This window comes from Rhizobium sp. WSM1274 (assembly GCF_025200775.1).
Taxonomy (GTDB): Bacteria; Pseudomonadota; Alphaproteobacteria; order Rhizobiales; family Rhizobiaceae; genus Rhizobium; species Rhizobium leguminosarum_I.
Genome location: NZ_CP104138.1, coordinates 113003 through 1025487, shown reverse-complemented (window position 1 = coordinate 1025487; position 912485 = coordinate 113003). Strand labels below are relative to the sequence as shown.

The following is a 912485-nucleotide window of genomic DNA, read 5'->3' as shown; positions in this document are numbered from 1 at the left end:
CAGCAGGCAGGTTCGTTTGGTTGGCACGTAAGCAGCTAACAAGGGAGCTCATCATTTTGGAGAAGCTTATCGAAGGTGACTTCGACATCACATGGGCAGTTCCCGTGTTCGTTCGTATCGGCAACGGCTTCCGCGAGCGTATCGACGGACCCAGGGCTGCACTGGAAGCCTTAATATATCGTTGGCCGTCGCAAACGCAGGCGGAATACGCCATTGCCAAGTGCAGATGCTCAGACGCCATCATACACCATGGAAGCGCTGAGCTTGCTCGCAGGACATTCATAGATGCTGCTGTCGCTGCGGAGGTGTTCTCATGAGTGTTCCTCCAATAGATACCGCGCAATTGGCGATAATCCTGGGAGCGCTGACGCTCGTATGTTGGATGGCGGCGGGGTTGATGGCCGTCCTTGGCGCTGCCGAGGAAATCAAAGACGTTAAGATAGGCCGGACCTCTCAGCTTTTGATCTCCGCCTTCACGGGTGCGGGCGTTACTTCGGCGGTCGCGATGATCGCGGTGCTGGTATTCGTATGACCATAGCAGCCTCTGGCAGTCTGGATCCGTTGCGGTCGCCTGAAACGGCCCTTTCAGCAAAAAGCTTTCACGCGCCGGAACTTTTCATGGTCCGCAGGGTTGCGGTGTAAAATTGAGGGGAGCGCTATGTTTCGATACAAGAGGTCATTCATTCTCGCCGCGTGCTCGATCGGTGCCGGCTTCTGCGTGTTCGCCGTCGGCGCTTTTTCCGACCCGCTGCCGCCTGACACCACGTACCGACCGCTTCCAACGATGCCGTTTTCCGACGCCCGGCGAATTGACGAGGCGCAGAAGCCGGACGTCATGAAGCGCCAACAGGATCTCCTTCAGAGGCGGTACGATCTCTCTGATAAGCCCATGCCCGGCGCGATGATGTCAGGCGGCATGAAACCCGTTCAAGCTGACATCCGCGTCAGGTTGCCTGCGGGCGTGACATGGGGTGAGCTGGCCGAGATGAAGCCGGCGGAGATCAAGCAGAAAAATCTCCTGCCCGAAGGCTTTCTCCCTCTCCCCCATGTCAAACAGGCGACTGGCGGACAGGTCTTTCCCAATCGGCAGATCGACGAAATCCACGCGCAGGAGATGCGCGACCTCCGCAGGTTCGACGTCGACTTTGACCTTCCCGACAACCTGACGCCCGAGTTTCCGCCTCCGATCTTCCTGACGACGCACCCAGAACTCGGCGACGTCTCACGCGGGCAGCTTCTGACGATCAAGAACTTTTATGAAATCATGAATGGCATCGTCACCCCCGTACAAATGGAGGGTCTGAGGCTCCTTCTGACGCCGTTCCCGCAGGAGGAATTCAATCAGACCGAGGATCGCAAAGTGGCGGACCAAAGCACCGGTGTCGCCTGCCTCGACTGTCATTCCAACTTCCATACCAATGCTGCCTTTCATCTCACGCCCGACGTTCGTCCGCAGGCAGACCGCTTTCGCCTCGACAGCACCAGCCTGCGAGGTCTTTTCAACCAACAGATCCACGGTTCCAAACGTTCGCTTCGCTCCGTCGAAGACTTTTCCGAATTCGAGCAGCGCACCGCATACTTCAACGGCGACCATGTCAGCGCGACGAGGAAGGGCGCAAACCTTCCCGACCGCACCAACCAGGTCGCGATGATGGCGCAGATGCAGAACATCATCGATTTTCCACCCGCTCCCAAGCTCGACGTCTTCGGAAGACTCGATCCTGAACTTGCGACGCCGCAGGAACTGTCGGGCGAGCGAATATTCATGGGCAAGGGTCGTTGCGCCGACTGTCACGTGCCGCAGACCCAGTTCATGGACAACGACATGCACGACCTGAAGCTGGAGCGCTTCTATAAAATCGGGCAGGTCTTCAACGACTTCGTCGCCCTTCCCGACGGTCCGATCAAAACCTTCACCTTGCGCGGCATCAAGGACTCGCCGCCCTATCTGCATGACGGCCGTCTGATGACCTTGGCCGACACCGTTGAATTCTTCAATCTCGTGCTCGGCGTCAAGCTTAATGAGCAGGAGAAGAAGGACCTGGTTGCTTATCTGGTGACGCTTTAGAGGGAGAGACGCCATGTTTCGCAGGGTGCTTTTTACCGTCGCTGTCGTTCTGGCCGGCTCGTCGGCGCTTGGCCAGATCGGCAATCCGGCCGGAATGGGCGTCGACACGCGAATGGCTCGGCCAGGCGTTCCAGCGCCACACCAGACCAACAATCAGGACCGGCTTTTTGCGCAGCTTGCAACCGCCGGGGGGCTTGCTGAAGTCGAGCTCGGAAATCTTGCAGGCGGCAAGGCGAAAGCGGATGCTGTCAAACAGTTTGCCGACATGATGGTCAGCGACCATTCCGACGCAAACAGGAAGCTCAAGGAGCTTGCAGACGCCGCTAAAATCCCACTGTCAGACCAGCTCGACCCCGAACATGCCCTGCTTCGCGAGCGGCTGCAGACGTTGGAGGCAGATGCCTTCGACGCCGCCTATATCAAGGCACAGATCGTTGACCATCAAAAGACCGCGCAACTTCTAGCCTGGGAGATATCGATGGGCGAGGACGGCGATCTGCAGCGGCTGGCCTCATCCCTGCTTCCGGTCGTCCTCGATCATCTGCGGCGAGCACAGGAGATCCATGGACTGCTGACCGGTGCCTCTGTTCGTCTCCCGCCGGAGACGCTGGCCGAGATGGAGCATAGGCAGTAGGCAATGCTTCGGGAGCGGCCTGGTGCAAGCATAGCGACAGTCGTAAATGGAACCCTGGAACGACACGCGTCCATTTCGCCCCCACGCCTTCAAGAACGCAACGTTCGTTCGTGGCGCCTGACTGCCGAACGCCGGGCATCAGCGCCAGGAATTCGGGCTTTTGTCGGACATGCTGTATCTGAGGAATAGCATCAACCGGCACTGGAGCGAATTGTGCACGCACAAGTTAGAGCCGTTGAGCACGAGGGTCGTCAGTATGAAAATCCTTGTCATCGGCGCGACCGGACTTGTTGGCAGTGCCGTCTGCGCCCGGCTGGCGACAGGCGGACATGATATCATCCGCGCCGTTCGTCCTGGAAAACAGCCCGCAGGTGGGCTCGGCACCTGGGTCGAAGTCGACGTGGCGAGGGCGGTGGAGCCCTCTGATTGGCTGCGTCATCTCGAAGGAACAGATGCTGTCGTCAACTGTGCCGGCGCGTTGCAGGACGGACTGAGGCACAACATGACGGGCGTCCATGCGCAGGGACCGCGAGCGTTGTTCCGCGCTTGCGAGCAGTCTGGTGTACGCCGAATTATTCACTTCTCAGCAATTGGAGTGGATCGGCAGCAGCCGTCGGCGTTCTCGCGCACAAAGCTTTCCGGCGACATGGCTCTGATGGAGACGGATCTCGACTGGGTGATACTGCGTCCCGCCGTGATCCTAGGCGACGCCGCCTTCGGTTCCAGTGCATTGTTTCGCGGCCTTGCCGCGCTGCCGTTTCTGCCATTGATGCCGTCGACCGGCAAACTTCAGGTGGTGCAGGTCGATGACGTCGCCGAAACCGCCGTTCGCCTTGTCGACAAAACTGCCCCATCGAAAATCTCGCTCGAAATCGTCGGCCCGCAAGAGCTCGAATTCGACCAGATTGTAGCTCGATATCGGAGATGGCTTGGCTGGCCTCCCGCCAAGCGCTATCTGCTGCCCCGCCCCCTCGCCAACCTTCTCTATCGGCTCGGCGATTTCGCAGGACTGCTGGGATGGCGCCCGCCGGTTCGAAGCACTGCCGCAAGGGAGATCGTCCACGGCGCCGTGGGTGATCCAACGAATTGGAGTGCCGCTACGGGAATCCGGCCCTTATCGTTGGACGATGCTTTGGCGCGTCGCCCGGTTTCGGTTCAGGAGCGTTGGTTTGCTAAACTCTACTTTCTAAAGCCCGTCATTTTCGTGCTGCTGCCACTGTTTTGGATATCGACCGGAATAGTTTCTTTGACATCGGGTTTCGACCAGGGTGTCCAACTGATGTTGGCCGGCGGCGCAGGTCGTTTGGCGGCACCGAGCGTGATTGCCGGAGCTCTTGCAGACATTCTCGTCGGATGCGCCATCGCCTTTCGTCGCACTGCACGATGGGGGCTATATGCGGCCATCCTGTTGTCGCTCTTCTATGGGGCAGCCGGCACGGCAATATTGCCTCAGTTGTGGAATGAGCCCCTCGGCCCGCTGACAAAGATATGGCCGATCCTTGTGCTGCACCTGGTTGCTCTCGCGATTCTGGAGGAGCGATGATCTATTTCGTACTGAAATTCCTGCATATTATCGGCGCCACCGTTCTTCTCGGCACCGGCGCGGGGATCGCCTTCTTCATGTTGGTCGCGCATCGCTCCGGCAATGCGACGACCGTGGGCGCAGTAGCGCGGATCGTGGTGATCGCCGACTTCGTCTTTACCACAACGGCCGTGATTATTCAGCCGATCACCGGCGTAGCGCTTGCCTGGAATATCGGCTATTCCCTTTGGGAGCGGTGGATCCTTTGGTCGATCGTTCTCTATCTGTTCACCGGCGCTTTTTGGTTGCCGGTTGTTTGGATGCAGATGGAGATGCGAAACATTGCGACGGAAGCAGCGGCGAAAGGCGAGCCGCTGCCGGCGCGATACCATCGGCTATTTTGGACTTGGTTTTATTTCGGCTTTCCGGCTTTCGCTGCGGTGTTGGGAATTATCTGGCTGATGATTACGCGCCCGGTTTGATGATAGCGTGGCATTGTCTGGCTCTCGGCATCGGTATCTTTCCTTATGCATAGGCATGTCTATTTCGCCTCGGCAGCGTGAGGCTGAAATGGACATCCTCATTCAAACCCCGCCTTATCCTCGATCTTGCGAGGGCCCTTATAATTGGCATGTCCCGAACCTCCGCCATATCCAGCCCTGAGCCTGCTCCTCACGCGCGCGGCAGCGCGTACGGCGAGTCCTTCGACCGCGCGGCATTCTGGGTGAGAAGGAAACGGCGAGCGCGACCAGGCGCAAATGCCGGAAGCGCCGTCCATTGCCAACATCGTCGGATACGCCGAAGCGGGCCTGAGCTGATCGGAGCGCGAGTCTCCAAGTTCGTGGCGGTCGGCGTCCGCCGGCCCGCCCGCACGGCTTATCTCCCGTCGTCTCATGAATGGCGAGTGAGCCGACGTGCGCCAATTGCGATGTGACCCCGTCGATCAGCGGGGAGCAACTGCCCAGTCGGGGAATTTGTGATAGTTGCAGGCGTTCATTGAAAACAACGCCACATCATTACCGATTTCGTGGCGCGAAAGCTCCCATTCGAAGGTGTCACGGTCATCGAGACCGTAAGATAACGCCATCGCGGTCAACTCCATGAAAGGCCCTGGGGGATACAGGATACCGTACACCGTCGCCTCCTTTCCCAGGAATTTGCCTTTGATAACTCTCTTGATCTCCAAATCTGCTCTCACCATCCGCGACGGAAAATTTTCTGTCAGAAGCAAACCGGATTCGCCGATCGACAGCGATTTCACGCGCGCCTCAACCACGATCTCCGCTTTCGCCAGCAGTTCGTCCTGAGGAGGGCATCGCGGCAATCCGGCTGCTGGCCTGAGACCCATAACCAATAAAGCAAAAACTGCTGTGAAGCCCAGTCGCATGTGCGGATTCAGGAACGCTCTCGGCATCGGTGTCTTTCCTTATGCATAGGCGTGTCTATTTCGCCTTGATTGCGTGAGGCTGAAACGGACATCCTGGGGATCCGGTCATGACCCTCCACCCTCCGTCGTCCCAGGCCTTGAGCCTGGGATCCATGCCGGCGACTGATCGAGGCCAGAGTGGATCCTCGGGTCAAGCCCGAGGAGGACGGAGAGTGGGGTGGCGTCTGGAGCAAGGATAGTGACGTATCCGGATGTGGTCGGCTGCCATCAACACCGAATTTTGCCCATGAAAGGCCTCGCCGAGGTCTCAAACGTGCCATTTGGCGACGCCGGCCCAATAGCGGGAAGTTGACTGCGAGCGCTGACCGGTTCTATCCAGAGCAAGATGAAAAACGTTCTCAGCTTCAAGTTCGAAAACAATGGCGAAGATACGGTAGCCATCCTTCCGTGCGTGGATGGAATGGGCCTGGATCGACTCGTGACGGACTTCGAACGCGCCGCCGGCTACGGCGATCCTGCCGGCGGATATGGCGGGCTCGTACCCTCATTCTACCGCTTCGGTCCGCTATCGAGCTACTTCCTTGGTCGGGAGAAACCCGTACAAGGCGGTGGAAAGGGCGAAATCTATGTCTTGTCGTGTGAATGTGGCGAGGTCGGATGCTGGCCCCTTGTCGCCCATGTTCGCCTGCACCAGGACAAGGTGATATGGGGCGGGTTCAGCCAGCCGCATCGGCCAAGGCGCAATTATGCGAGCTTTGGCCCGTTTGAGTTCGAACGCCAGCAGTACGAACAGACCATTGAGGACTTGGTTCGTTGCCACGGTGTCGACTGATAGTTTTGCCGCCCATTTGGTTGTCGAAACCCGCCTCACCCTCCGTCATCCCAGGCCTTGAGCCTGGGATCCATGCCCGCTGCCGATAGAGACGAGAGTGGATCCTCGGGTCAAGCCCGAGGAGGACGGAGCGTGGGGTGGCGTCTGGAGCAAGGACAGCGACGTATCCGGACATGATCGGCGACAGCACTCCATTGAAGATGCGCGCTCCACATCCGTTAGCCGATGCAACATCCGACGGAATGTCATCAGCCACGGCCAGGCGCGTTTCCTCCCGCATCCACGATCGCCTGAACAACAATCGCGATGCGTTTGTCGCGCATGCCGGGCCTGATGCGGCCTGAACGTTCGAGCTCGGCAAGCCCATGAACGGCTGCCCAGAAGGTCTCGGTCGAGATCTCCACATCGGCACAGAACGGCGACACGGCTGCTGCAATGGCGTCGAAACCGGCCCGAAGTTCCGATCTCGTGTCAGCCTCCGCGAACTGCAGTTGGGTCGGCAGGATAAACATGGCCTCGTAGAGTGCCGGGCGACTGTGCGCAAAGGCAAAATAGGCCATGGCAACGTCCATGAGGGACTCCCGTTGGCCGTTCGCCCCGCCTGCCGGCAAGGCGCTGGTAGGTTGCGGCGAACAGTTGGCGATCAACAGGACGCGCGCGATCGTCGTTTCTCGAGCCTCTTCTCCATAGGAACGCTTTGTGTCTATATTGCCGCTGCGCTGAGCACATCGCGCCGCAACGGGCCGCGGTTGCCGCAAGGCGTTCTGGGCATTGCCAAACCAGCGGGAACAGTCTGTCGTGAGCGCTACAAGGTACTTGCTGATCTTGCCGCTGATGGCGGTCGTCGCCTACGTGGCGCTTGCGGGTCTGATCTATCTGTCTCAGCGCGCCCTGCTTTACCCCGGAGCCGGCGCCACACCTGCTCCGGAGCACGCGAGTTGGGGCGAGACGGTCCACATCAAGACGCCCGACGGAGAGATGCTTCAGGGACTGTACAGCCAGGGCGACGGCAACAAGCCCTGCGTGCTCCTCTTTTTCGGAAATGGTGACCGCCTCGACAATTACGCGTTTCTCGCCCAGGCGCTGACCACGCGAAGGATTGGATTGCTGGCGATTTCCTATCGCGGCTATCCCGGATCGACCGGCTCACCCAGCGAGCAGGGCCTGCTGACAGACGGGCTCGCCGCGTTCGACTGGCTTTCGTCACACGGCGGAAGCGAGATCATTGTGCTTGGCCGGTCTCTTGGCACTGGCGTCGCCGTGAATACCGCCGCGAACAGGCCGGCCGCGGGCGGCGTCATTCTTGTGTCTCCGTACCTCTCGGTACTGTCGGTTGCGAAGACGCATTATCCGTTCCTCCCGGTCGAGTTTCTCCTCAAGGATCCCTTTCGCTCGGACCTCAACATAGGCAAAGTAGGACAACCGAAGTTGTTCCTCCACGGCCGGCTCGATGACAGCATCCCGCTTTCTTCAGGCCAGGCGTTGTATCGCATTGCACCCGAGCCCAAGCAGATGTTGATCTATGACGGTGCGGGTCACAACGATATCTTCAACGACAGCATGGTCGGTGACGTCATCCGTTTTGTGGAAGCGCTGAAAGGAAACCGGCTCTAAATCCGGTCGCGGGCGAGCGGAGAAAGGGCGCCGAGCGAGCGACGCGTTTGGCCCCATATGCTGCGCCGGCAGCGCGTTGGGTGAAGCCACCTCCAACCTCCGTCACCCCAGACCTCGAGCCTGGATTTATAACTGCTGCCGATCGAGGCGGCCAGAGCGGATCCTCGGGTCAAGCCCGAGGAGGACGGAGCGCGGGGTGGCATCTGCAGCAGGAACAGCGACGTATCCCAACATAATCGGGTGCCATCGACACCGGTTTTTGCCCCGCTATTTCGCCCGTGAAGGCCTCGCCGAGATTCGAACTCGCGCTCTCAATTTCCAGTCATCGCTTCTGCCACCGCAGCGTCGGAGACATCCTTTGCGACCTCTGATATCAATGACCTCAACCACCGATGCGCCGGATCGTTCCGATAGCGGATATGCCATGCCAGCTCCACCGGGAAGCTGCCGAGATCGACCGGTGCTGGCAGGACTTTGAGACGTGGGTCGCGGGCAAGGCGATGGCAGATCAGCCGTGGCAGCGTCGCGCAATAGTCGGTGACGGCCACCATTTCCGGGACCGCCAGGAAATGGGTGACGGAGACCGAGACGTCGCGCCTGAGGCCGGCCTGCTGCAGCATCTGGAACAGGCCGACGCGCATCCGGCCGGGCGGAAGCACGTTCACATGCCGCAGCCGCTGATACTGTTCCTCGGAGATGCTTTCGGCGATCTCGGGATGATCTTTGCGCACGACACAGGCCAATCCATCATCCATGAGATGCTGCACGACCATGTTATCCGGCGGCTCGACGATCCGTCCGAGCACCATTTCCGTCGCGCCCGATATCGCGCCGGTCTCGGCCAGATCATTGCCGAAGGGCGTCAGGCGCAGCCTGATCCCGGGAGCGCATTCGCGCAGCCGCGCCACGATCACCGGCATCAGGACGAACTCGACGTAGCTGTTCGGGGCGATGGTGAACTGCCGTGTCGCCCGCGCCGGATCGAACGCCTGCTGACCGAGAATGACGTCATCGAGGCTCGCCAAGGCCCCGCGGATCACCGGAGCAAGTGCCTCTGCCATCTCAGTCGGCTTCATGCCGTAGCGCTCGCGGATGAAGAGCGGATCGCGCAGGGTCTCGCGAAGGCGGTTCAAGGCGTTGGAGACGGCCGGCTGCGTCATGCCCAGTTGTTCAGCTGCGCGCGTGACATTGCGCTCTTCCATGAGCGCCAGGAAGACAGGCAGGAGGTTGAGGTCATACTTCATCAAGATATATTGCCAAACGCATATCTTAAATCAAAGAAATAAATTTCCGGAATGAGAATGGCCAAGGCATAATCCCCTCATCGAAAGCGACCGATCACATCTGCCTCGAAAGGATCTCCAGATGAAAATCCTCATGGTTCTCACCTCGCACGACCAACTGGGCAATACCGGCCGGAAGACCGGCTTCTGGCTCGAAGAGTTTGCCGCTCCCTATTATGCCTTCCTCGAAGCCGGCGCCGACATCACCGTCGCATCGCCGAAGGGCGGACAGCCGCCTCTCGATCCGAAGAGCGACGAACCGGACTTCCAGTCCGACCAGACCCGCCGCTTTCATGCCGACCCGGATGCCCAAGCCGTGCTCGCCTCGACCGTAAAGCTCACTTCGGTCTCCCATGCCGACTACGACGCGGTGTTTTATCCGGGCGGCCATGGCCCGCTGTGGGATCTGGCCGAAGACAAGCATTCGATCGCCCTCATCCAATCGCTCTATCAGGCCGGCAAGCCGGTCGCCTTTGTCTGCCACGCACCAGGTGTGCTGCGCCACGTCAAGGCTGCCGACGGCACGCCGCTGGTTCAGGGCAAAAAGGTCACCGGCTTCAAGAATTCCGAGGAAGACGGCGTCGGCCTCACCCAGGTGGTGCCGTTCCTGGTCGAGGACATGTTGAAGGAGAATGGCGGCATCTACTCCAGCGGCGATGACTGGTCGTCCTATGCCGTGCGGGACGGCCTGCTGATCACCGGGCAGAACCCCGGTTCATCGGTGCAGACTGCCGGCATCCTGCTTGCCGCCGTGGCGGCAAAGGCCGCCTGATCAACCGGTGAAGCCGAGGGCGCCGGTGTTTCCGCGGCAATTCGAAAAAAAGCCCCGCCGAAACGAGGCAGAGGCAATTGGGAAAGGTGGATCGCACAGGGCGAAAGAAGGGATGGCGGACGGCCCCGCATGGGGCCACCTGTGCGATCCTATATGCCTAACGGGAGATAGCCGGAAAAGGTGCTGCGCGGTTCCGTACCGTTGGGTGGATAGATCTCCAATATGCTCGGTTAGCGGAGGTTCACCGAGCCAGAAAAAGAAAACCCCGCAAGAGCGGGGATCAGGAAGAGGGGTGGTTTTTAGGAATAACGCGTCCTGGCGTTGGAATGACTACTCGCACAACCTCAGGGTCCTTGCAATAAATATTACTTTTATGAAATTCGTTATGCACAGATTTGATATTTCAACTAGAGGATACATTGTTCGATTTCGCACGAAAATAGAAATTTACTTCAACTTTGAGTCATATTTTGTATCATTGGGGCGGGCCGCTCAGCGATCACTTGCTATACCCCAAGCATTGCGTCTCCTGTACGTTGGGCGGCCACTCTGGATCTGACGAACAGCCGAACCAATCATTCCGCTGCTTTGATCTCCACTTGCTGGCGAACTCTTTCCAAAGCAACGTCTTTGATGCACTTCACAGGGTCGCGAGAAGCGGAGTGGCAGCCGGTTGAATGGGTTTCAAGGCGGTTTCAAAACGTCGCGAAATTCCGTATCCGGGAGGTCACTTGCACATATTCGCTCGCCGGCGGAGCGCATGGCGAAAGGTCGTAGAAGGATTATATCGCCCGCTGGATAGAAGCCTACGCTCGCGAAGGCGCGAAAATCGGCTCAGGCAAAACTATCGAGAGCTTTCCAGGCGGCGATCGCCGCGCAGAAGGTTCAGCCAGGCCCCCGACACTTTCTCCGCGCCTGAGCCCCCGATATGACAATCGTCGTAGCGGTCTTCTCCATCGAGCAACGCGTCATAATTTACCCCCTCTCGGATGCCGTGGCCGCTTTTTGACAGGGCCAGTTGCGCCCGTACGATCGGATTGTCTGGAATATGCTCCTTGAAGCCGCCGTTGCTCGGTTCGAGGCATTTCGATGCGATCGAAATGTAAACGGGTGCTTCGACGCCGTGCTGACGCAACGTGTCGACCATCGATGTGAAATGTTTCTGATAGACCTCCGCAGTGGTGCCCATGACGAGATCCTTCTCTCCTTGCACCCAGAGGACGCTCGTTATCCGATAACCGGAATCCTGAAGCTGTTTCATTGTGTCGACCAGCACAGGATTGAGGTCACCGCCTGTCGCCCATCGTGCGACCTCAGATCCGGAATATGCGAGAGGTGCGAGGATGACGCTGTCATTTTGTCCCGATGCGATCAAATTGTTCCCAAGAAGCGTCCAGTACTCTCCCTTTGTATCGGTCGATCCAAGAAGTGGCGACGCCGCGACGAAGCACCGTTTGTCAAAGGCGTTTACAACGCGGGCGGCATAATTTGACGTGTGCCGTTGCCCAGCGTCGTTGGCCGCGTTCGATTGGCCAAGAATGAGTAAGACAGCCGTTCGGTCAGTCTGAGCCGGACAGGTCACAGGCGTTTTTGATTCATCCCCGATGAGTCGCGCCTTGTCGTCGAAAGTATAACGGCTTGGAGCCGCCGGCTTCTCTCCGCCAACCATTTTCTTCAGCGCGGAAAGTTGTGGCCACGGAAAGATCTCATGTCTCGCGCTCATGCCGCCGAGAAAATAAATGGCGATCAAGGCGGCCAGGCCGGCTGCCATCGTTTTGCGCATGTCGTTGCCCTTTAATCATCATCCGATGACATGAAGCCTATCGGAGCGCTCAAGGCTGCTCCAGCCATGAAGGTTCCTTTACGCCAGCCACATCTGCTTGCTTCCGGCGAGCCCCAATCGACGACAATTTCGCGTGGGCTCGCCGGAAACCTGCTCCAAACTATAGACCGTACGAGTGATTGCAATTCATCCGGTTGGGTGAGAGATCGTGCCTGCCATGCGGCATGCAGCGCCATGGAGAAACTGCCGTTGCCCGTCCATGGAAAGGCGATCACCGATTGGGCAGCGAGACCCCCGTGGGAGCGGAAGACCGGTTACGAGGCATTTCCACCGATGTTGCACAAACCACCAACCGCTCTTGCGCGCTGGACCTGACGCATCTTTCGCAATCGACCGCACCATTTTGTGCGACGCAAGGCAGGGCGCCTCGTCAAGAGGCCACCCTGTTGTTTGCGGTTCCGGCGGCGTTCAGAGCTTTCCCTCTGCCAGCAGTTCGCGGGTCCGCTTCAGTGTCGATAGAAGGGCGGCCTTGTAGCCCGTTTCGCCATCGAATTGTGCCTGCTCGGCCTGCTCTTCCGGGCCGTTCGGCCGTTTGCCGCGCAGGCCGAGATAGCAGTAGAACCGCAGCTGCAGCTGACCGTCTTCATCCTCGAACAGCTCGTTGACGATCGCTCCCTCGCGTGGCCCCGTCGCCTGAAAGAAGGTGACCTTGCTTTGCGGCTCCAGGGTGATGATCTCGCGCAGATCCTGCCCGGCAATCGTCGCCTCGCGCACGAAATGGGTCGGGCTTTCCTCGACGACATCGCAGCGGGTGCAGAGACCGACGGGAAGAAAGAGCCGGGCGTCGCGTGCCTTGCGTTCGAGACCTTGCCAGGCCTCGGCGCGCGTCAAAGGGGTTTCGCCGTGCGGGTTCACCGGAACTGTGGCTGTGGAATAAATCATGGTGATACTCCTTTTGGGTTAGATCGCTGTTGCTGCCTCAGGAGGAGGCAGCGGTTTCCAACGCGAAGGCGCGATAGGAGCGCAGCGGCCGGCCGAGCAGCTTTGTCAGGCGCTCGACGTCGCCCGTCTCAGGCAGCATTCCGTCAGTCAGGAAGCGCTCGCCCATCAGGCGCATGTCGTAAGCCATCCAGGCGGGCATGAACTGCTTGAGGTTTTGCTCGAAGCCCTCGGTATTGTCGCCGCCATAGGCGATGGGACGGGCGAGCACATCAGACCAGATGGCGGCAATACCAGCCCCAGTCAGCGTCTCCGGACCGACGAGGTTGATCCGGTCGAGCGCCAGCGGCTCTGCAGCCTGTTCGCGGCGCAAGAGTTCAAGGGCGGCAATCTCGGCGATATCACGAACGTCGATCATGGCGAGACCCTTGGCGCCGACCGGCATCGGGTAGGCGCCGTAGCCGGTGATGACGTCCTTGACCGTCAGATCGTTCTGGATGAAGTAGGCCGGGCGCAGGATCGTCGCCTTGAGACCCATCTGCTCGATCATCCGCTCGACGCCGAACTTGCCGGCGAAATGCGGCACGTCGACGTAGAGGTCGGCGTGGATCACCGAGAGATAGACGATCCGCTCGATGCCGGCCGATCGGGCGACGTTCAGCGCAATCAAAGCCTGGGTAAATTCGTCCGGCACCACGGCGCTGAGCAGGAACAGCGTCGACACGCCCGACATGGCGTTGCGCAGCGAGTCGACGTCGAGGAACTCGCCCTGCACGACGCTGACGCCAGCCGGGAAATCGGCTTTCGACGGGTCGCCGACAAGGGCACGGACATCGGCGCCGCGCTTGACGAGGTGTTCGACGACTTGGCGGCCGACATTGCCTGTGGCGCCGGTAACGAGAATGGTCATGGTCTTTCTCCGTGTTGGGTTGCTTGACACCCGGAATATGTGTGGTTCACTGGCAGTCCGATAGACAGCAATTTTAGATAGACAGTCTCACTGGTGGAACGGATATGGATCTTCTCGCGCTTGCCGATTTCAATCTTGTTGCCCGCCATGGCGGCTTCGGCAAAGCCGCACGGGCGACGGGCCGGCCGAAGGCGACATTGTCGCGCCGCGTCGCCGAGCTGGAAAGCGATCTCGCTCTGCGGCTGTTTGAACGGGGCGCGCGTAACCTGAAGCTGACCGAAGAAGGGCGGGCGCTGTTCGAGCGGACGGCGGCGCTGCTCGCCGAATTGGACGAGACGGCTGCAGCGATTGCCTCAGGCGGTCAGAAACCCAAAGGGAGATTGCGGATCAGCGCACCTCTACATTTTTCCCAGACCGCGATGGGAAGGATCGCCGCCGGCTTTGCCCTCCAATATCCGGAGGTCAGGCTCGAGGTGACGAGTGAGGACCAGTCCGTCGATATGATCGAGGAAGGCTACGATCTGGTCATCCGGGTCAATCCCGATCCCGACGAAAGCCTGGTCGGACGGGCGTTTCTGCATGATCGGCTGGTGGTGGTGGCAAGCCCCGATCTACCCCGCCCGACCGGCGGACGTGCCGCTCCCGGGGTCGCGCGTGGCGCATCCGAAGCGCAGACATGGCAGGTGAAGACATCAGGCGGCCGGTCGACGATCAAAATCGAGCCGGTCCTCACCTTGTCAACGCTGATCACGATCCGCGATGCGGTGCGCGCCGGTGTCGGCGCAGGACGTCTTCCGATTTCGCTGGTGAGCCACGATCTGGCTGACGGCACTTTGGTCAATTGGGGGGATATCGACGCCCCCGAGGTCACCCTCTGGACGCTCTACCCCTCCCGGCGGCTGCTCAGCGCGCGGGTCTCGGCGTTCCTGGACTTTCTCAAACAGGCCTTTCCCAATGGAACGGCTGACGAACTGGCCGCCTATATCGGCAGGTGATGGCGGCGCTTTGCCGGCTTCGTCGGCGGGCTTACTCCGTCAGGCTCTTTTAGCCCGCATAAAGGTTGCAGAAAGCAACGCTCGAGCGGGTCGCTTCGCGTTAGTCGATGCGCGGTTTATAAGCCCGGCAATCATTTATTATTCCCTTCTTGTTGTTCCGAAATCACCGCGAAACATAGCCGATGACGATGTTGGCGCCGCGGTGTCCACATTTGCATTTCAGGCGCGGACCTATTGCCGAAATCTTCGTATCCTTGCCGAGCCGCTTCTGTAGCGCCCATCGATCAAGTGGTCGCTTCCGCTTGCAATCCGCGTTCCTACAAAAGGCCACTAACCCCTCCCACTCGGCCAGATCACCAAGGGGGCGATCAACCTTGCGCGCGTGCTCAGGCTTCACATAGCCATGCCGCCGCGCCCATTCTTCGGGGCCATGGTGGTAGGTGAGCTTGCACCGCTCGTAATATTTGTTTTCGGTGCGCTGGCATCCGAGGCCTTCTTTTGCGAGCGTCGCGAGGAGCGAAGGCATAGAAGCATTGCCATGCTTTACAATGAGCTCGTCCCCGTCGAAGAATTTCAAAATCTCGCATTCCTCGCAGATCACGCCCACCCGCTTGCCTGCATATGATTTTAGCCCCATGCCGGCGTCGGACGAATTCCAATCATCGACGGTCATAGTCCGGCCACCATCCGCGGGTCATGCCTCGGCTCATGGCGCCTTCTGCCAACGCCAACTGCCGAAGGTGGCGAATATCCTCCGGCAGGGTGTCTATAGCTCCATGCGTATCGCCCCTGTGGTAGGCAATCACTTGGCACGCTCATCGTCTTCCACGGCTTCGCCGATCGGCTGCTCTCGCATATCCGTGCTCCATGCTTCAGTTTTCGGATTGGCGGCCGCAGCGCCGCGTGGCAATGTTTTCGCAGCGAATATTAATCAATGGGAGACGCCGGTCGCTCGGTTTCATCAATGCGGGCACCAGGCCCCATACCGCCATTGCAAAGACCGGCGCCATGATATCCGTCTCCGGCTCTGCATCTTGGATGATGATCGCGTAGACCAGCCGCGGCGCGCCGTTATATCGAGGGATGCGGTCAACCAAGCCGTCAAGGTCGCCTTGTCCGGCGAAAGCGAACCTACGCGCAAGCTCGTGAAGCGATTCCTTGATATAAACGCGACTACACATTCGACCATGCCATTGGGAACTACTTATTTAGATGTAATCCTGCCTCGGCAGGTCAAGGCAACAGAACCGTTCCCGTGCGGAACCGAACAATCGATACCCAATCCGGGGCAATTGCCTTTTAAGATGGTGCTGATGAAGTTGCGGCATGACAAAGCCGCCCCGCAAGCGTTCAAAGCCGCTACTCGGTGAAGCCGACGCGCCGCTTCGCAGCCGGCCGCGCCGCCGCCGAGATCCCGCGCAGCCGAACCTTCCCCTCGACCCAATGCCGGATCGTATCGAGCCGTGCCTTGCGCTTCTGAAGGCCAGGCCGCCGAGGGGCGACAAATGGGTTTATGAGATCAAATGGGATGGCTACCGTCTGGCGGTCCACATCGAGCCTGCGGGCGTGCGCATTCTGACGCGCAGGGGCCTGGACTGGACGCACCGCTTCCCACTGATAGAGGCCGCCGCCAGAGCGCTTCCCGTCTCCACCGCCATCGTGGATGGAGAGGCCGTCGTGCTCGACGAGCGCGGTCGATCTGATTTCGGCCTGCTGCAACAATCGCTCGGCGGCCGAGGCGGCACGAAGAGGTCGAGCAACGCCGTCTTCATTGCTTTCGATCTGCTTTATTTCGACGGTCACGACCTCAGGAATTCGGAACTCGAGGTGCGCCGGCATCTGCTCGAGGATCTGGTGCCGGCCGGCGGTCAGGATGATATCCGGCTTTCCGAGGAGATCGAGGCCGACGGTGATCAGCTGCTGGCGAGCGCCTGCGAACATGATCTCGAGGGCATCATCGCCAAGCGTCGGGACGCGCCCTATCGGTCGGGACGTCTCGGCGACTGGGTGAAGATCAAATGCGTCCAAAGCGACAGTTTTGTGATCGTCGGCTATGAGCGATCCACAGTCGCGCGTGCCGGGATCGGTCGGCTTTTGCTCGCCGCGCGCAAGGGAAATGAGCTCGTCTATGTCGGGGGAGTGGGGACCGGCTTTAATGAACGATCCGCCGCCGAACTCCGGGAGCAGATGGACAAGATGATCATCGGCAAGCCCGCTGTCGATACCGGACGGAAGCGAAATGCTGTCTTCATCGATCCGAAGCTTGTCGCCGAGATCGAGTATCGGGCATGGACGCACGACGGGAAGCTGCGGCATGCATCATTCAAGGGGCTGCGTGAAGGGCAGGATAACGCCGATATTTACAGCGTTGATTGAACGCGCATGCGGCGCTCAGATGTGGTCAAGCATCGTCTCCAAAGAAGATAACGTTGGTGTGCCAAAAAGCCGCCCATCGCCTGGTTATTCGAGCTTTTACCGGCGATCACTAAGTTCGGCTTCCGATCAAGCGGGGGCTGGCCGGTTGGTCACCCTTTTCGACCAGGCCATCACTGGGCGCTCCAGCATTACCCACGATGCCAAAGCCATTAGCGTGGATAACGATCCAACGACGACCATTGTAAACGGGCCACGCACGAAGAGGTCACCCATGCCAAAATGGTCGCTCAATCTAAGAAGAACCGCCCAGAGTGGAAGATGGTATAGATAGGCGCCGTAGCTGATCCTGCCCAAGCCGCTTAGAGATTTGTTCGCCAGGATCTTGAGAAGCTGCCCTTTTGAAGCCACGGCCACAATCGCGGTCAGCGGCAGCACGAGCGCGCCCTCAAGGAGAACCCATTCAACGAGGTTTCCCAAGTCGAAAGCGATTTGCATGATAAATCCAACCACTCCGACCGGTACTGACACCCAGAGCAGCCACCGCGGAAAGCTCCGCCCGTCTACAGCCAAAAACGACAACGCGGCACCGGCCGCCAGCGCATCGATCGAGTCGAAAGGCAGCGCATTGGCTTCATCAACCTTGCCGAGGGCAAAGGCGGAAGCCCGATAGAAGATGGTGCATGACACAAGTGCGCCGCACAATTTCAGAAGATGGCGTGACGGCAAAGCCAAGATCACAAAGGGCCAGATCAGATAAAATTGCTCTTCAACCGCCAGTGTCCAAAGGTGCTGTAACGCCCAAGGCTCTGGCCCGTGCGCTGCATACCAGATATTGGAGAGAAACAATGCGTGCCACGGCAATGATTCATTCATCAGCGGAAGCTTTAACGCTCCTGCTGCCAACCAACAGCACCCAAGCAGGAGGAAGTAGGGTGGCCAAATTCGCGCGGCTCTTCGCGCGAAGAACGCAATTGTCGCCGCGGTGTGATTATCGTGTGCCCTGGCGTTTAATAGAATGCTTGTTATGAGGAATCCGCTCAACACGAAGAAGAATCGAACACCAAGATGGCCAAGGTCCGAGCTTTCCTCCCAAAAATGGGAATAGAAAACTGATAACAGCGCAATCGCTCGTAGCCCGTCTAGCTGCGGCTCCCTCAATGGACACTCCGGTGCTGTGATCGCCAAGAAAAACGCCAATTTACTTTGGATGGTAATAGGACGCGTGAATATTCTCGATGTCAAATCCGCGGGAAAGCTGCCGCTCCGATCGGGACACACGCACTCAAGCTCACTTCAAGCCGTCCCATCCACATCGCCATCTTCATCCAGGGCGTGCACCGGCAGATAGGTGTTCTTCTCCATCCACTCCCGGACGATGTGCCTGATCGTGGCGTTGCGTCATGCCCAATTCGAGGCTCATATGAAATGACGGAGGGTGGTCGCGTGCTTTCGCCGGGACCCCGCCGTCGAACAAAAGCTTTCCTGCATAAATCCTCGAATCAAAGTCGATTTTAGAGTATAATTTGCCAGTTTACCTAGAGGGCTGAAACGTCCTTGCGCGCCGCATGCGACGCGCGGTGCAGTAGAAGGAAAGATGAGCCAATGAAAAGGTTAGCAATCGTTACCCTGTCGCTGGTGACGGCGCTGACAAGCGTCCCGCCGGCCATGGCGTTTCCCACCGTTTCCATACCGAAGATCGAAGCCGCAAAGGCGCAGCCGGTCCAGTACAGACATCACGGCGGCGGCTACGGCCATGGAGGCTACTACGGGCATGGCGGCTACTACGGGCATGGACACCACGGTAGCAGCAACGGCTGGGCCTGGGGACTCGGCGGGCTCGCGGCCGGCGCAATCATCGGCGGAATGCTGGCGCAGCCGTATTACGGCCAGGGCTACTACGGTGGGGGCTACTACGGTGGGGGCTATTACAATCAGGGCTACTACGGATCGCCTTATTACGGTGCGCCGCGCTACTACGGCTCGACCATTTACCGTCCACGCTACTACGCGCCGCGCTATTACAGCCAGGTCTATAGTGGCGGCAACGGACATACGAGCTGGTGCTATGCGCGCTACCGTTCCTACAGGGCTTACGACAACACCTTCCAGCCCTATTACGGTCCGCGGCGGGCCTGCATCTCGCCCTACTGATGATTGCGGGCGTGCTTGGTGACCACCCGGCGCTTTTTCCGGAGCGCCGGTATCGGATTCTTCGCCTTTCCCAAGTGGGATTTGACCGCTGAAGTGTGTGCGAAACTCAGCAGCCTGGCGGTCTTCTGCGTCTGAAGCCGGTGACCACGGCGTGGGTTTGGATCGGGTTTAGATGAGCGAGTCCACGGCGCCGCCGTCGACTCTCGGCGCTGCACCGGTCGTGACAGACCACCAAGCATCGTCGCAAAAGCGCCGGACACTTTTTCGCGCCCTGCTATGTAGCTCCTCGCACTTCTGGAGGAAGCCCTCGCACAAGGCCGGTCAGTGGCCTAACCTGCATCTCGTCGTCGCCATCGTTCTACCGGCCATTGGTTCCGCCCAAGCTGTCCTTGCGATTTATGAAAGTTTCGGCTTCATCCACCACGCGTTCCTTGACGGCATCATGAGTATCGGACGCAACGTCCACAGCCTTTTGATAGACCTCCGACGCCACCTCTTTACCCTGCGCGGCGACGTCCTGCGCCTGATCGCTGAGGGTGTCTTTGGCGCTGTCTGCGGCTTCCCCGATCCATTCATCCTCAGTGTCAGTGTGCGGCAGCGCCGCGCCGATCGCCGCTCCGACCGCGAAAGCCAGGGCTCCGCCAACCAGCGGCTGGTCGCGGAAATGGGTGAGGATCGCCTCGTTGAGCTTGGTCGTTTGCTCCTGAAGACTGGTCGCCGCCGAAGAGGATCGGCTCGATAGCGAGCTTGCCGCGCCAGACGCACGAGCGGTGAGGTCGCTCGCGGCGTTTTTCGCCTGCTCCCATTTCTCCGCCGCCCAGCCGGTTGCCGCGTCGAGCATTGCACCAGTCTCGTCGGCGATCTGATTGATCTGTTTTCCGCCGGCGTCGGCGAAGCCGCGATAGGTCTTGCCTGCCTCGTCGATGAAATGGCCGGCACGCCCCCCTGTTTCGTCGGTCAAGGCTTTCAACCTCCTGCCGGATTCGTCGGCAAAGTGGCTGTAACGCGCTCCGTTTTCCATGGCCGGCGGACCGATCCTGCGGACCCGGCCGGTCGCCGGATAGAGCGGGTATTCGGGATCCTCCTCCCTCCAGGTCGCCGTATCGCCTGAGGACGGGCTGCCTTTTGCCATGAGCCAGGCGAGGCTCACGCCCATCAGGGCTACCGGCAGAGGGTTCGCCTTGAGGGCGTGGCCAAGATTGCTGACATACTCTCCGCCGCCGCTTGCCTTGGTGTAGGCAATCACCTCGTCGACCAACTGGCCCGGCGACATCCGTTCCTGGATAGCATCAATCCGGTCTCCGATGCGGCGGCGGTCCTGGTCGATCTCCCGTTGAAGCTCGGCCGATGTTTTCTCCATTGAGTTTTCCATCAGATTTTGTCCTTCACAACGTCAACGTCGCGGCGAAGCGAGGTCGCAGTTCGATCCAGTGTCAAATTGTTGCCGCGAAGCGCGGAGAGCCCCCGGGAGACCATTGCCCATGCGATGCCGGCAATGACGATGCCGACGATCAGCGAGGCGAGCGCGCTGGCAGTGGTTTCGGTAAAACCCTTTGTCACGAGGAAGGCGGCGAGACCGCCGACAAGGGCACTCAGCAGGACGCCGACCGCCCCGATTGCCAGGACCAAACCAAACAGGAGAATCTCCACGCCGCTGAGCGCCTGCGAAAGCTTTTTCCGAAGCTTCCGTCTTGGCAAGATCGATTTCCTTGCGGAGCAGGCCCGTGACATCACCAACGAGGCCACTGACGAGTTCGGAGAGAGGTATGTTCTCTGAAGATTTAGCCATTGTTCTCGCCTCCGGTCGTTGCGGTGCCGGGGCGAAGGCCAATCGATGGTTCGCGCGGCGCGGCAGCTGTTTGCCTTTTCGCGGACGCTGTCAGGAACCGGCTTGCGGCCAGGCCTGCAAGTGCGGCGATGCCGAGAAAGGCGAGCGGTTGTTTGCGCCCGAAATCCTCGGTCATGGTGGCGATCTCGCCGATGTCCTTGCCTTCGATCCGCCGAGCGACAGTCTGTACGCTCCGACCGATTTGCTTGGCGTATCGCCCGACTTCCGCCTGACCGGAGTTTTCCATTTCGGCTCCAGCCTTCTCGAGCGCCATTGCAACTCCGCCGATCTGGCGAGCAGCGAAGTTGGTGCGTTCGGACATGACCTCCTTGGCTTTCTCGACGGCGGTGTCGGCGCCTTCCCTGATCGTTTCCTTGGCGGCGGAAAGATCCTCGCTCACCTTCGCTTCCAGATCGGAAATGGACGTGCGCGTTCCCGGCGAGAAGCCGGAACCTGGGGATGAGGACGGGGTCTGCGCGGACGCGCTCCGCCCTGCCGAATCTGTGAAATCGTTTTGCATTTCGAACCTCCCAATTCGTGCCGGCAACTGCCGCAGCCCCGAACCATGGATGCGCCGCTTTGTTCCCGAACGCGCTGTGGGAGGTTGGCCTTCGCTATGGCTCAGAACTGCGACTGCACGAAGCAGCACCGTCCCAGGCTCCTTCGCGTTCCTGATCTTTGGCAGGCGTGACAATAGACGCCGCGATGTAACGCTCCTCCCGGTCGCCATCGTTGAAGTAGTAGACGGCGAGCAGGGATCCATCGCCGCGTTGTACGAGTTTGGGATAACCGAGATCAGCCGTGCCGCCGTCGCTCCGGATGACCGTCTCGGCGCCCCATGTCCGGCCATCATCGAAACTCATGCGCATCCTGATACCAAATGGCAGATCACGGTGGCCGTAAACGAGCACCAGAACGCCTTCGATCCGCCCGAGCGCCGGCGGGTTGCCATTGCTGCCGGTGTTTTCGACGATGCAGCCTTCCTGCGTCCAGGTCCTCCCTTGGTCACGGGAGGTGAAGGCCTCTATCCAACCCTTGCCACCGCCTCTGCCCATGCAGCGCGTCAGCGTCAGAATGGCGCCTCCGGACAGTGCCGTCGACGCCGGCATGATCGAATAGCCCTCAGGTTCCGGGCCAACAAAACCTTGAAGGATGAAGCTGCGCCCGCCGTCCACGGTGCGCGCGCAGAACACTCTGCCTTCCGTACCGTCGTCTTTGGACGTGCTGAGCATGAAGAGTGCATCGTTCCTGCCGAGAGGAACGATATCGGTGCGTGCCGAGATCGGAAGGTGCAAACCGGTGAAACGAAACGGACCCTGCCATGTCAGGCACCGATCCCGGCTGATATAGAACCAGCTGACAGCATTGCCCTCTACATCGGTTCTGGCGCACATGACGATCGTCTCGGAGTCGAGAAAGTTTATGGGATCGTCAATCGAGCAGAGGTCTTCACGGACCGACAGACGGGGACGGACCTTGAGCTCGGCGTTCAGATGCTCGTCGGCCGAAAGCGAGAGCCCACCCGGCACGTGGCCGCAGAACGGCTCGTCTATCCATGTCAGTCCGCCGTCGAGGCTGCGTGCCTGCCAGGGTACGAAGGGGTAATTGCTGTCCAATTCGTGCAGCTCTCCCTTCGCCCCGAGTTTGCCGCGCGCGAAGACGACGACCATTTCGTCGCCCCACGACCAGAGACCATAATTTGCCGGCCAGCCTGCGAACTCGCCGCGTCTGCGATAGATTTCAAGATTGCGGAACTGCGTCTCCATGGAGGGCTTCCAGACGGTCGGTCAGAGCGTTTCGACTGGAAGTGCCCGCACAAGCAATTCTTCCTGGGCGAGCAACTGTTCGAGTTTGCGCCGGTATTGGCGCCACCAGGCCCGATCGAGACTGTTCACCATCACTTCGATGACGATGACCGTATCTTCTTCAGTGCCCTCGCCATGGGACCAAAAGCCCTTTGCCGGGGAATTGAGGTATGAAGTCGCCCCGCCATGGCGCTCCGTCATCTCGCGCTGAATCATCGCGATAATGTCTTCGATGTCGATCGCCGCTTGCGGCGCTGCCGGAATAAACAACTGTATCAGATGCATGTGGAATTCTCCTCGTCCCGCAAACTTCGGAGGCCCGACGAGGTTCCGGCCCAGCTCGAAATCTGGCGCCTTGCCATAGGGTGGCAGCTCCCCTCGCCGCCGAATTGACGGATATCCGGTCGGAGGACGAGGAAGTGGCGACGGGCGGTCGTTCTCTCGTTAACGGTGTGCACCGGACCGCCGCGGCAATTCATGCAAGGTCCACGAGGCGATGTCACCTATCTGCGGCGTGCCTTCGACGAACGAATCTGGGCAGCCGTCCGCGTTCTGCGAGCACTTGGCGACAATCTTGCCGTCGAATGCCTCGATCACCTTCGTCTCCGATGCCCTTGCAGCGCGGACGAAGAGCTGACCCAAGCAATCGGTGAGTTCCGCCCCTTCGTGAAACCCGGCAGACTTGATCGCGCGCGCCCTGTGAAGGCGCATGCACGACCAGAGCATGATGCCGAAACGTGTGAGCGGTTCTCTGATAACATCATGCTCCAGCTGTCTAATTCAGAACAGGATTCAGATTTGAGGCCGGCCCGGCCTCAAATCATCCTGCTTCAGCGAAAACCGCCGCTGGCAACCAGTCGCTCGCCGGTCAGCCAGCGGGCATCGTCTGAAGCGAGGAAGACGGCAATGTCGGCGATATCGTCCGGCTGGCCGATGCGGCCGAGCGGCGTCTGGGCAACCATGGTCTGCTGCAAATCCGAGCCGATGACGCCAGCCGAGTGGGCGCCCTCAGTCTCGACCATGCCCGGCAGAATGGCGTTGACGCGGATCTTGCGCGGGCCAAGCTCCTTGGCAAGCACGCTGTTGATGCCCTCCACGGCTCCTTTGGTGCCGGTGTAGACGGCCGAGGCCGGCAGCCCCAGGCTGGTGACCACCGAGGAGATGTTGATGACGCTGCCGCCCTCGCCGAGATGTTTGGCCGCCGCCTGGGTGGTCAGGAGAACGCCGAGAACATTGACGTCGAACATGCGGCGATAGTGCTCCTCGGTCACATCGCCGATCGGGGCGAATTCATAGACGCCGGAGTTGTTGACCAGCACGTCGAGTTTGCCGAATTCCTTGATCGCGGCATCGACCACGCCTTGCGCCTGTTCTGCCTTTGAAACATCGCCTTGCACCGCGATGGCCTTGCCGCCGGCTGCATCGATCGCCTGAACGACGGCGTCGGCTCCCGCCTTGCTCGAAGCGTAGTTGACCACCACTTGCGCACCTTCCGCTGCGAGTGCCTTGGCAATCGCAGCGCCAATGCCTTTGGAGGCGCCCGTAACGACAGCGACCTTTCCTGTGAGCTTAGCCATTTCTCGTTCCTTCAGATCTGGATCGCCGCCGGGATTGGCAGGCTTGTTCCATAGTTCAGAAATTCGGAACTATTGATCTCGATGTCAAGGGACGCTATATAAAATTCATGAGACCGCTGTTTCACCCAGACCTGGAGGACATCAAGCCCGAAGCGATCCTCTATGCGCTGTCGGATCCGGAGCGCGTTGCCATTTATGCAAAGCTTGCCGGCGCCGCCGGTGGCGGAACATGTTCTGCTCTTGCCGATCTCGGCGACCGCGTCATTCCCAAATCGTCGCTGTCCAACCATTTCAAAGTGCTGCGCGAATCCGGGCTGATCCTGAGCGAGCGCCAGGGTGTGGAGATGCGCAACCAAACGCGCTGCACCGAGCTGGATGAGCGCTTCCCGGGCCTGATCAAGGCCATTCTGACGGCGTACGGCCAACTTCCCGGGGAGCCGAAGACGGACTGATGCCGCATCACCAAAATGCGGCGCATCCTGGCCCCTAGAGTTCGTCATCTTTGCAATCTTTAGCTGCAGTCTCGCGTTTCTGGAAACGCTAATCTCCGCCATGACGCTCGATCGATTGGGCGAGATCGAGCCAATGCGGGCGATTGTCCCACCAGTGAACATGATCGGGCGCAGGAAACGCTGGATCGGCGAATGTGCCGCCGGCGATGACAACGGTGCCGGGGAGGTATGTTCCGGACTTCGAGAAGCCGCCGCCACCGCAGACCCGGCAAAAGGCTTTCATCACATCAGGCGTCGTCTCGCCTTGCGGAAACCAAACGGAATAGTCTCCGGAAACGACCCGCACATGTTCCTCCCGGAACCACACATTATGTGCCAGTGCGCTGCCGGATGCACGCTGGCAGCGCGTGCAGGTGCATGTGTGATTGTGGACCGGTTCACCATCGACCTCCAGGGACAGGGCGCCGCAGCTGCATTTGGCATGAAAGACGGGCATTTGGCTCATTCCATGTTGATCAGGCTTTGTCGATCTTACGGTGCCGGAATCGACAGGGTCTATCAAAAATTCAGCATGGCAGCTCGCGGTCATAGAGGTCATTGTGGCCTCAGACCGAAAGCGGCCTGCTTTGACGCGGCGATCCGTGCGCCGGCACGAGCCGTGAAAGCGCCGGGCCTAAGATTCGCGTTGCGATGCGGCCCGCGTCACAGCCGCGTCCTCCATGACGTAGGTCGCATATCGATGGTCGCGGATCAGTGTTATCTTTTGGTCCCTCCATTCGAGCAGCATGAAGTAGGCAGGAGCAGCGGACGGCGCAGCCGAGACCAGCAATATTTCCCTGCCCTCCAGACAAGCCGGTTCGATCCAAACCCGCGGATAATCCGCATAATAGGAAAAGAATCGGCCAACATCCGCCGCACCGGAGACCTGCGGCCGTCCTGCCTGACGAAGCCGAACATCCTCGGCAAGCAGCCTGCGCAGGGCCGTCCAATCCCGCGCGTTGAAGAGCGCTGCGAAATTCAGAACCTCGGCGCTTGGGGGCAGCGGAACTTCGGACTCCCTCTCGGTGATGGATCGCAATCCTGCCCGACCACGTGAGAGATGGGCTTTGACAGCATCGATACTCAGGCCCAACAGCGCGGCGATGTCTGCGATGGGCTCTCCCAGCACATCCTTGAGGATCACCGCGCTACGCTGCGGCACCGGCAATTTGGCATAGTGAGCCAAGGCGATCCGCACCGTGTCCTGCCTTATCAGCGCATCCTCCGGATCAACAGCACTGGCATCCGCCAGATCAAAGGCCGTCTCCAGCGGCTCTGACGGATGGGTACTTCGCTGGCGCAGCGTATCGATGGCGCGATTGTGAACAATGCGAAACAGCCATGGTCGCAGCGGCGTGCCGGACGAGATCGAGCCGACCATCGCGAACGCATTGACCAACGCGTCCTGAATCACGTCCTCGCCGTCGATCACCGAGCCGACCAACCGGGCGGCATAGCGATGCAGTTCCGGGCGAACTGCATCCGCCTCCTTGGCCAGCGCCACGTAGGGTGTGCTCTTCGCTTCTGCTTCGAGGGCAGCTTCATCCATCATTGATGACCGTCACGCCCGTATCTCCACGCACGGCGTAGATCATAGCCTCTTCCAGCGCCGTCTCGCCGATCAGTTCGGCTACCGTATCGCCAAAGCCGCGCGGTGTCATGTCCGGCCAGGCAGCTGCCTGTTCGGCGAATGTCCGGCCCGCCGCCGCAGCATAACCGGAGATTCCGGCGTTGCCCACGCCGGTTCCTGCGAACATCTGCCGGGGAACGATGACCCGGAAACGCAGGCCCAGGCCGAGCTGGGTCGACAAGCCCTCGGCATATTTTGCAATGAACCACTGCGCCCGTTTTGCTCCTGCATAGCCTCCCGATAGCGGCGAGCCTTGCACCGCGGCTCCGCTGGAAACGAGAACGACCAGCCCGCCCGGCGCCATCGGCAACGTCAGAGCGGCCTGGACCCAATGCAGGGCGGCCTTCACATCGACGTTCCAGTTGGTCGTGAACGCCTCCCAGCCAATACGGTCGATACGGTCTATGGGCGGTTCCGCGCCGGCGTTCATGATGACGACATCGGGTCGTGTCTCCGACATGATCCTCTTTGCCGCGTCGGCGCTGGTCGCATCGGCAGCCACAGTCGTGACGGCCAGTTGCTCTCCGAGCGCCCGCAAAGTCGTCGCGTCGCGCGCCACGACGGTCACTTTAGCCGCGCGCGCTACAAACGCCTCGACCATTCCGAAGCCCAACCCGCGGCTACCACCGACGACAACGATCCGTTTTCCATCCAAATCCATGTTCTTTTCCTCGTTCGATCCAAACCGCGCAAAGGCAGTCGCAACAAGGACGTTCGAATGAGCTGAAAAGAGTCATTATTTTCGCTCTTGGGCGTGGATAATGAAAAGCTTGACCGGGCGCGACCCAACTCAGACAGATTTCGGTCTGTGCCGGCTGCAGTTGCAAATGTGAAATCCCAATTCCTCAACCATGCGGACGTTCGGGACGGCGGTTGAGCTTGTTCGGTCTACGGGCTCAGACTTTCCGCAAAGACGCCCAGGCTGGTGCCTCGGCCGGTGATGACAGTCGGTCTACCCGGCAACAGACTCGTGACATCGTCTCGGACATGGCAAACTGTGTCGAAGAGAAAAGGTAGGCCTTCGAGCTCAACCCGAGGTCGACATTTGGAGTCGCCCCACCGATCGGCATTTGCCACGGTAAAAGAGAGCTCGACCTGATGGCCCACGAAAATGGCGAGCGTCATCGGCACGGCAACGACGACAAGATTCTTTCCCAGAAAGTAAGCAAACAAGGGAAGTGATAACATGCCAATAGCCATCTTCCCATCGCCGACCGGAGTAACATCTATGGCCCTCCAGACGACCCATGAGAGATACGCCGCCGGGAGCAAACCGGCTACAATAGAAGGATCATTCGCTTTGGATGTCCATTCGATGGACGGCAGGAAGTTAAAGCCTAACATTCTCACGAAAATGACAAGCAGTCCCGGCAACAGCCACACGGCCAGCAAGATCGTGACTGGTTTACTGATGAGGCGCTTCACCCTAATTCTCGATCACATTGATGTTGACGGATGGAAATCACAGAAATCGAAATAGAGTTTTCTTGCAAAAATCGCGACGCCTGCATTTTGTTTTTCATCTCTTGGTTTTATTATAGCGCCGTTCACCTTATCCAAACAGTAGCCAATTGCAATCATACGTCCTCCGGCCGCCACCGCCTTCATGGCCTTCTCACCGCGGAAGCAGCCCTCCAGCAAAGCCCGATGGTATAGCGCCCATGCTCGATTTTAATCCGCTCTATTCGACCCCGCAGGTTGCTGCCATCGAACGGTTCATCGATCAGCACTATCCGCTTGCAGGGCCGGTTTCCTGCCGGATGCTGCAGCGCGGCTTGAATGACGTGTATCTTGCCCTCGGGAGCAACGGAGAAAGTTATGTGTTCCGGCTTTCTCATCGCCGCGCCCGTGGCCCGGCCGACGTCAAGACCGAAACAGCTTTCCTGGCGCATCTCTCGCAATCGGGCGTTCCGGTCGCAGAGCCCATCCCCACCCGCGAGGGCACATTGTTCGTTGAGGGACAGGCGCCGGAGGGCGTGCGCCAGGCCGTGCTCTTCCGGGCGATCGAGGGCCGCAAGCCGAATGCGGCGGATGCCGGCGATGCAAGGGCCAACGGCAAGACCCTTGCTCTGCTGCACAACGCCGCCGAGACATTCCAGCCGGAGGGAGCGCTCTATCGGCTCGATCTCGAACACTTGCTGAGTCGGCCGCTTGCCCGCATATGCGATAGCGGCGTCGTGGAAGACGCCGACGTCCGCAGCGAGATTAAAGACATCGCGGCGCGAACGGCAAAGGCGATCGAAGCCTTCGGCGATTTGACGTCGACTTATTGCCATGGTGACTGTCACGGCTTCAACGCACGGATCAACGACGCCGGCGAAGCCATATTTTTCGACTTCGATGACGGCGGTCCGGGATACCTCGCCTACGACTTGTCGGTGTTTTTGTGGGCGCAAGTCTCCTTCGGCCGGACGTCGACCGCCATGTGGGACGCCTTCGTCGATGCCTATCGGGCCGTCCGGCCGATCAAGCCTGATGACTTCGAAGCCGCCCACCGCTTTGTGATCATCCGCCACATCTGGCTGATGGGCGAATATGCCAGCCGGGCCCAGGAATGGGGAAGCGAAGCGGTCGGCTGGATTGCAAGGCAGGCGAATTTCCTCAAGACGTGGGAGATCGAGCGATGTGTCGACCGGCTGCTCTGAATTCAGGTCTGCTCGGCAGCCGGAGGATCGGCGATGCGTCGGCGCGGTCGGCCATCGCTTCGACCTTCGCCCACGTGCAGGTAAAGGAACGCCCGTGAAGGTCGATCTATGGGAACTTGTCAGGGACATCAGCACTTAGGGCCACCCGCCCCGTTGGCCCTAAGCGGACTTTTTTCGTTATCGAAGGATAAGGTTGTTTTGCGCCTTCTCCTCGCCGTTCTCGGGCAAAGTGGGTCGTCCCAAAATCGGCCATCTATTCCAGATACGGCGTCGGGCATGATCTCCACAAGCGCTCCGCTTTTAAAGTATTGGCCAATCCCCAAGAGTGGCGCCTGAATCAAGCCAAGGCCGGCGAGGGCAGCGGCGTCGTAAGTCTGCGCACTGTTAATAATGTGCAGCGCACCTGGCAACGGAAGCGTCGCGTAGCTGTCGCCATCCGGATATTCCCATCCGGAGTGTCCCCTCGATTTGAGGCCCGGAAGCCCGGGCCTCATCCTCTGATTTCAACTACGCCGGGTGCGCCATTACATCTTGCTCATGCCCTTCTCGGCGTTTTCCATATGCGTCACACAAGTTTTGATCTTGTGCGCCTTCATGGCATCCTTCGCCATGGCCACCTGTTTGGTGGCGGCTGTTTTCTTCGTCTGATCGGCCATTGCATCCACCTTGGTCTGCAAGGCCGTTATGGAAGCGTCGTCACATTTCGCCATAGATGCGGCATAGGCGGGTATAGTGCCCGCAGCCGCAAATACGGCCGCGATCAAAATCGATCTCAGCATGTGCATTTCCTCCGAAAGGGCATAATCGCCCCACCCGCAAACGCTTTGGTGGGGAGTGGGTTCCGACCTGCGACAATTAGACCGTGCTAGAGTACTGCGCTGCGTGCGAACGATGGTTCGGGCGGCGACAAGTCTAATCTGCCGAGCAATCGAGTCTAGAAGTCAAATGGTCCCAGAAGGGGTGCCGTAAGAGCAGCCATCAGGCCTGCACCTGCGAGCGCAGCCAGTCCTGAAGCTTGTCCACCGCTTCGGACTTCCGATATCGCGGCTTCACCAGATAGACGTGCGACTGCGCTCTGAGGGCGCCGGCGAAGACTTGCCTCAGCCTGCCCGCCTCGATGTCGGTCGAGACAAAGGCGCGGGTTGCCACGGCGATGCCCTGTCCGGCGATGGCAGCTTCGATCGCGTGCGATGTCTGTGAGAAGCTGATGCCCCGAAACAGCGTGGGATCACCGCCGCCGAGGAAACGATCGATATATTCGGGCCAGGAATTATGGGCATCGTGAAGGAGCGTGTAGTGCGAGAGTTCTTCGGCGTTCTGCGGCTCGGCTCCCTCGGCGACGAGGCTCGGATTGCAGATGGCAATGATCTCCTGCTCGAACAGCAGTTCGGCGGCAAGGCCTGGGCCGAAGGGAGGGCTGCCATATCGGACGGCGAGATCGACGCCGTCGACCTGGAAGCTGGAAATGCGGTCTGTCGCCAGGATGTGGAGATCGAGATCGGGATGCCTCGAGGTAAAGTCCGGAAGACGCGGGATCAGCCATCTCGAGGCGAAGGTCGGTGTCGTGCTGACCACCAGTTTGACCGGTTGAGGCTTCAGGTTTGCCGTCGCGTTTGCGAGCAATTCGAAGGCGCGCCTGACATCAGCGACGTAGCTTCGCCCCTCGCCCGTCAGCGCCAATGATTTCGGCAGGCGCTCGAACAATGTCACCCCGAGTTCCGCCTCAAGCCCGCGCACGTGCTGGGCGACGGCTCCCTGGGTGACGCCGAGCTCTTCGGCCGCAAGCCGGAAGTTCAGATGGCGCGCTGCCACGTCGAAGGCCTTGAGGCCGTTAAGAGAGGGAAGATTGCCGATCAGCATGGACGTTCGATAGTTTTTCTACTGGGACATTTCAGGAAAACTGGTTCGTTCCCGCTTGGGACCCATGATATCCCAGGGATCAATGCCCGGCAATGGGTGCAAACCGAGTAGGGAGAGCGGCGATGGCAGTAGAAAAGGTAGCAATCATTACGGCCGGCGGCAGCGGCATGGGTGCGGAAGCCGCGAGGCGGCTGGCGGCCGATGGCTTCAAGATCGCCATCCTATCCTCGTCGGGCAAGGGCGAGGCGCTTGCGAAAGAACTGGGCGGCATCGGCGTCACCGGCTCGAACCAATCCAACGACGACCTCAAGCGCCTGGTGGACGCATGCATGGAAAAGTGGGGCCGGATCGACGCTCTCGTCAACAGCGCCGGTCACGGTCCGCGTGCGCCGATCACCGAGATCACCGACGAACAGTGGCATACCGGCCTCGACGTCTACCTGATGAACGTCATCCGCTCGGTTCGGCTGGTCACGCCGGTCATGCAGGCGCAGAAGTCGGGCGCAATCGTCAATATCTCCACCGCCTGGGTGTCCGAACCGTCCGCGATGTTCCCGACCTCGGCCGTCTTCCGCGCCGGGCTCGCGGCCTACACCAAGATTTACGCCGATACCTATGCTGGCGACGGCATTCGCATCAACAACGTGCTGCCGGGCTGGATCGACAGCCTGCCGCCGACGGAGGAGCGCCGCGACAGCGTGCCGATGAAGCGCTACGGCACCAGCGCCGAAGTGGCCGCAACGATTTCCTTCCTCATTTCCGAGGGAGCGGGCTATATCACCGGCCAGAGCCTCAGGATCGACGGCGGCCTTACCCGGTCCGTCTGACAGGATCTCTACGCCCAAGGAAAACAGCGATGTGCTTCAACTGGAACGTCAAGGCCGGTGAGATAAAGCACGCGGAGGCGACAGAGTGACCCTCGCCGAGGTCGATGCATCTGCCTGGGCCGAGCTCGAAGGGGCCGCCGCCGACCCGCAGTCGGCCTTCCGCTACCTGAACCTCTGTTCGGTCGACGCCGGCGGCCGGCCGCAAGCCCGCATGGTGGTGCTGAGGCGCGTCGATGCGGCGCATCCTGGAAATCCATACGGATGTCAGAAGCCCTAAATGGCTGGAAATATCGGCCAATCCTCGGGTCACCATCCTCGGCTTCGGCCCGCAGCCGAAAGTGCAGCTTCGCCTTCAAGGATCGGCCGAACTCAACGGACCGTCGAGCGAACGCGCGGCCGAGGCCTGGAGCCTGCTGCCGCTGTCGACGCGCAGCACCTATATGGGCGGGCCGCCGGGCGACGACATCGGCGAGCGGCCAGCAAGCGAGGCGGCGGTCGCAGACGCCGATGGACAGGCCTTCTTCGGGGTGCTGATATTCCGGGCCGAGACGCTGGACTGGCTCCAGCTGCGCCACGCCGACAACCAACGCGCAGTCTTTGCCTACGATCATCTCGGCGCGCTGACCTCCTCCGGCTGGGTCAACCCCTGAACGCCGGACGACGTCGAAGCGCCATCGCTTTGTGATCGTCCGCCACATCCGGCTGATGGGCGAATACGCGGGGCACAGGAATGGGGAAGCCAGACTGTCGGTTGGATTGCCAGGCTGGCGATTTTCCTCAAGACGTGGGAGACCGAGCAATGTGTCGACCACCTGTTTTAAAGCAACGCGCGGCTTAGCCGCTCAGCCTTCAAGCCGAACATGATGCTCCAGCCATGCGACAGCGAAGCTGCAGATCGCGGCCGCATCGACCAGCACCGATCCTGCGTCTCCGACTAGGCCCTGCGCACCCTGCCCGCTGGTGAGAAACGCGCCCACGATCCCGCCGAAATAATCGTCGTCAAGGCCCGGCACGACCGGGTCGCTTGTGTCGAATTCTTCCAGCATCCGCCACACCACGCCGGCCGATGTGGCAAAGGGCGCCTCGTAGCGGCGGAGGCGCTTGTTCGGAATTCGCGCCAGGTGTTCTGCATGGTGGAGCAGGGTCATGGTGTCGAGCGGAGCTCCGGCCATCAGAACCTTGCCGCCTGCCGCCACCAGCCTGCCGAGCGGCGATGTCTCTCCATAGCCGTAATCGAGCGGGTGGTCGGCGGTGAGCCAATCCGCGCGCGCGCCGATCGCCGCGACCGAGGCGCCCGGATTGCCGCTGCGTCTTGCCACTGATGTCGTTCGAATGAATTCGGCGAGCACGCCGTTATCGCGGGCAGCGCGGGAAACAGCCGGATCGAACGGCGCGATATGGGCGCGCCATTCCGGCGGGACGCGGCCATTTTCATCCAGCAAAGCATCATAGTCACCGTTCCAGTCGGTATAGGCAACGATGGTGCCGGCGGGGCCCACGGCATCGCGAAGCGCTTCGATCAGTACATCAGGCCCGTTGAGCAGCCGCCCCACCCGCTTCATCGCGGCGTGGACCATGACCATGTCGCCGGCGCGAATGCCGAGACTGTCGAGATCCCTGGCCAGCGAGAGGCGAGTGTGAATGCGCGGAACGATCATCGGCAGATGATCATAGGGGTCGCATGCGAGAGTCAAGCGATCGCGACCCTGCCCTGATACTCACCTTCAGCCGACGACCGCGGTGCAACTGCGTTCGGCCTCGTTGCGGCAGGCGCTACGCACATCTTATTCTGGTGGTCCCGGGTCGCATATAGTCGCGGGGCGTGTGTCACGCTGATTTCACGCGATTTCGATGGTGGATTTTACTAGATTTCTTCACGGCTTCGCCGGCACGATTTGGTGGGACGCATGTCTTCTGGATCGCGTTTCGGACAGCGCCGGCCGCCGAAATGGCAAAGAGTTTTCGTGCCGATCAAGTATTGTCCTCGAGGGTGGGCGGCGGTCGGTCATTTTCATTGGTCATGCTGCAGTGCAGGAGGCAGCTGAAGATGCAATTTCTGGTCCATTCAAAGACGATCGCCGAACTTGAATATGATAGCGAGACCTGCGTCTTGCGGGTGCTCTACAAAGACGGACGAGTGAGCTCTGTTCCCGATGTCGCTCCCACGCTGGTGATGAAGATCGTCGCGCGGGTTCCCGTCGAGAAATCTCCTTATCTGATGCAGACCGCGATCTGAGACCTCTGCGAAAAGTCACGACCGTCGGAAAGGACGGGTAGCGCCGTTCTGATCCGCAATGAGCCGCCGGCCTGTTTGGAGCTCGCCATCGCCCGCTTCTGCGGGCATCATGCTTTAGTAAAGTGTCCTTCGGTAGGCTTGTTCCAGGTCTTCGTCCATCTTTCGCATTTCATCCGCGTCCCTCGGCGCCCCTGTCGTCTCATCCAGAATGATCTTCATGAGCGAGGGCATCTCGGTGCGGTCCTGGAAATGATCCGGGCTCCACAAGCGGGACCGTCTGAATGCCTTGGCGCAATGCATGAAAACTTCGCTTACCGTCACGATAATAGCGAGTTTCGGGAGACGATCGGCAACGCTCATGCCAGCCAGCAGTTGAGGATCATTGGTCAGACTTGCTCGCCCGTTGACGCGCAATGTGTCGTCGAAACCGGGGACGAGAAACAACAGCCCGACATTCGGGTTGGCGATGATGTTGCTTAAGGTATCAAGACGATTGTTGCCGGGTCGATCCGGGATCGCCAGGGTGTGCTTGTCAAAAACCTTGACGAACCCCGGAGGGTCGCCGCGAGGACTGACGTCGGCCCTTCCCTCCGAACTCTGCGTGCAGATGCAGAAGAACGGCGAGCGCCGAATGAATTCCTGCGCGTGCTCGCCAAGCGAATTCTGACACTTCACGATTGCCAGGGCGTGGGTCGGCTCGAACAGCGCCCGAAGCGACTGCTCATCGGCGATGGCACATTCTGGATTGAGTTGTAAGGCCGTCATGCTCCCCTCCCGAAGTCCCTCTCATCGCATGGCCGAACTGCAGATCTGGAATTCAGGCCTCGCAACGCTCGTCTCCGCCCGCAAGCCATGGATATGATGTACGTACCTCAGAAGGTATACATCAGTTGAGATGCAGGATCAATGCGGGATTGAATCGCCGTATTGCAAGGCAAGCCGCGCTGATAGGGGCGGAACAGGCGGAGAATATGAGGTTCGGCCAGCGGCGTGACGTCCGACGTCTGGAACACTTCTTCCATCTTTTCGGTCGACGACGACATCCCGATACCGGCGATCGCCCAGGGCCGACGCTTCGTGCTTCGTGAAGGTATCGTCCTTTCGGGTGAGAAGCGGAACCGCCGAACTCTCAGGCGATTTGAGAGCCGGTCGCTCGGCTGGTTTTCACCCCGAAAACCGCTGTCTCCTGTTAAGCCGGGCGGCCGCCACGGCTTGCAGGTCGACGGTGCTCTTGATCGATGTTGCGGATCCTCCAATTCAAAGAGGACGGCATCTCACCTGCTTCACCGATGCTTGCAGCGCCCGCGCCCGGCTTGCAAATCGATCATGGCTCGAGGCTATTTCTAAGAATTTCCGCCAATATTCTTTTTCCGTTCAACTCGCTGACAGACTTCGGGCCTGTCTTATTCCAGGTGTCACATACCGCCGTGCCCGCGTCCCTCCCACCCTTCCAGCTACTGCAGAACGTGTTGCCGGAAATGCGCCACATGCCATCAATTGAGATTACATCTCCGGAATCGAGTTTAACCTGACCATGTGCGGTGCCGTCCTTGAGTACAGAAAGCTCGCCACTATAACCCTCTTTTGGGCCGCCCAGCGCAATCACTTTGCCGTCTGAAAGCAGGGCCTGAAGCTCCTTTCCTATCATCGCGGTAGCAGCAATAGCTTGGGTTCCGAGAAACACCATAGATAGTCCAGTCAGTATAGTTCTGTGCATTTGCCGATTTCTCCCACCGCCGTCAAGCACAGTCTCCGTCCACCATATATGAACTACAAGTCATCTCTTATAATTAGCTATAGTTTGATAGTTTTCAGCAGATATCTTGGAAAGATTAGTCATAAATTATAGTTTTATTGAAAATTTATGATTTGTTGGGCGCCGGATTAGCTGCATCGCGCCTTAGGATGTCAGCGATGCATGGGAAAAGCTGCGACTTTTCCGAGGTCAAGTCCGCCTGATGGGGACCCCAATGAGCCGTTCATATTCGTGCTCTGGGACACCATAGGAGCCGCCGGCCAAGTCCTCCAGCTTGGGCCGGTCCAAAATCCGGATATTCCCCCGCGTCGCCTTAATCGCGTGCACGCCCTCGAGGATGTGGATTTCATTGGTGACGCCTGCACGTCGTACGCCGAGCATAAGCGAGAGGAACTCGTGGGTAAGAGGCAGATCTCTGTCGCGCAGCCGGTCGTGGCACATCAACAGCCATCGGGCCAGCCGCCCGGGCATGGTGTAACGGGCATTGGCAAGGGCGGAATGGGCCAGCTGCAACTCGCAGCAATGCACATATTTGAGCAGCAGGTCGTTGGCCGACGGAACTCGTTGCGCCATGGAAAGAAGTGCGGATACCGGCACCGAAATTCCGTGCCCCTCGACCTGCATGAAGGTCCTGTTTGGCGTTTGATCGACCTTCAGGAACACATGGGCTCCTGCCATGCCCTCATATCCGACATGCCCGACTTCGACGGACTCGTCATCGGAGTTGGTGGCAACAATTGATGCCAAGCCGCTCTCAAGGAAGCAGGCGGTCTCACTTGGCACATCAGGCGCGACCAGTTCGAACTGCACCGGAAGCTCGCGCGGCTGCATCGTCGCCTGCAGCAGATCGAATGCTTCAGGCGCAAGTGCTCTGAGAAGAAGGTTTTGGATGTTTGACTGCGAAAAGTCGGACATGGCCCAGCCTCCGGCGGGATTGAGCCCGATCTCCTGTCGACGTACGGCGAAGCGCCGGCAATGTTTCGCTTATGTGCCAGACCATCTTCACAGGCCAAGAGGCGCCGGTCTTCTGTGCGGTTTTGACATTGCTACAATGCGCCGGATTCTTGCGTAGCAAGGTAGACCTGGTCCACGATCTGGACGGCGGCCGTGAAGGAAAGAACCATGACCGTGACCCCCTGCTCATCGGTGACGTTCATCAGCCATGCCGAGACGTCGGCCTTCTTCAACCGAGCGCCCCTCAGCCGCTCGGCTATGGTCTCAACAGCTTCGCTGCGGGCGCTTTGGAGGTCCGGGTGCTCTGAGCCCACCGTATCCTGAATGGAGATGCCGTCATGAACGTTGAAAAAGTAGCGAGCCACATCTGTTGCTCCTGTACAGGCAAGAGCAACTAATATCTCCCAGCCATCCGCGCCTGGGTCGATGGCGGATGATGATCGATTATCGCATGTAATCATGTTTTAAAGAAGGGCCGTAATCCCGAAGTGCTTGCGCGGCGAGGCCGAGCGTTCATCGGCCCGCGCCGGAACCTTTTTTGCTTCCATGCGTTTGGCGGGCGGATCTGAAGGTCTTTCCCCTAGCCTTCATTGAACCCCTTTCCATGTACGCTCACTAGCCCCGCGTCCAGCGCCGGGCTTTTTTGACAGCCTGGCTGAACCGGGGGCGCGGGTATTGAATATCAGCGGTCGCGCAACCGGGTCCCTTTCTCCGCCGGCGCCGCGACGCAGCATTTTACCGATTCCACACGATGGCACAGCGCAGCAATTGCATTTTTTCATTTTGGGTGGCCGGCCCCTCTTGAACCGCTAATAGCCTGAATTAAATGATTTATGCTGGTAGCCCAATTGGAACCGGCAAAGTCCAGGAGACGCCGGTAGCTCTTGGCGTCTCCTTGTATCCATGTTGCTTCAAAGGAGGATATGGCTATGAGGACAAACCTCGATTTCTCTCCCCTGTTCCGGTCGAGCATCGGCTTTGACCGCATGTTAGGTGCGCTTCAAGCCGGCATCGACACCATCGACAACTGGCCGCCCTACGACATCCTCAAGACGAGCGAGGATGAATACCGCATCGAAATGGCGGTGGCGGGATTCTCCCAGAATGAACTGACGATGACGCAGGAGCAGAACCTGCTCGTGGTTGCGGGCAAGAAGGCGGATAGCGATGACGACGTGCAATATCTTCATCGCAGCGTCGCTCAGCGAAGCTTCCAGCGCCGGTTCGAACTTGCCGACTATGTCAAGGTCGAAAGGGCTGAACTTGTCGACGGACTGTTGATCATCGATCTGAAGCGCGAGATCCCTGAAGAAATGAAGCCGCGCCAGATCGAAATCGGAACCGGCCAGGCCCTTCCGAAGTTCGAGCCCAAGCAGATCGAAGCTGAGACGCAAGCAGCGTAAGCCTCGAAAGGCGCATCGGCGCCGGGCACACCCGGCGCCGATGTGAATGCTTCGCTGCCAATCCAAGAGAAAGGAGAAAAGACATGAGTGTTCGTGATCTCATTCCCTGGAGCGGGAACAACGGCCATCAGGCCCCCAGCCTGTTGCGTGATGATGATCGTGATCCGTTCCTGTCCCTGCATCGCGAGGTGAACCGATTGTTCGACGAGGCATTCCGCGGATTCGGTTCCAACTTTCCGTCGTTGACTGGCCCCAGAGCCTTTGGTGGCGGATGGCCGAGCGTCGAGATCTCCGACAACGAGAAGGAGATCAAGGTGACGGCCGAGGTGCCTGGCCTTGAGGAAAAGGACATAGAAGTCCTGCTCAATGACGGCGTGCTCACGCTGAAAGGCGAAAAGCAGTCCGAGACGGAGGACAAGGATCGCCAGTTCTCCGAGCGCTACTACGGTCGCTTCGAGCGTCGCATTCCGCTCGGTGCCGAGGTCAAGGAAGACGCTATCGACGCCCGCTTCAAAAACGGTGTGTTGACAGTGACCTTGCCGAAGAGTGAGCAGGCGCAGTCGCAAGTCAAGCGGATCGCCATCAAGAGCTAACCAATTGACCCAACCGACGGCCGGCCTTGTGGCGGCCGTCGGCATCCTTCGCCGATAGGGAGGGATATGATGATGGACGTTAACAGAGAGACGCACAACAGAGAGACGAAGAAACCACATACGGCTGTTTCGGATAGCTGGCCAGCAAACGACAACCAGCGGAAGCCTCTGTCATTCGGCCGCTCGGTATTTCCCGAGGATGCTGTCGCCCGAATCTTCAAGCCATCGCGCTCGGCGATGACGTCAGGCACCCGGCGAACGAAAGACTGGCGGCTCGTCTTCCAGCGCCGTAGCGCACCGTTCATCGAGCCTTTGATGGGCTATACGGGCAGTACCGATACGCTCACGCAGGTTGAGCTGGAATTTCCAACCCTTGAATCAGCAATCAGATATGCGGAGCGCCAGGGGCTGACCTACAGGGTGCAGCGTCAGGCGAGTAGCGCCGCGGCGTCCACAAAGCAGAGAACCCGCCAGCAAACGCGCCGGCCATCTCGTGCCTTCTCCGACGCTGCATTGCAACGGCTCGGTCCCGCCGCATGTCGGAAGATCTGCGGACAGGCACAAGGCCCCGCTTTGCAGACCCACGTCTATGAACCCGCAACATGGCCATCGCATGCTGACGTTGTCCGAAATCGGACGCCGCAGGCACTGCTTGACCTCGAGCGCAACGTCGAGAGGCGAGATCTTCAGCCGACGATCAACCGAGATGCCGCGTGAGGTGGAGCCATGAACCCATCTATCGTCTTCGATTGCGAGAAGATCCTGCCCAACAGGTTCGCCCTGACTATGGCTGCGGCCGCACGAAGCCGCGCCCTTTATCGAGGGGCGGAGCCGAGGCTGGATCCTTCAGATGCCTGCGTCAGCGAACTCGCGCTGCAGGAGATTGCAAGGGGCTCGTTCACCAGCAGCGAGCTCGCACCCTTTCTGGGCGGACCGGCAGGGACAAAGCGACTTCACTCCGCCGATCCGGCCACTCGCCTTCGCGGCAACGGCGCACGATCGCCGCTGCAGCACCCGTCTCCACGCCACCGGAGGCGGTTCAATGATGATGCAAACAAGAAGGAGAAACGACAATGATGAAGTCTCAGTCTTCGAAGGACCGTGCAGCATTCGATATCATCAATATCGTTGCTGGGCTGGCTCTTTTCCTGTCACCCTGGCTCCTTGGTTTCGCAACCGAGGCATATGCATCGTGGAATGCCTGGATTGTCGGCGCTGCCATCACCGTGATCGCCGCCGCCGCGCTCTTCGCATTTTACGAGGCGGAAGAATGGATCAACTTGGTGCTCGGCGTCTGGGCTGTCGTGGCGCCATGGGTCCTGGGTTTCTCGGCGGTGGCCGCTGCAATGTGGGCACATCTGATTGCCGGCATCGTGGTCGCGGTTTTGGCCGCGGGCAGCATCTGGTTCACTCACAACCACCCGCTGTCGACCACTTGAGGCAAATGCGAGCGGGCCCGGAACTCCGGGCCCGCTTCTTAGTTTGCGTTGCGGCTGGGCGGCATTGACCTCCCGTCAAATCCAAGGAGCAAACCATGTTCGATATCCGCCAGGGATTTCACAGGATTGCCGCGTCAGTCGTGATCGCCTTTGCAGCAATCCTGCTTACGATAGCGCCGGTCACCTCGCAAACCCCGCAATCTGGCACCGCTTCGGCGTCACTTCCATCTCTGGCGCCGATGCTTGAACAAGTCACGCCGGCCGTCGTCAACATCGCGGTCGTCTCCCGCGCACCGTCGCGAGACAATCCTCTCTTCAGCGATCCCACCTTCCGCCGCTACTTCAATCTGCCGCAACAGCAACAACGACCGAGGATGAGTGCAGGATCCGGCGTCATCGTCGACGCCGCCAAAGGATATGTGCTTACCAATCATCACGTCGTCGACGAGGGCAGTGAGATTTCTGTGACGCTGAAGGATGGACGACAGCTTTCGGCCAAATTGATCGGCAGCGACAAGGACACGGACATCGCTCTGTTGCAGGTCAATGCTCCAAACCTTACCGCTATTCAGATCGGGGATTCTCATGCACTCAAAGTCGGTGACTACGTCGTAGCGATTGGCAATCCGTTCGGGCTTGGCCAGACTGTGACCTCAGGCATCGTCAGCGCATTGGGGCGAAGCGGTCTGAATATCGAAGGCTATGAGGACTTCATCCAGACAGATGCCTCGATCAACCCTGGAAACTCAGGTGGTGCCCTGGTGACGCTCGACGGCAAATTGGTCGGCATCAATACTGCAATTCTCAGCCCCGCCGGAGCCAGCGTCGGTATAGGCTTTGCCGTGCCAAGCAGCATGGCGGCGTCGGTCATGAACCAGTTGATCGCGCACGGCAAGGTGGAGCGCGGCGAGCTAGGCATCGGCATCCAGGATCTGACGCCGGAGTTGGCGGAGGCTCTCGGACTCGGTGACCTCCGCGGCGCACTGATCGCCAACGTCGAGTCGGGCTCGCCGGCTGAACAGGCCGGACTGAAGACCGGAGACGTGGTCACCGCAACTGACGGACGCCCGATCGGTGGTGCGACCGACCTCAGGAACCGCATCGGCCTCATGCCTGCCGGCAGCAAGCTAAGCCTCACGGTGAAGCGCGGCGACGAGGAGAAGGTGATCACGGCTACCATTGCGATGGACGATCGGTCATCCGCAACTCTCTCCGGCACGCCGCTCGAGGGCGCTACGATGAGGAATGCTTCTGGCGAAGAGGCGCAGCAAGCCGGAGGTTACGGCGTGGTGATCGAAAAGGTGGCTTCCGGCAGCGCGGCTGCCGGTGCCGGCCTTCAAGCAGGTGACATGATCGTCGCGCTCAATAGAGTTCCGGTCGCTTCCGTCACCGAGTTGCAGCGCAGGATCGCCGAAAAACCTAGCGTATTGGCGCTTGAACTGATCCGTGAGGGTGCGCCACTCCTTCTGGTAATCCGGTAGGAGTAGTCGGCCATGGAGATGAATAGGAAGACGCGGTTCAACATCTGGTACTGGATTATCGCTTTCCTGCTTCTTGCGGCATTTCAGTCCTTTTTCGCGACTACTCACCAGATTGCGCGGATTCCCTACAGCCAGTTCGAGACGGATCTCAAGGAGGGGAAGATCGCCGAGGTTGCCGTTTCCGACAATTTTATCCAAGGCCGGTATAAGGAGCCTCAGAATGAGCGCCCCTTTTTCGTCACGACACGCGTCGAGCCCAATCTGGCCGAGCAGCTCCGGCAATACGGAGTCGTCGTGACAGGTCAGATCGAGAGCACATTCCTGCGCGATCTGCTGTCCTGGCTCATCCCGGTGGCGCTCTTTATCGGAGTCTGGATGTTCATGATCAGGCGCATGGGCGGTGGGCTCGGCGGAGGCCTGATGCAGATCGGCAAATCGAAGGCGAAGATCTATGTCCAGACCGACACCGGCGTGACGTTCAAGGACGTGGCCGGCGTCGACGAGGCCAAGGACGAACTGAAGGAGATCGTTGATTTCCTGAAGGACCCGGCGGGCTACGGCCGCCTTGGCGGGCGTATGCCAAAGGGTGTGCTTTTAGTGGGTCCACCTGGAACCGGTAAGACGCTTTTGGCGCGCGCCGTCGCGGGCGAAGCCGGTGTGCCCTTTTTCTCGATCTCCGGGTCGGAGTTCGTGGAAATGTTTGTCGGTATCGGCGCAGCACGGGTCCGGGACCTGTTTGAGCAGGCGCGCGCCAAAGCACCCGCCATCATCTTTATCGATGAACTTGATGCCCTCGGCCGCGCTCGTGGGATTGGTTCCATGGCTGGCGGGCACGACGAGAAGGAGCAGACGCTGAACCAGCTTCTAGTGGAGCTGGATGGCTTTGATCCCTCCACTGGCCTCGTCTTGCTGGCCGCGACCAACAGACCAGAGATTCTTGATCCCGCCCTGCTGCGGGCCGGTCGTTTCGATCGGCAAGTGCTGGTGGATCGGCCGGACAAGTCGGGCCGACTCCAGATTCTCGGCGTCCACCTTCAGAAAGTGAAGCTCGCGGCGGATGTCTCACCGGAAAAGATCGCCGCGCTCACACCAGGGTTCACCGGCGCCGATCTCGCCAATCTCGTCAACGAGGCAGCCCTGCTCGCCACGCGCCGTCGGGCGGAGGCGGTAACGATGGCCGATTTCAATGACGCCGTCGAACGCATCGTCGCCGGTCTCGAAAAGCGCAATCGGCTGCTCAATCCAAGGGAGCGTGAAATCGTCGCCTATCATGAGATGGGACATGCGCTGGTCGCCATGGCGCTGCCCGGCGTCGATCCGGTGCACAAAGTATCCATCATTCCCAGAGGGGTCGGCGCCCTCGGCTATACCGTCCAGCGTCCACTCGAGGATCGCTTCCTGATGACGCGGGAGGAACTGGAGAACAAGATGGCTGTGCTGCTCGGTGGCCGCGCGGCGGAATGGATCGTCTTTGGCCATCTTTCGACCGGCGCTGCTGACGATCTCGTTAAAGTTGCGGACATTGCCCGCGCGATCGTCACACGCTACGGTATGACCGACAAACTGGGACACGTGGCTCTGGAGAAAGACCGGCGCTCGTTACTGGAGGCTGATCGGCTGTATTACGGTCCGCAGGAACGCGACTATTCCGATGAGACTGCAGCGAGGGTCGACCAGGAGATCCGCCGGATCGTCGACCATGTCTTCGATGGAACGGTGGAGCTCCTCGGACAGCGACGAGAGATACTGGATCGGTCCGCAAGGCTTCTCCTTGAGAAGGAAACTCTCGATGAGCGTGAATTGCAGGCGTTTGTAGAGACCGTTGAACAGCCGGCACGCGGGCGCACAGCATGAATGGCGCCCCGCTTGCCGCGGCAGGATCCGGCTTGCACAGTCGCAACCGCCTCGTCTTTAGACTAAAGCAATTCCGGGAAAAGTGTGAAGCGGTTTTCCGTCCGGAATTGCGTAAAAACAGTCGGATAGAGCGGTTCAGCGCTTCGCTGAACCGCTCTAGGTTGCGCATTGGGGCGACGAATGCTTCAGACCACCGCAGTGGCGAGCGTTCTTATCGGCCAAGGCTCATCCTCGGACGATGACGTGAGTTCCGGGCTGGACCAATTCGTAAAGTTCCTCGACGTCTTGGCGATACATCCGAAAACAGCCGCTCGATGCGTTGGTGCCGATGGATGAAGGGTCGTTGGTGCCGTGAATGCGCAGCAGTCCATCGGCGAGATAGATGGCCCGCGTTCCGAGTGGATTGGAGGGGCCGGGCCTTACGACAGTCGGAAGCTTCGGGTTCTTCTGGCGCATGCTCGCCGTTGGCCTCCATTCAGGATGCTCCTTTTTGGATACGACCCGCGTGGAGCCGAACCATTGCTTGCCTTCACGACCCACGGCGATCGGATACGCGTACTGCTCGCCCCATGGGGTCGTGTAGTAGAGGGTATGCTGACTCGTCACTATTAAGATCGTGCCTCCCGGGCTTTGTCTTGGCAGCGGCCCGCGATCGGGCAGGTAGTCACGATGGCGAGGAACCGGTTCATAATCTGGGATCGGTGGGTAGAGGCTGTATGGATCGTCATAGACATCGCCACCATAATCGTCATACCCATCATAAGGTCCGTAAACCTGTGCTCTCGCCGCAAAGGCCGTCAGCAAGAGCGCTGCCACAAGAACCAGTACTCTCATTTCGTCGCTATCCGCTCGTTGTACAAGCGTGATTGGGCCCAATTCTGTGGCGGCACTAAGGCCGCGGTGTCCATGTCATGCGCGACCGTTTCTCAGCCCTGACTTCGTGTGAACACGTCGCGGAAGCTGCGGGGCGCTTCGGCCTGCGCAGCTCCACGGGGGCGGCGCAACCAATCACGGTCGCTTTCGACGGATACGGCAGGAGCGCAACGCGCCCCATCGGCCGCTCTGGCCGGCGCCCATCGCCTTCGGTCCTAAATACCCGAGACATTTCGATCGCTGAACCGCCGCAGGTGCAGGGGCACATCTTCTATGTCTGCAAGCTTGCCATGCTTTTTGAGAAAGCGGCTGAAATTCGCCGCCACGACCGACGCGGGAAGCTGGCGATTGGCTGCTTTCCGGCAGGCCTCCAACATTACCTCGTAGGTAATATCGCGTTTCTCCTGTGGCCATTCGTCGAGAAAGTCAAAGACATCGTCAAGCCCAGCGATCTCCTGCACGAAGTACTTTCGTTGCGCGTAGATCGGGTGTTCAAAAGTATCGAGTGCCATCGTTTACCTCCTTTCATGGCATTGAGTGCCCTTGATTTAGGCAACGAATATCGGCTGTTCAAGATCACGGTTTGGCCGAGATCGTCACCGTCGAATGGGTCCCGGTAGGGACGATGGTTGCCCATCGCCCCCCGGCCAGATCCGTACGTGCGGAACTACCGCATACGGCTCCTATCGGATGTTGTGACGGTGAGCCGAGCATCTGGATGCGGATGCACTAAGCGACATGGCGGCAGGTATTTGCGAAGCAGCCTTTGGAAACGATCCCAAGACAGCCGGTGTCGCTGGCTCCGACGCATTAAAGCGTGTCGCCAAGCGCGACCAACTTCCCAGCGGAACCCTCCCAGTCTTCGTAGATTGTCTGGCACCGCATGGTAGTTCAAATACCCCTGTAACACTTGCCGTAGCCACCGACCTACTACTGCCACCGGTTCATGGCGTCGTCGCATTAGCGTTTCCCGAATGGCCGCCAGCGTCGTGCGCATGCGCTTCTTGATTGTCAGACGGACAATCTTGAAGCCCCCATCATTGCGCCGCCTGCCGCAGCAATGCGTGAACCCCAGAAAGTCGAAAGTCTCTGGCTTGCGGATACCACGCTCCCGGCATTGTCGCGCAGCATACCGCCCAAAGCGAATTAGCCGCGTCTTTTCCGGGTGTAGTTGCAAGCCAAACTGAGCGAGACGCTCCCGCAATGCTTGCAGGAAGCGCTGCGCCTCTCCTTCGTGCTGGAACCCAATCACGCTGTCGTCGGCATAACGGACAATGATCACGTCGCCTTTAGCATTTCGAGTACGCCATTGCTGGACCCATATATCCAATGCGTAATGCAGGTAGATATTGGATAGCACGGGGCTAATTACAGAGCCTTGAGGAGTTCCTCGCGTTGATGCGACGCGGCAGCCGTCCTCAATCGTGCCCGCTTTCAGCCACTTGTGGATCAGACGTATCAGCCGGCGGTCACCTACTCGATGTGACAGGAAACGAAGCATCCACTCGTGATCGATTTCATCGTAAAACGAGCGAATATCCGCGTCCAGTATCCAGTTGATCTTCCGCTTGTCGATCCCAACCCACAGGGCGTCCAGCGCGTCATGCTGTCCCCTTCCTTGTCGGAACCCGTATGAGAAGCCGAGGAAGTCTTGCTCATAGACCGCGTTCAGAACCGTGGACACGGCCATCTGCACGACCTTTTCTTCCAGCGCTGCAATGCCGAGGGGACGGAGTCTTCCGTCATTCTTCGGAATGTAGACCCGTCGGGACGGTTGTGCGCGATACGCACCGGACTGAATCTCCCGGTGCAGTTCGTGCACGCGCCCTTCGAGTGTCTTCTCATAGTCGTACCACGTCACGCCATCCACACCGCTCGCCGCCTGCTTGCGAAGCGCATGGAAGCTCTTCACCAATAGCGTCGGAGTGATGTGGTGCATCAGCGCCGTGAAACGCATCTTCGGGTTCCGCTTGGCGGCTTCCCGTACACCTTCGATCCCCATCGAAGCGTGTTTTATCCGGCTCTGTGTCCGGCACGCTGGAGTTTCGAAGGCGTTCCCTCCGATTACACCCCTTCCCTCCATCGCCTCCGCAGGATCATCTCCCTTGTTCGGCAACTTCTGCGGTACTATGGGCGTATCCGACTTCTCATCAGCGTTGACGACTGGATTGCGGTCAACGACCTTGCCAGTCCCGTCCAGTCCATTTGCACTGGACACTGATGAGATCTCGCTGCTTCCGTATGAAAGACTTCCCGGCATGCACAGGGTCTCCGACCGCGCGGGATCGGGGCATGGCTTGCGATTGACGCCATGCACCGTGTTGCCTTCCGCTTCGCTTAACAGCGTCGGCATCCCGAATTGATCATTTCGCGGCTCAATGGCCGGCCTGCCGGTTTCCCCTGTCAACGCTTCGACGCAAACCTCGCGATGTGCGCCGCATGACTCGGGGTCAGAGTGATTCGCCACTTCTTCTCCATATTGAACTTTCATCAACTATCTTTCATCGGCTTTGCAGCCGCACTAAGCGCGATTTTCCATGCACATTGACGTAGGCGGTATCTCTGAACCAGCCGCTTTCGCGAAGCGATATCCGGGTCTGTCAGGCAGCGGAGGCTTTGGAGAAGTTGAACGGCAGCAGGTCGCCGATGTCGGCGGCTTCTTCGCGCTGAGGCAACTCAGCAAGCACGTGGCGTAGCCAGGTGAGTGGGTCGACGCCACAGGCGCGGCAGGTCAGCATCAGACTGTAGATCACGGCGCTGGCCCTGGCTCCGTCAGCGGTATCGCTGAACAGCCACGATTTTCTTCCGGTCGCAAAAACTCTGATGTCGCGTTCCAGAATGTTGTTATCGATCGGCATCCTGCCGTCGCTGATGTAGCGCGTCAGGTAATCCCATTGGTTCAGGGTGTAGGACACGGCATCGCCTAGCTTGGTATCCGGCACGACCTTCGGCGCGATATTGTCGAGCCACGTCTTTAGGGCGATGAGGACAGGCAAGCTGTGCTGTTGCCGGAAACGACGAATGCAATCGGCCTGCGTTTCACCGGCGTCGGGCGTTTGGTCTCTAGCCTGCTTTTCGATACGGTAGAGCTGCTCGAAGAACCGGAGCGCCTGTTCCGGCGGTCCGCCTCCATTCTTCCGGGTTTTGAGAGCCTCGACGAAGCGCCGCCGGGAATGGGCCATGCATCCGACATGGGTTGCGCCATGCAATGTGCGCCATGCGGTGTATCCATCGGTCACCAATATGCCGCTATAGTTACCGAGAAAGGTCTGCGGGTGGACCTGGCCGCGGCCCTGTTGATAGTCGAGAAGCACGATTGGCTCCTCACTATCGTCGCTGCTGCGATACGCCCACATGTAAGATGTGCTGGTGGCTTCCTTGTCTTTTTCCTTCAAGACCTGAACTGTCGTCTCGTCACCATGAATGAGAGGCTGCGACTGAAGCCGCAATCTCAGCGCATCGTAGATGCGATGCAAATGCCTCTCGCTCGAACCGATCACCCAGTGCGCGAGAGCACCTCGGCTGATCGGTACGCCGGCCCGTTCGAACGTTTGCGCCACGCGGTAGAGCGGCGTGCCGTCGACATATTTGTGGACGAGTGCGAAGGCCAGCGTGGAGGCGGTGGCGATGCTGCCCGGCAATGGTTGCGGCGGCATCGGTGCGATCACGACAGGTGTGTTGATGCCGGTGCGGTCGCAATGGCGGCAGGCGTATTTGAACCGCACATTCTGCAGAACCTTAGCCTTGACCTCGATATGAAGCTGCTCGGTAATGGCCTCGCCCATGCGATGCATTTGGCTGTCGCAGCAAGGGCAAACTTTCTGATCGTCGGGAAGGTCGTATTCGACACGCTCGCGGGGCAGGTCTTCTGGCAGAGGTCTGCGGCCCCGCTTTTTACCCGCGGCACTTTCGACTGCAGGCAGGCCTGTATCCGGGAGATCGGCGACGTCGTCGCCATGATCAGGATCATCCTCGTCTGCGGCCTCTTCGGCTTCGTTGAAGAGGCGATCGACGTGCTTTTCGCTGCGGGGTGCAAACCGATGCAGCCTTGCGAGTGCCAGTTCCTCTTCCAGCTTGACGACCCGCCGTGACAGCGCTTCCTTCTCGGCTTTGAGCGCAGCGATTTCGGCAGCACTTGCCGCCAACTGCGCCATCAGCTCTGCAACGCTCGGTTCGCCGGTTCGGGTCATCCCAGTTTTGAATCTGAACCGCGTCGCCGCGTCAACAGATCAACACGCCACCTCAGCCAGCGATCTGATATTGCCGAACCGGATGGCGGATCATCGCATCGATATCAATGCCGTCGAGTATCCAGTGGAGCTGCTCGCTCGAGAGCGTTACCACCGCAGTCTCTCGGCGGGGCCAACGGAACCTGTCCTCCGTCAATTTCTTCAGGACCATGACAAAGCCCGACCGGTCAAAGAACAGCAGCTTCACCCTATCCCGACGGCGGTTGCAGAAGGCAAACACCGCCGGAGCAAACGGGTCCAGCGCCATCGTCTCCTGGACCAGGACCGCAAGGCTATTGATGCCTGCCCGAAAGTCGATCGGTTCGCGATGCAGGTAGACCTTGAGATCAGCGCCCAGTCTGAACATGACCCAACGCTCCGATTATCGCCGTCAATCCGCTGAGATCATTGCACTCCAGCGTCAGTCTCACACCATTGGGCCGGGACGCGCTCACCTTTGCTGGAGAGGAAAGCGGGCCGTTCCTGTCCATTCCCGGCAATCGCCCTTCGCGATCCGCGGCAGGCATCTCAATGTCGAACTCCCTGCTCGGGGCGGCGACCTGAACGGGGATAAACGCAGATGTCGAAGACGGCGATAATGGATGGGCTTGGGTGTGCTTCCTGATCCATTTCCAAACGAGGTTCGCATTGACCCCGTGTTCTCGCGCTAGTTTCGATACCGATGCGCCGGGCTCAAGGCAGGCAGCAACAAGGCGATCCTTCGACCCTTGATCGAAGCGGCGTCTTCCATTCAGACCGACCAGCCGTACCGCGAGTTTTTGACCTTCATCCATAACTTGGTGTCCACCTCTTTTAAGTGGACACCACATGCCAAAGCTCACTCAAATACAGAAGGTGCGGAGAAATTCGCGCTTACGTCGAATGTGTCATCGATACGGTGCGGGACCGGCGCTCACAGCATCATCGAGATCACGAAAAGCCGCCCACCGAGTAGTTCCACCTCGTTGGGTATATCCGCCGGCTCAGGAACCAATTCGTTCGGTGAGAGTAAGGGGCCGGGTGGTGCGGAGGTGAGTTGGACACAGCGACCCTTCGCTGCTTCTGTGCGGCCCACTCCTTCTGTCGCAAATTAGCTGGCCCCGTCGCGCGGGGCTTCTTTTTGGAGGTTGTTTTGAACGCATCGGCGAACATGCGAAGCGAGGGAACTTCTTAAATCAGCCTCAGCTTCTTCCTGGAATCCGAAAGGAAAACTTCAGACATGGCAACACCATCTCGAGGCCGCGCTCAGGACCGCGCACGCGTCGCCAGCGGCCAGGATCACGAAGTGAAGTACGAGGCAATGAAGGAAGGCGCGTCAAAGGACGCGGTAAAGAAGACCGTCAAGGCGGTCGGCAACAGCCGCAAGAAGGTCGAAGACAGACTCGATCATAAGTGATCAGCATGATCTTCTTCACCGGCGACACCCACTTCGGCGACTCTCGCGTCCTTCGCATCGATCGGCGACCCTTCCCTGATATGGTGTCCCACGATCTTGCCCTCATCAGGAACTGGAACCTGATCGTCGGGATCGACGACGAAGTTTGGCATTTGGGCGACTTCATGTCATCGCGGGCGGGCGATTGCGACACGCTCCTCGACCTCCTGCACGGCAGGAAACATCTCATTGTCGGCAACAACGATACAGAGGCGACGACCGATGCATCGGGCTGGAGCAGCGTCCAGCATTACAAAGAGTTGGCCTTGGACGGCTACCATCTGGTGCTATGCCATTACGCGTTTAGAACCTGGAACAAGATGGGCAAGGGCTCGATCAATCTGCACGGACACTCCCACGGCAGGCTGAAGCCGGTCCCCCGTCAGTTCGATGTCGGCGTCGATGCACGTGAACTCCAGCCGGTTCGGCTTGACGCTCTGCTTTCCTCGAGCCGCCAAAAGGCTAACGCACGGCGAGCTATAGTGAACGCGACCCAGGGATCAGTCGTGAAAGAAGGCCGACGCTGAGGCTGGTCCATTTCGGCGCCGGCTACCAGAACGTACGATATCGCTCCGTTCGCATGCGCTCATTTAAATCGTCACAAAACTGCAATATGTTTTTGGTCACACAGATCTTTTGTCATCTCGAACCTGGAGAGACGTCGTCTCTCTGCGCTAGAGAATAGTGGAGCAAACGATGCTGCAATCCCTGATTTCTCTTTCCGACCAGGATGTCGAATGTGTCATCGATACGGTGCGGGACTGGTGCTCACAGCATCATTGCACCATTGATAGCCGTCGCGGCAGACTTGCGCTTACGACCGCCGTGGATCTGATTCAGACGACGGGATTTCGTGAAGCGCTGCCGCTCGAGCTCTCCAAGAGACTTGATGGACCGGTCGGCGAACCGCCCGATGCGCAGTGAAGCAGAGTTGCCGTGCGCGCCTGTCTCACGAGTTCCCGTCTCTGGTGCTGGGTGGCTGCTCCTCCAAGCTCTGCGCTGGCGCCGCTCGAGCAACTGTACGGTTTTGACCGAAACTTCTGAAGCAGATCAAGCGTAAGTGGGCACCTGTGAAGGAGGTGTGCCTTGCTGACGCTGTACTTTCATATCACACACATGGATGGTTCGGTATTGGACACCGAGGGCCGGGAATTCCCCGACCTTTTTGTTGCAATTGAAGCAGCCAGGGAGAGGCTTCAAGAAATAGTCGCAACGGCTCTTTTGTCCAGAAAGCAAAGAATTCCGCTTGGCATCGCGATCTGCGGCCAGGAAGGCACGATCCTTCGCGAGGTTGCCGTCGATGCCGCCATCACCGAGATCGCGAGAAGCCACCAACCGAGTAGTTCCACCTTGTTGGGTATGTCCGCCGGCTCCGGAACCAATTCATTCAGTGAGAGTAAGGGGCCGGGCCGTGCGGAGGCAAGTTTGACGCCGCGACCCTTCGCTGCTTCTGTGCGACCCACTCCTTCTGTCGAAAATTACTAGCCCCGCCTCTCGCGCGGGGCTTTCTTTTTGGCGTTGGATTAAACCCGTCGTCGCGTATGCGAAGGTGCGAGGGGACTTGTTAAATCAGCCTCGGTTTCTTCCTGGCAACCGAAAGAAAAACTTCAGACATGGCAACACCATCTCGAAGCCGCGCTCAGGACCGCGCACGTCGCCGGCGGCTAAGAGCACGAAGTGAAGTAAAAGGCGACGAAAGAAGGCGTGCCAAAAGACGCGGTAAAGAAGACCGTCAAGGCGGTCGGCAACAGCCGCAAGAAGGTCGAAGACAAACTCGACCGTAAGTGAACAGCGCCGTTGGACGGTCACTGTGGCACGTCCATGCGGGACGCCCGCGGCTCGTACGTTTCCGTACCCCGTCAGCTGCATCGGACCAAAGTCTATTTTCGGTTGCCCGCAACGAAGTTAGGATGCGGTTTGACTGTTCTGCCTTTTTTGCCCATGCATTTAGACGGCGGTGCTCCCAACGTGAAGGGTTGAGATCTAAACACTCAGCGTCCAACCTATCCGCAGGAACACCGCGACAATCCCAGCGCTCACCCATCATCAGAGCGACTATAATCAGTGTTCGGCCGAATGAGAGATCTGGAATGTTTTCCTCTTCAGACAAGAATCTGAGGGACGTTCGTCATGTGACCCAGCCGCTGGTTTCAGTGGTCATTCCCGCCTTCAATGCTGCCCGCTTCGTTGAACGTACACTTCGATCTGCCGGGCGCCAGACCTACCGGAACCTGGAGATCATAGTCGTCAACGACGGCTCTACCGATGATACCGCAAAGGTGGTCGAGCAAGTGGCACTGGAAGATTCCCGGATTCGCCTGCTGTCCACGGCAAATCGCGGCGTTGCCGCTGCAAGGAACACCGGCATCCAGGCATCAACAGGTCGATTTTTGGCATTCCTTGACGCGGACGATCTCTGGCACCAGACAAAAATCGAAAAGCAGGTAAATGCTCTCGAGCGCTTATCCCCACAGTGGGCCGCCGTGTATGTGCTGCATTATATCATCAATCACGACGATGAGATCATTCGCTCCTGCCGGCCGGTTGTCGCCAGAGGATATATCTACGCCCGGCATCTGACTTTCAAATATGTTGGCAACGGAAGCGCGCTTCTTGTCCGTCGAGATGTCGCGCTCGAGATTGGCGGATTTGACAGCTCCTATGCTGCAGCAGGAATTGGCGGCTGCGAAGACCTCGATTTCGAACTCAGGCTGGCAGCGCGCTATCATGTCGAGGTCATCCCCGAACGCCTGGTGGGATACAGGCAGTATCCCGGCAACATGTCGTCCAATCACCTGCAAATGGGCCAAAGCGCTCTGGAAGTTGTCAGGCGTTCGCTGGCCGCAAATGCTCCGCTTCCAAAATACGCAGCGCGAAGCGCAACCAACGCAACTCAGAAATATGCATTTTGGGAATTCCGCCAAGCCAGGAACACATATCTGTCACTTGCAACCATTTTTTCGATATCACGAAGCGAGCCATATTTCGTGGTTCGACTTGTACTCGATAAATGCCTGCGCCTGATACAACATTGTCTTCGTCTCGTGACCACAACAGCAAACGGTCAAGATCCGCCGCAAACGACTAGGCCGAAATTCGACCCGCAAATTATCCCTTCCCCTGTCGAACGGCCAGATGAGACCGCACAATTTCGACGACACCTGATGCGGCTGACGGAGGTGGATGCCAAGCTGAGCTCAATCTTTGAGCCTCTAGCGAACGGGTTCACTCCGATGGCTATAAACCACAAGCCCCGTCTCCGCAGCCGGGCGCGAAAAGCAGACATTTGAGCCGGCATCCCAGCGTCGTTTCGTGGGAGGCCAAGGGCGGCCGTTGCAAGCCGCCCGCAACATACTTTTCGGTTATTTCGCCATTGCGGCTCTAGCCGCCTCGATTTGCGCCTTGACGGCGTCGAGGTTGAAGCTCGCGCCTTTCTGCATCGGCGGGAATTCGATGGCGGTTTCCGCCAGCTTCCCGACCTCCTGCTGGACAAACACGAAGCGCCAGAATTCGAACATGAACCATTCGTTGAAATACCCCTGTGCGCCGTCCAGCGTTCCGTTTCCCGGCGTGCCCAGGCGTTCGAAGGGATCGAGGCGCAGGTTCGTGATCGACGGCGCGTCGACATGCTCCTTGGCTCCGAGCCAGCCATTCGGCTGCTCGATAAAGCGATACTTGTAGTCGTCGATGCGCACCGCGCCCAGTGTGCTTTCGCCAAAATAGAAGATCTCGTGGCGCTTCGACGGGCCTTTGCCAGTGAGCAGATCTAACTGGTTGTAGCCGTCGAGATGGTTCTTATAGGTCCGGTCTCCGATCTGCTTTCCCTTCAACAGTTCGTCCGTGATGTTCGGATTTCCGGCAGCGGCGACGAATGTCGGCAGCCAATCCAGTCCGGAAATCAGGCCATTCTCCACAGTTCCGGCAGGAATCTGGCCGGGCCAGCGAATAAACGCCGGCACGCGGAAGCCGCCCTCGTAGATCGTACCCTTCTGCCCCCGAAAGGGTGTGTTGCCGCCGTCCGGCCAGGTGAATGTCTCCGTGCCGTTGTCGGTCGTGAACAGGACGATGGTGTTGTCGTCGACGCCCAGATCCTTGAGCTTCTGCATCACCAGGCCGACGTCGTCGTCGAGTTGAGCCATGCCGGCTTCCTGGAGCGACCAGCCATTCGCCGCAGTCCGCAGCGCCTCATACTTGGGCGAGAGATGAGTGATGACGTGCATGCGCGTCGGATTGAGCCACAGGAAGAAAGGCTTGTTTTCCGCCTTGGCCTTCTCCACGAACTTCAGGGCTTGGTCGCGGATCTCGTCGTCCACCGTTTCCATCCGTTTCGGATAGAGCGTGCCGGCGTCTTCGATTCTCTGCTTGCCGACCTTCCCCCAGCGCGCGTCTACGGTCGCGTCGTCTGTTGTCATTGCCCAGCTATGGACCATGTTGCGCGGCCCGACCTTGTCCAGCAAGTCCTGCGGGTAGTTGGCATGCGCGGGATCTTCCATTGCGTCGAGATGATAGAGATATCCGAAGAACTCGTCGAAGCCGTGAACCGTCGGCAGGAACTCGTTGAGGTCGCCAAGATGGTTCTTGCCGAACTGGCCGGTGGCATACCCCATGTCCTTGAGGGCAGTCGCCAACGTCACGGCTTCCGCCGGCAGGCCGGTCTTGGCACCTGCCTGCCCGACGGTGGTCATGCCGGTACGGATCGGAAGCTCGCCTGTGATGAAGTTCGCCCGGCCCGCCGTGCAGCTCGCCTCGGCGTAATAGTCGGAGAACAGCATGCCCTCGGCGGCGATCTTGTCGAGGTTCGGCGTACGGCCGGCCATCAAGCCGCGGTGATATGCGCCGATGTTCCACATGCCAATGTCGTCGCCCATGACGACGACGATATTGGGCTTTTGCGCTTCTTGTGCCTGCGCCGGGACAAGCGCGCCCCAGAGAACGGCCGAAGCAGCCAATGCTCCGATGCCGCAGATGATCTTGCGATACATGTGACTCCTCCGTTGTGATTTCCGGCCGAACGATGAACCATCCGAACGCACGGCAGCAAAATTCAACGAGCGCCGCAGTCGCGTATTCACTCTGAATTCAATCGAAACAACTGGAGCAATTTCAGTTCCGGACGGTCGTCAAGTGGGACCGCACCGCCCGAGCGTGAGGTCCCTTGGTTTGCGAAAGGAGGCTCACGGCGCGCAACCTACCAAACGGCGTTCCGCCGCGATATTGTACCTTGGGGCAGCCGTGGCCGTTCTGGAATTTCTTGAAAGGAAACAGACATCTCTTTCAACGCTCGCTATTCGCGTGCCGATAGCAGGAGCGTTGGCGGTAGAGCAGGTCGGCTGAATTCGTGTGATTTGACACAAGAATAGACAAGTGATCGGGGCGAAGCCGTGACTGCGGACGCGTGCCCGGCGGGCCGCCACCAATTTTCCTAGTTTCGCCTCAATTGATGTTGGCCCATCGTTGCCATTCCAAATGGCCCCGATGCTCGACATCGAAAACGAAATTTACCGTGAAGGTACCATCGGCCGATCGCCTCCCTTTACCTCGCAAGACGGGTTCTCCCGCTGGCACTGATCGATAAATCATCAGGGAGGTTTTGACTGGAACTCAGCGACATCGCTAAAACCTCCCTGATGTCCTTTCAACAAGGATCAGGAGAATCTAAGCCGGATCGGGCCGAAGGAAAGTCGGACTTAAGTCCGGCTGGCGACGTCAGGAGACGCTGCTCATATGTCATGCGAAGTAAGGTGAAGGTCCGTGGAGGGGCGGATAGGAGGAGAATATGAAGTTCGGCCCCGATCACTCCAATCACGAAGAGCGCTGCTCGCAAGGCCACAGTTCGGCGTCGACCATCGCGACGATCGAAGCGGCGCTTTCCGCCGATCCGGATATCGACAGCAGTGCGATCGAGATCAGGATGCTCGGTCCTGTCGTCCTGCTCGAAGGCTATATAAGCAACGCCGCAGACCGCGAGAAAGCCATCTCGCTTGCTGCGATGATCGTCGGCGAAGAGAACGTCCAGGACCGGATGCTGAGCCGTTTTCCCCCGCAGTAGACAACCGAATCCTGCCGATAGGACGAAGGTCTGAGCAAACCCCGGCATGAAGTCCCACGTCAGGAACACTTCCTCCATCTTTCGGTTTGGCTGCGCAGGAACCAACCGCATCCAAGGAGGAAAACAGATGAATACCAAACTAGTAGGAATCGCCGCCGGCATGCTGTTGGCATCGACGTCAGCCTTTGCGCAGTCGTCGACGGTCACGGGCGCAGCAGGCGGCGCTGCAGCGGGTGCAGCCGTTGGTGGCCCGGTCGGTGCTGCTGTCGGCGGCATCGCCGGCGGCGTGGCAGGCAGCGCCATCGAACCGCCGCCGCAGAAGGTGGTGACCTATGTTCAGCAGGCTCCCGCCCCGACCAAGCGCGTCGTGGTCAAGGAGAAGGTCGTCGTCGGACAACCTCTGCCGGAGACCGTGGTCGTCACGCCAGTTCCCGATGACCCCAAATATGCATACGCGATCGTCAATGATGAGCGTGTGATCGTCGAACCTTCCTCCCGGAAGGTCATCCAGGTCATTCAGTGACCTTCGGGCGGCTTCGGCCGCCCTTACGATAATTAGGGCATGCATGCAAACGCATGAGAATGCGGGACGGAATCGCGTGCCCGAAACCTCGGAGATTGATCATGAAAAGCAAGCATCTCACCATGCTCCTGGCGGCGCTGTCACTCAGTGTCTCTCCACTTGCTACATTGCCCGCCGCAGCCCAACAGAACACAAAGAGCGGCGGCCAGGCCCAATCCGGTTCACAGACCGGTACGGATGCCGGTTCGCAGTCCGGCTCCAAGACCACCGGCACCGACTGCACCCCCGACGCGTCGGGAGCCTGCCCACAAGGCAAGGACCAGTCATCGCAGCAGAAATCCGGCCAGGGCTCGGACATGAAAAAGAGCGCCGGGCAGCCTTCGAACGATAATTCTTCGACGAGCGGAACCGCCTCCGGCAAGTCTTCGACAGAAGCCAAACCCGGATCGCAAGACGCCGGCGGCGCCACCACGACCGAACAGAAGCCCGCCGCCAAGTCCGGCAGCACCGATACAAGCGGCTCAGCCACCTCAGGCACGAACAGCAGCACGCAAAATGCCAAGCCTGCGGAGGGCTCCGGCAACGCCGCCACCACGAAGCAGCCGACCGACCAGAACTCTTCGACGACGAACAAGAGCTCTTCCGAAACCAACGTCAACAACAACACCACGACGAACAATCAGACGTCCAAGACCAACGTCAACATTTCCGTCGAACAGCAGACTGAAATTCGAACCGCGGTGAAGGAGGTCCATGTTGCGCCGGTGAAGGAAGTGAATTTCACGGTCTCCGTCGGAACGAAGATCCCGAAGAAGGTTCGTCTCGAACCACTGCCGCCCCGCATCGTGAAGATCGTTCCGCAGTATGAAGGCTACCGCTACTTCATCCTTGCGGATGGCCGGATCATCATCGTCGATCCCGATACTCTTGAGATTGTCTACATCATCGAGGCCTAGAGCCGTTCAGCTTTTCATCGAAAAGCAGAACCGCTCAACCTCTTGTCTCGCCGCAATTCCGGACGGAAAACCGCTTCGCACTTTTCCTGGAATTGCTTTAGCAGGCATGTCCCGGCGGCGGATGGCGTGCCGCCGGTCTCCGCCCTGCATGTCATGGATTGATCTACGCACATCAGAAGATGCGCCGGCGACAGAGCTACAGTCGCGACCGGCTTAGAGTATTTCCGTTGTTCTTCGAATCGCGAAAATACTCTATCTCTTTGTTTTCACGCACTTCCGGACGCAAAAAAACGCTATGCACTTTTGCTGGATTGCTCTAGCCGCGACGCCATCGCCCGTGCAATTTCCGCAGGGGCTTCGTCAGGAATGGCGAAGACGGAGCTGACGTTGATCTCGCAGAGAACGTAGGTGTCGTTGCCTGCAGTGTCTGGTGGCCCGTAAAGGAAATCGGCGTCCCAAATGATTGGCAACGACGCTGCTTCGATCCCAAGCGTCGACATCATTTCCGGCGTCCACTCGCTTTCCATCCTTGTCCTCAAGGTCTGGAACGGTTCTGCGGATGCTGGATGCATCATGCGTGGGCCGGGCTGAAGTGGTTCCCCACCAGGTCCTGACGGTGGCGTCACCAGCGCCTTGACCAACTGTTGTCCGAAGCCGACGACCCTGCTTCCAGACATGTAGCAGCGGATCATGCCCTCGGGCAGACGGGACTGAAACGGCTGATCGATGATGCAGCCGCCCTCGGTGAAGTAGGTGTCGCAGCGGGAAATGAAGTCTGAAAGATCGATGGTTTCAGGGACACTGCTTGATTTCGCTTCCAGCACACTGATCAAGGTCCCACCGCCGCGTGGGGCTCCGGTGAATTCGACCTTCCAGATACCTTGTCCGCCGTTGCCGCGGTTTTGCTTCAACACGCGCGGTCCGGCGGCCAGGAAGGTTGGAACGAACGCCTGGCGGAAGTCCGCGCCGGTGCGATAGAGACGTGTGTCGACGCCCCAGCCGATATGCCTGGTCTCGTAGAGCACTTCCTTGACCCCCATCTTGAGGATCACGTCCGGATGCGCACTTACAAATCGGCCGGCTTTCGCCACCTGCCGCAGAAGCGGATCGAGGATCTCTCTCGTCTTCCCATCATCGAGCGGGTTCACCCAGACAAGCACGGCGTCGACGGCAAGGAGCTGTTCGAGGACCTCGTCGGCGAGCTCTTCGTCGAAGACGGCCGGCTCCGGCGCAAAGCCGACTGCCGCGAGTTCTTCGAAGATCCGGTGGAAGCGGTTGTTCTGCGGCGTCGCCGCGCACCGGGCATCCCGGTCGCCGCGCCAGACGATGGCAATCCTTGAGGGCGAGTTCGTCATGGATGCACCTCCAACGACAGGCGATAGGCGAAGGCGCCTTGACCAAGTTTGCGTCCCTGCTGACAGCGGACGTCGATCAGCCTCTGGGCGCCTGATGTACCGACGATCAGATTCAGCTTGTCAGGTGTGATTTCAAGAAATGACGGCATGGCGCGTCCTCCGTTGATGCGGGTTCAAGGACGCGATTCTTCGGCCTTAGCCTCGTGGGGCGATCGCTGCCCCATGAGCCAAAACTCTCAAAGCAGGATCGCCCTGTCAAGCAGGCCGGCAAGCGAAGGCGCGGCCGAGGCCCGGAGCTTGCTGCCGCGATCGCCGCGCACCACCTAGATAGGCGGGCCGCCGGGCCATGAAATCGGCCAGCGAGGGTAGGATCGCAGACGCCGATGGACGGGCCTTCTTCGGCCGAGCCGAAACGCTGGACTGGTTCCAGCTGCGCCATGCCGACAACCGACGCGCAGTCTTTGCCTACGACCGTCTGGGCGCGCTGACCTCCTCCCGCTGGATCAATCCCTGAACGCCGGACGACCAAGCGTGAGCGCCAACCCGAAAACGCGATGAAGGCGGCCGGTTTGCGAGGCCGCCTCCTGTTTGATCAGGCCGTCCGCCTGACCATTCTCGCCACAGCGATGAGGATACAGGCTCCGATGAAGCCCGCGATGAGATAACCCAGCCATCCGCCAAGGACGACGCCGAAGAGCGACAAGATAAAGTTGGCGACGATGGCGCCGACAATACCCAGAATGATATTCATCAGCACGCCCATGTTGCTCTTCATGAGCAATTCGGCGAGCCAGCCGGCAATGCCGCCGATGACGATTGCGGCGATCCAGCCGATACCTGCACTTTCCATAGCAATTCCCCCTTGTGAATGATGAGCGGCCGGCGCGGGCAATCAGATCTCGCAGATCCAAGTTAAACCGATTGCCAAGCGACAAGACTGTAAATCTTTCCCGCGCCAGTTGGTTCCATAAGCACCCAAGCGCTCGCGTGCCCCTCCCCGATCTGCTTCAGGTCATTTGTCGGCTGCCGGCCAATCGTTCGCAGGCTCCTCTATGACGGCAACATCGTCGTCGGCAGGGTCGGGGTCGCGCTCAAGGGCTGCTCGCAGATTGGCGATCTCCTTGATGATCGCATCGAAGACGTCCTGCTGCCTGGCCCCGGCCACAACGCAGTCGTCGACGAGATGCTCCAGCTTGGCGCGAAGCCCGACCTTCCAATTATTTTTGCTCATGACCTTTTCCTCCTCTGATCGATCCACACGGAGCATGGTCGCTCAGCTGTTCCTCCGCCTTTGATGGCGGGCGGCGGTTTCCGCGCGCAGGAGACAGCGATCGATTTGCTTCCCTGGCTGACGGTCGATCCTCGCCAAATCCTGTTGGGATGAGATCGCGGCGGGTAAGGTGCTCGCCTGGCATTTCGTTGCCTGCACCGAGAAATCGGAAAAACCGGTGCGTATACCATCTCCGTCACGTCCGATTGGCGCGCCGCGACCTCGGCGGATTAACCGATAGCCGCAGCAACGGTTCCGCCCGGCCTGGACTCTTTTGCCGGCATCGCAAAACCGTCTATTCTGCGACGTTGCAAAAGTTGCGAAAACAAGTGTCGCTTCAATCGGGAACTTCGGCTTCCCGAACCTTGAGGATACGGTCGATAAGACCCCATTCCAATGCTTCTTCCGCCGTCATGAAGCGGTCGCGATCCATCCCGCGCTCGAAGTCTTCATAGGAGCGTCCGCAATGCTCCGCGTAGAGCCGCGTCATGCGCTGCTTGGTCTTCAGAATTTCTTCGGCATGAATCAGCATGTCGGAAGCCTGCCCTTGGAAGCCACCCGATGGCTGGTGAATGAGGATACTGGCATTGGGCAAAGCAGCTCTTCCGCCGGCCTCGCCTGCCATCAGCAGGAACGATCCCATGGAACGGGCTGTCCCCATGCAAAGCGTATGAACCGGCGCGCGGATAAAGCGCATGGTGTCGTACATGGCGAGGCCGCTGGTCACGGCGCCGCCCGGAGAATTGATGTAGAGATTAATCGGTTTCTTTGGATTCTCGGCCTCAAGAAACAGTAACTGGGCGCAGACCAGAGCGGAAACGGTATCGTTGACCTCGCCATTGAGGAAGATGATGCGTTCGCGCAGAAGGCGGGAGTAAATGTCAAAGGACCGCTCCCCTCTGCTGGATTGTTCTATGACCATAGGGACGAGTTGCATCGCTTCGCGCATCGGCGAACTCCAATCTTCCAGAAATTAAAGGGGAGAGCTTGCCGCGTCAGGCGGCGAGCATGAGGGCCGGAGCGTTGCTGTTCGCGGCCGTTTTCGCCATCCGGTCAAGCCTCGTGTCGGTAAGCTCGTGGATAATACGCAGGCGGGTGCCGCCGGTCGCGTTCGGGACGATCGTGAACGTCACCGTGCTTTCAAGGAAGGGTGGAGCGTCGTCGCGCAGGCTATAACGGACTTCCTCGCCAGGTGTGATCGTGGCCGGGGCGGGATCGGCTAAAGCGTCTTTCGGCAACCACTTTTCCCGAAATTCCGGAATGCTGATTGCCCGCCAGACCTTTTGCGGCGGTTCATCCAGATCGAACTCCAGTTCGATGCCGTCTTTCTGCTCCTTGGCCTTTTGATCGTTCATTGGTCCATATCCTTCAGCAAGACCTTGAGAGCTTCGATGCGGGCAGGCCAGTAGGCGCGATATTTCGCCAACCACTGTGCGATGAGAGCCAGCCCCTCCGGATCGACTTCGTAATTCACGAAACGCCCCTGCCGTTCTTCCCTCACGAGCTTTGCGCTCCGCAAAACCGAGAGGTGTTGCGACATTGCCGGCTGGCTGATCTCCATGCCCTCACGCAGGGCACTGGCATTCATGCCGCCCGCCGCCAGCTTCTCGAAGATCGCACGGCGGGTCGGGTCAGCCAAGGCTCGGAAAATGTCATTCTCGATCATGCAAACACATAAGCACACACTTATGCGATTCGCAAGTCTGTTTCTCGATGGCTTTTCCGTTGTCGCCCGTCCCTTCGCTCGACTTTCGCCCTTGGCAGATCACAAATGCTCCGCCAGCAGACCTGCCGCCAAGGCATGGAAAGCCTCGACCGCCTTTGGCATCACGCTCTCTGGGTCTTCGCTGGCGGCGATCCAGAGGGCGGCATTGAGAGCCGCGCCGCTCAGCAATCGGGCGGCCGCCTCCGGGTCGAGCGGCTTGAGCATGCCTTGAGCGATCAGGCGCGCAACGGTGCTCCTGGTCACCTGCAGGCAATTATTCTGGCTCGGCCACTGCGAGGGATCGCCCAGCACCGCAGGTCCGTCGAGCAGAACGATGCGCTGGACTTCCGGGTTCAGCGCCATCTCGATATAGGCCGCACCCTCGGCGAGCAGGCCCTGCCAATCGCTGCCTGCGCGCGCCCCGATCTCTTGCGCGCGCACCGCCATCTCCGTGTCGATCTGATCGACCACCGCCGCCAGCAGCCCGCGTTTGTCTCCGAAATTGTGGTAGAGCGCGCCGCGTGTCAGCCCGACGTCGGCCGTCAACTCGTCCATCGATGCTGCGGCGTAGCCCTTTTCCGCAAAAGCCTTTCGCGCCGCCGCGATCAATTTGACGCGGTTTTCCTGCATCGTTTCGCTGCGTTTCCTGGCCATGCGATCCCTCAATTTCAGATACGGATCGTATATGGACTTGACATATGATGCGTATCTCATACATTTCACATACGACACGTATATCAAACTGGGCGTGAGATGTGAAGCGATACGTCGCGCTCAACGGTCGTTGTCAACAATGAAGAGAGATCAGAATGACCCAACGCGAAGCAATCTTTCCGGCCGACAGGCACGCTCTTTACGAAAAGCACGGGTATTCCGCCGCGATCCGATCCGGTGATCTGCTGTTTGTGTCCGGACAGGTCGGCAGCCGTTCGGACGGGACTCCCGAACCCGATTTCGAAAGCCAGGTGCGGCTTGCCTTCGAAAACCTGAAGGCGACGCTGAGTGCCGCCGGCGCAACGCTGGATGATGTCGTCGACGTCACCAGCTTCCACACAGACCCCGAAAACCAGTTCGGAACGATCATGGCGGTCAAGCAGGAGATGTTCAGCAAGCCGCCCTACCCTAATTGGACCGCCATCGGCGTCAACTGGCTCGCCGGCTTCGACTTCGAGATCAAGGTCATTGCCCGTATTCCGGGCAGTCACTGACATCGGCGGGCCGCATCCGTCGCCGCACGAAGCGCCCGGCAGAAGAGCGGCCCCGCCCTGCCACCTCCTGACCATTAGACAGTATCACAACTTTAGATTTAAAGATCCGATCTCACTCTCAGAAGCCTCCTGTAGGCGTGGCATGGATCACCGGATGTCCCTTCCATTGTTGTCTGCTTGCATTGGCCCGGCACGATAGAGAATAGTCCGACAGGCCGCCTGCCTTGCCATATATATAGAAAAATCAATCACATATTCTCCGGGAACAAAGATCGCCTCTGCGTGTTTTGACCGCAAGGATCTTCATCTGATCCGCAAAGTGGAGGAACCACGTATGAAGAAGATCGCCTTTGCGGCGACCATTCTCTGCGCGTCTACAGTTGCAGCCCTTGCCCAGACAACACCGGCTCCACCTGCGGATGGAGATATATCTGCGGTTGTAATCCCAGACACCAAAAATCCGACTGCGCCCGTTGAGGGCGCCAACAGCCTTACCGAAGCTCAGGCGAAGGATCGTATTGCGGAAGCGGGTTACACCGAAGTCAAGAATCTCAAGCTCGACGACAATGGGATCTGGATGGCCTGCGGCATGAAGGACGGGAAAGCCGTCTCCGCCCTCGATTATCGAGGCAACATCGTCGCCAGGTAGCCCAAGGAGAAGCATCATGAGAACTGTAACCGGAGTTTTCGACGACTATTCGGACGCTCGCTCCGCCGTCACCAAATTGGAAGCGGCAGGTATTCCCTCGAACGACATCAGTATCGTCTCCAACAAGGCTGACCGGGTCCATCGCTCCGGCGTTGCTGAGGATGCAGCGATCGGCGCCGGCATCGGCGCTGCCGTCGGTGGCGCCGGCGGCCTGCTCACCGGACTGGCCCTGATGGCCATTCCTGGTGTCGGAGCGGCGGTTGCCGCAGGCTGGCTCGCCGTGACTGCGGCCGGGGCTGTCGCCGGCGCCGTCACTGGCGGTGCGGTTGGTGGCCTGATCGGCGCCCTCACCGACTCGGGTGTTTCGCAAGACGATGCCCACCTCTATGCCGAAGGTGTCCGCCGTGGCGGCAGCCTGGTCACGGCCAAGGTCGACGACGCCCGCGCCTCCGAGGCGCAGGCCATCCTCCAGGGTTCGAACCGGGTCGACCCGGTCGGCGCCGGCGTGCCTATAACGAGCAGGGATGGACCCGGTTCGACGACGCGCCCGATCGCTACTCCCCCGAGCAGATCGCGCAAGAGCGCGACCGGTATCGGCGGACAGCCGTTTAATCGGCCTTGAGTTCAACCCTCCTTGCACCTCGCGAGGAGAGTTGGCTGTCGGCCAGAGCACGCGAAACCGTCCCTATGCCGGCCCAAGGGAAGCTCTTGCGATGGAGTTTGCGGACGTTTGCCGCCGCCCTCGAGATTTGAGCAGGTTTGCGAAGATTTCAGATTTTCGAAGGGCCAAAAGAGCGTGCCGCCAAGGCCGAGGGTTTCGCCCGTGCTGAGCTGGCAGCTACCGCGGCCGGAGAGCCACTATATCGCGCCTGCTGGTACCAACCCGTCAAGAAATTCTTCGACGAGCGTGGCGGGGCTCCGGTTCCTATCCTGCTTATGAGCAAGACGTTCTGATCTTCAGATTTGGCGGCCGCAGCGCCGATGTTCTTATTGTGTTCAGGTGCGCGATACTCTATTCCTTTTCAAGATGGCTGACGTCATGGCAGCATGGACGGCGGTTGCGGCCCCTCAGCTAGGCCGACAATTCCAACGCTGCGGATCAAGAGCAACCGGGTTGGATGATTTCGGGGCCGGTGTTCTTCAGGCTGTCAACGCCCGTTCCGGTCGGCCACATGGTCATAAGCTCCGCCGGGTATGGCTTCATCAGGTCGGATGGATTTGGATCAGGAGATAGCCAGCGCTCATAATCCTTTTGACGGAGGATGACGGGCATTCGTTTACTGATGTTCGCCATCAACTCATTCGACGGGCAGGTGATGACAGCGAAGGTGCGGATATCGATGCCAGCCGGGTGACGCCAGACCTCCCAAATGCCGGCAAGAGCGAACAGAACGTCGGTCTTCATCGCGACAGCATAAGGTTGTTTGTCCCGGCCGCTGGCGTACTTCCACTCAAAGAAGCCATTGACTGGGATCAGGCAGCGGCGCGACCGATAGGCAGGTCCGGAAAGTCCATGCGTGGCAATGTTTTCGCAGCGAATATTAATCAATGGGAGACGCCGGTCGCTCGGTTTCATCAATGCGGGCACCAGGCCCCATACCGCCATTGCAAAGACCGGCGCCATGATATCCGTCTCCGGCCCTGCGTCTTGGATGATGATCGCGTAGACCAGCCGCGGCGCGCCGTTATATCGAGGGATGCGGTCAACCAAGCCGTCAAGGTCGCCTTGTCCGGCGAAAGCGAACCTACGCGCAAGCTCGTGAAGCGATTCCTTGATATAAACACGACTACACATTCGACCATGCCATTGGGGAACTACCTATTTAGATGTAACCCTGCCTCGGCAGGTCAAGGCAGCAGAACCGTTCCCGTGCGGAACCGAACAATCGATACCCAATCTGGGGCAATTGCCTTTTAAGATGGTGCTGATGAAGTGGGAGGATCCGCCCCGTAATATTCCCTGTAATTCCGGAACCTGGTGTCAAACAACATCCGGCTTACAGGGCAGTCGCAAGCAGCTGGCGGCGCTCGCCGGCACGGAATGCTCGCTATGCTTCCGCTCCATGGTCCTCTTTTTGTGAATGGACCGGACCGGGCGCGAAGCGGTCGTCTACCTCGAGATCGCTAAACGACAGCTACGGACTGAAGGCGATCTAAACCCGGCTCGAGTCCTTGCGCGCCGCAAGGAGGGTTGTCCGTCGGCCAGAGGACGCTAGACGTGCGGACGTTTGCCGCCTCCCTCACCGCGTCGAATTGCCGGTTTCTTCGCTGACGCCGACCCGGTGACGATACACCATTTCCCAGCCTTTCCAGCCGTTGAACAGCAGCAGCGCAACGGCGATCAAAGACAGCGCCAGCCCGGTCGGCACGATGAAATCAGGGCCCTGTACGACCCGACGCCAAAGGCTGACGGCCTCGATCAGAACGAGGACGATGTTGCCGATCATGTGAAACCACGCAGCCCGCAAGCTGCGGATGCGGCTATCGCCGAAGAAGTCGGTCAATCCGGCGAGTGCCGCCAGTGCTGCCATGACGAGGCCGGCCGCCAGCATCCAGTTCGACGCCGCCGGCCAGAACGGGTCGCCGGACTGGCTGTGAAGGATATCGGTGACAAGCGTTCCGACGAAGAAGGCGACCGGGAACGGGATCAACATGGGATGGATCGGATGGCCGGCGATGCTCAACGTGCTTTTCGGGTTCATGTGCTCGCTCCGACGTGCTCAGCTTATGCGCTGTGAAAACAAACGGCGGCATGTTCGGTTCCCGGCTCGTCGGGGATGAAGGCAATTTCGAGCAGGTTCGCAAAGGCTTCAGGTTTTCCAGGGCTTATCGCTCATGACAACGACTTTGAGATCACGACTGAACCGCGATCGGGATCACGACTGAACCGCGATCGGGATCACGACTGAACCGCGATCGGGATCACGGCTGGCCGCGATCGGGATCACCGACCCACGGGCCTGACGTCCTTCTGCTTGATCGTGTCAATGCCGGAGGCAGCTTCTGGGCTACCGCGCGACGATGGCATGCGGTCTGCCGGGGCGCGCGACCGGACGAACCACCTCAGATTCGGCCGGTCGATCAGCCGCTGGTACGCCTGCTCGGGGGACCCCATAGCAGCCGCCGGCGATCTCGATCGGCTTGTCGCGATCCAGGATGCGGACGTTGCCGCAGGGTCTTGGTGGGAGAGCGATCGCAATCTACAATCGATTATTGCCGACCGATTCAGCCAAGAGGCTGTAGAGCGGCTTTGCGGCATGTCACCTGCAAATGCTCTGGATCACTTATGTCGAGCTGGTCCCATGGTACCAATTTCTTGCTGCCAGGTCCTGCCGCCCCCAGGGCGGTCAGAACGGCGCGGCCAATGGCCAGGGCGGACAGCCGTTCAAAAAGGCCGTAAGCACCGAGGTGATACTCGAGGACATAAAAATTTTCGCCGCGCGCTTCGGCCCTGACCTCTTCCACACGCCCGACAGGCTTGCCGTCAAGGTCGTAGACCTGTTTGCCCAGAAGCAACTCGAGCTGGACCTCTTTCATGATTGCCCTCCCGGTATCCGGTTGATCACGTGCTGCTCCAGCCATTCCTGGCATCGCCCCAACGGCGTCACGCGTCGATCCACGTCCACTTCGATGTCGACTCCCACGTCTCTCACTTTTGCCCATGGCACACGAAAAATCTCGGCCGCACCCTCTGCGCCTGCGGCCCTGCGAATCCAAAGCATCCAGCGATAGGGCCGGCGGCCCAGCCGCCGCGACAGCGTCAAACTGCCCATCTCAATGAACGCGACCTCGGGCGCGTTCCCATCAGACAGGGACAGGACGATCCCGTCTGCCTTACCGATACGATTTTGCTCTTTGTCAACCATTTGCTTGTCAAGAACGTCGCGGATCAGAAGCATATCATCCTCCGAATATTTGCAACGGAATGGTTATGAGAGCGACGATAAACGAGAGGCCGATGATGACCAGCACGGCAGTGTTACTGATCCATCCATTGCCATGATCGCCGACATAATTCCGATCGTTCATCAAAAACAAAAACGGAACCACGCCAAAGGGCAAGGCCAAGGCCGTGATCGCCATCGAAAAAATAGTGAGTTGGAGAGGATCGACCCCAATCGCGATCGGCATGAAGGCAACTGCGATGAAACCCGTATAGACGAGCGAGAAGGCCGGGTTGGTCCTCGGCTTGGCGTCTTCCGACCAGTTCCAGCCGAAACCCTGGGCAACCAGATAGGCCTGACCGAGGCTAGCTTCCAGCGCGGCGCCCAAGCAGGTGATGCCAAGCGAGGCTGCAAACAGGTAAAAACCCCATTTGCCCAAAGCCGGAGTCAAGATCGGCGCAATTTGGTCATACCCTTCGATGTCGGTGATGCCGCGCGGCGGGTAGGCGAGTGCCGCCACGATCAAGATTGCGGCTGCGATGACGGCGCCAAAGCTCATGCCGAGCGTCGAGATTACGCGATTGGCGCCAAAGAAGCTCTTGTCCCATTTTTCTTCGATTGCGCCTGACGAGTAGAACAGGAACAGGAACGGAGCGATGACGGCACCGAGAATGCTGACGGCAATGAATCCATAGTGCAGCGGCTGTTTGTCTGGCAGCGTCGGCACCAGACCTTTGGCCACCTCCAGCCAGGGCGGATCCATGACGAATACCCCGACCACGAAGCACAGCGCTACCAGGCCCAGTATAGCGACGCCGTCCTCGATCATGCCGAACGTGCCCTTCCAGAGCAGAAGCCACACGATGATGGCGACAGGCAAGGCCCACCACTGATAGTCCACGCCACTGACGAACTGCAATGCCAGGGTAACGCCGCCGATCTCCGACGCCAGGACGAGAAGATTGACGATCGAAACGATCAGCAGCGTGAGCAGAAAATAGTTCGATCCAAATCGCTCTCTCATTCCATCCGCAACGGTGTGGTGGCTGGCGATGGCAAATCGCCCGGACATTTCGATCAGGAAAATGAGGCAGACTGTACCAATGGCAATGGCCCAAAGCAGGCTGAATCCATATGCTGCGCCGGCCTGGGCCGAGGTCGCAATCTGACCGGTTTCGATAAACCCTCCGACGCTGGTTACGATTCCAAGTGATATCTGAAGCAGCTTTTTCATCCGCCCGCTCCAAGGGTCGAACGCTGTTCGGCCTGATAGCGGTGGAGCTCGGCGATGTGCTGGTGCCCCTGTTCAAGGCGGCCATGGCCAATCTCGTCATGCGCCGCAGAGATCAATCCATTCAGCATGAGGACGGCCGCTCTGGCGTGGGCGGTTCGCGCCGTTTGCGGCAGCTGTGATGCGATATCGGAGATCTCCGTCTGGCATTTCTCGACTGCGAGATCGGTGAAACCTTCTGGAACATTTTTAGCGATGCGGGCATCGAGGATCATTTCGGCGCTGGCACTCCAGGAGAGGATCTGCTGCATTTGCTTTTCGAACCGCTCATCTTCGTTCGTGCAGGAGACGAGGGACAGCGATAGAAACGCCGATAAAGCTATTTTCCAAAATGGAGGAAACCTGCCTCGCCTCTTATGCCGCGAAAGTTGTGACATCGAAGCTTTTGCAACGTCGGTAGAGGTGCTCCGCAACAAACACTGGATCAAAATGCATCTCCTCACTGCAAACAAGGCAATGTCATAAAAATTCGATCATCAACTAACCCGCTATCGATCGTCTAAGTTCCAAATTTGTGCGCAAGCGCAGGGGACACCTTTGGGTGGGGCCGCCGAGCAGATGCTGCGGAGGTTGCCGAACTAAGCGGTCGTGAGAACGCGTACATCTCCCTTGCGACCCACGACGTCTACGACGACCTGTCGGCCGGATCGGCGAATGGCGACGTCAGCGGATCCGGAGCCAACCATAAGATGCCGCAGGGTGATCTCATCCAGGAATGCCGGCAGGCGCGGCTGGTTGAAGCTGATCTGTGAGGCGTTCGGGTCGAAATCCAGGCCGAGGCACGATTGCAGCAACGACAAAGGCGCTGACGCGGCCCAGGCCTGCGGCGAGCACGCCACGGGATAGAAGGTCGGTCCGTGCGACCGCCGCTGGGCAAAACCGCAGAACAGCTCGGGAAGCCCGCGTAAATCGATATAGGTCGAGGCTGCGAACAGACCTTCAAAGATCTGCGCTGCCGCGGGCTTGAAGCCGTAGCGCGCAAGCCCCATGGCGATCAGACTATTGTCGTGCGGCCAGATCGAGCCGTTGTGGTAGCTCATCGGGTTGTAGCGCGCCTCGGTGGCGGGAATAGTGCGAATGCCCCAGCCGCAGAAGGACGAGGCGTTCATCAAGGTGCGAACCACCTGTTCGGCTCTTTCGGGGTAGGCAATGCCGGTCATGAGAGCATGGCCGGCATTCGAAGAGCGAACCCGGCAGGCTCGCTTGTCTCCGTCCAGCGCCAGCACGAACGTACCGAGTTCCTCGTCGAAGAAACGGAGGTCGAAAGCACGCCGGAGCGCCTCTGCCTTCGCCAGCAATTTCGCCGCGCGCTCGGGCCGGTGGAGCCGGCGGAATATCTCCGCGCCCGCTTGCCACGCGCCATAGACATATGCCTGTACCTCGGCAATCGCGATCGGTCCCTTGGCGAGTGTCCCGTCCGCATGAAAGACCGAATCGTGGCTGTCCTTCCAGGCCTGGTTGATCAAGCCCTCCAAGGTCTGGCGCCCGTATTCGACGAAGCCGTCATCGTCGCGGTCGCCATATTCGTCGATCCAGGTCAGCGCCGCCTCGATATGCGGCAGAAGCTGATGAAGGGTCGCCGTGTCACCGGTGCGGTCCAGGTAGCTCCCCGCCAGCATGACAAACAGCGGGGTCGAATCGACGCTGCCGTAGTAACGGCGGAACGGAACTTCCCCCAGCTCGGCCATTTCACCGAAGCGAACCTCATGGAGGATCTTGCCGGGTTCGGCATCCGAAGCGGGATTGATCTCGGTCGCCTGGTTGGCGGCGAGATGGCGAAGTACCCCCTTTGCGATGGCTGGATCCAGCCAGAGCGTCTGCAGCGCGGTGATGATCGCATCGCGGCCGAACACCGTGCTGAACCACGGCGTCCCGGCATAAGGGTACGGCCCTTCAGGCGTGTCGGTGATCAACATGTAAAGGTCGGACACGCTTCGCCGCGCAAGCTGATTGAAGATCTGGTTGGAACTCGAGACCGATGCCGTCCTTGCCATCGACGATCGCAATGCCCGTCGAGCATCGCGCATGGCGAGGAAAAAGCCGTTGACGCGGCGATCCTTGTCCGAACGGTCGCAGTCGATCTCGATGAAGATCGAGCGACTGCCGCGCGCGCTCAAGTGGAGGTCGTAGACCGCCAGATCCGGTGCGAGTTCATCGGGAGCCGGATCGAACGAGACGCGGGTTGTCCGTGTTTTTCCATCGAGGCCGATATAGGACAGAAGGACGCTTCCATCTTCGATGACGGCCGGCAGGCTACGGCCTCTTTTTGCCCGCACGGTGCCTCGCACTTCGAAGAGGTCGGCAAAGTCCGAAAAGAATTGCAGCTTCATCCGCAGGTGATGATCGCTGTCGTCATAGTTCGTCACTGCCAGGCGCTCATAACAACGCCCCGCCCATAGAAAGCGTGTCCTTCGAATATGGATGAGATCATGCTCGAGACGCAGCTTTCCATCTTTGCCAAGGAAGTCCGGGTTTGTGAGATCGCAGGTGAGCGTGGCGTTGTCGTCGCGCAATGTCGACGACAGCAGCATCGGACGCCTATCCTCGAGCGTCAGGTAGAGATGCGAAAGATATCGCGTGTCGCGGTGAAAGAGCCCGTCGGGACTTCCTGGTCCGGAAAGAGCATCGCCATTGTGGTCGAAGACCGCGAATGTATCGCCATGCTTCAGTGTACGTGGTTGCCGTTCCTGCAGCGACGCGGCAGCGGGAATGAAGAACTGTGCTATCGGCGCCACTTGTTTCATTGCGGCGGGATTTGGATTGCCGCCTGCCGATGTCGTCATTGTCGCCTCCGGTTTTTATGCCACAACCTGGCCAATGGATATCTCAGGGTTCGGGCGCCGGCGGTGCGCGGCTTTTGCGCAAAATCCGTGCAGCTGGCCGTAGACCGCGAGATAGTCTCTTGCCATACGTCCCGCAGTAAAGCGTCGCTCGAAGTTCGCCCGCACCTTGCGTCGATCAAGCTGCAGTGCCCATTCGACGTTCTCGACAGCTTCGGCAACGGTATCGACCAAAATTCCCGAGATCCCGTCGCCGATCACCTCCGGGACCGAGCCGCAGCGGAAGGCCAGAACCGGTGTGCCGCAGGCCATCGCCTCGATCATCACAAGCCCGAAGGGCTCAGGCCAGTCGATCGGGAAAAGCAACGCGCCGGCATTGCCCAGGAAGTCCGCCTTCTGATGATCGTTGATCTCGCCGATGAACTCAACGTTCGGATGGCTCATCACCATCGGCTGAATTGCCGTTTCCCAATAATGTTTGTCGGCATTGTCGATCTTGGCGGCGATCTTCAGCGGCATGCCGACCTTGGCGGCGATTTCAATCGCCCGGTCAGGCCGCTTCTCCGGAGCGATCCGTCCGAGGAACGCGAGGTAACCGCCCGCCGGCTTTTCCGTGAAAGACAGGAGGCTAGCGGGCAGGCCGTGATAGACCGTCCCCAACCAGTTGACCGGCGGCATTGGGTGGCGTTGGTCATTGGAGACCGATACCAGGGGAATATCCGGAAACGCCTTGTAGAAAGGCCAGAGATCAGGCAGGTCGAGCCGCCCATGCAGCGTTGTTACGGTGCGGTCGGCAAAATGTCGGATCAGCGGGAAATGCAGCAGATCGACATGAAAATGCAGGACATCGAATTCGGGCGCGCGCCTGCGGATTTCCTCAAGCATAAGGATCTGGTGCGGCAGGTGGTCCTTGATGGCGGGATTTAGCCTCAGGGCAACGTTCGAGCACGGCACGAGGCGGGCATCGGTAACGGAATCACCGCTGGCAAACAGCGTCACATCGTGGCCTTGGGCCACCAGCTCTTCGGTAAGATACGAAACAATCCGCTCGGTTCCCCCGTATAATTTCGGCGGAACACTTTCTGCAAGCGGGGCAATCTGAGCGATCTTCATCGGCAAAATCTCCTCAGGTGAGCAGAGAGTCGACCGCAAAAATCGGGGCCGCATACTAAAAGGCATGCGGCAGTTGAATCCTAAATTTGCAACGGCTGCTTCCTGCGTCCTCCTCTCCAGTAGGTCTTCCCAGTCCCATCAGGACTTCATTTTGCCGAACTCAGCGAGCGTGTTTTGGTTCCGGCGCAATGGCTCGCTAGCTGGTCTTCTTCCGCAACAGCGCGTCGCTTTCGCAGGCAGCCGTCGACGTCGTCTTCGAAGTGTGGTCATGCGAACGCAGGGAGCCCGGTCGAACCGCTTGGCAATTGCGGATGGCTCCAGGGCGTTAAACGCCTACCAGGACATCTACTTTCAACCGGACGGATCGAGCCTGGGCGACGCGCGCCCCTCGGGCCTCCCTGGGCCGTGGCGATCACCTTCGGTACTAGATCTCTGAGACATTTCGATCGCTGACCCGCCGCAGGTGCGGGGGCACGTCTTCTATGTCTGCGAGCTTGCCATGCGTTCTGAGAAAGCGACTGAAATTCGCCGCGACGACCGACGCGGGAAGTTGACGGTTGGCGGCTTTCTGGCAGGCGTCCAACATCACCTCATAGGTGACATCGCGTTTCTCCTCCGGCCATTCGTTAAGAAAATCAAAAAGATCGTCAAGCCCGGCGATCTCTTGCACGAAGTACTTCCGTTGCGCGTAAATCGGGTGTTCAAAAGTATCAAGTGCCATCGTTTACCTCCTTTCATGGCGTGAGTGCCGCTGATTTAGGCAACGGAATTCCGCTCTTCAAGATCGCGGTTTGGCTGAGATCGTCACCGGGGATGGCTTTCGTGCTGGCATCGATGATGTGCTACGCGAACTGTGGCAAGTCGTCGTGTATATCGTACCACTCGGCCTTCGAGGCGACGAAGTAATGCGCGGTCGGCGGCGCTGGCAGCGGCGTATCGAGCGTCCCCAGCCGCAAGCGCACGACATCCGGCACCGCATCGCGGCGACTGATGATGGGCGAACCGCAGTTGGAACAGAAGAGGCGATGAACGCCTTGCGAAGAATCGAATGCCTTCAGCGCCGACTCGCCCTCAATGATGACGAAGTCGCTGGTCGCGACGGGCGCATTGCTCGCGAATGCGGCAGCGGTCGCCTTACGACAACGCGAACAATGGCAATAGATCGCCGCACCTAGCTCGCCGCGAACTTCGTATTTCACTGTGCCACAGAGACAGCTGCCTTTATGCATAAGAGCTCCCGTCATCCGCCATCACGGCGTGAAATTTAGTCTGAGGACTTCATGATGTCTTCTTATCGCTCACGCGGACCCGGTGCGGTTTCGGGCTACGATTTCATCGTGAGTAAGGCTGCCGCCTTTGTCCATGAAGACCTTGATCAGGGCGTCGCGGTTGCCCGCCGAGCGGTTCTGATCAGCTTTTTCGAGTGCCGTTTGCAGCTCGTCAGCAGACAGTTCCGTGCAATAGGCAGGCGTGCCTGGCTGTTGTCGCCACGAGGTCGCGAGACCCCCGGCATCGAGAGCGTCGAAGCCCGTCGCCTCTACCAGTTGCATGACAATCGACTTCTTTTCGAGGTCATCACCCGCTACCGGAAGGGCGATGCGGCCGGGTTGCGACTTGTCTACGCCTTTTTCCGCGAGCGTCGCAGAAAGCACCGCATTCCAGGCTTTAACGATCGGTCGGTTGATCTGCTCGCTGACCCAGACCGCTTCCGGTTTGCCACCATCGACGTCGGCGATCGCTCCGTCACGGAACGGGTAGTAATTGGACGTATCTACGACAACGACGTTCTCGGGAACATTTGCGAATAAATCGGCAAGATCGCGATGAGCCGAAAACGGGACGGAAAGGATCACAATATCCACCCCCGCCACGGCATTTTGCTTGGTCGTTGCCGTCGCACCAACTTTCGCTGCAAGCTCGCGAATAGATTCCGGGCTCTTGGAATTGGCAAGCTTGATCTCGTGCCCAGCGGCCGCGAGCTTTCGCGCCAGCGTCGCGCCGATGTTCCCTGCGCCGATAATTCCGATCTTCATAACATTTCCTTTGCTGCGAATATTGGATTCAACGCACTCCAACGGAGACGTGGGAAGCCGCGACCTCGAGCGACGGTGGCGCCGGGTCGCCTACCCCACCACCTAACGAACTCCGGGTTCGGACGACGAGATCAACGCATCTTCCAGCAACACTCTGGCTGCATCGCGGTTTGCCTCCACAATAGCAGGATCGCGCGTCGATTGTGCAATCACGATCGCGCCTTGGAAGAGCGACAGGATCTGGATCACGGCTCTTTCGGGATTGCTCAATGCCAAGGGCTCGATGAGTGACGCAACAAATTCATGCAAGCCCCTGAAATACCCGGCGATGGTCGCCTGTACGTCTGGGGAATTGGCCTCCGGTCCGAACTCGGCTAACCCCTTTACGAATGGGCAGCCGCGGAAAGAAGGCGCGCGGAACGGTTCCTCCATCGCGTCAAAAATAGCGAGGACACGCTCCAGCGGCGACAGCCCGGCTCTTTCAGTCGAGGTTGCGAGCATCTGAAACCAGGTGTCCGTTTTGTAACGCAAATAGGTAGCGATCAGGTCTGCCTTCGATGGAAAGTGTTTGTAGAACGTCATCTTCGCCACGCCGCTTTCGGCAATGATGCGGTCGATCCCGACAGAGTGGATGCTGAACCGGTAAAACAGGTCCGATGCCGTCTTTAATATTCGTTCTCGCGGGGAAAGCGCATTAAGCGGTTGTCCCTCCACATCCACAAATTCAAGCACGCTGCGCGTTGGCATCTTCCATCACCTCATTGTCCGCTTATAGACAGACTATTCTGTCAACTTTGCGATTGCAAGTACATACAGGTCTGTCTATATGGTGCGACGCCCCTTGGATTTCATGGAAAGGACTTAGGATGAGCGGAAAAGTCGTTGTTGTAACAGGCGCGAGCAGTGGTTTTGGAAAACTCACGGTATTGGAGCTTGCGAGGCGGGGCCATTCGGTGGTTGCGACCATGCGGGACGTCGAAGGGCGAAATGCCCAGGTGCGGAGGAATCTTATCGACGCGGCGAAAGCTGAAGGGCGTGTGCTGAAAGTCCTTGACATGGACGTTGCCGACGAGGCGTCGGTCAATTCCACGATCGACCAGGTCGTCAAGCAGCACGGAAAGATCGATGCCCTGATCAACAATGCCGGCATAATGCCCGTCGGGGTCACGGAAGCCTATACTGTCGCTGACGTCGAACGGCTATTTGCGGTCAATTTCTTCGGCGCCGTGCGGGCCGACCGCGCCGCTCTGCCGCATATGCGTGCCGCCGGCAGCGGGTTGCTCGTTCATGTGACATCGCTGATGGGTCGGGTGGTCTTTCCGTTCTTCGGCACCTACTCCGCGAGCAAGTTCGCGCTCGAAGCGCTTGCCGAAGCCTATCGGTATGAACTGAAGGGATTTGGAATCGACTCCGTCATCGTCGAGCCAGGCCCATTCCCGAGCAACCTCATCTCGTCGAGCCCGGAGCCGTCCGACCAGGCCGTGCTTGCATCCTACGGCGACGTCGCGGCGATACCGGGTCAGATAAAAGCCCACGCCAACGACGGACATGACGAGGCTAACCCGCCGCGGCCCCAGATGGTTGCCGATGCCATCGCACGGCTGGTCGAGGCCACGGAACGACGTCCGTTGCGCACGGTCGTCATGCCTGAAGGCATGGACCTCGGAGTGCAGCGGCTGAACGACGCGGTAAGCCCAATTCAGAACGACCTGCTCAGCGCGCTCGGCATGTCGAGCGTGATCTGAAACTCTGGGGTTGTCGGGTGGTGCCACCTGCCGCCCTTTGAGGGGTCTCCGGACGGACCCGTTTGCGACGCCGCATACCGGCAAGGTTTGTGGCACTTTCTGCGTAACCAGTCGCGGCCGTGATTGCCCTTTCGCCAGACACGTGTCGGCATCGGCTTTGCTTGTTCGTCTTTACACCGTGGCTCCACTCGATGGGCCAAGGCGGCGCAGAACGACAGGAGGCCGAAATGAACAGGGCAAGGGTTCGGTTGGAAGGCCGGGGGCTGGTCGAATGCCCAAGATGGCATGACGGCGAGCTGTGGTTCGCGGATTGGACAAGCGGCGAAATCCTGGCCTTCAGCGAGCACGGAACTGTCAGAGTGGCGACAGCGGCGAAAGCCCCGCCCCTGTCATTCGACTTCGGACCACAGGGCGACATGTACGTCGTCGCGTCCGGGGCATCGCATCTGCTGCGGTTCAACGGCTCCGGACTGGAAGAGTTCGCCGAGTTAGGAGCGAATGGCTGGAACGAGATCGTGATCGATCCGCAAGGCCGGATCTACGTCAACGGCCCGGCGATCCTGCTGATACGTCCAGACGGGGCGGTCGAAACACAAGCGGAAGGCTTTCAGTTTCCGAACGGAATGGCTCTCTCTGCGGACGGGCGCACACTGGTTTGCGCCGAAAGCTGGGCGAAACGGCTGACATCGTTTGATGTCGCCGCCGACGGGCAACTCTCCCATCGAAGAGTTTGGGCCGATCTTCCCGGGCCGCCCGATGGCATATGCTTCGACGCTGAAGGCGCGATCTGGTACGCCGACGTCCCCAATGCTTACTGCCGCAGGATTCGTGAAGGCGGCGCGCTCCTCGATGAAGTGAAGCTCGATCGCGGCGCCTTCGCCTGCATGCTGGGCGGACCCGATCGAACCACCCTCTACATAACTGCCGCCAGATGATTCGGGATGGACAAGATGGACCAGATGAGTGGAACTGGCCAACTGTTGTCCGTCGAGGTCGAGACGGCCGGCGCGGGTTGGCCTCACGGGTAGTCGGCATGTGGTAGCCGCATCGGGACACAAGATCGGATCGTAGCGCGCTCCAGAAGAGGCCCTTGCGACCGAGTTTGTGAAAGCTGTCACCGCGGCTCAACTGGCCCTCGTCCGGTAGGCATGGATGGATTCGCCAAGGCTTTCTCCTTGGCGCTCGCGGCCGTGAACCGACCCAACATCAGACCGACTGCAATGTCACACCAGCTAGAGAACCATGGCAAGGCGAACCCCAGCACCACAAGAGCCGGGATTGAAAAGAGAGCCAAGATCATTTCGCCGAGCTGGCCGCTGTTCTCGAGCAATAGAATAATCGGGAAAAGGATCAGCGACGGAGCGATCCCCCACCAGAAACAGAGCATAAATCCGATCGGATAGATAGCCAAGCGAGGCGCCCGCTTCGCCAAAGCGATTGCCCAGAGCTCGCTGCGATGACGGTAATAGGTGATCCGCTGCCAAAGTTTACCCATCTCACCAAACCCGTATCGCGTTGTGCGGACGTCACCAATCTACGCTGCTTTATCGTAACCGGTGTTGTGACCCCACGTTGTCCGCTGTCGCCTGATCTGGGATCGAGTTTCCATGGACGAGCGACAAGGAGTTTCTCCATGGACACTACATTGGAGGTTCTCACGACGCGGCGGGGCCGACGTGAGGCTCATCGCCAATTTCACTGAGGAGAGGAAAGGACGCGATCACGTTCAGCGACTTGACGGGTCTGGACCGGCCAAAGAGTGTAGTCGCCGCCGAGTTCGCGATTGGCATGTAGCGGCCAGTTGGGATCGTTGAGCGCGCCCCGCGCTAAAGCTATAAAATCTGTATCGCCGTTCTCAATGAACGCTTCGGCTTCATAGGCATCGCCCAATAGCCCGATTGCGATAGTCGGAATACCGGCGCCTTGTTTTACCGCCTTAGCGAAGGGGACTTGATAGGCTGGAGCGGACCTAATGCGGCCCTGAGCAAAGCCGCCGCTAGAGCAATCGATAGCATCAACACCACGTGCCTTCAGTTCCGCGGCCAGCGCAACGCTGTCGTCCACCTGCCAGCCGTCGGCATTGTTGTCACTGACCGAGAGGCGAACGATGAGCGGTTTTTCGGCTGGCCACACGCTGCGGACGGCTTCGGTGACTTCAAGAACCAGCCGCATTCGATTTAGTCGGCTACCGCCATATTCATCAGTTCGATGGTTGGCGAGCGGCGACAGAAATTGATTGAGCAGGTAACCATGCGCGGCATGGATTTCAACCGTGTCAAAGCCTGCCTGGTTGGCGCGCGTAGCAGCAGCCGCGAATCCGTCGACTACACGGCGGATGCCGTCTCTGTCGAGGGCTTTGGGGACCTGATAGTCAGCGTTGGTTGGGTCGTTCGATTGAGCGCTCGGACCTACGGGAATCCAGTGCTCGAAGCCAACGGCGCGGCGCTGCTCTTCTGTTGCGGGCTGATCTGCCTTATCCCGCCAAACCGGCGTCGAGGCTTTGCGGCCTGCATGGCTAAGTTGAATGCCCACGGCGGCACCCTGGCCGTGCAGGAAATTCACGATACGGGCAAGCGGGGCAATGTGCTCGCCCTTCCATAGACCGAGGTCGGCGTACGAAATGCGCCCTTCGGGCAGGACCCCTGTGGCCTCAACCAGAACCAAGCCGAAGCCTCCCATTCCGAAGCGCCCTAGATGTACATAGTGCCATTCATTGGCAAAGCCATCCTGAGCCGAATACTGGCACATCGGGGAAACGACTGTGCGGTTGCGCAGCGTGACACCACGCAGGGTGATCGGTGAAAAGAGCTTGGACATGAGGGCCGCCAGATACAATTGGAAGGAAAATACGCGGCTAGATGCGCATCACTAAGCTGCCTTGGCAACCCCCGATACGCAGATGCAGCTCGCCCGGCCAAGTCACGTTGGCACGCTATTAGTTGGCGACCGTCGCCATCGACTAACGTCCGCTGTTGGCGCATTCTTGCCACCAATGTTGTAGCGGCATTTTTCGGAATGGCCAGCCGAGCTTGGTCAATGTGCGCGGAAAACACCGCTTACGCTTTATCTTGCAAGCAAAATGGAAGGAGCAGCGTTAACAAACGCTCGAAAAGGTTGAGGATGTCACGGAGGCCCGCAGGCGCAGGCGGAATTGCGTCGTCAGGGATTGGAACGCGAAATCTTACCAATCCGTAAGTTGTCGCCAGGCCATCCTCTCGGCTAAATCTCGCCCCAGGCATGCCGGGAACGATCGGACTGATGCGAATCCTGCTTATCGAGGACGACCGGAAAACATCCGATTATATCGCCAAGGGCTTTTCCGAGGCCGGCCATGTCTGTGACGTGTTCGGCGACGGCCGCGATGGGCTGTTTCAGGCGCAGCGCGAGGCCTATGACGTCATCGTCGTCGATCGCATGCTGCCGGGCCTCGATGGGCTGGCGATCGTGCGTTCGCTTCGGGCGGCCAAGGTCGGCACACCGGCGCTGTTCCTGACATCGGTCGGCGGCGTCGACGATCGGGTCGAGGGGCTGGAGGCGGGCGGTGACGATTATCTGGTCAAACCCTTTGCCTTTTCCGAGCTGATGGCGCGCGTCAATGCGCTCGGCCGCCGGCCGCCGGTGCAGGAGCAGAGGACGGTGCTGAAGGTGGCCGATCTCGAGCTCGATCTGATCCGGCGGGAGGCCCGCCGCGCCGGCCAGGTGATCGAGCTGCAGCCGCGCGAATTCACCCTGCTCGAGGTGCTGATGCGCGGCGAAGGCCGGGTCATCACCAAGACGATGCTGCTGGAGCGGGTCTGGGACTTCCACTTCGATCCGAAGACCAGCGTCGTCGAGACCCATATCAGCCGCCTCAGGGCCAAGGTCGACAAGCCGTTCCAGGCCCAGCTTCTGCACACGGTCCGCAACACCGGATACAGCCTGCATGCGCCTCGCTAGAGTAATTCCAGGAAAAGTGCGAAGCGGTTTTCCGTCCGGAATTGCGTAAAAACAAAAAGTTAGAGCGCTTCTGCGTTTCCGTGAAAAGCTGAACCGCTCTAGAACAGGAAAATCTCAAATCCTGTTCGCAATTTGAAGAGCAAGAGCATGATGTCCTCCGAAAACCGCGCACGCTTTTCGGCATCTAGCCTGCGCAGGAGCACGCCGTTCCGGCTTGCCGTGACCTTCGGCGTGCTCTTCGTCGTCGCCTTCATCCTGAGCGGCGCGATCATCTATCACATGCTGCGGCTCGGCCTCGTGCGCGATCTCGAACAGTCGCTGGGCGAAATGAATTCGTTGATCGTCTCGACCTACGAGCCCAATGATCCCGAGGACCTGATCAATACGCTGAACAATTATGCGAACTTCCAGTCGACCTCCGACGGGCTTTATTCGCTGACGGATGCAGGCGGGCGCAAACTTGCCGGCAATTTCGCCGCCCCCCGCATCCCGAACGGCGTCTATACCGTCACCTCAGGCGATGTCGGGCTGAAGGGACATGAGCGCTACCGGATGCAGGTCTCGACCATCGGCCCCTACAGCTTGGTGGTGGCGGAAAATTTCAACGATGTCGACGAGATGCTGCGGATCGTGCTGGTCAGCTTCGAATGGGCCGCCGCGATCGTCGTCGCGACCGCGATCGGAGGCGGCGTCTTCCTCGCCTTCCGGGCCCAGGCACGGCTGGACGGGGTCGCACATACCATGAACCATGTCTCCCACGGCGCGCTCGACGCCCGCATTCCGATCACCGGCAACGGCGACGACCTCGATACGGTGGCGATCCAGATCAATGCGGCGCTGGAGCGGCTGCAGAGACTGGTAGAGAGCATGCGGCAGGTGAGCGCCGATATCGCCCACGATCTGAAGACGCCGCTCAACAGGCTGCGCCTGACGCTGGATGCCGCGGTGGCCGGAAACGACCAGCAGGCGGATGTTTCGGCGCTGCTTGACGAAGCCAGACACGAGAGCGACCGGATCAACGCCACCTTCGAGGCGCTGCTGCGCATTTCCCAGATCGAGGCCGGCGCCCGCAAAGAGCGTTTCCAGGCGACCGATCTCGACGCCGTACTTGCCGTGATTTCCGAGGTCTATGTCGACGTCGCCGAAGACGCGCAGATGGCGTTGACGATCGCCGAACGCTGTCCGGCGCTCATCCGGGGCGACCGCGATCTCTTGACGCAGATGATCGCCAACCTGGTGGAGAACGCCATCAACCATTGCCCGGCCGGAACCGGCATCACGGTTTCGCTCCGCCGCCAGGACGGCCGCGCCAACGTCTCGGTCGCCGATAGCGGCCCCGGCATTCCCGCCGACGAGAGGGACAAGGTTTTCCGGCGCCTCTACCGGGTCGACAAGAGCCGCGCGACGCCGGGAAGCGGCCTCGGGCTCAGCCTCGTCAAGGCGATCGCCGACCTGCATTCGGCTGAGATCGGCATGGCGGACAATCATCCCGGCCTCGTCGTTTCGATCGGCTTCCCGCTGATGCCGGGACTAAACACCTAACCTCTCATCCGCCATGCCGCGAGCCGGCTGAAGCGGGCGGCAAAGCGGCGCAGCTCGGCGGCGGCGCGATATGGCATCACGCTCCACGGCCGGCGGCGGCCAAGCCGGTAGGCCGAGAGCCCTGACTGGATCTGGGAACAGGGATCCGCCCTTTGGCTGACCGGCAGCGGATCGACGAAGCAGGCGCAAAGCCCATCGTCGAACTCCAGATCGAAGGCGAGGTCATAGGGCAGGCGCATGGGGACAAGCACACCGGCAATCCAGCCTGCTGCCTTGCGGTTGATCAGATAGGCGCCGGACCCCTTTTCGCGGGTGAGCGCGATGGCAAGCGAGCGCGACGCAGTCAGCGGCTCCACCTTGTGCTTTTTCCCGGAATTGACGGTGGACAGACGCAGGATGTCCCAGCGCGCCTGGTGCTTGAGGGCGGCTTCGAGCAGCTCGGCCAGGTCGTCATCAAAATCGAGATCGTCTTCCAGAATGAGGGCGAACTCGGCATGGCTGCCGAGGAACCGCTTGGCGCATTCGACGTGGCTCAGATAACAGCCGATCTCGAAAGGGTTCGGCCGGCGGCCGTGCCGGCTGAGATAGGCTGCTTCGTCGAAGCCTGGATGCTGCAGGCTCAGCCCTGCCCCATCGACCGCCGCGACGCGCTCGAAGGCAAGGCCGAAGCTTGCCAGCAGGCGTTCCATTCGGAACCTGCGCAAGGGCGCACGATCGAGATTGATCAGGTAGGTGTTCACCCGCAGGCTGACCGGATGAAGGGCCGGCATAAGGGCGGCAGGTGCGGCGCGCATGTTCATGAGAGAGCTGACCTCGATTTGGCAATGATGGCGCCAAGCTGCGCTCCAAACCTCACGGGGACCTCGCTGGGACTATACATTTTGGTAAAGTGCGGCGGTCGGGCGGACGGGCGGCATTCTTACGGATTGGTATGATCCCGGCAAAGAACGCGTAAGAATACCGCGCTACCAGCTCTCCTGCGGCATGCAGTGGACGCCTCCCTTCCCGCGATCGAAACGACAACCACCGCGCCTTCGATGACGACAGCGACCCACTGCCTGCCGTGCCAGATGACCCTTGGCTTGAGCAAGCCGCTCAGCGCCCCCACTCTCAAACCCGACGGAGACCAACAATGAAACTACGTGCCAGACTGTTGCCGCTTTTTACCGGAGCCGCCATCGCCTGCTCGGCCGGAGCAAGCTTTGCCGCCACGAGCGTGATCAATGTCACGGAAGATGGAGAAGGCGGTGGGGCGATGTCGCTGAAGCTCGACCCGCCAACGGTCAAAGCCGGCCCCGCGACCTTCGCAGTCCATAATGATGCGATGACGGAGCAGCATGAAATGGTCGTCGTTCGCCTGAAATCTCCGGACCTGCCTATTCCGGTCAACGCTGCCAAAAACCGCGTCGATGAATCGAAGCTGAAAAGCCTGGGCGAGGTTTCCGATCTGAAGCCGGGCGCCAGCGGCAAGCTGAATACCAAGCTGGCGCCGGGCACCTATCTACTCTTCTGCAACATGAAGGGCCACTACGAAGCCGGGATGGAAGCCAGGCTGACGGTGACGCCGTAGGGGCGGGCGACTGCCTTTTGCAGCACCCTTGCTGGACCTTCTTCCCCACTCGGCGGCGAGCGGCCCCTCGCCGCCGAGACAGGTATCCCGCCTCCAGCGCATCGGCCCGAAAAAATGCGAGACCTTGAGAATCTCCGGCCTGAGCGAACGGGAAAGCGCGCTTGCGGATCTTGGCTGCTAAATGACGGCGCTGCCGTTCGGGCCGATATACTCGGTCTTGAACCCATTCTTTCGGACTTCGCGCAGGAAGGAATTCGCATGTGACAGATCGATGAGGGTTTCCGGGTCGCAAAGTTCAAGATGGTTGGCGCGCAACCAGTACGATCCGCGGGTACTCACCACCCTCACCTGCCAGCCGCCTCCGTCCTGCTTCTGCAGCCGGAAGTCGGGAACCTTGCCATCCGGGATAACGGGATTGCCTGCCGACAGGTTTTTGGTGGCTGGCGGGGTGGCCGCTCTCATCGCATGTCGCATCGGATGCTCCTTGGATTTTCTGGTGCGGTGATCTCGATCTCTTGGCTATGCTCTTTTTGCTGGTGCCCTTGGGTGCCGCAGACGTGACCTGGCGGCGAACAAACGGGTAATGGCTCGCTTTGAGACAGTCTTTGCGCTGGATCAAACTGTTGGATTTTTTACGGACTGCCGGCTGCCTCGGCCGTTCTCTTCTGAATGGCGTCGGTGACGTCTTCCACCTGGTGAAGCAGGTAGAGAAGGCGACCCTGGGCATCGAAGATGGGACTGTTCACCGGCTTCCAGAATTTGGTCACGAAGAGGCCGCTGGCGTCCCGGACATCATACCGTTGGATGTGCATGGCATTGGGAACGCCTTCCTCCGCGGCATGTTTGAGCGATGCACGGAGATTGCTCACCCCGTCTGCCTCTTCGTCCGAAGGCTTGTCGGGAAAGACGTCGAACATGCAGCTTCCTGCGATCTTGGCGGCGGACGTCAGAGTGGCCTTTTCATAGGCGGCATTGATGTCGACAATGTGCAGCCCCTTGCGCGGGTCCAGCAGGAGGTGGGGGATTGAAGAGTGCTCGAACGAGTCGCGGAAGATTCGCCGCTGCACTTCCGCATGCAACGGATCGATCTCCGCCTCGAAGCCATCCGCGGCTTCGAGGATCGCCAGGTTTCTGACAGCCCGCGAGAGCATGACCTTGAGCACGTGGGTATCGTGCTCGTTCCGCTGCTCCAGCAGCAGCGTGCGAAACCGGCCGATATTTTGCCTGAGAATGAACCGTTGCACAGCAACCTCCCTCAGGCTCTGTTCGCGTCACCCATCTCGTCTTGATTGGCAAGGCGAGTGTCCTATGGCCTTCGGTCGTCGCGCCAGCGTAAGATACCGCGCGGCATCGGCCACTCAAACCGACGTTCCCCGCAAAGCCATGTCCTCGGATGGCGGCAGACCGAACTGCCGAGCGTAATCCCGACTGAACATGTTTAAGCTCGCACAAACCAACGCACCGAGCTTGGGGCCCGAGCTCAAACTTTGCCGGCGAAGCAATCTCTGCCATTTTGCAGGTCGATCGATCAAGCTCCTGGCTTCCCCGAACAGTCTTCGCAAAGGGAAAGATATCGTGGCCGAGAATGATTATGATGCCTTCGCCGCGGCTTATGATGCCGATAACGAGGTCAATGCCTGGAATGCCTATTACGAGCGGCCGGCCATTCTTGCGCTGGTTGGCGACGTCGCCGGGCTTTCCGTGCTCGATGCGGGATGCGGCGGCGGGGCGCATGCAGCGGCGCTGATCGAGCGCGGGGCTGTGGTGACCGGGATCGACGCCAGTGCGGGCATGCTTGAGATCGCGCAACGTCGGCTGGAAGGGCGGGCGCGGCTGCTATCGGCCGATCTCAACGAAGCATTGCCATTTGCGGACAAGGCTTTCGATCTGATCCTTACCTCGCTTGTCATGCATTACCTGCCCGACTGGTCGAGGCCGCTTTCGGAATTCCACCGGCTGCTGCCCGAAGGCGGACGCCTGGTTTTTTCCACCCACCATCCCTTCATGGATCACGCCTCGACCGGCCGCGACAATTATTTCGAGACCTACAGCTTCGATGAGACCTGGCAGCGCGCCGGAAAACATATCGCCATGCGCTTCTGGCATCGGCCGCTGCATGCCATGTTCGATGCGCTGAAGTCGGCCGGATTCCAGATCGATATCGTCAGCGAGCCCCAGCCCGATCCGCGCGCCCGCACGCTTTTCCCGCAGGCCCATCAGAGCCTGACGACCAAGCCGCGGTTCCTGTTCTTCTCGGTGGTGAAAGCATGACGACGGGTGCCGGCGTTGGGGTCTCTTGACTCCATCGGGCGTGGTGTTCCGATCCATATGGTTGTCTGAATGGGAGCTGCCTGCGTTGATCATCGCCCTCCGGTAGCTATTGATCCATACCAAATCGCAAGATCGGTCGAGCGCGACATATGCGGAAGGGCCTAGCTGGTGCGGTCAAAGTCGAAACCGAGAAAGGCAGCCCGAAAATTCTCGCGCTTGGACAGGATAGTGCGCCAGCTCAAATCTGACTGGAAGCCTTCGATGCAAAGCTTCTCAAATAAACGGTGATCATCATCTACCGGAAAGCCCTACTCGGTGTCGTAATAGGGCATGAACTCCGGAGCGGCTGCGCACCAGCGGCAATGCGGCTGCCCATCCGGGCCGAAGATCGTCGCGCTCATTTTCTCACGCCCTGAGAAAGGCCAAGCGGTCGTCGGTTCGGCCCGGTGCAATTTCAAGAATGTCTGCGCTTACGACACCCCCCACAACGAAAGGATCTTGCTGGAGGCGTATTTCGAGATCGGCGCGGGATGTGTTGTGGGCGAGAACCGCTCCGCCCGCACTTTGCTGAAGGCTTCCGGTAAGGAGGAAGATACCATCGTCAAAGCCCTGTTTGATCCAGGCATTATGCCCTTCCATAAGGGCGGAGGCTCGGGCCTTGTTGGCGGAGAATTTAAGTGTAACGACGAACATACAGGGGCCCTTCAGGAATTCTGGATGGAAACGGATTCGGGATGATCGGATAGATTGGGTCGCTGCACTGCCAACCATAGGCACATATCGTCGACTTCACGGCGGATGAAGGCTTCGTCGCGGAAGGCGGTCGCGAGTGCGGCCACACCCTGGCTTCGCATCAGGATGTGCATGGCAAGCGCGTCGGCATCGGTCTCACGGCCAATTGCGGCGAACTGGCGCGAAAGCCAATTGCGAAACAGAGTGAAAAGCTTGGTCGCCTCGTCCTTGGCAGTGTGGTCGAGTTTGGCGAGTTCGTTGCAAAGCGTGCCGACTGGGCAGCCAAAGGCCATGATCTTTGTCTGGTTCATGATGAGCATATAGATGAAGCTTCTGATTCGTTCGCCGGGAGCTTCAGCCCCAGCCTCCCACGCATCTAGCATCGCCTTGGTCTTTGAAAGACGATGGGCGATCACCGCATCGAGAATCTCGTCTTTCGTCTTGAAGTGATAGTAGAAATTGCCTCGCGAAAGTCCGACGACTGCCGCAATGTCGGCGAAGGACGTCGCCTCGAATCCTCGCTCATAAAAGAGCTTGTCTGCAGCCTCAACAATCTGCAGTCGTGTGGTCGCTGCCCCCAAGTGCCCGGTTCTCCATTGCAATTGCCCAGCGAGTAGGACAAATGCCCTACGAAACTCTTTAGGACAATCGACCTAAAGACGTCAAGGGTGGGCCTGAGAGGTGACGGGATTCCTGCCTTCCGGAAGATAGGGATTGTCGTTACAAATGGCTCAAGTGTCTAGCATGTCCCACTCGCCGCCGCTTTCATCCCATTCTCAATACTTTCGGGGCGTCAGGTGAGTTGAGCGAGGATAGCGTCGACGACACTTGGGACGGTACCCGTCGTGTCGATATTGATGCCGATGGGAAGATATTCCCGGGTATGATGGTAGCGGAGCACCAGCGCCCGCTCGGCCGGCTCGAAGCCCGGCTCATTCGGCCGCCCATCCAATCGTCGGTTCAAGGTCTCAACGTCTATATCGAGCACGAAAACCTTGTCGAAAAGGTCCAGGAATTTGTGGAAATTGCGCGAGCCGCCACAGAAGAAGGTGGCAGGATGGCTGGTGTCGGCAGCAATAGCGCGGACCTTGTCGACAGGCCAGATCCAGTGGGCGTATCCCCAAACGATGCGGTCCGCGCCTGCGGGTGGTCCTGCGAGCGCCTGGCCCGTCTCGGGGTCGCCGACATAGGCCAAGACCCGGTCACCATGGACGACATGGTAGCCCCGCCGCTCCAGTTCGGTAGCGACAGACGTTTTCCCAGTCCCGGAACCGCCTTCGATCAGATAGTTCTTGATTCCCATAGGCGCTGCTTATCATGGCCTTCGATCTGGTGAGAAGACACTCTACCTGGGAACGCTTTGTTCCAATCCATCGTCACCCATTGACGTGAACGGTTTTCACCCCAATACGGTCAGGCCAGATCGCGCTCGGCCAATGCGATCATTGGCCTCGATTTTACCGGCGATTTTGGACATGAGGTCGGCGCTCTCAAGATCGCCGCCAACGCAGGCGGCCTGATTCAGCGCATCGACGCCGACCTCGAATAGGCACTGCCTTCAAATGAGCAGGGGGATCAATCCTTTCGCAGTTTTACCGCTGGCGCACTCGTCATGCAGCCACCGGCTTCTGTGGCGTGGTGGTGGCGTGTAGCGCCGCATCCGCATTGATCACCGCTTCCGGTTGTGATCCGGCAGCGCTGAAAACCTGTACGGCTTTCGAGGCGAAACAGATGCCATTTTCATCAAACGCCGCCTTGATCATGACGAGGGCGCGACGGCGGACGGCGGCCTGCTGTCCGGGCTTTGTCTTGAGCTTCAGCCTCAGCTTGACACCATACTCTCCGAACTCCTCGACGCCTTGCATCTTGAGCGGTTCGATGGTGATTGCCTTGAGTTCGGGATCTTCGGCCAGTTCAAGTCCGATCTTCTTGATGAGCTTGCGCGCCTTTTCCAAGTCGGAATCATAGCTGATCGTCAGTGACAGCTTCTCGATCACCCAATCGCGGCTCATGTTCTGGACAGCCCCGAGGACGCCGAACGGCACGGTGAATATTGGTCCCCGACTGTGCCGCAGCTTCACCGAGCGCAGGCTGAAAGACTCAACTGTACCCTTGTAATTGCCGCTCTCGATATATTCACCGACACGGAAGGCATCATCCAACAGATAGAAGACGCCGCTGAGGATGTCTTTCACCAGCGTTTGCGCACCGAAGCCAATGGCAACACCGGCAATACCCGCGCCGGCAATCAACGGCCCGATCTGAACCCCCATCGCCGACAAGGCCATCAGTATCGCAACGATGGCGAGCGTGGCCCAAAGAAAATTCCGCAGAATGGGCAAAAGCGTGTTGAGCCGGCTGCGCCGCTGCGTCTCCTCCGTTGGAACAACCGCGGTATCGCGCACTTTTGCAATTTGATTATCAATGAGGGTGCGTAGGACCCGCCAGACCAAGTCGGCGACCAGAAGAATGATGACAGCAGAGATGATGCCATGAGCGACCCGGACGGGGGGCGTGTCAGCCGCGCTGAGCGCGACAAGGTCGATGCTCCACGCCCAAGCGAGGAGCAGCAACCCGGAAATGATCAGAATGAACCGGATGCCCCGACTGAGAAGAGTTGCGCCGGCACTCGGTGTTGCCGCGCCGATCCCGGACGAAGCAGGCTGTTGCAGCAGGTGGACAACGATCCGTTCTGCAATGGCGATAGCCCAAACGAGGCCGATCGCTATTGCAGCAAGCCAGAATAGCTGTACTGCGCCGAACGCCCACAAGCACCACAGCAGGACGAAATAGGCCGAGATGAGACCCACGGATGTCTTCGCGCGGACAAAAACCTCTCCATCCGTTGCAGCATCCGCGATCGCTGGCCCCGGCGCTCGCCTGACTGTATCGATGCCGACACCGAGAAGCCCCAATCCCAACGAATATGCGACAATCTCGCGGGCTTCGACTGAGAAGCCGAGAAGGCTCAGCGATAGCGTTGTTGCGTAGCTGACGGCGAGGATGATGACAACGAGACCGAGGCGCTGGGTCCAGAACCGAGCCGACTCGCCGTCCATCGGCACGATCCGAAGATCGTTCGCGTCCTTTCCCGGCGGCGACAAAAGAAATCGTAACACAGCGCGCGCGAGGAGCACGATGATGAAGGCGAGAAGGCAAGCGAGCACGATCTTCTCGATGACCTCAGGCCAATAGTGCAGGGCCACGAAGACACCGATGCCAGCCGCCGCGATGACTGCGACGCGCCCGACGTCATGGGCGAGACGGCTAGCGAGTACCATCAGTTGACCGCGCCTTGTCGCAACGTCCAGCTGCGCCACTCGGGTCATGAATCCTGATATGGCATGCCGATACAGCCGCTCGGCACCGAAAGCGGCAGCTGCGAACAGTCCGAAAAGGCCGCCAAGGCCAGCCAGACCAACCTTCTCGGCATCCGCAACAAGGATGGACCAGGCTGCTGCGAACTCATCAGGCAGCGTCGTCAATGCCCGGGCGAGGCCATGGATGTGCGCCCGAACGGCCCTGACATAGTCGGCCAGTGGATGAGAGAGATGCGACGTGGTTATCGGCGGGACGGGAGTCGTCGCCGATGCGGCTTTGTGGGTCTCAAGCCATTTTTGAACTCCAGGATCGGCCAAAAGCGACAGAAGTGCCTCGATATTGGGCGGCAGCTGCTCGCTCGATGGTGCGGGATCGGCTCGCGCCACCAGCGTGACCCCAAGCAGCATGAGGGCAGCAAGAATCAACACACGCATCCTGTTCGTCTCCAGTTAAGCGAATATAGTCTAGCTTCCGCCATCCATCCGTGCCGTAGATCTCGCGGTATAGTCGCGTGCGGATAGTCTTGCGACGAGTAGGTTACACTAACCAACGCCCGGATGCGACATTTCGAGGCGGTCATCGGCGCGCTATTGTCTTTAGTTACAGTGCCTGCTCGAGGATCAGCGTCTTTTCCTCATCGGGCCTGAGGTGGCGGAGCACGAGACGGTGGCGGAACTGTTCCTGCCGTTGAGTGGCTCATCTTCGAAAGCGGAGGAAATGTTCCAATCCATCGTCACCCATTGACGTGAACGGTTTTCACCCCAATAGGGTCAGGCCAGCCAGACGACAACAGGAGTGTAATCGTGAGCGAACCGACCGTAGCAGATGCAACAAACCGCATTTATGAGTCGCTGCAGGCGGACAATGCCGAAATCGACGTGCATATCGCGGTGCTCAAGGCAGCGCTGACGCGGGCGGGTTTGAAAGAGGCGGTATTCGACCCGGCTCGGCTCGTGCAGAATAACCGTTCCGGCAGGAAGCGAATGCAGGCCTACTTTCGCCAGCGCGGTGTCATGGTGAAATTCTCAGCCTAGCCTTCTAGCCGACTGTATTCACCCTCAGTGGGGGCAATGGCGTCGACGCGAATGAAGGTTGCGTCGAAGTTAACCTGCCTCGTGTTGCCGTGGCCGAGGGGGCTGCCCGCCCTTCCCGACACTCGGGCGAATGTGGTCGCTTAGGGTTCTGCTCCTGGGCGCGAAAACGCCTGTGATCAGCGACATCCGGACACTGTGGATTTAGCAAAACTCAACGCTAACGCGCTGTGTGTCGCCGGGTCTTTGCAGGCGATCGAACCATCTGTTTATAATGGCTAGTCGTTGCCAAGCGGCGGCCCAGTGAAACGAAGGTGATGCCTGCCGGCAGATTCTGCAATGCGATCCATATCCTGCGGAATCTGGAAGTTGCCCGCCGCCATATCGGCAAAAAAATCTTCGAATCCCCCCGGCGTCAGTATCACCAGATGGCGCGAAGGCATGCCGCCGATAACCCTGAAGGTATGCTCCATTCCGCGTTGCACGAAGACAGTATCGCCGGCCCTCTTCGTGAACCTTTCGCCTTCCACCCAGAACTCGCAAGAAGGACAAAGGTCTCGTCCTCTCTTTCGTGGATGTGTCGCGGCGGCCCGCTTCCGACGGGAGACAGGCTGTCGACGATGGACATCGCTCCGCCAGTTGCTGCATTCGTTAGAATAGGCCGGTAAGAAACATCGAGCCATTCAATGGTATCTGGACATTCCAGTAGATCAATCATCGTTTCCTCCTCGGTTGGGATGAAACGAAAGCGCTTTCGTGTTGTAGTTTTTACCATCCGATCCATTATTAAGAAAATCGTTTGATCACATAGAAACTATCGGTGAAATGAATTTCGCGACCTTTGATCTCAATCTTGTACGTGTGCTCGACGCCTTGTTGCGGGAAGGGTCGACTGTGAAGGCCGGTGAGAAACTGGGAATGTCTCAGTCAGCGGTTTCCGGCGCACTTTCAAGACTGCGTCATGCGCTCGATGATCAGCTGTTCGTCCGTCGTGGCCAAGGTTTGCGCCCGACGGATTATGCAAGAGGTTTAGCCATGCCTCTTCGTGAGACGCTCGACGGGATGGAGGCGCTGTTCAGTGGCACCTCTTTTGATCCCGGTAGCGCCAGCCTCACTTTCAAGCTTGCAGGAAGCGATTTCTTTGCGGAGATGCTGATGCCGCGGCTGGCGCGTGAGATTCACCAACGTGCTCCGGGTATTCGGGTGCAATTGGTCGACCTCGTCCCAAACAGCTACATCGACTCTCTTGAGCGGTATGAAGCCGACATGGCTCTCATTCCTGATGCAGAATTTCCAGACTGGATCGACCGACATGCGCAATTCCGGTCGTCCTTCATAACTATCGCCCGAAAAGGAAACGCAGCAATCGAAGCAGCCGGAATAAAATCTGGCGCAACCTTGCCGATCGATCTTTTTTGCGATCTCGGGCACATCCTCTTCTCGCCTGAAGGAAAAACAAAAGCCATGGGTGATGCGGCACTGGCCAAGATCGGACGAACTCGGAAGGTGGTCATGACGGTTCCTGTTTTCTTCGGCGTCTGCCGAGCTGTGAGCGAAAGTGATCACATCGCACTCGTCCCTCGACAATTGGCAGAGCGCTTGGCGGATCTTTTCGGGCTCTCCCTCTATAACGCTCCCATGCCGCTTCCGCCGGCCCTCATCGTCGGCGTGTGGCACAAGCGCGCGACAGGCAACCCGGCCCATCGTTGGATTCGGAACCTGATCGCCGAGATATTGCTGCCACTTAATATCGGCGAGCAGCCCCTGCCAAATGAAGTGCGCTGACGGTGCTTTCCCGCGTCGATCGGCAAGAACGTGCCCATGCGGTTTCGACGACGGAGTGATAGGTGCAGGACCTAGACTGAGCTGTCAAAAAGTGACGTCGTCCGTGATTGTAAGGACTGATCGGCGCCGCCGTCATGCCGTGCCTCGTCTGACGCCGAATGGTACTGCGTCCTCCGCAGGATCGGTAGCGGGAGGCATCACCCCTGGACGGCGTGTTGGAACAGGATGCCCGTCACGATGGCCGGCAGGGCCAGCCACCGGCGGTCCATCGTGGCCGCCAGAACAGTTCCCGTCAATGCCAATGTCGATGCGTTCGCCTCGAGCGTTCGTTCGATGTCCCACTCCCGGTCGAGTTCCGCCAGCCTGGATCCGATCTGGTGGGATGAGTCTCGTAGTAGGCGAGCCTCTCCTCCACCTGCCAGCGCAGGCGTCGGTTGATCTCGTTGGATGTGGGCGCTGACCAAGTTTGCTGTCGCGGCCATGGCAATCCGTAAGCGGTGTTTAGACCGCACCTTTCGGATCAGTGCGTGATTGCTTAAAGTTGCGCCGCGATGATTGGGCGAGCGTCGATGAATGAGAGCGGCGAAATTTCCGACATGGGGGAAATGATTTGAACGAGACTCAACAACTGTGGGAATGGCGCGAGAAGATCGCAAATCTCTACTACGCGGTACGTTCTAGCCCGGACGTGGTTGCTGCTTGGGGGCTTTGGTGCGCCACCCGTTCGACCCTGTTTCGCGACCATCCTCAGTCGCCAATTGACCCGGCGGACCGCAAGACGTTCGAAGGGCCGACGACATTTTCTTATGATCCCTCGTTGCGCTTGACGGTACAGCTTGTCCCGGTAACGCCGGAACGGATAACCGTCGCAACAGGAGTGGATGGTGACCTGTCGATGCATGCGTTCTCTCGTACAACGGGGCTGGAGGCCAGATTGGGCGGCGAATTAACTCTTTACTGGATTGAGGGGTACGGGGGTGGCGTGTTCCTGCCGTTTGTCGATGCGACCTCAGGAACCGAGACGTATGGTGGTGGCCGATATCTCCTCGACACCATCAAGGGAGCGGATCTCGGAGTCGTCCGTTCAGACGGCGCACTGGTGCTCGATTTCAATTTTTCCTATTTTCCTTCGTGCGCCTATTCTTCCCGTTATGTCTGTCCACTAGCGCCATCGGGCAATCGACTGAAAGGCGCAGTGAGAGCCGGAGAACGGCTACCTGTCTCGAAACGATAAGCGCAGGGGGCAGAAGCCTGAATCTTCGTAGCCGGGCATTAGAAGTCCCCCTCTCGTTAGCGCTGTTTGCCTGCCGAGCCCTGCCTTTCCTAGCGACCGCTTGAACTTGATTGAGCTGGGATTTGCCGTGACATAGCGGACTCCGCCCGCGTTAAACGTGAAGCTGTTTTCTTCGCACATTGACCAAGCAGTAGGCCGTTCAGAAAACTACTGCTGCGACATCGATGGCAACAATGCGCCAAGAGCAGTCGCACAGCGAGAGTCCCATCAGCGGCCACGATGACCCGTTGCGGAATTTCACCCGGAGCCAATGATGTCCATTACAACGATATCCGAGAAGCTTTGCGTCTCGCCGCAGCCAAGTGTCGAGGACATCCGGTCGCTACGCGACCAAGGATTCAAGAGCCTCATCAACAACCGACCGGACAACGAGGATACGTCTCAGCCGAACACGCGAGTCGAAAGACAGGAAGCGAAGCACTGCGACCTGTCCTATGCGTTTATTCCCGTCACGGCCGACACGATAACCGAGGCGGACGTCCGTGCCTTCCAGCGGGCCGTCGATGAATCGGACGGACCCGTTCTCGCACATTGCCAGACCGGCAAGCGCGCGCTTAACCTCTATCTGATTGGAGAGGTTCTGGACGGCAGCATGTCTGTCGACAAGGTCGTCGAATTCGGACGCAGCCGCGGCTTCGACACCAGCGCCGCCGCAGCCTGGCTCAAGCAACATGCTGCCCGCAGGCCGCAGGTGAAGGGCTTCTTCGACAAGCGCACCTGGAGCGTCCAGTATGTGGTTTCCGATCCGGTAACCTGCAAGTGCGCTATCGTCGATCCGGTACTCGACTTCGACGAGAAATCCGGAGCTACGGCGACCATCAACGCGGACGCGATCCTCGACTACATCCGCGACAATGAGCTGACGGTCGAGTGGATCCTCGACACCCACCCCCATGCCGACCACTTCTCCGCCGCCCATTATCTGCAAGAGAAGACCGGCGCACAAACGGCGATCGGCGAGCGCGTCGTTGATGTCCAGAAGCTGTGGAAGGGCATCTACAACTGGCCTGAGCTTGCCACCGACGGCTCGCAATGGGACCGGCTGTTTGCCCATGGCGAGACCTTCGCGGTCGGCTCGATCGATGCCAAAGTGCTCTTCTCTCCGGGACACACGCTCGCCTCGATTACCTATGTAATCGGCGACGCGGCCTTCGTGCACGACACACTCTTCATGCCCGACAGCGGCACGGCGCGCGCCGACTTCCCCGGCGGCGACGCGCGCGTCCTGTGGAAATCGATCCAGGATATCCTCGCGCTCCCGGATGAGACGCGGATCTTCACCGGTCACGACTACCAGCCAGAGGGTCGGGCACCTCGATGGGAAAGCACGGTGGCCGAGCAGAAGAAGTCCAACCCGCATCTCGCCGGCGTGAACGAGGAGGAGTTCGTGGCGGTCAGGACGAAGCGCGACAAGACGCTGCCTATGCCAAAGCTCATCCTGCATGCCCTGCAGGTGAACATCCGCGGCGGGCGCCTGCCGGAGCCGGAAGCCAACGGCAAGCGCTATCTCAAGTTTCCCCTGGATGCATTGCAGGGAGCGGCATGGGAATGACAAGCGATCTGAAGGCGATGATGAAGGCGGGGCTTTCCCCCGCCGAGATGGCCGGCCGGGCCGGAGAGGTGGCGAACCTCATGAAGACGCTGTCCCATCCGGCGCGCCTGATGATCGTCTGCACGCTGGTGGAAGGCGAGCATTCGGTCGGGGAGCTTGAAGAGAAGATCGACGTCCACCAGCCGCATCTGTCGCAGCATCTGACCGTGCTGCGTGGCTCCGGGATTGTCGAAACGCGGCGGGAGGGGAAGCAGATCTTCTATTGCCTGACGGAGGAGAAGACCGCCCAACTGGTTGCCGCCCTCTATGACATCTTCTGCGTCGGCCAAGGCGAATGAGCACCTATCTTCCATCTTTGGCCGGGGGCATCTTAATCGGCACCTCCGCGGTAATGCTCCTGCTCCTCAACGGCCGCATTGCCGGGATCAGCGGGATCGTCGGGCGTCTTGCTCAAGGCGTCGGCTTGAGCACCAATCTCGCCTTTGTGCTCGGGCTGCTGCTTGGGCCGTTCACCTACCTGCTGGTGTTCGGCGGCTGGCCGGTTGTTCAGATCACCGCCGCTGGCCGCTGATCATCGTCGCGGGGCTGCTCGTCGGCTTCGGCTCGCGCATGGGATCGGGCTGCACCAGCGGCCACGGCGTGCTTGGGCTTGCCCGCCTGTCGCCGCGGTCGATGGTGGCGGTCGCCACGTTCCTGACGGCCGGCGTTATCGCCGTCGCAACACTGCGAGGTCTCGGGCTATGAACCGGAACATTTTCCAATTCGTGGCCGCTCTCGCCTCGGGTATCGTCTTCGGCTTCGGCCTGTCCCTGTCCGGCATGCTGAACCCGGTCCGGGTCCAGGGCTTCCTCAACGTGTTCGGCGCCTGGGATCCGAGCCTTGCCTTCGTTCTCGGCGGCGCGATCGTTGTCGCATTCACCGGCGTCCAGATCATGACACGGATGAAGCGTCCCGCCTTCGACGACAGATTCCACGTGCCGACGAACCGTCGGATCGATGCTCCGCTGGTCGTTGGTTCGGCCTTGTTCGGCCTGGGCTGGGGGATCGGTGGCTTCTGTCCCGGCCCGGCCGTCGCATCCCTATCGGTCGGCCTTCCCCAGACGTTCCTGTTCGTCATCGCCATGCTGGTCGGGATGAGCTTGTATGACAGAGTGTGGAGCAGACGGACGTGAGCACCGTCATTTTGGCGGCCGTTGGCTCCGGCGGAATCGTCGGCTTCATGCTCGGCCTGCTCGGCGGCGGCGGGTCCATCCTGGCGACGCCGCTGCTCCTCTACGTGGTTGGCGTGACCCAGCCGCATATCGCGATCGGAACGGGTGCGCTTGCGGTCTCGGTGAACGCCTTCTCAAATTTTGCCAGCCACGCGATCAAGGGGCACGTCTGGTGGCGCTGCGCGGCCGTCTTCTCCGCGCTCGGCGTGATCGGCGCCCTCGGCGGCTCCAGCCTCGGCAAGGCGATGGATGGAGACAGCCTGATATTGCTATTCGGGGTCCTGATGGCGGTCGTCGGCGCTCTGATGCTGAAGCCCAGGAAGGCGGTGACGGTAGAGTGCCGTCCGGTCGACCTCAGGATGTGCCTTGCCACCGCCGCCGTGGCACTCGCCGCCGGCGCTGCCTCCGGCTTCTTCGGCATCGGCGGGGGCTTTTTGATCGTTCCCGGCCTCATGCTGGCAACGGGCATGCCGATGATCAACGCGATCGGCACATCGCTCCTCTCCGTCGGTGCGTTCGGACTGGCGACGGCCTTGAACTATGCCAGTTCGGGCTTGGTGGACTGGTGGCTTGCCGCCGAATTCATCGGCGGCGGCATCGGCGGCGGCGTACTCGGCATGCTGCTCGCCACCCGGCTCAGCGCCTACAAGAACATTCTCAACCGCCGGTTCGCAGCGCTGATCTTCGCGGTCGCGGGTTACATCCTGTATCGGAACTGGGGGAGGCTAATGGCTGGCTGAGCGCGCAGTGCCGACGGCTACAGGTCGATCCCGAGCCTTGCCGCGGAGCACTCAGTTGCCTGCTTGTTGCGTTGCATTGTGCTTGCAGCGGAGGGTCTCTTGACGTGAAGAGTTTCGGGCGCCGGCAGGCGTGCGAGAAGCAGTTGCAGGCCTCGCCGCGCCCGTGCCGGTTTCCGGCGACATGGCGAGCTCTCACGAACTCGTGATAGCGACTGGTGTAACGAATGTCGGGGAGATTGCGAACCTGAATATGCGCTCAACGAGAGCGTCCATCCATCATCGGGAGAACGCAATGTCCATCAAATCCACCATCAACTCCGTCGTCCTCGCCGGCGCTGTCACCACCGCCCTTGCTTCGATGGCCGGCGCCGCACCGCTCACCAAAGCTGAGGGCGCCGCTGCAACCGCCGCTCACAAGGAAAAATGCTTCGGCGTTGCCCTGAAGGGCCAGAATGATTGTGCAGCCGGCGCCGGCACGTCCTGCCAGGGGACCTCGACAGTCGACTTCCAGGGCGATTCCTGGAAGTTCGTACGGGGCGGCACCTGCACCTCCATCGTCCTGCCGAACGGCAAGCACGGCACGCTGAAGGCAATGTAATTTCTACACGCGACAGCGATGACAATGAGGGGGCGGAGAGACGCCATGACCACCGATCGAATTTCAACGACCGCGTCTGCGGCAACTGCTCTCCGCTTTCCCCGCCATCCGATCGAGGGGCTCGCGGGGACGAGCTTCAAGCACGAGCATTTTGCCGCCATAGCCGCGGAGCGGCCTCATCGCGGGTTCTTCGAAGTCCATGCCGAGAATTATATGGGGGCCGGCGGGCCGCCGCATCGTATTCTCGAACAGATCCGCCGTGACAATCCGGTGTCGCTCCACGGCGTGTGCATGTCGATCGGCGGACCTCAGCCGCTCGACCGGGCCCATCTTGAACGGTTCCGCTCTCTCGTCCAACGCTACGAACCAGCTCTGGTGTCCGAACACTTGGCCTGGTCGACGCATCGGACGACCTTCCTCAACGACCTCCTGCCCCTACCCTACACACGAGAAAGCCTGGCGCGGGTTTGCGAGCATATCGAGGAAGTGCAGGAGACCATCAGCCGCCCGATCCTGCTGGAGAATCCATCCACCTATGTGACATTCCGCCAATCGACGATGAGCGAGACCGATTTCATCGGCGCCATCGTCCGGCGCACCGGCTGCGGTCTTCTGCTCGACGTCAACAATGTATTCGTCTCCGCCACCAATCACGGGTTTTCAGCGCTCGACTACCTGTCCGATTTTCCCATTGCTGCGGTTGGTGAGATCCATCTCGCAGGCCATGCCGAGCAGACCGACGACGAGGACGAGCTGCTGCTGATCGATAGCCATGACGGTCCGGTCGCCGATGCCGTCTGGAAGCTTTACGAGATCGTCATTGGCCGTGGTGGCCCCATTCCAACGCTCATCGAGTGGGACAGCAACATACCCGATTGGCCGATACTGCGTGGCGAGGCCGTCGCAGCGCAGGCGATCATGGATCACCATGGTTCCATCGCGTTGCCGGATCAAAGTCATGCTGCGGCTTGATCCTCCATCTCGCCGCATAGAGCCCCTGACTTATGCGGCGGATTTTGCGCCGGCCCTGACCAACCCGGACGCTCGGACGCCCGACGGCGTTGTCGGGCCAAACGGCAAGGGAGCGATCAAACGCTACAACGTCTACCGCAACAACGTCACCGTCAGTCTGATCGATGCCCTCGCCGGGATTTTCCCGGCAGTGCAACGCCTGACGGGGGCGGAGTTTTTCCGCGCCATGGCGCGCTTTCACCTGCGCGCCACGCCACCGACATCGCCGCTTCTCTTCGAATATGGCCGGGATTTTCCCGCTTTCATCGAACAGTACGAATATGCCCGGTCCTTGCCCTGGCTTCCCGACGTCGCCCGGATCGAACGGGCTTGGCTGGACGCCTACCATGCAACGGATGTCGAGCCGCTTGCCGCTGATGCTCTTGCTTCCGTTCCGCCGGACCGTCTCGGTGATTTGGTCTTTGCGGCGCATCCGGCAACAAGCATCGTTCGGTCGGACTATCCGGCGCTGACGATCTTTGCCGCCAATCGCGGTGACGGCTCCATAGGCCGGATCGAAGTGGTCGACCCGGAAGATGCGCTTATAACGCGGCCGGATATGGAGGTGGCGGTGCGTCATCTTCCTTTGGGCGGCGCAGCGTTCCTGATTTCCCTCATTTCCGGCGAACCGCTTGGCGTCGCAGCCAAGGCCATCGACGCTTGTCCGTCGTTCGACATCGCGGCCAGCGTGGCCGGCATGATCGAAGCGGGGGTATTTTGCGGCATCACTCTCGGAGACGCATGATGATATCGACAACCCAACAGACTTCGATCAACGGCAGGTTTCAGCCGATCGTGACACTTGTAGAGATGGCACAGAGACTGGTTCGGGCCTTTGCGCAGCCGAGCATCGTTCAGGCGGTTGTGCGCGTCGCTCTGGCCGTGCCCTTTTGGAAGTCGGGCATTCTGAAGTGGGATGGTTTCCTGCAATTGAACGATACGGCGATCACATTGTTCACCGACGAATTCATGCTCCATCTGCCGGGCGGTCCCTATGCCTATCCGGCGCCAGTCACCATGGCCTTCCTATCCGGCGCTGCCGAGATCACCTTTCCGATCTTGCTGATTCTGGGTTTCGCTACCCGATTTGCGGCGACCGGCCTGCTGTTCATGACGTTGATCGTCGAGCTGACGGTGCCGGACGGATGGCCGATCCACATTACCTGGGCTGCGATGGCGCTGTCGCTCATGGCTTGGGGGCCGGGAAAACTGTCGATCGACCATTGGCTTGCACGTTGGTTTGACCGCCGGCCTGCCTGATCCAGCTCTTGTGGCAGAGGGCGGCTTCGCAGCTACCTGAAAGCAGATCTTACCGGCGATCACGCTGGAGGCCGTCGTTGCTGATCACCGTCATTGTACGATACCGGCCTTGCGTAGCCCCTCCACGACGAGGTCGAAATCGGCGGGGTTCTTGAAGGGCAAGACTTTGCGACGGTATTCCAGGGAGTAGTCCGGATTGACGCGCATCACCTCTTTCCACGTCGCGCGAGCCTCTTCGAAACGGCCGAGGTGCCCGTAACAGGCGGCCAGAAGCGCGCGCGAGACATCGGTGACGGGGTTGCGGCTGACGCGCTGCAGCAACAGTTCGACGGCCTCTTGGTACCTTCCCAGTTGAAACAAGGCCAAGGCCTGAAAGTGAAGAACGATATCCGGAAAGTACGGGTTCAGGACCCTCGCCCGATCGAAATAGGCGAGTGCCTCCTCAGGCCTGCCCGAATAGATGAGTGTCTCGCCGAGGCTGACCTGCCCTTCGGCGAAGTTCGGATTGAGGACGATCGCACGCTCGGCCTCGCTGATGGCTGCATCGTGCTGTCGCGAGTAAAGCTTGACCATACCGAGCGCCCAGTGCGCCACGGGATCGCTATCATCCCGCGCTACCGCCAGCGTCGCCGCCGCTGCGGCTTGCTCGAGCGAGCGCTGCGGCAACGCGCTCCACCGGTTCAGGTAGTCGAGCCCGTGGGTCAGGGCGAGGAAGGCGTGCGCCGAGGCGAAGTTCGGGTCCAGTTCGATGGCACGTTGCACAAGGTCGCGGGCGTCGCTGTTCGTTTGCCTCGTCAGCCGGTGCCACAGCTCCCGGCCGCGCAGGAAGCAGTCATACGCCTCGGGGTGCCGGGTCTGGCCCGGCGCAAGTCTTTGCCGGTCGCCCTCTGTCAGGTTGACCGCCAGCGCATCGACGATCTGCTGGGTGACATCGTCCTGAACCGCGAATATGTCGGTGAGGTCGCGATCGAACCGCTCCGCCCATAGATGCCCGCCGGTGGTCGCGTCGATGAGCTGCGCGGTGATGCGTACCCTGTTTCCCGACTTGCGTACGCTGCCCTCGAGGACATGCCGCACGCCGAGCTTCGTGCCCACCTCCTGCACTTGGACGTTCTTGCCCTTGAAAGTGAACGACGAATTGCGAGCGATGACGAAGAGCTGCGACAGCTTCGATAGCGCCGTGATGATGTCTTCCGAGATGCCGTCGGCGAAGTAGTCCTGTTCGGCGTCACCGCTCATGTTGGCGAAGGGCAGGACGGCGATCGACAGCTTCGGCGGCGCTGCCGTCGCCGGTTGGCTCGTCGCGGTTTCCGAGGCCGCGGCTGACTTGGTCGCTGCGCTGCCGACTTGCAGCGAATAGACCCGGATCGGCTCGGCGATGTTCTTGAGCTGCGTGCTGCCGAGATCGTTGACCGAGAGGTCGAGCCTCGCCTTAACCTGGCGATAGGCATCCTCGGACAGGCAGATCGCGCCCGCCGCGGCGACGCCCTCCAATCGCGAGGCGATGTTGACGCCGTCGCCCATCAGATCGCCGTCGCTTTCCTCGACGACGTCGCCCAAATGGATACCGATCCGGAACTCGATGCGACGGTCCTGCGGGACGCCGTGATTGCGCTCCACCATGCCGTTCTGCACCTCGATGGCGCAGCGCACGGCGTCCACCACGCTGCGGAACTCGACCAGCGCACCATCGCCGGTGCGCTTCACCACGCGGCCATGGTGCACGGCGATCGTCGGATCGATGAGATCGCTGCGCAGTGTCCGCAATCTCGCCAGGGTGAGGTCCTCGTCGGCGCCCGCAAGGCGGCTGTACCCGACCACGTCCGCGGCCAGGATTGCAGCCAGCTTTCGGTTCTCGCTCATGGCGCTGTCTCCCGACGTCCAAGATAACAGGGAGACAGAGGGCAAGAAAGAACTTTCAGCCGCTGCTCAGAGCGATCCTGGTGAGATCGCGCTGGCCACGGCTGATGTGGACGCAGCTGGTGGTGCAGCCTCATGCAACGACGGCTCCGTGATGCTGCCGGCCGCCCAACGCGGTCGTTCCGGGTCGGGTCATGACGATCTCCGCACCTCTGAACGTCCGCCACCCGTCTCTTTGGGAACCCTGACATCGGGCTTCGCCGACGCACCACCCCGTCACTTCTGTTCCTCCCAATACCTTTCCCAGAGATCGAGCCTCAGCTTCAGCGGATCTTCTCCGAACGTCACGCCGTGATTGCTGAAGTCGATGACCCTGTGGACGAAGGGGTCGTGGTGAGGCCATTTTGGCCGTGAGCCTCCATTGGGGTCACCGCTCGTTGCAAATTCGACCCAGTAAGCACTCGCCAATGTGGCCATGGCCCAGTCGGCAGGTGTCACCTTGTCTTTCACCAGTGCGTCTGGAATGTCGAACGTAAACGGAATTTCGAAGCCGTGCGGAGTGCCTTTCCGTGCCGGATCGTTGCGCAGAGCCTCGGCGACATAGGAGAAACGATACCACCAGGTCGGCTGACCGGCGCGGATCATCTCGTCAGCGAGATGGCGGGATGGTTCAACAAGCGTTTTGTCGGCCAGAACCTGCTGCGTCAGCTCAGCGAGCGTCTGTTGGCCGGTGGGATCGTAGAGGCTGCGGGCTTCGGCCGCATGCTTGCCGAACAGCGCGAAGAGATCGTCTTTCGTCGCGGCCTCACCGATACCGAGATCCCGATCATTTGCCCCGACGATGACCGGAACCTGCGCCTGACGGCCGGCCGCAAAAGCCGCTTCCGGCGTTTCGAGCAAAAACCGTCCGTCAATCATCGCGCCTGAGACGCCGATGACGGGCTTGCCCGTCGACATCCCCGCCAGCACCTCTTGTGCCGATGCGCCTTCGATCAGCTTTTCCGCAGGCAGCGCCCGAAGGGCCGTCAGAGCCTCGGCATCGCTTCCATTGATTCCCAGGGAAGCCGCATAGTCCAACGCGGTTTTTTCGGCTTCTTTCAATGTTGACAAGGGCGTGCTCTCAGCACGCGCGGTCGGCAGGTCAGGTGACTGTAGGATGGCGCCGCGGAAAAGCCCTCGTGACAACGGCGATATCATGTGCGCCATCACCGAGCCGCCACCGGCCGACTCTCCGAATATCGTCACTTTCTTCGGATCGCCGCCGAAGGCTTCGATATTTTTCTGGACCCATTTCAAGGCTGCAAGCTGGTCCATGTAGCCATAGTTGCCGACGGGCTCGTCAGGGGATTCCTTCATCAGTGCAGGATGGGCAAAGTAACCCAGCCGGCCCATGCGGTAGTTCATGCTGACGAACACAACTCTCTGGGCGGCCAGCTGCCCACCGGGATATTGAGGGGTATTTCCATGGGCAAGAGCGCCGCCGTAAATCCAAACCATCACCGGCAGCGGCGTCCGGGGACGCTTGACGGGTGTCCAGACATTGAGGGTCAGACAATCCTCTGACTTCGGCAGGTCGTCGGTCTGCATGCAGGACGGGCCGAAATCGCGGGCATCCTTGATACCGCTCCATGTCTCCACTGGTCTCGGATTGCGCCATCTCAGATCGCCAACCGGCGGCGCCGCATAGGGTATGCCTTTGAAGCTGACGACCGTGCCCGACTTCTCACCCTTCAGCATTCCGCTGTCGATCGTAACGGTGTCGTCTGCCGCACCCAATCGCGGCGCGACAGTCAGCTGACACGATGCGACGGCCAAAAAGAGCAGGAACGTGCGACTGCTGTCCACAAACACTGCACTCTCCAACGCCAAGTTGAGACAGTTTGGGTGCAAAATACTCTGATGGAGCGGCAACGAAAAGGGTCGGTCAGACGTCGACCAGGGGCCGCCATCGGTGGATAGCTGCCGTAGCGCTCCATAGAGCGGACGACGGAAGGCACTCCATTAACCGCATATAAAGCTTTTGAAGCCACGCCTATTATTTTTTCGGCGGGTGGATCATGAAGACGTGGATGACGAAAGCCTTGCTGTTGATGTTGGGGTTGGCATTGTCCATGTCGGGCGTGCTGCTCCGACCTTTCTGGTTATCCGAATGGGGGCCGATCACCTTAATCTTCCTGGTGTGGCTGGTCATGTCCGTTGTTTTCGGCTGGGCAGGAAAAGGCAGACCATACTCGATCCGCTTCGGGCTCATCGTCGGCAGCGGCATCGCCCTGACCTTTCTCGCAACATTCTACACCAACTCCTATGTCGGCATCGGCCTGTTGCTCGCGCTCATTTATCTGGGCGTCAAGACGAAGTTCTTTGAACGGCGGTGGGCCGAGTAGCTCCGGCGTCAACCGGACATGGACCCGCGGCGTTTTGGATACGAGCAGGGGATGTCATCTCATGCGGCAGTCCCGCACAGAGATCGCCGCCTGCCCCTCATCCGGCTGCCGCCACCTTCTCCCCGTAAACGGGGCGAAGGGGATATGCCGCAACCTCTCCGTCCCTCTCTGGCGTCTCGTATGGCACGTCCCCTCTCCCCGTCAGAACGGGGAGAGGGTTAGGGTGAGGGGCAACCCTCGGCGTGGCGCGCCGTGAGAAGGCATTCACACCCTTCACCTCGTCAACCACCCCTCGCCCCCCCGCAAAGCCGTCAATCCCCGCCGCAGCCACAGCAATTGCTGCGTCGGCATCTGGCGCAAATGGTCGTAGTCCATCACCGTGACGTTATAGACCATGCTGCGCACCTGCGGCCCATCCGGGCAGCGGAGCAGGATGCCCTGCAGCGCCATCATGCGGTTGCTGGCCTTGCGGGCGCGGTCGGCGAAGGTTTCGGTCTGCTCGCCTTCGTGGCCTTTGACGGAGAACAGCGATTGCGCCCTCGGGCTCGGGGCCGGGATGCCTGTCGTCTTGTGGTAGCGGGCGATCGCCTCGGCATAGTCGTCGCCGGCTTGGCGCTGTTCGGCGGTGATCAGCCCGTCGAGGAACATGCGGCCGAGGGTGTAGCCGGCAAAGGGGCTCCTGACCGTCTCGTCATCAACCGTCCGGCCGAAGCCGTGGATGCGGCGGCGGGCTGAGATCGCCACGCTGATATTGTCCTTCTCGGTTTCGAAGGGCTTGATCTTGCCGCCGGGAAAACGCTCGACATTTTCCTTGCGCGGCCGGCCGGCGCCCTTGTTGACCCGTCCTGTCTTCACCTTGGTGGCTTTGCCGCCCATGCTGATCGTCCTTCTATCGAATGATGCCGTTTCTGAGTGCCGCGGCGACCAGCGCCGTTTCCTTGAAGACGCCGAGCTTCATCTTGGCGTTGGCGATGTGGGTGTTCACGGTGATCGGCGAGATGCCGAGAATGGTGCCGATCTCGGCGGCCGTCTTGCCCGCCGCCATCCAGCGGATCACTTCGGTTTCGCGTGGGGTGACCTGGCTCATGGCTCTGCAGGCCCATCGATGGACGGCACGCGCGGCATCGTCACATGGGCGCCCGACAGGGTCACCCGCGTGACGCGGTCGGGGTGGCGGATCGGCTGGACGGGCGGGCCCGCCTTCGGCTGCGGATGCCAGGTGTCCTGCCTGGAGGGGAACCTGTCGCGGTTTCGATGCGCCATGTTGATGACGGTGTTCTTCTTCGAGCCGAACAGGTTGGCGATCTCTCTCGCCGACAGCCCTTCCTTCCAGAGCTTTTCCGCCTTGACGATCTTGTCTTCCGTCCAAAAGGTGATGGTCACTTGGTGGCCTCCTGTGTATCTCGTGCGGCGCGGGCGATGATCGGGTTGTCGGGAAACATGCGGGCGAGCTCCCGCTTGGCGTTGCGGCTGCCATTGGCCGCATCGCGCAGCAGCTGCATCTTGTAGGCCGGCACTTTCGGCCGCGGCACCTCGGGCTCGGCTTCCAGGCGCGGCCGGCGCTCGGCCTCGATCGCCGCCTGCTGATGGCGGCACTCTTCGGCAAAGCTGGCACTGCTCGGGGCAAAGGCGCGATTATGGTCCCTCACCTTTCCGGAGATGAAGCGTTTGGCGGCCCGCCAGACCGCCTCTGCCGGCAGGCCCTCGACGGCGACGAGATAGGCGCGGATCTGCATGTCGGGATCAGTGCCGGCGGATGCCGGGAAGCCAGAAAGCATCCCCGAAATGATCTTCACCAGAGGGGAAATCTCGTGCGGCATCCACTGTCGTCCTTCTCGTGCTGCTGTTGATCGACCCGGCTTCCCTCGCCTTCTCCTTGAGGTACCAGTCGCATTTGATTGCCTGCCAGCCGCGGAAGATCTGCATCTCGGCGGCGCCGACCGGATCGCCGGTCATCAGATATTCCCTGGCCTGCATCCGCGCGGCATAGACCGTCAGCGGCTTCTTCAGCGTGCGCTTGCGATGCTCGATGATCGCTGCCGCCAACTCCTCGCCCAGCACCGGGCGGAGGATTTCCATGATCTCCTCACTCACCGTGTCCTTAGCCATGCGATGTCCCTTTCGCGCTTGAGGTGGCCTCTTCAAATCCGCAGCCTCCGCCGCCCGCCGGCAAAATTGACCGGGGCGCCGGGCCCGGCGGTGCGGCGTGCAAACCGCCGGATCTCTGAGCCGGCGTGGTGCTGCTGGGTGGTGTCGCCCTTTTCGGCGCTTCGGAGCCGGTGGATCTCGGTTTCCACCGAGGGCACCGACACCCCAAGGATGGCAGCGATTTCGATATAGTCCCGGCCGGTGCGGAAGAGTTCGAGCGCGTTCATGTCAGTGCTTTGATGCGCCGGCGCGGCCTCGGCCTGGAAGCTCATCGCTTGATCCTTCTTTCCGATTTCGAACGCGGCTCGCCGTTCCCGCCGGAGCGGGGCTAGCCTCGTGCTTCATTTTCAAATTCATCGATGACGACCGGAGCTGGCTCTTGGGCGAGCAAAGGCTCCGGTCGTCTGCCAGGCCGCCGCCTGGGTGGGACACGACATCGTCGCGCCGGTGGGCACGACACAGTCGCGCCCGAGATGCTGGCGTCGCCGAGGGAGGGCAACGACGCCAGCGGCCGATAGCCGTCAGGGAGGGGCTGGGCTATCGGGGTTGGGGATCGGCAGAGCGCCGGGGCATATCTCCCGCATCTCTTTCAGGCTCGTCGGCCGATCGCAATTCTCGCAGTGGCGCTCGATCACCTCGGCAATTGACAGCGCCTTGCTGCACATCGGGCAGCCGCTGTAGCGGGCGGGTGTTGCGGTGGAGACGGTCATAGCGATTCCACCTCTCGGTTGGCGTTCAGCACCTGCTGCAGGGCCCTGGCGAGGAAGGGAATATCCTCGTTGCGAACGGGGATCACCGACATCCGCCCTCCCCTTGGGCCTTGCGGCCGATGAATGATGACGCCGGTCGGCATGACGTCCATGGCGAGCCGCTCTTCCGAGGAAATGGTGAACCTCATGGTGCCGTCTCCCCAGCCGCAGAACGTGGCCCGTCGTTGATGATGTCGCTGTTTGTCATGCCGATTAGGGTACATTTAATACCCGCCATGTCAAGCACATTAGGGCATGACATATACCTTATTTTAGGGTATTTTTTATATCATGTTGAAAGATCAGGAACAATTTGAGCGCGAAGAACGCGCAAAGCGCCTCGTCATGGCCCGAAAGAATGCGGGCTTTGCCGGGCCGAAGGCGATCGTCGATCGGTTCGGCTGGAATGCCAATGTCTACAAGGCGCACGAGTCGGGCCGCAACGGCTTCGGCATTGCCGATGCGAAGAAATATGCCCGCGCTTTCAAGGTCAATCTCAACTGGCTGCAGTTCGGCGCCGGCAACGCACTCGATCCGGATGAGCTGCCGGTCTCCGTCGCCGACGTGCCAAAAATCTCCTGGGTCAGCGCCGGCCAGCTGAGCGAGCAGGCGCCGATCACCGACTTCTCGGAATTCCCGACGGTCGCCGCCCTCGATCTGCCCGATGGCGAATGGATCGCGCTCGAGGTCGAAGGCAATTCGATGAACAAGATCTCGCCGCCCGGCTCGATCATTTTCGTCAATCTGCGCGACAAGCGCCTGGCGCCTAACGCGCTTTATGTCGTCGCCGACGAGACGGGGGCTGCAACCTACAAGCGCTATCGCCCGAACGACGACCCGCCCTTCCAGCCGGCTTCCTACGAAGACGTGCCGCCGCCGGAATTCCAGGGCGCCGTCACCATCGTCGGTCGCGTCCGCCGGTCGATTATCGAGATGTAGGGGCTCGGAATTAATGCCGCGAATCAATCATATTTCAACAGGGAAAACAGGATGATCCGCCCTTCCTCACGCGCCGGCAGAATCTGGTTCTATACCGTCACGATCGCGGTGTTTCTCCTGGCGTACAGCGCCGCGCGGGAGATGTACGGCCTGTAGGATTTCGCTCTGAAGTACGCCGATCCCCAGCCGAGATCACGAGGGGTATCGGACGATTCATCTTATGAAACCACAAATTGCGGAAGGTCCGGATGGCGTTCGCGCACCACTCTCGTCACCACCAGGATGGAACGAATGGCCGCGGGGAACATCGGGCAGCGCCTCCTCCCATGGACCCTTATAAATTCGGTGATCCCAAGCCTGCTTCGATCACGTCGTCGGTGATTTCGATTTTGTGCGACCGCCTCTTTTTTCTCGTAGCTTCATGCTTCAGCTTCAGTTCTCTATCCCATCTCTTCAGCTTAGGAGGAGAAGGTTCCTGAAGGCTGGTGAGGGAGGGTTCCGGCCAAAGCTTCCCCCTACCCCATGAGCAAAGCCCATGAAGCCGGGGGAGCATTGGCCAAGTCCTGAAGGCCGGAGCCGGGATGGGACACGTGCCAGAGGGGCCATTCGCTTCGCCCTCGTCCTGATTTTCTGACAGCGCACTTAAGGACTTTCGCTTCCCGCGCCGCTGGGCTTCGTCAGCTCGGGAGTTGCACCCGGTCGCCCAATCACTGCCCCAGACATAGACCTATGATTCGTACCTCGTCAATCGTTGAGGTATTTTTCGTACCTTTCACGGTTGACGCGATAGGGTATTATATATACCTTTCACAGATAAGCCGATCAGAGGCGCGAGAGGACAGGCGATGCAGCACATTCGCAGGATCGAGACCGAGGAAAGCAGGCGGGACGCCCGCTGGAATGGCGCGCAGACGATCGGCGACTGCCGCGCCTATATGGCGATCGAGGCCCAGCGCATGGGCGCGCTTGGCTTCGCCTTCCTCCGCCGCCCCGAGCATTCGATCCGCGGCCCGTCCTGGCTGCGCGGTGCTGCGGCGTCCGTCGAGGAGCATTACCGCTATGCCCGCGAGATCATGGGCATCGCCAACAACGATCAATTCTACGCCTGAGGGGAACGAAGATGCCTGCCGCCAAGCTTACACCTGGTTCCACCGAGCGCCCTTCCCTTCCTGCCGCCCAACGGGCCGTTGCAACCGAAAGGACCTGCGCCAAGGCCCGCGTCGCCGCCGGGGCACCCGATCTGCTGGCGGCGCTGGTGGAGGCCGAACGCTTTTTCGATGGCAGCGACGATAGCGGCTGCCCGCTTCACCGGAAGATCCTCGCCGCCATCGACACGGTGAAAGGCGGCGCAGTATGAGCGATTGTCTGATCAAGGCCTTTTCCGGCTGCGCCTGCCCGCCCGACGAATGCGCTGAAAAGCCCACCACCCCGACGCCGGTCACCTTCGTCTCGTGGCGGACCCAGGCCATCGCCTGCCTCACCTTCGGCTTCCTCGCCGCGATCATCTCGGCCGTCTGGATGGAGACGCAGTTCAAAACCCGGGATCTGCGAAACCAGGAGCAGGTATCATGGAAGTGAGCCAGGGCCTTTCCGAACACCGCCGGTCAGGAACTGAACTTGATGTCACTCGCCTTCGCCGCCGTGATGAATGCCCGCCGCACCTGCTCGGGCCCGGCCGCATCGTTGAACACATCAAGCACAAGCCGCTCGGCCACCTTGGCCGCTGGCGTCTGCTCGGGCCAGTCATTCAGCAAGGTGTTCCCCGCCTGAACGACATTGTAGACGGTTCTGGTCTTCCCATTGATGGTGATTTTCACCGGCTTGAAGCTTCGTCGCCTGCTCATGATGCAGCCCCCTCACGCTGGACACGCGACTCAACGAATCACTTCGGGACTCGTTCCAGTTGAGATGATTCTTCGTTCGCCGGCCGGGCGCCAAGCCCGATGTCCTCCGCCTGCATGACAGAGCCCGGCTCGGATGCGTGCGAGAATGCGGCAGATGAAACCGGAACCGGGAGGCAACACAATGGACCTTCAGAGTCTCGTCGCCGCACACATGCCAAACCGCCGCCGCCCGACGCCGATGGGTGCTTCGGCCGAGGACCGATACTACCGCAATCAGATCGCCCTGCCCCGCCTGAGGCTTCGGCTCCTCGGGCTGACAGCCGCGACCGTCGGCGTGACGCTGCTTCTGGCCGGCGTCATCCACACATGAGGTGCCGTCATGCTCCGACAGAGCGATCATGCTATGCTGCGATCCGTGTCACGGGGGACCGCGCGATGGACGACGGCGAGCCTGACCGGGCGGCGATCATGGCAGTGATCCGCGCCGAAACCGAGGCCTGGCTGCAGCGGGACTTCGAGGCGCTGGCGAGCCACTGGGTGCAGTCGCCGCAGACCCGGCGGATGGAATACTTCGCCTCGCTCGGCGTCCGGGTGGACGAAGGCTGGGACCCGATCGCCGCGCGAATCAAGAAGATCGTCGAGCGATTCCCGGAGAAACACACCTTTTCGGAGCGCGTCCGCTGGGAAAAAGTCAACATCGTCGTCGACGGCAACATGGCCTGGATGACCTTCGATCAGATCGGCAGCGACACCGGCGAGGATCGCAAGCGCCAGCTCCGGATCCTCCACCGGATCGACGGCGCCTGGAAGATCGGCTGCATGGTGATGATGGAGAGCAGCGTCGAGGAGGCGAACTGCCCGCTGATCGAGGTCGACGCGGATGCAGGGATTCTCTGGACGAACCGGCTGGCGCGGGAGCGGATGCCTGGCCATCCCGGGCTCGTCGCCGCCGCCGGCCGCCTACGTGCCCGGCAGTGCGAACGCGACCCTGCGCTGCGCGAGGCGGTGCGGCTGGCCTTCCGCGAGCTGCAGAGCCAGAGGCCGCTGAACATCGCGCCGAAGCAAGCCTGCGCGGTGGCGCTCGGCGAGGACGCGGCGGGGATTCCGCTCTACTGCTGGGTCCTGCTCGAGGACGGCAAGACGCTGGTGTCCTTCGACGACGCCGAGACCCTGGTGCGCCGGATCGCGAGTGCGCGGGAGGTCTTCGGCCTCTCGCCGGCGCAAACCCGGCTTGCGCGCCTGATCGTCGATGGCCATGACCTCACCGCCGCCGCCGATCTGCTCGGGGTCAGTGTCAACACGTTGCGCACCCAGCTACAGCGCATCTTCGACAAAACCGGCGTCCGCAACCAGGCGGCATTGGTGCGAGCGCTGTTGAGCGCCGGGGCTTCGAGCCAATAGGCTCGACCGCGACCAATGCTCATGACGCGGCACCTCGCGCGAAACACGGCAAGACTCGCTCCCGTTGAGGCGCCTATCTTGCGTGTTATTGTTGATCAGAGAATCAGTGAAATGCCGGTGGCTAAAACGTGCCAGAGCCAGAAAAACGTAGCGACAAGTTTACGTGGACATATGCCCTCTGGCTGTTGCCGTGGCTGGCGCCAATTTGGCTATACTGGCTTCTTCCGACGTGGGATTGGTGGACGATCAGCCTTATCATATGGGTCCTGACCCTGATCGCTGTCGCAGGCTCCCTCTGCATCAATCTGGCGCAGCGACGCTGGCGGCGTCTCGTCTCTCTGCTCATCGCACCCCTTCTGTTGCTGGTCCCGCTCCGTATCCTCGCTGCTGTCGGCATCACCTCCGACAGCGTTCGATTTGCGCTGACCAAGCAATCCTATCTGGCAGAGATCGAACGAACCGATCTGCCGGGCGGAGAGCAACGATTCAGGACATTCGTATGGGACGATACGTTCCTCGAGAAAACCTACTCGACGCTCGTCTACGACGAGAGCGATGAAGTCGCCTTGCTCAGGGGCGAGCAATCCGCGGCCTGGCAACAGCGTGCCCAGACATCATGCTCGGAAAAGAAGGAATGCGTGGATCTCGATCCCGATCCGGACGAGTACGTCAGCGTCAGAAAGATCGGCGAACACTTCTATATTCTGGACAATTATCTGCCGAACTCATTTCCTTGAGCCGCCGCCGCTGCACCCTTGGAAAACTCCCCCTCTTGATTCCGCCTGCGCCAATATCTATTTTGACCATATATGGTCATTTAAGACAGGAGGCCGCAATGTCGACGATCAGCGTGGCGGAGGCAAAGGCCGGTTTCGCCGGTCTGGTGGATGAAGCGGCAAACGGGGAGTTCGTGACGATCACGCGGCACGGGAAGCCCGCTGCCGTGCTTGTGTCCGTCGAAGCGGCCGAGGCGGCGAAAAGGGCTTTGAGGAAGCCACGGCCGAATTTCGGGGATTTCCTGTTGACGTTTCCCGGTGGGGTCGAGCTGGAGCGGAACCCATCGAAAATGCGGGATATCGATCTGTGACCGCCTATCTTCTCGACACCAACATCATTTCGAAGTTCGCGCCGGGCAAGGTGGCGCCGTCCGATCCGGTGCGGGTATGGTTTCATGAGCAGGGCGACGCCGATGCTCTCTTTCTGTCGGCTCTATCAGTCGCGGAGATCGAGAAGGGAATGCGGAGCCTTCACCGTCGCGGCGGAATCGAGCGGGCAAAGCGCCTTTCGGCATGGCTGGACTCCATCACCGACAGTTTCGGCGATCGGATATTGCCGATGGATACCGTTGTCGCGCGCATCGTCGGCGCCCTGGAAGATGACGCCGAGAGCCAGGGCCGTCATCCCGGCCTTGGCAATCTCATCATCGCGGCGACCGCGCGCGCCTATGACCTCACTGTCATTACGGAAAACCTGCGGCATTTCCAGCCGCTTGATGTCGTTGTCGATCTTCCCGCCGCGTTCCGGTCGGAATGATCCGCGCCGCACGTTCCATCGGCCGCGGCTTCTTCCCCATCGCGTCCCGGCTGGATGATCGTTACCGACGCAATTTCCGTCAGATTTGATGAGAATGTGGCCCCCGGCATTGGCGTCGGAATGGTGCAGCATTCGGCGGTCGCCGGGTTTGTCGGCGAAAGCCGTAGAGAAGGGATATGTAGTTCCAGAGCTTGGTCTTGCGGTTCGAGGCGATCCGGCGACCGCCCGTTCAAGCGGTCCCCGATTCAGCTATTTGGCCACGTGCCAAACTCCCCCAACGCCGTCGCCCTTGGCTTCACCGGCTTTCTTATCCTCGACATAGGTGTAGAGCGGCTTGCCCTCGTAGGCCCACATCTCTTTGCCATCCGCAGCTTTGACCAGAGTCCATTCGCCTTCTGCCTTGGCCTTGGCTCCGGCGTGGAAAGCCGGCCACTTCTTCAGGCAATCCTTATCGCAGTTGGATTTGCCGTTTGTATCTTTGTCGAAGGTGTAAAGGACCATGCCTTTTTCAGTCGCCAGGACCTTGCCCATTTTCGTGTCCACCATCTTGGCAGGCTCAGCCGCAAAAGCGGATCCGGCTAAAGCAGTTAACGCGCCTATCGCAATCAATATCGTTCTCATGATTTTTCTCCCATTCGGCAGTGCCGGCGGAATGCCAGCACCCGATCTAACTGGCAAAAACGCCCAACTATGAAAGCAGTTCCATCCACGGGGGACGAATACGACAGGTCCAGCAATGGTTATAACGTCCGCGAGGCGCCAACGACGGCTATTAGCGGCAACGTCTTCCCATAGCTGCGGCCGTCATCTTCCGGCTCTGATTGGTGAGTCCTGACCCCAGATGGAGGCACTCATTGCTGGTCAGCTAGCGCCGAAGGTTTCCGGGTCCATCTGACCGGACCGGGGGCCAAGGCGATCCGTCAAGTTCTGAAGGAGCCTATCCCGGGCGGAGTTCTGGACGAGATCGATGGCAAGGGTCAGGGCGCGGCGGCCTTCGTTGCTATCGATCTCACAGTGGTTCTTTGTACACCACTGCCGAACCGCAGTGATGACGAGTTCGATCTCTTGATCGGACAAAGTAATGAGGGACTGAAGCATTTCGATGCCTCCAAAACCCAGGGCGCCTACGGTCCGCCAGGGGATGAATCCGGACGCTAAAGCGCGTCGCGATCTTTCAGATTCGCTTGTCGCGCTTTAGGTCTTTGTTTTTACGCATGTCGTTGTCGCAAAACCGCTGCACACTTTTGCGCGACATGCTTTAGTGATGAGCAGTGGACGTCGCTGCGTTGACCTGCACCGAATAGGGGCTGTCAAACCTGGTGATCAGCAGCGTAGCCAGTTCCTCCGGCGTCCTGTGCCCTTGGCTATAAAGATCGGCAGCCGCGCTGCAGAGCAATTGCGTTGCTCGTTCCGTCGGCGTGACATGATTATGCCGGTACCAGGTCCGAATAGCCTCCGTAAGCACGTTCACGTCTTTCGTCCGGAGCGAGAGATTGAAATCGATCATATCGTCCTCCTACGTCTCGCCGCTCCGGGTTAATCTTGAGTTCAAGCTCGCGCTAAAAAATTTAAGCCATTGGCTCCTCGCTGCCAACTATCAGTGCGGTTGCGCACAGTGGCCGTAAGGGCATCGGCATCGATGACGAAAGCATGCCCGATACTGTTGATTTGAAACCTGCTGAACGGCAAAATAAGCGACTTATCCTGCCGGGCTTTGAAGGATTTCGAATGCCACGCTTCTACTTCAATATCCTGTCGGAAGCCGGGTCGCTCGAAGACTGGGAAGGAACCGAGCTTCCTGATTTGGACGCCGCTCGCATGGAAGCGGTGCGTGATGCTCGCGCATTGATGAGCAGTGCCGTGCTGCTTGGATATGACATTGCGTCAAGAAGCATCGAGATCAGAAATGAAGCAGGCGATATCCTGCTCGTGTTGCCCTTTTCGGAAGCGGTTAAGCGAATGGACTGATCTACCTGGCGCGGAGCGGAAGACCCAGCACCTTTTCGTATTCGCGCTCCGGCACTCCATAGCAGCCACCGGCAATTTCGATCAATTTTTCCCTGTCCAGTATTCGCACGTTTCCGCGGGTCGATCGGATCGCGTGGACGCCCTCAAGGACATGTAGTTCATTGGTGACGCCGGAACGCCGGACGCCGAGCATCAATGCCAGAAATTCATGGGTAATGGCCAGGTTGTTGCCTTCAAGGCGGTCGTGACACATCAGGATCCACCGAGCCAGCCGTTCATGCATATTGTAGCGGGCGTTCGCGAGCGCCGAATGGGCAAGCTGCAGCACGGTTGTGTGAACATAGCGAAGGAAGAAATCCTTCATCTCGGGATCATCGGCGAGCGCGCGCTGAAACGTCTCCATCGGCACCATAATTCCCGACCCTGCGACTTGCATGAAGGTGCGCGTGGGGGTGGTCTCTACCGCCAGGACGACGTGCATCCCGGATACGCCTTCGCGCCCGATATGGCCAATTTCCACCACCTCTTCGTCAATGCTGCTGACAACCATGGATGCCAGGCCTCTTTCCAAGAAGCAGACATGCGTGGTCGGCACGTCGTGATCGACAAGAGCATGCCGTAATGGCAGGTCGACGCGCGACATCCCTTCCGAGAGGCGTGCGAAGCGTTCCGCGCTCAACATTTTCAGCAGGGTATTTTCGACAGTCGATTGGTCAATGTGAGTCATAGCGGCTCCGCATGGGAGCTTGGATGTCAAAACCAAACGCCTGTGAGTTGGTGAAAAACTACGGGACGGCCGTTGGTTTGGCCATAGGTCCCGGGGAAGTGTGCGTTTATGACAAAACCGCACATAAGCCGCTGAAATTGTTGATGATCAGCGGCGATAAACCGGCAGCGGTCTTTCGATACCGGCCAAAGACCCTAGCACATTTTGCCTCGGCATGCGCGCTCATTGCGAAAGGACGAGCGATTCACAAAATAAAATATCTGCCTTTTGCGGATCGTTGCTAAAAGCCGCAATCAATCTCGCCAGCCAAGTCGGCGGCAATGCGCTTCGGCGGTCAGGACCGCCGCCTTTCGGTCAACGTAAGGACCTGGCAGATAGACCGTGACGCCGCGGAAACTGACGATCACCGCCTTTGTCACGCTATCGAAGACGATAGCCATATCAGGCTCGTAAGCCATTTTGTTTTCCTGACGACGCTTACTCCATCGAGATGTGCTCTTATTCGAATGAAACAAGGTGCCGACTGCAATCCTTCCCGGGGCTTTTCGCGGCTTGTGACCATCTGACGATTGGTGCGCAACCGCACAGGAACTTTTCCGACTATCGATGGGTTAGCTCAACAGGATCGCACAGGTGCCCCCTCTTGTGACGGGGCCGTACGCCAACCCTTCCTTCCTGTGCGATCCGTCCGTTCCCAATTTGCCCCGTTTCGGCGGGGCTCCTTTTTGATCCATAGCGCGCAAGGCGCGAGGACGGTCAGGGACGCGGCAGGATTTGGCGATGATGCCAGACGCAGGTTCTGCGCCTCACGGAGCCGATGCACCGTTCCTGTTCAGCCGCGCCTGGTTATAACTTTCCTGCAGAAAAATTATAACCAGAGGAAGGACGGGCTTCCGGTCGCCGCGATTGAACCGTGCCCATCCAGGAAGTGTGCTGTTCTGGGATGCCGACATGCATAAAACCAAGAGCTAAAGCGTGTCGCATGAATCGAATGGTGAAATCCGGGGAATTTTGGCTGAGATCAGCAGAATCGAAAAACCCCGCCGGAGCGGGGCTTCAGACTGGTCGGAGTGGAGTGATTCGAACACTCGACCCCCACGTCCCGAATTTTGTGGACGACCTCAGTAATTATGCGGCTTTCCTTGTTTTCTGGGAGTTTACAGACATTCTGATCCGACTTGGTTTTGGCTGATCCGGCTTGTTTCTCCCGGTATCTCCCGGTGCTTTTCCGTCGTAACTGAATTCCTCCCCACCGTCGTCACGTTTCTTGATCTTCCCGATTCCACCCGCAGTGATTGCGTCGTCAATACCGGTCTGATGGCTTGTTCTATGGTGACCGTATACCTTGTCGAGCATTTCCATCGACATCCCAAGGAAACCCGAGATGTCATGGATCGGTAGCTCCGAGCGCTTCATAAGCCACGTTGCTGCCGTGTGCCGGAAAGAGTGAGGCACGACATTCTTGTCCGGCACACACTCCTTCATGAGCTTTCCGAGGGCCTTGCTACGCGTAATAGGTTTGCCTTTATATTCGATTGGATATCGTCGACCGAGCCTATACCAGCGCCGCATATGTCGGAGCAGCCGCAACGGTATGCGGATCGTCGGAGCTTGTTTGTTTTTCGGAACATCCTCGTCGGGAGCAGAACGGTGGAAAACGCCCTCTTCAAGATCGATCCAGGGCCTCCCCTTCTGACGAATGAAGGACGCGGTGAACATACGGTTTGAACGCGTCCCGGTATACATCGCCATGATGATGTACGGCATGAGATGTCGGCGAGGACGATAAAGCCTGCGTACCTGAGTACCGGCCAAACCCGTGTCCTTGGACTTATCAGCATTGTGGGTGTAGATGCCGAGTGCGAGGCAAGCCCACAACATCCGGGCGATGTCTTTTCGCTCAAGGAAATCTGAGCGAGGCTTGGCCTTCTCAGGTAAAAACACTTTCGGCATTGCCGCAATGATACTGTCTTCAAGCGCTAGCGTAAGTGCTCGCCGAAGATATTCAAGTCGATTGCGGGCGGCATTGAGCGTCGTGCATGCCTTCCAATATTTCTGACACGTCACTCGGTTTACGTCCGTGACAGTTTTGTCGCCCCACCAGTCGACCAGGTCCGTCACATATTTCAGCACCTCATCCGGCCGCGAATATGCCTTCTTACCGTCGCCCGGTTCTGTCGTCAGCTTCACGTCAATGAAGTGCGAGAGGACGTCAGCCAGTGGCACCTCGTTGTTCTTACGGTCCCTCTGAATTGGCTCCTCCGAAACATGTTCGATCAACCACTCCGCATAGAATTTCTGAGCTTCTGCGCCTTCGCTAGCGCTAAAGCCTGTGCGCTTTGTTTTCTGTCGGCCAGCTCCCTCGTCATGATATTTGATTGCCCAGACCGGCTTCTCGATGGACCCGTTCTTGTTTTTGTATTCTGGCAAAAGGTCGAGATAGGGTTGTTTGCGTCCACGCGGCATGCGGTCATCCATTCCTTCAAAGATCGACGAGTTACGAAAAGGTTCTTGTTTGGTTTGAAAGCTGTGAGCTGACCGCTGCGGATCGCTTCGCGCACCATTCCCTCGGTCATCGTGTCAGACGGGACCGACGGCCCCAGCAGATATTTCTTGCCGCCCATCTCGGGCATGCAGAGCGCGTCCTCAATCCGAAGGAACTTGTCTTGGTGGGGGTCGTCTTCTTCGAGATTGCGGGACAGCTCTTCGAGTAACTCATTGATGCGCTGGATGGACTTAGAATCCTCCTGAAGCATCCTTTCGATCTCGATCTTCAACTGCTCAATATTCAGTTCTTCATCGTCGTTGTCATTCATTCCTTGCACTCTGTTGCGACGAACGAATGTGTATCTCCCGGTGCACGCGGGAGCAATGGCGATGAAAAAATAATTATTATTTTCCAATTACTTACGTTACAAATGTCCACCATTTTGGGATATGGATGACATTTGTAAATTCAAATTTTAACGACTGACTCTCAAGTCGTTGATTCAGAGAGTGATCAGTAAAAAAAGCTGAATTCCGATTTATTTACTGATCCGATGCCCGAGCAAAATCATGCTACGCGTGCGACATCAGAGACTTCGGAACCCAAGGTAGCTTAGGTTCCGTTAGGCGGCGAAAATGCGTGAATTTAGTCATCCGGCATCTCGTCCCAGCTTTCCGGCGGAGCATTTGGGACCTTTTCCAACGCTGTCAAAGCCGCATCCCGCAGGTGGATCGCATTGAGAATATCGGAGGGATCGGCAACCACCTCGGGTTTAACGATACTCCCGGCGTCGAATCCAAGCGATTGGACGAGATCACTCATCAGTCGGTCGACGGCGTCATCTTGTTCGTCAGTGCCGTCGTTATCCCAACTCACACTATAACCAGGCCTGTGATCGACACACATCTCAAGGCGAAAATTGATGTCGCCGATTTCTGCGATCCGCTCCAAGTATTCGAGCAGAATCGGAAACTGCCGTTCGTCGAGAACAACCTGACAGCCAGGCGCGATCATATCGCCGACCAAAATTCGAGCGTGGTTGTGTAATCAATCAACGTATCGACCGCCCGCATAGTTGTCATCCCGGCTCTCCTTCCCGCTGCTTTCTCGACCAAGCCTCGACGTCTAGAATGATGCCATCGCGCTCAGGATCAAGCTCGCCGACAAGGTGCTTGTGCCGGTCGCAGAGGGTGAGGCAGATCGAGCAGCCAAACTGCAGCCGGGCAAGCTCTCCACATTCCTGGCACGTCCGCAGGCTCTTGCCGTAAGCGATGCCACGCCGCTCGCCCACGTAAGCTGCAATCTCATTATCGCAATCCGTAAAAAGCCGGAGAGCACCAAATTTTTCCTTACCCCACCGAAGCCGTGCTCGGTATCCGGCATTCTGAAACTCACGCAAGCTGTCGCAGAATTCACGTAAGATGCCTGTCCATCCTGGACCGAATTCGAGGCCTCGTGCGCCAGGCCCTTCGTCTTGAACATAGACGTCGGCATAGTCGGACTTGAAATCCAGGAATCGGCGGCGATTAACCTCGGTCTTGAAGCGCTCAATATCGTCCGCAGTGAAGACGATATCTTTAAAGTCCTTCGAAACCGGCGGGGTTGGCAATACGTCACCGACATCAACGATGTGCGCAATCAACATGACATCGGTATCGAGAACAGATGCGGCCTCGCGGATTGAAATCACATCAGCCATTGCCGCGCTCCAGAAGTTTGATCGCACCCGGGAAGTCAAAGTCTTCGTCAACCAATTGCGCGACAGTCAGCGGACAGTCAGCTGGGAAATCCGGAACCTCGATCTTGAGTTCGACAAGCATGTCGACAGCTCCGCGACGCGCGAGCTTGTACGTCCGCGCCAGATCGAGGTGATGCTCCAGCGAGGGAGACGACGCTAATGCTACGTCCGTGTGTGCGGAATAGGCATCTCGAATCCAACGGTTTTGCTCAGGCGCTCCTGCGGCCAGCAGGAGCAGGTTGTTCAATAGCTGATACAAATGACGCGACATATTGCTGATTTCTATCCTGCCGAGCGCTTCGATTTCTTCCGCGAGATTGTCGGCATCGAGACCTGTAGGCGATGGATCGAGAGCACGTAGCAGCGCCGCTTGGTCTCGTGTCCATTGAACGAAGTCGGTTTCATAGGACATCCCGGCTCCTCCGATGAATATCGAGCGCTAGTTCCCTAATCCGACGCTTCAGCTCACGGCTCTGGTTCCCGCTCCACGGCGTGTCGTCGCAGTCGATGACGAGGCCACCCTCTTCGTAAGCAGTGTGCAGGGTAACGCTCGGCCTCGTTTCGCCGTAGATTTCCTTCACCGCTGTGAAGTATTCGGTGATCAAGGTCAGCCATTCGGACCGGACATCGATCTCTGCCTCCGGACGAATGAGATCGGGGTGGAGTGAGCGGAGTTCATCCTCATTCATCGTAGCGACCTCGCGCGTGATCATCGCAGAGTGTCTTCTTCCAACCGCCAGTCCGCGTACGTCCGAGCTTCCCACATTTTTCACAGGTCTGCTGCGACGCCTCGACTGCTTCCTTGTCAGCCGCGCGGCATGCTTCAAGCCCGGCAGGATCGCAGTCGTAACGAAGCTCAAGCGCACCCCATTTCTCGCCAGCCGATTTGAAAAGAAAACCGGGCTGGTCGCGAACGGCGTCAAGGAACTGATGGACGATTGAATTCCACCCTTCTTCGCTACTGATCTTGTCGTCATCGGGCAGTGCGGCCAGGAACTCGCGGTGGATACGACGCGAGACCTCAAACCCGCATTGCGCCGCGATCCAGATACGTGTCTTGACTTCCAGGTGAGCAAAGCGTGGGCGGAAAAATTCCTGGCGGCGTTCGAGGCTCAGACGGTCGGCCTTGTCCAGCCCCGCCGTCTCTGCGAGGTAGTCCGCGACCGCAGCAGCAATGCGATCTGCTTCGGCACGGCGTGTGGCATGAAGATTTTCGACAAATTCAATCATTGAAGGGGTCTCCCTTCCTGCCGCCTGCTACCCACGCTCGACGTTGATCTGCATGCTTCCTACAGAGCGTCTGATAGTAGGCATCAAAATTGTCGAGCTGCCCAACGTCGCCGCAGATTTCGCAAGTCACAATACTCCGGCTCGTGTAGCTATCACGGATGACGGACAGCTCTTCCGAAAGGGCCTGCGGAAAACTCGCAGACTCCCGCCGTGGCCGGACGTAGATGCGGAGGTCTCCGAGCTTTTCCTTGATCTGACGGACGGACGCTTTCGCGATCCAGCCGTGCCGGTCGAGAGCTTGCTCGATCTGATCGAGGCTTTCAGCGATGAGAGGCAGCCAACCGTTCTCGACACTGAAAGCAATGTCCTGCGGCAGGATGCGGGCGTGCTTCTGACGGAGCTGCTGGATAAACTCGTCGCGATTAAAATTCTCAGGGAGCATCGGAGCCTCCCAGATTATGCTTACGTGTCAGCTCATCCGACAGCACTTCGAGATCGGTCAACATCTCGTTGATCGCCATCTGCGTGCGCATGAATACTGCTTCCAAATTCTGATACCGGACCCGAACGGACAGAGCGTCACCGTCGAATTCGATGCGCGTGATCAAGACTTTGCCGTCGATATCCTCGCTCTCGACGAGTTTGAGGATCGAACGCAGCGTTGTCGCGACGAGATCGAACAGGTAGTCGGGGACCGACAGGTCGATTGCCTTGCCGTGGATCGATGGAAACAGGACACGGCACTCGTCGTAGAGAGCCGCTTCCCGGCGAGCCTTATCGGCAAGTTCGCCCGCGTGCCCGATGCACCAGACGTGACCATCTTCCGCAGCGCCAGGATTTCCACAAACTTCGCACGTCTGCTGCGACATTTTGTAAAGCTGGCGCTGGGCGGCTCGTAAAGCGTTGGATTGCTCCGGATGCCAGCGAGAAACTTCTGGGAAAGCAAAGGCCTTGAGGCCTGTCAGCGTCCGTTCGAAGCGCACGGATACGGCCTCGTTCAGATCGCCGATGCCTTCCAACGCGAGGAAGAAATCGTCGATGATCGCGACCCACCCATCCGGGAGCGAGTCCAAGGACGGATGAAAGTAACGCTTATATGTGGTCCGCAGGTGCTGGATATCTTCAAGCTTCATCGCTAGCTCCCGGATTGTGCTCGTCGCAGAAGACGCCCTCGGTATTGCTGCCGAGAATGCGCATCCGCAGAAACGCATCGGCACCGCAGACCACGCAAGTCTCCTGTGTCTGACCGTGGAATTCAGCCAGTGCCTCGACGCACGCCAAAGCGCGATCGGGGTGCCATTTGCCGGGCGGCATCATCGGCGAGGCGAACGCCATCGCACTCGACTGATAGACTGCGACACGAAGTTGGCACCAAGTGATGACGCCCGGGGCCATGAAGTTGCTCGGGCCGACGGTCGAGAGGCGGTACATGCGCTCCAGCAGATTAACGAGCGGTTCAGTCCAGCCATCCGGCAAAGCGGACATGCTGTCATGCCAGAGGAGATCGTATTCGGCATGAAGGCGTTCAGCGATCTCCTTTTTCATTGAACCGACCTCCCCTCGAATTTTGCGAGTCGCTCCTCAGCGCAGTGCTCACATAGCCGTTGTTGATGCAGACCGTTTGGCTCCTTAACGATAATGTGAGACGGTCCCGCGCAGACTTCACAAGTTTCGCAGACTTGCCAATTGAAGCGGCAAACCGCCTGGATCACGTCGAGAGCCTTCTCCTGATTCCAAGTTCCTAGATCGGGGTTCGGCGACACCAGCGCGATGGCAAAGCCGCTGCCGAACTGGATCATCAGGAACAACGGAGAACCGTATTCCCCAGGGATCGGCGGCTGAATCTCGTTGAGGGCTTCCATCAGCTCTTCGGTGATTTTAACCCAGCCGTCAGGCATCTTGGACAGCTCGTGCCGCCAGAGGCGCGGATAAAGGCTACGAAAACGTTTGATATCAGCGTCTTTCATGCGGCAATCTCCGCATCCTGCATGCCCGCCGTCAGCTGCCGGAAGGTGCGCGGGGTGAAGGCGACATCGGCGCAGTCAACACCAACATCGCGGCTGCGACCATAGTTCGGCAGGCGACCATGGGAGTGACCGAAGAAGTGCCAGGAACCGTGATGCGACGCAGGCCACACGCGCATCCCGTAATGGCAGAGCGTCACCCGTTCTCCGTCAACATGGGCCTCCGCCATGTGCGCGGGCTGCTGGTCCCATGCGTGATCTGCCAGGTGCTTGTGAATTCGACCCTTTGAGTCCGTGTCATGATTTCCGATGATCAGGCGAATGCGACCGTGCAACTGCTGAAAAATCTTGCGGGTGCGGTCGGCATCGCCGTAGCCAAAGTCGCCGAGATGCCAGACGATATCCGTCGGCTTGACGGTCCCGTTCCACCGGTCGATGAGAAAGCGATCCATCTCTTCCGTCGTCTCGAACGGCCGGAACTGGAGCATCAACTGATGCCCAAAATGGGTGTCGCCGACAAAATACTGCTGAGTGTAAGCCACGTTGCGAGTCCTCTTTATCCTTCGAATAGTCAGTACGGATACCCGCGTGCACGGGCAGCCAGCGTTAGCTGGTCATAGGTTCCGTAGGTCTATTCGTAGAACTCGCATTTCGACTTTGCCTTTCAGGGCATTTGTGGCTGCCGTATACAACCACAAGGGAGTCCCCGAGTAAAGTGGAAAAACAAGGAAGGTTAACGCTACTCTACTTCTATCATATCGGCGGCATGCACAGCATCGGAACTGATCGCCGAAATCGAAACCATACGGCCGTCATCGTACTCTTCTTCGCCTGGCTCTAAGACTGTCCGTTTAGTGCCGCCTTTCAGCTTGTGATCGATCATGTAACGCATCGCGTGGCGAACGCTCTCGGGACTAGACACGTCGAAGAAGGCTTTGCCGAAAAGCTGGACATGACCGGGCGGGAGATCACGAGGCCGATGGCACATCAACATAAGCGTTTTCGAAACCAGGCCATCGAGCTTTCGGTCGATGTGGTGGATCATTGGCCAATGCACCGACATCTCACCGACAATCCGCTTCTCGACCCATCGTTTGATCTGGTCATCAGACCAACCATATGGCGGCCAGTAGTCGACAAAGTCATAGAACTTCTTGGCCTCGACCTGCAGGGCCGGATCGAGAGCAAAGCGCCAGCTGGGCAGAATTTTATCCAGATCGATCATGAGTAAATCTCCGTACCTTTTTTTACGGCTGAAAGCTTATTCAGAAGAGCGCACCACTCTTCGTATGTCGGGTGAATATCGGTACTCCAGGTGCCATCATGACCGTTCTCGTCAGCGTAGTGGGAGACCAGGGTGAATGTTCTGGAACCCTTCCATCGCAGGGCTTTTAACTTTTCGAAAATCCGGCTCTCCAGTTCGTCCACTGACAAGCTGAAATAGACATGGGCTTTGGTGCAGGTCTCGAAAGTTACCGGCTCCTCGGCCACCAGCTCCGGTACGTGGATCGCGTCGTGTAGCTTCTTACTTACTTTGCGACGCCGGTCGGTTTTCCAACCTACGCGGTCGCGGCGACCGTTATCGGCGTTGATTTCTATGTAGGTCCGTTCATGGCGCGGGAGCATTTCTAGGTGCTCCAGGAGATCGGGCTCGACGACTTCTTCGGAGAGGAAGCCCCAACAAGCAAAGTCCGCTCCTTCTGCTTCGACGGCCATCAGCAGGCTTTCACCGCGATATTGACGCGTCTCGAAGCCTGGCGTCAGAGCCTTGTTGTCGAGCGCTTCCTGGAGCGCAACGAGCCAGAGGTCAAAGATTTTCCAATGGACCAGATGTTGCATCGGTGCACCCTCGACACCGAAAGCTTTCGTCGCTTTTAACCAGGTGTCGGACCGAACCTGATATTTAGGATCGTCCTTACCTCCGCGCCGGAATTCGGTCTTGCCGTAACGAACGCGGACATTGTGCATGGACGGCGGGTTGACGGTGATCGTGAACTTATACGCGCTGATCTTCCTACCTCGGACAGCTTCATAGTCGGGCTTAACAGCGACCGAAAACTTCCGGACATTTTTTGTGTCCTCAACGAAGGTCGATGTCACGAACTTGGTCAGCTTCCCGATGTTGTATTTGCCGGTCTCCTCGTCTTCCGGGAAATCGATCTCTGAAACCAATCGGCCGGGCTCGATCAGAAGTTCAAATGTGTTTGCCTGACCCGGTTTCCATTTCCGCTGGGCGGCTTCAAAGGCAAGCCACTTATATAACGGAGCCGAATATCTGCTGCTCATGCCGTCCGTTGTCAGGGGCACGAGTTCGATATGAGCGTAGCGGCCAACACCCAAATCCCGCATTAGCTCTCGGATAGGTTCCGGCCATTGCCAGCCGATTACGGCATCCTCACCCTTCACCTCCAACCAACTCGTCACGATTTTGACGCCGATGAAGCGTGGACCCGATGCCAGGGTGTAGGATAGCTTGATCTCACCCAGCTTTTCGAGGGATGCTACTATGTCTGCGGTCTTTGCATGAGGCCCCAAGAACCGGCGGAGCGTCGACAGCGACATGCGGTATGCTCGCTGCTCCATGTCCTTGTCATGTTCGTAGGACCAGCTTTGGAGGTATTCGTAGACGCCATGGTCGAAGGCACTCATTGTATGGTCGCTGTCGACCTTCACCCCTTGCAGCATTGCCATTGGTCTCGGACTCTCGGGGGCGAGATCATGGACAAGGTGCGGGGTCTCCGCAATCTTGATCAGGCTACCGCGTGCGGCTGGCTGGAAGTTTTGCCTTTTTGGCAGAGGTCTCCATAGAGCGAGAGAAGGCAGCGGCGGACGGTTTGAAACTGACATTTGTGTTTTACATATTGATTTAGCCCAGTGTCAGTTCATCGGCGGAAATAAATCAAGAAGTATTTATTCCCTCCATTTCTCGGTCACAGGAATAAACGAAACACGTGTCAACAGAGTGTGTGGGAATTTTGGAATAATAAAAAATGTCAACATTGTTGAGTGTGGGGATTGGGGAATATTAATGGTTCCGAATCCCCAGGAAATCGGCTCCCTGTCCACGCTTTTGCTCCCTAATACAAACAGAAGGGGACGCGAGCGCTGCTTGGGTCTGTCTGGCTTGCCGGAGATGCTGCGCATCATTCTGTTTAGAGTGAGACCGGGAGGCGGTGCCAGTTCGTGTTCCTTGCAGCCGTCAGCCGTATCTTTCACGTGGTGAAGTTTCGTAGTGAAAGGCGATAGCGATGCCGCGCAAGCCAGAACCAGGCAATGAATATTTCCGGGCAGCGACCGAGCGCTCCCGGCGCAAGGCTGCTTTCGACGGTCGGCCGGAGGCGTCCTTCGCCGACACTGCACTGGCGGCGGCCGTCTTTGCTTACGCGAAGCGGGTCGAGGAGGAGAAGTCCGACACCGCAGCGTTGCGATGGATCGTAAAAGCGGCAGCGGCGATCCTGGTAGCGCATCCAGGGCGCTCGTTTGACGCCGCCGAGGCTGAGCGAAAGATCATTCAGCGAGCCGGGATGCGCCGCAAACCTGATGCCTATCGCATCAGGCGGGTGACGAAGTTCATCGAACTTCCGAAGGTACTTCATGGAGTTTCAAAATGACGCTTCCAGTTTCCGTAGAGATCAATTCAGTGGCGTTGAATCGGACGCAGCCTCCCCCCATTACTTCATCTTTTTGCATCGTCTTTATCACGTATCACGTAGTGAAATTGATGGCGTCATCAGACAGTGCCACGGGGGTCTGCGGCACGTCGCCGACCACGACCCGGACCACGCCCAACTGCAAAACGGAATCGGATTTTCCGCGTCCGACCAGGTACTCGGTCATAGGCTTGCTAGGGCGTCGGTGAACACCTTTCTCAGAAGCGAAGTGCTTGCCAATACTCTCGTCAAACTGGCAATCAAATACCGACGCCCAGGCGCACTCAGGTTCGATCCGGTTTCAAGGAAATCTTTGGCCATCAGGAAAAAGATATGACCCGGCTTGCGGCCGAACGCGATCCGGGTGAACATTGGATGCAGCGGTTACGTCTGCCACATCTCCAAATCCTTGCCGCCTGAAACCGGCTCTGAGCCGATGACTAAGCCCCCTGGGTCTTGTTCTTCGGGCGTTACTTTTTGGCCGATCATTCGCTGCTTTCTTGCAAGCCGACGCCCGACGCTTTCCTCAGCACAACGCTTGAGGAGACAGGCGGATGGACAAAGTTCCAATAATCGGTGAACGAATAGCAGCCCGGATCAAAGACAGCTGCAAGGCCCAGGGACTTGATCCTCAAATTGGTCTTCGCCGGTATTCTGCCGAACAAATTCTGTCAGGCTTTCGCGCCGTCTACCCAAACCTATTCATCGTCAACGGCGGTCTCATTCACGACCAGCGGGTTCGGCAGACGAATGACGCCGATATCCGCTTCATCCGGAAGGCGACCGCCGAGGAAATTCAACAGGCTTTCATCCGCATGGCCCCGCTGATCGAACGCCTTGGCATCAAGTTCGAGAAGATTTCTCCCCCTGAATACCTGGACATGCCGAGTGGCGTCCCCGGCATGCGGTTCAAGTACCGGTGCTGGATCGGCTCAAACCGGGTCGACAACAAGATCGAGATGGGTTTTTCGGATGGCCGAAAGTGTGCGTTCCCGTCGGAGTGGAATACCGAGCTTCCGACTTGGATCAAGGGTCAGCCTGTCTTCAAGGGTCGCGTCGCCAAGTTCGAGACACAGGTTGCCGAGAAGCTGGTGACAATCCTTACTAGCGGCGCAGCCAACACTCGTATGAAGGATTATGCAGACATCGCGATGATGGCTCCCGATCTCGACAAGACGTTCCTGGCAAAAGAGGTCGCTCGTGCTATCGAAGATCGTCGCCTTGGAAGCTCCATTCTCTCCGATGTTCCTGAAGGCCTCGATATCTCACTCTTGCAATCGGAGCAGAAAGTTGCCGAGTGGAAGAGCATTGTGACCAAGCGTGCTCGGTCCTTGGACATGACGGCCACGTTGTGCGGAGTTAGGCAGGTCTACGCCCACATCCGTGATGCGGCTAGAGAGAAGGTGCTGGCCCGCGAGCTAACAGAACAGGCCAGGGAAGAAGCCGAACTGCAGGAGATGATCAACAAGCCGCACTCAATGCGAAGACTAAGACCCCGCAGAGCTTCGGGCAGTGCAGTGGAAAGCAATGTTATCGAGTTCCAAAGATACCAGCATACACTTCCACGGATGTGAAAATTGCGGTGTCAACACTACTGCTTTGTAGACTGAAATGTTGACATCAACTTCTCATAAATGGCTGGTTTTATTTAATTTTAATTACAGCAATATTTCCTTATTCTCTTGCGACCGACTGTTTTTCTAATCACAATTATTATATTGAATGTCCCGGGAATTGTCCGGCGACACCGTTGGAACGCCCGATGACACGCAAAGAACAATCAACTTGGATCATGCGAAAAGCTTCACGGCTTTCCAGGACGCCGTTCGTTCCTGTTGCTGAAAAGCTGGCTGAGATCGCAACCGCTGTAGTCGAGTTCATCACTCCTATGGTTGTCCTTCGCGCCCGTCGGTTTGCCCGCAGGGGAATGTCCCTCTTCACCCTCCCCGCTCCGGTCGCCTTGGCAGTTGTCACGGTATCCACCTGCAGCGAACATCACCCAAGAGAATAGCATGTCCCAAAACATAACCGCCGTCGGTCTACTGATCGGACCTGCGAGGAAATTTACGGCAAGGGCCGCTGGAAACGCCCCCTCGCTGACCGCTCGGTGTGCCTTCTCGAACCCTTGCAAGATGGTTGAACGGTACACTCGGGTTCGACTTTAGGCATGGCGTTGTCGCCGATCTGCGAGAGGTAGTCGCGGAAGAGGATGATGCCGCGCGGGATCGTATCGCGGCGCTTCGGTGGCTGGATCAACAACTGGGAAAACGGATTGGAGGAGCGGTGATGCCGGGCAGTAAGGGATTTGAATTGGTTGGGAATGTGCCTGCGGCCGGGTTTAAGCGGCACGGTTCTAACCGATGGGTTCGATGGAGCCATGTGCTTGCGTACAATGCTCAGATGCGTGCCCACGCCAGGCGGGTTCGGGCACATCTCGATGCCGAAGGACAAAAGCTTGACGGCGCGGCGACTGCGGTCGAACAGCTGGCCGAGCAGTTCGCCGATGAAGGCCGTGGAGAGGAGCAGGCACGTATTGCCAGCACGCTGCCAAATGCGCAAGATCAGACAGCGAAAAAGGCTAAGACAGATGGCTGGTGCACAGTCATCGTCGACTGCCTGAAAGGTTAGGTTGTCGGATTGAAAGACCCGGGACCCAAAGCACGTTCGCACCTCCACCTCATTCTACTTCAACAACTCGCAACACCTCCTACGAAAGGACAAAAGCGTTGCTTCATTCAATATTTTCAAATCCGGCCCGGCCGCTGACATCTGCCAGAAGGCGGGCTTTAAGATTAACGGCTTCGCGACTTAGAATGAATACACGAGGGGCTTCCAATCGCTGAACGATAAGATTGGTGATGAATTGCGCCAACGGTTTCAGACGCTGCCAGCCTCCTCGGGAGAAACGGCGGTGATCCAAGCGATCCTACACGCCGCCGATTGCGGTTGCTCGGTATGTTGGCTGAACAGATCAAATCTGAGATCGGGGCTGGAATCGAATGCACGGCATCGTCGGAGACCTGACCGGCGAGATGATGGCCGATTACTGAGCGGAAGGAAGTGCTGGATCAGGTCTTTTGCTGATTGATGATGAGGTGAAGGGATGATGACCGAGCGCACGCTCGAAATCACCCCTTAAGCAAGGTCTAATTTTATCTTAACGGTGCACGTGGTACCCTCTCTATCTATACGAGAGGAGGACAGGATGAGCTTGGAACAACGCGTCGCTCTCATGGAGAAGCAGCTGCGCATACAAGGAGACTTCCTTCAGAAGGTCGGCGCTGCCATTGAGGAACGGCAGGGTAAAGACCAAGCTACGCTCAATTTCAGCAAGATTTTGATGGAGTCTGTCCAAGGACACGAAACTCGCATTAAGACCCTAGCTGACGCACTCACCCAACACCAAGTTGATCTCAGCCTAGTAACTCTCGTCGTTTATTTCCTGCTGCAGACACTGGAGCAAATCGAGTATGTGGTGCGGGTCGGGACAGCCGATGCGATCATGACTTCGGTGGAAAAGAGCGGAGATGTAAAATCGGCCCTTTATTACGAGCTTTTTCAAGTCTTAAGAGAAGCTAGTGTCGAAACGGGGTGATTAGCCTCCACTCTGCAGGCAATTTCAACCCATCGCTTGCCGCGCAGCCGATGATTCTGCCTGCAGCCGATCACAAATCCTGGGTCGTCATGATCTTCGAAAAGAAGCCTGCCACGTTCTCCGGCTGAGATGTAAAAATTCCAGCGATTTCCTTTGTGTCAGTTTCCGCCGAAAACAACAATCAAAGGCATCGAAACGCGTTATGGAGATACCTTCAATCTTGAGTCCTGTACCACTTGGCTTTTACAACGAGAACGGTAATCTCCGGCTCTCTAGGCTGGGGAGCTTCCATGACTACTGAAAATACGCTGGTTATCGCGCTTCTGTTCGTCATCGTCATTCCGGTGGCGATGCTATTGTTTATGGCCTTCTGGCTCATTCAGAGGAAAAGAGCGATGCGGGCCACGGCAGCGCTTTCAGACGCCTCCGAGAAGTTGAACACGGCAATGGAGGTGGGACAAACGCTTCTCCAGGAGAAGAACACCCTCACCAGCAGGGTTACAGCCATCGAGACACGGTTCAAAGACGTTTTGGACCTTGACGTCGAGGCAGCATCGCTCAGAGCCCAAAACCAGCAGGAAGCGTCCCTCATCGAACAACTCCGTGCCTCTTATGCAGAAAAGAAAATCGTCTATGACCGACTGCTGAAGGAGGTCGCAATCTTTGATGAGAAACTGGCATTTGCCGAAATGGGCGTCTACGAGCCCCACTTCGATTATTCCGACAGCGAGGAATACAAGCAGAACATCGAGGCGGTTCGAGCAGCCCAGAAGCAAATGGTGTCCTTAAAAACCGCTGTCGTATGCCCGACTGCTTGGACTGTCGATGGCAGCACGGCCAAAGGGCAGACCATGACGAACCGGAACATCAAGTTGACGCTGCGAGCCTTCAATAACGAGTGTGACGCGGCGATTGCCAACACCCGCTGGAGCAACGCCAATGCGATGGAGAAGAGGATGGGCAACGCGCTCGTTCAGATCAACAAGCTGAATGAGTCCAATCGCATATTCATCACCGAGGAGTACGTGAACCTGAAGTTCCAGGAACTGTTTCTCACCCACGAACAACGAGAAAAACTCAAGGCAGAACGGGAGGAACGGGCTGAACTGGCAAGGGCTCAGAAAGAGGAACAGAAGTTGATACGGGACACGGAAAGGGCAGAAGAGGACGAAGCCCGTTATCAGCGTTTACTCGATAAGGCTAAAACCGAAGCTGAGAGGGCAGTGGGGCCAAAGCTCGAAGCCTTCAACGCCCAGATCGAAATGCTGGAGCGCGACCTGGCGGAAGCCCATGCCAAGGTGGAACGCGCCCAAGCGATGGCTGAAAAAACGAGATCAGGCTACGTCTATATCATCTCGAACGTTGGCTCCTTCGGCGGCGACGTGGTCAAGATCGGTTTGACCCGGCGGCTTGATCCGGCCGACCGCATCCGGGAACTCGGAGACGCCAGCGTCCCATTCGTGTTTGACACTCACGCGATCATTTACAGCGATAATGCGCCCACCCTTGAGAGGGCTTTGCACACCGAATTCGAGCCCGTTCGAGTCAATGCCCAGAATTACCGCAAGGAGTTTTTCAAGGCGACCCTGGATCAGGTAGAAGCAGCCGTGAAGCGCCTGGCACCTGACGCGCCATTCTTTAAGGACGTCGAGGCGCAGGACTACCGCGAAACGCTCGCAAAGCGGCGGTCGATTCTTCTCGCCGAGGAGACATCGCATGTTTTGCTGCCGGAGGCCATTTAGCGATTAGGCCGACCCATCTCGTCAGTTGATAACTGCAATTACAGGAATTCCGGCTTCCTCCGCAGCGCGAATGAATGCGGCACGCGCCAGCTTGGCCGGGACATTGCCTTGTATTGCATCAAGGCATGTCCTTATTGCTGCAATGTATTCCTTGCCATCGCCTGTCGGCCAAGCGGCGACAAGGGCCTCGGCAACGTCACCGAGTGATCGGACCACCCTATGTTTTTCTTTAGCGTTGATTACAAGCATCAGAGGAGCGAAGTCTTCGCTTCTTGGCCAAGCCACTATTCCGACTCTTTCCATGTTTTCGTTTCCGGATCGACGACTTGGCGAGTTCATCAGGGAGGTTTTGACTGGAACACAGCAACATTGCTAAAACCTCCCTGATGTCCTTTCAACAAGGAAGTGGAAAATTTAAGCCGGATCGTACCGACGGAAACCCCGACTTAGGTCCGACTGGTGACGTCAGGGCACGCTGCTCATATGTCATGCGAGCTATCGTGAAGACCCTTGGAGGCGCGAGACAGCAGGAGAATATGAGGTTCGGCCCGATAACCACAATCACGAAGTGCGCAGCTCGCAAGGCCACAGTTTGGCGTCGACCATCGCGACGATCGAAGCGGCGCTTTCCGCCGATCCGGATATCGACAGCAGTGCCATCGAGATCGGGATGCTCGGCCCTGTCGTCCTGCTCGAAGGCTACATAACAGATGCGGCAGACAGCGACGAATCATCGCAATTGCAGCGATGATCGTTGGCTTTGAAAACGTCCAAGACCGGATGCTGAGCCGCTTTCCCACGCAATAGTTAGCGATATTCAAACAAGCTGGGACCAAGGTCCGATTTAGCCCGGCATGAAGTCCTACTTCTGGAACACTTCCTCCATCTTTCGGTTTGGCTACGCGGCGGGACCAACCGCATCCAAGGAGGAAAACAGATGAATATCAAAGCAGTAGGAATCGCCGCTAGCATCTTGCTGGCATCGACGTCAGCTTTTGCGCAGTCGTCGACGGTCACGGGTGCAGCAGGTGGTGCCGCAACGGGCGCAGTCGTCGGCGGCCCGGTCGGTGCGGCTGTCGGCGGCATCGTCGGCGGCGTGGCAGGCAGCGTCATCGATCCGCCGCCACAGCAGGTGGTGACCTATGTTCAGCAGGCCCCCGCCCCGACCAAGCGCATCGTGGTTAAGGAGAAGGTCGTCGTCGGACAACCTCTGCCGGAGACCGTGGTCGTCACGCCAGTTCCCGATGACCCCAAATATGCATACGCGATCGTCAACGATCAGCGTGTGATCGTCGAACCTTCCTCCCGGAAGGTCATCCAGGTCATCCAATGACCTTCGGGCGGCTTCGGCCGCCCCCTATCAACAATCAGGGCACGTATGCGACGCATGAGAATGCGGGGCGGCATCGCGTGCTGGCAGATCAGCGTCTCGCCACTTGCAGGAGTGATCAATGATCTACAATGAAGATAAATCGTCCGGCGTCGCCTTTCCCGTCGTCGTCATCTTGATTGCCATGGTCGCCATTGTCGGCAGTCTGGCACTATCCCCGGGCCACCAGACATCGGCTCGGGTTTGGGTTCCTGTAGCTCGGGAGGACCTTCATATGAAGCGTCACGCTGACGGCCCGCCGAACGAGGGTTTTGGATATTCACGGGCGACCGAGTCGAGTGCACGGTCACACCGTTCGGAGGGCTAATCGACGCCATGCGCAGCGGACCATGGAGGACAAGATGATTGCCACTCGTATTTATGTTGCGGTTACGTTCCTCGGCTTCGCCACATCCAGTGCGTTTGGCGAGACCGCCCTCCCACGGGACGATACCAGATGGATATGTCGCCGTTCAGTCGAGCATCTCGCTATCGCTCCCCTTGATCAAAGCGTTGAGGTGGACGAGCAAATCCAACGAGCACAGAAGACGCTATATGGAATTGCGTCTACCAACTGCTCGGTTGTTGTGGAGACAATCGCGGAAGATTGCAAAATCACCGGAATGACGAACAACGTCGATATACAGCGCGGCAATAACCGTGACGCTTCGATTTCTGTGCGCGGCCAGATCGACATGGCGATCAAGCTCAAAACTTCGACGCAAGGTTCGAAGTAGCCTGTCGCTATCACCTGGTCACCAAGCCTTTCCAAATTGGCGTTCTGGTGATGGGGTAAGGTCCATTGGCTATTTCTGGTGGACCTCGTCGCGCAAATCTCTGTACCAAGGGTTGATTATTTCTGGTGCGCACACCAGGATACCGTCGAAATAATCGCGAAAACCAACTCTGAAATCACCCAAGAGACCAAGCCGAATGGACAGCCTCTACATATTCGATGGACATAACGACGCGATCGTATCCATGGTCGACTATAGCGCTGATGGCCGAGACTTCCTGGTTCGTTCGGCGGATGGTCATCTTGATCTGCCTCGGGCACGAGAAGGGCGCATGGCCGGTGGGCTGTTCGCAATCTTGGCCTATCCGGAGCGTGAACCGGAGAACGATCTCACCATCACCCACAATGGATATGAGGTCCGTTACGCCGAGGCCTTGGACCCGGACAATGCACGTCGACAGGTTGAGGGCCAGGTTTCTGCAATAAGAGCCTTGGTCAGCCGCTCAAATGGCCAGATGCGCCTGGCGACTTCCGTGAAGGACATCAGGGCAGCCCTGAACGCGTCGGCCTTTGCAGTCGTGCTCCACATGGAGGGAGCCGAAGCTATCGACCTCGATCTGAGCTACCTCGACACCCTGTACGATCACGGTCTTCGATCCTTAGGCTTAGTCTGGAGCCGCCCCAATATTTTCGGCTACGGCGTACCGTTTGCGTATCCCAGGTCACCTGACACCGGCCCCGGACTGACAGATGCAGGCAAGAGGCTCGTCAAGAAGTGCAACGATCTCGGGATCATGATCGACGTCTCGCATCTGAACGAGCGCGGGTTCTGGGACGTCGCGGCACTAAGCACTGCTCCGCTCGTTGCCACGCATGCTTGCGCTCACGCGATTTGTCCGTCGACCCGAAATCTGACCGACCGGCAATTGGATGCCATTAAGGACACTGATGGCGTCATCGGGCTGAACTTGGCAGTCAACGATGTTCGTCCGGACGCCAATCTCGATCCCGATACGCCGCTTGAGGTCGTTGTTCGTCATATTGAATATTTGGTCCGGCGCGTGGGGATCGACCGGGTTGCCCTGGGATCGGATTTTGACGGCGCGGCCGCGCGAGATCAAGGATGCGAGCGGTTTGCCACGCCTGATCAAAGCTATGCGCAAGGCGGGATTTGACGAGACGGACCTCCGAAAGTTCGCCCTCGACAACTGGCTTCGCGTATTTGGCCTGACGTGGAAGGACAGATAATCCTGAGATAAAGACGCCATGAGGTTTCTCGTCGTCATTGGATCAACGAGGTTAAGAAATGCCGTCTGCCTTCGAGACCGGACTGACTACCGGAAATCTCGGCGCTATTCGCGCCTGCCCGAAGTGCGACCTGCATAATCATGCCTTGCTCGGCGGTAATCGCCAATTCGTGGAAGCCCGAACCGGCCGCAACGTTGAGCCGCTTCAGGACAGGCTCAACTCGATGGCGGAAATGCACGATTGGGTAGGTCGGAATGTCGGTGCAATATTCGAAGGCTGGAAAGGACGTCTCCTTGCGTTCGAAGCGGCCTTTATCCAGGCAAGGGAAGATGGCGTGATCCGCCTGGAGGTCGGAGAAGACGTTTGGGCGATCACACTCTTCGATGGCTCCGCCGACCGATTGACCTATGCCCTCCGGCATATCCACGAAACCGTGGCACCAGAGATTGAATGGGTCCCCCAGCTAGGCATGTCACGACATTGCCCGGTCTCGGCTTTGGAGCGCTGGATCGCGCCCTTTCTTGATCTCGGCACCTATCGAACGCTTGACCATTCGGGCGATGAGTTTGCGCAGTCTATAAGCGTCTTTAAGCCGATCTACCGGAGGGCCGGTGAACGCGACCTAAGGCTGAAAGCCCATGTTGGCGAATGGGGAACTGCTGATGACGTATGGCGAGCAGTCGAAGAGCTTGAGCTGGACGAAGTGCAGCATGGAATCGCCGCCGTCGAATCTTCGGCGGTGATGGGCTTTCTAGCGGATCACCGTATCCGTCTGAATATTTGTCCGACCTCAAATGCAATGTTGGGACGGGTCAAAAGTCTTGCCTCCCATCCGATCCGACGACTCTACGATGCGGGCGTTGTCGTAACGATCAACACCGACGACGTGCTGGTATTCGGGCAAGGCGTCTCAGAGGAGTTCATGTCGCTATTTGATACCGGCCTGTTCGCTGCCGGTGAACTGGATCGGATTAGACTCAACGGCTTGCTGGATGACGATTGAAATTCGATCTGCGACAATCACCTGGAGGTCCATCTCCCCCAACATGAGAACCCCATTCCCCGCCTTAATTTTGCGGAGAGGCTCTCGTAGAAATCGTCCGCTGGCGGAGGATCGATGATGGAAAATCAATGGCTATCTCATGCGAAGCGCTTGCAGGCTATCGCCTCGACCGGGCTTCATTTTTGCAAGGATGAGTTTGACCGCGAGCGATACCAAGAAGTCGCTGATATCGCGCAAGGAATGCTGGCGGACCTCTCCAATGTGCCCATTATCCGCATCAAAGGCCTCGTGTCGGAGTTCGCCAAGGGCTACGCAACGCCGAAGGTCGATGTCCGTGGAGCTTTGATCGAAGATGGCAAGATATTGCTGGTGCGAGAAAGGTGCGACGGACGCTGGACGTTGCCCGGAGGTTTTGCCGACATAGGACGATCAGCCTCCGAAAACGTAATCAGGGAAATTCACGAAGAAGCAGGTCTCAGGGTATCCGCTACCCGCCTTTACAGTGTCCGACACAAGGCAAAGCAACCGTACGATCCAGATGCAAGGGATTTTTACAAACTGTTTTTTCTTTGTGAGCGCCAGGACGAGATGGCTCCGCAGGCGGGCCTGGAAACAAGTGAAGTTGGTTTCTTTCCGCCTGATAAGCTCCCAGACTTGTCGCGCGGACGCGTGATAGAGGGCGACATCCATGCTGGGTTCGCATTCAGCAACGGCGATCAGCAGTTCGCCACTTTTGACTAGCGGTAGTCGCGACGGACTGGCGTCCACGATCTTCATTCGGCTCTCATGATCGGCCCAGGTCGTCGGGGAGATCGAGGGCAGGCAAACCTTTAATCATGAGCGGATTGTTCTTCGATCCATTGATCATCGTCCAGCCAAGCTTTTCGTAGAAGGTGACGGCGTCCGGCGCAGCGTTCACCTCAAGACCAATCACACCGTGCTGCGCAGCGAAAGCTTCGAGCCGTTTCATCAGAACGCGTCCAAGCCCCTTGCGTTGGAACGCCGCCTTGATCGCAACCGTGCGCACCACGCCTTTGCTGTTGGCCTTCAGATCGAGACGGGCGGCTCCGACTGGTAAGTTTCCCTGCAGAAGCAAGAACGGGAAATGCCCATCCCGATGATCATCGGGATGATGCTCGTCGTACCCAGTCAACCCGCGATCTTCAAACAGCACCTGACGACGAATTGCATGATAGGCGTCCCAATGGGCATCGGCCGACACGCGCACAACTTCCAATGTGAGGCTAGCGATATCCTTCCAGAGGTAGGCTATCTGATCAAGAGTGGCCGAACCCAGCGTAGTTGGCCCTGCTGCAGATGGTAGCCCTCCTAACCGCTCAAAGAAGCTGCGATTTGGGTTTAGCCCGAGCGCCACAGCGATTAAGCCTTTGCGTCCCGACCGCTGAAGATCGCTGACCACATGCCGAAAGAGGATCGAGCCAATGTTTTGGTGTTGAAAGGCAGGAAGAATGTAGATCGCGTAAAGTTCATTCTCCTGGGGAAATTCGGGCCGCCTTGTCGGGCCGCCGCTCGCGAAGCCCACTGTGACACCATCGACCGTGGCGACATAATAGCTCGTCGTCGGCGCAGAGAACACCCGATGATGTCGCTGCTCCTGCTTTGCGTGCGACATGTTGTCCAGGAAATCGGCGGAAAGAAGACCTATGAAGGTGGATCGCCAAGCGTCGACAAACACCCGTGCCACGGCTGCGTTATCACCCTCTCCCGCCGGACGAATATCAAGAACCATCGTCAAACCTGATGACAGCCTCCATGATGCCCGAGACGGCCTCCCACAGCTTCTCCGTCTGTTCTCGCGACCTGTCAATCGAATGCGCGACATTGGTGATTACGATCTCCCTCTCAGGCATTACTGCAATCATTTGACCGTATGCACCGTGAGCGAAATACCGGAACGGCGGAAGAAACTCACGGTACTTCGAGGGGCTCTGGTTTTGGGCCTCGCCGTTGTGGCCGGTCGTCCACCACATATAGCCATAACCAGCCTCGCCGTTGAACGAGTGCGCCGCCACGCTGTCACGCACCCATTCGCGCGGAACCACCTCGACCCCTGCCCAATTGCCGTTGTTAAGATAGAGCCAGCCGAAACGCGCGAGGTCCCGCGCCGTCATGTGCATGTGATAGGCAGGATGCTTGGACTCTGATCCTCGCATATAGCTACCGTCCGACAGTTCGAAGTCCTGCATGCCAATCCGGGACGCGATATCGATCATGACCCCGTCATATACAGATCGGCCGGTCGCCTGTTCATAGATTGTGCCGAGCGCGTTGAAATCCCAGTTGTTGTAATGCCAACCACTTCCTGGTGCCTGACTTCCTCTGGGCGGTTTCGCTTCGGTCATGGCCTTCGATTCCGCCAGCGCCGGATGATAGATGCCCGACCGGGCCTGAAGTAGATGGCGGACTGTCGCCTGCCGCTCGGCTGTGGTCAGGCCTTGCACGTCGTCCATACCAAGCTGTTCCATCGTCGCGTCGAGCCGAATAGAACCGCGCTCGACCTCGATGCCGATCAGCGAACTCAATATACTCTTGCGCACGGAACGGATGAGCACTTTCTCGTCAATTGCTCCCACGCCGAAAACAAGGCGGCCCTTGTGAATGACGACGGTGCCAATTGAACCGAAAGCTACCAGCCCTTCCGCCGCGCGGGACAAAAGATCAGATTGCCTTGGTGCGGGGACGGCACGCTCCCACTCACCGTCCGGAAAAACCCCCTCACTCATCGACGATCTTCCATGGCCAGCAGGAGACTATCGGCAAACAAGGTGACGGCATCACGATCCGACAGCACCCACTTCCGGCCTGTAAATGCGGCGTACAATTGCGCGTGCGCGTCAAACGAATTCCAGTTGTTGGTTCGTGTCCTGTATTCTGCCGCCCATTTGAGAAGGCCGATAAACTGCGTCTGGGTCCCACCGCCCTCAATGCCTCTCTCCTTAACGTTAGCGATACATGCCTCTTCGGGTAGATCGAGCCAGATCAACGCCGTCACGCGATTGAGGGCTAGGTTCACTAACTGGCCATAGACCCCCTCCATGATCCAGCGATCCTCAGCAGCTGCAGCTACGACCATCTCGTCTCTAAGCGTCCTGTCACGAGCAGTCCCATAGCCGCCCGGCTCCCAGTGGATATCGTCGAGGTGAGTGATGGGGTGGCGAAGCTGTTCACCGAGGCGGCTGGCGAGCCACGTCTTGCCCGAGCCACCGTTCCCCATGATGAGAACCCGCTCGAAAGTAGTTGATGCGTTAGCGAAATCCATTACGACTCGGTCGCTCCGGGTGACAACTTTGGAGAATCCTAACGGGAATTTTTCGTCATGTTCAAATCAAAAGAAACAAGCATGGGGCTATGAGACGCCGTCCATATGCAGGAGTCTCATTGTCGTCGCTGCCCCTGCGCCTCAATATCCCTTTCTGTTTGTGCTCCGGTGATCGTTCACGATCTTCTCGCGGTAGATATCGCCCAACCTGGCATTCTTCCGCCACTGACGCGCCTTTTGGAGCGGGATATCGTACAGCGGATCACCCCGGTTTATATCTGCTACGGCAAAGCCCTGTTCTGGAGACGCAGGGCACCTAGCCACCCAATTACCGTCTGGACCGATAATGCAGGCGGGTCCCTTATGGGCTTTTTGCACTTGGGTCGCACCGCTAATCCAGATGCAGTTTAGTCCCGCATGAGCCCGGAGTGCGATCTGAAAGTTTTCGGGAATGCCCAGTGATGAAAAAAGGACGCCATCGACCTGAAGGCGCTCATACTCGCTGAAAACTTCCGGAAACTGCGACTCAATGCAGATCGCGCAGCCAAACCGATATCCGTCGACGTCAAAGGTAACTGGTTCCGTTCCGGGTGTGTACCAACCCTCAAGTTCCGAGTTTGACAGAAACCTCTTATCGTACCTCGTGAGCAGAGCCCCGGTATCGGAGAAGACATAAAGGCAGTTATGAGGCGGGTGGCCATCAGACAGTCGATGGGCTCCACCGACAACAACAAAGATGCGATGGCGGGCGCAAAGTTCAGCTATGGCCCGAAGCTCGGTTTCCTGCGATGCCCAGTCGAACGTTTTCCAATCTTCCTGCCTCACGATCTGAAACTTTCCATATCCGGACAGAGCGCCTTCGCAGAAGTTGATAAGCCGCACCCCCTCGCCCGCCGCGCTTGAAACCAGCGTACGAATTGCCTGTCCATTGTCCGCAATATTTGGCGCAACAACAGTTTGTGCTGCAGCAATTTTCATTTCGGCTCCCCTCGTTGCCGACTCATATTCTTCACGGAATTAGGCGGCTGCGACACCCTCAATTGTAGGTGCCCGTCGGTTCGCAGCAATACGACCGGCGTCTGTTGGCCATTACGGGCCACGAAACGACGGCCCGCGTTCAACCTGTGCGCATCCGGTTGCTTTGCACCTTTTAGCTGCTAACTTCACAGCTACAATCCGGTCATATCTGTTGAGTGATCGAGGATGCAGGTCAGGATATTGAATTGGCAAACCATTCGCAGGTCGACCTTGCAGGAGAGGTGCAAGGAACACTAGTCATCCCTGATCGGCCAAACGAATGGGGCATTCTTGTGCTTTCCGGATCAAGCGGTCGCGTAGAAGTCGGACGTGCTCTGCTTTTTGCCAATCTTGGCGTCACGTCGCTGGCATTGCGCTGGTTCGGTGGTGAAGGCCAGCCTCCAGGGATTTGCGAAGTCCCGCTGGAAACGTTCACCCTTGCGGTTGACGGCCTCCGACGACATCGCTGCAAAAGAATTGCAATAATCGGAACATCGAAAGGCGCGGAAGCGGCCCTGCTCACGGCCGTCCACGACAAACGCGTCGAAGCTGTCTTCGCAATTAGCCCGACCTCAGTCATCTGGGGTAATATCGGCCCCGGCCACGATGGTGTCGCCTGGCCGGAGCGCTCATCGTGGACCTGGAACGGCACGCCCCTACCATTCGTGCCTGCTGATCCTTCTTGGCAACCCAAATATCAGGATGGGCTGATTTCGTATCGAGGGTTGTTCGAGCGATGTCTCGAACAGTTTCCCGACGATGTCCCGGCAGCGACCATTCCCGTTGAATTGACCGCCGCTCGCCTCGTTGTAATCGCGGGTGGACGCGACGCTCTCTGGCCGTCAGACGTTTTCGCGCAGTCGATTATTCAACGACGGCAGATGTTCGGCATGCAAGCAGACCTGATCTATGACCCTGGGGCGGGACATCGGGTTCTGTTGCCGGGCGAGACGACGCCTAAGTCGGCGCTTCACGCCCATGGAGGAAATGACGAGGCCGATGCAAGGCTCGGCAAGGCAGCGTGGGCGGTGATTACAAAGGTGCTGCGGTCCTGAATACCAGTACGCCCGCAACTACATGTCGGAATTGCAAGGTGTCCAACCGATTGCTGCCGCCCAACGATCCGCACGACGAATGATATGCCAAAGGTGATCGTCCTTGCCTGATGTGTAAGCAGCTCTATCGTTTCGAAAGCGCTCGGCTAGGCTTCGCTTCAAGGCAGCGTAAGGTTCGTGCTCGTCCACATGCTGGCGCATGTAATCTCGGAACAGCAATGGCCATTGCTCGTGCCAACTTCCTAGACGCCGAACGTGAACGTGGGTGCGTTCCTGGCCTGGAGCTTCCCGAAAATATCGCTTTGTCAGCTCCGCGTTAGAAGATCGCCAGACATAGCCGATGGATTCCAGAGGTTCGATCAGACCATCCATAGGATCGAAGTCATCAACTGACACCTGAATGTCGACGATCGGCTTGGCAGCCAGGCCCCAAATGGCAGTCGATCCGATATGATCTATGCGCTTCGCGCGAGTGCCGAGTGCCTCCCGGATCGTTGCCGCCTTCACTCGGAATTTTTCGGCCCATTCGGCGGACCAGTCACATATCTCGATCAGCTCATTCGATGTCACTGGATGCTCCAACCATGGTGTCGTGGAGATGTTTAGTGGTCCATACGAGGCAATCCGTCGCCCAGCGTTCCATTGCCGCATCGCCGATGCGCGACCCTTGCGCAACGAGAATTCGTTGGCGTTGCAAGATGAAATCGACAATTCGCGCCAAATCCACGTCGGGGTCATAGGCATTGCAGAACGTGGTCAACCGGCGCAGCTGTAAATCAGCTTCGATATCGTCGTCACCGAGATTAAGCCACGTCCATGCTGCATAGCCAAGATCGTGCAGCCGAGGTCCAGGTGATGCGCTGTCGAAGTCGATGATTGCCAGCGGGCGTCCTGAACGAAACACGAAATTACAAGGCGACAGGTCGTTGTGACATACTACTTCGAGGCCAAGGCCCTGGGCAGCGGCTGACGCAACAAGTCCCTCCGTCATATCGTGATATCGGCGTATCAACCGGGCTGCGTCGATCAGGACATCTTCGCTATGCCAGGAAAGGTCCGCTGGTACCTCACCTCCAATGTACGAGAAAACGTCGCGCCCGAATTCGTCACAACCGTATGAGCGCGGGGCAGCGTCAAAGTTCAACGCAGCAAGGTGCTGAAGAAGTTTGTGGACGAACGGCGAGTTGAAGGTCGGCGGACGTCGAACAGTATCACCCGCACGCACGACACCTTTGCTCACTCGGCCACCACTCAGGGGAAATTCGGCTTCCATCGGTCCTGCTCACCCTCCGCAGCATCGCTCCGTTGGGAGCGAGCACATCAGTATTGACAACCTGGCATATTTCTACCAGGGGTAGATAATTCAGTCACCCGATAGGTATCCTATGTTGCCTTTGCACTCTCTTGGCGAGCGCATTGTTGTTCTCGGCCCTTCTAATGCGGGCAAGTCTACGTTGGCGGTCGCCATTTCCAAAAAACTCGGCCTTCCGGCCGTGCATCTCGATCAACTTCAACATCTTCCCCAGACAGACTGGCGGGCACGCACAGAGGCGGAGTTCGCCGCTCTTCATGATGCGGCAATCCTTGGCGACCGGTGGATTATGGAAGGGAACTACTCGCGCCTGATGCCGCAACGTTTAGCCCGAGCCACTGGTGCTATTCTTATAACTTCAAATCGCTGGCTACGCTTTTCCCGCTACCTCAAGCGCACTCTTATCAACCGTTCGGGACGTGCAGGACATCTGGAAGGTGCCAAGGACAGCATCAAATGGGAGATGATCCATTGGATTCTGGTTAAGAGCCGCAACAGTGACGTCAAGTATTCGAAGGCTCTTCATGAATCCGGTCTACCGACTGTGGAATGCCATACGGCGGCGGCCCTCAACAATCTCTATGAGGTTTGGGATTTACCCGCCCGACCGTAAGAGATTGCGAATATCGCAATTGGGACCTGACCGGACATCAGATGGGGCCCGCGTCATTGATGACGTCGCCGAGTTTGACTTCCCGCCCAGTACCCCGTTCAAGTTGACTAACATCGCAACCCCAGTCCGCAGCTTCGTCCCACGACTTATGGCGCGGTCGCTGCCTACTATGCCAACGCTGCTGCCAGGGTTTGCCGATGATTGAGCATCCAGGAGGCACTTCTGGTGCGCCAGGTGATTGCCCATAGCGGTTCCGCATCGTTCGACTCTGGCGTCACAGCCGCCTCTTTCGCCTGCTCGGCCGCATCGTGAACTGCGAACGTGATTAGCTTGTCGACGAAGCCGCCGCGTTGCTTCCGAGACAGACCATAGCCATCTAGCAGCAGGCGAACTTGACGCGCTCTCTTGCCCACAGAGCCTAGTCCGACCCTCTCCGCAATGTCGTCATCGTAGAGCTGGGCATTCAGCCAACAAGCCTGGGCCAATTCGATATCCGCCCTGACAGGCCCAGCCACCTCCCAATCTATCAACCCGACAGGCAATCCTGAGCGGCAAACAATATTCCAGGGGCCGGTATCGCAGTGTCCGATTACGTGTGGACCGTCACCGAGGTTACGCCCGAACCAATCGCGCCACAGCGAGTTTTCGGGAGGTTTGAACGAAGCGGTGGCATCGTGCAGTCGCCGCAACATCATTCCAAGTTGCGGAAAAGACTCGTCTGACCAAGGGGCCGGGTGAACAAACTCACCTTCGATAAACGATAATGTCTCCCGGCCGCGCTCATCGAAACCGGTGCCAGCAACAGAGGGAGCTTCAGTGAAGCCGGAGGATTCCAAATGCCGCAGGAGTGAAATAACCGTTGACGACCAGGGGCCGCCTTCGCGGAAAACCACACCTCCCCGCCGTGTCACCGTCGTTCGTCCGCCACCTGTCAAACAAATCTCCTCCTCCATGTCACCCATCAAGCTCCAGTGGCTCGCCATGCGTGCGAAATGAACGCTGCTCTGCTTTCCCCGCATTTCATGGTTCTTTGCGATCACGAGTAGCAGACGCCCCGAAATGCATAGGAGCTTTACGGCATTGAGCGGACGAGCTTCTCGGCGGCTTTCCGCAATCAGGAGACAAACGCAACCGCTAAGCATTAGCAGCCGGTGGCCGCCTTCGCTCCTGTATAGCCTTTTCAATCTCGCCATCATGCCAGGCCTGCGGAAACTCGATCTTCCAAATGAGTCGGCGCAACTCCTCCGGAGCGATATCCCGATATCCCAGTTCCTCTAAACGCAGCAAAAGAAGCAGGTGGTTCGTATTCACGACCAGCCGCGCATAGGTACTGACATCGTGAAGAACCGGCCGCATAGCGGCATAGGAGTTAAACCCGAGGACGCAGCAATCGCCTCATCGAGGTGCGAAGACCGCACATGCGGATACCCGCTACGCAGAGCCTTTTTCAGAGCAGAAACATTCGATGGAGAGAACCTAACGGAAGCGTTCAGCATAAGACGATCCAATGTTCTTGTCGAAGTCCGCCGATTACGCTTCGACCTTGATGAACTTGGTCGTCAAATAATGCTCATTTGCCCTTCAACCCGGCAGCAAGTTTGGATGGGCATCCAAATATCAATGGTAACCTTTCGGTGCTTTCTACTCAAGAGGTAAGGGGGTTCCAATAGCGCCTCCTTACGGTCCACTTCCATCCACTTCCCGTCCAGAATTCGGTGTCCACCCGCCGCACGCAGTCAGTTTTCGGCATGTCAACGCAGCCATCCCTTTTGGCAAGGCTAACTGCTGCCCGCACTACTGCAGCACAAATCCCCACGCTGACGGATCGAGGTATTCGCGAGGCGGCTGCATTTCGTCGATGTCGACGGGTCGACGCGTAAACGCCACCGTGTCGAAGCTCTCCACTGCGCTCCAGCCGGACCAGTGGTCGTCCTTCAACGGAATACCGTCGGACGTGATGCACTGCTTCTGACTTGCATCGGCCATATTCGGCGTTAGGTCATACCATGTGCAATTCTCGCCAAGAAACTGGCCCTGCTCGCCCAGATTTTCCATTCCAGTTTGGCTGCTGAATTGATCGAAGGGACGCTTCGGGTCCAGCGAAGAGCGACCACCGACAATTCTGCGTTCCCGCTTCGATGAGGAATAGGAAATTCCCTGGTTCTCAAGCTCATTCCAAACTTCGATCCCGATCGACCCGTCCTTGCCATCACGCTGGCGAAACCACCATGGATAATGTCGCAACAGCCTCACCTCAGAGGTCTTGTCTATCGACGGATTGTCAGACGGCCTCGCAACCAATTTCGCCTCGAAGTCGACAGCACTTGGAGGGTGATCCGGGTAGGTACGCAGCGGCTTGAGCCACGTGCTTGCGTCAAAAAGCTGTCTTGGCGGCAACACGTCGGCCTCCGGAACCGGACCTCGCTTGATCTCGGTCAGACGCGCCTCGGACATCAATTTACCCTTGGAAAAGAGAACCTTGGTTGCGACCTCTATTCCGTCGCTGGTCAAGCAGGTCATCCAAATCGGCCTTTCCGCCGGTGGCTTACGAACTATTTCCCACCAGCGGCACTCTTCGCCGCCCACTGTCTCCACATCGTTCGTTTCCTTGACCTGCTTGATGCCGAGGTAGTCAAACGACGGCTCGACTTGCCTGATATTGAAGCGATTGATCTCCTCTCCATCTTTCTTGCCTGTTGACAAAACAACGTTCTGAAAGAAGTGCCCATACCAGATATGTGCCTCGTCACCTTGTGTCTCCTCGACATGCGTCCAGCCGTTGTGATGCTGCACGACCCGCCAGTTGTCCTTCCCATCTAATGTGTCGTGCACAACCAGCTTCGCGGTGTAGTCGGGGACGTTCGTGTTGGGGAAAAACGGAAGCCCGCTCGCATGCGCGGTGGCGGTCGAAAGGCCAACCGCAAGGAAGACGATCAATCGATTCATGAATGCACCCCTGTCATAAACGCCTGCACATCTTCCGGTAGCATTCGGCGCAGCTTCTGACAACCGACGTGCCCTGCAATCCCGAGTACCGGGTCATTGGCAATCTCCAACCCGCCCCTGGTCGCTTGGTAGGTAAGGGCTACTCCTGGTTCGCCGAGTGGAGCGAGTTCGTGCTGACGCAGATACGATATACCGGAATTTTCTACCGGCGGACGATGTCGATGAAGATGGGCGGTCGACGGGAATGCCCGACAGGCGCTATGGTGGCGAACCCGTGATCACTAAATGGGAGCATCAAATGCCAAGCCTCGCCCAAATGACCGGATCATTGCATATTCATCAGTTCTATATCGGCAAGTTGAAAGCTAAACAGGAACAGCTTTTTGACAGCGATCCCGAATTGGCGATGCTTCTCGACAATGTGGCTGCCGTTCTGTCCGAGCACGCCGACGTCCTGGCTGGCGACATAGCTGACATGGAATGCGATGATTGGTAGCGCGTGGCAGCCATTGGGCCACTCAGTCTCTTGGATAGAATTCTATGGACAGAGACGTCTATGGAGCGCGAAAGGCCAGAGCCTCGTCTGCGCCGCAGCACGTCGAAAGACCATTTCCGATGATCAAGCCTGAACTCGCATTCGCCATCATACTTATGAGCAACTTCGCAGCTCCGCTCGTGGCTTTTATCGCTGGCCGCACATGGCCACGTTGCTGGAAGACATTGCATTTTTTCGCGGTGATCTGGATCGTTCTGTCAGTATACGTATGCGACAGAGTTACATTCACGCCAGACATCGCCGATGTGGGCGACGACTCTTATGACGGACTAGATCAGTTTATAGTCGTTGTCACGATCTTCTTGCAGCAGCTAGCCATTCTAGTGACCTATCTAGCTTGGTATGTGTGCAGCGCATTTGTTAAGTGGCAGCGGGCATCTCGAAGAGAAGCAGGACCCTTCGTGGAATAACAATCAACGTCGCTACCCGCTGGGGCGATAATGCTGATCAGTGGGTTCTAAATCGGGCATCATGTGCTTGCGCCCAGACACGACGGTTGGCCAAGCACATCAATTTCGACGCTCGGGTAAGTTTTCTCTTTCACCAATTGAAGGGCTTTCACGTTGCCTTCGATAGGCAACAACCCAGCATCGCCGGGGAGCGCTGGCAACTGTTCCTCGGCCGAGAACCTGAACAATGTGATGTGAGCTATTCGCGGCGGCTTTGGACGCCAATCTTCGAACCAGACGGCATCCGAAATAGCTGAGCGAAGCCGTTGCAGCTCTGGCGGCTCGGGTGCCTTTACGAAGATTGCCGCTTCCGAAGCCTGCACCTCCTGAAAACTGAGATCAATCGGTGGCGTTTCTTTGACCAGTCTCTCCACGATCCCTTTCCATCGCTCTTCGTTCAGCTTCCAAACCTCGTCGTTTGGTATACTGAATTGCGCCACTGCATTATCAAAGTGACGACCGTCATGTGCAGGCTCGTAGCTGGGACGCGCAGCAGCGGCCCATCGCACTCGCGCTCGATGCGGTCCTGCAAGCCACAGAGCTTTGATAGCGTCTCGCGGTCGGGAAAAAACTGCAAATGAAATGCGCAGCAACGCTTGAACCACAGCAGGTCGACCTTAGTTGTGATCACAGCAACATTCCCCCGGTGGAGAATGTCTCAGTGGACAGCGGCACAATTCGCAACCGAGATCGTTCTCGAAGGATCAGACTTGGCATTGTCTCCCCGCAATGTACTTGGATGCCTATGTTATGGCCCCATCGGCCTGAAGACTTAGCGCAAATGCAGCTGCAGGAACCTTCTGGCTTTGATGAAGCTCCACGTCAGAGCGGCGTTCTTGTGCGGACCATTGTCATCGAGAATATCGTCCACGGAGTAAAATAGCAGTTCAGACGCTTCATCTCGGTCAGCTGCCCCATCTGCGCCCGACACGATATCCGCAGCCGTGGATTTGCTCGGCATCAGCAGGAACAGTTCCGGGTGGCAGAAGACCGGATCATAGGCCAGACCGACGGCAACCGCTTCAGATCGAGCTACATCACCAACGGCGATTTCCTCCTCCACTTCGCGGGCAATCTCGTTGAAGAGGTCTACGGGACCGTCGCTCTCACCTGGCTCGGCGTACCCCCGATTAGATAGAGGCCGCCTGGGTTTTGGTCCGCCAGCAGACTTCGCTTCGTGGCAATGACCTTACCGTCGGACGTCAGCACGATAGCGGTCAATCCAAGGGGATCAGCGCGATCCGCGTGCGGATGCTCGGAAGCGAAAGCGGGATGGCGTGTCGCCACGTAGGCAGAAAAGCGGGTTCGGCTGGCAGCAATGCTCAGCCGTTCGCCTTCAACCCGATAAGAGGCCATCCGCAACAATGCCCCGTCGAAAGCAGCTGGACGCTTTGCGCAAACCGCTGCCCAGGTCGATTTCCTGACGTCTTCCACCCGGTCCTGCAGCTGAAAATTTCCAAAGAGGTGGCAGTCGATATGAGCGACGGGAATGCTGAAAGACTGATCTTGGAACACGTTATGCCCATTTCGAAAGTAGTTTAGATTATGCCCCAAGGATATACGAACGCGTCTCCTCATCCGTCCTCAAGCCAACCCATGACATTAAGGTTTGGCCAGAGCTTGACCCATCGACTGACCTTCTGCTCGTAAATCTCCCGGCTGATTTGCCTCTTGTTGGGACGGACAACGCCATCAAGGAGATCGGAAAGCCCAAAGGGAGCGCAAAGGTCCAGGTTGCCATCGCGAGGACAAAGGCCAACGGCCGTTGCCGTTGTCGGGAATGTAGCGATGGCATCAGTGGTCGATGTATACGGCTTGAGCGAATATCCGAATTTCGCCTCATACCAGAGGTGAACCCTGGCCTCGTTTTTTACGTCGATCCAAACAGGAAGATCAGAGAAAGCCCCCTGGACACGAGCGGCGTGTTCCGCTTCGGCGTCCTCGGAAAGATCGCTGGCGTCAAAATAGACGATATCAATGTCGTTGATGCCGTGAGCTGGCGGAAAACCGAACCTCTGGTTCCAGACGGTCTGAGCAATCGCACCAGCAACGAGCCAGGAGTCCGGAAGGGCTACCTTTTCCCAATTGTGCAGAAGGGCTGACAACATCTGGCTCTTGAGAACGATGCCTTGCAACTGCCGAAACTGTTCGTCCTCCATGTCGACTTCTTCCTTCAGACAATTTCGGTGGCAATGTGTGCCCACACGAGTGATTCTGCCACAGCTTCACATTGTCAAAGACACCAAAGGACGCATAGATATGGACGAAGCCGCGCGGACTATGATCGTGATGAACGCAGGCGACTCCCGCTTCCAGTTGCGGGCCTGCGCACTAATACGTTCAAACGGACACATCCTCATTCATCGTGTCGTGGGGGACCCTTGTTGGGTGTTGCCGGGCGGCCGCGTCGAGTTTCATGAGGCAGGTGCGGAAACACTCGCACGCGAAATGGAAGAGGAAATAGGCAGCCAGGCGTCGATTGGGCCACTGCGCTTCGTCATCGAGAATTTTTTCGAATTGGCGGGACGAAGGGTTCATGAAGTAGGCTTCTACTACCAGGTAGAGTTACTGCGACCATTGCCCTTTCATGAGACTAACATCGTCCATCGTGTCAGGGATGGAAGCGCCGATCTGGAATTTCGCTGGGCTTTGCCAACCCGGGCTGTCCTCGATCAATTCGGGCTGTTGCCGATGCCTCTGCGTGTCCTCGTTGAAACAATGCCCGACGGCATCCATCATCTGGTGCGTCGCGATACGGCAGCCGAATAAGCCCTCTTGGAACAGCCGTTTTCCTATTTGTAAATGGCTTATCCCGTTCACACAGGTAGACACAATTAGTTGTGCCGGTGCGCCTGTCGAAGAAATCGACAGCGAAAATGAATTGCCGTCTTTGATCCGAACTCTTGAAGCACTAACGAGCCGATTCGCGCCAAAGAGTCTCTGTTGGCGTTCCCCAGAATATTTGCATCCACAGATGGTTCAGCTTGATGCGTCGCTTAACGTGCCATTGGCGATGCGGCGCATGCGGTGGTTGAAATATTACTCCGCATGCACTACGAAGGCTCCCCTGCAGGAGGAGTGTTATATGCATCAGGTTGCGGACTATCGGGACCATCAAAATCTCGGTCCAATTATTGCTGATCGAATATGGAATGCGTGGTGGAAAGACGCGGGTCTTCATCTTTCCGACGTTACGCATCATCTGACCGAAATGGTCGATGATCGCTCTCTCCCGACGGCGGTCGTTGCTCATGACGAAAGCGGCTATCTCGGATCAGCCTTCCTCATCGATTGCGATTTGGAGGAGCGGCAGCAATACAGGCCATGGATAGCGGCTGTTTGGGTGGAGGAGACCAAACGCAAGCGCGGTGTGGGAAAGTCACTGGTCCAAGAAGCAGCAAAAATTGCCACCGAACTAGGCTATCGAGTCTCGTACATATGCTGCCATCAAGAGTTGGAAGCGTTTTACACCGCTTTTGGCTGTAGCGTTTTGGAGCGTGATGTTGGCCAGCATAGGTTAAGCGTGTTGGCCTTTGAGTTCTAAAGCTTCGCGTTAGCCGTTTGCAGTTAGAGAGATGAAGCGGATTTCGTCGGAGCAAACGGACGGCCATGAAATGCGGGCCTATGGTGGCTCAACCGAATACGTGTCGGCTTGGCTGCGACATGCTTCAGGCTTTAAAGTCCTTTTCCTTTTGGACGGGATGGCCGAGCACGGTCAGGTATTCAACGGGAACGAGCCCACATCTGCCCCGGAAGAGCGGACTTCGCTTCGGCAGGCGTTTAAAGATACAGTTCAGTTTGCAACGCGATAAGTCGAGAAAACCAGGTTGCTTTATCTGGAGTTTTACGAAGAGACGGCGGGATGGACCAAACAGAGTTCATAAAACTCGTAGCTGCGAAGCTTAGCGATGAGACGACAGTTCGGGGTCTTTTCCTTGGTGGTAGTTTTGGTCGAGGCACGCCCGATAGCCACAGCGACGTTGATCTGATCGCGCTTGTCGAGCCCGACCACCAAGATGAAGCGATTGCCACGTGGCGCAGTCTCTTGGAGGGTATCTCGCCTGTTGTTTTCTGGAATCAGCGTGGGCAAGGGCATGTTCTGCTAAATGCGATCACTGAGGACTGGCTGCGGTGCGATCTGTCTATTATGCCGCCTTCGGCCTTCATTGATCGCGCCCAGGACACGGTAAAGCCTCTGATTGACAGAGACGGCTTTTACAACGTTTTGCCAGAAGCCCTGCCCGCAAAAGGCCCCGATCCCGCCAAGGTAAAATACCTGATCAATGAATTTATTCGCGTCCTTGGCCTGCTTCGGGTCGTCGTCGGCAGGGGTGAGTATCTTACAGCTGTCACCGGAATCGGCATGCTACGGGACCATTTTATGAACTTGATGCTGGAAGAGGTGAATGTCCCTGATCGTGGCGGAGCGCTGCACTTAAGCAAGGTGCTCCCTGAAGCCGATATGGACCTGCTGTTGTCTCTGCCGTTCCCCAAGGCAAATAGAGAAGAAGTCATAGACGCCAATTTCGATATTGCTCGGCATTTCCTGCCACGGGCTTATGACTTGGCGGCGAAGCTCAATCTTCCTTGGCCGGACAATTTCGAGAAGGCTACGCTGCGGTTTCTGGCGACCAGCTTAGGCCCGTCACCCGACTGGTATTCGCTATCGCGAAACTCTGTGACGGACTGATGGTAGCGAAAACGCTTCAGATGCTTGTCGCAAAGCTCCGTCGACCGGAAACAAAGCGCATGGATCAATTCGTACCTGCCTCTTCGGAACAACAGTTTGTCGAACAGATAAAGAGAAACGAAACAAACCGTTGGCTATTGGAAGTTCTTCCAGATTTGGAACTGCCCCAGGGCACCCTGACCGCAGGCTGTTTATTTCAAACCGTGTGGAATCTTAAAAGCGGGAACGAGCCAGAGTGGGCTATCAAAGACTATGACGTTTTCTATTTCGATGCCAATGACCTGTCGTGGGAAGCAGAAGACGCTGTAATACAAAAAGCGAGAGAGATGCTTGGCGATCGGGCGGACAAAGTTGAAATCAGGAACCAGGCCCGTGTTCACCTCTGGTACCCGCAGAAATTCGGTGTTGATTGCCCGGCGCTGACACGAGTTGAAGATGGAATTGACCGATACCTAATCTCCTGCACTCGGGTCGGGATCGGTATCGCGAATGGCGCGGTCTACGCCCCCGACGGGTTCTGCGACATGTGGAATGGGACCCTGCGGATGAATCCGAAGAACCCCCAGTTCGACCTCTTCGGGAAAAAATGTCAGGCCTACATATCCAGGTGGCCGTGGCTGTCCGTGGTTGCTTGACTCCTACTGGTGCCGTCGCCTGCTTATCGGGCAATGATGTTGTTTATCATCAAGCCTCCTCAAAAGGATGGTCTCCGCTTTGCGAGATGCGAGAATGCCAAACCTCCGGACCCGGTCTACAAAGGAACGAGGCGGTTCATGAGGTGGTTATGAGATTGAAATGGTCGTTCGCAAAACGCTTGGAATTCGGTATCACCGACAAGACAATGCTTGCACTGTTCGGAATCGTGTTGACGATTTATGCGCCTGAATATCTGCCGCTATTGCTCACGCCATGGCGCTAACGCCGCATCATGGCCCGTTTTCTGATTTGGCTCAGATCGCATAAACGGGACCTCCGAAATAGAAGCACTCGGCCTTTGCCGATAATAAGCCGTTAATACGCTATCTCGGCTTTATATCGCCGTGGAAGACGATATCGCGTGGTGCAGCAGGGTCTGCTCTGCACATGGATCGAACGAAACGAGGTCTTCGAGGGCATGGGCGAATTTAGCTATTTCGCCGCCGTATTATCCGAACATCATAACTCGCGAAAAAGGTGTTCAGAACGAAGTTGTTGAACTCGCTCACAAAGTTCGTGAAGCCAATCAGCCTCGAAAGTGGGGGATCAAGGATAGCTTCGGAGCTTTGACTCTTTCCCAGCAGGGTTTCGAACGGATACTAGCTGGGCATTGGTACGGTGGCACGGTTTCCGGCGGAGAGACTGCCGACTGGAAGACCGTAACCTCTCCAGCCGAGTTGCATTTATGGGAAAGAGCTTGGGGTTCTCAGGGCGGCACCATTTTCCCCAGCACCTTACTTGAGGATCATAGAATTACTTTTGGTTCAAGGGTGAGATAAGCGCAATTGAATCTGGCTTCATCAGCTTTGACACCGGATTTTCGCTTGGGGTATCAAATTGGTTCTCCCTCAAAAGCCAGTCATTCGCGCAGATGGGAGTGCTGAACGCTGCGGGATCGGCTTCACACGGACTACCTATCGTATGCTGGTCTAGGGACGATCTAGGTTGTGAAGGGATGGGGTTGGCAAAACTTGGCCCTCTTCAAGTCTGGATATCTCGGTAATCCAGTGAGCGATCCTTTGGCCGTAGCCCGTCTGGGTCCGCCCTTCGCCAGTCCCGGACATTGAACTATCGCACATTCACAATAATATGGCGGAGCCGCAATGACGTCCGGAGCTTATATGTCGGTCGATGAACCTGATGCCGCGCTGTTTCTCGCCCTGGAGATCAGTCTCCACCGTCCTGAAGTCAGATCGTCGCCTCGATCGGTCAGTGACTTGCTGGCTGACGAGTTCATTGAGTTCGGAAGTTCCGGTCGCGTTTACAACAAAACAATCACGATCAGGGCTCTTGCAGAAGAGGCTGTCTCAGAATCAACTACGCCGCCGCAGGTGTCTGACTTCTCCGTCAGAAGACTGTGCGACGACGTGGTTTTGGTCACGTACAAAAGCATCCGCGCATCGACCGAGCCCGGAGCGAACCGCCAAACCTTGCGAAGCTCGATCTATAAGCTTTTCGATAGCCGTTGGCAGATGATATTTCATCAGGGAACAATCATCCCCGAGGTATGATGGCAACAACCGAACCGGTACTCAGCGCCATACGACAGCCGAGGAGCGCCAGTTGGGTGAGTATCAGGTGACCGCAACGCTCCTCAACAAGGGGGCGCGACATGATCTTTCTGCCCATGGCCGCCGGTCGCGAGGGAGCAAGAAGTGCGGCAACCCTATCCGAGGCAATCTCGGCTACCTTCAACGCGCAAGAACCATGGACGGAGTGCCGACGGAAGCGCATGCAAGAAAAGCAATCCGAGCTTTCCATCAGAAGCTACGGACCTCGGCATTATTGGGCAGTTGCCACAAGAAGATTTTGTTGAAAGCAACAATCCGATAATGTGTCACAGGTTCGATTTCCCAACACAGCGGTCTCACACAGAGGAGAGGTCGGAGCGTGGCCGAGAAACCAATACACCGCCGCCTTGCTGCAATCCTTGTCGCCGATGTGGTTGGTTATTCTCGAATGATGGAAGCCGATGAGGTCGGGACTTTTGAGGCACTGAAGGAACGACGAAGGCATGTGCTCGAACCAGTGGTGAGTGCCCATGGCGGGCGCATTGTCAAATTGATGGGTGACGGGGTGCTGCTTGAATTCCCCAGCGCAATAAACGCCGTCGAGGCCGCGCTCCAGCTTCAGCTGAAGATGACGGAGGCGAATGTCGGCATACCAGCCCCCCGCCAGATCATCCTGCGAATCGGCATCAATATAGGCGATGTGATCGGGGAAGGATCAGATATCTATGGAGAAGGGGTGAACATCGCGGCCCGATTGGAGACACTGGCCGAGCCGGGCGGCATCTGCATGTCCGAAAAGGTCCACAATGAGGTACAAGGCAAAATTTCCATCAGAATGAAGGACTTGGGACTCGTGCAGCTCAAGAACATCGCTGCGCCAGTAAGGACCTTTGGGATGATGACGGCTCGTGCATTACCCTCCACTGCGGTTTTCCCCAGCAAGGAATATACCACCGTCGCCGTTCTACCCCTTACAAATATGTCGGGAAACGCAGATCAGGAATACTTTGCTGATGGCGTTACCGAGGACATCATAACGGAGCTGAGCCGGTTCAAGAATCTATCCGTCGTAGCCAGAAACACCACGTTCAGCTACAAGGGCCAATCGGTGAACGTGGCAGAGGTCGGCAGGCAGCTCGGCGCGGATTTCGTGCTCGAAGGTAGTATTCGGTTAGCTGACCAGCACCTGCGTGCTTCAGTTCAACTGATCGACGCACAGACCGGCGCTCACGTCTTCGCCGAGAGATTTGATCGCGAGATGGCGGAAATTTTCGCTGTCCAGGATCAAATCGTCGAGGCGATTATTGGTCGCTTGTTTTTCAACCTTCAAGAGGTCGCTGGTGTCGTGCGTGGAAGGACTTCCACGACGAGTATCTCCGCCTATACCTCATGGCTCCGAGCTGGGGCGGCTTGGCGCAATGGTGACGAAAGGGGTGCCCGCGAACACATGCACGACGCGATCCGTATCGATCCGACATACGCGCCCGCTCTCGCTTCGCTGGGGTTACTATATGCATATTGGAGGTTCAGTGAGCCGAACGCAGCGACAGACGTCGAACTTGAGAATGAGTGCCAGCATTTCGCCGCACGTGCAATCGCGGCCGACAAGACCGATCCCTTTGTCCTTACTAGCGTCGCTGCATGCTTTTTGCTGGTCGGGAAAATTGACGATGCCATTCGCTATTCTGGTATTGCGATTGCCATCAGCCCACATGACATAAACGTCCTTGTCGCACGAGGCATGATCATTGCCTATGCGGGCAGACACGAGGAAGGGTTGGCTCTTGTCGAACGGGGTTGCAAGTTCGAGCCGCTCCTGCCTCCGGCGTTCGTTTCCAGTCTCGGGGACTGCTACTATCTGGCGCGTAGATTCGACTCGGCACTGGCAGCATACGGTACCCTCATCAACCCGCCATACTTTTTCAGATTGAACCAGGCGGCCTGTCTCGCCCAGCTTGGTAGGGTAGAAGAAGCTGCAGTAATCGCTCGGCAGAAGCCGGACACTTTCGACGCCATTGTCTATGCCCGCAATACTATAAGGATATGCGCTTTGCCGGAAGATGGCGACCTTTGGATGGATGGCTTTCAAAAAGCTGGCATGTTTGTTTCTCGCAATGTCCCTTAGGGATACTACGGAATGAATAGCTCAGTCGGTTCAATGGAACCTTGTGGTACTTGCTCCAGAATGCCGTGCAACCTCGTCAGATTAAAGCTAGGCGGCCCATCGCGGATGTCAGTTAGCCACCACATCATTAGCTACGTCGTGGAGATTGACCGCTGAATCTTCGCTTGCCCACTTAACCAAATTCCTCACGTTCTTCATCCTCAGATCAGCCTGCGCGTCATCGCAATCCTCGTCGCCCAATGTCGCAAGCGCGGCTTCAAAACGCTGAAACACCTGGGCTCCGGTCAATTTGATCATTGTGTCGGCTCCTTGTGAATCGAAGCAGAAGTATCGTCGCAAAATGGCAAATGGTCATCGCCTCCGCTGCGGGTTTGATCACTTTTCCGAGTTATCCCCGCTGTCCATGATGAAGCCCCTCGTCAGTCGTCAGAATGTCGCCTCATGGCTCATTCCGGCCGCTGTCGGCCCAAACCGGAGAACCGACTTGGTTCAGGCAGGAGATCGTTGCTCTCGCGAGGCCTACTCGTTGCGAAGATCGATTGCGTCAGAGGGCGCTTTGATCCGATCTCCTTTCGTCTCAATTAATACCGTCATTGCGGTGAAGCCAGAAGGCGATTTTCCGACGAAATGACTTGTGATTTTGACGAACTTCGCAGTTGTTGTGGCAATCACGACTTCCGATGTGGCATTATATCCGTTTCTTGCCCAGTCAACCTGAAAAGCCTTCACCGGCACTGCGCCATAGAGGCTGTCGGAAGCGTTCGAGCAATGTCGGAAAACAGCCCCGATTCCGTCGACGGTCTTGCGTAGCTCACGGTGCCGCAAATGCCACCTACCAAGCCCCTGTCGATCATAAGCTAAATCGCCAACAAAGATTTCGGTTTCGATTAGTTCGTAATCGCCCGTCGGTTGAACGCCATAGGTGCGGGCCGAGTAATTGCGTCCAAAGGTGCGCTCATAGGAACGGTTTACCAAATCACACGAAGGGTCTTCGCCTGGAAGACTGTCGAGCAAGCCGAAAGACCTACGATCTTCTTGTGCAGCGCAAGGTAATGCGACAGTCGAAATCAATGGGAGAATTAGAGCAAAAAAGCTGAGGCGCACTGGGTCCGTAACCTATTTCCGATATGGCGTTTCCGATCCGTCGGGAGAAACGTCGTTCCAAATGCTATCATCCAACAAACGGGTGAGGATAGCGTCGGCAACGGAAGCCGGGCCCCGGTCAGCATAGCTAAACCAGTTATCGCTGCCCCCGGGTGAACGCGAGTGATCCCCGAGCCGCTTTCTGTAGATTGGGTGTCTATGGTGAGCCGTGGCATTTTTTGCCGGTGTGTGTCCGAGCGGACCGTCGATACCTGAAAGCGAACATTTTGCTATCTCAATCGTCAATGCCCCTCCGTGTCGATCAAACTGAAATGTGACCAGATCGACCACCTCATCACCAATTCTGCGGAGATGAGGAAACGACCCGCTGAATCCCAGATTTCTTAATTTTGAAAGGACATCCGACTTGATAGCCGCGTTGATTTCCTGGCGAGAGGCCATTTCGACACCTTTTAAGCCGATGGGTAACGCAGCCCCTACCGAAAAAGCGGCAACAGTTGCGATTCACTGACAGGCAATCGCCGTTCTTAGCAGTGCTAACCGTAAGTGGGCAATGCTGGCCATCACTCGCGCTGCTACCCCTGGGGAGCGCACGTTGCAATGTCGCCGTCACCGGTAACTCGTCTTTTACGTGTAGCGGAGTATAGTCGCTGATCAAAATTTGCGGCGACCAACATGCCAAAGGAACTACCGGCATTTCTTTTCCGGACACTGATAATTGCGGCGTTTGCCGCCAGTTGCATATTGTCGTCTTCCGCATTCGCAACCAACACGCCATGCAGCGGCAAGAAGGGTGGCATCGATCATTGTCAGGGATCGACCTTCATCTGCCGTGACGGATCGGTGAGCGGAAGCAAGAAATCCTGCGAAATGGAGATGGGTGGCCTCGGCCTCCTGGGGTCCGGCGTAGTTGAGATGAAGCCGACTAACTCGACCAGCTGTTCATGTCGGACTGGCTCATATTGCACCGGCCCGCGAGGTGGCCATTATTGCATCACCGATGAGGGGTCAAAGAGCTATTTGCCGCGTTGAGGTGGCGGGAAGCCCGGGGCCGTCGGTGTTGAAGGTGATCGCGCCCTCGCCTTCCTTAGGCAACAGGTCCCGGCCACTCGCACTCTGGGATCAACTCGCGGAGCGTCTTGGTCCGTTCGCCATCAAGGACGATTTCTGCATCGAGATTTCCTTCATCGACCTGGCGCATGAATTCGCGGCAGACGCCACAAGGCGGCAGGACGTGAAGTTGCCCCGTTTGGTCATTGCGCCAAACCGCCACCAGCTTCCGAAGGCGGTACTCGCCATGTGTGATCATCGCGGCCATTGCACTTCTTTCGGCGCACAGCCCCCAACTGGGGGTGTCCACACAGACGCCCACATATCGGTTTCCTGTGCTGGATATCACCACGGCAGCGACGTCGCCAAACAAGCGACCGCTTGTTGTCTGATAAGGTCTGATTAGCCCTGCAGCTTGCTCGATCAGGTCTTTGTGCTTCATGTGGCCAGGTTAGCATCTGGACCCAATTCACCACAGTCCCTCTGGATGAATGGGCGCATGTTTCTGCCCAGGCTAGACGGAGCCGCGTTGATTCAGGCACTGCGTCTCTGATGCGAGCGGCACTTACGCAAAGGTGGTTGCCAGATCGACACCCGACGGGTAGCGATTATTTGGGTGTGAACTCCACCAGAAGGAGCATCTTTTGATCATCGTCTTGAACGGCTATCCTGGAGTGGGAAAGCTCACAATCGGCGAAGAACTGATCTCCCAAATCTCCGGTCGCCTGCTGGACATTCATAGCGTCTACAATGTCGCTTTTGCTTTGGCAGAGTTCAAATCGCCAGAGTTCATCGAAGCAGTTGAGAAGATCGAAAGCGTCGCACACGACCTAATTTTGAAGCTCCCGTCCGAAATTCCGGTCGTGTTAACGACGGTGCTTGCCGGAACCAGCGACTGGGGAGATGCCGAGTGGAAACGGATTGTACGCCTCGGTGATGAGCGAGGTCCGTTGTTGGTCGTGCACATCCACTGCGATCTTGAAGAGAACATCCGCCGCATCGAGGCGGCCGGACGAGCCGCAAAAAGGAAGCCACGCAATGCTGAAATGGCGAGGAGAAACCACGCCCACGGTAAAGTCCTTGCAGGCATCGACGAGCCCAATCTGCTGCGGCTTGATGTTACGGATTTGTCTCCGGCAGAAGCGGCGACTAAAATTGCAGAATGGGCCAAAAATCTCGGCGGTAGTCGCTCCCCAAGGTATGCGTTCTGATGGAAGAAGAGACTAGAACTGATCGGAGTCGCCGTGTTCACATTGATCGTTGACTACGCCGTCGCACCTGACGGTGGCTCGCTTGCCCTGTCTGTTGAACGACTTGACGGAAAAACGGAGTGTTTCGTCATCAACCGCTCCTTCGCTTCTCGCGGGACCCCCGACTACAACGTAGTCAAATCGACTCTCCGTTCCCTCTCTCAAAACGAATGCGAGGAAATTGCAAACCATTTGGGAGGGCTCGTTACCGACGCGACTTCAATCGATCTAGTCGCTGATTTCATCAAGACCTTAAAAGCTCAGTCATCGAAGGTTCGGGACACCTGAACTGGGCGGCGACCATCTCCTTATATCTCTTCAACGCGGCGGGTTGCTGGTTGCGGCCCCTACTATCTGCCGTATTTTGCCCTTGAGAGAACCAGGTTGCATTCCAAACACGGCTCGTCCCGTTAAATACCCAAAAACCTCATCAGCCAACAAAGCAAATGAAACATAAAATAAAATAACCGCAGGAGAAAACAGCATCAAAACACAGACCATTGCCAGTTCTCCGCCTATCTCAAATTCGAAAGACAATGTTGCTGCAATAGCCACAAAGGGAATCCACGCCAACACCGACAGAAAAAGCCCGACAATTAACGCAGAAACTCCATATATCTGCTCTTGTTTCATCAATAATTGGACTAAACTTAGGAAATACCGTCGCATTAATTGGCCTTGTTGTCCGAAGTCTCTGCTTTAGGCAGTAGCTTCAACTTTTGCGATGATCAAGTTCGCCCAGAAAATCATCCATGCTTTCTCGTCGTGATATTCGGCGGCATCATTTGGTTATGCGGGCCTAGCCCGATCCGCGCGGGTCCAGCCAATATCCGGCACTCATGGGATCGCGCCGCTTCGCACGGAGCGCGGACATTGAATCAAAGGCCACAAAGAGCCATTGTGCAAGTCTTCGCAAGCTATCGAGAGATCATTGCATGCTCCGAAAAGCGGTTCCGAGTGACCTCTTGGCGCTGAAATCTGTCCGTTCGTCAGTTGTCGAAAACGTGTTGGGCGACTCCACAAGGGTTACCGATGATGATTACAACTGGTTTGTAGCCAATCCAGGAGTTGCCGTTTGGGAGGTGAACGGTAATGTGGTCGGTTTTTCTGCGGCTGACCCGCGCACCGGAAACATTTGGGCGCTCTTTGTCGCTCCCGGATTTGAAAGACAAGGGATCGGCTCGACCCTCCTTGCCGAAGCCTGCGCCTGCCTCAAATCTGCCGACGTTGGACGCGCCTGGCTCACCACTGATCCAAACACCCGGGCCGAGAAATTCTATCGAGCGGCTGGTTGGGAACATGTCGGTGAAAAGGATGGTGAGCTACTTTTCGAGCGATCACTGTAAGTCTTCCGCCAATTCCGAGAGAAAAGAAAAGGAGCCCCCAGTTGCAACTGAGCTTGGAGCTATTTGTCGAGAGCCCTGAAAAATCGATTGATTTCTATCGGCGGGTTCTGGGTTTTGAAGTCCAGGGCTCGGCAAGCACCGAATACACGATGTTGGAAAACGGTGACGCGGTGGTCGCGATCAATTCGCGTAGCGTCCTTTCGACCGATCATCCGCTTCTGATCGCATCCGGCCAAAGAGCTGGCCTCGGCGTCGAGATCGTCTTGAAGGTCGCTGACGTCGAGGATGCCTATCGAGCGGCAAAAGAGAGCGGATGGCCAGTCTCCGATCTTGCTCTGCAGCCTTGGGGGCTTCGTGACTTTCGCCTTGTCGACCCTGACGGTTACTATGTGAGAGTGACCAGCCGTAAAACGAACTGATGCCTGTGACGCCGGGCTAGACGAGCCTTTGACGCGATTGTGCGGAAAGCGTCCCGACGTATGATAGCTTAACAGCGTTTTTCACAAGAGGCCGCAGAATGCCTGACAGTCCTATGAATGTCGAATGGGGACCATGCTGCTTCTGCTCGGAAGGCACCGAACCGACGGACGCTGATCCTATCCGGATTACCGCTGAGACCCCAGAGGGCAAATGGCAAGTCTGGTTCGCACACGGAAAGTGCTTTAAGGCCAGCTTGACTGACCAAACCGGATGCTCCCGGATATTTTGCGCCCGCTCACTTCTGAAGACGGAGCGTGTGGGTCTGACCCCCGACGCGTCTGTTAGGATCACAGGCTAAAGTAGAGAAGGTTGATTGCGACCCGGACAGCGACTCTCGGCGGACTTTGTATCGGATCGTGCATACTTGTGCTGCTCATGATTTGGACCGTTAGATCAAGCTTTTCAAACTCCTGGTCTCGCCTCCCTGATCCCCATGAGAACTCCAACGAGCAGTACGACAGCGAGTCGGCCAATCCGTTGTTATCGCCGAACGACTGTCAAAGCAGCAATACCCGCCTCATCGGCCGCACGCAAAAGCGCTTCCCGGAATTGTTCCGGAGCAATCTGTCCGCTAATGGCGTCGACACAGGCTTTTACGGCGGCCACATATTCCTCGCCGTCGTCGCATGGCCAGTCCCTGATCAGAATTTGCGCTGCATCGCCGAGCGTCCGCACGATTCTGCGCGTTCTCGTACCGCGCAAAGCTAGCCCAACCGGCGTAAACGCCGACGACGTGTTCCAACACATTGCGACCCCTCAAGGAACGAATATTGCCATGTTCGGTCAAACTATAATCAGGTTTGCTAATATTCGAAATTGAAGATTCTGTGACCGCTGATTGTTTCGTAAAGACCTAGCCTCAGTAGAATATCTCTTGAATTTTCTAGTTAACCGGGTATTGTCCCCTCATCATCGCGAGACTTACATAGCATTGCATTTCGCCGACTTGAGGGGGTTATCGAAATGAACCGCCTGCGTGCGCTGCTTCTTTCTTCAGTTTTGCTCGCGACCAACTCCTGGGCGGCGGACGTTAAGATAGTTTCCTGGAACATCGCCGCTTCGCCTTACGAGAAGGTTCTCGCGCGAGCGTCCGACTATAAGAAGATGGTCGACACCTTATCGCCTGACGTGATCGTGCTGATCGAACTGACCGGACGACCCGATATCAAGGCAATCGCCGACGCAATCGGCTGGCAGACCTATTTTGCGACGATGTCCGATGGTCAAGTCCAAGGCGACGAAATCCATGCAAGCTTGGAAGTCGGCGTCCTCTCGAAGATACCGATCACATCCGTGATCGAGTTCGATCCGAAGCCGGAAGGACATACCCACCAGGTTCTCACCAACGCCAAGCCAGATGGCGACAGCTCGATACCGGTCACAGAGATGCCGCTGAAAGGCATCGATATGATGGGTTTGGCGGCAACTGATCGTGGAACGCTTCGTGTCGATCTGGCCAATGGCCTGACCGTTTTCCCAGTTCATCTGAAATCGAACTCTAATGACGCCTGCTTTGCTGCGGACGATGCAATCAAGGGCTTGAAAAAGCTCGGCCTGCCTCCGGTCCCTGCCCTCCAAAGCATTCTGGACAACGGTTCAGACGTGAAGGCGAAGGCGGACAAGGACAACGCCTTCAAGCGCGAACGAGTAATAGCGGCAACCAAAATAGTCGCCGACCAAGCTGTCGCTGATGGCCGCACGGTTCTGATTGCTGGGGACTGGAACACGTCCTTCGAGCCAGGCAAATTCGGACAGTCCTTCGATGACTGCCAGCTTGCAGCCTTCACCTGCGCGAAGGCTCCCCTTCCTGCCAGCGCGTGCACAGGTGACGGGTTCGATGACACCTTCGCCATTATGACGGTGCCCCTGTCGGGTAGCCAGAAATGGACGATGCTGACAAAAGACCTGGGTCGGACTTTCAGGGACGTCGAATTTGCCGACAAGGCGATTGACCACATGACCGCCCCTGTCGCCCAGGCTGGCTCGTTCGCTGCGCCCAAAGTGGCACCCGACACATTTGGCTCCGATCATTTCCCGATCTTCACCGTCTGGACCACGGGTCCCTAATCGCTCGTTCTAACGGAGATATCGGCATGGGACGCATGCGCGATGCACGTCCAGACAACGTGCATAGGAAAGTTCGACAGCTCTCGCCTGGAGATCAGCTCCGGCTGACGACCGGTGCATACAAGCAGCCTATCATTCTGTCATCGCTCGTCGGGAGCGAAGCCGATCCGATCACCGTCTTCGGTTCCGGCGCGGTGATCGGGGCTGGATTGACGTTTGACGAGTACAAGAAGACTGGCAACGAGTTGGCCGCCGCTCAGGAGGCCGGAGGGCGCTTTCCGGGTCTCTACTACCTTGCTGACAACGCAGCCCTGGTCCTGAAGAATTGCCAGTGGATCACCATAGAGAAGTTGGACTTCGAAGGCTGTTGGCCAACGGCGGTCTACCTCGAAAATTGCCAGCACATCACGTTGCGGGACCTCAAGATTACCGGCGGCACCTTTGCAATCGGTGCGACCGGCACCACCACACGGCATATCTTGGTTATCGATTGCGATTGGGTGCAGGATCCCAGCGGAAATGGACGAGAAATATGCAAGGCGATCCGCGACGGACGGACTGTCGAGAAGGAGCTTGACGGCACCCCATCGAAGCTTTGGCAAGACGTAGATTGGATTCAGGTGCATGGCGAGCGGCCGGAGACCGGAAAATCAGTTAGCATCGAGGACGACGCGCGAGCATACGATGGCGACTTCTTCCGTGCCTGGAGTATTGCGGGCTATGTCGTCATCAAAAACAACATCATCGCTGACGCATTCAACGGCATTCACTTCTTCAACCAAGTCGCAGAGTCGATTGTCGAAAGCTGTTCTCGCAATGTCCTGATCGAAGGCAACTGGTTCATCCGCATTCGCGATAATGCTGTCGAGCCCGAGCACTTTGCCTGGAATTGGACGATCCGCCACAATATGATCGTCGACTGTTATATTCCGTTCTCGATGCAAATGGCGCGATCCGGCTATTTCTACGTTTACGGAAATGTCGGATGGAATCTCCGAAAATCCGGCCCCGACGAGGACACGCACACGAGGGGGCAGTTCTTCAAATTCCCGACTGAGCACATCGCCGACGGCCCCCACTACTTCTTCAATAACAGTTGGGTTCTGCGTGCACCGCTAGCGAAGAAGATGCGCTTCTCCAATTTCGTGCACCTTAACAACGCTATCGACTACTACGAAGCTGACCCATCGGTAACGGCACCATTTGGCAAGAATTTCAACGATCCAGCTCCAGCCGGATCGCAGAAGGAAGAAACCCTAAAATTTGAGGGTGAACACTTCACAAGGGCATGGCAGCACCTTGGGATCAGCTTCGATGGCGACGTGATCAATCATCCATCATTTCCCGGCATATTGCGGGACGCGGGTTTCCCAATCGGCCCTGACGCCAAAGGCCAATCCCCCAACTTCGCAAATAAGGTGCCGGGGCTTCCACGGGGGTTGATGACTGATAGCTGGATCGACGCCGTTGATCTCACCGTGCTTCGGCCCGATGGCACGACGGCGACGGCAGTCGATGGCACCACGCATCAGATAGGTGCTTGGCAGAGAAACAATCTCATCAGGATGGAAGACCCGCTGTTCTGGTCGTACTGGCCAGGCCGACACGCACGTAGCGAGGTCTCGTGAAACGGTTTAATTTCCTGCTCGTCGTCGCGCTGGCGGTAACCGCTTTTCTTTCGCAGGCAAGCGCGAAGGAGCCGCCCAAGTCACTTCCGATTGCTGCGGCTAAAGGCTCGATGTGATGGAGGCCGCGACACCGAGGAGAACATCGTTGCCGCCTGTCATTACTGCAACAGAACTCGTCATCGGAAGACGCGGCCGAAAGATGCAGCTTCCTATGCCTGCTTTGTTCGATCCAGGATCGAAAAAGGTAGGTGGCATCCTGTCCGTTTAAGGCATCAGGGGTCCGAGGCAGACCTATTGCGATAAGTCGAGGTGGTTCTCTTTCATGCCAAGGTCGCTGGGCGAATAAACAGCCCATTCAGGTTGATCTCCGATCTCCTCTTCGATTGCCTGCTTCCAGTCCGGGGTTATCTGAATTGGAAACGAACTTACGGTTTCCTCGGTATGTCGGGCCTCGATTTCAAAAAATTCCCCAACAATGCTGTCGCATCGGCAGCACCCGTTGCTCATGTACTGTCGGTCTTGGGTCTTGCTGAACCGCTTCTTCAGGCGGCCCATTTTTGAGTCCCAAGGCAGGCGGCTGAACACCTCATCAAAGAGCGCCGGGTACTCACCCAATTGCGGGACCGAGAAGCTGTTCGTATGGGGACCGAACACCACGTCAACTCCCGTGACTATTTTCGTCCTCGCACGGCATTGCCTCTTCCAGCACTCGATCTCCCCAACCCGGATATGAGCAACCGCCCTGCCCTGTGAAGGTATTCCAAACCGGAACCGGCGGCCAAATATTGCGTCCAGCAACGCCTCGACAGGCATCTCCTGGGAACAAGCCACCCGGGCGAAATAGGTCCCATCGTGTTCAACAATCTGTGCGGCGGGCAGAGCTTCAGTCCTTGGAAAGCCCGGCTGCTTAAGCAACCAAAGGCAGCGGATTCCGGATTGGCGGTATCGTTCCTGCCTTCTCATCGTTTCGTCGCTGGTTTGGGTTGACCATTGGATTTCGATTGCGACTCTGGCGTTGTTCTTTCGCGCCAACACGTCAGCTATCCATGCTTCACCGGCCGGATTAGCCCCTGCAACCTCGGTCTTCGCGTCCCATCCGTGCTGGCGAGCAACCTCGACGGCGATACGTTTCAGTCGAAGGTGAGCTTCCGTTTCCGGCGCTGTCGCGCAATCACCAACCACTTTGTGCACGAAATGCGGCGTTCCCCGATGTGACCTCCGCAAATTGACCTCTGCCGAACAGCAAGGCATGCGAAGCGAACGGCATTTGCGGTTTCGCTCCATCAGCGCCTGCCATGCCTCCGGAGACAAATCGAAGGCATAGAGATCGACATCAGTATCATCAACGCATCGCAGGGACATTGGAATCTCTCGCGGTTTACGGTGAGTGTGCCCTTTTATAGTGCACCCAAATAGCGGCGATGAGGGCGACCATTGCGAAGCAATACCAGCCGAACATCAGGCCAAGGACCCATAGATGCTCACGGTCGCGAAGGACTAAAGCCCCTGCGATCAGCGCAATTTGAGCAAGGAGAAATCCAATCGTAGTGAAGAGCACCCAGCGCAACCCTTGTTAGTAATTTGATTGTACGCAAAACAACCACTGCTTCCAAGATGGGGCTGGCCCCGGTTTAAAACCTGGTAAATGCCGAATTTACGAAACGAGTCCGGTCTGCTGGGCATGTGGCCGAGGGTTGTCGCCCAACAATGGCCGCGCCTTCAAAAAGACGACGCGATTGTGATGCCGGAGTTGCAATCTGATCCGAATCTCGTCATCTCGGATTGCTGCCGTCATCCCTCATCGCAACACGGGCCGACGGCAGCTCAGGGCGCTCCGACATGAGGTTGTAGAGCGCCCTTTCCTTGCTTGCGGCAGCCGTGCATCAAAGCAAGTATCCGTCATATTTTTCAATCCAGATTTAAGATGCACGCGTATATTGCGCTTGGGGACCGCAGTATCCGTGCCTTGAGGGGTCGAGGACAATGAACTGGAATACATCGTCGGCATTCGCGCCGGTCGGAGTGGCTCTGCGCGGTCGGGCAACGCACAGGATCGTATGTACGCTCGGCGACGGAGCGCATATCCTCATCAAGGACTGGCCATCCGATGACGGCGAGGAATATGTCGCCGCCGTAAAAGCCTGTGTCGATGCCATTAGCGGACAGATCGCTCCGGAACAATTCAGGGAAGCGCTTTTGCGTGCGGCCGATGAAGCGGGGATCGCGGCTCTGACTGTCGTCCACCAATGATAAGGCGGGAAAGCGGCTGGCTGAGATCATACGGTCGATATCGCCGCAATCAGCATGGTGAATACTATCCCAACCGTTATCCTAAATGTGAAGACTTCGCTTTTTCAATAGTTTAATTCACTCGCGTTATGTTTGCTTGGAACAGGAGAGCGCTCCCATGCCGCGCAGACAGTTTGCCACCTACGCCAGCATACTCACGGTGGCGATGATCACATTTATCCTTGGCTTCCCATTTCTGTTGTTTGCCGTCGCACGTGCGATCCACTGTGCTCCGGATACCTGTGGAGCAGTCGGGCTCGTTCTCGGGTTGTATGGTCGGACGCTCGGTGTGCTCATATACGGCATCGCAATGCTGACCGTCATATCTGCTCGCTGCAGACGCGCTGGATTGAGTTCTTGGTGGGTCGTCGCATCGCTTTTCTGGCTGCTTGCCGCTCGCGACGTTCTGATGGCAGGCCTGAATTTTTGGGCCGTAGGCTTTTCGTTGGGAATTCTGTCGTTCCAATGGCCGGTAACGCTGATCTTCCTCTTTGCCTTCGTTGCCTTCCTCTCGTTCTGGAAAGGCTCCGACGAGAACGGAAGTGAACCACCGCGAAGGAGTTGGACGATGGCCCAGGTTAGCGCGGCTTTGTCTGCGATCATCGGTGTCGTCGTGTGCATCCCGCTTTTTGTGACACTTGCGTGGATTGGCGGACTTAGGTTGATCAGCCCGCTGAGCGCTATTATGTTTCCCGAACATTATCTCTACGTCCGCATCGGGACGCACTTCATCACCCTCACGACCGCGCTCTGGTTGCTCCTGTTGGTCTTTGCGGGCGCATTTATCCACATCCTTGTTTCGCAACGTCGCGAAAATCTCCAACTGCCCCCTACCCGCTTTTCCCGCCCGGCTTCATAGCAAGCCGAGGAGGCTTCCATGACGCGCCGCACTGACGGCTTCTCGTTTCGGCTTGTTGGAAATGACAAATATTTGAGGTTCCTGAATGCAACGTCTCTCTTTGCTAATCCTTTTCCGCGATGGCCTTCACGATTTGAACGATCTGCAGACGGCGCTAACCCGGTACAGCGAACCTCTTCGGCAGGTTGCTCCCGACCACTTGAAATTCGGGACTCCAACACTCGATGTTGAATTGAGCAGCGAGAGCCATGTTCTCATTGAATCCCAAGAGATTGCGGAATTTTTCCCTCACAAAGACAGCAGCGAAATTGAACGCTGCAATCAGCGTATCGAACTGTCATGGGATATGAAGAATGACCCCGGCCTGATGACAAACCTCGTCCTTTTTGTGCAGCCCGAGGTAAGTCGTCTTGTCGGGAAATGTTGGATGTTTGACCCTCAAGCGGGCGTTTGGTTTTAATTGCTCCGCAGCCCAATGAGGAAGCAACTTTCTGCGCCCTGATGTGACCGGCCCGCCTCGGACCAATGTAGCTGCCGCAAATCGCAGGGCGGGCGGCTACAATGCGGTTGGTCCGGCCGTGTTTGTGTTGTCGTCGAACCAAATATCGTCGAGATCGATTGGCGAAACCTGCTTGTCGACAGCCTTGCCATGAAGGTCGCGCTTTTCGTGAAACAAGCGAATCACATAGACCGAAGGACCAACGTCCGGGCCGATATCACGGAATTTCTCGTTCGCACGGTCAACGCCTAGCCAAAATGCAGCGCGGCGGTCATCACTCAGGCCACGGAGATCAAACTCCATGGTAAAGCCCGATCGATTCGACTTATCAATTAGCCAGCGGGCAAGACGAGGGTCGACGTCTGAAATTGCCAACCCTATTTGCTCCAGGGCTCCTGCCACTCCCAAGTTGGACGCGTGAACTGAGTTGTTGTCGTCGAGCGTAATGATCGCTGTCATTGATCGAATAATTCCCATTCGTTCGGCGGAACGTAGCCTATCTTCCTGGAAACACCTTCATGAAACCTCTTTCGCACTCATCGATCTCGCGGGTCAGGTTTTGCGACATTGTAATATGCGGTCCTTCATTGGAATTCATGGTATCCTGCCATGGCCAAACGGGGCTATTCATGGAACAGCGCTTTACATTCGATCAGGTCGCGAGCGTGTACAAGACCTCCCGCCCCGACTATCCCGAAGCTCTCATCGACGATATTGTCACATGCGCTGAGTTGAAACCAAACGACACCGTTCTCGAAGTCGGCTGCGGAACAGGTCAGGCAACGAAGAGTTTCGCGACCCGTGATTTGCAGATTCTTGCACTTGATCCCGGACCAGAAATGGTCCGCGCTGCACGTGAGACCTTGGCGAATTTTACCAATGTTGAACTGGTCGAGGCGACATTCGAGGCGTGGCCTTCCGACAAGGCCGTCTTCCAGCTGATTATTGCCGCACAGTCGTGGCACTGGGTTTCCCCGGAAGTGCGGTTCGCAAAGGCCGCCGAAGTGCTTTCGCCAGATGGGTCATTAGCCGTCTTCGGACATGTCCCTGTAGGACTACCCACATCCTTAGTTGAACAGTTCAAAGGAATATTCCTGCGTCACACAGGTGCCTGGGGAACACCACCTGAAGCGGGGTACCTACCGAGTGGCCCATTCAAAGGCTGGTTTGACGAGCCGAAATTGTTCGGTCCAGTTGAGCATCGGTGCTATTCGTGGGTGTGGCGGCACACAACATCGAGCTATATAAATTTTCTACGCACGCGATCAGATGTTCGGATGCTCACTCCAGCAGTATGCGAAGAATTGCTCGTCGAAATTGCGAAAGCGATAGACGGTCAAGAGGGAGAGTTCGACGTGGATTACGAAACTCATCTTTACGTTGCCCGTCGTGTTGAGCACATCTCCTAGACGCTGTTCCGTTCAGTCGAGCCTAGCGATTCCTGCCATTGATCGAGTAATCCCATTTTGCTCGGCGGATCGTAAAATCGCGCCAACCCAACGTTTGCGGTCGCGCTAACATCTACGTCGCCTCTCCGCCCTCTTCTCGAATGCCGGGAAACACCTGCTTTTTGAACCACCGTCGTGACATAAGGCGAAAGCGCCTGAACGCAGCCGTCAGGCATAGATGTGCCCAAATCAGGCCATCGCAGAAAAAGAAAAGGACGATCAGATAAAATAGCGCCGGTTTCTCTCGCTGCGTCATAACTTCAATAAATAGAACGTCCAGCTTTACGCATCAAATGACCACAAAGGACAGCAGCTACCTCGTCCATGCACATCTCGAAGCGAGCATCGCTTAGAGCAGCGTTGGCTGGGACACCGGCTCCCCGGACGAGGTCACGATGGTCGAACCATAGCGTTCCCGTGACGTCACCACGATCTGGTCGTTCGGAAGCGGCCGGGCGAGCGCCTTCGCCTCCTCCCAGGGTGCACGCATCCATACATCCGCCTCTTCCTGCGTCAGCAAGAGGACCGGCATTGCCTTTGGGTGAATCGGTTTGACGATGTCGTTGGGATCGGTCGTCAAAAATCCGTAGAGATCATCTGTGGTCAAGCCGTCTTTGACCTTCCGAACGCTCTGCCACTGCGGAACGTGCACGCCCGCGAAGAACATAAGCGGCTTGCTTTCGTCGCGAGCGAACCACGCATTCGGCGTGCTTCCACCGTCCTGTTTGCTGGCGGGGTCAGGTTCGGCAAAGCTGGTTACCGGCACGATGCAACGGCTCTGCACACCGAACCATTTCTTCCAGTGGGCAACATTGAGGTTCCGGACGTTGGTGACGCCCTTGTCCGGCTCCATCCGGATGAGCATGTCCATGTCGACGGGCTTGCCCTTCTGCCGCAACTTCTCTGCCCGAGCCTCGGCCGCCTGCTTGATCACGAAAAATGGCGAAGGAAGGCCCCACCGCGCATGCACAAACTGCTTCCGGCCGTCCGCCGTATTGCGAACGATTGGTCCAGCTTGATCCGGATTCATCTGGTAGGCGGGCATCAAGTTAATCAGGCTCTCGGCGTCCAATGCCCATTTGCTGACCCAGTCCTTATCCTCCATGCGGTAAAGATTGCACATGATCGCGACTACCTCCATTTCGCTTGGTTGATAGCCTAATCGTTCCGATCAGGACGTCAAATATTACCCAGCACACGATATTGGTGGGCTGCGATGCTTAAGGCCCCGGCCAAGAAGTCCGATGGACACCGTCACCTTCGAGCGTTTTTGTCTAATAACGGCGACGTTGCCCCTCATGGTGGCAGTTGGTAGACGTGATGCCGTTATTGGAGCACAAAAGAAGAATGCGAACCGATCTCACCAATGCAGAAGAGACCGTCAAGGTTCTTGAGGCCAACGACGGCCTAAAGCGTGTTTGGATCGTCCAGCGATCTGATGCCGTGTACGTCCTTCGACCGGAAGAATGGTATCAAGACGTGTTCGAAGGGGAGATCGTCGCAGAAGGGTGGAAACCCATATATGGCAATTTCGGACTATTCGGAAGCGCTGACTTAGCCGAGAGTGAAGCGATCACCAGTTTTGAATGGCTAGCGCATTCTCCACGTAAGAATGCCTAGTATGCGCCCTGGATTGCACATTGATCGCACGCCCTTCTCACTGATAGCAGCCATCCCTTTCGGACAGGGCGTCAAACTGTCGGCCGAGAGTCCCTATCATCGCCACCCGTGAGGGCCACTCCGGTTTTTGCTCAACTTAGGCGTTTGGCGGAAACCGCTTGTAAGCCCACCATCTCTTGGCGACAGGAGCCTTCGGCCCATCTGAAGGAAGTGACGTAAAGACCGTCCTTATCGTTTCATCGCCGAAGTCCGCGACGACCTCAGATGCGACGACTTCCATACGCTCTCGATCTTCATCGTTGAAGTCCGGGTCAACCAAGAATTCGAGGACAATCTCGTTGCCATTCCAGCCGCACGTAACAGCGGCTACTGCTGATGAGACTGCCCCAAGCAACGCGCGTTGCACGCTAAGTCGAAGTCTTATTTCTCGATCAAGTGTGGGCATCGAACCTCTGTTATGGAGCGCTTTACCGCAACATTCCGACGGACTCTTCAACAGGATCAATCCCGGTAAAGCTATCGAATATCACTCCGTCCTTTCCCTGATCAGCTCGACGTCCGCCACCGGGATAGAAGGGTGCGAAGTCCCTCGACAATGACTTGGTGCTGAGGAATGGCATCCTTATCGAAGCTCAGCCGCGCGTACATTCGCAAATCCTTCAAGTCGACATTTCCCTCACATCTGTGGAATGGGGCATAACATTCGATCACGACATCCTCCCCGGGACCGAATTTATACCAATAGGTCATCTGCAAGCTGCCTATCGGAACCACGGTATGCCAAAGCCCGTGCTCCTCGACGCTCCCCGGGGAACGACCATCGAGCTGTCTTGCCCCCTTCAGCCATTCAATCGATCTTCGCCCATGTGAACGATCATCATCGTACCCAACGATCCAAAAAGCTTCCACGACCGACTCGTCGGGTCCCGGGTTAGGCCTGGCACGCTCCTTTGGTCGGTTTGTCGCTCCGTTATAGATGATCTCTGCTTCAGGCATATCGAGGCTGGGTATCCAATATTGGAGACTGGCCTGTTTCCGTGGAGGGCAGTTGAAGCTCGTCGGGTTCGGGCGACTGGCATAGTAACCCCAAGCAATGTCGTAAGATTGCGAGCCGAGCATGACCTTGACTGGGTGGGTCAGCTCTATGAGCGAACGCCGCCGCCATATCAACTCCCGCTCACCAAGCGTTCCGCCGGAGTATCCCTTGCTGCATGGCAGATTGTAGATTTGCTCTCGCGTCTCATTGCTCGGCAGCACTAGGGCCGGAGCCCTGGTCGCCATCAGCAACATGGGCAAGAGGATTATGGCGGCGCATACCATGAGGATCGCCCAGAGAACAACGCGCAGGACTAGACGGCTCAACGAGTGGAATTTTGAGGAGAGCACGATCTAACGAACTTTCATGGTTTGAGAGAATTGAAGATCGCTCGGGCATTGGCCGCGACAGCCGCCGACTGCGTTATGAAAAGCTCGGCGGTGCTTCTGAAATCGTACGAGATGGCGAGCTTGTCTGATAGTTCCTCTGTTGCCGTGCAGGAGAGCCAAGGTTGGCTCTTCGAACGATGGTCGTGGCATTGGGCGAAATATCCATCCGGCCGCTGCAGATAAGAGTCGTTTTGCGAGCGATAGGTTCTGAGGCCGTCGGACGCCACAATGGCCTGGGTCTTCAACATAGCCTCACGTTCGCGCACCGAAGGATCAAAGCCCGGAGCCTTGACGGAAACGGTCATTTTCACAGGCTTGTCGGGAATAACGTCGGTCGGGATCAGGTGACAGGCCATCTCCGCCCAGGGATATTCAGGGTGCGGGCGCGAACAGAACGGTCGTTTGGTTTCCATCTCTCTCCGCGCCGGGATGCCATCCAGCATAAAGACTACTGACTTCAAGGTTGCGCTGCCTCCATCTGCGTCGTTGCAGAAGGCGCGTGCATCTGGATTGCTCCAGAGAATGTAATGATCGTCACTCATTCCATCGCCGAAGAGCAAGATACCAGGCGCGACCGGAATCGCGATAGCGACATCGGCAATCCGGGCAGGATGCAGGTTGTCGAGGCATGCGGCAGAGGGCGGCGCATAGCGAGCCTCCCTGGTTTTCTGCTGGGTCCAGGTGACCGCGAAAAAACTTCCGAAGCCTAAAATGAAGGCGACAGGAAGCACGTATACGGCCCGCAGCGCCTGGAATCGTGTCGTGAGGCCGATTAATACGACTCCGCTTGCGACGAAACCGCTAGTGGCACCAATCATCATGAAGACGACGAGGATGATCCCAAGTGCTAGGCCAGGCCCATCGGCGGCAGTGACACTCGCGTATTCGAATTTGGCCAGAGCTGCCGCCACGATCCCAGCGGGAACGAGCAACCACCATCGCCACCAAAAGCACAAGGCGAGGAAGCCAATGGCGTAGGGTGGGAGTATGAAACTGAGGAAGTGCATCAAATCCTGGTGCTCCGCGCTGGCATGAGCACCCTTCGCATCAACCTCCAGAGGAATCGTGAAGAACATCGGTTAAATTGCACGAAAGCAGAGTCCGCAACCGCAATGAGGAAGGAAAGCGAGCAATAACACGTTTGGGAACTAGCTCATCGAGCAAGCACTTCGAGCACGGAATTCCGCAACCGATTACAGTCAGCTTCAAAATCACCGCCTTCACCAGCGCTCATCCAAAGTGTTTTCAGTTCCGTTTCCGAAGCGTCCAAACGTTCCAACGCCACCATGATCCGCTGCCTGAGATTTGGGATTTTTAATATTTTCCCGGCATCGCGCTTGATCGCTAGTTTGTGATCGTCGATGGATGGAGGAGCGGGAAACCCTCCCGCGATTGCCACAACCTCACACATTGCCCAAAAGGTCTGTTCTGTCTCCGCCGGAATAGGTTTCCCTAAACCAGAATACTCACCAATTGCTTCAAGCGGGGTGGTGACAGCAAGAAATCCCAGCCGGTCAAACAGTGCAATCCAATCGCTCGCAGCATCATTTTCGAAAACGTCTTTGCCCCAAGTGCCCATTGGATGTCCTGTAGCTTCTGCACTAATGGGCGCGGTTTACGAAAAAATAGGAGCGACCGCAATTGACACCAAGGTCCGATCCAAACGCCGCGTTTCCCTTCTAATGAAAATTCCTGCTCTTCAACTTGAGCTGATCAATGTGAAGGTCCGGCACAAAGAAATCCCGCGATTTCATTCCCTGACGTGACGGCTCGCGCGAATCCGGCCTTCCGGGCGTGCCGTGCCCAAATTCGTCGCCCCTACCCGTCGGCAGGCGGAATGCCAGATCGCGATCCGCCAGACCTGTCAGGCTTCCCGAGAGATCGAACAGTTGCTGGGCAACCAGATGCACAACATCTCCCTCTCGCTGGATACGGCCGTTGATCGCCATCATCGAGGCCCCGAGGGCAATCCGTCGCGACCGCTCGAACAGCTTCGGCCAGATGACGACGTTGGCAACGCCCGTCTCGTCTTCAATGGTCATGAAGATCACACCCTTTGCTGAGCCCGGCCGCTGGCGCACCAACACCAGCCCAGCCGCCATCAACCAGCGACCATCGCGGGCCGACATCGCTTCTGTGCAGGTGACGATCCGGCGCTCCGCAAGTTCTCGGCGCATAAAGCTGACGGGGTGTTCTCTCAAGGTGAGTCCGGTATGCCCATAGTCGAGGACGACGTTGTGCCCTTGCGTCATCTGTCGCAGTTCGACCACTGGTTCCTGCTGCTCTGCAATCGTTCTCGCCTCCCGCTCGGCGGCCGCCGCAAACAGCGGCAAAGGCTCGTCTCGCAATGCTTTGATCGCCCAGAGCGCATCGCGGCGCTCTAGCCCTAGCGATGGCAGAAAGGCGTCCGCTTCGGCAAGCTCCACCAGGGATGCAGCCGGAACGCCCGAACGCCGCCACATGTCGTCGACGCTGTCGAAAGGCTGATCGGCGCGGGCAGCAACGATCCGAGCAACGTTCGCAGTGGAAAGGCCGCGCACCATCCGCATTCCAACCCGCACTGCATGTCGGTCGGTGTCCTCGACTGGTTCCAGCGTGCAATCCCAACGGGAATGGTTGACGCACACCGGGCGAACTTCGACGCCATGTTCCCTGGCATCGCGCACGATTTGGGCGGGAGCATAGAAGCCCATCGGCTGCGAGTTTAGGAGCGCTGCGCAGAAGACATCAGGGAAATGGCATTTGATGTAGCTGCTTGCGTAGGCAATGAGCGCGAAGCTGGCAGCGTGGCTCTCTGGAAAACCATAAGAACCGAAGCCTTCGAGCTGGCTGAAGGTCTTCTCCGCGAACTCCGGCGTATAGCCATTGCGGACCATCCCGTTCACGAGCTTGTCCTTGAAGCGGCTCACGCCTCCGGTGAACTTGAAGGTCGCCATGCTCTTTCTGAGCTGATCCGCCTCACCGCCAGTGAAACCGGCACAAACCATAGCCACCTTCATGGCCGATTCCTGAAACAGCGGCACCCCAAGTGTTTTGTGAAGCACCGCTTCCAGTTCGGGTGTTGGGTATTCGACCTTCTCCTTCCCCTCCCGGCGACGGAGATAGGGATGCACCATGTCGCCCTGGATCGGACCGGGGCGAACAATGGCGACCTGGATCACCAAATCATAGAAGGTTCGAGGCTTCAGGCGCGGCAACATCGACATCTGCGCCCGGCTCTCGATCTGGAAGGTGCCGAGCGTGTCGGCCTTGCGGATCATCGCATAGGTCTTAGGCTCCTCTTGCGGGATCGTCGCCAGATCGAGATCGATGTCCTTCTCGTGGGTAAGGAACGCAAAGCTCTTGGCCATACAGGTCAGCATACCGAGTGCCAACACGTCCACCTTCATGAACTTCAGCGCTTCGACATCGTCCTTGTCCCATTCGATGACCTGGCGATCTACCATGGAGGCCGGTTCGATTGGCACCAGGTCGTCGAGCCGCTCATGGGTAAGCACGAAGCCGCCCGGGTGCTGGCCGAGATGGCGTGGGGCCCCCATCAGTTGTTGCGCCAGTTGAAGCGTCAATGCGAGACGGCGGTCGTCGGGATTGAGATTGAGGTCCCTGACCTGCTTTTCGCCGATGGCTTCTGACCATGCCCAGACACCCGAAGACAGAGCCTTGATCAGGTCCTCGGGCAGGCCCAGCGCCTTGCCGACATCCCGTATCGAACCCTTCGTCCGATATCGCGTGACCGTCGCGCAGAGCGCAGCCTTATGGTGTCCATAGGTGTTGTAAATCCATTGTATGACCTCCTCGCGGCGCTCGTGCTCGAAATCGACATCGATGTCCGGCGGTTCATCGCGTTCCTGGCTGACGAAACGCTCGAACAGAAGATCGTTGGTTTCAGGATCGATGGAGGTGACGCCGAGCACGAAACAGACAGCCGAGTTGGCCGCTGATCCCCGTCCCTGACACAGAATGCCTTGGGACCGCGCGAACCGGACGATGGAAAAAACTGTCAAAAAATAGGGGGCATATCGCATCGTTTCGATCAGCGCCAATTCATGCCGGATGGTCTTTTCGACATGGGTGGGCAAACCATCAGGGTAGCGCACCTTTACGCCTTCCCAGGTGTAGTGCTCCAATGACTGTTGCGCGGACATGCCGGGTATCAGGGCTTCTTCCGGATATTGGTAGGTCAGCTCTTCCATGGAGAACTTGCAGCGTTCGACGATCTCAATGGTCCTGGCCACCGCTTCCGGATATCGCTGGAAGAGACGCTCCATCTCTTCTGGTGGCTTCAAATACCTGTCGGCGTGCCGTTCGCGCTCGAAGCCGACATCATCGATGGTAGTTTTCGTCCTGATGCAGGTAACGACATCCTGGAGCTGGCGGCGCGAAGGATCGTGGAAGAGCACGTCGTTGGTGACGACCGTGCGGACCTTGTACCTTGCCGCAAGATTGGAAATCTCGTGCAGCCGCATCTGGTCGTTCGGTCGGCGGCGCAGGCATAGTGAAGCATAGGCCCGGTCTCCGAAAACCTCGGCCATTTTCCGAAGCTGGATCGCGCAGGTCTCGTCGGCCAGGTCCGGCACCAGAATGCCAAGCAGACCTTCGGCGTAAAGCGCTACGTCTTCGAGGTTCAGAATGCACTTCGCCTTCCCGCCCCGCGACTTGCCAATGGTCAGCAATCGGGTCAGACGCGAATAGGCCGCCCGGTCCGTCGGATAGACGAGGATCGACATGCCATCCTGCAGATCAAGACGACAGCCGACCACCAGCCGCAGGCCTGTCGCACGCGATGCTTCCAGCGCCCTCACAATGCCTGCCAGCGAATTTCGGTCGACAACGCCGAGCGCCTCGATCCCGAGTTCCTTAGCCGTGGCGAACAGCTCATCTGCAGATGAGGCTCCGCGCAGGAAGCTGAAATTTGTCGTGACCTGGAGTTCTGCATAGCGCATCACGCAAAGACCCCGTGCAGAAACCATTTGTGCGATCCGGTCTCGGCATCGACACCGTCGCCGGAACGAAAAATCCAGTAGCGCTCACCGGTCTCGTCTTCGACCGTGAAATAGTCACGAACCGCAACCCACTCGGACGTCCGCTGCCACCATTCCCCGTATATCCGCTCGGGTCCGTCGGCACGTTTGACGCGCCTGCGCTTGCCACACCAGGTAAACCAGACAGGTGGATGGTCGGGCAGCAGAGCCATGACCTCGATCAGTTCCGGACGATCCATCAGGCGCACCGGACGCGGCCAGGTCATCGGCCACGTTTGGCCATCCTCCTTGGCAACGGGTGAGACCCGCTGCACCGAGCGTTCGGGCACATCGCTCGCAACAGGTGCCAGCCGATAGATGCGCTGCGTCCCCCTGTTTCCAAGCACGTCGATCAGGGAGGTGACATCGACGTCGGTGTCCTCGACAAGGCTGATCTGTCTGTCGTTCAGCGGCTCCACCATAGTTGCCGCAAGGCTGAGCTTCTCGATGCCAAATCCTGGATCAATCTTCTCAATCCGGTCGTGCAGCAGCTTCGTCAGCCAGACGGCATCTCTCACGGGCTTCGCCGTCCCTGCTCGCAAAGCCTGAATCGTGTTGTCGACCCGGTGGACAATCAGGTCCGTACGGCGGACGCCGAGACCTTTTGCCTGCAGTTCGAGACAGAGCTGCGTCACGAGCCGGGAAACGTACTTTGCAATGGTCTCCGCAGCCCCAATCGGCTCGGCGAACGCTCGATGGACTTCGATGATCTCAGGACAGCGGATTGGATCAATGGGTTCGGCGACACGGCCGAACATCTGGTCGAGACGGCGGCCGATCTCTGGACCGAAGCGCAAGGCAAGCGGCGCACGCGGTGTCGCAGCCAGCTCGCCGACCGTTTTGAACCCGAGCGTGCGCAGGCTTACAATCGCCTCGGCACTCAACCGCAGCGACGACAAGGGAAGTCGGGCAACGGCATCGGCCGTTTTCCCTGCAGGAATGACCTTGGTTTCCGCCGTCATGGATCGCGCCAACCCGAATGCGGCTCCCCATGTATCGGCAATGACAGCACGGGCTGGCAGACCGCGTGCACGAAACCGGTTCACGAGACCGGACAGCGTAAGCGCTTCGCCGCCTTGCAGGTGATCGGCTCCTTCCGTGTCCATGACGATCCCATCAGGAGGATCGATTGCAACAATCGGGGAATATTGAGACAGTGCCCAGAGTGTCAGGCGTTCGAGTGCGGCAAGATCGGCGGCGGGATCGGCGTCAACCATGTGCAAGCCCTGCACAAGCGCCTGCGCTTTTGCAGCGGCCATGCCAACGTGCAAGCCGAGCTTGGCGGCATTCGCATCGACGGCCGACAGCCAGCGTTTCGAACCGCCCCTTGCGACAACTACGAGCGGCGTCTCAGCCGGTATGAACGGATCGGCCCGTCTGACCCGATCCGTCGGCAGCGTCGGAAGAAATACTGATACGACCCTGGTCATCACATGCACCTATGACAAAATCTGCGCTCTCTCCTGCTTTCACCCTGATCAGTTCAGCCAGCCATCGCGCTCGGCCGACACCTGGCACCGGAAGCGGCTCGGACGGCAGGACGGATATTCGCCATCGTGTTGCCGCAGCCGTCGGATGGCCAAAATCCCCAGCCTCGGTCTGCCGCCGCCATCGTCGGATCACCAGGCCGATCGTGCCGGAGCCCTCGGCAGCAAGCTGGAGCCGCCGCGACACCACCATGGGAAGCCGAACCACCTCTCCGACCACAGCCCCAAGGCCGCCAAAACGAAGCGCCTCCTCGAAGCTTTCCAAGACGAACTCCTCTTTAATCGCTTCGACATAGATCACACGATCAGGATGGAGTCCGACCTGGGCCAAGGCCGGAGCGAAGAGGTCGGGTCTAGCAAGGCACCAAACGACCTTGCCTTTGGTTCGGGCAGCAATCCCAGCGGCGAACAACGCTGCGGCCGCACCATCAATCGCGCCTGCTCCTCCCCCGGCGAATTCGTGCAACGCCCCATAGGCTAGCCCGCCACCCGGAAAATGCGCATCGATGTCGGCCACTCCGAATGGGAGGACCGTTTTAGGGCGAGCCACGGCCCCTTCAAGGTGCTGTATGCGATCTCGAAGGTCGGAAATGACGGGGTTTGCGCCAGACTTCGCCATTCGGAGCCTTCTTCAAAATCAAGTTTTCATCTCACTCGAAAGCGGGTATGTTCTTTGTTTGTTCCTTATCGGTATGTGAGTCAATGCGCATGAATGGGCGAGTGTTCCTCGAACTGCAACCTGACCACATGCTGCTGAAGCCGAAGGGCGAATGGATTCAAGCACGTAACGAGGAAGCGTCCACAGGCTCGAAAATGTCATCGATAAGAAAATATACCTACGATGAACAGGCCGCGCTCCATTTCTATGGGGCTCCGCAATTACCATCGAATGCAAAGCGGCAACCAAGGAGGATATCGCGTGACAGAGAATGTGGTCTCATTCGAGGAAAAACGCCTGGAACGTTTAGACGGTACAGTGTTTGGATCGACAGCTGAGGAATCCAAGATTGCTGCTATCGGCTCGCAGATCGAGTTTGCCAAACGCGAGCTTGAAACCGTGCAAGCCTATATCGACCTCGCTTACACCGGAACAATCACAGTCACGATGAGTGATTGCGGTGAACCGCCTCCACAGCAGCCGTTCGCACACCTTGGCAGCATCTTGTCAAACTATGAGCAGGTCCTGTTCGACCGAATTGCCGAGCTTGAATACGAGCAGGAGATGCTCAACTCACCGGCCGATGACGAAGGATATTGAGTGCCATGTCGCAACCTCAGCCGGTGATATGCGACCCAAACCCCAACGCTGCGCAAAAGCAGGGCAAATTCATCCATATCGACATGGATGCCTATTACGCCTCCGTCGAGCAACGCGATCCCGATCTCCGCGACAAGCCAGTCGCTGTCGGCGGTTCGGAGGCCCGTGACCGAAGAGCTGCATGTCCAAGTTGCTCGCCGCAGCATGGCCGTTTGGCGAAAGCGCAATAAATGTCGCTAAACCTAAGACGAAGGCTTTTCCCCGGACCACGTTCCCGCCCGCCCTTGACAAGTGCATCTTGACTTTTGACTTACCAGATTGGCAATCGGAGACCAACGCACGGCCTGGGAATAGCGGCAAGATTTCATCCAGGATAAGCGCATTCATGCTGGGCCAAAGCTGAAGTTAAGTTCCCAAGCCACTACACCCCAGCATCTGTTGTGCCAGTTTAGCGGTTTGTTTACTCGGCATGATACAATGCCAAGCTACTTTGGAGCTGGCGATGGCTGAAACCACAATCGAATGGACGGATGCAACATGGAACCCGGTAGCGGGCTGCTCCATCATGAGCGCTGGCTGCACCAACTGCTATGCTATGCGTATGGCCGCTCGTCTCGAAGCAATGGGCGTGGAGAAATATCGCGGCTTGACACGTAAATCGGGTGGCCGTCCGAAATGGACCGGCGCACTTTTTCTCGACGAGACCGCTCTCCAAGTTCCGCTGAGATGGTCACGGCCCAGAAATGTCTTCGTCAATTCGATGTCCGACCTTTTCCATCCAGATGTTCCGACTGACTTCGTCCGCAAGGTCTGGTCGGTGATGGCGCAGACCCGACGTCATACATATCAGATACTCACAAAGCGACCTGACCGGATGGCCACTGTTCTACAGGATGGCTTCGAAGTGCTCCCCAATGTCTGGCTCGGTGCAAGCGTAGAGGATGGAAAGGTAATCCATCGGCTCGATGAACTGCGCGAAGTTCCAGCAGCCATCCGGTTCGTGTCGTTCGAGCCGCTTATAGGTTCAGTTGCGGCAGGAAGGCTCGAAGGAATTAGCTGGGCAATTGTCGGAGGCGAATCAGGCCCGCAGGCTCGGCCAATGGACCCCGCGTGGATCGACGAAATCTTCGACATGTGCATCGATGCTGACACCGCCTTCTTCTTTAAGCAGTGGGGCGGCTACAACAAGAAGAAAACCGGCAGATCGTATCGAGGCCGCACCTGGGACGACATGCCCGCCGCTGCAGCCTAAGGCCGCTCAATCTGATCATTGTCGTCAGGCTTCTGTCGTCTCGAACGGTTCATGCGCCAAGTTTCCTTGATTTCACCAGATTTCCCTAGCTCGGCACAGATGTCTCTGGCGTCGGTCTTCCTGAGCATGAACTTATCAAGCATCATTGGCCAAATATCAGAAAATGGCTGAGGACAGGTCGGCAATTGCTGGCGAAGCCAATCCTTTGCCTGGTGTTTGACGCTTGCGATCTGCGCCTCCATCGACCCTTCCGCCACGGATGCCGCTCCCTCCGCACCGAAGAGATCAGTTTGCCCGGTCTTCTTCTCTCTGATCATTTCACGAGCTGCTGCGCGGCGCATGCCGTGATCTTTCAGCGCGTCATATTCGACTTGGCGGTAAGCCTCCAAACCCTTTGGGCTACGCGTCCCGTACACAATGTGAAAATGCGTCCGATCCGATATCTTCTCAATCGGAGTGCTGAGAACGTGTGCGAATTTTCCAGCTTTCCAAAACTGCTCGGTGAAAAGTTTCATCAGCGCCTCTTCGCGCGGCAACGACGGCTCAAGTCGCTCTTTCCAGTTTAAGCCAAGAATTCCATCGAATGAGGCAAGCGTTTGGGGGTCTGATGATGCCGTAAACCTGTTGACGAAGTCGAACATGAAGTTGAGCAAAACTTCACCAGGCGCGTGCTCGAAAACTGGTCTGACCTTGTCGAACTCGTATCCGGTCCAGCCGGTCGGATCGATGAACGTCAGAGCGAAGGCGTTAGACATGGTCCGTCGGATTTGGGGCAGCGCATTCTCGAACTTGCCATTGAAGGTCTCGACAAAGAAATCGTTCGCTGCGTCGTGATGGGCAGTCACCGCAGGATGAAGCTGAGCGAACGACGCAGCATTCTCTTCAATGAAAAGGCATTTGACGCGAGGTTTCTTTCCTGACGCCCGCACCTTAGCTTGGGCATCCTTCAGCACTTCTATTGCGATCATGAAAGAGGAGTCAGAATGGTCCGGCGTCTTTGACTGCCATGGTCCTGAAAAGCCGTCGATATAAGCAAGGGTGTTCCAACCGCCGTGTAAGGTTTTGAATGCCAGTGTCTGCAGATACTTCCGCAAGATGAAACGCTTGGCTTCTGTCTGCTCTCTGTGATGATAGACGCCCGTCATGCGAAGATGGTTCCCAGCTGAGTGTTGTCGCAACCTATGACTGGACAATGATTCAGCCAATACACCTCACGGTATCCACGCTTATTTTATCAATATTTCTTGGAAAAGCTGCTCGTCAGTGCTCAGACTTGAAAATATAGGTTGTTCCTACATGACGGATTGGAAAGCCTGAGTGAGAAGCAGGCATGTCTTGGCTGTTACCGGTTTACGCAAATCAACAATTGAAGAAAGGTTTACGCCATCAACGGTTCAGCGCCAAAATGTCAAGATATCGATCAAGCTGCTTGAAAACCTCGATGGGCTCGCCCTTAGAACCAAACTGCGTGGACACCTGCTTTGCGCTCCGACGCTAGTAAGTAGATTTCCCCTAATGATCTTGGCCACTATTCGGTTTTCACGGTTTGAATGAAATGTCCGGTCTCCCCATCAGTTTCGTTTAACCGGTTGCAATTACCTCTCGACTTTTGCATCTATCAATCATGACGTGAATTGCTTGATGGAGCCAACCGTTGAGAATCGATATACCTACGCCCACTTTCCCTGAAGACGACAGACCGCGAGCCCTTTACGCCCGTCTGTCCCGCATCGACTTTTTGAGCGCATCCCCATACCGACGAGCCTCCATAGAATTTGATGGTGTAGACGCCGATCAAATCGATGATTCCAAGGACCCGGAAGGTGAGCTTTTCAACGAGAAGGAGTTCAAGGCTTTCGCGTTGACCCGTATCGTCACGACGCCGCGTCGGTTTGAAGAGGTCATGGGGGCTCCACCGATTGTAGGATCGTGGTTTCGCCTGCAGATTGAGCCGAGCGGAGATGGCTTGATAACTTGGCAAGCGCAACTGGGACCTCTTAGATATTACGCCCAAACGCGCGTCGTCACCGTTGGCGGCAGCCCTCTTGTTGACCCGTTGTCGCCGCCTTCGGGCCCCTCACCCAAATCACTGGGCGCAGCGTCTGCGAAAGAACCGCTGCCGACGAGCATTGCGGAGCTTTCGAACCGCTTCACGGTAGGTAGGAAATGGAGCGATATCGAACGAGTCCTCAAGTCAATCGCTGCTCCTACGGAGATCGTAGTTCGCGACGTCGGACAAGCCAGTTTCGTGTCATTTGTCGACAAGGAGGGGCGATCCTACCTCCATTTCGATACTGGCCTTCCTGTCTCATGGAACGGATACACAGCGCCCAAGAAGCTTGACGTTGACCTTGCGAAAGACCAGATCGTGATACTGTCTCACTGGGACTGGGACCATTTGCATGCTCCCTGTACCATCAAGGACCTCTACGATGCCAAATGGATCGTTCCCAGTCAGCGGCTGGGCCCGGGCGCTGCGCGAATAGCGATTGCGATTGCAAAGCGCGGAAACCTTTTTGTGTGGCCATACGGTGCCGCCTTCACCACTGCCGATTTGTCTATCGCAGAATGCGCTGGGAAAGTTGGAAACGCCAACAATACCGGCCTCACGTTGAGAGCTAGATTGAGTGCAGGACGAGAGGCATTGCTGACTGGCGATGCTGACTATTCAACTCTTCCGGCCACTATGACAGCACCCGTGGATTATCTACTCGTCAGCCATCACGGAGCAGCGATGGCCGTGGGCAGCGTCCCAACAGCGCGAAGCGGGACAGTGGGCTTCGCAGCGGTGTCGTTTGGCGCGGGTAACACCTATCGCCATCCAAACGAAGCAACCGAATTGACCCATTTCAAATCTGGGTGGGGAAATTGGCGGCCAACGGCGCGAAGACCTGGGATTAGGCCTCGCTGGGATCGCAAATTTTTTTAGATTTAACCCACTGGACTGCCGCCAGATGTACAAAGCTGTCGCTATCGCCGTCCTCAAGTTGCACGAAGGGCGGCAGGTGGTATGCCTCAGTTGAAAGAGAGTGCTTAGCTGTGCCAAACGCCGGATTTGGGTTTTCTTCGTCATCTGCAGATGGCCTGCCAAAGCAAAGGCACCAAGGCAACATATATCGCCGTTGAGAATTTGTTTGCTTGAGGGGGCATCTCAATCAGTCTGACCTCAGGCCAAGCAGAATGTTGCCCAAAGGTGATTACGCTCGATCAGAGCCCAAATCGCCAGAACCGATTTCTAGCGTCACGAATTCTGAAGAGAGCCATTCGGCAACGACCTCGGCGGCGACGACTGCATCCTGAGGCTTTCGAAGAGCGCACTCCCAAACGGTAGCAACGCGCCAGCCAGCGCCATTTAGGGCGTCTCGTACTCTGCCATCTCTCTCCACGTTTCCGGTGAACTTCGCGTTCCAGAACTCTACGCGGGTCGCGGGGCTAGTCGCAAATCGGCATCCATGGTGGCGATGCCAGAAACAACCGTGTGTGAATATCGCCGCGCGATACTTCGGGAGGACAATATCAGGCTTTCCCGGCAAACCCTTCACATGGAGCCGGAAGCGAAAACCAAGCCGATGGAGCGCTTTCCGCAGCATCACTTCGGGGCGAGTGTCGCGGCCACGGATGTTGCTCATCATGCGCGACCGCGTCGCTTTATCCACAACGTCCATCAGTTCTCCCTTGCTCTCGGACGCAATACCTGGGAAAGGAAAGTGCGCGGAGTCCGGTATGTTTGAGCCAATACGAATAGTCGATCTTTTTTCAGGACCGGGCGGCCTCAGCGAAGGCTTTGCCACTTGCAAGAATAAGGAGGGCCAGAACGCTTATGCCATTGGCATCTCCGTCGAAAAGGAGAAGGCAGCACACCGGACGCTACGACTGCGGTCATTCCTGCGAGAGTTTTCTGAATTTCCTCCCGAATATTATAGCTGGCTTAAAGATGGTGGCGACGAACCAGATTGGAAAGACCTTTATCCTTGTGAATGGCGGAGGGCTTCTCAGGAGGCACTTTGTGCCGAGCTAGGGACTCCGGACGCGACAGAACTGCTGTCTAGCGCAATCAAGCGGATCGGCGGCGCTGCGAATGGTCGTACGGTCTTGATTGGAGGGCCGCCCTGTCAAGCTTACTCGTTGGTCGGCAGGGCAAGGAATTCCGGAAAAAAGGATTATGTTCCTGCGAAAGATCAACGGCATTTCCTTTACAGGGAATATTGCAGGGTCTTGAATGAATTTTCCCCCGCAGTGTTCGTGATGGAAAACGTGAAGGGAATGTTATCCTCCACCGTGGAGGGGCTGGCAATTTTTGGACAGGTCAGGGCTGACCTCGAAAGCTCGGGTCGCGGTTACAAGCTTTACGCCCTATCGGGTGACGAAAACACCGAACTAACCCCACAACATTTTCTTGTTCAGGCTGAGGATTTCGGAATTCCTCAAGCTCGGCATCGCGTGATCATTGTCGGCGTTCGACGTGATATCGCTTCCCGCCTGCCTCACTGGTTCTCGCCAAAATTGACAAAGTCCAAACGTATCGTGACCGTCGCTGACGTTCTGTCGAACATGCCATTACTGCGAAGCGGCTTGAGCAGGAACGACAGCCCAGCCGCGTGGAGGGAGGCTATGGAAACAGCCATCCAACACGTAGAGGGATCGATAGCGAACTACAGCGGGGAGGATAAAGGCACTTTCGTCGCAACTGTGAATGAGGTTAGGGCTCGTCTCGCATCGAGTTCTCTGCAGGGGCGGTGGTCGCCCGTGCGCACAGCTCTTCCTGCGACTATTCCGTCCAAATTAAGATCATTTCTCAACGACCCGCGACTTAGGACGTTGCATGGCCATGAAACGAGGGCCCATATGCCAAGCGACCTGAGTCGATATCTCTTTGCTGCCTGCTATGCCATTGCGGAGGGATCAAGCCCGAAATCACCCAAATTTCCCCCAGCGATTGCTCCACAACACGTTAACTGGACCAGTGGCAAATTTGATGATCGCTTCCGTGTTCAGCGGTGGAACCATCCTTCGTCAACGGTGACAAGCCACATTTCGAAGGACGGCCACTATTTTATCCACGCTGACCCCTGTCAGTGCCGTTCCCTAACAGTGCGCGAGGCCGCCCGACTCCAGACATTTCCCGATAATTATGTATTCCTGGGAACTCGGACCGAGCAGTATGTTCAAGTTGGAAACGCCGTTCCCCCATTCTTGGCCTTGCAGATTGCCGAAGCCATCTTGCCGATTTTCGATTACGTCTAAACTTCTTCCATGGGTCGCTCGACGATAGCCGGGTGGCGGAACCCTCCTGCAACCAGCTTTTCAAGAATACTGAGCGCGAACTTGCATTGCCTATCGGTGGGCATTTTTCTGGGGATAGCTGCGCAAGTTTCCAGAATTCCCGTATCGGTTGGTGAGAGCCTCTTGTTTTGACGCGCCCACGCAGCGACTTGGGCCCAAAACGCCGCTCCCAGTTGATGAACCTTCACCTCTGCAGAAACACTCACCGACAAAGCCTTATCCGCTCGGGCCTCTCTGACTTCAGCCGCCGCCTCGTCAGGAGCTACAAGCAAGTCTTCGAGATTCTCCGGATATTCGAGCTTACGATCTGCCAAAGCTTTCCAGCAACCTTGCTTTTTTGCCCACTCGCTGAGATTTCTGATACCGCTCGGTGGCGACAGGATAATTGATTGAGCGTCTTCTGCGGCGATCTGAAGCACCCGATCCAGCAATTCGGACGTACCTTGTTGCCGCCATACAGCGTCGAGGTTAATCTGGCGTCCTAGCTTTTCGGCATCGTGCACCAGCTTTGCAATAGCGTAGGTCACAATGTTCGCGCGATAACCTCCTTGGTACCATAACGCGGAGGAGACAAGGTTTTCCGTGCGTCGGAAGATAATTGCCTTGGCGACCAAGCGCCGGAACCAGACTTCGTCGAATGAGGTTCCGTCCTTGCCCCATCGAGTGCCGATGGCTTTTGCAAATTCGGTAAAATTCTTCTGCGCCCCCTTACTGACTTCGTGAGGTAGTTCGCTCCAAGTGTTTTCATACTTCGCAAGGTCAGTCTTGCTGAAGAACTGACTACGGGGGTATTCGGAGTCAAATATCTTGCGCTCCGAAATAGTCCTACGCCCCCGCTCGTCGGCAAACTGTCCGCGTGCACGTTCATAAAACCACTTCGTTTCGCGGTAGCCATCAGAGCCTGCCGGAACGAGCAGCCGCCGCGAGAAGCCTTCGATGCGAATGTGAAACGGGTGGTTGGCGAAGAAGTCGGCGGCAGCTACTTTGTTCTGAGAGTTTGCAAACTGAGAAATGAGCGGAACGACCTCCTCGGACATTTCCTGCGGTACAATGCTCAGTTTCATCTGAACAAACACCTGATTCAGTTGCTCAGGTGCCGCTTTTCGTGCCGCGTGTATTGATGCCGTTGTCTGGCCACCGTTCACAATCTGGAGGTTTTCAGCGCGAGTCAGGACCAATCCTCTCGGTGTTTCCTCGATCTCAACCGAATCTGCTGTTGCGCTCAGCCCATTGTTATACGCAAGGAACATCTCTGGTTTTTTAACGATGGTGTCCCTGATACCTCGGTTAACCGCTCCCCGTGCCTGCAAGAAGCTTCGCACATTGGACTCCAGAAGCCTTGGGCCCCATCTGTCATAGATCGAAGCAAGCTGATGCCCAGGCATCACTGCAATGTACGTTTCTAACGCTGCTTCCCCGGATGACGCTCTCAAGACAGGGACGGGTCCGCCGAAATCCTTGACAAAATCAACTTCCGAGCTTTGCCGCGTTATTCCTTGCTCGACGTATTTAGCAAGCCTCTTCAAGTCCCAGACACTGTAGGTGACAGGTTTCTGATCTATCAAACCTGCGGGCACTGCGTCGGACTTCGCCCGGAATTCGGCATTCGTCACCAGGACGAGCTTGATCTTGTCCACTTCAGACCACGTCGCGGAAATCAAATCAGCCAGCCCGAAACCGGGACTGGATTCTTCCAGGCCAGATCGGAAGGATGCCTTTCGTGCTTGAGTCAGAAACTCCACAAGACGCTTGAAAAGTCGCTTCACATGGTCGGAATTCACTGTTCGTGGTTCCGGCGTTATTTCGAAATCGCATATAATCAGAGACAAAATTCCGTCGGCGTCCCGAGGATCACCGCCATACCCGTGCACTTGTAGCGTCGAACTTGAGGCTTTCCCCTCGAAATACGACCAGCTGGCGCTATCGATTTCGCCAGCTTCGGTCAGATACTCTCCCGTTATTTCGAAGAAGGCCACCGCATTGACTCGACCCAGAGCGTCGGCGTCGCCCTGCACATCCGCGATGATTTGCCGATGGAAATCCTCCAGCTCACTCACGCGCTTTCCTCCCGAATAATGTCCAACAGTGGCTCGGCGAGCGCATAGGGAGCACATTCCGCCAAACCAATCGAATATCTGACGTCCGTGACCCCACTTGCGATTGGAGAGACGATACGTGGAAATCCTTCTAAAACTTCGAATTCTCTACTCTCGCCAATGAACCATCTTCGACCATCGTACTTGTGAACGGGATCGTAACCAAAGTCGAAAATCATCTGATCGAAGCGGGCAACAGCGAATGCCGAAGTCTGAAGCGCAAGCAAGGTCGCCGCAACATGGTCATGCAATGTCAGTCCTTCTGGCGTCATGGCAGCAGTGACATCGGTAACCCTTAGAAACACCCTGGCTCCATCGACATCCGCCAACTGTTCGACCGACGATATCGCTACGTATGGTTTCGCCGCACTTCGCCGCGCTTTCAACTCGACGCAAATATTTGGAAACTCAAAGTCCTTGGACGCTCCGTCCGGGCCTTTCCACGCCTCGATAGCAGCCTCCGGGCCAATCATTGCTGCCAATTCCTGCAGGAAGGCTATCTCTCCGATCAGCCCCCTTTGCTCTTCAAGAGTAAGCTCGCCAGTCGAACCGCCGCGCAACAGATGGTGCCAGCGTCTAGTTCGCTGAACAGTGTGAAACAGCGCATCCTGATGGTTTGCAGCCTGCTCACCACCATCCGCGATGTTTCGGCAAAGCGCCTCGAACAATTCGCTGAGACCATTGTCACCGAGCGAAAGTACGAACGACAGTCGATCACCGACGAGGCGATATCTCGTGTCGATGCTGCGGAGTATTGGTAGAGGTTCGACCAGCAGCTGACCCTCATCGAGCTTCAAGATCAGGCCCGGCCGCAAACCTTCAAGCATGATCCAGAAAAAGTCGTACTTTCCCTGGCTGTTGACCCGACGAGCTTCACCAACACCGAGTCGATCCCAAGGATTATTCTTCGTCACCTTCGGCATCCTCATCGTCATCAGGTTCGCCAAAAAGCTCTCGCATTTTTTGGGTGTTCACCACGTACTCGACACTCTCGTTTGGTCTGCTCGATTTTGGCAGACTTATACTCCATGCAACGACGGGAGAATCGGGTATTTGAGCCCCGCGTGAATCACCGGCAGCGCCCTCTGGTTCCGTGGCCTGAACGAAATGCAAAATGAACAGCGGACGGTCGCGGACCTCCCGGTATATCGTGTCCGGAAAGTTCGTGCTCTCGGCATTGGACAGGCGGTATTCCTCCTCTGCTCTGGCTGCTTTCTCAGGATCGACGCCCGCTTTCTCGATACCCCGCGAAGAGACGCGCATGCCTTTGCCGCTGAAAGACATGTAGCCGTTTTTCAGGTCCCCGAGATCAACATATCGTCTTGCGGGCCAGATATCCCAGCCGAGCGCAGTATCTGCGGCGATCTTCCCGCGTTGAAGAGAAACAACGAGTACGTCCCAGAACCTTAGTTCATCCTCTATCCTATAATGAATGTAACGCCTGATCGGCCCCGTCTCAGTGGTGTTGCTCTGGTCCGCATTGCGCCAACCAGCCAGAAATTCATCGACGATATTGACTGAAACTTTCTCCAGCAGGTAGCTCCCGCTGAAGCGTTTGCTCCCGTCAGGCGTATGGCCTTCAGTTTCCAAAGCAGCCAGAAACCGCTTTGCCAATTCCCTGTTTGCCGTTAGGTCAGTATTCTTCAAACTAACTTTGGCAGTCTCAACGAATTTGTTTGCTAGGCCGACAAGAACAGTCACTTTCTTTCCGGACCCAAGCTTATTCTTTGCTGTAATAAGCAGTGCCGACGGATGGCTCCTTACCGCCAAACCGAACATCCGTGGCGTCGCTTTTACCTTCTCCATGGTTTTCAGCTCTTGATGAAGTTCTTCTGTCGCACCGGCGATAAAAGCATACCAATCAATGGCCTGGAGCGGCATCCAGATACGGCATAGGTCTTCATATCCGGCCCTGTAACCGAACCAACGCCCCATTTGCATTAGTGTGTCGTACATCATGGTGTTGCGAAGAAACCAAGTAACCGTTAGCCCTTCGAGCGTAAGACCGCGTGAAAGCGAAAAGCCACCAACAGCGATGACTGTTTGTCCGCGATCTCCGCCACCGTTGTAGTTGAGATCATTCGCCTTGCTGTTAACTTCAACCACCTTAGCCGCCGCAATCGATTCAAGAAGGTTTTTTTGAATGGAAGGCCAGTCTGGCCATGCCTCGGAGTATTCCTCGGCCCAAACAGAACGGAGTGCTTCGATTTCGGGATCGTTCAGTCCTTGGTTTCCTAATGCGCCATTTATTCGAACTGCGTTTTGAATACGCTCAAGAATTTCATGAAGCCGGTTGCGAAGGAGGCTTTGGACGCGCGTAAACCGACTAGCGTTCACGAGCATCGAGCAATGACTTCTGGTCTGCCCTCTTAAATCTCTGATGGTGCGGGCAACAAGGAAAAGACGAAGCGCTCTCGCCAATGACCCCGGAACAGCTTCCACCTGAAGGTCTATAGTATGCTTGATCGGGAGAGTATCTTCATTATCGGTGATCTGGCGAAGCCAAACAGGCTCGCCATCCTCAGGCAGCCCTTCAATGAAGACCTTCGAGCCGCCGAAATAGTTTGTCGGCGCATCGAGCCCAATGATAAAATCGCGCGGAAAGAGGTCTTCTGCAAACATCTCATCTTCTTGGTCAGGATCGATAAAAATGTTCGCGAAAGGCGTTGCGGTGTAGCCGACGTAGCAGCTTCGGTGAAACATCCCCAGAAGATCGCGTATCTGGCCGTTTATGGTTGTGACAAGCTTCTTGCCATATTTCGTGTTTATGGATGCGTTGTCAGCTTCATCATCGATCAGCAGCATCGGTTGATCGATCATTTCGTTATCACCGCGAGCACTGTTGTCCTTCAACCAACCGAGCAGGTTTTTAAGAGTGCGATGATTCTTCTTGATCACCAGCACAACTGGGACCTTATAGGAGTCGATTTCACTGGTATTGGTCGAGGCGGTCCCGATGTTGAAGTCACTTAGCGTGTTGGTAAGGCTTACTGGCGTTCTATTCGGATCGAACTGACCAACCCCAATTATGTTTTTGCCCAGGCTCGATTTTCCCTGCTGACGGCCGGTGTCGCGACCGATAAAGCCCTCATCAATACGCCCCTGCGTCTGGTTCCGCAGGTTGTTGTGAATCCCCGCAATCACGACGATCAGCCGATATCCAGCGTCTGCCGCTTTGCAGATAAGGCCATTGTAGTTCGCCGTCTTCCCGCTTTGTACGTGACCGACCACCATGCCGCGTCGGTCCCATTGTTGGAGAAGATTTGGATTGCCCAAACGACTGAGGATGGTGTCAGTGACCGTGTCGAGCGAGATGACGACATCCTTGGGCAGTCCCTGCTGGATCAGAAGCTTGCGATATCGTGTCCAGTAATATGGATCGATTGCCGACTTTGCGTCATCCAGCCATGGAAAGAAGTCCGGGCCGTCAACTATTGCACCAAGGCCTGCGCGAATTCCATTTTTCTCCTCGACTGTCCGCGCGACTTGCTCAACCTCGTCGACTGACAAACCCGCTTGGAGTGCCGCGTTCAGCGAAGTTATCAGTGCACGCAGTTCAGGTTCGGTTTTTCGAGGTTGATCAAACAGGGCAGACTCGACGACGCTCAAAAGGCTCGACTGCGCGGGGGTCAAATCACAAATCCTCCAGATATTGATCGATCAACGGCTGTGCCAAGGGCCATGCCTTCCTGAAAAAGTCCTGTCCCTGCAGAACTTCCTTTACCTTCGTCTTCCCAATGCCTGAATCGAGCAGTGTGGCGGCCACGGCCTCGACCATCTCTCGAACCTGTGCTTCGTCTGGCATATCTTCGACAACCGCCTCAGCGTTCCCGAGCAGATCAGCATGAAGAGCGTCTATCGGAAGGCCGGAGCCGAGAAGTTTCAGACATGTCTGGAAGCCAGCTCGATATGCTTCAGGCAATTGGTGTTCAAATTGCCGGAATGTTGGATGGTCCAGATTGGGTCGGAAAATAACCCTACCATCCTGCTGCATGCGGACCCAAAGTGGCAGTCGGTCATGATCGACAAGCTTTTGACCCCGCCTTCGATAAACGCGTCGTGAGGTGCCGAGGAAGCTTTCGATGACACGCCGCAGTCGTGTGGCGACCGCAGGAGGTAGCTGTGCAGAGGCCTTTTTTACATCGATTTTCCATAGAGCGTCCATGCTGTTCGGAATATCAACACGTACGCGGCACAGTTTGGTCAACTCCGTCTGACGCGCCAATCCCATCCAGCCGCCCGCGATGATGAGACGGTCGCCACGGTAGAGGTAGATACCTTGGGACCGGAGATGCCCTTCCGGGCCACCGACCTCCAGCCACTCCGCCTCGGTCATTAGTTTATGATGAGGCAGCGTGTAACACTGGATGGTAACAGCTCCCTGAGAAAGCGGCACAGCTTCCTCTGGCTCGATTTGGGAGGCAGGATTACGAGTTGCCAGGGGATCGATAGGTTGCAGTGCCCGACCATTGAGGAAGATGCGTAACTTCGGCCGATTTCCTTCGAGAAATCGATGAAAAACGAGCCTTATGTGGTGTTCGGCACTGACCAGAGCGGCATTGATGTGCTCTGCACGCTTCTTGCGGTCATTCGCTATACCGCCCCCAAGTCGATCAAGCTTCTCCCAGATCACGGCAGTGCCACTGTCTGAAAGTCGATCAAGGACGTCTATGTCCAAGGGGTTGTCGGTAACTTCGAGCTTCCAGTCATTTCTTTCTGCGACGATATCCAAGTCCCAAGTGGCTGACGTGAGTTTCTGGCCTTTGCGAGAAATCACAGTGAGCCGACGGCACTGTGAGAAGCTGGCGCTCTTCAGCCCCAAGCCAAATCGTCCCAAGTCTTTTGCGTGGCGCACATCAAGCGGATTTTTGGAGCCTAGACGCATTGCGTCAATTAGCTCCACATCGTCCATTCCGTGCCCATCATCGATAATCGCGAGCATAGGATCATCGGAGGTAGTATCAGCGATAATATCTACGCGCCGCGCTTTCGCGGTGATGCAATTATCGATGATGTCAGCAATTGCCGTCTCAATGCTGTAACCAATATCGCGATGACCTTCGATCAGCGACGATGCGAATGGAGTTGCGTCCACACGACGCTTGCCTTGCTCCACCGTTATACCCTTAACGCGATCAAGTTCATCTATTTCACGCTCGTGAGAATCGCCCGCAAACGAGGCTACTAAACTCAATCGTTAATTGCATCAGAATTCGTTGCCGCTTAAAGCTACCCGGGCATTTGTCACTATAGTGTTGATGTCCAATAATGAATGTTATCGGACATCAGGATACAAGCTCTCGAATTCGAGAGTTTTGAAGCTAGCGATCGTTACCTTCGATAGCATACGCGGCAGCGCTGAAAATCCGTGCGTTGTCCACAGTCTGGCAGCTGCGTTCGAGACATCGCTCAAGTTTTCTTGTGAAGAGGCTGGTCAAGCCACAACGCCAACCACATCTTGCGTCGCAATCCTTTTCAGCGGCGCGTGAATGCCGAAAGCCCTCGATTTGTGGCTGGGCTGATCCTATCCCTTGAAAATAGTGGAGTCGGTGCTTTAAGTCAGGTGCGGTTCGTTTTTGGAGATACCGCGTTGCTCGCTTATCATTACACCAGCTCAATGCACCTGCCTTGGATTTTGGCGTCGGGCGAACTTCGCCCATCAGGAAACAACATCCGGAATTTTCCCTCGCCGGATTTCGTGTGGGCAACGACCACAGTCGATGGTGACCGTACGGCGTCGGCGAGCACAAGCCATCGTGCCTATCGCGCTGGCATGATGCTGCAAGTTCGCGTGACGTTTGACGCGTCACACTTTTTCGCCTGGCAAGAGGTTGGCGTAAAGTTCCCCCAATGGACGGGCGCTCATATTGGCACGTTAGAGGCTTCCGCTCGCGCCATGCGGTCAAATCCTGCGACTTGGCTTTGTAGAGACCAGCCACTGAGCCTTCAGCACGCCATGGCATTTGACATCCGTAGCTATGCGAGCAGTAAATGGCGTGCGCTGCGCTCAACGGATGTGAGAATCATTCGAGAAAATGGGCTTTGGCTTGCGATGGACTTCGGCGGGAAAGTATTTGCATCCCATCAGTCACCTGCCTCTCAAGGAGCCTTCGGCTACACTCCTGCTGAAATCAAGGTGCCGTTCGAAACCCTGCCACTCTTAGTGCGCGGCTAAGCAGGATGCGCTGGTAACTCGAAAATGCAAAATTCTGAGCGGCGTCGCCATGCATAACCTCACCACGCTTTTTGGCCACGGTGCGAAAGCTTCGATTGGGCTAGGATTTTCTAAACAGGGGTCCAGTAAGGGAACACCGCCGACGACAGCTGGCGACATAAGTTATCGGCCCTCGCGGCGGAACAGCCTCTCGATTGATTATCTGAAGTACGAACTCAAATTAATCCACACCCCGGCGGCAGATCACTACCAGCGCAAATAAGTTTTCTGACCGACTCAGGTTTCTTTAGAGCCTTTGTAAGCTCTAAACCATGGGTCAAACGCGTCGATGCGATCCGGAACACCTATGTTCATTGTCAGCCGCCCATAGTAACGACCAGTACCGTCAACTACTTTCAACCCTTTGCCAAAATCATTCCACGGGCTACTAGCACAAAAATCGCTGCCGACTCTTCCAAAATCGTTCCAAATACTGTCGTTGCTGAGTTCCGAGCCGAATTTCCCGAATTCGTTGCAAATGGATTGGCTGCTGAAGCTGTTGCAGTTAATGCAGCCATGAAGCCCATCCTCGTCGTCAAAGAGAAGATATGCGGTCTCTGCCACAGCGAAGTTCGTAACTCCAAGAGTTGCAGCAATTGCGAGCAGAAGCCTTCCAACAAACCTCATGTTGTTTCATCCCAATACCCTCGAATCCTACAACGCCATCGCCGTCCTGCAGCGTTTTGGAGGCGGGCAATGACGGGGAGAATCGCAACCGCTGTCAGCATCGTTTTCATCATGGTGCTGATCGGACGAACCAGTCTACTCCGGTCGAAAGAATGTCTCCGCCGCCGACCTATTGAAGTTCACGGACAGGGTTGCCGTTGCCCGTGCAGATTGCCGCGCTCGTTGGAAGGCGGTGAAGATCGTCGACGAGAAATGATTAAAGCTCCCGGTGACGGTGTCCACGGGAGCTTTGACACTAGACGTTATGGTGTTAGGCTGCGATAGCCTCGAACAGTTCATCGACTTCATCACGATGTCGATTCAGGTAGTCATTCAGCTTATCGTTGATGAACATCTTCAAGTGATGACTGAACTGGTGAGCGGAATCGATGTGGCTGTCAGAAACTTCAAGATCACCATCGCTGTCGACCCATTCAAGGGTGGAAATCTTTTCTTCGTCGAGACACAGCGTGAAGTATACAGCGACTTTTTCTTCTTCCCAGAAATCGATACGGATACGCTTGATCTCAATTTCGATAGCTTTGGTTTCGGCAAGAAATTCATCTAATGACTGACCGGTCGTTTCCAGCAGGTCGGCAATACCGCGATACCCGGCATCTGACACTTGTGCTTCGAGAGCTGACATTTTGTCCTCGCCCGGATAAATGCCGTAGCTGTGATCATTAGCGATAATTTCAAACATCTTTTCCATTTCATACCCTTTGTTTTCGTTCTTCTTTGCCGCCATCATTGGCTGACAAATTAATTATTCTGTGAGATTTTATCTCACGCAAGCGCCGCCGAAAATCCGCTGACAGAAATTTCAAAAGTAAAAACGGCCCCGGAATTTCCGACGCTGCCCAGACATAAAAGACATTTTCTTGGTTTCAAGCTTTTCGAACCGGCGCAGGCGCGGTCTTCACGCTGCCTGCCCCAGCCGCGCATGCGCGATATCGTTGAGACTGTAAGCCCGTCGATGTCAGGCGCAGCCAGGTCGACCATCGGCTCTTCGAGTTGCATCGCGACGAGCGCGTATGGGCAGCAATTGAGCACTTGACAGGCTTCTTCAACTGTCACGAGACCGTTTCGCAAATACCGTCGCAAATGGCTTTTGCACTGCGAGCGGAAAGGCAAATCGCGGGGCTCGATCCAGTACCCGTCCTCGACTTGCCAGTGGCCATCCTCCCGATCAGCGATGAATGTTGCGCTAAAGATGGAGTGGACCCTCGTGACCGGATATCCGGTTTCATCATATACCGTGATCGGAACCAGCGGCGTACGCGGAATGACCGCGAACCTGCGAATCGCGGCATCGAAAATTGACAAAAGGTCGCTCGCCGCAATCTGACGTGAATCACTTTTCGCGCGATAACTTTCCATTGCTCGTGCTGAGCGTCGGCGTTGACGTTCGCCGAACCGGTGATGCGCAGCCAGTTCAGGCCGTGATTCAGCATGTCCCGGACCTGATCCGATGACATGTGATGTGAGTATTTAAACATTGATCGTTCCCTTGTTGTTAGAGAGTAAAGCACTCTCAGGAACAATGATTGCCGTGACATTCGACGGCCACAATAGTTCTGTGAGAGGAAATCTCACGGTTATTTAATAAGACCAGGTAGTACCGGATCGCGTTAACAAAATATTTTTGGCCAGTCGTCGGATTTGCTTCATTCGCCGCCGATCAACATGATCAAGCTCTCAAAAGAAAGAAGTAAGGGAGCTTCACATGTTTAGATTTCTCGCCGCCGTTGTTCGAGCGCTCGTTGAGCTGGCGCTAACCACCATCAATACCGCTACCGCATTTCTTGATTGGCTGCTTGCCAAACTGACAGGTGGCGGAGGCGCGGCCCCGGCTGAACCGGTTAGAAACCTGGAGGCCGCATTGCCGGACGAAAGCCGAATTGACGAAGCTCGCGACTTGGAGCGGGGAAAAGCCTCTGTCGCTGATCACATCCGGACTATGTCGCCTGCAATGCAGGTCAAGCTGTTTGCTTGTGCAAGCGAAGAAGACCGATTGCAGGCCGACTTGTCGCTGCTAACACCTGAGCAAACCACCTGGCTTATCGACCTCTCCGATGATCAGCTCAAGTCTGTAGGTGAGACATCAGATCGAAGGATCGCTGCAGCTCTTACAGGTGAGCACAACGTCATCACCGCCATCCAAAGCGTTGGTCAGGCGGAGCCGGACGACAATGCTTGGCTTGGGAACCGGATTGACGCAAAAAGAGCGGCCACTTTGGCGACCTCTCCCTCGTTGGGATATGCCGTCGACTAACGGGCAGCAACTTTCTGTTTCAGACCAAGCCGCTGCGCACGCTCCGAGTAGAGCATACGAATGCAGTTATCCAAGTAGCCTGGCTCCTCTGCGAGCCAGTCTTTCCAGCGGTGCCAGGCCATTGCTTCCACCAGTGCCTTCTCCTGGGCGGCATCATCGTCGCAGCCCCATGTGGAGTTCTCGGCGTCGCGTTCGAGCCGGTCGTTAAGGACCTCGTCGTAGATGGACCGGACCGAACGTAGCCCCGTCGCAAGGAACAGTTCCTTGACCGTCAGTTCGCCTGTCATCCACTTATCGATAGCTTCGTTAATGTCCATCAGGCGGCTGCCTTACGACGGGCGGCTGCCAAATAGGTCGCCGACGCCGCCTTCAAGCGTGCGTTCTCAGCCTTGAGCTGCTCAATCTCGCTCGCCTGCTCAACAGCCACATCGCAGAGCTGCTGAGCGCGGTCGATTGCGATGTTGAGCTGGTAGCGCAGCACATTGCTGTTGTTGCTTTCGCGTGCCTGACGCATGGCGGCCAAACCAGACATGTGCGCGTTAACGGCACCAGCTGCGAGCACGCCAAAAATTGCTGCGGTCTGACCGACGGCGACGCCTGCGGGATTGCGTGAGGTAAACATGTTCGACATTGGTCAGCTCCTTCAATTCAACGCGCCCATGATCGGATCACAGCCGTAAACAACCTATTGGATTGATTGTTAAAAACAAGTTCCAAATGCGGAATTTTCAAAATAAAATGCAAGGATTTCAGTATTTTGTGACAAACACGGGGCAGATTTCGAATTTTGCCCCGGGTTGTCACGACGGCACAAGGCAGCTATACTCCACAACCTACAGCTTATAGTCCTTACATCGCCTAGAACGCATCCGTTATCGCTTCATCTTGCCCGCTGTGAACTTATTCGCGGTGCGGTTTTGGCATTTTATGCAGCGGAGTTTAGGGATCAACGAGGCAATAGAAGTTCGCTTGCCGAAGCGTCGACCTAGTTCCCATCGGTCGAGCCAGCCCTTATGTTGACACGCGCTGCATCGGGCACCCAGAACAAACCAATGCTCCAAGCTCTCAAACGTAACCTGCTCTCGATTTGAGGCCGACACCGCCGCCTGGTCGGCCTTATTAGAGAGGGAGCGGCGGGTCCGGTGCCCTCTCGCACGATATCCTATGCCGCCCGTTCAGATGCACGAGGACCTTGCCTGGCCGAGCCCGAACGGCAGCTTGATATCCCGCAACCGACACCGAGAAATCGGTTGCGCTGCTGATGGTTTCCAGAAGTTCACCCCCAGCTTCTGGCTCTTCAGACCAGACCTCTATCCGGAACGAATGTTCTGATGCACCTTCGCCACGAGCACTGCCCTCGCCCACGGTGTAGCCGCTGTCGCTGCGGACGAGATCGATCCCTTTTCTGTGCTTCATCGAACATACTCGGCGTGCGGAATATGTTCCTATTTTGTTCTCGCGGATATGAATGTCAACACTTCTTCGGGATCGTCCCCAGTCTTCAACGAAAGATATCGGACATCCGGAAGAGCGGACCAATCGCGAGGACGGTCGACATCGATCACCGCGTATGGCTGCGAAGGTTCCAAGGCATCTGCAACATACGGTCCGGCATCGATCACGACGGCAGGATACCGAACCTCATCGCCGACCCGGACTCGGAAGTTGATCAGTACGCGCATGCCGGTGCCTCGAACCGTTGGCCTCAGGATCGCGGCGATATCGGAGATTAAGAGGGATCGGCCTTGCGTCGATCCCTCCAAGGGGACCGGCTGACCGTCAAGGAATTCGTAGCGCCCGGGTTGTTGCACTTCCCATGCCAGGAATTCGTCAATCGTCATTCTGGTTGCTCGCGGATGTGCCGGAGGGTAAGGTCAGTCATCTCCAAAGATGTCAGGATGCCGTCACGACCAAGGGCCGCAATTAGCTCCATTGTCTCGTCACCTTCGATGCCTTCTATTCGACAGAGCTGATCTGCCAGCCACTCCGGATAGCCATTGCGGTCGACAACCCCGTGCTGTTCAGACAGCTCCAAGACCTCCCGCGCGACCGTCATTCCTTATCCCATCGATACCGATCAGGGTTTCGAGCAACACGATCTTCAGTAATCGACCCGGACTTTTCCTCGGCGATTTCGAACCCGATCCGCGACATCAGGAGCTGTTCGTAGAACTCAAGTTCGTCCGGGTGCACCGACTTCATGAATTCGGCTTGCTCAGCTGGAGTGCTGTCGAGAAACACGGCATACTTATCAAGATCGCGCAGTCGGAAACCCGGGCCGGTAGGCATGCGCTTGATGCGAAGATTTCTATTGACCACGGCATGGTGTTCTTCGAAATCCTCGTTAATCTCTATCAACAGACGTTGTTGCTCAGGTGTCACGATGCACCTCCTCGATCCGTCCGTCAGGAAATTCGCGGACGATCTTCTTGCTGATCATGTAGACGCCGGGCAGCATGCGCTTTCTCGATCTCGGTGCGGCCCATCCTCTTTATGGCAGGCATCGCTTCGTTAATGAGTTTGGTGATCATCATTGATCTAGCTACGGTCAGCCCATCGCCCTTTGCTGTTTGCCCATTCGACATATTCCTTTGTGTCTGGTTTGGGGATCGCGTTTAGATCGGGCTCATCCGACATAGTACCAAAGTGACAGTACAATAGGAGCGCGAGGAAGATTAGCCCGATACCCCATGCGAATATAAGCAAGCCACTAACCACGAACATCAGCATTCTTTGCTTAGAATTTGTGGTATTATACCATTTTTGCATATCGATCACACCTGTAGTTTATATTTCATTGAAAAGTCCTGTCGGCGGATTTGTAACATGCAATCTGTGTAACAATCATTCAAGTCCAGTTCGGCGATGACGAGATCGATCCGCATGTTGTGGCATCCAACAATTTCGAAAAACGGGTTCAGGTCCAAGGTCCTGGACAGCGATCACTCTTCGACCGGCAAATGGCTCGTTCCGATTCCGATCCCTGATGTCGGTCTGGTCTGGGAAGATATCGAAGATGCAGCCGTCGGCGGCAGGCTCTTGGCGGTAAAGAAATCGACGCATGAGCTGGTCCGGAGGATCGGTCATCATCTGGTTTGTGTCTACTGCTCGGCGTCGGACGAGCTTACTGTAGCTGAGACCTTGCGGACGTTGCGAGAGATCGATGTTGAAGGCGATCTGCGATACAAGTCAGACCTAGCGACGTTCGATGGTCGCGAGGAATACCTATATAGCTCGTCGGAATTCGAGGCTCTTCTTCCGAGACCGTGAGTATAAATCTCATTTTAAGCAAATGCTGATATACTTTTGTTCATGGTCAAGCGCCCTAGTAAGCCATCATCAAAGCCCCTCCTCCGTGAAGCAGAGACCCCGCTCAAGGGCAGCCGTCGCCGACGCCGCAATCCCGAGCAGCCAGCACTCCCATTCGACCCGATGCCGGATCGTATTGAGCCGTGCCTCGCGCTCTTGAAACCTACCGCACCAAGCGGGCCGGACTGGGTTTATGAAATCAAATGGGATGGATATCGCGTAGCTGTCCACCTCGATTATGGCAAAGTCCGTATCATAACGCGAGGCGGACATGATTGGACGCACCGCTTCCCAACAATCCAAGCTGCCGCAAAGGCCCTGCCCGTCGGGACCGCCATCATAGACGGTGAGGCCGTTGTCCTGGATGCGATGGGACGCTCGGATTTCGGCGCTCTTCAGCAAGCTTTAGGAGGACGGATCGGCAAACGATCCGCCGACGAAGCCCTCTTTATGGCGTTCGATCTTTTGTATTTCGACGGACACGATCTTCGAGGTCTCGAACAAGAGAGCCGTCGCCAACTCCTAGAAGACTTGATCCCGACTGAGGCTGATGGCGGCGTCCGCCTATCGCAAGAAATCGAGGGTGATGGCCCGGCGATCCTCGCTGCTGCATGCGAGCACCGGCTGGAAGGCATCATCGCCAAGCGTCGGGGCGAACCTTATCGGTCTGGTCGAGGCGGCGAGTGGATTAAGATTAAGTGCATCCAGAGCGAAGGTTTCGCGATCATCGGATATGAACGCTCTACTGCGGGCTTCGGTGGGATCGGTCGGCTGCTTCTAGCCGCAATGAAGAGTGGCAACCTGACTTACGTTGGCGGCGTGGGCACCGGTTTCAATGAGCGGTCTGCGACGGAGTTACGCAAACAGCTCGATGAGATCGTGGTCGACAAGCCTGTGGTCGACACCGGAAGGAAAAAGCGGGATGCCGCGTATGTTCGGCCGGTGCTGATTGCCGAGGTCGAGTTCAGGGCATGGACTGCCGACCGGAAGCTGCGGCATGCGAGCTTTAAGGGGCTGCGTGATTCGGATGACGCAGAGGCGATATTTGAGATTGGCGACTTCTCTTAAAGGTTGCTCCCGCCTCATGAGAATTGGCAAGAACGCCGCTCTGTTCGCGTAGTCACCGAGCCTTTTATCCCGGTGTTTATCCCGGTGGAGATTTTGAACCAGTATTAGCAGAATCGAAAAACCCCGCCGGAGCGGGGCTTCAGACTGGTCGGAGTGGAGTGATTCGAACACTCGACCCCCACGTCCCGAACGTGGTGCGCTACCAGACTGCGCTACACTCCGTGACCAGCGGCGCTTCTATAGAACAGCCTATCTGGTTGCACAAGCACCAAATTCCAAAAAGCCGGCGGAAATTTTGACGGGGTTGTGACAGGTCGGGAGGTCGGCGGCTGCAGCAAAAAGACACACCTGCTGCAAATCGAACTTAAGTCTCAATGGGGCAATTTTCTTTTGCCGGGTTCCGCGCTAAAGGGCAGACGGGACAGGCGAAACCGCTCACGGGGGCGGCTTGCCAGCCAATGCGCTAGAGATCAGGGACGACACGATGAATTTCCGCATGATGACCGCGGCCGGGCTTGCCATTGCGCTTGCCGGATGCACGACCATTCCCTCCGCCGGCAATCCGATCGAGGCCCGCTGGGTGGGCAAATCGGCCGGCGTCTTCTTTGCCGCCTACGGGCCGCCGATCAGCGACAGCGAGCAAGGATCGAGCACAATCTATACCTGGCGGGGCGGCTACAAGACCGTGCGCATTCCGGCGAAATATGCCGAAGGCGCCGATGGCAAGCGCGGCAAGCAGATCGCGTCAGCCCGCACCGCCTATCTGCGCTGCCAGGCCGAAATCACCACCAACTCCGATTACACGATCCGCGACATCCGCACCGTCGCCGACATCCCCGGCGTCAACGGCCCGTCCTATTGCGCAGAGTTTCTGGCGCCCGAACAGAAGTAACGGACGGTTTCCTCGGCACGGGGCCATTGTTGCCTGGTGCCGAGAGCCGCCCCTCATCCGGCTGCCGCCACCTTCTCCCCGCTCGCGGGGCGAAGGGACAACGCCGCGACCTCTCCGTTCCACACCAACCTCTGGCAGGGCACGTCCCCTCGCCCCGTTTACGGGGAGAGGGTTAGTGTGAGGGGCTGAGATTTCAACAATCTCATAAGCCGCGCCCTTACGCCGCCTGCTCCCCCTGTGCCGCCATCTCCACCAACTTCCGCGCCGCGACGAAATCCACCTTGCCGGAGCGGAGCACCGGCACCTTGCCGATGGTGACCTCGGCCGGCACCATCATGTCCATGGCGCCCTTGGATTCGGCGAAGGCGAGGAATTCGGCGCGGGTGGCTGTGGGGGCGTCGGTCAGGAGCACCAGGCGCTCGCCCTTTTTGGCGTCGGGTGGATGAAATCCAACGCGGCGACGGACGATCGTCGCGGTCGTTCGAGGATGTGCACCGGACGCCTGAGGCAGCCGGAGACGCAATGTTTGCGTCATCGCGCCGATCAAAAATTGGGCTGGTCCTAGGCTCTTGAACGGTCCGCTGTCGCCCACAATATCATTTCGATCAGGATCATTGGTGGCGTGAAAGGAGGAAAAAATGCCGCTGAACGATGTCCCATGGGTTCGGCCGGTGAGACTCCGGTTGCAGTGCGGTTTGGAGCGCGCCTTCACAAGCGTCTACGACGCCCTGGATTTTCTCGAAAACGAGTGGCCGCTGCGTCATGGAGAGCGCCATGATCGGGCGGTGAAGACGTGTCGCGGTGCCCTCAACGGCATCATACCGAGCATGGTCGCGCGGGAGGCTTTTGTCGCAGCCTGCCTCGAAGCCGGCATGCCGACGGTGCTGACCCCCTGGAAGGCCAAACCCGCCGCGCATCCGCCCAGGCCGGCGCGTCAGGTTGGCGACCGATATCAAAGACGCCAGGCGCATTGACGCGAGGAGAGCGCGAGCAAAGCTCAGGATGCCAGCGCGCGGCGTGACGCCGCTTCCGCCCAGCCGATGCTGGCGGTCTAAAACGTCAGCCGCAGTTGCGGTTCCGCGGCCGGTGCTCGTCCTTCCAGCGAAGAGAGGGTGACGCCGAGCAGCCGTATGCCCTTTCGCGGCGGAAAGATCGGCGCGAGCAGCAGGTTGACCAGATCCTCGAGGTCGGCGATTGCCGGCAGGGGTGTCAGAACCGTCTTGCTGCGCGTGATCTGGCTGAAGTCGGCATATTTCACCTTGAGCGTCACTGTCTTGGCGGCGATGCCGTTGGCCTCGCAGTAAGCCCACACCTTTTCGATCAGCGGCTGGAGCCCTTCGCGAGCAGGCTCGAAGGCGTGGAGATCCTCTGAGAAGGTATCTTCCGCGCCGACGGATTTGCGCACCCGGTCGGGCTTGACCTGGCGCTCGTCGATGCCGCGGGCGATGCCGTAAAAATAAGGCCCCGACTTGCCGAAATGCTCGACGAGGAACTCCAGTGTCTTCTCCTTGAGATCGGCGCCTGTGTCGATCCCGAGTTGATGCATCTTCTCAGTGGTCGCCGGTCCGACTCCATGGAATTTCCGGACGGGAAGCTGCTCGACGAAGGCCGGCCCGTTCTTCGGCGTGATCACAGCCTGGCCGTTCGGCTTGTTGAGGTCACTTGCCATCTTGGCAAGGAACTTGTTGTAGGAAATCCCGGCCGACGCGTTGAGGCCGGTGACTTGCTTAATCTTGGCTCGGATCTCCAGAGCGACCTCGGTGGCGATCGTCATGCCCTTCAGATTTTGCGTCACATCGAGATAGGCCTCGTCGAGCGACAGCGGCTCGATCAGCGGCGTGTATTCGGCAAAGATCTCGCGGATCTGCTGCGACACCGCCTTGTAGACGGCAAAGCGCGGCGGCACGAAGATCAGGTCAGGACATTTGCGCTTGGCGGTCACAGACGGCATTGCCGAGTGAACACCGAATTTGCGGGCCTCATAGCTCGCCGCCGCCACCACACCCCGGGCGGCCGACCCGCCGACGGCAATCGGTTTGCCGCGCAAGTCCGCATTATCGCGCTGCTCGACCGACGCATAAAAAGCATCCATGTCGACATGGACGATTTTCCGGATCGGGGGTGAGCTTGTCTCGTTCATGGCGGCTTCAGCGATCGCGATGGGATCGGCCTCTGAAATTGCGCGCCGAAACAAAAACAGAACATAGCAGGCTTGGAATGCGATATCAACGATTCCAGTCGGCCGCCGGGACCGCCGTCGAAACTACCAGCCGCCCAAGGCGTTCTCATCCTGTGGACATCGATATCAGGAGGCAGCCAATGGCGGACGACAGCACGACCACGATCCGAGCCAGGTTCGAAACACGCGAAGCCGCCGACCTGGCGGTCGAACATCTGGTTCAGCAGCATGGGATTTCGAGGCCCGACATCTTTATCCAATCGGCAAGCGACCGGAACAGCGCCGGCTCGGCGCCATCAGGCGGGGATGCCTCTCATGACGATGGCGCCCGTCGCGATGCGCCACTCGAAAGCGAGATCGAGGTCTCGGTGGATATCGCATCCAGACAGGTCGCCGCCGTCCAGCGCAGTCTCCGAGCTGCCGGCGCAGTGCGTGTATCGAGCCGCTGAGCGCGGCCGATAATCTCTCGAAATCCGCGCCGAGCGCAATTTCAAGACGACCAGCCGCGCGACGAAATCGTCCTAGCCTCACGATGACGGGCTGTTCTTCCAGGTCAGCGCAAAGACGCGCAGCCAGTTGTCGAAAGCGATTTCGACAGGGTCTGCCTGTCGATCCTGCGGGGGATCACCGCGCCGGCGCCCGTCTCAAGACCCCTCCCCAACCCCTCCCCACAACTAGGGCATATACATATCTCGCAAAGCCCATCCATCGGCGACGGCTCGAAAGTATTTGAGGCCGTTGAAGAAGGTGATTGGGCCCGGCGGCTTGGCCGAGGCGTAGCCGTTCCAGCCGCCGAGCTTGGCGATGATCCAGGCGGCCCAAGCCAGCGAGGCCTTAGAGTGGGGATTGGACTGCAGCTTGGTTGTGCCCTTGAAACGGCTTTCGAGGGCGGCGAGGGTATCGATCTCGGCTGCCGTGAAGGTCAGGCTTGCCGGCTGGTGATCGCCGCCGCTGCGGGCTTGGACGAGCTGGAGGACGATTGCTGCGGCCTTGGCGGCGATGGCGACGAGCTTTTCCAGCCGTGCCGCCAGATGCAACTGGCTGTCCTCGATCTTGAAGCCTTGGTTCTTCATCACCCGAAAGAACTGCTCGATCATCCAGCGCTGCTTGTACCAGGCGACGATCTGCCAGGCATCGGCCGGGCTGCTGAGCCAATGGGTGGTCAGGAGCAGCCAGTGCAAGGGCTCGACACCGTCGGGGGCGGCCGGTTCAACGATCTCGACCCAGCTCAGCCTGACGCCATCGGGCAGGCCGGCCTCGCGCAGGTTTTGCGGCCGCCGGATCGTCGCTTCGCCGAAGCGCAGGCACACCGTCGCCTGCCGCGCCGGACGGTCGGCGCGCTCGCGCAGATCAATCGTCTGAGTATCGCAAAACGCCACCGTTTCGACCGCGCGGCGCAGTTTGGAACCGTCGATGAGCGCATGGTCATGCATGACGCGCGACAAAAGATCGAAGCGCCGATCGGGCAGGCGCGCCCACATGATGAAGAAGTCACCCTCCCAGTCGGCGATCGCCGTGACCCGGGCCGCACGCGAAAGCACCAGTTTGGCCGCCTCTGCCGTCTCCACCCAGCGCCGCGATTCCTTTTCGTTCAACGGCCGCTCGGCATGCGGCGTAAGCTCTTCGCTACCCCGCGTCCAGACCCGGCCGCCCACCAGGCCAAGGCAGCTGCCGGTGTCGGCATCGAGCGCCAGCATCGGATGCAGCAAAAGGCCAAAGCAATTGCCTTTTTTGATCTTGCCCAATTCCCGCCGGCTGTCCGGCGTCGTCGCAAACTTGATCTCGCTGGTGTCCTGCAGCGCCAGCACGTGGCGACCCTCAACCGCAGACCGGGTCTCTTGGCTCCAGCCGGCAATGATCTCTTCCACGCTCACCGCACTGTTGTTGAGAAAACGCCCGAACCGGATCTCCTGCGAATGGTTGCCCTCGGCCAACTGGCGAAGGCAAACCGTCTCGCGCAGCACAATGCGACGGAGCAGCACCGCCCCCCTTTATCGAGACGACGATCTCCAAACCGGCCCAACGAAAAATCATGCCCTACATCCATCGGCGACGCTCCCAAATCAAAACGTCGCCAAAACAATCATACGGCCCGCAGTAAAGGAATCCGACCCCCGCAAACCGAGTCAATCCGTCGCACCGACTTATGTATATGCCCTAGCTCCCCACAAGGGGGAGGGGCTAACGTGCCGCACTGCTTCACGTGACCCCGCATCGTACCAAACTAACGGTAACAGCCGGCAGGACCTCTCCTTTGGTCGCCGCCGGGACCACGGCTTGGCCCCTCCCCCTTGTGGGGAGGGGTTGGGGAGGGGTCTTGCAACGCGCCTGCAACAATTCCGGTTTGCGCCTGAGGCCTGCCACACGACGCCTACGCCGCCTCCCCCGGCTGCACCGCACTTTCCGCCAACTTCCGCGCCGCGACGAAATCGACCTTGCCGGAACCCAGCACCGGCACCTTGCCGATATTGACCTCGGCCGGCACCATCATGTCCATGGCGCCCCTGGATTTGGCGAAGGCGAGGAATTCGGCGCGGGTGGCGGTGGGGGCGTCGGTGAGCAGCACCAGGCGCTCGCCCTTCTTGGCGTCGGGCAGCGAGGAAACGACGGAGAGAGCGCCCGGCCAGAGCTCGGCGGCCAGCGTCTCGACGGCGGCGAGCGAGATCATTTCGCCGCCGATCTTGGCGAAGCGTTTGGCGCGGCCGCGGATCTTGACGAAACCGTCCTCGTCGATGGTGACGATGTCGCCGGTGTCGTGCCAGCCGTCGACGAGCGGCTCGAGTATGCCGGGCTTTTCGGCGCGGAGATAGCCGGCCATGACATTGGCGCCGCGCACATGCAGCCGGCCGCCCTCATCGATGCCGGGCACCGGTTCGAGCTTCCATTCCATGCCCGGCAGGATTTTGCCGACGGTGCCCGACTTGTTGTACATCGGCGTGTTGATCGAAATCACCGGCGCCGTCTCGGTGACGCCGTAGCCTTCGAGGATGCGCAGGCCGAATTTTTCCATATAGGTCTGGCGGGTTGCGGCCTTCACCGGCTCGGCGCCCGAGAAGATATAGCGGATCGAGCGGAAGTCGTAGGGATGGGCCGTCCTCGCATAGCCGTTGAGGAAGGTATCGGTGCCGAAGATGATCGTGGCGTTGGAGACATAGATCAGCTCCGGCACGATGCGGTAATGCAGCGGCGACGGATAGAAATAGACCGGCACGCCCGAGATCAGCGGCAGCACGGTGCCGGCCGTCAGCCCGAAGGAATGGAACACCGGCAGGATGTTGAACACCTTGTCGCCGCTGTGGAAATCGATGCGGGCAGCGGCCTGGGCGGCATTCGACAGGATGTTGCGGTGGCTGAGCACCACGCCCTTCGGCGTGCCTTCGGAGCCCGAGGTGAAGAGGATGACGGCGGGATCGTCCGGCCGGCGCTTGACCAGCGGCCGGCTCTTGCGGAGAAGACCGATGATCTTGTCCTTGAATGAGATTTCAGCCCGGAGATCGTCGAGCCAGACGATCGTCACCTGCTTTTCCATCTCGGCAATCACGGGCCCGAGCTTCGCCTGGGTGACGAAGGCGCGCGAGGTCAGCACATGCTTGACCTCAGCCGCCTTGCAGGCGGAGAGGATATTGGCGGCACCGGCGGTGAAGTTCAGCATCGCCGGCACCTTGCCCGCGGTCATCACGCCCAAAAGAGTGGCGGCGGCGCCATTGGCATTCGGCAGCATGACGCCGAGGTTGTTTTCCGGGAACATCGTGCGGAATTTGGCGCCGAGCACGGCAGCCCCGGTGAGCAGCTTGCCATAGGTCAGGCGGCCGGTGACCGGATCTTCGACAGCAAGCTTCTTCATGCCGAATTCGTGGCCCGCCTGAATGACGCGGTCGAGCACGGTCGACGAGGTATCGGCGGTCCGGAACAGCAGGTTCGACATCACCTGGTAGAGGGCGGCACCCGCCGCCGTGCGGCGCTTGCGGCCTTTCAGCTCCGGCGGCACATCGAGCTTCACCGGCTCGAGAATGGTGACCTTGACCTTGGGGAACAGCCGGCGGCGGATCTTGCCATTGTCGAGATAGGAGAGATAGCTCTTCTCCAGCCCGTCGATCTTTACCGGCACCACCATCGAGCCGGTCTTGTCGGCGACCATGGCGGCACCATCATAGACCTTCATCAGCGTGCCGGTCACCGTCAGCCGGCCCTCGGGGAAGATGCCGATCGGGTTGCCGTCCTGCACCACCTTGATAAGCGAACGCGTCGCCATCGGCTTTGTCGGGTCGAGCGGCAGGAATTTGCACATCTTCAGGAAGGGCCGCACCCACCAGGCCTGGGCGATCTTGTAATCGACGGCAAAGGTCGGCTCCTCCTCGGTGATGGCGAGCGCCAGGGCGCCATCGAGCAGGCTGACATGGTTGAGCGCGATGATCGGCGCGCGGCCGGCCTTCTTGATATTCTCAAGCCCTTCGACCTCGAGGCGCATGAAGGCGCGGAACAGGATCGAGATGAAATCGCGGAAGGGATTGGTCGGCAGCATCTTCAGCATCAGCCAGGCAACGGCGAAATTGATGATGCCGAGGCCGATCAGGATCTGAGGGATGGAAGCGCCCATCGCCTGGACGGCGGCAACGAGGCCGAGGCCGACGGTGATGAACAGCGCCGAGAGCACATTGGCGGCGCCGATGACGCGGGCGCGACGGTCCTCATGCGCCCAGGTCTGCAGGGCGGCGAAAGTGGGAACGGCGATGAAGGCGCCCGAGATTGCCATGCCGGCGAGATCGATGGCGACGCGGATGGTATTCTCGCCAGCGAAGAAGGTGGCGATCGTCGTTGCATGGCTCACCGAAGCCAGGCCCCAGAGGTTCCAGGCGAGATCGAGGCTGAAGAGGCCGAGCAGCGCCGTGCCGACAGGGGCCGGCAGCAGCACGATGCGGCCGGAGGACATCCAGGCGGCAATGGCGGAGCCGACGGCGACGGCGATGGCAAAGACGGTGAGATAGGCCGGCACGACGATCTCGGAGCCGCCGAGCAGCTCGGTCACCATGGTCGGCAGGATGGAGAGGACGAAGGCGCCGACCAGCCAGAACCAGCAATTCATCAGCGCCGAGCGCCACAGGCGTTTGTCCTGGCGGATTTCCATGATGAGGGTGTAGCTGGAGCGGATGACATTGCGGTCGATCTGAAGATCCGGCGCCTTGGAGCCGGTGGGCGGGATCATCCGGCTCGCCAGCCAGCAGAGCACCGAAAGCCCCATCATCATCGTGCCGAAGATCAGCACATTGTCGCCGCCTGAGAAGGCGAATGCGGCGATGATCGTGCCGGCGAGGATGGCGATGAAGGTGCCGCCCTCGATCCAGGCATTGGCCTTCGGCAGGTCGCGGCGTTCGAGATGATCGGGCAGGATGCCGTATTTGATCGGCCCGAACAGCGCCGAGACGATGCCGAAGCCGAACAGCGCCGCCATCAATACGAAGATGGACGAGAAGGCCAGGCCGATAACGGCCAGGGCGGCGACCGCGATCTCGCAGCGTTTCAACAGTTCGGCCACCTTGGCCTTGTCATGCTTGTCGGCGAGTTCGCCGCCGAGTGCTGACAGCAGCAGGAAGGGCACGATCAGGATGACGCCGGCGAGCGTCACCAGGGCAGCCCCCTCGCTGGCCGACATCTTGAAGAGAATGAGGAACACCAGGGTGTTCTTGAGGAAATTGTCGTTGAAGGCCGTGAGGAACTGGGTCCAGAACAGCGGCGCGAATTTCCTTGAGGTCATCAGATTGTGTTGCACGGGCTCGTTCCTCTTTCGGCTGACACGAGAAGGCCACAGAGTTGTTACGCAAAAGTTGAATGCGTCAACAACTCTGCGCTGTGGTTAACCAAGATCAATCTTCATCGCTACGATTGAACTTGACGAGCAGCTTTTCGGTGCGGGCATCCTCGACCTTGCGGATCAGCTTCTCGGATTCGGCGTTGTCGCGCAGCGTCTTGGTGATATTCACCGTGGTCTGCACCATCATCAAAATGCCCATGGCGAGATAGCCTTTGCCCCAGAGATCGAGCGGCATCATGTAGAGGCCAAGCGCCAGCATGAAGGCGGCCGAGCCGAAGGAGATGTAGGAGAAGCTGACCCAGCTTGCGGAATGTTTCTGGAAACTGTCGTTCATTGTCTTAGTCCCTAAGGTTCGATGGATGAATGGTTGGATGGATGCGGTTTCAGGCAGCAGGCGTTATGCGGCTCTTCAGCCGCGCCAGTACATCATCGGCGGATGAGCGCAGCGGCGCGCCGAAGCCGGCATTGGCAAGCTTCTCGATAATGCCGGCCGGGCGGATGGCGCCTTCCATGTCCTTCAGGGCAGCCGCCGTCAGATCATTCTGGCTCTGGCGCAGGCGAAGGCGCGCCAGGGTCTCTTCGGCATCGTCGAGCGTCGCAAAGCCTGGGCCGGCGATGGCAATATCGAGCTTCTGCGCCTCCTGCGTGGCACGCGCCAGCCGCTCGCCGCGCTGCAGCTCCTGCAGCCGTGCTTCGGAGGCACGGACGATGCCCTTCAGCTTGTCGATCGCCCCGGTGAACTGACTCTGCGCCTTCTCGGACGCATCGCGCTCGGCTTCGAGATAGGCGATCGCCTCGGCCGCCTCGCGGGCCAGCCCCTCATTGCCCTTCGCCAATGCGGCGGAGGCGCGGCTCTCCAAATCGGAGATGCGGGCAACGATAGCCCCGTGCTGCCCCTTCTCCTGCTCGTTCTGGGCGATGGCGACCGCGACACTGCGCCGCGCCGACTGGATCGATTGGGCGGCATCGCGGATCTGCTGGGAAAGCAGCGGCACGGCGTGGCAGTCGGCGAAAGCCTGTTCGGCATCATGCACCCTGCCCCGCAACAAAATGGAAATCAGTTTGAACATTTCCTTCCTCCGGTTTATGAACGTTGTTCACGAGAGGTGTTATGCCAGAATCATGAACGTCGTTCAAGATAAATTTTGAACGACGTTCAAAAAATCGAAGTGGAATGGTAAATGGCTGGTAGACGAGAGGAAAAACGCGAAGACCTGAAGGCCCGGCTGATCGAGGCGGCGCGTGAGCGGATCGCCAGGGACGGGCTTGATAATCTCAGGGCCCGCGACATCACCCAGGATGCCGGCTGCGCGCTCGGCGGCCTCTACACGGTCTTTTCAGACCTCGCCGAGCTCGTCATCCACGTCAACTCCGCGACGCTGAAGGCGCTGGAGGCGAGGCTCACCCTGCCCGAGACCCGCGACAAACCGCCGACCGACCGGCTGCGCAACCTGGCGCAGGGTTACCTCAGCTTCGCCGTCGAGCACCGGAACCTCTGGAAGGCGCTGTTCGAGCACTTCCCGCCGGAAACCAGCCCGACGCCGCAATGGCATCTTGACGAGCACCTCTTCCTGATGGACGTGATCGCCGAACCGCTGGCCGAACTGCAGCCCGACATGCCCGCGCAAGACCGCGCCATCCGCGCCCGCACCCTCTTCGGCGCCGTGCATGGCGTCATCAGCATCAGCCTCGAAGGCCGCTTCGTCGGCCTGCCGCTGGAGCGGCTGGCGCGCGAGGTGGACGAACTGGTGCAGACGATCGCGGCGGGGGCGGAGCGGCGGCGGGGGTGATGGGGGTGATTTCGTTGGTTTAGTGGTGGGACGCCACCCCACCCTCCGTCATCCTCGGCCTTGAGCCGAGGATCCATGCCCGCTGCTGATGTATGCGGTCGCCAACCTCTCGCATGGCACGTCCCCTCGCCCCGTTTTCACGGGGGTCCGAAGGACGGGTCGAGACGAGTGGCTCGACCCCGGTAGGTTAGGCTGAGGGGCAGCAATCGGCACGAACGGGGCCGTAAATCCTCACGCTGAGAGGACAGACCTGCGAAGCGCCACCAGCCATATTACCGAGCGGGAAAATTCATTAGTCTCAACCCCACTCTACATGCCGAAATATCCCGATCGGTAATTCCCGGGATCCTCACCTGCGCCGGAGCGGAACCCACACCCCAACTCCCGCATTGAGCAACCAGCTAACGGCTGCTTGACTGCCCAACCCGCACGCCCGCGAAAGGAAACCCCATGAGCCGCATCTTCATCACCGGTTCCACCGATGGCCTCGGCCTTGCCGCCGCTCGCACCCTGATGAAGGAGGGCCACGAGGTCGTGCTGCATGCCCGCTCCAGCGAGCGCGCCTCCGATATCTCCGAGATTTCGGCTGCGGCGCTTGGGCTCGTGATCGGCGATCTCGCCAGCGCCGTCGAAACGCGATCGATCGCCCTTCAGGTCAACACTATCGGCCGCATGGACGCCGTCATCCACAATGCCGGCATCTACCTCGAAAGAAGCCGGGGCGAAACGCCGGAAGGTCACGCCAAGACGCTGGCGGTGAATGTGCTTGCCCCCTACCTGCTCACCGCCTGGACCACCCGCCCCGATCGCCTCATCTATCTCACCAGCGGCATGCACCGCGGCGGCAGCAGCGCCCTTGGCGATATCGACTGGAAGAAGCGGCCATGGAACGCCAGCCAAGCCTATTCGGAAAGCAAGCTCTACATCGCCACCCTCGCCGCCGCCGTCGCCCGCCATTGGCCGGATGTTTTCAGCAACGCCGTGGACCCCGGCTGGGTGCCGACAAAGATGGGCGGCGCCGGCGCGCCCGACAACCTCGAAATGGGGCATCTCACGCAGACGTGGCTTGCGACGAGTGAGGACGAAGCTGCGAAGGTGAGCGGTGGTTATTGGTACCATCGCCAGCAGCGGGAGGCGGCGCCGGAGGTTAGCGATCCTGGGTTTCAGGATGCGTTAGTGGAGAAGCTGGCGGAGTTGACTGGGGTTCGGTTGTTTGAAGAGCGCGGGTGAGGCACAGCCGGCGCCTATTCGCGAACAATTCGCAGCAGCGGCTCAAAGCTGTATAGAGCCGGACGCCTGCCTGCGGAGGGCTCCAATGTCTTAACCAGCTCCTTCTCGACCAGGATGCGCGTGAACCGGTGTGCAGTTGCTTCCGGAATCCCCGATTTGCTTGTAAATACGTTGTTCCGGAACACGGGACGCGAGAACAAAAAGTCGAGCGCCGAGGTGCTCCATTGAGATGTGAGGATCTGCGGAAATTCCCGCTTGAGCTCGTCGTAAAGATCACGAATCCGTTCTGCGGTCGCAAGATTCTTATTCGCCTGGGTTTCAAGCGCCTCTAGAAAGAACACAATCCACTCGGTCCACGCACCTGATTTCGAAACCTCGCGCATCCTGTCAATATATTCGTCGCGTCGATCTTCGAAATAGCTGCTGATATAGAAGTGAGGAGCGGATATTGCTCCATATTTCCATAGCATTAGCGTGATGAGCATTCGCCCGATTCGGCCATTGCCGTCCTTAAAAGGATGCAATGCCTCAAACTCAAGGTGGGCGACGGCCGTCTTGATCAGTATCTGCCAATTCCTATCCTCGACGAACGAGAAAAGTCGCTCCATCCCATCATTAAGCTGCTCTGGGCGCATCGGGACAAAATGCACTTTGCGGCGCATGCGGTCGGCCAGGTAATTTTGTTCGATCTTGAACTCACCGGGAGAAAGATGTGCACCTCGACCAAAGCCGAGCAGAACCTTGTGAGCGCTCTTGATAAGGAAGCTTGAAAGGGGCGCGCCTTGCTCGATGCTGCGCTGCGCCGCGGTCAGGGCTCGGCTATAGAGGAAGACTTCGATCGCTTCATTCCGATAATGGCCTTCCGGCTCGTTACCGCTTTCCTCCTGATCTGCCTCATACCGCAGGACTTCGTCGAGAGTGCTTACGGTTCCTTCCATTCGGGATGAGACGACAGCTTCCTGATTGCGCAATGGCGCAAGCAGGATTTCACTATTGTGCATGCCTTTCAGCATCTGATCATAACGGGCAAGCGCGGCTGATGCCGAGGCGATCGGCATTATAAGCTGGTTGGCATCAATCCTCTCTGGAGGAAACTGATCGTAGTGGTATTCTACAGCATCTGATAGGTCGAGAGGATGTTGGACCATATTTGACTTCCAGATTTCGCGAAATTTGCAAGGCAAATAGCCTTGTCTGCACCATGATCAACTCAAGGGCGTTTGTCTATCAAAAAATGCAGATATTGATAGACAAGCAGTTTTGAGTTTGATTCGTGACAGTCAACCTGGCTTGAGGTCTGAAATCGCTATTCTTTGAGAGTCAATGAGCTCGCACCAAAGCTGGCAACGAGAACGGGCAAACGCGCGACGACCGCGAAAGGAAACCCCATGAGCCGCATCTTCATCACCGGTTCCACCGATGGCCTCGGCCTTGCCGCCGCCCGCACGCTGATGAAGGAGGGCCATGAGGTCGTGCTGCATGCCCGCTCCAGCGAGCGCGCCTCCGATATCTCCGAAATTTCGGCTGCGGCGCTCGGCATCGTGATTGGCGATCTCGCCAGCGCCGTCGAGACGCGATCGATCGCCCTTCAGGTCAATACCATCGGCCGCATGGACGCCGTCATCCACAATGCCGGCATCTACCTCGAAAGAAGCCGGGGCGAAACGCCGGAAGGTCACGCCAAGACGCTGGCGGTGAATGTGCTTGCCCCCTACCTGCTCACCGCCTGGATCACCCGTCCCGATCGCCTCATCTATCTCACCAGCGGCATGCACCGCAGCGGCAGCAGCGCCCTTGGCGATATCGACTGGAAGAAGCGGCCGTGGAACGCCAGCCAGGCCTATTCGGAAAGCAAGCTCTACATCGCCACCCTCGCCGCCGCCGTCGCCCGCCATTGGCCGGATGTTTTCAGCAACGCGGTGGACCCCGGCTGGGTGCCGACGAAGATGGGCGGCGCCGGGGCGCCCGATGACCTGGAGATGGGGCATCTTACGCAGACGTGGCTTGCGGCAAGCGAGGAGGAAGCTGCGAAGGTGAGCGGAGGTTACTGGTATCATCGGCAGCGGCGGGAGGCGGCGGTGGAGGTGACGGATCCTGGGTTTCAGGATGCGTTGGTGGGGAGGCTCGCCGAACTGACTGGCGTCCAGCTTTTCGCAGAGCGGGGGTAAGGCACGACCGGCCGGTTATCGGAATTGCCGGCGCTTGTTCGGTGCTCGAACGGATCTTTAAGATTTCGAGTAAGCTGAAGCTCAACCGACACCTTCGGCAAAAAGTTCATCGACGTCTCTGTCTGATGTCGGTGGCGCAAGCATGGCGCAGTCGGCACGCAGCTCGCCAATCTGTCATCCGACTTCGACCCGCGAACCTACGGTTTCCGTAAGCTGAGCGACCTAGTGCGCAAGACGAGTGCATTCGACATCGAACAGATGCAGGGCGGCCATCTGCGAATTCGCCTCAAGCAGCCAACTTCAAAGAAGTAGTGCTTATGTGACTAACGGAGCTCGCTGGCTGACGGAGCACATGTGAGCGTTGCTTCACTCCGGTTGCGGGATGATTGAGCACCTTTTGACCTTGCCCCGCTCAAGCGGTCAACCCGCGACGCGATATCTATATCTTTGTAAAGATATCAATACGATCCTATGGTTATCTTTATAATGACATGGGAGACGGCCCGCGCCGCTTCATGCGGCGCAAAGATCAGGAATAAAAGCGAAATTGAGTGTGGCTGGGGCGCCTGGATTCGAACCAGGGATGACGGTACCAAAAACCGTTGCCTTACCGCTTGGCGACGCCCCACCAGAGCTTGAGCGGAAACCGCCTGCTCAAATCGACGCCTGATTAGCAAAGCTCTTCGCCTGTCACAATGACTAAGTTTAACCCGGCGCAGATTTATATGCGCGAGCCGCCCCCGCCGTGCTAGGAATTGGCGACGTCATCGGCCCGAGATCATTCCTTCATGGACAGTCCCGCATTCGACCTCGCTTTCGAGCCGGCCTATGGGCAGGCCGTGCCGGTTGTTTCAGGGGTCGAGCGGGTTACAGTGAACAATCCCGGGCCTTTCACCTTTTTCGGCACCAACAGCTATATCGTCGGCTCCTCCTCGGTCGCGGTCATCGATCCCGGGCCGGAGGATGAGGCGCATTTTCAGGCGCTGATGGCGGCGCTTGGCGGCCGCGCGGTGACGCATATCTTCGTCAGCCACACGCATCGCGATCACTCGCCGCTGGCCAGGCGGCTGCAGGCGGCAACGGGGGCGGTGACCGTCGGGCAAGGGCCGCACCGGCCGGCGCGGCCGCTGCGCGAGGGCGAGATCAATCCCTTCTCCGAAAGCTCGGATCTATCCTTCGTGCCTGACATTGCGATCGGCGATGGCGAGACGATTTCGGGCGATGGCTGGGCGCTGAGCGCGGTGCTGACGCCGGGGCACACGGCCAATCATGCCGCCTTCGCGCTTGATGGCCGTGACATCCTGTTCTCAGGCGATCACGTCATGGCCTGGTCGACTTCGATCGTCGCGCCGCCGGATGGCTCGATGGCGGATTACATGGCCTCGCTCGAGAAGCTGATCGAGCGCCAGGACCAGCTGCTGCTGCCCGGTCATGGCGGGCCGTTGACGGACCCCGCAAGTTTCCTGCGGGCGCTGAAGGCGCATCGGCTGGGGCGCGAGCAGGCGGTGCTGGCGCGCATCCGGGCGGGCGATCGTGGCATCGCCGAAATGGTGAAGACGATCTATCGCGATACCGATCCGAAGTTGCATGGGGCGGCCGCCCTTTCCGTGCTCGCCCATATCGAGGATCTCTTAGAGCGCGGTATGATTGCGGCGGATGGGCCGCCTTCGCTTGCCGCCAGCTACCGGCCGGCGTAAGGGAGATGAGGGGGAGAAATGAGCATGGGGCGCGCCGAATACAGCTATCGCGAAGATCCTGATGTGCCTGATTTTGCCGATGACCGGCCGCTGATCGTCTTCGATGGCGAATGCGTGTTCTGCTCCGGCTGGGTGAAATTCGCGCTGAAACATGACAAGCGGCAGCGATACCGTTTCCTCGCCGCGCAGACGCCGCTCGGCGAAGCGCTCTACCGGCATTACGGGCCGCACGCGCGCGACTATGAGACCAATATCCTCATCGAAAACGGCCGCGCCTTCTTCAAGTCCGATGGCTCGATCCGCATGGTGGCGGGCCTCGGCTTTCCCTATTCGCTGGTCGAGATCTTCCGGCTGCTGCCGCGGCGGGCGGCCGATGCGCTCTATGAATTCATCGCCCGCAACCGGCTGAAACTTGCCGGCCGGCAAAGCTGCATGGTGCCGACGCCGGAGCAACGGCGCCGCTTCATCACATGAGCGAGGACCGGTTTTCGCTGCTCATCATCGGCGGTTACGGCACCTTTGGCGGGCGGCTTGCCCGGCTGCTTGGCGATGAACCGCGGCTCAGGCTGCTCGTTGTCGGGCGCTCGCTTGAAAAGGCCGACGATTTCGTTGCAGATCTCCGGACGCCGAAAGATGGAGCCGAGGGCCTGGGAAGCAACAATCTCGGCGCGATGGTGCAGGCCGTCAGCTTCGACCGAGACGGCGATCTCACCGAACAGCTGACGCGGCTGAGGCCCCATCTCGTCGTCGATGCCTCGGGGCCGTTCCAGACCTTCGGGAAGGATGCCTATAAGGTGATCGAGGCCTGCATCGATCTCGGCATCGATTATGCCGATATCGCCGACAGCACCGGTTTCGTCGCCGGCATCGGTGGGCTCGATGCGACGGCCAAGGCCAAGGGTACCTTCGCTCTGTCGGGACTGAGCAGCCTGCCTGCGCTTTCCTTCGCGGCGCTCGAGACGATGGCGCCGCATTTCTCCCGGATCGACAGTGTCGCGGCGGGCATTGCCCCATCGGCGCATGTCAAGATCGGGCTCAATGTCGTGAGGGCGATATCAAGCTATGCCGGCAAGAAGATCACGGTGCTGCGCGATGGGCAGCCGGCTTCCGGGCGCGGGCTGATCGATGCGATGCGGGTGACGGTGGCGCCGCCGGGGGTTAAGCCGCTGCGCAGCCGGAAATTCCTGCTGGTGGATGCGCCCGATCTCAAGCTGCTGCCGGCGCGTTTTGCCGATCTCAAATCGACTTTCACCGGGGTCGGCACCGAGCCGCAGCCGCTGCAGCACCTGCTCAGCTTCTCGGCAAGGCTCGTCCGCCTCCGGCTGCTGCCGTCGCTGCTGCCGTTTGCGCGGCTGCTGCAGCGGGCCAGCCACGCTTTCGCGATCGGCGAACATCGCGGCGGCATGTTTGTCCGCGTCGGCGGCGTCGATCACGCGGGACAAAGACTGACAGCCGGCTGGCATCTGATTGCCGAAGGTGATGACGGGCCGTTCATTCCCGTGATCGGCGTCGAAGCGCTGGTGCGCCGGCTGCTGACCGGCATGCGGCCGGAGAATGGGGCGCGGCCGGCGGCCGGCGAATTGCAGCTTGCGGATTTCGAAGCGGCCTTCCAGCGGTTTTCGATCACGTCCGGCATCACGATGGAAAACGAGGAGGCACGCCAGCCGCTCTACCAGAGAATCCTCGGCAGCGCCTGGGATCAGCTGCCGCCCGCCCTCGCCGCCCTGCATGCCGGCGGCGCCCGCGTCGCCTCCGGCCGGGCGCGGATCGAGCGCGGCGGCGGGCTGCTGGCGAGGATCGTCGCGCGCCTGATCGGCTTTCCCCCCGTGGGCGAGGATGTGCCGGTCACGGTGCGCTTCGCCGCCGATGGCAACAAGGAGATCTGGACACGCGATTTCGGCGGCACGATCTTCCGCAGCTGGCAGGTCGAGGCAAAGGGCCGCGAGCGGCATCTGCTCGCCGAGGTCTTCGGGCCGTTCCGGGTGCTGATGGCACTGGCGCCGGATGGGGAAAAGCTGCGGCTCGTGGTGCGCGGCTGGCGGTTTTTCGGGATTCCGCTGCCGATGTTTCTGGCGCCTGGCGGGGAGACCTATGAGGAGGAGCGGGATGGGCGCTTCCACTTCCACGTGGAGATCGGCGGGCGGCTGACGGGGTTGGTGGTGCGGTATACGGGGTGGTTGGTGGTGGAGTGAGGCTGCCCTTCGCGCGGGTGGCAAATGCGCCGTTCGGTTTGCGCGGATAGCTGCCCCTCACCCTAACCCTCTCCCCGCTCGCGGGGCGAGGGGACGTGCCCTGCGAAAGGTTAGTGGGGAACGGAGAGGTCGCGGCGATTCCCCTTCTCCCCAGCGGGGAGAAGGTGGCCCGAAGGGTCGGATGAGCATCTGTGTTTGGTGTCAAGGTGGATTTGGTGTCCAGATGCGGTTTTTGGTGATGAGGGTGTTTGCCAGGACGATGAGCTTTCTCATGACGGCGACGAGGACGACCTTATTGGGTTTTCCGACTTTCTTCAGCCTTGCGGCGAAGCGTGCGAGGTCCGGGTTGTGACGAGAGGCGGACAGGGCGGCCATGTAGATGGCGTTCCTGGGTGCTGGGCGTCCGCCCCTGATGGAGCGATGTCCGGCCCGCTCGCCACTTTCGCAGGCAATCGGCGCAAGGCCGGTCAGCATGGCGGCCTGCTTGCCGGAGCAGGCGCCAAGTTCGCAAAGGCCAGCGATCAGGCTTGCGGCGGTGACGGCTCCGATGCCAGGAATGGAGATGAGGATGTCGAGGCGGCGGCGCATCTCGGGATCGGCGCAGATGCTGCGCTCGATCTCGGCGTCCAGTCTTGCGATATGGGTGTCGAGCGCGGCAAGCCGGCGCGTCAGTTCCTTGCGCAGGAAAGCGGTCACGGCCGTCTTCATCCGGTTGGACAGGGCGGTGCGTTCGCCATTGGCGGCAGATCGGGCATTGACCAGTTCCTGCAGGGTTTCCAGCGCTTGGTCCGGCGGTGGGGTCTGTGCGGGCTTGAGGGCTTCTCCCATGATGGCCAGAAACCGCGAATCGAGCCGATCGGTCTTGGCGAGAAAGCCGCAGGCTTTGGCAAACAGCCGGGCGCGCAGCGGATCGACGACCGACACGTAAAAGCCATCGGCATGCAGCGAGCGCTGGACGGCGCGATGCCACTTGCCGGTCGCTTCCATGACGATACGCAGCGCCGAGCGCGGCATCTGGTCAAGCGCATCGAGCTCCCGCTTGAGGCGGCGCAGGCCGGCCGTGTCGTTGGTCACCCGAAAACTGCGGCCGAGAGGATGCAGATGAATGTCCAGCCACTCTTTACAGACATCGATGCCGACATAAACTGTCGCCATCGCGGTGCGTTCGGACGATACCTTGCCTTGCATACGGGACCTGCTCCCCACTATCTGTTCAGGACAAACGCGAAGGACGGGCGGACCAGGCTCATCCCCGGTTCACGCCAAGGGGGTTACGGTCCCGCCCGTCCGACCCCTGGGGGATGGCCATCCCCCAGGGGTCGCACCCATCATCAACGGATGCAGTTTGAACATGCAAGGGGGCCGCACGGCACGCCCTCTCATCTTAACTATCCCGCCATGCCGACGCGAGCGCGGTCGAATCCTGCATGAATGTTGTTGGTAAGACCGGCTTCGCCGGCCCCCTCATCCGCCCTACGGGCACCTTCTCCCCGCTGGGGAGAAGAGGGAACCGAGAGGTCGCGGCATAATATCCCCTTCGCCCCGTTTACGGGGAGAAGGTGGCGGCAGCCGGATGAGGGGCTACACGGCACACACCTCTCGTAATAATCTATTCGGCGACTGAGACGACGCGAGCGTTGTGGAACTCACATGGTGTTGTTGAAAAGACCGGCTTCGCCGGCCCCCTCATCCGCCCTACGGGCACCTTCTCCCCGCTGGGGAGAAGAGGGAATCGAGACGCTGCGGTACAAGGCGTCGAGTCCGCCGCACCCTCTCCCGGCCCTTCGCTTGGGCTCAGGGCGTTCGCAACTGCAATCGATTCACTGGATCGATTGCTGCCGCCTGCGGCGGCACCGTTGCTCACCCACCCGCAATTCCCAGCAGCTCAGCATCCAGCGCCTTCAGATAATCGCCGGCGATCTCGGCGCTGAAGCCGAGGTCGTGTTGGCCGTAGCGGGAAGCGACGCGGATGTCGACGAAGGTGGTTTCGGCCTCTTCGCGCAGCCGAATGATGAAATCGAAGCGCAGGCCGAGGATCAGCGTGCGGGTGGTGCCCTGCAGCGTCACGCCGTTGACGCCGCGGATCAGCTTGGCGACATCGTTGTCATAGGGGCGCGGCGTCGGCACGGGGATGATATCGGGCGCATCGGCCACCGCATCGTCGCTCGCCTCCGGCGGCTTGACCGGTCTGTCCTCGGGATCGCGGCCGGGCTCGGTGTCGCCACTGCTCCTGGTGATGGTCATGCCGCTCATCTTGGCGACTTTGCGCACCGCTTCGAGCACGCGGTCGAGCGCGCCCTCATAGCGCCGGCCGGTGAGTTCGGGATAGGCGGCGAGCTGCTTTTCGCGATCCTCGGGCGTCACCTCAACCTTGCGCTTCAGCCAGATCTGGTTGAAATACGGCTGCGAAAGCCAGTCGGGTGCGGCGACCGGATCGGTGGAAACGTCATAGATATCAGGCAGCGTCAGGTAACGCTCGGTGGTATAGGCGCCAAAGGCCAGCGGAAAGGCGGCATAAATCAGCGCCGCCAGCGCCGCCAGCCCGCCTTCGGCCCCCGTCATCCAGAGGCTGCGCAGCCCGAGTGCGGCGAGCATGACAGCGAGAAGCGCGCCGCCGGCGGCGGCAATCAAGAGCAGCACCAGATAAGGTGTGGCGAGGCCACCGAAACGATGGGCGATCATAACAGCCAGCGCCAGCACCAGGGAAAACGCCCCGAGCAGCCGCGAAAAGCGGGCGGCGCTGGAAACGGGGCGGTCATAGCGGATGGCCATCAAACTTACCGGTTGCTCGTCAGCGCCCGCGCGTTCGACCACGCAAATCGCCTCAACCCTGTTTAGAGCATGATGCCGAAAAGTGTGAAGCGGTTTTCGGACGACATCATGCTCTATTCTTTGATTTAGATCGGGATTCAGATTTTAGGCCGGCCCGGCCTAAAGTCATCCGGATCTGGGGCAAGATTCGGCTAAATTGAAACGATTGTCTGAAGCATTGCGTTGGAATCCTGGGCGATGGCCATGGCGAAACGGGGCCTTCTCTATAAGCCCTTGCTGATATGTCAAAAAAAGGCCATTCTGCCGCGGTTTCATCTCCAGATACAGAGGAGAGACGGGATGATTTCACCCGAGATGGCAGCAAGGCCGCAGGCGTCCGCGCTTGGCGGGATCGACCACCAGTCCGAAACGATGCTGCCGCTGGAGCTGCTCGAGCTCGAACTTTCGCTCGAAAGTTATGCCGGCGGCGATACCGACTTCTGCGCGGCGGTGCGCCAGGCCGCCGCACGCTCCGGTGGCGAATTGCTGTTCGACCTGCCAGCCGGCGGCCTCGTCCAGGATTGCCGGCGCATCGCCGTGCTTCGCATTCCGGGCGATGGCCAGGAGATGCGCGTCGTGCTGGCGCTGCTCGATGATAACGGCACGGAAATCCGCATGCAGGCACCCGACGAAGAGACCGCGCCGCTGGTGCGTTTCGCCGATGCCTTCATCGAGGTGCTGCAGCGAATCTGAGTTTCATTTTTTTACGCAATTCCGGACGGAAAACCGCTTCACACTGTTCCTGGAATTGCTCTACCGGCGCTCGGCCGCAGCTTCGGCGACGCTGCGGAAGGGGAACTTGCGTCCGCATTCGCATTTGATGACGAAATTTTCCTGATGATTGGACGGCCGCTGCACGCCAAAGCCGCGCGGCAGCTGATCGACCTTGAAATCCGGATGCTTGCGCTTGGGATCATCGACTTCCGAGGCCTCGGCAAAGCCCTCATTGCCGCATTGCGGACAGTTCAGTTTTTTCGAAAATCGATCGCGAAGGGCCATGCTCGTTCCAAGGTTTGCAAGCTTTCCTCATACATAGGAATGGCCCTGATGCATAGAAAGGTTGGCCGGCAAAAGTGGAACCAAGTGCCAAGCCTGCCGTTCCTTTTTCGAAAAGGAGGCACTCATGCCCAACAAACACCCGATCCCGACACCCAATGCCGATACGCCGCGCGGCCCGACGCCGACATCAGGCACTCCCGATCGCATCCAGCAAAAACCGCCACTGACGCCGGCGCAGAATCCGGATGATACGAAGAACCCTCTGGATCCGCCGGTTGATCCGGCGCTGCTGCCGATCGGGGATCCGGCTGGGGCGGCGTGAAGGGTGAGCCGCAAAGTCGCGAATGCGCTGAGCGCAAGCGAAGGCAACAATGAATGGCGTGCCGTGCGGCCCCCTCATCCGACCCTTCGGGCCACCTTCTCCCCGCTGGGGAGAAGGGAATGTGCCGCAACGTCTCGATGCCCTCTTCTCCCCTCGGGGAGAAGGTGCCCGTAGGGCGGATGAGGGGGCCGCACGGTACACGGCTCGCCTAATCACCCAGTCTCGGCAATATCCGAACCGAGGCACTAGCTTGACGACCCCGCCCGAATGGCCTTTCCTCAGGGAAAAGCAGTCCAAGGACCACACCCATGCGCATCCCTATTCTCATCACCGCCCTCGCCGCCATCGTCGCCGGGCTGTCCGCCTGCCAGACGATGACGCCGGAGGAGCGGCGGGCGGCGGATGACCAGCGGTGCCTGGGCTATGGCTTCCGCCGCGGCACGGATGGGTTTGCCACCTGCCTGCAGCGCATCGATCTCGACCGGCGCGCCGAATCGCGGGCGCAAAGTGCCGAGCTGATGAACGACATGGCCTGGGATCTGAACGGACCTTATGTCTACGGCAATCACTGGCGGCATCACCACTGATTGCCACGGGCGCCCTGCACCAGGCCTCCAGCGAATATCCTACACGATTGCCCGCAGGTCTTTCGCACCGCGCCGGATCTCTTCCAGACTGCCTGCAATCACCGCCTGCGCCGCCGCCAACCTCGCGATCGGCACGCGGAAGGGCGAGCAGGAGACATAATCGAGGCCGATCGTTTCGCAGAAGCGGATCGAGGCCGGGTCGCCGCCATGTTCGCCGCAGATGCCGAGTTTCATGTCGTTGCGGGTGCGCCTGCCGCGTTCGGCGGCGATGCTGATCAATTCGCCGACCCCGTCGAAATCGAGCGAAATGAAGGGGTCGTGCTCGATGATGCCCTTGCGCTGATAGGTGGGGATGAAGGCCGAGGCGTCGTCGCGCGAGATGCCGAAGGTCGTCTGCGTCAGGTCGTTGGTGCCGAAGGAGAAGAATTCGGCGGCCTCGGCAATCACATGGGCGCGGAGCGCTGCGCGCGGCAGCTCGATCATCGTGCCGACGAGATAATCGATCTTCATGCCGGCCTCGCTCATCACCTCGCCGGCGACTTCGTCGATGCGCGCCTTGACGTAATCGAGCTCGGTGCGCAGGCCGACGAGCGGCACCATGATCTCCGGCACGACGGCAGCCCCAGTCTCCTTGGCTGCGGCGACCGCTGCCTCGAAGATGGCGCGGGCCTGCATCTCGACGATTTCGGGATAGGAGATCGCCAGCCGGCAGCCGCGATGGCCGAGCATCGGGTTGAATTCGTGCAGCGCATCGACGCGCTGGCGAAGGGTTGATGCCTCCATGCCCATGGCGAAGGCGACCTCGGCGACCTCGTCGTCGGTCTTCGGCAGGAATTCGTGCAGCGGCGGGTCGAGCAGGCGGATCGTCACCGGCAGGCCGTGCATGACGGTGAAGAGGCCGGTGAAATCCAGCCGCTGCATCGGTAAGAGCTTGTCGAGCGCCACTCGCCTGCCCTTCTCATCGACGGCAAGGATCATCTCGCGCATGACATGAATGCGCTCGCCCTCGAAGAACATGTGCTCGGTGCGGCAAAGGCCGATGCCCTCGGCGCCGAAGGAGCGCGCGGCCAGCGCATCGGCCGGCGTATCGGCATTGGTGCGCACCGTCATGCGCCGGGCGCGATCGGCCCAGCCCATGATGCGGCCGAAATCGCCGGACAGCGCCGGCTGGATCATCGGCACCTCGCCTTTCAGCACCTGGCCGGCAGAACCGTCGATGGTGATGATATCGCCCTTCTTCAGCGTCACGCCGATGCCGAGCAGCCGCTCGTTGCGCTGATCGATGCGCATCGTGCCGGCGCCGACGACGCAGGGGATGCCCATGCCGCGGGCAACGACTGCCGCATGGCTGGTCATGCCGCCGCGGGTCGTCAGAATGCCCTCGGCGGCATGCATGCCGTGAATATCCTCGGGGCTGGTCTCGACTCTGAGCAGGATGACCTTGCGGCCTTCGGCTTCCGCCTCGACCGCCTCTTCGGCGGTGAAGACGATGGCGCCGGTGGCAGCGCCGGGCGAGGCCGGCAATCCGGTGCCGATCACCTGGCGGGTGACGCGCGGATCGATCGTCGGATGCAGCAGCTGGTCGAGGCTGGAGGGCTCGATGCGCAGCACCGCCTCGTCCTCGGTAATCACTCCCTCGTCGACCATGTCGACGGCGATCTTCATGGCCGCCCGGGTCGAGCGCTTGGCCGAGCGGGTCTGCAGCATCCACAGCCTGCCGCGCTCGATGGTGAATTCGATATCCTGCATGTCGCGGTAATGGATTTCGAGCTCGGTGCAGATGCGGCAGAGCTCGCGAAACGCCTCCGGCATCAGCTTTTCCATCGAGGGTTTTTCGGAGCCGGAGGAAATCCGCCCCTCCTCGGTGATGCTTTGCGGCGTGCGGATGCCGGCCACGACATCCTCACCCTGGGCATTGACCAGGAATTCGCCGTAAAGCGCCCTCTCGCCGGTCGAGGGGTTGCGGGTGAAGGCAACGCCGGTTGCCGACGAATTGCCGAGATTGCCGAAGACCATCGCCTGGATGTTGATCGCCGTGCCCCAGCCTTCCGGAATATTGTGGAGCTGGCGGTAGGTGACCGCACGCGCGCTCATCCAGCTGGAAAACACGGCGCCGACCGCGCCCCAGAGCTGGACTTCGGGATCCTGCGGGAATTCCTGCTCCAGCTCCTCCTCGATCAGCTTCTTGTAGAGCGAGACGATATGCTGCCATTCCGAGGCGCTGAGTTCGGTATCGAATTCATGGCCAAGCTTGGCCTTCTCGTCTTCCAGGATCTCCTCGAAGGCGTCGTTGCCGAGACCCATGACGACATCGGCATACATCTGGATGAAACGGCGGTAGCTGTCCCAGGCAAATCGCGCGTCGCCGGCATCGTGGCCGAGCGCCTGCACCGTCTCGTCGTTGAGGCCGAGATTGAGCACAGTGTCCATCATGCCCGGCATCGAGACGCGGGCGCCGGAGCGCACCGAGAGTAGCAGCGGCTGGCTGACGGAACCGAAGTGGCGGCCGGTGACCGCCTCGATCGCCGATATGCCGGCGCGCACCTCGGCTTTCACCGCATCCTCGATGTGGCGGCCGTTCTTGTAATAGGTGTTGCAGGCGTCGCTGACGATCGTCAGCCCCGGCGGCACCGGAAGTCCGAGGGCGCACATTTCCGCCAGATTGGCGCCCTTGCCGCCCAGAATCTCGTGATCGCGCGCCCGGCCCTCAGCCTGCCCGTCGCCGAACCTATAGACCCACTTGGTCATCTTCCCCCCAACACCAAATCGGGGTTAGCTTAATCCGTTGGTGTTGAAATGAAAATCGACAAATGCGGCAGAATGTTGCGCTGCACAATAAATCTTGGCTGCGGCCGGCGTTGAAACGGTTGAAAGCTGCCCAAACAGAAAACGAGGCACAAAAAAAGCTTTGCGGGACAGCAACAATGTCCCGCAAAGCCTTGTTTCCGTCCGGCCAGGAAAACCGGACGGGGGGTCCCTCAACCCAGGAGCGGCTCAGCTTTTTTGTAAAGCAGAACCGCCTGACCTCGTCTTACGCAATTCCTGGAAAAACAGATCGCTACCTTCCCAAGATTTGCTCTCGGTTTCCGGTTCTTGCCCTCGCCCGGAATACCGCACGCAAATTCGACAATGCACAACCGTTGATCGCCCGTTTTCGAGCAGGGTAATTAGGTTGCGTTGAAACAACTTCTAATGCAAGTCAGCGAAAAGAGCATCACCCAAATGGACTACGAGGGGCGAGGAAGCCGACCTTTTTTGGTGTTTATTGCTTGTCAGCTGATTTTGCGCAATTTCTGGGCGCAAAACTGCGCCGTCGCTTTACGGAAATTGCGTCTGCGCGGGCGGCTCCATTGATACTCGGGTCAAGCCCACTGCTGTCCGGTTGGCGCTAATGGCTGCCCCTCACCCTAACCCTCTCCGCGTAGAAACGGGGAGAGGGGACGTGCCTTGCGAGAGCGAGATGGGAACGGAGAGGGCGCGGCATGTCCCTTCGCCCCGTTTACGGGGAGAAGGTGGCGGCAGCCGGATGAGGGGCTGCTCTCGCCAATCCCCGGGCCGGGATGTCCAGTGACAATCACCCTTCCCCCGACGCAGAAAACGCGTTCGTCGAAAACCTCAGGCAATCTCGCGCAGGCGCTCGGCCATTTGCAGGTCGACGGAGACGAGCTGGGAGACGCCCTGCTCGGCCATGGTGACACCGAAGAGGCGGTTCATGCGGGCCATGGTGATCGGATTGTGGGTGATGATGACGAAGCGGGTTTCGGTGGAGGCGGCCATTTCGTCCATCAGATTGCAGTAGCGCTCGACATTGTGGTCGTCGAGCGGCGCGTCCACTTCGTCGAGCACGCAGATCGGCGCCGGATTGGTGAGGAAGACGGCGAAGATCAGCGCCATCGCCGTCAGCGCCTGCTCACCGCCGGAGAGCAGCGTCATGGTCTGCGGCTTCTTGCCGGGCGGGCGGGCGAGGATTTCAAGGCCGGCTTCCAGCGGATCGTCGGATTCGATCAGCTGCAGCTCGGCGGTGCCGCCGCCGAAAAGATGGGTGAACAGCCGCTGGAACTGGGCATTGACGATGTCGAAGGCGGCAATCAGCCGCTCGCGGCCCTCGCGGTTGAGGCTCTGGATGGCGCCGCGCAGCTTGCGGATCGCATCGATGACGTCGTCGCGTTCCTTGATCAGCGCTTCGAGCTTTTCGCTCAACTCCTTCTGTTCCTCGTCGGCGCGCAGGTTGACGGCGCCCAGCCGCTCGCGCTCGATCCTCAGCCGTTCCAGCTCGCGTTCGACTTCGCGCGGATCGGGAAGCGCCTGCATGGTCGGGCGCCCGGTCAGCTGCAGCGCCTCGTGCGGCGCGACGTTCAGGACCTCGCGGATGCGGGCTTCGCTTTCCTGCCGCTTTTCGCGGGCGGAAACCAGGCGCTCCTCGGCGCGGCCGCGGCGTTCACGGCATTCGGCAAGTTCCGACAGAGCCGTCGTCGCCTTTTGGTCGGCTTCGCGCTGGATGCGTTCGGCCTCGGCCAGCAGGTCGCTCGCCTGGCGGCGCGCCTCCTCGGCCTTCTGCAATTCGCTGAGCAGAGCGCGGCGCTTGTCGTCGAATTCATCCGGCGCCAGTTCGAGCTCGGCCGCCTCGTCGCGCGCCTCTTCCTCGCGCTCGCGCAATGTCGCGACATGGTCTTCAGCACTTGCCGCCCGCTGGCGCCATGTCTCGCGCTCCTGGCCGATCGCCACGATGCGGCGCTGGCGGGCTTCGTTTTCGCGGGCGAGGCTCTCATGGCGGGCGCGGCTTTCGGCCAGCGCACCGCGATCGGTCGCAACTTCCGCCTGCTGGAACCGCAGCCGCTCGTCGATATCAGTCAGATCGGGCGCGTCCTCCAGCTCGATGCGGGCATTTTCTTCCTGGACGGCGATCTCCTCCAGCTGCGACCGCAGCTGGCTTGAAGCCTCGCTGACGACATCGCGGCGGCGGATCAGATCGCCGGAGGCACGCTCGGCGGCGGCAAGCGCCTCGCGCGCCTCAGTCAGATGGCGCGCCGACAGACGACTCATGTCGCGTGCCTCGGCAAGCCGGCGCTCCCCAGCGCGGATCGCTTCGGCAGCGGCTTCCTGCTGCTCTTCGGCTTCGGCAAGCACGTCGCGGGCAAGGGCGGCTTCGCCTTCGAGTTCGGCCAGGCGGTTCTTCTGGGCCAGGCGCAGGGCCGCAGCACTCGGGGCATCGGCACCGGTGACGTGGCCATCCCAGCGATAGACCGCACCCTCTTTCGTCACCAGCCGCTGGCCGGGCTTCAGCGCCGACATCAGCGACTGCGCATCGCCTTCCGCCACCAGGCCGATCTGGCGCAGCCGGCGGGTGAGTGCCGCCGGCGCACTTATATGGGCAAGCAGCGGCGCGACACCGGATGGCAGGGCGGGATCGCTGGCACCATCGCCATTGTCCGACCAATGGGCCGGCGCCTCGGGAGCGAGTGGCGATTCCAGATCGTCGCCGAGGGCAGCGCCAAGTGCGGTTTCGAAGCCGCGGTCGACCTTCAGCTCGTCGGCAACCGGCGGAAATTTGCCGGCCGTGGCACCGGCGGCGAGCATGCGGGAAATGGTCCGCGCCTCGGTTTCCAGCGCATTCAGGCTGGAGCGGGCCTGCTCGACCGGGGCGCGCGACAGCGCCTCGGTCTGGCGGGCTGCGGCCAGCGCCTGGTCGACCGCCTGCACCGCCGCCTCCGCCTCGGCGACGGCGATCTCGCCGGCCTCGACGATAGCGCGCTTTTCGTCAGGATCGGGCAGGCCTGATATCTTCTCGCCGATGGCGGAGAGTTCGTGGTTTGCCTCGTCCATCTGCCGTTCGAGGCGCATTCGCCGGTCGGCGAGATCGCGAATGGCGCGTTCCAGCTGGTTGCGGCCGGCAGCGGCCTCGGCGCGCTCGGCCGTCAGCTGGGTGAATATCCGTTCGCTATCGGCCAGTTTTGCCGCCGCGCCCTCGAAGGTCTCGCGGGTTTCCTCGGCGTAACGGCCGGAATCGGCGAGGACTTCCGAAATCTCCGCCTCTTCGGCATCGAGCCTTGCCAGGATGACGGCATTGTCGGCGACCAGCCGCTCTTCGCGGCTGATGTCCTCGGCAAGCTGGGCGAGACGGCGGGTCAGCTCGTCGCGGCGGCGCAGAATGCGGCCGGCATCCTCCTCCAGCTGGCTTCTGGCGATCTGCAGGCGCTGCAGGGCTGCGGCGGCACGCGCTTCGCCCTCGCGCAGTTCCGGCAGCTTCAGGCTGGCGACAGCCTGGTTCTTCGCCGCCTCCATCTGCATCTGCGCCTTTTCGGCGACGACGGATGTCGCCTGGTTCAAGGCACTGTCGGCCTCGGCCTCGGCTTCCTTGGCCTGCACCCAGCGGATATGCAGCAGCATCGCCTCGCGGGCGCGGATATCGGCAGACAGCGTCTTGAAGCGGTTTGCCTGGCGGGCCTGGCGCTTCAGGCTCTCGATCTGGCTTTCGAGCTGCGAGGTGACGTCGTCGAGACGCTCGAGATTGCCTTCGGCGGCGCGCAGCCGCAGCTCGGCCTCGTGGCGGCGGGAATGCAGGCCGGAGATTCCGGCCGCCTCTTCGAGCAGCTGGCGGCGGGCCTGCGGCTTTGCCTGGATCAGCTCGCCGATGCGCCCCTGCCCGACCATCGAGGGCGAACGCGCGCCGGTGGAGGCGTCGGCAAACAGCAGCTGCACGTCCTTGGCGCGGCTTTCCTTGCCGTTGATGCGATAGAGCGAGCCCTGTTCACGCTCGATGCGGCGGGTGACCTGGATCTCGTCGCTGTCGTTGAAGGCGGCAGGCGCGGTGCGCTCGCCATTGTCGAGATAGAGCGCCACTTCGGCGGTGTTGCGCGCCGGGCGGTTGCCCGAGCCCGAAAAGATCACGTCGTCCATGCCGGAGGCGCGCATGTTCTTGTAGGAATTCTCGCCCATCACCCAGCGAAGCGCCTCGACAAGGTTGGACTTGCCGCAGCCGTTCGGGCCGACAACGCCGGTCAGTCCCCGCTCGATGATGAATTCCGTCGGCTCGACGAAGGATTTGAAGCCGACCAGGCGCAGCTTGTTGAACTTCATGCGGAAATATCCACGGCAGGAAGCCCCCTCATCCGCCCTACGGGCACCTTCTCCCCGCTGGGGAGAAGAGGGAATCGAGACGCTGCGGCAAATCCCCTTCGCCCCAGCGGGGAGAAGGTGCCGGCAGGCGGATGAGGGGGCCACACCTGCAAACTGCGCTGAAAACGAAAAACGGGCGCACGGCTTTCGCCGTCGCCCGTTCTATCGAAACGATCCGGTTCAGAGCAGGCTGTCGATGAGCTTCGACATGGTGTCAACCGGCATGTCTCCAGAGTAGCGCTTGCCATTGATAATGAAAGTCGGTGTGGCGTTGACGCCGAAATCCTTGGAACCTCTTTCCCGCGTGGCGTTCACTTCATCCAGAAGCTTCTGGTTCGTCAAGCATTTCGTGAAGCTATCCTCAGTAAATCCGGCAAGCTTCGACATCTGCAGCAGTGCGCCGCGGCCATCATCGGCGGCGGCCCAGACCTGCTGCTGCTTGAAGAGCATCGAAACCATCGGGAAATACTGTTCCGGCGTGCTCAACTGCTCCGGATTGGAAGCGCTGCAGCGGGCAAGCATGAAGGCTGCGGCAGCGCGCGGGTCGAAGGGGAATTCGCGGATGATGAACTGCACCTTGCCGCTGTCGACGTATTTCTGCTTGATCGCATCGAAGGTGGTGTTGTGGAAATGGGCGCAATGCGGGCAGGTCATCGACATATATTCGACGATCTTGACCGGGGCGTCGGCCTTCCCCAGCGCCATTTCCGGCAGCGCGCCAGGCTTCAGCACTTCTGTCATGTCGACATCGCCGTCGGACTGCGGCATGTCGGTCGCCGCCGTCGCGGCCGTCTGCATGGTGTCGACATTGGTGCCGTCAGCCAAGGTCTTGCCGGAGGACGAAGCATCGGCAGCGTCCTTGCTGTCGTTGCAGGCGACAAGCGCGACGGCAGCTGCGGCGATGGCGATACCGCTGAGCAAGCGGCGTTTCGTCAGTTGCATTTCGGACATCTGCATGGATTCCCCATAAATATGAGATTGACGGCATGACTGTGCGATATAACGGCTGGCGGCCGCTCACAAGGCACGGATCACCAACTTCCTTCAAAGAATTGTGACCGCGGGAAGACCATAGATCAAAAATTGCGAGATTGGAGCTTTTGCCCGATTTCACCGGCAGAGATCGCAAGGGTTGCCTACCTCGTACCGGCTGCTCGATGAAACTCAGTTATCCAAGCCATGACGCGCCAACAGCTCGGCCAGCAGCACGGGTATCGCTCTCTTCGCGACGAAACTCTTCCAGGCGTTTTTCGGCAAGATAGATATCTTCGAGGTCGTCGAGATGCCCGATGATGGCTTGCCCCGCATAGAAACTCTTGCTGCGGCCGGCACGCCTCGAAAGCTCAATCAGCCGCGCTTCGATATCAGGGGGCAACTCCAAGACCAGCATGACTTTTCTCCAGTCTGCTCTACAGGTATAGCAGACGACTATTCAGGGGGGAATTTTGAATGCATTCTTTGACTAAGACTTTTCTCTACGGCTTGCTTATTGCCTCTGTCGTATCGGCCATGAACGTCACGAGCGTGCTTGCCTCTGAAGAGGGCGGCAATGTTGTTTTCAATCAGATGCTTAAATGTCTAAAGCTGCCTGCGGACGCGCCGAGCGCTTATGACTTCATGGTTGTTGCGGTAATCAAGGACGGATCTGCAGACTTTTTATCGATCAACTTCCGCACGCCGCCTTCCGAATGGGAAAAAACGGCAGCCCCGTTGATCGCCGATGCAATCACACAGTGCGAGCCTTATAGCTCGATCTCGGGCAGGACGGAATTCGCTGTAACCCGTGAGCTTGTCGAAGCAGGATCAAAAAACTAAGCGCGTTGCCGGTAAACTTGGGCGTCTTGCTCATCAGCGTTGATTCCCCCGCTTGCCCATCACCGCGGTCCCTAAGCGCTGGATCGCTTGGCGCAGCTTGTCGTTCTCTATCCCGTCCATCATGCCTTCGAGCTTGCGGGCGGCTTCGCCCTTTAGCGGCGGCGGGGTGCGGGAGCGGCGGATGGCTTGTGAGACCGGCTTCTGGACGATGCGGATCTGGTGAACGGCGGCAAAGCCGAAGAAGCTGTTGATGCGCTGGATGAGTTCGCCCTGGGCATGGGTGAGAAACAGCGCACGCGCGCCCTCGCAGGCAATCGTCAGCACGCCGGGGCGGAAGCCGCCGGTCTCATTGCCGCCGCGGGCCCAGGCGATCTTTTCCGGCCGGGTGCAATCGGCGAAATCCTCGCCGGCGATTTCGCTCCACGAGCCGAGCAGCGCCGTGTTGATGCCAGCGCGCCGCGCTAGCACGGGATCGATCAGCCCGTTAGCCAGCTCGGAAATCTGTTTTGCACCTTTGCGTGGATAACTCATCGAAACCCTTCAGCGACGCCGCCAATTCGCATGCCAATTCGCACAGGCGACTTGATCGCGCGGCATTGCTTCGCCAAGTATAGGCACTTCCCCCCATTGCGGCAAATCATGACGATCACCACACTCGACACGCCCTCAGCAAAGCCCCTGCTCGACTGGTACGATCGCCACCACCGCGAGCTGCCCTGGCGCGTTTCGCCCGGTATGGCGACCCGCGGCGTCAAGCCCGACCCCTATCGCGTCTGGCTGTCCGAGGTGATGCTGCAGCAGACGACGGTGCAGGCGGTCAAACCCTATTTCGAACGGTTTCTTAAGCGCTGGCCCGAGGTGACCGATCTTGCCGCAGCCGAAAACGATGCTGTCATGGCCGCCTGGGCGGGGCTCGGCTATTATGCGCGGGCCCGCAACCTGAAGAAATGCGCCGAAGCGGTGGCGAACGAGCATGGCGGTATCTTTCCCGGTACCGAAGAGGGCCTCAAATCCCTGCCCGGAATTGGCGACTATACGGCCGCCGCCGTCGCGGCAATCGCCTTTAACCGGCAGGCGGCTGTCATGGATGGCAATGTCGAGCGGGTGATTTCCAGGCTCTATGCGATCGCCACGCCGCTACCGGCCGCCAAACCCGCGATGAGAAAGAAGGTGGCGCTGCTGACGCCTGCCGATCGGCCCGGCGATTTCGCCCAGGCGATGATGGATCTCGGCGCGACGATCTGCACGCCGAAACGACCGGCCTGTTCGCTCTGTCCGTTCCGTGGTGCGTGCGAGGCGCTGAAGCTTTCCGATCCCGAGCTTTTTCCGGTGAAGGCGGCAAAGAAGGAGAAGCCGGTCAGATATGGCGCGGCCTTCATCGCGGTGACCGCTGATGGCGAGATCCTGCTCAGGCGGCGCATCGACAGCGGCCTGCTCGGCGGCATGACCGAGGTGCCGACGACGGCGTGGACGGCGCGCATCGACGGCGAGACCTCGGCTGTCGCCGCGCCCTTCGAAGCGGCGTGGCAGGCCTCCGGCACCGTCATCCATATCTTCACCCATTTCGAACTCAGGCTTTCGATCTGGCGCGCGGCGATTGCGACCAAAGTCGCCATGCATGACGGCCCGAATGACGGATGGTGGGAGCCGGTTACAAATCTTGAAGCCCAGGCGCTGCCGACAATCATGAAAAAAGCGATCGCAGCGGCTATTCCTCTCGCGTTTAAAACATCCAAGGGATGACCATGACAACCGACATAAGACATATCGTTTTCGATATCGGCAAAGTCCTAATTCATTACGATCCGCATCTTCCCTTCAGCCGCCTCATCCCTGATGAGACCGAGCGCAACTGGTTCTTCGCCAATATCTGCACCCATGATTGGAACATCGAGCAGGACCGCGGCCGCACCTGGGCGGAGGCCGAAGCGCTGCTGATTAAACAGCATCCGGCGCGTGAGGAGCATATCCGCGCCTTCCGCAAATATTGGCACGAGATGGTGCCGCACGCCTATGACGACAGCGTCGCGATCATGGAAGGGCTGATTGCCGAAGGGCGCGACGTGACGATGCTGACAAACTTCGCCTCCGACACGTTCCGCGAGGCGCAGCAACGCTTCCCCTTCCTGACCAAACCGCGCGGCGTCACGGTTTCCGGCGATGTCGGCCTGATTAAGCCCGATATCGCCATCTACGAGACCCATACGAAAAGTTTCGGCCTCGATCCGGCAGCGACGATCTTCATCGACGACGCGCCGCTCAATGTCGAAGGCGCCAGGGCTTTCGGCTGGAATGCGGTGTTGTTTTCGGGGCCTGAGAAGCTGCGCAGCGATCTTGCCGCTTATGGATTGAAGGTCTGAGGCTCATGATTTTCGACCCCGCAGAAGAGATCGAACGTTTTCACGCCGCCATCAATGCCCTCGATTTTCCGGCCATCGAGGCCTATTTCGCCGAGGATGCGACCTATGTCTCGAACGGCGTCGGCGATCTCACCGGCCGCGCCGAGATCATGGCCGCCTTCCGGCGTTATTTCGACGACTATCCCGATCAGACGGCGGAAAATTCGCTGGTGGAAACGTTGACGCCGCTCTCCGGCCGGTCGGTCTGGTCGGTGCGCGCCACCCACAGCAAGACGGGCAAACCGCTGATCCGCGACGGTGAGGAGACGATCACCTTCAACGCAGAAGGCCGCGTCACTCGGGTCGAGGTCACCGACTACCGGGATTTTTGAATAGAGGACGCCCGGGTTTGACCCCGGGCGCCTTGGTTTTCTTCCGCAACTGGAGGGAAATCGGAAGAAGTATTTCGATCTGCCAGCGGGGCGCTCACTCCACCTTTGCCAGATCACTGCGGATGACGGACCTGAGATCGTCGATCGGGCGCAGGGACTGCCCGTCTTCGAAATGCCAGAAGGTCCATCCGTTGCATGCATCGAGACCCTGCACCTTGGCGCCGAGACGATGAATGGAGCCGGCCTCGCCGCCTGATGCTACCGTGCCGTCGGCGCGGACAATCGCGCTAAAGCGGCGCTTGGCGTCGGTTAGCACCTGGCCGGGCTTGATCAGGCCGCTTTCAACAAGCACGTTGAAGGCGACGCGGACTTCGGCCTTCTTGCCTGTCATGACGGTCAGCTCCGCCTTGCCGAGCGGCTCGACGGCAGCGATGCGGGCCGAGGCCGCATCGATATAATCCTGCTCGCGCTCGATGCCGACGAAGTGGCGGCCGAGACGCTTGGCGACGGCGCCCGTCGTTCCCGAGCCGAAAAAGGGATCGAGCACGATATCGCCGGGCTTGGTCGAGGCCATGATGACGCGGGCAAGCAGCGCTTCCGGCTTCTGCGTCGGATGCGCCTTCTTGCCGTCCTCGCCCTTCAGCCGCTCGCCGCCGCTGCAGATCGGGAAGAGCCAGTCGGAACGCATCTGTACGTCGTCATTGGCGGCCTTCAGCGCATCGTAATTGAAGGTATAGCCCTTGGCCTTGGCGCTGGGGCTTGCCCAGATCATCGTCTCATGGGCGTTCTGGAAACGGCGGCCCTTGAAATTCGGCATCGGGTTGGTCTTGCGCCAGATGATGTCGTTGAGGATCCAGAAATTCAGATCCTGCAGCGTGGCGCCGACGCGGAAGATATTGTGGTAGGAGCCGATCACCCAGATCGACCCGGTGGGCTTCAGCACGCGGCGGCAAGCCAGCAGCCAGGCGCGGGTGAAGGCGTCATAGGCCTCGAAGGAGGCGAACTGATCCCATTCGTCGTCGACGGCATCGACCAGCGATTGATCGGGACGATGCAGCGTTCCGCCGAGTTGCAGATTATACGGCGGATCGGCAAATATGATATCGACGGAGTGGCTGGGCAGAGCTTCAAGGGCGCTGACGCAGTCGCCCTTGATGATCGTGTCAACCCAGGAATCCGTCCGGGATCCCGGCCGGGAATCCGACTTGACGGAAGCCTTGAGGTCGGCAAGCGGAAAAACTGATGCCATTTAAATACTCACTCATACGCTCTACGCTTAACTGTCCGTTATGGTTACGCAACTTAGTTACCAAAGCCTGAAGCAGTGGCCGATTTCGGGAATTTATTCGGGTGCCCGATGAGTAAGCGGCAAACGTTGCCCGATGCCGGCCGGCCGCCGGCGATCAGGCCGCATCATGAACTTTGCGGCTATCGGCCGGCGCTTCGTCGCGTTCGAACATGCCGTAATCGCGCACCACACTGGCGATGCGCAGGCGATAGTCGGCGAAGATGCCGCCGCGGCCGGCCTGCTGGGCTGCCCGGTGAGCTTCGAGATTGCGCCATTCCTTCACCGCCTCCTCGTCGCGGAAAAACGAGAGCGACAGCAGCTTGCCGCGTGTCGTCAGGCTCTCGAAACGCTCGATCGAGATGAAACCGTCGATCTTTTCGAGTTCGCCGCGCAACTCGCCGGCGAGATCGAGATATTTGTGGCGTTCGCCCATATAGGGCACGACTTCGAAGATGACGGCGATCATGACAGCACCAGCTTGGCGTGAGGAGCGGAGACATTTTTGAGAAAGATGCGATCCTCCTTCAAGATGAAGCCTTCGCGTCTGGCAAATTCGTAATTCTCGCGTCCGAGCGGGTCGGCAGCCAGCCGGGCACGATAGGCTTCGTAAGCGGCGAGGCTTTCGATATTGTAGACGCCGTAAGCCGTCGTCGCCGATCCCTCATGCGGGCCGTAATAGCCGATCAGGTCGGCGCCGTTCTTCGGAATCGCCTGGCCCCAGTTGCGGGCATATTCGGCAAACGCCTCCTTCTTGAAAGGGTCGATCTCGTATCGGATGAAGCAGGTGATCATGGTTTTCTCCTTTGGCTCTTCACGTTTTCGCACATTGCGTGACTGCGATGCTTCGGTTACGATCGAACTATGAAGGAAGGTCCTGACATTGCGCAGATCGGCGCGCTCATCGGCGATCCAGCGCGCGCCAACATGCTGGCGGCACTCACCGGCGGCCGGGCGCTGACGGCGACCGAGCTTGCCGGCGTCGGCGGCATCACCGTACAGACGGCGAGCACGCATCTTGCCAAGCTTGAGGCCGGCGGGCTGCTCGCCCAGCGCAAGCAGGGCCGCCACCGTTATTTCACGCTGGCCGACGAAGCCGCTGCCCGGCTGATCGAAAGCATGATGGGTTTTGCCGCCGGGCGCGGCCATCTGCGTCACCAGCCGGGCCCGAAGGAGCCGGGGCTGCGCAAGGCGCGCATCTGCTACGATCACCTTGCCGGCGATTACGGCGTGCGCATGCTCGACAGCCTGATCGCTTCCGGATCGATCGACGCGGTCGGCGATGGCCTGGCGCTGACGGAAAAAGGTGAAAGCGACCTCAAATGCATCGGCATCGATGTCAGCGACCTCAGATCCTCGCGCCGCCCGCTCTGCCGCTCCTGCCTCGACTGGAGCGAAAGACGCGCCCATCTGGCCGGCAGCCTCGGCAAGGCCCTACTCTCGAGCTTCCTCGACAAAGGCTGGGCGCGGCGCACGGCGGAAAGCCGCTCCATCCTGTTTTCACCGGAAGGCGACCGGCAATTTCTGATGCTCTTTCCGGTCGATTCATAGGTCGGGACGGATCTAAAAAATGTTGGCGCGCGATCCCGGCTCTAGCTCTTCACCACCCATCCGGCTCCCATTGCGCCAATGCCCCAGAACGCCAGCACCCAAGAGAGCCTCACCTGAGGTGCCCGCAGGGCCTCGAAGGGCGAGGCGGGTGCACCGGCGTTGATAGAGGCAAGGAGAAGCGTCTCGGCGTGTCCTTCGAGGCTTCGCCCTGCGGGCTGCGCACCTCAGGATGAGGTCTGGTGGAGCGTGCCGACCGCAGATGAGCAGCATTCTGCGGATGACAGCTCGCCAGTCATAGCTTTTCACAAATAGGCACAACCGGAGCATGGCGTCAGCTCAGGCAGCTTGCCGTGGAGGCGCTGCCAGGGATCCAGTCATAATCGGATGCGTCTTCTATTGGCAGGCGGTGGCGGAATCCGGCTTGTTTGTCGTCGTGCCGGAGGGTGCCGAATTGCCGGGCTGGCCTGCCTGCTGACGCTGGCAATCGTCCGGATCGCCGCCGGAGTTGTTGACGCCGTTCATTCCTCCTGCGCCTCCTCCATCTGTCGAATTCGCGCCCGAATTGCCAGAGCCCGAATTGCCGGAGCCCGAATTGCCGGATCCCGTGCCGCCGGAACCGGAATCCGACCCGCTGCCGCTACCGGAGCCGGACGCGCCGCTGCTGCTGCCGGAGCCGGATCCGGAACCGCCGCTGCCGCCGCCGGATTGTGCGATGGCGGCCGTTGTCAGGCCAAGTGAAAGCGCTGTTACTGCGAGCAGTCTCAGAAGCATTGGAATCTCCTTTTTGCTTCACCAGGGATGGTGTGCGAACCGGGATTCCTTCGATTTGTTCCGATGAAAATGCGCGGGATCTTGCCGTCTCACGACGGTTTCAAGCGCGCCGCTTAACCTTCCCGGCCCTCACGCAGCTGCCCTCTTTTCATCTTCCTGCCGCACATGCGCCCGCCGTGCCGCCGGCGTGAGGGCCAGCGCCGCGTGATTGCTCTCGGCTGCACCGAGGATGCTTTCATCCTCCTTGATTTCGCGCAGCTACGCACCCGTCGTCGGCTCTCGCAGGTTACCCAGCGCTTAGCAGCCCTTCTTCCTCATCTTCTTTTCGAGCTTGGCTCTCTTTTCGGGCCCATCCCCGACATGTTTGCCGCCGGTCAGACCATGATCCATCATCGCCTGCATCTGGGCGCAGGTTCGGTTGTGGTGGTGCTTGCCGCCCTTGGCGGTGACGTCGGTGGATGTGGAGGCAAACAGCAGCGCTACGGCTGCCGCCGACCGGACGAACGCTGCAAGCCTCATGTCCCCTCTCCTCTTGCCCCGCATGCTACGCCCGAGCCGGTGAGCCCGCAATGAGGATGGTGTCGCGCCAGCCAGGAAATGTCGGAGTTCCGAACAGCCGGACGGGCGGGAACGCGCTCCCATCGTGCTCGATCGTCAACCATGGCGGCGAGGATCGGACCAAGGTCTGAGGCCCATCCGACTGAGGGCCTAAGACAGGAACAGTGGGGTGAGAGCCAAGTTTGTCAGACAGCTATCCATCCATTCCGGATGCGACGGCACGTTAGAAACAAACGGAGGAATACACCATGATGAAGGCAACACATCTGGCCTTGGCGGCCGCCCTTCTGGCCGGCACGGCTGTTTCCGGCTTCGCCCAATCGTCTAGCACCGTCGGCACCGGCGGTTCGTCGGCCGGCGGCGGAACTGCGAGCAGCACGATCGGTACTGGTGGCAGCTCTGCCGGGGGCACCTGCCCTGCCGGCGCTACCAACTGTAATTCCGGCTCGTCCTCGACGCTCGGCACCGGCGGCTCATCGGCCGGCGGCGGTACATCGAGCAGCTCCGTCGGCACCGGCGGCTCCGCTGCGGGCTCGGGCTCCGGCTCTGGGTCTGCTTCGACGCTTGGCACCGGCGGTTCGTCGGCCGGCGGCGGCACCTCCAGCAGCTCGGTCGGCACCGGCGGCTCCGCCGCAGGCTCGGGCGACGCGAACTCGGCCTCGAGCGTCGGAACCGGTGCTTCGTCAGCGGACGGAGACAAGACCGGCAGCACAGTCGGCACCGGCGGCAGCGCTGCGGGAAGCTCTCACGATAATAAGGGCAAGAAGGGCTGTGCACCCGGACAGGTCAAGAAGGACGCCGCCGGCACCAAAGACTGCTGACGATGTCGGCCGGCGCCTTGATGGCGTCGGCCAATCCCTTGGAGATAGACCAATGACCAACTTTTCCACAATCGCAATGGGCGCTTCACTCGCCCTGATCGCCGGACAGGCAATGTCCGAGGAGATCAAGCTCGACGACGGCACGACGTGCACCATCGTCCAGTCTCAGTCGTCGCAGGGAGACATGTCGTCCACCGTAACCGCCGGCAACGGTCATGTTTCCTCATCGACCACGACCGGCGGCGGATCGACCGGTACCTCTTCGTCATCCTCCTCCGCCGGCTCCTCGGCTGGATCGGGAAGCGTCGACAGCTTTTCGACCGCGAGCATCACCCGGCCTGACGGCACCGTCATCACCAAACGGTCCGACGGAACCTGCTCGGTTACGAAACCCAAGAAGTAGGAGATGGCAATGAAACCTATCAACCTTATCGCGGCCGCCTCGATCGCGCTGCTGGCGTCGACCCCGGCCGTCCTTGCCGAGGATTGCATCGCGGCCGGAACGGTCGGATCGGCCGGAAGCGCCTCGGCAGGCGGCACATCCGCCAGTTCGCTCGGAACGGCCGGCACTTGCCGTACCGACGACGGCACCACCTCTTCGATCGGATCGGGGGGAAGTGCAGCCACGACCGATGGAAAGGCGCAAAGCAAGACCCACGTCAACGACAATGGCGACCAGCTGAAGGCCCAGACCAAAGCCCAGGCTGTGGACAAAGGGACGTTCAGCAAGTCTCGCACAAAGACCAGCACCGACGGCAGCACGCTGGATAGCACGACGCGCACGATGTCGCACGTCCCCGGCGAGAAGCCGGTCAAGAGCACCACCAATAAGAAGATCATCCTGCCGGAACAATAGCCGGATAGGGCTCGCCCTCGCAGACAAGTATCGCGCATCGCCTTCTGGCGCCCGAGGCGGTCCGCTGCAGACATCCGCTCCACGGCGCCAGACGGATCAGCATTGCCGGGAGTTACGGGGGATGCAACCTGTTGTTTTAATTCAGCCAAGCGAGGTAACGCTGAGAAATCATTAAGCATGTTCCGGTATTCTCACGTTCTGAATTAACGTGAGAATCCTGTCATGGCATCGATCCAGCATAAGATCATCATCGCGAGCATTGCGATTTTCGGGTTGGCAGGCGGCGCAACAGGCGTCGGTATCTGGTCGGCCTCCATTCTTACCGCAAACAGCGCCGATGTCAGCCAGTCAGCGCAAATTCTGCGCAACCACATGCAGGCCGACATGATGCACGACGCGCTGCGCGCCGACGTACTCGCATCGATGCTGGCATCCAACCCGGCAGCGGGCATCGGCGCTGACGCGGTGAAGGCAGATCTGGTGGAGCACGAGGCGTCGTTCCGCGAGATGATCGACGCCAACAAGGCGCTTGCCACCGACGACAAGACCAAAACGATCCTCGCCGGCGTCGAACGTCCCCTGCTTGCCTATATGGAAAGCGCCACTGCGATGGTCGATCTCGCCGGCAAGGATCCCACCGCGGCGTTGAAGGCATTGCCGGATTTCATGGCGCAGTTCTCGACGCTGGAAACGGCCATGGAACAGGCCGGAGACCAGATCACGGCGGCGTCGGACGATATTTCCAAGCACAGCTCCGAGATAAAAGCTTCGGTCGATATCGTTCTGAAAGCACTTCTGGGCTTGGCCGCGCTCTTCGCCTATGGCCTCTATTTCCTGACCCGCAAGACCGTCACCAAGCCGATCCTTTCGCTTTCCAACGATATGCAAAAGCTCGCCGGCGGTGACACAGCCATTGCCTGCAGCGGGATCGGCCGCACCGATGAAATCGGAACGATGGCATCGGCCGTCGAAGTCTTCCGCCAGGCGGCGATTGCCAACAAGCAACTCGAGCAGGACGCCGAGGCAGCCCGATTGCAGGGCGAAGCCGAGCGGATCACGGCCCGAAAGCAGGCTGACGAAGATGCAGCCGTTCGGCTGCGGGCAGCGACATCAGGCCTCGCCGCAGGCCTGAAGCGGCTTGCATCCGGCGATCTCGCCTTCCAGATCGACGAGCCCTTCGCCCCGGACTTTGAAAACCTCCGGCATGATTTCAACATGTCGATCCGGCAGCTCGATCAGACGCTCGGCGCGATCGCGACCGCTGTTGCCGCGATCGACGAAGGCACCAGGGAAATCGCGTCCGGGGCCGGCGATCTGTCCAAACGAACCGAACAGCAGGCAGCCGCTCTCGAAGAAACCGCCGCGGCACTCGACCAGATCACCGCCAATGTCTCGAACTCGAGCAAGCGCACCGACGAGGCACGCACTGAAGCGACCGATGCAAACCGCAATGCCGTCAAGTCTTCGGAGGTCGTGTCGCATGCCGAAGAGGCCATGCGCCGCATCGAGGCTTCGTCCCAGCAGATCTCCAGCATTATCGGCGTGATCGACGAGATCGCCTTCCAGACCAATCTGCTGGCGCTGAACGCCGGCGTCGAAGCGGCGCGCGCCGGAGACGCCGGCAAGGGCTTTGCGGTGGTGGCCCAGGAAGTTCGCGAGCTCGCCCAGCGATCGGCCCAGGCGGCAAAGGAAATCAAAGGCCACATCCAGAAATCCTCGGTGGAAGTGGAAAGCGGCGTCAAACTGGTTCTCGACACCAGCCAGGTTCTGAAGGCGATCAGCGAACAGATTGCCCGCATCAATCAGCACATGGATGCAATTGCCGTGTCGGCCAGAGAGCAGTCGACCGGCCTTGCCGAAGTCAACACCGCGGTCAACTCCATGGACCAGGTGACCCAGCAGAACGCGGCAATGGTGGAGCAATCCACCGCGGCATCCGGCCAGCTTGCCCAGGAAGCCGCCACGCTGCGCGAACTCGTTTCCCGGTTCAAGCTTCGGGCGACAGCGCCGACGCAATCTGTAACTGGACGTCGGGGTGGGCAGCTGGCGGCCTGACGGCTGCTATCTGCTCGCCATTGTTCGGTCCCAAGTCAACCCGACACGACCGATCCGGCAACCGCCAGGGAGCCGGGCGGCTGCCGCATCGCAGCCATGCTTGAGATCAGGTTGAGCTTTGGCCGGGCATCGTGTAAAGCCGCAGCATTCCCGGACAAGACCCAGACTTTCAGCAAGGCGTGAAACATTATGGACGGCTTCGACCTCATCATCTTCGATTGCGACGGCGTTCTCGTCGATTCGGAAATCATCGCGGCTGAGGTCGAATCCGGACTTCTGACAGAGGCCGGATATCCGATCAGCGCCGAGGAAATGGGCGAGCGCTTCGCCGGCATGACGTGGCGCAACATCCTGCTGCAGATCGAGCGCGAGGCAAGCATCCCGTTTTCGGCCTCCCTGCTCGACAAGTCGGAGCATCTGCTCGACCTCAGATTGGCGCAGGACGTCCAAGCCATTCCGGGCATCGAATTCGCCGTCTCCAGGCTGGCAATGAAGCGCTGCATCTGCTCGAATTCGAGCACCAAGCGGCTCGACATGATGCTCACCAAGGTGGGCCTCAAGCCGCTGTTTGCGCCGAATATTTTCTCCGCCAAGGATCTTGGCCCCGACCGCGTCAAGCCGAAGCCCGACATCTTCCTGCATGGCGCAAGCCAGATGGGCGTTTCGCCCGACAAGGTCGTCGTGGTCGAGGATTCCGTCCACGGCGTGCATGCGGCGCGTGCCGCCGGCATGCGCGTCATCGGCTTTACCGGCGCCTCGCACAGCTATCCCGCCCATGCCGACAAATTGACGGATGCCGGCGCCGAAACGGCAATCTCCCGCATGAACGACCTGCCAGGCGTCGTTGCCGCACTGGCGGCCTGGGAAGGCGTTCTCTGAGGCGCCTTAGGTTCTGAGCCGCGATCTGTGACTATGCCGACGATTCTGATCGGGACAGCGGCAGCTTCAAGCCCCGCTGACATCGGTGTTCTAGAACCTGAATAAATCGAAGCTGAGAAATGGGTTTCGCACCTCTGCGCCAATCGGCGCGGAATTGAGGACGGCAATGAAGCTGTCGTTCGATCTTTCCTTGCTACGCGCTTAAATCATCCCTATATTGGAGATCAATTAGCAAGGGAACGCTTATGCCTGCTACCCACGCTCTCACTTTGACTGAGGCCGGTTACGTCCTGAACCGGTCCGCGACCGCTCTCAACAAGGCTGTCGATACAGGTGTTATCCGCGCGCGCCAGCGCAAGGTCGGTAGCGCTGTTCAGCGGCTTTTGGGCCCCGCAGAAATGCGTTTTTTGCTCGTCGCCGACGGCCTCGATAAGGACCTAACTCCTGCCGGCCGTCGCAGACTATACGATGCGATCCGTCAACTCTCTTTCGACGCTCATCGTGTCAGTCTCGGGGAAATCGAGCTCGACCTGGGGAAGATAGATGCAGATCTCGAAACTCGGCTTCAGCGCCTGGAAGCTTTGCGAGAGTGGGTAGACGTAGAGCGTGGAGAACCGCTGATAAAGGCTACGCGCGTTCCGGTCCATATGGTGGCAGCACTTGCCCGCGGACAGACAGTCGCGGAGATCGTCGAGGATTTTCCTTCTCTCAGCCGCGAGCAGGTCGAGGCCGCCATCGAATACGCGAAAGCATATCCGAAGCGGGGGCGACCCTATCCATCCCGCAGTCTCAAGCGATCGCTCGCCGACCTCGCCGAACTTGGGGCCTTCGATGAAGTCGACGGAGCAGCCGATGTTGCAGGCCCGCGAATAATTCCGTGACCGGCTACTTGCTGGACGAGAATGTCTTGCGTGAGTTCAGCCCGCGAGGGAACGCCAACGTCCGCAAGTGGATCGCCGGCGTCGATGACGCGGAACTGCGCCTCAGCGTAGCGACGCTATTCGAGAAGCGCCGAGGTGCTGAAATGCTCAAACGGCGCGACCCGGAACGCGCCGCTGCTATCATTCGAGGAATTGCCAACCTGGAGAAAGCGTTTGCAGATCGGATTTTGCCGGTGGACGCCCCAGTTGTGGAAGAATGGACGCGCCTGCTCGGAGCCAAGAACAAGGACCGCTGGGACTTGGCGCTTGCAGCGACTGCGCGCGTTCACCGCCTCGTGCTTGTCACGCGTAACATCAAAGATTTCGAGGGCCGCGGTACGCGGCTGCTCAATCCGTTCACCGATCCCCCGGAGCGGATCGAGCCCTAGAATAGGACGTCGTCCGAAAACCGCTTCCCGCCTTTCCTGAGATTGGCTTTCCTTTTCACGCAATTCCGGACGGAAAACCGCTGCGCACTTTTCCTGGAATTGCTCTAGCTGCTCTTCTTGGTCTTTGCCGGCTGGGTGTCGAAGCCGATGTTGACGCGCACCAGGGCGCCGGAGCCGACCGGCATCTTGATGCCGTCCTTGCGAAAGACCACCTGGGTGCCCGGCGCACCCGGTGGGATCTCGGTCGGGAACTTGGTGACCTCGGAATAGAGCACGGTCTCGCCATCGACGACGGAGATGCGGATCGGCAGCGTCACGGGGCCCGGCGTGCCGGCTGGGCCGGTGATGAGGCGCAGTTGGGCAACGACCGTCATCGTCAGGTTCGTGTCGTTCAGCGTGCACTGGCGGGTGTAATCGCCGAAGGAGGCCTGGAAGACGATCTGCTGCGGATCGTCCTTCTTGCCCTTGGCATAGGTGCGGAAGATCGCATCCTGATCACGCATGAAGATCTGTGGGCAGGCGCCCTGGACGACGGGAGCGACCGTGCCCTGCGCCGTCGTCGCCGTGCCGATCGAGGGATTGTTCGAGGATGGGTTGGCGGGCGCCAGCGGCATGATCTGGGCGGTGCCGTTCGACTGCGTCGCCGGCGCCGACGACTTGCTGTCGCCACCTATACCGAGCGAGTTGCAACCAGTGAGCAAGGCAAGAAAAGATGCGGAGACGATGAGACGCGAGACCTTGCCGAGCACCATATTCCATCCCTTGTACAAGCGTTTCTTGGAGGCCCCATGTCTTTTTCGCGGGGCCTTTCATGACGGTTTGCGATGGTCTATATCAGCGGCGTAAACAAAAATCGATTGGGTAAGCGCCGTTTTGATGCACTTTTCGCCGCCGGATGCGGGCAACCTCAACAGCATATCCGCGATGCCATGCCTGCAGGGCGGCCTCTTTTCGATTTCCAGCGGACCGGGCCACGGCGGCGCCCGGCCGGATTTCCTTCAGCGATAGATTAAGGATGACGAACGTGGACTATATCTCGACCCGCGGCGAGGCCCCTTCCCTCGGCTTTTGCGACGCCCTGCTGACGGGGCTGGCGCGCGATGGCGGGCTCTACGTTCCGCGCAAATGGCCGAGCTTTTCGAAGAAGGAGATTCGCGCGCTGCGCGGCAAGTCTTATCAGGAAATCGCCTTCACCATCCTGTCGCCCTTCACCAACGGCGAAATCCCCGACGACACCTTCCGGGCGATGATCGACGAGGCCTACGGCACCTTCCGCCATCCGGCAATCGCGCCGCTCGTCCAGACCGGGCCGAACAGCTTCGTCATGGAGCTGTTCCACGGCACGACGCTCGCCTTCAAGGACGTGGCGATGCAATTGCTCGCCCGGCTGATGGACTATGCGCTCGAGAAGCGCGGCGAGCGCGCGACGATCGTCGGCGCCACCTCGGGCGACACCGGCGGGGCGGCAATCGACGCTTTCGCCGGCCGCGAGCGCACCGACATCTTCATCCTCTTCCCGCATGGCAAGGTCTCGCCGGTGCAGCAGCGGCAGATGACGACCTCTTCGTCGCCGAACGTGCATGCGCTTGCCGTCGAGGGCAATTTCGACGATTGCCAGAACCTCGTGAAGGCGATGTTCAACGACGTGGTCTTCCGCGACAGGGTTCGGCTTTCCGGCGTCAACTCGATCAACTGGGCGCGCATCATGGCCCAGATCGTCTATTATTTCACGGCGGCGGTGGCGCTCGGCGGCCCCGACCGGAAGATCTCGTTCACGGTGCCCACCGGCAATTTCGGCGATATATTCGCCGGCTACTGCGCCAAGCGCATGGGCCTGCCGATCGACCGGCTGGTGATCGCCACCAATGAAAACGACATCCTGGCGCGGATGCTGAAGACCGGTCGTTACGACATGAAAGCGGTCAAGGCGACGAGTTCGCCGTCGATGGACATCCAGATCTCCTCGAACTTCGAACGGCTGCTGTTCGAAGCCTATGACCGCGACGCCTCGAAGGTGCGCGCGGCAATGGAAAGCCTCAAGCAATCCAACGGCTTCGAGATCGGTGCGCAAGCGCTGAAGGCGATCCGCCGCGACTTCCGCGCCGGGCGCGCCAGCGAGAAGCAGGCTGCCGAGACGATCCGCAAGACCCATGCCGAGACCGGCTATCTGCTGGATCCGCATTCGGCGATCGGCGTCTTCGTCGCTGCCAAGAAAGAAAAGCCGAATACGCCGATGGTGACGCTTTCGACCGCGCATCCGGCGAAATTCCCCGCCGCCGTAAAATCCGCCTGCGGTATTGACCCGGCGCTTCCGACGTGGCTTGCTGATCTGATGCACAGGGAGGAGCGTTTCCAGATCATCAAACCGGAGCTGAAAGCCGTTGAGACTTTTATCGGCCAGCATGCCCGCGGCGAGACGACAGCAGGCGCAGAAAGATAGCCAATGACAGTTGAGTGCACCCGGCTGAAATCCGGGCTGACAGTAGTCACAGAGACCATGCCGCATCTTGAAAGCGTTGCGCTCGGAGTCTGGATCAAATCGGGATCGCGTAACGAGACGGACAACGAGCACGGCATCGCTCACCTGCTCGAACACATGGCCTTCAAGGGCACGGCGCGCCGCACGGCCCGCCAGATTGCCGAGGAGATCGAGGATGTCGGCGGCGAAGTCAATGCCGCGACCTCGACCGAGACGACCTCCTATTATGCCCGCGTGCTCAAGGACTACGTGCCGCTCGCCGTCGATATCCTCGCCGACATCCTGACGGAATCGGCCTTCGAGGAAGAGGAGCTGGAGCGCGAGAAGCAGGTGATCCTGCAGGAGATCAACGCCGCCAACGACACGCCCGACGACGTGGTGTTCGACCGGTTCTCCGAGGCCGCCTATCGCGACCAGACGCTCGGCCGGGCGATCCTCGGCACGCCGGAGACCGTCGTCTCCTTCACGCCGCAGCAGATCCGTGGCTATCTCGGCCGCAACTATACGACCGACCGCATGTTCGTGGTCGCCACCGGCGCCGTCGAACATGAAGAATTCCTGCGCATGGTCGAGGATCGCTTCGCCAGCCTGCCGACGACCCCTTCCGCCCCGCCGGTCATGGAACCGGCGCGTTATATCGGCGGCAGCGTGCGCGAACCGCGCGACCTGATGGACGCGCAAATCCTGCTCGGCTTCGAAGGCAAGCCCTATCACGCCCGCGATTTTTACTGTTCGCAGATCCTCGCCAATATCCTTGGCGGCGGCATGTCCTCCAGGCTCTTCCAGGAGGTGCGCGAGTTCCGCGGCCTCTGTTATTCGGTCTATGCCTTCCACTGGGGCTTTTCCGACACCGGCATCTTCGGCATTCATGCCGCGACCGGCGGCGAAAACCTGCCGGAGCTGGTGCCGGTCATCATCGACGAGCTGCACAAGTCGGCCGATGCGATCCACCAGAAGGAAATCGAGCGCGCCCGCGCCCAGATCCGCGCCCAGCTGTTGATGGGTGCGGAAAGCCCGGCTGCCCGCGCCGGCCAGATCGCCAGGCAGATGATGCTTTACGGCCGGCCGATCTCCAATCCGGAGATGATGGAGCGGCTGGAAGGCATCACCATCGAGCGGCTGACCGACCTCGCCGGCCGGCTGTTCTATGATACGGTGCCGACGCTTTCGGCGATCGGTCCACTGGAACAGCTCGCGCCGATGGAAGACATCACTGCCTCGCTTTCGGTCCCGGCGTCGAAGACGCTGCAGGCAAGCCGCTGAGCCGACGTCCGTCCTGCCGGGAGTGATCGATGCCAAAATCGGTTTTTCGGTTCCTGCAGCGGCAGCCGGAAGCGGTGCAGCTGGAGAACGACAGATATCTCCTGCGCCTGCCGCGCTACCAGGATTTCAACCAGTGGCACCGGTTGCGCGCCGACAGCCGCAAATTCCTGGAACCCTGGGAGCCGACCTGGCGGCGCGACGAGCTGACGGAGGGCGCATATCGTGCACGCGTCGTCCGCGGCAAGCAGGAATATGCCTCGGGCCAGGCGGTGCCGCTGTTCATTTTCCTCAAAGACGACATGACGCTCGTCGGCGGCGTCACCATCGGCTACATCAGAAGGGGGGCGGCACAAAGCTGCATGATCGGCTACTGGATGGGCGAACGTCATGCCGGCCAGGGGCATATGTTTGCCGCTCTTCAAATGGTTATTCCTTACATCTTCACCGGGCTTGAGTTGCACCGTATCGAAGCAGCCTGTATTCCAGATAACGCGCGCAGCATCCGTCTGCTTGAAAAAGCCGGGTTTCAACAGGAAGGCTATCTGCGCGGATATTTGAAGATCAACGGTCAGTGGCACGACCATGTGATGTTTTCACGTCTCGCCACCGATCCGGATAAAGGCAGGAAAACCGACAGCCGATGACAAGAGACCGCATGCTGCCCAAGTCACCGTCCGGACAAGTGATCGCGGTGATCGCAGCCCTTTTCCTGGCGGCATTCGCCTTCATGGCGGGCGTTGCCCAAGCGGCCGAACCGGTAAAAATTTCCCGTGACGATACCGCGCTCGATCTGACGGCGACGACCGAGATCTACGCCAACCAGGGCGAGGCCTTCCAGGTTTCGACGGCCGCCGGCGCCGACGGCATCCGCCGCCGCATCGAGGTCAGGGCGAGCTCGGAGAACCATCAGGGCGACTGGGCGGTGTTTGCGCTTGCCAACGTTTCGGAAGAACAGCTCGAGCGCGTCATCGTCGCGCCGCATTTCCGTCTGGTCAATTCCAAGCTGTTCTGGCCGGATCTCGGCTCGCAGCGCATCAGCGCGATTACGCCCAGCGAAGGTTTTGCGCTCGATCGGCAGCCGAGCGACGAGGCCGACGTCTTCCGCATCACGCTGAACCCCGGCGCCGTCATCACCTTCGTCGCCGAACTGTCGACACCGGAACTGCCGCAGATCTATCTCTGGGAACCGAACGCCTACAAGGATACGATCAACGCCTTCACGCTCTATCGCGGCATCGTGCTCGGCATTGCCGGCCTGCTCGCCGTGTTTCTGACCATCCTCTTCGTCGTCAAGGGCACCTCGATGCTGCCGGCGACGGCAGCCCTTGCCTGGGCGGTGCTCGGTTATATCTGCGTCGACTTCGGTTTTCTCGGCAAGCTGATCAGCGTCGCCTCGGCCGACCAGCGAATATGGCGCGCCTGCGCCGAAGTGGCGCTGGCGTCGAGTTTCGTCATCTTCCTCTTCACCTATCTCAACCTCAACCGGTGGCATGCGCATCTCGGCTACGCGACACTTGCCTGGGTGCTCGGCCTTGCCCTGCTCTTTGGCGTCGCGATCTACGATCCGTCGATCGCCGCCGGCATCGCCCGGCTTTCCTTCGCGTTGACGGCCGCGACGGGACTGCTCTTGATCATCTATCTCGGCTTCAACCGCTACGACCGCGCCATTCTGCTGGTGCCGGCCTGGGCGCTGACGCTCGTCTGGCTGTTCGGGGCGTGGCTGACGGTCACCGGCCGGCTCGACAACGACATCATCCAGCCGGCACTCGGCGGCGGCCTGGTGCTGATCGTGCTTTTGATCGGCTTCACCGTCATGCAGCATGCATTCGCCGGCGGCGCCTTCCAGCAGGGGCTGTTTTCCGATCTCGAGCGGCAATCGCTGGCGCTGACCGGCTCCGGCGACATGGTGTGGGATTGGGACGTGGCGCGCGACCGCGTCGTCACCATTCCCGACGTCTCGATCAAGCTCGGCCTTTCCCAGGGCGCCATGCATGGTGCGGCGCGCAACTGGCTGCCGCGGCTGCATCCCGACGACCGCGACCGTTTCCGCGCCACGCTCGATGTGCTGCTCGAACACCGCCGCGGGCGGCTGAACCATGAGTTCCGCATCCGCGCCGAAGACGGGCATTTCCACTGGTTATTGATCCGCGCCCGGCCGGTGCTCGGCTCGAACGGCGAGATCATCCGCTGCGTCGGCACGATCGTCGATGTGACCGAACAGAAGAATTCCGTCGAACGGCTGCTGCACGATGCGCTGCACGACAATCTGACCGGCCTGCCGAACCGGCAGGTCTTCCTCGACCGCCTGCAGTCGGTGCTGGCGCTGGCGCCTGGCGGCGACACGCTCAGGCCGACGGTGATGGTGATCGACATCGACCGTTACAAGCTGGTCAATGATTCGCTCGGCGTCGCCGCCGGTGACAACATCCTCATCGCGCTGACGCGGCGGCTGCGCCGGCTGTTGAAACCGCAGGACACGCTGGCGCGGCTTGCCGGCGACCAGTTCGGCCTCATCCTGGTTTCCGAGCACAATCCGGCCAAGGTCGCCGATTTTGCCGATGCGATCAGCAAGGCGATCATGGTGCCGATCAACTTTTCCAATCGCGAGATCATCCTGACGGCCTCGGTCGGACTCGCCTCCTGGGTCGACCGGCAGGAGAGCGCCACCGGCCTGCTCAGCGATGCGGAGCTTGCGATGTACCGGGCAAAACGGGCCGGCGGCAACCGCGTCGAGCCGTTCCAGCCGGCCTTCCGCGACTTCGGCACCGACCGGCTGCAGCTGGAAACGGATCTGCGCCGCGCCATCGAGCGCAAGGAATTGTCGATGGTCTACCAGCCGATCGCACGGCTGGAGGATGTCGAGGTCGCCGGTTTCGAGGCATTGATGCGCTGGGAACATCCCAAGCGCGGCAATATCCCGCCATCCGAATTCATTCCGATCGCCGAGGCCTCCGATCTTATCGGGCCCCTCGGCATGTTCGCACTGGAACAGGCGACCAACGATCTGATGAGCTGGCAGCACCAGACCGGCGAATTGCCGATCTTCGTCTCGATCAACCTGTCGAGCGTGCAGTTGCTCAATAACGAGCTCTATGACGATGTGCGTTCGGTTCTCGCCAAGACGCATTGCCAGCCCTCGCGCCTCAAGCTCGAACTGACGGAATCCATGGTGATGGAAAATCCGGAACAGGCCCGCCTCGTGCTGCAGAAGCTGAAGGAGGCTGGCATCGGCCTGGCGCTCGACGATTTCGGCACCGGATATTCGTCGCTCGCCTATCTCACGCGCTTCCCCTTCGACACGATCAAGCTCGACAAGACTTTGGTGCGCGACAGCAGCGACAAGAAGGCGATCGTGCTCAGATCGGTGATATCGATGGCACGCGAACTTGAGATGAAGGTGGTGGCGGAAGGGATCGAATCCAACGAGGATGCGATCGAGCTTGCCAAGATGGGCTGCAACTACGGCCAGAGCTACCTTTTCGGCCCACCGATCCCTTCGGAATCGGTGCTGCGGCTGCTGCGGGACCGCTTTCCGCTGACGAAACGGGCCTGAGCCGAGCGGCTGGTCGATTTCCTCGGTAGCGACAAAAGGCCGGCTTCGGCCCGAGGCGGACATCTGTTTGCTGTTGAAGGATGCGGCTGCCTTGCGCCCTCATCTCGGTCGTTGAAGTTTTCTGGGCTTTTACCGAAAGCAGACCATGGTCGATCCTCGAACGCGATGTTCCGTCGCAATTTCTAAGCACGGCGTTTCTTCCCTCCTGTCAGCCAGCCCCTGGCGATCGCCGACGTAACGCTTCTCGTGAAATGAACGGTGGGCAAGCGCGTGCAATACTGCTTGGCGTATCAATGGGGCGGAGTGGCTATTGACAGCGCCATAACATTCCTTTCATCTATGTTGTAAGACATCTTACATACTTCATGTGATGGAAAAGGAGGATTTCGATGAGGAGACTTTTGACATGGCTGGCACTTGGTGCGGCCGCAATGACGCTTTCGACGCAGGCTCAAGCTGGGGCGACGCTCGATCGGGTGATGGAAAAGAAGGCAATGGTCGTCGCCACCAACAGTGGTTGGCCGCCGCAGAGCTATCTTGACGACAGCAACCAAATGGTCGGTTTCGATATCGATGTTTCCCGCGAGATCGCCAAGCGTCTTGGCGTCGAAATTAGCTTCGAAACGCCGGATTGGGCGACGCTCACCGGCGGTCGGTGGCAGGGCCGCTACGATCTCGGCGTCGGCTCAGTGACACCGACCAAACCGCGTGCGCAAGTGATCGATTTCGTCGGCGTCTATTACTACAGCCCCTATGTCTATGTCGTGCACAAGGACAATACCGCCAAGACCGTCACCGACCTCAACGGCAAGGTGATCGGCGTCGAGACCGCGACGACCTCGGAGGATTTCATCAATCGCCGCCTGGAGATAGACGCGCCGGGCGTTCCACCGATCGAGTACAAGCTCGAGCCTGGTGAAGTGCGCACGTTCGCCGATTCCATGCTGCCCTTCGATGACCTTCGCCTCGGTGACGGCGTTCGCCTGTCCGCCGTTATCGCGCCGGAACAGACGGCCAGGAACGCGATCAAGAACGGCTATCCGGTCCGCGTTCTCGAAGGCGAGTATGCCTTCCGCGAGCCGCTCGTCGTGATCGCCGAAAAGGTCGACCCGGACTGGACCGCGAAGGTCGGCGACATCATCGCCGAGATGAAGAAGGATGGCACGCTCGCCAAGCTGACCACCAAGTGGTACGGCAAGGACTATAGCGCAGATTGATTTGCGGCGTCGCACGGGCGGTTTTGCCCGCCCGTGCCTTCCATTTCGAAGAGCATGCAATGTCCTACCCCGATACGTATTACAAGAGAACCATTGCCGAAGATCGGTCGCGGTCTTCCCTCTCTGGGCCGGAGGATTGCGACGCGGTCGTGATCGGCGCAGGGCTGGCTGGTCTGACAACTGCGCTGCAACTCGTCCGCGCCGGCCAGAAAGCGGTCGTGCTGGAAGCCGAGATCGTGGGCTTCGGCGCGTCCGGCCGCAACGGTGGTTTCGTAGCCCCCGGCTTCGCCACCGGCAGCGATGACATCGCCCGGACGGCGGGCAAGGATGCCGCCAAAAAGCTCTTCCATCTCTCGACGGAGGGTGTCGAATTCATCCGCGACACCATCCGCGATCTCAATATCGAGAGTGCAGCGCCGCAGCCCGGCATCACCAGTGTGTTGCGCCATGATGATGCCGCGTCGCTCAAGACCTACCGCGAGCAGTTGCTCAAAGACTACGACTACGAACTTGACTATCTCGACACCGAGCAGGTGCGGGCGATGCTGAAGTCGCAACGATATTTTCAGGCGCTCCGCAATCCCAAAGCCTTTCACATGCATCCACTGAATTATCTCCGCGCCATCGCCGCCGAAATCGAACGGCTCGGCGGCAAGATCTTCGAGGGTTCGGCAGCGATCTCGACCAGCCTTTCAGGCGCGGAGAAACGCGTGCGCACCGCCAATGGCGAAGTCCGAGCCCGGCACATGGTCTTCACGACAGGCGGCTACACCGGCAGCCTGGAGCCGCGGCTCCAGCGCGCTTTCCTGCCGATCGCGACCTATGTGATGGTCAGCGAGGAGGCGCCTGATCTGATCGCCAATGCGATCGCGACCGGCGATGCGGTCGGCGACAACCGCCGCGCCGGCGATTACTACCGGCTTGTGGACAATGGAAAACGCATCCTCTGGGGCGGCCGGATCACCACACGCGCGGCCTCCACGGCCGGCGTCGTTGCTGAACTCCGCCGCGAGATGACCGGCACCTATCCGCAGCTCTCCGGCCTCAAGACAGAACTCGCCTGGTCGGGCCTGATGTCCTATGCCCGCCACCTGATGCCACAGATTGGCGAGGTCGAGCCCGGCGTCTGGCACTGCACGGCCTTTGGCGGCCACGGGCTCAACACCACCGCGATCGGCGGCAAACTCGTGGCCGAGGCCATACTCGGCCAGGGCGATCGTTACAAGCTGTTTGCGCCATTCGGCCTGGTCTGGGCTGGAGGCGTCGCCGGCCTTGCCGTGGCGCAGCTCACCTACTGGAAACTTCAAGCACAGGACTGGTGGCGCGAACGCACTGCCTGAACCAAGGGACGCAGCGCATGCTGGCTCGACTCATTCTCACCTATCCTGATGCCATGAGGCGCCTCGGCGTGGCGCTGATTATCCTGGTGATTACGCTCGGCCTGTTCCAGCTTGGCGTCAGTTCGCATTGGCTCGGGTATATGCTGCCGTCGAGCGCGCCATGGGTGACCGATAATCCGCTCGTCAGCCGCCTTGTGTCCTCATTGCTGATCGCCTTGATTCTCGCAGCCAATTGGACGCTGCTGCGGCTCCTACCGCGCCGCTGGCAGATCATCGGCGTGTGGATCGAACTCTTCGTCCTGCTAATGCTCTTCTTCTATTCGTTCAATCTTTCCTTCGCCTTCATCGCGAAGAAAATCGGCTTCCTCATCACCCAGGGAGTCACAACGACGCTGTTCATTTCGGCGATCTCAATCGCGGTCGCCACTGTAATCGCGCTGGCTGGCGCTATTGCCAAGCTCTCGCGCAACGGCGTGATCTATGGGCTTGCGACCTTTTACACTTCGCTCTTTCGCGGCCTGCCGCTGCTCATGCAGATCTACATCATTTATCTCGGCCTGCCGCAGGTCGGCTATGTCATCGGCGCGATACCGGCGGGCATCCTTGCCCTGTCGCTCTGCTATGGCGCCTATATGACCGAGATTTTCCGCGCCGGCATTGAAAGCATCGACAGGGGCCAGTCGGAAGCGGCGACCGCGCTCGGTCTCAAGCCCGGCCAGACCATGGCCTTGGTGATTCTGCCACAAGCCATGCGCATCATCATCCCGCCGACCGGCAACCAGTTTATTGCCATGCTGAAGGATTCCTCGCTCGTGTCGGTCGTTGGGGTATGGGAGATCATGTATCTCGCCCGCACCCAGGGACAGACCGAGTTCCGCCATATTGAAATGCTGATCACCGCTTCCATGATCTATTGGCTGCTTTCAATCGGGCTGGAATATACCCAATCCCGCATCGAAGAGCGGTTCGGCCGTTTCAATGTCCGCTGAGACCTCCTTCATCAGGACACTCCAATAGGCGTGCCGCCGGTATCGCCGTTCTTGCCTTGCCGGTGGCGCTGCGACCCGGCACCGCCGAATTCAATATCGGCCACGTCGCCGCCTTCGTCTCGACGGTCGTCTTCGCACATTCGCTGCTATTGTTGCGACGCGCCAAGGCTGCGGAAAGCGATAAAGCACTGATTGCGACCCTGCTGGTGGTCATGACCCCCTTGAGCCTCCTGACAGCGCTCAGCAGCACCGGCCTCTCGGCCATGGATTTCAACCATACGGGCATTGTTGTTATGCCGGCATTTTGGGTCTTGCCGGCCACGTGCTACTGGTGCGGGCCTGGTAGTGTGCGGAAGGTTCTGCAAATTCACTAAGAGGGGCGGTCATGGCAGGCTGGTGATGTTCAACGTCACCTGATTCCCTGGAAGGAACGCCACCATGACCAAGACTGAAGATAAGACTGCTGTTGCCGCCGTCAAAGATATTCTGCTTTCGAATCCAGATGGGCTGCACGAGGTGCTGCGCGCGGTGATGCAGGAGGTCCTTGAAGCCGAGATGGACGAGGCTTTAGGAGCCGCGAAAGGCGAACGAACACCCGAACGGCTCGGCTACCGCTCCGGCCATTACGGCCGCACGCTGATGACGCGGGTGGGTAAATTGGAGCTCAGGGTGCCGCAGGACCGCTCGGGGCACTTCTCCACCGAGCTGTTCGAACGCTACCAGCGCTCGGAGCGGGCGCTGGTCGCCACGCTGGCCGAGATGTATGTGCAGGGGGTGTCGACGTGCAAGGTCAAGGCGATCACCGAAGAACTGTGTGGGCATGCGTTCTCGGCCTCATCGATCTCGGCGATCAACAAGCGGCTCGATGAAAGCCTGAAGGCCTTTGCCTGCCGCCCGCTTCAAGAGCCCTTTCCCTACCTCATCCTCGATGCCCGTTATGAGAAGGTCAGAGAGGCCGGCGTCGTCAGGAGCCAGGCGGTGCTGATCGCCGTCGGCATCGATTGGGATGGCCGGCGGCAAATCCTGTCCGTCGAGATGGCCAGCCGCGAGAGCCGCTCGGCCTGGAAGGACTTCCTGCTGGGATTGAAAGCCCGCGGCCTCAAGGGTGTCGAATTCGTCGTCTCCGACGATCATGCCGGCCTCGTCGCGGCCATCGGCGAGGTCATTCCGGAAGCCGCCTGGCAGCGCTGCTATGTGCACTTCCTGCGCAATGCGCTCGACCATCTGCCGCGCAAGCACGGCGACGATTGCCTGCAGGAACTGCGATGGATCTACGACCGGCGCGACCTCGCAGAGGCGAAGGCCGATCTGTCCGCCTGGCTTGGTAAATGGTCGGGAAAATATCCACGGCTGACCGGCTGGGTCGAGGAAGCCATCGAGCAGACGCTGACCTTCTTCCGCCTGCCGCGCACCCACCACAAGCATCTCAAGAGCACCAACATGCTCGAGCGCCTCAACGAGGAGATTCGCCGCAGAACCTACGTCGTGCGGATCTTTCCCAACACCGAAAGCTGCCTGCGCCTGGTCAGGGCGCTGGCCGTCGAAACCCACGAAAACTGGATGGAGGCCAATCGATACATCAACATGGACGATCTCAGAGAGCATAAGAAACTCGCTCTCCGCAACGCCGCATGACCAGTCTCATGACCGCCCATTTTGCTGAACTTGACGCACATAACCTCCTTTTGCGGCACCGGTCGATCCCTACACGATCGCTGGCGCGCTGATCATCATTCTGTTCGGCTGGCTGGTACTCCAATAGGTATCACAGCGCCGTCGGCTTCTGTGGAAAGCCGCCGACATGGCTGCAGGTGAGCGCTGCCCGGTCTCGTCCAGCCTTGACCGCGTCCTGCAACGATCCACCGCCAACATGCACGGACAGAAATCCCGCGATGAAGCTGTCGCCGGCGCCGGTGGTGTCTACGACCTCGACCTGCATGATGCCCGTCTCTGCCCGCTCTTCAAGCGTCGCCGCCACCGACCCCTTCGCGCCCCGCGTAACCACTGCGACCCGAACACCGGCGGAAAGAAAGCGGTCGATCATCGCGTCGACCGCCGTGTCGTCCTCGCCCGCCGAGCCAAAGGCAATCGTCAGGCCCTCAATGCCGAGATTGGCCGGGCCGGCGTTGACGGAGACATCCTGCGAGACACTGACACCGGCTGCAGCGAGCGTGTGTCTCAGAGCACCGCCATCATCCAGCCAACCTATATGGACGTGGTCCATGGTCTTCAGCGCGGCGATATCTTCTTCCGATGGCCGGTAGCCAGCGCAGACGCCGAAATCCTCAAACAGAAACACGCGCTCGCCCGACGGCAGGACCTCGATGTCCGTATGGGCAGTCTTGCCTAGCCGTTCCTGCATATGCGCAACAGCAACGCCATTCTCGATCAGGGCAGTTCGCGTCCGCCGGCCATCGAGATCAGGGCCGACGGCTCCGAGATAGAATGCCTCATGGCCAAGCGTCGCGAGATGTACTGCGACATTTACCGCATTGCCGCCAACAAGTGCCTCGCCGATCGACGGCGACAGGAACTTGTCGATGCAATTGTCGCCAACCGCTGCAACGCGAAGTCTCTTCATACAGCTCATCCCCGACAATGCCGCGCCTGCCTCTAGGAGCATTCGCGGCGCGCTGTCAAACTCGCGTCAATAGTTGACCCGCTTATAGTAGCGTCGCGTGGTCAGCGGATGATTTCGCATGACTTCGAGATGCGCGCTGATGCGTTCGAGCACCGTGGCGAGCAACGCTGGCGAGACCAGCCCGCGGACCTCGGGTGAAATGCCGGGCAGCGCAAATTCGGCCGTATCGAGCACGGTCAACCGGTCGGTATATTCAGGTGCGAAATTCTCCACCCGGTCGGCCAGTGGACGCAAGGCATCCTCGCCCTTGAACAGGATGACGGAAACGCCCTCCTCGACCAGTTCCAGCGTGCCGTGGAAGAAATCGGATGCATGCACCGGCCGAGTACGGATCCACTGCATCTCCTCGAGAATGCACATGCCGTAATAGAAGGCTTGCGGCCAGACATTCCCGGCACCGGTGATGATGTGATATTCGGCTCCGGCAAGCACCCTCGCAAAAGCCTCGGCCTTCGGCTCATAAGCGCGCTTCACTTCGAGCAGTAGCGCCGGCAACCTGTCGAGTTCACCCGCGATCTGATTGTAGTTCTCGATCTCCCCGCGATGGCGCATGATCGAAAGCGCGATGAACAGCGATTGCAGATAGAAGGATTCGCAGGACGTATCGTCCTCGGCGAAGTTCACGAAGACATGATCGCCACCTTTGCCGATCGGCGTTTCCTCATGGCCGACCAGAGTGATCACCATAGCGCCGGCTTCCTTCGCCTTGGCGAGGAGTGCCACGCTTTCCCTCGTCGTGCCCGACAGCGAGGGTATGACGACGATCGATTTGCCATTCAGGTTTGCCGATCCGGTCAGGACCAGCTCGGCCGGCATGTCGAAAAAGACCGGAAACCGCGACTGGCGTAGCAGCAATTGGGCTGCCGGCTGCATCAGGATCGCAGCGCCGCCCGTTCCGAGGAAATGGATGTTTTCGGCACCGGCGGCCAGGCAATCGGCGATCACCCGGTCCAACCGTTCGCGCAGGGCCACCGCGCCGGACTGGATGCGGAGAAACCTCTGTTCGTCAAAATTCAGCATGCAAGCCTCCGTTCGCGATAGTGTCAGCGACTAACACCGACAATGTTGTAAGACAACTGACATCTTGATTTAGATGTGTCAATAACTCGACTGTGAATTTGCACTGGCTTTAGCAATACCCTTGGTTAATGCGACGCTGTCGGGACACCAGAAATTTGTTGACCACGCTGCCAATGTCAGACAAGCACATTCAGGACGGTAGAGAGGATTGCGGTCTTGGACGAGCCCTTGCGTGACAAACAGACCCTTGTGATCAAGCTGCGCGACAGGATCCTGGATCTCATCCGCGACGCGAGCCTGAAGCCCGGTGACAAGCTGCCAACCGAGGCCGAACTTACCCAGCGCTTCAGGATTTCCCGCCCCGTCGTCCGCGAGGCTCTCAAACTCCTCGAACAAGACAACCTGATTTATGCCGAACATGGCCGCGGCCGCTTCGTTTCGCCGATGTCCGCGGTGCAAGTCGATCGGCCGATTACGGTGTTCGAGAGCGTGACCGACATGGTCCGGCACTATGGCTATGAGATAGTCAACAAGGTGCTGTCCATTGCCGAAGAAGCGCCGGATGAGCTCGTCGCAAGGCAATTGCAGATGCGGGTCTCGGATCGCGTGATCCGCATCGAACGCCTGCGGCTCCAGCGCGATGAGCCGATCATGTACTGCGTCGATTACGTGCCGCGCAGCCTCATTTCCGCTCGTCTCTACGACATCGACTGGAGCGGTTCGCTGCTCGCGCTGCTCGAGGAGCACAAGAACAAGCCACGAATGTCGGCAGCGAGCGTATCCGCCGTCGTGCTGCCGAACGACGTTGTCGAGCGCAACGATCTAAGGGACTTCGGCCCGGCTCTCCTGATCACCGAAACCTGCTTCAATGCTGCCGGCATACCGGTGATCTACGCGATTGATTATCACCGAGGCAGCCACTTCTCGTTCAGCCTGGCGAGAAAATAAGGTTCAACCGCAACGTTTGAAGTGCAGGTTAAGAGACATCCTACTCAAAACGGTATGGGATTTTGTGACGATAGCTGCTCAAGACCTTGGCGCCGAGGACCGAAGCGTCCGCTTTCCGCTGACGAAACGGGCCCGAGCGGAACGCCCAGTCTCGTCGATTTCCTCGGTAGCAACAAAAGGCCGACGTCAGCCCGAGACGGCCACTGCTTTGCGCCCCCTTGTCGGCCACAGAGGGGATCTTTGCCTTCGCCCGGAAGCCGACATTGCTGTGACCACCTGGCGTTCATAGTCGCGCCACAACCGGCCATTCCCGCAAGTTCTGTGTGCGTCACGCCCGGCTCGCCCGAACACTCAGCCACCGATCATGGGGCCTTCCGACGCACCGACGTACCTCGCTGACGATCCAGCCGGCGTCTGTGAGTGCGGACCGCAGGGCAGGCTCGCGCCAATACGTCTCGACGTAGCGCCGAGGCGCTGCAGCACTGCCGTGTGTGGACACATCCTCGCCTTCGCCCTCTCTAACCGAGGCGTGCAGTCGGCCACCGGTCCGGGTCGCCTCGGCAAGCCGTCCAAGCACCGTGCCGAAATCCTCGCGGGCGACATGAATCAGGCAGGCACAGGCCCAGATCCCGTCATACGGCGTGCCGGGACGCTGCGGGTCGACCAAATCATCGGTCAGCGGGTCCAACAGGTCGGCTTCGAAGCCGCTTTCGCGAAGCAGTTCGACGAAACCCTTTGCAATGTCGGTGCGCCGGACGCTCATTCCCCGCTTCTCAAGCTCAAGTGCATCTCGCCCGCCACCGCTTCCGATCTCCAGCACCCTGCCCGAGCCGCCTAGCTCGGTCACGAACGCATCGATCTCTGTCGCGACCCATTCTGGCATCGCCGCGGCCTCCGCAGCGTACTCCGCCGCAACCGTATCATAGGACCGCACGGTATCCAGGTCGGTGCTCATCCTAGCGCTCCTCCTTCAAGACAAGAGGCCTGATGAGCGAGAGGCCCATCAGTCCGTTGCGCCGTTCACACTTCGGCAGTTGGTGATATCGCGGGCGATTTGCTTCCGAGCTTTAGCAGAAATGCGGCCAGAGACACCACCGACCGCGCCAATGCTGCCGGGCGGCAAGGCGCCCTCATAATGGTCATCGAGCCACCCTTCGCTGCTGCTGCAAAGCGGACATGACGCAGTGACGACGCGGGTCGCGGTTGCGCCAAAAGCCGCCATTCCGCCCCATGCGGGTGATTAGATTACGAATTCCTCGTCATACGTCTGTGGCTCGGGAACGACCGTAACCTCCACCGGCACGATCCAATTGGCCGCGTAGCTCTCGCAGTCGGAACGCTGGAGCTCGGGCTGCACGCACCCCGCCCCATCGATCGCGCGACATCGCAGTATATAACGCCCCACCTCTTCAGGGGTCCACATGTACTCCCACAAGCGCCATGCAAAGGGACGTTCTGTTTCGAGGAGCCTCCCCTCGCGCCAGCCCCTGCCATCTCCGGTGCAGACCTGCACCTGCCGGATAGCAGCCTCTCCGCTCCAGGCGGCTCCGAAAATCCGGTACGGTTGGCCGGCGATGAGATGCGCCCCCTGTACGGGACGCGCGATCTGCGCTTTGACCTCCATCTCCGCAAGGGGGACCAGCGTGGGTTCCCCGAGGCTGCGCTCCCAACGGAAATAGTCGCGCGCCTGCCAGTAGCCAAGGAACGGTTCCTCCAAAACCGTGATATGCGTGATCCACTTGACCCATGCCATGCCGAACCAGCCACCCACGACCGCGCGTAGCGGGTAGCCGTGATCGCGCGTCAACGGCTGCTCGTTCATCGAATAGGCAAGGATCGTGCTGTCAGCTATGGCCTTCTCAAGCGGTAAACTGCGCGCAAAAGCGATGGGGCCGGGAGAAGCCGTTTTCTTGTTCGTGTCGACGACGCCGCTGTCTGCGCCTATGAGCAGAACCTCACGCGCGCTTCGCTTAACGCCCGCCATTTCTAAAATCTCGCGCAGAAGAATACCTGTCCACGCGGCATTGCCGACGGCTCCGTTCTGCCACTGCAACCCCTCCTTCGGCGGCTCATAGTAGACGCGCCCGTTCCCTGCACACTCGACCACGGCGGTGAAAGTCGTGCTCCGCATCGCCTTGATGCTGTCGAGGTCAAGTTCGATCGGCCGCTCCACCGCCCCGCCAACGCGCAATCTCCAGTCGCGCGCATTGAGGTCCGGCGACGGGAAATGGTTTCGCACGAAGAACAGCTCGGTTGGGATCAGCCAATCGGAGAGCGACGCAAACGGAAACTCGATGTTCTGTGGGGATTTCTGTCGAACTATCAGACTGGGTTGCTGTGGTGTCGGCATCGTCCTCGTCTCCCCTTTCAAGAGCACAACGTTGGCACTCGGTCGCGCGAATTCCGGTTCGATCACACCGCCCCTCGCAGCGTGTCTGTCGCGTTCCGCCTTCGGCCGCATTCTAGCACATACCGCACGTTCCTCGGATCGACCTCGAACGGCAGCAAAGGAGCCGAATGCTGCTTGGGCCCACGTCTCTTTGGCGCCCGCTTGTCGTTCAGGCACTGCCGCTGGAGAAGACCAGCAACGTATTGTTGGTAGGCATCTCGATCGTCTCGCGGAGATTAAGTCCAGCGGCCTCACCCACTTGTTCAAGATCAGCGATATCACGCACCCCCCAGGATGGGTTGCGCTCCTTTAGAGCCGCGTCGAAAGCAGCGTTCGAGGGGGCGTTGTGTGCCCCGTCGCGCATGAATGGGCCGTAGAGAAGAAGAAGCCCACCAGCGTGAAGCAAACGGCCAGCTCCTGCGAACAATCCTAAGCTTGCCGCCCACGGCGCGATATGGATCATATTGATCGACACGATGGCGTCAAAATGCCCCGTTTGTTCGACGCCCCATTGTCCTGAGCACACATCAATATCCCGCGGTGCCAGCACATTCTTCAGCCCTGCGAATTTGATCCAGCTAGACGTGCTGGTGCGGGCGTCGGCATCCGGATCGCTCGGCTGCCAGGTGAGGTTGGGCATTGCTCCCGCAAAACACACGGCGTGCTCGCCGGTCCCGCATCCAATCTCCAGCACGGCGCCACGTGTTGGAAGGACACGTTTTAGGACCGCGACGATCGGCGCCGAATTTCGCGCAACGGAAGGTGAGAACATGCGCTGGTCGGCGCTTATGTCGCGCTGTTCCAGCGCAACCGGTGAACGGTCCTTCTTCTCTGGGGTCATTGGCCTTGAATCCCCTTGGGCGATGTCTCCCACCTTATAGCTGAATTGATGGGACAGAAACCAAGGATTTCGGACGAAGGGGGTCGCCGGCGCGTGCGTTCGGCCGAGGGCGACCGAACGTCCACTTCGCGTCAGATCACGCGACCGCCAGGCTCAAAGTCTGCTTTCGAAAATCTGAGCCCGGAAGCCGACCGACGGCTTTCAGTCCTGTAGCAGACGTTCATGGCCGTAGTGCGACCTTTGCAATTGCGTTTACCACACTTCAAAGTTCGCGGTTGAATGCTCGGAAAAATTGATATTACAGGGCGAGACCACCTCAATATTCGGCAACCTCCGGGACACATCATGCTGTGGAAGCTATTTGCAGGGGCGCTTTCTCTCTACCTCTTAGATTGTATCTATATTCTCTATACCAACGAGCCCACTGTTGACATGCTCGTCGGCGGCGTAATGCAGTTTTTTGGCGTTGCCGCCGTCATAACGTATGGGTTTGACATCGAGACATTCGACCGTCGGTTTTGGACCTACTTGTCCAAGTTATTTGCAGTTTACATTGTCTACAGCATAGTCCGACCGCTTTGGGTTCTCTGGGGCATGCCTTCATTTGGGACTGATCCAACACCAATGTTATTGCTATGGATTGCACTAGGATTGGCACTCTCGCTCATCGTCGTCGCAGGTTACTTTCAGTGGCTCGCAATGCTGCGTTGTGCGCGAGGTGAAGCGGTGGACCGGCAGTGACCGTCCGCAATTGGACGCGATCCTGACGAGCATCCTCACCTGTCGGCCCAAAGCTGCCATAGTCGGTACTATTTTCCGCGCAAAGCGAAGTTGAACCACACCGTAAAGAGACGCGAAAACTCGGCGAACAGCAGAAGTATGAAGCAACCTCCCCACCGCGGTTCCAAAAATCATCGTGCTTATGAGCGCCACCAGAAAATAGGCCGCTGCAAAGAAAACGTACCTTAATAGCGCCACCTGTATCCTCCTTCGGCTATCCGTTTATTTAATCATTTCATCTCAAAATACAACCTAAGGCCGTATCTGGTTCCCGTGACCGCAATTGGCGCAATCCGGCCAGTTGAGTTGTGGGAAAGGGCCGGTGGCATTTGCGACGCAATTACGAATCCCGGTGGCGGGCCGAGGTCTGTTTCCTGCGCGCCACCCTCTTTTTTTGAGGGCCATTGACCAACGGCCTGCGATGTGCGCCACTCATGGCTTGCACAAGGAAAATCCCATGCTCAAATTTCTGCTCGCCCTCTCGATGGGTGTTTTTTGCGTCTCGCCGCTTCAGGCCGGCGATATCACTCCGGTGACCAAAAGCTGCCAGCCGGGGCCAAAACAGGCGCAATGCGAGCGATGGGTCACGGATATCAAGAAAGCCGTCGAGCTGGCCTATAAGGGCGACCATGGTGCGCAGGTGACCGTTGCCTTCTGCCTGTCCACAGGTTGCCATGGCGCCGTCGCCATCGACAAGGTCGCTTCCTGCAGCTGGCATCTCGTCATCGCCAATTCGGGCGTTGCGACAGTGCTCGACGCTTCCAATCTCAGGAACACCTGCCGGCCGATGACGCCGGCTGAGAAAGACCAGGCCCGCGCCTCGTCCCGCGATCTCGTCCAGAAGATCTACAAGCGCCCGATGGTCGCGACCGACCAGATGTAATCTGGTTGGGGTGCCGGCTCGCGGCGCAACGCCTGCGTGAAAATAAATCTCATTGCTCTCCCGGCTTTCGCCGCTATTCTCCACCCAAAGAAAATCGGGCCAAAGAAAATAGTGCCGAAGAAAATAGGGAGGACGACTGATGATCCTGCACTGCGTATTCCTGCGGTTGAAGACCGCGATGACGAGCGAAGACAAGCAGTCGCTGTTTGCGGCGATCGTCGCCCTGAAACAGGTCATTCCCGGCATATTGGATATTAAATACGGGCCGAATGTCTCGCCCGAAGGATTGCATGGCGGCTTCGTCGACGGGTTTGCCGTAACCTTCGAAAGCGCCGAGGCCCGCGACGCCTATCTCATTCATCCCGAGCACGTGACGGTCGGCGAGCGCATCGTCTCGTCGACGGATGGAGGCCTTGCCGGCATTCTGGTCTTCGACCTTAATTTGTGAGGGCCGCAGGATAACCTGCAGCCCTTAATCCTCAGCTCGATTTCGCCATGGCGGCGGCGAGCTGATCGACATTGTACTTGAACATCTTCTCGTAGGTCGGCGCCGGCCCCTTGGCGTCGGACAGGGATTCGACATAGAGCTCGCCGCCGGGCTCGGCCCCGGTTGCCTTGGCGACCTGCTTGACCAAGCGCGGATCGTTGGAATTCTCGAAGAAATAGGCCTTCACGCGCTCGCCGTTGATCTGTTCGATCAGCTTGGCGACGTCGGCGGCCGAGGCCTCGCTTTCGGTGGACAGACCGAGCGGCGCCAGGAAGCTGACATTATATTCGCGGCCGAAATAGCCGAAGGCATCATGGCTGGTCAGCACCTTGCGGCGATCGTCCGCCACCTTGTCGAATTTCGCATGGGCATAGGCGTTCAATTCATCCAGCGTCCTGGTGTACTTCTCGGCATTGACCTTGAAGGCGGCGGCGTCCGTGGGATCGGCCGATGACAACGCCTTTTCGATATTGGCGACCCAGACCTTGACGTTGACGGGGCTGTTCCAGACATGCGGATCGGTGATTTCCGCGCCGTCCTCTTCCATGGTGCGGGTGTCGATGCCTGCGGAGACGGTGACCGGTTTGCCCTTATAACCCGAGGCGGTGATCAGCCGGTCCATCCAGCCTTCCAGCCCCTCGCCGCTGACGAAGGTCACTGCAGCCGCCTTCAAATTCTTCGCATCGGCCGGCGACGGCTCGAATTCATGGGGGTCGCCGTTCGGCCCGACGAGGCTTGTCACCTTGACGTGCTCGCCGCCGACCTGTTTGACGACGTCGGCAAGCACGGTGAAGGAGGCCACAACCTTCAGTGTCTCGGCGGAGGCGGGCATGGCCGACAGCGCCATCAAAGCGGGGATTGCTGCGGAGAGAAGCAGTCTGTGCGGTGTCATCGAAATCTCCTTGAGATCAGCCCTTCAAATGCGGGCGGGGAAAGACGCGCCGGACCAAGCCGGAAGGCGCGAAAAGAATAGAAAAGCCGTAGAGGATCGCCGCCGTCATGATGATCGTCGGGCCGGAGGCGAGCTCGAGATGATAGGAGGCGATCAGGCCGAGATAGCCCGATGCGGCCGCACTGACGGCTGCTATCGCCATCATCACGGGCAGACTGCGCGACCAGAGCTGGGCGACGGCTGCCGGCAGCATCATCAGGCCGACGGCCATCAGCGTGCCGAGCGCCTGGAAGCTGGCGACGAGGTTGAGCACCACGAGCAGCAGGAAGAGCAGGTGATAGACCGGCCCGCGCCCGCCGACGGCGCGCAGAAAACCCGGATCGAAACATTCGGCCACCAGCGGCCGATAGATGAAGGCGAGGATGACGATGGTCAGCGAGGTGATCGCGCCGATCAGATAAAGGGCCGGAGCATCGATCGCCAGGATGGTGCCGAAGAGCACATGCAGGAGATCGATATTCGAGCCTCGCAGCGAGACGATCAGCACGCCGAGCGCCAGCGAGGCGAGATAGAAGCTGGCAAAGCTCGCATCCTCCTGCAGCACGGTCATCCGGCTGACGGCGCCGGACAGCAGCGCCACCGACAGGCCGGCGATGAGACCGCCGAGGCCCATCGCCGTCAGCGACAGGGAGCCGGCGACGAGGTAACCGATCGCAGCCCCCGGCAGCACGGCATGGCTCATGGCATCACCCATCAGGCTCATGCGCCGCAGCATCAGGAAGACGCCGATCGGTCCCGAACCGAGCCCAAGACAAAGGCAGGCAACGAGGGCGCGGCGCATGAAGCCGTAATCGGCAAAGGGGGCGAGGAAGAGATCGTAAACCGTCATGCCGCCGGCGCCTCTTCGGGTGCGCAGGCATTCGCATCCTCGTCCCAGCGCTCGGCCATGGCGCGGGCCTTCAGGAGATTGACCGAGGACATGACGTCTGCGGTCGCACCCCAGCCGACCAGTTCGCGGGCGAGCAGCAGGGTTTGCGGGAAATGGGCGCGGACCAGCTCGAAATCGTGCAGCACGGCAATCACCGTGCGGCCTTCACCATGCCAGCGGGTGACGATATCGATGAGGTCCCTGGTGGTGCGAGCATCGATTGCCGTAAACGGCTCGTCGAGCAGGATGATGCCGGCATCCTGCAGCAGCAGCCGGGCAAAAAGCACACGCTGGAACTGGCCGGCCGACAGCGAGCCGACATGGCGCCGGCCGAAGCCTTCGAGCCCGACGGCCGAGAGCGCCTCGCCTGCCCTTTTCACCTCGGCGGGCGCGATGCGGCCGAAGGCGCCGGTCTTCTTCCAGGCGCCGAGCATGACGGTGTCGATCACCGAGATCGGAAAGCGCCGGTCGATCTCGGCCGCCTGCGGGAGGTAACCGAATTCCGCCCGCCCCAGCCGATGCTCGATCCTGCCTTCGGCCGGGCGAAGCTCGCCCATGATCGCCTTCAGCAGCGTCGACTTGCCCGCCCCATTCGGCCCGGCAATCGCCGTCAGGCTGCCCAAGGCGAAGGCGCCGGAGACATGGTGGACGGCGGGGTGCCGGTTATAGGCGACGGTCAAATTATCAAGACGGATCAGCGGCGTCATGGCAAGACAACCGCCCAGTGGATCGCCAGCCAAAGGAGCGCAATGACCAGCGCCATGCCGATCACCCTAGAGAATGCCGACTGTCCCAGCAGGCTGACGGAGGGGCGGTCGGGGCTCGGGGGCATGGCGCATCCTACAATGTAATAACATTACTGTTATGTTATAACGATTGCGGCGAGATTGAGGCGGAGCCTGGCAGTTATTCACACTTGAAAGGAGGCGACAATCGGCCGCCCTTTATTTGTCAGGATGCTCGTATGCGGCCCCGCTATCCTTGCTCCAGAGGCCACCCTCCCTCCGTCTTCCTTGGGCTTGACCCGAGGATCCACCCTCGCCTCCATCAGCGTGGGCATGGATCCCAGGCTCAAGGCCTGGGATGATGGAGGTTGGGGGTGCCTTCCAGCCAAACTTCCCGCCGGCACAGCGGAAGCGATAGCCGCTATGTGCCGAAACGACTGTGGAAATCCTGATCCCGTGCATCGCGCTGCGAGGAAGAGCGAGGTGCCCCTAGGCCCATACCCTCAGAGCCCGTTCCATCCGGTCGGCGGCGTAGGTGACGATATAGGCGATCATCATGTAGATGACGACAGCGATCAGGAAGGCTTCGAGGTAGTAGAAGTTCAGCGCCGCGGTCAGTTGCGACTGCGCGAAGATGTCGACGACCTCGATCGCAAATCCCAGCGACAGCGCCTTCATGATCACCATGATGGAGTTGGCAAGATCCGGGATGGCGGCGACGATCACCTGAGGCAGCATCACCCGGCGGAACAGCTGGCTGCGCTTGTAGCCCAGGGAATAGGCCGCATCGGCCTGACCGTTGTCGAAGGAGTTGAGGGCGCCCTTCACGACCTCAGCCTGGAAGGCTGCGACGCAGGCGGTCAGGGCGACGATAAGCGTGATCCAGTTCGGCGTCGAGTGACCATTATAGTCGATGCCGACGAGCGAGGTCAGGAACTGCAGCGTCGGCGGCAGGCCGTAATAGGCGAGGAAGATCACGATGACCATCGGAACGCCCTTGAAGACGACCTTGTAGGCGACGACCAGTTCCCGAAGCAGCGGGACGCGCCGATATTCAACCATCGCGAAAAGGCTGCCGACGATGGTGGAGAAGACGAAGATTCCAAGCGCCATGGCGAGCGTCACCGGGACCGCGCCAAGGATGTCCCAGAGATCGGGAAGAAGGACTTCGGAATCGAACATGTGATGACCTCCTATTCGATCAGACGCTTGCCATCATGGTGGCCTTGGCCGGTGCGGTATTGGGCGCGAATTTTGCGTTTCGCGTTTCGAAAAAGCGCACGACGATCCATGCGACAAGGCATAGCAGCGAATAGATCACCGCCAGCACAAGGTAGGTCTCGAACTGGTATTGGTTGTAGTCGCGCTCCATGACGAGATGGGCGGTCGCCATGACATCTGCGGCGCCGATGTACATCACCAGTGCGACGTTGTGGATGAGGTAGATGATCGAGTTGCCGTAGCCTGGCAGGGCGATGTGCACCGCCTGAGGCCCGACGACCCGAAGGATCTTCTGAAGGAAGCTGTATCCGAGACTATCGGCGGCGTCGTGCTGGCCGCGTTCCACGACGAGGTAGGCCGGCCGCAGAACCTCGGAAAGATAGCCTCCATGGTAGAGGCTGAGGCCGACGATCGCCGCGACGTTCGGGGACACGAAGTCCTCGACCTCGAACAGAGCGACGACCAGCGGCAGCCCGTAGAAGGCGACGAACAACTGGAGCACGACGGGGACGCTCCGGGCATAGGAGACGTAGAGGTCAGCCAGCTGACTGACAACCGGTATCCTGCGCACCCGGAACGTCGTCGCAATCAGGGCCAGCAGGAAGCCAGCGATCATGGCCGTGAACGTGATCGCAAGCGTCAGCGGCAGCGCCTTGAGCAGCTCGGGGATCATGATGGATAGGTCCACTTCGGAACACTCCTTGTTTCGGTCTTGGGCCTGATCGCCGATCGTTTCTCAGCGTTACTTCATGTAGGTGGTGATGTCCTCGCCGAACCATTTCTGCGAGAGCTTGGCCAGCGTGCCGTCGGCCTTGAGCTCCTTCAGAGCCTTGTCGATGTCTTCGGCGAGTGCCTTGTTCTCCTCGGAGCGATGGATCAGGACGAAGGTATTGTTGATCGCGACCGGCTCGCTCGCCTTGACGTCGAGCTTCTGCTGGTCGATGACCGTCTGCTCGCCGAGGTTCGACGGCAGAACCAGCGCGTCGTATTTGCCGTTCTCGACCTCTTTCAGGCGATCCGGATAGGGAATGCCGGCGCTGGACGCGGTGATCTCGATCTTGAAGTCGGGGTTCTTTTTCTGCCAGGCAGTGGCGAACTTGTAGATACCGCCGCCGGCCGTCACGGGCACGATCTTCTTGCCAACGAGATCCTTCATCTCGTTGATGCCGCTGTCCTTGCGGCTGTAGATCTTGATCAGGCTGGCGCCGATCGGGCTCTCCGGAATGAGGAACTGCTTTTCGCGGGCGGGCGCCCGGTAGTAGCCGCCGGTCGCGATGTCGTACTTTCCGGTGGCAAGGCCGGTCTCCTGAGCGATGTCGGCAGCACCCTCCATCACGAATTTGTACTGCGGCAGCTTGGCGTTGATCGCCTTCAGGACGTCGGGCTCGTAACCCTGCGGCTCGACCCCGATGGCACCCCAGGAGAGCGGCTTGGATTCGGCAGCCGTCGCGATCTTGATGGTACGCACGTCCTCGGCATGCGATAGGCCCGCGGCTGCGAGGGCAAAGGCAACGCCAGCGACAGCGAGGCCGAAGCTACGGCGGGAAGTCGACTTGATGGAAGACATGTCAGGCATCCTTTCTTTACTGGATGGAGTGTTCGGAATTCAGGAACTGGGCAAGGCGCGGGTTGGAGGGCGTGTCGAAGATCTCGGCAGGGCTGCCTTGAGCGGCGACGACGCCCCGATCCATGAAGACGATGCGGTTCGAGATATTCTTTGCGAACTGCATCTCGTGGGTGACGAGGAGCGAGGTGATGCCGGATGACGTGACGTCCCTGATCACCTTCAAAACCTCGCCGACGAGTTCGGGGTCGAGCGACGACGTCGGTTCGTCGAAGAGCATGACATCCGGCTTGACGGCCAGCGCACGCGCAATGCCGGTCCGCTGCAGCTGGCCGCCGGAAAGCTGGGAGGGGTAGCTGTCGATCTTGTTCGACAGGCCGACCCGCTCAAGCTCCTGCAAAGCGATCGAGCGCGCTTCGTCCTTCGACTTGCGCTGCACGACCACGAGCGGATCCATCACGTTCTGAATGACCGTCATGTTCTTGAAGACGTTGAACTGCTGGAAGACCATCGCGGTCCGCAGCCGGATCGCCTGGACCGCGGTGCTGTTCGGTTTCCGGTAATCCATCCTGACCTGATCGAAGGCGATCGTGCCCGACGCCGGCTTTGCCAGATAGTTGATGCACTTCAGCAACGTCGTCTTGCCGGTACCGCTGGGGCCGATGATCGACACCACGTCGCCCCGGTTCACCGAGAGATCGACGCCGTTCAGGACCTGCGTGTTTCCGTAGGACAGCTTTAGGTTTTTGAGCTCAAGCATTTCAGGTCGGGGTCCTTTCGGCAGATAGGTCGGAAAACGTCGCGGTCTCGTCGTCGGCCCACTCGTCTCCGAGCAGCTCGGGCGTGTCGAAGGCCTGGAGATCGGCGAAATGACGCTCGCGGTCGGCGACGAAGAGCGCCCTGACGATGCCGCGCGCAAGCCGGTCGGCGCCTTCGCTGATTGCGGGAATGTCGCCCGTGAGCTTGCCGTGGCTGAGCGTCGCCGGGAAGTTGAAGCAGTGGATGCGGGCGAGCGCCGGGCAGGCGCCGGGCTCGGCCTCGAGGAACTCGAACGCCTCGCCGAGGTCGGGCGAGGTTTCCAGCTCGTCGTTTCGCAGGTCCGCGGGCACGGGAAAGCGGTCGCGCCAGAGGCGGATATGGGATGCGACGGCAGCGAGTTCCGGCCGGTTCGTCAGGTCGACCTTGAAGCCGGTGCCGAAGATCAGGAAATCGACGGGATAGCTGCCTTTCGGCGTCGTCACAACGATATGGTCGCCTTGCTGCTGCAATCGATCGATCGGGCTTCCGAGATGAAGATGAGCCTGCGGGAATGCGCTGACACGCAGGACGCTCGGGCGCGGAGGCGGCGTCTGCGAGCGCATGGCGTAGTCGAGAAAGCGCCACTTCCAGTCATCCGGCAGACCAGCAAAGCCGTGCACCACGCCCTGGCTGCCGATGCCGGTGAACTTGTTGATCCGCGGCAGGTCGGTCCTGCGCACGAACATGTCAAGCCGGGCAGCGCCGGCCTCGAGCGCGGTGGCGGCGTTGTCCATCGCCGAGGCGCCGGCTCCGACGACACCGACCCGCTTGCCGCGCAATGCGGCGAAATCGATAGGGTCGGCGGTATGAGCCCAGAACTTGCGCTCTATGTCGTCGGTGATCGAGGGTACGAAGGGCCCGCCCAGACCGTCGCGGCCCGTTGCCAGCACCACATGGCGCGCTATCATCGTTTCGGACCGGCCATCGTGATGGCAGACAACATCGAGCAGGCCGTCGCCGCGCGGACGAATGGCATTGACGGCGACCCCATTGCGCACCGGCAGGTCAAGCACGCGCCGGTACCACACGAGGTAGTCCATCCATGTCTGACGCGGCGCCCTATCGAGCGCGACCCAGGCATCGCGGCCATGCAGCGCCTCGTAATAGGCGCGAAACGTCAGCGCCGGCAGGCCCATTGCCGGTCCGGTCAGTTGTTTGGGAGAGCGAAGGGTTCGCATCCTGGCGAAGGTGACCCAGGGACCCTCGCTTCCGGCAGGCGCCTTGTCGAGAACGGTGTGGTTGGCGACGCCGAGCCGCTTCAGCATGGCGGAGGCCACGAGCCCGGCCATGCCCGCACCGATAATCACGACGTCAATGACCGCTTGGCCGTCGACGAGGCGGGGCGGAACCCAGGACTTGGCCGGCAGCTCCAGCCAGGCGAGGTCCTGGCGCAGGCGTGCCTCGAGCGCTTCGAGATTGTTCGGAAACGTCGAGAGATCGCTCATGACGGCACAACCTCGGTCATCGGGCTACCGCCGTAGACGGTATCGGCCAAGGCTTCGACGCCACCTGCGTCGTGCAGCCGGCAACCGGGCATCGCCAGGGCCACGGCGCGCGCCGCATCGATCACGGCGGCGACCGTCGGGGTCAGCGGCATCGCGGCAGGCGAGATGGCGCCGAACAGGAAGGGGATGGTGTGGTCGAGGACGCGCATTACGATCCCCTCGAGCGGAACGCCGCAGACGGTCGCCGGCTCGACGATGGCGACGCCCAGTCCGGCCCGGACCATCGTCAGGGCGGTCAGCGAGGCGTTGACGTCGATCATCCGTTGCGGCGCCACACCCGCGCGCTCCAGGGCCTCGTCGATGCGGTGCCGCAGGCGGTAGGGATTGGCGAGCGTGATGATGCATCGCTCGGCGAGATCGGAGAGACGCACCATGTCATCGTTGGCCAACGGATCGTTGGCGGCGAGAGCGACGACACACGACGCTTCGGCAACCCAGTGCACGTCGAGGCCGGGATGTTCCAGCGGCAGGCTTGATATCCCGAAGTCCGCCGAGCGGGCGAGCACCGCCTGCACGACATTCTCGGCCGCCAGCGCCTGCACATGGAGATGACGCGGTATCAGGTCCGGCGCGACGGCCGCGATCGCCTGGGGCAGAACGCCCGCCGCAAGTGAAGGCGTGGCCGCGATCGTCAGCGACGGCGGTTCATCGAGACCGATGGCATTCGCCCGCTCGCGGATGTGGGCGAGGCTGGCAAGATGGCGCTCCACCTCGGCGTGAAAGAGCAGACCGCGCGCGGTCGGGCTGATGCGCGGGCCGCTTCGATGCAGCAGCGCATAACCGATATCGGCTTCGAGATCCTGGATCAGCCGCGTGACCGCCGGCTGCGACCGGCCCAGCAGCCTTGCCGCCCCGGTCACGCTACCGGCGGACATCACCGCCGCGAAGGCTTCAAGTTGCCGGATATCGAAAGAGTCAGAATGCATAGTGGACATCAAACACTCTCCTTCATGTCAGTAAAGCATGACAATTCTCATTTGACGACCGGCTGTAGATAAAAAATTCACATCAAGATCTGTTTAGCATTCCAATTTGACATAATGAGAGGGCAGGCCTACCTAGAGCTTATGTCCGCGACGTATTGAGGAGCTTGTTTTGACACTCATCGAAACTCTTGCCTCTGTGAGGCCGGGTTCCGCGCTCGCGGAAGCCATGGGGAAACGCGCGGAGATCCTGCGCCTCAGTGAAGCGGCCCACGACGCTGTGCTTCTGCCACGCGATCCCGGCGGACTGTCGCACGGCCTGAGGGCGGCACTCGCCGCCCGGATGGCGCGCCACAATCGCAGCCCGGCGCTCACGGGCCACTACGACACGCTCGTTGCCCGCGCCGACGAACCGGCGACAGCCTTGCTCGCCGAGCCGAACACGAACGTGTCGGATCCGCGTACCGCCGAGATCGTTCGCCATGCCGACCGGCTCACGGTCGCGCCGCGCGATGCCACGCGCACCCATGTGGACGCATTGCGCCAAGTCGGCGTAACCGACGCCGACATCGTCCGGCTCGCAGAGCTTGCGGCTTTCGTCAATTACCAGGTGCGGGTTCTCGCCGGCCTGAAGCTGCTGGGAGAGATGCGATGAGCGAGGTCGTCCACACCTTCACCACCACGGTGCCGCGCTGGCAGCCCTACGTCGTTCCGGTCGATTTCGCGACCGCCACCGACGAGCAGCATGCAGCGATGCAGACGACGCCGTCGAACAAGGGCATCTCGCCGTATGTGCTGACCCTGGCGCACGACCCCGAGACGCTCGCGGTCCGCTCACCCCTGTTCAACCTGATCATGTACGGCAAGGACGGACTGGCAGCGAGCGAGCGTGAACTGGGTGCCGTCGCCGCCTCTGTCGTCAACCGCTGCGTCTACTGCGCCGCCGTCCATGCATCCCGGTTCAACAATTTGACAAAACGCACCGATGTCATCGACGCCGTGTTCGCCGATGGTCTCGAGGCGACGCTCGACGAGCACCTCCAGGCAATCTTCAACTTCTCGGCCCGACTGTCGACGACGCCTCCCGAGGCCGTCGCGACCGATGCGCAGGCGTTGGCGGACGTCGGGCTCGACGAGTTGCAGGCTCTCGATCTCGTCCTCTCCTCGGCGATCTTCGGCTGGGCGAACCGCCTGATGCATACGCTCGGCGAGCCGATGAAGGACTGAAGTGTTTCCTGGGGAGCGACAGCATGGATACCCGAATCCGGATTCAGCCGCTGCTTACGGGGCGTTTATTACAATGACGAGTATGTGTGTCAGGACGGTCGGTGGCTGATCTCGAAGCGCATTTCGCATTTCACATGGCGTGACACTATGGAGATGGTGGCCGGCTGACCGAGACCGCGGGTGCCGACGCGCGACCTGCGACCGCTCGAGCTCTAGCAAGCGTAGAGACGTCGGCGCGTGCCCCTCATCCGCCTGCCTGCACCGACCGGGGTCGAGCCACGGGTCTCGCCCCGTCCTTCGGACCCCCGCTCGCGGGGCGAAGGGAGATAGCCGCAACCTCTCCAGTCCCACCAACCTCTCGCAGGGCACGTCCCCTCGCCCCGTTTTTACGGGGAGAGGGTTAGGGTGAGGGGCAGACTTTCTCTAACGCTCAGAGCTGTTCCAGCATCGCGGCAGCGCCCGAGACGGTGGCCTGGCCGGGGCTCTCCTCGACGTTCAGGGCCTTGACGACGCCGTCTTCCACCAGCATCGAATAACGCTTGGAGCGGAGGCCGAGGCCGCCGGCGGAGAGGTCGGCGTCGAGGCCGACGGCCTTGGTGAAGCCGGCATCCCAATCGGCGAGGAAATGGATCTTGCCCATGCCGCCTGACGATTGCGCCCAGGCGCCCATCACATGCCAGTCGTTGACGGAGACGACGGCGATGTCGTCGACGCCCTTGCCAAGGATGGTATCTCGGTTTTCGAGATAACCCGGCAGGTGGTTCAGCGAGCAGGTGGGCGTAAACGCGCCCGGCACGGCAAAGAGCACGACGCGCTTGCCGGCGAAGAGCTGATCGGTGGTGATTTCGACCGGGCCGTCAGCCGTCTTTTCCTTGAAGGTGGCGGCAGGAAGCTTGTCGCCGATCGCGATGGTCATGGTCTTCTCCTTGAGCTCTGGATTTGGCGGTTCTGCTTGGCGGCGGGCGCCGCAGGGGATTGGAGGCGACTATAGGAGCCCGTCATTGAAAGGCAAGAGTGGTCTCCATCGCCCTTTCGCCATCGATGACCAGCACGCCCCAGCGCTTGCCGGATAGGTCGTAATTCTCAGGCAGTTTGCCGATAGCGACGTCGACCTTGAAGGTGGCGCCGTCGCGCTTGCCGGCGATCTGCTTGGTGAAGGCATGGCCGCTCGGGCCGGTGACGATGATATCCGGCGCGCCGTTCCCCTCGCCCGCCCCCCGCCCGGCAGAGCGAGTGTCAACGACAGCGTCTTCCTGTCGGGCGACATCGCATGCGCCGTGACGCCGAAATCCGGCGACGGCGGCTTCGGCAGGCTCGCATCGGCGGCCTGAAGGATCGCCTCCTCTTGCGGGTGCGACTGGATGGCGGGGCCAAGCTTCAGCTGAAAATTCGCCTGGAAGGGAACGCAGATATCCTTGCAGATGCCGATGAAGGCGGAAGCGTCGATTGCCACCGGGCCTTTGCTGCCCGCCGTCAGCGACAGCGGCAGCGTCACCGGTGCGTCATAGGCGATATCCTCGACTGTGCCGTTGAAAAAATGCTTTGGAACGGGATAGGCGATGGCATCGAGGCTGACCCCACTCGCCGCCGCGATGGTGATCTGCGGCGGAATGCCATTGCCGCCGGGCTCTTTCCAATAGGTGATCCAGCCGGGTTTCGGCTCGATCTGAAGGGCGGCGCGGATTTTGCCGCCGGCATCGGGCGCGAGCGCCACCAGGCGCATGCGGCCGCCCTCATTGTCCGCCCAGGCGCTCATTTCCGCACGGGCGGAATAAAACGGCACAAGGGCTGCGACCACTGACACAACCGCGATTAAAAGCCCGCGCGGGCCTGAGGAAATAATCATCATGGAACAAAGGTTTACCGAAAATGCTGTTTGGCTGCCACAAGTCGCGGCGATTTAAATCTTCATTTTCAGTTGATTGATGTGTGACATTGGCCCATGTTTCTCTTGTCGAGGCCTTGGTGCGGTCTAGCAGCAGGAGGAACGATGTCCTTATCGACGCTGAAGAACAGACGGGAACGTGGCTTCTTCGATGGCCAGTTCCTCATCGCCATGCCGGGCATGGAAGACCGCAATTTTGCGCGCACCGTCATCTACATCTGCGCGCATTCGGATGCCGGCGCCATGGGCTTCGTCATCAACCGGCCACAGAGCCTCACCTTCACCGATGTGCTGCTGCATCTCGACATGATCAAGCAGGAAGATTCGATCGTGCTGCCGAAGCGGGCGCGCGACTTCCCGATCCAGACCGGCGGCCCTGTGGAAAGCGGCCGCGGCTTCGTGCTGCATTCGGACGATTATGCCAGCGACTCCTCGATCCCCGTCAGCGACGACATTTGCCTGACGGCGACGCTCGACATCGTTCGCGCCATCTCCAAGGGCGCCGGACCGACACGGGCGACAATGCTGCTCGGCTATTCCTCCTGGGCGGCCGGCCAGCTCGAAAACGAGGTCGTCAACAATGGCTGGCTCACCTGCCCGGCCAATGAGGAATTGATCTTCGACCGCAGCCTCGACGACAAATACGAGCGGGCGCTCGCCGGCATGGGCGTGACCGCTGCTATGCTGTCGGCCGAAGCCGGCCATGCTTGAGAGGCTGGCCTGACGGTCGCTGACCTGGCGGCAGCGGGAACGAATAGCCGAGAGTGACGTTTCATTCGGCGAGCATGGACAAAAAGCCCATGCCAACCAAGGAGACATCACAGATGGGTAGCACCAGCGACAAGATTTCCGGCAAGGCAAATGAAATTGCCGGCAAGACCAAGCAGGCCGTCGGCAAGGCGACGGACGATCGCGACATGAAGGCCAAGGGCGCCGTCCAGGAAGCCAAGGGCAAGGGACAGGTCGCAACCGGCAAGGTCAAGGACAAGCTCAAGGGGGCCGTCGACCGGCTCTGAGCGACAGCAATAAGACGAGCAAAGGACGCTGTGCTTCCGATTTAAGGAATGCGCAGTAGACGCTCATCCTTTATCACCATGCCTGTCGCGCCCTCACGCGGCAGGCATTTTTAGTCCGTCACCCTCATGCTCTGCAGAGATAGACCCAATGAAGCTTTTTGCCTGCGACAATTGCGATCAGGTCGTCCACTTCGACAACCGTCGATGCGTGCGCTGCAACCATCGCCTCGGCTTCCTGCCCGGCGATCTCGCCATGCATGCGCTGGAGCCGCGCGACGAGACGCTCTGGCAGCTCGTTTCCAATCCCGATCGCGAGGTCCGCTTCTGCGCCAATGCCGGCCTCGATATCTGCAACTGGCTGGTGGACGGTGACGGCGAGAGCGAATTCTGCGTTGCCTGCCGCCATAACCGGCTGGTTCCGAACACCGACACCCAGGACGGCATCGATCGCTGGCGGCGCATCAGCCAGGCGCAGCGCCATCTGTTTTATTCGCTGCTGCGCTGGAAGCTGCCGCATCCGGATCGCGCGCAAGATCCGCAAGGCGGGCTGGTCTTCGATTTCCTCGAGGATTCGATCGAGAGCAACGGTTATGTCGTGCCTGCCATGACCGGCCACGAGGAAGGCCTGATCACCATCCGCGCCGCAGAGGCCGACGATGCGACGCGCGAACAGGCGCGCAGCTCGATGAACGAACCCTATCGCACGCTGCTCGGCCATTTCCGCCACGAGGCCGGCCATTTCATCTGGAACAAGCTGGTGCGCGATCGGGGCGGCCTTGCCGATTTCCGCGCCGTCTTCGGCGACGAACGGCAGGATTATGCAGCAGCCCTGCAGACCCATTATGCCGGCGGCGCGCCCTTGGGATGGCAGGATAATTTCATCAGCGCCTATGCCGCCTCGCACCCCTGGGAGGATTTCGCCGAATGTTTCGCGCATTACCTCCATATCGTCGATACGCTCGAAACCGCGCGCGCCTTCGGCATCGCCATCGATCCGAGCGGCCATGAGGAAATATCAGGCGAGGTGGATTTCATCCCTTACCGGGCAAGAAGCGCCGAACAGCTGGTCAGCGCCTGGGTGCCGCTCAGCATCGCGATCAACGCCATCCAGCGCAGCATGGGCCAGCCCGACTCCTACCCCTTCGTGCTGTCTTCGCCGGTTGTGGCCAAGCTCGAATATTTGCACCGGTTGATCCAGGGCGTGGCGACGGCGCAGTAGCTGCAGGCGGCTTGAGGAGATGGAAAGCCGTCGCTATCGTGAGGCGCCACAATATCTCCACCCTCATTCCTGTGCTCGTCACAGGAATGAGGGTGCAAGAGGAGTGACAATCCTGCCTATCGTCGGCTCTCCGAAGCCCGATTGGTTCGCGGCAAGCGTTACCGCGGCGGAGAGTTTGGCGAGAACGCCACCCCAATCTCCGTCATCCTCGGCCTTGAGCCGAGGATCTATGCCCGATGCTGATGGACACCAGTGTGGATCCTCGGGTCAAGCCCGAGGATGACGGAGGGTGGGGTGGGCGGAAGGCTTTTTTTCTAGCGAATGCCTGAGGTCGCTATTTAAAACGAAACCGCCTTGCCCTTCTTGAACGGCTCCATGCCCTTCCGAGCGAGTTCGTCGGCGCGTTCGTTTTCCGGGTGGCCGGCGTGGCCCTTGACCCAGTGCAGTGTCACCTTGTGGCGGTCGCGGGCCGCCTCCAGCGCCTGCCAGAGCTCGGCATTCTTCACCGGCTTCTTGTCTGATGTCTTCCAGCCGTTTTTCTTCCAGCCGAAAATCCACTTGGAGATACCGTCCTTGACGTAGGCGCTGTCGGTATAGAGATCGACCTCGCAAGGGCTCTTCAGGGCCGACAGCGCCGAGATTGCCGCCAGCAGCTCCATGCGATTGTTGGTCGTGTCGGCCTCGCCGCCGAAAAGCTCCTTTTCGACGTCGCCATAACGCAGCACCGCGCCCCAGCCGCCGGGGCCGGGATTGCCGGAACATGCGCCGTCGGTAAAGATATCGACGTGCTTCATAGGCTCAATCCATATTCGGCGGGCGATTTGATCTGGCGGTGGAACCGCAGCTTGCGGAGATATTCGAGCGGGTCCTTCTTGGTGACCATGGCGCCTTCCGGCGTCGTCAGCCAATCATAAAGCCGGGTCAGCAAGAACCGCAGCGCCGACCCACGCGACAGCACCGGCAAAGCTGCGATTTCGGCATCGCTCAGCGGCCGAACGCTCTGGTACCCCTCGAGCATCGCCGTGCCCTTGGTGATGTTGTAGGCGCCGTCCTTCTCGAAGCACCAGGCATTCAGGCAGATCGAGACGTCATAGGCGAGCAGATCGTTGCAGGCGAAATAGAAATCGATCAGGCCGGAGAGCTGGTCGCCGAGGAAGAAGACGTTGTCGGGGAAGAGGTCGGCATGGATGACGCCGGCAGGCAGGCCACTCGGCCAGGCGGCGGAGAGGAAATCGAGTTCGCTGCGGATCTCGGTCTGCAGCCCGGGCTCGATCTCGCCGGCGCGCGCCTCGGATTTTTCCCACAGCCCCCGCCAGCCGTCGATCGACAGCGCATTCGCCCGCTTCAACTGGAAATCATCACCGGCCACATGCATCTCGGCCAGCGCTCGGCCGACCTCGCGGCAGTGCCTGGCCTCCGGCTTTCTCAGCCACATGCCTTCGAGGAAGGAGATCAGCGCCGCCGGACGGCCGGACAGCGAGCCGAGCAGCGCGCCGTCGCGACGCGGCAGCGGCAGCGGGCAGGACAGGCCGCGAGCTGCGAGATGCTGCATCAGGCCGAGGAAGAAAGGCAGATCGCTCTTTTCGACGCGCTTTTCATAGAGCGTCAGGATCAGCGGATCCTTGGAGGTGTGAAGCAGGAAGTTGGAGTTTTCGACGCCTTCGGCGATCCCCTTGTAGGAAAGCAGCGTGCCTGCGTCATATTCCGTCAGGAACCACTTCAGATCGTCTTCGGCGATATCGGTATAGACTGCCAAGTGAGGTCTCGCCTTCATGCCTTGTTGATATTGGATTTGCCGGAGTGGACGCCAGGCCGAAGGCCGGTCTAGCCGTTGACGAAGGCCATGTCTGCTGCCGTCAGCTCGATACTGCGCAGTTCGCGGTTGACGAGGAAGTTTTCGGTTTCCTGCACCGTTTCGGCCAGTTCGACGCGGGCATCGAAGCGGGCGCGGAAAGCCTCTATGATCTCGTTGACGATGACCTCGGGTGCCGAGGCGCCGGCGGAGAGACCGAGCGTCGAAATCGTGCCGATCTCGTCCCAGTCGAGCTCGGCGGCGCGCTGCACGAGGATCGATTTCTTCGCCCCTGCCCTCAGCGCCACTTCGACGAGGCGCTTGGAGTTGGATGAATTCGGCGCGCCGACGATGATGAAGAGATCGCAGCCGGGAGCTGCCTGCTTCACCACTTCCTGGCGGTTGGTCGTCGCATAACAGATCGAGTCCGCTGCCGGCGCCGTCAGGTTGGGGAAGCGCTCGTGCAGTCGGGTGATGACGCCGGCGGTGTCGTCGACGGACAGTGTCGTCTGGGTGACATAGCCGAGATTATCGGGGTCCGTGGGAATATAGGCGTCGGCGTCCTCGATCGTCTCGATCAGCGAAACCGACCCCTCCGGCAGTTGACCCATCGTGCCGATTACTTCGGGGTGGCCGGCATGGCCGATGAGGACGACATGGCGGCCGAGGCGATTGTGGCGCATCGCCTGCTTGTGGACCTTGGAGACCAGCGGGCAGGTGGCGTCGAGATAGAAGAGGTTGCGGCTTGCCGCATCCTCCGGCACGGATTTCGGCACGCCATGGGCGGAGAAGACCACCGGCTGGGCGCGATGTTCGGCCGGGATCTCGTCCAGCTCCTCGACGAAGACGGCGCCCTTGGCCTCCAGCCCTTCGACGACATAACGATTATGGACGATCTCGTGGCGCACATAGACCGGCGCACCATAGGATTTCAGCGCCAGCACGACGATCTGGATGGCGCGGTCGACGCCGGCGCAGAAGCCGCGCGGCCCGCAGAGCCTGATCGTCAAAGGAGGTTTCGCCGCAATATTCATGTCTGTTCCGTCAAAATTCCGTACCGCGTCGGGATAAGCGACCTCTAGCCCAATATGACCGGGAATTGAAGCGATACTATTGCCGAGGCTGCTTGCCGGGTTTGCGGAACCAGGAGATCGCCACCACCGCGGTGAGCACCGCGGCCAGCCCGTACCAGGTGAAAGCATATTGCAGATGGTCGTTCGGCAGATCCACCTGGGTAACGCCCCCGATCGGCAGGCCGGCCGGATTCAGGGTGGAATCGGCATCGACGAAAAAGGGAATGACCTTCGCTTTCTCGAGGCCGACGCTCTCGGCCATGACGTCGAGATCCTTCCAGTAGAAGATGTTCTTGGCGACGTCGTTATCGGGCACCACCCAGGAAGGCTTGCCGGGAAGCTTTTCGCGCGCTAGGCCGGTGACGGTCTGCTGATCCGTCAACTGGCCCTGCATGCGCGTTTCCGGCTCCTTGTTGTCATAGGGAACGAAGCCGCGATTGACGAAGAGAATGCGCCCGTCGGCAAGCTCCAGCGGCGTATAGATGTAAAAGCCGGTCTGGCCGCGCCAGGTGGCGAAGAAGTGCCGCTCCTTGTTGTTGATGTAGCGGCCGGTGGCGGTCACCTTGCGATATTCGATGTTGCCGCCTGCAGCCGCCATCGCCTCGATGTCGGCGAGCGGCACGGGGGCTGCTGCCTGCCGCGCAGCAATATCGGCGATCAGGCCCTCTTTCCAGTGCAGGCGCTCCACCTGCCAGGTGCCCAGCGAAATCAGGATGGCAAGGGCGATCAGCACCAGGATGCCGGTCAAGACAGGCAGCCGGCGGCGCGGCGCGGCATGATCGATATCAGTCACTCAGGCGTCCTTCGCGGGCATTATGGCGGTATTGCATGGCGATCAGGATGCCTTTGAACCAGCGTAGTGTCAGCAGCGACAGGATAATCGTCAGCGGCGCGAAGAGCAGGATATGCACCCAAATCGGCGGCCCGTAATTCACCTGCAGCCACAGCACCATGCCGATGACGATGAAGCCGACGATGAGAATGACGAAGACGGCCGGGCCGTCACCGGAATCGGCAAAGGAATAATCGAGGCAGCAGGCAGCACAGCGCGGCTTCACGCCGAGCAGGCCATCGAAGAGCTTGCCCTGGCCGCAGCGCGGGCAGCAGCCCTTGATGCCGGTCTTCACCGGATCGACGGGGGGAAAATGGGCGCTGTCCTCGTTCATGGCAATTCCTTTTAGGCGCTCCACGCTGCCTTAACTCTCCCATAAAGTATTTGCATCCCGGATGGAAAGGCCTGCGCGGTCTCCGCCGAGTGATTCGCGCCAAACAGAAGAAGAACTGATGACCGATGATAGCCATTCCGTACAGATCATTATCCTGAACGGCGCACCGCGGAGCGGCAAATCCAGCATTGCGCGCGCAATCCAGGACGAATTCGAGGGACCGTGGATCAACCTCGGCGTCGACGGCTACAATGCCATGACACCGAAGCGTTATCTGCCGGGCATCGGACTGCGGCCAGGCGGCGAGCGGCCGGACCTGGAGGAACTGGTGCCGTTCTTTTATGCGGCGCTCTACGAATCGATCGCCATCCATGCCAGTCTGGGGCTCAATGTCATCGCCGATCTCGGCCACCATGACAGCTATTCGCAGCCGCTCGGCATCCTCGGCGATTGCGCCCGGCGACTGGAAGACTTTCCCGTGCTGTTCGTCGGCGTGCGCTGTCCGATCGAGACGATCATGCAGCGGCGCGACATTGCCCAGGAAGGGCGCGAGACGCTTTATCTCAGCGCCACGGAGGAGGTGCCCGTTCCAGAACCGGTGCAACGCTGGCAGGATGAGGTTCATCGCCCCGGCATCTACGATATGGAGGTCGATACGTCGGTGCTGACGCCGCTCGAATGCGCCGAAGCGATCCGCCACCAGTTGGATCTCGGCATTCCCGCGCCTTCGGCCTTCGAACGGATCGCCGGGGCGCGCTGAGGCGATAAAAAGCGGGTACAGAGCCCTTACCTCGGCCGAAGAGATTGCCGATGGCGCCCCTCATCCGGCTGCCGCCACCTTCTCCCCGTAAACGGGGTGAAGGGGATATGCCGCAGCGTCTCGAATCCCTCTTCTCCCCAGCGGGGAGAAGGTGGCCCGAAGGGTCGGATGAGCATCTGTGTTTGGTGTCAAGGTGGATTTGGTGTCCAGATGCGGTTTTTGGTGATGAGGGTGTTTGCCAGGACGATGAGCTTTCTCATGACGGCGACGAGGACGACCTTATTGGGTTTTCCGACTTTCTTCAGCCTTGCGGCGAAGCGTGCGAGGTCCGGGTTGTGACGAGAGGCGGACAGGGCGGCCATGTAGATGGCGTTCCTGGGTGCTGGGCGTCCGCCCCTGATGGAGCGATGTCCGGCCCGCTCGCCACTTTCGCAGGCAATCGGCGCAAGGCCGGTCAGCATGGCGGCCTGCTTGCCGGAGCAGGCGCCAAGTTCGCAAAGGCCAGCGATCAGGCTTGCGGCGGTGACGGCTCCGATGCCAGGAATGGAGATGAGGATGTCGAGGCGGCGGCGCATCTCGGGATCGGCGCAGATGCTGCGCTCGATCTCGGCGTCCAGTCTTGCGATATGGGTGTCGAGCGCGGCAAGCCGGCGCGTCAGTTCCTTGCGCAGGAAAGCGGTCACGGCCGTCTTCATCCGGTTGGACAGGGCGGTGCGTTCGCCATTGGCGGCAGATCGGGCATTGACCAGTTCCTGCAGGGTTTCCAGCGCTTGGTCCGGCGGTGGGGTCTGTGCGGGCTTGAGGGCTTCTCCCATGATGGCCAGAAACCGCGAGATCGAGCCGATCGGTCTTGGCGAGAAAGCCGCAGGCTTTGGCAAACAGCCGGGCGCGCAGCGGATCGACGACCGACACGTAAAAGCCATCGGCATGCAGCGAGCGCTGGACGGCGCGATGCCACTTGCCGGTCGCTTCCATGACGATACGCAGCGCCGAGCGCGGCATCTGGTCAAGCGCATCGAGCTCCCGCTTGAGGCGGCGCAGGCCGGCCGTGTCGTTGGTCACCCGAAAACTGCGGCCGAGAGGATGCAGATGAATGTCCAGCCACTCTTTACAGACATCGATGCCGACATAAACTGTCGCCATCGCGGTGCGTTCGGACGATACCTTGCCTTGCATACGGGACCTGCTCCCCACTATCTGTTCAGGACAAACGCGAAGGACGGGCGGACCAGGCTCATCCCCGGTTCACGCCAAGGGGGTTACGGTCCCGCCCGTCCGACCCCTGGGGGATGGCCATCCCCCAGGGGTCGCACCCATCATCAACGGATGCAGTTTGAACATGCAAGGGGGCCGGCGAAGCCGGTCTTTCCAACAATATTCATGCGGATTCGAACGCATTCGTGTCGACATAGCGGATAGTTAAGATGAGAGGGCGTGCCGTGTGGCCCCCTCATCCGACCCTTCGGGCCACCTTCTCCCCGCTGGGGAGAAGAGGAGACATGCCGGAGCCTCTCCGTTCCTCGCCCGCCCGGATGGCGCGTCCCTCTCGTCTCCGAAAAGGTGCGGGCTGTCGCGGACCCCACCAAAAAAAAGGCGGGCACGAGGCCCGCCTTTTGCTTGACTATCGTTCCGATCAGCCGGCTGCGACGGGTGCGCCCCAGCCGCCCCAGACGTAGATGCAGAAGAACAAGAACAGCCAGACGACGTCGACGAAGTGCCAGTACCAGGCAGCCGCCTCGAAGCCGAAATGCTGCTTCGGGGTGAAGTCGCCGCGCAGCGCGCGGATCAGGCAGACACCCAGGAAGATCGTGCCGACGAGGACGTGGAAACCGTGGAAGCCGGTCGCCATGAAGAAGGTCGCGCCGTAGATCGAATTCTTGAAGGCGAAGGGCGCGTGGGCATATTCATAGGCCTGGACGGAGGAGAACAACACGCCGAGCAGCACCGTCAGCGTCAGGCCCTGAATCAGGCCTTTGCGGTCGTTGTGCAGCAGCGCGTGGTGCGCCCAGGTGACCGTTGTGCCCGACAGGAGCAGGATGACGGTGTTATAGATCGGCAGGTGCCAGGGATCGAGAACCTCGATGCCCTTCGGCGGCCAGACGCCGCCGGTATAGGCCAGGCGCGAGGCCTGGATCGCCTCGTTCGGAAACAGGCTGGCGTCGAAATAGGCCCAGAACCAGGCGACGAAGAACATCACTTCCGAAGCGATGAACATGATCATGCCGTAGCGCAGATGCAGCGAGACGACGCGGGTGTGGGCGCCCTCATGGGCTTCCTTCACCGTATCGGCCCACCAGCCGTACATCACGTAGAGAACCAGCGCGAAGCCGATATAAAAGAGCCAGGGATTGGCGAGCTCGGCACCGGCGACCTTGAACGAACCGCCGTTCAGGTAGCGCATGTAGCAGACGCCGCCGATCGCCATGAGGAAGGCGCCGAGCGAAGCGATAATCGGCCACGGGCTCGGATCGATGATGTGATAGTCGTGATTCTTCTGGTGAGCATCGGCCATGTAGTTATCCCCGGATGTCTTCCTTCACTCCGCTCCCGGCATAGCCGGAAACGAGCCTTGATCAAAGTTTCTTTTCAATCTTCTCCGCTCCACCCTCATTCGAAGCCACCGGCTTCGGACCCTCTTTCGGGTAGAACGTATATGACAGCGTAACCGTGTGGATATCCTTGGATTCCACGGCCTTGACGATTTCCGGATCGATGTAGAACACGACCGGCATGTCGAGCTTCTCGCCCGGCTTCAGGTCCGTTTCCGTAAAGCAGAAACATTGCACCTTGTTGAAATAGACGCCCGCTTCGCCCGGGGTGACGTTGAAAACCGCCTGGCCGCGCTGGGTCTCGTTCGAACGATTCTCGGCGGTGAAATTGACCTGGATCGTTTCGCCGATCTTCGGATTGACCTCGCGCTGGACCGGCTTGAATTCCCATTGCAGACCGGGGGCGACATTGGCGTCGAAGGTGACGCGCATCGTGCGGTCGAGCACGACGCTCGACACCTGGTCGACGCGCTGCGTCGTGCCGTTATAGCCGGTCACCTGGCAGAAGATGCGATAGAGCGGCACGGCGGCATAACTCATCGCGCCCATGCCGAAGACGAAGCTCAGGCACATCATCACGACGGCGCCGTTGTTGCGGCCGGGCTTTTTCGGTGCGGCGGGGTTATCGCTCATCCGGCAGTTCCCCCGCCGATCTTCACGATTGCCATCACGTAGAAGAGAACGACGAGGCCGGCAAGCACCAGCCCCAGCGCGATGTTGCGGTTGCGGCGCGACTTGAGCTGCTTTTCCGTGAGCTTGACCAATTCCATCAGAACCAACCTCCCGCATGCGAGACCAGCAGCAAGGCCAGCCGGTCGATCATCAAGGCAGAGAACACGGCGAAGAGATAGAAGATCGAGAAGCCGAACAGCTTCTTCGCCGGGATCATCTTCAGATCGCCGTCGGGCATGCGCCAGACGGCGATGGAACAGTATATGAAGATCGCGCCGAGGGCGGCAGCAACGAGGCCGTAACCGAGGCTCGCAAAGCCGAGGAACGACGGCAAGACCGCGCAGACGGCGGTCAGCACCGCATAAGCGACGATCTGATGCTTGGTCACCCGCTCGCCGGCGACGTTCGGCAGCATCGGCACGCCGACGGCCTCGTAATCGCGCATCTTGAAGAGCGCCAGCGCCCAGAAATGCGCCGGCGTCCAAAGGAAGATGATGAGGAAGAGAACGGTGCTCTCGATCGTCACGCTGTTGGTCACGCAAGCCCAGCCGATCATCGGCGGGAAGGCGCCGGCGGCACCGCCGATGACGATGTTCTGTGGCGTCGAGCGCTTCAGCCACATGGTGTAGACGACGGCATAGAAGAAGATGGTGAAGGCGAGGATGCCGGCCGAGAGCCAGTTGACCGCAAGGCCGAGGATCACGACCGAGAAGCCCGACAGCACCAGGCCGAAGGCCAGAGCCTCCGAAGGCGCGATACGGCCGGCCGGGATCGGACGGTTGGCCGTGCGGCTCATGATGGCGTCGATATCGGCGTCATACCACATGTTCAGCGCGCCGGAGGCGCCGGCGCCGACGGCGATGCAGAGAATGGCGATCAGGCCGAGGACGGGATGGATGTGGCCCGGCGCCAGCAGCAGACCGGCAAAGGCTGTGAAGACCACGAGCGACATCACTCGCGGCTTCAGCAATTCGAAATAATCGCGCGCACTCGCTTCCGACAATTCGCCGTCCTTTGCAAGCACCTCGTGATTGTCGATGACCGTCATCATTCCGTCCTGAATGTCTTACCATCAGGACGCCGTACCGCATGCGGCGTCCCGATGTCCGCGCAAATTACTTGATGCGCGGAAGCTGTTCCCACTGGTGATAGGGCGGCGGCGAAGGCAGCTGCCATTCGAGCGTCGTTGCACCCTCACCCCACGGATTGTCGCCGGCGACGCGCTTCCTGGCGAAGGCTTCGAAGACGCCGAAGAGGAAGATCAGCACACCGAAGGCCGAGATGTAGGAGCCGATCGAGGACACGTAGTTCCAGCCGGCAAAGGCATCCGGATAATCGATATAGCGGCGCGGCATGCCGGCGAGGCCGAGGAAGTGCTGCGGGAAGAACACCAGGTTGACGCCGATGAACATGACCCAGAAATGCAGCTTGCCGACGAACTCGTTGTACATGTAGCCGGTCATCTTCGGGAACCAGTAGTACCAGCCGGCGAAGATCGCAAAGACGGCGCCGAGCGACAGAACGTAATGGAAGTGGGCCACGACGTAATAGGTGTCATGCAGCGAGCGGTCGAGACCGGCATTGGCAAGCTGGACGCCGGTGACGCCGCCGACCGTGAACAGGAAAATGAAGCCGATTGCCCAGAGCATCGGCGTGCGGAACGAGATCGAGCCGCCCCACATCGTCGCGATCCAGGAGAAGATCTTCACGCCCGTCGGAACGGCGATGACCATCGTCGCGAAGACGAAGTAGCGCTGCGCATCGAGCGACAGGCCGACCGTGTACATGTGGTGAGCCCAGACGACAAAGCCGACGGCGCCGATCGCGACCATGGCATAGGCCATGCCGAGATAGCCGAAGATCGGCTTCTTCGAGAAAGTCGAGATGATGTGGCTGACCATGCCGAAGCCCGGCAGGATGAGGATGTAGACCTCGGGGTGACCGAAAAACCAGAACAGGTGCTGGTAGAGGATCGGGTCGCCGCCGCCTTCCGGAGAGAAGAAGGAGGTGCCGAAGTTGCGGTCGGTGAGCAGCATGGTGATGCCGCCTGCCAGAACCGGCAGCGACAGCAGCAGCAGGAAGGCGGTGATCAGCACGGACCAGGCAAACAGCGGCATCTTGTGCAGCGTCATGCCGGGAGCGCGCATGTTGAGGATCGTGGTGATGAAGTTGATCGCACCGAGGATCGACGAGGCGCCGGCAATGTGCAACGCAAAGATCGCAAGGTCGACCGCCGGTCCCGGTGTGCCGCTTGTCGCCAGCGGCGGATACATCGTCCAGCCGCCGCCCGTGCCGTAGGCGCCTGCCGGGCCTTCGACGAACATCGACAGCAGCAGCAGCGCGAAAGCGGGAACGATCAGCCAGAAGGAAATGTTGTTCAGACGCGGGAAGGCCATGTCGGGCGCGCCGATCATGATCGGCACCATCCAGTTGGCGAAACCGCCGATCATCGCCGGCATGACCATGAAGAAGATCATGATCAGCGCGTGCGCTGTGGTGAACATGTTGAACATCTGCTTGGCGCCGTCGATCGCGGCATCGCCTTCATAGCCGTAGACCATCGAGGCCAGGCCGTGGAAGATCTGAATGCCAGGCTCCTGCAGCTCCATGCGCATGGCAACCGACAGTGCGCCGCCGATGATGCCGGCAATGATCGCGAAGATCAGGTAGAGCGTGCCGATGTCCTTGTGGTTCGTCGAGAACAGCCAGCGATTGGCAAAGCTCGGCTTGTGCCCGTGATCGTGATCGTCATGCGCGTGGTCATGATGGGCGGCGTGATCGCCATGCGTGCGATCGTGATCATGAGAATGATCGTCGTGAGCGGAAGGTCCAGCCATTGTCCCGATCCCCTTAATTACTGTGCTTCGGCGACGTCGAGGGTCTTTGCGGGACCATCGGTTGCGGCCATGAGTGTCTTGTAGGCGCCGGGCAGGTCGCTGGCGGCTGCGGTCAGCCACTGCTTGTACTTGTCCTCGGAGACGACGCGGATGGCGATCGGCATGAACGCATGGTCCTTGCCGCAGAGCTCGGAACACTGGCCGTAGAACAGGCCTTCGCGTTCGGCCCTGAACCAGGTCTCGTTCAGGCGGCCCGGCACGGCATCGATCTTGACGCCGAAGGACGGCATGGCGAAGGCGTGGATGACGTCGGTCGGCGCAGAGGTCACGAGAACGCGGACCGTCTTGTTGACCGGCAGGACCAGCTCGTTGTCGACGGCGAGAAGTCTGGGATAGATCGACTTGTCTTCCTTGCCGGCGGCGGCGCGATCCTGATCCTTCAAGAGGTAGGAATCGAAAGCCAGCGGGCTTTCGCCCGAACCTTCATATTCGTAGTTCCACTGCCACTGGGTGGCGGTCGCCTTGATCGTCACGTCGGGATTTTCGGGCAGCGTCAGCTGCGCCGTCAGCAGGTTGAACGAAGGAATAGCGAGAAGAAGCAGCACCAGAACCGGCCCCACGGTCCAGGCAATCTCGATCATCGTATTGTGGCTCGTCCTCGAGGGGACCGGGTTCGCGCTGGCGCGGAACTTGAAACAAACGACGATGAGCAGGACCAGAACGAAAAGCGTGATCGGAACGATAAACCAAAGGGTATATTGTTCGAACCAGTGGATTTCCCGCATGATCGGCGTTGCCGCCGGCTGCAGCGTCGCCTGCCACGGCATGGGCTGGTCGGCATATGTGCCGGAAGCAAAAAGCAGACAGACCAGCGTGGTCAGGGCTGCATAAGCCTTCTTCATCACCTTATTATCTCCCTCGAGCGCTTGACCTGCAAAATAGAACGCAGAATCCTTGCCATCTTCAGCGCTTCAAACCACAGTTTGGCATTTGCCGCAACAGGTCAGAGCAATTGTCTATGCGGCATTTTTGCTCAAAGCATAGGCAGGCTGGAACGGCAAAACATACCAAGTTTTTCATCAGCATATGAAAAATCGGCTTTCCGGCCAATCCGCGCGCGACACATTATTTCGCAAAGGTCCAATTTCCGCCGCAGTCCCCCGGTTTTCACGGGGTGGGGCTTTTCATTTTTGGTGGGCAGCTTCAACAATAGCCGCAATGATTCGATATCCAGAGGTTTCCATGGGTTTCCGTTCCCTCGCGCAGTCGCTTCTCCTGACTGCCAGCATCGCGGCCGCAGCGACGACGCCCGTTTTCGCACAGCAGCAACCCACTCCGTCGGAGGCCAAGCCGCCCGCTTCGGCGCCAGCTCCGGCGCCGACCCCTGCTCCGGCGCCGCAACAGCCGAGCGCCGCCAAACCGAATGTCGAACAGGTGACACCCGGCCAGACGCAGCCGCCGGCGCCCGGCACGGTGAAATCCAATCACGGCGCATGGTCTGTCGTCTGCGACAAGCCGGCAGGTGCAGCGACCGAACAATGCGCGCTGATGCAGAATGTCATCGCCGAGGATCGGCCGGAGGTCGGCCTTTCCGTCGTCGTCTTGAAGACGGCCGACCGGAAATCGAAGATTCTGCGTGTGCTCGCGCCGCTCGGCGTGCTGCTGCCGAACGGCCTCGGCCTCAATGTCGACGGCAAGGATATCGGCCGCGCCTATTTCGTCCGCTGCTTCGCCGATGGCTGCTATGCCGAGGTCGTGCTCGAGGACGAGTTGCTCAAGACCTTCCGCAGCGGCGCCCAGGCAACCTTCATCGTCTTCCAGACCCCGGAAGAAGGTATCGGCATCCCCGTCGACCTCAAGGGCTTCGCCGAAGGTTTCGACGCCCTGCCGTGAGGCGGGCTGCCGTCTGCCGTGGGTCCGCCCCTCATCCGCCTGCCGCCACCTTCTCCCCGTAAACGGGGCGAAGGGGGTCGCCGCAACCTCTCCGTTCCTTGCTCAACTCTCGTAGGGCACGTCCCCTCGCCCCGTTTACGGGGAGAGGGTTAGGGTGAGGGGCGGATATTTTCTCGACATTTCGAACAAATCAGCTCTCAAAGTGATTATGCAAAAAAGCCGCGTCGCCACACAGCGCAAAGCGATGGAAACGCTCCCATCCCATTAAAAAAGAATAATTCGACGGTGGGGCTTCACTCCTTATTATGTGGAGCCCTATCTAGGGAGTAAGTGCACTCCTGAACGTATGCCCATTGGAGCCCTATCATGACCACCGATCTCCTGACGCTTTTCGATGCCGATGAAGCGACGATGCGCAAGCACGTCGCCGAGGCCCTGTCCGGCGCCGATGACGGCGAACTGTTCATCGAGCATGCGCAGGCGGAAGCGCTGACCTTCGACAATGGCCGGCTCAAGGGTGGCAGCTTCAACACCGAACAGGGTTTCGGCCTGCGCGCCGTTGCCGGCGAAGCGGTGGGTTATGCCCATGCCGGCGATCTCTCGGTGGCGGCGCTGAAGCGGGCGGCCGATGCCGTCGGCGCGGTGACGCGCGGCTATTCCGGCTCCTATGCGGCAGCGCCTCAGGGCACAAATAAGAAATTCTACAGCGACGAGAACCCGATCGGCCAGCCGAGCTTCGAGGAGAAGGTCAAGGTCCTGCAGGACATCGACGCCTATCTCAGGGGCAAGAACGGCAAGGTGCGGCAGGTGACGGCCTCGGTCGCCGCGAGCTGGCAAGTCGTCGACATCCTGCGCGCCGACGGACATCGTGTGCGCGACATCAGGCCGATGACGCGCATCAATATCTCGGTCATGGTCGGCGAGGGCGATCGGCAGGAGAGCGGCTCCTATGGCCACGGCGGGCGCATCGGCTTCGGCGACTTCATCGCCGAGGGCAGCTGGCAATACGGCGCCGACGAGGCGCTGCGCCAGGCGCTCGTCAATCTCGAGGCGATCGATGCACCGGCTGGCACGATGGATGTCGTGCTCGGTTCGGGCTGGCCGGGCGTGATGCTGCACGAGGCTGTTGGCCATGGGCTGGAAGGCGATTTCAACCGCAAGAAGACGTCGGCATTCGCCGGTCTTCTCGGCCAGATGGTCGCCGCTCCCGGTGTCACCGTCGTCGACGACGGAACGATCGACAATCGCCGCGGCTCGATCACCATCGACGACGAGGGTACGCCGTCTGCCTACAACGTGCTGATCGAAAACGGCAAGCTCGTCGGTTATATGCAGGATCGGCAGAATGCCCGGCTGATGGGCATGGCGCCCACCGGCAACGGTCGCCGCCAGGGTTATGCGCATGTGCCGATGCCGCGCATGACCAACACCTATATGCTCGGCGGCGACAAGACGCCCGAGGAGATCATCGCTTCGGTGAAGAAGGGCATCTACGCCGTCTCCTTCGGCGGCGGCCAGGTTGATATCACCTCCGGCAAGTTCGTCTTCGGCTGCACCGAGGCCTATCTGATCGAGAACGGCAAGGTCGGCGCGCCGATCAAGGGCGCCATGCTGATCGGCAACGGCCCGGATGCGATGAAGCGGGTGTCGATGATCGGCAACGACATGAAGCTCGATACGGGTATCGGCAATTGCGGCAAGGCCGGCCAATGGGTTCCCGTCGGCGTCGGCCAGCCGCATCTGCGCATGGATCAGGTGACGGTCGGCGGCACGCAGACCTGAGGCAAAAGGAACTGTGATGGCGGACATCGAAATCAGGACCTTCACAGCCGATGACGCCGATGCCGTGCTTTCGGTGATCCTGCCGATCCAGCGCGAGGAGTTCGGCATAGACATCACCGCGGATGCACAGCCGGATCTCCGGGTCATCCCGGATTTCTATCAGTCCGGCAAGGGACAGTTCTGGGTTGCCGTCCAGGATGGCGCCATCGTCGGCACCGTCGGGCTCAAGGATATCGGCAATAATCAGGCGGCGCTGCGCAAGATGTTCGTCTCAGCTGCGGTTCGCGGCCGCGAGCACGGCGTGGCGGCGCGGCTTTTCGATCGCCTCTTTGCCCACGCCAGGGATGCCGGCATTACCGATATCTTCCTCGGCACGACAGACAAATTCGTCGCGGCGCATCGCTTCTACGAGAAGAACGGCTTTAGCGAGATTGCCAAGAGCGCCCTGCCCCGCTCCTTCCCGCTGATGGCGGTGGACAGCAAATTCTACCGGCATAAGGTCGGCTGATTTAGCCTTTAGGAAGATCGCGATGCGGCTGAACACCAACAGCCTCGCCTAAAGCGACTATGCCGTCGTCTGAAAAACCGCCGCACGTTTTGGCCGCCCTGCATTAGCTCTCCGACGTTTGCGCCGGCTGAAACAGCCACTTCCGTTCGATCGCGGCGGCAAGGTCGATATCGTTGCGTCGGGCGAAGAGCAGGAGGTGGCCGAGAACGTCGGCGGTCTCCTCGGCTAGGTCTTGCTGCATATCTTCCGGTGAACGCCCCTTTGCACGGCCGCGCCCGGTCAGCCGGTTCCAGGCCTGTGTCAGCTCGCCCATTTCCTCCTGCAGTTTCAGAAGGAACCAATCGGCATCACGCTCAATGCCGTTGGCGGCGACATGGGTGGAGGAAGAAATTTCGAACTGATCGGCGAGACGGCGCAGCATGAGCGTTCTCCTTTTGTTTATGGAGGAGACGCTGATTCCCGATGATTGTCCAGACAGGGATTGTCCAGAGTGCCGGGCGGCGATCAGCCGCGATCCGGCAGCAGCATGCAATCATACGAACGCTGTTTCAGCGCATCGCAGGCCGAGACGGCGGCATCTTTGCTGGCGAAACCGACGAAGCGGGCGCGATAGATCTTGTTGGCCCCCTGCCCGACCGCCTCGGTATAGGGCGAAGCGGAAACGAGCGGTGCGCCGCCTTCCGACTTCGCCTGGGCCAGAAGCGCGCGTGCGGCGTCGGCGCTCGGAGCGGCCGAGATCTGGATCTGCCAGTCGCCATCGGCCTTCCCTGCTGATGTTTTCGGTGTCTTGCCGGCGTTCAGGATCTCGTCCATCGCGACGGGACGCTCCAGCGGCACGACGGCGTCATCGGCATAGGCCAGGCTCTTGGCTGCGAGATCGTCGGCCGGGCGCGGTGCGTTGAGCGGCACCGGAACATCGGAGGCGTCGGCGGCGGACGCGACTTCGACAGTTTCTTTGGCGCCAACGCTCGCCACCAGCTTTGCGCCGCCGGAAGATGAGGCACGGCCGAGATAACGGTCGAGCAAACCAGCCATCTTGGCGTCGCGACTGCGGGCGGTGCGACCGCCGAGCACGACGCCGACCACGCGGCGGTTGCCGTCCCGGACGGCGCTCACGAGGTTGAAGCCGGAAGCGTTGGTATAACCCGTCTTAATGCCGTCCATGCCCTGATAGCGGTACATGAGATTGTTGTGGCCGCGCACGGTTCGGCCGCGGAAATTGAAGCTTGCCATCGAAAACAGCCGGTATTCGTTCGGATAGTTCTTCATCAAGGCGACGGCGAGCGTCGACATGTCACGCGCCGTCGTGACCTGGCGGCCGTCCGGCAGGCCGGAGGCATTGACAAAGACGGTGCGGCTCATGCCAAGCTGGCGGGCCCTGGCCGTCATCATCCGGGCAAAACCGCTTTCCGAGCCGGCGAGCTTCTCGCCCATGGCGGAGGCGGCGTCATTGGCGGATTTGACGATCATGCCATAGACCGCCTCACGAACGGTGATCGTGCCGCCCGCCTTGACGCCAAGCTTGGTCGGCGGCCGGGCGGCGGCGTATTTCGATATCCTGATCGGAGTGTCCCAGGCGATCTTGCCGCGTTTCAATGCCTCGAAGGTGAGATAGAGCGTCATCATCTTCGTCAGCGAGGCCGGATGGTTCAGCGTATCGGCGTTTTCGGCAGCGAGAACCTTGCCTGTGCGGGCATCGAGGATCAGCGAAGCATTTCCGGCAAGGGCCGCAAGCGGCGCCGAAACGGCAAGCGTTACGGTCAAAACAGCCGCCAAAAGCTTTCTCATCCACTTCCCTCATACGCTTGCCCTGATGCTCGGCACTTGATGCACCGGCTCTCGGTCAGACCGGCGTTTGTGTCGTAATGTGACAGAAGCCGTAAGTTTGGCGCGACTTTGAGGCAACGCCTATCATTTTTCTATTCTTTTCATCACCTTGGTTAACAGGAAATCAAGGACATGTTCCGAACAGGGATTCAGCAAGGCTTAAGTCGCACTTGCTAATTTCCGGCAAAGGCAAGGAACGGGCGCCGCATGACGGGACAATTCAAGCGACTGGCAAAACGCGCAGCGATCGGCGCCGGGCTTGAGCTTTCCTGGCTGCTTGGCTCGGCCGGGCTGATGCGCGAAGCGCGCGGGCGCGGCGTCGTCTTCACGCTGCATCATGTCCGCCCGCACGTGCCCGAAACCTTCGAACCGAATGCGCATCTCGAAATCACCCCGCGTTTTCTCGACGCGGCGCTGCAACGGCTGAGGCGGCAGGGCTATCGCTTCGTGCCGCTCGATCAGGTGCCGGCGCTGCTGGCAGAGCCCGAGGGCGCACAGCCGTTTGCGGCCTTCACGCTCGACGACGGATACGGCAACAATCTGGAACATGCGCTGCCGGTGTTCGAGCGGCATCAGGCGCCGTTCACGGTGTTCGTCGCCAAGGGTTTTGCCGAGGGCTCTCACAGTGTCTGGTGGGAGACGCTGGCGATCCTCTTGCGCCACGCGCCGGAAATCCGCTTCGATTTCGGCCGCGGCATGGAGCGCCTGGTGCTCGACAGCCTACAGCAGCAATGGCATGCCTTCGAACGCTTCGCCTGGTATATCCACCGCTCCGACGAGGCGCGCGCCATCGCCGCGATCGATCTGCTGGCGCGGGAAAACGATATCGAGCCGACAGACATCGTTCGCGAACTGGTGATGGGGCCTGGCGAATTGCAACGGCTCGCCAGCCATCCGCTTGCAGCGCTTGGCGCCCATACGATCAGCCATCGCGCGCTCGCCCGCCTGCCGGAAGCCGAAGCGCGAATCGAAATGCAGGCTTCAGCGGATTACCTCGAGGCGATGACCGGCATCCGTCCCGAGACGATCGCCTATCCCTACGGCACGCCGGAGGCTGCGACTGCCCGCGAGGCGCGCATCGCACGCAATCTCGGCTTTACTCTCGCGGTCACCACGCAACCCGGGCTGCCGGCAGCGCGGCTCACCGGTTATCTCCCGCGCATTTCGCTCAACGGCTTCTACCAGAAGCGACGCTACGTCTCGGCGCTTGCTTCCGGCATACCGTTGAAGCTGATGGGCCGGTAAAGCCCGTTACGGATACATCCGCACCTTGTCCCATTCGCCTTCCGGTGATGGCCGGCGAAATTCGACCCGATCATGCAGGCGGAATTTCTGGTCCTTCCAGAATTCGATCGAGGTCGGCCGGATGCGGAAGCCCGACCAGTGGGCGGGGCGCGGAATCTCGCCGATGGCATAACGCGCGGTATATTCAGCCACGGCCTTCTCCAGCGCGAAACGGCTTTCGAGCGGACGGGATTGTTTAGAGGCCCAGGCGCCGATGCGGCTGCCGCGCGCACGTGTCTTGAAATAGGCGTCGGCTTCGGCGTCGGTGACGATCTCGACGGGACCGCGCAGCCGCACTTGACGGCGCAGGCTTTTCCAGTGAAAGCACATGGCGGCCTTTTTCTGGCCAAGAATTTCGCGGCCTTTCTGGCTCTCGAAATTGGTGTAGAAGACGAAACCGTCGTCGTCGAATCCCTTCAGGAGAACCATGCGGACATTCGGAAGACCATCTTCATCGACCGTCGCCAGCGCCACCGCATTGGGGTCGTTGGGCTCGGAGGCCTCCGCTTCTTTCAGCCATTCGGCAAAGAGCTTGAAGGGCTCGCCACTTTCGGTAAAGTCACCGCTTGTTAACTCGTTTGCCGACATATTGGTCCAAATGCCCCGGATTATTCAAAACTCGCCCAGCTTTCGATAACTGGACAGGATGCAGGGTGGAAGTCATAGCAAAGTCATCTCGCTATACAAAGGGGCTGCGGCGACGCAGCAGCGCCTCGTTCGTCATCGGCGTCGCGATGTTGTCGCTTTCCGGCTGCGTCGGCGGCGGCATGGATTTCCTAAGTGACGCCAAGGTCGACCGGTCGGTGGCAACCGGCACCGTGCCGCAGACGCCGCCGAGCACGGACACGCTCTCCGACGAGATGACCGTGCGCAACGCCGTCACATCGGCCGATGTGGAAAGGCTGGAGGGCCAGCCGCTTCCCTGGGCGAACGCATCGACCGGCAGTGCCGGCGTCATCGAAACGATCGTCGAGAACAATGAGTCCGGCCAGGTCTGCCGGCAGTTCCGCACGACCCGCCATTCCTATGTCGGCATCGCCAAATTCTACGGCAAGACCTGCCTTGTCGGCGGCGGCAACTGGCAGCTTCTGAGCTTCCAGCCGGAAAGTTGATCCGGCGGGAAAGTTGATCTGCCTCTGCATAATCAAATGTGTGACAGCGTCCTTTTGCGCGCCCGAAAAGACGGGTAGCGCCGTCGCCGACAGGTTAACGCCCGTCCGCTTTCTGCCACGTGCTTAGCAAAGAGCTAACCATTCGCCGCGAAACACCCCACATGTCTCCACAGAAATAACAAGTGATTAGCAACTCCGCCGCAGAATCGGCGTTGAGAGTGGCTGTTCCTGCCTATGTAGCGGGCGGCGCCACATACGTTTTATTGGACGGGGATGCTGGGCAAGGACGAGGCTTGCCGCATCGCAACACCGGCGGTTTTAACATGCGCGATCCTTATAAAATTCTGGGCGTCAAGCGCGACGCGGCAGTAGACGAGATCAAGGCGGCTTGGCGCAACATGGCCAAATCAGCCCATCCCGACCACAATCAGGACGATCCGACAGCGACGGCCCGATTCGCCGAGATCGGCCGCGCCTATGAAACGCTGAAGGACCCGCGCAAACGCAGCCTGTTCGACAATGCCCTGCGGATGGCCGAAGCCAAGAAGCACGAACAGACGATCATGCAGCAGCGCCAGGCCGCCCGCGAGGCGGCCGTGCGCGCCAAGGCGGCGCAGGCCAATGCCGAGCGCGTGATGGAAGAGCTGGCGCGCGCCGCCGCCCAGAAGGCTGCCGCCGACGGCTCCAGGCAACAGGCAGGTTCCGCTGAGGCGGCCGATGAGATGGTGGATCGCATTTTCGGCGCCCAGGCTCGCGCGGCTGCCGGCGGCCAGGCGCAGGGTCGCGCCCAGCAGACGCAATACCAGCAGGCCCAAAACGCCCAGGGCGACGCCGGCAAGCGCATGGATGGCGACACCGCCGAGGCCGACACCAAGGGCGACGAGGAAGCGGGCGAAGCGGGGGCAAATGCCGCCGCCAACCTGTCGCTGCCACTCAGCATCCTGACAAACCTGGTGCGCCGTTTCACCGGCGCTAAGGACACCGGCCTCGAAAGGGCGCCGGATGAGGTGACAACGGCGACCGTCACGATCGACGACGTGTTGAAGAGCGGCTGGATCACCGCGTCATTGCCGGAGGGCCGCGAAGTCGGCTTCGCGTTGCCGGCAGGCACGACCGACGGTCACGAGATCAGGCTCAAGGGACAGGGCTTCAAACTGCCGGGCATGCAGCGCGGCGACGCCGTCGTCAACATTCGCATTGCACCCGATCCGCGCTTCACGGTCGATGGTTTCGATCTGCACGCCGTGCTGCCGCTCAGCATCGAAAATGCCGTGCTCGGCACCGAGGCGCGTATCGAAGGACCGAGCGGCCCGCTGAACGTGACGATCCCGGCATGGTCGGGCTCGGACAAGACGATCCGTGTTCCCGGCCAGGGATTGCCCCGCGAAGAGGGCGGCAGAGGCGATCTCGTCGTCGAATTGCGCATTATCTTGTGGGAAAAACCCGACGACAAAATCACCGATCTCATGCGGAGCATGCGCGAAGGCCTGTTCCTATGAAATTTTTATGACATTCGCACCCTTTATTACGATCCCTAACAGTTGATGATCCCGGCCAAGCTTGAACCGATTAACGGCCTATGCCATAGGCAGGATCGATCAGAATCCTAGGGAGCGAAATATGGCTCAAGCATCCGGCCTCATGGCAGGCAAACGCGGCGTCATCATGGGTGTCGCCAACAATCGTTCGATTGCGTGGGGTATTGCCAAGGCCATTCATGCGCAGGGCGGAGAAGTTGCGCTCACCTACCAGGGCGATGCGCTGAAGAAGCGCGTCGAGCCGCTCGCCGCCGAAATCGGCGCGACGCTCGTCGGCCATTGTGACGTCGCCGACGAAGCAACCATCGACGCCGTTTTCGAAAACGTCGAAAAGCTCTGGGGCAAGATCGATTTCCTCGTGCATGCGATCGGCTTTTCCGACAAGGACGAGCTGACCGGCCGCTACGTCGACACCTCGCCCGACAATTTCACCAAGACGATGCAGATCTCCGTCTACTCCTTCACCTCGGTCGCACGCCGCGCCGAGAAGCTGATGACGGATGGCGGCGCCATGCTGACGCTGACCTATTACGGCGCCGAAAAGGTGATGCCGAACTATAACGTCATGGGCGTCGCCAAGGCCGCGCTCGAAGCCAGCGTCAAGTATCTTGCCGTCGATCTCGGCCCCCAGAACATCCGCGTCAACGCCGTTTCGGCCGGACCGATCAAGACGCTTGCCGCCTCCGGCATCGGCGATTTCCGCTATATTCTGAAGTGGAACGAATATAACGCGCCGTTGCGCCGTACCGTCACCATCGAGGAAGTCGGCGATGTCGGCCTCTATCTCCTGTCGGATCTCTCGCGCTCCGTCACCGGCGAAGTGCATCACGCCGACAGCGGCTATCATGTCATCGGCATGAAGGCGGTCGACGCGCCCGACATTTCCGTCATCAAGGACTGATTTCTCCATATGGATGCGAGACCGTGCTTATCTACGTGATCAGACACGGCCAGACCGCCTGGAATGCCGAGCGCCGCCTGCAGGGTCAGAAGGATATCCCGATGAATGCCACGGGCCTGGAACAGGCCCGGCAGAACGGCATCGCGCTGGCGGAGATTCTCGGCGACACGATCGACCAGTTCGATTTCGTCGCAAGCCCGCTCCAGCGCACGCGCGCGACGATGGAAATCATGCGCACCGCCATGGGCCTGCCGCCGCTGGCCTATCGCACCGATCCAAGGCTGGTGGAAATTTCCTTCGGCGACTGGGAAGGCTCGACGATCAAGGAGTTGAAGGCGACGCAGCGCGAGCGGGTAGCGGAGCGCAACGCCTCGAAATGGGATTTTATCCCGCCCGGCGATGATGCGGAAAGCTATGAAATCCTCTCCTGGCGCACCGGCTCTTGGCTGAACTCGGTCGATCGGCCGACGGTCTGCGTGACGCATGGCGGCGTCATCCGCACGCTGTTCCAGACGATCGCCGACCTGCCGAAAAGCACTGCTGCGGAAGGTGCGATCCCACAGGATCGGATCATCAGGATCGAAACCACGGAGCGGACGATCGTCTGGCTGTAGGCATTGCCATTGCGCCTCGATCAAAAAGCCTTCGGAAGTCCGGCCTGTTTTAGCGTTTCATTGGCCGTATGGCGGGATTTTACACCATGGTCGACCGTGAAGTGGCGGTTAGAAATCGGGCTGTACCAGATTTCATGATCACCCTTTCCCGGTCGCACGTATTCGCAGCCGGCTTTCAGCAATAACTCTTTGAGTTCGCGGAGATAGCCGGCCATGCGCTCAGTAGGTCGGATTGGGGATGCGAACGAGCTGTTCGGCCATGATATGGACGGGGATTTCCGGCAGACTCGAGGTGAAGCCGTTAAGCTCGAAAAGGTCGGTTATAGCTGCCACAACTTTAGGCTCGAGGGCTTCGAGGGTGTCGGCCTCGACGGCCAGCCCTTCGATATCGTTGCTACTGGCAACCCAAACACCAGCCTCTTCATCCCAATCCGCGCGCACTATGATCGAGGCGTGCTTCATACGATCAGTCTCCATAGCGGACACGATTGTCCTACGAGGTTGCGCACCACTGTGGGCACTACGCCGACGTGGCATAGTGTACATATGTAGTGGAATGGAAGTGAATTTTATACGCCGATCTAGGCGTTACGCTGCCTATTTGACGATATCGAGATCGTTGATGACGCGCTTGCCGTCGACCTCGGTATAGAAGACGATCACCTTCACGCCGGCTTCGAGGCCGTCGAAATTGAATTCCTCGGGCGCCTGATAGGTTTTGCCGTCATCTAGGGTCAGCACAAGGTTGGCCGTGTCGACCTTCTTGATCGTCGCCTCGACGTCGGCGCTCTCGGCAAAACCGCTCATCGGTGACAGGAAGCTTGCTGTTGCCAAAAGCGTGGCGACGACGAAACGCATGGCGACAATCCTTATAAGACGCTGCACGAGAAACTGACTGGCCACAGATAAGCTCCTGAATATGGCGAAAATTGCCCGGAAGAATGGCTTTCCCCGCCCAATTGATGAATAGGATTTTAAATATAATCAAGATGCCGTGTTAACCCGGGTTTTTACGCCTTTCCTCGCCTTCCCGGAATCGACGGCGGGCAATCGTAAATTAACCCGCGCGCCCTACAGTTGCTCGTCAACATGGGGGTTTCATTTTGTTATCCAGGCTCAGCGACAGCAAGCAGTTGCGGCGCGTGTTGAAGAATAGCCGCGTCTCGTTTGTGGTTTCGTCGCTTGTCGCCCTGGTCGTCATCGTGGTCGGCTTCGGGCTCGACCAGGCCAATACTGCGTCTCATGTGCGCGAACTTCATATCCGCACCGAAAACGAGACGAACCTGATCCGCGCCCGCGTCATGGCCGAGATCAATATGGACCTCAGCGTCGTGCGCGACCTGACGAACCTGATCTCCGTCAGCACGGCAAACGGAGAGGAGATGGAACGCCAGATCAACTGGCTGCTGATCCAGAACCCCTCTTTCATTCATATCGCCGTCGCGCCTGATTTCATCGTCGGCGACATCCACCCGCCGCAATCCGGCAATGAGCGGATCGGCCGCGACGTGCGAGAGGCTCTGTTCTTCCGCCAGGCGATGACCGGCGCGGCCGGCGACCAGTCGGCGCGCTTCTACGGCCCGATCAGCATTGACAGCCGCGACGCCTTTGCCATCTTCTTTCCGGTTTTCGTCAGGGAGAACGGCGAACGGCGGCTCTGGGGGGCGGTCGAAGTCGCCATCGACCAGACGATGTTCTACCAGGCGACCGGGCTGATGCCGGCACGCGACCGCGAGAACCGGGAACGCTATCCGCATCTCGACCATCTGTCGATCGCCATCCGCGATATCGGCGCGGTGGCCGCGACCAATGCTGCTCTGCCGGCACCGTTCTTCGGTTCGTCCGATATCGATGACAAGCATCCGATGCGCCAGAAGATCGGCTTTGCCGGCGGCAAGTGGGAGCTTTCCGCGGTCCCCAACAGCGGCTGGGACGCGATACCCGAAAACCGCACCGAGCTGCGCCTGATCATCCTTGCCGGCGGCTTCGTCATCATCGTGCCGATCTTCTTCGCGACCCTCCTGCTCGGCGAGCGCAATCGCAACATTATGGCGCTGGAGACGCGCGAGGCAAAACTGCTGGAACTGTCGCAGCGGCTCAATCTGGCGCTGGAATCCTCGAATATCGGCATCTGGGAGCTGCAGGATGATTCGAGCAGCCTGCTCTGGGACACGCGCGCCGCGGCCCTGCACGGCAAGCCGGCCGAGGAAGGAAGCTGGGCGCTCGACGAATGGCTGGCGGCTGTTCTGCCCGAGGACCGCGACATCGCCGAAGTGCATTTCTTCAGCTGCAGCATCGCCGGTGCTGCCTGCACGGCGCAATACCGCATCCTGCTTGCCGACGGCGGTATCCGCCACCTGCGCTCGGTCGGCGCCTTCTATACGGATGCCGGCGGCGTCAGCAAGACGATCGGCATCGTCTGGGACGTGACAGCCGATGCGGAGATCACCGACAGGCTGCGCAAGGCCAAGGATATGAGCGAGGTCAAGAATGCCGAGCTGGAGCTGGCGCTTGAAGAGCTCTCGAGCCGCGAGGGGCAGCTGGCCGAGCTTTCCAGCCGGCTCGACCTGGCGCTCGATTCCTATCAGTGCGGCATATGGGAAGCCCGGCCCGGCCGAGGCGGCTCGATCTGGAACGAGCGGATGCACGAGCTCTATGGGCTTGCGCCGCGCAACGGCTTCATGACCGAGGAGATCTGGCTTGGCTGCATCCACCCCGAGGATCGAGCCTTAGCGCTCGAAAGCGCACGCCACTTCAAGAAGAACGGCGATACGCACACGCTCGTCTGCCGCGTGCTGGTCGACGACGGCTCGGTGCGTTATGTGCGCTCGGTCGGCAAGGTCCACCAGACGGGGACCGGCGAGATGAAGGTCATGGGCATCGCCTTCGATGCCACCGAAGACGTGCTGATGACGATCCGGCTGAAGGCCGCCAAGGACGAGGCGGTCGCCAAGAATATCGAGCTCGAGCTTGCCAAGAACAGGATCGAGCACAACTCGCTGCACGACCCGCTGACCGCACTCGCCAACCGCCGCAAGCTCGACATCGCGCTCGAAAACCTGACCCATGACGGACGCCGAGAGCGGCAGAAATTCTCGATCCTGCATATCGATCTCGACCGCTTCAAGGACATCAACGATACGCTCGGCCATGCCGCCGGCGATGCGATGCTGGTGCACGCCTCGAAGGTGCTTGCCAAGAACGTCCGCGGCAGCGACGTCGTCGCGCGCATCGGCGGCGACGAGTTCGTCATCCTCGCCCTCGACGTCGGCGACAAGGAGATGGCGCAGCTTTCAACGCGAATCATCGAGGAGATGCGCCAGCCGATCGATTTCCAGGGCTTTTCCTGCCGCTGCGGCGTGTCGATCGGCATTGCGCTCGCCAACGGCATCAATGTCGATGCGCGCAAGATGCTGATCAACGCCGATATCGCGCTCTACCGCGCCAAGAGCATGGGCCGCAACCGCTTCGAATTCTTCAATCACAATCTCCAGGCCGATATCATCAACACCAAGCGCACCGCCGACGAGATCCTCGCCGGCATCGACAATGGCGAATTCACCGCATGGTATCAGCCGCAATTCTCGGCCCGGACGATGGAGCTGACGGGCGTCGAGGCGCTGGTGCGCTGGAACCACCCGTCCAAGGGGTGGCTCGCCCCCGACAAGTTCCTGCGCATTGCCGACGAAATCAATGTCGTGCAGATGCTCGACCGGATCGTGCTCGAAACGGCGCTGCACGACAAGATGCGCTGGACGGCGCGCGGTATTGCCGTGCCCAAAGTCTCGGTCAATGTTTCGGCGCGGCGGCTGCATGACGGCAGCCTGTTGGAATCGCTCGCCGACCTGCATATCCGTCCGGGCGAGATCTCCTTCGAACTGGTGGAATCGATCTTCCTCGACGAGAGCGAGGACGTCGTCTCGCAGAACCTCGAACGCATCAAGGCGCTCGGCATCGATATCGAGATCGACGATTTCGGCACCGGCCATACCTCGATCGTCAGCCTGTTGAAGCTGAAACCGAAGCGGCTGAAGATCGACCGCCAGCTGGTGCAGCCGATCGTCAATGCCTCGCAGGAGCGGGCACTCGTCAGCTCGATCATCGAAATCGCCCGCTCGCTCGGGGTCGAGACGGTGGCCGAAGGGGTGGAGACGGCGGCACATGCCGCACTGCTGCGCGATCTCGGCTGCGATATCCTGCAAGGTTATGCCTTCTCGCGGCCGCTCTCCTTCGACGACTTCACCGAGGAAGCCACCGGAACGGGGTGGCGGCTGGCGTCCTGATCGCTGCCTGCCGATCGCCCCCAGCCCTGACCCCTCCCCGCCTGCGCAGAGAGAATGGCGGCACAATGCACCGCCCGTCCCTGACAACGGACGGAAACAGCATTTCCTGAGCTGCCGGTTTGGCGCAAAGAAAGGCTTTTGCCTCGGCGGTTTTTTGGCCTATGAGTGTCGCGCCTTTTCAAGCAATGGCGCGGCCGGCAGCGACCGGCTTTGGCGCGCCACCGTGGGAACACATGTCGCACAATACATTCGGTCACCTTTTCCGCGTAACCACCTGGGGCGAAAGCCATGGTCCGGCGCTCGGCTGTGTCGTCGACGGCTGCCCTCCGGGGTTGCGCTTCAAGCTCGAGGACCTGCAAGTCTGGCTCGACAAGCGCAAGCCCGGGCAATCCCGCTTCGTGACGCAGCGGCGCGAGGACGATCTGGTGAAGGTGCTGTCCGGCGTCATGCTGGACGCCGATGGCGAGACGATGACGACCACCGGCACGCCGATCTCCATGCTGATCGAAAACACCGACCAGCGCTCCAAGGATTACGGCGAGATCGCCCGGCAATACCGCCCCGGCCATGCCGATTATACCTATGACCTCAAATACGGCATTCGCGACTATCGCGGCGGCGGCCGCTCCTCGGCGCGCGAGACCGCTGCGCGGGTTGCCGCCGGCGGCATCGCCCGCCTCGTCGTGCCTGGCGTCACGGTGCGCGGGGCGCTGGTGCAGATCGGCAAACACAAGATCGACCGCCGCAACTGGGATTGGGACCAGATCGATCAGAACCCGTTCTTCTCGCCCGATGCGGCGATCGTGCCGGTCTGGGAGGAGTATCTCGACGGCATCCGCAAGAACGGCTCCTCGATCGGCGCGGTCATCGAGGTGATCGCCGAAGGTGTGCCGGCCGGCCTCGGCGCGCCGATCTATGCCAAGCTCGACCAGGATATCGCCTCGCTGCTGATGTCGATCAACGCCGTCAAGGGCGTCGAGATCGGCAATGGTTTTGCCGCTGCCGAAACGTCAGGCGAAGATAATGCCGACGAGATGCGCATGGGCAATGACGGCACGCCGATCTTTCTTTCCAACAATGCCGGCGGTATTCTCGGTGGCATCTCCACCGGGCAGCCGGTGGTGGCGCGCTTCGCCGTCAAGCCGACCTCGTCGATCCTGACCGAACGCCAGTCGATCGATGCGGAGGGCAAGAATGTCGATATCCGCACCAAGGGCCGGCACGACCCCTGCGTCGGCATCCGCGCCGTGCCGATCGGCGAGGCGATGGTCGCCTGCGCCATCGCCGATCATTATCTTCGCGACCGCGGCCAGACCGGCCGCCTGAAATAGGAGCGCTTGCCCCATGTCTTATGACCAGAAGCGTGTCGTCGACGCCATCCGGGCCTTCGAGGCCGGCGAGATCGTCGTCGTCATGGACGACAATGACCGCGAGAACGAAGGCGACCTGATCGTCGCCGCGGTGCATTGCACACCCGAGAAGATGGCCTTCATCGTGCGTCACACTTCCGGCATCGTCTGCGCGCCGATGCCGAAGGAAGAGGCCAAGCGCCTCAACCTCAACGCCATGGTGGCGGAAAACGATTCGGCCCATACGACGGCCTTCACCGTCTCGGTCGATTTCAAGCACGGCACGACGACCGGCATCTCCGCCGACGACCGGACGCTGACGGTGCGCAACCTCGCCAATCCGAATGTCGGCGCTTCGGATTTCGTCCGTCCCGGCCATATCTTCCCGCTCGTTTCCCGCGAAGGCGGCGTGCTGATGCGCTCCGGCCATACGGAAGCCGCCGTCGACCTCTGCAAGCTCGCCGGCCTGCCGCTGATCGGCGTCATCTCCGAGCTCGTCAACGATGATGGCACGGTGACGCGCGGGCCTGAGGTGGTCGAGTTCGCGGAACAGCACGGGCTGAAGCTCGTCTCCGTCGCCGATCTCATCGCCTATCGTCAGCGCAAGGAAACACTGATCGAGCTCGGCACCAGCTTCGACATCGAGACGCCGTTCGGCAAGGCCAAGGCCCATACCTACTCCCTGCCCTGGGATCCGATGCAGCATCTCGCCGTCGTCTTCGGCGACATCCGCGACGGCGTCGACATCCCGGTCCGTCTGCATCCGGAGAATGTCGCCGAGGATCTCTTCGGCAAGAACAGCCCGGTCGATTTCTACATGCAGAAGATTGCCGAGCAAGGCCGCGGCGTCATCGTCTATCTGCGCGAGGGCTCCGTCGGGGTCGGTCACCACGATAACGGCCGCAAAGGCCGCAGCCAGGGCCGCGAGGCCCATGCCGAAGCGCAGACGCGCGACAGCGAATGGCTGGAAATCGGCCTCGGCGCACAGATCCTCAGGGATCTCGGCGTCAGCTCGATCAAGCTGCTCACCAGCCGCGAACGTCACTATGTCGGCCTCGAAGGTTTCGGCATCAAGATCAGCACGACGGAGATCTGCTAGAAGGAGCTTTCCCTTCTCCCCAGCGGGGAGAAGGTGGCCCGAAGGGTCGGATGAGGGGGTGAGCGACGTTAGGAGCGAGTGCACGGAGCGCAAGTGAAGGGCAATATTGAGCGGCGTGCCATGAAGCCCCCTCATCCGGCTGCCGCCACCTTCTCCCCGAGGGGAGAAGGGATTACCCTCTCCACCCATCGAGCAAGACGACCTTCTCCACGCCGGCGAACCGCGCGACCCGCTCCAACTCCGCTTCCAGCCTCTCCAGCCGCCCGGCCGACGGTTTCACGCCCGGCTCCAGCCACAGCCGCTTGATGTCGAGCGTCGATTTCTTCCGATCCGCCTTCATGTCGATGCGGCCGATCAGCCGGTCGCCTTCGAGCAGCGGGAAGACGTAATAGCCATATTCGCGCTTCGGCTCGGGCACGAAGACTTCGATGCGGTAGAAGAAGCCGAACAGGCGTTCGGTGCGGTTGCGGTCGCGGATCATCGGATCGAAGGGGCTGAGAACGCGGATGCGCGGCGGAGCATCGGGATAGCTGTCGAGCGTCGACGGGAAATCGGCAAAGGCCCAGGATGGGCGCGCCTTGCCGTCGAGCGCCGGTTCGATCAGCACTTCGGTCAGCTCGTCGCGATGGGCCGATACCCAGGCCTTGGACTCATCGGGCGAGACCAGGTTCCAGAAGGCCGATATCTCGCCGTGGGTGGCGAAGCCGAGGCGGGTGAGCGCGCTGCGGCAGGCCCAGTCGATGAATTCCTCGCGGCTCACCTCGGGCTCGCGGAACTCGGCCGGGATGACGCGCTCCGCCAGGTCATAGATCTTCTGGAAGTTCGAGCGGCCGGCGATGGCGAACTTGCCGGTGTGCCAGAAATATTCGAGCGCCGTCTTGTTCGGATGCCAGTTCCACCAGCCGCCGGAAACGTGGCCGTCGGCCTTGACGTCGCGCGCCAGCATCGCGCCGTCGCGACGCACGCGCTCATAGGTCTCCTCGAAGGCTGCCTCGAAACCCTCACCGCGCCATTTGCGCCAGCGTTCGACGAGGACCTTTTCCTGATGGCGGAACTTGTGTTTCCAATAGACGAAGAAGGCGCTCGGCAAAATCGAGGCATCGTGCGTCCAGTGCTCGAACAACGCGCGTTCCTTTTCGAGCAGCGCCTTCAGATGCTCGCGCCTGTAGGTCTGGTTGCGGGAAAACAGGATCTGATGATGCGCCCGCTCCACCGTCTGGATGCTGTCCACCTGGACGAAACCCAGCTCATGGATGAGCTGCAGCAGGCCGGCCTTGGTCAAGGCGCGGTTCGGCGGGGCGCTGAGGCCCTGCTTGGCAAGAAAGACACGGCGGGCGTCGGAATTGGAAAGCAGATTCGTCATGACCCCATCATAATCCGGAAAATCTTCCTAGCCACCCGATATCGACAGCGCAATTTGCTCTTTCATCAGGCTGATGTCCCCGTATAGAAGCATTGCTATCCGGTTGGCGCCAATGGCTGCCCCTCACCCTAACCCTCTCCCCGCCTGCGGGGAGAGGGGACGTGCCAAACGCAGCGTCGAGGTTAAGGGAGCGGGTGCGGCATATCCCCTTCTCCCCGCGAGCGGGGGTCCGAAGGACGGGTCGAGACATGTGGCTCGACCCAGGCAGAGGTGCCGGCAGGCGGATGAGGGGCCGGCATCGGCAATCTCCTCCGGTGAAAAATGCGAGGGATTGGTTTGGATATTCGTTTCGAAGGTGCCGGTGTCAGTTTCGGGGCGCGGGTGGCGCTGCAGCCGCTGACGCTTGGCATCAGTGGAAAACGCATCGGCGTCATCGGGCTGAACGGTTCGGGCAAGACCACTTTTGCGCGGCTGATCAACGGGTTGACCAAACCATCGGTCGGCCGCGTCACAGTCAACGGCCGCGACACCAGCGATGAAAAGACTGCGGTGGCCGATGTCGGCTTCATCTTCCAGTCGCCGCAGAACCAGATCATCCTGCCTATCGTCAAAGACGACATCGCCTTCGGGCTGAAGCGGCGCGGCTTCAGCAAGGCGGAGATCGAGGCGAAGGTCGAGGGCGTGCTGGCCCGCTTCGGCGCCGAGGCGCTGGCCGATCGCCGCGCGCATGAGCTTTCCGGCGGCGAGTTGCAGGTGGCGGCCCTCTGCTCGGTGCTGGCGACGGGGCCTGGCATTCTGATCCTCGACGAACCGACCAACCAGCTCGACCTCAAGAACCGGGCGCTGGTCGAGAAGATTATCGCCGGGCTGCCGGAAAGCGCCATTATCATCACCCATGATCTGGAACTGATCGCCGGTTTCGAGCGGGTGCTGCTGTTTCATGAAGGCCGGCTTGCCGCCGATGCGCCGGCTACCGAGGCGATCGCCCGCTACAAGGAGATCGCCGCTTGATGCAGTCACTCTATGTCGAAGGCAACAGCGTGATGCACCGGCTTTCGCCGCGGCTAAAACTGTTGTCGCTGACGATCTTCGGCGTGGTGCTGTTCATCAGCGGGAACCTCGCCCTGCTTTCGAGCGCCGTGCTGCTGACGGCGGTTCTCTACCGCATGGTCGGCCTGCCGTTTGCCGATGGGCTCAGGCGGCTGCGGCCCGTCTTCCTGACGATCGCGGTCGTGGCACTCTTCAACCTCATCTTCAATCCCTGGCAGGAGGCGCTCGTGCCCCTGCTGCGTCTGACGGCGCTGATGCTGCTTGCCGCCACCGTGACGGCGACGACGTCGATCACCGCGTTCATCGATGAGGTGACGGCGCTTGCCCGCCCGCTCGAACGCACCGGTTGGCTGCAGGCCGACGATATCGGCCTGGCGCTGGGGCTGGTGCTGCGTTTTGTGCCGGAGATCGTCGGCCGTTATCAGGCGATCCGCGAGGCGCACAAGGCACGCGGGCTGAAGGTGCAGCCGACGACGCTGCTTGCGCCGCTGATCATCCTCACGCTCAAGGATGCGGATAATATCGCCGCGGCGATTGACGCGCGCGGCATTCGGCGGCATGTGAGTTAACGATTGATAAACACGGAATTGATGATGAGCACTCGCGACCTCGTTCTTACCGCCCTCTTTGCCGCGATCATCGTGGCGCTTGGCCTGCTGCCGCCGATTTCGCTCGGCTTCATTCCGGTGCCGATCACCGCCCAATCCCTCGGCGTGATGATGGCCGGCGTCGTGCTCGGCGCCCGGCGCGGCGCGATTGCCGTGCTGATCGTGCTGGTGCTGGTCGCAATCGGCCTGCCCGTGCTTTCCGGCGGTCGCGGCGGGCTTGCCATTTTCGCATCGCCAACGGCCGGCTTCCTGATCGGCTGGATCTTTGCCGCCTTCGTCACCGGCTGGCTCAGCGAACGGCTGGTCAACCATCAGCAATCCGGCCTGGTGCAGACGGTCAGCTTCTTCCTCACCGCCATGGTCGGCGGCATCGTCGTGCTCTACGCCTTCGGCATCACCTATCTGGCGACCGTCGCCGGCCTCGGCTTCACGAAAGCCTTCATCGGCTCGATGGCTTTCATTCCCGGCGATGTGATCAAGGCTTTCGTCGCAGCCCTGCTCGGCCGCGCCGTCATGGTCGGCTATCCCCTGCTGCCGTCGCGCGCCTGAGGCATAGGCCAGTCTTGTCCGGTGAACACCCCCAACGGCCCCTTCGGGGGCCGTTGCGCTTCCGGTCCGCATAAACGGGAACTTCCGAACCTTCATTTCATTTTTCCGCAATGAACATCCCTGGAGGAGAACCCATGCGAGGCGACCGGCAGGAGGAGATGGCTGCCTGGTTCCGCTCGCTGGATCCTGTCCAGCCGAAGGACATGGTCGGCCTTTGGAGCGGCGTCGGCATTCCGTCGGGTCATCCGCTAGACGGCGTGCTCGAGAACCTCAACTGGTTTGGCAAGCGCTTCCATTCCGACATGCGGGCGGACGCCCTGCTCTTCACATGGAAACCGGGCCGACTCGTGCCGCTCGAGCCAAGCTTGTTACCCATTGGTCTGGCGATCAAGATGGCGCCCTTTGGCCGGACATTCGTTGCCCGCGGCTGGTTCTCATACCTGCAGAAGGTGCTTCGAGCGAGAGGCACCACAGCTTCGTTGCGGCTTCAGGCCCTCGACGGCATCGAAACGGCTGCGATGATCTACGACAAACAGCCGATCGTGGACTATTTCCGCAGGATTGACGATGACGAGATTGCCGGAATGATGTGCGTGCGCGGCGACCCTCGGCGGTTCTTCTTCAAGCTCCGGAAATTGACGGACTGAGGTATGCAGCAAACGGCTGGCGGCCACCTCCGGAACATCGCAGCACACGATCATCGAACCCATTGCCCAATTCTTTCCTCAATCCAAAACAGGCTGAACATGCTATGAAAGCAGGGCAGAGGGCGAGATGACCGTCATCGATCGAAATCATGTTCAAGTCCGGGGCGATGGCCAGCGTGCGATGATCTTTTCGCATGGATTCGGGTGCGACCAAAATATGGGGCGCTCCGTGGCCCCAGTCGGCGAATTCGTCCATCAGCAGGTCCCAAACAGTCAATTGGTCGTGCCGAACGCCAGGGGCCACTGCCTTAACCTCAGCGCTCCCTACGAGGTCATATCCGCAATCCGGCGGTTCGTCCGATGACCGGTGGCGACATGCAGATCGTCATGCCGGCGGAAGACCTTGAGGACCTGTACGAAAACGCGCCATGCGGCTATCTTTCGGTGCAGCCGGACGGGCGCATCGTCAAGGTGAACCGAACGCTATCGACCTGGATCGGCATCCCTGCCGAGCAACTTCTTGGCAAACAACTTCGCGACCTGCTCAACACGTCGGGGCGGACATTCTACGAGACCCATTTTGCGCCTCTGCTGCGCATGCAGGGGGTTTTCAATGAGGTTGCTCTCGATCTTGTGACGGCCGACGGCAGGACCTTGCCCGTGCTCGCCAATGCAATGGAAAGACGCGCAGAAGACGGCGCCCTGCTTTTCACCCGCGTGACGATGTTCCAGGCTGCCGAGCGTCGCCGTTATGAACGGGAGCTGGTCGAGGCGCGCGCAGCCGCGGACGCGGCCGGCGCCATCGTCAAATCCCAGCTCCACCTTGAACAGCAAACTGCCGAATTGCGGGAGCAGTTCATTGCTGTCCTTGGCCATGATCTGCGCAATCCGCTTGCCTCGATTGCCGCGGCGGCGCGCATGCTGCGAAAGGAGGAGCAGACCGATCGCTCGATCAACATTCTCGATTTGATGCAGGGCAGCGTCGTTCGCATGTCCGGCCTGATCGACAACGTTCTCGACTTCGCGCGCGGACGATTGGGTGGCGGCATCACGATCGAGAGGCGAGCGGAGCATCTCGAACCGATCCTGCGACAGGTCATCGGAGAACTCCGCTCCTGTCATCTCGACCGCGCAATTGAGGTGAGTATCGACTTCGCCGGACCGATAAACTGCGACAGCGGCCGGATCGGCCAGCTGGTGTCCAACCTGCTCGGAAACGCCCTGACCCACGGGACGCCGGACGAACCGGTGCGGCTCTCGGCGGCAACTGTCGGCGGAAGACTGGAACTTTGGATCGCCAACAGCGGCCCTCCGATTGCCTGCGATGCGATGACAAGGCTTTTTCAGCCTTATTTCAGAGGCGAAATCGGTACAAATCAAAGAGGATTGGGGCTGGGTCTGCACATCGCTTCGGAAATCGCCCGCGCCCATGGCGGGACAATCACGGTCAGTTCCGATGATAAGGAGACGCGCTTCACCTTTGTGATGCCGTTGGATTGATCCGGACGGTAGATCGGTTCGTCCACTTGCCCCTCGGATAGCTTTCGGTAGCTCTGCCTGCGTTCCCGCCTGTGGCCGTCTCGACACTGTAGAATGCCGTTCGATGTGCGTTTCGATGGCCCTGGATCATCGCCGGATTGGACCGGGCGTTGAGCCGATGGGAAGGGCGATCAAGATGGCTGCAAGCAGCGTTGCGACGAGCACGCCGACACAGGCCGGCCAGCCCACCTGATCATAGATCTGGCCGAGTACGAGGCTGCCTGCGAGACCCCCGGTGTAATAGGAGGCGAGGTAAATTCCGCTGGCGCCTGCCTTGTCCGTAACCGCGCGTCGGCCAACCAAACCGGTGGCGATCGCTTGGGCGAGGAATGTCCCTATTGCCACCAGCGCCAGTCCGGCCAACACCAGAGGCAAGCTGACACTCAGAAGTGCCGCGACGCCGACAATGGCGAGCCCAAGCGTCGAGATGATCCCGAGTTTTGCTCCGATTCGGACCGCGAGCTTGCCTGCCATCGGCGTGGTCAGCATCGACGGCAGGAATACCAGATAGACGAGGCCGAGCGTCATCGGCGACAGGCCGAGAGCCACGAGCTGGAAATTCACATAGGTGAAAGTTCCGATGAAGACGAAAAGGATGAGGAAGCCGATCGCGAAGACACGGCGCAGCTCACCATCGGCGAAATGATAAGTCCAGCGGCGCATGTTGAATGAGCCGTCTTCGCTGGTCTGCATCATGGCCGAGGTCTTTTTGAGGGTGAGCCGGACAAGCAGCGCGCCGGCGATGTTGAGGGCCGCGAAGGTGAGGAAGTTGATTTCAAGCCCACCGAACCCGACGACTATTGCAGAGAGGATGCGGCCGAAGAAATTGCTCGCGACATTGCCGGTGACATAGGCCGCCAAGGCGCCTGTCGCCTGGGTTGGCGAGAAGTGTTCCGAGAGATAGGCAATGGTCAGCGTGAAGGCTGCCGACATGCAGAGGCCCTGGACGATACGGAGGACGGCAAAAACCGTCAGATCGTGGGTAAAGGCCAGAGCTGTCGTGGGAAGTGAAAGCAGCGCAAGGCTGATCCAGATACCGCTGCGGCGATCGATCCTGCGACCGAAGAAAGCTATGCCAAGCCCGGCGACGGCCATGCCGAAAGTGCTGGCATTGACGGCAAAGCCCATGGCGGCGCGGCTGACCTGAAATCTCTCCACAAGCGCGGGCAGGATCGCCTGAGCCGCGAAGAGATCGACCAATGTCAGGAAAGAAATCAGCGCGATGACGGCAAAGCGCCAGCCATCGGCGGCGGTAGCGCCGAGGGTCGTTCTCGGCGGATTGAGGACATGCTCGATGCCGGTCATGGCGATCACTCCAAGTGTCGGGTGAATGCGTGTGGCGTCTCCGGCTTGGGGGTCGGAGACGGCTGTCAGCGAGCTCGGAAGCGGCTCACATGGATTCGTTCTTTTGCTCTTCCGAGGTCAGGATGTCGGCGGAGTAGAGAACAGCCGGCTTGCTGCCGTTGTTCTTCCACCAATGCGACAGCATGCCGAATTCGGCAGTCACGTCGCCAGCCTTATGCTCGATCGGCACTTTGCACGTGCTGCGGTATTCGGTGATCGAGCCCGAAACGATCAGGATGTTGGCCGGACGGCTCTCATGCGAATGCCACGGCACGACGCCGCCAGGCTGCACAACCAGCTTGCGCATCCGCAGGGCGCTGTTCTTCCAGGCGTCTCCCTTGGAGGCGAGGTCAATCGATGAGATGAGCTTGTCAGTCACACCCTTCGGCATCATTTCGCCGGGTTGCATGCCGTTTTCGGCGACCTGGCCGGCCGGGCATTCGCCGGCATAGGCTTGGCCTGTGGAAATGGTGGTGAAGGACGCGAGAGCGAGGACGGAGGCGAGCGTCAGGCGCTTGGCATTCAGTTCGAATTTCATCAGAGTTCTCCTTGTTGGGCCCGGATGAAGCGTTCGCGCCGGGCATGACAAGGAGCATGGAGAAGGTGATGGCGAATGAGAAATGCCGCCTCATTCTCAATTCCATAGCCTGAGGCTATCGTGAAACGCAGGACGTGCGGACGCTCCGCATCGCCAGGACACGGAGCACAGTTCATTATTCGTTATGCTTTCAATGTGAGCGGCCTGGCAGCGCGGCCCAACCGTAAGATTTGACAGCGCCGACGAAAGTCGAGACGGCCGGGGAGAAGCGGCGGCCAGCTACGGTTACAAGGCAGACTTCGCGGGTTACCTCCGGTTCGGCGACCGGCCGGACTTGCAGGCCAGGCACGACGGCGCTGTATTCAGGAATGAAACAGATACCGAGACCACCAGCGACAAGATTCTGAATCCAGTCCTCACGTTCGCTCGAATAGGAGACGATAGTGCTCACACCCTGAGCGTCACAGAGATCCGTCAGGTAGTCCCAGTACTCGCAATTGACACGGCGAAGATAGATCTCACCATCGATCGCGGCGATGGGAATGGCATCGTATTGGCTAAGCCGGTGCCCCGCCGGAAAGGCCAGCATAAACCGTTCCCGAAACAGCGGCGTCACATCGAAGCGCTCCGGAAAATTGTCGGCGCTCGACATGATCGCGATATCGAGTTCGCCCTGCTCCAGCAATCCCGCCAACTTGGCCGGAATGCCCTCGACGAGTTGGAGCTGGATACCCTTGTGGCGCATGTTGAAATCGGTGAGCAGGCCGGTAAAGCGCCGCGGTCCGATCGTGCACATGATGCCGACCTTGAGGTGCGCGTCGTTGAGACAGAGAAATTTCGATGCCTCGGTTTTGACGCCCAGGAGTTCGTCCTGCACTTGCTGGAAACGCGGACGCAAGAGATTGCCGAGATCGGTGATGTGGGTGAGGTTTCGTTCGCGACGGAAAAGCAGCCCGCCCACCTCGTCCTCGAGCTGCTGAACCGCTCTGCTCAGCGCGGGCTGAGTGACATTGCAGTTCTGCGCCGCGCGCGTGAAGTTGCGCGTTTCGCAAACGGCCAGAAAATACCGGATGTGATGGATATCCATATCCGCTCCCCAACAATTCCAAAGTAAGCCAATGCATCTACTCTGGTCCCCGGCGCTATATTCGGCCAATGCCACTGAATTATCAATTCCATTAGTGAGCGGCATTTCTCTTATGACTGCAACCGCGCCATTTTGAACGGGAAGCTACACATCGTGGCGTCTAAAAATGGAGAACGCAATGCTCAATCTGCTTGCTACCGAAACCGAACCCCTGGCTGGCCGCAAGATGCTCGAGGGTCGTACGGCGATCGTGACCGGCTCGACCAGCGGTATCGGCCTTGGCATTGCCCATGCGCTGGCAAGGGCGGGTGCCTCGATCATGCTCAATGGATTCGGCGATCCCGCCGGCATTGAAACGTTGCGCGCCGAGATGGCCGAGAGCAACGATGTCGATGTCGCCTATGACAGCGCCGACATGTCGAAGCGCGACGCTATCCTGATGATGGTGGAGCGCGCCAAGGCTCGATTCGGCCAAATCGATATCATCGTCAACAATGCCGGCATCCAGCACGTTTCTCCCATCGGCGAATTTCCGCCTGAGAAGTGGGATGCGATCATGGCGATCAACTTGTCGGCCGCCTTTCATCTTGTCCAGGCCACTTTCGACGGCATGTGCGAGCGCGGTTATGGCCGCATCATCAATGTCGCCTCGGCGCACGGCCTTGTCGCCTCGCCATTCAAGTCGGCCTATGTCGCAGCAAAGCACGGCATGGTGGGGTTCACCAAGTCGATTGCACTTGAGGGTGCCGAATTCGGCGTGACGTCGAATGCAGTCTGCCCCGGCTATGTCTGGACGCCGCTTGTCGAGCAGCAGATCGACGCGCAGGCGAAGTCGCATAACATCGCACGCGACGCAGTAATCCGCGACGTGTTTCTCAAGAACCAGCCGACCAAGCGGTTCGCGACGGTCGAGGAAATGGGCGCGCTCAGCGTCTTTCTCTGCTGCGATCTCGCAGGCTCCATCACCGGCACGGCCATTCCGGTCGATGGTGGCTGGACGGCGCATTGAAAATGTCAACACGAAGAAATCGGGGAGTGAGGACCATGAACAAGCACACAGGTGTGAAGAAAATTATCGCCGACAGCGCGGTTGTCGCCTCCTCTGAGCGAGAGCCGCGGACGCTCAATCTGGCGCTCCAGGGCGGAGGCGCGCATGGCGCCTTCACCTGGGGCGTGCTCGACCGGCTGCTCGAGGAGCCGAACCTGTCGTTGGAAGGTGTCGTCGCAACCAGCGCCGGCGCAATGAATGCCGCCGTATTGGCCTATGGCCTGGCCGAAGGCGGGCGGAGCGGGGCGCAGACCGCGCTCGCCAATTTCTGGCGGCGCGTCAGCCATGCGTCGGCATCCGGACCTCTGCAGCCGACGATCTTCGACAAGATAACCGGATCGCGGGCGCTGGAATTTTCGCCGGCCTTCATGATGTTCGACATGGTGACGCGACTGATGTCGCCCTACCAGTTCAACCCTTTCAATTTCAATCCGCTCCGGCAGATCTTGGAGCAATCGGTCGACATGGATGCGATCCGCACGGCGCGCTGTCCGGTGAAACTCAGCATCTGCGCTACCAATGTCCGAACCGGCAAGGTCAAGGTGTTCGGCAATGACGAACTGTCGATCGACGCCGTCATGGCATCGGCTTGCCTGCCCTTTCTGTTTCAGGCTGTCGAAATCGACGGCGAGTCCTATTGGGATGGCGGCTATATGGGCAATCCGGCAATCTTTCCGCTGATCTATGGCTGCCACACGCCGGATGTGCTGGTCGTCCATATCAATCCGATCGAGCGGGCCGAGGTGCCGCACACCGCCTCCGAGATACTCAATCGCATCAACGAGATCAGTTTCAATTCGTCGCTGCTGCGGGAAATGCGGGCGGTGGCTTTCGTCACCGATTTGATCGATGCATCTCCTGAAAGTACCGGCAATCTCAAGCGCATCTTCGTGCACGGCATCTCCGATGACGAGACGATGAAGAGCCTTTCCGTGTCGAGCAAGCTCAATGCCGATTGGGGGGCGTTGGTCGATCTGCGCGACCGCGGCCGGGAATGCGCCGACATGTGGCTGCTGGCCAACTACCAGGACATCGGCAAGCGATCGACGGTCGACATTCGCGAACGATATCTCTGATTTTCCAAGGACTTCCTCCCGCGTCGCCGGTTCCGCTCCGCTCCCTCCGTCGCGGGCCACGCCACTTCTCCCCCGGTCGTCCCCGGGGGTATTTTTTGCCTTCTCGCCAGCCGCCGCCGCGCATAGCGCCAGCCTATCAAAACCATGCCGCAACAGCATTTCAAACATCACCGGCAATGCGGGAAAGTAATTCCAGTCAAGCCGAAAACCGGTTTGATCCAACCTCAACCAGGAGACATTTCCATGAACTCGACCCGCATCCTCATCGGCTCCGCCCTTGCTGCCATCACCTCCATGGCTGCCTCCAGCGCCTTTGCCGGCCCTGCTGCACAGCCCGAATTCTCATTCGAGAAGTGCTACGGCGTCGTCAAGGCCGGCCTCAACGATTGCCAGACGGCCACCCATTCCTGCGCCGGCACCTCGACGGCCGACAACCAGGGTGATGCCTGGGTCTACGTGCCGGCCGGCACCTGCGCCAAGATTTCCGGCGGCGCGATCGAACCCAAGGCCTGAGGCCTCCCTGGCTTCATTCAACCCATATGAAGGAGTGACCAATGTCCAAGATATTTCCCAACCTTCCAGTACCGGATGCCGCGGGCATTGGTCTGCGCTCCCCGCATATTTCCGATATGATCTCCCGCCGGCCTTCGGCGGGATGGCTGGAGGTCCATGCTGAAAACTACATGGGCGATTCCGCCGCCGTCGATGCTTTGGAAAACTTGCGCGAGACCTATCCGCTGTCGGTGCACGGCGTCGGTCTCTCGCTGGGCAGCGCTTCGGGCCTTGATCGGGACCATCTGGAACGGTTGCGGAGCGTGTGCATCCGGTTTCAGCCAGCATTGGTCTCGGAACATCTGGCCTGGAGCGTTGCCGACGGCGCCTATCTCAACGATCTCCTGCCGCTCCGTTATGACGACGATGCGCTCGATAGCGTTGCAGCCAATGTCGATCAGTTGCAGGACAGGCTGCAGCGCCGCGTCTTCATCGAGAACCTGTCGGCCTATATCGCCTTCGCCAATTCCACGATGACCGAGGCGCAATTCCTCGCCGAGCTCGTCAAGCGTACCGGCTGCGGCCTGCTGCTCGACGTCAACAATGTCTATGTCTCGGCCTGCAATCTCGATTTCGATGCCAAGGCCTTCATCGACGACCTGCCCGCCGATGCCATCGGCGAAATCCATCTCGCCGGCCATGCAGTCAACGAAGTCGAGGGCGACATCGTGCTGATCGACGATCATGGCTCCCGCGTGCCGCCGGCCGTCTGGTCGCTCTATGCGCATGTATTGCGCAAGATCGGCCCACGACCGACGCTGATTGAATGGGACACCGAGGTTCCCGCGCTCGATGTGCTGCTCGGCGAAGCAATGTGGGCCGACATGATGGCCGCCTCGATCGAATTCGAAAAGCGTGGCCCGCCGCAGATCGCCCAGCAGCCGGACCGCCGGTTCCACGGCATCGAGCTGTTCTCCACGAGCAATCTCGCACGCGGCGCCATGCCGGCGATCTCGGCCTTGACGACGATCACACCGTCGGTCTTCGCGAGCAACTCCGTCACACGGAGGGCGCGTTATGCTGCCTGAACTCGAACTGCAGCAAGCCGTCGCGGATGCTATCCTTAACCGCCGAGGGCCGGATCTCGGCCCCTCATTCGATACGGGCGGCCGCTTCGACCCGATGCGCCGCTTCAACATCTACCGCAACAACACATTCGCATCGCTGAGTGCCACGCTCGTGTCGGTCTTTCCTGTCGCCGTCAGCCTGATTGGAGAGCGGTATTTCCGCCATATTGCCGCGAGCTTCATTCGCGTGAGCCCGCCCTCCGAAGCGCGGCTGGTACGCTATGGTGGCGACTTCGCCGACTTCCTCGGCCGGCTCGAAGACCTCAAGCCTATGCCCTTCATCGCCGATACGGCGCGGCTTGAATGGTTGATCGCCGAGGCGCTCGATGCGCCGGCGCTGCCGCCTGCGAATATGGCGGAACTCTCCCGGGGTGGCGAAGACACCATGCCCGACCTGATCCTCCAGCCGTCGTTGCGACTGCTGTCTTGCCGTTGGCCGGCGCTCGACATCTGGTCGGCGCACCAGGCAAGCGGCGATCTCGAACAGCTTGGCGATATCAGAAGGAAACCGCAGCGGATCGCGCTGTGGCGGAACCGGGACAGCGTTCGCTTTCTCCGCCTCAGCGGCGCCCATTACGTCTTTCTGCAGGCGCTGAAGAGCGGCCGCGGACTTGAACATGCCGTTCAGAAAGCCGCCGCGCGCGATCCGAATTTCGACCTCGTCGCCTCGCTCGGCGGTCTCTTTGCTGACGGCCTCGTCACCCGCGTCCGCCACCAACCTGCAAACATCAACTGAGAAGGAATGGATCGATGACCATGATGACCCCGACATCCATGCCCGAACGAGGCGGTTTCGCCGGCCTTTATTCGCAGGCACTCCGGCTGGCCTCGTCCGTACCGCTTTCGGCGGTGCAGTTCGTCGCCCGGCTCACTGTTGCGAACGTGTTTTGGCAATCGTCGCAGAGCAAGCTCGCCTCCTGGCCCGTCACGGTCCAGCTCTTCGCCTTGGAATACCGGCTGCCGGTGCTCGATCCCGGTGTCGCGGCCGTGCTCGCCACGGCCGCCGAACTGTCGGGTGCAATCCTGATCTTCTTCGGACTCTGCTCGCGTCTCGCGGCACTGATGCTGCTCGGCGTTGTCGCCACAATCCAGATCTTCGTCTATCCCACCCATTGGGGCGAACATCTGACCTGGGCGGCTCCGCTGCTGTTGATTTTTGCGCGTGGCGCGGGCGTCATCTCGCTCGACCATCTCGCCGGCCGCTTTTTCTCGCGGGAGCGCTGAGCCATGCGGATCGAAACCGAGGGGGCGATGACGGGCGGTGCGCCGAACATGATCCGCCCAATGCCCGGGAATGGCCGTCCGCGCGTGGTCATTCTCGGGGCCGGCTTCGGCGGGCTTGCCGCAGCCATGGCGCTCAAGAGCATCCAAGTCGATATCACCGTCATCGACCGTCGCAATTATCACCTGTTCCAGCCGCTGCTCTACCAGGTGGCAACCGCAGGCCTTTCCCCCGCTCAAGTCGCGATGCCGATCCGCCGCATCCTGTCGCGCCAGAAGAATGTGACGGTATTGATGCAAAGGGTAGAGCGGATCGAGAAAGCCACGCAGCTTGTTCACACCGCCGAGCGGACCATCCCTTACGACTATCTTGTTGTCGCGACCGGCGCCCGTCATGCCTATTTCGGCCATGAAGAGTGGGCTGAAAGCGCGCCGGGCCTCAAGACGATCGGCGATGCGACGGAGATCCGCGCCCGGATTCTCTCCGCTTTCGAACGCGCCGAAGTCACTGAGGATGATCAGCGGCGCGAGGCATTACTGACCTTCGTTGTGGTCGGCGGCGGCCCGACAGGCGTCGAAATGGCCGGTGCGATTGCCGAACTTGCCCGCAAGGTCGTGGTTCGCGACTTCCGTCACATCAATGCCGCTTCGGCACGCGTCGTTCTGGTCGAAGCCGGCAACCGTATCCTGCCAACCATGCCGGTCTGCCTTTCGGCAAAGGCGCAGCGTCATCTCGAAGGCCTGGGCGTGGAAGTGTTACGCACCGCTGCCGTCACCCATTGCGATAGCGAAGGCGTCATGCTCGCCGACGGGCGCCAGATTCGCTCGGCATGCGTGCTTTGGGCCGCAGGTGTCATGGCATCCAAAGCGGCCAAATGGCTCGGCGCCGGGGCCGACCGCGCCGGCCGCACGGTGGTCGACGAACGGCTGAATGTCAACGGCCACAACAACATCTTCGTCATCGGCGATACCGCTGCGGCGAAGAAAGCGGATGGCCATCCCGTGCCAGGCACAGCGCCGGCCGCCAAGCAGATGGGCGAGCATGCCGCGCATGCCATCCGGGCGCTCATCGCGGGCAATCCGGTCAAGCCGTTCCGCTATCGGCATTTCGGCAATCTCGCCACGATCGGCCGCAAGGCGGCGGTCGCCGATTTCGGACGGATCAGGCTATCCGGGTTTTCGGCCTGGCTGATCTGGAACCTCGCCCATCTCTGGTTCCTCATCGGTTTCCGCAATCGCCTCGTGGTTTTCATGGATTGGGGCCTGGCCTATCTTCGCTATGAGCGGAGCGCCCGCCTCATCACCGACCGCCATGAGCGCTGATTTCCTTCCACGCGTGAAGATGGGCCGCGCAGTCACTATGCTGCTGCTGCTTGCCGTCATCTCGACGGCGACCCTCGTCCATCTGATCTGGCAACGCACCGCGAGTGCCAATGTCGATAATGTCGTGGCGGCCCTCGATGCGCAAAGCACCGGCGCCGTTCGCAACGAACTCGCCTCGCAACTCGCACTGGTATCGAGCACCGCGGAAATTATCCGCTCGGTCTTCTCCCAGGGCGCCATCAAGCCCGATGACGAGGTCAAGCGCGAGTTCCTGTTTCTCTCGCTGCTGCGTGAGCAGCCGGCGATCGCCTGGATCGGGTTCGGTTTCACCGATGGGCGCTTCTTCGGCTCGCATGCCGCCGCCGATGGCCGGATCGAGATGGTCGAAATCGGCAAAGCCGCGCCCGGCGAACCTCGAACATTGCGCCGTGACCGATACAAGCCGATCCCCGGCGACATATTCTTCGAAGAGCGCGTCAAGACCGAGAGCGCCTATGTGACGGAGGGCTCATCCTGGTATCGCAAGGGCAAGGAGAGCACCGATCCGGCCTGGACCGTCGTGGACATCTTGCCAAGCGGTTTCGAACCTTCGATCGTTCTTTCAAAACGGGTCGAAGCCTTCGGGCGGCTCGAAGGTGTCGTCATGGTAGCGGTCAGCCTGCGACAACTGTCACTGACGTTGCGGGATCTCAACATGCCCTCCGAGAGCAAAATCTATGTGCTCGCGAAGGACGATGTGGTCCTCGCCACATCTGAACCGTCGGACGGCATCATGGCCGCCCATCTCGCCGATTTTCCGAAGACCGACGTGCTTTCTGCTGCCGTCGCATCCGCGCGCCGAAGCCATCCTCAAAACGTCTTCCGCACGCTGCAACAGAGTGCCGCTCTTGGGCCGGTGTTCATTTCATCCAGTGCACTGCCGTTTGAAGACTGGCGGCTGCTGACGGCGATTCCGCGCTCCACCTTTGCCGGCGATATCGATGAAAACACCAAGCGCGTGCTCTTCATCATCGCTGGCATCGCGCTGCTTGCCGCTGTCACCGCAATTATCTTCGCCCGCCTGCTTTTCGCCCGGCCGCTCGCCCGCCTTGCCCAACAGTTGCATGCGGTCGAACGCTTCGAACTCGATACCGTCAGCCACACGCCCACCGTGCTGGTTGAACTCAATGACTTCTCCGTCGCGCTGAAACGGATGTCTTCGGGGCTATCGGCCTTCGCCCGCTTCATGCCGCTCGATGTCGTCAGGCCGCTCGTCAACGGCGGTATCGAGCCCAGGCCCGGCGGCAAGCTTACCGACATCACGGTTTTCTTCGCCGATCTGCCGGGCTTTACGGAGATGACCGAGGAACTCGGCGCCGGTGTCGAACCGCATCTCACCCGCTTCCTCACGCTTTCCATCGCCGCGATCCACGCCGAGGGCGGCACGGTCGACAAATTCATCGGCGACGCTGTGATGGCGATCTGGAATGCCCCGAACGACGAGCCCGATCACGCGTCGCGTGCCTGCCGTGCGGCGGCAGCGATCCGTGACGCGATGCATGCCATCCCGCCGCTCGCGCCCCAGCATGACGCAGTGCGGGTCAGGATCGGCATCAACAGCGGGACGGCACTCGTCGGCAATATCGGCTCGGCCGAACGCCTGAGCTACACGGCGATTGGCGATGTCGTAAACCTCGCAAGCCGCCTGGTCGGCGTCGCCAAAGACAAAGGCGTTGAAATCGTGTTGAGTGGCGAGACGTGGGAACGGGCGAACCGGCGGCTCGATGCCCGCTCGCTGGGAGAGACGGTGGTGCGCGGCAAATCGCAACCGGTGCCGATCTTTACCCTGGACCGGAAATCGCCCCCGATTTGAGGGAGGATGGATCATGGAAAGTGCATCTTTCCTTATTGGCTTACTCGCCTGGCTGCAGGTCAAGCATTTCGCCGCCGACTATCTCTTGCAGCCGGCCTGGATTCTGCAGGGCAAGGGCGATATCCGCCACCCGGGAGGCTATATTCATGCCGCGATCCACGTAGCGGGCACCCTTCCGGGATTGCTTCTGTTCGGGCTGGATGGCGTGACGATCACGGTTTTGGCGCTAGGCGAATTTCTAATTCACTTTACCGTTGATCACGTAAAGGCCGTTCACGCGCGCTGCCATCCGGCTGCCATGACAAGCCGTCCTTACTGGGCCGCGCACGGAGCCGATCAGTTGTTGCATCATCTGACCTACACTGGAATTTTGGCTGTTGCGATGTGACCGAAGACGGACGTCTTGTCGATCCTGCAGATCATGCGAATGTCCGCTGTCAGCCAGTCCAGACTGGGGTGACTGCCCTCTCCTGCCGTCTCCAAGCGGGCTGGAGGGCTGTACGCACGAACCCGCCACGGCAGGTAGCTCGCTGGACTCTTGTTGATTCAAGTCCTGGAGCAAGCATCAGCGATACGCGCAGGTCTCCATCAGGAAAAATTCTCCAGTACGGCCAGGAATGTGTGCCGGTCACCCTGCCCTTCGGTCAGGCGCACACGGCCTTCGATGTCGGCGAGGTGGTGGTCCATCAATTGTTGCGCCTTGGCGAGGTCTTTCGCCTTCAAGGCGGCAACGATCATGCGATGGTGGTCCGCGCCGCAGTCGTCCTTGCGGTCTTCCTCGTAGAGCGACATGACCAGCGAGAGCCGGGCGACGATCTTGGCGAGCACTTCGGTCAGCACCGGGTTGCCGGCGATTTCGGCAAGCACGATGTGGAACTTGCCGGACAGAACCGTCTTCGACTTTTCGTCGCCATGGTGATGGATGTGCTCTTCTTCGTCCGTCAGCTTTTGCAATGCATCCAGCTGCTCCGGCGTGACACGGGCGATAACGAGTTCCAGAAGCAGCCTCTCTATCTTCCGCCGCGCTTCGAAAAGGCTCTTCGCCTGCTCGACGCTCGGCTCGGCGACGAAGGTGCCGCGATTTCTCTTGCGTTCCAGCAGGTGGTCGCTCTCAAGCACACCGAGCGCCCCGCGCACGACGGTTCGGCTGACACCGAAATGCTCGGCGATCGCCTCCTCCAGAATTTTGGTACCGGGCTTGAGCGCACCCTCTCCGATGGCGGCGGCAAGTGTGGCGCGGATACGTTCCGAAACATCGTCATGGGTATCGGCGCTCTCCACCGACCCATTGGCCGCTGTCATCGCCTTGGGACTCTGACGGCGCATCTTTCTCATTTCAGTCTCCAAATTGCCTCTGGCGGCCTTGCATGGATTCGATCGATCACCAGATATCCGTGCCCGATAATTATTTCCATAAGAATATTCCTGCGTAGATCATCTCGGCACATGCATTTCGATCGGCGGTACCGGCGAAAACGCCGACACCGCCTTGGGAAATCAAGCCGCTTTCTGCTTCTTCACCGATGCGGACAGGGCAATGCCCTTTTCGGCGCAAACCGCCTCGACATGAAGCGCCGATTGCTGGATGAAGCCGATCGCCTCGGCAAAGCCGTAGGACTGATTTTCGTAAGTCGGGTAGCCGTATAGGCTGCTTTCATAGGCGACCCAGTCCGGAATTTCACCTGAGGCGACCCGTTTCTCATAGGCATCCACCATCGCCATATAGGCCGCAAACTCATCCGCCGTCAGGTCGGGGTGGCCGGCGCGCCAGATAGGATCGTCGATCTCGATGCACTGGCGCGGATTGGCTTTGCGGGGCTTGTCGGCGACAGACTGGGCGACCTCCAGCGACAGATTCAGCGCGGCGTTGGCGTCGGCAAGAATGGGAAGGATCGCGGCGAAATCGACGATGCCGCCGCCAACGGGTCTGGTCTGGAAATCGAGACCGCCCGGAGCGCGCCCGACATACGCATCCTTGATATGAGTTTGGCGGATATAGGGAGCCAGCCGCTTGGCGGCGAAGACCGGATGCTCGCCCCGCTGCAGTCCGTTTGCCGTGTCGAAGACGACGCCGACGCAATCGGCGCCGACCTTCTCTATCAGTCTCAGGATCTCGAAGGAGGTGATCTCGTCATGGGTTTCGATGTTCATGTGCGCGCCATTGGCACGGGCGACGGGAGCGAGCTTGCGGAGGACCTTTTCGATCCCGAGCAACTGATCTTCCCAGGTCACATCGGTGCGGAAGCGGTCATTGGCCAGCCGGCCGCGATATTCGCTCTTGAAATTGCCCGGAGCAACCCAGAGCTCATGGCAGCCGATCGCGGCGCTTGCCTCGATCATGCGCGTGAAACCGGCAATGATATCGCCGCCGCCGGCTGCCCGCAGGGCCGGTTCCTCGGCGCTGCAATAGGGATTGATCTTGCCGATGCCGCTTTCGAGATAGAGGCCAAGGTCGTCAGCCTTCGCCCTGATCTCGCGCAGCAGGCCGCTGTCGAGGTCAGGACTCATGTCCAGCGCCGTACTGAAGAAAAGGCCTGCGAGCCCAAGTTCCTTGACGTGATCAAGGCTTGCCAGAGGCCCCCGCTTCTTCGCCTCGGGCAGCTTTATGCTGTCGATACCCAATTTCATGTCATGCTCCTTTGCTGTTTCCTGATGGGGCGCGCTGCACTGGCGACCCCTTCGTTGTTGATCTCAATTCACGTCGATGGATCCGCGATCACACCCGTCCGGGAGCGCGAGGCTTCGTTGCCGTCCGGCCTTTCGGAACAAGACTCTTTTCGAGATAGTGCTGGCCTATGGATGCGACGCTCGTGATGGCGAGGTACCAGATCGAAGCGACGAACAGCAGTTCGATGACCAGGAAGTTCCGGGCGTAGATCGCCTGGGCTTGCGTCAGCAGATCCTGCATGCCGATGACCGAGACGATGGCACTGGCTTTCAGCATGCCGATGGCCTGGTTCCCCGTCGGCGGCACGATGATACGCGTGGCCTGGGGCATGATGACGGTGAAAAAAGTCTGTGTCTTTTTTAGCCCGAGCGCCGTGGCCGCTTCGCGCTGGCCGCGATCGACCGCGATCAGGCCACCGCGGATGATCTCCGACATGTTCGCGGCTTCGTGCAGTCCGAGTGCGAGGAAGCCGGCCAGGGCCGGCGTCACCAGATCGTTGATCGAAATGGTGAAGCTCCCCATCCCGATCTGCGGGACGAAGAGGGCGATATTGAACCAGAAGAAGATCTGGACGATGAGCGGCACGCCGCGAAACCACCAGACGAAGCCGGCGGCGATCACCTTGAGAACGAGGTTATGGCTCGTCGCCATCAGCGCCAGCAGGCATCCGAGCACAATGCCGAACACCATGGCGCCAGCCGTCAGTTCAAGCGTCAGCAGCACGCCGCGCAGGATCGAAGGATCCACCAGATAGCGGGGGATCTCGGACCACTGGATGCTCTGGCTCTGCCCGACGACGAGCGCGAAGAAGGCCAGCGCTGACATCGCGATGGCACCGGTTGCGATCTGCCACCAATGCATCGGTCTTCCGACCGATGGCGCAAGGGAGAGCGATATGGGTGACGCTTGAAACAGGGCCATCGGCGTCAATCCGCAGGCATGCTGGCGGCATCATTGACCTTGACGGTCTTCACGGCCAGCGGTCCGAGGCTCCACTTCTTCATGATGGTCTCGTAGGCGCCGGAGTCCACCATCTGCTGCAAGGCGGCTACGACGCTGTCGCGCAGCTGCGAATTGTCCTTGGCCGTCAGCATGCCGAGATAACCGACGGCAAGGCGGATATCCGGCAGCGCCTGCAGGCCCTTGCCGTTTCCGGTCTGGTGCTCGGTCGTGTAGACGCTGGTGGCGTAACCATTGACCGTGGCATCGGCCCGCCCCGTGCGGACGGCCTGCAGCACATCCGGCATTTTCGGGATCGACATGATATTGACCGGGTTCGCGCATTTGGCCGATGCCGCCTCGACCATCTTCGCCTGGAAGGTGCCGACGGGAACGGCGACCTTCTTGCCGCACAGATCCTCCATGCCCTTGATGGCGAGAGGATTGTCCTTGATCGTCATGATCGTCGTTGCGTCATACATATAGTCGATGACGTCGACCTGCTTTTCCAGCTCCGGATCGTCGTTGATGCCCGAGATCGAGATGTCGAAGCGCTTTGCCAATATCGACGGCACGATCGCCGCACCCGCCCCGACATCGGTCATCTCAACATCGACGCCCAGGATGACGCCGAGTGCTGCAGCGATATCGGCATCGATGCCGATCAGCTTGCCCTCCTCGCCGTGAAAGCTGATCGGCGGCGTCAGGTCGGTCGCGACCTTCAATACGCCCGACGACTTGATGGAGGGCGGCAGACCGTCGGCCAGTTTCTGCGTGAGGGCGACGCCGGGGAGCTTGGCGACATCGGCATCGGCCGTCATCTTCTCAGCGGCACCTCCGGCAGCGTAAGCAGAGGCCGAGATCAAAGTGATCATCGCTCCGGCAACTCCGGCCTTCAAGATTTTCTGGATGCGCATCATGTGATCCCCTTTTTGTGTCGGTGAATTCTCGGGATCATCCATGCAATCGCCGTGCCACCTGCAGTGGCGCATCGATAATTGTCTGATATCCATAGTCTTTTTGTTGATGACGACATTTCGGATAGAGTTTCGCAACATAATTCGCATTAAGTTTCGAACGTATGATGCACAATTTTTACGCTCCCCTGCCCTGCCGCATCACTTTTGACCGCCCCATTCGCCTAAGAGGCCTAAAAACACCTCTTCAGATGCCAAATCCGCTCTTTTCGGCGCTTGATCGCCGGCTCAGGGGCCGTGGCTGTTTCTATCTGATGCCCATTTAATATACGACACTGGCGAAAATTTATACAAAAGCTAAATGCGAATTCTAAATCTCATATGTATTATTATGAATTTGCGAAACTTTATAAATCTAAAATGTTGCTTAATTTTCATCGGCTTAGAATTGACAACAATGACGAACGGCAAAACTGGCATGCCGCTTGCAATTCGTTTCTCATGAACAAGCTCGACGCAAAATTTCTCGCCGGACCGCATCTCCGTCTTGTGCCGGAGACGGCACAGCAATCCGTGACCTCGACCCAGAACCAGGGAGGCCCTATGCCAGGCATACCGAATATGGCTGAACGCAAGCGGCTCAGCGTTCAGGGCCTCACCCACAGTTACGGTGGCCAGAACGCCATCAGCGACGTGGCCTTCGATATCGAGGCCGGCGAGATCGTTGCTCTGCTCGGGCCGAGCGGCTGCGGCAAGTCGACCGTGCTGCGCGCCATCGCCGGGCTGATCCAGCCGAAGACCGGCAGGATTGTGCTCGGAGAGAAAGACTTGGCAGAGGTCTCGGCCCGCTCACGCGGCGTCGGCATGGTCTTCCAGAACTATGCTCTGTTTCCGCATCTGACGGTCGCAGAAAACATCGCCTATCCGCTGGCCTGCCAGAAGCTTCCTCGCGCCGAGCGCAAGGTGCGCGTCGAGGAGATGCTGTCTCTCGTCAGGCTCAAGGATTATGGCAACCGCCTGCCGCGCGAACTCTCCGGCGGCCAACAGCAGCGCGTCGCCGTTGCGCGTGCCATCGCCGGGCGCCCGTCCCTTCTTCTGCTCGACGAACCCTTCGGCGCGCTCGACCGCGCCTTGCGTTTCGATCTGCAGGTGGAGCTGCTGCACGTGCAGAAGACGCTCGGCATCACGACGCTGATCGTCACGCACGACCAGGAGGAGGCCCAGAGCCTCGCAAACCGCCTGGTGCTGATGAACAAGGGCAATGTCGAACAGATCGACACGCCGATGACCGTCTATGACCGCCCGAAGACGCTCTTCGTCAACACCTTCATCGGCCAGGCCAACCTGCTCAATGGAACGGTGCTGCGGCTCGATGCCGAGAGCTCGCTGATCGGCCTTGCGAATGACCGGACCCTGCTGCTGCCGCGCCGGCTGAATTTCACCCTCGGCTCGAAGGTCATGATCACCTTCCGGCCGGAAGAGGTTCGCCTGTCGACGCAGCCGGGCGAGAGTACCCTGCCCGTTCACATGACGGTTTCCGTGCCGCTCGGCCCTTCCCTCGTCCATGACCTTGTTCTGGAAGACGGCACGGGCCTGCGCGCCTCCGAGGTCAGAGGCCCCACCACATTCATTCCCGAACCGGGAACGCAGCTATTTGCCGAGATCGACACCGCAAGGTGTCACGCCTTTCCGGCCGAACCGGAAATCATGAGTGAAGAAACAATTCAACAGAGGTGAACGAGATGAAGGACTTTCAGATTACCCGCCGTGGGTTCGGTTTCCTGGCAGCCGGTGTTGCCGCATCGGCCATACTTCCATTTGCCGCCCGCGCCGCCGGCAGCGGAGCCGTTGCCGCCACTTTCCCAGGCAGTTGGGAGGATGCCTACCGCACAGTGCTGACGCCGATGGTCAAGGATGCAGGCTACGACCTGACCATTGCGCCGGCGATGGCGCAGGACCAGCTTGCCAAAATCATGGCAAGCCCCGGCAACCCGCCCTATGACACGCTGCTGATGTCGCCCGGCCAGATGGCCGTCGCCATCGAGAAGGATCTCATCCAGAAGATCGATCCGAGCAAGCTCAAGAACTGGGGCATGCTCGATCCGTCCTTCCAGGGCGAATATGGCCCGACCGTGACCATCGAAGTCAACGGCATTGCCTACAATCCCGACCTCGTTCCGAAACCGAAGGGTTATCGCGATCTCTTCGAAAACCCGGCCTATAGCGGCAAGGTTTCCTGGACCGGCTTTGCCTCGAACACCGCCGTCATGGCCTATACCGAGATCGCCAAGATCTTCGGCTCCGGCCCCAACGACATGGACGCCGTCTTCAAGCTGTTCAAGGATCATCCGGAGCATCTGAAGGGCGTGGTCGACAGCACCAACCATCAGATGACGCTGTTCCAGCAGGGCGAAATCGCCGTCTTCATGTGCTCGACCGGCAACGTCGCCCACCTGAAGAGCCTCGGCCTCAATGCCGAATTCGTCCACCCCGAAACCGGCTCGCCGGCAGCCCCCGTCAACATCCACCTGACCAAGGGCTCGGCCAATCTCGACGCGGCCTATGCCTATATGGATGCCGCCATTTCCAAGGCCGCCCAGGACCAGCTCAAGGAGCCGCCGACCGAGATGTTCCCGACCAACAAGGACGTGGCGCTGACACCCGGCATCGAAGCCTATGTCACCCGCGACCAGATCAAGACCATGGTCTATCCGGACTGGGTGGCGATCAACAAGAACCGCGACGACTGGATCCGCCAGTTCGACGCTCTCGTCGCCGGTTGAGGTGATCTGATGAAGGTGAGCGGCTTCCCATACGTCCTGCCGATGCTGTTGCTTTCCGTGGCGTTCTTCGCAACGCCGCTCGCCGTCCTCGTCGGTTTCAGCTTCGCCGGTCCCGGCGGAGCAACCCTCGAACATTATGCCCGCTTCTTCGGCGACGCGTTCAATTTCCGCGTCCTTGTCAATACCGCAAGGCTCGGGCTCGAAACCGTCATCGGCACGACCTTGCTCGGCGTGCCGATCGCACTCCTCTACTGGCACGGCGGCCGAAACCTGCGGCAGGTGCTGATCTTCCTGACGCTGATTCCAATGCTGACCAGCAATGTCGTGCGCACCTTCGCCTGGATCGTCATCCTCGGGCGCCAGGGGCCGATCAGCGAAGCGCTGGTCGGGCTCGGCCTGACGGGAATGCCGACCAGCCTGCTGTTTACCGAACTCGGCCTTGTGATGGCCATGTGCCAGATCGACCTGCCGCTGATCATCCTGCCGCTGATCGCGATCCTGTCGCGTACGCCCGTCCAGCTGACGGAAGCCGCCCAGGTTTCCGGCGCCGGTCCCTGGCGCATCTTTGTCACCGTGCTTTTGCCGCTGATGCTGCCCGGCCTGCTGGCGGGCTGGATCCTGGTCTTTGCCAGCACCAGCAGTTCCTTCGTTACCCAGGCGGTCATCGGCGGTGCGCGCAACGTCTATGTTCCGCAACTGATCTACCGCGAAGTCGGCACGTTGTTCGACTGGCCGCTGGCCTCGGCCATCGCCGTCGTCCTGCTGCTGTCCACCGGTTGCCTGCTGGTCGCCCTTACCATGATGTCCCGCCACAGGAGGTTGGTCGGTCATGCCTGATCGTCGCGAAAATCCCATTCCCGTCATGCTCTACAAGGCGTTCGTCTACGGTTTCGGCGGGCTCTGCGTCATCTATCTCGTGGCACCCATCGTGATTGCGCTGACGATGTCGTTCACCTCGGGGCAGACATTGAAATATCCGCCGCAGGGCTTTTCGCTCCGGTGGTACGCGGCGCTGCTCGATCCCGTGCGCTCGGCAACCGAACATATCGCCGCCTGGAACTCGCTGAAGATTGCCGGCCTTGCCGTCCTCGGATCGCTGATCTTTGCGGTTCCGGCAACCATCGGCATGACGCGCATGAAGCGCAGCGCCGCCGGCACCATCGAGCCGCTGCTGCTCGCCCCGCTCGTCCTGCCGAGCCTGGTCTACGGCCTTGCCGCCCTGATCGTCGCCAACTTCATCGGCTTCAAGCCGTCGCTCTGGCTGACCGTATCAGGCCATGTCGTCGTCTTCGGGCCGCTGATGTACCGCGCCGCCTCCGTCGTCGCCCAGGGTGTCAACCCCTCGCTTGCCGAGGCATCGACGACGATGGGCGCGAGCTGGTTCATGACGCTGCGGCGCGTCACCCTGCCGCTATTGATGCCCGGCATCCTGGCCGGCGCATTCCTCGTCTTCATCCAGTCGCTCGACAATGTGTCGGTATCGCTTTTCCTCGCCGACGCCCGAACGACCGTCTTGCCGCTGCGGATGTTCGCTTTGATCGAGGAATCGCTCGATGTGCGCGTCGCGGCAATCTCCGGAATTCTGATCGCCGTGACGCTGGTCGGACTGCTGGTTGCCCGGCGCGTTCTCGCGCCGCCGCGGCAGGCCTGAACGATCCGCCATTTGATCGATGCTTGAACTAGAAGGAATAAACTCATGAACATGCGCGCGACAAACGCAGGCGGCGGGATGGGATCGCTGCTGGCCGATTTCCAGCCGAATTTCGATTTCTCCGCGCCCTTGCCGCTTCCTGTCGAAGAGTTCGAGGATCGCCTTCGCAGAATTCGCCGTCAGGCGGTCGAAGCCGGTCATGACGCGCTGATCGTCCATGCCGGCAGCGTCGGCTGGTTCCACGCTTCGAACGCCTATCTGCGCTATATTTGCGATTGGATGCGCGAAGGCGTGCTGATCATTCCGACCGACGCCGACAAGGCGATGGTGCTTCTCTCCTTCTTCACCCAGTCCGTTCTGCTGCCGCCGGGCGGCGAGCCTGTGCTCGTCGACGAAATCTGGCAGATCGGCCCGATCGGCCGCGAATATGCCGACCGTCCCGGCGATTCCGTCCTCAAGACCGCCGAGAAATGCGCCGAGGTTCTCGCCGGTCTCGGTCTTGCCAAGGCCCAGATCGGCAGAATCGGCGACCGTACGTCGCTGACCTTCTGGTCTGCCCTCGACGAGTTGATGCCGAAGAGCAAGTTCGTCGCCGACAACACCATTCTCGACCGCATGCAGAAGGTCCGCTCACCGCGCGAGATCAAGATGTTTCGCGCCGCCGCCCAACTGGTCAGCATCGGCACGCAGGCCGCCTATCATGTGGCGAAGTCAGGCGTCACCGACCATGAAATCCTGGCCGCCTTTACCTATGCGCAGATGGCGCTCGGCGGTGAAACCGGCGACGGCTATCAGATCGGCATCAATGAATTCGGCACCCATTGCGGCAAGCCCTATGGCCACATCGTCCGCCCGGGCGACCTCATCAACCTCTATATCTCCAACGTGACCTATCGCGGCTATACCGCCCAGACCGCCCGTATGATCGCGATCGGCGACATCACCAGCCGTCAGGAGGATGTGCTTGCCGCCTGCACCGAGGGCGTCAAGCGGGCCGAAGAGCTGATCAGGCCCGGCGCCTTGATGCGCGACGTCAACAATGCCGCCTTCGAACCGATGATCGAGCGCGGCATGCTTTCGTCACCGGAAGCGCGCACCATGCCCTATAACTGGTCGCCGATGCCGGATGGCGGCGCACGCCTGATCCCCCATCAGTATGTGAAGGACATCGACTGGGAGGCGCAGGGCCGCAAGCTCATGCACGTCTATCCGGCAACGCACGGACCACACAATCCGAACCTCGGCCATTCGGTTGGCATGGCCGGCGGCCAGAACAGCTTCAACATCTCCTCGCATAACTACGACAGGATGGAGGAGGGCATGGTCTTCGTGCTGCACACGCAGTGGCTGGAACCGCTGTCGGCCGGCTGCAATATCGGAGACATGTATGTCGTGACCAAGGACGGTTTTGAGAACCTCAGCCGCCATACCCCGCTTGAAACCCACCGCGTCGCTGCCGAGGCCTGACATGAGCAATCATAAACAACACACGCATTTCGATTTCGCCAAGCTGACCGAGCGCGAGCGTTACAAGATCCTCATCGGCACGGTCATTCCCCGCCCCATCGCGCTGGTCACCACCCTGAGCAAGGAAGGCCTGCCGAATGCCGGCCCGTTCAGCTTCTTCAACGTCCTGACCCACGACCCTGCAATCGTTGCCATCGGCGTCGAGAATTATGCCGACATGCGCTTCAAGGATACCGCCCGCAACATCCGCGAAACCGGCGAATTCACGGTCCATATCTGCGATGATGCCCTTGTCGACCAGATGGAAATCTGCGCCATCAAGTTCGGGCCCGAGGTCGACGAACTCTCCGAAGCCGGGCTGGCAACGGCGCCGGGACAGATGGTCAGAAGCCCGCGCATCCTGGCCGCGCCCGCAGCACTCGAATGCCGCCGCCACACGACCCTGCAGGTCGGCCCGGCGCGCGAAATCATCCTCGGCGAAGTGCTTGGCGTCTATGTCAGAAGCGATGCGGTCAATCCGACAAACCTGCATATCGACCAGCAACTGATGGACGCCGTCGGCAGGATGGGCGGCCACACATATGCGAGGACACGCGACCAATTCGACGTCAAGACGCAGACCAACGAAGAGTGGAGTTCGCGAAAGAGCGTTTCGGAGCCGGTCATCGCATAGCCGGGCATTGGCTCCGGCCGGCTATTCAGCTGTCGGAAAGACTGCTCCCGTTTCTCAAAGGCACTGAAATGCCTTCTTTTGGTTCTCGCCCAGCTCACAGGGACCGTTTTGCCTTTGGAACCCTTTAATTCAAAAACCGATAAAGCCAGTCGCGCGTCTCCTCCGGCAACGGAGCCGGCGATTCGTCTTCGGGGGCGTGGGCCTGCCAGATGATTTCCACCTCGGCGGCGCGCTCCTCGCCCGTCTCGATCGAGATGAGGAAGCCGATGGAGCGCACGCCGATCTTGTCGACGGTGGCGGTGAAGGTTGCCGTCTCATCATAGTGCAGCGGGCGGTGGAGAAAGCAGGAAACCTTGCTGGGGCTATAGACGGGTTCGTCGTCGACATCGGGCCGTGAGGACCAGAAGCCTGCGAGCACGGACTCGGCATAGGAAATATAGGAGGCCAGAAACATCCGGCCGGTCATATCGACATCGCGAAACGGCACGCGTATTTCCGCCACATCAGGACGTTTCGACTGACTCATCAACAGATCTGCCTTACAGAGTTCCCATGGCAACAGTACTTCATAATAGCTTATACCGGAACCGGCTTAAGGATAAAATTACGCAATAGTTCAAAGTGTTACAGTGTCCTCCACGTACCGGTAACATGCAGGGCCTTGCAAGGGACCTGATCGACGGGAACGGCGCAAAAGAGACAGTCCTGATAGGCGAACGGTCGGACGGCGCGACAAGAGCGCTTGTTGAAATCGTCAGGCGACGCCCCATCTGCTGTGGCACATGACATAAGCGACCGATAGAGTGTCTTCATGAGCACCCGTCTTTATGAACACCCGATCTTCCTGGAACATGTGACGCCCGCCGGCCATCCGGAACGATCGGACAGGATCCGCGCCATCAATGTCGCGCTGGAACATCCGAATTTCGAGCGGCTGGAGCGCCGGCAGGCGCCGCAGGCGAACGAGGATGCGGTGCTGCTGGCCCATCCCGAAGAACATCTCATCGCCGTCATGCGGGAGATCCCCGAGGAAGAGGGTGAGATCAACCAGATCGAAGCCGATACCTATGCCAGCAGCAAGAGCCTGCAGGCGGCACTGACCGGCATCGGCGGGGCGATGGCGGCGGTCGACGACGTCTTTACCGGCCGGGCCGACAATGTCTTCGTCGCCGCCCGTCCGCCGGGACACCATGCCGAGAAGATGACGGCGATGGGCTTCTGCTTCTTCAACAATGCGGCGATCGCCGCCCGCCATGCGCAGAAGACGCATGGCGCCGAGCGCATCGCCATTGTCGACTGGGACGTTCATCACGGCAACGGCACGCAGGATATCTTCTGGGACGATCCTTCGGTGCTGTTCTGCTCGACGCATCAGATGCCGCTCTATCCCGGCACCGGCGCCAAGGACGAGAAGGGCAAGCACAACACCATCGTCAATGCGCCGCTGTCGCCGAATGTCGGCAGCGACCATTTCCGCGAGGCGTTCAAATCGCGCGTGCTGCCCGCCCTTGACGATTTCCGGCCGGATCTCGTCATCATCTCCGCCGGCTTCGACGCGCATCACCGCGATCCGCTGGCACAGATCAATCTGACCGGTGAGGATTTCGACTGGGCGACCGGGCGTGTGCTCGAACTGGCGGACCGGCACGCGAAGAACCGGGTCGTCAGCCTGCTCGAAGGCGGTTATGATCTCGAGGGACTCGCCGAATCGGCGGGCATGCATATTCTGAGAATGATGAAGGGTTGAGAATGACTGACAGCGGCAAGCCTGAGGTATCAGGCCTTTCCTTCGAAAAGGCGGTCGCCGAACTCGAAAGCATCGTCGCCCGGCTGGAACGCGGCGATGTGGCGCTGGATGAATCGATCGAGATCTATGAGCGCGGCGAAGCGCTGAAGAAACATTGCGAGACCCTGCTTTCGGCCGCCGAAAACCGCATCGAGAAGATCCGGCTCGACCGTGCCGGCAAACCGCAGGGCGTCGAGCCGCTGGACGGCGCCTGAGGCGCAGCAAACTCCCTTTTGAAGACGCTTGGCTATCGGCTTCAGACCGATCTATGATCCCCATCCAAAACGATGAGGGGACAAGGAAATGACAGACAGGTTGAAGGGCAAGGTCGCCATTATCTCGGGCGGCGCAACCGGCATGGGCGGTGCCGCCTCGAAGCTTTTTGCGGCGGAAGGCGCGCGCGTTGCGATCATCGACCGCAATGGGCAAGCAGCAGCCGAGACAGCCCAGGCGATCCGTGATGCCGGCGGCGAGGCCGATTGCTGGACGGCCGATGTCTCGGACGAAGCCGCCGTCAAGGCCGCCGTCGCCGGCGTCGAGGAACGCTACGGCGCAGTCACCGTGCTCTTCAATCACGCGGGCACGATCGTCATCAAACCTTTTCTCGAAACAACCGTCGAGGAATGGGACTGGCTGCACGCCGTCAATGTGCGCTCGATGTTCCTGATGACCAAGGCCGTGCTGCCGAAGATGATTGAAAGCGGCGGCGGGTCGATCGTCTGCACCTCGTCGATCTCGGCGGTCGCCGCCACGCCGATGGAAGTGCTTTACGACACGACCAAAGGGGCGGTGCATATGTTTGCCCGCGCCATTGCGGTGGAATTTCGCGACCGCAACATCCGCTGCAACGCCGTCTGCCCCGGCTTCATCCGTACGCCGCATGGCCTGCGCGAGGTGGCCGACCTGCAGGCGCTCGGCGTCGACGTTTCGGATGCCGCCATTGCCGCCCAGCAGGGGCGGATCGGCGAGCCGGAAGACGTGGCGCGGGCCGCGCTTTATCTCGCCAGCGATGAGTCGAGCTTCGTCAATGGCGCCCATCTCTTTGTCGACAACGGTTTTACCGCGATCTGAACCAATCGCGACGCGCTTTAAAGTGCCGGAGCGTCCTTTGCGCATCCGATTGGACGCGCGGCGCTCCAGGCGCTATTTGTGGGCGATGACGCGCGGCCCTGTAGCGATCGGAGATCCCATGTCCTTCTTTCCCGGTAAAGACCCCCTGCCCGGCGATGCCTTTGCCTGCGACGCGATCGAGAACCTGATCATCCCGCGCACCAGCGATATCGGTGGTTTCCAGGTGCGCCGCGCGCTGCCCAGCCGGCAGCGGCGGCTGGTCGGGCCGTTCATCTTCTTCGACCGCATGGGTCCGGCGATCCTGAAGCCCGACGAGGCGCTCGACGTCAAACCGCATCCGCATATCGGACTGTCGACGGTCACCTATCTGTTCGACGGCGAGATCCGCCATCGCGACAGCCTCGGCACCGAAAAGGTCATCCGTCCCGGCGATATCAACCTGATGACGGCCGGCCGCGGCATCGTGCACTCCGAGCGCACGCCCGACAATCTGCGTGGCCATCCGCTGCTGATGTCGGGGCTGCAGACTTGGCTGGCTCTGCCCGACGACAAGGAGGAGATCGATCCCGCCTTCGCCCATACGGAAAAGTCCGCCATGCCGCTGATAGAGACGGCAGGCGTGCGCGGGCGCGTGGTCGTCGGCTCGTTCGAAGGCATGACATCGCCGGTCGGTGTTTTCTCCGACACGCTCTATGTCGATCTCGACCTGCAGCCGGGCGCCAAATTTCCCTTCGGCGCAGGCCACGAAGAGCGCGCCGTCTATGTGCTGTCGGGCGAGGTCGTCATATCAGGCGACCGTTTTGCCGCCGACCAGTTGCTAGTCTTCCGGCCGGGCGATCAGATCACGCTGGAAGCCGGCCGCGACGGCTGCCACCTGATGCTCTTCGGCGGGGCGGCGCTCAATTCGAAACGTTATATCTGGTGGAATTTCGTCTCCTCCTCGAAGGAGCGGATCGAACAGGCCAAGGAGGAATGGCGCAGCGGTCGCTTCGATATCGTTCCCGGTGACGAAGAGGAATTCGTGCCTTTGCCGGAAGGCTAAATGGATCCCAATGATCCGAATCCTCCGGATCGGGATCGAGAAATAGAGCTGGATCTCCGCCGAAAACCGCTCACACTTTTCGGCATCATGCTCTAAGGTGAAAACCTTCGGTTCCTGAAATGCACTTGTTTTGCCGCAATCTAATCGAATAAAAGCGGAACAAGGAAAAGCAAGAAAGAGCGCCCGCCCGTGACACAACTGCCGAAGACCCCCCTGCTCGACCAGGTCATCTATCCCGCCGACCTGCGCAAGCTCGAGGATCGCGACCTGCCGCAGCTTGCCCGCGAAGTCCGGGACGAAATGATCGATGCGGTGTCGCGCACCGGCGGCCATCTCGGCGCCGGTCTCGGCGTCGTCGAATTGACGATCGCCATCCACAGCGTCTTCGACACGCCTGATGACCGGCTGATCTTCGATGTCGGCCATCAATGTTATCCGCACAAGATTCTCACCGGCCGGCGTGACCGCATCCGGACGCTGCGCCAGGAAGACGGGCTGTCCGGCTTCACCCGCCGGGCGGAGAGCGAATATGATCCCTTCGGGGCCGCGCATTCCTCGACCTCGATCTCGGCCGGCCTCGGCATGGCGATTGCCGCCGACCTCGACAAATCAGACCGCCGCGTCATCGCCGTCATCGGCGACGGGGCGATGTCGGCCGGCATGGCCTATGAGGCGCTGAACAATGCCGGGGCGCTGGACGCGCGCCTCATCGTCATCCTCAACGACAACGACATGTCGATTGCGCCGCCGACGGGCGCAATGAGCGCCTATCTCGCCCGCCTCGCCTCGGGACGCACCTATATGGGCTTCCGCGATCTCGGCAAGAAGCTGACGGCCTATCTCGGCAAGAACATCGACCGGGCGATCACCCGCGCCGTCGAGCATGCGCGCGGCTATGTCACCGGCGGCACGATGTTCGAGGAGATGGGCTTCTATCATATCGGCCCGATCGACGGGCATTCCTTCGACCACCTGCTGCCGGTGTTGCGCAATGTGCGCGACAATGGGCGCGGACCGGTGCTGATCCATGTCGTCACCCAGAAGGGCAAGGGCTATCCGCCGGCGGAAGCCGCGGCCGACAAATATCACGGCGTCAACAAGTTCGACGTCATCACCGGTGCCCAGGCAAGGGTCAAGCCGAATGCGCCGAGCTATACCAGCGTCTTTGCCGAAGCGCTGGTGCAGGAAGCCGCCCTCGACGACAAGATCGTCGGCATCACCGCCGCCATGCCGAACGGTACCGGCCTCGACAAGCTCGCCGAGGCCTTTCCGTCGCGCTGTTTCGACGTCGGTATTGCCGAACAGCATGCCGTGACCTTCGCTGCCGGCCTGGCCGCAGAAGGCTACAAGCCGTTCGCAGCGCTTTATTCGACCTTCCTGCAGCGCGCCTACGACCAGGTCGTGCACGACGTGGCGATCCAGGGACTGCCGGTGCGTTTTCCGATCGACCGTGCCGGCTTTGTCGGCGCCGACGGGCCGACGCATGCCGGCTCCTTCGACACCACGTTCCTCACCACCCTGCCCGGCTTCGTGGTGATGGCAGCCGCCGATGAGGCCGAACTCAAGCACATGGTGCGCACGGCTGTCGCCTATGATGGCGGGCCGATCTCGTTCCGTTATCCGCGCGGCGAAGGCGTCGGCGTCGACATGCCGGCGCGCGGCGAAATCCTGCAGATCGGCAAGGGCCGCATCGTCAAGGAAGGCACCAAGGTGGCGCTGCTCTCCTTCGGCACGCGGCTTGCCGACTGTCTGCTTGCCGCCGAGGATCTCGATGCCGCGGGGCTTTCGACGACGGTCGCCGATGCGCGTTTCGCCAAGCCGCTCGATCACGACCTGATCCGCCAGCTTGCCCGCCACCACGAGATGGTGATCACCGTCGAAGAAGGCGCAATCGGCGGCTTCGGCAGCCATGTGATGCACTTCCTCGCCACCGAAGGCCTGCTCGACAACGGCCTGAAGCTGCGCTCACTCGTCATGCCCGACATCTGGATGGAGCAGGCCAAGCCCGAAGCCATGAACGCCCACGCTGGCCTCGACCGCGCCGGCATCGTCTCAACGGTGTTCAGGGCGCTGGGGCGCGGCGTGGCGGTTGGGGTTGGGGTTGCGGGGTAAGATTTGGGTGAGGGCGTGCCGTGTGGCCCCCTCATCCGCCTGCCGGCACCTTCTCCCCGAGGGGAGAAGAGATATGCCGCAACGTCTCGATTCCCTCTTCTCCCCTCGGGGAGAAGGTGCCCGTAGGGCGGATGAGGGGGCTGCTCGGCAGGTCCTCTCAATAAAAAGGCGGCGCATCACTGCACCGCCTTGTTCATTTAACATCCCTTCCTAAGAAGGCCGCCCTCTCAGAACTCCGTCCAGTCTTCCTTCACGGCTGCAGCGCTCGCCTGTCTTCCGCCGAAAGCCTTGGCGACGGTGCGGGTCAGGGCGTGGGCCGGGGAGGCGACCGGGCGGGCGTTGGTGCCGGCAACGCTTGCGCGCGGCGCCGGGGCCAGCTGGCCGAGCTTGAACTGGCGCAGCAATTCTTCGAGAGCGTTTGCCTCCTGAGCGAGCGCATGGCTGGCGGCAGTCTGCTCCTCGACCATGGCCGCGTTCTGCTGCGTGCCCTGGTCCATGTTGTTGACGGCAGTGTTGATCTCCTGCAGGCCGATCGACTGTTCGCGGGTGGCGGTGACGATGGCGCTGACGTGGTGGTTGATCTCCTGCACCTCGGAGACGATGACCTCCAGCGCCTTGCCGGTTTCGCCGACCAGGCCGACGCCGGCAACGACTTGTTCGCCCGAGGTGGTGATCAGCGCCTTGATCTCCTTGGCGGCCTTGGCCGAGCGCTGGGCAAGCTCGCGCACTTCCTGGGCGACGACCGCAAAGCCCTTGCCGGCATCGCCGGCGCGGGCGGCTTCGACGCCGGCGTTCAGGGCCAAAAGGTTGGTCTGGAAGGCGATGTCGTCGATGACGCCGATGATGTTGGAGATTTCGCCCGAGGACTTCTCGATCTGCTGCATGGCGGAGACCGCCTTGCGGACGACTTCGCCTGACTTTTCGGCGCCGAGGCGGGCGCGCTCGACGAGATTGCCGACATCCTCGGCGCGCTTGGCGCTGTCGCGAACGGTCGTCGTCACTTCCTCGAGTGCCGCGGCGGTCTGTTCGACGGCGGCAGCCTGCTGCTCGGTGCGGTGGGCCAGATCGTCGGCAGCCGAGCGGATTTCGCCGGCGCCGGCATTGATCGCCGAGGCGTTGCGGCCGACCGATTGCAGCGCCGCCTGCAGCTTTTCGACGGCATGGTTGAAGTCATTGCGCAGGCTGTCATATTGCGAGGCGAACGGCGTCTGGAGGCGGCCGGCCATATCGCCGTTGGCAAGCTCGGCAAGGCCGCCCGCCAAAGCGTCGATGGCATAGCGAATCTCGCCTTCCTCGCGCGCCTTCTGCTCATCACCTGCCCGGCGCTGACGCTCGGCGTCGTCGCGCATGCGGTCGGTCTCGCCGGCAAGGCGCAGCTTCTCGATCGCCGCCTGCTTGAAGACCAGGACCGACTGGGCCATGCGGCCGATTTCGTCGCCGCGGTCGGTCGCCGGAACCTCGATGTCGTTCTGACCGCCGGCGAGGCGATCCATGGCGCTCGTCATGCCGACGACCGGGCGGACGATGATGCGCGACATCAGCCAGGCGAGCATAGCAGCGGCAAGCGAGGCGAGGATGCCGCCGGCAAGCAGCGTGATCTTCAGATCGCTGTTGGCATCAGCCCGGATCTCGGCAAGCGCTTCCGACTTTTCACGCGCGGTGGCCTTGATCTTGGCCGAGGCCTGGCGGAAACCGTCGAGCTGGCCCTTGGTGGCGTTGACGCCGATCTTGACGACCTCTTCGATCGGCATATCGGTTTCCTTGCGCGCCTTGGTCTGCGGCTCGGCAAGTTCATGGAAATAGAGATCGGCGGCCTTCTGCATGCCGTCGATCATCTCGACCAGCTGCGGCTCGCCGGCCGCCGTCTGCTTGGCGGCGGCAATCGCCTTCAGCATGCGCTCGCGATTGGCGAAAACATCACCATAGGTGCTGTCGCTGCGGAAGAGGATGAAGCCACGCAGGTTCACAGCCTGTTCGAGCATCGCCTGCAGCGCATCGTCGATCTGGTTGACGAGCAGCTCGGACTTTTCCTGCTCGGCAGACGCGGCCGCGGACGCCGTCGCCTTGGAGTAAACGAAAGCGGAAACGGCGACGAAAATGAGAATGAGGGCTGCGAACGTGGCCGCAAGTTTACCGTTCAAGGATATGTTTTTGGCGGACATCGGTGATTTCTCCTGACGACAGTCGACGCGGCGAGAGGCAGGTCGCGCGAGACGCAACCGCCGGGATGTTTGAAACTGAGAACATGATTGGCGTGGAAACGCGTGCGCCTTCATGGCGCCGAGCAGTTCAGATGAACCGCCGCAATCACGCCGAACCTATCCGGGCAGGCTTTAAATTTGTTTAAATTTGTGCACTGCAACCGAGGCCGAGCGCGCGGATTATTGTGCCGTTTCCGGAGGATTGAGGATCAAGATGTCGAAATCCTTTGTGGGATCGAAATCCTCTGATGTCATCCGGAAGGTCGTCGGACCGATCTTCCGAACGTTGCTGCCGCAGAAGCTGATGAGGCTGCCCGGCTTCCCCTTGTCGATCGTCAGTTGGAAGCGCCTGATCGGTCCCGCCCAGTTGGCGCCGGTCGACAGCACATAGGAGATCCAGCTTTCGGTATAGTTGGCGCCCCCGGCCTCGGCTTCCCGAGCACGCTGCTGGGCAACTTTGACGAAATCTCCGTCGAGGCAGTATTTGCGCGAATAGTCATCGAAACGCTCGCCCTTCGGCTCGCCACCTTCGAGAAAGCTGATGGCAACGGTGCCGCCGACGGCCGGTTTGTAGCGATGCTGGACGCTGACCTTCTTCTTCGCCGGGAAAGTGGTACGCCACCAATAGGTCGAGCGCAGCGTCCAGAGCGGCACGAGATCAACCTTTGCGACGCCATCGGCATCGCCCTCGGCCATGGGATAGACGAGCCCGCGGGCGGTCCAGTCCTTGCGGACGGATTCGGATAGCTTGGCGAGCGCCTCGGTCGTCTTCTGGCTATAGGGAAGGACGGGAATGCCCAGCTTGGCGAACTCGTCGGTCACATCGATGCCGAGCGAGACGACACGCTGCTGCAGCTTGGCAGTGATCGGCCTGCCGTCCTGCACAGTGGAGAAATGCAAGAAATTGTCGCTGTCGTAATCGGAGATGGCGGAATCGTTGTCGACCTGGCCAGTGATGTCGGGCATCGGAAAGGCGACCAGGCTTTCGACATCCTTGTCGGAGCTATTCTCGAAGATATAGTCGACGCGCACTTCCGAAGCGGAGATGAAGAGATCCTCTTCAGCCATGCTGACATCGTCGGATTGGGCAAAGATCAGCCCGCCGGTCTTGACCTCGGCCATCGTGTCATTCGCGAGCGCGGGCGATGCGATCACTGCCGCGGCAATCAGCGTGAAGAGCTTCAGCATGGAATACCCCCGTGTCTGCGGCGCGGTCGCCGCGGCAGGATTATCGCCGAAAGCTTTTGAGGGTCAATGACGGTCTTGGGAACAAAATGCTTGCAACCGGCGGCTTTGCCGGTCATGCACAGCCGATGTCAGATCAAAACACCCAACGCCTCGACCAACTTCTCGTCTCCCTCGGCCTCTTTGCTAGCCGCTCGCGCGCCCGCGACGCCGTGCAGCGCGGCACCGTCAAGATCGGCGGCCAAGTGGTGACGAAAGCTGGCGCGCTGTTTGGCGCAGACGCGGCAATCGAGATCGACGATCCGGCGCAGGACTATGTCTCGCGCGCCGCACTGAAGCTTGCCGCCGCACTCGACCATTTCCGGCTCGATCCTGCCGGCCATCACTGTCTCGATGTCGGGGCCTCCACTGGCGGCTTCACCGAGGTGCTGCTGCAGCGCGGGGCTGCGCATGTCACCGCGATCGATGTCGGCCACGGGCAGATGCATCCGCGCATTTCAGGCGATCCGCGCGTCACCAACAGGGAAGGCCTCAACGCCCGCAATCTGACCGCAGAGGATATCGGCCATCCCGCCACCTTCATCGTTTCAGACGTCTCCTTCATCACGCTGAGGCTGGCGCTTGCGCCGGCTCTCGAGATCGCCGAACCCGGCGCTATCGCCGTGCTGCTGGTCAAGCCGCAGTTCGAGGCCGGGCGCGAGGCGATCGGCAAGGGCGGGATGCTGAAGGACCCCTCGTCCGCTCCCGCCGTTGCGGCGGAACTGGAGCGCTGGTTCACAGAGGACATGGGCTGGAAAAGCCTCGGCCTCATCCCTTCCCCGATTTCCGGCGGCGATGGCAATCAGGAATTTCTTCTGGCAGGATTGAAACCGTGAGCACCGAAACCGTCAAGATCGAGAAGCTCGGCGCCCAGGGCGACGGCATCGCCAGCAGCGCCGGCGGGCCTGTCTACGTGCCCTTTTCCCTGCCAGGCGAAACGGTGGCGATTGCCCGGGTCAAGAGCCAGGGCACGATCATGTCGATCACGACGCCCTCGCCCAACCGGCAGGAGTCGCCTTGCCGGCATTTCGGCCCGGATGGCGTCAACGGCACCTGCGGCGGCTGCACACTGCAGCATATGGCCGATGCGCCCTACCGCGCCTTCAAGCGCCAGCTTGTGATCGATGCGCTGAAATCGAAGGGTCTGACGTCAGAGGTCGGCGAGATCGTTCCGGCTCGGCCGGGCGAGCGCCGGCGCCTCGTCTTTGCGGCGCGCAAGACCGAGAAGGACATGCTTGTTGGATTCAACCAGGCCGAAAGCCACCATATCGTCGCGATCGAGGAATGTCCGATCTCGTCGGCAGGGATCATCGCCCGGCTGCCGGCGATCAGGGCGATTGCTGCATCGCTGGCGACCAGCGCCGAACCCTTCCGCGTCGCCGTGCTCGAAACGCTTTCCGGCCTGGACATATCAGTCGACGAGGTGAAGAAACTCTCCGACCCGCAGCGGCGCAAGGCGATCGAGACCGCGCTCAGCCTGCGCGGCATCGCCCGTGTTTCGCTGAACGGCGAAATCCTCGTCGAGCCGTCGAAGCCGATGGTCGAATTCGGTGGCATCCAGGTTTCACCGCCGCCGGGCGGCTTCACCCAGGCAACCAAGCCCGCGGAAGAGGCGATGGCCGAACTGGTACTTGCTCATGTCGGCAAGTCGAAGCGGATCGCCGATCTCTTTGCCGGCGCTGGCACGTTTTCGCTGCGGCTGGCGCGGATCGGCCGTGTGCACGCCGTCGAAGCCGAGGCAAAGGCGCTCGCAGCCCTCGATCATGCGGCCCGCAACACACAGGGGCTGAAACCGGTCACCGTCGAAAAGCGCGATCTCTTCCGCCGCCCCTTGATGACGCAGGAGTTCAAGCCCTATGACGCCGTCGTCTTCGATCCGCCGCGGGCCGGCGCCGAGTTCCAGTGCCAGGAGCTCGCCCGCTCAGGCGTGAAGAAGATCGTGGCCGTCAGCTGCAATCCGCTGACGCTGGCGCGCGATCTGGCGATCCTCGTCGAGGGCGGCTACCGCATTACCGGCGTGACGCCGATCGACCAGTTCCTCTGGACTTCGCATGTCGAGGTGGTGGCGACGCTGGAGAAATAGGCGTGCCTGTCGGCTAAGTTTTTGCTCTCTGTGCCGGCGGTGTGGTGCCCGAACCGTCTTCCTAGCGTTGGAGCTACCTTGTCGGTTTCCGGTTTTCGTGTCCCGATCCGAGCTGCGTCGCATTGCCCGAGTCCCGGCTTGTGTGCCTGAAACGGCATCTGTTGCAATGGGTTGGATCTCCGAGCCTGCCATAGTGGTCACGATGCCGCGGCTCTTCCTATATTGGTAGAACCGGATGAGGCCCCGATGTGCATCCTGCAAGACGAGAATGCTCCACGCACATCGCCACAGATAAGGCCGCAGCGGAAAGGCATCGCGGAATCGATAGGCTTTTATCGGTATCTTTTCGATAGTGACGCGATATCGAAAAGATAGTAACAAATTGGCCAACAGTGATCCACACGTTGAAATGTGAAACATGATCGACAGAAACAGAAGCGTTGCCCTAGTCACCGGCCATGGTAAGGCCAAAAGACGCAACCCTTATTATAAGGGTCCAGTGTCCGATCATTTCGACGGCACGCATTTCTTCAATCCCGAAGGTATCGAACCTCTTGGTTTCCGCGATGTGTTGCGGTGGCAATTCGGCGGTGGCCGTGAGCCCTGGCCGAGGTCGGTCGCAAGTCCGTACGCGGCGGCCAAACCGGATTCATGCGTCGACGGCGAGGACCTAAGAGTGACCATGGTCGGCCATGCGACTATGCTCGTGCAGGTCGCTGGGCTCAATATCCTCACCGACCCGGTATGGTCAGAGCGCGCGAGTCCCTTCGCCTTTGCCGGACCCAAGCGCGTCGTCCAACCGGGCATCGCATTCGATGATTTGCCGCCAATCGATCTCGTGCTGGTGTCGCACAATCATTATGATCATCTCGATATCGCAACGCTCAGGCGGTTGGGTGCGAAGCATCGGCCACTTGTCGTGACGCCGCTCGGCAATGACACAATCATTCGCCGTGCCGTGCCCGATATACAGACGACATCGATGGACTGGGGCGAACGGATTTCGCACGCCGGAATAAGCATTGATGCCGAGCCTGCACACCATTGGTCCGCTCGCGGAACCGCCGATCGCCGGATGGCACTCTGGGCGTCGTTCGTTTTATCGACTCCAGCCGGAAAGATTTATCACGTCGGAGATACGGGCTTTCACGACGGCATCAACTACAAAGCGGCACAGCAGAAGCATGGCGGCTTTCGCCTGGCCATTTTACCCTTCGGCGCCTATGAGCCGCGCTGGTTCATGAAAGGGCAACACCAGAATCCGCAGGAGGCGGTGGCCGGGATGAAGTTGGCAAATGCGGCCTATGTGGCCGGACACCACTTCGCCACGTTCCAACTGACGAATGAAGCGGTCGACGCGCCGGCAAGAGCGTTGCAAGACGCCATGAGCGAGCATGATATTCCCCCGGAACGGTTCCGGCCGCTCAGGGCCGGCGAGGTATTCAATGTGCCGGCGGTCTGATCAGTGTCCGTTTGCTCCCGGACTGGTGTTGGTACCGGTCTGCTTGCCATAGATTCCTCGGAAACGACCGAGATCGGCGCTCAGCGGCGCATGAAGGCTTCGAAGGCCGCCCGAGCTTCGGCGCTCTTCAGCCGCGCGGAGAAATAGCGGGCCTCTTCATCGATGCGGGCGATGATCTCGCCACGATCGCCGCGAATGAGATCGCGGGCGATGCGCAGCGCCTCCGGCGGCTTGGCCGCGAGCTTTGCGGCGAGGCCAAGCGTCAGTGAATCGACCTCGCCTGGGTCGACGACCTTCCAGACCAGACCGGCTTCCCTCGCCTCCTCGGCCGAAAATGCTTTGCCGGCGGCAAGCATAGCGAAGGCGCGCTGGTGGCCCATCAGGCGCGGCGCGACGAGGCTGGAACCGGCCTCCGGCACCAGCGCCAGATCGACGAAGGGTGTGCGGAACTGGCTGCGGCTGGAGGCGATGGTCAGGTCGCAATGGAAATGGATCGTCGTGCCGATGCCGACCGCAAGGCCGTCGACGCCGGAGACGACGGGTTTTTCGGCCTTCACCAGCGCATAGAGGAAATCGAGAATCTCCTGCTCCAGGCCGCGGCCGCCCATCGCGGCAGCAAGAAAATCGTTCAGGTCGTTGCCGGCCGAGAAGCAGCCTTCGGTGCCGAGCAAGGCGGTGGCGCGGATGTCGGGGTTCGTGTTGGCCGCAGTCAACGCATCGGCCATGGTGCGGTACATGGGGCGGGTGATGGCGTTCTTCTTTTCCGGCCGGTTGAAGCGGATGGACTGCACGCCGGGATAAGCGGAAGGCTGCTCGACGATGATGTGGTCGGTCATAAGGTCTCCTCAGGCAAGCAGGATGCGGGCGGCGGCAAGGCTTGCCGCGCCATTGACGACCCGGTCGCAAAGGGCTGCGGTCTCGGCAAGCAGGTTTTCGGCGGCGAAGCGGCAGAGCGCGATGCGGTTTTCGCCCGCCCCATCGACTCCCTCGGCGAGACCACCCTTGGCGAGATAACAGCCGGTGAGCACCAGCCCGAACAGGCGCTGATAGGGTGTCGCTCCCGAGAGCGCCTCGGTAACCCTGTTGTCGGCAAGCGTCTTCAGCAGCCAGGCGGTCGCCTGTTCGAGATCGGCAATCGCAGCCTCGAGCCTGGCAGCGGTCTCGCCGAAACCATTGAGATTGGAGCGGCGGACGCCATCGGCGATCTCTCTAAGCTCGGCGATGAAGCCCTTCACTTGGTCACCGCCGGAGAGCGGCAGCTTCCGGGTGACGAGGTCGATCGCCTGGATGCCGTTGGTGCCCTCGTAGATCGGCGCAATGCGGGCATCGCGGAGATAACGCGCCGCACCCGTCTCCTCGATAAAACCCATGCCGCCATGCACCTGAATGCCGAGCGAGGCGACATCGACGCCGGCATCGGTCGAAAAGGACTTGGCAATCGGCGTCAAAAGGGCGGCGCGCTCCTGCCAGTGGCGGCTGGTGTCCCCTGCCCGGTGCGACATGTCGATCGCGTGGGCGCAGGCATAGGAAATGGCGCGGGCGCCTTGCGTCAGAGCCTTCATGGTGAGGAGCATGCGGGCGACATCGGGATGGTCGACGATCGGGCTCATGCCGGCGCCGCTTGAGCCCGGCGCCCTGCCCTGGGTGCGTTCCCTGGCATAGGCGAGCGCCTTCTGGGTGGCGGCCTCGGCGATCGCCACGCCCTGCATGCCGACGGCAAGGCGGGCATTGTTCATCATCGTGAACATGCAGGCGAGCCCCTTGTTCTCCTCGCCGACCAGCCATCCCACAGCGCCCTTTTCGCCGCCGAATTTTCCGTCGCCGTAGATCATCGTGCAGGTCGGCGAGCCATGGATGCCGAGCTTGTGCTCCAGCGAGTGGCAGAAGAGATCGTTGCGGAGCCCAAGCGAACCGTCGTCGTTCACCAGGAACTTCGGCACCAGAAAGAGCGAGATGCCGCGGGTGCCGGCCGGCGCATCCGGCAGACGGGCCAGCACCAGATGGATGATGTTGTCGGCCGCGTCATGTTCGCCCCAGGTGATGAAGATCTTCTGGCCGAACAGGCGGTAGCTGCCGTCGTCGCGGCGCTCGGCGCGGGCTTTCAGGGCGCCGAGATCGGAGCCCGCATGCGGCTCGGTCAGGTTCATCGTACCGGTCCATTCGCCGGAGACCATCTTTTCCAGATATTTGTCCTTCAGCGCAGCACTGCCATGGGTGTTGACGGCCTCGACGGCACCCATCGTCAGCGTCGGGGCGAGGGCGAAGGCCATGGAGCCGGAATTCCACATTTCGAGTGCTGCGACATTCAGCATATGCGGCAAGGCCTGGCCGCCGAAAGCTTCGGGCGCCGTCAGGCCGTTCCAGCCGCCGGCAATCCAATGGCGGTACAGATCGCGCCAGCCATCCGGCAGCCGGACCTCGCCATCGATCAGACGAGCGCCGTGACGATCACCGATGTCGGCCAGCGGCGCCACTTCCTCTGTGGCAAAACGTCCCGCCTCGGCAAGGATCGCATCGACCAGATCTTCGCCGAGATCGCCGAGCAGCCCCTTGGAAATTGCCTCGCCCATGCCCGCTACGTGCTTCAACGTGAACGCGATTTCCTCGACGGGCGCTTTGTACATGGTTTTTCCTCCGCAGACCGGCCTCACAGCGGCAAAGCCCCTCCGAGACAAGGGCTAATTGATTTTTACGTAAACGTCAATTTCGATTTCCTCGGCCGTCATGCGATAAGTCGCATGACGTGACGCTTTGCTCTTGCACCCTTGCACAAATGCACGTCATGGAGACACTCTAAGGAATGACATCGCCTTCGCAAAGGACCGGCGAACAATGGACACGTTGCCCGTCAACATACCCGGTTTCGTCTGGGCTTATCGCTTCTCACCCGAAGAAAAGACCGCGGTGCGACTGAACAATAGTGCGACGGTGGCGGAACTGACCGCCGACAATTGTTTCTACTGGCTGCACCTCAACCTTGTCGACGCCCGCGTGCCAGCCTTGCTCGATACGCTGGACGGGCTGACGGAGGACGCGAAATCGGCGCTGACGACGCGCGATACGCATGCGACCATCACTGTCGACGAGCAGATGCTCTATGGCACGCTCGTCGATTGCCAGCGCGATTTCGCCCAGGATACCAACAATCTCGGCTGGCTGCATTTCGCCATGTCCGACCGCTTCATCATCACCACGAGGCTGCAGCCGCTGCGCAGCGTCGAACGGGCACGCGCCCTGATCGAGAAGAATCCAGGCAAATTCTCCCGGCCAGTCGATCTCTTCGAACTGCTGGTGATCGAATTCCAGCGCACGCTGATCGCGGTCGTCATCGAACTCACCGAAGAGCTGAACCAGATCGAGGATATCGTCTACGACAGCGCGCAGCGCGACGAGCGCCGGCGCCTGGCGCCGGTGCGGCGAACCGTGGTCAGGCTGCATCGCCATCTGCGCACCGTGCTGGCGCTGATGCGCCGGGCGGCGGCGGCCGACGACGACGAGATGCCCTTCGGCTTCGACGATGTGGCGCGGCGGCTGACGAGCCGGCTGGAAACGGTCGACCACGATATCTATGCGCTGCAGGACCGGGCACGCCTGCTGCACGAAGAAATCGATTCGAAGCAATCCTCCGAAACCAACCGCCACCTCTATCTGCTGTCGATCATGACGGCCTTCCTGCTGCCGCCGACGCTGGTGACCGGCTTCTTCGGCATGAACACGGCAAACCTGCCCTTCGCCGTCGGCGACTACGGCACCGAATATGCCGTCGCCCTCATCGTCGCCTCCATCGCCTTTGCCTGGTGGCTGCTGAGGCGCGTGGATATTCTTTGAGGGTGAAGCGCCGGCATCCAGTTTGAGTGGACGTGACCGCCGTCGTTGGCTCCCGCCCCTCATCCGCCTGCCGGCACCTTCTCCCCGTAAACGGGGCGAAGGGACCATGCCGCGACCTCTCCGTTCGCACCAACCTGTCGCGGGGGCACGTCCCCTCTCCCCGTTTTTACGGGGAGAGGGTTGGGGTGAGGGGCAGACGTTTCTCGAAAACAGCACGTTTATCAATACGGCGAATAGCACTGCTGGCGTGGGCCGTTATAGGGCTGGAAGGTATTGTCGTAGGCGCGATAGGACCGGTAGCGGTTGGCGCACCAGGCGACGTGGCTCGAACCCATGCTGGGGGCCGGCGCAACGTAACGCGGCTGCGCGACAATGGCGCCGCCGATGACTGCACCGGCGCCGAAGGCGGCGAGCGGATACCAATAACCGTTATAATGGCGATAGCCCGGACGGTAATAGGAATATCCGCGATAGCCGCCGTAATAGCCGGGCCGGTAGTAGGCGCCGGGACGATAGCCAGGCCGGTAGTAGGCGCCCGGACGGTAACCGGGGCGATAATAGCGGCGGTATTGGACGTTCTCGACGGCGGAGGATTTTTCCACCCGCGGGGCGGTCGGCATCTGCATGGCCTGCGACGGCACGAAGCCTGTCAGAACGACGGCCGCAGCCAGAACTGCAGTCGCGATCTTGTTACTCAAACCGAACATTCTTCTCTCCCATTCAACAGCGATAACCGCCTGCTCAGCAACGCTTTCGTGCCGGAACGGTTCCGAAAGCGGCCGGGGCCGGCTGCTTTCGTATGTCTAAAGAAATCGATCTGAACCGGGCATTAACCGCGAGGCCTTCCTCGATGATCTCGCCCGGAACGCACTTCAGTCCTCTGTTCATGCATATCGTGATCCCGGAACCGCTGACAGTTCCGGGCCGATGGATCAGGCCACGGCGGAAATTTTCACCTGGTCGCCCTGCAGACGGTTCACCATGAAGTTCGAATACCATTCGAGGAACTGCATGACGCCGCCCTCATGCAGGGTGGAATAGGGGCCGGGCTCATAGGCGGGCGAGTGAATGCCGAAGGCGTTTTCCTCGACGATGCGGCGATCCTGATCGTTGGTCTCGGTCCAGACGTGGGTCAGTTCCTCGAGATCGTAATCCACGCCTTCGACGGCGTCCTTGTGGACAAGCCACTTGGTCGTCACCGCCGTCTCGTTGGCGCTGAGCGGCAGTACGCGGAAGGAGATGGCGTGGTCTCCGAGCAGGTGGTTCCACGTCGTCGGGTAGTGGAAGAGCAGCATGGTGCCGATATGGCCGATCGAGATATCGTCGGAGAGCGGACGCTTGACGGCGCGCTTGCCCGACATTGTGTAGCTTTCGGCATCCTCGATCAGCGGCATGCGGGCGGTGCGGAACTGACCGTCCGGCGAAATCTGGAACTTGCTCGGCAGGCCGGCGGCCTCGCAGCGCGCCCAATGGCCGGCGATCTCGGGATCGTCGGCGCCGCCATCCGTGCCGGTCACGCTCGGCGCTTCGGGATAGGTGCGGCAGAGTTCGGGGTGATTGGCGGCGCAGTGGTAGCACTCGCGGTTGTTTTCCCAGACAAGCTTCCAGTTGCCCTTTTCGATGATCGTGCTTTGGAAGGCAACCTTGCTCTCGCTGATCCGGTGCGGTGCGACATAGGGTTCGATCTTGTCGCGCACCGTCTGGAAATCCGGAGCGGTGTTGGCAAGGCAGATGAAGACAAAGCCTGCGACGGTTTCGCAGTGGACAGGCTTCAGGTTGAAACCCGATTTGTCGAAATCATCGCCCATGTGGCGGGCGAAGGCGAGCTTGCCTTCGAGATCATAGGTCCATTGATGGTAGGGGCAGACGAGACGCACGGAGGAGCCGTGCTCCTTGGTGCAGACGCGCGAGCCGCGATGACGACAGCTGTTGTGGAAGGCGCGGATGATATTGTCGCGCCCGCGGACGATGACGACGGGATAGCTGCCGATCTGGACGGTGAAATAGGCGCCCGGCTTCGGCAGTTCGCAATCATGGCCGATGAACAGCCAGTCGCGATAATAGATCATCTCCATGTCGAGCTGGAAATATTCCTCGTCGATATAGAACGGCTGTTCGAGGCTGAAGCCCTCACGGCGGCTCTTGAGCTGACGCAAAACGTTGCTGCGAATATCCATCTTCATGTCCTCGTGCACCCGGCTGCCGCCTTCCGGCAAGAAGGCCGGCGGAAGCGCGCCCGCTTCCTTCTCCTTCGGGAGAATTGTTCATGGCGTCATTTAATCACCGAGCATGGCTGCCGCTTGGTTGTAATGCGACATCGGCTTCGAAATTGACGACAGGATGCGGCAAGGCTTGAAGCGGCCCATCCCGGTCGATCACCTCGCCCGACTCTCCCGGCAATTATCCTCAATTGCGACATGGCGTAAAGACCCGTTGCGCAAAGAGGTCCACTGCCTGATATCGATGTCAGTCGTGTTTGCGACATCTACCGGCATTTGCCTTCAGCCGGCCTGCCGCCATGGCGATTTTTAACATCGCCTTAAGCATACCGTCCTATCCTGCTGTTGATTCAGACCGACCGAAGAATGCGAACTATGGCCAAACTCCGGTATTTCGACGCGAAAGAAGCAGGTAAACTGCAAGAGCCGCAGCTGATTGCCGCGCATTCCGAATTTTTGCGCACCGGCCGCATTCCCCGCGAGCGGCGGCACTGGCTGGCCGAGGAAAAGCGCTATTTCACCCATGACGAGGTCGCCGCAAAGACCGGCCGCAAGCTGCAGGTCGCCGGCGAAAAGACGCATCAGCACATCAACGGCTATCACCACTCGATCCAGTTTCCGAAGATGATCTTTCACCGGACGCTGGAGGACAGCCCGCATCTCGGCTATTGCCACGTCACCGCCGCGCGGACGAAATTCGCGCATTACGAAGAGGTAAGCTGGGCCTTCTACATCGCCAATTTCTATTCCGACATCGGCGACAACGATAATTTCTTCGAGCGCATCGATGTCGGTTATTCCCGCATGTATTTCGCCGTCGCCATCAAACCTGGCGAGAACTCCGCGGAAAAGATGACCATCGACCGGTCGGTGCGCGGCAACGGCCTGCTCTTCCGCACCCATGATCCGCAGGCTGCGATCCGCAACATCCTCTTGCTCGGTGCCCGCAACGAACAGCTGCGCGAAATCATCCGGCAGCTCTAAAGCGATTGATCGCGAGCGGCGGAAAGCCTAATGACTGCCAGGACCAACACGGGCAGGATATGGCACGCATAATCGACATCACGGCAGACAGGCAGGCAGCGCTTGAGGCGGCCTCAGCTGCTCTTGCCGACGGCTTTGCCATCGCCATCCCGACGGAGACCGTCTACGGCCTTGCGGCCGACGCCACCAATCCCGCAGCCATCACCCGCATCTACGAGACAAAGGGTCGGCCGCGCTTCAACCCGCTGATCTGCCACATGGCCGATCTCGCCATGGCCGAAGAGCACGCCGAGTTCGACCCGGTCTCACGGGCGCTGGCCAGAGCCTTCTGGCCCGGTCCGCTGACCCTCGTGCTGCCGCTGAAGCCAGAAAGCCCGATCCATTTGCTGGCGACCGCCGGGCTTGACACCGTCGGCATCCGCGTGCCGAAGGGCTTTGCGGGCGCGTTGATCGGCGCCTTCGGACGGCCGCTCGCAGCCCCGAGCGCCAATACCTCGGGCGGGATCAGCGCGACGAGTGCTGCCCATGTCGAAGCCGATCTCGGGGCGCGGATCCCGTTGATCCTCGATGCGGGCCCAAGTGCTGTCGGCGTCGAATCGACGATCGTCAAAGCAGAGGGCGGCCGGTTGCGGCTGCTTCGCCCGGGGGGACTGGCGGCGCGCGAGATCGAGCGTGTCGCGGGCCAGCCGCTGCTGCGGCCGAAAACGGCATCGGCGGCGATCGAAGCGCCGGGCATGCTCGCCTCACATTACGCGCCGGGCGCTTCCGTGCGCCTCAATGCGACGGCGGTGGAACCCGGCGAGGCACTGATTGCCTTCGGGAGCGCTGCGGTTTCCGGCGCGAACGGTGCCCTGATCGTCCTTGATCTCAGCCCGCGCGGCGACCTGGCGGAGGCGGCGGCCAATCTTTTCGACTATATGAAGCGGGCCGATGCCAGCGGCGCCCAGAGCATCGCCTTTTCGCCGATTCCAGAGGATGGGCTCGGCGAAGCGATCAACGACCGGCTGCAGCGGGCAGCCGCGCCCCGCGACTGAGGGACAGTGCATCACGATGGAGAACCGAGGCCGATGAGCAATTCCAGCATTTCCACCGAACTCCTCGATCGCTTCGCGGCCATCGTCGGTGAAAAATACGCGTTGCGTAGCGAGGCCGATCTTGCACCGCATCTGATCGAAAACCGCGGGCTCTATCACGGCTCCTCTCCTCTCCTCTTGAAACCCGGTTCGGTCGAAGAAGTCTCCGATATCATGAAGCTTGCGACGGAGACCGGAACGGCGATCGTGCCGCAAACCGGCAATACCGGCCTCGTCGGCGGCCAGACGCCGCGTCAGGGCAAGTGCGATATCATCCTGTCACTCGAGCGCATGAACAGGATTCGTGATGTCGATCCCGTGGCGAACGTGCTGGTGGCCGATGGCGGCGCCATCCTTGCCGAGGTGCAGAAGGCGGCCGAGGCGCATGGACGGCTGTTTCCGCTGTCGCTCGGCTCGGAGGGCTCCTGCCGCATCGGCGGCAACCTTTCCACCAATGCCGGCGGCACGGCCGTGCTTGCCTATGGCAATATGCGCCAGCTCTGCCTCGGCCTCGAAGTGGTGTTGCCGACCGGCGAGATCTGGGACGGCCTGCGCCGCCTGAAGAAGGACAATACCGGCTACGATCTGCGCGATCTCTTCATCGGCGCCGAGGGCACGCTCGGCATCATCACCGGTGCGGTGCTGAAGCTCTTTCCCCAGCCGCTCGGCCATCAGGTGGCCTTCGCCGGCCTGAATTCGGTGGCGGACGCGCTTGCCCTGTTCAACCTCGCCTCCAGTCTCTGCGGCGCCTCGCTCACCGGTTTCGAGCTGATGCCGCGTTTCGGCGTCGAAATCACCACCCGCCATATCGACGGCGTGCGCGATCCGCTGGAGACCGCCTATCCCTGGTATGTGCTGATCGACATTTCGACGTCGGACTCGGCCGAGACGGCGGAGCGGATGATGAGTGGCGTGCTGGAACAGGGATTCGAGGCCGGGCTGGTGCTGGATGCGGCAATCGCCTCGTCGGTAGCACAGCAGAAGGCGCTCTGGCACATGCGCGAGAGCATGTCGGATGCGCAAAAGCCGGAAGGCGGCTCGATCAAGCACGATGTTTCCGTGCCCGTATCGAAGATCCCGCATTTCATGGCCGAGGCCGAAGAAGCCGTCATGGCGGCGATGCCGGGCGCCCGCATCTGCGCCTTCGGCCATATGGGCGACGGCAATATTCATTACAATATTTCCCAGCCGCTCGGCGCCGACAAGGACGCCTTCATCGCCCGCTGGCACGAGATGAACCATATCGTGCATGGACGGGTGCTTGCGCATGGCGGCTCGATCTCGGCCGAGCACGGCATCGGCCAGCTGAAGCGCGACGAACTGGCGGCGATCCGGCCTGTGATCGAAATCGAGCTGATGCGCCGCATCAAGCGCGCGTTCGACCCCGCCGATATCATGAACCCGGGAAAGGTCGTCAGCCTCGATCCGTGAGGCCGACGATCGGAGGGATCGCCAACGTTTGCCCCTCATCCGCCTGCCGGCACCTTCTCCCCGCAGGCGGGGCGAAGGGAATATGACACAACCTTTCGGTTCCCACCAACCTTTCGCGGGGCACGTCCCCTCGCCCCGTTTACGGGGAGAGGGTTAGGGTGAGGGGCAGCCATCCGTGTCAAGCGCTCTGCTGGGAATTGCCTTAGGACTGTTGCGTGCCGCCGCCGGTCAGGATCATCAGCGCCGGCGACTGCTGGGTGGCGTTCTGGACGTCGTACATCGCGGTAAACCGGCGCAGCAGCTTGTCGACCTTCTTCGGATCCTGGAGATCCTCGAGCTTGACGAAGCGGTTGATGAGATCGGCCTGCTTGGCGACATCCATGCCCGAGATCTGCGACGGCAGGCTGTAGGCTGTTGTGATGACCTGATAGAGCGCCTTGTCGCCGAGGATCGAATAGATCGAGGTGATGCTCGGGGCCTTGCGGCTGAAATAGAGCGCCAGGCGCACGCCGTCGTTGGTTTCGCCTTCCTGGGTTTCCATCGTCTGCTTGACGTAGAGCTCCTGGGTGTGCTCCTCGGCCGCCTTGTTCTGGATGGTGCCGATCTTGGCGCGGGTCAGATTGCCATCCTTGTCGAAGTTGAAGGCGGCGACGATATCCTTGAAACGTGCATCGGCGGTGGCGTTGAGATAGCTCTTCTTGTCGTCTGGATCGGATGTGAAGATCTTCTTGAGCGTCGCCTTGTCGTAATCCTTCGGATCAAGGTTGTTCGCCTTCAGCACCAGGCCGGTCAGGCGGCTGTCGTCGAGGAAATCGTCGAGCGACTTCACCTTCGCCATGCCCTTGGCGAAATAGTTGACTTCAGCCGTCGCGTCCTTCGCCGCCTTGTCCTTCACCGGACCGTCCTTCATCAGCATGGTGATATGCGATCGATAGTCGGTGGCATATTTGGCCATGGTCGCGTCGGGGAGCGCCTGGAAGGGTGATGCCGCCTTGCCGTCGGGGCCGAAATTGAAGGCCCGGGCAAGATTGGTGATGCGTTCATCCTTGAGCGAGGCGACATAGCCATTCGGATCATAGGCATCGCTCGTCAGGATCTTGCGCATCATCGAGCGCGAGACCTCCTGGTCGGTCAGACCGAAGGCCTGCAGCGCCACATGGAAAAGATCCGGCAGCTTGTCGTTGCTCTTGCTGAAATCGGCCGACGAATTGCTGCGCAGGAAATCATTGACACTGTTGACGTCGGAGAAATTCAGCAGACTGCTGCTGTCGGCCATAAGCTTCTGGTAGTTGGATGCAACCTCGTCGATCGCCTCGTCGCGTTCGTCGTCGTAGCGCGCCGCATAATTGTCGTTGGTGGTCTGTGCCTGATCGGCCGTCTGGGCCGAACTGAGGACAGGAAGCGATCCGTCGGCGGCAAAATTGAAGTCGGCATTGAGATCGGCATGGCCGGCTGCGGCAGCGGCCGTCGCATCGGTCAGGATGCTCTTCAGATCGGCGTCCGAAATACTGAACGGCAGATTGTAGGTGCTCTTCAGGAAATTGGTCATGGCGCTGTCGGCAAGCAGATCATCGACATTGCCGATCGTCGACATCCTGGCGGAATAATCATCGGTGCGCGCCGCGGCGGCAAATTTGGTGCTGCTGATCTGGGTCGCGGTCTGCGCCGCCATGCCGTCCTCAAGAGTGCCGTCCGCCTTGAAATTGAAGGCCGCGGCGACGTCGGCATAGGTTCCGGTGCCGCTCTGATCGGTCAGGATAGCGCGAAGAGCGACGTCGCCGACGGTCGACGGGATGCCGTAGGCGTTGCGGACGAAATTGTTCAGCTTCTGGTCCGCCAGCAACTGATCGACGTTTGAGATGCCGGCGATGGTCGACTGGTAGTAGACTGCCGCATTGTCGGCCTTGCTGGTGGTGCTGGCGCTTTGCGTCGCGCTCTGCGAGGCGTAAAGGGTCGCGACCGAACCGTCCGCTTTGAAATTGAAGAGGTTGTGAACGTCGCTGTAGCCCTGGACGCTGGCCGCGGTGGGATCGACGAGGAAAGTCCTCAATGTCGCATCGGAGACGCTGTCTGCGATCTGCATGCTGTTTCTGATATAGCTGACCGAAACCGCATCGGACATGATGTCGTCGACATTGGTGACGTTGCCGATCATGCTGTTGAAATGTGCTGCATTCGCCGCCGACTTGTCGGTCGTCGATTTCCGCTGCGCCGCGGTCTGGATCACGGAACCGTTGATCGAACCGTCTGCCTGGAAGTTGAAGTCGGCATTGAGATCGGCATGGCCCTGGGCCGCGGCATAGGCCGAATCGGTCAGGATGTTCTTCAGGTCGGCATTGCTGAAACTCGCGCCGAGACCGTAGGCATCCTTGATGTAGCGCGCCAGCACGCTGTCGGCGAGCAGGTCGTCGACATTGGTGATGCCACTCGACTGCGATGTGACGGTATAATAGTTGTTCGTGTTCGATGCGGCCGCCTTCAGACTGTTTGCCTGATCGAGCGTCTGGACGCGCGCCGTGCTGGAGGCCGACCCGTCAGCCTTGAAGTTGAAAGCGTTGTAAACATTGGTAAAGCCCATCAGCTGGGCATAACTGGGATCGGTCAGCACCGTGCGCAGCGCTGCGGCGGTGAAGTCGGCGCCCATGCTGTAGGCCGTCGTGATATAAGAGGTCAGGCGCTTGTCGGCGACCAGATCGTCGACATTGGTGATCGTGCCGATCTTCGCCGTGTAATAGGCCTTGTTGTAATCGGCCGCCGTCTGGCCGACGTAATAGACGTCCGAACCGACCGAATTGTCGATGATGACGGACTGGGAATTCAGGGTGTAGGATTCGATGACCGAGGCCTTCTGCGCGGCGGTCTGCGCCGTGCCGGTGACGGTGCCGTCGGCATTGAAGCTGAACTGGGCGGCAAGCGCCTTGTATTTGTCGCCGCCTTGCGTGTTGACGACGCTCGTGGGGTCGCTGAGATCGCTCGTCAGCACCTGCCGCAGAAAATCCTTCGACGCATAGGTCGGATCGATCTTGAAGGTCTTCAGCACATAGGTGCGCAGCCGGGCGTTGTTGACCAGGTCGTCGACGGTCTGCACGCTATCGATATTGTTGCTGTAGTAGGTGCTCTCAGCGCTGGCGGCCTTGTCGGCATCGACGAAGGACTGTTTGTAGAGACCGATCAGGTCGTCCTCCTGCGCGTCGGTCTGCACATCCTTGGCCGGCGCGTTGAAATTGAAGGCGGCGGCAAACTCGCGATAACGCGTATCGGAAAGCTTGTTGGCGTAGCTGTTGGGGTCTGTGAGGTCGCTTTCGAGCACCTTCTTCATGAAGGCCTTGGCATAGGTCATGTCCTCGAGACCATAGGCCTTCATTGCATAGCTGTAGAGCTTGTAGTCGCCGAGGAAATCGTCGACGTTTTCGACCTTGTTGATATGGTCGGCGTAGTACTGAGCATCCTTCTTGACCGTCGCCTGCGACGCAACCTTGTTGAGGCTGGACGTCATATCCCGCGACAGGATCGTGTAAGCGAGGGAAGCCGAGATCATGAAAAGCGCCCTTTTCACCCAAATTTCTAAAAGAAAGACGAACTGCTGGTGAGCACATTTTGCCATGGAAAGCTTACCTGAGGCTTACCTCTGGATGCATCATTTCAGGACACCACATCGTTCACCTTCCGGAAACCCTGCCGGATTCGGTTTTGATAACCATCAGAGGAGGCAAAGTTTTCTTAACCGCAATTTTTAAGCTGTACGGAACGGCGGCTGCCTATTGTCGGCCATAGAGGACGAAAAGTCCCAAGGAGAAGACCGGAAATCGGCTCTCAGGTAAGACAAGGGTAGAATGAAATGAACAATCCCGTTATGAAGCCCGCCTGGGCTGGCACGACGTTGCGCCTCGATCCGACCCGCTTTCCCCAGCAGGTCAGCTATGCCATCCACGATTGTTCGGATGACGTCAATATCACGATAGACGAACGCGGTGCGGTCCTGCGCAAGGTCCTCCCCTCCAGCGGCCTGCCGCTCTCGATTGCGCTGCCGAAGCGCGTTTTCAAAGGTGTCGCCGCCCGCGCCATCGACCATGGCGACGGCGATGTCACCGTAACCCTCGAACTCCATCACACCGATCCGGAGCTCTGCATTCCGCTGCTCGTCGCCCATGATCTCAGCGATATCGCTGCCGACTGGCGCAGTTGGTCCGAAGCCTTCCGGATCCCGATGCTGATGGTCGAGGCCGATGGTGTCGCCCGGCCGCTCGAAGACCATATTGGTGCCTTACGCACCAGCGATCTCAAGCCGCGCCGCCGTCATTCCTACTTCGCCAATCGCCGTCCGCGCTTCCTCGTGCGCCGCACCACCGGCCGGCTGGGCGTCGCCATGAAGATCGAAGGTAAGGAAATCATCGCCCGCAATTGAGCGAAATCGCGAAAGTCCCGATTTGGCAATACGATTTTGAACCCGGCGCCCGCGCCGGGTTTATCGTTTTCATCCATTGTCCCAATCAGGGAATAGCAAACAGCAGCGATATGAAGAGGCCGAAGAAGATGATCAGGCCGACGCGGTTGTTCGATTTGAAGAGCGCCAGGCACTGGTCGGCATCGTTGATATCGAGCCGGACGATCTGCCAGGCGAACATGCCGGCCGCACCGAGCAAGGCCAGGAAAGCGATGAGATTAGCGCCGGCGAGAGCGAAAGCGATAAACATCAGCACCAGCGTCAGCCCATAAAGGCCGATCAGCCATCGCCGTGTCCTATCGCCGAACAGGCGCGCAGTGGAGCGGACGCCGATCAGCTCGTCATCCTCCTTGTCCTGATGCGCATAGATCGTATCGTAACCGATCGTCCAGGCGACGGAGGCGGCGTAGAGCAGGATGGCGGCAAAGGAGAGGCCGCCGAGAATGCCGGCCCAGCCCATCAGCGCGCCCCAGGAGAAGGCAAGTCCGAGGTAGAATTGCGGCCAGTCGGTGAACCGTTTGGCATAGGGATAGAACGCCACGATCCCGAGCGAGAGTACGCCGAGGAAGACGTTGAGCCAGTTGAACTGCAGCAGCACGAAGAGGCCGACCAACGCCTGCAAGCCGATGAAGATCTTCGCCCGTCGGCGGCTGACGCGGCCGGAGGGGAGCGGACGCGACCGCGTGCGCGCCACCTCCATGTCGATCTGGTGGTCGACGAGATCGTTATAGGTGCAGCCGGCGCCGCGCATGGCGACCGCGCCGATGAAATAGAGGAACAGGTGAGACACCAGCACACTGCCGGAATAGATCCCCTCACCGATCGCCGCATTGGCGGCAAGCGTCGCCGACCAGAAGCACGGCCACATCAGCAACTGCCAGCCGATCGGGCGATCCCAGCGCGCCAACTGCGCATAGGGCCAAAGCCATGACGGCAGGATCCGGTAGACCCAGTTATCGGAAGGTGCGTCGGAGACGCGATCGTTGAAATCGCCGGTATCGTGCATGCCGCTCATCTAGCGGCGGGCCGCCGACCCGGTCAAGACGCGATCATTGCAATGCCACTTGCATCATTCCTCAGACCGGAATCGATCCCGGCGAAGTCATGTGGCAATTCAAAGCGTTACAGCGCCGCATGTCCGGAAAGGCCCGCGGCGCCGTCAATCACTGCAGTGAAAAATTGAACTTGTAGGTCGCCGAGACCCCGATTACGACCTGGTTCTTCGAGCCGCGCTCGCGCACGAGACTGCTGTCAGCGGCAGGACCTGCCAGCCGCTTGTATTCGAGGAAGGAACTGGCAGAGAGGTTTTCCGTCGCCTTCCAAGTGAGCGCCGTGCCGGCGCCATAGGACTGGATGCCCGACGACGGCTTATAAGGATCAAGACCGCTTGCCGCCGCCTGCTTGGCGTTGACGCCGTAATAGGCGTCGTAATAGCCGCTGGTGGCGAAGGTCGCGCGCGGACCGCCTGATAGTTGCAGGTCGGGCGCGATATCGGTGAAGGCATCGACCGCGAGATCGGCGACGATGCCGTCATGCGCGCGGATGCCCTGGCGGACTTCGGCGCGGGCGCGCAGGAAATCTGTGGGGTAGACCTCGACGAAACCGCCGGCTTCCGCGCCCCATTTGACCTTCTTCAAGCCCTTCAGCTCGCTGCCGTCGCCGTCATCGCGCGACGGCACGAATTTACCGACGATGCCGGCACGGAAGGCCCCCTTGTCAATCAGGGCGAAAGAAGGATTATCGTTGCGCGAGGAAAAACGCTGGCCGGCGCCCTGGCGGCCAACCGAGATCAGCGGGCTGAACTTGAATTCGTTGTGCGACGAGCCCTCGAATTTCGGGGCGGAGAAGCCGGCGACGCCGACGCTCAGATACCAGTCGCCGGACCAGAAGTGCTGGCCGCTTTCCTGCGCGGCGGCCGCCGAACCTAGAGATGAAATGGCAATAGCTAAAGAGATCGATACGACTGATCGATGAGACACGTCCGCACTCCAGAAAAAGCAAAAACAAAGCCGCGGAGAGCGGCGCTCGCTACATCTATCCTGATGTCGTTACCCCAATGTTAACCACGGTGAAACAATGGGCGCTCATGAAAGGTGGCTGCCTTTAGCGGTCGTACACGACATCCCGCCTCGATATTGGCGAGAGCAGCCCCTCACCGCCTGCCGGCACCTTCTCCCCGTAAACGGGGCGAAGGGGATGTGCCGTGACCTCTCCGTTCCCCACAGGCCTCTCGCGTGGCACGTCCCCTCGCCCCGTTTACGGGGAGAGGGTTAGGGTGAGGGGCCGCCATTGGTGCGAAGAAAGTCATAAACAGCTGCCGCTATTTCCCTATCTCTGGTTCCAGCGGCGGATGACCGGTTCGATCAGATCGTGCTCGTAGCCGAGCACGCTGATACTCGTCGTATCGAGCGAGAAATACGCGCCGCCTTCCGGCGGCAGACCCAGCCAGCGGGCAGCGAGGACGCGCAGGAAATGCGAGCTGGAGAAGATCAGGATGGTGCCGGCCGTTTCGCGAAGCGCATGGATGACGGCGTCGGCGCGGGCGCCGACATCGGCGGCGAATTCGCCATTCGGGCAACCGTCGCGAAAGAGCTGCCAGCCGGGGCGCTCCGCCAGAATCGCCTTTGTGGTGATGCCTTCATAAGCGCCGTAGTCCCATTCGGCGAGATTGTCCTTGATCACCGCGTCCGATCCGAAGCCGGCGAGCGCGCAGGTCTTGCGAGCCCGCTCGGACGGGCTCGACCAGACGGCGGAGAAGGTAAGGCCCGCCAGCCGGCCGGCGAGTTTGCGGGCGGCAGCCTCGCCGTTCGCCGTCAAGGGAATATCGCTGCGTCCGGTATGGCGCCCGGACAGGCTCCATTCGGTTTCACCGTGGCGGACTAGATAGGTCTCGGGAAACGCACTGCTCATCGGCACGTCCTTTCATGAGAATCGGTCCCTCGGCTAAACCGCCAGCGGAAGCAGCACTTCCGCGGGATTAGAACGTCACCTTTTCCAGCGGGGCGCGCCTCGCCTCGAATTCCTTCAGCTTGGCTTCGTTGCGGGCAATGTAATTGCGATTGTCGGGAACGGCGAACTGGTTCTTGGCGATCTGGATCTGTAGGATGAAGAGCTCGTCCCAGCGGAAGCCCATTTCGGAACCGGCCAGATAGAATTCCCACATGCGAAAGAATTGCTCGTCGTAAAGCGCCACCGCTTCGGCCTTGCGTGCCACGAAACGCTCGCGCCAATGGCGCAGCGTATAGGCATAATGCATCGGCAGGATTTCGATATCCTTGACCAGCAGCCCTGCTTTTTCGAGCGGCGGCACGACCTCGCCGACGGATGGGATATAGCCGCCGGGAAAGATATATTTCTCGATGAAGGCATTGGTGGCAAAGCTCGGCTTCGGGCGGCCGATCGAATGCAGCACCATCACACCGTTGTCGTCGAGGAGATCCGACACCTTACGGAAGAAGTTGCCGTAATTGCCGATGCCGACATGTTCGAACATGCCGACCGAGACGATGCGGTCGAACTTCCGGCCCGTCATGGTGCGGTAGTCCTGCAGTTCGAATCGCACCCGGTCGGCAAGGCCCCGCTTTTCGGCGCGCGTGCGCGAGACCTTGAGCTGCTCCTCGCTCAGTGTGATGCCGGTGAACTCCGCACCTTCGGTCGCCTCCGTCAGGTACATGCCCATGCCACCCCAGCCGGATCCGATCTCCAGGATGCGCTGGTTCGGCTCGAGCAGAAGCTTGGCGGCGATATGGCGCTTCTTGGCGAGCTGCGCCTCATCGAGACTGATGCCGGCGGGTTCGAAATAGGCGCAGGAATATTGCCAGTCCTCGTCGAGGAAAAGATCGAAGAGCTTGGCCGAAAGGTCGTAATGATGGGCGACATTGTGCTTGTTGCGATTGACCGGCACGCGGCTCTTCAGCTGCTGCCAGGCAATGCGGCCAAGCAGCAGTGCCGCCATCTTGAAATCGAAGATTTCATTGGTGGTGTTCTGTTTCACCAGCGACAGGAAATCGTAGATGTTGCCCTGTTCGAGAATGAACCGGCCTTGCATGTACATTTCACCGAGCTTCATGGTCGGGTCGCGCCGGATGGCGTCCTCGGCCTCCTGATCGGCAAGGCGAGCGACAACGGGTTCACCCGTGCCGTCGCCGATCGTGTGGGTTTCGCCATTGGCAAGGGTAAGTTTCAACGAACCCTTGCGGACGATTTGCTGGACGATCGATAAGAATGCCGACGCCATGCACGCCTCGCAAATGTGACAGGATGGTCACATCAACTTAGTCGCTCTCTTTCGCCTTACAAGCGCCGGATTTAGCACTCCGTTCAGAACGCTGCCAAACTGTTGCATTTTTGCCGAAATGCCGGCTAAACCCCTATTTTCGCTTCATGGCTTCGGCAAGTGCCGCGCCGAATGCGCCCTGGCTTCCCGGGTTCTGAGCCGCAGGCCGGCGTTCGTTCTGCGGCCGCGCCCCTTGGTTTGGACGAGAATCACCGCGCGGCGGCGGCGCCGATGAACCATCGTCGCGTCGCATGGAAAGACCGATGCGCTTGCGCTTGGCATCGACTTCGACAACCCGCACCTTGACGACATCGCCCGCCTTGACGACCTCGTGGGGATCCTTGACGAAGCGATCGGCAAGCTGGGACACATGCACCAGACCATCCTGGTGCACGCCGATATCGACGAAGGCGCCGAAGGCGGCGACATTGGTCACCGTGCCTTCCAGCACCATGCCGGGCGTCAGGTCGGAAATTTCGTTGACGCCCTCGGCGAAGGTCGCGGTCTTGAAGCTCGGACGCGGGTCACGGCCGGGCTTTTCCAGCTCCGCGATGATGTCCCTGACCGTCGGCAGGCCAAATTTCTCGTCGATAAACTGGCGTGGATCGACCGATTTCAAGACGGCACTATCACCCATCAGCGCGCGCAGATCCCGGCCGCAGGCGTCGACGATCTTTTTGGCGACGCCGTAAGCCTCCGGATGCACCGAAGAGGAATCGAGCGGCTCCTTGCCGTTGGGAATGCGCAGGAAGCCGGCGCATTGCTCGAAGGTGCGGCCGCCGAGGCGGGCGACCTTCAGGAGATCCTTTCTCGTCTCGAAACGGCCTTCGCTGTCGCGGTGGCGGACGATGGCGTCGGCAATCGACGGGCCGAGGCCGGAGACGCGCGAGAGCAGCGGCGCAGACGCGGTGTTGAGATCGACACCGACGGCATTCACCGCATCTTCCACCACCGCATCGAGCGAACGCGACAGCTTCTGCTGATCGACGTCATGCTGATACTGGCCGACGCCGATCGACTTCGGCTCGATCTTGACGAGTTCGGCCAACGGATCCTGCAGGCGCCGCGCGATGGAGACGGCGCCGCGCAGCGACACGTCGAGATCAGGGAATTCAGCAGCAGCGGTCGCCGAGGCGGAATAGACCGAGGCGCCGGCTTCCGAAACGATGACCTTGGTCGGCTTCGGCGCCGGCAAATCGGCCAGCATGTCGGCCACCAGTTTTTCGGTTTCGCGGCTGCCGGTGCCGTTGCCGATCGAGATCAGCTCGACATTGTGCTTGCGGACCAGCGAGGCCAGCTCGACCTGGGCGCCGCGCACATCGTTCCTCGGCTGGAAGGGATAGACGGTCGATGTCGCCACCACCTTGCCGGTGCCGTCGACCACGGCGACCTTAACGCCGGTGCGGATGCCCGGATCGAGACCCATCGTCGCGCGCGAGCCGGCGGGCGCGGCCAGCAGCAGATCCTTGAGATTGCGGGCGAAGACATGGATCGCCTCCTCTTCCGCCCTTTCGCGCAGTTCCCGCATCAGGTCGAGCGAGAGCGACATGGAAAGCTTGACGCGCCAGGTCCAGCTTGCGACCTCCATCAGCCAGCGGTCGCCGGGACGGCTGGTACCGATCTCGTATGCCGCCACGATCATGCGCTCGACCGGCTTGTTCGGGGAGGCCGTCTCGGCGTCGGCCTCGATCGTCAACGTCAGCACCTCCTCGTTCCAGCCGCGCAGCATGGCGAGCGCGCGGTGGCCGGGGGCGGTCGCCCAGCGTTCGGAATGGTCGAAATAATCGGAAAACTTCTCGCCCGTCGCCTGCTTGCCGTCGACGACTTTCGCCTTCAGCAATGAGGCTTGGCGCATATGAGCGCGCAACCTGCCGAGCAGGTCGGCATTTTCGGCAATGCCTTCGGCGATGATATCGCGCGCGCCCTCGAGCGCCGTCTTCACATCGGGCACATCAGCGGTGACGAAGCCTTCGGCCAGCACCGCCGGTTCCCTGGCGCGGTCGGCGAGGATCCTCTCGGCGAGCGGGCCGAGGCCGCGTTCACGGGCGATTTCTGCCCGCGTGCGGCGCTTCGGCTTGTAGGGCAGATAGAGATCTTCAAGCTCGGCCTTGGTTTCGGCGCCTGCGACCTTGGCCATCAGCTCGTCGGTCATCTTGCCCTGGCCGGTGATCGATTCGACGATCGCGTCGCGCCGGGCTTCGAGTTCGCGCAGATAGACCAGCCGCTCGGCGAGATTGCGCAGCTGCGTATCATCCAGCCCGCCCGTCACTTCCTTGCGGTAGCGGGCGATGAAGGGCACGGTTGCGCCCTCGTCAAGCAGCTCGATGGCGGCTTTGGCCTGTTCGGGCCGGGCGTTGATTTCGGCGGAGATGCGGGCTGCGAGAAAACGGAGGTCTGCGGCCATGGGGTTCCTGGGGATTTCCTGTTTCGACAGAGGTGGCGGGACCATAGCGGCGAAAAGCGGCAAGGCAATGCCCGACTGTGGTTTTCACAGCGGAAGTTAATGGATTGGGGGATCCATCGGCGTGTTGCCGTGTGGCCCCCTCATCTGCCTGCCGGCATCTTCTCCCCGAGGGGAGAAGGGATATGCCGCACTGCTTTCCTCCATCACAAACGGCAGTGGCAAGAATGGATCGCTGCCGCAACTCCCCTTCTACCCATCGGGGAGAAGGTGCCCGGCAGGGCGGATGAGGGGGCCACGCGGCAACACGCCCCCGGTCGCCCCACCCCATCGCTCTCGTCCGTTTTTGCGGTTGTGCAGATGCGGCATTCTTTGATAGCAGAAGCAACGTTTTTGGATCGCCCTGCCCGCGGGCGCAAGGAAAAAGATTGACATGCCAAACCTTCTTCTCGAACTCCGCTCCGAAGAGCTTCCGGCCCGCATGCAGCGCAAGGCTGCTGGCGACCTGAAGAAGCTCGTCACCGATGCGCTTGTCGAAGCGGGCCTGTCCTACGAGGGCGCGCGCGAATATTGGACGCCGCGGCGGCTTGCGCTCGACATCCATGGCCTGACGGCCCGCTCCGCCGATGTGCGCGAGGAACGCAAGGGACCGCGGACCGACGCCAACGAAAAGGCGATCGAAGGCTTTTTGCGCGGCGCCGGCCTTTCCTCGGTCTCCGAGGCGCAGGTGGTGAGCGATCCGAAGAAGGGCGATTTCTACGTCGCGGTCATCTCCAAGCCCGGCCGTGCGACCGAAGAGATCGTCACCGATGTGATGCCCGGCATCATCCGCGATTTTCCCTGGCCGAAGTCGATGCGCTGGGGCAAGGCCTCGTCGAAGCCCGGTGCGCTGCGCTGGGTGCGGCCGCTGCAGTCGATCGTCTGCACCTTCGGCCCGGAGCATGAAGAGACCACCATCATCCCCTTCGAGATCGACGGCATCACTGCCTCCAACATCACCTACGGCCACCGTTTTCACGCGCCCGAGGTGATCACGGTGCGACGCTTCGACGATTATGCGGCGAACCTGGAAAAGGCGAAGGTTATCCTCGATGCCGAGCGGCGCAAGGACATGATCCTGCACGACGCCCGCGATATCGCCTTTGCCAACGGGCTTGAGCTGGTGGAAGACGAAGGCCTGCTGGAGGAAGTCTCCGGCCTCGTCGAATGGCCGCAGGTGCTGATGGGCAGTTTCGAGGAGGATTACCTCTCGATCCCCTCCGAAATTATCCGGCTGACGATCAAGACCAACCAAAAGTGTTTCGTGACGCGCGCGAGCGGCAGCGAGACGCTGTCGAACAAGTTCATCCTCGTCTCCAACATCCAGGCGAGCGACGGCGGCAAGGAAATCGTCCACGGCAACGGCAAGGTGGTGCGGGCAAGGCTTTCCGATGCGCTGCATTTCTGGAAGCGCGACCAGGGCAATCTGCCGGATCTTGAGATGCTCTCCGCTTCAGCGGCAAAGTTCGGCCTCGACATCAACAAGCCGCTCGACCAGCGCATGGCCAAGCTCGATGCGCTCGATGTGACCTTCCATGCCAAGCTCGGCACGCAGGGCGCACGCGTCGCCCGCATCCGAGCCCTGGCCAAGCAATTGGCTGATATCACCGGCGCCGATGCGGCTCTCACCGATCGCGCCGCCGTGCTTGCAAAGGCCGATCTGCGCACCGAAGCGGTTGGCGAATTCCCGGAACTGCAGGGCTTGATGGGCCGCAAATATGCGGTGCTGCAGGGTGAGGATGCCTCTGTTGCCGCAGCGATCGAGGATCACTACAAGCCGCAGGGGCCGTCGGACCGCGTGCCGGAGGACAGAGTGGCGATCACGATCGCCCTTGCCGACAAGCTCGATACGCTGATCGGCTTCTGGGCGATCGATGAAAAGCCGACAGGGTCGAAGGATCCATTCGCACTGAGGCGTGCCGCACTCGGCGTCGTCAGGATCCTGCTGGAGCGAAGGATCCGCCTGCCGCTGCTGGCAACAACAAGGGATGGCGACCTGCTCTCCTTCTTCCATGACCGCCTCAAGGTCTATCTGCGCGATCAGGGCGCTCGCCACGATCTGATCGACGCCGTGCTGACTTCAGATGCCGACGACCTGCTGATGGTGGCGCGCCGCGTCGAAGCGCTGACGGCCTTCATCACCTCGGAAGACGGCAAGAACCTGCTCGCCGGCACCAAGCGGGCGACGCAGTTGCTTGCCGCCGAGGAAAAGAAGGGCACGGTGATCGCCGACGGCGTGTCGCAGGCGCTTCTGTCGCTCGATGCCGAAAAGGAGCTCTTCGCCGCCATCTCCAGCGCCTCGAAGGATGCGTCGGAGGCCGTCGCCCGCGAGGATTTCCGCTCGGCGATGGAAGCGCTCTCCAAGCTGCGCGGCCCGGTCGACCGCTTCTTCGAAGACGTGCTCGTCAACGACGAGGACGCCGCCATCCGCGCCAACCGTCTCGCCCTGCTGCGGCTGATCCGCGAGGCGACGGGAACGGTTGCGGATTTCTCGAAAATTTCGGGGTGATTTGCCGGCATGAAGAGGGCGCTTGCCGGGTGCATCCTCGGGTCAAGCCCACCTTGTCCACTCTGCGCCGATGTGGCGCCGTCTCGAAAAACAACGGCCCCTCACCCTAACCCTCTCCCCGCTCGCGGGGCGAGGGGACGTGCCGCGCGAGAGGCTGGCGGGGAACGGGGAGCGTGCGGCATATCCCCTTCGCCCCGTTTACGGGGAGAAGGTGCCGGCAGGCGGATGAGGGGCGGATGCGGTTCACTACCGCCTTAGATAAGCTCATTCAACACTGGCATCGCCCCGGTTACCGCGTTATCCAAGCACACATGCAGAGAAAGATTCTCGTCAGCGCCTGTCTCATGGGGCACGCCGTTCGGTATGACGGGCGGGCGAAGCCGTTGCTTCATCCGGTAATCGAGACATGGCGGTCCGAGGGTCGGTTGGTGACGATCTGTCCGGAGATGTCGGCGGGCATGATGGTGCCGCGGCCGCCGGCGGAGATCGCAGAGGCGGCAACCGGCGAAGAGGTGCTGGCCGGCACGGCGCGGGTTGTCGAGCTGACGGGCGCCGACGTAACGGAAGAATTCCTGCTGGCGGCGAAAAATGCCGTGGCGCTCGCAAGGGAGGCCGGCTGCCGTTATGCGCTGCTCATCGACGGCAGCCCGTCCTGCGGATCCGATTTCATCTATGACGGCACGTTTTCCGGCCGCAAGCGTGCCGGCAACGGCGTGACGGCGGCGGCGCTGAAAGCTGATGGCGTCGAGGTGTATTCCGATCGCGAAATCGAGCGGCTGATTGATCGTGTCGCGCAATGAGCTTCAAACGGCACGGCCGCCGGAGAACCGACGGCCGCTAAGAATTTGGTGATGAAAACGCTTTCGTCTCCGTGCCGTTTAAGCGGCACGGCGACCCTGATGTGTGGCGGGAGCGGTGCGTTCGCCACTGACGCGGAATCCGCGGATGAGGTCGATCAGCTCGTCGGTATCGGTGGCCAGCGTCTCGGCCGATGCCGTGGTCTCTTCGGCCATGGCGGCATTCTGCTGCGTGGCGGCGTCGAGCTGGTTCATCGACGAGGAGATCGAGCGCAGCGTCGTGTCCTGTTCGGAGGCGCTGTGGGCAATCTTGGCGACGATCTCGTTGGCGGCCTTGATCTGGTCGGAGATCCGTTTCAGCGCTTCGCCTGCCTCGCCGACCAGACGGACGCCATGGTCGACCTGGCTGGAGGAGCGGGCGATCTGGTCCTTTATCTCCTTGGCGGCCGCGGCGGAACGCTGGGCAAGTTCGCGCACTTCCTGGGCGACGACCGCAAAACCCTTGCCGGATTCGCCGGCACGCGCTGCCTCGACGCCGGCATTCAGCGCCAGAAGGTTGGTCTGGAAGGCGATCTCGTCGATGACGCCGATGATCTTGGTGATCTCCGAGGACGACTTCTCGATGCCGCTCATCGCCTCGATCGCCTGGGTGACGATCGCATCGCTATGGGTGGCCTCGGTGCTGACCGAGTGGACGCGCTTGCTGGCTTCGTGCGCGCCATCGGCCGTCTGGCGGACGGCGACGGTGAGCTCATCGAGGGCGGCCGAAGTCTCTTCCAGGCTGGCCGCCTGGCGCTCGGTGCGCTGCGATAACTCGTTGGAGGCGCGGCGGATCTCTTCCTTGCTGGTGCCGATGTCGGTGCCCTTGGCACTGACCTTGGCCATGGCGGCTTCGAGATGCGACAGCGCATCGTTGAAGTTATCGCGGAGGGCGGCATACTTCTGGCCGAGATCGGCGCAGCGGACGGTGAGATCGCCACGGGCAATCATCGCCAGTGCCTGGCCAATCGTTGCCACCACCCGCGCCTGGAGCGTCGTCTCATCCTGCTGCTGGCGCAGATTGTTCTCGCGCTCGCTTTCCAGAGCCAGCTGCTGAGCCGCCTCGCGATCGGACATCTGATGGCGTTCCCTGATCTTTTCCTGCAGCGACAACGTCGCCTTCGCCATCATGCCGACTTCGTTGTTCATCCCGGTATGCGGGATGGCTATCGAAACATCCTCTTCGGCGACGGCCTTCAGGGCGGCATGGACGTTGTTGAGAGGTCCCGATATGCCGCGGATGACAAAGTATGCGGCTGTCATGGCAAGGAAGAACAGAACGATGCTGCCGGAGAGCGCGGTCAGGATCGTGCTGTTTATCTGAGCATCGAGATCGTCCATATAGACGCCGGTGACGACGACGACCTTCCAGGGATCGAAGGCCTGTGCATAGGCCGTCTTGCGAAAATCGCCAGCGGGGTGGCCCGGTTTGGCTGTGGAATAATATTCGACGAGACCGCCGCCCTGCTGCCCGAGCTTGACCAGCTCTTCTCGATAGAGCTTGCCTTTGCTGTCCGGCTGACCCTTGTTGACCTGACCGACTTTCGCGGCATCATAGTGGAACATCATCTGGATGTCGTAGCTATAGCCGAAGAAATAGCCATCGGGGTCGTATTTCATCGCATTGACGGTGGCGTAGGCCTGCTTCTGGGCGTCTTCCAGCGTCATTTCGCCGGCAGTCACTTTGGCCTGGTAGATTTTGAGAACAGAGACCGCAGACTGCACCTCCGCCCGCAGCATGTCGTAGCGTTCGTTGTAGATCGCGTTGACGGAGGAGCGGATCTGCAGGGAGGTGGCGATCGCAAAGGCGATCATCAGGCCGACGACCAGCAATATGAGCTGCTTCGATATCTTCAAATTTTTCATGACGCCTCGCAACGGGAATGGATGGCTGCATTCCGGTGCGGTCTTCTACCGCCTGTGCGAGCGCGCCGAAAAAGAGGACGCGTCTACCGCTGCTAAAATAAACATGCTGCGACCGGGTAAAGTATCAATTAATGCTCACCCTATAAAAAAGCTTTAATTTTGTTGTTCGCGATGTGAACTTCCCTGAAAATCAGGGGGTAAAGTTACAAGGCAGACCGCCGGATTTTCATCCGCCGGCCAAATATCATTTCTCTTTTGAATTCTCAGCGTGCCCGGTGCATCAAAACATGAATGCACCCCCGCTGCTCATCGAGGGTGCATTCGGCCCACCTGTGGTGGACCCCCAAACGATCGAAACCTTGATCAGGCGGGGGCAGGGAATTTGTTGTTTAGGCAATTCCGGACGCAAAACCGCTCAACACTTTTGCCGGAAGTTGCTCCTAGAAACGCAGCTTGAATTCGGAAGCGTTTAGCGCTGCCGGTTGTTCCACCATACCTGCCGCAACGGGCCTGGCGTCGCCGCCAATGACGGCCGCGGTGGTTGAATTCATGTCGATGCCGTCGACCGGCGGCGCCGGCGGCGCGGCCGCAATCATGGATTCAGGCGTCGCCTTGCTGACGAAAACGACGGGCGAGCCACCCATCCAGCCTTCGGTGCGGTAAATCTTCTTTTCACCGCCGACATCGCGGATTTCACTCGCCTCGAGGACGCCGGGCTTCAGCTCCGGCACCGTATAGTCCCTCTTGGTCAGCTCGGTCTGGAGCGGCGGGCAATGGGCGCAGGTTTCGGTGACGATGCTGCCTTCAGCACGCGGCGCAGTCTTGCCGACCACCTCGATCGAGGACGCCATCGCAGAACCTGCCATCAGCAGGATTGCCGCACCGAGGAAAATCTGACGCATCAACGCTACTCCGTCTCATCTTGGGAGCAAATTAGCGCAGCTTTGTTTCTATCCCGTCAGGGGAAAGGGTAAAAATTTAAAGAACGGGCCGGTTTATACTCATTCCGCGCCGGTTTCGCGCTCGATCGCCCGCCAGCCGATGTCGCGCCGGCAAAAGCCGTTTTCCCATCTTACCCTGTCGAGCAGCGCATAGGCGCGGTCCTTGGCCTCGGCGACCGTGCCACCTGACGCGGTGACGTTCAGCACGCGGCCGCCGGTCGCAACCAGCACACCGTCTTTCAGACCCGTGCCGGCATGAAACACCTTCTCGCCCTCGCCCGTATCAGGCAGGGAGAGGATCGGCGTATTCTTCTCGTAGGCGCCGGGGTAACCCTTGGACGCCATGACCACCGTCAGCGCCGGATCGTCGTTCCATTCGGCGTTGACCTGATCGAGCGTGCCGTTGGCGGTGGCGAGCAGCAGCGGCAGAAGGTCGCTTTTCAACCGCATCATCATCACCTGGCATTCGGGGTCGCCGAAGCGGACATTGTATTCGATGAGTTCAGGCCCCTTCTTAGTGATCATCAGCCCGGCGAAAAAGACACCGGAGAAGGGATGGCCGCTCTCGGCCATGCCGCGCATCGTCGGCTCGATGATCTCCTTCATCGTCCGCTCGACCATTTCGGCGGTCATCACAGGCGCCGGCGAATAGGCGCCCATGCCGCCGGTATTGACGCCGGTATCGCCCTCGCCCACCCGCTTGTGATCCTGGGCGGTTGCGAGCGGCAGCACATGTTTGCCATCGCAGAGGCAGAAGAAGCTCGCCTCCTCGCCATCAAGATAGGCTTCGACGACGACTTCGGCGCCGGCAACGCCAAAGGCGCCTTCGAAGCAGTCGTCGACAGCAGCCAAAGCTTCCTCGAGCGTCATCGCAACCGTGACGCCCTTGCCGGCGGCAAGGCCATCGGCCTTGACGACGATCGGCACACCCTCGGCGCGGATATAGGCTTTGGCCTTCGGTCCATTGTTGAAGCGCTGGTAGGCGCCTGTCGGGATGCCGTAGCGGGCGCAGATATCCTTGGTGAAGCCTTTGGAACCCTCGAGCTGGGCTGCGGCAGCGGAGGGACCGAAGACCGCCAGGCCATCGGCGCGCAGCCGGTCGGCGAGGCCGGCAACCAGCGGCGCCTCCGGACCGACGACGACCAAATCGATCGCCTTGTCCTTGCAGAAGGCCGCGACCGCTTGGTGATCCTCGATGTCAAGGGGCACCAGCACGGCGTGTTCGGCAATGCCGGGATTGCCGGGTGCAGCATAGAATTCCGTCATCAACGGCGATTGCGCCAGCTTCCAGGCGAGCGCATGCTCGCGTCCGCCCGATCCGATCAACAGAACCTTCATGCGCGACCCTTTCCTGTTTCGTCTGGCGGTTAAGGGCGAAGGACCGAAAGGTCAAGCGGGAAAGCTCACCAACCCCCGCCTCCGCCGCCTCCGCCGCCCCCGCCGGACGAGCCGCCGCCGGAAAAACCGGAGGATGAACTAGACGGCGGCGGCGAAGGAATCGTCGAAGCGATGGTCGAGGCCATCGACGAGGAAAAGCCGCCGATACGATCGGAGAAACCGCCGCTGTTGAAATTGCCGGAATACCAGGCGGGTGCATAGGCGGCAGCCGCGCCGGCGGCAGCTGCCGCAAGCCAGGCCTCGAAAGTGCGCGACCAGGGCTTTTCGACGCCGAGCGCCACCGCATAGGGCAGTAGCGTCTCGAAATGCTGCGGCGACATAGAGGGCGCGCCAGCCGTGTTCATCCGGTCCTTCTCGGCAAGCGTCAGATACTGGCGCAGGCCATCTATGCCGTCCATCATCTTGGCGCCGAGCGGGGTCGGGGCGCCCATGATGAAGAAATACAGGATGTTCAAAAGCACGATGCCGCCGACGGCAAAGAGCATCGGCGTTTCATGCAGCTCCATCAGCGACGAGGTGAGCACCATCACCATGATCGCCAGGATGCTGACGCCGACGAAAACGCCGATCGCCGTGGAGATGATGGCGATGATCTTGCCGAACAGCGACTTGCCGCGATGCACCGATCTGACGAGGCCGGCGGCAAACACCGCGACGAAGACCGAGATGGCGATTGGAATCAGCATCAGCGCGATCGTCTCGGGCTCCAGCGAACCGAAGAAGAACAGTATCACCAGGGCGGCGGCACTGAGCACGATGCCGCCTGCGGTATAACCGAGGTTGGAATTGTAATATTTGCCGCGGTGTTCCTTCTCGATCGCCGAGCGAAAGGCCTGGCCGACGGACTTCACCCGCTCGCCATTGGCCTTGTCGATCGTCAGCGTCGAGCCGGCGCCGCCGGCAACCTTCAGCAATTCGATCTCGCCGGCCTGGAATTTCTCCTTGCCGAGCGGCTTGCCAGTGCCGTGGATAACGATCGAATTCTTCAGGTCCTCGAGCTTGACGTAACCGCGAACGGCGAGATTGAGCGCAGTGGCGGACAGCGCCGTCCAGCCTCCGCCGGAGAAGCCCTTATTGTCGATGTAGTTGACCAGTGCCGGCGAGATGCCGTCTGGCGCATCCCAGCGCGGCACGACGACGCCGCGGGCGGGATCGCGGCCGACCTTCAGCCAGGAGCGCGTATAGTAGGCGAAGACGAGGATCAGGCCGCCGAAGCCGATGAAATAATTGCGGTTGTCCTTCAACCACCAGCTGCTTTCCATATCGGCGCTCGGCGCATCGATGGCGCCCTTCGCCATCTTGATCGAGAAGGTCAGGCCTTCGTGTGCGTCGAGCGGCTCGGTCGTCGAAAAGACCAGGCCGGCGCCGGTTTCGCTGACGCGGGCATTCTTGCCGGTCGCGCCTTCCGGGCCGGTGAAGAAGATCGTATCAGTGGCGCCGACACCGGGCGGCAGGTGCACCGTCGCCGTTGCCGAGCGGATCGGGAAGATCCAGCCATTGCCGGTGACGTTCCAGTAGAGTTCGTCATGATCGTCGAAATAGCGGATCTGGCGGTTGGTCTTGTAGGTGAAGACATATTGATGACGGCCCGGCGTCACCGTCACATCGGCAGAACCGGCATAGATGCGGATGCCGCCTGATATCGACTCGGTGTGCCAGGGCTCGTTATCGCCATCACGCTGGACCGAGACCATATCGAAATCGACGCTGCGGCGGCGGCCCGCGGCATCGGTGAAATAGAGCGGGAAGTCACGGAAGATGCCGTGGTCGATCTGGTTGTTCTCTGCATTAACGGTGATCGTTTCCGTCACCGTCATCGCTCCGCTCTTTTCGAGCGCGATATCGGAGGCGAAACTGTCGATCACCTCGGCGGCAAACACCGCCGGAGCGGCGAGCATCAACAGCAGCGCAAAGCAAAATCCGAAAACCCGACGCCCCATCCCTGTCTCCTCGCCGGCAGCCTCGGCTGCGCGTTCCGTCAATCGTTGTCCTGGTATTTCACGCCGAGTGCCGCGAGCGTCCGCCAATAGGCGGGGAAGGTTTTGCCGACGCAATCGGGATCGAGAATGGTAATGCCGTCGATCTTGAGCCCTGCCAGCGCGAAGCTCATGGCAATGCGGTGATCGGCGAAACTGTCGATCTCCGCCGATAGACGCTTTCCCGCAAGTGCGGGATCGGACTGCACGATCAGATCGTCGCCCTCTTCGCGGGCAAGGCCTGAAACAATGCGGTTGAGGCCGGTCGAGAGCGCCCGGATGCGATCGCATTCCTTGACGCGCAGATTGGCGATGCCGACGAAGCGAACCGGCGTCTCGTTGAAGGCGGCAAGCACGGCAAGGGTCGGAACGGCATCCTGCATCTGCGAGCCGTCGATCGCTGCCGGCAGATGCGGGAATTTGGCGATGATGTCATAGGCGCGCGCATCGGGCTGCGAGAAGCTATCGGAGGGAACACCGAGATCGATCGCGCCGCCGGTGAGAACCTCGGCCGCCCAGAGATAGGTCGCAGCCGAGGCATCCGGCTCGACGATGAAATCGGCGGCGCGGTAGCCGGTCGGCTCGACCCGCCATGTGACGGGGCTGGTCTTCTCGACCTTGGCGCCGAAGGCCTTCATCGCCGCCGTGGTCAGGTCGATATAGCCGAGTGCGCCGATATCCTCGCCGACGAGTTCGATATCGACCGGCCGGTCGCCGCCGGCCGCCATCATCAGCAGTGCCGAAACATACTGGCTGGACAGGCCGCCATCGATGCGGATGCGGTCGGCCTGGAAGCGGCCGGTGCCCTTGACGGTGACCGGCGGGCAGCCGGTCTCGGCGGTCACGTCGATGCCGAGCGTGCGCATCGCCTCGACCAGCGGGCCGATCGGCCGCTTGCGCATATGCTCGTCGCCATCGACGATGACGGTGCCGTCGACCAAAGCCGCAGCCGCCGTCAGGAAGCGTGTCGCCGTGCCGGCATTGCCGAGGAAGAGCGGCGCCTTCGGCGGCAGCAGCTTGCCGCTGCCGGTGACGACAAAGGTGGTATCGTCTGGCTCGTCGATCGAAACACCCATGGCCCGCAGCGCTTCGGCCATATAGCGCGTATCGTCGCTCTTCAGCGCCCCGGTCAGCCGGCTGGTGCCCTTCGCCAGGCCGGCAAGCAGCAGGGCGCGATTGGTGATCGACTTTGAGCCCGGCGGCATGGCGGGGCCCGAAAGCGGCCGGCCCGGCGGAATGATCGTGAGTTTGGCTGTGCGTGTCATGCTATTTTCTTCCGTCCATGGGGCGTCCCTAAAGCGCGTGCCGCGCTTTAGGTCTTTGGTTTTGCGCATGTCGTTATCGCAAAACCGCTGCACACTTTTGCGCGACATGCTCAGAGCATGATGCCGAAAAGTGTGCAGCGGTTTTCGGGCGACATCATGCTCTAACTCTTTAATTGAGAACAGGATTCAGATTTTAGGCCGACCTGGCCTAAAATCATCCTGTTCTCGCCGGCCGCAAACTGCCCTTGCTCTTAATTGCTTTCTGGCAAAGGCAAAATGCCGGATCGTCAGAATTTCACGGTGGGGACAGCGCGGTCGGCCTCGTTGGTGATTTCGAAATATTCCCGCTTGGCAAAACCAAACTGGCCGGCGACGAGATTGGACGGGAAGCTTTCGACCTTGACGTTGAGATCGCGGGCGGCGCCGTTGTAGTAACGCCGCGCCATTTGCAGCTCGCCCTCCATGGTTTCCAGCGAAGCCTGCAGCTCGGCAAAGTTCTGGTTGGCCTTGAGATCCGGATAGGCTTCGGCGAGCGCCATAACACGACCGAGCGCCTGGCCGAGCAGGCCTTCCGCCTGCGCCCTGCCGGCGACATCGCCTGATGGCACGGCTTGCGCCTTGTTGCGGAGCTCAACCACCTCTTCGAGCGTCGACTTTTCATGGGCGGCATAGCCCTTGACCGTCTCGATCAGGTTCGGGATCAGGTCGGCGCGGCGCTTGAGCTGGACATCGATGCCCGACCAGGCCTCTTCCGCCATCTGCCGCGCGCGAACCAGGCCGTTGTAGATGAAGATGAGATAGAGCGCGACCAGAACGATGACGCCAAGTGCAATATACATCGCGAATCCCCCGCAGCGAAGTAATGTCGGGGCGGACACTAAGCGGTTTTGCCGGCTGCCGTCAAACGCCGATATCTCCGAGGATTCGGGCCGTCGTCTGCTCCGGCAAAAGGCCTGTCGTGTCGATTTCGACGGTGCGTTCAGCCAGCCCGCGCAGCAGCCTGTGGTTTGCCCGCAGCCGTTGCAGTACCGCAATATCCGTCAGCTTGAGCGCCTCGGACCGGCCGGGAGAGGCAAGGCGCCTGGCGTTCTCTTCCGGGGCGCAATCGAGCAGGATTGCCACCAGATCGGCGCCTCTTGCGGCAGCCAGATCGCGATACCAGGAAAACGTCGCAGTGTCTTGTGCATCGTCCGATAAGGCATCGGTGAAGACGAAGCTTTCAGCCGGGTCTGCGCGCACGGCATGATCGAAAACCGCCTGGCGGATCTGCCCACGCAGCGATGCGTGCAGCGGATCGCTGCGCGAGAACAGGGCCTCAGCCGGATTGAGCAGCATGTGATTATCAACGAGCCGCGCGCCGAGCCTCTTCGCCAGCAGGCGGCCGACAGTCAGCTTTCCAGTGCCCGGCCAGCCGTTGATATGGATGATGCGGCTGGCTGGCTGTTGCGTCACGCCGCCTCTTTGGCCAGATTGACGCCGCCGGCATCGGTCAGCAGGAAGGCTTCGCCACAGGCCTTGGCGAGCGTGCGTACGCGCAGGATGTAGCTCTGCCGCTCGGTAACCGAGATGACGCCGCGGGCATCGAGCAGGTTGAAGACGTGGCTAGCCTTGATGCACTGGTCATAGGCCGGGAAGACGCATTTGTGCAGGCGCTGGTTGGCGTTGTCGCCGGGTGCGCCGGCATCGAGCAGCGCCCGGCATTCCTTCTCGGCATCGACGAAGTGGCGATGCAGCATCTCGGTGTTGGCGAATTCGAAATTATGGCGCGAATATTCCTGCTCGGCCTGCAGGAAAACATCGCCATAGCTGATCTTCTCGTCGCCTTCGCGGCCGTTGAAGTTCAGGTCATAGACATTGTCGACGCCCTGGACATACATGGCGAGGCGTTCGAGACCATAGGTCAGTTCGCCCGCGACGGGTGAGCATTCGATGCCGCAGACCTGCTGGAAATAGGTGAACTGCGAGACTTCCATGCCATCGCACCAGCACTCCCAGCCGAGGCCCCAGGCGCCGAGCGTCGGGCTTTCCCAGTCGTCCTCGACGAAACGGATATCATGCAGCAGCGGATCGAGACCGATCGCCGCCAGCGAGCCGAGATAAAGCTCCTGCAGATTTGGCGGGTTCGGCTTCAGGATGACCTGGTACTGGTAATAATGCTGCAGCCGGTTCGGATTCTCGCCATAGCGACCGTCGGAAGGGCGGCGGGATGGCTGAACGTAAGCGGCCTTCCAGGGCTTGGGGCCGAGGGCGCGCAGCGTGGTGGCCGGATGGAAGGTGCCGGCGCCGACTTCCATGTCGTAGGGCTGCAGTACCGCGCAACCCTTATCCGCCCAGTAATGATGCAGGGTCAGGATCAGCGCCTGAAAGGAGCGCTTCGGGTTCATATGGTCTGGGATAGCTGACATCAACGGCACCGATTGCGTGGGATTTATCGGCGCGACAGGTGCCATGGAGGGCGGCAGGGGTCAAGACTTTTGCGGCGGCGGAGAGATCTAAAACCCCTCCCCAACCCCTCCCCACAAGGGGGAGGGGTTAACTTGCTGCGCCCGCTTTCCAGATCTTCGACGTTCAAGGAGGAGCGAGGCGGGTACTCCGGGTTAGTCCCTCCCCCTTGTGGGGAGGGGTTGGGGAGGGGTCTAGGATGCTGGATGGGGCAGAGCAGTGGCGAGACCCTTCAATTTGTGCTCTTAATTTTATTCGCCCTCGCGCTTCAGCCGGTATTCACCGGTCTCCGGGTCCTTGACCAGCGTGCCGATCGCGCCGGTCTGGCGCTCCTTTTCGGCGCGGCGCGACTTTTCGGCGAGCTTGCGGGCGTCAGAGACGAAGCGGCGGTAGAGCCACCAGGCTGAGAAGATCAGGATCAGAATGGTAATTAACTGCGGCATGCCCCTCTCTTGCTCCCTTCAAAGCCCGAAACGGCTCCACAATGCTCTCTCTTCCGCCGCTTCGACAAGCCCTGTTGCGAGACCGGATGCAGCGCCCTCGAGCGACACCGGGGACACGCCGGGAATTCGGCGGCCGAACAGGCCGCGGCCGGCGGTGACGAGCTCCAGCTTGGTCTTCTGGCCGTAGCGCCTTTTCAGTTCCTGGCGCATGTCGCCGAGGCCATCGATGAGGCCGAGCTCCAGGCCGCGCGTGCCGCTCCAGAACAGGCCGGAAAAGACCGTCGCATCGTCTGTCAGCTTGCCGGCGCGACGCTCGCGCACCATGGAGATGAAGACTTGATGAATTTCGAGCTGCAGGCTCTTCAGATATTCGATGTCCTTTTCCTTTTCCGGCTGGAACGGATCGAGGATCACCTTGTTTTCGCCGGCGGTATAGACGCGGCGCTCGACGCCGATCTTCTTCAAGAGTTCGGGAAAACCGAAACCGCCGGAGACGACGCCGATCGAGCCGACGATGGAGGTGGCATCGGCAATGATCTCGTCGCCGGCCAGCGCGATCATGTAGCCGCCGGAGGCGGCGACATCCTCGACGAAGACCAGAACCTTCTTCTGCTTCTCGCGGGCAAGCTCGCGAATGCGGGTGAAGATCAGGCGCGACTGGACGGGCGAACCGCCCGGCGAATTGATGGAGATGGCAATCGCCGGCGCGTCCTTCATAGCGAAGGCCTTTTCCAGAACCGGAGAGACATTGGCCAGATTGAGGGTCGGCCGGAACTGGCCGCCGCCGCTGATGATCGCCCCCTGCAGCCGGACGACCGGGATGGTGATGCCGTCCTTGCGGAACCGTTTCGGCAGCAGTTTTCTCAAGAATCCGGCCATTTCCCATCCTTCGCTTCGGGTCGCACGATCGCAGTTTGCGATCGGCATCCATGTATGCGTTGGAACGGCAAACGCAATCCCCGCGTTCCCGAAAATAGCGGGTTTGAATTTGTTGTTGCGAATGACTTGCATTATCATTCTAATTCGTCATAGTGCGCTGACGATAGAACAGGTGGAAATCGCATGGACGTCCTTAATCCGAATGCAAAGAGCGGTTGGCGGCACGAACGCGGCGAGGCGTCGCTGTCCGATGTCTACCGCACCGTCGGAACCGGGCGTCACAGCTCGATGTGGCGAAGGGCGGCAGCCTTCGCCGGGCCGGGCTACATGGTCGCCGTCGGCTACATGGACCCCGGTAATTGGGCGACATCCCTCGCCGGCGGCTCGAAATTCGGCTATGCGCTGCTCACTGTCGCGCTGCTTTCCAACCTGATGGCCATCGTGCTGCAATCGCTCTGCGCGCGTCTGGCGATCGCGTCGGGCCGTGACCTCGCCCAGGCCTGCCGCGACGCCTTTCCGAAATATGTCTCGCTGCCGCTCTGGGCTTTTGCGGAAATCGCCATCATCGCCACCGACATCGCCGAGGTGATCGGCACGGCGATCGGCCTCAACCTCTTGATGGGCATCCCGCTTGAACTCGGCGTGCTGATCACCGCACTCGACGTCTTCGTTATCCTCTTCCTGCAGAAGCTCGGCTTCCGCTGGGTGGAAGCCTTCATCATCGCGCTGCTCGGCGTCATCGCGGTCTGCTTCGGTGTGCAGATCCTGCTGGCCGACCCGCAATGGGGCGCCGTTCTCACCGGCTTCTTCCCGACCACGGAGATCGTCACCAATCCCGAGATGCTCTATCTGGCACTCGGCATTCTCGGCGCGACCGTCATGCCGCACAATCTCTACCTCCACTCCGGCATCGTACAGACGCGGGCCTACGGCCATACGGTTCCCGAAAAGAGGGAAGCGCTGACCTTTGCGACGATCGACTCGACGGTGGCGCTGTGTTTCGCGCTGCTGATCAACGCCTCGATCCTGATCCTGGCGGCCGCCGCCTTCAATGCGCACGGCAAGACCGACGTCGTCGAACTCGGCGATGCCTATTCGCTGCTGTCGCCGCTGCTTGGCCTCGCCATCGCGCCGACGCTGTTCGGCATCGCGCTTCTCTGCTGCGGTCTCAATTCGACGGTAACGGCAACGCTTGCCGGCCAGATCGTCATGGAAGGCTTTCTCAAGATCCGGCTGAAGCCATGGATACGCCGGCTGATCACCCGCGCCATCGCCATCGTGCCGGCGGCGATCGTCACCATCTGGTATGGCGACCAGGGCACGGCCGAGCTTTTGATCCTCACCCAGGTGGTGCTCAGCCTGCAGCTTTCCTTCGCCGTCTTCCCGCTTGTCATGTTTACCGGCAACAAGGCCAAGATGGGCGAACTCGTGGCGCCCCGCTGGCTGAGCGGCATCGCCTATCTGATCGCGATCGTCATTGCAGGACTGAACGTCAAGCTGCTCTTCGACTTCGTCACCGGCTGAAGCAATTCCAGGAAAAGTGTGGCGCCAGTCTAAAGCCTGGCGTAGGCCGCCCGGCCATTGTTGAAATCATCGACGAGAGGGGAGAACTTGTGGCTCCCCTCTTCGTGCATGATGAGGCCCGCACGCAGCGACAGCCGCGCCCGCGATCCCTTGATACCAGTCACCAGGATACGCACGGCGTTTTCACCCGGACGCGGGTGGATAGCGGTGATCTCGATGCCGCCGAAGCGCCGGCCGCAGGCGGCAACGATCTCGGCGATCGACTGAGGCCTGGCGATCAGCGACAATTGCCCGCCTGGGATCATGATGGCGCCGGCCGTGCGGATCCAGCTTTCGAACAGGCCCTCGGTCATCGCATGGGCTTCGGCCTTCAGCGCATCCGGCGTGCGCCGATCACCGGCGTCATTGAAGGGCGGGTTCATGATGACGTGGTGGAAGCTCTCATCGGTGAGCCCCGCATCGTTGCGCGCCTTGGAGGTCAGCGTCACATCGGCCTCGACGACGCTGACGCGGCCCGCGACATGGGCATTGTCGGGCAAGAGGATGCTGCGGCGGGCATAATCGGCCATCTCGGCCGAGCGCTCGAAGAGCACCACTTGCGAATTGGCAAGCCGTGAGGCGACGGCAAGACCGGCGGCACCGGCGCCGGCGCCGAGATCGGCAACCCTGACCGGGCGATCGTCGGCGACCAGAGCTGCAAGCAGCATCGCATCCATGCCGGAGCGATGGCCCCTGCCCTTCGGCTGCATCACGTGGAAGGCGCCGCGATGAAAGGCATCGATGGTGTCAGTGGTTTCCCCGGTCATCGGAGCTCACTTCCGCTCGCGCAACTCGCCACCGAGACCGGCATCGATGAGGATGCGGCGCGCCTGATCGGCCATCTCCTCATCCACCAGCAGGCGGCGCGACAGCATGCCGAGCGAGCCCTCCAGCACGCTCATGCCCTGATCGGCGATGAAGCAGTGAATTCCGGCATCCTTCATCAAACTCTCGGCATAGGAGAGAAGAACGGGGTCGTTGGCGCGGATAAGTTCATGCATTTGCCGTCGTTTTCCTTCCAATTTCGCTCAGCGCGACAATTCACCCCTTGCCGCGTCCATCGCCCCTTTCTATTGTCAGATGCAAAGAATGAACAGGAGTCCGGGTCGTTGGGCGTGGTCATACCGCTTGAAGAAAGCAAAAACAAACTGGCATCCATCAAGCCATTGGTCGATCTCACCAGGGCGGACATGGAGCGAGTGAACCAGCTCATTCTGTCCAAGGCCGGCTCCGACGTGCAGATGATCCCCGAAGTGGCGAACCATCTTATCTCATCGGGCGGCAAGCGGCTGCGGCCGATGCTGACGCTGGCTTCCGCCTCGCTGTTCGACTACAGGGGCGAAAACCACGTCAAGCTCGCCACCTCAGTCGAGTTCATGCACACGGCGACGCTGCTGCATGACGACGTCGTTGACGAGAGCGATCTTCGCCGCGGCAAATCGACGGCGAGGATGATCTGGGGCAACCAGGCAAGCGTGCTGGTCGGCGACTTCCTGCTCGGCCAGGCCTTCCGGATGATGGTCGATGTCGGCTCGCTCGATGCGCTCGACGTCTTGTCTTCCGCGGCTTGCGTGATCGCGGAAGGCGAAGTGCTGCAGCTTTCCGTCGCCAAGAACATGGAGACGACCGAGGACGATTATCTCTCCGTCATTCGCGCCAAGACGGCGGCCCTCTTTGCCGCTGCCGCCGAAGTCGGGCCGATCGTCGCCGAGATCGGCCGGTCCGGCCGCAATGCGTTGAAATCCTACGGCATGAATCTTGGGCTCGCCTTCCAGCTCGTCGACGATGCGCTTGATTACGGCGGCAAGGCGGCCGATCTCGGCAAGAATGTCGGCGACGATTTCCGCGAAGGCAAGATCACCCTGCCAGTCATTCTGGCCTATCGCCGCGGCACCGAGGACGAGCGCGCCTTCTGGCGCGATGCGATCGAAGCCGGCAACAGCACCGACGCCAATCTCGAAAAAGCGCTGGGGCTGATCACCAAATATGGCACGCTCAGCGACACGATCGGCCGCGCGATCCATTACGGAACGATCGCACGGGACGCGCTTGCGCCCCTTCCCGATACGGTCTGGAAATCCGCCCTGATGGAAGTGATCGACTTCTGCATCGAGCGCGTCAATTGATCAAACGTCCTTGATCGCAGGCTGATTTTCTTGCAGCGCCGCTTCAAAAAAGCCATCCTGTTGTGAATCAGTGATCGCAACTGGTTTTGCGACCGGCAGCATTTGTCGGGACGCCGTCGAAGAAAGGTTTCCTAATGCGGCAGAGACTTGCCATCCGTCTTCTTACGAGCGCAGCGCTTGCAGCTGTCCTTTCGCTGGGCAGTGTCGCCGGCGTGAACGCCGAGGATGCGGCCAAGGCAGACGATGCCGGTACGGCCGCTCACTTTGATGCGGACAGCGTCACCACTTTCTCCGGCGCCTTCCTTGCCGCGCGCACCGCCGATGTCGATCATGACTACGAAACGGCGATCGAGCTCTACAAGAAGGCGCTGCAGATCGAGCCAGGCAATCCCGAGATCCGCCAGCGGCTGATGATCTCGCTGCTGCTCAGTGGCGACATCAAGGAGGGCGTCAAATATGCCAACGACCTGAAAGGCGATCCTTCCGTCGAGCGCATCACCACGATCGTGCGCGGCATGGATGCCGTGCGCCGCGACGACTACAAGACCGCCGAGTCCATCCTGAAATATAAGGGGCCGAACGATCTCGACCGGATGATGAACGACCTGCTGCTCGCCTGGGCCCGCGTCGGCGCCGACCGCGGCAAGGAAGCACTCACCATGGTCGAGAAGATGAAGGGGCCGGACTGGTTCCGCATCTTCCAGAATTACAATGCCGGGGCGATCGCCATCGTCACCGGCGACGTGAAAGCCGCCCGTCAGCATCTGAACGATGCCGTGCTCGACAAGGAAGGCGGCGCAACGGCGCCGGATACCTTCATGCGCGCGGTGATGGCGCTTGCCCGCCTCGAAGCAACACAAGGCAACAAGCAGAAGGCGCTCGACGCCGTTTCCGTCGGCGACAACCTGTTGCCGAACTATGCGCCGCTGAACGCGCTGCGCGACAGCATTGAAAAGAACGAGAAGCAGGAACAGCAGGTCAAGACGGCCGAAGAAGGGGCTGCCGGCGTGCTCTTCTCCGTCGGCGGCGCGCTGAACCGCGACGGCGCCGAGGACATCGTCTCGCTGTACCTGCAGACGGCCAATGCGCTCGATCCGAACAGCGCCGATACGCTGGTGCTGCTCGGCGGCATCGCCGAGAAACAGAATCAGATGGACCGCGCCATCGCGCTCTACAAGAAGGTGCCGGAGAATTCGCCGATGCGGCGCATCTCCGAGTTGCAGCTCGGTCTTGCCCTTGCCCAGGGCGGCAAGGTGGACGAGGCGCGCAAGCACCTGCAGGCGCTGATCGCCTCCGACCCGAAGGACATCCGCAGTTACCTCGCCTATGGCAGCGTCCTCTCCGACGCCAAGGACTACGAGGCGATGGCCACCAATTACGACAAGGCCGTCGAAGCGATCGGCCCCATTCCCGGCCGCGCCAACTGGAGCGTCTTCTTCCAGCGCGGCATTGCCTATGAGCGGCTGAAGAAGTGGGACCAGGCGGAGCCGAACTTCCGCAAGGCGCTGGAGCTCAATCCCGACCAGCCGCAGGTGCTGAACTATCTCGGCTATTCCTGGATCGACATGAACCGGAACCTCGACGAAGGTCTCGGCATGATCAAGAAGGCCGTCGACCTTCGCCCCGACGACGGCTACATCATCGATTCGCTCGGCTGGGCCTATTTCCGCCTCAACCGCTTCGATGATGCCGTCGACGAGCTGGAGCGCGCCGCCCAGATCAAGGCCGGCGACGCGACGATCAACGACCATCTCGGCGACGCCTACTGGCGCGTCGGCCGCAAGCTCGAGGCCGTCTACCAGTGGAACCGGGCGCTCAGCTCCGAGCCCGAAGCTGCCGAGATCCCGAAGATCAAGGACAAAGTCGCCAACGGCCTGCCTCCCGCCAGCGACGATGCCAAGGCGGCCGACAAGAAGCAGCCGGATCCGGCGCCCGTCATCCCGCCGCCGGTCGACAAGAAATCCTGACGGGCGGAAGGCATGCCTGATAAGGGCTTGGCCGGAAACAGATCAAAGAAATAGAGCATGATGTCGTCCGAAAATCTCTCACACTTTTCGGCATCATGCTCCAGCATCACCGAGGAAGCTCGCGCGAAGATCAACCTGGCCCTGCATGTGACGGGCCAGCGGCCGGACGGTTATCATCTGCTCGATATGCTGGTGACCTTCGCAGATCATGGCGACCGGCTGGCCTTCACGCGGTCGCCGGCCGACGAATTTTTTCTGTCTGGCCGTTTCGGCGAAACACTTGCCGGCGATGGCGGCACCAACCTGGTGCTGAAGGCGCGCGACCTCCTGCGAGAGGCGATCGGTCCCCTCGCCTTCCCCGTCCGCATCCATTTGGAAAAGAACCTGCCTGTTGCCTCCGGTATCGGCGGCGGCTCGGCCGATGCGGCTGCGACGCTGCGCGGGCTGATGCGACTCTGGGGCGCGACATTGCCCGAGGAGGCGCTCGCAGCTCTCGCCCTGAAGCTCGGCGCCGACGTGCCGATGTGCCTTGCGAGCCGGCCGCTGATTGCCCGCGGCATCGGCGAAGAGCTCGAACCCGTGCCGGAGCTGCCGGCCTTTGCCATGGTGCTCGCCAATCCGCTGAAGGGCGTCTCGACGCCCGAGGTCTTCCGCCGGCTGGCGGAGAAAAACAATCCGGCTCTGCGCCTGGCACCGAGCCGGCTTCAGACTGCCGACTGGCTCGCGGCAATTGCTGCTGCCCGCAACGACCTGGAGCCGCCGGCGCGCGAACTCGTGCCCGAGATCACGGCGATCTCGGCGATGCTGCAAGCGAAGGGCGCGCTTTTGACCCGCATGTCCGGTTCCGGTGCCACCTGTTTCGGCATATTTGCGAGCATGACTGCTGCCAAAGATGCGGCGGCAGCACTTCACGACGCGCGCCCTGACTGGTATTTCCAGGCGACGGAAACCGTTTCGGGAGGCGCATGATGGCAGATCTGGACGAAAAACGGCCCTTCGTCGCGGTCGGCATTGCGGTTCTGACTGTCTCGGATACCCGCACGCCGGAGACGGACAAGTCAGGCGATACGCTGGCGGCGCGGATCACGGAGGCGGGCCACAGGCTGGTCGACCGGGGAATTGTGCCCGATGATCGCGAAAAGATTGCCGCTCGAGTGAAGGCCTGGACTGAGAACGAAGATATAGACGTCGTCATCACCACTGGCGGCACCGGCTTTACCGGCCGCGATGTGACGCCCGAGGCGCTGGAACCTTTATTCGAAAAGCGGATGGACGGCTTTTCCGCCATATTCCACCGGATCTCCTACGAGAAGATCGGCACGGCGACGATCCAGTCGCGCGCCACGGCAGGTGTTGCCAACGCCACCTTCATCTTCGTGCTGCCGGGTTCGCCCGGCGCCTGCCGGGATGCCTGGGACGGCATTCTGAAAGGACAGCTCGACTATCGCAGCGTGCCGTGCAATTTCGTCGAGATCATGCCGCGTCTGGACGAGCACCTGAAACGCGGCGCGACCAAATAGACTGCCTGCAACAGCGGCATCGCCTAAAGCGCGTAATCTTTCAGATTCGCTCCTTGCGCTTCAGGTCATCGTTTTTACGCATGTCGTTATTGCAAAACCGCAGCACACTTTTGCGGGACATGCGTTATGTCGCAATGCCTGGCAGGATGGGCATCGTGTCCCAGCTATCACCCGACAGCAGGACGCAGCTTATGCCATGAACATCCGTGACGATGAGTGTCCAGGTGCCGCTTTCGGCGGCATAGACCTCGAGAATGGCGTTCTGGTTGATCAGTCCGACTGCCGTGAGCTTTTCAGCGAAGTTCTTGTCCAGGAAATTGGCGATTTCGGGTCGGCCTGCGCAACTGCGCATCATCTGCGATGCTGCCGAATGCGGATGCGCGATCACCATTGTCGGCAATATGACGGCTATGAGGCCGAAGACCATACCGCGTGTCATGACGCACCTCCTTTCGCCGGGAACCCGGCAGAAGAGGAGATTGTCACTGACCTGTTCTGCCGTTCACCGGCATTCCATGGCCATTCCGTTGCGAAGCGAGGCGCTTCGACGGCGCCATATTTGAATTATAGCGCGAAATCCTATTGGGTGCCATCTTTTGCGCGAACGGTGGAGAGAGTCGCGAACCTACCGCGCAGCGCGGGCGACCCAGGAGGGAATGAGTTCACTCGCCAGCCGGCGCGGCTTCTGGCCCTTGACGAATTCGGTGAGCCGCATGCCGCTTTTGGCGATGGCGAGCGCCTGCTTCTTCGGCAGGAGAAAGCCGAGTTCCAGCGGCGGCACGGTCCGGCCGACACGCTGGAAGAACGGGCGCCGGTAGCCGCGCGATGCGGTGAAGCGCGCCGGCAGCTTGTTCAGCGCCACATATTCGGCGATCTCATCGATCCAGCCGGCCTGGGGTCTTGCACCCGGCTCGACGAAAAGCAGCCATTCGCCGCGGGCAGCGCGGACGATGTCCTTGATATCCCATTGCGAATGGAAGCGGCAACCGGCGGCGTCGGCCACCCGCGAGGTGCCGTCGCGCGAGCCGTGATCGAGCACGACCACATCGCTCACCAGCCCCTCCACCGCGCCCGCCACCAGTACCGATAAAGTCTGTGCCAGCTCAGATTCCTGATCCTGACATTCGAGAACAACCGTCAACATTGACTATTTATAATGCGCCGCACAAATTTTTGCCAGCGCCGTTTTCCTCATTTTGTTCTTGCATTGTTCTCTTTTTGCGGATAGGAATTTAATCAGCAAAACGGGCGACGGCGATGGCTTTTCGCCGCGGGAGAATCCGATGAGAGAGCAGTCCCTGGCAGGGCAGGCCGCATTCGCGCCTGCCAATACGGCAGATATTGCCGATGCGATGATCGTTTCCTCCGGTCTGAGGGTCGAGGTCGATCGGCGTCGTGGGCGTGGGGCGGGACTGAACCCGACAGGTCGATTCGAAGCGCAGCAGCGCGAGACCGTCGACGACGGCTGGCAGACGTGGGAAGAATTGCCGCCGTTCAAGACGGAAGTGCAGGTCGAAAAACCGCGCACGGCGATCACCCGTAACGAATCGCCGGACATTTCCTTCGACCGCTCGATCAATCCTTATCGCGGCTGCGAGCACGGCTGCATCTATTGTTTCGCCCGGCCGACACACGCCTATATGGGGCTTTCTGCGGGGCTCGATTTCGAGACGAAGCTGTTTGCCAAGCCCGATGCGGCAAAACTCTTGGAGCGGGAACTCGCCAAGCCCGGCTACAAGGTGCGGGTGATCGCGATCGGCACCAATACCGATCCCTATCAGCCGATCGAGAAGGAATGGCGCATCATGCGCGGCATCCTCGAGGTGTTGAACAAGGCGAACCATCCAGTATCGATTGTCACCAAGTCGGCGATGATCCTGCGTGATCTCGACATTCTGCAGGAGATGGCAAGCAAGAATCTAGTGCGTGTAGGCATCTCGGTGACCACGCTGGATCGCAAGCTTGCCCGGACGATGGAGCCGCGTGCCGCCACGCCGCCGCGGCGCCTGGAGACGATCCACACGCTGGCCGAAGCAGGCATCCAGACGGCTGTGATGGCCGCCCCGCTCATCCCGGCGCTGAACGACCACGAGCTGGAGCGCATCCTCGAATCGGCCAAGGCTGCCGGTGCTGCCGAGGCGAGCTATGTCATCCTCAGACTGCCGCTCGAGGTCAGTCCGCTGTTTCGCGATTGGCTGCTGCAGCATTATCCCGATCGTTATCGGCATGTGATGTCGCTGGTGCGCTCGATGCGCGGCGGCAAGGATTATGACGCCGAATTCGGCAAGCGCATGAAAGGCGCCGGTCCCTATGCTTGGCAGATCGCCCGGCGCTTTGAAATGGCAGCCCGGCGTTTCGAGCTGACGCGACGCAGCGTGCCGCTACGCGATGATCTGTTCGTGCCGCCGGATGGCAGCGGCGTGCAACTATCGCTGCTCTAACTTTTTTTCTCGCAATTCGGACAAAGCCGCTTCGCGCTTTGTCTGGAATTTCCTCTAACCTTTTACGCAATTCCGGACGGAGAACCGCTGCACACTTTTCCTGGAATTGCTTCTAGCTTGCGCATCGGCAGCTCGACAAAACCGCCCTGTTTTCGAGCCCCGAGCGCAATTCCCGCGGATGGCCCTGACCGCCACCATCCGCCGGAGCGTCCCCGGCCGCCGCCCTGATCCGGGGACTTGCGGGAAATCGGGTTGGCGTGCGAGGTTCAGCCGCATGAAACCTCGCACGCCACCCGATTCTCCCCTGCTTTTCGACACGGTTCCGCTCGTGCCGGATTTTCGACTGGAGCTCAAAGCCCGCAAGGCCGGCCACTGGCCGGTCGCGGGTGCCGACGAGGCAGGCCGCGGGCCGCTGGCGGGACCCGTCGTGGCTGCCGCCGTCATCCTTGATCCCCGGCGCATCCCTGAGGGTCTGAACGATTCCAAGCAGCTTTCGGCGCAACGGCGCGAGGAACTGTTCGTGCAGATTCTGGCAACTGCGACCGTTTCCATCGCCTCCTCCAGTTCGACGCGTATCGACGAGACGGATATCCGCAAGGCAAGCCTCGACGCCATGCGCCGCGCCATCTGCAGCCTCGCCATTCCGGCAAGCTACGTGCTGACCGACGGCCTCGACGTGCCGCCCGGCCTCGATTGCCCCGGACAGGCCGTGGTCAAGGGTGATGCCCGCTCGGTCTCGATCGCCGCCGCTTCGATTGTCGCCAAGGTGACGCGTGACCGGATGATGGCGCGAGCGCATAAGGTATTTCCGGATTACGGCTTTGCCGCGCATGTGGGCTATGGCACGGCGCAGCACCGCGCCGGCATCGAGAGACACGGCCCCTGCTCGCTGCACCGGATGAGCTTCAGGCCGTTGCGCAAGGTCGAAGATGATCCTGAGACGGATGAACTGCTTTCCGAATAGATCGCCCACAGAAGACCTGGCAAATGAACAGTCCGCGGTATGCTCTGTGAAAGGGGCGCGAGGAACGGAGAGGTCGCGACATGTCCTCTTCTCCCCAGCGGGGAGAAGGTGCCGGCAGGCGGATGAGGGGGCCGCACGGCACAATCACGCTCCCACTTACCTATCCGCCGCGACGGCAACGCCATGTGTCCCAGCGCGCGCATCGGCATTGTAGGAAAGATCGGATTCGCGGCCCCCTCATCCGCCCTACGGGCACCTTCTCCCCGCTGGGGAGAAGAGGGAATCGAGACGTTGCGGCATGTCCCTTCGCCCTGTTTACAACGGTTCGAAGACGGCTCGAGAAACGTGATTCGACCCAGGCGAAGGTGGCGATGCCGGTTCAACGGTACCGCATTGTCCTCGGCCCCAAGCCGAGTAAAGACCAAGCCTTGCCAGCAAAAGAAGAGGCCGGGACATGCCCGGCCTTCCTCTCAATCTTTTCAAAGTTGCTTAGTTCAGCCGCGTCTTGACCTGGCCGACGGCGTTGCCGAAGAGCTCGGACTGAACCTTGACGTCGGCCCTTTTGGAAAGCACGGTTTCGGCGGCCGCGATTGCGAGATCGACGGCGGCGGAGCGCACCGCCTTCATCGCCTCGACCTCGGCCTGCTTGATCTTCTGCTCGGACAGCGCCGTGCGGTTGGCGACGAATTCTTCCGTCTTCTTCTTCGCTTCGGCAGTCAGCATTTCGGCTTCGCGTTCGGCGGCGGCAACGATGTGGGCCGCTTCGGCTTCCGCTTCCTTGCGCTTGCGTTGGTATTCGGCGAGCAGGTGCTGGGCTTCCTCGCGCAGACGCTTGGCTTCGGCCAGATCGTTGCGGATCTGGTCGGCGCGGTCGTCGAGCGACTTCGCCATCATGCCCGGAACCTTCAGGTAGACGACCAGCGCCAGAAAGAGGACGAGGCCGACAAAGGCGAAGAAAGTCGCATCAAGAAATTCCATCGATCAAGCCTCCTTCTTGGCGGCCGCAACGGCGGCGGCGACATCGGCCTTGGCGACGGTGCCGCCGATCAGCTGATCAATAACGGCAGCGGCCGTTTCCTCGGCAATGGTGCCGACATCGGCGAAGGCCTTGGCCTTGATCTCGCCGATACGAAGCTCGGCAGCCTTGATCTTTTCCGACAGGCTTGCCTCGACGGCGCGGCGATCCTCTTCGGCCTTGGCCTTGGCAGCGTCGCGTGCGGCAGTGCCGATCGCATTGGACTTGGCACGGGCAGCGGCCAGTTCACCTTCATAGGTCCGAACGGCAGCGTCGGCCTCCGCCTTCAGGCGACCTGCTTCTTCCACATCCTGGGAGAGGCGCGTGTGACGCTGATCGAGAATCGCCCCGATGCGCGGCGCGATGACCTTTTGCATGAGCAAATAGAAGACGCCGAACGTGATCACCAGCCAGAGCAGCTGGGACGCGTAGGTCGTCGAATCGAAAGGCGGGAAGGGGCCGCGGGCGTGTCCGCCTTCGGCAACACCAGTCTCGGTATGGACCTCGCCTGCGGCCGGAGCGGCATGCGCATCCGTACCCGTCGCTGCCGCCGGTGCTTCCTCAGCGTAAGCCGGGGTCACAAAAAACATGCTCACCTCCAGGTGGACTGCAAATGCAAAGGATCACGGCTTGCGATCGCAGGCCGTGATCCATCTATTCGCCGATATCAGACGGCGAAGAGGAGGAGGAGAGCGACGAGCAGCGAGAAGATGCCCAGAGCTTCCGTAACTGCGAAGCCGAATACCAGACGGCCGAACTGGCTGTCAGCGGCAGACGGATTGCGCAGAGCGCCGGAGAGGTAGCTGCCGAAAATATTGCCGAGGCCGAGAGCCGTACCGGCCATACCAAAGCAAGCCAGGCCTGCACCGATGTACTTTGCTGCTTCCGCTTCCATGTTGAACTCCTTTGAAATGGTTGTTGCGGCGAATGACTGACGCCCTTTGACGTCGATGTCGTTATCCTTAGTGCCCGCCCGGATGGATCGCGTCATTGAGGTACATGCAAGTCAGCACCGCAAAGACGTAAGCCTGGAGGAAGGCGACGAGGAACTCGAGACCGGTCAGGGCGACGGTCATGATGAGGGGAAGAACGGCGCCACCGACACCGACAGCACCGAGGGCTCCAAGCGAGGCGACGAAGCCTGCGAACACCTTCAGCGTGATGTGACCGGCGAGCATGTTGGCGAAAAGACGAACCGAGAGCGAAATCGGTCGCGACAGGAAGGAGATGATTTCGATCGTGACGACCAGCGGCAGCAGAATGCCCGGTACGCCCGAGGGCACAAAGACATTCAGAAACTTGAAGCCGTGCTTGTAGAAACCGTAGACGAGAACCGTGCCGATGACGAGGAGCGCCAGCGCGGCGGTAACGATGATCTGGCTCGTCACCGTGAAGAAATACGGGAACATGCCGAGCAGGTTCGCCGTCAGCACGAACATGAAGAGCGAAAAGACCAGGGGGAAAAACTGCAGTCCCTGCTTGCCCGCGCCTTCCGTCAGCATTTTGGCGATGAATTCATAGAAAATTTCCGCGATCGACTGTGAACGGCCCGGCACAATGGCGCGGTTCGAGGTCGCGAAATAAAGGAAACCTGCGGCGATGGCAGCCGAAGCGGCCATGAAGAGCGATGCATTGGTAAACGAAAAATCAATTCCGCCGATTTCGATCGGCACAATCTTCTGGATCAGGAACTGATGAGTCGGATCGCTAGACACCGCTTGTTCTCTCTCTCTTTGGCCCGCAGAACGCGGGGTCATTGCACTGGACCGGACCCGGTCCTTATTTCTTGTCGTCGTCCAGGGGATGGGCCACCACCCCCGCAGAACGCAGCACGTTCAGAACGCCGGCACAAAATCCGAGAAGCAGAAGAACAATCAAACCCCAAGGCGCCGTGCCAACAAAACGGTCGAGGACATAGCCAAGGACGGCACCGACGACGATTGCGGAAATGAACTCGCTGGAAAGCTTCATCGCCTGGGCATAACCTTTGCGGCTTACCTCGGCACGGGCTTCCCTGGCCTCGTCCTCTCCCGTCTCGACGCGTTTGGTCGCGAGTTTCGCTTCCAATTGCGCACGGCGCTTCTCAAGACTTTCCTCGCGGTCATCCGCCATGGATCTATCCTCGCATGCCCGTCGCCCGCACTCCCGCTACCCCGGTCATTCGGACCCCGGACGCGAAGGTTGAGACCCTTCCGGCCCGTTCTGAAGTCGCGCGCAACATAGTTTTAGGGATTAGCATAGTCAAGGCGTAGACAGCTTCTGTCCAGCGAGAAAATAATTCCATCAAATCAAAGAGATAAATCGACTCTGGGTCGATCGCGCAAATTCGACGGAAAGAATCCGCTTTTCCGGGCCGGAAATCGGCTTGCCCAAGCGATTTATCTCAGCTCCAGCCGCCGCCATAGGTGCGATAGAAGACATGAAGTCCGATGCGGCCGACCTTTTCCATGGTCTTTGCCCATTTCGGTCTGACATAGACGGCATGATAGTGCGTCGCCGAGCCCACCTGCGGCAGCCAGATCTTGCCTGATGTCACCGCCATCGCAACGTCGCGGGCGACTCGCCAGTGATCTTCCGAGTTCACCCTGTCCTTGATGCTGTCGCAGGCGAAGGAAAACTGGCAGCGGTTGCGCCAATCCTCGTTCTGATAGACGACGCCGCAGATGGTCTTGGGATAGGAGGGGTTGCGGACGCGGTTGAGGATAACCTGGGCGACGGCCGCCTGGCCCTTCACCGATTCTCCACGCGCTTCGAAATAGATACCGGAGGCAAGGCACTGCTGTTCGCGAGCGGAAAAGACGCTCGGCGCCAGCACGCTTGCGGCCCAGGCATGGTCGCGCGGGCCGATCTCCGGAACGAAGCGGCCGCTGTCCTGTTCGGCCAGGATCGAATCGAAGGGCGATTGGCGGGCATAATCAGGTGCTGCCGGTGCGTAGGCCGTGGCCAGCACATCGGCCTTGTTGCTGGTGACGAGGCTTGCGAGCATGGCCGGCACGCCGATATCGGTCACAACAGGCTGCGTCTTATAGAAAGATGTGGCGATCTCGATTTCCCTGCCCTGGATCTTCGGCTTGACGAAGGCCGAGCGGTCCTTGAGATCGAAGCTCGGGGTGAAGAGCATCTTGGTACGTTCGAGGATCGAGCCGGCGGAAAAATCCTTCGGCGGCTGCATCTGCTCGACGGCGACGACCCGGCCTTTCTTAGCGCTGCGTTTGACGCGATCCTCGTCCGGCGTATCCTCGCGGCCCCTATCCTTGGCAGCGCCCTTGTCCTTGGCGGTGAAGGCGACCTTGCGGCCATCGGGCAGCACCATGCCGGCACCGGCAGAGATCGAACCCGTCACGATCGGCTCGGCGAAGGCGAGTTCGGCCTGGTGGATGGAGCCGGCCGGCGAATTGGTCAGCACCATGCGCCAGTTCTCACCCTCATGATCGAGGCCGGCAAGCATGGCGGCGAGATCGGCATGGGATGCGACGCTCGGGAAAATCAGCCAGCCGGCGAGACCGAAGATTGCGGGCGACACCCAATTCTCGGGAATAAGACGCAGCTTGCTACGGGAAGGGCTCTTTCGACGCAACACGGACTCCGGCATGGAACGCGGGAACATTCCATTGAAAATCTCGCATTAACCTTGATGTCCGGTTAACAGCCCGTGCCGGAATGTGACCATGAGAATCTAATGTGGGGTAATTCGAGGGATGAGGTGTGTCGCAGCCTCGCGAAAGGCCCCTCCCCACAAGGGGGAGGGACTTAGCGCGGCACCGCCTCGCTTATTCTGAAACGTCGAAAAGCTGGCAGACGGCGCAACTGGTTAAGCCCTCCCCCTTGTGGGGAAGGGTTTGCGGCGGGGTCTTTGCCCCACGCAATCAAATAATAACGTGCGAGCCAAGTTCCACTACGCGGTTCGCCGGCAGGCGGAAGTAATCCGAGGGGTTGGCGGCGGCGTTGGCGAGCGCGATGTAGAGCCGGTCCTGCCAGTAGGGCATGCCCGACTTGGCGTCCGGCACCAGCTTGCGCCGGCCGAGATAGAAGGAGGTCGACATGATGTCGAATTTCAGTCCCGTCTTGCGCAGCGTCGCCAAGGCCTGCGAGACGTTCTGCGATTCCATGAAGCCGAACAGCAGCTCGACGCGGGAGAAACGCTCGGAAATCTGCTCGACCCTGTAGCGGTCGTGGCTCGGGACGCGCGGTTTGTTGACCGTGCGGATCGTCAGGATGACGTTGCGGTCGTGCAGCACGTGGTTGTGCTTGAGATTGTGCAGCAAGGCGGCGGGGGCGGATTCCGGATCGCTGGTCAGGAAGATCGCGGTGCCCGGAACCTGGGCCGGCGAATGTTCGCTCTTGCGCTCGATCGAGCTGACGAAGGAGGCGAGCGGGATATCGGTGTGGCGGGTCTTTTCCATCAGGATCGCCGTGCCGCGACGCCAGGTCCACATGACGACGGTAAAGGCCGTGGCGATCATGATCGGGATATAGCCGCCGTCGTGGATCTTCAAAAGGTTGGCGCCGAGGAAGATCATTTCGAGCACCACCAGCGGCGCGAGCGCGATCACCGCAACCGGAAGCGACCAGTTCCAGCGGGCGCGGACGAATTCGAAGGCCATGATCGAGGTGACGACCATGGCGCCGGTGACGGAGATACCGTAGGCGGTCGCCAGCGCGTCCGATGTTTTGAAACTCAGCACCAGGAAGATGACGCCGATGAACAGCACGGCGTTGACCGAAGGCACGAAGATCTGCCCGGTATTGGTTTCCGAGGTGAAGAGGATTTCCATGCGCGGCAGGAAGCCGAGGTTGATGCCCTGGCGCACCATCGAGAAGGCGCCGGTGATGACAGCCTGGCTGGCGATGATCGTCGCGGCAGTCGCCAGGATGACGACCGGCAGCAGCGCCCATTTCGGATACATCAGATAGAAGGGATCGGACATCGTCGCCGGATTGCCGAGAACCAGCGCCCCCTGCCCCAGATAGTTCAGCGTCAGCGACGGGAAAACCAGCAGGAACCAGGCCCACTGGATCGGACGACGGCCGAAATGGCCGAGATCGGCGTAGAGCGCCTCGGCGCCCGTCACCGTCAGGAAGACGGCGCCAAGTACGACGACGCCGTAGAAGCCCTCATGCAGCAGGAAGCTGACGGCATAATAGGGATTGAAGGCGGCAAGGATTCCGTAATCGTCCGAGATATGAGAAATGCCGGCGGCGGCCATGACGAGGAACCAGACGGCGGTGATCGGGCCGAAGAACCTTGCAACGGCACCGGTGCCGCGCGATTGCACGACGAAAAGCAGCGCCAGGATCACCACCGAGATCGGCACGATATATTCCGCGAGGCTGGGTGTGACGAGCTTCAGGCCCTCGACGGCCGACAGCACCGATAGAGCCGGCGTGATCATCGCATCGCCGAGAAAGAGGGCAGCACCCATCAGGCCAAGCAGCATCAGGATGGCGGTATGGCCGTTGGCGGTCTTCATCAGCAGGGCAAGCAGTGACAGCGTGCCGCCCTCGCCGTCGTTGTCGGCGCGCAGCAGGAAGAGCACATATTTGATGGTGACGATGATCGTCAGCGCCCAGATCATCAGCGAGATCAGGCTGATGACTTCAAAACGGGTGACGCCGTCATGGGCCACCGGCTTCAGCGCCTCGCGAAAGGCATAGAGCGGGCTGGTCCCGATATCGCCGTAGACGACACCGACGGAACCCAGCGCGAGATAGAACAGTTTTCGCGGCGTCATATGGCTTTCGTTCGGATGGCTCTCTTCGGACATGAAGTTGTAACAAGCTCCTTAGAGCCAGCCTTTCCAGCGGAAAAAGAAAAAGGGGATGACGGCTGAAATCACCATCAAGGCCAGCGAATAGGGATAACCCGCGGCCCAGGTCAACTCCGGCATGACCTGAAAGTTCATACCATAGATGGAGGCGACCAATGTCGGCGGCAAGAACACCACCGAGGCAATCGAGAAAATCTTGATGATCGAGTTCTGCTCGATGTTGATCAGCCCGAGCGAAGCATCGAGCAGGAAGGTGATGTTGCCTGCGACGAAGGAAGCATGCTCCGACAGCGACTGGACATCGCGCGAGACGGTGCGGCAGAGCTCCTTCGCCTCGCGGTCCTGCTGGATCGCCGGGATCGTGTGAAAGAACGTCAGCAGGCGAGTAAGCGACCCGAGACTGTCGCGCACCTTGCTGATCATCCGGTGATGGCCGGCAATATCGAGCAACTTCTCCTCGAGGTAGTTCGAGGGCTTGCGCACCTTCCTTGCCCGATCGCCGAAGACATGCGTCGAGAGGATGTCGATACGGGAGATGGAGATTTCGAGGATTTCGGCGGTGCGGTCGACGATCGTCTCCAAGAGCTTGGCGAGAAGGGCAGCGCCGCTGCGCCAGTTTTCCGGCAGCCGGTGGAGGGCAGCGATGAACAGCGCAAAGGATTTGGGATGGGCGTAGCGAATGGTGACCAGGCGATTTCCAGCCAGGATGAAGGCGACATCGGTCAGCGTCGGCACGTCGGTGTCAGCCTTCCAGAGCAGCGAAGCGGTCATGAAGACGGCGTCGTTTTCGACATAAAGACGGGCGGAAGGCTCGATATCCTTGAGATCGTCGCGAGTCGGGACCTCGATGCCGAGAACCTTCTCGACATAGAGTTCCTCGTCGCGGGTCGGCTCGATCATGTCGATCCATACGACATCCTCGGGAAAGGAGGCGGCATGCGACAGATCGCGGATCTCGACCGACTTGCAATTGGAACAGTAAGCGGTAATCACCGGTAGTCTCTCCGGCTGCATCCAACCTCAAAGGCCGGCATGCGCATTGTGCTCAACTGCATCGCAGTTCCCAATCCTTCGATCGACAAGACAACTCCGAACTTGCAGGCGGGCCGGACCCTTCGAAACGGGGACGGCCTCATTGAGCATCTGCAGCAAAACGCCATCATGGCGCCGCGGCATATGAAGCAAAGCCGTGAAATAATCAAGACATCTTCCGTGAAGCGCGGCTTTTCACCACGTTTCCCCCACAATTTGGGGTATCCGCTGCGGTGATTCGGCTCGCTAAAGCACCTCGCGTCGAACCCGATTCATGCGACGCGCGCCAGCTCTTTGTCTTATGCATGCCGTTATCCCGGAACCGCTTCACACTTCCGGGCGGCATGCATTTTGTCTTATGCATGCCGTTATCCCGGAACCGCTGCACACTTCCGGGCGGCATGCATTTTGTCTTATGCATGCCGTCATCCCGGAAACCGCTGCACACTTCCGGGCGGCATGCATTATTCGAAGACGATCGCCGGCGCCGGGCGCTGGGACTGGCCGGCGAGCTGCTCCCAGACCTTGGCGGCGATACCGCGATAGATGCCGGCGACGATGCCGTTCGGCTCGGAGGCGACGAGCGGCGTGCCGGCGTCAGAGGTTTCGCGGATGTTCATCGTCAGCGGCACTTCGCCGAGGAAGGGAACGCCGATGCGCTCGGCCTCCCTGCGGGCGCCGCCATGGCCGAAGATGTCGTAGCGGGTGCCGGTATCAGGGGCGATGAAGTAGCTCATATTCTCGACGATGCCGAGCACAGGCACCTCGACCTTGCGGAACATGTTGAGGCCCTTGCGGGCATCGATCAGAGCGAGATCCTGCGGTGTGGAGACGATGACCGCACCGGCAAGCGGCACCTGCTGGGCCATGGTCAGCTGCGCGTCGCCGGTGCCGGGCGGCATGTCGACGACGAGGACGTCGAGCTCGCCCCAGGCGACTTCGCGCAGCATCTGCAACAACGCCGACTGCACCATCGGCCCGCGCCAGATCATCGCCGTCTCCTCGTCGACAAGGAAGCCCATCGACATGACCTTGAGGCCATAATTCTCCATCGGATTGATGATGCGGCCGTCGATCTGCGTCGGGCGGCCCGATATCTTCAGCAGGCGCGGCATCGAGGGACCGTAGATGTCTGCATCGAGAATGCCGACGCGAAGACCGTTGGCGAGCAGGCCGAGTGCGAGATTGACGGCGGTGGTCGACTTGCCGACCCCACCCTTGCCCGAGGCGACCGCGATGATGGCGCCGATGCCGGGCACACCGATCTTGCCGGCGCGCGGCGGCTGTTGAGGGACGTGAGCCCCGTGATCGTGGCCGGCATGGCCGTGCGGCGGGTTCGGCGCAGGGCGGGCAGCCGGAGCGGCGGCGGCCGCCTTCTTGTCCGCCGTTAGTGTGACGAGGGCGCCCTTGACGCCCGGCATTTCCTTGATGACGCGCTCGGCGGCGAGCCGCATCGGCTCCAGCTCCTTGGCGCGATCGGCCGGGACGGTGATGGAGAAATAAACCTTGCCGTCGGAGATGAAGACGTCGGAGACCATGCCGAGCTCGACGATATCGTGCTCGAGATCCGGTCCACGCACGGTCTTCAGCGTTTCGAGAACCTGTTCCTTGGTGACGTCGGCCATTTCACCCTCAATGCTTCTTGCAGACTACAGCGTCGCGCGTCTCTCAAGACGCGCAAGGACGCTGTAGCACTTGAATTGCTGCATGACTCAGCCCAATCAATTCCGATTGGGCTAAGTCATGCAGTAGAAATAGTGGAGACCGAAGCCTTCGCCAAACAAAATCATCGGGAGGAAAATCCGGCGGGCCAAAAAGAACGCCGGGGAGAATTGGCAGTCCGTTGCGGCCATCAAGTCCGCCGGGCTTTCGCCCTGATGGCCGCAACGGTCTCCCCTAGAACCGGCGCAATCCGGGGCGAACTAGCGCAAGCCGAAAAAAAGACCAGCGAAAAGTGAACAAGGAAGATGAAATCGCCAACAGCTGCGAAAGAAGCGGTGCCAAAACGCAACAACCGCCGCCGACGCCGAAGGGCCGGGAGAAAAGCGGCATCGGCGTCGGGCAGCGGTGTGTCGGCCGCGCCATTTCCTGGCGCTGGTCTCAAAGTCCCCTCTGGACCTCTCGCCGAAGAGATGCAGAAAGCGTGCCAGATGAAAAATCAGGGAAAAGAGCGCAAAAGCGCTTGCGGCAGCCCCTCAGCGGGAAAGGTATGCCTACGCGCTGGGCGGCTCGGAAAGCAGTCGGTTGTTTTTGCAACTTATTTGATCAGGCCGATGCGCAGCGCCTTGGCGACGGCCTGGGTGCGGTTGACCGTGTCGAGCTTCTTGGTGGCGCGGTTGAGGTAGTGATTGACCGTGTGCTCGGAGAGGGTGAGGATTTCGGCGATTTCAGCACTGGTCTTGCCGGCTGCCGTCCAGTTGAGGCAATCGATCTCGCGGTCGGTCAGCGTGTCCGTCATGCGCGTATCGAGGTTGCGGATCTCCCCAAGCCTGTCGAAGACGTGGATGGCGATGTAGCACAGCTCGCGCATCTCGGCCGGATTGAAGGGCTCGCGGTCGCCGGCGAAAGAGACGGCGCCGCGCAGGCCGGAAGGATCATGCGTCGGGAAATAGGCGCAGCGCATCATCTTGAAACGTTCGAACAGCGAGGCAACGAGAATGGACTTGCCGTCGTCCCGCGACCAGTTCTGACGCGACATGTCGTAGAAAAAGGGTCGCGCGGATGTTCTGAGGCGCCTCAGAACCGGACTGTTCACCATCAGGCCTTCCTGGTCGTAGAGAGCCAGAAGCTCGGCCGGCCAGCTGGTAATGACGGTGCTGCCCTGAAGATCGAGGGAGGTGATCGGCGGCAGGTTGAGGACCATGAAGGCACGGCTGCGATAGGCTTCCGTCACCCGTTTCATGAAACGAAAAATATCGAACTGGGTCTTCAGGCCCGCAATTTCCTGAACATAATCGTCTTCTTCCGTGGATGTTTGCGACAAGGGTGCCATCACATTTCTTCATCTTCGGCACAGCGGCCGGCAAACCGTTTGCGAAACCTGCCCGCTAGGGGTGTTTCAATTGCATGGGGAACGACGATCGCTTGTGGAATCGGCTTCAGCGTTGAGCGTTCAGCCGATGACTGGTTGTAGATTTCGCGGACCGTTCTAGTTGTGGTGATTCGTCGGCAAATCTCAATATCGCGCTCATCATAAGCATGCTCTGCTCGCGTCCGGCAGCGGGCCGATTGTGATTTTTCCCTCAGCGGCGCGGACCGAGACGAACGCGCATGCCTTCCATGATCCTCCCAGCCGCCAGTCGAACCGGAACGGCCCACTGGTGCAGAAGTTCCATCGACAACCGATAGGCCGGGCCGGTAATCGAAATGCCACCCATAAAGGTCCGATCCTCCGACCAGACGGGTGCGGCAACGCAGCGGATGCCGGCCTCATGCTCCTCACGGTCGAAGGCATAGCCCTGATCGGCAATCTCGCGGATTTCCGCAAGCAGCGTTTCGGCTGAGACATGGGTCGAGGCGGTAAAGCTGGTGAAGCTCAAGCCGGCGACGAGATTGGCAAGGCCTTCGGCCGGCAGCAGCGACAAGGCGGCCTTGCCGACGCCGGTGCAATAACAGGGCGAGGCATTGCCGATCTGCGAATACATGCGCACAGGCTGACGGCCTTCGACCTTATCGAGATAGATGATCGACTGTCCGCGGAGAACGCCGAGATGCACCGTCTCGCCGGTCGCCCGCTGCAGATCGGCGAGGTGCGGCTCGGCGATCAAGCGGAAATCGTTGCGCGCCCAGCTGCGCGCGGCGAAATCGAGCAGGCGCAGGCCTGGCGCATAGCGGCCGTCACCATCGAGCTCGATCAGCCCTTCCTCCACCAGGTGGCTCAGCTGGCGATGCAGCGTGCCGCGCGGCTGGCCGGCGAGAGCCAGGATATCGGTGAAACGCAACGGGGCGTCGGCATGGGTGACGAGATCGAGCAGAACCATCAGTTTGCCGAGCGTGCCGGTCTCGCGTGCCTGTGCTGCGCCGTCGCCGTTCGAATTCATCGCGTCACTCACCCTTGACAGAAAGGGCACTGTAATTCGATAATTCCATATAGTCAAATTAAGTTCCAAATAATGGAACAACGATAAGGTCGGGAGGCGACGGTGACCATGATGCCAGCAGCACAATTTCCCGAGTTCAAAAACCGAACCGTGCTGGTGACCGGCGGCGGATCAGGCATCGGTGCTGCGATCGTCGAAGGTTTCGCGCGCCAAGGCGCCAAGGTCTCATTCATCGATATCGCCGAGGCCGCCGGCCGCGAGCTCGCCGAAAGGCTGTCGCGGGAGACCACGCATCCGGTCTCCTTTCACCATGCCGACCTGCGCGACATCGAGGCGATCCGGCGCACGGTCGATACCGTCATTACCAGGTCAGGGCCGATCCGCGTGCTGGTCAACAATGCCGCCTGGGACGACCGCCATGAATTTGACGCGGTCACCGAGGCCTATTGGGACAATAACCAGGCGGTCAACCTCAAGCATGTGTTCTTCACCTCGCAGGCAGTCGTGCCGTCGATGCGGACGGCCGGCGGCGGGGCGATCATCAATATGTCGTCAATCGCCTTCAAGCTGAACATGGGTGGTTTTCCCGCCTATGCGGCCGCCAAGGCAGCGGTCGTCGGACTGACGAAGAGCCTGGCGGGCAGGCTCGGGCCGGAGAATATCCGGGTCAATTGCATCCTGCCCGGCATGGTGGTCACCGAGCGGCAGATGCAGCACTGGCTCACCGAGGAGAGCATTGCGCGCTCGATTGAGGATCAGTGCCTGAAAGTCGCGCTCAAACCCGATGCGATCGTCGGTCCCTGCCTGTTTCTTGCATCCGACTGTGCGGCTGGAATGACCGCCCAGTCCCTGATTGTCGATGGAGGCGTTCTGTAATGGCAAATCCCGCTTATGTCGCGGTGGACTGGGGCACCAGCAGCTTTCGGCTCTGGCTGATCGACAGAGACGGCACCGTCCTTGCCCAACGTCGCAGCGGCGAAGGCATGACGAGCGCGGCAAAGACCGGCTTTTCCGCGGTGCTTGCCAGCCATCTCACCGCCATCGAGGCGCCGGAAAACCTGCCGGTGATCGTCTGCGGCATGGCCGGCGCCAGGCAGGGCTGGGTTGAGGCCGGTTATATCGACGTGCCGGCGCCGCTCGTCTCGATCCTGACCGGGGCGGTCTCCGTGCCAGGCGAAAGCCGCGACATCCGCATCCTGCCGGGCCTTGCCCAGCGGGACATGGCGAGGCCCGACGTCATGCGCGGTGAGGAAACCCAGCTTCTCGGCGCGCTCGGCCGCGCAAGCTCGGGGGCGCAGGCGGTCTGTATGCCCGGCACGCATTCGAAATGGGTGCATGTGACGGACGCCAAGGTCACCGGCTTTTCGACCTTCATGACCGGCGAGCTTTTCGACGTCGTCAGCAAACACACGATCCTTTCGCACGCCGTTGCCGGCGCGGGAGAGCGGCAGGCGGATGCGGCAGCCTTCGAGGCGGCGGTCTCGGCCGCTTTTACGCGCCCGGCCCTTGCCTCCAACCTGCTGTTCACCGCCCGCTCGGGCCAGCTCCTTCACGGCATATCAGCCGCTGCCGCGCAAGCCCGGCTTTCCGGCACGCTGATCGGCCTCGAGATCGCCGGGGCGCTGCAGGATGCGGCAAACGGCACCGACATCACCCTCGTCGCCTCCGGGCGGCTGCAGGCACTTTACGAACAGGCCTTCAGAACCCTCTCCCTTGCCTTCACCGCCATCGACGCCGACGCCGCCGTGCGCCGCGGGCTTTCGGCTGCCGCCGAATCCATCTGGCCGAATTGAGAAAGCTGACACGATGAACCGCATCCCCTTCCCCGATATGAAGCGCCCGCTGATCGCCATCCTTCGCGGCATCCGGCCTGACGAGACCGAAAGCGTCGTCGGTGCTCTGATCGAAAATGGCCTGACGGCGATCGAGATTCCGCTCAACTCGCCGGAACCGTTCAAGTCCATCGAGATCGCCGCAAAGATGGCGCCGGCCGAGGTGCTGATCGGCGCCGGCACGGTGTTGACCGTCGAGGCGGTCGACAGCCTGCATGCGGCCGGCGGCAAGCTGCTCGTCACCCCGAATGTCGAGCCTGAGGTGATCATCCGGGCGCGCGAATATGGCATGGTGACGATGCCGGGTGTCTTTACGCCGACCGAGGCGCTGGCGGCAGCGCGCGCCGGGGCCACCGGTCTCAAATTCTTTCCGGCAAGCGTGCTCGGCCCTTCCGGCATCACGGCGATCCGGGCAATCCTGCCGGCTGAGCTGATGATTGCCGCCGTCGGCGGTGTGTCGGACAAGAATTTCGGCGATTATACCAAGGCCGGCATCTTCTCCTTCGGCCTCGGCACCAGCATCTACAAGCCAGGAATGACCGCATCAGAGGTTGCCGAGCGCGCCAAGGCGACCATTTACGCCTATGATGCAGCCATTGGGAGCGTGAACGTATGACCGATATTTATGAGTTCGAGGGCAAAACACTTTGCAATACCAATTCCGTTCTCGGTGAAGGCCCGACCTATGATCCGGACAGCAATACCGTCTGGTGGTTCAACATCCTCGGCAAGGAACTGCACGAGCTCAATCTTTCGACGGGCGCGAAAAAGGTGCATCCGCTGCCTGTGATGGCGAGCGTGCTTGCACGCATCGACGCAGCGCGGCAGCTGATCGCGACGGAAGAAGGGCTTTTCGTGCGCGACGTGGCAAGCGACAACCTCACCTTCTACGCCGCGCTCGAAAACGACAGGCCGGAAAACCGTTCGAACGACGGCCGCACGCATCCTTCCGGCGCGCTCTGGATCGGCACGATGAGCAAGCGGGCGGAAAACCAGGCCGGCGCCATCTATCATGTCGCCAGCGGCAAGGTGACGAAGATTTTCAACGGCATCAGCATCCCGAATTCGATCTGCTTCTCGCCTGACGGCACGATCGGCTATTACACGGATTCCCGCATCAACCGGCTGATGCGAGTCATGGTCGATCCGCTGACCGGCCTGCCCTCGGGCGAGCCTATCGTGCTGGTCGACAGCATGAACGAGCCCGGCGACATCGACGGCTCGGTGGTCGATGCCGACGGTTATATCTGGAATGCGCGCTGGGGTGCGGGTGTCGTCGACCGCTACAATCCCGATGGCCTTCGTATTTCGCGCTACAAGGTCCCCGCCGTCCAGCCTTCCTGCCCTGCCTTTATCGGCGTCAATGCCGACCGGCTTGCGGTAACGACCGCCTGGGAAGGGCTCGACGAGGATGCCCGTTCGGCCCAGCCCAGTGCCGGCGCGCTTCTGGAGCTCGGCATCGAGGTCAAGGGCGTGTTTGATCCCGTCTATGTGCTCTGAACACGGGGGGCCGAGGCCATCTGAGGCGCTCCCCGACCGGGGCGCCTTTTCTGGGTTTGGCGGCAGCTCCTCGATAAATGTTCCGTGAGAATCGAGAAATTTTCCGTGTTTTCAACCGGAACCAATCGGCCCACCACTCATTTTCCTTTCGAACCGGCGCTGCAATCAAACAGGCGTTGCCGGTCAGCGATTACTCCAGGGAAATGAAAGTAGGTTCGAAATGACACGCAAACTCTTGACGACCGTTGCCGCTGGCGCACTGTTTGCCACGGCTTTCGCACCGGCGGCATTTTCGCAGGCGGCGCCGCAGCCAGCGAATCCCGCCGCTCCAACCCAGGCAGCTCCGGCCAACCCGGCAGCACCTAAGCCGATGACGCCCGATGTCACCAAGCCCGCAGGCGATGCCGCACAGGCTCCGGCCGCAGCACCGACCGCAGACACAGCTCAGGTCGGCTATCTGACGGAGCAGGCTCCGGATCAGATCAGTGCCAACACCTATATCGGCCAGTCGGTCTATAACGCCAAGAATGAAAGCATCGGCAGCGTCAACGACCTGATCATGAAGAAGGACGGCGGCATTGTTGCTGCGATCGTTGGCGTCGGCGGCTTCCTCGGTATCGGCGAAAAGGATGTCGCCGTTCCGATGGAAAAGATCACCGTCGCGCAGAACACTCAGGACGGCAGCGTCAAGCTGACGACCAGCGAAACGGCTGAATCGCTGAAGGCCGCACCGGAGTTCAAGACGCTGGCAATGCAGTCGGCCGAAAGGGCTCCGGCTCCGGCTGCGAACGGTACCGATACCACGGCGACCGGCTCGACCACGCCTAAATAATCCGTGCGCGGTAGTATAGCGTAGGCGATGGCGCTCCTAGAACTGGATGATTTTAGGCCAGATCGGCCTAAAAGCATCATGCTCTAGGGGCGCCATCGTTTTATGGGGCGCCATCGTTTTATGCGCTGACACGCTCCATCATAGTCGGATCGTAGTAGTTCTCGTGTAGGAAGCGCAGCGTGGCGATACCATCGGCCGGACGGCCGAAGTGATAGCCCTGGCCCATGCCACAGCCGAGCATACGCAACTTCACTGCCTCCGCATAATCCTCGATGCCTTCCGCCACGACCTCCAGCTCCAAACCCTCGCACATGGTGAGGATCGCCTTGATGATGTGTTCGGAGGCGCGATCGGAATTGATGCGCGAGACGAAGGCACGGTCGATCTTGATCTTGTCGAAGATAAAGTCGCGCAGGCGTCCGAGGCTCGACTGGCCGGTGCCGAAATCGTCGAGCGAGATGCGCACACCGGCGGCGCGCAGATCGGCGATGATCCGATGAGCGGTATCGGCCGAACTCATCACGGCGGTCTCAGTGATCTCCAGCTCCAGCCGATGCGGATCGAAGCCGACGCGGCCGAGGATCGACAGGACGCTGCTGCTCGTTCCCGGATCCATCAGCTGGGCCGAGGATAGATTGAACGACAGAAAGAGTTCGCGCGGCCAGGACAGTGCTGCTTCGGCGGCTTTACGCAGCAACGCCTCCGACAGCGCATCGATGAAGCCGCGCTCTTCGGCGAGCGGCACGAAGACGCCGGGCGGCACGAAGCCGAGATCGGGGTCGTTCCAGCGGGCGAGCGCCTCAAAGCCGACGACCTGATTGTTGGACAACGAGACGATCGGCTGGAAATGCACGTCGATCGCATCCGAGATGATGGCGTTTCTGAGCGCCTGCTCCAGTTGCGTCGCGCGTTTCATTTCCTGCGCTATCTCGCGCGAATAGACGGTGATCTGGCCGCGACCGCGGCGCTTGGAGCGGTAGAGGGCGGTTTCGGCACTCTTCAGCAGTTCCTCGCAATCCTCTCCGGCGAACGGATAGATAGAGAAGCCGAGGGAAGCGGAGAGACGGACGTTGCGGTCACCGAGGTCATAGGGGGCTGATAGCACCTCGCGGATCATCTGGCCGAACTTCTCGGCACTCGCCCGCTCGAAGATCAATGGCAGCACGAAGGCGAATTCGTCACCATCGTGGCGGGTGACAAGCGCGCCGTCCGGAATACAGGCCCTGAGACGATGAGCGACCTGGCAGAGGATTTCATCGCCGGCTGTCGAGCCGAACAGGTCGTTGATCGGCTTGAAGCTGTCGAGGTTGACGATGCCGATGGTGAAGGGGGCCGGATCGCTGGCGCGCTCGGAAGAGATCTGCAAGACCTTGTCCCGCATGCGATTGCGGTTTCCCAATCCGGTCAGCGGATCGGTGTAGGCCATCGCCTGAAGCTCATTCTGACCCACGGTCAAGAAAGCTATTTCCGCCGATTTTATCATGCAAACCCGAGCTTTCCCCCGCAGCTATGCAAAAGAATGACCGGCATGTCTTAACAATTCGATAGGAAATCAGCGATCTCTGCCGCCTGGAACACCCAAAATCTAGGAGTTGACGGGTATCTCTGTTAGAGCGGTTCAGCTTCTCATGGAAGGGCCGAACCGCTCTAACATTTGTTTTACGCAATTCCGGACGGAAAACCGCTTCACACTTTTCCTGAAATTGCTCTAAAGCGCGTCGCGATCTTTCAGATTCGCTCCTCGCGCTTTAGGTCTTTGTTTTTACGCATGTCGTTAGCGCAAAACCGCTGCACACTTTTGCGCGACATGCTTTAGTTTCGCGCCCGCAAAGCCTCGGCCATCAGGTACTTCTGAAATACCAGTTCGAGCATGTCCGGGCTGACGGGTTTCATGATGACGTCGTCCATGCCTGATTTGACGCATTCGGCGCGGTCGCGCTCGAAGGCCTGGGTGAGCACGCCGATGATCGGGGTGCGGGTTCCGCCGCCGGTTTCCTCCATCTGCCGGATGAGGCGGGCGGCCTCGAAACCGTTGAAACCCGGCAGGGAAATATCCATCAGTACGATCTGCGGCCGGTGCTCGGCCCAGAGGCGCACGGCCTCGTCACCGGTCGCCGCAAGCATATGGCGGTAGCCGAGGCCTTCGAGGATCTGCGAGAAGACGATCTGGTTGATATCGTTGTCTTCGGCGACAAGAATCTGCAGGCCGACCACATCGTCGGACGTGCTGATTTCCCAATCCGCATCCGAACCGGCGGCGCTGCGGCTGTTGCGGTTGAAATGGCGGGCGATCTGGAATGTGAGCTCGTTGGCGATCTGGAAGCCGTCCATGACGAGCGCCGGGATGCCGTATTGCTCGGCAAGCTCGAGGCAGCGCATGCCCATCTGGTTGTCGATGATCAAAAGATCGAGCGAGATGCCGGAGGAGGTGGCGATTTCCAGGAACCGCTCCTCTTCGTCCTCGCCGCGGACCGAGCAGGATTCGAAGCCGTATTTCGTCAGTGTCCGCAGCGCGGCGGTTTCGGCTGCGAGGTCGGCGGTGACGACGAGGACCTTGCGGCCGGAGAAATTCTCCGGAACAATCGCTTCCATCGCCGCTGGTTCGCGCCGCCCGACACTCGTTGGTACCGGCACATAGGCCCGGCGATAGCTTTGATTGCTGGAGGCGGTGATCGCGGACGCTTGGCCGAACTCGTCGAGATCGGCGCCGTCGCGCGGCAGGTCCTGCGTGGTCGACACCAGGAAATAGCGGCCGGGCTTGCCGATGCGGTGTTTGCGGCTGACGATGTCGCGCTCGACACCGTCGCGGGAGATCTGACGCTGGCGGGAGACGGACATCTCGCCGGTCTCCAGCACGTGGCGATCACTCTCCTCGAAGCGCTCGGCGATCTCCTCTGAAAACAGATCACCGCTCTTACGGCCGAGCACCTCGTCGGCGCTCGTCTGATATTTCTCGCAGAAGGCGAGATTCACCGCGACATAGGTGAGGTTGCGATCCTTGACGAAAAGCGGAAACGGCAGATTGTCGAGAATGTCCTCGGTGAGCTGCACGCGCTCCAGATCGGAGCGCCATTGCTCTTCGCGCTTCTTGTTCTCGGAAATGTCGGAGATGATGGTGACGCCGTAGCCGCCCGGCAGCCTGCGCTTGACGAAGCGGACCCAGCTGTCGGTGCCATGGCGCTCGACGGCGTCGAAACGCTCGCGCCAATGCGAGGCGATTTTCTCCGACAGCCAGTCTTCGCGGCTGAGCGAGCCACCTCGCCTGACATCATACTGCTGGCGAATGCCGGTGTCGTACATTGCGCCGAGGAAATCGCGAAGCCGCGTGCCCGGCTTCAGCATTTCGGCGGGCAGCGGAAAGAATTCGAGGGTCTGGCGGCTTGCGAAGATGAGATGATCGTTCTTGTCGTAGATGATGAAAGCTGCGGAAAGGCTGTCGCACACGACATCGAAAAGCGCCGTCTGCAGATCGGCCTCGGCGGGAGCCCCATCGATTCCTGATGATGTGTCCGCCTTTTCGAAGCCGGCACTCATTCTATTCCGTCCCACATCTGTTCGATTTCGCAGCTTCCGGAGGCATATAAATAGAAATGCCATTTTTATGTTAAAACCGGCTTAACATTACCTACCCCCACATTTGGGGAAGCCCCCGGATCACGGTTCGGGAAAGCGCTTGGAAAGCCCTTCCCTCCGGCCCGCGAATCTCCGAAAATAGCCCATGGCCATCAGACAGCTCTCCGAAACGCTCATCAACCAGATCGCCGCCGGCGAAGTCATCGAACGGCCGGCGAGCGCTGCCAAGGAACTGATCGAAAACGCGCTCGACGCGGGGGCGACGCGCATCGAGATCGCCACATCAGGCGGCGGCAAGGCGCTGCTGCGCGTCAGCGACAATGGCTCGGGCATGGACGCGGCCGATCTGGAACTGGCGGTCAGGCGCCACTGCACTTCGAAGATCTCCGAGACGCTCGAGGATATCCGCACGCTCGGCTTCCGCGGCGAGGCGCTGCCCTCGATCGGCTCGGTTGCAAGGCTCAGCATCGCAAGCCGCAGGCGCGACAGCGCTGGCGGCCACGAGATCGCCGTTGCCGGCGGCAAGATCGCGCATATCAGGCCGGCTGCCGCCAATCCCGGGACGATCGTCGAAGTGCGCGACCTGTTTTTTGCCACACCCGCCCGCCTCAAATTCCTGAAGACGGAGAAAGCCGAGGCTGGCGCCATCACCGAGATCGTCAAGCGCATGGCGATCGCCTTTCCGGCCGTGCGCTTCGTGCTGTCGGGCTCGGACCGCACGACGCTGGAATTCCCGGCGACCGGCGATGATCATCTGGCGCGCATGGCGCAGGTACTCGGCAAGGAATTCCGCGACAACGCCATTGCGCTCGACGCCGTGCGCGAAGAGATCTCGCTCACCGGCTTTGCCGGCGTGCCGACCTTCAATCGCGGCAACTCCGCCCATCAATACGCCTTCGTCAACGGCCGGCCGGTGCAGGACAAGCTGATCCTCTCGGCGATCCGCGGCGCCTATGCCGAGACGATCCCATCCGGACGCCATCCGGTGGCGGTGCTATCGATCACGCTTGATCCCGCTCTGGTCGACGTCAACGTGCATCCGGCGAAATCCGACGTGCGGTTTCGCGACCCTGGCCTGGTGCGCGGCCTGATCGTCGGCGCCATCCGCGAGGCCTTGGCGCGCGACGGCAGCCGGGCGGCGACGACCGGGGCGAGCGACATGCTGCGTTCCTTCCGCCCCGGCTTCCAGCCGAATAGCCAGCGGCCGCAAACGCCATGGTCGGCCGAAACGTCGCCCTCCCGGCCCTATCAGCCGACAACGGGTTTCGGCGAGCGGCCCCAGGCGTCCTTCGACGGACTTTCGATGCCGACGGCGCGAGCCGAGCCGCAATTTTCGCCGCAGCCGGCAGCGACCGAACCAAATGCACGGTATCCGCTCGGCGCGGCACGGGCGCAGATCCACGCAAACTACATCGTCGCCCAGACCGAGGACGGGCTCGTCATCGTCGATCAACATGCCGCGCATGAGCGGCTGGTCTTCGAAGCGATGCGCAAGGCGCTGCATTCGAAGCGGCTGGCCTCGCAGGTGCTGCTCATCCCCGAGATCATCGACATTCCGGAAGAGGATTGCGACCGGCTGATGCAGCATGCGGCCGAGCTTTCCGAACTCGGCCTGGCGATCGAGCGTTTCGGCCCAGGCGCGATCGCCGTGCGCGAGACGCCTGCCATGCTCGGCGAGGTCGATGCGCATGGCCTGATCCGCCAGCTCGCCGACGAGATTGCCGAATGGGACACGGCGTCCGGTCTGTCGGCCAAGCTCGAATATGTGGCAGCGACCATGGCCTGCCACGGGTCGGTGCGCTCCGGACGGCGATTGCGGCCCGAGGAAATGAACGCGCTACTGCGGGAGATGGAAGTGACGCCCGGCTCCGGCCAGTGCAATCACGGCCGGCCGACCTATATCGAATTGAAGCTCAGCGATATCGAACGGCTTTTCGGCAGAAGCTAAAAAAGCTGGAAAAGCAGCCCTTGCGGGAGTATGGCAGACGGATGACAGACTGCAGGGAACGGAGCGCATGAATTTGTTCGAAGGACACGGAAACCGCGAGGCGAAGATCCGGTATCTCGATGGCGATTTCCAGATTCTCTCGCCCGGCTCCTATGTCGTCTGCGCGATGACGGGAAAACAGATTCCGCTCGACGAATTACGCTATTGGAGCGTCGCCCGGCAGGAGCCCTATGCCGACGTGATCTCGGCAATCGATGCCGACAAACGCGCCGGTGTGCTGCCGAACCAGCGGCGCTAGAGCCTTTCCGGGTTAGATTGAAGCATTCTGCCGGAGCAGGTTTTCGTCAGGGCAGAGGCGATTGGCGAAGGGCATACCTTTTGGTACGTCCGAGCCGATCGCCTCTGATCCTGGCGGAAAGATGCCCGGCCCTTCGGGTTGGCTGAAACGGGCCGGCTGATCGACCGGCCTGCTCCAGGGAGAATATCCGCTCCGGTTACCCGGCGACTTCAAATATCATAGGCTCATCCACGACAACGCCCGTATCGGCTGGCCACGTGGCTCCGGGCCGCAAGGCTCGACGATATCATTCCCGACAGCGGGGAGCTTTGACCCCCCGCCTACGCGATCGACATGGGGCAACGGTTCACTTGAACTTCGCCATATTCTCAGGCGTCACGAGCGCAGCGCCGGAATCGATCAAAGACTCAACCTTCTCTCCGCGAATCGATTTTACCAGCGCATCCACACCGAGTTCGGCCATCTTGGTGGGGAACTGCGCCACCGACGCATCCTCGACTCCACTCTTCAGCGCTTCCTCTTCGCCGCAGCAGAAGTCGAAACCGACCAGCACAATCTTGTCATTGGCAGTGCCAGCGTTCTTGATTGCGCGCGCCGCGCCAGCAGCGGGCGGGCCGCAAGCGGCATAAATGGCCTTGAGATCCGGGTTTTTCGTGAGCAGATCCTCGGCGACACTGATCCCTAACTCCTCGGTGCAGTTTGTTGCGCCTTTCCCGACGATCTTGACGTCAAGGCCGTTTAGCCCCTCAAGCATACCGTTCACGCGGTCATCAAGCGCCGGCACACCGGGCACGCCCTCGAGAATCCCGAGCGTGTCGCCGGCTTTAAGAACAGTTTTGAGATATTCGCCGGCGATTTTGCCCGCAGCGAAATTATTGGTCGTGGCAAGCGCCGTCCTGCCTTTCCAATCCGGAATGTTGTTATCCATCAGCACGACCTTGACGCCGGCCGCCACCGCCTTGTCCAGCGCAGTCGACACGGTAGGGTCGACGGGCGTGAGGGCAATCCCCTGCACGCCTCGTGTCACCATGGATTCGATCTGTGCAATCTGGCCCTCGATGTCGGTTGCTGATGTGCCCTGCCCGTAGATGATCTCGACGCCGGGATTTCTCTTCGCATAATCTTTGGCGGCGTTCTCCATTGTTGCGAAGAATGGTACAGGGAATTTGGTTATAAAGCCGAGCTTGACCGGCTCCTGCGCCAAGGCCGGCACTGCAGCGACGGCCAGAAGCGCAAGAGCTCCCAGCAGGGATTGCGGTTTCATGATAGACCTCCCATGTTTCGACCGCCCTCCTCTAGAGCGATCTCGTTGTCCGCTGCCCCAACGAAGCAGCGATCTCCCTTAAGCCTCGGCGCCGACAATCATCGCGACAAGGTCCTGCTTGTTCGCTTCCGTCGGCTTCAGTTCACCCACTTTGCGACCCTGCCGCAGCACAACCGCCCGATCGGCGATTTCGACGACATGCTCCATATTGTGCGTGATGATGATCACGGCATTGCCGTCGGCCTTGAGCTGATGGATAAGGTCAAGAACCTGGCGCGACTCGCGAAGCCCGAGGGCGGCCGTTGGTTCGTCAAGGACCACCAGCTTGCGCGCAAAAACAATGGCGCGCGCGACCGCGATCGCCTGCCGCTGCCCCCCAGACATCAGCGCAACCGGCGCGTCGAATCTCGGCAGTTTAACCTTCAGGCGATCGATGACACTTGCTGCCTCCCGCTTCATCGCGCCCGTGTTGAGGAAGCGGAGCGGACGCGGCAGCCAGGAGGGGAAAGTGATTTCTCGTCCGCAATAGAAATTCTGCACCGGGGTCAGGTTGTCGAAAAGCGCCAGATCCTGATAGACGGTTTCAATACCGGCGCGGCGGGCGGCCGCCGTTGAATGGAGCGATACGGGCGCACCATCCACGAGGATCTCTCCCTCGTCGAGACTATGAAGCCCACTGATGCACTTGACGAGCGTTGACTTGCCTGCGCCATTGTCACCCAAGAGAGCGGTTACCTCACCTGCATAGGCATCAAAGCTTACATTATTCAGGGCATGGATGGCGCCGAAGCGCTTCTGGGCGTTTCGAACCGAAAGTGCCGGTGTGGTCGATGCAGGGTTCATTGCACTCTGGCCGATTGAAGCACACGCGCGCGCGCCTCGAGATGGTTACGAAGCACGTCGGCCTCTACGGCGATGACGATGACGAGCCCAATGGCGATCATTTGAAAGAACACGTCGACCCCGAGAAGGTTAAGGGCGTTGCGGATAACGCCGATCAGCACGGCGCCGATCAGGGCGTGGCCGAGATGGCCTCGTCCGCCAAGGAAGCTGGCGCCGCCGATAATCACTGCAGCAATCGTGTCGAGTTCCAAAAGGTTGCCGTAAATTGGCGAGGCGGCGGCGGTCCGTCCTGCGAGCAGCACCGCGCCGACACCTGCACAAAAGCCGCAAATAACGTAGGTTGCGAGCAGAACACCCTTTACCGGTATACCCATGCTTCTGGCGGCATTCGGCGCGCCGCCGACCGCATAGACCCATCGGCCAAAGACCATCGACTTCGTCAGGATCAGAAAAAGAAGCCCGAACATCGCAACGGCAAAGAAGGAATTGGGCACACCAAACGTCGTGCCGCCGCCGATTGCTGTCACCGCATCGGGCATCCCGCGCATGGTGGTGTGGCCGGGCGCCAATGCAAGTGCGAGGCCGCGGCAGATACTCAAAGTCGCAAGTGTAATGATAAAGGGGTGTGGCAGCCGGCCATAGACAAAGACCAGGCCGTTGACCGCACCGATAGCAGCACCGGCAATCAGCATGGCCAAAATGACGACGATCGAGGAATCGACCTGCTGGTAGACCAATCCGCCGATGACCGTCGCGAGCGCAAGATTCGAGCCTACGGACAGGTCGATGCCGCGCGTCAGGATAACGAGCTGCTGCCCCATTGCCACAACAGCAATCACTGCTGTCTGGGCGAGGATGTTCCCGAGATTAACGGGCTTTAGAAACGCCGGCGTGATCAAACTGACGACGGCGATGAGCATAATCAGGATCAATAGAGGGCCCAGGCTCAATAGCCTCAGCCCCAAAGTGATGCCGGATTGTCTCGGATGGAAAGCGGCATCCCGCGAACCACCAGGCCGCGACGAATTCTGAGGCAGAATCCCGGAGTCTTCCAAATTCCCCTAGCCTCCCCCGTTTTTTTATACATAAGAAACATATGATACACGTGCGTCAACTTGTTTTTTATGGATAAGTAACCATTCCAGGAGTTGTGCCATGCGAACGGATACGACCTTCAAGCGGGCATTCAATGATATGATCGATATCATTTGGACGCTCGATGTTGGGGAGGAATTGCCGTCCGAAAATGTACTGCGCGCCCAGCTTGGCGTGAGCAGAACAACGGTGCGGAAGGTGCTGGCCGGGATGTCCGCACGTGGGATCATCGTATCTGAAGCGCACAGGCGGATCATAGGTGAACAACCGCAGCAGATAGCGCGCTATCCGAAGGAAGAGACCTTAGCGATTTCGGAACAGGTCGAGACGAGCTTCATGGAATGGATGCTGCGCGGCGATGCCTGTCCGGGTACAGAAATCAATGAGACGGAATTGGCTCGGAAATTCGGCGTCGCGACAACGATTGTCCGTGAGTTTCTTAATCGATTTCAGAAATATGGGCTGATCGAGAAGCGTCAGAATGCGGGCTGGGTTTTTAAAGGGTTCACAGCCAGTTTCGCACTCGAATTGTTCGAGATCAGAGAGATGTTCGAAATGCGCTCCGCACGGCTTTTCGCTGCCCTGCCCGACGGGTCGCCCCTCTGGAAACAGATCCAATCGATGCGGGCGGCACATTTGGAACTGCTCGCGGATATCGACGCTCGGTTTCAGGATTTCTCGGAGCTGGACAGCCGCTTCCACCGGCTGATTACGGCAGTCGCGCCAAACCGCTTTATCGAAAGCTTCCAAGACGTGATAGCCATGGTCTTCCACTATCACTATCAGTGGAACAAGCGTGATGAACGCGCGCGGAATGAGGTCGCCATTGGCGAACATCTCGCGCTGATCGAAGCCCTCGAAAGCCGCAATATCGCGTTGATTGATCGCGCATACCGGTTGCATCTGACTTCCGCCCGCGAAACTTTGCTTCACTCGATCGCGTGATCGCATTGCATATACAAGATGTGCGCAGGACAAGACGTTTTGCAGCAGCCTGTCAGAGCGGCTCAGTCTTTCCCGGAATCGATTTAACCCCGGCCTTCATCTCCCGCAGCCGTCGCTCGCGGCAGGCGGCGATCGCCCGGTCGATGATGAGGCTGGGGGCGAGGTGATCCTCGAAAACCATATCGACCTCGATCACCCGGCTCCTTTCGGCGAGCTGCGCCGCCTTGCCGTGATGGCCGGAGAGGCGGACGAAATCCTTGGAGGTGGTGACGATCAGAAGGCCCTGCCGTTCGGCGGTCGTCAGGATGTCATCGATCTCCTCCTCGGTCAGGTGCTCGTGATCTCCGAAGGACTTGGCGATGATAATTTCGGCGCCGCGGGATTCGACCGTGCGGAAGAATTTGGCGGGATCGGCGATGCCGGCGAAGGCAAGCACCTTGCTGCCGGCCAGCGTATTGTCGCCGCGCACTTTCAGCGATGCGGTGAAATAGGGCTTTGCCGCGCGCGCCGCCATGCGGACGATCCTGTCGGCGGCATTGCCGCCGCCGACCTTCAGCAGCGCCGTCGCAGAGCGCAGTTGCTGGCGGATCGGAGCGCGGACCGGGCCGCCGGGCACGATATGGCCGTTGCCGAGGCCGCGCGTCGCGTCGATGACGAGCAGGGCATAATCGATCGCCAGCCGGGCGCTCTGGAACCCGTCATCCATGATGATGAGGTCGGCACCCTCCGCCACCAGGCGCTGAGCCCCTTCGACGCGCCGGCGGGAAATCACCGTCAGCGCTTCCTGAGCAAGCAGCAAGGGCTCGTCGCCGACGGCAATCGCCCAGTGATGACCGGGATCGACGACGGTGGTCACATCGAGCGAGCCGCCGTAGCCCCTGCTGAGAAAGCCGGGCTTCAGCCCCTTCGCCTTGGCGGCGCGGGCGATCGTCAGCGCCGTCGGCGTCTTGCCGGCGCCTCCGACGGTGAAATTGCCGACGCAGATGACCGGAATGGGAACGGAGGCGCGACGCGCATGGGCCATGCGGTGGCCGGCGATACGGCCATAGAGAAAAGAAAGCGGCAGCAGCAGCCAGGCCCGCCAATCGGCTTTCCTCCACCAGAACGGCGGCGCTTCGGATATCATCTTGCCGTCCCGCTCCCCTGCCCGCCTCTGTTTACGGCCAGTCCCCTGCTTCTCGACGGAGGAATTGAGAAGCCAAAACCTGAAAAAATGCAAGCCCTTACCCGTCAGGCCGGCTGCAGGTCCGGCAGCAGGGTCTCGATGGCGGTGATATCGTCGAGTACATGATCGGCCGCGGCGGCCAGCGTCTCCCGCGAACCGGTGCCGGTCAGCACCGCGATCCGCAGGCCAGTGCCGGCATTCAGACCCATGTGCAGATCGTGATTGTTGTCGCCGACCATGGCGACCTCTTCAGGCGAAAGACCGGTCGCGGCACAGAAGCCGAGCACCATGCCCGGCTCCGGCTTGACGCCGAAACCGCTGTCGTAGCCGGCGATATAATCGACATAGCGGGCGAAACCCAAGCGTTCGGCCGTTTGGCGGATCGACCGTTCATTGTCGCTGGAGGCGACACCGAGCTTGAAGCCGCGCCGATGCAGCCGGGCGAAGAAGCCGGCAAGGTCGGTCACCGGCACGGAAAATTCGGCGGCGCTGGAAAAGAGATCGTCGAGGCGGACCGTCAACTCGTCGACATCGACCATCGAGCCCGCGGCAACGAGGCCCGAAGCGATCTGGCGGGTATTGCCGGCGGCAAGCAGGCTGTCGGGAATGATATGACCGGTCACCGGATCCATACCGCAGGCCGAAAGCAGCCGGTTGGCGAGAAGCTCATCCCCCTGGGCGGCGATGCGGGCAAGCTCGCGGTTGACCGGCAGCCAGCTCTCATCATAGTCGAGCAGTGTGCCGTCCTTATCGAAGAGGATGCCTTTGATAGGCGCCACAGCCGACATGTTCGCTCCTCAGACCTGGGCCGCGGCCTTGGGCAGCAACCGCGCCTTCACCGTCAGCGGATTGATATAGGGTTCCAGCCCCTTGACTGTCGCAGTCAGCGCGCCGCGCATCTCGTGCACGGCGGTGATGCCGGCTTCGATCATAGTGCGGCGGGCTTCGTCATTGGTCAGCAGGTAATGCACGCCCTTGGCCAGCATTTCGGTATCGCGCACCATGCGGGCGCTGCCGCTGCGGGCAAGCTTCTGATAGGCATCGCGGAAATTCTGCACATGGCCGCCGGAGAGAATGGCGCAGCCGAGCATGGCCGGCTCCAGTGGGTTCTGGCCACCTTCGGCAAAAAGCGAGCGGCCGACGAAGGCAATTTCGGTCAGTCTCAAATAGAGGCCCATTTCGCCGATCGTATCGCCGAGGAAGATATCGACATCGGCGGACAAGACATCATCGCGAGTGCGGCGGGCGACCTTCAGCCCCTGCTTGACCAGGGCCGCCTCGATCTCGTCGCTACGCTCGGGATGGCGCGGCACGATGATCGTCAATTGCCGGTCGCGCTCCCTCAACGCCCGGTGAACGATGGCGGCGGCGTTCTCCTCGCCGTCGAAGGTCGAGATCGCCGCCCAGGTCTTTCTCTCGCCGATCTGCTTCTTATAGCGGGCGAAGACAGCGCTGTCATAAGGTGGTGCGTCGGTATCGACCTTCAGATTGCCCGACGTGATGACGGGGACGGCGCCGAGATCGCGGAAACGTTCGGCATCGACATCCGACTGGGCGATGACGAGGGCAAGATTCTCGAACAAGGCTTCGGCGATCGCCGGGCGGCGGCGCCAGCGGGCGAAGGAGCGGTCCGACATGCGGGCATTGATCAGGATCTGCGGAATGCGGCGGCGGCCAAGCTCCAGCACCGTTGCCGGCCAGATCTCGGATTCGGCGATGATGGCGCAATCGGGCTGCCAATAGTCAAGGAAACGGCTGACGGAGGGCTTCAGGTCGAGCGGCACATATTGATGGATCGCTTCCTGGCCGAGGCGCTCGGCAGCGAGCTTGGCGGATGTGATGGTGCCGGTCGTCAGGACGACATGGATGTCGCGGCGGCGGATTTCGCGGATCAGCGGGATGACGGCATTGGTTTCACCGACGCTTGCGGCGTGGAACCAGAGGAGCGGGCCCTGCGGCCGGTTGGCACTCGGATAGCCGAAGCGCTCCAGGCGGCGCGCGCGGTCTTCCTTGCCTTTGGCCGTGCGGTAGTGGAGATAAAGGCCGACAACAGGAGAGGCAACGGTTCCCGCCAGACGATATGCGCTCAGACCGAACCGCGCCATTCGCGAGCTCATTGCGCCAGCCTCCGATCCAAACCGATCGACATCAAACCCATTCCCTCATTATCGTTGCGGCCGCAATGACCGATCAATTTGTTCAGAATGCGTCAAACAATCCGGATCGACGGGCGTCGATGCACGAAAACCCCGCTCGCCGAGCGGTCGGTCGGCAGCACTTGTCGAGGTCAGTTGCCCTTGGCCTTTTCCTGCGGATCAAGGAGACGATGCATGTGGACGATGAAGTAGCGCATATGCGCATTGTCGACCGTCTGCTGCGCCTTCGCCTTCCAGGCTGTCAGCGCCGTGGCATAATCCGGGAAAATGCCGACGATATCGAGACCCTGCAGATCACGGAACTGGACGTCATCGAGGCTTTCCAGTTCGCCGCCAAAAACGAGATGCAAAAGCTGCTTCTTGTCACCGGATTCAGTCATTTTTTGTTCTCTTTCTGCCTATTCTCCTCCGCCACCCCATCTGCGGGATTTTGACGGAAACGTCAACTGTCTCGTCGTCCCGCAAAGGCCGCGAGGAATTCGCCAAGGCGGTGCGTCGGGGCCGCGCAGAGGACTTTATGGGTGGCATCGGCGCGGTTGTAGACGATCGGCCTGCCTTCGAGGTCGACGAGACCGCCGCCGGCGCAAACGAGGATCAGATCGGCGGCGGCAAGGTCCCAATCATGTGAATTGCCCTTGACGAAGGTGCCTTCCAGACGACCGTCCGCGACCATGGCGATGCGATAGGCGAGCGAAGGAATGTATTTCTCGCGCGTGACCCGGTCACGAAACTCCGACGGGAAGGCCTTCAGCAGGTCTTCGCCGATCGCAAGGCGGCTCATCTCTTCCGGTCCGGCGGCCGAGACGGTGAAGGGGACGCCGTTCTTCAGCGCGACGCCGCCCTCGACCGCCTCATAAAACTCCTCGAGCGCCGGGGCATAGAGCACACCGGCGACCGGCCGGCCGCGATGAACCACCGCGACGCTGACGCACCAGACCCTCTGGCCGCCAAGGAAGGCGCGCGTGCCGTCGATCGGATCGATGATGAACAGCGTCTCGCGTGAGAGACGGTCGGCATCGTCCTCGGTTTCTTCCGACAGCCAGCCATAATCCGGCCGGGCTTTGCGCAGGATGGTCTCGAGCGTCTTGTTTGCGGCGAAATCGGCGGCGCTGACGGGAGAGCGATCCTTATTCTTCCACCAGACCTCAGGAGACTGGTTGAAGAAGCTGAAAGCGACGGCGCCCGCCTCTTTCGCAGCATCGGCGATCAGCGCGAGATCGCTCTGCCAGCGGGCCTTTTCCACGTCGCTCATCAGATCAATCCATTTCTCAATTCAATAGTGAGAGCATGATGTCGCCCGAAAACCGCTCACATTTTTCGGCATCATGCTCTAGCGCCCTGCGAGCGTCATGCCTTCGATGGCGAAGGTGGGGGCCGCGACGCCGAATTTGCGGTCGATGTCGTTTGCCGGCGTCAGGCGCATGAACATCTCCTTGAGGTTCGAGGCGATCGTCACCTCGGAGACCGGGAAGGTGAGTTCGCCGTTCTCGATCCAGAAGCCGGTGGCGCCGCGGCTGTATTCGCCGGTGATCATGTTGACGCCGTGGCCGATCAATTCGGTGACGTAAAAACCGTTGCCGATGCTGCGGATCAGTTCCTCCGGCGAGATGTCGCCCGGCTCCAGGGCAAGGTTGGTGGAGGAGGGCGAGACGGCAGTGCCACCGCGCACGCCGCGGCCGTTGGTCTCCAGACCCAACTCGCGCGCGGTCGACGTCGAGAGGAACCAGTGCTTCAAGATGCCGTCCTCGATCATCACCAGCCGCTCGCCGGACACACCCTCGCCGTCGAAGGGCCGCGAGGAAGGCCCCCGCACGATCAGCGGATCGTCGGTGATCGACAGGCCGGATTTCAGCACCTGTTGACCCATCTTGTCGCGCAGGAAGCTCGACTTGCGGGCGACGGCAGCGCCATTGATCGCACCGGCGATATGGCCGATGAAGCCGCGGGCGACACGCGGGTCGAAGATCACCGTGACGTCCTTGCCGGTCGGCACCTGGCGCGGATTGATGCGCTTGATCACCCGTTCGCCGGCGCGACGGCCGATTTCAGCGGGGTCGTCGAGCTCGGCATAATAGAGGCGGCTGTCGAAATCATAGTCGCGTTCCATGCCGGTGCCTTCGCCAGCGATGACGCTGACGGAATGGCCGAAACGCGAGGCCATGTAACTGCCCTCGAAACCGTGCGAGGTGACAAGAACGAGGCCACCCATGCCAGCCGACGCACCGGCGCCGGAGGAATTGGTCACGCCCTTGACCGCAAGGGCGGCTGCTTCTGCGGCAAGGCTCGCCTCGCGCAGCATCTCGGAGGAGACGTCGGTGGTGTCGAGCAATTGCAGGTCGGGATAGGATTTCGAAAGGCTCGCCTCATCCGCAAGGCAGGCGAAGGGGTCTTCCGGGGAAACCTTGGCCATGGCGACGGCGCGTTCGGCCAGCGCCTGGAGATCGAAGCCCGGATTGGCCGAAACGCTGGCGACACGCTTGCCGATGAAGACGCGCAGGGAAAAATCGTCGCTTTCGGAGGATTCCGTGCCCTCGACCTTGCCGAGGCGGACGCTGACCGACTGTGAGCGCGACCGGACGACGACAGCGTCGGCGGCATCGGCCCCTGCCTTCCTCGCCAGATCGATCAATTGACTTGCGCGGGAAAGAAGTGTCGAGGAATCGATTTCAGAGGACATGATTTGGCCTTTCCTTCGGCTTCCATTTATTGTGCACTCTCCAAAGCATCAAGGCCGCCGCCGCCGATTCTTTGTCGGGGCTGCTTGCTTGCTCCCCGCCGTTGAAAGAAATTGCCAGCATGTCAGCGCCCAATGCCCTTTTTTCCGAAACGATCCTGCTGCTTGGCGGCGCGGTGGTCGCCGCGCCGATCTTCAAGAAACTCGGGCTCGGCACGGTGCTCGGCTACCTCGCCGCGGGCATCGTCATCGGCCCGGTCTTCCACGGCATTACCGATGGCGAACAGATCCTCGCCGTCGCCGAACTCGGCGTCGTTTTCCTGCTCTTCATCATCGGGCTGGAGTTGAAACCCACCCGCCTCTGGCAGATGCGGCGCGACATCTTCGGCCTCGGCACGGCGCAGGTGGTGGTGACGGGGCTGGCGCTGACTGCACTTGCCTGGTTTTCCCAGGTTCTCGACTGGCGCGGCGGCATCATTGCCGGCTTCGGCCTGGCGCTGTCTTCGACGGCCTTTGCCATGCAGATCCTAGAGGGCGACGGCGACGTCAATACGAGATACGGGCAGCGCTCCTTTTCGATGCTACTGTTCCAGGACCTGGCGATCGTGCCGCTGCTGGCGCTGATCACCATCCTCGACGGCGGCGACAAGGGCAACAACGCGCCGCTCTTCGATTTCGCCGTCGCCGTCGGCGCGGTTGCGGCGATGATCGTCATGGGGCGCTACCTGCTGACGCCGCTTTTCCAGATCATCGCCCGCACCGGCGCGCGCGAGGCGATGATCGCCGCAGCCCTCTTCGTCGTCATGGGATCGGCGAGCCTGATGCAGCTTGCAGGGCTTTCGATGGCGATGGGCGCCTTCCTATCCGGCGTGATGCTTGCCGAATCCTCCTATCGGCACGAGTTGGAGGCGGATATCGAGCCGTTCCGCGGCGTGTTGCTCGCCATCTTCTTCATCGCCGTCGGCCTGTCGCTGGAACTCGACGTCCTCGCTGACAATGCGCTCTTCGTCATCATCGCCGTGCCGATCATCATGGGCGTGAAGGCGATCGTCATCTATGGGCTCTGCCGGATCTCGGGGTCCCCGCACAACGATGCGATCCGCATCGCCTTCCTGCTGCCGCAGGGCGGCGAATTCGGCTTCGTGCTGTTCACCGCAGCAGGTACGACCGGGCTGATGTCGACGAGCACCGCCTCGCTGCTGATCGCAATCGTCACGCTGTCGATGGCGCTGACGCCGATCGGGGCGGCCCTTTCGAAGCGGCTGCTCAACGGCGACGAACAGGAGGAACTGGACGAGGATTTCGAAGGCGCGGGCGCCGACGTGCTGATGGTCGGCTTCTCCCGTTTCGGCCAGATCGCCGCCCAGATCCTGCTTGCCGGCGGGCGCAGCGTCACCGTCATCGATTTTTCGGCCGACCGCATCCGCCAGGCCTCCTCCTTCGGCTTTCGCATCTATTTCGGCGACGGCGCCCGCAAGGACGTGTTGCGCTCGGCCGGCATCGACCGGGCAAAGATCGTGCTTGTCTGCACGCAGAAGAAGGAACTCACCGACAAGATAGTAGAGCTGGTGCAGGCCGACTATCCGCACACGCGGCTCTACGTGCGCTCCTACGACCGCATCCACTCAATCGAACTGCGCAACAAGGGCGTCGACTACGAGCTGCGTGAAACGCTGGAATCGGGGCTGCTCTTCGGACGGCGAACACTGGAGGCGCTCGGCGTTTCCGAGGTTGATGCCTATGAGATCGGTGAGGATATCCGCAAGCGCGATGAGGCGCGCCTGGTGCTGCAGGTGTCCGAAGGGTTGCAGGCCGGGCGCGACATGCTGTTTTCCCACCCCGTCCGCCCCGAACCGCTGGTCAAGCCGAAGCGCGCTGCCGATCCCTTCGAGGACGACCCGCTAGCTGGAACCGTGGATGCAGCGGCGGACGCTTAGACGAAGGAATGGAGCATTATTTCTTCAGCCGAGCCTCGATTTCCCGGTCAAGGGCGAATTTCAGGTCGTCCTTGACGCCGACGGACATGGCGAGGACTTCGCGGGCCTTGAGGAAATCCATGACGCCGGTGCGGCCGACCGTCGGGCGCAGGAAGATATGCGGCGGGCGAAGCTTCAGCTTCAGCGAGATCGCCGTCTGCATCATCAGCTGGCCGGAACCGAAGATGCTCTCCATGCGGTTCGGAATATGGGTGCCGTCACCTTCCGGCGCGCCGACGACATCGATGCCGATGACGATGTCGGCAAGATCCATCAGGCATTCATAGGGCACCGGATTGCTGATGCCGCCGTCGATCATCACGCGGTCGCGCAGGCGCACCGGCATGAAGACGGCGGGGATGGCGGAAGAGGCGGCGAGTGCCGGAAACAGCTCGCCCTGTTCGATGATGACTTCGCACTGGCCGTAATAATCCGTGGTGATGACCTTCATCGGGACCAGCAGATCCTCGAAGCGGGCCGGCAGCTCGGACGGCAGGAAGGCTTTCAGGATCCGCTCCAGGTTGAACTGGCCGATGCGGATACCCTTGGCCACCGCATCGCGCACCGTCGCCGGCCTCAGACCCCAGATGCGGGCGACGACCGCCGTCTTGTTGCCGACGGTCGTCAGCGCATGTTCGCGGATTTCGGCGCCCGACATGCCAGCCGCCATGCCGGCCGCCATGATCGCGCCGATCGACGAGCCTGATACCGCCACCGGGCGGATGCCGAGTTCATCGAGCGTCTCGATGACATGGATATGGGAAAGCCCACGCGCACCGCCGCCGCCAAAAGCGACTGCGACCGTCGGCACATCGCTGATCGCAGGCAATTTCGGGCTGATGATCTCTGCCTGCTGCACGCCCGCCCCCGCTTATTGCGGCTGATATCGGAAGAAATGCACCCTCGTATCGCCAAAGATGCGGCTTTCGAGGAAAACATAGGAAGGATGGACGGAAACGACAACATCGGCGCGTTCTTCGAGCACCGCAATGGCGCCTGGCCGCAGCCAGCCCCCTTCGGCCGCCGCCGCCATCGCCTTTTCGCCGAGACCCTTGCCATAGGGCGGGTCGGCAAAGAGCACGTCGAAGGATTCGAGATTGCCGACGCTGCCGAGATCGGTCGCATCCCGGCGCAGGATGCGGGTGCGGCCGTGCAGGCCGAGCGCATCGATGTTCTCCCAGAGCAGCGCCCTGCCCTCGACGCTGTTTTCGACGAAGAGCGCATGGCGACAGCCGCGTGAAACCGCTTCGAGGCCGACGGCGCCGGTTCCGGCAAAAAGATCGAGGATCCGGGTGCCATCGACGCATTCCGGATAGGCATGACTCAATATATTGAACAGGCTCTCGCGCGTCCGGTCGGCAGTCGGCCGAATCTCGTTGGATTTTGGCACGGCGAGAGGCCGTCCGCGAAACTCACCGCCGACGATCCGCACCGCGCGTCATTCCTTTTCCTTTAGCACCACCTCTGGACGGCCCGCCCGCAGGCCTGTCGCCGCCCGGCCTGTCACCGCCCGGCTTGGCGCCTTTCGGCTTGCCGGAAAAATTCTTAGGCCCGCCGGGCTTGCCCGCGAAGCTCTTGCCGCGGGGCTTGTCACCAGAAGGCTTGTCGCCGAACGATCTCTCGCCGCGCGGACGCTCGGAGCGGCCCTCACTGGCAAAACTTCTGGCTGCCCGCGGACGTTCGTCGCCTTCCTCGCGCGGCCTGCGATCACCACGCGGCTTGTCGCCGAAGGGCCGGTCTCCACGCGACGGCCGATCGCCGAACGGCCGGTCGCCGCGCGGACGCTCCGAACGGCCCTCACCGGCGGAGCTTCTCGCCGCCCGAGGCCGCTCGTCACCATCCGCACGCGGCTTGCGATCACCGCGAGGCTTGTCGCCAAAGGGACGATCTCCACGCGAGGGACGATCGCCGAACGGCCGGTCGCCGCGCGGACGCTCCGAACGGCCCTCACCGGCGGAGCTTCTCGCCGCCCGAGGCCGCTCGTCACCATCCGCACGCGGCTTGCGATCACCCCGCGGCTTGTCGCCGAAGGGACGATCTCCACGCGAGGGACGATCACCGAACGGCCGGTCGCCGCGCGCCGGGCGGTCGCCAGAACCGCGGTCTTCGCGGGCGGAGCGATCGCCAAAGCCGCGCTTGCGGCCGAAGCCCTCGCCCTCATCCTTGCGGCGGGGCTCTTCGCTCGAGCGGATCCATTCGCCATCCTCTTCGCGCACACGGTTCACCTGGGTGCGCGGGCGATCTTCGATGCGATCGAAACCAGTGCCTTTTGCAGGCGGCTGCTCGCCGCGCTTGCGTGCGGTCTGCGCATTCTTGGCAGCTTTCGCCGCGGCCTTTTCGCCGAGCGGCCGGGCGCCCGGCGCCATCCAGACATTGGCGCTGCGGCGCTGGCCGAGCGGCTGGGGACGCTTCGGCTTCTCGTCGTCCCGGCGGCCGCCGTCACGGCGATCGTCGTCTCTGCGCGCGCCGCCGTGGCGGTCGTCGCGTTTGGTGTCGAGGCGGCTCAGCGCCCGTTCGCGCTTGTCCTCGTCGCGGCGCGGCCGTTCGCGCTTTTCCGGTGCTGCCGGCTCCGCCTCTTCCTCGGCGGCAACCGCCGTCGCATTGTAGATGGGCGCGTCGAAATTCGCCTTGGCTTCCTCGATGAGGCGCGGGCCGAGCTGGTCGCGCAGCGTGCGGCCGCGCACTTCGACGACATGGCCTTCCGGCAGGTCGCCGAGCTGGAACGGGCCATAGGAAATACGGATCAGGCGATTGACGTCGAGACCGAGCGCCCCGAGCACGTTCTTGATTTCGCGGTTCTTGCCTTCGCGAAGACCCATGGTAATCCAGACGTTCGAGCCTTGTGTGCGGTCGAGCGTCGCCTCGATCGAGCCGTAGAGCACGCCGTCGACGGCGATGCCGTCCTTCAGCTTGTCGAGCGCGTCCTGATCGATCTCGCCATGGGCGCGGACCCGGTAACGTCTCAGCCAGCCGGTCGCCGGCAGCTCGAGCGCCCGGGCGAGACCGCCGTCATTGGTCAAAAGCAGCAGGCCTTCGGTATTGATGTCGAGCCGGCCGATCGACATGACGCGCGGCAGTTCTTCCGGTAGGTTGTCGAAGACAGTCGGCCGGCCTTCCGGATCGGCATTGGTGGTCACCAGCCCGGTGGGCTTATGATAGAGCCACAGCCTGGTCCGCTCGATGCCGCGGATCGGCACGCCGTCGACTTCGATGCGGTCGGCGAGCGTGACGTTGACGACGGGAGTTTCGAGAACCCCGCCGTTCAGCGTCACACGGCCTTCCATGATCATGCGTTCAATGTCGCGGCGGGAGGCGACGCCGGCGCGCGCCATCACCTTGGAAATGCGTTCGGCCTTGGCCTCGCCGTCGGTCTCGGCCGCGATTGGACGTGCGGCTGCAGCCTTTGCCGGCTTCGCATCGCCCGGCTTCGGCCCGGTGCCCCGTGAAAAGGGCTTTGCGCCCGGGCGTTTTGGCTTGTCTTTGGGTGTCATTTGTTGTTTGCCTGCCTTTTCGGCCTGTCTATCAGGTCACGCATCTGCGGTTAAGTGGAAATTCTTGCGATCGTGAAGACAAATCGTTTCATGGAGATGGCCCTCGAAGAGGCGCGTGCCGCCGGAGAACGCGGCGAGGTACCGATCGGCGCCGTCGTCGTTGTCGACGATATTGCCGTTTCACGCTCCGGAAACCGCACGCGCGAGCTGAAAGACGTGACCGCGCATGCCGAAATCGCCGCGATCCGGCTCGCCTGCGAAGCGCTCGGGCAGGAACGTCTTGTCGGCGCCGATCTCTACGTGACGCTGGAGCCTTGCACCATGTGCGCAGCAGCCATCTCGTTTGCGCGTATCCGCAGGCTCTATTACGGCGCCGAGGACCCGAAGGGCGGCGCCGTCGACAATGGCGTGCGATTCTATGCGCAACCGACCTGTCACCACGCTCCGGAGGTCTATTCCGGTTTCAACGAGGTCCAATCGGCCAATATGCTGCGAAGGTTCTTTTCGCAAAAGAGAGAGGCGCCGTAATCCCAGCGCCGGTGCGCGGCGCCGTCATCCTTGCCGGCGCGCCGAACATGCTATTGCAGGAGGTTCCACCACTGCTTGCCGGTGTTGGCGACAGCTGCATCCTTCTTGCGCTTTTTCTGCTTCTTGAGTTCGGGCTCGCCGACATCATCGAGCTTTGCCGGATCGTCGACAGTGCGGTAGCCGGGCGGCGGATCCGATATATAGCGGCGCTGATCGATATAGGAGCCCTTCTGCAAGGCGCGGGCTTCGCGATAGGCCTTGGTCTGTTCTTCCGTCGTGCGCCGGCCGCCTTCGATCGCAGAGCTTGCGAGCGGCGAGCGGTAATTCGGATTGTCCGAATTCGCGTCGGCTTCCGAAACGAGACGGGCGCGGGTCTCCTCCGGCGATTCCAGCCATTGCGGATTGTCCTTGTTGGCGACCGTCTGCTGCGGCGCAACGAGGGTCTCCTTCTGCGCCTGCGCCGGCAGCACCAGCGTCGGACGCGGCGTGTACTTGACGCCCTTGTTCTTCGGGTCCGGACCGGTCAACGAGACGGACTGGCCGAGATCGTCGGTCAACTGTTCCATGGCGGTCTTGTCGGTGCCGTAGGTGGGGCTGCTGGCGCAACCGGACACCAGGGAACATCCCGCCACGACGACAGACAGGCAGGCGCCCATACGGAACCAATGCGTTGCTAACATGAAAACCCTTCCAGCCCAGCCGGTGCAATCGTCGCCCAATCGGACAACCGTCCCCCTGACGCAAAAATCCGGCCATTTTCAGGCAGCTTTTACCGGATGAACCGCGAAAGCGCAATTCACCCGGCAATATTCTTCACGTGAGCGCGGCGAGTTCGCGAAGGGCAGCAGCGTCGCGGGCCGAAACATCGGGATATTCCGGATCAGAACCGACATCCCTGGTGATGCGCCAGGAGCGGGCGCATTTTTCACCCTCTGCAAGCTTCGGCACGACGCTGACCTGAGGCACCTCAGCTAGGCGGAAAGCATCCGCTGGGCCTTCGCCGGCCTTGATCTCGATTGCCGAGGTGATGCAGACTTCGGTGAAGTCCTGGCCTTCCAGCGCCTTCAGCAATTCCGGATCGGCGATATGGACGACGGGAGCCGCTTCCAGCGAGGAGCCGATGCGCTTGTCCTTGCGCTCGATTTCCAGGGCGCCGGTCACGACCGAACGCACGGCGCGGATCTTCTTCCACTTCTCGGCAAGGACATCGTTGCGCCATTCCTTTGCAACCGGGGCAAACTGCTCCAAATGCACTGAAACGGCGGACGGGTTGCGCGACAGCCAGGCCTCCTCCGTGGTGAAGGGCAGCATCGGGGCAAGCCATGTCACCATGCAATCGAAGATCTGGCGGATGACGTGCAAGCTGGCGCGCCGACGCAGGCTCGAAGGCGCGTCGCAATAGAGCGCATCCTTGCGGACATCGAAATAGAAGGCCGACAGCTCGACATTGGCGAAATCGATCAGCGCGCGGGCGATCTTCTTGAAGTCGAAGGCATCGTAGTTCTCGCGCACCAGCTCGTCGAGTTCGGCCAGCCGGTGCAGCATCAGCTGCTCCAGCTCCGGCAGGTCGGCAAGCGCGATCTCCTCGCCCTTGTCGTGGGCGAGCGTGCCGAGCATCCAGCGGATGGTGTTGCGCAGTTTGCGATAGGCATCGACATTGGTCTGGATGATCGTCTTGCCGACGCGCAGGTCGTCGGCATAATCCGAGGTCATCACCCAGAGGCGCAGGATATCGGCGCCGGCATCCTTCATCACCTCCTGAGGGGCTGTGACGTTGCCCTTCGACTTCGACATCTTCTCGCCCTTCTCGTCCATGGTGAAACCATGGGTGAGGACGGCGTTGTAAGGCGCACGGCCGCGGGTGGCCGCCGATTCCAGCAGCGACGAATGGAACCAACCGCGATGCTGGTCGGAACCTTCGAGATAAAGATCGGCCGGCCACTTCAGATCCGGGCGGTCTTCGAGCGTGAAGGTGTGCGTCGAGCCAGAGTCGAACCAGACGTCGAGGATATCCATGACCTGGGTCCAGCGGGAATGGTCGTGATCATTGCCGAGGAAACGCTCCTTGGCGCCTTCGGCAAACCAGGCGTCGGCGCCCTCATGTTCGAAGGCTTCGAGGATACGGGCGTTGACGGCTTCATCGACCAGAACCTCGCCCTCATCGTCGGCAAAGACGGCGATCGGCACGCCCCAGGCGCGCTGGCGCGAGAGCACCCAGTCCGGGCGGCCCTCGATCATGGCGCGCAGGCGGTTCTGGCCGGCGGCCGGCACGAAGCGCGTCTCATCGATCGCACCGAGCGCGCGCGAGCGCAGCGTCGTGCCGTCGGCAAGGGTCTTGTCCATATAGACGAACCATTGCGGCGTGTTGCGGAAGATGACCGGCTTCTTCGAGCGCCAGGAATGCGGATACTGGTGCTTCAGCCGGCCGCGGGCAAAGAGCGCGCCGCGGGCGATCAATTCCCTGATGACACGGTCGTTGGCATCGCCCTTCTTGCCGTTGTCGTCGATGACGCGGGCGCCCTCGAAGCCGGGAGCGTCCGATGTGTAGAAGCCGCCGTCGTCGACCGGGAACGGGATCTTGGTGTCGATGCCGCGCGCCTCAAGCGTGCGGACAGCCGACATCCAGGCATCGAAGTCTTCGCGGCCGTGGCTGGGTGCGGTGTGGACGAAGCCGGTGCCGGCGTCATCGGTGACGTGGTCGCCATCGAGCAGCGGCACGAGGAATTCATAGCCGTCGCCGAGACCCTTGAAGGGATGGGCACAGGTCATTTCTGCGAAGTCGGCCGCAGAGACATCACGCAAGCGCTTGTATTGCAGCTTGGCCTTGGCAAAAGATTCTTCGGCCAATTTATCGGCAAAGATCAGCTTCTCGCCAGGACGCGGGCCAAAATCGTTCTCGGCGACCGTTACTTCATAGAGGCCGTAGGAGATGCGCGGTGAAAAGGAGACCGCGCGGTTGCCGGGGATTGTCCAGGGCGTGGTCGTCCAGATGACGACGAACGCATCCTTGAGCGCGGCCGGACCTTCGACGACGGGGAATTTCACCCAGATCGTGTCGCTCTCATAATCCTGGTATTCGACCTCGGCCTCGGCCAGCGCCGTACGCTCGACGACCGACCACATGATCGGCTTGGAGCCGCGATAAAGCTGACCGCTTGCGGCGATCTTCAAAAGTTCGCCGGCGATGCGCGATTCCGCATGGAAGTTCATCGTCGTATAGGGATTGTCGAAGTCGCCCTCGATGCCGAGACGCTTGAACTCTTCCGCCTGGACCTTGATCCAGCCGGCGGCGAATTCACGGCATTCCCGGCGGAATTCATTGACCGGGACCTCGTCCTTGTTCTTGCCCTTCTCGCGGTACTTCTCCTCGATCTTCCATTCGATCGGCAGGCCGTGGCAATCCCAGCCGGGCACGTAATTGGCGTCGTAGCCGCGCATCTGGAACGAACGGTTGATGACGTCCTTGAGGATCTTGTTCAGCGCGTGGCCGATATGGATGTTGCCGTTGGCATAGGGCGGGCCATCGTGAAGGACGAATTTCTCGCGGCCGGCGGCGGAAGCACGCAGTTTCTTGTAAAGACCCATCTCCTGCCAGCGCTTGACGAGTTCCGGTTCCTTCTGCGGCAGGCCGGCGCGCATGGGAAAATCGGTCTCGGGCAAATAGAGGGTCTTCGAATAGTCGATCTTTTCGGCTGTGTCGGTCATATGTCTGACAATCGTTTTCTGGCGGCCCAGGAAGGGGCGCAACGGGCGTGAAATAGCTGGTGACGGAAGCGCTCGTATCCAAGCGCCAAAAACCCGGACCTTCCGGCCGCTTAGCGCGCGCGGAAGGCCGGGCCGATAATTCGCATCATCATTGCCAGCCGATATTTCTTCATCGCGCCGGTTCATAGGCGTTTTTGCCGGGAAAAGGAAGAGGCCGGCTTGCCACAACGGAAGCAATTGAAGTTGGCGCCAAATGCTCATATATATAGGGGCAAGTGGCACAGAGGTTGGCAATGCTCGGTTTTCCTCAGACATCAGAATCGATGACCATACGCGAGCGCCTCGAGATCGCTTCGCACGGCTCCGTGCAGGTTTATGACGGAGCGATGGCATTGAAATTGACAGAGCTCGGCTTTTCCGTGGAGGAAATATATCGTTTCGTCGCACCGCGCCGAACTCTGGCGAGACGCAATGCGAACGGCGAGCCGCTGACAGTCGAGGAAAACGATGGCGCATTGCGAATCGTGCGGATCGCGGACATGGCTAAGCGCATTTTCGGCGACAGAGCCGTTGCGTTCGATTGGCTGCGCAAGCCCAATCGCGGAATGGACGGCATTACCCCGATCGATCTACTGGAATCGGAAACCGGCGCCCGCCTCGTCGAGCAGGCCCTGCACCAGATCGACCACGGGATTTACGTCTAGGCGATGATCTTATGGCGTATCTCGAATTATGCCGATCTTTCCGGACGCGGCGGGCTGCTTGCACCAGGACGATGGCATCATCAGGGAATTCCCGTCGTCTATTGCTGTGATCACCCGTCGACTGCGCTCCTCGAAATTCTGGTACAGGTCGACCTGCATCAAATTCCGAGAGATTTTCAGCTCCTGAAAATCCATTGCCCGGACGACATCGAAGTCTTCGATATCGGGATCGATCCTGCTGCGATCAACCAGACCAGCCTGACGCGCGACCGTGGCAGCAAATTACTGGAAGACAATGATTTCTGTCTCCTGCGCGTCCCATCGGCAATCATGCCGGAGGCCGCGAATATCCTTGTCAATCCACGTCATCCGGACGCGTCGCGCCTGACAATCGAAAAAACGATCCGCTATCCTTTCGACAGCCGACTATTGCGCTGAGGAAAAACAGAGTTTCCGATCAAGCGCGCCGAGCGGCTTAACACCCGCAAGCAGTGCCCTCGCCTCTTCCTCGTCGCGCTTGATCTGGGCGACCAGCGGATCGAGGCCGTCGAATTTCAGCTCAGGTCTAATATAGCCGAAGAAGGAGACGGAGCAGAGCTGGCCGTAGAGATCGCCGTTGAAATCGAAAAGATAGGTTTCGAGCAGCGCCGCGCCGTTTTCCGTCACCGTCGGACGGCGGCCGTAGCTTGCGACGGCGTCGTGGAGCGTGCCGTCCTGACGGCGGAAGCGGACGGCGTAGATGCCGGCGGCAAGATCGACCTCCGGCGGCAGGCGCATGTTGGCCGTCGGGAAACCGAGTTGGCGGCCGAGCTTTTCGCCGTCGATCACCTCGGCTTCCACCGTATAGCGGTAACCGAGCATGCCGGCGGCTTCGCTGACATTGCCCTCGTTGAGGAGCGCGCGGATATGGCTCGAAGAGACGACATCGGCGTTTTCGTCGCGGAAGGCATCGATCAGGGTGACGCCGAAGCCGTAGGTATTGCCGGCATTCATCAGGAAGGCGGGACCGCCCTCGCGGCCGCGGCCGAAATGGAAATCGAAGCCGGTGACGACTTCGGAGGCGCCGAGCCAATCCTTCAGGATCGAATGGATGAAATCATCGGCCGAGCGCTGCGAGAATTCGTAATCGAAGGGATATTCGATAACGGCGCTGAAACCCAGCGTTTCCAGGATGCGGGCCTTCAGGGGCGCCGGCGTCAGCCGAAAGACCGGCGTCTGCGGCCGGAAGACCGTGCGCGGATGCGGCTCGAAGGTCAGCACCAAAGCGGGGATGCCGCGCGCCTTGGAGATTTCGAGCGCTCGGTTCAGCACCGACTGATGGCCGCGGTGCACGCCGTCGAAATTGCCGATGGCAATGACGCCGCCCTTCAGATGGGCTGGCAGGGGTTCGCGGGTTTCATTGCGGTGGAAGACGGTCATCGGCTGGCTTCTCTTCATGCAAGGCGTGTCTTCATGCAAGGCGGGGCATCCACCACTTCGGCGCGGCGTTTTCCCGTTCGAGATAGGCGTTGAGGATCGCCTCGTCGGTCTCGCCGTTGAGAGTATATTCCTTGGCGTGGATACCGCCGCTGATGTAGAGAAGGTCGAGGCCGTAATTCAAGGCGCCGCGCACATCGGTCGGCATGCCGTCGCCGATCGCCAGCACGCGCTCGACGGGGAAATCGCCGCGAAGCTCGCGGGCCGCCGAAAGTGTTGCCTCGTAGATCGGCCGGTGCGGTTTGCCGGCGATGCGGGTACTGCCGCCGAGCTGCTGGTAGTAGGCGGCCATAGCGCCGGCGCAGGGGATGATGCGATGGCCGCGCTCGACAATGAGGTCGGGATTGGCGCAGATCATCGGCACGTCGCGGGCTTTGAAATCGAGAAGAATATCGGTGTAATCTTCCGGCTTCTCCGTCTCGTCGTCGAAAAAGCCGGTGCAGACCAGCGATTGCGCTTCGCCCGCCGGCCGGCGTTCGACGCCAATGCCTTCGAGTAGCGCTTTGTCGCGCTCGGGGCCGAGCAGAAAGACGGTCTTCGGCCCTTCGGCGATCAAACCGCGCGTGACGTCGCCAGAGGTGACGATCCTGTCATAGGCGCTGTCGGGAACGCCGATATGGCGCAGCTGCTCGACCACCTGCCAGGAAAGGCGCGGCGAATTGGTGATGAGGACGACGGCGACGCCGTTCTCGCGCGCCGCTTCAAGGGCCGCGGCCGCCTTCGGGAACGGATCGACGCCGTTGTGAACGACGCCCCAGACATCGCAGAGCACCACATCATAGTGACCTGATATCTCCGAGAAGTTTTCTATCCGCCTGGCCATTCCGATTTCCCGATTTGCTTCAGTCACCGGTGACATTGCAAAGGCGCAAGGCGATGGCAAGGAAATTTCTTCGCTGCCCGGCTCCTGCGAAGAACTCGGGAAGGCGATCCGAGCGTGCGGATCGGCAAGGGGTTTGACGATTATCCCGAAGCGGCAGCTCGCCGACGGCGGACGACTTCGGCAAAGTTCGGCCGCGCCGGCGTTTCGGCCGCAATCTCAGACTATTCTCAGGCCTCTTCACAATTCCGGCACAAAAATTCGTGACTGCTCTCATTGACTCCTTTCGGAGCCATCCCTAAATGCTCGTCGCTAGCACTCACCGCAAGGGAGTGCTAACATCTGTCCATGTGGGCCACTCCGGTCCGCGAATGTCATTCGATCGAGGGATTAGACAATGGCAAGCACCAACTTCCGCCCCCTTCACGACCGCGTCGTTGTTCGCCGCGTTGAGTCCGAAGCCAAGACCAAGGGCGGCATCATCATTCCCGATACCGCCAAGGAAAAGCCGCAGGAAGGCGAAATCGTCGCCGTCGGCTCCGGCGCACGCGATGAGTCCGGCAAGGTCGTCGCACTCGACGTCAAGGCTGGCGACCGCATCCTGTTCGGCAAGTGGTCCGGCACCGAAGTCAAGATCGACGGCGAAGACCTTCTGATCATGAAGGAAGCCGACATCATGGGCATCATCGGCTGATCGGCCGACCTGCTTTCCCGAAATGGCTGACGGGCGTTTTGCCCGAACAACTCGAATTCAGGAGTTACTAATATGGCATCTAAAGAAATCAAGTTTGGCCGCACCGCGCGCGAAAAGATGCTGCGCGGCGTCGACATTCTCGCCGATGCAGTGAAGGTCACGCTCGGCCCCAAGGGTCGTAACGTCATCATCGACAAGTCCTTCGGCGCTCCGCGCATCACCAAGGACGGCGTTTCGGTCGCCAAGGAAATCGAACTCGAAGACAAGTTCGAAAACATGGGCGCCCAGATGGTCCGCGAAGTTGCTTCGAAGACCAACGACATCGCCGGCGACGGCACCACGACGGCAACCGTTCTTGCCCAGGCGATCGTTCGCGAAGGCAACAAGGCCGTTGCAGCCGGCATGAACCCGATGGACCTGAAGCGCGGCATCGATCTTGCTGTTGCCGACGTCGTGAAGGATCTCCAGGCCAAGGCCAAGAAGATCTCGACCTCGGAAGAAGTTGCACAGGTCGGCACGATTTCGGCAAATGGCGACAAGCAGGTCGGTCTCGACATTGCTGAAGCCATGCAGAAGGTCGGCAACGAAGGCGTCATCACCGTCGAAGAAGCCAAGACCGCCGAAACCGAACTCGAAGTCGTCGAAGGCATGCAGTTCGACCGCGGCTACCTCAGCCCCTACTTCGTCACCAATCCGGAAAAGATGATCGCCGACCTCGAAGACGTCTTCATTCTCCTCCACGAGAAGAAGCTGTCGAACCTGCAGTCGATGCTGCCGGTTCTCGAAGCCGTCGTCCAGACCGGCAAGCCGCTCCTCATCGTCGCTGAAGACGTCGAAGGCGAAGCCCTCGCAACGCTCGTCGTCAACAAGCTGCGCGGCGGCCTCAAGATCGCTGCCGTCAAGGCGCCTGGCTTCGGCGACCGCCGCAAGGCCATGCTCGAAGACATCGCCATCCTGACGGGCGGTACGGTCATCTCCGAAGATCTCGGCATCAAGCTCGAATCCGTCACGCTCGACATGCTTGGCCGTGCCAAGAAGGTTTCGATCTCCAAGGAAAACACCACGATCGTCGACGGTTCGGGCGCCAAGTCCGATATCGAAGGCCGTGTTGCCCAGATCAAGGCCCAGATCGAGGAAACCACCTCCGACTACGACCGCGAGAAGCTGCAGGAGCGCCTTGCCAAGCTCGCCGGCGGCGTTGCCGTCATCCGCGTCGGCGGCTCGACCGAAGTCGAAGTGAAGGAAAAGAAGGACCGCATCGACGACGCGCTCAACGCGACCCGCGCTGCTGTTCAGGAAGGTATCGTCCCCGGCGGCGGTATCGCTCTGCTCCGCTCCTCCACGAAGATCACCGTCAAGGGTGTAAACGACGACCAGGAAGCCGGCATCAATATCGTTCGCCGCGCCCTGCAGTCGCTCGTTCGTCAGATCGCTGAAAACGCAGGCGACGAAGCCTCGATCGTTGTCGGCAAGGTCCTCGACAAGAACGAAGACAACTTCGGCTACAACGCCCAGACATCCGAATATGGCGACATGATCGCCATGGGTATCGTCGACCCGCTCAAGGTCGTTCGCACGGCGCTGCAGAACGCTGCTTCTGTTGCATCGCTGCTGATCACCACCGAAGCCATGATCGCCGAACTGCCGAAGAAAGAATCGGCTGGCGGCGGCATGCCGGGCGGCATGGGCGGCATGGGCGGAATGGACATGATGTGATAGGGCAACGGCCTTTCACAGCATCGTTCATGAATCCGCCCATCATTTAAAGATGGTTCAGCGCGTCAAGCGCGCTGAACCGGCGGAATGGACATGATGTGATAGGCGAAAGCCATCACTGACAACCATTCCGGAATCCGGAATAGGAAGGGCGGCTCTCGGGTCGCCCTTTTCTTTTGCCCAAAGCGATTCGACGTGCGGCACACTGACTGGCATGGCCGACGAAACGTTTATCCGGCCCTCTGTTGCAACCCCAGGGGGCGAAACTTGCGCTAGGCTTGCGTTGCCCGCGCCTTTCTCAGTCTAGCGACATGCGAGAGATCACTGCGTTGCGGTACGATTTCCGACCTGACGCAGAGTGAAAACGTTTGCAACACTCTCAAAGATGATCTTCCTGTGCCAATTCTCGCGAAACAGGCCGAAGATGCAGGCATCCTAAGAAATGAGGCGATCCGAAGACCCCTTAAAAAGCCGTTGCCGTTTGTCCAAAAGCCCCTATAAATCCGCGCTGCACTTCAAACGCGCTCGGCGATAGACGAGGCCGGAGCGCGGAAAGCGATACGTTAACGTTCGGCTTCGAGGGCTCCGGTTACGGAGGCCAGATGGCCGTGGCAATAACCGCCGAAGGTAAGCGCGGGCATCATGCCCGCTGCTGCGTGATCCTGTTTCTTTGTGTTTGCCGAGCGTGCGGCCGAGGAGCCGCATCCGAACGGGGGAACGCCTTGTTTAACATCGCCAGAGCCAATGCAGCCGAACCGCTAACGCCCGGCTCGTTTGATGACGCCAATCAAAATCACGAGATGCTGGCACAGTTTTCCGTTTCCGAAGCCTGGACGGGCGATTTTTCGAGCGGCATGCTTCGTCTCGGCGAATGGAGCGCAATGATGCACGGCCTTGCCGCGCAGGAATGCGGACTCCTAAGCCTGATCCGCTGCTACGATGCCAAGGACCGCAGCCACATATTGGAGCTGTTCGAGCAGGCGGCAACGCTCTGCTCCTCCTTCTGTTTTTCGACGACAATCAACATGCCGAACGGCTTTCGCCAGCCGCTCTTCTGCATGGGCGAGTCCCACGGGCTAGAGCAGAAATACAGCGGCAGCATGGTCGGCGTCTTCGTCTTTCCGCGCTTCAAGCTGGAAGGCGCAAAGCAGATCTCAAGCTGGCGATAAGGGTGGAATGGCTGCCCCTCACCCTAACCCTCTCCGCACTCGCGGGGCGAGGGGACGTGCCCTGCGATAGGTAGGCGGGATACGGACAGCTTGCGGCATGGTCCCTTCGCCCCGTTTACCGGGGTCCGAAGGACGGGTCGAGACCCGTGGCTCGACCCCGGTGGCAGCAGCCGGATGAGGGGCCGGGATCGGCGATCTCTTGGGTCGTTCGTTACTCCGGCTTGGCCGGTATATTGAGGCCCCTGGCACTTGCCGGACGAGCGATGCAGCGCTCCAGCCAATCCGAGACGGCGGGGAATTTCGCATATTCGAGCACCTCGCGGCCGCCATAGAAGATGTCGGCGCCACGAACCCAGGTGAAGGTGGTGATGTCGGCGATCGCATAGAGATCGCCCATGATCCACTGGCGACCTTTCAGCCGGTCTTCGAGCACGCCGAGCAGGCGTTTGGATTCATCACGATAACGCTCCACCGGGTAGGAATTGTTGGCGACCTTGTCGGCGGCGAATTTATAAAAATGTCCAAACTGGCCGAACATCGGGCCGATGCCCGCCATCTGGAAAAACACCCACTGGATGGTTTCATAGCGGCCGGCGGCATCGGCAGGGATGAGCTTGCCGGTTTTTTCCGCGAGATAAAGCAGAATGGCGCCGGATTCGAAAAGGCCGATCGGTTTTCCGTCCGGCCCGTTCGGATCGATGATCGCCGGAATGCGGCCGTTGGGATTGAGAGATTCGAATTCCGCCGACTTCTGCTCGTTGGCGGCGAAGGAAACATAATGCGGCTCATAGGCGAGGCCGAGCTCTTCGAGGGCGACGGAAACCTTCACCCCGTTCGGCGTCTGCAGGGAATAGAGCTGGATGATATCGGGATTTTTCGCCGGCCAGCGCGTCGTGATCGGAAATGCGGAAAGATCTGCCATCGGATTCTCCATGTTATCAGCCGACCATAAAAGACCCGGCTTGGCAAAGGCAAGCGGGGGGCAGCCAATGCATGTCGCCCAAAGGTGCGCAGCGGTTTTGGGACAACGACATGCATGACAACAAAGATCTAAGCGCGTCGCATGAATGCAGTCGAACGCGACGCGCTTTGGAGATCGTTCCATATTAGTGAACGAAGTGTCCCCTTTCGTTTATCTTTCCACAACGCGAGAAAAGAGCGACATAGAGGCATCCGAGGTCGAAGCGGTGCCGGGGCACCAAGATCTCCAGAGTCCTTGAAACGGAGACAAGTCCATGTCGAACAACGTCATCATCCTGATTGCCCGTATCCTGCTTTCCTTCATGTTCATCCTTTCCGGCTTCATGAAGCTCACCGATCCTGCCGGTACTGCGGGCATGATCGCCGGTGCCGGCCTGCCGGCAGCATCCCTGCTGGCCTATGTCGCAGGCCTTTTCGAACTGCTGGCCGGCCTTGCGGTTCTCACAGGCTTCCAGGTCCGCATTGCCGGTTGGCTGCTCGCCGCCTTCTGTGTCTTCACGGGCATTGCCTTCCACCTGCCCTACGCAAGTGGCACGGAACTCGTGAACATTCTCAACCAGATCATGGTCATGAAGAATATCACGCTGGCCGGCGCGTACATACTGCTCGCCACCGCCGGTGCCGGCGCCTACTCGCTCGATGCCCGCCGCGGCGCTTACGCAGCTGCCTGACACCAGCAGACATCCTCCCAGAAGCAGAAAAACCCGCCGTCATCCGACGGCGGGTTTTCTTATGCCTTGGCGGCCGGGATCAGAGGGCCGCGCGCACTGCCTCAATGATTGCTTGCACGGCGGGTTCACCGGCGTGGTTTTCCTTGCGGGCACGCACGAGGCAGGCCTGCGAATGCAGGATGACACCGTCCTGGAGCACCTTCAGGTGATTGGCGCGCAGCGTCGAGCCGGTGGAGGTGATATCGACGATGATATCGGCCGAGCCTGCGGCGGGAGCGCCCTCGGTAGCGCCCAGGCTTTCGACGATGCGATAAAGCTGGATGCCGTGCTGGCTCGAAAAGAACTGCTGGGTCAGCCGCCAGTATTTGGTGGCGATGGCAAGGCGTCGGCCGTGGCGGGCGCGGAAATCGGCGGCGACATCGACGAGATCGGCCATGGTGTCGACATCGAACCAGATCTCCGGCACGGCGACGACGACATCGGCATGGCCGAAGCCGAGACGGGCACAGAATTCGACGCGTTTGTCGACCTCGGCAAAACCCTCCCGCATCAGATCCTCGCCGGTGACGCCGAAATCGACGGTGCCATTGCCGATTTCACGGGAGATTTCGGAGGCCGAGAGGAAGGCGATCTCCACATCGTCCCAGCCTTCGACGCGGCCGCGATAGGAGCGATCGTTGCCGACCGCAGAAATCGTCATGCCGGCACGTTCGAAGATCGCCGAAGCGTCTTCCTTCATCCGGCCCTTGGAGGGAAGCGCAATGGTGATGGTCATGCGGCTGCCCTTTCGGTTTCGATGCGGTCGAGCCAGAAGGAGAAGCCGACGGCCGGAATACGGTCCGTCGCACCGAGGAAGGTCAGGAGCCGGTCGAAACGGCCGCCACCGGCCAGAACCGCGCTTGAACCTTCCACCGTCACCTCGAAGACGAGGCCGGTGTAATAATCGAGCGGCCGTCCGAAAGCGGCGCGGTAGTCGAGGCAGGAAAGATCGACACCGGCATTGAAAAGTGCTGCAACGCGGCCATTAAAGCGGGAAAGCGCATTGCCTAGTTTCAGGCCGGCAGCATCGGCAAAACCGGAAAGGGCTGCGGAAGCATTGACCAGCGGCACGTCGAGCGACAGGAACTCTTCCAGCACATGGAAGGCTGCATCGTCGAGGCGCGTTTCGGACAGGATGAGCTTTTCCTTGAGCCGTCGGGCGATCTCCAGGGCCGAGCGGCCGGCATTCGTCGAATAGCCGGTCTTCTGCATCTCCCGCTCGAGATGGGCGACCAGCGCCTGCTCGTCGCCCGATGCGACAAGCCTGGCGATATCGTCGTCCAGCCCGGTGACGAATTGCGGGCTGACGAGGCCGGCAAGCAGTGCTTCCAGTTGCGTCATACTGCCGAAGGCGTGGATCAGGCGCTTCTGCCAGCCGAGCGGCAGGCCGAGCGCCTGGACCACAGCCTCGAAGACTGCCTGGTCGCCCAATGTCACGGCTAAGCGCCGGCCCGGCAGCAGGCGGGCGAGAATGCCGGTGGCATCGCCAATGGCGCGAGCGTCGGCGTTTGACAGGTCGATATCGCCAAGATCCTCGATGCCGGCCTGATAGAATTCATTGGCGCCGTCGCGACGCTGGCGGAAAACCTCGCCGAGATAGGCATAACGCTTCGGCGTGCCGGTCGCCGTCTCGATGTGACGCAGACAGACTGGAATGGTGAATTCGGGACGCAGGCAGAGGCTGGCGCCGGTTTCGCTCTCCGTCATGAAGATGCGGCGACGCAGATCTTCGCCGGCAATATCAAGGAAAGGCTCGGCCGGCTGAATAACAGGCGTATCGATGCGCTCGGCGTTGCGCGCATCGAATTCGGCGATGAGGTCATTGGCGAATTCGGGGAGATTGATCAGGGGCATTGGCTGAACTTCCCTCTTCTCCCCAGCGGGGAGAAGATGCCCGAGAGGGCAGATGAGGGGGATGAGGAGTGTAAACGACGAATGTCCTGAGCCGCAAGCGAAGGACAGCTTCTGCCGCGGTGCGCCCTCATCCGACCCTTCGGGCCACCTTCTCCCCGAGGGGAGAAGGGGAGATTTCTCTCAAACGTCGTCATCTGTGTCACCGGCTTGAGCGGGATCATATGGAGTTTCGAAGCCGGAGCCTGCCCTTTTCCGATCCTCGGCCTGCGCAGCAAGGATCTCCCTGACCTTCGCGACGAGGTCGGCTTCCGGCGCCGTCTCCTGTGCCACGCGCGCTTCGCGCCAGCTGGCATTGTCCTCGATCTCGCCGGAGAGCCGCTTGCCTTCGATCAGATCCTTGATCTGCACGACGCTTGTCGCGCGCTCATCGCCGCCCTGGATGATGGCGACGGGGCAGCCGCGGCGATCGGCATATTTCAGCTGGTTGCCGAACTTCTTCCAGTTGCCCTGGAACATCTCGGCGCGAATGCCGGCGGCGCGCAGTTCCTGCGTCATCTTCTGGTAGCGGCCCATCGCCTCGACATCGCCGTCCATGACGGTCACCAGCACCGGCTCAATGACCTCGCTGGCGCCGAGCTTGCCGAGGTTCTTCAGCGCCGTCATCAGCCTGGAGACGCCGATCGAAAAGCCCGTCGCCGGAACCGGCTGGCCCATGAAGCGGGAGACGAGGCCATCATAACGACCGCCGCCGCCGACCGAACCGAAGACGACTTTCTCGCCCTTTTCATTGGTGACGTCGAAGGTCAGTTCGGCCTCATAGACCGGGCCGGTATAATATTCGAGGCCGCGCACGACGGAGGGGTCGATCTTGATGCGGTCAGGGCCATAGCCGGCGCTGGTCACCAGCGCACCGATGAAATTCAGCTCCTCGACGCCTTCGCCACCCCTGGCGGTTCCCGCCACCAGCTCGGCGAGACGGAGAGCGCTTTCGGCATAGTCCGTGATGCCGACAAAGAACAGCACCTTGTCGATCTGCTCCTTATCGAGACCAGCGCCCTTGGTGAAGTCGCCGGATTCATCCTTGCGGCCGGGACCGAGCAGCAATGCCACGCCTTCCGGGCCGAACTTGTCGAGCTTGTCGATGGCCCTCAGCACGTTCAGCCGCTGGCCGGCCTTGTCGTCGCCGCCGAGACCGATCGCCTCGAGCACACCATCCAGAACCTTGCGGTTGTTGACGCGGATGACATAGTCGCCGCGCTTGATGCCGAGGGCTTCCAGCGTATCGGCCATCATCATGCACATTTCGGCATCGGCCTGAACACCCGGCGCCCCGACGGTATCGGCATCGAACTGCATGAACTGGCGGAACCGACCTGGGCCCGGCTTCTCGTTGCGGAAGACGTAGCCGGCGCGATAAGTGCGGTAAGGCAGCTGGATCTCGTTGAAATTCTCGGCGACATGACGGGCGAGTGGCGCCGTCAGGTCGTAACGCAGCGACATCCATTGCTCGTCATCGTCCTGCAGCGAGAAGACGCCTTCATTCGGCCGGTCGCTATCGGGCAGAAACTTGCCAAGCGCATCGGTATATTCGAACAGCGGCGTTTCGAGCGGATCGAAACCATAATGCTCATAGACTTCCCGGATCTTTGCCGTCATCTCGTTGACGGCGCGGATATCGCCGGCCGTCCGGTCGACGAAGCCGCGCGGCAGGCGGGCCTTGAGCTTTTGCGGTTTCTTCTGCTTGTCGTTCATTTCCGGGGATTCCACTGACTGTGACAGTGGCGGTTTCCTAGCGGATTGGGCGGGGAGCGGCAAGGGCGAAGGGTCTTGATGTGGCTGCGAGAATCGATTGAACGAAGGAGTTCCATCAGAAATGCGGATATGCTCATGATCACCGAGGCGCTTCTCTATGCCGCGACCTTGCCGCTGACCGGCAAGCCGCATCGAAAGTTCATCCGCTATTCCGTCAATCTCTGGTCACGGGCCGAGCGCTGCGCGGCGGATTGGGCAGAACATGAGGAGATGAGCCGGAAGGTGATCCTGGCGGCAGCGGCCGACCTCAGGCAGAAGCGGACCGCCATCGTCCTCGGCTCCGGCCTGTTGCGCGACGTCCCGATCGAAGCGCTGGCGCGAGATTTCGACACCGTCGTCCTGGTCGACCTCGTTCATCTCGCCTCGGTGCGCCTGTGGCTGTCGGCCAAATTCTATCGCAATGTCCGGCTGATCGAGCGCGATCTCTCCGGATATGATGAGCTTGCTGCCGGCTGCGAACCCGAACCGCTCGGCTTCATGCGCCGCGTGCCCTATCTCGATTTTGTGGTTTCCGCCAACCTCTTGTCACAGATCGGTCGCGGCGTGAAACGACGCCATGAGGCCGAGGCCGGGCGAATGCCTGAAGACACGGTGGAAAAGCTGATCGCGGCACATCTGACCGGTCTTGCGGGACTTCCCTGCCGCAGCTGCCTGGTGACCGACATCGCCTATGCCGTCATCGACCGCAACGGCAAGACGCATGAAGAGGCCGACCTGCTGCATGGCGTCTTGCCGCCGCCGGCAAAAGCCGCCTGGACATGGCCGGTCGCGCCACTGGGTGAAGAGAGCAAGGATTATAGGATCGAGCACAAGGTCATGGCCGCTTGGTGACCGGGATGTGACCGCCGGTCGCCTTGGCTTGTATCAGGCATTCGCCTGTAAAACGGCATGCGCATGCTTGCCCTCATCACGATGTTTCTTAGCTGGCTGATCTTTAGCGCCATGTCCGCATGGGCGGGCTGTCCAACCTGTGCGTCGATGAATGCAGCCGCCATCGAAACCGGCATGCATCATGAGATGGCAGGCATGGAAAGGCCTTGGATGGCTGATAAGACCGATCCCTTGAAGGACCCCTGCGCCACCGGCAATTCCGCGCATATTCCGCTTTGCGCCGCCTGTCTTCTGCTGCCACCGACGGTGATGGTCATGGATGGCGGAAAGCCCATTTTCGGCTACCCCGCCCCGGCGCCTGCCCGCGCCCTGGACGACGACAGGCCGGTACCGACGCCGCCCCCTCCCCGACTGTCCTGACACCACAGCAATCCATGCCAATCGGCTGGCCCAGCCGCCCGGCAAACCTATTGTCAGACAGAGGAAGGAACTCTCATGTCTTTGAAAATCATCGCCCTCACCGCAATGCTCACCATCGTCGCCGCTCCCGTCCTTGCCGAAGACAAGCCGATAGATATGAGCAAGCCGATGGGCAACCACGATGCGGCAAGCCACGCCTTCAGCAAGGCGAATGCCAAGATGCACAAGGATATGATGATCGAGTATAGCGGCGATGCCGATGCGGATTTCGTCCGCGGCATGATCCCGCACCATCGGGGGGCGATCGATATGGCCAAGATCGAGCTGCAATACGGAAAAGATCCCGATATCCGCAAGCTCGCCGAATCCGTCATCAAGGCGCAGGAAGCCGAGATCGCCGCGATGAACGCCTGGCTCAGGACCGAGGGCAAGTAGTCGATCACCCGTGAAAAGGGAACGCCGGGAGAAATCTGGCGCTCCCCAAGACTTATGTGGGCGAAGTCAGTCCTTCGGCTCGAAATCGGCCGGGCGGCGGCCGGCGCCCTGTCGCGCCAGCATCCAGCCCGGATATTCCGGAGCAAGGGCGCTCACCTCGTCTAGACTCTTCAAATCATCTTCATCGAGCTTCAGTTTGACGGCGGCCAGGTTCTGGTCGAGCTGATCTACCCGCTTGGCGCCGATGATGACTGTGGTGACGAAGGGCTTGGCGAGGATATAGGCGAGCGCCACGGTGGCGACGCTGACGCCGTGCTTTTCGGCGACTTCGCGCATGACGGCAACACAGGCCCAGGCCTTGTCCTTGTCGACGGGCGGGAAATCGAAACTGGCGCGGCGGCCCTCGCCGTTGCCGGGCGCGCCGGGACCATACTTGCCGGAGAGCAGACCGCCGGCGAGCGGCGACCAGACCATCAGGCCGAGCTTTTCCTCCTGCATCATCGGCACGATGTCGCGTTCGAGATCGCGGCCGGCGATGGAGTAATAAGCCTGCACGGTCTCGAAGCGGGCAAAGCCGCGGCGTTCCGACAGGCCGAGCGCCTTGGAAATGCGCCAAGCCTGCCAGTTGGAGACGCCGATATAGCGCACGAGACCACGGGAAACGAGATCGTCGAAGGCGCGCAGCGTCTCCTCGATCGGCGTCACCGTATCGGTCGCGTGGATCTGATAGAGGTCGATATGGTCGGTCTGCAGGCGCTTGAGGCTCGCCTCGACCGAATCCATGATGTGACCGCGCGATGCGCCGCGGTCATTCGGCTTATCGCCCATGACGCCGTAGACCTTGGTCGCGATGACGACGTCCTTGCGTGGGATGTCCAGGTTCTTCAGCGCCTGGCCGAGCAACCTTTCGGACTCGCCGGATGAATAGACGTCGGCCGTGTCGATGAAATTGACGCCGGATGCAAGCGAACGCTCGATGATCCGATCGGCGGCATTCTGGTCGACGTCGGCGATGGCGCCCCACATACTGCCCTGTTTGGCTTCGCCGAAGGTCATTGTGCCCAGGCAGATTTCCGAGACGAAAAGTCCCGTATTTCCGAGTTGATTGTAACGCATCGTTGAAAAATTCCTTTGTGTCTGCCGCAGGGGGCTTGCGAACTGAAGAACTTCATTTTTTGATTATTGGCCTGCATATGACAGGCACAGCCGTGGCTGGCTGCAAGGTGAGGCGATTTTCATGTAGTGCAGCGGCGGCGCTTTTCAACGCTAAGCCTTGTCGCATCGGAAGTTGACGCCCTTGTCTCGACACAGGCGGCCGTTAGATTGTCGGCCATATTTCAAGAGGTGCGCATGTGACGACGCGAGCACTGACGACGATCGGCTTCGATGCCGACGACACGCTTTGGCAGAACGAACAATATTACCGGCTGACGGAAGCCCATTTTACCGAGCTTCTTGCGGACTTCGCCGAAGGCCCGAAGATTTCCGAGCGGCTGCTGGAGGCCGAGAAACGCAACCTTCGCCACTATGGCTTCGGCATCAAGGGTTTCACGCTGTCGATGATCGAAACGGCGATCGAGATCACCGAGGGCAGGATTCCCTCAGGTGTGATCGCCAAGATCCTCGATACCGGCCGCGACCTCCTCAACCATCCGGTCGAGACCCTGCCGCATGCGCGCGACACGCTGGAAGCGCTTGCCGGCAAATATCTGCTTGTCATGATCACCAAGGGCGATCTCTTCGACCAAGAGCGCAAGCTCGCCCAATCCGGGCTCGGCGACTTCTTCGATGCCGTCGAGATCGTCTCCGACAAGACGGCCGTCACCTATCGCCGCATCTTCGCCAAGGTCGGCGACGGGCCGGAACGGGCGATGATGGTCGGCAATTCGCTGAAATCGGACATCGTGCCGGCAATCGCCGCCGGCAGCTACGGCGTCTTCGTGCCACACGAACTGACCTGGGTGCTGGAACATGTCGACGAACCGACGGAAGCGCCACGTTTCCGCAAGATCGGCCATCTCGGCGAGTTGCGCGAGCTGATCGACCGGCTCGGCTAGGCCGGGCGCACTCTCTGCCTCATTGCGGCTTCGGCGGGGCCTTCGGGAACAGCGACGGGCGCTCCGGCTCGGCCGGCGGTTTCGGCTGCTGCGGGGCAGCCGCCAACGGCTCGATCAGAATGCTGAAGGGAGCGCCGAGACCGCGGCGCGGCGAAACCTTGGAATAGTAGGGACGCAGCAGCCAGGTCGCGTTTTCCTTGACCGTCGTTTCGAAGCTCATGCCGTCCTCGTCGGTACCGAAGAAGGCCTCGTCATCCGGTTTCGACAGGTCGAAGATCGCCAGGAAGGCAAATTTGCTCTTGCTGGAAAAACTGATCTTCATGTGCTGGCCGGCGCGCACCGGCAGCGTATAGACATGGCCATTGCCGAACTTCGTCCAGCCCTTCAACTGCATGGTGACGGCCGGAAACTGCAGCTTCTCCAGCTTCTCTCCGGGATCGAGCTGCGGCGTCTGCGCCATGGCGGAGACCGTCAGGAGGAAAAGGGCGGCGGCGGCGATCAATGTTCTCACGGAGTGATCTTTCATGGGCGAACCAGGGCGGTGCGCATCGCCTCGACCTCGGGCCGGCAGAAGCAGCCTTCCAGATGATCGTTGACGAGACCCATCGCCTGCATGAAAGCATAAACTGTGGTCGGGCCGACAAAGGTCCAGCCGCGTTTCTTCAGATCCTTCGAAATGACCACGGATGTCGGCGTGGTCGGATTGGCGACGACGTGATCACGATCGACCACTGCCGGCCGCTCGTCATGGCCGGGTTCGTAGCGCCAGAAATAATGGGCGAGCGAGCCGAATTCGTCCCTGAGTTCTATTGCACGCTTGGCATTGTTGATGGTCGATACGATCTTGCCGCGATGACGGATGATGCCGGCATCGGCAAGGCAGCGCGCGACATCGCCTTCCCTGAAGAGAGCGACCTTCTCGAAGTCGAAACCTGAAAAGGCAGCGCGGAAATTCTCGCGCTTGCGCAGGATAGTCAGCCAGGAAAGGCCGGACTGGAAACCTTCGAGGCAGATCTTCTCGAAGAGGCGGACGTCGTCGGTGACAGGGCGGCCCCATTCCTCGTCATGATACCTGAGATAGTCGGGCAGATTGGCGTGCCAGTGGCAGCGGCTCCTGCCGTCCTCGCCGATGATGATACCTGTCGCGCTCATGATCCTTCATTCCGCGGGGGTCCGCTTCTTTCTCCGGTCTTGATTCCGGCTTTACCATTTGCAAACCGTCTTTCCAAACCGAACGGTAACCCTGACGAAAAGTTTATCCGATCGGTCGGCTTTTCATGAATCGATCTTTACCATTCGCTGGCGGATTAGGTGGCAGCGTCTTCCCGGGCGGAACATCTCCGCCCGGGCGGACATGTCCCGCCAGCGCATTTTCGGTCATTTGTAGAGAGTTCGTCCGATGATGAAACAGCTTGTTCTTGCCGCAGCCCTCTTCGGCATCTTCTCCACGGCCGCCCTTGCAGACGACCGCTACGCCACCCGTCCGCCCGTCGTGCTCAGCCCCGATCTGACCGCGCCCTGGATCAACCAGTTGGGCGGCGGCACGGTTCGTCCCGTCGTCTACCAGCGGCCGGTCATCCAGCCGCAGCAGCGCGGCCTTTTCCAGCGCCGCGTGCTGCGCCAGGCGCCTCAGGTGTCACCGCAGACCGTTTCGGCGATCAATCCTGGCATCCCGTCGATCCGCCATCCGATCGAGCCGCAATACCTGCCACAGATGGTTGACTACGACACCACGGAAAAGCCCGGCACGATCGTCATCGATACCAACAACCGCTTCCTCTATCTGGTGATGCAAGGCGGCAAGGCGCGCCGCTACGGCGTCGGCGTCGGCAAGCCTGGCTTCGAATGGGCCGGCGCCCACAAGATCAGCCGCAAGACCGAATGGCCGGACTGGACGCCGCCTTCCGAGATGATCAGCCGCGAGGCCGCCAAGGGTCATTACCTGCCGGCGCGCATGGATGGCGGCGCGGAGAACCCGCTCGGCGCGCGCGCCATGTATCTCGGCTCGACGCTTTACCGCATCCACGGCACTAATGCGCCCTGGTCGATCGGCAGCGCCGTCTCTTCCGGATGCATTCGCCTGCGCAACGAAGACGTCGTCGATCTCTACGACCGCGTCAGTGTGGGAACCCGCGTCATCGTCATGTAAAGGTGGGCCAATACCTACAGCGACGCATGTCTTTTCAGATGCGCAAAGGACGCGGTAACCTTTAAATTGCTGCATAATTTTTCCTAAAGTCGATTCCGATTTGAAGATAAGTTATGCAGTCGGAGCCGCAAGAACAGTCGGCTCCCCTTCTCCAAAATTGCTGTATCGGGCCACGCCGATCTTGAATCAGGCAGAAGTTCATGTAGCTTCGAGCGAATTTGCTTGAGGGGAATCGATCATGATCAAACTAATGCCGGGTCTGGCTGCTGCCGGACTTGTCCTGTCCTTGATGTCTACATCAGCCGTGGCTGCACCCGCCGGCTCTGCTCCTGACAACGCGCAGCGCCCGGCACAGGTCGTGCGTGTGGCGCAGATGCCGAAATATGTGAAGCCGGAATTCAAGCGCAAGAAAGTGCGCTTGGTGACAACGGAAGCGGCAGGCACCGTCATTATCGATACCAACAACAAATATCTCTACCTCATCGAGGGCAACAACCGCGCCACCCGCTACGGCATCGGCGTCGGCCGCGACGGCTTCGGCTGGTCGGGCGTCGTTAAGATCGGCCGCAAGGCGGAATGGCCGGCATGGACGCCGCCGGCCGAGATGCGCCGCCGCGAAGCCGCCAAGGGACATATGATTCCTGCTTTCCAGGAAGGTGGCGAGGACAATCCGCTCGGCGCCCGCGCCATGTATCTTTACCAGGGTGGCCGCGACACGATCTTCCGTATTCACGGCACCAATCAGCCCTGGACGATCGGCCTCAACATGTCTTCCGGCTGTATCCGGATGATGAACGAGGATGTGACGCATCTCTACGACCGCGCACCCGTCGGCACCAAGGTGATCGTCATTGGCCCCGGCAACAAGCAGGGCAAGGTCGCGTTCGAAGACAGAGGCATTGACGTGCTGCGAACGCTTTTCGGCGGCTGAGCAACACTTCAGAAAAAAATGATAGGCGCTTTTCGTCGCGCCTTTTATTTTTCTTAGACTTTGCGGCGGAAAGCTGGCACACCAGCCTCAGAGTCGACATATTTGCAATATCGGGGCTATTCAATGACATATGGGCTGCGCTCGTCCGTTTCCGTGCTTGCGGGCATCGCTTTTTTCACGATCTGTTCGGCAGCATCCGCCTCGGCGGAAGATCTGCAATTCTCCGTCTACGGCGGCTATCAGACCGCACCGCATAGCGGCGTCGATCTCTCCGACGGCACGCATTTCACCGCCGGCTGGGAAGGCAAGTCCTTCGGCGCCCCGCCCTATTACGGCGGCCGCGTCACCTGGTGGCTCGAGAACTTCAACAAACCGAATTGGGGTATCTCGCTCGATTATACCCATGACAAGGTCTATGCCGACGACGATACGCTGGCCAAGACCGGCTGGTCGCATTTCGAATTCACCGACGGCCTGAACCTGATCACGCTGAATGGTCTCTACCGTTTCCAGGATCCGACCCGCCGCTGGACGCCCTATCTCGGCGCCGGTATCGGCGTGAACATTCCGCATGTCGAAGTGATTCGCCCTGAGGGCAAGACCTGGGCCTATGAATTCGGCGGCGTGACGCTGCAGGCCCAGGCCGGCGTCGACTTCAAGGTGACCGAGCGCTGGTCGACCTTCGTCGAATACAAGGGCACCTATTCGCGCATCGACGTTCCGATCGACAGCGGCGTCGACCTGAAGACCAACATCTTCACGAATGCCGTCAACGTCGGCGTTTCATTCCACTGGTAAGAATAAAATTTCGGCTGCGGTGTTAGAGCGGTTCAGCGCGTAGAAGCGCAGAACCGCTCTAACCTTTTATTGTTACGCAACTCCGGACGGAAACCGCTTCGCACTTTTCCTGAAATTGCTCTATTTGGTGCCGCAGCTGACCTTGCCCTCGACGGCATAGGGTTTTGCGCCGCCTGCGATCGTCAGGGAATAGGTGCCGCTGAAATTTGCCGCCGGCTTGCCGCGCTCGCCGGCGACGACCACCAGATCCAGTGTCGCTCCGCCGGTATCATCTTCGCCGCCGTCAAAGACCTCCATAAGCAGTTCGCCGTCGCGCGACCAGTGATTGGTCAGGTGCTGCGATTCGAAAACACGCTTTCCGAATACGGTTGATTCCTTGACGATGAGCGCGCCGCGGAAATGATTGAGCTTGTGGCCGGCGGTACTTTCGAAACCGCTTTCCAGCGTGAAGCGCGCTTCCTTGTCATCGGCGGAACAGAAGTAACGACTGTCGGCATGGGCAGTGCCTGCCGCACCGAGCAGTCCCGCAAGTACAATCATTCCCCGCCACATCGTCTAAACTCCCGAGACCGGCCCGACGGGCCTTCGCAAGCTTCAACCTAACGGCAAACCTGTTAATTTTTCCGGCACAGCGCCGCCATAGGCCCAATCGAGAAGTTCGACCGTATGGAGGATTGGCATGCCGGTGCCGGTGGCGATCTGGGTGATGCAGCCGATATTGCCGGTGGCGATAATATCGGCCTTGGTCGCCTCGATGTTCTTGACCTTGCGCGCCTTCAGCGCCGCCGAGATTTCCGGCTGCATGATGTTGTAGGTGCCGGCAGAGCCGCAGCACAGATGGCCTTCGGCCGGATCGCGCACGGCAAAGCCCGCCGCTTTCAGCAATTGCTTCGGCGCGAGCGTGATCCGCTGGCCGTGCTGCATCGAACAGGCGGAATGATAGGCGACCGTGATGCCCTTCGGCATGTGTGCCGGCAGGTCGAGGGTTGCGAGATATTCGGTGACGTCCTTGGCCAGTGCCGAAACCCTGGCCGCCTTTTCGGCATAGGCGGGATCGAGGCGCAGCATGTGACCGTAATCCTTGATCGTCGTGCCGCAGCCCGAGGCGGTGATGATGATCGCATCAAGGCCCTGCCCGTCGATCTCGCGCGTCCAGATATCGACATTGGCACGGGCGCTTTCGAGCGCCTGTTCGGCGCGGCCCATGTGATGGACCAGCGAGCCGCAGCAGACCTCGCCTTCCGGCAGCACGACCTCGACGCCGAGGCGCGTCAACAGCCGGATCGCTGCCGCGTTGATGCCGGGATCGAGCACCGGCTGCGCGCAGCCGGAAAGGATCGCCACCCGGCCGCGCCGTTCCGTCTCGGGCAGGTAGCTGCCGGGCTTTGCGAAGGGCGAAACAGCGGGGATGCGGCGCGGCGCAAGCGCCAGCATGGCGGCGAAGGGTTTCAGCGCGCCGCCCCGCATCAGACCGGCGAAGGGCCGGCCGAGACGGGCGAGATTGAGCGCCAGGCGGAAGCGGCCGGGATAGGGCAGCACGGCAGCAAGAATGGCGCGCGTCAGCCGGTTCATGAACGGGCGTTTGTAGGTCTTTTCGATATGGGCGCGGGCGTGATCGACCAGATGCATGTAATCGACGCCGGAGGGACAGGTGGTGACGCAGGCAAGGCAGGAGAGGCAGCGGTCGATATGAGTGACGACCTCGGCGTCGGCGGGCCGGCCATTTTCCAGCATGTCCTTGATCAGGTAGATGCGGCCGCGCGGGCTGTCGAGCTCGTTGCCGAGCGTCACATAGGTAGGACAGGTGGCGGTGCAGAAACCGCAATGGACACATTTGCGCAGGATCTGCTCGGATTCTGCGACATTGGGATCGGAGAGCTGAGCCGGGGTGAAGTTGGTTTGCATCTAGCGGTGCCTCCGCTTGGGGAGGATGTCGGGCGTTGTGCCTGGGGCACCCCCCTCTGTCCTGCCGGACATCTCCCCCACGAGGGGGGAGATTGGCTGGGGGCAACGGCTTGCCCAAACGACTGAGACACTGCAGTTTCGATACGGCAGTGAGAGAGCGATGGTCCAACCTCTTGCCGATCTTTCCCCTTGTGGGGGAGATGTCGGGCAGGACAGAGGGGGGTAACTCGCGCGCAGAGCCATCTCATCCCTCACCCCATCTTCCCCGGACTAAAAATCCCCATCGGATCGAATTTCTCCTTCACCCGCCGCGACAGCATCGCCACCGCCTCGGGCTCGGGATGGAAGGCCGATGTAACCGCCCTCGCCTCACCCGATGCACGGATCAGCGTCGCGTGGCCGCCGCCGAGCGCCTTGATGTAGCGACGGACCTGCTCGGCTTCAGGGCCGGCCTCCATGCGCATCCAGACGAGGCCGCCCTGCCAATCGTAGAAGGCGTCGATGCCGGCCTCGAGGCGGAGGGCTGCGACCAGTTGATGGCCGGTGCCGGGGGCGACCGAGACACGCCAGACCGGTCGCGCAGTGCCGTCGGCATAGGGCAGCACGTCGCGGATTTCCTGCCAGAGCCTGTGGCTTTCCGGCTGCTCCAGCCGCGTGACGGTGGCGAAGGCCGACATTGCCGCGGCAAGCTTTTCGATGCGCACGTCGACCGAGCCCGGCAAGCCTTCGATGCGCAGAACCGTCGCCTCGCCCTCGGGCAATTTGCCGGCGAGGAATTTCCAGGTCACCGTCAGCGGCAGATGCGCCGTACCCGAGACTTCGACCGGCAGGGCCATCCCCGCCGCCATGGCGTTCGCCGCCTCGGCGTCGTTGAGGCATGATAGTACCACCGTCCGCTCCGTCTTCGGGCGCGGCGGCACACGGAAGGTGACTTCGGTGAGGAAACCCAGCGTGCCATGCGAGCCGGCAATCAGTTTGGCGAGGTCGAGGCCGGTGACGTTCTTCATCACGCGGCCGCCGGCCTTGATGATCTCGCCCTTGCCGTTAACGAAGCGCACACCGAGCAGGCTGTCGCGGGCGGCACCTGCGATCAGGCGGCGCGGGCCGGAGACATTGGCGGCGAAGACGCCGCCGATGGTCGGCTCGCCCGATGTTCCCATGAGAGGGCGATGATCCATCGGCTCGAAGGCGAGCATCTGGCCGCTCTCCGAAAGTGCGGCCTCGACCTCAGCAAGCGGCGTGCCGGATCGGACGGTCATGACCATTTCACCGGGATTATAAGCGACGATGCCGGAAAGTCCGGTCGAGCGCAGCCGGTCTTCGGCGGCAACCGCATTGCCGAAGCCCGAGCGGGTATTGCCGCCGCAGATATCAAGCGGCCGACCGGCTTCCGCGTGGGCGCGGACGATCGCCGCTGCCTCTTCCTCGCTCTTCGGCATCAGGTCGATCATGCGGCGGGGCGCCCTTCGAGCGGGAAGACCTTCGACGGGTTGAGGATCCAGCCGGGATCGAAGGCGGCACGCGCCGCCATCTGTTGGGCAAGGTCGGTCTCGGAATATTGATGCCGCATCAGGTCGCGCTTCTCGATGCCGACGCCATGTTCGCCGGTGAGGCAGCCGCCGGCATCGACGCAGAGCCTCAGAATATCGTTGCCGGCCGCCTCGGCACGGGCGGCATCTTCGGGATCATTGGCGTTGAAGAGGATCAGCGGATGCATATTGCCGTCGCCGGCATGGAAGACATTGGCGACGCGCAGGCCATAACGATCGACGATCTCGGCAGTCCTCTTCAGCACGTGGGAGAGCTGGCTGAGCGGCACGGTGCCGTCCATGCAGATATAGTCGGCGATGCGGCCGGTGGCGCCGAAGGCGGATTTGCGGCCCTTCCAGATCAGTGCCGCCTCGGTCGCCGACTGGCATTCGCGTACGGTCTTCACAGCGTGCCGGCGGGCGATCGCGACGATGTCCTTCAGCGTCGCGTCCATCTCCGCTTCCGATCCCTCGACCTCGACGATCAACAGCGCGCCGACATCGAGCGGGTATCCGGCATGGGCGAAGGCCTCGCAGATCTCGATCGCCGGCTTGTCCATGAATTCGATCGCGACCGGGATGATGCCGGCGGCGATGACATCGGCAACGCAGGCGCCGGCCTCTTCCGAGCTCTCGAATCCGAAGAGCACCGGGCGCGTACCTTCCGGCTTGGCGATCAGCCGCACCGTCGCCTCGGTGACGATGCCGAGCTGGCCCTCGTGGCCGCAGACGAGGCCGAGCAGATCATAACCTGCCGAATCCAGCGCCTTGCCCCCAAGCTCGATCACCGTGCCGTCGACCAGCACCATCCTGACGCCGAGCAGATTGTTGGTGGTGACCCCGTATTTCAGGCAGTGGGCGCCGCCGGAATTCATGCCGATATTGCCGCCGATGGTGCAGGCAAGCTGCGAACTCGGATCGGGTGCGTAGAAAAAGCCGTCCGCGGAGACGGATTCGGAAATATTGAGATTGGTAACGCCCGCCTGAACCACGGCGACGCGGTTCGGCAGATCGATTTCGAGGATGCTGTTCATCTTCGACAGGCCGAGCACGACGGCATCTTCCTGCGGAATGGCGCCGCCGGAGAGCGAGGTGCCGGCGCCGCGCGGCACGACGGGAATGCCGTAGCGGTTGCAATAGCGCATGATGGCCGAAACCTCGGCCGTGGTGCGCGGCAGGGCGACGGCGAGCGGCAGGCGACGATAGGACACGAAGGCGTCGGTCTCGAACGGCACCAGCTCGCGCGCCTCATGCACCAGGCATTCCGGCGGCAGAAGATCGGTCAGATCGGCAACGATCTGGGCGCGCCGTGCCAAGACATCGGCGCGGGGCTCGAGAAACGAAATGGCGTCGGACATGGCGTTCTCCCAGCGGGAAGATGACAGCGGAAACCGGCCGCGAACCTCCCTGCTGCCGAGAAAACGGCTTAGCACTTTCCCGAAAGTGGCGCAAATGCTAAGCACTTATGCCAAAAGGGGAAAAAGTCACAAAACCTTATGACCAATCTGGGTGATCTCGAAATCTTTGCCAAGGTGGTTGCAACGGGAAGCATGTCGCTGGCCGGGCGGGCACTCGGCTTTTCGCCGGCCGTCGTCTCCAAACGGATCAAGCGGCTGGAGGATCGGCTCGGCACCCGGCTTCTGCAGCGCACGACGCGACAAATCTCGCTGACGGAAGCCGGACAGGGCTTCTACGACCGCGTTCTCGGCATTCTCGCCGGGCTTGAGGAGGCGGAATTCTATATTTCCGGCCGCTCGGCACAGATGCACGGCACGCTGAAGATCTCGGCCCCGACCTCCTTCGGGCGCATGCATATCGCGCCGCATCTGAAGGCTTTCATGGAGACGCATCCGGAGCTGGCGATCAACCTGGTGCTGACCGACGAATTCAGCGACATCGTCGGCGGCGGTTTCGATCTGGCGATCCGCATCGCCGAACTTACCGATTCGAGCCTCGTTGCCCGAAGGCTGGCGCCGGTACGCCGGCTGCTCTGCGCTTCACCGGATTACCTTGCGGCGCATGGCGAGCCGAAGCACATCGACGAGTTGAAACGCCACCGCTGCCTGCCGGCCCACAATAACGACACCTGGCGGCTGAACGGGCCGGACGGGGCGCTGAGTCTCAGGCCGGAAGGCATGCTGATCACCAATTCCAGCGAGGTGATCCGCGAGGCTGTCATCGCCGGCCTCGGGGTCGCGCTGCGCTCCACCTGGGACATCGGTGAAGAGCTCAAAGCCGGCCGGCTGGTGCAGGTACTGCCGGCCTATGAAAGCTCCCACAATGTCGCGCTGTCGGCCGTCTATCCCAGCCGGCAGTTCCTGCCGGCCAAGGTGCGGTTGTTCATCGACTATCTGGCAGGGCTTTATGGCCCCGTCCCCTATTGGGAGCGCTGATCGCTGCGCCGGTTCAGCGCGCCAGCCTCTCGATGACGAGATCCAGCAGGGCGCGCAGCCGCGCCAGGCGCTTCATGTCGCGGTGATAGCCGACCCAGGTGTCGCGACCGGGCGGCGGTTCGCCGAGATCGACCAGTTCGATGGCAGCATGCGAATCGCCGAGCGGTCGTGGCAGGACGGCGAGCCCGGCGCCATTGGCACAGAGCGCCGCCTGCACATCGCGGCTGTTGCTGCACATGACGATCTCGGCCCGCGGCAACAGGCGACGCAGCCAGCTGACATCAGGCATGTCGCCGAAAGCCTCGTCCATGGTGACGAGGCGGGCGCCCGCTCCGTCGCCGGCTTCGGGGTGCAGCGCACCGCGGCTGATGTAAAGGCCGTATTCGATATGGATAAGCTTGCGCGATATGACCTCTGCTTCCGCGAAGGGCTGGATGCGAAAGACGAGGTCGGCTTCGCGTCGTGACAGGCTGAGAAGCCGGCTGTCGGTCAACAATTCGACCACCACCTTCGGATGGACTTGCGAGAATTCCGCCAGCACCGGCGAAAGCACATGCGCGCCGAACCAGTCGGATGAGGATAGCCTGAGAAAACCATCGAGTTGACGGCTGCCGCCGGCAAGGACGCGCTCGACGGCGAGCGCCTCCTCTTCGATGCGTTCGGCGCCGGCGAACACGGCCGCGCCTTCATCGGTCAGGACGAAGCCATCGGTCGTTCGCTGAAAGAGCGTCTGGCCGAGAGAGGTTTCAAGGGCACGCAGCCGCCTGCCCATCGTCGGCTGCGTCAGTCCGAGGCTGCGGGCCGCTGCCCCCAGCGTGCCGAACCGCGCGATCGCCAGAAATAGTTTGAGGTCGCTCCATTCCATCGCTAGAGCCTTTCCGGGTTAGATTGAAGCATCTGCCGGAGCAGGTTTTCGTCAGGGCAGAGGCGATTGGCGAAGGGCATACCTTTTGGTACGTCCGAGCCGATCGCCTCTGATCCTGGCGGAAAGATGCCCGGCCCTTCGGGTTGGCTGAAACGGGCCGGCTGATCGACCGGCCGGCTTGGCCGTAGAGCCGGGCTACGACACGCGCCGGCCGGTCGACCATCCGACTCCGTTTGAGCCAACAGAATGCTGCAATCTAACGCGGAAAGGCTCTAGCATCCGCCAAACAAAAATGCATGGACTTCAGTCGTTATCTTTCATTTTCATTCGTGTTTCAATGAACCATCTTCTTAGAGAACAACTTGCTGCGGCGCGCTACGGACGCCACGATGCAAACGAAGGAGAGTTCGATGTCTGTACAATCAACAATGAAAGCGCTGCTGGCTGAAGCGCCGAATTCGCCATTGCGCGTCGCCGATATTGCAAAACCGGTTCCCGGCGCAGGCCAGGTTCTGGTGCGCATCAAGGCAAGCGGCGTCAATCCGCTCGACCTCAAGATCCGGGCCGGCAATGCGGCCCATGCCCGCCATCCGCTTCCCGCCATTGTCGGCATCGATATGGCCGGCATCGTCGAAGAGATCGGGGCTGGCGTCAGCGGTTTCCGCCAGGGCGACGCGGTCTACGGCATGACCGGCGGGGTCGGCGGCATTCAGGGATCGCTTGCCGAATTTGCAGCTGTCGACGCCGTGCTCTTGGCGCCAAAGCCGCAGAATCTGTCGATGCGCGAGGCAGCCGCCCTGCCGCTGATCTCGATCACCGCCGGGGAAGGGCTGGTCGACCGCGCCGGGGTCAAGGCCGGCCAGAAGGTTCTCGTGCTCGGCGGCGGCGGTGTCGGCCATATCGTCGCGCAGATCGCCAAGGCTGTGGGAGCCGAGGTTTATGTCGTCGACAGCGCTTCGAAAGCGGACTATCTCGCCGGCCTTGGTGCAACGCCGATCGATCGCGATGCGGAAACGGTGGAAACCTACGTCGCAGGACACACCGGCGGCAGGGGTTTCGATCTGGTCTACGATACGGTCGGCGGCCAGGGGCTCGATACGGCATTCCGAGCCGTCAGCCGGTTCGGTCATGTCGTGAGTTGCCTCGGCTGGGGAAGCCACGCGCTGGCGCCGCTCTCCTTCAAGGCCGCCAGCTATTCCGGCGTCTTCACGCTGCTGCCGCTTCTGACCGGCGAGGGACGCGCCCATCACGGTGAAATCATGCGGGAGATGACGAAGCTCGCCGAAGCCGGCAAGGTGATGCCGAAGCTCGACCCGCGCCGCTTCAGCCTTGCCGATACAGATGAGGCGCATCGGCTGATCGAAGACCGGCAGGCGGACGGAAAGCTCGTCGTCGAGATCGACTGATTTTAATCCGTCGGCTCTTAATCCGTCAGCCGAATCAGCGCGCCAGATCGAGATAGGCGTTCGCCACCCTAGCATCGATATCAGCGGGCACAGGCACGATGCAGGAATGGGGATCGGCCTCGCCCCTGGCGATGCGTTCCAGGCAGCGGGCCTGGAGGGTGAAGCCGAGATCCATCGACTCGACGGTATTGCCGAGCGGCCGCGGGCCGGCGAGATTGGCCATGTGACCGCCGCCGAGCACATGGAAGGATCGGCCGTCGCTCAGATGGAAGCTCTCGATATGATCGGCCTCATAGCTGTCGATGCCGGCGACATTCGGATGGCGGCGGAAGGCCTCGACATTGATCTCATGCGGGAAATGGCCGCCGTTCATCAGGATCGCGCCGTCCTTGACGAGCGGCAGGTCGGCTGCCGTCACGATGCCGGCAGAACCGGTGACGGTGACGATGATATCGGCCGAGCGGATCGCCGAGTCGCGCAGCGGTGTGATGAAACCATCGAGATGAGCTTCGAGCGTCGTCACCGGGTCGAAATCGACGACGCTGACGGCGGAAAAGCCATTGCGGAAACAGGCGGCTGTGCCCTTGCCGCAGGCGCCGTAGCCGAAGACCGTCACGCGCTTGCCGTTGGTGGAGCGGTTGGTGAAGCGCAGGTAGCTTTCAAACAGGCTCTGGCCGACGGCATGCCTGTTTTCGGCGAACTGCTTGATCGGGCTATCGTTGATGACGAGGATCGGCAGGTTCAGCCGCTCGCGCAGCGGCAGCAGACGGGTGCGGCCCGAGGTGGTTTCCTCTGTACCGCCACGGAGATTGGCATAGGGCTTTTCTGCCGCGATGGCGAAAAGATCGCCGCCATTGTCGAGCAGCAGATCCGGCTTTTCAGCAATGACCGCTTCGAGGCTCTGATGATGAGCGGCAGGATCGGTCGTCTGCGTGGCAAAAACAGTGATGCCTTGGGAACGCAGGAACTCGACGGTCGAAGGCTGGGTGCTGTTGAGATTGCCGGTGCAGACGAGACGTGCTCCGCCGGCGCGAAGCGTCATCAGCAGCGCCACCGTCTTCGGCTCGAGGTGAATGCCGGTGCCGATCGACAGGCCCTCGAAAGGACGCGTCCGCTCGAATTCGGCCGCCGTCGCCTTGAGCAGCCGGCAGCCGTTGCCGATCCAGTCGATGCGGGTTGCGGTCTTTTCCATTGTCTCTTCCTATTTGCGTATCGTGCTGTTTTTAGCGGAGCAACAGGGCTGCGAATATGGAAGTAATTCTGACGAAGGAGCAGAAAATCTGCCGTTTTCAGGTAGGCGTCCCGCAACGAAGCAGCCAGCCGGACAGGGTCGCGAAGGCCGGCCGCTTCGCATCCGGCGTACGGCAGCAGAGGCTGTAACCCGGCAGCCGGGAGATGAAGCCATAGGGCGCGACCAGATACCCGCGCTGAAGATCGTCCTCGATCGAAGCGCGTGGCGCAAGCGCGATGCCAAGCCCGGAGCGGGCGGCACCCAGCGCCAGCAGCAGATCCTCGAATTCCTGGACGCGGCAAAAGACGACCGGCGGCGTGCCGCTTTCGGCAAACCATTCGTCCCAGAGCTTCGGAACGCTGCGGCTGGCGAGCATCGTCAGCGCGCCCATCGCCCCCGGATCGCTCGATAGTGTCGCGGCAAGCGAAGGCGTCGCGACCGGGCCGAACTCGTCCTCCATGAACCGCAGGGCCGAAATGCCTGCCGCCGGCCGGTATTCGCCGCCCATGATCACAGCGTCCAATTCGGGGTGCATCCGCAGCGGCTCGACCATCGTCATCGGCACGATGTCTACGGTATCGCCGAGGCTCGCCTGCATGTCTGCCATACGCGGCATCAGCCACCAGACCGCGAAGGCGGAGGGCACGCCGAGCCGAATACGGCTCGGCACGGCGCCTTAAAGTTTCAAAGCGGCGCGCTGCAGAATGTCGAAAGCCGCACTCGAAGCTTCGGCAAAAGCCCTAGCCTGCAAGGTCGGGACCAGCCCGCGGCCGTCACGCGTGAAGAGCTTGCGGCCGAAATGATTCTCTAGCGTATCGATCTGCTGGCGCACGGCGCCACGCACCACATTCAGCTCTTCGGCAGCCTTGAGAATGCTGCCGTGACGACAGACGGCTTCGAAGGCGCGGATGGCGTTGAGCGGTGGCAGACGCATGAGGACGACATTCAAAAAATCACGGTTGACCACTAGATCTCGCCATTGAACGAAAGGCAAGATCACGCCATATTGTACAGCTGTGCAATGTGACGCATTCGAGACAGGGCGTGACGGATTTTCCGGACCTGTCCGGCCTCGATTTCCCTATGAACGGCGTTAATCGCGGTGCAAATCGTTCTGCGGCCTTTTGGATTGCGTAAGCTTTCCGTGATATATGTATATGAGTGATTCCTAACGACGACTGCGAAGGTGACCCGACCATTGACTCTTCTGGCCCGACTGGCTTCCGATGTGCAACTGATGTTCCGGCGACCGCCGCGACAGCAATACGGCGCCCTCTGCTATCGGGCAAAGAAGAAGAGCGGCGAGGTCGAGGTGCTATTGATGACCAGCCGCGACACCGGCCGCTGGGTCATTCCCAAGGGCTGGCCGATGACGGGCAAATGCGCCCATGAGGTCGCGATGCAGGAAGCCTTCGAAGAAGCGGGCGTCCGCGGCGTTGTCGAAACCGAGACGCTCGGCGCCTATAGCTATCCGAAGGTGCTGCGCGACGGAGTGCAGGTGATCTGCAAGGTGCAGGTCTATGCCCTCGAAGTCACCGAGATGGCGAAGAATTTCAAGGAAAAAGGCGAGCGCCGCATTGAATGGGTTTCGCTTGATGAGGCTGCAACGCGCGTGCGTGAACCGGAGCTCCGCCACCTTTTCCTCGCCTTCAAGCAAAGGATGACCGACAGGCTTTCGGCCAAGGCGGCGAAGCAAATTCCAGCGGAATGAATCCTGCCATCTTGCGCTGCTAAGAAAGCAGCGTAGAAGCAGCTTTATTCTCAGGAAAAAGAATGCCGCCACGTCCCGTAGTTCTCACGAAACGCACGCTCGACAAGGACCTTGACAAGATCACCCATGTCGAGGACGCGGCAAAGCATGTTTTGCGGCGGCTGGTGACGCCCGGTCTCGGATTGATCTTCGTCGGTCTGGCCATGCTCTTTGCCGGTGTCTATGTGTTCGACCAGCCGGGAGCGGTTCTCGTGGTGGCGGCGGCAGCCCTTGCCGGCTACATGGCGATGAATATCGGCGCCAATGATGTGACCAACAATGTTGGTGCCGCCGTCGGCGCGCGCGCCATGACGATGGGCCAGGCGCTGGTCATCGCCGCGATTTTCGAGGTGCTTGGCGCCACGGTCGCCGGCGGCGACGTCGTCAAGACGATTTCCGCAAACCTTGTCGATACGGTGCATGTGCCGCAGGCGATGACGGGCTGGATCATGATGGCGGCGCTGACGGCCGCTGCCCTCTGGGTCAATCTTGCAACCTGGATGAAGGCGCCGGTTTCCACCACCCATGCGATCGTCGGGGCGGTGATCGGCGCCGGCATCTCAGCCGTCGGGCCGGAGCCGGTGAACTGGCGTGTGATACTAGAGATCACAACGAGCTGGATTACCTCGCCGCTGATCGGCGGGCTGATCGCCGCCGGGCTGCTTTATTTCGTCAAGACCTTCATTATCTATCGCGACGACAAGCTCGCAGCCGCGCGGCGCTGGGTGCCGGTCCTGGTCGCGGTGATGGCCGGCGGTTTCATGGCTTATATGGTGCTGCAGGTGTCACCCCCGGGCAGGTTTCAGCCGCTGACCGTCCTCCTCGTCGGGATCGGCATCGGGCTGGTGAGCTGGCTTGCCGCCCGGCCGCTCGTGCTCGCCCAAGCGCAGGATCTCGAAAACCGCAACAGCTCATTGCGGACGCTGTTCCGGCTGCCCCTGATCGGCTCCGCGGCGCTGCTATCCTTCGCGCATGGCGCAAACGACGTTTCGAACGCGATCGGGCCGCTTTCGGCGATCGTCCAATCGGTCGGTATCGGCGGCAACGGCGGCGTCGGCCATCCGCCGCTCTGGGTGATGCTGATCGGCGCCCTCGGCATCTCCGTCGGGCTGCTGCTCTTCGGACCGCGCCTCATTCGCCTCGTCGGCGAGGAGATCACCAAGCTTAATCCGATGCGAGCCTATTGCGTCGCGCTGTCGACCGCCTTTACCGTCATCGTCGCCTCCTGGCTCGGCCTGCCGGTCAGCACCACGCATATCGCCGTCGGCGCCGTCTTCGGCGTCGGATTCTTCCGCGAATGGTACACGCGCCATTCGAAGACCCGCATCGCCTATATCAGACGCAAGGCCGAGAGCTTCGATATCGACGAGCCGGAAGAGCCGAACATCTATGAGACGCGCCGGCGCTATCTCGTGCGCCGCTCGCATTTCATGACGATCGTCGCCGCCTGGATCGTTACCGTGCCGGTTTCAGGTGCGCTTGCGGCAATGATTTATTGGGTTATGTTCGCGATCTTCGTCTGAAACCCCGAGTTTTTTAAATGCGCGCCAATTTCCGCATGCAACGGCTTTTCGTCGATGCGCCGCTTACGAGCGGCGCCGTCGTAGAAGCGAATGCCGATCAGTTCAACTATCTCTCCAACGTCCTGAGGATGGAGGACGGTGCAGAGATCCTGCTCTTCAACGGCCGCGACGGCGAGTGGAAGGCTGCCCTTTCCTTCCCGACGCGCAAACGTATCCTTTTGACGGCAACCGAAGAGACGCGGCCGCAGCCGCAGCCTTGCGACCTGCATTATCTTTTTGCGCCGCTCAAAGTCGGCCGCATGGACTACCTCGTGCAGAAGGCGGTCGAAATGGGCGCCGGCCTGCTGCAGCCGGTCATGACCCAACACGTGCAGGGCAAGATCACCAATCTCGACAAGCTGCGCGCCAATGTCGTCGAAGCGGCGGAGCAATGCGGCATCCTCGGCATTCCCGATGTGGCCGAGCCGGTGAGGCTTTTCGACCTGCTCGACCGCTGGCCGAGCGAGCGCCGCATCATCTATTGCGACGAGGGCGATGCCGGGCAGAACCCGCTGCCGGTGCTATCGGCGGTCCGGGAAAGACATCTCGCCCTGCTGGTCGGGCCGGAAGGCGGCTTTTCGGAGGAAGAACGGGCACGGCTTCGAAGCCTCGATTTCGTCACCGCCATTCCGCTCGGACCGCGCATCCTGCGGGCCGATACGGCAGCTGTCGCGGCCCTGGCGGTGGTGCAGGCGGCAATCGGCGACTGGAACTGACTTGGAAAACGGGTTGACATGGAAACCGGCGCTATTTTTTTGATGCGTCGTTGAAAGAATTTCACTTGCAACATAGGTGGCTTGGGTCCAAATCAGCCTTCCAATTGCCCGGCCCCCTGGGCGCCTTTTTGAATACAGGTATCCCGCATGGCCCGCGACACTACCGACCAGACACCGCTCTCTTCGGTCCAGGATCTGACCGATTATATCGCCGCGGGCAACAAGCCGCGGGAGCGCTTTCGGATCGGCACCGAACATGAGAAATTCGCTTTCTTCCGCGCCGACAACAGCCCGGTTCCCTATTTCGGCGATGCCAGCATCTCGGCCCTGTTGACCGGCTTGCAGAGAAAAAGTGGCTGGGAGCCGATCACCGACGGCGGCAACATCATCGGGCTTGCCGAGCAGAACGGCATGGGCGCGATCTCGATCGAGCCCGGCGGCCAGTTCGAACTCTCCGGCGCACCGCTGGAGACGATCCATGAGACCTGTCGGGAATCGAACCAGCATCTGGCGACGCTGCGCGAAATCGCCGAACCGATGGGCATCCGCTTCCTTGGCATCGGCGGCAGTCCCAAATGGACCTATGTGGAAACCCCGCAAATGCCGAAGTCACGCTACGAGATCATGACCCGCTATATGCCGAAGGTCGGCACCCAGGGTCTCGACATGATGTACCGCACCTGCACGATCCAGGTGAACCTCGATTTCTCGTCGGAAGCCGACATGCGCAAGAAAATGCGCGTCTCGATGAAGTTGCAGTCGCTGGCGACCGCGCTCTTTGCATCCTCGCCCTTCACCGAGGGCGAGCCGAACGGGCTGCTCTCCTGGCGCGGCGATATCTGGCGCGATGTCGACAACCGGCGCTCCGGCCTGCTCGATTTCACCTTCCGCGACGATTTCGGCTTCCGCGACTATGCCGAATGGGCGCTCGATGTGCCAATGTATTTCATCGTCCGCGACGGCCGCTATCACGACTGTACCCATGTCACCTTCCGCCAGTTCATGAACGGCGCATTGAAGGGCGAGGTCGCCGATCCGGCGCCGACCATGGGCGACTGGACGAACCATCTTTCGACACTCTTCCCCGACGTGCGGCTGAAGCGTTTCCTCGAAATGCGCGGCGCCGACGGCGGCCCGTGGCGGCGCATCTGCGCGCTGCCGGCCTTCTGGGTCGGCCTGCTCTATGATGATGCGGCACTCGAAGCCGCCGACGAACTGACAAAGGATTGGAGTTTTGGCGAGGTCCAGGCACTGCGCAATGCCGTTCCCGCCGAGGGGTTGACGGCTCAGTTTCGCGGACACCCGCTCTTCGACATGGCCCGCGAGGTGATCGGTATTTCGAGGGCCGGCCTCAAGGCGCGCGGCAGGCTCAACGGGGAAGGCCAGAACGAGAGCATCTTCCTGGCGCCGCTCGAAGAAGTGCTTGCCAAGAAGGCGACGCTCGCCGAGGATCTGCTGGCACTCTATCACGGCCGCTGGCACGGCTCCGTGGAACCGGTCTTCGAGGACTATCAGTATTGAGCCTGACACAAAGCGGTTCCGCTTCCCCGGAATCGCTCTGACAGCCACTATTGTCGACGGTCTCCGAGCACGGACGTAGAGGCCGGCGGCATGGTGCTCCACGCGACCTGCCGCTGGAACCTTAGCCGAACGCTCTAGCGAAATTCCTCCCTAAGTTCTTATGGCAAAAAGCCGTTTGCGCATTGCCATTTCCGGTTATAGTGGCGTTACAATGCGTCACGACCTGGGGAAAGGGACTTCCATGCTGCCACTCTTCGACATGATGATGCAGGCGCAGAACGGCGCGGCGATGGAGGCGATCGCCCGGCAGTTCAACCTCGCACAGGAACAGGCGACGAAGGCGATGGCGGCACTGATGCCGGCCTTTTCCGCCGGGCTGAAGCGCAGCACCAGCAATCCCTATGATTTCGTTGGGCTGATGCAGGCGGTCTCCTCCGGCAACTATGCGCGATATTTCGAGGATATGAACCGGGCCTTCACGCCGGAGGGCATTTCCGACGGCAACAACATCCTTGCCCAGCTTTTCGGCTCGAAGGAGGTTTCGCGCGCGGTCGCCGCCCAGGCCGCACAAATGACCGGCATCGGCCAGGATATCTACAAGCAGATGCTGCCGGTGCTGGCCGATACGCTGATGGGCGGGCTCTTCAAGCAGACGACCGGCCAGATGGCGTCGCCGGTCAATCCCTTCTTCAACACGGCGATGGGCGAAACCATCCAGAAATGGCTGGAGAGTACCGGCTTCGCCCCGAAGCCGGCCCCAGAGCCCAGCGTCTTCGACAATCCCTTTACGCAGGCGATGCAGCAGATGTTTTCGATGCCGAAGCCTGCGCCAACGCAGACGCCGAACCCCTTCCTCGACAATCCCTTCGCCAAGGCCTTCCAGGAGATGATGGGCGGGCTCGGCCAGCAGCCGGCAGCCCAGACTAAGACCAAGACCAAGACGCCTGAAGCGCCGAAGGAAGAGGCGAAGGTCAATGCCGACAGCTATACCGAGATGCTGAACGCCATGTTCGACAGCGGACTGGAAGTGCAGAAGAACTACCAGCGGAACCTGGAAGCGATCTTCGAGACCTATCGGCCGAAGCCCCCGTCCAAGACGAGCGAATAACCCCGTCGGGGCTTTAGCACGTAAAAAAACCCGGAGATGGCTTGGGAAAGCCGATCACCGGGTCAAGCGGCAGGGCTATTGGCTATCACCCTGCGGGGAAACGCGACGCTCCTACTGTTCGTGGGAGCGGAAGAGCGACAGGCGCCAGCGATTGCGCGCCGAGCGCGTCAGATGCTCCGACGGGTCCTCGAAGAAGGTCGAGGCCAGGAATGCGGAGGTCAGGTCGGCCCGGCTAAGGCCGATATCCCTCAGCTGCGTGTCGTTCAGATCGTGCAGCGCATTGATCTCCATGCGATTGCGGAACACGCGAAAGAGGGAGGCCAACGGTGCGAGGCCTGCCGCCAGACGCTGGGAAAACGTCGGGGTGAGCTTGCCGCAGTCGAGTTCTATTGTTCGGTCTGTCATGCGCATGGGACTCTCCTTTCTTTCGAATTCTTTTAGGCGCGCAACAACCCACCCCTCCCGCGAGGTCATACGGGAAGGAGCAAGGCTGAAGTCGGCTCGGACAGGCGGGGCGTCTGTCCTTCACTTTGCTTGATTTGCATCCCGAAGATGCCAAAGACCTATTGATCAGTCCAACGAATGTTTCTAATGATTATCATCAGCTATCTTTATGGGTGAAAACATGTCCGCGCCCCTTGATCTCGACCAATTGCAGACTTTCATCGCCATCGTCGATTCCGGCAGCTTCACCAAGGCCGCCGACCGGGTCTACAAGACCCAATCGGCCGTCTCCATGCAGATGCGCCGTCTCGAGGAACGCATCGGCAAGCAGCTGTTCATCAAGGACGGACGCGGCAACCGGCTGACGGTCGAGGGCGAAAAACTGCTCAACTATGCCCGGCGCATCATTCGCCTCAACAATGAGGCGATTGCGGCCTTCGACGACAACAGGCTGGAGGGGATGCTGCGCATCGGCACGCCGGACGATTATGCCGACCGCTACATGCCCGAAATCATCGGCCGCTTCGCCAAGACGCATCCAAATGTCGAGCTCTATATCGTCTGCGAGCCCTCGGTGGATCTTGCCGAGCGCATGCATAAGGGCGAGCTCGACATCGCGCTCGTCACCCACAACCCGCGCGAACGCATGTCCGACGTGGTGAGAACCGAGCCGCTCTGCTGGGTGGGCTCGGCCAACCATCCGATCCGCGACGACGCGCCGGTGCCGCTCGCCGTCGGCCGGCGCGACTGCCAGTGGCGCCAGCTCGCCTGCTCGGCGCTCGATGCTGTGGGGCGCGAGCACCAGATCCTGTTCACCAGCTGGTCCTGCACCGTCGTTGCCGCTGCCGTGCTTGCCGGCATGGCGGTTTCGGTGATGCCGGAATCGGCGCTGCGGACGGGCATGAAGGTGCTGAGCCAGGCGGACGGCTTTCCGGCGCTGCCGCCGGTGCAGATCGGCATCATGAAGCGGCCGGGCGTTTCGCTCTCGCTGATGAACGCGATCACGGCGCATATCACCGCCTGTCTCGACAACATCACGCCGGCTGTCGTCGACGACAGCCTCGAGGCGGACGTCAAATCCGCCCAGGCGCGGCTTTATCCGCGGCTGAAGGCGGCCAATATGGTCCCAAGCTGGTAAGAATTCTCAGGCGGCGCGCTGCACGGTGGTGGCGAAAAGGGAGGCGCGAATGACGCGCTTCCACTCATCGAGCATGCGCCGCGCCAAGGCCTCTTCGCTGACGGCGGCAAGCCGGATAACGGCGCCGATCAGGTGGCTGAACAGGTAAGTGCGCGCATACATGTCTTCGTCGCAAAGGTCCGGAGCCAGCTGGCGCACGGCGTCATGGAAGACACCGGCGACGCGACCGCTATGTTCGATATTCAGCTGCAACAGATCCTGATCGGTCTCCGTTCCCATCCAGACGCCGAGATAGACGGGATCGTTGTGGTAGGAATCGTAATACCAGTCGATGATGGCGCAGACGCGGTCCAGCGCCTGGTCGAGTGACTGGACGTCGGCAAACATCGCCGCCATCTTCGCCTGGATCGCCGAGGCGTGCTGGTCGAACAGGGCTTTGACGATTGCCGCCTTCTCCGGGAAATACTGGTAAACCGAACCGATCGGCACCTTGGCGGCAATGGCGAGTTCCGTCATCCGCATGGCGCTGACGCCCTTTTCGGCGATGATCTTGGCGGCGGCAGCGAGAATGAGGTCCAGCCTCTGGATGCTGCGCTCCTGCTTCGGCTTCCTGCGCAAGCCGATGCGTTCCATGCTTTCCGCGCCCATGTCGTTCCCACTCTTTTTGTTCACGGCGAAAGGCATGTGCCAAACCACCGCGTCGAGCCGATATGACATGCAGGCCTTCATCCGCGGTAAATGGAAACACTCGCATTTTAACGGCTGGGAAAAGCGTGTGAAAACGGTGCGCTATCGTACAATTCGAAGTGCAACGGCGTCCTGTGCACGACTGAAACAGACGCTCGGCGCCGCACGCATATCGAGTCAGAATTTCACCGGCAGCGCCGCTTGCGCCCCATGCTGCTGTGTGTTGTCTGCGATCTTGGGAATGGCCCAACGTGCGGCGGCCATCTTGCCGCCGATGCCGGCATGTTCGGTCGTCGCGCTGCAGCACTTTGAATTGCTGCAGATCTTATCCTTAGATCGATCCCGATTTAAGGAATTATGTAGCAGGTGGCGGGCAAATGATGGGGCAGTAGCGCCTGCCGCCTCAGCTCATTACCATCCATGCGCCGAGCCAGACCCACATGGCGGCAAGCACCAGGTAACCGGCGGCGAAGATCGGGCTGCGATAACGCAGGTCGTTGCTGGTGACATGGATGGCGGCGTGGGCGTAGCGCAGGGCGACGAAGGCCCAGGCGAGGCCGGCGGAAACGAGATTGTCGGCCTCGGTGATATAGAGAAGAATGCAGCAGGCGTAGAAGAGAACCGGCAGTTCGAACTGGTTGGCGAGACAGTTCTTGACGGCAAGGCTTTCGGCCGGCTCGCGGCGGTTTTCGCGATAATCCGATTTCGCGATGGTGCCGGCGCGGACCATTTTTGCGCGCCGAAGCCCAAGAAGCGCATACAGACCATAGACCAGGGCCACATGGGCAAGGAGTGGCCAGAAGATTTGATAGCCGGTCATATGGCCGCTTCCTTTCTGCTTCCGCATTTGTTGCGCGTATGTCAGCGCCGCGCGTCTTTCAGGCACGCAAAGGACGCTGTAATACTTTGAGTTGCTGCATAATTTTCTCCTTAAATCGATGCCGAATTAAGGACTTATGCAGTAGCCGAAAGGAGAACCGGACACCAGCGCCGCTCAGGCTGAAAGCGGCCTCAATCCTGGCGCGGCGAGAGCCAGCGACCGATGGCAAGCCGGACGATGAGGATGAAGCAGATGGCGAGGCTTGCGAATTTCAGCCGTGTCATCCACGGCAGTAGCTGCGTTGCAACAGTAGAGGGCGCACCGTTGCCGAAGGCGATGAGGCTCGAGATATTCTCGCCGTAGTCGGCAATGCCGTAGATGAACGGCAGCAGGTAAACCGCTTTGCCAATGACCGGATGCAGCGATTGGCCGAACCACGAACCAACAGGACCGAGCTTGAGGAAGGCGAAGAACAGCAGCGCCGTCAGCAGTGCCGGAAAGATCAGCTCTGGCCCGAAATACATGGCGCGTAGCAGCCTGGTCGCTGTCTCGTTCTCATCGAGCAGCTTCTGCATGTGGAAGACGGCCGACTCGTCGTAACCGGCGAAATAGGTGTCGAGCACCGCCTGGCCGGTTTCATGCTTGAAGGGAACGACGAAGCCGAAGGTCGTCCAGGCAAGCACGGCAAGGCAAAGGGCTGCGAGCAGCGCGACGATCCAGAGAGGAATCCCGCTGCCCGCCTTCATGATCAGAGGCCGGCGCCCGGATAGTTCGGGCTCTCGCGGGTGATCGTCACGTCATGGGCGTGGCTTTCGCGAAGACCGGCACCGGAGATGCGCACGAACGTGGCGCGGTCCTGGAATTCCTTGAGATCCTTGCCGCCAACATAGCCCATGGCCGCCTTGAGGCCGCCGGCAAGCTGGTGGATGACGCCCGAGACCGGCCCCTTGTACGGCACCTGACCTTCGATGCCCTCAGGCACGAGCTTCAGCGTGTCGCGCACCTCAGCCTGGAAATAGCGATCAGCGGAGCCACGGGCCATGGCGCCGACGGAACCCATCCCGCGATAGGCCTTGAAGGAGCGTCCCTGGTAAAGATAGACCTCGCCCGGGCTCTCATCGGTACCGGCAAGCAGCGAGCCGATCATGACGGCGGAAGCGCCGGCGGCGATCGCCTTGGCAAGATCGCCGGAGAACTTGATGCCGCCATCGGCGATGACGGGCACGTCCTGATCATTCGCCGCCTGCACCGCCGACATGATGGCGGCAAGCTGCGGCACGCCGACACCGGCGACAATGCGCGTCGTGCAGATCGAGCCCGGACCGATGCCGACCTTGACGGCATCCGCACCGGCATCGATCAGCGCCCTGGTGCCGTCATAAGTGGCGACGTTGCCCGCCATGATGCGCACCGAGTTGGAAAGCTTCTTGACGCGGGAGACGGCATCGAGGACGCGCTGCGAATGGCCATGGGCGGTATCGACGACCAGAAGGTCGACGCCGGCTTCGATCAGGCGCTCGGCCCGCTCGAAGCCGTCATCGCCGACGCTGATGGCGGCGGCGGCGCGAAGCCTGCCCTGCGCATCCTTGGAAGCGTTCGGGTTCAGCTGCGACTTCTCGATGTCCTTGACGGTGATCAGGCCGACGCAGCGGCCCTCGGTATCGACGACCAGCAGCTTCTCGATGCGATGCGAATGCAGCAGGCGCTTGGCCTCCTGCTGATCGACGTTTTCCTTGACGGTGACCAGATTGTCCTTGGTCATCAATTCGTGGATCTTCTGTTCCGGATCGGAAGCGAAGCGGACGTCACGGTTGGTCAGGATGCCGACGAGGCGGCCGGACTTCTCGACGACTGGGATGCCGGAGATGCTGTAGGACTTCATGAGCGCGAGCGCATCGGCAAGCGTCGCATCGGGGCCGATCGTTACCGGATTGACGACCATTCCGCTTTCAAACTTCTTCACCTGCCGGACCTGCTCGGCCTGCTCGATCGGCGTCAGGTTACGATGAATGACGCCGAGCCCGCCGGCCTGGGCCATGGCGATCGCCAGGCGGCTCTCGGTGACGGTATCCATGGCGGATGAGATGATCGGGATGTTGAGTTCGAAATCGCGGGCGATACGGGTGGAGATATTCGTCTGGCCGGGCATGACCTCGGAATGTCCCGGCTGCAGCAGCACGTCGTCGAAGGTAAGCGCGTCTGCGCCGGTTGCCGTTTCAATGATGCGTGCCATGGCCAAATTCCTTCATTTAATAAAAATGCGACCCTGTCCGGAAACGAATCGTCCGCCCCGTCGGTCTGCATTGGGTTGCTTGGAAGTTGGCGAGGGCTGGTAACACGTCTATGACAGGAAGGAAATAGCAAAAAGCCCGGCATGTCAGCCGGGTTCGTCATGGGTGCCATGCGCGAGGAGCATTCCGGGAAAAGTGCTAAGCATTTTTCGGTCCGGAATGGTTTAAATACGATATGTTACAGCGGCCAGCGCTTCCGTGAAAGCCTGAACCGCTTCGGATCAGATGTCGAACTGATAAGTCTTCGGTACGAAGCGATAGCCTCCATCCTGCCTCTCGACGAAGCCGACTGCCGGAAACGGCATGTGGTAGCCAAGGAAGGCGATCTTTTCGGTCGCGATCCATCTCGATAGCGGGCATTCTTGAAGGCAGCCGCGCCGCCAGCAAGCCAAAGCCTGCGGCGAAGACGGTGCGCCGCTTCATTCGCGTCGAAATTGGCATATATCCATTCTCCCATGACCCGCGGTGTTCGCAGCCCGGCCTCGATGACATTTCCGGCCGGATTTCTTGCCCCGGCCAAGTAAACATATGTCAATCTGACGGGCGACGTTGATGCGCAAGCCGTCTCACGCAGACGTGAAGCAAACGTGCCGTCGACCTGGATTTGGGGATTGGCAGAACTCGCAGCTGGGACTAAACAGCACGGGCCTTTCCAGCTCCAATCCGCTGCCCCATCAAGGCTCCCGCCTATGAATCGCATCGTCCCGCTGATCCTTGCCGTCGCCCTTTTCATGGAACAGATGGATTCGACCGTCATTGCGACGGCGCTGCCGGCGATTGCCGCGGATTTGCATGTCGGGCCGATCACGCTGAAGCTGGCGCTGACCTCCTACATGGTGGCGCTGGCGGTGTTCATCCCGGTCAGCGGCTGGATAGCCGACAGGTTCGGCGCCAAGAAGATCTTCCGCCTTGCCATCTCCGTCTTCGTCATCGGCTCGATTTTCTGTGCCGTCTCGTCCAACCTCGTGGAATTCGTCTTTGCCCGCTTCCTGCAGGGCATGGGCGGCGCAATGATGACGCCGGTCGGCCGGCTCGTGCTGGTGCGCACGACGAAGCGCAGTGATCTGGTCTCGGCCATGGCGCTGCTCACCATCCCCGCGCTTGTCGGCCCGCTCACCGGCCCGCCGCTCGGCGGCTTCATCACCACCTATTTCAACTGGCACTGGATCTTCCTGATCAACGTACCGGTCGGCATCATCGGCATCTGGCTTGCGACGATCTTTCTGCCGGAGGTGGAAGCGACTGCGCCGCCGCGGCTCGATTTCACCGGTTTTGTGCTGACCTCGCTATCGGCAGCGGGCGTCGTCTTCGGTCTGTCGGTGGTCAGTCTGCCGGCCCTGCCCCCGATCATTGGCGTCACCGCCACCGTAATCGGCCTCATCTGCGGCTTCCTCTACGTGCGCCATGCCAAGCGGCATCCGGCGCCGATCCTCAACCTCAACCTGTTCAAGAACCCGACGTTTCGGGCCTCCACCTTGGGCGGCACGCTGTTTCGCATTTGCGTCGGTGCCATGCCCTTCCTGACGCCGTTGATGCTGCAGCTCGGCTTCGGGCTGACGCCATTCCAATCCGGCCTCATCACCTTTGCCGGAGCGATCGGGGCGATCACCACCAAGTTCATGGCAAAGCGCGTCTTCGCCGCTGCCGGCTTCCGCACGACGCTTCTCGGCGCCGCCATGGTGACGACCCTGGTGACTGTCATCACCGGCCTGTTCACGCCGTCGACGCCGCACCTCGTCATCATCGGCGTGCTGCTGCTCGGCGGCTTCTCCCGCTCCTTCATGTTCACCGGGGTGAATGCGCTTGCCTTCGCCGAGATCGATGATGCCGAAGCGAGCCAAGCGACATCGATGAGCTCGGTGATGCAGCAGGTCAGCCTAGCGCTCGGCGTTGCGGTCGCCGCCGCGATCCTGGAGAGCTCGATCTATATCAGGGGCGAAGCGCTACAGGTTGCCGATTTCCACCTTGCCTTCTACATCATTGCCGGACTGACCGTCATTGCAACCATTCCCTTCGTCAGAATGGACCGCAATGCCGGCGCACTTGTTTCCGGCCACCGCTCGAAGGCGGTGACGGCGGCAACTGTCGAAGCCGAACAACAGGCGGTGAAATAGGCAACCGCTACTCCGGGCTTTCGCAAACCGCAGAGAGCTTGTTGCCGTCGAGATCACGGATATAGGCGGCATAGAAATGGGCATGGTAGGAGCGCAGGCCGGGCTCGCCCTCATCCACGGCGCCTGCCGCAATCGCCGCGGCATGGAAGGCATCGACATCCGCCCGCGTTTCGGCCGCCAGCGCGACCATGGCGCCATTGCCCGAGGTCGCCCGGCGGTGATTGAACGGCGTCACCACCCAAAAGCGGCAGCGCGTATCGCCCTCGGCGGAATAGCCGATTTCCTCTTCGGAAGAGCGCTGGCGGCGATAGCCGAGGGGAGACAGCACGGCATCATAAAAATGCCCTGCGCGATATAGATCGTTGGTTCCGAGCGTGACGTACAGAAGCATGGGATCAGCGGGTTCAAATCCTCACAGCGCCGCGTGTCCTTTCAGACGCGCAAAGGACGTGGCAACGCTTTCCATTGCTGCATATCTTATCCTCAAATCGATACCGTTTTAAGGAGTCATGCAGTCGATCGCCATCATCCATCAGGACCTGCCTGAAGATCAAGCTTCCTCTGCTTGGCCTTCGGCCTTGCGCCCCTTGAACCCCTTGGCCAACAGGAACATCTCGACCGATTCGGCGCGCGACGAGTTCGGCTTGACATGGACGACCTGGCGGAAGTTCTGCTTGAGCATGGCGAGCAACTCGCGCTCGGTGCCGCCCTGAAAGGTCTTGGTGAGGAAGTGCCCGCCTTCCCCCAGCACTTCGACGGCGAAATGCGCTGCCACTTCGCACAGATGCATGGTGCGCAGATGGTCGGTGCGGTGGTGGCCGGTGGTGGGTGCTGCCATGTCTGATATGACAAGGTCGGGTGTGCCGCCGACGGCCTCCAACAGCTTTTCCGGCGCGGTCGGATCGAGGAAATCGAGCTGCAGGATCTTGACGCCCGGCAGCTGGGTCATTTCAAGGAAATCGATCGCAGCCACACGAATATCATCATCTGTCGAGCCGGTGACCTTGGCGGCGATCTGCGACCAACTGCCGGGGGCAGCGCCGAGATCGATGATGCGCCTGGCGCCGCGCAGGATATGATGTTTCTCGTCGATCTCCAGCAGCTTGAAGGCGGCACGGGCGCGATAACCTTCAAGCTGGGCGCGCTGCACATAGGGATCGTTGATGTGGCGCTCCAGCCATTGGCGGGAGGAGGCCTTCATCTTCTTGTTCTTGACGCGCTGGCCGAGCTTGCGGCCGGTGCGGTTTCCCGCGATCGGTGCCTTGGTCATGCCTATTCCTTATCTCGCGCGCTGGCCGCGGCGGTTGCGGTTGCGCCGCCACACGCCGTCATCGGCCATCATGTCGGTGAGCAAGCCTTCCCTCAAGCCGCGATCGGCAACGCGCATGCGCGGGCTTGGCCAGCGGCGGCGGATCGCCTCGAGAATGGCGCAGCCGGCCAGCACCAGATCGGCCCGGTCCGGCCCGATGCAGGGATTGGCGGCGCGGCTTGCGAAATCCCAGGAGAGAAGCTTTGCCTGCATGGCGGAGACCTCGTCATCGGACAGCCAGATTCCATCGACCTTGCGCCGGTCATAACGCGGCAGGTCGAGATGGACGCCGGCAAGCGTCGTCACCGTGCCCGATGTACCGATCAGGTGGAAGTCGCCGGTCTGGGCGACCTCGATCTCCGGGCAATCGAAGCTTCCAAGCATGCCTTCGACTTCGCGCACCATGCCTTCGAAAGCTTCCGGCGTGACGTCGTGCCCGCCATGGCGCTCCGACAGCGTCACGACGCCGACCGGCAGCGAGGTCCAGTGGGTGATGTGATTGGCAAGGCGGCTGAAGCGATTGTCGCCGATGCGGATGACGGCGATCTCCGACGAGCCGCCGCCGATATCGAAGAGCACGACGGAGCGCGTCTCGCGACCGACCAGCGACGAGCAGCCGGAGACCGCAAGCCGCGCCTCAGTCTCGCGATCGATGATTTCGAGCACAAGGCCGGTTTCGGCAACGACCCGGCTGAGGAAGTCCTCGCCATTGATCGCCTGGCGGCAGGCTTCGGTGGCGATCAGCCGCATGCGGCGGATTTCCCGGTTCCTGAGCTTGGAGGCGCAGATCCTCAATGCCTCGATCGCCCGCTCCATCGCCTCATCGGACAGACGGCCGCTGGCCGCAAGGCCTTCGCCGAGGCGTACGATGCGGGAAAAAGCGTCGACGACACGGAACTGACCAGGACGGGTCGGCTGGGCAATGAGGAGACGGCAATTATTGGTGCCGAGATCGAGAGCAGCGTAGAGCTCCTCCGGCCACACATACTCGCCGCCCTGGCGGTCACCCTGATAACCGGGATTGATATGGCCGTCTTGGCGGCCCTTGCGGCTGGCGGCCGCGCCGTTCTGCATTTCGCGCGGGACGGCGACGCGCGCCGTCTCTTCCGCGCGGCTTTCCTGCTGCGGGGCACCTGCTGGTTTTGCCGATGTCAGCGGCCGGCCCTGCAGACCGCGCTTGCCGCGATGCTTGCGGCGGTTGCGACGGCTCGGCGCCGAATCGCCATCGGACCGGGCGGCATGATCTGCCGCTCCGGCCTGTTCCAACACATGAGGTTGAGGTGAACCGTCCTGCGCAGCACCATGGCCGCCACGACGGCGACGCTTGCGCTTGCGAGCCGGATTGCCGGCTGCATCTTCCATCGGGCGCGCAGGCTGTCCGGCACCGCCGGAAGGCTCATGCGAAGCGGGATGAGCCGCGTTGCGGGATTGCCCGCCACGTTTGCCCTTGCGGCGCCTGGACTTCTTGCCGTCCTTGCGCCCTACCGCCGACGCCCCGTCAAATTGCGGTTTTACGCCGCCTTCGGGGTCTTCCACGTTCTTTTTCCATCGCGCCGCGCAAGTCCTGGGATATGCAGCAGGCGCTCATTCGATTTTTGCGTTGCCGCAAGAATATCAGCGCCCGCCGAAATCGCCAAATTCTTTTTTGGACAGGGGATTTGCGACGGTTTCACCCTTCCGCGGCAGTACCGATTTTTTTCAAAACAGCTATTTGCAATTCCCCGGCTTTTGGTTATAAGCGCCGCACACCAGCCGACCGCCCGCCGGTTCGCTTATGCTGGGGAATAGTTCAATGGTAGAACGACGGACTCTGACTCCGTTAATCTTGGTTCGAATCCAGGTTCCCCAGCCAATTTCTCTTTTTTATTATTTTTCAAGCACTTACGGGATCATACCCTGAGGCAACCGGAACAGTTATGCGCATCATTTTTCCGGATCAGAACACTTCTGGCCTAGGACGGCACGGTGGATCGTTCCGCATCGCCATCTCGCGGAAAACGTCGAAGCGCGAAGCAAGACGGTGGCGGTGTTTGCCCTGGAATCCGCGAGCACCGACCCACACACATTCGCCTTTGACCTAGGCTTGATTCCGCGTGAAGTAATCCTCACCATCACTCATCCACAACCGGATAGAAAGGCACCCCCCAATCCTCGTGAGGATTATCCATCATAAGGTCGATAAAGACGGGCAGCAGAAATCCAAGAATAGCGGCCCCGTCACGCACTTGGTGTCGATTAACTTTTCCGCTCCATGTAGAACCGCCGTGAACCATTTGATTGCGCAGCACATACAACCGATCGAATAAAAGACTGAGGATTCTCACTGTGTCTCCCGAAGCTAGCGCGGAAGCCACGACTTTCTGAGCTGCCGCAAAGCGTTTCTCCCAATCCGCATATCCTTCAACCCCGTTGTGGAATTGCCAGAAAGGATTGAAAACGTACTTGTTCGCAAGAAGAAGGCGAATTGGACCTGAGAACTGCTGCCAGATAGCTCCGTAGATGCATTTCTCATTGTCGAGATGAACCAGGCGCGCAAAGAAGTCCGCAAAGGTAGCCCTCTCCCCTGCAGCGATACCGGCAAGAGCTCGCTCATCGGCGTAGGCTGCATTAAAGGCTATCCAGAAGAAGACAAATTGGGCATCTGTATCGTCAACCTCCTTCTCTGCCCTGCCGATCCAACTGATCGAGCGATGTACGCGAAGACCCATTGTCGGGGGAAACGCAACCCGAAGTTCACGCTGCTTCGACTTCAGAATTGCGTATTGGATAGAGCTCACGAACGTACCGAATAAAGATTGAACCAAACCTCGCAAGCAAATCCAACGATCAGAGCTCTGCAAGGTACCGCGCCAGCCGCGGCCTGAACACATTAACGAACTGATTGGCTGTTAACGAGAACCACTCTATGGCGCGTTGGCGCTCTTTCTCGTCAGAAAGATCGGAATACTGCGAACTGATCCCGACCCTGTGCCTACCGTCTTTACTTTCCCAAGTGGTGCCCGCAGGGAGCTCAACCTCGATTCCGTTGCGCTCGTTCGAAAGGCGATTGTAGAACGAATCGCCTGGTTCGCCGCGATTAAACGTTAGGAACACTCTCTTCAGCCTGGGGTTTTTCAAGAAATCGAGCGTAACCCACGCGGACGGCGACGGCATTCGGAGACTAGTATTTGGCGCTCTCGCGATTGTAATGGGTGGTTGGTTTCCGTCGTCGAGGACCATTGCCTTTTCAAGATCCGTCCAAAACTGAACATAAACTGCTTGATCTGCAGATAAACGCGGGTCCGGTTCCTCTGCCTCTGCTTGCTCGAGGACCGAATAATTGCTGTTCTCAATTCGGAAGACCTGTCGTCTGATTGTCACCGTCTTTGCCAAAACTCGCGGCAATACCAGCCGCCGACGATCTGCCGTACCAAAGATAGCAAGCTCAACGAGACCGAACGTCAAGTCCAGGTTCGTGCACCGATCGAGGAATTCCGCGATGCTTGTAAGTTCTTCACGAATTCCGTCACCGCAGATGAGCAGGAGAAAGCGTCCCTGCCTCAGGCTCTTGGACACATTGTCGACGAATTCGGCTTCATCGAGATCAGGATATCTCGAGCGCACAAGGGAGAATAATGTGTTCGACGAAACGGCAAGCCGCTTGGCGACTTCTCGCTCGAGGTCGGTATATGTCCAGCGAGCGAGTTCGGCCGCGTAATCGATAATCTGTGCCACTACCTTGCGCCGCGCCTCGGGGTTCCGCCAGAGCTTTGCCTCGACGATTACTAGGCGTCCTTCCGGCGTGACATACAAAACGTCCAGAGCGCCTACACGCGTAGATAGCTGGGTACATATCGGTACGGGGCGGGCATACGCAGCATCAATCTCTCGTATTGGTAAAGCGGACGGGTGCTGAAACAATAATTCCTCTACGAAAGCCTCGTCGTAATTAACGCCGATTCCGTTGTCAGCGAGTGGAATTCGAAGAAGTTCTTCGGCCGCATCATCGGCGGACAAGAGCAGCGGCGTAGCATGCTGTGTCATGGCAAGGACCTACCGAAATGCACCACGAATCTTTGGCACATTGAGCTTAAAGTTGCGTTTCGCGTGCGGTGCCGCTCATTTTGGAATAGCTGCAGATTACTGTGTGATTCGCGTGTTTCCCGCAGATCCCGTCAAACGGCGGTCGTGTGATGCGTTTCATTTCCAAAGTAGCCCCGCCTGCAGCAGGATCTTCTGCTTGATCCAACCGGGTCTCGCTCGAGTTTCTCTCCAAGTCGTGCATCCAACGTGACGTAGAAACATTGATAAATTGGCCACTAATTGCAGGTGGTGTGGGAGACGACCAGTTGGGTAGTGGCGACCGAATATTTGCTTCAGCTGGACTGGTAAGCTTACGCCGACCTTCCGCCACCCATTTGCCCACGGGAGAATGACAAAAACGGTCACCTTTCAACGGTCCCGGTTAATCGACCTCAGTGCTCCAAACTATGCACATCCCAAAAAAGGCGCTGGACTAGCCACATGGAATCGTCGACCTTCTCGCAAGAGTTGATTTTTTGGCGATGCCAAGGGGAGTTGAGGGCCAAAATACATAGAGAAGTTAACGAGACTGACCACTGCGTCGAGGTCGAAGCGCAAGGGACGCGGATTTTGATCGACGTGGGGCTGCCATTGTGCGGCAACCCTGGAGACTCCACGCTTCAGATTTTCGATGCGCCTGTGCTTTGGACTAATTTTGCCAACGATTTGAACTCACCAGTCGTGGAAGCCTAATGTCGTTCGAGAAAGCCCTTGTTCTGCTGGAGTTAGCAGAAATGGCGCGCGCCAGCCATGAAGGCGTCACTTTGGAACAAGTCCGAGATCGCTTTGGAGTGTCGCATCGCACCGCGCAGCGGATGACCGATGCGCTTGAGGCAGCATTTCCCCACGCGGTTCTCGTCACAGCCGACCACGAGCGACGCAATCGCTGGCGTATCCGCGGTACTACGCTGGCAACGCTCGCCCTCAGGGGTGACCGCGAACTCGCCGCCCTTGATCTTGTAATCGCGCAACTCGCTAGCTCTGGTGACAAGGACACGGCCTTCGTACTTGAATCTTTGCGAGACCGCCTCCTCGCCGCGCTACCTGAGCGGACGGCGCTCCGTACAGAGGCTGATGCAGAAGCACTTATAGCGGCGCATGGCTTGCTCGCTCGTCCCGGACCTATCGCGAAGTTCGACAGTAAAACTGCTGAAATTATCTCCGAGGCGCTGCGCGGTCCTTTTCGCCTCAGTTTAACATACCGCGGCAGACGGCGAACCATCGAGCCCCATGGCATCCTAGTGGGCACGCGACGCTATCTCGTCGCCCGCGATCCCGAGCGTGCGGATGGGAATCTTCGTCGTTTTCGCATTGACCTGATAGAAGAACCGCAGGTGCTTTCAGAGTCGTTTGCTCTTCCACCAGACTTCTCACTGGCTCGACACGCTATGCTTGGTTTCGGTTCATATCACGCCCCGGACGAATATCAGGAAACGATCTGGCGCTTTTCGAAGGCAGCCGCACCCCATGCGCGCGAATGGCGCTTTCATCCTGAGCAGACCACCAACGAACTCTCCGACGGCAGACTCGAGGTCCGATTTTCAGCGTCGGGATGGGTCGAAATGGCCTGGCACCTCTTGCAATGGGGTTCTCATGTCGAGGTCTTTGCCCCCGAGCGCCTGAGACAGTTATTCGAAGAGGTGAGAAGTGGGGTCGTCGAGGTCTTTCCCTGACCATGCCCGAATCTGACACCCCTCTCTGCTAGAACACCAAAGACTTGTTAAACACCACGCCATCCGGAGTTCAGATGCGCCTTTCCCCAGTGCAGACCCGTTCCCCGGCAACCGGCGCGGAACGCCCGATTACTACCGATCTCCTCGCTGCGACTTTCTTGGTTCCACATGCCCCGCCCTATCCGCTGGAGGATGTGCTCCAGGATTTCGTCGCGCCGTGGAGCAGCAGCTACCGAATGGCCCCTGAAGAGGTGGGCCAACTTGTCTCCTTCGCCTTACGGGATCTTGCGGTCGCATCGCCCGGCCTTTCCGTACAATCAGTTGATGTCTCTGCCCTGCCCGATGGCCGCGCGCGCGACCACCTCGCAGCGCTGAAGTCACTCTGGGTGCGGATGAATGATGCCCTTCCTGAAAATCTCCATGTAATCCGACACATACTCTCCTGTTCGAAAGAAGACGCGCTCGAACCGCTGCCCATCATCGGCGGTCCCTGCCATTTCGAGTCGCGCGCTGAAGCCGACCTGCGCGCCCATCTTTCCGCGCTCTTCGACACACTCCCTGAGCCAGTCACCTGCAATGCGGCTGCCGGAGCGCTTGGTCACGTCCAGCGGCATCTTCTCGATGCAAGCTTCCCGGCCGCCCTAGATGAGACTCTTCTCGCATTCTGCTTGCGCGACCCACGCGAGGAAGTGGCCTTTGCCGCAGCTCGTGCCCAGGCCCTCGTGAGGGCTGGTTACCGACCACAAGATATCGGCCTGCTGGTGCCTGAGGACTCGGCCTATCTCTCCGCACTGGCACCTGCCTTTAATCGTGTGGGCTTGCCGCTCTCCGGTCTGCCCGTCGAGCCATCCCTACGCGACCACCCGGGTGAATTTCTGAGTAATCTCCTGGCGGTCATGCGCGGTCCTGCTCCTCGCCTAGCGCTTGCAAGCCTTTGCCTGTCGCCGCTAGTGCCGTGGTCGATCGACGACGGCCGCATTTTCGCAAACGAGTACGCCGAAAAAGGCTGGTCACCGGCCGCTCGCGCATACGGGAGGCGCGGTGCCAAGATCTTCGATGAACTGCACTCTGTCAGCTCGCCCGCGCAGCTTATCGCAAGGCTCTACGCTATCGCTGCTGAACTTGTGGAAGCTGCCATGCTTGTTCCACGTATTAACGCGCTCAGGCCGCTGCTTTCGGATGATAGCATTGATTGGGGCTTGCTCAATCGCGCCGCTGCCCCCGTTGCTCTCGCTCCGGACTCCGAAAAACGTTTTGTGGAAGGCGTCTCTATCTTCGGCGAGACGGCGCTTCCCTGGCGCCCGGTCCGACACCTCATCGTGGTCGGACTCGCCGGCGCGAACTGGCCGCGGCCCGTCGCCTCCAATCCATTTTTCACGGAAAGCGAGATCGCCCAGATCGAGGTTGCAGCCGGCCTCAGATTGCCGTCGCGCCACCGCACTCTTGCGCGCCGACTTGAGCTTTTTCGCCGCCAGCTCTGTTCTGCCACGGAAGGCGCCACGCTCACCGCCTCCGTCCGTGACCTCGAAGGTAATCCGCTCGCTCCGGCGACCGCGCTTTCTTTGATAGCGCGCGCCCTCGGCGCGAAAAACGCCAAAAGCCTACTCAAGCCACCCTTCACCCACGATCAAACTTCGCGCCCGCTCAACGGCACCGTGACCTCGCTGGCCAACTGGAAAGAAGAAAACGCTCGTGCGGTCCTGCCTCACGAGGGCGAGGTTGCCATCCCTAGCAATCCATTCATGCTCCGGAAATCGGAGAGCGGCGCGGTCAGTCTGCAATCGCCTTCGCGGCTCGAGACCTTGCTCGTCTCGCCGTTTGCGTGGCTCCTTGGCGAAATGGGCGCCGAGGACCGCACCTGGAGCCCGGAGACACTCGACGTTCTAACCCTTGGTAGCCTCATTCACGGCACGCTCGAGGGGCTCTTTCCAGAAGGCGCACATGACTTGGACGAAGCAACAATCCGAACAGGCTTTTCGGCGGCTTTCGAGGCCGCGATCGCCCGAAACGCGCCATGGCTAGCGAGCGAGGGATGGGTCACCGAACGGACAAACCTTGCCCGCGAAGCACTTGAGACGGCTCTCACTTGGGGTCGCTTCCTTGCGGACAACGGAGCTCAAATCCGCCAAGTCGAAACGAAGTTGTCCGGCACGTATCACTTCAATCTTCCCATCCATGGGCGCGCAGACTGCTTGCTCGATCTGCCTGACGGCCGCGTCATTGTCGTGGACCACAAGCGCTCAAGCTCTTCCTCCCGCCGCAAACGTATGGAAGCGGGAGCTGACCTGCAGGTCGAGTTGTATCGCCGTATGATCGCGACGACGCCGGACTTCGCTCATCTCTCGCCGAGCTACATCATCACCGCCTATCACTGCACACTCGACGGTCGGCTCCTGACAGGGCCCGAGGGTGCAGGCCTCAAGAGTGCGCGCCTGGTCCCAGGTCCAATCGGAGCGGTAGCCGATCAAATTGTGGCAGAACGTATAAGCGCGCTCTCCGCCGGCCGGCTTGCCCTCAACCGCGCTTCGGATGCCGAGACGTTTGAAAAGAAGCTCGGCATCAAGGCCTATGGACTCGAGAACCCTCTGATCGCCGCCTTTCTCATCCCCGACACGAGCCTGGAGGACGCTGATGTCTGACCGCCTCACTCTCGTCCCTGCCGGCGCCGGCTCGGGCAAAACCTATCGCATTGAAACCACGCTCGCCGATCTGGTCGTCAACGGTGATATCTCCGCCGACCGCATACTCGCCGTGACCTTCACTGAAGCCGCTGCGTCCGACCTGCGTACCCGGATCCGCGGTGCATTGCTCGATCGGGGGCAAATCAAAGAGGCTCTGGCGATTGACCGCGCTTACGTTGGGACGATTCACGCGCTTGGGCTGCGGCTTCTCACTGAACATGCCTTCGCCGCCGGTCGCTCTCCCGCAAGTCGCCTCCTCTCAGACTCCGAACGCGACTTGCTGATCCGTCTCCAGGTCGGCCGCGCTGCTGCCCTCGTCCCTGTCCTGAATGCACTTCCTCGCTTCGGTTACGAGTGGAATCGCAACACGGGCGAAACAGGCGAAGAACAGCTGCGCAAGAAGGTGATGCGGACCATAGATCTGCTGCGTTCGCTGGGGCAGCGCGGCTTCGAAACCGACATTATCGATCAAGCCATTGAGGAGCTGCGCACAACCTACGGCCCGACTAAGGACGCGGCGCGTCTCGAAAAGGCTTTGTCCCATGCTGTGGATGCACTGCTTACCTCATTTCCTGAAAGCATTGCCGACACTGTATCCGCCAAAACCGCCAAAGAAGAATTCGACAAGGACTTTGATGCGCTCCGGCGCGCATCACGCACGGATAGTCTGGCCCATGACTGGTCGCTCTGGCAAAGGCTGCGCGGGCTGCGGCTGTCAAACAGCAGAACCAAAACTCCGGCAGGCTACGACCATCTTGCAAGCGCGGTTATCGCCGCCGTCAGCGAACTTCGGCACCATCCTGGGCCGCTCAAGGACGCCGAGACGCACTTTACAGCTCTCGTGCACGGTGCCCAGCAAATCATGGCGGCCTACGAAGCTGAGAAGCGTACTCGGGGCCTGATGGACTACGCGGACATGATCGTGGAAACCGAGGCACTGCTCCGTGCCCGCCCCGACATTCTCGATGCGGTCTTGGCCGAGATCGACTGCGTGGTAATCGATGAATTCCAGGACACGAACCCGGTGCAATTCGCCATGCTCTGGCGTCTCGCCGCTCGCGCGCCGCGCGCGCTGATCGTGGGAGACCGTAAACAGGCGATCATGGGCTTCCAAGGCGCTGACCCGCGTCTGTCGGACGCGCTTCACGCCGCCCATGCTAGTTGCGTCGAGCCCCTCACTCAGAACTGGCGATCCGATCCGAGAATAATGGCCCTCGTCAACGCGATCGGTCCCATATTATTTCCCGAGGGCTATGATCCACTCTCCCCAACCCGAAGAGAGACAGGCCAGACGGCAATCGAAGTTGTCGAGTTCGAAGGAAAAAAGGCGAAAGTCTTCGAAGGGATCGCCGCTCATGCCCGCGAGCTGATCGATCGGAAAGTCCTCGTTACCGATCGGGTGACGGAAGAACTGCGCCCGATACGCCCGGCGGACATCGCGGTCCTTGTTTACACGCACCTTGATGCCGCAGAGCTCGGCAACGCAATTCGCGATTTCGGGCTTCCCGTTCGCCTGCCGGAAGACGGCTGGTTTCTCTCTCAAGTAATTCAGGTTGCCAGGGCAGCGCTTGCTGTTGCCGCCAACCCGACGGACCGCTTCGCGACTCTCCTCCTGCTCTCTCTTGGCCCCAGTCGAATGCCCCTGGACCTCTCATTGCCTGCCGCGATCAACAACAGCTTTCTTCAAATCGACTGCATTCGCAAACTTGCCGATTTCGCCGAGGAGGGGCGTCACCTTACTGTCTCAGCCGCCCTACCTCGCATTCTCGACATCGCCGGGATCGAGGACTGGATCGCGACCCTTCCGGAGCGCGCAGCAGCGGAGGCTGATCTCGGTCGTCTCTTCGCCGAAGCCATCGCTTTCGACAGCGCTGCGACCGGTCTGCGTGAAGCTGCGGGTTTCCACGGTAATTCGATTCAATCCTTTCTCGGCTGGCTCGCTGATCAGGCAGAACGGGGACTCGACCATCGCCCCGACCGCGAGGGGTGGGAAGTGGAAGGTATCGAAGTCTCAACCTGGCATGCCTCCAAGGGGCGCGAGTGGCCCGTTACGATCGTCGGAGGCATGGACTTCGCCATCACCGCACGTGGCAATATGATGCGCGCGGAGTTCGCGTCATTCGACAAGCTTGACGCCGTGCTCAAGGGCGCCGGCCTGAGCTGGTTTCCGGCATTCGACTGCCCTGAGACGCAGGCTGCCTTCGCCGATAAACGCATCGCCGAGGATGAACGCGAAGCGGCCCGGGCTCTCTACGTAGCTCTCACACGTGCCCGCGATCGGCTGATACTGGCGTTGCCGTCCAGGCAGGGCAACTCTGACGAGCGTCCAAAAACTATGGCCGATCTACTACGCCGACGCACCGGCCTCATCTTTGGCGCCGGCACGCTCACGGTTTGCGGCGAAAAGCTCCCAGCGGCCTGCCGCATCATCACAAAGGACACTGAATACACCTATCCCGACCTTCTCGAATCATCCGGTGTTCACAAGATCTGGGGCAGCCGCGTGCCCCTACCAACCACAGAGCGCACGACTTGGCGCATTAGCCCGTCAAGCCTCGCTGATCAGAACGGTGCGTCGATTTCGGCCTTGACCCATATCGATCTTGGTGCCCCTGCCGGCAGACAGGCGCTCAATTCCGCCACCGACCGCGGCACGGCCTACCACCTCGCTTTCCGCACACTCGCGGAGCGGCCCGACCTCTCCGCCCGGCTCCCGGCTGCGACGGGTCTGTCGAACGAAACGATTAGTGCTATCGAGAAGCAGGTGCACGCGCTCCGTAGCTGGCTCGCAAGCCTCGGTTTCAATCGCCTGAGCTTCGAATTGCCGCTCCAGGTGCGCGCCGATGACGGCTCAGAAACCAACGCCATCATCGACCTCCTCGCGGAAAGCGACGACGCCCTCGCTATTGTCGATCACAAGACTGGCCCCTGCCCCAATCCGGAGATTCGGTTTGGAAGCTACGTGCCCCAGCTCGAGGTCTACGCCGGACTGCTCGCCGCCCGCTACCCCAACAAACCCGTCCGCTTCCTTGTCATCAACTGGATGGACGAGGGTCAAATCAGCTTTGCGGACGCTGCCAGTCTTATTACAGAGAAAGCCGCCTGATGTCTTACCTTGCCTGGATCGATTTCGACCCTGAGGAACGCCGTCGTGCTCAAGCTTTAATCGACCTCTTCAAGCAGCCCGAGGCCCGTGATGAACTTGGCCTGAGCACCATCCGTGATGGGATTGCAGACCTTCTCTTCCCTGGCACCAGCACCATTCAGACCAGGCTGCGCTACATGCTCTTTATTCCATGGATCTACCGCGATGCCCACGGACGGCGCGGCACCCAGGTTGAGCGCGCCCATTTCGCTCGAGAGGCCGAATTCCTGCTTAGTGAAGCGCTCCTCAAAGGAGGCGAGATGGTTGGCGTGATCGGGCGCGACGCGGGACGCGGGCTCAAGCGGTTGCCTTCGAGCGTTTATTGGGCTGGGCTGGCCACCCTCGGCATCCGGCTCATGAGCGGCACTCAGCGAAGTTGTCTTGCCTTTGGCCCGGACAGCCTGAACGATCGCGATATGCCAATTTGGTCCCCGCGCCTCCCCGAGCGCCCTACCGATCTCTATGAGGAAACCACCTTCAATCTCACGTTTGAGGAGGCCGAGTTTCTCCGTGACCGGATTGCAACCCGTGCGCATCGAAGCCTGTTCGCAGAACTCGCGGGCACCGCGGAGACCTTCCAAGAGGACTGGGTCTGGAGGCTGACTCACAAAGCCATCTCTAAGGAAAACCGGGAAATCCTCCGTCATGCGGAGCGTTTCTCGACGATCATGTATGGCGCAAGTCTTCTCTACAACGTCATGCTCGCAGAGCGAGCAAAAGAGCGCCCAAAAGCGAAAATGCACCCGGAGGCTGCCGGGCTCTTCGATGAGTATGAGGATGGCATCCGTCGATGGAGCGACGAGATGAAAGCGCTCTCCTTCGATGATTGGGACCTCAAGGCGCTGTTTAGCCTCGTCGGACGCACCAGTCACCGCCTGCATGAGCGCACGCGCAGTTTTGTGATCGACTGGGCGACGATAGCAATCCGCAATACCCAATCAATCGCAAAACTACCGGAAGCTCGCGACCTCCTGCGTCGCCGGGAGCGCTCACTCAAGGGTCCCAAGGCGCGCCTTGTAGAGGATGCCCCACTTGATCGGTGGTCGGGCGCTTCGGGGAATAATCGCCTCGGCTTCCGCTGGAGCATGGCGCGCGGCTATCTTGGAGAACTCGCAGATGCCGGCTGACAGCTTTTTTGACCCTGATAATCGCCAGCTCTACACCGACCTCTTGCGTCCGCCGGAGAGCTATCGTTTCGAAGATGCAATCGCTACGACCTACTCGCTCGATTTCGAAACCGCACTAGTGATCCCAACATCGATCGTATTCCGCGATGCCGAAAACCGCGAGGAGATGCTTGCCAATCCAATGGCCCTCCTCGAGGGGGTCGAACGCATGGCGAGCCGTCTTGCGATCTACTGTGATCGCGGCAGGATCAAAGGCGCCCGACCCGACGCAGCTCGCCTCATGGCTCTGTACGAGAACACAATCACAGAGGTGAGCGCTCCAGGCGGAGGCGCATTCCATCCCAAAATCTGGTGCGTGCGTTTTCGGTCTGACACGGCTGACGTCCCCGTCCGGATGCGGCTCGGGATCCTCTCGCGCAACCTAACAAGCGACCGCTCCTGGGACCTTTGTCTCTGCCTCGATGGCGTCGTAGGCAACACCGCAAATCCGTCGAACGCGCCGCTCGAACGATTGTTGCGCAAGCTTCCGGAACTGGCCAATGTGGCAACTCGTCCATCTGTGCCGATGTTCTTGCCCTCCTTGCTTACAGATTTGCAACGATGCCATTGGGAGCTGCCGCTCGGCGCTACCCGCGTGAGCTTTTCGGTCAATGGCCTCGGTGGAGAGGCCTGGCCGTTGCCGAATGGTGAACGCCTCGCCATTCTCTCGCCCTTTGTGTCGGCTGATGCGCTCGCCGCACTTCGAGATGGCTTTCCGCAGGAGAGCCTATGCAGCCTCGTCGCTCGCGCGGAGGAACTCGATTGTCTGTCTCCGGAGATACTTGACCGCTTCCGGATTCATACCTTGGATGAACGGGCAACCGAAAACGATGGCGAGGACAACGAGGCCCGGCCGTCCGTTGACCTCGACGGACTACACGCCAAAGCCTATGTCGTGGAGCGCCGACAACGGTTGCAGATCAGCGTTGGCTCGGCCAATGCAACAACTCCTGCCTTGTTGCCACAGAAGGCCCACAGGTCGAATATCGAGTTCATGGCCAACCTCGAAGGCCCGATCAGCCGCATGGGGGGGGATCGACACCGTCCTGTTTTCAGATTCGTTCAGCAAACTGCTCGCCGACTATGTGCCCTCCGGTCCTCCTGTGACCGACGACATCCGCACAGCCGAACGTCTCCTCGAGGATCTCAGAAACGCAATCGCTCGGCTCGCCCTGGAGCTTGATTGCAGGGACGAAGGTGATTTGGTTCGTCTAAGGCTCGTTCTGGCAGGCCGACCTCCTCCAATCGCTTTCCCCGACAATGTGACCTGCGGCATACGGCCTCTGACACATGAGAATACCGCAGGCTTCAACGCCACCGCTTTTTTCGAGGGCGAAAGCGCGAGCCTGGAACTCGGAAAACTGGCACTCGGAGATCTTACGCGGTGGCTTGGCGTGCGGTTACGCCACGAGCCCACGGGAACGCAACTGCACTTCACCCTCGGTGCCCGGCTCGTCGGTCTCCCCGACGGACGGGATGCTGCTGTCCTGCGCGCGATGATTGCGAATTCGGAAAATTTCTTCCGCTATCTCAGCCTCCTTCTCGGTACACTTGGCGAGGGACTTTTCGGGACCGAATCGACTGGCGAGGGACAATGGGTGCGGCAACTTGGCCAACCCGGCGCTTCGCTCCTAGAGCCCCTCGTGCGCGCTCTTTGTCAGGGCGGCCCGGAACTCGAACAAATCGACCGCCTGATCAAACGCCTGGAAGACCCTTCGGGCGGCGCCAGCGTCGTTCCCGGCGAATTTCTCGAACTGTGGGAAAGCTTCGCGCGCTTCGTGAAGACGACGACGAACAAAAAGAAGAAAGGACGGACGTCGTGAAATACCGAGCCGACGAGCATCTGGAACTGCTCAAACCCTTCCAGCGCGCGACGACAGACTATGTCTTCCGGCGCCTCTTCACCGATCGCCAGCCTACAAGGCAGTTTCTCGTGGCCGACGAGGTTGGACTTGGCAAGACCATGATCGCGCGCGGAGTCATCGCCAAGGCCATCGAAGCCCTCGTCGATGAAGTCGAGCGTGTCGACGTGGTCTATATCTGCTCAAATCAAGCAATTGCCGAACAGAACCTCAAAGCGCTCAACGTGATCGGCGCGGACGTCAGTCCATTCAATACTCGTCTCACGCTGCTGCCGCTGCAGCTGGAAGGCAAGAAAGGTATCGCCGCCCGCAAAATCAACCTGATAAGCCTCACTCCCGGTACTGCGCTCGACCTCAAATCCTCTCTCGGCACCGCGGAAGAGCGCGCACTCATCTTCGAGATGCTGCGAAAGGCTATCGGCCTCAGACACGCCGGAATCCGTCGGATATTCCGCGGTGGCGTCGGCGAGGAGAAATGGAAAGGATGGATGGAGCGGATGCATCGCCGGGACGATATCTCGCAGACTATCCGCTCAGCTTTCGTGAACGCCGTCGGCCCGGAAATCCTGGGCCGCATTCGAGAAGCCGCGGACCTCGCGCGCACCCGCGTGAAACCGGATTACCGCGACGACCTGCGTCCCGCTCGCCTCATCGGTGAGCTGCGACGCACCCTGGCGCGGATCTGCGTCGACGCCCTGCAGCCCGACCTCATCATCCTCGACGAGTTCCAGCGCTTCGCCGAACTTCTGCACGAGCACGACGAGGCACAAGCACCCGAGAAAGCGGCTGCCGCGGAACTCGCGCGGGCGCTTTTTTCTTATAGCGATAATTGCGGAAACTCGGCCCGCCTCCTCCTCCTTTCGGCCACGCCCTATCGGATGCTCTCCCGCAGCACTGACGACCCCGAGCAAGGCGACCATTACGCCGACTTTCTTCGCACGATGCGCTTCCTCTTTGGCGATGCGGAGGGTGCGGCGCGCGCCGAAGATCTGAAGCGAGAGCTCGTCGCCTTCCGCCGCACTCTCCAGTCTTTACCCGACGCTCACACGGCGGCACGCGATAGCCGCGACCGTGTACAAACAATATTGCGGCAAGTCATCGCCAGGACAGAGCGTGTGCGCCTTACCGAGGATGGAAATTCCCTTATCCTGGAACACCGCCCCAAACTTGCGATCGATCCGGATGATCTCAGGGAAGCGAAGGCGGTCGCACGCGTGGCTCGCCTCGTAGATGCGCCGGGGCTCGTCGAATTCTGGAAGTCAGCCCCTTACCTTCTGAACTTCATGCGGGATTATAAGCTGCGCACAAAGCTGCAAGAGAAAAAACTCGCCCCCCCAGCGGAACTTAAGCAGGCGATCCGCGAAGCGCAGCCATTCATGATCACGGAAGAGCAGGTGGAAGGCTACGAATCGATCCCGCCGCGTAACGCCAGGATGCGAGCGCTCCATGATACGACCTTCCGAGATGGGCTGGAGCGTGAATTGTGGCTTCCACCCTGTCGTCCCTCCTTCGGCTTCCCAAGGTCTGCAACCAAGACGCTTGTCTTCTCCGACTGGTCGTTGGTTCCCGACGCCATTGCCGCGCTCCTTTCTCACGATGCAAGCCGCCGGATGGGAATGACCAAGGAGATGGCGAGCCGGGCCAGTCGTCCGATCGGCATTGAAGACATGCTTCCAATGCTCTATCCGAGCGCGACGCTCGCCGCGCTTATCGATCCCCTTGAGCTTGAGGCTCGTTTCGGACGCGCTCATAGCTCCCACGGCCTGCGCGAGCACGCCCGTGGCGTCCTTTCCGAAGCACTTGAACCGGCTCTGCTTTCTCGCCTAGCTGAGGATCGGCGGCTTGCTGTCCTTCACCTCGATCGAGAAAGAGGGCGAGACACGGACTGGCGACAGGTTCCAGCTCTCGAGTCAAACGAGGAGCAGGACGAGAGCAACGCGTCTGTTCGCACCATCAATGCGATCAGCGATGCGTTCAGAGCCGAAGCGGCGCCCGGCCATGCCGAGCCAGCTATTGTCGACCTCCTAGTTGACCATGCGCTTGGCTCGCCTGCAACCTGCGCGCTGAGAGCGCTTGGCCGTTTCGCGCCCGAGCTTCCCTTTGACGACCCGGATCTCAGTGCCGCAGCCATCGGTGTCGCACTTGGCTTTCGCAGTCTCTTCAATCAGCCGGAGAGCCGCGCATTGCTCGATGAGACATCTCCCACCAACTACTGGCGTGACATCCTGTCGTATTGCCTCGACCATGATCTTTCCTCCGTGCTCGATGAATATATCCACCTCATTATCGAGAGCGATCGCCTTCAATATGTAGCCCCGAAAGATCGGGTCCGTTCCATCGCGAGAACGATCCTCAACGTGGTCTCCATGCGCCCTGCCCAGATCACGCTCGACCATTGGAGTGCCGGCCGTACCCGCCTGCGCGAAAACCGCTTCGAGATTCGAGCGCGCTACGCTATGCGCTTCGCTGCCAAGACCGAAGACGAGAAGGGTATTCGTCGGACCGGAATCGTGCAGGCTGCGTTCAAATCCCCTTTTCGTCCGTTCGTCCTGGCGACAACTTCGATCGGACAAGAGGGCCTCGACTTTCACCCTTATTGTTCCCGCGTCGTCCACTGGAATCTTCCCCGTAACCCTGTCGAAATCGAGCAGCGCGAGGGCCGTGTCCATCGCTACAAGAATCATGCCGTGCGGAGAAACGTCGCTTCGGCATTCGGCAAGGTCGTTGGTCAGCAAGGTGGTCCGAGGCACGATCCTTGGAGTCTCATCTTCGAGACCGCTCGACTCCAGGAAGTTGCCAACGGTGGGATGGGTGACCTCATTCCATTCTGGCTGTACCCCGGTGATGCCAAGATCGAGCGTGTGGTTCTACTCCCCCCCTTCAGCCGCGAGATTGAGCGTTACGAAGAGCTGAAGTCCTCAATCGCGAACTACCGTTTGGCATTCGGTCAACCTCGGCAGGATGAACTGCTGGAACTCTTCGCGAAGCTCCCCCCGGAGGCAAAAGATAAGCTATCAGAACTACAAATCTGTCTGCTGCCAAGGGCTGCTGAATTGGCTGACAAAGAAGAGGTTGGCGATGGTCGAACTGAGAACGAAAACCCAATTCTGACTCAGACAGCCTCTAACTGACCGCACTTCAAACTGACGATTTGAATGGCGCACTTTAACAGGATACCCGATGTCGCCCGAGTTCACCCACGACACCGAACCGGCGGAACGGTTCGTTCTCGAAACCGATCAGGCACCTGAATTCTGGCAGTTCCTTAACGGGCTGCGCGGCGATGATCTGCTTGTCGAACTGATTGTCAACGAACTCGACGCGCGTTCGTCGCGTACCGAGATTCGCTTCGAGCTGGACCGGCTAATCTGTGCCGGGAACGGTGCCCCCATTGATGACCTCGGCTGGCGTCGTCTGAGTTTCATCAAGGGAGCCGGCCACGCAGTGCGGGCCAAGGTCGGCATGTTTGGCGTCAAGAACCACGGGCTCAAGGCTTGCTTCACGCTGGGCAATGGCATCACTTTGCGCTCGGCGAGACACCAGATCCTGCAATCATTGTTCGCCAACGGGGAGGACGAGCCTCCCTACCCTGGCGTGCGCGTTCCTCCACGTCCTGACCCAACCGCTCCCGCGACCGGCACGCAAATCGAGGTTCCCTACAGACGTAAGCCCTTTTCTGTTCGGCATGGCGAGGCGATCGAATTTGCAGCGGTCAGCGACGAACAGATAGCAGGCGTCTTCACCGACGCAATCGCTACGTTGCCCAAGCGGCTGCTCGGGATCATGCGCCCAGGCATGCTCGAGAGCTACAGGCTCGTCCTCTCACATCACGCGCTAGGATCACACACTTTCGTCTTTTCCGCTGGTCGCATTCGACGCGAACAAGGGCTTATCACGTACTTCCGCGACTGCAAGGAGATGCTGGACGGTGGTGACAGGTTACTGGAACGCGAGCAGGCCTGCCTTGCGGTTTCGGGAGAGCGCTCGCCGAACAAGGCGCGTTTTTTCCAAGCGGCGGAGTATTGTTCGGGCGGCAAAAGGCTTTTTGCGCGCGACGAGCTCCTGATCGAGGTAGCTTGGGGCGTCGATGCGAGCGGCAGACTCAAGCTTGGGAGCGGCCGCTTGCGCTATCCAGTCGCCTATCCCGGCGACGATCCACGTTCCGCGAGCGGCACGAAGGCGCATTATTCGGGTGCATTCCTCTCCGACACCGAACGTCACGAACTCGCCGCACAATCGAGTGCGTGGAACGAAAGGATCGTCGCAGCGAGCGACGCTGCATTCGCTCAAGTGCTAATCAAGCTGCTCGTCCCACGGCACGGCGCCAAGGCGCTGGAGCTCCTCGGGGTGCTCGACGGGGAACGGCTGCGGCTCTTTGCCAACCGCCTCCTTGCCGCCCGGGCATTTCCGGTGATCGATACGCGGGGAAAGCGGGCCCAGCATAAGCGAGGCACCACCCTGATCGTGCCGGCCTACAAGGGTGCTGAGGGTGAATGGTCGGAAGCGCTCGCGAAGATCGCCCCCGCCGCGCTGCCGCTCCTCCATCCTAAGACGCCGCCCGCGCTGGTTGAGTTGCTCGGCACGGGAAAGTGCGAAGGCTGGAACTCGAACCATCTACGGTTCGACGGCCAGGATGTGCTCCACCGCCTTGAAGCGCCTGACGCAGGATGGTTTCCTTGGCGCAGTGAGGCGGAGTGGCGGCGGGTGCTCAGCGATGCCGTCACTGCTAGAGCGCATCTCGATGCCCTCTATCCTTATATAACCAAACAGGCACCCTCGGACCGTCCGAACGCGAGCGCCGTGCATCTGCCCGATGGCGAAGGTAGGATCCATCCGCTGTCACGGCTAAGGCGCGGCGCATCAATCCCTGCCGAGTTGCTAGAGCTCGACGTGCCGCCGACGATACATCCGGGGCTACGAAGCCACCCCATATTCAAGCTCAATGGTTGGAGGCTCGAGGGATATGCACTGCGCAACTTGTTGCGAGACGGCAGCCTCGAGACCAAACCGATAGCGGTCCGCAAGCGTTTCTTCAGCTGGCTTGCGGCCAATCCCGACGAGCTCGCTCGCGACGATTGGCCAGCGGTCAAGGCTCTTCCGATTTGGCCAGCAGTGAATGGGACGGTGCGTCCTTTTGAGGAGCTGTGCTTGCCCGAAGCCAAGGTTGCGAACCTGCTTGGCGAGCATATTGCCAAGCCGACACACGAGGTACGCGCACTGTGCACGAGTCTCAAGCCTAGCCGTGCCAACCTAACGCTGCGGCACGAGCCAAGTCCCGCCGAGATTCTCGCGTTCTATGCGCATCTTACCGGCGCGTTTCCAGTGGATCGTGCTCTCGATGCCGGAGAGCGCACTCGGTTTCACGCGTTGGAGGCAGCATTGACAATACTCGCCAATTCGAAGCGCGCGGCGGGTGCGTTGCGGGCGTTGCGGGGCTCCGCGGTTGCGCTCAATCTGGCGGGCGAACTGAAGCCGGTGCATCTGCTGGTTCGCGGGAGGGGCGAGATTGCAAGGCTGGCGCTCCAGCCGAAAGACCTCATCGACCGGCCGGCGCTGAGCCTCGATGCAGTGTTACCGCCAGGGCGCAAACCATCGGCGCGGATGGCGCTCGAGGCCATGCGTGATGATGCGGGTAACGAATCCGCCCGCCTGCCCCGGCTTGCGGCCATTACCGATGCTGACGATCCTGATATTGCCGACGAGCTGCGTCAGATACCATGCCTCCCCTATCAGGGAAAGTTGGTCGCCCCGGAGCGACTCGCCTTTAAAGGCAATCTGGGCGAGTTTTGGGGCGGGTGGAAGCTGCAGATCAGCGGCGACGGCCTCGCTGACAACGTTCAGGATCTCTACCGTAAAGCTGGCGTCATCCGCGGCTTACCGACACCCGAAACTTCGCGCGGCTATTTCGAATGGCTCGACACGCAGCCGCGAACGACGGTAGCCGTGCAAATTGCCTGTGTGATGCGGCATATCCATCATCCGAAGGGTGTCGATGCATGGGTGTTGCAGCCTCCGGAGCTCCCCTGCATCCCGGTTGAGAACGGCTCCGCAGGCGAGTTGCTAACGCTATCGGCTGCGCGTCGGCAGGCAGTGGTCGACGATTTCCCAGAACTGGCAGAGGCCATCCGGCGCGATACACTCAACCCGCGGCTGCGTCTCGCGATCCACAGTGTCCAGATGGTTAGAAATCCCATCGCCGATGAGCTGCGACAATGGCAGATCCAGACCCTGTCGTCGCTCGCGACGGAGCCGGTCAACCCTGCCGGACGAGATCAGGCACCGGCCCCCGCGGACTGTCTCGACGCGGTTCATGCGATCGGCAGCGCGGCCGGAGCGCGGCATTTCCGCAAGCAGCTGCAGGAGGTCGATGTCACCCAGCATATGATCGAGCCGCAGTTCCAGCGCCGTCTGCTGGCGATCAACCGAATCGTAATCGCCACCGGCCTTTCCATCCAATATCGGATTCGCGGGCGCCGGTATCGTGCAGCGCGGCAGTGGGCGGTGCTACCCAATGAGATCTGGCTTGATCGCGGGGGCGACCAGGACGATTTGTTGATGAAGGCGATCGCCGACATAGTGTTTGTGAAGCCGAGGCCGCGGTGGTTGAGCTCGGTCCTGAAGGACGCACTCAACCACCGCGGGCGGGAGTTTCGACCAGGGGAGATACCAGACAGCTACGAGCCGGACACATCCGACGAGCGGCCCGGCGACAAGGAAACGAGTGAATCCTCTAGGCCGCATCCCGGATCAACACCGGATCCAAAGCGAAACGAGCCTAATCCCGGCGAACTTTATTCAGGCGCCGGGGCCCGCCCTGGTGATCGCCATGCGGGAAGCACCCGGCCCCAAGTGATCGCCGAGGACATTCAGCGTCGCCAGCTCAAAATGGACCATTACGCGTCGCACTGTCAGATCGAATTAGCACGGCGATCGCCAAACACGCTAGCGCCGGGCGGGTCCTATGCCGAGTTCGCCGAGAACCGTATCCTAATGCTACAGGCGCACCACCCTGACAAAACTTCGGCCAGTGGCGCGCGTCATGCTGGCAACCTCATAATCCTATCAAAGGTCAATCACGACGCGATCGGCACGCGGCTGAGCCGCAAGGACATCACCGATGCCTTGCGCAAGCGCTGGACAGTTCACAGTATCTTGAAGATGGACGGAAAGGTCTGGCTCACCGGTGGGATCGCGGCGGCGATCGACAAGGTGTCCGGTGAGGCGATCCCGATCTTCTTCACCGATTGGCACCGCGACTATTGGCTGAAAATGGACCCGACCTGACCGTCACCGCCGCAGCTTTTGGTTGCTTCGCGGCTTCGTCATGCGGGAGATATCCGACTTGCGGATCGCGTCGTGAAGAGACTTGGAGCGGTCAGGAGGAATGGCAGCAATCCTAGGGATCGACCGTCTTTTGCCACTATAAAAACAACACCGGCTTGATAAGCGGTTACGCGGAAGTCTAAGGTTTAGGCGAATGCCCACACGAGGCTCTTGGCCATCCCGCTCGGGAGATAAATTTGGGAATCAAAATCGACATACCAGCTAGCGGTTTCCATTCTAAGTGAATAGCTGGCATGTAGTGTGTTTTGTGAAAGCATACTGAATCGCAGGGCTATGCATGATTGCGGAATGGGGGCCTTCTTGGTGGGGTCGAAATATAACAGGGTCCCCGAAATGGCGCCTGCTCCGAAATGACCAGGAACTTTCGCTGGTAGTCGATGGTCAATCAAGCGCAATCGATATTGGGAATGGAACCTCGTGCCAGGTACGCCCAGGCCTGTTTTGGACGAGCATCACACTCCACCCGGGACGCCCTGACGTGCTGAAAGTTGATGGCTTGCCAAATGCGCAAGGGGTAAACCTGATCGCGTCCATGGCTGCCATTTTGGCTGAGGTGGAACTTCGCGAAGACGTCGCGTTTCTTCAACATGCCGATCAGGTCATGTCAGAGTGGTTTCGTCAGAAGCAAGCCCAAGAGAATACGGCTAAGACTGAGCGACGATGGCTCACCCACGAGATGCACGCGGCATTGGAAACGACCCGTCCGGCGATTGACGTTCAGGATGTTCGCGCGCGCCTGACGAAAACCGGCGTGCGATCGAGACTGGGCAACAAAGCCGCAGGCATAGACCTTTCCCTACTAATGTGGGAAATCGCCCCCCAGGTTTTGTGGCATATCCTAAATATGGCTCATACCGAACGCGAACTGAAGATCTGCAAGGGTCTATTCGATAGCGTGGAAAGCAAACCATTGACCGAAGAACAGGCGCGAGCGGTAATCTGCTTCGACAACCGCGTGCAGGTAGTGGCCTCGGCTGGCTCGGGCAAGACATCCACACTGGTCGCCAAGGCCGCATATGCTATCCACCGAGGTTTCGTTGCACCCGAACGTATCGTGTTGCTGGCATTCAACAAGCAGGCGGCAGAGGAACTCAAAGATCGTGCCGCTAAATCATTTGAAAGGTTGGGGATGGACGGCGTTTCGGTGGAAGCCTCGACCTTCCACGCGCTGGGTCTCCGGATAATAGGGAAGGCTACCGGGGAAAAGCCCGACATTCCAGACTGGGCAATTGATGCAGCTGGTGGCTTTCGAAAACTGACCGAGATCATCGATCAGCTCAAAGATCAATCTCCGATTTTCAAAACACAGTGGGATCTCTTCCGCTTCGTTTTCTTTCGTGATCTGCCCAAATTTGGCTCATCTAGCCCAGCCGATGTATGGGATGATCTTGGCGCAGGGCGCACGCTCACCGCTGACGGGAAGCGGGTACGCAGTCAGGAGGAGGCGATCATATCCAACTGGCTTTTTTACAACGGCGTGAACTACCTCTACGAGGAGCCTTACAAGTTCCGGACCGCTGACGCGGCCCACCGCCAATACCGCCCGGATTTCTACTATCCGGACATCGATCTTTATCACGAGCATTTCGCGCTTAACGCCAACGGCGACGCCCCGCCGCATTTTAGAGATTATGTCGCAGGTGTTGAATGGAAGCGGAAGCTGCATGAAGAGCTTGGTACTTCCTTGATCGAAACAACCTCGCACCAGATCCGCACCGGCATATTGTTCGAGCACCTAACTGACGAACTGACTAAAGGCGGCATCGAACTCGATCCAGATCCAGATCGCGCAATTCCGGACGGGGGGCAAAAGCCGATAGCGCCTGAGGAACTTGCAGGGCTTGTCCGAACCTTCATCAGCCACGCCAAGAGCAATTGCCTGACAATTTCCGCCTTGCGTCAGCGGTTGGATGCCATGCCCGAAGACACCTTCAAGCACCGTTACCGGATGTTCTTGGATATTGTCGCTCCCATCCTAGTTGCGTGGGACGCCGCTTTGGTGGCCGAGGGCGGCATAGATTTCGAAGATATGCTCAACCGTGCAGCCGAACATCTCGAAAGCGGTCATCACGAGGAGCCATACGATCTGGTCATGGCGGATGAGTTTCAGGACGCTTCCCGGGCACGTGCCCGCCTTTGTCGCGCCCTGGTCCGCAAACGTGGACGGTTTTTCTTCGCCGTGGGCGACGACTGGCAATCCATCAACCGATTCGCTGGCGCGGATGTTTCAGTTATGACAGGTTTTCGCGAATGGTTTGGCCATGGGCAAATCCTTAAGCTAGAGCAAACATTCCGCTGCCCTCAGGAGCTTTGCGACGTGTCGAGCAGGTTCATATCCAAGAACCCTGCCCAGATCCGCAAAGGGGTACGGTCAGTCACTCCGGCCGTTGGACCAGTTCTCCAGGCCGTTCAGGTGGATAGTAAAGAAAAATTGACCGGCGCCATTGACCGATTCCTGGAGCAATTGGCAACCGGCATTCAAGAAGGCACAATCAAGCCCGGCCCTAACGGAAAGGTGTCAGTCTATGTATTAGGTCGCTACAACGCCGACAGGCAATATATACCAAGGCGCAAATTCCGCTTCGAGCGCTGGGTTGATCTGTCGTTTCTTACCATTCACCGTTCCAAGGGCAGCGAGGCCGACTACATAATTCTGCCTGAGATGCTTACCGTTCTGCGAGGTCGCAGTTTCCCGAACACCCGAACGGATGATCCTGTATTGACCTTAGCGATGCCTGCAGGGGACGACTACCCTTTGGGTGAGGAGCGCCGCCTTTTTTACGTTGCCTTGACCCGAGCACGACGCAGTGTCGTCTTATTCACCGTGCGTGGGCAGTGCTCCAGCTTTCTCCGGGAGCTTGAGGCGGATGGGGGCGTGGCAATCACCTCCACAGATGGAAATGCCGTCCAAGAGGAAAGCTGCCCCGCGTGTAAAATGGGAGCCCTGATTTGGAGGAACGGTCGCTACGGCGAGTTCCGCTCCTGTTCAAACTTCCCAGCTTGCCATTACAAGCCCCGGCGAAGTGGCGAACGAGCAAGTTAGGGTTATCTTTGCATGGTTAGCGATTTCTTATGAGCTGTTTGAGCGAAAATTACGGTGAGATTTTCGGCAACCTAGATATCAAGCCGAGATCAAAGGGATGACGATAGAATATGATCACTATAGCCGGTAGGGATTTCGCGCGGCCACCACAAAGCGTAGAAGACGTTATTCAATTGACAGCCCAAGTCATGCCAGCGTTGCTGAGGCACCTCTCTACTGAGCAAGATTTCTACTGGTTCGTGATCGAGCAATATGATCGGCTTTACGGTTATCATGATACGCTAGACGAAATGCTCGAGACCATTGGGCTCTTAGAGATTGAATATGAAGGACAGCGCTCAGAAACTTCGTATATTGGAAAGCCTAATCCGGGCATCGTCTTTGTTGAAGATCAGATACGGAAGCCGCTTTCTCGTGAACTTGATGAAGGGGCCATGCATTTCGTGCTCGTTGGGATTCTCACTGCGGTCGCCAGCTCCAGCGCGGTAAAACTATTGGAAATTCGCCGTAAGCACGCAACGCATTATCACAACAACTGCATCGAGAAGGGGCACTTCAACATGGCCGACAAGTGGGTCGAAGTTCTCGATGCCATCGATAAGCAATAAATGCAGTTACTGAATTGCCGCTTGGAAGCCATGGACACGATCGAGGAGAAAGATTTCCTCACTACACGCTGGCATTAACCAGTGCCCGCACGAGACGCTTGGCCATCGCACTTGGTTCTCCAACGGGACTATCAGCCGCCGACCGAATTTCGTAAAGCCACTTCTGCTCCTCCTTCGTCATGGGCGTGCCGAGCATCCGCTCAAAGAGGCGAATTGCGTCCTCATCGTAGAACTGTCGCGCGGCCATACGAAAGAGCTGCCCCCCATCGACGCCGATGACCGAGCCAACCTCTTCCACCCGATCGAGGGGAAGCTTGGCATCTCCCCGTAAAACCATATGGAAGAGCGGGCTTGCCAGAAAGCTTCCGGCAGGGGCCGGCACCGACATTTCTGCCATTCGTCCCTTCAAGAAAGCAACTAGGTTGAGGCTGCTGTTAGTCATTGATTGCTCCTGCGCTTGCATCGATATTTCATTTATAGCGCGCGACGGTTGGGGTAGCTGAACTCCCTATGATGTGCCTTCTGGAGCACTCGAAGGTTGAGAGCGCGCTCTTGGCGCATCTCTCTGAGATGGCGCGCATGGCATCCGTCATGATTGACATCGGCCGCTGTCGCGTGTCTGACTTTGTCATCAGGTGTTGGAGGGATCTGTGGGGAGAAATACCTTTAATGGCGGCGGCACCATTTTGCATCCCGGCAGCAGCTTTTTTAGCCATAAGGGCGGTCCTGGGCGAAAGCGAAAGCCGGCAGATGGAAGTGACACCCCAGGGCCTGCGAAGCCCGGAAGCATTTGCGACTTCGGCCCCTGGCGACCCAAACGGCGGAAGGTAGTCGTAGTCGTCGCCAAGTCAAAAACCCGAACAGTCAACGATGTTCAACAATCCGAAGCGGAGCGACTAAGGGCTACAGCGAAGGGTCGTATCGCTCGGGCAGAAAAGCTCGCTCGGCGGAAAGACGCCCAAATAGCTGATCTGAAGAAACAGCTAGCGATTGTGCAACGAGAGTATGAGACAATCAACGTAGCTCTTGGCTTGGCACGTGTGATCGACCTCGACGGTAGCAATCTTAATGATGCGAATGCCAAGCTTGACCTTCTTCTGCGTCCACTGCTTTCTGCCACGTCGAACGCGCACGTGAAGTCAGCGAAGAAGGCAGCTCGGCGCAAGAAGGCTTTAGGTCGAGTGCGCTAGGCTTGATCACGGATCATTATGCTTTGATAGCCACATTTCACGCTGAAAGGTTAAGCCAACTCCCCGCGTTTCCGCGACTTCATATGTCTTAGAAACAACCCCATTACCCGATTGTCATGGATCTGGGCCAGACACATCATCAAGACGCGCCGTTCATCAACCTGGAGGGTGCGAGCCACATAAGGGACCTGCCAGAGCGAAAGGTTGGAATAGCCCCTTAGGTAGCAGGTAAAAGTAGACTCCTTGGTGAAACCAACCGCCTTCATGAAATACTCGCGCTCAATACCAAGCTCTACTATGCGGTCGGCAATCAGCTTAGCAAGCGCAAGGCGCGCCTCGGGGTTAGACATTATCCACCTCCCGTGCTTGCTTGCGCTTTGCTGCTTTTGGCTTCTTTCGCCAAACTTTCAGCATAGCGTCGATCCGTGGCTGTACACGGTCGCGGGCTTCACTTCGTTCTATACCGAGGAGAAGGAGCGTGTCGTAGTCTGTCATTTCGTGTCGGAGAAATGTCTGCATGGTGATACCCACTGCCTGACCAAGCGAGGCATCCCGCCAGTTTCTCTGAGCGATTTCACTGGAAAAATATGAAATAGCGAAATCGGGGCAGCCCGGATGATGGTGTCGGATGTGCTGCTCGATGGCATCCAAAGGGAATTTCGCCATGTTGCCCTCCAATAAAGAGGACGTCTATATAGTATGATATGCGAGCGAATGATACGAAAGTAAGTATTTACTTAAGTACCTTTTCCACAGATTTGTCGCCGTCCGATCAATACTTTAATAGAGGTAGCTTTTTGGATGCAGCTGAACACCAACGTGAAAAACACGAAGTCCTAGGTAAAGTGCGCTCGCGCGATGGGGATGCCTTCCGCGTCGGCAAGCTCCGGGCATCCTATCCTCCTCAGCCGACGAACACGCGCCCTCTGATTGCATCGAGACCTTTACATGCAATCGACCCGACCTTTACATATGTAAAGGTCGGACCGTGGATTTAGCGAAAAACAGCTTTCGATGGGGTAAACCTGTAAAGGTCCGACCGGCCAAAAACCCTGCATTTCCGGGCACGACCTTGACACAACTTTCCGAAAACTTGACAGAAATGGCGATTTTCGCAGTTTTTGGAAAAACGTAAAGGTCACAGTTCTTGAACGCTTCGTTGAACAGCGCGCATTTCGTTCTGAAACCCGATTTGCCTCAGCGCAATTGCGGATAATGAATACATATGACACGCAAACATGCCGGGGGCGGATTACGCATTTATGGATTGCCTTACTAGGCCGAGCCGAAAACATATTGGCTGATCCGATCAGATTGGCCCTCAGTCGCAGCAGAGAAAAGCTTAAAAGCACCGGAAGGCAGCATTGATGGAGGACGGTAGCTATTCTGGCGAAATTGACCACCATATATTTGGTGCTATTCAGAGGAGCATTCGAGGGAGCAAGCAGGATCTGTCCTGATCAAGACTCCCGCCCTATACCTCCTTAAGCAGCTGGCCGGCGTTAACCGGCCAGCGCTGCCCCGGCTAAAGTGAAATCTCGCTCAGCTCCCGACGCACGCGCGTTACGTCATCGCTAGTCTCGTAATGATAGGTGGCCTTTTCCAATTCGTGGCGGAGCCAATCGAGCGCGGCGATTGCAGCGTTGGCATTTCCCCGATGGATCTTCTGCTCGTCAGTCAGTTCGTCCCAGTCGTTGGCGTCGCCAACCATGTTACCGCGGCTATCGCGCTCGACGAGCTCCCCGCCGTCTACGTCAGGGTAATAGTCGGCGATCTCCCGCAGCGCAGCAGCCTCCTGGGGATCGGTGTCCTCAACCTTACGGGCAAGAAGCAGATAGTGCTCCCGGATGGAGAAGACCATTCCTGATGAACCCGTCTTCTTCGCAATTTCCTCCGGATAGGGAAGCATGAAGTTCGCGCAGTTCATCTCGGGAAGGTGATGTTCGGACATTTGGAGAATCCTTGTTGAATACCAGGGCCGGCACCACGCCGGAATCCTTGCCTCTTCAAAGCATTCTGCTGCCAGTGCCGGGAGGCGTTTTCTTCAGAGCTTGATGAAGTCTGCTTTTTCATGGTCTTCCGTTCTCCATTCTATGTGCTGGTTATAGCGAGCTGCCCAAGCAGGCGCATTGATAGTTGTGGCTTTTGGGCAACAATGTTGGATTACGGCGGTAGGAAACTAAACGAACTCGGGCACCTTTGCGGCCAACCTGTTTCCGCGAGAAGAATCACCTTAATGACCCCGCGGACGCCACATTGGCGCCTACTGCGGAGGAATGGAGTTGATGCACGAGGTCACTCTTTATCGGGAAAAGGGGAACAAGGCTCCAGTGGCTCTTAGCTATGGCGAGGAGACTCTCAGCAGCTCGCAGGCGCGCTTGATCAATCGGACGACTCTCACCCCGCAGATCGATCTCGAAGCCTACCGGTGCCGCGCTGTGGTCGATTGGATCGATATCCATTTCGAGCTGTCTCGGCGCACACAGTATTGGCACTTGAACGACCGCATCGAAAAGCTGACAGGCCGGAAAGAATATCCTGAAGCCTTGGATCTTGGCGACGGCAAGACAGCTACCCGATACAAGCTGCGCGTCCAGGAGCCAGATCTTGAGGCCGTCCGGAAAGTGCTCCGCGACCTGGAGAGCGCCTATGGTTTCGTTGCGCCGGCCAGCGTCACTGGGATTGAAATCAGCATCGACTTCTACCCGGAAAAGCCGAGCGAGGAAGCTCGAGCGCGAATGCACGGTGTTCTGATCCGGCATTTCTACCCAACGACGCGGGTCTTACGGAGCAAAAGGATGTGGCCGCGTTTCATGCCTGGGAGCGTCAAAAGCACCGACTACACTGTGAGCCGCAACGATAGTGACAGCAGCCTCGATATCGGAGACCGCATGGCACCTGGATTGGACCGCCCGGCCCTCTACGGTTCCACCTACTACGTCGGCGAGCGAGACAATCCAAGAGCCTTCTGGCGCATTCAGAACAAAGTGTTCGACAAACAGAACAAGGCTGCGGCCACCTGGGATGAGCTACCTGATGACAAGAAGCGAGTCCGGATTGAGGTGACGCTGGGACACGAGGGCTGCCGGGAAATAGGGCTGCGAAAATTCAGTGATCTTGAAACGCTCAAGATCACCCGCCTGCAGAAAGGCTTCTTCCAATTCATGAAGCCGACTTTCGCAATCATCCGTCCGGCAAGTTCGCGGGCCGGATCAGCGGCAGTGAAGCAGAAGGGCGAGGAATACCAAAAGCAAAGGTTTTTGAATGCAGGGGTGCTTGGGCTGCAGATTCGTGAGGACGCGAAAGGAGAGCTACGAGCGTTGGAAATGCCAAAGATCAGAAAGTGGCATAGAACGAGCGGAAGCAAGATGCCGCCCAAGATGAGAGCAGGCGCCGGCGCGTACGGAACGATGATTGCGTACGAGGAGCTGACGAGGATGGTGGAGCGGGCACTGGCTGGGCTTCAGAGGAAGGTAAGGAAGGAGATGGGTGAGTGAGGAGGATTGGATACAATAGTGATCAGTCAACAAGTTACTAGATGTAATCCGTCTTTGATGCGCTTTCCTGCACGAGACGTGGCTTTTTAACGATGACCACCATGATTTGTCTCGGGAAAAACCTGCAAACTTTAGGGCGTATGCCGTATCTCGACTACAAACGAAGGTCGCTTTTTTGCTGCGTTGCGCGAGTGACAAGGCGACGCTTGTGGCGTGGCCCTTGAGCTAGATGAGTAATTCAACACAAATCGACACGCCTCGAATCGGACCGCGATCTGATGCAGATCGCGTCAAGCGTGTCAGGAGTGTGATTATCCTAACTCGACATATCCAATCAACTCGGCCGAAAAACTCCCTTCCCCATTTACAGCTCCTTTGTGCCTCAGTTCCCGCTGCAAGGTAGGCTCGACGGAGCTCGCGAAAAGTGACACCCGCTCGTCGAACGATAAAGTAGGCTGCATTTCGGCAGCGTGGAAAACCTGACTGATTTGGCGCTCGATACTGGGGTTACGTGTCCCATCTTGCCTGACCGCGATCGGTTGAACTGAAACTCGCCTTTCGCCAGTCCCCAGGGAAGTCTCGATGAGCCAGATCGAGAGAAGCGTTGACCCAGTCTCGGTCCCGTTGAGCGCGACTCCAAGCTGGTCAGGCGGCAGGCTGCGCCACCGACTCAGCTCACCTTGCACAAGAGGATGATCGAGCCCCATCAGGTCAACGTCTTCCTGTGAAGTTGCTATGTCGCGATCTAGCGTAAACCGCTTCTTTTGCGTTCCCTCTGAGGAGATCAAATCGTACGTAAGCTCGTCAACCTTGATAAGCCTCCATTGCCGATCGGTCAGTGCAGCGCTGAGGAAACGGACTAAACGATCCATCCCCAGTGAGGTATCCGAAAGCGGTTTGTAGTCATCAAGGCTAAACCCATCGAGATCCTGAAATAGATCGAACACGACCTCGCGTGCCTCGCGGGCATTAGAAAGTGCCGCTTCCAACTCAACGGCCGTTCTCTTCAACTCTGGGTCAGAAAGTGCTTCTTGATAAAGTCGGCCGTAGTTTAGTCGCTCTGACAACTGGCCCAATATCTGAGAACGCAGATCTTCTGCTATGTTCCCCTGATCGTCCACCTTTCCGAGCGTTCGTGCAATCTCGGTGAGCTTGTCGTCCAGAAGAAGAAAAATGCGTCCCTCGATCGTGTCGGACAGGACAAGATTGTAGACTTGAGCCGTATGAGCCTGCCCATACCGATGGATACGGCCGATCCGCTGCTCCATATCCATCGGATTCCAAGGCAGGTCGAAATTAAAGAGAATGCGCGCAAACTGAAGGTTTATGCCTTCGCGGCCTGCTGCTGTGCAGATCAGGACCCGCGGCCCGTCCTTGAGTCGAAAGCGCCGTTCGGCAGCGACTTTTGCGCCGTGATCTCCACCCCGCAGGACGACGACGCCCTGACCTGGATAGGCTTGTTCGATTTCGCTGGCGAGCAGGTCCACCGTGCCCAGATAGGTGGCGAAGATAACAATCTTCTCGTTTGGATTTTGGCGCCATAACGTGCCCAATCCATCGAGCAGCTTTTGGACCTTGGTTTCGCGTTGCTCCGGAAACACCGACAGCAGATCGGCAATACGATGCCGCTCCTCAGGCAGATGGATATCCACTGCGGCTGAGGCGGCGTCCTCCATATGCGACGTAGCGAATTCACTGCCATACGGGTCGGACGCCATTTCAAGCGCCTCTTCGTCCAGCTTTTTCGCCAGTCGATATTTGAGGTCGGCCATCACTCGGTCGACCTCCGTTCGGCCAACGGGATCGCGCCCGAGGCTCCACTCGACGTGGATCAACTCGCGGGCTTCATCGTAAAGGCCTTCCCGACCCTCGATGTCGAGGTTGCGATCACGGATGAGTGCCTCGTGCAACGTCAGCATCAGCATACGGCGCTTCAACGTCCGCCGCACGGCGGCGAAGCTCGACGCAGCGATCTTCTGGAAGATGGCCATAAGGAAGCCGAGGGCGCGGCCCTGATTCCCCTGCCTCTTCGCGAGGTCGAAGCCATCTTCGAGATATTCCCGGAGCTTCTCATAGAACCGGCGTTCCTCATCCCGCATGAGGAACGATTCCGTATGCACCAACCGGCGTGCGAAAAGCGGGTCACCGTCCGGTCGGCAGGCATCGGCCTTCGTTCGACGGAACATAACAGTATTCAATCGATGACGGTTCTCCACCATCTCTTCGGGGCTGCCGAAGAGGGTCGGATTGAGAAGTTGAACAAGCATCCAAAACTGAAAATGATTGCCTTGGTGTGGCGTCGCCGATAGCAGGAGGAGATCTCGCGTGTGCCCCTTCAGCGCCTCACCGAGCTTGTAGTTCTCCGTCTTTCGGACCTTCCCGCCGATACGATATGCTGTCAGGTGGTGCGCCTCATCGAAAACGACCAGATCCCAGCGCGGGGCTTTGAGAAGCCGCGTGATACGCGCCGGCCTCTTGAGCGTATCTATGCTAGCGATCAGTCGATCGTGCTTTGCGAAAGCGTTGGTCTTCCGATCGGTGATGTCGCCTTCCGATCCGAAGACCTCGAAACCGAGATTGAAGACCTCGTTTAGCTCACGGTGCCAATTATTTACGAGGCCCGCCGGAACCACCATCAACGCCCGGTCGAGTTCGCCTCGGCTGGCGAGTTCCCGCAAGATCAGCGCAGTTTCGATGGTCTTGCCAAGGCCGACCTCGTCGGCGATCAGGAAACGGCGGGGCGATGCCGTGGCGATCCTATGCGTCAGAACGACTTGGTGCGGAAGCAGATCAATTCGCGCCGACGTCAGAGCCGACGCGCTTTCCATGACCGGCAGGGCATGGGCTTCATAGGAAAGCCAGACAGCCCGCGCCCGCTCGGGCGTGCCTTCGACCGATCGCAGAATTCGCTCCGTGCGGGATATTTCGCGCCGGACGCTTTCTACCGGAACACGCCGTTCTCCGATGCTGAAGAACGCCCGGAGATAGCCTTCGAGCGGGGGATCGAGCACAACACCCGCCCCGAAATCGGTGTGCGTTATCCGCTGGCCCGAGCTGAGATTTGCACCATCCATTAAGCCGCCGCCTTCAGGTGATCCGCAAATGGAACAAGCCGACCGGCTTGCCACCTTCGGAGAGGATGATTTCCTGGGGGTATTCCCGAGCCTCTCCCCAAAGGAGGCGGCCAAACTCGATTTGCTGGTCGGCGTGGGGCGCCGAGCAACGCCAGCGGACCGCATCCGTAGCCATGTCGGTGTGAAAACGTCGATGTCCGGCTGGTAGCCAGAAAACCAGAGCGGCCTCACCCGAATATTCATCTTGGAACGACAAGATGGCGGACTTCAGCTCGTTCGCCAACCAACCGTCGGCATCGGCGGGCGCGAGCAGGTCGAGACAGGCATCTAGCCCCGCGACCACTAACGTATTTCCGCTGTTGCTCGGCAGATCGACCGGCCATTTCTTGGCGGCACGGAGGAGTTCGCGCAAGCTATAGACTTCGACGGGCTTCGTGACGATTGAGAGCGCCTCATCGTCCCAAATCCAACTCACGCCGCGCCGCTGCCAGACGCTGTCGAGCAACTGCTTCATGCCCCATCCTCCTGGAATAGAGACATCTGCGCGACCGCCTCTTTGTGGCTGGAGGCCCAGTTGTTGTAGATCGTCAGCGCCCGTGACGACGCATTCCGCTTGGGCTGCGTCGCGCCATGCCAGCTAAGCCATTCCAAGAGACTCTTCAGTGCGGGATGCGGCTTGAAATTTTCGTTCTTCAATGTGTCTGACGCATTGATGCCGCTGCCATCATAGCACGCACCTACAAGCACCAGCGCCTGATCGAGATCGGCGGTCAATCGTCGACGATGCCTGCCTTGCCAGTCCCGAGCAAAGGCCAACGGATCGGCAAGATGGAAAACCTTTTTTTCCTCCGTTGCCCAGCCACGATTGGTAAATTCGTCTGGCGAGATGCCAGAGCCACGCAGAAGCTTTTGCATCTGATCGCGCGCGAGTTCGGTTTGGCCGTTGAAGATACGCAGAAACTGCCGGGTAATCGGCTCGGCTGTCACGGGCGGTGACTCGGTAGTTTTGTTCGCATCCTCGTCGATCAGTTGGTTGATGCCAACCAAAGCGTCCTTTACCGATATCGCGCGACCTTCATCGACGAACACCTTGCCGTAGTGACGAGAGAAATACTCGAGTGCCTTACCTCGGCGAATGACTTGGAGGTCGGCGGCAGGCAATCCGGCGCGGGCATGGTTTTCCAATAGCCCCTGTAACTGGCGCACGTCGGCAAGAACCTCGCGTCGCATTCGCCCCCAGCTCACCGGCTTCGGCTCTTCGGTCCGCTTCCGGCAGACATGTACTATGTCGTACTCAACCTTCTGCGAACCATATTGGCCATCGCCCTTAGTTTCATCGCCTCTCACAGGGAATGTTGCTTCAAGAATAAAGCCAGCTTCAAACAGGCTTTCTAGAACATCAATCCAAGGCTCATCCTGACTATGGTGGAACGTGAAGGCCAATATGCCGCCAGCTTTGAGCTTACGCCGGACGGCACTCCAGCAGCTAGTTAGCAGGCGGCGATAAAATTCGTCCGGCCCTTCTGGATTCCTCGCTTTATTTGAAACTACCTCCAGGTCTTTTGGAGTTTGAACGCCTCCAAAAACGTTGGGATATTTTTCCTTCAGAATTGGCCGAAGCCAAACGTAAAAGAAATCCGACCACTCTGCATATTGCATTAGATCGCCGAACGGAGGATCTGTTATGCACAAATCTAATTCTTCATCGTCTAAATATTCAATATCTGTAGATGATCCGCAGCTAATTACAACCGCGTCGGACTTCACCTTGTCTCCGGTATATACCTTTTCACTCTTCCCGGAGATTCCATCAACGTTCAAACTTTCATTTGCAACAAGCTCCCAGGGCGCACGCGCCCATTCAACAGTCTCTATTATTTTCTCGCAGCAAGATGTCCAGTTGCCGCGACCGTCCTGACCAAAGAAGCTATTCTCGACAGGCATTGCCTTTGGTCGAAAGTTGTTCTTAGCAAATTGCGGTTCAAGCGTATCTCTCTGCATGTTCCATATTGTCATCATGCATTGATTTCTCAGATATTGCTGAAACGCCGATATGACTAAATCGACAGCCGAGTCAGAATATCTACCGCGGCCTTCATGTATAGCTTTTGACAGAATCGAGAGACCCAACAACTGCCGATGATTAAACATCGTATACCAATGCGTGTAGCCATGCCTACGAACTGACCAAAAATCCGCTTCAAGACCGTAAGGAAGCTCTTCCTTTGGCCAGAAAGGGGACAGGTCTCGATCCTTGCGGTGCTGCCATTCCCTTTCCGCGGCATCCAACGATTTCGTGTTTGTAACGGGCGAAAAGAATCTGCCTCCATAAGGCTTCGACATTTCTTTCCTTCGGGGGGACGAACCTTGGATGGCAATTGCTTGATATGGAGCTGTCTTTCTCGTCCGATATGTACTATCCAGGACATCTTGAACGGCACCACAATGGGCACAGGCGAAGTTCGATTTTTTGGGGACAGTCCCGCCGCCCTCATCTGTCCTGAAACGTTTCTTTGTTTCCGGGCATTCGACCCAGATAGGGATCACTGTTTGTGTTTTGACGACACCCGTCACGGCGTCGGTAAGTTCGATCGTCTCCGTTCCACGAACCTCAAGCAACCTCATAGACCGGGCGCGATGAACATTCCATGCTGAGGTTGTCTCATCATTATCCTGAGCAGATCCACCAAATGGCACACCTTTGGAGTCAAGACCGGAGCTACCAGACAACCAGTCGGGATGGACGACTAGCGCCAGCTCAATCTTCTTATTTTTGCCCTTGCCGAGCTTAACCATCGAGCTATAGCCGCAGGACGGGCAGACAACACGCCCTTTTGGATCGAGAATCGAATAAGGCTTCTCATCTGGCGCCACGTAAAGCGGAACGTCTGGCGCCATTCGAGCATCGGCTCCTTCGACATCAAACGTCGCCCGGCAGGACGCACACTCATGCTCCCAACTCTTCACCGTCAGCGTCTTCACCGCCATGACCGGGTTCGTCATTATGGGAGTGCGGTGGCCGCATCCTGTTACTTGACATGGGACATGTTTGGACCAAAACGTGCAGATAATTTCTGGCCCCTCATATGCGTAGTCCTTGCGTTCCTCTGGCGCAATTGACAGCGGATCGAAGTCCAGCCCCATCACCTTGCTGGAAGGCTTGTGCTTCCAGGTTCCTTTCTCGCCGTTCGGACCGTCGCAGCAGTAGAACGGCGCAATCTGTGGCTTCACCTCAGCCTCAATATCCGCGAGCAATCGCTTCACCTCGTCAAGGTCGACGTCTGCCAGTTCCTGCTTCACCACAAACCAAGCGACCGGATTGAGGTCGTTGCCTGACATTTGCATGCCGAGGCGCGAGCCCTCCACGAGCGTCGTTCCCCCGCCCATGAAGATGTCAGCAACCTTCAGATCCTTGAAGGAACCCTTCTTCTGATGGTTGGCGTAGTAATTGTCCCAGACGAGCTTTGCAGCCAACGCCGGATCTTCTGGAGCCTTCGTCGCAGCAGCGATAAGCATTGAACGAAACACACTAGAGCGACGGCGTGCCCACCATTTCGACATCTGGTAGATAGGCTTACCGGCATTGCCTTCGATTGCGGCCACTTGGTTGACAGGAAGGATCGGAAAGTCGACCTCGAGACAAGTCTTCGGCCGGTTTGGATCGCTGAAATCAACGGTCTCTAAGGCGACTGGTTTGCCGGCACTAACAGCGCGCGCTACCTCTTGGGCGATAATTTCTTTTTTTGTGGCCATGCGCGGCGTCCCTACTTCGTAATTTCTACAAATGGTGACAGCATCTCAAGTACCGAGAGTCCACCGTGCGCCAGCGTCGGGTATCCCCCCTGGCTACGCCATTTCCACCTGCCGACAGCGAGCAGGTGCTGGCCGTGGGGACTGATTGCTTGCATCGCAACCGGAGGCACAAATGGTCCGGGATCATGTTCGCCAGCGACGACGCGACCGCTCCTGAGGCTGGCCTTGAGGAAGGCGGCCTGTTCGTCCGCAGCATCAAAGAACAAGCCGGTTGCAGCATACCCGTGGTCCGACGTAACTACCAACCGCCTGCCCGTTGCGAGACGCTCAATAAATACCCAAAAATCATCGCTAGTCAGTTGAGCCGCAATGTCACGGGTAAGGGTATCAAGCCCCTGACCTGCGCCCGAGCCATCGTGCAGCTTACTGTCCGGCCACTGGTGCCAGAAAATCCAATTGGGAGACGCATCGATGAGATCGGCGCAGTCCTTCCACGGCAAATCGACGCACTCGGTTCTTGCGGGGACGAAGCGATGCGCCGTGCCGCCGCCGTTATTCTGAAGCTGGCTTCGGCTGTTGAAGCCGAGGGCGCGAGCAAAGGCATTTGTCTCGCTCGGCACCTCCGCCCCATAAGCGATCGTTCTGTGAACGGTCAAGCCACGCGCCTTTGCACCTTCGGTCAGCCAAGGAAGCTCCCGCAGGCTTAGCCCGTCGAGAACGAGGATGGCCTTGGCGCTGTAAGGCGATGACCACCAATCCACGAGACGATCGGCGTTCCGATCGACAGCGTCGCCGTACTGCTCCCAAAGATCCCACCCCGCCGCCGCTAGAAAGTGGTCAAGCGCGCCAATGGCGCGGTCCCGCTTGGTGACTTCGCCCGAGGCGTTAGACGTGGACAAGGGCTGAGCGCAGATCGAAATCGCGCTGTTTATAATCGCGCGCCACGCATCGGCAGGCGCCGCGGTCGTGAGTGAGCGAAACTGATCCGGGCCGAGCGCCATCAGTTGCTGTCCTTGTCGAGGGAGAGTTCGAAGGTCATTCCGTCAGGCAGCTTCTTCAGCAGCTCTTTCAACTGCGCACCGGTCGCGGCCGAGACCTTCAACGTCACTTCCCGAACCGGCGTTGCAGGGCCGATTCCCCAACCCTCGAGCTTGCCAATGAGGTTGAGTGGTGAGGTCGCCGAGTTAGACAGAGTCATCCGCGGGCCAGCTGACGTTCCTCCGAAAATACTGCCGCTGGGAGAGTCCGATCCGGGACCTAAAGGTGGATAAGGGACGCCGTCTCCCGGCTCTGGGACCGGCTGCGGCGTCGCACCGCCACCGAACAATCCTCCTGTAGGAAGATCGCTAGCGGACGGCGGCGTTGATCCGCCGGTGGAAGGCACGGCCGAAGGAGGAAGCAGGAAAATCTCATCAAGCTGGCGTCCGGTATAAGCCAGCTTGGGCCGCAGACGCCTCCACGCCGAATCCTCGTCCTCGCCCGCTTGAGCTTGCAGATACTCCATGCCACGGAGATTGATCGCCACCTTGCCACGCGCGCACATGCGTACGATGCGCTCTTTCATCGCCGTCTCGCCAAGCCACGGGATGCAATCCTGTCCCGCCGGCCGCGGCTCCTGCAGCTCTCGCAACAGCTTGCCCACGGGGGCATTGTCACTAGCCGCCTCCAGCACGAGAGCTTCGAAATCCTCGGGTACGAAGAGATCGTTGACTAGGGCCTGCTCGACAGCATCGGGAATCTTCGCGCCTTGTTCGCGAAGCGTCTCAACGTGGAATTCGCATTTGGCGGGTTCTGTGAAGTTCCAGCGGTGCAGCACTGCGAAGCGGTCAAAACGCTTCTTCAAAATATCTCGAAGCTCATTTTGATACTTCGTTTGGAGTTTCCGATATTCCGGATTCTGGAAACCCCATTCCTGAGCCTTCATTTCGGCCCGGGCGAGGACCAAAAGGTCACGGTCATAAAACGCATTTGACGTTCCGGCGCGTGGCAGCAGGAAACGAATCGTGTTGCGCCGCTTCTGCAGATTATCTTTCAACCAGCGCCCTAGTCGTTCATTGAGGCGGTCCGGTTCCTCCGGCAAAACGAGAATGGGCAAGCGCTCATCCCATTTCTCTGGCTGCTCCCCCTCATCGACACCGGACCACGGATCGTTCAACCATGTACGTGGCAGGGCAATCACCCGAAAGGTGCGTGCGACCTCCTCGGAGCCGCCAATCACATAGCGCGTTTCCCTCGCCAATTGGGCAAGGTCAGACCCATCCGCGAAGAGCTTGTCATTCCGGGCCGAGGCCATGACCTTGGCCTGCGGGTTCTCCTCCTCCTTGAAGACGAGCCGGGGGCCATCCTGATGGATGTTGAAGCTGTTCTCGATGATCGTGGCCAACTCGACCTGAAAGGCGTTGTCATCGATCGGCTTGTTCTGAGTGATATCCACCTGAAGAACGGCTGGTTCGGCGCCCGCGAGGTTTCCAACGGCGATCGAGCGAAGCCACAACGCGCCCACGATTTCCTGCAAATGGGGAACCCTTGAGGCATGATCAGAAACCGCCTCAGTGACCGAAGTCAGATTCCGAAGTGCCTTGTCGCGAAGCGTCCGGTGCTGCTGGTTGGCGACCGAATCCAAGAGCGCACCGATACCTGAGGCGTCGTCATCCAGTCTGAAGTCCGCCGCTGTCAACACAGTCGTTTCGTCGCCACGGCTCTTGAACAGATTCGCCAGGATTCTGATCAGATCTCGCGTCTCTTGCGCATCAGTGGCGACGAGTACCTGGTCTTCCAGCAACTGAAGGAGATGCGGGGCGAAGGGCCAAGACTCGATAAAGTCCCGCCGCTTGCGATCCTGCTCCGCCGCCGGCGTGCTCAAGAGCCGAACATATTCCGCTATGTGACGCGCAAGGGCGGCTTCGATCGACGACGACGAGATCTGGAGCCTGTTCTCGAAGAGGCGGTGCAACAACATCCGTCGGCGATCGTGCTGGATGCGCTCCGGGCTTCCGCCGGCCTTGAAATCAATCTGCACAGGGTTGACGCGATGTATCTGCTGATATGCGTCAGTTTCGCCGTTTCGTACTGAAACGACGAGAACTAGGAGCTCAGGATGCTCCTTGGCGATCTCGGACAGAATCTGGATGAAATTGAACGCCCACTGTTTCCACGGATATTGTTTGGTGTTCGTAAGGCCATCGTACCAAGTCTGAAATTCATCCAGCAGCAGCATGACAGGCTTATGCCGAAGGAGTTCGAGGATGAGTTGGTCAGACGGAATATCCGTCTTCGCCGCGCCCATGCCTTCCCACTTGCCTTTAATGTAGGCACCGTGCGGATGCTGCTCGAACAAAAGATCCCAAAGAAACTTGTAGCGCTGCCGATGCAGGCTCTCGCCGATGACGAGCACCCCATTGCGCAACTGGATGTCGCCGATGTGTCGATCGCCCAGCGTGGTCGACCAATTCTTGAGCCAAGCACCGGTTGAAGCCGCATCGTTGACCGCGTGAAACAGCGCAGCCATCAAGTGGGATTTACCAAGACCGCGCTCGCCAATAACAACGACTGGACGACCTTGATTCGGCCCGACAGCTTCGATGCCCTTCAACAAGTCATGCGTCGGATAGGTGATTTCCAAGAAGTCCTTCGCCGCGATCTGCGTGGCGCCGGTATTTGCTTCGTTAGAAAGTTCGATCGCCGTCCCTTTGAGGCGTCGGCCCCGGAACTCCTCTCTAAGCTTCAAACCCAACATAAAATTGTTCCTAATTTCTTTGATGTCAGTGCCTCGCCCGAGACAGTCCGTGATCGGCTCAAGAAATTCCGAGAAAGCTCAGAACAAACGCAGCAAGCCCTGCTACGCCAGTTGTCCCTGCGATCGTCACGATATCACTTGTAACCGCACTAACGTTGAGAGCGACTCCACGGGATGACCTGAGCCATCGATGCCAGTTCCCCTTTGCCGCAGCTATCTCCTCCCCACTCTCCGCAGAGGCTAGATTCTTCAGGTGCGCTGCAAATGCAAGCTGATCTCTCGAATTCAAAGAAGATTGCGGGACATTCGCCAATTCGGAAAAAACAGACCGTACCTCTGCGGTCAATTTCTTCGCCTCACCCTCACTTACGAATATGTCACCTTCGACACCTTGAATTATCGTGGCGCCGCTGCCCGATATGACATTGTGAAAACTGTTCCGCACCTTCGCCTCATCATGCATGATCGTAATGTAGGCATCGGACCTGGCGATTAGCTCGTCCAACTCCATACCATTTTTGATTCCCACAACTAAATGATCGAAAACGTTAATTATGTCGACTTCCCGCAGCCCCGCGAGTCCTATTAGGCGCCCATGTCGAACGTCCGACGACCAGATCGCTAGAGCTGGGAGCTCCACAAATTCTGACCGACTAATGAACTGATCCCGGATGTCCGAACCGCCGTTTTCCCGTATGTATTTTGCGGAACGAAAAACATTGAGGTGCTCACCTGAGCGAAAATGAAAGAAATCACTTCGTTCAGAAATGAATTTTTCGAATTTTCGATGAAAATTGTGATATAGAAAGAGGCAGCTTAGCCTCTCCCGCGCTAAAAATTGTACATATTCCGCGGGTGATCGTAGACTAGTACAAAGCCTTCGGTTTTCTTGACGAATAAATCCTTCCCAAATTGTTCGCCATCCTCCCGAGACGGAGCCATTGAACCACTCAATTAAGTATTTTGCGGTTTTAGTTGGATTCGGAAAATTACTTGAAAATTCCTCAATTAATGCAGTGATGGTTGACGTATTGTGTTCTCTATCGACGATAATCTTGACTCGCAACCATTCTAAAAATGTGGCGAGCGTGACCGGATCGTAATATTCCTTGAACATGAGCCTGCCTGGTCAACGAGTTTCAACGTTTCATAACTCGCATTGGTTGAGATAACCTGAAGCAATGTTGCAAAGTCACGCAGTTGCCGGTTCAAATTTCTCTAGCGGGAGAGGCATTCTCCACCCGAGTGCCTGATCGACTATCTATCCTAAGATGATCGATAATCAGACCCGGATAAGCGATCGAGTTAATAAGTTCGACCCTTTGGTCAAGCATACCTTGGGGCAACGTCCCGTAGCGCTGGGTCATTGTTCCTGAGGTGTGCCCCAGTATGAAGCCAAACTGCTCATCCAGGTATCCTGCACGCCGAAGCGCGTCTGCTGCTCCGTGCCGAAAACTGTAGAGAGAAAGACCGCGACCTTCCTTCAGGCCGATCTTCGTCAGATAGCGGGGGAAATCTCGGCTGAATTCAGCAATCATCTGCCCACGCCCATTGCGCTCTGCCACCGGGAACAGACGCTTCTCTCCCTGCTTCTTCAGGTCGGCATGGTACTTCAGCAAGCCGAGCTTCACCAATTCGGGATGCAGCGGTACGACGCGCATAGAGCCAGCAGTCTTCACGGACTTATCATCGCCTCCTTCTGTCGTGATGTGCATGATCCAATGGCCGCGATCTTCGCGCATGTCGTCTATGCCAAGCTGCGCAATCTCTGCCGGTCGTGCACCGGAATAGAGCATGATCAGCGGCACCCAAAAGCGATGGTCCCGGATAAGGATGTTGCCCGGCTTGCTCCAAAATCGGGGCGCTTCATCGTTCTGGCATCCGGTAAAGAAGGGCGATTTGAACAAGGTGTTCATCTCCTCAACCGTGAACGGTTTCGTGGTCTTCTCTTTCGATTTCTTCAGAAACATATCGGCGGCGGGGTTCGCCGCGATATAGCCATGGTTCGTCAACCAGGTGCAGAACGCGCTGAAGCCGGAAAGATAACGGTTGACGGTCGTCGTGCTGATCGTCGGCTTCTTCACCGTCTCGTTGTGCTTGACGATTTGCGTAAGCTTCATGCCTTCAAATGCATTCGTCTCGGTCGCCTTTACGGGGTATTGGAGCAAGAGCGCCTTCCACTCGCGGACGGCTTTCTTGTCTATCCGATGCACCGGGAAGGTGTTGCCAACAGATTCGACAAACAGACCCACGTCTCGGCGAGCCTGCGCAAGAGTGTCGGGCTTGATCTGGTTCGGGTTCTCGCGGGAGTAGCTTTCGAACAGCTCCATGATGGTTTCGCCTGGCGCTGCAGCTTCGCGAGCTCTACCGCTCGCAGGCGTGACGATCGGATCTTTCGGGGCTCCGGTGAAATCGCCCTGGTCGCGCTCAAGGGTGCGCTGCAGGCCCTCGATTTCAGCTCGTGTCATGAGGACACAAAGCTCACGGTATTCCTCAGAACCTGTATCGACAAGAAGCCGATGCCTGGCTACAAAATCCTTCACTGCCGGTTCGATCAAGGTGCCGTCGCCGGCCGTGAGTGCGGTCTTCAAGGCGGCAAGACGGCGGGTGCGCAGGTTTGCGTCGTCGGTTCGTGCCCGAAGCATCAGCTCGTAGTCGGTATAGGCGTTGATCATGCCGAAGAAGTTGTCGGACGTGATTTCCCCGAGATCGATGCGGCGATAGAGGCGCTGCAACTCGGCGTCCATCTGCTCGGGTGTCGGCATGGATCGCTGCTTGCGGTCATAGCCGCCGACAGTAGCCTCGTAGTGCTGCCAGACGGCAATCGCCTTGTCGTCAGACGTGATTTCACGGCGGGTGCGAACCTCCTCGAATTCAGCGCGCCACCCCTCTATCACGGGCCAGAGGCGCTTCTTCGCTTCGTTCTCATCCTTGGTGCGCAGAGACTTCTTGCGCGTCGTGGTTCCGAAATGCCCAACGAGATCAAGCGGGACGTCCAGCCTCGCATAGTAGGTAGCGTTTCGCCGTTCGAGATATGTAACCCTTGCCAAATCCGCCCATCCGTAGCACTATTCCGGAACACCCAACCGGAACAGTCGTAGAAAATAAGCTGTTTGTTTGCAATAGGTTGTTTTGCATCATGGGCTTAATGAAGGTTGGATTACTTTCCAGGTTCCCCAGCCAATTCTCCCTAAAAGCCCTTAATTCCTTGATTTTCCAGTCGTGCCGGATATCGTTTTGGCGTCATTGGCGACCTGATGCCCAGAACTGTAGCCCACAGGTGATGCCCACGCGCGAACAAGCGCGGCGGCGTCGCAGGTGGCAGGCAAGGGCAAACACCTTATGGCGGTCCGCCACGACGTCGAGAACCTTATTCGCCGCGGCAACATCTTCTACTGGCGCGCTCGTGTTACTACAACGCGACCAAGGATGCCGTCGTCGACGCGCTGGCCGAGCATAAGAGCCGGCCGAGATTGATGCGGATCGATGCTTTCGAAGCCGAAGACGAAGACGGCACGCCACTATTATTGAGGGCGAGGTCGGACGCGTCTTCGGCGCGATCGGCCGCAGCTTCCGCTGCCGCTACGATCGCCGAAGACGCCTGGTCGCTGATGAGCCGGAACTCGCTGCCCTGCTGGCGGCCGAGCACGATCATACCGCCGGGCAGGCCGCCGACTACCGGATCATTGCCGGGATTGGTCTTGATAGTGAGCGCCGATCCGCCGTTGAAGGCAACCGTGACAGGCGTGGTCGTGTTAGTGGCAAAAATCGGAAGCCAGATCAGCGCCGTTTCGGAGATCGGAATGTCCGTCGTCGCCTGGATCGCGCTAGCCGTGCCGGCTCCGACGTTCGAAGCCGGGATGAACGGGAACGGCAGATCGGCGACGCGCGCCCACGTGCCGAGGCCGGAAGCCCCAGACTTCTGATAGAGGCCGTTATATGCGGTCGTCGGGTCGGCGATGACCCACGCCATCGTGTTATCGTCGTGGGCCACATCGGCAAGCAGAAGAGCCTTCGTCAAAAAAACTGGGCTTTTGACGACTGATGATCCTGTGATGAAGCTTTCGAGGTAGGTGCCCCAAGCTCGGACATCCGGTTTTGATGGCTTGTGGTTTCCAGACGCCGGAATGCCGTCCGAAACGAAGTCGCGCCAAACCTGCCTTGCAGTTAATGGCATTCAATTCTCCATGAAAAAAAGCCGCGCAGAGGCGGCTGTGAAACTGTGATTTTGGTGACGTGGCGTTGGGCTATGCCCAGCCGGCTCCGTCGCTGAAGGTGGTTTCGTCGTCGAAGGGAATGCCCGTGTCTTCTGTCGCCTCGGCAGGCGGCGGGTTTGTTTCGTCTTCAGCTTCGGGCGCAGGTTTTGGGTCGCTCGTTGGGGCGGTGGTGATTGTCATGGGATTTCCTTTGATTAAACTGCGAAGAGGCTCAAGCGGCCCGTGACCCCTTGGCGGGGACATGCTGAAGAAGCGACCCATGCTGGTCCAAGCCTTTTTACGGGAAATTGACGACCGACCGGGGGTGTGCGACTTTGGTGTGAAACGTGAGGGTCCGACAATGGTCGACATAGTCAGAGAAGGCTCTTTTAGAGATGGTTTCGAAGTTGGCTACAGAACCGTACGCGGGACAGCCGTAGCCCTTCCTAGTATTCCGGAACAACCTGTCACTCGCGGCAACAGCACACCGTTTCTGATGGGAGTGCGCAGAGGCATTGAGGGTGCCTTGGGTAAGGATATCGACGACTCGTCGCAGGACTAACGCCCAAAGCCACCCACGCTCTTGATAGCCTTCCGCCTGGAGTTGACTAACGACGCCGCTTGCCGCGGCGAACTGTCGGCTGCCCGAACTCTTTCAGCGCCCACGGCTCGCCTTGCTCAGGGTGGCGCGGGATTTCAAGAAAGGAGTCACCAAGTCGGCGCCAGGCTGCCTCAGCAACATCGATCGATGGACGGTGGTAGGCATCTGTCTCGATTCCGAGCTCTGCCAGTTCGTCGAAGAAATCGTGGCCGCTGGAGAACACGAAAAACCACTGATCGAGCCCATCGATCGAGCGGCGCTTGCCAGCTTTTCGTCTGACTGGCATATCCGATGCCGAATATGACGTGATCCTTGCTGTCGGCTTCGCGCATGGGAGGCGAGATCGCGAACGGCCGGCGCCGGATCTGGTCGAGGAAGCGCCCATCGAATTAGGGAGAACCCGCAGACGCCCTACGAAATTGACACTTTTGATCGCTGTGGATCGTCTCCCAGGTTCTGCAACGCCTTTCCGGGACCGAGCGCTCTCCGCGGCCATCAAGTCGGCTTCCAGGACACCTGTACCGAGGTCATGCTTACCTATCGCATTAGCGGTGTTCCGGTCATCGACGATGCGGGTTGCCTCGTCGGGATCATCAGTGAGGGTGATCTGCTGCGCAGAACGGAATTGGGGCGGGGAACCATCGCCGAACTCGGAACGTCAGTACTTACCGCCGGGGAGCAAGCTACAGATTACGTCAAGAGTAACTCGTGGCGGGTTGCAGACGTCATGAGCCGCGCGCCAGTGGTCGTGGAAGAGGACGCGTCGCTTGGACGGGTTTCCGGGTTGATGCAAAAGCATGGCATCAAGCGCATTCCCGTTATGAGAGAGGGCGTGCTGGTCGGCATCATCAGTCGTGCAGATCTTCTGAAAGTGATTGTTAGAGCCGACCTAGACGAAACCGCGCGAGGTGACGAAGCCGTCCGTCGCAGCATCGCGATACGGCTCAGCGAAAATACGGGTCTTCTCGGAAGAGACGTGACCGTAGCCGTAACCGACGGTGTGGCTCATCTATGGGGAAACGTTGACACGGCAGAGTGCAAGAAGGCGGCGCGCGTTGCTGCCAAAAGTGTTCGCGTCGTGAGAGGAGTGGTTGAGCATTTCTCCGAAGATCCGAAAGGATCTGCGATCGCGCGTTCGGATTAAACGTCAGGCACCGTCGATTTTAACTGTGCTTCGGATGCATTTCGTGCGAGTATTAGAACGCGTGAATATTTGCAAACTGGGACGAAGCTGTTTTGGATAGCCGAGCGGGACATATGCTGGGCGATAATCACGGACGCGCCAGCGTTTCATGCTGATGTCCAAACATGCTGCTGTGGCAATATTCGGTCGATAACGACTGCGCTACGAACTGTGCCCTTGCGGCCAGCATCCCAATGCCAGGGCGTTCGCCCCAGTCGCTAGCAGTTTTGAAAATTCGACGATTTCTCACCTTGAAAGATCTTACCGCAGCAATCTGGGCTCAGAGGAGGAGGCACCCATGGTTTCGCTCAAGACGGCAGGAGACGTAAAGGTCGCCATGAAGGAGAACACGGCAGCGGGCGGCCCCCTTTCGGCGGAAGAATTGCAGTCGATGGATGCCTACTGGCGGGCATCGAACTATCTGTCGGTCGGACAGATCTATCTTCTCGACAATCCTTTGCTGAAAGAACCGCTAAAGCGCGAGCACATAAAGCCGCGACTGCTTGGTCACTGGGGCACGTCGCCAGGCTTGAACATGCTCTACGCCCACCTCAACCGCGTTATCAAACGCGATGATCTCAACATGATCTACGTCATCGGGCCGGGACATGGCGGGCCATCGTTGGTCGCGCACGCCTATCTCGAAGGCACCTACAGCGAAGTCTACCCTAACATTGGCCAAGACACGGAAGGCATGAAGAGGCTGTTCAAACAGTTCAGTTTTCCAGGCGGCATCCCAAGCCACGTTGCTCCGGAAACACCCGGCAGCATTCACGAGGGCGGGGAACTGGGCTATGCCCTCAGCCACGCCTACGGCGCGGCGTTCGACAACCCGGATCTAATTGTCGCCTGCGTCGTCGGCGACGGAGAAGCCGAGACGGGGCCGCTTGCAACAGGCTGGCAAAGCAACAAGTTCCTGAATCCTGCTCGCGATGGCTGTGTGCTGCCGATCCTGCACCTGAACGGCTACAAGATCGCCAACCCGTGCTTTCTAGCCCGCATTCCCCGCGACGAGCTAAGGAAATTTTTCGAAGGCATGGGTTACACGCCATATTTCGTCGAGGGCGATGAGCCCGCGAGCGTGCACCAGCATCTGGCAGGCGCCCTTGATACCGCAGTGGCGGATATCCAGGAGATCTGGGCAGATGCCCGCGACAGGGGCAACGTGAAGCGTCCCATGTGGCCGATGATCGTTTTCCGCACACCGAAGGGCTGGACCTGCCCGCCTGAGATAGACGGCAAGAAGTCGGAGGGCTATTGGCGGTCGCACCAGGTGCCGATGGGCGACATGGACAAGCCGGAACACCTCCGCATTCTCGAAGCATGGATGAAGAGCTACCGCCCCGAGGAACTGTTTGACGACGGAGGCCGGTTCAAACCGGAGCTGGCAGCGCTTGCCCCCGCAGGGCATCGTCGAATGAGCGACAACCCGCACGCCAACGGCGGATTGCTGCTGCAGGACCTGAAGATGCCCGACTTCCAGGACTACGCGGTATCCGTGCCGAGCCCTGGAGCAACCATCGCCGAATCGGCGCGGATGATGGGGGCGTTTCTCCGCGATATCATGAAGATGAACATGGAGAGCAACAACTTCCGCCTGTTCAGCCCTGACGAAAACAACTCGAATCGCTGGCAGGATGTGCTCGAAGTCACCAACCGCTGCTACATGGCGGATATCTATCCGGAGGACGATCATCTGGCGCCGGACGGACGGGTGATGGAGGTGCTCAGCGAGCATCAATGCCAGGGCTGGCTGGAAGGCTACCTGCTAACCGGCCGGCACGGCTTCTTCTCCTGCTACGAAGCGTTCATTCACATCATTGATTCGATGTTCAATCAGCACGCCAAATGGCTGAAGGTCTGCCACGAGATCCCATGGCGGCGGTCGATCGCCTCCCTCAACTACTTCCTGAGCTCCCACGTCTGGCGGCAGGATCACAATGGCTTCAGCCACCAGGATCCGGGGTTCATCGATCATGTGGTCAACAAGAAGGCAGATGTTGTCCGGATTTATCTGCCGCCGGACGCCAATACGCTGCTCTCCGTGACCGATCACTGCCTGCGCAGCCGCAACTACGTCAACGTCATTGTCGCCGGCAAGCAGCCTGCCCCGCAGTGGCTCACGATGGATCAGGCCATCAAGCATTGCAGTGAGGGCCTTGGCATTTGGGAATGGGCAAGCAACGACAAGGGCACCGAGCCTGACGTCGTGATGGCATGTTGTGGGGATGTTCCAACACTTGAGACGCTGGCAGCGGTCGAGCTAATCCGGGAGCATCTGCCGGAGCTGAAGGTCCGCGTCATCAATGTGGTTAACCTGATGAAGCTGCAGCCGCCGGAAGAGCATCCGCACGGGCTGCCGGACCGCGATTTCGATGCTCTGTTCACCAAGAACAAGCCGATAATCTTCGCCTTCCATGGCTATCCTTGGCTCATCCACCGGCTCACTTACCGCCGCACCAACCACGGCAATCTGCACGTCCGCGGCTACAAGGAAGAAGGCACGACGACGACGCCGTTCGACATGGTGGTGCTGAATGAGATGGATCGCTTCCATCTGGTCGAGGACGTGATCGACCGGTTGCCGCAACTCGGTGCGCGCGCAGCCTATTTCAAACAGGCTATTCACCATAAGCTGATCGAACACCGGCAGCACATCGAAAAATATGGCGACGACGTGCCCGAAATCTCGAGCTGGACGTGGGGACAGTCGGCTGCCTTGGGAGAGCTGCGATCGACAGAGGCAGACAACGTCTGAGCCAGGAGGGCTGGACGTGAAAGTATTCGTGATCAGGCATGGGGAGACCGAGTGGAGCCTAAGCGGGCAACACACGGGCATGACAGACGTCCCCTTGACCGACAACGGACGACAACAAGCGGAACGGATGCGGCCATTGTTGGCTCGGCAAACATTCGCGCTCGTTCTTGTGAGTCCGCTGCAGCGGGCACGGGAGACGTGTGACTTGGTAGGCTTCGGCACCAAGGCCATCATCGAACCAGGCCTGATGGAGTGGAACTACGGCGAATATGAGGGCCTGCTGCCCCAGCAAATTCAGGCGAAAAGACCGGGTTGGTTGGTTTTCCGTGATGGATGCCCCGGAGGCGAGACGCCGGGGCAAATTGGTGCTCGGGTGGATCAAGTCGTGGCGCGCACACGGGCTGCAGATGGCGACGTTGCGTTGTTCGCGCATGGGCACGTGCTGCGCGTGCTTGCAGCACGATGGATCGGCCTGCCACCGGGTGCCGGACAGCATTTTCTCCTGAATACCGGCACGTTGAGCATCCTTACCTACTACCACGAGATACCGGCAGTGAGGGTCTGGAATGGACAAGTCTATGAGTAGTGTGCGGGACAGCTGCCAGCAGTTGGTGATGGTCTTGCTTTCGTGGTGGGCGTCGTCGTTCTAAGTGGGAAAACGTTGATGGTAAAATCAATTCACGGCCACAGAAACCCCGAGGCGGCGGCGAGACACGATAGCGTCGCGGAAATGGCGGATCCGAGTTCCGCTGTCGCGTTGCTTTCCAACGATCGGTACAGTGTCCTGGTTACAGCCGCCGGGGCGGGTTACGGAACATGGCAAGGGCTCGACATCACCCGGTGGCGCGAGGACAGCACCCGTGATTGCTGGGGCCAATTTTGTTACGTTCGGGATCTGACTGACAACGAGCTCTGGTCCATCGGAAAGCAGCCATTGTTTCGGTCCTCGAATGTCTATGAGCACGCCTTTTACGGAGACAGGGCCGAATTCCGCTGTCATGCCGGTGACATTGATATCCTCACGAAAATCTGTGTCGTACCCGATCTGGATGCGGAAGTGCGTATGCTCACGGTCACGAACCATGGCACACGGGAGCGAATCCTCGAACTGACAAGCTATGCCGAAGTTTGCCTGAACAATCGTCGCGCGGACATGGCGCATCCGGGTTTTGCCAAGCTTTTTGTCGAAACACGATATGACGAGGCGACAGGCGCCTTATTTGCGCGCCGCAGGCCCCGTGCTGCCGAGGAGAAAGCCACATGGGCAGTTCACGTTTCTTCATCGAACCCGCCGTCTTCCCAAGCGGTCCAATATGAAACCGATCGGCTGAGATTTCTTGGCCGGGGCCGGACAACGGCCAACCCCGTCGTATTCGACGCGGGTGCATCGCTCTCCGGAACGACTGGCCCCGTCCTCGATCCGATTTTCTGTCTGCGGCGGACGGTTCGTCTGGCGCCAGGCGCCAAGGCACGCGTGGCCTTTGTCACAGGCGCTACAGATGACAAGTCAGCCGTGCAACTCATCGCCGAAAGATATGCCAAGTTCGACACGGTCGAGCGAGCGTTCTCCGACGCTTCAGAGACATACGAAAATGAGCTTCGCACGTCGAACCTGAAATCTGGCGATGTCTCGCTGTTCAATCGGCTGGCCGGGAATGTCGTATTCGCGAACCCGGCCATGCGGCAGGCGGCTGGGCAGCCCCAGAGAGATCGATTGGATCGAACCGCTCTGTGGGCCCATGGTATCTCCGGCGACCTTCCGATCGTGCTTCTCCGAGCCATTGGCGACAGGGATGATGCCTTGGTTAGCCAAGTGACGATGGGCCACGATTTCGCCGGTCGTAGGGGCCTGAGATTCGACCTGGTACTACTCGACGACAGCGCAGCCAGCGCCAAGCGACAGACTGAAACGCTGCAGTCAGGCCCGCACGCCGAAATGATCGGCAAACCTGGCGGAATCTTTGTCCTTTCCGAACCCGATACCGAAAGCGATCACGTGGCGACCATCGCCGCGGCAGCGCGCATCGTCCTGCTGGGAAGCAGCGGCACACTTGCCCATCAGCTCAACCTGCCTTCCCCCGCTCTGCCACCTCTTTCACAGACGTTAGCCGTTCGGGTGAGCGGGCAACCTGCGGCCCCACATCCCGACGCGCTCGAGGATTTACAGCACTGGAACGGATTCGGGGGCTTCACGCCCGACGGACGCGAGTATGTCGTGCGCGTGGATGCGGTCAGCCCCAGAGCCCCCGCCTTGCCACCGGCGCCTTGGACCAATGTGATCGCAAATCCTAATTATGGCTGTCTGACAACCGAAGCCGGTCTTGGCTACACCTGGTCAGAGAACAGCCAGATGAACCGGCTGACGCCGTGGTCGAACGATCCGGTTACGGATGCACCGGGCGAGGTCCTCTATTTGCGGGATGAGGAAACCGGCGATGTCTGGACGCCGACGCCCCTACCGCTCGGTCCCGGTGCGGTCGTGACTGTTCGTCACGGCCAAGGTTACAGCCGGTATGCAAGTTACAGTCGTCATCTCAAGCAAGAGCTGACGGTATCGGTCGCGCCTAACGATCCGGTCAAAATCATGCGTCTCAGGCTTAGCAACGAGGACACCCGCGTTCGGCATGTGACCGCAACCTATTTCGCCGAGTGGGTGCTTGGGTCGCAGCGCGAAGAGACAGCAACGCGGATCGTCTGCGAGCGGGATGCCAGATCCGGTGCGATCGTAGCCAACAATCCCTGGGCCGGCGATTTTGCCGGAAAGCTGGCGTTTGCAGGCGCCAGTCAGCCGGCAAGGTCGGCCACGGCCGACCGTAGAGAGTTTCTCGGCAAATATGGTTTCGTGTTTCAGCCGTCGGCCCTGGAGCGAATAGATCTGGCGGAACGTTTTGGTCCGCTACTGGATCCCTGCGCCGCGCTGATGGTCGATATCTCCCTGCCCCCCGGCGAAAGCAGAGAGGTTGTCTTCGTCCTTGGAGAGGCTGCCGGCCTCGATGAGGTCCGTAGGCTCGTCCATGAGCATAGCGACCTCGAGCGCGCAGCCGCGAGCCTGTCGGCTGTCTGCCGCCAGTGGGATGACATTCTGAACACAATTCAGGTCTCGACGCCGGACGCGGGCTTGAACTTGATGATGAACCGCTGGCTGTTGTACCAGGTTTTGGCATGCCGCGTATGGGCGCGCACGTCCAACTATCAGTCTGGCGGCGCGTATGGATTCAGGGACCAACTGCAGGACGTGATGGCACTGGTCTACAGCGTGCCGAGCGAGGCCCGCTCACACATCCTGCGATCGGCGGCGCGCCAATTTGAGGAGGGGGATGTCCAGCACTGGTGGCACCCGCCATCTGGCGTCGGCGTTCGCACCCGGATCACCGACGACTTGTATTTCCTGCCTCTCGTCGTTCACCATTATGTCTCCACGACGGGCGACGTTCAACTGCTTGACGAGACTGTTCCCTTCATCACGTCACCGGTGCTGAGAGACGACCAGGAGGAAGACTTCAACCAACCAGCGACCAGCGAACAGTCCGGCACCATCTACGAGCATTGCGTCCGGGCGCTGGAGCATGGCTACCGTTTAGGCAGTCACGGACTTCCCCTTATGGGAACAGGTGACTGGAACGATGGCATGAATAAGGTCGGCGCCGAAGGCAAGGGCGAGAGCGTCTGGAACGGCTGGTTCTTTCTCACGGTCCTAAATTCATTTGCCACGATTTCAGCGTCACGCGGAGATGAAAGCCGTGCCGCCTGGTGCCGCGAACGAGCCGAGGCCCTGCGCATTGCCTTGGAAGCCAAAGCCTGGGACGGTGGCTGGTATCGCCGGGCATATTTTGACGATGGCACGCCGCTTGGGTCATCCCTGAACGACGAATGCCAGATCGACGCCATTCCGCAAGCCTGGGCCGTCATCTCCGGCGAGGCCGATGTGAAACGCACTTCGCAGGCAATGCGTGCGGTCCACGACCGGCTGGTGCGCCAGCAAGACAAGCTGATCAAGTTGTTCGACCCGCCTTTCGACGAAGGCGTGCTGCAGCCCGGTTACATCAAGGGCTATGTCCCCGGCATCCGTGAAAATGGCGGGCAATACACGCATGCGGCAACCTGGGTTGTCTGGGCGACGGCCTTGCAGGGCGACGGCGATCTCGCGCTAAAGCTTTGGAACCTGATCAATCCGATTTGTCATGGCGCGACGAGAGATCAAGTCGAATGCTACAAGGTGGAACCATATGCGGTCAGCGCCGATATCTACGGCGCGCCCCCACACACCGGGCGCGGTGGATGGACCTGGTACACTGGATCGGCCAGTTGGTTCTATCGCGCGGCGCTCGAGGCGATCCTTGGGTTTCGCCAGCAAGGGCGGTTGCTGCGGTTTGAACCGTGCGTTCCGGAAAGCTGGCCATCCTATGAGATCACATACCGAGCTGGATCGACGACCTATCGAATCCGTTTCGACAACGCAAAGGGCATCGGCCGAGGCGTCCATTCAGTCACGCTGGACGGTGAACCCGTCGCGAACGGAGCCGTCCGGCTTGCGGAAGACGGACGTACGCACGATGTCCACGTCATAGTCGGTTAGCGGCCATGCCCGAAACGCTCTCAACCGACGCCGATCTCGACCGCATGCCAACCGACCAGGATCTCGGTCGGCTGCAATTCACGACATTGTTGTACTATCTCCACTGCACGAACCCTGACAACGGCCTGGTGCGCGACAAGACAGAACCGAACGCCCCGGCAAGCATCGCGGCGATCGGCATGGCGCTGGCGACCATCCCCGTGGTTGTGGAGCGCGGCGTCCTCATCCGCGAATTTGCGGCAAAGATCACCCGCAGCCGCCTGAGATACCTGATGGCATGCCCGCAGGGACCTGAGCCGGATTCATCAGGTTACAAGGGCTTCTTCTATCATTTTCTGGATATCGAAACGGGCCGCCGAGTTTGGCAATGCGAGCTGTCGACAATCGACTCCGCCTTCCTGTTTGCGGGTGCCTTGACCGTTGCCACCTACTTTGATGGCGACACGGCCGACGAAGTGGAAATCCGCCAGCTCGCGATGGCGCTTTACGAGCGTGCAGACTGGAATTGGGCGTGCGATGGCGGGGCAACTTTGACGCACGGCTGGCGTCCCGAAAGTGGTTTCATCCCCTACAGGTGGCGTGGCTATGATGAAGGCCTGCTGCTCTACATCATTGGTTTGGGATCCCCAACTCACCCGTTGCCGCCCGAAACCTATGCCGCCTACACCGAGTCCTACGAATTGAGAAATATCTACGGCCGAGAGCTGCTGTATTCGGGGCCGCTTTTTACTCACCAACTGTCGCACATGTGGATAGACTTTCGAGGCATTCGAGATGCGTTCATGCGCCAACATGACACCGATTATTTCGAAAACAGCCGGCATGCGACGTATGTCCAGCAGGAATACGCAATTCGCAACCCGATGAACTTCGCAGGCTATGGGGAGCATTGTTGGGGATTCACCGCCTGCGATGGACCCGGCTGGGGCAAGCGAACGATCGATGGGGTCGATCGGGAGTTCTTCGACTACATTGCCCGAGGCGCCCCCTTCGGACCTGATGATGGGACCGTGGCGCCCTGGGTCGTTGTCGCCTCGCTGCCGTTCGCGCCGGAGATCGTCGTGCCGACGGTGGGCAATTTTGCGCGGATGAATCTCGGCATGAGCCGGCTTTACGGTTTCAAACCGTCGTTCAACCAGACCTATTCCATGGAAGCCAGTCCGACCGGATGGTGGGTAAGTCCCTATCACTTTGGCATTGACCAAGGACCGGTGGTGCTGATGATCGAAAACTATCGGACCGGCTTGCTCTGGAACATCATGCGCCAATGCAAGCCCATTGTGACCGGGTTGCGCCGAGCAGGTTTTTCGGGGGGATGGCTCTAGGTCGGATGTGTGTATCGTCTCGCGCGGATAGAGCCGACTACCGCCCTCGTTTCAAAGCAGAGGATGGGCTTCAGGTGAGGCGCCCGATTTCGAGGGGTCGAACAACGCATCGCCGGCTATTTCGTTCACCACGAAATCCCGTTTTTCGGCTCCAAGCGAAAGGAAGGCGCTCTCTTGGCTAGAGACTGGTCATCGTTGACATGGCTGCGGGACATATTCCCCGCGGCTGCCCTGTTTTGCGCGCTCGGCCTTATTAGTTTGCGCCAATTAATCCCTCATGAAAATTACATGCTGAACCGCTGGGCCACGTTTATCCGGTTCCTCGATGGCGGCCGCATCTGCTCGTCGAATTATTGTGCAGAGCGATCGCTGCGCGGCGTGGCTTTGGGAAGAAAAGCATGGCTGTTTGCCGGTTCTGACCGCGGTGGTCAGCGGGCCGCGATTTATAGCTTGATCGTCACAGCGAAAAATGAACCACATAATCCGCAGGCTTGGCTTGCCGATGTACTTGCCCGTATCGCCGACCATCCGGCCGGCATGACCGACGATTTTCTATCGTGGAATTGGAAGGCGCAAGGCCGGCAGCTATTGCTGCGGCCGCGTAAACAATTCCCGAAACAGCTCCTCTGACCGTTGCAGGCCTTCTTGACCGTGATTGGTCGGTAGTTCTTGCGGGCCATTTCAGTAAAGATCAGGCTCGGTTCGGTGCCCACGTCCAGCGACCATCCTCACTGTACTCAAGGACCGCGTGATACAGATCACGCGCGTCGTTGGCTTCTCCGCTATTGATGCAGGTGATCGAACGGTCGGAAAGGAGGCGCAGGATCTTGCGGAGTTTTTCGGACCCCAGCGTCGTGTCGACTCGATCCAGGAAGACGACCTGCGGCGGCGCGAGCAGAACTTTCGCAACGGCTAAGAGCTGCTGCTCAGTCAGCGAAAGCGACATTTCCCAGCCTTGTTCCTTATCCAACCCGCCCGCCTGGCTCACGACCCGTTCGAGATCAAGTTCGCGCAACACCTGGAACATTCGGTCATCCGAAATTTCGCCTGCATTCTCCAGAGGCACAAGAATCTGGCGCAACGTCCCTGGCGGCAGATAAGGGCGTTGCTTGAGAAACACGATGTCGTTGGAACCAGGGCGAATTATGCGCCCTGTGCCGGGCGTCGGAATGCCCGCCGTCGCTCTGAACAACGCCGTCCCCGGAGCCTGGCTAGGTCCGGTGAGCAACACGAGGGTCCCGAGCGGGATCGATACCGACAACTCCTTCAGCAGAGGAGTGCCGTTTGATGACAGCAAGGATAGCCGCTCGTAGGCCAAACACCCCCCTCGCTCGACAATCTCGATGGTCGACTCCGCGGTTGTTTGTGATTGTTCGATTGCCTCCAGTAAGGAGTTGAGCCGAGCGACCAGTACGGCAAAGTTCGAGATAGAGTGGAACTGGGTGACAATCAGCGAGAACGCGCCTACGAGCATCGCGAAGGCTGCGGCCGACTGTGTGATCACGCCAAACTCGATGTCTCCTCTTATGAATGCCGGAGCGACGATCAGAGCCGGAATAATCTGGATTAGCCAGTTATAGCCGGTGGTGAAGAACCCCACGTTGCGATTGACGGCCGTAATTCGGCGAAAGTTTGCGACCACATCGTCAAGTCGATGCGACAGGAGAATTTGCTGTCGCCCCTCGCCGCGCTCCAGGATGATCGACTCGGCGTTTTCCCGAACATGAATGAGGCTGGAGCGGAAGTTGGCCTCCTTGTCGAGTTGATCGTAGTTCAGATTGATCAGCGGCCGTCCGAGCAGAACCGTCAGATAAGAGCCGCTAGCCGCATAGAGGACAGCCACGACAAACAGCAATGGGCTGATTGACCACAGCACGCTGGAAAAGGCCACTATCGTCAGAGTGCCGTTGAACAGTAACAGGACAAAGGAGAGCGTCGTGCTGGTGAACGCGCGAACGTCATCCGCGATCCGCTGGTCCGGGTTGGTAAGTTGCCCCGAGACATCCAGGCGGTAATAGGTGCCATTGGCGAGATAAAGTGTCACAGCGCGCCGGGCTATAAATTCGCGCCAAAGTAGTGCCAGTCGTTCTTCGACAAATCGTGCGATGACCGAAAAAACTGTCAATGCAGCGAACACACCGACGTAAAAGATCGCTTGCCGGATGAACTCGGGGGTCTGGCGGTCTGCAATCGCGGTCATGAAGTTTCGGCCGACGTAGCTGTTGACAACGTTGAGGCCGCTTACGCCGAATAACAGCGCAGCGAGCCCCGCAAACATCAAATTGGCCTTCTTGCCGACATCGGAGCTCGAAAAATCCCGGACCGCGCGCGCAAAGCGAACTGCTGTTACCTTGAGCGGAATTTTCTGGCTATTCATGTCATCCTCCCTTTGGCAAACTCAATGACCTACGACCCAGCTGCAACCGGCGAACGATCGTCTTAACTTGAAATCGTCTTGCCGCTGCTTGACCCTAGGTCTCTATCGCGATTAGCCAGCATTCGACTTACGGAATTCCCGTCTGCTGTCATTTGCCCGCTCTGCTGTCCCATCGACTCCGCGCTCGAGCGAAGAACTGCTCCTCTGGGTTTTGCGGACCTTCCCGGGCAGCAACACGAAGGTCAGGATCGGGTCGAGAGCGGCTGAAGAAGCCGCCAAGCGCAATCCCAGCGTTTGCTTTCAGGACGTTGTGATGAGCGCAAGCGTATGGCGCGCGATCATCAGTTCCTCATCCGTCGGCAGAACATAGAGTGCAACGCGGCTTGCCGGAGCGGAAATGAGAGTCGCGCCCGCTTCATTGGCCGCGGGATCGAGTTCGGCGCCGAGCCAAGCAAGCCGTTCGCTGATGCGGGCGCGAATCTGGGCTGAGTTCTCCCCGACGCCGGCTGTAAACACGAATGCGTCGAGACCTCCGAGCGCGGCGGCAAGCGTGCCGACACTCAGCCCACAGCGATGGACGAAGTGATCGATCGCGAAGGCGGCACGCGCGTCGGCGCTGACAAGAAGATCGCGCATATCACCTGAGAAGCCGGAAAGGCCCTTCAGGCCGGACGACCTGTAGAGGAGATCGGTCACCTCCGCTGCGGTCATGCCCTTTTGATCGATCAAGTACAGAACGACACCGGGATCCATCTGTCCCGGCCGGGTGCTCATCGGCAAGCCGTCGAGCGCAGTGAAGCCCATCGTCGTCTCCACGCTGCGCGCCTCCTTCAGCGCACACATGGAGGCGCCGCTGCCGAGGTGGGCAACAATAACGCGTCCACCTGCGATGCCGGGCGCGACTTCGGTCAACCGCTCGGCGATATATTCGTAGGACAGGCCGTGGAAGCCGTATCGGCGCACGCCATGATCGTAATAGCTCGATGGCAAGGCGTAACAATCCGTATGCGGGGCGTGACCGCGATGGAAAGCCGTGTCGAAACAAGCGACCTGCGGCAGATCCGGATTGATCTCCATGGCGAGCCGGATGGGCGCCAGATTGTTTGGCTGGTGCAGCGGCGCAAGCTCCTGGAAAGTGGCGAGCGTGTCCAGGATGTCGTGGTTGATCAGGATCGGTTTTGCGTAGTCCGGACCGCCATGGACGACGCGGTGACCAATTGCCCGGAGCGTGAACCCCTCGAGGGTCTGCAACCAGGCACGGGTTTCGGAGATGGCCGCCGGCAGGTGGTCGACCACGTCTGGCGTATATCGGCGATCGACTAGGACCGTTCCATCGGCGGCGCTCGCCACGAGACGAGGTCGTATGCCGATGCCATCGATCTGGCCCCGGATGCAGCGTTTGGGGCCAGTGTCGGCGATCTCGAAGATCTGAAATTTCAGGCTCGACGAGCCTGCATTGATGACAAGAATTGCGTCCATAGCTCAGGCCGCCACTTCTATTTTACGCCGACGGGCGGCGGCGTAGAGCGTCGTGAGCGAGCACGATGCCAGTCGGCTGCGCACGGAAACCCGAATGCAAGATTAGCACAATTCCCGCGGCGTCGGCATGCCTCCATTGATCGTTGATCAGGGTTCTCATCTTACTGGCTGCTTTTTGTCACCGCGCATCTAAGTGGTCTCCCGGCCAGATAGTTCTCGAGGATTGGACTTGTGCCAAATGCCGGCCGCTTTTTGCGCGAAGTTGCTCCCCGTACGATGCGGAGCCGGGCTTTTATATTTGCTGAGGTCGCAGTAACGCTTCGGGTTTCGACCAATCCGCGCTACAATGAGGATACATGCACTTATCTTCTGCCCCATTTCGGGCTGCTCAGAAGGAGAGAGCTTGATGGCACGCATTACATTAAGACAGTTGCTCGATCACGCCGCAGAAAAATGCTACGGAGTGCCAGCATTCAATATCAACAATATGGAACAGGCCCTCGCGATTATGGAGGCGGCCGATTCGCTCGACGCGCCCGCGATCATGCAGGCTTCTCGGGGCGCCCGAGCCTATGCCAACGACATCATGCTGAAGCACATAATGGATGCCGTCGTCGAAATCTATCCCCACATCCCGGTCTGCGTGCACCTCGATCACGGCAACGCACCGTCCAGTTGCATAACCGCCATTCAAGCCGGCTTCACATCCGTCATGATGGACGGCTCGCTGAAGGCGGATGCCAAAACACCGGCCGATTGGGACTACAATGTCGGGGTCACCAAACAGGTGACGGAGATGGCTCATCTCGGCGGCGTTTCCGTGGAGGGAGAACTCGGCGTCCTAGGTTCGCTGGAGACCGGCATGGGCGAAGCCGAGGACGGCCACGGAGCCGAAGGCAAGCTCTCGCAAGATCAGCTTCTGACTAATCCGGACGAAGCTGTCAAATTCGTCCGCGAAACCAGGGTCGATGCGCTTGCGGTTGCGATGGGCGCATCGCACGGCGCCTACAAGTTCAGCCGCAAGCCGGACGGGTCGGTGCTGGCGATGAACGTCATCGAAGAAATTCACCGTAAGCTCCCGAACACACATCTCGTCATGCATGGCTCGTCCTCGGTCCCGATCGAACTGCAGGAGATCATCAACCAGTACGGCGGCCAGATGAAGCCGACATGGGGCGTGCCGGTCGAGGAAATACAGGGCGGTATCAAGAATGGTGTTCGCAAGATCAACATCGATACCGATGTCCGAATGGCGATGACCGGCCAGGTCCGGCGTATTCTGCAGGAAGACCCCAGCGAATTCGATCCACGCAAATATCTGAAGCCGGCGATGACGGCGCTGACGAAGCTCTGCAAGGAACGGTTCGAACAGTTCGGAACGGCGGGCAAGGCTTCGCAAATCCGGCCGATTCCCCTTTCGGAAATGGCAAAGCGTTACAACTCAGGCGCGCTAGACCCGACTTTTTATTGATAGCGAATGGGCAGCGGACGCCGGAGCGTCCGCTGCCCTGCCCTCTGCTATTTCATCCAGGCTCTGGCCATGGAAGTCTTCAACGACGTCACGACGTCGATCTCCGCGGCAAGTCGCTGTTCCGTCCATCCGAGCCCCGCTGCGGCAATCCCGCCGACCTCGCCCAGGCCTTCCATCCTCAGCGTTCCCTCAATCGCACGCGTGCTGCGCCTGAGCACGATGTCGGACAGTGGACGACGAGTTCCTGCGTGACGGCCACAACGATCTCGCCACCTCATTGCCGTGGTGACTCGTGAGTGCCATCATGAATGCCATGTGTGTACGCAGTGTCGCTTGCATCCGGGTGGGCGAATGAGGTTAGTGTCGCGGCAGTGGTCGCTATCTCAAAAACAAGATAAAGTACATGCCAACATCGATGGCACACAGCGGTAATTGACACCAATCGAATTCATACGTCTCCAGCTAATCCTGAACTGATGCCGGATTATGTAAGGACATGACCATCAGTTCCCACTGCAACCAATAATCATCGTCAGAGCGGTCGCCGTCACGCGTCTCTCATGGCTCGCCATGTGTCAGGGCCGACAATGGCCCCTCGATGCAGAGCGCAGGTGAAGGGTAAGCATGCACCGGGGGCATTCTTGGTACGGCAACGGACAGGAACGCAATTCCGGGGCCGTTTTTCCCAGCGAGAATTCATCGGTTCTTGGGACGAGGACACGCGATGAACCTGCTCGATACGCTTATACCGGCTGTTCAGAAATCCGAGCACGCTGTTACCGCGGCGATACCGTAAGGCGTGGCAATCGTCGGAAATGCCAGCCGTGCAAGGGCCAGTTTCAGATCTGGCGGTTGGCCTGGCTCAGTCGGTCGGTCCAGCAGGCCAGCAGACTGCTGCAAGACGCTGCCACGAGAAACAATCTGACGCCTCAGGCATCGCCAGTGCGGGCAAGGTGGGGCAAAAGTGCCCTTCAGCGAACGTGTCTATAAAGTCCGCTTTGGGTCGAAAGCGGAAATAATTGCCGCAATAGTCTTCCTGTTGACTGAGGCCCAAAGCCAGGGCACAAAGGTGACATCCACGGTCGCTCGCGGCGGGAAAACAGAGGGTATTTCGATAAGCCATTGAAATCATGTGAGAATCCATGTTCCCCAGCCAATTCTTGTTTTCCGCTTAACTAATTAGGCCCTGCGGCAACCGGAACAGTTATCCGCATCATTTTCCCGGATCATCGTCGGATTATCGCGTAAATAAATCGTGGGTCGCGTTCCTGCCTCCGGGAAGCTCTTTATTCGCTTCTATGAATCCCGTTCGGACGAATTTGCCATCCACCATTGGGTTGGCCGCCGATGGTCTCGATCGGTTCTTTTGTAACCGCGGATCTCGCTTGAATACGTAGAAGGCGCCACGAGGGCGCCTTCTCGGCTTTGGGAGTAGCAGCTCGTGCAGTTGCCAACTCCTAATGAACCGCATCTCGCGGGTTCGGGTCGCTTTATCCTTCCAGGATGGTTTTGACCGCGTCCAGCTTCCCGCTCATGTTCTGCTGCACTTGGATGAGCGAGCCATAGCTCAGGGGATTTTCCCCATGATCGCCTCCCGAACAATTCTCATGCAGCATATTGACCATAGTTCTCAACCCCTCTTGCACGGCGTCGATCTGTTGCCCGCGTTTGGCGATTTGCCAACGGCCAAGGCCACTCGTAGATCTCCCAGTTGCTTATTCACCTCGTTACTCTTTTTCACAAACGCTTTTCAAATAACCGCCGGGGTTCCTGGGTCCAGTTGAACTCAGCGTCGATGTCCTCAAGCCAGTCCGCATACCCCTGCTTGAATAGGTCGAGCAGCGAGGTCCAGTACGTGGAACGATCACCGCTTCTTTCCCAAAAGGTCTTTCAAGGCAGCATTGTCGAGCATCGCATCCGCCAGAAGTCGCTTCAGCTTCGTGTTCTCGTCCTCAAGCGTCTTCAGCCGCTTGGCCTCGGACATCTCCATGCCGCCGAACTTGGCCTTCCATTTATAGATGCTGGCATCGCTGACGCCATGCTTGCGGCAAAGCTCCGAGACCGGCGTGCCTGCCTCGTGCTCCTTAATATCACTTGCCAACACTGCCCGCGCTGAAACAAAGTGACTTGGAAATCCGACGATCAGGCGGCAAATCAGCGGATGAGACGAGTTTGAACGTCGCGATCGTGCCTACCGCTGGCCGAGAAGTGTCTTGACGCAAAGTACGATTTTCTATCCAACATGAGGTGTTTGGGACGCCAACACGGACGCATATGGAAATCGGTTTTGTTGCGGTTGCGGGTGTAGTTGGCTTTGCCGTCGGAAGTGGGCAAGGCAGTTTGGTTGACGGGCTCGTCACCGCCGTAGCAGCCATGGCTGTGGCATTTATATTTGTCACCCTCACCTGAAGCCCAGCATCCTCAGCGTGCAGAAGCTCTCTCGCTGGCGCGCTTCCTCGGCTGTGATCGATCCCGACTTTCATAATTATCGCCGAAATTCATTGGCATCTCACGCCGCAGTCGGTCTCAAATATACTGTATACGATCTTTTGCGGGCAGCTCTTGAGCCCGCCTCACATGGCGTGGTGAAATGGATGACATTGTCGGTGAGAACAGTGTGGATTTTGTATGGAACAGCTATGATCAGACGGAGCAGAAACTGTCTGGAAACGCTGTCGGAGCCTTCTCCTGCAGTTCGACGTAGCGAACCTCGATGTTCGGTCGATGGCGACGAACATATGGAGCTTCCCTCGCTCGGTGCGGACTTCGGCAATGTCAATGTGGAAGTAGCCGAGCGGATAGGCTTCGAACTTCTGGCGGGCCGGCTTGTCGCCTTCGACATCGGCAAGCTTGGAGATGCCATGCCGCTGAAGGCGACGATGCAGTGACGAGCGTGTCAGAGGGTTCCCGGGTTTCATTGCGGTGGAAGACGGTCATCGGCTGGCTTCTCTTCATGCAAGGCGTGTCTTCATGCAAGGCGGGGCATCCACCACTTCGGAGCGGCGTTTTCCCGCTCGAGATAGGCGTTGAGGATCGCCTCGTCGGTCTCGCCGTTGAGAGTATATTCCTTAGCGTGGATACCACCGCTGATGTAGAGGAGGTCGAGGCCGTAATTCAAGGCGCCGCGCACATCGGTCGGCATGCCGTCGCCGATCGCCAGCACGCGCTCGACCGGGAAATCGCCGCGAAGCTCGCGGGCAGCCGCAAGTGTTGCCTCGTAGATCGGCCGATGCGGCTTGCCGGCGATGCGGGTTTGGCCGCCAAGCTGCTGGTAATAGGCGGCTATGGCGCCGGCGCAGGGGATGATGCGATGGCCGCGTTCGACGACGAGATCGGGATTGGCGCAGATCATCGGCACGTCGCGGGCTTTGAAATCGAGAAGCATGTCGGTGTAATCCTCCGGCTTCTCAGTCTCGTCGTCGAAAAAGCCGGTGCAGACGAGCGATTGCGCTTCGCCCGCCGGCCGGCGCTCGATGTCGAGGCCATCAAGGAGCGGGCTGTTTCGCTCGTGGCCTAGCAGAAAGACCGTCTTCGGCCCTTCGGCGATCAAACCGCGCGTGACGTCGCCAGAGGTGACGATCCTGTCATAGGCGCTGTCGGGAACGCCGATCTGGCGCAACTGCTCGACCACCTGCCAGGAAAGGCGCGGCGAATTGGTGATGAGGACGACGGCGAGGCCGCTGTCGCGTACCGCTTCAAGGGCGGCTGCCGCCTTCGGGAACGGATCGACGCCGTTGTGAACGACGCCCCAGACATCGCAGAGCACCACATCATATCGACCTGATATCTCCGAGAAGTTTTTTATCCGCCTGGCCATTCCGATTTCCCGATTTGTTTCAATCACCGGTGACATTGCAAAGGCGCAAGACGATGGCAAGGAATTTTCTTCGCTGCCCGGCCCATGCGAAGAACTCGAACGCGATCCGACAGCAGCTTTCGAAATTGCAAATCTTGGAGACGGACGGAGCATCTAGGCTAGGGTCTAGCGCGCGGCACCGATGGCGGCTTAACCGCCCGCAAATTCCAACTTCCGCTGGCCTGATTTTGGGGCGGCTCATTTAAGAATTGCTTCGCGTTTGGGGATCAGGTCATCCTGCTTATGTCAGGCGTGCGACCGAGATGTTTTGTGAAGTATCGCATCATACTTGAGACATGCCATCGCATGTATTTCGGGTCGGTGTGGCTTGCGCGGCGAGCGTCGTGAACCACAGAGACCGTTGGCTGCAGAATGACCTTCCAGCCTGCCTTCCATAGCCTCGCACAGATGTCCACATCCTCGTAGTAGAGGAAGAAGCCTTCATCAAACCCGCCGACTTCAGCGAAGGCTTCGGACCGAAAAAGCATGAACATGCCAGCAGTCCAATCAACTGCTGAAGGTCGGTTCGGATCTATCGGAAATCTTCCATCACCGTTGCCCAACACCTTCCTGAGAAGCCCGGAAGGCGTAGGAAAGTATCGAGCGCTGTCTTCGAGGTTTCCCACGGGATTGACTATCAGAGGGGCTACAAGGCCGACCCTAGGGTCACCCATCGCCGCTTTCAGGTCGTCAAACGGATCCGCCTGAAGTCGGATGTCAGGATTTGCGACGCAGAACAAACTACTGTCGCAGCGCCTGAATGCCTGGTTGTGGTTTGCTCCGAAGCCCTTGGCAGAAGGGTTCTCGATTTGTAGGAGCGGATATCGTCTATCTCGAACAGGCCATTCTTCCGGAATGTTTTTAGTCACGACAACATTGAGCCCGGAACAGCGACGGTCTAAATCGTCCAGTAGCAGGTCCGCAATTTTGCCCTGTCCGTGGCTCACGATAGACACGCATAGATCGCTCATGCTCGCTTCAACCCTTCGAGGGTTTCTAGTGTCAGTTGGGCCGTGCGTTCCCAGGAGAATGATTTTGCCCGCTCGCGGCCTTGGGCGGACAGGGCGCCAAGCAGCTCTGGTTCCGTCAGCAGCCTCGCAAGTCCGCCACGGATGTCATCCACATTCGTCGGGTCGACAAGGATCGCCGCGCCTTCGGCGATCTCCGCGGTAGCGCCGGTATTGCTGGTCAACAGCGGTATTCCGCGCGCCATCGCTTCAACCACCGGCAAACCAAACCCTTCGTAGAGTGATGGATAGAGAAGGGCCCTAGCGCCTTGCAGCAGTTCTGCCAGAGTGGAATCGCTGACGTGCCCCAGAAAATCTATGGTATCGTTCGTCTTAAGGCTTTGTAGCAAGTCGCTCACCATCCATCCCGTGGCGCCGACGATAACAAGCCGCGTGTTGCCCCGTGTGGCATCATCGAGCATCTGCCAGGCGGCTAGCAATCGTGGAAGATTCTTTCGTGGCTCTAAAGTTCCGACGAAGAGGAGGTAGTCGCTTGAGTTGCGTTGGTCGCGGGGAGCCTGCGAATCCGAGCCCAGCTTGCGCGCCGCCAGCAGCGTGACGGTTGTCTTTCCTCTACTCTCTGGAATGATCCGTTTTAGGTCCGTTTCTGTGGTCCGCGACACCGCAAATACAGCCTGCGCCTTTGCCACTGACCGTTGCATAATTGCCGGAAAGTAAAAGCGCTTTAAGCGCTCGTGCACCTCGGGAAACAGTTGGAAGGTTAGGTCATGTATTGTGACGGCCATTGGCCTTTGCGAAGCCACCGGTAATACGAAGGCCGTCCCCCAATGCACATCGATTCCAAGTCGGCGCATATGCCATGGCATCATTAGCTGCTGCCAGATCACTCTGATATGGCGGTTGTTGGGTGCACGGACGAAACGAAACCGATGGTCCAACCCGGCTTCCGAGCAGAGCGAAACGGCCTTCTCGCTCGCGAAGATCGTGAACTCGTGGTTGATGGACCTATTTCGACTCCAGCGCGATAAGATCTCGATGAGATAGACCGATGTTCCAGTCTTGGGGCCGCCCAATCCGGTTGCGTCAATACTAATTCTCACGTCGCTCTCCGGTCTGAGGGCCCCCCATGAGGTCCTCTGCGGGGTAGATGAAGGGCGTTCCCGCGATAATGCCGTTGCATACGATGTCGAGCCCGGACGACTTGCCGGGTGCAAGGTCGTTTAGACTATCTATATGCACGGCGAATGGCGGCCAACCCTTTCGCTCCTTGATGCAATCGAGCGGGATCATGCGTCGAAAGAAGAAGTGATAAGCATATTTCTGCGCCCGTTCGATCGTGGTGTCGTCCAGCTTTTCCGGCAGCGGCAGGGCATCGAGCAAGCGCAGGTAATTTTCTTCCGAGGTTGCATCCATCGTAACGCCTTTGCCACGGATCCAGGCCTCACCGGCGACAATGACCGGTATTCCCATGGCCGAAAGCTCAACGCCCATTTTCGTGCCATAGATCAGGACGGCGTTGCAGTGAGACATGGCGACGTACGTACTTGCTTTGCTTTCGGGCGGAATGACGAAGACATTTGCCGGCAGGTTAGGAAACTGGCACCTAATTTCGTCAACGGCAGGCTGCCGGGATGGAAGCGTCCCTGTAAGTTCGGCCGGATGAACCCGTATCAGCAACTGCAGGTCGGGCCGCTTTTCGAAGTAGGCAATAGTCTTGATCAACCAGTCAACCATGTTCGGAAAGGCGTTTGCCTTGTAATGCAGCTGCGCGTCCCAAATCACGTTTGTGAGCAACCCGATGGTCGGACGTCGAAAATCAATGCCGATTTCTTCCTCAATCGAGCGGGTATCGAACTCCGGCTGATCGTGAAACTTCACCCAGTCTTGCTGGCCAACCCATCTGCTACGGAGATACTGCGTGATCTGCTGCTGCTGCATACCGTTCCAAGACATGTCCTCCCAAGACGATACCGGTTCGTTCATCAAGCCATGATGATAGGTTTCGTGGTGATTGAAGATAAAGCATCCTCGTCTGTAGGCCGGATGCCATGTCACCACGCGCACGCCGAGGTGTCGGGCTGTTTCCGATATGATGCCCTGAGGAACGTATATCCCGTGATTTAACACCACGGCATCGTACTGACCTTCGCCAAGCAGGCGGCGTGTGCCGTAATAGGTGAGAAGCGCCGCCTCCAGGTAGCGCCTCAGGATCGGTTCAGCTCCAGACACCTTCTCGAGGTCGCCTCTTGAAAAAAAACGAAGAGCGCCCGCCACGGCGTGCTCCCCGATAGGAATACCGTCCTCTTCATACGCCGCGAGCTCGCTTTGCGGCGTCTGCATTGAAATCGTCTTCGCCTTAGAGCGATCGCCGTCAGTCAGTTTCGAATTGAGCCCGATCGCGTTGAGGCCAGCACGGTCGAGCATTTCAGCCGATGGTCGGTAGCAGGTCACACAGCGGTCTTTTGGGCCATGCTTGACCAGCCTGTCGACGTCAGAATACCAACTGATCTCGCACATCATGCAGGCAGGCAGGGCCGCATCGCAGAGCAGGAAGTCAACACCGACGCCTCGAACCGCCAATGCCATTCCAAGCAGGCTTTCCATCGTCATCGACGGCAAGTGTCCGGCAGTGCCTGTTGCAATCAACACGCGCTTCGCGCCCTCGGTCAAAGGTGGGCGTATCGGGCCGAGCCCTGCTTGTGGCTGCAATGCCGCCCAGTCGGGCAGTCCACCGTGCCGCGCGCGCCATCTTGCATATGCGAGATGAAAGCGGCGATACCAGCTGTCGCGCAACAATCGGTTCCGAATGCCGCGCAAATCCGGCTTGAGCAGTCTGGCAGCTGCGGCAGAGAAGGTATCAATTTTCACTTGTCGTCTTCATTCGTTCACTAGACCGGCATCCGAGCCACCGATCAACTGAACGGAGTAGCTTTCGTTGCCAAAAATGATCGTTTCAACAAGCCAAAGAGCTCGGCGAACTTTGTTGACTTTGATCCCAGACAGCGAAATCGCAGACCTCACCGAACCTACCATGCCGCGACAAGGAAGTGCGCTACGCTTTGTAGTTTCTATGCAGCGACTGATGGCCTCATGCAACCCCTGAGCACTGCAGAGCTATTAAACGTCATGGGAAACCTGCTTAAGCGTAGTAGGCGATCGCGATTGAATTTCTGAGCCGAACCTCAGCCGTGCTCCAACGTAAGAACAACAACAAGCCTCCATTCCAGCGCGAGACTCGCGCACCGGCATTAATGGAAATTCCTGCGGTTGCGGGATCCATCGCTTATTCAATCGAGACTAAGGCCCTCAACCGTCTTATTGCCGCTCTCTTGCGCTTCTGAATACGCCTGCTCAATGCGCTGCCGTCCCGCGGCAATTCTCTGAACCAAATGGTATGGCTTATTCCAAGTCAGGACAGGATCCATAAAATTTATATATTTAGCCGTCGTGACATTGAGAAAGTCTCTCGCCAATGCGCTGTTTCGCAAGGAGGCTCGTGCAAAGAAGAAACGCCCAGCTCGCTTCAGAACGTTGCGGAATTTGGAGGCGGGCCTGCCGCTGCCCGTAGCCTCAGGAGAATAGCGGCTAAGGTAGAGCGCCTTTGCGCGTGCGTGGCGCTCCCTGATCCATTGGCGGTTTTCAGATTTTGGATCTTCATTCCAGTTTCTATAGTGCAGCAGTGCAACTTCACGGGTGTAGACGATCTTGTAACCCGAGAAGAGAACTTCTGCGGTTAATGCTGGATCTATACCGTAGTCCCGAAATTCTTCGGAGAAGCCACCAACTTCCCTGAGCACGGACGTGGGAAGCATCCCCTGATTGACGTTAAGAATGCCCGCCGGAGATATTCCTCCAATATAAGGAGTTCCGAGGAATGGCCCTTGAACGTCCCTGGTCTTCAGCGCGACCATCCCTATACGAGGGTCGCTTTCCAAAATCCCTATTGCACGGTCTAATCCGGCCCCCGTAACCTCGTTGTCATCGCTCAACCAGCAGACATACGGGGTATCCACGATCTCGAAGACGTCGTTATAGGCCTTCGCCTGACCGAGCTTCTCCCCAACGAGGATCGGGATGATGGTCTCGGACGCAATCGACTGAAGATATTCGATTGTGCCGTCGGTGGAGCCCGCATCCGTCACGTAGATCTTTGTAAGCACCCTCGTTTCGCGAACGATACTTTCTACGCACCGTTTGAGCTGATCGAGGCGGTTGTAGGTTCCAAGTACGACGGAAAGCTTCATCGTGAATAGTCTATTTTCGGAGTTGTAGGTTCGGACTCTAAAATGAAGTCCGGCAGCGAGAGCGCAACATTCTTTGTGACCATGAAGACTTCCCGGCGGTGGAGTCGCTCGGGGCTGTCGATAAAATCGCTATGTTGCACTACACCCGTATGTCTATACACCGAGGTAAAACCCGCCACATAAAGCATCTTCACGAGCGCACGCCGTGATGGAATGAGGGCGTGAAATTTTAACCCCTGTGTTTGGTTTTGGCCTTCGGAAACCAGCACAAGATCGTTGCCCTCGCCGAGGGCGATCTGTGTTTCAATAAACAGATATTGCGCGGTGATCCGATGGAGATTTCGAATTGCAGCGAAGGGATTTTCAAGATGATAAAGGAGGCCAAAGCAAAAAACCAGTCCCGCGGGCTGCAGATCCTGAAGTGCATTTGGGTCCGTAATATCCTGAGTTATAAACTTCCCTTTTGGAACTCTGGCCGAGGCTTCCACGATAAGCTCTTCGCGCCCGTCCAAGCCAAGTACATCCAAACCCCGGTTGATCAATCGCTCAGAGAACCATCCAGGCCCGCAGCCGACATCAATGCAGTGGTCCAGGCGGGGCAAGCGGTCTAGTACCGCTTCCGCCATTGCCCAGCGGGCGCGATTGATTTCTATATAATAAGCTTTATCAAAGAACGTCACAGAGCTCGACATGGTAGATAACACCTATCGTTCAACATCGTTTACGGACCAATCCAACAGCGGCCTGACTGGCCCAGGAAACTGCCGCGGCATCAGGCCTCGAGCGGATTTCTCCCCAATAGCGGATTCCACGACGTGAAAGGACAAATATCTTTCCTCAGAAAAGTACCGTTTGAACGGCGCCTCCTTTGGGCTGAAGACGACAAGGCTCACCGAATACGTTCCAATATTGAACAAATGAGCCGGCATCCACACCACCGCCTTTACCCGAGTCGCCTGACCCTTCTCAAAGTCGGCGATGTTAGTGCTCGGGTGCGTGGCAGCGAATGCCAGCGTACCCGATGGACAATAGACATGGATTGCCGGCGCATAAAATCCAGGACCCTTCACATCGTAGACCAGCTCTACCCCAACCTGCTCGGCGACGGAAACCAGCGTCGCCTTGTTTCCGGTGGCATTAATGATCCTCGCGGAAACCAGCTCCGCCCCATCTCGATATTCGATGGTTTCTCGAGCGACGGTCGAGCCGGTTGACTCGGCCTTGACCTCGTGCTGGCTATCCGCCGTGCTGGGCCCATCAATCGCCCCGATTGACACAACAGTTCGTTCCGAGCGAACCTTCAACACTTCCTCGACATAGGCCTCGGTCACTTCGCGTGTATCGCCGTCCATCCGCAGTTTCCCACCGTCGATCCAGAGGCATCGGGTGCAATAGCGGAGAACCGAATCCATGCTGTGCGAGACGAAGAAGAGTGTTTTGCCTGCTGACGTCAACTCATCCACGCGTTCAAGACATTTTTGCTGGAACGACATGTCCCCGACCGCGAGAACCTCGTCCAAAAGCAGGATATCGGGTTCAAGATGAGCCGCAACCGAGAACGCCAGCCGCATGCGCATCCCGCTGCTATAATGCTTGATCGGAGTATCGATGAACCGGCCGATCTCGGAGAACGCAACAATCTGATCGAACCGCTGCGCTATAAGGCTGCGGCTCATGCCGTACAGTGACGCGTTAAGATAGATATTTTCGTGTCCGGTAAGATTATCGTTAAATCCGGTTCCTACCTCCAACAGCGACGCCAAGCTCCCCCGAATTCGCACTTCACCGGCGGTCGGATAGGAAACCCGCGACATTATCTTCAGAAGCGTCGATTTGCCGGCACCGTTCTTGCCAATAACGCCAACTCTCTGACCCGGCTCAACCGAAAAATTCACATCTTGCAGCGCCCAGAACTTACTGGATTCATCTTCCCCGAACCGCAACTTATGCGCGAGACGCCGCCACTTTCCGCCCTTAATGCCAGCCTTCTCAATTGAGTAGCACTTGCCGAGGCCATTCACTTCAACTGCAAGCTCAGACAAATTTACAACCTATCAACAAAGTGGCGCTCCATATGTTGAAATGCAATGAAACCGACCAGACCGACAGCGAAACTAACCATCGCCGCTATCGTCCAATCATAAAGTGGAAAGGGCCAATCAGCAAAAAGGCATGCGCGAAAGGCGCCTAACGTTCCTACCATTGGATTGAGGGCGTAGAGCGTCTGGAAATCCGCTGGGATCATCCCCGGCGCGTAAATAACCGGAGAAACGAAGAGACCCACATAGAGAGCGAACCCTAGGAAGCGCTCCCAGTCATTGCTCTGCAAGCCCAAAGCAGCAAACAGACAGCCAAGCCCAAAAATGAGACTGGCGAACTGCAGGATGAAGACCGGCAGCAGCAGGATCTTCAGTCCGGGGAAGCCCCCATAATACAGCATCATCAGCACCAATGGCACGACGTTGAGCGAGAATATCACCACATTCGAAATAATATCGGAGATGGGAACGATCACTTTGGGGAAATAGATCTTCTTCACAATATCAGCTTCGCGCCGGATAGAACCGGCGGTCTGCATCACCGCTTCTGTAAACATGAACCAGAGAACAAGCCCCGAATACACGTACAAAGGATAAGGTATTGAGACCCCGGTCTTCGCGTCCGAAAGATGCCTGAACAAGGTGAACAAGACTACCATGAGTACGGGACGGAAGACCGGCCAGACGAACGCTAGATACTGCTGATCGAACTCCGATTTGAGTTGCCGGCTGATCATCGAATAGATGAGGGAGCGGCATTCCCAAAGCTCCCGGACGCTGAACTGCGCGAGAAGCTTGGGCGGGCGGATGATAATTTCGTTGTTAGACACTCGATACTCGCTATTGCAAACGTTGCCGTACGGCCACCCTAGCCTCGCTTGGAGAGGGTGTTGATGAGCTCCAAGGCATACGTTCTGAATATTTGCTGGGCGTTGCGCCGATTACGCAATCTTTCGAGAAGCCTAAACACCGGCGGTTCCTTGAACGGGAAATAGTTCAGCCGTGCTGACACGATTTGCGCATCAAATTTCTTCAGCTTCGGAGAACCTTCCTTTATGAAGAAGTAGTTGCCGTTGAGCAGCCCTCGGAAAATAGCCTTCGCATTCGGCAATTTTAGGAACTCGTCCTGTTTCGCCGACAGATGGCGGCAGGTATAGCCACTCTTGAAGAGCCGTGCAAGGAGTAGAAACATCTCATCGTGCTTTGACCGCGGCAGGTTCTTGTGCGTCAGTTCCAGCATGATTAGAGGCTGAAATTTCGCGATCGTTTCCATGGCACCTTCGAGAACCTCCGGTTCATGGCCCTCAACGTCTATCTTGATCGCATCGACACTTGTCAGACCGTTTTCCGCGACGACCCAATCGACCGTGTGGATGGGGAGAGTAACCTCGCCAAATTGACGTGCGCGACCAGTGTCGCTCATTCCACTCAAGCTTGGTTCGGACGACAAGCTGAAACTGGTCGTCCCATTGTGGCTCCCTATGCAGTAGTCGAACACGCGAACTTTGTCTGAAAGCGAATTCAACTGGATATTTTCGGAAAGAAGTTTTAGCGAACGGGCATCGGGCTCGAATGAATAAACCTTGCCTTTTCCTCCAAGAGCCAGACCACTGGCTACCGTATAAAGGCCGATATTCGCGCCGATATCCAAGATAACGTCGGTCGGTCTGATTGCACCGAGGAAGGCCCGCAGGTCTTGGACCTCGGTCATGACGCCGTAGTAGAAATCGCATCCCATGCGATCGCCCATGTTCACGTAGTATTTTGCTCCGTCAGACGCCTTAACGATTCGCCTGTCCAGGACACCCGTGGGATGTATCTGCTCCCTGAGGTTGCGGAGTTTGCGCGCATAGAATGCGTCGAAACGGGCAGATGTCTGCGCTTCAGGTATGAGCCGGTGCAATTCGCCCAGAATACCCTCATCCATGCCAATGTTGATGGGATCGAAGACGAAGTCATTCAGGCGCTCCTGATCTCCGATCCAAATTGCATGACTTCTGGACATGCCAGCATGGGCAGCGTTACCCAGCTGTTGCATGTTCAGGCTGCGAAGGCGTTCCCAGTCCTGATCCGGGGATACAAGCAGCGCTGTCATGGGTGTGCCTCCGGCGGCGGCGTCCGTGACAGTTTCAAGGAATATCCCGTTGACACCATCCTCGATGTAATCCGTCATCGTCGGTTGCTTCACCGAAAGAACAGTGCAGCCGCGCGCCATAGCCTCCAGGAAAGAGAGGCCAACGCCCTCGACAGGCCGCGGCGCTATCACGATGTTGGCACGGCGCACGAACTGGTCGGCTTCCGCTGGGTCATCGAAGAACGGCACCTCCACGACCGGAATGTCGACCGGAATGTCGCTTACCTGGTACCCCCGGTCCTCCGGGACGCCCGGATCCAGACGGGGCTTGAAGTACAGCGTCTTTACATCGAGTTCCTTGCAAATCTTCGCAAGGACATCCGGCTTCACCAATCCAACCCTGTTCCAGTAATAAAGGATGTTGCCATCAGACCAGCTGATCTCGCCATCGGCTGGTACATCGGGGACATATTGAACCTCAAGCACCCGAAGCCCCGCCCTTCGGGCAGGTGCCGTGATTGATGGGCTATAGGAGATGATCTTGTAGTGCTTGGGAAGCCTTGCCCATTGCATGTGATTCATCTGCATCACGTTATTCCACATGGGAATCCAAGTAACGCGAGCATGAGGGTACTTCTTAAAATGATGATCCGGCGGCCGTTTTTGACAGAAAATGAACGCAGACTCGGCGTCGATATTTTTCCACTCGTCACGGATCGACTTGCCATCCCAGACAACCTCCACGACATCAGTGCTGCCGCGGAGATAGTTGACGAATATGCGATGGAATGCCGGACTGGATGTCTTATGCCATTCAAGCATGTAGATGTATGTTGTCATATTCGCCTCAGATGCAGACACACCACCGCCTCTGCGGCAGCAAGATTTGAAGAACGGGAATCGGCGTCTTTCGAATGGACATCGAAGTAGATAGCGTCTGCGGACGTCTGCCTATTAGATAGCTGCCACCCCGTTGGCCCATGCCGGTATATGGTCTCGGCGATTAGCTGACAGCCGGTACTCGAGATCAGCCTGTCCACCATCGCACCGTCAAAAACCTGGAGCCACCCATGATTCTTAAATTTGCCGAATGGAACCGTAATATAAAGATTGCCGTTGGTCCTTGTGACGCGAGCTAACTCTGAGGCAACCTTCAAATAGTCATCAGCTTTGTTTTCCCGGAACATATCGTTGCTGGTATACAGCTGCGTGTTGTCCATCCCCACGTGCTCAATCGTGGAAATACATATGGCGTTGTCAAAGGACTCGCTGGGCAGGGGAATCTCGCGGAGGTCAGCTTGTACTCGATCAACCGATCGCGCCTTTAGATCGAAGGTCATATCCTTGGCATCGAGCGCAATGAGGGTAACCGAATTCTGCTCGGAGATTCGTTCCCTTGCTGCTGGATATTTGAAGAAAGCGCACCCGGCGTCGAGAACGCTGTTGCCCGGCCCTAGACGCGACGCGACCCAGGGCAATTCAACGACCCTTTCATCAATTTTAAATCCGAAGTTATCGGGCAGCGGCAGGGAATCTTCAAAAGCGCTGAGTACGTCGGGTGACTTAAGGACGCTGGTGACGAGCGCACTCCGATATTTAGAATAGCCCTCCGACCAAGGGATGCGTCCGCCCTGCTCATAAGAATTGAACCTCACTCTCGCCGTAGTCTTGAGGACTGCTGGGCGTAGCAATTTTGCTATTTTGGCCAGAAGCGTCATTGAACCTCCGCAGGGTAGATGAACGGCGTTCGCCGAAGAATCCCATCGCAAATAACGTCGAGTCCAATATCACCACCTGGCAACAACGTCTCGGCCGTCGGGGGCTCGATCTTGTACGGCGGCGATGCCTTGTCCTCGTTGACAAAATCCATCGGGATAAAGCGCCGGAAAAAGAAGTGATAGGCATATTTCCGCGCCCGGCTGACTTGGGCCTCGTTCATACGTGAATCCAAGGGAAGCTTTTCAAGTAAGCGCAGATAGTTTTCAGGAGTATCCGCATCGAGTGTCAGCCCCTTGTTTCGTATCCATGCCTCGCCGGCTACGATGACAGGGATGCCTTTCGCTGTCATCTCAACGCCGGTCTTAGTGCCGTAGATGATTACAGCATTCGAACCTTCGCAGAGGGAGTAGGTGCTGGCTTGGCTTTCAGGCGGGATGATAAACACATTGGCCGGAAGTTCCGGGAACAGCTTCCGTATTTCTTCAACAAGTGGCTGCTTAGACGGAATCGCCCCCCGCACTTCAGCAGGATGAATTCTAATGGCCAACTGAAGATCAGTCCGGGTGCCGAAATAAGCTATCGTTGTCTGAAGCCATTCCAGCATATCCTTGAAGGCGTTGGCCTTGTAATGCAGTTGAGCGTCCCAGAATACGTTGGTCAGCGCCGCGACTACTGGTTTGGTAAAGTCGATACCAATTTCATCCTCTATGGCTTTTAGTGAGTGCTGAGGCTGATCGTGAAACCAAATCCAGTCGCTCGTTCCGTACCAGCGACTCTTCAAATAGGCGTCGAGCTCTTTGTCCAGCTTACCGTCGAGTGAGATATTCTCCCAAACGGACGTAGGCTCTTCAATGAGCGTGTGGTGGTAAGTGTCGTCATGCGAAAATATGAAGCACTTGCTCTTGTACGCGACATTCCAAGTGACGACACGAATTGCGTTGCTGCGCGCAACGTCGGAGATCACTCCGTGTGGGACGTAGATACCATGATTGTAGACAGCTACCTTCGGCTGCAGCACATTGATTACAGATTGCGTGACTTCCTGCGTAATGAGGGCGGCTTCGAAGTAGCGCCTCAAAACCGCCTCGCCCTCCGGTGTTGGCGGCAGGTGGCCTCGGGAAAAAAACCGGAGTGTGCCTGACAAGGCGTGCTGTCCGACATTGACGCCACGGTGTACGTAGTCCGGTATCTCATTGAGATCGATCCGATGAGCAAGATCGCGCAGTTCGCGGGCTCTGCTTGAGGAAAGATGATCGCTATATCGGATGATCGGCAGACCAAGTGGTTCAAGAAGTTTTGCGCCTCTTTTTATACAGCCAGGGCAGACTTTATCCTTCATCCTATAGTCGGTAACGATGTCAACGCTCTCGATCTTGCCTTGGTGAACCTGCAGACAGGTAGGCATCTGCGCATCGCAAATCAAATAATGCACACGCGCTCCGCGAAGCGTCAGTGCAATTCCCAGGAGGCTCTCAACCAACACACCGGCATGGAAGCCGCTGACCGTTGTAGCGATCAGCACAACGTCACCCTTCTTCGTTTCGGTAAGCGCCCGTTTCCAAAACTTCGTCGTAACCACGACATGCGGCCAGCCAAGTTCGCCGTCAGGGGCTGAGTCGCTGCGCGCGGTATGATAGAGACGGCTCAGATATCGGCGACAGCGAGAGATAAAACCTTTGATCATTTACGGGAACTCACGGTGATGCAGACGAAAGCTCGTGAGACACGAGCCGATCGATGATGTCGTCCAGACTCAACGTCGAAGTCCAACCCAATTGAGCTCTCGCTTTTGCGGGATTGGCGTGGCCTTCTGCAATGTCTGAGGGACGCCTAAACTCAGCAGACGTTTCCACATATTCTTGCCATTCCAGCCCAAGCCGGCGAAAGGTCTTGTCCAGAAACTCTTCGAGACTATGGCTGCGACCTGTCGCGATTACATAATCATCAGGAATCTCTTGCTGAAGCATCAGCCACATGGCCTGAACATATTCGGGTGCCCAGCCCCAGTCTCGTGTAATTTCTATATTACCAAGCTTCAGCTTCTGTTTCGAACCTTGGGCAATTTTGCAGGCCGTCGAGACGATCTTCTTTGTGACAAATCGCTCGGGTCGCAAAGGTGATTCATGGTTGAACAGTATGCCTGTGCATGCAAACTGCCCGTAGGCGTCACGGTAGTTGGCCACCTCCCACTGCGCAGCGGCCTTGGCCACTGCGTAGGGGCTACGGGGGCGAAAAGGTGTGTTCTCATCAGCCGGATGTCCACCGGTATTGCCGAAACATTCGCTTGAACCCGCATTGTAAAAGCGCATATCCAGACCGAGAAATCGGATGGCTTCCAGGATATGCAAAGTTCCAAAAGCAATGCTTTCCATCGTTTCGACGGGCTGCTCGAAAGATAAGCCGACAGAACTCTGGCCTGCGAGATTGTAAATCTCATGGGGCTGGAATCGCGATAGCGTCTGGAGCACGCTACGGAAGTCCGTCGGCGCCATCGAAACAAGTTGTACGCGATCCCTTAGTTCAAGCCGCTCAAGATTGCGAAACGATGCTGTCGCTGCATCTCGAGACGTGCCTATAACCTCATAACCCTCGCGCAGTAGCAGATCGGCCAAAAACGTGCCGTCTTGCCCAGAGATGCCACAGATCAGAGCTTTTTTTGACGTCATTCAAACCAATCCGCGAGAGGTGCACCAACCTCACGCCCGTTTATTTCCTTGATCGACCGCCCCAGCGAGGTTCACAGATGGGCAAACTACTACGATAAGCTATGACCCTACTTTGATCGACATTGCTGCTACAGCCTCGACGATGGCCATTGCATCGAGGCCCAATGCGCCAAGAACTTGCGCATTTGTCCCACTTGGAGGGACATCACCTACGCCCAAGCAAACTACTGGCACTTTACCGCCCGTCTGCACCATCGCTCTGGCAATTGCGTCACCCTGTCCACCGATAACGTAGTGATTGTCAAGCGAGACTATTGCCCTGCAGCCCGAAACTGCCGACCGCAGCCATTCCGCGTCTACATGATTGAGCCATGGCAGGTTGATGACTTTGGCACTGACACCGTGCTTTTCAGCGAGCATTTTTGAGGCGGCGATCGCATTGCTCAGGAGCACCGGGCCGTAACCGATGATGGCGACGTCCTCTCCTTCGGCCAAGGTGAGTCCCCGGCCTTTTGACGGCCGGTAGTCGGCCGGAAGTGAATACGGGATTTCCCAAGGTACCGAAATCAGCCGGATATAGCTGCTGCCAGGCGCTTCGTTCACGCACCAATCCAGAAGCAGACCAACTTCCGCATCGCAAGACGGCTCCACCAGCGCCATCCCGGGCATGGCTGCCAGCGCCGAGATATCTCGAACGGATTGATGCGAGTGCCCCGGGCCGCCGGGAACGACACCTGCAAGGGAGCCGACATAGATGATCTTCGTCTTTTCCGTGGCGTTGTTGTAGATCTGCTCATTTGGCCGCGTCGACAAAAAGCACGCGAATGAGTGGACGATCGGCAGCAGGCCGTTCAGCGCCATGCCGCCGGCTGTAGAAACCATATCCTGTTCTGCGATACCGCATTCGACAAATCGATCGGGAAACTGCTCGCGGAATGGGATGAGGCCGGTATCCAGCACCAGGTCTGCGTCAAGGGCAACGAGGTTCGAATGCTTCTCAGCCTGTGCGATCAGAGCCTTGCTGTAGGCGGCAACCAGGCGCTGAGCCTTTTCCGACGGGGCCGCGGATGCAGGCCGCTCGAGCGTTTCAAATTCCAGCCCGGGGATACCGGCGCTGCTCAGATTGGCTTGCAGACGATCCATGATTTCCTGCGCGGCAGCGCGATAATTACTCGCATCAGGCGCGCCGCTGTGGAAGCGGTACATGGCCACATCGGAATCCAGTGACGTGTGCTCCATGAAGGAGACGCCCTTGCCCTTGACGGTATCGGCAACGATAACCTTCGGACGCGGATCGTCTTGGATGGCGGCCAGGGTGGCGGCAAAAGCAGCGATATCGTTTCCGTCGCAGCGAGCGACACACCATCCAAACGCCCTGAGCTTTGCCTCAAGGTCACCAAGGTCAGACACGTTCTTCACGAAAGTGTCCGACTGCAGCTTGTTGTGATCGACGATGACCGTAATCTCCTGCAGCCCAGAATTGGCTGCCGAGACCAGGGATTCCCAGAACTGGCCTTCCTGAAGTTCGCCGTCGCCCGTCATCACGAAGATGCGCCCCGGGCGGTTGTTCAGCCTGTTCGCAATCACCATGCCCTTGGCCTTGGAGACGCCCATGCCGAGCGAGCCGGTATTTGTCACCATGCCCGGGGTGCCGACGTCGGGATGGCCGGGCAGACCATCAATCTGGCGAAGTTTGTGGGTAAGCTCGAAATCGAGCTTACCGGCGCCAATCAGTGCCGCGTAATAGCCTGGCGCATCGTGCCCCTTGGAGCTGAAATAGACATCATCGCCCGTCATTCCTTCGAGGAGAAGCCAGCTGACGATATCGAGACTGCTGAAACTGCTGCCGATATGACCGGAGCCGGCCCGACCGATCATGTAGAGCGCGTTCAGGCGACACATGTCAGAAAATAGAGCTGCTCTCTGCTCGCGAGGCGCGTTGATCGCACGTACCCGCTGGAATTCCTTATATGGCAGGTAATAAAGGGTGCCTTCTACCGCTTGTCCTACGAGATCGCCCACGATTTACTCCGGTCTATTCAATATAGGGGTTGATTGAGATATTTGGGAGAACCGCCGATTGCGTTGCCAGCAATCGCTCGGCCATCCACCAGTCGTCCGGTTCGTTGATATCGAAGCCTTCATAGCCTTGGCTGACGAAAGGGATGATCGATTCGCCGGCGATGCTGTTGCTTTCGAGCGGGACACGCGACCACGCAATCTCAAGGCTGGCATCCTGCGCATAGACTTCGGGCAGAGCCGCATACTGACTGCTGTGCCATGGCGTCGTGCCGATGCTAAATGGCATTAGCGGGAGCATCCTGTTCTCGCGTATGACCCACATCTTGCCGGGATGCTGCTTGCATTTCTCGATTGCGCGAAGAGAATCTGCTCTTGGATCGGCCGTGAACTGCTGCCATGCGCGCTGGATCGTCTCTGGAAGACGAAACGGGCTGGTGGGGCGCAGAATGCTGAATATGTCGAACTCGCGCCCTTGGGCACGAAGTTGTTCCAGCATCCAAACCACCCATTCGATATCCGGCGATTTGTCGGTGGAGATCTCCGCTGCGCGCAGAAACGGCACTTCGGCGCCATAGTGGCGGGCGATGTCCGCATAAATCTCGCTGTCCGTTGCACAGATAACCGCGTCAAAAACACCGCTGTCGATGGCGGCGCGGATCGAATAGGCGATCATGGGATGGTCGGCCAGCGGCCGGACATTCTTGTTGGGTACCCGCTTTGAACCAGAGCGTGCGGGAATAAAGGCAACAGAGCGCGGTTTCGTCGTCATGATCAAAGCATCCCCGGGCGGACAAGGAAGGAGATGTTTTTCAGTTCCGAATACACATCGAGCGCCTCAACTCCAGGCTCGCGCGTGCCATTCCCGGATGATCCGAAGCCGCCGAACGGCATGTGCGGCTCGCTGCCATACGTACCCATGTTGACATTGGCGACGCCGGCTTTGACCCTTTGGGCGAACCACATCGCGCGGTCGACGTTGCGGGTGTGCACAGCAGCGGTCAATCCGTATTCGGTGGCGTTTGCTACATCCAGCGCCTCGGTCATGCTGCCGACGGGATGGAGTGTCGTCACCGGACCGAAGACTTCCTTGCAACTGAGATCCGACGTGGTGGCAAGGCCATCGATAACTGTAGGCTCGACATAATAGCCTCCGGCCAACTCCGGTGCGTCCGGTGTGCGCCCCCCGCAAAGCACCTGGCCGCCTTGTTCTTTTGCGCGTTCGATGGCGGAAAGCACGGACTGCTGTTGGCGGAGGCTGACGAGCGGCCCGAGATCGCATCCGGCGGCAACACCCAGCTTGAGGCTCCTGGCCTTTGCGGTCAGTCGGTTCCGAAACTCCTCGTAGACCGATTTAAAGACCAGCATGCGGCTACCGGCGGCGCAGCGCTGGCCGGCATTGCTGAAGGCCGACAGCGCCGCCCAGTGCACCGCCTGATCGAGATCGGCGTCATCACAGACGACGAAGGGGTTCTTGCCGCCCAGTTCGAGAGAAATACGTGCGAGACGCTTTCCAGCGACTTCCGCAATCCTGCGGCCTACTCCGGTCGAGCCCGTGAAGCTGATAATGTCGACCCGCTCGTCTGTGACCAACGTCGAGCCAGCCGGCTCGCCACGCCCATGTACGACGTTGAATACGCCGTCGGGCAATCCCGCCTCCTTGGTCAGCTCGGCAAAGAGTTGGGCTATGCGTGGAGAGTCCTCGGCAGCTTTTAGAACCACCGTGTTGCCGCAAATAAGCGCAGGAAAAGTCTTCCATGCGATATTGGCGATCGGCGTATTTGCCGGCACGATCAGGCCGGCGACGCCACGAGGTTGGCGCACCGTATGGCTGTATTTGCCGGGCGTGCCCGAGGTGAGCGACCGGGCGTATAGGCGCATACCCTCGCCGGCGAAATATTCCGCCTGCATGATCGCTCCGCCCGTCTCGCCTTTGGCGTCCTGGGGAGGTTTGCCGGTTTCAAGCGCAATGCATTCCGCCAGCTCATCGGAACGCCGCTTCATCAGGGCGACGATATCCATCAGAATCTGGCCGCGCTTTACGGGTGTAAGTTCCGCCCAGGCAGGGAACGCCGAACGCCCTGCCGTTATCGCTTGCTCAACATCACCCTGCGAGGAGTCAGCCACGTGATAAAGGAGTTCGCCACTGTGCGGATTGAATTTCTCAAGCCATCCTTCACTAGAGGCACTAATGGCTTGGCCGTTGACCCAATTGAGAATGCGAGGTGTCGTCATGTTCAGATTGCCGTCCAGCCGCCGTCGATGATGAGATTCGAGCCTGTCATATATCGGGATGCAGGGCTCGCCAAGAATAACATAGCGCCGTTGTATTCATCGACGCTCGCCATACGGCCGATCGGAATCCGGCTGCAGTAGACGTCGAGGAAGTCCTGCTCCTGATTATTAAAGACGCCGGCGATCGTCAGTGAATTTACGCGCACGTTCCGCTTCGCCCAGTAGGCCGCCAGGTATCGCGTCAGATTCAGGATGCCGGATTTCGACGCTGAATAGGCCACCGGCTTGAAGAATACCTCTCCGCGTTCTCTGCGATATTCGTAGAGGCTCTGGTCGGGAGAAACGAGCCCATAAATGGAAGCGACGTTGATGATCGACCCATTGCCGGCATAGGCCATCGCGGCGCCGAATACCTGGCATGAGAGATAGACGCCCTTGAGGTTCACGTCGATAACCTTGTCCCAAGACGCTTCCGGGTAGTCTTCGAACGGCCCGTTTTCCTCGGGCGGGGCGGAAGGCGGAGAATCGATAGCGGCATTGTTGATGAGGACGGTGGGGGTACCGAATCTACCGGTCACGGCCTGAAGCGCCTGCTCCAATGACGCCTTCTTGGTCACATCCGCCGAACAAAACATGAAATTGTCGGGGTATTCATCCTGCATCGCGAGGCTGCCGGCAGAGTGGCGGAGATCAAAGCCAACCACGCGCGCATTGCGCGCAAGAAAAGCCTTGGCATACTCACCGCCCAGTTGGCCGGAAACACCGGTCACAAGGACGACGTTGCCACTCACGTCAAAAAGTCCATCGACATTCATGATTGCCACCTCGTCTCGATGCAGGCCGGGCAGGCGGAGAGCGATTGGGCGCCGCTCTCCTTACCAGATCTGCCAACCTGTGGATTCTTCGGGGACGTTCCGTATTGAGCTCGGTGCGTATCCCCTTGACGCCTCGGATAGGAAGCTCAGCCGAAATCGGAGTATTGAATGGGTTCACCCTTTGCAATATCCCGCTTCACCGTCTTTCCGAGAACCTTATTGCTCTCCCGCACAGGTATGTAATGGGTATTGAAAATGCGACCCGAAAGCTTATCCAGGGTCAGCTCTTCGCCGACGCGGATGTCCGAATATGCGATGATCGACTTGCCCAGCTTCTTGAACACTCTTTCGTTGCCGATCTCGTCCGCCGGTTTCTGAGGCATCATCGCGCGGACGCGCTTGATGTCACGCACGAACTTGCGGAAGCCATCAGGCTCTAGTGCAAAGCTGTGGTCGGTGCCCTTCCAGGCACGGTTGAGGGTAACGTGCTTTTCGAACACGCGCGCGCCCTTCATGTAGGCAATCGGGCCTGACAAGGTCCCGTTGAAGTGATCGGACGAGCCGATGATACAATCCGGAAACTCCTTGATGAGAACCTCAATATTGTCCAGCCCAAGGCGGTTGTACTCGCACGGGTATTCGGAGACGCAGTGCAGGATGGCCAACTGATCGTGATGCTTCAATACCACCTCGACGCTGGACCGAATCTGTTCGATCTTGCCGCCGCCAATGCTCATGACAACGGGCTTACCGAGTTTCGCGATCCGATTGAGGAAGGGAAGGTTGCCAAGATCGAACGAAGCCACTTTCAACAGGTCGACATCAATCTGCTGGAGGATCTCGAGGCTAGGCTCGTCGAAGGGTGTCGACATGAACTTCACGCCGTGCTTTTCGCAATCAGCCTTCAGAATGGGCAACCATTCCGGTTTTAGCTCCAGCTTCTCTCGATGAGCGCCGTAGGTTTCTGCAAAAGCATTTTCGCTGTCATACCCCGCCGCATAAGCATCCTCCGAAAAAAGGTACCTATTATTGCGCGTCTGAAATTTGATCGCATCCGCACCTTCGAATGCATAAATTCGAATATATTCCCGGGCGATATCCAGGTCTCCCTGATGATTTTGGCCTACTTCGGCAATCACGAAGGGCGATTCATCGAGAACATCTTTGCGAAACATTTTAACCTCTGTCGTTGGATTCTTCTGCAGCCAGCAAATTCGTTGGTCTGGGAGGACGCCCAGGCGGCACGCAGCGTCAATTTCCTATGCTTCTCACGGCCGCCGGGGTGTCAGATGCAACCTGTGTTTTAAGTTTGGCCGCCGAGTAAGGCCGGATAGTCCCTTCTTTCAATCACCCCATTTAGAGCGCCGCTACCGTTCGAAACAGCAACTGCCATCTGAGATCTATGGCTTTGGCCGGTCCGACGCGCGGGTAGGAAAGCTGGCAAAAAGCCCAGACCAAGCTCGGCATCAGCCAATAGCGGCGGCTCGCAGAAATGACAAGCCGTTTCGTAACGTTTTACTCATGTGATTCTGCGTGTGCAGGTTTGGGAGGGCCCGACAGGACAGGAGCAAAAAAATTTCACATATCGTGCCGCATCAAAGACGCCGGTGTCGGCCCCGATCGTGTGGCCGTCGAAAACTCAGTGAACAAGCCGTAGTTGCGTCGCAAAGCGCGCAGATAATGACCAAACAGTAGAACGATCCGCTCGAAAAATAGTCCAGCCCAACCTGTCCGCGCTGCCCGAAGGTTGTTCATTTACAATTCGCAGATGCGCGGATACAACGCCCAGCAATTCGAAAGATCTACCTTGAGAGACATGTGACATGAAAAGAGCCCTCATCACAGGCATCACGGGCCAGGACGGCTCCTATCTTGCAGAGCTTCTCATCGAGAAGGGATATGAGGTACACGGCATCAAGCGCCGCACGTCCCTATTCAATACCGACCGCATCGACCATCTCTACCAGGATCCACACGACACCAACCGCAGGCTTGTGTTGCACTACGGGGACATGACGGATTCATCGAGCCTCGTTCGCATCATCCAGCAGGTCCAGCCCGACGAGATCTATAACCTCGCGGCGCAGTCGCATGTCGCCGTCTCATTCGAAGAGCCGGAATATACGGCCAATTCCGACGCGCTCGGCGCGCTACGCATCCTCGAGGCGATCCGCATTCTCGGCCTTGAGAAGAAGGCGCGTTTCTACCAGGCGTCCACCTCCGAACTCTACGGCCTGGTGCAGGAAATCCCGCAACGCGAAACGACCCCTTTTTATCCGCGCTCGCCTTACGCTGTCGCCAAACTCTACGCCTACTGGATTACGGTTAACTATCGGGAAGCCTATGGCATTTATGCCTGCAACGGCATCCTCTTCAACCACGAGAGCCCGGTGCGGGGCGAGACCTTTGTGACCCGCAAGATCACCCGTGCACTGGCGCGCATCAAGCTTGGCCTTCAGGAATGCCTCTATCTCGGCAACCTAGACGCAAAGCGTGACTGGGGGCACGCCAAAGACTACGTCGAGATGCAATGGCTGATGCTGCAGCAGGACGCGCCGGAGGATTTCGTCATCGCCACTGGCGTGCAGTACAGCGTCCGCGAATTCGTTAACGCCGCGGCCCATGAGATTGGGCTTCCAATCTCATGGAAGGGATCAGGCGCCGAGGAAAAAGGCCACGACCAGAACGGTCGCTGCATCGTCGCGGTCGACCCCCGATACTTCCGTCCCACAGAGGTCGAGACCCTGCTGGGCGATCCGTCGAAGGCGAAGGAAAAACTCGGCTGGGAACCAAGGATAACGTTTAAGCAGCTTGTCGAGGAAATGATGCGCGAGGATCTTAAGTCCGCAGAGCGGGACGAACTGGTGAAACGCCACGGCTTCTCCGCATACGACTATCACGAGTGATCCAATGAACAGAGACGTGAAGATCTATGTTGCAGGCCATCGAGGCATGGTGGGGTCGGCCATTGTGCGGAGGCTGAAGGCTGGCGGCTACACGAACATCGTCACCAGAAGCCACGCCGAGCTGGATCTCGTCAATCAGGCGGCCGTTGCCGAATTCATGAAGGCGGAGCGGCCGGACTACATCTTCATGGCCGCTGCAAGGGTTGGCGGCATCCATGCAAATAACGTTTATCGTGCTGAGTTCCTCTACCAGAATCTGATGATCGAGACGAATGTTGTTCATGCCGCCTGGCAGGCTGGTGTGGAACGCATGCTTTTTCTTGGCTCGAGTTGCATCTACCCACGCGACTGCCCTCAGCCCATTCGCGAGGAGTATTTGCTAACCGGCCCCCTGGAGGAGACGAACGAGCCCTATGCGATCGCCAAGATAGCGGGCGTCAAGCTGTGCGAGAGCTACAATCGGCAATATGGAACCCGCTATGTGTCGGGGATGCCGACTAATCTGTACGGGCCGAATGACAACTACGATTTGGATAGTAGCCATGTTATGCCGGCCCTGATCAGAAAGGTCCATGAGGCCAAAATTCGCGGTGACAGGCAGTTGGTCGTCTGGGGATCCGGTCGGCCAATGCGTGAGTTCCTGTATGTCGACGACATGGCTGACGCCTGCGTTTTTTTGATGGAAAGCGACGTCAGCGAGGGGCTCATCAATATCGGGACGGGCGAAGACATTACCATCCGCGAACTTGCCGAGACCATCATGAGGGTTATCGGCTTCACGGGCGAGATTGTTTACGACCAGACGAAGCCGGACGGAACGCCGCGCAAACTGATGAGCGTTGACCGTTTGTCGGCACTTGGGTGGAAGGCGACCACATCACTTGGCGATGGTATTGCGCGAGCATACGCCGATTTCGCGTCCTGATATCTTTGCTTCCGCCAGCGACTGAAGCAAATCCTCTACGCCTTTCGTGCTGGGGTGACTTGCACCATTTCACAAGCACGAAGCGCCCTCGACTACGGCCAGCGCCAGCACAGACACGACGACGTAAGCGGGTATCGTCCTCACTACTGCTCACTTAGAACTCAAAATCGATAAATTGCGCATCATCTACATAGTAAATGAGTGAGAACGCAAACATCGCCAAAAGGAAGAGCTTATAACGAGCCTAATATCGGGTTGCAGGTCCTGAATTTGTCGGTTTATTGCAGTGCGCGGCAGCACAATTAGTTGTGCGCCGGAGTTGGTCGCCGTCACAATCCGGCGATCGAGCCCAATGCGAGGATGTACGCGTTGAAGGTAGAACAGCTGAAGATCGGTGACGTTAAAAGAATCACACCCACCAAATTCGGTGACTCACGCGGCTATTTCAGCGAAGTCTTTAAAGATTCTTCGTTCCGCACGAATTTGGTCGACGTTTCTTTCGTGCAGGACAACGAGGCGTTTTCAGCGCAACCCGGGACCGTCCGGGGACTCCATTTCCAATTGCCTCCGTTCGCACAGGGCAAACTTGTACGCTGCCTTCGCGACGCGCTCCTAGATGTGGCGGTCGATATCAGACATGGCTCTCCGACATATGGGAAATGGGTCTCCGTAGAACTGTCCCCTGAGAACGGCTCACAACTTTGGGTGCCGGTCGGATTTGCGCATGGGTTCGTAACTTTGCAGCCTGATACGATCATAAGCTACAAGATCACAGCTCCCTACAGCGCGGAGCATGACTGTGGCGTGCGGTGGAACGACGCCGAGATCGGGATCGAGTGGCCACAGATGGATGCCTACGTTCTGTCTGATAAGGACAACAAGCAGCCGCTGCTTTCCGAACTCCCCAAATATTTTCAGTTTTCGTGAAACGGAGGGCCTCATGCGTGTTCTTGTAACGGGTGGCGCGGGCTTCATCGGTTCGGCATTGGTGCGCTATCTCGTCAGCGACATCGGCGCCGAAGTACTCAATATCGACAAGCTGACCTATGCCGGCAATCTCGCTTCGCTGAAGGCAATCGAGAATGCTCCCAACTACAGGTTTCTCAAAGCCGACATTTGCGACAGAGGCGCTGTCTGCAATGCTTTCGAGGAGTTTCGCCCCGATTACGTCATGCATCTGGCGGCGGAAAGCCACGTCGACCGGTCGATCACCGGAGCGGCGGATTTTATTGAAACGAATATAATCGGCACCTTCAGCGTCCTGGAGGCCGCGCGGCAATATTGGGAGCGCCTTCCCGCGGATGCAATGGCAGCATTCAAGATGCTGCACGTCTCCACCGACGAAGTCTATGGTTCCCTCGGTGAAGACGGGTTCTTTGCCGAGACGACAGCTTACGATCCGTCCTCTCCCTACTCCGCGTCCAAGGCGGCGAGCGATCATCTCGCGACGGCGTGGGAAAGGACTTACGGCCTGCCGGTGATCATTTCCAACTGTTCGAACAATTACGGTCCCTTTCATTTCCCGGAAAAGCTCATTCCTCTCATCATATTGAACGCGCTGGAACGGAAGCCATTGCCCGTCTATGGAAGCGGCGCAAACATTCGCGATTGGCTGTATGTCGATGACCATGCACGAGCGCTCTGGCTCATCGTGCAACGAGGCCGTCCGGGCGAAAAATACAATGTCGGCGGGCGCAACGAGCGGCGAAACATCGAGGTTGTCGAGCGCGTGTGCGCGATCATGGATGAAGTCCGGCCAGGAACCGCACCGCATAGCGATCTTATAAGCTATGTTGCCGATCGGCCGGGCCACGATGCCCGCTATGCTATCGATGTCACAAAGCTCGAGACCGAACTCGGCTGGAGAGCACAGGAGAATTTCGACAGCGGAATCCACAAGACCGTTGAGTGGTATCTGGAAAATGCATGGTGGTGGCAGCCGCTGCGTGAGCGTGTGTATTCCGGTGAACGGCTTGGCGTGTCGAAAAAGGTTTGAGATACGCATCGCGGTAATAGGCAAGAGCGGCCAGATCACGTCTGCGTTGCAAGCGCTGGAGATCGCAGGTATCGAGATCATCGCCATCGGCAGGCCCGAGCTGGATTTGCTCGAGCCTTCGCCGGTGAGCGAAATCATTGCGAAAATAAAACCTGACGTCGTCGTCTCGTCGGCGGCCTTCACCGCCGTTGACAAAGCCGAAAGCGACGAGGCGGCAGCTTTCGCGATCAATCGAGACGGCGCAAGAGCCATCGCCGCAGCTGCTGCCGAGCTGTCCCTTCCCGTCATCCATCTTTCGACTGATTATGTGTTCGATGGAGACAAGCCCGAACGGTATCCATCCGAGGTAGGCCGCAGGGATCTTTGCGGTCGCGCGTGGTAAGCTTGCGCCTTTACCCCGGCGCGCACTGCGAGAGACGTCGGCCAGCTCGAAGAACTTCCGGCGCGCATGGGCAAAACAGAAGGCCGGCGTCACCGGTATTTGTTTCTTTGTCCGATCGAACAGCGGATTGAAGCCATTGTAGCAGTCAGCCTGCAGGATACCGGTGAACTCGGCCAGATGTCGTTGCGGATGTGCGCCACGCCGGTCGCTGGAGGCGTAGAAGACGGCGGCCGGTGGCGACTGTCCCCCAAAGGGCCTATCGTCGCAAACGTAAGTCCATATGCGGCCGGTGATGCACTGCCCTTTGGCGAGAATCGGGATAGTGGTGTCGTCGCCATGCAATCGCTCGGCCGCAAACACGTGGGTCTCGATGAGATCGAAGAGCGGCTTGACGGCGGCGCTGACGTAGCCAACCTGGTCGGCAAGCGTCTGGGTGGACAGATCAATTCCCTCGCTGCGGAAACGCCGGCTCTGGCGGTTGAGCGGCTGATGCTCGGAGAATTTGTCGAAGACGATAGTGGCGAGAAGGTTGGGGCCGAGAAAGCCGCGCGGTGTGGCATGGAACGGCGCCGGCGCCTGGCTGATGCAGCCGCACTCCCGGCAAGTAACCTTATCCCGGACGGTCTCGACCACCTTGAAGCGGCGTGGGATCTCCTCCAGCGTCTCGGTAGTATCCTCGCCCAGCTTCGACAGCCGTTCGCTACCGCAATGGGTGCAGGCGGTCGGCGCGTCGATGACGATGCGCTCGCGCTCGATATTCTCTGGCCAAGGCTTGCGCACTGGTCGCTTGCGGGTGAAGGCACGCACAGCTTGGGTTTTGGCGGCAGACGTTTCTGAAGCGAGCTCGTCCTCGGTCGCGTCGGCGACCAGCTCTTCGAGCTGCAATTCCATCTGGTCGATCAGCCGCTGGGTGCGCTCCCGGCTCGGACCGTGTTTGTCGCGTTCCAACTGGGCGATCAGCAATTGCAGATGGGCGTTGAGCGCCTCGATGCTGGAAAGCTCTGCCTTGGCTTTGATCGCTTCGGCCTCGGCCTGCAACCGCGCCTCGCGTTCTGCCAGCAGCGCGGCGTGGGCGCTGGCAAGATCGTCAGGAAGGGAAAGCGGCGGTAACGACATGCAAATTTTAGAGCATATTTCCTGAACAAATTCAATGGCGAGGGTGCTCAAACCCGTGTCGGACGCCAGGTTTCCTGAGGAGCTCGCCAATCGATTCCTGACAGCAAATAGGAAAGCTGCGCCGGTGTGATCGCCACCGCGCCGCCCTCTGCATTCGGCCAGATAAACCGGCCGCGTTCCAATTTTTTCGTGAACAGGCATGCGCCCTGGCCATCATGCCAGATCAATTTTACCAGATCACCTCGACGGCCCCGGAAGCAGAACAGATGACCGCCCAGAGGGTCATGCTTCAACACTTCCTGCACCCGAAGGGCCAGCGAAGGAAAGCCGCACCGCATATCCGTATGACCCGTCGCCAGCCACACCTTGATCCCCGTTCCCATCGGAAACGGGTTCATCGCAACGTCTCCAGACTACAAATGAGCCGCAGCAGGACGTCCACGTCGACATCCCGACCGACGATCACACGCCGGCCGTTCGCACTCACCACCTCCATGCGACCGGGTGCGGTGACAGAAGGCGGCACAGCGACAGTCGCCGCAGGTGGCGTATTCGCAACATCAGGCTCGGCAACAACGATCGCTGGAACAAATCCGTTCGCCGAGCGGGGGACAAGCCGTCCTTCCCGCGCGGCCCTGCGCCAGGCATTCAACTGCCAACGCGTGATCCCATGACGCTGCGCCGTGGCCGTCACCTGCCGCGGGCTGTTATAACTCTCAGCCACGATCGCCAGCTTCGCTTCATCCGTGAGACGCCGGCGACGCCCGCTATCGACAATCTCCATCCGGCTGAAACGCCCGGTCAGATCATTTATCCCGTCCATATGTGAAGAACCGTCTATATTGCCGTCTATATAGACAGCATCCACACTCTCACTCACTGCACAACGCGGCCCAACTCGGATGCGTACCCCGAACGCTATGTAGAGAGCGACCCGGTCGGACCGGTATCCGTCTATGGCAGATCGAAGCTCGGGGGAGAATATGGGTCGCCGCAGCGAATGAAAACCATGTCATCCTGCGGGCGGCCTGGGTCTATTCGACGGTTGGCCACAACTTCGTGAAAACGATTTTGAGGCTCGCAGAGACGCGGGAAGAGTTGAGCGTTGTCAGCGATCAACTGGGTTGCCCGACCTCCGCCAACGACATAGCCGAGGCTATCGTCAAAATAACAGACAGGCTAACAAAGGATTCCAGCCCGGACTTGCGAGGCGTTTTTCATTTGGCCGGCAGCGGCGAAGCGAACTGGGCCGAATTTGCTCGATACATATTGTCCATTCTCGAGGAAAAGACCGGTAGGCGTGTCACCGTCAGGGGCATTGCGACCGCCGAGGGCTTCAAAATCGCTTGCCCGGAGGAAATTGCACTGGCGAAAGGCTTCAATCACGATGGAGCACTTCGCCCAGATTGCCGCCAAAGCGGGCAAAGGCGATTGCGGCCAATAGTTGTGCGGTCTGGTGGATTAGAGCATTCCGGCAAAAGTGCGCGGCGGTTTCGCGGCCAGAATTGCGCAAAACAAAAAGATGAGAATTTCCGTACCCGAAGAAAAACGGAAATGCTCTCAATAACTACGATTCGTCAGAATATAGAGATCAGGCCGAAAGCCTCCCCCTGACCCCATCCGCAATTGCCGTCATCCTGTCCGCCGCGGCATGGCCGATCAGCATGAAGGCGTGCGTGCCGTTCGACCAGTAGACGACGTTCATGCCCTTGCGGCTTTCGAGATCCGGCGCTTTGGGACCGGCATCGGAGCGGACGATGCAGAGCGCCATCGGGCCGGTCTCGGGGTCGAGATAGGCGACCTGAGCAAGCGCCTTACCGTCATATTGCAGCAGCAGGGCGCGTTTGAAATCGATCCCCGGGAGCGAGACGGCTTCGGGGGAGAGTGACAGGCCGAGCTTTTCGTCAAGACTGGCGAGCTGGGCGGCCTGGTCCTCCCTGCCAGGGACGGGGCCGGCCAGCGTCTCCGGGGTATAGAGCGAGATATAATCGGCGACCACGGCGCGCCATTCGCTGTTTTCGTCCTTTGCCGAGAAGCCTCTGCCGATGCCGATGACAGCGCGGTCGATCGCGATGCCGGCGACCAGCGAGGCGGCGAGCGCGCCGAGGAAGCGGCGTCGGCTGGCGAAGACGGGCGTGGAGGCGGGTCCTGCACTCGGCTGCGCCGGGATGGCGGCAAGCATCGTCTCCAGCTTCTCGCGCGGGGCTTCCGACAGCAACGGGGCGAAGGCCTGCTTGAACGGCAGGCTGGCGCGCGCCAGGAATTCCAACCGTTCGGCGGTGCTCTCGTCTTCCTCCACAATGGTTTGAATGCGCGCGGCCTCTTCGGCCGTCAATTCGCCGTCGATGAAGGCGGTCAGGTCCTCGTCGGAGGGAATGGTGTGTTTCGTGTTCATTGCCGTCCCCCTTCCGGTCCGGCGCCGGAGAGCTTGGCGCGGGCAGCAGCCAGCCGGCTCATCACGGTTCCGATCGGGATATCCAGTATGCCTGCAACCTCGCGATAGGAAAGTCCTTCCACATAGGCGAGGAAAACCACCGTCCTCTGCGCCTCAGGCAGCGCATTCACCTGTTTCAGCACCTGATGGGCCATCACATGCGTTTCGGTGTCGTTTGCGCCGTCAAAGGTCAGCGTCTCCCCGGCATCGACGGAACCATGACCCTGTCGCACCCGGCGGGAGCGGATCTCGTTCAGCCAGATCGAGTGCAGGATCGAAAACAGCCAGCGGTCGAGCCGGGTGCCGGAGATGAACTGATCGGCGCGCTCCAGCGCACGAAGGCAGGTCGCCTGGACCAGGTCGTCGGCGACATCGCGCTGATGCGAGAGAACGAGACCATAACGCCAGAGCCTTGCCAGATTTTCCGTCAGGCCGCTTCTGATATCCGCTTCGCTCGCGATGGCCGCCTCCGCCAATCCTGCATCCCTCGGAACCGCCGGATGAACCGGCGATTCCATTCTCGCGCGACTATAGGCAGGAAATATGCTGCGCGCGACCGACATTCTCACATCCCTTTTGTGGTTCCGTTTTCCCGCCCGTGACCGGCCGATCAGATCTTCGAAGGGTCGAGGATCGCGGCGTTCAAGTCCTGATATTCCTCGCAACCGGTGCCGCAGATCGCCTTGATCGTGTTCAACTGGTCCTTGGCGAGATCGAGCTGGCCCTTGATGACATAGGCTTCGCCGAGATATTCGCGGACCTTGGCATATTGCGGGTCCATCTTCACCGATTGCAGATAGTAGGAGATGCCTTCGTCAGTGCGGCCGAGCTTGCGGGTGGCATAGCCGCGATAATTGAGCACTTCCGCGGTGTTCTGGTCCTTGACGGTGTCGAGCACGGCAAGCGCCTCTTCATAACGACCGGCCTTGGCCAGCGAATAGGCATAATCGACGCGGTTCTCGTCCGAGACGTTGGCGCTCTGCTGCTTGACGCATTTCTTGGTCTTCTGGTCGTAGATCTCGCCCTTCTTGCAGGTGGGCGTTGTGCTACTGTTATCGCCGACCGCAAAGACCGGGCCGGAGAAAACAGCAGCGACAAGGCAGCCGCCGAGAACGATGGAAGCAATGCGAGCTGGCGTGATCGTCATGGGGAAACTCCTCTAGAAGTGACGTTGCGAGGAGAGAACACCGCTGCTTCGGGCTTTATTCGGCTGCTCCTCGCATTTCTTTCATCACGGTTTCGTGAAGCACGCTGATCCGAATAATTTTGGCGTAGGCGTGTTTTCAGTCGTTGCGCCGGGAACGACAAGGAGAACTCCATGACCGATACCGTGAAACTCGTCAGCCTCGCCGTCGCGACACCCGGACATGTCATTTTCCAGAAACAGGCGGTCGAAGCCTCTGCCCGCCTGTTTGCCGACCGCTTCGAGGATTTCCGGCATCTTGCCCGCGTCTTCGACAGCGCCGGTATCGAAAAGCGTCATGCGGCGCGGCCGCTCGCCTGGTTCAACGAGCCGCATGGTTGGAAGGACCGGATGCAGGCCTTTGCAGAGGTGGCGGGCAGGCTTTTCGTGGAGGCTGCCAACTCGGCCCTTCGCCAGGCGGGGCTTGAGGCCGGCGATGTCGACTGTGTCGTGACCGTCTCCTCCACTGGTTTTACGACACCGAGCCTCGATGCGCAGCTAGCCGGCCGGATGGGTTTCAGACCCGATATCGAACGCGTGCCTGTCTTCGGGCTCGGCTGTGCGGCTGGCGTGTCGGGTTTTGCAATCGCCTCACGGCTTGCGAAAGGCCGGCCGGGCACTGTTGTGCTTTTCGTCTCGATCGAGCTTTGCACGCTCGCCTTCCGGCTGGACGAGCTGACGCGCCCGAACATCATCGCGACAGCGCTTTTCGGCGACGGCGCAGCCGCCTGCGTGCTGCGATCAGGCGAAGACGGGCTGGCGGAGGTGGAATCGACCGGCGAACATCTCTTTCCCGAGACGCTCGATATCATGGGCTGGAAGATAGACGACGGCGGCTTCGGCATCGTACTGGCGCAATCGCTGCCGCCCTTTGCCGAAAAGGAGCTTGGCCCGGCGGTGGGGGCTATTCTGGCGCGTAATAGGTTGAAGGTGGAGGATATCGACCGCTTCATCTGCCATCCCGGCGGCACCAAGGTGCTGGCGGCGATGGAGAGCGCGCTTTCGCTGTTGCCCGGCACGCTCGATCACGAGCGCGCCGTGCTTGCCGAATATGGCAACATGTCCTCGCCGACCATCCTGTTCGTGCTGGAGCGGGCAATCCGCGCCGGGTTGCCGGCGCGCTCGGCGATGATCGCCATGGGGCCGGGCTTTTCGGCCAGCTGCGTGACGCTGCGGAGGGCCGCATGATGTGGCCGTCGATCGCGCTTCTGGCATTCGTGACGCTGCAGCGGCTGGCGGAACTCGCGCTCGCCCGGCGCAACACGGCGGCGCTTCTTGCCGGAGGCGCCAGGGAGGTGGCACCCGAGCATTATCCTGTCATGGTGGCGCTGCATGCAGGCTGGATCATCGGCCTTTGGCTCACTGCACCGGGCAGGCCCATCGCGCTCTTCTGGTTTCTGGTGTTCATGGGGCTGCAGGCGCTGCGGCTCTGGGTGCTGGCGACGCTGAAGGGCCGCTGGACGACGCGTATCATCATCCTGCCCGGTGCGCCGCTCGTCAGCTCCGGGCCCTATCGCTTCCTCCGCCATCCGAACTATGCGATCGTCGTCGGCGAAATCGCCGTCCTTCCCCTCGCCTTCGGCCTGCCGCTTTACGCGATCGTCTTTTCCCTTTTCAACGCGCTTATCGTCCATGTCCGCGTGAAGGCTGAAAATGCCGCACTGAAAAGCGCAATGGTTTTGAAATGAATGCGATTTTCCGTTTGCGTCGCGGCATCGGCGCGGGCATTTTCACCGCGTAAGACAAAGCGGAATGCAAGCGGAAATGACGAAAAACGCAATCGTGCTCGGCGCCGGCATCGTCGGGGTTTCCACGGCCATCCATCTTCAGCGGCGCGGCCGCCAGGTGACGCTGATCGACCGCAAGAATCCGGGCAACGAAACCTCCTTCGGCAATGCCGGCCTGATCCAGCGCGAAGGTGTGGCACCTTACGGCTTTCCCCAGCAGCTCGGGCTTTTGCTGCGTTATGCGCTGAATAATCGCATCGACGCGCATTATCACCTGCGCACGCTGCCGAGTCAGATCGCCTTTCTCGCCCGCTACTGGTGGAATTCCAATGCGCGGCGCCACACCATCATCACCCGGGCCTATGCGCCGCTGATCCAAAATTCGATTGTGGAGCACAAGGACCTGATCGAAGCGTCGCAGGCCGAAGGGCTGATCCGCAAGGACGGATGGATAAAGATTTTCCGCACTGAGGCCAAGCGCGACGCGGCTTTCGCAGAGGCAGCACTTTGGCGGAATGAATTCGACGTGGCGTACGACAGCCTGACCTCGGCCGACATCGCCCGCATGGAACCTCATATGACCGGCGATTTCGCCGGCGGTATTCGCTGGCGCGATCCCTGGTCGGTGCTCGATCCGCATGCGCTGACATCGGCCTATCGCCGCTATTTCGAAAGTATCGGCGGCCGGTTCGTCACGGGCGACGCCGCCTCGCTCGGTCCGTTCGGCTCCGGCTGGAAGATCATGACCGCGGAAGGTGCGCTCGAAGCCGATGATGCTGTGATGGCACTCGGCCCTTGGGCGGCCGTTGCGACGCGCCGGCTCGGCTATTCCTTCCCGCTCGGCGTCAAGCGTGGCTATCACATGCACTATGCCGCCGAGGGCAATGCCGTGCTCAACAACTGGACGCTCGATGCCGAACGCGGCTACCTCCTTGCGCCGATGAACCGCGGCATCCGCCTGACGACCGGGGCGGAGTTTGCAACGCTCGACGCGCCGAAGACGCCGGTCCAGCTCGACCGCGCCGAAGCCGTGGCGCGCACGATCTTCCCGCTCGGAGGCAGGCTCGATCCCGAACCCTGGATGGGCGCGCGCCCCTGCACGCCGGATATGATGCCGATCATCGGCAAGGCGCCGCGTCATCAGGGCCTGTGGTTTGCCTTCGGCCATGCCCATCACGGGCTGACGCTCGGACCGGTGACCGGCCGCGTGCTTGCCGAACTCATCACCGGCGAGAAGCCGTTCATCGATATCGCGGCCTATTCGCCGCAGCGTTTCAACCCGTAACGCCGAGTGTTGCAAGACCTTCGAGGGCCGTTGCTGCAATGCCGTCCACGGTGTCGTCGATATCGACAGTGACGACGCCCGGCTCGCCTGTGGGCACCTCAAGCGTCGCCAGTTGGCTGTCGAGCAGCGAGACCGGCATGAAGTGCCCCTTGCGCTCGCCCATCCTTTTCATCAGCAGCGCCCTGGAACCTTCGAGATAGACGAAGAGCAGATTGCCGCCGGCAGCAGCCCTGAGCCTGTCGCGATAGAGACGCTTCAGCGCCGAGCAGGAAACAATGATGCCCTCGCTCTTTTCCAGCGAGGACTTCATCTCTTCGCCGATGCGGTCGAGCCAGGGCATCCGGTCGTCATCGGTCAGCGGAATGCCCTTCGACATCTTCTCGACATTGGCGGCCGGATGAAGCGCATCGCCCTCCATAAACTGCAGGTGCAGCGCTTCGGCGAGTTTTTCGCCGACGGAGGACTTGCCGCAGCCGCTGACGCCCATGACGACGATCGCATGGGGTCTGTTCATCTGCTCATCCGGCATGTTTGCTCCTCAGCTTATCTCCCCGCTCAGTCGAGCGGGAAATGACAGGCATATTGTTGTGCGCCTTCTCCACTTAATTCGGGAGAAACCTGGCGGCAATAGTCCTGCGCCTTCCAGCAGCGCGGATTGAAGTGGCAGCCCGTCGGCGGCTTCAGCGGCGACGGCAGTTCACCCTGCAGGCGAATGCGGGTCTTCGCACGGTCGGGATCGGCAATTGGTGTGGCCGACAGCAAGGCCGCTGTATAGGGATGGCGCGGCCGGGCGAAGACTTCGGCGGCAGGACCGGTTTCGATTGGGCGGCCGAGATACATCACCATTATCTCGTCGGCGATGTGATGGACAACCGAGAGGCCGTGCGAGATGAAGAGATAGGCAAGACCCATCTCCTTCTGCAGGTCCATGAGCAAGTTCAGCACCTGCGCCTGGATCGACAGGTCGAGCGCCGAAACCGGCTCGTCGAGCACCAGCACCTTCGGCCGCAGCATCAGGGCGCGGGCAATGGCGATGCGCTGGCGCTGGCCGCCGGAGAACATATGGGGGTAACGGCCATAGTGCTCCGGACGCAGGCCGACGCGGGCCATCATCTCCTCCACTTTGCGGCGGCGGGCGGCGGCGTCGAGACTGGTGTTGATCTTCAGCGGCTCTTCAAGGATCGAGCCAACCTTCTGGCGCGGGTTGAGCGAGCCGTAGGGATTCTGGAAGACGATCTGCACTTGGCTGCGCAGGCTGCGGTCGCCGACATGGGCAGGCTTGCCATCGATCAGCAATTCTCCCGAAGTCGGGTTCTCGATCATGGTGACCAGGCGGGCGAGCGTCGACTTGCCGCAGCCGGATTCGCCGACGACGGCGAGCGTCTTGCCGGAATGCAGGCTGAAGCTGACGCCGTTCAGCGCCTTGACGGTGGCATCGGCTTTGAAGAGGCCGCGGTTGACGGTGTAGAAGCGGGCGAGATCCCTGCCCTCGAGAACAGCGCTCGTCATACGAGGTCTCCTGCGGTTTCAACGGCCATGATGCCGGGATGCCCGAGCGGCTTGCCGTCCTTCAAGGGATAGTTGCAGAGCGCCAGTCCAAGCTCCGGTCCCTGGCGGACCACGCCACGGTCGCATTCGACCGTGGCGAAGCCGCAGCGCGGCGCAAAGAGACAGCCTGTCGGGCGACCATGCTGCCCGGGAACGACACCGGCGATCGAGGGAAGACGCTGGCCGACCTTGGCGCGCTCGGGCAGCGCTGCGAGCAGGGCTGCGGTATAGGGATGATGCGGGTCGCGGAACAGCGCCCTCACCGGCTGTTCCTCGACCTTCTGGCCGGCATATTGCACCTGCACCCGTTCGGCAGTTTCGGCAACGACACCCATGTCGTGGGTGATCAGCACCAGCGCCATGCCCTGCTCCTTCTGCAGGCGAACAAGCAGATCCAGAATCTGCGCCTGGATTGTCACGTCGAGCGCGGTCGTCGGCTCGTCGGCGATCAAGAGCTTCGGATTGCAGGCGAGCGCCATGGCGATCATGACGCGCTGGCTCATGCCGCCGGACATCTGATGCGGGAAGTTCGACAGGCGCTCTTCCGGCGCCGGAATGCCGACGAGGTTCAAGAGCTCGATCGAGCGTTGGCGGCGCTCCTTGCGGTTGAGGCCCATATGCACGCGCAGGGTCTCGCCGAGCTGGAAACCGACCGTGAAGCAAGGATTGAGGCTCGACATCGGCTCCTGGAAGATCATCGCCATATCCTTGCCGACGATCCTGCGGCGCTGGCGGGCGGAGATGTCGCGCAGGTCCTTGCCGTCGAACTGCATCCGGTCGGCGGTGATCTTCGCCGTCCAGGGCAGAAGCCCCATGAGGGCCAGCATGGCAACGGATTTACCCGAGCCGGATTCGCCGACGACCGACAGGATCTCGCCCTTGTCGCAGGCAAGCGATACGCCGTCGACGGCGCGGAAGAGACCGGAAGAGGTCTGGAATTCGACAGTCAGATTTTCAATCTCGAGGAGTGGCATCACGACCTCTTCAGTTTGGGATCGAGTGCGTCGCGCAGACCGTCGCCCATCAGATTGATGGCGAGAACGGTGATGAGGATGGCAAGACCAGGGAATGTCACCACCCACCAGGCGCGCGATATGAACTCACGGGATTCGGCCAGCATCGTCCCCCATTCGGGTGTCGGCGGCTGAGCGCCCATGCCGAGAAAGCCGAGGGCGGCAGCATCGAGAATCGCCGCCGAGAAGGCGAGCGTCGCCTGAACGATCAGCGGCCCAAGACAGTTCGGCAGGATCGTCTTGAACATCAACCGGAAGGTGCCGGCACCGGCAACACGCGAGGCGATCACATATTCCTTCTCGCGTTCTGAAATGACCGAGGCGCGCGTCAACCGGACGAAATGCGGCTGGTTGACCAGCGAAATCGCGATCATCGCATTGGTAAGCCCTGGCCCGAGCACGGCCACCAGCACCAGAGCGAGCAGCAGTGACGGGAAGGCCAGGATGATATCCATCAGGCGCATGATCGCCGTATCGACCTTGCCGCGGAAAAATCCGGCGACGAGGCCGATCAGCACGCCTGAAATGACCGAAAGCGTGACGACGACGACGCCGATGAACAGCGAAAACCGCGCGCCGTAGATCAGGCGCGAGAGGATATCGCGGCCGACGGCATCCGTTCCAAGCGGGAAGGAGGCGCTGCCGCCATCCATCCAGAATGGCACGGCGAGCAGTACCGCACGGTTCTGCTCGTTCGGCTCATGCGGCGCAAAGAGCGGCGCGAAGACTGCGACGATCAGGATGATGATGAAAACCACCAGGCCGATGACGGCGCCCTTGTTGCGGGAGAAATAATGCCAGAAATCCGCAAGAGCGGATGGCTGGCCGGTTTTGACGGTGACCGTGCTCATGGACCGCTCCTAATGACGAATGCGCGGATTGATGAAGCCGTAGAGAACATCAACAATCAGATTGACCAGCATGATGACGCCGGCGATCAGCAGAAGACCGCCCTGGACCACGGCGTAATCGCGCTTGAAGACCGAATCGACCATCCATTTGCCGATGCCCGGCCAGGAGAAGATCGTCTCGGTGAGGATGGCGCCGGCAAGAAGAACGCCGATCTGCAGACCGATCGTGGTGATGACAGGGATCATCGCATTGCGCAGCGCATGCACGCCGACAACGCGCAGCGGCTTCAGGCCCTTCGAGCGCGCGGTGCGGACATAGTCCTCGCCCAGAACCTCGAGCATTGCCGAACGCGTCTGGCGCGCGATGACGGCAAGCGGAATGGTCGCCAGCACGATGGTCGGCAGGATGAGATAGCTGACGGCGGAGGCGAAAGCCCCCTTTTGGCCTGACAGCAGGCTGTCGATCAGCATGAAACCGGTGACCGGCTTGAAGAAATACATCAGCGAGATTCGACCGGAAACCGGCGTCCAGCCGAGATAGCCGGAGAAGAAGATAATGAGCAGCAGACCCCACCAGAAGATCGGCATGGAATAACCGATGAGGGCAACACCCATTACGCTCTGATCGAACCACGTGCCACGCTTGACCGCCGCAAAGACCCCGGCGGGCACGCCAAGACAGACCGCAATGATGATGGCACAGAGCGAAAGCTCCAGCGTTGCCGGAAACAGGGTCAGGAATTCGCCGAGAACCGGCCGCTTAGTGACGATAGAGGTGCCGAGATCGCCGTGCAGCACTTTTACGAGGTAGTCGAAATACTGCACATACATAGGCCGGTCGAAGCCGAGATCGTGCATGATCTGGGCGTGACGCTCCGGCGCCATGACACGTTCACCCGACAGGAGCATGACGGGATCGCCGGGAAGCATGCGGATGAACGAGAAGGCAATGAGGGAAACGCCGAGAAATGTCGGGATCAGCACCGCGAAGCGGCTGATGAAAAAACGCAACATGGCAGGTATCCAATAGTTTCCGGCGGTCAGGAGACCCTGACCGCCGGCTGCGCCCAGCTCTGCCGGGCATTCTTACATTATTCTTGTTATTCGGATACGTCGACGCCGTCGAAGCGGTGAATGCCGAGCGGGTCCATCTGGAAGCCGGAGACCTTCTTGCTCATCGGAACGAAGACGAGCGAGTGGTCGAGGGTCGCCCAGGGAGCTTCCTTCTTGAAGATCAGCTGCGCCTGCTCATAGGCCTTCGTACGCTCGCCGACATCGGCCGTCAGCTTGGCCTTGGTCATCAAGTCGTCATATTCCTTGTTGCACCACTGAGCACGGTTGTTGCCGCCGACGGCATCGCAGCCGAGCAGCGTATCCATGAAGTTATCGGGATCACCGTTATCGCCCGTCCAGCCGAGGATGACGGCGCCGTCGCGCTTCACGTCGGAGGAGAGCTTCAGGTATTCGGCCCACTCATGGGTGACGATCTCGACCTTGACACCGATCTTGGCGAAATCCGCCTGCATCAATTCGGCGGCGCGGCGCGCGTTCAGCATATAGGGGCGCGAAACCGGCATCGCCCAGATCTTCATGCTGAGATCCGTGACGCCGGCATCGGCGAGAGCCTTCTTGGCAGCATCCGGATCGTACTTGTCGTCTACGACGGCGTCGTTATAGGACCACATCGTCGGCGGGATCGGGTTCTTGGCAACGGCGGCAGCACCCTGGAAGACGGCGTCGATGATCGCCTGCTTGTTGATCGCCATGTTGAGCGCACGGCGAACTTCCGGCTTGTCGAACGGAGCCATCTGCGTGTTGTAGGCGAGGAAGCCGACATTGAGACCGGCCTGCTCCAGCACGGTCAGATTGTTATCCTTCTTCAGCTCGGAGACGTCGGCTGCATTCGGATAGGGGATCAGATGGCATTCGCCGGCCTTCAGCTTCTGAGCACGGACAGCCGCATCAGAGGTGATGGCGAAAACCAGATCGTCGATCTTTTCCTTGCCCTTGAAATAGGTTTCGTTCGCTTTGTAGCGGATGACGGCATCCGGCTGGTAGGCGACGAAGGTGAACGGGCCGGTGCCGAGCGGCTGCTGGTTCATCTGCGCCATCTTGCCGTCGGCGGCGAGTTTGTCGGCATATTCCTTGGAGACGATCGAGGCGAAGTCCATGGCGAGGTCGGCGAGGAACGGCGCTTCGGGATGGTTGAGCGTGAACTTGACCGTGAGGTCGTCGACCTTTGCGATCGACTTGATCAGCTCCGGGAAGCCCATGCCGGCGGCGTATTCGTAGGAACCGCCCTCGACATACTTGTTCCAAGGATTGTCGGACTTCAGCTGGCGCTCGAAGGAGAACACGACGTCGTCGGCGTTGAAATCACGCGTCGGCGTGAAGAAGTCGGTGGTCTGGTACTTGACGCCGGGATGAAGCTTGAAGGTGTATTCCGTGCCGTCGGCCGAAACGCTCCAGCTGTCAGCCAGACCGGGCTCGATCTCGGTCCCGCCATGCTTGAATTCGACGAGGCGGCTATAGACCGTGCGCGACGACGCGTCGAAGGTCGTGCCTGCCGTATAGAGGCTCGGGTCGAAGCCTTCCGGCGAGCCCTCGGAGCAATAAACAAGGGTCTTGGACCAGGCCGACGTCGCCATGACGGAAATCAGGGCCGTCGCTGCCAGGAGGACAGAGATCTTTTTCATAATATTGTTTCCCGGTTGTTCTTCTTGATGTTTGGAGATCGTAGAATGCATCTCGATCGACGGTTGATGGAACGATATTTATCTACTGAAAGCAACGGGCTATGCAGAAAAATTTTCCAGCTGGACAATTTTAGAAATTTTCAGTCAAAAATCAGCCGCATTTGGAAATATTCGGACAAAAATGACCGAAATTTTGTCGCATTTGGTATAAAAGCGCGCCTATCGCGACATGCAACGGGCATTTTCCCAGCGTCCAGAGGCCGATGAGACGTCCGCAAAAACAAAAAACCGCGGTTGCCAGGCAACCGCGGTTCAGAAGCAAATTCTGCTCTTTAAATCAGGCGGCGGGGGCAACGATCGCGGGCTTGCGATATGCCGGCTCGCCGGTAATGCCGAGAAGGAAATTGATCTGCGGACGCGCCTTGACGAGGTCGTCGATGGAATATTCCGACAGCACGGCGAAGAAGGCGTTGAGCGCCTTGCGCAGCGCCGAATTCAAACCACAACTGTCGACCAGCGGGCATTCGACCTCACCGTCATCCTCGAAGCATTCGGCCATGGCGAAGTTATCTTCCGTCACCCGAACGACATCGAAAAGACTAATGTCGGCGGCCGGCTTGCCCAAGCGCACGCCACCATTGCGACCGCGCACGGTTTCGACCAGACCCGCCTTGTTCAGCGGCTGGAGGATCTTGAAAAGAAAGAGCTCGGAAACGCCATAGGCCCTGGCGATTTCCGGAATCCGGCTCAAGTGCCCGTCATTGGCAGCACAATACATCAACATGCGAACCGCATAGTTCGTCTGCTTCGTCAACCGCATGCCATTCTCCTGACTCGTCTGTTCAGACCTATATAGGCGGTTTGCTAGTTTTGAACAATTCCAAAATATGAAATTCGCATTCAGCTTATGAGGCCATTTGCCGCGACGTCAATCCCGCTCCAGGATCCCGACGTCATCGAGGATCGCCCCGCCTGCGCTCGGGCGTGCCCTGCGCATCAGTTTGACCTCGGCACTGGTGAAATGGGAGATGGCGAACAGATTACGCCCTTGTCTCAGAATATTCTCGATGCCGACCGACATCGCCGGCAATCAGCATGACGAGGAAAAATTCGGGGGCCGAAAGGCCCCCGAATTGCAGATTTCTTGGAATGTCGTGACGATCACTTCATCGTCGGCATGACGAATTCCGCGCCGCTCTTGATGCCGGAAGGCCAGCGGGCGGTGACGGTCTTGGTCTTCGTCCAGAACTTGATCGAATCCGTGCCGTGCTGGTTGAGGTCGCCGAAGCTCGAGGCCTTCCAGCCGCCGAAGGAGTGATAGGCGAGCGGAACCGGGATCGGAACATTGATGCCGATCATGCCGATATTGATACGCGAGGCAAAATCGCGGGCGGCATCGCCGTCGCGGGTGTAGATCGCAACGCCGTTGCCGTATTCGTGCTTCATCGGCAACGACAGCGCTTCCTCATAGTTGTTGGCGCGGACGACGGAGAGCACAGGTCCGAAGATCTCGGTCTTGTAGATATCCATCTCCGGCGTGACGTGATCGAACAGGCAGCCGCCGACGAAATAGCCGTCTTCATAACCCTGGAGCTTGAAATCGCGGCCGTCGACGACGAGCTTGGCGCCTTCCTCGATGCCACGGTCGATCAGGCCGCGAACACGGGTATAGGCTTCCTTGGTGACGAGCGGGCCCATGTCGGCCTTGTCATCGGTATAGGGGCCAATGCGCAAGGATTCGATCTTCGGCGTCAGCTTCTCGACGAGGCGGTTGGCGGTCTCCTCGCCGACCGGAACGGCAACCGAGATCGCCATGCAGCGCTCGCCGGCCGAGCCGTAGCCTGCGCCCATCAAGGCGTTGACGGCCTGATCCAGGTCTGCATCCGGCATGATGATCATGTGGTTCTTGGCGCCGCCGAAGCACTGGGCGCGCTTGCCGTTCATCGCCGCGGTGCCATAGACGTAGCGGGCGATCGGCGTCGAGCCGACGAAGGAGACGGCGCCGATATCGGGATCGGTGAGGATCGCGTCGACCGCACCCTTGTCGCCATTGACGACGTTGAGGATGCCGGCGGGCAGGCCGGCCTCGATCATCAGTTCGGCGAGGCGGATCGGCAGGGAGGGATCACGCTCGGAGGGTTTCAGGATAAAGGCGTTGCCACAGGCGATCGCCGGCGCAAACATCCACATCGGGATCATGCCCGGGAAATTGAAGGGGGTAATGCCGGCGCCGATGCCGACCGGCTGGCGGATCGAATACATGTCGATCGCAGGCCCGGCGCCCTCGGTGAACTCGCCCTTGGCGAGATGGGGAATGCCGCAGACGAATTCGCAGACTTCGAGGCCGCGAATGACGTCGCCCTTGGCATCCTCGATCGTCTTGCCGTGCTCCTTGGAGAGGATTTCGGCAAGCTCGTCCATGTGCTTGTTCAAGAGTTCGACGAACTTGAAGAAGACGCGGGCACGGCGCTGCGGATTGGTGGCAGCCCATTTCGGCTGTGCAGCCTTGGCGTTTTCGACGGCAGCGCGCAGTTCCTCGACGCTTGCGAGTGCGACCGTCGCCTGTACTTCGCCTGTTGCCGGATTATAGACGTTGCTTACGCGGCCGCTGGTGCCGGCAACCTGCTTGCCGCCGATGAAATGACCGATCTCACGCATGGGTGTTCCTCCTGTTATTCGATGGCCGACAATCGCACTTCAATTTGCACAAATCAATGCGCTGATATAAGCAACCGTTGTGCGTAAATTATAGCTCCGATCATCACATCGGGCGCTGCGGCTGCTTCCAAACTTGGCACCGCGCGCCAACAAGTCAAATCCCAAGGGAGGTCAAATCGATGAGCCGGAAACCCATCGTCAGAATGGCGGAGCTGGAGATCGATCCGGACACGCTTGAAACCTATCGCGCATTGCTCACGGAAGAAATCGAAGCATCTCTAGCGCTGGAAGACGGCGTCCTTTCCCTGAACGCTGTTTCCATCAGGGACAACCCGAACCAGATCCGTATTCTTGAAATCTACGCCGACCAGGAAGCATACGAGGCCCATCTGCGAACACCGCATTTCCTTAAGTACAAGAACCAGACGGCGCACATGGTGACATCGTTGACGCTGATCGAGGTCGATCCGATCGCTATGCGTGCCAAGCCATGAACTGGGACGATGTTCGTATTTTCCTCGCCGTCGCCCGCACCGGACAGATCCTTGCCGCCTCGAAGCGGCTGGGGCTCAATCACGCCACGCTCTCACGTCGACTGACTTCGCTGGAAGAGGCGCTGAAGACGCGGCTTTTCATCCGCCGCACGAATGGCTGCGAGCTGACGGCCGAAGGCGAAGTGTTCCTGGCATCCGCAGAACGGATGGAAACGGAAATGCTCGCAGCACAGGCCAGCCTCGGCCACACAGATACGGCGATTGCCGGGACGGTGCGCGTCGGCGCGCCCGACGGCTTTGGTGTTTCCTTTCTTGCGCCGCGCATTGGCAGGTTGATCGAGCGCCATCCGGCGCTGAAGATCCAGCTCGTGCCGGTGCCGCGCTCTTTCTCTCTGTCGCAGCGCGAGGCGGATATCGCCATCACGCTGGAGCGGCCGGACCAAGGCCGGCTCGTTTCCTCGAAGCTGACGGACTACACGCTCGGCCTTTATGCCTCACGGGATTATCTGGCTTTAAAGGGAGCACCCGCCGATATCGACGCGCTCAAGGCGCATTGCCGTATTGGCTATGTCGAAGACCTTATCTTCACCGCGTCCCTGAATTTTTCTAGCGCAGTCATGCGGAGCTGGGATGCAGGTTTCGAGATTTCGACGGCGATCGGGCAGACGGAGGCGGTACGATCAGGCGCCGGAATTGGCATCCTGCACGATTATATCGCCCGGCAATATCCGGAACTGCAGCGCATCCTGCCTGATATTTCGATCCGCCGCGCCTACTGGACGACCTATCACGAAACGGCGCGCGACCTCATGCGGGTCAGGAGCGTCGCCGATTTCCTCCAGGAACTCGTCAGCGCCGAACGGCACATCTTTCTTTAAGTTTGGAAGTGTGTTTTGCCGGCTCGTCGTTCTCATCCGGATTGGGAACCGGCGCCTCGTCGGGCATCCGATCCGGCTCCGGCTCCTTGATCGGAGGCACTGGCTTCCAGCCGGGCGCCGGCATCGGCGGCTGATCGGGAATGGGTTCGTTGGGCAAGGACATGACCGCCTCCCTTTCATGATCTTGGTTCTACGCGACGTTCGGGCTATTTGTCTGGCTTCAGCGATTCGGCAGCACGCATCGGCATGCTGTCGATGATAGCGAAGAGCTCGCCATCTGTAATTGGCTCGCTGAGTTTGAGCTTGACGGTGCCATCCTTGCCGAGAAGGAAAGCGGCGAATTCGCCCACCTCCGGCGCCTCGAGATCACAGCGGATCGCTTCGCCGTCGAGGCTGTCAGCCGCACCAAAGAGCGATCGAACGCCGGCGCCGGAAACCTTGAGCACCACCAGATCACGCTCGTCGAGCGCTGAGCGATCGGCTAGCAACTGATTTTCCTGGCGGGCGGCGCGAGAATTATCCCTGTCGGCGAAAATTACGAAGACGCGGTTCTTCCACTGGAACTGGGCGAGGCTTTCGGCCGCCGCATAAGCGCTGTTTGTCTCGTCGATCTTCGTCGCACCGTAGAGAAGGGTTTTCGACATGCATATTCTCCCGTTAACATGGAGAACGGTCCGAGATGGCACGGGTTCCGTCGAAACTTCAGGAACCATATTTTTATCGGCGACGATCCTCTTCATTTCCAGCAACGGCATCCGACTTCAATCGGAACTAGGCGTTTGGATTTTCGCCGGCACACCCCTTATCGCCTACGCGTCTGCATGAGCGCATTCTGCTCGTCTGAGCTGCGATACCTTCTTTGCCTTCTGTTCGTTTCCCAGCCGGGGTAATGCAACCGGAACACTCCAGCCAAGGCTGATCCATTTTGATTCAGATCAAAGGACAATGGCCTCTCTTGTTTTGTTTAAAGGCCATTCATATCGACGCCGCGGCCACGGCTGACGGCCCTCTGACGCCGTTCTGAGATGATCTGCTCGCTGCTATCCTTGCGGACGGCCTGCTGCAGAACCTTCAGCTTTTCCTGCATCGCCTCGAAGGCATTGCGCTGCATCTGTGGCACGCGGTGGATGAGATCCTTTTCGCCGCGAATGATGGCATTGCGGCCGAAGCGCTCATCGAGCGCCCTGCTGACGGCTGCAAATTCCTGGTGAATGTCGGGATCGAGAGAAGCGGCCGATGCATTCAGCTTGCGACCGTTGTTCCTCGCCTCGGCGGTCAGCCGCATGAGCACCTCCTCGGCCGCCTTCGACAGGCCGGGAATGGCGACCGCCATGCGCCGCCGCTCTTCGGCAACAGCCTGGCGTTCGGCATCGAGCACATTGACGTAGGCCGAACCGAGCGCGCGCAGGCGGGCGGCGGCCTCAGGCACGGCCTGCACTGCCACTTTCCGCTCGCGGCCGGCGGCCAGCATCCGGTCCATCAGGCGATCGGAACCGCGCAAGGCACCATAGGCGGCCGGGTCATTAATCACCGCAGCGGCGATGCGCTCGCCAGCAAATCCTTTGGCAAGCAGGTCTTCGATCTTGCCGACAGCGTCGGCCGGATCGCGCCAGATCGTTGATGCCACGGCCGCCAGCGCGGCACGCTGCTGGCGATAGAGAGGGTCTGAGAGCACCCGCGAGCGCGCCTCCTCGTCGATCGGGGTCTTGAACTCGGTGATAGCGGCAAGCATGGGCAGCACGGCGGCATTCTCCTTGTCTGCCTCCATCCCCTGATCGGCACTGGCCGCCGCAACGATCTTCGAACGATCCCGCCGCTCGACCTGATGCTGCTCGTCGGCAAAGCGCTTCACGGCCTCGAACAGCCGGATCAGCTTCTCGCCGCTGATGCTCGCAAGGTCTTCCGGCATGCGCTCGATCATGTTGCGTTCGGCAACTGCATCGGTCTTCGAGGTAAAGGCGCTCCAGCCGAAGCGGGCGCTCAGCGCCTCGCTCACCGCTTTGACCTCCTGGACGAACGAGCGATCCTCGGCGGCAAGCGCAAAGGCGGTCTTGTAGGCATCGTCACCACCTTGCCTGCGCACCGCCTCGATTTCCATGAGACGTGTCATCGCTGTTTTCGAGAGCGCCGGGATCGGCAATGACATATGGGTGCGACGCTGTTGCTCGCGGCTTTCGAACCGCTCGGCGTTTCTTCGGAACTCGGTGGCATGGGCGCGTGCGAGTGGCAGCAGGTCCGTCAAGGCGGTAATCACGGAATTTCGTTCGTCGCGGGCCGCACGACCGTCGACGATGAGATCAGAACCCCGCAGCCGGCCAAGCCGATCCGGTGCTGCGGCAAGACCGTCGGCAAGCCTGCGGGGCTCGATCTTCATATCCGATGAAAACGCGTTCAGCGCTGACAGCGCCGCATCCGGGTCACGATAGATCTTCTCCAGCAACGGCCGCAGGATCGCCTCCCGCTCTTTCCACGCCGGCGACGAAAGCTGTGCCAGCCGAGCGTCTTCCTCCACGCTCCTGGCAAAGACCGTGGTGGGCGCGATCAGATGCCGCGCACGGTCAGCATCGGCATCCGAGATGGTTTGCGTTTCAATTCGCTCCTCATTGTAGGAGACGCGCCGCTCCCGCTCGATCGCAAAACCGAGCGCCATGCTGGCCCGCTCCCAGAGCTCAGCCACCTGCTCCCTCTTTTCCGCAATCCACGCCCACTGCCGGGAAAGGCTTTCCTCCATCCCGGCGGCAGCTTGAGAAAGATGATCGAGACCACGGCGTCGGGCAAAGTCGTCAGCATGGGCGCGATAACCGGCCTCGCTCTCAAAATCGAGCGTTGTCGTCTTGGCGCCGGAGCGCGACAGCCGCAGGGCGAGCTGCTTGAACACTTCCGGCCGATGGCTTTCCCGCTCGATGCGCTCCAGGCGAGCTTCGGCGGTTTCGATCTGCTTGGCAGTCCAGACATTGCGATCGACTTCTTTTTCCTCGAACCGTTTCTGGCCGGTTTGCTCGTCAACGATCTGAACCTGAACCTTGACCTTCTCGACACCGTCCTTGCGCAGGGTCACTGTATCGCCTTCTGAGACCCCACCCTGCTCGAGCGCCTTCGGCAGGCTCACACCCCAGAGACGATGAACGGTTCCGTCATCCGCCTTCACGTCGGCATAGGGACTGTCGTCGGCATCCTCATCATTCGGTCGGAATTTGGCTTGTCCGGTTTCGACAAGCGCACCGGTGACGCCGGCGGCATGATCGACACGTGGTTTCCTGCCCCATTCCGGCCTCGCTTCAAAATCGTCCTTTGCGGCATAGAGATCGGCCCGGTCGCGATGGCGGGTCATCGACACATAGGTCAAATGTTGGTCCATCATGCCGGTGGCAAGCACGAAGGTTCGCTCGACGGTGACACCTTGTGATTTGTGAATGGTCGCGGCGTAGCCATGATCGACATTGCGATAGCTGTTCTCGCTGATGACGACATCACGACCATTGTCGAGACGGACCGAGAGCAATGTGTCGCCACGTTTGTCGCCGGTGGACACGACCGTGCCGAGCATGCCGTTCTTGACATATTGCGGACCAAGACGGGGAGCACGGGGCTCGAGGAAACGGGCATTCTCCAGGAAGATGATGCGGTCGCCGGCGGCAAATTCCCGCGCCCCGCGTTCGGTCCGGAATGAGCGACCCGCACCCAGCGCGCCCTCGTCCGTCATCACCGATCGCAGCGCTTCGTTCAGACGCTTCACGTCTTGATTGGTATGGGCAAGCACAAGCAGTTCGTCGCCGCGAAGGCGGGTCGTGTTTGCGCCTTCGGCAGTTTCCCGAACGAGCGCGCGACGGGCATCCGTCCAGTCGGAAACAATCCGCCCGATGATTTCGTCGCGCGTCGCCGCCTCGATGAGGTGACCCTGCTGCGCATAGGCGTCGAGACCTTTCTCGACCTCGCCACGGGCGAACAGCCGCGAGGCATCGCGCGCCCAATCGTCGCGCTGGCGGCGCACGCCGGCGAGTTCGGCAAAACCGATCCGCTCGGTGATCGCCCGGAACGCCGCACCCGCCTGGATCGGCTGGAGCTGCATCGCATCGCCGACCAAAACGACTTTCGCCCCTGCTTCTTCGGCAATCTTCAACACACGCGCCATTTGCTGCGACGACACCATGCCGGCCTCGTCGATGACCAGCACATCGCCGCGGTGAAGCGTCTCGTGTCCATTGGCCCAGATGAGTTCCCAGGAGGCGAGTGTTCGCGACCTGATGCCGGAACTATCCTCCAGTCCTTCCGCCGCCTTGCCCGCGAGCGCCGCACCGATCACCCGGCGACCTTCGCTTTCCCAGGCAACACGTGCGCCGGCAAGCAAGGTCGACTTGCCAGCGCCGGCAAGGCCGACCACCGCGGCAATGCCATTGTCGCCGGTGACATGACGAATGGCGTCGACCTGTTCTGCATCGAGCTTGAAAGGCTTTTCGGGATCGCCGGTCTCGACGTGTCTGACGGCGGCCGCGACATGCCGTGACGAAACGGCAAAACCACGACGTTCCGATAAAACCTGCGCCGACCGCGCCATGTCATATTCGATGCGCAGGATCTCGCGCGTGGTAAAGACGGCAGGTTCGCTCGCCTTGCCCGTTTCGGCGTCGATCTGCTGCGGCTTCAGCATGATGAGATCGTCCGATGCCATCAGCCGCGCGCGGATATTGGCGAAGACCAAGGGATCGTCGACGTATCGATGCAGCGCCTTGGCGATATCGCGCTCATCGAAGGTGGAGCGTTCGTTGCCGAGCTGCTTCAGCAGAAGCTCCGGTTCGGCCAGCAGCCGGTCGGCCATCTCCTGGCGACGGGCGAGATCGGCCGGCGCGAAGTAGAGTTCCCTGCCCTTCCTGGCCAATGCTGCCTTTTCCGGACCGAGATGTTTTTGAGCGATGCCGTCCAGCCCCTGCTCGGCATAGGAGCGTCCGTCGAGCCGGATCTCATGGCCGGCAAGCGCCAGGTGCCGGTTGGCCGTCTCCGCCCAGGCGATCTTCCAGGCCTGCAAGGTTTCCTTGTCGCCGCCCCAGGACTTATAGATAATCCGACCCGTGGACCGTCTGGGCGTGAAAAAACGCAGTGGCTCGCCATCCTCCCCCAAAACAGGAGCGTGTTTCGGCCCGAAGCCCTCCTCCGTCAGCGGTCTCACCGTCGTCATCAGATGGATGTGCGGATTGCCGTCCTTGTCGTGAAACACCCAGTCGGCCACCATTCCCTCGGGTATGAAATTATCACGGACGAACTCGCGCACCAGCGCGATGTTCTCGGCCCGCGTCAGCTCTTCCGGCAGCGCGATGATCAGCTCGCGCGCCAGCCGCGCGTTTGCCTGTTTCTCGAAAGCTTCAACAGCATTCCACAGCGCTTCACTGGCACCGGCAACAGAACGCCCCTCGACCGCCGACCGCAGCCATTCCGGTACCTGCGTCGGCAAAGCCAACTCCTCATGCACCAGCTCGGAGGCCCCGCGCCGATAGCTGAACGACATGCCGGCCTGTTCGTCCATCATCCTAGTGCGATGACGATAGGCGGCGGCCGCGACGACGTTGCGTCCCGCTCCCCGGCTGATCACCTGCGCTCTGACGAACATGATCGCCATGATTGTCCTCGCATATCCGGAGCAGCTGCACCAACGAGAGACGTCGCTCTCTTACAATGGTCGGGGCCGAACGACTGACGCGCTCCGCGCTTGTCTCCGGTTTTCGCGCGGGTCCACATCAACTGCGACCAATAAGCGATTTAACTGTTTTATTCAAGGTAGTTTAATTTGAAACCTATTTCACGCTTTGTTCGCCAGTTGCACGGCGATCCAACCACGCCGGGATCGGATAATCCTTGTCCCTAGGCGCTTGAAACTTTTCATCAATCCCCCAGCGTGGGTTGGCAACCGAATGGGACACAGGGGCAAAACGGGAGTCGAGCGATGCTAAAATTGCCAGTAGACGATATTGGATCTTTCGCCTATCGATTACTCATGAAATCGTCACTTGAACATATGCCGCTTCGCAAGCAGCGCGAACTCGGCCGGGTTCTCGAAATCGTCCATGAGGAATTCGAGGATGCGCTGAAAGAGGGCGTCGCCGAATTCAAGAAGCGCGGCAGGATCTTGAAGATCATCCTCTTCGGCTCCTACGCCAAGGGTGGATGGGTCGATGAACCTTTCACCATGAAGGGATATCGCTCCGATTTCGATCTGCTGATCATCGTTAACAACCGCAAGCTCTGCGAGTTCGCCGGATACTGGCACAAGGCAGCGGACCGGCTGATCCACGAAGCCTCTATCGAAACACCAGTGAGCTTCATCGTCCATTCCAGACGTGAGGTGAACACCTACCTGAAGGAAGGGCAGTATTTCTTCTCTGACATTCGCAAGGAAGGCATAGTTCTCTACGAACTCGACGATGAGCCGCTGGCGGAGCCCGAGCCCCTTTCGAAGGAGGATCGGCTGCGGTTGGCCAAGGAACATTTTGAGCAAAGGTTTAGCGAAGCCAGCGCTTTTCTCGCAACAGCTCAATTTCAACTCAGCAAGTCGGAAAGGACCGGGGACGCCTGGTCAAACCTGTCCGCATTCAGCCTGCATCAAGCACTCGAACAAGCCTATTCTTGCGTTCTGCTCACTCTGACCAATTACGGCCCACCATCGCACAACATCAAATTTCTGCGCTCGCTCGCGGAGGAACAGGACCGTCGTCTGGCCGAGGCCTTTCCGCGTGATCAGCACAAGGAACGCGCCTGGTTCAACACGTTGAACGAGGCCTATGTGAAGGCGCGCTATTCGAAGTATTTCGAAATCAGCGAGGAAGCGCTTGGGTGGCTTGCAGAAAGAACTGCGTTACTGCTGAGGCTGGTCAAGACGGTTTGCAAAGGGCACCTGGAGATCCTTAGAGGAATAATTGGCAGCGACATAGTCAAGCGAGATTCGCAGTCATGCTGTTAACCTTCTGCGTGAGTGGATTCACAAAATCGTGGAACCCTTGACGAAAGTTTTGATCATGTCAGCAGCCTAAACGCTTGCGTTTTAGCGTAAGGCAAATCGGAATAGTTTTGAACCGAGCCCATATGACAGCACTCTCGATCGGTTACACTGGTCTTCCGAGGGTTGCTCGGACAGGCCGAGCCGATCCTCACGACAGGAGTACGAATCGGGGCAGACTATGAAGAAGCTTTTGTCGGAATCGATGTTGCCAAGCTGAAGAATGCACTGCGATTGCTGAAATTTGCCGGAATGGAGAGATCCGCGGCGAGGTTGAGGCGTCGGATGCCAGCATACGCCGCGTATCCCGCGAATAGTCGCCAAGTTTGATCACGTGCATTTCTGCTACGAGCCCGGCCGCACGGGTTACGGCATCCACCGGCTCATCAAGTCGCTTGGCCATGACTGCATGGTTGTGGCTCCGTCGGTGATCCCGAGGAAGCCTGGCGACCAGGTCAAGACGAACCCTCGAGACGCGATCGCGCTCGCCCGGCTACTGGGGGCCTGCGAGCTCACGTACTTCTGGGTTCCCGACAGTGCGCTCTGGGCGGTCACCTTCGTCAGTGAGCCTAGTTTCGTGGAAACAATGACCAACTCTGAGTTCATGGAGATGGCATCCGGGAAAGCGCGGCTCGGTTGCTGATCGCAATTCGATGAGACTACTCCATGAGAGGTCGATATCAGCCAAAGTTCGAATGGCGCGAGACGTGGCCAGGAGAAGGACATCAGGATTTCACCAGATTCGACGGCGAAGAGTCTTTCGGTCGCATCCAGCTTGACCAAACGAGCGACGGCAAGTCGGACATGTGGAAGTGGAACGCCACCCACGTAAGTTGGGTCCGAGAAACGCCTTACAACGGATAGCAGGAGACCTCGCGGGAGGAATGCCGGAGGGTCGAGGAGCAGTATGACAAGCTGTTGGAACTGCATGGCCGGCAGGAAAATGGTCCATAACGGACTAAAGCGACGCTATCGTATTCTCGAAGGAAGTGCATGACAAGAGTGTTATTACTCTACCATTTCACGCTGAAACCGACCTTGACGCCGAAGGCGCTGCTGTCGCCGAAGTCCTTGAGGCTGGTTCGGGCGAAGGCTTCGCCGTTGACTGCATAACGGTCGCCCGCCCAACTGAGCGAGCCACCCATGCTAAGGCCGCCCCAGAGCGTCTGGTTCTCGCTGACGAGGCTGGTCCCTGAGACATCGACATCCGAGCCGTCGAGGAAGTCGTAATAGAGATTGGCGATGCCGTAGAGCTTCGAGCGGCCGATCTTTCCGAAGGCATCCCTCCAGTCGTTGTCGTAATCTGCCGAGATGCCGAGGCGGCCGGTCAGGCTGTCGCCATCATCAAGCGATACCGCACCGCGATATTGATCGGTGAAGTCGTCGAAACGCACGGAGGAATAGGCAAGCTGCGCCTGCGGCGTCAGCGACCACCGGTTAGACAACGCAATCTTCTGGCCGGCTTCGACACTCACGCCATAGCCAAAGCCGTCATTGTCGTCGGCAAGCGTGGCGTGGAGCGTCGAGGATTTGAGATCACTGCTATACCACGTCAAGCCAGCCTGAGTATCGATGTAGAAGCCGCTGTTCCCGTACCAGGTCAAGGTGCCGTCGAAGCCGTAGCCTGTCGTATCGATGTCGCCCTTGCCAAAGCGCGAGGAGACGTCCGCCGAGGCAGCATCGACATGGAAGCTGAGCCCGCCGATCAGCGCGCCGGCTCCGCTTTCATGCAGCATTCCGTCGACGCCCGCCTGCAGCGTCCAGCTATTTACATCGTATTCGGTGCCCGTCGTCGAGGTCTCCGGCTCGAAATGCGAATGCATTCCATCGATACGCGTCCAGACCGCCCTGGCAGGCCCATTCCCGGCGTCGTCGGCGGATTGACTATCGTCCACCTCGGGCCCGCCAGTGCGCTGGCGCAGCGTACCGAACTCGTTGAGGCTCTGCAGCACGCCGGCATAGGCTTCGTACAGCGGCACACCAGGCGCATAGAGCAGGGCCGAGCGAAGATACCAGTCGCCGTCAGCCGGGATGCTTACGCCACCTTGGAAAAGTCGATAGGCATACGCCCCGCCGACCACGGCTTGATCCCCTTCGAACACGTAGTCACCGAGCAGCGAGAAGCTGCCGGCCGAGGTGCCACCGACATCGACGATCTTGATGCCTTCGACGGTCTGCGCGCCATTGCCACCGAGGTTGATCACTTTGACATTGGTCGTGCCTGACGTGTTGCCGGTGACGACGAGGCGGTCGGTCGATGACGTATCGTCCCCGAGCACGCTCTCGATTTCGAGGGTGCCGCCGCTGCCGGTATAGTCGCCTGAAACCATCAGCGTTCCGATCGAGTTGCCGGGCGCGATGGTGCCGGCGTTGTCGGTGGTGCCGACCTGCCCGGTGCCCTGCAGCCGTCCGCCCGCCAGAACATCCAGCGTGCCGCCGAGGATACCATTCACCGACAGCGTGCCGGCTTCCACGATCGTGTTCCCCGCAAAGCTGGAATTGTCACCGGTGAGAATCGTTTTACCGCTGCCGAGCTGGCGGATGGTGCCGTTGCCAAAAATAAGATTGTCGAAAGTGAAGACGTCCGAGCCGTTGAAGGCGAGCGTTGCATTGTTCGTTATATCACCGATGACGCTGCCATCGCCGATCTGCAAGGTGCCGTCCTGAATATCCCAGTCCGTTGCAACCGTGCCGGTTCCAATCAGCGACCAGGTGCCAGTGCCGGTCTTCTCGAAGGTGTCGAAGTTCCGGTATTTTTGGCCGATTTCCGAAACATCGAAACTGTCGGTGCCGCTTCCGCCGAGCCGCAGCGTGTCGTTGGCCGCGGCTGCATTGCCGACGACCTCACCGAAGATTTTCGAGCCGGCCTGAAGTTCCAGCGTGATGCCGTTCGTGGCACCCGGCGTCAAAAGGATCGCAATCTCTTCCCTGGGGCCCGATACGATTGTGCCGCTGTTGATCAAATTGAGGCTGACGGCTGCTGAGTTGGCGAAAATTGCGACTGACCAGTCTCCGCCATAAATAGTTCCGGTATTGACGATTGCGCCGTTGGTGGCAGAGGCGACCACAATACCGTTGCCGCCGAACGGGTTGCCGTCCCCGCCTCGCACCGTTCCATTGTTAATGAAGGTCACGCCAGGAGCTGCGCTCACATCAATGAATACGCCGTCCCCGCCATCGTTGTCCGGGCCGAATCCGCCTTCGATGGTGCCGTTATTGATCACACTTGCGCTCTGCTCGAGTTTTATGCCGCTGCCTCCCTCTCCGCGCAAAGGAAACGACCCCTCTCCGCCCACCACATTACCCATGAGCGTGAACGACCCGCTTCCTCCTTGAAAGAGAGGCGCGAGGCCGTCGCCGCTCGGGTCGACGGAGCCGGACAGCGTGAAGCCCTGGGTGTCTATGGTGATCGGCTTGCTGGGTGAATTGAGAGCTGCGCTTGAAACCGAGAAACTCGTGGTCAGCTGGATCGTCGCGGTTGGGTCGGCGTCGGCATTCGCCGCCGTAATGGCTGCGTTTAGCTGCGCCTGACTGCTCGCACTGTAGGTCGCAGCCGGAGCCGGAGTTGCGAACGAAGTGAGGCTCAAGGCCGCCAAGCAAATCCCTGAAAAAAGCTTCTGTTTCCTTCTCTTGTGAAACACATTGCACGCCGGCATTTATATCGCCCCTAAAATACTCTTCAGGATTGACTTAAGGCCAGATTCAACTGGAATTAACAACCGTTCGCGATAAGAATTGGGGAGTGTTAGGCATTTACCACAGTAAAATCCCGCCCCTGGCAGTTGGCGCAGTCAAGCGCCTGGCGCTCGCGGGCGAGGACAGCGATCAGCGCCTGGTCTTCCTCAACGGGTGCGTGGACTTCCTCCTTGCGGAAATCGTTGGGAAGCGGCGGAAGACAATGCAGGCTTGCGCCTGCCGTTTGATCGTAGCCGCACGGTTGAGGCGCTCAGTGGCGGAGCAGCCAGTCAACATCAGCAGCAGTAACAGCGCAAGCGCGGTTCTTTTCCGAAAGCTGAAGCTCATAGGATTGGATCTCGATTTCGGGGGAGTCTCTGGCAAGGCGCTTGCGGTGCTCGTCACTAAATTAGCTTGGGCAGCCGCGTTGCGCTGGCGTTCCATGTGAAAAGCTCTGGCCTCTACTGCAGTCATTTCGGCCACGAGGACACATATCCTGCCCTCGCCTCGCCCGCTGCGGACGGATAGCCGATCGAGACGGCGTAGAGGGATACAGCCCAGCAGCCACGCCTGCCTCGAGCTTGAGCGCGTCGAGGAAGCCCATCATAAGCCCTCAATGCAGAACTGACGTTCTTTCTGCCTGCGTCTTGGTTAAACCGGGAAAGACGATGCCGGCGGCACGGTTCCACTTCAAAAGGGCTTCGCAGCCTTCAGCAGTCTTCCCTTGGTTGATCAGTTTGACCGCGCTAGCCCGCTTTTCTCACAGCGCCTCTTGTATTGATTGGGCGCGCTATGGGCTGGCGTGGGGCCTGACCGAAGACGCGCGCGGTCGTCGCCGCTATGTGGGGCGTTTTGTCTAGGCCGGTGCTGTATCCTTTATCGTTGGCGGCAAAGGCTCGGGTTCGGCGGCATCATCGGGCCGCAGCGCATATTCGGGCGTGAGCCAGAGCAAACTCCTCGGCATAGGGGCAGGCCGAAGCCATCGCCACCTTGATGCGGCGGACTGAGACGCGGACCTGGGCGCCGATCTTCAACAGCTTCAATCGGATCGTGCCGCAGGTGGCATCGGCAAGCCGGGTATGAGCGAGGCCGAGGCGGCGTAGCGCCCCGATCAAGACATAGGCCAACGATGCAAACCAGAGCCGCAACTGATTGGCGCGCATGGTGTGGGCGCTGGTGCGGTCGGCATAGAGATCGAGCTGGCATTCCTTGATGCGGTTTTCCATGTCGCCGCGTGCGCAGTAAAGTTCCTCGTAAAGCGGTTGGGCCGCCCAGCACTCCGGTTCCAGCGAGGTGACGACGAAGCGCGGATTGGGGGCCGGGTCGTGGCGCAGCGTGTCGTGATCATCGACATCCTCGTAGCCCAGCGCGATCGCCGCAATGCGCTGCCCGACCAGCGTGCGCGTGCTGTGGACCGTGCACTTGCGATCGCGGCCATCAACGAAGCAGCCGGCCACCCGGTCGAACAGCCCGATGGCCGCATCGACATGGCGAAGCAGCAGCGCACCGGCATCCGAGGTGATCGCGCCACCGTCGAAACCGGCGACGACTTTGTGGCCGTCGAAGCACTTTAAATGCGAGCTGAGTGGAGATACAGTCTGTTTGCATCGGGGCTCCGTTTCGAATCTGGTAAGCCTTTGTCGTAAAAGCAGTTTCTCAGATTCTCGGCCCCGATGCACCCTTTACTTTGAGAGATTCGGGCTAGATTCACACGCAGCTTCGCCACCGACATTTTAGCTGAACGAGGTCACTGCGACAAAACGGCATCTGGCAATGGAACCTTGACGCACTTCTCTGTCCCGCCGCATAGGTCTCAGTTCCGGAGACAGCAGCGCCTTGCACTGCTCCATTGTCTTGTAATCCCCTCGGCTAGACGCCATTGGTGCTGCCATAGCAGATCGCCCAAGGCTGTCCCTGCGTTGCCGGATCGCGATAGGCATTCTGGCGCGGTCTCTCAAAACTTCCGACCACCGCAACGGCCATGGCCGCGGCGGCACTACGCTTCTGCAGGCGGTTTCCCATTCAAGTCTCCTGAGATTTGCTGCTGGAAAAAGATGCGGGCGACGATCGCCGCCCGTCAGCTGGATAGGCCCGCGCCCGGCATTCTTCTTGCCGTCGCCGTCGACCCCAGGCGTGTTGCCGAGGTCCGTCCGCGTGTCATAGCGCTTCTGCGCTGGCGTCGGCCCCCAGATCTCCCGGTCATAGCGAAAGTCACCACTTTCGTGCATCAGCTGCGCGAAGTACTGCACCAGGCGATGCAGCCGGTTCATCCCGAAATCGTCGCCGTAGCGATCGAGCGCGATGAGGACGGATTTCATGTTGCTCTCATTTACGGGACCTTTGGCGGCCGCGCGAATTTGCTGAGCGGTGATTCTGCTCAGAAACTCCAGATTGTTGAAAAACGGGCGGCGCCACGAATGGCGCGATTGACGGTTGTAGGGCGCTATGCAATGACCGCTTGACTAAAGTTCGGACCAGCGAATGCTATTTTCATCGCCTGTATTTCTCAGTTTCTTTCTGCCTCTTTCGATTGCAGCTTACTTCCTGCTGCCCTTCCGAAGCATCGCCCTCCTAGTTTTAAGCTTGGCGTTCTATGCTTGGGGCGAACCGGTCGTGGTCTGGCTTCTCGTCGCCGTGATCGTGGTGAATTATGGACTGGGACTACTGATCGACAGCGGGGTGGGAGGATCGCGCCGGCTGTGGCTGATTGTGGGATTGACGGCAAATCTGCTCGTACTGATCATCTTCAAGTATTCTGCCTTCCTAGCGATGAACCTGAACGCCGGGCTGGTTGCTCTTGGGATTGATCCTGTAACCGTGCCCCATCTTCCGCTGCCGCTCGGCGTGTCGTTCTTCACGTTTCAGGCCATTAGTTATCTCGTGGACATCTATCGAGGGGACGCCCATGCGGAACGTAACATTATCCGGATGGGCGTCTTCAAAGCCTTCTTTCCGCAACTAATTGCCGGCCCGATCGTCCGTTACCGCGAGATCGCCGGAGAACTAAAAAACAGGAAGGTCAGCGCTGACGATTTCATGATTGGAATGGAGCGCTTCACCATCGGCCTCGGTAAAAAGCTCCTCATCGCCGACCCACTATCGATCGCAGTCGACAGTATTTTTGCAACATCTCCGGACCTCCTGCCGGCACCCTTGGCTTGGATGGGCATCGTTTCCTTCGGCCTGCAAATTTACTTCGACTTCTCCGGATATTCCGACATGGCAATCGGGCTAGCCCGCATGTTTGGTTTTCATTTCCCTGAAAACTTCGATCTTCCATACGATTCCACGAGCGTGCAGGAGTTTTGGCGACGCTGGCATATGACGCTGTCACGTTGGTTCAGGGACTATCTCTACATTCCTTTGGGCGGCAATCGTCGGGGCGCATTTCGCACATCCCTTAATCTCTGGATCGTATTCGCGACAACTGGATTATGGCATGGAGCCAGTTGGACCTTCCTTATCTGGGGCCTCTGGCATGGCGGGTTACTCACGCTGGAGCGTAGCTCCTTTGGGCGCTTGATGGAGACAATGCCAACTGTCGTGCGGCGGACCTATCTGTTGATTGCCGTGCTGCTAGGATGGGTGTGGTTCCGCGCCCAAAGCCTTGACGACGCCATAGGCTACTTTCATGCTCTGTTCTTTGGCGGGTTCAGCGGCGGCTTGGCTGGTATCCTCCGCGTTTACAATCCTGCGCTCCTTCTGGCCCTGGTCGCCGGTCTCGTATTCGCATTCGCCAGCGCGTCATGGATGTCTCGTCTACTCGCCTATCGGCCGCAGGGCGATGGACTGCCAAAACATATCCTTCAGGACATCACGCGAACCATTGCTGTTTTCGCCGTGGCGACTGTGGCGCTCAGCGCCTCGGCGGCAAGCACACTTCAAGCCTTTCTCTATTTCAGGTTCTAGCCATGCTGAAGCACTTCAGACTGCTGTTCCCAATTGCCTTCCTATCGGCAGTGACCTTGAACGCCGCCCTGACGATCGCCGGATGGCGGGCGCCAGGCAGCGTTGATGAAAATCGAACGATGGCGCCTCCTCCCCACTGGGCAGGAGATGTCACTGCGTTCGTCCGCGGCATCGACGCTTGGCTCACGGATAACTTTGCATTCCGCAAACCCCTGGTCTTAGCATTCAATGAAGCCCTCTATTCCCGCCTCGATTCTACGTTCGCCCGAAACGTCGTTGTCGGCCGCGATGGATGGATCTTCGGTGCCGAATTCGATGGGCAGCGTTCAGTCGGCCCTAGACGTTTGACCGACGAGTACGTCGCGAAGGCCAAGCAATCTATCATTGAACGCAAGAACTGGCTCGAAAAGCGCGGCATTCACATGCTCGTTCTCTTCATGCCGACCAAGTTTGCGATCTACGGGAACCGGCATTTGCCAGCCAGCTGGCATTTCGATGAGAACTTGCCGACTGAGTCTGAGCAGATATTCCATGCGCTGGAGGATACGATGCCCGAGAGCATCGTGCCTGTTAGGCAGGCCATGATGAAGGCTTCCGAGAATGCGGAACTCTATTATCGCACAGATCCGCACGCTACACAGAACGGCACGTTTGTCGCCTTCCAACAATTGGCTGCTCACATCCAGAAGTATTTTCCGGAAAGCGCGCCATCTGCATACCCGCCATACACGCTTAAGATCGATTATTACCAGCCAACCGCTTTCGGAAGGATGATGGCCTTGCCTTTCCGGGATGAAAGCTGGGTTCCAGTTCCGGATGGGGAATACCGGTTCACATCACCCGGGCCGCCGGAATGGGGCAAGCTGGTGCCCAAAGGTAGTCGCTTGACATATTACGCCAACAGCCACGTTCGAAACGTCAAAGTGGCACTAATGGGAGACTCTTTCACCAATCGCATGGCGGCAATTTTTGGCGAGGTTTTCAGCCAAACTGCCACCGTCAATTTGAATAACGTGCCGAACGATCCGGAAGCCAAATTTCCATCGGCTTTCCTGGATGCCTACCGGCCCGATTTTGCCGTCTTCCTGTATGTCGAGTCTCGTTTGGTTGAGTGCGACCCGAGCTGCGGAGAGTTCCCTATCGTCAATCCCGAAAGTGTTCGGGCTGGCCGGTAAGGCCGCTACATCGATCCGTTCTGCTGGCCGCTGACATAGTCGTAGAACCTATTGTTATTCTCCGACCGCTGCACATGTGTCGCGCCATCCCATTGGTTGTCATAGGTGTAGCCACCGCCGGCGCTCGACGGGTGTCGGAAATGGCGGCTCCGGAGCGGGCGGTTCCAACGATCACCGCTGCAAATTCTACCGCATCCCAGGCGCGGGCAGAACAAGCTTGCCCTGCCGCCCCAACCCGCCGGGCATGCGATGAGCCTGGAGCGCCTGCACCCAAACCATCGACTACCCGTTCGGCACGAGGTTGTCACCCATGTCTTAGGGACGATGTATACCTATGTCTTCGGTATGGACAAAGGGGAGATGGTACGGTTGGGGGGTCTCGAACCTCCGACCTCAGGTGCCACAAACCTGCGCTCTAACCAACTGAGCTACAACCGCATAAATCGCGCTTGGCGCGACGGGGGTCACATACGAGGACTTGGCGAGGAATTCAAGCCCCATTCCTCGTCAATATACAAAAAGGCCGGACGCGAGGTCCAGCCTTTTGTTTCTGGTCGATAAAGACCGATCAGGCAACCTTGAAGGATGCCATGGCCTTTTCGGCGGCGTCCTTGGAAGGCTTTGCGAGCTTTTCGGCAACCTGCTTGGTGGTTTCCTGCATCGACTTCGCCTGTTCGACAGCCAGCTCGGCCTGCTTGCGCAGGAACGAGGTCTGCAGTTCGAAGAATTCGGCGGGAGACTTGACGCCGAGCAGCGCTTCCAGGTGCGAGATCGAGCTCTCGGCGTTGACACGCAGAGCGTCGATCGCCTTCAGGCCGATCTCGACCGTGCCGGCCTGTGCCGTCTGGACGGTGGCTTCGAGCGTCTTGCCGGCTTCTTCGCCGGCGGTCTTCAGCTTGGCATAGGCGTCCTTCGACTGCTGGGCGCCCTTTTCGGCGAATTCACGAAAGGATTCCGTGAACTTGGACGGGTCGAAAGAAGCGATTGAAAAAACGTCATCGGTCTTTATGGTAGCCATGGGTCGCATCCTTTGGGCTGAGGCAGTCGCTGCCTGGTAGTTGGGATGATGCTTATATAAGACATTTAATTGTGCATTGCAACAATTATTGTGCAATGCACAAGACGTTAACCTTTCCGGCCGAAAACCCCCTCCTCTGCTGGACCGGCATGCGCCCCGCAGTTATTAATAAGCCGTTAATTAAGAAGGCCGACAGCGACAAGGTTCGAACATGCCCGCAGTCCAATATCCGTTCATCGACATCGCCGTGCATGCACGGGTGCGGGAACGCTTTTCACGCGGCGAGGCCATGGTGCTGTTTTCGGCCGATCTTGCCCGTCTGCTCTGGGCGAATGGTGCAGGTGCGGAGCTTTTCGGCCATTCGGCGGTCTATGATCTGCTCGATCAGGGCGTCGACCGCGCCGACATCACCTTCCGCCAGCTGGAAACGGCGGCGCGCCAGCTCACCGATATCGGCGACAGCCGCAGCCTGATGATCCGCGTTTCAAAGGGCTTTCAGCGTGCACAGGCACAGGCGGCTGCCGAACTGATCCGCCTTTCCCAGGGCGAAAAGGCCATCCTGTTTTCGGTGCCAGTCTCGGCAAAGCCGCTCGCGTCAGGCGCATCGGCGGCCCAGATGCTGCAGGGGCTTGATGATCCCGATACGCATATGGCGGTGATCGGCGCCAATGGCGAGGTCATCGCGGCTTCGCCGGGCTTTGCCTCGCTCGGGATCTCCGAGCAGACGGCAAAGACCTTGATCAATCTTGCCGGCGCACATCCCGACCGGTTGGTGAAGCGTCCCGTCGCCACCGCCAGAGGCAATCTTCCGGCCGCGGTCGGCAAGCTCAGCGACGATCCGGCCCTCAATCTGCTCTTTGCTGTGGAGGCCGCGATCGGTCATCTTGACACGGTCGATACGCCCGCGCTCGACCCCGTCGATGCGCCCGCACAGGAAGAAAGCCCGTCACCTGCCGAAGCGTTTCAGGACGAGCCTCTCGCCACCGCAGGCTTCACCGAGATTATCGACGCGGTCGCGGGGATCGAAGAGGTCGAGGAGACGCTGGAGGAGATCGCCGGCGAAAGCGAACAGCCGACGGAGACTGCGGCGGCATCCGCTGACGAGGCGGTTGAAGCGACGCATCCTGCCGGGCATGCGGAGTCCGAGAGCGACGGCGGCGTGATCGACGGTGGCGCGGATGAGGCCGATGAGCCTGCCGCGGTCATCGAGGACGACTTGGCCTCCGTTGCCGAGACGGTGGAAACAGCGGCGACGGCGGAAGCGCCTGTCGAAACCAGCCAAACGCCTATCGAAGGCACGCCGGATGCGGTCCACGAAGAAACCGTCATCGCAGCGCCTGTCCCCGGCGCGCGCCCTGCCGTTGAGCTTGCGGCTGAGCCCGGCTTCGTCTTCAGGCCGAACAGCCGCGCCACGCGCTTCGTCTGGAAGATCGATGCGGAAGGCCGGTTCAATGAAGTCAGCCACGAATTTGCCCAGGCCGTCGGCCCGCATGCGTCCGACATTATCGGCTCTTCCTTCGGCGACGTCGCCGCCCTCTTTAATCTCGATCCTGACGGCAAGATTTCCGAAGCGCTCGCCCGCCGCGACACATGGTCGGGCAAGACGATCCTCTGGCCGGTCGAAGGCACCAGCCTCGTCGTTCCGGTCGATTTGGCGGCGCTGCCGACCTATACCCGCAACCGCGACTTCGATGGTTTCCGCGGCTTCGGCGTCGTCCGGCTTTCCGATACCCAGGAAGATCCGCTGGCACTCGGCATGACACTCGGCCCGGACGGCATCGGCCATGAGGCAGCGAGCCTCGGCCCGCCCGCCGAGACCATTGCCGAGGTGGCACACGAAGCGGAGACAGCGCTTGAAGAGCCCCTGATCGAACCTGCGTTGACGCAAGAGGTCGAGGATCAGGCGCTTGCAACAAGCGAGCCGCAGACGGAGCCAACGCCGGAAGAGATGTCTACCGAGCAGGCGACTATCGAGACACCTGCTCCGGAAAGTGCTGCAGAAAAAGCGGAAGGCAGCGCCGATGCCGGCGGCGTTTCCGCCGCCGAGCCGGTAGCAGAACTTTCGCAAGAGCCGCCGGCGCTTCGGATTTCGGAAACGCCCAATCGCCGTTTCTCCGACAAGATCGTTCAGCTCCACAACAGCGGCGCCGGACTGACGGCTGCCGAACAGGCCAATTTCCGCGAGATCGCCAAACGTCTGGAAGCCTTCGGTACCCGCAAGGAAGAGCCTGCCGCCGCAGCATCGATGGAACCCAGCGCCGCGGCGCCGGCGGAACCCGCCGCCACGGAAACCGCGGGCTTCGACGAGGCCTCCGGACCCAAAGAGTTCGAGGCCGAAACGCCCACCGCCGACAAGACGGAAATACCGTCGATCGAGGAAATCGCGCCACAGGAGGCGATCTTCGAGAATGCCATCGAGGCGCAGCGCGAAGACGACGGCGCCGCCGAAGAACCGGCTGTCATCGCCGAGGACGAAGCGACGGAAGGGCTGGAGGAGACGGTCAGCCAGATCGAGGTTCTCACAAGCTTCATCCCGCCGCGCGTCAAAATGACGGACGGGCTTTCGGTCGGAACGGTCGACCAGCTGCCTGTTGCCGTGCTGATCCATGTCGGCGATGTGCTGCTCCATGCCAATCCGGAATTCATGCGGCTGACCGGCTACAATTCGCTCGAGGCATTGCGCGAGGTCGGCGGCATCGAAGCCCTGCTGCAACGCCGCGAACTCGAGGAAAATGCCGCAGGCTCCGGCACCATGATGCTCGTCAAGGCCGATGATACGCTGGTGCCGGTGACCGCGCGGCTGCAATCGGTGCGCTGGGAAGATGCCAACGCCCTCATGCTGGCGCTGATGCCGGTGGAAGGCAAGGAAGACACGCGCGGCGAAGCAAGCCGTTCCGAAGGTCGCCCCGAGCGGATGGTCGAGAAGGTCGCCAAACTCCAGGTCGAAGTGGAAGAATTGCGCTCCATCCTCGAAACGGCGACCGACGGCGTCGTCGTCATCGGCACGGAAGGCGACATCCGCTCGATGAACCGCTCGGCCAGCGCGCTTTTCAATTACGACGAGCAGGAGACGCGCGGCAAACCCTTCGTCATGCTGTTTGCCCATGAGAGCCAGAAGGCGGTCATGGACTATCTGAACGGCCTCTCCGGCCATGGCGTGGCAAGTGTGTTGAACGACGGACGCGAAGTGATCGGCCGCGAGGCCGCCGGCGGTTTCGTGCCGCTGTTCATGACGATGGGCCAGCTCACCTCCTCCAATGGCTATTGCGCCGTCATACGCGACATCACCCAGTGGAAGCGCACCGAGGACGAACTGCGCAACGCCAAAGGTGCGGCCGAAACCGCCAACGCTCACAAGACCGATTTCCTTGCCCGTGTCAGTCATGAGATCCGCACACCGCTCAACGCCATCATCGGCTTTTCCGACATGATGGCGGGCGAGCGCTTCGGCCCGATCGGCCATCCGCGTTATATCGAATATGCCAACGACATCGGCCGCTCCGGCCGGCACGTGCTCGACATCGTCAACGACCTGCTCGACATTTCGAAGATCGAAGCGGGCGAGATGGATCTCGATTTTGATGCCGTCGGTCTCAACGAAGCGGTCTCCGAGGCAGTGGCACTGATACAGCCGCAGGCGAATGGCCAGCGCGTCATCATCCGCACGGCGCTGTCGCAATCGGTCCCCGAGGTCGTGGCCGATCTCCGCTCGATCAAGCAGATCGCCCTGAACATCCTGTCGAACGCCATCCGCTTCACCCCATCAGGCGGGCAGATCGTCGTTTCCACCTCCTATGAGGCCAATGGCAGCGTCGTCCTCAGGGTCCGCGATACCGGCATCGGCATGACGCGCAGCGAACTCGACCAGGCGATGAAGCCGTTCCGGCAGGTCTCCTCGACCCAATCGCGCCATCGCGGCGACGGCACCGGGCTCGGCCTGCCGCTGACCAAGGCGATGGTGGATGCCAACCGGGCAACGTTCTCGATCAGTTCGACGCCGAACGAGGGCACGCTCGTCGAGATCACCTTCCCGTCGCAGCGGGTGCTGGCCGGCTGATCGGAGCGCAAAGAAAAGGCAGCCAGAGGCTGCCTAGAATTTAGTGCTGTTCAACAAGAGCTCAGTCGATCAACGTCATGTTTCGAAGGCCCGAAAGCCCCAGCCCGCGTCGTTCATGTGCGGCCCCCAAGTTAGCTTCACGTTTGACAAACCTTTCTTAACGAAAGGTTTTCATGACAGGAGATTGATAGAGGGTGAAAGCTTGTAGTTTCCGATCGCAGTCAATCCCTCAGTTCGCTTAGTCCGGCGAAGAGCCGCAGCGCCTCGGGATTGGCAAGCGCTTCCAAGTTCTTCACCGGCCGGCCGTGAACGACCTCCCGCACGGCAAGCTCGACGATCTTGCCGGATTTGGTGCGGGGAATGTCGGCAACCGCGATGATCTTCGCCGGCACGTGGCGCGGCGAGGCGCCGGTGCGCACACGCGTCTTGATTGCCTTGACGAGATCCTCCGTCAGCGTCACACCAGCGGCAAGGCGAACGAAGAGGATGACGCGCACGTCGTCGTCCCACTCCTGGCCGATGCACAGCGCCTCGGCCACCTCCTCCATCTGCTCTACCTGATTGTAGATCTCGGCCGTGCCGATGCGCACGCCGCCGGGATTGAGCGTCGCATCCGAACGGCCGTGGATGACCAGGCCGCCATGCTCCGTCCACTCGGCGAAATCGCCGTGGCACCAGACATTGTCGAACCGGTCGAAATAGGCGGCGCGATATTTGGCGCCATCGGGATCGTTCCAGAACATCACCGGCATCGACGGGAAGGCCTTGGTGCAGACGAGTTCGCCCTTCTCCCCGCGCACCGGCTTGCCATCATCGTTCCAGACGTCGACCGCAAGGCCGAGGCCGGCCCCCTGGATCTCGCCGCGCCAGACCGGCTGCAGCGGATTGCCGAGCACGAAGCAGGAGACGATATCGGTGCCGCCCGATATCGAGGCGAGTTGCACGTCCTCCTTGATGCCGTCGTAGACGAAGGTGAACCCTTCCGGCGATAGCGGCGAACCGGTGGAGGTCATCAGCCGGAGGCTGGAGAGATCGTGGCTCGCGCGCGGCGTCAGCCCGCTCTTGCGCACCGCGTCGATATATTTCGCCGAGGTGCCGAAGATGGCGAATTTTTCAGCCTCGGCGTAGTCGAACAGCACATTGCCATTGGGGGCGAAGGGCGAGCCGTCGAACAGGCAGAGCGTCGCGCCGCTGGCAAGGCCGCTGACCAGCCAATTCCACATCATCCAGCCGCAGGTGGTGAAGTAAAACAGCTTCTCGCCGGCCTGCAGGCCGCAATGCAACCGGTGCTCCTTGAGGTGCTGCAGCAGCGTGCCGCCGGCCGAATGCACGATGCATTTCGGCACGCCCGTGGTGCCCGATGAAAACAGGATGTAAAGCGGGTGCGAAAAACCGAGCCGTGTGAACTCGACCTCCCTTGCCTCGTAAGGCGCGACAAAGGCGTCGAGCGTTAAAGCCCCCGGTGTCTTGAGCGCCACCGCCTCGGCATCGCCGGCGTAATGGACGATGATCGTCGGGACATCTAAGCTTTTTGCGACCGTCGCGACCTTGGCGCCGACATCCTGCAGCTTGCCGGAATACCAATAGGCGTCGCAGGCGATGAAGAGCCTTGGCTCAATCTGGCCGAAGCGGTCGAGCACACCCTGCTCGCCGAAATCAGGCGAACACGACGACCAGATGGCGCCGATCGAGGCGGCGGCGAGCATGGCGGCGACGGTCTCCGGCATGTTCGGCATCATCGCGGCGACGCGGTCGCCCTTGCCGATGCCGAGCGCTGCGAAAGCCTGCTGCAGCTTCGAGACCAGCGCGCGGAGCCGATCCCACGACCAGCGGTCCTCGGCCTTGTCCTCGCCGCGGAAGATGATCGCATCACCCTCACCGCGGCCAGACAGCAGGTTTTCGGCAAAGTTCAGCGTCGCATCAGGAAAGAAGCGCGCGTCCAACATGCGGTCACCATTGGCAAGCACCTTTGCGCCACGCTCTCCCTGCACGTCGCAAAAATCCCAGACGGTCGACCAGAAGCTCTCCCGCTCGGCCACCGACCATGCATGCAGATCCTCAAAGCCCGAAAGAGAAAGCCCGAAATCGGCATTGCAGCGCTCCATGAAGGCATGGATCGGGCTTTTTGCAATGGCATCCTGCGAGGGCACCCAAAGTGGTTTGTTATCCTGCATTCAATCCTCCTCCCCAATGCCGTCCTTATATCATGCTGCATTGCATTATAAAGCGTGGAACCGACGCGATCCGACGCCTGGAGTACGATGCCGAAAAGTGTGAGCGGTTTTCGGACGACATCATGCTCCAACTATTTATTTGAAAGTGCTACAGCGTCCTTTACGCGTCTGAAAAGACGCGCGGCGCTGTAGGGATTTGCATATGCCCGATATTTCCTATATCCGGCGAAATCAGCGCATAACGGGATGACCGGCTGAATTTGCCGGCGGAGATCATGAGCACGTCAAGACATCGCAGGTGGCGCAGGAAGATCGGACCCGTTTCGCGCTGGCTTCCGGCCTTCGCCCGCCTGTCGACGGTATTCCTGCTGATCGCGCTGGCGCTTTTCGTGGCGCTCAGGGTTGCCGCGCCCTATCTCATTTCAACCGGATTCGTGCGCTCCGGCATAGAGGACGCGCTGTCGAAATGGACGGGCTACCATGCCGAGATCAAGGGTAGCCCGGTTCTCGAATTCTGGCCGACACCGCGCATCACGCTGAACCAGATCACCATCCGCCAGCCGCGCGAAAATGGCGATAAGCTGCTCGGCAGCATTGAAAGCCTGTCGGCCGATTTCAGCCTCATCGATGCTTTGCGAGGCCGGACGAGCTTCCACGAGTTCCATTTGGTACGCCCCAACCTGGCGCTGACGCGCGACGAGAAAGGCCTGATCGACTGGAGTTATGCCGGACTGCTTGCACGCGCGATCAGTGGCGTACGCTACGAAAACGGCGCCGAGGTGCTTAATCCTGATCTCGATGCCGAGATCGGCGCAGTGACCGTCGAGGACGGCACGCTTGTGGTCACCGACATCAAGACCGCCAAGGCCTATCATTTCGGCAGCGTCACCGCAGATATTGCCTGGCCGAGACTTTCCGGCGCGATCTCGGCGGTCGTCATCGCCCGCATCAACGGCGAGGATCTGAAGGTCGATTTCGCCTCGCGGCAGCCGCTGCTCGCCTTTGCCGGCAGGAATGCCGAGGCACGGACGTCGCTTACATCGAACCTTTTGACCGCGCACTTTCAGGGCATTGCCAGCATCGCCAGCCTTTCGGCCCTTTCCGGCAATATCACCGCCAGCATTCCCGATGTGCCGGCGCTGCTGACATGGTCGGGCAAGTCGATCCCCGGTATCGCAACGCTGAAGAGCGCTTCGGTGGAATCCGACATCATGTCGTCGGGCAATGGGCTGCGCTTTAACAATCTCAGTCTCTCGCTGAACGAAGCGAGTGCCACCGGGGTGATGGACCTTTTCACTCAACCCGGCAAACGACCGAAAATCGGCGGCACGCTCGCCTTCGACCAGATGAACCTCAAGCCCTTCCTCGATGCCTTCGCGCTGAGGCTCGCCGCCGGCGAGGCAGAGGAAATCTCCGCTGGCATAGGTGGGCCGCTGCAGGCGCTCGACGTCGACGTCAGGCTTTCGGCGCGGCGCGCCCAGATGGGGCTCTTCGAGCTTTCCGACGTTGGCGCCAGCATGATCGTTGCCGGCGGCGAGGCCAAATTCGATATTGGCGACAGCCAGTTCGAGGGCGGCGAGATGACCGCGCATCTGGAAGCGACGCAGCGCGACTTCGACGGCGGCGGCAAGCTGCAGCTGTCGATTCGCAATGCCGACTTCGCAGCCCTTGCCGAGCGCCTCGCGTTGAAGGGCCCACTGCCGCTTGCAACAGGATCGCTCGATCTCGAACTGCAGTCGCCAAAGGCGATCTGGACGACCGGCCTTGCCGACGTCACCGGCAAGCTGCACTTCTGGACAGGCGAAGGTACCATTCCCGGCATCGATGCCGCAGCACTCCGGACGCAGGCGGCCGAAAAGCCGTTCTTTCCGCTGAGCGCGGCAGCAGGCGGCGCCTTCGCCTTCAACCAGCTGAACCTTCAGGCCGATTTCGCCAACGGCACCGCCGAGATGCACGACGCCCATATAGCCGGTGCCACACAGACGCTGACGCTTTCCGGCGTCATCACCTATCAGTCGAACGGGCTGGCGCTTTCCGGATCGCTGGAGCCAACAGATCCGGCGAAGGCCGCGGAACTGCCGCTTCTGCCGTTCTTCATTGGCGGTTCATGGCCGAACCCGGTAATCTCGCCGGTGCCGCTGTTTGGCAATACACCTCACGCGCAATAATGCATGTCGCGCAAAAGTGTGCGCGGTTTTGCGATAACGACATGCGTAAAATAGAGACATAAAGCGCGAGGAGCACGCGCTTTAGACCTCAGGCGCCGGCAGCAGCGGCGCGTTCGTCCCTCTGGCGCTGCGTTTCGCGGCGCTTGGTGATGATCGAGGCGCAGATGACGCCGACTGCGACGATGCCGATCAGGATCGTGCACACCGCGTTGATCTCAGGCGTCACGCCGAGGCGGACCTGACTATAAATCCTCATCGGCAGCGTGGTGGCGCCGGGCCCCGACGTGAAGCTCGCAATCACCAGATCGTCGAGCGACAGGGTGAAGGCAAGGATCCAGCCTGAGGCGACGGCGGGCGCGATGATCGGCAGGGTGATCTCGAAAAAGGTGCGCACCGGCGGGGCGCCGAGATCCTGGGCCGCCTCCTCGATCGAATGATCGAAGCTCAGCAGGCGCGACTGCACGACGACGGCGACGAAACACATGGTCAGCGTCGTATGCGCGAGCGTGATCGTCCAGAAGCCGCGGTCGAGGCCGATTGCCACGAAGAGCAGCAACAATGACAGGCCGGTGATGACCTCGGGCATGACCAGGGGCGCATAGACCATGCCCGAAAACAGCATGCGGCCGCGAAAGCGGGTGTAGCGCACCAATGTCAGCGCCGCCATCGTGCCGAGGATGGTTGCTAACGTTGCCGACAACAGCCCGACGCGCAGCGTTACCCAGGCAGCGTCGAGCAGGGCTTGATTGCTCATCAACGAGACATACCATTTCGTCGAGAAGCCGCCCCAAACGGTCACGAGCTTGGATTCGTTGAAGGAGAAAATCACCAGAAGCACGATTGGCAGATAGAGGAAGGCGAAGCCGAGGGTGACGGAGAGGATGTTGAAGCGGGTCCATTTCAGCATGGCTTATTTCCCCCGCTCTTCGGCTTTGGCCTGGACATTCTGAAAAAAGACGATCGGAATGACCAGGATCAGCAACAGGATGGTTGCCACTGCCGAGGAGACCGGCCAGTCGCGGTTGGAATTGAACTCGCTCCACAGCGTCTTGCCGATCATCAGCGTCTGCGACCCGCCGAGCAGGTCGGGAATGACGAATTCGCCGACGGCTGGGATGAAGACCAGCATGCAGCCGGCCACCACGCCGGGGATCGACAGCGGGAAGGTGACGCGCCAGAAGGCGGTGATCGGCGGGCAGCCGAGATCCTGCGCGGCCTCGATCAGCGTGCCGTCCATCTTCTCGAGCGCCGAATAAAGCGGCAGCACCATGAAGGGCAGATAGGAATAGACGATGCCGATATAGACGGCGGTATTGGTGTTGAGGATGATCAGCGGCGTGTCGATGAGGTGCAGCGACAGCAGCAACTGGTTGAACAGTCCCTCTGGCTTCAGGATGGCGATCCAGGCGTAGACGCGGATCAGAAAGCTCGTCCAGAAGGGCAGGATCACCAGCATCACCAGCGTCGGGCGCAGGCCACGCGGCGCCTGCGCCATGCCGTAGGCGATCGGATAGGCGATCAGCAGCGTCAGGAAGGTGGAGATCGCGGCGATCACCACGCTCGACACATAGGCGTTGAAATAGAGCGGGTCGTCGGTGAGGTAGGTGTAATTGTCGAAGGAGAGTTCACCGAGCTTGCTTAATAGGCCAGCCCAGCCGTCGGCAAAAGAGAAGACGGGCTCGTAGGGCGGCATGGCGATCGCCGTCGCCGACATCGAAATGCGGAAGACGATGAAGAAGGGCGCCAGAAAGAAGAGCAGCAGCCAAGCATAAGGGATGACGATGACGAGGCGATTGTAGAGGCCGGACGTAAACTTGCCCATGATGTCAATCCTTCAGCAGAACGCCGGCATTTTCGTCGAAGGAGACCCAGACGTCCTGATCGTAGGTGAAGGGGTCGTCGACCAAGCGCTGCGCGTTGAGGGAGGAGGCCTTGACGACCTTGCCGCTCTGCAATTTCACATGGAAGACGGTCATGTCGCCGAGATAGGCGATATCCCAGAGTTCGCCCCTGGCAGCGTTGATCGAAGCGTTGGCGGGAGGCGTGCGCCCGACCCGCATCTTTTCCGGCCGGATGGCAAAGCCGACGGCGCCGCCTGCAGAAGGTGTCTCGGAAGCGGCGACGCGCACGCTGAAGCCGCTATCGACTGATATCTCGACGGTGCCGTTGCCCGATGAGGCAACCTTGCCATCGAAGATGTTCACATCGCCGATGAAATCCGCGACGAAACGGCAATTCGGCGCTTCGTAGATCTCCGCCGGCGTCGCCACCTGCACGACCTTGCCGTGGCTCATGACGGCAATACGGTCGGCCATGGTCATCGCCTCTTCCTGATCGTGGGTAACGACGACGAAGGTGAGGCCAAGGTTCTGCTGCAGGTCCATCAACTCGAACTGGGTTTCCTCGCGCAGCTTCTTGTCGAGTGCGCCGAGCGGTTCGTCGAGCAACAGCACCTTCGGGCGCTTGGCAAGAGATCGGGCCAGCGCCACGCGCTGGCGCTGGCCGCCGGAAAGCTGGTTCGGCTTGCGGGATGCAAATTGCTCCAGCTTGACGAGTTTCAGCATCTGCAAGACGCGGTCAGTCATCTCGTCCTTCGCCATGCCGTCCTGTCTCAGGCCGAAGGCAATGTTCTTCTCGACCGTCATGTGCGGGAAAAGCGCATAGGACTGGAACATCATGTTGACGGGGCGCCGATAGGGCGGCGTGCCGGCCATGTCGGTGCCGTCGAGCACGATTTCGCCCGAGGTCGGCTGCTCGAAGCCGGCGAGCATGCGCAGAAGCGTCGACTTGCCGCAGCCGGAAGCGCCGAGCAGCGCGAAGAACTCGCGGTGATAAATATCGAGCGACAGGTTATCGACGGCAGTGAAATTGCCGAAATTCTTGGTGACGTTCTTGATTGATATGAAGGGCTTGGCGGTCGGATCGGTCCAAGGTGCGAAAGAGCGGCGAATATTGCCTAGAGACTTCATATTGTTCCCCGAAAATGCATTCTTTGCTTTTGTTATTGGCTTTTATTCCCGGTTTCACCCGGCCGGGATCGTCAAAAAAGGCCCGGACGTTTCCGTCCGGGCCACTATCAGATCATTGGCCGGTGACGACGGTGGTCCATAGCCGCGTCACGATCCGCTGGGTCTTCGGATCGAGCGGCGGAACGGTGAAGAGTTTCGCCATCACCTCGGGCGTCGGGTAGATCGCCGTATCGTCGAGGACCTCCTTGTCGAGGAACTGCTGCGACGCCTTGTTGCCGTTGGCGTAGAAGACGAAGTTCGAGGCCTTGGCGATCACTTCCGGCTTCATCATGTAGTTGATGAATTCATGGGCTTCGGCGACATGCGGCGCATCCTTCGGAATGCCAAAGACGTCGAAGAAGATCTGGGCGCCCTGCGACGGCACCGAATAGTCGACCTTTACCCCGGCATTGGCTTCTGCGGCACGGTCGCGGGCCTGGAACATGTCACCGGAATAACCGAGCGCGATGCAGATATCGCCGTTCGCCAGCGCGCTGATATATTCGGAAGAGTGGAACTTGCGGACGAAGGGACGAACAGCCGTGAGGACTTCCTGCGCCTTCTTGAGATCGGCGGGATCGGTGCTGTTCGGATTGAGCCCGAGATAGGCGAGCACCGAGGGCACGACATCAGTCGGGGAATCCAGCATGTAGATGCCGCAATCCTTGAGCTTTGCTGCTTTCGCCGGATCGAACAACGCGTCCCAATTCGGCTTTTCGTCGGTGCCGAGGGCGGCCTTGACTTTGTCGACATTGTAGCCGATGCCGGTCGTGCCCCACATGTAGTCGACGCTGTATTCATTGCCGGGGTCGAAGGACGCCACGCCCTTCATGATGACGTCCCACATATTGACCAGGTTCGGCAACTTCGACTTGTCGAGCTTTTGGTAGACGCCGGCGGCGATCTGGCGCTGCATGAAGGATACCGTGGGGACGACAACGTCATAGCCCGAACCGCCGGCCAGGAGCTTGGTTTCCAGCGTCTCGTTGGAATCGAAGGTGTCGTAGACGACCTTGATCCCGGTTTCCTTGGTGAAATCCTCGAGGATGGAACTGTCGATATAATCCGACCAGTTGTAGACGTTGACCACACGCTCCTGCGCAAAGGCCGGCACGGCAGCAAGGAGCGCGGTAACGGCGGCGGCCGTCACGCTTAGGATGGTTGACCTCATGACTTCTCCTGTTTGTTCAAAGATTCCGCACCCTCGGAGATCTTTTCCCTCTGGTTTTCCACGCAGACTAAGAAGGAATTTCTAAGCCCACAAGCGCAAAATCCTGCGCCCTCAATGATTTCACAATCACTGGAAGTCGAAGGCGCTGAGCCCGGCGACCATCTCGTCGAGCCCGAGCGGTCTCGTCACCGGCGGCTCGGCCCGGGAAAGGCAACCGCGCCGCTCGCAAAGGCGACAGGCCGGACCGATCGCGACCGGATCGAGCGCCGTCGCCTGCCCGTAGACCACCCCCTCGCCAAGGGCACCGTCGCAGCCGATCAGGATCGCGGTGCGCCTGATCCTTTCGCCGAATTCGACGCTCGGCCCTTCCTGGGTTCGGGAAACCGTCAGGAAGGATGCGCCGTCAGGCATGACGACCGTTTCGGCGAGGATCTGGCCCGGCTGCAGGAAGGCGGCATGGAGATTGAGCTTCGGACAGCCGCCGCCGAAACGGGCGTGCGGAAAGCCCTGGGCACCTGCCCTGCGCAACCGGTGGCCCGCAGCATCGATCTCGATCAGGAAGAAGGGGATGGCGGCTGCCCCCGGGCGTTGCAGCATGGCAAGACGCGCAGCCGCCTGGCCGAAGGAGACGCCGAAGCGCGCACGCAGAATATCGATATCGTAGCGCGTTGCTTTGGCCGCCGAGAGAAAGGCTTCATAGGGCATTGCGAGCGCTAAGGCCGCGATGCGGGCAAGCTCGAAGCGGGCGATGCGGCGCGCCTCGGCGGAGGAGAGCGAGAGATCGTCGAGCTCGGCATCGATTGCCGGCAACAGGGCCAGAGTCGCGGCCTCGACCGCAATCTCGTGCGCACGGTCGGCCTGCGACAGGCGCTCAGAGATGAAAAGCCGCATCGAATGGCGATCGAAACGGCGGCGCAGATCCGGCATCACATGAACGGGCAAGACGCGCACCGCGATGCCGCGCTCCGAGCGCAGCCAATCCTTCAGTCCGGCAGCAAGATCGAGGCCGCCAGGGAGCGTTGCGGCAAAAGCTTCCGCCGCCGTCTCAATCTGTCCGAAATAGCCGGACCTGCGCTCCAGCGTCTCGCGCACCTCGTCCAGCGGCAAGCGGCCGGCGGCGATCGGCGCATGCCCTTCGGCGGCCATCAGCGCCGTCAGATCGGACAGCCTTGCCGCCTGCTCGCGATAGGCGCGGTAGAGTTTGATCATGCCGCTCGCGGCATTGGGTGCTGCCTCGGCCACCTCCACCAATTCCTGATCACCCGGCAACTCGCCCGACAACAGCGGATCGGCAAAGATCTCCTTGAGCTGGTCAAGACTGCCGCCAGTCTGCCCCCGCAACTCCTCCAGATCGACCCTGTAGACGCTTGCAAGCTTGAGAAGGAGCTGCACCGTCAACGGCCGCTGGTTGCGCTCGATCAGGTTCAGGTAGGACGGCGATATTTCAAGCGCCTCGGCCATGGCGGTCTGCGTCAGCGCCAGCGCATTGCGGATGCGCCTGACTTTCGGGCCTGCGAATATCTTTCGTTCCGCCATGTCACACCCTTTGACAGGCAGGGAGCGCCGTATTTACAAAACTTTACAAATTCACAGCGCCGCTCTGTCAATCTTCGTCATCTTAACCTCTTTCCGAGCAGGAAATCAAAGGTTTTCCTGGTCATATCGGTGCAAATTGTCAATCTTGTCATGCAGCACCTTTGTCAGGCTTTTTAGTGAGGAGAGCAGCATGACGGATTTCTACAAGCTTGTTCCAAATGCATCAGCAGGCCGCTTCGATGGCATCGAGAGACCGTATTCGGCCGCGGACGTGCAGCGGCTCAGAGGCTCGGTGGCGCTCAGCCATACGCTGGCCGAAATGGGGGCGGACCGGTTGTGGCGGCTCATTCACCAGGAGGATTTCGTCAATGCGCTCGGCGCGCTTTCCGGCAACCAGGCCATGCAGATGGTGCGCGCCGGACTGAAGGCGATCTATCTTTCCGGCTGGCAGGTGGCGGCCGACGCCAATACGGCATCGGCGATGTATCCCGACCAGTCGCTCTATCCGGCCAATGCCGGTCCGGAACTGGCCAAACGCATCAACCGCACGCTGCAGCGCGCCGACCAGATCGAGACCGCGGAAGCAAAGGGACTTTCCGTCGAGACCTGGTTCGCACCGATCGTTGCCGATGCGGAGGCAGGCTTCGGCGGACCGCTCAACGCCTTCGAGATCATGAAGGCCTATATCGAGGCGGGTGCTGCGGGCGTCCACTTCGAGGACCAGCTCGCTTCGGAGAAGAAATGCGGCCATCTTGGCGGCAAAGTGCTGATCCCGACGGCCGCCCATATCCGCAATCTCGATGCCGCGCGGCTTGCCGCCGACGTCTTGGGCGTTGCGACGCTCGTCATCGCCCGCACCGACGCGGAGGCGGCGAAGCTCTTGACGTCGGACATCGACGAGCGCGACCAGCCCTTCGTCGACTATGATGCCGGCCGCACGGTCGAAGGTTTCTATCAGGTGCGAAACGGCATCGAGCCCTGCATCGCGCGCGCCGTCGCCTATGCGCCGCACTGCGATCTCATCTGGTGCGAGACCTCGAAGCCGGACCTCGATCAGGCGCGGCGCTTTGCCGAAGGCGTACACAAGGTCCATCCCGGCAAGCTGCTCGCCTATAATTGTTCGCCTTCCTTCAACTGGAAGAAGAACCTCGACGAGGCGACGATTGCGCGGTTCCAGCGCGAACTCGGCGCGATGGGCTACAAGTTCCAGTTCATCACGCTCGCCGGCTTCCACCAGCTGAATTACGGCATGTACGAACTGGCGCGTGGCTACCGGCAGCGGCAGATGTCGGCTTATTCCGAGCTGCAGCAGGCGGAATTCGCCGCCGAGGTCAATGGCTATACCGCGACCAAACATCAGCGCGAGGTCGGCACCGGCTATTTCGACGCCGTGTCGCTCGCCATCACCGGCGGCCGGTCGTCGACCACGGCGATGCACGGTTCGACCGAACATGCGCAGTTCAAACCGGCTGCGGAATAACTCGAAGAGGAGGAGAAGATCATGGCATCCATTACACGCGTCAGGGAACGGGCCGAGGAACAGGCAAGCAGCATGAGCGAGGATCAGCAGACGACGATCCGCATGCTCGCCAACGACCTGCATCGGCTGAACCAATCGGTCATGAAAGCCGTCGAGGCCGGTGTCTCGGTCGAACTGGTGCGCTCGGCCCGTCATCATGGCGGCGACGGCCACTGGGGGGACCTGCTGATTCCCGTCGTCGTCACCAACCGGCATTGACGAAAAGGCGACCGTTGGCGGGCCGGTGAAGTCGGCCCGCTTCTTCAATCGCCGCGCGACCTATCGGGCGCGGCGATTTACGTCTCGATTTGATGCATGTTGTGGCGCCAAAGCCGCTGCACAGTTCTGGGCGACACGCTTCAGCCGCGACTCGGTCGTTTTCCGGCGAAGAGATCGGCATAACTTTTGATGAGCTTGGTCATGCGGTCGGCGACTGTGCGGATCTCCGGGCGGTGGCGGTCCTCGGCATTCATGACGATCCATTGCCGGTGGCGCAGTTCCGGCAACTCGCCGCCCTGCCGCTGCAATTCGGGTTGGAGATCGCCGACGAAACAGGGAAGCACGGTCTTGCCGGCGCCGGCGCGCACCAGATCCGGCAGCGAACGCGGCCGATTGACGGTGGCGACGATTGCCGTCCCGGCATGGGCGTGCGGCCAGCGCAGATAGGCCGATATCGCCTCGTCCTCGGCGACTGCAATCCAGCGCTCGTCGGTCTCGGCGGCGTTGCGCCTGATATAGACGGCGTAGGCCACCTCCCCGAGCTGACGTGCGGCGAGATTTGCCTCCTCGGGCTCGAAGGCGCGAATACCGATATCGCTCTCGCGATAGGCAAGGCTTGCCCGCGCCTCGCCGATGGTCAGCGAAATGGCGAAGGCATCGCCCGGCATGCGGATTGCGGCGAAATTCTCGGTCAGCAGCCAGGCGAGCCAGGTGCCGGCGGCGACCCTGACGGTCGTGCCGCCCTCGCCGGATTGCCGCCACGCCGCCACCTTGCGGGCGGCGGCCTCCATCTCCTGCAGGTGATCGAGCAGCGCCTGGCCATCCTGGGTCAGACGGTATCCGGTCTGGCTTCGCGAAAACAAGGCGCGGCCGATCTCCTGCTCGAGATCGAGCATGCGCCGACCGACGGTCGCCGGGCTGAGCCCGCTTGCGGTGCTTGCCCCCGTCAAACCGCCGAGCCGGGCGACCTGCAGGAAAAGCTGATAGGAATCCCAACTCGCGTTTTTCATGGATGAAAAACATAGCGGGATTTTCCCCGTTTATAAAGAGAAATTCGATGCCTAAATCAGGCGATGTCTGACATAGGAAAGGACATTGTCATGATCGACATGCTCACCATCGCAGTCACCATCGGCTATCGGCACTATCCCCAACGAAGTGGTGGCAAGGAGGAAGAGGACAGATTTTATGCCGAGTTCGGAAACAATAGCATTATTGGCTTTGCCGCCTGGCTGACGTCGCTCGACCTCAACCTCGGAAGGCGCCGCAGGGCCACTGCGCAATCCCGCAGCCGCTGCGGCTGCGCAGTTCAGGCGACTCTTCTTGCTCCGAGATGAGCCGGTGCCGATTCTGCGACGATGCGGAACCGCTCGATCAGCGCCATCAGCGTATCGGCTTCGCCGGCAAGCAGGCGGCTTGCCTGGGTCGTCTCGGCAACCATCGATGCGTTCTTCTGGGTCATCTGGTCCATGGCGTTCACGGAACCGTTGACCTCCTGGAGCGCAGCCGACTGATCACGGCTGGCGGTGGCGATGGTCTCGACATGGCCGCTGATCGCGATGATCTCCTGGCTGATCGAGGCAAGGACGCTGCCGGTCTTCTGGACCAGTTCGGAACCTGCCGTCACCTCCCGGCTCGATGTCTCGATCAGCGACTTGATCTCGCGCGCCGCATCGGCCGAACGCTGGGCGAGTTCGCGGACCTCCTGGGCGACGACGGCAAAACCCTTGCCCGCCTCGCCGGCCCGCGCCGCCTCGATGCCGGCATTCAGCGCCAGAAGATTGGTCTGGAAGGCGATGTCGTCGATCACCTCGATGATCTGCTCGATGCGCTGCGAGGCCTGCTCGATGCGATCCATGGCGGCGACGGCATCGCCGACGACGGCGCCGGAACTGTCGGCCGTCTTCTTGGTCGCAGCCACGACATTGTTGGCTTCACGGGCACGCTCGGCGGAGGAACGAACCGTCACGGTGATCTCTTCCACCGCGGCCGCGGTCTCCTCGAGGTTCGCCGCCTGCGCCTCGGTGCGTTTCGAAAGCTCGCCGGCAGAGGCGGAGACGGCGCCGCTGTTGCGCTGGATCGTCGAGGCACTGTCGCGGATACCGGAAAGGGTATCCTGGAGCCGCAAGAGAGAAGCGTTGAAATCGACGCGCAGCTGCTCAAGCCGGCCGACGAAGGGCGTGCCGATCGTTTGCGAGACGTCGCCCTGCGACAGGCGCCCGAGGCCGGCGGCAAGCTGGTTGACGGCAAAGTCGATCTGGCCGTCGAGCGAACGCTTGTCTGCATCGTTCCTGGCGCGTTCGGCATCGCTCAAGGCGCGCTGTTCGCCAGCCTGGGTTTCCAGATCGCGCCTGGCGCGGGCACTGTCGCGGAAAAGCGCCAAGGCCCGGCCGATATCGCCGAACTGGTTCTTCTTTTCGATACAGGGAATCGCTCCTTCGAGATCGCCGGAGGAAATCGAGTGAACGCTCGCAGTCAGCGCCTGCAAAGGCTTCACCGACAGGCGGATCGCATAGAAGGCGAGAACGCCGACGATGAGCATGAGGATGAAGCCAACGCCGAGAACCAGCATCTGCAGCTCATTCACGCGCTGGTAATAGAGCTCCATCGGAATGCCGATGAAGAGAATGCCGACATTGGCGTTCGACGCATTCTTGATGGGGAAATAACCAGTCATGAACTTGCGGCCGAAAAGCTCCGCCGGACCGTAGTAAGCCTGGCCCCTGGCGAGAACCGGCTGGGCCGGATGATCGGCGACCAGCTTGGTGCCGACGGCGCGGTCGCCGTTTTCCTTCTTGACGTTTGTGGATATGCGGACGTAATCGCTGCCCTGCTTCTGGAAGATGGTCGCAACGCCGGCGATCGATTGCGCAGTGCGATCGACCAGGGAATGGTCGGCAAGGGCCGGAATGGCGTCTTCCGTGACAGCCGAGAGCTGATTGTCCTTCAATTCGATCTTTGCAGCCTGATCGGCAGCACCGTAGAGGACGGCCATGGCGCGAGTGGCATCCCTGGCGTCGGAGACGGCCCCGTCCATGACCTGACGGCTCAGATTGTAGTAGGTCACGCCGACGATGGCGGCCGTGCTGATCGCCAGCAGAAAAAGCGTGATCGCAACGATCTGGCGTATGATCGACGTAGAGAAAAGGCGCAGCATCGAGACCCCCGGGGAGATAGACCAAGGTTAAATTAGATTAAAAGCATTAAGGAAGATTCTCCGTAAATCTTGGCTGTCGGAGATATTCATCGCCTCGTTTGCGAGCGTTTTCCGATGATCCCAGCGTGATAGGCTGCGTCATTCGACCTATTCTCCATCGTTCAAACCCTCTTAATCGAGGCGCTATTTTGCAGAATAAATGGAAACGGCCCCGGAAACTCCGGGGCCGTTCGCATGAAGACGGATTGATCAACGATCAGGCGGCGCGGTAGACCGGCGCGGCGGCCGCCTCGCCGTCGATCTTGAACTGCTGGATGAGCCGGCGCAGCGAACCGGCCTCGTCGGCCAGTTCGCGGCTGGCGGCGGTGGTCTCCTCCACCATGGCGGCGTTCTGCTGAGTCATCTGGTCCATCTGGTTGACCGTCGCGTTGACGCTCTGCAGCGCGTTGGACTGGTCGTGGCTGGCGCGAGCGATCATCTCGACATGCTGGCTGATCGTGACGATCTGGGCGCTGATCTTGGCGAGCACCGTGCCGGTCTCCTGCACGAATTGCGAACCTGAATTGACCTCGTTGGTCGACTTGTTGATCAGCCCCTTGATCTCCTGAGCTGCTGCTGCGGAGCGTTGGGCCAGTTCACGGACTTCCATCGCGACCACCGCGAAGCCCTTGCCGGCTTCACCGGCGCGCGCCGCCTCGATCCCGGCGTTGAGCGCCAGCAAGTTGGTCTGGAAGGCGATCTCGTCGATGACGCCGATGATCTGCTCGATCTGGCGCGAGGCATCCTCGATGCGACCCATTGCGTCGATCGCATTGCTGACGACGACGGCGGAATCATCGGCGCTGCGCTTGGCCTGGCGGACGATCTGGTCGGCATCCTTGGCGCGTTCGGCCGACGAACGGACCGTCACGGTGATTTCATCGACGGCAGCCGCGGTCTCTTCGAGCGATGCAGCCTGCTGTTCGGTGCGCTTGGAGAGGTCCTCGGCCGACTGGGCCATCTGGTTGCCGTTGCCCTGGATCAGTTCGACATTGTCGCGGATCTGGCTCATCGTCGCCTGCAGGCGCATCATCGAACCGTTGAAATCCTGGCGCAGCTGTTCGAGACGGCCGATGAAGGGCGTTTCGATCGTCGTCGAGATATCGCCCTGCGACATGCGTTCGAGGCCGGCGGCGAGCGCGTTGACCGCGTATTCGATCTGACGATCCATCTCGCGCTTTTCGGCGTCGTTGCGCTGACGCTCGTGTTCGGCGGCGGCGCGCTCCTCGTCGCTCTGCTCCTCGATGCGGATTTTCGAGATGGCGTTTTCCTTGAAGATCCCGAGCGCGCGGGCCATGTCGCCGATTTCATCGTGGCGCTGTTCGCCGGAGATGCTGGTATCCAGCGCCCCTTCGGCGATGCGGCGCATGGCGGCGGTGATATGGCTGATCGGGCGCTGCAGCGTCAGCACCAGGGCAATGCCGCCCAGGATCGACAGCAGGATGCCGAGACCGGTGGTCATGACGGAGATGCTGTTTGCCTGGGTACGCTCGGTGCCGGCCGTCTGCTTCTGCAGTTCGGCAAAATCGGTCAGCTTTTTCCAGATCTGGTCGAGTTCCTGGCGGGCCGCGGCATAGGCCGTGACGCGCTCGCCGATCGTGTCGACGATCTTCGAGCCGCCGCCGGAGATGACGTCGAGCGCCGGCTGGATCGCACCTGATATGCCTTCGGCAAAGCCCATGCCCTTGGCGCTGGTGACCAGCACCTGCATGTCCTTGCCGAGCGTGCCGGCCTGCTGCTGCAGGCGCACGAGATTTTCCTTGCTGGAATCGGCGAGAAAGTCGGAAAGAACGATCTGCAGCGAATAGACGGAATTTTCGAGGCGCCTGGTATCCTGCAGCACCGAATTGGCCTGGGCGATCCGGCCGTCGAGCGCGGCGAATTCCTGAGTCGCGTCACGCATTTTCTGCGTGGCGGTCAGCTGCGTATAGGTCGAGGTCTGGCGGAAGCGCGAAACGAGACGGCCGAGCTCCGTGGCGGTTTCGTCGGTCGGATTGGGTGTCTGCACGATCGCCTTGATGCCGTCAATGGTCGCAGCCAGTGCCTCGATGACATTCTTCTGATTGGTCGGAACCGAGATGGCGATCAGCCGCTGCGATTTGATGATCTCCGGCATCTGTTCGTTGATGAAGGCGATCTTGTCCTGCGGTGTCTGCGGCTTGCTGAAGCCGCTGGCGACGGTGCCGAGAAAATCGCCGCCCTTCAGCAAACGGTCGGCCGTGCGAAGGGTGCTGGTGGCGGCGCTTTCGTCGCTCTGGACGGTGCTCTGCAATTCTTCGGCCTGGTAGGACACGGTGAAGCGGGTGCTGATGACGCTTTTTTGCGCCGCGTCGATCTGCTCATGCAATGCCTGCTCCTGCTCGTGCAGCGCCCAGAGCTTGTCGACGACGCCCGAAATCTCTTTGGTGCGGCGCGAGGCCTCCGCAAGGCTGTCGCGGCCGGCGGCCTCGTCACCAACCTGGTTCAGCGTCTGGTCGAGCACGCCTTGCTGGGTCTTCAGATCCGCGATCAGCTTGTCGCGCGCCTCAGGACTGGTGACGCGCAGGAAATCATCCATCGAACCATAGAGATCCTTGAAGCCGCTCAGCGACTGCAGCACGCTGTTGGATATTTCCATGCGGCCCTGCAGAAGTCCGGAAGCATAGAGGCCAGTCAGGCCCACTGCCGAAATGGTGACGACGAAAGGCAGAACGAAGATCAAAACCTTCGTCTTGATCCTGAAGCGGGAAAGAATCTTGTCAATCAACATGGCGTTCCGGGCCTTTCATACACCACTCCTCCCGCAGGCAGCCACATGGCGCCAGCCGGGTGCACATCGAGCTATTCTTATTTACATTGGGGAACCCGGAGGCCAGGCGGCAGTCATTGCCAGTTCATGTCCAAACAACTTGGAGATGCCCAAATATTCGCGAGCAATTGTGTCAGATTAGATATTAATTTTCGGATAAGTTGTTATGGCGGGTTAAGCCAAGGCAGTGAATAGTTGCAATTTATGAACCGCGACGCCGCGGTGCGACAGTTGGCATGTCGCAACGTTGGTTCCAGGTCTGCGGACAGGATCAGATGAAGTGCGAGAGCAGCAGCGCGAGGGCGGCGGCGGTGGCGCCGGCGGCGAGCATCAGATAACGCAGGGCGACCATCCGGGCGTTCGGCTTTGCCTCTGCGATTGCGATGGCGCGGGCGCGTCGTGTGTTTCTGTTCATGGTCGAAACCTCACTTCTCTCTGACACAACAACAATCCAACAAAACGGCTTGCCGGTAAAGCTTAATTTAGGAACAGCTTCGCAAACCGCCAATTGAGACAGGATGGCGCACCTCTATTAAGAAGTCTTGAATCGGTATCTCCGGATACTTCCAATGCATATCAAAAAATTTGCAGCGGCTTTAGGCCCACTACATGCATCGAAACAAGGAGCTTTAGACGCATTCGCCCGCGGCAAAACCGGAAGCCCAGGCCCACTGGAAATTATAGCCGCCGAGCCAGCCGGTGACGTCGACGCACTCGCCGATGAAGTAAAGGCCGGGCACGGCTTTTGCCTCCATGCTGCGTGAATCGAGCGTTGCCGTGTCGATACCGCCGAGCGTCACTTCGGCGGTGCGATAACCTTCCGAGCCGGACGGTTTGACGGCCCAGTTCTGGGCACCGGCGGCAAGGCGCAGCAGCGCCTTGTCAGGCAGGTCGGCCATGTTGCCGGAGATCTTTTCGCGTTCAACGAGAAATTGTGCCAGCCGCTTCGGCAGGAGGTCGCCAAGGGCTGTTTGCGGCGACTGGCGGCCATTGAGCTGCTTTGCCGCCTTCAGATGCGCCGCAATGTCGATATCCGGTTCGATCGCAACCACAATCTCGTCGCCTTCGCGCCAGTGCGAGGAGATCTGCAGGATAGCGGGTCCGCTCAGCCCCCGATGGGTGAACAGCAGCGCTTCGCGGAAGGCGGTCCTGCCGTGACGGATTTCGGCTGGGGCGGCAATGCCGGCCAGCGGCGCGATGCTCTCCAGCAGGCCGGGATCGAGCGTCAGCGGCACGAGGCCGGGGCGGGTTTCGAGCACGGTCAGGCCGAACTGCTCGGCGAGGCGATAGGCAAAGCCGGTGGCGCCCATCTTCGGGATCGACTTGCCGCCGGTGGCGACGATCAGCGACGTTGCTTCACAATGGCCTTCGCTCGTCGATACCCGGAAGCCGGCTTCGGTCTTTTCAACGCCTGATATCTCGGTGCCAAGATGCAGTACTGCGCCGGCCATGCGCATCTCAGCCAGCAGCATGCGGATGATGTCTTTGGCACTATCGTCGCAGAAAAGCTGGCCCAACGTCTTCTCGTGCCAGGCAATGCCATGGCGGTCGACCATGGCGATGAAATCGGCGGGCGTGAAACGGGCGAGCGCCGACTTGCAGAAATGCGGGTTGGCGGAGAGGAAATTCTTTGGTCCGGCATGGATATTGGTGAAATTGCAGCGGCCGCCGCCGGATATGCGGATCTTCTCACCAGGCGCCCTGGCATGGTCGAGGACCACGACCGAGCGGCCGCGTTTTCCCGCGCGGATGGCCGCCATCATGCCCGCCGCCCCGGCGCCGATGACGATGACGTCGCTTTTGCGCTGCAAACCCGTTTCCCCGATCAAAATCACGTCTTCTTTTTCCATCGGAGGTCGAAAGTCAACGTTCTCAACCCCTCGCCAATTGGCAAAGTCTGGTTATGATGGCGCCACGATCAACGCAAACCGGTGTGTCATGTCCCCAAAAAAGACGACGCTGAAGCCTGCCAGAAACGTACCCGCCTCGAAGAAAACTCCCCCGGAGCCCGGATCCCTGCGCGGCGTTGCGAACTGGAAGGAAGCAGCGCGGTGGCTGAGGGACAGGGGCATCGAAGACATCGAATGCATTACGCCGGACCTCGCCGGCGTTGCACGCGGCAAAATGATGCCGAGCTCGAAATTCACGTCCAACACCTCGCTAGCACTGCCTTCAGCGATCTACCGGCACACAATTTCGGGCGAATATCCAGACGAGACGGAGAGCTTCCGATATGAGCCGCGCGACAGCGACCTGAAGCTGATGCCCGACCTTTCGACGCTTTCGGTCGTGCCCTGGGAAACCGACCCGACGGCGCAAGTGATCTGCGACATCGTCGATTCGGACGGCGGCGAAGTGCCCTATACGCCGCGCAACGTGCTGAAGCGGATCATGAGCCTCTATCACGAGCGCGGCTGGAAGCCGATCGTGGCGCCCGAGATCGAATTCTACCTGGTCGCCAAGAACGACGATCCCGACTATCCGCTACACCCGCCCAAAGGCCGGTCCGGCCGCTCGATCCTCGGCGGCCAGGGCTATTCGATCGCTGGCATCAATGAGTTCGACGAGTTGATCGACGACGTCTATCACTTTTCGGAGAAGCAGGGGCTGGAGATCGATACGCTGATCCATGAAGAGGGACCGGCGCAGATGGAGATCAACCTGCGCCACGGCAATCCGATCGAGCTTGCCGACCAGGTATTCCTGTTCAAGCGGACGATCCGCGAGGCGGCGCTGAAGCACGACATCTACGCGACCTTCATGGCCAAGCCGATGCAGGGTCAGCCGGGTTCGGCGATGCATATCCACCAGTCAGTGGTCGATATCGAGACGGGCAAGAACATTTTCTCCAATCCCGACGGATCGGCCTCGAAGGAATTCTTCCATTTCATCGGCGGCATGCAGAAATTCGTGCCGAGCGCGATGGCGATGCTTGCACCCTACGTGAACTCCTACCGGCGCCTGCAGCCCGATATGTCCTGCCCGGTCAACAATGCCTGGGGTTACGACAACCGGACGACGGCCTTCCGTGTCCCGGTCTCCGATCCGCAGGCGCGGCGTGTGGAAAACCGGCTGCCGAGCTCGGACGCCAACCCCTATCTCGCACTCGCTGCCTCGCTCGCCTCCGGCCTGCTCGGAATCACGAACGAGATCGAGCCGACGGCGCCGACGGAAGATTCGGCCAATGAGGGCTCGATCGACCTGCCGCGCGGCCTGCTGGAAGCCGTGGCGCTGCTCGAGGACGAACCCGCCTTCGAGGAGATGTTCGGCAAGCAGTTCATCGGCCTTTATGCCGGCGTCAAGCGCGGCGAGTTCGAAACCTTCATGCAGGTGATCAGCCCTTGGGAGCGGGAATTCCTTCTGCTCAACGTGTGAGGGACCATCATGACATCGCAGGAGACATGGCAGAGCCCGATCGCGCCCGGGCTGTCCTGGTATCAGGCAACAGTCGGCGAGCGGCCCACCTATGCCGCTATCGACGGCTCGAGAACATGCGACGTCGCCATCGTCGGCGGCGGCTATACGGGCCTGCAGGCCGCCTATAATCTTGCCAAAGCAGGTGTTTCAGTGGTGCTGATCGAGGCCTGCCGCTTCGGCGACGGGGCGTCCGGGCGCAATGGCGGTCAACTCGGCACCGGCCAGCGATGGTGGCCGGAAGAACTCGAGGAGAAGATCGGCTACGAACGCTCGAAGGCGCTGTTCGACCTTGCCGAGGCGGCCAAACGCCATCTCATCGATTTCGCCCGCGAGCATCAGATCGAGATCGACTATGTGCCCGGCCAGCTCAATGTCGCACACAAGGCGAGCTACAAGCGCGACTACTATGAAAATGCCGAAATCGCCGCCTTACGCTACGGCTATCCGCATCTCAGCTTCATGGACGAGGAGGAAACGCAGGAGAGGCTCGGCTCGAAGCGTTTCCATTGCGGCGTGCGCGATGTCGGCACCGGCCACATTCATCCACTGAAGCTGCTGGTGGGGCTGGCGCGGGTTGCTGCCAATGCCGGCGCTGAAATCTTCGAGATCACCAAGGCGACGGCGATCCGCCAGGGCGGCGGCAAGGTGACGATCGAAACCGAAAGGGGAACGATCACCGCTGAGCGCGCGCTGATCGCCTGCAACGGCTATATCGGCAATCTGGAGCCGGTAACGGCAAGCCATGTCATGCCTATCCGCTCCTTCATCGGCGCCACGGCGCCGCTTGACGGGCATCCCGATGTGCTGCCCGGGGGCGAGGCCGTGGCCGATTCGCGTTTCGTCGTGCGTTATTTCCGCAAATTCGGCGACGGACGCCTGCTGTTCGGCGGGCGTGAAGCCTATACGTCGGACAATCCGCGGGACATTTCGCAGCACATCCGCCGGCAGATCGCCGAGGTCTATCCTGATCTCAAGGACATCGAGATCACCCATGCCTGGGGCGGCAGCGTCGGCATCACCCTGCCGCGCCAGCCTTTCGTGCGTGAGGTCATGCCCGGCGTCATCTCGATCGGCGGTTATTCCGGCCATGGCGTCATGCTGTCAAACTACTGTGGCAAGCTCTATGCGGAAACGGTGCTTGGAAAATCCGGCGATCTCGACCTCTTCACGTCGCTCGATATTCCCGCCTTTCCCGGCGGATCCCGCATGCGCGCACCGCTGCTTTTCCTCGCCTTGTCGTGGTTTGCGCTTCGCGACAAGTTTTAGTCCGATTGCGGATTTCCTCTTCCGGAAATTCGCTCTAAAACCGGTGCCTGACAGATTCATTGCACTGCACACTGGCTTTTTTAAATCGATTAGATTAAAAGAGCCGCCAACCAGCCTGATTGAGAGACAAGCTCATGAGCAGCCAAATCATTCCCGTTGAGCCTTTTGATTATGTCGTCTTCGGCGGCAGCGGCGACCTTGCCGAACGCAAGCTTCTGCCCGCTCTTTATCATCGCCAGATCGAAGGCCAGTTTACGGAACCGACCCGCGTGATCGGCGCCTCTCGCAGCCCGCTGACTCATGAGGAATATCGCAAATTCGCCAGGGACGCGCTGAAGGAGCACCTGAAGAAGGGGGAATATGACGAGGCTGAGGTGGAGAAGTTCTGTGCCCGCCTCTACTACGTCTCGGTCGATGCCCGCACGGATGCCGGCTGGGATCAGCTGAAGAAACTGCTGGACGAGGGCAAGGAGCGTGTGCGCTCATTCTATCTGGCGGTCGCGCCCGGCATTTTCGGCGACATTTCGCAGAAGATCCACGACCATAAGCTGATCACCAAATCGACCCGCATAGTCGTCGAGAAGCCGATCGGCCGCGACCTCGCCTCGGCGCTGCAGCTCAACGACACGATCGGCCGCGCCTTCAAGGAAGAGCAGATCTTCCGCATCGATCATTATCTCGGCAAGGAGACGGTGCAGAACCTGATGGCGCTGCGCTTCGCCAACGCGCTCTACGAGCCGCTCTGGAACGCCAACTACATCGACCACGTGCAGATCACCGTAGCTGAATCGGTCGGGCTCGAGGGCCGCGCCGGCTATTACGACACGGCGGGCGCACTGCGCGATATGGTGCAGAACCACATCCTGCAGCTGCTTTGCCTGACGGCGATGGAAGTGCCCTCGTCGATGGATTCGGAAGCCGTGCGCGACGAGAAGCTGAAGGTGCTGCGCGCGCTGAAGCCGCTCAATGCCTCCAACGTCGAGCAGGCGACGGTGCGCGGCCAGTATCGCGCCGGCGCATCTGGCACCGGCCCGGTCAAGGGCTACCTCGAAGAACTGGAAGGCGGCGTCTCGAACACCGAGACCTTCGTTGCCATCAAGGCCGAGATCAACAACTGGCGCTGGGCGGGCGTTCCCTTCTACATCCGCACAGGCAAGCGCCTGACCGGGCGCATGTCCGAGATTGTCATCACCTTCAAGCCGATCCCGCACGCGATTTTCGACCAGGCGGCCGGGCGCATCGTCGCCAACCAGCTGATTATCCGCCTGCAGCCGGACGAGGGCGTGAAGCAGTCACTGATGATCAAGGATCCAGGTCCGGGCGGCATGCGCCTGCGCAATGTCTCGCTCGACATGAGCTTTGCCCAGGCCTTCAACGTCCGCAATCCCGACGCCTACGAGCGCCTGCTGATGGACGTGATCCGCTCCAATCAGACATTGTTCATGCGCCGCGACGAAGTCGAAGCCGCATGGAAATGGGTGGATCCGATCCTCAAGGGTTGGGAAACGACCGGCCAGCAGGTGCAGGGCTATACGGCCGGCACCTGGGGCCCGAGCCAGGCCATCGCGCTGATCGAGCGCGACGGCCGCACCTGGCATGACGAGATCTAGGACGAAATCGATGGCATCGACCCTGCATTCCTTCGCCAGCGCCGCAGATCTCGCCGGCAGTCTCGCCGACAAGGTCGCCGATACGCTTGCAGCTGCGATTGCCGCCCGCGGAACGGCGTCCATCGCCGTTTCCGGCGGCTCCACACCGAAGGCCTTCTTCCAGGCGCTTTCGACACGCGACATCGCCTGGGAAAAAGTGACGATCACGCTTGTCGACGAACGCTTCGTGCCGGCCGACAATCCGCGCTCGAACCATCTGCTGGTCGACGCCAATCTTCTTCAAAACAAGGCAAAGGCGGCGCGCTTCGTGCCGCTGTACCAGCCGGCACCATCCGTCGAGGAAGCTGCAAGACTTGCGACGGCAAAAAGCGCCGAGATCGGCATCCCCTTCGACATCGTCATCCTCGGCATGGGTGGCGATGGACACACCGCCTCGTTCTTTCCTGGCGGCAGCAATCTTGCCAAGGCGCTCGATGCATCCACGCCGCGCGGCATCATCACCATGGAAGCGGAAGGAGCCGGCGAGCCGCGCCTGACCTTCACCTTCTCCAGTCTTGAGGATGCCGCACTCCTGGTTCTCCATATCGAGGGCGAAGGCAAAAAAGACGTTCTCGCCAAGGCGGAAGGCAGCGGTGACGAGGCAGAAATGCCGATCCGCGCCATTCTGCGCCGGGCCACTTCCCCGGTCGAGGTCTATTGGGCTCCCTGATCCGCCGTCATCCGGATTGAGATTCAGGCCAGAGCCGCCGAAACAGATAGAGACAACGAACAAGGCAGGGATTTTCCATGTCCGCTCACGCACGCATTTCTGTAATCACCGATCGTATCGTCGAACGCTCGAAGCCGAGCCGCGAGCGCTACCTGGAACGCCTGCGCGCCGCCGCCTCGCAGGGCGTGCAGCGCTCCGTGCTTGGCTGCGCCAATCTTGCCCATGGCTTCGCGGTCTGTTCCCCCGCCGACAAGGATGCGCTCGCTGGCGACCGCATTCCCAATCTCGGCATCATTACCGCCTATAACGACATGCTCTCGGCCCACCAGCCGTTCGAGACCTATCCGGCGATCATCCGTGAGGCCGCCGCCCGGGCTGGCGGCGTGGCGCAGGTGGCCGGCGGAGTGCCGGCGATGTGCGACGGCGTCACCCAAGGACAGCCGGGCATGGAGCTCTCGCTGTTCTCGCGCGACCTGATCGCGATGTCGGCGGGCGTCGGCCTGTCGCACAACATGTTCGATGCCGCCCTCTTCCTCGGCGTCTGTGACAAGATCGTGCCCGGCCTGGTGATCGCGGCCCTGTCCTTCGGGCATCTGCCGTCGATCTTCGTTCCGGCCGGTCCGATGACGACAGGGCTGCCGAACGACGAGAAGTCGCGCGTGCGCCAGCTCTTCGCCGAGGGCAAGGTCGGACGCGCCGAACTGCTGGAGGCGGAATCGAAATCCTATCACGGCCCCGGCACCTGCACCTTCTACGGCACCGCCAATTCCAACCAGATGCTGATGGAGATCATGGGCTTCCACATGCCCGGCTCGTCCTTCATCAATCCTGGCACGCCATTGCGTGAAGCGCTGACGCGCGAAGCCGCCAAGCGGGCGCTGGCGATCACCGCGCTCGGCAACGAATTCACGCCGGCGGGCGAGATGATCGACGAGCGCTCGGTCGTCAACGGCGTCGTCGGCCTGCATGCGACCGGCGGCTCGACCAACCACACGCTGCACCTTGTCGCGATGGCACGGGCGGCCGGCATCCAGCTCACCTGGCAGGACATTGCCGAGCTTTCGGAAATCGTCCCGCTGCTTGCCCGCGTCTATCCGAACGGGCTTGCCGACGTGAACCATTTCCAGGCGGCCGGCGGCATGGGTTTCCTCATCAAGGAACTCTTGAAGCACGGACTGGTGCATGACGACGTGCGCACCGTCTTTGGCCAGGGCCTCCAAGCCTATACGGTCGACGCCCGTCTCGGCGAAAACGGCGCCGTCCTGCGCGAGCCGTCGCCGGAAAAAAGCGTCGATCCCAAAGTGCTCTCCAGCATCGAGACACCGTTCCAGGCCAATGGCGGGCTGAAGATGCTGCGCGGCAATCTCGGCAAAGCGGTTATCAAGATATCCGCCGTCAAGCCGGAGCGCCACATCATCGAGGCGCCGGCGATCATCTTCCACAGCCAGCAGGAGCTGCAGGACGCCTTCAAGGAAGGCAAGCTCAACCGCGACTTCATCGCTGTCGTGCGCTTTCAGGGCCCGAAGGCGAACGGCATGCCGGAACTGCACAAGCTGACGCCGCCGCTCGGCGTGTTGCAGGATCGCGGCTTCCGCGTGGCGCTCCTCACCGACGGGCGCATGTCGGGCGCATCCGGCAAGGTGCCGGCAGCGATCCACGTCACGCCGGAAGCGGTTGACGGCGGTCCGATCGCCCGCATCCGCGAGGGCGACATCATTCGCCTGGACGCGGTCAAGGGCACGCTCGAGCTGCTCGTCGATGCAGCTGACATGGCCGAGCGCGAGCCGGTGACTGTCGATCTCTCCGACAATGAATTCGGCATGGGCCGCGAACTCTTCGCCCCGTTCCGCCGCGCCGTTGGACCTTCGGACCAGGGTGCGAGCGTGCTCTTCCACCACTGAGCGGGTGGCTTCTGGCAAAAAAACCCGCGGGGAGCTTCAAGCCCCCGCGGGTTCTTGTTTTCAATCCAGTGATGGTGCCGCGTCCTGGCGGACGGGCGGCTTCAGGCTCGAATATCGAGAACGTAGTCGCGATGCGCCGGATGGGTGCTGTAGACGAAGATTTTGTTCAGCTCCTTCTGCGTCAGCAGGCGCAGGAAGCGGACGTCGATCGTATTGTTGGCGTTGACCTTCATCAGCAGGCAGCCGACCTTGGTGATGCGGGCATCCGGAATATCCAGATAGAACTGCTTCGGCAGGCTGAACTGGGTCAGGATCGCGAGCGTCGCGCTGCTCATCGAAATACGGACAATGTCGCAGCGGCGCGAAGCCGCGTGCATGACGCCCTTTTCCGTATATTCGATGCGCGCGGCGTTCATGGTGTCCTCCATCTTGAACCGCGCCTCGCGGTCATACATGAAGGATTCTTCCTTGCTCAGGAAATGAGATTTTGGCTGTGACGGATTGGAAGCGGCCACGTGCTTATCCCCCTCATAAATTGACGAGGAAAAGGTAGCAGCCGATCTTTAACAGAAAGTGAGAATTCGGCCCTTCCCGCACAATTCTTGCGACCATCACCCCAAAAATGGCCGCCTCACTTCCGGTAGGTATGGCCGGTTGCGTCAAACAGATGCAACTTCTGCCTGTCGGCGGCAAACCGCATCCTCTGTCCCTTCTTCACATCATAGATGCCGGGCAGCTTGACGACGATCGGCTCGCCCGGGACCAGGCCCTCGATATAAAGCAACGTCACTTCGCCGAGCGCTTCGACGATCGACACTTCACCTTCGAAAAGGTAGTCGGCGCCATCGGCAATCCGGAGATCCTCCGGACGGACGCCGAAGCTTGCCTGCTTGCCGGTTTCCGACGCGTCGGTCGCCACATCGAGGGTCACCGACATGCCGCCGGTCAGCGTCACCGTCGTCTGGCTTCCGGTTCCGGCGACCGTCGCCGGAATGATGTTCATGGCCGGCGAGCCGATGAATTTCGCGACGAAGAGGTTTGCCGGGCGCTCGTAGAGGTCCAGCGGCGCGCCGACCTGCTCGATATTGCCGGCGGAGAGAACGACGATACGGTCGGCAAGCGTCATCGCCTCGACCTGATCGTGGGTGACGTAGATCATCGTCGTATCGGCCATCTGTTCGTTCAGGCGGGCAATCTCGATGCGGGTCGCGACGCGCAGCGCGGCATCGAGGTTGGACAGTGGCTCGTCGAACAGAAAGACCTTCGGATCGCGGCAGATGGCGCGGCCGATCGCCACGCGCTGGCGCTGGCCGCCGGACAGCGCCTTTGGCAGGCGATCGAGATAGTTGGTCAACTGCAGGCTCTCGGCCGCCGCCCGGACGCGGCGGTCGATCTCCTGGCGGCTTTCGCCGGCGATCTTCATGCCGAAAGCCATGTTATCGAACACGGTCATATGCGGGTAGAGCGCATAGGACTGGAAGACCATGGCGATGCCGCGCTTGGAAGGTGGCACGTCATTGACGAGATGGCCGTCGATATACATCTCGCCGCCGGTGATCGCCTCGAGACCGGCGATCATGCGCAGAAGCGTTGACTTGCCACAGCCGGATGGACCGACGAAGACGATGAATTCGCCCTGCTTGATATCGAGGTCGATACCATGGAGAACGTCCACGGAACCGTAGGATTTGCGGATATCCTTCAGCGTCAGTCCAGTCATTTCTCTCTCCCCTTAGGCGAGACGGGCGAAATACGCCCCCCAGGCCGGAATGTCGATCTTGTCGCCATAGTTGTTGCTGGTAAAGCCGTGCCCCGTCAATGCCTGCCATTCTCCCGCCGGCAAGGCGACGCCGGTCTCGGCCGGGCTCATGTTGAAAATGCAGAGCAGCTTCTCGTTGCCGTATTCACGGGTAAAGACCAGGCTATCTCCCTGCGGCTCTTCGAATTCGATCTCGCCCTTGGCAAAAGCGGGGTGCAGCTTGCGGAAGGCGATGAAGCGGCGATAGTGCTCCAACACCGAGGCCTCGTCGCCCTGCTGGACGCTGACGGCGCGCAGGATATGCTCGACCGGCACCGGCAGCCACGGCTTGACCGTCGAGAAGCCGCCCTGGGCGACCTGGCTGTCCCAGACCATCGGCGTGCGGCAGCCGTCGCGGCCCTTGAATTCCGGCCAGAACTGGATGCCATAGGGATCCTGCAGATCCTGATAGGCGAGATCGGCCTCGGTCAGCGCCAACTCCTCACCCTGATAGAGGCAGACCGAGCCGCGCAGCGTCATCAACAACGAGGCATAGAGCTTGGCGAAGGCATCGTGATCGGCGACCAGCCCGCCCCAGCGGCTGACATGGCGCATGACGTCATGATTGGAGAAGGCCCAGCAGGCCCAGCCATCGGGTGCGGCGGCTTCGAAATCTTGCATCACCTCTTCGACGCGCTCGGCCGTCAGCGGATCGGGCGCCAGGAACTCGAAGGCGTAGCACATGTGCATCTTGTCGTTGCCGGAGGTGTATTCGCCGACGATTTCAAGGCCGCGCTGGCTGTCGCCGACTTCGCCGACGGCGGCAATTGCCGGGAATTCTTCGAGAACGGCGCGGAAGCGCTTCAGGAAGGCAAGGTTCTCCGGCCGGTTCTTGTCGTAGATATGCTCCTGGAAATTATAGGGATTGACCGCCGGCGCCGTCGAAGCGTTGCGGCGCTCAGGCGCAAGCGCCGGATTGTCGCGCAGTTGCGTATCGTGGAAATAGAAGTTGATGGTGTCGAGGCGGAAGCCGTCGACGCCGCGGTTGAGCCAGAAGCGGACGACATCAAGCAGACGGTCCTGCACCTCAGGATTATGCAGGTTCATGTCCGGCTGCGAGGTGAGGAAGTTGTGCAAGTAATATTGCATGCGCGTCGGATCCCACGCCCATGCCGAGCCGCCGAAGATCGACAGCCAGTTGTTCGGCGGCGTGCCATCCGGCTTGGCGTCGGCCCAGACATACCAGTCGGCCTTGGCGTTGGACTTGCTCGAGCGGCTTTGTACGAACCAGGGATGCTGATCCGAGCTGTGGGAGATGACGAGGTCGATCATCACCCGGATGCCGAGACGATGGGCCTCTGATATCATCGTGTCGAAATCCACCAGCGTGCCGAAGATCGAATCGACATTCTCGTAGTCGGAAACGTCATAACCGAAATCGCGCATCGGCGAGGTGAAGAATGGCGAGATCCAGATGGCATCGACGCCAAGGCTTGCCACATGCGGCAGGCGGGCGGTGATGCCCTTCAGGTCGCCGATGCCGTCGCCGTTCGAATCCTGGTAGGAGCGCGGGTAGATCTGATAGATCACCGCGCCACGCCACCAGTCCTTGTCGGGGGTCGAAATCGATAGGGGAGCCACGTTCATGGAATATCCTGTTTGAAGTCACGTTCGGAAATGGTCAGCCCCCTTTAACCGAGCCCGCCAGCAGGCCACGCACCAGATAACGCTGCAGCCCAAAGAAGACGAGCAGCGGCACGATGATGGTGACGAAGGCCGACGCCGTCAAAATCTCCCAATTGCCGCCGCGTGAGCCAAGCAACGCGTTGAGGCTGCCGGTCAGCACGAGGTGGTCCTTGTCGGTGCCGAGAAAGACCATGGCGACGAGCAGGTCGTTCCACACCCACAGGAACTGGAAGATGGCGAAGGAGGCGAGTGCCGGAAAGGACAGAGGCAATACGATGCGGACGAAGATCTCGAAGTCGCTGGCGCCGTCGACGCGGGCGGATTCGATGATCTCCTTCGGCAGGCCGGCGATATAGGCCCGCAGGAGGTAGATGGCGAGCGGCATGCCGAAGGCGGTATGGGCCATCCAGATGCCGGGATAGGTCTTGGACGGCTGGCCGAGCAGGTTGCCGATCTCGTTGTAGAGGCGAAGCAGCGGGATCAGCGACATCTGCAGCGGCACGACGATGAGGCCGACGACGAGGGCAATCAGCAGCCCGCGGCCGGGAAACTCCATCCAGCTGAGCGCATAGGCTGCGAACGCGGCGATCAGGATCGGAATGATCGTCGCTGGAATCGTCACAGTCAGGGAGTTGATGAAGGACTGACCGATGCCCTCGCCGGTCAGAACCGTTTTATAGTTCTGCAGCGTGAATTCCGGCGGTGCGGAGACGGACGCATAGATGCGCCGCGGGCGTTCGTCGGGCGAGAAGGCGACGTTCTTCATATAGCGATAACTGCCGTCGCTGTTGATCTGCAGGCTTTCGCCATCGCCGAGATCGGCCGTCATGCCGGCCTTGAAGGCGGCGGGCTGCTGCACCCGGTTGCCGAAGGCCCTCACCGAGCGGCCGGTCTGGCCTTCGAGCACATTGCCTGAAATGACGTAGGCTGCACCTTCCTGCTGCTGCTGATCGGCTGTGCCGAGGCGGACAGCGAGCGTCTGGGTCGAGCCGACGAAGGCCGTCCACCAGCCGGAGACGACGATCTGGTCCTTGTCGCGCAGCGCGCTGACGAAGATTCCGAGCGTCGGGATCAGCCAGACGATGACGATCAGCAGAACGGCGGCGTGAACGAAGAGACGGGCGGGGCCGATCTTGAAATAGCTTCCAACAGCGGTCATCTCAGTGGCCCTTCAGTTCGCGATTGGCGCGCCGCACATTCCAGACCATGATCGGCGTGACGGCGAGCATGATGATGATGGCAATGACGGCGCTTCGGCCGGAATCGCCGCCGCCGCGAAACAGCCAGTTGAACATCAAATTCGCCAGCACCATCGTCTGCCACTGGCCGTTGGTCATGGTCAGCACGATATCGAAGACCTTGAGGACGAGGATGGTGATCGTCGTCCAGACGACCGCGATGGAGCCCCAGATCTGCGGCACCATGATGCGCCAGAAGATCTGCCAGCCATTGGCGCCGTCGATGACGGCGGCCTCTATCGTCTCCTCGGGAATGCCGCGAAGGGCAGCCGACAGGATGACCATGGCGAAACCGGTCTGGATCCAGATCAGGATGATCATCAGGAAGAAGTTGTTCCAGAAGGGAACCGAGATCCAAACCTCAGGTGTGCCGCCGAACGTCTGGACGATGGCGTTCAGCAGGCCGATCTGGACGTCGTTGCCGCCGCGATATTCGTAGATGAATTTCCAGATGACCGAGGCGCCGACGAAGGAGATCGCCATCGGCATGAAGACGATGCTCTTGGCGATATTGCCCCACCAGATGCGATCGGTCATTACGGCGATGACGAGGCCGAAAAAGGTGCAGGCGGCCGGCACCACGGCAAGCCAGAGGATGTTGTTGAAGATCGACTGGCGGAATTCGCGGTCGCCGAGCGCCCATTTGTAATTGGCAAGGCCGACGAACTGCAGACCGGCACGGTCGTAGAAGGAGAGGATGAAGGTCGCAACGACGGGATAGACGAGATAGACGATCAGCAGGAAGAGCGCCGGACCAATGAACAGCCACGGCCGGACGAGCGCCCGGCGGTTGAGATTGCGCGATGCGGCGCGGATGTCGCCGTCCTTCACCGGCAGAGCGAGGTCCAGGATCTTGTTCGAAAAATAGAAATAGGCCGAGCACGCGACAACGGCGACGACCACGACGCCCAAAGCGGACACTATCTGCGACAGCATTTCGTCCCTCCCCTGCTTCCCCTGATCTTATTCCGACCGGTTGTTATTCTGACGGGTCAGCGCCGGTCATCGTCAATCTCTTTGATTGCCTGATCACAATATATCCTGCGATGGCCGGGCTCTTTGCGAGCCCGGCCAGTCATGCAAGCCATGCCGCCGGCAAGCCGGCGGCATAATTTTAAAAGATTACTTGATGCCGTCCCAGGCGCTCTGGATCTCGCCTGCAGACTCTTCGGCCGACTTGCCGCCGACGAAATCGACCATGCCGGTCCAGAAGGCGCCGGCGCCGATCTTGCCCGGCATCAGGTCGGAACCGTCGAAGCGGAAGGTGGTGGCGGAGGTCAGGATCTCGCCTTCCTTCTTCATCTGCGGGTTGGCATAGGCCTCGGTGCTGACGCCCTTATACGGCGTCAGGAAGCTCGACTGCGCCATCCAGACCTCATGGGCGATCGGGGTTTTCAGGAAGTCGATGAAGGCGCGGGCCGTCTTCGAGTCCTTGGCGATCGAGACGAGCGTGCCGGCGCCGAGAACCGGCTTGCCGAGTTCGGGATGCGAAGCAAAGGTCGGCATGTAGAAGAAGTCGGCATCCTGGCCGAGCTTCGTGCCCTCGGGGAAGAAGGACGGGATGAATGAGGCCTGATGGTGCATGTAGCACTTCGGCGGAACCGCGAAGAGGCCCTTCGGGCTGTCGCGGAAATCGGTCGAGGCCACGGCCGCGACGCCGCCATCGACGTATTTCGCGTTCTTGGCGAATTTGCCGAACTCGTCGATCGCGGCGACGACGGCCGGATCGGTGAACTTCAACTCGTTGGTCGTCCACTTGTCGTAGGCTTCCGGCGGCTGCATGCGCAGCATGATGTCCTCGACCCAGTCGGTCGCCGGCCAGCCGGTGGCGCCGCCGGAACCGAGACCGATGCACCAGGGAACGCCGCCATCCTTGACGATCTGATCGGTCAGGGCATGCAGTTCTTCCATGGTCGTCGGGATCTTGTAGCCGGCTTCCTCGAAGTTCTCCGGAACATACCAGACCAGCGACTTTACGTCGGCCTTGTAAGGGAAGGCGTAGAAGGCTTCCTTGCCGTCCTTGCCCTTATAGGTGCCGTAACCGACCCAGCTGTCGCCGGCGCCGTAATTGTCCTTGATCCACTTGGAGTTGTCATCGCCGAGCGGCGTCAGGAAGCCCTTGCTGGCGAGATCGGCCAACAGGCCCGGCTGCGGCAGAACGGCAATGTTCGGCGGCGAGCCTGCCTGCGTATCGATGACGATCTGCTGTTCGTAGTTTTCGGAAGAGGAGTATTTGGCATCGATGCCGGTGGCTTCGGTGAAATAGGCAAGAACGCTCAGGAAGAACGCCTCGTCCTCGCCGCGCCACGGCCCGAAGATCGTCAGCGGCTGGCCCTTCAGATCGGCATGAGCAGCCTTGAACTCGTCATAGCTCTTCCAGTTGAACTTGGAATCCTGTCCCGGGGCAAATTTCAAATCGGCCGCGGACGCAGCACCGGCAAAAAGCGCTGCCACGGCAACGCCCATCAAAAATGACTTTTTCATGTGATCAACCTCCCATCACAATCCGCGCCGAATTCCCTCCAAAAAGAAATTTCAAAGCGCTTTGACACCCAACTCATTCCACTGTCGGTGGAATGGAGTCAAGTCAATTCGCGAAAACCCGCCGTATACATGCTGGATAGCGCGGCGCAGCAATGCCTATCGGGAAATATGGAGCGATTTTTCTTGAGTCAAGCGCGCCAGATGATACATAATTGAAAGCGCTTTGGATGCCACTGGGAGGCGGCAGGTCTTTTCAGGACGGCTGACAGGCGGGCCGGGAGGAAGCATAGCAGGTGAATCTCAAACAGCTATCGGAATTGCTGGGACTGTCGCAGACGACGGTGAGCCGAGCGCTGAACGGCTATCCCGAGGTCAACGAGGCGACCCGGGAGCGTGTGCTCCAGGCTGTCAAGGAGACGGGCTACCGGCCGAACAAGGCAGCGCAGCGGCTTGCGACCGGCAAGGCAGGCTCGATCGGCCTCGTCATGCCGACGGCGCCCGGCCACCAGTCCGACGTGCATTTCGGTGAATTCCTGGCCGGGCTCGGCGAAGAGGCCGTCCGCCACGATTTCCACTTCGTCATCATGCCGGCCGATCCGGATGACGAGGTAGCGGCCCTTCGCCGCCTTGCGATCAGCGGCAATGTCGATGCCCTGTTCGTCGCCTATATGCGCGGCCACGACCCGCGGCTCGCCATGTTGAAATCACTGTCGATGCCCTATGTCGTGCACGGCCGCTCCTTCGGTTCGGAGCCGGACTATCCCTATCTCGACATCGACAATGAAGGCGCCTTCTACGATGCGACGCGGCTCTTGCTGCAGCTCGGCCATACCCGCTTTGCGCTAATGAACGGACCGATGCATCTCGATTTCGCCATCCGCAGGAAGAACGGCGTCATATCAGCCCTTGCCGAACGCGGGCTCGCGCTCGCGGAGGGTTGCATGAGCCACGCGCTGATGACGGACGAGCAAGGCCTGCTGGCGATGGAACATTTTCTGCAATTGCCGGAGCGGCCAACGGCGATCCTCTGTTCCAGTACGGTGCTGGCGCTCGGCGCGATCCGCGCGGTCAACCAGGCCGGATTGCGGCTCGGTGAGGATATCTCGCTGATCGCCCATGACGACGTGCTGCCGCTGCTGAAACCGGAAAGCTTTTCCGTGCCGCTGACGACGACGCGCTCTTCATTGCGGGCGGCGGGTGTGCGCATCGCGCAGCGGCTGATCGGCACCGTGAAGCAGGCCGGCCCCTTCCCCGACCAGGAGCTCTGGAAGACCGAGCTGATCGTCAGGGCCTCGACCGGTCCTGTTCCCCAGGCCTAGAACAGGATGATTTTAGGCCGGATCGGCCTAAATCTGAATCCTGCTCTACATCATATAGTTAGAGCATGATGTCGTCCGAAAGCCGCTCACACTTTTCGGCATCATGCTCTCATCAAAACTGTGGCGGTGTCTGCCCTGCAGTGCGGTGGGCGGCGATAACCGTGTTGGCCATCAGCATGGCGATGGTCATCGGTCCGACGCCGCCGGGAACCGGGGTGATGGTGCTGGCGACCGCCGAGACCTCCTCGAAGGCAACATCGCCGACGAGCCGGGTCTTGCCCTCGCCTCTTTCGGGGGCTGCCACCCGATTGATGCCGACGTCGATGACCGTCGCACCGGGCTTGACCCAATCGGCCCTGACCATCTCCGGCCGGCCGACGGCGGCCACCAGGATATCGGCGTTGCGGCAGACCTCGGCGAGATTCCTAGTCCTGGAATGCGCGATCGTCACCGTCGCATTGGCGTTGAGCAGCAATTGCGCCATCGGCTTGCCGAACAGGTTGGAGCGGCCGATGACGACGGCGTTGAGGCCGGAGAGATCCTCGCCGTGGGTGCGGCGGACGAACACCATGGCGCCGGCCGGGGTGCAGGAGACCAGTCCGGTCTTCAGGTCGCCGGTGGCGAGCTTGCCGGCATTGACGACGCTCAGGCCGTCGACATCCTTTTCCGGCAGGATCGACTGGATGATCGCCTCGCTGTCGAGCGGCTTCGGCAGGGGCAACTGCACCAGAATGCCGTGGATCGACGGATCGGCGTTGAGTGTGGCGACAAGGGCTGCCAACTCCTCCTGCTTCGTTTCGGCCGGCAGCGTGTGCTGAACGGACTTGAAGCCGCACTCCTTGGCCATGCGGCCCTTGGAGCCGACATAGGCGTGGCTTGCCGGATCGTCGCCGACGATGACGACAGCAAGGCCGGTGGTGACGCCGGTACTTTTTTCCAACGCTGCCGTCGCACTCTTGACCGTCTGAATGACCGATGCAGCTACGTTCTTGCCGTCGATTACTGTCGTCACGCGTCTCTCCGCCCTGTTTCGCGTCAATCTATGGATAGTTGACGAGCTTCAAATGCTCGCTAACGCCCTATCCTGTCGGAAAGCAGCAATGCAATATCAAAAATGCAAGGAAATGTTCCTTCAACGCAGCGGCTGTCGCGCTTCGAACGCATGAACACGAAGCCGGTCGCGCAGGCCGGAGATCTCGGAGCGCAGCACCTCCATTTCGTCGACTGGCGCGGGGTCCTGCGCGGGCATCGACGGCAGTGGAACCTGTGGCCGGGGCGCCTGCGTTTTCTTCATTGCGGGATCGGCGACGGGCCGACGCAGCCGCAGCAGGAAAGCCGCGGCAATGCCTATCGCAAGGCCCGCCGCGGCACCAGCCAGCCAACGGCCGGTCGGGCCATCGGTGCCCAAGACTGCGGTTGCCAATGCCGGCTTCAGGAGAACGATACGACCGTCGGTGGCGGTTTCCACCGCCGCGGACGTCGCCTCTTCGAGGCGCGAGCGCGCGGCATTGGCCTTTTCGCTAAGCTCGGTCAGGCGTGACAAATCGACGCCGGTGTCCCGGCTCTGGGCGATCAGCGTATTGCGGCGGTCGTTCAGGCCCTTGCGCGCATCGACGGCGGCCTTGGCAGCGAGGTTGGCAGTCTGGGCAAGACGGGTCAGCTCCTTGCCCATATTGTCCCTCAGGCCGTCGGTTTCAGCCTGCTGCTGCAAGAGGCGCGGATGGCGCGGGCCAAGCTCGGCCGAAAGCTGCGCAAGCGCTGTCCTGGCGACGGCATATTTGTCGCGCCAGTCCTGCAGCGCCGGCGAAAGCATATCGGAGGGAAGCGAACCGTCGAGCACTTCGGCAAGTTTTGCCGCCTTGAGCCGGTCGGTCTGCGCCTTGGCGGCAAGGATATTCTGGTCGGCCGCTTTCAGATCGGCATCGAGCTGGTCGATCTGGCGGCGAAGATCGATCGCCACCTTGACGTTGCCCTCGCCACTCTTTGCAGTGAAGGCGGCAAGCTCCGCCTTCGCCTCGTCATAGGTTTTGCGCAAGGCGGCATCGGTTTCGACGTCGCGGGGTCCGTCTGCCGTAGAAACCGCTTTGGCAAGCCCTGCGGCGATGCGCATGGATTTGCCGCTGTCGCCGGTCGTCACCCTCACGAGGATCGTGCCGGCAGCGGCATCGGGCAGTATCTCGACCGCATGCTTCAGCGTCGCCTCGGCGCGCGAGGCCGGATCGGCGGCAGCACCGGTCGCCGAGAGGAGATCGAGCGCGACGCCGAGCGCATTGGCGCTGGTGCCGGCAAATTCGGGATCACGATCGAGTTTCAGGGCGGCGACCGTCGATGCAACCATGCGCGCCGACAGCAGCCCTTTTGCCGCAGCCTGGGTGAAGGCAGCGCGGCTTGCAGCATCGCTCTTCACCGCAAGTGTCGCCTCGGCACGGTAGAGGGCCGGCGAAGCCGGCATCAGCGCCGGCAGGCCCGCGCCGACGATCGTCGCGGCGGCCACCATCATCGCAAGACCAATGCCGCCGACGCGGCGGCGCGGCGCGGCCGGTCGGGGCTCGACGGGTTCTTCACGAACCGCGGCCAGCGGTTCGGGTGAGATCACAGGCTCGTCGGCCACAACACTCAGCTCTTCATCGCCCGCCGGCTCCTGAAGAAGCGGATGGCCGACGTCGTTGGCGGCCCGGAGGCGGTTGCCGAGGATGGTTTCGATGCGGTCGACCAGAGGTGCGGTGCGCACCGTCCTGGCGCGCTGCTCCTCCAGCACGCGGCCGATGGCGCGCAACAATTCGGCCTCGGGCGGCGCGATATCAGGCCGGCTCGATCGGGGCGCCGCATAGGAATCGTCATGGGGGCGCGGTCCTGTGGCTGCGCGATCCTGGAAGTTGTTTCTAGCCCTGATATCGTACATTTGCGCCACATCTCATGCACATGATGGCCGGGTTCGCTCATCCGCACGGACGCAGATGATTAAGCCACTCTAAATATTCATGGCAAAGAAATGGTTAACCGCAGCGGGCAAGAATTGTTGAGTCGCGCGACGCTATGAGGTCAGCTTGCCCTCTTATGGTCCGACCGCGGCTGCAGCGCGCTGCCGTGCTCTTCCGGATGGCTAAGGATCCTTTCGCGTCGGCGGAAGCGGTAGCGCAGGACATGGAAAAGGAAGACCGGGATGCCGACAACGTAACGGCGCCAGAGGCGCGTCGGCTCCTGCAGCAGGCGATAGGCCCATTCCAGGCGCATCATCCGCACCGTCCTCGGCGCACGCGGGACGGCGCCGGAGACGAAGTCGAAGAGAGCGCCCACCGTCAACACCAGGCGCGCATGATCGGCGCGAATATGATCGTGAACCCATTTCTCCTGCAGCGGCGTCCCCATGCCGACGATCAGGATATCGACCTTCTGGCGCTCGAGCTCCTCGATGACATCCGTAGGATCGACCTTGTCGAAGTAACCGTCGGAAACGACGACGAATTCGTGCCAGGGCGTGTGCCTGCGGAAGTTTTCCGCCGCCGCCTCGACGACCGAACGCTCGCCGCCGATGAGGCCGATGCGACGCGGCGCCTCCATGAAGGTCAGGAAGGCCGGCACGAAATCGGTGCCGTTCAGATTGGCGGGAAACGGCGAACCATGGGCGATCTGCGATGCGATATTGAGGCCGATGCCGTCCGGCAGCACCAGATTGTGCGACATGATCCGGTAGTATTCGTTGTCGCGCAGTGCCGTCAGCATGTTGTGGGCGTTGACGAAGCAAACCACGGTCTGGCCGACGGGAATGGAGGCCAGCTCGTTGATGAAAACGAGGGCGTCGTCCCAGCCGAGATCGCAGACCGGCAGATCGAAGATCGTCCGCCGCGATGCGAGCACCGCGAAGTTTGCAATCAGATTCATTCCTACCTCCTGCCGAGGGTGCTGCATGCGCCCGACATCCCGGAAAACAAGCCCATATTTCCGCACCGGAGGTCTCGAAAGGACCGGTCGCGTCCCGCCGGACGGCGTCGCTCCGATCTCGGATAAGCGGCGCATGCCAAGCTGTGACTCCTGATATAACAGGACGGCTTCAAACAACCCTTAGGAAAATTCCTTGAATTTCCATGCTCGTATAAGTGGATTATTAACCACGTGGCCCAACGACAAACGGCGCCCTTGGGCGCGGTTTGTCGTCGATGAGCAGACGATGTTTAGTGGGCCGCCGGCGCCGGTGCTTCGGCGGCCGGTGCGGTCTCGACGATCTTGACGGGCGCGCCCACCTTCTTCGGCTGACCGGCGGAGCTTTCCTTGACCTCTTCCTTGGAGAGATAGTCGAGCTGTTCCAGCATCACGTCGGCGACGTATTCGCCGCCGAGGCGCTCGTTCATGCCCTTCTTGATTTCCTCGCGGAAGGCCTTCGGATCGAAGGACTTGATGTGGGCGATATCGACCATCTTGTTGCCGACGAGCAGGCTGAAAAGCTCGTCCGTCGTCATCTCGCTCAGCGGCAGCGTCACGCCTTTCAGCATGTCCTTGTTCATCATGAACGAAACGCGGCCGAGGAAGTAACCGGTGATCGCACCGTTGCCGATGATCGGCACCGTGATCGTTTCGCCCTTCACCAGTTCAAGAGCGCTCTGCTTGGAATCCGTTGCTGCGGGCGCCGGCGCCGTCGCCAGGTACACCGAGAAATAGACCGATGCCAAGGTGATGGCGCAAACCCAGACACCGGTGAGGACGAGCTTGATCATCAGTTTCCACGCGCGGCGAATTGTTCCTGGGAATAGGTGCCGTCGGCATCGGCGTCCTGAACCGCGTTCTTCAGGAGGTCGGCGACGGCGCGAACCGCTTCGAGATGCGCCTCGACGCGACGGGCATTCAGAACCAGTTTCTTCTTCAGTCCGTGCAACTGATCGAGATGGGCAGCGGCAAGCTCGGACGGATCGGTGTCGCGGAAAAGCATCGACAGCTCGTAGAGGCAGCGGCTCTTATGCGCGTTGGAGACCTTGAGATCGAACTGCGGATCATTGCCGATCCGGGTGTTCTCATTGTCGATGATCATTTCGAGGCGTCCGAGAACGGATTTGATCCTGTATTCGTTCGAAACTATTTCCATTGTAACCCCGGTTATGCGTCGTTTGGAGCATGATGCCGAAAAGTATGCGCGGTTTTCGGACCACGTCATGCTCTAACTATTTAATTGAGAACAGGATTCGGATTTTAGGCCAACGGGCCTCAAATCATCTTGTTCTGTCGGTCTTGGCTTCGGCGGTCGGCGTGCCAAAGGTCTTGCGCTGGAAGTCGTCGATCATGCTGAGCGCAGTGTTGCGGTCATCATCGTTGGTGGAGGCATTGACGACTTTGCCTTCCTGCCGGCGCAATTGCTCGCTGTACATCTGCTTGGCGATACCGATGCCGTCTCCCTTGGCCATGGTGTTGCCGAGCTGTTCGGCCATCATGCCCTTCCAGATATCGCCGGTCGCGCCCTTGCCGTATACGTCTTCACTTTCGCTCGGCAGCATGGACTTGACGAAATTCTGCAGGACCATGGCCTCGAACTTCCGGTAGCTTTCCGGAACGTCCTCCGCCTTGGTGCGGTTCTGGATGTTTGCGAGGCCGCTCTTCTGGCCGATATGATCGAGAACGTCGACCGTATTGGAGAAGCCCTTGCCATTCTCGGCGAGGCTTGTTGCGGCAAAGGCCGCACGATTTGCCTTCAACTTTTCCTGGGCTGCCTGAACCTCCATGGGGTCGGCAGCTTTGACAACGTCCAGGACCAAATCACTGGGGGGCGAAATAGCCACGTTACAATCCTCTGAATTTAAGATCGTAACGACTATGGTTTTTGAAGCTTGCTGGAGGCTGGCGTTGCGAATTGCTGATCGATGACATCGTAGATGGCGTTGTCATCTGCCTCGCGGCGCTCGGCCTCGAGAGCTTCCTTCATGCCGTCTTCGAGGCGGTCGCCCTTGGCCCGCTCGCGTGTCAGCCGCATCTCGTGGACCTGCTGCATGCCGGTCAGCTGCTGGTCCTTGATGGTGAGCCTGCCGAATCGATCGGCGTAATTCTGCGAGAAGGCGTGGTGGACGGGGTCCATCGAGCCGAGCGCCAGGATGACATCGTCCATCGCCACATTGACCTCGACACGCTGACGGCTGGTTTCGGCCAGGTCGTTCTCGGCCATTCTTTCGATATGCCGCTGCACTGAGAGCAGCCGCTTGAGCTTTTGGGAGCGCTTCTTTTCGATCATCGCCTCATCGCCCGATATAGATCGAGCCGAAGGACTGGCCGAACTGGTTGACCAACGCCGCGATCGAGAAATAGATCAGGAAGAGCCCGCCCATCAGCAGATAGGGCGTGGAAATGAAGTAGACCGGGATCTGCGGCGCCAGCTTGTTGATGAAACCGATCGAGACGTTGAAGATCATGCCGTAGATCAAAAACGGGCTCGACAGCCGCAGCATGATGTAGGTGGTCTGCTCCAGCGTGTCGGTAAAGGAGATGAGCGTCGCGCGCATCTGTATCAGGCCGCCGAAGGGCATGGTCGTGTAGGAATCGATCAGCGCGCGGAAGACGATGTGATGGAAATCCATGATGAAGAGAATCATGATGCCGGCAAAGGTAATGAAGCCGGAAAGACTGGTCTCCGGCGTGTCTTCGAGGATGTCGGCGGAACCCGGCTGGGTGTAGCCGACCATCATCGCGATGATCGTCGCGGCGAACTGCATGCCGATCGTGTAGATCCTCGCCAGCATGCCGTACATCACGCCGATCAGCGATTCGCTGAAGATCAGGCCGATATAGGTTCCGGCACCGGTGTGAACGGCCGGATAGACGGTGTCCCAGAGCAACGGCATGACGGCGATCGAGAGCGCGCCGGCGATGAAGACGCGCAGCTGGTCGGGCACGCGCGCCGAGGAAAAACCCGGAAGAGCCAGCACACAGCCACCGATCCGGCAGAAAACCAGAAACAGCGCGAGAACGGTCCCTTGCGGGTCTGCTATCATGAAATAGAGCCCAAAATCTTTATCTCGATGCCCTTGGCCAGTTCGACATGCGACAGGACCGGGAGCGTGGCGAACAGCCGTTCGATGATCATGCGCACATAGGAGCGTGTTTCCGGCGATGTGACAAGGGCGAATGGTAGGCCCCGATCCATGAACTCACGGATAACTTTGGTGGCCTGCTCGCTGAACTCTTCCAGGCTGCGCGGATCGATGTCGAATTCGATCACCTCGCCCTTGGCGTCGCGCTTCAGCGCCTGGTGGAAAGCCAGATCCCACTTGCTGCCCAGCCGCAGCACACGCAGCACGCCGTTGTCGGCGAGGTCGCCGCAGAGCTGCTGCGCCATGCGGATGCGGACGTGCTCGACAATCTGCTCCGTTTTCCTGACATGCGGGGCAAGCTCGGCCACCGCTTCGAGAATGAGGTGCAGGTTGCGGATCGAGACGCGTTCGGCAAGCAGCAGCTTGAGCACCGCCTGCAGGCCCGAATAGGACATGTGCGACGAGCAGATCTCGTCGGCAAGCTTCTTGTATTCGGGATCGAGCCGATCGATCAGCACCTTCACGTCCTTGTAGGACAGAAGCTGCGGCAAGTTGTTGCGGATGACCTCGCTCATATGGGTCAGCACGACGGAGACGTTGTCGATCGGCTGGAAGCCCTCGCGTTTCAGATCGTCGGCGAAGTTTTCGAGGATCGAGACGGCAGGCATACCGAAAGCGGGTTCACGGATTTCGTCGCCGGGAATGCTCGGCCGGCGGCCGGCGCCGGTCACGACGAGAACTTCGCCGACGCGCAGCAGGTTGGAGGCGACCGTCGTGCCGTGGATGCGGATCTGATAGGATTTCTCGGCAATGGCGATATCGTCGGTCACCTTGATTTCGGGCACGACGAAACCGTATTGTGTGGCGAACTTCTTGCGCATCTTCCCGACGCGGAAGGCGAGCTCCTGGTGGGCGCCAAGCAGGCGCGTCGAGACCATCTTGCCGAGTGCGAGCTCAATCTCCGAGGTGCGCAGCACCGACTTGACCGAATCCTTTTCCAGCTCCTTGCTCTGGACGACCTTCTTTTCTTCCTGCTCGCGGCGAAGCTTGTTTTCAGCTTCGACCTGACGCGGGATGAACCAGGCGCCGAAAGCGAGAAGACCGCCGAGGATTACGAAGGGGACAAACGGCAGGCCCGGCATCAGGGCCAGCACGAACATCAGCACGGCCGAGACGGAAAGCGCGCGGGGATACCCGCTCAACTGGTTGACGACCGCCTGGTCGGTCGAGCCAACGGTGCCGCCGCGAGAGACGAGAAGGCCGGCGGCGAGCGAAACGATGAGGGCCGGCATCTGCGAGACGAGGCCGTCGCCGACGGAGAGCTTGACGAAGACGTCGGCCGCTTCGCCGATCGGCATGCCGTGGCGGAAGTAGCCGATGATGATGCCGCCGAAGACGTTGATGCAGGTGATGATGAGGCCAGCGACGGCATCGCCGCGCACGAACTTCGACGCACCGTCCATCGCACCGAAGAAGGAGCTTTCCTCCTCGAGTTCCTTGCGCCGGCGCTGGGCTTCCTTTTCGTCGATGATACCGGCCGAGAGATCGGCGTCGATCGACATCTGCTTGCCGGGGATGGCATCGAGGGTGAAACGCGCACCGACTTCGGCGATACGCGTGGCGCCCTTGGTGATGACGATGAAGTTGATGGTGATGAGGATCAGGAAGACGATCAGACCGATGACGAAGTCGCCGGACATCACCAGGCTTGCGAAACCGGCGATGACGCCGCCCGCTGCTTCATGGCCCTCATTGCCGTGGGACAGGATGACGCGTGTCGTCGCGATGTTCAGCGCCAGCCGGGTCATCGTCGCGATCAGCAGAATGGTCGGGAACGACGAGAAGTCGAGTGGTTTCTGGATCCACAGCGAGACCATCAGGATCAGCACCGAAAAGGCGATCGAGAAGGCCAGTCCCATATCGATCAGGAAAGGCGGGATCGGCAGAAAGAGAATGCAGATGATGCCGATGATGCCCAGGGCAAAACCGACATCGCGCAGGCTCGGGGCGACTTTTGGAAGGGGCAGTGCAGGTGGTTGCGCCATGACGATTCCGTCTCTTCATGAGAGGAGGCGGACATGCGGCCCGCCCAATTCGGATCGAGAGTTAAATGGCGAAGCTTGCGCGAAGGTGGCCCGACCGTTGCGCACTTTTGCTGGAACTGCTCCAGAGCATGATGCCGAAAAGTGTGAGCGGTTTTCGGGCGACATCATGCTCTAACTATATAATGTAGAACAGGATTCAGATTTTGGGCCGACCCGGCCTAAAATCATCCTTTTCTAGAAGCCGGACTGGATGCGCGAAAAGACCAGATTGGTGAAAATGGAGATCTGCGAGCCGGCGAAAGGTGCGGTGACGCCGACCGTGATCAGCACCGCGACGATCTTCGGCACGAAGGTCAGCGTCGCTTCCTGCACCTGGGTCAGCGCCTGGATCAACGCAATGATGAGACCAACTGCCATCGCGACGATGACGGCGGGACCCGCGGCAATCAGGACGGTCCAGATCGCCGCCTGGAACAGATCCAATGCATCAGCTTCATTCATTTGAAGGCAACCTCATATCGCCTTGAAGTGGCCCCGCCGTGGCCGGACCGCCATTGATTGGTATCAAGCGCGCCATACGGCGCACCGGCGCCGTTAGTATCAGGTATCGCTGGTCGGCGCCTTGTCGGCAACAGTGATTCCCGCCTGCACGAGTATATTACCGCCAGCCGAGGTTGTCGCAATGATTCCATCGGAATAAACCTTGACGGATTCGATGGTGCCTTTGACGGTGCCGTCGGCGCTTTCCATGTATTTGCCGACGTAGCCGCTGGCCTGGGTGAGGCTCGAGCTGGCGAGCAGCGTATCCAGCTTGGTGTTGGTCTGGATCGTCTGCTCGACCTGCGAGAAGCTCGCCAGCTGCGACATCTGCTCGCTGGCGTCGACCGGATCGGTCGGATCCTGGTTCTTCATCTGCGCGATCAGCAGCTGAAGGAAATTGTCGTAGTTCAGCGTCGCCTTCTGCTGGGCCGTGTTCGTCGTACTCGTCGAACTCGTTTTGGCCACGCTTGACGTTGCATCTACCGCCATGGTGCAATCTCCCTGCGAATCTGCTCGACCATCGTCGGCGGCATTTCGTGGTTGTTGAGGATATTGTCTTCGATCGCGTAGAGGCCGCGGATCGCCTTCAACGCATCGAAGGCGCGGCCCGTCGAGACGAGTGCATCGATGCGCTTCAGTTCGGCGAGGATCTCCTCGTTCTTGAAGCAGGAGAGCAGCATGGTGATCGACTTGCGGAACAACGCCGTCGAGTGATCCTTGCCCTCAGGGTTGATGAGGATCATCTGCGCAATGAAATAGAGCTGACGCAGCGGCGTTGTGGCGCCCTCCGGCTGGAGGACGTGATTTTCCAGAAGGAACGTCACATCATTCAGGAATTCCAGCGCGACCTTGCGGTCGACGCGCAGGACAGCGCCGTTGATGAAGATTCTTTCTCCGGCTTTCAGAGAAATGCGAAGTGTACTTTTCATTTAAGTCCATCCCTGATGATGGTGGTAACGTCGATGATGCCCTGGTAGTTATTGGACTGACGTTTTCTGATCCTGTCGCATTCCTTCAATATCCAGATTGCGATCGAGATGAGGTTGGCCCTGAGCCCGATCTCCAGCTGGTTGTCGGGATGTTTGAGATCCTCGATGAAACTGATCCACACCCGGCGGGTATAAAACAGGGCTTCAATGGCTTCCCGGCCGTATTTTTCCTTTTCGCGCGCCAACGACAGCAGGTCTATGGACCGGTCGAGAACCTGCCATTCCCGCTCTTTCGCGTCGGCCACCGAGTCCTGCATGACTTCGGCATATGAGAACTGATACATTCATGCATCCTTCTTTATTGCGCGCCTTTGCTCATCAAAGGTAGTTTACTAGACTCAACTGCTGGATCTTCGAGACGATCGTGTAAGCGGTTTCAAGCTGCGTTTCCAAAGTCTTGACGAGGGTCGAGGCTTCGTAAGGATCGACGCCCTGGAGATCGACGAGCTTGTTCTTGATGATATTCGACTGGGCGTCGAGGGCGTCATTGGACTTCTTGACGCGCTCCTGCGAAAGGCCGAGCTGGCTTGCCTGCGTCACGAGGCCGCTGGTTGCCTTCGTCGTATAGCTGATCGCCTGCTTGGACACCGTGCTCATCGCATCGCTGCTGAGATCCTGGCCCAACAACGCCGAGGTCATCACCGAGGCGAGCGCGAAGTAACGCATGCCCTCGGAATTGGCATTGGTCGAGGATTCGATCACTTCGGAGTTGCTGATGCGGCTCGTCATGTTCTGGTTCGATGCCTGCGACCAGCCGGTGGTCGCGTTGGTCCAGTTGGTCTGGCTAAACATCGGCTCCACCGTCGTGGTGATGAAGGTGCTCATTTCGGCGCCAGTCAGATCTTTGACCGCCTTCGGGAGTCCTGCCGCATAAGCGTTCAGGGCCGTAACGATCGCGGCACTCGTCGCGGTGGTCTTGTCGGTCAGCGGCTGCACATCGGTATTGATGCCGGAGAACAGATATTCGCCGTTTACCATGGTATTGGCTGTGTCCATCATCGTGGACAAGGCGCTGGTCGCCGACTGGATGGCGACGGTGATGCTGCCGGGATCGTGGCTGCCCTGGAGCGCCGTCAGCTTCGAAACCAGGCCATCGCCGACATCCTTCATCTTGGAAAGGCCGAGCTGCGAGGATTCCATGCGCGCAGTGACGAGCGAATTGCTTGCTTTGATCGAGTCTATCCTGTCGACCTCGCGGCTGAAGTCGACGCTCCTGGCAGCGTTGCCGCCGAGCGAGATACCGATATCCGCATAGACTCCCGTCGTCGCTTCCATCGTTGCCTTGGTCATCTGGTTCTGCCCCTGACGGATCGTCAAGCGCATCGCGTTCTGAATGGCCGAACTTGAAATAAAAGAGCTCTTCATGGCTTAACTCGCAATATCCAGCAATGACTTCAACATTTCGTCAACGGCGTTGAGGATCTTGGTCGCCGCCTTGTAGGACTGCTCGATATCGAGGAGCAGCGTCAGCTCCTCGTCGAGGTTGACGCCCGTCTCATTCGAATAGGCTTCGTCGGAGCGTGACAGCGCCGCCGAGGTGTTTTCCGCCGCCGTCGTGGCGTTGCTGCGGTACTGCTCGAGCCAGCCAAGTGAATTCGTGGCGAATTCCATGATGCTGACGTTCGAATCGATGCCCGTCGTGGCGTCGAAGCCGACCGCCGGTCCCGCCGCCGGATCGAAATCGATGTCGGAGCCCAAGGCGGTATAGAGACGATCGAGGTCCGTCGTGTAGCCGCTGAGGTGGGTAGGATTGTTGACGAGGCCGGTAGCATTGATGCCGCCATCGCGCAGGCGCATCGGATCGCCGTTCTGCGAGGTGATGACGGTGCTGCTGACGCTGATGGTCGACGCCATGCCGGCAACCGCGGTGGCGCCGGTATCGACCGTGCCGCCGCTCCAGGTGAAGAGACCGGGCACATAGGCCGGGCCAGCCGCCGTGTTCTGCTCCTTGAAGAGCGAGACCAGGCCGCGGGCGATTTCGTCGAGCTGCTTCTGGAAGTTCGGGGCGATCTCGTCGCGGACCTGGAGGAGAGACTGAAGGCTTCCCTGCCCTGTCGTCGTCGATCCGCTGCCGCGCGGAAGGGCCACACCGTCGACATAAACCGAATTGCCAACAGTGGTGGCGGTATAGATATCCTGAGACTTGAACGTCACGGTGCGCGGAACCGTCTCGAACAGGATCGTCCCGTCAGACGTGCTCAGCACCATGTCGTTATTGTCGCGCGTCGTCGTGTTGATGCCGACGATCTGCGAAATCTGCTTGAGAGCCTTCTCACGTTCGTCGAGAGCTCCGGATACATCCGCACCCGAGGCCGTGGCGGTCTTCACCGCATTGTTGGCCTTCTCGAAGTCGCTGAGAAGCGTATTCAGCTTATCGACGTCGGTGGCGATCTGCTTGTCGGCGGTGGCGCGAACGTCCTGAACGGATTGCGAGGCATTGTTCAGCGAGTTGGCGACGTCCTGGGCGGCGGTGATGGCGCCCTGGGCGGCGACGGTGCTGCCCGGCGTCGTGCGGAAGGCCTGAAGCTTCTGCTGAAAAACACCGAGATAGGTGGATGGCGACGTTTCGTAGTCGTTGCCACCCACGATCGACTTCAGGTCCTCGAGACCGCCGAGCAACGCCTGCTGGGCGCTGTCCTGAGAGGATGTCTTCAGGTATTGACGCAGCAGCGCATCTTCCTGCGCCCGGTCGATCTTGACGACCTGGGCACCGTTCAAGGACGTGGTGAGCATCGCCTGCCGGCGCACATAATCTTTGTTGCCCGCATTGGAGATATTGTTCGATACCACGCTGCTCTGAGTGCCGGTATTGTTGAATATGTTCTGCGCGGTATTAAGTGCGGATGTGAGCGACATGGCTTACCCGGTACCTTGCTTATCTCTTGAGGTTGACGAGGACGTCCATAATGTCGGACCCCGTCTGGAACACCTTGGAATTGGCGGTATAGCTGCGCTGCGATTCGATCATCTCGGTCAATTCGCCGGCAAGGTCGACGTTCGAGCCTTCGAGGGCGCCTGACTTGATGGTGCCGAGACCGTTGGTCTGCGGGAAGCCGGTAACGGTGACGCCGGACTGACCGTTGGCGCTGTAGACGTTGCCGCTCTGGAGCGTCAGCTTGTCAGGGCTGGCGACGTTGGCGAGCGGGATACGGTAGAGCGGCTTGTTGGTGCCATCCTCGTACTTGGCGTAGACGATGCCGTCGCCATCGATCGTGACGTCCTTGACCGGGCTTGCCGCCTGGCCGTTCGGCGTACCCGTGCCGGCAAAAGCGGCGCCGAGCTGCGTGAAGCCGGAGAGATCCATTTTGATGGTCTGACCGGTCACAGTATCGGCGATGTTAACAGAGCCCGTCGAGTTGGTTATTTTGCCGTTGGCGTCGAAATCGAGCGTGGTTGTGCCAACGGCGCCGCCAGCGCTGTAGGGAAAGGAGGTCGTGCCGCCCGTTGCCGCATTGGCGTTGCGGAAGATCGCAACCTGCCAGCTGCTATTAACGGCAGGAGGTGCCGGCGGCGGCGTCGCCGCGACCGAGGTCTTGGTGAAGTAGAAGTCGTACATCACCTTGTTGCCGAGCGTGTCGTAGGCGACCATCGAGAACTTCTTGGTGTCGGCCGTCGTGGTGGCGGCGTTGGCGCTCGGCAGCGTCGCAGGAGCAACCGGGGCGACGTTGGCGCCGGAATCGAGATTGCCCTTGAAGACCCCGGATGTCGAGGCGATGGCGGTCAGCCCTTCCTGGTTGACGTTGACAGGAACGAGGCCATCGAAGCCGTTGACGACGACGGCAGGAGAGCCGGCGTCGTAGGAATAGCCCATCAGCATGAAGCCGGCGGCGTTGACGAGATTGCCTTCGTCGTCCTTGGTGAAGTCACCGGCGCGGGTCAGAACCGGCGTGCCGTCCGCACCCTGAACGATGAAGAAGCCGTCGCCCGAGATCGCAAGGTCGGTACCCGAGGTGGTGTAGGAAATATCGCCCTGGTCGGAGACAGACTGGCGGACCGAGGACTGAACGCCGCCGGAATTGTAATTGCCGCCCGAGGAAGGCAGAACCAGCGACGAGAAGCTCGTCGACACGGACTTGTAACCGGTGGTGTTAACGTTGGCGATGTTGTCGGCGACCGTGCTCAAGCGGTTGGCCTGAGCGTTCATCCCCGATACTGCCGTCTTCATGCTGCCGAAAATGCTCATCTGAAAACCTCGTTTTACCTGTTATGCACGAGAGTATTTGTCGGGCCTTGCGTGAAGCTGTCTGTCATGTGAGCTGCGAGGCCGACTTTGAGGTTCAGCCGGGCGCCGCCGCCCGGCCGAGAAAATCAGGCCCAATCGATGCAGTAGCCAAGGAAGCGCTTGGAATCGACCGGATCGACGCCGAGCTTCTTGCGCAGCTTTTTGCGCAGCTTCGAGATGTGGCTTTCGACGACGTTCTCCTCGACCTCTTCATCGAAGATGCCGTAGATAGCGTTGAAGATCTGGGTCTTGGTGACCCGGCGACCGCGATTGGCGATCAAATATTCGAGGATGCGGCGCTCGCGGCGGGGAAGTGCGAAGACTTCGCCGTTGATCTCGGGGTCACGACCATCCGAGTAGACGCGGATCCCGCCGATCTCGGTGTAATTGGCGATCGCCTTCAGCCTGCGCCGGATCGCAGCCGCCCTTGCGAGGATCTCGCGGGGATGCACCGGTTTGCGCACCACGTCGTCGACGCCGCAGTCGAACAGCGCAAGGGTGTTTTCGAGCGAGTGCTGGTCGCTGACCGCAATCACCGGCGCCATCGACCGATCCCGGATCGCCCGGGGCAGTTCGAAGTTGCGCTGGCCCTGCCCGATCAGGAAGGCCTCGACTGCAGCTATGTCGGAATCGGCGGCGGTCTGTACCCACTCGCCGAATTCCGCCGGATCAAAGCCAGTGGAGGGAATACCCTCACGCCCGAACAGAGATGTGTATCCGTCTTTCACAAGCTCACGCTCATCAACCACTACGATCATTCGTCCGCCTCCGAATCAGTGTGGCACTTCGATGATCTATGGGTACGAATCGCACGAATCGGCGACAACTCGTTAAAGTTAATGGCAGAAATTAATAATTGATTAAGATCTGCGTAGCGATTTGATCTATATCTAGTGGGTATGTCTGACTATGCACACCAAAATTTCGTGGAAAAGTTAACGGTCGGTTAAATATGACTTGCGCAGGGGATTCACGCCGGATTCCTGCCACATTGTGGCACAATTTCGTCACAATATGCCTCTTCCATCTTTGGTTGAGTCAATTTTGGCAAAAGTTACTCGCATTGGGAGTCCACTTACCGTAGCCCGTGGCGACCAGGTTGGCGATGACGCGGCAGACATATTGCTTCTGTGCCGGATTATTGTTGGGCCCGGCATGGTATCTTGCTACCGCCATCGTCCATGTCTCATGACGGTCATGCAGGTTGCGGAGGAATTTTGCAGCATACTCCACATTGCGATGCGGGTCGAACATCTCCTCGGCGGAACTGAAATTCTCGCCGTGATAATAATGGTTGATCTGCATGCAGCCGATGTCGATGAGCTTCGCGCCGCTGCCACGGGCGACATCGAACTGCCGCATCGCGTCCTGCTCCGAGGGCGGAAAGATCGCTTTGCCTTCGATGTTCATGGCATAGGGATAGAGCGAGCCCTTGCGGCCGGTCTCCGTCAGACCGACCGAATAGAGGATGCCTTCCGGGATGCCGTATTTAGCCGCTGCCGACTGGATTTCGCGTTCGCAGGCCCCGGTGGAGGCAACCGCCTCAGAGGTAAACACCGCCAGTGCCGCTGCTGCCGCCAGTACGAGCGTCCTCAATACCCGTCTCGCCTGCGCCATTGAAGCCTCCGTCCGTCCGCTGTGCCGTCTGGTTGTGGCGCTCGCGCGCCTCGCCGCCCTGCCCCTGCTGAGGAGGCGATTGCTGCTGGGAGGCCTGGCCCTGGTTGCCGGCGTCGGGACGCTCGACCGGCGCCATGCTGATGGTGACGTTTTCGACCGCATAGCCCTGGCTGCGCAGAGCTTCGAGAATCTTGCCGTGATCTTCCTTCATTTGACGGTAAGCCGCCCCGGTTTCGACCTTGAGGTCGACGTTCAGAGCATCGCCGGACAGGCGCATGGTCGCCGTCACCAGGCCGAGGTCGAGTGGGTTCATCTGGATCTTCAGCGTATTGACCACCTTGCCGGTGGTCGTCCATTCCGCTGCGTTGGAGAGCGCCGAGCTCGGCTCCATGGCCCGCGCCCATTCGGAATCGCCCGAGAGAGCAGCGGTCACGGCGGCGGAATTCGAATTCTGCATCAGGCCGATATAACGGCGCGATTCGAGCACCGAAACGTTTTCGACATCGGCTTTCTTCGACCCATCCTTCGGTCCGGCCTGATCGGCGCCGATCTGGACATCCATCGAGACGCCGCGGCCATCGGCACGGCTGATCCTGAATGTCTTGCCATCGGCAGCTTCGGCGGCCTCCGATCCGGGAACCTCGATGTCATCCGCCGTGCCGCTCCCGATGTTGCTGCTGACCGCCGCCAGGGCGTCGGACGCATGGCCGCCCGCCTTGGCGTCGAGTTTCTTGTCGGCCGTTCCAGCCTCGTCGACCTTTGCGGAGACGTGATGCGCGGCTGCCACCGTCGGCAAGGTCACTGCACCATCGGCAGGTTCCTGCTTCAGCAGGCCGAGAACATCGGAAATGCCGCCGTCATCATCGTCGCTGGCGTTGTCCGTATCGGTTTCCAGCGCGTCGGCCTTGGTGTGTTTGCCGCCCTTGGCTGCCGGAGCGACCTCGTCTGCGGGACTGTCCTTCGGATCGCGCTTGCCGAAGGCGAGATCGGCCGGCATTTTGATCTCGGCCTTTACGGGTTTTGCCGCGGCCTTTTCAACACTGGCAATCGTTTCCGGCTGAACATCAGCCTGCGCCCTCAGAACGGCGTCGCCAAGATCGATCAACGGCTTTGCGCCGTTGCGGCCGCGGATCGTCTGCGCCGCTTTCTCGGCGCTGCCATCGGCAACCACGCCCTGATCCGGCTGCGCATCGTCGGCATCGTCATTGGCAGCACTGCCGCTTGCCTTGGCCAGCGCGTCGGAGAAGCCGTTCTTTTGGCCGGCGGCATCGTCTTTTCCGGCCGGTCGCGCAGATTTCGCAATCGCGGCGGACTCCGCACCGGGGGCTCCGCCCGAGACGCTCATATCCATCATTGTTCGTTGCCTTCCTGCGCCAGAAGACCGTCGATCTCGTCGAGCTTGGATCGATTGGTCGTCACAAATGCGTTGAATGAGGGGTCTGTATCCCGGCTTTGGCCAGTCGATGCCACACCTCCTGGAACAGGCTCGGGAAGCGCGCTTGGCGCTCCCGGTTGCGTAGCTATAGCCACAGCCTTTTCAGAAGTGATTTCTTGATGGTCAGTGTTAGGATCCGAGGCTTGCGTCAGGCTTGCCGGGTCGGGAGCGCGCAGGATCTGCTCGGCAACCGATCGCGCCGCCTCCTGCAGCGCCTGATCCCGCGGCGAAAGCGCGTTGCCGTCGATGCCGCTGACATTCTTCGCTGCCCGGTCGATATCCTCTGTCGGAAGGCCGGCCATACCGCCATAGAAATCCGCGAGCGGACCGAAGGCATTGTCGGTGCCGGCGCCCAGCGACTGCACACGTCCGACCGCCATGCGCGCCAGTTCCGGCTTGCCTGATATCGCGGCTGCGCGGGCAATGCGCAAATAGACCTCGCGCTGGCGCGGAGCGTCCATGAAGGACAGAATGTCGATGACGTCCTGTGGTTTCACGTCGTGATCGTGACCGACGACGAGCGTGACGAAAAGATCGGCGAACTGGCTGGCATAGGGCGAATGCAGGAAGCGTCTGACATAACGCTGCGAATAGGCCATTCCCTTATCAAGCATTCCCTTGTCGACGCAGATGGCCACGGAGCGGCGCAACGCCGCCTCCTCGACGATCGTACCGGGTGCTGCAAGACGCGCCTGGTCGTAGAGATCCAGCGCGTCAGCCGGTTTCGTCGCGATCAACACGTTGCCGCCGATCAGCGCAAGATAGGGGCCGATCTTCTTGTCGCGATATTCCCTGGCCGTCTCCACCAGCGTCTTGGCGACGAGGAGCCCCTTGCCGCTCAGATATTTGCGCAGCACATCGGTGACGCGGTTGTCGAAATAGCCGTTGACGTCGTGGGCAATCAGATATTCGAGCGTCTGGGGATTGCCGCCGCTCATCGCGTAGATCAGCGCTGCGTCGACATTGCGGTCGTCGTCGAAGATCGAAGGATCGACGGTGCGCAGCCGTTCGTCGATCGTACCCAGCATGAAGCGCTGCATCTCGCCGGCCGAATGATCGCCACTGACGACGGAATCCTGCACGAATTGCAGCGACCGCAGCATCTTGTACGGCGCGAGATCATCCGGATCCTGTGCATTGCCTGCGGCCGGCGAAAACATCGCCAGGCCAAGGGCCACAAATCCGACGTAGCGATGCTGCCGACGCGCCATTCGACTATCCTTGATCCGCCTGCACCAGAATCTCGATCCGGCGGTTGGTCGCGTTGAACGGGTCAGACGGCAGCTTCAGCCGACGGTCGGCGAAGCCGGAGACCTGCGAGATGCGTTTCTCGTCGAGCCCGCCGCGCACAAGCATGTAGTAGGCGCTCTGGGCACGATCCATCGAAAGCCGCCAGTTCTCGTTCTGCGTGCCCTTATACTGGCGCCCGTCCGTGTGGCCGCGGATGGCAACCGCACCACCCCTCGCCTTCAGGATCGCGCCGATCTTTTCCATGGCGAGCACCATTTCCTGGCGCGGAACTGCAGAACCGATATTGAACATCGAATCGTCGGTCTGGTCGGAGATGCTGACCAGCAATCCGCCCTCGGACGCCGTCACGCTCAGGCCTTCGGCGAGCTTGCCTGCAACGCCGCCGATCTGCTGGGCGATCTCTGCCTGCAATTGCTCGGCTTCCTTCTGCTGCTCGGTCTCGGCGGCGCGCTTGTCCGCATCCTTCTGGTGATCGGCGTCTTTCTGAGCTTCGGCCTTCTTGTTCTCGGCCGACTTGCCGGCCGGCGCCTTGCCGTCCCTGGCGTCGACCGCGCCCTTGGTTTCCTTGGTTTCCTTGGTCTCCTTGGTTTCCTTGGCGGCCTTCTGATCGGTGGTCAGCGGTACAGGCTTCATATCCTCGACCTTGGCGATCTCGCTTGTCTCGCTCTCGACCGCCTGCTGGTCGCTCTTGCCGGGCGCCAACGTCTTGCCTGCCGTCGTGACCTCAACCTGTTTCGTCCAGAAATCCGGATCGAAGGGATCACGATAGGCCTCGCCGCCGTCGGCGCCGGTGGCCGGGCCGGAATCGGCGGCGCCGCCGTCGCCCTTGGCGCTGACATTGGCCTGCTGGCCGACTTCCTGGGCGATCTCGGCCAGAACCGAATAAGGATTTTCGAAGAAATCGGCCTCGGAATAATTGGTTTGGTCGCCTGATGTCGATGTCTGGTCGTCACCATCGGCCGCAGCCTTGCCGTCGTTCGGATCTTCTTCCTTCTGTTTCGACTTCTCCTGCTTCTCCTCGCCCTCGGCGTTGTCGACGGGCTTCTTCAGGCCCTTCTCGGTCGGCTTTTCGTCGGAGAGTTTGATCGGATTGAAATAGGTCGCGACCGAGGCCTTGGTCTCCTCGTTGGCGGCATTGACCAGCCACATGACCAGGAAGAACGCCATCATCGCCGTCATGAAGTCGGCATAGGCAATTTTCCACGCACCGCCATGGGCGCCATCGTGATCACCGCCGCCATGTCTCTTGACGATGATGATCTCGTTCTTGCCGTGGTGGTGGTTTTCGCCTTCGCTCATTCGAGAACTTTCTTCAAGCTGGCCGCCCAGGCGGACATACGGGTGACGATAACGGAATCACCGATTTCGACGGCAAGATCGATATCGTCGGTCTCAATGTGGCGAACCGCGCTGGCATGTTCACCGAGCTCGGCCTTCAAGATGTCGAAAAGCCGGGTCGGCCCCCTGACGACGACCGCTCCAGCCGCGCCTTCGAGGATCGCGTCACGCAGCAGAGAGGCGAGGCTCTCGGCAGCCTTGGCGGCAAGCGCCTCGGTCATCACAGGCGCGATGGCAACGGCGGCGCCGGCGCTGACCAGCTGCGCGACCTCTTCGGCGATATCGCGGATGCGGGATGCAATGACCGCCGCCGCCTCGACTTCGTAACGCAGCTTCAGCTCTTCGAGTTCACGCGCATGGACCTCCGCCAGCATCCGCGCCTCGAGTTCGTATTTCTCAGTCAATACCACGGTCGCTGCGGCATGACCTTCCGCATAGGCTTCGCGGCGCTCCGCCTCGACGTCGATCGCCGGTTCGCTCGGCATTTCGGGGAAAGCGTCGCCGCCGAAATCGTCCATATCAAGGATCGGCGCTGACGATTCCGGTTCACCGAAATCCTTCAAATACCGGGAAAGCGTAATGCTCATAAAAAACCATCCAGCATTCGGGAGGCATGCAGCATGCCCGCCCCCGCCCAAAGTGACCTTGCGCGCCGGCATCGCCCTTCGAAACGGGCAAGGGCCTGACCCTGCGCCGGCACGGATTCGAACGATGCCTTCATGCCGGAAACTAAGAAGTCAAACTTGCGCGAGGATGAATGGCGCCGCCACCCGTGATCGCGCCCACCCCCTACTCCAGCAGGATCAGGACCTTGCTGGCGGCGGTGTTGAGGATCGAGATCGCTTCGACGGCCATCTGCTTCTGGGTTTCGATCGCCTTCTGCCGGATCGAAGCCTCGTCCATGTCGGTATCGACGAGCGCACCGACGCTCTTGTCGATCGAATCGGACAGATCGGCGGCATAGTCGATCTGATCGTCGATGCGGGTCTTCATCACGCCGATGGACGCGGCCGTCGTCGTCAGCGAGGAGAGCAGCGAGTCGGTGACGTCAAGCATGTCGGTAAGTTGCGCATCGGTCGTATTCTTGCCAATCGCAATTTCCGTACCGATAGCCGGCGTGGTGGAATTGGCGTTCAGCAAATAGTAATTCCGCGACGTCGTGCCGCTGTTATTGATGGCGTTGGCATCGACCGGCTTGGTCAGCAGACCGCCGCTCGCATTGTTCTTATCGACGAGAATGGTCTGCGAGGATGGGAAATCGATGGTCTGGGCCTGATATTCGCCGGTCGGAGCGCGCACGAAACCAGAGATGACCTGCCAGTTCGGCGGCGCGGCGGTATCGCCGTTCAACAGCCAGTTTTCACCCGCAAACGACGTCGATTCGACGACAGTCTGCAGTTGCTCCTTGTATTCGCCGATCTCGGCGTTAATCTTGTCCTTGTCGGCGCCCGGCTCTCTTGCCGAAACCAACTTGGCGCGAATATCGCCTATGAGATCGATCGCCGAGTTCATCGCCGTGTAGGTGGCATCCACCTTGGCAGCGCCGAGACCGAGCGCATCTCCGATCGTTCCGAGATTGGTGCTGTCCGAGCGCATGACGGTCGCGACCGACCAGTAGGACGCATCGTCGGCGGCCGTCTCGATACGATACCCCGAGGACACCTGCTGTTGGGTCTGGTTGGCTTCTTTGTTGATGCTGCGCAGCACCGCAAGCGCATTCACCGCGGCCGCGCTGGTAATCTTAACGGTCATCGACAGGTCTCGGAATCGGGGTGATAGGGCAGGCCGGATTGCCGGCGGCGACTGAAGTGGCGTCATGCCTCCGGCAGAGTTTCTACCGGCGTGTCGCAAAAGCAAATCAACTCAAGGCGAAGTTAACTCGATAACAACCTATTGGGCAAGAGCGCAGCACTGAGCCTGGCACAGCGATCGCAATGCCGACCAAACCTTTGATATAAAAGAATAAACCGCGCCGTTTCGGGCGCGGTCCGGGAGGGTTTTCGATTGCTGCCAGACGATGGCGCAAGATTCGGTCCAGCTTCAGCGTCTGATTTAGCTGCGGAACAGCGTGAGGATGTTCTGAGCGCTGGAGTTGGCGATCGACAGTGACTGGATGGCCAGCTGCTGCTGCGTTTGCAGCGCCGTCAGCTTGCTCGATTCCTCTTCCATGTCGGCATCGACGAGGCGGCCGACGCCCGAGTCGATCGAGTCGCTGAGCGCGCCGACGAAGTTTTCCTGCAGCTCGATGCGAGTGGAAATCGAGCCGAGCTGCGACGCAGCCTTGGTCATCGCTTCGAGGCCGGCCTCGATTGAGGTCAGGGCCATGGCGATCTCAGGTGAGCCGAACGTGCTGATATCCATCGAGTAGATCGACCCGATTGTACCGGATGATGTGCCGAGAATGCCGGAGCTCGTCTCGATCGTGCCAGTCGAGGTCATACCGAAGAGGACGTTGCCCGCGGAGCCCGAGTTCAGAATGTAGTCCGTTGTCTTGACCGAGACATTGCCGTTGCCATCGCGCACGAAGGTGGAAACGACGCTCTTGGTGCCGTCAGCGCCGGCAACCCAGTTTTCACCGGAGAAGGAAGCCGATTGCGCGATGCTCAGGAGCTGCTGCTGCAGCTGGCTGATTTCTTCCTGAATCTTGGTCTTGTCGACGCCCTTTTCGGTCGCGGCAACTATCTTCGCCTTGATTTCGCTGATGATGTCGATGGCGCTGTCCATGGCAGAGTAAGCGGTGTCGACCTTGGCGGCGCCGAGGCCGAGAGCGTCGGAAACGGCGGAAAGTGCCTTGTTGTCCGAACGCATGGTCGTTGCGATCGACCAATAGGCGGCGTTATCGGCGGCCTTTTCGACGCGGTAGCCCGACGATACGTGGTTCTGCGTCGTCTCAAGGCTGTCGTTGATGCCGCGGAGTGTCTGAAGAGCGGCCATCGCCGCGACGTTCGTCAAAATGCTGGTCATAAAATGATTGCCCCTTGTTGGCAGATGGAAAAAAGGGACATTCCGGAAAGCTACCGGGAACGGGGACCAGCCTCATGCCTGTTAACCGGTTCTTAAATTTGGTTAACCCGCCGTCTCGTTGACCGCAGAAGACAGCATTATGGTTAATCAACAGTTAACGGAAATTAAAAAAGCCGCGCTCCATGGAAGCGCGGCTCGATTCCTGGCTGCCCGCCGGAGACCGGCGGGCCGATGTTTCCAAGGGTTATTAGCCGCGGAACAGCGTGAGGATGGTCTGCGAAGAGGAGTTCGCGATCGACAGCGACTGGACCGCCAGCTGCTGCTGGGTCTGCAGGGCGCTGAGCTTGGAAGACTCTTCTTCCATGTTGGCATCGACGAGACGGCCGACACCGGAGTCGATCGAGTCGCTGAGAGCGGATACGAAGTTTTCCTGCAGTTCGATGCGCTTGGAGATCGAGCCGAGCTGAGCGCCGGCGCTGGTCATGGCCTTCAGAGCCGATTCAACGTTGGTCAGAGCCGACTGGATCTGGCCGAGGGTGAAGTTGGTGATGTCCATTGCGTAGACAGAACCGGTCGCACCATTCGAAGTACCGAGGATACCCGTGGAGGTTTCGACCGCGCCGCCGCTCATGCCGAACAGAACGTTGCCCGTGGAGCTGTCGTCGAGAATATAGTCGGTCATCACGACCGAAACGGCGTTGGAGCCGTCGCGGACGAACGAGGAAACAACGTTCTTGGTGCCGTCAGCGCCAGCAACCCAGTTTTCACCGGAGAAGGAAGCCGACTGAGCGACGCTCAGGAGCTGCTGCTGCAGCTGGCTGATTTCTTCCTGGACCTTGGCCTTGTCGACGCCGTTTTCAGTGGCGGCAACCAGCTTGGCCTTGATGTCGCCGACGACGTCGATGGCGCTGTCCATGGCGGAGTAAGCGGTATCAACCTTGGCAGCGCCGAGGCCGAGAGCGTCGGAAACAGCCGAGAGAGCCTTGTTGTCAGAACGCATGGTCGTTGCGATCGACCAGTAAGCAGCGTTGTCGGAAGCCTTGCCGACGCGATATCCGGACGAAACGTGGGCCTGGGTTTCCTGGAGACCCTGGTTGATGCCACGAAGAGTCTGGAGGGCTGCCATTGCAGCGTTATTGGTGTTGATGCTCGTCATAGTTTGCTTGCCCCTTGTTGGCAGATTTTAAGAAGGGACATTCCGGATTTTCGGCCGGCCCACAGCGATCAGCATCATGCCTGTTAACCATCTCTGTTAGGGTTAACTCGCCGTTTCGATGGGCCTAGAAAACAGCAAGATGGTTAAGGAAAGCTAAATCATGATCGGAAATTAATCAAAAATATCTGAGACTTAGAATGTTTTTCATTAACCTTATATTAAAACATTTCGCGGCCGGGGATGACCCGGCCGCGAAACTTGGAAACCTTGTGCCGACCGGTCTTAACGGAAGAGCGACAGGATGTTCTGCGAAGAAGAGTTCGCGATCGACAGCGACTGGATCGCCAGCTGCTGCTGGGTCTGCAGGGCGCTGAGCTTGGAGGACTCTTCTTCCATGTTGGCATCAACGAGACGGCCGACACCGGAGTCGATCGAGTCGCTGAGAGCGGACACGAAGTTGTCCTGGGCGTCGATGCGGCTGGAGAGCGAACCGAGAGCAGCGCCGGCGCTGGTCATGGCCTTCAGAGCCGCTTCAACGTTGGTCAGAGCCGACGCGATCTGGCCGGAGGTGAAGTTGGTGATGTCCATTGCGTAGACAGAACCGGTCGCACCGTTCGAAGTACCGAGGATACCCGTGGAGGTTTCGACCGAGCCGCCGCTCATGCCGAACAAAACGTTGCCCGCAGAGCCGCTGTTGAGAACGTAGTCGGTCGTCTTGATCGAAACGGCGTTGGAGCCGTCGCGGACGAACGAGGAGACGACGCTCTTGGTGCCGCTAGCGCCGGCAACCCAGTTTTCGCCGTTGAAGGAAGCCGACTGAGAGATGCTCAGGAGCTGCTGCTGCAGCTGGCCGATTTCTTCCTGGACCTTGGCCTTGTCGACGCCGTTTTCAGTGGCGGCAACCAGCTTCGCCTTGATATCGCCGACGACGTCGATAGCGCTGTCCATTGCGGTGTAAGCGGTATCAACCTTGGCAGCGCCGACGCCGAGAGCGTCGGAAACAGCCGAGAGAGCCTTGTTGTCCGAACGCATGGTCGTTGCGATCGACCAGTAAGCGGCGTTGTCGGAAGCCTTTTCGACGCGATAGCCCGACGAAACGTGGTTCTGCGTCTGGTTGAGGCCCTGGTTGACGTTACGCAGCGTCTGGAGAGCGGCCATTGCGGAAGTATTCGTGTTAATGCTTGTCATAAGTCTGTCCCCTGGAAAACTAGATACAAAAAGGAGGACATACCGGACTATAGTACCGGCGATGACGGACCAGCTTCATGCTACTCGGCGCCTTTTTTGTTTGGCCCAAACCCGTCATGTCCAGGGCAATCTCGCAGCCAATGCTTGCCAACTCCTTAAAAATACAGGGCCCAGACCGGCTCCTCGCGGGCATAGTTAATGCTTGCTGAATATATTCCTTGGCATTCTATTTTCCTTGAAAACCAAGCGCTTTCCGCAGGCAAAAGTCGGCATTTTCCCGCAAAAACAAAGGCTCATCAAGCGCACCGGTTTCAAGCAAGCTTCGAATGCCAATGTGGCAGGCGCCGGGATAGCACCATCGGACCGATCCGCCCGTTTTGCGGCGGACGGCCTGTCCGTGCCTCGGCTGTCGACGCCAGAACATTTCCTTCACGGAGTTGGGTTTTGAACAGCAAAGTTTCGTTCTCTGCGGCATCCAAGGATTACCAGATGGGCCGCTACACACAGTCCTTGGCGACGCTCAATCAGCTGATGGATATTCAGCAAGACGCCAAGACCTATGCGCTGCTGGCCAAGAACCTCGTGCAACTCGGTTTCAAGGCCGATGCCGCGAAAGCCTATGGCCTGGCCGGCAGCTGTGAAGGACCGAATTCCTACGAATACCAGAAGCAAGCGGCCAAGCTGCACTACGAGACCGGCAGCGAGGACGATGCTCTGCTGATCGCCATGCGAAACCTTAGCAAGGCGCAGGAAGACCCGGAACTCGCCTTCATCATCACCGCGATCTATCTGAAGCGGCAGCAGCGCGATATCATCCGCCCGTTCAAGACGGTGCTGTCGCAGAGTGCCAATCCCGATCATATGCGCCTGGCAGCCCTGCTTCTGAGCGACGATCTGAACGACGCAACCAACCAGAGCCTGTCGCGAAACCTCTTCAAGCGGTTTCCAGGCAATCTCGCATTCCGCTTCCTGCATCTGGTTTTCGCTCGCGAATTCAATGAGTTCGAAGAGGCAAGCAAACACCAGGCAGTGATCGATGCCTCACTCGCAAAGGGCGATGTCGAGATCCTGCGCAAGGATAACCCGTTCTATCATCTGCACTGGTGCGGCAACGAGGATTTCAATCGATATGCGACGATCGGCACCACTCCCCTCAACCCGGAACAGGTGGCTTTCCGCCGCAACCAGCCGCACAGCTGGTCGGACAAGATCCGGATCGGCTACATGTCATCTGACTTCTGGGACCGCCACGCGACGATGAAGCTCTTGCAGCGCATCCTCGAACTGCACGACAAGGACCGGTTCGAGGTGACGCTCTTCTGCCATACAGGCCCTGAGTACCTCAAGCATAACAATACCGACCGCAGCCGCTGGGGCCGGGTCGTCACCGTTCACGGCTTCTCCGACCAGGGGATGCTCGCAGCGGTGCGCGAGCATAATATCGACATCATGGTCGACCTGAAGGGTCATACTTCAGGCAGCCGCGCGTCGGCCTTCAATTTGCCGCTCGCGCCGGTGCATGTCGGCTGGCTCGGTTTCCCCGGCAGCACGGTCAATATCGATCTCGACTACGTCATCGGCGACCATTCGGTATTGCCCGAGGTGGCCAAGCCCTTCTACCATGAGAAATTCTGCCGGCTGCCGGAGAGCTACCAGCCGAACGACCCGATGCATCGCCCGAAGCCGCGTCCTGTCACCCGCGAGCAGCTCGGCCTCCCGGAAGACGCCTTCATCTTCGCGTCCTTCAACGGCAACCGCAAAATCACGCCGGAGACGATCGACAGCTGGTGCCGCATTCTCAAGCGCGCGCCGAACAGCGTGCTCTGGCTGATGGCGAACACGCCGCGCAACCAGGCGAACCTCCTGAAGCAATTCCAAGCGGCAGGGATCTCCGCCAAGCGGATCATCTTCTGCCCGCGCGCGCCCTATGAAGAGCACATCGACCGTCAGCAGGCGGCCGACATCGGCATCGACACCTTCCCCGTCAACGGCCACACGACCACCTCGGAGCAACTCTGGGGCGGCCTGCCGGTCCTGACCGTCAAGGGCACCAACTTCGCCTCACGCGTCAGCGAGAGCCTGCTCAGGGCCATCGACCTGCCCGAACTCGTTGCAGCCGACCTGCAGGCCTATGAGGATATTGCCGTCGAACTGGCGCAGAACCCCGCGCGGATCGCGCAATACAAGGCGCATCTCAAGGAGAAGCGCTATATCGCGCCGCTCTTCGATGCCGAACGGTTCTGCGACCATCTGGAGCAGGCCTATGAAGCCATGGCCGACCGTGCCAAGCAGGGTCTTGCACCCGATCACATGGACATTCCGGCGCTGCCGCCGCGCACGGCGCCGTTCGCGGCCGAGTGAGGGCTTTTCGATCCGCATAAAAGAACCCGCCGGAGGGATCCGGCGGGTTTCTCATTGGCGAATATCAACCGGCGGCAGCCGGTCAGTTGAACGAACGCACCAGGCTGCCGACCAGCAGGTTCCAGCCGTCGATCAGCACGAAGAAGAGAATCTTGAAAGGCAACGAGATCGAGGTCGGCGGCAGCATCATCATGCCCATCGCCATGGTGATGGTCGCGACGATCAGGTCGATGACCAGGAACGGCAGCACGACGAGGAAACCGATCTCGAAGCCGCGGCGAATTTCGGAAATCATGAAGGCCGGGATCAGCACCCGATAGTCGATCGGATTGGTCGTCTGGATATTCTGTCCGCGTTCGCGCGCCAGATCGACGAAAAGCGCCAGATCCTTGTCGCGGGTATTGGCCGCCATGAAGGTGCGGAAGGGTTCGGCGATACGCTGGACCGCCTCGGTCTCATTGATCTGATTGGCAAGCAGCGGCTGCACGCCGTTCTGCCAGGCCTGATCGAAGGTCGGCGACATGACGTAGAAGGTCATGAACAGCGACAGCGACAAAAGGATCATGTTGGAAGGCGTCGAGGAGAGGCCCATCCCTGAGCGCAGGATCGAGAAGGCGATGACGAAGCGCGGGAAGCTCGTCACCATGATCAGGATGCCCGGCGCGACCGAAAGAATGGTCAGCAGGCCGAATGTGCGGATGATCCAGGCGGCGACGGAGCCATCGACCGGGACGTTCAACAAGTCAGTCGGCAGCTGCTGTGCCACCGCCAGTTCCGGTACCGCCATCATGGCGGCAAGGAAAACTATGAGACGAATCATTCGATGACAAATGTCCTGAACATGACCTTCGATATCCGCCCTTGCGAGCGAAGGTCAACACGTTCCTGTATGTCATCCTTGAGATATTGAAAGCCGCGCGGCCCCTCGATCTGCTGAAGGGAAACGGTTCTGATATAGGCGAGGATATCCTGATGAATATCCTCTGAAACCTTGACATCCGGCGGCCCGTTGAACAGCAGCGCGACTTCGAGTCGGACCCAGTTTTCCGAGGGGTAGGCGAGGTTCGAGGTGATCGGTTCGAGTTGGACGACGTTGTTGGCCTCGGTCGAGATCCGCGCCAGACCTTCCTCGGCCTTCTTCTTGGCCTCGGCACCCTTGGCCTGCTCGACCTCCTTGGCACCGTTGATGTTGGGTGCGACGATCGTGCCGACTGCCCAGCCGCCGCCGGCGCCGACGAGCGTCAGGACGGCGATGCCGATGATCGTCATCAACGAGCCGGATTTCTTGTTCGGTTGACCTGCGCTTACGTCTGGCTCTGCCATCGTCGTTCAGCCTCAAAGCGGCGAGAAAAGATCGACGGCCTGCTGGCCGCGCGGAGGCTGCTGCACTTCCATCAGGCGGCCACGGCCGCCGTAGGAGATGCGGGCTTCGGCGATCTTGTCATAGGAAATCTGATTTTCGGCATTGACGTCCTGCGGACGAACGATACCGGCGACGTTCAGGATGCGCAGTTCCTGGTTCAGGCGGACTTCCTGGGAGCCCGATATGACGAGGTTGCCGTTTTCGAGAATGCCGGTGACGACGGCGGCGACCAGAAGGGTGAGCTTGTCGGTGCGCTCGATCTTGCCTTTGCCGTCGGTGCTGGTGTCGGACCCATAGGTCAGGTCGGTCTTGGACTCGGGCGTCCAACCGAAGATCTGGGCGTTGACGTCCCAGTTCATGCCGCTCGAATTCTTGCGGCTGCGGTTGGTCTCGTTGTCGAAGGAGCCTTTGTCGTTGATCTGGATGTCGACGGTCAGGATGTCGCCGACGTTGAGCGCGCGCGCGTCCTTGAAAAGGGCGGCCTGCGAATCGCTCCACAGCGAATAGCCCTGCGCGACGGCGCGCGGCTGCTTCGGATAAAGCGCCATCTGCGGCGTCTGGCCATAGGCGAGGCCGCTGCCGATCGGGCTCATGGCGGGCGCACGGCCGATCTCGCTGACCGCCGTCGGAGACTGGCAACCTGCAAGGAGTGCGAGGGCGGCGATCGCGGCCGGGAAACGCATATTCATGAAGGATCCTTCGACGTATTGGGATCGGACGCACTGGCAATGACGCTGGCGATGACCGCGGCCTTTTGCGGGTCCATCTCGTTGAGGATGAGGCTCGACTGCCGTGGGCCGAGCCGCATGATCACGGCTGAGGCCACCTCGATCTTCATGTCCTGCAACTGGAGTGCGGCCGCATCCGGTTTCATCTTCCTGTAGATCTCGGTGAGGCCGGCTTCCGCCTGCTTCAGGAAATCGTCGCGCCGCTTCAGCCAGTCCTGGTATTCGGCCTTGCGCTTGTCCATCTCCGCCATGCGAGCGTCGATGTCGGCGCGAAGCTTTTCCAGTTCCTGCTTCTGCAAGAGGTAACGCTGGTCGCGGGCGGGATCGGCAATGTTGGTGCAGAACTGCTTGACCTCGTCCTGGGAGGTGATGTCTCCAGCCGGCGCATGTTCCTGCGCGAAGGCGCCGGGGATCGACAGAAGGACGAGGCCCGCGGCCGGCAGCGCCAGCCGGCGCAGCAGTTGCAGAACCGTCATGTCACGGTTGATGATATCAATCATTGCAGCACAAGCTCCGCCTGCAGGGCGCCCGCCGACTTGATGCCCTGGAGAATGGCGATGATGCCATCCGGTTTCACGCCGATATTGTTGAGGCCGGCGACGAGAGTCCTGAGGTCGGGGCCATCGATGATGGCGACGCGCCCGCCGGTCTGCTCGGCGGAAATATCGGTCTGCGGTTGGACGGCGGTCCGGCCTTGCGAGAAGGGTTCGGGCTGAATGATCTGCGGCGTCTCGGTGACCTGAACCGTAAGCGTGCCGTAGCTGACGGCGACCGGCGAGACGCGGACGTCCGAGCCGATGACGATCGTTCCGGTGCGTTCGTTGATGACCACCTTGGCCGGCGTATCGGTTTCGACGATGAGATTTTCGATATCGGCCATCAGTCGGGTGAGATCGGCCGTGCGCGGCTTCTGGATCACGACTTCCTGCGAATCCTTGGCTTCGGCAACCGGGCCGCCGAAGCGCGCCGAGGCATAACCGTTGACGATGTCGGCGATACGAATCGCCGTCGAGAAGTCGGGGTTGCGCAGTTGCAGGACGAGATTGACAGAGTCCTCGAAGCGGGACGGCAGTTCGCGCTCGATAATCGCACCGCCCGGCACGCGGCCGGCAGTGGTGACGCCTTCGGTCACGGTCGCCGCCTGGCCCTGCGCCTGAAAACCGGAAACGATGGCGGCACCCTGCGCAACGGCATAGATTTGTCCGTCGGCGCCGGAAAGCGAGGTCATGACGAGCGTGCCGCCTCGCAGCGACGTCGCATCACCGAGCGAGCTCACCGTCACGTCGATACGGCTGCCGGGGCTTGCGAAAGGGGGCAGGTTGGCGGTGACCATCACGGCCGCAGTGTTCTTGGCGTTGGACTGGCCGCCCTGCGTCGAGATGCCGAGATTCTGCAGCATCGCGCGCATCGACTGTTCAGTGAAGGGCGAGGACCGGAAGCCGTCGCCGGTCCCCTGGAGGCCGACAATGAGTCCATAGCCGATCAGCTGGTTATCGCGGCCAGCCTGAAGGGAGGCGATGTCCTTGATGCGGGAGGTCAGCGCCCAGGCGGGCGCGACATCAGCCAAACTCATGGCGAGAACCGCGACAAGAGTGACGAAACGGAAGAACAATTTCATTTTGCCCTCACATGGACCGTGCCGTCCGCAAGCACGGTGCCGCTGACGATGACGCCGGAATCCATATTGCGGGCGCGGACGACCTGCCCGGTCGCGCCGTCTTCAAGCGGCGTGCCAGCGGCGGAAATCGTCATCGCACCGAGCGTGAAGACCAGGCGGATCGAAGAGCCGCGGGTCACCGTATAGGCCTCGCGCAGGGCCGAGACCGAGATCGTGCGGCCCGGTAACAGCGTGCGCTTGGAAACCATGCCTTCGACCTGCGAAACGGACTTGGCATAATCGCCGGCGAGGTTAGGGTTGGTGACCTCGACCTCCTGGAGCTGGCTGGCCGACAATGTGTCGCCGGGGTAGATGATCGTGGTCGGGACGACGGCATAACCCATGCCGGCATCCGCCGACGCGGGCAAGACAATGCCCGCGACTGCGATCGTGGCTGCCGCCACCCATCCTGAGATGTGTGCTGCCCGGCAAAACATCATGTTTCGGCCCTTCCCTTACTTCAGGTTCTTGCTGACGATGGAGGCCATTTCATCAGCGGTGGTGATCACCTTGGAATTCATTTCGTAAGCGCGCTGGGCCGAAATCAGCTCGGTGATTTCCTTCACCGGGTCGACGTTCGAGGATTCTAGATAGCCCTGTTTCATGTAGGCGAAACCTTCCTCATCGGGATTGCCGATGACCGCTTCGCCGGAGGCCGCCGTTTCTTGGAAGAGATTGTCGCCGAGCGGCTGGAGACCCGCCTCGTTGACGAAGTCGGCAAGCGTCAACTGCCCGAGTACGGTCGCGTCCGCCGCACCCGGCAGCTTGGCCGAAACCTGGCCGGAGCGGCTGATCGTCAGCTCGGTCGAGCCCGTCGGAATAGTGATGCCGGGAAGGACCTCGTAGCCATCGATGGTGACGAGTTGGCCCTGGTCGTTCTTGTTGAAGGCGCCGGCGCGGCTGTAAAGCGTCGTACCGTCGGTCGACTGGATCTGGAAGAAGCCCTTGCCGATCAGCGCCACGTCGAGATCGTTGCCGGTCTGGGTCAGTTCGCCCTGGAGATGCAGGTTGCGGACCGCCGAGGTCTGGACGCCGAGGCCGATATTGGCACCTTCCGGAACGACGGCCTGGTTGGCACGGTTGGCGACACCCTTGGCACGTTCGGTCTGGTAGAGAAGATCGGAGAATTCGGCGCGGGCGCGCTTGAAACCCGTCGTATTGATGTTCGCGATATTGTTCGCGATGACTTCCAGATTGGTCTGCTGGGCATCCATGCCCGTTGCTGCGATGGCGAGCGCTCTCATGTGTTCGTCCTCAAATCAGTTACATCTGCATCTTGGTGACTTCGAGAAAGGCCGAGACGACCTTGTCGCGGATGGAAATCGCGGTCTGCAGCGTCTGCTCGGCCTGGAGCATGGAATCGACGACTTCACGCGTCGTCGCCGTTCCCTTGATACCGGCAAAGGACATGCTTTCCGCACCCTTCAGGCTGCTGACCGCGTCGCTCGCCATGTTGCCCATGACGGAGGCGAAGCTCATGCCGTTGGCGGCAGCCGCGGTGCCCGGCATGGTGGCGGCAGACGAGGAGGCGGAATTTTCGGTGTCGACGGCGCCAAGCGCACGGGTCATCGACAGGTTGCTGACATTCTGGACGCTGCTGATCATTGATTATTGGCTCTTCAGGAGGTCGATCGTGGAGGAGATGAGATCGCGGGTCTGTTTGATGGTCTGCAGATTGGCGTCATACGAGCGATTGGCTTCGCGCATGTCGGCCATCTCGACCAGGATGTTGACGTTCGGCAGCTTGACGACGCCCTTCTTGTCCGCGGCCGGATTGCTGGGATCGAATTCGGTGCTGAAGTCGCCTTCGTCGACGCCGACCTTCTTGACGCCGACCGTCTCGACGCCGCTGGTGCGATCCATCTGCTGGCCGAAGGTGATCGTCTTGCGCCGATAGGGCTCGGCGCCGGGTGTGTCGCCGGTCGAGCGGGCGTTGGCGATGTTTTCCGAGACGATGCGTAACCGCGTCGACTGGGCCTCGAGCCCGGAACCGGCGATTTTCATTGCTGCTGAAAGCGGATCCATGACTTTTACTTCCTGACGGTCATCAACATCATGCGATTGAAGGAACTGACCAGCGAGGTGTTCAGATCGTACTGGCGCTTGATATCGCCCGACTTGGAAAGCTCCTCGGCCAAACCGACCGTATTGCCGGATTCCTGGACGCCGATTTCCTGGTCGAGTGCGGCCTCCTTGACGTCGATATCGCCGCTGTTGCTGAAATCGTTACCGCTGAGATGCGCCGGATTGGTGCGCGCCATGGCGATGTCGGACTTGTCGAGCACCGCGTCAAAGGGCGTGACGTCCTTCGCGTGGAACTTCGGGGTATTGGCATTCGCGATGTTGCCGGCAACAACCTGCTGACGGATCGTCAGCCATTCCGCCTGTCGCGAAGCCAAGTCGAAAAGTTGGATTGGTTGCATGAAACTCTCCGTTTTTACTGTCCCGAACCTAGTGCGGTAATCTTGCGTGGGACTTACGGGAATTCAGGCTTCGAGAGGCTTTTCTGCGAACGCCGCCGCTATCGAAAGAACAGGGGCAAAAGAACAGGGGCTCCGGCCGGTTCGCGGCGGAGCCCCTGTTGCCAGGATTTGCGGTCAGGCTCAGTTGTTCTGGTAGGTCTCACCCTTTGAGGTGACGATCACCCATTTGCCATCGCGCTGCTCGAGTGTCGCAAGGCGGCTTTCATCGGGCAGGATCGAGCCGATGCGCACCACATACATGCCGGAGGGATCCTCGATCAGCGCCCGGCCGTTGGAGACATGCAGCAGGCGAAAAGAAGACTTCCCGGGGAAGGGCTGATCCTCCAATATGGGGCCGCCATCGCGCTCCTTGCCGAGATCAGACACCGTTGCGGTCGTCAGCGGATCGATCGGCGGGGCCTTCTTGTCCCCCTCGTTCTTGTTGACCATGGCAAGCGGCGAGACGCTAAAGACATTGCGGGCCGGCCAATCCGGCAGTTCGCGCGAATTGTTGCTGGTGGCAACATTGATGCCGAACTTGTCCGCGTTGAAGAACACGTACCAGGGGAAAAAAGCGGAGGCGCCGGCAAGCGCCAGGCCGCTGAAGGTCAGCACACGATCCAGGATGACGGTTTTCCTGCGCTGGTTCAGGGAAGCGATGCGTTCGTCGTCGAATTCAGCCACGTCTAGCCTCTCCTCTGAATGGGTGCGCCCTGATTGCCCATGCCGGCCGCAGCCTTGAGTGCGCCGGCGAGATCGGCGAAGGCATCAAGCGAGTCGCGATCGCCCGGAGACTGTTTCAGAACGTCGTAAATGATCGGCACCTGCTTGATCGCCATGTCGAGATCGGGGTCGGCCCCCTGGCGGTAACCGCCGATCATGCGCAGGTCGCGCGTCTCTTCGAAACGATGGATCAGTACCTTCAGCCGCGACACCAGCTTTTCCTGATCCGGCGTCCAGGCCTTGCGGGCAAGACGCGAGATCGAGGCGAGCGGATCGATCGGAGGATAACGCCCCTCTTCGGCGAGACTGCGCTGCAGGACGATATGACCGTCGAGGATGCCGCGCGTCGAATCGGCAATCGGGTCGTTGTGATTGTCGCCGTCGACAAGGATCGAGATGATCGCAGTGATGGTGCCGGCGCCCTCGGGGCCGGGGCCGGCGCGTTCCAACAGGCGCGGCAGCTCGGTGAAGACGGAAGCGGGATAGCCGCGCGCGATCGGCGGCTCGCCGGAGGCGGTCGCCACCTCGCGGATCGCATGGGCGAAACGCGTGACACTGTCGACGATGAAGAGAACGTTCTCGCCCTTGTCGCGGAAATGTTCGGCGATGGTGACGGCCGTCAGCGGCGCCATCTTGCGCAGCATCGGGCTCTCATCGCTGGTTGCGACGACGGCGATCGCCTTCCTCATATTGCTGCCGAGCGTATCCTCGATGAATTCGCGCACCTCGCGGCCGCGCTCGCCGACGAGCGCAATGACAACCTTGTCGAAAGCATCGGCGCGGGCGAGCATGGACAGGAGCGTCGATTTGCCAACACCGGAGCCGGCGAAGATGCCGAGGCGCTGCCCGAGGCAGAGCGGCGAGAAGATGTCGATGGCGCGAACGCCGGTCTTGAAGCCGGTCTCGACACGCTTGCGGGTCATCGAGGGCGGCGCGGTATTGGAGATCGAGCGGCGATCGAGCCCCTCGGTGATCGGACCCAGCCCGTCGATCGGCTCGCCGAGCGAGTTGACGGTGCGCCCACACCAGCTGTCCGACGGCGAAATGCGGAAGGCGCCCTTGCGGATCACGGTATCGTGGATGCCGATCGGCTCGCCGGGTTCGATCGGGCAGACATAGATCAGCTCCGGTTCGACGCGCACGACTTCGCCGAGATGGATGCCGGTCGCGGATTTATGGGCCACGAACTCGCCGAGACGAACATGGCGGGAGAGACCGTGAACCGTGTAGTGGCCGGCGGCGATGGTCTGCACGCGACCGCCATGGGCAACCGCAAATTCCGGCGATGCGTATCGGTCGACGAGGTTCGCCAGGTGCGCCAGCTTCGGGGAAAGGCCGTCCTCAGACAGTAGCGTGGTGCTCATGCTTTAACTCTCGCCCTAAAATACGCCGCGTGCAGCTTGCTGCATGCGACGTATTTTTGGTCTTTGTTCTTGTGCATGTCGTCCTTCCAAAACCGCCGGACACTTTTGAGCGACATGCATTAGCGGCTGCCCCCAAGTGTCTGGACGGCTTCCTTGAAGGAATCTTCGCTGTCGCGCATCAGCGACGAGACGCTTTCGAAGGCGCGGTTGACTTCGATCAGCTGGGTGATTTCACGCATGGCGTTGACGTTGGAGTTTTCGAGATAACCCTGCTCGACACCGACATTGAAGCGGTCGACGACGGCGCGTGGCTGGTCGGTGGTCATGATGCCGCTGTTTTCGTAGCGCAGGTAACCCTTGCTGATATCGGCCTCGAACAGGCCGAGGGAGCCGACCTGGCGGCCGCCCTGATAGATGATGCCGTCGGTGCCGACGGCGGGCTCGCCCCCTTTGGTGTTGAGCTGGATCGGGGCACCGCCGGCATCGAGAACCGGGTATCCCCGGATCGAAACAAGTTCGCCGGTTTCCTTGATGGTGAAGCGGCCATCCCTCGTCAGCACGCGGCCGGCCGGCGTATCGAGCGAAAACCAGGCATCACCCTTGATGGCGAAATCGAGCATGTTGCCGGTGTGCTGCAGTTCGCCGTTTCCCTCGTTCAGGTAGTCGTTGCCTTGGGAAACGAAGGCGACCTTGGTGTTCAGCTTGTTCTGGGTATTCGCCACCATTTCGTCAAACTTCACCTCAGTGGCGCGAAAACCGGTCGTATTCACGTTCGCCATGTTGTCTGCGATGGTGTTTAGACGCTTTTCGAGGGCCATCTGCGACGACAGAGAAACATAAAGACCGGATTGCATGTCGGTAAGCTCCAAGCATTGGCGATGAACGGGACGAAAAGCCGGGCGTCGTCACATCTGGTTCGGCCGGGATTTCGCTGAGGCAGCATCTCAGAAACGGGTGCGGGCACCCATTCGTCTCCTTTAGACTGACGGCAGATGCTTGCGCGAAGCTGGCACGCGGAAATGCTTGGCGACCGGGCCTTTCATCAGCCTCACGCAAGGCAGAAACCCTATCCGTCTCAAAGAAAAGCAACGTTCAGATTGGGCTGACGATGAATATCATTATCGGATTTATAGTGACTTGCGGCTGTATCGTCGGCAGCTTCATGGCGATGGGCGGCGAAGTGGATGCGCTGCTCCAGCCCTTCGAATTCCTCATCATCGGTGGCGCCGGCCTCGGCAGCTTCATCATGGCGAACCCGATGAAGGTGGTGAAGGATTCCGGCAAGGCGCTCAGCGAAGCCTTCAGGCACGCCGTGCCGAAGGAACGCAACTATCTCGATACGCTCGGCGTGCTCTATTCGCTGATGCGCGACCTGCGCACCAAGTCGCGAAACGAGATCGAAGCCCATATCGACAATCCGGCCGAATCGACAATTTTTCAGTCGGCTCCGACGGTTCTGAAGAACAAGGAGCTGACGGCGTTCATCTGCGACTACGTCCGCCTGATCATCATCGGCAACGCCCGCAGCCACGAGATCGAGGCGCTGATGGACGAAGAGCTCAACACCATCATGCACGACAAGATGAAGCCCTACCACTCGATCCAGATCATGAGCGATTCCTTCCCGGCGATCGGCATCGTTGCGGCCGTTCTCGGCGTCATCAAGGCGATGGCGCACATCAACGATTCGCCTGAGGTGCTCGGTCACCTGATCGGCTCGGCGCTCGTCGGCACCTTCCTCGGCATTCTCTTGTCCTACTGCGTCTGCTCGCCGCTGGTCTCCCAGATCAAGGTCGTGCGCAACAAGCAGCACCGTCTCTACGTCATCGTCAAGCAGACGCTGCTTGCCTATATGAACGGCTCGGTGCCGCAGGTCGCGCTCGAATACGGCCGCAAGACGATCTCGGCTTACGAGCGTCCGTCCATCGATGCGGTCGAGCAGGAAATGATGAACCCAGGTGGCGAAAACAAGGCGGCTTAAATGACTATGAGCAATGCTTCGCACGACAAACCGGCAATGGATCCTGCCCTCCTTGCCAAGCTGACAGGCGGGCTTGGCGACAGAGGCAGGGTCGCCAAGATCTGCAGTTCCTTCGGGGAAATCTACAGCGAATTCTTTCCCGACGTCATCAAAAGCGAGACCGGCCTCGACGTGACGGTCAACTATCTCGGCTGCGAGATCGGCTACAAGACCCACCTCATCGAAGACCTGAGCGCGAACGTCACACTCGTCGACGCGACGCTGCGCAACTGGTCGCAGAACATTACGCTTGCCTGCGGCAATGGCTTCGTCATCACACTGATGGAGCATCTGCTCGGGGCCACAGCCGATACGATCGAGGAACCGGCCGAACGGCTGCTTTCGATCATCGAGCTCGATCTGGCGGTCATGGTCTTCGACAAGATCGCCAAGGTGCTGCGCTCGGCCGTCAACGCGCCGGGCGGTTTCGAACCGAGCCTTTCGGCCCCGCACGCCCATGACATGCGCGCCCGGCCGCCGGAGGATCGTCCGGACGAATTCGCGGCTGCCATCAACATGTCGATCACGCTTGCCGGCATCGTTTCGGAATTTTCGTTGATCGTTCCGCAGACGGCACTGCTCAAGACCAAGGTGACACCGCCGAAGCCGAAACGCCAGGCCAGCAGCAACTCAGCGGAATGGGCCGAACAGCTCGGCGATCAGGTCCGCCGCTCCCATGTCACGCTCGAGGCCAAGATCAGGCTGCAGGACTTGACGCTGCGGACAATATCGAAGCTGATGGTCGGCGACGTCATTCCGTTCCGCGATCACGGCGATGTGCGCGTCGAGGTCAGCGCCAACACCAAGGAATTGTATGTGTGCGAGTTCGGGCGTTCAGGCGAAAATTACATGGTCCGCGTCAAGGATACGATGAACTCGGATGATGAACTCATCCGTCATTTAATGAATTAATCGGTTCTCTGGCTTTTGGGCTGCAAAGGCAGTTTGAGGCAAGTTTCAACTGGAATAGTGATTTCATGGCGACGAAGAAAACACAGCAGAACAGCGACCTCTCCCTGGATCTTCCGGGCAGCGAAGCAGATCTCGACCAGGCGATCGACGATCTGCGCGGCGTGCTGAAGCAGGATGCCGATGGCGACCTGTCGCAGTTTGGCGACGACCTGCAGAGCGACCCCTTCGCAGCAGGAACGGACCTGGCGGCCTTTGGCGGCGAGACTTCGGAAACCTCCTTTGGCAGCGACGAATTCGGCGGCGACTTCGGCGGCGATGCCAGCTCGGCTGCCGGCATGGATTTCGGCAGTAGCTCCTCCTTCGAGGCGTCGCCGGCCCCGCTCGGCAGCGCTTTGAACTCCAACTTCGACCTGATCATGGACATCCCGATCGACGTCCAGATCATGCTCGGCACCAGCCGGATGCAGGTCTCCGGCCTGATGAACCTCAATGAAGGGGCGACGATCGCCCTCGACAAGAAGATCGGCGAACCGGTCGAGATCATGGTGAATGGCCGCAGGATTGCCCGCGGCGAGATTACGGTGCTCGATAACGACGACACACGATTCGGTGTGAAACTGATAGAAGTTTTGAGTACGAAAAAAGCCTGATCCCTGTGTGGGACGGAGAGGTTAGACCATGATGGACTTTGACGATTTCGGCGGCGCGCTAGCCGGGAAACCGTTGACCCAGGCTGAAAAAGCAGCGGCTGTTCTTCTCGCTATGGGAAAAGGAGTCGCCGGCCGGCTGTTGAAATATTTCACCCAGGCTGAACTGCAGACCATTATCTCTTCCGCCCAGTCGCTGCGCGCCATTCCGCCGGACGAACTGCTGCTGCTCGTCTCCGAGTTCGAAGACCTCTTCACCGAGGGCGCCGGACTGATGGACAACGCCAAGGCGATCGAGGCCATTCTGGAAGAAGGCCTGACGCCTGACGAGGTCGACAGCCTGCTCGGCCGCCGCACCGCATTCCAGGCCTACGAAACCTCGATCTGGGATCGCCTCAGTGAGGCGGAGCCGACATTCGTCGCGCAGTTCCTGCTGCGCGAACATCCGCAGACCGTCGCCTATATTCTTTCGATGATGCCCTCCTCCTTCGGCGCCAAGGTGCTGCTGCAGCTTCCCGACAACCGCCGCGCCGACATCATGAACAGAACGGTCAACATGAAGGCGGTCAGCCCGAAGGCTGCGCAGATCATCGAAAACCAGGTCATGACGCTGCTTGCCGAGGTCGAGGCAGAGCGCAACGCAGCCGGCTCGACGAAGGTCGCCGATCTGATGAACGAACTCGACAAGCCGCAGGTCGACACGCTGCTCACCTCGCTCGAATCGATCAGCCGCGAGTCGGTCAACAAGGTTCGCCCGAAGATTTTCCTGTTCGAGGATCTCATGTACATGCCGCAGCGCAGCCGCGTCATGCTGCTCAACGACATCTCGACGGATGTGCTCACCGTCGCGCTGCGCGGGTCGCCGCCCGAGATCCGCGAGTCGGTTCTCTCCGCCATCAGCCCACGCCAGCGCCGCATGATCGAATCGGATCTGCAGAGCGGCATGGGCGGCGTCAATCCGCGCGAGATCGCGATTGCCCGCCGCGCCGTGGCACAGGAAGCGATTCGCCTGGCCAATTCCGGCCAGATCGAGCTCAAGGAAAAGGAAGGCGACGCTTCGGCAGCCGCCTAAAGCGCGTGCGATCTTTCGGATTCGCTCCTCGCGCCTTAGGTCTCTAGTTTACGCATGTCGTTGTCGCACCGCTGCACACTTATGCGCGACATGCTTTGGCTCTTCGAGACTGTTGACAAATCCGGCATGCCGAAAGGCCGCTGTTGATCGCCGTGCCGCAGGCGACTACCCTTCCCGCAACAGGCTCCGCTCTAAAGCGCGTCGCATAGAGCTCGGTTCGTGCGACGCGCTTTAGATCTTTGTTTTGATGCATGTCGTCATCCCAAACCGCTGCACGTTTTTGGGCGATATGCATTAGCTGCGGCCTATTTCTTTGACGGAGAGCCGCGACTTGGCAGACGATGACAAGGACAGCAAAACAGAAGCCCCAACCGCGAAAAAGCAAAGCGATGCCGCGGAAAAGGGCAACGTGCCGTCTTCGCGCGAACTTTCGATTTTTGCGACGATCCTCGCTACCTTTATTTATCTCGTATTCTTCCTTCCCGACAGCGTCGGGCGCATGAGTGAAACGCTACGCGACATCTTCGAACAGCCCGACCAATGGAAGATCGAGACGGGACCGGATGTGCTGGCGCTGTTCGGGCGGCTCGGCTGGGCAAGTGCGGCGCTGGTGGCGCCCGCCTTCATCCTGTTTATGGTGTTCGGCATCGCCTCCTCGGTCTTCCAGAATCTGCCGACACTGGTGCTTGAACGCATCCGCCCGCAGGCCTCGCGTATCTCGCCGATCAAAGGCTGGTCACGGCTGTTCAGCGTGCCCGGCCTGGTCGAATTCGGAAAATCGCTGTTCAAGGTCGTCGTCGTCGGGGTGATCCTGTTCTTCGTGCTCAGGAGCGAATATTTCGGCTCGATCGACGCGATGTTCTCCGATCCGCAGACGATTCTCGTGCGAATAATGGCAGCGATGCGCAAGATCATCATCGTCATGCTGATCGCCACCGCGATCGTGGCCATCGCCGATCTTTTCTGGACGCGCCATCACTGGTTCACCGAGTTGAAGATGACGCGGCACGAAATAAAGGAAGAAAACAAGCAGGCGCAGGGCGACCCCTTCGTCAAGAGCCGGCAGCGCTCGCTGATGCGCGACCGCGCGCGCCGGCGCATGATCGCCAACGTGCACCGGGCGACGCTAGTGATTGCAAACCCGACGCACTTTGCGGTGGCGCTGCGTTACTCGCGTGAAGAGAACGATGCGCCGGTGGTGCTGGCCAAGGGTCAGGACCTGATCGCGCTCAAAATCAGGGAGATTGCCGAGCAGAACGGCATACCGGTGTTCGAGGATCCGCCGCTTGCGCGCTCCATGTTTGCGCAAGTCTCGATCGATAGTGTCATCCCGTCAGTCTTCTATAAGGCGGTTGCGGAGCTGATCCACCGGGTCTATGCCGCGGACGCCAAGAACAAACGGGTCAGATAAGCCGAATGAAAAAATGTCCCCACTCTACCCAGCGTGAAAAGATCCTCGCAGACGCCATCAGCCCGGTCGCCACTGAACTGCGCCTTCTGGATGCTTCTGACCTTATTTCACTGCTGCGCTTCGAGTATTACGGCAATCTTTCCGATCTCGTCGCTTCGGCGGCGGAGCTTTTCTTTCATCCGGGCACCGTGAATTTCGGCCTGGGCGGCAATTATACGCTGGAGTGGGGCGGCAAGCCCGAAGTCGTTCTCGACCTGGAAATCAAGCCGCGCGGCGTCACCGTCTACGCCCAGCTCACCCTTGCCGAAGATCACGCCGGCATCGAGATCAATCATATCGCTTTCCAGGATCCCTCGGTCGATCCCGACGAGAACACCATCTTCCTCAAAAAGAGCCTTCGGGAAGCGCGTTACAGCGTCAACCAGCCGCCTCAGGCGCTGGCCGGCTAACCTCTTTCATGACAACCAAGCTTTCATTCGCCTTGCAATTCGAAGCGTTACAGCGTCCTAAAGCACATCGCGATTTTTCAGATTCGCTTGTCGCGCTTTAGAGCATTTCCGTTTTTCTCCGAATCCCGGAAATGCTCTACCTCTTTGTTTTCACGCAATTCCGGACGCAAAACCGCTACGCACTTTTGCTGGAATTGCTCTAGGTCTTTGTTTTACGCCTGTCGTTATCGCAAAGCCGCTGCACACTTGTGCGCGATATGCTCTCGCGGGTCTGAAGGACGCGCGACGCTGTAAGCGATGGCACGCGTTCAGCTGATATAGCCGAGCCGGATCGCCTTGGCGATCGCCTGGATGCGATTGACGGAATCGAGCTTGATGGTCGCCGAGCCGAGATAGGCGTTCACGGTGTGCACGGACAGGCCAAGCTTGTCGGCAATCTCTTCGCTGATGCGGCCGTCGCCGGCAAGCTGCAGACAGGCGATCTCGCGTTCGCTGAGCGCCTCGGCGGCAGCCGTGCGGCGTTCGTCGAGCGAGAGAAGATCCATCATGATGTGGCAGCAGCGACCGTGCAGCTCGACGATGGTATCGCTCGAGGGATCGAGTTCATCACCGGTGAAAAGGATGAAGCCATTGCCGACGGCGCCGAGCCGCACTGGAAAGGCAAGGCCGGAGAATGGCAGAATACCGTCCTGCAGCCGCGTCATGAACGGCGAGAAGTCCGCCGGTCCGGGTGCCGTGCGGTCGTAACCGCCGGCCCATGAGAGCGGCAGCAGCGACTTGTCGATATGGTCGAGAAGAATATCGCCGTAAGCATCCGTGAAGGCCTTATTGAAACCGGCGTTGGAAGGCCCCCAGTTCTCGAGCTCGCAGATAAGGCGCTGCTTTGCCGGAAGACCCGAGCCGCTGACGCGGAAGATTGCGAACCCTTGCGCATCGGTGAGCTTCTGCATCGCAATCAGCCGCGGAAAAAGATCGGACCGACTGGAAATCCTGTTCACACGCACCATGCGCAGCTGCTCAGCACTGCTCATGGTCCTGCCTGCTGGATACGCCATAGATCCCCCTATACGAGATTATTGCGGACGGCGAAGGCAATGGCCTCGGACCGGGTCTTGGTCGCTGTCTTGCGCATCACGCTGGTGATGTAGTTGTTGATGGTATTGCGAGAGATTCCGAGGATCATCGCGATCTCGTCGCTGGTCTTGCCCTCGGCGATCCAGAACAGGCATTCCAGCTCGCGGTCGGTCAATTCGAAATCGCGATCGACCTTCGTACCACCGCAGCGCAGGAAGCTCGCGACATAACCTGCAAGCAGGCCTACATCCCGCAGGCGCTCCGGCGAAAGGATGAACCCCTCGCCGAACAGGAACATCAGAGCCAGCCGCGACCGGCCGACATTGAAGGTCACCGAACAATATTGGCGGCTAGCGCCGTCCGGAATCTCGGCACTGTCAGGCAGGAGGGCAAAATTCGGCTGGAAAACCTGCATGCATTTTTCCAACTCGGTCGAGCGGGCATAACCGCGGACCAGATCATTGGCGATGTCCCTGACCAGGTCGAAGGGCCAGTCCGACGAGACGATGAAATCGAGGCCACTTTCCTGGAGGAGATCGCAGCGCGCCAGAAGGTAGTGCGAAGCACCCACGTAATCCGTCAGTGCGCGCAAACCAGACTGCAACCTACCGGTGCTAGCGACACCGTGAAGGCGCTGGAGCAGCTCATCACGTGGCAGCAGATCCGGCACCACCGCACTCGCGAAATTCGCCATATGCCTCTCGCCTTTGCTCGCCTGAATTACATTCATATCCATTGGCAATGTCCTGCGGCTGAGAAACGATCGAACTCGGTGCAACAGCAATTTTTCTGTAGGGGATTCAACTCAAGTCCCACTCGAATCCCATTTCGAATCACCCAAGGGTAAGCCAGTCGATGCAAATCACCATCTCCGACTTCTAGGGATTTACTTTCGCAGTCGCCAATGCACTGATTCGACCATTCATTCCAGCCTTCAAGATAGAGGGAGGCTAAGGTGATTCTGGCGGCATCGCAACTCGCTTCGCGTTTTACGCGAGTCTGCCTCGTCCGGTCGCTCTGCAGTCGCATTTCAACGCGGTCGGTTATACGGTCCTGTTCAAATTCCGGACCCTGATTGCCATGCCCGAGTTTCTCGCATCCCAGTCACGGCTTTTCAGCAAACAGTGGTTGGGGAAACAAGCTTCGGTACCGACATAAAAAAGGCCGGTTGCCCGGCCTTTGTTTTACGCTGCCTCGTCGATCGCCCATTTCCTGAGGATTTTCGCGGCGCGTTCCTCGTTGATCTCGACCATCCGGGAAAGCTTGCGTTCCGGGCCTTCCTTGACGCGCCGATTGAAGTTTCCGTCGTCGTCGCCGAGGCTGAGCAGGTCCTCGGTACTGTCGAAGCCGAAATCGGACCCGAAGCCGTCCATAAGAGCGCCCCCGCCTGCTCCCGATGCCGGCGCGAAGTCCGGAAGTTCGAGACCGGCCGCTTCCGGCGTGGCGTCGCCGAAAGCCGCAGAGCTGCCGTTGCCGCTGACGCTGCGCACCAGAGGCCGCAGGCCCATCCAGACGACCACGAAGGCGACCGCGACAAAGGCGAGCGAGTTGATGATGCCGGCAAGGTTGCGGCTCAGCATGTCCATGACGCGGACACCGCCGGTGGCGTCTTCGAGCAGCTGGTTCTCGAGGAAGTCCATGGCCGTGACGGTGACGACGTCGCCGCGCTTGGCGTCGATGCCGGCCGCCGAGGCGACGATCTTCTGCATTTCGGCAAGATAGGCGTCGACCTTGGTCTGGTCGGCGGGTTCTCCGACCATCTTGGCGATGCGGCCCTTGTTGACCACGACAGCGATCGAAAGCTTCTCGACCTTATAGCTGTTGCGGGTCGTCGCCGTTGTCCTGCTGTTGATTTCGTAGTTGGTCTGCTCTTCGCGCTTGTCGGATTTGTCCTGCGATTCGGGCCCGGCGGAACCGCCCGCCGCAGGGGCCGCCTGCGGAATGTTCTGCTCGACCGTCGTCGCGCTATCGGACTGCTTCTGCTGCGACTGCTGGGCTTCCTTCGTCGAGCGAACCGAGCGTTCGACCTTGGATTCGGGATCGTAGGTCGTTTCCTGGATCTGCTGGGCGTCGGTGTTGAGATCGGCGGTGACGCTGGAGCGGAAGTTGTCCATGCCGAGGAAGGGTGCCAGCGCCTTGTCGATGTTGGATTCGACTTCCTGCTGAACGTTCTGAACGATGTTGAGCGAACGATTCAGCGAGCTGTTGCTCGCCTCGTCGCCGGAAGCGAGCAGCTGGCCGGCGGAATCGAGAATGGTCACGTCATCGACGTCAAGCCCCGGCACGGCCGAGGCGACGAGGTGGCGGATCGAGGTCGCTGCGCTGCGTCCAGTTGTGGCGGTGGCGCGAATCATGACGGAGGCAGTCGGTTTCTGCTCCGCCTTCCGAAAGTTTCCGACCTCCGGCATGACGATATGGACGCGTGCGGCCGTTATACCCGAGATCGACTGGATGGTGCGGGCGATTTCGCCTTCCAGAGCGCGAACCCGCGTCACCTCCTGCATGAAGGAGGTCAGGCCGAGGGAGCCGACATTGTCGAAGAGTTCGTAACCGGCGTTGGCGCTGTTCGGCAGGCCGCGCTCGGCAAGCATCAGGCGGGCCTTGCCCGTCATCCCCGCGGGGACGCTGATGCTGGAGCCGTCCGTGCCGACCTGGAAATCGACGTTGGCTTCGGCAAGCGCCATGCTGATCTGGTTGAGATCCGGCGAGTCCAGACCGACGTAGAGCGTTTCCTGTGCCGGCTTGTTGACGAAAAGGGCGGCCGCAAGGACGATTGCGATGGAGACGGCACCGACGCCTCCGAGAATCATCAGGCGTGTTCGGCCAAGGGAACCGAAGTTCTTAAAGATCTGAACTAATTGATTTAACAGATTCATTCTGTTCTCGCACAATCCGTCAAAGACAAAGCAGGCTTATTGCCTCATCTGACGAATAGTCGGCGAAACTTGTGCGAGCGTTTCGTGAAGCGGGTGCGGGCCGAAAAGACCCTAGAAGAAATCGCAGTCGCCGGCTGCCTTGCTCAATGGCTGGGAGTGGCCGTGGCGCGTGGCGCCGCCCAATGCCTTCTGCATCTCGGCCAGCTTGACGAGGCTGAGCGCGGTCGCGACGTCGACTGCCCAGCCGTGCGGGATTTCGCCGGTGATGGTGTCGATGAATTCGGCAAGGCCGCGCGATTTCTGCACGGCCAGATCGATGCCCTGCATGACCTTCATGGCATCCGGCGAGTTCAGGATTTCGGCGCCGCCGAGGTCGAGAAGCTGCGGCTCGATACGCTCGATGAGATAGGCGACATCGTGCAGTTCGGACACGATGCGCATCAGGATGTCGCTCAGCGCTTCGACAGGCGCAGGCGGCTCCATCATCTGGGTAAATGTCATATGAAAATCCTCGCCATCAAAAAAATTCGATACTGGTTTCGACGGGCTTCTGCGGAGCGGCGGGGCGCTGCTCGAGAGCGACGGTTCTCTGCGTTTCGGCACCGGTCAGGGGGTATTGCCGGGCACGACCGGAGACCGGCCAATATTCAAGCTTGCGTCCATGCTCTCCGCCTGTGGAGGAGCCGACCACCGGAATGCCTTCATCCCTCAGGAACTGCACGGCGAAGGCCGCGTTCTGCTCACCGACATTGGAGAATGTCGAGATCGTCTTCGCGCCGCCGAAGATCTTTGCCTCCAGTCGATCACGCCGGGCGCCCTGCTTCAAGAGACCGTTGATCAGCAGTTCCATCAGATGCACGCCGTACCGCGTGGCATCGCCACCTGTTGTCGGCGACGTCGCCGAACCGGGCAGCAAAAAGTGGTTCATGCCGCCGACACCGGCGACAGGATCTCTGAGGCACGCAGCCACGCACGAACCGAGAATGGTCGAGAGGACCGCATTCGGATCGTTCAGGACCTTGTACTCGCCCTGAATGATGTGCACGCGGCGGGCTGCCCCCTCAGTGATCATTTCAGGGCTCCAAACACGGCTTCGATGGCCGCTTTCATCTTCTCGATCGTGAACGGCTTGGCGAGCACGTTGTTGGCGCCGAGCTGGGCCGCCTTCTGCACCAGTGCGCGGTCGCCCTGGGCGGTGAGGATGATGAAGGCCGCCTTCTTGGTGTTCGGGTTGGTGCGCACGGCCTGAAGGAAGCCGATGCCATCCATCTTCGGCATGTTGAAGTCCGAGATCACCAGGTGGTGCGGCTGCTCGGCCATGATCTTCATGCCCTGCTCGCCGTCGCCGGCCGACGTGATCTGCTTGAAACCGAGCTGGGTCAGCGCATCGCTGAGCAGCAACCGGCTCGTTACCTGATCATCGACGATCAGAACTTTGATTTTCTCCGCGATCGACATTTATTCGGTCCCTTCCTTTCGGGCGGCTGTCATTTTCAATATTTCTTCACCGATGGCAGACAGCGGAAGCTGCTGCTCAACGGCGCCAAGTTCGTGAGCAACCCTTGGCATTCCGTAAACGACACAGGTTTTTTCGTTCTGGCCGAGCGTTCTGGCGCCTGCGTGGCGCATTTTCAACAATCCGGCGGCGCCATCGCGGCCCATGCCGGTCAAGATCACGCCGACGGCGTTGCGGCCCGCTAGTTCCGCGACCGAATCGAAAAGTACGTCCACCGAGGGGCGGTGACCGTTGACCGGCGCACGGTCGATGAGACGGCAGCACGGCGCCGAGGCACCGCTGACCTGCAGATGACGCTCTCCGCCGGGTGCCAGATAGATCTTGCCGATTTCGAGACGGGCACCATCGGTCGCTTCCTGCACCACCGGCGCACAGAGGCGGTTCAGCCGTTCGGCGAAGCTCTTGGTGAAGGTCGGCGGCATATGCTGGGTGATGACGGTCGGCGGGCAGTTCGCCGGGAATTTCTGCAGCACGGCAATCAGCGCCTCGACGCCGCCGGTCGACGAGCCGATCGCGACGATCTTGCGGCCGACGCGGAAATCGGCGACCGAGGGCGGTGGCACAGCGGCAACAGGCTGGGAATACTGGCGTTGCGTGCGCGCGGCGGCCTTGACCTTCTCGGCGAGATCGCCGAAGGGCCTGGTTTCGCCCGGAGCCGGCTTGCCGACGCAGTCGAACGCGCCGATCTCCAGCGCCGCAAGCGTCGCCTCGGCGCCGCGATGGGTCATTGTGGATACCATGATCACCGGCATCGGACGCAGCGTCATGATCTTTTCGAGAAAATCGAGACCGTTCATGTTCGGCATCTCGATGTCGAGCGTCAGGACGTCGGGGTTCAGCCGCTTGATTGCCTCGCGCGCCTCCAACGCGTCGCCGGCCTGGCCGATGACGTTGACCTCCGGGTCGGAACTCAGAACAGCGGTGATCAGGCCCCGCATCGTCGGGGAGTCGTCAACAACGAGAACCCTTGCCGGAGCGCTCATGCCTTCCTCCCGAGACCTTTGGCCGTATAGCGATAGGTCGTGATGCCGATATTGTCGAAGACGTGTTTTGCCTCACCCGAAACACGTTCCGAATGGCCGATATAGAGGTGGCCGCCTTCCGGCAGCAGGCCAGCGAAACGCTGCCAGATCTTCGTCTGCGTCGGCTCGTCGAAATAGATGACGACGTTGCGGCAGAAGATGACGTCGAACTTGCCCTTGAACGGCCATTGCGCCATCAGGTTCAGCTCGTTGTAGGTGATCAGCCGCTTTACGCGGTCGTCGACCTGAAACTTCCTGCGGCCCTGAACCTCGACTTCACTGAACCATTGCTTGCGCATGGCCGGCGAAACGGTTTCGAGCGCGCTCTCGTCATAGGCGCCGGCCCGGGCGATCGCGAGGATCTTCGGGTCGATGTCGGTTGCCAGGATCTTGAAGTCGTAGTCCGCGACATTCGGCATCAGCGACAGCACCGTCAGCGCGATCGAATAGGGCTCCTGCCCATCGGAGGAGGCGGCCGACCAGATGCGCACTCTGCCGCCCGATCTCGCCCGCTGCAGAAGTTCCGGCAGGACATGGTCGCGCAGGTGGTCGAAATGGTGGTTCTCGCGGAAGAAGCGGGTAAAATTAGTGGTCAGGTGCGAAAGCATCTCGCGGCGCGCTGCGGCGCCGGCCGGCGAAGCGACGAGGTCGCAATATTCCCGAAAGCCGGACAGACCGAGATTGCGGATATGCTTCGACAGGCGCGAATAGACGAGCGACGCCTTCGTCTCGTTGAGGAAGATGCCGGCATCCGAATAGATCATTGCGGCGATCTCAGTGAGGTCGCGGCGCGTCAGCGGATATTCTCCGCTCGCCAGGACCTCGTCGGATCCCTGTCTCTGATCTTTTGCGCCCATTACACTCATGCGGCTTCGCTTTCGGTCTCTGGAAAGAGGGATTCGAGTTCGATCAGGCAGATCATGCGCTTCTCGATCGCGAGAATGCCGCGGGCAAATTGACGCTCGAGTTCGGAGGAGATTTCGGGCGTCGGCTGGATGGTTTCGTCGGTCACCGTCAGGATATCGGAAACGGCGTCGACCAGCAGGCCGACGACCTTACGCCAGACCTGGGCGACGATGATGACATGACGGGCTGTGGGATCAGCCGGCTTCATGCCGAGCCGAGCCGCAAGATCGATGATCGGCAGCACCGCGCCGCGCAGGTTGATGACACCCAGCATATAGCCAGGCGAATGCGGCATCGCGGTCGCCGGGGTCCAGCCCCGGATTTCGCGAACCGACATGATGTTCACGCAAAATTCCTGATCCCCGATGCGGAACGCGATCAGCTCGCGATCCCCCTCGTTCAGATTTTTTACCGTGTACGACATTCGCTTATCCCACCGCTGCTAGCGACATTTCCGCTTTGAGCGACTGGCCGCGCGAGGCGCCGACAACCGCGTCGACATCGAGGATGAGAGCGACGCGGCCGTCACCGAGAATGGTGGCGGCGGCAATGCCCGGCACATGGGTGTAGTTCGCTTCCAGGCTCTTGATGACCACCTGGCGCTGACCCTGAATGGCATCGACCATCAGAGCCCGCTGGCCGCCGCCTTCAGATTCCACCAGAAGCGCCACGCCCTCGACCGGATTGGCCTGGGTGGCGCGGAAGTTCAGGATGCGGCCGACATCGACCAGCGGGCAAAAGCTGTTGCGGATCGAGATCAGCCGGTGGTTCGCACCGAAGGAGTGGATCGCGGCAGCTTCCGGCTGCAGGGTTTCGACGATTGCCGTCAGCGGCACGACCAGCGTCTGGCCGGCGACGGTGACCACCATGCCGTCGAGGACGGCGAGCGTCAGCGGCAGGCTCATGGTGAAGACCGAGCCGTGGCCCGGTTTCGAGGTGATGTTGATGCGGCCGCCAAGCGCCTGGATCGAGCGCTTGACGACGTCCATGCCGACGCCGCGGCCGGAAATGTCGGAGATCTTGTCGGCCGTCGAGAAGCCCGGCAGGAAGATCAGGTTGTCAATTTCCTCGTCGGACAGGTTGGAATCGGCCGGGATGAGGTCGTTGTCGATCGCCTTCTGGCGGACCTTCTCGCGGTTGATGCCGGCGCCGTCGTCGGCAAGCTCGATCAGGATGCGTCCGGAACGATGCTTGGCGGTGAGGCGGACCGTGCCCTCGGTGTTCTTGCCGGCGGCTGCACGCTTTTCGGGCGTTTCGATGCCGTGGTCGACGGCGTTGCGGATCATGTGAGTCAGCGGCTCGGCCAGCTTGTCGATGACCGTCTTGTCGACTTCGGTGTTTTCACCTTCGGTGATCAGGCGGATCGACTTGCCGGTCATGTCGGCGATTTCGCGGACGATACGCGACATGCGCTGGAAGACCGGCTTTACCGGCTGCGCGCGGATCGCCATGACCGAGTCCTGGATCTCGCGGGTGAGCTGCTGCAGCTCCTCGAGGCCCATATTGATCGAGGAGGTGCCGGTCGTGTCGTTCTCGATGACGCTCTGCGACAGCATCGCCTGGTTGATGACCAATTCGCCGACGAGGTTGATCAGGCGGTCGACACGGTCGAGATCGACGCGGATCGTCTGGCCGGCACCGGCGGCATTGTTCTGGGCGGCAGCACTTGCAGCGGCCGCTGCGGCGGCTGCCGATTCCTTCTTCTCGACGCGGGCGGCGACCATCTGCGTGACGTTGGAGGCAGTCTCGGCGGCGGCAACGGCGGCGGCCGTCTCTTCGGCGCGCGCGTCTGAGGGGGAAAGCTCTTCCGTTGCGCCCGTTTCATCGAGGATCGACAGATCGAAGGGAACCGGCACCATCGGCAGTTCGTCGTTGCTGGTCGCGTCGGTCCTTGCTTCTTCGACCGGCTTCACGGTCAGTTCGCAATCCCACTCGGCGAATTCGAAAACGGTGCGAATGGCGTCCTCGCCCTTGTCCGTCTTGATCGTGATGTTCCAAAAGAAATAAGCGCCTTCCGGATCGAGTTCCTCGAGACCCGGCAGGTCACCCGCATTGCAATAGATCGTCATTTCACCGAGGCGCGAGAGATCACGCAGCAGCAGGGTGGCGTCATTGCCCTTGGAATAGAGTTCGTAGCGCGGCTTGAAGATGACTTCATAGGCCGGCATGCTACCCGCATCGTCCTCGCCGCCAAAATCGTCGAAGGAAAAGGGGACTGGCTGGAAGCCGCTGTCGTCCGTCGGCTTGGGGGTCGGCGCCGGAGCGGCCTTTGCGGCGGCCCTCGGCGCAGGCGCCTCGGCTGAGGCCGAGGGAGACGGCATTTCACCGTTGGCCAATGCCTCGAGCTCCCTGACGAGGCCGCGGCTGCGGCTTTCATCGACGCTGCCGCCGTCGCGCGCAACGTTCGTCAGGTCGGCGAGCACGTCGGCCGACTTCAGCATCACCTTCAGGACATCCTGGTTCGGCTCAAGCTTGTTGGATCGAACGCAATCGAGAGTGGTCTCGAAGACATGGGCGAAGGCTACCAGATCGTCAAGGCCGAAGGCGCCGGCGCCACCCTTGATCGAATGCACGGCACGGAACACCGCATTGACGGTTTCCGGATCGCGATCGCCATCATTCATTTTCAGAAGACCGGATTCCAACTCGGCGAGCTGTTCCTCGCACTCCTGGAAAAAGATCTCTTTGATTTCGTTCATATCCATAGGAGCAAATCCTGGGTTTAAGCGGTTACACGCTCAATGGCATCGATCAGCTTGGCCGGGTCGAAAGGCTTGACGATCCAGCCCGTGGCACCGGCCTGGCGGGCGCGGTTCTTCTTTTCCGCGTCGCTTTCGGTGGTCAGAACCAGGATCGGGATCGCCCGATATTTCTCGTTGCGGCGGACACCTTCGATGAAGCCGAAACCGTCGAGGCGCGGCATGTTGATGTCGGTCACGATGACGTCAGGGTTGGACTCTTCGAGGATCTCGAGGCCCTCGATGCCGTCTTCCGCCTGGATCGTCTCGAAGCCGGCATTGTTCAGCGTCACGAGAAGCATGTTTCGGATTGTGCGGGAATCATCCACGGTCAGCACTTTTTTCTTCATTGCCGAATCTCCTTGGCAAGCAGGTGGTCAATATTGACGCCCACCAACTGCATGGTTTTCTGAAATGCGTCGGACACCTTGGTGAAGGTGAACGGCTGCTTGTCCTGTTCCCAGGTCTTCTCGGCGGACATCAGAACCTGGGCGCAAAGAGCACCGATCCGTTCAACGCCGGAAGCGTCTATCGAAAGACCGCTACCCCTGAGAGAGAGGAGCTTATCGCGCAAGGCGGAAGCCTCGTTGAGGTCGAGCACCGCTGTCAAATCCAGCGTCTTGCCACTCTTCTTTGCTGCCATCAGCTTTTCCTTGTCCCCTTATCCCCGGCCCGAGAAGACGAGCTGAGGCGATCATCCGATAGGTTAGTAAACATTCCGCCCACGTCCGACGCTTGCGAAGGGCTGCGGAAGGCTAAAATCGTCATTTTCGTATCCGTCCTCGGCCAGTGCCGGACGAGCGGCGACCTCGATGGCGCGCGGCGGCGTCACGCGAACCGGCGCAGGGCGCCCGGCAGCGGCGTTTTCCCGGGCGATGCGGAATTCGCGAATCGTCTGGCCGAGTTCGAGAATGACGGTGTGGAGGTGGTCGGCGCCTTCAGCCGAGCGCTCCGCAAGGCCGGCACTATCGGCCACCTCGCCACCCAGGCCCTTGATGTCGGCTGTTACGCTGTCGAGGCTTTCGGCATGTTCGCCGGTTCGGGTGGCGATGCCTGATATGGCGGCGTTGATGTCGGTGACCTGACGTACGATGCTGCCGATCGAATCCTGTGTGCGGCCGACCATCTGCACGCCGGCATCGACCTGCGCCTTGGTCGTCGTCACCAGCGTCTTGATCTCGCGGGCGGCTTCGGCCGAGCGCTGGGCAAGGGCGCGGACTTCCTGGGCGACGACGGCAAAACCGCGGCCGGAATCGCCGGCGCGAGCAGCTTCGATGCCGGCATTCAGCGCCAGGAGATTGGTCTGGAAGGCGATCTCGTCGATCGCACCGATGATCTGGCCGATCTTTTCGGCCGACTGCTCGATATCGGCCATGGCGCTGATCGCGCGGCCGACGACCTCGCCGCTTTCCTCGACGACAGCGCGCGTCGTGGCGGCCGCTTGTTGGGCAGCGCGGCTGTGGGCGGCGCCATCGCGGACGCTACCGGCGATGCCGGCAAGGGCCGCCGCGGAAAGCTGCAGCCGCTCGGTCTGGCCGGAAGCCGTGCCGGCAAACTGCCGTGACAGGCCGGCAAGCGCGCCCGTCGCCGCTTCGGCCTTGACCGTGCGCTCGGTAATGGCGGTGAACTCAGCCTGGAGGCCGTCCAACGCGCCGTTCAGCGCGGCGGCGATCCCGCCATAGGCGCCATCGCCGTCGACAGGCGCGCGTCGCGTCAGGTCGCGTGCGGACAGGCCCTCGATGACGTCGCCGAATATCCGGGCGATCTCGGCTTCGTTGTCGACGCGCTGATCGGCGAGCGCGCGCTGCTCGCCGGCACGCAGCGCATTGAAGCGAAGCGAGACGGCAATTTCCACATCGACCATGACGATACGGATGATCGCTGTCATCAGATCGGAGATCTCACGGGTGCGGCGTTTGGCCGACGGCAGCAGTGGACGGCCGGCAATCTGCTCGGCGAGGCCGGAAACGACATGCTCCAGCATGACGCCATGGCCGGCCACGTGCCAGCGCGGGTCAAGACCCATCTTGCTTTCGGTATCGGAGAGAACCTTGACGCGCTCGGCATAGAGGCTGTCGAATCGTGCGTCCGTCAGCACGTCCCAATGCGAGGACTGCAGATCATGCAGGCGCTCGACCTGGCGCTCGCTCTCGAAATTGCGCGAGGCGTCGGGGAATGACTGGAACCTGCGGAAGAGATCCCCGAGGCCTGCCTTCAGATGCGCTTCGAGGGCTGGCCGGTTACGGCGCACCAACTCGCACTGTTCGGCATCGAGACCGGCAAAGCGCAGGCGGTCGCGCAAGCTGCCTGCCTGCGCGCCACGAGCCTGATCTGATGGCATGTCCTGCCTCAACGCCTGTCCCCAACCACTTTCCGGGCGAAGGCCCGGCCAAAAACTTGCGCAGCATCCGTTGAACGCGAAGCGTGGAGACGGTCCTCACCACCGGTTACAACCGGCGGATCGAGCCCCCTGATCAGCTATGTTTCGGAGCTGTCTGAAGAGATGGATACCGGATCAACCGGTACGGCGGGACGGCGTCATGCCTGGTGGGAACGAGTGCATCTTCCCATTCCGACGTGTAAACCAATGTTTATGGTTAATTCCTTGCCTGAAGGTTAATAAGCCTTTCGCGGTGCAGGCTTTTGAAGCAATTCAACGCCGTTCACAGCAAATACTGCTGCGGAGTTGCACGGCTGCTACAAGGCACACGCAAGCTCCGTGTTATATGCCGGTCGATAACCAAGACATGACGTCGACAAGGACTGAGCAATGATTGTTCTCGGATTGGGTTCCTGCTTGATTGCAATGACGCTGCTTGCCGCCGTCGCCCGTCTCGATTTTCTCGCTGCAAATCGCGATCTCCGCGCACTTCGGGTGTTCTGAAGCGCGTCGCGATCTTTCAGATACGCTCTTCGCGCATTGGATTTTTACTTTTACGCATGTCGTTACCGCAGCTGCACAGTTTTGCGCGCCATGCTTTAAACTGATCTCCGCCCTTCCCCGTTGGCAGTCCGGCACCTTTGGTGTATCGCACTCGCGCCTTTCATGTCAGCGGAACTATCGGTTCATGTCCCCCAGATCTGGTCTCCTCATCGTTCTTGGCTTCACGCTCTGGCGCGTGGTCACGCTCAATTTCGATGCGACGGACCTTTTCGTCGACGAGGCGCAGTACTGGTTCTGGTCGCAGAATCTCGATCTCGGCTACTATTCCAAGCCGCCGATGATTGCCTGGGTGATCCGGGCGATGACCGAGCTTTCCGGGTCCAACGCCATCTATTGGATCAGGCTGCTCGGACCGCTGATCCACATGGCGGCCGCACTGGTGCTGATGAAGACGGCAAAACGTTTCGTCGGGCCGGAGATCGAAGGCTGGACGGGCGCCACCTACATCACGCTTCCGGGCGTGGCGCTTTCTTCGGTGTTCTTCTCGACCGACGTGATCCTGCTGTTTTTTATCGCGATCGCTTTGCTTGCCTATTTCGGCTTGACGCAGCGACGCTCGGTCGGGCTGGCGCTCGTCATGGGCCTTAGCGTCGGCCTCGCCTTCCTGACCAAATATGCCGTGCTGTTCGTCGTTCCGGGCGGCGCGCTTGCCCTCCTCCTCATTCCGGCGGCGCGCATCGCCATTCGGGATTTCATCATCGCGGTCGCGGTCGCGGCGGTCGTCGCCTTGCCGAACCTCTGGTGGAACCTGCAGCACGACAACACGACGGTGCGGCATACGCAGGACATCGCCCATTGGAGCGAACTCGGTATCAACTTGCGTCGCGGGCTTGAATTTTTCGCCGCCCAATTCGGCGTCGTTGGGCCGATCATCTTCTTTGCGATGCTCTGGGCAGTCTATCGCATGATCAAGGGTAGGAGCGACGATCGCGAGAAGATACTGGTCTGGCTGTCGATACCGGTGGTGGTGCTGATCACGCTGCAGGCAACGGTCGCCAAGGCCTATGCCAACTGGGCCGTGACTGCCTATGTCGCAGGGACCATCCTTGCCGTCTGGCTGCTTTACCGGATGTGGCCCATGGGGCTCAGGCTGTCGCTGGCCATCAACGGCATCGCCAGCCTGCTCTTTCCGCTGGCGACGATCTTTCCGCATCAGTTGCTGCTGCCGAACGGCGACGCGCTGATGAAGCGCTATCTCGGCCGTGCCGAAGTCAGCCGCGAGGCGGCCGCTCTCGCAGCTCAGGCCGGCACCGACATCATCGTCACCGACAATCGCGACATGGTCGCCGATCTTTTCTATACGCTGCGCGATCAATCCTATCGGATCTATGCGCGGGCGCCCGCAGGCCTTCCGGAGAGCTATTACGAGCAGGAATTCGCTCTGCCGGCCGACACCACTGGCAAGGTGCTTTTCCTGACGGACGGACCCTTCACCTGCGCCAGCGAGACGCCCGAGGTGCTGAAGAACTGGCAGCCGACGGAAGGCAACTATAAGGGCAAAGCGCTTTCCGCCTACAAGGTCTCTGCCGCCTGCCTGGCGCCTGAGCCGGTTCAGCCTGCCCGATGACAGAGCTGCCACGTCTTTTCGAGAGGCGCAGCGGGCACTGTAGCCCTTTGAATTATGCACGCGCCGCGCGGCAGAGAGCAGGAGTGAGAATTGTTTCCCTTGCGCCTTGACCCATGATTTCAAGCCTCCTCGTCGCCCGCGCTCATTCCGATGCCGAGGTCGACGAGCTGAATCACTATGCGCCGACACCGTCATCATGGGTGAGCGTGAAATCGCGCTGGGCATGGTTGACCGGCTCGCCCAAGTGCATCATGAGAGTGTGCCCTATGAAGACGGGCATGGGCCTGATACAATTATGCCGACGGATGACCCTCCGCCGGGAAGAGAATGAGAGATTGGCGCGCTTTTGAGCCGATACGGGAGTGACATCGCCGGGACGGAGAGGATGGAGCTGGACCAGCGCCGTCTGACGAGCCGTATCGCCGCTTCCCTTCTCGTCGCTGTCCTTGCCTATCTCGGCCTGCTTTTCGGCGGCAATCTGGTGATCTCGCCGGCCGCCACCGCCAATACGCTTTCCTCTTCCGATCGGGATTTGCAGCCGCCGCAACTGACTGCGCGCGATGCCGTGCGCGGGCTGCTTGCGTCTGAACGCAAGCTTGCACCGAAGCAGGCGGCGCATGACGCCGGACCGCTTGCCCTTGCCGCCGCCCCGGTTGTCGATTTTTCCGGCTGGACCATGGCCGCGCCTTTTCCGGCATTTGAAGCTTCGCTTCATGCCGCAGTCTCCAGGACCCATCAGCCGCGCGCACCGCCGGTCGCTACCTGACGCTCGCGCCGATCGGCGCTTCCGACCATTGACGACATGCCGCCAGCGCCCGAGCGCCGGCCCTCGATATCAAGGAATACAACATGCGTACTTCACGATGGCTGGTGGTCACCTATACGGTGATCATCCTACTCGGCCTATTGATCGCCCTGCCGAACGCCCTGCCGCAATCCGTCCTCCAGCGCGTGCCGGCCTGGCTGCCGCATCAGCAGGTGTCGCTCGGCCTCGACCTTCGCGGTGGTTCGCACCTCGTTCTGGAAGTCGACGAAGCCGACCTGACCAAGGAGCGGCTGCAGTCGCTGCTTCAGGACGCGCGGCGCGTGCTGCGCGAAAAGGGCATCCAGCCGAAAGCCGTGGTCCGCAGCCAGAACCAGATCGTCGTGACGCTTGCCGATGCCGCGCAGAGCGATGCTGCCGTCACCGAGCTCAAGACGCTTGCCAACCCGATCAGCACCGGCCTCAGCGCCGGCCAGTCGGATCTGGCCGTCACTGCGAACGGCGCCACCATCACGGTCGGCTTCTCGCCGGCCGGCATCTCCGCCAATGTGGACAATGCCGTCCAGCAAAGCCTTGAAGTCATCCGCCAGCGCGTCGACCAGGTCGGCGTCTCCGAGCCCACCATCCAGCGCATCGGCGCCAATCGCGTGCTCGTCCAGCTTCCGGGCGCACAGGATCCGTCACGCCTGCGCGAACTGCTCGGCTCCACCGCGAAGATGTCGTTCCACATGCTGTCGCCGAACAATGCGCCCGGACCCGGCGTGACCATGCTGAAGGACGATGAAGGCAGGTCCTATCCGGTCCTCGACCGCGTCGAAATCTCCGGCGACCGCCTTTCGGATGCCCGCGTCAGCTTCGACCCGAACACGCATGAGCCGATCGTCAGCTTCCGCTTCGACAGCGCCGGCGCCAGCCGCTTTGCCGAGATCACCCGCCAGAACGTCGGCAATCCCTTCGCCATCGTCCTCGACGACAAGGTGCTGAGCGCGCCTGTTATCCGCGAGCCGATCACCGGCGGTTCCGGCCAGATCTCCGGCAGTTTCTCGGCCGATAGCGCCACGACGCTGGCCGCCATGTTGCGCGCCGGCGCCCTGCCCGCCAAGCTGACGGTCATCGAAGAGCGCACCGTCGGCGCCGACCTCGGAGCCGATGCCATCAAGATGGGCATTTATTCCGGCATCGTCGGCTTTGTGCTCGTCGCAGCCTTCATCTTCGTTCTCTATGGCACCTGGGGCTTCCTGGCGAATATCGCGCTGTTGATCCACACGATCCTGACCTTTTCGGCGCTAACGCTGGTCGGTGCGACGCTAACGCTCCCGGGCATTGCCGGTGTCGTTCTCGGCATCGGCCTTGCGGTCGACGCCAACGTTCTCATCAACGAGCGCATCCGCGAAGAAACGCGCAAGGGCAAGAGCGCCTTCGCCGCGATAGACACCGGCTTCCGCCGCGCCTATTCGACCATTATCGACGGCAACATGACGGCCCTGATCGCTGCGGCCATCCTGTTCTTTTTCGGCTCCGGACCGGTTCGCGGCTTTGCCGTGACCATGGCGCTCGGCCTGATCATCTCGATGTTCACATCGGTCGCCTTCGTGCGTGTCGCGATGATCGAGATCACCCGCCGCAGCAAGATCAAGGTGCTGAACATCCGGCCGTTGATCCCGTTCAGCCCCTATGACAAGCACATCCAGTTCATGAAGGCGCGCTTCTTCGGCCTCACCGTTTCAGCGCTGCTTTCGATCGCCTCCGTCGTGCTTTTCATTCATCCGGGCCTCAACTACGGCGTCGATTTCCGCGGCGGCATCCAGATGGCCGTCAAGACCACCGGCCCGGCCGATCTCGGGACGTTCCGTGAAGGCTTGAACACGCTTGGTCTCGGCGAAATCTCGCTGCAGTCCTTCGGCGACAAGAACAGCATTCTCGTTCGTGCCCAGCGGCAGGAAGGTGGCGAAGAGGCGCAGACGGCAGCGGTGACCAAGCTGAAGGCCGAGGTCGCCAAGATCGATCCGACCGCCACCGTCGAAGGTACCGACGTCATCGGTCCGAAGGTCAGCGGCGAGCTTGCCTGGGCCGGTATCCTGTCGGTGGTGATCGCAAGCTTGGCGATGCTCATTTACATCTGGGTGCGGTTCGAATGGCCATTTGCCGTGGGTGCCATCGTCACGCTGGTACTCGATGTCACCAAGGCGATTGGCTTCTTCGCGATCACCGGCCTCGACTTCAACCTGACGGCGATCGCCGCCATCCTGACGCTTGTCGGTTATTCGGTGAACGACAAAGTCGTCGTCTATGACCGCATGCGCGAAAACATGCGGCTCTACAAGTCGATGCCGTTGCGCGAGATCATCGACAAGTCGATCAACGAGACGCTGGCGCGAAGCCTTTACACCAATGCGACGGCCTTCCTCGCGCTCGTGCCGATGGCGATCTGGGGCGGTAGTGCCGTCTCGAGCTTCGCAATCCCGATGGTCTTCGGCATTCTCGTGGCCGGCGCCTCGTCGATCTTCATCGCGGCACCCATCCTGCTCTTCCTCGGCGACTGGCGCCGCCGCCATGCCAAGTCAGCGGCAACCGATACGGCAGTCGAGATCATCCCCCCGGAACAGGGTCGCCCGCGCAAGTCCGCGAGCTAGCGCATAACCCCGAAAATCGGAATCGATTTTCGGAAAGGATCATGCGCAATTCAAAGTGATAGAGCGTCCTTTGCGTGTCTGAAAAGACGCGCGGCGCTCTATTCCGTCTTTAACGCATCCCTGAAGGGGGCGCCGGTTGCAGAGCCGGCGCCCTCTTTCTATTGTCGGCTGCTGCATTATGTGCCAATTCAAAGTGTTACAGCGCCCTTTGCGCGTCTGAAAGGACGCGCGGCGCTGCAATTGAGATCGGGGAAACCGCCAGATGTCATCGAACCCGACAAGACCGCCGGAAACCCATAGTGCCAGTGACAGCGAGGAGCGCATCAAGCGTTTTCTCGCGACCGCTTCGCACGACCTGCAATCGCCGCTCCGCCATATCGCCATGTATGCCGAGCTGCTGCTCGACGATCTCGAGGAGACGCTCGATGGCGAACAGCTTCAGAGCCTCCGGATGATCCTGGAAAAGGCGCAGACGGCGCAGCGCCTTACCAAGGCGTTGATGAGCCTTGCCGGCGGCATACCTCAGGTGACGCCTGAAGAGGTCGATCTGCAGGCGCTGACCGAAAATATCTGGGACGAACTGACCGACGAGGCGGCGGTCCGCGAGGCGACGCTTGAAAGCAACGGCCTGCCCTCCATCCGTACCGACCCTGCCCTCTTCGGTCTGGTGCTGCGGCATCTTTTGACCAATACCCTCACCTATCGCGGGGAAGCGCCGCCGCATGTCGCCATCGCCGCGGAGCGCACGGGGACGGACTGGTTTTTCCGGATTTCCGACAATGGGACGGGCATCGATCCGGCTTATCGGCAGCGAATATTCGAGCCGTTCTGGAAATTGCCGAAGGCGGGAGCTGTTCAGGGCGCCGGTCTCGGATTGACGATGGCGCGGGAGTTTCTAACGGCGCTTGGGGGCGATATCAGCCTCGAACATTCGGATGCGAGCGGCAGCTGTTTCATCATCCGCCTTCCGATTGCCTGATGGTTAGATACTGTAATCGTCCTTCCAGAAATCCGGGACGTCATAGGTCACATATTCGCGGATGATGTGCTGCAGCGCCTGGGCGTCGATTTCGTCCTTGCCGATGCGGAAATCCACGCCGTAATCCGGGAATTCCTGGAAATAGCCACCCGATATATCGGTCGAGACGACGCCAATCGGGCCAGTGTAACCGATGCCGCGCAGCTCCGGCATCGTTTCGCGGAAATCGGCATTGGGCAGCAGGCGGTTGTCGAGCAGGATGAGATCGAAGCGCGCCAGGCGGATCTTTTCCAGCGCGTCACCGATCGATGGCGAATATTCAACCTCGACGGCCGGCTCGGAGAGATCGGCGATCTTCTTCTTGAGCGCGCGGAATTCGATGAATTCGTCATCGACAAAGAGAACTTTGACGGTGTTCCTCCGGCCCGCTTCGGTGATCATCGTCTCATTTCCCCAATCCGAAACCAATTTCACGAAACCAAACCATTCCTCAAGGCGATCGCCACCATATGAACGCGGTTGACGGCGTCAAGTTTGCGCGCGGCCGCAGTGATGTGCGAATTGACCGTGTGTTCGGAGAGACCGAGAATAATGGCGATTTCCGCCGACGTCTTGCCTTCGCTCGTCCATTTGACGATTTCCGATTCGCGCTGGGTCAGCCGTCCGGACATTTCCGGCGCCAGGATTTCCTCGTACAGCTTGTCGAAAATGCGCATGGCGTCGAGAAGCATGTCGGCGATCTCACTCTGATCCGGCTCCTGACGCTCGCCGCTGAGCACGAGGCAGTATCGCCGCCCTTCCGGCGTAAACAGCGGGATGAAGAGAAAGACGCCAGCGAGGAATTCGTTGAAAACAAGATCGGACGGATAAACTTCCGGCTGTGCGCTCCTGCTATGGACCGGCGTTGCCAGGAAATGGGCGGTCTTTGCCCGGACCGTTCCCAGCGCTTCCTTCAACGTCGTGATGAAAAGGCCGACACGCCGCTCAGCGACATTGGTGATGACGATATCGCGTTCACCGAAAGGGGCCGAAGCCTCGGAAATGCGGGCAAGCGCGAAATTGTCGAAGTTGTAATGCTGCGCCGCCGACTTCAGCAGGCGGAAAAAATCGGTGCGGTTGATCGCCCGGCTCAATTCCGGTCCGGCATGAAAGGGAATTGCCGGGGCATTGTTCATTCCCACTCTTCCTCTCCTCCCGCCAATGCATCCGATCCCTAAATCTTGGGATATACGTCTTAAAGGCGAAGAGCTACAAAAATTGCGAGACAGGTTGATGAGAGATATCGAAAACGGGGACTTTCGGTATGCAAGGCGGAAATCATCAATTATCTCAACTTGAGGTGATGCACGGGCAGATTTTACTGAGGGGCAGTAGTTCTTACCTGGGTATCGTATTCTTCCTGCATTCAACATCCATGAATGCGAGAAGGCAGTGCCAGACGTAAGCGCGAGAGAGCCGATAGACCCATTCAGCTAAGGGGTTGGCTGATGTTCGTGGCGGCGAACGCGGGTTGATCGGTTCTCTCAGCGCTTATTTTTGCGTTCTAGTTTCTTCGCTCCGGTTGCATCTTGTGATGCGTCCTTGACCTTGTCAATTGCGGTTTGTCATATGGCTTGGACGAATGAGGGGGAGCAGGTCATCCGGCTTTCGCCGTTTTCTACATCTCGAGATTGTGAATGATCGCGGCAAGGTCAAGTGGCTTTTCCAGATAGGCATCGGCGCCGGCCTCGAGCGAACGCGCGCGATCCTCGGCAGCATCCGATCCGCTGCAGATAGCAAGCCGCATCGCCTTGAAACGATCATCCAGGCGCAACCGAGTGATCAGGCCGATGCCGCTATCGAGTGGCATGTAGAGATCGGCGACTAGCAGGTCAGGCGAGGTCTTGCCTTCCGCCGCGCGCATCGCCAGCGCTTCCAGCGCCATTTCGGCCGTGGGAAAACAGAATAGATCGACGTCTATCTGCTGCCTTCTGCAGATATAGTCGAGATAGAAGAGGTCATCCTTGCTGTCGTCGACATAAAATAGGGTGGTCATCTAGCACCGTAATTTGGATATTGTTCGAATGAACCTCGCTGTCCTTCGACGCCACCATATCGCGGTTCCACTGAAATTCGATATACCTTATCGCAGATCATTTCGCAAAAAGCGTGGCACCGCCCTGCCTTGCCTATTGAGTATTCCTCGATTTCGGAAAAAATGGCCGCGCGAACCGAAGGAGGAGACACGGGTGCAGGATCAGGGCAACGTGGACCTGCAGGACCAGCCAAGGCGGCACTACCGTGCCTTTGCGATTGCGGTCGGCTGCCTGATGTTCCTTCTCGGCGTGATTGCCCTTGCCGGCTGGCTTCTGCGGGTCGAGATTGTCATTTCGCTGGTTCCCGGCTTTCCGTCGATGGCCTTCAACACCGCTCTCTGCTTCGTGCTTTCCGGCGTGGGGCTTGCCGCCTCGACACTGACGGCCAGCCGTTTTCGCGTAACGGCAACGATCATGGCGGGGCTCGCGGCAGCGATCGCTGCGGCCCGGCTCGTGGAAATCGTCACCATCGGGCGGGCTTTTCACAATGTCGACATGTCGATCACGCGCTTCCTGGTTCCGCCCGATTTCATCGCCAAGATCGGCGGCGGCATGGGGCCGAACACCGCTTTGGTCTTCCTGATCGCCAATCTTTCGCTGCTGCTCTCGCTCCATATGGAGAAGTCGATAAGCCAAGTGATGCAGGAACTGACGAGCTATGTCGTCATCACGCTCGGCATGATCGCGCTTGCCGGCTATGTCACCGATGCCGAACTGGGTTACCGCTGGGGACCCTATGCGGCGATGGCCCTGCATACGGCGATCGGCATAGTGATCTTCGGCTCTGGGCTTCTCGCCCGCTCCTGGTGGATGCAGCCGACAAACCGGGCGCAGATCCCACTGTGGATCCCGGCTGCGGTCTGCTTCACTGGCATTCTTGTCGATCTTTATACGCCGCTGGGTGTTGCCAACGGCATTCTCTATGTGCCGCTGGTGTTGACGGCCCTCTGGTTCGGAAACAGAAATGCGCCGCTTTTCTTCGCCTTTGCCTGCACCGTGCTCCTGATGCTCGGCTTCTTCGCCGTCAAACACAACGAGGCGGCGTTCTGGCAGGAAATCGCCAACCGCACTATTACGGCTGCCACGCTTTGGCTGATCGCGATCCTCGTCTTCTATTTCATGCGCAACAACTATAACTTGGAAAGCGAGCGCGTCCGCTTCGGCGCGCTGGTGCGCGGTACTCCTGATGCCGTCGTCGTCATCGACGAGCGTGGAACGGTCAAGAATTTCAATCCGGCGGCTGAAAGCATGTTCGGTTACTCCGCGCAGGAGACGATCGGCAAAAACATCAAGATGCTGATGCCAGAACCCTACCATTCCGAGCACGACGGCTACCTCGCCCATTACCGGCAGACCGGCGAGGAGCGCATCATCGGCACGACGCGCACGGTTTCCGGACGACGCAAGAACGGCATCGTCTTTCCGATCGATGTTTCCATCAGCGCCGTCGTCACCGGCCAAGCGAAGACCTTTGTCGGTATCGTGCGCGACATCAGCGAACGCGTCCGCCAGGAAGAACGGATGAAAACGACGCTTTCCCAGCTCGAGGCCTATACGGCCGAGCTCGAGCGCAGCAACCACGACCTCGATGAATTCGCCTATATCGCCTCGCATGATCTCAAAGAACCGCTGCGCGGCCTGCACAACCATTCCCGCTTCCTCCTGGAAGACTATGAAGACAAGCTCGACGAGGACGGCGTGCGCCGGCTGAACCGGCTCGTACGCCTCAGCCAGCGCATGGAGAAACTCGTCAACGACCTTCTTTATTTCTCCCGGCTCGGGCGGCAGCAACTGGCGGTCAAACGCACCGATATCGGCCTGATCGTCAAGGATGTCGTCGCGACGATGGAGCTGTTGCTGGAGGAGCGGCATGCCAAGGTCATCATCGACGGCCGGCTGCCGGAGGTGGTCTGCGACGCGCCGCGGCTGACCGAAGTGTTCCGCAATCTCATCACCAATGCGATCAAATACAATGACAAGCCGGCGCCGCTCGTCTCGATCGGTTACCTCGATCGGTTCGTCGGCAAGGACGGCACGGTTGCCCGCAACGTGTTTTTCGTTAAGGATAACGGCAAGGGCATTCCGCAGGAATTCCACGAGGATATTTTCCGCATTTTCAAGCGGCTGGAAAAGTCGCAGGATTCCGACGACGGCACCGGAGCAGGCCTTACCTTCGTCCGCAAGATCATCGCGCGGCACAATGGCGATATCTGGCTGGAATCCGAAGTCGGCACCGGCACGACATTTTATTTCACCCTGGGAAAAAAGCGCGAGGGGCAGAATGCAGCAGCGTGACACGCAACCGATCCTGATCGTCGAGGATAGCGAGGACGATTTCGAAGCGACGATGCGCGCCTTCAAACGCACCAACCTGCGCAACTCGATCCGCTGGGCGGCCTCCGGTCAAGAAGCGCTCGACATGCTCGCCTCGATGGTGCCGAAACCTGGACTGATCCTGCTCGATCTCAACATGCCGGGTCTTGACGGCCGCAAGACGCTGGAGGCGATCAAGTCGAACGCCGGCTGGCGCAAGATCCCGGTGGTGATCCTCACGACCTCCGACGACGAGCGCGATATCGACGGCTGCTATGCGCTCGGCGCCAATACCTATGTGCAGAAGCCGGTCGATCTCGACGGGCTCTTCGCTGCGATCCAGCGGCTGAAGGAATACTGGTTCGAAATCGCGATCCTGCCGCTCGAGGACTGACAGATTGGCGGAACACTGCTGCATTCTCATCATCGACGACAACATCGACGATCGCGAGGTCTATCGCCGCATATTGGGCCGCGTCTCCAGTACTGCCTATACCGTCGTGGAGGCGGAGACGGGCGAAGAGGGCCTTGCACTGAACGGACGGAAACGGCCGGACTGCATCCTGCTCGACTATTCGCTGCCGGGTCGCGACGGGCTCGGCGTTCTCGCCGATATCCTGGAGGATGATCCCGCCGCCAACGTCATCATGCTGACCGGCCAGGGCAACGAAACCGTGGCCGTCGAGGTGATGAAGAGCGGCGCGCGCGACTATCTGACAAAGGATTCGCTGTCGCCTGAAACACTGCACCGCTGCATCCAGAACGCCATCATGCATGGCATGCTGGAAGCAAAGCTGGAGCAGAAGCGGCAATCGCTTGAGATCTTCACCCGCGCCATGGCCCATGATCTGAAGGAGCCGCTCCGGACGATCAAATCCTTCAGCCGCATCCTGCACGGTTCTGCCGCGCTTCCGGCCGAAGACCGGGAACTGCTCGATTACGTGCTCAGCGCCGCCGATCATATGGAAGACCTGATCGTCAAGGTCTCGGGCTTCACCAGGCTGGAGGCCTCCGGCGGGCTGGAGCTCAGGCCGGTCTCGCTCTCTGATGTGCTCGACCAAGTGGAAGACAATCTGCGTCAGCAGACCGAAAGCCGTGGCGCCATCATCATCCGCGGGGCACTGCCGGAGGTGATGGGCGATGCGACGCTGCTGACCCAGCTCCTGCAGAACCTGGTGTCGAATGCCATCCGCTATTGCGAGCAGAAAGTTCCGGAGATCAGCATCGCAGGCGAAACGCAGGGCGATATCTTCCGCCTCACCGTGCGTGACAACGGGCCCGGCATCGATCCTGAGCATCGCGAGCTGATCTTCCAGCCGTTCAAGCGCCTCGTCGGCCGCGGCATCGAGGGCACCGGGCTCGGCCTTGCCATCTGCCGCCGCATCGCACAGATGCATGGCGGCTCTATCTGGTGCGAGGCAGAAAACGGGCCGGGCGCCACCTTCATTCTCGAAGTGCCGCGCGCCGAGGCGAGGTCCACGCCGCCTGCCGCATCGGCCATCCCGCACAGCGCCAGGCCAGCGGAGCAGCCAGGCGAAGGTTCGGGCAGGCTGGCCGAAGTGCTGCTGGTGGAAGACAGCCCGGCCGACATCCAGATTCTGAAGATCAAGCTGATGCGGCGGGAGAAGGTGAATTTCAACCTGCATGTCGCCACCAATGGACGCGAGGCAATGCGGCTGCTCGAAGAACGCGCCGGCATCGCCGATGTGCCGCAGATCGACCTGATGCTGCTCGACATCAACATGCCGATCATGGACGGCTTCGAGGTGCTGCATGCGCTTTCAGCCGATGTCCGCCTCAAGCAAATTCCCGTCTGCATTCTCAGCACATCAAGCGACGAGAGCGACATGCGGCGGGCCAGAAGTCTCGGCGCGCGCGCCTATATGGTCAAGCCGCCGACCCTGCAGCAACTGGAAGAGGCGCTCGAAGATGTCGAACATTTGGAGTTGTTGCAGCGCGGCGATTCGCTTGCGCTTTGTGCGGAACAAAACTAAGCGATCGTCATTGGCAACGGTATGACCTTTGCAGCTCTCATACTGGCGCTCCTGACGACGCCGCTTCAATCAGGACTGCTCTCGATGGTATCAGGCATACATCACGTCACGGCCGTCACCCGAAAGGTGCAGGCGAACGTGGACTTCTACGCTGGATTTCTCGGCATGCGGCTCGTCAAGCAGACGGCCGGTTACGAGGACGCGACGCAACTTCATCTTTTCTATGGCGATGCTGCAGGAACACCAGGTTCTCTGCTGACCTTCCTCGCCTGGGAAGATGGTACGCCCGGCCGGGCCGGCTATGGCCAGATCAGCGAAATATCGCTGTCGATAAACCCCGCCAGCATCGGCTACTGGCTGACGCGCGCCATGAGCTTCGGCCTGCGTTCGGAAGGACCGGCCGACGAATTCGGCGAGCCTGTGCTGCGGCTGAAGGACCCCGACAACATCATCCTCAAGCTCGCAGGCGCAAAGAACCTGGTATCGCCGGCCGCCTGGGATGGCGCCTCGATCCCAGTCGAGCATGCCATCCAGCGCGTTCGTGGCGCGACCATGCTGACGGAGAAGCCCGCCGAAAGCCGCAGCTTCATCGAGAGCCATTTCGGTTACCGTTTCCAGGCCAACCGCGGCACGATCGACAGGCTGGTGTCGCAGTCCGGCGACATCATCGACGTGCGCGATGCGCGCGGCTTCTGGTCCGGCGCGCCGGGCACCGGCACGGTCGATCACGTCGCCTTCCGCGCCGCCGACGAGGAGACGCTGCTTTCGGTGCGCAAGGCGCTCGAGGCGACCGACGCGTCACCGACCAACATGCACGACCGCAAATATTTCCGCTCGCTCTACGCCCGCGAGCCCGGAGGCACGCTGGTGGAGCTCGCGACCGACAAGCCGGGCATGACCGTGGACGAAGAGCACGCCGCCCTCGGAGGCAAGCTGTTCGCGCCACCCGAAGCCATCACCAATCTCCATGACCTGAAGGTGATGCTGCCGCAATTTTCAATGCCCGGTCAGCCGCGCATCAATTATCGCGAGCTGCCATTCGTCCATCGCTTCTATACGCCCCCCGACCCAGACGGCAGCGTCTTCGTGCTCCTGCACGGATCCGGCGGCAATGAGACGACGCTGATGCCGCTCTTGAACAAGGTGGCGCCGCGGGCAACGCTGCTCGGCGTGCGCGGCCGGGCGACGGAGGAAGGTTTTCCGCGCTGGTACAAGCGCATTACCCCCTTTTCCTTCGACCAGAACGACATCAAGACCGAGGCCGAGGCCTTTGCGGCCTTCATCGAGGGGGCCGTCAAATCCTACGGGCTCGATCCTGATAAGGTCGTCTATGTCGGCTACTCCAATGGCGCCAATCTTTTGAACTCGCTGCTCTATCTGCATCCAAACCTGGTTCATAAGGCGGTGCTGCTGCGCTCCATGCCCGTTCTCAGCGACTATCCGCATGCCGATCTGAAGGGCACGGACCTGCTCGTCATCAGCGGCAAGACGGATGCCTACGGCAAATATGCGAGCGAGTTGGAGGAGAGGCTGAAGAGTTCGGGCGCCACCGTCGATTCCGACGTCATCCCCGGCGGCCACGATCTCGGTGATGCCGATGTGCCGATCATCCAGAAATGGCTGCTGCAGGAAAATCGCTGACGATCGGGCTCGGCTTCACACCTGAACGCGGGATGTCCGGGCAACCATGATGCCGGCAAGCACCACGGCGCCGCCGAGCGCCTGCATCGTCCCGATCGCCTCGTTGAGCAGCGCCCAGGCAAGGATGGCCGCGACCACCGGCTGCAGCAGCAGTGTCAGCGAGGAGAAGGCTGGCGGCAGATAGGCGAGCGCATAGGTGATCGCCACCTGCCCGCCGGCATGGCTGATAAAGGCGAGGCCGAAGACGATCGACCAGCCATAGACGGTCGCGGGCAGCATGTGACCTTCGTAGAAGAAGCCGACCGGAAAGATGAAGGCGGCAGCCGATGCCGTGCTCCACAACATGATGCGGATGGTATCGAAGCGGCTGCGCAGCCTGCCGATTGCGAGGATGTAGCAGGCATAGAAGAAGGCGGCGATCATCGCGATGCCATCGCCGCGAAGGTCGCCATTGCCGATGGCTGCCGGTCCACCCTTCAGAATGACGACGCCTGACAGCGCCAGGACAAGCCCGAACAGGAAGATGCGGCTGATCCTCGCGCTGAAAAAGAGGAAAGCGATCAGCGTAACGAAAACCGGTGCGAGGTTGGCAAGCAGCGTTGCGTTGGCGACCGACGTCATGGTGAGCGAAAGATGCCAGGCGCCGAGGTCGAGCGCCAACATCACGCCTGGCAGGACCAGCATGCCATAGTCGGAAAGGCTTTGCGGCTTCGGCCCCGCATCCTTCTTCATGAGCGAGACGATGACGATCGGGATCAGCGCCAGCGCCACGCGCCAGAAGGCCGTCGCCATCGGGCCGACCTCAGACAGCCTGACGAAGATCGGCGAGCCGCCGATCGCCGCCCCGCCGAGAAGAAGCGACGCAAGGGCGAAACGATTGGAAGGCGGGGCTTCGGAAAGGGTGGAGGCAGCCTGCGACATAGTCTCGATATTTCTGGTCGCCCGAATGCCGGGCCGGCGAGATATTACAGCGCCGCGCGTCTTTCCAGACGCGCAAAGGACGCTGTAACACTTAAAATTGCTGCATAATTTTATCCTTAAATCGATTCCGATTTAAGGAATTATGCAGTAGTGGCCGAGTGACTATCAGAAGTCGATGACCGACGACAGTCGAAGAGCGACATATTGGTGGAGAATCAGGCAGGATGCCTATTCGTCGCGCTCGTCCGTAGCTTTTCGGCGATCTCGCCGGCGACGAAGAAGGCATGCTCGGTCACCTGCGGCAGTCCCATCAGCTCGCCGAAGGTGCCGCGCGCCAGCGGGCCGGAGATCAGCAGCGAAGGGTCTGTCGTTCCCGACGGGCCGATCGCCTCAGAACGCTCGGTGCAGGCAAGGCCAAGGCCGGTGGGATCAAGCGACAGGTGACCGCTTGCCGCGAGTGCCGCGAGCCACGGCTGGGTCTCGAGAATGCCGCCATGCGCCGGGCCGGTGGTGACGACGACGGCGTCATAGCGCCGCTCCAACGGCTGGCGCTGATGACGCGGCTGCAGGATGCAAAGCATGAACTCGCCTTCGATGCGGGCATCGGCGACCGAGCCGGCCAGGATATCGAGGCGGCCCGAGGCAATCGCCGCGTCGAGCACGACCTCTACCTGCGGGGCGATACGGAAACGGTGCACGTCCCAATAGGGACGCAGATGGCGCACGAGGCGGCGTCGTTCGGCAACCGGCAGCACCTGCCAGAGATCGTATCCCTGCGCCCGCACTTGGTCGATCACACCATGCCAGCTTATGCCCTCTTCCTTCGCGGCTTTTATGGCGGCGCGGATCCCTCTCAGCAGCGACACGGCGGAATGGGTCGCATCGGAGACGAAATCGCCGAAAAGCTGCTGCGGCACCGGCGCATGCCCGCGAGACCGCAGACCGCGGCGCGAGATCGCGGTTACCGGACCGTCATGCCCGCGCCCAGCAAGCGAGGCAATGACATCGGCAGCCGTCAGGCCGTTGCCGATGACCAGCACCCGATCATGCGGACGGATCACCTCGAGCGCGCCGGGCTTGGTGGTATCGGCGATGAAACGGGGATGGGCCGCAAGCCGGCTTGCAAGCCGGCCGGGGGCTGCCGGCGCCGGATGGCTGGTGGCGATCGCGACAATATCGGCCTCCGTCACGCCGCCTCTGTCGTCGAGGATCAACCAGCGGCCGGCACCGCGCTCGACCCCAGTCACTGCGGCGCGGCAATGACGCACGGCACCATCTTCCAGCAGCGGCTTCAGCAGCGAGGCGACATAATCGCCGAACAGCCGGCGCCGGGGGAAGAGCAGGCCCTCGGGCTGCTTGGCCTCAGGGTCGTCGGCGACGGCGTTGCGGGCTTCGATCCAGGCCTGGAATTCCCCCAGGTCGTCGGGCTGCAGGCTCATCTTGGCGGCAGGAACATTGATGCGGTGGGCCGGATCGGCGGTGTCATAGGCAAGGCCGTGGCCGAGCTCGGCGCGCGGCTCGAAGACCACGATGGCAGGGCGCTCGCCGCAGTCGGCTCTCGCGAGATGATAGGCGACGCCGGCGCCGGAGACACCGCCGCCTATGATGGCGACGACGGGCTGTTCAGACGTCGGGAGAGGCTTGGGCTGCATGATGGCCGGGATCATTGCTTTCGATGCCCGAGCATAGAAGCGGGGCATTGGTCACGCAATCCTCCTCCTCCAGTTGTCTATAATTATTATATGATTTAGCCCGATATCGTCGTCGAGAACTCGGGATCGCCGCGGATGGTGTTGCTCACCGTGCAGATCTCGTCTTCGGCGGCATGGGCGATTTTCTGCCGGGTTTCCTCATCGATATCGCCCTTGATGGAGAAGGCGATATTGAACTTGGCAACGCGCGAAAGGCCTTCCGTCGCCTTCTCGCCGGTAACCTCGGCAGTGATCTCGCTGATCTTGTCGAGAATGCCCATCTGGCTGGCGGCGATGCGGGCGCTGAGCACCAGGCAGGCCGAGAGCGAGGAATAGAGCAGATCGAGCGGATTGAAACCCGGCTGCGACGGCGCGGTGACGATATCGATTTCGCCCTTGGTGGCGGAAGTGACGTGCGGGAAACCCGTCCGGCCGAGAACGGCGGTAGCGCCGGTCGGGCGGGGACGAGCCTTGAGATCGGCCATGTTGAAATCCTCTTGCGAAAATCCTGCAGATGGTGATTTCCTCCCAGCGCGGCAATGGCAATGGCCCGCCCATCGGTTTCGGAACCTTTCCATCCCTCATCAGTTGAATACACCTGAACGAAATCAGTGACAAAGGTGGATTGCGATGCCTGATGTCCGCAGCGTGGATAACCAGAGCCGGCGGATGGATGCTCGCGATCGTCTGATCGTTGCGCTCTATGCGCAGCTGAAGGCCGAGCGGGCAACGCGCGAAACGCTGGAATGGGCGATTCGCAATGGCGCGATCTCGCGAGAGGTGCTGGAAGCCATCGCTGCCGATCCGGTTGCCGTCGTCACCAGCGAGGACATCGCATCGCTGGAGAAGATCATTGCGCTCGACGAACGGCGCAAACCACATCGGAAGTAGAACATGATACCGAAAACCGTGAGCAGTTTTCGGCATCATGTTCTCACTGTTGAATAAAAGAGGAGATCCGAAATGGCCGATATCACCTATCAGGTCGTGCCGCATGACAATGGTTGGGCCTATAAGCTCGGCGACACACTTTCGGAAACCTATGCGACAGCGGATGAAGCAATTATCCATGCCAAGGACGCTGCATCGAGGCAGAAGATCGGCGATGGCGATGCGCTGCTCGCCTATCCCGCGCCTGATGGCGGCTGGGAAGTCCAGCCAATCGACACCGACAAGAGCGGCAGCCGGCTCTGATTGGCCGCGGAGGATGGAATGGCCGCCCGGGCAAGCTGGAAAGGTCATCTCAAGGTGGGCGACCTTGCCTGCGCCGTCGGGCTCTATACCGCTGTTTCCTCCTCCGACCGTGTCTCTTTCAATATCATCAACCGCAGGACCGGCCACCGGGTAGAACGGCAATTCGTCGACAGCGAGACCGGCAAACCGGTTGAGCGGGGCGACCAGGTCAAGGGCTACCAGATGGAGAATGGCGATTACATCGTCATCGAGGGCGACGAGATCGCCGAAATCATGCCGGAAAGCGACAAGGTCCTCAATATCAAGGCTTTCATCGCCTATGACGATATCGACAAGCTTTATTTCGACCGCCCTTACTATCTCGCGCCCGTCGACGAACACGACGAGAAGGCGCTGTCGCTGATCGCCAGGGGCATGCGTGACGGCAAGGTCGCGGCGCTGGCCGAAGCCGTGCTTTTCCGGCGCAACCGGACGCTGCTGATCCGTCCTCATGACGACTACATCGTCGCGACCATGCTGAATTTCGACTACGAGGTGCGCTCGGCCGATACCATCTTCAAGGACATTCCAGACATCAAGTTCGACAAGGAGATGCTCGAACTCGCAGGCCATATCCTGGAGACCAAGCGTGGCAGCTTCGAACCGAGCGAATACGAAGATCGCTACGAGGCTGCCCTCGTCGAACTGGTGAAGGCGAAGATCGAGGGCCGGGCACCACCGAAGAAGAAACGGCCGCCGGAACGCAAGGTCGTCGACCTGATGGAAGCGCTGCGACAGAGCGCGAAGATGAGCGGCAAGGCTCCAACAAAGAAGGCCCTGGCGAAGAAGAAGGCGCCGGCGCGCAGCGACAGCCGCAGCAAGAAGGCAAGCTGAGATGGCCTCGCCCGTTGGCGGGCGATAGGCATCTCAGGCGCACCCGACCTCGCGCGAATGCATCAGCTTGTCGTGCCGGCGAAGCCGCTGGACCTGAAGCGCGTCAAAGTGGATTCCCGCAGTGCGTTTTAAGTCTTTGATTTAGAAATGTCGTTTCCCCAAAATTGCTGGCCGCTTCTTCATTGGCGCGACTTCTGGCCGCCTTCCGCGGCCAGGCTCTTTTTCAGCGCATCCATGATATTGATGACATTGCCCGTCGATTTCACGGGTGCAGGTTTTTTCGCGGGCGCGGCCTTCTTCAAACTCTTCTGCTGCCACGGAGCATCGATTTCAGGCGTTTCTGGATTGGGTCCTGCACCATGATGGGGCTCCAATCCTTCGTCTCTTCCTTCACAAGTTTCGTCATCAGCGTCAGCAGCTTGCTGTCGATCTCGGTCTTCTCGTCGAGTTCAGCCACGGGTTCACGCACCTCGTCGCCATAGCGCAGGGTCCAGAGAACGATGCCTTTGCCTTGCGGCTCCAACAGCACGGCACGCTCACGACGGTAAAGGACAAGGCGGGCGATGCCCGACCACGTCATTCGCCTTCATCGCCTCGCGGATCACGCAGAAGGCTTCCACCCCGACCTTGTCCTCGGGCGCCAGAAAATGCGGTTTGTCGTACCAGATCCAATCGATCGATCCGCGCGGCACGAAACTGTCGATCTCGATGGTGCGGGTGCTTTCGAGCCCGACTTCCTCGATCTCCTCGTCTTCGAGAAGAACATAGTCGTCCTCGCCGCGCGGATAGCCCTTCACCTGGTCCCGCTCGGCCACCGGTTTATGCGTGACGCTGTCGACATAGCGGCTTTCGACGCGGTTCTTCGTCTGGCGATTGAGGACATGGAAACGGACCTTGTTGCTTTCGGTCGTCGCCGGCGTCAGCGAGACGGCGGCAGTGACGAGCGAGAGCTTGAGATAACCTTTCCAGAATGTCTGACGTGCCATGTCTGTCCTGTCTCCCGCGCACAGTTGGGCATGGCAATCAACGGGCTGGTTCGATCTTTGGTTCCGGCAATTGAAGACTTCGTTGATCAGTTGCGGTCAGTGATTTCCATTTCATGGATCGGCTGCCAACGGGGCCGAGCATTGTGGGCGGAGAGACACAGCCACTCTTTCCTTGCCACCGCCATTTTCCTCTTCAATAATGAAAGCCCCAAGACGTCAGGATATCGGTAATCTGAATGTTGCGACTCTTCGCCAACCTTGTCATCGTCCTCGCATTGAATTTCCTTTTCATGGTCAGCAATGCTGGCCCGTCCTTCGCACAGGAATGCCCCGACCCTGAAAAAGCGTCGAATGTGTCGGCTCAACAAAAGCCGGCAAACAAGAGATATGATCGAGCTCTTCCCAGCTACCGCGACAAATCGGCCCGATACAATCTGGCTCTTGTCGGCGATTCACTTGTCGAGCTCTGGCAGCCTTGGATCAAGGACAGCTTTCCCACGCGCCCAGTGATGAACCTCGGGGTCGCTGGCGATACCACGCAAAATGCACTGTACCGCCTCGATGGTCTAAACCTTCCGGATTTCCATCCCGCCGATGTCGTCGTGCTTATCGGCACGAACAATCTGGGGGCGAAAACTGCGCCATGCGCCGTGGCAGCTGGTGTTGTCGCTGTTGTCAGCAAGGTTCGCGCTCTTTGGCCAGGCGCCCACATTTATGCGTTATCCATACCGCCCCGGGGCAAGCGCTATGCCTTCTACGAGAATGTACGAATTCCGGCCAACCAGCTTGTCGCATCGTCATTGGCTGAAATGCCGGGTGTCACGTTTGTTCAAATGAACGATGATATGTTGCGGTGCGGTAAGCCAAGCGATAAAGAATGTTCCAACTACAAGCCTGACCATCTTCATTTTAATGAAGGGGCATACAAGCTGATCACGAGCTTCCTCGCCGCAGCGGGTCTACAGCTTTGATTTTTGCCGCTCAGGTGGTTACCAAAACGCAAGGCGGAATGTCATGAGCACCTCATTTGACAGCTACCAACCGATTGGCCTGCAAAGACATAGACCCAGAGCTCGCGCGCAATATCGCATTCGGCGTGAAACCTTCGTGCGGATCGTCCTCTCGGCAATATTTTATATTTCGCTCTGGAGAGCGACCGGCATGTGGTATGGGCTGCCGGCCGACTTCCAGGAGGGCGTCGGCAAAGACCCCATGCCGATGCGACTGTTGCTGATGTCGCTCGTTCCACTCATTGGCCTCTACTGCATCCTGGAGCCCAGGCGCATCTTCGAATTGATTCGCAGCGCCTCGCCGCTGGTCGGCATAGTCTGCTTATGCGTCTTCCTCTCGATTGCTTTTTCCGTCAGCGTCGGAGCCTCGCTCCGAGCCCTCGTCGCCGTCGCATTGCTGACAGCTGGACCCATTCTTTACCGGGCCCGTTACGGAGCCGTTGACACATTTGAAAGCCTGGCGAAGTTTGCGATTGCAACGGCTTTCATCAATATTCTTTACACAGCAGCCTTTCCGCGGTTCGCGGTGATGAGAGGCAGTTATGCCGGGATGGTGAAAGGGGCCTTTTACCACAAAAACATGCTCGGCCAGTTCTCGGCAACAAACTTCATCTTGCTGCTGCCGGCCCTGCCGATGTGGCGTCTGCGCTACTATGATCTCCTGCGATGGGCGGCAATGCTGCTCTACCTCGTGCTCATCGTGCTGGCGAAATCATCGACGGCGATCATCCTGCTTTCGATCGGAATAGCCGTATACTATGGAATGAGCTGGATTCAGCGCTTTCCAGGCCGGATTTTCAGATCCTTCGTCGTTCTTCTTGCATTCGCCCTGCTGGGCTTTGTCGTCTCCGTCGCGTTGATGGGTGTGGCACAGGCGATTGCCGAGTCATTCGGGAAAGACCTTACGCTCAGCGGACGTACGAATGTCTGGGAACAGTTGCTGCCGTTGATCTTCGAGCGGCCCCTTACAGGCTGGGGATTTGCCTTGTTCCGACAGCCCGAAATCATGGAGCAATATGTTCGCCTTACCTGGGACGCTCAATCCACCCACAACACCTATATCGAACTTGCGCTGAACATGGGCATACCCGCCACCATCATCTGGACGTCGTTCGTGGTGGTGCGGCTCGTGGGGAAGATGACCTCGTCACCCCTCAATCAAGCGCTCGCCATCACCAAGAGGAAGGAGGTTGTCATTATCCTCCTGATCCTGATCGGCGCGTTCACCGAAGCCGGAATGATGCTGGCCCCCTTCATCCTATGGCCCCATACCGTGATTGCACTGACGAGCCTCGGCCCGGAGTTCCTGTCCCGCTTCCGCAAACCGACCCAGGCAGGAGCGCAACATGCATCAGGCTAAAAAGATGAGTTCAAATAATCGTAGACTGGTTGGCCTCGATGGAATTCGCGGCCTGGCGGCTATTTGTGTGGCAATGCATCACACCGAAGGGTTTGTCGGCTTTGATGCAGCACCTGCTGCCTACCTCGCCGTCGACCTGTTTTTTTGTCTGAGCGGCTTCGTGATCGGCCACGCCTATGAGAGGAAACTCATTCAGGAGTCTACGCTCTCTGCCAATGATTTCGCCATCAAGCGTCTCATCCGCTTGTATCCCCTCTATCTGCTCGGATTGTTGCTCGGCGTACTCGCATATGCAGGTATGTCGCTCAGCAGAAATCAGCAAATGGATCCCATGCTGTTTGCCACCTCGTTGCTTGCCTCGATGTTCTTCCTGCCGGCGATCGGTGGAACATCGCTGAAGGCGCCGAACTTGTTCCCCTTCAACGGTCCGTCATGGTCCCTGTTCCTGGAGATCGTGATCAACCTCGCCTACGGCTATGCGGCGAGAATGCTGTCCAGCGGCGTGCTCGCACTCATCCTGCTGGCGTCATGGGTTTGGCTGGCGGCGCAAACGCTGGCCCATGGAAGCGCCGACCTGATCCCGCTCGACGGCGCTTTGCTCTCCGGTTTTCCCCGCGTTCTCTTTTCCTTCACCCTCGGCATCTTGATGTACCGCTACCGTGAGCGGCTTTCCCCTTCAGGCATCGGAAAAGCAGTAGCAGTGGCTGTCATCGTCGTCGCGACTGCACTTCTCGTTTTCCAGGCGCCCGCCGCCTTGGTTGGCATTAAGGACCTGATTGTCATCACTGCTCTATTTCCGATCGCCGTGCTTGTCCTTTACACAGCCAACTTCGATGGCGTGCTGCGACAGCCGCTTCTTATTGCGGGAGAGGCGTCTTACGCGCTCTATGCAATTCATGTTCCGCTGCTCGGCTTGCTATTGGGAGCATTGAAAGCCGCTGGCCTGGGGCAACCGCCGGCTTGGGCGATCTTTGCCATCGTTCTTCCATTGATCGTCCTATTGGCCATCATCGTCACCCGCCTCTACGATGAACCGGTGCGCAAAGCGCTCAGCGCCGGAAAGGCCATGAGACTTCGCTGGCGTCGATCCTGATTTTGGCGCGATCAGGGTCACCGGTCACACCGCTTAAATCGAGAGATAGCGCTTCTGCCAATGCAGCCTATGTTCTTGCCATGCGCGCGGCGTGAAGTCGTCATAGGCAGTCTCAGCGATCGCCAGCATCCAGTTCTGCGCCTTGCGGGCCAGCAAGACGCATGACAATTCCGTGCCAGGCTCAACCGTAATGGAAGGCCGATTGGCACCTGGAATGTCGATCCCCTTGTCACGCCACTGGATGCGGATTTCGTCGGGCTCGGATGTCCACTCGCCGGAGGCAACGGAAGCCTTGCCGTCAGGCTTCAAGCGAAGTGGCGGCGGGGTGACATTCAGAAAGCTGCCATCGTTGCGATAGTTGCCATCGATATCACCCGCAGTCGCTCTGCCGTTTCTCTCGAGAACGATGTCCTGTTCGCACCGCAGGAATATGTTGCGCCGAAAGCTGCCGGACCACGGTCGATTGGCGAAGAAGGCGATGTCGCATTGGCTGATGACGTTGTCGTGGATATCGATGTCTTTGCGAAATGCCAGCTCCTGATCCGAAAAGCCGCTCAGGCTGACGCCACGATTGGTGTTTTCGATCCAGTTGTCGTAAACGTGATGCCCGGCGTGGTCCGCCTTGTCGCCGATGCCGTAGCCGAAGGAATAATCATTCATCCTGCCATCGCGCATGATATTGCTGCGCACCACGGCGTCATCCCCAATCGACGAAAAGGAGAAATTCTTGCCGCCGATGAAATTGTATTCGACCAGGTATTTGCGAGTTCTGTCGCAGACCAGCGCGCCCTTGTTCGATGCGCTCGCCGGCGACTGCAGAAAGAGATTGCCGCGGATCACGATATCGGAGCTGATATTGTCGTCGCTGTTTTGATAGGCGAACTGGCAGCAGTCTGCTCCCTCGCCCGGCGCCGCGCCGATGCGATTATTCTCCAGCAACACGTGCGTCGTCTTTGTCAGGTAGATGCCGTCGCCGTTTACATTCTCCGTTTCACAGCGCCTGACGGTGAGATTCTTGCCATTGTGAAATTTGAAGCCTCGAGGAGAATTCTTGACGATAACGTCTTCGATCACCGTATCGGAAAACACCTGATAGGCGACGCCGACATCGGGCGCACCATCGATGACCTGTCCGCGTGTAGACGCGCCGTGAACTTTCTTTCGCAGGATGGCGGTCATTGCATTTCCTTCGATACCGGTGCCGCGGGGAATTAAGCAGAGGGCATGTGGCGGATGTTTGAATATGTGGATATTCAGCTTGTAAACCGCCCATCTCGCAAAAACGACAGTGTCTGGCTCCACATCGTCTTGTTGACGGGTAAGAAAGTGTGGTTTGCCGGAATGACGATATGCGCCGACGCGCCGTCGAGACGGGTGCTCTCCACCGAAACCTTTCCATCATTCGGAACCCTGAGGCCGATGATAAGGGAGGAGACCGGGTCGATGGTCCGATTCCCGGCGATGATGCCAAGTTCATAATCCACAGTGCCAAACAGCTCCGTCATCGCGGTTTGATCGGTAATTAGCTGCTGTCCTGCCGGTCCATAGACCTTCCTGAACAAGGGCCAGTTCTTGAGGAAATCGGCAATCTGACTGCCGCTGTTCGGCGTTCCGACCATCACAACTCTCCCCAGGTTGGCTGGGCGATAGTTCCTGAGAAAAGCGCGGACAATCAGCCCGCCCATCGAATAACCGACGAAATGGACCCGGTCGTCGCCTGCCTCCTTCGCAGCGCCGTCGATCTCAGGTCGGATGATGTCGACGAGGTCGCTGATCGAAAACTTGGTGGAGGGGTAACCGACGTTCACAACCCGATACCCGTGGGCCGACAGGAAGCCGGCGAGCTTCGCCATGCTTTTCTTCGTCCGGGCAATTCCGTGAAACAGGAGAACTGTGTCGTTCATCAGTATCCGCTCAACGGGCTGCTATCGATCAGGCGCCTATCCTTCTAGCTCTCACGGTGAAGCTTGTCACGACAGCCGGCGTTCTCGAATAGCGGCGCGCTTGATGCGGCGTCCCGCTAGTGATCTAGTGGATGCTGAAATGAAGGTGAACTTCAGCAGTCCTTCTGATGAATGTTCGACCGCTCCTGTGCTAGCCTCCTATGCGCGTCTTAAAGACGCCGGCGCTGTAGAGAAAGAAATGCGTGTACGTGACGACCAGCATCCGACATATCGCTAAGCTTGCAGGAACGTCAGTCTCTTCGGTCTCGCGCGTGCTCAACAACAGCGGTTATGCCTCGCCAGAGCTCAGGGAGCGGGTCGAGGCGGCCATCCGAACGCTGAACTACACGCCCAGCAAGGGTGCCCGTATGCTGCGCGGTGCACCAAGCCGGATGATCGGACTGATGCTGCCGTCGATCGAGGTGCCTTTCTTCGGCATCCTCGCCCATGCGATCGAACAGGAACTGTTCCAGCACGGCTATCAGACGCTGATCTGCAGCACGGCGGAAAACATGGACCATGAGGTGCGCTACATCTCCATGCTGCTCGCCCAGCGCATCGACGGCGTCATCGTGGCAAGCGCCTTCGGCAGCATCGAGCATTTCGGGGTGCTGCGGGACGCTGGCATTCCGATCATCGCCATTGACCGCGAGCTGAACGGCATCGCTGACGACGCTGTCATGGCCGATCACGAGGAAGGTGGACGGCTGATGGCGCGCCATCTGATGGGCCTCGGCCACCGGGCAATCGCCATCGTCGGCGCGCCGGCCCACAGTCAGCCGATCCAGCTTCGCCTTCAGGGCATCACGGCGGAGATGGCGAAAAATGCGATCGCGCCTGCCACCGTGGCGATGGCGGAAGAGCACAGCTTTGCAGAGACCTACCGGCTGGCGCGGGAGCTGCTGGCCTCTCGACCTGAGGTCACCGCGATCATCGGCACGACCGACGTTTCGGCGATTGCCGCAATCCATGCCATCCAGGATCGCGGGTTTTCCGTTCCGGGCGACTATTCGGTCGTGGGCTTCGACGATCTGCCGGAGGCTGCCTACGTCTTTCCACGGCTGACAACGGTCGCGCAGCCGATCCGCGATGTCGGACGGCAGGCAGCACAGCTGCTGGAAGCGCTGATCGAAGAGCACCAAACAGGGTACGAATCTCGGCAAGGCGCGATCGTAAAAGTGCCGGTCACGCTGATCGAGCGCGATTCCACCGGCACTGTTCGCAGGACGCGGCCAAGCTAGGGCCGGACGATGACCTTGATCTCGCCCGGCAATGGCGCGTTGCCCACCACGTCGGCGACCTCATCGAGGCTTATGGTTTTGGTGACCAATGCATCCAGTTCCAACGCCCCGCTCGCGACCATTGCCGCAGCGCGCGAATGGGTGAAGGGGTTGAGGTAGGCCGGCCTGATATCGACTTCGTTTACCAGCAGATCGAAGGGCAGAACCGGCACCTCGACACCTGCCGGCGTCACCCCGAAAAGCACGAAGGTGCCACCGCGCCGCGCCATGTTCAGACCGCTTTGCAGCGTGTCGCTGACGCCGGCGCACTCGATGACCACGTCTGCGCCGCCTTTGGTGACCTCCCGAACAGAAGCGATTGTATCCGAAGCGGCCGGTTCGAAGGCGTGCGTGGCTCCCAGGCGCAAAGCGGTTTGGCGTCTGGATAGCTGGCGCGTAATCAAAATGATCTCGCCTGCCCCAGCCAGGCGGGCCAGTTGCACCATGAGCAGGCCGATCACGCCCCCGCCGAGGATAGCAACGCTGTCGCCCGGACGGATCCTTGCCTTGTCGATGGCGTGGATACAGCAGGCCAGCGGTTCACTGAAGGCGCCGTGAACGGGGTCGAGGTCAGCCGGCAGTATGAAGGCCTGGGCCTGCGGCACCGCCACATATTCGGCAAAGCCGCCATCCCGCGTCACCCCGATGGCGGTCAAGCTCTCGCACAAGTTCGGCCGCGCCTGCCTGCAAGCCCGACAGGTGCCGCAGGCAATATTCGGGTCGACCGTCACGAACTCGCCGCCGGTAAACCGTGTCACCCCATCGCCGATCCTTTCGACGATGCCGCAGAATTCGTGGCCGAGCGTCACGGGGATCGCCGTCGGATACTCGCCCTTGTACATGTGGCGATCGGAACCGCAGATGCCGGCCACGGCGACCCGGACAAGCAGCTCGCCCGGCCCGGCAACCGGTTTCTCGACGCTGCGCATGGTCAATGACCCGATCGACTCCAAGCGTACAGCCCTCATTTCACTCCTCCAAAACTCAAGTGATTGTGCTGATGACACGTCCGCCCCCTTGGCATCGACCATCCCGGGCACGGCTCAAGCACTCAGCTCATGACATTGCCGCCGTCGACATTGTAGCACTGCGCCACGATGTACGCTGCATCGGGCCCGGCCAGGAAGGCCGCCATGGCAGCTTGTTCGTGGGGCGCGCCGAATCGTCCGGCGGGGACAGCGGCCGCCACGCGGCGCTTGACGTCACCGGGTTTCAAACCTTCCCGGCTGCCGAGTTTTGCATCGACGACGTCCCACATCGGCGTATCGACGACGCCGGGAGCGATGGCGTTGACGTTGATGCCGCAACGGATCAGCTCCAAAGCGCAGCTTTGCGTGATGCTGATGACGGCCGCCTTGGAAGCGCAGTAAGCCACAGCCGGTCCTTCGCCCCGACGGCCAGCCTGGGACGAGAAGTTGATGATGCGTCCACCTTCCCCTCTCTCCACCATGTGTCGGGCAACGGCCTGCGTCATGAAGATCAGCCCTTCGATATTGACCTGAAATACCCTTGCGGTGCGCTCTCGGGATATTTCCAGAATGGACTCGACGTCGTAAATGCCTGCAGCATTGACCAGGATGTCGATCTTGCCGGCGGTTGATATGGTGAAGCGGACAGCTTCTTCGATGCTGTCCTGGCTGGTCACGTCAAGCGCCACACCCCAGGCATGCGGGCCGATCGCTTCGGCCACCCGTGCGCATCGTTCACCGTCGAGGTCCGCCACGACAACCCTCGCGCCTTCGGCGGCGAACCGTTCGCAGACCGCCTTGCCGATGCCGCTCGCTCCTCCCGTGACCAATGCCACCTTGCCGGAGAGCCGCGCCGTTTCCGCATATGTCATCGCACTGCCTCCATGTTTGCGCCTAGATCGGCAAAGGTGCTGTGTGCGGCTGCCGTAACGAATAGCTTCATGTTTGCTCCTCCCTTTTTGACTGAACGATAATCGGAGCCGCCCTCCTGAGGCGACGCCAATGGGCTAAGCGGATTGCGGGTTCGTCTCCTTCGCCTCGCGAAAAAGGACGGACATGTCGGGGATGCCATCGGTGGCCGTCGCCCCCTTGAGGCAACGCGCAGCTGCGGCATGGGCGACGGCGCAGATATGCTCGACCGGCCAGTTCTCATGCAGGCCGTAGAGCACGGCGGCGCAGAAGGCGTCTCCTGCGCCGACGGTACTGACGATGTCATCGGGATCGACAGGTCGTGAACGCGTGATGATCGTGGAAGCGCCTGATGCAAACCAGAAGCAGGTTTCCGGTGCATGGATGATCGCGCCCTTGGCGACACCAGCCGCAAGCAGGCGCTCGCCCGCTTCCAAAAGCCCCGCCTCGATCAAATCTCCCCTCGCATCGCGAACGATAACGCCGGTTGCCCGCCCCGCCTCCATCTCGTTGATGATCAGATAATCGCAGAAGGGCAGAGCGACACCGACCTTCTTCGCAAATTCCGGGTCTTCGCTCGATACGAAATCCACACAGGTCGTAAGCCCGGCGCGGCGCGCCGCTTCCAGCAGGCGCGACGCTCCCGAACGACCGTCGGGACCAATGCCGTCGAGACCCGGCAACAGCATGAGATAACCGAGATAGAACAGCCGATAGCCGGCCTTGGCGAAGGCTGCGGGTGAGACAAGCTCGTCCGTGACGGCATCGTTGGCGCCGCCATGATAGAAGAAGGTCCGGTTCTGACCGGGCACATTCATGACATGCGTATGCGCCGTCACCCGGTCGGCAAGCGCGATCAGCCCACCGACATCGACGCCGGCAACTGCCAGGCGGGCCTTGACGATTTCGCCGTCCTGATCAGCGCCGATGCATCCCGCCGCCGCCAGCTTTCCGGGAAACCCAAGCGAGGTCAGATCGGTGACGACATTGGCCGCCCCGCCCCCCACGCCCAGATCCTGGTGCAGGATATGCGCGAGATTGCCCTGTTCGGGCCAATAGGACAGGGTGTGGACGCGATCGACAATGAAGTTTCCCGCGCAGACGATGCCGCCATGCTTCTGACCGTCGCGATCGCAAACCTCCTCCCCGGCTCGCATCAGTTGACTCCTTCGTTCCACAAGGGTCTCAGCGGCGGCTCGTCTTCCTCGATCGCGGCGAAGCGTGCGATCGGCTCCAGAAAGAAATTGTCGCTGTTGTCGTCGTTGACCTGACTGACCTCGCCGACAAGCACAGGTCCGCCCTCTTTCCTGCCGTAGAAGCGGTGGTAGAGCCCGGTGCGGATCGTCACGCTCTGCCCAGGCTGGAGAACCAGCGGTTCCCATGCAGCGAGCCGGTGCGCCAGCCCGTCTACCGGCACCGTTAGATCCTCCGCCAGCACATTGCCATCGGCATCGGTTGCGGCGAATTCGATGACGAGATCGCCGCCGGCGCGATTGATGATGTCTTCCATCTTCGCCGCATGACGGTGGGTCGGCGTGACCTGCCCTTCGCCAACGAAGAGCAGCTTTTCGGCATAGGTCCGTTCACCCAAGACATCGACGATGCCATTGCGCAGGCTAAACAGCACGAGACCGCATTCGGCAAACCGGTTCGAGCCGAAATCGGTGACATCCCAACCCAGCTGATGGGCGCGCAAATAGGCTGATGCCTCGGGATGAGCGGCAAAATCCGCCGCCGTCCAGGAACCCCATGCCGGCAGGGACCAGTGCCAGCGCTCGAGGCTCTCGGTTGCCCGCAGCAACGCGGCGTTGATCTCGGAGCGCTGCATCAGGCTGACGCCCCGTCATACTCGACCGGCACCACGACGTCCTCGCGACCGGATTTGAGAGCTGCCGTCAGGACTGCGTGATGCGCCTGCGCCTCGGCCGGCGTCGCGCAGCCGAAACCGTTGGCATTGCCGCCGGCAAGCTCATCGACGAAGGCCGCCCACATCTGCTGTATGGCGTCGGCAAAACCGAATTCGAAGATCTTGCCTGTTATGGCCGGAAATAGCGAGCCATAACCCAGATCCTCGGTACTCCAAGCCTGCGCTCCGCCATTATAGTCCATCCACTGCCATTGGCGCGGCGACTTCGTGCTGAAGAACGCGCTTTTCTTCATGCCGAGAACTCTTAGGTACCAGGTGTTGGATTCGCCGGGCGCGATGCGCCAGGTTTTCAGCACCATCGGGAAATCCTGATCCCCGGTGCGCACGCGGCTGCTGATCGTGGCATTGTCCCAGGTGGTGCAGGGCAACATGCCGCCCTTGCCGTCAGGACGTTCGGTGACCTTTTTGACCAATTGTGCATGCAGGGTCGTCGGGCGCCAGCCGAGACGCAGCGGCACGTGCAGCACATGCATGCCGAGATCACCCATGCAGCCGTAGTCGCCATTGATATCGGCCATGCGCTTCCAGTTGATCGGCTTCTGCCGGTCGATATCCGAAGAGTGCAGGAAACCCGCCTCGACTTCGATTATATCCCCCATCTCGCCGCTTTTTGCGAGCGCGATGACCTTCTGCGCGCCGGGGAAGAAAGGCATTTCCGACGAGCAGCGGACCAGAAGTTCCGGATGCTCGGCGAGAACCGCCATCATCTCCCGGTTCTGCGCGGCGTCCATGCCGAAGGGCTTTTCACCGAGAAGATGTTTTCCGGCCTTCAGGATGTCGATGTAGAATTGCTGGTGCAGCACATGCGGGACGGCGCAATAGACCGCATCGACCTCGGGATTGGCCAGAAGCTCCTTATAGTCAGCGGTGAACTGGCGAACAGTCGGCACATGATCCCTGAACCAGTCGAGCAGCGTCGCGTTGGTATCACAGACGGCGACGATTTCCGGTCGCGCTTTCACATCGGCCAGATGCAGCCAGCGCGCCGCAGCGCTCGCAAACTCGCGTCCCATCAGACCGCAGCCGATGACGCCGAAGCGGAATATTTTCGTCATGACATCTCCTCCCAGACGCGCATCAGCCAATATGCAGCGAAGCTTGCTCGACGGAAGCCTTGTCATGGACGATGGCCATCAAGGCCCGCGTCATGCCGGCGGGATTGTGATGCTGGATAACGTTGCGGCCATAGACGATGCCACGGGCGCCCTGCTCCATCAACTCTCTGGTGCGGATCAGGATTTCCTGATCCGAAACGCGGCCGCCGCCGCGCACGAGCACCGGCAGACCTTGGGCGATCTCGACCACGCGGTGATATTCCTCGACATTGTCGCAGGGGTCGGCCTTGATGATATCGGCGCCAAGTTCAGCCGCCTGGCGCACCAGCGGCAAGATCTTGTCGATCGCGCCATCGACCATGTAGGCGCCCTTGGAATTGTCCTGCATGACGAGCGGCTCGACCATCAGCGGCATGCCGTAGATCTCGCATTCACGTTTCAGGCTGTTCACATTGCGCACGCAGGCGCGATAGACTTCCGGCTGGTCCGGAAGCATCAAAAGATTGACGACGACACAAGCAGCATCCAATGCGACGCCCTGCTCCACCGCCCTGTCAATCATTTCGGAAAACAGCTGAGACGGCAGGGGATTGCCATAGATGTTGGCGATGTCGGTGCGCAGCACCAGTGCCGGACGCTGCTTGCCGGGGATCGCCTGCAGAAGGGGTGCCGTGCCCGGCGGCAGCTGAATGGCATCCGGCGCCGCTTGCGCGATCACCTCGATGGCGGTCTTCATGTTCTCGATGCCGGCGAGGAAGGTTCGTTCATTGAACATGCCGTGATCGATGGCCACGTCAAAACAATTTCCAGACACGCCGAAAAGTCGGTTCAATCGCGCGGATTTCATCGAATTCCTCCCAGATATGGTAACGTTTCCACATTCGAATAAACGGAGCAAGATGGCGAGTCAAGAAAATGTGGAAACGTTTCCATGCCGCCTCGTCCTGGAAGGACTACCAACAGGTGAATCCTGCATCGACGTTGACGATCGCCCCGGTCATGAGGCTGGAGGCGCCTGACGCAAGGAAGAGGACCGCGCTGGCAACCTCCTCCGGCGTTCCCATTCTTCCCATCGGCGTGTCGGCGAGCCAAAGCGGGATACGCTCGCGATTGGCTTCGACGGCCACCACCATCGGCGTCTCGATGTAGGTGGGTGCGACGGCGTTTACCCTGATGCCGTGATGCGCCCACTCGGCGGCCAACGAGCGCGTGAGGTGATGGACCGCCGCCTTGGAAACGTTATAGGCGGTCTGAGGCTGGGGCCGGTTGCAGATGTGCCCCGACATCGAGCCGAGGTTGACGATGGCGCCGCGTTTCATCGAAATCATCGGACGACCGAAGGCGCGCGAGCACCAGAAGACGCCATTGAGATTGACGTCCATCATGCGCAGCCAATCGGCGTCGGTGAGATCCTGCGCCGGGATGCCGTTCTGGCCAATTCCGGCATTGTTCACCAGGATCGTCGCCGGCCGCCCGCCATCGGCAAGCTCGGTTGCGATCGCCTCCATTCGGGCCGCGTCGGTGACGTCGCCGACCCGGACTTCGACGTCGTAGCCTCTATCCCGGAGAGCAAGCGCTTGCTCAGCGTCGCTCTCACTGCGTTCGATGACAACGACAGCGGCGCCCGCTTCGGCCAGCGCCTCGGCGCAGCAGAGCCCGATCGCACGCCCTCCGCCCGTGACCACTGCCCGTTCACTGTCAACGCGAAATTTCTGCTGGTAGCTCATCTCACCTCTCCTCAAATGTCAAAGGCGCTGGGAAGCACGACGATATCGCGGATGGTAACGTTGCGCGGCCGGGTCAGCATGAAGATGATCGCGTCGGCGACTTCCTTGGGCTCGATCAAGGCTCCGGCCTCCTTGGCCTTGCGAAGGTTTTCCTCCGGCCAATCCGCAAGCAAAGCGCTGATCACCGGCCCGGGAGAAACCGATCCCACACGAATGCCGTTTTTCAGAAGCTGGCGTCGCATCGTTTGGACGAAGCAGGTCATCGCCCATTTCGACGACGAATAGACCGGTTCCCATGGAATCGCCGAATGTCCGGCGACGGAACTGGTGACGACAATGTCGCCGGTGCCACGTTCGATCATGTGCGGAATGACGTTTCGAACGTTCTTGATGACGACATTGACGTTGAGATTGAGCATTCGATCGATGGTATCGAGATCGGTTTCCATCAGGTCGCCGCCGATATAGGTGCCTGCATTGGCATGCAGGATGTCGAGCTTGCCGGCCTTCGACAGGATGCCCTCGAGCAGCCCCGCGCACTGGTGCGGATCCAGCAAGTTGACCACCAACGGAATAGCGCGTTCGCCAAGCCGGGCACAAACCGTCTCAAGGGCCTTCTCATCGCGGTCGACCAGCACGACCATCGCGCCAGCGGCAAGCATTGCCTCCGTCGAAGCCAATCCTATTCCGGACGCAGCACCCGTGACCGCCGCGATCTTCCCGTTCAATTCGTTCATCGTTTTCTCCTCCTGTCTTGATCCTGATTGTCAATTCTTCCCGACGCCGCAGGCGGCGTGATAGTCCGAGAGACTCTTCGTCACTCTCCAGATCAAAACCTGTTCCGGATCGAGCGGCGCATCTGCGAAATCCTGTGCCGCCGGCATGTGTTGCCACAGCAAGGGCAGCGGTACGATTTGCCCTCGAAGGGCCTCGCACAAGCGTCGGACGGCTTCTTGCGCTTCAGCCGACGCCCAATAATAGCGGATACGGTCAGACAGCGAATAGTGCCGCAGCCAGCGCATCTCGGCGTTTGTGCCGTCGTAGTGGCGTCTCCAGTTGCCTGGCTGGTCGACCATCAGCGCTTCCATCGCCTGATAAAGCGGACGCTGGCCGTAATCGGGCAAAAGATCCGAAGCGATCACATCCAGCGCATAGAGCGCTTCGCGCAGGACGAAGGTCAGCTCGGGACCGACCTTCAGAATGGGAAACCCGTCCTCCACCAGCGCGGTCAACGGCCGGGCTCCCTGATAGTCCGTCGAGTGCGCCTCGAAGACGAATTGCGGCTCGTCGGTGAGCACCGATTTCAGCGCGTCTATCTTGCTCCGGTCGTAAAGGACGACATTCTGATTGCCGAACTCGACGCCCGGCTGCACGACCAGCCCGATGGCTCTTTCAAACGCCTGGCCGAGTCCGGCCTCCGCAAAGATCCGGCGGTGGACTTCGATCGTCTTCAACGCCGCCGCGGCAGCCGTTGGTTCGATGGTTGTCAGGGCATGATCGGCCCCGCCTGGCGGCGGCACTTCGGTGCCGATGACATAAACCGGCATTGCGCCGCCGGCCCTCTTCGCCGAGACCTCGGCGACCGCCGCAAGCCGGGCGGCGCGATGGGCGGTGGTTTCGTCATCGAGCGCCACCGGCTCGCCCTTGCAGCCCATCGAGGCATCGAGGTGAATCTTGCGGAATCCGGCCTCGACATAGGCGGCAACCATCTTCTCCGCCTCGGCCATGGCCTCTTCCACCGGGCGGTCGCGCCAAGGATTGGGGCCGAGGTGATCGCCGCCGAGAATGATGAGTTTTTCGGGGCACCCCTCTTCGACGGCTATTTTGCCGACGAGGGACGCGAAGTCGTTTGGCGTCATCCCGGTGTAGCCGCCGAGGTGGTTGACCTGGTTGCAGGTCGCTTCGATCAGGACGGTGCTCTCATGTTGCCGCCCGTGTCGGAGTGCGGCCCGAAGCACGATTGGGTGGGCGGAGCATACGGAGGTCACGCCTTTGGGGCGGCCCTCCATCCTCAGCTTGGCCAGGTCGTTGAGATGCACCTGCATCATGGGCGCCTTTCCGTTGAAGCGATAAATGCATCGAGTTCCTGACGGGTGCCGGCGCCCTCCATCGGACCCAGGACCGTCACGTTACGGGCGCCGGCGGCCGAGGCATAGGTCAGAGATTGCTGCGGAGACATTCCGAGCCGCCGGCAGGTGAGATAGGCACCGCCGAAGCAGTCGCCGGCGCCGGTGGGGTCGACCTCTTGAACGACGAATGCCGGTGCGTCGATGCGATCTCCTTGCCTGCCGAAATAGGTCGCGCCTTCGGCTCCGCGCTTCAGCACGATCTCCTTGACGCCCATCTCGAACAAGCGGCGGATCGCTTCTGCCTCGCCTTCGACACCTGCGGCGCGCTCAAGCTCCTCTCCGGACGGCAGAAGCAGATCGGCGGCGGCGATAAGCTTGGAAAACCGGCGCTCGGTGTCCTTGTCCAGCTTCAATTCCTTGCGAATGTTCGGATCCACCGAGAGCGTTCCCCCGCGGGCCTTGACGATGTCGACCGCCTGGTGGATCACCTCACGCGCACTGCGAACCGAGAGAGCCGAGCCCATCACGTGAACATGACCGCTCCGATTGATGAGGTCGCCGACCGTTTGAGACCAGCCGAAGCGCGCAGCTGCCGATGTGGCGATGTTGTAGACGAAATCCCGGGAGCCATCCCTGCGGTAGCGGACAAAGGCGCTTCCTGTGGGATAATCCGGATCGATCGAGATCGTCGAAATATCGACGCCGTCGCGTTTGAGGCGATCCGTATTGACACGACCGAAATCGTCATCGCCGACGGCGCCCACCATGGCGGCCTTGCCGCCGAGGCGGCCGCACTGCGAGATGAAGATCGCCGGCGCTCCGCTCGCAAACGGACCGACAAGCGGCTGCGCTTCGAGAAACCCGTCTCCGACCGTCGTGGCGACGATCTCGACGAGGATCTCCCCTACGCAAACCGTGGGACCAAGCGCGTCCGGAGCCAGTACTGTAGCCATTTGCAATCCTGCTTTCGATCGTTCTTGTCGTCAACTCGTCGGTGCCTGGACCGGCGCACCGTCTTCGCTGCCGAACTCCTCGCTCTCCAATGACAGAAAGCGCTGGTGCAACATGCATGCCGCCCCGAAGGCGGAACCGAACTCCGCATCACCATCCACGACGACCTCCGGCGTGGGAAAAGGGATGTTCTGCCCCTCCGACATGTGAACCGCCACGCGGGCGGCCACCATCGGGTAGAGGGATGCCACGGAGCCACCCAGCACGATCCTGTCGGGGTCGAGCAGGCGACAGGCCTGCAGCAATGCGTATGCGAGATGGCGCGACCAGGTTTCGGCGATATTGACGGCAGCTGGGACACGGTCGCGAACACCGCTGAGGAAATCCTGCAGATCCGCGTCCTCTCGGCCGACAACCTCACGATACTGCCTGATGAGCACCTCGCGACCGATCAGTTGTTCAAACTTCTGACCGCCGCTCCCCGGCACCAGGGTGTGGCCGATTTCTCCCGCCAGGCCGTGGCCGCCCCGGAACAGCTTGCCATCGATCATGATGCCGCCGCCGACGCCCGTTTCCATCAGCAGGAACAGGGTCACGCCTGCGGCGCCGTGACGATAGCTGTCACCGATCGCAAATGCGTTGGCATCGTTTTCAACCGCGATCGGGACGGCGGCCGGGAAGGCGGCCAGGAAGGCGGATTGGCCAATCTCCTTCAACGACACCTCTCGCCAGCCGATGATGGGTGCGAGGGTGACAATTCCGTCGGGCCGGATGTGGGCCGGCGCCGATATGCCGAGACCTTTGCACCGCCCGATCATCCTCTTTTCCATCGCACTGACAATCAGCTCGACGCCCTGCGCCACGGCCTCCTCCACCGTCGAAGACATGCTGTCGAACGCCATCTTCCGACATGCCCGGACGTCGGCGGAGAGATCGATAACTGCCGCCGAGATATGCTCGACGCCAATCTCTATCCCGACGAAGAATGCCGCATCGGGGACCAGTTCGAGCATGATGCCCGGGCGCCCGGCACGGGAATGTTCCAGGCGCTGCCTGCCGCTCTCGTCCGACTCCTGAACGAACCCGCCTTCCGTCAGTTCGGCGACGATCTCTCCCGAGGATGAGCGATTCATCCCGAGCTTCCGGGCGAGATCCGCGCGGCTGAGGCTTCGGTGAGCATAGATCGTCTGCAAGGCGGCGACGATATTGTTCTGCCGGATCCTGCGCGGCGAACTTCCGATGGAGACGGTGTCGTTCATATTTCAATTCCCTTCAAGTCGCCCAACCCTTACACGACTGGAACAGGCTGTCAGAAGGATAATCAGGGCCGCGCGTTTGTGGCGCGGCGACGCTTGGCCTCGTCATATTTCAGCTCGATGTAGCGCTTCGCGTGCGCCGCAAGCGGATCATTATCCTCCCAGGTGTCGCGCCAGATCGCGCAGGCGAGCGACAGGCCTTCGTCGACGACCGTCGTCGAGAAGCTCTCGAATACGATGTCGCCGATGTAGTCGATGTCGAGCAGAGCGTCGAAGATCAGTTCGAAGTTGATGACGCCGTCGCCGAGATAGCCGCGATTGCTCTCGCCGATGTGGAAGTAGCCGATCTTGTCGCCGGCCAGGCGGATCGCCGCCGCCGGATTGGCTTCCTCGATGTTCATATGGAACGTGTCGAGGTGGAGACGAACATGTTCCGATCCCGTCTCGGCGATGAACTTCAGCCCCTGCGCCGCCGTGTTCAGCAGGTTCGTCTCGAACCGGTTGACAACCTCCAGGACCAGGTCGACGTTCGCTTGTCTCGCGACTTCGGCGGTCGCGGCGATCGCGGCGACGCTGTTATCCCAGCCCTTCTTCGTCGGCTGGCGATTGTATTTGGTGTGCGCGGAATAGAGAATCCCGCCGAGCTTGTTGCCGCCGATATCGCGGACCGCACGAACGGCGTCGGCCAGCGTCTGCTTGCCAGCGGATACCGCAGAGGTATCCTCGCTCGATACGTCCTTGTCGAGCGGCAGACCCATCGTCACGCCAATCTCGACATCAAGCGACTGCGCAAGCTTTGCCAGTCGATCCAGATTGAATTTCTCGGGGCGCAGATAGGCAAATTCGATGGTGCGATATCCGTGTTCGGCCGTCTTGTTGAGGGCCATCTCCAGCCCTTCCTGCGTTTGGCCGCCTGTCCATACAAATGAATGGATACCCAATCGACGCATAGCCTTTTCCTCCAAAAAATGCCTTTGGCTGCGCACAGTGCTATGCCATTTAGTTTGGCAAGACAACAAATAATTTTGGTTGAAATTTTTTTGCTGCTTTGCGAAATGACCTTGCAATGCAATATTTTAAGCTTCTCGCCGTTACATTCCACTCTATACGAGAAATTAGTTTCTGCAAAAATCAATGGGATAGACCCGTGATTTGCATGTTTAGACAACAAATGTTGCGCTGCCAGTTTTTTTGGCCTACACAAAGGACCGGCGAAATGATCTCGCTGCAATTTGGGAGGATTGAAAATGAATTATGCTTTGAAGGCTAGCGCGCTTGCGCTGACGCTCAGCCTCGCCGCCACTGCTTCGCCTGCCTGGGCTGACTTCTGGTCCGACGCCGGCGCCAAATTCAAAGGCGTGACGCTGCACGGCGTCACCGAAAGCACCCCGCCATCGAACTACATCAAGAACGTGCTCGCTCCGGAATTCGAAAAGAAGACCGGCATCAAGGTCGACATCGAGACGACGTCCTGGGATCAGATGTATGACAAGGCCATCAAGGACATGGAAGCCAAGACCGGCATCTATGACATGGTCTATATCGAGCAGGACATCATCTATTCCTATCTCGCCAGGAATTTCCTCGTCGACATCACCAAGACGCTGAAAGACCAGGCTGATCTGAAGGCGCCGACCTACGACGATGCGAACTTCACCAGCTTTGCCAACTACTTCAAGGACGCGAGCGGCGATCTCTTCGGCGTTCCGATGGAAGCCTTCCTGAAGACCTATCTCTATCGCAAGGACCTCTTCGAAGATCCGAAGATCAAGGAAGCCTTCAAGAAGGAAACCGGCAAGGACTTGAAGCCGGCCACCACACACGCGGAATACACCCAGATCGCCGAATTCTTCACGAAGTACGGCAAGGATAACGGCATGGAGCTCTGGGGCACGACCGCCCAGGCACATACAGGCCATCCGGCGTCCTGGTATGAATTCTTCGAGTCCATCGTGCCGACCTTCGGCGTCTACAATTGGGGCATCGACGCCAAGAACAACTATGCGGCGACGGTCGAACATGGCGGCGCGATGAACAGCGACAAGGCGAAGGCCGCGTTGAAGTACTGGCTGCACCTGCGCGACATTGCTCCTCCGGAATCGACGCAGTCAACCTGGACGGAAACAGCAACGACCTTCGCCGCCGGCCGTGTCGCCCAGGGGCTGATCTACGGTGAGAATGCCGCCTGGATCGCAAGCGATCCAGCGCAGTCGAAGGTGGTCGGCCAGGTCGGGTTTGCTCTGCCGCCGCTCGAGCCGGGCGTGCTGGACGACGCGAAAGCCGGAAAGGGCTATATCGGCTACTACGACGGCGGCGCCTTCGGCGTGCCGGTCACGTCCAAGAACAAGGAAGCCTCGCTGCTCTTCCTCGAATTCATCGGCCAAAACGACGTGCAGCCCGATTGGGCGATCGCCGCACCGCGCATCACCAATACGGCGACGTTCGACGATCCGAAGGTGAAGGAGATGGACGTCAAGCTCGGCGGCTTCTACACAATGCTGAAGGACGAGGGCAAGCTCTTCGCCGGCGCTCCTCCCTACCCCTTCCATGCGCAGGTACGTGAAGCGACCGCGCCTATCTTCTATGACATCCTGACCGGCAAGATCGGGCCCGATGAAGGCCTCGATCAGATGGCGGCCAAGGCCGAAGAGGAGCTCACCTCGCTCGGCTATCGCAAATAAGACATCCTCCCCAACTTGACGGGTCGCTCCGGCGACCCGTCATCTTCCGTTCCAGATGGAGCGGACATCCACTTAGTGTTCAATGGGGGACAGGCGATGCATTCGCAGAAGCTCGGGTGGCTGTTGCTGTCACCGACCATAGTGATCCTCGGATTGTTCGGGATCTTTCCTTTCATCTACGTCCTCTGGGTCTCTTTCCATTCATGGAACCCGTTCGCGGCCAATCCGGGCATGATTTTCAACTGGGCTGAGAACTATCGGCGGCTCGTCTTCGACCCGCAGTTTCTGGCATCGCTCGGCATCACCCTGGCATTCGTCTTCTTCGCGGTCGTGTCGGAACTGGTCCTCGGCTACATCCTCGCCCAGGCGCTGCTCAAGGACTTTCCCGGAAAGGCAGTGTTTCGCACGATCCATACTCTACCGCTGATCATGGCGCCGATCATCGTCGGCTCAGTCTGGAAGCTGATGACCACCCCGTCCATCGGCATCATTCCCTATCTTCTCAGAAGCTGGTTCGGCTACGATCTGAATATTGGCCAGAGCGCCGTTGCGGCCTTCACGGTCACTGTCATCATGGACATCTGGCACTGGACGCCGCTCGTCACCCTCTCGCTGATCGCCGCACTCGTCTCGCTTCCATCAGACCCGTTCGAGCAGGCGCAGATCGACGGCGCCGGCAAGAGCCAGATCTTCTGGCACATCACGCTCCCCTTGATCCGGCCGGCCATGCTGGCCACCGTGTTCATCAGGCTCATGGACGCGCTGCGCACCGTCGACGAAGTCCTGATGCTGACCGGAGGCGGTCCGGGTTCATCGACGCGCTACATCGGTGTCCATATCTTCAGGGAAGTCTTTCCCAAGACGAATTACGGCTACGGTTCGGCGATCTCCGTCATCGTCCTCTATCTCACCATCGTCGTCTGCTGGCTGCTCTACGTCGGCCTGATTGCACCCCGCGTGAAGAGAGGTTGAATCGATGAAGACCAAAAATCCCTGGCTTCCAGCCCTCCTGTGGACCTTGATAAGCTTCATCACCCTTTTCCCGATCTACTGGCTCTTCGTCATATCGGTGAAACAGCCCTTCGACCTGTTCTCGACGCCCGATGTCATTCTCAGGAGCTTCTTCTGGAAGAATTATCAGGACGTGCTGACCAATCCGACCTTGCGCGGCTACATGCTCAACTCGCTGATCATTTCGTCAGGCAACGCGCTGCTCGTCACCACGCTCGGCTTCCTTGCCTGCTACGCCCTGACGCGCTTCGACCTCGCCGGCAAGGAAAGCATCTTCTTCTGGACGATCACCAACCGCATGGCGCCGCCGGCGGTCTTCCTGCTGCCGCTTTTCCTGCTTTTGACGCAGGTCTACAGGATCGGCGACTTCTCGCTCGCCGATTCCAAGCTGGGCATGATCCTGGTTTATTGCTCTTTCAACCTCCCCTTCGCCATCTGGACCCTGCGCCCGACCGTGGACGGCATTCCGAAGGAGTTGGACGAGGCGGCCTATATGGACGGCGCGAGCCCATGGACCGTCCTCTATGACATCATCTTTCCTTTGGCACGGCCCGGACTTGCGGTGACGCTGATCCTGACCTGGGTGTTTGCGTGGAACGAATACCTGCTGGCGGCGACGCTCACCAACTTCCATGCGCGGACTCTGACCACCGGCTTGTCGGAATATGTGACGACCACGGGCACGGCCTGGGGCATCATGGCCGCGATCTCCATGCTGACATTGGTTCCGGCGCTCATCGTCTTTTCGGTGGTGCAGCGTCACATCGTCGCCGGCCTGACCTTCGGTGCCGTGAAAGGATGAAACGATGACGTCTCAATCAGGAAATAACGAACGCAAGCCGGGGTTTCTGCCGATCGAAACGAACTGGTTCGACCGGCTCTTCATCTCAGTCGTCATCTGGGTCGCGCTCTCGCTGTTCTGGATGCGGTTCATTGAACCCATCGGCCTTTCCGTATGGTTCGCGGCGGCGATCTCGGCAGTCCTTGGCGCCTACGTCGTCTGGAAGGGATGAGCCGATGAATTCTGTCAACGACATCAAGTCACAAGCCGCGCTGCTTTAGGGGGAACGACATTGGCAAACGTACAGGTTAGCGACGTCACCAAGAAATATGGCTCTCTTCAGGTCATGCATGGCGTCAGCGTCGACATCGAGGACGGCGAATTCGTCGTGCTGGTCGGTCCATCCGGTTGCGGCAAATCCACCCTGCTCCGGATGATCGCCGGGCTGGAGACGGTCAGCAGCGGAGACATCCGGATCGGCAGCCGTGTCGTCACCAACGCTCCCCCGAAGGAGCGTGACATCGCGATGGTGTTTCAGAGCTACGCGCTCTATCCCCACAAGACGGTCGCCGAGAATATGGGCTTTCCGCTGAAGATGGCCAAGCGACCGAAAGCGGAGATCGACGAGAAGGTCGGCAGGGCAGCCGAGATCCTCGACCTGACGCCCTATCTCGACCGCTATCCGAAGCAACTATCGGGCGGCCAGCGTCAACGCGTGGCAATGGGCCGTGCCATCGTTCGCGATCCGCAAGTCTTCCTGTTCGACGAACCGTTGTCGAACCTCGACGCCAAACTCCGCGTCACCATGCGCGTCGAAATCAAGGAGCTTCACCAGCGACTGAAGACCACCACGGTTTACGTCACGCACGATCAGATCGAAGCGATGACGATGGCCAACAAGATCGTGGTGATGCGCGACGGCAGGGTCGAGCAGATCGGCAAGCCTCTCGATCTTTACGACTTCCCGGTCAACCTCTTCGTCGCCGGCTTCATCGGCAGCCCATCGATGAACTTCCTCCAGGGCCGCATAGCCATCCGCGACGGCAGGAAGATCGTCGTCACCGACCAGGGCATCGCCCTTCCGATGGCAGACACAAATGCGGATGAAGGAAGAGCCGTTACCTACGGCATCCGACCGGAACACATCACGATCGGCGAAGAAGGCGTTCCGGTGGAGGTGTCGGTGTTCGAGCCGACGGGTTCGGAAACATTGATCTTCGGCCGGACGGGAGGCGTGCCGATCGACGCCCTGATCCGCGAGCGTATCGAGGTCGATCCCGGACGGACGATGTACTTCCATATCGATCCCCGACGTGCGCATATCTTCGATCGGGAAACAGGCCAGAGACTATAGGAGGACGCCCCATGGAGTTCAAAGGTAAGACGGTGATCGTGACCGGCGCCGGAAAAGGCATCGGACGCGAAATTGTAAGGATGCTCGCCGGACGGGGTGCGTATATCGTCGCCCTGACCCGCAGTGCCGCCGACGTCGACGCGCTGCGAGGGGAATTCGGCTGCCGGGCAATCCAGGTCGATCTCGCCGACGCCGATGCGACCAGAGAGGCTGTCATCGCTGCCCTTCCCGCAGATTTCCTTGTCAACTGCGCCGGCACGACCGAGCTTCAGCCGTTTCTCGAGACAACCGTCGAAGCCTTCGACCGTCTCGTCGCGGTCAACACGCGTGCTCCGATGATCGTCGCCCAGGAATATGCCCGCTCGCTGATCAAGGAGGGCCGTCCAGGTGCCATCGTCAACGTCTCGTCGGTCGCATCCTTCGTCGGCATCCCCGACCACGCTGCCTATTGTGCATCGAAGGGTGGGTTGGATGGCTTGACGCGGGTCATGGCCAAGGAGCTCGCGCCGCACGGCATCCGCGCGAACGGCGTCCACCCAACGGTGACGTTGACGCCGATGGCGGTGAAGGCGTGGAGCGATCCCGAGAAGGCCGCGGGGATGATGAAGCGAATTCCGGCTGGTCGCTTCGCGGAGCCGGCAGACATTGCCGAGGTTGTTCTTTTCCTGCTGTCCGATGAGGCTGCCATGGTGAACGGCATCTCGATGCCGGTGGACGGCGGTTACATGATTGCTTGAGGCTCAGGACGAACGTGCAGTGCGGCCCGGCGATTGCAACACCGGAAGCGGCGACGTTGACCGCCGCACCAATCGGCGCAGTTCATCCTGATCAACAAAGTGATCCGTCACGCCGGCCTCTTTATCCGGATGGCTGAAAACAAGACCATCAGCATCCTCAAGCTTCAGAGCTTGCTCCGTATTCATGATCCCGAGCGCCTGGCGCTCGTACTCGGACTCGAGCGCCGCCTCGACGATGGCTTTTCTCTTGCGCATGTCCATGTCCTCCGTTCCTCAAAGGGTAACGGGCGGCCGGACTCGCGGTTCCGATCATGGCATCACGATATGAGACAAGTTGAAACGAACACCCGCCGATACGCCAGTACTGGCGACGCCGCCTAACTCGGCGAGGCGTCAGGCTCGCTGGCGGCTCTTTGAATCAAGCGGGCAACCACTTCAGTGCGGTTCTGCGCCTGTAACTTGCGCATGATGTGTTGCAGATGCATCTTCACCGTATGCCCCGACAAATTGAGTTTTCCTGCAATGACCTTATTTGAACAGCCGCATTGCAGCTCTGCGAGGACATCCGCTTCCCGGGGAGTGAAATCAGCAATCGCCAAGTACTGCGTCCTGTCATCCAAGCTCTTTTCGGCCTCATTTCTGACCGGAATATGCTCGCTTGCGCCTGCTGTAACAGCTCCCAATAGCTGCGGGAAAAATGTTCCTCCTGCCAGAACGAGACGAAGACCGGCAAGAGCAATGTCAACGGGAAGTGAGGTCGAGAAAAAGCCGCGGATGCCCATCTTGAGTGCTTGACGGGCTATGATGGCGTCATCCGTACCTGAGAGCAACGTGACAGGAGCCTCAGGAAAACGCGCGGCAATCGCCGCGAGATCATCACGCAGGCTGGTGCTCTCAACACTTCTGCCGGCCAGACCCAATACAATCAAACGCACCTCAGTTCCAAGAGCACTATCGAGACTCTCAGTCGAGATCAAATCTATAACGTTCCATCCGCCGAGTTCACGCTCCAGAAGCTTCACCACGGTGGTGCGCGCCAATGTAGAATGCTCGACGATGATCACAGTTGGTGCATTGCGCCCCATACGGCGCCTAGTTCCATTAATGTCGGACACTTGCGTGCTCCCCACGAATATTTGCAACGCAACAGCTATTCATATTATTCCTGTTCTCATTACATGTCATGATAAAAAGTGAGTGTATTTCAGATATTAATAGTCTGATCTCGCATGATAATTCTTATAGTCTATAAGATATCAACGATAGATAACTGGGCTTGCAGAGAACAGTTAAGAGATTTTTCATGACGTCCTGCTGGTTCGACTTGTCGCTGCAGACTTTCCAGCCTTCGCCGAATTCACGTATGGCAAGCGGGTCAACAAAGCTTTCAAAGGCATTGAAAAGCCAATCGATCTGCTACAGACCCATTTCGGAAAGCGCCAGTGGATATAACGAGCTGCCGATCGGCTCGGCTTTGTTTCCATGTCTCAATTCAAAGCAGTCGCAGACCCGACAACAAGACGACAAACGCGAAAAGCAGCAAAAGCCTGGGATCGCTGACTACCCGTTATGATTAGTAAAATCGTGCTCTAGTGACGCATTAATACCAGTTAGCATTGTTCTGCCGCAGGCAGCACTGCGCCGGCACCGACCGATAGCGGCCGGAGGTCACGGCCGCTGGCGGCCGAAATCGGCGACAATGCGGATGAGGTCATTGTGGAATGTTCGGGATCTCAGTGAGCCCGCCGCTCAGTGCCATGTCGGCCCAAGGAGCCGAATGCCGGGCGGAGGAAACAATTCAACACATGGCTTGAAAGATCGCACGAAGAACGGTTTCGTGCAGTTGAGCCTCTGCAATGCAAGCCGGGATTCTGTCCCCTGGAGAATGATGCCGTGTGAGCGGTTTCGGCGACCCGGCTTAAAATCATCCTGCTCTAGCTATGCATGAAGGCCAGAATGTCGTCTACGAGAGCCGAATGGGCGTCGGTGAGGTTGCCTTCTCCGCCGTGACCCGCGATGCCGGCCAACTGGAGCGCATGTTGGTCATAGAGAACATGGTCGATCTGTTGGGCGTCCGCCGTCCCGCCAGCCGGAACGGCAATGTTGATGGGATGGAAATAGCCGAAATTGACATCGACCATGCTGCCGGCCGACGATCCTACGCCGCCACCGCCGCCCGCATGGTTGCCGGTGAAAATCGTGTCTGACGACAGGTTGAAGCCACCGCCATTGCCGCCGATGCCTGCGATCTGCACAGCGCCTTGATCGAAAATGACATTGTTTGTCTGATGGGCCTCCGCCGAGCCGCCCGCGGCGCCGATGGCGATGTTGATCGGCGAGAAGATGGCGATACTCACGTCGACCATAGTGCCGACGAAATATCCATCGCCGCCGTGGCCTGCATAATAGTCGCCGGTCAATGTGAGCGCAGTTCCAGGGCTCATCGACGGGCCATGGCTCGCGACGTTATGATCTCCGCCCGAGCCCCCCATGCCGCCGATCTGGGTTGCGCCCTGCAGGAACAGGGCGTTGTTCGATTGCTCGGCGTGAGCCTCCGCGCCAGGGCCCGCAGCCACGGCGGTATTGACGGGGGCAAACAGCGCGACTTCGGTGCTGACGAGTCCACCGTAGAAGAGCCCATTGCCGCCGGTGCCGGCATGATTGGCGCCATCGCCGCTGCCGACGGCAACATTGCCGCTTCCGCCATTTCCGCCTATCCCAGCCATTTCGGTGGGATGCTGATTGATGAGCGCATCACTGCCCTGGAAGGCGTCGGCACCCGAATGAGGTCCCGCAATGGCGGCATTGGACGGCATGAAGACGGCCAGCGCGTTGCTGCTGATCACGCCTTCGCTTATCCCGTCACCACCGCTGCCGGCTGAATTATGGCTCGGACCGGAAGCGACATCCAATGGAAGCCAAGTCGGCACCAGCGCCAGATGCCCCGCGGCCACATTGGAGGCGAGGTGTTGATCGGTGCCCGCCTTGGGCAGGTCCAATAAGGAACGAGTTTCCGCCATTACCGTCTCCATCCACGGTCAACCGCATGTCCCCCGAGCGTGCGGCGCCATGCAGCCTGAATTGTTCAGGCATTGTGCCTCTGAACGTCAGAAAAGCAGAGCCTGCAATTCGTCTACATCCCATCGGCTAGTTCTGTAGCCATTTGGCCGTCATGACCGCAGCATCCCTTGTGCGAGTTGCAAGCACGCAATCGGCCTTTGGATCAGAGGCCCCGGCGTCGCTTCGGCGAGGTCGAAGGCTTGATCATGACATGCCACCCTGCGCCAAATCGCCAACACCAATCAAATAACGCTCGGCTATATCAAAAATACATCCGAAGGAATGTCCCCGAATATCTAGGTAGTTCGAAGTTTAAATCGCGGGCAATATTCGTCCGCGGTCGTATTGACTGCGGCGATATGCCGGAACGCACGTCGTAGTGGGACGCCGTAAAAAAACTAACTCGCAAACCAACTAGAAGGAGTGACATCAATGCCTATTCCACAAATATCCGACACGATTCATCTCAATCATCCGGATGCGGGTGACGCGAATGCCGGCAACGGTGGTGATGGCCACAACGATGGGAACATCAACTACAACCCGGTCGCCTATGTCGACCCCACACAAAAGGTCTACGGGGCAACGACCGATGTGCACAACGGCGATCACGTTTGGCAGACGGCAGACTGGGACGCCGGCCATGGCGGAAACGGTGGCTTTAGCCAAGCCCAGAACAACTTCCTAGCGGCAATCGCGCATAGCGGCGCCGGCGGCGCGGGCGGAGATTCCAACTCCAACGGCAGTCAAGGAAACACAAGCGGCGGCGACACGGCTGCGGTGGCTGCGGCGACGACCGCGACACAATATACGCAGCTTATGGCCGATCAGCATGCCACCATCCTCGCCGGTGTCGGCGGCAACGGCGGCAACGGAAACATGGCTCACGGCGGCGATATCTCGTCGGCATTGGTTCACACGGATCCCGAAACGACGACGGTGACCAATTCTCTCGATCACTTCATCAACGCCTTCGGCCATATCGACGTCGACCATCTCGGCTCCTGAACTCAGACCTCAAGGGCCGCTGGTTTCGGCCGGCGGCCCTCAAGGTAAGCATCCTCTTCTTGTCAGTATCAAGTGCAGCGAGATCTGATAATGACAACAATTTCCATAAAGCCACCGTGCCCGCCGACGCAGCTCGTTGTTGCACTCCGGGCCTGTGCCGGAGCCTTCGGCTTGGTCTTCGTTTACAGCTTCGGCTACAATCTCTTTCTTCTCACGCCTTCCATCTATCTCCTGCAGATCTACGATAGGGTCCTGTCGAGCCGAAGCGCCGACACGCTCCTGATGCTGACGATGATCATCGCCATCGCCGTGTTGGTCGGGTCGACGCTCGATATCGTGCGCAGGGCAGCTCTTTCGCGCATCGGCAGCTGGCTGGACCACAGGCTACGGCCCATGGTGCTCACCGCATCGTTCGAATATGCCGCTCACGCCGATACGGGAGCCGCCACAGAGTGTTACAGGGATCTCTCCGCGCTACGCCAGTTCCTCGATTCACCGGCCAGCTCGCTTTTATTTGACGTTCCCTGGGCGCCGGTATTCCTGCTTCTGCTCTTTCTTGTTCACCCGCTGCTTGGGACCATCGGTCTTCTGTGCGCAGTTGCACTTCTGCTGTTTGCGTTCATGACGGAACTGGCGACACGCGAGCCGCTTGCCCACGCCAATCTCGCCCTTTCGAGGAGCTATATCCGATTTGCGACCGCCCTCAAAAACATCGAGGTGATCCGGGCAATGGGCATGCAGGATGGCGCAGCGCTGATCGTCTATCGCGATGCGGAGATGGCAAGAAGGGCCCAGGACATAGCGATGCATCGCACGGAGATCATTCTTGGTTTCTCCAAATCGATCCGCACACTGGCGCAGATCCTGATGATGGGATCGGCGACCTGGCTGGTGCTCGTCAACAGCGGCAGTCCGGGAATCATCTTCGTTGCGAGCCTGCTGCTCGGGCGCGGGCTCGCACCGATCGAGGGCGCAATAGGCGCATGGCGCTCCTTTATGTTTGCGCGCAACGCCTTCAATCGCTTGAACAGAATGCTGATTACAGTTGCATCGGAACGCGACGCCCGAATGGTGCCGCGACCGGAACCCAATGGCCTCGTTCTCGAAAACGTCAGCTATTTCAAGCCATTCGCCGATCGGCCAATACTGACTGATATCACATTGCGGCTCGCGCCAGGCGATTGCATAGCTCTCATCGGTCCGTCGGGATCGGGAAAATCGACATTGGGTCGCATCATGGCAGGCGTTGTGCCGGCAACGAGCGGATATGCTCTTCTCGGTGGGGTCGATATCTCGGCTCTGCGCCTTTGCGGGGGGACTTGCCACGTCGGATACCTGCCGCAGGATATCGAACTCTTCGGCGGAGCAATCAAGGATGTGATCGGCCGGCTGGACGGGGGAGACCCCGGCAAAGCCATCGACGCCGCAAAGCTAGTTGGATTGCATGAAGCCATCATGCGGCTGCCGCAGGGCTACGAGACCGATATCGGTGACGGTGGAAACCTGCTCCTTCGGGCTCAGCGCCAACAGCTGGGGCTGGCACGGGCGGCTTATGGGAATCCGTCACTTATCGTTCTCGACGATCCGAATTCGAGCTTGGATTATGACGGCGAACGCATGCTGTTTGCGGCAATCGAGCGCATGAAATCCAGGGGAATGACCGTCGTTATCATAACGCACCGGATGGGTATCCTGCCGGCCACCAACAAGATTGCCATCATGCGTAACGGGACGGTGGCTGCCTTCGGCGACAGCGAGCGGATTTACGAAACCTATCTTCAACCACCGTCGCGAACAGGAACCTAGGGAGAAATGCTGCCATGACCCTTGTTCAACTGGATGCAACGCCGGCGAAATTATCAAATTCGTCAAGGACAGGTCGGCAGTTGGCTCAACGACCGGCAGCGACAGCCAGGCAACAGACGGCCTATTTGCCGGTGATCGAACAGAAACAGCGCGGACCCGCCGCCCCTTCGCCGATGCCGGGACTCAGAGGGGTTGTCTGGACGGGGAACATGTTGATCCTGGTCTTCATCGTCGGATTGGGAATCTGGTCGGTCCTGGCGCCGCTGCAAAGCGCTGCGGTCGCATCGGGCGTTATCGAACCGGAGTCCAGCCGCAAGACCATTCAGCATCTCGAGGGCGGAATCGTCCGACGGATCCTCGTCAGGAACGGCGATACGGTGGTGGCCGGGCAAATCGTGATAGCACTCGACGATACGAAGTCTCGCTCGGAGCGCGACAGCATCCAAGGGCAGCTTTGGGACGCCGAAGGAAGCCGCGCCCGCCTACTTGCCGAGCAGACGGGCGGCGACCATGTCGCCTATCCCGAGGATCTCAGGGTAGCCATGGACAAATATCCTTCGGTCAGCGCGATTCTGATCGGGCAACAGAAAATCTTCGAGGCCCGCCGCCGGGTCATGCGGGCGGAAATTCAGATCGGCAATGAAAAAATCGCGCAGGTGCGGCAGGAAATCGTCGGGCTTGGCGCGCAGAAGGCGGCACTGGCCGACAGAGCCGCAATCTCGCAGGAGGAACTGGATCAGGTTACGGTGCTCGCCGCCAAGGGCCTGGAACGAAGGAGCAGGCTTCTCAACCTCGAGCGCGAAAAAGCAGACCTTGACGGCCAGCAGGGCCAGGTCGAGGCACAGATCTCTCGCGCCTACCAGGTGATCAGCGAGTCGCAGGCCGATCTCGCAAAGCTTGAGAGCGACCGGTTGAGCGAAGTCGCCCAAGGCATGCGCGATACGGAAAGCCGGATCATGCAATTGCGCGAGCGCCTGCGGGCGATCGACGACCAACTTTCAAGGACCGATATCCGGGCTCCCGAAGATGGAACAATCATGAACCTGCGCATCCACACATCAGGTGGCGTGATCGGCGCGGGCGAACCGCTGGTCGATCTTCTGCCACGCTCCGACCGCCTGATCGTGTCTGCCCATGTCAGACCGGAGGACATCAATCTTGTCCATGCGGGGCTGGAGGCACAGGTGCACCTTCTTCCATACAATCAGCGGCGCGTTCCCCTCCTGAAAGGACGGGTGGAGTATGTGTCAGCCGACCGCCTCACCGATACGCAGAACGGCCAACCCTACTTTGCCGCGACAATCCGTGTCACGGACGAGCGGTTGGCGAAAATGAAAGACGTCGCGCTGGTCGCCGGCATGCCCGCACAGACACTGATCGAAACCGGCAAAAGCAGCGTAGCGCTCTATGCTGTCAGACCACTCCTCGACAGTTTCAACAGAGCATTTCGCGAGGACTGAGACCGTGATGGGCAAACGAAAATTCGACGACGACCAGATTACCGGTATTCTGAAGGAGCACCAAGCCGGGGTGACGGTGGCAGATGTTTGCCACAAGCACGGTATCAGCGAGCCGACCTTCTATCGGTGGCAATCCCTGCAGTGCGGGAATGTCGGTCTCCATGCCAAAAGGTTGAGAGCACTGGAGGAGGAGAACCAGAAGCTCAAGAAACTTTTGGCCGAATCGATGCTTTCGGCGGCAACACTGAGCGAGATGCTGGCCAAGACATTGAAAGGGCGACACTAAGGCGACTTCGAACAATAATCGCACGATTACGGCAGCTGGCGCGGTTTGATCGTGTAATTCCTTTGGGGTGGAAGGGGTCGCCAGCGATGTTGAGGCTCGCCATCTCGGCGTCGAGCGTGCGGATAACGCCCACACTCCAATGCGCTGGCGCCACGTGCGGTTTCGGCAGCCACGAACTCGGTCGTGCGGGCGGTGATGCCGACACTGACGAAGCCCCCGTTGGCGGCCACGTCGTTGACCCCCGTAGGGCGCCACTTGCCGAGGGCCTGGCACCCAAAGTCGCGGACCTTGACGCTCGGAGGCGCCTTCCGGCGGGAGCCGGCCGAACGGCCAGGCGGCAATGGTGCCGCCTGGCCTGATCCTCTATTGGCTTGGGGCGGTCGTCGGATCGCATGACACCTTCGGATTCATGTCGGCGAAAGTACCTGTCGGGTTGCCCTTCCAGGCCCAGACATGCAGTTCGTAGAATTCACCCAGGCCGTAGCGGTTGGGCGCGCTGTTGAAATTGAACAGATGTCCGTCCAGCGCGGCCGGCCCCTTCGAGGTAATGTATTCGACCGCTATCAGCTTGAGCGTGCCGTCGGCCATCGGCTCGTACATGACGGCTTCGGGGCGAGCCAGATCGATCTTGTCGTCTTTCAAGTACTGGCCATTGACATAGTGGATGCCCATGGCCCCGCCGGTGATGCCGCTGGCGCAGGGGATGGGCACATAGCCCTCCGATGTGGCAGCCTTGACGTCAAGAAAACGGCTGTTCGCAGCCCGAACCTTGTCGGCCAGCGGATTGGGACCGGTTTCAGGCGCGGCGGCCTTCTGATGCGCCTGTGCGAATGTGGCGCAGGCGGACAGCACGGCCGCGGCCATGAGAAGCCTGTTGTAAAAGTTGATTGTCATATTCATTCCATTCTTCCTGAGAAGCACAGCGGGCCGGCCATCGAAAATATGGAGGTCCGATAGGCAAGCGCTGCGACTGTTGTTGCTTGGTGATCCGAATTCGAGGCTACGAGTTCCAGGAAGAATCATCCCTTCGGCAGATAGGAAATCGTTCCAGCCAGATCGGTGTTGTCGATCAACTGGAAACGGCTGTCGCTGCCGCCCTGACGGGCCGACACGAAGGGAGAGTAGGCGGGATCGTTGGTGAAGGCGCGCGCCGCCACCTCCGACGGGAACTCCATCAGGGCGATCAGGGTTGTGTCGAGCGGCTTGCCTTCAAGCGTCTCCACGTTGCCGCTGCGCGACAGATATCTGCCTCCGTGCTTGTGAACGAGGTCGTGGACCGAAGCGGCGTAGGCCGGCATCCACTGTGGGTCCTTCACCTTGATGTCTGCAATGACGTAAACGGTCATGGGTTATGTCTCCTGGTTGCCGCGCACAGGCCATCCCGTGCACCGGACAAAGGGCTCGCACGGTAAGGGCCCGCCAGCCAGTCCTCGAACTGTACTGGGCCGGTACAGTTTCTGTACTCGCCGCGCCGCGGGCGAAGGCCTATGGTTCCCGAGAGGTTGGAAGGAGAGGCTAAAATCATGACTCAGCACGGATACAAACAGTTCTGCCCACTATCGATGGCCGCCGAGGTGCTGTGCACCCGCTGGACGATGGTGCTGATGCGCGAATTGGTGGCGGGGTCGACCCGTTTCAACGATCTGCGCCGGGGCGTGCCAAAAATGTCGCCGACCCTTCTGTCGCAACGGCTCAAGGAGCTGGAGCTGTCGGGAATCGTCGTGCGCAAGGAGATCCAGGGCGAGAAGGGCATCTTCGAATATCAGCTGACGGAAGCGGGCCGTGATTTGCGCCCCGTTGTCGAGGCGATGGGCTTCTGGGGACAGAAATGGGTCGAATCCCGGCTGTCCCTGAAGAATCTCGATCCGTCGCTTCTGATGTGGGACATGCGGCGCAATCTGAACCCCTCCCCGCTACCCGAGGGCAGAACGGTGATACAATTTCTGTATCAGGACCTGCCGGCGTCCAAACGGTCGTGGTGGCTGATCGTCGAAAAGCGTGGTGAGGTCGATCTGTGCTGGTACGATCCGGGGTTCGACGTTGACCTTTATGTTTCGACCGACCTGCACACCATGACCGAGATCTGGATGGGGCTGGTCACGGTCGAGAAGGCCGGAGCGAAGGTCGCCTTGACCGGCGACCATGATATCGCAAAGAAAATGCAGACGTGGTTGGGGCTCAGCCCCTTTGCGATCGAACCGAAGCGCGCGGCCTAGCAGAGGCGAGTGCTCCCCCCCTGCATATCAGGCGTGAGGCATAGACTAAGCCACTGAAATATCTATACTATTCCGATACTGTGTATATGACATTGGTTTTAGGGGGCTGAGTGGTGCCCAGGACCGGAATCGAACCAGTGACACGCGGATTTTCAATCCGCTGCTCTACCAACTGAGCTACCTGGGCTAACCTACTTCCAATGGTTCTTTTCAGAAAAGAACCGCGGGGCCTTGGTTCACCCCGGAAGCGAGCGGGGTTATAGCATCTTGTTCGCCCATGGCAAGCGTCAAATGACTCTTTTTTGACGGTCTTGTCGGCTTTGCGGATTCGTGAGGAAAAATAAGAGCTTCGCTGGCGGAATTCTTTCAAGCGCGTCGCGCCGATAGCGGATTCATGCGCCCCGCTTTGGATCTTTGATTGATGCTGTCGTTGTCCCAAAACCGCGGCGCACCTTTGCGCGAAATGCACTAGTTTTCCTCATCCGGATATTCGGCCTTCGTCTCGTCGTCGGCAACCGGAATGGCATAGGCGCCGGTCAGCCAGCGGGAGAGGTCGGCCTCGCGGCAGCGGTTGGAGCAGAAGGGGTAATGTTCGCGATGGGAGGGTTTGCCGCATTCGGGGCAGGGGCGCGTCTTGCGCAGCGGTTCGACCTTGGCGGCCGCTTTCTTGTCTTCAGGCATATCGGTTCATCCTATGGGATTAGCCGTCGGGCTCAGCCCTCGGGCCACCGGCTATGCACATCGAAGCCTTCGCCGGTCAAAAGCAGAATGGTTTCATAAAGCGGCAGGCCGACGACATTGGTGTAGGAGCCCACCATCTTCTGCACGAAGGTGCCGGCAAGGCCCTGGATGCCGTAGGCGCCTGCCTTGCCGCGCCACTGGCCGGAGGCCAGGTAGTTCTCGATCTCGAAGCCGGAGAGACGCTTGAAGCGGACCTTGGTCTCGACGATCTTCTGACGGATCTTTCGATCCGGCGTCACCAGGCAAACGCCGGTGTAGACCATATGGTTGCGTCCCGACAAGAGATGCAGCGAGTTCAACGCCTCATCGGCGAACTCAGCCTTGCCGAGGATGCGCCGTCCAACGGCGACCACCGTATCGGCAGACAGGATATAGCTGCCCTTCCAGGTGATATCGCCCTTGATGGCGGCAAGGGCTGCTTCCGCCTTCTCAGCCGAAAGCCTGCGGGCGAGCGACCGCGGATGCTCCGATTTCTTCGGCGCCTCGTCGATATCCATCGGCATCAGGCGCGAGGGCTCGATGCCGGCCTGGTTGAGCAGGTCGACGCGACGGGGCGAGCCCGAGGCCAGAATGAGCTTGTATTTCAGCGCCATGGAACCTCGACCACCGGCAGACGGGAGTGGGGCAAGCTTATTTGAAACGGTAGGTGATACGGCCCTTGGTCAAATCGTAGGGCGTCATTTCCACAAGCACCTTGTCGCCAGCGAGAACGCGGATGCGGTTCTTGCGCATGCGGCCGGCGGTGTGGGCGATGATCTCGTGTTCATTTTCGAGCTTCACGCGGAACGTCGCATTCGGCAGAAGTTCGGTGACAATTCCCGGGAATTCGAGGACTTCTTCTTTAGGCATATAAGTGTTTTCTTCCTGTGAGTTGAATAGGCAGCGCAGCGCGCGCCTTGAAATTTGCGCGGAAACTACACAATCAACGAAGGTTTGTGAACCTTGTTGATCAGGCTTTCCTTTATTTGTTTTCATGCCGATTGCGCGGCAATGCCATTTCGCTTGAGTAGCCGGCTTTCGATGAGGCCGGCCAGGTGATCGCGGACCTCGCGATAGCTTTGCAGAATCTGCTCGCGCGTTCCGCTCGCAACCGTTGGATCCATGGTCGGCCAGTAGATGACATCGACCGCACTCGACCGCGTCAGTTCGAGTGCTGCGTGATGGGCCTGCGGCGACAGCGTGATGATCAGATCGAAATAATCGTCCTCGAGCTCTTCCAGCGTCTGCGGCTGGCGGCGCCCGAGGGAAAGCCCGATCTCCTCGAGCACTGCATCCACGAAGGGATCGCGCTCGCCGGCGCGAACGCCAGCGGACCTGATATAAGTATTGGCGGGCAGAATACCACGGGCGATCGCTTCTGCCATCGGCGAGCGGATGGCATTCATCCCGCACATGAAGAGTATGGCGCCTGGCCGCTTTCCCTCTTCGATGTCGACGGCGCGCTCCATCGCCGTCATCCGCGCCAGTAGAGCACGCAGACCAGCGTGAAAAGGCGCCGGGCGGTATCGAAATCGACCTCTATCTTGCCGGCCAGCCTATCCTTCAGCGTCTGCGAGCCTTCATTGTGGATGCCGCGCCGGCCCATGTCGATCGCCTCGATGCGGCTCGGCGTCGACGAACGGATCGCTTCGTAATAGCTCTCGCAGATCATGAAGTAATCCTTGACGATCCGCCGGAAGGGCGTGAGCGACAGGATATGGGTGGCGACGCCGCCACCCTCTTCGGTGGTGATGGCGAAAACCAGCTTCGAATCGACCAGCGAGATGTTCAGCCGGTAAGGCCCGCCGGCATGGCCGAGCGGCTCGAACCTGTTCTCCTCGATCAGATCGAAGATGGCGACGGCGCGTTCATGCTCGACGTCGGGCGTCGAACGGCCGATCGTATCGTCAAGGACGACGTCGCAAAGCCGGAAATCGCCCTTCGCCATGCCCTCACCTTTCGAGGTTGAGGCGGATCGCGACCGATCGCGCATGGGCATCTAGGCCTTCGGAAACGGCAAGGGCGAGCGCCGCCGGGCCGAGGGTGCGGAGCTGCTGCGGGCCGAGACGCAGGATCGAGGTGCGCTTGACGAAATCGAGCACCGAAAGACCGGAGGAGAAGCGCGCCGACCGCGCCGTCGGCAGCACATGGTTCGAACCGCCGACATAATCGCCGATCACCTCAGGCGTATGGGCGCCGATGAAGATCGCGCCGGCATTACGAATGCCGTCGAGCAGCCGGTCCGGATCGGCGACGGCGAGTTCCAGATGCTCGGCAGCGATACGGTTTGCCAGCGGAATGGCCTGTTTCAGATCAGCAACGAGGATGACCGCGCCGAAATCGCGCCAACTCGCTGCCGCCGTCTCGGCCCTGGTGAGCGTCTTCAGCTGGCGTTCGACCGCCTGCTCCACCGCTTTGCCGAATGCGGCGTCGTCGGTAATCAGGATCGCCTGGGAACTAACGTCGTGCTCGGCCTGTGCCAAGAGGTCGGCGGCGATCCAATCCGGATTGTTGTCCTTGTCTGCAATGACCAGCACTTCGGAAGGGCCGGCGATCATATCGATGCCGACGGTGCCGAAGACATGGCGCTTCGCAGCGGCGACATAGGCATTGCCGGGGCCGGTGATCTTGGCGACCGGGGCGATCGTCTCGGTGCCATAGGCAAGAGCCGCGATCGCCTGGGCGCCGCCGACACGATAAATCTCCGTGACGCCGACCAGCTTGGCAGCGGCAAGCACCGCCGGGTTGACGGCGCCGCCGGTGGCGGGAACGGCGATAACGATGCGATCGACGCCGGCGACCTTGGCCGGTACGGCGTTCATCAGCACCGAGCTTGGATAGCTCGCAGTGCCGCCCGGAACATAGAGCCCGACCGCTTCGATCGCCGTCCATCGCGAGCCGAGACCGACGCCCATATCGTCCTCGTAGATATCGTCCTTCGGCAGCTGCCGGCGATGATGGGATTCGATGCGCAGTGCGGCGAGCTTCAGCGCGCCCAGCACTTCCGAAGGCACGGCCTCGATCGCCGCGTCGATCTCTTCAGCTGTGACGCGCATCGGCACGGTGGCGTAATCGATGCCGTCGAATTTCAGCGAATATTCGGCCAGCGCGACATCGCCGCGGGCTCTGATATCATCGATGATGGCGCGAACGACGACGTTCACATCCTCGGAGACTTCACGTTTCGTCGTCAGAAAAGCAGCAAAATGCTGCTCGAAACCTTCCGATGCCTGATCCAGCCAGATTGCCAAGGCCGATATTCCTTCTCAACTCGAAACTGCGATGTTCAAACTCAAGGCGTCAGGCACTAGCGGTGGCGAGGCTTGGCGACAGCCGCCCAGGCGCCGCCGATATCGGCCATCTGGACCTCGATGCATTCGACATCCAGCGCAATCGACGCCGTGCCCGACAGCGCCAGCTCAACCGTACCATCAGGCCCCTCGCCCTTCTTTTCGAAGCGCAGCGCCAGCAGCGACAGCACCTCGTCACGTTTGCCACGATCGATGCCGAGCGAACGGACGGCAAGCACGCGCTTGAAGACCAGGGCAGCGCGGCGGCGCTCGAAACCCCTGCGCTTGCGCTCGGCACCTTCCCAGACGAAACGATTGACGGCAAGCGCGAACTGCGCGTCGCGCGGCGACCAGTCGATGTCGCCGACCTTGAAGACGCTGTCCTGCATATGCGCGGAAATGATCGCAAGATCCTCGTCATCGAGCGCAACAAGTTTCAGGTCGGTCATTCCGTCTCATCCCATTGGCGGCCAAGGCCGGGCACCGCCGGAATGGCGATGCGTCAGACAAGGGAAATAAGGCGCTGCGGCCAATTACGCAACCAGGATAAAGGGCGCCTTAGCACCCTCTCCTCATTCGCTGATGCGCTCGACGATGGCGCCGCAGCGGGTCAGCTTTTCCTCGAGCCGCTCGAAACCGCGGTCGAGGTGATAGACGCGGGAGACGGTGGTTTCGCCCTCGGCGGCAAGGCCGGCGATGACGAGCGAGACTGAGGCGCGCAGATCGGTCGCCATAACAGGCGCGCCGCGCAGGCGTTGGACACCCTCGATCTTCGCCGTCTGGCCGGACAGCGAGATCCTGGCGCCAAGGCGGGCAAGCTCCTGCACATGCATGAAGCGGTTTTCGAAGATGGTCTCGGTGACATGCGAGACGCCGGAAGAACGGGTCATCAGCGCCATGAACTGCGCCTGCAGATCTGTGGGGAAACCCGGGAAAGGATCGGTGACGATATCGACCGGTCTGATGCCGGCGCCGTTGCGCTTGATGCGCATGCCGTTGTTGGTCGACGAGATTTCCGCACCGGCGCGGCGCAGCGTTTCAAGCGCGGTTTCGAGCAACGCCATGTCGGTATTTTCGAGCACGACGTCGCCGCCGGCCATGGCGACGGCCATGGCATAGGTGCCGGTCTCGATGCGATCCGGCAGAACGCGATGGCGAGCGCCGGAGAGCGAGGTGACACCTTCGATGGTGATCGTCGCCGTGCCGGCGCCGGTAATTTTGGCGCCCATGGCGTTCAGGCAGTTGGCGAGATCGACGACCTCAGGCTCGCGGGCGGCATTGCCGATGACAGTCGTGCCGCGGGCAAGCGTTGCCGCCATCATCACCACATGGGTGGCGCCGACGGAGACCTTCGGGAAGGTGTAGCGTGCGCCGATCAGGCCGCCGGCAGGCGCCTTGGCGTTGATATAACCGGCATCGATCTCCATGGTCGCGCCGAGCGCCGTCAGGCCCTCGATGAAGAGATCGACGGGGCGCGTGCCGATGGCACAGCCGCCCGGCAGCGAAACGCGGCAATGGCCTTCGCGCGCCAAGAGCGGCCCGATGACCCAGAAGGAGGCGCGCATCTTCGAGACCAGTTCATAGGATGCGGTGGTATCGACGATGGTGCGGCAGGTGAAATGGATCGTGCGCGCATAGGAGTCTTCCTGGCGCTCGCGCCGCCCGTTGACGGCGACGTCGACGCCGTGGTTGCCGAGGATGCGCATCAGCAGCTCGACATCGGCCAGGTGCGGCACGTTTTCGAGCGTCAGCGTGTCGCTGGTCAGAAGCGAGGCGATCATCAGCGGCAGTGCAGCATTCTTGGCGCCGGAAATCGGAATGATGCCATTCAGCTCATTACCGCCGACGATTCTGATACGATCCATGTGCGCTTACGGGCAGCGCCCGCCTTTCCTGAAAGTTCTGCCTTGAAATAAGGAGTGAGGTGTTTAGGGGATTTATCGACACGCTTCAATTCGCGACGGACGGAACATTACGATTCGTCCATTTTTGCGGCGGGCAGTCCATTTGTTTCGTCGGCTTGGCCGGAACGGCGGGCGCGGACCTGCTGTTTGCGTCTCCCCAGATTTTCCCTGAGCTTTTCGGCGGCGCGTTCACGGCGCAGTTTCGCCTGTGCCTCGATCGCCTCTTTACGGCTCTTCTGGCCGGTTTCGGTCTTGTCGTTCATGTGAGCAGAATTAGCTGAATTCGCGCCAATCCAAAAGTCCCTTGCATCTCTATCCACGCGAAGTTTGATTTTGCGGCTTGCGCTTGTCGTCAAGCTGTGGCAATAGCCGCCCCGTTCCCGCAATTGAGCCGCTCGGCTCCGCGGTCTGGTCCTGCTGCCGTAGCTCAGTGGTAGAGCACACCCTTGGTAAGGGTGAGGTCGGTGGTTCAATCCCACTCGGCAGCACCAGTTTTCTCTCAAGTATCGGACATTATTTCTCGCCGCGCGGCTAGACAAGCAGGAAGCCGTGTGCTGCCATAAGAATGTGGACTGGGCGCAAGACCGGCCCCTCATCCGGCTGCCGCCACCTTCTCCCCGCTTGCGGGGCGAAGGGGATATGCCGCTACCTCTCCGTCCCCCACTCACCTCTCGCAGGGCACGTCCCCTCGCCCCGTTTTTACGGGGAGAGGGTTAGGGTGAGGGGCTGCCATCGGCATGAATTGGACAGCATTGCAGTACAATCGGGAATGTCGTTGACTTCCAGATAATAAGGTAGGAAAGGGGATAACTGCCACTGTTGGATCAGTTCGCCTGTTACCACCACCTCTTCACCTGGGATTGGCGGATGGGGCAGGGCATTAACCCCATCAAAAATGCCCTCGACATACCATCGATCAACGCTCTCTGATAGAATATAGACGGCGATATCTATCGTCTCCCCCTTCCCCAGCCGCTCAAGGTTGGTACGCAAATATTCACGCTGCATTCTAGGGATAACCTCGCTGGAAATACGCGCCAGCAAGGCGTCTTCAGCAGATATCTCCGCGCCGCCGGCAACGGCCGGCATTGCCAGTGCCCCGCAAACAAAAGCAGCTCGAATTCCTTTTCGATTCCAAACCACGTTGAACCTCTCATGTCCGCGAGCATGGTAGCGGCGGTGTGGCGCTGGCGCCATACAAACTTATTTGCGACTGTTTAAAAAGCTGCTCATGACTCCCGGGCGTCCGCGACCTCTTCCGCGATCGACACTTCGCCTCATCAGCATCAAACGATTCACCATTGTTGACCGCAAAAATCCCGCTAGAATGCGTATTATGGCGGCGTGTCCCTAAGGATAGGGAAGCGTTGCACTTCGTTTCTGTCGAAAATCGTGGAGGAGTGTCGATGGCAACTGAAAGATGGAACAGCCCGGTCAAGGTTGGTTTCGAAGATGCCGATGCGCGAACGGTCAATGGGCCGTTCGATGCGCTGAAGTGCCTGGCGGATCTCTGGCCGAGTGTGCGCGGGCTTCACTACATCAAGGCCCGCAGTGCCTGCCGGGCGGCGCTCGACGGGCGCAAGAGCGTGGAAGAAGCAAGAGCCGAGTTCCTGGCGGCCGCCGAAGAAGCGAAGCTGAAGCTGCATTAGCAGTTCGGCAAGGAATTTTGGCGATCTTCGCCTTCTGGCGCGCAAGCGTGCCGGAACGGGACAATGCTTTAATTTTGGTTTAACCCTGCAACAAGTGCGTGCCGGGTTTTGGTGCAAAGGGCGTTGCGCCCTGTACAGGTTAGAAGATGCCCAGCCATCATGATGATGGTTAGAGGCTCGTCACCTCTGCGGAAACGCAGGCGAGCCTCGTCTGAGTAAAGCGGACGCCTCAGCAGTTCGCGCCGCCCTCACTCTCCACTTCGATATAACCGACACCGATGATCGTGCCATCCGATGCGCGGATGAAGGACGGCAAATACTGAGGCTCTGCCGGCGTGCAGGCGATGGCCCCGGTATATTCGTTGAGGGCGATCTGGTCCTTCGGCAAAGCGGAATAATTTGTGCCGTTTTCCAGCGAGGCGTAGGCGGAGCCGGCAAAGACACTGCCTGAAATCAAGGTGGTTGCCCAAAGGCGAAGAAGCAACGACATGAGGGTCTCCAGCGTTTAGATCCGGCATTTCAACACGCGGGAGAGCACTTGGTTCCCCTTATGCATCGCATGGACAGATGAGCAGAGGGCCGGGGCACCATCTTACGATTTCAGCGTCGCAGCAGGCGGCTGCGCACATAGCCTCGGCCGACGACGCTCTCGGCAATCTCGATCGCCCGCTCGACATCACCCCGCCGGCGTATGAAACCTTCCAGGATTACATATGAGCCCGATATGTCGACGATGATTTCCGCCACTTCGATATCGTCGACGGCATGAAGGGCGCTCTCCACCGAGGCGCGTGTCGCCGCGTCGCTGTGACCCTGACGGCCGGATTCCTCATGGTTCGTGAATGCTGCAAAGCCGAGCACAGTGGCCTCTCCTGATGTCAGTTGATATCCGTTAACGCCTCGGCAAAGCATTTCGTTGCGGTGCGCTGGGTTGTTTCCCGTGGACCCTGGCATGGACGATCCTTGGCGAAAGGCGCCGCGGCTTCCATATCTGGCTGCAGTCGAATGAGGGATGATGACAATGAAAGCGCTTCTGCCCGCCTTGTTTGCCGGGGCATTGCTTGCCGGCTGCTCCTCGGCCGATAGGCCGGCGCTGGAACCCATTCCGGGCAGCATCACCTATGGCGGCAAACCGCGAACGAAGCTCACCAAATCGCCGGTCGGCAGCGTCGTCTACAACCAGTTTTACAACGGAACGGGCCAGCGCGTTGAGGAAACCTATATCCTTCAGCCCGACCGCAGCCTGAAGCTGGTACGGCGCGAGATCGGCCCGGACTTTCCCGACTGAGGTGTTGCTCGCGCGCCAGATCGCTTGACAGGGACGGCAATCGCGAACATTCAAGGAACATCTAATCTTTCCCCAGTGATTCTGCGGGAGCCCGACCGGACGGCTGGATGTATCTCGAAAAGCTCAATTCGCAGCAGCGCATGGCCGTCGAGCACGGCACGCTCATCGACGGCAGCCATATTGCCGGGCCGCTGCTGGTCATTGCCGGCGCCGGCTCTGGCAAGACGAATACCTTGGCGCATCGGGTCGCCCACCTGATCGTCAAGGGCGCCGATCCCCGCCGCATCCTGCTGATGACCTTCTCGCGCCGAGCAGCCGCCGAGATGGCGCGGCGCGTCGAGCGCATCTGCCGCGATGTGCTTGGTGCAAACGCCGGCGTCATGGCGGACGCGCTTTCCTGGTCCGGCACCTTCCACGGCATCGGCGCGCGGCTGTTGCGCGATTATGCCGAGCAGATTGGCCTCGATCCGGATTTCACCATACACGACCGCGAAGACAGCGCCGATCTGATGAACCTGATCCGGCACGACCTCGGCTTCTCCAAGACGGAAAGCCGCTTTCCCACCAAGGGCACCTGCCTTGCCATCTATTCCAGGGCGGTGAATTCGGAAACCGCGCTCGACCTCGTGCTGCGCGACGTCTTTCCCTGGTGCGCGGCGTGGGAGAAACAGCTGCGCGAACTTTTCGCTTGTTATGTCGAGGCCAAGCAGAGCCAGAACGTGCTCGATTACGACGATCTGCTGCTCTACTGGGCGCAGATGGTCGGCGAGGCTGTCATTGCCGAGGATATCGGCAGCCGCTTCGACCATGTGCTGGTCGACGAGTATCAAGATACCAACCGGCTGCAGGCCTCGATCCTGCTGGCGCTGAAGCCCGAAGGCCAGGGGCTGACCGTGGTCGGCGACGATGCGCAGTCGATCTATTCATTCCGCGCGGCGACGGTGCGCAATATCCTCGATTTTCCCGCCGCCTTCAGCCCGGCGGCCAATATCGTCACGCTCGACCGCAATTACCGTTCGACGCAGCCAATCCTCGCCGCCGCCAACGCCGTCATCGATCTCGCCTCGGAGCGCTTTACCAAGAACCTCTGGACCGAGCGGCAATCCTCCGAGCGGCCGCGCCTGGTCACGGTGCGCGACGAGGCCGAGCAGGCGCGCTACATCACCGACATGGTGCTCGACAACCGAGAGGAAGGCCTCACGCTCAAGCAGCAAGCCGTGCTCTTCCGCGCCTCGCATCACAGCGGGCCGTTGGAGGTCGAGCTGACCCGGCGCAACATTCCGTTCGTCAAGTTCGGCGGGCTGAAGTTTCTCGACAGCGCGCATGTGAAGGACATGTTGGCCGCCCTTCGCTTCGCACAGAACCCGCGCGATCGGGTGGCGGGCTTCCGGCTGGTGCAGATCCTGCCGGGCGTCGGGCCGTCGACGGCGCAGAAGACGCTCGACCTGATGGCCGAGGATGCCAGTCCGATTTCTGCTCTTGCTGCCATGCCGGCGCCGCCCCGCTCGGGCGAGGACTGGACAATGTTCGTTTCGATGCTGCAGGAGCTGAAGACCGGCAAGGCCGGCTGGCCGGCGGAAATCGGCCTGGCGCGGCAATGGTACGCGCCGCATCTGGAACGGCTGCACGAGGACGCAGCGACGCGGCAGGCCGATCTGCTGCAGCTCGAACAGATCGCCGGCGGTTATGCCTCGCGCGAGCGTTTCCTGACCGAACTCACCCTCGATCCGCCGGATGCGACCAGCGACCAGGCAGGCGTGCCGCTTCTCGACGAGGACTACCTCATCCTTTCCACCATCCATTCCGCCAAGGGCCAGGAATGGACGAAGGTGTTCATGCTGAACGTCGTCGACGGATGCATACCGAGCGATCTCGCCGTCGGCACCACCGCCGAAATCGAGGAGGAACGCCGGCTGCTCTATGTGGCGATGACACGCGCCAGGGATGGTCTCGACCTCGTCGTGCCGCGGCGCTTCTTCACCTATGGGCAGAACTCGCAGGGCGACCGGCACGTCTATGCCTCCCGCAGCCGCTTCATTCCCGCGACCCTGCTGCAGTTCTTCGAGGCCTGCAGCTGGCCGCAGGGAAAATCGGAGGCCGCGCAAGCGCAGGCGCGGCAGGTGCGCATCGATGTCGGCGCCCGCATGCGCGGAATGTGGCGATAGGTCAGATAGAGTTCAGAGTGAAAGCGGCGGTTCGGCCGGTTTCAGGAAATGCTCGACCCTTGCGGCCCCCACAGCCTCGACAGTTGCCGGCGACCATTGCGGATTGCGGTCCTTGTCGATGATGGCGGCGCGGATGCCCTCGAAGAAATCGGGATTATCCAGCATCTGCAGACAGGCACCGAGTTCACGGCCGAGGCATTCGGCAAGCGAGGCGCTGCGGCGGCCGGCCCTCAGCAGCCGCAAAGCGAGCTTCAAGCTGGTCGGCGAACGCGTCAGCAGCACCCGGCGCGTCTCGGCGGCGAATTCGCCCTCCTCCGCGGCAAGCGCTGCCAGGATCTCCTCGACGCTGTCGAACCGAAATCCGCGATCGATCATCGCCGCGTTTTGCTTGAGCCGGCTTTCTCCCTGAGGCTCCGAAAACGCCTGCAGCGCGGCATCGACATCGCCGGATGAGCTGGCGCGCGGCAGGCCGGAGAGAGCGTCGACCACCTCGCCGAGCCGCGACGAGGCGATCTGAAGGTCAGCAAGGCGGGCGTGGATCGCATCGGCCGCACCAATATCGAGCCCTGTCAGGCCGAGCCATGTTCCGGCCTCGCCCGGCGCACGGGGCAGCAGCCAAGTGGCACCGACATCCGGGACATAGCCGATGCCGGTTTCGGGCATGGCCAGCCGCGTGCGCTCGGTGACGATGCGGTGGCGGCCGTGCGAGGACAGGCCGACGCCGCCGCCCATGGTGATGCCGTCCATCAGCGCGACATAGGGTTTGGGATAGGCGGCGATCAGATGGTTGAGGCGGAACTCCTCGCGCCAGAAGGTACCTGCAAGGCCATCGCCGGCGCGGGCGCTCTCATGCAGGGCGCGGATATCGCCGCCGGCACAGAAGCCGCGTTCGCCCTCTCCCGTCATCACGACGCATGCCACCTCGGGGTCACCGGCAAAATCATGAAGGGAAGCAGTGATCGCACCGATCATCGGCAGGGTCAGGCTGTTCAGCGCCCGCGGCCGGTTGAGGCGGATGACGCCCGCAGTCCCCCGCTGTTCAATGATGACTTCGCCTTGCATGGTTCACCTCATTGTTACGACCATGAATAGACGACGACGTAGCTTCGCTCCAGTCGATTCAAGTCCGGCCGGGAGATTGGTTCAGGCAGACAGCGAATTGCGGGCGGAGGCTTCGGCCTCGCACCGGACGGCGTAATCAATGGCAAGTTCCAGCGTCAGCGGCCGCGAGAAATGATAGCCCTGCGCCAGGCGAACGCCCATCGCCTTCAATCCCTCGGCGATCTCTTCGCTTTCGACGCCTTCGGCGACGGAGGCAATGCCAAGATTCTGGCAGAGATTGGCGACCGAGCGGGTGATGTTCATGCAACGGGCGTCGCGATCGAAATTCATCACGAAAGACTTGTCGATCTTCAGCTTGTCGAAGGCGAGACGATGAATATGGCTGAGGCTCGAATAGCCGGTGCCGAAATCGTCAAGCGCGATCGAGATGCCGGCAGCGCGCAGCATCGATATCACCTGGTCGGCGGCGTCGAAATCGGAGAGCAGCGCCGTCTCGGTAATCTCGAATTCGATGCGCCTGGGATCGATGCCGGAGCGGGTGATCATCGCAAGCAGCGCCATCGACGTTTCGTGGTCGCAGATATCGCGCGCCGAGAGATTGAAGGACAGCCTGAGATGCCGTGGAATGATCGCCAGCGCTTCGAGCGCCTTGGCGAAGAGGATGCGTGTCATGCGGCCGATGACCGCCGTGCGCTCGGCAGCGGGGATGAAGGCGTCCGGGCTGATACGGCCGAAGCGGGCGCTGTCCCAGCGGGCAAGAGCCTCGTAAGCGACGACGCGGCCGCTCTTCAATTCGACGATCGGCTGATAGTCGAGTTTCAATTCCTTGGCGAAATCGTTCGCCTGCAGTTCGAGTTCGATCAGGTGGCGCTGCGTCAGGATCTTCTCGTGCTCGGCCGAGAAGAATTCGACGCCGCTGCTGCGCTTGCTCTTGACCTGATAGAGGGCGAAATCCGCTTTCTCGTAGAGATCCTCGGCGGTATATGTGCCGATATCGGGATAGACGATGCCGCAGGAGCCGAAGACGCGGACCGAGCCATCGGGGATTTCGAAAGGGTCGCGGACGGCAGCACAGAGCGCCTGACCGAGATCGGCGATCGCCTGGCGTGTCATCGAGCAGGGGAAGATGATCCCGAACTCATCGCCGCCGAGACGGGAGACGATGCCCTCTTCGCCGACCAGCGCGACGAAGCGGCGGGCCGTCTCCTTGAGCACGAGGTCGCCAGCGGCATGGCCGAAGACGTCGTTGACGGGCTTGAAGCCATCGAGATCGAGAATGCCGAGGACTGGCGGCGAGGATGGATCTTTCTGCAGCCGTTTTTCCAGCGACAGAAAGAAGCTGCGGCGGTTGGCAAGGCCGGTCAGCTGGTCATGCAGGGCGTTGCGGCTATTGACGAGGTTCAGTTCCTCGGCCTCTGCCTGCTTCTGCTTCAGTTCCTCGGTCAATTGCACGAGACCGACGAAATTCTGGAAATAGCTGTTGATCACCCTGAGGAAGGGCAGGATCAGGAAGAGTCCGCTGACGGCGGTCGCCACGAAAACGGGATTGCCCGAGAACATGAAGGTCGCAATCATGGCCGAGAAGGTGATGACGGTGGTCAGCGCCGCCGCCATCGGCAGGTGCATCAGGCAAAAGATGCAGGAGATGCCCGTCACGACGAGGAAATAGGCGATCTGCCCCTGCTGGGAAGCATCGCCATATTGGTAAAGCGCGATCGCCCAGCCGCCGAAAGCAACGGCCAGGATGCCGGCCCCCGATATCGTCACCTTCATCAGCCTGTAGGCCCGCTCGGCTGTCACATCTTCCTTGCCCCGGATCTCCCACCAGCAGAGACGGAAGACGCAGACGACGCTCAAGACCACCGGAATGTAGAGCGAGAGCCAAAGGGGTGCGGATTTGAGGTGGGTGATCGCCACCGCAAGGGCGTTGATGATCAGCAGAACATAGAGAATGGGGATCTGCGACGACAAGGCCCGGAACTGCGCCGTCAGGAGCGTCGGATTGTCTTTTTGCAGCTGCAATGAGGCCAGAAAGTTCTTCATCTTCTCCTTTCCGTCGGCCAGAGCCAGCCAGAGAAAGCTTGATTTTTCCTTATTCACGTCACGGCATGTGGTCCCCGCAGGCGCGGGGATGGTAAACAGGCTTCTGCATCAGAACGAAGCGGCGGCCAGTGCCCGGTGGATACTGTGCAGGTCGTCGACGCTCTTGTTCGACAGGAACAGTTCCCAATCGAGCGAGCTCTGAACGATGGTTTCCAGCGAATCGTATCTGGGCTTCCAGTCGAGCACCTGCCGGGCGAGCGAAGCGTCTGCGACGACGCTTGCCGAATCGCCGGCGCGCCGCGGCGCCATGTGGATCTTGAAGGAATGCCCGTGCAGGCGGGTGACCATGTTCAGCACGTCGAGCACGGAATAGCCGCTGCCATAACCGCAATTGGCAACGAGCGAGCCCTTGTCCCTGCGCAGGTGCTGCAACGCTTTCAGATGCGCATCGGTGAGATCGCTGACATGGATGTAGTCGCGCACGCCGGTGCCGTCATGGGTGGGATAGTCGATGCCGTAGACATTGACGCTGTCACGCCTGCCGAGCGCTGCCTCGCAGGCGACCTTGATGAGGTGCGTGGCGCCTGAAGTCGACTGACCGGCGCGATGACGCGGGTCGGCGCCGGCGACGTTGAAGTAGCGCAGCGCGACATAGTTGAAATCATAGGCGGCGGCGGCATCGCGCAGCATGAACTCGGTCATCAGCTTCGACTGGCCGTAAGGATTTTCCGGATTGAGACGGGCCGTCTCCTTCACCGGCAGATCGGTCTTTTGCTGGCCGTAAACGGCCGCCGTCGAAGAGAAGACGAAGTTGCGGATACCGGCCTTGACCGAAGCGCTCAGCAGCGCCCGGGTCTTGCCGGAATTGTTGTCGTAGTAGGAGAGCGGATCGGCGACCGAGACCGGGACGACGGCGGAGCCGGCGAAATGGATGATCGCCTCGATGTCGTTTTCGATGAAGACTTTTTTCAATATGTCGGGATCGGCAATGTCGCCGAGATAGAAACGCGCCGCCGGCGCCACGGCCCAGCGAAAGCCCGTGGAGAGGCGGTCGAGCACGACCACGTCCTCGCCCGCATCGAGCAGCGCCCAAACCATGTGACTGCCGATATATCCGGCCCCGCCCGTCACCAAAACCGCCATGTCCCGCGTCCCTGCTTTCGTTTTTACAAGCAGGGGCATCAGGCGCCGGTTTTTCTTTCCAATTTTCTTATCGAACGGCCATTGGAAGGCCCTTGGACGGGTATGTTTGGAGTCGTGGTTAGAGGCCGATTTCGGGCTTTGCTAGAGTTTTATCGATCCGGCGATTCCGGCACAAAATCGCGGCATTCGCGGCTGATGGCTGCCCCTCACCCTAACCCTCTCCCCGTTCTGACGGGGAGAGGGGACGTGCCCTGCGCGACGTCAATGGGGACCGAGATGTCGCCGCATACCCCTTCGCCCCGCGAGCGGGGAGAAGGTGCCGGCAGGCGGATGAGGGGCAGACCTCGGCGATCTCCTACGGAAATAGCCATGACATCTTCTCCTTTTCGCTGCAGGCGGACACTTCTCAGAGCTTGAGGATATAATCGCAGAGACGCTCGGCCGCGGTCGCCACCTGCGCGGGGTCGCGCAGGAAACAGGCGCGCAGGAAGAGTTCGCCGCCTCGGCCGAAAGCGGTGCCGGGGGCAAGGCCGACGCCAGTCTTGTCGACGATATCGAGCGCTGCGCTGCGGCTATCGGCGACGCCGTCGATCTTCAGGAAGGCGTAGATCGCACCATCCGGCTTCAAAGTCTCGACCCGGTTGGTGGCGATTAGCGCATCGCAGAGAATATCGCGGGAGCGAGCCGCCTTGGCGATATTGGCAGCGACGAAATCGTCACCTTGATCAAGGGCGGCGACGGCGCCCTTCTGCATGAACTGTGCCACACCCGATGTCGAATACTGGATGAGGTTTTCGAGCACCTGGCCCATCTCAGGGGGTGCTGCGATCCAGCCGACGCGCCAGCCGGTCATCGACCAGTTCTTCGAGAAGGAATTGACGAAGATGACCTTGTCGCCCTCTTCCATCACATCGAGGAAAGAGGGGGCTCGGCCGCCGGCAAAATAGTAGCGGGCGTAGATTTCATCCGCCATGATCCAGAGGTCGTGTCTGCGGGCAAGCGCCAGGATATCGCCAAGATCCTGCTTCGTTGCCGTCCAGCCCGTCGGGTTCGACGGCGTGTTGATGAAGATACCCTTGGTCTTCGGGGTGATCGCGGTTTCGATGCGGTTCAGATCGACCGCCCATTTACCGGCTTCGAACTGCAGCTCGACACCGAGCGAGCGCGCACCGGATATTTCGAGAGCCGCGGCGATATTCGGCCAGGAAGGCGAGAGGTAAACCAATTCGTCGCCCGGCGAGGTCAGCGCCTGCACGGCGATCTGGATCGCCTGCATGCCGGAGCCGGTGACGTAGAAATGTTCGACCGGAAGCCGGATTCCGAAATGTCTGCTGTAATAATCGGAAAGCGCCTGGCGAAGCTCCGGAATACCGCGCTGCCAGGTGTAGAAGGTCTCGCCTGATGCAAGCGCCTCCATCGCCGCCCGGCTGATGAAATCGGGCGTCGGCAGATCGCCCTCGCCCACCCAGAGCGGCAGCAGACCCTCGCGGCCACGGGCATAATTGACGACTTCGACGATCCCGCTTTCGGGCGCCGCCAAGGCGCGCGGGCTGAGGCTGCTGACGATCGACATGCATATCTCCGGTTTCCGCCTTCATAGCGGATTTGCGCCGGCAAATCTCATGACATCCGGTGATGGCTTATCGATTTTCGTGATGATTGAGCCCGGGCGGAGCGGACGGGATCAAGCCGTCGGGCGCTTGGCGAGAAGATCGCGGATTTCCGTCAGCAGCTGAACGTCTGCCGGCGGTGGTGGCATCTCTTCCGGTGCGGCCTTTTCCTGGCGCTCGACCTGCGCACGCATGGTGTTCACGCCCTTGACCATCAGGAAGATGATCCAGGCGAGAATGAGGAAGTTGATGAGCACGGTGAGGAAACTGCCATAGGCAAAGACCGCTCCCTGAGCGCGGGCGGCGGCAAGCGTCGGTGCGTTGACGGCCGACGAGAGCGGGAGGAAGTAATTCGAAAAATCGAAGCCGCCGAAAATGGCGCCGACGATCGGCATGATGAGGTCATCCACCAGAGATTTGACGATGCCACCGAAGGCGCCGCCGATGATGACACCGACTGCAAGATCCATGACATTGCCGCGGGCGATAAAGGCCTTGAACTCATTGAGCATCGGATCCGACTCCCTCTGATACAATTGTTTTTATTAGCTACATCTTCATTGCAATTAATCAATCGGCAATCGTAATTATTTGGGCATACCCCCGTGCGGTCTTTGACTTAAGGCCTAGACCGGCGGGAATTCTCAAAGTGCTTGAAATAACTTAAGCTGAGCAACGTTGCGGGAGGTCCCGGCGGGTTTTCCGCCGGCGGAGGGTCAATGCTTCCAGGCTGGGTCATATTCGCGTCTGCCTTCGGCTATCTGCTCCTGCTTTTCGCCGTGGCAAGCTATGGCGACCGCAAGAACCGCGGCCAGGGCATGCTCGACCGCGGCCCGGGCACGCGGCAACGCGGCCCGGGCAGGCTGGAAGGCGGATGGCCGGTGGTCTATGCGCTGAGCCTTGCGATCTACTGCACTTCCTGGACTTATTTCGGCAGCGTCGGGCTTGCGGCGCAGCGGGGCCTGGAATTTGCCGGCATCTATATCGGCCCGATCCTGGTCTTCACGCTCGGCATGCCGCTGCTTCGCCGTATCATCGAGCTTGCCAAGGCGGAGAAGCTCACATCGGTTGCCGACTTCGTCGCCGCCCGCTACGGCAAGAACTCGACGGTCGCAACGATCGTCGCATTGATCTCGCTGATCGGCGCCATTCCTTATATTGCGCTGCAGCTCAAGGCGATCTCCAGCACCGTCAGCGCCATGGTCAATCCTTCCGATTACGGCATCGGCAGCGGCAATCTCTATTTCCTCGACCTGCCGCTCGTCGCAACGCTGGTGCTTGCCTGCTTCGCCATCATGTTCGGCACGCGGCATACCGATGCGACGGAGCATCAGGACGGCCTCATCCTCGCCGTTTCGATGGAATCGGTCGTCAAGCTCGTCGCCTTCCTGACGGGCGGCGTCTGCGTCATCTGGTTTCTCTTCGATGGCCCGACCGACCTCTGGCGCAAGACGGTCGACAATGAGCTGGTCATGTCGGCGCTCAGCTACCATACGCCGATCAGCCGCTGGATCACCCTGATCCTATTGTCGGCCTTTGCGATCATCCTGCTGCCGCGGCAATTCCACGTGACGGTTGTCGAAAACCGAACTCCGAAACAGCTGAAACTCGCGGGCTTCCTGTTTCCTACCTATCTCATATCAATCAATCTCTTTGTGCTGCCGGTGGCGATCGGCGGGCTGCTGACCTTCGGCGGCAGCGGCAATGCCGATTTCTACATGCTGTCGCTGCCGCTTGCCGGCCAGATGCCTCTGATTTCACTGATCATCTTCATCGGCGGTTTCTCCGCGGCAACGGCGATGGTCATCGTCGATTCCGTCGCGCTGTCGATCATGGTGTCGAACGACATTATCATGCCGATCTTCCTCAGGCGCAAACTCGCCGGCCGCGCCAGCCAGCGCGACAATTTCGCCAAGACACTGCTCAACATCCGCCGCAGCGCCATTTTCGCTGTGTTGCTGTTCGGCTACGCCTATTACCGTTCGACCGACAGTACTGCCGGCCTTGCCTCGATCGGCCTTCTTTCCTTTGCCGCGATCGCGCAAATCGCCCCAGCCCTGTTCGGAGGGCTGGTCTGGCGGCGGGCGAACGCGCGCGGCGCGATCCTCGGGCTGACCTCGGGTTTCGTCATCTGGATCTACCTGCTGTTCCTGCCCTCGCTGGGCGGCCCCGATTATTCCTATGTGGCGAGCGCCGTGCTCGGCTTCATCTTCCCCGGCACGACATTGTTCACCGCAGCCGACGCCGATCCGCTGGTCAATGCGACAGCGATGAGCCTGCTCGTCAACACCGCCTTCTTTATTGTCGGCTCGCTCACCCGCAACGCCAGGCCGCTGGAGCGCATCCAGGCCGGCATCTTCGTCAAGCGGCATTCGCGCTCGCAATTTGCCACGCGCGGCTGGAAGACCCGCATCAGCGTCGGCGATCTCAAGGCGGCGATCTCGCGCTATCTCGGCGAAGAGCGCATGCAGCGCTCATTGACGACCTACGAACAGAGCTCCGGCCGCAAGCTGGAGGACGAGCAACCGGCAGACATGGCGCTCATCCATTTCAGCGAACAGCTGCTCGGCAGCGCCATCGGCTCGTCCTCAGCCCGGCTGGTGCTGTCGTTGATCCTGCAGAAGATCGAGGATGCCTCTTCCGACACCGCCTGGCTGCTCGACCAGGCGAGCGAGGCACTGCAATATAATCAGGACATGCTGCAGACGGCACTTTCGCAGATGGACCAGGGCATTGCGGTCTTCGACAGTTCCAACCGGCTGACGATCTGGAACCGGCGCTTCCGGCAATTGCTGGATCTGCCGGAAAGTGCCGGCCAGGTCGGTTTTCCCCTGTCCGATATCGTCACTACGCTCAGCCAGCGCGGCGACATCGCGCCCGGCGATCTCAGCCAGACGGTGCGACATTTCCTGACGCTCGACAAACCCTTTTCGCTGGTGCTCGGCGGCGGCGAGCGGATCATCGAGGTGCGTTCCAATGCCATGCCCGACAAGGGCATCGTCGCCACCTTCACCGACATCACCCAGCGCGTGAGTGCCGACCAGGCACTGAAACAGGCGAATGAGACTCTGGAGCAGCGCGTTGCCGAACGTACGGCCGAGCTTACCCGCGTCAACCACGAACTCGGCGAGGCACGCGCCGCTGCCGACGAGGCGAATATCGGCAAGACACGCTTTTTTGCCGCCGCCGGCCACGATATCCTGCAGCCGCTCAATGCAGCCAGGCTCTATTCCTCGGCGCTGGTCGAGCGCATGGCGCAATCCGACAACAGCCTGATCGTGCGCAACATCGATTCCGCGCTGGAATCGGTCGAGACCATTCTCGGCGCGGTGCTCGATATCTCCAGGCTCGATACCGGCGCCATGCGACCGCGGCTTGCCTCCGTCGCGCTCTCCGACCTGCTGAAGCGTATCGAGACCGATTTCGCGCCGATCGCCCGCGAAAAGCAGCTGAAGCTGGTGGTAATGCCGACGTCGCTCAGGGTCCGCTCCGACCCCAACCTGCTGCGCCGGCTGGTGCAGAACCTCGTCTCCAACGCTATCAAATACACGATCAGCGGCAAGGTGCTGGTCGGCGCGCGGCGGCGCGGCAACCAGGTGATCATCCAGGTGATCGATTCAGGCATCGGCATTCCGCCATCGAAATTCCGCACCGTGTTCAAGGAATTCGCGCGGCTGGACGAGGGCGCGAAAACCGCCTCCGGCCTCGGGCTCGGCCTTTCGATCGTCGACCGCATCGCCCGCGTGCTCAACCATCCGGTCGAGCTGCACTCGACGCATGGCAGAGGCACGGAATTCCGAATCGCCATGCCGCTCGACGTCTCGCGCCCAGCCGAGACGCTAGCGGCAGTCACGCCCGCCGACCGTCCGGGGCAATCGCTGAGCGGGCTGAAAATCCTCTGCATCGACAACGAGCCGAAGATCCTCGAGGGCATGCGGCTGTTGATCAGCGGCTGGGGCTGCGAGGTGACGGCGCTGGATTGTCTCGCCGACGTGATATCAAGCGACGGTCGGGACGGACCGCCAGATATCGTCATCGCCGATTATCACCTCGGCGACGGCACCGGCATCGCCGCTATCCTGCATCTGCGCCGGCAATTCGGCGCCGATATTCCCGCTTTGCTGATCACGGCCGACCGCACGCCGGAGGTGCGCAGCGAGGCCGAGCGATACGGCATTGCCGTTCAGCACAAACCGGTGCGGCCGGCGGCACTGCGCGCCTATATCACTCAGATTTCCGGCCTCAAGCGCGCAGCAGCGGAGTAAGAGATCCGCTCAGTCCGTCCCGCCCATGACACGGGCGACCAGATCGCGCACGCGCGCTGCATCCGGCACGTCAGCGAACAGGATGCGGTACATGATCGGCGCCACGACCTGGTCCATGACGCGATCGACATCCGGAAAGACCTCGCCGCGGGCCTTTGCCCTCTCGGCGATGACGCCGATCTGCTGGCGGGTAAATTCAGCGCATTTGCAGGCATTTGCGCCCGCCTGCGCCGCCAGCACGTCGCGGATCATCTCGCGGCCCGGGCCGGAGGACATTTCCTCGGCATATTGCTCGGCCCAGGCTTCGAGATCGGCCTTGCCATTGCCGGCATCGACCGGCTGCATGTCCGGGCGCAGCCGATCGACGGCGACATCGGCGAAAAGCTCCTGCAGGTCGCCCCAGCGGCGATAGATGGTCGATGGCGTCACCCCCGCCTTGCCGGCGATCAGGGGGATCGTCACCTCGGCGCGGCTCATCTCGGTCATCAGCTCACGAACCGCCTTGTGCACCGATGCCTGAACCCGGGCGCTTCTGCCGCCCGGACGGAGATTCTCTTTCACTGTCATGCGGGCAACCCGACTTTCTCTCCTTGACGCCGATGGTTCAAAATCTTTGACAGACCTATTAATGCAAAGAATTTGCTTTTACGAGATGGCTGCTCTACATAGGCTAACGCAACGACTTAGCTTTAAGGAGCTTATATATGTTCGTCGCAGCCAAATCCACCGAGAATTCGCCGCGCCCTTCGATCGGCTTTCATGCGCTGACGCTTGCCACCTTCTTCGGCGCCTCCGCGGCGCCGACGCCGCTCTACCGGATCTATCAGGAAAACTTCTCCGTCTCGCCGGTGCTGATCACGGTGATTTTCGCGGTCTACGCCTTCGCGCTGCTGGCGGCGTTGCTGACCGCCGGTTCGATCTCCGACCATCTCGGCCGCAAGCCGGTGATCTTCTTCGCCCTTGTGCTCGAAATCGCCGCCATGGCGCTCTTCGTCGTCGCAAGCGGTCCCGGCTGGCTGATCGCAGCACGGATCGTGCAGGGGCTGGCAACGGGAATTGCTGGTGCCTCGCTCGGGGCGGCGCTCGTCGATGTCGACCGGGCAAAGGGACAGATCGTCAACTCGATCGCACCGCTTTCCGGCATGGCGGTGGGTGCGGTCGGCACCAGTGCCTTGATCCAATACGGCCCCTTCCCGATGCATCTGATCTATGCGCTGTTGCTTGTTGCCTTCACGCTGCAGGCAGCGGTCATCTGGCTGACGCACGAGACCGGCGGCACGCGGCCGGGCGCGCTCGGCTCGCTGATACCGCGGGTCACCATTCCCCAGCAGGTGAAGCGACCGCTCTCGCTGGTGACACCGATCAACATTGCCAACTGGACGCTTGCCGGCTTCTATCTCTCGCTGGTCCCGTCCCTGGTCGCCAGCACGACCGGTAGCCGCGCGCCGCTGACGGGCGGGGCCGTCGTCACCGCACTGATGGTGAGCGGAGCGATCGCCGTCTATCTCAGGCGCAGCAAGACGGCCTCGGCCAATCTCGGTTTCGGCGTGTCGGCCAAGACGCTCGGTATCCTGACGGTCGTTGCCGGCGTGCATCTCGCCAATGTGCCGCTGCTGCTGATCGGCACGATTTTCACCGGCGCCGGTTTCGGCACCAATTTCCTCGGTTCGATCGGCACCATCATGCCGCTCGCCAAACCGGACGAGCGGGCCGGGCTGCTGTCGGCCTTCTACGTCCAGAGCTACCTCGCCTTCAGCCTGCCGGCGATCCTGGCCGGGCTCCTGGCGAAATCGGCCGGTTACGCACTGACGACGGACATCTATGCGACGGCGATCCTGCTTTTGATGGGCGTCGGACTGATGAGCATTCGCGCCGACCGGCGGAAGATTGCGGGGAGTGCTGCCTGACAGTCTTCACGGCTTAAGGTCGAGCTGCGCCCGGCCGCTGCCATCCATGGCGAACGGCACCGAGGCGTGCTGATGGGCAACCAGCCAGCGGCCATCCTGCTTGACGAGGCCGAGGGTCTGGCGGAACCAGAGATCGACGGCAGTGCCGTCGGTTTTGGTCCCTGTCATGCGCATGAGGCCGCTCCAGAAAGCAACATCTTCGCCAACCGTCAGCCTGGCATCGCGTACATCGCCGCCGATCGGGCCTTCCCAGGTATCGAACCAGGCCTGCAGGCCCGCCTCGTCCTTGCCGTAGTAGACGAGCGGCGGCGCCAGCGAAAACTCGACCTCATCCTCGGTCTCATAGGAAAGCGCGTCCTTGGCGTTTTTTTCGCCCAGCGCCTTGGCGCGCATCATCAGCATGGCGATGATCGCCTCTTCTTCGATCCTGGCGTTCGCTTCGTCTTTCACGATCGTTCTCCTTCTCCATTATGGACAGAGGACGAAGGGGAGGACGACGTTCCGACATCAGCGATAGAACCGCTGCGCACTTTGGGATCTGCGTCAGAGATAACTCGTCACTGCCGGTTCGTTCCACCAGGCATCGTGCCTGCCGTCGGCATAACGGATAGGCAGTGCTGCCAGTTCCTCGGGGCTGATATCATCGAGGCAGGCGATGTTGATCGAGACATAGGCGCCGCCGATCGCTTCGACATAACCGTCGCCATAGGCCGGCACACCGCAGGTGCGGCAGAAGCGGTGATGACCGCTCCTCGTGTTGAACTGGTAGTCGGACGTTTCCGCCTGGTCGCACATCAGCCGGAAATCCTCCGGCTTGACGTTGGCGCCCCAGTAGCGGCGCTTGGCGCAGATCGAACAATTGCAGCGGCCGGTGCCCTCCTCGAGGTCCATGTCCACCTCGTAGTGCACATTGCCGCAATGGCAGCTTCCCTTGTAGGTTTTCTTCACGGCGCTCTCCTCCTTCGGCGTTGCCTTCAGTTTCCGCATATGACAATATGTTGTCATTATGGATGAGATACAGAATCGACAACATGTTGTCAAACAAAAACGACCGGAGCGAACGATGGAGGGGGACGCTTTTTCCGCTTTCGCGATCACCGCCCTTCGCCTCGCCGGCCATCTGACGGCCGCCGGCGACCGGCTGGCAAAGCCGGCAGGACAGACGAGCGCGCGCTGGCAGGTGCTGGCCGCGGCACGACGCGGCGACATGTCGGTAGCGCAGATCGCCCGCGCCCTCGGCCTCGCCCGCCAGGGCGTGCAGCGGCTCGCCGACGTGCTGGAGAGCGAAGGGCTGATCGCCTATGCCGACAACCCGCAGCACCAGCGCGCCAAGCTGGTGCGGCTGACCGCAGAAGGGGCGGCGCGGCTCGGCATCATCGAGATCGCGCAAGCCGGATGGGCCGACGAGTTCGGCACGGCGTTTACGTCAGCCGAGCTCGATGCGGCGCGAGCGGTGATGGCGCGGGTCATGGAGATGCTGGAGGGTGACGGGACGGCAGGCGGTTGACCGACTTGTTGTCGTTAGCGACGCACTCGGCTTGGCGATGCGAAAGATTCTCTAAGGTCATGCCGTGTGAGCCCCCTCTGCCCTGCCGGGCATCCCACAGGTGGGGAGATTGGCTGGGCGCACCGGCTTCCCCAAACAATCGTGTCCAGCACGACGAAACGATAGATGGATACGAAGTTCAAGCCACTTGTGATCTCCCCACCTGTGGGGGAGATGCCCGGCAGGGCAGAGGGGGCTTACACGGCACGACCTATATTCCAAGGCGATGCTAACAACTCCGCCAATCGGGCACAACATCAGCCAACCGGATACAAAAAAAGGCCGGGTGAACCCGACCTTCCCTGCTATCTCAACGAACCGTGCCAGTACATCCGGGGTCACGATCCGGAGATGATATTTAGAGCCTTGAAGGCTCATGCCGCCTGGAGGCGGTCTGCCGACATCTTGCCGGACTTGTTGTCGCGGACGAGCTCGTAAGACAGCTTCTGGCCATCCTTGAGATCGCGCATGCCAGCGCGTTCAACGGCGGAGATGTGGACGAAAACGTCGGCTGCGCCGTCATCCGGCTGAATGAAGCCGAAGCCCTTGGTTGCGTTGAACCACTTTACGGTACCTGTGCTCATGACGATATCCTTTTCGAATCGTTCATTAAAGATTGCAGCTCGGATAAATGCCAAGCGGCGATGAAAACCGATTTTGGAGGAAGTTCGCCAGGAACGACGCGAGGCCGTTTCAAAGTTCATCTAGCAAGATCGATGCGCGCACATGTAATCGGAAATTGTGTCGGTGACAAGGCCGCAGCGAGGGAAAGGCGAATTCAGCTGGCGAGGTGAAGTCGAATAATTCTTGAATGTCGTGCCGTGGCCGCCCCCCGGGCCCGGCAGGGCAGAGGGGGGCGTTGCGGCACGATACAGAGACCTAAGCCGCCTTCCCCACCTTCGCATAGGGGTCGAACCGGCCGTAGAACGTCTCGCCCTTGGCGGCCATGTCCTTCAGCAGCGGCGTCGGCTTGAAGTGACTTCCGTAAGCAGCAGCTAACTTTTCCGCCAATTCCACGAAAGCCTTTGCGCCCATCCCATCGATATAGCTCAGCGCTCCGCCGGTATAGGGTGCGAAGCCGAAGCCCAGGATCGAACCGACATCCGCTTCGCGCGGATCGGTGACGATGCCTTCCTCGACCGTGCGGGCGGCTTCGAGTGCGATGGTGACGAGGAAGCGTTGCTTCAGGACGTTGACGTCGACCTCATCCGCCTGCGGGTAGAAGGTCTTGAGGTCGGGCCAGAGGGACTTCTTCGCCGGTTTCGGCGGATAGTCGTAGAAGCCCTTGGAATTCTTGCGGCCGAAGCGGCCTTCCTTTTCCACCATGCGGGAGATGAGTTCCATATGCCTGGGGTCGATGGCCTTTTCGCCGAGATCGGCAACCGTCGCCTTGAGGATCTTCAGCGAGAGGTCGATGGCGACCTCGTCGTTGAGCGCCAAGGGACCGACCGGCATGCCGGCCATCTTGGCTGCATTCTCGATCATGGCAGGCGGCACACCCTCGATCAGCATGTCGTAGCTTTCCGACATGTAGCGCAGCACGCAACGATTGACGAAGAAGCCGCGGGTGTCGTTGACGACGATCGGCGTCTTCTTGATGGCTGCGACATAATCAAGAGCGATGGCCAGCGCCCTGTCGCCGGTGTCGCTTCCGAGGATGACCTCGGTCAGCATCATCTTCTCGACAGGCGAGAAGAAGTGGATGCCGATGAAATCGGCCGGGCGTTTCGAATTCTTGGCGAGACCTGATATCGGCAAGGTCGAGGTATTGGATGCGAAGATCGCGCCTTCCGGCAACACCGCTTCGACCGCCTCGATGACCGCTTTCTTCACCTCGCGATCCTCAAACACTGCCTCGATGACGAGATCGGCATTGGCGAGGTCGGCATAGTCTGCCGAGGGCGTGATGCGGGAGAGCAGTGCAGCCGCCTCGTCCTGGGTAAGGCGTCCCTTACCGATAGAATCCTTGACCAGGCCTTCCGAGACGCTCTTGCCCTTGGTCGCCGCTTCGATATCGCGGTCGATCAGCGTCACCGGAATGCCGGCGGCGGCGGTGACATAAGCGATCGAGGCGCCCATGAAGCCGGCGCCGACGACGCCGACATGTTTCAGCTCGGTCTTCGCGTGACCTACCGGGCGGCGGGCGCCCTTGCCGAGCTCCTGCATGGAGATGAACAGCGAACGGATCATCGAGAAGGCTTCGCGGGTCTGCAGCACCTCGGTGAAGTAACGCTGCTCGATCTTCAGGCCGGTGTCGAACGGCACCTGCAGGCCTTCGTAGACGCATTTCAGGATGGCAAGCGCTGCAGGATAATTGCCGGATGTTTCCCGGCGCAGGATCGCCGGAGCTGCCGGCCAGAGCTGGGCGGAAGCCGGCGTCCAGATGCCGCCGCCCGGCGCCTTAAAGCCCTTCTCGTCCCATGGAGCGATCGGCTTCAGGCCATCCTTGATCATCTGCTTGGCAGCAGGGATCAGCTGATCCGGCTCGACCACCTGATGCACGAGGTTCATCGCCTTGGCGCGGGAGCCGGTCAGCGACTGACCGGTGGTCATCATCTGCAGCGCATCCTGGGCGTTCGCCAGCCGCGGCACACGCTGCGTGCCGCCGGCGCCGGGGAAGATACCGACCTTCACTTCGGGCAGCGCGATCTTGACGCTCTTGGCATTGGAGGCGACGCGGCCGTGGCAGGCGAGCGACAATTCGAAAGCGCCGCCCATGCAGGTGCCGTTGATGGCGGAAACCCAGGGCTTGCCCGAGGTTTCGAGCTTGCGGAACAGGCCGCTCATACGACCGACCAGACCGAAAAGGGTCTGCACGGCCGTTTGCGGGCTCTTTTCCTTCTCCTCCTGATAGGAGCTGAACATCGACTTGATCATCGACAGATCGGCGCCGCCGGAGAAGGAGGATTTGCCCGAGGTGACGACGACACCCTTGATGGCGGCATCGGCGGTCGTGGCGTCGATGATGGCGTCGAGTTCGGCCATCACCTCGGCGGTGAAGACGTTCATCGATTTCCCGGGCATGTCCCAGGTGACGAGAGCGATGCCGTCGGCATCGGTTTCGAGCGTGAAATTCGTGTAAGTGCTCATCTTGGGAATTCCTCTCCCTGAATTCTCTGGCGGTGAAGCCCTCCCCCTTGTGGGGAGGGGGTTTCCTTGGCGAGAAGACCCCTCCCCTCGCTTTGCTCGACCCTCCCCACAAGTGGGAGGGTTTCGGTCCCGTCAGACCCTCTCGATAACCGTTGCGGTGCCCATGCCGGCGCCGATGCAGAGCGTCACCAGCGCGGTGTTGAGATCGCGGCGTTCAAGTTCGTCCAGCACCGTGCCGAGGATCATCGCGCCGGTGGCGCCGAGCGGATGGCCCATGGCGATAGCGCCGCCATTGACGTTGATCCTGTCGTGGTCGATGTCGAATGCCTGCATGTAGCGCAGCACCACGGCAGCAAAGGCCTCGTTGAGTTCGAAGAGGTCGATGTCGGCAAGGTTCATGCCCGATCGTTTCAACAGCTTCTCGGTTACATCTACGGGTCCGGTCAGCATCAGGGCCGGATCGGAGCCGATATTGGCGAAGGCCTTGATGCGAGCGCGCGGCTTTTTGCCCATGCTCTGACCGCCGGCCTTGGAGCCGAGCAGGACGGCACTGGCGCCATCGACGATGCCGGAGGAGTTGCCGGCATGGTGGACATAGTTGATGCGCTCGATCTCAGGATGGGCCTGGATGCCGACGGCCTCGAAGCCGCCCATCTCGCCGGGCATCTGGAAGGACGGATTGAGGGAGGCGAGCGCCTGCATGTCGGTGCCGGGACGCATATGCTCGTCCTTATCAAGGATCGTCAGGCCGTTCTGATCCTTGACCGGAATGACCGACTTGTCGAACCAGCCACGTTCCCAGGCATGGGCGGCACGCTGCTGGCTCTCGACCGCATAAGCGTCGACATCGGTTCTGCTGAAGCCGTATTTTGTGGCGATCAGATCGGCCGAGACACCCTGCGGCATGAAATAAGCCGGGAAATTTACCGACGGATCCATGAACCAGGCGCCGCCGGACATGCCGAGGCCGACGCGCGACATGCTTTCGACGCCGCCCGCAATGACGATGTCGTCGGCGCCTTGGGCGATCTTGCCGGCTCCGAAATTGACGGCATCGAGGCCGGAGGCGCAGAAGCGGGAGATCTGCATGCCGGGCGCCTTCGTGGAGTAACCGGCTTCGAAGGCGGCGGCCTTGGGGATGACGGCGCCGGCGTCCATGACCGGATCGACGCAGCCCATGATGATGTCGTCGACCGTGCTCGTGTCCAGCGCGTTGCGATCGCGGATCGCCTCCAGGGTCTTTGCCGCGAGGCGGACGGAGGGCACCTCATGCAGGGCGCCGTCCTTCTTGCCGCGGCCGCGCGGCGTACGCACGTGGTCGTAAATGAAAACCTCGGTCATCGTCTCATCTCCCTGACGGCAATCTATCTTGCCTCAAATCTTGGAAGGAGGAGATAAGACCCCTCCCCAGCCCTCCCCACAAGGGGGAGGGAGAACCGGCTCAAAACGCTTCGGCGGCCAGTTCCATCATCGTGTCGGCGCCGGCTTCGATGCGGGCCTTGCGAAGTGCGGTTTCCGGCATCAGGCGTTCCATGAAGAAGCGGGCGGTGACCAGCTTGTTCTTCAGGTAATCCTCGCGGGCGGCATCGCCGGATGCAAGCCCATCCTCGGCGGCTTTGGCCATCTTCGCCCACATATAGCCGAGAATGACGAGGCCGAAGAGGTGCATATAATCGGTCGAGCCGGCCCCGGCATTGTCGGGCTTGGCCATGGCGTTCTGCATGAACCACATGGTCGCGCCCTGGACGTCGTTCAAGCCCTTCTTCAGATGCTTTGTGAAGAAGGAGAGCTTTTCGTTTTCGCGGTTCTCCTCGCAGAAATCGCCGATCTCCTTGAAGAGGGCTATGGCGGCGCGGCCGCCGTTCAGCGCCAGCTTGCGGCCGACGAGATCGAGCGCCTGAATGCCGTTGGCGCCTTCATAGATCATGGCGATGCGGGCATCGCGCACATACTGGCTCATGCCGTGCTCTTCGATATAGCCGTGGCCGCCGAAGACCTGCTGGGCCATGACGGCATGGTCGAAGCCCTTGTCGGTCATCACACCCTTGAGGATCGGGGTGACGAGGCCGAGAATATCGTCGGCCGTCTGGCGCTCCTTCTCGTCGCTGGCGCGGTGGGCGATATCGGACTTGAGCGCGGTCCAGAGCAGGAAGGCGCGGCCGGCCTCGTTGAAGGCGCGGATGGTCATCAGCGTGCGGCGAATATCCGGATGGACGATGATCGGATCGGCCTTCTTGTCCGGTGCCTTGGGGCCGGACAGCGAGCGGCCCTGGATGCGGTCGCGCGCGTAGCTGGCGGCGTTCTGATAGGCGATCTCGGAAATGGCGATGCCCTGCAGGCCGACCATCAAACGGGCTTCGTTCATCATCACGAACATGGCGTTGAGGCCGCGGTTTTCGGCGCCGATCAGGAAGCCGGTCGCCTCGTCGTAATTCATCACGCAGGTGGCGTTGGCGTGGATACCCATCTTGTGCTCGATGGCACCGCAGGAGACAGCGTTGCGGGCGCCCGGCGCACCGTCCTTGCCGACGAGAAATTTCGGAACGATGAAGAGCGAGATGCCCTTGGTGCCCTCGGGCGCACCCTCAATGCGGGCCAGCACCAGATGGATGATGTTGTCGGTCAGGTCGTGCTCGCCGGCGGAGATGAAGATCTTCTGGCCTGATATTTTGTAGCTGCCGTCAGCCTGCGGCACCGCCTTGGTGCGCAGCATGCCGAGATCGGTGCCGCAATGCGGCTCGGTGAGGTTCATGGTGCCGGACCACGTGCCGTCCACCATCTTCGGCAGATAGGTGGCCTTCTGCTCGTCGGAGCCATGGACGAGGAGTGCGGCGATCGCGCCCTGCGTCAGGCCCGGATACATCATCAGCGACATGTTGGCGGCCGAGGTATATTCGCCGACGGCGGTATGCAGCGTATAGGGAAGCCCCTGGCCGCCGAATTCCTCCGGCACCGCAAGGCCGATCCAGCCGCCTTCGCGATAGGCTTTATAGGCTTCCTTGAAACCCTTCGGCGTCGAGACGCTGGCATCGTCGTGGCGCGTGCAACCTTCCTGATCGCCGGAATAATTCAGCGGAAAGAGAGCTTCCTCGGCAACCCTTCCGGCCTCGCCGAGGATCGCTTCGATCATATCGGGGGTCGCGTCGGCAAAGCCCGGCAGATTGTTGTAGCGTTCGAGGCCCAGCACGTCGTTGAGGACGAAGAGCGTATCGTTCACCGGGGCCTTATAGACTGGCATCTCTCAAATTCCTCCCATTCGACTGACCGGATTGCTCCAGCCTCGGGCACTGTCTTACAAAATGTTGACGTTTGCGTAAACGTCAAATTTTGTACCTTGGCCGTCTTTTCATGAAAAATTCGAACGCGCGAATCCGTCGGGCGATGAAAGTACGGCGCGTGACGCGTCACGCATGGCAGGCAAGAGACGCCATCTCATCTTCCTTGTCCATCGCAGAACGGCGTATAAACGGAAGCGTCGTTCAAGCCGCAATCGGGCAATGTTTGAGGAGGGCCGCATGATCAGTTTCGAAGCGATAAGACTGCGTGCGGAGGAACGAAAGGGCGGAGCGGCCGCGTTGCAGGCCTTGCTGGAGAATCACCGACCGGATCACGAGCGGCTGCGCGCCATGCCAGACGATCGCATCCTGGCGGACATGACCAGGCGCATCTTCTACAGCGGTTTCGTCCAGAAGGTGATAGACAGCAAATGGCCAGGTTTCGAGGCAGCGTTTTCCGGTTTCGATCCGGCGATGCTGAATATCGCGCCCGACGACTATTGGCACGCCCTCACCTCGGATGAGCGGATCATCCGCAACGGCGCCAAGATCATGTCGGTTCGGGCCAATGCCGCCTTCATCAGGGAATTGGCAAAGGAATATGGCAGCGCCGGCGTCTTCTTTGCCGACTGGCCTGGGGATAACCAGATCGGCCTTCTCGACCTGCTGAGCAAACGCGGCAACCGGCTCGGCGGCATGACCGGACAATATTTCCTGCGCGGCATCGGCCGCGACAGCTTCATCGCAACGATCGACGTGCTCGCCTGCCTCCGATCGGCCGGCGTGCCGCTCTCCTCCTCCGGCACGACGAAGAAGGACCAGCAGCTGATCCAGAAGGCCTTCAATGACTGGGCGGAGGAAACGGGCCTTTCCTTCATCCATCTCTCGCGCATCAGCGCCTATTCGATCGATTCAGCGCACTGAAATTCCGGTCGCGTGGTGGCGCCGGCCGTTCGGACTTCCTACGTCTTTGCCACGATCCATCGAGGAAGACATCATGACCGACTCTCCCTATGAGAGCGCACTGATCGTCGGCGCGGGCTCCGGCATCAGCGCATCGCTTGCCCGCCAATTGTCGGCGCAGGGCGTCAAGGTCGGGCTTGCCGCCCGCAATATCGAGAAACTGCAGGGGCTGATCGAGGAGACCGGCGCCAGCGCCTTTACAACGGATGTCTCGCAACCGGCGAGCGTCGCAGCACTCTTCGAAGCGGCTGCCGCTGCGATCGGCGGGCCTGACGTGGTGATCTTCAATGCCAGCGCCCGTCAGCGCGGCCCGCTTGCCGAACTCGATCCTGCCGATGTCGAGAAGGCGATTGCGACCACCGCTTTCGGCGGTTTCCTGGTGGTGCAGCAGGCGGCGCGGCGGATGATCCCGCGCGGCCGCGGCGCCATCCTGATCACCGGCGCGTCGGCCAGCGTGAAGGGCTTTGCGCAATCGGCACCCTTTGCGATGGGCAAGTTCGCGCTGCGTGGCCTTGCCCAGAGTGCCGCCCGCGAACTCGGGCCGATGGGCATCCATGTCGCCCATTTCGTCATCGACGGCGCGGTGCGGTCGCAGACCCGGCCGGACCGGGTGGAGAAGCCGGATGGCACGCTCTCGCCGGATGCGATCGCCCAGACCTATATCGACGTGCTTCGCCAGCACCGCAGCGCATGGTCGCTGGAGGTGGAAGTCCGGCCCTGGACGGAGAGCTTCTAGGTCTCACGCCCTGGCCGCGGCCTGCCGCCGCAGGGGAAGCAACTTTCGCGACACTCTCAGACGGGTTAGGCTTTGCCGTCAAGGCAAGCTGGGAGGATCCGATGCCGCGTCTGGACCATGTCACCATCGAGACCCGCGATGCGCCCGGGATGATCGGCTTCCTGGAGACCGTGCTCGGCGTCAGCGAGGGCTATCGGCCGCCCTTCGCCTCGCCCGGCCACTGGCTCTATCTGGACGAACGCCCGGTCATCCATCTCAGCCTGACATCGCGCAGCACCGATTTTCCGCCCGGCATCTTCAACCATGTCGCCTTCAGCCTCTATGAATTCGGGCCGGCGCTGGAACGCATCAAGGCGGGCGGCTATCGCCACGAATATTACGATATTCCCGACACAGAACTCGGCCAGATCTTCGTCTACGGCCCTGAAGGCGTGAAGATCGAGCTGCAATATCCGCGTCCGGCGTGATCGCGCGAGCGGCGATTTGATCTGACGAATTGAACGGCAGTTGCCGTCAGAAACGGCGTTTTGAACACAAACGTTAAAAAATTCCCATCGGCATTAACGGCTTGTTTACCACGTTTCGTGAAAGGTGCGGATTGAGCAGTAGCGATCCGCATTCCTTTTCCCAGTCTCGCGTTCCCTTAGGATGCCGCTACATCGTTCAGCTTGAGGAAAGTCTAATTGACTATCGTCTTATGAATGGTGCGCTCCGGTCCGCGTAAAGAGGCGGGCAGCAGACGGAAAAGCCAAAGATCGAGCTCTGACGAGAGGTCGAGCAGTCGAAGCGAGCAAGAACATGAACGGATCGCGATCAAATCCTTCCCGACAGTCCGACAGGACCTCGCTCGATGCGCTGAACCGCACGATCGAAGGGCTGGAGGCGCGCATCGAAGGGCTGATGGGCAGCGGGCGCGAGCAGCGGCCGCGCACGGCAACGGCCGAGCGCGATCCTTATGCCGGCTCCCATGCTCCCCGGCCCGCAAAGGTCCCGCCCGAGCCGCGGCCCGATCCGCTCGCCGAAATCCGTCAACGCCAGCGCGCGCTCGAAGCCAGCCGCGAACGGCCCTACGCACGCGAACAGGCCCCGCAGCTTCGCGAACCTGTGCCGCGCGCCGCCACTCCAGCGCCGGCGCCGGCCTTGCGCGCCGGCGACGATACGATGACGGAGATTGCCCAGGCCCTCGTCAACCTGCGGCAGGACCTGAAGCGCGACATTTCCGAGGGCGTCACCCGTGAGATGAACGCGCTGCGCGCCGAGCTGCGCGAGATCAAGACAAATGCTGGCGACGGCCGTTTCGCCGACGACATGCGCGCCGACATGGGCCGCCTTGCCCAGAGCATCACGCAGCTGACCGGCCGCTCCGCCGCGCCGGAGGCCACAGGCCTTCGCGAGGATTTCGAAGAGCTGCGCTCGCTGATGGACGGGCTGGCGCGCGAGGATTCGCTGCGCCATATGGAAAACCGCTGGGACGGTTTCGAAAACCGGCTTGCGGCGCTCGATACCGAAGGGCTGCAGGAAGAGCTCGTTTCGCTTGCCTATCGGCTCGACGACATCAAGCGCCATATCGGCGGCCTGGGCGAAAGCCCCGCGGTTCGGGCGCTGGAAGACAAGCTCATCTCGATCGCCACGGCGATGGAGCATTTCGGCAACATGATCCAGCCGCACGACCGGGTAATGTCCGAACAGTTTGCCGCCATGGACATGCGGCTCGACGAGATCAGCCGGGCGATCGCGGCAAGCGGGCGCACGGCCACTGCCAATGATCCGGGCCTGATGCAGCGGCTGGAAAACCGGCTGGAGGCACTGGCCGATCAGATCGACCTGATGAGCCATGATGCGGCCAGCCGCGTGAACCCGGCCGACGAGCTGGCGATGCGGCTGGAGGCACTGACGGGACGCGTCGAGGAGATGACGAAGGCGGAAGCGACGTCGCGGCTCGATGAACGGCTGGAACATCTTTCCTATCTGCTGGAGCGCACGCAGGAGACGGCGCCGCAGGCCGACCTCACCGGCACGCTTTCCGACATTTCCCGCAAGATCGACGCGCTTGAGAATGGCGCCGTCAACGACGTGCTGGCGCAGCGGCTCGACCATCTCGCCCGGCGCATCGACGAGATGGCCTATCAGCAGCAGGCGCCGGCCGCTGTGGCCGACGACAGCGCCTTCCTGCGTCTCGAAGGACGGCTGAGCGACATTGCCGCCCGGCTCGAAGAGAGCACATCGGCAGCGCCGACCGATCCGCACGCGCTGAAGAACCTCGAAGACCAGATTGCCAATCTGTCGGCGCTGATGAGCGCGCCGCGCGAAAGCGCCGTAATACCCCCCGAACTCGACCAGCGCATGGGCGCGATCGAAGACTATATGGCGACGAGCGACGAATATATCATCGAGGCGGCACGCCAGGCGGCAGAGGCCGTCGTCGAAGCCTATTCGCGCCATGGCGGTCCACAGGGTGTCATGCCCGCCGCCGACATGTCGGCGCTGACGGCGCTGGCCGAGGATCTGCGCCACCTCGAGGATCTCAGCCGCGACAGCGAGGAACGCACGCACAAGACTTTCCAGGCGCTGCACGAGACGCTGGTGCATATCGCCGACCGCCTCGACGGCATGGAGGATCGCGGCCGGCCGCTCGCCCAGATGCCGGTTGCCGACGTCGATTTCGATGTCGATCCCTATGCGCTGATGGTGGCCGAAGCCGAGATGAACAGGATGCCGGCCGCTGCCCCGACAGCGACGGCTTCCCCTGTTATCCGCACGGCCGAGGTCGCAGCCGAAGCTGCCGCCCCGGCACAAGCCGCCGCCATGAGCGGAACGAGCGCGATCGCCATCGAAGCCGCGACCCGGACCGCGGAGGTTGCGACAGCGACACGGACACAGACCCCGGCGAAGGCCAGCCTGCTCGCCGGCCTCGGCAAGCGGCTGCTGCCCGGCAAGAAAGCCGAGAGCCGGGCGACCGAACGTCCGATGATTGATCCCGCGCCGTCGATCGATCCCACCGACGTGGTGCCGACGGATGCGGCAAACGAACTCCTCGAGCCGGGCTCGGGCGCGCCTGACGTAAAGAAGATCCTTGAACGGGTTCGCGCCAGCCAGAGTGCGGCACGCGGCAAACCTGCCGGCGAAACCGATCGCGCCGATTATATCGCTGCTGCGCGCCGGGCGGCGCAGGCGGCCGCGATGGAGGTGGATGCCAATCCGAAACAGGCAGCCGGCAAGGCCGAGAAGAAGGGCGCGAATGCCGACAAGGCCGGCAAGGCTTCTGACAAGACCGGCAAGACCAGCGCCTTTTCGCGCTACCGGCGGCCGATCCTGCTGGCGGTCGGCGCCGTGCTGCTCGCCATCATGGCCTTTCCGCTTGCCCGAACGCTGACGAGCGGCGAGCGCGCACCGCAGCCGCCGGCGGAAATCTCGGCGCTCACGGGTGCTGCGGAAAACCCAGCGCCGGCCTTGCCCGAAGCGACACCTGCCCAGCCGGATGCCGCCGCTCTCGGAACGACCGCTCCGACAACGGAAGCTGTCCCGCCCGCTGCCGAACGGGGGCAGCCGGAAGCAACCCGGCCGGTCGCCGGCGACCATCTGACCGATATGACGCCGCTCGACGGCGAAGGGGCAGCGACGCTTGCCCCTCCCGCTCGGTCCGGCGCAGCGCAGGAGATATCGGGCTTTGTTCCGAACGCGCCAGCTGCAGCAGCACCCGCACCGCAGGCCGCCATCACCATTCCAGACACCGTCCAGCCGAAATCGCTTGCCGATGCGGCGAGCGGCGGCGATGCGCTGGCGCTGTTCGAAATCGGCGCGCGTTATTCCGACGGCCGCAACGGCATGACGGTCGATCAGAAGCAGGCAGCGAGCTGGTACCAGCTTGCGGCCGACAAAGGCTTTGCGCCGGCAGAATACCGGCTCGGCAGCATGTACGAGAAGGGCAACGGCGTCGAACGCGACATCGCCAAGGCGAAGGGCTTCTACGAGCAGGCGGCAAACCAGGGCAATGCCAGCGCCATGCACAATCTCGCCGTCCTCTACGCCTCCGGCGCGCTGGGCCAGCAGGACTATACCACGGCCGCCTCGTGGTTCACCAAGGCTGCGAACCTCGGCATCACCGACAGCCAGTTCAACCTGGCGATCCTCTGCGCTAGGGGCAACGGGGTTCCGGCTGATCTCGAAGAGTCCTACAAATGGTTTGCGATCGCCGCCAAGGCCGGCGACAAGGATGCGGCGCAGAAGCGCGACGAAGTCGCCAAAGCCATGAAGCCCGACCAGCTCGAACGGGCGCGCGCCAAGGCCGATCTCTGGAAGCCGGAGCCGGTCGACCACCGCACGAACGCCATCGACATTCCCGACGAATGGGCCGGCACCGGCGCGAAGACGGCGACCGTCGACATGAAGAAGGCCGTCCGCAACATCCAGGCGATCCTCAACAATAACGGCTTCGACGCCGGAGTGCCGGACGGCGAAATGGGTGCGAAGACCGTGACCGCGATCAAAAACTTCCAGAAGTCCGTCGGCCAGGAGCCGGACGGAAAGGTGACCGACGCGACCGTGAAGGCGCTGCTCGAACGCAACAAGCAGGGCAGCAAGGCGATCTGAGGCGCGTCGTCATCTTCGTCCGGGAGATCGCCGACAGCGGCCCCTCATCCGCCTGCCGGCACCTTCTCCCCGCTCGCGGGGCGAAGGGGGATCGCCGCAACCTCTCCGTTCCTCGCTCCTTCTCGTAGGGCACGTCCCCCCGCCCCGTTTACGCTAGGGCATATACATAAGTCGGTGCGACGGATTGACTCGGTTTGCGGGGGTCGGATTCCTTTACTGCGGGCCGTATGATTGTTTTGGCGACGTTTTGATTTGGGAGCGTCGCCGATGGATGTAGGGCATGATTTTTCGTTGGGCCGGTTTGGAGATCGTCGTCTCGATAAAGGGGGGCGGTGCTGCTCCGTCGCATTGTGCTGCGCGAGACGGTTTGCCTTCGCCAGTTGGCCGAGGGCAACCATTCGCAGGAGATCCGGTTCGGGCGTTTTCTCAACAACAGTGCGGTGAGCGTGGAAGAGATCATTGCCGGCTGGAGCCAGGAGACCCGGTCTGCGGTTGAGGGTCGCCACGTGCTGGCGCTGCAGGACACCAGCGAGATCAAGTTTGCGACGACGCCGGACAGCCGGCGGGAATTGGGCAAGATCAAAAAAGGCAATTGCTTTGGCCTTTTGCTGCATCCGATGCTGGCGCTCGATGCCGACACCGGCAGCTGCCTTGGCCTGGTGGGCGGCCGGGTCTGGACGCGGGGTAGCGAAGAGCTTACGCCGCATGCCGAGCGGCCGTTGAACGAAAAGGAATCGCGGCGCTGGGTGGAGACGGCAGAGGCGGCCAAACTGGTGCTTTCGCGTGCGGCCCGGGTCACGGCGATCGCCGACCGGGAGGGTGACTTCTTCATCATGTGGGCGCGCCTGCCCGATCGGCGCTTCGATCTTTTGTCGCGCGTCATGCATGACCATGCGCTCATCGACGGTTCCAAACTGCGCCGCGCGGTCGAAACGGTGGCGTTTTGCGATACTCAGACGATTGATCTGCGCGAGCGCGCCGACCGTCCGGCGCGGCAGGCGACGGTGTGCCTGCGCTTCGGCGAAGCGACGATCCGGCGGCCGCAAAACCTGCGCGAGGCCGGCCTGCCCGATGGCGTCAGGCTGAGCTGGGTCGAGATCGTTGAACCGGCCGCCCCCGACGGTGTCGAGCCCTTGCACTGGCTGCTCCTGACCACCCATTGGCTCAGCAGCCCGGCCGATGCCTGGCAGATCGTCGCCTGGTACAAGCAGCGCTGGATGATCGAGCAGTTCTTTCGGGTGATGAAGAACCAAGGCTTCAAGATCGAGGACAGCCAGTTGCATCTGGCGGCACGGCTGGAAAAGCTCGTCGCCATCGCCGCCAAGGCCGCAGCAATCGTCCTCCAGCTCGTCCAAGCCCGCAGCGGCGGCGATCACCAGCCGGCAAGCCTGACCTTCACGGCAGCCGAGATCGATACCCTCGCCGCCCTCGAAAGCCGTTTCAAGGGCACAACCAAGCTGCAGTCCAATCCCCACTCTAAGGCCTCGCTGGCTTGGGCCGCCTGGATCATCGCCAAGCTCGGCGGCTGGAACGGCTACGCCTCGGCCAAGCCGCCGGGCCCAATCACCTTCTTCAACGGCCTCAAATACTTTCGAGCCGTCGCCGATGGATGGGCTTTGCGAGATATGTATATGCCCTAGCCCGTTTACGGGGAGAGGGTTAGGGTGAGGGGCAGTCGTCGGCGCGAACTGAACGAGTCGGCCGATTTTGTCGGCAATCCGGCCTGGCGGCACTATGCCGCAAGGCTTTTTCCAATTTTGCCGCAGCCTGTCACAAAACCTGAAAAAAGCCGGATTATGCCCGGACATATCGATCCGCGCATCCGGCGAATCCTGTGCCACCGATCTCTCCGTCAATCTCTATGGCTAATCACGGGGCCGATCGAAAGCCTCTGGCAATGATTTCACAGTATGGTGCGCATTCGAACGGGGACGTGACAAGAAACCGCCCGGCAGGAGCGGTCATCATTCGGGGTCGGCTGTGACAATCTATCTGCCCATCGCAGAATTGTCGGTGAACATTTTCATCATTCTCGGCATGGGGGCGGCCGTCGGATTCCTGTCTGGAATGTTCGGCGTCGGCGGCGGCTTTCTGATCACGCCGCTATTGATCTTCTACAACATCCCGCCCGTCGTCGCGGTCGCGACCGGCGCCAACCAGGTTGTGGCGTCGTCGATATCGGGCGCGATCACGCATTTCCGGCGCGGCTCGCTCGACGTCAAGCTCGGCACGGTGCTGCTGGTCGGCGGTCTTACCGGTGCGACGGTCGGCATCTGGATCTTCTCGCTGCTGCGCGCCATCGGCCAGCTCGATCTCATCATCTCACTGATGTATGTCGTCTTCCTCGGCACCGTCGGCGGACTGATGCTGCTCGAAAGCATCAACGCCATGCGGCGGGCAGCGCGCAACGAGCCGCCCGCACCGCGCAAGCCCGGCCACCAGCACTGGGTGCACAAGCTGCCGCTGAAGGTGCGTTTCAAGAAATCGAAAATCTATCTCAGCGTCATTCCGATCGTCGCGCTCGGCTTTGCGATCGGCATCCTTACCTCGATCATGGGTGTCGGCGGCGGCTTCATCATGGTGCCGGCGATGATCTACCTGCTGCGCATCCCGACCAATGTCGTCGTCGGCACCTCGCTGTTCCAGATCATCTTCGTGACCGCCTATACGACGATCGTGCAGGCGGCGACGAACTTCTCCGTCGACATCGTGCTCGCCTTCATCCTGATGGTGGCGGGTGTCATCGGCGCGCAATATGGCGTGCGCGTCGGCCAGAAGCTGCGCGGCGAGCAGCTGCGCGCCCTGCTCGGCCTGCTGGTGCTCGCCGTCGGCCTGCGTCTGGCGATCGCGCTGGTGGTGGCGCCGGCCGACGTCTATTCGGTGGTGATGGGAGCGGGCAACTGATGCGCTTGGCTGTTTTCGTCATCGCGTTGCTTTGCCTGCTGCCGGCCTCTGCCGGAGCGCAATGGCTGCCAGGGCAGGCAACGGAGGCGGTGCGTGAAGGGTTGGAAATCGGCACGTCGACCAGTGAAATCGCCATCACCTCGGATTTCCACGGTGCGGATCTGACCATTTTCGGGGCGCTCTCGAACACCGACCAGTTGCTGCTCGCCGTCGGCCAATATGACGTGGTCGTGGTGCTGGAGGGGCCGCGCGAGGATGCGACGGTTCGCAAGAAGGAACGCGTCTTCGGCATCTGGGTGAACACTCGCTCGATGACCTTCGAAGCGGTGCCGCATTCCTATTCGATGTCGAGTTCACGGATGATCGACGACATCGTGACGCCGCTCGACCTGACCGACCAGGAGATCGGCATCGATCACATTCCGCTGACTCCGGTCGGCTTCGTCGGCGACGGCAGCAATCTCGGCGAGTTCCGTGACGCCTTCCGGCGGCTGCAGCAGGGCGGCGGGCTCTACGACCGCAACCCAAGCGGCGTGCGGTTCGTTTCCTCCAACCTCTTCAAGGCGAGCCTGCGCCTGCCGGCAAACATTCCGAACGGCGTGCACAGCGTGCGCGCCTATCTGTTCAAGAGCGGTCTTTTCGTCGCCGAGAAGTCGCTGCCGCTGCGGGTCATCAAGACCGGCATCGAGCAGACGATCACCGATGCGGCGCATGATCAGCCGATCCTCTACGGCTGCGCGGCCGTGGCTCTAGCCGTGATCACTGGCTGGGGTGCCAGCCTGATCTTCCGCAAGGACTGATCTGCCGCCAAGGTGCGACGCTCCATTTCCTCTCGATTTCTTCTATCGATTTGGGCCTGGCGTCGAGCCCGCTGTACTGGAGCTGCTGCGCGGATGTTTTGGCGGCAGCTCATCCATGCCTCAAAAAACCGCTTGCAATATGCTATCAGTTTATCTAGCTTCTAACCAGTTGCTATACGCAATCGGTTTAACCTTGGTTGGCAATTCAGAAGGAGGAAGGAAATGAGAAAGCTTGTTGTCTGGAACCTGATGACGCTCGATGGTTATTTCGAAGGCACGAAGCCGTGGGATATCGACTTCCACAATCTCGCCTGGGGGCCTGAATTGCAGCGCTATGCCGAACAGTTCGGCAGGGAAGGCGACCTGCTGGTCTTCGGCCGCAAGACCTATGAGGGCATGGCCTCCTACTGGCCGACAGCCGAGGGCGAAGGTGAGATCAAAGCCTATATGAACGGCATCGCCAAGATCGCCGTGTCGCGGACGATCACCGAGCCCGCTTGGAACAATGCCCGCGTCGTCAGCGATCCGATCCCCGAATTGACGCGGCTGAAGCAGGAGGACGGCAAGACGATCTTCATCTTCGGCAGCGCCGAGCTTGCCGACAGCCTGCTGAAAGCGGGGCTTATCGACGAAATCAGGATCTGCCTGGTGCCGGTCATCCTCGGCGGCGGCAATCCGCTTTTCAAACGGGCAGAGGGCCAGGTGCCGCTGAAGCTCCTCGAATCCTCGACGACGGAAGGCGGCGCGGTGATCCTGCGCTACGAGCCCGTCAAGGCTTAGCTGGCTGGACTAGTGATGAACCGGCGGTCGTTTGTGATGGCTGCCCCTCACCCTAACCTGCCGGGGTCGAGCCACTCGTCTCGACCCGTCCTTCGGACCCCCGTAAAAAAACGGGGAGAGGGGACGTGCCCTGCGAGAGGCTAGCGGGGAACGGAGAGGGTGCGGCATATCCCCTTCGCCCCGTTTACGGGCTAGGGCATATACATATCTCGCAAAGCCCATCCATCGGCGACGGCTCGAAAGTATTTGAGGCCGTTGAAGAAGGTGATTGGGCCCGGCGGCTTGGCCGAGGCGTAGCCGTTCCAGCCGCCGAGCTTGGCGATGATCCAGGCGGCCCAAGCCAGCGAGGCCTTAGAGTGGGGATTGGACTGCAGCTTGGTTGTGCCCTTGAAACGGCTTTCGAGGGCGGCGAGGGTATCGATCTCGGCTGCCGTGAAGGTCAGGCTTGCCGGCTGGTGATCGCCGCCGCTGCGGGCTTGGACGAGCTGGAGGACGATTGCTGCGGCCTTGGCGGCGATGGCGACGAGCTTTTCCAGCCGTGCCGCCAGATGCAACTGGCTGTCCTCGATCTTGAAGCCTTGGTTCTTCATCACCCGAAAGAACTGCTCGATCATCCAGCGCTGCTTGTACCAGGCGACGATCTGCCAGGCATCGGCCGGGCTGCTGAGCCAATGGGTGGTCAGGAGCAGCCAGTGCAAGGGCTCGACACCGTCGGGGGCGGCCGGTTCAACGATCTCGACCCAGCTCAGCCTGACGCCATCGGGCAGGCCGGCCTCGCGCAGGTTTTGCGGCCGCCGGATCGTCGCTTCGCCGAAGCGCAGGCACACCGTCGCCTGCCGCGCCGGACGGTCGGCGCGCTCGCGCAGATCAATCGTCTGAGTATCGCAAAACGCCACCGTTTCGACCGCGCGGCGCAGTTTGGAACCGTCGATGAGCGCATGGTCATGCATGACGCGCGACAAAAGATCGAAGCGCCGATCGGGCAGGCGCGCCCACATGATGAAGAAGTCACCCTCCCGGTCGGCGATCGCCGTGACCCGGGCCGCACGCGAAAGCACCAGTTTGGCCGCCTCTGCCGTCTCCACCCAGCGCCGCGATTCCTTTTCGTTCAACGGCCGCTCGGCATGCGGCGTAAGCTCTTCGCTACCCCGCGTCCAGACCCGGCCGCCCACCAGGCCAAGGCAGCTGCCGGTGTCGGCATCGAGCGCCAGCATCGGATGCAGCAAAAGGCCAAAGCAATTGCCTTTTTTGATCTTGCCCAATTCCCGCCGGCTGTCCGGCGTCGTCGCAAACTTGATCTCGCTGGTGTCCTGCAGCGCCAGCACGTGGCGACCCTCAACCGCAGACCGGGTCTCCTGGCTCCAGCCGGCAATGATCTCTTCCACGCTCACCGCACTGTTGTTGAGAAAACGCCCGAACCGGATCTCCTGCGAATGGTTGCCCTCGGCCAACTGGCGAAGGCAAACCGTCTCGCGCAGCACAATGCGACGGAGCAGCACCGCCCCCCTTTATCGAGACGACGATCTCCAAACCGGCCCAACGAAAAATCATGCCCTACATCCATCGGCGACGCTCCCAAATCAAAACGTCGCCAAAACAATCATACGGCCCGCAGTAAAGGAATCCGACCCCCGCAAACCGAGTCAATCCGTCGCACCGACTTATGTATATGCCCTAGCGTTTACGGGGAGAAGGTGCCGGCAGGCGGATGAGGGGCTGGTGCCGGCTAGAAGGAAGTTCGCATTCGACTAAAAACCGGTTTTTAACATTTACGAGTTAGTAATCTCTCGGAAACGAGAGGTTTTGTCATGCGTACTCGTATCGTTCTGACGGCCGTGGGTCTCGCGCTGCTTGCCGGCTGCGCGACGGCGCCGAAGCAGACGAGGAACATCTGTGCCGTCTTCGACGAGCGCGACGGGCTCTTCTCCAGCTGGCAGAGCGCCGCCGAACGAACGGAGAAAAAGTACGGCGTGCCGGTGCCGATCCTGATGGCGACGATGTATACCGAATCCGGCTTCCAGCCCTATGCGCGGCCGCCGCGCACCAAGCTGTTCGGCTTCATTCCCTGGACCCGGCCGTCGACGGCCTACGGCTATTCGCAGGCGCTCGACGGGACCTGGGATCACTATCAGTCGCAGACCGGGAACTGGACGGCGCGGCGGGCGAACTTCGCCGACGCGATCGATTTCATCGGTTGGTATCATTACCAGAACAGCGTGGAGACCGGCATTCCGCTGAACGATGCCTATAATCTCTATCTCGCCTATTATTCCGGGCCGACGGGATACAAACGCGGCGACTGGCGCTCGAACGGGCAATTGCAGCAGACAGCGCAGAAGTTTGCGCGGATGGCCGGGACGTATCAGCGGCAACTGCAGGAGTGTGATTGAGTTTAGGTGGTGCCGTGCCAGCCCCCTCTGCCCTGCCGGGCATCTCCCCCACAGGTGGGGAGATTGGCTGGGCACACGGGCTTCCCCAAACAACGAACGTCCAGCACGGCGAAACGGTAGATGGGCAGGAAGTTCAAGCCACTAGTGATCTCCCCACCTGTGGGGGAGATGCCCGGCAGGGCAGAGGGGGCTGAAGCCCGCCGACCTGGAATATAAGGCGCTACCCCCTCAAATTCCCATACCGCACCGAATAAATCCGATCTCGCCCCAACAGATGCGCCACCAGCGAAGCCTTGTCGAACAGGCCCTTCATCGCCTGGTGCCCGAGATCCAGACCGCCGCTCATGACGCCGAAGGCCGGCATCAGCAGGCGGGCGCCGTCGGTGGCAAAGCAGGGGCGGCGGACGGATTTTTCGCGGCGGCGGACAGTCGCCGACGGGTGCAGGTGGCCGGCGATTTCGCCGCTCTGCAAGCCGTTCTTCGGCTCGTGCCGAAAGGTCAGGCCGGCATAATGCATCTCGTCGGCAGATGTGCCCGGCAGATCGACGATGCCATCCGGATCATGGTTGCCATTGATCCAGATCCATTCGCGACCGCGCGCCATCTCGACGATCAGGGCGCGAAAATTCTCCGGCAGGTGCTTGGAACCGATGCGGTCGTGGAAATTATCGCCGAGCGAGATGACGAGCTTCGGATCATAACGCGATATGACGGCGGCAAGGACGGTCAGCGTCGCCAGCGTATCGTAAGGCGGCAGCATCATGCCGCGGCGCGCAAAGGCTGCGCCCTTTTCCAGATGCAGGTCGGAGACGACGAGCAGGCCGGTATCCGGCAGATAGAGGGCGCCGAGCGGATCGCAGAAGGCGGCAATGCCATGGACCGATGTCTCGATGCCCGGCATCACGGTCAGTCCTGATATGTCGCGCGCCAGCGCCAGGCGGTTCATCACGGTCGTCATTCCCAAATCGTCGTCAGGCCTAAATCATCGGACCCTAATTCTCACCAGATCCAATTCTCGTTAAGCGAGTGCTTCGGCGATCAGATCGTCCGCCGCTTCGGCGAGCAACGTGTCATGGGCCTCGCCCGGCACCGCCTCGCGTCCGATTTCCAGCATCACCGGCACGGCGAGTGGGGAAATATGGTCGAGGGCGCGGTGGGTGATGTGGCCCCTGATTCGTCTCAGCATATCGCCAAGACGGCCAATGTCCAAAAGTCCCGTCGCCGCATCCTGTCGCGTCGCCTGCAGGAGGATGTGATCCGGCTCGTGGCTGCGCAGCACGTCGTAGATCAGATCGGCGGAGACGGTGATCTGGCGGCCGCTCTTTTCCTTGCCCGGATGGCGGCGCTCGATCAAGCCTGCAATCACGGCGCAATTGCGGAAGGTGCGCTTCAACAGGAAGGATTCGTCCAGCCAGGCTTCGAGATCGTCTCCGAGCATGTCCTCGTCGAAAAGGTCGGAGAGATTGAGCCGGCCATTGCCGATCATCAGCCCCATATCCTCGAGGCCCCAGATGGCTAGGGAATAGTCGGTGGCGACGAAACCGAGCGGCTTGGCGCCGATCCGCTCCAGCCTGCGGGTCAGCAGCATGCCGAGCGTCTGGTGGGCGAGACGGCCTTCGAAGGGATAGGCGACCATATAGCCGCGGCTGCCGCGCGGGAAGGTTTCGATCAGAAACTCGTCGCGCTTCGGCAGCATCGACTTGTCGTTCTGCAGCGACAACCAGTCGCGCACCTGATCCGGCAGGCGGCGCCAGCGATCGGGATCGGCGATCATCGCCCGCACCTGCTCGGCGAGATAAGTCGATAGCGGAAACTTGCCGCCATTATAGGAGGGGATCTTCGGATCGAGCGAGAAGGCCTGCGACGCCAAGCATTCGTTTCCGCGGATGCCTTCGAAGCGCAGCACCTTGCCGGAAAAGAGGAAAGTATCGCCGGGCGACAATTGCTCGAGGAAATATTCCTCGACCTTCCCCAACGTGGCGCCGCCGCGGCCGATCCTGCCGCCCTCACCGCGCTTGACCATGCGGATATTCAGCATCGGGCTTTCGACGATGGTGCCGAGGTTGAGGCGATATTGCTGGGCGACCGCCGGATTGGAGACGCGCCAGCGGCCCTCGGCGGTCTTGCGGATGCGGGCGTAACGCTCGTAGGTCCGGAGCGCATAACCGCCGGTCGCGACGAAATCGACGATGCGCTCGAAGGTCTCCCAGCTCAGATCGGCATAGGGAGAGGCGCTGATGATTTCATCGTAAAGTTCCAGCATGTCGAAGGGTTCGGCGCAGGCCATGCCGAGCACATGCTGGGCGAGCACGTCGAGCGCGCCGCGGCCGACCGGCGGGGTATCCTGCGCGCCGATATAATTGGCGTCGAGAGCGGCCTGGCACTCCATGACCTCGAAGCGGTTGGCCGGCACCAGGATCGCCTTCGACGGCTCGTCCATGCGGTGGTTGGCACGACCGATGCGCTGGGCAAGACGCGAGGCGCCCTTCGGCGCGCCGACATGGATGACGAGATCGACATCGCCCCAGTCGATGCCGAGATCGAGGGTGGAGGTGGCAACGACGGCGCGCAGCCGGTTTTCGGCCATCGCCGCCTCGACCTTGCGGCGCTGAGCGACATCGAGGGAGCCGTGATGAAGGGCGATCGGCAGGTTGTCGTCATTGATTGTCCAGAGTGCCTGGAAAAGCATTTCGGCCTGGCTGCGGGTGTTGACGAAGAGCAGCGTCGTGCGATGTTCGACGAGCTTGTTGTAGACATCCGGAATTGCATATCGGGCGGAATGGCCGGCCCAGGGAATGTGCTCTTCGGTCGACAGGATCGAGATATCGGGTTTGGCGCCGCCTTCGACGACGACGAGCCCGGCATGACGCTCGCCGCCCTCCTCCTGGCCGACCAGCCATTTCTGCAGATCCATGGGCTCGGCGACGGTCGCCGACAGGCCGATCGTCTGGAGACCGGGGGCAAGGCGGCGCAGGCGGGCAAGGCCGAGCGAAAGCATATGGCCTCGCTTGGAGGTGACCAGCGAATGCAGCTCGTCGAGGACAACATATTTAAGGTCTTTGAAGAAGCGCTCGGCCTCCCGGTTTGCCAGAAGCAGGGCGACCTGCTCCGGCGTGGTCAGCAGAATATCCGGCGGTTTGAGCTTCTGGCGCTGGCGCTTGGCATTCGGCGTGTCGCCGGTGCGGTTTTCTATCGTGACCGGCAGGCCCATCTCCGCAACCGGCTTCATCAGATTGCGCTCGATATCGATGGCAAGCGCCTTCAGCGGCGAGACATAGAGGGTGTGGATGCCGGTGAAGGCGGAGCCGGGCGGGATCTTGCCGCGGCGGGTGAGATCGGTGAGCGAGGGCAGGAAACCGGCAAGCGTCTTGCCGGCGCCTGTGGGCGCAATCAGCAGCGTGCTTTCGCCGGCCTCGGCGCGGGCGAGCAATTCCAGCTGATGGGCGCGCGGGCGCCAGCCCTTTTCCGCAAACCAGCAGGTAAAGGCGGCAGGCAGCAGGGCATGGGCTTCGGAATCGATCTGGTCCACGCCTGGAAGGTAGTGAAATGCGGGGGAAAAAGAAGAGCGATTGACAAAAGGAATAATCATGGATATTTTTTATCCATGAATTGAGGAGGCCACTTGATGAAGATGGGCGATGGGGTCGAGCAGGCCATTCACTGCGTTGCGATGCTTTCCGGCCTCTCCGAAGGCGGCGTGCTTTCGGCCGCCGCGCTGGCGGAATTCCACGGCGTTTCGACGAGCTACCTGCTGAAGCATCTGCAGGCGCTGTCGGGCGCCGGTATCCTCGATACCGTGCCGGGGCCGAAGGGCGGATATCGGCTGGCGAAGGCGGCGAAGGAAATTTCGCTGCTCGACATCGTGATCGCGGTCGAAGGGCCGGCGCCCGCCTTCCGCTGCGCCGAAATCCGCCAGCGCGGACCGAACCCGGTCTCCGATCGCTTCTTTGCCTCGCCCTGCAACATCAGCGCCGCGATGCTCAGAGCCGAACGGGTCTATCGGGCCGAACTTGCCAAGACGAGCATTGCCGATCTCGGCATCGAGCTGAATGCTCTCGACGACGGATCGATCGCAGCTAGAGGCTGCGCTTTCCTTGAAATCCACGAACGCAAGAAGGCTCGTTGAGCCACCAACAAAGGAGAAAGACTATGCAACCGCGTTTCAACTTCGCCAAAGCCGCTCCCGATGCCTACAAGGCTGTCGCCGCGCTCGAGCAATATGTCCAGTCCTCCGGGCTGGAGCGCCGCTTCATCCACCTGATCAAGCTGCGCGCTTCGCAGATCAATGGCTGCGCCTATTGCGTCGACATGCATGTGAAGGAAGCCCGCCATGATGGGCTGAGCGAACAATGGATCAACCTGATGTGCGTGTGGCGGGAATCGCCGGTCTATGACGCCCGCGAACGGGCGCTGCTCGGCTGGGTTGACGCAGTGACCAATATCGCCAAAACAGGCGCGCCTGATGCCGACTACGAGACGCTGAAGGCGCATTTTTCCGAAGAGGAAATGACAAAGATTACGGTGGCGATCGGCGCCATCAACATCTGGAACCGGCTTGCCGTCGGCTTCCGCTCACAGCATCCGATTGATGCGGTAACGAAGGCCGCCTGATCGATATCAGCTTACAGGGAATTCATCCTGGCAACCGACCCGAAAATCTCGGGTCGGTCGAATATCGGATCACTCGTGATCCCGAGTGACGCGTACGGCAACGGCGTCAAACCGATTGCCCGAGAGGTCCATGCTGTTGAATATGTCTCGGACGACTTTCGCAATTTCTTCTGCGGAAGCGCCCTTGGCGCGTTCTTTCTGCATACGGCGTCTCACAAGCTTTTCCAAATCTGACATAGTTCACCTCATCAAATCCGGCGCGAGCAGAGTTTGGCGCCGAGACCAATCACAGGCAAGTTACGTTTTGTTTAGAATGGCTTACCGATTTGTAACGTTAGAGCATGTCGCGCAAAAGTGTGCGGCGGTTTTGCGACAACGACATGCTAAAGCTAAAGCGCGATGTAACGGTCGGCGCGGTGGTTGATGGCGACGAAGAGGTTGAGGACGACGGTGCCGAGCACCGAATAGAAGACGACAGGCGGCGTGGTGACGAAGAAGGCGGCGGCGAGCACGCACATGTCGATCGCGAGCTGGACGAGGCCGGCGCGGATGCCGAAACGCTCCTGCAGGTAGATGCCGAGAATGCCGACACCGCCAAGGCTGGCGCGGTGGCGATAAAGCGCCAGCAGGCCGAAGCCCAGCAGCAGGCCGCCGAGAAGGGCCGCCCAGGCCGGATGAATGTTCGAAATGGACAGGAAGCGCGACTGCACACCGGCAAGCACCGAGGTCACGCCGATGGCGATGAAGGTCTTGATGGTGAAGGCCATGCCGAGGCGCTTCCAGGAGAGATAGAAGAATGGCAGGTTGAGCAGGAAGAAGGCGAGGCCGAAATTGACGCCGAAGGCATAATGCAGGAGGAAAGCCACGCCGGCCGTGCTGCCAGTGAGGAGGCCGGCGCTGGCGAGCACGTAGAGGCCGAGAGCGGCGACGAGACTGCCGGAGAATATGCCCTGCACGTCTTCGATCGGGGTGTGGCGCGTCGCAGTCGTATTCCAGAAGCCAAGGGCATTGATGAGCTGTGTCATGTCGCCAGTCTCCACGCCAGACGAGTTGAAGAACGCGCTTGGGAAGGCCCGAGCGCGACGGAATTTGGGATTATGAAAGGAGCCCGAGCGCCGCGGCGTTAATTGCCGGGCTCTCTGCCGATGCGGTGCAGTATCGGGTTTTTCGGTCGCTCGATCAAGCGAAATAGGTAAGCAATGCTGACCTATTAAAAAATCGCAAGAAGTGTTCGCTCACGCGGGCTTCTGCGCAAGGAACAGAATGCCGGAAACGGGTTTTCCGCCATCTTTGCGAATGACCGACTTGTCAATCTTGAGGATTTGGAAGCCGTGACGGGCAAGAAGCATCCTGACATAGCTTTCCGAATGGGCGTAGCGCAGCGACGGGGCGAGATGAAAGCCCTCGCCGTCCCCTGCATCCTCGACGGAAAAGGCGATATCGGCGCCTGGTGCAGCGAGCTCTCCAACGATGGCAAAGACGCTTTCGAGATTGCCGAGATACATCAGCACATCGGCTGCCGTCACCAGGTCGGCGCGATGGCGCGCGGCATCCACGAAGAGGCCGGAAAGATCGGACGCAAGCGAGAGATCGGCCTGGGCGAGACTGTCATAGACCCGTTTCTCGCCGGCCTTCGCCAGCATGTTCTGCGAAAGATCGAAGCCTTCGAGGCGACCGGCACGGCTACGGATCTCCGGACCGAGCAGGCCTGTGCCGCAGCCGAGATCGACGGCCAGTTCGTAGCGCCTGCCGGTGGAGGCGATGAGCGCGGCCAGTTGCTGCGGGACGTTGTAGTCGAGTTTATCGACAAGTGCTGATTCGAACCGGTCGGCATAGTCGTCGAAGAGGCGCTCGACATAGCGGCTCGGCGGCAGGTCGGGCGTGGCCGCATCGCCGAGAAGGGCGAGCTTGAGGGCGGCGCCGAAAATGTCTTCAGGATCGAGGGCAAGCGTCCTGCGATAGGCCTCGATCGCGGCTTCACCCCTGCCCGCCTTTTCCAGATAGGTGGCCAGGCGATACCAGCCAGCCGCCCAGGCGGGCACGAGTTCGATGGCCTGCTCCATCAGCTCGGCAGCCGCTTCCGGCTCGCTGCCTTCCTCGAGCATCCTGGCATAATCGGCGCGGCGGTCGGCAATGACATCGCCGGAGGAAAGCTGGTGGGGCTGCATCAATGGACCTTATTGGCTACAGCATCCTTTGCGCGTCTTTTCAGAGACGCAAAGAATGCTGTAGCTCTTTGTTTTATGCATGTCGTTTTCCCGGAACCGCTGCACACTTCCGGGCGACATGCACCGGCCCGCATTTGGCGGCGGCCACAAAAAAACTCAAGTCCTATTTCAGAGGCGGAGGCGGCCAATTCCGGAAAGGACTTGCGGGCAACGCGCCGCGACCTTATTCCAAGGGCAAACAGGAGATGGCTTATGTCCGATCAGGCGAACAGGTTCCTCGGCGATTCAATCGGCCGCACATTGATAAAGCTTATCGTGGTGTCGCTGATCGTCGGTTTCGTCATGACCGTCTTTGGCCTGACGCCATGGGGCATCATCTACGGTATACGCGATTTCATCCTGGAGATCTGGTATCGGGGCTTCTCGGCCCTCGGGCGCGTTGGCGACTATCTCATCCTCGGCGCAACGATTGTCATCCCGCTCTTCATCATCCTTCGTCTTTTCAACTACCGCCGGTAACATGACATCCATCGATCTTTCCAGACGCAGCCTGTTGCGCCTTTCCGGACTTGCGCTCGCCGCCGGCATCGCCGGCTGCACCACGACCCCGCGAATCGCTGGGACGCCTTCCGACGGCGAGGACGAGACGGCGAGCGTGCTGCCGCTCGTCAACCAGCTCAGGGCCAAAAACGGCCTGCCGCCGCTTACCGTCGATCCGGCGGCGAGCACTGCAGCCTTGTTCCAGGCGAAACGCATGGCGAGCGCCGGCAAGATGGCGCATCTGATGGGCATGACCGACAGCTTCGGTGCGCGCGTCAAGGCGAGCGGCGTGCGGCTGCCGGCGGCTGAGAATATCGCCGCCGGCCAGCAAAGCGTCGATGCCGTGTTGACGGCCTGGATCAACTCGCCACATCACCTGGAAAACATGCTCGGTCGTTATGACGGTCTTGGCGTTGCCGTCGCCCATAATACATCTTCCAGGAACCTGCCCTATTGGGCCATGGTGCTTTCCAGCTGAGGTGATTCCGCCTGCAGCAGTTCAAGTGATGCAGCGTCTGTTGCGCGTCTGAAACGACGCGTGGCGCTGCCGCGACGAGGCCGGCATGGATACACGCAGCAATCACAACGCGCTTGCGTTCGACGTGACGCACCGGCTGGTGCTGTCGATCGCCATTCCGATGACGCTGGGGTTCATGACGACGCCGCTGCTCGGGCTGACGAACACCGCCGTCGTCGGCCGCATGGGCAATGCGGAGGCGCTGGCAGGGCTGGCGATCGGCGCGATGCTCTTCGATCTGATCCTCGGCAGCTTCAACTTCCTGCGCGCGTCGACGACCGGGCTGACGGCGCAGGCCTATGGCCGGCGCGACCAGCACGGGCAGCAGGCAGTGTTCTCCCGGGCGATAATTTCGGCGCTCGGCTGTGGACTGGCGCTGCTCGGTCTTTCGCCGCTGCTGATGGCGGCGGGGTTGAGGCTGATGGGGGCGGAAGGCGCGATCGCCGAGGCGACCAGCACCTATTTTTCGATCCGCATGCTGGCAGCACCGGCGGCGCTGGCGAATTATGCCATCCTGGGGTTCGTGCTCGGGCGCGGACAGGGCAATATCGGACTGCTGCTGCAGGCTGTTATCAACGGCATCAACATCCTGCTTTCCATCTATCTTGGCCTGACGCTCGACTGGGGCGTGGCGGGGGTTGCCTGGGGCACGATGGCCGGCGAAACGGTCGGCGCGCTCGCCGGGCTAGCCATTGTGCTGCGAGGCTTCGGCAAGGCAGCGCGGCCGGCATGGGCGGAGATCTTTTCCCGGCACCGGCTGGCCGAGCTTTTCGCGCTCAACCGCGACATCCTGATCCGCACCTTCGTGCTGATCGGCGCCTTCACCATCATGACGCGGATCGGCACCAGCTTCGGCGCGGTGACGCTTGCCGCCAATGCCGTGGTGATGAATTTCTTTCTGCTGTCGGGCTATTATCTCGACGGGCTTGCCAATGCCGCCGAACAGATCATCGGCCGGGCGATCGGCGCGCATTACCGGCCGGCCTTCGACCGTGGGCTGAAGCTCACGATCTTGTGGTCCTTCGGGCTGGCGGCTGTTGGCTCCGCCTTCTTCTTCCTCGCCGGTCCCTGGCTGATCTCGGTGCTGACGACCTCACCGGAGGTGCGGCAGGCGGCTGAAATCTATCTGCCCTGGGCGGCGGTGACGGGACTGACCGGAGCGCTCGCCTTCCTGATGGACGGGGTCTTCATCGGCGCCACGTGGTCGGTCGACATGCGCAACCGGATGCTGATCTCTTTTGCCGGCTATCTCGTGATGCTCGCGGTCTTCGTGCCGCTCTTCGGCAACCACGGCCTGTGGCTGGCGATGAACGCCTTCCTGCTCTTCCGCGGGTTCTTCCTGGCGACGCTGGTGAAGCGGCGGGCCGATCAGACCTTTCGCGCCGCCCAATAATCCAGCCGGGTGTCGCGCAAGTCGCGGATCGAGGCGGCCTTCTCGCGGTCCAGGAGTTTCGAGAGGCCGCGGACGATATCGCCGGCCAAGCCGGGGCCTTCATACACCATGCAGGAGTAGAGCTGGACCAGATCGGCACCCGCCCTGATCTTCTCGAGCGCGGTTTCGGCCGAGGAGACGCCGCCGACGCCGATGATCGGCAGATCAGGGCCGACACGCTTGCGCATCCTGGCGAGCACCGCCGTCGACTTTTCGAACAGCGGTACGCCGGAAAGGCCGCCCGCCTCCTTCGCCTGGCGCTGATCCTTGAGGCCGTCGCGCGACAGCGTGGTGTTGGAAACGATCAGGCCATCCAGCGCATGCGAGAGCGCCTCGGCAGCGATATCGTCCATACCTTCCTCGGTCAGATCAGGGGCGATCTTCAGAAAGACCGGGATCTTCCGGCCGGAAGTCGCTGCCATCTCGTCGCGCGCCGCAAGCACTGATGATAACAGCACCGCCAAGCTTTCGCGCCCCTGCAGGTCGCGCAGGCCGGGCGTGTTCGGCGATGAGATGTTGGCGGTGAAATAGCGCGCGACGGAATAAAAACGGCGGATGCCGGCGACATAGTCGGCGATGCGGTCCTCGCTATCCTTGTTGGCGCCGATGTTGACGCCGATCATGCCACCGCCCCCTAGCGCGGCGAGGCGCCCGAAGGCGGCATCATGGCCTTCATTGTTGAAGCCGAGACGGTTGATGACGCCTTCATCCTCCACCAGGCGGAAGATGCGCGGCCGCGGATTGCCGGATTGCGGCTTCGGCGTCACCGTGCCGATCTCGGTAAAGCCGAAACCGAGCTTCAACAGCGCCTCCGGCACTTCGGCATTCTTGTCGTAGCCGGCGGCCATGCCGAGCGGATTTTCGAAGGTAAGGCCAGCAACGGTCTGGCGCAGGCGCGGATCGGGCGTCAGCTGGCAAGCGGGCACGAGGCCGGATTTCAAGGCGGCGATCGACATGCCGTGCGCCGTTTCCGGATCGAACAGGAAGAGACCCTTGCGGGCGAGACGCTTGAGGGGATCGATCATGACTGCAGCTCCGGAAAGACATGGGCCCCAGCTTCGTCGAGCGGCAGCGGCGCCTCCCAGAGCACGGCGGCCAGCGGCAGATCGGCGTAGAGATGCGGGAAGAGATCGCCGCCGCGCGAGGGTTCGAAGACCAGCTTGTCACCGAGGCCGCTGCCATCGACGGCAATCAGCAGCAGGCCGGACTGGCCGGCAAAATGCAAGGCGGCAGTTTGCTTCACCTGCTCCGCTGTCGAGAAATGGATGAAGCCATCCTTGAGATCAATGCCGGCGCCATGAAAAGTGCCGGTTTGTCTGGCTTGCTGCCAGAGCGTTTCCGTCACGATCTTGTAAAGGGTCGGTGTCAGGGTCATCATGGCCTCACGATAGGCTGTTCCTTGGTCACGAGGGCTTTGCAGGAAAGAGGCGGCGATGTCCACGCCCCGGCGCCGAAAAACGGGACCGCCACTGGCAAAATCCGGAGGATAAGAAGATGAAGGCATTCGTTATCACGCTTGGCGTTTTTCTGATGCCATTGGCGGCCGCGGCCGTCGAAACCGATGCGGGCCGCTTCCAGCTGGAGAAGAGCGGTGACCATTTCGTCCGGCTCGACCGGCAGACCGGGGCCATGTCGATCTGCCAGGACAAGGACGGCGCCCTCGTCTGCCGGATGGCCGCCGACGAGCGGGCGGCCTATGAGGACGAACTCGACCGGCTGTCAAAGCGGGTGACGGCACTCGAACAGGGCGGTGTGATCCAGCGTGCGCTGCCGAGCGATGCCGAGGTCGACCGTTCGATCAGCATCATGGAGCGGATGATGAAGAGTTTCATGGGGATGGTGAAGGAGTTCCAGGCCGAGGAAAACACCAATCCCCTTCCGCAGAAGACCTGATCTGATATAGTCGGTATGAGCAAGCCGGCATGCAACGCGGAGGGATGGCGTCGCATGCAAGGCATGATCGGGCTCTTGGGAGGGAGTTTTCGATGCAGGAACACACCATCATCATTGCGGACGATCACCCGCTTTTCCGTGACGCGCTGCGCCAGGCGGTGATCGGCATGGAAGGCCGGCAATCGATCGTCGAGGCCGGCGATTTCGCCGCCGCGCGCCGGGCCGCCGGCGCCCATGCGGATGCCGACCTGATGCTACTCGACCTCGCCATGCCCGGGGTCAGCGGCTTTTCCGGCCTGATGGCGCTGCGCTCCGAATTCGCCAGCCTGCCGATCGTCATCGTGTCGGCGACCGACGACGCGACGACCATCCGCCGGGCGCTGGAACTCGGTGCTTCTGGCTTCATTTCGAAATCCTCCGGCATCGACGACATCCGCCGCAGCATCCAGACGGTGCTTGCCGGCGACATTGCCACGCCCGAGAGCTATCGCGACGGCCAAGAGCAAGATCCCGATGTCGCCGACCTGATCCACCGCCTGCGTACGCTGACGCCGCAGCAGAGCCGGGTGCTGACCATGCTCGGCGAAGGGCTGCTGAACAAGCAGATCGCCTACGAACTCGGCGTCTCCGAGGCGACCATCAAGGCGCATGTCTCGGCGATCCTGTTGAAACTCGATGTCGACAGCCGGACGCAGGCGGTCATCCAGCTCGGCAAGATCAATATGGCGATGGTCGCCTGAGCGATACATTTCCCTTTGGAAACAGGATTTTATTCCTCTTTCATCTTTACTCAGGCGGCACGGTCGATTAATATTCCGCCGGGTTGAAGCGCGGCGTTGAATGAGCCGCGACGGAATCGCGCATGCTGTCACACAACCAGATCTGGGAAGCGCTCGACAGGCTTGCCGAACGGCACGAGCTGACGCCATCCGGACTTGCGCGGCGCGCGGGGCTCGACCCGACCTCCTTCAACAAATCGAAACGCCTTTCCGCCGATGGACGGCTGCGCTGGCCCTCGACGGAATCGATCGCCAAGGTGCTCGACGCCACAGGCGCGAGCATGGAGCAGTTTCTGGCCTTCATGCGGCCGGACGGTGCTTTCGGACGGCAGGAAGGCGCATTTCCCCAGCGAGGCAACTCCATTCCGCTGCTCGGCTTCGCTCAAGCCGGCGCCGGCGGCTTCTTCGACGATGGCGGCTTTCCAGCCGGCCAGGGCTGGGACGTGGTGGAATTTCCGGCAGCCCCGGCACGGAAGGCCGGTGTCTATGCGCTGGAGGTGCAGGGCGAAAGCATGATGCCGCTCTACCGCGACGGCGACGTGCTGATCGTCGAACCGGGGGCACAGGTGCGCCGCAACGACCGCGTCGTCGTGCGCACAAACGAGGGCGAGGTGATGGCCAAGGTGCTGCTGCGCCAGAGCCCGCGGTCGATCGAGTTGATGTCGCTCAATCCCGAACATCCCAACCGCACCTTCGAGCTTTCCGACGTCGACTGGATCGCCCGCATCATCTGGGCCAGTCAATAGGAAGATATTCCATGCGCCCTGCCGCCTTCATCACAGGTATCACCGGGATGCTAGTGGTGGTCGGCCTGCTGATGGCGGGCGAAGCAAGGCTTGGCGGCGGCACTGCCGGCGACGCAAGGGCGTCCGCAGAGGCGACCGCGACCGCACCGGCGGATGCGGCCCCCGAAGCCGGCGAACCCGCGGCGATGTCGGACGAGCGTGCCGAAATGATTGCTCGCTCAGCAGAACCGGCCGCCCCACCCGCTTCGAGACCAAGCGAAAGCGCGGCAGCCAAATCCGCCGATGTCACTCAGCAAGCGCAGACCGCCACCCAGCAAGCGGCAAGTCCTGCCGCGAAAAAGGCGATGGAGCTGGCGCGGCCGGCGGTCGACAATGCAGGCATGCTTTCCTTTGGCGAGCGCAGGCTTCAGCTTGCCGGCATCGTGCCGACGCCGGTCGATAGGATATGCGGACCGGTGGGCCGGCAGTGGCCCTGCGGCATGATGGCGAAAACGGCGCTGCGCCTGCTGTTGCGCAATCGCAGCATCACCTGCGATCTCGACACCGTGGAATGGAAGGAAACACTAACGGCTGCCTGCCGGCTCGGCGCAGAGGATCTCGGCGCATGGCTCGCCGAAAACGGCTGGGCGGAAGCCGCAGTGGGTTCGCCGCTTGCGGCTGCCGCCGAAAAGGCCAGGCAGGCAGGAAAAGGCCTTTACGGCGACGATCCACGCCGCAAATAAACCGGCAGCCTTGGCAAGCGTTCGGACAGCCCGGATCGGGCCGATCCCTTGTAATGGCTGTCGCCAGTTCCTAATCTGGGCTGATCGAAAAAGGAATCAGAGATGAACAAGCCGCTTTCTGCTCATGACGCGCTGATCTACGTGATGGTGATGGCATCCGCCGTCGACAGCACGATGAACGACAGGGAGTTGGAGAGGATCGGCCAACTGATCGGATTCCTGCCTGTTTTCCAGGATTTCGATGACCACAAGCTGATTGCGGTGGCGCGCGACTGCGCCGCGCTGCTCGCCGGGCCGGAAGGTCTCGACGTCGTGCTCGAAACCGTGCGCGACACGCTGCCCGCGAAACTCTACGACACGGCCTATGCGCTGGCCGTTGAGGTGGCATCCGCCGATCTCTCGGTCAAGGCGGAGGAGTTGCGTCTGCTCAGCCTGCTGCGCGACCGGCTCGGTCTCGACAAGCTCACCTGCGCGGCGATCGAGCGGAGCGCCATTGCCCGGTTCCGCAAGGGCTGAGCGTGAGCAATTTGGACTGCGGCTTCAATAGAGCCCGTAGGGAAAGTAGCGCAGATAGATTTCCTGGAGGCGGCCGTTGCGCGACAGAGTGGCGAGCGCGTGATCGATGGCGGATGTCAGCACGCTGTCCTTCTGCCGCAGCATGATCGTCATGCCCTCGCCGAGGAAATGCTCGGAGAGATAAGGGCCGTCGAACAGCGCGCAGCATTTGGCTGAGGCCGGCGAGGAGACCCAGAAGGAAAGCTGCAGCGCGTCGGCAAAGGCGGCATCGACCTTGCGGTCCTTGAGCGCCGCAAGCAGGGCGTCCTTCGTATCGAACGGCTCGGCCTTGAGCGTCGGGAAAAAGGCCGCCAGCATCGCCTCATGCACCGTCCCCCTGACGACGCCGACCGGATGGCTGGAAAGCGCGGCAGCGGTCTTTCCGTCGAGCGGCACGGCGAGATTGCGCACGAAGCGCGCCGGCAACATCAGATAAGGCCTGGAGAAGACGAATTGCCGCCGCAACTCCGGGGTCACGGCAAGACCGGCGATGATGGCATCGCCCTGTGAGGCGGCGAGCGCATCCTTGAGGTCGGCAAAGGGGAGCGCCTGGATCTGGCACTTGTCTGAAATCTCCAACTCGCTGCAGATTTCGCGGGCGAGGTCGACATTGAAGCCGGAGAGCTTGCCGTTCTGATCGGTGAAATTGAAGGGCGGGAAATCGACCGAGGTCAGGAAGCGCAATCGCACCAGCGAGGAGAGATCGGGCCTGGCAAGACGTTCGCGTGCATCGAAGAGCAGCGGCAGCGAGGGCGCCGCCTGCTGGGCCAATGCGGCAAAACTTGAAAAAAGCGGGCCGAGAAACAGCCCGAGCGCGAAAAAACCCTTCAGAGTCAGGGATGCCAGCTTTGATTGCATCATCGTGATTGTGGTCTCTGGGTTAAGCGCGAAGCATTGCGGCGTCGGCGAGATTATCAGAGTCATGCGTGGTGGGGAATATGCGTGGGAGGAGGGGGAGCGGATGGGGGTTGCCATGCATAGGAAGCCTTCATGCGCCATCCCCGCCCAGGAGTCGACGAGAGCAGCCCCTCATCCGGCTGCCGCCACCTTCTCCCCGCGGGCGCTAGGGCATATACATAAGTCGGTGCGACGGATTGACTCGGTTTGCGGGGGTCGGATTCCTTTACTGCGGGCCGTATGATTGTTTTGGCGACGTTTTGATTTGGGAGCGTCGCCGATGGATGTAGGGCATGATTTTTCGTTGGGCCGGTTTGGAGATCGTCGTCTCGATAAAGGGGGGCGGTGCTGCTCCGTCGCATTGTGCTGCGCGAGACGGTTTGCCTTCGCCAGTTGGCCGAGGGCAACCATTCGCAGGAGATCCGGTTCGGGCGTTTTCTCAACAACAGTGCGGTGAGCGTGGAAGAGATCATTGCCGGCTGGAGCCAGGAGACCCGGTCTGCGGTTGAGGGTCGCCACGTGCTGGCGCTGCAGGACACCAGCGAGATCAAGTTTGCGACGACGCCGGACAGCCGGCGGGAATTGGGCAAGATCAAAAAAGGCAATTGCTTTGGCCTTTTGCTGCATCCGATGCTGGCGCTCGATGCCGACACCGGCAGCTGCCTTGGCCTGGTGGGCGGCCGGGTCTGGACGCGGGGTAGCGAAGAGCTTACGCCGCATGCCGAGCGGCCGTTGAACGAAAAGGAATCGCGGCGCTGGGTGGAGACGGCAGAGGCGGCCAAACTGGTGCTTTCGCGTGCGGCCCGGGTCACGGCGATCGCCGACCGGGAGGGTGACTTCTTCATCATGTGGGCGCGCCTGCCCGATCGGCGCTTCGATCTTTTGTCGCGCGTCATGCATGACCATGCGCTCATCGACGGTTCCAAACTGCGCCGCGCGGTCGAAACGGTGGCGTTTTGCGATACTCAGACGATTGATCTGCGCGAGCGCGCCGACCGTCCGGCGCGGCAGGCGACGGTGTGCCTGCGCTTCGGCGAAGCGACGATCCGGCGGCCGCAAAACCTGCGCGAGGCCGGCCTGCCCGATGGCGTCAGGCTGAGCTGGGTCGAGATCGTTGAACCGGCCGCCCCCGACGGTGTCGAGCCCTTGCACTGGCTGCTCCTGACCACCCATTGGCTCAGCAGCCCGGCCGATGCCTGGCAGATCGTCGCCTGGTACAAGCAGCGCTGGATGATCGAGCAGTTCTTTCGGGTGATGAAGAACCAAGGCTTCAAGATCGAGGACAGCCAGTTGCATCTGGCGGCACGGCTGGAAAAGCTCGTCGCCATCGCCGCCAAGGCCGCAGCAATCGTCCTCCAGCTCGTCCAAGCCCGCAGCGGCGGCGATCACCAGCCGGCAAGCCTGACCTTCACGGCAGCCGAGATCGATACCCTCGCCGCCCTCGAAAGCCGTTTCAAGGGCACAACCAAGCTGCAGTCCAATCCCCACTCTAAGGCCTCGCTGGCTTGGGCCGCCTGGATCATCGCCAAGCTCGGCGGCTGGAACGGCTACGCCTCGGCCAAGCCGCCGGGCCCAATCACCTTCTTCAACGGCCTCAAATACTTTCGAGCCGTCGCCGATGGATGGGCTTTGCGAGATATGTATATGCCCTAGCCCGTAAACGGGGCGAAGGGGATATGCCGCACCCTCTCCGTTCCCCGCTAGCCTCTCGCAGGGCACGTCCCCTCTCCCCGTTAGAACGGGGAGAGGGTTAGGGTGAGGGGCAGCCATAGCGCGGACTGGACAGCCCTGGCGCAAGTCCCGAGACGACAATTCAGCCCCTAAAAATCACAGTCATCCGCCGCCCACTGTTAGCGCGGAATTAAAGAATATCGCCTCTTATTTGTTGCGACGACATCGGACCCCGCCAGCCGATCGCATGATGCAAGCGTCAGCCCAACCTAATCCCTAAACCGCGATATTGAAGCAGCGTTTTTTCTGCAACAATTGATTTCACATCACCGGGCGCGCGAGCACGCCCAGCCAATCGGGTGACATTTCCATGCTGAAGCATCTGAAAATCCGGACAAAAATCATATCGGTCGTGGCGCTCATGGGGCTGATCACGATGGCCGGGCTGGTCTACGTCATCGCCGAGTTCCGCCATGCGGACGCCGCCTACAGCGCCTTCATTGATCATGAGGCGCAGGCTTCGATGCTGAGCGCGCGCGCCAGCGCATCGGTGGTGGCCTCGGTGCTGCAGGTCACCCTGCTTGCCGACATAAAGCCCGATACGCCGGAATTCCAGACGGCGCTCGCCACACCGAGCAAGCTGCCGCAGGCGCGTGACCGCATGAAACAGGCGCTGGCGCTGGTGCCCAGCCGCAAGCCGGCGATCGATGAAATCCAGGCGGGCATCGATGAGATCGAAACGCTGGCGACCAAGATCATCGAACAGAGCAAAGCCAAGGACGGCGCCGGCGCCCAGGCGAATGTTGCCCTGATCAACGCCAAGCTCAATGCACTGACGCCGAAGATGATCGCCAACAATGATGCGATGATGGCGATGCTCACCGATGGCGGCGACGCGCTCTCGGCTTCCGTCAACGAACAGATCGTCTTCTGTCTCGTGCTGATCGGCATCGCCGTTCTCGCCGCCGTCGGCTTCAGCGTGGTCGTCGCCCAGACGGGCATCGCCGGCCCGATGACGCAGCTGCGTCAGCGCATGACGCGGCTCGCCGAGGGCGATACGACAAGCGATGTCAGCGGCCTCGACCGCGGCGACGAAGTCGGCCAGATGGCAAAGGCCGTTTCGGTCTTCCGCGACAATGCGATCGAGCGTGCCCGGATCGAAGCACGCGCCGAAACAGACCGCGACGTCAGCGACAGCGAGCGCCGCGACCGCGAGGCGCAGAAGGCCCGCGAAGCAGCCGAACTCGACCGCGCCGTCACCGCCCTCGGCGACGGCCTGCGCCGCCTTGCCGCCGGCGATCTCGCCTCGCATATCGCCGAACCCTTCGTCGCCCATCTCGATGCGCTGCGTGAGGATTTCAACAACTCGGTCGAGAAGCTCAACGAAACCCTGCATACGGTCGGCGCCAATGCCCGGGCGATCGGCGCCGGCGCCAATGAAATCCGTTCTTCCGCAGACCAGCTTTCCCAGCGGACCGAACAGCAATCGGCCTCCGTCGAAGAGACGGCAGCGGCGCTGGAGGAGATCACCACGACGGTGCGCGACGCCGCCAAGCGGGCCGAAGAGGCGAGCCAGCTCGTCGCCCGTACCCGCCTCGGCGCCGAAAAGTCAGGCGAGGTCGTCCGCAAGGCCGTCTCCGCCATGCAGCAGATCGAGAAGTCCTCTGGCGAAATCTCCAACATCATCGGCGTCATCGACGACATCGCCTTCCAGACCAACCTGCTCGCTCTGAACGCCGGCGTTGAAGCCGCCCGCGCCGGCGATGCCGGCAAGGGCTTTGCGGTCGTCGCCCAGGAAGTGCGCGAGCTCGCCCAGCGCTCGGCGAAGGCCGCCAAGGAGATCAAGGCGCTGATCAGCACCTCCGGCACGCATGTGCAGACCGGCGTCTCGCTGGTCGGCGAAACCGGCAAGGCGCTCGACGCGATCGTCCAGGAGGTGCAGGAGATCAACCAGCACGTCCATGCGATCGCCGAAGCCTCCCGCGAACAATCGATCGGCCTGCAGGAGATCAACACTGCCGTCAACACCATGGACCAGGGCACGCAGCAGAATGCGGCGATGGTCGAAGAATCCACCGCCGCCAGCCATAACCTGGCAACCGAAGCGGCAGCGCTCAACAACCTGCTCGGCCAATTCAGGCTGACCGGCACCGGCGGCTTCACCACGAGCGCGCCCATCGCCACAGCGGCACCACGCGCTGCCGCCCGCCCGGCAGCCAGGGCAGCCCCGATCCGCGTCGCCCGCGAAGGTGCTGCTCGCCCGGCCGCCTCACCGGCCCGCGCGCTCGGCCAGAAAATCGCCAACGCCTTCGGCGCCGGTGGCAGCAAGTCGCCGAGCCAGGATCCCGACTGGACGGAATTCTGAGCCGACCTCGGCACGAGGCACGGCTGTCCGGTTCGCGGCGATGGCTCACCCAGCCTGCGAGAGGTCGGCAAGGAATGGAGAGCTCGCGGCGTACCCTCTTCTCCCCTCGGGGAGAAGGTGCCGGCAGGCGGATGAGGGGGCCACACGGCACATCCTTCACGTAAAATCTATTCCGGTACTCCGGCGGCAACGCCAGTTCCCAGCGCCCTGAATACGGTCGAGACGAGGTCATCGCGGCCGAAACCTGCATGGGCTTTGTTGAATAGACCGGCTTCGCCGGCCCCCTCATCCGCCCTACGGGCACCTTCTCCCCGCTGGGGAGAAGAGGGAATCGAGACGTTGCGGCATACCCCTTCGCCCCGTATACGGGGAGAAGGTGGCGGCAGCCGGATGAGGGGCGGACGGCGGCGGCCGCCCTTTCCTTTTGGGGTGTCGTCTAACCCGGCCGCCAGCCGATTTCGACGAGGATGTTTCCGGGCGCCGTGCAATAAAACAGCCAGCCGCCGCGCATGGCGGCCGGCGGACCGGACAGGTCAGCACCGGCAGCCACGAGCCCGGCATGGACCGCATCGACATCCGCCCTTTCGGGCAGGATGAAGCCGATGTGATAGGTCTGGCGCCCCACCTCCACCTGATCGGCGGTGCCGAATTTTGCGATTGCGTGGCTGAGGACGATTTCGAGGCCGGCATCGTCTTCGAGGATCGCCAGGCCGTTCCGGCCGCGCATATCCTTCAGTCTCAGGCCGAAATGGCGGATGAAAAAATCCGCGGTGGCAGCGATATCGGGTACGTGGAAGTCGAGGTGGTTCAGGTGCATGACAGTCTCCATTCGAAAAATCCCGGGACTGCCTTCTGCCGTCTCCGCACGCCGCCGGGATCCCGCATCTTCATGCGGATCACGTCGCGGGTTCTCGTGCCATGGCACGGAGCAGAGCTTCGCCAGAGCGCTTAACGCTCCAATGGAAGGGATCGGGCTTACCTCAACCGATCCTGCCTTTTTCGACGATGCCGATCTAGCAGACGGCACCGGTTTCGGCAATGGATGGGTCGGCGCGACTGGTGGAACGGGATTTTCACCCTCATATCAGCAGGTGGATGTCGTCCCGCCAGCCGCTCGATCACGGCGTCCCCGGCGACGCCCGAAGGATTGAAGCATGGCATGGGCATTCGTGTCGTGAACTCTATCCGGCGAGGTGTAGAGTGATATTATCCACGGCATTGGGAGGGATGGACATGAAAGCTGCAACTATCGGCCTCGTCGGCACGCTCGTTCTCGCGGGCTGCAACACCGTCAGCTACGGCGGACCGGGCCTCGAACCTATCCCCGGCAGCATTACCTATAGCGGCCAACCGCGCACTAAACTCACCAAATCACCTGTTGGTTCCGCCTTCCCGCATGATTTCATTGACCAATACGGCCGGCAGGTGGAGGAGACCTACATCATCCAGCCCGACCGGAGCCTGATCATCGGCCATCGGCAATACAAGCCGATCCGGTTCTTCGGGGATTAGGCTTGGTCGGCGTGGTTTGCGGGAGATGGAGCGGTGAAGGGCAACCTTGCGCTATGAGCGATCATTGCTGGCATCGCAAAATTGACTATTCTGCGACGCTGCATATCGCCCGGTCATTGGCGCGGCCGGCCAGGTGACGTGGGGGGCAGCACGGGTGGTGTGCCCCAAGTGGAACAGCTTGCCATTACCGTGCCGGTGATCTTGAGGTTGTTGTCCTTTTGCATCTGGCTCAGCGCCGCGCGCGTGTCCGTCGACGACGCCAGTCAGGAAGCCAGCGTAATGACGTACGCAGTCAACCCCGACAGCACGTGGATGACGATCCGCCTGAGACCTGTTAGATCAACGCGACAGGGCCAGCCAATCACCGATCGTTTTTCCGTAACGCCGCGTGGAGCGGATGGCCGGAGCCGGCCGCTGTTGGGTTGCCGCCGTCCTTCGGATCTCACGCGGGCTCAGCCCGAATTCGTGGATGAAGGCGCGCGTAAAATTGGCGGCGACCTCGAAACCGGCGGCTTCTGCGATTTCCGCAATCGGCCTGTGGTCGGCCGAATTGTTGAGATCCGCATAGGCCTGCAGCAATCGCCGCTTGCGAATATAATTGAGCACGCCTCCGCTCGCCTCAAACAGCTGGTAAAGCCGCGTCCGCGAAATCCCCAACGCGCGGCACATCATGTCCGGTGTCAGGTTTTCCGAATGGAGATTGACGTGAATGTAGCGGTGCGCCCGCTCCATCAGTCCCATGTTGGTCTGGTTTTGACCGGTGTCAGTCGTTGTGGACGATGCGGCGCCCGCAACGACCATATCGCCGATGGTTTGGATGATCCGGGGCACTTCCTCTATCGTCAGATTGCCGAGGTTCGTTTCGAGGCCCGTGAGATAACCCGTGAGCAACTCGGCGTGGCTGCCGGAAAGAACGGTGTTGCCGGCGCTCTGGAGAAGGCTCGCATCGCGAGCCAGCAGCTCATACGGCAGGAACACTAGCAAGGCTTCGGTATCGGTCATCCGTCCGCGATACGGGCTGCCGACAGACATGAAAAGTATCTCGCCGGCACTGGTCTCGGTGACACGACGGTTGACCTCGGTCCAGGCTTGGCCGCTGCGCTGCAGGGCGACGTTCCAATGGTCGATGGGGCTCGATCGAAGCATGGCCTGATCGCGGACATATCTGTGGGCCTGCGCGCGTTGCTGGACGATGAGGATATCGCCGAGGTGCCAGCCGATCTGCTCCGCGAGGAACCCGTCTTCCGGTGATTTTCCCTCCGGCAGATGAACATCCACGAGCGGCGCCATATGTGCCCGCCAGGCCTGGAATTGTTCTGCCGGTGGCAGGTTCTGCGTCGAGAATCGCAGCGGCTCAAGTGCAGGGGAGGCATGGGGTGGGCGTTCCTTGCGCAAGGCCGGTTCACGCGGCCAGCGCCGCCGCTCCATATGCGCCGGCCGTTCCTGTTCCGCGGCAGCATCATCGTCGGAATCAGACCCTGTAGTCATCCAATTCCTCCAGCGCATAACCCGACCCGAGCCATGGAAATTGAGAAAAGCAATTGTTTTTGCGGCTGAAATCTCCGCAGAACTCCGTCTGAAAAAGCGGAAGTGCTCGACGAGTCACCTCCATGAGTTGCTTATCATATTCCTTTTCGCTCCGAAATGTACGGAGCGATAATTTCCAGGACGTGAGGATAACGACAATAGCCTTTCTTAGCTGTATCTAAATAAACATCGGTTCGTTCCAAAAGAAAAACCGGACGAACAAAATATTCGCATGATTGAACGACTTAATTTCGCTGTATAGCGAAGTACATACCGAATATCCCATAGCAAAACCTGAAACACGGGAGGTAGTCGTGAACTATCTTGGTAAGATTCGTGCGCGCTCTGTGCAAACTTCGGCTGGTGATGCAAATAATCCATCCGGAATATCTCGTGCTCCCAAGAGAGTTCTTGTCACCGGCGGCGCAGGCTTCCTCGGATCACATCTGTGCGAGACGCTTTTGGCCGCCGGACACCAGGTGATCTGCCTCGACAACTTTTCCACCGGCATGCGGCGCAATATCGTCCATCTGAAGCGAGTCGATCGCTTCAATGTCGTCGCCCACGATATCGTCCAGCCGCTCGATCTGGAAGTCGACGAGATCTATAATCTCGCCTGCCCGGCATCGCCCCCGCATTATCAGGCCGATCCGATCCATACGACAAAGACCTGCGTGCTGGGCTCCCTCAACCTTCTGGAGCTGGCCGCGCGCACCGGCGCACGCATCCTTCAGGCATCCACCTCCGAAGTCTACGGCGACCCGAACGTCCACCCTCAAGTCGAAAGCTACTGGGGCAACGTCAATTCGTTCGGGCCGCGCTCCTGCTACGACGAGGGCAAGCGGTGCGCAGAGACGCTGTTCTTCGACTTCCACAAGACGCACGGCGTCGAGGTCAAGATCATCCGCATCTTCAACACCTATGGCCCGCGGATGCGTCCGGACGACGGCCGCGTCGTCTCGAATTTCATCGTTCAGGCCCTGACGGGGCAGGACATCACGATATATGGCGACGGTTCGCAGACCCGCTCGTTCTGTTTCGTCGATGATCTCATCGGCGGCATGGTCCGCATGATGGCCTCACCGTCGTCGCTGACGGGGCCTGTCAATCTCGGCAATCCGGGCGAATTCACGATCCGGGAGCTGGCCGAGCAGGTGATCGGATTGACCGGCTCGCGGTCGCAAATCATCCACCGCGCTCTGCCGGTTGACGACCCCCGTCAGCGTCGCCCCGATATTTCGCTTGCCATGCAGGAACTCGACTGGCGGCCGAAGATCGACTTGTCGAGCGGCCTTCGTCAGACGATCGACTATTTCGATGGCCTTCTCACCCGTCCGGCACGCGAACTGGAGGCGGTCTGATGGATGCGCCCCGGGTCCTTGTCACGGGTGGTGCCGGCTATATCGGCAGCCACACCGCCAAGCTCCTCCGCTCGGAGGGGATTGAGCCTGTCGTCTACGACAATCTCACGACCGGAAACCGTTCGTCCGTGCGCTGGGGGCCCTTCGTCGAAGGTGACGTCCTCGACTCGTCATGCCTGATCGAGGTCATCGAGAAATATGCTCCCGATGCCGTTATCCACTTTGCCGCCTCGGCCTACGTGGGCGAGTCCGTGGAAAACCCAGCGAAATATTACAACAACAATGTCTGCGCTGCATTGTCGCTTATCGATGCCTGCCGGCAGACGGGGCTTCAGAACGTCATCTTCTCATCGAGCTGTGCCGTCTACGGCGTCCCCTCCGTGCTGCCGATCGATGAGACGTTGCCGAAGGCTCCGATCAATCCCTACGGCAAGACCAAGCTGATGTTCGAGCATATGCTCGCCGATTATGCGGCGGCCTACGGCCTGCGGTATGTTGCCCTGCGTTACTTCAATGCCTGTGGAGCCGATCCGGACGGCGAGCTTGGCGAATGGCACGTTCCGGAAACCCATCTCATTCCGCGGGCGCTGCTCGCCGCGGCCGGCCGGATTCCGCACCTGGAGATATTCGGCGATGATTACGATACCCCTGACGGCACCTGCATAAGGGACTATATCCACGTCGCCGATCTCGCGCGCGCCCATGTTCAGGCCTTCACTCATCTCGCCAAAGGCGGAGCAAACCTCACTGTCAACCTCGGCACCGGGCGGGGTTTTTCCATCAGGGACGTCCTGCGCGTGATCGAGGAAACGACCGGGTGCGAAGTCCCGGTCGTCATCCATCCACGCCGGCCGGGCGATCCGGCCAGCCTCTACGCCGACGCCAGCCTGGCCCGCGAGACGCTCTGCTTCCAGCCTCGATATTCCGACCTCGAAACCATCGTGCGGACGGCGGCTCCGTTCTTCGGACTGGAGGCGCGCGCGTGACCGAACTTGCGATTAGCCAAACAACGCATGCTCCGGAACCCTCGCACGAGCCGTTTCTTGTCCCGGTTCTCACAGGACATCGGCGGGCCGAATATCTGTTCTTGACGGCCGTATGGGCCTGCGCCTTCGCCTATTTCTGGATCTGGTGGCTCGAGCCGCGCCATCACGTCGATCTCTTCGGCACAATTACGGTGAGCCTGGTTCTTGCCTGGGTTACCGCTCTGCCGGCCTATTTCATCGTCGTCTTCTATCGGGCGGCAAGACCGAACGGTCCCTTGCGCCTGCCGGCGGGCAGTCGAGTGGCCATGGTCGTGACCAAGGCGCCGGCGGAACCCTTCGCGGTCGTCCGTGAAACCCTGCTGGCAATGCTTGCCCAGGAGGTGGAACACGACACCTGGCTTGCCGACGAAGACCCTTCCCCCGAGACTCTCGACTGGTGCTCCGGGCACGGGGTCTTCGTCTCGACCCGCAAGGGGCGATCCGATTATCATCGGACATCGTGGCCCCGGCGCACGCGGTGCAAGGAAGGCAATCTCGCCTTTTTCTACGACCACTACGGCTACAGCCGTTACGATTTCGTGGCGCAACTCGATGCGGATCATGTTCCCGCGCCCGACTATCTCTTCCACATGCTGCGTCCGTTCGCCGATCCAAAGGTCGGCTATGTCTCGGCCCCCAGCATTTGCGACAAGAACGCTTCCGAAAGCTGGTCGGCACGTGGAAGGCTTTATGCCGAAGCCAGCATGCATGGCTCGCTCCAAGCCGGTTACAATGGCGGCCTGGCGCCGCTGTGCATAGGGTCGCATTACGCGGTACGCACCGTCGCCCTCCAACAGATCGGCGGCCTCGGTCCGGAGTTGGCTGAAGACCATTCGACGACATTGATGATGAATGCCGGCGGCTGGCGGGGTGTGCATGCGCTGGATGCCATCGCCCATGGTGACGGCCCCAGAACCTTCAGCGATCTCGTGACGCAGGAATTCCAGTGGTCGCGCAGCCTGGTCATGGTGCTGTTGCGGTACACGCCGAGCCTCGTCGGCCGGCTGCCGCCCCGACTCAGGTTCCAGTTCCTCTTTTCGCAACTCTGGTATCCGCTTTTTGCGTTCTTCATGTTGCTCATGTTTGCGTTGCCGATCATCGCGCTCGTGCGCGGCCAGAACTTCGTGACGGTGACCTACCCCGATTTCCTGGCGCATTTCGCACCGCTTTCTATCGCTCTCGTGGTGATGGCTTATCGCTGGCGCGCCAGCAGCTCGTTCCGCCCCTACGACGCCAAGATCCTGAGCTGGGAATGCATGCTCTTTCTCTTTGCGCGCTGGCCCTGGGCGCTGGCCGGCACGCTGGCTGCGGTGCACGATTTCGTGACAGGCTCCTTCGTCGATTTCCGCGTCACGCCGAAAGGGCGGTCCGAAGTCGATCTGCTGCCGGTGCGTGTCCTGGCGCCCTACGCTTTACTGGCGCTCATCGCCGTATTGCCCGCCCTGGCAATCGGCCATGCCGGTGCCTCCAAGGGGGGTTACTTCTTCACCATCCTGAACGCGGCAATCTACTGCGCGCTGCTGTTGGTCATCGTCGGGCGCCATTCGAAGGAAAATACCGTTGCGGCGGCCCCGCGTTTCTACCGTCCCGCGATGGCGACCGCGCTGCTTGCGCTCGTCGCGCTGCCGGGGCTTGCAACCATCATGCGCGGAAAGGATGCGGCCGAGGCACTCGCCTGGGGCAGCGGCCGCCTTCAGCTGTTCGAAGAGCGCTATGCCGTCTCCGGTGCGGGCCTGGGCGGGACCGCCCTGCGCACGATCTTCTTCAAACCACGATGGATTTCCGATCCGGAGGAGATCCAACTGAGAACGGATGCCGCTCAACCGGAGTTGCGGCCGAGCGTGGAGGAATTACACAATGCATAGCCCATCCAAAATAGCCCTATTGTCGTTAACCGGCCTGCTGCTGTCGGGAGTCGCGGTCCTGCCGCCCGCCCTGGGCAGCTTTGCCGAAGGGCAGCCGCTTGCAATGACGACATCGTCCATTGCGCCGCCGACCAAAATGCCGGTTGTCACGAACGAGTCGATCACGTTCGGCGCCTATGACCCGCACGGAGATTTAGGCGCCTCGTCCGATTCGAAGATCGAACACCTCTTCCTGCCCTGGGAAGATGTCGACCTGCGCACCCTCGCCCTCGCCGACGATTATGCGCAAGCGCGTGGCCGCACCCTGCTGATCTCGGTCGAGCCCTGGACCTGGTCGACCGATTGGCGCCAAACCCCGCAGGAACTGCTGCACAGCATCCTCAACGGTTCGCGCGACGCGAACATGGCCGCCGTCTGCTCGACTGCTGCCAAGCTGAAAAGTCCGGTCATCATTCGCTGGGGACAGGAAATGGACGAAACCGACAGCCAGTTCTCCTGGTCGCATTGGCAGGGCGCCGATTATGCCAAGGCCTATCGCCGGATGGTGGAGGTCTGCAAGGTCCACCTGAAGACGGCCAAATATATGTGGTCCCCGAAGGGCAATGAGGGGCTTCAAGCCTTTTATCCCGGCAACGATGTCGTCGATCTCATCGGGCTCTCGGTCTTTGGCCTGGAGCGATACGACAGGGACAAGACTGGCCGTGACCAGACATTTGCCGAGCACCTTGCGCCCGGATACGCCCGTGTCGCCGGTTACGGCAAGCCCATCATGGTTGCCGAACTCGGCTACGAAGGCAGCGATTCCTACGTGCGAAACTGGGCCGAGAGCGTAACGAAACGCTATCCTCAGTTCCCGGCGCTCAGCGCCGTTATCTACTTCAACGACCGCGAAGTCTATCCGTGGCCGGACGGCTATGGCCGCCCCGACTGGCGGGTCGTCCGCGAAAGTATCAATTGAACAAGAAGGAACCTGACCATGTCCATGCTTCAAAAAATGCTCCTGGCCGTGGCTCTGACCAGCGGTATCGCCACGGCCGCGTCCGCTGCCGGAACCAATGAGCCTAAGGGCATAGAGACCGCAAAGCCGATGAGCAGCGCGGAAATCTATCGGCTCTACAACCAGAATTCCTGGATGTGGAAAGCCGGCGCCGGCTACTTCTCTACAAAGGCGCGTCGCTTTACCGCCTGGTCTCGGGAAAATGGCTCGCCGTCCTTCGGCACGGGCCGCTGGTTCATCACGGAACCGGGTAAACTCTGCTTCAACGCCGACTGGCACGCCAAGACCGGAACGGCGACGGCAATCACCTGCTTCAGCCACCGCAAGAAGGGCGGCCTGATCTATCAGAAACGCGAACCGGACGGTCAATGGTACGTTTTCAAGAGCGCACCGGCACAAGCCACCGACGAATTCGCAAAGCTTCGCCATGGCGACTACGTGAGTTCTCAATTTGGGGGAATTGAGATGAGCGTCAGTAAGACCAGATAAAGGCGAAGTTAGGGGTTGCGCGCGGCCGAGGCGCCATCTGTTTCCTTGTAGGCGCCGATGCCTGCGCGCAACCCTTTTCATAAAAGATCGCGAAGTGCCTTGAAAAGGCGGCGAACGGGCTGAGGGTAAATGGAGCGGGTGAAGGGAATCGAACCCTCGTATTCAGCTTGGGAAGCTGCTGCTCTACCATTGAGCTACACCCGCGATGAAGCGAGATTTCCAACAGATAGGGGCCGCTGTCAAGTCGCGCCTGACGCAACGCTTCAGATGCGGAAGTGCTTCGAGAGTTTGAGGCCCTGGGCCTGGTAGTTGGAGCCGAGGCCGGAGCCGTAGAGGCTTGCGGGCTTTTCCTGCATGTGTTCGTAGACGAGGCGGCCGACGATCTGGCCGTCTTCGAGGATGAAGGGCACTTCGTGGCTGCGGACTTCGAGCACGGCGCGGCTGCCGCGTCCGCCGGCAGGCGCGTGGCCGAAGCCCGGATCGAAGAAGCCGGCATAATGGACGCGGAATTCGCCGACCAGCGGATCGAACGGAGTCATCTCGGCGGCATAATCCGGCGGCACGTGCACGGCCTCGCGCGAGACGAGGATATAGAACTCGTCGGGATCCAGGATCAGCTCGTTGCGGCCGCGGCTGTGGAGCGGTTCCCAGAAATCGAAGAGGTCGTGCTCGGCCTTCTTGTCGACATCGACGACGGCGGTGTGATGTTTGCCGCGATAGCCGATCAGGCCGTCCTTGTCCCCGGCGAGGTCGATCGACAGGGCGATGCCGCCGCCTGATACGTTGGGCAGCTTGCTGGCCACCAGCGTCTCGCTTTCATGCAGCTTCAACAGTTCGGGCTCGCCGAGCAGGGCCTGACCGACGCGGAAACGGATCTGCGACAGGCGCGAGCCGCGGCGCACGACGATCGGGAAGGTGCGCGGGCTGATTTCGAGATAGAGCGGGCCGGAATAGCCTGCCGGGATCTTGTCGAATTCCTGGGCGTAATCGGTGATGACGCGGGTGAAGATATCGAGGCGCCCGGTCGAGCTCTTCGGATTGGCCGAGGCCGACATGTCGGCCGGCAGGGCCAGGCTCTCCATCAGCGGCACGATATAGACGCAGCCGGTTTCGAGCACCGCCCCCTCGGAGAGGTCGATCACATGCAGGCTCAGCCGGTCGAGCTTGTCGGCAACCAGGTGCGAGGGGCCGGGCATGAAGCTGGCGCGCACGCGAAAAGCCTTGGCGCCCAAGCGCAGGTCGAGGCTTGCCGGCTGGATCTGGTCGCGGTCCAGCTCCCGTTCGGAGATCAGACGCCCCGTTTCGAACAGCGCGGAGATCGCGCGATCCGCCAGAATTCCCGTTTCGCGAGCCATCATGCCTCATCCATCATTTGCCGCCGACAAAACCAAACTCGGGGAATTGACGCAAGCAGCTAACAGCAGTATTGCAGAATTATCCCGTGGTGATTTGGCCGGTCGGCTTGCAGCCACGTTAAACAAGTGGCTAAAAAGACCGGGTTGAAACCGGTCTGCTTTTGCGACCGGTTTTTTTGTTATGTGAAGGTGATGGCATGAGCAAGACCTGGCGCCCGGCAACCCAACTCGTCCACGGTGGCACGCTGCGTTCGCAATATGGCGAGACGTCCGAGGCAATCTATCTCACCCAAGGCTTCGTTTACGAGACATCGGAGGCGGCCGAAGCCCGCTTCAAAGGCGAGACGGAGGGCTTCATCTACGCCCGCTACGGCAGCCCGACCAACGACATGTTCGAAAAGCGCATGTGCATGCTCGAAGGCGCCGAAGACGCCCGCGCCACCGCTTCCGGCATGGCCGCCGTCACCGCGGCAATCCTCTGCCAGCTGAAATCAGGCGATCATATCGTCGCCGCCCGCGCCCTCTTCGGTTCGTGCCGCTGGGTCGTCGAGACGTTGGCGCCGAAATACGGCATCGACTGCACGCTGATCGACGGCCGGGATCTGGCGAACTGGGAAAAGGCGATCACGCCAAAGACCAAGGTGTTCTTCCTGGAAAGCCCGACCAACCCGACGCTCGAAGTGATCGATATCGCAGGCGTCGCCAAGCTCGCCAACCAGATCGGCGCCAAGGTCGTCGTCGACAACGTCTTTGCGACGCCGCTCTTCCAGAAGCCGCTGGAACTCGGCGCCCATATCGTCGTCTATTCCGCCACCAAGCATATTGACGGCCAGGGCCGCTGCCTCGGCGGCGTCGTGCTTTCCGACAAGGAATGGATCGACGAGAACCTACACGACTATTTCCGCCATACCGGCCCGGCGATGTCGCCTTTCAATGCCTGGACGCTGTTGAAGGGCATCGAGACGCTGCCGCTGCGCGTGCGCCAGCAGACCGAGAATGCGGCGAAGATCGCCGATTTCCTGGCCGAGCAAGGCAAGGTCGCCAAGGTGATCTATCCCGGCCGCAAGGACCATCCGCAGGCCGATATCATCGCCAAGCAGATGACCGGCGGCTCGACGCTGGTCGCCTTCGAGCTGAAGGGCGGCAAGGATGCGGCCTTTGCGCTGCAGAATGCGCTCGAGATCGTCAAGATTTCCAACAATCTCGGCGACAGCAAGAGCCTGATCACCCATCCGGCGACGACGACGCACAAGAACCTGACGGAAGAGGCGCGCGCCGAACTCGGTATCTCGCCTGGAACGGTCCGCCTTTCGGCCGGTATCGAGGATACCGACGACTTGATCGAGGATTTCGCGCGGGCGCTTGCCAAGGTCTCGGCCTGATCGGCAGTCATAACGGCCGGATATCACGCGGGGTCCGGCCGGTCCTCACCAAGGTGAGGCCAGATCTCACCAAGGTGAGACCGGGGGGAACAAGTTCGTCCGCCGCGGCGTTCCGAAGCGGAATTAACACTGACGATTAGGCTTAACGATCGAAAACCTTTCGGATCACAGCCGTTTCAGCGATGATAACTGTTCCGTTTCTTGACGGACAAAGCCTCTTATAAGATACGGGTAACATATCTTGATTAAGGTGCAAGGCATGTATCGCGCCCTCACAAGAGAGATCGAAGTCGTCGTCGAGCCGTTCTATCTGGAGGAGCAATCCGATCCGGAAGACGATCGCTATGTCTGGGGTTACCGGATCGTCATCAGCAACAATTCCAACATAGCCGTTCGGCTGGTCAACCGTTACTGGAACATCACCGACCAGAACGGCCAGGTGGACGAGGTGACCGGTCCCGGCGTTGTCGGCGAACAGCCGCGGCTCGGCCCCGGCGACACCTACGAATATTCTTCCGGCTGCCCGCTCGATACGCCCTCAGGGCTGATGTTCGGCCATTACCAGATGGAAACGGACGAAGGAGAGATGTTCGATGTCAACATCCCCGCCTTCTCGCTGGATTCGCCTGGGCTGCTGCGCGTGCTTAACTGAGGCGCAACAATTGAGAGGTCATTTTCCGTCAGCGCCACGTTTCTGAGACGTCTTCGACGCCCGGCTTCTGGGAGATTGCTGAGACCTGCCCCTCATCCGCCTGCCGACACCTTCTCCCCGCTCTTGCGGGGCGAAGGGGACGTGTCGCGACCTCTCCGTTTCCCACCAACCTTTCGTATGGCACGTCCCCTCGCCCCGTTTTTACGGGGAGAGGGTTAGGGTGAGGGGCACCATTCGCGCGAACCAGCCTATTCGGCCGGCTGAAGCTCGGCCGGCTCGAAGCGGTAGGTGGTCGAGCAGAATTCGCAGGTTACGGCGATTTCGCCGTTTTCCTGGCTGGCTTCGATCTCCTCGGCCGAAAAGCCCTTCAGCACGCCCTTGATCTTGTCGCGCGAGCAGCTGCAGCGGTCGAAGACGGCGCGCGGTTCGTAGACGCGGACGCCACGCTCGTGGAACAGGCGAAACAGCAGCCGCTCGGTACCGACAAGCGGATCGGTGAGTTCATCGGCATCGATGGTCTCGACCAGCGAACGCGCTTCGAGCCAGGCGTCGTCCTCGCCGTGCGGGCGGCTGCCGGTGTCGCCGTCGCCGCCGTGGAGATCCGGCTGGCGCATCCGCTCCGGCGCTTCCGGCAGGAATTGGGCGACGAGGCCGCCTGCCCGCCAGCGATGGCGCGGCTTGCCGGCATCGTCACGATCGAAGAGCTCGGCCGCGGCAAGGCGGACGCGCGTCGGGATCTGCTCCGACTGGCGGAAATAGACGCCGGCAATTTCTTCAAGCGTCGTGCCGTCGAGCGGAACGATGCCCTGGTAGGGCTGGCTGAACTTGCCCTGGTCGATGGTAAAGGCGAGCACGCCCCTGCCGAGCAATTGCTCCGGCTCGGTTTCGCCTGACTCGATCGCCTTGTTGAGCAGCGCCCGATCGAAACGGGCATAGGCGCGGACATTTTCCGGCGTCGAGAAATCGGCGACGAGAAGATCGACCGGGCCGTCGCCCTTGGTCTGCACCGTGAACTTACCGTCGAACTTCAGCGAGGTGCCGAGCAGCACCGTCAGCACGACGACTTCGGCAAGCAGCCGAGCAACGGGTGCGGGATAATGATGGCGCTCGAGGATCGCATCGAGCATCGGGCCGAGCTGGACGGCGCGACCACGCACATCCAGCCCCTCCACCTGGAAGGGGACGACATGGTCATCGCCGGCGAAATCGAACTGGCCGAGGGCGGCTGCAGCTTCTGCCATGGCTTTTCACTCCTACTTTCCAGAGCGATGGGCCAGCGTGCCCGCCGCTCGCGCGGTCGCGAGTTTGTGACTCGCGACGTCCGATTATGGTTCAGATCGCGCCCAGGCACCAAGCAAGAATCGACTTCTGCGCATGAAGACGGTTTTCCGCCTCATCGAAGACCACGGATTGCGGACCGTCGATCACTTCGTCCGTCACTTCCTCACCGCGATGGGCGGGCAGGCAATGCATGAACAATGCATCATTGCCGGCTTTGGCCATCAAGGCCGCGTTGACCTGATAAGGCTGGAAAACATTGTGACCCCGGGCCCGATGTTCCTGATTCATGGAGACCCAGGTATCGGTCACCACGCAATCGACGCCGGCGACCGCACGGTCGGCATCATGGCAAAGCATGATTTCGGCGCCCTCATTGCGGGCCCAGTTCAGATAGTGATCCTTTGGCTCCGAGCCAAGGGGTACGGCCATGTTCATGCGGTAGCCGAAGCGCGCGGCACCCTCGACCAGCGAATGCAGCACATTGTTGCCGTCGCCGGTCCAGGCGATGGTCTTGCCCTTGATCGGGCCGCGGTGCTCTTCGAAGGTCATGATATCGGCCATGATCTGGCAGGGATGGGTGTCATCCGTCAGCGCATTGATCACAGGCACGGTCGCGTGCTCGGCGAGCTCGACCAGCCGCGAATGCTCGGTGGTGCGGATCATGATCGCATCGACATAGCGCGACAGCACCTTGGCGGTGTCGCCGATCGTCTCGGCGCGGCCAAGCTGCATCTCGGTGCCGGACAGAAAGAGTGTTTCGCCGCCGAGCTGGCGCATGCCGACGTCGAAGGAGACGCGGGTGCGCGTCGACGGCTTCTCGAAGATCATCGCCAGCATCTTGCCGGCGAGCGGCTTATCACCCTGGCCTGCCTTAAACGCCTGCTTGCGGGAAAGCGCATCGTTCATGATGGTTCTGAGATCGGCTGATGTGACCGCCGAAAGATCTAGGAAATGTTTAGGGCTCATGTCTTCTTACCTGTGCTGCGCCCGAAGGCGGCAATCTCTTCAAGCCGTCTTCTTGACCTTGGAGGCGCGAATGCTCTCGGCGGCGCGCTCGACGCGGGCCAGACCCTCGCGGGCTTCCTCGGCAGTGACCACGAGCGGCGGAAGAAGGCGGATGACGTTGTCGCCGGCAGGCACGCCGAGCAGATGGGCGGCGCGGATCGCCTGCAGCAGTTCGGCTGAGGGAACGGCGGCCTTGATGCCGAGCAAAAGGCCCTCGCCTCTGATATCCTCGATCACATTGGGATAACGATCCTTCAGCGAAGCGAGGCCCTGGCGGAAGACAAGCGCTACGTCGCGCACATGCTGGAGGAAGCCATCGGCAAGGATGATGTCGAGCACGGCGCTGCCGACGGCCATGGCAAGCGGATTGCCGCCATAGGTCGAGCCATGCGTGCCGGCCTTCATGCCGGAGGCGGCCTCCGACGTGGCAAGGCAGGCGCCGAGCGGGAACCCGCCGCCGATGCCCTTGGCGACAGCCATGATATCGGGCGTGATACCCGACCATTCATGGGCGAAGAGCTTGCCGGTGCGGCCGACGCCGGTCTGGACCTCGTCGAGGATCAACAGCAGGCCGTTCTCGTCGCAGAGCTGGCGAAGCGCCTTCATGAACTCGTTGGTGGCAGGGCGCACGCCGCCCTCGCCCTGCACCGGCTCGATGAGGATGGCGGCCGTAGCATCGGTGATCGCGGCGCGAACCGCTTCGATGTCGCCGAAAGCAACCTGATCGAAACCCGGCGCCTTCGGGCCGAAGCCTTCCAGATATTTTTCCTGGCCGCCGGCGGCGATCGTCGCCAGCGTCCGTCCGTGGAAGGCGCCTTCGAACGTGATGATATGGAAGCGCTCGGGATGACCCTTGGAAAACTGATAGCGGCGCGCCGTCTTGATCGCGCATTCGAGCGCCTCGGCGCCCGAATTGGTGAAGAACACCTTGTCGGCGAAGGTGGCGTCCGTCAGCCGTTTTGCCAGACGCTCCTGGCCGGGGATCTCATAGATGTTCGACAGGTGCCACACCTTGTCGGCCTGCTCCTTCAGTGCGCCCACAACATGCGGATTGCTGTGGCCGACGGAGGTGACGGCGACGCCGGCGCCGAAATCGAGATATCGCTCGCCGCTTTCGGTGATCAGCCATACGCCCTCGCCTCGCTCGAACCGCAGCGGGGCACGAGAATAGGTGTCATAAAGCGGCGCGGCTTCAGCCATGGCGCGATCTCCATCAAGTTGCCGGGCAATGACTCCGGCTAAGGAAACCAGGCCCGAAAAATCAAAAATGCCGCCTTGCGGCGGCGAGTGGCACTATTTCCTTTTCGCGCTGCAATGTCAACAAAACGGCGCCCTTAGCGTATGCAGCAAGAGTGTACAGCGGCATTTCCAGTCATCAACAGGCATTATTGCAGAAATGACACGCAGGGGCAGCAAGTTGGGGAAAACTACGAATTCGATTCATCCGGATTCATGCGACTCTTGTCACGGAGTCAGGCTCACACTAGGTTAAAGATCAATTACTAGACTGCATGCGGCGGAACTAGTCACCAAAATTGATCAAGCGTTTCTTGTTTCGGAGCTCCCGGGACAACGGTGAGGGATTCTGCCATCACCAACGCAGAAGGTGGAGACAGGGCATGAACTGGACAGACGAGCGGGTCGAGAAACTCAAGAAACTTTGGGCCGAAGGACTGAGCGCCAGCCAGATCGCTGCGCAGCTTGGCGGGGTCAGCAGAAACGCGGTCATCGGCAAAGTGCATCGGCTGTGCCTCCCCGGCCGTGCCAAGGCCGGCGGCACCAACACCGCGGCGCGAACGCCGAAGCGCAATACCTCGGCGCCGCGCGCGCCGAACTACGCCTCACGGGTCACGACCCGCACCGTTACCCGCCAGCAGGGCGCGACCATGCTGAAGGAAGAGATCGAGATCGAAACGATCGAGGAAATGGAATATGTGCCGAGAGGCAATGTGGTGGTGCCGATTTCCCGACGCCTCGGCCTGACGGAGCTGACCGAACGCACCTGCAAGTGGCCGGTCGGCGATCCGCTGAAGGACGACTTCCATTTCTGCGGCTGCGAGTCCCCCGACAATTCGCCTTATTGCGGCTATCACCAGAAGCTTGCCTACCAGCCGGTCAACGAACGCCGCCGGGCGGCAGCCCGGGCCAGCTGAACGGGTGATCATTGCTAGAATGACGAAACGGGCCGAGTGGCCCGTTTTTTATGCAATTTTGGTCCGTGCGGATGGCTGCCCCTCATCCGCCTGCCGGCACCTTCTCCCCGCTTGCGGGGCGAAGGGACATGCCGCACCCTCTCCATCCCCACCAACCTTTCGCGGGGCACGTCCCCTCGCCCCGCTTACGGGGAGAGGGTTAGGGTGAGGGGCAGACGTTAGCACGAGCCCTTGTCAGTAACCAGAACGGAAGCCCTCAGGCTTCCATCGAATAGCCGGCGCCGCGGACGGTGCGGATAACGTCCTGCATGTTGGAGAAATTCAGCGCCTTGCGCAGGCGGCCGACATGGACGTCGACGGTGCGCTCGTCGACATAGATATCGTGGCCCCAGACGCCATCCAACAGCTGCGAGCGGGAGAAGACCCGGCCCGGCGACGACATCAGGAATTCCAGCAGGCGGAATTCGGTGGGGCCGAGGCGGACTTCACGGGTCTTGCGATGGACGCGATGGGTCTCGCGGTCGAGCTCGATGTCACCGCATTTCAGCACCGTCGACAGCACCTCGGGACGGGCGCGGCGCAGCATCGCCTTGACGCGGGCAACGAGCTCGGGGGTCGAGAAGGGCTTGACGACGTAATCGTCGGCGCCCGTCGACAATCCGCGGACGCGCTCGCTCTCTTCGCCGCGCGCCGTCAGCATGATGATCGGCAGGCGCTCGGTTTCCGGCCGCATGCGCAGCCGCCGGCAGAGCTCGATGCCCGAGACGCCGGGCAGCATCCAATCGAGGATGAGAAGATCGGGAGTGCGCTCCTGAAGCCGCATTTCGGCTTCGTCGCCACGAAGAATGGTATCGACCTCGAAGCCTTCCGCTTCGAGATTGTAGCGAAGAAGCACGCTGAGGGCTTCCTCGTCTTCAACAACTGCAACTCTCGGGATCATGCGTATCGGTCTCCTCGCGCATGATCCTTAAACCGGGGGTGATTTAAGCAATGCATCCTGCGCAAACTCAGAAATTGGCTGCGACCTCTTTGCGCGCCCGGACGGGCGCGCACGCAATTGACTGGTCCGGGCGACTGGCCCGGACGGTTATTCCGTGACCGCGCCGACGGTGTTGGCGCTGTCGTCCTTCGGACGGTCGCCTTCCGGCTGCGCGCCTGTCGTCATGTAAAAGATCGTTTCGGCGATATTGGTGGCGTGGTCGCCGATGCGCTCGATGTTCTTGGCGCAGAAGAGAAGATGCGTGCAGCTGGTGATGTTGCGCGGATCTTCCATCATGTAGGTCAGGAGCTCGCGGAACAGCGACGTGTACATCGCGTCGATCTCGTTGTCGCGTTCGCGGATCGCATTCGCCTTGTCGGCGGAACGATTGGTGTAGACGTCGAGCACTTCCTTGAGCTGGACGAGCGCCAGCTCGGACAGATGCTCAAGGCCGCGGGCGAGCTTGCGGGGAACGCCGGTGCTTTGGACGGCGATGACGCGCTTGGCGGTGTTCTTGCCGAGGTCGCCGACGCGTTCGAGATCGGCGGCGATGCGGATCGAACCCATGATTTCGCGCAGGTCCGCAGCCATCGGCTGACGGCGGGCAATGGTGACGATCGCCTTGTCGCCGATTTCGCGTTCGGCATGATCGAGGATCACGTCGTCGGAGATGACCTTCTGCGCCAGCGCGGTATCGCCATTGACGAGCGCCCGGACGGATTCGGCGACCATCTGCTCGGCCAGACCGCCCATTTCGGAAATCCGCCTGGACAGGAACTTCAAATCATCATCATAGGCAGAATAAATATGTGTCGATGCCATGGGGCTTTATCCTCGAATAACGGGAAGGCTTGGTGTCGCCAAAATCAGCCGAAACGACCCATGATGTAGTCCTGGGTGCGCGGGTCGTCGGGATTGGTGAACATCTTGTCGGTGTCGTTTTCCTCGACAAGATTGCCAAGGTGGAACATGGCGGTGCGCTGCGAGACACGCGCGGCCTGCTGCATGGAGTGGGTGACGATGACGATCGTGTAGTTCTCGCGCAGCTCGTGGATCAGTTCCTCGACCTTGGCGGTGGCGATCGGGTCGAGCGCCGAGCAGGGCTCGTCCATGAGGATGACCTCAGGGCTGACGGCAACGGCACGGGCAATGCAGAGGCGCTGCTGCTGACCGCCGGACAGGCCGGTGCCGGATTCATGCACGCGGTCCTTGACTTCGTTCCAGAGACCGGCGCGCTGCAGGCTGGTCTCGACGATCTGGTCGAGGTCGGCCTTCGACTTGGCAAGGCCATGGATGCGCGGGCCGTAGGAGACGTTTTCGTAGATCGTCTTCGGGAACGGGTTCGGCTTCTGGAAGACCATGCCGACGCGGGCGCGAAGTTCGACGACGTCGATATCGGGATCATAGATATCGTCGGTATCAAGCGTGATCTTGCCGGTGACGCGGCAGCCGTCGATCGTGTCGTTCATGCGGTTGAGGCACCGCAGGAAGGTCGACTTGCCGCAGCCGGACGGGCCGATCAGGGCGGTTACGGTGTTTTCGCGGACGTTCAGGTTCACATCGAAAAGCGCGCGCTTCTCGCCATAGTAAACCGAGACTTCCTTTCCGATCATCTTATACGGGACGTTGCTCATCTTGCGATCCAGCGCCTTTTCAACTGCAGCTTCCGTCAACATGTTCATGATGTTTAACTCCGTTTACCAGCGGCGCTCGAAGCGACGACGCAAGAGGATGGCGCCCATGTTCATGACGATCAGGAACAGGAGCAGGACGATGATGGCACCCGAAGTACGCTCAACGAAGGCACGTTCGGCCTCGTTGGCCCACATATAGACCTGTACGGGCAGAGCCGTCGAGGGATCGAGCGGTGTCGTCGGCGCGTTGGCGACGAAGGCGACCATGCCAATCAGGAGCAGCGGCGCGGTTTCGCCGAGCGCGTGCGCCAGGCCGATGATCGTGCCGGTGAGGATGCCTGGCATGGCGAGCGGTAGAACATGGTGAAACACCATCTGCATCTTCGACGCGCCGAGGCCGAGCGCTGCGGCGCGGATCGACGGCGGCACGGCGCGCAGAGCCGCACGCGTGGCGATGATGATCGTCGGCAGGGTCATCAGCGTCAGCACCAGGCCGCCAACCAGCGAAGCCGAGCGCGGCAGGCCGATGAAGTTGATGAAGACGGAAAGACCGAGCAGGCCGTAGACGATGGAAGGAACCGCGGCGAGGTTGTTGATATTGACCTCGATCAGGTCCGTCAGCTTGTTCTTCGGCGCGAACTCCTCGAGATAGATCGAGGCGGCGACGCCGATCGGCAGAGCGAGCACGAGGACGATCAGCATCAGGTAGAGCGAGCCGATCAGGGCGACGCCCAGGCCTGCGGCCTCCGGACGGCTGGAATTGCCGTTGACGAAAAGGCCGGTGTTGAACTGCTTGTGGAGAGCGCCGCTCGCCTTCAGCTCGTTCATCCATGCAACCTGCTTGTCGTTGACCTTGCGGTTCTTCTCATCGACGGAGAGATCGATCTGGCCCTTGCTGGCGCTGTCGACATTGGCGTCGGCGAGCAGAGTGACGTCGACCGTCTTGCCGATGATCGACGGATCGGCGATCACCATATCGCGCAGCTGGATCGGCGCACTCTTCGACAGCATGGCGGATGCATCGCGCACGTCGGGACGGCTCGAGGCATTGATGTTCAGCTGCTTGACGATCGCGTCACGCAGGAGAACCGGATAGTTGGCGGCGATCAGCACCGAAGGGTCGGTCGCACGCTTGTTGTTCGGGTCGATCGTCTTCTCGGAAAACTCGATCGGCAGGGTGATCGCCGTCTGCTGGAAGGCGGTATAGCCTTTGCCGATCACCGTCCACAGCAGGATGAAGAGGAAGACGAGACCGAAGGTGATGGCGGCGATGCCATAGGCCTGGAACCGGCGCTCGGCGGCATAGCGGCGCTTGATGCCGATATCGCGGCGCGCGGGCGCCGTGGAAACGGTGACGCCTGATGTGGGAGAAACAATATCCGTCATTCGTACTGCTCCCGGTATTTGCGCACGATGTAGAGCGCATAGATATTGAGGCAAAGCGTGATGCAGAACAGCGTGATGCCAAGGGCAAAGGCAACCAGCGTCTGCGGCGAGGTGAACTCAAGGTCGCCGGTCAACTGATTGACGATCTTGACGGTCACCGTCGTCATCGGCTCGAAGGGATTGATCTGAATGCGGGCGGCGACACCAGCGGCCAGCACGACGATCATGGTTTCGCCGATGGCCCGCGAGGCCGTCATCAGCAGTGCGCCGACGATGCCGGGAAGGGCTGCCGGCAAGACCACTTTCTTGATGGTTTCGGAGCGTGTGGCACCAAGACCGAGCGAACCGTCACGCAGCGATCGGGGCACGGCGGTGATAATGTCGTCCGACAGCGAAGACACGTAGGGGATCAGCATGATGCCCATGACGATGCCGGCCGTCAGAACGCTCTGCGCCTGGATGAAATTGCTGTAATTGCCGGACAGAAGGCCGCTGATCTCAGCGGAGAAATCGCGCAGGAACGGGCCGACGGTGACGAGCGCGAAGAAGCCGTAGACGATCGTCGGAATGCCGGCGAGCACTTCAAGCAGCGGCTTGGCGACCCCGCGCAGCTTCGGCGAGGCGTATTCGGCCATGTAGATGGCGGCGAAGAGGCCGACCGGCACGGCGACCAGCATGGCGACCAGGCCGATATAGATCGTTCCGAGCAGCAGCGGGATTAGGCCGAACTGACCGAAGGACGAGCTGCCGGCGCCGGCAAAGCGCGGATCCCAGACGGTGCCGAAGAAGAAGTCCATGGCGGGGACGGCGGCAAAGAAGCGGGCGGCTTCCGATAGCATGGAGAACACGATGCCGATCGTCGTCAGAATGGCGATCGAGGAGGCGAGCAGCAGGCCCCAGAGCATGACGCGCTCGACCCGGTTGCGGGCGCGGAAGCGCGGAGCAATGGAGCGCAGCGCATAGAAGGCGCCAGCAATGGCGAGAGCGAAGACAACAGCCGTCATGGCGATGCGGCTCGTCATGCTCAGGGCATTGAGCTTTTTGGCGGCGTCGAGCATGTAAGGCAGCGGCTGGCTGGCAAGCGGCACACCCTTTTCGAGGAGCTTGGCCTGCAGGGCAGCCGGATCGTTGCCGACCGCAGCAGTTTCATCCGAGGTCAGCATCGTCAGGCCGCGGGCGACCGTCGCCACCGTCGAATAGCCAAGATCCTGCTCGACCGAGACTTGCGCCTTGATGTCGTCAGGGAAAGCACCGCGAACCGAGGACTGGATGATGCCGGGGCTGATGGAGAGCCAGAGGCAGAGGACGATGAGGGCGGGAAGAACCGCCCAGATCGCCGCATAGGCGCCGTAATAGGCTGGCCGTGAATGCAAAGCGGAGGATCGGCCTCCGGCAAGCGCCGTGGCCCGGCTGCGCGCGACCAGATAGGCGGCGGCGCCGATCACCCCAAGGCACAAAAGTATGATGGATGTGCTCATTCGATACGTCCCCAGGCCCATAGCCCCAAAAAGCCCGGCAGCTTCATCAGCCTGCCTTCGGCTTCAATCACGGAGAAGGAATTCCAACCCTGCAGCTCCAGAACCGCCGGCGCGCAGGGACATAGACAATGCCGGCGCGGGCTGAAAGGCGCTGCGCCGGCAAAGTGATTACATGGACTTGCCGGCTTCGACGTCCTTGCGGATGGCGTCGCGTTCAGCATCCGGAGCGGCAACGAGGCCGTATTCGGCGAGCGGACCGTCAGGGCCGATCATCTGGTCGGATACGAAGAAGTTGACGTATTCCTTCAGGCCAGGAACGGCGCCGAGATGTGCCTTCTTGACGTAGAAGAACAGCGGGCGGGAAACCGGGTAGGTGCCGTTCGCGATCGTTTCGGTGGACGGAACGATACCGCTCATGCTCGCAACCTTGAGCTTGTCGGCATTGTTTTCGTAGAAGGAAAGGCCGAATACGCCGACGCCGGTCTTGTTGGCGGCGATGCGTGCGAGGGTTTCCGGATAGTCGCCGTCGATGTCGACTGCAACGCCGTCCTTACGGACTGCGACGCAGGCCTTGCCCTGGGCAGCCTTGTCGGCGATTTCCTTGGCGATGACGTCGATTGCGCCAGAGGCCTTGCAGCCGGCGGCGAGCACGTTCTGTTCGAAGACTTCGCGGGTGCCGTGCTTTTCGCCCGGGATGTAGACGGCGATATCAACAGCCGGAAGCTTCGGGTTGACTTCCGACCACTTCTTGTACGGATTAGCGACAAGCTTGCCGTCAACGACGACCTGGGCTGCGAGGGCCTTGTAGATGTCGGCAGGAACATAAGCGACGTCAGGGTTGGAAGCGTCGGTTGCGAAGACGATGCCGTCGTAGCCGATCTTGACTTCCTGGATGTCGGTTACGCCGGCGGCCTTGCAGGCTTCGGCTTCGTTCTTGTTGATCGGACGCGAAGCGTTCGCAATATCGATAGTGTCTTCACCAACACCCTTGCAGAATTCCTTCAGACCAGCGCCCGTGCCGCCGGATTCAACGACCGGCGTCTTGAAGTTGGTGAAGGTTTCGCCGAAGGACTCGGCAACGATCTTTGCGTAAGGCAGGACGGTGGACGAACCAGCGATCTGAATCTGGTCGCGGGCGACGGCAGCGCCAGCGAAAGCAGCAGTTGCAGCGAGCGCGGCAACGGTGAGCTTGAAGGTGTTCATGTAAATCTCCCGGTATTTGGGCTTGTGTGAGTGCGGCCTTAGAGAGGCCCTCGCATGCCTTTTTTCATCGGCGAGACTCTCTTAGCGCTTTATGCACCGTCCTTTTATGTCAAAGCCGTGAAACATTTGTGACAGATTAAGCTCCTGATTTATAAAGTAATATTTTGAATCGGCCGATCGATCATGTCGAGCAACCAGCAAAGTTCGGCGGTCAATCCACCTCGCGTTGTACAAACTGGCTGCACATCAGAAACGGCAGTGAGGCGGCGGCTTTCCGCTTCCGCCGTTTCATTAACGTTGTTCCGCGGTGATTTGGGGCCCAGGTACATGGCGGGGGCATCTCGATTCCCTCTTCTCCCCAGCGGGGAGAAGGTGCCCGTAGGGCGGATGAGGGGGCCGGCGAAGCCGGTCTTTCCAATAACCCGTGAACCGCCTCGACCATCGTCAAGGCCCTTGGGCAGGCGTGGCGGGATAGGTGAATTGCGTGAGAGGTCAGCCGTGCGGCCCCCTCATCCGCCTGCCGGCACCTTCTCCCCGAGGGAAGAAGAGGACATGCCGCGACCTCTCCGTTCCCCGCCCGGTTCTCATAGAGCATTGCGTCAGAAACGCACCGTAAAATTGGTGCCCTTGCCGACTTCCGACTTGACGATCAGCCGTGCCCGGTGGCGGGTGAGGATGTGTTTGACGATGGCAAGGCCGAGGCCGGTGCCCTTTTTCGAGCGGCTGTCCTCGATGCTGACGCGATAGAAGCGCTCGGTCAGGCGCGGCACATGCTCGGCCGGAATGCCTGGGCCCTTGTCGACGATGCTGACCTCGACCGGCTGGCCGGTGCCGTTCTTCAGCCAGACGTCGACGACCTCGCCCTCTTGGCCGTATTTGCAGGCGTTTTCCATCAGGTTCTCGAAGACCTGGACAAGCTCGTCGCGGTCTCCGAGCACCTCGACCTTGCCGTCGGGCAGATGCAGGTTGATGGCGACGCCGACATCCGTTGCCAGCGGCACCAGCGCATCTCTGACATGGCCGAGCAGCGGCACCAGATCGACCTTCTCATCCGGGGCGATGTGCGATTTCAGCTCCAGGCGCGAGAGCGACAGCAGGTCGTCGACCAGCCGGCTCATGCGCGTCGTCTGATCCAGCATGATGTTGAGGAAACGCGCCTGCGCCTTCAGATCGTTCTTCGCCGGCCCCTGGATGGTTTCGATGAAGCCGCGCAGCGAGGCAAGCGGCGTGCGCAGCTCGTGGCTGGCATTGGCGACGAAATCCGACCGCATGCGATCGATGCGGCGGACCTCCGATATATCGCGGAAGGAGAGGATAAAATAGCGCTCATGCGGGCCGTCATCGGCTGCGAATTCTATGGGCGCGCTGCGGACCATATAGACGCGCTCGGACGGCAGCCGCTCGGCATGCTCTATCTGGTTCGGAGCGTTGGTGGCGATGGTTTCGCGCACCATGTCGAGCACGCCGGGCGAGCGCAGGCGGGCCGATATATGGGCGCCGAGCGCCACTTCGCCAAAAGCTTTCTCGGCAGCACGGTTCTGGAAGAGCACCGAGGCGTCGTCCGACAGCACCATGACCGGGATATCGAGGCCGGAAAGCGTGGCGGAAACCTCCGGCAAGCGGCTTGGCGGCGCCTCCGGCTCGATCTCCACCGGCGGGGCCGGTTCGGCCTCGATGATCGGCGCCTCATTGAAAAGCGCGGTGAGGATCATCACAAGCAGGAGGACAAGCACAACCCATTTGTTCATGCCGGCGGCAAGCGCGGCGAGCGCGCTGAGGATCGCCGCAAGCAGCACCGGCCGTTCGCGCCTTATGCGCGCCAACAGGCTTTTTCTCCACGGAGTTTCGTCTTGCAAGTGCCCTCGCGGCGTCGATTCGTTTTTCTCTATATTGAACTCTGCCTGATAGCGGCAATTCATGACAGAAGTTTTCGGGTGGCCGCACCTCAAGCGAAAGGCCGCAGCCGAAACCCACGAAAAATGATCGGCCGCCCGTGAAAGATTTGATTTTCAACGGTAACTATGTTCGCCTGCAGAAAGAGAACAATCAGGCTGAGGAGCACCATATGGACGAGAAGGTCGAAAACAGGGCCGTGGAGCTGGAGATCCGCGGAAAGAAACGCATCTTCGACGTCGACGATCCCGCCCTGCCGGCCTGGGTGGACGAACACGCGCTGGGCTCCGGCGACTTCCCCTACAAGAAGAAGCTCAAGGAAGAGGACTATCTGGAGGAACTGGAAAAGCTGCAGATCGAACTGGTGAAGGTGCAGTTCTGGCTGCAGGCGACCGGCAAGCGGGTGATGGCGCTGTTCGAAGGGCGCGACGCTGCCGGCAAGGGTGGAGCGATCTCGGCCTCTTCGGCGCATATGAACCCACGCCTTGCGCGCGTCGTGGCGCTGACAAAGCCGACCGAGCGCGAACAGGGGCAATGGTATTTCCAGCGTTATGTCGCGCAATTTCCGACATCAGGCGAATTCGTGCTGTTTGACCGCTCCTGGTACAACCGCGCCGGCGTCGAGCCGGTCATGGGTTTCTGCACGCCGCAGCAATATGAGGATTTCCTCAAACAGGCGCCGCAACTCGAAAAGATCATCGCCCATGAGGGCATCTTGTTCTTCAAATTCTATCTCGATATCGGCCGCGAGATGCAGTTGAAGCGTTTCCACGATCGCCGGCATGATCCGCTGAAGGTCTGGAAACTGTCGTCGATGGACATCGCAGCGCTGACGAAATGGGACGATTACAGCGACAAGCGCAACCGGATGCTCAAAGAAACCCATACGGATTTCGCGCCCTGGACGGTAATCCACGGCAATGACAAGCGGCGGGCGCGCCTCGAACTCATCCGCCACATGCTGAACAGGATGGATTATGACGGCAAGGACAAACAGGCGCTCGGCACGGTCGATGCAGAGATCATCGGCTCAGGGCCTGGATTTCTGAAATAGGGCTTCCTGAAATAGGCGTTGGCTAAACGGGGTCACCGGCTCCGCCGGGACCGAGGTCACTGCCCCGGCAGGATGCGGATGGCGAAGAGGTTGATGCCGCGCGCCTTGCCGTCGAGATCGCTGTTGATCGTCAGCGTGCCCGGCGAATTCGGCGCGAGCGAGCGGTCGAACTTTACCTGCAGCAGCGCATCCGACTTTTCCCGGGTGACGTTGAAGCGATGGCGGGCGCAATTGCCGAGCGTCTGGAAATTGCACTCGACGGTGACCTGGGTCGGCTCGTCGCTGGTCGACTGCAGCGTCAGCGCGATCGTCGAGGATTTGCCGGCCAACTGCTGCAGCACCGAAGGGGGAACGCTGATCGAGACATTGCCATCGGCTGCACCGCTTTCGGAAATCAGCCGGACGGCGGGGCCATCATTCTCGTCGATTTTTTCGATGCGGGCCCGCGGGCCGCTTTGAATCTTGTCGGCGTTCTCAGGCTTGAACAGCGGGATCCAATCGGCCGAGAAACTGTTCTGCGGATCGATGGTCACCGGCTCATCGGTGTGAGAGCCCGCATTCCCGGCGCTGTCGTCATTGCCGGTGAAATCCTCGGGCTGGGTGCTTGCCGGCGGATTGGCAACGCTGGTGTCGCGCTCGGCCGCCGTCATCAGCAGGCCCGATGTATGTGCCCACCAGGCGCCGATGCCGATGAAGGCGAGCAGGACGCACCAGACGAGCAGCCTCGAAAAAAACTTGCGCGGCTTGCGGCGGCCTGCCGCCCGCTCCGGGCGGAAATCCATATTGGTGGCGCGCTGACCCCGGGCAAGCCGCTCCTCGCCGACGGGGGCGGCAGCCAGGTGATCGGCATTGCCGGCATGCACGTCATGGAGGCTGGACTCGTCGCCGCGGCTGAAGGCCACCTCGGGGGTGCGGGTTTCGCCTGCGGGCACGGGACTATCGATAAGGCTGTCGATATCGGCCACGTCACCGCGCGGAACCGGCGGCGCCGGCATTTCCACGACCGGCGGCACGGGCACTTCAGGCGGCCTCTGGCGGGGGTGAAGGCGCTCGCGCTCCTCGCCTTCGATGGCGTGGATGGTGCTTTCCAGGCGATGGCGGTGATGGGCGACGACTTCGGTGTCGGTGATATCCTGCTTGCGCAGGCCGGCTTCCAGCGCCTGGCGGGCCGACTGATAGATCCTCGCTCGAACCTCCGGATTATCGCGATCGGAATTTTCGAGCGCAGTTCTGATGGCCGTTTCTAATCCGCTCACGTCAAGTCCTTCACCTTGAATTCGGCATCGGACTGCAATCCCCGCCGTTCTCCATCAAAATTCGGTAGCGGCAAGTGCGGCAAACCGCAAGCCTTGCGAGGGCGGGCCGCAGTTGATCGGCGGGGATAGTCGGCAGGTTTCACCGCTGCGGGCCTTATTATATGAGCTTTCTCGGACGTATATATTCCGGCTGAAATCGACGAAGGCATGGCAGCCGCTCTTTTATCGCATTTTCATCCCTGTTATGAGATTGACGTTTTCGTAAACGTCAGTGGAAGCGGTGAACCATGGCCCTGCCCCCGATCCTCAAGGACAGATTGAGACTGCCGGTCATCGGCTCGCCGCTGTTCATCATCTCGCATCCGGCGCTGACGCTGGCGCAATGCAAGGCAGGCATCGTCGGAGCGTTTCCGGCGCTGAACGCCCGGCCGGAAAGCCAGCTCGACGAATGGCTGGCCGAGATTACCGAGGAGCTTGCCCGCCACGACACCGCCCATCCCGAGCGGCCGGCCGCGCCCTTTGCCGTCAACCAGATCGTCCACATGTCGAACAAGCGGTTGGAGCATGACCTTACGCTCTGCGTCAAATACAAGGTGCCGATCGTCATCTCCTCGCTCGGCGCCGTGCCCGAGGTCAACGCCGCCGTGCACTCCTATGGCGGCATCGTGCTGCATGACATCATCAACAACCGCCATGCCCATTCGGCGATCCGCAAGGGAGCCGACGGGCTGATCGCAGTTGCCGCCGGGGCCGGCGGCCATGCCGGCACGCTGTCGCCCTTTGCCCTCGTCCAGGAAATCCGCGAATGGTTCGACGGGCCGCTGCTGCTGGCCGGCGCCATCGCCACCGGCGGCGCCATCCTCGCCGCAGAAGCGATGGGCGCCGACATGGCCTATATCGGCTCGCCCTTCATCGCAACGCAAGAGGCGCGCGCCGCGGACGCCTACAAGCAGGCGATCGTCGAAGGCGCCGCTGGCGATATCGTCTATTCCAACTATTTCACCGGCGTGCACGGCAACTATTTGAAGCCCTCGATCGTGGCTGCCGGCATGGACCCCGACAACCTGCCCTTAGCCGATGCCTCGAAGATGGATTTCGAGCAGGCTATCGGCGGCGCCAAGGCCTGGAAGGACATCTGGGGCAGCGGCCAGGGCATCAGCGCCATTAAGGCCGTCGAGCCGGTCAAAAAATTCGTCGACCGGCTGGAGGCCGAATACAGGGCGGCGCGCGCCCGGCTGGCGCTCTGAGGCGCGCCTTCTTGGCCCCTCCCCTCTTTTTTGCCAAAGCCATGACAGGGTGCTTGAATTCTTCGATCAATGCCTGTATCAGCGCCATGCAAATCGCAGGCCGCATGCTTCGGCCGCGAGGGGCCGCTTTAGCTCAGGTGGTAGAGCACATCATTCGTAATGATGGGGTCGCAGGTTCGAGTCCTGCAAGCGGCACCATTTCTTTCAAGCACTCCGGCCGGCTCCAATTTTCTCGCTCATCCTATTACATGATTTCCTAAATCGGAATCGATTTAAGGAATTATGCAGCAATTCAAAGTGTTACAGCGTCTTCGCGTCTGAAAAGACGCGTGGCGCCTCGGCTAGTGACGAAGCTCGTCTGCGTCAAATGACAACGGGAACGTTCGCTCCCATGGCCGAATAATACGACCTTCTGTTTCAGGGCCAAATCGGCCCAACAGCGATTGTGATGGACGATCTAGTCTATTTTAGCGTGTGCACACTCGCAGAACTGATTGCCTTTCAACGCTTTGTGGAGCACCATCATCGGCACAGCCGGGGGGATGGAACAATGGGACAGCTCACGAGCACGGAGCGGGGGTTTGCGGCAGCTATACTTATCGCTTTGATGGTTGTCGGCGTCGCGATGGCCGCTGCTGGCCGCTTTGATCCCTTCGGCATACACGGCGTTATCGTCTTCGTGTATTGCGGCGCGTTGTTCTGCTACATCCTGACTTTGGCTTTCAGCGAAGAACCGGATGCTTCGCGCTTTTTCAGCTACTATGACGATCCGATCAAGGTCGGCGTGGCCCTCACATTGGCGTGGGCGGTCTTTGGTATGTTCATCGGCGTCTGGGCAGCCGCACAGCTTGCCTGGCCGAGCCTGAATTTCGATACGGCGTGGTCGAGCTTCGGTCGTATACGGCCCGCCCATACCACAGGGGTGATCTTCGGCTTCGGCGGAAACGCCTTGATCGCGACATCATTCCATGTCGTACAGCGAACATCGCGCGCAAGGCTGGCCGATCAACTCTCGCCGTGGTTCGTGATCTTCGGCTTCAACCTTTTCTGTCTGATCGCGGTCAGCGGGTATTTCATGGGCGTTACCCAGTCCAAGGAATACGCGGAAGCGGAATGGTACGCCGACCTCTGGCTCGTGATCGTTTGGATCGCCTATTTCGCGCTCTTCGTACGCACCTTGGCGCGGCGCAAGGAACCCCACATCTACGTGGCCAACTGGTATTATCTCGCCTTCATCATCGTGGTGGCGATCCTCCATATCGTCAACAACCTGGCGGTGCCGGTATCGTTCGGACACGCCAAAAGCTACACGGTCTGGCCCGGTGTACAGGATGCGATGGTCCAGTGGTGGTACGGGCACAACGCCGTGGCGTTTTTTCTGACGTCGGGCTTCCTTGGGATGCTCTACTATTATCTGCCGATCCGCGCCGAGCGGCCGATTTTTTCCTATCGATTGTCCATTCTCAGCTTCTGGGGGATCACCTTCTTCTACATGTGGGCGGGATCCCACCATCTCCATTACACCGCGCTGCCTATCTGGGTGCAAAACCTTGGAATGACGTTTTCGGTCATGCTGCTGGTTCCGTCGTGGGCATCGGCCGGAAACGCCTTGCTGACATTGAACGGGGCCTGGCACCGCGTCCGTGACGACGCCACTCTTCGCTTCATCATGATGGCGGCGTTCTTCTACGGTCTGTCGACATTCGAAGGGTCTTTCATGGCAATCAGACCCGTCAACTCACTGTCTCATTATACCGATTGGACGGTCGGACACGTTCATGCCGGTGCGCTGGGCTGGGTTGCCATGATAACGTTCGGCGCGTTCTACACACTCGTTCCATCGATCTGGAAACGCGAAAGGATGTATTCTGCAGCCCTGGTCGAAGTCCACTTCTGGTTGGCGCTTGCAGGCACGCTCATCTACGTCTTCGCCATGTGGAATTCCGGCATCATCCAGGGCTTGATGTGGCGCACATATTCAGCCGACAACACCCTGGTCTATTCATTCGTCGACAGTCTGCTGGCGATGTATCCCTACTATATCGCACGCGCTTTCGGAGGGCTGCTTTTCCTCCTTGGGGCGATCGTGGCGAGCTTCAATATCTGGATGACTGTCCGAACGGCTCCCGCCGTGGGAGCAGTTCATGACGCGCCCCTGACTTCGGGCCTTCTCGAAAATGCGCCGGCGGAGTGAGAGATGAGCGAACCTCTGCATGGAAGACTGGAACGGACGGCCGTCGGGTTTATGCTGGCTATCGTTGTGGCGGGAAGCGTCGGCGGGCTTGTCGAAATCGCCCCGCTGTTCACGATCCACGAGACGGTCGAGGACGCCCCCGACATGAGAGTGTACACACCCCTCGAGGCGGCGGGCCGGAACATCTATGTGCGAGAAGGCTGTTACGCCTGCCACAGCCAGATGATCAGAACGCTGCGGGACGAGGTCGAGCGGTACGGTCCTTATTCTCTTGCGGTCGAATCCAAGTATGACCATCCCATGTTGTGGGGATCAAAGCGCACCGGTCCCGATCTGGCGCGCATCGGCGGTAAGTATTCCGATCTCTGGCACGTGGCCCATTTGATCAACCCTCGCGAGGTCGTCCCGGAATCCAACATGCCGTCCTATCAATGGTTGGCGACAACCCCGCTCGATCTGGCCGATCTGCGTGACCAACTGGCGGCCCTGAGAACCGTGGGAGTGCCCTATACGGACGAGATGGTCGCAAACGCGTCTGCCGATGCCTTCGGCCAGGCCAATCCAGACAGCGAACAGTCCTCAGGCGTCACGGAACGTTATGGGCAGGACACGCAGGTTTCCGCGTTTGACGGCGTAAAAACCAGCGTGACGGAAATGGACGCGATGGTCGCCTATCTGCAGGTGCTTGGTCGGCTCACGAAGGCTGCCTATCAGAACACTGCGGCACCGGAGCAGGTGCCGAACCCCAACAATTGATTCCTCAGGGGATTTGAAATGGATCTTAGCCACGAAACCATGTTGGAACTGTCCAAGGTTTGGGGCCTGTTCTATCTCATTCTGTTTTCGATCGGGGTGATCATCTACACCTTCTGGCCTTCCAACAAGGCGCGTTTCGATCGGGCGGAAACGGACATATTCGATAAGGACGACACCCCATGGCGATAGAGGAAGTCGATCCCGTAACAGGCCGGAAGACGACGGGACACATTTGGAACGGCATCAAGGAGCTCGATACTCCTGTACCGCGCGGGGTTCTGCTCTTCCTCATCATCACCCACCTGTTCGCCGCTCTCTGGTGGATACTGTATCCGACCTGGCCGCTTGGAAGCACGTATACGAGGGGCCTGATCGGCACGGGTCAAAAGCAGGCGGTAGAGCGAAAGATCATAGAAGCCGACGCTTCGCGCGCGCTCTGGATCGAGAAGATCGAGACCAGTTCCTTTGATGCAATCCGTGCAGACGCAAAGCTGATGGAGAAAGTGGCCTCCAGCGGCCACCAGTTGTTCGGAGACAACTGCGCCGCCTGTCATGGAAGGGACGGCAAGGGCGGACGAGACTTCCCCGACCTGACCGATAACGATTGGCTTTGGGGTGGAGGACCAGAAAAGATCGTCCAGACCATGACGGTGGGAGTCAATACGACGCACTCGCAAAGCCGCGTGTCGCAGATGCCTGCGTTCGGAACAGACGAAATGCTCAACCGAAAACAGGTGAGCGACGTCGCCGCCTATGTCTATTCGTTGAGCAATACGTCCACCGAAGCCGCAGACGCCAGCCAGATAGCTGCTGGCCGCGAGGTGTTCATGGCCAGCTGCGTCGCATGCCACGGCGAAGATGCCAAAGGCAAACAGGATGTCGGTGCGCCGAACCTGACCGATAGCCGCTGGATTTATGGCGGGGGCATCGAACGGATCGTCCAGTCGATCCATGGCGGACGGCAGGGACATATGCCGACCTGGGACGAACGCCTAAGTCCAGCTGAGATAAAGATACTCGCGCTTTATGTGAACAAGCTGGGTGGGGGTCAACAGTGATGGCCCAAGCGAAGAGACCTATACCACGCGCTTTCAAGTGGCTGCTGATCGGGCTGACCGGGGCGATCTTTGTCTGCGCTAACGCCCATTTTGTTTACATGGCGATCGCCACCCAGCCCGCCTGCATCGAGCATATCAAGGAAAAAGGCCAGCAGCCCAACCAATTCAGAGCCGCCGCTTCAGCTTGCTGAATGCGCGAGGAGGATCAGATGCCGCAGGACGACACTTCCGGCCGATATCGGAGCGAGGTATCGGGGATACAGGAGACGATGAATCCCAAGTGGCAGCGGCATCTGCCCCTCGGTGCTGCTTTCGGTTGGCTTGGCCAAGGCTGGCAGGACTTGATCCGGCAACCCTGGCCAAGTCTGGCCTACGGGTTCGTGGTGTTCTTACTGGCGTTGGCGGCCACCGTGATGCTGTTTCGGCTCGAGCGCGACTATCTTCTCTTTCCCGCATTGGCGGGCATATTGATCGTCGCGCCGATCTTTGCCGCAGGGCTCTATGTCAAGAGCAGGAGTTTGGCGAACGGGGAGCGCATCACGCTTCGGGAGATGTTATTCGTCCGGCCGAGAGCTGGAGGGCAGGTGTTTTTCACGGGAATGCTGCTGTGCATGGTGATGCTGCTCTGGATGAGGGCGGCGGTCATTATCTACGCGCTCTTTTTCGGCGTTAATCCGTTCCCCGGCCTTGATGGCGTAGCAAGGCTATTGGTCACCACCCCCTCGGGCTGGGGCATGCTGATCGTCGGCCTGTGCGTGGGCGCATTGTTTGCTGGATTCGCTTTTGCAATCGGGGTGTTCTCAATTCCGATGCTGCTGGATGAGCGCATCGACGCCTTCACAGCGATGGGCGTCAGCGTTGTCATGGTCTGGAACAACATGGGACCGTCAGTGGTCTGGGGCGCGATCGTGCTCGCCCTCTTCCTCGCCAGCCTGCTGACAGGACTTGTCGGACTGATAGTCGTTTTTCCTTTGCTCGGCCACGCCACATGGCATGCCTACAAGGCAATGAGGTAGCGAGGAACGGACAATGACCTGCTGCGCGTCAATTGCGTCGTCGCTCCACGAGCCCGGACCAAGAAGGCCAGGGGTGGACGAGGTTGCGTTGGCGAGCCGGGATTTGGGCAATGGTCTCAGGCAGATCACCTTGTCCGTTCCGGACATGCGATGCGGCGCATGCATGGCGCTTCTGGAATCGACCCTTGGCAAGCACCCCGAAGTTCACATGGCGCGCGCCAATCTGACGGCAAAGCGCGTAACCATCCATTGGCAAGCGGATAATGGTTCGCCGCCCGATTTTGCCGCCCTGATCGGAACGATCGGTTACACGGCGGTCTTGCCGGCGGAAGGCGGCGATCAACCGGACGATGAGATATCGGGCCTGCTGCGCGCGCTGGCAGTCGCCGGCTTTTGCTCGATGAACATCATGGTGCTGTCCGTATCGGTCTGGGCGGGCGCGGACCCGGCAACACGTCAGACGCTCCACCTGATGTCGGCCGCGCTCGCACTACCGGCCGTTATCTACTCCGGGGCGACTTTCTACCGGTCGGCGTGGCGGGCGCTCGTGCATGGTCGGGCAAACATGGATGTGCCGGTCAGCATCGGCGTCCTGCTCTCGTACGGTCTCAGCGTATACGACACGTTCGCGGAAGGACGGCAAGCCTATTTCGAGGCCAGTGCCTCGTTGATCTTCATTTTGCTCGTCGGACGCACGCTGGACCATCTGATGCGACGCAGGGCGCGATCGGCGGCAGCGTCTCTGGCCGACATGATGCCGAAAGGCGCGAATGTGATACGCGCGGACGGACGGATCGAGTATGTCCCACTGAGCGATATCGTTTCCGGAACCCGCACCCTGATTGCCGCCGGCGATAGAATTCCAGCCGACGGGACAATTCTCTCCGGCCTGTCGGAACTTGACCGTTCATTGCTGACGGGAGAGAGCCGTTGGGAGACGGTTGGACCAGGCAGACAGGTTTGCGCGGGAGATTTGAACGTCGGTCATCCCATGACTGTCGAAGCCACCGCCGCACCGGGAGATTCGACAGTCGCCGAGCTGCATAGGATGCTGGAAGCGGTCGAGGACGGCCGTTCTGAATACCGGATACTCGCAGACAGGGCCGCGCGTCTCTATGCTCCCGTTATCCACGGACTGTCGGTACTGACATTCCTTTCGTGGTTTGCGGTGACACAGGACATCCACCTCGCCCTGACGATTTCGATTTCGGTCCTGATCATCGCCTGCCCTTGTGCGCTGGGGCTGGCGGTCCCGATGGTTCAGGTCGTTGCAGCACGCAGATTGTTCACCCAGGGCATAGTGGCACGGGACGGATCGGCATTGGAACGTTTGGCGGAAATCGACACCGTCGTTTTCGACAAGACCGGTACGCTGACGCAGTACGAGCCGAGGCTGTTGACCGGGAACTGGACCGGACCACTGGAATTTTCACTGGCTGCGTCGCTGTCGCGGTTTTCGAGCCATCCGATGTCGAGAGCGATCGCGGATTACGCCTCACGGCGCGAGTGGGAGGCCCTCGCGCTCGAAGACGTCAGGGAGATACCAGGCAACGGTCTCGAGGCGTCTTTCCGAGGGGAAGTTTATCGACTTGGGCGAGCGGCATGGGCGGCGAGCAGCGATGCAGACGACCGGACTGCCGCCGCTTCTACTGTCGTCCTGACACGACAGGGAGAAATCCTTGCCTCTTTCGTTTTTGGAGAGAAGGTTCGAGCCGGGTCGGCGATGGCGGTGCAGTTCTTGAAAAGTCGCGGCATCGCCGTCGAAATGCTGACCGGCGATGTCCCCGAAGCGGCTCTTGCAGTGGCACGGGAAGTCGGAATCGACTCGGTAAAAGCCGCCGCCCTCCCCAAGGACAAGGCCGAGGCGATCGATGCGTTGCGCAGTCTCGGTCGCAAGGTAATGATGATTGGTGACGGAATAAACGACGCGGTCGCGCTGAAGGCCGCGCATGTTTCCATGGCTCCGGCATCAGGAAGCGACATCGGTCGCAGCGCCGCCGATTTCATCCTGCTCAATGGAGACATGGGCGGAATGAAGGTCGCGCTGACGACGGCGGGTCGTGCGGCCGTGCTGATCCGCCAAAATTTCGCTTTGGCTATCGTCTACAATGCGTGCAGCATTCCTCTCGCACTGTTGGGCTATGCCAACCCGCTCATCGCCGCGATAGCGATGTCGACGTCGTCCATATTCGTCGTCGCGAATGCGATGAGGCTTGAGATCGACGGCACGCCACCAGAGCGGGAAATGCGGCGGATAAATAAGCTGGCGGGAGTGGGATAAATGAGCGCATTGTCGTTTCTGATACCCATAGCTCTGTTCATGGGCATCGCCGGGCTTGGCGCCTTCGTTTGGTCCCTGCGCACCGGTCAGTACGAAGATCTGGATGGCGCAGCGGAAAGGATATTGTCCGAAAAGGACGACAAGCCTCTCGGCGGCTGATGGATCGACCGTAAATGCTTTGAAGGAGGGTCGAATGGAAGACACGGATCGCCAGTCTCCGCCGGTTGAACATGGTATCGCCCAAGCGCCACGCATCCGCGCCATTGATCCATCGGAGGCTGTGACGGGGGTTGCCATTGTCTTGGGCATCCTTGGCGGAGCAATCGGCGTCGGTTCCACCTTATTCCTGTCCGGTGCATCCAGCGTTGGTTCCTGGATCGCCTACTGCCTCATTGCGGCGTTGGCAGGCGGCTCTGCAGGGATCGTCGTCGGCGGAATGTTTGGAGCGATTTTCGCGGTAACGAGGGGAATAACGGTGCCCGCCCGCAGTGATCGTCAGGGCTGAAGAGGCTAGCCGGGGTGTCCGCCTCCGGCGCAATAGTGCCAACCAGCCCAACCCATCCCGGAACAATGCCACCCCCAAGCTGGTTTTCTCCCTGAGACAACAAGCATGGAGAAAATCATGTCCTGCAAGTTCATCGCGATATCACTGCTTTCGATCGGTCTAGCCGGTTCGGCCATGGCGCAGACGGCCGGGGGTGCGGATGCCAATGGACGGCTTTCGGTTGCGCCGATCATCGGCGGATCGGGGAGTTCGGGCGCCGGGTCGGCGGGCACTGGGTCCGTCGGTGGCGGTGCAACGGGCGCCGGGTCTATCGGCACCGGTTCTGTCGGCACCGATCCCGGCACCACCGGCAGCACGACCGGCAATGGCGGCGTCAATCTCAATAGCGGCCGCAGCACGATCAATCCCGGCGGGGTCAATCCCAACCTGCAGCAGACGCCGGGTTGCGCGGGGGCGGCCGGCACCGGGACGGATAACAGCTCGGTCGGCGATGCGTGCCCGCAATGAGGAGTGGGCGATTGTTCGCCTTCCCTCCCGACAGAATGAAGGCCCGGCGTCGCTCGGCCCGGGCCTTCGCTTTGACCGAAACTTCCCTGACATCGCGCGAAAGGATCGCTGCCGTCAGAAACCGGTCGCGGCCTGCTTTACCGTTCGGCCCTGAGGACGTAAAAGAGCCACATCACTCCGCAAGCGGCGCATCGCCCCACACCAAAGCCAGCCTGCCGATATTTCCGGCATCTGCGGAGCACCCGAAGAGGATCGTCATGTCGAATGCAGCGCAACGCTCGAACCGCGTGCTTATCGTCGCCACCATCATGCTCGCGACCTTCATGGTGGCGATCGAGGCGACGATCGTGGCGACCGCGATGCCGCGCATCGTCGGGCAGCTCGGCGGCTTTTCCTATTACAGCTGGGTGTTTTCGGCCTTCCTGCTGGCGCAATCGACGACCACGGTCATCTACGGCAAGCTTTCCGACATTTTCGGGCGCAAGCCGGTACTGATCGGCGGCATCCTGATCTTCCTCGTCGGCTCTTTGCTCTGCGGGCTTGCCTGGTCGATGATGTCGCTGGTGCTGTTCCGGCTGCTGCAGGGGCTCGGCGCCGGCGCCATCCAGCCGGTGACGACGACGATCATCGGCGATCTCTTCAAGCTCGAGGAACGCGGCCGCGTTCAGGGCTTCATGGCGACCGTCTGGGCGACATCGGCCGTCGTCGGGCCGCTTGCCGGCGGCATCATCGTCGACAACATCTCCTGGGCCTGGATCTTCTGGATCAACCTGCCGATCGGCATCATCTCGATCATCGCGTTCATGATCTTCCTGAAGGAGGACGTGGCGCACAAGCAGGCCAAGATCGATTACCTCGGAGCGGCGCTGTTTTCGATCTCGATCGTCGCACTTCTCATCATGCTGACGGAAACCGATGGCAGCGCCTGGGTCCTGATTTCGCTTTTCGCCGTCTTCGTGGTCACTGGCGTTCTCTTCCTCGCCCAGGAGAAGCGGGCGCCGGAGCCGATCATTTCGATCCCGCTCTGGAGCCGAAGGCTGATTGCGACCAGCAATGCGGCGACACTGCTGGCCGGCATGGCGCTGATCGGGCTTTCGACGATCCTGCCGATCTATGTGCAGGGCGTGCTCGGCCGTTCGCCGATCGTTGCCGGCTTTACGCTGACCATGCTCGTCGTCGGCTGGCCCTTGGCGGTGATGCTTTCCAGCCGCTTCTACAGGGCCTTCGGCATCCGCCGCACGCTGCGCGTCGGCAGCCTGATGTTTCCGTTCGGCGCCTGCTTCCTGTTGTTCCTGACGCCGGAAAGTTCGCCGGTCGTTGCCGGCGCCGGCTCCTTCTTCATGGGCTTCGGCATGGGTCTCATCAGCCTCACCAGCATCGTGCTGGTGCAGGACAGCGTCGAATGGTCGATGCGCGGCAGCGCCACCGCCTCGATCATCTTTGCCCGAAGCCTCGGCAATACGCTCGGCGCCACGGTCCTCGGCGCCATCCTCAATGCCGGCATCAACCATTATGCGAGCGGCGAAGCGGCGGCTGGCCTGCATGAGGCGCTGAACCAGCCGACCGGGCTTTCAGCACTCGCCGCCGATCCGGCGATCCGCGCCGTCTTCAATGCGGCCCTGCACTGGAGCTTCTGGGGCGTGGTCGTCGTTGCGGTGCTGACCTTCTTCACCACCTGGCTGATCCCCGTCGGTCCTAGCCAGCAGCGCGAGGCGGCGGCCGTCGCAAGCGAGGCGGCTTCACATTGACGCGGTTCAACCGTTCGGCGCGACTTAGGTAATAGGCTCTGATGGGTTACGATCTTCACATTACTCGCAAGGCAAATTGGTTCGATGCGTCTCCATCGATCGCTCTCGAGGAATGGCTCGAGTACGTTGCCAATGATCCCGAAATTCAGCATGACGGTTTTGCTGAAACCCCCGCCGCCGGTGGGGATGTTTTACGGGTGGAACAGGCGGGCATATGCGTGTGGAAAGGATACTCCCGCAGCGAAAATGGGGAAAGCGCCGCATGGCTTTGGTGGAGCGAAGACAACATCGTTGTCAAAAATCCCGATCAAGAAATCCGTCGGAAAATGTGGCTTATCGCCCAATCTCTCGAAGCCAAAGTCCAGGGAGAAGAGGGAGAATATTATGACCATGATGGCGAGATGATCGTGATGAAAGCCATACTCGCGCCCGAGCCTTCGATGCCTCCCGATCCAAAGCGTCCATGGTGGAAATTCTGGTAGATTCCAGACAATGTTCTGCGCTGCGTTGTTACCAGTGGATTGTGTGGGAGAGTTGCCGGACGATGTGTGTTTTCGTTTTGCTCTTGGGGTTTCCGGGCGTCGGGAAACTGACGATCGCTCGAGAACTCGGGTCGCTTATATCAGCAAAGATCGTTGATAATCACTGGTTCAACAATCCGATCTTGCGCCTTCTCGACGAGGACGCTCCGCTGCCGAAGGGCATCTGGGGGTATACTGCAAGGGTCCGGCAGGCCGTGCTGGATGCGATCACCGCCTATAGCGGCCCGTCGGCGAATTTCATCTTCACCCATGCCGGTGTCGAAGGCGACGAGCGGAGCACGCGGACGTACCAACAGTTCGTTGACGCCGCCACACAACGCGCCGCGGTCTTCGTTCCGGTGCGATTGCTTTGTGCCGAAGAAGAATTGGCGCGTCGCATTTCCTCCCCCGCGCGGCGCGACCATTTGAAAACCACCGACGTCGAGACGTCGAGGAGCCGAAGCCAACAGGCCGTGGTTCTTGATATCCCGCACCCACACGCGCTGACGTTGGATGTGACGTTCAGGTCGCCTTCGGAAAGTGCTGCGGCAATACGGGATCACGTTGTGGCTTGCCGCGCCTGAGGGGTGCAGCCCTTCGCGCAATCTTTCAGATTCGCTCCTTGCGCTTTAGGTCTTTGTTTTTAGGCATATCGTTATCACAAAATCGCTCCACAGTTTTGCGCGAGATTCTTTAGGCTCGGCGGCGCGCGACAAGGCGCTACGATTGCTGGCGCGTGCCTGTGATCACAGTTGCCGTTGAGCGAAGGTGAACCTTGCCGTCGCTGACGGATTGTAGCGCCAGTTCCAGGACCTCGCGGCGGATTTTCTCCCGTGTTGGCGCATCGGCCCTGGACAGTCCGGCGACCACAGGCGCGGCGATCTCGGTCATGAAGTCCCAGTAGCGCTCCGGGGTATCGTGCACCATCATCGCCGACACCTCTTCCTCGGCGACATCGCGAAAGCCCGCCCCTCTGAAGGTCTCGGCCATCATGCCTTCCGCCGCGCAGCGGAACAGGCCCGGAGAACCGGGCGGCGGCGGCGGCATTTCCGCGTGGCGGGCGATCGTGCCCATGACCGTGGTCGCCCATGGATTTTTGGCAGGAGCGCTCCAGACTGCGGCGCAGACGCGTGCACCGGGCTTTGCCACGCGCGCCATCTCCCTGGCGGCGGCAGCGACATCCGGGAAGAACATGAACCCAAACCGGCAGAGGACGGCGTCGAAACTGGCATCGGCAAAAGGCAACGCGCCCGCATCGCATAATTGAGTTTTGAAGTTTTTCAGGCCACGCCTGGCCGCATTTTCGGCGGCAGCAGCCAGCATATTTTCCGAGAGGTCGGTGACGACAACCTGACCGTCGGGGATTGCGGCGGCCGCGGTCAGCCCGGGTTCGCCAGTGCCGGCGGCTATGTCGAGCACGCTGAAGCCGCTGGAGAGATTGGCGCGCCGAAGCATGGCGTCGCCAAACGGCGCGAGCCAACCGAGAACCAGACTGTCCCATTTCTTCCAGCCGGCCGAAAACTTGTCCCAGGTCTCTCGCTGCTGGTTACGGATATCGTCGAGATTTGCTGACATGCCCCGCCTCCCCCATGCGCCCAACCGGCAAAGCTGGGAATGCGACACTATGGGCCACTCATGTCGGGATTCAATGGAAATAAGCGCCATTGCGCGACAAATGCCACGATTGCTGCAATCCGGCGGCAGCTTTGGGCCGAGAAGGTATGAACGCCGCTGCTGGCCGTGAGATCCGCACGCCCATCATCCGCCTCACCGCAGGTCTCGCCTACCCCTGCCCCGGCAGAAAGTATGGCGAAAGCGCTACCACTGTCCTCTTCTCCCCAACGGGGAGAAGTGCCGGAGCGATAGCGAGGCGATAAGGGGGTGAGCGGCAGAGCCGCGAATGCCCGGAGCGTAAGCGAAGGGCAATCAACGGCGTGCCGTGCCGCCCGCTTCGGGCCACCGACCGGGTCGAGCCACGTGTCTCGACCCGTCCTCCGGACCCCCGAGGGGAGAAGAGGGAGCCAAGCCGCTTCGCCAGTCATCAACCGGATAGCATCTCCGCGCTGTGCGCAAGCGGCGCGGGGAATCCGATATCCGCCACAAGCAAACATCTGCAGCAGCCATAGCCAGCGAACTCAGCAGCGCCGAGGCACTCCCATGGCTGCCTTGTGTAAATCCCCAAAAAGCAGTTAGCTGCCATCGTTGGGGACGCTCATTCCTGCACGGCTGCTGAAATGTGTCCGCATTTCGAGGGATATCTCGTGCTCTGGTCCAAACCCCTGAGACTGCACCTCGGCGTCCTCGTCGTCGCATCGCTGCTTTGCACGTCGACGCCGATCATCTGGTTGGCGTTCAGGCAGGGAAGCAGTGCTGCAGTCAGCGCCGGCGTGCAGCAGATGCGCGAGATGAGCCTGCGGCTGATCGAGGGATACCGCAATACGCTGCAGGGCGGCACCGAGGCGGTCGCACTGGCATCGACCCTGCCGCTGCTCGCCTCCCCGCCGCCGCAGGATATCGCGGCAAAACAGCAATTCTTCCTGGAGATCCTGCGCAACGTCCCCAATGCGACGAGCATCTACACCGGCTACCCCGACGGTTCGTACCTGCAGGTCATCAACACCGAAAGGCGGGATGTTCGCCAGACGCTGGCGGCACCCGACCGTACGGCTTTCGCGATCAGGACGATCGCCGGCAGACAAGGTGCTGATGTCACCTCGACGCTGCGGTTTCTCGACAGGGATGCAAAGCCGATCGGCGAGCGGGAAATCGACTATGCATTCTTCGACCCCAGGCAACGGCCGTGGTATCAATCCGCCGTTCAGCACGGCGTGCCGGTGTCTGTTGGGCCCTATGTCACCGGAACGCTCAAGGTTCCGACGCTGACGATCGCAGCCCCGATGCGGGACAATGGTCAGGTGGTCGTCGGCATCAACATTCACCTGCAGACCATCAGTCGCCTGCTGGACGCGCAGGAGATTTCGCCGCGGGCGCGCGGCTACATCATCGACGATGCCGATGATCTGATCGCTCATTCCGACCCGGCGACCATGGAAAGGCTTCTCGGCATATGGTCGAAAAATGCCGATGGCGCCGTTGCCGTCGATACGACGACAGACAGTTACGACACGAGCCTGGAAACGGTGGCGAGGCTCAGGCGCGATCCTGCCTTTGCCAATGGCGGCGTGGCGCGGATCGATCTCGATGGCGAACGCCAGATCCTGCAGATCGCCCCGGTCGGCGTGTCGGGTCTGTTCAAGGGAAGCGTCGCCGCAATCGTCGTGCCTCTGGAAGATCTGGTGGCTGAGGCCAATCGGCTGCTCCTGCACAATCTCCTGATTGCGGCTGCCTTCGTGTTCGCGGGTGTCGCGGCATCGGTGCTGCTGTCGCGCATGGTCAGCCGCTCCCTCTATCGGCTCGCCGACGAGGCACGCAGGATCGGCGACCTCGACGTCGGCGAGAAAGGTGTCTCCCACTCCTGGATATCGGAGATCAACACGCTGGCGAGCGCGCTGGCGGCAAGCCGCCATGCCATCAGCCAGTTTGCCCTCTATGTTCCGCGTGAAGTCGTGAGAAGGATCGTCAATCCTGAAGGGCGAGCGGTCGCCAAGGCGCAGCGGCAGGATGTGACCGTGCTCTTCACCGACATCAGGGACTTCACCACCATCTCCGAGCAGCATTCGCCCGAGGAGGTTGTGGATACGCTGTCGGCCTATTTCGAACTCTTGAACACCATCGCCGAGCGCCATGGCGGCACTGTCGTGCAATATCTCGGCGATTCCATTTTCGTCATGTGGAACGCCCCAGTTCCAGATGCCAACCATGCCGAAAACGGCTGCCGCTGTGCGCTTGCCATGAAAGCGGCGGTCGAAGAGTTGAATGTAGCCAACCGCCGGAATGGCCGTCCCGCGCTCGTCACGCGATTTGGATTGCACACCGGCGCGGCGGTCGTCGGCAGTTTCGGAGCGATTTCGCGCCAGCAGTACACGGCCATGGGAGATACGATCAATGTCGCCTCACGGCTGGAAGGATTGAACAAGGAATTTAACACATCGATCCTGGTGAGCGCCGCCATCCACGATGCTGTCGGCACCCGCTTCGAACTTCGCTCGCTGGGCCTGGCGCAGGTCAAGGGGCGCGCTGAGAAGGTCGATCTATGGGAGTTGGTTGGGGAAAGCCGGAGGACGCAGGAGAGAGGTTGAGGCGTTCGGGTTGCTACCAACGGCAGCTTCGCGCCAGCCGCCAACGGCCTTTGTGGCGTCGTAAACTTTTTCTATTTCTTCCGTCAATTTAATTATGGCCGTCAAAGGTATCGCCAATGGGATGGGAAGCACTCGGGCAATGGGGTGAAGACGCGGTTCGCATCGAACCGCTCACGGGTGGAGTTGCCAACGACGTGTGGAGCGTTCGCGTCCACGGGCAGATCGCGGTCGCTCGTCTCGGCTCCAGGAGCGACGCTGACCTCGCATGGGAAGCCGAGCTGCTCCAATACCTCGGCCGTGAAGGTATGACGGTTCCGGTACCGATCCCGACCACTGACGGCCGGCTGTTCGTGGACGGGCTGGTGGTGATGAAATACATGGAGGGCGGACCGCCCGAGACGGGGTCCGACTGGCGTCGCGTCGCCGACACACTGCGCGAGTTGCATCGGCTGACGCAGGGTTGGCCGCAGCGCCCGGGCTGGCGATCGTCGACCGACCTCCTGCGTACTGAGACCGGAACGAGGATCAACCTTGCGGCGATGCCGCCTGAGGCCGTTATTCGATGTCGAGCAGCGTGGGCGCGGCTCCTCGGGCTTCAGACATGCGTTGTCCACGGCAATCCCAACAGCCCTGCCAACGTCCGCATGACTGCAGATCGGGTCGCGTTGATCGACTGGGATGAGTCCCATGTCGACGTCCCCGACCTTGACCTGGTGCTGCCCGGCAACGCCGCCGATCTCGACGACGGCGCACATGACATCGCCGCGCAAGCCTCAGCCGCATGGGAAGCCGCCGTCTGCTGGCCAGACGATTACGCAGTCAAGCGGCTTGCCGAAGTTCGAGCGGTATAAGACGTTTCGAAGGCGCGCTGTCACGCGCTCGCACTGAGCGTGACGAGAAGTTCATCCAACTGCTCGAACTGCTCGGGCAGCGCGTCCTCCATGCCGACGAAAGACTGGTCGAGCGCTTCCTTCGAGGGATAGAGTTCCTGCAGGACCAGCAGCGTCCTGCCGTCCTGTTCCTCGAAGGTCACAGTGGTGACGGCGCCGTCCCCGCCTTCGTCATTGGTCCAGACGAGGCGCGATGGCGGCGACACGTCGAGATACTTGCCGAAGAAGGCCATGGCGTCCGACGCGTCGCGTCCGAACGCGATGCGATAGCTGCCCCCGGTGCGAACATCCATCTCGCAGGAAAGGATCGGCACGCCCATTGACTTCGGCGCCCACCACAGCTTGAACAATTCGGGCTTGGTCCACGCGTCGAATACGAGGCGAACCGGGCCGTCGAAGGTGCGCGTCACCACGAGTTCAAGCTCGGATCTCCGTTCGACCGCCGTGCGGCCGTTACTCACTCTGTCTCCCATCGATTTTCTCCCTCCGTTTCAGTGGCTCGACCATTTCATCCAGCGCATCGAAGCGTGCGTTCCAGATCTGGCGGCGCGCCTCGATCCAGGCCGCCTCCTCCTCGAGCCCGCGTGAGCCCAGCCTGCAGGTCCGCACACGCCCGACCTTCTCCGTCGTCACCAGTCCCGCCTGCTCCAGGAGACTGACGTGCTTCTTCATGCCCGTGAGGCTCATGTGGAACGTCTCTGCAAGCTCCGTGATCGAAGCATCCGCACTGCCGAGCTGCTCCAGAACGCCGCGTCGCGTGGCGTCCGAGAGCGCGGCAAAGGAAGCATCAAGGCGAGCTGTCGAAAACTGAACCATCTGGTTCAGTGTCTAGCACACGGATCAGCGTCATGCAAGGAGCGGAAATCGGCCTTAGCTTGGTGGCTGGCGTTGGAAAGTGAGGTGGATGGTGCCGTTCGGTGACGTTTCGGTCTTGACGGCGCAGCCGGCTTCCAAGCCGCGCAGATCGTCCCATAGGCGGATGCCGCGCCCGAGCAAAATCGGCGTGATGGCAACATGAAGGCGGTCGACAAGGCCAGCTTTGAGATAGTCGCGAACGACCGAGGGACCACCGCCTATCCTCACATCCCTACCGTTTGCGACCCCCACGGCCTGCTGGAGCGCATCATCGGCGGTGGCATTGAGGAAGTGGAACGTCGTCCCGCCGGCCATCTCGATGGAGGGCCGTGGCTTGCGGGTGAGGACGAAGACCGGACACCCGAACGGTGGCTCGTCGCCCCACCATCCGCGCCAGTTCGGATCGTCGGGAAAGTTGTGGAGACCGAACATGCCGGCGCCCATGATCTCGGCGCCCACATTCTCGAAATATTCCTTCGCATATTCGTCGTCGAGACCTGTGGTTCCCGCTCCCGTCGTATCCTTGAGCACCCGCTCGCGGAAGGTTCGCGTTGCCGCATAGGCGCCGGCGAGACGCGGCCAGTCCTCGCCGAACGGGCTTTCGGGCGTCTGGTCCGTCGTTGTCGCGAAACCATCGAGCGAGATCATGAGATCGACACGAACGACCATTGGAGTCCTCCTTGAAAGGTGTTGCGCCACAGCGGCTCCTGCATTCGGGGCTGAACACTAAGGCAACTACCTTTATATGTCGAGCCGGATACTAAGGCAAGTACCTTTTTATCCTTGACCGCCGCCCCCGACCAATTTACGGATTGATATGCCTTACCATTCGACCCCCCTCGATCTCGCCTTTCACGCTCTCAGCGACCCGACCCGCCGCGCCGTGGTGTCGCGGCTGGTCGAAGGCGAGCTGCCGGTCAGCGCGCTCGCCGAACCTTTCGACATGGCGCTGCCCTCCTTCGCCCAGCATCTCAGGGTGCTAGAAGATTGCGGGCTGATCGCCAGCGAGAAGCGTGGGCGCAGCCGCTGGTGCCGGCTGGTGCAGGCGCGTTTCGACGAGGCGGCGGACTGGATGATATCGGAGCGCCGGCGCTGGACCGAGCGGCTGGATCGGCTCGAAGTCTACCTGGACAAAACCGAAGAGGATGACGAAGGACATGGCAAACCTGTTTGAGACATGGTCGCTCGACCGCGAAATCGTGCTGGTGAAGCTGCTCAACCACCCACGCGACAAGGTCTTTGCCGCCTGGATGGACCCCAAGGCGCTTGGCGAATGGTACGGCCCGGCCGGCCTCAGCATCGAGACCCACGAAGCCGATATCCGCGAGGGCGGGGTCTGGCGGTTCGACATGGTGGGTGTGTTCGAGGGAAAGCAGCAACGCTTCCCGAACCTCATGCGCTTTCTGGAGATCGTGCCGAACGAGCGGATCGTGATGGACTATGGCACGCCCGACCCCGACGACCCCGACCGTTTCCGAGCCACGGTGACCTTCGACGAGCAGGCCGACGGCAAGACGGTGCTGACCATGCGCCAGCTCCACCCCAGTGCTAAGCGGCGTCAGGTGGTCATCGGCTTCGGCGCGGTGGAATACGGGCTGCAGACGCTTGATGGACTCGCCGCCTGGCTGGACGGCTGAGCCCTTGGTGGCTCGGTGCCGCTCACGCCACAGTTGGCGATGGCCGGGGCGGCGTGCAGATCGAGCTGCCAGCCGAAATATCAGACCGGGAACGGCCCGTGGCGGAGCATGATCTCATCGGCCTTGGCCCGGTTTACCGGGCACGTTCACCAGCTCGGCAAATTTCTCGAAATAACGCCGCCCGATCGTATCAGGCGTGATGGTCGCCAAGACTTTGGATGCGCCATCATGCAGGTTCTCGTGATGGTGCACCGTGCCTGCCCCCGGCATTGCAGCGTCTTTTCAGACGCGCAAAGGACCCTGCAACACTTTGAATCGCTGCATAATTCTATCCTTAGATCGATTCCGATTCCGGGAATTATGCAGTAATGCAAGTTTACGGTGCATCCCGGATATCGAAGCGGACGATCTTGTCGCCTTGCATGCGAAAGACATGCGTCACGGTCTTGTCCTTCAGGCCATGACTTTGATTTTCCAGTGGCCGGCCATCGAGGTCAAAGACCGACTGGATTACCTCGACAGCGACCGCGCCATCTGGCGTTTCTTCAAATGCGACCGGCTCGACGTGAGGACTAATGACAGCCCACTGGCGTGTCCAATAGTCGCGCACGGCCTCACGGCCATTGATATGGCCGCCCTCCATGCCGTTGGCCCAGGCGACATCATCGGAAAGAACGGCCAGGACAGCGTCAATGTCTCTGGCATTGAAGCTGGCATAGATGCGCTTGATCATTTCGACGTCATTTTTAGACATGTCGTTTCCTCAATGGAGATTGAACTATTCGCTGGGCGGCATCGAAATGACATTGTCTCACGCCGCACATCAAGATACATATGTACATATATATCTCGCGGTCAAGCGCAGGCAAGGGGGACGGAAATGAATGAAGACGTGCTTTCAACGCCGGGGCATCTCATCAGTCTTGCGGCACGGGGGTTTATCCGCCTCAGCGAGTCACGCCTTAAACCGCTCGGCTTCGGTGTCGGCCAGTTGCCCGTCCTGGTGGCGCTGCAAGATGGCAAGGCCAGCACCCAGCGCGACCTCGCCCGCTTTGCCAGGGTTGAGCAACCGCCGATGGCGCAGATGCTCGCACGCATGGAGAGGGATGGCTTGATCGAGCGCACACCCGACCCGGCTGACGGTCGCAGCAGCCGCATCGTGCTGACGAAAGCCGCGCAGGAACGCATGCCTGAGGCAATCACAGCCTTGTTCCGGGGCAATCGTGAGGCATTGACCGGCTTCACGGATGCGGAAGCGGGACAACTTGTCGATCTGCTCAAGCGGCTGATCGAAAATCTGGATCAGATTGCAATCGCGGAGTCTCCGCTGCGCGATTGATGATTTTGTGACCAAGCCGACTTCATTTTCCGTTCTGAGGCTGCGGCGCATTGCTCGCGGTCGTGCTGCCTTTCGGTGGGGAGCGGCGGTTCTCCAGAACGCGTGACAGCAGGTTCGGTTTTCTCGTGCGCTTGATAAGATCGATATCGCTGACCAGCTTTGCGCCGCCCTCGCGCCGCTCGAGCGTGATCTTGCGGCTATGAAAGGCTTCCAACTCGGCGCGATGCGCGACGCTGATGATGGTGACCTCGGGCAATTCATCGATCACCATCTGCATCATCTTGTCCTGGCTCTTCTCATCGAGTGCCGAGGTTGCTTCATCCAGCACGATAATATCGGGTTGATGCAGCAGGAGACGCGCAAAGGCGAGCCGCTGCTTTTCGCCGCCCGACAAGGTCTGGTCCCAGGGCGCCTCTTCCTCGATCCTGTCCTTCAGATAATCCAGTCCCACCTTGTCGAGGGCCGACTTGATCTCATCCAGCGGCCAGCTATCAGCGGCGCCTGGATAGGCGACGGCGCGGCCAAGCGTCCCGGAAGGAATATAGGGCCGTTGCGGCAACATGAACAATCGCCTGTCGGCGCGGAAATCGACGCTGCCGCCGCCCCACGGCCAGAGACCTGATATGGCCCGCACCAGCGTGCTCTTGCCCGACCCGGATTCACCGGCGACGAGCACTCGCTCTCCGGGTTCGATCTCGACCCGGGTTTCAGTGACCACAGCGGTGCCGTCGTCAAGCGACACCGAGAGATCGTTGAGGCTGAGCATCGCCTCGCCTTCGGTTTCGCCATGCTTTATGCGCCCGAGCGAGTCGCTCTGTTCGGCACGCTCCAGCCCGTCGAGCGACATCATCAGCGAAGCGACGCGCCGCGCGCAGGCATTCCAATCGGCAAGACGCGGGTAATTATCAACAAGCCATCCGAAGGCGGTCTGGACGATGGCGAAGGCTGAGGCCGCCTGCATGACCTCTCCCAGCGTCATGCTGCCTTCGAGAAATTTCGGCGCGCAAAGCAGGACCGGCACAACGGGCGCAATCAGCATCGACCCGTGCGACACAAATGTCGTGCGCATGTGCTGGCGGGCCAGCAGCGCCCATTGCTTCAGCACATTGCGAAAGGTCTTGTCGAGGTCGTTGCGTTCCTCCTCCTCGCCGCCGAGAAGCGCGATGCTCTCGCCGTTTTCCCGCACATGCGTCAGCGTGTAGCGAAATTCGGCCTCTACCTGGTTCTTGACCTCGGAGACCTGCACGAAATGACGGCCGATCACCGCGATCACGCTTGAGGTGATCACCGCGTACAGGACCGCGGTCACGACGAGAAAGCCAGGGATGGTGATGGTTGCCGCCCCGATCGGCAGCGTCAAAGCACCGCCAATCGTCCACAGCACCACGATGAAGGTCGAGGCCGAGAGAAATGCAGCGATGACACCGGCGATGAAATCGACGGGGGATTCGGTAGCAATCCTCAGATCCTCCGAGATGCGCGCCTCGGGGTTCTTGTGATCGCCGCCGATGAGGTTCAGCTGATAATATCGGCCGTTTGCAAGCCAGCGCGCGATGACTGCGGTCGCGAGCCAGGAACGCCAGCGGCGCTGGATCATCATGCGGACATAGACTTGTGCGGTGACCAGGATGACGCTTCCGAGCACGAGCGGCACGAAGACGCCGCTGAGGTAATAGACAGTGCCGGCATCATGTCGCTCTATGGCGTCGAATATCCCGCGGTTCCAGCGATTGATCCCATACTGGAAGCCGACATTCATGCAGATCATCGTCAACAGCCCGATCGAGCACGGCCAGGCAAACCTGTCACCGCCACGACCCCAGTAACGGCGCGCGCTAATCCAGAAGCGCTTGAGCAAATACCGCTTGCGCGCCTGCTCAGCCTCCTCAGGCGTCAACTCCGGATCGGGTTCAGTGACATTTGGCGGCGGCCCGACCTCGACAGCCGATGCCGTCTCCTGGCGTGTCTTATCGGCACCGTGCGGTTCGGTACCGTCGACCGATGTCGGATTGAGTTTAGCGTCGGCCATGCCAGCGATAACGGCTTACATACCGAAATGTTTCATGGTGGGCTCCCCTCACGCGCTCTCCGTCGCGATCTGCGGCAGGGATTGCAGCAGGGTCTGGCGGGCGGAATGCAGATGCGCGCGGCAGGCGGTTTCGATCGCCGCCTGATCGCCGGATTCCAGCGCTGCGATATAATCCAGATGTTCGTGGATGGCGCGCTCGTTGCGCTCGCGGGCGGCGGTCTTGTTCCACTGGTAGTGATAGTGGAAGACGATGGCGATGGCGTCGTAGAAATCGGCGATGAAGCGGTTCTTCGAGGCGCGGTGGATCAGCAAGTGGAAGCGCTCGTCGAGAACGGAAAAATCCTTGAAGCGGTGGTTGATGTCGGCAAGCATGGCGTGGTGTTCGTCGCGGATAGTGGCAAGATCGGCCCAGCTCTGATTATCCCTGGGAAGCCGGCCGAATTCGGCGGCGGAATGCAGCTCGAACATCTCGCGCACATCGGCAAGTTCGAGGGCGAATTCGCGGGTGAAGCCTTTGAGCGTCCAGTGGCTGTTCGGCCGTTTCTCGATAAGGCCGAAGCGGGAGAAGCGGATCAGGAATTCGCGCACGCTTGTTGTGCCGGTGCCAATTTCGCGGGCGAGTTCCAGCTCGTTGATCTGCATGCCGGGGGCGGCATCATCGGCAAGGATGCGCTGCATGAAGCTGCGCTCGATGATATCGTGCAAGGAGTCGGTTTCTTCAGAGGGAAAGAGGTCATGGTCGGTGGGTTGGCGCAGCACGATCTTCTGGCGCTTGTTCCAGCGGATGATGCCTTCTTCGCTGAGACGCGTCAGGATGGCGCGCGCCGTCGAGCGGCTGACGCCGAGCTGGGCGGCGATCTCCGGCTCCGAGGGCAGCGCGCTATCCCTGCGCAGCGCTGCGGCATACCTGTTGTAGGCTTCCTTGAAAACCGTATTCTGCCTTGCCACCAGACCCCGCTTTCCGCCCTCGTGACCGTCGCCCGCTTCAAAGCAGGGCAGAACAGACCGGGGCTTGTTCAAACGACCTTTAGCTTAGTTCCGGTCGCCTGCGGCTCATTGCCTCCCTCGTCCACAGGATCAATATTCCCGTTGACTTGAAAATGTTTATTGTAGATAAAAAACAAAATCAATGCGCATTCGCCGATGCAGCGAGCGTTTCGCTAGAACAGGATGATTTTAGGTGGGATGGCCTGAAAATCTGAATCCTGTTCTAAATTAAAGAGTTAGAGCATGATGTCGTCCGAAAACCGCTGACACTTTTCGGCATCATGCTCTAGGGAGATAGAGACTTGGACAAACTGCCTTGGATCATCCTTTCGGCTGGCGACAATGTCGCTGTCGCAACGGCGGCAATCGCGCCGGGTTCGACGGTTGCCGGCATTCAGACCCGTGAGAAGATCGACCCCGGCCATAAGGTGGCGATAGCGGATATTCCGCTCGGGTCACCCGTGGTGAAATACGGGCAGGCAATCGGCCGCACCACGGCCGAGGTCAAGGCCGGCGACCATGTGCACAGCCACAACCTGCATTTCGAAAACGACCGGCTGGCGGCGACCGCCAATTCGGCGCCGGAAGCGGCGACGGTCGACGACGTGAGGCGCACCTTCATGGGCTATCGTCGCGCCGACGGACGGGCGGCGACACGCAACTATATCGGCATCATCGCCAGCGTGAACTGTTCCACCACGGTCTGTCGGGCGATCGCCGACGAGGCCAATCGGACGATCCTGCCGCATTATGAAGGCATCGACGGTTTTGTGCCGATCGTGCACGACCAGGGCTGCGGCATGAGCTCGACCGGCGACGGCATGAACGTGCTGCACCGGACGCTCGCCGGCTACACAAGACATGTGAATTTCGGCGGCGTGCTGATGATCGGCCTCGGCTGCGAGGTCAACCAGTTGACGCTCTACGGTCAGAGTGGGGCGGGCGCCTCGAAGCGGCATTTCAACATCCAGGATGCCGGCGGTTCGCGCCGCGCGGTCGAGCGCGCCATGGGCATGCTGCGCGAAATCGCCGCCGATGTCGGCAAGGAAAAACGCGTGCCGATGTCGATCGGCGAGATCATCATCGGCCTGCAATGCGGCGGCTCTGACGGCTTTTCCGGCATCACCGCCAATCCGGCGCTGGGTGTCGCGGCCGACCTGCTGGCGGCGGCCGGCGGCACGGCGATCCTGTCGGAGACTTCGGAAATCTATGGTGCAGAACACCTGCTACGCAGCCGCGCCGTCAGCGACGAGGTGGCAAAGAAGCTCGACGAGAAAATCGCCTGGTGGGAGGACTATGTCGCCCTGCACGGCGCCTCGCTCGACAACAATCCGTCGCCGGGCAACAAGCGCGGCGGGCTGACGACCATCCTCGAAAAGTCGCTCGGCGCGGTCGCCAAGGGTGGGCGCTCGCCGCTGACCGCGGTCTATGGTTACGCCGAGCGGGTCACGGCCCCCGGCCTCGTCTTCATGGACACACCAGGCTACGACCCGGTTTCGGCGACCGGGCAGGTGGCGGGCGGGGCAAACATGATCGCCTTTACCACCGGCCGCGGCAGCTGCTTCGGTTGCCGGCCGGCGCCGTCGCTGAAGCTTTCCAGCAATTCGGCGCTCTATGCCTCGATGGAAGAGGATATGGACATCGATTGCGGCACGATCGCCACCGGTGACGCGACGATCAGCGGCAAGGGCCGCGAGATCTTCGACCTGATCGTCGATACGGCCTCGGGCAAGAAGACCAAGAGCGAGATCTTCGGCTACGGCGACAATGAATTCGTGCCGTGGCATCTTGGTGCGACGCTGTAATCTTTTTTTTACGCAATCCCGGACGGAAAATCGCTTCACACTTTTCCCGGGATTGATTTGAAGTACGCAATCCCGGACGGAAAACCGCTTCACACCTTTCCTGGGATTGATTTGAAGTACGCAATCCCGGACGGAAAACCGCTTCACACCTTTCCTGGGATTGCTCCAAATAATTCAGCTTCTTCGTGAGGAGGAATGATGAAGACGAGACGGATCGGCAAGACCAAGCTGGAGGTGACCGAAATCAGTTTCGGTGCAGCCGCTCTCGGCGGTCTCTACCGCGACTGCCCGCGCGAGCAGGCAATGGAGACGCTGCAGGCGGCCTGGGACAGCGGCATCCGCTATTTCGACGTGGCGCCCTGGTATGGGCTCGGTCTTGCCGAGCGGCGGGTCGGCGATTTCCTGCGCGACCAGCCGGATGGCAGTTACGTGCTTTCCACCAAGGTCGGCCGGCTGCTTCGGCCGGTGCCGACCGGCACCGTGCCCGACTACAGCTATGTCAATCCTCTCTCGTTCGATGCCGATTACGACTATTCCTATGACGGCATCATGCGCTCGGTCGAGTTCAGCTATGCGCGCCTCGGCCTCAACCGCGTCGATATTCTCTATGTGCACGATCTCGGCGTCTATACCCATGGCGCGGCGAAGAATGCAGTCCACCAGAAACAGTTTCTCGATTCCGGCGTGAAGGCGCTGGAGGAACTCAAGTCGTCTGGCGCGATCTCCGCCTTCGGCCTCGGCGTCAACGAAGTACCCGTCTGCCTCGACGTCATGCGCCATTCCGATCTCGACTGCATCCTGATGGCCGGCCGCTACACGCTGCTCGACCGCTCGGCCGTCGCCGAACTGCTGCCGCTCTGCCGAGAGAAGGGCACCTCGCTCGTCGTCGGCGGTGTCTTCAACTCCGGCATTCTCGCCACCGGCCCGGTGCCGGGTTCGCATTTCGACTATATGCCGGCTGATCACGACGTGCTTGCCAAGGTCGGCGCGATGGAGGCGATCGCCAAACGCCACGGGGTGCCGCTCGCTGCTCCCGCCCTGCAATTTCCGCTGCGTGAGGCGATCGTCGCATCGGTGCTGATCGGCACAGCCAAGCCGTCAAGCCTGACGCGCAACATGGAGATCGTCGAGCCGCCGCTTGCCGACGAGATCTATGCCGAATTCGAACCCTATACGCTGGTCGCGCCGCCGCTCGGCGCCGAAGCCGTCCGAGTCTGAGGAGAGATTATATGCTCAAGGGTATTCATCCGCTGCTTGGCCCCGACCTGCTCCATGCGCTGAAGACCATGGGACATGGCGACGACATCGTCATATCGGACGCCAATTTTCCCTCGGGCTCGATGGGCCCGCCGGTCATCCGCGCCGACGGCGTCAGCGCCACCGCGATGGCCGAGGCCATCCTGACCCACATGCCGCTCGACACTTTCGTGCCGGAAGCGGCATGGCGGATGGAGGTGGTCGGCGATCCCGATGCGATGCCCGAGGTCTGCGCCGAGTTCCAGGAGATCGTGACGCGTCGCGCCGGCGATTTCCGCATCGTGCCGGTCGAACGCTTTGCTTTCTACGCGATGGCCCGCAAGGCCGCCTATATCGTCGCGACGACGGAATTCCGGCTGTACGGCAACCTGATTTTGAAAAAGGGCGTCGTCCATCCGCACGAGGTCGATCAAGCCTGATCCCTATTTTAGGGTATCGCGGTATTGAAATAAAATCAGTTGCTTGGCGGGAGTTTACCAAAGAAAAAAAGCCGGTTTGGCGCTCTTGCAATTTGATTGCGCCTCGGCTAGCTTCAATCGGCAAATGTTTTTTATCGATAAAAATCGTCCGCCTGCGTTCAGCGGCCGATTTATTTGGAGGAGAACGCACCCTGAGAGGAGAACCCTTATGAGTATCGTGAAATCCCTTCTGTCCCGCCGCGCCTTTACCGCGCTCGCAGGTGCCGCCGTTATCGCCACGGCGATGCCGGCACCGTCGTTTGCCGCCGATGTGACGATCCCGATCATCGTCAAGGACACGACGTCGTTCTACTGGCAGATCGTTCTGGCGGGCGCCCGCAAGGCCGGCAAGGATCTCGGCGTCAAGGTGCCGGAACTCGGCGCACAGGCCGAATCCGACATCAACGGCCAGATCAGCATTCTGGAGAACGCTGTTGCCGGCAAGCCGGCCGCGATCGTCATTTCGCCGACCGAATTCAAGGCGCTCGGCAAGCCGATCGATGAAGCGGCGAAATCGGTTCCGATCATCGGCATCGACTCCGGCGCCGACTCCAAGGCGTTCAAGTCGTTCCTGACGACCGACAACGTTCAGGGCGGCCGCATCGCAGCCGATGGTCTGGCTGCCGCCATCAAGGGAATGACCGGCAAGGAAGAGGGCGAAGTCGTCATCCTTACCAATCTTCCGGGCGTCGGCTCGCTGGAACAGCGCCGCGAAGGCTTCCTGGATCAAGTGAAGACCAAACATCCGGGCCTGAAGGTCATTGCCGACAAGTATGGTGATGGCCAGGCAACGACCGGTCTCAACATGATGACCGACCTGATCACGGCAAACCCGAACCTCGTCGGTATCTTCGCCTCGAACCTGATCATGGCACAGGGCGTCGGTCAGGCGATCGCTGAAAACAAGCTCGGCGACAAGATCAAGGTCATCGGCTTCGACAGCGACGACAAGACCGTCGGCTTCCTCAAGGATGGTGCGATTGCCGGTCTCGTCGTTCAGGACCCCTATCGCATGGGTTATGACGGCATCAAGACCGCTCTTGCCGTCTCCAAGGGCGAGAAGGTCCCGGCAAATGTGGATACCGGCGCAAACCTCGTCACCAAGGCGAATATGGCCGATCCGAAGATCGACGCGCTGCTGAACCCGAAGATCAAGTAACGAAGACAGACAGGCCGCGCCGGATTCAAAAACCGGCGCGGCCTTTTCCATCTGTGCTATGTTTTGCGCTGGATGGAGAGCAGACGCGACATAAGGAGGAGAGGTCCCATGATCGGACTGGAAGAGGTCAGTCATCGCCATGATGACAGCGCCACGCTGAAAGAAGCCAATCGAATTCCCGCCGGATCGCCTATCCTTGAACTCAAGGGCTTGCAGAAGAATTACGGTCATGTGCAGGCGCTGAAGCCAGCGACGCTGACCTTTCTCGCCGGCGAAATCCACGCCATCGTCGGGGAAAACGGCGCCGGCAAATCCACCCTCATCAAATTGCTGACAGGCGTCATCACCCGCACGGCCGGCGAGGTGCTGTGGTGCGGCCAGCCGGTAGCGCTGTCGACGCCGAACGAGGCGATCGCGCGCGGCATCAACGCCGTCCACCAGGAAGTCGTGCTCTGCCGGCACCTGACCGTTGCCGCCAACCTCTTCCTCGGCGACGAGGTCAACCGCTACGGTCTGATGCGCAAGAAGCAGATGGTGAAGATGGCGCAGGCCGTGCTCGACGATCTCGGCTTCGGCCTTCCGGCAGGAGCGCTGTTGAGTTCGCTGACGATTGGCCAGCAGCAGCTGGTGGCGACGGCGCGCGCGGCCATGCGCGGCACGCAGTTTTTGATCTTCGACGAACCCACAGCCTATCTCACACGTCAGGAATCGGCGCAGCTTTTCAAGCTGATCCGCCGCCTGCAGGGCGAAGGCGTCACCATCGTCTATATCAGCCACCGCATGGAGGAAGTGTTCGAGCTTGCCGACCGTGTCTCGGTGCTGCGCGACGGCACGCATGTCGGCACGCGCCTGATCGGCGAGACCAACGACGCCGAACTGATCGCACTGATGATCAACCGCTCGATCGAACAGATCTACCACAAGGAAGAGATTGCGATCGGCGAGACGATCGTCCAGGTCAACGGCCTGAGTGGCCCGGGTTTCGAAGACGTATCGCTGAGCGTCAAGGCAGGACAGATCGTCGGGCTCTATGGCCTGATCGGCGCCGGGCGAAGCGAATTCGCGCTCGGGCTCTACGGCCGCCAGCCGACGACATCAGGCGATATCCAATGGATGGGCAAGCCTGTCGATATCCGCAACGAACGCACGGCGATGGAACTCGGCATTGCGCTGGCGCCGGAAAGCCGGCGCGACCAGGGACTTTGCCTCAACCTGTCGATCGGCCTCAACATCAACCTGCCAGTGTTCGGGCGGCTGAGCCACGGGCCGGTGATCAACCACACGCGCGAATCGGCCAATGCCGACAGGCAGATCCATAATCTCAGCATAAAGACGCCGAGCCGGCGCGTTCCGGCCTCCAGCATGTCGGGCGGCAACCAGCAGAAGATCGTCATCGGCAAGTGGCTGAGCCATGGCGCAAGGCTTTTCATCTTCGACGAGCCTACCGTCGGCGTCGATGTCGGCACCAAGGCGGAAATCTACCGGCTCTTCGCCAAGCTGCTGAAGGAGGGCGCCGGCATCATCCTGATCTCCTCCTATCTGCCCGAGGTCTACGAACTGGCCGACCGGCTGCACGTCTTCCGCGCCGGCAAAATCGTCGCCAGCCATGATTTCCACGCGGCGACGCATGAAGAAGTGCTCAGCGAAGCGATCGGCGTCTGAGCCAAAAGAATAAGAGGGAGAAAATTCATGACTGCTACCCCCACCGAAATCGTCGCGCCGCCGCCGCGCCGGAAAATGAACATCCTGTTCGGCCTGACGCTGATCGGCCTGCTGCTCTTCCTCTGGGTCTTGCTCGGCATCTTTACCGTCAGCTTCTGGACGCCGCTCAACATCTCCAACCTGCTGCGTCAGGGTGCGATGACGGCGATCCTCTCGCTTGGCCAGACCTTCGTCATCATCACCGCCGGCATCGACCTTTCGGTCGGCGCCATCGTCGGCTTTTGCACCGTCATCATCGCCTGGCTTCTGCAGGCGGGCGTGCCGCTCTGGGCGGCGATCGCGCTGACGCTGCTCATGGGCGTGGCGATCGGCGGCTTCCATGGCTTCGGCATCGTGCATATGGGCCTGCCGCCATTCATCATCACGCTGGCAACGCTGACATCGCTGCGCGGCATCGGCCTGCTGATCACCAACGGCTCGACGATCAGCATCACCAATGAGGGTTTCAGCAATTTCGCCCGCGCCGATCTGCTCAGTATTCCAAGCCTGTTCTGGATGGTCATCCTGGTGGCGGTTCCCTCCTTCGTCTTCCTGCATCTGAGCCGCTGGGGCCGCTATCTCTTTGCGGTCGGTTCGAACGCCGAGGCGGCGCGCCTTTCCGGCGTCAACGTCAAGGGTATGATCTACCTTGCCTATATCCTGTCTGCCTCCTTCGCCGCCTTCGTCGGCGTGCTGCTTGCCTCACGCATCGCGATCGGCAATGCGACGCAGGCCGACGGCTGGGAACTGCAGGCGATCGCCTCATCGGTCATCGGCGGCACCAGCCTGTTCGGCGCGGTCGGCTCGGTGCACGGCCCGCTGATCGGCGCCTTTATTCTCGCCACCATCAACAACGGCGCGAACCTTCTGAACGTCAACTCCTTCTGGCAGCGCATCATCACCGGTCTGCTGATCATCGTGATCGTGTTCTTCGACCAGTTGCGCCGCCGCCGGAGCAATTGAGCGGCGAGCGGGAGATCGGCGTCTGCCGGGGAGAGCGCCGCCTGCCCCTCATCCGCCTGCCGGCACCTTCTCCCCGTTCTGACGGGGAGAAGGGGATATGCCGCAAACCTCTCCGTCCCTCGCCAGCATCCCGTTTGGCACGTCCCCTCTCCCCGTTTTTACGGGGAGAGGGCTAGGGTGAGGGGCAGATGTTTTCGATACGGCGCCACATCGGCGCGAGCCGGCCAGACAAACCGGCTTCCTCCTTTCGAAGAATGCGAGACCCGTCATGAAAGCAGTCCTTTGCCGGGAGCCCGGCGTGCTCGATATCGTCGAGCGTCCTTCGCCAGCGGCTCCCGCCGCCGGCTGGGTGCGGCTTGCCGTCAGCCATGTCGGCATTTGCGGCACCGATTACCACATCTTCGAGGGCAAACATCCCTTCCTCGAATATCCCCGGGTGATGGGGCATGAGATCTCGGCAACGGTGCTGGAAGCGGGCGACGGGGTCACTATCGCAGTCGGCACGCCCGTCATCGTCAATCCCTATCTCTCCTGCGGGCAATGTATCGCCTGCCGCCAGGGCAAGCCGAATTGCTGCACGAATATCAAGGTGCTCGGCGTCCATACCGACGGCGCCTTCTGCGAGGAGATTTCGGTTCCGGCCGAGAACCTCTATGCCGCCAAGGGCTTAAGCCTCGAAGCGGCGGCGACGACCGAGTTTCTGGCAATCGGCGCCCATGCGGTGCGCCGTTCGATGACCGGCGCCGGGGCGCGGGCGCTCGTCATCGGCGCCGGGCCGATCGGGCTTGGGGCAGCGATCTTCTCGCGTATTGCAGGCCATGAGGTGACACTGCTCGATACAAGCGCGGAGCGGCTGCAGATGGCATCCAAGCGTTTCGGCTTCACCTCCGGCATCGTCGCCAACGAGGCGACAGCGGAGACCGTTCGGGAAAAGACCGATGGCGACGGTTTCGACGTTGTCTTCGACGCGACGGGTTATGGCCCTTCGATGGAGAAGGCCTTCTCCTTCGTCGCCCATGGCGGCGCGCTGGTGCTGGTCAGCGTCGTCAAGGACGATATCCGCTTTTCCGATCCCGAATTCCACAAGCGCGAGATGATGGTGATCGGCAGCCGCAACGCCACCCGCGTCGATTTCGAGCACGTGGCGGATTCGATCGCCAAAGGGCTGGTGCCGGTGGACAAGCTCATCACTCACCGCACGACGCTTGCCGATGCACCGCGCGATCTCGCGCGCTGGGCGCATGAGAAGAATGGGCTGATCAAGGCTGTGATCAGTGTTCGGGACATTCCCCGTAACGGGTAGGAGGGGAACGGAGAGGTCGCGGCATGTTCTCTTCTCCCCTCGGGGAGAAGGTGCCCGTAGGGCGGATGAGCGACTATCTGGGTTGTCAAGTTGCGCATTCGAATTCTCTTCGCGCATCCCGTGCTTTTGCATTGAGAATGACCAGCAGTTTTCGGGCGAGCGCAATGCGGATAACCATTTTTGGCTTGCCAGCGCTCTGCAACCTTTGCCTGAAGGCAGCCAAATGCGGATCGTACCTGGCCGCGGTGGCGGCGACCAGGAACAGGATGCCACGCGGTCCGGAGCGCCCGCCGCGCACCGGCCGGGGTCCGCTGCGTTTGCCGCTATCGTTGGCAATCGGCGCCAGGCCGGCCAGTTTGACGATCGCCTTGTTGGAGATTCGGCCGATTTCGGGCAGTTCGGCCATCAGCCGGGCAACGGTACGGTCCGCCACCCCCTTGATCGAGCGAAAGGCTTGGTTGAGGCAGGCCCAGAGCGGATCGTCGTCGATCATCGAGGCAATCTCGCCCTCAAGGGTGCGGCTCTGGCGCACCAGAAGCGCGATCACTTCGTCGAGGCTTGCCACACTCTGCTGATCGCGGGCAGCACTGCGGCGCTGCCTCTGGACGGTCAGATCGCTGGTGACCTGAGACAGCCGCGTCATCAGCGCCGACAGCCGCAGCTGCGCGGCTTTCGGCGGCGGCAGGGCAGACAGCCGCCTGGCCTCGGCATAATGGGCGATCATCGCCGCATCGATCCGGTCGGTCTTTTCCAGAAAGCCCATGGCCTCGGCAAAGCGGCGCACATGGCGCGGATTGGCAAGCGCGCAGGCGATCCCCAACTCCCACAACAGCAGGAAGGCCGAACGCTCGTAGCCGCCCGACGCCTCCATGACGACGAGCTCGACACCCTGCTCCCGGCAGAGCGCAGCCAGCGCGCCGATGCCGGCCGCATCGTTGCTGAAACGCTCAAAAACCCCGGACGGGCGGATAAACGCATCCAGCCAGTCCTTCGAAACATCCACTCCACATATAACTCTGTTCACGGTAACCTGCCTTGTGCGTGCGGTTGAAGCCAAGCGACTATTCGGTCGTACGTGACGATGACGAAGATCCCAGGCTCATCCACGGTTGTAACCGGAGGGGGAAACGGGCGACTTCGTCACGCCTCTGGCTGGGTGGCCACCCAGCCAGAGGCTCAATCGCTTCCATCGCACATAAAATCTAACATGCAGATACAAGGGGGCCACACGGCACATCCCTCCCCCTCATAACCTGTCCCGCGACGCCGACTGCAACGCCCTAAGACAACACGAACCGGTGAAACCCCGCATAGGCGTTGTAAAATACCGGCTTCGCCGGCCCCCTCATCCGCCCTACGGGCACCTTCTCCCCGCTGGGGAGAAGAGGGAGTCGAGAGGTCACGGCATGTCCGTCCGAAGGACGGGTCAAGACCTGTGGCTCGGCCCAGGCCACAAGTCTAACCAACCGCCTCAATCTCACGGCGCATCTGCCTGACGACGGCGACATCCGTCTTGTTCGTGCTCCTCGCCTCGAAGCCGAAGGCGACGGCGCGTGGATCGGCGCTTTCGACCGGCGAGCTGCAGGAACCGTGGATCTCGCGGGCGCCGGTCGCCTTCAATATCTGGCCGACATTGGCCGGGCGGATGCCGCTGCCGGGCATGATGACGATGCGGCCGGCAGCCTTTGCCGAAATGCGCTTCAGCGTGTCGAGGCCATCCGCCGCCTTCAGCGCGCAGCCGGAGGTCAAGATGCGTTCGCAGCCGAGCTCGACCGCCTGCTCCAGCGCCTGGTCGGCATCCGGCACCAGATCGAAAGCGCGATGCAGCGTCGAGCCGAGGCCGGCCGCATGTGCCTTCAAACGGTGGATCAGCGGCATGTCGAGCGTACCATCCGGCCGGTTGGCGCCGATGACAACGCCGGCAAGGCCCGATGTGCGCACGGCTTCGATATCGATCATCATCGCCTCCTCGTCTGCTCCGTCGAAAATGAAGGGGCCGGCGTGGGGGCGGATCATCGCGTAGACCGGAATGGAGGCCCTGGCGGCGATCCGCATCAGGCTCGGCAGCGGCGTCAAGCCGCCGAGTTCCAGCGCCGAGCAGAGTTCGATGCGCCCGGCGCCACCTTCGATCGCGGCGGCGAGGCCCTCGGCGCTGTCCACGCATACCTCAAGCAAGATCGTCACGCTGCAGTCTCCCTGGCTCCGGCATCCGCCGGCCTTATGGTTCGTACGACGGATTCCGACGTAATTCTCGCCGCCGACTCGATGATCATTGTGCAGGCATCGGCGGCGGCTTTGCGATGGTTGAAGGCGACGTGATAAGACATCGGCAGATACTCGTCGAGATCGACGATACGCACCTTGTCGGCAATCGGTATGGCGCTGACCCGGCCGAGGAATGATACGTAACCGTGATTGGCGACGAGGTCGACGATGACAGGCAGCGAATCCGCCGCGGTGATATCCTGGCCGCGCAGGCGCCGGTTTGGCGCGCGCTCATAGTTGAAGGCCATGGCCGCATGGCCGAGGCCGGTGCGCAGGCTCGGCATGCAGATCGGGTGGCCGGCGACGAGATCAGCGACGCTGGTCTCGTCGCTATCAGGCGGTGCGATCACCACCATGTCGGTCTGCAGCAATTCGCGATGGCGGAAGTTTTCCAGCCCGAAGACCGAATCCAGGATAGCGACATCGATGCGGCCGCTCTTCAGCGCCTCGCGCAGATCGTCGGCGGTCATCGCGACCAGCGAAATCGCGTTGTTGTTGCGGCGCAGATTCCATTCCGAAACCAGCGTGCCCAGGCAGCGGGCCACCCAGCTTTCCGATCCGGTCGGGATGATCGAACCGATGCGCAGCGACCGGGCGGTACGCCGATAACGTTCATCGGCCGACGATTTGAGATCGTTCCACGCCTGGCTGATCGCCATGAAGATCAGGTAGGCGCGCCTGCCCTCCTCCGTCAGCACCGACCCCTGCGCCTGCCGTTCGAACAGGCGATGGCTCATAAATTTCTCAAGATTGGCAAGCTGAAGCGAAAGCTGCGGCTGACCGAGGCGCAGGCGGCGGGCGGCCCGGTTGATGCTGCCTTGGTCGGCAACCTCCAGAAAACGCTCCATGGTGACGATCTTGACGGGAATGCGGGATGCCCACGCCTCGTCGATCTCGGCGCCGGCGCCGTCGTGACCGGCCCATTGACCGAGCTCACCGATCGCAGCCATGATCGGCTCCAAGCCTTCCAGCACCCTGCCGCTCGCAATCAGCGTCGCCAGCTCGCCGGAGGCACGTTCCGTCAGCTTCATCGCCAGTTCGGTCTCGAGATTATGGATTGCCGTCGAGACGGTGGAGGGCGACAGCTGGAAGCGCCGCGCGGTCTCGCGGACCGACCCGGAGGTCAGGACATGGCTTGCGATGAACAGGGCACCAAGATGCAAACGGTCAACTCCGGAAAGCGCTGGAAAAACCGGACGATATGATGTGTTCATGAAAAAAGATATCCCTGCCTCCGCAGAGCCGGGCTATCGTTCGATCACAGAAAAATCCGGGCGGCGGGAATCCGCAACAGAGCCCGGGAATATCGTGGAAACACGCAAGGGGACAAAAACAAATCGCGCCGGCCTTGGAAAAGGAATGCGTTTCCGCGCGCGGAGGTGCATTCGCCGCCATAATCATGCCGTGACCGCAAATACTGGAGGGGCCTTGCATCGATTTTTCGGGCATGCACGCTATTTCCATCACGCACGCAATTCCGGCATGATGGCGGCCTCACCGCCCTCGCCGGCGGGTTTTCCTGCGCGCAAGCCTCCGCCAAGGGCTTGGGCCTCACTCAATGGTGTTTAACAAGGGGATATTCCATGCTGAAGAAACTCGCACTTGCCGTTTCGCTCTCCGCCTTCGCGGTGGGCGCGGCCCATGCCGCCGACGTCGTCGTCTCGTCGAAGATCGACACGGAAGGCACGCTGCTCGGCAACGTCATTGCGCTCGCTCTCGAAGCGAACGGCATCAAGACGCAGGACCGCATCGCGCTTGGCGCGACACCTGTGGTGCGCAAGGCGATCACATCAGGCGAAATCGACATCTATCCCGAATATACCGGCAATGCCGGCTTTTTCTTCAACAAGGCCGATGACGCGGCGTGGAAGAACATCGACCAGGGCTATGAGCTAGCGAAGAAGCTCGATTACGATGCCAACAAGATCGTCTGGCTGACACCGTCGCCTGCCAACAACACCTGGGCGCTCGCCGTGCGCAGCGACGTCGCCGGCCCGAACAAGCTGAAGAGCCTCACCGACTTCGGCAAATGGGTTGCCGGCGGCGGTGCCGCCAAGCTTGCCGCCTCCGCCGAATTCGTCAATTCGGCCGGCGCGCTTCCCGCCTTCCAGACGACCTACGGCTTCCAGCTGAAGCCCGACCAGATGGTCGTTCTTTCCGGCGGCGACACGGCGGCAACGATCAAGGCGGCCGCCGACCAGACGAACGGCGTCAACACCGCCATGGTCTACGGCACCGACGGCGCGATCGAAGCGGCCCAACTGACCGTTCTCGAAGACGACAAGAACGTGCAGCAGGTCTATGCGCCGACGCCGATCATCCGCGAAGAGGTGTTGAAGGCCAATCCGAAGATCGAGGAAGTGCTCTCGCCGATCTTCAAGAGCCTGACCGCCGACGAATTGCGCAAGCTCAATGCCAAGATCCAGGTCGATGGCGAGCCGGCAAAGTCCGTCGCCGAAGCCTATCTCAAGGAAAAGGGCTTCCTGAAGTAATCATCGCTCGCTCCGCCCGATTGCGGGCGGAGCCTCCCTTTGCTGATAGGGTTGGGCTGATGTTGGCCAGACAGGGTTGATTTGATGGAAGAAACCTTAGCGGTCCGCAAGCTGGACCGGCTCGGCGTGGTTTTGGTGGCCGGCGGCATCGCGGCGACAGCACTGATGCCCTTCATCTATGTGAAGGCGAACCGCATCGCCGCCGGCAAGCCGATGCTGCTGATGCAGCTTCTTCCCCAGCCTTCCGTCATCATCCTGACCATGCTTCTCCTTCTCACCGCCTTTGCCACGCTGTTCCTACGCCATGCGATCGCGCGGCTTGTCATCGCCACACTCTGCCTTGTGGCGCTGATCGTTGCGATCGGCCTCGTCTCGACCGCGGCAACGCCGGCCGGCAGCACGGTGGCGCGCATGACGCCCGGCGGTGGCTTCTGGGTGCTATTTGCGGTGATCGGCCTCGTCATATCGGATGCGCTGGTGAAGATCCGCCTGGCGCCCTGGATGCGGATCGCAGCCCTTGCCGCCTATACGGCGCTGCTCTTCGTCTCGCTCTCCTCCGGCCTCCTCGACAGCCTTTCGATCATGAAGGAATTCTCGACGCGGGCTCCGCAGTTCGAGACGGAGGCGATCTCGCATCTGCTCTTGGCGTTCGGCTCGCTTGCCATCGCCATTGTTCTCGGCCTGCCGCTCGGCATCCTCAGCTTCTGGGTGCCGAAGCTACGGGCCATCGTGCTGCAGGGGCTCAGCCTCATCCAGACGATCCCAAGTCTGGCGCTCTTCGGCCTGTTGATGCTGCCGCTCGGCTATCTCGCCACCCATGTGCCGCTCGCCGCCGCGATCGGCATTCGCGGCATCGGCACGGCGCCTGCCTTGATCGCGCTCGTGCTCTATTCGCTGCTGCCGATCGTCGCCAACACCGTCGTCGGTCTTCAGGGCGTCGATCCATCGGTGCGGGACGCTGCGGCCGGCATGGGGCTGACGCGCTTGCAGATCCTGACCGGCATCGACATGCCGCTTGCCTTTCCCGTCATCCTCACCGGCATCCGCATCGTGCTGGTGCAGGCGATCGGCATGGTGACGATCGCCGCGCTGATCGGCGGCGGCGGCTTCGGCATCTTCATCTTCCAAGGGCTCGGCCAGACGGCCATGGACCTCGTCCTGCTCGGCGCCGTGCCGACTGTCTTCTTCGCCTTCTCATCGGCCGTCATCCTCGATGCGGTCATCGAAAGCATCCGGGGATCTGCCGCATGACCATGATCGAGATCAGGAACGTCACCAAGCGCTATGGCGCCGCCACCGTCGTCGACAACGTCTCGATGAGCGTCGAGAAGGGTGAGATCACCGTCATCGTCGGCACCTCGGGCTCCGGCAAATCGACGCTGATGCGGATGATCAACCGGCTGGTGCCGATCACCAAGGGTGAAATCTTCGTCGGCGGGCAGAATGTGATCGACGTTGAGGTGACGGAGCTTCGCCGCAAGATCGGCTATGCGATCCAGGGGCACGGCCTTTTTCCGCACCGCACCGTGGCGCAGAATATCGCCACGGTGCCGCAGCTTCTCGATTGGGATTCGACGCGTATCGCCAAACGGGTCGAGGAACTGCTCGGGCTCTTCAACCTCGATCCGGCAACATTTGCCGACAAATATCCGCACCAGCTCTCCGGCGGCCAGCAGCAGCGCGTCGGCGTCGCCCGGGCGCTGGCGGCCGAACCGGAATTGCTGTTGATGGACGAGCCCTTCGGCGCGCTCGATCCGGTCATCCGCGGCAAGGCGCAGGACGACCTTTTGGCGATCCAGAAGCAGTTCGGCACCACGGTCATTCTCGTCACCCACGACATGGACGAGGCCTTCCATCTCGGCAATCAGATCGCGGTAATGAGCGAGGGCAGGTTGCTGCAATGCTCGACGCCGGAAAAGATCCTCACCGAACCCGCCGATCCCTTCGTGCAACAATTGACCGGCACTTCCGACCGGGCGCTGAAGCTGATGTCGCTGCTGCCGCTGAAGGAAAGCATGGAGCCGGCCAAGACGGGTCTCGCCTATGCCCTGCCGCAGTCGCTCAGTCTCCGCGACGCATTGGCTGAGATGATCTGGCAGGGGGTCGACGAGGCGGCGGTGCAGGATGCACAAAAGGCGCCTGTGGGATCGATCTCGATGACGCGGCTGCTCGAACTGGGCCGCAAGGCATGAAACTCGTTGTCGCCAATCTCTTCCGCCTGGCGGCGCTGGCCCTGCTCTTGATCCTGCTGTTCAGGACGGAGTGGCTTTCCTTCATGCTCACGCCGCTGACCAGCAACAATGCGCCTGCCGTCTATACGCAGAACAGCCTTGCTTCGCTGGCCGCCGGCCATCTGCAGCTGGTGATCGGATCGATCGTCTGCAGCGCCGTGCTGGCCGTTATCGGCGGCATCTTCGTGACGCGGGAAAGCGGGGCTGACTTCCTGCCGCTGTCGCGCGCCATCGCTAATGCCGGGCAGACTTTTCCGCCGGTCGCAGTGCTGGCGCTCGCGGTTCCGGCGACCGGCTTCGGCGCCATGCCGACGCTGATTGCGCTCTTTCTCTACGGCCTGCTGCCGATCTTCGAAAACACCGTCGCCGGGCTGAAGCAGGTTTCGCCGCAGGTTCTCGATGCTGCCGACGGCATGGGCATGAACGGCACACAGCGACTGTTTCGCGTCGAGCTGCCGCTGGCCCTGCCGCTGATCCTCGAGGGGCTGAAGGTCGCGACCGTCATCAATATCGGCACGGCGACGATCGGCTCGACGGTTGCGGCAAAGGGCCTCGGCGAGGTCATCATCGCCGGGCTGATCTCCGACAATACCGCCTTCATCCTACAGGGCGGCCTGATCGTCGGCCTGATGGCGGTGCTGATCTATGACGCCATGGGTCTCGTCGAAGCGGCGATTACCCGAAGAATCGGCTTGCGCGCGGCGTAAAAGGACGGGTACCAAGACTGCCGCAGCAATTCAAAGTGCTACAGCGTCCTTTGCGCGTCTAAAAAGACGCGCGGCGCTGTGGTGGAATGGGAGGCAGACTTGGCGAAAATGATCCACTCCATGATCCGCGTTCTCGATGAGGCGCGCTCTGTTGAATTCTACGAGAGGGCATTCGGTCTTTCGGTCGCCGACCGCGTCGATTTCGAAACCTTCACGCTGATCTATATGAGCAATGCCGAGACGGGCTTCGAGCTTGAACTGACCGTCAACAAGGGCCGGACCGCGCCATACGATCCCGGCAATGCCTATGGCCATCTCGCCGTCTCCGTCGAAGAGGTGGCGGTCGAGCGCGAGCGGCTGTCAAAGCTCGGGCTGAAGCCCGGTGAACTGGTGGAGCTCAACCGCGACGGCAAGCTCTTTGGCCTGTTCTTTTTCATCAGCGATCCCGATGGCTACAAGGTCGAGGTGATGCAGCGCCACGGCCGGTTTCTCTGAGGCATCAGACGCCGAACGCCCGATACATTCCAATCCTAGATAATCCCACAGCTTCAAGCGGCATCATTCAGGAGCCCGCCATGATCGAAAAGACTGCGCTCAATTCGGGCTGGACGCTCTCCTGTAACGATACAGCAAGGCCCGGCCTGCCGGCTGCAATCCCCGCGGCGGTGCCGGGCTGCGTGCATCTCGACCTTCTCGCCAATCGGCTGATCCCCGATCCCTATATCGACGTCAACGAGATCACCAATGACTGGATCGGCAAGACCGACTGGACCTATCGGTGCAGCTTCGAGGCGATGCCTGACGATGCCAGGGTGCAGGAGCTCGTCTTCGAGGGGCTCGATACGGTTGCGGTGATATCGCTCAACGGCGAAGAGATCGGCCGTACCTTCAACATGCACCGCACCTATCGTTTCGATGTTTCGGGATTGCTGAAATCGGGTGCCAACGAACTCACGGTCATCTTCCGCTCCGCCTACGCCTATGGCGCGGAGATGGAAAAACATTATGGCTACCGTCCCAACAATTATCCGGGACCGGGCAATCTGATGCGCAAGATGGCCTGCAATTTCGGCTGGGACTGGGGGCCGACGCTGGTGACGGCGGGCCTCTGGAAGCCGGTCCGGCTGGAAAGCTGGGACCGGGCACGCCTTGCCGAAACCAGGGTGTCGGCAACGCTTGCCGGTGGTGACGGACTGGTCAAGGTGCATGCCCGGCTGGCGCGCTATAGCGACAAGACGGCGTTGAGGCTCGTCACAGCAATCGGCTGCGTGACGACAACAGTGGCGATCGGGCCTGGCGAAGACGAGGTCGCGTTCGAGCTTGTTCTCCCCTCGCCGCAGCTCTGGTGGCCGCACCATCTCGGTGCCCAGCCGCTCTATCCGATGGCGCTCAGGCTGATCGACGATGCCAGCGACGATGTGCTCGATGGCTTTGAAAGGGAGCTGGGTTTCCGCTCCCTGCGGCTCGATACTTCGGCCGACGAACATGGGTCAGCCTTTACCTTCGTCATCAATGACGTGCCGCTCTTCATCTGCGGGGCGAACTGGATTCCGGACGATTGTTTTCCCCCGCGGCTGACGCCCGAGCGTTATGCCGCGCGGATCGAGGAGGCAAAGTCCGCCAATATCCACATGCTGCGCGTCTGGGGCGGCGGCATCTTCGAGGCCGACGAATTCTATGAGGCCTGCGATCGGGCCGGCATGCTGGTCTGGCAGGATTTCCTCTTTGCCTGCGCCGCCTATCCGGAGGAAGAGCCGCTCAGAAGCGAGGTCGAGGCGGAGGTGCGCGACAATGTCGTGCGGCTGATGCCGCATGCTTCGCTCGTCCTCTGGAACGGCAATAACGAGAACATCTGGGGCTTCGACGAATGGGGCTGGCGGCCGATCATCAAGCCCGGTGAAAGCTGGGGGCTCGGCTATTATCTCGACCTGCTGCCAAAACTCTCAGCCGAACTCGATCCGGACCGGCCCTATTATCCCGGCAGTCCCTATTCCGGCTCGCTGGAGATCGAACCTAATGCCGACGCACATGGCTGCAAACATATCTGGGACGTGTGGAACGATGTCGGCTATGAGTTCTACCGAAATTATATCCCGCGCTTCTGCTCCGAATTCGGCTGGCAGGCGCCGGCCGCCTGGGCGACGATCGAAGAAAGCGTGCATGATGCGCCACTGACGCCGCAATCGAACGGCGTCTTCCACCATCAGAAGGCGACAGGTGGCAATGACAAGCTGATCGGCGGCCTGTCCGGCCATCTGCCGGAGCCCAAGACGATGGACGACTGGCACTTCGCCACCCAGCTCAACCAAGCACGCGCCATCCGTTTCGGCGTCGAGCACATGCGCTCGCATCGGAGTATCTGCAAGGGCGCGGTGGTCTGGCAGTTCAACGATTGCTGGCCGGTGACCTCATGGGCAGCGCTCGATTCGGCCGGACGCCGCAAGCCGCTCTGGTATGCGCTGAAGGCAGCCTATGATCCGCGCCTGCTGACGATCCAGCCGCGCGCCGGCGGACTTGCGGCGGTGGCGGTCAATGAACGGACGCTGTTCTGGCGGGCGAAGATCAGCGGCAAACGCATGACGCTCGACGGCACCGTGCTTGCCGAATTCGAATTCTGGCGCCTGCTCTGCGACCGCTTCGAGGCAAAGGAATTTCCGCTGCCCGAGGATATCGTCACTCCTGGCTTACCGAAGAACGAGGTCATCGTCGTTGAGATGCTGGACAGGCGGGCCTTCCACTATTTCGTCGAGGATATCGAGCTTGCCTTGCTAGCACCGCGGCTTGCGGTCGATGTCATCGGGATCGAGGGCGGCTATGAGGTCAAAGTGACGGCGCAAAACTTCCTCAAGGATCTTTGCCTGATGGCCGACCGACTGGATCCGAATGCCGTCGTCGACACGATGCTGGTGACGCTGCTGCCGGAAGAGAGCCATGTGTTTGCGGTCAAGACGGCAAAGGTTATTTCGGTCAATGACATTGTCATCGGTACAGTGCTACGGTCGGCCAACGATCTCACCGCCGGGCGCTAGGACAGCCCCTTGTATCTGCATGTTAGATTTTATGTGCGATGGAAGCGATTGAGCCTCTGGCTGGGTGGCCACCCAGCCAGAGGCGTGACGAAGTCGCCCGTTTCCCCCTCCGGTTACAACCGTGGATGAGCCTGGGATCTTCGTCATCGTCACGTACGACCGAATAGTCGCTTGGCTTCAACCGCACGCACAAGGCAGGTTACCGTGAACAGAGTTATATGTGGAGTGGATGTTTCGAAGGACTGGCTGGATGCGTTTATCCGCCCGTCCGGGGTTTTTGAGCGTTTCAGCAACGATGCGGCCGGCATCGGCGCGCTGGCTGCGCTCTGCCGGGAGCAGGGTGTCGAGCTCGTCGTCATGGAGGCGTCGGGCGGCTACGAGCGTTCGGCCTTCCTGCTGTTGTGGGAGTTGGGGATCGCCTGCGCGCTTGCCAATCCGCGCCATGTGCGCCGCTTTGCCGAGGCCATGGGCTTTCTGGAAAAGACCGACCGGATCGATGCGGCGATGATCGCCCATTATGCCGAGGCCAGGCGGCTGTCTGCCCTGCCGCCGCCGAAAGCCGCGCAGCTGCGGCTGTCGGCGCTGATGACGCGGCTGTCTCAGGTCACCAGCGATCTGACCGTCCAGAGGCAGCGCCGCAGTGCTGCCCGCGATCAGCAGAGTGTGGCAAGCCTCGACGAAGTGATCGCGCTTCTGGTGCGCCAGAGCCGCACCCTTGAGGGCGAGATTGCCTCGATGATCGACGACGATCCGCTCTGGGCCTGCCTCAACCAAGCCTTTCGCTCGATCAAGGGGGTGGCGGACCGTACCGTTGCCCGGCTGATGGCCGAACTGCCCGAAATCGGCCGAATCTCCAACAAGGCGATCGTCAAACTGGCCGGCCTGGCGCCGATTGCCAACGATAGCGGCAAACGCAGCGGACCCCGGCCGGTGCGCGGCGGGCGCTCCGGACCGCGTGGCATCCTGTTCCTGGTCGCCGCCACCGCGGCCAGGTACGATCCGCATTTGGCTGCCTTCAGGCAAAGGTTGCAGAGCGCTGGCAAGCCAAAAATGGTTATCCGCATTGCGCTCGCCCGAAAACTGCTGGTCATTCTCAATGCAAAAGCACGGGATGCGCGAAGAGAATTCGAATGCGCAACTTGACAACCCAGATAGTCGCTCATCCGACCCTTCGGGCCACCTTCTCCCCGCTGGGGAGAAGGGGTTATGCCGCGACGTCTCGGTTCCCCGCCAGCCTCTCGCAGGGCACGTCCCCTCTGCCCGTTTTTACGGGGGTCCGAAGGACGGGTCGAGACGAGTGGCTCGACCCTGGTAGGTTAGGGTGAGGGGCAGTCGTCGGCGCAGACGACAAGAGGTAACTATCGTCACCAAACACCAAAAAGGCCCCGCATCCGGGGCCCTTCCAGCTCGGCTTATCGGACGACGTTACCTCCAGTAGGGCGGCACGCCGTAGTAGTCATAGACCCGGCGGCCATTGTCGTTGTACCAGGTGTCGTCATCGTCCGAATAGCTCGGGGCGCCTTCGATCTGCTCCTTGGTCAGGTCGATGCGATAGCCATCCAACTGGGTGTCGTAGTTCAGCTTTTCCCAGGGAAGCGGGTAGTGATCGTGACCAATGCCCAGGAAGCCACCGAAGCTCAGCACGGCATAGGCGACACGGCCATCGCGCTTTCCGATAATCAGGCGTTCGATCGAGCCGATATGCTTACCATCGGCGCCATAAACGCGGGTGCCTTCGACGCGGTCGCTGGCAATCAGCGAATGCGTGTCCTTGACATTCGGGTCACGGCGGGTGGCGTCAGTATCCTGGTTCAACATTGTGCACCTCCTTTTGGTATTGCTCATGGTGAGTATGCAAGATCAACGTCATGGCGGATTCAAAGTTCCCCACCTGCCGACGATGGCGCGGCGCCCAAATGTTGACGTTTACGTCAAGGTTAGTATAGCTTCATTCGGCTTGAACCGTTCAGGCAATGGCATAAGCTGCCGGACTGGAAGATGGAGGACTCTTCCAGTCAATTGCGGGCCAGTCGATTGCCGGCTCGGCCACGGCGGCGGCGGCAAGGGAGAGAGACAGATGAACAGAATTTCCGTCCATCCGAACGGAGCCAAGCCCGGCAAGCCCTGGCTTGCCGCCTATCCCGATATCGTTCCGGCAGAGATTCCGCCGCTGGAATATGCCTCGCTTACAGAACTGCTCGAAAAATCCTGCGCCCGTTACGCCGACCGGACCGCCTTTTCCAGCATGGGCAAGGCGATGCGCTACCGCGAACTGGAGAGCCAGACCCGCAAACTCGCCGCCTGGCTGCAGAGCACCGGCCTTCAAAAGGGCGACCGCGTCGCCGTGATGATGCCGAACGTGCTGCAGAATCCGATCGCGACCTACGCCATCCTGCGCGCCGGCCTCGTGGTGGTGAATGTCAACCCGCTCTATACGCCGCGCGAGCTCGAACACCAGTTGCGGGATTCCGGCGCCAAGGCGATCTTCGTGCTGGAGAATTTCGCCCGCACGGTGGAGCAAGTCCTCAACAAGACCGATCTGCGCCATGTTGTCGTCACCTCGCTCGGGGAAATGCTGGGGCCGAAGGGGCTGATCGTCAATTTCGCCGTGCGCAAGGTGAAGAAGCTCGTTCCCTCCTGGTCGATCCCTCAGCACAAAAGCTTCGGCCAAGTGCTGCGCGAAGGGGCGGCAAAGGGGCTTCAGCCGGTTACACTTGTTGGCAGCGATATCGCCTTCCTGCAATATACCGGCGGCACGACGGGCGTTGCCAAGGGCGCGGTGCTGACGCATCAGAACCTGCTTGCCAACAAGGCGCAGCTGTCGCTCTGGCTGCGGTCGGCCTTCGAGCGCAAGAAGGAGCCGGAGGTGCTGAATTTCCTCTGCGCCCTGCCGCTCTACCACATCTTTGCGCTGACCGTGAATTCGCTGATGGGCATGTCGCTTGGCGCCCACAATATCCTGATCGCCAATCCGCGCGACATTCCCGGTCTCGTCAAGGAATTCGAAAAGTCGAAAGTGCATATCTTTCCCGGCCTCAACACGCTGTTCAATGCGCTGATGAACAATGCCGATTTCGCCAAGCTCGATTTTTCCTCGCTGATCATGTCGCTCGGCGGCGGCATGGCCGTCCAGCGTCCGGTCGCCGAGCGCTGGCTGAAGATGACGGGTACGGCGGTGACGGAGGGTTACGGCCTTTCCGAGACGTCGCCTGTTGCCACAGCCAACCGCTTCGATTCGCCCGAATTCACCGGCACGATCGGCCTGCCGCTTCCTTCCACCGAGCTCGATATCCGCGACGAGGAGGGCAATTCGCTGCCGCTCGGCCAGGTCGGCGAGATCTGCATCCGCGGGCCGCAGGTGATGGCCGGCTATTGGCAGAAGCCCGAAGAGACGGCGCGGGCGATGACCGAAGACGGCTACTTCCGCACGGGCGACATGGGTTTCATGGACGAACGCGGCTACACCAAGATCGTCGACCGTAAGAAAGACATGATCCTGGTCTCGGGCTTCAATGTCTATCCGAACGAGATCGAGGAAGTCGCCGCCATGCATGCCGGCATCCTCGAGGCCGCGGCCATCGGCGTACCGGACGGACATTCGGGCGAGGCGGTGAAGCTCTTCGTGGTCAGGAAGGATCCGAACCTGACGGAAGCCGAGGTGAAAGCCCATTGCATCGCCAACCTCACCAACTACAAACGCCCGCGCTTCATCGAATTCCGCACCGAGCTACCGAAGTCGCCGGTCGGCAAGATCCTGCGCAAGGACCTGCGCGGCTGAATTTGACAACCTGATGAAATTAAAGCCATCGGCTCCGCCGCGGCTGGCTTTTTTCCATTTCGGCAGGTGGCTGAACTTGATTTGCGGGTGAGAAAGCGAATAGTTTCCGCAACCTTTCCGCCTCCAAAGGAGCCTCCCATGAACGCCATCGTCGAACAGCTGAAAAGCACCGCTGATGCCACCAAGGCAACCGATATCCGTGCGGCCTTCGCCGCCGATTCCGAGCGCTTTTCGCGTTTTTCCGTCCGGCTTGACGACCTGCTGATGGATTTTTCCAAGACGGCGGTGAATGACGAGATCCTCAAGCTCTTGGTGAGGCTTGCCGAAGAAGGCGGCGTCGAAAAGAAGCGCGAGGAAATGTTCTCCGGCAAGGCGATCAATTTCACCGAGGATCGCGCCGTTTTGCACACCGCGCTGCGCAACCGCTCCAACACACCGGTGCTGGTCGACGGCAAGGACGTCATGCCCGACGTCAATGCGGTGCTTGCCGCCATGGGCAAGTTTGCCGACGACGTCCGCTCCGGCACGCTGAAGGGCGCCACCGGCAAGGCGATCACCGACGTCATCAATATCGGCATCGGCGGCTCGGATCTCGGCCCGGTAATGGCGACGCTGGCGCTTGCCCCCTTCCATGACGGTCCGCGCGCCCATTTCGTCTCCAACATCGACGGCGCCCATATCGCCGACATCCTGAAGCTGGTGCAGCCGGAAACGACGCTGTTCATCGTCGCCTCGAAGACCTTCACCACCGTGGAGACGATGACCAATGCGCAGACGGCGCGCAATTTCATCGCCAAGGCGCTCGGCGAAGCCGCCGTGCAGCACCACTTCGCCGCCGTCTCGACGGCGCTCGACAAGGTTGCCGCCTTCGGCATCGACAGCGCCCGCGTCTTCGGCTTCTGGGACTGGGTCGGCGGCCGCTACTCGATCTGGTCGGCGATCGGCCTGCCGCTGATGATCGCCGTCGGACCGGAGAATTTCGGCAAGTTCCTCGACGGCGCGCATGCCGTCGACAATCATTTCCGTCAGGCGCCGGTTACCGAAAACCTGCCGATGCTGCTTGGCCTGATCGGCTTCTACCATCGCAACGTGCTCGGCTACCCCACCCGCGCCATCCTGCCCTACGACCAGCGCCTGTCGCGCTTCCCGGCCTATCTGCAGCAGCTCGACATGGAATCGAACGGCAAGGGCGTCACCATCGACGGCACGCCGGTTGAAGGCAATTCCGGCCCGGTCGTCTGGGGCGAGCCCGGCACCAACGGCCAGCACGCCTTCTACCAGCTCATCCATCAGGGCACGAGCATCATCCCGGCCGAATTCATGATCGCCGCCAACGCCTTCGAGCCCGAGCTGCGCCATCAGCACCAGCTGCTGATCTCCAATGTTCTCGCCCAATCGGAAGCGCTGATGAAGGGACGCACCTTCGCAGAAGCCAAGAAGCAGCTGACCGACAAGGGCATGGACGACAAGAAAGCCGATTTCATCGCGCCGCACCGGGTCTTTACCGGCAACCGTCCGTCGATCACCTTCGTCTACGACAAGCTGACCCCTTATGCGCTCGGCCGGCTGATTGCGCTTTACGAACACCGCGTCTTCGTCGAAGGCGTGCTCTTCCGCATCAACTCCTTCGACCAGTGGGGCGTCGAGCTCGGCAAGGAACTGGCGACGGGCCTGCTGCCGGTCGTCGAGGGCAAGGAGAGCGCCGCATCGCACGACTCCTCGACGCAGGGCCTGGTTGCGGCGCTGGCGAAGCTGGCGAAGTAAGCATTCGAGATTGCCCCTCACCCTAACCCTCTCCCCGTTCTTACGGGGAGAGGGGACGTGCCCTGCGAGAGGCGGGTGAGGAACGGAGAGGTCACGGCATATTCCCTTCTCCCCTCGGGGAGAAGGTGCCGGCAGGCGGATGAGGGGCGGACGCTGGCTCCGGCTCAATGGCCGGTCCCACGCGCCCAGTGCCGACTGCCGCCAACATCGTCGTTGCGCCGCAAATGATGCACTAATACCAGCCGGCTCTGTGCATCCGCACAATGGGCTTCGTCGTGCGAAACCGGATTGAATGTTCTTCTAATCAAAAATTGTAGAATGAATTCTTTCAATTCGGGGGAATCGCCCTAGATTTAAGCAAAATCTGTGCGGAGTGCTCCGTTCCTTGTTCGCCTTGGGCCGCTCGCGTCCCGGTCGGCTCTGTCGATGTCGGCGCCTTCACTGCATGGCCGCGCCAAGTTCAGGAGACCCCGAGACGCTCGTCACACAGCGTTTTCATGTCCCATCTTCACCAAAGGAAGCTTATGAGCCGTCTTGTCGTCGTTTCCAATCGTGTTCCCATGCCGGCCAAAGATGGGAGCGCCGCTGCCGGCGGCCTGGCCGTCGCGCTGCAGGCAGCCCTGCAGGAGCGTGGCGGCATCTGGATGGGATGGTCGGGAGAATCAAGCGGGGACAGGGAACCTGGCCCGCTGTCGCAGATGCAGAAAGGCAACATCACCTATGCGCTGACCGATCTCACCGACACCGACGTCGAGGAGTATTATCGCGGCTTCGCAAACCGCGTTCTCTGGCCCATCTGCCATTATCGACTGGACCTCGCCGAATATGGCCGGAAGGAAATGGCCGGATATTTCCGCGTCAACCGCTTCTTCGCTCACAGGCTAGCGCCGATGATCGAGCCGGACGACATCATCTGGGTTCATGATTACCACCTCATTCCGCTGGCGGCGGAACTCCGCCAAATGGGGCTGAAGAACCGGATCGGCTTCTTCCTGCATATTCCCTGGCCGCCGGCCGACATTCTGGTCACGATGCCCGTCCACGAGGAAATCATGCGCGGGCTGTCGCATTACGATCTCGTCGGCTTCCAGACCGACTACGACCTCCAGAACTTTGCCGGTTATCTTAGAAGAGAGGGAATTGGCGACGACCTTGGAAATGGATTGTTCGATTCCCATGGGCGGATATTCAAGGCCGGCGCCTATCCGATCGGGATCGAAACCGCTGGTTTCGCCGAATTCGCCGAGAGAGCCGCAAGCAATATCATGGTGCAGAAGACCCGGCGCAGCATCGAAGGCCGGGCCATGATCATCGGGGTCGACCGCCTCGATTATTCGAAGGGCATCATTCAGCGGCTGGAAGCGTTCGAACGCTTCCTCACCAGCAATCCTGGCTACCAGAACAAGGTCACCTATCTGCAGGTCACGCCGAAATCGCGATCGGAGGTTCCCGAATACGAGCATATGCAGAAGATGGTCGCCGAACAGGCCGGCCGGGTGAACGGCGCCATCGGAACGGTCGACTGGGTGCCGATCCGCTATGTCAACCGATCGATCAGCCGCAACGTGCTCGCCGGCCTCTACCGGCTGGCAACGATCGGGCTGGTCACGCCGTTGCGCGACGGCATGAACCTCGTCGCCAAGGAATATGTCGCCGCCCAGGATCCCGATCGCCCGGGCGTATTGGTGCTATCGCGCTTCGCCGGTGCGGCACGCGAGTTGAAGGGCGCGCTGCTGGTCAATCCTTACGATGTCGAAGGCACCGCCAATGCCCTCGCCCGTGGCCTTGCCATGTCGCTGGAGGAGCGCCGCGACCGCTGGAGCATGATGATGGAGCATCTGCTAACCCACGACGTCTCACTCTGGTGCGAAAACTTCCTGCGGGACTTGGTACTTGCTCCCGAGCGTCAACCGGAGCGTGACTCCCGGATCGTCTCTTGATCGGTCGGCACCGACCCGTGCTCGCGCATCGACCCTTCGGGCCGACCCATCCTTCGGATCCCCTGGGGACAAGAGGGAATCGAGACGTTGTCGCATATCCCCTTCTCCCCTCGGGGAGAAGGTGCCGGCAGGCGGAAGGGGGCCGCACGGCAGAACCCTCACTTAAAACCTATCCCGAAATGCCTTGCCCAACGCGCTGAACAAGGTCGAGACGAATCCAGCGCGGCCGAACTCCGCACCGTGTCGGCATTTACGCTGTTAGCGAAGCCCATCCGTCTGAACTGACCCCCGAAGGTTGGATGTCCAACTTTCGGGGGTCAGTTCAGTCACGCGGGCGGGTTTTTTATTTGACCCTGTCGAATCGCAGGGCATGTCGTCGTCCATAGAAGGTCCGACAGAGGAGAAAGCGATGACCGCGACGGATAACGAACTGGTGAACTTTGAGGCAAACGGCGCGCTGCCATTGCCCCCCACAAATGAGCAGGGTTTCGTCGAAAACGAGGGTGCCCGTATCTGGTACGCGAGCTACGGTGCCGGCCCGGCTGTCATTCTGCTGCATGGCGGGCTCGGCAATAGCGGCAATTGGGGTTATCAGGTTCCCGCGCTCATCGACGCCGGACATCGGGTCTTGGTAATCGACAGCCGCGGGCATGGCCGCAGCACGCGCGATAAGCGCCCCTACACCTATCACCTGATGGCCTCAGACGTGCTGGCCATCATGGATCATATCGGAGTTGAGGAAGCGGCCCTCGTCGGCTGGAGTGACGGCGCTTGCACGGCGCTGATCCTCGCCGACCAGCAGCCGGAGCGCGTCTGCGGCGTATTCTTCTTCGCTTGCAACATGGATCCCAGCGGCACCAAGGAATTCAAGGCGACGCCTGTCATCGAGCACTGCTTCAGCCGCCACGGGAAGGATTATCAGGCGCTATCGGCAACTTCCGACCAGTTCGAAGCCTTTGTCGCCGATGTCTCGAAGATGATGTCGACGGAGCCGAATTATTCGACGGAGCAGCTCGCAGGCATCAAGGTGCCGGTTTCCATCGTGCTCGGCGAGCACGACGAATTCATCAAGCCTGAGCATGCCGATTATCTGGCAAGGACGATCCCAGATGCGGAGTTCGTGCTGCTGCCCGGCGTCAGCCATTTTGCGCCACTGCAGCAACCGGACCTCTTCAATCGCGAGGTCCGCGCCTTTCTCGACCGGATCGAATGAGCCTCAGAGGCCTATTTCGCGCGCCCAAGGGGGATTTGCGCCAGCGCGGGAGACGGTGACGGCGGCGGTCTTGGCGCCAAGCGCCAGGGCGTTACGCAGGGCCTGCTCATCGAGATTGGCGACCTGTGCCTTGGTCAACAGATTGTCCATCTTCAGCGACGCCAGGATGCCGGCATCGAATGTATCGCCGGCGCCGACCGTGTCGACGACGGTGACGCGCTCACTCGGCACCGTCACCTTGCGTTCCTTGGTATAACCGGAGGCGCCTTCCGCGCCCTTGGTGATGACGACGAGCTTGGCGCCGTGGTTCAGCCAATGGGCGGCGAGCGCATCATGCTCGCCCTGCAGGCCGAACCATTCGAGATCTTCGTCGGAAAACTTGACGATGTCGGATTTCGCGGCCATCCGCTTGATGCGGGCCATATGCGACGGCTTGTCCTTGATGAAACCGGGACGGATATTCGGATCGAGCGAGATGACGCGGCGTGCGGCTTCGCGGTCGAGCAGGGCTTCGTAGGTTTCGCCGCAGGGGCTGGGGATCAGGCTGATCGCGCCGAAATGCAAGGCCTCGCAATCGTCGCCGAGATCCGGCAGGTCGGCCGTGGTGATCATCCGGCCGGCGGTGCCTTCGTCATAGAAGGCATAGGTCGCCTGGCCATTCACCAGCTTGACGAAGGCGATGGTCGAGGGACGCGGCGTGATGGCGCATGGGCTGTAATCGACATTGCTCGCCTTCAGCGTCTCGAGCAGGATTTCGCCCATCATGTCATCGGCAACGCCGGTGAAGAAGGCGGTGGGGATGCCGAGGCGGCCGAGCGCGATGGCGGTATTGAAGATCGCGCCGCCGGCATAGGGCGCAAAGCCCTTTTCACCGAGGGTGGTGTCCCTCGGCAGCATGTCGATCAGGGCTTCGCCGCAGCACAAAATCATCGTATTCCTCCCAACAGCATCTATACGTTCATCAACCGGCTAGGCGAGCTTTTGTCAACCGGCTAGAGCGAAAGCTCACTCACGCCACCATTCTTTCCCGACCACGCCAGCGGCGCGTCGAGGAAGGCCTCGACTTCCGACAGCGTCTTGTCGTCGAAGAGCTTCTGTTCTTTGGCAACGGCCAGAACATTACGCCAGGTGGCGATGTGATGCAGCCTGACCTTGCCATCGGCAAAGCGCTGTTCGCCGAAGATGCCGTAGAAGAACAGCGCGATGCCATGATCGACGATGCCGCCGGCGGCACGGACGGCATCGATGAACTTGAACATGCTGCCGCCAGCCGTCGTCAGGTCTTCGATAACAAGCACCCGCGAGCCTTCCGGCATGTTGCCTTCGATCTGGGCATTGCGGCCATGGCCCTTCGGCTGCTTGCGCACATAAATCATCGGGAGGCCGAGGCGATCGGCCAGCAGAGCGGCGAAGGGGATGCCGGCGGTCTCGCCGCCGGCGATGCAATCGAACTGCTCGAAGCCGGCATCGCGCAGCAGGGTGCTGGCGGCGAAATCCATCACCGTCGAGCGGATGCGTGGGAAGGAGAGCAGCTTGCGGCAATCGATATAGACCGGGCTCGCCATGCCGGAGGCGAGTTTGTAAGGCTGGGTGGCGTTGAAATGCACCGCCCTGATCTCCCAGAGCATTTTGGCCAACAATTCGGCCATCACGGCGCGGTCGGGAAATGTGGTCTGGATCATGCGGCTCTCCTTCGGCTTGGATCCTTGCGGGAATAGCAGCAAGAGCCCGCCGTTTCCAGACGAAAAGGCGGGGCTATTACAGCAGAGGGCCGATATGCATCTTCTTGAACAAGGCAATCGCCTGAGCACCCTCTTCCGCATTCAGCGAAACAGCGTAACGCACGGCGGCGGCAAGCAGCTGCATCGTCAGCCGGGCGATCGCCAGCAGCTCCCTGCGGTCGCGATCCGGCCATAGGCGGATAAGCACGGCGAGAAATGCCTGGGCATGGAATTCCATGTCCTCGGCATCGACCTGTTGCAGCAGCTTGTCGGTATGGGTCGCATGCCAGATGTCGCGCATCACAGGCTCGCGGCGGAAGAAGTCGTAATATTCATCGGCGATAGTGGCGAGCGCGCCCTGCAGGGCCGCAGCGTCCGTCACCTTTGCCAGTTCCGCTTCGACGCACCGCCTGCCCTCTTGGTTGAAGCGCTCGGCCAATGTGCGGATGATCGAGGTCTTGTCGGGGAAATATTGGTAGAGGGCGCCGAAGGAGAGACCGGCCTTTTCGACGATCTCGCTCATCTTCAAGCCGTCGCTGCCATGGCTTTCGATCAGCTCGGCGGCCACGGTGAGGATCTTTTCGAAGCGCTCGCGGCCGCGCTGCTGGCTGGGAATGCGGCGCAGCTGGCCGGTCGACTCCTGCTGGCGCCTGCGCGTTGCGACCGGCTGTTCCGACATGCTCTCTCCTTTTCCACGTTGACAAACAATATAAGAGAGATTATCGCATTTTGCAAATGGGAGAGTTTCTCTTGTTTTTAAAGTTTGGGAGGAGTTTTGACATGCAGATCATCCTGATCCTATCCCTCGTGGCCGCGGCGATCGGCAGCGGCCTCGTCGCCGGCATCTTCTTTGCCTTCTCGACCTTCATCATGGCCGCCTTCTCGCGCATCCCGGCGGAGCAAGGCATCGCGGCGATGAACTCGATCAACGTGACGATCGTCCGCTCTCCCTTCATGGGCCTCTTCGTGCCGACGGCGATCCTCTGCCTCGTCATCGCCGTGCTCGCCCTGATCGACTGGCGCGGCGGGGCATCCTTTCTGATGCTGGCGGGTGCAGCCCTCTACATCTTCGCCTCCTTCCTCTCGACCATCATCTTCAACGTGCCGATGAACGATGCGCTGGCAAAAGTCGGCGGCAACGGGACGGAAGCGGTTCAGCTCTGGACCATCTATGTCAGGGACTGGACGTGGTGGAACCATGTGCGGACCATCGCCTCGCTACTCGCCTCGGTCGCCTTCGTCCGGGCGCTGATGATCGTCTGAACGATTGCTTCTCGGCGATCCGCCGCGCCTTTCAGGAATCGGGTGGTTGGCCCCGTGCGGGCATGCGATGTTGGGCAATCGCCGCGAAAGGACCGTCATGTTTACGCTTCACGACTATATGCCGTCGCAAAATGGCTGGAAGGTCCGGGTTTTGCTCGGCCTGCTCGACATACCGTACCGCAGCCGTATCGTCTCGATCTTCGAGGGCGAGAGCCGCACCGAGGCGTTTCTCAAACTCAATCCGGTGGGCGCCATCCCAGTTCTCGAACTCGACGATGGGCGTCCGATCGCCGAATCCAATGCGATCCTCACTTTTCTCGCCGAGGGCACACGCTTCCTGCCTTCAGACCACTATCTGCGCGCCAAGGTCATGCAATGGCTGTTCTTCGAACAGTATCATGTCGAGCCGGTCATCGGCTCGCTGCGATTCTGGACGTTGACCGGACGGCTGGAGCGTAACCAGAGCATGATTGCGGGCAAGCGCGAAGCCGCAGCCCGCGCGCTTGCCGCCATCGATCGCAGCCTGAGCGACAGCCTGTTTCTTGTCGACCAGCAGCTGACGATCGCCGATATCGCCGTTTACGCCTATAGCCACCGGGCCGAGGATTGCGGCTTTTCTCTCGCAGCCTATCCCGCCTTCGCCGCCTGGTCCTACCGCGTTCGAGGTGCCATCGGGGCAGATTATCCGGTCTATCCCTATAGTATGGACCCGCATTCGGCCGGCTAAGACAGAGTCCGCCTCGTGGCCGACCGGGAGTTTAGCGATAGCGCCGGCGCGAGCCGTTCCGGCTACCAGCATCCGGGTGCGGAACGCGCGCCAGGCGGAGCTCACAGCGAGCAACAAGAACAAGCCTGCGAAAATGACCCACAAAAACCGCCTTGCGTCAGGTTGTCACCCTCGGGAGTGAGGCAGATGGGTAGGGCCTGTGATATGCAATCTCGGAACTTCCAGTACCTTTCATAGAATAACCATCCGAAAATGTTCCTCTGGCAAGCATGTCCGCGACCCCATGGCTCCGGCATTGCGCCCTTTTAGACCGGACAGCTGGAGGAAGCAGCTAGCAACTTTTCCCCCGATATATCTTGCTCTGACTAAGAAGAAACCGTACGGCGCTGCTACACGTCTCTTCTCCCCAGCGGGGAGAAGGTGCCGGCAGGCGGTTGAGGGGGTGAGCGGCAAAGCCGCGAGTGTCCGGAGCGCAAGCGCAGGACAATGAATGGAATGCCGTGTGGCCCCCTCATCCGACCCTTCGGGCCACCTCCCGCTGGGGAGAAGAGGGAGCCAAGCCGTGACCATGTAGCGGTAGTCCTTGCCTGAGAGTTCGGATAGGCCCCCACATTGGCGACGCGGACGAAGGCCTTGGCGCCGGGGCTGGCGTCGCCGGAATGTTCGCTGAGGTTGTCTGGATGCATTCACCTTAACGCAAAAGCGTCGCGGGGCGGCTGGCCGCATCCGGGCGAGGGCGATGTTATGGGAGGTCAGCCGGGAATCAAGACGCGGTGCGCGTTGCTTCGACGGGAACCGCCTTGAGGTAGCTGGCAAGTTCGACCCGGTTGCGGCCGGCGCGCTTGGCGACGTAGAGCGCCTTGTCGGCGGCACTCAGCATGGCGTCGAAATCCAAGCTCTTCGAACGGCCGGGGGCGACGCCGACGCTGACCGTGCATGTCAGCACTTCGTCGTCGATATGGATCTCGCGCGCTTCGAACGCCCTGCGGATGCGCTCGGCCGTCAGTTCCGCCCGGCCGGGCATGATCTCCTTCAGCACCAGCACGAATTCCTCGCCGCCGAGACGAGCAGCGGTGTCGCAGGTTCGGCAATGGGCCGAAAGCTCGCCGGCGAAGACATTGAGCACGCGGTCGCCGGCGGCATGGCCGAAGCGATCGTTGACGGATTTGAAATGGTCGATATCGAAGACGATGACGGCCGTGGTCGTTCCCATCGGACGCGTGCCGTATTGGTCGAAGAGGGCACGACGGTTGAGCAGGCCGGTCAGCGGATCGGTGATCGCATCGAGACGATGGCGGGCAGCGAGCCGCCATTGATGCAGCGCCAGCGACAGCGCGCCGATACCGGTCATGCCGGCAATGCAGACGGCAAGGCTCAGATCTTCGGCCCAGTTGCTGGGGGCTTTGCCGAGCACCAGCTTGCCGTCGGAGATCAGCACGGCGGCGCAGAGAACGAAGGAGATCGCCGTCAGCGTATAGAGCGTGGTAATGCCGAGGAGCGGCGCGGGTGCTTCGGCGCGGGCGAGCCAATATTGCCGGGCGGTGGCAAAGAGCAAAAGGGCGATGGCGAGATTGTCGGCGATGAAAGCCAGGCCATCATAGCCCGATAGCATCGGCACGACGGAGAAGACCATCGCCGCAAGCGCGCGGATCGCGATGGCAAGGAGAGACATCCGGCCGGTGAGGAATTGTTTGCCTGCTCCCCAGATGGTGGCAAAACCGGCATGAAACAGCACGAAATTGGCAACGCCGAGCCATGTCTTGGGCGTATTGACATAGCCGCTATAGACGAAAATGCCGCTGACGACGAGGATAAGGCCGACGGTGGCGGTGAGCAGCACGGTTTCCGCGCGACGGACAAGCCAGCTGCCCATCAGCGTCACCGCAAGGCAGGCCGCGGAGACGCCGAGCGCCAACAACAGGGAGTTATAGTCAAGCATCATGCTTTTCAGTCTCCGCAGCTGTTGTCGCATCGAATGGCGGCTTACCGGTCTGCGAGGAGAAATGTCTTATGCATCCGTTAACAAATGATGCACTGCACAATGCAAATGTTACGCGTTTAACGTCGCGTCGAACTTTAAAATGAATATTCTATTTAAAATTGAAATCCGAAAGCTTACTCCTGGTGCATCACCTGCCAGCGCAGGGGAAACATCGGATCGAACACCGTCACCGGACCGGCGCCGGTTTCAATCCTCGCGGGAAAGACGACCGGCTCGGCCTGCCGTGACAGGGTGATGCGCTCCTCGTTCGGCTGCAGCCCGTACCAGGCCGGCCCGTTCAGCGACACGAAGGCTTCGAGCCGTTCCAGGGCGCCCTCCTGTTCGAAGACATGGGCGAGGCAGCTCATCGTATTGACCGAGGTATAGATGCCGGCGCAGCCGCAGGCGCATTCCTTTAGCGGATCGACATGCGGGGCGGAATCCGTGCCGAGGAAGAAGCGCGGATCGCCGCTGACGGCCGCCGCACGCAAGGCCAGCCGGTGGTTTTCGCGCTTGGCGACGGGCAGGCAGTAATAATGCGGGCGGATGCCGCCAACGAGGATGGCGTTGCGGTTGATGATCAGATGGTGGGTGGTGATCGAGCCGGCGAGATTGCCCTTGGCCGCCTTGATGTAATCGACGCCATCCCATGTCGTCACATGCTCCATCGTCACCTTCAGCTCCGGCAGGCGCTGGCGCAGCGGATCGAGCACGGTGTCGATGAAGACGGCCTCGCGGTCGAAGATATCGACCTCCGGCGTCGTCACCTCGCCATGGACGCAGAGCGGCAGGCCGATCTTTGCCATGCGCTCCAGCACCGGCATCGCCTTTTCCATGTCGCGCACGCCGCCATGCGAATTGGTCGTGGCGCCGGCGGGATAAAGCTTGACGGCGGTGATGAGGCCGCTGTTCTTCCCCTCCTCCACATCATCCGGGCTGGTATGTTCGGTGAGATAAAGTGTCATCAGCGGCTGGAAGCGATGGCCGTCCGGCAAGGCTTTGAGGATGCGCTCGCGATAGGCCTTGGCGTCAGCTGACGTGACGACCGGCGGCACGAGATTGGGCATGATGATGGCGCGGGCGAAGGTGCGGCTCGTATCAGCGATCACGCCCTCCAGCATGGCGCCGTCGCGCAGATGCAGGTGCCAGTCATCAGGACGGCGGATGGTGATCGATTGCATGGCAGGCCTCCGAAGCGATGCGTCTGCGGTCTCGATAACACTAAAGCGCATCGCATTGAAATTGATTCATGCGGCGGGCTTTCGCTCTTTTCATGCCCGCTGCTCTATCTCCGAACCGATCTTATCAGGCACAATGCCGCTCCGGGCAGACAGAGACCGGCGCAAAGCTCGAACAACGACCAGTAGCCAAAGGATTGCGCCCAAAGGCCGGTCCCGGGCCCCGAGAAAAGAAGGCCGGCGTTCGCGCTATTGCCAAAGAGGGCCGCTGCGATTCCAGCCCTGCCAGGCAACAGATCCTGCAAATGAGCCATGCCGACGATACTGATGATCGCGATGCCTGTCGCCCGCAGCAACTGCGCAAGGTAGAGCGTCGTCAGTGAGGGCCAGGGGATCGGCAACAGGTAATAGACGGCGAAGACCCCGAAGCCGGCCAGCAGGAGCAGCCTGTTCGCCCCGCGTGCCGGCCGAAACACGAACAGGCTCATCACAATCACCTCAAGAAGCGCGCAGAGGCTGAACAGCAGGCTGACGTCCGCCTCGGATCCCAACTGCTGGGCAACGACGATCGACACGGCATTGGCACCGGTGAACATGGCGGTGTGAAAGGCGGTAAGCGCCAACACGGCAGGCGCTGTGGACATCAAAACGTCCAGCGTCAGGCGCTGCCGGCTAGCTGTATCCGCCACGACCTTGATGCGGCTCACCAGCACGACCGCCAGCGCCAAGGCGGCGAGCAAAGCTGCGCCGACATAGATGCCATCGAGGTCCCAGTAGCGAACAAGAATGGCGCCCAGGGCTGGCCCGACGGCCCAACTCAGCGAATTGCACGTGCGCAGCGCCGCCATGCCCTTGGCGCTCGTCTGCTCGCCTGTGCGATCGAGATAGCCTTTCGCCGTCGCAAACAGCAGGGAGAACGAGGCAGAACTGATACCGAAGAGGACGGCCGCGTTGAGAAACAGCATCCACGATTCGCTCGCCACCGCGCAGAGACCGAACCCAGCCATCTTGGCCAGCAAGGATATCAGCAACGGCCACATCATCGGCTTGCGGTCATGAAAGTGGCCAAAGATCGTCGTGACGACGATGCCTGAGATCGCCGACAGGCTTAGAAAAGCTCCCAACTGCAGAGGCGACATGCCGATCTTATCAACGGCGAGCAGGGCGATGTAACTGAAGGCCATTGCCTCGGCGAGCATAGCGAAGAGGATTGCAGTCAGTGCGGCAGGGAAGAATGGAACGCGAAAAAGGGCGAAGATCGCGCGCGTGATGGGAAGGCTGAACGTCATGTGTCATCTCCAACGGGATGAGGAAGAGGCATGAACGCACAGACTTCATCGAAAATCCGGCGAGGGGAGCCCGACGCATCGCGTGACTTCTTACATGACGGACATGCCGGCACCCCGCCAAAGGAGGGCACCGACCAAACGGCAGGGTGTGTGGACGTTATCCTTCGCGACCATACTCAAGCGCAAGTCCCTTTTGCTCGAATTCGGCCGACTTGCTGCGAAACCTTGATTCACAAGAGGCGCTGCCAGCACCTTGTTATGCCTATCGGCATCCGGAACCGCTACGCAGGACCGGGCGGCATGGATTGTTCCCATGTGAGAACAATCCGCGGCATCACGCCAGCGCGATCTCCAGCGTCACATCCGCCGGGCGGCGGTTTTCGAGGATCAGCCGGCCGTTCGGCAAATCATTGCCGTAGACCTTGGCGCTGGCGGCCTCCTCGGTGAGGTTATAACCACGCCAGCGCGCCCAGAGCCGTTCCTCGAGCACCTCGATCGGCGGCGCCAGCATGATCGAAAAATCGAAGACGCCTTCGAGTTCGGCCCATTTGCCGAGCGAAAGGAGCAGATAATTGCCCTCGACGATGATGAAGCGGTGATCGGGGGAAACAGGTCGGGCGGACGCTATCGCGAGTTCACGCGAGCGATCGAAGACCGGCACCAGAACTTCCTGATCGGCCAGCCTGACGGCGCGGATGATATCGAGGAAACCGCGGACATCGAAGGTCTCCGGGATGCCCTTGCGCGCCAGCAGGCCGCGTTCGATCAGGATGGCGTTGTCCATGTGAAAACCATCCATCGGCAGGACTTCGGCACTTTCACCCCTGGCCTTCAGCGCTTCCGCCAAATTGTCGGCCATGGTCGATTTGCCGGCGCCCGGAGGTCCGGCGATGGCGACCAGGAAACGCTTGGAATGGCCGGCGCGGTCAAGAACTGCGCCGGCGATTTCATCGATGCGTGCGTTCATGCGGCGACCGGCTCCGTCGGCACCGCCTTGGCGCCGGTCATGAAGGCGACGGCGTCGGACATGGTGTATTCCTTCGGATCGATCACCGTCAGCCGGCGGCCGAGGCGGTGGATATGGATCCGGTCGGCCACTTCGAAGACATGCGGCATGTTGTGGGAGATCAGCACGATCGGCAGGCCACGGGCGCGCACGTCGAGGATCAGTTCCAGCACGCGGCGGCTTTCCTTGACGCCAAGCGCTGCGGTCGGTTCGTCCATGATGATGACCTTCGAGCCGAAAGCGGCGGCGCGGGCGACCGCGACACCCTGGCGCTGACCGCCTGAGAGCGTTTCCACCGCCTGGTTGATGTTCTGGATGGTCATCAAGCCGAGTTCGGACAGCTTGTTGCGCGCCAGCTTTTCCATGGCCGGCCGGTCGAGCATGCGGAACATCGAACCGAGCACGCCGGATTTGCGGATCTCGCGGCCGAGGAACATGTTGTCGGCGATCGACAGCGCCGGCGACAGCGCGAGGTTCTGGTAGACGGTCTCGATGCCGGCCTCGCGCGCTTCCATCGGCGAGCGGAACTGCACCTGCCGGCCTTCGAGGGTGATCACCCCCTCGTCGGGGGTGACGGCGCCGGATATCGCCTTGATCAGCGAGGACTTGCCGGCGCCGTTGTCGCCGATGACGGCGAGGATTTCACCCGGATAGAGATCGAAATCGGCATTGTCGAGCGCGGTCACGCGGCCATAGCGCTTGACGAGACCGCGGGCGGTGAGAAGGGGTTCGCGATCCATGATTACACCGAAACCTTTCTGATCCACTGATCGATAGCGACGGCGGCGATGATCAGCACGCCTGTCAAAAGGACTTTCCATTGCGGGTCGGCGCCGAGCATGTTGAGGCCCATCGAGACGACGCCGACGATCATCGCACCGAAGAGCGTGCCGAGGATGGAGCCGCGGCCGCCGAACAGCGAGATGCCGCCGATCACAGTCGCGGTGATCGCCTGGAGGTTAAAATCGGTGACGGCCGAGGACGGCGAGATCGAGCCGTTGCGGCCGATCGAGACCCAGGCGGCCAAGCCGGCAATGACGCCCGAGATGGCGTAAACGGTCAGCAGCACCTTCTTGGTCTGAATGCCGGAGAGCTTGGCTGCCTCCGGATCGTCGCCGACGGCATAGACATGCCGGCCCCAGGCGGTGTGATTGAGGACATACCAGAGGACCACGACGAGCAGCACCATGGCGATGACGCCGACGGTCAGCACGGCGCTGCCGAGCTTGAAGCTCACGGCGAAAAGATGCAGCAGCGGCGCCTTTTCGTCGACGTCGGTGTCGCGGATCGTCTCATTGGCGGAATAGATGAAATTCGTCGCCATGACGATGTTCCAGGTGCCGAGCGTGACGATGAAGGGCGGCAGCTTCATGTAGGCGACGAGGAAGCCGTTCAGCAATCCGCAAAGGCCGCCGACAAGCATGCCGGCTGCGACCGCGATCGGCGTCGGTATGCCATAGGTGATGGCGACATTGCCCATGATAACCGCCGAGATCACCATGATGACGCCGATCGAAAGATCGATGCCGGCCGTCAGGATGACCAGCGTCTGGGCGGCGCCGAGAATACCGACGATGGCGATCTGCTGCAGGATCAGGGTCAGCGTATAGGACGAGAAGAACCGTCCGCCGATGGTGATCCCGAAAATGATGATCGCCAGCACCAGCACGATCAGCGGCACGGCGGCCGGCGTCGAGTGGAGAAAATGCTGCGCGCGCTTGATCAGCGAGACATTCTCGTGCTCGAAGGAGGCAACGCTCTTGTCGCTGCCGTCGAGGACACGTTCGAATTCCTGTGTTCCGGTCATGGTTCCTCCTCCGCATCCGCGCGCCGAACTCGCGCGGGGGCCGTCACCGATATCCATCCGGTCTTTGATTAGCCGGTTCGCGAGGCGACGGCACATCGTCCGTCGAAAACGGCCGGGGATCAAGCCCCGGCCGGTCTGCTTTCAACAATCAGGGCTCAGCCCCAGCACTTGTCGGTGCCTTCCTTGGTGTCGATCGACTTGACGCCAGAAACCGGCTTGTCGGTGACGAGCGAGACGCCGGTGTCGTAGAAGGACTTGCCTTCGGTCGGCTTCGGCTTTTCACCACTGTCGGCGAACTTCTTGATCGCTTCGACGCCAAGGGCTGCCATCATCAGCGGATATTGCTGCGAGGTGGCGCCGATGACGCCTTCCTTGACCGACTTCACGCCCGGGCAACCACCGTCGACCGAGACGATCAGCACGTTCTTTTCCATGCCGACGGCCTTCAGCGCCTGATAGGCGCCGACAGCGGCCGGCTCGTTGATCGTGTGGATGACGTTGATGCTCGGATCCTTCTGCAGAAGGTTTTCCATGGCCTTGCGGCCGCCTTCTTCATTGCCGTTGGTCACGTCATGACCGACGATACGAGCATCGTCCTCGTCGCCGATCTTGTTCGGGTCCTTCGGATCGATGCCGAAGCCCATCATGAAGCCCTGGTCGCGCAGAACGTCGACCGTCGGCTGCGACGGGGTCAGGTCGAGGAAGCCGACCTTGGCGTCCTTCACCTTGTCGCCCAGCGTTTCCTTGGCCCACTGGCCGATCAGCTTGCCGGCGAGCAGGTTGTCGGTGGCGAAGGTGGCGTCGGCGGCATCGGCCGGCTCCAGCGGCGTGTCGAGAGCGATGACCAGCAGGCCGGCATCACGGGCCTTTTTGACCGAAGACACGATGCCCTTGGTGTCGGAAGCAGCAATCAGGATGCCCTTTGCGCCGTCGGCAATGCAGCTTTCGATCGCAGC

The 912485-nt window shown here is 60.2% G+C and carries 864 protein-coding genes, 8 tRNA genes, 43 pseudogenes and 1 riboswitch (1 of these 916 cut by a window edge); of the genes and pseudogenes, 400 read left to right on the top strand and 515 right to left on the bottom strand.

The window, feature by feature from the left end; genetic code table 11:
* Positions 1–56 precede the first annotated feature (56 nt).
* The 6 genes from N2600_RS05145 (at position 57) to N2600_RS05120 (ending at position 4706) form a co-directional block, all read left to right on the top strand.
* Positions 57–317, top strand: coding sequence for a DUF982 domain-containing protein (locus N2600_RS05145; RefSeq protein WP_026154053.1), 261 nt, complete (start codon positions 57–59; stop codon positions 315–317).
* Positions 314–532, top strand: coding sequence for a hypothetical protein (locus tag N2600_RS05140; RefSeq protein ID WP_017963350.1), 219 nt, complete (start codon positions 314–316; stop codon positions 530–532). Before N2600_RS05145 ends, N2600_RS05140 begins: the two co-directional genes overlap by 4 nt.
* 126 nt (positions 533–658) lie before the next feature.
* Positions 659–2068, top strand: a complete 1410-nt coding sequence (locus N2600_RS05135) for a cytochrome B6 (protein ID WP_260298286.1) — start codon at positions 659–661, stop codon at positions 2066–2068.
* A 13-nt stretch (positions 2069–2081) separates the two neighbouring features.
* Positions 2082–2702: a DUF4142 domain-containing protein gene (locus N2600_RS05130; RefSeq protein WP_222282162.1), complete on the top strand. Its 621-nt coding sequence runs from the start codon at positions 2082–2084 to the stop codon at positions 2700–2702.
* Between the two features lie 256 nt (positions 2703–2958).
* Complete coding sequence (locus tag N2600_RS05125; protein ID WP_260298881.1) at positions 2959–4245, top strand: SDR family oxidoreductase; 1287 nt, start codon at positions 2959–2961, stop codon at positions 4243–4245.
* Positions 4242–4706 (top strand): DUF2269 family protein, encoded by a 465-nt coding sequence (locus tag N2600_RS05120; RefSeq protein WP_162119054.1) that lies wholly within the window; start codon positions 4242–4244, stop codon positions 4704–4706. The genes N2600_RS05125 and N2600_RS05120 overlap by 4 nt, the downstream gene beginning before the upstream one ends.
* A gap of 461 nt (positions 4707–5167) precedes the next feature.
* Here the strand turns inward: N2600_RS05120 and N2600_RS05115 are convergent, their stop codons facing one another.
* Entirely contained in the window at positions 5168–5638 is a 471-nt protein-coding gene (locus N2600_RS05115; protein ID WP_260298285.1) for a hypothetical protein, read from the bottom strand.
* A gap of 358 nt (positions 5639–5996) precedes the next feature.
* Between N2600_RS05115 and N2600_RS05110 the strand changes: the two genes are divergently transcribed.
* Positions 5997–6443 (top strand): hypothetical protein, encoded by a 447-nt coding sequence (locus N2600_RS05110; protein ID WP_260298283.1) that lies wholly within the window; start codon positions 5997–5999, stop codon positions 6441–6443.
* A gap of 248 nt (positions 6444–6691) precedes the next feature.
* On the opposite strand, the pseudogene N2600_RS34600 reads toward N2600_RS05110, so the two are convergent.
* Positions 6692–7048, bottom strand: a pseudogene (locus N2600_RS34600) (TetR-like C-terminal domain-containing protein); the annotation flags it as partial.
* Positions 7049–7241: 193 nt separating this feature from the next.
* Here N2600_RS34600 and N2600_RS05100 point away from each other — a divergent pair.
* Positions 7242–8057 (top strand): alpha/beta hydrolase, encoded by an 816-nt coding sequence (locus N2600_RS05100; RefSeq protein WP_260298879.1) that lies wholly within the window; start codon positions 7242–7244, stop codon positions 8055–8057.
* 311 nt (positions 8058–8368) lie between these two features.
* Here the strand turns inward: N2600_RS05100 and N2600_RS05095 are convergent, their stop codons facing one another.
* Positions 8369–9301 carry a LysR family transcriptional regulator gene (locus N2600_RS05095; RefSeq protein ID WP_260298282.1) on the bottom strand — a complete coding sequence of 311 codons (933 nt, stop codon included), beginning with the start codon at positions 9299–9301 and terminating at the stop codon, positions 8369–8371.
* Between the two features lie 121 nt (positions 9302–9422).
* Between N2600_RS05095 and N2600_RS05090 the strand changes: the two genes are divergently transcribed.
* Positions 9423–10112 (top strand): type 1 glutamine amidotransferase domain-containing protein, encoded by a 690-nt coding sequence (locus N2600_RS05090; protein WP_260298281.1) that lies wholly within the window; start codon positions 9423–9425, stop codon positions 10110–10112.
* A gap of 844 nt (positions 10113–10956) precedes the next feature.
* Here N2600_RS05090 and N2600_RS05085 read toward each other — a convergent pair.
* From N2600_RS05085 to N2600_RS05075, 3 genes are all read right to left on the bottom strand, one after another.
* Positions 10957–11895 carry a sialate O-acetylesterase gene (locus N2600_RS05085; protein ID WP_260298280.1) on the bottom strand — a complete coding sequence of 313 codons (939 nt, stop codon included), beginning with the start codon at positions 11893–11895 and terminating at the stop codon, positions 10957–10959.
* Positions 11896–12363: 468 nt separating this feature from the next.
* The gene (locus N2600_RS05080; protein WP_162119052.1) at positions 12364–12837 is read right to left on the bottom strand and encodes an AtaL-like protein; all 474 of its coding nucleotides are present in this window, start codon (positions 12835–12837) and stop codon (positions 12364–12366) included.
* A gap of 37 nt (positions 12838–12874) precedes the next feature.
* Complete coding sequence (locus N2600_RS05075) at positions 12875–13744, bottom strand: SDR family oxidoreductase (RefSeq protein WP_260298279.1); 870 nt, start codon at positions 13742–13744, stop codon at positions 12875–12877.
* 104 nt (positions 13745–13848) lie between these two features.
* Between N2600_RS05075 and N2600_RS05070 the strand changes: the two genes are divergently transcribed.
* A complete protein-coding gene (locus N2600_RS05070; RefSeq protein ID WP_260298277.1) occupies positions 13849–14739 on the top strand; it encodes a LysR family transcriptional regulator in 891 nt (296 codons plus the stop codon).
* 163 nt (positions 14740–14902) lie between these two features.
* On the opposite strand, the gene N2600_RS05065 is transcribed toward N2600_RS05070, so the two are convergent.
* From N2600_RS05065 to N2600_RS05060, 3 genes and pseudogenes are all read right to left on the bottom strand, one after another.
* Complete coding sequence (locus N2600_RS05065) at positions 14903–15412, bottom strand: hypothetical protein (protein WP_260298275.1); 510 nt, start codon at positions 15410–15412, stop codon at positions 14903–14905.
* Positions 15399–15595, bottom strand: a pseudogene (locus N2600_RS34430) (hypothetical protein). Before N2600_RS34430 ends, N2600_RS05065 begins: the two are co-directional and overlap by 14 nt.
* Positions 15596–15611: 16 nt before the next feature.
* A complete protein-coding gene (locus tag N2600_RS05060) occupies positions 15612–15920 on the bottom strand; it encodes an SOS response-associated peptidase (RefSeq protein WP_260298273.1) in 309 nt (102 codons plus the stop codon).
* 145 nt (positions 15921–16065) lie between these two features.
* On the opposite strand from N2600_RS05060, the gene ligD (N2600_RS05055) reads away from it, so the two are divergent.
* Positions 16066–17115 carry a non-homologous end-joining DNA ligase gene (gene ligD, locus N2600_RS05055; RefSeq protein ID WP_260298272.1) on the top strand — a complete coding sequence of 350 codons (1050 nt, stop codon included), beginning with the start codon at positions 16066–16068 and terminating at the stop codon, positions 17113–17115.
* 126 nt (positions 17116–17241) lie between these two features.
* Here the strand turns inward: ligD (N2600_RS05055) and N2600_RS05050 are convergent, their stop codons facing one another.
* Positions 17242–18300, bottom strand: coding sequence for an acyltransferase family protein (locus tag N2600_RS05050; protein ID WP_260298270.1), 1059 nt, complete (start codon positions 18298–18300; stop codon positions 17242–17244).
* A gap of 108 nt (positions 18301–18408) precedes the next feature.
* Positions 18409–18513 (bottom strand): annotated as a pseudogene (locus tag N2600_RS05045) (CopG family transcriptional regulator); the annotation flags it as partial.
* 204 nt (positions 18514–18717) lie between these two features.
* Between N2600_RS05045 and N2600_RS05040 the strand changes: the two are divergent.
* Positions 18718–19266, top strand: coding sequence for a BA14K family protein (locus N2600_RS05040; RefSeq protein ID WP_260298269.1), 549 nt, complete (start codon positions 18718–18720; stop codon positions 19264–19266).
* A 358-nt stretch (positions 19267–19624) separates the two neighbouring features.
* Here N2600_RS05040 and N2600_RS05035 read toward each other — a convergent pair whose 3' ends face one another.
* The 7 genes and pseudogenes from N2600_RS05035 to N2600_RS05005 form a co-directional block, all read right to left on the bottom strand.
* Positions 19625–20638 (bottom strand): DUF3618 domain-containing protein, encoded by a 1014-nt coding sequence (locus tag N2600_RS05035; protein ID WP_260298268.1) that lies wholly within the window; start codon positions 20636–20638, stop codon positions 19625–19627.
* Positions 20638–21055, bottom strand: a pseudogene (locus tag N2600_RS05030) (phage holin family protein). Before N2600_RS05030 ends, N2600_RS05035 begins: the two are co-directional and overlap by 1 nt.
* Positions 21048–21614: a nutrient deprivation-induced protein gene (locus tag N2600_RS05025; RefSeq protein WP_170257806.1), complete on the bottom strand. Its 567-nt coding sequence runs from the start codon at positions 21612–21614 to the stop codon at positions 21048–21050. The pseudogene N2600_RS05030 and the gene N2600_RS05025 overlap by 8 nt, the downstream one beginning before the upstream one ends.
* A gap of 94 nt (positions 21615–21708) precedes the next feature.
* Entirely contained in the window at positions 21709–22860 is a 1152-nt protein-coding gene (locus tag N2600_RS05020; protein ID WP_260298266.1) for a sialidase family protein, read from the bottom strand.
* A gap of 21 nt (positions 22861–22881) precedes the next feature.
* A complete protein-coding gene (locus tag N2600_RS05015; RefSeq protein ID WP_017963329.1) occupies positions 22882–23184 on the bottom strand; it encodes a hypothetical protein in 303 nt (100 codons plus the stop codon).
* Positions 23185–23343: 159 nt separating this feature from the next.
* Complete coding sequence (locus tag N2600_RS05010) at positions 23344–23496, bottom strand: hypothetical protein (protein ID WP_260298264.1); 153 nt, start codon at positions 23494–23496, stop codon at positions 23344–23346.
* A gap of 233 nt (positions 23497–23729) precedes the next feature.
* Positions 23730–24476: a glucose 1-dehydrogenase gene (locus tag N2600_RS05005; protein ID WP_162119630.1), complete on the bottom strand. Its 747-nt coding sequence runs from the start codon at positions 24474–24476 to the stop codon at positions 23730–23732.
* Between the two features lie 107 nt (positions 24477–24583).
* On the opposite strand from N2600_RS05005, the gene N2600_RS05000 reads away from it, so the two are divergent.
* On the top strand, positions 24584–24928 hold the full coding sequence (locus N2600_RS05000) for an ArsR/SmtB family transcription factor (RefSeq protein WP_162119631.1): 345 nt from the start codon (positions 24584–24586) through the stop codon (positions 24926–24928).
* 88 nt (positions 24929–25016) lie between these two features.
* On the opposite strand, the gene N2600_RS04995 is transcribed toward N2600_RS05000, so the two are convergent.
* The 5 genes from N2600_RS04995 to N2600_RS04975 all read right to left on the bottom strand — a co-directional run bounded on the left by N2600_RS04995 (position 25017) and on the right by N2600_RS04975 (position 28205).
* A complete protein-coding gene (locus N2600_RS04995) occupies positions 25017–25526 on the bottom strand; it encodes a GFA family protein (protein ID WP_260298261.1) in 510 nt (169 codons plus the stop codon).
* A gap of 75 nt (positions 25527–25601) precedes the next feature.
* On the bottom strand, positions 25602–26519 hold the full coding sequence (locus N2600_RS04990) for a sigma-70 family RNA polymerase sigma factor (protein ID WP_260298259.1): 918 nt from the start codon (positions 26517–26519) through the stop codon (positions 25602–25604).
* Positions 26509–27258, bottom strand: a complete 750-nt coding sequence (locus N2600_RS04985) for an SDR family NAD(P)-dependent oxidoreductase (protein WP_260298257.1) — start codon at positions 27256–27258, stop codon at positions 26509–26511. The genes N2600_RS04990 and N2600_RS04985 overlap by 11 nt, the downstream gene beginning before the upstream one ends.
* A 227-nt stretch (positions 27259–27485) precedes the next feature.
* Positions 27486–28022, bottom strand: coding sequence for a hypothetical protein (locus tag N2600_RS04980; protein ID WP_260298256.1), 537 nt, complete (start codon positions 28020–28022; stop codon positions 27486–27488).
* A 12-nt stretch (positions 28023–28034) separates the two neighbouring features.
* Positions 28035–28205: a hypothetical protein gene (locus tag N2600_RS04975; RefSeq protein ID WP_170261907.1), complete on the bottom strand. Its 171-nt coding sequence runs from the start codon at positions 28203–28205 to the stop codon at positions 28035–28037.
* 53 nt (positions 28206–28258) lie between these two features.
* On the opposite strand from N2600_RS04975, the gene N2600_RS04970 reads away from it, so the two are divergent.
* Complete coding sequence (locus N2600_RS04970) at positions 28259–29242, top strand: phosphotransferase enzyme family protein (RefSeq protein WP_260298255.1); 984 nt, start codon at positions 28259–28261, stop codon at positions 29240–29242.
* A 524-nt stretch (positions 29243–29766) separates the two neighbouring features.
* On the opposite strand, the gene N2600_RS04965 is transcribed toward N2600_RS04970, so the two are convergent.
* Both N2600_RS04965 and N2600_RS04960 read right to left on the bottom strand, forming a co-directional pair.
* The gene (locus tag N2600_RS04965) at positions 29767–30021 is read right to left on the bottom strand and encodes a hypothetical protein (protein ID WP_170261909.1); all 255 of its coding nucleotides are present in this window, start codon (positions 30019–30021) and stop codon (positions 29767–29769) included.
* Between the two features lie 199 nt (positions 30022–30220).
* Positions 30221–31102: a LysR substrate-binding domain-containing protein gene (locus N2600_RS04960; protein WP_260298254.1), complete on the bottom strand. Its 882-nt coding sequence runs from the start codon at positions 31100–31102 to the stop codon at positions 30221–30223.
* A gap of 122 nt (positions 31103–31224) precedes the next feature.
* On the opposite strand from N2600_RS04960, the gene N2600_RS04955 reads away from it, so the two are divergent.
* From N2600_RS04955 to N2600_RS34595, 3 genes and pseudogenes are all read left to right on the top strand, one after another.
* The gene (locus N2600_RS04955) at positions 31225–31929 is read left to right on the top strand and encodes an SDR family oxidoreductase (RefSeq protein ID WP_170278672.1); all 705 of its coding nucleotides are present in this window, start codon (positions 31225–31227) and stop codon (positions 31927–31929) included.
* A gap of 85 nt (positions 31930–32014) precedes the next feature.
* Positions 32015–32579: pseudogene (locus N2600_RS04950) on the top strand (pyridoxamine 5'-phosphate oxidase family protein).
* Positions 32580–32750, top strand: a pseudogene (locus tag N2600_RS34595) (kinase); the annotation flags it as partial.
* 21 nt (positions 32751–32771) lie between these two features.
* Here N2600_RS34595 and aac(3) read toward each other — a convergent pair.
* On the bottom strand, positions 32772–33587 hold the full coding sequence (gene aac(3), locus N2600_RS04945) for an aminoglycoside 3-N-acetyltransferase (protein WP_026154049.1): 816 nt from the start codon (positions 33585–33587) through the stop codon (positions 32772–32774).
* 389 nt (positions 33588–33976) lie between these two features.
* Here aac(3) and N2600_RS04940 point away from each other — a divergent pair, with 389 nt between their 5' ends.
* Positions 33977–34165, top strand: coding sequence for a hypothetical protein (locus tag N2600_RS04940; protein WP_017959409.1), 189 nt, complete (start codon positions 33977–33979; stop codon positions 34163–34165).
* 114 nt (positions 34166–34279) lie between these two features.
* Here N2600_RS04940 and N2600_RS04935 read toward each other — a convergent pair whose 3' ends face one another.
* From N2600_RS04935 to N2600_RS04915, 5 genes are all read right to left on the bottom strand, one after another.
* Positions 34280–34930, bottom strand: coding sequence for a pyridoxamine 5'-phosphate oxidase family protein (locus tag N2600_RS04935; protein ID WP_260298252.1), 651 nt, complete (start codon positions 34928–34930; stop codon positions 34280–34282).
* Between the two features lie 107 nt (positions 34931–35037).
* Positions 35038–35208 (bottom strand): hypothetical protein, encoded by a 171-nt coding sequence (locus N2600_RS04930; protein WP_017963311.1) that lies wholly within the window; start codon positions 35206–35208, stop codon positions 35038–35040.
* 281 nt (positions 35209–35489) lie between these two features.
* The gene (locus tag N2600_RS04925; RefSeq protein ID WP_246726837.1) at positions 35490–35852 is read right to left on the bottom strand and encodes a hypothetical protein; all 363 of its coding nucleotides are present in this window, start codon (positions 35850–35852) and stop codon (positions 35490–35492) included.
* Between the two features lie 258 nt (positions 35853–36110).
* Positions 36111–36836 carry a Crp/Fnr family transcriptional regulator gene (locus tag N2600_RS04920; RefSeq protein WP_017963309.1) on the bottom strand — a complete coding sequence of 242 codons (726 nt, stop codon included), beginning with the start codon at positions 36834–36836 and terminating at the stop codon, positions 36111–36113.
* Positions 36837–36967: 131 nt separating this feature from the next.
* On the bottom strand, positions 36968–37240 hold the full coding sequence (locus N2600_RS04915) for a DUF6894 family protein (protein WP_260298250.1): 273 nt from the start codon (positions 37238–37240) through the stop codon (positions 36968–36970).
* Positions 37241–37804: 564 nt separating this feature from the next.
* On the opposite strand from N2600_RS04915, the gene N2600_RS04910 reads away from it, so the two are divergent.
* From N2600_RS04910 to ftsH, 7 genes are all read left to right on the top strand, one after another.
* Complete coding sequence (locus N2600_RS04910) at positions 37805–38278, top strand: Hsp20 family protein (protein WP_170278667.1); 474 nt, start codon at positions 37805–37807, stop codon at positions 38276–38278.
* 83 nt (positions 38279–38361) lie between these two features.
* Positions 38362–38871, top strand: coding sequence for an Hsp20/alpha crystallin family protein (locus tag N2600_RS04905; RefSeq protein ID WP_170281627.1), 510 nt, complete (start codon positions 38362–38364; stop codon positions 38869–38871).
* Positions 38872–38940: 69 nt separating this feature from the next.
* A complete protein-coding gene (locus N2600_RS04900) occupies positions 38941–39588 on the top strand; it encodes an ETC complex I subunit (protein ID WP_260298248.1) in 648 nt (215 codons plus the stop codon).
* A gap of 9 nt (positions 39589–39597) precedes the next feature.
* A complete protein-coding gene (locus tag N2600_RS04895) occupies positions 39598–39948 on the top strand; it encodes a DNA-directed RNA polymerase subunit omega (RefSeq protein ID WP_311319298.1) in 351 nt (116 codons plus the stop codon).
* Positions 39945–40310: an SPW repeat protein gene (locus N2600_RS04890; RefSeq protein ID WP_260298246.1), complete on the top strand. Its 366-nt coding sequence runs from the start codon at positions 39945–39947 to the stop codon at positions 40308–40310. Before N2600_RS04895 ends, N2600_RS04890 begins: the two co-directional genes overlap by 4 nt.
* Positions 40311–40405: 95 nt before the next feature.
* A complete protein-coding gene (locus N2600_RS04885) occupies positions 40406–41791 on the top strand; it encodes a Do family serine endopeptidase (RefSeq protein WP_260298244.1) in 1386 nt (461 codons plus the stop codon).
* A 12-nt stretch (positions 41792–41803) separates the two neighbouring features.
* Complete coding sequence (gene ftsH, locus N2600_RS04880; protein WP_017963301.1) at positions 41804–43645, top strand: ATP-dependent zinc metalloprotease FtsH; 1842 nt, start codon at positions 41804–41806, stop codon at positions 43643–43645.
* A 225-nt stretch (positions 43646–43870) separates the two neighbouring features.
* Here ftsH and N2600_RS04875 read toward each other — a convergent pair whose 3' ends face one another.
* The 6 genes from N2600_RS04875 to tnpA (N2600_RS04850) form a co-directional block, all read right to left on the bottom strand.
* On the bottom strand, positions 43871–44479 hold the full coding sequence (locus N2600_RS04875; protein ID WP_260298243.1) for a L,D-transpeptidase: 609 nt from the start codon (positions 44477–44479) through the stop codon (positions 43871–43873).
* 254 nt (positions 44480–44733) lie between these two features.
* Positions 44734–45030 carry a DUF982 domain-containing protein gene (locus tag N2600_RS04870; protein WP_017963299.1) on the bottom strand — a complete coding sequence of 99 codons (297 nt, stop codon included), beginning with the start codon at positions 45028–45030 and terminating at the stop codon, positions 44734–44736.
* Positions 45031–45185: 155 nt separating this feature from the next.
* Positions 45186–47009, bottom strand: a complete 1824-nt coding sequence (gene ltrA, locus N2600_RS04865) for a group II intron reverse transcriptase/maturase (protein ID WP_260298242.1) — start codon at positions 47007–47009, stop codon at positions 45186–45188.
* A 109-nt stretch (positions 47010–47118) separates the two neighbouring features.
* On the bottom strand, positions 47119–48708 hold the full coding sequence (gene tnpC, locus N2600_RS04860; RefSeq protein WP_163879878.1) for an IS66 family transposase: 1590 nt from the start codon (positions 48706–48708) through the stop codon (positions 47119–47121).
* A 52-nt stretch (positions 48709–48760) separates the two neighbouring features.
* Positions 48761–49114 (bottom strand): IS66 family insertion sequence element accessory protein TnpB, encoded by a 354-nt coding sequence (gene tnpB, locus N2600_RS04855; RefSeq protein ID WP_011654171.1) that lies wholly within the window; start codon positions 49112–49114, stop codon positions 48761–48763.
* Complete coding sequence (tnpA, locus tag N2600_RS04850) at positions 49095–49541, bottom strand: IS66-like element accessory protein TnpA (RefSeq protein ID WP_445944938.1); 447 nt, start codon at positions 49539–49541, stop codon at positions 49095–49097. Before tnpA (N2600_RS04850) ends, tnpB (N2600_RS04855) begins: the two co-directional genes overlap by 20 nt.
* Before the next feature lie 425 nt (positions 49542–49966).
* Between tnpA (N2600_RS04850) and N2600_RS04845 the strand changes: the two genes are divergently transcribed.
* From N2600_RS04845 to N2600_RS04820, 6 genes and pseudogenes are all read left to right on the top strand, one after another.
* Positions 49967–50143 carry a DUF3606 domain-containing protein gene (locus N2600_RS04845; RefSeq protein ID WP_162118182.1) on the top strand — a complete coding sequence of 59 codons (177 nt, stop codon included), beginning with the start codon at positions 49967–49969 and terminating at the stop codon, positions 50141–50143.
* Between the two features lie 5 nt (positions 50144–50148).
* Positions 50149–50709: a hydrolase gene (locus tag N2600_RS04840; protein WP_170257819.1), complete on the top strand. Its 561-nt coding sequence runs from the start codon at positions 50149–50151 to the stop codon at positions 50707–50709.
* Between the two features lie 169 nt (positions 50710–50878).
* Complete coding sequence (locus N2600_RS04835) at positions 50879–51106, top strand: hypothetical protein (RefSeq protein WP_170257820.1); 228 nt, start codon at positions 50879–50881, stop codon at positions 51104–51106.
* Positions 51107–51268: 162 nt separating this feature from the next.
* Positions 51269–51667 (top strand): DUF6894 family protein, encoded by a 399-nt coding sequence (locus N2600_RS04830; RefSeq protein ID WP_260298237.1) that lies wholly within the window; start codon positions 51269–51271, stop codon positions 51665–51667.
* A gap of 128 nt (positions 51668–51795) precedes the next feature.
* Positions 51796–51970, top strand: a pseudogene (locus N2600_RS04825) (DUF3606 domain-containing protein).
* Between the two features lie 302 nt (positions 51971–52272).
* Positions 52273–53472 carry a glycosyltransferase family 2 protein gene (locus tag N2600_RS04820; protein WP_170257821.1) on the top strand — a complete coding sequence of 400 codons (1200 nt, stop codon included), beginning with the start codon at positions 52273–52275 and terminating at the stop codon, positions 53470–53472.
* Positions 53473–53544: 72 nt separating this feature from the next.
* Here the strand turns inward: N2600_RS04820 and N2600_RS04815 are convergent, their stop codons facing one another.
* Positions 53545–55164 (bottom strand): arylsulfatase, encoded by a 1620-nt coding sequence (locus tag N2600_RS04815; RefSeq protein ID WP_260298235.1) that lies wholly within the window; start codon positions 55162–55164, stop codon positions 53545–53547.
* Between the two features lie 794 nt (positions 55165–55958).
* On the opposite strand from N2600_RS04815, the gene N2600_RS04810 reads away from it, so the two are divergent.
* From N2600_RS04810 to N2600_RS04800, 3 genes are all read left to right on the top strand, one after another.
* Positions 55959–56231, top strand: a complete 273-nt coding sequence (locus N2600_RS04810) for a BON domain-containing protein (protein ID WP_162118186.1) — start codon at positions 55959–55961, stop codon at positions 56229–56231.
* 127 nt (positions 56232–56358) lie between these two features.
* Positions 56359–56754 (top strand): DUF1236 domain-containing protein, encoded by a 396-nt coding sequence (locus tag N2600_RS04805; RefSeq protein ID WP_260298233.1) that lies wholly within the window; start codon positions 56359–56361, stop codon positions 56752–56754.
* A gap of 101 nt (positions 56755–56855) precedes the next feature.
* Positions 56856–57710, top strand: a complete 855-nt coding sequence (locus tag N2600_RS04800) for a DUF1236 domain-containing protein (protein ID WP_260298231.1) — start codon at positions 56856–56858, stop codon at positions 57708–57710.
* Between the two features lie 293 nt (positions 57711–58003).
* Here the strand turns inward: N2600_RS04800 and N2600_RS04795 are convergent, their stop codons facing one another.
* Together N2600_RS04795 and N2600_RS04790 are read right to left on the bottom strand one after the other, a co-directional pair.
* Complete coding sequence (locus tag N2600_RS04795) at positions 58004–59065, bottom strand: Cj0069 family protein (protein ID WP_222387342.1); 1062 nt, start codon at positions 59063–59065, stop codon at positions 58004–58006.
* Positions 59062–59214: a hypothetical protein gene (locus N2600_RS04790; protein ID WP_222387343.1), complete on the bottom strand. Its 153-nt coding sequence runs from the start codon at positions 59212–59214 to the stop codon at positions 59062–59064. The genes N2600_RS04795 and N2600_RS04790 overlap by 4 nt, the downstream gene beginning before the upstream one ends.
* A gap of 115 nt (positions 59215–59329) precedes the next feature.
* On the opposite strand from N2600_RS04790, the pseudogene N2600_RS04785 reads away from it, so the two are divergent.
* Positions 59330–59579, top strand: a pseudogene (locus N2600_RS04785) (pyridoxamine 5'-phosphate oxidase family protein); the annotation flags it as partial.
* 78 nt (positions 59580–59657) lie between these two features.
* Here N2600_RS04785 and N2600_RS04780 read toward each other — a convergent pair.
* The 6 genes from N2600_RS04780 to N2600_RS04755 all read right to left on the bottom strand — a co-directional run bounded on the left by N2600_RS04780 (position 59658) and on the right by N2600_RS04755 (position 62694).
* Positions 59658–59915, bottom strand: coding sequence for a GlsB/YeaQ/YmgE family stress response membrane protein (locus N2600_RS04780; protein WP_017963287.1), 258 nt, complete (start codon positions 59913–59915; stop codon positions 59658–59660).
* A 162-nt stretch (positions 59916–60077) separates the two neighbouring features.
* Positions 60078–60296: a hypothetical protein gene (locus N2600_RS04775; RefSeq protein ID WP_170257825.1), complete on the bottom strand. Its 219-nt coding sequence runs from the start codon at positions 60294–60296 to the stop codon at positions 60078–60080.
* A 376-nt stretch (positions 60297–60672) separates the two neighbouring features.
* The gene (locus N2600_RS04770; protein WP_170257826.1) at positions 60673–61284 is read right to left on the bottom strand and encodes an ATP-dependent Clp protease proteolytic subunit; all 612 of its coding nucleotides are present in this window, start codon (positions 61282–61284) and stop codon (positions 60673–60675) included.
* A 46-nt stretch (positions 61285–61330) separates the two neighbouring features.
* The gene (locus N2600_RS04765) at positions 61331–61690 is read right to left on the bottom strand and encodes an SRPBCC family protein (RefSeq protein ID WP_260298228.1); all 360 of its coding nucleotides are present in this window, start codon (positions 61688–61690) and stop codon (positions 61331–61333) included.
* The gene (locus tag N2600_RS04760; protein ID WP_003546150.1) at positions 61687–62001 is read right to left on the bottom strand and encodes an ArsR/SmtB family transcription factor; all 315 of its coding nucleotides are present in this window, start codon (positions 61999–62001) and stop codon (positions 61687–61689) included. The genes N2600_RS04765 and N2600_RS04760 overlap by 4 nt, the downstream gene beginning before the upstream one ends.
* Before the next feature lie 99 nt (positions 62002–62100).
* Positions 62101–62694 (bottom strand): TetR/AcrR family transcriptional regulator, encoded by a 594-nt coding sequence (locus tag N2600_RS04755; protein ID WP_170257828.1) that lies wholly within the window; start codon positions 62692–62694, stop codon positions 62101–62103.
* Between the two features lie 155 nt (positions 62695–62849).
* Here N2600_RS04755 and N2600_RS04750 point away from each other — a divergent pair, with 155 nt between their 5' ends.
* From N2600_RS04750 to N2600_RS04740, 3 genes and pseudogenes are all read left to right on the top strand, one after another.
* On the top strand, positions 62850–63248 hold the full coding sequence (locus N2600_RS04750; protein ID WP_260298225.1) for a RidA family protein: 399 nt from the start codon (positions 62850–62852) through the stop codon (positions 63246–63248).
* Positions 63249–63582: 334 nt separating this feature from the next.
* Positions 63583–63897, top strand: coding sequence for a PepSY domain-containing protein (locus N2600_RS04745; RefSeq protein WP_162118193.1), 315 nt, complete (start codon positions 63583–63585; stop codon positions 63895–63897).
* A 16-nt stretch (positions 63898–63913) separates the two neighbouring features.
* Positions 63914–64509: pseudogene (locus N2600_RS04740) on the top strand (general stress protein).
* 487 nt (positions 64510–64996) lie between these two features.
* Here the strand turns inward: N2600_RS04740 and N2600_RS04735 are convergent.
* The 13 genes and pseudogenes from N2600_RS04735 to N2600_RS04680 all read right to left on the bottom strand — a co-directional run bounded on the left by N2600_RS04735 (position 64997) and on the right by N2600_RS04680 (position 75745).
* Complete coding sequence (locus N2600_RS04735; protein WP_017963273.1) at positions 64997–65692, bottom strand: SOS response-associated peptidase; 696 nt, start codon at positions 65690–65692, stop codon at positions 64997–64999.
* Positions 65693–66137: 445 nt separating this feature from the next.
* Positions 66138–66599 carry a DUF2231 domain-containing protein gene (locus tag N2600_RS04730; RefSeq protein ID WP_162118194.1) on the bottom strand — a complete coding sequence of 154 codons (462 nt, stop codon included), beginning with the start codon at positions 66597–66599 and terminating at the stop codon, positions 66138–66140.
* Positions 66600–66967: 368 nt separating this feature from the next.
* A pseudogene (locus tag N2600_RS34590) lies at positions 66968–67067 on the bottom strand (Crp/Fnr family transcriptional regulator); the annotation flags it as partial.
* A gap of 55 nt (positions 67068–67122) precedes the next feature.
* Complete coding sequence (locus tag N2600_RS04725; RefSeq protein WP_222387348.1) at positions 67123–67434, bottom strand: PRC-barrel domain-containing protein; 312 nt, start codon at positions 67432–67434, stop codon at positions 67123–67125.
* A complete protein-coding gene (locus tag N2600_RS04720; protein ID WP_222387349.1) occupies positions 67431–67796 on the bottom strand; it encodes a hypothetical protein in 366 nt (121 codons plus the stop codon). Before N2600_RS04720 ends, N2600_RS04725 begins: the two co-directional genes overlap by 4 nt.
* Before the next feature lies 1 nt (position 67797).
* On the bottom strand, positions 67798–69015 hold the full coding sequence (locus N2600_RS04715) for an Nramp family divalent metal transporter (protein ID WP_260298221.1): 1218 nt from the start codon (positions 69013–69015) through the stop codon (positions 67798–67800).
* Positions 69012–69500, bottom strand: coding sequence for a hypothetical protein (locus N2600_RS04710; RefSeq protein ID WP_260298219.1), 489 nt, complete (start codon positions 69498–69500; stop codon positions 69012–69014). Before N2600_RS04710 ends, N2600_RS04715 begins: the two co-directional genes overlap by 4 nt.
* A 150-nt stretch (positions 69501–69650) precedes the next feature.
* A complete protein-coding gene (locus tag N2600_RS04705) occupies positions 69651–71855 on the bottom strand; it encodes an amylo-alpha-1,6-glucosidase (protein WP_017963267.1) in 2205 nt (734 codons plus the stop codon).
* A 15-nt stretch (positions 71856–71870) separates the two neighbouring features.
* Positions 71871–72965 (bottom strand): glycosyltransferase family 4 protein, encoded by a 1095-nt coding sequence (locus N2600_RS04700; RefSeq protein WP_260298217.1) that lies wholly within the window; start codon positions 72963–72965, stop codon positions 71871–71873.
* Between the two features lie 424 nt (positions 72966–73389).
* A complete protein-coding gene (locus N2600_RS04695) occupies positions 73390–73686 on the bottom strand; it encodes a DUF982 domain-containing protein (RefSeq protein ID WP_260298215.1) in 297 nt (98 codons plus the stop codon).
* Positions 73687–73807: 121 nt separating this feature from the next.
* Positions 73808–74194, bottom strand: coding sequence for a GFA family protein (locus N2600_RS04690; RefSeq protein ID WP_260298214.1), 387 nt, complete (start codon positions 74192–74194; stop codon positions 73808–73810).
* Between the two features lie 69 nt (positions 74195–74263).
* Complete coding sequence (locus tag N2600_RS04685; RefSeq protein ID WP_260298212.1) at positions 74264–74998, bottom strand: NADPH-dependent F420 reductase; 735 nt, start codon at positions 74996–74998, stop codon at positions 74264–74266.
* A 102-nt stretch (positions 74999–75100) separates the two neighbouring features.
* The gene (locus N2600_RS04680; RefSeq protein ID WP_162118203.1) at positions 75101–75745 is read right to left on the bottom strand and encodes a TetR/AcrR family transcriptional regulator; all 645 of its coding nucleotides are present in this window, start codon (positions 75743–75745) and stop codon (positions 75101–75103) included.
* A gap of 119 nt (positions 75746–75864) precedes the next feature.
* Between N2600_RS04680 and N2600_RS04675 the strand changes: the two genes are divergently transcribed.
* Both N2600_RS04675 and N2600_RS04670 read left to right on the top strand, forming a co-directional pair.
* Positions 75865–76743, top strand: a complete 879-nt coding sequence (locus tag N2600_RS04675) for an SDR family oxidoreductase (RefSeq protein ID WP_260298210.1) — start codon at positions 75865–75867, stop codon at positions 76741–76743.
* Positions 76744–76970: 227 nt separating this feature from the next.
* Positions 76971–77771 (top strand): annotated as a pseudogene (locus N2600_RS04670) (SMP-30/gluconolactonase/LRE family protein).
* Between the two features lie 86 nt (positions 77772–77857).
* Here the strand turns inward: N2600_RS04670 and N2600_RS04665 are convergent.
* Together N2600_RS04665 and N2600_RS04660 are read right to left on the bottom strand one after the other, a co-directional pair.
* Entirely contained in the window at positions 77858–78238 is a 381-nt protein-coding gene (locus N2600_RS04665; RefSeq protein ID WP_260298206.1) for a hypothetical protein, read from the bottom strand.
* A 200-nt stretch (positions 78239–78438) separates the two neighbouring features.
* Entirely contained in the window at positions 78439–79560 is a 1122-nt protein-coding gene (locus N2600_RS04660) for an NADH:flavin oxidoreductase/NADH oxidase (protein WP_260298204.1), read from the bottom strand.
* 441 nt (positions 79561–80001) lie between these two features.
* Here N2600_RS04660 and N2600_RS04655 point away from each other — a divergent pair, with 441 nt between their 5' ends.
* Together N2600_RS04655 and N2600_RS04650 are read left to right on the top strand one after the other, a co-directional pair.
* Entirely contained in the window at positions 80002–80679 is a 678-nt protein-coding gene (locus tag N2600_RS04655; RefSeq protein WP_026154042.1) for a winged helix-turn-helix domain-containing protein, read from the top strand.
* Between the two features lie 147 nt (positions 80680–80826).
* Positions 80827–82221: a HAMP domain-containing sensor histidine kinase gene (locus N2600_RS04650; RefSeq protein WP_260298202.1), complete on the top strand. Its 1395-nt coding sequence runs from the start codon at positions 80827–80829 to the stop codon at positions 82219–82221.
* Here N2600_RS04650 and N2600_RS04645 read toward each other — a convergent pair.
* The gene (locus N2600_RS04645; RefSeq protein ID WP_260298201.1) at positions 82218–83021 is read right to left on the bottom strand and encodes a glycosyltransferase family 25 protein; all 804 of its coding nucleotides are present in this window, start codon (positions 83019–83021) and stop codon (positions 82218–82220) included. The two genes, N2600_RS04650 and N2600_RS04645, sit on opposite strands and share 4 nt — an antisense overlap.
* 332 nt (positions 83022–83353) lie before the next feature.
* Here N2600_RS04645 and N2600_RS04640 point away from each other — a divergent pair, with 332 nt between their 5' ends.
* Positions 83354–83791 carry a copper resistance protein gene (locus N2600_RS04640; RefSeq protein WP_222282086.1) on the top strand — a complete coding sequence of 146 codons (438 nt, stop codon included), beginning with the start codon at positions 83354–83356 and terminating at the stop codon, positions 83789–83791.
* 177 nt (positions 83792–83968) lie between these two features.
* On the opposite strand, the gene N2600_RS04635 is transcribed toward N2600_RS04640, so the two are convergent.
* Both N2600_RS04635 and N2600_RS04630 read right to left on the bottom strand, forming a co-directional pair.
* Positions 83969–84265, bottom strand: coding sequence for a hypothetical protein (locus N2600_RS04635; RefSeq protein ID WP_260298199.1), 297 nt, complete (start codon positions 84263–84265; stop codon positions 83969–83971).
* A 158-nt stretch (positions 84266–84423) separates the two neighbouring features.
* On the bottom strand, positions 84424–85035 hold the full coding sequence (locus N2600_RS04630) for a PAS domain-containing protein (protein WP_260298198.1): 612 nt from the start codon (positions 85033–85035) through the stop codon (positions 84424–84426).
* 331 nt (positions 85036–85366) lie between these two features.
* On the opposite strand from N2600_RS04630, the gene N2600_RS04625 reads away from it, so the two are divergent.
* Positions 85367–86062, top strand: a complete 696-nt coding sequence (locus tag N2600_RS04625; RefSeq protein ID WP_260298197.1) for a class I SAM-dependent methyltransferase — start codon at positions 85367–85369, stop codon at positions 86060–86062.
* Positions 86063–86232: 170 nt separating this feature from the next.
* Here N2600_RS04625 and N2600_RS04620 read toward each other — a convergent pair.
* The 5 genes and pseudogenes from N2600_RS04620 to N2600_RS04600 form a co-directional block, all read right to left on the bottom strand.
* Positions 86233–86463, bottom strand: a pseudogene (locus N2600_RS04620) (DNA-3-methyladenine glycosylase I); the annotation flags it as partial.
* Positions 86464–86467: 4 nt separating this feature from the next.
* Positions 86468–86755, bottom strand: coding sequence for a YciI family protein (locus tag N2600_RS04615; protein WP_017963250.1), 288 nt, complete (start codon positions 86753–86755; stop codon positions 86468–86470).
* Positions 86756–86766: 11 nt separating this feature from the next.
* Positions 86767–87375 (bottom strand): TetR/AcrR family transcriptional regulator, encoded by a 609-nt coding sequence (locus tag N2600_RS04610; RefSeq protein ID WP_260298195.1) that lies wholly within the window; start codon positions 87373–87375, stop codon positions 86767–86769.
* Positions 87376–87587: 212 nt separating this feature from the next.
* On the bottom strand, positions 87588–88097 hold the full coding sequence (locus N2600_RS04605; RefSeq protein WP_222282089.1) for an AAA family ATPase: 510 nt from the start codon (positions 88095–88097) through the stop codon (positions 87588–87590).
* A 307-nt stretch (positions 88098–88404) separates the two neighbouring features.
* The gene (locus tag N2600_RS04600; RefSeq protein WP_260298193.1) at positions 88405–90549 is read right to left on the bottom strand and encodes a mechanosensitive ion channel family protein; all 2145 of its coding nucleotides are present in this window, start codon (positions 90547–90549) and stop codon (positions 88405–88407) included.
* A gap of 366 nt (positions 90550–90915) precedes the next feature.
* On the opposite strand from N2600_RS04600, the gene N2600_RS04595 reads away from it, so the two are divergent.
* On the top strand, positions 90916–91149 hold the full coding sequence (locus tag N2600_RS04595) for a hypothetical protein (RefSeq protein ID WP_222387375.1): 234 nt from the start codon (positions 90916–90918) through the stop codon (positions 91147–91149).
* 275 nt (positions 91150–91424) lie between these two features.
* Here the strand turns inward: N2600_RS04595 and N2600_RS04590 are convergent, their stop codons facing one another.
* Entirely contained in the window at positions 91425–91619 is a 195-nt protein-coding gene (locus N2600_RS04590; RefSeq protein WP_260298191.1) for a hypothetical protein, read from the bottom strand.
* A gap of 352 nt (positions 91620–91971) precedes the next feature.
* Between N2600_RS04590 and N2600_RS04585 the strand changes: the two genes are divergently transcribed.
* Entirely contained in the window at positions 91972–92931 is a 960-nt protein-coding gene (locus tag N2600_RS04585; RefSeq protein WP_260298188.1) for a LysR family transcriptional regulator, read from the top strand.
* 197 nt (positions 92932–93128) lie between these two features.
* Here the strand turns inward: N2600_RS04585 and N2600_RS04580 are convergent, their stop codons facing one another.
* On the bottom strand, positions 93129–93413 hold the full coding sequence (locus N2600_RS04580; protein ID WP_260110344.1) for a hypothetical protein: 285 nt from the start codon (positions 93411–93413) through the stop codon (positions 93129–93131).
* Positions 93414–93541: 128 nt separating this feature from the next.
* Between N2600_RS04580 and N2600_RS04575 the strand changes: the two genes are divergently transcribed.
* From N2600_RS04575 to N2600_RS04530, 10 genes and pseudogenes are all read left to right on the top strand, one after another.
* Positions 93542–94165, top strand: a complete 624-nt coding sequence (locus tag N2600_RS04575; protein WP_170261944.1) for a DUF1684 domain-containing protein — start codon at positions 93542–93544, stop codon at positions 94163–94165.
* 313 nt (positions 94166–94478) lie between these two features.
* The gene (blh, locus tag N2600_RS04570) at positions 94479–95777 is read left to right on the top strand and encodes a bifunctional sulfur transferase/dioxygenase Blh (protein ID WP_260298186.1); all 1299 of its coding nucleotides are present in this window, start codon (positions 94479–94481) and stop codon (positions 95775–95777) included.
* Positions 95768–96115 carry a sulfite-sensing transcriptional repressor BigR gene (gene bigR / locus N2600_RS04565; RefSeq protein WP_260298184.1) on the top strand — a complete coding sequence of 116 codons (348 nt, stop codon included), beginning with the start codon at positions 95768–95770 and terminating at the stop codon, positions 96113–96115. The genes blh and bigR overlap by 10 nt, the downstream gene beginning before the upstream one ends.
* A pseudogene (locus N2600_RS04560) lies at positions 96112–96521 on the top strand (YeeE/YedE family protein). The gene bigR and the pseudogene N2600_RS04560 overlap by 4 nt, the downstream one beginning before the upstream one ends.
* Positions 96518–96949, top strand: a complete 432-nt coding sequence (locus tag N2600_RS04555) for a YeeE/YedE family protein (RefSeq protein ID WP_260298183.1) — start codon at positions 96518–96520, stop codon at positions 96947–96949. Before N2600_RS04560 ends, N2600_RS04555 begins: the two are co-directional and overlap by 4 nt.
* A complete protein-coding gene (locus N2600_RS04550; protein ID WP_445944937.1) occupies positions 96931–97728 on the top strand; it encodes a sulfite exporter TauE/SafE family protein in 798 nt (265 codons plus the stop codon). Before N2600_RS04555 ends, N2600_RS04550 begins: the two co-directional genes overlap by 19 nt.
* 292 nt (positions 97729–98020) lie before the next feature.
* Positions 98021–98326, top strand: a complete 306-nt coding sequence (locus tag N2600_RS04545) for a BufA1 family periplasmic bufferin-type metallophore (RefSeq protein ID WP_012760544.1) — start codon at positions 98021–98023, stop codon at positions 98324–98326.
* A 45-nt stretch (positions 98327–98371) separates the two neighbouring features.
* Positions 98372–99298, top strand: a complete 927-nt coding sequence (bufB, locus tag N2600_RS04540) for an MNIO family bufferin maturase (protein ID WP_260298181.1) — start codon at positions 98372–98374, stop codon at positions 99296–99298.
* On the top strand, positions 99285–100082 hold the full coding sequence (locus tag N2600_RS04535) for an HvfC/BufC N-terminal domain-containing protein (protein WP_260298179.1): 798 nt from the start codon (positions 99285–99287) through the stop codon (positions 100080–100082). The genes bufB (N2600_RS04540) and N2600_RS04535 overlap by 14 nt, the downstream gene beginning before the upstream one ends.
* Positions 100079–100597 carry a DoxX family protein gene (locus tag N2600_RS04530; RefSeq protein WP_260298177.1) on the top strand — a complete coding sequence of 173 codons (519 nt, stop codon included), beginning with the start codon at positions 100079–100081 and terminating at the stop codon, positions 100595–100597. Before N2600_RS04535 ends, N2600_RS04530 begins: the two co-directional genes overlap by 4 nt.
* Positions 100598–100687: 90 nt before the next feature.
* Here the strand turns inward: N2600_RS04530 and N2600_RS04525 are convergent, their stop codons facing one another.
* Together N2600_RS04525 and N2600_RS04520 are read right to left on the bottom strand one after the other, a co-directional pair.
* Positions 100688–102460, bottom strand: a complete 1773-nt coding sequence (locus N2600_RS04525) for an adenylate/guanylate cyclase domain-containing protein (protein WP_260298176.1) — start codon at positions 102458–102460, stop codon at positions 100688–100690.
* A 273-nt stretch (positions 102461–102733) separates the two neighbouring features.
* Positions 102734–104308, bottom strand: coding sequence for a carboxylesterase/lipase family protein (locus tag N2600_RS04520; protein WP_260298175.1), 1575 nt, complete (start codon positions 104306–104308; stop codon positions 102734–102736).
* Positions 104309–104526: 218 nt separating this feature from the next.
* Between N2600_RS04520 and N2600_RS04515 the strand changes: the two genes are divergently transcribed.
* On the top strand, positions 104527–104841 hold the full coding sequence (locus N2600_RS04515; RefSeq protein ID WP_260298174.1) for a hypothetical protein: 315 nt from the start codon (positions 104527–104529) through the stop codon (positions 104839–104841).
* A gap of 273 nt (positions 104842–105114) precedes the next feature.
* On the opposite strand, the gene N2600_RS04510 is transcribed toward N2600_RS04515, so the two are convergent.
* From N2600_RS04510 to N2600_RS04475, 8 genes are all read right to left on the bottom strand, one after another.
* Positions 105115–105717: a hypothetical protein gene (locus N2600_RS04510; RefSeq protein ID WP_260298173.1), complete on the bottom strand. Its 603-nt coding sequence runs from the start codon at positions 105715–105717 to the stop codon at positions 105115–105117.
* A 13-nt stretch (positions 105718–105730) separates the two neighbouring features.
* Positions 105731–105928: a response regulator transcription factor gene (locus N2600_RS04505; RefSeq protein WP_077975715.1), complete on the bottom strand. Its 198-nt coding sequence runs from the start codon at positions 105926–105928 to the stop codon at positions 105731–105733.
* Positions 105925–106224, bottom strand: coding sequence for a GcrA family cell cycle regulator (locus tag N2600_RS04500; protein ID WP_162118239.1), 300 nt, complete (start codon positions 106222–106224; stop codon positions 105925–105927). The genes N2600_RS04505 and N2600_RS04500 overlap by 4 nt, the downstream gene beginning before the upstream one ends.
* Positions 106221–106619: a hypothetical protein gene (locus N2600_RS04495; protein WP_260298172.1), complete on the bottom strand. Its 399-nt coding sequence runs from the start codon at positions 106617–106619 to the stop codon at positions 106221–106223. The genes N2600_RS04500 and N2600_RS04495 overlap by 4 nt, the downstream gene beginning before the upstream one ends.
* Positions 106585–106950, bottom strand: a complete 366-nt coding sequence (locus N2600_RS04490) for a hypothetical protein (protein WP_260298171.1) — start codon at positions 106948–106950, stop codon at positions 106585–106587. Before N2600_RS04490 ends, N2600_RS04495 begins: the two co-directional genes overlap by 35 nt.
* Positions 106951–106982: 32 nt before the next feature.
* Positions 106983–107261, bottom strand: a complete 279-nt coding sequence (locus tag N2600_RS04485) for a sigma-70 region 4 domain-containing protein (protein ID WP_260110333.1) — start codon at positions 107259–107261, stop codon at positions 106983–106985.
* A gap of 249 nt (positions 107262–107510) precedes the next feature.
* Positions 107511–107699: a hypothetical protein gene (locus tag N2600_RS04480; RefSeq protein WP_260298170.1), complete on the bottom strand. Its 189-nt coding sequence runs from the start codon at positions 107697–107699 to the stop codon at positions 107511–107513.
* Entirely contained in the window at positions 107696–107887 is a 192-nt protein-coding gene (locus tag N2600_RS04475; RefSeq protein ID WP_260298168.1) for a hypothetical protein, read from the bottom strand. Before N2600_RS04475 ends, N2600_RS04480 begins: the two co-directional genes overlap by 4 nt.
* 142 nt (positions 107888–108029) lie before the next feature.
* Here N2600_RS04475 and N2600_RS04470 point away from each other — a divergent pair, with 142 nt between their 5' ends.
* The 4 genes from N2600_RS04470 to N2600_RS04455 all read left to right on the top strand — a co-directional run bounded on the left by N2600_RS04470 (position 108030) and on the right by N2600_RS04455 (position 110255).
* Positions 108030–108677: a S24 family peptidase gene (locus N2600_RS04470; protein WP_170257872.1), complete on the top strand. Its 648-nt coding sequence runs from the start codon at positions 108030–108032 to the stop codon at positions 108675–108677.
* Positions 108678–109522: 845 nt separating this feature from the next.
* Positions 109523–109786 carry a hypothetical protein gene (locus N2600_RS04465; protein WP_072639275.1) on the top strand — a complete coding sequence of 88 codons (264 nt, stop codon included), beginning with the start codon at positions 109523–109525 and terminating at the stop codon, positions 109784–109786.
* 11 nt (positions 109787–109797) lie between these two features.
* Complete coding sequence (locus N2600_RS04460) at positions 109798–110034, top strand: hypothetical protein (RefSeq protein ID WP_260298166.1); 237 nt, start codon at positions 109798–109800, stop codon at positions 110032–110034.
* On the top strand, positions 110031–110255 hold the full coding sequence (locus N2600_RS04455; protein ID WP_260298165.1) for a hypothetical protein: 225 nt from the start codon (positions 110031–110033) through the stop codon (positions 110253–110255). Before N2600_RS04460 ends, N2600_RS04455 begins: the two co-directional genes overlap by 4 nt.
* A 26-nt stretch (positions 110256–110281) precedes the next feature.
* Here the strand turns inward: N2600_RS04455 and N2600_RS04450 are convergent, their stop codons facing one another.
* On the bottom strand, positions 110282–110521 hold the full coding sequence (locus N2600_RS04450; RefSeq protein WP_064647069.1) for a DUF982 domain-containing protein: 240 nt from the start codon (positions 110519–110521) through the stop codon (positions 110282–110284).
* A 181-nt stretch (positions 110522–110702) separates the two neighbouring features.
* On the opposite strand from N2600_RS04450, the gene N2600_RS04445 reads away from it, so the two are divergent.
* The 5 genes and pseudogenes from N2600_RS04445 to N2600_RS04425 all read left to right on the top strand — a co-directional run bounded on the left by N2600_RS04445 (position 110703) and on the right by N2600_RS04425 (position 113455).
* A complete protein-coding gene (locus N2600_RS04445) occupies positions 110703–110891 on the top strand; it encodes a hypothetical protein (RefSeq protein WP_222387772.1) in 189 nt (62 codons plus the stop codon).
* Positions 110892–110900: 9 nt separating this feature from the next.
* A pseudogene (locus N2600_RS04440) lies at positions 110901–111922 on the top strand (LuxR family transcriptional regulator).
* A 128-nt stretch (positions 111923–112050) separates the two neighbouring features.
* Entirely contained in the window at positions 112051–112659 is a 609-nt protein-coding gene (locus tag N2600_RS04435) for a hypothetical protein (protein ID WP_260298162.1), read from the top strand.
* A gap of 98 nt (positions 112660–112757) precedes the next feature.
* Complete coding sequence (locus tag N2600_RS04430; RefSeq protein ID WP_260298161.1) at positions 112758–113009, top strand: type II toxin-antitoxin system Phd/YefM family antitoxin; 252 nt, start codon at positions 112758–112760, stop codon at positions 113007–113009.
* Positions 113006–113455 carry a type II toxin-antitoxin system VapC family toxin gene (locus N2600_RS04425; RefSeq protein ID WP_260298160.1) on the top strand — a complete coding sequence of 150 codons (450 nt, stop codon included), beginning with the start codon at positions 113006–113008 and terminating at the stop codon, positions 113453–113455. The genes N2600_RS04430 and N2600_RS04425 overlap by 4 nt, the downstream gene beginning before the upstream one ends.
* Positions 113456–113704: 249 nt before the next feature.
* Here the strand turns inward: N2600_RS04425 and N2600_RS04420 are convergent, their stop codons facing one another.
* From N2600_RS04420 to N2600_RS04410, 3 genes are all read right to left on the bottom strand, one after another.
* A complete protein-coding gene (locus tag N2600_RS04420) occupies positions 113705–114076 on the bottom strand; it encodes a COG4315 family predicted lipoprotein (protein WP_162118249.1) in 372 nt (123 codons plus the stop codon).
* A gap of 240 nt (positions 114077–114316) precedes the next feature.
* Positions 114317–114553, bottom strand: a complete 237-nt coding sequence (locus N2600_RS04415; protein ID WP_260298158.1) for a hypothetical protein — start codon at positions 114551–114553, stop codon at positions 114317–114319.
* 160 nt (positions 114554–114713) lie between these two features.
* Positions 114714–114962: a hypothetical protein gene (locus N2600_RS04410; RefSeq protein ID WP_162118251.1), complete on the bottom strand. Its 249-nt coding sequence runs from the start codon at positions 114960–114962 to the stop codon at positions 114714–114716.
* Positions 114963–115183: 221 nt separating this feature from the next.
* Between N2600_RS04410 and N2600_RS04405 the strand changes: the two genes are divergently transcribed.
* On the top strand, positions 115184–115423 hold the full coding sequence (locus tag N2600_RS04405; RefSeq protein WP_170263550.1) for a DUF6894 family protein: 240 nt from the start codon (positions 115184–115186) through the stop codon (positions 115421–115423).
* Between the two features lies 1 nt (position 115424).
* Here the strand turns inward: N2600_RS04405 and N2600_RS04400 are convergent, their stop codons facing one another.
* From N2600_RS04400 to N2600_RS04325, 16 genes are all read right to left on the bottom strand, one after another.
* The gene (locus N2600_RS04400; protein WP_222295582.1) at positions 115425–116150 is read right to left on the bottom strand and encodes a Crp/Fnr family transcriptional regulator; all 726 of its coding nucleotides are present in this window, start codon (positions 116148–116150) and stop codon (positions 115425–115427) included.
* Between the two features lie 293 nt (positions 116151–116443).
* Positions 116444–116608, bottom strand: coding sequence for a hypothetical protein (locus tag N2600_RS04395; RefSeq protein ID WP_168724903.1), 165 nt, complete (start codon positions 116606–116608; stop codon positions 116444–116446).
* A 670-nt stretch (positions 116609–117278) separates the two neighbouring features.
* Positions 117279–118430 carry a tyrosine-type recombinase/integrase gene (locus N2600_RS04390; RefSeq protein WP_260298154.1) on the bottom strand — a complete coding sequence of 384 codons (1152 nt, stop codon included), beginning with the start codon at positions 118428–118430 and terminating at the stop codon, positions 117279–117281.
* The gene (locus tag N2600_RS04385) at positions 118427–118966 is read right to left on the bottom strand and encodes a hypothetical protein (protein ID WP_260298152.1); all 540 of its coding nucleotides are present in this window, start codon (positions 118964–118966) and stop codon (positions 118427–118429) included. Before N2600_RS04385 ends, N2600_RS04390 begins: the two co-directional genes overlap by 4 nt.
* Positions 118967–119283: 317 nt before the next feature.
* Entirely contained in the window at positions 119284–119652 is a 369-nt protein-coding gene (locus tag N2600_RS04380) for a hypothetical protein (protein WP_260298150.1), read from the bottom strand.
* 64 nt (positions 119653–119716) lie between these two features.
* Positions 119717–120337, bottom strand: coding sequence for a hypothetical protein (locus N2600_RS04375; protein ID WP_260298149.1), 621 nt, complete (start codon positions 120335–120337; stop codon positions 119717–119719).
* Positions 120330–120788: a DUF29 domain-containing protein gene (locus N2600_RS04370; protein ID WP_260298148.1), complete on the bottom strand. Its 459-nt coding sequence runs from the start codon at positions 120786–120788 to the stop codon at positions 120330–120332. Before N2600_RS04370 ends, N2600_RS04375 begins: the two co-directional genes overlap by 8 nt.
* Entirely contained in the window at positions 120778–121065 is a 288-nt protein-coding gene (locus N2600_RS04365) for a hypothetical protein (RefSeq protein ID WP_260298147.1), read from the bottom strand. The genes N2600_RS04370 and N2600_RS04365 overlap by 11 nt, the downstream gene beginning before the upstream one ends.
* Positions 121058–121606 (bottom strand): hypothetical protein, encoded by a 549-nt coding sequence (locus N2600_RS04360; protein WP_260298146.1) that lies wholly within the window; start codon positions 121604–121606, stop codon positions 121058–121060. The genes N2600_RS04365 and N2600_RS04360 overlap by 8 nt, the downstream gene beginning before the upstream one ends.
* Positions 121599–122048, bottom strand: a complete 450-nt coding sequence (locus N2600_RS04355) for a hypothetical protein (RefSeq protein ID WP_260298144.1) — start codon at positions 122046–122048, stop codon at positions 121599–121601. The genes N2600_RS04360 and N2600_RS04355 overlap by 8 nt, the downstream gene beginning before the upstream one ends.
* Complete coding sequence (locus tag N2600_RS04350) at positions 122038–122739, bottom strand: hypothetical protein (protein WP_260298142.1); 702 nt, start codon at positions 122737–122739, stop codon at positions 122038–122040. The genes N2600_RS04355 and N2600_RS04350 overlap by 11 nt, the downstream gene beginning before the upstream one ends.
* Positions 122729–123151, bottom strand: a complete 423-nt coding sequence (locus N2600_RS04345; RefSeq protein ID WP_260298141.1) for a hypothetical protein — start codon at positions 123149–123151, stop codon at positions 122729–122731. Before N2600_RS04345 ends, N2600_RS04350 begins: the two co-directional genes overlap by 11 nt.
* Positions 123148–123573, bottom strand: a complete 426-nt coding sequence (locus tag N2600_RS04340; protein WP_260298140.1) for a hypothetical protein — start codon at positions 123571–123573, stop codon at positions 123148–123150. The genes N2600_RS04345 and N2600_RS04340 overlap by 4 nt, the downstream gene beginning before the upstream one ends.
* Complete coding sequence (locus N2600_RS04335; RefSeq protein ID WP_260298139.1) at positions 123570–124112, bottom strand: metallophosphoesterase family protein; 543 nt, start codon at positions 124110–124112, stop codon at positions 123570–123572. The genes N2600_RS04340 and N2600_RS04335 overlap by 4 nt, the downstream gene beginning before the upstream one ends.
* A gap of 197 nt (positions 124113–124309) precedes the next feature.
* Entirely contained in the window at positions 124310–124795 is a 486-nt protein-coding gene (locus N2600_RS04330; protein ID WP_260298138.1) for a hypothetical protein, read from the bottom strand.
* Entirely contained in the window at positions 124792–126261 is a 1470-nt protein-coding gene (locus N2600_RS04325; RefSeq protein WP_260298137.1) for a RepB family plasmid replication initiator protein, read from the bottom strand. The genes N2600_RS04330 and N2600_RS04325 overlap by 4 nt, the downstream gene beginning before the upstream one ends.
* Positions 126262–126818: 557 nt before the next feature.
* On the opposite strand from N2600_RS04325, the gene N2600_RS04320 reads away from it, so the two are divergent.
* The 6 genes from N2600_RS04320 (at position 126819) to N2600_RS04295 (ending at position 132557) form a co-directional block, all read left to right on the top strand.
* Positions 126819–127181 carry a hypothetical protein gene (locus tag N2600_RS04320; RefSeq protein WP_260298135.1) on the top strand — a complete coding sequence of 121 codons (363 nt, stop codon included), beginning with the start codon at positions 126819–126821 and terminating at the stop codon, positions 127179–127181.
* Positions 127182–127774: 593 nt separating this feature from the next.
* Positions 127775–128794, top strand: coding sequence for a nucleotidyl transferase AbiEii/AbiGii toxin family protein (locus N2600_RS04315; RefSeq protein WP_260298134.1), 1020 nt, complete (start codon positions 127775–127777; stop codon positions 128792–128794).
* Positions 128795–128982: 188 nt separating this feature from the next.
* Entirely contained in the window at positions 128983–129231 is a 249-nt protein-coding gene (locus tag N2600_RS04310; RefSeq protein WP_260298133.1) for a hypothetical protein, read from the top strand.
* Positions 129232–129356: 125 nt separating this feature from the next.
* Complete coding sequence (locus tag N2600_RS04305) at positions 129357–129848, top strand: hypothetical protein (RefSeq protein WP_260298132.1); 492 nt, start codon at positions 129357–129359, stop codon at positions 129846–129848.
* A 577-nt stretch (positions 129849–130425) separates the two neighbouring features.
* Complete coding sequence (locus N2600_RS04300) at positions 130426–130815, top strand: hypothetical protein (protein ID WP_260298131.1); 390 nt, start codon at positions 130426–130428, stop codon at positions 130813–130815.
* Between the two features lie 290 nt (positions 130816–131105).
* A complete protein-coding gene (locus tag N2600_RS04295; protein WP_260298130.1) occupies positions 131106–132557 on the top strand; it encodes a DUF4041 domain-containing protein in 1452 nt (483 codons plus the stop codon).
* Between the two features lie 21 nt (positions 132558–132578).
* Here the strand turns inward: N2600_RS04295 and N2600_RS04290 are convergent, their stop codons facing one another.
* Positions 132579–132860 (bottom strand): DUF982 domain-containing protein, encoded by a 282-nt coding sequence (locus tag N2600_RS04290; protein ID WP_260298128.1) that lies wholly within the window; start codon positions 132858–132860, stop codon positions 132579–132581.
* A gap of 265 nt (positions 132861–133125) precedes the next feature.
* Between N2600_RS04290 and N2600_RS04285 the strand changes: the two are divergent.
* The 6 genes and pseudogenes from N2600_RS04285 (at position 133126) to N2600_RS04260 (ending at position 137654) form a co-directional block, all read left to right on the top strand.
* Positions 133126–133364 (top strand): annotated as a pseudogene (locus N2600_RS04285) (BON domain-containing protein).
* A gap of 130 nt (positions 133365–133494) precedes the next feature.
* Positions 133495–133890: a DUF1236 domain-containing protein gene (locus tag N2600_RS04280; RefSeq protein ID WP_260298126.1), complete on the top strand. Its 396-nt coding sequence runs from the start codon at positions 133495–133497 to the stop codon at positions 133888–133890.
* Positions 133891–134288: 398 nt separating this feature from the next.
* Positions 134289–134663, top strand: a complete 375-nt coding sequence (locus N2600_RS04275; RefSeq protein ID WP_260298124.1) for a hypothetical protein — start codon at positions 134289–134291, stop codon at positions 134661–134663.
* A gap of 196 nt (positions 134664–134859) precedes the next feature.
* Positions 134860–135826: pseudogene (locus N2600_RS04270) on the top strand (dipeptidase); the annotation flags it as partial.
* 142 nt (positions 135827–135968) lie between these two features.
* On the top strand, positions 135969–136913 hold the full coding sequence (locus N2600_RS04265) for a hypothetical protein (RefSeq protein WP_260298122.1): 945 nt from the start codon (positions 135969–135971) through the stop codon (positions 136911–136913).
* Between the two features lie 114 nt (positions 136914–137027).
* Complete coding sequence (locus N2600_RS04260) at positions 137028–137654, top strand: NUDIX hydrolase (protein ID WP_260298120.1); 627 nt, start codon at positions 137028–137030, stop codon at positions 137652–137654.
* A 43-nt stretch (positions 137655–137697) separates the two neighbouring features.
* Here the strand turns inward: N2600_RS04260 and N2600_RS34425 are convergent, their stop codons facing one another.
* The 4 genes from N2600_RS34425 to N2600_RS04235 form a co-directional block, all read right to left on the bottom strand.
* A complete protein-coding gene (locus N2600_RS34425) occupies positions 137698–138663 on the bottom strand; it encodes a GNAT family N-acetyltransferase (RefSeq protein ID WP_311319297.1) in 966 nt (321 codons plus the stop codon).
* On the bottom strand, positions 138653–139657 hold the full coding sequence (locus tag N2600_RS04245) for a serine hydrolase domain-containing protein (RefSeq protein WP_260298119.1): 1005 nt from the start codon (positions 139655–139657) through the stop codon (positions 138653–138655). Before N2600_RS04245 ends, N2600_RS34425 begins: the two co-directional genes overlap by 11 nt.
* Positions 139654–140193, bottom strand: coding sequence for an AAA family ATPase (locus N2600_RS04240; RefSeq protein ID WP_260298118.1), 540 nt, complete (start codon positions 140191–140193; stop codon positions 139654–139656). Before N2600_RS04240 ends, N2600_RS04245 begins: the two co-directional genes overlap by 4 nt.
* 141 nt (positions 140194–140334) lie before the next feature.
* Positions 140335–141171, bottom strand: coding sequence for a carbon-nitrogen hydrolase family protein (locus tag N2600_RS04235; RefSeq protein WP_260298117.1), 837 nt, complete (start codon positions 141169–141171; stop codon positions 140335–140337).
* A 215-nt stretch (positions 141172–141386) separates the two neighbouring features.
* On the opposite strand from N2600_RS04235, the gene N2600_RS04230 reads away from it, so the two are divergent.
* Positions 141387–142265 (top strand): acyl-CoA thioester hydrolase/BAAT C-terminal domain-containing protein, encoded by an 879-nt coding sequence (locus tag N2600_RS04230; RefSeq protein ID WP_445944936.1) that lies wholly within the window; start codon positions 141387–141389, stop codon positions 142263–142265.
* Between the two features lie 18 nt (positions 142266–142283).
* Here N2600_RS04230 and N2600_RS04225 read toward each other — a convergent pair whose 3' ends face one another.
* Together N2600_RS04225 and N2600_RS04220 are read right to left on the bottom strand one after the other, a co-directional pair.
* Complete coding sequence (locus N2600_RS04225) at positions 142284–142835, bottom strand: GrpB family protein (RefSeq protein WP_260298116.1); 552 nt, start codon at positions 142833–142835, stop codon at positions 142284–142286.
* Positions 142822–143538: a phosphotransferase gene (locus N2600_RS04220; protein ID WP_260298115.1), complete on the bottom strand. Its 717-nt coding sequence runs from the start codon at positions 143536–143538 to the stop codon at positions 142822–142824. The genes N2600_RS04225 and N2600_RS04220 overlap by 14 nt, the downstream gene beginning before the upstream one ends.
* A gap of 112 nt (positions 143539–143650) precedes the next feature.
* Between N2600_RS04220 and N2600_RS04215 the strand changes: the two genes are divergently transcribed.
* On the top strand, positions 143651–144190 hold the full coding sequence (locus N2600_RS04215; RefSeq protein ID WP_260298114.1) for an AAA family ATPase: 540 nt from the start codon (positions 143651–143653) through the stop codon (positions 144188–144190).
* A gap of 167 nt (positions 144191–144357) precedes the next feature.
* Here the strand turns inward: N2600_RS04215 and N2600_RS04210 are convergent, their stop codons facing one another.
* A complete protein-coding gene (locus tag N2600_RS04210; RefSeq protein ID WP_260298113.1) occupies positions 144358–145230 on the bottom strand; it encodes an aminoglycoside phosphotransferase family protein in 873 nt (290 codons plus the stop codon).
* A 754-nt stretch (positions 145231–145984) separates the two neighbouring features.
* On the bottom strand, positions 145985–147136 hold the full coding sequence (locus N2600_RS04205) for a hypothetical protein (RefSeq protein WP_260298112.1): 1152 nt from the start codon (positions 147134–147136) through the stop codon (positions 145985–145987).
* Between the two features lie 244 nt (positions 147137–147380).
* Here N2600_RS04205 and N2600_RS04200 point away from each other — a divergent pair, with 244 nt between their 5' ends.
* Positions 147381–147632, top strand: coding sequence for a hypothetical protein (locus tag N2600_RS04200; protein WP_260298111.1), 252 nt, complete (start codon positions 147381–147383; stop codon positions 147630–147632).
* 529 nt (positions 147633–148161) lie between these two features.
* Here N2600_RS04200 and N2600_RS04195 read toward each other — a convergent pair.
* The 3 genes and pseudogenes from N2600_RS04195 to N2600_RS04185 form a co-directional block, all read right to left on the bottom strand.
* Positions 148162–148772: pseudogene (locus N2600_RS04195) on the bottom strand (2'-5' RNA ligase family protein).
* Between the two features lie 141 nt (positions 148773–148913).
* Entirely contained in the window at positions 148914–149204 is a 291-nt protein-coding gene (locus N2600_RS04190; RefSeq protein ID WP_260298110.1) for a hypothetical protein, read from the bottom strand.
* Positions 149205–149715: 511 nt separating this feature from the next.
* Positions 149716–150300 (bottom strand): nucleotidyltransferase family protein, encoded by a 585-nt coding sequence (locus N2600_RS04185; protein WP_017965489.1) that lies wholly within the window; start codon positions 150298–150300, stop codon positions 149716–149718.
* A gap of 100 nt (positions 150301–150400) precedes the next feature.
* Here N2600_RS04185 and N2600_RS04180 point away from each other — a divergent pair, with 100 nt between their 5' ends.
* From N2600_RS04180 to N2600_RS04155, 6 genes are all read left to right on the top strand, one after another.
* Positions 150401–150910 (top strand): NUDIX hydrolase, encoded by a 510-nt coding sequence (locus tag N2600_RS04180; RefSeq protein ID WP_260298108.1) that lies wholly within the window; start codon positions 150401–150403, stop codon positions 150908–150910.
* A gap of 316 nt (positions 150911–151226) precedes the next feature.
* Positions 151227–151685 (top strand): GNAT family N-acetyltransferase, encoded by a 459-nt coding sequence (locus tag N2600_RS04175; RefSeq protein ID WP_260298107.1) that lies wholly within the window; start codon positions 151227–151229, stop codon positions 151683–151685.
* 318 nt (positions 151686–152003) lie between these two features.
* Positions 152004–152831, top strand: coding sequence for a nucleotidyltransferase domain-containing protein (locus tag N2600_RS04170; RefSeq protein WP_260298106.1), 828 nt, complete (start codon positions 152004–152006; stop codon positions 152829–152831).
* 59 nt (positions 152832–152890) lie between these two features.
* Positions 152891–153466, top strand: a complete 576-nt coding sequence (locus tag N2600_RS04165) for a nucleotidyltransferase family protein (RefSeq protein WP_260298105.1) — start codon at positions 152891–152893, stop codon at positions 153464–153466.
* 1182 nt (positions 153467–154648) lie between these two features.
* Entirely contained in the window at positions 154649–155038 is a 390-nt protein-coding gene (locus N2600_RS04160; protein ID WP_260298102.1) for a nuclear transport factor 2 family protein, read from the top strand.
* Between the two features lie 379 nt (positions 155039–155417).
* Positions 155418–157163, top strand: a complete 1746-nt coding sequence (locus N2600_RS04155) for an adenylate/guanylate cyclase domain-containing protein (protein WP_260298101.1) — start codon at positions 155418–155420, stop codon at positions 157161–157163.
* Positions 157164–157271: 108 nt separating this feature from the next.
* On the opposite strand, the gene N2600_RS04150 is transcribed toward N2600_RS04155, so the two are convergent.
* The 4 genes from N2600_RS04150 to N2600_RS04140 form a co-directional block, all read right to left on the bottom strand.
* A complete protein-coding gene (locus tag N2600_RS04150) occupies positions 157272–157460 on the bottom strand; it encodes a hypothetical protein (protein WP_260298100.1) in 189 nt (62 codons plus the stop codon).
* 222 nt (positions 157461–157682) lie between these two features.
* On the bottom strand, positions 157683–158177 hold the full coding sequence (locus N2600_RS04145) for a hypothetical protein (protein WP_260298099.1): 495 nt from the start codon (positions 158175–158177) through the stop codon (positions 157683–157685).
* Between the two features lie 102 nt (positions 158178–158279).
* Entirely contained in the window at positions 158280–158708 is a 429-nt protein-coding gene (locus tag N2600_RS34585; RefSeq protein ID WP_445944935.1) for a DUF4304 domain-containing protein, read from the bottom strand.
* A 646-nt stretch (positions 158709–159354) separates the two neighbouring features.
* Positions 159355–159759, bottom strand: coding sequence for a cytidine deaminase family protein (locus tag N2600_RS04140; RefSeq protein ID WP_260298098.1), 405 nt, complete (start codon positions 159757–159759; stop codon positions 159355–159357).
* 202 nt (positions 159760–159961) lie between these two features.
* Between N2600_RS04140 and N2600_RS04135 the strand changes: the two genes are divergently transcribed.
* Positions 159962–160528 (top strand): AAA family ATPase, encoded by a 567-nt coding sequence (locus N2600_RS04135; protein WP_260298096.1) that lies wholly within the window; start codon positions 159962–159964, stop codon positions 160526–160528.
* Positions 160529–160561: 33 nt separating this feature from the next.
* Positions 160562–160855 carry a hypothetical protein gene (locus tag N2600_RS04130; RefSeq protein WP_260298094.1) on the top strand — a complete coding sequence of 98 codons (294 nt, stop codon included), beginning with the start codon at positions 160562–160564 and terminating at the stop codon, positions 160853–160855.
* Between the two features lie 30 nt (positions 160856–160885).
* On the opposite strand, the gene N2600_RS04125 is transcribed toward N2600_RS04130, so the two are convergent.
* Entirely contained in the window at positions 160886–161200 is a 315-nt protein-coding gene (locus N2600_RS04125) for a hypothetical protein (RefSeq protein WP_260298093.1), read from the bottom strand.
* 332 nt (positions 161201–161532) lie between these two features.
* Here N2600_RS04125 and N2600_RS04120 point away from each other — a divergent pair, with 332 nt between their 5' ends.
* Both N2600_RS04120 and N2600_RS04115 read left to right on the top strand, forming a co-directional pair.
* On the top strand, positions 161533–161913 hold the full coding sequence (locus N2600_RS04120) for a GNAT family N-acetyltransferase (protein WP_260298092.1): 381 nt from the start codon (positions 161533–161535) through the stop codon (positions 161911–161913).
* A 41-nt stretch (positions 161914–161954) separates the two neighbouring features.
* Positions 161955–162332, top strand: coding sequence for a VOC family protein (locus N2600_RS04115; RefSeq protein ID WP_260298091.1), 378 nt, complete (start codon positions 161955–161957; stop codon positions 162330–162332).
* A 541-nt stretch (positions 162333–162873) separates the two neighbouring features.
* Here the strand turns inward: N2600_RS04115 and N2600_RS04110 are convergent.
* Positions 162874–163140 carry a DUF982 domain-containing protein gene (locus tag N2600_RS04110; RefSeq protein WP_260298090.1) on the bottom strand — a complete coding sequence of 89 codons (267 nt, stop codon included), beginning with the start codon at positions 163138–163140 and terminating at the stop codon, positions 162874–162876.
* A gap of 216 nt (positions 163141–163356) precedes the next feature.
* On the opposite strand from N2600_RS04110, the gene N2600_RS04105 reads away from it, so the two are divergent.
* The 3 genes from N2600_RS04105 (at position 163357) to N2600_RS34580 (ending at position 166391) form a co-directional block, all read left to right on the top strand.
* On the top strand, positions 163357–164460 hold the full coding sequence (locus tag N2600_RS04105; protein ID WP_260298089.1) for an endonuclease/exonuclease/phosphatase family protein: 1104 nt from the start codon (positions 163357–163359) through the stop codon (positions 164458–164460).
* A gap of 26 nt (positions 164461–164486) precedes the next feature.
* Positions 164487–166088 carry a right-handed parallel beta-helix repeat-containing protein gene (locus N2600_RS04100; protein ID WP_260298088.1) on the top strand — a complete coding sequence of 534 codons (1602 nt, stop codon included), beginning with the start codon at positions 164487–164489 and terminating at the stop codon, positions 166086–166088.
* A 90-nt stretch (positions 166089–166178) separates the two neighbouring features.
* Entirely contained in the window at positions 166179–166391 is a 213-nt protein-coding gene (locus N2600_RS34580; RefSeq protein ID WP_445944934.1) for an HNH endonuclease, read from the top strand.
* On the opposite strand, the gene N2600_RS04095 is transcribed toward N2600_RS34580, so the two are convergent.
* Entirely contained in the window at positions 166380–167450 is a 1071-nt protein-coding gene (locus N2600_RS04095; protein ID WP_260298086.1) for a competence protein CoiA, read from the bottom strand. The two genes, N2600_RS34580 and N2600_RS04095, sit on opposite strands and share 12 nt — an antisense overlap.
* Positions 167451–168071: 621 nt before the next feature.
* Between N2600_RS04095 and N2600_RS04090 the strand changes: the two genes are divergently transcribed.
* The 3 genes from N2600_RS04090 (at position 168072) to N2600_RS04080 (ending at position 169696) form a co-directional block, all read left to right on the top strand.
* Positions 168072–168338, top strand: coding sequence for a DUF982 domain-containing protein (locus N2600_RS04090; RefSeq protein ID WP_260298084.1), 267 nt, complete (start codon positions 168072–168074; stop codon positions 168336–168338).
* A 157-nt stretch (positions 168339–168495) separates the two neighbouring features.
* Positions 168496–169236, top strand: coding sequence for a hypothetical protein (locus N2600_RS04085; protein WP_260298083.1), 741 nt, complete (start codon positions 168496–168498; stop codon positions 169234–169236).
* Positions 169237–169321: 85 nt separating this feature from the next.
* A complete protein-coding gene (locus N2600_RS04080; protein WP_130658127.1) occupies positions 169322–169696 on the top strand; it encodes a hypothetical protein in 375 nt (124 codons plus the stop codon).
* A 96-nt stretch (positions 169697–169792) separates the two neighbouring features.
* On the opposite strand, the gene N2600_RS04075 is transcribed toward N2600_RS04080, so the two are convergent.
* On the bottom strand, positions 169793–170194 hold the full coding sequence (locus tag N2600_RS04075) for a hypothetical protein (RefSeq protein WP_260298082.1): 402 nt from the start codon (positions 170192–170194) through the stop codon (positions 169793–169795).
* A 170-nt stretch (positions 170195–170364) separates the two neighbouring features.
* Between N2600_RS04075 and N2600_RS04070 the strand changes: the two genes are divergently transcribed.
* Positions 170365–171144, top strand: a complete 780-nt coding sequence (locus tag N2600_RS04070; RefSeq protein WP_260298081.1) for a class I SAM-dependent methyltransferase — start codon at positions 170365–170367, stop codon at positions 171142–171144.
* 388 nt (positions 171145–171532) lie between these two features.
* Here N2600_RS04070 and N2600_RS04065 read toward each other — a convergent pair whose 3' ends face one another.
* Entirely contained in the window at positions 171533–172306 is a 774-nt protein-coding gene (locus N2600_RS04065) for an SOS response-associated peptidase family protein (protein WP_260298080.1), read from the bottom strand.
* Between the two features lie 224 nt (positions 172307–172530).
* Between N2600_RS04065 and N2600_RS04060 the strand changes: the two genes are divergently transcribed.
* A complete protein-coding gene (locus N2600_RS04060) occupies positions 172531–172803 on the top strand; it encodes a hypothetical protein (protein WP_260298079.1) in 273 nt (90 codons plus the stop codon).
* A gap of 1400 nt (positions 172804–174203) precedes the next feature.
* On the opposite strand, the gene N2600_RS04055 is transcribed toward N2600_RS04060, so the two are convergent.
* The 5 genes from N2600_RS04055 to N2600_RS04035 all read right to left on the bottom strand — a co-directional run bounded on the left by N2600_RS04055 (position 174204) and on the right by N2600_RS04035 (position 181355).
* Positions 174204–175304: a hypothetical protein gene (locus N2600_RS04055; protein ID WP_260298078.1), complete on the bottom strand. Its 1101-nt coding sequence runs from the start codon at positions 175302–175304 to the stop codon at positions 174204–174206.
* A gap of 77 nt (positions 175305–175381) precedes the next feature.
* Complete coding sequence (locus N2600_RS04050; protein WP_260298077.1) at positions 175382–175807, bottom strand: DUF4259 domain-containing protein; 426 nt, start codon at positions 175805–175807, stop codon at positions 175382–175384.
* Between the two features lie 100 nt (positions 175808–175907).
* The gene (locus tag N2600_RS04045) at positions 175908–179171 is read right to left on the bottom strand and encodes an error-prone DNA polymerase (protein WP_260298875.1); all 3264 of its coding nucleotides are present in this window, start codon (positions 179169–179171) and stop codon (positions 175908–175910) included.
* The gene (locus N2600_RS04040; RefSeq protein WP_260298075.1) at positions 179171–180679 is read right to left on the bottom strand and encodes a Y-family DNA polymerase; all 1509 of its coding nucleotides are present in this window, start codon (positions 180677–180679) and stop codon (positions 179171–179173) included. Before N2600_RS04040 ends, N2600_RS04045 begins: the two co-directional genes overlap by 1 nt.
* Positions 180600–181355 (bottom strand): ImuA family protein, encoded by a 756-nt coding sequence (locus N2600_RS04035; RefSeq protein WP_260298072.1) that lies wholly within the window; start codon positions 181353–181355, stop codon positions 180600–180602. The genes N2600_RS04040 and N2600_RS04035 overlap by 80 nt, the downstream gene beginning before the upstream one ends.
* A 300-nt stretch (positions 181356–181655) precedes the next feature.
* Here N2600_RS04035 and N2600_RS04030 point away from each other — a divergent pair, with 300 nt between their 5' ends.
* From N2600_RS04030 to N2600_RS04020, 3 genes and pseudogenes are all read left to right on the top strand, one after another.
* On the top strand, positions 181656–181994 hold the full coding sequence (locus N2600_RS04030) for a hypothetical protein (RefSeq protein WP_260298071.1): 339 nt from the start codon (positions 181656–181658) through the stop codon (positions 181992–181994).
* A 5-nt stretch (positions 181995–181999) separates the two neighbouring features.
* A pseudogene (locus tag N2600_RS04025) lies at positions 182000–182176 on the top strand (Y-family DNA polymerase); the annotation flags it as partial.
* A 320-nt stretch (positions 182177–182496) separates the two neighbouring features.
* Positions 182497–183246, top strand: a complete 750-nt coding sequence (locus N2600_RS04020) for a DUF5131 family protein (RefSeq protein ID WP_260298070.1) — start codon at positions 182497–182499, stop codon at positions 183244–183246.
* On the opposite strand, the gene tcmP is transcribed toward N2600_RS04020, so the two are convergent.
* Entirely contained in the window at positions 183243–184391 is a 1149-nt protein-coding gene (gene tcmP / locus N2600_RS04015) for a three-Cys-motif partner protein TcmP (protein ID WP_260298069.1), read from the bottom strand. The genes N2600_RS04020 and tcmP overlap by 4 nt on opposite strands.
* Before the next feature lie 509 nt (positions 184392–184900).
* Here tcmP and N2600_RS04010 point away from each other — a divergent pair.
* On the top strand, positions 184901–186175 hold the full coding sequence (locus N2600_RS04010; protein WP_260298068.1) for a metallo-hydrolase/oxidoreductase: 1275 nt from the start codon (positions 184901–184903) through the stop codon (positions 186173–186175).
* A gap of 268 nt (positions 186176–186443) precedes the next feature.
* Here the strand turns inward: N2600_RS04010 and N2600_RS04005 are convergent, their stop codons facing one another.
* Positions 186444–186911: a very short patch repair endonuclease gene (locus N2600_RS04005; RefSeq protein WP_165504779.1), complete on the bottom strand. Its 468-nt coding sequence runs from the start codon at positions 186909–186911 to the stop codon at positions 186444–186446.
* A gap of 58 nt (positions 186912–186969) precedes the next feature.
* Here N2600_RS04005 and N2600_RS04000 point away from each other — a divergent pair, with 58 nt between their 5' ends.
* A complete protein-coding gene (locus tag N2600_RS04000) occupies positions 186970–188490 on the top strand; it encodes a DNA cytosine methyltransferase (RefSeq protein WP_260298065.1) in 1521 nt (506 codons plus the stop codon).
* Here N2600_RS04000 and N2600_RS03995 read toward each other — a convergent pair.
* The 4 genes from N2600_RS03995 to N2600_RS03980 are packed head-to-tail and all read right to left on the bottom strand — an operon-like array spanning position 188487 to position 195819.
* Complete coding sequence (locus N2600_RS03995) at positions 188487–190586, bottom strand: AIPR family protein (protein WP_260298064.1); 2100 nt, start codon at positions 190584–190586, stop codon at positions 188487–188489. The two genes, N2600_RS04000 and N2600_RS03995, sit on opposite strands and share 4 nt — an antisense overlap.
* A complete protein-coding gene (locus N2600_RS03990) occupies positions 190583–191539 on the bottom strand; it encodes a PD-(D/E)XK motif protein (RefSeq protein WP_260298063.1) in 957 nt (318 codons plus the stop codon). Before N2600_RS03990 ends, N2600_RS03995 begins: the two co-directional genes overlap by 4 nt.
* Positions 191526–194258: a Z1 domain-containing protein gene (locus N2600_RS03985; RefSeq protein ID WP_260298061.1), complete on the bottom strand. Its 2733-nt coding sequence runs from the start codon at positions 194256–194258 to the stop codon at positions 191526–191528. Before N2600_RS03985 ends, N2600_RS03990 begins: the two co-directional genes overlap by 14 nt.
* Before the next feature lies 1 nt (position 194259).
* Positions 194260–195819 carry an ATP-binding protein gene (locus N2600_RS03980; RefSeq protein WP_260298060.1) on the bottom strand — a complete coding sequence of 520 codons (1560 nt, stop codon included), beginning with the start codon at positions 195817–195819 and terminating at the stop codon, positions 194260–194262.
* 291 nt (positions 195820–196110) lie between these two features.
* Here N2600_RS03980 and N2600_RS03975 point away from each other — a divergent pair, with 291 nt between their 5' ends.
* Positions 196111–196800, top strand: a complete 690-nt coding sequence (locus tag N2600_RS03975; protein WP_260298058.1) for a hypothetical protein — start codon at positions 196111–196113, stop codon at positions 196798–196800.
* 276 nt (positions 196801–197076) lie between these two features.
* Here the strand turns inward: N2600_RS03975 and N2600_RS03970 are convergent, their stop codons facing one another.
* The 3 genes from N2600_RS03970 to N2600_RS03960 form a co-directional block, all read right to left on the bottom strand.
* Positions 197077–197466, bottom strand: a complete 390-nt coding sequence (locus N2600_RS03970; RefSeq protein WP_260298057.1) for a hypothetical protein — start codon at positions 197464–197466, stop codon at positions 197077–197079.
* 310 nt (positions 197467–197776) lie between these two features.
* Complete coding sequence (locus N2600_RS03965; protein WP_260298056.1) at positions 197777–198253, bottom strand: hypothetical protein; 477 nt, start codon at positions 198251–198253, stop codon at positions 197777–197779.
* 38 nt (positions 198254–198291) lie between these two features.
* The gene (locus N2600_RS03960; RefSeq protein ID WP_260298055.1) at positions 198292–198885 is read right to left on the bottom strand and encodes a hypothetical protein; all 594 of its coding nucleotides are present in this window, start codon (positions 198883–198885) and stop codon (positions 198292–198294) included.
* A gap of 346 nt (positions 198886–199231) precedes the next feature.
* On the opposite strand from N2600_RS03960, the gene N2600_RS03955 reads away from it, so the two are divergent.
* A complete protein-coding gene (locus N2600_RS03955) occupies positions 199232–199780 on the top strand; it encodes a hypothetical protein (protein WP_260298054.1) in 549 nt (182 codons plus the stop codon).
* Here N2600_RS03955 and N2600_RS03950 read toward each other — a convergent pair.
* The 5 genes from N2600_RS03950 to N2600_RS03930 all read right to left on the bottom strand — a co-directional run bounded on the left by N2600_RS03950 (position 199777) and on the right by N2600_RS03930 (position 202162).
* Positions 199777–200097: a hypothetical protein gene (locus N2600_RS03950; RefSeq protein ID WP_260298053.1), complete on the bottom strand. Its 321-nt coding sequence runs from the start codon at positions 200095–200097 to the stop codon at positions 199777–199779. The two genes, N2600_RS03955 and N2600_RS03950, sit on opposite strands and share 4 nt — an antisense overlap.
* Entirely contained in the window at positions 200097–200411 is a 315-nt protein-coding gene (locus N2600_RS03945) for a hypothetical protein (protein ID WP_260298051.1), read from the bottom strand. The genes N2600_RS03950 and N2600_RS03945 overlap by 1 nt, the downstream gene beginning before the upstream one ends.
* 814 nt (positions 200412–201225) lie before the next feature.
* A complete protein-coding gene (locus N2600_RS03940) occupies positions 201226–201621 on the bottom strand; it encodes a Uma2 family endonuclease (protein ID WP_260298049.1) in 396 nt (131 codons plus the stop codon).
* On the bottom strand, positions 201618–201836 hold the full coding sequence (locus N2600_RS03935) for a hypothetical protein (protein WP_260298048.1): 219 nt from the start codon (positions 201834–201836) through the stop codon (positions 201618–201620). Before N2600_RS03935 ends, N2600_RS03940 begins: the two co-directional genes overlap by 4 nt.
* Positions 201833–202162 carry a hypothetical protein gene (locus N2600_RS03930; protein WP_260298047.1) on the bottom strand — a complete coding sequence of 110 codons (330 nt, stop codon included), beginning with the start codon at positions 202160–202162 and terminating at the stop codon, positions 201833–201835. The genes N2600_RS03935 and N2600_RS03930 overlap by 4 nt, the downstream gene beginning before the upstream one ends.
* Before the next feature lie 501 nt (positions 202163–202663).
* Here N2600_RS03930 and N2600_RS03925 point away from each other — a divergent pair.
* Together N2600_RS03925 and ligD (N2600_RS03920) are read left to right on the top strand one after the other, a co-directional pair.
* Positions 202664–203050, top strand: coding sequence for a DUF1917 domain-containing protein (locus N2600_RS03925; RefSeq protein ID WP_260298045.1), 387 nt, complete (start codon positions 202664–202666; stop codon positions 203048–203050).
* Between the two features lie 42 nt (positions 203051–203092).
* Positions 203093–204157 (top strand): non-homologous end-joining DNA ligase, encoded by a 1065-nt coding sequence (gene ligD / locus N2600_RS03920; protein WP_260298874.1) that lies wholly within the window; start codon positions 203093–203095, stop codon positions 204155–204157.
* Positions 204158–204302: 145 nt separating this feature from the next.
* On the opposite strand, the gene N2600_RS03915 is transcribed toward ligD (N2600_RS03920), so the two are convergent.
* A tRNA-Pro gene (locus N2600_RS03915) sits at positions 204303–204379 on the bottom strand.
* 262 nt (positions 204380–204641) lie between these two features.
* On the opposite strand from N2600_RS03915, the gene N2600_RS03910 reads away from it, so the two are divergent.
* Positions 204642–205049, top strand: a complete 408-nt coding sequence (locus N2600_RS03910; protein ID WP_017963207.1) for a hypothetical protein — start codon at positions 204642–204644, stop codon at positions 205047–205049.
* A gap of 217 nt (positions 205050–205266) precedes the next feature.
* On the opposite strand, the pseudogene N2600_RS03905 reads toward N2600_RS03910, so the two are convergent.
* Positions 205267–205488 (bottom strand): annotated as a pseudogene (locus tag N2600_RS03905) (hypothetical protein); the annotation flags it as partial.
* Between the two features lie 199 nt (positions 205489–205687).
* Here N2600_RS03905 and N2600_RS03900 point away from each other — a divergent pair.
* On the top strand, positions 205688–206023 hold the full coding sequence (locus N2600_RS03900) for a DUF982 domain-containing protein (RefSeq protein ID WP_260298043.1): 336 nt from the start codon (positions 205688–205690) through the stop codon (positions 206021–206023).
* Between the two features lie 77 nt (positions 206024–206100).
* Here the strand turns inward: N2600_RS03900 and dinB are convergent, their stop codons facing one another.
* Positions 206101–207189 carry a DNA polymerase IV gene (gene dinB, locus N2600_RS03895; RefSeq protein ID WP_260298041.1) on the bottom strand — a complete coding sequence of 363 codons (1089 nt, stop codon included), beginning with the start codon at positions 207187–207189 and terminating at the stop codon, positions 206101–206103.
* Between the two features lie 179 nt (positions 207190–207368).
* On the opposite strand from dinB, the gene N2600_RS03890 reads away from it, so the two are divergent.
* On the top strand, positions 207369–207677 hold the full coding sequence (locus tag N2600_RS03890; protein WP_260298040.1) for a hypothetical protein: 309 nt from the start codon (positions 207369–207371) through the stop codon (positions 207675–207677).
* A 225-nt stretch (positions 207678–207902) separates the two neighbouring features.
* Here the strand turns inward: N2600_RS03890 and N2600_RS03885 are convergent, their stop codons facing one another.
* From N2600_RS03885 to N2600_RS03870, 4 genes are all read right to left on the bottom strand, one after another.
* On the bottom strand, positions 207903–209210 hold the full coding sequence (locus N2600_RS03885) for an IS4 family transposase (protein ID WP_260298039.1): 1308 nt from the start codon (positions 209208–209210) through the stop codon (positions 207903–207905).
* 389 nt (positions 209211–209599) lie between these two features.
* Positions 209600–212995 carry an acyl-[ACP]--phospholipid O-acyltransferase gene (locus tag N2600_RS03880; RefSeq protein ID WP_260298038.1) on the bottom strand — a complete coding sequence of 1132 codons (3396 nt, stop codon included), beginning with the start codon at positions 212993–212995 and terminating at the stop codon, positions 209600–209602.
* A 94-nt stretch (positions 212996–213089) separates the two neighbouring features.
* Positions 213090–213371 (bottom strand): YiaA/YiaB family inner membrane protein, encoded by a 282-nt coding sequence (locus N2600_RS03875; protein ID WP_260298036.1) that lies wholly within the window; start codon positions 213369–213371, stop codon positions 213090–213092.
* 49 nt (positions 213372–213420) lie between these two features.
* Complete coding sequence (locus tag N2600_RS03870; RefSeq protein WP_260298035.1) at positions 213421–214107, bottom strand: PspA/IM30 family protein; 687 nt, start codon at positions 214105–214107, stop codon at positions 213421–213423.
* A gap of 111 nt (positions 214108–214218) precedes the next feature.
* Between N2600_RS03870 and N2600_RS03865 the strand changes: the two genes are divergently transcribed.
* Positions 214219–214827, top strand: coding sequence for a TetR/AcrR family transcriptional regulator (locus N2600_RS03865; RefSeq protein ID WP_260298034.1), 609 nt, complete (start codon positions 214219–214221; stop codon positions 214825–214827).
* A 450-nt stretch (positions 214828–215277) separates the two neighbouring features.
* The gene (locus tag N2600_RS03860) at positions 215278–216057 is read left to right on the top strand and encodes an SDR family NAD(P)-dependent oxidoreductase (RefSeq protein WP_260298033.1); all 780 of its coding nucleotides are present in this window, start codon (positions 215278–215280) and stop codon (positions 216055–216057) included.
* Between the two features lie 14 nt (positions 216058–216071).
* Here N2600_RS03860 and N2600_RS03855 read toward each other — a convergent pair whose 3' ends face one another.
* Complete coding sequence (locus N2600_RS03855; protein ID WP_260298032.1) at positions 216072–217205, bottom strand: Fic family protein; 1134 nt, start codon at positions 217203–217205, stop codon at positions 216072–216074.
* 240 nt (positions 217206–217445) lie between these two features.
* On the opposite strand from N2600_RS03855, the gene N2600_RS03850 reads away from it, so the two are divergent.
* Both N2600_RS03850 and N2600_RS03845 read left to right on the top strand, forming a co-directional pair.
* Positions 217446–218225 carry an SDR family NAD(P)-dependent oxidoreductase gene (locus N2600_RS03850; RefSeq protein WP_260298031.1) on the top strand — a complete coding sequence of 260 codons (780 nt, stop codon included), beginning with the start codon at positions 217446–217448 and terminating at the stop codon, positions 218223–218225.
* Between the two features lie 132 nt (positions 218226–218357).
* Positions 218358–218537: pseudogene (locus N2600_RS03845) on the top strand (OST-HTH/LOTUS domain-containing protein); the annotation flags it as partial.
* A gap of 242 nt (positions 218538–218779) precedes the next feature.
* Here N2600_RS03845 and N2600_RS03840 read toward each other — a convergent pair.
* Positions 218780–218853, bottom strand: a tRNA-Gln gene (locus N2600_RS03840).
* A 160-nt stretch (positions 218854–219013) separates the two neighbouring features.
* Here N2600_RS03840 and N2600_RS03835 point away from each other — a divergent pair.
* From N2600_RS03835 to N2600_RS03825, 3 genes are read left to right on the top strand one after another with little or no spacing between them, the layout of a single operon-like run.
* Positions 219014–219922 carry an MBL fold metallo-hydrolase gene (locus N2600_RS03835; RefSeq protein ID WP_260298030.1) on the top strand — a complete coding sequence of 303 codons (909 nt, stop codon included), beginning with the start codon at positions 219014–219016 and terminating at the stop codon, positions 219920–219922.
* A gap of 24 nt (positions 219923–219946) precedes the next feature.
* Complete coding sequence (locus N2600_RS03830; RefSeq protein WP_260298873.1) at positions 219947–220396, top strand: thiol-disulfide oxidoreductase DCC family protein; 450 nt, start codon at positions 219947–219949, stop codon at positions 220394–220396.
* On the top strand, positions 220393–222114 hold the full coding sequence (locus tag N2600_RS03825) for an SDR family oxidoreductase (RefSeq protein WP_260298029.1): 1722 nt from the start codon (positions 220393–220395) through the stop codon (positions 222112–222114). The genes N2600_RS03830 and N2600_RS03825 overlap by 4 nt, the downstream gene beginning before the upstream one ends.
* Positions 222115–222315: 201 nt before the next feature.
* Here N2600_RS03825 and N2600_RS03820 read toward each other — a convergent pair whose 3' ends face one another.
* The gene (locus N2600_RS03820; RefSeq protein ID WP_260298027.1) at positions 222316–223302 is read right to left on the bottom strand and encodes an IS110 family transposase; all 987 of its coding nucleotides are present in this window, start codon (positions 223300–223302) and stop codon (positions 222316–222318) included.
* Between the two features lie 672 nt (positions 223303–223974).
* Positions 223975–224886: a DUF1499 domain-containing protein gene (locus N2600_RS03815; RefSeq protein ID WP_260298025.1), complete on the bottom strand. Its 912-nt coding sequence runs from the start codon at positions 224884–224886 to the stop codon at positions 223975–223977.
* A gap of 339 nt (positions 224887–225225) precedes the next feature.
* On the opposite strand from N2600_RS03815, the gene N2600_RS03810 reads away from it, so the two are divergent.
* On the top strand, positions 225226–225618 hold the full coding sequence (locus tag N2600_RS03810) for a hypothetical protein (RefSeq protein ID WP_017963181.1): 393 nt from the start codon (positions 225226–225228) through the stop codon (positions 225616–225618).
* A 60-nt stretch (positions 225619–225678) separates the two neighbouring features.
* Here the strand turns inward: N2600_RS03810 and N2600_RS03805 are convergent, their stop codons facing one another.
* Positions 225679–225924 (bottom strand): hypothetical protein, encoded by a 246-nt coding sequence (locus tag N2600_RS03805; RefSeq protein WP_003546063.1) that lies wholly within the window; start codon positions 225922–225924, stop codon positions 225679–225681.
* Positions 225925–226048: 124 nt separating this feature from the next.
* On the opposite strand from N2600_RS03805, the gene N2600_RS03800 reads away from it, so the two are divergent.
* Positions 226049–226246, top strand: a complete 198-nt coding sequence (locus tag N2600_RS03800) for a hypothetical protein (RefSeq protein ID WP_260298024.1) — start codon at positions 226049–226051, stop codon at positions 226244–226246.
* Positions 226247–226554: 308 nt separating this feature from the next.
* A complete protein-coding gene (locus tag N2600_RS03795; RefSeq protein WP_260298023.1) occupies positions 226555–226833 on the top strand; it encodes a hypothetical protein in 279 nt (92 codons plus the stop codon).
* Between the two features lie 39 nt (positions 226834–226872).
* Here N2600_RS03795 and ppdK read toward each other — a convergent pair whose 3' ends face one another.
* Positions 226873–229581 carry a pyruvate, phosphate dikinase gene (ppdK, locus tag N2600_RS03790; RefSeq protein ID WP_260298022.1) on the bottom strand — a complete coding sequence of 903 codons (2709 nt, stop codon included), beginning with the start codon at positions 229579–229581 and terminating at the stop codon, positions 226873–226875.
* Positions 229582–229643: 62 nt separating this feature from the next.
* On the opposite strand from ppdK, the gene N2600_RS03785 reads away from it, so the two are divergent.
* Positions 229644–230000: a hypothetical protein gene (locus N2600_RS03785; RefSeq protein ID WP_260298021.1), complete on the top strand. Its 357-nt coding sequence runs from the start codon at positions 229644–229646 to the stop codon at positions 229998–230000.
* Positions 230001–230448: 448 nt separating this feature from the next.
* Here N2600_RS03785 and N2600_RS03780 read toward each other — a convergent pair whose 3' ends face one another.
* The 3 genes and pseudogenes from N2600_RS03780 to relB all read right to left on the bottom strand — a co-directional run bounded on the left by N2600_RS03780 (position 230449) and on the right by relB (position 235339).
* Positions 230449–233910, bottom strand: coding sequence for a chromosome segregation SMC family protein (locus tag N2600_RS03780; protein ID WP_260298019.1), 3462 nt, complete (start codon positions 233908–233910; stop codon positions 230449–230451).
* A gap of 219 nt (positions 233911–234129) precedes the next feature.
* On the bottom strand, positions 234130–234900 hold the full coding sequence (locus tag N2600_RS03775) for a DsbA family protein (RefSeq protein WP_445944933.1): 771 nt from the start codon (positions 234898–234900) through the stop codon (positions 234130–234132).
* Positions 234901–235113: 213 nt separating this feature from the next.
* Positions 235114–235339, bottom strand: a pseudogene (gene relB, locus N2600_RS03770) (type II toxin-antitoxin system RelB family antitoxin).
* A 59-nt stretch (positions 235340–235398) separates the two neighbouring features.
* Here relB and N2600_RS03765 point away from each other — a divergent pair.
* On the top strand, positions 235399–235764 hold the full coding sequence (locus N2600_RS03765; RefSeq protein ID WP_162119407.1) for a hypothetical protein: 366 nt from the start codon (positions 235399–235401) through the stop codon (positions 235762–235764).
* A 33-nt stretch (positions 235765–235797) separates the two neighbouring features.
* Here N2600_RS03765 and N2600_RS03760 read toward each other — a convergent pair whose 3' ends face one another.
* Complete coding sequence (locus N2600_RS03760) at positions 235798–236295, bottom strand: DUF721 domain-containing protein (RefSeq protein ID WP_222387144.1); 498 nt, start codon at positions 236293–236295, stop codon at positions 235798–235800.
* 108 nt (positions 236296–236403) lie between these two features.
* Here N2600_RS03760 and mutY point away from each other — a divergent pair, with 108 nt between their 5' ends.
* From mutY to N2600_RS03745, 3 genes are read left to right on the top strand one after another with little or no spacing between them, the layout of a single operon-like run.
* Entirely contained in the window at positions 236404–237507 is a 1104-nt protein-coding gene (mutY, locus tag N2600_RS03755) for an A/G-specific adenine glycosylase (RefSeq protein WP_260298016.1), read from the top strand.
* Positions 237508–237509: 2 nt separating this feature from the next.
* Entirely contained in the window at positions 237510–238124 is a 615-nt protein-coding gene (locus N2600_RS03750) for an HAD family hydrolase (protein WP_260298015.1), read from the top strand.
* A gap of 5 nt (positions 238125–238129) precedes the next feature.
* The gene (locus tag N2600_RS03745) at positions 238130–238495 is read left to right on the top strand and encodes a nuclear transport factor 2 family protein (protein WP_260298014.1); all 366 of its coding nucleotides are present in this window, start codon (positions 238130–238132) and stop codon (positions 238493–238495) included.
* 94 nt (positions 238496–238589) lie between these two features.
* Here the strand turns inward: N2600_RS03745 and N2600_RS03740 are convergent, their stop codons facing one another.
* The 3 genes from N2600_RS03740 to N2600_RS03730 all read right to left on the bottom strand — a co-directional run bounded on the left by N2600_RS03740 (position 238590) and on the right by N2600_RS03730 (position 240575).
* Positions 238590–239744: a site-specific DNA-methyltransferase gene (locus N2600_RS03740; protein WP_260298012.1), complete on the bottom strand. Its 1155-nt coding sequence runs from the start codon at positions 239742–239744 to the stop codon at positions 238590–238592.
* A gap of 154 nt (positions 239745–239898) precedes the next feature.
* Complete coding sequence (locus N2600_RS03735; RefSeq protein ID WP_017963168.1) at positions 239899–240249, bottom strand: antibiotic biosynthesis monooxygenase family protein; 351 nt, start codon at positions 240247–240249, stop codon at positions 239899–239901.
* Positions 240246–240575, bottom strand: a complete 330-nt coding sequence (locus N2600_RS03730) for an NIPSNAP family protein (protein WP_164055556.1) — start codon at positions 240573–240575, stop codon at positions 240246–240248. Before N2600_RS03730 ends, N2600_RS03735 begins: the two co-directional genes overlap by 4 nt.
* 69 nt (positions 240576–240644) lie before the next feature.
* Here N2600_RS03730 and N2600_RS03725 point away from each other — a divergent pair, with 69 nt between their 5' ends.
* A complete protein-coding gene (locus N2600_RS03725) occupies positions 240645–241331 on the top strand; it encodes an ArsR/SmtB family transcription factor (RefSeq protein WP_170258439.1) in 687 nt (228 codons plus the stop codon).
* 393 nt (positions 241332–241724) lie between these two features.
* Here N2600_RS03725 and N2600_RS03720 read toward each other — a convergent pair whose 3' ends face one another.
* The gene (locus N2600_RS03720) at positions 241725–242102 is read right to left on the bottom strand and encodes an oxidoreductase (RefSeq protein WP_170258440.1); all 378 of its coding nucleotides are present in this window, start codon (positions 242100–242102) and stop codon (positions 241725–241727) included.
* A 297-nt stretch (positions 242103–242399) separates the two neighbouring features.
* A complete protein-coding gene (locus N2600_RS03715) occupies positions 242400–242621 on the bottom strand; it encodes a hypothetical protein (protein WP_222387140.1) in 222 nt (73 codons plus the stop codon).
* A gap of 287 nt (positions 242622–242908) precedes the next feature.
* Here N2600_RS03715 and N2600_RS03710 point away from each other — a divergent pair, with 287 nt between their 5' ends.
* The 7 genes from N2600_RS03710 (at position 242909) to N2600_RS03680 (ending at position 248580) form a co-directional block, all read left to right on the top strand.
* Positions 242909–243481, top strand: coding sequence for a hypothetical protein (locus tag N2600_RS03710; RefSeq protein ID WP_222281481.1), 573 nt, complete (start codon positions 242909–242911; stop codon positions 243479–243481).
* Between the two features lie 52 nt (positions 243482–243533).
* Positions 243534–243884, top strand: coding sequence for a hypothetical protein (locus tag N2600_RS03705; protein WP_170278581.1), 351 nt, complete (start codon positions 243534–243536; stop codon positions 243882–243884).
* A gap of 9 nt (positions 243885–243893) precedes the next feature.
* Positions 243894–244337, top strand: coding sequence for a hypothetical protein (locus N2600_RS03700; protein ID WP_222281480.1), 444 nt, complete (start codon positions 243894–243896; stop codon positions 244335–244337).
* Positions 244338–244559: 222 nt separating this feature from the next.
* Positions 244560–246392 (top strand): methyl-accepting chemotaxis protein, encoded by a 1833-nt coding sequence (locus N2600_RS03695; protein ID WP_260298011.1) that lies wholly within the window; start codon positions 244560–244562, stop codon positions 246390–246392.
* A gap of 189 nt (positions 246393–246581) precedes the next feature.
* A complete protein-coding gene (locus N2600_RS03690) occupies positions 246582–247271 on the top strand; it encodes an HAD family hydrolase (protein WP_017963159.1) in 690 nt (229 codons plus the stop codon).
* A 407-nt stretch (positions 247272–247678) separates the two neighbouring features.
* Entirely contained in the window at positions 247679–248152 is a 474-nt protein-coding gene (locus N2600_RS03685; RefSeq protein WP_260298010.1) for a DUF433 domain-containing protein, read from the top strand.
* Positions 248149–248580, top strand: coding sequence for a type II toxin-antitoxin system VapC family toxin (locus tag N2600_RS03680; RefSeq protein WP_017963156.1), 432 nt, complete (start codon positions 248149–248151; stop codon positions 248578–248580). Before N2600_RS03685 ends, N2600_RS03680 begins: the two co-directional genes overlap by 4 nt.
* A gap of 104 nt (positions 248581–248684) precedes the next feature.
* On the opposite strand, the gene N2600_RS03675 is transcribed toward N2600_RS03680, so the two are convergent.
* Positions 248685–249332: a hypothetical protein gene (locus N2600_RS03675; RefSeq protein WP_170259762.1), complete on the bottom strand. Its 648-nt coding sequence runs from the start codon at positions 249330–249332 to the stop codon at positions 248685–248687.
* A gap of 263 nt (positions 249333–249595) precedes the next feature.
* Between N2600_RS03675 and thrC the strand changes: the two genes are divergently transcribed.
* The 9 genes from thrC (at position 249596) to N2600_RS03630 (ending at position 261056) form a co-directional block, all read left to right on the top strand.
* Positions 249596–251020, top strand: coding sequence for a threonine synthase (thrC, locus tag N2600_RS03670; RefSeq protein ID WP_260298008.1), 1425 nt, complete (start codon positions 249596–249598; stop codon positions 251018–251020).
* A gap of 3 nt (positions 251021–251023) precedes the next feature.
* Positions 251024–252322 carry a M16 family metallopeptidase gene (locus tag N2600_RS03665; RefSeq protein WP_017963152.1) on the top strand — a complete coding sequence of 433 codons (1299 nt, stop codon included), beginning with the start codon at positions 251024–251026 and terminating at the stop codon, positions 252320–252322.
* A 29-nt stretch (positions 252323–252351) separates the two neighbouring features.
* On the top strand, positions 252352–252966 hold the full coding sequence (locus N2600_RS03660) for a GNAT family N-acetyltransferase (protein ID WP_260298007.1): 615 nt from the start codon (positions 252352–252354) through the stop codon (positions 252964–252966).
* The gene (locus N2600_RS03655; RefSeq protein WP_260298006.1) at positions 252963–255875 is read left to right on the top strand and encodes a sensor domain-containing phosphodiesterase; all 2913 of its coding nucleotides are present in this window, start codon (positions 252963–252965) and stop codon (positions 255873–255875) included. The genes N2600_RS03660 and N2600_RS03655 overlap by 4 nt, the downstream gene beginning before the upstream one ends.
* A gap of 389 nt (positions 255876–256264) precedes the next feature.
* Positions 256265–257092, top strand: a complete 828-nt coding sequence (locus N2600_RS03650) for a transporter substrate-binding domain-containing protein (protein ID WP_170258447.1) — start codon at positions 256265–256267, stop codon at positions 257090–257092.
* A 59-nt stretch (positions 257093–257151) separates the two neighbouring features.
* Complete coding sequence (locus N2600_RS03645) at positions 257152–258432, top strand: NAD(P)/FAD-dependent oxidoreductase (protein ID WP_222281474.1); 1281 nt, start codon at positions 257152–257154, stop codon at positions 258430–258432.
* 17 nt (positions 258433–258449) lie between these two features.
* The gene (locus tag N2600_RS03640; protein WP_017963147.1) at positions 258450–259421 is read left to right on the top strand and encodes an amino acid ABC transporter permease; all 972 of its coding nucleotides are present in this window, start codon (positions 258450–258452) and stop codon (positions 259419–259421) included.
* 56 nt (positions 259422–259477) lie between these two features.
* Positions 259478–259795, top strand: coding sequence for a hypothetical protein (locus N2600_RS03635; protein WP_260298004.1), 318 nt, complete (start codon positions 259478–259480; stop codon positions 259793–259795).
* A gap of 64 nt (positions 259796–259859) precedes the next feature.
* Complete coding sequence (locus tag N2600_RS03630) at positions 259860–261056, top strand: IS256 family transposase (RefSeq protein ID WP_260298003.1); 1197 nt, start codon at positions 259860–259862, stop codon at positions 261054–261056.
* A 130-nt stretch (positions 261057–261186) separates the two neighbouring features.
* Here N2600_RS03630 and N2600_RS03625 read toward each other — a convergent pair whose 3' ends face one another.
* Together N2600_RS03625 and N2600_RS03620 are read right to left on the bottom strand one after the other, a co-directional pair.
* Positions 261187–262002, bottom strand: coding sequence for a PfkB family carbohydrate kinase (locus N2600_RS03625; protein ID WP_017963145.1), 816 nt, complete (start codon positions 262000–262002; stop codon positions 261187–261189).
* Positions 262003–262068: 66 nt separating this feature from the next.
* Positions 262069–263082: an SIS domain-containing protein gene (locus tag N2600_RS03620; RefSeq protein WP_017963144.1), complete on the bottom strand. Its 1014-nt coding sequence runs from the start codon at positions 263080–263082 to the stop codon at positions 262069–262071.
* Between the two features lie 216 nt (positions 263083–263298).
* On the opposite strand from N2600_RS03620, the gene N2600_RS03615 reads away from it, so the two are divergent.
* A complete protein-coding gene (locus N2600_RS03615; RefSeq protein ID WP_017963143.1) occupies positions 263299–264030 on the top strand; it encodes a GntR family transcriptional regulator in 732 nt (243 codons plus the stop codon).
* 328 nt (positions 264031–264358) lie between these two features.
* On the opposite strand, the gene N2600_RS03610 is transcribed toward N2600_RS03615, so the two are convergent.
* The 3 genes from N2600_RS03610 to N2600_RS03600 all read right to left on the bottom strand — a co-directional run bounded on the left by N2600_RS03610 (position 264359) and on the right by N2600_RS03600 (position 267260).
* Complete coding sequence (locus N2600_RS03610; RefSeq protein WP_260110292.1) at positions 264359–264985, bottom strand: class I SAM-dependent methyltransferase; 627 nt, start codon at positions 264983–264985, stop codon at positions 264359–264361.
* A 285-nt stretch (positions 264986–265270) separates the two neighbouring features.
* Positions 265271–266380: a sulfite oxidase gene (locus N2600_RS03605; RefSeq protein ID WP_260298002.1), complete on the bottom strand. Its 1110-nt coding sequence runs from the start codon at positions 266378–266380 to the stop codon at positions 265271–265273.
* Between the two features lie 208 nt (positions 266381–266588).
* Positions 266589–267260, bottom strand: a complete 672-nt coding sequence (locus N2600_RS03600) for a class I SAM-dependent methyltransferase (RefSeq protein ID WP_260297999.1) — start codon at positions 267258–267260, stop codon at positions 266589–266591.
* Between the two features lie 345 nt (positions 267261–267605).
* Here N2600_RS03600 and N2600_RS03595 point away from each other — a divergent pair, with 345 nt between their 5' ends.
* From N2600_RS03595 to N2600_RS03585, 3 genes are all read left to right on the top strand, one after another.
* Complete coding sequence (locus N2600_RS03595) at positions 267606–268001, top strand: hypothetical protein (protein ID WP_260297997.1); 396 nt, start codon at positions 267606–267608, stop codon at positions 267999–268001.
* Positions 268002–268497: 496 nt separating this feature from the next.
* On the top strand, positions 268498–268923 hold the full coding sequence (locus N2600_RS03590; RefSeq protein WP_260297996.1) for a hypothetical protein: 426 nt from the start codon (positions 268498–268500) through the stop codon (positions 268921–268923).
* A 139-nt stretch (positions 268924–269062) separates the two neighbouring features.
* Positions 269063–269371 carry a Dabb family protein gene (locus N2600_RS03585; protein WP_017963135.1) on the top strand — a complete coding sequence of 103 codons (309 nt, stop codon included), beginning with the start codon at positions 269063–269065 and terminating at the stop codon, positions 269369–269371.
* 31 nt (positions 269372–269402) lie between these two features.
* On the opposite strand, the gene N2600_RS03580 is transcribed toward N2600_RS03585, so the two are convergent.
* From N2600_RS03580 to N2600_RS03535, 10 genes are all read right to left on the bottom strand, one after another.
* Positions 269403–270302, bottom strand: coding sequence for a metal ABC transporter solute-binding protein, Zn/Mn family (locus N2600_RS03580; protein WP_260297993.1), 900 nt, complete (start codon positions 270300–270302; stop codon positions 269403–269405).
* 16 nt (positions 270303–270318) lie between these two features.
* Positions 270319–271191 carry a metal ABC transporter permease gene (locus N2600_RS03575; RefSeq protein WP_222387127.1) on the bottom strand — a complete coding sequence of 291 codons (873 nt, stop codon included), beginning with the start codon at positions 271189–271191 and terminating at the stop codon, positions 270319–270321.
* The gene (locus tag N2600_RS03570) at positions 271188–271937 is read right to left on the bottom strand and encodes a metal ABC transporter ATP-binding protein (RefSeq protein WP_222387126.1); all 750 of its coding nucleotides are present in this window, start codon (positions 271935–271937) and stop codon (positions 271188–271190) included. The genes N2600_RS03575 and N2600_RS03570 overlap by 4 nt, the downstream gene beginning before the upstream one ends.
* Complete coding sequence (locus tag N2600_RS03565) at positions 271934–272062, bottom strand: hypothetical protein (RefSeq protein ID WP_017963131.1); 129 nt, start codon at positions 272060–272062, stop codon at positions 271934–271936. Before N2600_RS03565 ends, N2600_RS03570 begins: the two co-directional genes overlap by 4 nt.
* Positions 272063–272444: 382 nt before the next feature.
* Positions 272445–273137, bottom strand: coding sequence for an amino acid ABC transporter permease (locus N2600_RS03560; protein ID WP_260297992.1), 693 nt, complete (start codon positions 273135–273137; stop codon positions 272445–272447).
* Positions 273138–273156: 19 nt separating this feature from the next.
* The gene (locus N2600_RS03555; RefSeq protein WP_260297991.1) at positions 273157–273864 is read right to left on the bottom strand and encodes an amino acid ABC transporter permease; all 708 of its coding nucleotides are present in this window, start codon (positions 273862–273864) and stop codon (positions 273157–273159) included.
* Positions 273865–273918: 54 nt separating this feature from the next.
* Entirely contained in the window at positions 273919–274743 is an 825-nt protein-coding gene (locus N2600_RS03550) for an amino acid ABC transporter substrate-binding protein (protein ID WP_260297990.1), read from the bottom strand.
* Positions 274744–274759: 16 nt separating this feature from the next.
* Complete coding sequence (locus N2600_RS03545; protein ID WP_222387123.1) at positions 274760–275500, bottom strand: amino acid ABC transporter ATP-binding protein; 741 nt, start codon at positions 275498–275500, stop codon at positions 274760–274762.
* A gap of 1 nt (position 275501) precedes the next feature.
* Positions 275502–276983 (bottom strand): NAD(P)-binding domain-containing protein, encoded by a 1482-nt coding sequence (locus tag N2600_RS03540; protein WP_222387122.1) that lies wholly within the window; start codon positions 276981–276983, stop codon positions 275502–275504.
* Entirely contained in the window at positions 276980–277978 is a 999-nt protein-coding gene (locus N2600_RS03535) for a LysR family transcriptional regulator (protein WP_260297989.1), read from the bottom strand. The genes N2600_RS03540 and N2600_RS03535 overlap by 4 nt, the downstream gene beginning before the upstream one ends.
* A 160-nt stretch (positions 277979–278138) precedes the next feature.
* Here N2600_RS03535 and N2600_RS03530 point away from each other — a divergent pair, with 160 nt between their 5' ends.
* Together N2600_RS03530 and N2600_RS03525 are read left to right on the top strand one after the other, a co-directional pair.
* Positions 278139–278621, top strand: coding sequence for a CMD domain-containing protein (locus N2600_RS03530; protein WP_222387120.1), 483 nt, complete (start codon positions 278139–278141; stop codon positions 278619–278621).
* Entirely contained in the window at positions 278618–279193 is a 576-nt protein-coding gene (locus tag N2600_RS03525) for a peroxidase-related enzyme (protein ID WP_222387119.1), read from the top strand. Before N2600_RS03530 ends, N2600_RS03525 begins: the two co-directional genes overlap by 4 nt.
* Before the next feature lie 430 nt (positions 279194–279623).
* Here N2600_RS03525 and N2600_RS03520 read toward each other — a convergent pair whose 3' ends face one another.
* Both N2600_RS03520 and N2600_RS03515 read right to left on the bottom strand, forming a co-directional pair.
* On the bottom strand, positions 279624–280109 hold the full coding sequence (locus N2600_RS03520; RefSeq protein WP_003557102.1) for a peroxiredoxin: 486 nt from the start codon (positions 280107–280109) through the stop codon (positions 279624–279626).
* A gap of 82 nt (positions 280110–280191) precedes the next feature.
* A pseudogene (locus N2600_RS03515) lies at positions 280192–281042 on the bottom strand (protein-disulfide reductase DsbD domain-containing protein).
* A gap of 141 nt (positions 281043–281183) precedes the next feature.
* Between N2600_RS03515 and N2600_RS03510 the strand changes: the two are divergent.
* From N2600_RS03510 to N2600_RS03500, 3 genes are all read left to right on the top strand, one after another.
* Positions 281184–281789, top strand: coding sequence for a YqgE/AlgH family protein (locus N2600_RS03510; protein ID WP_017963123.1), 606 nt, complete (start codon positions 281184–281186; stop codon positions 281787–281789).
* Positions 281790–281902: 113 nt separating this feature from the next.
* Positions 281903–282094, top strand: coding sequence for a CsbD family protein (locus N2600_RS03505; RefSeq protein WP_162118290.1), 192 nt, complete (start codon positions 281903–281905; stop codon positions 282092–282094).
* Between the two features lie 148 nt (positions 282095–282242).
* The gene (locus N2600_RS03500; RefSeq protein WP_260297987.1) at positions 282243–283313 is read left to right on the top strand and encodes a zinc-binding metallopeptidase family protein; all 1071 of its coding nucleotides are present in this window, start codon (positions 282243–282245) and stop codon (positions 283311–283313) included.
* Between the two features lie 338 nt (positions 283314–283651).
* On the opposite strand, the gene rnhA is transcribed toward N2600_RS03500, so the two are convergent.
* From rnhA to N2600_RS03475, 5 genes are all read right to left on the bottom strand, one after another.
* The gene (gene rnhA / locus N2600_RS03495) at positions 283652–284107 is read right to left on the bottom strand and encodes a ribonuclease HI (protein WP_017963120.1); all 456 of its coding nucleotides are present in this window, start codon (positions 284105–284107) and stop codon (positions 283652–283654) included.
* Positions 284104–285069, bottom strand: coding sequence for a homoserine kinase (locus tag N2600_RS03490; RefSeq protein WP_260297985.1), 966 nt, complete (start codon positions 285067–285069; stop codon positions 284104–284106). Before N2600_RS03490 ends, rnhA begins: the two co-directional genes overlap by 4 nt.
* A gap of 68 nt (positions 285070–285137) precedes the next feature.
* Positions 285138–286139 (bottom strand): 4-hydroxy-3-methylbut-2-enyl diphosphate reductase, encoded by a 1002-nt coding sequence (ispH, locus tag N2600_RS03485; RefSeq protein ID WP_017963118.1) that lies wholly within the window; start codon positions 286137–286139, stop codon positions 285138–285140.
* Between the two features lie 76 nt (positions 286140–286215).
* Positions 286216–286971 carry an SURF1 family protein gene (locus N2600_RS03480; RefSeq protein WP_260297984.1) on the bottom strand — a complete coding sequence of 252 codons (756 nt, stop codon included), beginning with the start codon at positions 286969–286971 and terminating at the stop codon, positions 286216–286218.
* Positions 286964–287344 carry a DUF983 domain-containing protein gene (locus tag N2600_RS03475; RefSeq protein ID WP_260297983.1) on the bottom strand — a complete coding sequence of 127 codons (381 nt, stop codon included), beginning with the start codon at positions 287342–287344 and terminating at the stop codon, positions 286964–286966. The genes N2600_RS03480 and N2600_RS03475 overlap by 8 nt, the downstream gene beginning before the upstream one ends.
* A gap of 118 nt (positions 287345–287462) precedes the next feature.
* Here N2600_RS03475 and N2600_RS03470 point away from each other — a divergent pair, with 118 nt between their 5' ends.
* The gene (locus N2600_RS03470) at positions 287463–288104 is read left to right on the top strand and encodes a chloramphenicol phosphotransferase CPT family protein (RefSeq protein WP_222387113.1); all 642 of its coding nucleotides are present in this window, start codon (positions 287463–287465) and stop codon (positions 288102–288104) included.
* Positions 288105–288292: 188 nt separating this feature from the next.
* Here the strand turns inward: N2600_RS03470 and N2600_RS03465 are convergent.
* From N2600_RS03465 to coxB, 7 genes and pseudogenes are all read right to left on the bottom strand, one after another.
* A pseudogene (locus tag N2600_RS03465) lies at positions 288293–289280 on the bottom strand (IS110 family transposase).
* A 457-nt stretch (positions 289281–289737) separates the two neighbouring features.
* Positions 289738–290616, bottom strand: a complete 879-nt coding sequence (locus tag N2600_RS03460; protein WP_017963115.1) for a cytochrome c oxidase subunit 3 — start codon at positions 290614–290616, stop codon at positions 289738–289740.
* Positions 290617–290677: 61 nt separating this feature from the next.
* Positions 290678–291286 carry a cytochrome c oxidase assembly protein gene (locus N2600_RS03455; protein WP_260297982.1) on the bottom strand — a complete coding sequence of 203 codons (609 nt, stop codon included), beginning with the start codon at positions 291284–291286 and terminating at the stop codon, positions 290678–290680.
* Positions 291283–291423 carry a hypothetical protein gene (locus N2600_RS03450; protein ID WP_020048779.1) on the bottom strand — a complete coding sequence of 47 codons (141 nt, stop codon included), beginning with the start codon at positions 291421–291423 and terminating at the stop codon, positions 291283–291285. Before N2600_RS03450 ends, N2600_RS03455 begins: the two co-directional genes overlap by 4 nt.
* Positions 291423–292373 (bottom strand): heme o synthase, encoded by a 951-nt coding sequence (locus tag N2600_RS03445; protein WP_260297981.1) that lies wholly within the window; start codon positions 292371–292373, stop codon positions 291423–291425. The genes N2600_RS03450 and N2600_RS03445 overlap by 1 nt, the downstream gene beginning before the upstream one ends.
* A gap of 67 nt (positions 292374–292440) precedes the next feature.
* A complete protein-coding gene (gene ctaD / locus N2600_RS03440; protein ID WP_017963111.1) occupies positions 292441–294162 on the bottom strand; it encodes a cytochrome c oxidase subunit I in 1722 nt (573 codons plus the stop codon).
* Positions 294163–294179: 17 nt separating this feature from the next.
* Entirely contained in the window at positions 294180–295064 is an 885-nt protein-coding gene (coxB, locus tag N2600_RS03435) for a cytochrome c oxidase subunit II (protein ID WP_064248600.1), read from the bottom strand.
* Positions 295065–295380: 316 nt separating this feature from the next.
* Between coxB and N2600_RS03430 the strand changes: the two genes are divergently transcribed.
* The 3 genes from N2600_RS03430 (at position 295381) to N2600_RS03420 (ending at position 298345) form a co-directional block, all read left to right on the top strand.
* Entirely contained in the window at positions 295381–296055 is a 675-nt protein-coding gene (locus N2600_RS03430) for an invasion associated locus B family protein (protein WP_222281446.1), read from the top strand.
* A 366-nt stretch (positions 296056–296421) separates the two neighbouring features.
* Complete coding sequence (gene tldD / locus N2600_RS03425; RefSeq protein WP_260297979.1) at positions 296422–297837, top strand: metalloprotease TldD; 1416 nt, start codon at positions 296422–296424, stop codon at positions 297835–297837.
* Between the two features lie 16 nt (positions 297838–297853).
* The gene (locus N2600_RS03420) at positions 297854–298345 is read left to right on the top strand and encodes a GNAT family N-acetyltransferase (RefSeq protein WP_260297977.1); all 492 of its coding nucleotides are present in this window, start codon (positions 297854–297856) and stop codon (positions 298343–298345) included.
* Positions 298346–298448: 103 nt separating this feature from the next.
* Here the strand turns inward: N2600_RS03420 and N2600_RS03415 are convergent, their stop codons facing one another.
* Positions 298449–298766, bottom strand: coding sequence for a MazG nucleotide pyrophosphohydrolase domain-containing protein (locus tag N2600_RS03415; protein ID WP_260297975.1), 318 nt, complete (start codon positions 298764–298766; stop codon positions 298449–298451).
* Positions 298767–298849: 83 nt separating this feature from the next.
* Positions 298850–300133 carry a D-alanyl-D-alanine carboxypeptidase family protein gene (locus N2600_RS03410; protein WP_260297973.1) on the bottom strand — a complete coding sequence of 428 codons (1284 nt, stop codon included), beginning with the start codon at positions 300131–300133 and terminating at the stop codon, positions 298850–298852.
* A gap of 246 nt (positions 300134–300379) precedes the next feature.
* Between N2600_RS03410 and N2600_RS03405 the strand changes: the two genes are divergently transcribed.
* Positions 300380–301417 (top strand): polysaccharide deacetylase family protein, encoded by a 1038-nt coding sequence (locus tag N2600_RS03405; protein WP_260297971.1) that lies wholly within the window; start codon positions 300380–300382, stop codon positions 301415–301417.
* A gap of 6 nt (positions 301418–301423) precedes the next feature.
* Here the strand turns inward: N2600_RS03405 and pdxH are convergent, their stop codons facing one another.
* Entirely contained in the window at positions 301424–302044 is a 621-nt protein-coding gene (gene pdxH, locus N2600_RS03400) for a pyridoxamine 5'-phosphate oxidase (protein ID WP_028742776.1), read from the bottom strand.
* Between the two features lie 65 nt (positions 302045–302109).
* Here pdxH and N2600_RS03395 point away from each other — a divergent pair, with 65 nt between their 5' ends.
* The 4 genes from N2600_RS03395 (at position 302110) to N2600_RS03380 (ending at position 305621) form a co-directional block, all read left to right on the top strand.
* Positions 302110–302568 carry an RT0821/Lpp0805 family surface protein gene (locus tag N2600_RS03395; protein WP_017963102.1) on the top strand — a complete coding sequence of 153 codons (459 nt, stop codon included), beginning with the start codon at positions 302110–302112 and terminating at the stop codon, positions 302566–302568.
* A gap of 293 nt (positions 302569–302861) precedes the next feature.
* Positions 302862–304067, top strand: a complete 1206-nt coding sequence (locus N2600_RS03390; RefSeq protein ID WP_260297968.1) for a J domain-containing protein — start codon at positions 302862–302864, stop codon at positions 304065–304067.
* 121 nt (positions 304068–304188) lie between these two features.
* Positions 304189–305007, top strand: coding sequence for an enoyl-ACP reductase FabI (gene fabI, locus N2600_RS03385; RefSeq protein ID WP_017963100.1), 819 nt, complete (start codon positions 304189–304191; stop codon positions 305005–305007).
* 23 nt (positions 305008–305030) lie between these two features.
* On the top strand, positions 305031–305621 hold the full coding sequence (locus N2600_RS03380) for a histidine phosphatase family protein (protein WP_260297967.1): 591 nt from the start codon (positions 305031–305033) through the stop codon (positions 305619–305621).
* Between the two features lie 20 nt (positions 305622–305641).
* Here the strand turns inward: N2600_RS03380 and N2600_RS03375 are convergent, their stop codons facing one another.
* The 3 genes from N2600_RS03375 to N2600_RS03365 all read right to left on the bottom strand — a co-directional run bounded on the left by N2600_RS03375 (position 305642) and on the right by N2600_RS03365 (position 306479).
* Positions 305642–305836 carry a type II toxin-antitoxin system HicA family toxin gene (locus N2600_RS03375; protein WP_003588117.1) on the bottom strand — a complete coding sequence of 65 codons (195 nt, stop codon included), beginning with the start codon at positions 305834–305836 and terminating at the stop codon, positions 305642–305644.
* Positions 305837–305840: 4 nt separating this feature from the next.
* A complete protein-coding gene (locus N2600_RS03370) occupies positions 305841–306083 on the bottom strand; it encodes a DUF1902 domain-containing protein (protein ID WP_037115447.1) in 243 nt (80 codons plus the stop codon).
* A 135-nt stretch (positions 306084–306218) separates the two neighbouring features.
* Positions 306219–306479 (bottom strand): DUF1344 domain-containing protein, encoded by a 261-nt coding sequence (locus N2600_RS03365; RefSeq protein WP_003569889.1) that lies wholly within the window; start codon positions 306477–306479, stop codon positions 306219–306221.
* A 245-nt stretch (positions 306480–306724) separates the two neighbouring features.
* Here N2600_RS03365 and N2600_RS03360 point away from each other — a divergent pair, with 245 nt between their 5' ends.
* The 3 genes from N2600_RS03360 (at position 306725) to ribB (ending at position 312352) form a co-directional block, all read left to right on the top strand.
* Positions 306725–309904 (top strand): bifunctional diguanylate cyclase/phosphodiesterase, encoded by a 3180-nt coding sequence (locus N2600_RS03360; protein ID WP_260297966.1) that lies wholly within the window; start codon positions 306725–306727, stop codon positions 309902–309904.
* Between the two features lie 233 nt (positions 309905–310137).
* On the top strand, positions 310138–311235 hold the full coding sequence (aroC, locus tag N2600_RS03355) for a chorismate synthase (RefSeq protein WP_260297965.1): 1098 nt from the start codon (positions 310138–310140) through the stop codon (positions 311233–311235).
* A gap of 13 nt (positions 311236–311248) precedes the next feature.
* Positions 311249–312352 carry a 3,4-dihydroxy-2-butanone-4-phosphate synthase gene (gene ribB, locus N2600_RS03350; RefSeq protein WP_260297964.1) on the top strand — a complete coding sequence of 368 codons (1104 nt, stop codon included), beginning with the start codon at positions 311249–311251 and terminating at the stop codon, positions 312350–312352.
* 172 nt (positions 312353–312524) lie between these two features.
* Here the strand turns inward: ribB and N2600_RS03345 are convergent, their stop codons facing one another.
* Complete coding sequence (locus N2600_RS03345; RefSeq protein ID WP_260297963.1) at positions 312525–313715, bottom strand: winged helix-turn-helix domain-containing protein; 1191 nt, start codon at positions 313713–313715, stop codon at positions 312525–312527.
* Between the two features lie 336 nt (positions 313716–314051).
* Here N2600_RS03345 and N2600_RS03340 point away from each other — a divergent pair, with 336 nt between their 5' ends.
* From N2600_RS03340 to N2600_RS03315, 6 genes and pseudogenes are all read left to right on the top strand, one after another.
* Positions 314052–314726 carry an energy-coupling factor ABC transporter ATP-binding protein gene (locus N2600_RS03340; protein ID WP_260297962.1) on the top strand — a complete coding sequence of 225 codons (675 nt, stop codon included), beginning with the start codon at positions 314052–314054 and terminating at the stop codon, positions 314724–314726.
* A complete protein-coding gene (locus tag N2600_RS03335; protein WP_260297961.1) occupies positions 314726–315334 on the top strand; it encodes an energy-coupling factor transporter transmembrane component T family protein in 609 nt (202 codons plus the stop codon). The genes N2600_RS03340 and N2600_RS03335 overlap by 1 nt, the downstream gene beginning before the upstream one ends.
* 24 nt (positions 315335–315358) lie before the next feature.
* Entirely contained in the window at positions 315359–315922 is a 564-nt protein-coding gene (locus tag N2600_RS03330; RefSeq protein WP_260297960.1) for a biotin transporter BioY, read from the top strand.
* 110 nt (positions 315923–316032) lie between these two features.
* Positions 316033–316569: a DUF4334 domain-containing protein gene (locus N2600_RS03325; protein ID WP_260297959.1), complete on the top strand. Its 537-nt coding sequence runs from the start codon at positions 316033–316035 to the stop codon at positions 316567–316569.
* 127 nt (positions 316570–316696) lie between these two features.
* Positions 316697–316816 (top strand): annotated as a pseudogene (locus N2600_RS34575) (alpha/beta fold hydrolase); the annotation flags it as partial.
* 113 nt (positions 316817–316929) lie between these two features.
* On the top strand, positions 316930–318069 hold the full coding sequence (locus tag N2600_RS03315; RefSeq protein ID WP_260297957.1) for a PAS domain-containing sensor histidine kinase: 1140 nt from the start codon (positions 316930–316932) through the stop codon (positions 318067–318069).
* A gap of 126 nt (positions 318070–318195) precedes the next feature.
* Here N2600_RS03315 and N2600_RS03310 read toward each other — a convergent pair whose 3' ends face one another.
* The 3 genes from N2600_RS03310 to N2600_RS03300 all read right to left on the bottom strand — a co-directional run bounded on the left by N2600_RS03310 (position 318196) and on the right by N2600_RS03300 (position 321077).
* Entirely contained in the window at positions 318196–319413 is a 1218-nt protein-coding gene (locus N2600_RS03310) for an MFS transporter (protein WP_260297956.1), read from the bottom strand.
* Between the two features lie 85 nt (positions 319414–319498).
* The gene (locus tag N2600_RS03305; protein ID WP_260297955.1) at positions 319499–319990 is read right to left on the bottom strand and encodes a cupin domain-containing protein; all 492 of its coding nucleotides are present in this window, start codon (positions 319988–319990) and stop codon (positions 319499–319501) included.
* 190 nt (positions 319991–320180) lie between these two features.
* Positions 320181–321077 (bottom strand): LysR family transcriptional regulator, encoded by an 897-nt coding sequence (locus tag N2600_RS03300; RefSeq protein WP_162118318.1) that lies wholly within the window; start codon positions 321075–321077, stop codon positions 320181–320183.
* A 178-nt stretch (positions 321078–321255) separates the two neighbouring features.
* On the opposite strand from N2600_RS03300, the gene N2600_RS03295 reads away from it, so the two are divergent.
* The 9 genes from N2600_RS03295 to N2600_RS03255 all read left to right on the top strand — a co-directional run bounded on the left by N2600_RS03295 (position 321256) and on the right by N2600_RS03255 (position 329604).
* Entirely contained in the window at positions 321256–322086 is an 831-nt protein-coding gene (locus N2600_RS03295) for a 3-hydroxybutyrate dehydrogenase (protein WP_222294446.1), read from the top strand.
* A 35-nt stretch (positions 322087–322121) separates the two neighbouring features.
* A complete protein-coding gene (locus N2600_RS03290; RefSeq protein ID WP_260297954.1) occupies positions 322122–323201 on the top strand; it encodes a patatin-like phospholipase family protein in 1080 nt (359 codons plus the stop codon).
* Positions 323202–323444: 243 nt separating this feature from the next.
* A complete protein-coding gene (locus tag N2600_RS03285; RefSeq protein ID WP_003545955.1) occupies positions 323445–323714 on the top strand; it encodes a BufA1 family periplasmic bufferin-type metallophore in 270 nt (89 codons plus the stop codon).
* A 41-nt stretch (positions 323715–323755) separates the two neighbouring features.
* The gene (bufB, locus tag N2600_RS03280) at positions 323756–324781 is read left to right on the top strand and encodes an MNIO family bufferin maturase (RefSeq protein WP_260297952.1); all 1026 of its coding nucleotides are present in this window, start codon (positions 323756–323758) and stop codon (positions 324779–324781) included.
* Complete coding sequence (locus N2600_RS03275; protein WP_260297950.1) at positions 324771–325556, top strand: HvfC/BufC family peptide modification chaperone; 786 nt, start codon at positions 324771–324773, stop codon at positions 325554–325556. The genes bufB (N2600_RS03280) and N2600_RS03275 overlap by 11 nt, the downstream gene beginning before the upstream one ends.
* 14 nt (positions 325557–325570) lie before the next feature.
* Complete coding sequence (locus N2600_RS03270) at positions 325571–326044, top strand: DoxX family protein (protein WP_260297949.1); 474 nt, start codon at positions 325571–325573, stop codon at positions 326042–326044.
* Between the two features lie 3 nt (positions 326045–326047).
* The gene (locus N2600_RS03265) at positions 326048–327364 is read left to right on the top strand and encodes an NAD(P)/FAD-dependent oxidoreductase (RefSeq protein WP_260297948.1); all 1317 of its coding nucleotides are present in this window, start codon (positions 326048–326050) and stop codon (positions 327362–327364) included.
* Positions 327354–329216: an adenylate/guanylate cyclase domain-containing protein gene (locus N2600_RS03260; RefSeq protein WP_260297947.1), complete on the top strand. Its 1863-nt coding sequence runs from the start codon at positions 327354–327356 to the stop codon at positions 329214–329216. Before N2600_RS03265 ends, N2600_RS03260 begins: the two co-directional genes overlap by 11 nt.
* Before the next feature lie 13 nt (positions 329217–329229).
* On the top strand, positions 329230–329604 hold the full coding sequence (locus N2600_RS03255) for a DUF3307 domain-containing protein (protein ID WP_260297946.1): 375 nt from the start codon (positions 329230–329232) through the stop codon (positions 329602–329604).
* Positions 329605–329804: 200 nt separating this feature from the next.
* Here N2600_RS03255 and N2600_RS03250 read toward each other — a convergent pair whose 3' ends face one another.
* The 4 genes from N2600_RS03250 to N2600_RS03235 form a co-directional block, all read right to left on the bottom strand.
* On the bottom strand, positions 329805–330551 hold the full coding sequence (locus tag N2600_RS03250; RefSeq protein ID WP_017963084.1) for a GntR family transcriptional regulator: 747 nt from the start codon (positions 330549–330551) through the stop codon (positions 329805–329807).
* Positions 330552–330713: 162 nt separating this feature from the next.
* Entirely contained in the window at positions 330714–331844 is a 1131-nt protein-coding gene (locus N2600_RS03245) for a sugar phosphate isomerase/epimerase family protein (RefSeq protein WP_260297945.1), read from the bottom strand.
* An 88-nt stretch (positions 331845–331932) separates the two neighbouring features.
* A complete protein-coding gene (locus N2600_RS03240) occupies positions 331933–332805 on the bottom strand; it encodes an amino acid ABC transporter permease (RefSeq protein WP_260110250.1) in 873 nt (290 codons plus the stop codon).
* A gap of 5 nt (positions 332806–332810) precedes the next feature.
* Positions 332811–333743 (bottom strand): ABC transporter substrate-binding protein, encoded by a 933-nt coding sequence (locus N2600_RS03235; RefSeq protein WP_260110249.1) that lies wholly within the window; start codon positions 333741–333743, stop codon positions 332811–332813.
* 498 nt (positions 333744–334241) lie between these two features.
* On the opposite strand from N2600_RS03235, the gene N2600_RS03230 reads away from it, so the two are divergent.
* From N2600_RS03230 to N2600_RS03205, 6 genes are read left to right on the top strand one after another with little or no spacing between them, the layout of a single operon-like run.
* Positions 334242–335477, top strand: coding sequence for an ABC transporter ATP-binding protein (locus N2600_RS03230; RefSeq protein ID WP_260110248.1), 1236 nt, complete (start codon positions 334242–334244; stop codon positions 335475–335477).
* Positions 335474–336523 (top strand): ABC transporter substrate-binding protein, encoded by a 1050-nt coding sequence (locus N2600_RS03225; protein ID WP_260297944.1) that lies wholly within the window; start codon positions 335474–335476, stop codon positions 336521–336523. Before N2600_RS03230 ends, N2600_RS03225 begins: the two co-directional genes overlap by 4 nt.
* 9 nt (positions 336524–336532) lie before the next feature.
* Positions 336533–337360 (top strand): ABC transporter permease, encoded by an 828-nt coding sequence (locus N2600_RS03220; RefSeq protein ID WP_260110246.1) that lies wholly within the window; start codon positions 336533–336535, stop codon positions 337358–337360.
* Entirely contained in the window at positions 337353–338174 is an 822-nt protein-coding gene (locus N2600_RS03215) for an ABC transporter permease (RefSeq protein ID WP_260110245.1), read from the top strand. Before N2600_RS03220 ends, N2600_RS03215 begins: the two co-directional genes overlap by 8 nt.
* A gap of 45 nt (positions 338175–338219) precedes the next feature.
* Complete coding sequence (locus tag N2600_RS03210; RefSeq protein WP_260297942.1) at positions 338220–339641, top strand: M24 family metallopeptidase; 1422 nt, start codon at positions 338220–338222, stop codon at positions 339639–339641.
* A 1-nt stretch (position 339642) separates the two neighbouring features.
* Complete coding sequence (locus N2600_RS03205; RefSeq protein ID WP_260297941.1) at positions 339643–340314, top strand: flavin reductase family protein; 672 nt, start codon at positions 339643–339645, stop codon at positions 340312–340314.
* A 124-nt stretch (positions 340315–340438) separates the two neighbouring features.
* On the opposite strand, the gene N2600_RS03200 is transcribed toward N2600_RS03205, so the two are convergent.
* On the bottom strand, positions 340439–340840 hold the full coding sequence (locus N2600_RS03200; RefSeq protein WP_170279261.1) for an acyl-CoA thioesterase: 402 nt from the start codon (positions 340838–340840) through the stop codon (positions 340439–340441).
* Between the two features lie 285 nt (positions 340841–341125).
* On the opposite strand from N2600_RS03200, the gene N2600_RS03195 reads away from it, so the two are divergent.
* The 5 genes from N2600_RS03195 (at position 341126) to dxs (ending at position 346325) form a co-directional block, all read left to right on the top strand.
* The gene (locus N2600_RS03195) at positions 341126–342061 is read left to right on the top strand and encodes a histone deacetylase family protein (protein WP_260297939.1); all 936 of its coding nucleotides are present in this window, start codon (positions 341126–341128) and stop codon (positions 342059–342061) included.
* A gap of 2 nt (positions 342062–342063) precedes the next feature.
* A complete protein-coding gene (locus tag N2600_RS03190) occupies positions 342064–342315 on the top strand; it encodes an exodeoxyribonuclease VII small subunit (RefSeq protein ID WP_260297938.1) in 252 nt (83 codons plus the stop codon).
* 88 nt (positions 342316–342403) lie between these two features.
* Positions 342404–343171: an SDR family NAD(P)-dependent oxidoreductase gene (locus N2600_RS03185; RefSeq protein ID WP_260297937.1), complete on the top strand. Its 768-nt coding sequence runs from the start codon at positions 342404–342406 to the stop codon at positions 343169–343171.
* Between the two features lie 118 nt (positions 343172–343289).
* Positions 343290–344213, top strand: a complete 924-nt coding sequence (locus tag N2600_RS03180; RefSeq protein ID WP_222385805.1) for a pirin family protein — start codon at positions 343290–343292, stop codon at positions 344211–344213.
* Between the two features lie 189 nt (positions 344214–344402).
* Positions 344403–346325: a 1-deoxy-D-xylulose-5-phosphate synthase gene (gene dxs / locus N2600_RS03175; RefSeq protein WP_162118339.1), complete on the top strand. Its 1923-nt coding sequence runs from the start codon at positions 344403–344405 to the stop codon at positions 346323–346325.
* 227 nt (positions 346326–346552) lie between these two features.
* On the opposite strand, the gene N2600_RS03170 is transcribed toward dxs, so the two are convergent.
* The gene (locus tag N2600_RS03170) at positions 346553–348487 is read right to left on the bottom strand and encodes a methyl-accepting chemotaxis protein (RefSeq protein WP_170282385.1); all 1935 of its coding nucleotides are present in this window, start codon (positions 348485–348487) and stop codon (positions 346553–346555) included.
* A 219-nt stretch (positions 348488–348706) separates the two neighbouring features.
* A complete protein-coding gene (locus N2600_RS03165) occupies positions 348707–349714 on the bottom strand; it encodes a DUF4424 domain-containing protein (RefSeq protein ID WP_260297936.1) in 1008 nt (335 codons plus the stop codon).
* Between the two features lie 86 nt (positions 349715–349800).
* Here N2600_RS03165 and N2600_RS03160 point away from each other — a divergent pair, with 86 nt between their 5' ends.
* The 3 genes from N2600_RS03160 (at position 349801) to N2600_RS03150 (ending at position 353295) form a co-directional block, all read left to right on the top strand.
* Positions 349801–350586, top strand: coding sequence for a TlyA family RNA methyltransferase (locus N2600_RS03160; protein ID WP_246732793.1), 786 nt, complete (start codon positions 349801–349803; stop codon positions 350584–350586).
* Positions 350583–351833, top strand: a complete 1251-nt coding sequence (locus N2600_RS03155; protein WP_260297935.1) for a class I SAM-dependent RNA methyltransferase — start codon at positions 350583–350585, stop codon at positions 351831–351833. Before N2600_RS03160 ends, N2600_RS03155 begins: the two co-directional genes overlap by 4 nt.
* Before the next feature lie 418 nt (positions 351834–352251).
* Positions 352252–353295, top strand: coding sequence for an MBL fold metallo-hydrolase (locus tag N2600_RS03150; RefSeq protein ID WP_260110237.1), 1044 nt, complete (start codon positions 352252–352254; stop codon positions 353293–353295).
* A gap of 80 nt (positions 353296–353375) precedes the next feature.
* On the opposite strand, the gene N2600_RS03145 is transcribed toward N2600_RS03150, so the two are convergent.
* Both N2600_RS03145 and N2600_RS03140 read right to left on the bottom strand, forming a co-directional pair.
* Positions 353376–354131 carry a crotonase/enoyl-CoA hydratase family protein gene (locus N2600_RS03145; protein ID WP_260297934.1) on the bottom strand — a complete coding sequence of 252 codons (756 nt, stop codon included), beginning with the start codon at positions 354129–354131 and terminating at the stop codon, positions 353376–353378.
* A gap of 9 nt (positions 354132–354140) precedes the next feature.
* On the bottom strand, positions 354141–355919 hold the full coding sequence (locus N2600_RS03140) for an acyl-CoA dehydrogenase (RefSeq protein WP_260297933.1): 1779 nt from the start codon (positions 355917–355919) through the stop codon (positions 354141–354143).
* Between the two features lie 208 nt (positions 355920–356127).
* On the opposite strand from N2600_RS03140, the gene N2600_RS03135 reads away from it, so the two are divergent.
* The gene (locus N2600_RS03135) at positions 356128–357123 is read left to right on the top strand and encodes a transporter (RefSeq protein ID WP_020486033.1); all 996 of its coding nucleotides are present in this window, start codon (positions 356128–356130) and stop codon (positions 357121–357123) included.
* A gap of 221 nt (positions 357124–357344) precedes the next feature.
* Here the strand turns inward: N2600_RS03135 and N2600_RS03130 are convergent, their stop codons facing one another.
* Positions 357345–357830, bottom strand: coding sequence for a BA14K family protein (locus N2600_RS03130; protein WP_260297932.1), 486 nt, complete (start codon positions 357828–357830; stop codon positions 357345–357347).
* A 225-nt stretch (positions 357831–358055) separates the two neighbouring features.
* Positions 358056–359300, bottom strand: a complete 1245-nt coding sequence (locus tag N2600_RS03125) for an aromatic ring-hydroxylating oxygenase subunit alpha (protein WP_260297931.1) — start codon at positions 359298–359300, stop codon at positions 358056–358058.
* 417 nt (positions 359301–359717) lie between these two features.
* Here N2600_RS03125 and N2600_RS03120 point away from each other — a divergent pair, with 417 nt between their 5' ends.
* Genes N2600_RS03120 through N2600_RS03110 form a run of 3 tightly spaced genes read left to right on the top strand, consistent with a single transcriptional unit; the run spans position 359718 to position 362830 of the window.
* The gene (locus N2600_RS03120) at positions 359718–360326 is read left to right on the top strand and encodes a DUF6656 family protein (protein ID WP_260297930.1); all 609 of its coding nucleotides are present in this window, start codon (positions 359718–359720) and stop codon (positions 360324–360326) included.
* Positions 360327–360385: 59 nt separating this feature from the next.
* Positions 360386–361360 carry an L-threonylcarbamoyladenylate synthase gene (locus N2600_RS03115; RefSeq protein WP_260297929.1) on the top strand — a complete coding sequence of 325 codons (975 nt, stop codon included), beginning with the start codon at positions 360386–360388 and terminating at the stop codon, positions 361358–361360.
* Between the two features lie 33 nt (positions 361361–361393).
* Positions 361394–362830, top strand: a complete 1437-nt coding sequence (locus N2600_RS03110; RefSeq protein WP_017963054.1) for an FAD-binding oxidoreductase — start codon at positions 361394–361396, stop codon at positions 362828–362830.
* Between the two features lie 202 nt (positions 362831–363032).
* On the opposite strand, the gene N2600_RS03105 is transcribed toward N2600_RS03110, so the two are convergent.
* Complete coding sequence (locus N2600_RS03105) at positions 363033–366368, bottom strand: DUF1217 domain-containing protein (protein ID WP_260297928.1); 3336 nt, start codon at positions 366366–366368, stop codon at positions 363033–363035.
* 300 nt (positions 366369–366668) lie between these two features.
* Here N2600_RS03105 and N2600_RS03100 point away from each other — a divergent pair, with 300 nt between their 5' ends.
* On the top strand, positions 366669–367235 hold the full coding sequence (locus N2600_RS03100) for a DUF6101 family protein (protein ID WP_260110229.1): 567 nt from the start codon (positions 366669–366671) through the stop codon (positions 367233–367235).
* Positions 367236–367320: 85 nt separating this feature from the next.
* Here the strand turns inward: N2600_RS03100 and ubiA are convergent, their stop codons facing one another.
* The 5 genes from ubiA to N2600_RS03075 all read right to left on the bottom strand — a co-directional run bounded on the left by ubiA (position 367321) and on the right by N2600_RS03075 (position 373954).
* On the bottom strand, positions 367321–368280 hold the full coding sequence (gene ubiA, locus N2600_RS03095) for a 4-hydroxybenzoate octaprenyltransferase (RefSeq protein ID WP_260111101.1): 960 nt from the start codon (positions 368278–368280) through the stop codon (positions 367321–367323).
* Between the two features lie 157 nt (positions 368281–368437).
* The gene (locus N2600_RS03090) at positions 368438–369253 is read right to left on the bottom strand and encodes a MipA/OmpV family protein (protein ID WP_017963050.1); all 816 of its coding nucleotides are present in this window, start codon (positions 369251–369253) and stop codon (positions 368438–368440) included.
* Positions 369254–369602: 349 nt separating this feature from the next.
* Positions 369603–370184 (bottom strand): histidine phosphatase family protein, encoded by a 582-nt coding sequence (locus N2600_RS03085; RefSeq protein WP_260297927.1) that lies wholly within the window; start codon positions 370182–370184, stop codon positions 369603–369605.
* A 67-nt stretch (positions 370185–370251) separates the two neighbouring features.
* Positions 370252–371511: an SAM-dependent methyltransferase gene (locus tag N2600_RS03080; RefSeq protein WP_017963048.1), complete on the bottom strand. Its 1260-nt coding sequence runs from the start codon at positions 371509–371511 to the stop codon at positions 370252–370254.
* Between the two features lie 133 nt (positions 371512–371644).
* Positions 371645–373954, bottom strand: coding sequence for a Tex family protein (locus N2600_RS03075; protein WP_260297926.1), 2310 nt, complete (start codon positions 373952–373954; stop codon positions 371645–371647).
* Between the two features lie 430 nt (positions 373955–374384).
* On the opposite strand from N2600_RS03075, the gene glyS reads away from it, so the two are divergent.
* Positions 374385–376499 carry a glycine--tRNA ligase subunit beta gene (gene glyS, locus N2600_RS03070; RefSeq protein ID WP_260297925.1) on the top strand — a complete coding sequence of 705 codons (2115 nt, stop codon included), beginning with the start codon at positions 374385–374387 and terminating at the stop codon, positions 376497–376499.
* 311 nt (positions 376500–376810) lie between these two features.
* Positions 376811–377299: a DUF523 domain-containing protein gene (locus tag N2600_RS03065; protein ID WP_260298872.1), complete on the top strand. Its 489-nt coding sequence runs from the start codon at positions 376811–376813 to the stop codon at positions 377297–377299.
* A 78-nt stretch (positions 377300–377377) separates the two neighbouring features.
* On the opposite strand, the gene N2600_RS03060 is transcribed toward N2600_RS03065, so the two are convergent.
* From N2600_RS03060 to N2600_RS03015, 10 genes are all read right to left on the bottom strand, one after another.
* Positions 377378–379201, bottom strand: a complete 1824-nt coding sequence (locus N2600_RS03060; RefSeq protein ID WP_170262411.1) for a methyl-accepting chemotaxis protein — start codon at positions 379199–379201, stop codon at positions 377378–377380.
* Positions 379202–379641: 440 nt separating this feature from the next.
* Positions 379642–380103 (bottom strand): plant virulence effector HPE1-like domain-containing protein, encoded by a 462-nt coding sequence (locus tag N2600_RS03055; RefSeq protein WP_162118360.1) that lies wholly within the window; start codon positions 380101–380103, stop codon positions 379642–379644.
* 99 nt (positions 380104–380202) lie between these two features.
* Positions 380203–381480, bottom strand: a complete 1278-nt coding sequence (purD, locus tag N2600_RS03050) for a phosphoribosylamine--glycine ligase (RefSeq protein ID WP_260297924.1) — start codon at positions 381478–381480, stop codon at positions 380203–380205.
* Positions 381481–381545: 65 nt separating this feature from the next.
* The gene (locus tag N2600_RS03045) at positions 381546–383480 is read right to left on the bottom strand and encodes a DUF2207 domain-containing protein (protein WP_260298871.1); all 1935 of its coding nucleotides are present in this window, start codon (positions 383478–383480) and stop codon (positions 381546–381548) included.
* A 38-nt stretch (positions 383481–383518) separates the two neighbouring features.
* Positions 383519–384781, bottom strand: coding sequence for a 3-phosphoshikimate 1-carboxyvinyltransferase (locus tag N2600_RS03040; protein WP_260297923.1), 1263 nt, complete (start codon positions 384779–384781; stop codon positions 383519–383521).
* Between the two features lie 287 nt (positions 384782–385068).
* Positions 385069–385620 (bottom strand): LemA family protein, encoded by a 552-nt coding sequence (locus tag N2600_RS03035; protein ID WP_017963039.1) that lies wholly within the window; start codon positions 385618–385620, stop codon positions 385069–385071.
* Positions 385621–385681: 61 nt separating this feature from the next.
* On the bottom strand, positions 385682–386233 hold the full coding sequence (locus N2600_RS03030; RefSeq protein WP_260297922.1) for an AAA family ATPase: 552 nt from the start codon (positions 386231–386233) through the stop codon (positions 385682–385684).
* The gene (locus N2600_RS03025) at positions 386230–387186 is read right to left on the bottom strand and encodes a glycine--tRNA ligase subunit alpha (RefSeq protein WP_260297921.1); all 957 of its coding nucleotides are present in this window, start codon (positions 387184–387186) and stop codon (positions 386230–386232) included. The genes N2600_RS03030 and N2600_RS03025 overlap by 4 nt, the downstream gene beginning before the upstream one ends.
* 288 nt (positions 387187–387474) lie before the next feature.
* Positions 387475–387666 carry a hypothetical protein gene (locus N2600_RS03020; RefSeq protein ID WP_162118366.1) on the bottom strand — a complete coding sequence of 64 codons (192 nt, stop codon included), beginning with the start codon at positions 387664–387666 and terminating at the stop codon, positions 387475–387477.
* An 18-nt stretch (positions 387667–387684) separates the two neighbouring features.
* The gene (locus N2600_RS03015) at positions 387685–388545 is read right to left on the bottom strand and encodes a S49 family peptidase (RefSeq protein ID WP_162118367.1); all 861 of its coding nucleotides are present in this window, start codon (positions 388543–388545) and stop codon (positions 387685–387687) included.
* A 183-nt stretch (positions 388546–388728) separates the two neighbouring features.
* On the opposite strand from N2600_RS03015, the gene N2600_RS03010 reads away from it, so the two are divergent.
* On the top strand, positions 388729–390069 hold the full coding sequence (locus N2600_RS03010) for an Nramp family divalent metal transporter (RefSeq protein WP_260297920.1): 1341 nt from the start codon (positions 388729–388731) through the stop codon (positions 390067–390069).
* A 29-nt stretch (positions 390070–390098) separates the two neighbouring features.
* Here N2600_RS03010 and N2600_RS03005 read toward each other — a convergent pair whose 3' ends face one another.
* Both N2600_RS03005 and N2600_RS03000 read right to left on the bottom strand, forming a co-directional pair.
* A complete protein-coding gene (locus N2600_RS03005; RefSeq protein WP_260110218.1) occupies positions 390099–390875 on the bottom strand; it encodes a tRNA1(Val) (adenine(37)-N6)-methyltransferase in 777 nt (258 codons plus the stop codon).
* A 6-nt stretch (positions 390876–390881) separates the two neighbouring features.
* The gene (locus tag N2600_RS03000) at positions 390882–391109 is read right to left on the bottom strand and encodes a putative signal transducing protein (protein WP_024321294.1); all 228 of its coding nucleotides are present in this window, start codon (positions 391107–391109) and stop codon (positions 390882–390884) included.
* Positions 391110–391217: 108 nt separating this feature from the next.
* Between N2600_RS03000 and N2600_RS02995 the strand changes: the two genes are divergently transcribed.
* The 4 genes from N2600_RS02995 (at position 391218) to moaB (ending at position 395721) form a co-directional block, all read left to right on the top strand.
* The gene (locus N2600_RS02995; RefSeq protein ID WP_017963032.1) at positions 391218–392234 is read left to right on the top strand and encodes a polyprenyl synthetase family protein; all 1017 of its coding nucleotides are present in this window, start codon (positions 391218–391220) and stop codon (positions 392232–392234) included.
* Between the two features lie 134 nt (positions 392235–392368).
* On the top strand, positions 392369–394201 hold the full coding sequence (locus N2600_RS02990) for a tetratricopeptide repeat protein (protein WP_260297919.1): 1833 nt from the start codon (positions 392369–392371) through the stop codon (positions 394199–394201).
* 57 nt (positions 394202–394258) lie between these two features.
* On the top strand, positions 394259–395170 hold the full coding sequence (locus N2600_RS02985; RefSeq protein ID WP_260297918.1) for a 4-(cytidine 5'-diphospho)-2-C-methyl-D-erythritol kinase: 912 nt from the start codon (positions 394259–394261) through the stop codon (positions 395168–395170).
* Positions 395170–395721 carry a molybdenum cofactor biosynthesis protein B gene (moaB, locus tag N2600_RS02980; protein ID WP_260297917.1) on the top strand — a complete coding sequence of 184 codons (552 nt, stop codon included), beginning with the start codon at positions 395170–395172 and terminating at the stop codon, positions 395719–395721. Before N2600_RS02985 ends, moaB begins: the two co-directional genes overlap by 1 nt.
* A 124-nt stretch (positions 395722–395845) precedes the next feature.
* Here moaB and N2600_RS02975 read toward each other — a convergent pair whose 3' ends face one another.
* The gene (locus N2600_RS02975) at positions 395846–396160 is read right to left on the bottom strand and encodes a hypothetical protein (RefSeq protein WP_260297916.1); all 315 of its coding nucleotides are present in this window, start codon (positions 396158–396160) and stop codon (positions 395846–395848) included.
* Positions 396161–396346: 186 nt separating this feature from the next.
* A complete protein-coding gene (locus tag N2600_RS02970) occupies positions 396347–396865 on the bottom strand; it encodes a glycosyltransferase family 2 protein (protein ID WP_017963026.1) in 519 nt (172 codons plus the stop codon).
* A gap of 139 nt (positions 396866–397004) precedes the next feature.
* Here N2600_RS02970 and N2600_RS02965 point away from each other — a divergent pair, with 139 nt between their 5' ends.
* Positions 397005–398162 (top strand): PA0069 family radical SAM protein, encoded by a 1158-nt coding sequence (locus N2600_RS02965; protein ID WP_170276672.1) that lies wholly within the window; start codon positions 397005–397007, stop codon positions 398160–398162.
* A 274-nt stretch (positions 398163–398436) separates the two neighbouring features.
* A complete protein-coding gene (locus tag N2600_RS02960) occupies positions 398437–399126 on the top strand; it encodes a ribonuclease HII (RefSeq protein WP_260297915.1) in 690 nt (229 codons plus the stop codon).
* Between the two features lie 489 nt (positions 399127–399615).
* On the opposite strand, the gene N2600_RS02955 is transcribed toward N2600_RS02960, so the two are convergent.
* The 8 genes from N2600_RS02955 to N2600_RS02920 form a co-directional block, all read right to left on the bottom strand.
* Complete coding sequence (locus N2600_RS02955; RefSeq protein ID WP_222385774.1) at positions 399616–400104, bottom strand: F0F1 ATP synthase subunit B; 489 nt, start codon at positions 400102–400104, stop codon at positions 399616–399618.
* A gap of 3 nt (positions 400105–400107) precedes the next feature.
* Positions 400108–400731 (bottom strand): F0F1 ATP synthase subunit B, encoded by a 624-nt coding sequence (locus tag N2600_RS02950; protein ID WP_260110214.1) that lies wholly within the window; start codon positions 400729–400731, stop codon positions 400108–400110.
* Positions 400732–400808: 77 nt separating this feature from the next.
* Positions 400809–401036, bottom strand: coding sequence for a F0F1 ATP synthase subunit C (locus N2600_RS02945; protein ID WP_003545854.1), 228 nt, complete (start codon positions 401034–401036; stop codon positions 400809–400811).
* 67 nt (positions 401037–401103) lie between these two features.
* Complete coding sequence (locus tag N2600_RS02940) at positions 401104–401856, bottom strand: F0F1 ATP synthase subunit A (protein ID WP_260297914.1); 753 nt, start codon at positions 401854–401856, stop codon at positions 401104–401106.
* Between the two features lie 64 nt (positions 401857–401920).
* Entirely contained in the window at positions 401921–402253 is a 333-nt protein-coding gene (locus tag N2600_RS02935) for an AtpZ/AtpI family protein (RefSeq protein ID WP_018483239.1), read from the bottom strand.
* A 271-nt stretch (positions 402254–402524) separates the two neighbouring features.
* Positions 402525–403718, bottom strand: coding sequence for a cell wall hydrolase (locus tag N2600_RS02930; RefSeq protein ID WP_260297913.1), 1194 nt, complete (start codon positions 403716–403718; stop codon positions 402525–402527).
* 289 nt (positions 403719–404007) lie between these two features.
* Entirely contained in the window at positions 404008–405906 is a 1899-nt protein-coding gene (locus tag N2600_RS02925; protein WP_260110211.1) for a potassium transporter Kup, read from the bottom strand.
* Positions 405907–405924: 18 nt separating this feature from the next.
* A complete protein-coding gene (locus tag N2600_RS02920) occupies positions 405925–406902 on the bottom strand; it encodes a magnesium transporter CorA family protein (protein WP_311319301.1) in 978 nt (325 codons plus the stop codon).
* Between the two features lie 39 nt (positions 406903–406941).
* On the opposite strand from N2600_RS02920, the gene N2600_RS02915 reads away from it, so the two are divergent.
* Positions 406942–407178 carry a hypothetical protein gene (locus N2600_RS02915; protein WP_017963016.1) on the top strand — a complete coding sequence of 79 codons (237 nt, stop codon included), beginning with the start codon at positions 406942–406944 and terminating at the stop codon, positions 407176–407178.
* Between the two features lie 227 nt (positions 407179–407405).
* Here N2600_RS02915 and N2600_RS02910 read toward each other — a convergent pair whose 3' ends face one another.
* The 3 genes from N2600_RS02910 to N2600_RS02900 all read right to left on the bottom strand — a co-directional run bounded on the left by N2600_RS02910 (position 407406) and on the right by N2600_RS02900 (position 410981).
* Positions 407406–408566, bottom strand: a complete 1161-nt coding sequence (locus tag N2600_RS02910; RefSeq protein WP_162118898.1) for an Mrp/NBP35 family ATP-binding protein — start codon at positions 408564–408566, stop codon at positions 407406–407408.
* A 632-nt stretch (positions 408567–409198) separates the two neighbouring features.
* Positions 409199–409933, bottom strand: coding sequence for a LuxR family transcriptional regulator (locus tag N2600_RS02905; RefSeq protein ID WP_162118897.1), 735 nt, complete (start codon positions 409931–409933; stop codon positions 409199–409201).
* A gap of 250 nt (positions 409934–410183) precedes the next feature.
* Positions 410184–410981 carry an IclR family transcriptional regulator gene (locus N2600_RS02900; protein WP_260297911.1) on the bottom strand — a complete coding sequence of 266 codons (798 nt, stop codon included), beginning with the start codon at positions 410979–410981 and terminating at the stop codon, positions 410184–410186.
* 108 nt (positions 410982–411089) lie between these two features.
* Here N2600_RS02900 and N2600_RS02895 point away from each other — a divergent pair, with 108 nt between their 5' ends.
* From N2600_RS02895 to N2600_RS02875, 5 genes are all read left to right on the top strand, one after another.
* Positions 411090–411857, top strand: a complete 768-nt coding sequence (locus N2600_RS02895; protein ID WP_170262454.1) for an SDR family NAD(P)-dependent oxidoreductase — start codon at positions 411090–411092, stop codon at positions 411855–411857.
* On the top strand, positions 411857–412774 hold the full coding sequence (locus N2600_RS02890; RefSeq protein ID WP_260297910.1) for a 2-dehydro-3-deoxygalactonokinase: 918 nt from the start codon (positions 411857–411859) through the stop codon (positions 412772–412774). Before N2600_RS02895 ends, N2600_RS02890 begins: the two co-directional genes overlap by 1 nt.
* Before the next feature lie 13 nt (positions 412775–412787).
* A complete protein-coding gene (locus tag N2600_RS02885) occupies positions 412788–413429 on the top strand; it encodes a 2-dehydro-3-deoxy-6-phosphogalactonate aldolase (RefSeq protein ID WP_162118894.1) in 642 nt (213 codons plus the stop codon).
* Complete coding sequence (locus N2600_RS02880) at positions 413426–414313, top strand: SMP-30/gluconolactonase/LRE family protein (protein WP_260297909.1); 888 nt, start codon at positions 413426–413428, stop codon at positions 414311–414313. Before N2600_RS02885 ends, N2600_RS02880 begins: the two co-directional genes overlap by 4 nt.
* 220 nt (positions 414314–414533) lie before the next feature.
* On the top strand, positions 414534–415145 hold the full coding sequence (locus N2600_RS02875; protein ID WP_017963007.1) for a PRC-barrel domain-containing protein: 612 nt from the start codon (positions 414534–414536) through the stop codon (positions 415143–415145).
* 118 nt (positions 415146–415263) lie between these two features.
* Here N2600_RS02875 and N2600_RS02870 read toward each other — a convergent pair whose 3' ends face one another.
* Together N2600_RS02870 and N2600_RS02865 are read right to left on the bottom strand one after the other, a co-directional pair.
* Positions 415264–416628, bottom strand: a complete 1365-nt coding sequence (locus N2600_RS02870) for a putative bifunctional diguanylate cyclase/phosphodiesterase (protein ID WP_017963006.1) — start codon at positions 416626–416628, stop codon at positions 415264–415266.
* A gap of 329 nt (positions 416629–416957) precedes the next feature.
* Positions 416958–418679 (bottom strand): response regulator, encoded by a 1722-nt coding sequence (locus tag N2600_RS02865; protein ID WP_260297908.1) that lies wholly within the window; start codon positions 418677–418679, stop codon positions 416958–416960.
* A gap of 184 nt (positions 418680–418863) precedes the next feature.
* Here N2600_RS02865 and mutL point away from each other — a divergent pair, with 184 nt between their 5' ends.
* Together mutL and N2600_RS02855 are read left to right on the top strand one after the other, a co-directional pair.
* Positions 418864–420666: a DNA mismatch repair endonuclease MutL gene (gene mutL / locus N2600_RS02860; RefSeq protein ID WP_017963004.1), complete on the top strand. Its 1803-nt coding sequence runs from the start codon at positions 418864–418866 to the stop codon at positions 420664–420666.
* Between the two features lie 67 nt (positions 420667–420733).
* Positions 420734–420964 (top strand): DUF2093 domain-containing protein, encoded by a 231-nt coding sequence (locus N2600_RS02855; RefSeq protein WP_003545832.1) that lies wholly within the window; start codon positions 420734–420736, stop codon positions 420962–420964.
* A gap of 346 nt (positions 420965–421310) precedes the next feature.
* On the opposite strand, the gene N2600_RS02850 is transcribed toward N2600_RS02855, so the two are convergent.
* From N2600_RS02850 to N2600_RS02840, 3 genes are all read right to left on the bottom strand, one after another.
* Positions 421311–422228, bottom strand: coding sequence for a sugar ABC transporter substrate-binding protein (locus N2600_RS02850; protein ID WP_017963003.1), 918 nt, complete (start codon positions 422226–422228; stop codon positions 421311–421313).
* Between the two features lie 78 nt (positions 422229–422306).
* Positions 422307–423071 carry an ATP-binding cassette domain-containing protein gene (locus tag N2600_RS02845; protein ID WP_222385763.1) on the bottom strand — a complete coding sequence of 255 codons (765 nt, stop codon included), beginning with the start codon at positions 423069–423071 and terminating at the stop codon, positions 422307–422309.
* Positions 423068–424126 carry an ABC transporter permease gene (locus tag N2600_RS02840; RefSeq protein ID WP_260297907.1) on the bottom strand — a complete coding sequence of 353 codons (1059 nt, stop codon included), beginning with the start codon at positions 424124–424126 and terminating at the stop codon, positions 423068–423070. The genes N2600_RS02845 and N2600_RS02840 overlap by 4 nt, the downstream gene beginning before the upstream one ends.
* 100 nt (positions 424127–424226) lie before the next feature.
* Between N2600_RS02840 and N2600_RS02835 the strand changes: the two genes are divergently transcribed.
* A complete protein-coding gene (locus tag N2600_RS02835; RefSeq protein WP_222385761.1) occupies positions 424227–425111 on the top strand; it encodes a GntR family transcriptional regulator in 885 nt (294 codons plus the stop codon).
* Positions 425112–425163: 52 nt separating this feature from the next.
* Here N2600_RS02835 and lpxK read toward each other — a convergent pair whose 3' ends face one another.
* The 6 genes from lpxK to N2600_RS02805 all read right to left on the bottom strand — a co-directional run bounded on the left by lpxK (position 425164) and on the right by N2600_RS02805 (position 431109).
* On the bottom strand, positions 425164–426237 hold the full coding sequence (gene lpxK, locus N2600_RS02830) for a tetraacyldisaccharide 4'-kinase (protein WP_222385760.1): 1074 nt from the start codon (positions 426235–426237) through the stop codon (positions 425164–425166).
* A gap of 104 nt (positions 426238–426341) precedes the next feature.
* Positions 426342–427064, bottom strand: coding sequence for an HAD family hydrolase (locus tag N2600_RS02825; RefSeq protein ID WP_260297906.1), 723 nt, complete (start codon positions 427062–427064; stop codon positions 426342–426344).
* A 9-nt stretch (positions 427065–427073) separates the two neighbouring features.
* On the bottom strand, positions 427074–428393 hold the full coding sequence (waaA, locus tag N2600_RS02820) for a lipid IV(A) 3-deoxy-D-manno-octulosonic acid transferase (RefSeq protein WP_222385758.1): 1320 nt from the start codon (positions 428391–428393) through the stop codon (positions 427074–427076).
* A 170-nt stretch (positions 428394–428563) separates the two neighbouring features.
* Complete coding sequence (locus tag N2600_RS02815; protein WP_017962996.1) at positions 428564–428812, bottom strand: DUF4170 domain-containing protein; 249 nt, start codon at positions 428810–428812, stop codon at positions 428564–428566.
* 62 nt (positions 428813–428874) lie between these two features.
* Entirely contained in the window at positions 428875–429684 is an 810-nt protein-coding gene (locus N2600_RS02810) for a 3'(2'),5'-bisphosphate nucleotidase CysQ (protein WP_260297905.1), read from the bottom strand.
* Between the two features lie 78 nt (positions 429685–429762).
* Positions 429763–431109: a TldD/PmbA family protein gene (locus N2600_RS02805; protein WP_222385756.1), complete on the bottom strand. Its 1347-nt coding sequence runs from the start codon at positions 431107–431109 to the stop codon at positions 429763–429765.
* Between the two features lie 119 nt (positions 431110–431228).
* Between N2600_RS02805 and N2600_RS02800 the strand changes: the two genes are divergently transcribed.
* Positions 431229–433043, top strand: a complete 1815-nt coding sequence (locus N2600_RS02800; RefSeq protein WP_222385755.1) for a monovalent cation:proton antiporter-2 (CPA2) family protein — start codon at positions 431229–431231, stop codon at positions 433041–433043.
* A gap of 16 nt (positions 433044–433059) precedes the next feature.
* Here the strand turns inward: N2600_RS02800 and N2600_RS02795 are convergent, their stop codons facing one another.
* Genes N2600_RS02795 through N2600_RS02785 form a run of 3 tightly spaced genes read right to left on the bottom strand, consistent with a single transcriptional unit; the run spans position 433060 to position 436573 of the window.
* Positions 433060–433941 carry a patatin-like phospholipase family protein gene (locus N2600_RS02795; protein ID WP_260110199.1) on the bottom strand — a complete coding sequence of 294 codons (882 nt, stop codon included), beginning with the start codon at positions 433939–433941 and terminating at the stop codon, positions 433060–433062.
* Between the two features lie 12 nt (positions 433942–433953).
* On the bottom strand, positions 433954–434514 hold the full coding sequence (gene rsmD, locus N2600_RS02790) for a 16S rRNA (guanine(966)-N(2))-methyltransferase RsmD (RefSeq protein WP_017962990.1): 561 nt from the start codon (positions 434512–434514) through the stop codon (positions 433954–433956).
* Positions 434495–436573, bottom strand: coding sequence for a pseudouridine synthase (locus N2600_RS02785; protein ID WP_260297904.1), 2079 nt, complete (start codon positions 436571–436573; stop codon positions 434495–434497). Before N2600_RS02785 ends, rsmD begins: the two co-directional genes overlap by 20 nt.
* A gap of 90 nt (positions 436574–436663) precedes the next feature.
* On the opposite strand from N2600_RS02785, the gene N2600_RS02780 reads away from it, so the two are divergent.
* Complete coding sequence (locus N2600_RS02780; RefSeq protein ID WP_260298870.1) at positions 436664–437101, top strand: nucleoside deaminase; 438 nt, start codon at positions 436664–436666, stop codon at positions 437099–437101.
* Positions 437102–437151: 50 nt separating this feature from the next.
* Here the strand turns inward: N2600_RS02780 and N2600_RS02775 are convergent, their stop codons facing one another.
* Positions 437152–437781, bottom strand: coding sequence for a hypothetical protein (locus N2600_RS02775; protein WP_017962987.1), 630 nt, complete (start codon positions 437779–437781; stop codon positions 437152–437154).
* Between the two features lie 133 nt (positions 437782–437914).
* Entirely contained in the window at positions 437915–440806 is a 2892-nt protein-coding gene (gene ileS, locus N2600_RS02770; protein ID WP_260297903.1) for an isoleucine--tRNA ligase, read from the bottom strand.
* A gap of 323 nt (positions 440807–441129) precedes the next feature.
* Between ileS and N2600_RS02765 the strand changes: the two genes are divergently transcribed.
* Together N2600_RS02765 and N2600_RS02760 are read left to right on the top strand one after the other, a co-directional pair.
* Positions 441130–441510 carry an antitoxin Xre/MbcA/ParS toxin-binding domain-containing protein gene (locus tag N2600_RS02765; RefSeq protein WP_260297902.1) on the top strand — a complete coding sequence of 127 codons (381 nt, stop codon included), beginning with the start codon at positions 441130–441132 and terminating at the stop codon, positions 441508–441510.
* A 3-nt stretch (positions 441511–441513) separates the two neighbouring features.
* Positions 441514–441948, top strand: a complete 435-nt coding sequence (locus N2600_RS02760; protein ID WP_260110194.1) for an RES family NAD+ phosphorylase — start codon at positions 441514–441516, stop codon at positions 441946–441948.
* Here N2600_RS02760 and N2600_RS02755 read toward each other — a convergent pair.
* Positions 441937–442929, bottom strand: a complete 993-nt coding sequence (locus N2600_RS02755) for a bifunctional riboflavin kinase/FAD synthetase (protein WP_260298869.1) — start codon at positions 442927–442929, stop codon at positions 441937–441939. The two genes, N2600_RS02760 and N2600_RS02755, sit on opposite strands and share 12 nt — an antisense overlap.
* Positions 442930–442960: 31 nt before the next feature.
* A complete protein-coding gene (locus N2600_RS02750) occupies positions 442961–443809 on the bottom strand; it encodes a TIGR01459 family HAD-type hydrolase (protein WP_260297900.1) in 849 nt (282 codons plus the stop codon).
* 394 nt (positions 443810–444203) lie between these two features.
* Between N2600_RS02750 and groES the strand changes: the two genes are divergently transcribed.
* The 3 genes from groES to N2600_RS02735 all read left to right on the top strand — a co-directional run bounded on the left by groES (position 444204) and on the right by N2600_RS02735 (position 447385).
* Positions 444204–444500, top strand: coding sequence for a co-chaperone GroES (gene groES, locus N2600_RS02745; RefSeq protein WP_003545797.1), 297 nt, complete (start codon positions 444204–444206; stop codon positions 444498–444500).
* A 72-nt stretch (positions 444501–444572) separates the two neighbouring features.
* Positions 444573–446216, top strand: a complete 1644-nt coding sequence (gene groL, locus N2600_RS02740; protein ID WP_017967179.1) for a chaperonin GroEL — start codon at positions 444573–444575, stop codon at positions 446214–446216.
* Between the two features lie 722 nt (positions 446217–446938).
* On the top strand, positions 446939–447385 hold the full coding sequence (locus N2600_RS02735; RefSeq protein ID WP_222385748.1) for a hypothetical protein: 447 nt from the start codon (positions 446939–446941) through the stop codon (positions 447383–447385).
* Positions 447386–447596: 211 nt separating this feature from the next.
* Here the strand turns inward: N2600_RS02735 and N2600_RS02730 are convergent, their stop codons facing one another.
* Positions 447597–448307: a glutathione binding-like protein gene (locus N2600_RS02730; protein WP_260297899.1), complete on the bottom strand. Its 711-nt coding sequence runs from the start codon at positions 448305–448307 to the stop codon at positions 447597–447599.
* 313 nt (positions 448308–448620) lie between these two features.
* On the opposite strand from N2600_RS02730, the gene N2600_RS02725 reads away from it, so the two are divergent.
* Entirely contained in the window at positions 448621–449037 is a 417-nt protein-coding gene (locus N2600_RS02725) for a DoxX family protein (protein ID WP_260297898.1), read from the top strand.
* 79 nt (positions 449038–449116) lie between these two features.
* Here the strand turns inward: N2600_RS02725 and hisG are convergent, their stop codons facing one another.
* The 3 genes from hisG to hisS form a co-directional block, all read right to left on the bottom strand.
* A complete protein-coding gene (gene hisG / locus N2600_RS02720; protein ID WP_162118875.1) occupies positions 449117–449812 on the bottom strand; it encodes an ATP phosphoribosyltransferase in 696 nt (231 codons plus the stop codon).
* Positions 449809–450930: an ATP phosphoribosyltransferase regulatory subunit gene (locus N2600_RS02715; protein WP_260110190.1), complete on the bottom strand. Its 1122-nt coding sequence runs from the start codon at positions 450928–450930 to the stop codon at positions 449809–449811. Before N2600_RS02715 ends, hisG begins: the two co-directional genes overlap by 4 nt.
* A 180-nt stretch (positions 450931–451110) precedes the next feature.
* Positions 451111–452682, bottom strand: coding sequence for a histidine--tRNA ligase (gene hisS / locus N2600_RS02710; RefSeq protein WP_017967173.1), 1572 nt, complete (start codon positions 452680–452682; stop codon positions 451111–451113).
* 129 nt (positions 452683–452811) lie between these two features.
* On the opposite strand from hisS, the gene N2600_RS02705 reads away from it, so the two are divergent.
* The 3 genes from N2600_RS02705 (at position 452812) to copM (ending at position 454428) form a co-directional block, all read left to right on the top strand.
* Positions 452812–453573: a hypothetical protein gene (locus N2600_RS02705; RefSeq protein ID WP_260297897.1), complete on the top strand. Its 762-nt coding sequence runs from the start codon at positions 452812–452814 to the stop codon at positions 453571–453573.
* A gap of 57 nt (positions 453574–453630) precedes the next feature.
* Complete coding sequence (locus N2600_RS02700; protein WP_260297896.1) at positions 453631–453993, top strand: hypothetical protein; 363 nt, start codon at positions 453631–453633, stop codon at positions 453991–453993.
* A 75-nt stretch (positions 453994–454068) separates the two neighbouring features.
* On the top strand, positions 454069–454428 hold the full coding sequence (gene copM, locus N2600_RS02695) for a CopM family metallochaperone (protein WP_260297895.1): 360 nt from the start codon (positions 454069–454071) through the stop codon (positions 454426–454428).
* A 66-nt stretch (positions 454429–454494) separates the two neighbouring features.
* On the opposite strand, the gene N2600_RS02690 is transcribed toward copM, so the two are convergent.
* Positions 454495–455544 carry an aldo/keto reductase gene (locus N2600_RS02690; protein WP_222385741.1) on the bottom strand — a complete coding sequence of 350 codons (1050 nt, stop codon included), beginning with the start codon at positions 455542–455544 and terminating at the stop codon, positions 454495–454497.
* Positions 455545–455780: 236 nt separating this feature from the next.
* Between N2600_RS02690 and N2600_RS02685 the strand changes: the two genes are divergently transcribed.
* Positions 455781–456485 (top strand): HAD family hydrolase, encoded by a 705-nt coding sequence (locus tag N2600_RS02685; RefSeq protein WP_222385740.1) that lies wholly within the window; start codon positions 455781–455783, stop codon positions 456483–456485.
* Between the two features lie 19 nt (positions 456486–456504).
* Here the strand turns inward: N2600_RS02685 and N2600_RS02680 are convergent, their stop codons facing one another.
* Positions 456505–457011 (bottom strand): hypothetical protein, encoded by a 507-nt coding sequence (locus tag N2600_RS02680; protein ID WP_064249241.1) that lies wholly within the window; start codon positions 457009–457011, stop codon positions 456505–456507.
* Positions 457008–457637 carry a DNA-3-methyladenine glycosylase I gene (locus N2600_RS02675; protein WP_260297894.1) on the bottom strand — a complete coding sequence of 210 codons (630 nt, stop codon included), beginning with the start codon at positions 457635–457637 and terminating at the stop codon, positions 457008–457010. Before N2600_RS02675 ends, N2600_RS02680 begins: the two co-directional genes overlap by 4 nt.
* 247 nt (positions 457638–457884) lie before the next feature.
* On the opposite strand from N2600_RS02675, the gene N2600_RS02670 reads away from it, so the two are divergent.
* The 3 genes from N2600_RS02670 to N2600_RS02660 all read left to right on the top strand — a co-directional run bounded on the left by N2600_RS02670 (position 457885) and on the right by N2600_RS02660 (position 460363).
* Entirely contained in the window at positions 457885–458634 is a 750-nt protein-coding gene (locus N2600_RS02670; RefSeq protein ID WP_260297893.1) for a L,D-transpeptidase, read from the top strand.
* Positions 458635–458872: 238 nt separating this feature from the next.
* Positions 458873–459565: a L,D-transpeptidase gene (locus N2600_RS02665; RefSeq protein WP_260297892.1), complete on the top strand. Its 693-nt coding sequence runs from the start codon at positions 458873–458875 to the stop codon at positions 459563–459565.
* Positions 459566–459688: 123 nt separating this feature from the next.
* The gene (locus tag N2600_RS02660) at positions 459689–460363 is read left to right on the top strand and encodes an outer membrane protein (RefSeq protein ID WP_222385736.1); all 675 of its coding nucleotides are present in this window, start codon (positions 459689–459691) and stop codon (positions 460361–460363) included.
* A gap of 120 nt (positions 460364–460483) precedes the next feature.
* Here N2600_RS02660 and N2600_RS02655 read toward each other — a convergent pair whose 3' ends face one another.
* The 4 genes from N2600_RS02655 to N2600_RS02640 form a co-directional block, all read right to left on the bottom strand.
* A complete protein-coding gene (locus N2600_RS02655; protein ID WP_017967162.1) occupies positions 460484–460915 on the bottom strand; it encodes a hypothetical protein in 432 nt (143 codons plus the stop codon).
* Between the two features lie 42 nt (positions 460916–460957).
* The gene (glcF, locus tag N2600_RS02650) at positions 460958–462268 is read right to left on the bottom strand and encodes a glycolate oxidase subunit GlcF (protein WP_222385735.1); all 1311 of its coding nucleotides are present in this window, start codon (positions 462266–462268) and stop codon (positions 460958–460960) included.
* A gap of 251 nt (positions 462269–462519) precedes the next feature.
* Positions 462520–463719, bottom strand: a complete 1200-nt coding sequence (gene glcE, locus N2600_RS02645; RefSeq protein ID WP_260297891.1) for a glycolate oxidase subunit GlcE — start codon at positions 463717–463719, stop codon at positions 462520–462522.
* Positions 463716–465155 (bottom strand): FAD-linked oxidase C-terminal domain-containing protein, encoded by a 1440-nt coding sequence (locus tag N2600_RS02640; RefSeq protein WP_260297890.1) that lies wholly within the window; start codon positions 465153–465155, stop codon positions 463716–463718. Before N2600_RS02640 ends, glcE begins: the two co-directional genes overlap by 4 nt.
* A 138-nt stretch (positions 465156–465293) precedes the next feature.
* On the opposite strand from N2600_RS02640, the gene N2600_RS02635 reads away from it, so the two are divergent.
* Positions 465294–466190, top strand: coding sequence for a LysR family transcriptional regulator (locus N2600_RS02635; protein WP_260110178.1), 897 nt, complete (start codon positions 465294–465296; stop codon positions 466188–466190).
* Between the two features lie 13 nt (positions 466191–466203).
* On the opposite strand, the gene N2600_RS02630 is transcribed toward N2600_RS02635, so the two are convergent.
* Entirely contained in the window at positions 466204–467055 is an 852-nt protein-coding gene (locus N2600_RS02630; RefSeq protein WP_260297889.1) for a LysR family transcriptional regulator, read from the bottom strand.
* A 410-nt stretch (positions 467056–467465) separates the two neighbouring features.
* On the opposite strand from N2600_RS02630, the gene N2600_RS02625 reads away from it, so the two are divergent.
* Positions 467466–468461, top strand: a complete 996-nt coding sequence (locus N2600_RS02625; protein WP_260297888.1) for a zinc-dependent alcohol dehydrogenase family protein — start codon at positions 467466–467468, stop codon at positions 468459–468461.
* Positions 468462–468495: 34 nt separating this feature from the next.
* Here the strand turns inward: N2600_RS02625 and N2600_RS02620 are convergent, their stop codons facing one another.
* Both N2600_RS02620 and N2600_RS02615 read right to left on the bottom strand, forming a co-directional pair.
* Positions 468496–469653, bottom strand: a complete 1158-nt coding sequence (locus N2600_RS02620; protein WP_260297887.1) for an adenosylhomocysteinase — start codon at positions 469651–469653, stop codon at positions 468496–468498.
* A gap of 97 nt (positions 469654–469750) precedes the next feature.
* Positions 469751–470626: pseudogene (locus N2600_RS02615) on the bottom strand (LysR substrate-binding domain-containing protein).
* A gap of 264 nt (positions 470627–470890) precedes the next feature.
* Here N2600_RS02615 and N2600_RS02610 point away from each other — a divergent pair.
* From N2600_RS02610 to N2600_RS02590, 5 genes are all read left to right on the top strand, one after another.
* Positions 470891–471403, top strand: a complete 513-nt coding sequence (locus tag N2600_RS02610; protein WP_222281647.1) for an NUDIX hydrolase — start codon at positions 470891–470893, stop codon at positions 471401–471403.
* A 62-nt stretch (positions 471404–471465) separates the two neighbouring features.
* A complete protein-coding gene (locus N2600_RS02605) occupies positions 471466–472965 on the top strand; it encodes an inorganic phosphate transporter (RefSeq protein WP_222281646.1) in 1500 nt (499 codons plus the stop codon).
* Positions 472966–472982: 17 nt separating this feature from the next.
* Positions 472983–473720 carry a 16S rRNA (uracil(1498)-N(3))-methyltransferase gene (locus tag N2600_RS02600; protein WP_260297886.1) on the top strand — a complete coding sequence of 246 codons (738 nt, stop codon included), beginning with the start codon at positions 472983–472985 and terminating at the stop codon, positions 473718–473720.
* A 147-nt stretch (positions 473721–473867) separates the two neighbouring features.
* Complete coding sequence (locus tag N2600_RS02595) at positions 473868–475241, top strand: glutamate--cysteine ligase (RefSeq protein ID WP_260297885.1); 1374 nt, start codon at positions 473868–473870, stop codon at positions 475239–475241.
* A 241-nt stretch (positions 475242–475482) separates the two neighbouring features.
* Positions 475483–476349, top strand: coding sequence for a DUF937 domain-containing protein (locus N2600_RS02590; RefSeq protein WP_170256212.1), 867 nt, complete (start codon positions 475483–475485; stop codon positions 476347–476349).
* Positions 476350–476460: 111 nt separating this feature from the next.
* On the opposite strand, the gene N2600_RS02585 is transcribed toward N2600_RS02590, so the two are convergent.
* Positions 476461–476760, bottom strand: coding sequence for a DUF1127 domain-containing protein (locus N2600_RS02585; RefSeq protein ID WP_260297884.1), 300 nt, complete (start codon positions 476758–476760; stop codon positions 476461–476463).
* A 214-nt stretch (positions 476761–476974) separates the two neighbouring features.
* Here N2600_RS02585 and N2600_RS02580 point away from each other — a divergent pair, with 214 nt between their 5' ends.
* On the top strand, positions 476975–477931 hold the full coding sequence (locus N2600_RS02580; RefSeq protein WP_032985245.1) for a LysR substrate-binding domain-containing protein: 957 nt from the start codon (positions 476975–476977) through the stop codon (positions 477929–477931).
* 6 nt (positions 477932–477937) lie between these two features.
* On the opposite strand, the gene N2600_RS02575 is transcribed toward N2600_RS02580, so the two are convergent.
* The 5 genes and pseudogenes from N2600_RS02575 to N2600_RS02555 form a co-directional block, all read right to left on the bottom strand.
* Positions 477938–478579, bottom strand: coding sequence for a TetR family transcriptional regulator (locus tag N2600_RS02575; RefSeq protein ID WP_222281675.1), 642 nt, complete (start codon positions 478577–478579; stop codon positions 477938–477940).
* A gap of 442 nt (positions 478580–479021) precedes the next feature.
* Positions 479022–479438, bottom strand: a complete 417-nt coding sequence (locus N2600_RS02570) for an MAPEG family protein (RefSeq protein WP_026154447.1) — start codon at positions 479436–479438, stop codon at positions 479022–479024.
* A gap of 191 nt (positions 479439–479629) precedes the next feature.
* On the bottom strand, positions 479630–480184 hold the full coding sequence (locus tag N2600_RS02565; protein WP_222281641.1) for a hypothetical protein: 555 nt from the start codon (positions 480182–480184) through the stop codon (positions 479630–479632).
* Positions 480185–480186: 2 nt separating this feature from the next.
* Positions 480187–481671: an IMP dehydrogenase gene (gene guaB / locus N2600_RS02560; RefSeq protein ID WP_017967142.1), complete on the bottom strand. Its 1485-nt coding sequence runs from the start codon at positions 481669–481671 to the stop codon at positions 480187–480189.
* A gap of 279 nt (positions 481672–481950) precedes the next feature.
* Positions 481951–482070: pseudogene (locus N2600_RS02555) on the bottom strand (MBL fold metallo-hydrolase); the annotation flags it as partial.
* A 348-nt stretch (positions 482071–482418) separates the two neighbouring features.
* Here N2600_RS02555 and N2600_RS02550 point away from each other — a divergent pair.
* Positions 482419–483843, top strand: coding sequence for a DHA2 family efflux MFS transporter permease subunit (locus N2600_RS02550; protein WP_260297883.1), 1425 nt, complete (start codon positions 482419–482421; stop codon positions 483841–483843).
* A 7-nt stretch (positions 483844–483850) separates the two neighbouring features.
* On the opposite strand, the gene N2600_RS02545 is transcribed toward N2600_RS02550, so the two are convergent.
* The 3 genes from N2600_RS02545 to N2600_RS02535 form a co-directional block, all read right to left on the bottom strand.
* A complete protein-coding gene (locus N2600_RS02545; RefSeq protein WP_170263175.1) occupies positions 483851–484234 on the bottom strand; it encodes a VOC family protein in 384 nt (127 codons plus the stop codon).
* A gap of 159 nt (positions 484235–484393) precedes the next feature.
* On the bottom strand, positions 484394–485113 hold the full coding sequence (locus N2600_RS02540) for an RlmE family RNA methyltransferase (RefSeq protein WP_260297882.1): 720 nt from the start codon (positions 485111–485113) through the stop codon (positions 484394–484396).
* 9 nt (positions 485114–485122) lie between these two features.
* Complete coding sequence (locus N2600_RS02535) at positions 485123–486688, bottom strand: Ppx/GppA phosphatase family protein (RefSeq protein WP_260297881.1); 1566 nt, start codon at positions 486686–486688, stop codon at positions 485123–485125.
* Between the two features lie 242 nt (positions 486689–486930).
* On the opposite strand from N2600_RS02535, the gene N2600_RS02530 reads away from it, so the two are divergent.
* Positions 486931–487004 (top strand) — tRNA-Gln (locus tag N2600_RS02530).
* A gap of 259 nt (positions 487005–487263) precedes the next feature.
* Here the strand turns inward: N2600_RS02530 and N2600_RS02525 are convergent.
* Both N2600_RS02525 and N2600_RS02520 read right to left on the bottom strand, forming a co-directional pair.
* Positions 487264–487929 carry a HEPN domain-containing protein gene (locus tag N2600_RS02525; protein ID WP_260297880.1) on the bottom strand — a complete coding sequence of 222 codons (666 nt, stop codon included), beginning with the start codon at positions 487927–487929 and terminating at the stop codon, positions 487264–487266.
* Positions 487930–487978: 49 nt separating this feature from the next.
* On the bottom strand, positions 487979–489175 hold the full coding sequence (locus N2600_RS02520) for a hypothetical protein (protein WP_260297879.1): 1197 nt from the start codon (positions 489173–489175) through the stop codon (positions 487979–487981).
* A 731-nt stretch (positions 489176–489906) separates the two neighbouring features.
* On the opposite strand from N2600_RS02520, the gene N2600_RS02515 reads away from it, so the two are divergent.
* The 10 genes from N2600_RS02515 to N2600_RS02470 all read left to right on the top strand — a co-directional run bounded on the left by N2600_RS02515 (position 489907) and on the right by N2600_RS02470 (position 510736).
* The gene (locus N2600_RS02515; RefSeq protein WP_260297878.1) at positions 489907–490887 is read left to right on the top strand and encodes a helix-turn-helix transcriptional regulator; all 981 of its coding nucleotides are present in this window, start codon (positions 489907–489909) and stop codon (positions 490885–490887) included.
* 74 nt (positions 490888–490961) lie between these two features.
* The gene (locus N2600_RS02510; protein WP_260297877.1) at positions 490962–493526 is read left to right on the top strand and encodes a PD-(D/E)XK nuclease family protein; all 2565 of its coding nucleotides are present in this window, start codon (positions 490962–490964) and stop codon (positions 493524–493526) included.
* Entirely contained in the window at positions 493519–496674 is a 3156-nt protein-coding gene (locus N2600_RS02505; RefSeq protein WP_260297876.1) for a UvrD-helicase domain-containing protein, read from the top strand. Before N2600_RS02510 ends, N2600_RS02505 begins: the two co-directional genes overlap by 8 nt.
* On the top strand, positions 496674–497840 hold the full coding sequence (locus N2600_RS02500; RefSeq protein WP_260297875.1) for a DUF6361 family protein: 1167 nt from the start codon (positions 496674–496676) through the stop codon (positions 497838–497840). The genes N2600_RS02505 and N2600_RS02500 overlap by 1 nt, the downstream gene beginning before the upstream one ends.
* A complete protein-coding gene (locus N2600_RS02495) occupies positions 497830–499062 on the top strand; it encodes a phospholipase D family protein (protein ID WP_260297874.1) in 1233 nt (410 codons plus the stop codon). The genes N2600_RS02500 and N2600_RS02495 overlap by 11 nt, the downstream gene beginning before the upstream one ends.
* Positions 498983–499702 carry a hypothetical protein gene (locus tag N2600_RS02490; RefSeq protein ID WP_260297873.1) on the top strand — a complete coding sequence of 240 codons (720 nt, stop codon included), beginning with the start codon at positions 498983–498985 and terminating at the stop codon, positions 499700–499702. The genes N2600_RS02495 and N2600_RS02490 overlap by 80 nt, the downstream gene beginning before the upstream one ends.
* Entirely contained in the window at positions 499636–502872 is a 3237-nt protein-coding gene (locus tag N2600_RS02485; protein WP_260297872.1) for a C-terminal helicase domain-containing protein, read from the top strand. The genes N2600_RS02490 and N2600_RS02485 overlap by 67 nt, the downstream gene beginning before the upstream one ends.
* 49 nt (positions 502873–502921) lie before the next feature.
* Entirely contained in the window at positions 502922–507025 is a 4104-nt protein-coding gene (locus N2600_RS02480) for a hypothetical protein (RefSeq protein WP_260297871.1), read from the top strand.
* A 337-nt stretch (positions 507026–507362) separates the two neighbouring features.
* Positions 507363–510128 (top strand): UvrD-helicase domain-containing protein, encoded by a 2766-nt coding sequence (locus N2600_RS02475; RefSeq protein WP_260297870.1) that lies wholly within the window; start codon positions 507363–507365, stop codon positions 510126–510128.
* Positions 510129–510238: 110 nt separating this feature from the next.
* Entirely contained in the window at positions 510239–510736 is a 498-nt protein-coding gene (locus N2600_RS02470; RefSeq protein ID WP_260297869.1) for a hypothetical protein, read from the top strand.
* A 61-nt stretch (positions 510737–510797) separates the two neighbouring features.
* On the opposite strand, the gene N2600_RS02465 is transcribed toward N2600_RS02470, so the two are convergent.
* The 4 genes from N2600_RS02465 to N2600_RS02450 all read right to left on the bottom strand — a co-directional run bounded on the left by N2600_RS02465 (position 510798) and on the right by N2600_RS02450 (position 513877).
* Entirely contained in the window at positions 510798–511178 is a 381-nt protein-coding gene (locus N2600_RS02465) for a hypothetical protein (RefSeq protein WP_260297868.1), read from the bottom strand.
* Positions 511179–511976: 798 nt separating this feature from the next.
* The gene (locus N2600_RS02460; RefSeq protein WP_260297866.1) at positions 511977–512276 is read right to left on the bottom strand and encodes a hypothetical protein; all 300 of its coding nucleotides are present in this window, start codon (positions 512274–512276) and stop codon (positions 511977–511979) included.
* A complete protein-coding gene (locus N2600_RS02455; protein ID WP_260297865.1) occupies positions 512269–512592 on the bottom strand; it encodes a DUF2293 domain-containing protein in 324 nt (107 codons plus the stop codon). The genes N2600_RS02460 and N2600_RS02455 overlap by 8 nt, the downstream gene beginning before the upstream one ends.
* Positions 512593–513451: 859 nt before the next feature.
* Positions 513452–513877, bottom strand: coding sequence for a hypothetical protein (locus tag N2600_RS02450; protein WP_260297864.1), 426 nt, complete (start codon positions 513875–513877; stop codon positions 513452–513454).
* 334 nt (positions 513878–514211) lie between these two features.
* Here N2600_RS02450 and N2600_RS02445 point away from each other — a divergent pair, with 334 nt between their 5' ends.
* The gene (locus tag N2600_RS02445; RefSeq protein ID WP_260297862.1) at positions 514212–515423 is read left to right on the top strand and encodes a hypothetical protein; all 1212 of its coding nucleotides are present in this window, start codon (positions 514212–514214) and stop codon (positions 515421–515423) included.
* A gap of 311 nt (positions 515424–515734) precedes the next feature.
* On the opposite strand, the gene N2600_RS02440 is transcribed toward N2600_RS02445, so the two are convergent.
* The 10 genes from N2600_RS02440 to N2600_RS02395 all read right to left on the bottom strand — a co-directional run bounded on the left by N2600_RS02440 (position 515735) and on the right by N2600_RS02395 (position 531069).
* Complete coding sequence (locus N2600_RS02440) at positions 515735–518497, bottom strand: DEAD/DEAH box helicase (protein WP_260297861.1); 2763 nt, start codon at positions 518495–518497, stop codon at positions 515735–515737.
* 13 nt (positions 518498–518510) lie between these two features.
* Positions 518511–519011: a hypothetical protein gene (locus tag N2600_RS02435; protein WP_260297859.1), complete on the bottom strand. Its 501-nt coding sequence runs from the start codon at positions 519009–519011 to the stop codon at positions 518511–518513.
* Positions 519008–522250, bottom strand: coding sequence for a DUF1156 domain-containing protein (locus tag N2600_RS02430; protein WP_260297858.1), 3243 nt, complete (start codon positions 522248–522250; stop codon positions 519008–519010). Before N2600_RS02430 ends, N2600_RS02435 begins: the two co-directional genes overlap by 4 nt.
* A gap of 11 nt (positions 522251–522261) precedes the next feature.
* Positions 522262–523251 (bottom strand): hypothetical protein, encoded by a 990-nt coding sequence (locus N2600_RS02425; protein ID WP_260297857.1) that lies wholly within the window; start codon positions 523249–523251, stop codon positions 522262–522264.
* Positions 523251–525986 (bottom strand): DUF499 domain-containing protein, encoded by a 2736-nt coding sequence (locus N2600_RS02420; RefSeq protein WP_260297856.1) that lies wholly within the window; start codon positions 525984–525986, stop codon positions 523251–523253. The genes N2600_RS02425 and N2600_RS02420 overlap by 1 nt, the downstream gene beginning before the upstream one ends.
* A 58-nt stretch (positions 525987–526044) precedes the next feature.
* A complete protein-coding gene (locus N2600_RS02415) occupies positions 526045–527103 on the bottom strand; it encodes a hypothetical protein (RefSeq protein WP_260297855.1) in 1059 nt (352 codons plus the stop codon).
* Between the two features lie 91 nt (positions 527104–527194).
* On the bottom strand, positions 527195–529036 hold the full coding sequence (locus tag N2600_RS02410) for a site-specific integrase (RefSeq protein ID WP_260297854.1): 1842 nt from the start codon (positions 529034–529036) through the stop codon (positions 527195–527197).
* 362 nt (positions 529037–529398) lie between these two features.
* Positions 529399–530163: a hypothetical protein gene (locus N2600_RS02405; RefSeq protein ID WP_260297853.1), complete on the bottom strand. Its 765-nt coding sequence runs from the start codon at positions 530161–530163 to the stop codon at positions 529399–529401.
* 70 nt (positions 530164–530233) lie between these two features.
* Entirely contained in the window at positions 530234–530383 is a 150-nt protein-coding gene (locus N2600_RS02400) for a hypothetical protein (RefSeq protein ID WP_222385716.1), read from the bottom strand.
* A 407-nt stretch (positions 530384–530790) separates the two neighbouring features.
* Positions 530791–531069 carry a hypothetical protein gene (locus N2600_RS02395; protein ID WP_222385836.1) on the bottom strand — a complete coding sequence of 93 codons (279 nt, stop codon included), beginning with the start codon at positions 531067–531069 and terminating at the stop codon, positions 530791–530793.
* A gap of 258 nt (positions 531070–531327) precedes the next feature.
* On the opposite strand from N2600_RS02395, the pseudogene N2600_RS02390 reads away from it, so the two are divergent.
* The 6 genes and pseudogenes from N2600_RS02390 to N2600_RS02365 all read left to right on the top strand — a co-directional run.
* Positions 531328–531927, top strand: a pseudogene (locus N2600_RS02390) (CBS domain-containing protein); the annotation flags it as partial.
* A 337-nt stretch (positions 531928–532264) separates the two neighbouring features.
* Entirely contained in the window at positions 532265–534724 is a 2460-nt protein-coding gene (locus N2600_RS02385) for a phosphoketolase family protein (protein WP_260110146.1), read from the top strand.
* 16 nt (positions 534725–534740) lie between these two features.
* Positions 534741–535310 (top strand): histidine phosphatase family protein, encoded by a 570-nt coding sequence (locus N2600_RS02380; protein ID WP_260110145.1) that lies wholly within the window; start codon positions 534741–534743, stop codon positions 535308–535310.
* Positions 535311–535388: 78 nt separating this feature from the next.
* Positions 535389–539300 carry a GH36-type glycosyl hydrolase domain-containing protein gene (locus tag N2600_RS02375; protein ID WP_260297852.1) on the top strand — a complete coding sequence of 1304 codons (3912 nt, stop codon included), beginning with the start codon at positions 535389–535391 and terminating at the stop codon, positions 539298–539300.
* Positions 539301–539305: 5 nt separating this feature from the next.
* Complete coding sequence (locus N2600_RS02370; RefSeq protein ID WP_260297850.1) at positions 539306–540625, top strand: glucoamylase family protein; 1320 nt, start codon at positions 539306–539308, stop codon at positions 540623–540625.
* 282 nt (positions 540626–540907) lie between these two features.
* Positions 540908–541230, top strand: a pseudogene (locus N2600_RS02365) (IS66 family transposase); the annotation flags it as partial.
* Between the two features lie 86 nt (positions 541231–541316).
* Here N2600_RS02365 and N2600_RS02360 read toward each other — a convergent pair.
* Both N2600_RS02360 and N2600_RS02355 read right to left on the bottom strand, forming a co-directional pair.
* On the bottom strand, positions 541317–543002 hold the full coding sequence (locus N2600_RS02360; protein WP_260297849.1) for an ABC transporter ATP-binding protein/permease: 1686 nt from the start codon (positions 543000–543002) through the stop codon (positions 541317–541319).
* 300 nt (positions 543003–543302) lie between these two features.
* Positions 543303–544481 (bottom strand): acetate/propionate family kinase, encoded by a 1179-nt coding sequence (locus N2600_RS02355; protein ID WP_260297847.1) that lies wholly within the window; start codon positions 544479–544481, stop codon positions 543303–543305.
* A 406-nt stretch (positions 544482–544887) separates the two neighbouring features.
* Between N2600_RS02355 and fba the strand changes: the two genes are divergently transcribed.
* On the top strand, positions 544888–545952 hold the full coding sequence (gene fba, locus N2600_RS02350; RefSeq protein ID WP_260110141.1) for a class II fructose-bisphosphate aldolase: 1065 nt from the start codon (positions 544888–544890) through the stop codon (positions 545950–545952).
* A gap of 1870 nt (positions 545953–547822) precedes the next feature.
* Here fba and N2600_RS02345 read toward each other — a convergent pair.
* The 19 genes and pseudogenes from N2600_RS02345 to N2600_RS02255 form a co-directional block, all read right to left on the bottom strand.
* A pseudogene (locus N2600_RS02345) lies at positions 547823–548056 on the bottom strand (transposase); the annotation flags it as partial.
* A gap of 480 nt (positions 548057–548536) precedes the next feature.
* Positions 548537–548852 (bottom strand): annotated as a pseudogene (locus N2600_RS02340) (IS481 family transposase); the annotation flags it as partial.
* Positions 548853–548920: 68 nt separating this feature from the next.
* The gene (locus N2600_RS02335) at positions 548921–549769 is read right to left on the bottom strand and encodes a TIGR01459 family HAD-type hydrolase (protein WP_260297846.1); all 849 of its coding nucleotides are present in this window, start codon (positions 549767–549769) and stop codon (positions 548921–548923) included.
* A gap of 266 nt (positions 549770–550035) precedes the next feature.
* On the bottom strand, positions 550036–550764 hold the full coding sequence (locus N2600_RS02330) for a glycosyltransferase (RefSeq protein ID WP_260297845.1): 729 nt from the start codon (positions 550762–550764) through the stop codon (positions 550036–550038).
* An 11-nt stretch (positions 550765–550775) separates the two neighbouring features.
* Complete coding sequence (locus N2600_RS02325; protein ID WP_260297844.1) at positions 550776–551876, bottom strand: glycosyltransferase family 4 protein; 1101 nt, start codon at positions 551874–551876, stop codon at positions 550776–550778.
* Positions 551866–553644 carry a capsular polysaccharide export protein, LipB/KpsS family gene (locus tag N2600_RS02320; RefSeq protein WP_260297843.1) on the bottom strand — a complete coding sequence of 593 codons (1779 nt, stop codon included), beginning with the start codon at positions 553642–553644 and terminating at the stop codon, positions 551866–551868. The genes N2600_RS02325 and N2600_RS02320 overlap by 11 nt, the downstream gene beginning before the upstream one ends.
* Positions 553645–554063: 419 nt before the next feature.
* Complete coding sequence (locus N2600_RS02315) at positions 554064–555020, bottom strand: glycosyltransferase family 2 protein (protein WP_260297842.1); 957 nt, start codon at positions 555018–555020, stop codon at positions 554064–554066.
* The gene (locus tag N2600_RS02310) at positions 555017–555712 is read right to left on the bottom strand and encodes a class I SAM-dependent methyltransferase (protein WP_260297841.1); all 696 of its coding nucleotides are present in this window, start codon (positions 555710–555712) and stop codon (positions 555017–555019) included. The genes N2600_RS02315 and N2600_RS02310 overlap by 4 nt, the downstream gene beginning before the upstream one ends.
* Before the next feature lie 12 nt (positions 555713–555724).
* Entirely contained in the window at positions 555725–557062 is a 1338-nt protein-coding gene (locus N2600_RS02305; RefSeq protein WP_170282710.1) for an ABC transporter ATP-binding protein, read from the bottom strand.
* Positions 557063–557064: 2 nt separating this feature from the next.
* A complete protein-coding gene (locus tag N2600_RS02300; protein WP_170282711.1) occupies positions 557065–557889 on the bottom strand; it encodes an ABC transporter permease in 825 nt (274 codons plus the stop codon).
* A gap of 38 nt (positions 557890–557927) precedes the next feature.
* Entirely contained in the window at positions 557928–559973 is a 2046-nt protein-coding gene (locus tag N2600_RS02295) for an FkbM family methyltransferase (RefSeq protein WP_170282712.1), read from the bottom strand.
* On the bottom strand, positions 559970–560851 hold the full coding sequence (locus N2600_RS02290; RefSeq protein WP_260297840.1) for a class I SAM-dependent methyltransferase: 882 nt from the start codon (positions 560849–560851) through the stop codon (positions 559970–559972). Before N2600_RS02290 ends, N2600_RS02295 begins: the two co-directional genes overlap by 4 nt.
* Complete coding sequence (locus N2600_RS02285) at positions 560848–562536, bottom strand: capsule biosynthesis protein (RefSeq protein ID WP_260297839.1); 1689 nt, start codon at positions 562534–562536, stop codon at positions 560848–560850. The genes N2600_RS02290 and N2600_RS02285 overlap by 4 nt, the downstream gene beginning before the upstream one ends.
* Positions 562537–562546: 10 nt before the next feature.
* The gene (locus tag N2600_RS02280; RefSeq protein WP_170282714.1) at positions 562547–563518 is read right to left on the bottom strand and encodes a GDP-mannose 4,6-dehydratase; all 972 of its coding nucleotides are present in this window, start codon (positions 563516–563518) and stop codon (positions 562547–562549) included.
* Between the two features lie 99 nt (positions 563519–563617).
* On the bottom strand, positions 563618–565540 hold the full coding sequence (locus tag N2600_RS02275; protein WP_170282715.1) for a transketolase C-terminal domain-containing protein: 1923 nt from the start codon (positions 565538–565540) through the stop codon (positions 563618–563620).
* Between the two features lie 13 nt (positions 565541–565553).
* The gene (locus N2600_RS02270; RefSeq protein WP_260297838.1) at positions 565554–566309 is read right to left on the bottom strand and encodes an acylneuraminate cytidylyltransferase family protein; all 756 of its coding nucleotides are present in this window, start codon (positions 566307–566309) and stop codon (positions 565554–565556) included.
* 2 nt (positions 566310–566311) lie between these two features.
* The gene (locus tag N2600_RS02265; protein ID WP_170282717.1) at positions 566312–567772 is read right to left on the bottom strand and encodes an aldehyde dehydrogenase family protein; all 1461 of its coding nucleotides are present in this window, start codon (positions 567770–567772) and stop codon (positions 566312–566314) included.
* A 2-nt stretch (positions 567773–567774) separates the two neighbouring features.
* Entirely contained in the window at positions 567775–568587 is an 813-nt protein-coding gene (locus N2600_RS02260; RefSeq protein ID WP_170282718.1) for an SDR family oxidoreductase, read from the bottom strand.
* 146 nt (positions 568588–568733) lie between these two features.
* Positions 568734–569762, bottom strand: a complete 1029-nt coding sequence (locus N2600_RS02255) for an N-acetylneuraminate synthase family protein (RefSeq protein WP_130699532.1) — start codon at positions 569760–569762, stop codon at positions 568734–568736.
* Between the two features lie 648 nt (positions 569763–570410).
* Between N2600_RS02255 and gmd the strand changes: the two genes are divergently transcribed.
* The 5 genes and pseudogenes from gmd to N2600_RS02230 all read left to right on the top strand — a co-directional run.
* Positions 570411–571493, top strand: a complete 1083-nt coding sequence (gmd, locus tag N2600_RS02250; RefSeq protein WP_170282719.1) for a GDP-mannose 4,6-dehydratase — start codon at positions 570411–570413, stop codon at positions 571491–571493.
* Positions 571494–571497: 4 nt separating this feature from the next.
* Entirely contained in the window at positions 571498–572418 is a 921-nt protein-coding gene (gene fcl / locus N2600_RS02245; protein ID WP_260297836.1) for a GDP-L-fucose synthase, read from the top strand.
* 360 nt (positions 572419–572778) lie between these two features.
* The gene (gene rfbC / locus N2600_RS02240) at positions 572779–573345 is read left to right on the top strand and encodes a dTDP-4-dehydrorhamnose 3,5-epimerase (RefSeq protein WP_260297835.1); all 567 of its coding nucleotides are present in this window, start codon (positions 572779–572781) and stop codon (positions 573343–573345) included.
* A 13-nt stretch (positions 573346–573358) separates the two neighbouring features.
* Positions 573359–574414, top strand: coding sequence for a dTDP-glucose 4,6-dehydratase (rfbB, locus tag N2600_RS02235; protein ID WP_170282722.1), 1056 nt, complete (start codon positions 573359–573361; stop codon positions 574412–574414).
* Position 574415: 1 nt separating this feature from the next.
* Positions 574416–574790 (top strand): annotated as a pseudogene (locus N2600_RS02230) (sugar nucleotide-binding protein); the annotation flags it as partial.
* Here the strand turns inward: N2600_RS02230 and tnpC (N2600_RS02225) are convergent.
* The 3 genes and pseudogenes from tnpC (N2600_RS02225) to tnpA (N2600_RS02215) all read right to left on the bottom strand — a co-directional run.
* Positions 574791–575912: pseudogene (gene tnpC / locus N2600_RS02225) on the bottom strand (IS66 family transposase); the annotation flags it as partial.
* Between the two features lie 47 nt (positions 575913–575959).
* Positions 575960–576310, bottom strand: a complete 351-nt coding sequence (tnpB, locus tag N2600_RS02220) for an IS66 family insertion sequence element accessory protein TnpB (RefSeq protein WP_017965232.1) — start codon at positions 576308–576310, stop codon at positions 575960–575962.
* Positions 576307–576735 (bottom strand): IS66-like element accessory protein TnpA, encoded by a 429-nt coding sequence (gene tnpA, locus N2600_RS02215; protein WP_260298867.1) that lies wholly within the window; start codon positions 576733–576735, stop codon positions 576307–576309. Before tnpA (N2600_RS02215) ends, tnpB (N2600_RS02220) begins: the two co-directional genes overlap by 4 nt.
* Before the next feature lie 96 nt (positions 576736–576831).
* Here tnpA (N2600_RS02215) and N2600_RS02210 point away from each other — a divergent pair.
* Positions 576832–577356 (top strand): annotated as a pseudogene (locus N2600_RS02210) (sugar nucleotide-binding protein); the annotation flags it as partial.
* Positions 577357–577503: 147 nt separating this feature from the next.
* Here the strand turns inward: N2600_RS02210 and N2600_RS02205 are convergent.
* The 3 genes from N2600_RS02205 to N2600_RS02195 are packed head-to-tail and all read right to left on the bottom strand — an operon-like array spanning position 577504 to position 579493.
* Positions 577504–578307, bottom strand: coding sequence for an anti-sigma factor family protein (locus tag N2600_RS02205; RefSeq protein ID WP_170282723.1), 804 nt, complete (start codon positions 578305–578307; stop codon positions 577504–577506).
* A complete protein-coding gene (locus N2600_RS02200; protein ID WP_260297832.1) occupies positions 578304–578909 on the bottom strand; it encodes an RNA polymerase sigma factor in 606 nt (201 codons plus the stop codon). Before N2600_RS02200 ends, N2600_RS02205 begins: the two co-directional genes overlap by 4 nt.
* Positions 578910–578956: 47 nt before the next feature.
* On the bottom strand, positions 578957–579493 hold the full coding sequence (locus N2600_RS02195; RefSeq protein ID WP_260297831.1) for a tetratricopeptide repeat protein: 537 nt from the start codon (positions 579491–579493) through the stop codon (positions 578957–578959).
* 171 nt (positions 579494–579664) lie between these two features.
* Between N2600_RS02195 and N2600_RS02190 the strand changes: the two genes are divergently transcribed.
* The 3 genes from N2600_RS02190 (at position 579665) to N2600_RS02180 (ending at position 582541) form a co-directional block, all read left to right on the top strand.
* A complete protein-coding gene (locus N2600_RS02190; RefSeq protein WP_260297830.1) occupies positions 579665–580717 on the top strand; it encodes a type III polyketide synthase in 1053 nt (350 codons plus the stop codon).
* Positions 580714–581217, top strand: coding sequence for an isoprenylcysteine carboxyl methyltransferase family protein (locus N2600_RS02185; RefSeq protein ID WP_260297829.1), 504 nt, complete (start codon positions 580714–580716; stop codon positions 581215–581217). The genes N2600_RS02190 and N2600_RS02185 overlap by 4 nt, the downstream gene beginning before the upstream one ends.
* A 76-nt stretch (positions 581218–581293) precedes the next feature.
* Entirely contained in the window at positions 581294–582541 is a 1248-nt protein-coding gene (locus tag N2600_RS02180; RefSeq protein WP_260297828.1) for an NAD(P)/FAD-dependent oxidoreductase, read from the top strand.
* On the opposite strand, the gene N2600_RS02175 is transcribed toward N2600_RS02180, so the two are convergent.
* The 9 genes from N2600_RS02175 to N2600_RS02135 form a co-directional block, all read right to left on the bottom strand.
* A complete protein-coding gene (locus N2600_RS02175; RefSeq protein ID WP_260297827.1) occupies positions 582531–583070 on the bottom strand; it encodes a gluconokinase in 540 nt (179 codons plus the stop codon). The two genes, N2600_RS02180 and N2600_RS02175, sit on opposite strands and share 11 nt — an antisense overlap.
* A gap of 26 nt (positions 583071–583096) precedes the next feature.
* Positions 583097–584050, bottom strand: coding sequence for a peptide ABC transporter ATP-binding protein (locus N2600_RS02170; protein WP_260297825.1), 954 nt, complete (start codon positions 584048–584050; stop codon positions 583097–583099).
* The gene (locus tag N2600_RS02165) at positions 584047–585063 is read right to left on the bottom strand and encodes an ABC transporter ATP-binding protein (protein ID WP_162119480.1); all 1017 of its coding nucleotides are present in this window, start codon (positions 585061–585063) and stop codon (positions 584047–584049) included. The genes N2600_RS02170 and N2600_RS02165 overlap by 4 nt, the downstream gene beginning before the upstream one ends.
* Positions 585063–585953 carry an ABC transporter permease subunit gene (locus tag N2600_RS02160; RefSeq protein ID WP_260297824.1) on the bottom strand — a complete coding sequence of 297 codons (891 nt, stop codon included), beginning with the start codon at positions 585951–585953 and terminating at the stop codon, positions 585063–585065. The genes N2600_RS02165 and N2600_RS02160 overlap by 1 nt, the downstream gene beginning before the upstream one ends.
* A 9-nt stretch (positions 585954–585962) precedes the next feature.
* Positions 585963–586967 (bottom strand): ABC transporter permease subunit, encoded by a 1005-nt coding sequence (locus tag N2600_RS02155; RefSeq protein ID WP_017967109.1) that lies wholly within the window; start codon positions 586965–586967, stop codon positions 585963–585965.
* A gap of 86 nt (positions 586968–587053) precedes the next feature.
* Positions 587054–588649, bottom strand: a complete 1596-nt coding sequence (locus tag N2600_RS02150) for an ABC transporter substrate-binding protein (RefSeq protein WP_260297822.1) — start codon at positions 588647–588649, stop codon at positions 587054–587056.
* A gap of 337 nt (positions 588650–588986) precedes the next feature.
* Positions 588987–589469 (bottom strand): iron-responsive transcriptional regulator RirA, encoded by a 483-nt coding sequence (gene rirA, locus N2600_RS02145; RefSeq protein WP_017959053.1) that lies wholly within the window; start codon positions 589467–589469, stop codon positions 588987–588989.
* 108 nt (positions 589470–589577) lie between these two features.
* Positions 589578–589730 carry a hypothetical protein gene (locus N2600_RS02140; protein ID WP_260297820.1) on the bottom strand — a complete coding sequence of 51 codons (153 nt, stop codon included), beginning with the start codon at positions 589728–589730 and terminating at the stop codon, positions 589578–589580.
* A gap of 80 nt (positions 589731–589810) precedes the next feature.
* Positions 589811–591307 (bottom strand): CoA-acylating methylmalonate-semialdehyde dehydrogenase, encoded by a 1497-nt coding sequence (locus N2600_RS02135; RefSeq protein ID WP_018070268.1) that lies wholly within the window; start codon positions 591305–591307, stop codon positions 589811–589813.
* 179 nt (positions 591308–591486) lie between these two features.
* Between N2600_RS02135 and N2600_RS02130 the strand changes: the two genes are divergently transcribed.
* Together N2600_RS02130 and N2600_RS02125 are read left to right on the top strand one after the other, a co-directional pair.
* Positions 591487–591801, top strand: a complete 315-nt coding sequence (locus N2600_RS02130) for a putative quinol monooxygenase (protein ID WP_017967104.1) — start codon at positions 591487–591489, stop codon at positions 591799–591801.
* Positions 591798–592679 (top strand): LysR family transcriptional regulator, encoded by an 882-nt coding sequence (locus N2600_RS02125; protein WP_260297818.1) that lies wholly within the window; start codon positions 591798–591800, stop codon positions 592677–592679. The genes N2600_RS02130 and N2600_RS02125 overlap by 4 nt, the downstream gene beginning before the upstream one ends.
* On the opposite strand, the gene N2600_RS02120 is transcribed toward N2600_RS02125, so the two are convergent.
* The 3 genes from N2600_RS02120 to traA all read right to left on the bottom strand — a co-directional run bounded on the left by N2600_RS02120 (position 592651) and on the right by traA (position 598290).
* The gene (locus N2600_RS02120) at positions 592651–592842 is read right to left on the bottom strand and encodes a hypothetical protein (RefSeq protein ID WP_246726985.1); all 192 of its coding nucleotides are present in this window, start codon (positions 592840–592842) and stop codon (positions 592651–592653) included. The genes N2600_RS02125 and N2600_RS02120 overlap by 29 nt on opposite strands.
* Positions 592843–592885: 43 nt before the next feature.
* On the bottom strand, positions 592886–593323 hold the full coding sequence (locus N2600_RS02115) for a DUF4174 domain-containing protein (protein WP_170282735.1): 438 nt from the start codon (positions 593321–593323) through the stop codon (positions 592886–592888).
* A gap of 320 nt (positions 593324–593643) precedes the next feature.
* A complete protein-coding gene (gene traA / locus N2600_RS02110; protein WP_260297817.1) occupies positions 593644–598290 on the bottom strand; it encodes a Ti-type conjugative transfer relaxase TraA in 4647 nt (1548 codons plus the stop codon).
* 324 nt (positions 598291–598614) lie between these two features.
* Here traA and N2600_RS02105 point away from each other — a divergent pair, with 324 nt between their 5' ends.
* Entirely contained in the window at positions 598615–599628 is a 1014-nt protein-coding gene (locus N2600_RS02105) for a nucleotidyltransferase and HEPN domain-containing protein (protein WP_170281119.1), read from the top strand.
* Positions 599629–599832: 204 nt separating this feature from the next.
* Positions 599833–600199 (top strand): annotated as a pseudogene (locus tag N2600_RS02100) (IS110 family transposase); the annotation flags it as partial.
* 478 nt (positions 600200–600677) lie between these two features.
* On the opposite strand, the gene N2600_RS02090 reads toward N2600_RS02100, so the two are convergent.
* From N2600_RS02090 to N2600_RS02065, 6 genes and pseudogenes are all read right to left on the bottom strand, one after another.
* A complete protein-coding gene (locus N2600_RS02090; protein WP_260297816.1) occupies positions 600678–603251 on the bottom strand; it encodes an autotransporter family protein in 2574 nt (857 codons plus the stop codon).
* 359 nt (positions 603252–603610) lie between these two features.
* A pseudogene (locus tag N2600_RS02085) lies at positions 603611–603946 on the bottom strand (hypothetical protein).
* A pseudogene (locus tag N2600_RS02080) lies at positions 603943–604090 on the bottom strand (glycoside hydrolase family protein); the annotation flags it as partial. The pseudogenes N2600_RS02080 and N2600_RS02085, both read right to left, overlap by 4 nt.
* Before the next feature lie 160 nt (positions 604091–604250).
* Positions 604251–604947, bottom strand: a pseudogene (locus tag N2600_RS02075) (transposase).
* Positions 604948–605075: 128 nt separating this feature from the next.
* Positions 605076–605361, bottom strand: a pseudogene (locus N2600_RS34420) (lysozyme); the annotation flags it as partial.
* A gap of 50 nt (positions 605362–605411) precedes the next feature.
* Positions 605412–605720, bottom strand: a pseudogene (locus N2600_RS02065) (glycoside hydrolase family 19 protein); the annotation flags it as partial.
* A gap of 100 nt (positions 605721–605820) precedes the next feature.
* Here N2600_RS02065 and N2600_RS02060 point away from each other — a divergent pair.
* Together N2600_RS02060 and N2600_RS02055 are read left to right on the top strand one after the other, a co-directional pair.
* Positions 605821–607248 (top strand): MBOAT family O-acyltransferase, encoded by a 1428-nt coding sequence (locus N2600_RS02060; RefSeq protein WP_170281111.1) that lies wholly within the window; start codon positions 605821–605823, stop codon positions 607246–607248.
* A gap of 2 nt (positions 607249–607250) precedes the next feature.
* Positions 607251–608423: an alginate O-acetyltransferase AlgX-related protein gene (locus N2600_RS02055; RefSeq protein WP_170281110.1), complete on the top strand. Its 1173-nt coding sequence runs from the start codon at positions 607251–607253 to the stop codon at positions 608421–608423.
* A gap of 361 nt (positions 608424–608784) precedes the next feature.
* Here N2600_RS02055 and N2600_RS02050 read toward each other — a convergent pair.
* Positions 608785–608861 (bottom strand) — tRNA-His (locus N2600_RS02050).
* A gap of 130 nt (positions 608862–608991) precedes the next feature.
* Positions 608992–609441 carry a phasin gene (locus N2600_RS02045; protein ID WP_017967100.1) on the bottom strand — a complete coding sequence of 150 codons (450 nt, stop codon included), beginning with the start codon at positions 609439–609441 and terminating at the stop codon, positions 608992–608994.
* A 211-nt stretch (positions 609442–609652) separates the two neighbouring features.
* Here N2600_RS02045 and N2600_RS02040 point away from each other — a divergent pair, with 211 nt between their 5' ends.
* A complete protein-coding gene (locus tag N2600_RS02040; RefSeq protein WP_260297814.1) occupies positions 609653–613498 on the top strand; it encodes an ATP-binding protein in 3846 nt (1281 codons plus the stop codon).
* A 221-nt stretch (positions 613499–613719) separates the two neighbouring features.
* Here the strand turns inward: N2600_RS02040 and N2600_RS02035 are convergent, their stop codons facing one another.
* Positions 613720–615672, bottom strand: a complete 1953-nt coding sequence (locus tag N2600_RS02035) for an acetoacetate--CoA ligase (protein ID WP_260297813.1) — start codon at positions 615670–615672, stop codon at positions 613720–613722.
* Between the two features lie 275 nt (positions 615673–615947).
* Here N2600_RS02035 and N2600_RS02030 point away from each other — a divergent pair, with 275 nt between their 5' ends.
* On the top strand, positions 615948–617840 hold the full coding sequence (locus N2600_RS02030; RefSeq protein ID WP_260297812.1) for an AsmA family protein: 1893 nt from the start codon (positions 615948–615950) through the stop codon (positions 617838–617840).
* A gap of 88 nt (positions 617841–617928) precedes the next feature.
* On the opposite strand, the gene N2600_RS02025 is transcribed toward N2600_RS02030, so the two are convergent.
* The 5 genes from N2600_RS02025 to N2600_RS02005 form a co-directional block, all read right to left on the bottom strand.
* A complete protein-coding gene (locus N2600_RS02025) occupies positions 617929–618747 on the bottom strand; it encodes an ABC transporter permease (protein ID WP_017967096.1) in 819 nt (272 codons plus the stop codon).
* Positions 618748–618750: 3 nt separating this feature from the next.
* Positions 618751–619662, bottom strand: coding sequence for an ABC transporter permease subunit (locus N2600_RS02020; RefSeq protein ID WP_260297811.1), 912 nt, complete (start codon positions 619660–619662; stop codon positions 618751–618753).
* Between the two features lie 4 nt (positions 619663–619666).
* Positions 619667–620809 (bottom strand): ABC transporter ATP-binding protein, encoded by a 1143-nt coding sequence (locus N2600_RS02015; protein WP_260297810.1) that lies wholly within the window; start codon positions 620807–620809, stop codon positions 619667–619669.
* A gap of 112 nt (positions 620810–620921) precedes the next feature.
* On the bottom strand, positions 620922–622019 hold the full coding sequence (locus N2600_RS02010) for a polyamine ABC transporter substrate-binding protein (RefSeq protein ID WP_017967093.1): 1098 nt from the start codon (positions 622017–622019) through the stop codon (positions 620922–620924).
* A 126-nt stretch (positions 622020–622145) separates the two neighbouring features.
* Positions 622146–623555: a helix-turn-helix domain-containing protein gene (locus N2600_RS02005; protein WP_260297809.1), complete on the bottom strand. Its 1410-nt coding sequence runs from the start codon at positions 623553–623555 to the stop codon at positions 622146–622148.
* A gap of 190 nt (positions 623556–623745) precedes the next feature.
* Between N2600_RS02005 and aceA the strand changes: the two genes are divergently transcribed.
* The gene (gene aceA / locus N2600_RS02000; RefSeq protein ID WP_260297808.1) at positions 623746–625035 is read left to right on the top strand and encodes an isocitrate lyase; all 1290 of its coding nucleotides are present in this window, start codon (positions 623746–623748) and stop codon (positions 625033–625035) included.
* 21 nt (positions 625036–625056) lie between these two features.
* Positions 625057–625293: an SMc00767 family acetate metabolism repressor gene (locus tag N2600_RS01995; RefSeq protein WP_003545603.1), complete on the top strand. Its 237-nt coding sequence runs from the start codon at positions 625057–625059 to the stop codon at positions 625291–625293.
* Between the two features lie 140 nt (positions 625294–625433).
* Here N2600_RS01995 and N2600_RS01990 read toward each other — a convergent pair whose 3' ends face one another.
* Positions 625434–626303, bottom strand: a complete 870-nt coding sequence (locus N2600_RS01990; protein WP_162117798.1) for a LysR family transcriptional regulator — start codon at positions 626301–626303, stop codon at positions 625434–625436.
* A 90-nt stretch (positions 626304–626393) separates the two neighbouring features.
* Here N2600_RS01990 and N2600_RS01985 point away from each other — a divergent pair, with 90 nt between their 5' ends.
* Positions 626394–626630 (top strand): hypothetical protein, encoded by a 237-nt coding sequence (locus N2600_RS01985; RefSeq protein WP_260297807.1) that lies wholly within the window; start codon positions 626394–626396, stop codon positions 626628–626630.
* On the opposite strand, the gene N2600_RS01980 is transcribed toward N2600_RS01985, so the two are convergent.
* From N2600_RS01980 to N2600_RS01965, 4 genes are all read right to left on the bottom strand, one after another.
* Positions 626603–628450 (bottom strand): methyl-accepting chemotaxis protein, encoded by a 1848-nt coding sequence (locus N2600_RS01980; RefSeq protein WP_260297806.1) that lies wholly within the window; start codon positions 628448–628450, stop codon positions 626603–626605. The genes N2600_RS01985 and N2600_RS01980 overlap by 28 nt on opposite strands.
* A gap of 256 nt (positions 628451–628706) precedes the next feature.
* Complete coding sequence (locus tag N2600_RS01975) at positions 628707–631238, bottom strand: methyl-accepting chemotaxis protein (protein ID WP_260297805.1); 2532 nt, start codon at positions 631236–631238, stop codon at positions 628707–628709.
* A gap of 310 nt (positions 631239–631548) precedes the next feature.
* A complete protein-coding gene (locus N2600_RS01970; RefSeq protein ID WP_018486423.1) occupies positions 631549–631692 on the bottom strand; it encodes a hypothetical protein in 144 nt (47 codons plus the stop codon).
* 214 nt (positions 631693–631906) lie between these two features.
* The gene (locus tag N2600_RS01965) at positions 631907–633127 is read right to left on the bottom strand and encodes an NAD(P)/FAD-dependent oxidoreductase (protein ID WP_222386358.1); all 1221 of its coding nucleotides are present in this window, start codon (positions 633125–633127) and stop codon (positions 631907–631909) included.
* 88 nt (positions 633128–633215) lie between these two features.
* Between N2600_RS01965 and N2600_RS01960 the strand changes: the two genes are divergently transcribed.
* The 5 genes from N2600_RS01960 (at position 633216) to edd (ending at position 640180) form a co-directional block, all read left to right on the top strand.
* Positions 633216–634652, top strand: a complete 1437-nt coding sequence (locus N2600_RS01960; protein ID WP_260297804.1) for a glutamine synthetase family protein — start codon at positions 633216–633218, stop codon at positions 634650–634652.
* 9 nt (positions 634653–634661) lie between these two features.
* On the top strand, positions 634662–635960 hold the full coding sequence (locus N2600_RS01955; RefSeq protein WP_260297803.1) for an NAD(P)/FAD-dependent oxidoreductase: 1299 nt from the start codon (positions 634662–634664) through the stop codon (positions 635958–635960).
* A gap of 134 nt (positions 635961–636094) precedes the next feature.
* A complete protein-coding gene (zwf, locus tag N2600_RS01950) occupies positions 636095–637570 on the top strand; it encodes a glucose-6-phosphate dehydrogenase (protein WP_017967071.1) in 1476 nt (491 codons plus the stop codon).
* Positions 637571–637580: 10 nt separating this feature from the next.
* Positions 637581–638279 carry a 6-phosphogluconolactonase gene (pgl, locus tag N2600_RS01945; protein ID WP_162117804.1) on the top strand — a complete coding sequence of 233 codons (699 nt, stop codon included), beginning with the start codon at positions 637581–637583 and terminating at the stop codon, positions 638277–638279.
* Between the two features lie 77 nt (positions 638280–638356).
* Positions 638357–640180 (top strand): phosphogluconate dehydratase, encoded by a 1824-nt coding sequence (gene edd / locus N2600_RS01940; RefSeq protein ID WP_162117805.1) that lies wholly within the window; start codon positions 638357–638359, stop codon positions 640178–640180.
* 101 nt (positions 640181–640281) lie between these two features.
* Here the strand turns inward: edd and N2600_RS01935 are convergent, their stop codons facing one another.
* The 6 genes from N2600_RS01935 to N2600_RS01910 all read right to left on the bottom strand — a co-directional run bounded on the left by N2600_RS01935 (position 640282) and on the right by N2600_RS01910 (position 647326).
* Complete coding sequence (locus N2600_RS01935) at positions 640282–640635, bottom strand: hypothetical protein (protein WP_018445791.1); 354 nt, start codon at positions 640633–640635, stop codon at positions 640282–640284.
* 176 nt (positions 640636–640811) lie between these two features.
* Positions 640812–641900, bottom strand: coding sequence for an ABC transporter ATP-binding protein (locus tag N2600_RS01930; RefSeq protein WP_162117806.1), 1089 nt, complete (start codon positions 641898–641900; stop codon positions 640812–640814).
* A gap of 12 nt (positions 641901–641912) precedes the next feature.
* Positions 641913–643565, bottom strand: coding sequence for a beta-galactosidase BglA (gene bglA / locus N2600_RS01925; protein ID WP_260297801.1), 1653 nt, complete (start codon positions 643563–643565; stop codon positions 641913–641915).
* 34 nt (positions 643566–643599) lie between these two features.
* On the bottom strand, positions 643600–644763 hold the full coding sequence (locus tag N2600_RS01920; protein ID WP_260297800.1) for a carbohydrate ABC transporter permease: 1164 nt from the start codon (positions 644761–644763) through the stop codon (positions 643600–643602).
* Between the two features lies 1 nt (position 644764).
* Entirely contained in the window at positions 644765–645778 is a 1014-nt protein-coding gene (locus N2600_RS01915; RefSeq protein ID WP_162117808.1) for a carbohydrate ABC transporter permease, read from the bottom strand.
* A 186-nt stretch (positions 645779–645964) separates the two neighbouring features.
* Positions 645965–647326: an ABC transporter substrate-binding protein gene (locus N2600_RS01910; RefSeq protein WP_017967063.1), complete on the bottom strand. Its 1362-nt coding sequence runs from the start codon at positions 647324–647326 to the stop codon at positions 645965–645967.
* Between the two features lie 293 nt (positions 647327–647619).
* Here N2600_RS01910 and N2600_RS01905 point away from each other — a divergent pair, with 293 nt between their 5' ends.
* Positions 647620–648645 carry a LacI family DNA-binding transcriptional regulator gene (locus N2600_RS01905; protein WP_017967062.1) on the top strand — a complete coding sequence of 342 codons (1026 nt, stop codon included), beginning with the start codon at positions 647620–647622 and terminating at the stop codon, positions 648643–648645.
* 112 nt (positions 648646–648757) lie between these two features.
* Here the strand turns inward: N2600_RS01905 and folD are convergent, their stop codons facing one another.
* The 26 genes from folD to N2600_RS01775 form a co-directional block, all read right to left on the bottom strand.
* Positions 648758–649657: a bifunctional methylenetetrahydrofolate dehydrogenase/methenyltetrahydrofolate cyclohydrolase FolD gene (gene folD / locus N2600_RS01900; RefSeq protein WP_017967061.1), complete on the bottom strand. Its 900-nt coding sequence runs from the start codon at positions 649655–649657 to the stop codon at positions 648758–648760.
* A 120-nt stretch (positions 649658–649777) separates the two neighbouring features.
* Positions 649778–651547, bottom strand: a complete 1770-nt coding sequence (locus N2600_RS01895) for a succinoglycan biosynthesis protein exop (RefSeq protein WP_260297799.1) — start codon at positions 651545–651547, stop codon at positions 649778–649780.
* A 140-nt stretch (positions 651548–651687) separates the two neighbouring features.
* Complete coding sequence (locus tag N2600_RS01890) at positions 651688–652527, bottom strand: WecB/TagA/CpsF family glycosyltransferase (protein ID WP_222386370.1); 840 nt, start codon at positions 652525–652527, stop codon at positions 651688–651690.
* 290 nt (positions 652528–652817) lie between these two features.
* Positions 652818–653357, bottom strand: coding sequence for a hypothetical protein (locus tag N2600_RS01885; RefSeq protein WP_027666408.1), 540 nt, complete (start codon positions 653355–653357; stop codon positions 652818–652820).
* Positions 653357–653722 (bottom strand): hypothetical protein, encoded by a 366-nt coding sequence (locus N2600_RS01880; RefSeq protein ID WP_130715633.1) that lies wholly within the window; start codon positions 653720–653722, stop codon positions 653357–653359. Before N2600_RS01880 ends, N2600_RS01885 begins: the two co-directional genes overlap by 1 nt.
* Positions 653723–653846: 124 nt before the next feature.
* Entirely contained in the window at positions 653847–654410 is a 564-nt protein-coding gene (locus tag N2600_RS01875) for a rod-binding protein (RefSeq protein WP_017967056.1), read from the bottom strand.
* Positions 654411–654442: 32 nt separating this feature from the next.
* Positions 654443–654856 carry a hypothetical protein gene (locus N2600_RS01870; protein WP_222386371.1) on the bottom strand — a complete coding sequence of 138 codons (414 nt, stop codon included), beginning with the start codon at positions 654854–654856 and terminating at the stop codon, positions 654443–654445.
* Between the two features lie 4 nt (positions 654857–654860).
* Positions 654861–655613 carry a flagellar biosynthetic protein FliR gene (locus tag N2600_RS01865; protein WP_260297798.1) on the bottom strand — a complete coding sequence of 251 codons (753 nt, stop codon included), beginning with the start codon at positions 655611–655613 and terminating at the stop codon, positions 654861–654863.
* Positions 655610–657697 carry a flagellar biosynthesis protein FlhA gene (flhA, locus tag N2600_RS01860; RefSeq protein WP_017967053.1) on the bottom strand — a complete coding sequence of 696 codons (2088 nt, stop codon included), beginning with the start codon at positions 657695–657697 and terminating at the stop codon, positions 655610–655612. Before flhA ends, N2600_RS01865 begins: the two co-directional genes overlap by 4 nt.
* Before the next feature lie 234 nt (positions 657698–657931).
* Positions 657932–658198, bottom strand: coding sequence for a flagellar biosynthesis protein FliQ (gene fliQ, locus N2600_RS01855; RefSeq protein WP_017967052.1), 267 nt, complete (start codon positions 658196–658198; stop codon positions 657932–657934).
* A 99-nt stretch (positions 658199–658297) separates the two neighbouring features.
* Positions 658298–658726, bottom strand: a complete 429-nt coding sequence (gene flgD / locus N2600_RS01850) for a flagellar hook assembly protein FlgD (protein WP_260110089.1) — start codon at positions 658724–658726, stop codon at positions 658298–658300.
* Complete coding sequence (gene flbT / locus N2600_RS01845) at positions 658717–659166, bottom strand: flagellar biosynthesis repressor FlbT (protein ID WP_003556571.1); 450 nt, start codon at positions 659164–659166, stop codon at positions 658717–658719. The genes flgD and flbT overlap by 10 nt, the downstream gene beginning before the upstream one ends.
* Positions 659163–659510 carry a flagellar biosynthesis regulator FlaF gene (gene flaF, locus N2600_RS01840; RefSeq protein ID WP_027666404.1) on the bottom strand — a complete coding sequence of 116 codons (348 nt, stop codon included), beginning with the start codon at positions 659508–659510 and terminating at the stop codon, positions 659163–659165. Before flaF ends, flbT begins: the two co-directional genes overlap by 4 nt.
* Positions 659511–659544: 34 nt before the next feature.
* Positions 659545–660591, bottom strand: a complete 1047-nt coding sequence (locus tag N2600_RS01835) for a flagellar hook-associated family protein (RefSeq protein WP_260297797.1) — start codon at positions 660589–660591, stop codon at positions 659545–659547.
* Between the two features lie 3 nt (positions 660592–660594).
* Positions 660595–662082: a flagellar hook-associated protein FlgK gene (gene flgK, locus N2600_RS01830; protein WP_162117813.1), complete on the bottom strand. Its 1488-nt coding sequence runs from the start codon at positions 662080–662082 to the stop codon at positions 660595–660597.
* Positions 662083–662101: 19 nt separating this feature from the next.
* Positions 662102–663409 (bottom strand): flagellar hook protein FlgE, encoded by a 1308-nt coding sequence (locus N2600_RS01825; RefSeq protein ID WP_170256276.1) that lies wholly within the window; start codon positions 663407–663409, stop codon positions 662102–662104.
* Between the two features lie 125 nt (positions 663410–663534).
* On the bottom strand, positions 663535–664206 hold the full coding sequence (gene rem, locus N2600_RS01820; protein WP_162117814.1) for a transcriptional activator Rem: 672 nt from the start codon (positions 664204–664206) through the stop codon (positions 663535–663537).
* 280 nt (positions 664207–664486) lie between these two features.
* Complete coding sequence (locus N2600_RS01815) at positions 664487–665044, bottom strand: lytic transglycosylase domain-containing protein (protein WP_162117815.1); 558 nt, start codon at positions 665042–665044, stop codon at positions 664487–664489.
* On the bottom strand, positions 664992–666419 hold the full coding sequence (gene fliK / locus N2600_RS01810; protein WP_260297796.1) for a flagellar hook-length control protein FliK: 1428 nt from the start codon (positions 666417–666419) through the stop codon (positions 664992–664994). Before fliK ends, N2600_RS01815 begins: the two co-directional genes overlap by 53 nt.
* Positions 666416–667711, bottom strand: coding sequence for a chemotaxis protein MotC (gene motC, locus N2600_RS01805; protein ID WP_260297795.1), 1296 nt, complete (start codon positions 667709–667711; stop codon positions 666416–666418). The genes fliK and motC overlap by 4 nt, the downstream gene beginning before the upstream one ends.
* A 4-nt stretch (positions 667712–667715) precedes the next feature.
* Positions 667716–669050, bottom strand: coding sequence for a MotB family protein (locus tag N2600_RS01800; RefSeq protein ID WP_260297794.1), 1335 nt, complete (start codon positions 669048–669050; stop codon positions 667716–667718).
* Positions 669047–669676, bottom strand: coding sequence for a hypothetical protein (locus tag N2600_RS01795; RefSeq protein ID WP_260297793.1), 630 nt, complete (start codon positions 669674–669676; stop codon positions 669047–669049). Before N2600_RS01795 ends, N2600_RS01800 begins: the two co-directional genes overlap by 4 nt.
* 202 nt (positions 669677–669878) lie before the next feature.
* Positions 669879–670841, bottom strand: a complete 963-nt coding sequence (locus tag N2600_RS01790; RefSeq protein WP_260297791.1) for a flagellin N-terminal helical domain-containing protein — start codon at positions 670839–670841, stop codon at positions 669879–669881.
* Positions 670842–671141: 300 nt separating this feature from the next.
* A complete protein-coding gene (locus N2600_RS01785) occupies positions 671142–672053 on the bottom strand; it encodes a flagellin N-terminal helical domain-containing protein (RefSeq protein WP_064249909.1) in 912 nt (303 codons plus the stop codon).
* 247 nt (positions 672054–672300) lie between these two features.
* Positions 672301–673209, bottom strand: a complete 909-nt coding sequence (locus N2600_RS01780; RefSeq protein WP_260297790.1) for a flagellin N-terminal helical domain-containing protein — start codon at positions 673207–673209, stop codon at positions 672301–672303.
* Between the two features lie 282 nt (positions 673210–673491).
* Positions 673492–674397, bottom strand: a complete 906-nt coding sequence (locus tag N2600_RS01775; RefSeq protein ID WP_222386379.1) for a flagellin N-terminal helical domain-containing protein — start codon at positions 674395–674397, stop codon at positions 673492–673494.
* Positions 674398–674599: 202 nt separating this feature from the next.
* On the opposite strand from N2600_RS01775, the gene N2600_RS01770 reads away from it, so the two are divergent.
* The gene (locus tag N2600_RS01770) at positions 674600–674845 is read left to right on the top strand and encodes a hypothetical protein (RefSeq protein ID WP_260297789.1); all 246 of its coding nucleotides are present in this window, start codon (positions 674600–674602) and stop codon (positions 674843–674845) included.
* Positions 674842–676758: an O-linked N-acetylglucosamine transferase, SPINDLY family protein gene (locus tag N2600_RS01765; protein ID WP_260297787.1), complete on the top strand. Its 1917-nt coding sequence runs from the start codon at positions 674842–674844 to the stop codon at positions 676756–676758. Before N2600_RS01770 ends, N2600_RS01765 begins: the two co-directional genes overlap by 4 nt.
* Positions 676759–676840: 82 nt before the next feature.
* Here the strand turns inward: N2600_RS01765 and fliP are convergent, their stop codons facing one another.
* From fliP to flgF, 13 genes are all read right to left on the bottom strand, one after another.
* Positions 676841–677578 carry a flagellar type III secretion system pore protein FliP gene (fliP, locus tag N2600_RS01760; RefSeq protein ID WP_017967035.1) on the bottom strand — a complete coding sequence of 246 codons (738 nt, stop codon included), beginning with the start codon at positions 677576–677578 and terminating at the stop codon, positions 676841–676843.
* Entirely contained in the window at positions 677575–678081 is a 507-nt protein-coding gene (locus N2600_RS01755) for a flagellar basal body-associated FliL family protein (protein WP_260297786.1), read from the bottom strand. The genes fliP and N2600_RS01755 overlap by 4 nt, the downstream gene beginning before the upstream one ends.
* A gap of 12 nt (positions 678082–678093) precedes the next feature.
* On the bottom strand, positions 678094–678810 hold the full coding sequence (flgH, locus tag N2600_RS01750) for a flagellar basal body L-ring protein FlgH (RefSeq protein ID WP_003556536.1): 717 nt from the start codon (positions 678808–678810) through the stop codon (positions 678094–678096).
* Entirely contained in the window at positions 678807–679349 is a 543-nt protein-coding gene (locus N2600_RS01745; protein ID WP_064249915.1) for a MotE family protein, read from the bottom strand. Before N2600_RS01745 ends, flgH begins: the two co-directional genes overlap by 4 nt.
* On the bottom strand, positions 679346–680467 hold the full coding sequence (locus tag N2600_RS01740) for a flagellar basal body P-ring protein FlgI (RefSeq protein ID WP_162117823.1): 1122 nt from the start codon (positions 680465–680467) through the stop codon (positions 679346–679348). Before N2600_RS01740 ends, N2600_RS01745 begins: the two co-directional genes overlap by 4 nt.
* Positions 680464–680946, bottom strand: coding sequence for a flagellar basal body P-ring formation chaperone FlgA (gene flgA / locus N2600_RS01735; protein ID WP_260297785.1), 483 nt, complete (start codon positions 680944–680946; stop codon positions 680464–680466). Before flgA ends, N2600_RS01740 begins: the two co-directional genes overlap by 4 nt.
* A gap of 15 nt (positions 680947–680961) precedes the next feature.
* Positions 680962–681750, bottom strand: coding sequence for a flagellar basal-body rod protein FlgG (gene flgG, locus N2600_RS01730; RefSeq protein ID WP_222294976.1), 789 nt, complete (start codon positions 681748–681750; stop codon positions 680962–680964).
* Positions 681751–681769: 19 nt separating this feature from the next.
* Entirely contained in the window at positions 681770–682111 is a 342-nt protein-coding gene (locus N2600_RS01725) for a flagellar hook-basal body complex protein FliE (RefSeq protein WP_260297784.1), read from the bottom strand.
* Between the two features lie 3 nt (positions 682112–682114).
* Positions 682115–682531, bottom strand: coding sequence for a flagellar basal body rod protein FlgC (gene flgC, locus N2600_RS01720; protein WP_017967028.1), 417 nt, complete (start codon positions 682529–682531; stop codon positions 682115–682117).
* Between the two features lie 5 nt (positions 682532–682536).
* The gene (gene flgB / locus N2600_RS01715) at positions 682537–682929 is read right to left on the bottom strand and encodes a flagellar basal body rod protein FlgB (RefSeq protein WP_064249920.1); all 393 of its coding nucleotides are present in this window, start codon (positions 682927–682929) and stop codon (positions 682537–682539) included.
* Between the two features lie 180 nt (positions 682930–683109).
* Positions 683110–683652, bottom strand: a complete 543-nt coding sequence (locus N2600_RS01710; RefSeq protein WP_222294978.1) for a flagellar protein — start codon at positions 683650–683652, stop codon at positions 683110–683112.
* Positions 683653–683654: 2 nt separating this feature from the next.
* Positions 683655–685055 carry a flagellar protein export ATPase FliI gene (gene fliI, locus N2600_RS01705; protein WP_162117826.1) on the bottom strand — a complete coding sequence of 467 codons (1401 nt, stop codon included), beginning with the start codon at positions 685053–685055 and terminating at the stop codon, positions 683655–683657.
* A gap of 119 nt (positions 685056–685174) precedes the next feature.
* Positions 685175–685909, bottom strand: a complete 735-nt coding sequence (gene flgF, locus N2600_RS01700) for a flagellar basal-body rod protein FlgF (RefSeq protein WP_260297783.1) — start codon at positions 685907–685909, stop codon at positions 685175–685177.
* A 254-nt stretch (positions 685910–686163) separates the two neighbouring features.
* On the opposite strand from flgF, the gene motA reads away from it, so the two are divergent.
* The 6 genes from motA to N2600_RS01670 all read left to right on the top strand — a co-directional run bounded on the left by motA (position 686164) and on the right by N2600_RS01670 (position 691566).
* Positions 686164–687036, top strand: coding sequence for a flagellar motor stator protein MotA (gene motA, locus N2600_RS01695; protein WP_017967022.1), 873 nt, complete (start codon positions 686164–686166; stop codon positions 687034–687036).
* Positions 687037–687987: a FliM/FliN family flagellar motor switch protein gene (locus N2600_RS01690; RefSeq protein WP_260297782.1), complete on the top strand. Its 951-nt coding sequence runs from the start codon at positions 687037–687039 to the stop codon at positions 687985–687987.
* A 65-nt stretch (positions 687988–688052) separates the two neighbouring features.
* Positions 688053–688637: a flagellar motor switch protein FliN gene (fliN, locus tag N2600_RS01685; protein ID WP_260297781.1), complete on the top strand. Its 585-nt coding sequence runs from the start codon at positions 688053–688055 to the stop codon at positions 688635–688637.
* A gap of 28 nt (positions 688638–688665) precedes the next feature.
* Positions 688666–689706: a flagellar motor switch protein FliG gene (gene fliG, locus N2600_RS01680; protein ID WP_003556501.1), complete on the top strand. Its 1041-nt coding sequence runs from the start codon at positions 688666–688668 to the stop codon at positions 689704–689706.
* A gap of 331 nt (positions 689707–690037) precedes the next feature.
* Positions 690038–691117, top strand: a complete 1080-nt coding sequence (gene flhB / locus N2600_RS01675) for a flagellar biosynthesis protein FlhB (RefSeq protein ID WP_260297780.1) — start codon at positions 690038–690040, stop codon at positions 691115–691117.
* A gap of 5 nt (positions 691118–691122) precedes the next feature.
* On the top strand, positions 691123–691566 hold the full coding sequence (locus tag N2600_RS01670; RefSeq protein ID WP_017967018.1) for a hypothetical protein: 444 nt from the start codon (positions 691123–691125) through the stop codon (positions 691564–691566).
* A 308-nt stretch (positions 691567–691874) separates the two neighbouring features.
* On the opposite strand, the gene visR is transcribed toward N2600_RS01670, so the two are convergent.
* The 13 genes from visR to N2600_RS01605 all read right to left on the bottom strand — a co-directional run bounded on the left by visR (position 691875) and on the right by N2600_RS01605 (position 704039).
* Positions 691875–692621: a transcriptional regulator VisR gene (visR, locus tag N2600_RS01665; protein ID WP_222294979.1), complete on the bottom strand. Its 747-nt coding sequence runs from the start codon at positions 692619–692621 to the stop codon at positions 691875–691877.
* An 8-nt stretch (positions 692622–692629) separates the two neighbouring features.
* Positions 692630–693376, bottom strand: a complete 747-nt coding sequence (gene visN / locus N2600_RS01660; RefSeq protein ID WP_026154436.1) for a transcriptional regulator VisN — start codon at positions 693374–693376, stop codon at positions 692630–692632.
* Between the two features lie 448 nt (positions 693377–693824).
* Entirely contained in the window at positions 693825–695516 is a 1692-nt protein-coding gene (fliF, locus tag N2600_RS01655; RefSeq protein WP_260297779.1) for a flagellar basal-body MS-ring/collar protein FliF, read from the bottom strand.
* A 111-nt stretch (positions 695517–695627) separates the two neighbouring features.
* Positions 695628–696017, bottom strand: coding sequence for a chemotaxis protein CheT (cheT, locus tag N2600_RS01650; RefSeq protein WP_260297777.1), 390 nt, complete (start codon positions 696015–696017; stop codon positions 695628–695630).
* A 16-nt stretch (positions 696018–696033) separates the two neighbouring features.
* The gene (cheD, locus tag N2600_RS01645) at positions 696034–696588 is read right to left on the bottom strand and encodes a chemoreceptor glutamine deamidase CheD (RefSeq protein WP_017967014.1); all 555 of its coding nucleotides are present in this window, start codon (positions 696586–696588) and stop codon (positions 696034–696036) included.
* A complete protein-coding gene (locus tag N2600_RS01640) occupies positions 696585–696974 on the bottom strand; it encodes a response regulator (RefSeq protein WP_003556488.1) in 390 nt (129 codons plus the stop codon). The genes cheD and N2600_RS01640 overlap by 4 nt, the downstream gene beginning before the upstream one ends.
* On the bottom strand, positions 696975–698015 hold the full coding sequence (gene cheB, locus N2600_RS01635; protein WP_017967013.1) for a protein-glutamate O-methylesterase CheB: 1041 nt from the start codon (positions 698013–698015) through the stop codon (positions 696975–696977).
* A complete protein-coding gene (gene cheR, locus N2600_RS01630; protein ID WP_260297776.1) occupies positions 698012–698920 on the bottom strand; it encodes a protein-glutamate O-methyltransferase CheR in 909 nt (302 codons plus the stop codon). Before cheR ends, cheB begins: the two co-directional genes overlap by 4 nt.
* Complete coding sequence (locus N2600_RS01625; RefSeq protein ID WP_017967011.1) at positions 698917–699384, bottom strand: chemotaxis protein CheW; 468 nt, start codon at positions 699382–699384, stop codon at positions 698917–698919. The genes cheR and N2600_RS01625 overlap by 4 nt, the downstream gene beginning before the upstream one ends.
* A 4-nt stretch (positions 699385–699388) precedes the next feature.
* A complete protein-coding gene (locus N2600_RS01620) occupies positions 699389–701665 on the bottom strand; it encodes a chemotaxis protein CheA (protein ID WP_222386387.1) in 2277 nt (758 codons plus the stop codon).
* A 17-nt stretch (positions 701666–701682) separates the two neighbouring features.
* The gene (gene cheY1, locus N2600_RS01615) at positions 701683–702048 is read right to left on the bottom strand and encodes a chemotaxis response regulator CheY1 (protein ID WP_017958972.1); all 366 of its coding nucleotides are present in this window, start codon (positions 702046–702048) and stop codon (positions 701683–701685) included.
* A complete protein-coding gene (locus N2600_RS01610) occupies positions 702045–702341 on the bottom strand; it encodes an STAS domain-containing protein (protein WP_017967009.1) in 297 nt (98 codons plus the stop codon). Before N2600_RS01610 ends, cheY1 begins: the two co-directional genes overlap by 4 nt.
* 63 nt (positions 702342–702404) lie before the next feature.
* Entirely contained in the window at positions 702405–704039 is a 1635-nt protein-coding gene (locus N2600_RS01605; RefSeq protein ID WP_260110074.1) for a globin-coupled sensor protein, read from the bottom strand.
* 727 nt (positions 704040–704766) lie between these two features.
* Between N2600_RS01605 and N2600_RS01600 the strand changes: the two genes are divergently transcribed.
* The 5 genes and pseudogenes from N2600_RS01600 to N2600_RS01580 all read left to right on the top strand — a co-directional run bounded on the left by N2600_RS01600 (position 704767) and on the right by N2600_RS01580 (position 710584).
* Positions 704767–706209 carry an ArnT family glycosyltransferase gene (locus N2600_RS01600; protein WP_260297775.1) on the top strand — a complete coding sequence of 481 codons (1443 nt, stop codon included), beginning with the start codon at positions 704767–704769 and terminating at the stop codon, positions 706207–706209.
* Positions 706210–706328: 119 nt separating this feature from the next.
* Positions 706329–706540: pseudogene (locus N2600_RS01595) on the top strand (sodium:proton antiporter); the annotation flags it as partial.
* A 54-nt stretch (positions 706541–706594) separates the two neighbouring features.
* On the top strand, positions 706595–706975 hold the full coding sequence (locus N2600_RS01590) for a hypothetical protein (protein ID WP_260297774.1): 381 nt from the start codon (positions 706595–706597) through the stop codon (positions 706973–706975).
* A gap of 83 nt (positions 706976–707058) precedes the next feature.
* A complete protein-coding gene (gene secD / locus N2600_RS01585) occupies positions 707059–709605 on the top strand; it encodes a protein translocase subunit SecD (RefSeq protein WP_260297773.1) in 2547 nt (848 codons plus the stop codon).
* Positions 709606–709867: 262 nt separating this feature from the next.
* Entirely contained in the window at positions 709868–710584 is a 717-nt protein-coding gene (locus N2600_RS01580) for a sensor histidine kinase (RefSeq protein ID WP_260297772.1), read from the top strand.
* A gap of 3 nt (positions 710585–710587) precedes the next feature.
* On the opposite strand, the gene N2600_RS01575 is transcribed toward N2600_RS01580, so the two are convergent.
* From N2600_RS01575 to N2600_RS01565, 3 genes are all read right to left on the bottom strand, one after another.
* On the bottom strand, positions 710588–711025 hold the full coding sequence (locus N2600_RS01575; protein WP_260297771.1) for a response regulator: 438 nt from the start codon (positions 711023–711025) through the stop codon (positions 710588–710590).
* Positions 711026–711054: 29 nt separating this feature from the next.
* A complete protein-coding gene (locus N2600_RS01570) occupies positions 711055–711759 on the bottom strand; it encodes a helix-turn-helix transcriptional regulator (RefSeq protein ID WP_260297770.1) in 705 nt (234 codons plus the stop codon).
* Positions 711760–712241: 482 nt separating this feature from the next.
* Positions 712242–712619: a response regulator gene (locus tag N2600_RS01565; protein ID WP_260297769.1), complete on the bottom strand. Its 378-nt coding sequence runs from the start codon at positions 712617–712619 to the stop codon at positions 712242–712244.
* 28 nt (positions 712620–712647) lie between these two features.
* On the opposite strand from N2600_RS01565, the gene N2600_RS01560 reads away from it, so the two are divergent.
* Genes N2600_RS01560 through N2600_RS01545 form a run of 4 tightly spaced genes read left to right on the top strand, consistent with a single transcriptional unit; the run spans position 712648 to position 718607 of the window.
* Positions 712648–714954 carry a sensor histidine kinase gene (locus N2600_RS01560; RefSeq protein WP_260297768.1) on the top strand — a complete coding sequence of 769 codons (2307 nt, stop codon included), beginning with the start codon at positions 712648–712650 and terminating at the stop codon, positions 714952–714954.
* Positions 714941–715366, top strand: coding sequence for a response regulator (locus N2600_RS01555; protein ID WP_017966997.1), 426 nt, complete (start codon positions 714941–714943; stop codon positions 715364–715366). Before N2600_RS01560 ends, N2600_RS01555 begins: the two co-directional genes overlap by 14 nt.
* 4 nt (positions 715367–715370) lie before the next feature.
* A complete protein-coding gene (locus N2600_RS01550) occupies positions 715371–716966 on the top strand; it encodes a response regulator (RefSeq protein WP_260110066.1) in 1596 nt (531 codons plus the stop codon).
* A gap of 21 nt (positions 716967–716987) precedes the next feature.
* Positions 716988–718607 carry a VOC family protein gene (locus tag N2600_RS01545; protein WP_260110065.1) on the top strand — a complete coding sequence of 540 codons (1620 nt, stop codon included), beginning with the start codon at positions 716988–716990 and terminating at the stop codon, positions 718605–718607.
* Positions 718608–718622: 15 nt separating this feature from the next.
* Here the strand turns inward: N2600_RS01545 and N2600_RS01540 are convergent, their stop codons facing one another.
* From N2600_RS01540 to N2600_RS01530, 3 genes are all read right to left on the bottom strand, one after another.
* Positions 718623–719528, bottom strand: coding sequence for a DMT family transporter (locus tag N2600_RS01540; protein ID WP_260297767.1), 906 nt, complete (start codon positions 719526–719528; stop codon positions 718623–718625).
* A gap of 215 nt (positions 719529–719743) precedes the next feature.
* Positions 719744–721228: an FAD/NAD(P)-binding protein gene (locus tag N2600_RS01535; protein WP_260297766.1), complete on the bottom strand. Its 1485-nt coding sequence runs from the start codon at positions 721226–721228 to the stop codon at positions 719744–719746.
* A 47-nt stretch (positions 721229–721275) separates the two neighbouring features.
* Positions 721276–721704 (bottom strand): OsmC family protein, encoded by a 429-nt coding sequence (locus tag N2600_RS01530; RefSeq protein WP_017966992.1) that lies wholly within the window; start codon positions 721702–721704, stop codon positions 721276–721278.
* Between the two features lie 145 nt (positions 721705–721849).
* Here N2600_RS01530 and N2600_RS01525 point away from each other — a divergent pair, with 145 nt between their 5' ends.
* From N2600_RS01525 to ku (N2600_RS01515), 3 genes are all read left to right on the top strand, one after another.
* Positions 721850–722110: a hypothetical protein gene (locus tag N2600_RS01525; protein WP_222386397.1), complete on the top strand. Its 261-nt coding sequence runs from the start codon at positions 721850–721852 to the stop codon at positions 722108–722110.
* 72 nt (positions 722111–722182) lie between these two features.
* Positions 722183–722413 (top strand): DUF2188 domain-containing protein, encoded by a 231-nt coding sequence (locus N2600_RS01520; RefSeq protein WP_222386398.1) that lies wholly within the window; start codon positions 722183–722185, stop codon positions 722411–722413.
* Positions 722414–722431: 18 nt separating this feature from the next.
* Complete coding sequence (gene ku / locus N2600_RS01515) at positions 722432–723286, top strand: non-homologous end joining protein Ku (RefSeq protein ID WP_260297765.1); 855 nt, start codon at positions 722432–722434, stop codon at positions 723284–723286.
* Between the two features lie 179 nt (positions 723287–723465).
* Here the strand turns inward: ku (N2600_RS01515) and ku (N2600_RS01510) are convergent.
* Positions 723466–724272: pseudogene (gene ku, locus N2600_RS01510) on the bottom strand (non-homologous end joining protein Ku).
* A 236-nt stretch (positions 724273–724508) separates the two neighbouring features.
* Between ku (N2600_RS01510) and N2600_RS01505 the strand changes: the two are divergent.
* The 3 genes from N2600_RS01505 (at position 724509) to N2600_RS01495 (ending at position 727735) form a co-directional block, all read left to right on the top strand.
* Positions 724509–725243 carry a GDSL-type esterase/lipase family protein gene (locus N2600_RS01505; RefSeq protein WP_260297764.1) on the top strand — a complete coding sequence of 245 codons (735 nt, stop codon included), beginning with the start codon at positions 724509–724511 and terminating at the stop codon, positions 725241–725243.
* A 43-nt stretch (positions 725244–725286) separates the two neighbouring features.
* Positions 725287–726642, top strand: coding sequence for an O-antigen ligase family protein (locus N2600_RS01500; protein WP_017966986.1), 1356 nt, complete (start codon positions 725287–725289; stop codon positions 726640–726642).
* Between the two features lie 67 nt (positions 726643–726709).
* The gene (locus N2600_RS01495; protein WP_311202884.1) at positions 726710–727735 is read left to right on the top strand and encodes an acyltransferase family protein; all 1026 of its coding nucleotides are present in this window, start codon (positions 726710–726712) and stop codon (positions 727733–727735) included.
* A 33-nt stretch (positions 727736–727768) separates the two neighbouring features.
* Here N2600_RS01495 and N2600_RS01490 read toward each other — a convergent pair whose 3' ends face one another.
* On the bottom strand, positions 727769–728914 hold the full coding sequence (locus tag N2600_RS01490) for a right-handed parallel beta-helix repeat-containing protein (protein WP_260297763.1): 1146 nt from the start codon (positions 728912–728914) through the stop codon (positions 727769–727771).
* Positions 728915–728988: 74 nt separating this feature from the next.
* On the bottom strand, positions 728989–729639 hold the full coding sequence (locus tag N2600_RS01485; RefSeq protein ID WP_260297762.1) for a lipase family alpha/beta hydrolase: 651 nt from the start codon (positions 729637–729639) through the stop codon (positions 728989–728991).
* Positions 729640–729887: 248 nt separating this feature from the next.
* On the opposite strand from N2600_RS01485, the gene N2600_RS01480 reads away from it, so the two are divergent.
* Positions 729888–730919, top strand: coding sequence for a LacI family DNA-binding transcriptional regulator (locus N2600_RS01480; RefSeq protein ID WP_162117853.1), 1032 nt, complete (start codon positions 729888–729890; stop codon positions 730917–730919).
* On the opposite strand, the gene N2600_RS01475 is transcribed toward N2600_RS01480, so the two are convergent.
* From N2600_RS01475 to N2600_RS01420, 12 genes are all read right to left on the bottom strand, one after another.
* Positions 730916–731926: a zinc-dependent alcohol dehydrogenase family protein gene (locus N2600_RS01475; RefSeq protein ID WP_260298866.1), complete on the bottom strand. Its 1011-nt coding sequence runs from the start codon at positions 731924–731926 to the stop codon at positions 730916–730918. The genes N2600_RS01480 and N2600_RS01475 overlap by 4 nt on opposite strands.
* Before the next feature lie 83 nt (positions 731927–732009).
* Entirely contained in the window at positions 732010–732798 is a 789-nt protein-coding gene (locus N2600_RS01470; protein ID WP_260297761.1) for an L-iditol 2-dehydrogenase, read from the bottom strand.
* 135 nt (positions 732799–732933) lie between these two features.
* Positions 732934–733992: a carbohydrate kinase family protein gene (locus N2600_RS01465; RefSeq protein WP_260297760.1), complete on the bottom strand. Its 1059-nt coding sequence runs from the start codon at positions 733990–733992 to the stop codon at positions 732934–732936.
* Positions 733992–734663 carry a D-lyxose/D-mannose family sugar isomerase gene (locus tag N2600_RS01460; protein WP_162117857.1) on the bottom strand — a complete coding sequence of 224 codons (672 nt, stop codon included), beginning with the start codon at positions 734661–734663 and terminating at the stop codon, positions 733992–733994. Before N2600_RS01460 ends, N2600_RS01465 begins: the two co-directional genes overlap by 1 nt.
* Positions 734663–735817 (bottom strand): Gfo/Idh/MocA family protein, encoded by a 1155-nt coding sequence (locus N2600_RS01455; protein ID WP_162117858.1) that lies wholly within the window; start codon positions 735815–735817, stop codon positions 734663–734665. The genes N2600_RS01460 and N2600_RS01455 overlap by 1 nt, the downstream gene beginning before the upstream one ends.
* A 22-nt stretch (positions 735818–735839) precedes the next feature.
* Complete coding sequence (locus N2600_RS01450; RefSeq protein WP_017966976.1) at positions 735840–736664, bottom strand: class I fructose-bisphosphate aldolase; 825 nt, start codon at positions 736662–736664, stop codon at positions 735840–735842.
* 106 nt (positions 736665–736770) lie between these two features.
* Entirely contained in the window at positions 736771–737544 is a 774-nt protein-coding gene (locus N2600_RS01445; RefSeq protein WP_260297759.1) for an SDR family NAD(P)-dependent oxidoreductase, read from the bottom strand.
* A gap of 11 nt (positions 737545–737555) precedes the next feature.
* Positions 737556–738281 carry an SDR family oxidoreductase gene (locus N2600_RS01440; RefSeq protein WP_260297758.1) on the bottom strand — a complete coding sequence of 242 codons (726 nt, stop codon included), beginning with the start codon at positions 738279–738281 and terminating at the stop codon, positions 737556–737558.
* A 30-nt stretch (positions 738282–738311) separates the two neighbouring features.
* Positions 738312–739592, bottom strand: coding sequence for a D-tagatose-bisphosphate aldolase, class II, non-catalytic subunit (locus N2600_RS01435; RefSeq protein WP_260297757.1), 1281 nt, complete (start codon positions 739590–739592; stop codon positions 738312–738314).
* Positions 739589–740566: a tagatose kinase gene (locus tag N2600_RS01430; protein WP_260297756.1), complete on the bottom strand. Its 978-nt coding sequence runs from the start codon at positions 740564–740566 to the stop codon at positions 739589–739591. Before N2600_RS01430 ends, N2600_RS01435 begins: the two co-directional genes overlap by 4 nt.
* A 30-nt stretch (positions 740567–740596) precedes the next feature.
* Positions 740597–741823, bottom strand: a complete 1227-nt coding sequence (locus N2600_RS01425; RefSeq protein WP_260297755.1) for an ROK family transcriptional regulator — start codon at positions 741821–741823, stop codon at positions 740597–740599.
* Positions 741824–741885: 62 nt separating this feature from the next.
* Positions 741886–742770 (bottom strand): sugar phosphate isomerase/epimerase family protein, encoded by an 885-nt coding sequence (locus N2600_RS01420; RefSeq protein WP_162117864.1) that lies wholly within the window; start codon positions 742768–742770, stop codon positions 741886–741888.
* Positions 742771–743067: 297 nt separating this feature from the next.
* On the opposite strand from N2600_RS01420, the gene N2600_RS01415 reads away from it, so the two are divergent.
* The 6 genes from N2600_RS01415 to N2600_RS01390 all read left to right on the top strand — a co-directional run bounded on the left by N2600_RS01415 (position 743068) and on the right by N2600_RS01390 (position 748384).
* Positions 743068–744501, top strand: coding sequence for an extracellular solute-binding protein (locus N2600_RS01415; protein ID WP_222386414.1), 1434 nt, complete (start codon positions 743068–743070; stop codon positions 744499–744501).
* 96 nt (positions 744502–744597) lie between these two features.
* Positions 744598–745473: a carbohydrate ABC transporter permease gene (locus N2600_RS01410; RefSeq protein WP_017966968.1), complete on the top strand. Its 876-nt coding sequence runs from the start codon at positions 744598–744600 to the stop codon at positions 745471–745473.
* 4 nt (positions 745474–745477) lie between these two features.
* Positions 745478–746314 carry a carbohydrate ABC transporter permease gene (locus tag N2600_RS01405; RefSeq protein ID WP_017966967.1) on the top strand — a complete coding sequence of 279 codons (837 nt, stop codon included), beginning with the start codon at positions 745478–745480 and terminating at the stop codon, positions 746312–746314.
* 4 nt (positions 746315–746318) lie between these two features.
* Positions 746319–746525 carry a DUF2160 family membrane protein gene (locus tag N2600_RS01400; protein WP_222386415.1) on the top strand — a complete coding sequence of 69 codons (207 nt, stop codon included), beginning with the start codon at positions 746319–746321 and terminating at the stop codon, positions 746523–746525.
* A 60-nt stretch (positions 746526–746585) separates the two neighbouring features.
* Entirely contained in the window at positions 746586–747647 is a 1062-nt protein-coding gene (locus N2600_RS01395; RefSeq protein ID WP_017966965.1) for an ABC transporter ATP-binding protein, read from the top strand.
* A gap of 11 nt (positions 747648–747658) precedes the next feature.
* Complete coding sequence (locus N2600_RS01390; protein WP_222386416.1) at positions 747659–748384, top strand: SDR family oxidoreductase; 726 nt, start codon at positions 747659–747661, stop codon at positions 748382–748384.
* Between the two features lie 3 nt (positions 748385–748387).
* Here the strand turns inward: N2600_RS01390 and N2600_RS01385 are convergent, their stop codons facing one another.
* The 3 genes from N2600_RS01385 to N2600_RS01375 form a co-directional block, all read right to left on the bottom strand.
* Complete coding sequence (locus N2600_RS01385) at positions 748388–748645, bottom strand: hypothetical protein (RefSeq protein ID WP_222280844.1); 258 nt, start codon at positions 748643–748645, stop codon at positions 748388–748390.
* Positions 748646–748761: 116 nt separating this feature from the next.
* Complete coding sequence (locus N2600_RS01380) at positions 748762–749526, bottom strand: LuxR C-terminal-related transcriptional regulator (protein ID WP_260110045.1); 765 nt, start codon at positions 749524–749526, stop codon at positions 748762–748764.
* Between the two features lie 792 nt (positions 749527–750318).
* Positions 750319–751404: a hypothetical protein gene (locus N2600_RS01375; protein ID WP_222386418.1), complete on the bottom strand. Its 1086-nt coding sequence runs from the start codon at positions 751402–751404 to the stop codon at positions 750319–750321.
* A gap of 472 nt (positions 751405–751876) precedes the next feature.
* Between N2600_RS01375 and N2600_RS01370 the strand changes: the two genes are divergently transcribed.
* The 4 genes and pseudogenes from N2600_RS01370 to N2600_RS01355 all read left to right on the top strand — a co-directional run.
* Positions 751877–752452: a hypothetical protein gene (locus N2600_RS01370; protein WP_003584165.1), complete on the top strand. Its 576-nt coding sequence runs from the start codon at positions 751877–751879 to the stop codon at positions 752450–752452.
* A 90-nt stretch (positions 752453–752542) separates the two neighbouring features.
* The gene (locus N2600_RS01365) at positions 752543–754258 is read left to right on the top strand and encodes a type I secretion system permease/ATPase (RefSeq protein WP_222386419.1); all 1716 of its coding nucleotides are present in this window, start codon (positions 752543–752545) and stop codon (positions 754256–754258) included.
* Positions 754259–754272: 14 nt separating this feature from the next.
* Entirely contained in the window at positions 754273–755718 is a 1446-nt protein-coding gene (locus N2600_RS01360; protein ID WP_222386420.1) for an HlyD family type I secretion periplasmic adaptor subunit, read from the top strand.
* Positions 755719–755725: 7 nt separating this feature from the next.
* Positions 755726–755989 (top strand): annotated as a pseudogene (locus N2600_RS01355) (transposase); the annotation flags it as partial.
* A gap of 378 nt (positions 755990–756367) precedes the next feature.
* Here the strand turns inward: N2600_RS01355 and N2600_RS01345 are convergent.
* A complete protein-coding gene (locus N2600_RS01345) occupies positions 756368–756898 on the bottom strand; it encodes a hypothetical protein (RefSeq protein ID WP_445944943.1) in 531 nt (176 codons plus the stop codon).
* A gap of 125 nt (positions 756899–757023) precedes the next feature.
* Entirely contained in the window at positions 757024–757350 is a 327-nt protein-coding gene (locus N2600_RS01340; RefSeq protein ID WP_170276805.1) for a DUF1330 domain-containing protein, read from the bottom strand.
* A gap of 177 nt (positions 757351–757527) precedes the next feature.
* Here N2600_RS01340 and N2600_RS01335 point away from each other — a divergent pair, with 177 nt between their 5' ends.
* Entirely contained in the window at positions 757528–758220 is a 693-nt protein-coding gene (locus tag N2600_RS01335; RefSeq protein WP_260297753.1) for a winged helix-turn-helix transcriptional regulator, read from the top strand.
* A gap of 111 nt (positions 758221–758331) precedes the next feature.
* Here N2600_RS01335 and N2600_RS01330 read toward each other — a convergent pair.
* The 10 genes from N2600_RS01330 to N2600_RS01285 all read right to left on the bottom strand — a co-directional run bounded on the left by N2600_RS01330 (position 758332) and on the right by N2600_RS01285 (position 764397).
* A tRNA-Phe gene (locus N2600_RS01330) sits at positions 758332–758407 on the bottom strand.
* Between the two features lie 281 nt (positions 758408–758688).
* Positions 758689–758901: a DNA gyrase inhibitor YacG gene (gene yacG / locus N2600_RS01325; protein WP_017966948.1), complete on the bottom strand. Its 213-nt coding sequence runs from the start codon at positions 758899–758901 to the stop codon at positions 758689–758691.
* A 32-nt stretch (positions 758902–758933) separates the two neighbouring features.
* Complete coding sequence (locus N2600_RS01320) at positions 758934–759554, bottom strand: Maf-like protein (RefSeq protein WP_003556345.1); 621 nt, start codon at positions 759552–759554, stop codon at positions 758934–758936.
* Positions 759555–759591: 37 nt separating this feature from the next.
* Positions 759592–759810 (bottom strand): translation initiation factor IF-1, encoded by a 219-nt coding sequence (gene infA / locus N2600_RS01315; RefSeq protein ID WP_003545338.1) that lies wholly within the window; start codon positions 759808–759810, stop codon positions 759592–759594.
* 122 nt (positions 759811–759932) lie between these two features.
* Positions 759933–760418: an arsenate-mycothiol transferase ArsC gene (locus tag N2600_RS01310; protein ID WP_170262281.1), complete on the bottom strand. Its 486-nt coding sequence runs from the start codon at positions 760416–760418 to the stop codon at positions 759933–759935.
* Entirely contained in the window at positions 760415–760888 is a 474-nt protein-coding gene (locus tag N2600_RS01305) for a UPF0262 family protein (protein WP_003545319.1), read from the bottom strand. The genes N2600_RS01310 and N2600_RS01305 overlap by 4 nt, the downstream gene beginning before the upstream one ends.
* A 4-nt stretch (positions 760889–760892) precedes the next feature.
* On the bottom strand, positions 760893–762191 hold the full coding sequence (gene hisD, locus N2600_RS01300) for a histidinol dehydrogenase (RefSeq protein WP_260297752.1): 1299 nt from the start codon (positions 762189–762191) through the stop codon (positions 760893–760895).
* Between the two features lie 56 nt (positions 762192–762247).
* Positions 762248–762679 carry a DUF2948 family protein gene (locus tag N2600_RS01295; RefSeq protein ID WP_017966945.1) on the bottom strand — a complete coding sequence of 144 codons (432 nt, stop codon included), beginning with the start codon at positions 762677–762679 and terminating at the stop codon, positions 762248–762250.
* A gap of 123 nt (positions 762680–762802) precedes the next feature.
* Positions 762803–764095, bottom strand: coding sequence for a UDP-N-acetylglucosamine 1-carboxyvinyltransferase (gene murA, locus N2600_RS01290; RefSeq protein ID WP_017966944.1), 1293 nt, complete (start codon positions 764093–764095; stop codon positions 762803–762805).
* A 107-nt stretch (positions 764096–764202) separates the two neighbouring features.
* Positions 764203–764397 carry a hypothetical protein gene (locus tag N2600_RS01285; protein ID WP_162119243.1) on the bottom strand — a complete coding sequence of 65 codons (195 nt, stop codon included), beginning with the start codon at positions 764395–764397 and terminating at the stop codon, positions 764203–764205.
* A gap of 153 nt (positions 764398–764550) precedes the next feature.
* Between N2600_RS01285 and N2600_RS01280 the strand changes: the two genes are divergently transcribed.
* Positions 764551–764625, top strand: a tRNA-Thr gene (locus N2600_RS01280).
* A gap of 208 nt (positions 764626–764833) precedes the next feature.
* Here the strand turns inward: N2600_RS01280 and N2600_RS01275 are convergent.
* Positions 764834–765223: a hypothetical protein gene (locus tag N2600_RS01275; protein ID WP_445944932.1), complete on the bottom strand. Its 390-nt coding sequence runs from the start codon at positions 765221–765223 to the stop codon at positions 764834–764836.
* Positions 765224–765540: 317 nt separating this feature from the next.
* Between N2600_RS01275 and N2600_RS01270 the strand changes: the two genes are divergently transcribed.
* Positions 765541–765783, top strand: coding sequence for a DUF982 domain-containing protein (locus N2600_RS01270; RefSeq protein WP_162119242.1), 243 nt, complete (start codon positions 765541–765543; stop codon positions 765781–765783).
* Between the two features lie 229 nt (positions 765784–766012).
* Here the strand turns inward: N2600_RS01270 and N2600_RS01265 are convergent, their stop codons facing one another.
* Positions 766013–766273, bottom strand: a complete 261-nt coding sequence (locus tag N2600_RS01265) for a hypothetical protein (protein WP_260297750.1) — start codon at positions 766271–766273, stop codon at positions 766013–766015.
* A gap of 110 nt (positions 766274–766383) precedes the next feature.
* A complete protein-coding gene (locus N2600_RS01260; RefSeq protein ID WP_260297749.1) occupies positions 766384–766644 on the bottom strand; it encodes a BON domain-containing protein in 261 nt (86 codons plus the stop codon).
* Between the two features lie 160 nt (positions 766645–766804).
* Here N2600_RS01260 and N2600_RS01255 point away from each other — a divergent pair, with 160 nt between their 5' ends.
* Both N2600_RS01255 and N2600_RS01250 read left to right on the top strand, forming a co-directional pair.
* Entirely contained in the window at positions 766805–767071 is a 267-nt protein-coding gene (locus N2600_RS01255; RefSeq protein ID WP_260297748.1) for a hypothetical protein, read from the top strand.
* 107 nt (positions 767072–767178) lie between these two features.
* On the top strand, positions 767179–769236 hold the full coding sequence (locus tag N2600_RS01250) for an ATP-dependent helicase (RefSeq protein ID WP_260297747.1): 2058 nt from the start codon (positions 767179–767181) through the stop codon (positions 769234–769236).
* Between the two features lie 12 nt (positions 769237–769248).
* Here the strand turns inward: N2600_RS01250 and N2600_RS01245 are convergent, their stop codons facing one another.
* From N2600_RS01245 to mscL, 5 genes are all read right to left on the bottom strand, one after another.
* Entirely contained in the window at positions 769249–770298 is a 1050-nt protein-coding gene (locus N2600_RS01245; RefSeq protein WP_260110031.1) for an enoyl-CoA hydratase/isomerase family protein, read from the bottom strand.
* An 81-nt stretch (positions 770299–770379) separates the two neighbouring features.
* Positions 770380–772341: a putative bifunctional diguanylate cyclase/phosphodiesterase gene (locus tag N2600_RS01240; protein ID WP_260297746.1), complete on the bottom strand. Its 1962-nt coding sequence runs from the start codon at positions 772339–772341 to the stop codon at positions 770380–770382.
* Between the two features lie 108 nt (positions 772342–772449).
* Positions 772450–773484: a UDP-glucose 4-epimerase GalE gene (gene galE, locus N2600_RS01235; protein ID WP_260297745.1), complete on the bottom strand. Its 1035-nt coding sequence runs from the start codon at positions 773482–773484 to the stop codon at positions 772450–772452.
* A 406-nt stretch (positions 773485–773890) separates the two neighbouring features.
* The gene (locus tag N2600_RS01230) at positions 773891–775057 is read right to left on the bottom strand and encodes a pyridoxal phosphate-dependent aminotransferase (RefSeq protein ID WP_260297744.1); all 1167 of its coding nucleotides are present in this window, start codon (positions 775055–775057) and stop codon (positions 773891–773893) included.
* A 111-nt stretch (positions 775058–775168) separates the two neighbouring features.
* On the bottom strand, positions 775169–775606 hold the full coding sequence (gene mscL / locus N2600_RS01225) for a large conductance mechanosensitive channel protein MscL (RefSeq protein ID WP_162119234.1): 438 nt from the start codon (positions 775604–775606) through the stop codon (positions 775169–775171).
* A gap of 207 nt (positions 775607–775813) precedes the next feature.
* On the opposite strand from mscL, the gene N2600_RS01220 reads away from it, so the two are divergent.
* On the top strand, positions 775814–779359 hold the full coding sequence (locus tag N2600_RS01220; protein ID WP_260297743.1) for a PAS domain-containing hybrid sensor histidine kinase/response regulator: 3546 nt from the start codon (positions 775814–775816) through the stop codon (positions 779357–779359).
* A gap of 9 nt (positions 779360–779368) precedes the next feature.
* Here N2600_RS01220 and N2600_RS01215 read toward each other — a convergent pair whose 3' ends face one another.
* Positions 779369–779926 (bottom strand): TetR/AcrR family transcriptional regulator, encoded by a 558-nt coding sequence (locus N2600_RS01215; RefSeq protein ID WP_260297742.1) that lies wholly within the window; start codon positions 779924–779926, stop codon positions 779369–779371.
* A gap of 137 nt (positions 779927–780063) precedes the next feature.
* Here N2600_RS01215 and N2600_RS01210 point away from each other — a divergent pair, with 137 nt between their 5' ends.
* A complete protein-coding gene (locus N2600_RS01210; RefSeq protein ID WP_260297741.1) occupies positions 780064–781266 on the top strand; it encodes an MFS transporter in 1203 nt (400 codons plus the stop codon).
* Between the two features lie 6 nt (positions 781267–781272).
* On the opposite strand, the gene N2600_RS01205 is transcribed toward N2600_RS01210, so the two are convergent.
* Both N2600_RS01205 and N2600_RS01200 read right to left on the bottom strand, forming a co-directional pair.
* Positions 781273–781716, bottom strand: coding sequence for a YybH family protein (locus N2600_RS01205; protein ID WP_260297740.1), 444 nt, complete (start codon positions 781714–781716; stop codon positions 781273–781275).
* 93 nt (positions 781717–781809) lie between these two features.
* Entirely contained in the window at positions 781810–782214 is a 405-nt protein-coding gene (locus tag N2600_RS01200) for a GFA family protein (RefSeq protein WP_260297739.1), read from the bottom strand.
* Positions 782215–782272: 58 nt separating this feature from the next.
* On the opposite strand from N2600_RS01200, the gene N2600_RS01195 reads away from it, so the two are divergent.
* On the top strand, positions 782273–782773 hold the full coding sequence (locus tag N2600_RS01195; RefSeq protein WP_260297738.1) for a MarR family winged helix-turn-helix transcriptional regulator: 501 nt from the start codon (positions 782273–782275) through the stop codon (positions 782771–782773).
* Between the two features lie 413 nt (positions 782774–783186).
* On the opposite strand, the gene N2600_RS01190 is transcribed toward N2600_RS01195, so the two are convergent.
* From N2600_RS01190 to N2600_RS01175, 4 genes are all read right to left on the bottom strand, one after another.
* Positions 783187–783396 (bottom strand): cold-shock protein, encoded by a 210-nt coding sequence (locus N2600_RS01190; protein WP_003545273.1) that lies wholly within the window; start codon positions 783394–783396, stop codon positions 783187–783189.
* A gap of 295 nt (positions 783397–783691) precedes the next feature.
* Positions 783692–785902: a 3-hydroxyacyl-CoA dehydrogenase NAD-binding domain-containing protein gene (locus tag N2600_RS01185; protein ID WP_260297737.1), complete on the bottom strand. Its 2211-nt coding sequence runs from the start codon at positions 785900–785902 to the stop codon at positions 783692–783694.
* Positions 785903–786034: 132 nt separating this feature from the next.
* A complete protein-coding gene (locus N2600_RS01180) occupies positions 786035–787243 on the bottom strand; it encodes an acetyl-CoA C-acetyltransferase (RefSeq protein WP_170256351.1) in 1209 nt (402 codons plus the stop codon).
* Positions 787244–787343: 100 nt separating this feature from the next.
* A complete protein-coding gene (locus tag N2600_RS01175) occupies positions 787344–789140 on the bottom strand; it encodes an acyl-CoA dehydrogenase C-terminal domain-containing protein (RefSeq protein ID WP_170256352.1) in 1797 nt (598 codons plus the stop codon).
* A 277-nt stretch (positions 789141–789417) separates the two neighbouring features.
* On the opposite strand from N2600_RS01175, the gene N2600_RS01170 reads away from it, so the two are divergent.
* From N2600_RS01170 to N2600_RS01135, 8 genes are all read left to right on the top strand, one after another.
* Complete coding sequence (locus N2600_RS01170) at positions 789418–790101, top strand: DNA-3-methyladenine glycosylase I (protein WP_260297736.1); 684 nt, start codon at positions 789418–789420, stop codon at positions 790099–790101.
* Between the two features lie 73 nt (positions 790102–790174).
* Positions 790175–790876, top strand: a complete 702-nt coding sequence (locus tag N2600_RS01165; protein ID WP_260297735.1) for an SDR family NAD(P)-dependent oxidoreductase — start codon at positions 790175–790177, stop codon at positions 790874–790876.
* Between the two features lie 101 nt (positions 790877–790977).
* Positions 790978–791343 carry a VOC family protein gene (locus N2600_RS01160; protein ID WP_260297734.1) on the top strand — a complete coding sequence of 122 codons (366 nt, stop codon included), beginning with the start codon at positions 790978–790980 and terminating at the stop codon, positions 791341–791343.
* 331 nt (positions 791344–791674) lie between these two features.
* Complete coding sequence (locus N2600_RS01155) at positions 791675–795466, top strand: peptidoglycan-binding protein (protein WP_260297733.1); 3792 nt, start codon at positions 791675–791677, stop codon at positions 795464–795466.
* Between the two features lie 332 nt (positions 795467–795798).
* On the top strand, positions 795799–797106 hold the full coding sequence (locus N2600_RS01150) for an IS4 family transposase (RefSeq protein ID WP_017963437.1): 1308 nt from the start codon (positions 795799–795801) through the stop codon (positions 797104–797106).
* A gap of 340 nt (positions 797107–797446) precedes the next feature.
* Positions 797447–798370 (top strand): sulfite exporter TauE/SafE family protein, encoded by a 924-nt coding sequence (locus tag N2600_RS01145; protein ID WP_017966911.1) that lies wholly within the window; start codon positions 797447–797449, stop codon positions 798368–798370.
* Positions 798370–799170 (top strand): TIGR02186 family protein, encoded by an 801-nt coding sequence (locus N2600_RS01140; protein WP_260110015.1) that lies wholly within the window; start codon positions 798370–798372, stop codon positions 799168–799170. Before N2600_RS01145 ends, N2600_RS01140 begins: the two co-directional genes overlap by 1 nt.
* A gap of 222 nt (positions 799171–799392) precedes the next feature.
* The gene (locus N2600_RS01135) at positions 799393–799950 is read left to right on the top strand and encodes a dihydrofolate reductase family protein (RefSeq protein ID WP_260110014.1); all 558 of its coding nucleotides are present in this window, start codon (positions 799393–799395) and stop codon (positions 799948–799950) included.
* Between the two features lie 191 nt (positions 799951–800141).
* On the opposite strand, the gene N2600_RS01130 is transcribed toward N2600_RS01135, so the two are convergent.
* Positions 800142–801449, bottom strand: coding sequence for an IS4 family transposase (locus tag N2600_RS01130; RefSeq protein WP_017963437.1), 1308 nt, complete (start codon positions 801447–801449; stop codon positions 800142–800144).
* 309 nt (positions 801450–801758) lie between these two features.
* Between N2600_RS01130 and N2600_RS01125 the strand changes: the two genes are divergently transcribed.
* Positions 801759–802340 (top strand): transglycosylase SLT domain-containing protein, encoded by a 582-nt coding sequence (locus N2600_RS01125; RefSeq protein ID WP_003545252.1) that lies wholly within the window; start codon positions 801759–801761, stop codon positions 802338–802340.
* A 220-nt stretch (positions 802341–802560) separates the two neighbouring features.
* Here N2600_RS01125 and pdeM read toward each other — a convergent pair whose 3' ends face one another.
* Positions 802561–803286, bottom strand: a complete 726-nt coding sequence (pdeM, locus tag N2600_RS01120; RefSeq protein ID WP_311202883.1) for a ligase-associated DNA damage response endonuclease PdeM — start codon at positions 803284–803286, stop codon at positions 802561–802563.
* A gap of 72 nt (positions 803287–803358) precedes the next feature.
* On the bottom strand, positions 803359–805869 hold the full coding sequence (locus N2600_RS01115; protein ID WP_260298865.1) for a ligase-associated DNA damage response DEXH box helicase: 2511 nt from the start codon (positions 805867–805869) through the stop codon (positions 803359–803361).
* 96 nt (positions 805870–805965) lie between these two features.
* Here N2600_RS01115 and N2600_RS01110 point away from each other — a divergent pair, with 96 nt between their 5' ends.
* Together N2600_RS01110 and N2600_RS01105 are read left to right on the top strand one after the other, a co-directional pair.
* Positions 805966–806466: an RrF2 family transcriptional regulator gene (locus N2600_RS01110; protein ID WP_260297732.1), complete on the top strand. Its 501-nt coding sequence runs from the start codon at positions 805966–805968 to the stop codon at positions 806464–806466.
* Positions 806467–806489: 23 nt separating this feature from the next.
* The gene (locus N2600_RS01105) at positions 806490–806951 is read left to right on the top strand and encodes a carboxymuconolactone decarboxylase family protein (RefSeq protein ID WP_088390120.1); all 462 of its coding nucleotides are present in this window, start codon (positions 806490–806492) and stop codon (positions 806949–806951) included.
* Positions 806952–807340: 389 nt separating this feature from the next.
* On the opposite strand, the gene N2600_RS01100 is transcribed toward N2600_RS01105, so the two are convergent.
* Positions 807341–807976: a YitT family protein gene (locus N2600_RS01100; protein ID WP_260297731.1), complete on the bottom strand. Its 636-nt coding sequence runs from the start codon at positions 807974–807976 to the stop codon at positions 807341–807343.
* A 210-nt stretch (positions 807977–808186) separates the two neighbouring features.
* Positions 808187–809119, bottom strand: a complete 933-nt coding sequence (locus tag N2600_RS01095; RefSeq protein WP_260297730.1) for a class I SAM-dependent DNA methyltransferase — start codon at positions 809117–809119, stop codon at positions 808187–808189.
* A 252-nt stretch (positions 809120–809371) separates the two neighbouring features.
* Between N2600_RS01095 and N2600_RS01090 the strand changes: the two genes are divergently transcribed.
* From N2600_RS01090 to N2600_RS01080, 3 genes are all read left to right on the top strand, one after another.
* A complete protein-coding gene (locus N2600_RS01090; RefSeq protein WP_170263436.1) occupies positions 809372–809638 on the top strand; it encodes a DUF6460 domain-containing protein in 267 nt (88 codons plus the stop codon).
* A gap of 1 nt (position 809639) precedes the next feature.
* Complete coding sequence (locus tag N2600_RS01085) at positions 809640–810137, top strand: CAP domain-containing protein (RefSeq protein WP_260297729.1); 498 nt, start codon at positions 809640–809642, stop codon at positions 810135–810137.
* 85 nt (positions 810138–810222) lie between these two features.
* Positions 810223–811569: an MATE family efflux transporter gene (locus N2600_RS01080; RefSeq protein ID WP_260297728.1), complete on the top strand. Its 1347-nt coding sequence runs from the start codon at positions 810223–810225 to the stop codon at positions 811567–811569.
* Here N2600_RS01080 and N2600_RS01075 read toward each other — a convergent pair.
* Positions 811545–812633 (bottom strand): quinone-dependent dihydroorotate dehydrogenase, encoded by a 1089-nt coding sequence (locus N2600_RS01075; protein WP_017966897.1) that lies wholly within the window; start codon positions 812631–812633, stop codon positions 811545–811547. The two genes, N2600_RS01080 and N2600_RS01075, sit on opposite strands and share 25 nt — an antisense overlap.
* Positions 812630–812983 (bottom strand): DUF952 domain-containing protein, encoded by a 354-nt coding sequence (locus N2600_RS01070; RefSeq protein WP_222296416.1) that lies wholly within the window; start codon positions 812981–812983, stop codon positions 812630–812632. Before N2600_RS01070 ends, N2600_RS01075 begins: the two co-directional genes overlap by 4 nt.
* Before the next feature lie 119 nt (positions 812984–813102).
* On the opposite strand from N2600_RS01070, the gene N2600_RS01065 reads away from it, so the two are divergent.
* From N2600_RS01065 to N2600_RS01045, 5 genes are all read left to right on the top strand, one after another.
* The gene (locus N2600_RS01065; protein WP_017966895.1) at positions 813103–813501 is read left to right on the top strand and encodes a hypothetical protein; all 399 of its coding nucleotides are present in this window, start codon (positions 813103–813105) and stop codon (positions 813499–813501) included.
* 92 nt (positions 813502–813593) lie between these two features.
* On the top strand, positions 813594–814241 hold the full coding sequence (locus N2600_RS01060; RefSeq protein ID WP_260297727.1) for a response regulator: 648 nt from the start codon (positions 813594–813596) through the stop codon (positions 814239–814241).
* A 122-nt stretch (positions 814242–814363) separates the two neighbouring features.
* Positions 814364–815026: a S24 family peptidase gene (locus N2600_RS01055; RefSeq protein WP_170279293.1), complete on the top strand. Its 663-nt coding sequence runs from the start codon at positions 814364–814366 to the stop codon at positions 815024–815026.
* An 11-nt stretch (positions 815027–815037) separates the two neighbouring features.
* On the top strand, positions 815038–815748 hold the full coding sequence (locus tag N2600_RS01050; protein WP_260297726.1) for a thermonuclease family protein: 711 nt from the start codon (positions 815038–815040) through the stop codon (positions 815746–815748).
* Positions 815749–815850: 102 nt separating this feature from the next.
* Positions 815851–816264: a tellurite resistance TerB family protein gene (locus tag N2600_RS01045; RefSeq protein WP_260297725.1), complete on the top strand. Its 414-nt coding sequence runs from the start codon at positions 815851–815853 to the stop codon at positions 816262–816264.
* 24 nt (positions 816265–816288) lie between these two features.
* Here N2600_RS01045 and N2600_RS01040 read toward each other — a convergent pair whose 3' ends face one another.
* On the bottom strand, positions 816289–817164 hold the full coding sequence (locus tag N2600_RS01040; protein WP_170256369.1) for a transporter substrate-binding domain-containing protein: 876 nt from the start codon (positions 817162–817164) through the stop codon (positions 816289–816291).
* A 381-nt stretch (positions 817165–817545) separates the two neighbouring features.
* Here N2600_RS01040 and N2600_RS01035 point away from each other — a divergent pair, with 381 nt between their 5' ends.
* Both N2600_RS01035 and N2600_RS01030 read left to right on the top strand, forming a co-directional pair.
* Positions 817546–818853 (top strand): IS4 family transposase, encoded by a 1308-nt coding sequence (locus tag N2600_RS01035; protein ID WP_017963437.1) that lies wholly within the window; start codon positions 817546–817548, stop codon positions 818851–818853.
* A 388-nt stretch (positions 818854–819241) separates the two neighbouring features.
* Positions 819242–821236, top strand: a complete 1995-nt coding sequence (locus tag N2600_RS01030; RefSeq protein WP_260297724.1) for a methyl-accepting chemotaxis protein — start codon at positions 819242–819244, stop codon at positions 821234–821236.
* 436 nt (positions 821237–821672) lie between these two features.
* On the opposite strand, the gene N2600_RS01025 is transcribed toward N2600_RS01030, so the two are convergent.
* Entirely contained in the window at positions 821673–822053 is a 381-nt protein-coding gene (locus tag N2600_RS01025) for a VOC family protein (RefSeq protein ID WP_260297722.1), read from the bottom strand.
* A gap of 416 nt (positions 822054–822469) precedes the next feature.
* On the opposite strand from N2600_RS01025, the gene N2600_RS01020 reads away from it, so the two are divergent.
* A complete protein-coding gene (locus tag N2600_RS01020) occupies positions 822470–822748 on the top strand; it encodes a hypothetical protein (protein WP_170279281.1) in 279 nt (92 codons plus the stop codon).
* Between the two features lie 339 nt (positions 822749–823087).
* Here N2600_RS01020 and N2600_RS01015 read toward each other — a convergent pair whose 3' ends face one another.
* Complete coding sequence (locus N2600_RS01015; RefSeq protein ID WP_170279280.1) at positions 823088–824236, bottom strand: helix-turn-helix domain-containing protein; 1149 nt, start codon at positions 824234–824236, stop codon at positions 823088–823090.
* Positions 824237–824589: 353 nt separating this feature from the next.
* Between N2600_RS01015 and N2600_RS01010 the strand changes: the two genes are divergently transcribed.
* From N2600_RS01010 to N2600_RS00990, 5 genes are read left to right on the top strand one after another with little or no spacing between them, the layout of a single operon-like run.
* A complete protein-coding gene (locus tag N2600_RS01010) occupies positions 824590–825636 on the top strand; it encodes a UDP-glucuronic acid decarboxylase family protein (protein ID WP_170279279.1) in 1047 nt (348 codons plus the stop codon).
* The gene (gene galE / locus N2600_RS01005) at positions 825636–826622 is read left to right on the top strand and encodes a UDP-glucose 4-epimerase GalE (protein WP_260297721.1); all 987 of its coding nucleotides are present in this window, start codon (positions 825636–825638) and stop codon (positions 826620–826622) included. The genes N2600_RS01010 and galE (N2600_RS01005) overlap by 1 nt, the downstream gene beginning before the upstream one ends.
* Positions 826619–828526 (top strand): glycosyltransferase family 2 protein, encoded by a 1908-nt coding sequence (locus tag N2600_RS01000; protein WP_260110001.1) that lies wholly within the window; start codon positions 826619–826621, stop codon positions 828524–828526. Before galE (N2600_RS01005) ends, N2600_RS01000 begins: the two co-directional genes overlap by 4 nt.
* A gap of 19 nt (positions 828527–828545) precedes the next feature.
* The gene (locus N2600_RS00995; RefSeq protein WP_260111093.1) at positions 828546–829484 is read left to right on the top strand and encodes a glycoside hydrolase family 26 protein; all 939 of its coding nucleotides are present in this window, start codon (positions 828546–828548) and stop codon (positions 829482–829484) included.
* A gap of 18 nt (positions 829485–829502) precedes the next feature.
* Positions 829503–830012, top strand: a complete 510-nt coding sequence (locus N2600_RS00990; RefSeq protein ID WP_260110000.1) for a DUF995 domain-containing protein — start codon at positions 829503–829505, stop codon at positions 830010–830012.
* Between the two features lie 130 nt (positions 830013–830142).
* On the opposite strand, the gene N2600_RS00985 is transcribed toward N2600_RS00990, so the two are convergent.
* A tRNA-Gly gene (locus tag N2600_RS00985) sits at positions 830143–830216 on the bottom strand.
* A 59-nt stretch (positions 830217–830275) separates the two neighbouring features.
* On the bottom strand, positions 830276–831370 hold the full coding sequence (locus tag N2600_RS00980; RefSeq protein WP_017966879.1) for a 2'-deoxycytidine 5'-triphosphate deaminase: 1095 nt from the start codon (positions 831368–831370) through the stop codon (positions 830276–830278).
* A gap of 73 nt (positions 831371–831443) precedes the next feature.
* Positions 831444–831522, top strand: a riboswitch (SAM riboswitch).
* Between the two features lie 42 nt (positions 831523–831564).
* On the opposite strand from N2600_RS00980, the gene N2600_RS00975 reads away from it, so the two are divergent.
* Together N2600_RS00975 and apaG are read left to right on the top strand one after the other, a co-directional pair.
* Positions 831565–832749: an O-succinylhomoserine sulfhydrylase gene (locus N2600_RS00975; protein WP_017966878.1), complete on the top strand. Its 1185-nt coding sequence runs from the start codon at positions 831565–831567 to the stop codon at positions 832747–832749.
* Between the two features lie 259 nt (positions 832750–833008).
* A complete protein-coding gene (apaG, locus tag N2600_RS00970; protein WP_020486188.1) occupies positions 833009–833401 on the top strand; it encodes a Co2+/Mg2+ efflux protein ApaG in 393 nt (130 codons plus the stop codon).
* A 248-nt stretch (positions 833402–833649) separates the two neighbouring features.
* On the opposite strand, the gene N2600_RS00965 is transcribed toward apaG, so the two are convergent.
* From N2600_RS00965 to N2600_RS00955, 3 genes are all read right to left on the bottom strand, one after another.
* Positions 833650–834642 (bottom strand): Hsp33 family molecular chaperone, encoded by a 993-nt coding sequence (locus N2600_RS00965; RefSeq protein WP_017966876.1) that lies wholly within the window; start codon positions 834640–834642, stop codon positions 833650–833652.
* A gap of 91 nt (positions 834643–834733) precedes the next feature.
* Complete coding sequence (gene argF / locus N2600_RS00960; RefSeq protein WP_017966875.1) at positions 834734–835648, bottom strand: ornithine carbamoyltransferase; 915 nt, start codon at positions 835646–835648, stop codon at positions 834734–834736.
* A gap of 39 nt (positions 835649–835687) precedes the next feature.
* Entirely contained in the window at positions 835688–836887 is a 1200-nt protein-coding gene (locus N2600_RS00955; protein ID WP_260297720.1) for an aspartate aminotransferase family protein, read from the bottom strand.
* A gap of 419 nt (positions 836888–837306) precedes the next feature.
* Here N2600_RS00955 and N2600_RS00950 point away from each other — a divergent pair, with 419 nt between their 5' ends.
* A complete protein-coding gene (locus tag N2600_RS00950) occupies positions 837307–837840 on the top strand; it encodes a GcrA family cell cycle regulator (protein WP_017966873.1) in 534 nt (177 codons plus the stop codon).
* Positions 837841–838096: 256 nt separating this feature from the next.
* Here N2600_RS00950 and phoB read toward each other — a convergent pair whose 3' ends face one another.
* From phoB to phoR, 7 genes are all read right to left on the bottom strand, one after another.
* The gene (gene phoB, locus N2600_RS00945) at positions 838097–838780 is read right to left on the bottom strand and encodes a phosphate regulon transcriptional regulator PhoB (protein WP_003545181.1); all 684 of its coding nucleotides are present in this window, start codon (positions 838778–838780) and stop codon (positions 838097–838099) included.
* 147 nt (positions 838781–838927) lie between these two features.
* Positions 838928–839641, bottom strand: coding sequence for a phosphate signaling complex protein PhoU (gene phoU / locus N2600_RS00940; protein WP_017966872.1), 714 nt, complete (start codon positions 839639–839641; stop codon positions 838928–838930).
* Between the two features lie 44 nt (positions 839642–839685).
* Complete coding sequence (gene pstB / locus N2600_RS00935; protein ID WP_017966871.1) at positions 839686–840501, bottom strand: phosphate ABC transporter ATP-binding protein PstB; 816 nt, start codon at positions 840499–840501, stop codon at positions 839686–839688.
* A gap of 15 nt (positions 840502–840516) precedes the next feature.
* On the bottom strand, positions 840517–841839 hold the full coding sequence (pstA, locus tag N2600_RS00930; protein WP_170258932.1) for a phosphate ABC transporter permease PstA: 1323 nt from the start codon (positions 841837–841839) through the stop codon (positions 840517–840519).
* Positions 841836–843317 (bottom strand): phosphate ABC transporter permease subunit PstC, encoded by a 1482-nt coding sequence (gene pstC / locus N2600_RS00925; RefSeq protein ID WP_170262960.1) that lies wholly within the window; start codon positions 843315–843317, stop codon positions 841836–841838. The genes pstA and pstC overlap by 4 nt, the downstream gene beginning before the upstream one ends.
* A gap of 168 nt (positions 843318–843485) precedes the next feature.
* Entirely contained in the window at positions 843486–844520 is a 1035-nt protein-coding gene (locus N2600_RS00920; protein WP_017966868.1) for a substrate-binding domain-containing protein, read from the bottom strand.
* A 599-nt stretch (positions 844521–845119) separates the two neighbouring features.
* Positions 845120–846343, bottom strand: coding sequence for a phosphate regulon sensor histidine kinase PhoR (gene phoR / locus N2600_RS00915; RefSeq protein WP_260297719.1), 1224 nt, complete (start codon positions 846341–846343; stop codon positions 845120–845122).
* Between the two features lie 242 nt (positions 846344–846585).
* Here phoR and ppk2 point away from each other — a divergent pair, with 242 nt between their 5' ends.
* Positions 846586–847467, top strand: a complete 882-nt coding sequence (ppk2, locus tag N2600_RS00910; RefSeq protein WP_222386702.1) for a polyphosphate kinase 2 — start codon at positions 846586–846588, stop codon at positions 847465–847467.
* A gap of 56 nt (positions 847468–847523) precedes the next feature.
* Here the strand turns inward: ppk2 and N2600_RS00905 are convergent, their stop codons facing one another.
* Positions 847524–848723: a regulator gene (locus N2600_RS00905; protein WP_260297718.1), complete on the bottom strand. Its 1200-nt coding sequence runs from the start codon at positions 848721–848723 to the stop codon at positions 847524–847526.
* 287 nt (positions 848724–849010) lie between these two features.
* Here N2600_RS00905 and N2600_RS00900 point away from each other — a divergent pair, with 287 nt between their 5' ends.
* The 15 genes from N2600_RS00900 (at position 849011) to N2600_RS00830 (ending at position 861140) form a co-directional block, all read left to right on the top strand.
* Positions 849011–849970 (top strand): NAD(P)H-dependent flavin oxidoreductase, encoded by a 960-nt coding sequence (locus N2600_RS00900; RefSeq protein ID WP_170258827.1) that lies wholly within the window; start codon positions 849011–849013, stop codon positions 849968–849970.
* A gap of 122 nt (positions 849971–850092) precedes the next feature.
* Positions 850093–850168: transfer RNA gene (locus N2600_RS00895), tRNA-Thr, on the top strand.
* Positions 850169–850520: 352 nt separating this feature from the next.
* Entirely contained in the window at positions 850521–852164 is a 1644-nt protein-coding gene (gene ccoN, locus N2600_RS00890) for a cytochrome-c oxidase, cbb3-type subunit I (RefSeq protein WP_260298864.1), read from the top strand.
* Positions 852165–852167: 3 nt separating this feature from the next.
* Positions 852168–852920, top strand: a complete 753-nt coding sequence (ccoO, locus tag N2600_RS00885) for a cytochrome-c oxidase, cbb3-type subunit II (RefSeq protein ID WP_260297717.1) — start codon at positions 852168–852170, stop codon at positions 852918–852920.
* A gap of 18 nt (positions 852921–852938) precedes the next feature.
* Positions 852939–853109, top strand: coding sequence for a CcoQ/FixQ family Cbb3-type cytochrome c oxidase assembly chaperone (locus N2600_RS00880; RefSeq protein ID WP_018484640.1), 171 nt, complete (start codon positions 852939–852941; stop codon positions 853107–853109).
* On the top strand, positions 853100–853978 hold the full coding sequence (gene ccoP, locus N2600_RS00875; protein WP_260297715.1) for a cytochrome-c oxidase, cbb3-type subunit III: 879 nt from the start codon (positions 853100–853102) through the stop codon (positions 853976–853978). Before N2600_RS00880 ends, ccoP begins: the two co-directional genes overlap by 10 nt.
* The gene (locus tag N2600_RS00870) at positions 853978–854169 is read left to right on the top strand and encodes a hypothetical protein (protein ID WP_260297714.1); all 192 of its coding nucleotides are present in this window, start codon (positions 853978–853980) and stop codon (positions 854167–854169) included. Before ccoP ends, N2600_RS00870 begins: the two co-directional genes overlap by 1 nt.
* On the top strand, positions 854170–854994 hold the full coding sequence (locus N2600_RS00865) for a DUF2189 domain-containing protein (protein ID WP_260297713.1): 825 nt from the start codon (positions 854170–854172) through the stop codon (positions 854992–854994).
* Between the two features lie 13 nt (positions 854995–855007).
* Positions 855008–857275, top strand: a complete 2268-nt coding sequence (locus N2600_RS00860; RefSeq protein ID WP_260297712.1) for a heavy metal translocating P-type ATPase — start codon at positions 855008–855010, stop codon at positions 857273–857275.
* Complete coding sequence (gene ccoS, locus N2600_RS00855) at positions 857276–857434, top strand: cbb3-type cytochrome oxidase assembly protein CcoS (RefSeq protein ID WP_260297710.1); 159 nt, start codon at positions 857276–857278, stop codon at positions 857432–857434. It begins immediately after the preceding gene.
* A 34-nt stretch (positions 857435–857468) separates the two neighbouring features.
* Complete coding sequence (locus N2600_RS00850) at positions 857469–857780, top strand: hypothetical protein (protein ID WP_260297709.1); 312 nt, start codon at positions 857469–857471, stop codon at positions 857778–857780.
* A gap of 117 nt (positions 857781–857897) precedes the next feature.
* Entirely contained in the window at positions 857898–858287 is a 390-nt protein-coding gene (locus tag N2600_RS00845) for a hypothetical protein (RefSeq protein WP_260297708.1), read from the top strand.
* A gap of 257 nt (positions 858288–858544) precedes the next feature.
* Positions 858545–860035 (top strand): MDR family MFS transporter, encoded by a 1491-nt coding sequence (locus N2600_RS00840; protein WP_260297707.1) that lies wholly within the window; start codon positions 858545–858547, stop codon positions 860033–860035.
* Positions 860036–860076: 41 nt separating this feature from the next.
* Positions 860077–860517, top strand: a complete 441-nt coding sequence (locus N2600_RS00835; protein WP_260297706.1) for a hypothetical protein — start codon at positions 860077–860079, stop codon at positions 860515–860517.
* 62 nt (positions 860518–860579) lie between these two features.
* A complete protein-coding gene (locus tag N2600_RS00830; protein ID WP_260298863.1) occupies positions 860580–861140 on the top strand; it encodes an AAA family ATPase in 561 nt (186 codons plus the stop codon).
* Positions 861141–861276: 136 nt separating this feature from the next.
* On the opposite strand, the gene N2600_RS00825 is transcribed toward N2600_RS00830, so the two are convergent.
* Positions 861277–862131 (bottom strand): class I SAM-dependent methyltransferase, encoded by an 855-nt coding sequence (locus N2600_RS00825; RefSeq protein ID WP_260297705.1) that lies wholly within the window; start codon positions 862129–862131, stop codon positions 861277–861279.
* Between the two features lie 659 nt (positions 862132–862790).
* Between N2600_RS00825 and N2600_RS00820 the strand changes: the two genes are divergently transcribed.
* Positions 862791–864755 (top strand): adenylate/guanylate cyclase domain-containing protein, encoded by a 1965-nt coding sequence (locus N2600_RS00820; RefSeq protein WP_445944931.1) that lies wholly within the window; start codon positions 862791–862793, stop codon positions 864753–864755.
* Between the two features lie 116 nt (positions 864756–864871).
* On the top strand, positions 864872–865606 hold the full coding sequence (locus N2600_RS00815) for a phosphotransferase enzyme family protein (protein ID WP_260297703.1): 735 nt from the start codon (positions 864872–864874) through the stop codon (positions 865604–865606).
* Positions 865607–865626: 20 nt separating this feature from the next.
* Here the strand turns inward: N2600_RS00815 and N2600_RS00810 are convergent, their stop codons facing one another.
* Genes N2600_RS00810 through N2600_RS00800 form a run of 3 tightly spaced genes read right to left on the bottom strand, consistent with a single transcriptional unit; the run spans position 865627 to position 867169 of the window.
* Positions 865627–866118: an SRPBCC family protein gene (locus N2600_RS00810; RefSeq protein ID WP_260297702.1), complete on the bottom strand. Its 492-nt coding sequence runs from the start codon at positions 866116–866118 to the stop codon at positions 865627–865629.
* The gene (locus N2600_RS00805) at positions 866099–866461 is read right to left on the bottom strand and encodes an ArsR/SmtB family transcription factor (protein ID WP_260297701.1); all 363 of its coding nucleotides are present in this window, start codon (positions 866459–866461) and stop codon (positions 866099–866101) included. Before N2600_RS00805 ends, N2600_RS00810 begins: the two co-directional genes overlap by 20 nt.
* Positions 866462–866515: 54 nt before the next feature.
* A complete protein-coding gene (locus N2600_RS00800; protein WP_260297700.1) occupies positions 866516–867169 on the bottom strand; it encodes a dihydrofolate reductase family protein in 654 nt (217 codons plus the stop codon).
* Positions 867170–867317: 148 nt separating this feature from the next.
* Here N2600_RS00800 and N2600_RS00795 point away from each other — a divergent pair, with 148 nt between their 5' ends.
* Complete coding sequence (locus N2600_RS00795; RefSeq protein ID WP_064245196.1) at positions 867318–867674, top strand: ArsR/SmtB family transcription factor; 357 nt, start codon at positions 867318–867320, stop codon at positions 867672–867674.
* Positions 867658–868137: an SRPBCC family protein gene (locus N2600_RS00790; RefSeq protein WP_170258816.1), complete on the top strand. Its 480-nt coding sequence runs from the start codon at positions 867658–867660 to the stop codon at positions 868135–868137. The genes N2600_RS00795 and N2600_RS00790 overlap by 17 nt, the downstream gene beginning before the upstream one ends.
* A 114-nt stretch (positions 868138–868251) precedes the next feature.
* Here N2600_RS00790 and N2600_RS00785 read toward each other — a convergent pair whose 3' ends face one another.
* Together N2600_RS00785 and N2600_RS00780 are read right to left on the bottom strand one after the other, a co-directional pair.
* Complete coding sequence (locus N2600_RS00785) at positions 868252–868407, bottom strand: hypothetical protein (protein WP_260297699.1); 156 nt, start codon at positions 868405–868407, stop codon at positions 868252–868254.
* 106 nt (positions 868408–868513) lie between these two features.
* Positions 868514–868891, bottom strand: coding sequence for a nuclear transport factor 2 family protein (locus N2600_RS00780; RefSeq protein ID WP_260297698.1), 378 nt, complete (start codon positions 868889–868891; stop codon positions 868514–868516).
* A 126-nt stretch (positions 868892–869017) separates the two neighbouring features.
* Between N2600_RS00780 and N2600_RS00775 the strand changes: the two genes are divergently transcribed.
* The gene (locus N2600_RS00775; protein WP_260297697.1) at positions 869018–869476 is read left to right on the top strand and encodes a MarR family winged helix-turn-helix transcriptional regulator; all 459 of its coding nucleotides are present in this window, start codon (positions 869018–869020) and stop codon (positions 869474–869476) included.
* A 22-nt stretch (positions 869477–869498) separates the two neighbouring features.
* On the opposite strand, the gene N2600_RS00770 is transcribed toward N2600_RS00775, so the two are convergent.
* Together N2600_RS00770 and N2600_RS00765 are read right to left on the bottom strand one after the other, a co-directional pair.
* Positions 869499–871505, bottom strand: coding sequence for an ABC transporter ATP-binding protein/permease (locus tag N2600_RS00770; protein ID WP_260297696.1), 2007 nt, complete (start codon positions 871503–871505; stop codon positions 869499–869501).
* Between the two features lie 48 nt (positions 871506–871553).
* Positions 871554–872453, bottom strand: a complete 900-nt coding sequence (locus tag N2600_RS00765; RefSeq protein ID WP_260297695.1) for a GntR family transcriptional regulator — start codon at positions 872451–872453, stop codon at positions 871554–871556.
* Between the two features lie 341 nt (positions 872454–872794).
* Between N2600_RS00765 and N2600_RS00760 the strand changes: the two genes are divergently transcribed.
* The 7 genes from N2600_RS00760 to N2600_RS00730 all read left to right on the top strand — a co-directional run bounded on the left by N2600_RS00760 (position 872795) and on the right by N2600_RS00730 (position 881138).
* Complete coding sequence (locus tag N2600_RS00760; protein WP_260297694.1) at positions 872795–874297, top strand: UxaA family hydrolase; 1503 nt, start codon at positions 872795–872797, stop codon at positions 874295–874297.
* A gap of 198 nt (positions 874298–874495) precedes the next feature.
* Entirely contained in the window at positions 874496–875515 is a 1020-nt protein-coding gene (locus N2600_RS00755) for an aldo/keto reductase (RefSeq protein ID WP_170262942.1), read from the top strand.
* A gap of 11 nt (positions 875516–875526) precedes the next feature.
* Positions 875527–875973, top strand: a complete 447-nt coding sequence (locus N2600_RS00750) for an RbsD/FucU family protein (protein ID WP_260297693.1) — start codon at positions 875527–875529, stop codon at positions 875971–875973.
* 208 nt (positions 875974–876181) lie between these two features.
* Complete coding sequence (locus N2600_RS00745) at positions 876182–877171, top strand: ABC transporter substrate-binding protein (RefSeq protein ID WP_170258803.1); 990 nt, start codon at positions 876182–876184, stop codon at positions 877169–877171.
* Positions 877172–877279: 108 nt separating this feature from the next.
* Positions 877280–878833 (top strand): sugar ABC transporter ATP-binding protein, encoded by a 1554-nt coding sequence (locus N2600_RS00740; protein WP_260297692.1) that lies wholly within the window; start codon positions 877280–877282, stop codon positions 878831–878833.
* A gap of 27 nt (positions 878834–878860) precedes the next feature.
* Positions 878861–879835, top strand: coding sequence for an ABC transporter permease (locus N2600_RS00735; RefSeq protein ID WP_170262940.1), 975 nt, complete (start codon positions 878861–878863; stop codon positions 879833–879835).
* Positions 879836–880103: 268 nt separating this feature from the next.
* Complete coding sequence (locus N2600_RS00730; RefSeq protein WP_260297691.1) at positions 880104–881138, top strand: zinc-binding alcohol dehydrogenase family protein; 1035 nt, start codon at positions 880104–880106, stop codon at positions 881136–881138.
* 85 nt (positions 881139–881223) lie between these two features.
* Here N2600_RS00730 and N2600_RS00725 read toward each other — a convergent pair whose 3' ends face one another.
* The 3 genes from N2600_RS00725 to N2600_RS00715 all read right to left on the bottom strand — a co-directional run bounded on the left by N2600_RS00725 (position 881224) and on the right by N2600_RS00715 (position 884566).
* A complete protein-coding gene (locus N2600_RS00725; protein WP_260109994.1) occupies positions 881224–882162 on the bottom strand; it encodes an IS110 family transposase in 939 nt (312 codons plus the stop codon).
* Positions 882163–882596: 434 nt separating this feature from the next.
* Positions 882597–883322 carry a copper homeostasis protein CutC gene (locus N2600_RS00720; protein WP_260297690.1) on the bottom strand — a complete coding sequence of 242 codons (726 nt, stop codon included), beginning with the start codon at positions 883320–883322 and terminating at the stop codon, positions 882597–882599.
* The gene (locus N2600_RS00715; protein WP_260298862.1) at positions 883319–884566 is read right to left on the bottom strand and encodes a LysR family transcriptional regulator; all 1248 of its coding nucleotides are present in this window, start codon (positions 884564–884566) and stop codon (positions 883319–883321) included. Before N2600_RS00715 ends, N2600_RS00720 begins: the two co-directional genes overlap by 4 nt.
* A gap of 49 nt (positions 884567–884615) precedes the next feature.
* Here N2600_RS00715 and N2600_RS00710 point away from each other — a divergent pair, with 49 nt between their 5' ends.
* The 8 genes from N2600_RS00710 (at position 884616) to N2600_RS00675 (ending at position 893005) form a co-directional block, all read left to right on the top strand.
* Positions 884616–884972, top strand: a complete 357-nt coding sequence (locus tag N2600_RS00710) for a hypothetical protein (protein ID WP_260297689.1) — start codon at positions 884616–884618, stop codon at positions 884970–884972.
* Between the two features lie 14 nt (positions 884973–884986).
* Complete coding sequence (osmF, locus tag N2600_RS00705) at positions 884987–885895, top strand: glycine betaine ABC transporter substrate-binding protein OsmF (RefSeq protein WP_162117020.1); 909 nt, start codon at positions 884987–884989, stop codon at positions 885893–885895.
* A gap of 84 nt (positions 885896–885979) precedes the next feature.
* On the top strand, positions 885980–887146 hold the full coding sequence (locus N2600_RS00700; RefSeq protein ID WP_222386666.1) for an ABC transporter permease: 1167 nt from the start codon (positions 885980–885982) through the stop codon (positions 887144–887146).
* Positions 887143–888087, top strand: a complete 945-nt coding sequence (locus tag N2600_RS00695) for an ABC transporter ATP-binding protein (protein ID WP_170279121.1) — start codon at positions 887143–887145, stop codon at positions 888085–888087. The genes N2600_RS00700 and N2600_RS00695 overlap by 4 nt, the downstream gene beginning before the upstream one ends.
* The gene (locus N2600_RS00690) at positions 888084–888833 is read left to right on the top strand and encodes an ABC transporter permease (RefSeq protein WP_260297688.1); all 750 of its coding nucleotides are present in this window, start codon (positions 888084–888086) and stop codon (positions 888831–888833) included. The genes N2600_RS00695 and N2600_RS00690 overlap by 4 nt, the downstream gene beginning before the upstream one ends.
* Before the next feature lie 99 nt (positions 888834–888932).
* The gene (locus N2600_RS00685) at positions 888933–889328 is read left to right on the top strand and encodes a VOC family protein (RefSeq protein ID WP_260297687.1); all 396 of its coding nucleotides are present in this window, start codon (positions 888933–888935) and stop codon (positions 889326–889328) included.
* Positions 889329–889408: 80 nt separating this feature from the next.
* A complete protein-coding gene (locus N2600_RS00680) occupies positions 889409–891862 on the top strand; it encodes a glycoside hydrolase family 2 protein (protein WP_260297686.1) in 2454 nt (817 codons plus the stop codon).
* Between the two features lie 204 nt (positions 891863–892066).
* Entirely contained in the window at positions 892067–893005 is a 939-nt protein-coding gene (locus tag N2600_RS00675; protein ID WP_260109994.1) for an IS110 family transposase, read from the top strand.
* 282 nt (positions 893006–893287) lie between these two features.
* Here N2600_RS00675 and N2600_RS00670 read toward each other — a convergent pair whose 3' ends face one another.
* Positions 893288–893680, bottom strand: coding sequence for a PRC-barrel domain-containing protein (locus N2600_RS00670; RefSeq protein WP_260297685.1), 393 nt, complete (start codon positions 893678–893680; stop codon positions 893288–893290).
* A gap of 259 nt (positions 893681–893939) precedes the next feature.
* Between N2600_RS00670 and N2600_RS00665 the strand changes: the two genes are divergently transcribed.
* From N2600_RS00665 to N2600_RS00650, 4 genes are all read left to right on the top strand, one after another.
* On the top strand, positions 893940–895640 hold the full coding sequence (locus tag N2600_RS00665) for a long-chain fatty acid--CoA ligase (protein ID WP_260297684.1): 1701 nt from the start codon (positions 893940–893942) through the stop codon (positions 895638–895640).
* A gap of 138 nt (positions 895641–895778) precedes the next feature.
* Positions 895779–897404 (top strand): glucose-6-phosphate isomerase, encoded by a 1626-nt coding sequence (pgi, locus tag N2600_RS00660; RefSeq protein ID WP_260297683.1) that lies wholly within the window; start codon positions 895779–895781, stop codon positions 897402–897404.
* A 524-nt stretch (positions 897405–897928) separates the two neighbouring features.
* Positions 897929–899344 (top strand): alpha,alpha-trehalose-phosphate synthase (UDP-forming), encoded by a 1416-nt coding sequence (gene otsA / locus N2600_RS00655; protein ID WP_260297682.1) that lies wholly within the window; start codon positions 897929–897931, stop codon positions 899342–899344.
* Positions 899345–899753: 409 nt separating this feature from the next.
* On the top strand, positions 899754–900557 hold the full coding sequence (locus N2600_RS00650; RefSeq protein ID WP_222386658.1) for an alpha/beta fold hydrolase: 804 nt from the start codon (positions 899754–899756) through the stop codon (positions 900555–900557).
* A 3-nt stretch (positions 900558–900560) separates the two neighbouring features.
* On the opposite strand, the gene N2600_RS00645 is transcribed toward N2600_RS00650, so the two are convergent.
* The 3 genes from N2600_RS00645 to N2600_RS00635 all read right to left on the bottom strand — a co-directional run bounded on the left by N2600_RS00645 (position 900561) and on the right by N2600_RS00635 (position 902957).
* Positions 900561–901487: a carbohydrate kinase family protein gene (locus N2600_RS00645; protein ID WP_222386657.1), complete on the bottom strand. Its 927-nt coding sequence runs from the start codon at positions 901485–901487 to the stop codon at positions 900561–900563.
* Positions 901488–901549: 62 nt separating this feature from the next.
* Positions 901550–902239, bottom strand: a complete 690-nt coding sequence (locus N2600_RS00640) for an orotate phosphoribosyltransferase (protein ID WP_162119307.1) — start codon at positions 902237–902239, stop codon at positions 901550–901552.
* A gap of 76 nt (positions 902240–902315) precedes the next feature.
* Positions 902316–902957, bottom strand: coding sequence for a TetR/AcrR family transcriptional regulator (locus N2600_RS00635; protein ID WP_222386656.1), 642 nt, complete (start codon positions 902955–902957; stop codon positions 902316–902318).
* A gap of 101 nt (positions 902958–903058) precedes the next feature.
* Here N2600_RS00635 and N2600_RS00630 point away from each other — a divergent pair, with 101 nt between their 5' ends.
* Together N2600_RS00630 and N2600_RS00625 are read left to right on the top strand one after the other, a co-directional pair.
* Complete coding sequence (locus N2600_RS00630) at positions 903059–903541, top strand: anthrone oxygenase family protein (protein ID WP_170263581.1); 483 nt, start codon at positions 903059–903061, stop codon at positions 903539–903541.
* A 97-nt stretch (positions 903542–903638) separates the two neighbouring features.
* Entirely contained in the window at positions 903639–904268 is a 630-nt protein-coding gene (locus N2600_RS00625) for a glutathione S-transferase family protein (RefSeq protein ID WP_260297681.1), read from the top strand.
* Between the two features lie 567 nt (positions 904269–904835).
* Here the strand turns inward: N2600_RS00625 and N2600_RS00620 are convergent.
* From N2600_RS00620 to N2600_RS00585, 8 genes and pseudogenes are all read right to left on the bottom strand, one after another.
* Positions 904836–904942, bottom strand: a pseudogene (locus N2600_RS00620) (glyoxalase superfamily protein); the annotation flags it as partial.
* Between the two features lie 89 nt (positions 904943–905031).
* Positions 905032–906210: a GGDEF domain-containing protein gene (locus N2600_RS00615; RefSeq protein ID WP_260297680.1), complete on the bottom strand. Its 1179-nt coding sequence runs from the start codon at positions 906208–906210 to the stop codon at positions 905032–905034.
* A gap of 173 nt (positions 906211–906383) precedes the next feature.
* Positions 906384–907430: a dihydroorotase gene (gene pyrC, locus N2600_RS00610; protein ID WP_260297679.1), complete on the bottom strand. Its 1047-nt coding sequence runs from the start codon at positions 907428–907430 to the stop codon at positions 906384–906386.
* Between the two features lie 104 nt (positions 907431–907534).
* The gene (locus N2600_RS00605; protein WP_260297678.1) at positions 907535–908716 is read right to left on the bottom strand and encodes an MFS transporter; all 1182 of its coding nucleotides are present in this window, start codon (positions 908714–908716) and stop codon (positions 907535–907537) included.
* A gap of 334 nt (positions 908717–909050) precedes the next feature.
* The gene (locus N2600_RS00600) at positions 909051–909683 is read right to left on the bottom strand and encodes a nucleoside triphosphate hydrolase (RefSeq protein WP_260297676.1); all 633 of its coding nucleotides are present in this window, start codon (positions 909681–909683) and stop codon (positions 909051–909053) included.
* Complete coding sequence (locus tag N2600_RS00595; RefSeq protein WP_017966817.1) at positions 909680–910462, bottom strand: ATP-binding cassette domain-containing protein; 783 nt, start codon at positions 910460–910462, stop codon at positions 909680–909682. Before N2600_RS00595 ends, N2600_RS00600 begins: the two co-directional genes overlap by 4 nt.
* A gap of 2 nt (positions 910463–910464) precedes the next feature.
* A complete protein-coding gene (locus N2600_RS00590) occupies positions 910465–911529 on the bottom strand; it encodes an ABC transporter permease (RefSeq protein ID WP_026154411.1) in 1065 nt (354 codons plus the stop codon).
* 155 nt (positions 911530–911684) lie between these two features.
* Positions 911685–912485 carry the 3' portion of a sugar ABC transporter substrate-binding protein gene (locus N2600_RS00585; RefSeq protein ID WP_017966815.1) on the bottom strand. 219 nt of this gene lie beyond the right edge of the window, so only the last 801 of its 1020 coding nucleotides appear in the window; its start codon lies beyond the right edge, outside the window; its stop codon occupies positions 911685–911687.

Bases quoted from the DNA above. Each gene is read 5' to 3' on its own strand.
- N2600_RS05140 (WP_017963350.1), top strand. From the start codon at position 314: ATGAGTGTTCCTCCAATAGATACCGCGCAATTGGCGATAATCCTGGGA.
- N2600_RS05135 (WP_260298286.1), top strand. From the start codon at position 659: ATGTTTCGATACAAGAGGTCATTCATTCTCGCCGCGTGCTCGATCGGT.
- N2600_RS05130 (WP_222282162.1), top strand. From the start codon at position 2,082: ATGTTTCGCAGGGTGCTTTTTACCGTCGCTGTCGTTCTGGCCGGCTCG.
- N2600_RS05125 (WP_260298881.1), top strand. From the start codon at position 2,959: ATGAAAATCCTTGTCATCGGCGCGACCGGACTTGTTGGCAGTGCCGTC.
- N2600_RS05120 (WP_162119054.1), top strand. From the start codon at position 4,242: ATGATCTATTTCGTACTGAAATTCCTGCATATTATCGGCGCCACCGTT.
- N2600_RS05115 (WP_260298285.1), bottom strand. From the start codon at position 5,638: ATGCCGAGAGCGTTCCTGAATCCGCACATGCGACTGGGCTTCACAGCA.
- N2600_RS05110 (WP_260298283.1), top strand. From the start codon at position 5,997: ATGAAAAACGTTCTCAGCTTCAAGTTCGAAAACAATGGCGAAGATACG.
- N2600_RS05095 (WP_260298282.1), bottom strand. From the start codon at position 9,301: ATGAAGTATGACCTCAACCTCCTGCCTGTCTTCCTGGCGCTCATGGAA.
- N2600_RS05090 (WP_260298281.1), top strand. From the start codon at position 9,423: ATGAAAATCCTCATGGTTCTCACCTCGCACGACCAACTGGGCAATACC.
- N2600_RS05085 (WP_260298280.1), bottom strand. From the start codon at position 11,895: ATGCGCAAAACGATGGCAGCCGGCCTGGCCGCCTTGATCGCCATTTAT.
- N2600_RS05080 (WP_162119052.1), bottom strand. From the start codon at position 12,837: ATGATTTATTCCACAGCCACAGTTCCGGTGAACCCGCACGGCGAAACC.
- N2600_RS05075 (WP_260298279.1), bottom strand. From the start codon at position 13,744: ATGACCATTCTCGTTACCGGCGCCACAGGCAATGTCGGCCGCCAAGTC.
- N2600_RS05070 (WP_260298277.1), top strand. From the start codon at position 13,849: ATGGATCTTCTCGCGCTTGCCGATTTCAATCTTGTTGCCCGCCATGGC.
- N2600_RS05065 (WP_260298275.1), bottom strand. From the start codon at position 15,412: ATGACCGTCGATGATTGGAATTCGTCCGACGCCGGCATGGGGCTAAAA.
- N2600_RS05060 (WP_260298273.1), bottom strand. From the start codon at position 15,920: ATGTGTAGTCGCGTTTATATCAAGGAATCGCTTCACGAGCTTGCGCGT.
- ligD (WP_260298272.1), top strand. From the start codon at position 16,066: ATGACAAAGCCGCCCCGCAAGCGTTCAAAGCCGCTACTCGGTGAAGCC.
- N2600_RS05040 (WP_260298269.1), top strand. From the start codon at position 18,718: ATGAAAAGGTTAGCAATCGTTACCCTGTCGCTGGTGACGGCGCTGACA.
- N2600_RS05035 (WP_260298268.1), bottom strand. From the start codon at position 20,638: ATGGAAAACTCAATGGAGAAAACATCGGCCGAGCTTCAACGGGAGATC.
- N2600_RS05025 (WP_170257806.1), bottom strand. From the start codon at position 21,614: ATGCAAAACGATTTCACAGATTCGGCAGGGCGGAGCGCGTCCGCGCAG.
- N2600_RS05020 (WP_260298266.1), bottom strand. From the start codon at position 22,860: ATGGAGACGCAGTTCCGCAATCTTGAAATCTATCGCAGACGCGGCGAG.
- N2600_RS05015 (WP_017963329.1), bottom strand. From the start codon at position 23,184: ATGCATCTGATACAGTTGTTTATTCCGGCAGCGCCGCAAGCGGCGATC.
- N2600_RS05005 (WP_162119630.1), bottom strand. From the start codon at position 24,476: ATGGCTAAGCTCACAGGAAAGGTCGCTGTCGTTACGGGCGCCTCCAAA.
- N2600_RS05000 (WP_162119631.1), top strand. From the start codon at position 24,584: ATGAGACCGCTGTTTCACCCAGACCTGGAGGACATCAAGCCCGAAGCG.
- N2600_RS04995 (WP_260298261.1), bottom strand. From the start codon at position 25,526: ATGACCTCTATGACCGCGAGCTGCCATGCTGAATTTTTGATAGACCCT.
- N2600_RS04990 (WP_260298259.1), bottom strand. From the start codon at position 26,519: ATGATGGATGAAGCTGCCCTCGAAGCAGAAGCGAAGAGCACACCCTAC.
- N2600_RS04985 (WP_260298257.1), bottom strand. From the start codon at position 27,258: ATGGATTTGGATGGAAAACGGATCGTTGTCGTCGGTGGTAGCCGCGGG.
- N2600_RS04975 (WP_170261907.1), bottom strand. From the start codon at position 28,205: ATGAAGGCGGTGGCGGCCGGAGGACGTATGATTGCAATTGGCTACTGT.
- N2600_RS04970 (WP_260298255.1), top strand. From the start codon at position 28,259: ATGCTCGATTTTAATCCGCTCTATTCGACCCCGCAGGTTGCTGCCATC.
- N2600_RS04965 (WP_170261909.1), bottom strand. From the start codon at position 30,021: ATGCTGAGATCGATTTTGATCGCGGCCGTATTTGCGGCTGCGGGCACT.
- N2600_RS04960 (WP_260298254.1), bottom strand. From the start codon at position 31,102: ATGCTGATCGGCAATCTTCCCTCTCTTAACGGCCTCAAGGCCTTCGAC.
- N2600_RS04955 (WP_170278672.1), top strand. From the start codon at position 31,225: ATGGCAGTAGAAAAGGTAGCAATCATTACGGCCGGCGGCAGCGGCATG.
- N2600_RS04940 (WP_017959409.1), top strand. From the start codon at position 33,977: ATGCAATTTCTGGTCCATTCAAAGACGATCGCCGAACTTGAATATGAT.
- N2600_RS04935 (WP_260298252.1), bottom strand. From the start codon at position 34,930: ATGACGGCCTTACAACTCAATCCAGAATGTGCCATCGCCGATGAGCAG.
- N2600_RS04930 (WP_017963311.1), bottom strand. From the start codon at position 35,208: ATGTCGTCGTCGACCGAAAAGATGGAAGAAGTGTTCCAGACGTCGGAC.
- N2600_RS04925 (WP_246726837.1), bottom strand. From the start codon at position 35,852: ATGGTGTTTCTCGGAACCCAAGCTATTGCTGCTACCGCGATGATAGGA.
- N2600_RS04920 (WP_017963309.1), bottom strand. From the start codon at position 36,836: ATGTCCGACTTTTCGCAGTCAAACATCCAAAACCTTCTTCTCAGAGCA.
- N2600_RS04910 (WP_170278667.1), top strand. From the start codon at position 37,805: ATGAGGACAAACCTCGATTTCTCTCCCCTGTTCCGGTCGAGCATCGGC.
- N2600_RS04905 (WP_170281627.1), top strand. From the start codon at position 38,362: ATGAGTGTTCGTGATCTCATTCCCTGGAGCGGGAACAACGGCCATCAG.
- N2600_RS04900 (WP_260298248.1), top strand. From the start codon at position 38,941: ATGATGGACGTTAACAGAGAGACGCACAACAGAGAGACGAAGAAACCA.
- N2600_RS04895 (WP_311319298.1), top strand. From the start codon at position 39,598: ATGAACCCATCTATCGTCTTCGATTGCGAGAAGATCCTGCCCAACAGG.
- N2600_RS04890 (WP_260298246.1), top strand. From the start codon at position 39,945: ATGATGAAGTCTCAGTCTTCGAAGGACCGTGCAGCATTCGATATCATC.
- N2600_RS04885 (WP_260298244.1), top strand. From the start codon at position 40,406: ATGTTCGATATCCGCCAGGGATTTCACAGGATTGCCGCGTCAGTCGTG.
- ftsH (WP_017963301.1), top strand. From the start codon at position 41,804: ATGGAGATGAATAGGAAGACGCGGTTCAACATCTGGTACTGGATTATC.
- N2600_RS04875 (WP_260298243.1), bottom strand. From the start codon at position 44,479: ATGAGAGTACTGGTTCTTGTGGCAGCGCTCTTGCTGACGGCCTTTGCG.
- N2600_RS04870 (WP_017963299.1), bottom strand. From the start codon at position 45,030: ATGGCACTCGATACTTTTGAACACCCGATCTACGCGCAACGAAAGTAC.
- ltrA (WP_260298242.1), bottom strand. From the start codon at position 47,009: ATGAAAGTTCAATATGGAGAAGAAGTGGCGAATCACTCTGACCCCGAG.
- tnpC (WP_163879878.1), bottom strand. From the start codon at position 48,708: ATGACCCGAACCGGCGAACCGAGCGTTGCAGAGCTGATGGCGCAGTTG.
- tnpB (WP_011654171.1), bottom strand. From the start codon at position 49,114: ATGTTCAGACTGGGCGCTGATCTCAAGGTCTACCTGCATCGCGAACCG.
- tnpA (WP_445944938.1), bottom strand. From the start codon at position 49,541: ATGGATGAAGGTCAAAAACTCGCGGTACGGCTGGTCGGTCTGAATGGA.
- N2600_RS04845 (WP_162118182.1), top strand. From the start codon at position 49,967: ATGGCAACACCATCTCGAGGCCGCGCTCAGGACCGCGCACGCGTCGCC.
- N2600_RS04840 (WP_170257819.1), top strand. From the start codon at position 50,149: ATGATCTTCTTCACCGGCGACACCCACTTCGGCGACTCTCGCGTCCTT.
- N2600_RS04835 (WP_170257820.1), top strand. From the start codon at position 50,879: ATGCTGCAATCCCTGATTTCTCTTTCCGACCAGGATGTCGAATGTGTC.
- N2600_RS04820 (WP_170257821.1), top strand. From the start codon at position 52,273: ATGTTTTCCTCTTCAGACAAGAATCTGAGGGACGTTCGTCATGTGACC.
- N2600_RS04815 (WP_260298235.1), bottom strand. From the start codon at position 55,164: ATGTATCGCAAGATCATCTGCGGCATCGGAGCATTGGCTGCTTCGGCC.
- N2600_RS04810 (WP_162118186.1), top strand. From the start codon at position 55,959: ATGAAGTTCGGCCCCGATCACTCCAATCACGAAGAGCGCTGCTCGCAA.
- N2600_RS04805 (WP_260298233.1), top strand. From the start codon at position 56,359: ATGAATACCAAACTAGTAGGAATCGCCGCCGGCATGCTGTTGGCATCG.
- N2600_RS04800 (WP_260298231.1), top strand. From the start codon at position 56,856: ATGAAAAGCAAGCATCTCACCATGCTCCTGGCGGCGCTGTCACTCAGT.
- N2600_RS04795 (WP_222387342.1), bottom strand. From the start codon at position 59,065: ATGACGAACTCGCCCTCAAGGATTGCCATCGTCTGGCGCGGCGACCGG.
- N2600_RS04790 (WP_222387343.1), bottom strand. From the start codon at position 59,214: ATGCCGTCATTTCTTGAAATCACACCTGACAAGCTGAATCTGATCGTC.
- N2600_RS04780 (WP_017963287.1), bottom strand. From the start codon at position 59,915: ATGGAAAGTGCAGGTATCGGCTGGATCGCCGCAATCGTCATCGGCGGC.
- N2600_RS04775 (WP_170257825.1), bottom strand. From the start codon at position 60,296: ATGAGCAAAAATAATTGGAAGGTCGGGCTTCGCGCCAAGCTGGAGCAT.
- N2600_RS04770 (WP_170257826.1), bottom strand. From the start codon at position 61,284: ATGCGCGAAGCGATGCAACTCGTCCCTATGGTCATAGAACAATCCAGC.
- N2600_RS04765 (WP_260298228.1), bottom strand. From the start codon at position 61,690: ATGAACGATCAAAAGGCCAAGGAGCAGAAAGACGGCATCGAACTGGAG.
- N2600_RS04760 (WP_003546150.1), bottom strand. From the start codon at position 62,001: ATGATCGAGAATGACATTTTCCGAGCCTTGGCTGACCCGACCCGCCGT.
- N2600_RS04755 (WP_170257828.1), bottom strand. From the start codon at position 62,694: ATGGCCAGGAAACGCAGCGAAACGATGCAGGAAAACCGCGTCAAATTG.
- N2600_RS04750 (WP_260298225.1), top strand. From the start codon at position 62,850: ATGACCCAACGCGAAGCAATCTTTCCGGCCGACAGGCACGCTCTTTAC.
- N2600_RS04745 (WP_162118193.1), top strand. From the start codon at position 63,583: ATGAAGAAGATCGCCTTTGCGGCGACCATTCTCTGCGCGTCTACAGTT.
- N2600_RS04735 (WP_017963273.1), bottom strand. From the start codon at position 65,692: ATGTGTAGTCGTGTTTATATCAAGGAATCGCTTCACGAGCTTGCGCGT.
- N2600_RS04730 (WP_162118194.1), bottom strand. From the start codon at position 66,599: ATGAACCCGAAAAGCACGTTGAGCATCGCCGGCCATCCGATCCATCCC.
- N2600_RS04725 (WP_222387348.1), bottom strand. From the start codon at position 67,434: ATGAAAGAGGTCCAGCTCGAGTTGCTTCTGGGCAAACAGGTCTACGAC.
- N2600_RS04720 (WP_222387349.1), bottom strand. From the start codon at position 67,796: ATGCTTCTGATCCGCGACGTTCTTGACAAGCAAATGGTTGACAAAGAG.
- N2600_RS04715 (WP_260298221.1), bottom strand. From the start codon at position 69,015: ATGAAAAAGCTGCTTCAGATATCACTTGGAATCGTAACCAGCGTCGGA.
- N2600_RS04705 (WP_017963267.1), bottom strand. From the start codon at position 71,855: ATGACGACATCGGCAGGCGGCAATCCAAATCCCGCCGCAATGAAACAA.
- N2600_RS04700 (WP_260298217.1), bottom strand. From the start codon at position 72,965: ATGAAGATCGCTCAGATTGCCCCGCTTGCAGAAAGTGTTCCGCCGAAA.
- N2600_RS04695 (WP_260298215.1), bottom strand. From the start codon at position 73,686: ATGGCACTTGATACTTTTGAACACCCGATTTACGCGCAACGGAAGTAC.
- N2600_RS04690 (WP_260298214.1), bottom strand. From the start codon at position 74,194: ATGCATAAAGGCAGCTGTCTCTGTGGCACAGTGAAATACGAAGTTCGC.
- N2600_RS04685 (WP_260298212.1), bottom strand. From the start codon at position 74,998: ATGAAGATCGGAATTATCGGCGCAGGGAACATCGGCGCGACGCTGGCG.
- N2600_RS04680 (WP_162118203.1), bottom strand. From the start codon at position 75,745: ATGCCAACGCGCAGCGTGCTTGAATTTGTGGATGTGGAGGGACAACCG.
- N2600_RS04675 (WP_260298210.1), top strand. From the start codon at position 75,865: ATGAGCGGAAAAGTCGTTGTTGTAACAGGCGCGAGCAGTGGTTTTGGA.
- N2600_RS04665 (WP_260298206.1), bottom strand. From the start codon at position 78,238: ATGGGTAAACTTTGGCAGCGGATCACCTATTACCGTCATCGCAGCGAG.
- N2600_RS04660 (WP_260298204.1), bottom strand. From the start codon at position 79,560: ATGTCCAAGCTCTTTTCACCGATCACCCTGCGTGGTGTCACGCTGCGC.
- N2600_RS04655 (WP_026154042.1), top strand. From the start codon at position 80,002: ATGCGAATCCTGCTTATCGAGGACGACCGGAAAACATCCGATTATATC.
- N2600_RS04650 (WP_260298202.1), top strand. From the start codon at position 80,827: ATGATGTCCTCCGAAAACCGCGCACGCTTTTCGGCATCTAGCCTGCGC.
- N2600_RS04645 (WP_260298201.1), bottom strand. From the start codon at position 83,021: ATGAACATGCGCGCCGCACCTGCCGCCCTTATGCCGGCCCTTCATCCG.
- N2600_RS04640 (WP_222282086.1), top strand. From the start codon at position 83,354: ATGAAACTACGTGCCAGACTGTTGCCGCTTTTTACCGGAGCCGCCATC.
- N2600_RS04635 (WP_260298199.1), bottom strand. From the start codon at position 84,265: ATGCGACATGCGATGAGAGCGGCCACCCCGCCAGCCACCAAAAACCTG.
- N2600_RS04615 (WP_017963250.1), bottom strand. From the start codon at position 86,755: ATGTTCGTCGTTACACTTAAATTCTCCGCCAACAAGGCCCGAGCCTCC.
- N2600_RS04605 (WP_222282089.1), bottom strand. From the start codon at position 88,097: ATGGGAATCAAGAACTATCTGATCGAAGGCGGTTCCGGGACTGGGAAA.
- N2600_RS04600 (WP_260298193.1), bottom strand. From the start codon at position 90,549: ATGCGTGTGTTGATTCTTGCTGCCCTCATGCTGCTTGGGGTCACGCTG.
- N2600_RS04590 (WP_260298191.1), bottom strand. From the start codon at position 91,619: ATGGAGCATACCTTCAGGGTTATCGGCGGCATGCCTTCGCGCCATCTG.
- N2600_RS04585 (WP_260298188.1), top strand. From the start codon at position 91,972: ATGAATTTCGCGACCTTTGATCTCAATCTTGTACGTGTGCTCGACGCC.
- N2600_RS04580 (WP_260110344.1), bottom strand. From the start codon at position 93,413: ATGGCCGCGACAGCAAACTTGGTCAGCGCCCACATCCAACGAGATCAA.
- blh (WP_260298186.1), top strand. From the start codon at position 94,479: ATGTCCATTACAACGATATCCGAGAAGCTTTGCGTCTCGCCGCAGCCA.
- bigR (WP_260298184.1), top strand. From the start codon at position 95,768: ATGGGAATGACAAGCGATCTGAAGGCGATGATGAAGGCGGGGCTTTCC.
- N2600_RS04555 (WP_260298183.1), top strand. From the start codon at position 96,518: ATGAACCGGAACATTTTCCAATTCGTGGCCGCTCTCGCCTCGGGTATC.
- N2600_RS04545 (WP_012760544.1), top strand. From the start codon at position 98,021: ATGTCCATCAAATCCACCATCAACTCCGTCGTCCTCGCCGGCGCTGTC.
- bufB (WP_260298181.1), top strand. From the start codon at position 98,372: ATGACCACCGATCGAATTTCAACGACCGCGTCTGCGGCAACTGCTCTC.
- N2600_RS04535 (WP_260298179.1), top strand. From the start codon at position 99,285: ATGCTGCGGCTTGATCCTCCATCTCGCCGCATAGAGCCCCTGACTTAT.
- N2600_RS04530 (WP_260298177.1), top strand. From the start codon at position 100,079: ATGATGATATCGACAACCCAACAGACTTCGATCAACGGCAGGTTTCAG.
- N2600_RS04525 (WP_260298176.1), bottom strand. From the start codon at position 102,460: ATGAGCGAGAACCGAAAGCTGGCTGCAATCCTGGCCGCGGACGTGGTC.
- N2600_RS04515 (WP_260298174.1), top strand. From the start codon at position 104,527: ATGACGAAAGCCTTGCTGTTGATGTTGGGGTTGGCATTGTCCATGTCG.
- N2600_RS04510 (WP_260298173.1), bottom strand. From the start codon at position 105,717: ATGGGCGGCAAAGCCACCAAGGTGAAGACAGGACGGGTCAACAAGGGC.
- N2600_RS04505 (WP_077975715.1), bottom strand. From the start codon at position 105,928: ATGAGCCAGGTCACCCCACGCGAAACCGAAGTGATCCGCTGGATGGCG.
- N2600_RS04495 (WP_260298172.1), bottom strand. From the start codon at position 106,619: ATGCTTTCTGGCTTCCCGGCATCCGCCGGCACTGATCCCGACATGCAG.
- N2600_RS04490 (WP_260298171.1), bottom strand. From the start codon at position 106,950: ATGGCTAAGGACACGGTGAGTGAGGAGATCATGGAAATCCTCCGCCCG.
- N2600_RS04485 (WP_260110333.1), bottom strand. From the start codon at position 107,261: ATGAGCTTCCAGGCCGAGGCCGCGCCGGCGCATCAAAGCACTGACATG.
- N2600_RS04480 (WP_260298170.1), bottom strand. From the start codon at position 107,699: ATGACCGTCTCCACCGCAACACCCGCCCGCTACAGCGGCTGCCCGATG.
- N2600_RS04475 (WP_260298168.1), bottom strand. From the start codon at position 107,887: ATGAGGTTCACCATTTCCTCGGAAGAGCGGCTCGCCATGGACGTCATG.
- N2600_RS04470 (WP_170257872.1), top strand. From the start codon at position 108,030: ATGTTGAAAGATCAGGAACAATTTGAGCGCGAAGAACGCGCAAAGCGC.
- N2600_RS04465 (WP_072639275.1), top strand. From the start codon at position 109,523: ATGCAGCACATTCGCAGGATCGAGACCGAGGAAAGCAGGCGGGACGCC.
- N2600_RS04460 (WP_260298166.1), top strand. From the start codon at position 109,798: ATGCCTGCCGCCAAGCTTACACCTGGTTCCACCGAGCGCCCTTCCCTT.
- N2600_RS04455 (WP_260298165.1), top strand. From the start codon at position 110,031: ATGAGCGATTGTCTGATCAAGGCCTTTTCCGGCTGCGCCTGCCCGCCC.
- N2600_RS04450 (WP_064647069.1), bottom strand. From the start codon at position 110,521: ATGAGCAGGCGACGAAGCTTCAAGCCGGTGAAAATCACCATCAATGGG.
- N2600_RS04445 (WP_222387772.1), top strand. From the start codon at position 110,703: ATGGACCTTCAGAGTCTCGTCGCCGCACACATGCCAAACCGCCGCCGC.
- N2600_RS04430 (WP_260298161.1), top strand. From the start codon at position 112,758: ATGTCGACGATCAGCGTGGCGGAGGCAAAGGCCGGTTTCGCCGGTCTG.
- N2600_RS04420 (WP_162118249.1), bottom strand. From the start codon at position 114,076: ATGAGAACGATATTGATTGCGATAGGCGCGTTAACTGCTTTAGCCGGA.
- N2600_RS04415 (WP_260298158.1), bottom strand. From the start codon at position 114,553: ATGCTTCAGTCCCTCATTACTTTGTCCGATCAAGAGATCGAACTCGTC.
- N2600_RS04410 (WP_162118251.1), bottom strand. From the start codon at position 114,962: ATGATCGATTTCAATCTCTCGCTCCGGACGAAAGACGTGAACGTGCTT.
- N2600_RS04405 (WP_170263550.1), top strand. From the start codon at position 115,184: ATGCCACGCTTCTACTTCAATATCCTGTCGGAAGCCGGGTCGCTCGAA.
- N2600_RS04400 (WP_222295582.1), bottom strand. From the start codon at position 116,150: ATGACTCACATTGACCAATCGACTGTCGAAAATACCCTGCTGAAAATG.
- N2600_RS04395 (WP_168724903.1), bottom strand. From the start codon at position 116,608: ATGGCTTACGAGCCTGATATGGCTATCGTCTTCGATAGCGTGACAAAG.
- N2600_RS04385 (WP_260298152.1), bottom strand. From the start codon at position 118,966: ATGAATGACAACGACGATGAAGAACTGAATATTGAGCAGTTGAAGATC.
- N2600_RS04380 (WP_260298150.1), bottom strand. From the start codon at position 119,652: ATGATCGCGCCTGGCTGTCAGGTTGTTCTCGACGAACGGCAGTTTCCG.
- N2600_RS04375 (WP_260298149.1), bottom strand. From the start codon at position 120,337: ATGGCTGATGTGATTTCAATCCGCGAGGCCGCATCTGTTCTCGATACC.
- N2600_RS04370 (WP_260298148.1), bottom strand. From the start codon at position 120,788: ATGTCCTATGAAACCGACTTCGTTCAATGGACACGAGACCAAGCGGCG.
- N2600_RS04365 (WP_260298147.1), bottom strand. From the start codon at position 121,065: ATGAATGAGGATGAACTCCGCTCACTCCACCCCGATCTCATTCGTCCG.
- N2600_RS04360 (WP_260298146.1), bottom strand. From the start codon at position 121,606: ATGATTGAATTTGTCGAAAATCTTCATGCCACACGCCGTGCCGAAGCA.
- N2600_RS04355 (WP_260298144.1), bottom strand. From the start codon at position 122,048: ATGCTCCCTGAGAATTTTAATCGCGACGAGTTTATCCAGCAGCTCCGT.
- N2600_RS04350 (WP_260298142.1), bottom strand. From the start codon at position 122,739: ATGAAGCTTGAAGATATCCAGCACCTGCGGACCACATATAAGCGTTAC.
- N2600_RS04345 (WP_260298141.1), bottom strand. From the start codon at position 123,151: ATGAAAAAGGAGATCGCTGAACGCCTTCATGCCGAATACGATCTCCTC.
- N2600_RS04340 (WP_260298140.1), bottom strand. From the start codon at position 123,573: ATGAAAGACGCTGATATCAAACGTTTTCGTAGCCTTTATCCGCGCCTC.
- N2600_RS04330 (WP_260298138.1), bottom strand. From the start codon at position 124,795: ATGATCGATCTGGATAAAATTCTGCCCAGCTGGCGCTTTGCTCTCGAT.
- N2600_RS04325 (WP_260298137.1), bottom strand. From the start codon at position 126,261: ATGGCAATGCTGCAAGGGGTGAAGGTCGACAGCGACCATACAATGAGT.
- N2600_RS04320 (WP_260298135.1), top strand. From the start codon at position 126,819: ATGCCGCGCAAGCCAGAACCAGGCAATGAATATTTCCGGGCAGCGACC.
- N2600_RS04315 (WP_260298134.1), top strand. From the start codon at position 127,775: ATGGACAAAGTTCCAATAATCGGTGAACGAATAGCAGCCCGGATCAAA.
- N2600_RS04310 (WP_260298133.1), top strand. From the start codon at position 128,983: ATGACACGCAAAGAACAATCAACTTGGATCATGCGAAAAGCTTCACGG.
- N2600_RS04300 (WP_260298131.1), top strand. From the start codon at position 130,426: ATGAGCTTGGAACAACGCGTCGCTCTCATGGAGAAGCAGCTGCGCATA.
- N2600_RS04295 (WP_260298130.1), top strand. From the start codon at position 131,106: ATGACTACTGAAAATACGCTGGTTATCGCGCTTCTGTTCGTCATCGTC.
- N2600_RS04290 (WP_260298128.1), bottom strand. From the start codon at position 132,860: ATGGAAAGAGTCGGAATAGTGGCTTGGCCAAGAAGCGAAGACTTCGCT.
- N2600_RS04280 (WP_260298126.1), top strand. From the start codon at position 133,495: ATGAATATCAAAGCAGTAGGAATCGCCGCTAGCATCTTGCTGGCATCG.
- N2600_RS04275 (WP_260298124.1), top strand. From the start codon at position 134,289: ATGATTGCCACTCGTATTTATGTTGCGGTTACGTTCCTCGGCTTCGCC.
- N2600_RS04265 (WP_260298122.1), top strand. From the start codon at position 135,969: ATGCCGTCTGCCTTCGAGACCGGACTGACTACCGGAAATCTCGGCGCT.
- N2600_RS04260 (WP_260298120.1), top strand. From the start codon at position 137,028: ATGATGGAAAATCAATGGCTATCTCATGCGAAGCGCTTGCAGGCTATC.
- N2600_RS34425 (WP_311319297.1), bottom strand. From the start codon at position 138,663: ATGGTTCTTGATATTCGTCCGGCGGGAGAGGGTGATAACGCAGCCGTG.
- N2600_RS04245 (WP_260298119.1), bottom strand. From the start codon at position 139,657: ATGAGTGAGGGGGTTTTTCCGGACGGTGAGTGGGAGCGTGCCGTCCCC.
- N2600_RS04240 (WP_260298118.1), bottom strand. From the start codon at position 140,193: ATGGATTTCGCTAACGCATCAACTACTTTCGAGCGGGTTCTCATCATG.
- N2600_RS04235 (WP_260298117.1), bottom strand. From the start codon at position 141,171: ATGAAAATTGCTGCAGCACAAACTGTTGTTGCGCCAAATATTGCGGAC.
- N2600_RS04220 (WP_260298115.1), bottom strand. From the start codon at position 143,538: ATGGAAGCCGAATTTCCCCTGAGTGGTGGCCGAGTGAGCAAAGGTGTC.
- N2600_RS04215 (WP_260298114.1), top strand. From the start codon at position 143,651: ATGTTGCCTTTGCACTCTCTTGGCGAGCGCATTGTTGTTCTCGGCCCT.
- N2600_RS04205 (WP_260298112.1), bottom strand. From the start codon at position 147,136: ATGAATCGATTGATCGTCTTCCTTGCGGTTGGCCTTTCGACCGCCACC.
- N2600_RS04200 (WP_260298111.1), top strand. From the start codon at position 147,381: ATGCCCGACAGGCGCTATGGTGGCGAACCCGTGATCACTAAATGGGAG.
- N2600_RS04185 (WP_017965489.1), bottom strand. From the start codon at position 150,300: ATGGAGGACGAACAGTTTCGGCAGTTGCAAGGCATCGTTCTCAAGAGC.
- N2600_RS04180 (WP_260298108.1), top strand. From the start codon at position 150,401: ATGGACGAAGCCGCGCGGACTATGATCGTGATGAACGCAGGCGACTCC.
- N2600_RS04175 (WP_260298107.1), top strand. From the start codon at position 151,227: ATGCATCAGGTTGCGGACTATCGGGACCATCAAAATCTCGGTCCAATT.
- N2600_RS04170 (WP_260298106.1), top strand. From the start codon at position 152,004: ATGGACCAAACAGAGTTCATAAAACTCGTAGCTGCGAAGCTTAGCGAT.
- N2600_RS04165 (WP_260298105.1), top strand. From the start codon at position 152,891: ATGGATCAATTCGTACCTGCCTCTTCGGAACAACAGTTTGTCGAACAG.
- N2600_RS04160 (WP_260298102.1), top strand. From the start codon at position 154,649: ATGTCGGTCGATGAACCTGATGCCGCGCTGTTTCTCGCCCTGGAGATC.
- N2600_RS04150 (WP_260298100.1), bottom strand. From the start codon at position 157,460: ATGATCAAATTGACCGGAGCCCAGGTGTTTCAGCGTTTTGAAGCCGCG.
- N2600_RS34585 (WP_445944935.1), bottom strand. From the start codon at position 158,708: ATGGCCTCTCGCCAGGAAATCAACGCGGCTATCAAGTCGGATGTCCTT.
- N2600_RS04140 (WP_260298098.1), bottom strand. From the start codon at position 159,759: ATGAAGCACAAAGACCTGATCGAGCAAGCTGCAGGGCTAATCAGACCT.
- N2600_RS04125 (WP_260298093.1), bottom strand. From the start codon at position 161,200: ATGAAACAAGAGCAGATATATGGAGTTTCTGCGTTAATTGTCGGGCTT.
- N2600_RS04110 (WP_260298090.1), bottom strand. From the start codon at position 163,140: ATGTGTTGGAACACGTCGTCGGCGTTTACGCCGGTTGGGCTAGCTTTG.
- N2600_RS04105 (WP_260298089.1), top strand. From the start codon at position 163,357: ATGAACCGCCTGCGTGCGCTGCTTCTTTCTTCAGTTTTGCTCGCGACC.
- N2600_RS04100 (WP_260298088.1), top strand. From the start codon at position 164,487: ATGGGACGCATGCGCGATGCACGTCCAGACAACGTGCATAGGAAAGTT.
- N2600_RS04095 (WP_260298086.1), bottom strand. From the start codon at position 167,450: ATGTCCCTGCGATGCGTTGATGATACTGATGTCGATCTCTATGCCTTC.
- N2600_RS04090 (WP_260298084.1), top strand. From the start codon at position 168,072: ATGAACTGGAATACATCGTCGGCATTCGCGCCGGTCGGAGTGGCTCTG.
- N2600_RS04085 (WP_260298083.1), top strand. From the start codon at position 168,496: ATGCCGCGCAGACAGTTTGCCACCTACGCCAGCATACTCACGGTGGCG.
- N2600_RS04080 (WP_130658127.1), top strand. From the start codon at position 169,322: ATGCAACGTCTCTCTTTGCTAATCCTTTTCCGCGATGGCCTTCACGAT.
- N2600_RS04075 (WP_260298082.1), bottom strand. From the start codon at position 170,194: ATGACAGCGATCATTACGCTCGACGACAACAACTCAGTTCACGCGTCC.
- N2600_RS04070 (WP_260298081.1), top strand. From the start codon at position 170,365: ATGGAACAGCGCTTTACATTCGATCAGGTCGCGAGCGTGTACAAGACC.
- N2600_RS04065 (WP_260298080.1), bottom strand. From the start codon at position 172,306: ATGTGCAATCTTTACCGCATGGAGGATAAGGACTGGGTCAGCAAATGG.
- N2600_RS04060 (WP_260298079.1), top strand. From the start codon at position 172,531: ATGCGAACCGATCTCACCAATGCAGAAGAGACCGTCAAGGTTCTTGAG.
- N2600_RS04055 (WP_260298078.1), bottom strand. From the start codon at position 175,304: ATGTTCTTCACGATTCCTCTGGAGGTTGATGCGAAGGGTGCTCATGCC.
- N2600_RS04050 (WP_260298077.1), bottom strand. From the start codon at position 175,807: ATGGGCACTTGGGGCAAAGACGTTTTCGAAAATGATGCTGCGAGCGAT.
- N2600_RS04045 (WP_260298875.1), bottom strand. From the start codon at position 179,171: ATGCGCTATGCAGAACTCCAGGTCACGACAAATTTCAGCTTCCTGCGC.
- N2600_RS04040 (WP_260298075.1), bottom strand. From the start codon at position 180,679: ATGACCAGGGTCGTATCAGTATTTCTTCCGACGCTGCCGACGGATCGG.
- N2600_RS04035 (WP_260298072.1), bottom strand. From the start codon at position 181,355: ATGGCGAAGTCTGGCGCAAACCCCGTCATTTCCGACCTTCGAGATCGC.
- N2600_RS04020 (WP_260298070.1), top strand. From the start codon at position 182,497: ATGGCTGAAACCACAATCGAATGGACGGATGCAACATGGAACCCGGTA.
- tcmP (WP_260298069.1), bottom strand. From the start codon at position 184,391: ATGACGGGCGTCTATCATCACAGAGAGCAGACAGAAGCCAAGCGTTTC.
- N2600_RS04005 (WP_165504779.1), bottom strand. From the start codon at position 186,911: ATGGACGTTGTGGATAAAGCGACGCGGTCGCGCATGATGAGCAACATC.
- N2600_RS04000 (WP_260298065.1), top strand. From the start codon at position 186,970: ATGTTTGAGCCAATACGAATAGTCGATCTTTTTTCAGGACCGGGCGGC.
- N2600_RS03970 (WP_260298057.1), bottom strand. From the start codon at position 197,466: ATGAGGTTTGTTGGAAGGCTTCTGCTCGCAATTGCTGCAACTCTTGGA.
- N2600_RS03965 (WP_260298056.1), bottom strand. From the start codon at position 198,253: ATGGCGGCAAAGAAGAACGAAAACAAAGGGTATGAAATGGAAAAGATG.
- N2600_RS03960 (WP_260298055.1), bottom strand. From the start codon at position 198,885: ATGGAAAGTTATCGCGCGAAAAGTGATTCACGTCAGATTGCGGCGAGC.
- N2600_RS03955 (WP_260298054.1), top strand. From the start codon at position 199,232: ATGTTTAGATTTCTCGCCGCCGTTGTTCGAGCGCTCGTTGAGCTGGCG.
- N2600_RS03950 (WP_260298053.1), bottom strand. From the start codon at position 200,097: ATGGACATTAACGAAGCTATCGATAAGTGGATGACAGGCGAACTGACG.
- N2600_RS03945 (WP_260298051.1), bottom strand. From the start codon at position 200,411: ATGTCGAACATGTTTACCTCACGCAATCCCGCAGGCGTCGCCGTCGGT.
- N2600_RS03940 (WP_260298049.1), bottom strand. From the start codon at position 201,621: ATGACGATTGACGAATTCCTGGCATGGGAAGTGCAACAACCCGGGCGC.
- N2600_RS03935 (WP_260298048.1), bottom strand. From the start codon at position 201,836: ATGACGGTCGCGCGGGAGGTCTTGGAGCTGTCTGAACAGCACGGGGTT.
- N2600_RS03925 (WP_260298045.1), top strand. From the start codon at position 202,664: ATGTTGTGGCATCCAACAATTTCGAAAAACGGGTTCAGGTCCAAGGTC.
- ligD (WP_260298874.1), top strand. From the start codon at position 203,093: ATGGTCAAGCGCCCTAGTAAGCCATCATCAAAGCCCCTCCTCCGTGAA.
- N2600_RS03910 (WP_017963207.1), top strand. From the start codon at position 204,642: ATGAATTTCCGCATGATGACCGCGGCCGGGCTTGCCATTGCGCTTGCC.
- N2600_RS03900 (WP_260298043.1), top strand. From the start codon at position 205,688: ATGCCGCTGAACGATGTCCCATGGGTTCGGCCGGTGAGACTCCGGTTG.
- dinB (WP_260298041.1), bottom strand. From the start codon at position 207,189: ATGAACGAGACAAGCTCACCCCCGATCCGGAAAATCGTCCATGTCGAC.
- N2600_RS03890 (WP_260298040.1), top strand. From the start codon at position 207,369: ATGGCGGACGACAGCACGACCACGATCCGAGCCAGGTTCGAAACACGC.
- N2600_RS03875 (WP_260298036.1), bottom strand. From the start codon at position 213,371: ATGAACGACAGTTTCCAGAAACATTCCGCAAGCTGGGTCAGCTTCTCC.
- N2600_RS03870 (WP_260298035.1), bottom strand. From the start codon at position 214,107: ATGTTCAAACTGATTTCCATTTTGTTGCGGGGCAGGGTGCATGATGCC.
- N2600_RS03865 (WP_260298034.1), top strand. From the start codon at position 214,219: ATGGCTGGTAGACGAGAGGAAAAACGCGAAGACCTGAAGGCCCGGCTG.
- N2600_RS03860 (WP_260298033.1), top strand. From the start codon at position 215,278: ATGAGCCGCATCTTCATCACCGGTTCCACCGATGGCCTCGGCCTTGCC.
- N2600_RS03855 (WP_260298032.1), bottom strand. From the start codon at position 217,205: ATGGTCCAACATCCTCTCGACCTATCAGATGCTGTAGAATACCACTAC.
- N2600_RS03850 (WP_260298031.1), top strand. From the start codon at position 217,446: ATGAGCCGCATCTTCATCACCGGTTCCACCGATGGCCTCGGCCTTGCC.
- N2600_RS03835 (WP_260298030.1), top strand. From the start codon at position 219,014: ATGGACAGTCCCGCATTCGACCTCGCTTTCGAGCCGGCCTATGGGCAG.
- N2600_RS03830 (WP_260298873.1), top strand. From the start codon at position 219,947: ATGGGGCGCGCCGAATACAGCTATCGCGAAGATCCTGATGTGCCTGAT.
- N2600_RS03825 (WP_260298029.1), top strand. From the start codon at position 220,393: ATGAGCGAGGACCGGTTTTCGCTGCTCATCATCGGCGGTTACGGCACC.
- N2600_RS03820 (WP_260298027.1), bottom strand. From the start codon at position 223,302: ATGCAAGGCAAGGTATCGTCCGAACGCACCGCGATGGCGACAGTTTAT.
- N2600_RS03815 (WP_260298025.1), bottom strand. From the start codon at position 224,886: ATGGCCATCCGCTATGACCGCCCCGTTTCCAGCGCCGCCCGCTTTTCG.
- N2600_RS03810 (WP_017963181.1), top strand. From the start codon at position 225,226: ATGATTTCACCCGAGATGGCAGCAAGGCCGCAGGCGTCCGCGCTTGGC.
- N2600_RS03805 (WP_003546063.1), bottom strand. From the start codon at position 225,924: ATGGCCCTTCGCGATCGATTTTCGAAAAAACTGAACTGTCCGCAATGC.
- N2600_RS03800 (WP_260298024.1), top strand. From the start codon at position 226,049: ATGCCCAACAAACACCCGATCCCGACACCCAATGCCGATACGCCGCGC.
- N2600_RS03795 (WP_260298023.1), top strand. From the start codon at position 226,555: ATGCGCATCCCTATTCTCATCACCGCCCTCGCCGCCATCGTCGCCGGG.
- ppdK (WP_260298022.1), bottom strand. From the start codon at position 229,581: ATGACCAAGTGGGTCTATAGGTTCGGCGACGGGCAGGCTGAGGGCCGG.
- N2600_RS03785 (WP_260298021.1), top strand. From the start codon at position 229,644: ATGCGGCAGAATGTTGCGCTGCACAATAAATCTTGGCTGCGGCCGGCG.
- N2600_RS03780 (WP_260298019.1), bottom strand. From the start codon at position 233,910: ATGAAGTTCAACAAGCTGCGCCTGGTCGGCTTCAAATCCTTCGTCGAG.
- N2600_RS03775 (WP_445944933.1), bottom strand. From the start codon at position 234,900: ATGTCCGAAATGCAACTGACGAAACGCCGCTTGCTCAGCGGTATCGCC.
- N2600_RS03765 (WP_162119407.1), top strand. From the start codon at position 235,399: ATGCATTCTTTGACTAAGACTTTTCTCTACGGCTTGCTTATTGCCTCT.
- N2600_RS03760 (WP_222387144.1), bottom strand. From the start codon at position 236,295: ATGAGTTATCCACGCAAAGGTGCAAAACAGATTTCCGAGCTGGCTAAC.
- mutY (WP_260298016.1), top strand. From the start codon at position 236,404: ATGACGATCACCACACTCGACACGCCCTCAGCAAAGCCCCTGCTCGAC.
- N2600_RS03750 (WP_260298015.1), top strand. From the start codon at position 237,510: ATGACAACCGACATAAGACATATCGTTTTCGATATCGGCAAAGTCCTA.
- N2600_RS03745 (WP_260298014.1), top strand. From the start codon at position 238,130: ATGATTTTCGACCCCGCAGAAGAGATCGAACGTTTTCACGCCGCCATC.
- N2600_RS03740 (WP_260298012.1), bottom strand. From the start codon at position 239,744: ATGGCATCAGTTTTTCCGCTTGCCGACCTCAAGGCTTCCGTCAAGTCG.
- N2600_RS03735 (WP_017963168.1), bottom strand. From the start codon at position 240,249: ATGATCGCCGTCATCTTCGAAGTCGTGCCCTATATGGGCGAACGCCAC.
- N2600_RS03730 (WP_164055556.1), bottom strand. From the start codon at position 240,575: ATGATCACCTGCTTCATCCGATACGAGATCGACCCTTTCAAGAAGGAG.
- N2600_RS03725 (WP_170258439.1), top strand. From the start codon at position 240,645: ATGAAGGAAGGTCCTGACATTGCGCAGATCGGCGCGCTCATCGGCGAT.
- N2600_RS03720 (WP_170258440.1), bottom strand. From the start codon at position 242,102: ATGCTTCTGAGACTGCTCGCAGTAACAGCGCTTTCACTTGGCCTGACA.
- N2600_RS03715 (WP_222387140.1), bottom strand. From the start codon at position 242,621: ATGAGGCTTGCAGCGTTCGTCCGGTCGGCGGCAGCCGTAGCGCTGCTG.
- N2600_RS03710 (WP_222281481.1), top strand. From the start codon at position 242,909: ATGATGAAGGCAACACATCTGGCCTTGGCGGCCGCCCTTCTGGCCGGC.
- N2600_RS03705 (WP_170278581.1), top strand. From the start codon at position 243,534: ATGACCAACTTTTCCACAATCGCAATGGGCGCTTCACTCGCCCTGATC.
- N2600_RS03700 (WP_222281480.1), top strand. From the start codon at position 243,894: ATGAAACCTATCAACCTTATCGCGGCCGCCTCGATCGCGCTGCTGGCG.
- N2600_RS03695 (WP_260298011.1), top strand. From the start codon at position 244,560: ATGGCATCGATCCAGCATAAGATCATCATCGCGAGCATTGCGATTTTC.
- N2600_RS03690 (WP_017963159.1), top strand. From the start codon at position 246,582: ATGGACGGCTTCGACCTCATCATCTTCGATTGCGACGGCGTTCTCGTC.
- N2600_RS03675 (WP_170259762.1), bottom strand. From the start codon at position 249,332: ATGGTGCTCGGCAAGGTCTCGCGTCTCATCGTCTCCGCATCTTTTCTT.
- thrC (WP_260298008.1), top strand. From the start codon at position 249,596: ATGACGAACGTGGACTATATCTCGACCCGCGGCGAGGCCCCTTCCCTC.
- N2600_RS03665 (WP_017963152.1), top strand. From the start codon at position 251,024: ATGACAGTTGAGTGCACCCGGCTGAAATCCGGGCTGACAGTAGTCACA.
- N2600_RS03660 (WP_260298007.1), top strand. From the start codon at position 252,352: ATGCCAAAATCGGTTTTTCGGTTCCTGCAGCGGCAGCCGGAAGCGGTG.
- N2600_RS03655 (WP_260298006.1), top strand. From the start codon at position 252,963: ATGACAAGAGACCGCATGCTGCCCAAGTCACCGTCCGGACAAGTGATC.
- N2600_RS03650 (WP_170258447.1), top strand. From the start codon at position 256,265: ATGAGGAGACTTTTGACATGGCTGGCACTTGGTGCGGCCGCAATGACG.
- N2600_RS03645 (WP_222281474.1), top strand. From the start codon at position 257,152: ATGTCCTACCCCGATACGTATTACAAGAGAACCATTGCCGAAGATCGG.
- N2600_RS03640 (WP_017963147.1), top strand. From the start codon at position 258,450: ATGCTGGCTCGACTCATTCTCACCTATCCTGATGCCATGAGGCGCCTC.
- N2600_RS03630 (WP_260298003.1), top strand. From the start codon at position 259,860: ATGACCAAGACTGAAGATAAGACTGCTGTTGCCGCCGTCAAAGATATT.
- N2600_RS03625 (WP_017963145.1), bottom strand. From the start codon at position 262,002: ATGAAGAGACTTCGCGTTGCAGCGGTTGGCGACAATTGCATCGACAAG.
- N2600_RS03620 (WP_017963144.1), bottom strand. From the start codon at position 263,082: ATGCTGAATTTTGACGAACAGAGGTTTCTCCGCATCCAGTCCGGCGCG.
- N2600_RS03610 (WP_260110292.1), bottom strand. From the start codon at position 264,985: ATGAGCACCGACCTGGATACCGTGCGGTCCTATGATACGGTTGCGGCG.
- N2600_RS03605 (WP_260298002.1), bottom strand. From the start codon at position 266,380: ATGCCGACACCACAGCAACCCAGTCTGATAGTTCGACAGAAATCCCCA.
- N2600_RS03600 (WP_260297999.1), bottom strand. From the start codon at position 267,260: ATGACCCCAGAGAAGAAGGACCGTTCACCGGTTGCGCTGGAACAGCGC.
- N2600_RS03595 (WP_260297997.1), top strand. From the start codon at position 267,606: ATGCTGTGGAAGCTATTTGCAGGGGCGCTTTCTCTCTACCTCTTAGAT.
- N2600_RS03590 (WP_260297996.1), top strand. From the start codon at position 268,498: ATGCTCAAATTTCTGCTCGCCCTCTCGATGGGTGTTTTTTGCGTCTCG.
- N2600_RS03585 (WP_017963135.1), top strand. From the start codon at position 269,063: ATGATCCTGCACTGCGTATTCCTGCGGTTGAAGACCGCGATGACGAGC.
- N2600_RS03580 (WP_260297993.1), bottom strand. From the start codon at position 270,302: ATGACACCGCACAGACTGCTTCTCTCCGCAGCAATCCCCGCTTTGATG.
- N2600_RS03575 (WP_222387127.1), bottom strand. From the start codon at position 271,191: ATGACGGTTTACGATCTCTTCCTCGCCCCCTTTGCCGATTACGGCTTC.
- N2600_RS03570 (WP_222387126.1), bottom strand. From the start codon at position 271,937: ATGACGCCGCTGATCCGTCTTGATAATTTGACCGTCGCCTATAACCGG.
- N2600_RS03565 (WP_017963131.1), bottom strand. From the start codon at position 272,062: ATGCCCCCGAGCCCCGACCGCCCCTCCGTCAGCCTGCTGGGACAGTCG.
- N2600_RS03560 (WP_260297992.1), bottom strand. From the start codon at position 273,137: ATGTTCGATTCCGAAGTCCTTCTTCCCGATCTCTGGGACATCCTTGGC.
- N2600_RS03550 (WP_260297990.1), bottom strand. From the start codon at position 274,743: ATGTCTTCCATCAAGTCGACTTCCCGCCGTAGCTTCGGCCTCGCTGTC.
- N2600_RS03545 (WP_222387123.1), bottom strand. From the start codon at position 275,500: ATGCTTGAGCTCAAAAACCTAAAGCTGTCCTACGGAAACACGCAGGTC.
- N2600_RS03540 (WP_222387122.1), bottom strand. From the start codon at position 276,983: ATGAGCGATCTCTCGACGTTTCCGAACAATCTCGAAGCGCTCGAGGCA.
- N2600_RS03535 (WP_260297989.1), bottom strand. From the start codon at position 277,978: ATGTCCACTATGCATTCTGACTCTTTCGATATCCGGCAACTTGAAGCC.
- N2600_RS03525 (WP_222387119.1), top strand. From the start codon at position 278,618: ATGAGCGAGGTCGTCCACACCTTCACCACCACGGTGCCGCGCTGGCAG.
- N2600_RS03520 (WP_003557102.1), bottom strand. From the start codon at position 280,109: ATGACCATCGCGATCGGCGACAAGCTTCCTGCCGCCACCTTCAAGGAA.
- N2600_RS03510 (WP_017963123.1), top strand. From the start codon at position 281,184: ATGTCCTTATCGACGCTGAAGAACAGACGGGAACGTGGCTTCTTCGAT.
- N2600_RS03505 (WP_162118290.1), top strand. From the start codon at position 281,903: ATGGGTAGCACCAGCGACAAGATTTCCGGCAAGGCAAATGAAATTGCC.
- N2600_RS03500 (WP_260297987.1), top strand. From the start codon at position 282,243: ATGAAGCTTTTTGCCTGCGACAATTGCGATCAGGTCGTCCACTTCGAC.
- rnhA (WP_017963120.1), bottom strand. From the start codon at position 284,107: ATGAAGCACGTCGATATCTTTACCGACGGCGCATGTTCCGGCAATCCC.
- ispH (WP_017963118.1), bottom strand. From the start codon at position 286,139: ATGAATATTGCGGCGAAACCTCCTTTGACGATCAGGCTCTGCGGGCCG.
- N2600_RS03475 (WP_260297983.1), bottom strand. From the start codon at position 287,344: ATGAACGAGGACAGCGCCCATTTTCCCCCCGTCGATCCGGTGAAGACC.
- N2600_RS03470 (WP_222387113.1), top strand. From the start codon at position 287,463: ATGACCGATGATAGCCATTCCGTACAGATCATTATCCTGAACGGCGCA.
- N2600_RS03460 (WP_017963115.1), bottom strand. From the start codon at position 290,616: ATGGCCGATGCTCACCAGAAGAATCACGACTATCACATCATCGATCCG.
- N2600_RS03455 (WP_260297982.1), bottom strand. From the start codon at position 291,286: ATGAGCGATAACCCCGCCGCACCGAAAAAGCCCGGCCGCAACAACGGC.
- N2600_RS03450 (WP_020048779.1), bottom strand. From the start codon at position 291,423: ATGGAATTGGTCAAGCTCACGGAAAAGCAGCTCAAGTCGCGCCGCAAC.
- N2600_RS03445 (WP_260297981.1), bottom strand. From the start codon at position 292,373: ATGACGGTCATCGACAATCACGAGGTGCTTGCAAAGGACGGCGAATTG.
- ctaD (WP_017963111.1), bottom strand. From the start codon at position 294,162: ATGGCTGGACCTTCCGCTCACGACGATCATTCTCATGATCACGATCGC.
- coxB (WP_064248600.1), bottom strand. From the start codon at position 295,064: ATGAAGAAGGCTTATGCAGCCCTGACCACGCTGGTCTGTCTGCTTTTT.
- N2600_RS03430 (WP_222281446.1), top strand. From the start codon at position 295,381: ATGATTCGATATCCAGAGGTTTCCATGGGTTTCCGTTCCCTCGCGCAG.
- tldD (WP_260297979.1), top strand. From the start codon at position 296,422: ATGACCACCGATCTCCTGACGCTTTTCGATGCCGATGAAGCGACGATG.
- N2600_RS03420 (WP_260297977.1), top strand. From the start codon at position 297,854: ATGGCGGACATCGAAATCAGGACCTTCACAGCCGATGACGCCGATGCC.
- N2600_RS03415 (WP_260297975.1), bottom strand. From the start codon at position 298,766: ATGCTGCGCCGTCTCGCCGATCAGTTCGAAATTTCTTCCTCCACCCAT.
- N2600_RS03410 (WP_260297973.1), bottom strand. From the start codon at position 300,133: ATGAGAAAGCTTTTGGCGGCTGTTTTGACCGTAACGCTTGCCGTTTCG.
- N2600_RS03405 (WP_260297971.1), top strand. From the start codon at position 300,380: ATGACGGGACAATTCAAGCGACTGGCAAAACGCGCAGCGATCGGCGCC.
- pdxH (WP_028742776.1), bottom strand. From the start codon at position 302,044: ATGTCGGCAAACGAGTTAACAAGCGGTGACTTTACCGAAAGTGGCGAG.
- fabI (WP_017963100.1), top strand. From the start codon at position 304,189: ATGGCTCAAGCATCCGGCCTCATGGCAGGCAAACGCGGCGTCATCATG.
- N2600_RS03375 (WP_003588117.1), bottom strand. From the start codon at position 305,836: ATGGCCGGCTATCTCCGCGAACTCAAAGAGTTATTGCTGAAAGCCGGC.
- N2600_RS03370 (WP_037115447.1), bottom strand. From the start codon at position 306,083: ATGAAGCACGCCTCGATCATAGTGCGCGCGGATTGGGATGAAGAGGCT.
- N2600_RS03365 (WP_003569889.1), bottom strand. From the start codon at position 306,479: ATGCGTTTCGTCGTCGCCACGCTTTTGGCAACAGCAAGCTTCCTGTCA.
- aroC (WP_260297965.1), top strand. From the start codon at position 310,138: ATGTCGCACAATACATTCGGTCACCTTTTCCGCGTAACCACCTGGGGC.
- ribB (WP_260297964.1), top strand. From the start codon at position 311,249: ATGTCTTATGACCAGAAGCGTGTCGTCGACGCCATCCGGGCCTTCGAG.
- N2600_RS03345 (WP_260297963.1), bottom strand. From the start codon at position 313,715: ATGACGAATCTGCTTTCCAATTCCGACGCCCGCCGTGTCTTTCTTGCC.
- N2600_RS03335 (WP_260297961.1), top strand. From the start codon at position 314,726: ATGCAGTCACTCTATGTCGAAGGCAACAGCGTGATGCACCGGCTTTCG.
- N2600_RS03330 (WP_260297960.1), top strand. From the start codon at position 315,359: ATGAGCACTCGCGACCTCGTTCTTACCGCCCTCTTTGCCGCGATCATC.
- N2600_RS03325 (WP_260297959.1), top strand. From the start codon at position 316,033: ATGAACATCCCTGGAGGAGAACCCATGCGAGGCGACCGGCAGGAGGAG.
- N2600_RS03315 (WP_260297957.1), top strand. From the start codon at position 316,930: ATGACCGGTGGCGACATGCAGATCGTCATGCCGGCGGAAGACCTTGAG.
- N2600_RS03310 (WP_260297956.1), bottom strand. From the start codon at position 319,413: ATGACCGGCATCGAGCATGTCCTCAATCCGCCGAGAACGACCCTCGGC.
- N2600_RS03305 (WP_260297955.1), bottom strand. From the start codon at position 319,990: ATGAAATTCGAACTGAATGCCAAGCGCCTGACGCTCGCCTCCGTCCTC.
- N2600_RS03300 (WP_162118318.1), bottom strand. From the start codon at position 321,077: ATGGATATCCATCACATCCGGTATTTTCTGGCCGTTTGCGAAACGCGC.
- N2600_RS03295 (WP_222294446.1), top strand. From the start codon at position 321,256: ATGCTCAATCTGCTTGCTACCGAAACCGAACCCCTGGCTGGCCGCAAG.
- N2600_RS03290 (WP_260297954.1), top strand. From the start codon at position 322,122: ATGAACAAGCACACAGGTGTGAAGAAAATTATCGCCGACAGCGCGGTT.
- N2600_RS03285 (WP_003545955.1), top strand. From the start codon at position 323,445: ATGAACTCGACCCGCATCCTCATCGGCTCCGCCCTTGCTGCCATCACC.
- bufB (WP_260297952.1), top strand. From the start codon at position 323,756: ATGTCCAAGATATTTCCCAACCTTCCAGTACCGGATGCCGCGGGCATT.
- N2600_RS03275 (WP_260297950.1), top strand. From the start codon at position 324,771: ATGCTGCCTGAACTCGAACTGCAGCAAGCCGTCGCGGATGCTATCCTT.
- N2600_RS03270 (WP_260297949.1), top strand. From the start codon at position 325,571: ATGACCATGATGACCCCGACATCCATGCCCGAACGAGGCGGTTTCGCC.
- N2600_RS03265 (WP_260297948.1), top strand. From the start codon at position 326,048: ATGCGGATCGAAACCGAGGGGGCGATGACGGGCGGTGCGCCGAACATG.
- N2600_RS03260 (WP_260297947.1), top strand. From the start codon at position 327,354: ATGAGCGCTGATTTCCTTCCACGCGTGAAGATGGGCCGCGCAGTCACT.
- N2600_RS03255 (WP_260297946.1), top strand. From the start codon at position 329,230: ATGGAAAGTGCATCTTTCCTTATTGGCTTACTCGCCTGGCTGCAGGTC.
- N2600_RS03250 (WP_017963084.1), bottom strand. From the start codon at position 330,551: ATGAGAAAGATGCGCCGTCAGAGTCCCAAGGCGATGACAGCGGCCAAT.
- N2600_RS03245 (WP_260297945.1), bottom strand. From the start codon at position 331,844: ATGAAATTGGGTATCGACAGCATAAAGCTGCCCGAGGCGAAGAAGCGG.
- N2600_RS03240 (WP_260110250.1), bottom strand. From the start codon at position 332,805: ATGGCCCTGTTTCAAGCGTCACCCATATCGCTCTCCCTTGCGCCATCG.
- N2600_RS03235 (WP_260110249.1), bottom strand. From the start codon at position 333,743: ATGATGCGCATCCAGAAAATCTTGAAGGCCGGAGTTGCCGGAGCGATG.
- N2600_RS03230 (WP_260110248.1), top strand. From the start codon at position 334,242: ATGAACAAGCTCGACGCAAAATTTCTCGCCGGACCGCATCTCCGTCTT.
- N2600_RS03220 (WP_260110246.1), top strand. From the start codon at position 336,533: ATGAAGGTGAGCGGCTTCCCATACGTCCTGCCGATGCTGTTGCTTTCC.
- N2600_RS03215 (WP_260110245.1), top strand. From the start codon at position 337,353: ATGCCTGATCGTCGCGAAAATCCCATTCCCGTCATGCTCTACAAGGCG.
- N2600_RS03210 (WP_260297942.1), top strand. From the start codon at position 338,220: ATGAACATGCGCGCGACAAACGCAGGCGGCGGGATGGGATCGCTGCTG.
- N2600_RS03205 (WP_260297941.1), top strand. From the start codon at position 339,643: ATGAGCAATCATAAACAACACACGCATTTCGATTTCGCCAAGCTGACC.
- N2600_RS03200 (WP_170279261.1), bottom strand. From the start codon at position 340,840: ATGAGTCAGTCGAAACGTCCTGATGTGGCGGAAATACGCGTGCCGTTT.
- N2600_RS03195 (WP_260297939.1), top strand. From the start codon at position 341,126: ATGAGCACCCGTCTTTATGAACACCCGATCTTCCTGGAACATGTGACG.
- N2600_RS03190 (WP_260297938.1), top strand. From the start codon at position 342,064: ATGACTGACAGCGGCAAGCCTGAGGTATCAGGCCTTTCCTTCGAAAAG.
- N2600_RS03185 (WP_260297937.1), top strand. From the start codon at position 342,404: ATGACAGACAGGTTGAAGGGCAAGGTCGCCATTATCTCGGGCGGCGCA.
- N2600_RS03180 (WP_222385805.1), top strand. From the start codon at position 343,290: ATGTCCTTCTTTCCCGGTAAAGACCCCCTGCCCGGCGATGCCTTTGCC.
- N2600_RS03170 (WP_170282385.1), bottom strand. From the start codon at position 348,487: ATGTCCGCCAAAAACATATCCTTGAACGGTAAACTTGCGGCCACGTTC.
- N2600_RS03165 (WP_260297936.1), bottom strand. From the start codon at position 349,714: ATGCTGAAGCTCTTCACGCTGATTGCCGCGGCAGTGATCGCATCGCCC.
- N2600_RS03160 (WP_246732793.1), top strand. From the start codon at position 349,801: ATGCTTGCAACCGGCGGCTTTGCCGGTCATGCACAGCCGATGTCAGAT.
- N2600_RS03150 (WP_260110237.1), top strand. From the start codon at position 352,252: ATGATCGACAGAAACAGAAGCGTTGCCCTAGTCACCGGCCATGGTAAG.
- N2600_RS03145 (WP_260297934.1), bottom strand. From the start codon at position 354,131: ATGACCGACCACATCATCGTCGAGCAGCCTTCCGCTTATCCCGGCGTG.
- N2600_RS03140 (WP_260297933.1), bottom strand. From the start codon at position 355,919: ATGTACAAAGCGCCCGTCGAGGAAATCGCGTTCACGTTGAAGCACGTA.
- N2600_RS03135 (WP_020486033.1), top strand. From the start codon at position 356,128: ATGGACACGTTGCCCGTCAACATACCCGGTTTCGTCTGGGCTTATCGC.
- N2600_RS03130 (WP_260297932.1), bottom strand. From the start codon at position 357,830: ATGTTCGGTTTGAGTAACAAGATCGCGACTGCAGTTCTGGCTGCGGCC.
- N2600_RS03125 (WP_260297931.1), bottom strand. From the start codon at position 359,300: ATGGATATTCGCAGCAACGTTTTGCGTCAGCTCAAGAGCCGCCGTGAG.
- N2600_RS03120 (WP_260297930.1), top strand. From the start codon at position 359,718: ATGGCCAAACTCCGGTATTTCGACGCGAAAGAAGCAGGTAAACTGCAA.
- N2600_RS03115 (WP_260297929.1), top strand. From the start codon at position 360,386: ATGGCACGCATAATCGACATCACGGCAGACAGGCAGGCAGCGCTTGAG.
- N2600_RS03110 (WP_017963054.1), top strand. From the start codon at position 361,394: ATGAGCAATTCCAGCATTTCCACCGAACTCCTCGATCGCTTCGCGGCC.
- N2600_RS03105 (WP_260297928.1), bottom strand. From the start codon at position 366,368: ATGATCTCGGCTTCCCTCGCTTACACGATCCTGTCGCGGGATATGACG.
- N2600_RS03100 (WP_260110229.1), top strand. From the start codon at position 366,669: ATGAACAATCCCGTTATGAAGCCCGCCTGGGCTGGCACGACGTTGCGC.
- ubiA (WP_260111101.1), bottom strand. From the start codon at position 368,280: ATGCACGATACCGGCGATTTCAACGATCGCGTCTCCGACGCACCTTCC.
- N2600_RS03085 (WP_260297927.1), bottom strand. From the start codon at position 370,184: ATGAGCAGTGCGTTTCCCGAGACCTATCTAGTCCGCCACGGTGAAACC.
- N2600_RS03080 (WP_017963048.1), bottom strand. From the start codon at position 371,511: ATGGCGTCGGCATTCTTATCGATCGTCCAGCAAATCGTCCGCAAGGGT.
- N2600_RS03075 (WP_260297926.1), bottom strand. From the start codon at position 373,954: ATGGCCGCAGACCTCCGTTTTCTCGCAGCCCGCATCTCCGCCGAAATC.
- glyS (WP_260297925.1), top strand. From the start codon at position 374,385: ATGCCAAACCTTCTTCTCGAACTCCGCTCCGAAGAGCTTCCGGCCCGC.
- N2600_RS03065 (WP_260298872.1), top strand. From the start codon at position 376,811: ATGCAGAGAAAGATTCTCGTCAGCGCCTGTCTCATGGGGCACGCCGTT.
- N2600_RS03060 (WP_170262411.1), bottom strand. From the start codon at position 379,201: ATGAAAAATTTGAAGATATCGAAGCAGCTCATATTGCTGGTCGTCGGC.
- N2600_RS03055 (WP_162118360.1), bottom strand. From the start codon at position 380,103: ATGCGTCAGATTTTCCTCGGTGCGGCAATCCTGCTGATGGCAGGTTCT.
- purD (WP_260297924.1), bottom strand. From the start codon at position 381,480: ATGAAGGTTCTGTTGATCGGATCGGGCGGACGCGAGCATGCGCTCGCC.
- N2600_RS03045 (WP_260298871.1), bottom strand. From the start codon at position 383,480: ATGGGGCGTCGGGTTTTCGGATTTTGCTTTGCGCTGCTGTTGATGCTC.
- N2600_RS03040 (WP_260297923.1), bottom strand. From the start codon at position 384,781: ATGACACGCACAGCCAAACTCACGATCATTCCGCCGGGCCGGCCGCTT.
- N2600_RS03035 (WP_017963039.1), bottom strand. From the start codon at position 385,620: ATGTATATTGCACTTGGCGTCATCGTTCTGGTCGCGCTCTATCTCATC.
- N2600_RS03025 (WP_260297921.1), bottom strand. From the start codon at position 387,186: ATGTCAGCTATCCCAGACCATATGAACCCGAAGCGCTCCTTTCAGGCG.
- N2600_RS03020 (WP_162118366.1), bottom strand. From the start codon at position 387,666: ATGCCGCAGTTAATTACCATTCTGATCCTGATCTTCTCAGCCTGGTGG.
- N2600_RS03015 (WP_162118367.1), bottom strand. From the start codon at position 388,545: ATGGCCGGATTCTTGAGAAAACTGCTGCCGAAACGGTTCCGCAAGGAC.
- N2600_RS03010 (WP_260297920.1), top strand. From the start codon at position 388,729: ATGGACGTCCTTAATCCGAATGCAAAGAGCGGTTGGCGGCACGAACGC.
- N2600_RS03005 (WP_260110218.1), bottom strand. From the start codon at position 390,875: ATGACCGGGGAAACCACTGACACCATCGATGCCTTTCATCGCGGCGCC.
- N2600_RS03000 (WP_024321294.1), bottom strand. From the start codon at position 391,109: ATGCATGAACTTATCCGCGCCAACGACCCCGTTCTTCTCTCCTATGCC.
- N2600_RS02990 (WP_260297919.1), top strand. From the start codon at position 392,369: ATGCGGCAGAGACTTGCCATCCGTCTTCTTACGAGCGCAGCGCTTGCA.
- N2600_RS02985 (WP_260297918.1), top strand. From the start codon at position 394,259: ATGATGTCGTCCGAAAATCTCTCACACTTTTCGGCATCATGCTCCAGC.
- moaB (WP_260297917.1), top strand. From the start codon at position 395,170: ATGGCAGATCTGGACGAAAAACGGCCCTTCGTCGCGGTCGGCATTGCG.
- N2600_RS02975 (WP_260297916.1), bottom strand. From the start codon at position 396,160: ATGACACGCGGTATGGTCTTCGGCCTCATAGCCGTCATATTGCCGACA.
- N2600_RS02970 (WP_017963026.1), bottom strand. From the start codon at position 396,865: ATGTTGACGGTTGTTCTCGAATGTCAGGATCAGGAATCTGAGCTGGCA.
- N2600_RS02965 (WP_170276672.1), top strand. From the start codon at position 397,005: ATGAGAGAGCAGTCCCTGGCAGGGCAGGCCGCATTCGCGCCTGCCAAT.
- N2600_RS02960 (WP_260297915.1), top strand. From the start codon at position 398,437: ATGAAACCTCGCACGCCACCCGATTCTCCCCTGCTTTTCGACACGGTT.
- N2600_RS02955 (WP_222385774.1), bottom strand. From the start codon at position 400,104: ATGGAATTTCTTGATGCGACTTTCTTCGCCTTTGTCGGCCTCGTCCTC.
- N2600_RS02950 (WP_260110214.1), bottom strand. From the start codon at position 400,731: ATGTTTTTTGTGACCCCGGCTTACGCTGAGGAAGCACCGGCGGCAGCG.
- N2600_RS02945 (WP_003545854.1), bottom strand. From the start codon at position 401,036: ATGGAAGCGGAAGCAGCAAAGTACATCGGTGCAGGCCTGGCTTGCTTT.
- N2600_RS02935 (WP_018483239.1), bottom strand. From the start codon at position 402,253: ATGGCGGATGACCGCGAGGAAAGTCTTGAGAAGCGCCGTGCGCAATTG.
- N2600_RS02925 (WP_260110211.1), bottom strand. From the start codon at position 405,906: ATGTCCGAAGAGAGCCATCCGAACGAAAGCCATATGACGCCGCGAAAA.
- N2600_RS02915 (WP_017963016.1), top strand. From the start codon at position 406,942: ATGCGCATTGTGCTCAACTGCATCGCAGTTCCCAATCCTTCGATCGAC.
- N2600_RS02910 (WP_162118898.1), bottom strand. From the start codon at position 408,566: ATGGCCGACGTCACCAAGGAACAGGTTCTCGAAACGCTGAAGACCGTG.
- N2600_RS02905 (WP_162118897.1), bottom strand. From the start codon at position 409,933: ATGGCACCCTTGTCGCAAACATCCACGGAAGAAGACGATTATGTTCAG.
- N2600_RS02900 (WP_260297911.1), bottom strand. From the start codon at position 410,981: ATGAATTCGAACGGCGACGGCGCAGCACAGGCACGCGAGACCGGCACG.
- N2600_RS02895 (WP_170262454.1), top strand. From the start codon at position 411,090: ATGATGCCAGCAGCACAATTTCCCGAGTTCAAAAACCGAACCGTGCTG.
- N2600_RS02890 (WP_260297910.1), top strand. From the start codon at position 411,857: ATGGCAAATCCCGCTTATGTCGCGGTGGACTGGGGCACCAGCAGCTTT.
- N2600_RS02885 (WP_162118894.1), top strand. From the start codon at position 412,788: ATGAACCGCATCCCCTTCCCCGATATGAAGCGCCCGCTGATCGCCATC.
- N2600_RS02880 (WP_260297909.1), top strand. From the start codon at position 413,426: ATGACCGATATTTATGAGTTCGAGGGCAAAACACTTTGCAATACCAAT.
- N2600_RS02875 (WP_017963007.1), top strand. From the start codon at position 414,534: ATGACACGCAAACTCTTGACGACCGTTGCCGCTGGCGCACTGTTTGCC.
- N2600_RS02870 (WP_017963006.1), bottom strand. From the start codon at position 416,628: ATGATAAAATCGGCGGAAATAGCTTTCTTGACCGTGGGTCAGAATGAG.
- N2600_RS02865 (WP_260297908.1), bottom strand. From the start codon at position 418,679: ATGAGTGCCGGCTTCGAAAAGGCGGACACATCATCAGGAATCGATGGG.
- mutL (WP_017963004.1), top strand. From the start codon at position 418,864: ATGGCCATCAGACAGCTCTCCGAAACGCTCATCAACCAGATCGCCGCC.
- N2600_RS02855 (WP_003545832.1), top strand. From the start codon at position 420,734: ATGAATTTGTTCGAAGGACACGGAAACCGCGAGGCGAAGATCCGGTAT.
- N2600_RS02850 (WP_017963003.1), bottom strand. From the start codon at position 422,228: ATGAAACCGCAATCCCTGCTGGGAGCTCTTGCGCTTCTGGCCGTCGCT.
- N2600_RS02845 (WP_222385763.1), bottom strand. From the start codon at position 423,071: ATGAACCCTGCATCGACCACACCGGCACTTTCGGTTCGAAACGCCCAG.
- N2600_RS02835 (WP_222385761.1), top strand. From the start codon at position 424,227: ATGCGAACGGATACGACCTTCAAGCGGGCATTCAATGATATGATCGAT.
- lpxK (WP_222385760.1), bottom strand. From the start codon at position 426,237: ATGATATCCGAAGCGCCGCCGTTCTGGTGGAGGAAAGCCGATTGGCGG.
- N2600_RS02825 (WP_260297906.1), bottom strand. From the start codon at position 427,064: ATGTCGGCTGTGGCGCCTATCAAAGGCATCCTCTTCGATAAGGACGGC.
- waaA (WP_222385758.1), bottom strand. From the start codon at position 428,393: ATGAGCTCGCGAATGGCGCGGTTCGGTCTGAGCGCATATCGTCTGGCG.
- N2600_RS02815 (WP_017962996.1), bottom strand. From the start codon at position 428,812: ATGACTGAATCCGGTGACAAGAAGCAGCTTTTGCATCTCGTTTTTGGC.
- N2600_RS02810 (WP_260297905.1), bottom strand. From the start codon at position 429,684: ATGAGCGACGTGGAAAAGGCCCGCTGGCAGAGCGATCTCGCGCTGATC.
- N2600_RS02805 (WP_222385756.1), bottom strand. From the start codon at position 431,109: ATGTCCTCTGAAATCGATTCCTCGACACTTCTTTCCCGCGCAAGTCAA.
- N2600_RS02800 (WP_222385755.1), top strand. From the start codon at position 431,229: ATGTCAGCGCCCAATGCCCTTTTTTCCGAAACGATCCTGCTGCTTGGC.
- N2600_RS02785 (WP_260297904.1), bottom strand. From the start codon at position 436,573: ATGACACCCAAAGACAAGCCAAAACGCCCGGGCGCAAAGCCCTTTTCA.
- N2600_RS02780 (WP_260298870.1), top strand. From the start codon at position 436,664: ATGGAGATGGCCCTCGAAGAGGCGCGTGCCGCCGGAGAACGCGGCGAG.
- N2600_RS02775 (WP_017962987.1), bottom strand. From the start codon at position 437,781: ATGTTAGCAACGCATTGGTTCCGTATGGGCGCCTGCCTGTCTGTCGTC.
- ileS (WP_260297903.1), bottom strand. From the start codon at position 440,806: ATGACCGACACAGCCGAAAAGATCGACTATTCGAAGACCCTCTATTTG.
- N2600_RS02765 (WP_260297902.1), top strand. From the start codon at position 441,130: ATGACCATACGCGAGCGCCTCGAGATCGCTTCGCACGGCTCCGTGCAG.
- N2600_RS02760 (WP_260110194.1), top strand. From the start codon at position 441,514: ATGATCTTATGGCGTATCTCGAATTATGCCGATCTTTCCGGACGCGGC.
- N2600_RS02755 (WP_260298869.1), bottom strand. From the start codon at position 442,929: ATGACCGTCTTCCACCGCAATGAAACCCGCGAACCCCTGCCAGCCCAT.
- N2600_RS02750 (WP_260297900.1), bottom strand. From the start codon at position 443,809: ATGGCCAGGCGGATAGAAAACTTCTCGGAGATATCAGGTCACTATGAT.
- groES (WP_003545797.1), top strand. From the start codon at position 444,204: ATGGCAAGCACCAACTTCCGCCCCCTTCACGACCGCGTCGTTGTTCGC.
- groL (WP_017967179.1), top strand. From the start codon at position 444,573: ATGGCATCTAAAGAAATCAAGTTTGGCCGCACCGCGCGCGAAAAGATG.
- N2600_RS02730 (WP_260297899.1), bottom strand. From the start codon at position 448,307: ATGGCAGATCTTTCCGCATTTCCGATCACGACGCGCTGGCCGGCGAAA.
- N2600_RS02725 (WP_260297898.1), top strand. From the start codon at position 448,621: ATGTCGAACAACGTCATCATCCTGATTGCCCGTATCCTGCTTTCCTTC.
- hisG (WP_162118875.1), bottom strand. From the start codon at position 449,812: ATGACCATCACCATTGCGCTTCCCTCCAAGGGCCGGATGAAGGAAGAC.
- N2600_RS02715 (WP_260110190.1), bottom strand. From the start codon at position 450,930: ATGCCCCTGATCAATCTCCCCGAATTCGCCAATGACCTCATCGCCGAA.
- hisS (WP_017967173.1), bottom strand. From the start codon at position 452,682: ATGAACGACAAGCAGAAGAAACCGCAAAAGCTCAAGGCCCGCCTGCCG.
- N2600_RS02705 (WP_260297897.1), top strand. From the start codon at position 452,812: ATGCTCATGATCACCGAGGCGCTTCTCTATGCCGCGACCTTGCCGCTG.
- N2600_RS02700 (WP_260297896.1), top strand. From the start codon at position 453,631: ATGCGCATGCTTGCCCTCATCACGATGTTTCTTAGCTGGCTGATCTTT.
- copM (WP_260297895.1), top strand. From the start codon at position 454,069: ATGTCTTTGAAAATCATCGCCCTCACCGCAATGCTCACCATCGTCGCC.
- N2600_RS02690 (WP_222385741.1), bottom strand. From the start codon at position 455,544: ATGCGTTACAATCAACTCGGAAATACGGGACTTTTCGTCTCGGAAATC.
- N2600_RS02680 (WP_064249241.1), bottom strand. From the start codon at position 457,011: ATGAAAGATCACTCCGTGAGAACATTGATCGCCGCCGCCGCCCTTTTC.
- N2600_RS02675 (WP_260297894.1), bottom strand. From the start codon at position 457,637: ATGAGCGCGACAGGTATCATCATCGGCGAGGACGGCAGGAGCCGCTGC.
- N2600_RS02670 (WP_260297893.1), top strand. From the start codon at position 457,885: ATGATGAAACAGCTTGTTCTTGCCGCAGCCCTCTTCGGCATCTTCTCC.
- N2600_RS02665 (WP_260297892.1), top strand. From the start codon at position 458,873: ATGATCAAACTAATGCCGGGTCTGGCTGCTGCCGGACTTGTCCTGTCC.
- N2600_RS02660 (WP_222385736.1), top strand. From the start codon at position 459,689: ATGACATATGGGCTGCGCTCGTCCGTTTCCGTGCTTGCGGGCATCGCT.
- N2600_RS02655 (WP_017967162.1), bottom strand. From the start codon at position 460,915: ATGTGGCGGGGAATGATTGTACTTGCGGGACTGCTCGGTGCGGCAGGC.
- glcF (WP_222385735.1), bottom strand. From the start codon at position 462,268: ATGCAAACCAACTTCACCCCGGCTCAGCTCTCCGATCCCAATGTCGCA.
- glcE (WP_260297891.1), bottom strand. From the start codon at position 463,719: ATGATCGACCTGATGCCGAAGAGCGAGGAAGAGGCAGCGGCGATCGTC.
- N2600_RS02640 (WP_260297890.1), bottom strand. From the start codon at position 465,155: ATGTCCGACGCCATTTCGTTTCTCGAGCCCCGCGCCGATGTCTTGGCA.
- N2600_RS02635 (WP_260110178.1), top strand. From the start codon at position 465,294: ATGACCAATCTGGGTGATCTCGAAATCTTTGCCAAGGTGGTTGCAACG.
- N2600_RS02630 (WP_260297889.1), bottom strand. From the start codon at position 467,055: ATGGAATGGAGCGACCTCAAACTATTTCTGGCGATCGCGCGGTTCGGC.
- N2600_RS02625 (WP_260297888.1), top strand. From the start codon at position 467,466: ATGTCTGTACAATCAACAATGAAAGCGCTGCTGGCTGAAGCGCCGAAT.
- N2600_RS02620 (WP_260297887.1), bottom strand. From the start codon at position 469,653: ATGGAAAAGACCGCAACCCGCATCGACTGGATCGGCAACGGCTGCCGG.
- N2600_RS02605 (WP_222281646.1), top strand. From the start codon at position 471,466: ATGCCGCCACGTCCCGTAGTTCTCACGAAACGCACGCTCGACAAGGAC.
- N2600_RS02600 (WP_260297886.1), top strand. From the start codon at position 472,983: ATGCGCGCCAATTTCCGCATGCAACGGCTTTTCGTCGATGCGCCGCTT.
- N2600_RS02595 (WP_260297885.1), top strand. From the start codon at position 473,868: ATGGCCCGCGACACTACCGACCAGACACCGCTCTCTTCGGTCCAGGAT.
- N2600_RS02590 (WP_170256212.1), top strand. From the start codon at position 475,483: ATGCTGCCACTCTTCGACATGATGATGCAGGCGCAGAACGGCGCGGCG.
- N2600_RS02585 (WP_260297884.1), bottom strand. From the start codon at position 476,760: ATGCGCATGACAGACCGAACAATAGAACTCGACTGCGGCAAGCTCACC.
- N2600_RS02580 (WP_032985245.1), top strand. From the start codon at position 476,975: ATGTCCGCGCCCCTTGATCTCGACCAATTGCAGACTTTCATCGCCATC.
- N2600_RS02575 (WP_222281675.1), bottom strand. From the start codon at position 478,579: ATGGGCGCGGAAAGCATGGAACGCATCGGCTTGCGCAGGAAGCCGAAG.
- N2600_RS02570 (WP_026154447.1), bottom strand. From the start codon at position 479,438: ATGACCGGCTATCAAATCTTCTGGCCACTCCTTGCCCATGTGGCCCTG.
- N2600_RS02565 (WP_222281641.1), bottom strand. From the start codon at position 480,184: ATGAAGGCGGGCAGCGGGATTCCTCTCTGGATCGTCGCGCTGCTCGCA.
- guaB (WP_017967142.1), bottom strand. From the start codon at position 481,671: ATGGCACGCATCATTGAAACGGCAACCGGCGCAGACGCGCTTACCTTC.
- N2600_RS02550 (WP_260297883.1), top strand. From the start codon at position 482,419: ATGAATCGCATCGTCCCGCTGATCCTTGCCGTCGCCCTTTTCATGGAA.
- N2600_RS02545 (WP_170263175.1), bottom strand. From the start codon at position 484,234: ATGCTTCTGTACGTCACGCTCGGAACCAACGATCTATATCGCGCAGGG.
- N2600_RS02540 (WP_260297882.1), bottom strand. From the start codon at position 485,113: ATGACCAAGGCACCGATCGCGGGAAACCGCACCGGCCGCAAGCTCGGC.
- N2600_RS02520 (WP_260297879.1), bottom strand. From the start codon at position 489,175: ATGACACAGCATGCTACGCCGCTGCTCTTGTCCGCCGATGATGCGGCC.
- N2600_RS02515 (WP_260297878.1), top strand. From the start codon at position 489,907: ATGTCGTTCGAGAAAGCCCTTGTTCTGCTGGAGTTAGCAGAAATGGCG.
- N2600_RS02510 (WP_260297877.1), top strand. From the start codon at position 490,962: ATGCGCCTTTCCCCAGTGCAGACCCGTTCCCCGGCAACCGGCGCGGAA.
- N2600_RS02505 (WP_260297876.1), top strand. From the start codon at position 493,519: ATGTCTGACCGCCTCACTCTCGTCCCTGCCGGCGCCGGCTCGGGCAAA.
- N2600_RS02500 (WP_260297875.1), top strand. From the start codon at position 496,674: ATGTCTTACCTTGCCTGGATCGATTTCGACCCTGAGGAACGCCGTCGT.
- N2600_RS02495 (WP_260297874.1), top strand. From the start codon at position 497,830: ATGCCGGCTGACAGCTTTTTTGACCCTGATAATCGCCAGCTCTACACC.
- N2600_RS02480 (WP_260297871.1), top strand. From the start codon at position 502,922: ATGTCGCCCGAGTTCACCCACGACACCGAACCGGCGGAACGGTTCGTT.
- N2600_RS02475 (WP_260297870.1), top strand. From the start codon at position 507,363: ATGATTGCGGAATGGGGGCCTTCTTGGTGGGGTCGAAATATAACAGGG.
- N2600_RS02470 (WP_260297869.1), top strand. From the start codon at position 510,239: ATGATCACTATAGCCGGTAGGGATTTCGCGCGGCCACCACAAAGCGTA.
- N2600_RS02465 (WP_260297868.1), bottom strand. From the start codon at position 511,178: ATGACTAACAGCAGCCTCAACCTAGTTGCTTTCTTGAAGGGACGAATG.
- N2600_RS02460 (WP_260297866.1), bottom strand. From the start codon at position 512,276: ATGTCTAACCCCGAGGCGCGCCTTGCGCTTGCTAAGCTGATTGCCGAC.
- N2600_RS02455 (WP_260297865.1), bottom strand. From the start codon at position 512,592: ATGGCGAAATTCCCTTTGGATGCCATCGAGCAGCACATCCGACACCAT.
- N2600_RS02450 (WP_260297864.1), bottom strand. From the start codon at position 513,877: ATGTCCGAACATCACCTTCCCGAGATGAACTGCGCGAACTTCATGCTT.
- N2600_RS02445 (WP_260297862.1), top strand. From the start codon at position 514,212: ATGCACGAGGTCACTCTTTATCGGGAAAAGGGGAACAAGGCTCCAGTG.
- N2600_RS02440 (WP_260297861.1), bottom strand. From the start codon at position 518,497: ATGGATGGTGCAAATCTCAGCTCGGGCCAGCGGATAACGCACACCGAT.
- N2600_RS02435 (WP_260297859.1), bottom strand. From the start codon at position 519,011: ATGAAGCAGTTGCTCGACAGCGTCTGGCAGCGGCGCGGCGTGAGTTGG.
- N2600_RS02430 (WP_260297858.1), bottom strand. From the start codon at position 522,250: ATGGCCACAAAAAAAGAAATTATCGCCCAAGAGGTAGCGCGCGCTGTT.
- N2600_RS02425 (WP_260297857.1), bottom strand. From the start codon at position 523,251: ATGGCGCTCGGCCCGGATCAGTTTCGCTCACTCACGACCGCGGCGCCT.
- N2600_RS02420 (WP_260297856.1), bottom strand. From the start codon at position 525,986: ATGTTGGGTTTGAAGCTTAGAGAGGAGTTCCGGGGCCGACGCCTCAAA.
- N2600_RS02415 (WP_260297855.1), bottom strand. From the start codon at position 527,103: ATGTTCAAGGAATATTACGATCCGGTCACGCTCGCCACATTTTTAGAA.
- N2600_RS02405 (WP_260297853.1), bottom strand. From the start codon at position 530,163: ATGCCATTAACTGCAAGGCAGGTTTGGCGCGACTTCGTTTCGGACGGC.
- N2600_RS02400 (WP_222385716.1), bottom strand. From the start codon at position 530,383: ATGACAATCACCACCGCCCCAACGAGCGACCCAAAACCTGCGCCCGAA.
- N2600_RS02395 (WP_222385836.1), bottom strand. From the start codon at position 531,069: ATGCCAGTCAGACGAAAAGCTGGCAAGCGCCGCTCGATCGATGGGCTC.
- N2600_RS02385 (WP_260110146.1), top strand. From the start codon at position 532,265: ATGGTTTCGCTCAAGACGGCAGGAGACGTAAAGGTCGCCATGAAGGAG.
- N2600_RS02375 (WP_260297852.1), top strand. From the start codon at position 535,389: ATGGTAAAATCAATTCACGGCCACAGAAACCCCGAGGCGGCGGCGAGA.
- N2600_RS02370 (WP_260297850.1), top strand. From the start codon at position 539,306: ATGCCCGAAACGCTCTCAACCGACGCCGATCTCGACCGCATGCCAACC.
- N2600_RS02360 (WP_260297849.1), bottom strand. From the start codon at position 543,002: ATGAATAGCCAGAAAATTCCGCTCAAGGTAACAGCAGTTCGCTTTGCG.
- N2600_RS02355 (WP_260297847.1), bottom strand. From the start codon at position 544,481: ATGGACGCAATTCTTGTCATCAATGCAGGCTCGTCGAGCCTGAAATTT.
- fba (WP_260110141.1), top strand. From the start codon at position 544,888: ATGGCACGCATTACATTAAGACAGTTGCTCGATCACGCCGCAGAAAAA.
- N2600_RS02335 (WP_260297846.1), bottom strand. From the start codon at position 549,769: ATGGCCAGGCGGATAAAAAACTTCTCGGAGATATCAGGTCGATATGAT.
- N2600_RS02315 (WP_260297842.1), bottom strand. From the start codon at position 555,020: ATGAAGCTTTCCGTCGTACTTGGAACCTACAACCGCCTCGATCAGCTC.
- N2600_RS02310 (WP_260297841.1), bottom strand. From the start codon at position 555,712: ATGTCGAGCTCTGTGACGTTCTTTGATAAAGCTTATTATATAGAAATC.
- N2600_RS02295 (WP_170282712.1), bottom strand. From the start codon at position 559,973: ATGACAACATACATCTACATGCTTGAATGGCATAAGACATCCAGTCCG.
- N2600_RS02290 (WP_260297840.1), bottom strand. From the start codon at position 560,851: ATGACGCTTCTGGCCAAAATAGCAAAATTGCTACGCCCAGCAGTCCTC.
- N2600_RS02285 (WP_260297839.1), bottom strand. From the start codon at position 562,536: ATGATCAAAGGTTTTATCTCTCGCTGTCGCCGATATCTGAGCCGTCTC.
- N2600_RS02280 (WP_170282714.1), bottom strand. From the start codon at position 563,518: ATGACGTCAAAAAAAGCTCTGATCTGTGGCATCTCTGGGCAAGACGGC.
- N2600_RS02270 (WP_260297838.1), bottom strand. From the start codon at position 566,309: ATGACGACGAAACCGCGCTCTGTTGCCTTTATTCCCGCACGCTCTGGT.
- N2600_RS02265 (WP_170282717.1), bottom strand. From the start codon at position 567,772: ATGACGACACCTCGCATTCTCAATTGGGTCAACGGCCAAGCCATTAGT.
- N2600_RS02260 (WP_170282718.1), bottom strand. From the start codon at position 568,587: ATGAATGTCGATGGACTTTTTGACGTGAGTGGCAACGTCGTCCTTGTG.
- N2600_RS02255 (WP_130699532.1), bottom strand. From the start codon at position 569,762: ATGTTTCGCAAAGATGTTCTCGATGAATCGCCCTTCGTGATTGCCGAA.
- gmd (WP_170282719.1), top strand. From the start codon at position 570,411: ATGAAAAGAGCCCTCATCACAGGCATCACGGGCCAGGACGGCTCCTAT.
- fcl (WP_260297836.1), top strand. From the start codon at position 571,498: ATGAACAGAGACGTGAAGATCTATGTTGCAGGCCATCGAGGCATGGTG.
- rfbC (WP_260297835.1), top strand. From the start codon at position 572,779: ATGTACGCGTTGAAGGTAGAACAGCTGAAGATCGGTGACGTTAAAAGA.
- rfbB (WP_170282722.1), top strand. From the start codon at position 573,359: ATGCGTGTTCTTGTAACGGGTGGCGCGGGCTTCATCGGTTCGGCATTG.
- tnpB (WP_017965232.1), bottom strand. From the start codon at position 576,310: ATGAACCCGTTTCCGATGGGAACGGGGATCAAGGTGTGGCTGGCGACG.
- tnpA (WP_260298867.1), bottom strand. From the start codon at position 576,735: ATGGACGGGATAAATGATCTGACCGGGCGTTTCAGCCGGATGGAGATT.
- N2600_RS02205 (WP_170282723.1), bottom strand. From the start codon at position 578,307: ATGAACACGAAACACACCATTCCCTCCGACGAGGACCTGACCGCCTTC.
- N2600_RS02200 (WP_260297832.1), bottom strand. From the start codon at position 578,909: ATGTCGGTCGCGCGCAGCATATTTCCTGCCTATAGTCGCGCGAGAATG.
- N2600_RS02195 (WP_260297831.1), bottom strand. From the start codon at position 579,493: ATGACGATCACGCCAGCTCGCATTGCTTCCATCGTTCTCGGCGGCTGC.
- N2600_RS02190 (WP_260297830.1), top strand. From the start codon at position 579,665: ATGACCGATACCGTGAAACTCGTCAGCCTCGCCGTCGCGACACCCGGA.
- N2600_RS02185 (WP_260297829.1), top strand. From the start codon at position 580,714: ATGATGTGGCCGTCGATCGCGCTTCTGGCATTCGTGACGCTGCAGCGG.
- N2600_RS02180 (WP_260297828.1), top strand. From the start codon at position 581,294: ATGACGAAAAACGCAATCGTGCTCGGCGCCGGCATCGTCGGGGTTTCC.
- N2600_RS02175 (WP_260297827.1), bottom strand. From the start codon at position 583,070: ATGCCGGATGAGCAGATGAACAGACCCCATGCGATCGTCGTCATGGGC.
- N2600_RS02170 (WP_260297825.1), bottom strand. From the start codon at position 584,050: ATGACGAGCGCTGTTCTCGAGGGCAGGGATCTCGCCCGCTTCTACACC.
- N2600_RS02165 (WP_162119480.1), bottom strand. From the start codon at position 585,063: ATGCCACTCCTCGAGATTGAAAATCTGACTGTCGAATTCCAGACCTCT.
- N2600_RS02160 (WP_260297824.1), bottom strand. From the start codon at position 585,953: ATGAGCACGGTCACCGTCAAAACCGGCCAGCCATCCGCTCTTGCGGAT.
- N2600_RS02155 (WP_017967109.1), bottom strand. From the start codon at position 586,967: ATGTTGCGTTTTTTCATCAGCCGCTTCGCGGTGCTGATCCCGACATTT.
- N2600_RS02150 (WP_260297822.1), bottom strand. From the start codon at position 588,649: ATGAAAAAGATCTCTGTCCTCCTGGCAGCGACGGCCCTGATTTCCGTC.
- rirA (WP_017959053.1), bottom strand. From the start codon at position 589,469: ATGCGGTTGACGAAGCAGACGAACTATGCGGTTCGCATGTTGATGTAT.
- N2600_RS02140 (WP_260297820.1), bottom strand. From the start codon at position 589,730: ATGTCGGTCGGCATCGAGAATATTCTGAGACAAGGGCGTAATCTGTTC.
- N2600_RS02135 (WP_018070268.1), bottom strand. From the start codon at position 591,307: ATGCGTGAGATCGGTCATTTCATCGGCGGCAAGCAGGTTGCCGGCACC.
- N2600_RS02130 (WP_017967104.1), top strand. From the start codon at position 591,487: ATGAGCCGGAAACCCATCGTCAGAATGGCGGAGCTGGAGATCGATCCG.
- N2600_RS02125 (WP_260297818.1), top strand. From the start codon at position 591,798: ATGAACTGGGACGATGTTCGTATTTTCCTCGCCGTCGCCCGCACCGGA.
- N2600_RS02120 (WP_246726985.1), bottom strand. From the start codon at position 592,842: ATGTCCTTGCCCAACGAACCCATTCCCGATCAGCCGCCGATGCCGGCG.
- N2600_RS02115 (WP_170282735.1), bottom strand. From the start codon at position 593,323: ATGTCGAAAACCCTTCTCTACGGTGCGACGAAGATCGACGAGACAAAC.
- traA (WP_260297817.1), bottom strand. From the start codon at position 598,290: ATGGCGATCATGTTCGTCAGAGCGCAGGTGATCAGCCGGGGAGCGGGA.
- N2600_RS02105 (WP_170281119.1), top strand. From the start codon at position 598,615: ATGCTAAAATTGCCAGTAGACGATATTGGATCTTTCGCCTATCGATTA.
- N2600_RS02060 (WP_170281111.1), top strand. From the start codon at position 605,821: ATGCTATTTTCATCGCCTGTATTTCTCAGTTTCTTTCTGCCTCTTTCG.
- N2600_RS02055 (WP_170281110.1), top strand. From the start codon at position 607,251: ATGCTGAAGCACTTCAGACTGCTGTTCCCAATTGCCTTCCTATCGGCA.
- N2600_RS02045 (WP_017967100.1), bottom strand. From the start codon at position 609,441: ATGGCTACCATAAAGACCGATGACGTTTTTTCAATCGCTTCTTTCGAC.
- N2600_RS02040 (WP_260297814.1), top strand. From the start codon at position 609,653: ATGCCCGCAGTCCAATATCCGTTCATCGACATCGCCGTGCATGCACGG.
- N2600_RS02035 (WP_260297813.1), bottom strand. From the start codon at position 615,672: ATGCAGGATAACAAACCACTTTGGGTGCCCTCGCAGGATGCCATTGCA.
- N2600_RS02030 (WP_260297812.1), top strand. From the start codon at position 615,948: ATGAGCACGTCAAGACATCGCAGGTGGCGCAGGAAGATCGGACCCGTT.
- N2600_RS02025 (WP_017967096.1), bottom strand. From the start codon at position 618,747: ATGCTGAAATGGACCCGCTTCAACATCCTCTCCGTCACCCTCGGCTTC.
- N2600_RS02020 (WP_260297811.1), bottom strand. From the start codon at position 619,662: ATGGGCAAGTTTACGTCCGGCCTCTACAATCGCCTCGTCATCGTCATC.
- N2600_RS02015 (WP_260297810.1), bottom strand. From the start codon at position 620,809: ATGAAGTCTCTAGGCAATATTCGCCGCTCTTTCGCACCTTGGACCGAT.
- N2600_RS02010 (WP_017967093.1), bottom strand. From the start codon at position 622,019: ATGAGGTCAACCATCCTAAGCGTGACGGCCGCCGCCGTTACCGCGCTC.
- N2600_RS02005 (WP_260297809.1), bottom strand. From the start codon at position 623,555: ATGGCGGAACGAAAGATATTCGCAGGCCCGAAAGTCAGGCGCATCCGC.
- aceA (WP_260297808.1), top strand. From the start codon at position 623,746: ATGACGGATTTCTACAAGCTTGTTCCAAATGCATCAGCAGGCCGCTTC.
- N2600_RS01995 (WP_003545603.1), top strand. From the start codon at position 625,057: ATGGCATCCATTACACGCGTCAGGGAACGGGCCGAGGAACAGGCAAGC.
- N2600_RS01990 (WP_162117798.1), bottom strand. From the start codon at position 626,303: ATGAAAAACGCGAGTTGGGATTCCTATCAGCTTTTCCTGCAGGTCGCC.
- N2600_RS01985 (WP_260297807.1), top strand. From the start codon at position 626,394: ATGATCGACATGCTCACCATCGCAGTCACCATCGGCTATCGGCACTAT.
- N2600_RS01980 (WP_260297806.1), bottom strand. From the start codon at position 628,450: ATGCTGCGCCTTTTCTCTACGTCGATCATACGCCAGATCGTTGCGATC.
- N2600_RS01975 (WP_260297805.1), bottom strand. From the start codon at position 631,238: ATGTTGATTGACAAGATTCTTTCCCGCTTCAGGATCAAGACGAAGGTT.
- N2600_RS01970 (WP_018486423.1), bottom strand. From the start codon at position 631,692: ATGAACAGAAACACACGACGCGCCCGCGCCATCGCAATCGCAGAGGCA.
- N2600_RS01965 (WP_222386358.1), bottom strand. From the start codon at position 633,127: ATGGAAAAAGAAGACGTGATTTTGATCGGGGAAACGGGTTTGCAGCGC.
- N2600_RS01960 (WP_260297804.1), top strand. From the start codon at position 633,216: ATGTCCCCAAAAAAGACGACGCTGAAGCCTGCCAGAAACGTACCCGCC.
- N2600_RS01955 (WP_260297803.1), top strand. From the start codon at position 634,662: ATGACATCGCAGGAGACATGGCAGAGCCCGATCGCGCCCGGGCTGTCC.
- zwf (WP_017967071.1), top strand. From the start codon at position 636,095: ATGAGCAGCCAAATCATTCCCGTTGAGCCTTTTGATTATGTCGTCTTC.
- pgl (WP_162117804.1), top strand. From the start codon at position 637,581: ATGGCATCGACCCTGCATTCCTTCGCCAGCGCCGCAGATCTCGCCGGC.
- edd (WP_162117805.1), top strand. From the start codon at position 638,357: ATGTCCGCTCACGCACGCATTTCTGTAATCACCGATCGTATCGTCGAA.
- N2600_RS01935 (WP_018445791.1), bottom strand. From the start codon at position 640,635: ATGTATGACCGCGAGGCGCGGTTCAAGATGGAGGACACCATGAACGCC.
- N2600_RS01930 (WP_162117806.1), bottom strand. From the start codon at position 641,900: ATGACTGGACTGACGCTGAAGGATATCCGCAAATCCTACGGTTCCGTG.
- bglA (WP_260297801.1), bottom strand. From the start codon at position 643,565: ATGAACGTGGCTCCCCTATCGATTTCGACCCCCGACAAGGACTGGTGG.
- N2600_RS01920 (WP_260297800.1), bottom strand. From the start codon at position 644,763: ATGACCGCTGTTGGAAGCTATTTCAAGATCGGCCCCGCCCGTCTCTTC.
- N2600_RS01915 (WP_162117808.1), bottom strand. From the start codon at position 645,778: ATGCTGTCGCAGATAGTGTCCGCTTTGGGCGTCGTGGTCGTCGCCGTT.
- N2600_RS01910 (WP_017967063.1), bottom strand. From the start codon at position 647,326: ATGAAAAAGTCATTTTTGATGGGCGTTGCCGTGGCAGCGCTTTTTGCC.
- N2600_RS01895 (WP_260297799.1), bottom strand. From the start codon at position 651,547: ATGTACGATATCAGGGCTAGAAACAACTTCCAGGATCGCGCAGCCACA.
- N2600_RS01890 (WP_222386370.1), bottom strand. From the start codon at position 652,527: ATGAATCTGATTGCAAACTTCGCGGTGCTCGCATCGCGGCGGACGATC.
- N2600_RS01885 (WP_027666408.1), bottom strand. From the start codon at position 653,357: ATGATCAAGCTCGTCCTCACCGGTGTCTGGGTTTGCGCCATCACCTTG.
- N2600_RS01880 (WP_130715633.1), bottom strand. From the start codon at position 653,722: ATGGAAATAGTTTCGAACGAATACAGGATCAAATCCGTTCTCGGACGC.
- N2600_RS01870 (WP_222386371.1), bottom strand. From the start codon at position 654,856: ATGATCGAAAAGAAGCGCTCCCAAAAGCTCAAGCGGCTGCTCTCAGTG.
- N2600_RS01865 (WP_260297798.1), bottom strand. From the start codon at position 655,613: ATGATAGCAGACCCGCAAGGGACCGTTCTCGCGCTGTTTCTGGTTTTC.
- flhA (WP_017967053.1), bottom strand. From the start codon at position 657,697: ATGGCGCAACCACCTGCACTGCCCCTTCCAAAAGTCGCCCCGAGCCTG.
- fliQ (WP_017967052.1), bottom strand. From the start codon at position 658,198: ATGAATGAAGCTGATGCATTGGATCTGTTCCAGGCGGCGATCTGGACC.
- flgD (WP_260110089.1), bottom strand. From the start codon at position 658,726: ATGGCGGTAGATGCAACGTCAAGCGTGGCCAAAACGAGTTCGACGAGT.
- flbT (WP_003556571.1), bottom strand. From the start codon at position 659,166: ATGAAAAGTACACTTCGCATTTCTCTGAAAGCCGGAGAAAGAATCTTC.
- flaF (WP_027666404.1), bottom strand. From the start codon at position 659,510: ATGTATCAGTTCTCATATGCCGAAGTCATGCAGGACTCGGTGGCCGAC.
- N2600_RS01835 (WP_260297797.1), bottom strand. From the start codon at position 660,591: ATGAAGAGCTCTTTTATTTCAAGTTCGGCCATTCAGAACGCGATGCGC.
- flgK (WP_162117813.1), bottom strand. From the start codon at position 662,082: ATGTCGCTCACATCCGCACTTAATACCGCGCAGAACATATTCAACAAT.
- N2600_RS01825 (WP_170256276.1), bottom strand. From the start codon at position 663,409: ATGAGCATTTTCGGCAGCATGAAGACGGCAGTATCGGGGATGAACGCT.
- rem (WP_162117814.1), bottom strand. From the start codon at position 664,206: ATGATCGTAGTGGTTGATGAGCGTGAGCTTGTGAAAGACGGATACACA.
- fliK (WP_260297796.1), bottom strand. From the start codon at position 666,419: ATGATGGATATGAGCGTCTCGGGCGGAGCCCCCGGTGCGGAGTCCGCC.
- motC (WP_260297795.1), bottom strand. From the start codon at position 667,711: ATGGCGCGTCGGCAGCATCGCTACGTCGGATTTGTGGCCCTTGGCCTG.
- N2600_RS01800 (WP_260297794.1), bottom strand. From the start codon at position 669,050: ATGAGCGAAGGCGAAAACCACCACCACGGCAAGAACGAGATCATCATC.
- N2600_RS01795 (WP_260297793.1), bottom strand. From the start codon at position 669,676: ATGAGCATTACGCTTTCCCGGTATTTGAAGGATTTCGGTGAACCGGAA.
- N2600_RS01790 (WP_260297791.1), bottom strand. From the start codon at position 670,841: ATGACCGTTAAGATTACCAGCGCGGCCGCGGTGAATGCGCTTGCGGTG.
- N2600_RS01785 (WP_064249909.1), bottom strand. From the start codon at position 672,053: ATGACCAGCATTTTGACGAACGTCGCGGCGATGGCCGCTCTTCAGACA.
- N2600_RS01780 (WP_260297790.1), bottom strand. From the start codon at position 673,209: ATGACGAGCATCAACACCAATAACGCTGCAATGGCAGCCCTCCAGACT.
- N2600_RS01775 (WP_222386379.1), bottom strand. From the start codon at position 674,397: ATGACAAGCATTAACACGAATACTTCCGCAATGGCCGCTCTCCAGACG.
- fliP (WP_017967035.1), bottom strand. From the start codon at position 677,578: ATGATTCGTCTCATAGTTTTCCTTGCCGCCATGATGGCGGTACCGGAA.
- N2600_RS01755 (WP_260297786.1), bottom strand. From the start codon at position 678,081: ATGGCAGAGCCAGACGTAAGCGCAGGTCAACCGAACAAGAAATCCGGC.
- flgH (WP_003556536.1), bottom strand. From the start codon at position 678,810: ATGAATATGCGTTTCCCGGCCGCGATCGCCGCCCTCGCACTCCTTGCA.
- N2600_RS01745 (WP_064249915.1), bottom strand. From the start codon at position 679,349: ATGATTGATATCATCAACCGTGACATGACGGTTCTGCAACTGCTGCGC.
- N2600_RS01740 (WP_162117823.1), bottom strand. From the start codon at position 680,467: ATGAAATTGTTCTTCCGTTTCGTCACTCTTGTCGCGGTTCTCGCCATG.
- flgA (WP_260297785.1), bottom strand. From the start codon at position 680,946: ATGATGTTTTGCCGGGCAGCACACATCTCAGGATGGGTGGCGGCAGCC.
- flgG (WP_222294976.1), bottom strand. From the start codon at position 681,750: ATGAGAGCGCTCGCCATCGCAGCAACGGGCATGGATGCCCAGCAGACC.
- N2600_RS01725 (WP_260297784.1), bottom strand. From the start codon at position 682,111: ATGATCAGCAGCGTCCAGAATGTCAGCAACCTGTCGATGACCCGTGCG.
- flgC (WP_017967028.1), bottom strand. From the start codon at position 682,531: ATGGATCCGCTTTCAGCAGCAATGAAAATCGCCGGTTCCGGGCTCGAG.
- flgB (WP_064249920.1), bottom strand. From the start codon at position 682,929: ATGCAACCAATCCAACTTTTCGACTTGGCTTCGCGACAGGCGGAATGG.
- fliI (WP_162117826.1), bottom strand. From the start codon at position 685,055: ATGAGCACCACGCTACTGTCTGAGGACGGCCTTTCCCCGAAGCTGGCG.
- flgF (WP_260297783.1), bottom strand. From the start codon at position 685,909: ATGCAATCCGGTCTTTATGTTTCTCTGTCGTCGCAGATGGCCCTCGAA.
- motA (WP_017967022.1), top strand. From the start codon at position 686,164: ATGAATATCATTATCGGATTTATAGTGACTTGCGGCTGTATCGTCGGC.
- N2600_RS01690 (WP_260297782.1), top strand. From the start codon at position 687,037: ATGACTATGAGCAATGCTTCGCACGACAAACCGGCAATGGATCCTGCC.
- fliN (WP_260297781.1), top strand. From the start codon at position 688,053: ATGGCGACGAAGAAAACACAGCAGAACAGCGACCTCTCCCTGGATCTT.
- fliG (WP_003556501.1), top strand. From the start codon at position 688,666: ATGATGGACTTTGACGATTTCGGCGGCGCGCTAGCCGGGAAACCGTTG.
- N2600_RS01670 (WP_017967018.1), top strand. From the start codon at position 691,123: ATGAAAAAATGTCCCCACTCTACCCAGCGTGAAAAGATCCTCGCAGAC.
- visR (WP_222294979.1), bottom strand. From the start codon at position 692,621: ATGGCGTATCCAGCAGGCAGGACCATGAGCAGTGCTGAGCAGCTGCGC.
- visN (WP_026154436.1), bottom strand. From the start codon at position 693,376: ATGGATATGAATGTAATTCAGGCGAGCAAAGGCGAGAGGCATATGGCG.
- fliF (WP_260297779.1), bottom strand. From the start codon at position 695,516: ATGAATCTGTTAAATCAATTAGTTCAGATCTTTAAGAACTTCGGTTCC.
- cheT (WP_260297777.1), bottom strand. From the start codon at position 696,017: ATGACATTTACCCAGATGATGGAGCCGCCTGCGCCTGTCGAAGCGCTG.
- cheD (WP_017967014.1), bottom strand. From the start codon at position 696,588: ATGATCACTGAGGGGGCAGCCCGCCGCGTGCACATCATTCAGGGCGAG.
- N2600_RS01640 (WP_003556488.1), bottom strand. From the start codon at position 696,974: ATGTCGATCGCGGAGAAAATCAAAGTTCTGATCGTCGATGATCAGGTA.
- cheB (WP_017967013.1), bottom strand. From the start codon at position 698,015: ATGAGCGCTCCGGCAAGGGTTCTCGTTGTTGACGACTCCCCGACGATG.
- cheR (WP_260297776.1), bottom strand. From the start codon at position 698,920: ATGAGTGTAATGGGCGCAAAAGATCAGAGACAGGGATCCGACGAGGTC.
- N2600_RS01625 (WP_017967011.1), bottom strand. From the start codon at position 699,384: ATGTCGTACACGGTAAAAAATCTGAACGAGGGGGATCGCGAGCTGATC.
- N2600_RS01620 (WP_222386387.1), bottom strand. From the start codon at position 701,665: ATGGATATGAACGAAATCAAAGAGATCTTTTTCCAGGAGTGCGAGGAA.
- cheY1 (WP_017958972.1), bottom strand. From the start codon at position 702,048: ATGAAGAAAAAAGTGCTGACCGTGGATGATTCCCGCACAATCCGAAAC.
- N2600_RS01610 (WP_017967009.1), bottom strand. From the start codon at position 702,341: ATGGCAGCAAAGAAGAGTGGCAAGACGCTGGATTTGACAGCGGTGCTC.
- N2600_RS01605 (WP_260110074.1), bottom strand. From the start codon at position 704,039: ATGCCATCAGATCAGGCTCGTGGCGCGCAGGCAGGCAGCTTGCGCGAC.
- N2600_RS01600 (WP_260297775.1), top strand. From the start codon at position 704,767: ATGTCCCCCAGATCTGGTCTCCTCATCGTTCTTGGCTTCACGCTCTGG.
- N2600_RS01590 (WP_260297774.1), top strand. From the start codon at position 706,595: ATGGAGCTGGACCAGCGCCGTCTGACGAGCCGTATCGCCGCTTCCCTT.
- secD (WP_260297773.1), top strand. From the start codon at position 707,059: ATGCGTACTTCACGATGGCTGGTGGTCACCTATACGGTGATCATCCTA.
- N2600_RS01580 (WP_260297772.1), top strand. From the start codon at position 709,868: ATGTCATCGAACCCGACAAGACCGCCGGAAACCCATAGTGCCAGTGAC.
- N2600_RS01575 (WP_260297771.1), bottom strand. From the start codon at position 711,025: ATGATCACCGAAGCGGGCCGGAGGAACACCGTCAAAGTTCTCTTTGTC.
- N2600_RS01570 (WP_260297770.1), bottom strand. From the start codon at position 711,759: ATGAACAATGCCCCGGCAATTCCCTTTCATGCCGGACCGGAATTGAGC.
- N2600_RS01565 (WP_260297769.1), bottom strand. From the start codon at position 712,619: ATGACCACCCTATTTTATGTCGACGACAGCAAGGATGACCTCTTCTAT.
- N2600_RS01560 (WP_260297768.1), top strand. From the start codon at position 712,648: ATGAACCTCGCTGTCCTTCGACGCCACCATATCGCGGTTCCACTGAAA.
- N2600_RS01555 (WP_017966997.1), top strand. From the start codon at position 714,941: ATGCAGCAGCGTGACACGCAACCGATCCTGATCGTCGAGGATAGCGAG.
- N2600_RS01545 (WP_260110065.1), top strand. From the start codon at position 716,988: ATGACCTTTGCAGCTCTCATACTGGCGCTCCTGACGACGCCGCTTCAA.
- N2600_RS01540 (WP_260297767.1), bottom strand. From the start codon at position 719,528: ATGTCGCAGGCTGCCTCCACCCTTTCCGAAGCCCCGCCTTCCAATCGT.
- N2600_RS01535 (WP_260297766.1), bottom strand. From the start codon at position 721,228: ATGCCCCGCTTCTATGCTCGGGCATCGAAAGCAATGATCCCGGCCATC.
- N2600_RS01530 (WP_017966992.1), bottom strand. From the start codon at position 721,704: ATGGCCGATCTCAAGGCTCGTCCCCGCCCGACCGGCGCTACCGCCGTT.
- N2600_RS01525 (WP_222386397.1), top strand. From the start codon at position 721,850: ATGCCTGATGTCCGCAGCGTGGATAACCAGAGCCGGCGGATGGATGCT.
- N2600_RS01520 (WP_222386398.1), top strand. From the start codon at position 722,183: ATGGCCGATATCACCTATCAGGTCGTGCCGCATGACAATGGTTGGGCC.
- ku (WP_260297765.1), top strand. From the start codon at position 722,432: ATGGCCGCCCGGGCAAGCTGGAAAGGTCATCTCAAGGTGGGCGACCTT.
- N2600_RS01505 (WP_260297764.1), top strand. From the start codon at position 724,509: ATGTTGCGACTCTTCGCCAACCTTGTCATCGTCCTCGCATTGAATTTC.
- N2600_RS01500 (WP_017966986.1), top strand. From the start codon at position 725,287: ATGAGCACCTCATTTGACAGCTACCAACCGATTGGCCTGCAAAGACAT.
- N2600_RS01490 (WP_260297763.1), bottom strand. From the start codon at position 728,914: ATGACCGCCATCCTGCGAAAGAAAGTTCACGGCGCGTCTACACGCGGA.
- N2600_RS01485 (WP_260297762.1), bottom strand. From the start codon at position 729,639: ATGAACGACACAGTTCTCCTGTTTCACGGAATTGCCCGGACGAAGAAA.
- N2600_RS01475 (WP_260298866.1), bottom strand. From the start codon at position 731,926: ATGAGGGCTGTACGCTTGGAGTCGATCGGGTCATTGACCATGCGCAGC.
- N2600_RS01470 (WP_260297761.1), bottom strand. From the start codon at position 732,798: ATGACATATGCGGAAACGGCGCGGCTCTCCGGCAAGGTGGCATTGGTC.
- N2600_RS01465 (WP_260297760.1), bottom strand. From the start codon at position 733,992: ATGCGAGCCGGGGAGGAGGTTTGCGATCGCGACGGTCAGAAGCATGGC.
- N2600_RS01460 (WP_162117857.1), bottom strand. From the start codon at position 734,663: ATGCAGCGCTCCGAGATCAACGCCGCGTTGCTGCGGGCAACCGAGAGC.
- N2600_RS01455 (WP_162117858.1), bottom strand. From the start codon at position 735,817: ATGACGAAAATATTCCGCTTCGGCGTCATCGGCTGCGGTCTGATGGGA.
- N2600_RS01450 (WP_017966976.1), bottom strand. From the start codon at position 736,664: ATGAAATCCGCGCGATTGAACCGACTTTTCGGCGTGTCTGGAAATTGT.
- N2600_RS01445 (WP_260297759.1), bottom strand. From the start codon at position 737,544: ATGAGCTACCAGCAGAAATTTCGCGTTGACAGTGAACGGGCAGTGGTC.
- N2600_RS01440 (WP_260297758.1), bottom strand. From the start codon at position 738,281: ATGAACGAATTGAACGGGAAGATCGCGGCGGTCACGGGTGCTGCGTCC.
- N2600_RS01435 (WP_260297757.1), bottom strand. From the start codon at position 739,592: ATGATGCAGGTGCATCTCAACGACCTGGCCAAGCTGAGGATGGAGGGC.
- N2600_RS01430 (WP_260297756.1), bottom strand. From the start codon at position 740,566: ATGGCTACAGTACTGGCTCCGGACGCGCTTGGTCCCACGGTTTGCGTA.
- N2600_RS01425 (WP_260297755.1), bottom strand. From the start codon at position 741,823: ATGAACGACACCGTCTCCATCGGAAGTTCGCCGCGCAGGATCCGGCAG.
- N2600_RS01420 (WP_162117864.1), bottom strand. From the start codon at position 742,770: ATGCGTCGATTGGGTATCCATTCATTTGTATGGACAGGCGGCCAAACG.
- N2600_RS01415 (WP_222386414.1), top strand. From the start codon at position 743,068: ATGAATTATGCTTTGAAGGCTAGCGCGCTTGCGCTGACGCTCAGCCTC.
- N2600_RS01410 (WP_017966968.1), top strand. From the start codon at position 744,598: ATGCATTCGCAGAAGCTCGGGTGGCTGTTGCTGTCACCGACCATAGTG.
- N2600_RS01405 (WP_017966967.1), top strand. From the start codon at position 745,478: ATGAAGACCAAAAATCCCTGGCTTCCAGCCCTCCTGTGGACCTTGATA.
- N2600_RS01400 (WP_222386415.1), top strand. From the start codon at position 746,319: ATGACGTCTCAATCAGGAAATAACGAACGCAAGCCGGGGTTTCTGCCG.
- N2600_RS01390 (WP_222386416.1), top strand. From the start codon at position 747,659: ATGGAGTTCAAAGGTAAGACGGTGATCGTGACCGGCGCCGGAAAAGGC.
- N2600_RS01385 (WP_222280844.1), bottom strand. From the start codon at position 748,645: ATGGACATGCGCAAGAGAAAAGCCATCGTCGAGGCGGCGCTCGAGTCC.
- N2600_RS01375 (WP_222386418.1), bottom strand. From the start codon at position 751,404: ATGGCGGAAACTCGTTCCTTATTGGACCTGCCCAAGGCGGGCACCGAT.
- N2600_RS01370 (WP_003584165.1), top strand. From the start codon at position 751,877: ATGCCTATTCCACAAATATCCGACACGATTCATCTCAATCATCCGGAT.
- N2600_RS01365 (WP_222386419.1), top strand. From the start codon at position 752,543: ATGACAACAATTTCCATAAAGCCACCGTGCCCGCCGACGCAGCTCGTT.
- N2600_RS01360 (WP_222386420.1), top strand. From the start codon at position 754,273: ATGACCCTTGTTCAACTGGATGCAACGCCGGCGAAATTATCAAATTCG.
- N2600_RS01345 (WP_445944943.1), bottom strand. From the start codon at position 756,898: ATGACAATCAACTTTTACAACAGGCTTCTCATGGCCGCGGCCGTGCTG.
- N2600_RS01340 (WP_170276805.1), bottom strand. From the start codon at position 757,350: ATGACCGTTTACGTCATTGCAGACATCAAGGTGAAGGACCCACAGTGG.
- N2600_RS01335 (WP_260297753.1), top strand. From the start codon at position 757,528: ATGACTCAGCACGGATACAAACAGTTCTGCCCACTATCGATGGCCGCC.
- yacG (WP_017966948.1), bottom strand. From the start codon at position 758,901: ATGCCTGAAGACAAGAAAGCGGCCGCCAAGGTCGAACCGCTGCGCAAG.
- N2600_RS01320 (WP_003556345.1), bottom strand. From the start codon at position 759,554: ATGGCGCTGAAATACAAGCTCATTCTGGCCTCGGGCTCGCCCCGTCGC.
- infA (WP_003545338.1), bottom strand. From the start codon at position 759,810: ATGCCTAAAGAAGAAGTCCTCGAATTCCCGGGAATTGTCACCGAACTT.
- N2600_RS01310 (WP_170262281.1), bottom strand. From the start codon at position 760,418: ATGACGGCGATGGAGCGCGCCGTCGACATCGAAGAGGGAAAGCGGCCA.
- N2600_RS01305 (WP_003545319.1), bottom strand. From the start codon at position 760,888: ATGGCGAAGGGCGATTTCCGGCTTTGCGACGTCGTCCTTGACGATACG.
- N2600_RS01295 (WP_017966945.1), bottom strand. From the start codon at position 762,679: ATGACCGACCTGAAACTTGTTGCGCTCGATGACGAGGATCTTGCGATC.
- murA (WP_017966944.1), bottom strand. From the start codon at position 764,095: ATGGATCGTATCAGAATCGTCGGCGGTAATGAGCTGAATGGCATCATT.
- N2600_RS01285 (WP_162119243.1), bottom strand. From the start codon at position 764,397: ATGAACGACAAGACCGAAACCGGCCAGAAGAGCCGTAAAGAGGCGATC.
- N2600_RS01275 (WP_445944932.1), bottom strand. From the start codon at position 765,223: ATGCCGGCCGTTGCCGGCGGCGCGGAGATATCTGCTGAAGACGCCTTG.
- N2600_RS01270 (WP_162119242.1), top strand. From the start codon at position 765,541: ATGGCAACTGAAAGATGGAACAGCCCGGTCAAGGTTGGTTTCGAAGAT.
- N2600_RS01265 (WP_260297750.1), bottom strand. From the start codon at position 766,273: ATGTCGTTGCTTCTTCGCCTTTGGGCAACCACCTTGATTTCAGGCAGT.
- N2600_RS01255 (WP_260297748.1), top strand. From the start codon at position 766,805: ATGAAAGCGCTTCTGCCCGCCTTGTTTGCCGGGGCATTGCTTGCCGGC.
- N2600_RS01250 (WP_260297747.1), top strand. From the start codon at position 767,179: ATGTATCTCGAAAAGCTCAATTCGCAGCAGCGCATGGCCGTCGAGCAC.
- N2600_RS01245 (WP_260110031.1), bottom strand. From the start codon at position 770,298: ATGCAAGGCGAAGTCATCATTGAACAGCGGGGGACTGCGGGCGTCATC.
- N2600_RS01240 (WP_260297746.1), bottom strand. From the start codon at position 772,341: ATGAAGAACTTTCTGGCCTCATTGCAGCTGCAAAAAGACAATCCGACG.
- galE (WP_260297745.1), bottom strand. From the start codon at position 773,484: ATGGCGGTTTTGGTGACGGGCGGGGCCGGATATATCGGCAGTCACATG.
- N2600_RS01230 (WP_260297744.1), bottom strand. From the start codon at position 775,057: ATGTCGATCGTCAGCAGCCTCAGCCCGCGCGCCTTGGCGGCGCCCGAA.
- mscL (WP_162119234.1), bottom strand. From the start codon at position 775,606: ATGCTCAATGAGTTCAAGGCCTTTATCGCCCGCGGCAATGTCATGGAT.
- N2600_RS01220 (WP_260297743.1), top strand. From the start codon at position 775,814: ATGCTTCCAGGCTGGGTCATATTCGCGTCTGCCTTCGGCTATCTGCTC.
- N2600_RS01215 (WP_260297742.1), bottom strand. From the start codon at position 779,926: ATGACAGTGAAAGAGAATCTCCGTCCGGGCGGCAGAAGCGCCCGGGTT.
- N2600_RS01210 (WP_260297741.1), top strand. From the start codon at position 780,064: ATGTTCGTCGCAGCCAAATCCACCGAGAATTCGCCGCGCCCTTCGATC.
- N2600_RS01195 (WP_260297738.1), top strand. From the start codon at position 782,273: ATGGATGAGATACAGAATCGACAACATGTTGTCAAACAAAAACGACCG.
- N2600_RS01190 (WP_003545273.1), bottom strand. From the start codon at position 783,396: ATGAGCACAGGTACCGTAAAGTGGTTCAACGCAACCAAGGGCTTCGGC.
- N2600_RS01185 (WP_260297737.1), bottom strand. From the start codon at position 785,902: ATGAGCACTTACACGAATTTCACGCTCGAAACCGATGCCGACGGCATC.
- N2600_RS01180 (WP_170256351.1), bottom strand. From the start codon at position 787,243: ATGACCGAGGTTTTCATTTACGACCACGTGCGTACGCCGCGCGGCCGC.
- N2600_RS01175 (WP_170256352.1), bottom strand. From the start codon at position 789,140: ATGCCAGTCTATAAGGCCCCGGTGAACGATACGCTCTTCGTCCTCAAC.
- N2600_RS01170 (WP_260297736.1), top strand. From the start codon at position 789,418: ATGATCAGTTTCGAAGCGATAAGACTGCGTGCGGAGGAACGAAAGGGC.
- N2600_RS01165 (WP_260297735.1), top strand. From the start codon at position 790,175: ATGACCGACTCTCCCTATGAGAGCGCACTGATCGTCGGCGCGGGCTCC.
- N2600_RS01160 (WP_260297734.1), top strand. From the start codon at position 790,978: ATGCCGCGTCTGGACCATGTCACCATCGAGACCCGCGATGCGCCCGGG.
- N2600_RS01155 (WP_260297733.1), top strand. From the start codon at position 791,675: ATGAACGGATCGCGATCAAATCCTTCCCGACAGTCCGACAGGACCTCG.
- N2600_RS01140 (WP_260110015.1), top strand. From the start codon at position 798,370: ATGCGCTTGGCTGTTTTCGTCATCGCGTTGCTTTGCCTGCTGCCGGCC.
- N2600_RS01135 (WP_260110014.1), top strand. From the start codon at position 799,393: ATGAGAAAGCTTGTTGTCTGGAACCTGATGACGCTCGATGGTTATTTC.
- N2600_RS01125 (WP_003545252.1), top strand. From the start codon at position 801,759: ATGCGTACTCGTATCGTTCTGACGGCCGTGGGTCTCGCGCTGCTTGCC.
- pdeM (WP_311202883.1), bottom strand. From the start codon at position 803,286: ATGAACCGCCTGGCGCTGGCGCGCGACATATCAGGACTGACCGTGATG.
- N2600_RS01110 (WP_260297732.1), top strand. From the start codon at position 805,966: ATGAAGATGGGCGATGGGGTCGAGCAGGCCATTCACTGCGTTGCGATG.
- N2600_RS01105 (WP_088390120.1), top strand. From the start codon at position 806,490: ATGCAACCGCGTTTCAACTTCGCCAAAGCCGCTCCCGATGCCTACAAG.
- N2600_RS01100 (WP_260297731.1), bottom strand. From the start codon at position 807,976: ATGACACAGCTCATCAATGCCCTTGGCTTCTGGAATACGACTGCGACG.
- N2600_RS01095 (WP_260297730.1), bottom strand. From the start codon at position 809,119: ATGCAGCCCCACCAGCTTTCCTCCGGCGATGTCATTGCCGACCGCCGC.
- N2600_RS01090 (WP_170263436.1), top strand. From the start codon at position 809,372: ATGTCCGATCAGGCGAACAGGTTCCTCGGCGATTCAATCGGCCGCACA.
- N2600_RS01085 (WP_260297729.1), top strand. From the start codon at position 809,640: ATGACATCCATCGATCTTTCCAGACGCAGCCTGTTGCGCCTTTCCGGA.
- N2600_RS01080 (WP_260297728.1), top strand. From the start codon at position 810,223: ATGGATACACGCAGCAATCACAACGCGCTTGCGTTCGACGTGACGCAC.
- N2600_RS01075 (WP_017966897.1), bottom strand. From the start codon at position 812,633: ATGATCGATCCCCTCAAGCGTCTCGCCCGCAAGGGTCTCTTCCTGTTC.
- N2600_RS01070 (WP_222296416.1), bottom strand. From the start codon at position 812,983: ATGACCCTGACACCGACCCTTTACAAGATCGTGACGGAAACGCTCTGG.
- N2600_RS01065 (WP_017966895.1), top strand. From the start codon at position 813,103: ATGAAGGCATTCGTTATCACGCTTGGCGTTTTTCTGATGCCATTGGCG.
- N2600_RS01060 (WP_260297727.1), top strand. From the start codon at position 813,594: ATGCAGGAACACACCATCATCATTGCGGACGATCACCCGCTTTTCCGT.
- N2600_RS01055 (WP_170279293.1), top strand. From the start codon at position 814,364: ATGCTGTCACACAACCAGATCTGGGAAGCGCTCGACAGGCTTGCCGAA.
- N2600_RS01050 (WP_260297726.1), top strand. From the start codon at position 815,038: ATGCGCCCTGCCGCCTTCATCACAGGTATCACCGGGATGCTAGTGGTG.
- N2600_RS01045 (WP_260297725.1), top strand. From the start codon at position 815,851: ATGAACAAGCCGCTTTCTGCTCATGACGCGCTGATCTACGTGATGGTG.
- N2600_RS01040 (WP_170256369.1), bottom strand. From the start codon at position 817,164: ATGATGCAATCAAAGCTGGCATCCCTGACTCTGAAGGGTTTTTTCGCG.
- N2600_RS01030 (WP_260297724.1), top strand. From the start codon at position 819,242: ATGCTGAAGCATCTGAAAATCCGGACAAAAATCATATCGGTCGTGGCG.
- N2600_RS01025 (WP_260297722.1), bottom strand. From the start codon at position 822,053: ATGCACCTGAACCACCTCGACTTCCACGTACCCGATATCGCTGCCACC.
- N2600_RS01020 (WP_170279281.1), top strand. From the start codon at position 822,470: ATGAAAGCTGCAACTATCGGCCTCGTCGGCACGCTCGTTCTCGCGGGC.
- N2600_RS01015 (WP_170279280.1), bottom strand. From the start codon at position 824,236: ATGACTACAGGGTCTGATTCCGACGATGATGCTGCCGCGGAACAGGAA.
- galE (WP_260297721.1), top strand. From the start codon at position 825,636: ATGGATGCGCCCCGGGTCCTTGTCACGGGTGGTGCCGGCTATATCGGC.
- N2600_RS00990 (WP_260110000.1), top strand. From the start codon at position 829,503: ATGTCCATGCTTCAAAAAATGCTCCTGGCCGTGGCTCTGACCAGCGGT.
- N2600_RS00980 (WP_017966879.1), bottom strand. From the start codon at position 831,370: ATGATGGCTCGCGAAACGGGAATTCTGGCGGATCGCGCGATCTCCGCG.
- N2600_RS00975 (WP_017966878.1), top strand. From the start codon at position 831,565: ATGAGCAAGACCTGGCGCCCGGCAACCCAACTCGTCCACGGTGGCACG.
- apaG (WP_020486188.1), top strand. From the start codon at position 833,009: ATGTATCGCGCCCTCACAAGAGAGATCGAAGTCGTCGTCGAGCCGTTC.
- N2600_RS00965 (WP_017966876.1), bottom strand. From the start codon at position 834,642: ATGGCAGAAGCTGCAGCCGCCCTCGGCCAGTTCGATTTCGCCGGCGAT.
- argF (WP_017966875.1), bottom strand. From the start codon at position 835,648: ATGAGCCCTAAACATTTCCTAGATCTTTCGGCGGTCACATCAGCCGAT.
- N2600_RS00955 (WP_260297720.1), bottom strand. From the start codon at position 836,887: ATGGCTGAAGCCGCGCCGCTTTATGACACCTATTCTCGTGCCCCGCTG.
- N2600_RS00950 (WP_017966873.1), top strand. From the start codon at position 837,307: ATGAACTGGACAGACGAGCGGGTCGAGAAACTCAAGAAACTTTGGGCC.
- phoB (WP_003545181.1), bottom strand. From the start codon at position 838,780: ATGATCCCGAGAGTTGCAGTTGTTGAAGACGAGGAAGCCCTCAGCGTG.
- phoU (WP_017966872.1), bottom strand. From the start codon at position 839,641: ATGGCATCGACACATATTTATTCTGCCTATGATGATGATTTGAAGTTC.
- pstB (WP_017966871.1), bottom strand. From the start codon at position 840,501: ATGAACATGTTGACGGAAGCTGCAGTTGAAAAGGCGCTGGATCGCAAG.
- pstA (WP_170258932.1), bottom strand. From the start codon at position 841,839: ATGACGGATATTGTTTCTCCCACATCAGGCGTCACCGTTTCCACGGCG.
- pstC (WP_170262960.1), bottom strand. From the start codon at position 843,317: ATGAGCACATCCATCATACTTTTGTGCCTTGGGGTGATCGGCGCCGCC.
- N2600_RS00920 (WP_017966868.1), bottom strand. From the start codon at position 844,520: ATGAACACCTTCAAGCTCACCGTTGCCGCGCTCGCTGCAACTGCTGCT.
- ppk2 (WP_222386702.1), top strand. From the start codon at position 846,586: ATGGACGAGAAGGTCGAAAACAGGGCCGTGGAGCTGGAGATCCGCGGA.
- N2600_RS00900 (WP_170258827.1), top strand. From the start codon at position 849,011: ATGGCCCTGCCCCCGATCCTCAAGGACAGATTGAGACTGCCGGTCATC.
- ccoN (WP_260298864.1), top strand. From the start codon at position 850,521: ATGGGACAGCTCACGAGCACGGAGCGGGGGTTTGCGGCAGCTATACTT.
- ccoO (WP_260297717.1), top strand. From the start codon at position 852,168: ATGAGCGAACCTCTGCATGGAAGACTGGAACGGACGGCCGTCGGGTTT.
- N2600_RS00880 (WP_018484640.1), top strand. From the start codon at position 852,939: ATGGATCTTAGCCACGAAACCATGTTGGAACTGTCCAAGGTTTGGGGC.
- ccoP (WP_260297715.1), top strand. From the start codon at position 853,100: ATGGCGATAGAGGAAGTCGATCCCGTAACAGGCCGGAAGACGACGGGA.
- N2600_RS00870 (WP_260297714.1), top strand. From the start codon at position 853,978: ATGGCCCAAGCGAAGAGACCTATACCACGCGCTTTCAAGTGGCTGCTG.
- N2600_RS00865 (WP_260297713.1), top strand. From the start codon at position 854,170: ATGCGCGAGGAGGATCAGATGCCGCAGGACGACACTTCCGGCCGATAT.
- N2600_RS00860 (WP_260297712.1), top strand. From the start codon at position 855,008: ATGACCTGCTGCGCGTCAATTGCGTCGTCGCTCCACGAGCCCGGACCA.
- ccoS (WP_260297710.1), top strand. From the start codon at position 857,276: ATGAGCGCATTGTCGTTTCTGATACCCATAGCTCTGTTCATGGGCATC.
- N2600_RS00850 (WP_260297709.1), top strand. From the start codon at position 857,469: ATGGAAGACACGGATCGCCAGTCTCCGCCGGTTGAACATGGTATCGCC.
- N2600_RS00845 (WP_260297708.1), top strand. From the start codon at position 857,898: ATGTCCTGCAAGTTCATCGCGATATCACTGCTTTCGATCGGTCTAGCC.
- N2600_RS00840 (WP_260297707.1), top strand. From the start codon at position 858,545: ATGTCGAATGCAGCGCAACGCTCGAACCGCGTGCTTATCGTCGCCACC.
- N2600_RS00835 (WP_260297706.1), top strand. From the start codon at position 860,077: ATGGGTTACGATCTTCACATTACTCGCAAGGCAAATTGGTTCGATGCG.
- N2600_RS00830 (WP_260298863.1), top strand. From the start codon at position 860,580: ATGTGTGTTTTCGTTTTGCTCTTGGGGTTTCCGGGCGTCGGGAAACTG.
- N2600_RS00825 (WP_260297705.1), bottom strand. From the start codon at position 862,131: ATGTCAGCAAATCTCGACGATATCCGTAACCAGCAGCGAGAGACCTGG.
- N2600_RS00820 (WP_445944931.1), top strand. From the start codon at position 862,791: ATGTGTCCGCATTTCGAGGGATATCTCGTGCTCTGGTCCAAACCCCTG.
- N2600_RS00815 (WP_260297703.1), top strand. From the start codon at position 864,872: ATGGGATGGGAAGCACTCGGGCAATGGGGTGAAGACGCGGTTCGCATC.
- N2600_RS00810 (WP_260297702.1), bottom strand. From the start codon at position 866,118: ATGGGAGACAGAGTGAGTAACGGCCGCACGGCGGTCGAACGGAGATCC.
- N2600_RS00805 (WP_260297701.1), bottom strand. From the start codon at position 866,461: ATGGTTCAGTTTTCGACAGCTCGCCTTGATGCTTCCTTTGCCGCGCTC.
- N2600_RS00800 (WP_260297700.1), bottom strand. From the start codon at position 867,169: ATGGTCGTTCGTGTCGATCTCATGATCTCGCTCGATGGTTTCGCGACA.
- N2600_RS00795 (WP_064245196.1), top strand. From the start codon at position 867,318: ATGCCTTACCATTCGACCCCCCTCGATCTCGCCTTTCACGCTCTCAGC.
- N2600_RS00790 (WP_170258816.1), top strand. From the start codon at position 867,658: ATGGCAAACCTGTTTGAGACATGGTCGCTCGACCGCGAAATCGTGCTG.
- N2600_RS00785 (WP_260297699.1), bottom strand. From the start codon at position 868,407: ATGCCGGGGGCAGGCACGGTGCACCATCACGAGAACCTGCATGATGGC.
- N2600_RS00780 (WP_260297698.1), bottom strand. From the start codon at position 868,891: ATGTCTAAAAATGACGTCGAAATGATCAAGCGCATCTATGCCAGCTTC.
- N2600_RS00775 (WP_260297697.1), top strand. From the start codon at position 869,018: ATGAATGAAGACGTGCTTTCAACGCCGGGGCATCTCATCAGTCTTGCG.
- N2600_RS00770 (WP_260297696.1), bottom strand. From the start codon at position 871,505: ATGGCCGACGCTAAACTCAATCCGACATCGGTCGACGGTACCGAACCG.
- N2600_RS00755 (WP_170262942.1), top strand. From the start codon at position 874,496: ATGAAGACGAGACGGATCGGCAAGACCAAGCTGGAGGTGACCGAAATC.
- N2600_RS00750 (WP_260297693.1), top strand. From the start codon at position 875,527: ATGCTCAAGGGTATTCATCCGCTGCTTGGCCCCGACCTGCTCCATGCG.
- N2600_RS00745 (WP_170258803.1), top strand. From the start codon at position 876,182: ATGAGTATCGTGAAATCCCTTCTGTCCCGCCGCGCCTTTACCGCGCTC.
- N2600_RS00740 (WP_260297692.1), top strand. From the start codon at position 877,280: ATGATCGGACTGGAAGAGGTCAGTCATCGCCATGATGACAGCGCCACG.
- N2600_RS00735 (WP_170262940.1), top strand. From the start codon at position 878,861: ATGACTGCTACCCCCACCGAAATCGTCGCGCCGCCGCCGCGCCGGAAA.
- N2600_RS00730 (WP_260297691.1), top strand. From the start codon at position 880,104: ATGAAAGCAGTCCTTTGCCGGGAGCCCGGCGTGCTCGATATCGTCGAG.
- N2600_RS00710 (WP_260297689.1), top strand. From the start codon at position 884,616: ATGAAAAAAGATATCCCTGCCTCCGCAGAGCCGGGCTATCGTTCGATC.
- osmF (WP_162117020.1), top strand. From the start codon at position 884,987: ATGCTGAAGAAACTCGCACTTGCCGTTTCGCTCTCCGCCTTCGCGGTG.
- N2600_RS00700 (WP_222386666.1), top strand. From the start codon at position 885,980: ATGGAAGAAACCTTAGCGGTCCGCAAGCTGGACCGGCTCGGCGTGGTT.
- N2600_RS00695 (WP_170279121.1), top strand. From the start codon at position 887,143: ATGACCATGATCGAGATCAGGAACGTCACCAAGCGCTATGGCGCCGCC.
- N2600_RS00690 (WP_260297688.1), top strand. From the start codon at position 888,084: ATGAAACTCGTTGTCGCCAATCTCTTCCGCCTGGCGGCGCTGGCCCTG.
- N2600_RS00680 (WP_260297686.1), top strand. From the start codon at position 889,409: ATGATCGAAAAGACTGCGCTCAATTCGGGCTGGACGCTCTCCTGTAAC.
- N2600_RS00670 (WP_260297685.1), bottom strand. From the start codon at position 893,680: ATGTTGAACCAGGATACTGACGCCACCCGCCGTGACCCGAATGTCAAG.
- N2600_RS00665 (WP_260297684.1), top strand. From the start codon at position 893,940: ATGAACAGAATTTCCGTCCATCCGAACGGAGCCAAGCCCGGCAAGCCC.
- pgi (WP_260297683.1), top strand. From the start codon at position 895,779: ATGAACGCCATCGTCGAACAGCTGAAAAGCACCGCTGATGCCACCAAG.
- otsA (WP_260297682.1), top strand. From the start codon at position 897,929: ATGAGCCGTCTTGTCGTCGTTTCCAATCGTGTTCCCATGCCGGCCAAA.
- N2600_RS00650 (WP_222386658.1), top strand. From the start codon at position 899,754: ATGACCGCGACGGATAACGAACTGGTGAACTTTGAGGCAAACGGCGCG.
- N2600_RS00645 (WP_222386657.1), bottom strand. From the start codon at position 901,487: ATGATTTTGTGCTGCGGCGAAGCCCTGATCGACATGCTGCCGAGGGAC.
- N2600_RS00640 (WP_162119307.1), bottom strand. From the start codon at position 902,239: ATGATCCAGACCACATTTCCCGACCGCGCCGTGATGGCCGAATTGTTG.
- N2600_RS00635 (WP_222386656.1), bottom strand. From the start codon at position 902,957: ATGTCGGAACAGCCGGTCGCAACGCGCAGGCGCCAGCAGGAGTCGACC.
- N2600_RS00630 (WP_170263581.1), top strand. From the start codon at position 903,059: ATGCAGATCATCCTGATCCTATCCCTCGTGGCCGCGGCGATCGGCAGC.
- N2600_RS00625 (WP_260297681.1), top strand. From the start codon at position 903,639: ATGTTTACGCTTCACGACTATATGCCGTCGCAAAATGGCTGGAAGGTC.
- N2600_RS00615 (WP_260297680.1), bottom strand. From the start codon at position 906,210: ATGATGCTTGACTATAACTCCCTGTTGTTGGCGCTCGGCGTCTCCGCG.
- pyrC (WP_260297679.1), bottom strand. From the start codon at position 907,430: ATGCAATCGATCACCATCCGCCGTCCTGATGACTGGCACCTGCATCTG.
- N2600_RS00605 (WP_260297678.1), bottom strand. From the start codon at position 908,716: ATGACGTTCAGCCTTCCCATCACGCGCGCGATCTTCGCCCTTTTTCGC.
- N2600_RS00600 (WP_260297676.1), bottom strand. From the start codon at position 909,683: ATGAACGCACGCATCGATGAAATCGCCGGCGCAGTTCTTGACCGCGCC.
- N2600_RS00595 (WP_017966817.1), bottom strand. From the start codon at position 910,462: ATGGATCGCGAACCCCTTCTCACCGCCCGCGGTCTCGTCAAGCGCTAT.
- N2600_RS00590 (WP_026154411.1), bottom strand. From the start codon at position 911,529: ATGACCGGAACACAGGAATTCGAACGTGTCCTCGACGGCAGCGACAAG.